The 922,746-nt window shown below is 40.3% G+C and carries 828 protein-coding genes, 9 tRNA genes, 3 rRNA genes, 1 other RNA gene, 198 pseudogenes and 1 riboswitch (2 of these 1040 only partly in view); of the genes and pseudogenes, 386 read left to right on the forward strand and 653 right to left on the reverse strand.

Translation table 11 applies throughout. From position 1 onward, the window contains the following. Both PN838_RS08320 and PN838_RS08325 read left to right on the forward strand, forming a co-directional pair. Positions 1-324: the 3' portion of a glycoside hydrolase family protein gene (locus tag PN838_RS08320; protein ID WP_272180352.1), read on the forward strand. The gene continues 375 nt to the left of window position 1, outside the view; only the last 324 of its 699 coding nucleotides appear in the window; its start codon lies off the left edge, out of view; its stop codon occupies positions 322-324. A gap of 109 nt (positions 325-433) precedes the next feature. Further along, positions 434-703, forward strand: coding sequence for a hypothetical protein (locus PN838_RS08325; protein WP_272180353.1), 270 nt, complete (start codon positions 434-436; stop codon positions 701-703). 144 nt (positions 704-847) lie between these two features. Here PN838_RS08325 and PN838_RS08330 read toward each other — a convergent pair whose 3' ends face one another. Beyond that, on the reverse strand, positions 848-1,192 hold the full coding sequence (locus PN838_RS08330; RefSeq protein ID WP_272180354.1) for a hypothetical protein: 345 nt from the start codon (positions 1,190-1,192) through the stop codon (positions 848-850). 87 nt (positions 1,193-1,279) lie between these two features. Next, positions 1,280-2,353, reverse strand: a pseudogene (locus tag PN838_RS08335) (sulfatase-like hydrolase/transferase). 351 nt (positions 2,354-2,704) lie between these two features. On the opposite strand from PN838_RS08335, the gene PN838_RS08340 reads away from it, so the two are divergent. Next, on the forward strand, positions 2,705-3,637 hold the full coding sequence (locus PN838_RS08340) for an alpha/beta hydrolase (protein WP_272180355.1): 933 nt from the start codon (positions 2,705-2,707) through the stop codon (positions 3,635-3,637). A gap of 876 nt (positions 3,638-4,513) precedes the next feature. On the opposite strand, the gene PN838_RS08345 is transcribed toward PN838_RS08340, so the two are convergent. The 5 genes from PN838_RS08345 to PN838_RS08365 all read right to left on the reverse strand — a co-directional run bounded on the left by PN838_RS08345 (position 4,514) and on the right by PN838_RS08365 (position 9,204). After that, the gene (locus PN838_RS08345; RefSeq protein ID WP_370661097.1) at positions 4,514-5,299 is read right to left on the reverse strand and encodes a sulfatase-like hydrolase/transferase; all 786 of its coding nucleotides are present in this window, start codon (positions 5,297-5,299) and stop codon (positions 4,514-4,516) included. Continuing rightward, positions 5,203-5,733 carry a sulfatase-like hydrolase/transferase gene (locus PN838_RS27130; protein WP_370661098.1) on the reverse strand — a complete coding sequence of 177 codons (531 nt, stop codon included), beginning with the start codon at positions 5,731-5,733 and terminating at the stop codon, positions 5,203-5,205. Before PN838_RS27130 ends, PN838_RS08345 begins: the two co-directional genes overlap by 97 nt. After that, a complete protein-coding gene (locus tag PN838_RS08355; RefSeq protein ID WP_272180356.1) occupies positions 5,730-5,885 on the reverse strand; it encodes a hypothetical protein in 156 nt (51 codons plus the stop codon). The genes PN838_RS27130 and PN838_RS08355 overlap by 4 nt, the downstream gene beginning before the upstream one ends. 318 nt (positions 5,886-6,203) lie before the next feature. Beyond that, a complete protein-coding gene (locus PN838_RS08360; protein WP_272180357.1) occupies positions 6,204-7,583 on the reverse strand; it encodes a glycoside hydrolase family protein in 1,380 nt (459 codons plus the stop codon). A 205-nt stretch (positions 7,584-7,788) separates the two neighbouring features. Continuing rightward, on the reverse strand, positions 7,789-9,204 hold the full coding sequence (locus PN838_RS08365) for a sialate O-acetylesterase (RefSeq protein WP_272180358.1): 1,416 nt from the start codon (positions 9,202-9,204) through the stop codon (positions 7,789-7,791). Positions 9,205-9,648: 444 nt separating this feature from the next. On the opposite strand from PN838_RS08365, the gene PN838_RS08370 reads away from it, so the two are divergent. After that, positions 9,649-10,851, forward strand: coding sequence for a hypothetical protein (locus tag PN838_RS08370; protein WP_272180359.1), 1,203 nt, complete (start codon positions 9,649-9,651; stop codon positions 10,849-10,851). Between the two features lie 292 nt (positions 10,852-11,143). Here the strand turns inward: PN838_RS08370 and PN838_RS08375 are convergent, their stop codons facing one another. From PN838_RS08375 to PN838_RS08425, 11 genes and pseudogenes are all read right to left on the reverse strand, one after another. Then, the gene (locus PN838_RS08375) at positions 11,144-12,442 is read right to left on the reverse strand and encodes a glycoside hydrolase family 30 protein (RefSeq protein ID WP_272180360.1); all 1,299 of its coding nucleotides are present in this window, start codon (positions 12,440-12,442) and stop codon (positions 11,144-11,146) included. Further along, positions 12,364-12,750 carry a hypothetical protein gene (locus PN838_RS08380; protein WP_272180361.1) on the reverse strand — a complete coding sequence of 129 codons (387 nt, stop codon included), beginning with the start codon at positions 12,748-12,750 and terminating at the stop codon, positions 12,364-12,366. Before PN838_RS08380 ends, PN838_RS08375 begins: the two co-directional genes overlap by 79 nt. A 246-nt stretch (positions 12,751-12,996) precedes the next feature. Next, positions 12,997-13,218: a hypothetical protein gene (locus tag PN838_RS08385; protein WP_272180362.1), complete on the reverse strand. Its 222-nt coding sequence runs from the start codon at positions 13,216-13,218 to the stop codon at positions 12,997-12,999. Beyond that, complete coding sequence (locus tag PN838_RS08390) at positions 13,194-15,341, reverse strand: outer membrane beta-barrel protein (protein ID WP_272180363.1); 2,148 nt, start codon at positions 15,339-15,341, stop codon at positions 13,194-13,196. The genes PN838_RS08385 and PN838_RS08390 overlap by 25 nt, the downstream gene beginning before the upstream one ends. Beyond that, entirely contained in the window at positions 15,281-16,015 is a 735-nt protein-coding gene (locus tag PN838_RS08395; RefSeq protein ID WP_272180364.1) for an STN domain-containing protein, read from the reverse strand. Before PN838_RS08395 ends, PN838_RS08390 begins: the two co-directional genes overlap by 61 nt. 116 nt (positions 16,016-16,131) lie before the next feature. Further along, positions 16,132-17,232, reverse strand: coding sequence for a FecR family protein (locus PN838_RS08400; RefSeq protein ID WP_215964403.1), 1,101 nt, complete (start codon positions 17,230-17,232; stop codon positions 16,132-16,134). Next, on the reverse strand, positions 17,232-17,822 hold the full coding sequence (locus tag PN838_RS08405) for an RNA polymerase sigma factor (protein WP_252736690.1): 591 nt from the start codon (positions 17,820-17,822) through the stop codon (positions 17,232-17,234). The genes PN838_RS08400 and PN838_RS08405 overlap by 1 nt, the downstream gene beginning before the upstream one ends. 393 nt (positions 17,823-18,215) lie before the next feature. Continuing rightward, a pseudogene (locus PN838_RS27135) lies at positions 18,216-19,348 on the reverse strand (alpha-L-fucosidase). 95 nt (positions 19,349-19,443) lie between these two features. Then, positions 19,444-19,626 carry a beta-galactosidase small subunit-related protein gene (locus PN838_RS08415; RefSeq protein ID WP_272180365.1) on the reverse strand — a complete coding sequence of 61 codons (183 nt, stop codon included), beginning with the start codon at positions 19,624-19,626 and terminating at the stop codon, positions 19,444-19,446. After that, entirely contained in the window at positions 19,623-20,729 is a 1,107-nt protein-coding gene (locus tag PN838_RS08420; protein ID WP_334313492.1) for a beta-galactosidase small subunit family protein, read from the reverse strand. The genes PN838_RS08415 and PN838_RS08420 overlap by 4 nt, the downstream gene beginning before the upstream one ends. Further along, positions 20,718-22,606: pseudogene (locus PN838_RS08425) on the reverse strand (glycoside hydrolase family 2 TIM barrel-domain containing protein); the annotation flags it as partial. The gene PN838_RS08420 and the pseudogene PN838_RS08425, both read right to left, overlap by 12 nt. 212 nt (positions 22,607-22,818) lie before the next feature. On the opposite strand from PN838_RS08425, the gene PN838_RS27935 reads away from it, so the two are divergent. The 15 genes and pseudogenes from PN838_RS27935 (at position 22,819) to PN838_RS08495 (ending at position 35,353) form a co-directional block, all read left to right on the forward strand. Further along, entirely contained in the window at positions 22,819-23,649 is an 831-nt protein-coding gene (locus PN838_RS27935) for an alpha-L-arabinofuranosidase family protein (RefSeq protein WP_502592183.1), read from the forward strand. 1,413 nt (positions 23,650-25,062) lie between these two features. After that, a complete protein-coding gene (locus tag PN838_RS08435) occupies positions 25,063-25,917 on the forward strand; it encodes an immunoglobulin-like domain-containing protein (protein ID WP_272180367.1) in 855 nt (284 codons plus the stop codon). A 23-nt stretch (positions 25,918-25,940) separates the two neighbouring features. Then, a complete protein-coding gene (locus PN838_RS08440) occupies positions 25,941-27,161 on the forward strand; it encodes a hypothetical protein (RefSeq protein WP_272180368.1) in 1,221 nt (406 codons plus the stop codon). Positions 27,162-27,555: 394 nt separating this feature from the next. Next, positions 27,556-27,924 carry a TonB-dependent receptor plug domain-containing protein gene (locus PN838_RS08445; protein WP_272180369.1) on the forward strand — a complete coding sequence of 123 codons (369 nt, stop codon included), beginning with the start codon at positions 27,556-27,558 and terminating at the stop codon, positions 27,922-27,924. A gap of 11 nt (positions 27,925-27,935) precedes the next feature. Continuing rightward, positions 27,936-28,016 (forward strand): annotated as a pseudogene (locus tag PN838_RS26260) (hypothetical protein); the annotation flags it as partial. Between the two features lie 228 nt (positions 28,017-28,244). Then, entirely contained in the window at positions 28,245-29,357 is a 1,113-nt protein-coding gene (locus PN838_RS08450) for a TonB-dependent receptor (protein WP_272180370.1), read from the forward strand. A gap of 43 nt (positions 29,358-29,400) precedes the next feature. Continuing rightward, entirely contained in the window at positions 29,401-30,171 is a 771-nt protein-coding gene (locus PN838_RS08455) for a TonB-dependent receptor domain-containing protein (RefSeq protein ID WP_272180371.1), read from the forward strand. Positions 30,172-30,397: 226 nt separating this feature from the next. Next, positions 30,398-30,916: pseudogene (locus tag PN838_RS08460) on the forward strand (TonB-dependent receptor); the annotation flags it as partial. Between the two features lie 218 nt (positions 30,917-31,134). After that, on the forward strand, positions 31,135-31,323 hold the full coding sequence (locus tag PN838_RS08465) for a hypothetical protein (protein ID WP_272180372.1): 189 nt from the start codon (positions 31,135-31,137) through the stop codon (positions 31,321-31,323). Then, positions 31,311-31,955 (forward strand): hypothetical protein, encoded by a 645-nt coding sequence (locus tag PN838_RS08470; protein WP_272180373.1) that lies wholly within the window; start codon positions 31,311-31,313, stop codon positions 31,953-31,955. The genes PN838_RS08465 and PN838_RS08470 overlap by 13 nt, the downstream gene beginning before the upstream one ends. After that, positions 31,936-32,433, forward strand: a complete 498-nt coding sequence (locus PN838_RS08475; protein ID WP_272180374.1) for a hypothetical protein — start codon at positions 31,936-31,938, stop codon at positions 32,431-32,433. Before PN838_RS08470 ends, PN838_RS08475 begins: the two co-directional genes overlap by 20 nt. 337 nt (positions 32,434-32,770) lie before the next feature. Continuing rightward, positions 32,771-33,283 (forward strand): hypothetical protein, encoded by a 513-nt coding sequence (locus PN838_RS08480; protein ID WP_272180375.1) that lies wholly within the window; start codon positions 32,771-32,773, stop codon positions 33,281-33,283. Between the two features lie 35 nt (positions 33,284-33,318). After that, entirely contained in the window at positions 33,319-34,503 is a 1,185-nt protein-coding gene (locus PN838_RS08485; protein ID WP_272180376.1) for a glycoside hydrolase, read from the forward strand. Next, positions 34,494-35,144 (forward strand): hypothetical protein, encoded by a 651-nt coding sequence (locus PN838_RS08490; protein ID WP_272180377.1) that lies wholly within the window; start codon positions 34,494-34,496, stop codon positions 35,142-35,144. The genes PN838_RS08485 and PN838_RS08490 overlap by 10 nt, the downstream gene beginning before the upstream one ends. Continuing rightward, on the forward strand, positions 35,123-35,353 hold the full coding sequence (locus PN838_RS08495) for an immunoglobulin domain-containing protein (RefSeq protein ID WP_272180378.1): 231 nt from the start codon (positions 35,123-35,125) through the stop codon (positions 35,351-35,353). The genes PN838_RS08490 and PN838_RS08495 overlap by 22 nt, the downstream gene beginning before the upstream one ends. 385 nt (positions 35,354-35,738) lie before the next feature. Here the strand turns inward: PN838_RS08495 and PN838_RS08500 are convergent, their stop codons facing one another. The 19 genes and pseudogenes from PN838_RS08500 to PN838_RS08595 form a co-directional block, all read right to left on the reverse strand. Next, positions 35,739-36,329: a hypothetical protein gene (locus PN838_RS08500; RefSeq protein WP_272180379.1), complete on the reverse strand. Its 591-nt coding sequence runs from the start codon at positions 36,327-36,329 to the stop codon at positions 35,739-35,741. 69 nt (positions 36,330-36,398) lie between these two features. After that, positions 36,399-37,544, reverse strand: coding sequence for a dockerin type I domain-containing protein (locus PN838_RS08505; RefSeq protein WP_272180380.1), 1,146 nt, complete (start codon positions 37,542-37,544; stop codon positions 36,399-36,401). Continuing rightward, positions 37,535-38,224, reverse strand: coding sequence for a glycoside hydrolase (locus tag PN838_RS08510; RefSeq protein ID WP_272180381.1), 690 nt, complete (start codon positions 38,222-38,224; stop codon positions 37,535-37,537). The genes PN838_RS08505 and PN838_RS08510 overlap by 10 nt, the downstream gene beginning before the upstream one ends. Before the next feature lie 379 nt (positions 38,225-38,603). Further along, positions 38,604-39,167, reverse strand: a complete 564-nt coding sequence (locus PN838_RS08515) for a carbohydrate-binding protein (RefSeq protein ID WP_215964393.1) — start codon at positions 39,165-39,167, stop codon at positions 38,604-38,606. Next, positions 39,168-40,559 carry a DUF4982 domain-containing protein gene (locus tag PN838_RS08520; RefSeq protein ID WP_272180382.1) on the reverse strand — a complete coding sequence of 464 codons (1,392 nt, stop codon included), beginning with the start codon at positions 40,557-40,559 and terminating at the stop codon, positions 39,168-39,170. Positions 40,560-40,739: 180 nt separating this feature from the next. Beyond that, entirely contained in the window at positions 40,740-40,997 is a 258-nt protein-coding gene (locus PN838_RS08525) for a hypothetical protein (protein WP_334313493.1), read from the reverse strand. Positions 40,998-41,032: 35 nt separating this feature from the next. Beyond that, the gene (locus tag PN838_RS08530) at positions 41,033-41,887 is read right to left on the reverse strand and encodes a glycoside hydrolase family 2 protein (RefSeq protein ID WP_272180383.1); all 855 of its coding nucleotides are present in this window, start codon (positions 41,885-41,887) and stop codon (positions 41,033-41,035) included. Positions 41,888-41,926: 39 nt separating this feature from the next. Beyond that, positions 41,927-42,223, reverse strand: a complete 297-nt coding sequence (locus PN838_RS08535) for a hypothetical protein (protein ID WP_272180384.1) — start codon at positions 42,221-42,223, stop codon at positions 41,927-41,929. Between the two features lie 289 nt (positions 42,224-42,512). Then, positions 42,513-43,454, reverse strand: a complete 942-nt coding sequence (locus PN838_RS08540) for a sulfatase-like hydrolase/transferase (protein WP_272180385.1) — start codon at positions 43,452-43,454, stop codon at positions 42,513-42,515. A 181-nt stretch (positions 43,455-43,635) separates the two neighbouring features. Beyond that, positions 43,636-43,983, reverse strand: coding sequence for a sulfatase-like hydrolase/transferase (locus tag PN838_RS08545; RefSeq protein ID WP_272180386.1), 348 nt, complete (start codon positions 43,981-43,983; stop codon positions 43,636-43,638). Between the two features lie 286 nt (positions 43,984-44,269). Then, a complete protein-coding gene (locus PN838_RS08550; RefSeq protein ID WP_272180387.1) occupies positions 44,270-44,503 on the reverse strand; it encodes a hypothetical protein in 234 nt (77 codons plus the stop codon). A gap of 13 nt (positions 44,504-44,516) precedes the next feature. Continuing rightward, the gene (locus PN838_RS08555) at positions 44,517-44,711 is read right to left on the reverse strand and encodes a hypothetical protein (protein ID WP_272180388.1); all 195 of its coding nucleotides are present in this window, start codon (positions 44,709-44,711) and stop codon (positions 44,517-44,519) included. A gap of 138 nt (positions 44,712-44,849) precedes the next feature. Further along, positions 44,850-45,245 (reverse strand): glycoside hydrolase family protein, encoded by a 396-nt coding sequence (locus PN838_RS08560; RefSeq protein WP_272180389.1) that lies wholly within the window; start codon positions 45,243-45,245, stop codon positions 44,850-44,852. 21 nt (positions 45,246-45,266) lie between these two features. Then, positions 45,267-45,449: a hypothetical protein gene (locus tag PN838_RS08565; RefSeq protein WP_272180390.1), complete on the reverse strand. Its 183-nt coding sequence runs from the start codon at positions 45,447-45,449 to the stop codon at positions 45,267-45,269. Between the two features lie 38 nt (positions 45,450-45,487). Continuing rightward, positions 45,488-45,673 carry a hypothetical protein gene (locus tag PN838_RS08570; RefSeq protein WP_272180391.1) on the reverse strand — a complete coding sequence of 62 codons (186 nt, stop codon included), beginning with the start codon at positions 45,671-45,673 and terminating at the stop codon, positions 45,488-45,490. Between the two features lie 28 nt (positions 45,674-45,701). Continuing rightward, positions 45,702-46,775, reverse strand: coding sequence for a sulfatase (locus PN838_RS08575; RefSeq protein ID WP_272180392.1), 1,074 nt, complete (start codon positions 46,773-46,775; stop codon positions 45,702-45,704). Positions 46,776-46,789: 14 nt separating this feature from the next. Further along, a complete protein-coding gene (locus tag PN838_RS08580; RefSeq protein ID WP_272180393.1) occupies positions 46,790-47,815 on the reverse strand; it encodes a glycoside hydrolase family 97 catalytic domain-containing protein in 1,026 nt (341 codons plus the stop codon). Then, positions 47,797-48,740: pseudogene (locus PN838_RS27140) on the reverse strand (glycoside hydrolase family 97 N-terminal domain-containing protein). Before PN838_RS27140 ends, PN838_RS08580 begins: the two are co-directional and overlap by 19 nt. A gap of 524 nt (positions 48,741-49,264) precedes the next feature. Beyond that, positions 49,265-49,738, reverse strand: a complete 474-nt coding sequence (locus PN838_RS08595) for a DUF4760 domain-containing protein (protein WP_272180395.1) — start codon at positions 49,736-49,738, stop codon at positions 49,265-49,267. Positions 49,739-50,063: 325 nt separating this feature from the next. Here PN838_RS08595 and PN838_RS08600 point away from each other — a divergent pair, with 325 nt between their 5' ends. From PN838_RS08600 to PN838_RS08610, 3 genes are all read left to right on the forward strand, one after another. Then, complete coding sequence (locus tag PN838_RS08600; RefSeq protein WP_272180396.1) at positions 50,064-50,285, forward strand: hypothetical protein; 222 nt, start codon at positions 50,064-50,066, stop codon at positions 50,283-50,285. A 700-nt stretch (positions 50,286-50,985) separates the two neighbouring features. Then, positions 50,986-51,958 (forward strand): IS630 family transposase gene (locus PN838_RS08605; RefSeq protein ID WP_370661099.1). Its coding sequence is split into 2 segments (ribosomal slippage): positions 50,986-51,386 and positions 51,385-51,958, totalling 975 coding nucleotides; the frame shifts between segments, so codons are not numbered across the junction. A 176-nt stretch (positions 51,959-52,134) separates the two neighbouring features. Further along, positions 52,135-53,171, forward strand: a protein-coding gene (locus tag PN838_RS08610) for an IS630 family transposase (protein ID WP_272180397.1) whose coding sequence is annotated in 2 segments (ribosomal slippage) — positions 52,135-52,717 and positions 52,717-53,171 — 1,038 coding nt in all. Because the reading frame shifts where the segments join, the coding sequence is not laid out codon by codon here. A 168-nt stretch (positions 53,172-53,339) separates the two neighbouring features. On the opposite strand, the gene rrf is transcribed toward PN838_RS08610, so the two are convergent. From rrf to PN838_RS08655, 9 genes are all read right to left on the reverse strand, one after another. Beyond that, positions 53,340-53,454: ribosomal RNA gene (gene rrf, locus PN838_RS08615) — 5S ribosomal RNA — on the reverse strand. Between the two features lie 163 nt (positions 53,455-53,617). After that, a 23S ribosomal RNA gene (locus PN838_RS08620) occupies positions 53,618-56,494 on the reverse strand. 278 nt (positions 56,495-56,772) lie between these two features. Next, a tRNA-Ala gene (locus tag PN838_RS08625) sits at positions 56,773-56,848 on the reverse strand. Between the two features lie 93 nt (positions 56,849-56,941). After that, positions 56,942-57,018: transfer RNA gene (locus PN838_RS08630), tRNA-Ile, on the reverse strand. A gap of 232 nt (positions 57,019-57,250) precedes the next feature. Next, positions 57,251-58,784, reverse strand: a 16S ribosomal RNA gene (locus tag PN838_RS08635). Together the 16S, 23S and 5S rRNA genes with 2 tRNA genes alongside form the textbook arrangement of a ribosomal RNA operon. A 412-nt stretch (positions 58,785-59,196) precedes the next feature. After that, entirely contained in the window at positions 59,197-60,195 is a 999-nt protein-coding gene (locus PN838_RS08640) for a polysaccharide pyruvyl transferase family protein (RefSeq protein WP_272180398.1), read from the reverse strand. A gap of 734 nt (positions 60,196-60,929) precedes the next feature. After that, a complete protein-coding gene (locus PN838_RS08645; RefSeq protein ID WP_272180399.1) occupies positions 60,930-61,793 on the reverse strand; it encodes a glycosyltransferase family 8 protein in 864 nt (287 codons plus the stop codon). A gap of 306 nt (positions 61,794-62,099) precedes the next feature. Then, positions 62,100-63,209: a glycosyltransferase family 4 protein gene (locus PN838_RS08650; RefSeq protein WP_272180400.1), complete on the reverse strand. Its 1,110-nt coding sequence runs from the start codon at positions 63,207-63,209 to the stop codon at positions 62,100-62,102. Next, positions 63,206-64,423, reverse strand: a complete 1,218-nt coding sequence (locus tag PN838_RS08655) for a glycosyltransferase family 9 protein (RefSeq protein WP_272180401.1) — start codon at positions 64,421-64,423, stop codon at positions 63,206-63,208. The genes PN838_RS08650 and PN838_RS08655 overlap by 4 nt, the downstream gene beginning before the upstream one ends. A gap of 225 nt (positions 64,424-64,648) precedes the next feature. On the opposite strand from PN838_RS08655, the gene PN838_RS08660 reads away from it, so the two are divergent. The 5 genes from PN838_RS08660 to PN838_RS08680 all read left to right on the forward strand — a co-directional run bounded on the left by PN838_RS08660 (position 64,649) and on the right by PN838_RS08680 (position 67,856). After that, entirely contained in the window at positions 64,649-65,311 is a 663-nt protein-coding gene (locus PN838_RS08660; protein ID WP_272180402.1) for a 3-deoxy-D-manno-octulosonic acid transferase, read from the forward strand. Positions 65,312-65,400: 89 nt separating this feature from the next. Then, positions 65,401-65,775: a hypothetical protein gene (locus PN838_RS08665; protein ID WP_272180403.1), complete on the forward strand. Its 375-nt coding sequence runs from the start codon at positions 65,401-65,403 to the stop codon at positions 65,773-65,775. Between the two features lie 161 nt (positions 65,776-65,936). Further along, positions 65,937-66,521: a GNAT family N-acetyltransferase gene (locus tag PN838_RS08670; protein ID WP_215963587.1), complete on the forward strand. Its 585-nt coding sequence runs from the start codon at positions 65,937-65,939 to the stop codon at positions 66,519-66,521. Positions 66,522-66,523: 2 nt separating this feature from the next. Then, positions 66,524-66,802 (forward strand): NAD(P)/FAD-dependent oxidoreductase, encoded by a 279-nt coding sequence (locus tag PN838_RS08675; protein WP_272180404.1) that lies wholly within the window; start codon positions 66,524-66,526, stop codon positions 66,800-66,802. Further along, a complete protein-coding gene (locus PN838_RS08680) occupies positions 66,750-67,856 on the forward strand; it encodes an NAD(P)/FAD-dependent oxidoreductase (RefSeq protein ID WP_272180405.1) in 1,107 nt (368 codons plus the stop codon). Before PN838_RS08675 ends, PN838_RS08680 begins: the two co-directional genes overlap by 53 nt. A 148-nt stretch (positions 67,857-68,004) precedes the next feature. Here PN838_RS08680 and PN838_RS08685 read toward each other — a convergent pair whose 3' ends face one another. The 8 genes and pseudogenes from PN838_RS08685 to hrcA form a co-directional block, all read right to left on the reverse strand. Next, complete coding sequence (locus PN838_RS08685; RefSeq protein WP_334313328.1) at positions 68,005-68,877, reverse strand: tetratricopeptide repeat protein; 873 nt, start codon at positions 68,875-68,877, stop codon at positions 68,005-68,007. A 748-nt stretch (positions 68,878-69,625) separates the two neighbouring features. After that, positions 69,626-72,430, reverse strand: a pseudogene (locus PN838_RS08690) (bifunctional aconitate hydratase 2/2-methylisocitrate dehydratase). Positions 72,431-72,683: 253 nt separating this feature from the next. After that, positions 72,684-73,163, reverse strand: coding sequence for a transcription elongation factor GreA (greA, locus tag PN838_RS08695; RefSeq protein WP_215963583.1), 480 nt, complete (start codon positions 73,161-73,163; stop codon positions 72,684-72,686). 1 nt (position 73,164) lies between these two features. Beyond that, positions 73,165-76,383, reverse strand: a complete 3,219-nt coding sequence (gene carB / locus PN838_RS08700; protein WP_272180406.1) for a carbamoyl-phosphate synthase large subunit — start codon at positions 76,381-76,383, stop codon at positions 73,165-73,167. A 31-nt stretch (positions 76,384-76,414) separates the two neighbouring features. Beyond that, a pseudogene (gene carA / locus PN838_RS08705) lies at positions 76,415-77,550 on the reverse strand (glutamine-hydrolyzing carbamoyl-phosphate synthase small subunit). A gap of 217 nt (positions 77,551-77,767) precedes the next feature. Beyond that, positions 77,768-78,582: pseudogene (dapB, locus tag PN838_RS08710) on the reverse strand (4-hydroxy-tetrahydrodipicolinate reductase). 119 nt (positions 78,583-78,701) lie between these two features. Continuing rightward, a complete protein-coding gene (gene grpE / locus PN838_RS08715) occupies positions 78,702-79,307 on the reverse strand; it encodes a nucleotide exchange factor GrpE (protein ID WP_215963579.1) in 606 nt (201 codons plus the stop codon). 70 nt (positions 79,308-79,377) lie between these two features. Further along, positions 79,378-80,399: pseudogene (gene hrcA, locus PN838_RS08725) on the reverse strand (heat-inducible transcriptional repressor HrcA). A gap of 99 nt (positions 80,400-80,498) precedes the next feature. Between hrcA and nadK the strand changes: the two are divergent. From nadK to PN838_RS08740, 3 genes and pseudogenes are all read left to right on the forward strand, one after another. Beyond that, positions 80,499-81,383: pseudogene (gene nadK, locus PN838_RS08730) on the forward strand (NAD(+) kinase). An 86-nt stretch (positions 81,384-81,469) separates the two neighbouring features. Further along, positions 81,470-83,143 carry a DNA repair protein RecN gene (recN, locus tag PN838_RS08735; protein ID WP_272180409.1) on the forward strand — a complete coding sequence of 558 codons (1,674 nt, stop codon included), beginning with the start codon at positions 81,470-81,472 and terminating at the stop codon, positions 83,141-83,143. A gap of 477 nt (positions 83,144-83,620) precedes the next feature. Further along, positions 83,621-84,556 (forward strand): hypothetical protein, encoded by a 936-nt coding sequence (locus tag PN838_RS08740; RefSeq protein ID WP_272180410.1) that lies wholly within the window; start codon positions 83,621-83,623, stop codon positions 84,554-84,556. 135 nt (positions 84,557-84,691) lie between these two features. Here the strand turns inward: PN838_RS08740 and PN838_RS08745 are convergent, their stop codons facing one another. The 4 genes and pseudogenes from PN838_RS08745 to PN838_RS08760 all read right to left on the reverse strand — a co-directional run bounded on the left by PN838_RS08745 (position 84,692) and on the right by PN838_RS08760 (position 90,847). Further along, entirely contained in the window at positions 84,692-85,999 is a 1,308-nt protein-coding gene (locus PN838_RS08745; protein WP_334313496.1) for a response regulator, read from the reverse strand. After that, positions 85,897-87,537: a histidine kinase dimerization/phospho-acceptor domain-containing protein gene (locus PN838_RS08750; protein WP_272180411.1), complete on the reverse strand. Its 1,641-nt coding sequence runs from the start codon at positions 87,535-87,537 to the stop codon at positions 85,897-85,899. Before PN838_RS08750 ends, PN838_RS08745 begins: the two co-directional genes overlap by 103 nt. Continuing rightward, complete coding sequence (locus tag PN838_RS08755) at positions 87,479-88,132, reverse strand: hypothetical protein (protein WP_272180412.1); 654 nt, start codon at positions 88,130-88,132, stop codon at positions 87,479-87,481. Before PN838_RS08755 ends, PN838_RS08750 begins: the two co-directional genes overlap by 59 nt. A gap of 1,327 nt (positions 88,133-89,459) precedes the next feature. After that, positions 89,460-90,847: pseudogene (locus tag PN838_RS08760) on the reverse strand (PhoH family protein). Positions 90,848-91,118: 271 nt separating this feature from the next. Here PN838_RS08760 and PN838_RS08765 point away from each other — a divergent pair. The 4 genes and pseudogenes from PN838_RS08765 to rluA all read left to right on the forward strand — a co-directional run bounded on the left by PN838_RS08765 (position 91,119) and on the right by rluA (position 94,978). Further along, entirely contained in the window at positions 91,119-92,072 is a 954-nt protein-coding gene (locus PN838_RS08765; protein WP_272180413.1) for a DEAD/DEAH box helicase family protein, read from the forward strand. Continuing rightward, positions 92,069-92,605: a hypothetical protein gene (locus PN838_RS08770; protein ID WP_272180414.1), complete on the forward strand. Its 537-nt coding sequence runs from the start codon at positions 92,069-92,071 to the stop codon at positions 92,603-92,605. The genes PN838_RS08765 and PN838_RS08770 overlap by 4 nt, the downstream gene beginning before the upstream one ends. Then, positions 92,596-93,988, forward strand: a pseudogene (rapA, locus tag PN838_RS08775) (RNA polymerase-associated protein RapA). The gene PN838_RS08770 and the pseudogene rapA overlap by 10 nt, the downstream one beginning before the upstream one ends. A gap of 321 nt (positions 93,989-94,309) precedes the next feature. Next, positions 94,310-94,978: a bifunctional tRNA pseudouridine(32) synthase/23S rRNA pseudouridine(746) synthase RluA gene (gene rluA / locus PN838_RS08780; protein WP_272180415.1), complete on the forward strand. Its 669-nt coding sequence runs from the start codon at positions 94,310-94,312 to the stop codon at positions 94,976-94,978. Here the strand turns inward: rluA and PN838_RS08785 are convergent. From PN838_RS08785 to PN838_RS08845, 13 genes and pseudogenes are all read right to left on the reverse strand, one after another. Continuing rightward, positions 94,950-95,960 (reverse strand): transposase, encoded by a 1,011-nt coding sequence (locus PN838_RS08785; protein ID WP_272180416.1) that lies wholly within the window; start codon positions 95,958-95,960, stop codon positions 94,950-94,952. The two genes, rluA and PN838_RS08785, sit on opposite strands and share 29 nt — an antisense overlap. A 177-nt stretch (positions 95,961-96,137) precedes the next feature. After that, positions 96,138-96,613, reverse strand: a pseudogene (gene moaC / locus PN838_RS08790) (cyclic pyranopterin monophosphate synthase MoaC). A gap of 1 nt (position 96,614) precedes the next feature. Continuing rightward, positions 96,615-97,146, reverse strand: a pseudogene (gene moaB / locus PN838_RS08795) (molybdenum cofactor biosynthesis protein B). A gap of 625 nt (positions 97,147-97,771) precedes the next feature. Beyond that, the gene (locus tag PN838_RS08800) at positions 97,772-99,244 is read right to left on the reverse strand and encodes an alpha-1,6-glucosidase domain-containing protein (protein ID WP_272180417.1); all 1,473 of its coding nucleotides are present in this window, start codon (positions 99,242-99,244) and stop codon (positions 97,772-97,774) included. Between the two features lie 62 nt (positions 99,245-99,306). Beyond that, positions 99,307-99,771, reverse strand: a complete 465-nt coding sequence (locus PN838_RS08805) for a hypothetical protein (protein WP_502592184.1) — start codon at positions 99,769-99,771, stop codon at positions 99,307-99,309. A 56-nt stretch (positions 99,772-99,827) separates the two neighbouring features. Next, positions 99,828-101,864, reverse strand: a complete 2,037-nt coding sequence (locus PN838_RS08810) for a pullulanase-associated domain-containing protein (protein WP_272180418.1) — start codon at positions 101,862-101,864, stop codon at positions 99,828-99,830. After that, positions 101,768-102,142, reverse strand: coding sequence for a hypothetical protein (locus PN838_RS08815; protein WP_272180419.1), 375 nt, complete (start codon positions 102,140-102,142; stop codon positions 101,768-101,770). Before PN838_RS08815 ends, PN838_RS08810 begins: the two co-directional genes overlap by 97 nt. A 514-nt stretch (positions 102,143-102,656) precedes the next feature. After that, positions 102,657-102,830, reverse strand: a complete 174-nt coding sequence (locus tag PN838_RS08820; protein WP_272180420.1) for a tetratricopeptide repeat protein — start codon at positions 102,828-102,830, stop codon at positions 102,657-102,659. Positions 102,831-102,835: 5 nt separating this feature from the next. Next, positions 102,836-103,798 carry an SGNH/GDSL hydrolase family protein gene (locus tag PN838_RS08825; protein WP_272180421.1) on the reverse strand — a complete coding sequence of 321 codons (963 nt, stop codon included), beginning with the start codon at positions 103,796-103,798 and terminating at the stop codon, positions 102,836-102,838. Between the two features lie 19 nt (positions 103,799-103,817). Further along, a complete protein-coding gene (locus PN838_RS08830; RefSeq protein WP_272180422.1) occupies positions 103,818-104,675 on the reverse strand; it encodes an SGNH/GDSL hydrolase family protein in 858 nt (285 codons plus the stop codon). Between the two features lie 9 nt (positions 104,676-104,684). After that, entirely contained in the window at positions 104,685-105,815 is a 1,131-nt protein-coding gene (locus PN838_RS08835) for a hypothetical protein (protein ID WP_272180423.1), read from the reverse strand. Then, entirely contained in the window at positions 105,815-106,204 is a 390-nt protein-coding gene (locus tag PN838_RS08840) for an SGNH/GDSL hydrolase family protein (RefSeq protein WP_272180424.1), read from the reverse strand. The genes PN838_RS08835 and PN838_RS08840 overlap by 1 nt, the downstream gene beginning before the upstream one ends. Positions 106,205-106,313: 109 nt before the next feature. After that, the gene (locus PN838_RS08845) at positions 106,314-106,475 is read right to left on the reverse strand and encodes a hypothetical protein (RefSeq protein WP_272180425.1); all 162 of its coding nucleotides are present in this window, start codon (positions 106,473-106,475) and stop codon (positions 106,314-106,316) included. 183 nt (positions 106,476-106,658) lie between these two features. Here PN838_RS08845 and PN838_RS08850 point away from each other — a divergent pair. From PN838_RS08850 to PN838_RS08865, 4 genes and pseudogenes are all read left to right on the forward strand, one after another. Continuing rightward, positions 106,659-106,913: pseudogene (locus tag PN838_RS08850) on the forward strand (carbamoyltransferase N-terminal domain-containing protein); the annotation flags it as partial. 122 nt (positions 106,914-107,035) lie between these two features. Then, positions 107,036-107,125 (forward strand): annotated as a pseudogene (locus PN838_RS08855) (hypothetical protein); the annotation flags it as partial. A gap of 19 nt (positions 107,126-107,144) precedes the next feature. Continuing rightward, positions 107,145-107,675: a carbamoyltransferase N-terminal domain-containing protein gene (locus PN838_RS08860; protein ID WP_272182549.1), complete on the forward strand. Its 531-nt coding sequence runs from the start codon at positions 107,145-107,147 to the stop codon at positions 107,673-107,675. A 34-nt stretch (positions 107,676-107,709) separates the two neighbouring features. Further along, positions 107,710-108,444: a carbamoyltransferase C-terminal domain-containing protein gene (locus PN838_RS08865; RefSeq protein WP_272180426.1), complete on the forward strand. Its 735-nt coding sequence runs from the start codon at positions 107,710-107,712 to the stop codon at positions 108,442-108,444. Positions 108,445-108,473: 29 nt separating this feature from the next. Here PN838_RS08865 and PN838_RS08870 read toward each other — a convergent pair whose 3' ends face one another. Continuing rightward, on the reverse strand, positions 108,474-108,935 hold the full coding sequence (locus tag PN838_RS08870) for a hypothetical protein (protein ID WP_272180427.1): 462 nt from the start codon (positions 108,933-108,935) through the stop codon (positions 108,474-108,476). A gap of 57 nt (positions 108,936-108,992) precedes the next feature. Here PN838_RS08870 and PN838_RS08875 point away from each other — a divergent pair, with 57 nt between their 5' ends. Together PN838_RS08875 and PN838_RS08880 are read left to right on the forward strand one after the other, a co-directional pair. After that, entirely contained in the window at positions 108,993-109,391 is a 399-nt protein-coding gene (locus tag PN838_RS08875; RefSeq protein ID WP_272180428.1) for an SxtJ family membrane protein, read from the forward strand. Further along, positions 109,391-109,543 (forward strand): DUF5989 family protein, encoded by a 153-nt coding sequence (locus PN838_RS08880; protein ID WP_215963552.1) that lies wholly within the window; start codon positions 109,391-109,393, stop codon positions 109,541-109,543. The genes PN838_RS08875 and PN838_RS08880 overlap by 1 nt, the downstream gene beginning before the upstream one ends. A gap of 173 nt (positions 109,544-109,716) precedes the next feature. Here the strand turns inward: PN838_RS08880 and PN838_RS08885 are convergent, their stop codons facing one another. The 5 genes and pseudogenes from PN838_RS08885 to rpsP form a co-directional block, all read right to left on the reverse strand. Then, positions 109,717-110,190: a nuclear transport factor 2 family protein gene (locus tag PN838_RS08885; RefSeq protein ID WP_215963551.1), complete on the reverse strand. Its 474-nt coding sequence runs from the start codon at positions 110,188-110,190 to the stop codon at positions 109,717-109,719. Positions 110,191-110,920: 730 nt separating this feature from the next. Then, positions 110,921-111,274: pseudogene (gene rplS, locus PN838_RS08890) on the reverse strand (50S ribosomal protein L19); the annotation flags it as partial. Positions 111,275-111,303: 29 nt separating this feature from the next. Continuing rightward, positions 111,304-112,031: pseudogene (gene trmD, locus PN838_RS08895) on the reverse strand (tRNA (guanosine(37)-N1)-methyltransferase TrmD). A gap of 64 nt (positions 112,032-112,095) precedes the next feature. Beyond that, on the reverse strand, positions 112,096-112,632 hold the full coding sequence (rimM, locus tag PN838_RS08900; RefSeq protein WP_215963548.1) for a ribosome maturation factor RimM: 537 nt from the start codon (positions 112,630-112,632) through the stop codon (positions 112,096-112,098). A gap of 20 nt (positions 112,633-112,652) precedes the next feature. Beyond that, positions 112,653-112,916, reverse strand: a complete 264-nt coding sequence (rpsP, locus tag PN838_RS08905; protein WP_272180429.1) for a 30S ribosomal protein S16 — start codon at positions 112,914-112,916, stop codon at positions 112,653-112,655. 249 nt (positions 112,917-113,165) lie between these two features. On the opposite strand from rpsP, the gene PN838_RS08910 reads away from it, so the two are divergent. The 3 genes from PN838_RS08910 (at position 113,166) to PN838_RS08920 (ending at position 115,041) form a co-directional block, all read left to right on the forward strand. Beyond that, positions 113,166-113,738: a sulfotransferase family protein gene (locus PN838_RS08910; protein ID WP_272180430.1), complete on the forward strand. Its 573-nt coding sequence runs from the start codon at positions 113,166-113,168 to the stop codon at positions 113,736-113,738. 65 nt (positions 113,739-113,803) lie between these two features. Beyond that, the gene (locus tag PN838_RS08915) at positions 113,804-114,043 is read left to right on the forward strand and encodes a hypothetical protein (RefSeq protein WP_272180431.1); all 240 of its coding nucleotides are present in this window, start codon (positions 113,804-113,806) and stop codon (positions 114,041-114,043) included. Continuing rightward, positions 114,040-115,041: an aspartyl/asparaginyl beta-hydroxylase domain-containing protein gene (locus tag PN838_RS08920; RefSeq protein WP_272180432.1), complete on the forward strand. Its 1,002-nt coding sequence runs from the start codon at positions 114,040-114,042 to the stop codon at positions 115,039-115,041. Before PN838_RS08915 ends, PN838_RS08920 begins: the two co-directional genes overlap by 4 nt. Before the next feature lie 169 nt (positions 115,042-115,210). On the opposite strand, the gene PN838_RS08925 is transcribed toward PN838_RS08920, so the two are convergent. From PN838_RS08925 to ffh, 3 genes and pseudogenes are all read right to left on the reverse strand, one after another. Further along, positions 115,211-115,957 carry a sulfotransferase family protein gene (locus PN838_RS08925; RefSeq protein ID WP_334313497.1) on the reverse strand — a complete coding sequence of 249 codons (747 nt, stop codon included), beginning with the start codon at positions 115,955-115,957 and terminating at the stop codon, positions 115,211-115,213. Between the two features lie 120 nt (positions 115,958-116,077). Next, positions 116,078-116,665: a tetratricopeptide repeat protein gene (locus PN838_RS08930; protein WP_272180433.1), complete on the reverse strand. Its 588-nt coding sequence runs from the start codon at positions 116,663-116,665 to the stop codon at positions 116,078-116,080. A 51-nt stretch (positions 116,666-116,716) separates the two neighbouring features. Further along, positions 116,717-118,084 (reverse strand): annotated as a pseudogene (gene ffh / locus PN838_RS08935) (signal recognition particle protein). A 342-nt stretch (positions 118,085-118,426) separates the two neighbouring features. Between ffh and PN838_RS08940 the strand changes: the two are divergent. Next, the gene (locus PN838_RS08940; RefSeq protein ID WP_215963542.1) at positions 118,427-119,143 is read left to right on the forward strand and encodes a cytochrome C assembly family protein; all 717 of its coding nucleotides are present in this window, start codon (positions 118,427-118,429) and stop codon (positions 119,141-119,143) included. 73 nt (positions 119,144-119,216) lie between these two features. Further along, a pseudogene (locus tag PN838_RS08945) lies at positions 119,217-120,495 on the forward strand (HlyC/CorC family transporter). A gap of 508 nt (positions 120,496-121,003) precedes the next feature. Here PN838_RS08945 and gshA read toward each other — a convergent pair. The 6 genes and pseudogenes from gshA to purL all read right to left on the reverse strand — a co-directional run bounded on the left by gshA (position 121,004) and on the right by purL (position 131,303). Next, positions 121,004-122,578, reverse strand: a complete 1,575-nt coding sequence (gene gshA, locus PN838_RS08950; protein WP_272180434.1) for a glutamate--cysteine ligase — start codon at positions 122,576-122,578, stop codon at positions 121,004-121,006. Between the two features lie 119 nt (positions 122,579-122,697). Then, positions 122,698-123,423, reverse strand: a complete 726-nt coding sequence (locus tag PN838_RS08955; protein WP_272180435.1) for a sulfotransferase family protein — start codon at positions 123,421-123,423, stop codon at positions 122,698-122,700. Next, positions 123,384-123,944: a tetratricopeptide repeat protein gene (locus PN838_RS08960; RefSeq protein ID WP_272180436.1), complete on the reverse strand. Its 561-nt coding sequence runs from the start codon at positions 123,942-123,944 to the stop codon at positions 123,384-123,386. The genes PN838_RS08955 and PN838_RS08960 overlap by 40 nt, the downstream gene beginning before the upstream one ends. Beyond that, positions 123,928-124,293 carry a tetratricopeptide repeat protein gene (locus PN838_RS08965; RefSeq protein WP_272180437.1) on the reverse strand — a complete coding sequence of 122 codons (366 nt, stop codon included), beginning with the start codon at positions 124,291-124,293 and terminating at the stop codon, positions 123,928-123,930. Before PN838_RS08965 ends, PN838_RS08960 begins: the two co-directional genes overlap by 17 nt. A 152-nt stretch (positions 124,294-124,445) precedes the next feature. Then, positions 124,446-126,920, reverse strand: a pseudogene (locus tag PN838_RS08970) (TonB-dependent receptor). Between the two features lie 492 nt (positions 126,921-127,412). Beyond that, positions 127,413-131,303: pseudogene (gene purL / locus PN838_RS08975) on the reverse strand (phosphoribosylformylglycinamidine synthase). Between the two features lie 443 nt (positions 131,304-131,746). On the opposite strand from purL, the pseudogene mltF reads away from it, so the two are divergent. After that, positions 131,747-133,122, forward strand: a pseudogene (gene mltF, locus PN838_RS08980) (membrane-bound lytic murein transglycosylase MltF). Between the two features lie 117 nt (positions 133,123-133,239). Then, positions 133,240-133,365, forward strand: coding sequence for a hypothetical protein (locus tag PN838_RS08985; protein WP_256448310.1), 126 nt, complete (start codon positions 133,240-133,242; stop codon positions 133,363-133,365). Positions 133,366-133,392: 27 nt separating this feature from the next. Here PN838_RS08985 and tadA read toward each other — a convergent pair. Continuing rightward, a pseudogene (gene tadA / locus PN838_RS27145) lies at positions 133,393-133,921 on the reverse strand (tRNA adenosine(34) deaminase TadA). 179 nt (positions 133,922-134,100) lie between these two features. Between tadA and PN838_RS08995 the strand changes: the two are divergent. From PN838_RS08995 to PN838_RS09005, 3 genes are all read left to right on the forward strand, one after another. Beyond that, positions 134,101-134,277 carry a hypothetical protein gene (locus PN838_RS08995; RefSeq protein ID WP_272180439.1) on the forward strand — a complete coding sequence of 59 codons (177 nt, stop codon included), beginning with the start codon at positions 134,101-134,103 and terminating at the stop codon, positions 134,275-134,277. A gap of 79 nt (positions 134,278-134,356) precedes the next feature. Further along, entirely contained in the window at positions 134,357-134,563 is a 207-nt protein-coding gene (locus tag PN838_RS09000) for a hypothetical protein (protein ID WP_272180440.1), read from the forward strand. Positions 134,564-134,734: 171 nt separating this feature from the next. Next, complete coding sequence (locus tag PN838_RS09005; protein WP_272180441.1) at positions 134,735-134,974, forward strand: hypothetical protein; 240 nt, start codon at positions 134,735-134,737, stop codon at positions 134,972-134,974. Positions 134,975-135,084: 110 nt separating this feature from the next. Here the strand turns inward: PN838_RS09005 and guaA are convergent. Both guaA and guaB read right to left on the reverse strand, forming a co-directional pair. Beyond that, positions 135,085-136,667, reverse strand: a pseudogene (gene guaA, locus PN838_RS09010) (glutamine-hydrolyzing GMP synthase). A gap of 107 nt (positions 136,668-136,774) precedes the next feature. Beyond that, positions 136,775-138,244 (reverse strand): annotated as a pseudogene (gene guaB / locus PN838_RS09015) (IMP dehydrogenase). Positions 138,245-138,570: 326 nt separating this feature from the next. Between guaB and xseA the strand changes: the two are divergent. From xseA to PN838_RS27155, 10 genes and pseudogenes are all read left to right on the forward strand, one after another. Next, positions 138,571-139,838, forward strand: a pseudogene (gene xseA, locus PN838_RS09020) (exodeoxyribonuclease VII large subunit). A gap of 271 nt (positions 139,839-140,109) precedes the next feature. Beyond that, positions 140,110-140,219: riboswitch (TPP riboswitch) on the forward strand. 57 nt (positions 140,220-140,276) lie between these two features. After that, positions 140,277-142,259 (forward strand): annotated as a pseudogene (thiC, locus tag PN838_RS09030) (phosphomethylpyrimidine synthase ThiC). Positions 142,260-142,269: 10 nt separating this feature from the next. Continuing rightward, entirely contained in the window at positions 142,270-142,695 is a 426-nt protein-coding gene (locus PN838_RS26275) for an NAD(P)/FAD-dependent oxidoreductase (RefSeq protein ID WP_334313331.1), read from the forward strand. Between the two features lie 52 nt (positions 142,696-142,747). Then, a complete protein-coding gene (locus tag PN838_RS27150; protein ID WP_370661012.1) occupies positions 142,748-142,957 on the forward strand; it encodes a hypothetical protein in 210 nt (69 codons plus the stop codon). Beyond that, the gene (locus PN838_RS26280; protein ID WP_370661100.1) at positions 142,909-143,379 is read left to right on the forward strand and encodes an FAD-dependent oxidoreductase; all 471 of its coding nucleotides are present in this window, start codon (positions 142,909-142,911) and stop codon (positions 143,377-143,379) included. The genes PN838_RS27150 and PN838_RS26280 overlap by 49 nt, the downstream gene beginning before the upstream one ends. Then, on the forward strand, positions 143,376-143,615 hold the full coding sequence (thiS, locus tag PN838_RS09040) for a sulfur carrier protein ThiS (RefSeq protein ID WP_272180444.1): 240 nt from the start codon (positions 143,376-143,378) through the stop codon (positions 143,613-143,615). Before PN838_RS26280 ends, thiS begins: the two co-directional genes overlap by 4 nt. 6 nt (positions 143,616-143,621) lie before the next feature. Further along, positions 143,622-144,407, forward strand: coding sequence for a thiazole synthase (locus tag PN838_RS09045; protein WP_215963528.1), 786 nt, complete (start codon positions 143,622-143,624; stop codon positions 144,405-144,407). A 5-nt stretch (positions 144,408-144,412) separates the two neighbouring features. Further along, positions 144,413-145,951: a thiamine phosphate synthase gene (gene thiE, locus PN838_RS09050; protein WP_370661013.1), complete on the forward strand. Its 1,539-nt coding sequence runs from the start codon at positions 144,413-144,415 to the stop codon at positions 145,949-145,951. Between the two features lie 52 nt (positions 145,952-146,003). Further along, positions 146,004-146,371 (forward strand): annotated as a pseudogene (locus PN838_RS26285) (HesA/MoeB/ThiF family protein). Beyond that, positions 146,367-146,684 (forward strand): HesA/MoeB/ThiF family protein, encoded by a 318-nt coding sequence (locus tag PN838_RS27155; protein ID WP_370661101.1) that lies wholly within the window; start codon positions 146,367-146,369, stop codon positions 146,682-146,684. The pseudogene PN838_RS26285 and the gene PN838_RS27155 overlap by 5 nt, the downstream one beginning before the upstream one ends. A 36-nt stretch (positions 146,685-146,720) precedes the next feature. Here PN838_RS27155 and PN838_RS09060 read toward each other — a convergent pair whose 3' ends face one another. Continuing rightward, the gene (locus PN838_RS09060; protein WP_272180445.1) at positions 146,721-147,551 is read right to left on the reverse strand and encodes an SDR family oxidoreductase; all 831 of its coding nucleotides are present in this window, start codon (positions 147,549-147,551) and stop codon (positions 146,721-146,723) included. Positions 147,552-147,818: 267 nt separating this feature from the next. Here PN838_RS09060 and nhaA point away from each other — a divergent pair, with 267 nt between their 5' ends. Continuing rightward, entirely contained in the window at positions 147,819-149,009 is a 1,191-nt protein-coding gene (gene nhaA, locus PN838_RS09065; protein ID WP_272180446.1) for a Na+/H+ antiporter NhaA, read from the forward strand. Positions 149,010-149,370: 361 nt separating this feature from the next. On the opposite strand, the gene PN838_RS09070 is transcribed toward nhaA, so the two are convergent. The 3 genes from PN838_RS09070 to PN838_RS09080 all read right to left on the reverse strand — a co-directional run bounded on the left by PN838_RS09070 (position 149,371) and on the right by PN838_RS09080 (position 151,304). After that, positions 149,371-149,547: a hypothetical protein gene (locus tag PN838_RS09070; RefSeq protein ID WP_215963523.1), complete on the reverse strand. Its 177-nt coding sequence runs from the start codon at positions 149,545-149,547 to the stop codon at positions 149,371-149,373. A gap of 13 nt (positions 149,548-149,560) precedes the next feature. Next, positions 149,561-150,058: a hypothetical protein gene (locus tag PN838_RS09075; protein WP_272180447.1), complete on the reverse strand. Its 498-nt coding sequence runs from the start codon at positions 150,056-150,058 to the stop codon at positions 149,561-149,563. Between the two features lie 436 nt (positions 150,059-150,494). Beyond that, the gene (locus PN838_RS09080) at positions 150,495-151,304 is read right to left on the reverse strand and encodes an RMD1 family protein (RefSeq protein WP_252736620.1); all 810 of its coding nucleotides are present in this window, start codon (positions 151,302-151,304) and stop codon (positions 150,495-150,497) included. Positions 151,305-151,622: 318 nt separating this feature from the next. On the opposite strand from PN838_RS09080, the gene PN838_RS09085 reads away from it, so the two are divergent. Both PN838_RS09085 and PN838_RS09090 read left to right on the forward strand, forming a co-directional pair. After that, positions 151,623-151,829 (forward strand): hypothetical protein, encoded by a 207-nt coding sequence (locus PN838_RS09085; protein ID WP_272180448.1) that lies wholly within the window; start codon positions 151,623-151,625, stop codon positions 151,827-151,829. Between the two features lie 185 nt (positions 151,830-152,014). After that, positions 152,015-152,545, forward strand: coding sequence for an MgtC/SapB family protein (locus PN838_RS09090; RefSeq protein WP_272182552.1), 531 nt, complete (start codon positions 152,015-152,017; stop codon positions 152,543-152,545). 111 nt (positions 152,546-152,656) lie between these two features. On the opposite strand, the gene PN838_RS09095 is transcribed toward PN838_RS09090, so the two are convergent. The 3 genes from PN838_RS09095 to PN838_RS09105 all read right to left on the reverse strand — a co-directional run bounded on the left by PN838_RS09095 (position 152,657) and on the right by PN838_RS09105 (position 154,516). Continuing rightward, positions 152,657-153,358 carry an ATP-grasp domain-containing protein gene (locus PN838_RS09095; RefSeq protein WP_272180449.1) on the reverse strand — a complete coding sequence of 234 codons (702 nt, stop codon included), beginning with the start codon at positions 153,356-153,358 and terminating at the stop codon, positions 152,657-152,659. Positions 153,359-153,399: 41 nt separating this feature from the next. After that, positions 153,400-153,555, reverse strand: coding sequence for a hypothetical protein (locus PN838_RS09100; RefSeq protein ID WP_272180450.1), 156 nt, complete (start codon positions 153,553-153,555; stop codon positions 153,400-153,402). A 301-nt stretch (positions 153,556-153,856) separates the two neighbouring features. Next, entirely contained in the window at positions 153,857-154,516 is a 660-nt protein-coding gene (locus PN838_RS09105) for an NADPH-dependent FMN reductase (RefSeq protein WP_272180451.1), read from the reverse strand. A 410-nt stretch (positions 154,517-154,926) separates the two neighbouring features. On the opposite strand from PN838_RS09105, the gene PN838_RS09110 reads away from it, so the two are divergent. Continuing rightward, complete coding sequence (locus PN838_RS09110; RefSeq protein ID WP_272180452.1) at positions 154,927-155,634, forward strand: PEP-CTERM sorting domain-containing protein; 708 nt, start codon at positions 154,927-154,929, stop codon at positions 155,632-155,634. Between the two features lie 118 nt (positions 155,635-155,752). Here PN838_RS09110 and PN838_RS09115 read toward each other — a convergent pair whose 3' ends face one another. The 6 genes and pseudogenes from PN838_RS09115 to fldB form a co-directional block, all read right to left on the reverse strand. Further along, a complete protein-coding gene (locus PN838_RS09115; RefSeq protein WP_272180453.1) occupies positions 155,753-157,066 on the reverse strand; it encodes a DUF1501 domain-containing protein in 1,314 nt (437 codons plus the stop codon). 49 nt (positions 157,067-157,115) lie between these two features. Further along, entirely contained in the window at positions 157,116-157,394 is a 279-nt protein-coding gene (locus tag PN838_RS09120) for a hypothetical protein (protein WP_272180454.1), read from the reverse strand. A gap of 71 nt (positions 157,395-157,465) precedes the next feature. Further along, positions 157,466-158,791, reverse strand: coding sequence for a DUF1800 domain-containing protein (locus PN838_RS09125; protein ID WP_272180455.1), 1,326 nt, complete (start codon positions 158,789-158,791; stop codon positions 157,466-157,468). 184 nt (positions 158,792-158,975) lie between these two features. Beyond that, positions 158,976-159,256 (reverse strand): annotated as a pseudogene (locus tag PN838_RS09130) (peptidylprolyl isomerase). Between the two features lie 105 nt (positions 159,257-159,361). After that, positions 159,362-161,206: pseudogene (locus PN838_RS09135) on the reverse strand (DUF885 domain-containing protein). A 15-nt stretch (positions 161,207-161,221) separates the two neighbouring features. Then, positions 161,222-161,745, reverse strand: a pseudogene (gene fldB / locus PN838_RS09140) (flavodoxin FldB). 74 nt (positions 161,746-161,819) lie between these two features. Between fldB and xerD the strand changes: the two are divergent. The 3 genes and pseudogenes from xerD to recJ all read left to right on the forward strand — a co-directional run bounded on the left by xerD (position 161,820) and on the right by recJ (position 165,310). Beyond that, positions 161,820-162,726 (forward strand): annotated as a pseudogene (gene xerD / locus PN838_RS09145) (site-specific tyrosine recombinase XerD). Positions 162,727-162,790: 64 nt separating this feature from the next. Continuing rightward, entirely contained in the window at positions 162,791-163,516 is a 726-nt protein-coding gene (dsbC, locus tag PN838_RS09150; RefSeq protein WP_272180456.1) for a bifunctional protein-disulfide isomerase/oxidoreductase DsbC, read from the forward strand. 59 nt (positions 163,517-163,575) lie between these two features. After that, a pseudogene (recJ, locus tag PN838_RS09155) lies at positions 163,576-165,310 on the forward strand (single-stranded-DNA-specific exonuclease RecJ). Between the two features lie 94 nt (positions 165,311-165,404). On the opposite strand, the pseudogene PN838_RS09160 reads toward recJ, so the two are convergent. Both PN838_RS09160 and PN838_RS09165 read right to left on the reverse strand, forming a co-directional pair. Next, positions 165,405-166,900: pseudogene (locus PN838_RS09160) on the reverse strand (Hsp70 family protein). 149 nt (positions 166,901-167,049) lie between these two features. Continuing rightward, on the reverse strand, positions 167,050-167,427 hold the full coding sequence (locus PN838_RS09165; protein WP_272180457.1) for a VOC family protein: 378 nt from the start codon (positions 167,425-167,427) through the stop codon (positions 167,050-167,052). 84 nt (positions 167,428-167,511) lie between these two features. On the opposite strand from PN838_RS09165, the gene PN838_RS09170 reads away from it, so the two are divergent. The 7 genes and pseudogenes from PN838_RS09170 to PN838_RS09195 all read left to right on the forward strand — a co-directional run bounded on the left by PN838_RS09170 (position 167,512) and on the right by PN838_RS09195 (position 172,933). Further along, positions 167,512-168,159 carry a hypothetical protein gene (locus PN838_RS09170; RefSeq protein WP_272180458.1) on the forward strand — a complete coding sequence of 216 codons (648 nt, stop codon included), beginning with the start codon at positions 167,512-167,514 and terminating at the stop codon, positions 168,157-168,159. 77 nt (positions 168,160-168,236) lie between these two features. Further along, on the forward strand, positions 168,237-168,677 hold the full coding sequence (locus PN838_RS09175; RefSeq protein ID WP_272180459.1) for a tetratricopeptide repeat protein: 441 nt from the start codon (positions 168,237-168,239) through the stop codon (positions 168,675-168,677). 197 nt (positions 168,678-168,874) lie between these two features. Further along, a pseudogene (locus PN838_RS09180) lies at positions 168,875-171,363 on the forward strand (M1 family metallopeptidase). A gap of 154 nt (positions 171,364-171,517) precedes the next feature. Further along, on the forward strand, positions 171,518-171,862 hold the full coding sequence (locus PN838_RS09185) for a DUF6702 family protein (RefSeq protein ID WP_272180460.1): 345 nt from the start codon (positions 171,518-171,520) through the stop codon (positions 171,860-171,862). Beyond that, positions 171,783-172,037, forward strand: a complete 255-nt coding sequence (locus tag PN838_RS27160) for a DUF6702 family protein (protein ID WP_370661014.1) — start codon at positions 171,783-171,785, stop codon at positions 172,035-172,037. Before PN838_RS09185 ends, PN838_RS27160 begins: the two co-directional genes overlap by 80 nt. Positions 172,038-172,174: 137 nt before the next feature. Then, positions 172,175-172,711, forward strand: a complete 537-nt coding sequence (locus PN838_RS09190) for a substrate-binding periplasmic protein (RefSeq protein WP_272180461.1) — start codon at positions 172,175-172,177, stop codon at positions 172,709-172,711. A 57-nt stretch (positions 172,712-172,768) separates the two neighbouring features. Beyond that, positions 172,769-172,933 carry a hypothetical protein gene (locus PN838_RS09195; protein ID WP_272180462.1) on the forward strand — a complete coding sequence of 55 codons (165 nt, stop codon included), beginning with the start codon at positions 172,769-172,771 and terminating at the stop codon, positions 172,931-172,933. A 90-nt stretch (positions 172,934-173,023) separates the two neighbouring features. Here the strand turns inward: PN838_RS09195 and PN838_RS09200 are convergent, their stop codons facing one another. Together PN838_RS09200 and PN838_RS27165 are read right to left on the reverse strand one after the other, a co-directional pair. Beyond that, positions 173,024-173,239, reverse strand: coding sequence for a MerC domain-containing protein (locus PN838_RS09200; RefSeq protein ID WP_441295802.1), 216 nt, complete (start codon positions 173,237-173,239; stop codon positions 173,024-173,026). Further along, entirely contained in the window at positions 173,226-173,411 is a 186-nt protein-coding gene (locus PN838_RS27165) for a MerC family mercury resistance protein (protein ID WP_370661015.1), read from the reverse strand. The genes PN838_RS09200 and PN838_RS27165 overlap by 14 nt, the downstream gene beginning before the upstream one ends. Positions 173,412-173,774: 363 nt before the next feature. On the opposite strand from PN838_RS27165, the gene PN838_RS09205 reads away from it, so the two are divergent. The 10 genes and pseudogenes from PN838_RS09205 (at position 173,775) to PN838_RS09250 (ending at position 182,225) form a co-directional block, all read left to right on the forward strand. Further along, positions 173,775-175,475, forward strand: coding sequence for a DUF4856 domain-containing protein (locus PN838_RS09205; RefSeq protein WP_272180463.1), 1,701 nt, complete (start codon positions 173,775-173,777; stop codon positions 175,473-175,475). Positions 175,476-175,563: 88 nt separating this feature from the next. Then, positions 175,564-176,850: an imelysin family protein gene (locus tag PN838_RS09210; protein ID WP_272180464.1), complete on the forward strand. Its 1,287-nt coding sequence runs from the start codon at positions 175,564-175,566 to the stop codon at positions 176,848-176,850. Positions 176,851-176,884: 34 nt separating this feature from the next. Further along, on the forward strand, positions 176,885-177,187 hold the full coding sequence (locus tag PN838_RS09215; protein WP_272180465.1) for a hypothetical protein: 303 nt from the start codon (positions 176,885-176,887) through the stop codon (positions 177,185-177,187). Positions 177,188-177,286: 99 nt separating this feature from the next. Beyond that, on the forward strand, positions 177,287-177,655 hold the full coding sequence (locus PN838_RS09220) for a hypothetical protein (RefSeq protein ID WP_272180466.1): 369 nt from the start codon (positions 177,287-177,289) through the stop codon (positions 177,653-177,655). A gap of 29 nt (positions 177,656-177,684) precedes the next feature. Next, positions 177,685-178,314 (forward strand): TonB-dependent receptor, encoded by a 630-nt coding sequence (locus PN838_RS09225; RefSeq protein WP_272180467.1) that lies wholly within the window; start codon positions 177,685-177,687, stop codon positions 178,312-178,314. 26 nt (positions 178,315-178,340) lie between these two features. Further along, positions 178,341-179,063 (forward strand): annotated as a pseudogene (locus PN838_RS09230) (TonB-dependent receptor domain-containing protein); the annotation flags it as partial. Between the two features lie 467 nt (positions 179,064-179,530). Then, on the forward strand, positions 179,531-180,199 hold the full coding sequence (locus PN838_RS09235; RefSeq protein ID WP_272180468.1) for a sterol desaturase family protein: 669 nt from the start codon (positions 179,531-179,533) through the stop codon (positions 180,197-180,199). Between the two features lie 192 nt (positions 180,200-180,391). Then, a complete protein-coding gene (locus PN838_RS09240) occupies positions 180,392-181,039 on the forward strand; it encodes a flavin reductase family protein (protein WP_272180469.1) in 648 nt (215 codons plus the stop codon). A gap of 93 nt (positions 181,040-181,132) precedes the next feature. Then, on the forward strand, positions 181,133-181,558 hold the full coding sequence (locus PN838_RS09245; protein ID WP_215963499.1) for a thiol-disulfide oxidoreductase DCC family protein: 426 nt from the start codon (positions 181,133-181,135) through the stop codon (positions 181,556-181,558). Continuing rightward, positions 181,521-182,225, forward strand: a complete 705-nt coding sequence (locus PN838_RS09250) for an SDR family NAD(P)-dependent oxidoreductase (RefSeq protein WP_370661016.1) — start codon at positions 181,521-181,523, stop codon at positions 182,223-182,225. Before PN838_RS09245 ends, PN838_RS09250 begins: the two co-directional genes overlap by 38 nt. Before the next feature lie 119 nt (positions 182,226-182,344). On the opposite strand, the gene PN838_RS09255 is transcribed toward PN838_RS09250, so the two are convergent. Both PN838_RS09255 and PN838_RS09260 read right to left on the reverse strand, forming a co-directional pair. Further along, positions 182,345-182,653 (reverse strand): TIGR02450 family Trp-rich protein, encoded by a 309-nt coding sequence (locus PN838_RS09255; RefSeq protein WP_370661017.1) that lies wholly within the window; start codon positions 182,651-182,653, stop codon positions 182,345-182,347. A gap of 16 nt (positions 182,654-182,669) precedes the next feature. Further along, a complete protein-coding gene (locus PN838_RS09260; RefSeq protein WP_272180470.1) occupies positions 182,670-182,783 on the reverse strand; it encodes a hypothetical protein in 114 nt (37 codons plus the stop codon). A 1-nt stretch (position 182,784) separates the two neighbouring features. Here PN838_RS09260 and PN838_RS09265 point away from each other — a divergent pair, with 1 nt between their 5' ends. Continuing rightward, positions 182,785-182,931, forward strand: a complete 147-nt coding sequence (locus PN838_RS09265; RefSeq protein ID WP_272180471.1) for a hypothetical protein — start codon at positions 182,785-182,787, stop codon at positions 182,929-182,931. Positions 182,932-183,083: 152 nt separating this feature from the next. Here PN838_RS09265 and dnaJ read toward each other — a convergent pair. After that, a pseudogene (dnaJ, locus tag PN838_RS09270) lies at positions 183,084-184,219 on the reverse strand (molecular chaperone DnaJ). Positions 184,220-184,329: 110 nt separating this feature from the next. Beyond that, positions 184,330-186,259, reverse strand: a pseudogene (dnaK, locus tag PN838_RS09275) (molecular chaperone DnaK). Between the two features lie 308 nt (positions 186,260-186,567). Here dnaK and PN838_RS09280 point away from each other — a divergent pair. Continuing rightward, positions 186,568-186,942 (forward strand): hypothetical protein, encoded by a 375-nt coding sequence (locus PN838_RS09280; RefSeq protein WP_272180472.1) that lies wholly within the window; start codon positions 186,568-186,570, stop codon positions 186,940-186,942. Positions 186,943-187,288: 346 nt separating this feature from the next. Beyond that, on the forward strand, positions 187,289-187,546 hold the full coding sequence (locus PN838_RS09285) for a hypothetical protein (RefSeq protein WP_272180473.1): 258 nt from the start codon (positions 187,289-187,291) through the stop codon (positions 187,544-187,546). Here PN838_RS09285 and PN838_RS27170 read toward each other — a convergent pair. From PN838_RS27170 to PN838_RS09385, 20 genes and pseudogenes are all read right to left on the reverse strand, one after another. Continuing rightward, positions 187,535-187,891: a [protein-PII] uridylyltransferase family protein gene (locus PN838_RS27170; RefSeq protein WP_370661102.1), complete on the reverse strand. Its 357-nt coding sequence runs from the start codon at positions 187,889-187,891 to the stop codon at positions 187,535-187,537. The two genes, PN838_RS09285 and PN838_RS27170, sit on opposite strands and share 12 nt — an antisense overlap. A gap of 123 nt (positions 187,892-188,014) precedes the next feature. Next, positions 188,015-190,362 (reverse strand): annotated as a pseudogene (gene glnE, locus PN838_RS09295) (bifunctional [glutamate--ammonia ligase]-adenylyl-L-tyrosine phosphorylase/[glutamate--ammonia-ligase] adenylyltransferase); the annotation flags it as partial. A gap of 4 nt (positions 190,363-190,366) precedes the next feature. After that, on the reverse strand, positions 190,367-190,840 hold the full coding sequence (locus PN838_RS09300; RefSeq protein ID WP_272180475.1) for a hypothetical protein: 474 nt from the start codon (positions 190,838-190,840) through the stop codon (positions 190,367-190,369). After that, on the reverse strand, positions 190,834-191,913 hold the full coding sequence (locus tag PN838_RS09305) for a CYTH domain-containing protein (protein ID WP_272180476.1): 1,080 nt from the start codon (positions 191,911-191,913) through the stop codon (positions 190,834-190,836). Before PN838_RS09305 ends, PN838_RS09300 begins: the two co-directional genes overlap by 7 nt. Positions 191,914-191,996: 83 nt before the next feature. Next, positions 191,997-192,698: a hypothetical protein gene (locus PN838_RS09310; RefSeq protein ID WP_272180477.1), complete on the reverse strand. Its 702-nt coding sequence runs from the start codon at positions 192,696-192,698 to the stop codon at positions 191,997-191,999. A gap of 212 nt (positions 192,699-192,910) precedes the next feature. After that, entirely contained in the window at positions 192,911-193,477 is a 567-nt protein-coding gene (locus tag PN838_RS09315; RefSeq protein WP_272180478.1) for a hypothetical protein, read from the reverse strand. 39 nt (positions 193,478-193,516) lie between these two features. Next, a complete protein-coding gene (locus tag PN838_RS09320) occupies positions 193,517-193,732 on the reverse strand; it encodes a hypothetical protein (protein ID WP_272180479.1) in 216 nt (71 codons plus the stop codon). A gap of 378 nt (positions 193,733-194,110) precedes the next feature. Then, entirely contained in the window at positions 194,111-194,464 is a 354-nt protein-coding gene (locus PN838_RS09325; protein WP_272180480.1) for a hypothetical protein, read from the reverse strand. A 57-nt stretch (positions 194,465-194,521) separates the two neighbouring features. Then, entirely contained in the window at positions 194,522-195,373 is an 852-nt protein-coding gene (locus tag PN838_RS09330; RefSeq protein ID WP_272180481.1) for a hypothetical protein, read from the reverse strand. Between the two features lie 108 nt (positions 195,374-195,481). After that, positions 195,482-196,084 (reverse strand): hypothetical protein, encoded by a 603-nt coding sequence (locus PN838_RS09335; RefSeq protein WP_272180482.1) that lies wholly within the window; start codon positions 196,082-196,084, stop codon positions 195,482-195,484. Between the two features lie 504 nt (positions 196,085-196,588). Continuing rightward, a pseudogene (locus PN838_RS27175) lies at positions 196,589-197,166 on the reverse strand (DUF2726 domain-containing protein). Positions 197,167-197,292: 126 nt separating this feature from the next. Then, positions 197,293-198,516, reverse strand: coding sequence for a hypothetical protein (locus tag PN838_RS09345; protein WP_272180484.1), 1,224 nt, complete (start codon positions 198,514-198,516; stop codon positions 197,293-197,295). A gap of 304 nt (positions 198,517-198,820) precedes the next feature. After that, positions 198,821-200,800: a leucine-rich repeat domain-containing protein gene (locus tag PN838_RS09350; protein ID WP_272180485.1), complete on the reverse strand. Its 1,980-nt coding sequence runs from the start codon at positions 200,798-200,800 to the stop codon at positions 198,821-198,823. After that, positions 200,787-200,915, reverse strand: coding sequence for a hypothetical protein (locus PN838_RS09355; protein WP_272180486.1), 129 nt, complete (start codon positions 200,913-200,915; stop codon positions 200,787-200,789). Before PN838_RS09355 ends, PN838_RS09350 begins: the two co-directional genes overlap by 14 nt. A gap of 85 nt (positions 200,916-201,000) precedes the next feature. Continuing rightward, positions 201,001-204,894, reverse strand: a complete 3,894-nt coding sequence (locus PN838_RS09360; RefSeq protein ID WP_272182556.1) for a pullulanase-associated domain-containing protein — start codon at positions 204,892-204,894, stop codon at positions 201,001-201,003. Continuing rightward, positions 204,878-206,191, reverse strand: coding sequence for a thrombospondin type 3 repeat-containing protein (locus tag PN838_RS09365; protein WP_272180487.1), 1,314 nt, complete (start codon positions 206,189-206,191; stop codon positions 204,878-204,880). Before PN838_RS09365 ends, PN838_RS09360 begins: the two co-directional genes overlap by 17 nt. 1 nt (position 206,192) lies before the next feature. After that, positions 206,193-207,293, reverse strand: a complete 1,101-nt coding sequence (locus PN838_RS09370) for a hypothetical protein (RefSeq protein ID WP_272180488.1) — start codon at positions 207,291-207,293, stop codon at positions 206,193-206,195. A 475-nt stretch (positions 207,294-207,768) separates the two neighbouring features. Then, positions 207,769-208,392 (reverse strand): hypothetical protein, encoded by a 624-nt coding sequence (locus tag PN838_RS09375; protein WP_272180489.1) that lies wholly within the window; start codon positions 208,390-208,392, stop codon positions 207,769-207,771. 32 nt (positions 208,393-208,424) lie between these two features. Continuing rightward, positions 208,425-208,940 (reverse strand): hypothetical protein, encoded by a 516-nt coding sequence (locus PN838_RS09380; RefSeq protein WP_272180490.1) that lies wholly within the window; start codon positions 208,938-208,940, stop codon positions 208,425-208,427. Positions 208,941-209,005: 65 nt separating this feature from the next. Then, on the reverse strand, positions 209,006-209,362 hold the full coding sequence (locus PN838_RS09385) for a hypothetical protein (protein ID WP_272180491.1): 357 nt from the start codon (positions 209,360-209,362) through the stop codon (positions 209,006-209,008). 162 nt (positions 209,363-209,524) lie between these two features. Between PN838_RS09385 and mtnN the strand changes: the two genes are divergently transcribed. Genes mtnN through PN838_RS09405 form a run of 4 tightly spaced genes read left to right on the forward strand, consistent with a single transcriptional unit; the run spans position 209,525 to position 211,591 of the window. Next, on the forward strand, positions 209,525-210,223 hold the full coding sequence (gene mtnN, locus PN838_RS09390; protein ID WP_272180492.1) for a 5'-methylthioadenosine/S-adenosylhomocysteine nucleosidase: 699 nt from the start codon (positions 209,525-209,527) through the stop codon (positions 210,221-210,223). 38 nt (positions 210,224-210,261) lie between these two features. Beyond that, entirely contained in the window at positions 210,262-210,543 is a 282-nt protein-coding gene (locus PN838_RS09395; RefSeq protein ID WP_272180493.1) for a hypothetical protein, read from the forward strand. Next, positions 210,540-211,205, forward strand: a complete 666-nt coding sequence (locus tag PN838_RS09400; RefSeq protein ID WP_272180494.1) for a cobalamin biosynthesis protein — start codon at positions 210,540-210,542, stop codon at positions 211,203-211,205. The genes PN838_RS09395 and PN838_RS09400 overlap by 4 nt, the downstream gene beginning before the upstream one ends. A 20-nt stretch (positions 211,206-211,225) precedes the next feature. Beyond that, positions 211,226-211,591 carry a rhodanese-like domain-containing protein gene (locus PN838_RS09405; protein WP_272180495.1) on the forward strand — a complete coding sequence of 122 codons (366 nt, stop codon included), beginning with the start codon at positions 211,226-211,228 and terminating at the stop codon, positions 211,589-211,591. 121 nt (positions 211,592-211,712) lie between these two features. On the opposite strand, the gene PN838_RS09410 is transcribed toward PN838_RS09405, so the two are convergent. From PN838_RS09410 to PN838_RS09435, 7 genes are all read right to left on the reverse strand, one after another. Next, positions 211,713-212,456 carry an SGNH/GDSL hydrolase family protein gene (locus tag PN838_RS09410; protein ID WP_272180496.1) on the reverse strand — a complete coding sequence of 248 codons (744 nt, stop codon included), beginning with the start codon at positions 212,454-212,456 and terminating at the stop codon, positions 211,713-211,715. A 381-nt stretch (positions 212,457-212,837) separates the two neighbouring features. Next, complete coding sequence (locus PN838_RS09415) at positions 212,838-213,161, reverse strand: low molecular weight protein tyrosine phosphatase family protein (protein WP_272180497.1); 324 nt, start codon at positions 213,159-213,161, stop codon at positions 212,838-212,840. 79 nt (positions 213,162-213,240) lie between these two features. After that, a complete protein-coding gene (locus tag PN838_RS09420) occupies positions 213,241-213,591 on the reverse strand; it encodes a DUF5329 family protein (RefSeq protein ID WP_272180498.1) in 351 nt (116 codons plus the stop codon). 122 nt (positions 213,592-213,713) lie between these two features. Beyond that, on the reverse strand, positions 213,714-214,043 hold the full coding sequence (locus tag PN838_RS09425; RefSeq protein WP_272180499.1) for a hypothetical protein: 330 nt from the start codon (positions 214,041-214,043) through the stop codon (positions 213,714-213,716). Continuing rightward, entirely contained in the window at positions 214,031-214,228 is a 198-nt protein-coding gene (locus tag PN838_RS27180; protein ID WP_370661018.1) for a L,D-transpeptidase, read from the reverse strand. The genes PN838_RS09425 and PN838_RS27180 overlap by 13 nt, the downstream gene beginning before the upstream one ends. After that, the gene (locus PN838_RS09430) at positions 214,159-215,184 is read right to left on the reverse strand and encodes a hypothetical protein (protein ID WP_272180500.1); all 1,026 of its coding nucleotides are present in this window, start codon (positions 215,182-215,184) and stop codon (positions 214,159-214,161) included. The genes PN838_RS27180 and PN838_RS09430 overlap by 70 nt, the downstream gene beginning before the upstream one ends. Further along, a complete protein-coding gene (locus PN838_RS09435; RefSeq protein ID WP_272180501.1) occupies positions 215,184-215,564 on the reverse strand; it encodes a rhodanese-like domain-containing protein in 381 nt (126 codons plus the stop codon). Before PN838_RS09435 ends, PN838_RS09430 begins: the two co-directional genes overlap by 1 nt. Before the next feature lie 15 nt (positions 215,565-215,579). Between PN838_RS09435 and PN838_RS09440 the strand changes: the two genes are divergently transcribed. Beyond that, entirely contained in the window at positions 215,580-216,161 is a 582-nt protein-coding gene (locus PN838_RS09440) for a TlpA family protein disulfide reductase (protein ID WP_272180502.1), read from the forward strand. 101 nt (positions 216,162-216,262) lie between these two features. On the opposite strand, the gene lysS is transcribed toward PN838_RS09440, so the two are convergent. The 5 genes and pseudogenes from lysS to PN838_RS09465 all read right to left on the reverse strand — a co-directional run bounded on the left by lysS (position 216,263) and on the right by PN838_RS09465 (position 223,293). Continuing rightward, entirely contained in the window at positions 216,263-217,831 is a 1,569-nt protein-coding gene (gene lysS, locus PN838_RS09445; protein ID WP_272180503.1) for a lysine--tRNA ligase, read from the reverse strand. A 52-nt stretch (positions 217,832-217,883) separates the two neighbouring features. Next, positions 217,884-218,982, reverse strand: a protein-coding gene (gene prfB / locus PN838_RS09450) for a peptide chain release factor 2 (protein WP_215963474.1) whose coding sequence is annotated in 2 segments (ribosomal slippage) — positions 217,884-218,906 and positions 218,908-218,982 — 1,098 coding nt in all. Because the reading frame shifts where the segments join, the coding sequence is not laid out codon by codon here. A 108-nt stretch (positions 218,983-219,090) separates the two neighbouring features. Continuing rightward, positions 219,091-219,485, reverse strand: a pseudogene (gene mutT / locus PN838_RS09455) (8-oxo-dGTP diphosphatase MutT). Positions 219,486-219,574: 89 nt separating this feature from the next. Continuing rightward, positions 219,575-222,278 (reverse strand): annotated as a pseudogene (gene secA / locus PN838_RS09460) (preprotein translocase subunit SecA). 91 nt (positions 222,279-222,369) lie between these two features. After that, a complete protein-coding gene (locus PN838_RS09465; protein ID WP_272180504.1) occupies positions 222,370-223,293 on the reverse strand; it encodes a M23 family metallopeptidase in 924 nt (307 codons plus the stop codon). A 35-nt stretch (positions 223,294-223,328) separates the two neighbouring features. Here PN838_RS09465 and PN838_RS09470 point away from each other — a divergent pair, with 35 nt between their 5' ends. After that, positions 223,329-223,817 (forward strand): DciA family protein, encoded by a 489-nt coding sequence (locus PN838_RS09470; RefSeq protein WP_215963470.1) that lies wholly within the window; start codon positions 223,329-223,331, stop codon positions 223,815-223,817. A 30-nt stretch (positions 223,818-223,847) separates the two neighbouring features. On the opposite strand, the gene barA is transcribed toward PN838_RS09470, so the two are convergent. Beyond that, positions 223,848-226,667 carry a two-component sensor histidine kinase BarA gene (gene barA, locus PN838_RS09475; RefSeq protein ID WP_272180505.1) on the reverse strand — a complete coding sequence of 940 codons (2,820 nt, stop codon included), beginning with the start codon at positions 226,665-226,667 and terminating at the stop codon, positions 223,848-223,850. 16 nt (positions 226,668-226,683) lie between these two features. On the opposite strand from barA, the gene rlmD reads away from it, so the two are divergent. The 3 genes and pseudogenes from rlmD (at position 226,684) to mazG (ending at position 231,211) form a co-directional block, all read left to right on the forward strand. Further along, positions 226,684-228,141 (forward strand): 23S rRNA (uracil(1939)-C(5))-methyltransferase RlmD, encoded by a 1,458-nt coding sequence (gene rlmD, locus PN838_RS09480; RefSeq protein ID WP_272180506.1) that lies wholly within the window; start codon positions 226,684-226,686, stop codon positions 228,139-228,141. An 11-nt stretch (positions 228,142-228,152) separates the two neighbouring features. After that, positions 228,153-230,378 (forward strand): annotated as a pseudogene (relA, locus tag PN838_RS27185) (GTP diphosphokinase). 2 nt (positions 230,379-230,380) lie between these two features. Next, the gene (gene mazG, locus PN838_RS09505) at positions 230,381-231,211 is read left to right on the forward strand and encodes a nucleoside triphosphate pyrophosphohydrolase (RefSeq protein ID WP_272180509.1); all 831 of its coding nucleotides are present in this window, start codon (positions 230,381-230,383) and stop codon (positions 231,209-231,211) included. A gap of 10 nt (positions 231,212-231,221) precedes the next feature. Here the strand turns inward: mazG and PN838_RS09510 are convergent, their stop codons facing one another. Together PN838_RS09510 and PN838_RS09515 are read right to left on the reverse strand one after the other, a co-directional pair. Beyond that, on the reverse strand, positions 231,222-231,410 hold the full coding sequence (locus PN838_RS09510) for a hypothetical protein (RefSeq protein ID WP_272180510.1): 189 nt from the start codon (positions 231,408-231,410) through the stop codon (positions 231,222-231,224). A gap of 26 nt (positions 231,411-231,436) precedes the next feature. Then, a complete protein-coding gene (locus PN838_RS09515; RefSeq protein ID WP_272180511.1) occupies positions 231,437-231,661 on the reverse strand; it encodes a hypothetical protein in 225 nt (74 codons plus the stop codon). 358 nt (positions 231,662-232,019) lie between these two features. Between PN838_RS09515 and PN838_RS26290 the strand changes: the two genes are divergently transcribed. Further along, positions 232,020-232,262, forward strand: coding sequence for a type 2 periplasmic-binding domain-containing protein (locus PN838_RS26290; RefSeq protein ID WP_334313333.1), 243 nt, complete (start codon positions 232,020-232,022; stop codon positions 232,260-232,262). Positions 232,263-232,279: 17 nt separating this feature from the next. Then, positions 232,280-232,426 (forward strand): hypothetical protein, encoded by a 147-nt coding sequence (locus PN838_RS26295; protein WP_334313334.1) that lies wholly within the window; start codon positions 232,280-232,282, stop codon positions 232,424-232,426. A 198-nt stretch (positions 232,427-232,624) separates the two neighbouring features. Here PN838_RS26295 and PN838_RS09525 read toward each other — a convergent pair. After that, positions 232,625-233,091 (reverse strand): annotated as a pseudogene (locus PN838_RS09525) (CreA family protein). Positions 233,092-233,397: 306 nt separating this feature from the next. Here PN838_RS09525 and PN838_RS09530 point away from each other — a divergent pair. Then, positions 233,398-233,634 carry a hypothetical protein gene (locus tag PN838_RS09530; protein ID WP_272180512.1) on the forward strand — a complete coding sequence of 79 codons (237 nt, stop codon included), beginning with the start codon at positions 233,398-233,400 and terminating at the stop codon, positions 233,632-233,634. An 895-nt stretch (positions 233,635-234,529) separates the two neighbouring features. Here PN838_RS09530 and PN838_RS09535 read toward each other — a convergent pair. From PN838_RS09535 to PN838_RS09570, 8 genes and pseudogenes are all read right to left on the reverse strand, one after another. Beyond that, the gene (locus tag PN838_RS09535; RefSeq protein ID WP_272180513.1) at positions 234,530-234,958 is read right to left on the reverse strand and encodes an SPOR domain-containing protein; all 429 of its coding nucleotides are present in this window, start codon (positions 234,956-234,958) and stop codon (positions 234,530-234,532) included. Between the two features lie 178 nt (positions 234,959-235,136). Beyond that, entirely contained in the window at positions 235,137-235,550 is a 414-nt protein-coding gene (locus tag PN838_RS09540) for a hypothetical protein (protein ID WP_272180514.1), read from the reverse strand. 40 nt (positions 235,551-235,590) lie between these two features. After that, positions 235,591-236,058 (reverse strand): annotated as a pseudogene (locus PN838_RS09545) (Dps family protein). A 281-nt stretch (positions 236,059-236,339) separates the two neighbouring features. Then, the gene (brnA, locus tag PN838_RS09550; protein ID WP_272180515.1) at positions 236,340-236,561 is read right to left on the reverse strand and encodes a type II toxin-antitoxin system BrnA family antitoxin; all 222 of its coding nucleotides are present in this window, start codon (positions 236,559-236,561) and stop codon (positions 236,340-236,342) included. Beyond that, on the reverse strand, positions 236,551-236,814 hold the full coding sequence (locus tag PN838_RS09555) for a BrnT family toxin (protein ID WP_272180516.1): 264 nt from the start codon (positions 236,812-236,814) through the stop codon (positions 236,551-236,553). Before PN838_RS09555 ends, brnA begins: the two co-directional genes overlap by 11 nt. Positions 236,815-237,191: 377 nt before the next feature. Next, positions 237,192-237,548, reverse strand: coding sequence for a hypothetical protein (locus tag PN838_RS09560; RefSeq protein WP_272180517.1), 357 nt, complete (start codon positions 237,546-237,548; stop codon positions 237,192-237,194). 257 nt (positions 237,549-237,805) lie between these two features. Beyond that, positions 237,806-238,096, reverse strand: a complete 291-nt coding sequence (locus PN838_RS09565; RefSeq protein ID WP_272180518.1) for a type II toxin-antitoxin system RelE/ParE family toxin — start codon at positions 238,094-238,096, stop codon at positions 237,806-237,808. Next, complete coding sequence (locus tag PN838_RS09570) at positions 238,086-238,373, reverse strand: type II toxin-antitoxin system Phd/YefM family antitoxin (protein WP_272180519.1); 288 nt, start codon at positions 238,371-238,373, stop codon at positions 238,086-238,088. Before PN838_RS09570 ends, PN838_RS09565 begins: the two co-directional genes overlap by 11 nt. Before the next feature lie 79 nt (positions 238,374-238,452). Here PN838_RS09570 and PN838_RS09575 point away from each other — a divergent pair. The 3 genes and pseudogenes from PN838_RS09575 to PN838_RS09585 all read left to right on the forward strand — a co-directional run. Continuing rightward, positions 238,453-238,802 (forward strand): annotated as a pseudogene (locus PN838_RS09575) (transposase); the annotation flags it as partial. 88 nt (positions 238,803-238,890) lie between these two features. Continuing rightward, positions 238,891-239,139, forward strand: a complete 249-nt coding sequence (locus tag PN838_RS09580; protein ID WP_101343117.1) for a type II toxin-antitoxin system Phd/YefM family antitoxin — start codon at positions 238,891-238,893, stop codon at positions 239,137-239,139. After that, positions 239,129-239,416 carry a type II toxin-antitoxin system RelE family toxin gene (locus tag PN838_RS09585; RefSeq protein ID WP_215961865.1) on the forward strand — a complete coding sequence of 96 codons (288 nt, stop codon included), beginning with the start codon at positions 239,129-239,131 and terminating at the stop codon, positions 239,414-239,416. The genes PN838_RS09580 and PN838_RS09585 overlap by 11 nt, the downstream gene beginning before the upstream one ends. 114 nt (positions 239,417-239,530) lie before the next feature. Here the strand turns inward: PN838_RS09585 and PN838_RS09590 are convergent. From PN838_RS09590 to pepA, 8 genes and pseudogenes are all read right to left on the reverse strand, one after another. Then, positions 239,531-240,722: pseudogene (locus PN838_RS09590) on the reverse strand (IS3 family transposase). An 89-nt stretch (positions 240,723-240,811) separates the two neighbouring features. Then, positions 240,812-241,051, reverse strand: coding sequence for a hypothetical protein (locus PN838_RS09595; RefSeq protein WP_272180520.1), 240 nt, complete (start codon positions 241,049-241,051; stop codon positions 240,812-240,814). 676 nt (positions 241,052-241,727) lie between these two features. Continuing rightward, entirely contained in the window at positions 241,728-241,874 is a 147-nt protein-coding gene (locus PN838_RS09600; protein WP_272180521.1) for a type II toxin-antitoxin system antitoxin, read from the reverse strand. Positions 241,875-241,936: 62 nt separating this feature from the next. Next, positions 241,937-242,797 carry an SPFH domain-containing protein gene (locus PN838_RS09605; protein ID WP_272180522.1) on the reverse strand — a complete coding sequence of 287 codons (861 nt, stop codon included), beginning with the start codon at positions 242,795-242,797 and terminating at the stop codon, positions 241,937-241,939. Positions 242,798-243,045: 248 nt separating this feature from the next. After that, positions 243,046-245,906, reverse strand: a pseudogene (locus PN838_RS09610) (valine--tRNA ligase). Between the two features lie 31 nt (positions 245,907-245,937). Next, a pseudogene (locus PN838_RS27190) lies at positions 245,938-246,171 on the reverse strand (DNA polymerase III subunit chi); the annotation flags it as partial. A 10-nt stretch (positions 246,172-246,181) separates the two neighbouring features. After that, positions 246,182-246,412: a DNA polymerase III subunit chi gene (locus PN838_RS09615; RefSeq protein ID WP_272180523.1), complete on the reverse strand. Its 231-nt coding sequence runs from the start codon at positions 246,410-246,412 to the stop codon at positions 246,182-246,184. Positions 246,413-246,421: 9 nt separating this feature from the next. Next, a pseudogene (pepA, locus tag PN838_RS09620) lies at positions 246,422-247,929 on the reverse strand (leucyl aminopeptidase). 316 nt (positions 247,930-248,245) lie between these two features. Here pepA and lptF point away from each other — a divergent pair. Next, positions 248,246-249,353: pseudogene (gene lptF, locus PN838_RS09625) on the forward strand (LPS export ABC transporter permease LptF). A gap of 10 nt (positions 249,354-249,363) precedes the next feature. Beyond that, positions 249,364-250,431, forward strand: a pseudogene (lptG, locus tag PN838_RS09630) (LPS export ABC transporter permease LptG). 59 nt (positions 250,432-250,490) lie between these two features. On the opposite strand, the gene PN838_RS09635 reads toward lptG, so the two are convergent. Next, complete coding sequence (locus tag PN838_RS09635; RefSeq protein WP_215965529.1) at positions 250,491-251,000, reverse strand: RDD family protein; 510 nt, start codon at positions 250,998-251,000, stop codon at positions 250,491-250,493. Positions 251,001-251,166: 166 nt separating this feature from the next. Here PN838_RS09635 and PN838_RS09640 point away from each other — a divergent pair. Beyond that, positions 251,167-251,250: transfer RNA gene (locus PN838_RS09640), tRNA-Leu, on the forward strand. A 761-nt stretch (positions 251,251-252,011) separates the two neighbouring features. Here the strand turns inward: PN838_RS09640 and PN838_RS09645 are convergent. Continuing rightward, positions 252,012-252,404, reverse strand: coding sequence for a hypothetical protein (locus PN838_RS09645; RefSeq protein ID WP_272180524.1), 393 nt, complete (start codon positions 252,402-252,404; stop codon positions 252,012-252,014). A gap of 397 nt (positions 252,405-252,801) precedes the next feature. On the opposite strand from PN838_RS09645, the pseudogene PN838_RS09650 reads away from it, so the two are divergent. Then, a pseudogene (locus tag PN838_RS09650) lies at positions 252,802-253,998 on the forward strand (IS3 family transposase). Here the strand turns inward: PN838_RS09650 and PN838_RS09655 are convergent. The 5 genes and pseudogenes from PN838_RS09655 to PN838_RS09675 form a co-directional block, all read right to left on the reverse strand. Next, positions 253,971-254,696 (reverse strand): ATP-binding cassette domain-containing protein, encoded by a 726-nt coding sequence (locus PN838_RS09655; protein ID WP_272180525.1) that lies wholly within the window; start codon positions 254,694-254,696, stop codon positions 253,971-253,973. The pseudogene PN838_RS09650 and the gene PN838_RS09655 sit on opposite strands and share 28 nt — an antisense overlap. 154 nt (positions 254,697-254,850) lie before the next feature. Next, complete coding sequence (locus tag PN838_RS09660; RefSeq protein WP_272180526.1) at positions 254,851-255,549, reverse strand: NPCBM/NEW2 domain-containing protein; 699 nt, start codon at positions 255,547-255,549, stop codon at positions 254,851-254,853. A gap of 24 nt (positions 255,550-255,573) precedes the next feature. Beyond that, positions 255,574-256,620 (reverse strand): hypothetical protein, encoded by a 1,047-nt coding sequence (locus tag PN838_RS09665; protein ID WP_272180527.1) that lies wholly within the window; start codon positions 256,618-256,620, stop codon positions 255,574-255,576. Between the two features lie 1,049 nt (positions 256,621-257,669). Next, positions 257,670-258,409 (reverse strand): annotated as a pseudogene (locus PN838_RS09670) (IS3 family transposase); the annotation flags it as partial. A gap of 213 nt (positions 258,410-258,622) precedes the next feature. Next, positions 258,623-259,843 carry a tyrosine-type recombinase/integrase gene (locus tag PN838_RS09675; protein WP_272180528.1) on the reverse strand — a complete coding sequence of 407 codons (1,221 nt, stop codon included), beginning with the start codon at positions 259,841-259,843 and terminating at the stop codon, positions 258,623-258,625. A 72-nt stretch (positions 259,844-259,915) separates the two neighbouring features. On the opposite strand from PN838_RS09675, the gene PN838_RS09680 reads away from it, so the two are divergent. Further along, positions 259,916-260,170, forward strand: a complete 255-nt coding sequence (locus PN838_RS09680; protein WP_272180529.1) for a hypothetical protein — start codon at positions 259,916-259,918, stop codon at positions 260,168-260,170. Between the two features lie 461 nt (positions 260,171-260,631). On the opposite strand, the pseudogene PN838_RS09685 reads toward PN838_RS09680, so the two are convergent. The 14 genes and pseudogenes from PN838_RS09685 to PN838_RS09735 form a co-directional block, all read right to left on the reverse strand. Next, a pseudogene (locus PN838_RS09685) lies at positions 260,632-261,828 on the reverse strand (IS3 family transposase). A 477-nt stretch (positions 261,829-262,305) separates the two neighbouring features. Continuing rightward, complete coding sequence (locus PN838_RS27195) at positions 262,306-262,494, reverse strand: glycoside hydrolase family 95-like protein (protein WP_370661019.1); 189 nt, start codon at positions 262,492-262,494, stop codon at positions 262,306-262,308. After that, positions 262,446-264,601, reverse strand: a pseudogene (locus tag PN838_RS09690) (glycoside hydrolase family 95 protein). The gene PN838_RS27195 and the pseudogene PN838_RS09690 overlap by 49 nt, the downstream one beginning before the upstream one ends. Before the next feature lie 17 nt (positions 264,602-264,618). After that, on the reverse strand, positions 264,619-264,801 hold the full coding sequence (locus PN838_RS09695; protein WP_272180531.1) for a hypothetical protein: 183 nt from the start codon (positions 264,799-264,801) through the stop codon (positions 264,619-264,621). A 35-nt stretch (positions 264,802-264,836) separates the two neighbouring features. After that, positions 264,837-265,046 carry a sulfatase-like hydrolase/transferase gene (locus tag PN838_RS09700; protein WP_272180532.1) on the reverse strand — a complete coding sequence of 70 codons (210 nt, stop codon included), beginning with the start codon at positions 265,044-265,046 and terminating at the stop codon, positions 264,837-264,839. Between the two features lie 88 nt (positions 265,047-265,134). Further along, a complete protein-coding gene (locus PN838_RS27200) occupies positions 265,135-265,386 on the reverse strand; it encodes a hypothetical protein (RefSeq protein ID WP_370661020.1) in 252 nt (83 codons plus the stop codon). After that, positions 265,323-266,159: a sulfatase-like hydrolase/transferase gene (locus PN838_RS09705; RefSeq protein WP_272180533.1), complete on the reverse strand. Its 837-nt coding sequence runs from the start codon at positions 266,157-266,159 to the stop codon at positions 265,323-265,325. The genes PN838_RS27200 and PN838_RS09705 overlap by 64 nt, the downstream gene beginning before the upstream one ends. A gap of 909 nt (positions 266,160-267,068) precedes the next feature. Continuing rightward, positions 267,069-267,236 (reverse strand): ATP-binding protein, encoded by a 168-nt coding sequence (locus tag PN838_RS26300; protein ID WP_334313499.1) that lies wholly within the window; start codon positions 267,234-267,236, stop codon positions 267,069-267,071. Next, positions 267,209-268,384: a sensor histidine kinase gene (locus PN838_RS09710; protein ID WP_272180534.1), complete on the reverse strand. Its 1,176-nt coding sequence runs from the start codon at positions 268,382-268,384 to the stop codon at positions 267,209-267,211. The genes PN838_RS26300 and PN838_RS09710 overlap by 28 nt, the downstream gene beginning before the upstream one ends. Continuing rightward, positions 268,384-269,073 (reverse strand): response regulator transcription factor, encoded by a 690-nt coding sequence (locus PN838_RS09715; protein ID WP_215962678.1) that lies wholly within the window; start codon positions 269,071-269,073, stop codon positions 268,384-268,386. Before PN838_RS09715 ends, PN838_RS09710 begins: the two co-directional genes overlap by 1 nt. A gap of 79 nt (positions 269,074-269,152) precedes the next feature. Beyond that, positions 269,153-270,382: a type 1 glutamine amidotransferase domain-containing protein gene (locus PN838_RS09720; RefSeq protein WP_272180535.1), complete on the reverse strand. Its 1,230-nt coding sequence runs from the start codon at positions 270,380-270,382 to the stop codon at positions 269,153-269,155. Between the two features lie 337 nt (positions 270,383-270,719). Beyond that, on the reverse strand, positions 270,720-272,486 hold the full coding sequence (locus tag PN838_RS09725) for an ABC transporter permease (protein ID WP_272180536.1): 1,767 nt from the start codon (positions 272,484-272,486) through the stop codon (positions 270,720-270,722). Then, on the reverse strand, positions 272,486-272,959 hold the full coding sequence (locus PN838_RS09730) for a hypothetical protein (protein WP_272180537.1): 474 nt from the start codon (positions 272,957-272,959) through the stop codon (positions 272,486-272,488). The genes PN838_RS09725 and PN838_RS09730 overlap by 1 nt, the downstream gene beginning before the upstream one ends. Continuing rightward, entirely contained in the window at positions 272,953-273,717 is a 765-nt protein-coding gene (locus PN838_RS09735) for an ABC transporter ATP-binding protein (RefSeq protein ID WP_272180538.1), read from the reverse strand. Before PN838_RS09735 ends, PN838_RS09730 begins: the two co-directional genes overlap by 7 nt. A gap of 192 nt (positions 273,718-273,909) precedes the next feature. Between PN838_RS09735 and PN838_RS09740 the strand changes: the two genes are divergently transcribed. Further along, entirely contained in the window at positions 273,910-274,626 is a 717-nt protein-coding gene (locus tag PN838_RS09740) for a hypothetical protein (protein ID WP_215962674.1), read from the forward strand. A 125-nt stretch (positions 274,627-274,751) separates the two neighbouring features. On the opposite strand, the gene PN838_RS09745 is transcribed toward PN838_RS09740, so the two are convergent. From PN838_RS09745 to PN838_RS27205, 6 genes are all read right to left on the reverse strand, one after another. Continuing rightward, positions 274,752-275,015, reverse strand: a complete 264-nt coding sequence (locus PN838_RS09745; RefSeq protein ID WP_272180539.1) for a hypothetical protein — start codon at positions 275,013-275,015, stop codon at positions 274,752-274,754. A 230-nt stretch (positions 275,016-275,245) separates the two neighbouring features. Continuing rightward, the gene (locus PN838_RS09750) at positions 275,246-275,581 is read right to left on the reverse strand and encodes a hypothetical protein (RefSeq protein WP_272180540.1); all 336 of its coding nucleotides are present in this window, start codon (positions 275,579-275,581) and stop codon (positions 275,246-275,248) included. A gap of 25 nt (positions 275,582-275,606) precedes the next feature. After that, positions 275,607-275,771 carry a hypothetical protein gene (locus PN838_RS09755; protein ID WP_272180541.1) on the reverse strand — a complete coding sequence of 55 codons (165 nt, stop codon included), beginning with the start codon at positions 275,769-275,771 and terminating at the stop codon, positions 275,607-275,609. Continuing rightward, positions 275,735-276,181, reverse strand: a complete 447-nt coding sequence (locus tag PN838_RS09760; RefSeq protein ID WP_272180542.1) for a hypothetical protein — start codon at positions 276,179-276,181, stop codon at positions 275,735-275,737. The genes PN838_RS09755 and PN838_RS09760 overlap by 37 nt, the downstream gene beginning before the upstream one ends. A 284-nt stretch (positions 276,182-276,465) precedes the next feature. Then, a complete protein-coding gene (locus PN838_RS09765) occupies positions 276,466-277,044 on the reverse strand; it encodes an alpha-amylase family glycosyl hydrolase (protein ID WP_272182558.1) in 579 nt (192 codons plus the stop codon). A gap of 517 nt (positions 277,045-277,561) precedes the next feature. Continuing rightward, positions 277,562-277,855, reverse strand: a complete 294-nt coding sequence (locus PN838_RS27205; RefSeq protein WP_370661103.1) for an early set domain-containing protein — start codon at positions 277,853-277,855, stop codon at positions 277,562-277,564. A gap of 663 nt (positions 277,856-278,518) precedes the next feature. Here PN838_RS27205 and PN838_RS09770 point away from each other — a divergent pair. Continuing rightward, a complete protein-coding gene (locus PN838_RS09770) occupies positions 278,519-278,692 on the forward strand; it encodes a hypothetical protein (protein ID WP_272180543.1) in 174 nt (57 codons plus the stop codon). Positions 278,693-278,931: 239 nt separating this feature from the next. Here the strand turns inward: PN838_RS09770 and PN838_RS09775 are convergent, their stop codons facing one another. Then, positions 278,932-279,564 (reverse strand): SEL1-like repeat protein, encoded by a 633-nt coding sequence (locus tag PN838_RS09775; RefSeq protein ID WP_215962670.1) that lies wholly within the window; start codon positions 279,562-279,564, stop codon positions 278,932-278,934. Between the two features lie 568 nt (positions 279,565-280,132). Between PN838_RS09775 and PN838_RS09780 the strand changes: the two genes are divergently transcribed. The 8 genes and pseudogenes from PN838_RS09780 to PN838_RS09815 all read left to right on the forward strand — a co-directional run bounded on the left by PN838_RS09780 (position 280,133) and on the right by PN838_RS09815 (position 284,873). Continuing rightward, positions 280,133-280,501, forward strand: a complete 369-nt coding sequence (locus PN838_RS09780) for a hypothetical protein (protein ID WP_272180544.1) — start codon at positions 280,133-280,135, stop codon at positions 280,499-280,501. Positions 280,502-280,654: 153 nt separating this feature from the next. Beyond that, positions 280,655-280,816: a hypothetical protein gene (locus PN838_RS09785; protein WP_272180545.1), complete on the forward strand. Its 162-nt coding sequence runs from the start codon at positions 280,655-280,657 to the stop codon at positions 280,814-280,816. A 75-nt stretch (positions 280,817-280,891) separates the two neighbouring features. Then, positions 280,892-281,326, forward strand: a complete 435-nt coding sequence (locus tag PN838_RS09790) for a DUF4144 family protein (protein WP_272180546.1) — start codon at positions 280,892-280,894, stop codon at positions 281,324-281,326. 544 nt (positions 281,327-281,870) lie between these two features. Next, positions 281,871-282,194, forward strand: a complete 324-nt coding sequence (locus PN838_RS09795; RefSeq protein ID WP_334313335.1) for a globin domain-containing protein — start codon at positions 281,871-281,873, stop codon at positions 282,192-282,194. A gap of 331 nt (positions 282,195-282,525) precedes the next feature. Then, the gene (locus tag PN838_RS09800) at positions 282,526-282,846 is read left to right on the forward strand and encodes a DUF4177 domain-containing protein (protein WP_272180547.1); all 321 of its coding nucleotides are present in this window, start codon (positions 282,526-282,528) and stop codon (positions 282,844-282,846) included. Positions 282,847-282,855: 9 nt separating this feature from the next. Next, a pseudogene (locus PN838_RS09805) lies at positions 282,856-283,166 on the forward strand (YkgJ family cysteine cluster protein). Positions 283,167-283,268: 102 nt separating this feature from the next. Further along, a complete protein-coding gene (locus PN838_RS09810) occupies positions 283,269-283,610 on the forward strand; it encodes an antibiotic biosynthesis monooxygenase family protein (RefSeq protein ID WP_272180548.1) in 342 nt (113 codons plus the stop codon). A 129-nt stretch (positions 283,611-283,739) separates the two neighbouring features. Continuing rightward, positions 283,740-284,873, forward strand: coding sequence for an alpha/beta hydrolase (locus PN838_RS09815; protein WP_272180549.1), 1,134 nt, complete (start codon positions 283,740-283,742; stop codon positions 284,871-284,873). Between the two features lie 103 nt (positions 284,874-284,976). Here PN838_RS09815 and PN838_RS09820 read toward each other — a convergent pair whose 3' ends face one another. The 10 genes from PN838_RS09820 to PN838_RS09865 form a co-directional block, all read right to left on the reverse strand. Continuing rightward, positions 284,977-285,198, reverse strand: coding sequence for a hypothetical protein (locus PN838_RS09820; RefSeq protein ID WP_272180550.1), 222 nt, complete (start codon positions 285,196-285,198; stop codon positions 284,977-284,979). Continuing rightward, positions 285,192-286,367 (reverse strand): sulfatase-like hydrolase/transferase, encoded by a 1,176-nt coding sequence (locus PN838_RS09825; protein ID WP_272180551.1) that lies wholly within the window; start codon positions 286,365-286,367, stop codon positions 285,192-285,194. The genes PN838_RS09820 and PN838_RS09825 overlap by 7 nt, the downstream gene beginning before the upstream one ends. A 79-nt stretch (positions 286,368-286,446) precedes the next feature. Then, the gene (locus tag PN838_RS09830) at positions 286,447-287,169 is read right to left on the reverse strand and encodes a hypothetical protein (protein WP_272180552.1); all 723 of its coding nucleotides are present in this window, start codon (positions 287,167-287,169) and stop codon (positions 286,447-286,449) included. Further along, entirely contained in the window at positions 287,157-287,576 is a 420-nt protein-coding gene (locus PN838_RS09835) for an alpha-L-fucosidase (protein WP_272180553.1), read from the reverse strand. Before PN838_RS09835 ends, PN838_RS09830 begins: the two co-directional genes overlap by 13 nt. Positions 287,577-287,622: 46 nt before the next feature. Further along, positions 287,623-288,279: an alpha-L-fucosidase gene (locus PN838_RS09840; RefSeq protein WP_272180554.1), complete on the reverse strand. Its 657-nt coding sequence runs from the start codon at positions 288,277-288,279 to the stop codon at positions 287,623-287,625. Between the two features lie 348 nt (positions 288,280-288,627). Next, complete coding sequence (locus PN838_RS09845) at positions 288,628-289,575, reverse strand: TonB-dependent receptor domain-containing protein (protein WP_272180555.1); 948 nt, start codon at positions 289,573-289,575, stop codon at positions 288,628-288,630. Between the two features lie 139 nt (positions 289,576-289,714). Next, a complete protein-coding gene (locus PN838_RS09850) occupies positions 289,715-291,145 on the reverse strand; it encodes a TonB-dependent receptor plug domain-containing protein (RefSeq protein ID WP_272180556.1) in 1,431 nt (476 codons plus the stop codon). A 585-nt stretch (positions 291,146-291,730) separates the two neighbouring features. Continuing rightward, complete coding sequence (locus tag PN838_RS09855) at positions 291,731-292,144, reverse strand: glycoside hydrolase family 16 protein (protein WP_272180557.1); 414 nt, start codon at positions 292,142-292,144, stop codon at positions 291,731-291,733. A 2-nt stretch (positions 292,145-292,146) separates the two neighbouring features. Continuing rightward, positions 292,147-292,851, reverse strand: a complete 705-nt coding sequence (locus PN838_RS09860) for a LamG domain-containing protein (RefSeq protein WP_272180558.1) — start codon at positions 292,849-292,851, stop codon at positions 292,147-292,149. 223 nt (positions 292,852-293,074) lie between these two features. Next, a complete protein-coding gene (locus PN838_RS09865) occupies positions 293,075-293,404 on the reverse strand; it encodes a DUF1993 family protein (protein ID WP_272180559.1) in 330 nt (109 codons plus the stop codon). A 637-nt stretch (positions 293,405-294,041) separates the two neighbouring features. On the opposite strand from PN838_RS09865, the gene PN838_RS26310 reads away from it, so the two are divergent. The 3 genes and pseudogenes from PN838_RS26310 to PN838_RS09880 all read left to right on the forward strand — a co-directional run bounded on the left by PN838_RS26310 (position 294,042) and on the right by PN838_RS09880 (position 295,758). After that, the gene (locus PN838_RS26310) at positions 294,042-294,425 is read left to right on the forward strand and encodes a 2OG-Fe(II) oxygenase (protein ID WP_334313336.1); all 384 of its coding nucleotides are present in this window, start codon (positions 294,042-294,044) and stop codon (positions 294,423-294,425) included. Positions 294,426-294,530: 105 nt separating this feature from the next. Next, positions 294,531-295,249: pseudogene (locus tag PN838_RS09875) on the forward strand (pseudouridine synthase). 158 nt (positions 295,250-295,407) lie between these two features. Then, positions 295,408-295,758, forward strand: coding sequence for a RidA family protein (locus PN838_RS09880; RefSeq protein ID WP_272180560.1), 351 nt, complete (start codon positions 295,408-295,410; stop codon positions 295,756-295,758). Between the two features lie 169 nt (positions 295,759-295,927). Here PN838_RS09880 and PN838_RS09885 read toward each other — a convergent pair whose 3' ends face one another. From PN838_RS09885 to PN838_RS09905, 5 genes are all read right to left on the reverse strand, one after another. After that, positions 295,928-296,233 (reverse strand): helix-turn-helix domain-containing protein, encoded by a 306-nt coding sequence (locus PN838_RS09885; RefSeq protein ID WP_272180561.1) that lies wholly within the window; start codon positions 296,231-296,233, stop codon positions 295,928-295,930. A 140-nt stretch (positions 296,234-296,373) separates the two neighbouring features. After that, positions 296,374-296,604 carry a hypothetical protein gene (locus PN838_RS09890; RefSeq protein WP_272180562.1) on the reverse strand — a complete coding sequence of 77 codons (231 nt, stop codon included), beginning with the start codon at positions 296,602-296,604 and terminating at the stop codon, positions 296,374-296,376. A gap of 23 nt (positions 296,605-296,627) precedes the next feature. Continuing rightward, on the reverse strand, positions 296,628-297,122 hold the full coding sequence (locus tag PN838_RS09895; RefSeq protein WP_272180563.1) for an SIMPL domain-containing protein: 495 nt from the start codon (positions 297,120-297,122) through the stop codon (positions 296,628-296,630). Between the two features lie 86 nt (positions 297,123-297,208). Then, complete coding sequence (locus PN838_RS09900; protein ID WP_272180564.1) at positions 297,209-298,750, reverse strand: ATP-binding protein; 1,542 nt, start codon at positions 298,748-298,750, stop codon at positions 297,209-297,211. 38 nt (positions 298,751-298,788) lie between these two features. Then, positions 298,789-299,970 (reverse strand): PDC sensor domain-containing protein, encoded by a 1,182-nt coding sequence (locus PN838_RS09905; RefSeq protein WP_272180565.1) that lies wholly within the window; start codon positions 299,968-299,970, stop codon positions 298,789-298,791. Positions 299,971-300,410: 440 nt separating this feature from the next. Here PN838_RS09905 and PN838_RS27210 point away from each other — a divergent pair, with 440 nt between their 5' ends. From PN838_RS27210 to PN838_RS09930, 5 genes are all read left to right on the forward strand, one after another. Continuing rightward, entirely contained in the window at positions 300,411-300,884 is a 474-nt protein-coding gene (locus PN838_RS27210) for a lysylphosphatidylglycerol synthase domain-containing protein (RefSeq protein ID WP_370661104.1), read from the forward strand. A 517-nt stretch (positions 300,885-301,401) separates the two neighbouring features. Continuing rightward, complete coding sequence (locus PN838_RS09915; protein ID WP_272180567.1) at positions 301,402-302,517, forward strand: glycosyltransferase family 2 protein; 1,116 nt, start codon at positions 301,402-301,404, stop codon at positions 302,515-302,517. Positions 302,518-302,605: 88 nt separating this feature from the next. Continuing rightward, a complete protein-coding gene (locus PN838_RS09920; RefSeq protein ID WP_272180568.1) occupies positions 302,606-303,172 on the forward strand; it encodes an ArnT family glycosyltransferase in 567 nt (188 codons plus the stop codon). Beyond that, positions 303,139-304,182 carry a glycosyltransferase family protein gene (locus PN838_RS09925; RefSeq protein ID WP_272180569.1) on the forward strand — a complete coding sequence of 348 codons (1,044 nt, stop codon included), beginning with the start codon at positions 303,139-303,141 and terminating at the stop codon, positions 304,180-304,182. The genes PN838_RS09920 and PN838_RS09925 overlap by 34 nt, the downstream gene beginning before the upstream one ends. Before the next feature lie 2 nt (positions 304,183-304,184). Further along, positions 304,185-305,093, forward strand: coding sequence for a phosphatase PAP2 family protein (locus tag PN838_RS09930; protein WP_272180570.1), 909 nt, complete (start codon positions 304,185-304,187; stop codon positions 305,091-305,093). A 596-nt stretch (positions 305,094-305,689) separates the two neighbouring features. On the opposite strand, the pseudogene PN838_RS09935 reads toward PN838_RS09930, so the two are convergent. The 5 genes and pseudogenes from PN838_RS09935 to PN838_RS09955 all read right to left on the reverse strand — a co-directional run bounded on the left by PN838_RS09935 (position 305,690) and on the right by PN838_RS09955 (position 311,343). Beyond that, positions 305,690-306,954 (reverse strand): annotated as a pseudogene (locus tag PN838_RS09935) (ammonium transporter). Between the two features lie 11 nt (positions 306,955-306,965). Beyond that, on the reverse strand, positions 306,966-307,304 hold the full coding sequence (glnK, locus tag PN838_RS09940) for a P-II family nitrogen regulator (RefSeq protein ID WP_215963908.1): 339 nt from the start codon (positions 307,302-307,304) through the stop codon (positions 306,966-306,968). Between the two features lie 192 nt (positions 307,305-307,496). After that, a complete protein-coding gene (locus PN838_RS09945; protein ID WP_272180571.1) occupies positions 307,497-308,453 on the reverse strand; it encodes an ABC transporter ATP-binding protein in 957 nt (318 codons plus the stop codon). Between the two features lie 130 nt (positions 308,454-308,583). Next, positions 308,584-310,228: pseudogene (locus PN838_RS09950) on the reverse strand (ABC transporter permease). 95 nt (positions 310,229-310,323) lie between these two features. Then, positions 310,324-311,343, reverse strand: a complete 1,020-nt coding sequence (locus PN838_RS09955) for an extracellular solute-binding protein (protein ID WP_272180572.1) — start codon at positions 311,341-311,343, stop codon at positions 310,324-310,326. Between the two features lie 240 nt (positions 311,344-311,583). On the opposite strand from PN838_RS09955, the pseudogene PN838_RS09960 reads away from it, so the two are divergent. The 7 genes and pseudogenes from PN838_RS09960 to PN838_RS09995 all read left to right on the forward strand — a co-directional run bounded on the left by PN838_RS09960 (position 311,584) and on the right by PN838_RS09995 (position 318,411). Continuing rightward, a pseudogene (locus PN838_RS09960) lies at positions 311,584-312,011 on the forward strand (methylglyoxal synthase). Positions 312,012-312,031: 20 nt separating this feature from the next. Continuing rightward, entirely contained in the window at positions 312,032-312,343 is a 312-nt protein-coding gene (locus PN838_RS09965; protein WP_272180573.1) for a type II secretion system protein, read from the forward strand. After that, positions 312,340-312,546, forward strand: a complete 207-nt coding sequence (locus tag PN838_RS09970; protein WP_272180574.1) for a hypothetical protein — start codon at positions 312,340-312,342, stop codon at positions 312,544-312,546. The genes PN838_RS09965 and PN838_RS09970 overlap by 4 nt, the downstream gene beginning before the upstream one ends. A 764-nt stretch (positions 312,547-313,310) precedes the next feature. Then, positions 313,311-314,006 carry a FadR/GntR family transcriptional regulator gene (locus PN838_RS09975; RefSeq protein ID WP_272180575.1) on the forward strand — a complete coding sequence of 232 codons (696 nt, stop codon included), beginning with the start codon at positions 313,311-313,313 and terminating at the stop codon, positions 314,004-314,006. A gap of 220 nt (positions 314,007-314,226) precedes the next feature. Then, positions 314,227-315,347, forward strand: a pseudogene (uxuA, locus tag PN838_RS26315) (mannonate dehydratase). 370 nt (positions 315,348-315,717) lie between these two features. After that, positions 315,718-317,193 (forward strand): mannitol dehydrogenase family protein, encoded by a 1,476-nt coding sequence (locus PN838_RS09990; protein WP_272180578.1) that lies wholly within the window; start codon positions 315,718-315,720, stop codon positions 317,191-317,193. Positions 317,194-317,484: 291 nt separating this feature from the next. Continuing rightward, positions 317,485-318,411 (forward strand): substrate-binding periplasmic protein, encoded by a 927-nt coding sequence (locus tag PN838_RS09995; protein ID WP_272180579.1) that lies wholly within the window; start codon positions 317,485-317,487, stop codon positions 318,409-318,411. 315 nt (positions 318,412-318,726) lie between these two features. Here the strand turns inward: PN838_RS09995 and PN838_RS27215 are convergent. The 3 genes and pseudogenes from PN838_RS27215 to PN838_RS10005 form a co-directional block, all read right to left on the reverse strand. Further along, positions 318,727-318,995 (reverse strand): annotated as a pseudogene (locus tag PN838_RS27215) (energy transducer TonB). A 259-nt stretch (positions 318,996-319,254) separates the two neighbouring features. Beyond that, a pseudogene (gene recA / locus PN838_RS10000) lies at positions 319,255-320,291 on the reverse strand (recombinase RecA). Between the two features lie 105 nt (positions 320,292-320,396). Then, on the reverse strand, positions 320,397-320,900 hold the full coding sequence (locus PN838_RS10005) for a CinA family protein (RefSeq protein ID WP_272180580.1): 504 nt from the start codon (positions 320,898-320,900) through the stop codon (positions 320,397-320,399). A gap of 104 nt (positions 320,901-321,004) precedes the next feature. Between PN838_RS10005 and mutS the strand changes: the two are divergent. Beyond that, a pseudogene (mutS, locus tag PN838_RS10010) lies at positions 321,005-323,600 on the forward strand (DNA mismatch repair protein MutS). A 141-nt stretch (positions 323,601-323,741) separates the two neighbouring features. Here the strand turns inward: mutS and PN838_RS10015 are convergent. The 28 genes and pseudogenes from PN838_RS10015 to PN838_RS10145 all read right to left on the reverse strand — a co-directional run bounded on the left by PN838_RS10015 (position 323,742) and on the right by PN838_RS10145 (position 345,850). Then, entirely contained in the window at positions 323,742-324,062 is a 321-nt protein-coding gene (locus PN838_RS10015; protein ID WP_272180581.1) for a M28 family peptidase, read from the reverse strand. 13 nt (positions 324,063-324,075) lie between these two features. Continuing rightward, entirely contained in the window at positions 324,076-324,450 is a 375-nt protein-coding gene (locus PN838_RS10020) for a M20/M25/M40 family metallo-hydrolase (protein WP_272180582.1), read from the reverse strand. 98 nt (positions 324,451-324,548) lie between these two features. Continuing rightward, entirely contained in the window at positions 324,549-324,761 is a 213-nt protein-coding gene (locus tag PN838_RS10025; protein ID WP_272180583.1) for a hypothetical protein, read from the reverse strand. A 466-nt stretch (positions 324,762-325,227) separates the two neighbouring features. Next, positions 325,228-326,208 (reverse strand): annotated as a pseudogene (rpoS, locus tag PN838_RS10030) (RNA polymerase sigma factor RpoS). Between the two features lie 53 nt (positions 326,209-326,261). Next, a complete protein-coding gene (locus PN838_RS10035; protein WP_215963937.1) occupies positions 326,262-327,086 on the reverse strand; it encodes a peptidoglycan DD-metalloendopeptidase family protein in 825 nt (274 codons plus the stop codon). Beyond that, positions 327,086-327,670 (reverse strand): YqaA family protein, encoded by a 585-nt coding sequence (locus tag PN838_RS10040; protein WP_215963938.1) that lies wholly within the window; start codon positions 327,668-327,670, stop codon positions 327,086-327,088. Before PN838_RS10040 ends, PN838_RS10035 begins: the two co-directional genes overlap by 1 nt. Further along, positions 327,670-328,305, reverse strand: coding sequence for a protein-L-isoaspartate(D-aspartate) O-methyltransferase (locus PN838_RS10045; RefSeq protein ID WP_215963939.1), 636 nt, complete (start codon positions 328,303-328,305; stop codon positions 327,670-327,672). The genes PN838_RS10040 and PN838_RS10045 overlap by 1 nt, the downstream gene beginning before the upstream one ends. A 1-nt stretch (position 328,306) precedes the next feature. Then, positions 328,307-329,059, reverse strand: a complete 753-nt coding sequence (gene surE, locus PN838_RS10050; protein WP_215963940.1) for a 5'/3'-nucleotidase SurE — start codon at positions 329,057-329,059, stop codon at positions 328,307-328,309. Next, positions 329,040-330,107 (reverse strand): tRNA pseudouridine(13) synthase TruD, encoded by a 1,068-nt coding sequence (gene truD, locus PN838_RS10055; protein WP_272180584.1) that lies wholly within the window; start codon positions 330,105-330,107, stop codon positions 329,040-329,042. Before truD ends, surE begins: the two co-directional genes overlap by 20 nt. After that, the gene (ispF, locus tag PN838_RS10060; protein ID WP_215963942.1) at positions 330,094-330,588 is read right to left on the reverse strand and encodes a 2-C-methyl-D-erythritol 2,4-cyclodiphosphate synthase; all 495 of its coding nucleotides are present in this window, start codon (positions 330,586-330,588) and stop codon (positions 330,094-330,096) included. Before ispF ends, truD begins: the two co-directional genes overlap by 14 nt. After that, entirely contained in the window at positions 330,588-331,298 is a 711-nt protein-coding gene (ispD, locus tag PN838_RS10065; RefSeq protein WP_215963943.1) for a 2-C-methyl-D-erythritol 4-phosphate cytidylyltransferase, read from the reverse strand. The genes ispF and ispD overlap by 1 nt, the downstream gene beginning before the upstream one ends. Positions 331,299-331,301: 3 nt before the next feature. Next, positions 331,302-331,586 carry a cell division protein FtsB gene (gene ftsB, locus PN838_RS10070; protein ID WP_215963944.1) on the reverse strand — a complete coding sequence of 95 codons (285 nt, stop codon included), beginning with the start codon at positions 331,584-331,586 and terminating at the stop codon, positions 331,302-331,304. A gap of 68 nt (positions 331,587-331,654) precedes the next feature. After that, positions 331,655-332,305 carry a hypothetical protein gene (locus PN838_RS10075; protein WP_215963945.1) on the reverse strand — a complete coding sequence of 217 codons (651 nt, stop codon included), beginning with the start codon at positions 332,303-332,305 and terminating at the stop codon, positions 331,655-331,657. Positions 332,306-332,397: 92 nt separating this feature from the next. Then, the gene (gene eno, locus PN838_RS10080) at positions 332,398-333,687 is read right to left on the reverse strand and encodes a phosphopyruvate hydratase (RefSeq protein WP_215963946.1); all 1,290 of its coding nucleotides are present in this window, start codon (positions 333,685-333,687) and stop codon (positions 332,398-332,400) included. A 51-nt stretch (positions 333,688-333,738) separates the two neighbouring features. After that, positions 333,739-335,375: pseudogene (gene pyrG / locus PN838_RS10085) on the reverse strand (CTP synthase). A 244-nt stretch (positions 335,376-335,619) separates the two neighbouring features. Continuing rightward, positions 335,620-336,329: pseudogene (locus PN838_RS27220) on the reverse strand (sodium ion-translocating decarboxylase subunit beta). 25 nt (positions 336,330-336,354) lie between these two features. Further along, entirely contained in the window at positions 336,355-336,750 is a 396-nt protein-coding gene (locus PN838_RS27225) for a sodium ion-translocating decarboxylase subunit beta (RefSeq protein ID WP_370661021.1), read from the reverse strand. A 4-nt stretch (positions 336,751-336,754) separates the two neighbouring features. Next, positions 336,755-338,535, reverse strand: a pseudogene (gene oadA / locus PN838_RS10095) (sodium-extruding oxaloacetate decarboxylase subunit alpha). Between the two features lie 10 nt (positions 338,536-338,545). Continuing rightward, positions 338,546-338,797, reverse strand: coding sequence for an OadG family protein (locus tag PN838_RS10100; RefSeq protein ID WP_272180585.1), 252 nt, complete (start codon positions 338,795-338,797; stop codon positions 338,546-338,548). Positions 338,798-339,599: 802 nt separating this feature from the next. Then, positions 339,600-339,678 (reverse strand) — tRNA-Arg (locus PN838_RS10105). A 24-nt stretch (positions 339,679-339,702) separates the two neighbouring features. Then, positions 339,703-339,780: transfer RNA gene (locus tag PN838_RS10110), tRNA-Arg, on the reverse strand. A gap of 24 nt (positions 339,781-339,804) precedes the next feature. Continuing rightward, positions 339,805-339,895, reverse strand: a tRNA-Ser gene (locus PN838_RS10115). A 188-nt stretch (positions 339,896-340,083) separates the two neighbouring features. Beyond that, positions 340,084-340,275 carry a carbon storage regulator CsrA gene (gene csrA, locus PN838_RS10120; protein ID WP_215963951.1) on the reverse strand — a complete coding sequence of 64 codons (192 nt, stop codon included), beginning with the start codon at positions 340,273-340,275 and terminating at the stop codon, positions 340,084-340,086. Between the two features lie 111 nt (positions 340,276-340,386). Then, positions 340,387-341,642 (reverse strand): annotated as a pseudogene (locus PN838_RS10125) (aspartate kinase). Between the two features lie 64 nt (positions 341,643-341,706). Beyond that, positions 341,707-344,329: pseudogene (gene alaS / locus PN838_RS10130) on the reverse strand (alanine--tRNA ligase). Positions 344,330-344,361: 32 nt separating this feature from the next. Further along, positions 344,362-344,850, reverse strand: coding sequence for a regulatory protein RecX (locus tag PN838_RS10135; RefSeq protein ID WP_215963954.1), 489 nt, complete (start codon positions 344,848-344,850; stop codon positions 344,362-344,364). Then, a complete protein-coding gene (locus tag PN838_RS10140) occupies positions 344,831-345,319 on the reverse strand; it encodes a hypothetical protein (protein WP_272180586.1) in 489 nt (162 codons plus the stop codon). Before PN838_RS10140 ends, PN838_RS10135 begins: the two co-directional genes overlap by 20 nt. 66 nt (positions 345,320-345,385) lie before the next feature. Then, on the reverse strand, positions 345,386-345,850 hold the full coding sequence (locus PN838_RS10145; RefSeq protein WP_272180587.1) for a DUF2189 domain-containing protein: 465 nt from the start codon (positions 345,848-345,850) through the stop codon (positions 345,386-345,388). Between the two features lie 264 nt (positions 345,851-346,114). On the opposite strand from PN838_RS10145, the gene PN838_RS10150 reads away from it, so the two are divergent. The 3 genes and pseudogenes from PN838_RS10150 to msrA all read left to right on the forward strand — a co-directional run bounded on the left by PN838_RS10150 (position 346,115) and on the right by msrA (position 348,764). Next, positions 346,115-346,864 carry a peptidogalycan biosysnthesis protein gene (locus PN838_RS10150; protein ID WP_272180588.1) on the forward strand — a complete coding sequence of 250 codons (750 nt, stop codon included), beginning with the start codon at positions 346,115-346,117 and terminating at the stop codon, positions 346,862-346,864. Positions 346,865-346,866: 2 nt separating this feature from the next. Then, positions 346,867-347,412: a GNAT family N-acetyltransferase gene (locus PN838_RS10155; RefSeq protein ID WP_272182559.1), complete on the forward strand. Its 546-nt coding sequence runs from the start codon at positions 346,867-346,869 to the stop codon at positions 347,410-347,412. Between the two features lie 140 nt (positions 347,413-347,552). After that, positions 347,553-348,764: pseudogene (msrA, locus tag PN838_RS10160) on the forward strand (peptide-methionine (S)-S-oxide reductase MsrA). Positions 348,765-348,838: 74 nt separating this feature from the next. Here msrA and PN838_RS10165 read toward each other — a convergent pair. The 4 genes and pseudogenes from PN838_RS10165 to PN838_RS10180 form a co-directional block, all read right to left on the reverse strand. Continuing rightward, positions 348,839-349,480 carry a DUF938 domain-containing protein gene (locus PN838_RS10165; RefSeq protein WP_215963958.1) on the reverse strand — a complete coding sequence of 214 codons (642 nt, stop codon included), beginning with the start codon at positions 349,478-349,480 and terminating at the stop codon, positions 348,839-348,841. Continuing rightward, positions 349,477-352,107: pseudogene (gene metH / locus PN838_RS10170) on the reverse strand (methionine synthase). The gene PN838_RS10165 and the pseudogene metH overlap by 4 nt, the downstream one beginning before the upstream one ends. Positions 352,108-352,117: 10 nt before the next feature. Next, positions 352,118-353,185, reverse strand: a complete 1,068-nt coding sequence (locus tag PN838_RS10175; protein ID WP_215963960.1) for a homocysteine S-methyltransferase family protein — start codon at positions 353,183-353,185, stop codon at positions 352,118-352,120. A 20-nt stretch (positions 353,186-353,205) separates the two neighbouring features. Then, positions 353,206-354,146, reverse strand: a pseudogene (locus PN838_RS10180) (homoserine O-succinyltransferase). Between the two features lie 739 nt (positions 354,147-354,885). Here PN838_RS10180 and PN838_RS10185 point away from each other — a divergent pair. Next, a pseudogene (locus PN838_RS10185) lies at positions 354,886-356,107 on the forward strand (EAL and HDOD domain-containing protein). 135 nt (positions 356,108-356,242) lie between these two features. Here the strand turns inward: PN838_RS10185 and PN838_RS10190 are convergent. Together PN838_RS10190 and PN838_RS10195 are read right to left on the reverse strand one after the other, a co-directional pair. Then, positions 356,243-356,560 carry a ComEA family DNA-binding protein gene (locus PN838_RS10190; protein WP_215963963.1) on the reverse strand — a complete coding sequence of 106 codons (318 nt, stop codon included), beginning with the start codon at positions 356,558-356,560 and terminating at the stop codon, positions 356,243-356,245. A gap of 281 nt (positions 356,561-356,841) precedes the next feature. Beyond that, positions 356,842-357,531: a LysR family transcriptional regulator gene (locus PN838_RS10195; RefSeq protein ID WP_272180589.1), complete on the reverse strand. Its 690-nt coding sequence runs from the start codon at positions 357,529-357,531 to the stop codon at positions 356,842-356,844. A gap of 226 nt (positions 357,532-357,757) precedes the next feature. Here PN838_RS10195 and PN838_RS10200 point away from each other — a divergent pair, with 226 nt between their 5' ends. After that, a complete protein-coding gene (locus PN838_RS10200; protein ID WP_272180590.1) occupies positions 357,758-358,015 on the forward strand; it encodes a hypothetical protein in 258 nt (85 codons plus the stop codon). A gap of 18 nt (positions 358,016-358,033) precedes the next feature. Beyond that, entirely contained in the window at positions 358,034-358,195 is a 162-nt protein-coding gene (locus PN838_RS10205) for a DUF2970 domain-containing protein (protein WP_256448318.1), read from the forward strand. Positions 358,196-358,289: 94 nt separating this feature from the next. Here the strand turns inward: PN838_RS10205 and PN838_RS10210 are convergent. The 12 genes and pseudogenes from PN838_RS10210 to PN838_RS10255 all read right to left on the reverse strand — a co-directional run bounded on the left by PN838_RS10210 (position 358,290) and on the right by PN838_RS10255 (position 367,241). Continuing rightward, a pseudogene (locus tag PN838_RS10210) lies at positions 358,290-359,130 on the reverse strand (Dam family site-specific DNA-(adenine-N6)-methyltransferase). Between the two features lie 2 nt (positions 359,131-359,132). Next, positions 359,133-359,840: an SPOR domain-containing protein gene (locus PN838_RS10215; RefSeq protein WP_272180591.1), complete on the reverse strand. Its 708-nt coding sequence runs from the start codon at positions 359,838-359,840 to the stop codon at positions 359,133-359,135. Beyond that, a complete protein-coding gene (locus PN838_RS10220) occupies positions 359,837-360,649 on the reverse strand; it encodes an AAA family ATPase (protein ID WP_272180592.1) in 813 nt (270 codons plus the stop codon). Before PN838_RS10220 ends, PN838_RS10215 begins: the two co-directional genes overlap by 4 nt. Continuing rightward, positions 360,646-361,712 (reverse strand): annotated as a pseudogene (gene aroB / locus PN838_RS10225) (3-dehydroquinate synthase). The gene PN838_RS10220 and the pseudogene aroB overlap by 4 nt, the downstream one beginning before the upstream one ends. 18 nt (positions 361,713-361,730) lie before the next feature. Continuing rightward, positions 361,731-362,249 (reverse strand): shikimate kinase AroK, encoded by a 519-nt coding sequence (gene aroK, locus PN838_RS10230; protein ID WP_272180593.1) that lies wholly within the window; start codon positions 362,247-362,249, stop codon positions 361,731-361,733. Positions 362,250-362,387: 138 nt separating this feature from the next. Then, positions 362,388-363,412 (reverse strand): annotated as a pseudogene (locus tag PN838_RS27230) (type IV pilus secretin PilQ). Beyond that, positions 363,370-363,597 (reverse strand): secretin and TonB N-terminal domain-containing protein, encoded by a 228-nt coding sequence (locus PN838_RS27235; protein WP_370661022.1) that lies wholly within the window; start codon positions 363,595-363,597, stop codon positions 363,370-363,372. Before PN838_RS27235 ends, PN838_RS27230 begins: the two are co-directional and overlap by 43 nt. 4 nt (positions 363,598-363,601) lie before the next feature. Beyond that, positions 363,602-364,429: an AMIN domain-containing protein gene (locus PN838_RS27240; protein ID WP_370661023.1), complete on the reverse strand. Its 828-nt coding sequence runs from the start codon at positions 364,427-364,429 to the stop codon at positions 363,602-363,604. A gap of 85 nt (positions 364,430-364,514) precedes the next feature. Beyond that, entirely contained in the window at positions 364,515-365,039 is a 525-nt protein-coding gene (locus PN838_RS10240; protein ID WP_215963972.1) for a pilus assembly protein PilP, read from the reverse strand. After that, a pseudogene (locus PN838_RS10245) lies at positions 365,039-365,645 on the reverse strand (type IV pilus inner membrane component PilO). The gene PN838_RS10240 and the pseudogene PN838_RS10245 overlap by 1 nt, the downstream one beginning before the upstream one ends. Beyond that, the gene (locus PN838_RS26320; RefSeq protein WP_334313337.1) at positions 365,642-365,992 is read right to left on the reverse strand and encodes a PilN domain-containing protein; all 351 of its coding nucleotides are present in this window, start codon (positions 365,990-365,992) and stop codon (positions 365,642-365,644) included. The pseudogene PN838_RS10245 and the gene PN838_RS26320 overlap by 4 nt, the downstream one beginning before the upstream one ends. Positions 365,993-366,197: 205 nt before the next feature. Continuing rightward, on the reverse strand, positions 366,198-367,241 hold the full coding sequence (locus PN838_RS10255) for a pilus assembly protein PilM (RefSeq protein ID WP_272180594.1): 1,044 nt from the start codon (positions 367,239-367,241) through the stop codon (positions 366,198-366,200). A gap of 191 nt (positions 367,242-367,432) precedes the next feature. Between PN838_RS10255 and PN838_RS27245 the strand changes: the two are divergent. After that, a pseudogene (locus PN838_RS27245) lies at positions 367,433-369,963 on the forward strand (penicillin-binding protein 1A). 29 nt (positions 369,964-369,992) lie between these two features. Here the strand turns inward: PN838_RS27245 and PN838_RS10280 are convergent. The 4 genes and pseudogenes from PN838_RS10280 to PN838_RS10295 all read right to left on the reverse strand — a co-directional run bounded on the left by PN838_RS10280 (position 369,993) and on the right by PN838_RS10295 (position 373,197). Further along, a complete protein-coding gene (locus PN838_RS10280) occupies positions 369,993-370,358 on the reverse strand; it encodes a hypothetical protein (protein WP_272180596.1) in 366 nt (121 codons plus the stop codon). Between the two features lie 339 nt (positions 370,359-370,697). Next, a pseudogene (locus PN838_RS10285) lies at positions 370,698-371,921 on the reverse strand (malic enzyme-like NAD(P)-binding protein). A 580-nt stretch (positions 371,922-372,501) separates the two neighbouring features. Further along, positions 372,502-372,714: a 50S ribosomal protein L31 gene (rpmE, locus tag PN838_RS10290; RefSeq protein ID WP_215963979.1), complete on the reverse strand. Its 213-nt coding sequence runs from the start codon at positions 372,712-372,714 to the stop codon at positions 372,502-372,504. A gap of 129 nt (positions 372,715-372,843) precedes the next feature. Then, a complete protein-coding gene (locus PN838_RS10295; protein ID WP_215963980.1) occupies positions 372,844-373,197 on the reverse strand; it encodes a hypothetical protein in 354 nt (117 codons plus the stop codon). 86 nt (positions 373,198-373,283) lie between these two features. Between PN838_RS10295 and priA the strand changes: the two genes are divergently transcribed. The 3 genes from priA to PN838_RS10310 all read left to right on the forward strand — a co-directional run bounded on the left by priA (position 373,284) and on the right by PN838_RS10310 (position 376,046). Then, positions 373,284-374,939: a replication restart helicase PriA gene (gene priA, locus PN838_RS10300; protein WP_272180597.1), complete on the forward strand. Its 1,656-nt coding sequence runs from the start codon at positions 373,284-373,286 to the stop codon at positions 374,937-374,939. Positions 374,940-375,029: 90 nt separating this feature from the next. Continuing rightward, positions 375,030-375,479 carry a hypothetical protein gene (locus PN838_RS10305; RefSeq protein WP_272180598.1) on the forward strand — a complete coding sequence of 150 codons (450 nt, stop codon included), beginning with the start codon at positions 375,030-375,032 and terminating at the stop codon, positions 375,477-375,479. A 135-nt stretch (positions 375,480-375,614) separates the two neighbouring features. Further along, positions 375,615-376,046, forward strand: a complete 432-nt coding sequence (locus PN838_RS10310; protein ID WP_272180599.1) for an SPOR domain-containing protein — start codon at positions 375,615-375,617, stop codon at positions 376,044-376,046. A 103-nt stretch (positions 376,047-376,149) separates the two neighbouring features. Here PN838_RS10310 and pmbA read toward each other — a convergent pair whose 3' ends face one another. Continuing rightward, on the reverse strand, positions 376,150-377,493 hold the full coding sequence (pmbA, locus tag PN838_RS10315) for a metalloprotease PmbA (protein WP_272180600.1): 1,344 nt from the start codon (positions 377,491-377,493) through the stop codon (positions 376,150-376,152). A gap of 89 nt (positions 377,494-377,582) precedes the next feature. On the opposite strand from pmbA, the gene yjgA reads away from it, so the two are divergent. Continuing rightward, positions 377,583-378,101, forward strand: coding sequence for a ribosome biogenesis factor YjgA (gene yjgA / locus PN838_RS10320; protein ID WP_215963984.1), 519 nt, complete (start codon positions 377,583-377,585; stop codon positions 378,099-378,101). A gap of 72 nt (positions 378,102-378,173) precedes the next feature. Here the strand turns inward: yjgA and tldD are convergent. The 5 genes and pseudogenes from tldD to PN838_RS10355 form a co-directional block, all read right to left on the reverse strand. Beyond that, a pseudogene (tldD, locus tag PN838_RS10325) lies at positions 378,174-379,613 on the reverse strand (metalloprotease TldD). A gap of 10 nt (positions 379,614-379,623) precedes the next feature. Next, a complete protein-coding gene (locus PN838_RS10330) occupies positions 379,624-379,917 on the reverse strand; it encodes a nitrilase-related carbon-nitrogen hydrolase (protein ID WP_272180601.1) in 294 nt (97 codons plus the stop codon). Positions 379,918-379,945: 28 nt separating this feature from the next. After that, a complete protein-coding gene (locus PN838_RS10335) occupies positions 379,946-380,455 on the reverse strand; it encodes a nitrilase-related carbon-nitrogen hydrolase (RefSeq protein WP_272180602.1) in 510 nt (169 codons plus the stop codon). Next, positions 380,449-384,542, reverse strand: a pseudogene (locus PN838_RS10345) (YhdP family protein). Before PN838_RS10345 ends, PN838_RS10335 begins: the two are co-directional and overlap by 7 nt. A gap of 202 nt (positions 384,543-384,744) precedes the next feature. Then, a complete protein-coding gene (locus PN838_RS10355) occupies positions 384,745-386,241 on the reverse strand; it encodes an NAD(P)H-hydrate dehydratase (RefSeq protein ID WP_334313501.1) in 1,497 nt (498 codons plus the stop codon). Between the two features lie 78 nt (positions 386,242-386,319). Between PN838_RS10355 and queG the strand changes: the two are divergent. Next, positions 386,320-387,478, forward strand: a pseudogene (gene queG / locus PN838_RS10360) (tRNA epoxyqueuosine(34) reductase QueG). A 49-nt stretch (positions 387,479-387,527) separates the two neighbouring features. Here the strand turns inward: queG and cspE (PN838_RS10365) are convergent. The 3 genes from cspE (PN838_RS10365) to amrB all read right to left on the reverse strand — a co-directional run bounded on the left by cspE (PN838_RS10365) (position 387,528) and on the right by amrB (position 389,017). After that, positions 387,528-387,737 carry a transcription antiterminator/RNA stability regulator CspE gene (cspE, locus tag PN838_RS10365; RefSeq protein ID WP_215963990.1) on the reverse strand — a complete coding sequence of 70 codons (210 nt, stop codon included), beginning with the start codon at positions 387,735-387,737 and terminating at the stop codon, positions 387,528-387,530. Between the two features lie 331 nt (positions 387,738-388,068). Beyond that, positions 388,069-388,281: a DUF1289 domain-containing protein gene (locus tag PN838_RS10370; RefSeq protein ID WP_272180605.1), complete on the reverse strand. Its 213-nt coding sequence runs from the start codon at positions 388,279-388,281 to the stop codon at positions 388,069-388,071. 43 nt (positions 388,282-388,324) lie between these two features. Further along, positions 388,325-389,017 (reverse strand): AmmeMemoRadiSam system protein B, encoded by a 693-nt coding sequence (amrB, locus tag PN838_RS10375; protein ID WP_215963992.1) that lies wholly within the window; start codon positions 389,015-389,017, stop codon positions 388,325-388,327. Positions 389,018-389,192: 175 nt separating this feature from the next. Here amrB and PN838_RS10380 point away from each other — a divergent pair, with 175 nt between their 5' ends. Both PN838_RS10380 and PN838_RS10385 read left to right on the forward strand, forming a co-directional pair. Further along, on the forward strand, positions 389,193-389,456 hold the full coding sequence (locus PN838_RS10380; RefSeq protein WP_272180606.1) for a GrxA family glutaredoxin: 264 nt from the start codon (positions 389,193-389,195) through the stop codon (positions 389,454-389,456). Positions 389,457-389,758: 302 nt separating this feature from the next. After that, positions 389,759-391,061 (forward strand): annotated as a pseudogene (locus PN838_RS10385) (inosine/guanosine kinase). Between the two features lie 103 nt (positions 391,062-391,164). Here PN838_RS10385 and hutI read toward each other — a convergent pair. After that, a pseudogene (gene hutI / locus PN838_RS10390) lies at positions 391,165-392,405 on the reverse strand (imidazolonepropionase). A gap of 124 nt (positions 392,406-392,529) precedes the next feature. Between hutI and hutC the strand changes: the two are divergent. The 6 genes and pseudogenes from hutC (at position 392,530) to PN838_RS10420 (ending at position 398,214) form a co-directional block, all read left to right on the forward strand. Further along, entirely contained in the window at positions 392,530-393,237 is a 708-nt protein-coding gene (hutC, locus tag PN838_RS10395; protein ID WP_272182563.1) for a histidine utilization transcriptional repressor HutC, read from the forward strand. 102 nt (positions 393,238-393,339) lie between these two features. Beyond that, positions 393,340-395,012, forward strand: a pseudogene (gene hutU, locus PN838_RS10400) (urocanate hydratase). 97 nt (positions 395,013-395,109) lie between these two features. After that, positions 395,110-396,615 carry a histidine ammonia-lyase gene (gene hutH, locus PN838_RS10405; protein ID WP_272182564.1) on the forward strand — a complete coding sequence of 502 codons (1,506 nt, stop codon included), beginning with the start codon at positions 395,110-395,112 and terminating at the stop codon, positions 396,613-396,615. 352 nt (positions 396,616-396,967) lie between these two features. Next, positions 396,968-397,332: pseudogene (locus PN838_RS10410) on the forward strand (MATE family efflux transporter). A 7-nt stretch (positions 397,333-397,339) separates the two neighbouring features. Continuing rightward, complete coding sequence (locus PN838_RS10415; RefSeq protein WP_272180607.1) at positions 397,340-397,774, forward strand: polysaccharide biosynthesis C-terminal domain-containing protein; 435 nt, start codon at positions 397,340-397,342, stop codon at positions 397,772-397,774. 89 nt (positions 397,775-397,863) lie between these two features. Continuing rightward, positions 397,864-398,214: an MATE family efflux transporter gene (locus tag PN838_RS10420; protein WP_272180608.1), complete on the forward strand. Its 351-nt coding sequence runs from the start codon at positions 397,864-397,866 to the stop codon at positions 398,212-398,214. A 128-nt stretch (positions 398,215-398,342) separates the two neighbouring features. On the opposite strand, the gene PN838_RS10425 is transcribed toward PN838_RS10420, so the two are convergent. Together PN838_RS10425 and PN838_RS10430 are read right to left on the reverse strand one after the other, a co-directional pair. Next, complete coding sequence (locus tag PN838_RS10425) at positions 398,343-398,753, reverse strand: rhomboid family intramembrane serine protease (protein ID WP_272180609.1); 411 nt, start codon at positions 398,751-398,753, stop codon at positions 398,343-398,345. 50 nt (positions 398,754-398,803) lie between these two features. Continuing rightward, positions 398,804-399,076 carry a DUF6471 domain-containing protein gene (locus PN838_RS10430; RefSeq protein ID WP_215964001.1) on the reverse strand — a complete coding sequence of 91 codons (273 nt, stop codon included), beginning with the start codon at positions 399,074-399,076 and terminating at the stop codon, positions 398,804-398,806. Between the two features lie 188 nt (positions 399,077-399,264). Here PN838_RS10430 and PN838_RS10435 point away from each other — a divergent pair, with 188 nt between their 5' ends. The 9 genes and pseudogenes from PN838_RS10435 to PN838_RS10475 all read left to right on the forward strand — a co-directional run bounded on the left by PN838_RS10435 (position 399,265) and on the right by PN838_RS10475 (position 405,877). Beyond that, entirely contained in the window at positions 399,265-399,669 is a 405-nt protein-coding gene (locus PN838_RS10435; RefSeq protein WP_215964002.1) for a DUF2170 family protein, read from the forward strand. Positions 399,670-399,673: 4 nt separating this feature from the next. Further along, positions 399,674-400,366: pseudogene (locus PN838_RS10440) on the forward strand (PspA/IM30 family protein); the annotation flags it as partial. 77 nt (positions 400,367-400,443) lie between these two features. After that, the gene (locus PN838_RS10445; RefSeq protein WP_370661024.1) at positions 400,444-401,016 is read left to right on the forward strand and encodes a YjfK family protein; all 573 of its coding nucleotides are present in this window, start codon (positions 400,444-400,446) and stop codon (positions 401,014-401,016) included. Positions 401,017-401,121: 105 nt separating this feature from the next. Next, positions 401,122-401,535 carry a DUF350 domain-containing protein gene (locus PN838_RS10450; RefSeq protein ID WP_215964005.1) on the forward strand — a complete coding sequence of 138 codons (414 nt, stop codon included), beginning with the start codon at positions 401,122-401,124 and terminating at the stop codon, positions 401,533-401,535. A gap of 10 nt (positions 401,536-401,545) precedes the next feature. After that, positions 401,546-402,175, forward strand: a complete 630-nt coding sequence (locus PN838_RS10455) for a DUF1190 domain-containing protein (protein WP_215964006.1) — start codon at positions 401,546-401,548, stop codon at positions 402,173-402,175. Further along, positions 402,175-403,342 (forward strand): annotated as a pseudogene (locus tag PN838_RS10460) (glutathionylspermidine synthase family protein). Before PN838_RS10455 ends, PN838_RS10460 begins: the two are co-directional and overlap by 1 nt. 285 nt (positions 403,343-403,627) lie before the next feature. Continuing rightward, positions 403,628-404,506: a hypothetical protein gene (locus PN838_RS10465; protein WP_272180610.1), complete on the forward strand. Its 879-nt coding sequence runs from the start codon at positions 403,628-403,630 to the stop codon at positions 404,504-404,506. Next, the gene (locus PN838_RS10470; RefSeq protein ID WP_215964009.1) at positions 404,503-405,081 is read left to right on the forward strand and encodes an LPP20 family lipoprotein; all 579 of its coding nucleotides are present in this window, start codon (positions 404,503-404,505) and stop codon (positions 405,079-405,081) included. The genes PN838_RS10465 and PN838_RS10470 overlap by 4 nt, the downstream gene beginning before the upstream one ends. A 55-nt stretch (positions 405,082-405,136) precedes the next feature. Next, positions 405,137-405,877 carry a FecR domain-containing protein gene (locus PN838_RS10475; RefSeq protein WP_272180611.1) on the forward strand — a complete coding sequence of 247 codons (741 nt, stop codon included), beginning with the start codon at positions 405,137-405,139 and terminating at the stop codon, positions 405,875-405,877. Between the two features lie 513 nt (positions 405,878-406,390). Here the strand turns inward: PN838_RS10475 and PN838_RS10480 are convergent. The 5 genes from PN838_RS10480 to PN838_RS10500 all read right to left on the reverse strand — a co-directional run bounded on the left by PN838_RS10480 (position 406,391) and on the right by PN838_RS10500 (position 408,914). Beyond that, positions 406,391-406,567 carry a hypothetical protein gene (locus PN838_RS10480; protein WP_272180612.1) on the reverse strand — a complete coding sequence of 59 codons (177 nt, stop codon included), beginning with the start codon at positions 406,565-406,567 and terminating at the stop codon, positions 406,391-406,393. A gap of 583 nt (positions 406,568-407,150) precedes the next feature. Beyond that, a complete protein-coding gene (locus PN838_RS10485; RefSeq protein ID WP_272180613.1) occupies positions 407,151-407,495 on the reverse strand; it encodes a hypothetical protein in 345 nt (114 codons plus the stop codon). An 86-nt stretch (positions 407,496-407,581) separates the two neighbouring features. Continuing rightward, a complete protein-coding gene (locus tag PN838_RS10490) occupies positions 407,582-408,106 on the reverse strand; it encodes a hypothetical protein (protein ID WP_272180614.1) in 525 nt (174 codons plus the stop codon). 114 nt (positions 408,107-408,220) lie between these two features. Further along, a complete protein-coding gene (locus tag PN838_RS10495) occupies positions 408,221-408,505 on the reverse strand; it encodes a hypothetical protein (RefSeq protein ID WP_272180615.1) in 285 nt (94 codons plus the stop codon). A 52-nt stretch (positions 408,506-408,557) separates the two neighbouring features. Next, a complete protein-coding gene (locus tag PN838_RS10500; protein WP_272180616.1) occupies positions 408,558-408,914 on the reverse strand; it encodes a hypothetical protein in 357 nt (118 codons plus the stop codon). A gap of 192 nt (positions 408,915-409,106) precedes the next feature. Between PN838_RS10500 and PN838_RS10505 the strand changes: the two genes are divergently transcribed. Both PN838_RS10505 and PN838_RS10510 read left to right on the forward strand, forming a co-directional pair. Next, entirely contained in the window at positions 409,107-409,328 is a 222-nt protein-coding gene (locus PN838_RS10505; RefSeq protein ID WP_272180617.1) for a TA system antitoxin ParD family protein, read from the forward strand. Then, positions 409,315-409,611: a type II toxin-antitoxin system RelE/ParE family toxin gene (locus tag PN838_RS10510; RefSeq protein WP_272180618.1), complete on the forward strand. Its 297-nt coding sequence runs from the start codon at positions 409,315-409,317 to the stop codon at positions 409,609-409,611. Before PN838_RS10505 ends, PN838_RS10510 begins: the two co-directional genes overlap by 14 nt. A 166-nt stretch (positions 409,612-409,777) precedes the next feature. Here the strand turns inward: PN838_RS10510 and PN838_RS10515 are convergent, their stop codons facing one another. Further along, positions 409,778-410,077 (reverse strand): helix-turn-helix domain-containing protein, encoded by a 300-nt coding sequence (locus tag PN838_RS10515; protein WP_370661025.1) that lies wholly within the window; start codon positions 410,075-410,077, stop codon positions 409,778-409,780. A 255-nt stretch (positions 410,078-410,332) separates the two neighbouring features. Continuing rightward, a complete protein-coding gene (locus tag PN838_RS10520) occupies positions 410,333-410,734 on the reverse strand; it encodes a DUF6896 domain-containing protein (RefSeq protein WP_272180619.1) in 402 nt (133 codons plus the stop codon). A gap of 177 nt (positions 410,735-410,911) precedes the next feature. Between PN838_RS10520 and PN838_RS10525 the strand changes: the two are divergent. Beyond that, a pseudogene (locus tag PN838_RS10525) lies at positions 410,912-411,956 on the forward strand (IS110 family RNA-guided transposase). A 515-nt stretch (positions 411,957-412,471) separates the two neighbouring features. On the opposite strand, the gene PN838_RS27250 reads toward PN838_RS10525, so the two are convergent. From PN838_RS27250 to PN838_RS10580, 11 genes and pseudogenes are all read right to left on the reverse strand, one after another. Beyond that, positions 412,472-412,915, reverse strand: coding sequence for a type II toxin-antitoxin system RelE/ParE family toxin (locus tag PN838_RS27250; RefSeq protein ID WP_370661026.1), 444 nt, complete (start codon positions 412,913-412,915; stop codon positions 412,472-412,474). Between the two features lie 403 nt (positions 412,916-413,318). Further along, complete coding sequence (locus PN838_RS10535; RefSeq protein ID WP_272180620.1) at positions 413,319-413,663, reverse strand: hypothetical protein; 345 nt, start codon at positions 413,661-413,663, stop codon at positions 413,319-413,321. 89 nt (positions 413,664-413,752) lie between these two features. Continuing rightward, positions 413,753-413,926, reverse strand: coding sequence for a hypothetical protein (locus PN838_RS10540; RefSeq protein WP_272180621.1), 174 nt, complete (start codon positions 413,924-413,926; stop codon positions 413,753-413,755). 118 nt (positions 413,927-414,044) lie between these two features. Further along, entirely contained in the window at positions 414,045-414,680 is a 636-nt protein-coding gene (locus tag PN838_RS10545; RefSeq protein ID WP_272180622.1) for a hypothetical protein, read from the reverse strand. Positions 414,681-414,796: 116 nt separating this feature from the next. Further along, positions 414,797-415,219: a hypothetical protein gene (locus PN838_RS10550; protein WP_272180623.1), complete on the reverse strand. Its 423-nt coding sequence runs from the start codon at positions 415,217-415,219 to the stop codon at positions 414,797-414,799. 2,213 nt (positions 415,220-417,432) lie between these two features. Next, positions 417,433-417,875: pseudogene (locus PN838_RS10555) on the reverse strand (DUF3291 domain-containing protein). Between the two features lie 89 nt (positions 417,876-417,964). Next, positions 417,965-418,726: an adenylate/guanylate cyclase domain-containing protein gene (locus PN838_RS10560; RefSeq protein ID WP_272180624.1), complete on the reverse strand. Its 762-nt coding sequence runs from the start codon at positions 418,724-418,726 to the stop codon at positions 417,965-417,967. A gap of 11 nt (positions 418,727-418,737) precedes the next feature. Continuing rightward, entirely contained in the window at positions 418,738-419,802 is a 1,065-nt protein-coding gene (locus tag PN838_RS10565) for a CHASE2 domain-containing protein (RefSeq protein WP_272180625.1), read from the reverse strand. Positions 419,803-419,810: 8 nt separating this feature from the next. After that, positions 419,811-420,059: a hypothetical protein gene (locus tag PN838_RS10570; RefSeq protein WP_272180626.1), complete on the reverse strand. Its 249-nt coding sequence runs from the start codon at positions 420,057-420,059 to the stop codon at positions 419,811-419,813. A 41-nt stretch (positions 420,060-420,100) separates the two neighbouring features. After that, the gene (locus PN838_RS10575; RefSeq protein ID WP_272180627.1) at positions 420,101-421,177 is read right to left on the reverse strand and encodes a hypothetical protein; all 1,077 of its coding nucleotides are present in this window, start codon (positions 421,175-421,177) and stop codon (positions 420,101-420,103) included. After that, positions 421,174-421,671: a hypothetical protein gene (locus tag PN838_RS10580; RefSeq protein ID WP_272180628.1), complete on the reverse strand. Its 498-nt coding sequence runs from the start codon at positions 421,669-421,671 to the stop codon at positions 421,174-421,176. Before PN838_RS10580 ends, PN838_RS10575 begins: the two co-directional genes overlap by 4 nt. A gap of 193 nt (positions 421,672-421,864) precedes the next feature. Here PN838_RS10580 and PN838_RS10585 point away from each other — a divergent pair, with 193 nt between their 5' ends. The 7 genes from PN838_RS10585 to PN838_RS10615 all read left to right on the forward strand — a co-directional run bounded on the left by PN838_RS10585 (position 421,865) and on the right by PN838_RS10615 (position 425,568). Further along, positions 421,865-422,392, forward strand: coding sequence for an LPP20 family lipoprotein (locus PN838_RS10585; protein ID WP_272180629.1), 528 nt, complete (start codon positions 421,865-421,867; stop codon positions 422,390-422,392). After that, positions 422,344-422,649 carry a hypothetical protein gene (locus PN838_RS10590; RefSeq protein WP_272180630.1) on the forward strand — a complete coding sequence of 102 codons (306 nt, stop codon included), beginning with the start codon at positions 422,344-422,346 and terminating at the stop codon, positions 422,647-422,649. Before PN838_RS10585 ends, PN838_RS10590 begins: the two co-directional genes overlap by 49 nt. Positions 422,650-422,745: 96 nt before the next feature. Further along, positions 422,746-423,459, forward strand: coding sequence for a hypothetical protein (locus tag PN838_RS10595; RefSeq protein WP_272180631.1), 714 nt, complete (start codon positions 422,746-422,748; stop codon positions 423,457-423,459). Next, complete coding sequence (locus PN838_RS10600; protein WP_272180632.1) at positions 423,460-424,011, forward strand: hypothetical protein; 552 nt, start codon at positions 423,460-423,462, stop codon at positions 424,009-424,011. A gap of 74 nt (positions 424,012-424,085) precedes the next feature. After that, entirely contained in the window at positions 424,086-424,694 is a 609-nt protein-coding gene (locus PN838_RS10605; RefSeq protein WP_272180633.1) for a hypothetical protein, read from the forward strand. Continuing rightward, complete coding sequence (locus PN838_RS10610; RefSeq protein ID WP_272180634.1) at positions 424,672-424,890, forward strand: hypothetical protein; 219 nt, start codon at positions 424,672-424,674, stop codon at positions 424,888-424,890. Before PN838_RS10605 ends, PN838_RS10610 begins: the two co-directional genes overlap by 23 nt. A gap of 153 nt (positions 424,891-425,043) precedes the next feature. Further along, complete coding sequence (locus tag PN838_RS10615) at positions 425,044-425,568, forward strand: hypothetical protein (RefSeq protein ID WP_272180635.1); 525 nt, start codon at positions 425,044-425,046, stop codon at positions 425,566-425,568. Between the two features lie 46 nt (positions 425,569-425,614). On the opposite strand, the gene PN838_RS10620 is transcribed toward PN838_RS10615, so the two are convergent. The 9 genes and pseudogenes from PN838_RS10620 to PN838_RS10660 all read right to left on the reverse strand — a co-directional run bounded on the left by PN838_RS10620 (position 425,615) and on the right by PN838_RS10660 (position 433,055). After that, entirely contained in the window at positions 425,615-425,938 is a 324-nt protein-coding gene (locus PN838_RS10620; RefSeq protein ID WP_272180636.1) for a hypothetical protein, read from the reverse strand. Continuing rightward, entirely contained in the window at positions 425,931-426,407 is a 477-nt protein-coding gene (locus PN838_RS10625) for a hypothetical protein (protein WP_272180637.1), read from the reverse strand. Before PN838_RS10625 ends, PN838_RS10620 begins: the two co-directional genes overlap by 8 nt. A 203-nt stretch (positions 426,408-426,610) precedes the next feature. Next, positions 426,611-426,919: a hypothetical protein gene (locus PN838_RS10630; protein WP_272180638.1), complete on the reverse strand. Its 309-nt coding sequence runs from the start codon at positions 426,917-426,919 to the stop codon at positions 426,611-426,613. Positions 426,920-426,991: 72 nt separating this feature from the next. Then, positions 426,992-428,400: pseudogene (glnG, locus tag PN838_RS10635) on the reverse strand (nitrogen regulation protein NR(I)). Further along, positions 428,400-428,558 (reverse strand): ATP-binding protein, encoded by a 159-nt coding sequence (locus PN838_RS10640; RefSeq protein WP_334313338.1) that lies wholly within the window; start codon positions 428,556-428,558, stop codon positions 428,400-428,402. The pseudogene glnG and the gene PN838_RS10640 overlap by 1 nt, the downstream one beginning before the upstream one ends. A gap of 31 nt (positions 428,559-428,589) precedes the next feature. Next, a complete protein-coding gene (gene glnL, locus PN838_RS10645; protein WP_272180639.1) occupies positions 428,590-429,540 on the reverse strand; it encodes a nitrogen regulation protein NR(II) in 951 nt (316 codons plus the stop codon). A 59-nt stretch (positions 429,541-429,599) separates the two neighbouring features. Continuing rightward, positions 429,600-430,052: a DUF4124 domain-containing protein gene (locus tag PN838_RS10650; protein WP_272182566.1), complete on the reverse strand. Its 453-nt coding sequence runs from the start codon at positions 430,050-430,052 to the stop codon at positions 429,600-429,602. A 199-nt stretch (positions 430,053-430,251) separates the two neighbouring features. Next, complete coding sequence (gene glnA, locus PN838_RS10655) at positions 430,252-431,658, reverse strand: glutamate--ammonia ligase (protein WP_272180640.1); 1,407 nt, start codon at positions 431,656-431,658, stop codon at positions 430,252-430,254. A gap of 493 nt (positions 431,659-432,151) precedes the next feature. Continuing rightward, positions 432,152-433,055, reverse strand: a pseudogene (locus PN838_RS10660) (phosphoribulokinase). A 110-nt stretch (positions 433,056-433,165) separates the two neighbouring features. Here PN838_RS10660 and PN838_RS10665 point away from each other — a divergent pair. The 3 genes and pseudogenes from PN838_RS10665 to PN838_RS10675 form a co-directional block, all read left to right on the forward strand. After that, entirely contained in the window at positions 433,166-434,044 is an 879-nt protein-coding gene (locus tag PN838_RS10665; RefSeq protein WP_272180641.1) for a TolB family protein, read from the forward strand. Continuing rightward, the gene (locus PN838_RS10670) at positions 434,044-434,223 is read left to right on the forward strand and encodes a hypothetical protein (RefSeq protein WP_272180642.1); all 180 of its coding nucleotides are present in this window, start codon (positions 434,044-434,046) and stop codon (positions 434,221-434,223) included. The genes PN838_RS10665 and PN838_RS10670 overlap by 1 nt, the downstream gene beginning before the upstream one ends. 23 nt (positions 434,224-434,246) lie before the next feature. Then, positions 434,247-434,450 (forward strand): annotated as a pseudogene (locus tag PN838_RS10675) (MAPEG family protein); the annotation flags it as partial. A 111-nt stretch (positions 434,451-434,561) separates the two neighbouring features. On the opposite strand, the pseudogene purD reads toward PN838_RS10675, so the two are convergent. The 4 genes and pseudogenes from purD to PN838_RS10700 all read right to left on the reverse strand — a co-directional run bounded on the left by purD (position 434,562) and on the right by PN838_RS10700 (position 438,113). Beyond that, a pseudogene (gene purD, locus PN838_RS10680) lies at positions 434,562-435,841 on the reverse strand (phosphoribosylamine--glycine ligase). A 288-nt stretch (positions 435,842-436,129) separates the two neighbouring features. Beyond that, positions 436,130-436,908: pseudogene (locus PN838_RS27260) on the reverse strand (class I SAM-dependent methyltransferase). Between the two features lie 352 nt (positions 436,909-437,260). Continuing rightward, entirely contained in the window at positions 437,261-437,890 is a 630-nt protein-coding gene (gene rlmJ / locus PN838_RS10695) for a 23S rRNA (adenine(2030)-N(6))-methyltransferase RlmJ (protein WP_272180645.1), read from the reverse strand. Between the two features lie 49 nt (positions 437,891-437,939). Beyond that, on the reverse strand, positions 437,940-438,113 hold the full coding sequence (locus tag PN838_RS10700; RefSeq protein ID WP_272180646.1) for a hypothetical protein: 174 nt from the start codon (positions 438,111-438,113) through the stop codon (positions 437,940-437,942). Between the two features lie 132 nt (positions 438,114-438,245). On the opposite strand from PN838_RS10700, the pseudogene prmA reads away from it, so the two are divergent. The 3 pseudogenes from prmA (at position 438,246) to fis (ending at position 440,798) form a co-directional block, all read left to right on the forward strand. After that, positions 438,246-439,122: pseudogene (gene prmA, locus PN838_RS10705) on the forward strand (50S ribosomal protein L11 methyltransferase). A 355-nt stretch (positions 439,123-439,477) separates the two neighbouring features. Then, positions 439,478-440,439: pseudogene (gene dusB, locus PN838_RS10710) on the forward strand (tRNA dihydrouridine synthase DusB). 69 nt (positions 440,440-440,508) lie between these two features. Continuing rightward, a pseudogene (gene fis, locus PN838_RS10715) lies at positions 440,509-440,798 on the forward strand (DNA-binding transcriptional regulator Fis). 400 nt (positions 440,799-441,198) lie between these two features. On the opposite strand, the gene PN838_RS10720 reads toward fis, so the two are convergent. After that, positions 441,199-441,333, reverse strand: coding sequence for a hypothetical protein (locus tag PN838_RS10720; protein ID WP_272180647.1), 135 nt, complete (start codon positions 441,331-441,333; stop codon positions 441,199-441,201). Between PN838_RS10720 and purH the strand changes: the two genes are divergently transcribed. Next, positions 441,324-442,916 carry a bifunctional phosphoribosylaminoimidazolecarboxamide formyltransferase/IMP cyclohydrolase gene (gene purH / locus PN838_RS10725; RefSeq protein WP_215961768.1) on the forward strand — a complete coding sequence of 531 codons (1,593 nt, stop codon included), beginning with the start codon at positions 441,324-441,326 and terminating at the stop codon, positions 442,914-442,916. The genes PN838_RS10720 and purH overlap by 10 nt on opposite strands. Before the next feature lie 118 nt (positions 442,917-443,034). On the opposite strand, the gene PN838_RS10730 is transcribed toward purH, so the two are convergent. Genes PN838_RS10730 through PN838_RS10740 form a run of 3 tightly spaced genes read right to left on the reverse strand, consistent with a single transcriptional unit; the run spans position 443,035 to position 444,637 of the window. Beyond that, positions 443,035-443,799, reverse strand: a complete 765-nt coding sequence (locus tag PN838_RS10730; protein ID WP_272180648.1) for a pyridoxal-phosphate-dependent aminotransferase family protein — start codon at positions 443,797-443,799, stop codon at positions 443,035-443,037. A 50-nt stretch (positions 443,800-443,849) separates the two neighbouring features. Beyond that, positions 443,850-444,119, reverse strand: a complete 270-nt coding sequence (locus PN838_RS10735) for a hypothetical protein (RefSeq protein WP_272182715.1) — start codon at positions 444,117-444,119, stop codon at positions 443,850-443,852. Further along, the gene (locus tag PN838_RS10740) at positions 444,080-444,637 is read right to left on the reverse strand and encodes a GNAT family N-acetyltransferase (RefSeq protein WP_272180649.1); all 558 of its coding nucleotides are present in this window, start codon (positions 444,635-444,637) and stop codon (positions 444,080-444,082) included. The genes PN838_RS10735 and PN838_RS10740 overlap by 40 nt, the downstream gene beginning before the upstream one ends. A gap of 220 nt (positions 444,638-444,857) precedes the next feature. On the opposite strand from PN838_RS10740, the gene rraA reads away from it, so the two are divergent. Both rraA and PN838_RS10750 read left to right on the forward strand, forming a co-directional pair. Next, the gene (gene rraA, locus PN838_RS10745; protein WP_215961770.1) at positions 444,858-445,343 is read left to right on the forward strand and encodes a ribonuclease E activity regulator RraA; all 486 of its coding nucleotides are present in this window, start codon (positions 444,858-444,860) and stop codon (positions 445,341-445,343) included. Between the two features lie 2 nt (positions 445,344-445,345). Next, complete coding sequence (locus PN838_RS10750; protein WP_215961771.1) at positions 445,346-446,365, forward strand: formimidoylglutamase; 1,020 nt, start codon at positions 445,346-445,348, stop codon at positions 446,363-446,365. A gap of 15 nt (positions 446,366-446,380) precedes the next feature. On the opposite strand, the gene PN838_RS10755 is transcribed toward PN838_RS10750, so the two are convergent. The 8 genes and pseudogenes from PN838_RS10755 to trmL all read right to left on the reverse strand — a co-directional run bounded on the left by PN838_RS10755 (position 446,381) and on the right by trmL (position 453,357). Further along, positions 446,381-446,848, reverse strand: a complete 468-nt coding sequence (locus PN838_RS10755) for a helix-turn-helix domain-containing protein (protein ID WP_252736507.1) — start codon at positions 446,846-446,848, stop codon at positions 446,381-446,383. A gap of 117 nt (positions 446,849-446,965) precedes the next feature. Further along, entirely contained in the window at positions 446,966-447,208 is a 243-nt protein-coding gene (locus tag PN838_RS27265) for a hypothetical protein (protein ID WP_370661105.1), read from the reverse strand. Between the two features lie 5 nt (positions 447,209-447,213). Next, entirely contained in the window at positions 447,214-448,434 is a 1,221-nt protein-coding gene (locus PN838_RS10760) for a GGDEF domain-containing phosphodiesterase (protein WP_272180650.1), read from the reverse strand. A 457-nt stretch (positions 448,435-448,891) separates the two neighbouring features. Continuing rightward, a complete protein-coding gene (locus PN838_RS10765) occupies positions 448,892-451,246 on the reverse strand; it encodes a putative bifunctional diguanylate cyclase/phosphodiesterase (RefSeq protein WP_272180651.1) in 2,355 nt (784 codons plus the stop codon). A 41-nt stretch (positions 451,247-451,287) separates the two neighbouring features. Further along, entirely contained in the window at positions 451,288-451,932 is a 645-nt protein-coding gene (locus PN838_RS10770) for a hypothetical protein (RefSeq protein ID WP_272180652.1), read from the reverse strand. A 97-nt stretch (positions 451,933-452,029) separates the two neighbouring features. After that, positions 452,030-452,284, reverse strand: a complete 255-nt coding sequence (locus tag PN838_RS10775; protein ID WP_272180653.1) for a hypothetical protein — start codon at positions 452,282-452,284, stop codon at positions 452,030-452,032. A gap of 47 nt (positions 452,285-452,331) precedes the next feature. Then, positions 452,332-452,760, reverse strand: a complete 429-nt coding sequence (locus PN838_RS10780) for a hypothetical protein (protein WP_272180654.1) — start codon at positions 452,758-452,760, stop codon at positions 452,332-452,334. Positions 452,761-452,893: 133 nt separating this feature from the next. Beyond that, positions 452,894-453,357 (reverse strand): annotated as a pseudogene (trmL, locus tag PN838_RS10785) (tRNA (uridine(34)/cytosine(34)/5-carboxymethylaminomethyluridine(34)-2'-O)-methyltransferase TrmL). Between the two features lie 201 nt (positions 453,358-453,558). Between trmL and PN838_RS10790 the strand changes: the two are divergent. The 4 genes from PN838_RS10790 to PN838_RS10805 all read left to right on the forward strand — a co-directional run bounded on the left by PN838_RS10790 (position 453,559) and on the right by PN838_RS10805 (position 457,986). Next, positions 453,559-453,975: a hypothetical protein gene (locus PN838_RS10790; RefSeq protein WP_272180655.1), complete on the forward strand. Its 417-nt coding sequence runs from the start codon at positions 453,559-453,561 to the stop codon at positions 453,973-453,975. 15 nt (positions 453,976-453,990) lie between these two features. After that, positions 453,991-454,422, forward strand: coding sequence for a hypothetical protein (locus PN838_RS10795; protein ID WP_272180656.1), 432 nt, complete (start codon positions 453,991-453,993; stop codon positions 454,420-454,422). Between the two features lie 79 nt (positions 454,423-454,501). After that, a complete protein-coding gene (locus tag PN838_RS10800; RefSeq protein WP_272180657.1) occupies positions 454,502-455,908 on the forward strand; it encodes a methyl-accepting chemotaxis protein in 1,407 nt (468 codons plus the stop codon). Positions 455,909-456,159: 251 nt separating this feature from the next. Further along, positions 456,160-457,986: a M1 family metallopeptidase gene (locus PN838_RS10805; RefSeq protein ID WP_272180658.1), complete on the forward strand. Its 1,827-nt coding sequence runs from the start codon at positions 456,160-456,162 to the stop codon at positions 457,984-457,986. A gap of 64 nt (positions 457,987-458,050) precedes the next feature. On the opposite strand, the gene PN838_RS10810 is transcribed toward PN838_RS10805, so the two are convergent. Genes PN838_RS10810 through PN838_RS10815 form a run of 3 tightly spaced genes read right to left on the reverse strand, consistent with a single transcriptional unit; the run spans position 458,051 to position 459,052 of the window. Further along, positions 458,051-458,674, reverse strand: a complete 624-nt coding sequence (locus tag PN838_RS10810) for an alpha/beta fold hydrolase (RefSeq protein ID WP_272180659.1) — start codon at positions 458,672-458,674, stop codon at positions 458,051-458,053. Beyond that, positions 458,656-458,844: a serine aminopeptidase domain-containing protein gene (locus PN838_RS27270; RefSeq protein WP_370661027.1), complete on the reverse strand. Its 189-nt coding sequence runs from the start codon at positions 458,842-458,844 to the stop codon at positions 458,656-458,658. Before PN838_RS27270 ends, PN838_RS10810 begins: the two co-directional genes overlap by 19 nt. A gap of 31 nt (positions 458,845-458,875) precedes the next feature. Further along, on the reverse strand, positions 458,876-459,052 hold the full coding sequence (locus PN838_RS10815; RefSeq protein WP_272180660.1) for a hypothetical protein: 177 nt from the start codon (positions 459,050-459,052) through the stop codon (positions 458,876-458,878). Positions 459,053-459,241: 189 nt separating this feature from the next. On the opposite strand from PN838_RS10815, the gene PN838_RS10820 reads away from it, so the two are divergent. Continuing rightward, a complete protein-coding gene (locus PN838_RS10820) occupies positions 459,242-459,691 on the forward strand; it encodes a YaiI/YqxD family protein (protein ID WP_272180661.1) in 450 nt (149 codons plus the stop codon). A gap of 13 nt (positions 459,692-459,704) precedes the next feature. On the opposite strand, the gene PN838_RS10825 is transcribed toward PN838_RS10820, so the two are convergent. The 3 genes from PN838_RS10825 to PN838_RS10835 form a co-directional block, all read right to left on the reverse strand. Continuing rightward, a complete protein-coding gene (locus tag PN838_RS10825) occupies positions 459,705-460,058 on the reverse strand; it encodes a Rossmann-fold NAD(P)-binding domain-containing protein (RefSeq protein WP_272180662.1) in 354 nt (117 codons plus the stop codon). A gap of 83 nt (positions 460,059-460,141) precedes the next feature. Further along, positions 460,142-460,531 carry a Rossmann-fold NAD(P)-binding domain-containing protein gene (locus PN838_RS10830; RefSeq protein WP_272180663.1) on the reverse strand — a complete coding sequence of 130 codons (390 nt, stop codon included), beginning with the start codon at positions 460,529-460,531 and terminating at the stop codon, positions 460,142-460,144. Beyond that, on the reverse strand, positions 460,521-461,462 hold the full coding sequence (locus tag PN838_RS10835) for a bifunctional GNAT family N-acetyltransferase/hotdog fold thioesterase (RefSeq protein WP_215961780.1): 942 nt from the start codon (positions 461,460-461,462) through the stop codon (positions 460,521-460,523). Before PN838_RS10835 ends, PN838_RS10830 begins: the two co-directional genes overlap by 11 nt. Positions 461,463-461,546: 84 nt before the next feature. On the opposite strand from PN838_RS10835, the gene PN838_RS10840 reads away from it, so the two are divergent. Beyond that, a complete protein-coding gene (locus tag PN838_RS10840) occupies positions 461,547-462,134 on the forward strand; it encodes a spermidine synthase (protein ID WP_272180664.1) in 588 nt (195 codons plus the stop codon). A gap of 152 nt (positions 462,135-462,286) precedes the next feature. On the opposite strand, the gene PN838_RS10845 is transcribed toward PN838_RS10840, so the two are convergent. Next, positions 462,287-463,201: a LysR family transcriptional regulator gene (locus PN838_RS10845; RefSeq protein ID WP_272180665.1), complete on the reverse strand. Its 915-nt coding sequence runs from the start codon at positions 463,199-463,201 to the stop codon at positions 462,287-462,289. Between the two features lie 164 nt (positions 463,202-463,365). On the opposite strand from PN838_RS10845, the pseudogene PN838_RS10850 reads away from it, so the two are divergent. The 3 genes and pseudogenes from PN838_RS10850 (at position 463,366) to PN838_RS10855 (ending at position 464,784) form a co-directional block, all read left to right on the forward strand. Continuing rightward, positions 463,366-463,824: pseudogene (locus PN838_RS10850) on the forward strand (DoxX family protein). A gap of 143 nt (positions 463,825-463,967) precedes the next feature. After that, entirely contained in the window at positions 463,968-464,228 is a 261-nt protein-coding gene (locus PN838_RS27275; protein ID WP_370661028.1) for a DODA-type extradiol aromatic ring-opening family dioxygenase, read from the forward strand. Continuing rightward, the gene (locus tag PN838_RS10855) at positions 464,170-464,784 is read left to right on the forward strand and encodes a DODA-type extradiol aromatic ring-opening family dioxygenase (protein ID WP_370661029.1); all 615 of its coding nucleotides are present in this window, start codon (positions 464,170-464,172) and stop codon (positions 464,782-464,784) included. Before PN838_RS27275 ends, PN838_RS10855 begins: the two co-directional genes overlap by 59 nt. A 176-nt stretch (positions 464,785-464,960) precedes the next feature. On the opposite strand, the gene PN838_RS10860 is transcribed toward PN838_RS10855, so the two are convergent. The 3 genes from PN838_RS10860 to PN838_RS10870 all read right to left on the reverse strand — a co-directional run bounded on the left by PN838_RS10860 (position 464,961) and on the right by PN838_RS10870 (position 467,248). Continuing rightward, complete coding sequence (locus PN838_RS10860; RefSeq protein WP_272182567.1) at positions 464,961-466,139, reverse strand: acyltransferase family protein; 1,179 nt, start codon at positions 466,137-466,139, stop codon at positions 464,961-464,963. A 462-nt stretch (positions 466,140-466,601) separates the two neighbouring features. Then, positions 466,602-466,895: a hypothetical protein gene (locus tag PN838_RS10865; RefSeq protein ID WP_272180666.1), complete on the reverse strand. Its 294-nt coding sequence runs from the start codon at positions 466,893-466,895 to the stop codon at positions 466,602-466,604. Next, positions 466,865-467,248 (reverse strand): hypothetical protein, encoded by a 384-nt coding sequence (locus PN838_RS10870; protein WP_272180667.1) that lies wholly within the window; start codon positions 467,246-467,248, stop codon positions 466,865-466,867. Before PN838_RS10870 ends, PN838_RS10865 begins: the two co-directional genes overlap by 31 nt. Positions 467,249-467,789: 541 nt before the next feature. On the opposite strand from PN838_RS10870, the pseudogene yghU reads away from it, so the two are divergent. Next, a pseudogene (gene yghU / locus PN838_RS10875) lies at positions 467,790-468,666 on the forward strand (glutathione-dependent disulfide-bond oxidoreductase). A 67-nt stretch (positions 468,667-468,733) separates the two neighbouring features. Here the strand turns inward: yghU and PN838_RS10880 are convergent. From PN838_RS10880 to speA, 9 genes and pseudogenes are all read right to left on the reverse strand, one after another. Further along, complete coding sequence (locus tag PN838_RS10880; RefSeq protein ID WP_272180668.1) at positions 468,734-469,096, reverse strand: hypothetical protein; 363 nt, start codon at positions 469,094-469,096, stop codon at positions 468,734-468,736. Between the two features lie 58 nt (positions 469,097-469,154). Further along, entirely contained in the window at positions 469,155-469,532 is a 378-nt protein-coding gene (locus PN838_RS10885) for a hypothetical protein (protein ID WP_215961790.1), read from the reverse strand. 170 nt (positions 469,533-469,702) lie between these two features. After that, positions 469,703-470,073 (reverse strand): annotated as a pseudogene (dtd, locus tag PN838_RS10895) (D-aminoacyl-tRNA deacylase); the annotation flags it as partial. Continuing rightward, positions 470,070-471,044 (reverse strand): prolyl aminopeptidase, encoded by a 975-nt coding sequence (gene pip / locus PN838_RS10900; RefSeq protein ID WP_272180671.1) that lies wholly within the window; start codon positions 471,042-471,044, stop codon positions 470,070-470,072. The pseudogene dtd and the gene pip, both read right to left, overlap by 4 nt. Positions 471,045-471,171: 127 nt before the next feature. After that, a complete protein-coding gene (locus tag PN838_RS10905) occupies positions 471,172-472,131 on the reverse strand; it encodes a M28 family peptidase (RefSeq protein WP_272180672.1) in 960 nt (319 codons plus the stop codon). Between the two features lie 197 nt (positions 472,132-472,328). Continuing rightward, positions 472,329-472,823, reverse strand: coding sequence for an acetyltransferase (locus tag PN838_RS10910; protein ID WP_502592200.1), 495 nt, complete (start codon positions 472,821-472,823; stop codon positions 472,329-472,331). 73 nt (positions 472,824-472,896) lie between these two features. After that, positions 472,897-473,169: an acyltransferase gene (locus PN838_RS10915; RefSeq protein ID WP_272180674.1), complete on the reverse strand. Its 273-nt coding sequence runs from the start codon at positions 473,167-473,169 to the stop codon at positions 472,897-472,899. Between the two features lie 8 nt (positions 473,170-473,177). After that, positions 473,178-474,089 (reverse strand): annotated as a pseudogene (gene yihG, locus PN838_RS10920) (1-acylglycerol-3-phosphate O-acyltransferase, YihG family). Between the two features lie 16 nt (positions 474,090-474,105). Next, on the reverse strand, positions 474,106-475,998 hold the full coding sequence (gene speA / locus PN838_RS10925) for a biosynthetic arginine decarboxylase (protein ID WP_272180675.1): 1,893 nt from the start codon (positions 475,996-475,998) through the stop codon (positions 474,106-474,108). A gap of 185 nt (positions 475,999-476,183) precedes the next feature. On the opposite strand from speA, the pseudogene speE reads away from it, so the two are divergent. Then, positions 476,184-477,064, forward strand: a pseudogene (gene speE / locus PN838_RS10930) (polyamine aminopropyltransferase). 70 nt (positions 477,065-477,134) lie between these two features. Here speE and PN838_RS10935 read toward each other — a convergent pair. Both PN838_RS10935 and PN838_RS10940 read right to left on the reverse strand, forming a co-directional pair. Then, entirely contained in the window at positions 477,135-477,380 is a 246-nt protein-coding gene (locus PN838_RS10935; protein ID WP_215961797.1) for a DUF3630 family protein, read from the reverse strand. Positions 477,381-477,382: 2 nt separating this feature from the next. Continuing rightward, positions 477,383-477,799 (reverse strand): YbaN family protein, encoded by a 417-nt coding sequence (locus PN838_RS10940; RefSeq protein WP_272180676.1) that lies wholly within the window; start codon positions 477,797-477,799, stop codon positions 477,383-477,385. An 11-nt stretch (positions 477,800-477,810) separates the two neighbouring features. On the opposite strand from PN838_RS10940, the gene PN838_RS10945 reads away from it, so the two are divergent. From PN838_RS10945 to PN838_RS10985, 9 genes are all read left to right on the forward strand, one after another. Further along, positions 477,811-478,353 (forward strand): DUF1285 domain-containing protein, encoded by a 543-nt coding sequence (locus tag PN838_RS10945; protein WP_272180677.1) that lies wholly within the window; start codon positions 477,811-477,813, stop codon positions 478,351-478,353. 16 nt (positions 478,354-478,369) lie between these two features. After that, a complete protein-coding gene (locus tag PN838_RS10950) occupies positions 478,370-479,656 on the forward strand; it encodes a metal-dependent hydrolase family protein (protein WP_272180678.1) in 1,287 nt (428 codons plus the stop codon). Between the two features lie 278 nt (positions 479,657-479,934). After that, positions 479,935-481,173, forward strand: coding sequence for an HlyD family secretion protein (locus PN838_RS10955; protein WP_215961801.1), 1,239 nt, complete (start codon positions 479,935-479,937; stop codon positions 481,171-481,173). Positions 481,174-481,175: 2 nt separating this feature from the next. Then, positions 481,176-481,646: a cysteine peptidase family C39 domain-containing protein gene (locus PN838_RS10960; RefSeq protein WP_272180679.1), complete on the forward strand. Its 471-nt coding sequence runs from the start codon at positions 481,176-481,178 to the stop codon at positions 481,644-481,646. A 5-nt stretch (positions 481,647-481,651) separates the two neighbouring features. Then, positions 481,652-482,683, forward strand: a complete 1,032-nt coding sequence (locus tag PN838_RS10965) for an ABC transporter transmembrane domain-containing protein (RefSeq protein ID WP_272180680.1) — start codon at positions 481,652-481,654, stop codon at positions 482,681-482,683. Positions 482,684-482,687: 4 nt separating this feature from the next. Continuing rightward, positions 482,688-483,290, forward strand: coding sequence for an ATP-binding cassette domain-containing protein (locus PN838_RS10970; protein WP_272180681.1), 603 nt, complete (start codon positions 482,688-482,690; stop codon positions 483,288-483,290). Positions 483,291-483,317: 27 nt separating this feature from the next. Then, on the forward strand, positions 483,318-483,557 hold the full coding sequence (locus tag PN838_RS10975) for a helix-turn-helix domain-containing protein (protein WP_215961803.1): 240 nt from the start codon (positions 483,318-483,320) through the stop codon (positions 483,555-483,557). Positions 483,558-483,669: 112 nt separating this feature from the next. Beyond that, complete coding sequence (locus PN838_RS10980; protein WP_272180682.1) at positions 483,670-483,870, forward strand: hypothetical protein; 201 nt, start codon at positions 483,670-483,672, stop codon at positions 483,868-483,870. Between the two features lie 882 nt (positions 483,871-484,752). Next, the gene (locus tag PN838_RS10985; protein WP_441295803.1) at positions 484,753-485,103 is read left to right on the forward strand and encodes a dienelactone hydrolase family protein; all 351 of its coding nucleotides are present in this window, start codon (positions 484,753-484,755) and stop codon (positions 485,101-485,103) included. 155 nt (positions 485,104-485,258) lie between these two features. Here the strand turns inward: PN838_RS10985 and accC are convergent, their stop codons facing one another. The 7 genes and pseudogenes from accC to cutA form a co-directional block, all read right to left on the reverse strand. Continuing rightward, positions 485,259-486,599, reverse strand: coding sequence for an acetyl-CoA carboxylase biotin carboxylase subunit (gene accC / locus PN838_RS10990; RefSeq protein WP_272180683.1), 1,341 nt, complete (start codon positions 486,597-486,599; stop codon positions 485,259-485,261). Positions 486,600-486,611: 12 nt separating this feature from the next. Beyond that, positions 486,612-487,067: an acetyl-CoA carboxylase biotin carboxyl carrier protein gene (gene accB, locus PN838_RS10995; protein ID WP_215961806.1), complete on the reverse strand. Its 456-nt coding sequence runs from the start codon at positions 487,065-487,067 to the stop codon at positions 486,612-486,614. A gap of 24 nt (positions 487,068-487,091) precedes the next feature. Further along, positions 487,092-487,541 (reverse strand): type II 3-dehydroquinate dehydratase, encoded by a 450-nt coding sequence (gene aroQ / locus PN838_RS11000; protein WP_272182569.1) that lies wholly within the window; start codon positions 487,539-487,541, stop codon positions 487,092-487,094. A gap of 214 nt (positions 487,542-487,755) precedes the next feature. Further along, on the reverse strand, positions 487,756-488,733 hold the full coding sequence (locus PN838_RS11005; RefSeq protein ID WP_272180684.1) for a GGDEF domain-containing protein: 978 nt from the start codon (positions 488,731-488,733) through the stop codon (positions 487,756-487,758). Beyond that, complete coding sequence (locus PN838_RS11010) at positions 488,733-489,116, reverse strand: thioredoxin fold domain-containing protein (protein ID WP_272180685.1); 384 nt, start codon at positions 489,114-489,116, stop codon at positions 488,733-488,735. Before PN838_RS11010 ends, PN838_RS11005 begins: the two co-directional genes overlap by 1 nt. 33 nt (positions 489,117-489,149) lie before the next feature. Then, positions 489,150-490,537, reverse strand: a pseudogene (gene dsbD, locus PN838_RS11015) (protein-disulfide reductase DsbD). Positions 490,538-490,583: 46 nt separating this feature from the next. Then, positions 490,584-490,901 (reverse strand): divalent-cation tolerance protein CutA, encoded by a 318-nt coding sequence (cutA, locus tag PN838_RS11025; RefSeq protein ID WP_215961808.1) that lies wholly within the window; start codon positions 490,899-490,901, stop codon positions 490,584-490,586. Positions 490,902-491,108: 207 nt separating this feature from the next. Here cutA and PN838_RS11030 point away from each other — a divergent pair, with 207 nt between their 5' ends. The 10 genes and pseudogenes from PN838_RS11030 to groL all read left to right on the forward strand — a co-directional run bounded on the left by PN838_RS11030 (position 491,109) and on the right by groL (position 502,979). After that, positions 491,109-491,522 carry an FxsA family protein gene (locus tag PN838_RS11030; RefSeq protein ID WP_272180687.1) on the forward strand — a complete coding sequence of 138 codons (414 nt, stop codon included), beginning with the start codon at positions 491,109-491,111 and terminating at the stop codon, positions 491,520-491,522. A gap of 232 nt (positions 491,523-491,754) precedes the next feature. Beyond that, entirely contained in the window at positions 491,755-491,991 is a 237-nt protein-coding gene (locus PN838_RS11035) for a helix-turn-helix domain-containing protein (RefSeq protein ID WP_272180688.1), read from the forward strand. A gap of 850 nt (positions 491,992-492,841) precedes the next feature. After that, positions 492,842-493,867, forward strand: a pseudogene (locus tag PN838_RS11040) (HD domain-containing phosphohydrolase). Positions 493,868-494,253: 386 nt separating this feature from the next. Continuing rightward, on the forward strand, positions 494,254-495,978 hold the full coding sequence (locus tag PN838_RS11045; RefSeq protein ID WP_272180689.1) for a CHASE domain-containing protein: 1,725 nt from the start codon (positions 494,254-494,256) through the stop codon (positions 495,976-495,978). A gap of 41 nt (positions 495,979-496,019) precedes the next feature. Then, positions 496,020-497,036 carry a PAS domain-containing protein gene (locus tag PN838_RS11050; RefSeq protein WP_272180690.1) on the forward strand — a complete coding sequence of 339 codons (1,017 nt, stop codon included), beginning with the start codon at positions 496,020-496,022 and terminating at the stop codon, positions 497,034-497,036. Positions 497,037-497,049: 13 nt separating this feature from the next. Then, entirely contained in the window at positions 497,050-497,589 is a 540-nt protein-coding gene (locus tag PN838_RS11055; RefSeq protein WP_272180691.1) for a PAS domain-containing protein, read from the forward strand. Between the two features lie 103 nt (positions 497,590-497,692). Continuing rightward, on the forward strand, positions 497,693-499,624 hold the full coding sequence (locus PN838_RS11060; protein WP_272180692.1) for a PAS domain-containing hybrid sensor histidine kinase/response regulator: 1,932 nt from the start codon (positions 497,693-497,695) through the stop codon (positions 499,622-499,624). Continuing rightward, complete coding sequence (locus tag PN838_RS11065) at positions 499,591-500,688, forward strand: response regulator (protein WP_272180693.1); 1,098 nt, start codon at positions 499,591-499,593, stop codon at positions 500,686-500,688. Before PN838_RS11060 ends, PN838_RS11065 begins: the two co-directional genes overlap by 34 nt. A 321-nt stretch (positions 500,689-501,009) precedes the next feature. After that, on the forward strand, positions 501,010-501,300 hold the full coding sequence (locus PN838_RS11070; RefSeq protein ID WP_215961813.1) for a co-chaperone GroES: 291 nt from the start codon (positions 501,010-501,012) through the stop codon (positions 501,298-501,300). Between the two features lie 30 nt (positions 501,301-501,330). Beyond that, positions 501,331-502,979, forward strand: a pseudogene (gene groL / locus PN838_RS11075) (chaperonin GroEL). 76 nt (positions 502,980-503,055) lie between these two features. Here the strand turns inward: groL and PN838_RS11080 are convergent. The 14 genes and pseudogenes from PN838_RS11080 to PN838_RS11150 all read right to left on the reverse strand — a co-directional run bounded on the left by PN838_RS11080 (position 503,056) and on the right by PN838_RS11150 (position 516,203). Further along, positions 503,056-503,277, reverse strand: coding sequence for a hypothetical protein (locus tag PN838_RS11080; protein ID WP_272180694.1), 222 nt, complete (start codon positions 503,275-503,277; stop codon positions 503,056-503,058). 27 nt (positions 503,278-503,304) lie between these two features. After that, positions 503,305-504,282: an MFS transporter gene (locus PN838_RS11085; protein ID WP_272180695.1), complete on the reverse strand. Its 978-nt coding sequence runs from the start codon at positions 504,280-504,282 to the stop codon at positions 503,305-503,307. Beyond that, complete coding sequence (locus PN838_RS11090) at positions 504,275-506,122, reverse strand: serine hydrolase domain-containing protein (protein ID WP_272180696.1); 1,848 nt, start codon at positions 506,120-506,122, stop codon at positions 504,275-504,277. The genes PN838_RS11085 and PN838_RS11090 overlap by 8 nt, the downstream gene beginning before the upstream one ends. Continuing rightward, positions 506,113-507,272, reverse strand: a pseudogene (locus tag PN838_RS27280) (sulfotransferase family protein). Before PN838_RS27280 ends, PN838_RS11090 begins: the two are co-directional and overlap by 10 nt. A 28-nt stretch (positions 507,273-507,300) precedes the next feature. Continuing rightward, positions 507,301-507,645, reverse strand: a complete 345-nt coding sequence (locus tag PN838_RS11105) for a tetratricopeptide repeat protein (protein ID WP_272180699.1) — start codon at positions 507,643-507,645, stop codon at positions 507,301-507,303. After that, complete coding sequence (locus tag PN838_RS11110) at positions 507,621-507,806, reverse strand: hypothetical protein (protein WP_272180700.1); 186 nt, start codon at positions 507,804-507,806, stop codon at positions 507,621-507,623. The genes PN838_RS11105 and PN838_RS11110 overlap by 25 nt, the downstream gene beginning before the upstream one ends. A gap of 105 nt (positions 507,807-507,911) precedes the next feature. After that, positions 507,912-510,380, reverse strand: coding sequence for a TonB-dependent receptor (locus PN838_RS11115; RefSeq protein ID WP_272180701.1), 2,469 nt, complete (start codon positions 510,378-510,380; stop codon positions 507,912-507,914). A 168-nt stretch (positions 510,381-510,548) separates the two neighbouring features. Continuing rightward, complete coding sequence (locus PN838_RS11120; RefSeq protein WP_272180702.1) at positions 510,549-510,899, reverse strand: nitrilase-related carbon-nitrogen hydrolase; 351 nt, start codon at positions 510,897-510,899, stop codon at positions 510,549-510,551. Then, complete coding sequence (locus PN838_RS11125; RefSeq protein ID WP_272180703.1) at positions 510,857-511,150, reverse strand: carbon-nitrogen hydrolase family protein; 294 nt, start codon at positions 511,148-511,150, stop codon at positions 510,857-510,859. Before PN838_RS11125 ends, PN838_RS11120 begins: the two co-directional genes overlap by 43 nt. Then, on the reverse strand, positions 511,123-511,350 hold the full coding sequence (locus PN838_RS11130; protein WP_272180704.1) for a hypothetical protein: 228 nt from the start codon (positions 511,348-511,350) through the stop codon (positions 511,123-511,125). The genes PN838_RS11125 and PN838_RS11130 overlap by 28 nt, the downstream gene beginning before the upstream one ends. A gap of 147 nt (positions 511,351-511,497) precedes the next feature. Further along, a complete protein-coding gene (locus PN838_RS11135; protein WP_272180705.1) occupies positions 511,498-512,799 on the reverse strand; it encodes an aminotransferase-like domain-containing protein in 1,302 nt (433 codons plus the stop codon). Positions 512,800-513,031: 232 nt separating this feature from the next. Next, positions 513,032-513,307 (reverse strand): GntR family transcriptional regulator, encoded by a 276-nt coding sequence (locus tag PN838_RS11140; protein WP_272180706.1) that lies wholly within the window; start codon positions 513,305-513,307, stop codon positions 513,032-513,034. Between the two features lie 121 nt (positions 513,308-513,428). Continuing rightward, a pseudogene (gabT, locus tag PN838_RS11145) lies at positions 513,429-514,711 on the reverse strand (4-aminobutyrate--2-oxoglutarate transaminase). Positions 514,712-514,750: 39 nt separating this feature from the next. Beyond that, a pseudogene (locus PN838_RS11150) lies at positions 514,751-516,203 on the reverse strand (NAD-dependent succinate-semialdehyde dehydrogenase). A gap of 116 nt (positions 516,204-516,319) precedes the next feature. On the opposite strand from PN838_RS11150, the gene PN838_RS26325 reads away from it, so the two are divergent. From PN838_RS26325 to PN838_RS11200, 11 genes and pseudogenes are all read left to right on the forward strand, one after another. Beyond that, the gene (locus tag PN838_RS26325; RefSeq protein ID WP_334313340.1) at positions 516,320-516,619 is read left to right on the forward strand and encodes a LysR family transcriptional regulator; all 300 of its coding nucleotides are present in this window, start codon (positions 516,320-516,322) and stop codon (positions 516,617-516,619) included. 18 nt (positions 516,620-516,637) lie between these two features. Next, a complete protein-coding gene (locus PN838_RS11155) occupies positions 516,638-517,243 on the forward strand; it encodes a substrate-binding domain-containing protein (RefSeq protein ID WP_334313341.1) in 606 nt (201 codons plus the stop codon). 183 nt (positions 517,244-517,426) lie between these two features. After that, positions 517,427-517,930, forward strand: a complete 504-nt coding sequence (locus PN838_RS11160) for a YgjP-like metallopeptidase domain-containing protein (RefSeq protein WP_272180707.1) — start codon at positions 517,427-517,429, stop codon at positions 517,928-517,930. After that, positions 517,930-518,612, forward strand: a pseudogene (locus PN838_RS11165) (pseudouridine synthase). Before PN838_RS11160 ends, PN838_RS11165 begins: the two are co-directional and overlap by 1 nt. A 391-nt stretch (positions 518,613-519,003) precedes the next feature. Continuing rightward, the gene (locus PN838_RS11170; RefSeq protein ID WP_272180708.1) at positions 519,004-519,597 is read left to right on the forward strand and encodes a type 2 periplasmic-binding domain-containing protein; all 594 of its coding nucleotides are present in this window, start codon (positions 519,004-519,006) and stop codon (positions 519,595-519,597) included. A gap of 335 nt (positions 519,598-519,932) precedes the next feature. Then, a complete protein-coding gene (locus tag PN838_RS11175) occupies positions 519,933-520,178 on the forward strand; it encodes a hypothetical protein (RefSeq protein ID WP_272180709.1) in 246 nt (81 codons plus the stop codon). A gap of 37 nt (positions 520,179-520,215) precedes the next feature. Continuing rightward, positions 520,216-520,488 (forward strand): hypothetical protein, encoded by a 273-nt coding sequence (locus PN838_RS11180; RefSeq protein WP_272180710.1) that lies wholly within the window; start codon positions 520,216-520,218, stop codon positions 520,486-520,488. Positions 520,489-520,511: 23 nt separating this feature from the next. Further along, entirely contained in the window at positions 520,512-521,120 is a 609-nt protein-coding gene (locus PN838_RS11185; protein WP_272180711.1) for a hypothetical protein, read from the forward strand. 40 nt (positions 521,121-521,160) lie between these two features. Then, positions 521,161-522,738 (forward strand): FG-GAP repeat domain-containing protein, encoded by a 1,578-nt coding sequence (locus PN838_RS11190; RefSeq protein WP_272180712.1) that lies wholly within the window; start codon positions 521,161-521,163, stop codon positions 522,736-522,738. Beyond that, complete coding sequence (locus tag PN838_RS11195) at positions 522,725-524,284, forward strand: Ig-like domain-containing protein (protein WP_272180713.1); 1,560 nt, start codon at positions 522,725-522,727, stop codon at positions 524,282-524,284. Before PN838_RS11190 ends, PN838_RS11195 begins: the two co-directional genes overlap by 14 nt. Before the next feature lie 381 nt (positions 524,285-524,665). Beyond that, entirely contained in the window at positions 524,666-526,804 is a 2,139-nt protein-coding gene (locus tag PN838_RS11200; RefSeq protein WP_215961828.1) for a methyl-accepting chemotaxis protein, read from the forward strand. A 156-nt stretch (positions 526,805-526,960) separates the two neighbouring features. Here PN838_RS11200 and PN838_RS11205 read toward each other — a convergent pair whose 3' ends face one another. Together PN838_RS11205 and PN838_RS11210 are read right to left on the reverse strand one after the other, a co-directional pair. Beyond that, entirely contained in the window at positions 526,961-527,686 is a 726-nt protein-coding gene (locus PN838_RS11205) for a siderophore-interacting protein (RefSeq protein ID WP_272180714.1), read from the reverse strand. A 24-nt stretch (positions 527,687-527,710) separates the two neighbouring features. Continuing rightward, entirely contained in the window at positions 527,711-528,016 is a 306-nt protein-coding gene (locus PN838_RS11210; protein ID WP_502592185.1) for a hypothetical protein, read from the reverse strand. A 258-nt stretch (positions 528,017-528,274) separates the two neighbouring features. Here PN838_RS11210 and PN838_RS11215 point away from each other — a divergent pair, with 258 nt between their 5' ends. The 6 genes from PN838_RS11215 (at position 528,275) to PN838_RS11240 (ending at position 532,573) form a co-directional block, all read left to right on the forward strand. Further along, positions 528,275-528,688 (forward strand): MarR family winged helix-turn-helix transcriptional regulator, encoded by a 414-nt coding sequence (locus PN838_RS11215; protein WP_215961831.1) that lies wholly within the window; start codon positions 528,275-528,277, stop codon positions 528,686-528,688. Between the two features lie 279 nt (positions 528,689-528,967). Next, positions 528,968-530,065: a MipA/OmpV family protein gene (locus tag PN838_RS11220; RefSeq protein ID WP_272180716.1), complete on the forward strand. Its 1,098-nt coding sequence runs from the start codon at positions 528,968-528,970 to the stop codon at positions 530,063-530,065. 16 nt (positions 530,066-530,081) lie between these two features. Then, positions 530,082-530,495 (forward strand): DUF3019 domain-containing protein, encoded by a 414-nt coding sequence (locus PN838_RS11225; RefSeq protein ID WP_272180717.1) that lies wholly within the window; start codon positions 530,082-530,084, stop codon positions 530,493-530,495. A 46-nt stretch (positions 530,496-530,541) separates the two neighbouring features. Further along, the gene (locus PN838_RS11230; RefSeq protein WP_272180718.1) at positions 530,542-531,279 is read left to right on the forward strand and encodes a winged helix-turn-helix domain-containing protein; all 738 of its coding nucleotides are present in this window, start codon (positions 530,542-530,544) and stop codon (positions 531,277-531,279) included. Next, positions 531,279-532,322 (forward strand): histidine kinase dimerization/phospho-acceptor domain-containing protein, encoded by a 1,044-nt coding sequence (locus tag PN838_RS11235; protein WP_272180719.1) that lies wholly within the window; start codon positions 531,279-531,281, stop codon positions 532,320-532,322. The genes PN838_RS11230 and PN838_RS11235 overlap by 1 nt, the downstream gene beginning before the upstream one ends. Then, positions 532,307-532,573: a sensor histidine kinase gene (locus PN838_RS11240; protein ID WP_272180720.1), complete on the forward strand. Its 267-nt coding sequence runs from the start codon at positions 532,307-532,309 to the stop codon at positions 532,571-532,573. Before PN838_RS11235 ends, PN838_RS11240 begins: the two co-directional genes overlap by 16 nt. Before the next feature lie 173 nt (positions 532,574-532,746). Here the strand turns inward: PN838_RS11240 and PN838_RS11245 are convergent, their stop codons facing one another. Next, positions 532,747-533,013 carry an EF-hand domain-containing protein gene (locus tag PN838_RS11245; RefSeq protein ID WP_215961836.1) on the reverse strand — a complete coding sequence of 89 codons (267 nt, stop codon included), beginning with the start codon at positions 533,011-533,013 and terminating at the stop codon, positions 532,747-532,749. Between the two features lie 341 nt (positions 533,014-533,354). Between PN838_RS11245 and PN838_RS11250 the strand changes: the two genes are divergently transcribed. The 6 genes and pseudogenes from PN838_RS11250 to PN838_RS11270 all read left to right on the forward strand — a co-directional run bounded on the left by PN838_RS11250 (position 533,355) and on the right by PN838_RS11270 (position 536,768). Further along, on the forward strand, positions 533,355-533,816 hold the full coding sequence (locus PN838_RS11250; protein ID WP_272180721.1) for a hypothetical protein: 462 nt from the start codon (positions 533,355-533,357) through the stop codon (positions 533,814-533,816). Beyond that, on the forward strand, positions 533,804-534,067 hold the full coding sequence (locus tag PN838_RS11255; RefSeq protein ID WP_272180722.1) for a hypothetical protein: 264 nt from the start codon (positions 533,804-533,806) through the stop codon (positions 534,065-534,067). The genes PN838_RS11250 and PN838_RS11255 overlap by 13 nt, the downstream gene beginning before the upstream one ends. Further along, the gene (locus tag PN838_RS11260; RefSeq protein ID WP_334313343.1) at positions 534,060-534,671 is read left to right on the forward strand and encodes a sensor histidine kinase; all 612 of its coding nucleotides are present in this window, start codon (positions 534,060-534,062) and stop codon (positions 534,669-534,671) included. Before PN838_RS11255 ends, PN838_RS11260 begins: the two co-directional genes overlap by 8 nt. Continuing rightward, a complete protein-coding gene (locus PN838_RS26330) occupies positions 534,599-534,835 on the forward strand; it encodes an ATP-binding protein (protein WP_334313504.1) in 237 nt (78 codons plus the stop codon). Before PN838_RS11260 ends, PN838_RS26330 begins: the two co-directional genes overlap by 73 nt. Beyond that, positions 534,835-535,164, forward strand: a complete 330-nt coding sequence (locus tag PN838_RS11265) for a hypothetical protein (protein WP_272180723.1) — start codon at positions 534,835-534,837, stop codon at positions 535,162-535,164. The genes PN838_RS26330 and PN838_RS11265 overlap by 1 nt, the downstream gene beginning before the upstream one ends. 229 nt (positions 535,165-535,393) lie before the next feature. After that, positions 535,394-536,768 (forward strand): annotated as a pseudogene (locus PN838_RS11270) (sigma 54-interacting transcriptional regulator). A 1,417-nt stretch (positions 536,769-538,185) separates the two neighbouring features. On the opposite strand, the gene PN838_RS11275 reads toward PN838_RS11270, so the two are convergent. After that, positions 538,186-539,088 carry an ATP-grasp fold amidoligase family protein gene (locus tag PN838_RS11275; RefSeq protein WP_272180724.1) on the reverse strand — a complete coding sequence of 301 codons (903 nt, stop codon included), beginning with the start codon at positions 539,086-539,088 and terminating at the stop codon, positions 538,186-538,188. A gap of 1,837 nt (positions 539,089-540,925) precedes the next feature. On the opposite strand from PN838_RS11275, the pseudogene PN838_RS11280 reads away from it, so the two are divergent. Then, positions 540,926-543,128: pseudogene (locus tag PN838_RS11280) on the forward strand (S46 family peptidase). A gap of 529 nt (positions 543,129-543,657) precedes the next feature. Here the strand turns inward: PN838_RS11280 and rnpB are convergent. Both rnpB and rsmI read right to left on the reverse strand, forming a co-directional pair. Beyond that, positions 543,658-544,057: RNase P RNA component class A (rnpB, locus tag PN838_RS11285), an RNA gene on the reverse strand. Positions 544,058-544,106: 49 nt separating this feature from the next. Further along, a complete protein-coding gene (rsmI, locus tag PN838_RS11290; RefSeq protein WP_272180725.1) occupies positions 544,107-544,949 on the reverse strand; it encodes a 16S rRNA (cytidine(1402)-2'-O)-methyltransferase in 843 nt (280 codons plus the stop codon). A 128-nt stretch (positions 544,950-545,077) separates the two neighbouring features. On the opposite strand from rsmI, the gene PN838_RS11295 reads away from it, so the two are divergent. The 6 genes from PN838_RS11295 to PN838_RS11320 are packed head-to-tail and all read left to right on the forward strand — an operon-like array spanning position 545,078 to position 549,680. After that, a complete protein-coding gene (locus tag PN838_RS11295; RefSeq protein WP_272180726.1) occupies positions 545,078-546,256 on the forward strand; it encodes a penicillin-binding protein activator in 1,179 nt (392 codons plus the stop codon). A gap of 8 nt (positions 546,257-546,264) precedes the next feature. Next, a complete protein-coding gene (locus PN838_RS11300) occupies positions 546,265-546,960 on the forward strand; it encodes a penicillin-binding protein activator (protein ID WP_441295812.1) in 696 nt (231 codons plus the stop codon). After that, complete coding sequence (locus PN838_RS11305) at positions 546,935-547,297, forward strand: YraN family protein (protein WP_215964206.1); 363 nt, start codon at positions 546,935-546,937, stop codon at positions 547,295-547,297. Before PN838_RS11300 ends, PN838_RS11305 begins: the two co-directional genes overlap by 26 nt. After that, positions 547,294-547,881 (forward strand): SIS domain-containing protein, encoded by a 588-nt coding sequence (locus tag PN838_RS11310; RefSeq protein ID WP_215964207.1) that lies wholly within the window; start codon positions 547,294-547,296, stop codon positions 547,879-547,881. The genes PN838_RS11305 and PN838_RS11310 overlap by 4 nt, the downstream gene beginning before the upstream one ends. 23 nt (positions 547,882-547,904) lie before the next feature. Continuing rightward, positions 547,905-548,462 carry a division/outer membrane stress-associated lipid-binding lipoprotein gene (gene dolP, locus PN838_RS11315; protein WP_215964208.1) on the forward strand — a complete coding sequence of 186 codons (558 nt, stop codon included), beginning with the start codon at positions 547,905-547,907 and terminating at the stop codon, positions 548,460-548,462. A gap of 54 nt (positions 548,463-548,516) precedes the next feature. Beyond that, positions 548,517-549,680, forward strand: coding sequence for a retroviral-like aspartic protease family protein (locus tag PN838_RS11320; RefSeq protein WP_272180727.1), 1,164 nt, complete (start codon positions 548,517-548,519; stop codon positions 549,678-549,680). A gap of 62 nt (positions 549,681-549,742) precedes the next feature. Here PN838_RS11320 and PN838_RS11325 read toward each other — a convergent pair whose 3' ends face one another. The 7 genes from PN838_RS11325 to PN838_RS11355 form a co-directional block, all read right to left on the reverse strand. Beyond that, the gene (locus tag PN838_RS11325; RefSeq protein ID WP_272180728.1) at positions 549,743-550,279 is read right to left on the reverse strand and encodes a choice-of-anchor A family protein; all 537 of its coding nucleotides are present in this window, start codon (positions 550,277-550,279) and stop codon (positions 549,743-549,745) included. A 9-nt stretch (positions 550,280-550,288) separates the two neighbouring features. Continuing rightward, on the reverse strand, positions 550,289-550,627 hold the full coding sequence (locus tag PN838_RS11330) for a hypothetical protein (RefSeq protein WP_272180729.1): 339 nt from the start codon (positions 550,625-550,627) through the stop codon (positions 550,289-550,291). 382 nt (positions 550,628-551,009) lie between these two features. After that, entirely contained in the window at positions 551,010-551,285 is a 276-nt protein-coding gene (locus PN838_RS11335; RefSeq protein WP_215964211.1) for an HU family DNA-binding protein, read from the reverse strand. A gap of 249 nt (positions 551,286-551,534) precedes the next feature. Then, positions 551,535-551,696, reverse strand: coding sequence for a hypothetical protein (locus PN838_RS11340; RefSeq protein WP_272180730.1), 162 nt, complete (start codon positions 551,694-551,696; stop codon positions 551,535-551,537). Continuing rightward, positions 551,693-552,739, reverse strand: coding sequence for a tetratricopeptide repeat protein (locus PN838_RS11345; protein ID WP_272180731.1), 1,047 nt, complete (start codon positions 552,737-552,739; stop codon positions 551,693-551,695). The genes PN838_RS11340 and PN838_RS11345 overlap by 4 nt, the downstream gene beginning before the upstream one ends. 15 nt (positions 552,740-552,754) lie before the next feature. Continuing rightward, entirely contained in the window at positions 552,755-553,084 is a 330-nt protein-coding gene (locus tag PN838_RS11350) for a hypothetical protein (RefSeq protein ID WP_272180732.1), read from the reverse strand. Further along, the gene (locus PN838_RS11355; RefSeq protein ID WP_272180733.1) at positions 553,071-554,309 is read right to left on the reverse strand and encodes a tetratricopeptide repeat protein; all 1,239 of its coding nucleotides are present in this window, start codon (positions 554,307-554,309) and stop codon (positions 553,071-553,073) included. The genes PN838_RS11350 and PN838_RS11355 overlap by 14 nt, the downstream gene beginning before the upstream one ends. Positions 554,310-554,526: 217 nt before the next feature. Here PN838_RS11355 and PN838_RS11360 point away from each other — a divergent pair, with 217 nt between their 5' ends. From PN838_RS11360 to PN838_RS11460, 18 genes and pseudogenes are all read left to right on the forward strand, one after another. Continuing rightward, complete coding sequence (locus PN838_RS11360) at positions 554,527-555,126, forward strand: LON peptidase substrate-binding domain-containing protein (protein ID WP_272182572.1); 600 nt, start codon at positions 554,527-554,529, stop codon at positions 555,124-555,126. A gap of 76 nt (positions 555,127-555,202) precedes the next feature. Beyond that, positions 555,203-555,820, forward strand: coding sequence for a sigma-70 family RNA polymerase sigma factor (locus tag PN838_RS11365; protein ID WP_272180734.1), 618 nt, complete (start codon positions 555,203-555,205; stop codon positions 555,818-555,820). Further along, positions 555,813-556,502, forward strand: coding sequence for a ChrR family anti-sigma-E factor (locus tag PN838_RS11370; protein ID WP_272180735.1), 690 nt, complete (start codon positions 555,813-555,815; stop codon positions 556,500-556,502). The genes PN838_RS11365 and PN838_RS11370 overlap by 8 nt, the downstream gene beginning before the upstream one ends. 20 nt (positions 556,503-556,522) lie before the next feature. Beyond that, a pseudogene (locus tag PN838_RS11375) lies at positions 556,523-557,468 on the forward strand (YbgA family protein). 6 nt (positions 557,469-557,474) lie between these two features. Further along, positions 557,475-557,942 carry a deoxyribodipyrimidine photo-lyase gene (locus tag PN838_RS11380; protein ID WP_272180736.1) on the forward strand — a complete coding sequence of 156 codons (468 nt, stop codon included), beginning with the start codon at positions 557,475-557,477 and terminating at the stop codon, positions 557,940-557,942. Beyond that, positions 557,935-558,849, forward strand: coding sequence for a cryptochrome/photolyase family protein (locus PN838_RS11385; protein WP_272180737.1), 915 nt, complete (start codon positions 557,935-557,937; stop codon positions 558,847-558,849). Before PN838_RS11380 ends, PN838_RS11385 begins: the two co-directional genes overlap by 8 nt. Continuing rightward, positions 558,849-559,295 carry a nuclear transport factor 2 family protein gene (locus PN838_RS11390; protein WP_272180738.1) on the forward strand — a complete coding sequence of 149 codons (447 nt, stop codon included), beginning with the start codon at positions 558,849-558,851 and terminating at the stop codon, positions 559,293-559,295. The genes PN838_RS11385 and PN838_RS11390 overlap by 1 nt, the downstream gene beginning before the upstream one ends. After that, the gene (locus tag PN838_RS11395) at positions 559,288-559,653 is read left to right on the forward strand and encodes an SDR family NAD(P)-dependent oxidoreductase (RefSeq protein ID WP_272180739.1); all 366 of its coding nucleotides are present in this window, start codon (positions 559,288-559,290) and stop codon (positions 559,651-559,653) included. Before PN838_RS11390 ends, PN838_RS11395 begins: the two co-directional genes overlap by 8 nt. Positions 559,654-559,669: 16 nt before the next feature. Next, entirely contained in the window at positions 559,670-560,014 is a 345-nt protein-coding gene (locus tag PN838_RS11400) for an SDR family NAD(P)-dependent oxidoreductase (RefSeq protein WP_272182573.1), read from the forward strand. Then, a complete protein-coding gene (locus PN838_RS11405) occupies positions 560,015-561,271 on the forward strand; it encodes an NAD(P)/FAD-dependent oxidoreductase (RefSeq protein WP_272180740.1) in 1,257 nt (418 codons plus the stop codon). Beyond that, positions 561,268-562,008, forward strand: a complete 741-nt coding sequence (locus PN838_RS11410; RefSeq protein ID WP_215964220.1) for a DUF1365 domain-containing protein — start codon at positions 561,268-561,270, stop codon at positions 562,006-562,008. The genes PN838_RS11405 and PN838_RS11410 overlap by 4 nt, the downstream gene beginning before the upstream one ends. A 7-nt stretch (positions 562,009-562,015) precedes the next feature. After that, positions 562,016-563,245 (forward strand): annotated as a pseudogene (locus tag PN838_RS27285) (class I SAM-dependent methyltransferase). Between the two features lie 323 nt (positions 563,246-563,568). Next, complete coding sequence (locus tag PN838_RS11430; RefSeq protein ID WP_272182574.1) at positions 563,569-565,170, forward strand: lamin tail domain-containing protein; 1,602 nt, start codon at positions 563,569-563,571, stop codon at positions 565,168-565,170. A gap of 15 nt (positions 565,171-565,185) precedes the next feature. Next, complete coding sequence (locus PN838_RS11435; protein WP_272180744.1) at positions 565,186-565,668, forward strand: CotH kinase family protein; 483 nt, start codon at positions 565,186-565,188, stop codon at positions 565,666-565,668. Next, positions 565,563-566,252 (forward strand): CotH kinase family protein, encoded by a 690-nt coding sequence (locus PN838_RS11440; RefSeq protein ID WP_272180745.1) that lies wholly within the window; start codon positions 565,563-565,565, stop codon positions 566,250-566,252. The genes PN838_RS11435 and PN838_RS11440 overlap by 106 nt, the downstream gene beginning before the upstream one ends. A 124-nt stretch (positions 566,253-566,376) precedes the next feature. Further along, positions 566,377-567,044: pseudogene (locus tag PN838_RS26335) on the forward strand (polyphosphate polymerase domain-containing protein). Next, on the forward strand, positions 567,028-567,624 hold the full coding sequence (locus PN838_RS11455) for a DUF4956 domain-containing protein (RefSeq protein WP_215964224.1): 597 nt from the start codon (positions 567,028-567,030) through the stop codon (positions 567,622-567,624). Before PN838_RS26335 ends, PN838_RS11455 begins: the two are co-directional and overlap by 17 nt. Before the next feature lie 11 nt (positions 567,625-567,635). Continuing rightward, positions 567,636-568,829: an OprO/OprP family phosphate-selective porin gene (locus PN838_RS11460; RefSeq protein ID WP_272180748.1), complete on the forward strand. Its 1,194-nt coding sequence runs from the start codon at positions 567,636-567,638 to the stop codon at positions 568,827-568,829. 105 nt (positions 568,830-568,934) lie between these two features. Here PN838_RS11460 and PN838_RS11465 read toward each other — a convergent pair whose 3' ends face one another. From PN838_RS11465 to rimK, 4 genes and pseudogenes are all read right to left on the reverse strand, one after another. Further along, positions 568,935-569,813: a mechanosensitive ion channel family protein gene (locus PN838_RS11465; protein WP_215964226.1), complete on the reverse strand. Its 879-nt coding sequence runs from the start codon at positions 569,811-569,813 to the stop codon at positions 568,935-568,937. A 3-nt stretch (positions 569,814-569,816) separates the two neighbouring features. Beyond that, positions 569,817-570,266, reverse strand: a complete 450-nt coding sequence (locus PN838_RS11470; protein ID WP_215964227.1) for an ATP-dependent zinc protease family protein — start codon at positions 570,264-570,266, stop codon at positions 569,817-569,819. A 15-nt stretch (positions 570,267-570,281) separates the two neighbouring features. Further along, positions 570,282-571,311 (reverse strand): annotated as a pseudogene (locus PN838_RS11475) (succinylglutamate desuccinylase/aspartoacylase family protein). A gap of 26 nt (positions 571,312-571,337) precedes the next feature. After that, positions 571,338-572,242, reverse strand: a pseudogene (rimK, locus tag PN838_RS11480) (30S ribosomal protein S6--L-glutamate ligase). Between the two features lie 148 nt (positions 572,243-572,390). On the opposite strand from rimK, the gene PN838_RS11485 reads away from it, so the two are divergent. Both PN838_RS11485 and PN838_RS11490 read left to right on the forward strand, forming a co-directional pair. Next, positions 572,391-572,852, forward strand: coding sequence for a LysR family transcriptional regulator (locus tag PN838_RS11485; protein ID WP_272180749.1), 462 nt, complete (start codon positions 572,391-572,393; stop codon positions 572,850-572,852). Further along, the gene (locus tag PN838_RS11490) at positions 572,852-573,238 is read left to right on the forward strand and encodes a hypothetical protein (protein WP_272180750.1); all 387 of its coding nucleotides are present in this window, start codon (positions 572,852-572,854) and stop codon (positions 573,236-573,238) included. The genes PN838_RS11485 and PN838_RS11490 overlap by 1 nt, the downstream gene beginning before the upstream one ends. A 54-nt stretch (positions 573,239-573,292) precedes the next feature. Here PN838_RS11490 and PN838_RS11495 read toward each other — a convergent pair whose 3' ends face one another. The 5 genes from PN838_RS11495 to PN838_RS11515 form a co-directional block, all read right to left on the reverse strand. After that, positions 573,293-574,255: a zinc transporter ZntB gene (locus PN838_RS11495; RefSeq protein ID WP_215964230.1), complete on the reverse strand. Its 963-nt coding sequence runs from the start codon at positions 574,253-574,255 to the stop codon at positions 573,293-573,295. A gap of 134 nt (positions 574,256-574,389) precedes the next feature. After that, positions 574,390-574,563 (reverse strand): oxidoreductase-like domain-containing protein, encoded by a 174-nt coding sequence (locus tag PN838_RS11500; RefSeq protein WP_215964231.1) that lies wholly within the window; start codon positions 574,561-574,563, stop codon positions 574,390-574,392. Between the two features lie 97 nt (positions 574,564-574,660). Further along, the gene (locus PN838_RS11505) at positions 574,661-575,170 is read right to left on the reverse strand and encodes a flavodoxin family protein (protein ID WP_272180751.1); all 510 of its coding nucleotides are present in this window, start codon (positions 575,168-575,170) and stop codon (positions 574,661-574,663) included. Next, positions 575,163-575,579 (reverse strand): VOC family protein, encoded by a 417-nt coding sequence (locus PN838_RS11510; RefSeq protein WP_272180752.1) that lies wholly within the window; start codon positions 575,577-575,579, stop codon positions 575,163-575,165. Before PN838_RS11510 ends, PN838_RS11505 begins: the two co-directional genes overlap by 8 nt. A gap of 11 nt (positions 575,580-575,590) precedes the next feature. Beyond that, positions 575,591-575,746: a hypothetical protein gene (locus tag PN838_RS11515; protein WP_215964234.1), complete on the reverse strand. Its 156-nt coding sequence runs from the start codon at positions 575,744-575,746 to the stop codon at positions 575,591-575,593. 113 nt (positions 575,747-575,859) lie between these two features. Between PN838_RS11515 and soxR the strand changes: the two genes are divergently transcribed. Beyond that, entirely contained in the window at positions 575,860-576,303 is a 444-nt protein-coding gene (soxR, locus tag PN838_RS11520) for a redox-sensitive transcriptional activator SoxR (protein WP_272180753.1), read from the forward strand. 127 nt (positions 576,304-576,430) lie between these two features. Here the strand turns inward: soxR and PN838_RS11525 are convergent. From PN838_RS11525 to PN838_RS11535, 3 genes and pseudogenes are all read right to left on the reverse strand, one after another. Next, positions 576,431-576,957, reverse strand: a pseudogene (locus tag PN838_RS11525) (DUF3750 domain-containing protein). Positions 576,958-577,048: 91 nt separating this feature from the next. Then, positions 577,049-578,002 carry a cation:proton antiporter domain-containing protein gene (locus PN838_RS11530; RefSeq protein ID WP_272180754.1) on the reverse strand — a complete coding sequence of 318 codons (954 nt, stop codon included), beginning with the start codon at positions 578,000-578,002 and terminating at the stop codon, positions 577,049-577,051. Between the two features lie 32 nt (positions 578,003-578,034). Further along, entirely contained in the window at positions 578,035-578,847 is an 813-nt protein-coding gene (locus PN838_RS11535; protein WP_272180755.1) for a cation:proton antiporter, read from the reverse strand. Positions 578,848-579,205: 358 nt separating this feature from the next. On the opposite strand from PN838_RS11535, the gene PN838_RS11540 reads away from it, so the two are divergent. The 3 genes from PN838_RS11540 (at position 579,206) to PN838_RS11550 (ending at position 581,015) form a co-directional block, all read left to right on the forward strand. Then, a complete protein-coding gene (locus PN838_RS11540) occupies positions 579,206-579,595 on the forward strand; it encodes an MAPEG family protein (RefSeq protein ID WP_215964238.1) in 390 nt (129 codons plus the stop codon). Positions 579,596-580,063: 468 nt separating this feature from the next. Continuing rightward, positions 580,064-580,429, forward strand: coding sequence for a helix-turn-helix domain-containing protein (locus PN838_RS11545; protein WP_272180756.1), 366 nt, complete (start codon positions 580,064-580,066; stop codon positions 580,427-580,429). Between the two features lie 124 nt (positions 580,430-580,553). Further along, the gene (locus tag PN838_RS11550; RefSeq protein ID WP_272180757.1) at positions 580,554-581,015 is read left to right on the forward strand and encodes an FCD domain-containing protein; all 462 of its coding nucleotides are present in this window, start codon (positions 580,554-580,556) and stop codon (positions 581,013-581,015) included. A gap of 138 nt (positions 581,016-581,153) precedes the next feature. On the opposite strand, the gene lldD is transcribed toward PN838_RS11550, so the two are convergent. The 34 genes and pseudogenes from lldD to PN838_RS11725 form a co-directional block, all read right to left on the reverse strand. Beyond that, the gene (lldD, locus tag PN838_RS11555; protein ID WP_215964239.1) at positions 581,154-582,296 is read right to left on the reverse strand and encodes an FMN-dependent L-lactate dehydrogenase LldD; all 1,143 of its coding nucleotides are present in this window, start codon (positions 582,294-582,296) and stop codon (positions 581,154-581,156) included. 21 nt (positions 582,297-582,317) lie between these two features. Continuing rightward, positions 582,318-582,949 (reverse strand): annotated as a pseudogene (locus tag PN838_RS11560) (fumarylacetoacetate hydrolase family protein). A 68-nt stretch (positions 582,950-583,017) separates the two neighbouring features. Then, entirely contained in the window at positions 583,018-583,164 is a 147-nt protein-coding gene (locus PN838_RS11570; RefSeq protein WP_272180759.1) for a hypothetical protein, read from the reverse strand. Positions 583,165-583,250: 86 nt separating this feature from the next. Further along, positions 583,251-583,537, reverse strand: a pseudogene (locus tag PN838_RS27290) (L-rhamnose mutarotase). Further along, positions 583,538-584,182, reverse strand: coding sequence for an MFS transporter (locus PN838_RS11580; RefSeq protein WP_272180760.1), 645 nt, complete (start codon positions 584,180-584,182; stop codon positions 583,538-583,540). It lies immediately after the preceding pseudogene. Continuing rightward, positions 584,143-584,385: a hypothetical protein gene (locus tag PN838_RS11585; RefSeq protein WP_272180761.1), complete on the reverse strand. Its 243-nt coding sequence runs from the start codon at positions 584,383-584,385 to the stop codon at positions 584,143-584,145. Before PN838_RS11585 ends, PN838_RS11580 begins: the two co-directional genes overlap by 40 nt. A 310-nt stretch (positions 584,386-584,695) precedes the next feature. Further along, positions 584,696-584,905, reverse strand: a complete 210-nt coding sequence (locus PN838_RS11590) for a hypothetical protein (protein ID WP_272180762.1) — start codon at positions 584,903-584,905, stop codon at positions 584,696-584,698. 47 nt (positions 584,906-584,952) lie between these two features. Then, a complete protein-coding gene (locus tag PN838_RS11595) occupies positions 584,953-585,108 on the reverse strand; it encodes an SDR family oxidoreductase (protein WP_334313346.1) in 156 nt (51 codons plus the stop codon). Continuing rightward, entirely contained in the window at positions 585,039-585,722 is a 684-nt protein-coding gene (locus tag PN838_RS11600) for an SDR family NAD(P)-dependent oxidoreductase (RefSeq protein WP_272180764.1), read from the reverse strand. The genes PN838_RS11595 and PN838_RS11600 overlap by 70 nt, the downstream gene beginning before the upstream one ends. A gap of 34 nt (positions 585,723-585,756) precedes the next feature. Beyond that, positions 585,757-586,275: an amidohydrolase family protein gene (locus PN838_RS11605; protein WP_272180765.1), complete on the reverse strand. Its 519-nt coding sequence runs from the start codon at positions 586,273-586,275 to the stop codon at positions 585,757-585,759. Next, positions 586,239-586,613, reverse strand: a complete 375-nt coding sequence (locus tag PN838_RS11610) for an amidohydrolase family protein (RefSeq protein WP_272180766.1) — start codon at positions 586,611-586,613, stop codon at positions 586,239-586,241. The genes PN838_RS11605 and PN838_RS11610 overlap by 37 nt, the downstream gene beginning before the upstream one ends. After that, positions 586,613-586,963 carry an aldo/keto reductase gene (locus tag PN838_RS11615; RefSeq protein WP_334313506.1) on the reverse strand — a complete coding sequence of 117 codons (351 nt, stop codon included), beginning with the start codon at positions 586,961-586,963 and terminating at the stop codon, positions 586,613-586,615. The genes PN838_RS11610 and PN838_RS11615 overlap by 1 nt, the downstream gene beginning before the upstream one ends. Continuing rightward, positions 586,954-587,649, reverse strand: a complete 696-nt coding sequence (locus PN838_RS11620; RefSeq protein WP_272180767.1) for an aldo/keto reductase — start codon at positions 587,647-587,649, stop codon at positions 586,954-586,956. The genes PN838_RS11615 and PN838_RS11620 overlap by 10 nt, the downstream gene beginning before the upstream one ends. 15 nt (positions 587,650-587,664) lie before the next feature. After that, positions 587,665-588,093 (reverse strand): hypothetical protein, encoded by a 429-nt coding sequence (locus PN838_RS11625; protein WP_334313507.1) that lies wholly within the window; start codon positions 588,091-588,093, stop codon positions 587,665-587,667. After that, the gene (locus PN838_RS11630; protein WP_272180768.1) at positions 588,090-588,197 is read right to left on the reverse strand and encodes a UxaA family hydrolase; all 108 of its coding nucleotides are present in this window, start codon (positions 588,195-588,197) and stop codon (positions 588,090-588,092) included. Before PN838_RS11630 ends, PN838_RS11625 begins: the two co-directional genes overlap by 4 nt. Next, positions 588,178-588,861, reverse strand: a complete 684-nt coding sequence (locus PN838_RS11635) for a UxaA family hydrolase (RefSeq protein ID WP_272180769.1) — start codon at positions 588,859-588,861, stop codon at positions 588,178-588,180. The genes PN838_RS11630 and PN838_RS11635 overlap by 20 nt, the downstream gene beginning before the upstream one ends. Beyond that, entirely contained in the window at positions 588,858-589,163 is a 306-nt protein-coding gene (locus PN838_RS11640; protein WP_215964247.1) for a UxaA family hydrolase, read from the reverse strand. Before PN838_RS11640 ends, PN838_RS11635 begins: the two co-directional genes overlap by 4 nt. A 662-nt stretch (positions 589,164-589,825) precedes the next feature. Beyond that, positions 589,826-591,082 carry a leucine-rich repeat-containing protein kinase family protein gene (locus PN838_RS11645; RefSeq protein WP_272180770.1) on the reverse strand — a complete coding sequence of 419 codons (1,257 nt, stop codon included), beginning with the start codon at positions 591,080-591,082 and terminating at the stop codon, positions 589,826-589,828. A gap of 226 nt (positions 591,083-591,308) precedes the next feature. Continuing rightward, complete coding sequence (locus PN838_RS11650) at positions 591,309-591,965, reverse strand: glycoside hydrolase family 172 protein (protein ID WP_502592186.1); 657 nt, start codon at positions 591,963-591,965, stop codon at positions 591,309-591,311. A 62-nt stretch (positions 591,966-592,027) separates the two neighbouring features. Next, entirely contained in the window at positions 592,028-592,987 is a 960-nt protein-coding gene (locus tag PN838_RS11655) for a hypothetical protein (RefSeq protein WP_272180771.1), read from the reverse strand. A 157-nt stretch (positions 592,988-593,144) separates the two neighbouring features. Further along, positions 593,145-593,702 (reverse strand): hypothetical protein, encoded by a 558-nt coding sequence (locus PN838_RS11660; RefSeq protein WP_272180772.1) that lies wholly within the window; start codon positions 593,700-593,702, stop codon positions 593,145-593,147. Positions 593,703-593,772: 70 nt separating this feature from the next. After that, positions 593,773-595,200 carry a dockerin type I domain-containing protein gene (locus PN838_RS11665; RefSeq protein WP_272182579.1) on the reverse strand — a complete coding sequence of 476 codons (1,428 nt, stop codon included), beginning with the start codon at positions 595,198-595,200 and terminating at the stop codon, positions 593,773-593,775. A 431-nt stretch (positions 595,201-595,631) separates the two neighbouring features. Beyond that, the gene (locus PN838_RS11670; protein ID WP_272180773.1) at positions 595,632-595,919 is read right to left on the reverse strand and encodes a hypothetical protein; all 288 of its coding nucleotides are present in this window, start codon (positions 595,917-595,919) and stop codon (positions 595,632-595,634) included. A gap of 654 nt (positions 595,920-596,573) precedes the next feature. Continuing rightward, positions 596,574-597,440 carry a family 43 glycosylhydrolase gene (locus PN838_RS11675; RefSeq protein WP_272180774.1) on the reverse strand — a complete coding sequence of 289 codons (867 nt, stop codon included), beginning with the start codon at positions 597,438-597,440 and terminating at the stop codon, positions 596,574-596,576. Continuing rightward, entirely contained in the window at positions 597,431-597,598 is a 168-nt protein-coding gene (locus PN838_RS11680) for a hypothetical protein (RefSeq protein WP_272180775.1), read from the reverse strand. Before PN838_RS11680 ends, PN838_RS11675 begins: the two co-directional genes overlap by 10 nt. A gap of 131 nt (positions 597,599-597,729) precedes the next feature. Next, positions 597,730-599,292, reverse strand: coding sequence for a sodium/sugar symporter (locus PN838_RS11685; protein WP_272180776.1), 1,563 nt, complete (start codon positions 599,290-599,292; stop codon positions 597,730-597,732). A 230-nt stretch (positions 599,293-599,522) separates the two neighbouring features. Beyond that, positions 599,523-599,837, reverse strand: coding sequence for a glycoside hydrolase family protein (locus PN838_RS11690; protein WP_272180777.1), 315 nt, complete (start codon positions 599,835-599,837; stop codon positions 599,523-599,525). Positions 599,838-599,941: 104 nt separating this feature from the next. Next, on the reverse strand, positions 599,942-600,283 hold the full coding sequence (locus tag PN838_RS11695; RefSeq protein ID WP_272180778.1) for a glycoside hydrolase family protein: 342 nt from the start codon (positions 600,281-600,283) through the stop codon (positions 599,942-599,944). A gap of 519 nt (positions 600,284-600,802) precedes the next feature. Further along, positions 600,803-601,291 carry a GreA/GreB family elongation factor gene (locus PN838_RS11700; RefSeq protein WP_215964255.1) on the reverse strand — a complete coding sequence of 163 codons (489 nt, stop codon included), beginning with the start codon at positions 601,289-601,291 and terminating at the stop codon, positions 600,803-600,805. A 676-nt stretch (positions 601,292-601,967) separates the two neighbouring features. After that, positions 601,968-602,561: a hypothetical protein gene (locus tag PN838_RS11705; protein ID WP_272180779.1), complete on the reverse strand. Its 594-nt coding sequence runs from the start codon at positions 602,559-602,561 to the stop codon at positions 601,968-601,970. 732 nt (positions 602,562-603,293) lie between these two features. Next, positions 603,294-603,449, reverse strand: a pseudogene (locus PN838_RS27870) (RHS repeat-associated core domain-containing protein); the annotation flags it as partial. 118 nt (positions 603,450-603,567) lie between these two features. Then, positions 603,568-604,395, reverse strand: coding sequence for an NYN domain-containing protein (locus PN838_RS11715; protein WP_272180781.1), 828 nt, complete (start codon positions 604,393-604,395; stop codon positions 603,568-603,570). A gap of 144 nt (positions 604,396-604,539) precedes the next feature. After that, on the reverse strand, positions 604,540-605,244 hold the full coding sequence (locus PN838_RS11720) for a tyrosine-type recombinase/integrase (RefSeq protein ID WP_272180782.1): 705 nt from the start codon (positions 605,242-605,244) through the stop codon (positions 604,540-604,542). A gap of 228 nt (positions 605,245-605,472) precedes the next feature. Continuing rightward, positions 605,473-606,003, reverse strand: coding sequence for a hypothetical protein (locus PN838_RS11725; protein WP_272180783.1), 531 nt, complete (start codon positions 606,001-606,003; stop codon positions 605,473-605,475). A gap of 138 nt (positions 606,004-606,141) precedes the next feature. Between PN838_RS11725 and PN838_RS11730 the strand changes: the two genes are divergently transcribed. Both PN838_RS11730 and PN838_RS11735 read left to right on the forward strand, forming a co-directional pair. Beyond that, positions 606,142-606,924: an RHS repeat-associated core domain-containing protein gene (locus tag PN838_RS11730; RefSeq protein ID WP_272180784.1), complete on the forward strand. Its 783-nt coding sequence runs from the start codon at positions 606,142-606,144 to the stop codon at positions 606,922-606,924. After that, positions 606,921-607,211: an immunity 53 family protein gene (locus PN838_RS11735; protein ID WP_272180785.1), complete on the forward strand. Its 291-nt coding sequence runs from the start codon at positions 606,921-606,923 to the stop codon at positions 607,209-607,211. Before PN838_RS11730 ends, PN838_RS11735 begins: the two co-directional genes overlap by 4 nt. 672 nt (positions 607,212-607,883) lie before the next feature. On the opposite strand, the gene PN838_RS11740 is transcribed toward PN838_RS11735, so the two are convergent. The 5 genes and pseudogenes from PN838_RS11740 to PN838_RS11760 form a co-directional block, all read right to left on the reverse strand. After that, positions 607,884-608,114 (reverse strand): hypothetical protein, encoded by a 231-nt coding sequence (locus PN838_RS11740; RefSeq protein ID WP_272180786.1) that lies wholly within the window; start codon positions 608,112-608,114, stop codon positions 607,884-607,886. Between the two features lie 193 nt (positions 608,115-608,307). Then, positions 608,308-608,862, reverse strand: a complete 555-nt coding sequence (locus PN838_RS11745) for a hypothetical protein (RefSeq protein WP_272180787.1) — start codon at positions 608,860-608,862, stop codon at positions 608,308-608,310. Between the two features lie 242 nt (positions 608,863-609,104). Further along, a pseudogene (locus PN838_RS27295) lies at positions 609,105-609,260 on the reverse strand (RHS repeat-associated core domain-containing protein); the annotation flags it as partial. A 50-nt stretch (positions 609,261-609,310) separates the two neighbouring features. Beyond that, positions 609,311-610,543: a type II toxin-antitoxin system HipA family toxin gene (locus tag PN838_RS11755; RefSeq protein WP_272180789.1), complete on the reverse strand. Its 1,233-nt coding sequence runs from the start codon at positions 610,541-610,543 to the stop codon at positions 609,311-609,313. Next, entirely contained in the window at positions 610,543-610,794 is a 252-nt protein-coding gene (locus PN838_RS11760; RefSeq protein WP_215962277.1) for a helix-turn-helix domain-containing protein, read from the reverse strand. The genes PN838_RS11755 and PN838_RS11760 overlap by 1 nt, the downstream gene beginning before the upstream one ends. Before the next feature lie 199 nt (positions 610,795-610,993). Here PN838_RS11760 and PN838_RS27300 point away from each other — a divergent pair. From PN838_RS27300 to PN838_RS11775, 3 genes and pseudogenes are all read left to right on the forward strand, one after another. Beyond that, positions 610,994-611,149: pseudogene (locus PN838_RS27300) on the forward strand (RHS repeat-associated core domain-containing protein); the annotation flags it as partial. 214 nt (positions 611,150-611,363) lie between these two features. Further along, positions 611,364-611,912, forward strand: a complete 549-nt coding sequence (locus PN838_RS11770) for a hypothetical protein (RefSeq protein ID WP_272180791.1) — start codon at positions 611,364-611,366, stop codon at positions 611,910-611,912. After that, positions 611,912-612,373 carry a hypothetical protein gene (locus PN838_RS11775; protein WP_272180792.1) on the forward strand — a complete coding sequence of 154 codons (462 nt, stop codon included), beginning with the start codon at positions 611,912-611,914 and terminating at the stop codon, positions 612,371-612,373. The genes PN838_RS11770 and PN838_RS11775 overlap by 1 nt, the downstream gene beginning before the upstream one ends. An 87-nt stretch (positions 612,374-612,460) precedes the next feature. Here the strand turns inward: PN838_RS11775 and PN838_RS11780 are convergent, their stop codons facing one another. The 9 genes and pseudogenes from PN838_RS11780 to PN838_RS11820 all read right to left on the reverse strand — a co-directional run bounded on the left by PN838_RS11780 (position 612,461) and on the right by PN838_RS11820 (position 615,921). Next, a complete protein-coding gene (locus PN838_RS11780; protein ID WP_272180793.1) occupies positions 612,461-612,877 on the reverse strand; it encodes a hypothetical protein in 417 nt (138 codons plus the stop codon). Continuing rightward, on the reverse strand, positions 612,877-613,338 hold the full coding sequence (locus PN838_RS11785) for a hypothetical protein (RefSeq protein WP_272180794.1): 462 nt from the start codon (positions 613,336-613,338) through the stop codon (positions 612,877-612,879). The genes PN838_RS11780 and PN838_RS11785 overlap by 1 nt, the downstream gene beginning before the upstream one ends. A gap of 172 nt (positions 613,339-613,510) precedes the next feature. Continuing rightward, positions 613,511-613,678 (reverse strand): hypothetical protein, encoded by a 168-nt coding sequence (locus PN838_RS11790; protein WP_272180795.1) that lies wholly within the window; start codon positions 613,676-613,678, stop codon positions 613,511-613,513. Between the two features lie 2 nt (positions 613,679-613,680). Further along, positions 613,681-613,947, reverse strand: a pseudogene (locus PN838_RS11795) (RHS repeat domain-containing protein); the annotation flags it as partial. A 366-nt stretch (positions 613,948-614,313) separates the two neighbouring features. After that, positions 614,314-614,389: transfer RNA gene (locus tag PN838_RS11800), tRNA-Phe, on the reverse strand. Between the two features lie 26 nt (positions 614,390-614,415). Next, a tRNA-Thr gene (locus PN838_RS11805) sits at positions 614,416-614,491 on the reverse strand. Positions 614,492-614,557: 66 nt separating this feature from the next. Continuing rightward, positions 614,558-614,633: transfer RNA gene (locus PN838_RS11810), tRNA-Phe, on the reverse strand. A 134-nt stretch (positions 614,634-614,767) separates the two neighbouring features. Continuing rightward, a complete protein-coding gene (locus PN838_RS27875; RefSeq protein WP_272180797.1) occupies positions 614,768-615,136 on the reverse strand; it encodes an EAL domain-containing protein in 369 nt (122 codons plus the stop codon). A gap of 11 nt (positions 615,137-615,147) precedes the next feature. Continuing rightward, on the reverse strand, positions 615,148-615,921 hold the full coding sequence (locus tag PN838_RS11820) for an EAL domain-containing protein (protein ID WP_272180798.1): 774 nt from the start codon (positions 615,919-615,921) through the stop codon (positions 615,148-615,150). Positions 615,922-616,042: 121 nt separating this feature from the next. On the opposite strand from PN838_RS11820, the gene PN838_RS11825 reads away from it, so the two are divergent. Genes PN838_RS11825 through PN838_RS11835 form a run of 3 tightly spaced genes read left to right on the forward strand, consistent with a single transcriptional unit; the run spans position 616,043 to position 618,862 of the window. Continuing rightward, positions 616,043-617,395 (forward strand): histidine kinase dimerization/phospho-acceptor domain-containing protein, encoded by a 1,353-nt coding sequence (locus tag PN838_RS11825; RefSeq protein ID WP_272180799.1) that lies wholly within the window; start codon positions 616,043-616,045, stop codon positions 617,393-617,395. Beyond that, positions 617,370-617,957, forward strand: coding sequence for an ATP-binding protein (locus PN838_RS11830; protein ID WP_272180800.1), 588 nt, complete (start codon positions 617,370-617,372; stop codon positions 617,955-617,957). Before PN838_RS11825 ends, PN838_RS11830 begins: the two co-directional genes overlap by 26 nt. Next, positions 617,912-618,862 carry a response regulator gene (locus tag PN838_RS11835; RefSeq protein WP_272180801.1) on the forward strand — a complete coding sequence of 317 codons (951 nt, stop codon included), beginning with the start codon at positions 617,912-617,914 and terminating at the stop codon, positions 618,860-618,862. The genes PN838_RS11830 and PN838_RS11835 overlap by 46 nt, the downstream gene beginning before the upstream one ends. 89 nt (positions 618,863-618,951) lie before the next feature. Here PN838_RS11835 and PN838_RS11840 read toward each other — a convergent pair. Then, positions 618,952-619,220 (reverse strand): annotated as a pseudogene (locus tag PN838_RS11840) (oxidative damage protection protein). 320 nt (positions 619,221-619,540) lie between these two features. After that, positions 619,541-620,628 (reverse strand): annotated as a pseudogene (gene mutY / locus PN838_RS11845) (A/G-specific adenine glycosylase). 173 nt (positions 620,629-620,801) lie between these two features. On the opposite strand from mutY, the pseudogene trmB reads away from it, so the two are divergent. From trmB to PN838_RS11885, 10 genes and pseudogenes are all read left to right on the forward strand, one after another. Then, positions 620,802-621,551, forward strand: a pseudogene (gene trmB, locus PN838_RS11850) (tRNA (guanosine(46)-N7)-methyltransferase TrmB). Between the two features lie 85 nt (positions 621,552-621,636). Continuing rightward, positions 621,637-621,989: pseudogene (locus tag PN838_RS11855) on the forward strand (hypothetical protein); the annotation flags it as partial. 42 nt (positions 621,990-622,031) lie between these two features. Next, positions 622,032-622,616: a class I SAM-dependent methyltransferase gene (locus PN838_RS11860; RefSeq protein WP_272182580.1), complete on the forward strand. Its 585-nt coding sequence runs from the start codon at positions 622,032-622,034 to the stop codon at positions 622,614-622,616. A gap of 118 nt (positions 622,617-622,734) precedes the next feature. Further along, positions 622,735-622,983, forward strand: a complete 249-nt coding sequence (locus tag PN838_RS26350) for a sugar phosphate nucleotidyltransferase (RefSeq protein ID WP_334313347.1) — start codon at positions 622,735-622,737, stop codon at positions 622,981-622,983. A gap of 22 nt (positions 622,984-623,005) precedes the next feature. Next, positions 623,006-623,293, forward strand: a complete 288-nt coding sequence (locus PN838_RS26355; protein ID WP_334313348.1) for a sugar phosphate nucleotidyltransferase — start codon at positions 623,006-623,008, stop codon at positions 623,291-623,293. Further along, positions 623,256-623,963 (forward strand): GlgC family sugar phosphate nucleotidyltransferase, encoded by a 708-nt coding sequence (locus tag PN838_RS26360; RefSeq protein ID WP_334313349.1) that lies wholly within the window; start codon positions 623,256-623,258, stop codon positions 623,961-623,963. The genes PN838_RS26355 and PN838_RS26360 overlap by 38 nt, the downstream gene beginning before the upstream one ends. A 69-nt stretch (positions 623,964-624,032) precedes the next feature. Further along, positions 624,033-625,403 (forward strand): glycogen synthase, encoded by a 1,371-nt coding sequence (locus PN838_RS11870; RefSeq protein ID WP_272180802.1) that lies wholly within the window; start codon positions 624,033-624,035, stop codon positions 625,401-625,403. 432 nt (positions 625,404-625,835) lie between these two features. Beyond that, positions 625,836-626,318, forward strand: a complete 483-nt coding sequence (locus tag PN838_RS11875; RefSeq protein ID WP_272180803.1) for a hypothetical protein — start codon at positions 625,836-625,838, stop codon at positions 626,316-626,318. 38 nt (positions 626,319-626,356) lie between these two features. Then, the gene (locus PN838_RS11880; RefSeq protein WP_272180804.1) at positions 626,357-627,442 is read left to right on the forward strand and encodes a sensor histidine kinase; all 1,086 of its coding nucleotides are present in this window, start codon (positions 626,357-626,359) and stop codon (positions 627,440-627,442) included. Next, a complete protein-coding gene (locus tag PN838_RS11885; RefSeq protein WP_272180805.1) occupies positions 627,432-627,896 on the forward strand; it encodes a hypothetical protein in 465 nt (154 codons plus the stop codon). The genes PN838_RS11880 and PN838_RS11885 overlap by 11 nt, the downstream gene beginning before the upstream one ends. Before the next feature lie 80 nt (positions 627,897-627,976). Here the strand turns inward: PN838_RS11885 and PN838_RS11890 are convergent, their stop codons facing one another. The 4 genes from PN838_RS11890 to PN838_RS11905 are packed head-to-tail and all read right to left on the reverse strand — an operon-like array spanning position 627,977 to position 629,794. Continuing rightward, on the reverse strand, positions 627,977-628,267 hold the full coding sequence (locus tag PN838_RS11890) for a hypothetical protein (RefSeq protein WP_272180806.1): 291 nt from the start codon (positions 628,265-628,267) through the stop codon (positions 627,977-627,979). Continuing rightward, on the reverse strand, positions 628,264-628,803 hold the full coding sequence (locus PN838_RS11895) for a type 1 glutamine amidotransferase family protein (protein WP_272180807.1): 540 nt from the start codon (positions 628,801-628,803) through the stop codon (positions 628,264-628,266). Before PN838_RS11895 ends, PN838_RS11890 begins: the two co-directional genes overlap by 4 nt. Further along, entirely contained in the window at positions 628,797-629,453 is a 657-nt protein-coding gene (locus PN838_RS11900) for a hypothetical protein (protein ID WP_272180808.1), read from the reverse strand. Before PN838_RS11900 ends, PN838_RS11895 begins: the two co-directional genes overlap by 7 nt. 23 nt (positions 629,454-629,476) lie before the next feature. Beyond that, positions 629,477-629,794, reverse strand: a complete 318-nt coding sequence (locus PN838_RS11905) for a hypothetical protein (protein WP_272180809.1) — start codon at positions 629,792-629,794, stop codon at positions 629,477-629,479. Positions 629,795-630,114: 320 nt separating this feature from the next. Between PN838_RS11905 and folE2 the strand changes: the two genes are divergently transcribed. The 3 genes and pseudogenes from folE2 (at position 630,115) to PN838_RS11920 (ending at position 637,693) form a co-directional block, all read left to right on the forward strand. Next, entirely contained in the window at positions 630,115-631,035 is a 921-nt protein-coding gene (gene folE2, locus PN838_RS11910) for a GTP cyclohydrolase FolE2 (protein ID WP_272180810.1), read from the forward strand. A gap of 773 nt (positions 631,036-631,808) precedes the next feature. Further along, positions 631,809-636,269, forward strand: a pseudogene (gene gltB / locus PN838_RS11915) (glutamate synthase large subunit). A gap of 15 nt (positions 636,270-636,284) precedes the next feature. Next, positions 636,285-637,693: pseudogene (locus tag PN838_RS11920) on the forward strand (FAD-dependent oxidoreductase). Between the two features lie 79 nt (positions 637,694-637,772). On the opposite strand, the gene PN838_RS11925 reads toward PN838_RS11920, so the two are convergent. From PN838_RS11925 to ndk, 16 genes and pseudogenes are all read right to left on the reverse strand, one after another. Next, positions 637,773-638,303, reverse strand: a complete 531-nt coding sequence (locus tag PN838_RS11925) for a hypothetical protein (RefSeq protein WP_272180811.1) — start codon at positions 638,301-638,303, stop codon at positions 637,773-637,775. Positions 638,304-638,409: 106 nt separating this feature from the next. Next, on the reverse strand, positions 638,410-638,820 hold the full coding sequence (locus PN838_RS11930) for an energy transducer TonB (RefSeq protein WP_272180812.1): 411 nt from the start codon (positions 638,818-638,820) through the stop codon (positions 638,410-638,412). A gap of 48 nt (positions 638,821-638,868) precedes the next feature. Beyond that, positions 638,869-639,357 (reverse strand): GNAT family N-acetyltransferase, encoded by a 489-nt coding sequence (locus PN838_RS11935; protein ID WP_272180813.1) that lies wholly within the window; start codon positions 639,355-639,357, stop codon positions 638,869-638,871. Between the two features lie 40 nt (positions 639,358-639,397). After that, positions 639,398-639,790, reverse strand: coding sequence for a redoxin domain-containing protein (locus PN838_RS11940; RefSeq protein WP_272180814.1), 393 nt, complete (start codon positions 639,788-639,790; stop codon positions 639,398-639,400). A gap of 8 nt (positions 639,791-639,798) precedes the next feature. Beyond that, complete coding sequence (locus tag PN838_RS11945) at positions 639,799-640,050, reverse strand: hypothetical protein (RefSeq protein WP_272180815.1); 252 nt, start codon at positions 640,048-640,050, stop codon at positions 639,799-639,801. Positions 640,051-640,127: 77 nt separating this feature from the next. Next, positions 640,128-641,021, reverse strand: coding sequence for a mechanosensitive ion channel family protein (locus PN838_RS11950; protein ID WP_272180816.1), 894 nt, complete (start codon positions 641,019-641,021; stop codon positions 640,128-640,130). A gap of 1,459 nt (positions 641,022-642,480) precedes the next feature. Continuing rightward, positions 642,481-643,585: pseudogene (gene ispG, locus PN838_RS11955) on the reverse strand (flavodoxin-dependent (E)-4-hydroxy-3-methylbut-2-enyl-diphosphate synthase). A gap of 22 nt (positions 643,586-643,607) precedes the next feature. Continuing rightward, positions 643,608-644,342 carry a RodZ domain-containing protein gene (locus PN838_RS11960; RefSeq protein ID WP_272180817.1) on the reverse strand — a complete coding sequence of 245 codons (735 nt, stop codon included), beginning with the start codon at positions 644,340-644,342 and terminating at the stop codon, positions 643,608-643,610. 47 nt (positions 644,343-644,389) lie between these two features. Beyond that, the gene (locus PN838_RS11965) at positions 644,390-644,620 is read right to left on the reverse strand and encodes a helix-turn-helix domain-containing protein (protein WP_272180818.1); all 231 of its coding nucleotides are present in this window, start codon (positions 644,618-644,620) and stop codon (positions 644,390-644,392) included. Beyond that, a complete protein-coding gene (locus PN838_RS11970; protein WP_272180819.1) occupies positions 644,617-645,045 on the reverse strand; it encodes a LysM peptidoglycan-binding domain-containing protein in 429 nt (142 codons plus the stop codon). Before PN838_RS11970 ends, PN838_RS11965 begins: the two co-directional genes overlap by 4 nt. Beyond that, on the reverse strand, positions 645,042-645,377 hold the full coding sequence (locus tag PN838_RS11975; protein WP_272180820.1) for a LysM peptidoglycan-binding domain-containing protein: 336 nt from the start codon (positions 645,375-645,377) through the stop codon (positions 645,042-645,044). Before PN838_RS11975 ends, PN838_RS11970 begins: the two co-directional genes overlap by 4 nt. 6 nt (positions 645,378-645,383) lie before the next feature. Beyond that, the gene (locus tag PN838_RS11980) at positions 645,384-645,581 is read right to left on the reverse strand and encodes a hypothetical protein (protein ID WP_272180821.1); all 198 of its coding nucleotides are present in this window, start codon (positions 645,579-645,581) and stop codon (positions 645,384-645,386) included. Then, entirely contained in the window at positions 645,557-645,739 is a 183-nt protein-coding gene (locus PN838_RS11985; RefSeq protein WP_272180822.1) for a hypothetical protein, read from the reverse strand. The genes PN838_RS11980 and PN838_RS11985 overlap by 25 nt, the downstream gene beginning before the upstream one ends. A gap of 67 nt (positions 645,740-645,806) precedes the next feature. After that, positions 645,807-646,505 (reverse strand): type IV pilus biogenesis/stability protein PilW, encoded by a 699-nt coding sequence (gene pilW / locus PN838_RS11990; protein WP_272180823.1) that lies wholly within the window; start codon positions 646,503-646,505, stop codon positions 645,807-645,809. A 67-nt stretch (positions 646,506-646,572) separates the two neighbouring features. Continuing rightward, positions 646,573-647,682 carry a dual-specificity RNA methyltransferase RlmN gene (gene rlmN, locus PN838_RS11995; RefSeq protein ID WP_272180824.1) on the reverse strand — a complete coding sequence of 370 codons (1,110 nt, stop codon included), beginning with the start codon at positions 647,680-647,682 and terminating at the stop codon, positions 646,573-646,575. A gap of 249 nt (positions 647,683-647,931) precedes the next feature. Further along, the gene (ndk, locus tag PN838_RS12000; protein WP_215963421.1) at positions 647,932-648,363 is read right to left on the reverse strand and encodes a nucleoside-diphosphate kinase; all 432 of its coding nucleotides are present in this window, start codon (positions 648,361-648,363) and stop codon (positions 647,932-647,934) included. Positions 648,364-648,585: 222 nt separating this feature from the next. Between ndk and PN838_RS12005 the strand changes: the two genes are divergently transcribed. From PN838_RS12005 to PN838_RS12015, 3 genes are read left to right on the forward strand one after another with little or no spacing between them, the layout of a single operon-like run. After that, positions 648,586-648,864: a hypothetical protein gene (locus tag PN838_RS12005; RefSeq protein WP_272180825.1), complete on the forward strand. Its 279-nt coding sequence runs from the start codon at positions 648,586-648,588 to the stop codon at positions 648,862-648,864. Positions 648,865-648,869: 5 nt separating this feature from the next. Next, positions 648,870-649,070 carry a hypothetical protein gene (locus PN838_RS12010; protein WP_272180826.1) on the forward strand — a complete coding sequence of 67 codons (201 nt, stop codon included), beginning with the start codon at positions 648,870-648,872 and terminating at the stop codon, positions 649,068-649,070. Then, positions 649,067-650,014: a hypothetical protein gene (locus PN838_RS12015; RefSeq protein WP_272180827.1), complete on the forward strand. Its 948-nt coding sequence runs from the start codon at positions 649,067-649,069 to the stop codon at positions 650,012-650,014. The genes PN838_RS12010 and PN838_RS12015 overlap by 4 nt, the downstream gene beginning before the upstream one ends. An 18-nt stretch (positions 650,015-650,032) precedes the next feature. On the opposite strand, the pseudogene arfB reads toward PN838_RS12015, so the two are convergent. The 11 genes and pseudogenes from arfB to srmB form a co-directional block, all read right to left on the reverse strand. Continuing rightward, a pseudogene (arfB, locus tag PN838_RS12020) lies at positions 650,033-650,448 on the reverse strand (alternative ribosome rescue aminoacyl-tRNA hydrolase ArfB). A 4-nt stretch (positions 650,449-650,452) separates the two neighbouring features. Beyond that, positions 650,453-650,680: a DNA gyrase inhibitor YacG gene (yacG, locus tag PN838_RS12025; RefSeq protein WP_215963418.1), complete on the reverse strand. Its 228-nt coding sequence runs from the start codon at positions 650,678-650,680 to the stop codon at positions 650,453-650,455. Positions 650,681-650,696: 16 nt separating this feature from the next. Then, positions 650,697-651,446 (reverse strand): cell division protein ZapD, encoded by a 750-nt coding sequence (locus PN838_RS12030; RefSeq protein WP_215963417.1) that lies wholly within the window; start codon positions 651,444-651,446, stop codon positions 650,697-650,699. A 107-nt stretch (positions 651,447-651,553) separates the two neighbouring features. Next, complete coding sequence (coaE, locus tag PN838_RS12035; protein WP_215963416.1) at positions 651,554-652,162, reverse strand: dephospho-CoA kinase; 609 nt, start codon at positions 652,160-652,162, stop codon at positions 651,554-651,556. Next, a pseudogene (locus PN838_RS12040) lies at positions 652,159-653,042 on the reverse strand (prepilin peptidase). Before PN838_RS12040 ends, coaE begins: the two are co-directional and overlap by 4 nt. A gap of 74 nt (positions 653,043-653,116) precedes the next feature. Then, positions 653,117-654,345: pseudogene (locus tag PN838_RS12045) on the reverse strand (type II secretion system F family protein). A gap of 17 nt (positions 654,346-654,362) precedes the next feature. After that, positions 654,363-656,063 (reverse strand): type IV-A pilus assembly ATPase PilB, encoded by a 1,701-nt coding sequence (gene pilB, locus PN838_RS12050; protein WP_272180828.1) that lies wholly within the window; start codon positions 656,061-656,063, stop codon positions 654,363-654,365. 241 nt (positions 656,064-656,304) lie between these two features. Beyond that, complete coding sequence (locus PN838_RS12055; protein ID WP_215963412.1) at positions 656,305-656,826, reverse strand: pilin; 522 nt, start codon at positions 656,824-656,826, stop codon at positions 656,305-656,307. 245 nt (positions 656,827-657,071) lie between these two features. Further along, entirely contained in the window at positions 657,072-657,914 is an 843-nt protein-coding gene (nadC, locus tag PN838_RS12060; RefSeq protein ID WP_272180829.1) for a carboxylating nicotinate-nucleotide diphosphorylase, read from the reverse strand. A 114-nt stretch (positions 657,915-658,028) separates the two neighbouring features. Beyond that, a complete protein-coding gene (locus PN838_RS12065) occupies positions 658,029-658,442 on the reverse strand; it encodes a retropepsin-like aspartic protease family protein (protein WP_272180830.1) in 414 nt (137 codons plus the stop codon). Between the two features lie 3 nt (positions 658,443-658,445). After that, positions 658,446-659,686 (reverse strand): annotated as a pseudogene (gene srmB / locus PN838_RS12070) (ATP-dependent RNA helicase SrmB). A gap of 173 nt (positions 659,687-659,859) precedes the next feature. Between srmB and PN838_RS12075 the strand changes: the two are divergent. Further along, positions 659,860-660,504, forward strand: a complete 645-nt coding sequence (locus tag PN838_RS12075) for a tRNA1(Val) (adenine(37)-N6)-methyltransferase (RefSeq protein ID WP_272180831.1) — start codon at positions 659,860-659,862, stop codon at positions 660,502-660,504. Between the two features lie 73 nt (positions 660,505-660,577). Here PN838_RS12075 and PN838_RS12080 read toward each other — a convergent pair whose 3' ends face one another. Further along, on the reverse strand, positions 660,578-661,222 hold the full coding sequence (locus tag PN838_RS12080; RefSeq protein WP_272180832.1) for a hypothetical protein: 645 nt from the start codon (positions 661,220-661,222) through the stop codon (positions 660,578-660,580). Positions 661,223-661,391: 169 nt separating this feature from the next. On the opposite strand from PN838_RS12080, the pseudogene PN838_RS12085 reads away from it, so the two are divergent. The 3 genes and pseudogenes from PN838_RS12085 (at position 661,392) to PN838_RS12095 (ending at position 664,673) form a co-directional block, all read left to right on the forward strand. Next, a pseudogene (locus tag PN838_RS12085) lies at positions 661,392-663,591 on the forward strand (S9 family peptidase). Positions 663,592-663,822: 231 nt separating this feature from the next. Then, complete coding sequence (locus PN838_RS12090; protein ID WP_272180833.1) at positions 663,823-664,242, forward strand: hypothetical protein; 420 nt, start codon at positions 663,823-663,825, stop codon at positions 664,240-664,242. A 56-nt stretch (positions 664,243-664,298) separates the two neighbouring features. Then, the gene (locus PN838_RS12095) at positions 664,299-664,673 is read left to right on the forward strand and encodes a hypothetical protein (RefSeq protein WP_272180834.1); all 375 of its coding nucleotides are present in this window, start codon (positions 664,299-664,301) and stop codon (positions 664,671-664,673) included. A gap of 134 nt (positions 664,674-664,807) precedes the next feature. Here PN838_RS12095 and PN838_RS12100 read toward each other — a convergent pair whose 3' ends face one another. From PN838_RS12100 to PN838_RS12180, 16 genes and pseudogenes are all read right to left on the reverse strand, one after another. After that, the gene (locus tag PN838_RS12100) at positions 664,808-666,886 is read right to left on the reverse strand and encodes a M13 family metallopeptidase (RefSeq protein WP_272180835.1); all 2,079 of its coding nucleotides are present in this window, start codon (positions 666,884-666,886) and stop codon (positions 664,808-664,810) included. 281 nt (positions 666,887-667,167) lie between these two features. Next, positions 667,168-669,104: pseudogene (locus PN838_RS12110) on the reverse strand (S9 family peptidase). A gap of 227 nt (positions 669,105-669,331) precedes the next feature. Beyond that, positions 669,332-670,024 carry a tRNA-uridine aminocarboxypropyltransferase gene (locus tag PN838_RS12115; RefSeq protein WP_252736726.1) on the reverse strand — a complete coding sequence of 231 codons (693 nt, stop codon included), beginning with the start codon at positions 670,022-670,024 and terminating at the stop codon, positions 669,332-669,334. Then, positions 670,024-671,001, reverse strand: a complete 978-nt coding sequence (locus PN838_RS12120; RefSeq protein ID WP_272180838.1) for an FHA domain-containing protein — start codon at positions 670,999-671,001, stop codon at positions 670,024-670,026. The genes PN838_RS12115 and PN838_RS12120 overlap by 1 nt, the downstream gene beginning before the upstream one ends. Then, positions 670,992-672,272, reverse strand: coding sequence for a S1 family peptidase (locus PN838_RS12125; RefSeq protein ID WP_215963401.1), 1,281 nt, complete (start codon positions 672,270-672,272; stop codon positions 670,992-670,994). Before PN838_RS12125 ends, PN838_RS12120 begins: the two co-directional genes overlap by 10 nt. 100 nt (positions 672,273-672,372) lie before the next feature. Next, positions 672,373-673,798, reverse strand: a pseudogene (gene lpdA / locus PN838_RS12130) (dihydrolipoyl dehydrogenase). A gap of 170 nt (positions 673,799-673,968) precedes the next feature. Then, a pseudogene (gene aceF, locus PN838_RS12135) lies at positions 673,969-675,955 on the reverse strand (pyruvate dehydrogenase complex dihydrolipoyllysine-residue acetyltransferase). 23 nt (positions 675,956-675,978) lie between these two features. Further along, positions 675,979-678,655: pseudogene (gene aceE, locus PN838_RS12140) on the reverse strand (pyruvate dehydrogenase (acetyl-transferring), homodimeric type). A gap of 80 nt (positions 678,656-678,735) precedes the next feature. Further along, complete coding sequence (locus PN838_RS12145; RefSeq protein WP_272180839.1) at positions 678,736-679,110, reverse strand: FCD domain-containing protein; 375 nt, start codon at positions 679,108-679,110, stop codon at positions 678,736-678,738. After that, positions 679,092-679,490, reverse strand: coding sequence for a GntR family transcriptional regulator (locus PN838_RS12150; RefSeq protein WP_272180840.1), 399 nt, complete (start codon positions 679,488-679,490; stop codon positions 679,092-679,094). Before PN838_RS12150 ends, PN838_RS12145 begins: the two co-directional genes overlap by 19 nt. 173 nt (positions 679,491-679,663) lie before the next feature. Continuing rightward, a complete protein-coding gene (ampE, locus tag PN838_RS12155) occupies positions 679,664-680,413 on the reverse strand; it encodes a regulatory signaling modulator protein AmpE (RefSeq protein ID WP_272180841.1) in 750 nt (249 codons plus the stop codon). Between the two features lie 2 nt (positions 680,414-680,415). Beyond that, positions 680,416-680,595 carry a hypothetical protein gene (locus tag PN838_RS12160; protein ID WP_272180842.1) on the reverse strand — a complete coding sequence of 60 codons (180 nt, stop codon included), beginning with the start codon at positions 680,593-680,595 and terminating at the stop codon, positions 680,416-680,418. A gap of 33 nt (positions 680,596-680,628) precedes the next feature. Beyond that, a pseudogene (gene ampD, locus PN838_RS27305) lies at positions 680,629-681,227 on the reverse strand (1,6-anhydro-N-acetylmuramyl-L-alanine amidase AmpD). 10 nt (positions 681,228-681,237) lie between these two features. Continuing rightward, positions 681,238-683,940, reverse strand: a complete 2,703-nt coding sequence (locus tag PN838_RS12170) for an ATP-binding protein (RefSeq protein WP_272180844.1) — start codon at positions 683,938-683,940, stop codon at positions 681,238-681,240. Between the two features lie 94 nt (positions 683,941-684,034). Further along, positions 684,035-684,862 carry an MBL fold metallo-hydrolase gene (locus PN838_RS12175; protein ID WP_272180845.1) on the reverse strand — a complete coding sequence of 276 codons (828 nt, stop codon included), beginning with the start codon at positions 684,860-684,862 and terminating at the stop codon, positions 684,035-684,037. Positions 684,863-685,042: 180 nt separating this feature from the next. Continuing rightward, entirely contained in the window at positions 685,043-686,578 is a 1,536-nt protein-coding gene (locus tag PN838_RS12180) for a M17 family metallopeptidase (RefSeq protein ID WP_272180846.1), read from the reverse strand. Between the two features lie 248 nt (positions 686,579-686,826). Between PN838_RS12180 and PN838_RS12185 the strand changes: the two genes are divergently transcribed. From PN838_RS12185 to PN838_RS12210, 6 genes are read left to right on the forward strand one after another with little or no spacing between them, the layout of a single operon-like run. After that, a complete protein-coding gene (locus PN838_RS12185) occupies positions 686,827-687,477 on the forward strand; it encodes a TetR/AcrR family transcriptional regulator (protein WP_272180847.1) in 651 nt (216 codons plus the stop codon). Then, entirely contained in the window at positions 687,474-688,433 is a 960-nt protein-coding gene (locus PN838_RS12190) for an HlyD family secretion protein (protein WP_272180848.1), read from the forward strand. Before PN838_RS12185 ends, PN838_RS12190 begins: the two co-directional genes overlap by 4 nt. Continuing rightward, on the forward strand, positions 688,426-689,355 hold the full coding sequence (locus tag PN838_RS12195) for an ABC transporter ATP-binding protein (RefSeq protein ID WP_215963389.1): 930 nt from the start codon (positions 688,426-688,428) through the stop codon (positions 689,353-689,355). Before PN838_RS12190 ends, PN838_RS12195 begins: the two co-directional genes overlap by 8 nt. Further along, positions 689,352-689,711, forward strand: coding sequence for an ABC transporter permease (locus tag PN838_RS12200; protein WP_272180849.1), 360 nt, complete (start codon positions 689,352-689,354; stop codon positions 689,709-689,711). The genes PN838_RS12195 and PN838_RS12200 overlap by 4 nt, the downstream gene beginning before the upstream one ends. Beyond that, positions 689,696-690,013, forward strand: a complete 318-nt coding sequence (locus tag PN838_RS12205; protein WP_272180850.1) for a hypothetical protein — start codon at positions 689,696-689,698, stop codon at positions 690,011-690,013. Before PN838_RS12200 ends, PN838_RS12205 begins: the two co-directional genes overlap by 16 nt. Next, positions 689,940-690,464, forward strand: a complete 525-nt coding sequence (locus tag PN838_RS12210) for an ABC transporter permease (protein ID WP_272182581.1) — start codon at positions 689,940-689,942, stop codon at positions 690,462-690,464. Before PN838_RS12205 ends, PN838_RS12210 begins: the two co-directional genes overlap by 74 nt. A gap of 29 nt (positions 690,465-690,493) precedes the next feature. Here the strand turns inward: PN838_RS12210 and dinB are convergent. From dinB to PN838_RS12230, 4 genes and pseudogenes are all read right to left on the reverse strand, one after another. After that, positions 690,494-691,563: pseudogene (dinB, locus tag PN838_RS12215) on the reverse strand (DNA polymerase IV). Positions 691,564-691,908: 345 nt separating this feature from the next. Next, entirely contained in the window at positions 691,909-692,082 is a 174-nt protein-coding gene (locus PN838_RS12220; protein ID WP_215963386.1) for a hypothetical protein, read from the reverse strand. 317 nt (positions 692,083-692,399) lie between these two features. After that, positions 692,400-692,609, reverse strand: coding sequence for a transcription antiterminator/RNA stability regulator CspE (cspE, locus tag PN838_RS12225; RefSeq protein WP_215963385.1), 210 nt, complete (start codon positions 692,607-692,609; stop codon positions 692,400-692,402). A 326-nt stretch (positions 692,610-692,935) separates the two neighbouring features. After that, entirely contained in the window at positions 692,936-694,372 is a 1,437-nt protein-coding gene (locus tag PN838_RS12230) for an MFS transporter (protein ID WP_215963384.1), read from the reverse strand. Positions 694,373-694,640: 268 nt separating this feature from the next. Here PN838_RS12230 and PN838_RS12235 point away from each other — a divergent pair, with 268 nt between their 5' ends. Next, the gene (locus PN838_RS12235; RefSeq protein WP_272180851.1) at positions 694,641-695,240 is read left to right on the forward strand and encodes a thymidine kinase; all 600 of its coding nucleotides are present in this window, start codon (positions 694,641-694,643) and stop codon (positions 695,238-695,240) included. Positions 695,241-695,312: 72 nt separating this feature from the next. Here the strand turns inward: PN838_RS12235 and nqrM are convergent, their stop codons facing one another. From nqrM to PN838_RS12300, 15 genes and pseudogenes are all read right to left on the reverse strand, one after another. After that, positions 695,313-695,543, reverse strand: coding sequence for a (Na+)-NQR maturation NqrM (nqrM, locus tag PN838_RS12240; RefSeq protein ID WP_215963382.1), 231 nt, complete (start codon positions 695,541-695,543; stop codon positions 695,313-695,315). A 4-nt stretch (positions 695,544-695,547) separates the two neighbouring features. Continuing rightward, positions 695,548-695,859: an FAD:protein FMN transferase gene (locus PN838_RS12245; protein WP_272180852.1), complete on the reverse strand. Its 312-nt coding sequence runs from the start codon at positions 695,857-695,859 to the stop codon at positions 695,548-695,550. Then, positions 695,856-696,584: an FAD:protein FMN transferase gene (locus PN838_RS12250; protein ID WP_272180853.1), complete on the reverse strand. Its 729-nt coding sequence runs from the start codon at positions 696,582-696,584 to the stop codon at positions 695,856-695,858. The genes PN838_RS12245 and PN838_RS12250 overlap by 4 nt, the downstream gene beginning before the upstream one ends. A gap of 6 nt (positions 696,585-696,590) precedes the next feature. Further along, entirely contained in the window at positions 696,591-697,814 is a 1,224-nt protein-coding gene (gene nqrF, locus PN838_RS12255) for an NADH:ubiquinone reductase (Na(+)-transporting) subunit F (protein WP_215963380.1), read from the reverse strand. Positions 697,815-697,874: 60 nt separating this feature from the next. Beyond that, a pseudogene (gene nqrE, locus PN838_RS12260) lies at positions 697,875-698,499 on the reverse strand (NADH:ubiquinone reductase (Na(+)-transporting) subunit E). Positions 698,500-698,504: 5 nt separating this feature from the next. Next, the gene (locus PN838_RS12265; protein ID WP_215963378.1) at positions 698,505-699,128 is read right to left on the reverse strand and encodes an NADH:ubiquinone reductase (Na(+)-transporting) subunit D; all 624 of its coding nucleotides are present in this window, start codon (positions 699,126-699,128) and stop codon (positions 698,505-698,507) included. Between the two features lie 2 nt (positions 699,129-699,130). Beyond that, the gene (nqrC, locus tag PN838_RS12270) at positions 699,131-699,649 is read right to left on the reverse strand and encodes an NADH:ubiquinone reductase (Na(+)-transporting) subunit C (protein ID WP_334313350.1); all 519 of its coding nucleotides are present in this window, start codon (positions 699,647-699,649) and stop codon (positions 699,131-699,133) included. After that, entirely contained in the window at positions 699,600-699,896 is a 297-nt protein-coding gene (locus PN838_RS26365; protein ID WP_334313351.1) for a hypothetical protein, read from the reverse strand. The genes nqrC and PN838_RS26365 overlap by 50 nt, the downstream gene beginning before the upstream one ends. Then, positions 699,889-701,093 (reverse strand): annotated as a pseudogene (locus tag PN838_RS12275) (NADH:ubiquinone reductase (Na(+)-transporting) subunit B). The gene PN838_RS26365 and the pseudogene PN838_RS12275 overlap by 8 nt, the downstream one beginning before the upstream one ends. Positions 701,094-701,095: 2 nt before the next feature. After that, positions 701,096-702,438, reverse strand: a pseudogene (locus tag PN838_RS12280) (Na(+)-translocating NADH-quinone reductase subunit A). Positions 702,439-702,793: 355 nt separating this feature from the next. Continuing rightward, positions 702,794-703,984: an enoyl-ACP reductase FabV gene (gene fabV, locus PN838_RS12285; protein ID WP_215963374.1), complete on the reverse strand. Its 1,191-nt coding sequence runs from the start codon at positions 703,982-703,984 to the stop codon at positions 702,794-702,796. Between the two features lie 113 nt (positions 703,985-704,097). Beyond that, positions 704,098-705,194: pseudogene (locus PN838_RS12290) on the reverse strand (TRAP transporter substrate-binding protein). 20 nt (positions 705,195-705,214) lie between these two features. Further along, positions 705,215-705,543: pseudogene (locus PN838_RS27310) on the reverse strand (TRAP transporter large permease subunit). Between the two features lie 5 nt (positions 705,544-705,548). After that, positions 705,549-706,579, reverse strand: a pseudogene (locus PN838_RS12295) (TRAP transporter large permease). Positions 706,580-706,581: 2 nt separating this feature from the next. After that, a complete protein-coding gene (locus PN838_RS12300) occupies positions 706,582-707,133 on the reverse strand; it encodes a TRAP transporter small permease subunit (RefSeq protein WP_252736728.1) in 552 nt (183 codons plus the stop codon). A gap of 346 nt (positions 707,134-707,479) precedes the next feature. Between PN838_RS12300 and PN838_RS12305 the strand changes: the two genes are divergently transcribed. Next, positions 707,480-707,923, forward strand: a complete 444-nt coding sequence (locus tag PN838_RS12305) for a hypothetical protein (protein ID WP_215963371.1) — start codon at positions 707,480-707,482, stop codon at positions 707,921-707,923. Between the two features lie 104 nt (positions 707,924-708,027). Here the strand turns inward: PN838_RS12305 and PN838_RS12310 are convergent. Then, a pseudogene (locus tag PN838_RS12310) lies at positions 708,028-708,343 on the reverse strand (BolA family protein). 125 nt (positions 708,344-708,468) lie between these two features. Beyond that, on the reverse strand, positions 708,469-709,056 hold the full coding sequence (locus tag PN838_RS12315; protein ID WP_272180854.1) for an alpha-ketoglutarate-dependent dioxygenase AlkB family protein: 588 nt from the start codon (positions 709,054-709,056) through the stop codon (positions 708,469-708,471). Positions 709,057-709,119: 63 nt separating this feature from the next. Between PN838_RS12315 and PN838_RS12320 the strand changes: the two genes are divergently transcribed. Both PN838_RS12320 and PN838_RS12325 read left to right on the forward strand, forming a co-directional pair. After that, positions 709,120-710,280 carry a methyltransferase gene (locus PN838_RS12320; protein ID WP_215963368.1) on the forward strand — a complete coding sequence of 387 codons (1,161 nt, stop codon included), beginning with the start codon at positions 709,120-709,122 and terminating at the stop codon, positions 710,278-710,280. 1 nt (position 710,281) lies between these two features. Further along, positions 710,282-710,830: a YajG family lipoprotein gene (locus PN838_RS12325; RefSeq protein WP_272180855.1), complete on the forward strand. Its 549-nt coding sequence runs from the start codon at positions 710,282-710,284 to the stop codon at positions 710,828-710,830. A 77-nt stretch (positions 710,831-710,907) separates the two neighbouring features. On the opposite strand, the gene PN838_RS12330 is transcribed toward PN838_RS12325, so the two are convergent. Both PN838_RS12330 and PN838_RS12335 read right to left on the reverse strand, forming a co-directional pair. Further along, complete coding sequence (locus PN838_RS12330; RefSeq protein ID WP_272180856.1) at positions 710,908-711,276, reverse strand: hypothetical protein; 369 nt, start codon at positions 711,274-711,276, stop codon at positions 710,908-710,910. Between the two features lie 28 nt (positions 711,277-711,304). Continuing rightward, positions 711,305-712,909, reverse strand: a complete 1,605-nt coding sequence (locus PN838_RS12335) for a hypothetical protein (RefSeq protein WP_272180857.1) — start codon at positions 712,907-712,909, stop codon at positions 711,305-711,307. 650 nt (positions 712,910-713,559) lie between these two features. Here PN838_RS12335 and PN838_RS27315 point away from each other — a divergent pair. From PN838_RS27315 to PN838_RS12350, 4 genes are all read left to right on the forward strand, one after another. Beyond that, entirely contained in the window at positions 713,560-713,973 is a 414-nt protein-coding gene (locus PN838_RS27315) for a peptidylprolyl isomerase (protein WP_370661030.1), read from the forward strand. Continuing rightward, positions 713,919-714,158 (forward strand): peptidylprolyl isomerase, encoded by a 240-nt coding sequence (locus tag PN838_RS27320; protein WP_370661031.1) that lies wholly within the window; start codon positions 713,919-713,921, stop codon positions 714,156-714,158. The genes PN838_RS27315 and PN838_RS27320 overlap by 55 nt, the downstream gene beginning before the upstream one ends. A gap of 88 nt (positions 714,159-714,246) precedes the next feature. Beyond that, positions 714,247-714,570 carry a hypothetical protein gene (locus tag PN838_RS12345; RefSeq protein ID WP_215963364.1) on the forward strand — a complete coding sequence of 108 codons (324 nt, stop codon included), beginning with the start codon at positions 714,247-714,249 and terminating at the stop codon, positions 714,568-714,570. 127 nt (positions 714,571-714,697) lie between these two features. Then, positions 714,698-715,981 carry an AmpG family muropeptide MFS transporter gene (locus PN838_RS12350; RefSeq protein WP_272182583.1) on the forward strand — a complete coding sequence of 428 codons (1,284 nt, stop codon included), beginning with the start codon at positions 714,698-714,700 and terminating at the stop codon, positions 715,979-715,981. A 380-nt stretch (positions 715,982-716,361) separates the two neighbouring features. Here PN838_RS12350 and PN838_RS12355 read toward each other — a convergent pair whose 3' ends face one another. The 5 genes from PN838_RS12355 to erpA form a co-directional block, all read right to left on the reverse strand. Further along, complete coding sequence (locus tag PN838_RS12355; protein ID WP_334313508.1) at positions 716,362-718,626, reverse strand: efflux RND transporter permease subunit; 2,265 nt, start codon at positions 718,624-718,626, stop codon at positions 716,362-716,364. A 4-nt stretch (positions 718,627-718,630) separates the two neighbouring features. After that, on the reverse strand, positions 718,631-719,500 hold the full coding sequence (locus PN838_RS12360) for an efflux RND transporter permease subunit (RefSeq protein WP_272180858.1): 870 nt from the start codon (positions 719,498-719,500) through the stop codon (positions 718,631-718,633). A 13-nt stretch (positions 719,501-719,513) separates the two neighbouring features. Then, positions 719,514-719,684, reverse strand: coding sequence for a hypothetical protein (locus tag PN838_RS12365; protein WP_272180859.1), 171 nt, complete (start codon positions 719,682-719,684; stop codon positions 719,514-719,516). Continuing rightward, entirely contained in the window at positions 719,681-720,601 is a 921-nt protein-coding gene (locus tag PN838_RS12370) for an efflux RND transporter periplasmic adaptor subunit (RefSeq protein ID WP_272180860.1), read from the reverse strand. Before PN838_RS12370 ends, PN838_RS12365 begins: the two co-directional genes overlap by 4 nt. Positions 720,602-720,745: 144 nt before the next feature. Further along, positions 720,746-721,111 (reverse strand): iron-sulfur cluster insertion protein ErpA, encoded by a 366-nt coding sequence (gene erpA / locus PN838_RS12375; protein ID WP_215963446.1) that lies wholly within the window; start codon positions 721,109-721,111, stop codon positions 720,746-720,748. A gap of 390 nt (positions 721,112-721,501) precedes the next feature. On the opposite strand from erpA, the gene PN838_RS12380 reads away from it, so the two are divergent. From PN838_RS12380 to PN838_RS12395, 4 genes are all read left to right on the forward strand, one after another. Next, positions 721,502-723,784, forward strand: coding sequence for a calcium-binding protein (locus PN838_RS12380; protein WP_272180861.1), 2,283 nt, complete (start codon positions 721,502-721,504; stop codon positions 723,782-723,784). Continuing rightward, positions 723,705-724,253, forward strand: a complete 549-nt coding sequence (locus PN838_RS12385) for a hypothetical protein (RefSeq protein ID WP_272180862.1) — start codon at positions 723,705-723,707, stop codon at positions 724,251-724,253. Before PN838_RS12380 ends, PN838_RS12385 begins: the two co-directional genes overlap by 80 nt. Before the next feature lie 443 nt (positions 724,254-724,696). Continuing rightward, complete coding sequence (locus tag PN838_RS12390; RefSeq protein WP_272180863.1) at positions 724,697-725,890, forward strand: tetratricopeptide repeat protein; 1,194 nt, start codon at positions 724,697-724,699, stop codon at positions 725,888-725,890. Next, positions 725,814-727,001 (forward strand): tetratricopeptide repeat protein, encoded by a 1,188-nt coding sequence (locus tag PN838_RS12395; protein ID WP_272180864.1) that lies wholly within the window; start codon positions 725,814-725,816, stop codon positions 726,999-727,001. The genes PN838_RS12390 and PN838_RS12395 overlap by 77 nt, the downstream gene beginning before the upstream one ends. Here PN838_RS12395 and PN838_RS12400 read toward each other — a convergent pair. After that, positions 726,990-727,706: a DUF6776 family protein gene (locus PN838_RS12400; protein WP_215963358.1), complete on the reverse strand. Its 717-nt coding sequence runs from the start codon at positions 727,704-727,706 to the stop codon at positions 726,990-726,992. The two genes, PN838_RS12395 and PN838_RS12400, sit on opposite strands and share 12 nt — an antisense overlap. 136 nt (positions 727,707-727,842) lie before the next feature. On the opposite strand from PN838_RS12400, the pseudogene PN838_RS12405 reads away from it, so the two are divergent. From PN838_RS12405 to hemL, 4 pseudogenes are all read left to right on the forward strand, one after another. After that, positions 727,843-729,535, forward strand: a pseudogene (locus PN838_RS12405) (chloride channel protein). Continuing rightward, positions 729,532-729,961 (forward strand): annotated as a pseudogene (hemJ, locus tag PN838_RS12410) (protoporphyrinogen oxidase HemJ). Before PN838_RS12405 ends, hemJ begins: the two co-directional pseudogenes overlap by 4 nt. Before the next feature lie 80 nt (positions 729,962-730,041). Beyond that, positions 730,042-731,045 (forward strand): annotated as a pseudogene (locus PN838_RS12415) (aspartate carbamoyltransferase). Positions 731,046-731,075: 30 nt separating this feature from the next. Then, a pseudogene (gene hemL, locus PN838_RS12420) lies at positions 731,076-732,354 on the forward strand (glutamate-1-semialdehyde 2,1-aminomutase). A 68-nt stretch (positions 732,355-732,422) separates the two neighbouring features. On the opposite strand, the gene PN838_RS12425 reads toward hemL, so the two are convergent. From PN838_RS12425 to PN838_RS12435, 3 genes are all read right to left on the reverse strand, one after another. Then, entirely contained in the window at positions 732,423-733,151 is a 729-nt protein-coding gene (locus PN838_RS12425) for a penicillin-binding transpeptidase domain-containing protein (RefSeq protein WP_272180865.1), read from the reverse strand. A 145-nt stretch (positions 733,152-733,296) separates the two neighbouring features. Then, entirely contained in the window at positions 733,297-734,451 is a 1,155-nt protein-coding gene (locus PN838_RS12430; RefSeq protein ID WP_272180866.1) for a transglycosylase domain-containing protein, read from the reverse strand. A 2-nt stretch (positions 734,452-734,453) separates the two neighbouring features. Further along, a complete protein-coding gene (locus PN838_RS12435) occupies positions 734,454-734,684 on the reverse strand; it encodes a hypothetical protein (protein WP_272180867.1) in 231 nt (76 codons plus the stop codon). A 433-nt stretch (positions 734,685-735,117) separates the two neighbouring features. Between PN838_RS12435 and PN838_RS12440 the strand changes: the two genes are divergently transcribed. Genes PN838_RS12440 through PN838_RS12450 form a run of 3 tightly spaced genes read left to right on the forward strand, consistent with a single transcriptional unit; the run spans position 735,118 to position 737,193 of the window. Further along, positions 735,118-735,945: a trypsin-like serine protease gene (locus PN838_RS12440; protein ID WP_272180868.1), complete on the forward strand. Its 828-nt coding sequence runs from the start codon at positions 735,118-735,120 to the stop codon at positions 735,943-735,945. Between the two features lie 7 nt (positions 735,946-735,952). Further along, positions 735,953-736,327 (forward strand): trypsin-like serine protease, encoded by a 375-nt coding sequence (locus PN838_RS12445; RefSeq protein ID WP_272180869.1) that lies wholly within the window; start codon positions 735,953-735,955, stop codon positions 736,325-736,327. Positions 736,328-736,350: 23 nt separating this feature from the next. Continuing rightward, complete coding sequence (locus tag PN838_RS12450) at positions 736,351-737,193, forward strand: hypothetical protein (RefSeq protein WP_272180870.1); 843 nt, start codon at positions 736,351-736,353, stop codon at positions 737,191-737,193. Positions 737,194-737,361: 168 nt separating this feature from the next. Here the strand turns inward: PN838_RS12450 and PN838_RS12455 are convergent, their stop codons facing one another. Then, complete coding sequence (locus PN838_RS12455) at positions 737,362-738,114, reverse strand: ATP-dependent helicase C-terminal domain-containing protein (RefSeq protein ID WP_272180871.1); 753 nt, start codon at positions 738,112-738,114, stop codon at positions 737,362-737,364. Positions 738,115-738,169: 55 nt separating this feature from the next. Continuing rightward, positions 738,170-739,711, reverse strand: coding sequence for a helicase-related protein (locus PN838_RS12460; RefSeq protein WP_334313509.1), 1,542 nt, complete (start codon positions 739,709-739,711; stop codon positions 738,170-738,172). Between the two features lie 205 nt (positions 739,712-739,916). On the opposite strand from PN838_RS12460, the pseudogene thpR reads away from it, so the two are divergent. Continuing rightward, a pseudogene (gene thpR / locus PN838_RS12465) lies at positions 739,917-740,360 on the forward strand (RNA 2',3'-cyclic phosphodiesterase); the annotation flags it as partial. 48 nt (positions 740,361-740,408) lie between these two features. Here thpR and PN838_RS27325 read toward each other — a convergent pair. From PN838_RS27325 to PN838_RS12530, 10 genes and pseudogenes are all read right to left on the reverse strand, one after another. Further along, positions 740,409-741,450, reverse strand: a pseudogene (locus PN838_RS27325) (MJ1255/VC2487 family glycosyltransferase). Positions 741,451-741,464: 14 nt separating this feature from the next. Beyond that, on the reverse strand, positions 741,465-741,698 hold the full coding sequence (locus tag PN838_RS12475; protein ID WP_272182585.1) for a phosphatase PAP2 family protein: 234 nt from the start codon (positions 741,696-741,698) through the stop codon (positions 741,465-741,467). A 55-nt stretch (positions 741,699-741,753) separates the two neighbouring features. Then, positions 741,754-741,996, reverse strand: a complete 243-nt coding sequence (locus tag PN838_RS12480; RefSeq protein WP_272180873.1) for a hypothetical protein — start codon at positions 741,994-741,996, stop codon at positions 741,754-741,756. A gap of 105 nt (positions 741,997-742,101) precedes the next feature. Then, a pseudogene (locus PN838_RS12490) lies at positions 742,102-743,629 on the reverse strand (Ppx/GppA phosphatase family protein). Beyond that, positions 743,622-745,710: pseudogene (gene ppk1 / locus PN838_RS12500) on the reverse strand (polyphosphate kinase 1). The pseudogenes PN838_RS12490 and ppk1 overlap by 8 nt, the downstream one beginning before the upstream one ends. A gap of 198 nt (positions 745,711-745,908) precedes the next feature. Next, positions 745,909-746,739, reverse strand: a complete 831-nt coding sequence (locus tag PN838_RS12505; protein ID WP_272180876.1) for a UDP-2,3-diacylglucosamine diphosphatase — start codon at positions 746,737-746,739, stop codon at positions 745,909-745,911. Between the two features lie 62 nt (positions 746,740-746,801). Further along, positions 746,802-747,668: a GNAT family N-acetyltransferase gene (locus PN838_RS12510; RefSeq protein WP_272180877.1), complete on the reverse strand. Its 867-nt coding sequence runs from the start codon at positions 747,666-747,668 to the stop codon at positions 746,802-746,804. 181 nt (positions 747,669-747,849) lie between these two features. Further along, positions 747,850-748,506 (reverse strand): GNAT family N-acetyltransferase, encoded by a 657-nt coding sequence (locus PN838_RS12520; RefSeq protein ID WP_272180879.1) that lies wholly within the window; start codon positions 748,504-748,506, stop codon positions 747,850-747,852. A 134-nt stretch (positions 748,507-748,640) separates the two neighbouring features. After that, the gene (locus PN838_RS12525; protein WP_272180880.1) at positions 748,641-749,048 is read right to left on the reverse strand and encodes a VOC family protein; all 408 of its coding nucleotides are present in this window, start codon (positions 749,046-749,048) and stop codon (positions 748,641-748,643) included. A gap of 151 nt (positions 749,049-749,199) precedes the next feature. Then, positions 749,200-750,797 (reverse strand): annotated as a pseudogene (locus tag PN838_RS12530) (isocitrate lyase). A gap of 150 nt (positions 750,798-750,947) precedes the next feature. On the opposite strand from PN838_RS12530, the pseudogene PN838_RS12535 reads away from it, so the two are divergent. Further along, a pseudogene (locus PN838_RS12535) lies at positions 750,948-751,882 on the forward strand (LysR family transcriptional regulator). 156 nt (positions 751,883-752,038) lie between these two features. After that, a pseudogene (locus PN838_RS12540) lies at positions 752,039-754,235 on the forward strand (malate synthase G). Between the two features lie 85 nt (positions 754,236-754,320). On the opposite strand, the gene PN838_RS12545 reads toward PN838_RS12540, so the two are convergent. The 3 genes from PN838_RS12545 to PN838_RS12555 all read right to left on the reverse strand — a co-directional run bounded on the left by PN838_RS12545 (position 754,321) and on the right by PN838_RS12555 (position 756,202). Then, a complete protein-coding gene (locus PN838_RS12545; RefSeq protein WP_272180881.1) occupies positions 754,321-754,548 on the reverse strand; it encodes a hypothetical protein in 228 nt (75 codons plus the stop codon). Beyond that, positions 754,545-755,132, reverse strand: a complete 588-nt coding sequence (locus tag PN838_RS12550) for a methyl-accepting chemotaxis protein (RefSeq protein WP_272180882.1) — start codon at positions 755,130-755,132, stop codon at positions 754,545-754,547. Before PN838_RS12550 ends, PN838_RS12545 begins: the two co-directional genes overlap by 4 nt. A 71-nt stretch (positions 755,133-755,203) precedes the next feature. Further along, the gene (locus PN838_RS12555) at positions 755,204-756,202 is read right to left on the reverse strand and encodes a hypothetical protein (protein ID WP_272180883.1); all 999 of its coding nucleotides are present in this window, start codon (positions 756,200-756,202) and stop codon (positions 755,204-755,206) included. A 343-nt stretch (positions 756,203-756,545) separates the two neighbouring features. Between PN838_RS12555 and PN838_RS12560 the strand changes: the two are divergent. From PN838_RS12560 to PN838_RS12615, 12 genes and pseudogenes are all read left to right on the forward strand, one after another. Then, positions 756,546-757,295 (forward strand): annotated as a pseudogene (locus tag PN838_RS12560) (MBL fold metallo-hydrolase); the annotation flags it as partial. 97 nt (positions 757,296-757,392) lie between these two features. Then, positions 757,393-758,715: a surface lipoprotein assembly modifier gene (locus tag PN838_RS12565; protein WP_272180884.1), complete on the forward strand. Its 1,323-nt coding sequence runs from the start codon at positions 757,393-757,395 to the stop codon at positions 758,713-758,715. Between the two features lie 9 nt (positions 758,716-758,724). Then, a complete protein-coding gene (locus PN838_RS12570) occupies positions 758,725-759,339 on the forward strand; it encodes a FecR family protein (protein WP_272180885.1) in 615 nt (204 codons plus the stop codon). Further along, positions 759,336-760,001 carry a hypothetical protein gene (locus tag PN838_RS12575; RefSeq protein WP_272180886.1) on the forward strand — a complete coding sequence of 222 codons (666 nt, stop codon included), beginning with the start codon at positions 759,336-759,338 and terminating at the stop codon, positions 759,999-760,001. Before PN838_RS12570 ends, PN838_RS12575 begins: the two co-directional genes overlap by 4 nt. Positions 760,002-760,091: 90 nt before the next feature. After that, entirely contained in the window at positions 760,092-761,432 is a 1,341-nt protein-coding gene (locus PN838_RS12580) for a cadherin-like domain-containing protein (protein ID WP_272180887.1), read from the forward strand. Further along, entirely contained in the window at positions 761,392-766,863 is a 5,472-nt protein-coding gene (locus PN838_RS12585) for a cadherin domain-containing protein (RefSeq protein ID WP_272180888.1), read from the forward strand. The genes PN838_RS12580 and PN838_RS12585 overlap by 41 nt, the downstream gene beginning before the upstream one ends. Further along, positions 766,829-771,838 (forward strand): cadherin-like domain-containing protein, encoded by a 5,010-nt coding sequence (locus tag PN838_RS12590; protein WP_272180889.1) that lies wholly within the window; start codon positions 766,829-766,831, stop codon positions 771,836-771,838. The genes PN838_RS12585 and PN838_RS12590 overlap by 35 nt, the downstream gene beginning before the upstream one ends. Before the next feature lie 98 nt (positions 771,839-771,936). Next, positions 771,937-772,626, forward strand: a complete 690-nt coding sequence (locus PN838_RS12595) for an Ig-like domain-containing protein (protein ID WP_272180890.1) — start codon at positions 771,937-771,939, stop codon at positions 772,624-772,626. Then, on the forward strand, positions 772,626-776,801 hold the full coding sequence (locus PN838_RS12600) for a putative Ig domain-containing protein (protein ID WP_272180891.1): 4,176 nt from the start codon (positions 772,626-772,628) through the stop codon (positions 776,799-776,801). The genes PN838_RS12595 and PN838_RS12600 overlap by 1 nt, the downstream gene beginning before the upstream one ends. A 505-nt stretch (positions 776,802-777,306) precedes the next feature. Then, positions 777,307-777,561: an MBL fold metallo-hydrolase gene (locus tag PN838_RS12605; RefSeq protein ID WP_272180892.1), complete on the forward strand. Its 255-nt coding sequence runs from the start codon at positions 777,307-777,309 to the stop codon at positions 777,559-777,561. Continuing rightward, a complete protein-coding gene (locus PN838_RS12610) occupies positions 777,522-777,842 on the forward strand; it encodes a hypothetical protein (protein ID WP_272180893.1) in 321 nt (106 codons plus the stop codon). The genes PN838_RS12605 and PN838_RS12610 overlap by 40 nt, the downstream gene beginning before the upstream one ends. Positions 777,843-777,915: 73 nt before the next feature. Then, on the forward strand, positions 777,916-779,445 hold the full coding sequence (locus PN838_RS12615; protein WP_334313354.1) for an HD domain-containing phosphohydrolase: 1,530 nt from the start codon (positions 777,916-777,918) through the stop codon (positions 779,443-779,445). Between the two features lie 182 nt (positions 779,446-779,627). Here the strand turns inward: PN838_RS12615 and gpsA are convergent. The 3 genes and pseudogenes from gpsA to grxC form a co-directional block, all read right to left on the reverse strand. Continuing rightward, a pseudogene (gpsA, locus tag PN838_RS12620) lies at positions 779,628-780,640 on the reverse strand (NAD(P)H-dependent glycerol-3-phosphate dehydrogenase). 31 nt (positions 780,641-780,671) lie between these two features. Further along, complete coding sequence (gene secB, locus PN838_RS12625; RefSeq protein WP_215963333.1) at positions 780,672-781,175, reverse strand: protein-export chaperone SecB; 504 nt, start codon at positions 781,173-781,175, stop codon at positions 780,672-780,674. A 15-nt stretch (positions 781,176-781,190) separates the two neighbouring features. Beyond that, complete coding sequence (grxC, locus tag PN838_RS12630; protein ID WP_272180894.1) at positions 781,191-781,892, reverse strand: glutaredoxin 3; 702 nt, start codon at positions 781,890-781,892, stop codon at positions 781,191-781,193. A gap of 216 nt (positions 781,893-782,108) precedes the next feature. Between grxC and gpmM the strand changes: the two are divergent. Then, positions 782,109-783,640, forward strand: a pseudogene (gene gpmM / locus PN838_RS12635) (2,3-bisphosphoglycerate-independent phosphoglycerate mutase). Between the two features lie 97 nt (positions 783,641-783,737). Beyond that, positions 783,738-784,886, forward strand: a complete 1,149-nt coding sequence (locus PN838_RS12640; protein ID WP_272180895.1) for a murein hydrolase activator EnvC family protein — start codon at positions 783,738-783,740, stop codon at positions 784,884-784,886. A gap of 19 nt (positions 784,887-784,905) precedes the next feature. Here the strand turns inward: PN838_RS12640 and PN838_RS12645 are convergent, their stop codons facing one another. Beyond that, positions 784,906-785,439 carry a DUF1569 domain-containing protein gene (locus tag PN838_RS12645; protein ID WP_272180896.1) on the reverse strand — a complete coding sequence of 178 codons (534 nt, stop codon included), beginning with the start codon at positions 785,437-785,439 and terminating at the stop codon, positions 784,906-784,908. 430 nt (positions 785,440-785,869) lie between these two features. Between PN838_RS12645 and PN838_RS12650 the strand changes: the two genes are divergently transcribed. Both PN838_RS12650 and PN838_RS12655 read left to right on the forward strand, forming a co-directional pair. Then, a complete protein-coding gene (locus PN838_RS12650; RefSeq protein ID WP_272180897.1) occupies positions 785,870-786,130 on the forward strand; it encodes a divergent polysaccharide deacetylase family protein in 261 nt (86 codons plus the stop codon). Further along, positions 786,087-786,604 (forward strand): annotated as a pseudogene (locus PN838_RS12655) (divergent polysaccharide deacetylase family protein). Before PN838_RS12650 ends, PN838_RS12655 begins: the two are co-directional and overlap by 44 nt. A 47-nt stretch (positions 786,605-786,651) precedes the next feature. On the opposite strand, the pseudogene PN838_RS12660 reads toward PN838_RS12655, so the two are convergent. From PN838_RS12660 to ftsY, 5 genes and pseudogenes are all read right to left on the reverse strand, one after another. Next, positions 786,652-787,472 (reverse strand): annotated as a pseudogene (locus tag PN838_RS12660) (DUF2797 domain-containing protein). Between the two features lie 193 nt (positions 787,473-787,665). Next, entirely contained in the window at positions 787,666-788,502 is an 837-nt protein-coding gene (gene rpoH / locus PN838_RS12665) for an RNA polymerase sigma factor RpoH (RefSeq protein WP_272180898.1), read from the reverse strand. 441 nt (positions 788,503-788,943) lie between these two features. Continuing rightward, positions 788,944-789,930 carry a permease-like cell division protein FtsX gene (ftsX, locus tag PN838_RS12670; protein WP_272180899.1) on the reverse strand — a complete coding sequence of 329 codons (987 nt, stop codon included), beginning with the start codon at positions 789,928-789,930 and terminating at the stop codon, positions 788,944-788,946. A 1-nt stretch (position 789,931) separates the two neighbouring features. After that, positions 789,932-790,619, reverse strand: a pseudogene (ftsE, locus tag PN838_RS12675) (cell division ATP-binding protein FtsE). Between the two features lie 140 nt (positions 790,620-790,759). Beyond that, complete coding sequence (ftsY, locus tag PN838_RS12680) at positions 790,760-792,160, reverse strand: signal recognition particle-docking protein FtsY (RefSeq protein WP_272180900.1); 1,401 nt, start codon at positions 792,158-792,160, stop codon at positions 790,760-790,762. A gap of 115 nt (positions 792,161-792,275) precedes the next feature. On the opposite strand from ftsY, the gene rsmD reads away from it, so the two are divergent. Beyond that, entirely contained in the window at positions 792,276-792,911 is a 636-nt protein-coding gene (gene rsmD / locus PN838_RS12685) for a 16S rRNA (guanine(966)-N(2))-methyltransferase RsmD (protein WP_272180901.1), read from the forward strand. Positions 792,912-793,015: 104 nt separating this feature from the next. After that, positions 793,016-793,819, forward strand: a complete 804-nt coding sequence (locus PN838_RS12690) for a DUF481 domain-containing protein (RefSeq protein ID WP_272180902.1) — start codon at positions 793,016-793,018, stop codon at positions 793,817-793,819. Positions 793,820-793,923: 104 nt separating this feature from the next. Here PN838_RS12690 and PN838_RS12695 read toward each other — a convergent pair whose 3' ends face one another. The 4 genes from PN838_RS12695 to PN838_RS12710 form a co-directional block, all read right to left on the reverse strand. Continuing rightward, positions 793,924-794,541: a YjaG family protein gene (locus PN838_RS12695; RefSeq protein WP_272180903.1), complete on the reverse strand. Its 618-nt coding sequence runs from the start codon at positions 794,539-794,541 to the stop codon at positions 793,924-793,926. A gap of 13 nt (positions 794,542-794,554) precedes the next feature. After that, positions 794,555-795,691, reverse strand: coding sequence for a coiled-coil domain-containing protein (locus PN838_RS12700; RefSeq protein WP_272180904.1), 1,137 nt, complete (start codon positions 795,689-795,691; stop codon positions 794,555-794,557). Positions 795,692-795,817: 126 nt separating this feature from the next. Further along, positions 795,818-796,738 carry a coiled-coil domain-containing protein gene (locus PN838_RS12705; protein WP_272180905.1) on the reverse strand — a complete coding sequence of 307 codons (921 nt, stop codon included), beginning with the start codon at positions 796,736-796,738 and terminating at the stop codon, positions 795,818-795,820. Then, a complete protein-coding gene (locus PN838_RS12710) occupies positions 796,713-799,199 on the reverse strand; it encodes a coiled-coil domain-containing protein (protein ID WP_272180906.1) in 2,487 nt (828 codons plus the stop codon). Before PN838_RS12710 ends, PN838_RS12705 begins: the two co-directional genes overlap by 26 nt. Before the next feature lie 230 nt (positions 799,200-799,429). Here PN838_RS12710 and PN838_RS12715 point away from each other — a divergent pair, with 230 nt between their 5' ends. The 4 genes from PN838_RS12715 (at position 799,430) to PN838_RS26390 (ending at position 801,425) form a co-directional block, all read left to right on the forward strand. After that, positions 799,430-799,810, forward strand: coding sequence for a DUF2721 domain-containing protein (locus tag PN838_RS12715; RefSeq protein ID WP_215963442.1), 381 nt, complete (start codon positions 799,430-799,432; stop codon positions 799,808-799,810). A 78-nt stretch (positions 799,811-799,888) separates the two neighbouring features. Next, positions 799,889-800,083, forward strand: a complete 195-nt coding sequence (locus PN838_RS26380) for a response regulator (RefSeq protein ID WP_334313355.1) — start codon at positions 799,889-799,891, stop codon at positions 800,081-800,083. Between the two features lie 44 nt (positions 800,084-800,127). Next, a complete protein-coding gene (locus PN838_RS26385; RefSeq protein ID WP_334313356.1) occupies positions 800,128-800,853 on the forward strand; it encodes a DUF3369 domain-containing protein in 726 nt (241 codons plus the stop codon). Further along, on the forward strand, positions 800,805-801,425 hold the full coding sequence (locus PN838_RS26390; protein WP_334313357.1) for an HD-GYP domain-containing protein: 621 nt from the start codon (positions 800,805-800,807) through the stop codon (positions 801,423-801,425). Before PN838_RS26385 ends, PN838_RS26390 begins: the two co-directional genes overlap by 49 nt. Before the next feature lie 108 nt (positions 801,426-801,533). On the opposite strand, the gene PN838_RS12725 is transcribed toward PN838_RS26390, so the two are convergent. After that, the gene (locus PN838_RS12725; RefSeq protein ID WP_215963317.1) at positions 801,534-802,415 is read right to left on the reverse strand and encodes a sulfite exporter TauE/SafE family protein; all 882 of its coding nucleotides are present in this window, start codon (positions 802,413-802,415) and stop codon (positions 801,534-801,536) included. A gap of 111 nt (positions 802,416-802,526) precedes the next feature. After that, positions 802,527-803,071 (reverse strand): annotated as a pseudogene (gene orn / locus PN838_RS12730) (oligoribonuclease). A gap of 113 nt (positions 803,072-803,184) precedes the next feature. Between orn and rsgA the strand changes: the two are divergent. The 4 genes and pseudogenes from rsgA to PN838_RS12750 all read left to right on the forward strand — a co-directional run bounded on the left by rsgA (position 803,185) and on the right by PN838_RS12750 (position 806,779). Next, positions 803,185-804,241: pseudogene (gene rsgA / locus PN838_RS12735) on the forward strand (small ribosomal subunit biogenesis GTPase RsgA). Between the two features lie 38 nt (positions 804,242-804,279). Next, a pseudogene (gene asd / locus PN838_RS12740) lies at positions 804,280-805,144 on the forward strand (archaetidylserine decarboxylase). 24 nt (positions 805,145-805,168) lie between these two features. Beyond that, positions 805,169-806,056 carry a DMT family transporter gene (locus tag PN838_RS12745; protein ID WP_272180907.1) on the forward strand — a complete coding sequence of 296 codons (888 nt, stop codon included), beginning with the start codon at positions 805,169-805,171 and terminating at the stop codon, positions 806,054-806,056. A 9-nt stretch (positions 806,057-806,065) separates the two neighbouring features. Continuing rightward, a complete protein-coding gene (locus PN838_RS12750) occupies positions 806,066-806,779 on the forward strand; it encodes a glycerophosphodiester phosphodiesterase (RefSeq protein ID WP_272180908.1) in 714 nt (237 codons plus the stop codon). A 70-nt stretch (positions 806,780-806,849) separates the two neighbouring features. Here the strand turns inward: PN838_RS12750 and epmA are convergent, their stop codons facing one another. Then, positions 806,850-807,812 (reverse strand): elongation factor P--(R)-beta-lysine ligase, encoded by a 963-nt coding sequence (epmA, locus tag PN838_RS12755; RefSeq protein WP_370661106.1) that lies wholly within the window; start codon positions 807,810-807,812, stop codon positions 806,850-806,852. A 55-nt stretch (positions 807,813-807,867) separates the two neighbouring features. Beyond that, positions 807,868-808,437: an elongation factor P gene (efp, locus tag PN838_RS12760; protein WP_215963441.1), complete on the reverse strand. Its 570-nt coding sequence runs from the start codon at positions 808,435-808,437 to the stop codon at positions 807,868-807,870. A gap of 39 nt (positions 808,438-808,476) precedes the next feature. Between efp and epmB the strand changes: the two are divergent. Beyond that, positions 808,477-809,483: pseudogene (gene epmB, locus PN838_RS12765) on the forward strand (EF-P beta-lysylation protein EpmB). 8 nt (positions 809,484-809,491) lie between these two features. Here the strand turns inward: epmB and PN838_RS12770 are convergent. After that, positions 809,492-809,701 (reverse strand): hypothetical protein, encoded by a 210-nt coding sequence (locus tag PN838_RS12770; RefSeq protein WP_272180909.1) that lies wholly within the window; start codon positions 809,699-809,701, stop codon positions 809,492-809,494. A gap of 114 nt (positions 809,702-809,815) precedes the next feature. Here PN838_RS12770 and PN838_RS12775 point away from each other — a divergent pair, with 114 nt between their 5' ends. The 13 genes and pseudogenes from PN838_RS12775 to PN838_RS12835 all read left to right on the forward strand — a co-directional run bounded on the left by PN838_RS12775 (position 809,816) and on the right by PN838_RS12835 (position 817,792). Continuing rightward, the gene (locus PN838_RS12775; protein WP_272180910.1) at positions 809,816-810,124 is read left to right on the forward strand and encodes a prephenate dehydrogenase; all 309 of its coding nucleotides are present in this window, start codon (positions 809,816-809,818) and stop codon (positions 810,122-810,124) included. A gap of 506 nt (positions 810,125-810,630) precedes the next feature. Then, a pseudogene (dut, locus tag PN838_RS12780) lies at positions 810,631-811,087 on the forward strand (dUTP diphosphatase). Positions 811,088-811,167: 80 nt separating this feature from the next. Next, on the forward strand, positions 811,168-811,917 hold the full coding sequence (locus PN838_RS12785; RefSeq protein WP_272180911.1) for an HNH endonuclease family protein: 750 nt from the start codon (positions 811,168-811,170) through the stop codon (positions 811,915-811,917). Between the two features lie 112 nt (positions 811,918-812,029). After that, complete coding sequence (locus PN838_RS12790; RefSeq protein ID WP_272180912.1) at positions 812,030-813,097, forward strand: retron St85 family RNA-directed DNA polymerase; 1,068 nt, start codon at positions 812,030-812,032, stop codon at positions 813,095-813,097. Beyond that, positions 813,090-813,467: an AAA family ATPase gene (locus tag PN838_RS12795; RefSeq protein WP_272180913.1), complete on the forward strand. Its 378-nt coding sequence runs from the start codon at positions 813,090-813,092 to the stop codon at positions 813,465-813,467. The genes PN838_RS12790 and PN838_RS12795 overlap by 8 nt, the downstream gene beginning before the upstream one ends. Positions 813,468-813,639: 172 nt before the next feature. Beyond that, entirely contained in the window at positions 813,640-814,692 is a 1,053-nt protein-coding gene (locus PN838_RS12800) for an AAA family ATPase (RefSeq protein ID WP_272180914.1), read from the forward strand. Continuing rightward, entirely contained in the window at positions 814,689-814,961 is a 273-nt protein-coding gene (locus tag PN838_RS12805) for a retron system putative HNH endonuclease (RefSeq protein ID WP_272180915.1), read from the forward strand. Before PN838_RS12800 ends, PN838_RS12805 begins: the two co-directional genes overlap by 4 nt. A gap of 35 nt (positions 814,962-814,996) precedes the next feature. After that, entirely contained in the window at positions 814,997-815,305 is a 309-nt protein-coding gene (locus tag PN838_RS12810; protein ID WP_272180916.1) for a hypothetical protein, read from the forward strand. Positions 815,306-815,308: 3 nt separating this feature from the next. Then, on the forward strand, positions 815,309-815,473 hold the full coding sequence (locus PN838_RS12815) for a hypothetical protein (RefSeq protein WP_272180917.1): 165 nt from the start codon (positions 815,309-815,311) through the stop codon (positions 815,471-815,473). Beyond that, positions 815,467-815,829 (forward strand): hypothetical protein, encoded by a 363-nt coding sequence (locus tag PN838_RS12820; RefSeq protein ID WP_370661032.1) that lies wholly within the window; start codon positions 815,467-815,469, stop codon positions 815,827-815,829. Before PN838_RS12815 ends, PN838_RS12820 begins: the two co-directional genes overlap by 7 nt. Before the next feature lie 15 nt (positions 815,830-815,844). Beyond that, positions 815,845-816,246: a TIR domain-containing protein gene (locus tag PN838_RS12825; RefSeq protein WP_272180918.1), complete on the forward strand. Its 402-nt coding sequence runs from the start codon at positions 815,845-815,847 to the stop codon at positions 816,244-816,246. Further along, a complete protein-coding gene (locus PN838_RS12830) occupies positions 816,246-817,199 on the forward strand; it encodes a caspase family protein (RefSeq protein ID WP_272180919.1) in 954 nt (317 codons plus the stop codon). Before PN838_RS12825 ends, PN838_RS12830 begins: the two co-directional genes overlap by 1 nt. Beyond that, positions 817,196-817,792 carry a DUF6338 family protein gene (locus PN838_RS12835; RefSeq protein WP_272180920.1) on the forward strand — a complete coding sequence of 199 codons (597 nt, stop codon included), beginning with the start codon at positions 817,196-817,198 and terminating at the stop codon, positions 817,790-817,792. Before PN838_RS12830 ends, PN838_RS12835 begins: the two co-directional genes overlap by 4 nt. Positions 817,793-818,017: 225 nt before the next feature. On the opposite strand, the gene PN838_RS12840 is transcribed toward PN838_RS12835, so the two are convergent. The 3 genes and pseudogenes from PN838_RS12840 to PN838_RS12850 form a co-directional block, all read right to left on the reverse strand. Continuing rightward, the gene (locus PN838_RS12840) at positions 818,018-818,698 is read right to left on the reverse strand and encodes an NUDIX domain-containing protein (RefSeq protein WP_272180921.1); all 681 of its coding nucleotides are present in this window, start codon (positions 818,696-818,698) and stop codon (positions 818,018-818,020) included. 81 nt (positions 818,699-818,779) lie between these two features. Further along, a pseudogene (locus tag PN838_RS12845) lies at positions 818,780-818,911 on the reverse strand (dUTP diphosphatase); the annotation flags it as partial. A gap of 169 nt (positions 818,912-819,080) precedes the next feature. After that, entirely contained in the window at positions 819,081-819,545 is a 465-nt protein-coding gene (locus tag PN838_RS12850; protein ID WP_272180922.1) for a DUF3016 domain-containing protein, read from the reverse strand. A gap of 190 nt (positions 819,546-819,735) precedes the next feature. On the opposite strand from PN838_RS12850, the gene PN838_RS12855 reads away from it, so the two are divergent. Genes PN838_RS12855 through PN838_RS12865 form a run of 4 tightly spaced genes read left to right on the forward strand, consistent with a single transcriptional unit; the run spans position 819,736 to position 822,335 of the window. Further along, a complete protein-coding gene (locus PN838_RS12855; RefSeq protein WP_272180923.1) occupies positions 819,736-820,599 on the forward strand; it encodes an MFS transporter in 864 nt (287 codons plus the stop codon). Further along, a complete protein-coding gene (locus PN838_RS12860; RefSeq protein WP_272180924.1) occupies positions 820,539-820,976 on the forward strand; it encodes an MFS transporter in 438 nt (145 codons plus the stop codon). The genes PN838_RS12855 and PN838_RS12860 overlap by 61 nt, the downstream gene beginning before the upstream one ends. 4 nt (positions 820,977-820,980) lie before the next feature. Then, the gene (locus PN838_RS27940) at positions 820,981-821,514 is read left to right on the forward strand and encodes an alanine:cation symporter family protein (RefSeq protein ID WP_502592187.1); all 534 of its coding nucleotides are present in this window, start codon (positions 820,981-820,983) and stop codon (positions 821,512-821,514) included. Beyond that, positions 821,430-822,335 carry an alanine:cation symporter family protein gene (locus tag PN838_RS12865; RefSeq protein ID WP_502592188.1) on the forward strand — a complete coding sequence of 302 codons (906 nt, stop codon included), beginning with the start codon at positions 821,430-821,432 and terminating at the stop codon, positions 822,333-822,335. The genes PN838_RS27940 and PN838_RS12865 overlap by 85 nt, the downstream gene beginning before the upstream one ends. A 105-nt stretch (positions 822,336-822,440) precedes the next feature. On the opposite strand, the gene PN838_RS12870 is transcribed toward PN838_RS12865, so the two are convergent. From PN838_RS12870 to PN838_RS12885, 4 genes are read right to left on the reverse strand one after another with little or no spacing between them, the layout of a single operon-like run. Next, complete coding sequence (locus tag PN838_RS12870; RefSeq protein WP_272180925.1) at positions 822,441-823,103, reverse strand: sugar ABC transporter substrate-binding protein; 663 nt, start codon at positions 823,101-823,103, stop codon at positions 822,441-822,443. Further along, the gene (locus PN838_RS12875; RefSeq protein WP_272180926.1) at positions 823,040-823,609 is read right to left on the reverse strand and encodes a type 2 periplasmic-binding domain-containing protein; all 570 of its coding nucleotides are present in this window, start codon (positions 823,607-823,609) and stop codon (positions 823,040-823,042) included. The genes PN838_RS12870 and PN838_RS12875 overlap by 64 nt, the downstream gene beginning before the upstream one ends. Then, positions 823,596-824,003 (reverse strand): response regulator, encoded by a 408-nt coding sequence (locus PN838_RS12880; protein WP_272180927.1) that lies wholly within the window; start codon positions 824,001-824,003, stop codon positions 823,596-823,598. The genes PN838_RS12875 and PN838_RS12880 overlap by 14 nt, the downstream gene beginning before the upstream one ends. Next, positions 823,991-825,916 (reverse strand): sensor histidine kinase, encoded by a 1,926-nt coding sequence (locus PN838_RS12885; protein ID WP_272180928.1) that lies wholly within the window; start codon positions 825,914-825,916, stop codon positions 823,991-823,993. Before PN838_RS12885 ends, PN838_RS12880 begins: the two co-directional genes overlap by 13 nt. Positions 825,917-826,409: 493 nt before the next feature. On the opposite strand from PN838_RS12885, the gene PN838_RS12890 reads away from it, so the two are divergent. Next, positions 826,410-826,661 (forward strand): hypothetical protein, encoded by a 252-nt coding sequence (locus tag PN838_RS12890; RefSeq protein WP_272180929.1) that lies wholly within the window; start codon positions 826,410-826,412, stop codon positions 826,659-826,661. Between the two features lie 29 nt (positions 826,662-826,690). Here PN838_RS12890 and PN838_RS26395 read toward each other — a convergent pair whose 3' ends face one another. From PN838_RS26395 to PN838_RS12940, 11 genes and pseudogenes are all read right to left on the reverse strand, one after another. Then, a complete protein-coding gene (locus PN838_RS26395) occupies positions 826,691-827,257 on the reverse strand; it encodes an aldehyde dehydrogenase family protein (RefSeq protein ID WP_334313511.1) in 567 nt (188 codons plus the stop codon). Next, a complete protein-coding gene (locus PN838_RS26400) occupies positions 827,257-828,024 on the reverse strand; it encodes an aldehyde dehydrogenase family protein (protein ID WP_334313358.1) in 768 nt (255 codons plus the stop codon). The genes PN838_RS26395 and PN838_RS26400 overlap by 1 nt, the downstream gene beginning before the upstream one ends. Positions 828,025-828,076: 52 nt before the next feature. Beyond that, complete coding sequence (mutM, locus tag PN838_RS12900) at positions 828,077-828,886, reverse strand: bifunctional DNA-formamidopyrimidine glycosylase/DNA-(apurinic or apyrimidinic site) lyase (RefSeq protein ID WP_272180930.1); 810 nt, start codon at positions 828,884-828,886, stop codon at positions 828,077-828,079. 5 nt (positions 828,887-828,891) lie between these two features. Further along, positions 828,892-829,083 carry a hypothetical protein gene (locus PN838_RS12905; RefSeq protein WP_272180931.1) on the reverse strand — a complete coding sequence of 64 codons (192 nt, stop codon included), beginning with the start codon at positions 829,081-829,083 and terminating at the stop codon, positions 828,892-828,894. Further along, the gene (locus PN838_RS12910) at positions 829,083-829,388 is read right to left on the reverse strand and encodes a hypothetical protein (RefSeq protein WP_272180932.1); all 306 of its coding nucleotides are present in this window, start codon (positions 829,386-829,388) and stop codon (positions 829,083-829,085) included. Before PN838_RS12910 ends, PN838_RS12905 begins: the two co-directional genes overlap by 1 nt. 154 nt (positions 829,389-829,542) lie before the next feature. Further along, a complete protein-coding gene (gene rpmG / locus PN838_RS12915) occupies positions 829,543-829,698 on the reverse strand; it encodes a 50S ribosomal protein L33 (RefSeq protein ID WP_105050859.1) in 156 nt (51 codons plus the stop codon). Positions 829,699-829,709: 11 nt separating this feature from the next. After that, complete coding sequence (gene rpmB, locus PN838_RS12920; RefSeq protein ID WP_215963297.1) at positions 829,710-829,946, reverse strand: 50S ribosomal protein L28; 237 nt, start codon at positions 829,944-829,946, stop codon at positions 829,710-829,712. A gap of 384 nt (positions 829,947-830,330) precedes the next feature. Next, positions 830,331-830,737 (reverse strand): annotated as a pseudogene (locus tag PN838_RS12925) (FAD synthase family protein). Continuing rightward, entirely contained in the window at positions 830,734-831,819 is a 1,086-nt protein-coding gene (locus PN838_RS12930; RefSeq protein WP_272180933.1) for a CDP-glycerol glycerophosphotransferase family protein, read from the reverse strand. Before PN838_RS12930 ends, PN838_RS12925 begins: the two are co-directional and overlap by 4 nt. 104 nt (positions 831,820-831,923) lie before the next feature. After that, positions 831,924-832,499 (reverse strand): hypothetical protein, encoded by a 576-nt coding sequence (locus PN838_RS12935; RefSeq protein WP_272180934.1) that lies wholly within the window; start codon positions 832,497-832,499, stop codon positions 831,924-831,926. Continuing rightward, complete coding sequence (locus tag PN838_RS12940; RefSeq protein WP_272180935.1) at positions 832,454-832,921, reverse strand: hypothetical protein; 468 nt, start codon at positions 832,919-832,921, stop codon at positions 832,454-832,456. Before PN838_RS12940 ends, PN838_RS12935 begins: the two co-directional genes overlap by 46 nt. Positions 832,922-833,148: 227 nt before the next feature. Here PN838_RS12940 and PN838_RS12945 point away from each other — a divergent pair, with 227 nt between their 5' ends. Then, a complete protein-coding gene (locus tag PN838_RS12945) occupies positions 833,149-833,574 on the forward strand; it encodes a YeeE/YedE family protein (protein ID WP_272180936.1) in 426 nt (141 codons plus the stop codon). Beyond that, positions 833,575-834,000: a DUF6691 family protein gene (locus PN838_RS12950; RefSeq protein WP_215963292.1), complete on the forward strand. Its 426-nt coding sequence runs from the start codon at positions 833,575-833,577 to the stop codon at positions 833,998-834,000. Between the two features lie 102 nt (positions 834,001-834,102). Here the strand turns inward: PN838_RS12950 and radC are convergent, their stop codons facing one another. After that, positions 834,103-834,771 carry a RadC family protein gene (gene radC / locus PN838_RS12955; protein ID WP_215963291.1) on the reverse strand — a complete coding sequence of 223 codons (669 nt, stop codon included), beginning with the start codon at positions 834,769-834,771 and terminating at the stop codon, positions 834,103-834,105. 131 nt (positions 834,772-834,902) lie between these two features. Between radC and coaBC the strand changes: the two genes are divergently transcribed. The 5 genes and pseudogenes from coaBC (at position 834,903) to PN838_RS12980 (ending at position 838,305) form a co-directional block, all read left to right on the forward strand. Next, entirely contained in the window at positions 834,903-836,114 is a 1,212-nt protein-coding gene (coaBC, locus tag PN838_RS12960; protein ID WP_215963290.1) for a bifunctional phosphopantothenoylcysteine decarboxylase/phosphopantothenate--cysteine ligase CoaBC, read from the forward strand. A gap of 38 nt (positions 836,115-836,152) precedes the next feature. Further along, a pseudogene (gene slmA, locus PN838_RS12965) lies at positions 836,153-836,725 on the forward strand (nucleoid occlusion factor SlmA); the annotation flags it as partial. Between the two features lie 428 nt (positions 836,726-837,153). Beyond that, a complete protein-coding gene (locus PN838_RS12970; RefSeq protein WP_272180937.1) occupies positions 837,154-837,318 on the forward strand; it encodes a hypothetical protein in 165 nt (54 codons plus the stop codon). Further along, positions 837,306-837,899 (forward strand): M24 family metallopeptidase, encoded by a 594-nt coding sequence (locus PN838_RS12975; protein ID WP_272180938.1) that lies wholly within the window; start codon positions 837,306-837,308, stop codon positions 837,897-837,899. Before PN838_RS12970 ends, PN838_RS12975 begins: the two co-directional genes overlap by 13 nt. Further along, positions 837,865-838,305 (forward strand): M24 family metallopeptidase, encoded by a 441-nt coding sequence (locus tag PN838_RS12980; protein ID WP_272180939.1) that lies wholly within the window; start codon positions 837,865-837,867, stop codon positions 838,303-838,305. The genes PN838_RS12975 and PN838_RS12980 overlap by 35 nt, the downstream gene beginning before the upstream one ends. Positions 838,306-838,415: 110 nt before the next feature. Here PN838_RS12980 and PN838_RS12985 read toward each other — a convergent pair whose 3' ends face one another. From PN838_RS12985 to typA, 4 genes and pseudogenes are all read right to left on the reverse strand, one after another. After that, positions 838,416-838,634 carry a hypothetical protein gene (locus PN838_RS12985; protein WP_272180940.1) on the reverse strand — a complete coding sequence of 73 codons (219 nt, stop codon included), beginning with the start codon at positions 838,632-838,634 and terminating at the stop codon, positions 838,416-838,418. A gap of 11 nt (positions 838,635-838,645) precedes the next feature. Continuing rightward, a complete protein-coding gene (locus PN838_RS12990; RefSeq protein ID WP_272180941.1) occupies positions 838,646-839,200 on the reverse strand; it encodes a substrate-binding periplasmic protein in 555 nt (184 codons plus the stop codon). After that, positions 839,200-839,718 (reverse strand): DUF6942 family protein, encoded by a 519-nt coding sequence (locus PN838_RS12995; RefSeq protein ID WP_272180942.1) that lies wholly within the window; start codon positions 839,716-839,718, stop codon positions 839,200-839,202. The genes PN838_RS12990 and PN838_RS12995 overlap by 1 nt, the downstream gene beginning before the upstream one ends. 113 nt (positions 839,719-839,831) lie before the next feature. After that, positions 839,832-841,671 (reverse strand): annotated as a pseudogene (gene typA, locus PN838_RS13000) (translational GTPase TypA). 302 nt (positions 841,672-841,973) lie between these two features. On the opposite strand from typA, the gene PN838_RS13005 reads away from it, so the two are divergent. The 7 genes and pseudogenes from PN838_RS13005 to PN838_RS13035 all read left to right on the forward strand — a co-directional run bounded on the left by PN838_RS13005 (position 841,974) and on the right by PN838_RS13035 (position 847,452). Continuing rightward, positions 841,974-842,201: a hypothetical protein gene (locus tag PN838_RS13005; RefSeq protein WP_272180943.1), complete on the forward strand. Its 228-nt coding sequence runs from the start codon at positions 841,974-841,976 to the stop codon at positions 842,199-842,201. Positions 842,202-842,223: 22 nt separating this feature from the next. After that, the gene (locus PN838_RS13010; protein ID WP_272180944.1) at positions 842,224-842,811 is read left to right on the forward strand and encodes a GGDEF domain-containing protein; all 588 of its coding nucleotides are present in this window, start codon (positions 842,224-842,226) and stop codon (positions 842,809-842,811) included. A gap of 103 nt (positions 842,812-842,914) precedes the next feature. Further along, positions 842,915-843,392: pseudogene (locus PN838_RS13015) on the forward strand (chemotaxis protein CheX). Between the two features lie 52 nt (positions 843,393-843,444). Beyond that, the gene (locus PN838_RS13020) at positions 843,445-844,725 is read left to right on the forward strand and encodes a hypothetical protein (protein WP_272180945.1); all 1,281 of its coding nucleotides are present in this window, start codon (positions 843,445-843,447) and stop codon (positions 844,723-844,725) included. 50 nt (positions 844,726-844,775) lie between these two features. Further along, on the forward strand, positions 844,776-846,701 hold the full coding sequence (locus PN838_RS13025; RefSeq protein WP_272180946.1) for a hypothetical protein: 1,926 nt from the start codon (positions 844,776-844,778) through the stop codon (positions 846,699-846,701). Positions 846,702-846,772: 71 nt separating this feature from the next. After that, a complete protein-coding gene (locus PN838_RS13030) occupies positions 846,773-847,021 on the forward strand; it encodes a hypothetical protein (RefSeq protein ID WP_272180947.1) in 249 nt (82 codons plus the stop codon). Positions 847,022-847,026: 5 nt separating this feature from the next. Then, positions 847,027-847,452 carry a secondary thiamine-phosphate synthase enzyme YjbQ gene (locus PN838_RS13035; protein WP_272182587.1) on the forward strand — a complete coding sequence of 142 codons (426 nt, stop codon included), beginning with the start codon at positions 847,027-847,029 and terminating at the stop codon, positions 847,450-847,452. A 64-nt stretch (positions 847,453-847,516) separates the two neighbouring features. On the opposite strand, the gene PN838_RS13040 is transcribed toward PN838_RS13035, so the two are convergent. From PN838_RS13040 to PN838_RS13110, 15 genes and pseudogenes are all read right to left on the reverse strand, one after another. Then, positions 847,517-847,774 (reverse strand): hypothetical protein, encoded by a 258-nt coding sequence (locus PN838_RS13040; protein ID WP_272180948.1) that lies wholly within the window; start codon positions 847,772-847,774, stop codon positions 847,517-847,519. Positions 847,775-848,503: 729 nt separating this feature from the next. Then, the gene (locus PN838_RS13045; RefSeq protein ID WP_272180949.1) at positions 848,504-849,220 is read right to left on the reverse strand and encodes a hypothetical protein; all 717 of its coding nucleotides are present in this window, start codon (positions 849,218-849,220) and stop codon (positions 848,504-848,506) included. Positions 849,221-849,817: 597 nt separating this feature from the next. After that, positions 849,818-850,645: a D-2-hydroxyacid dehydrogenase gene (locus PN838_RS13050; RefSeq protein ID WP_272180950.1), complete on the reverse strand. Its 828-nt coding sequence runs from the start codon at positions 850,643-850,645 to the stop codon at positions 849,818-849,820. Continuing rightward, positions 850,612-850,755, reverse strand: coding sequence for a hypothetical protein (locus PN838_RS13055; protein WP_272180951.1), 144 nt, complete (start codon positions 850,753-850,755; stop codon positions 850,612-850,614). Before PN838_RS13055 ends, PN838_RS13050 begins: the two co-directional genes overlap by 34 nt. A gap of 119 nt (positions 850,756-850,874) precedes the next feature. Further along, a pseudogene (gene acs, locus PN838_RS13060) lies at positions 850,875-852,833 on the reverse strand (acetate--CoA ligase). Positions 852,834-852,881: 48 nt separating this feature from the next. Next, a pseudogene (locus PN838_RS13065) lies at positions 852,882-854,221 on the reverse strand (sugar MFS transporter). 86 nt (positions 854,222-854,307) lie between these two features. Further along, positions 854,308-855,431 (reverse strand): annotated as a pseudogene (nagA, locus tag PN838_RS27330) (N-acetylglucosamine-6-phosphate deacetylase). 75 nt (positions 855,432-855,506) lie between these two features. Continuing rightward, positions 855,507-856,508 carry a glucosamine-6-phosphate deaminase NagB-II gene (gene nagB-II, locus PN838_RS13075; RefSeq protein WP_272180952.1) on the reverse strand — a complete coding sequence of 334 codons (1,002 nt, stop codon included), beginning with the start codon at positions 856,506-856,508 and terminating at the stop codon, positions 855,507-855,509. A 139-nt stretch (positions 856,509-856,647) separates the two neighbouring features. Beyond that, positions 856,648-856,926, reverse strand: a complete 279-nt coding sequence (locus PN838_RS13080) for a hypothetical protein (protein ID WP_272180953.1) — start codon at positions 856,924-856,926, stop codon at positions 856,648-856,650. Positions 856,927-856,948: 22 nt separating this feature from the next. Continuing rightward, the gene (locus PN838_RS13085) at positions 856,949-857,440 is read right to left on the reverse strand and encodes a glucosamine kinase nucleotide-binding domain-containing protein (protein ID WP_272180954.1); all 492 of its coding nucleotides are present in this window, start codon (positions 857,438-857,440) and stop codon (positions 856,949-856,951) included. Positions 857,441-857,967: 527 nt separating this feature from the next. Continuing rightward, positions 857,968-858,183, reverse strand: coding sequence for a chitobiase/beta-hexosaminidase C-terminal domain-containing protein (locus PN838_RS13090; RefSeq protein ID WP_272180955.1), 216 nt, complete (start codon positions 858,181-858,183; stop codon positions 857,968-857,970). 64 nt (positions 858,184-858,247) lie between these two features. Further along, on the reverse strand, positions 858,248-858,382 hold the full coding sequence (locus tag PN838_RS13095) for a hypothetical protein (RefSeq protein WP_272180956.1): 135 nt from the start codon (positions 858,380-858,382) through the stop codon (positions 858,248-858,250). Positions 858,383-858,392: 10 nt separating this feature from the next. Continuing rightward, the gene (locus PN838_RS13100) at positions 858,393-859,208 is read right to left on the reverse strand and encodes a family 20 glycosylhydrolase (RefSeq protein WP_272180957.1); all 816 of its coding nucleotides are present in this window, start codon (positions 859,206-859,208) and stop codon (positions 858,393-858,395) included. 5 nt (positions 859,209-859,213) lie between these two features. After that, complete coding sequence (locus PN838_RS13105) at positions 859,214-859,570, reverse strand: family 20 glycosylhydrolase (RefSeq protein ID WP_272180958.1); 357 nt, start codon at positions 859,568-859,570, stop codon at positions 859,214-859,216. After that, positions 859,513-860,619 carry a carbohydate-binding domain-containing protein gene (locus tag PN838_RS13110; RefSeq protein ID WP_272180959.1) on the reverse strand — a complete coding sequence of 369 codons (1,107 nt, stop codon included), beginning with the start codon at positions 860,617-860,619 and terminating at the stop codon, positions 859,513-859,515. The genes PN838_RS13105 and PN838_RS13110 overlap by 58 nt, the downstream gene beginning before the upstream one ends. Before the next feature lie 413 nt (positions 860,620-861,032). Between PN838_RS13110 and PN838_RS13115 the strand changes: the two genes are divergently transcribed. The 3 genes from PN838_RS13115 to PN838_RS13125 are packed head-to-tail and all read left to right on the forward strand — an operon-like array spanning position 861,033 to position 864,687. Beyond that, positions 861,033-861,785, forward strand: coding sequence for a DUF6851 domain-containing protein (locus PN838_RS13115; protein ID WP_272180960.1), 753 nt, complete (start codon positions 861,033-861,035; stop codon positions 861,783-861,785). A 7-nt stretch (positions 861,786-861,792) separates the two neighbouring features. After that, a complete protein-coding gene (locus PN838_RS13120; protein WP_272180961.1) occupies positions 861,793-863,007 on the forward strand; it encodes a vanadium-dependent haloperoxidase in 1,215 nt (404 codons plus the stop codon). Then, the gene (locus PN838_RS13125; RefSeq protein ID WP_272180962.1) at positions 863,008-864,687 is read left to right on the forward strand and encodes a CRTAC1 family protein; all 1,680 of its coding nucleotides are present in this window, start codon (positions 863,008-863,010) and stop codon (positions 864,685-864,687) included. 125 nt (positions 864,688-864,812) lie between these two features. Here PN838_RS13125 and PN838_RS13130 read toward each other — a convergent pair whose 3' ends face one another. The 6 genes and pseudogenes from PN838_RS13130 to PN838_RS13155 all read right to left on the reverse strand — a co-directional run bounded on the left by PN838_RS13130 (position 864,813) and on the right by PN838_RS13155 (position 869,193). Beyond that, positions 864,813-865,208: a tryptophan 7-halogenase gene (locus PN838_RS13130; protein ID WP_272180963.1), complete on the reverse strand. Its 396-nt coding sequence runs from the start codon at positions 865,206-865,208 to the stop codon at positions 864,813-864,815. 35 nt (positions 865,209-865,243) lie between these two features. Continuing rightward, the gene (locus tag PN838_RS13135; protein ID WP_334313512.1) at positions 865,244-866,092 is read right to left on the reverse strand and encodes a tryptophan 7-halogenase; all 849 of its coding nucleotides are present in this window, start codon (positions 866,090-866,092) and stop codon (positions 865,244-865,246) included. After that, positions 866,053-866,364: pseudogene (locus tag PN838_RS13140) on the reverse strand (tryptophan 7-halogenase); the annotation flags it as partial. The gene PN838_RS13135 and the pseudogene PN838_RS13140, both read right to left, overlap by 40 nt. A gap of 78 nt (positions 866,365-866,442) precedes the next feature. Next, positions 866,443-868,482, reverse strand: coding sequence for a TonB-dependent receptor (locus PN838_RS13145; RefSeq protein ID WP_272180964.1), 2,040 nt, complete (start codon positions 868,480-868,482; stop codon positions 866,443-866,445). Beyond that, positions 868,463-868,939 carry a TonB-dependent receptor plug domain-containing protein gene (locus tag PN838_RS13150; protein ID WP_334313513.1) on the reverse strand — a complete coding sequence of 159 codons (477 nt, stop codon included), beginning with the start codon at positions 868,937-868,939 and terminating at the stop codon, positions 868,463-868,465. The genes PN838_RS13145 and PN838_RS13150 overlap by 20 nt, the downstream gene beginning before the upstream one ends. Beyond that, complete coding sequence (locus tag PN838_RS13155; RefSeq protein ID WP_272180965.1) at positions 868,921-869,193, reverse strand: hypothetical protein; 273 nt, start codon at positions 869,191-869,193, stop codon at positions 868,921-868,923. The genes PN838_RS13150 and PN838_RS13155 overlap by 19 nt, the downstream gene beginning before the upstream one ends. 299 nt (positions 869,194-869,492) lie before the next feature. Between PN838_RS13155 and PN838_RS13160 the strand changes: the two are divergent. Continuing rightward, positions 869,493-870,510: pseudogene (locus PN838_RS13160) on the forward strand (LacI family DNA-binding transcriptional regulator). Positions 870,511-870,570: 60 nt separating this feature from the next. Here the strand turns inward: PN838_RS13160 and PN838_RS13165 are convergent. Beyond that, positions 870,571-871,092 (reverse strand): LysE family translocator, encoded by a 522-nt coding sequence (locus PN838_RS13165; RefSeq protein WP_272180966.1) that lies wholly within the window; start codon positions 871,090-871,092, stop codon positions 870,571-870,573. Between the two features lie 212 nt (positions 871,093-871,304). Between PN838_RS13165 and PN838_RS13170 the strand changes: the two genes are divergently transcribed. Beyond that, complete coding sequence (locus PN838_RS13170) at positions 871,305-871,754, forward strand: Lrp/AsnC family transcriptional regulator (protein WP_272180967.1); 450 nt, start codon at positions 871,305-871,307, stop codon at positions 871,752-871,754. A 69-nt stretch (positions 871,755-871,823) separates the two neighbouring features. Here PN838_RS13170 and alr read toward each other — a convergent pair whose 3' ends face one another. From alr to PN838_RS13445, 56 genes and pseudogenes are all read right to left on the reverse strand, one after another. Then, entirely contained in the window at positions 871,824-872,900 is a 1,077-nt protein-coding gene (gene alr / locus PN838_RS13175) for an alanine racemase (protein ID WP_272180968.1), read from the reverse strand. A gap of 3 nt (positions 872,901-872,903) precedes the next feature. Beyond that, a pseudogene (gene dnaB, locus PN838_RS13180) lies at positions 872,904-874,303 on the reverse strand (replicative DNA helicase). 156 nt (positions 874,304-874,459) lie between these two features. Beyond that, complete coding sequence (locus PN838_RS13185; protein ID WP_215963265.1) at positions 874,460-875,404, reverse strand: DUF4097 family beta strand repeat-containing protein; 945 nt, start codon at positions 875,402-875,404, stop codon at positions 874,460-874,462. A gap of 103 nt (positions 875,405-875,507) precedes the next feature. Beyond that, complete coding sequence (locus tag PN838_RS13190; protein WP_272180969.1) at positions 875,508-875,939, reverse strand: hypothetical protein; 432 nt, start codon at positions 875,937-875,939, stop codon at positions 875,508-875,510. Continuing rightward, complete coding sequence (locus PN838_RS13195) at positions 875,926-876,567, reverse strand: RNA polymerase sigma factor (RefSeq protein ID WP_272180970.1); 642 nt, start codon at positions 876,565-876,567, stop codon at positions 875,926-875,928. The genes PN838_RS13190 and PN838_RS13195 overlap by 14 nt, the downstream gene beginning before the upstream one ends. 185 nt (positions 876,568-876,752) lie before the next feature. After that, positions 876,753-877,283, reverse strand: a complete 531-nt coding sequence (locus PN838_RS13200) for a TlpA disulfide reductase family protein (RefSeq protein ID WP_272180971.1) — start codon at positions 877,281-877,283, stop codon at positions 876,753-876,755. Between the two features lie 157 nt (positions 877,284-877,440). Further along, complete coding sequence (rlmB, locus tag PN838_RS13205; protein WP_215963262.1) at positions 877,441-878,193, reverse strand: 23S rRNA (guanosine(2251)-2'-O)-methyltransferase RlmB; 753 nt, start codon at positions 878,191-878,193, stop codon at positions 877,441-877,443. A gap of 215 nt (positions 878,194-878,408) precedes the next feature. Next, the gene (locus PN838_RS13210; RefSeq protein ID WP_272182590.1) at positions 878,409-878,843 is read right to left on the reverse strand and encodes a S1 RNA-binding domain-containing protein; all 435 of its coding nucleotides are present in this window, start codon (positions 878,841-878,843) and stop codon (positions 878,409-878,411) included. 198 nt (positions 878,844-879,041) lie between these two features. Beyond that, a pseudogene (locus PN838_RS13220) lies at positions 879,042-879,999 on the reverse strand (ribonuclease R family protein); the annotation flags it as partial. A 77-nt stretch (positions 880,000-880,076) separates the two neighbouring features. Beyond that, positions 880,077-880,409, reverse strand: a complete 333-nt coding sequence (locus tag PN838_RS13225) for a hypothetical protein (RefSeq protein ID WP_272182592.1) — start codon at positions 880,407-880,409, stop codon at positions 880,077-880,079. Then, complete coding sequence (locus PN838_RS13230) at positions 880,406-880,624, reverse strand: hypothetical protein (protein WP_272180972.1); 219 nt, start codon at positions 880,622-880,624, stop codon at positions 880,406-880,408. Before PN838_RS13230 ends, PN838_RS13225 begins: the two co-directional genes overlap by 4 nt. A gap of 262 nt (positions 880,625-880,886) precedes the next feature. Then, positions 880,887-881,429 (reverse strand): tetratricopeptide repeat protein, encoded by a 543-nt coding sequence (locus tag PN838_RS13235; RefSeq protein WP_272182593.1) that lies wholly within the window; start codon positions 881,427-881,429, stop codon positions 880,887-880,889. Between the two features lie 153 nt (positions 881,430-881,582). Further along, positions 881,583-882,239, reverse strand: a pseudogene (locus PN838_RS13240) (S41 family peptidase); the annotation flags it as partial. Next, complete coding sequence (locus PN838_RS13245; protein ID WP_272180973.1) at positions 882,200-882,928, reverse strand: S41 family peptidase; 729 nt, start codon at positions 882,926-882,928, stop codon at positions 882,200-882,202. The gene PN838_RS13245 and the pseudogene PN838_RS13240, both read right to left, overlap by 40 nt. Before the next feature lie 339 nt (positions 882,929-883,267). Further along, positions 883,268-883,702: a hypothetical protein gene (locus PN838_RS13250; RefSeq protein ID WP_272180974.1), complete on the reverse strand. Its 435-nt coding sequence runs from the start codon at positions 883,700-883,702 to the stop codon at positions 883,268-883,270. Positions 883,703-883,937: 235 nt separating this feature from the next. Beyond that, complete coding sequence (locus tag PN838_RS13255; protein ID WP_272180975.1) at positions 883,938-885,233, reverse strand: adenylosuccinate synthase; 1,296 nt, start codon at positions 885,231-885,233, stop codon at positions 883,938-883,940. A 126-nt stretch (positions 885,234-885,359) separates the two neighbouring features. Further along, complete coding sequence (locus tag PN838_RS13260) at positions 885,360-885,542, reverse strand: DUF2065 domain-containing protein (RefSeq protein WP_215963256.1); 183 nt, start codon at positions 885,540-885,542, stop codon at positions 885,360-885,362. A gap of 100 nt (positions 885,543-885,642) precedes the next feature. Continuing rightward, a pseudogene (gene hflC / locus PN838_RS13265) lies at positions 885,643-886,518 on the reverse strand (protease modulator HflC). A 2-nt stretch (positions 886,519-886,520) separates the two neighbouring features. Beyond that, positions 886,521-887,673 (reverse strand): annotated as a pseudogene (gene hflK, locus PN838_RS13270) (FtsH protease activity modulator HflK). 101 nt (positions 887,674-887,774) lie between these two features. Beyond that, a pseudogene (hflX, locus tag PN838_RS13275) lies at positions 887,775-889,062 on the reverse strand (ribosome rescue GTPase HflX). A gap of 107 nt (positions 889,063-889,169) precedes the next feature. Further along, the gene (gene hfq / locus PN838_RS13280; protein ID WP_215963252.1) at positions 889,170-889,418 is read right to left on the reverse strand and encodes an RNA chaperone Hfq; all 249 of its coding nucleotides are present in this window, start codon (positions 889,416-889,418) and stop codon (positions 889,170-889,172) included. A 233-nt stretch (positions 889,419-889,651) separates the two neighbouring features. Then, positions 889,652-890,582 (reverse strand): annotated as a pseudogene (gene miaA / locus PN838_RS13285) (tRNA (adenosine(37)-N6)-dimethylallyltransferase MiaA). Between the two features lies 1 nt (position 890,583). Then, positions 890,584-890,775 carry a hypothetical protein gene (locus PN838_RS13290; protein WP_272180976.1) on the reverse strand — a complete coding sequence of 64 codons (192 nt, stop codon included), beginning with the start codon at positions 890,773-890,775 and terminating at the stop codon, positions 890,584-890,586. Next, complete coding sequence (locus tag PN838_RS13295) at positions 890,775-891,263, reverse strand: hypothetical protein (protein WP_272180977.1); 489 nt, start codon at positions 891,261-891,263, stop codon at positions 890,775-890,777. Before PN838_RS13295 ends, PN838_RS13290 begins: the two co-directional genes overlap by 1 nt. Positions 891,264-891,644: 381 nt before the next feature. Continuing rightward, positions 891,645-892,646: pseudogene (gene mutL, locus PN838_RS13300) on the reverse strand (DNA mismatch repair endonuclease MutL); the annotation flags it as partial. A gap of 9 nt (positions 892,647-892,655) precedes the next feature. Further along, a pseudogene (locus tag PN838_RS13305) lies at positions 892,656-893,977 on the reverse strand (N-acetylmuramoyl-L-alanine amidase). An 8-nt stretch (positions 893,978-893,985) separates the two neighbouring features. Next, the gene (gene tsaE / locus PN838_RS13310; RefSeq protein ID WP_370661033.1) at positions 893,986-894,456 is read right to left on the reverse strand and encodes a tRNA (adenosine(37)-N6)-threonylcarbamoyltransferase complex ATPase subunit type 1 TsaE; all 471 of its coding nucleotides are present in this window, start codon (positions 894,454-894,456) and stop codon (positions 893,986-893,988) included. Positions 894,457-894,511: 55 nt separating this feature from the next. After that, positions 894,512-895,984 (reverse strand): annotated as a pseudogene (rng, locus tag PN838_RS13315) (ribonuclease G). Then, positions 895,981-896,544 (reverse strand): Maf family protein, encoded by a 564-nt coding sequence (locus tag PN838_RS13320; RefSeq protein WP_252736738.1) that lies wholly within the window; start codon positions 896,542-896,544, stop codon positions 895,981-895,983. Before PN838_RS13320 ends, rng begins: the two are co-directional and overlap by 4 nt. Positions 896,545-896,546: 2 nt before the next feature. After that, positions 896,547-897,035 carry a rod shape-determining protein MreD gene (gene mreD, locus PN838_RS13325; RefSeq protein WP_272180979.1) on the reverse strand — a complete coding sequence of 163 codons (489 nt, stop codon included), beginning with the start codon at positions 897,033-897,035 and terminating at the stop codon, positions 896,547-896,549. Then, positions 897,032-897,874, reverse strand: a complete 843-nt coding sequence (gene mreC / locus PN838_RS13330) for a rod shape-determining protein MreC (RefSeq protein WP_215963246.1) — start codon at positions 897,872-897,874, stop codon at positions 897,032-897,034. The genes mreD and mreC overlap by 4 nt, the downstream gene beginning before the upstream one ends. A 67-nt stretch (positions 897,875-897,941) precedes the next feature. Further along, positions 897,942-898,984: pseudogene (locus tag PN838_RS13335) on the reverse strand (rod shape-determining protein). A gap of 158 nt (positions 898,985-899,142) precedes the next feature. Further along, complete coding sequence (locus PN838_RS26420) at positions 899,143-899,331, reverse strand: DUF6701 domain-containing protein (RefSeq protein ID WP_334313514.1); 189 nt, start codon at positions 899,329-899,331, stop codon at positions 899,143-899,145. Beyond that, positions 899,316-901,466 (reverse strand): DUF6701 domain-containing protein, encoded by a 2,151-nt coding sequence (locus PN838_RS13340; RefSeq protein ID WP_272180980.1) that lies wholly within the window; start codon positions 901,464-901,466, stop codon positions 899,316-899,318. Before PN838_RS13340 ends, PN838_RS26420 begins: the two co-directional genes overlap by 16 nt. 8 nt (positions 901,467-901,474) lie before the next feature. After that, on the reverse strand, positions 901,475-901,723 hold the full coding sequence (locus PN838_RS13345) for a hypothetical protein (protein ID WP_272180981.1): 249 nt from the start codon (positions 901,721-901,723) through the stop codon (positions 901,475-901,477). A 393-nt stretch (positions 901,724-902,116) separates the two neighbouring features. Then, positions 902,117-905,068: a hypothetical protein gene (locus tag PN838_RS13350; RefSeq protein WP_272180982.1), complete on the reverse strand. Its 2,952-nt coding sequence runs from the start codon at positions 905,066-905,068 to the stop codon at positions 902,117-902,119. Positions 905,069-905,082: 14 nt separating this feature from the next. After that, positions 905,083-905,583 carry an MSHA biogenesis protein MshP gene (locus PN838_RS13355; protein WP_215963243.1) on the reverse strand — a complete coding sequence of 167 codons (501 nt, stop codon included), beginning with the start codon at positions 905,581-905,583 and terminating at the stop codon, positions 905,083-905,085. After that, positions 905,573-906,391 (reverse strand): type II secretion system protein, encoded by an 819-nt coding sequence (locus PN838_RS13360; protein ID WP_272180983.1) that lies wholly within the window; start codon positions 906,389-906,391, stop codon positions 905,573-905,575. The genes PN838_RS13355 and PN838_RS13360 overlap by 11 nt, the downstream gene beginning before the upstream one ends. Beyond that, positions 906,392-906,817 carry a hypothetical protein gene (locus tag PN838_RS13365; protein WP_272180984.1) on the reverse strand — a complete coding sequence of 142 codons (426 nt, stop codon included), beginning with the start codon at positions 906,815-906,817 and terminating at the stop codon, positions 906,392-906,394. It abuts the gene before it with no gap. 49 nt (positions 906,818-906,866) lie between these two features. Beyond that, positions 906,867-907,025: a prepilin-type N-terminal cleavage/methylation domain-containing protein gene (locus tag PN838_RS27335; protein WP_370661034.1), complete on the reverse strand. Its 159-nt coding sequence runs from the start codon at positions 907,023-907,025 to the stop codon at positions 906,867-906,869. A 79-nt stretch (positions 907,026-907,104) separates the two neighbouring features. Further along, the gene (locus PN838_RS13370) at positions 907,105-907,476 is read right to left on the reverse strand and encodes a prepilin-type N-terminal cleavage/methylation domain-containing protein (RefSeq protein WP_272180985.1); all 372 of its coding nucleotides are present in this window, start codon (positions 907,474-907,476) and stop codon (positions 907,105-907,107) included. A gap of 46 nt (positions 907,477-907,522) precedes the next feature. Next, positions 907,523-908,038 carry a prepilin-type N-terminal cleavage/methylation domain-containing protein gene (locus tag PN838_RS13375; RefSeq protein WP_272180986.1) on the reverse strand — a complete coding sequence of 172 codons (516 nt, stop codon included), beginning with the start codon at positions 908,036-908,038 and terminating at the stop codon, positions 907,523-907,525. Between the two features lie 24 nt (positions 908,039-908,062). Continuing rightward, positions 908,063-908,623, reverse strand: coding sequence for a prepilin-type N-terminal cleavage/methylation domain-containing protein (locus PN838_RS13380; RefSeq protein ID WP_272180987.1), 561 nt, complete (start codon positions 908,621-908,623; stop codon positions 908,063-908,065). 100 nt (positions 908,624-908,723) lie between these two features. Further along, positions 908,724-909,245, reverse strand: a complete 522-nt coding sequence (locus PN838_RS13385; protein WP_215963238.1) for a hypothetical protein — start codon at positions 909,243-909,245, stop codon at positions 908,724-908,726. Between the two features lie 3 nt (positions 909,246-909,248). After that, positions 909,249-910,466 (reverse strand): type II secretion system F family protein, encoded by a 1,218-nt coding sequence (locus PN838_RS13390; RefSeq protein WP_215963237.1) that lies wholly within the window; start codon positions 910,464-910,466, stop codon positions 909,249-909,251. Positions 910,467-910,481: 15 nt separating this feature from the next. After that, on the reverse strand, positions 910,482-912,209 hold the full coding sequence (locus PN838_RS13395; protein WP_272180988.1) for a GspE/PulE family protein: 1,728 nt from the start codon (positions 912,207-912,209) through the stop codon (positions 910,482-910,484). A 3-nt stretch (positions 912,210-912,212) separates the two neighbouring features. Further along, positions 912,213-913,457 carry a tetratricopeptide repeat protein gene (locus PN838_RS13400; RefSeq protein ID WP_272180989.1) on the reverse strand — a complete coding sequence of 415 codons (1,245 nt, stop codon included), beginning with the start codon at positions 913,455-913,457 and terminating at the stop codon, positions 912,213-912,215. Next, positions 913,457-914,371 carry an ExeA family protein gene (locus PN838_RS13405; RefSeq protein ID WP_215963234.1) on the reverse strand — a complete coding sequence of 305 codons (915 nt, stop codon included), beginning with the start codon at positions 914,369-914,371 and terminating at the stop codon, positions 913,457-913,459. The genes PN838_RS13400 and PN838_RS13405 overlap by 1 nt, the downstream gene beginning before the upstream one ends. 2 nt (positions 914,372-914,373) lie before the next feature. After that, entirely contained in the window at positions 914,374-916,053 is a 1,680-nt protein-coding gene (mshL, locus tag PN838_RS13410) for a pilus (MSHA type) biogenesis protein MshL (RefSeq protein ID WP_272180990.1), read from the reverse strand. 33 nt (positions 916,054-916,086) lie between these two features. Beyond that, positions 916,087-916,377 (reverse strand): hypothetical protein, encoded by a 291-nt coding sequence (locus PN838_RS13415; RefSeq protein ID WP_272180991.1) that lies wholly within the window; start codon positions 916,375-916,377, stop codon positions 916,087-916,089. A 57-nt stretch (positions 916,378-916,434) separates the two neighbouring features. Further along, on the reverse strand, positions 916,435-916,683 hold the full coding sequence (locus PN838_RS13420) for a hypothetical protein (protein ID WP_272180992.1): 249 nt from the start codon (positions 916,681-916,683) through the stop codon (positions 916,435-916,437). Between the two features lie 68 nt (positions 916,684-916,751). After that, a complete protein-coding gene (locus PN838_RS13425; protein ID WP_272180993.1) occupies positions 916,752-917,018 on the reverse strand; it encodes a type II secretion system protein M in 267 nt (88 codons plus the stop codon). After that, positions 917,018-917,629 carry a PilN domain-containing protein gene (locus PN838_RS13430; RefSeq protein ID WP_215963230.1) on the reverse strand — a complete coding sequence of 204 codons (612 nt, stop codon included), beginning with the start codon at positions 917,627-917,629 and terminating at the stop codon, positions 917,018-917,020. The genes PN838_RS13425 and PN838_RS13430 overlap by 1 nt, the downstream gene beginning before the upstream one ends. Continuing rightward, positions 917,626-917,928 (reverse strand): hypothetical protein, encoded by a 303-nt coding sequence (locus tag PN838_RS13435; RefSeq protein ID WP_272180994.1) that lies wholly within the window; start codon positions 917,926-917,928, stop codon positions 917,626-917,628. Before PN838_RS13435 ends, PN838_RS13430 begins: the two co-directional genes overlap by 4 nt. Before the next feature lie 62 nt (positions 917,929-917,990). Continuing rightward, positions 917,991-918,224: a hypothetical protein gene (locus PN838_RS13440; RefSeq protein WP_272180995.1), complete on the reverse strand. Its 234-nt coding sequence runs from the start codon at positions 918,222-918,224 to the stop codon at positions 917,991-917,993. A 35-nt stretch (positions 918,225-918,259) separates the two neighbouring features. Then, on the reverse strand, positions 918,260-918,580 hold the full coding sequence (locus PN838_RS13445) for a hypothetical protein (RefSeq protein ID WP_272180996.1): 321 nt from the start codon (positions 918,578-918,580) through the stop codon (positions 918,260-918,262). Positions 918,581-918,821: 241 nt separating this feature from the next. Between PN838_RS13445 and PN838_RS13450 the strand changes: the two genes are divergently transcribed. Continuing rightward, a complete protein-coding gene (locus tag PN838_RS13450; protein WP_272180997.1) occupies positions 918,822-919,460 on the forward strand; it encodes a hypothetical protein in 639 nt (212 codons plus the stop codon). A gap of 54 nt (positions 919,461-919,514) precedes the next feature. On the opposite strand, the gene PN838_RS13455 is transcribed toward PN838_RS13450, so the two are convergent. The 4 genes and pseudogenes from PN838_RS13455 to PN838_RS13470 all read right to left on the reverse strand — a co-directional run. Continuing rightward, positions 919,515-920,786, reverse strand: a complete 1,272-nt coding sequence (locus PN838_RS13455; RefSeq protein WP_272180998.1) for an EAL domain-containing protein — start codon at positions 920,784-920,786, stop codon at positions 919,515-919,517. A gap of 89 nt (positions 920,787-920,875) precedes the next feature. Then, on the reverse strand, positions 920,876-921,397 hold the full coding sequence (locus tag PN838_RS13460) for a hypothetical protein (RefSeq protein WP_272180999.1): 522 nt from the start codon (positions 921,395-921,397) through the stop codon (positions 920,876-920,878). Between the two features lie 473 nt (positions 921,398-921,870). Beyond that, the gene (gene ssb / locus PN838_RS13465) at positions 921,871-922,497 is read right to left on the reverse strand and encodes a single-stranded DNA-binding protein (protein WP_252736739.1); all 627 of its coding nucleotides are present in this window, start codon (positions 922,495-922,497) and stop codon (positions 921,871-921,873) included. A 17-nt stretch (positions 922,498-922,514) separates the two neighbouring features. Then, positions 922,515-922,746, reverse strand: a pseudogene (locus PN838_RS13470) (MFS transporter) (it continues 1,081 nt past the right edge of the window).

The following is a 922,746-nucleotide window of genomic DNA, read 5'->3' on the forward strand; positions in this document are numbered from 1 at the left end:
AGCTTTATTGTTAATGAAGACAATAAGTTGGCGACCCAGCGCATTATTATGTACGTTGCAGACGATTTAAACGACAACTGGCGTCCGGCTGCTGGTGCGGAACCCGATGGCACGATTTTACGAAAAGGCACCCATGAAAATAGCTGGAATAAAACCGCTAAGCTTGGGGTTTCAAATCCGACGTTACTCAAAGTAGACGGCAAATATTTTCTTTATAACAAGTCTGTCCTGAAAAAAATCCAAAGAAAAAATGGGGTGCATATACCTACGGTGTTGCCATTTCAGATACGCTTGAAGGCCCTTACAACTACACTAAACAAGTGACCCCTGACTGGCGCGGTATTGAAGATGTATACGCGTTTGAAATGAATGAGTCGGTTTATTTTTTAAGTCGTGACTTTGGCAGTAAAAAGGTTCACACGGCGGTGGTCTGTTGTGGCAATCAGATGACGGTTTGTTTTTTCCTTGGGAAAACGTTACTCGAAGCTTTGAAGCGTTAGATCATTACGTTGGCAAAGAAACATTGGCTGACAATACGGTCTACCGTGGTGACTTAACCGGTCGTCTAGAACGTCCTCAGATCTTGTTTGAAGACGGCAAGCCAGCATATTTATATATGGCTACCGGAATTAACTCTACACCGGGTCATGGTAGTCGGTCTCATGTCTTTAAGATTAAGTTTATCGAAGCTGACGCTAAGTAATAACGTATCATTCCTCTAGTGCAATAAAAGTAAGTTCATTTGCTTTTATTGCAAAATAGAGATTATTGATTGGTGAATTAGAGCAAAAAAGCTAGGGCATGTTAAGTGCCCTAGCTTTTTTATATCGAAGGTTTAGTTCCCTTCCTAAAATGAAACCGTTTCGTGGTTTCGTATATCGTTAAGTTCAATTAACATCGATTTTACTCGGGCTGGTTCTTTGTCTGCTAAGGTTATTTTTTTCTGCAGGGTCAAGGGCCAAGTTGTACAACTCAAACGGGCTCTGACCTTTTTAGGTGTTATATTAGCCGGTTTAGAAAAGCCACCACTTCCTTTGCCTTCCACTAATTTCCAATCGCCAACTCGAATAGCAAAACGACCTTTAATTGAATGATGGATCATAGGTGCGCGGTCAAACTTGTCGCTCTGCCCAAGTAATACCTGTGAAAAGTCAAAAGAGTCTGTCGCAGCACCCTGTCCATAGTTGCACACCTACAATTGATGCCATAGTGCGAACAATGTCATTTAATACAATTGGGGCAGCCGATTCGGCATTTGTTTCAACTCTACTAGACCACTTTATGATAAGTGGTACACGATGTCCGCCTTCATAAATATCGGCTTTTTGTCCGCGCCATTCGCCATTTGCGCGATGTGCATATTTCTTTTATCATTTGGTTTCCAGTGCGCGCCATTATCTGACGAATAGATAACTATCGTATTGTCTTCAATGCCAGCGGCTTTAATTGCAGCTAAAACATCACCAACAACATGGTCTGTATTAGCGGCAAAATCACCATAAGTGCCTGCACCACTAACGCCTTGGAATTCTTTAGCTGGTAACCACGGTGTATGTGGTGAAGGGAGTGAGAAGTACATAAAAAATGGCTTCTCTTTGTTAGCCGCTTCAGCAATTTTGCTTACCGCTTTTTTAGTTAAATTAGGCAGTACTTCTTGGTGTTTAAAGCCGTCACCTATTTCAGCTTTGCGCCAAAAGCCATCACCACCGCCTCTTCTATGTTTGCTCGCTGCGATTTTATTACCTGTTAATGGCGTCACAACGTGTTCGTTTTCGATATAAACATAAGGTCCCATATCTAATGATGCAGGGATGCCGTAAAAATAATCAAAGCCAAGAACATTTGGTCCCGGTGATAACTGGCCACGATAATCAGGTTTACCTTCCCCTAGTCCTAAGTGCCATTTACCAACCATAATCGTTTCGTAGTCCGCTTTTTTAGCAAGCCAGCAATAGTTTCGCGCTTAGTGTCTATCATCAGCGGAGACTCTGCATCAAGCACTCCTTTCTTTAGCGCTGTACGCCAAGGCATAACGCCCGGTTAACAATGAATAACGTGACGGTGTACAAACGGCTGAAGAAGAATGAGCGTCAGTAAACTTCATACCTTCAGATGCAAGTGCGTTTAGATTAGGCGTTGGCACAAGGCTGTCGGTGTTATAACTTTGAATATCACCAAACCCCATGTCATCTGCAAATATGATAACGATATTAGGTTTTGTTGGTGATTTTGACGGATTTTCTACTTTGCTCTCTAAAACGGATTTTGTCGATGACATGTTACAGGCCGAAAGGACCGAAAGTAGTGTAAAAGTGGTGAGAAATTTGTACCCTGTTTGACGGAGTATTGCCATGTTGTTCTTCTTCTTTAAAACGGTTTATTTACCAATAACGTTGAATAATTTTTTATTCGCACAGCAAAAATTGCAATTGGAAAATTAAATCCTTGTCCAATGTGCTTTATATTATCAAAATTATTGACCATAAAATTAAAACAGTTTTAATTGGCAACAACCGTAAAAAATACCACTAAAATCTTATGTATCAACCTTTGCGGCTTTAAATTGTAAGTTAAACTGAACCCGACAAATAATCGAATGCGTCGTGCCCAATCTGTATGCACTTTAGTTAATACATATTTTTACGCTTTTTCGGTTTTAACCTTGTTTTAAAGGTCACTAATTAGAATTATAAAGGCTCCATAAATGAAATTAATATTCAGTTTACTTTTTGCTTGTGTATTTGTTACCGGATGCGCGAGTGAACAGGCAGTGACAGTAGAAAAGTCGACTATTGACGCTTCGTCGGAAAAAGTAAGTTCTGCATCTAAATCAGATGCAAAGGCAAAAGCGAAAGCGAAAGCGAAAGCGAAAGCGAAGGCAAAAGCAAAAGCAAAAGCAGATCCAGTGCCGCAACCTGACAAGAAAGTTTTGTACAAAACCATAGGGAAGACACAACTTAAGATGCATGTGTTCTTGCCACCATCAAGCAATACCAACAAAAAACGCCCTGCAATACTATTTTACTTCGGTGGCGGTTGGAACGGTGGTAGTCCAGCACAATTTTATCGCCAAAGTGAATATTTAGCCTCTCGTGGAATGGTGGCGATTGCAGCGGAATATCGAGTTAAAAGTCGCAACAAAACGACTCCAAAAGAAGCGGTAATGGATGCTAAATCCGCAATGCGCTGGCTTAAGGCAAATGCTGCCCAATTTAACATCGACCCGAACAAAATTGTTGCGTCAGGTGGTTCTGCAGGTGGCCATTTGGCAGTAGCTATGGCAACCATATCAAAATTTGACGACCCAAATGATAATTTGAACATCGACACTATGCCTAGTGCATTAGCATTATTTAACCCGGTTTATGACAATAGCAAAGCAGGTTATGGCTTTAATCGCGTGAAAGATTACTGGCAGGATTTTTCGCCAATGCATAATCTAACAAAAGATGTGCCGCCAACAATTGTATTTTTAGGGACAAAAGATCATCTTGTACCAGTTGCGACAGCTGAGTCGTTCCGAGACAAAATGCAGGCATTAGGTTCTCGCTCTGAACTGTATTTGTATAAAGGCGGGAAACACGGATTCTTCAACTACAACTCTAAAAGAATTTTACCGATACGTTATACAAATTAGACGAATTTTTAACGTCTCTAGGGTATTTAGAAGGCCAACCAACTATTAAAATCATTAAATAGGTAAGTAAGTAAACACAAACCCCACAACACATACTGTACGGGATGAAACTAAGCCATTAGTTTTATCCCGCAACAAAAACTCTATGTATTCCGACCAATGGGGTCAGAGTTGCTGAAATTTTTAACGTCCTCTGCACTCGGTTGGAGATCCCTAATATCGCTTAGGCTGCCTAACTTTACAAGCTACGGGGATGACGTTTTTTGTTCTGGTTATTGTGAGCCAGTTGAAAGCGAATTATGACATTCCTCTGCACTTATGGTTGGAGATCCCTAATATCGCCGTGGCTCTTTTGGGATGACGTTTTTGTTCTGGTTATTGTGAGCTAATTTAGGGCGAATTATGACATTCCTCTGCACTTGGTTGGAGATCCCTAATATCGCTTAGGCTCTTTTGGGATGACGTTTTTTGTTCTGGTTATTGTGAGCTAATTTAGGGCGAATTATGACATTCCTCTGCACTCGGTTGGAGATCCCTAATATCGCTTAGACTGCCTAACTTTACAAGCTACGGGGATGACGTTTTTTGTTCTGGTTATTGTGAGCTAATTTAGGGCGAATTATGAACTTCCTCTACACTTGGTTGGAGATCCCTAATATCGCCGTGGCTCTTTTGGGATGACGTTTTTTGTTCTGAAATTATGAGCCAATTTAGGGCGAATTATGGCATTCCTCTGCATTTGGTTGGAGGTCCCTAATATCGCCGAGGCTGCCTAACTTTACAAGCTACGGGGATGACGTTTTTTGTTTGGTATTTGTGAGCCTATGCTTATTTTTTTCTTTTACTGGCGTGGATCATCTGTCTAAGTGGGAACTCCTAGTGTTCGGTTCGTGCAGAGTCCATATAATTTTCAAGTCGTTTAGCAATTTGCGGATTCGCACTTGCGACATTTGTCGTCTCGCCAATATCTTTGCTTAGGTCGTATAACTCCGGTGTTTTATTTAGCTTTCGAAGCAACTTCCAATTGCCAGCACGAACCGCCTGAATTGGGCCTTTACGCTCATTAAATTCCCAGTATAGATAGTCATGCTCTTGCTGTTGTTTGGTATTTCCTAAGAGTGAAGCAACAAATGAAATTCCATCGTTTGCCGGACATTGTGCAACATTCGCCAATTGACAAAAAGTTGGCATAATGTCCCAGAACGCCGATATATGATGACTTTCAGTATTAGGTGCAATCGTTTCTGGCCAATAAGCAATCATTGGCACTCTTATTCCGCCTTCATATAAGTCTCGTTTTTTACCTTTTAAGTCGCCATTACTATTAAACCAGTTGTTCCCCGAATCCGGGCCGTTATCTGAGGTAAATATGACTAAGGTATTTTTGTCCAAGCCTCGGCGTTTAAGTAATTCGACTATTTTTCCAACATCTCGATCCATCCGAGTGATCATGCCAGCATAAGAAACATTACCTTCGGCATCGTGTTTATAATGCCCTTTGGTATTCATCTTGCGTTTAGGCCAACCTAGGTCGCGATATTCTAATTGTGAGTCTTCAGGTACAGTTAGTGGCGCATGAGGAATGGTGTAGGCCAAATATAAGAAAAACGGCTTATCTGGTTTGGCATTGCCAACATAAGATAACGCTTCTTGAGTAAACAGGTCGTGAGTATATTGCCCTTGGTTTTCCTCAGGAATATTCGCTGAAAAATAGTATGGCGTATTGTTTTTCCAAAGTTTATTCCAATAATAATAGTGCGCATCACGATGGTACTTATAGCCAAAAAGTAATCAAATCCCTGCTGATTAGGCATCGCAGGGTCAATTTCATAATCACTAACATCGGTACTTTCACTTAGTCCCCATTTACCAATCGCAGCAGTACGATATCCGGCCGTTTTCAACATTTCAGCAATGGTTAAGTCTTCCTTTTTAAGGCTTACCGCTTTACCTGAGGCTGTCCATTTTGGATTGCCACGGATTGGGCTGTGCCCAGTGTGTAAGCCTGTAACTAAGCTAGCTCGCGACGGCCCACACACAGTAGAACCTGAATAATGCTGAGTAAATTTAATGCCCTGTTTCGCTAGGCTGTCTATATAGGGGTTTTGAGTTTTGTTTGACCAAAAGCACCAACATCACCGTATCCCATATCGTCAGCAAGAATGTAAACAATATTAGGCGGTTGTGGAGTAGATTCTGATGTTTTGGATTGAGCTAGAGCCGTGTTGTTACAAAGAGCTAAGGGCATGACACAGCTGAGAATAAATAGTCGCAAGCAAGTTTTATGAATTGCACTTTTTGGAATGTCATATCGGTATTGTGCCTTTTCTAATTTTTAAGATGTACAAGTTATGGCATCGGTGCGGAAGAACATCTAGCCAATCGGTCCGGCCACGCAATTTATAAACAGCTTTGGCGAATGATAACGGTTGTTGTTTTAAGAAAAATCGTAGTACATAAAAACTTGGTTTGTCACATTTTGAAAGTCACAAACCAAGTCTGGTTATTGCGCTGCAACGCAATGTTGCAGCGTGCTTTTACTTAAAGCAGTTAAAACAACTTTGTACTACAGTGCAGTCACTTTAACGCCGTTTATAGTAGGCCTTTGGTCGTTATGTTTAGACAGTTTAAACTCAAGAGTTACCTGATAACCCGCCGGTAAACTAGATACATCTAACGCCGCAGGTGTACTCTCAACGACCCGAGTAAACCCTTCTTTAGCTTTGTAAGTCTCTTTAACTTTAGTGAAAGGTGTCCATTGATCCACCTTACCGTCATTGTCGGTATCCACACCAGCACGCACGTTTACGCCATCAATCCATGGACCGTCACTGATAAAGTCAGTGCCAGAACGTTGAACTAACAAGTAAAATTTGCCTTCAGCAAAACCAACCGTTGGATCTGGATGGAATCCTTCACCGACTTCGCCATCCCACACAAATTCTTTGGTAATATCATCGGTACGCCAGCGTCCTACACGCATACTTTTATTTTCATCATGAGGGTCATAATCGCAGAATAAATAATAATGGCCACCCACTTTAATCATTGTGTAGTCACCAAAAGCGTCCTGTGGCCCTTCGTGCTCTTCATAAGTATATGGCGTTGGATCACGGCCAAACTCTAGTTGATTAGGATGCGGTTTATAAGGCAAGATACGACCTGTTGCCGTTGTTCTTTGGTCGATTGGCGCCACATATTCATGAGGTTCAAAGCCATTGATCCCGTCTGGGCTATCTGCATGGCCAGCCAACGGTGAATCCCACGCGTGTTTGCTTGGATCTACTGGGCTCCAGTCTTCATAGATTAAATGAAATAAGCCGTCATCATCACGAAATATCGACATGTCAGAACCATGTGTTGGGTCTTCAAAAACCTTACCTACAACTTTGCCTTGTTTGCCATCGGTTAAATCTTCATCGATGATCAAATGTGGATCTTCATCATTTGGCTTGTCGAAATAAATGTAGAACTTACCGTCCATGTATTCAGCAGAGGTCACCCAACGGTTATCGTGATTTGAAATTGGGCCGTAATGCACCCAGTTTTTCATGTCCGTTGTGTGCCATGCATGATAGCCGGTTTTAGGCTGTTTTTTATGTCTAGATAACAACCAATAATTACCCTCACTCACAGGGATTAGAACCGGTGCATCTTTAGCAAATTTTGGCGTAATTTTACCGGCCGCCTGCCAATTGTCCCAAACAGGTACTTGGCTAATTTCAATTTGATCTAAACGAGTTTTAGTAGAAGACTTATAAACCACTGTTGATAACGAACCCGATTCGCCCACTAACGACGCTTTCCCGTCTTTAATTTCAACGTTTTCACTGCTTACAATTGAAGAAGCCCAATCTACATTGGACTGGCCTACTGATGCAGTCTCCATTACTGCACAGCCCCCCAAATTGGCTAAAACCGCTAGTGCCAATAAATGTTTTTTCATTGTCCTTACCTTTTTCATAATAGTTTTAATAGGCGTCTGCTCTTTAAAGAGCAGACTTATTTTTATTTTTATTTTTATTTTTATTTTTATTTTTATTTTTTGACATTTCTTGATTTAAGTGGCCAATCATCAGTTCGAAATGGCGTGACGGGTAACCCAATTTTGTCATATAAATTAACAACCGGATTATCTTCCCAAGCATATCTCACAGCGACGGGTTCTTTAATCTCGTTGCTATAAACTTCAACCGTATTTTTGCCGGTAATTTTTGCCGTGGCCCGGACAAAACGTTGGTCTTTTCCTGCAATGTAAAAACCAAGCACTTCATTTTTATCAAGTGCATAAAGCTTTCTTTTACATTTTTGAAGGTTAGTAAAAATTTATTTCCTTTAATTCGACTCGATTTATACATAGGGCTGTCGGCCATCATCGGATAACCATAAATTTTGGCTAACGGATGACGTACTAAACGATTTGCAACATCTTGCTTATTGCCAGGGTGAATATTTCGCGCTTCGCCGACATCATAAATTACAGCTTCACCTGTATTTGGAAGGCTTAGTGTCATCGTTTGCGCTTCACGCAACTCAGCCCAGTCACTGTATTTTGAAGGTGTATCTTTTTCTGGTCTAAAATCGGCTAATTGAGCCCAATAGAATGGGAAATCGCCCTGACCCCAACGCTCACGCCACGAGTTAATCAGCAGCGGGAATAAAGAACGGTATTGATAACCGCGAGCGCCATTAGCCTCGCCTTGATACCAAATAACGCCACGGATACCGTAGCCAATAAACGGATTTACTACACCATTAAATATATTGGCAGGCCGTTTGCCGCCCGTTAATACATTAGCTGGGTTTTTCAGTTTTTTACCTTTTGGTTTACCTGCTTTTACCCAATCTTGAAATTCTGCTAGGTCTTTGTTGAATTTATCTTCATCAAAGTTTTCCGCTACCTTGTCCCAATGCGCTAGTAGTTCTTCATATTCATTATTCTTCTCAAGCGCATCTCGTGGGATCCATGCTTCGATTGGCGTTCCGCCCCATGAATTCTTAATTAACCCAATAGGTACATTTAGCGTTTGATGTAATCGACGACCATAAAGGTAACAAATTGCAGAAAAATCTCGTACATTCTGAGGAGTTGTCTTGTACCACTGTGTTTCCACGTCAAATTGAGGTTTATCAATACCCACTCTCGGTACGCTTAACAGACGTATATCTGGGAAATTGGCAGAGGCTAATTCAATTTCAGAGTGATTAATGTGCTGAACACGCCACTCCATATTCGATTGGCCTGAACATAACCACACTTCACCAACCAATACATCACTTATCTCAAGTACAGTATAATCACCTTCGATGGAAAGCTTATAAGGTCCACCAGCAGGCAATGGCGCTAATTTAACACGCCAATCGCCTTTGCTATCGGCTTTCACTTTGTAATTTTGGTTTGCTATTGATACATGGACCTTGGCTCCAGGAGTTGCCTTACCCCAAATTGGGTTATGTTGTTTTTGCTGCAAAACCATACGATCAGCAAAAATATGCGGCACCGTTATTTTACTTAGTGCGGTGCTAGAAAATAATATAAGTGTCCAAAATAACAAATGTCGTTTCATTGCATTAACTCTCTTATCCCTGTTTAGTGTTTTTATTAACACGATTTTCTACTTTAAAGAACTATAAATGTTTTATTAAATATAAAACAACATACACAACAAAAACCGTAAATATTTTTCCCTCGCCGTTTCCGCTCATATTTCAACCAAACATTGTACGGTTTTTAGTTCCTATCTTGTTGTTACATCAGATCTATCCAAATTAAGTGGGGATTTTTCGTATAAAAAGTGCTCGCCTATACATTTGAGCAGGGATGCGATGTTATCGAAAGAGTCACTTATTTATGACGAAACACACTTTGTTGACCGATCTAGGTGCATAAAAATTTGCACTTAAAAATAAAAGACACTTAACAGTGTGCTTATAAAAATAATAAAAACAATCAATAGGATGAGTAACAATGATAAAAAACCAAGAGAAAGCTGATTAACGCGGCAGTTGCGATGGCATTAATGCCAGCATTCGCGAACGCCGCCGATGCAGAGATCACGGTTGATCCAAGTAGTGTGCAGCAAAGCGTTAAATTTGCAGCCGATGTTAAACTGACTTTGAAAGGCGTCGCTGATGGTAATACGAGCTTAGTATTAGACCGTTTTATCGAACTCGGTATGGATATGCTCAGAGTACCAATCTATATGACTCGCGATATTAACGATGTATTTTACGATAAAGTCTATGACGTCGCTGATCAGGCTGAAGATAAGGGCATGACAATATTTGCTAGTGTTGCAAATGGAGACGGTGACTTAAATAACAATTTGCATCATGCAGACAAATTCGACAGCTCTTTTATTTGTAATTGTGCTTATAACGTATACAACCTGAACTTAACAAAATATGCGGCCTACCTTGACGATTATGTCGAAAACATGGCGCTTAATGACGCCAAAGTCGACATTTTAGGGCCATACAATGAAGACGCAGCCGACAATAGTGACTACCGCAAAATATGGGATCAAATGACCAACAGTGACTTCTCTCGAATTGGAGTTGAATCATGGGCGTTAGATGTTGCGCCTACAACTTACGCGGACGTTTCAAATCGTATTGATATCGCCGGCGCCCATTTTTATGATGATGACCAATTTGCCCGTTCTACCCACGACAGTCTCTGGTCAAACTTCACAAGTGCGACTGGCACAACACCTGGATGGTTTACCGAGTCGACAAGGCTCAGCGTTGGTGGTAACTCAACCATGCAAAACGTCGTTGCTGGATTAGAACATATCATTCCAGCAATTAGAGGTGGAGTTGAACGAGTTGTAGTTTATCAGACGGCAAACCGCCTAGTTTGGTATAACGGTGGTAAGGTGGCCTATAAATTCAGTGCCTTTAAGCAGTTTATCAATAACTCAACCGGGAACGTTGTAGCATCATCAGCGGATACAGCCGATATTCGAACAGTCAGCTTTAAAGATGGTAACAACGTGAGTATCAATATTACTAACCCTGACAGTGTTACCAAAAGCGTAATAATTAATTTGGATAGTAACTATAAAACCGATGGTTTAATCACTCGTACCGTATGGGAAACAGGGTCAGAAGGGGTAGCAAACAGTTATACATTAAATAACAATGCCCAATGGACAGTTACCGTACCAGCAGAGTCTTACGTTCATCTGCAAGTGCCAGTTAAAGTAAACTGATGTCGTAGCATTAATTAGAAGCCTATTGTTTGAATCACAGTGGATTAATCAATAGCAAACGAACTTTAAAGCAAAAAAGAGGCGCTAATATTAGCGCCTCTTTTTATTATTTGCCTGAGCCCTCAAAAAAACGAATTCGACTTTTAATACGGAAAACAAACCTAAATTTACAATTTATTTCATGGCCTAAATCGCCAATATTGTTCGTTTTCTATCACTAAACATAGAATTTTTAGCTGACAACTATTTGTAATAAGACATGAGACTGCCAAAGTGGTTCTAATTCAAGTCACTATTTGATGAAACGTCTAACCAGCAACAACATTAGAAAGGCCCAAGTTCCAGAGAAGCTGCCGCCGCTACTTTTTTGTTCTGTTTGCGGTGCTTCAACCTCCTCACTTACGGTTTCTTCTGTTTCTTCTGTTTCTTCTGTTTCTTCTGTTTCTTCTGTTTCTTCTGTTTCTTCTGTTTCTTCTGTTTCTTCGACTTGAGTACCACTGCGGGTTGCATCAAATGGAAATTCGTCCAATTCGTCCAATACGGAATCGTTGTCGTCATCTTCATCAATAAAATCGGCAATGCCGTCTTGATCAAAGTCTGGCAAGTCACTATCTTGCGGTAGACCAATATGGCTACATTCTTCGATAGTTGACGCAGATAAGGCAACTACAGGCACACTTAATTGTAGATAAGAATTTGCCGGTACAGTCATCGTCCAACAACTTGAATCATCAAAGGCAATATCCGTAAGACCAGCTTCGACATCGTTTGTCCACAACATCTGTGAACCACTTCCTAGCGCGGCAAAGTTCCCCTTTAATTTAACCGAGGTAATTTTAGGCGTTGATTCGCCATTTGTGATATTTACTTTCAGAACACCGGACTCATAAAAACTGACCGTTTTAACGGCATAATCATCCGAGGTTGAATCCACTACATTTCCAATGGCATTTTTAGTGAATTGCTTAACACCACTAAAACGATAAGCTCGTGAACCACCGTTGTACCAAACAAACCGATTAGCCGCTTGATAGAAGATCACCCGCTCAGCACCACCACGAATAGACGGGATAATATGCTCTAAACCCGTGCGAAGGTTAGTCATATCATTGTTAGAGGCCTCAAAACGAGTGGCTTCGGTGAACCATACTTCTTTGCCGTTTGCCGCTTCGGTTAATGCAGCCCACTGGCTGTCATGAATAGCGACTTTATTGGCCGAATCATCATAAAAATGTGAGCCAACAACATCAACTAGATCAAGTAACTTTGGTGTATCAATAATCGAATTTCCAAGGCCCCAGAGCTCCGGTCCAATGCGTTTAAAGTCACTATTGCGCATGTGTTGCCAGATTTGCTGATAATCGCTTACCGCACCTCTGTCTTCGTTAAATGGCCCGACAAACGTGACTTTAGCATCGTGCAATGCCATTTGATCAAGAAACGCATCCATATACTCTGCATAGGCCGCTAAATTGATATTATAAAATGTTTTAGGGCAATTACTTTGACAGATCAATTTGTCAGAAAACTTATGCGCCCCGTGTAGCCAGTTATTTTTATCACCATCGCCATTTGCAACACTAACAAACAAAATGAGTCCTTTATCTTCGGCAATGTCAGATACCTTAAACACTTTGTCATAGAATGGGTCAGTGACATCACGAATGGGAAAAATGGCAAACGAACCATATCCATTCCCATTTCAATAAATCTATCCATAACTTTCGACGTGTTCCCCTCGGCAACATTTTTTATGGTTAATTTAATGTCCGCACCAAATTTAACTTGCTGTTTTTGTTGTTCTGGAAATATCTCCAAATGAGTATCAGCCGCATATCCGTAAGCACTTACTAACGCACTCATCATTAAGTTTATTGTTATTATTTTTATTGCTTTCATAATTCCTCTGTTGAGCTTTACCCAGTATCACATTGCTTTGTTGTTGAAACTGCAATTTAGTTAATATGAAACAAGGTATGAACGAGAAAGACGTAATTTTTGGTGGGTTTAGCCAACGGTATAATATGAGTGAGTGACGGTTGAGTGGCTCTGGTCTTGGATATTAATGACGTTATTTAGCCTGATTGTGCTAAGCACTTTATTCAGTCCGCGGCATGTGCGATTGAATTCGAGCCAAAGATCGGGTTAAAACTCAACACTCATAGAGAGGGAATAATCACTACCACTGTTGATATAATTGATCAGGCGCTCTTCATAGACAGAGTAGGAACGTACTGGCTCGTTAGTCAGGTTTAAGATGTCAAATGACACATTGATATTGCCATATTTGTAACTCATTCCAAAATCAAATTGATCTCTTGCTGCAACCATAACGACGTCGCCTAGTAACCCGATGCGAGACTGCAAAAACTGTCTCGATGGAATAGGCTTAAATTAAAATTTATATTATCTAAATCGTAAAACAATGCCGCAACGTAAGAGTCTGCAGCCCCTTCAATTGCCGGAATCGCCGTATTACTTTGCTCATGTAAATGCTCAGTGGTTGCAACATCTGTATATCTAAAACGACCTCCGAGCCCCTGCAATAGTCCAGGTAACATATGGAATTTACTGACGACATTGAGCTCCCAACCGCTGACGGTTTCATCCGCAATATTCGTAGGAGAAATAATAAGATATTCTCCAAACTGCGAATCATGTAGGGTTCTATACTCTGCCTTACTCGACAAATAATTGGAGAAGTCTTTGTAAAAGTAAGCTATTTCAAATACCGAATAGGCATCCCAGTAATAGTTCCAGTTGATATCAATGTTGTTCGACAAGGTAGGCTCTAAGTATGCATCACCTTGAAATGCGATACTTGCTCCGACCCTTGAAATATAATTGCCAAGTGTAATTGATAAGTCACTTAGGGTTGGTCTTGTCATCGTTTTGGACAACCCTAAACTCAAGACATTTTGCTCAGATAGAGCCAGTTTTACATTAAACGATGGCAAAAACTCTGAATAGCTATGAGTTTCGCTGATGTCACTAGCAGAACTAAAACTCATAATTAAGTTTGTCGGATCCCCTTCAATTGTTTCAATGCTTCTAATGGCCTGCTGATTTCCTTCTGACAAAACCTTTGTATTGGCAAATCGAACCCCAAGATTACCGCTCCAGTCTCCCATTGCAGATTCGCCTTGGAATTTGACACTGACATAACCTTCTAATAACTGCTCTTCCACCTGCCAAGATTTGCTAGGGTAATGCACTGGTTCTACACCACCTGCTTGTTTTAGTGCCCAAATCGAATCTGCTAAAGGGTGATCTTTGTCAATGATTTCCGTTTGAATATGTTCATCCGACCATAGGTAATCAACGTACTCTTGAGCGTCAAATGAATACCAATCTGTGGGGTTGCCGCCATCAATGAAATCTGACGCATCAAAGGGGCTAAAAATTTCGTCCGGTATGTCAAACACATAACCCGCAAACTCCCAACCATTTGGAGAACGAAAGCCATCTCTTTGCTTGGTTCTGGCCGATTGGTATATTCCCATATCAAACTGTTTAAACCATTTAAAGTCTGGAAACCAATGTAAGTCTAAACGAGTCTGAAAAATTTCATCTTTAACATTTTCACCATTAAATATAGTGCCATGGCTTCGAATATCTTCGATACCAAATTCACGGTCATAACTTAGCTCGGCATAATTAGCACCGGGGATAAATTGATAAACCGGATTCGCAAATGGCACGCCGGCGATAATAAATTGCTGTTTACCACCATTATTATTTTCGGCAGCTGAGTAAGATGTATCTAACGTTAACTCTATCGCATCGGACAACAAATGTTGAAGGTTCAACCCCATTTGGATAGTAGAGGTTGGTCGGTTTCGGTTGAGCTCAACAAAGTCGGTTGCAAAGTCCCCATCTTCTCTATATCGATAACCTAGCAACGTATTGTGATTATCTACTTGAACACTTTGAAACGACTCGCCTAACGTTGACTCAACACCAATTGGATTTACATGAGTCCAATTACCTGAAGACTTTATATGAGAATCGACTTCATATTTTGAATACAATAAGTCTGCCGTCAAAAGGGTTTTATCGGTAATGCTCGCCTGTAAAACGACATTTCCTCCAATACGCGATTCCTTACCTTCATCTATACGAAAATCATAATTCCTCGGCACGTAAACACGAGAATAGTCATCATTCTGCCCTTCTAAGTAAGACAAATCGACAGGGATCCAACCGTCTGTGTTGACCGACTCTAACCGATAATCTTTTTCGTGGTATTGAATGGAGATTAGCGCACCGTAGTCACCATTGTTATAACTAAATAACTGGGATATTTCAGGAAAGTACTCACCGGAAAGTTCACTGTAACCTAGTTTTACCGCTGACTTAGAATACGTTCCTAAGTGAGAACCGGGCATGGGACTGACTAAGTTAATCGTGGCGCCAATACTTCCGGCTATTAAGTCGGTTGACGGAGATTTATATACATTGACCCGTTCGATAACATCTGAGGAAAGCACATCAAAACTAAACTCACGTCCTTGATTTTCCGTCGCGATAACACGGCCATTATAAAGGACGTTATTAAATTCTGCTCCAAACCCCGTACAGAAACATGGGTTCCACCACCGTAAATTTTATCGGTTGATATGCTGGGCACATTTCGCACGACGTCTGCGGCATTGTTTTTGGCGATTTGATTAATCTGAGACTGGCTAATTTGCTCTGTTTGAGAATCAGAAAACCGTTTGAAATTGGCCGACTTGTCCATCGCGAACATTTTACCTTCAACGACGATAACTTCGATTTCCTCAACTACCGGTGAAATCTCAACTTCACCTTTGAGTACCACTGGCGCTTTTTCCTCAACGACTACAGGTTGAATCTTAGTGATCTGGATGACACCACTAGGCCGCACGGTTCCTTTTAGAGGGGTGTCTTTCAGTAATTGTTGTAATGCTTGTGATGCGCTGAATTCGCCCTGGAGGCCGTCGACGTAAAGTGAGCTTGCTAAATGATAAGGGTAAATTAATGCGCGATTCGTTTGTTTCGCAAAGCTATTTAAGGCATCGACTAAATTTGAAGCGGGAATATTAATAGATGATTTAGGTTGAACGTCTTCAGCAACGCTAACTTGGCTGTATAGAACAGCGCAGACTAGAAAAATAGCTTGGGTTTGAATTGAAAAAGTCAAAATAAATCTGAACTACACATTGATCAAAGCAGTTGCACACAATATCCCAAAAGCCAAAAAAGAAGTCACGACTAACATAAATATTAGGGTGACTTCCATTCTTCGGTAATGGCGTATTAGTCGGCCGCCATGATCTCTATTTGTTGATATCCAACTTTTGCAACCCTGATTGGGAAGTTAGACTCCAATGAAGCGAAAATAGAATCAATATCGTCAGTTTGGAAACTACCAGCAACTTTGATTGATTTTAATTCACTGTCCACGATCTTAATCTTATAACCGGTTAGGTTGCGGATTTCATCGACGGCATATTCAAGCGTTTCACCAGAAAAGACTAACATACCGTCGCGCCATGCTTGCATACGAGACATGTCGGCAATATCAACATTAAGTGCGTCTTTAACAGCGCTTAATGACTGAGCAATCTCTGCGACTGTATTTACTACAACTCGTTTACCGGCTGTTAATAATCCCAGTTCAACCAAATTAGGTTCAATATTTTCAATCAAATCTGACGATTGTGGGTTACCTGTTGAAGCAACTGCGACTGTACCTTCGGTGACTAACACGTCTAACGATTGTTCTTTTACTTTTACAGTAAATGCTGTACCAACCGCTTCAACACGACCTTGAGCACCGTATACTCGAAACGGGATCTGCTTGTCATGAGCAACATCAAAGTGTGCTTGACCACGCACCAATTGGATATCTCGCGTGCTTTCATCAAAGCTGACATTAACTTTACTATTAGAATTTAACGTAATAACCGAACCGTCGGCCAAGGTAAAGTTACGCTGTTGACCTAAAGCAGATATAAAAGTGCCATTAGTGTCCGCATATGGGTGCTGCTCAGTTGGGGTTTGAGTTGTCATAAATACTATCATCATGACCCCAACAAAACTCGCCAATGCGCCACCCATTACAGGCCAAGCAAACAACTTGTCAAACCAAGAAGTTTTTTCTACCACAGGACTAGACGCTGTCTGGTGCGCCGTATGCTCCAATGGAACCATTAGATCAGTTAGCGACGTATCAGACATAAATTGATTTAGCTTAATTAACGTGCCGCGGTGTGCTTTACTACGCGCCATCCAGTCAGTTAAGTCAGCCAACAATTTTGCGCTTGGTTTTTCATCGCGATCCAACGCGACCAACCATTCGGCGGCTTCCTGCTCAATCACATTTTGATCAGGAAATTCAACGATTTTCTTAACCATTATTCATTTCCTCGAACTTGCTTTAATGGACTTTTTCGATCTCTAATCGGAGTATCGACGTCCTGTTTTCTAATATACTCACTGCAATAAACCAATGCCATACTCAAATGTTTTTCAACACTGCTGAGTGAAATCTGCAATCGATCAGCGATTTCTTGGTGCTTCAAGCCATGCACCCTTTTTAATAAATACACCAACCGCCCCTTTTCAGGTAAATTTGATATTGCTTCACAATGAATTCCTAATGACTCCATGGCGACATTTTCAGCCTCCGCACTATGTGCTTCATCTTCATTAATGTGATCCATGCAATCTTGTATATAACTTGTCCGTTTATGCGACTTATGGTTTAACTCATTAATCGCTAAGTTCTTAGCAATAGTAAATAAAAACGCTTTTGGGTGTTCCAGCTCTTCTGTGCGTTCACTTTCCGCTTTAGCTGCTTTGATATACACCTCTTGAACAACATCCTCAATATCTTGTTCACTGTGCAAAAATCGTTTTAGATAATTGCGCAGAAACAGGTTGTTCTCGATAAATACGCTGGTTAGTTTTGTCCAACCACTTTCTCTACTGCTGCTTCTCGTCAAAACAGACACTCCCCAAGTTTCCAAACCTAATGAAATAGCGTTTGGAGATACCCGTTAGGTACTATTAAAAACAAAGTCCGATATCAAAAGCCGTAAATTTAGGCTACTTTTTATCATTGAATTTTATTATTTTTTCGGACTTACCCTGTTGCGCATTCAAAAAACTGATTTCTAGCTTATCTAGTTGCCAATTTTTAGCACTGCTAAATTGATAACATACGCACCATAAAAAACCGTAAAAATAATTTAATTTTTTTACGGTTTTTTCATTTTGTTTTGTCTTCTTGCGCGATTTCCAAGTCTTTTCTTGTTTAAAATCAGAATATTAAATGATTAAAAAATTTCAAAAAAAGCAAAGTATTTACAACTTTGCCTTTAAAAGGTTGGGAAAGGTTAAAAACCGTGTTTACGAATATACTCACCCACTTGTTGTAGTGAAGCGATATCTTGTTTATCAAATTCGCCATTTGGACGAGGTGCAAGGTTTAACAATAAGTTACCATTATTGTGTTCTTTGGCTACTTTTAGTTTATCTAAAATCGCGTTAACGCCTGAGTGTTTACCATCGTGTTTTTTGGTGTATCCCCAGCCTGCAATATGGGCACAAATTTCAATATGCTTGCCAGATTCCAACATTTGTTTTGTGACTTCTGGACGGTTTTGCAACCAATGAATTTCCGGCGCATAAAAATCTTCTGTTCCTAAGTAACCCGTTTTGTATGAAATCAGCGTTTGTGGCTGCAACTTACGGATTAAGTCATAGGTTTCTTCCATTCTAAACAGTTCAGTTTGACCGCTTTTTGGAACCGCGTGACCGTCTAACCAAATGTTTGCAATTGTGCCGTAATTTGTTAATAACTCGCGAAGTTGTTCGTGCATGTATTCAATGTAAATATTGAGGTCATGCTCTTTACCATATTTATAGTATTGCTCCTGCGGGTCATAAAGTGGACGAGCATGCCCACCCCATTTATCATTATTTGCCGCATGAGGGTGACGCCAGTCACGGCCATGGGAAAAATACAAACTCAGTCCAAGACCTTTTTATCACAAGCTGTTGCTAGTTCTTCAACTAAGTCGCGTCTAGCTGGAGAGTTAACGCTGTTAAAGTCAGTCGTTTTCGTATTCCATAAGCAGAAACTATCGTGATGACGCGTTGTGATATTGATATATTTCATTTCCGCCTGCAACGCCAAGTCTGTAATGAAATCGGCGTCAAATTTCTCAGCGGTAAAACGGTCTTTCAATTTTTGGTATTCAAGTACTGGAATTTTTTCTTTAATTTGAACCCACTCACCGCGACCTAATAAAGAATACAATCCGTAATGAATAAACATGCCAAATTTAGCGGCTTTAAACCATTCTAAATTCGCTTGCTTAGGATCGTTGCTAAAGGTGTTGCTAAACCCGTTTAAATAACCCGGAGTTGACGTTGGATTTACATTTGATGAGCAAGAAAACAAGGGCGCTGCCAATAATGATCCGGCGCCATAGCCCATATATTTAATTAACTGTCGTCTATCCATTTGTTTGTTTCCTCAATTCTTGTTGCTTTTACAACTATTCTTAATCAATTAATCTAGAAATAAAGTGCGCTTTAAGCGCACTTTAGAAACGATTATTATTTGGTAATCGGTCTGATCCTGAACGAGTATTGGTAGTCGCCCCACAGTATTTGGTAGTCAAACAATGGCGTAGAGCGCCACGAATCGGTGCCACCCACACCGCGTTGACGGTGATCGATATTAACAAATACGTAATCCGATTTTACTAAATCACTTGGATGTTGACGTAGTGGCTTCATTTTTTATACCAAAACTCACTGATGTCATAATGCGACGCATTAAAGCCCATCGTATAGTCGGATACAAACTCAACCCCTTCACCTTTGTCATTAAATAAAGCGACATGACGCACGTCTGTTCTATGACCACTTTCCTGCGGACGAACATATGGTGTGAATAGTTCATCAACTGTTGCTTCATACAAACCAACGTAAGCAGCTTCTTTTCTATCCCAATAGTTTTCTATCGGACCACGGCCGTACCACTGAACTTTGTCCATCGATTTATCAAATGTGAACTTCATACCAAGACGAGGCATCTCTGGGTGTTTTTTATGCTCAGCTGCATAAAACCAGTTATTTACCTGAATTTCACCTGAAGGTGACACAGTGTAAGTGACCTTTTGACGAGACTCGACCGCTGGAATTGATTGTTCTAACTCAACGATGACATCTTGTCCTGACATTTTATAAGTAAAGCTGTTGTTGAAGATCCCTTCAGCAGCTTTGTGCCATACAAGACTTTCTTTCGGCATCCCATCACCAAAGTCGTTGTCTGTAGGTGCACGCCAGAAGTCCGGAGTGGAGCTTTGTAAAAACTGTTCTTTGCCATGGTAAATAAGTGAACTGATGCTGCCATTATTTTTATCAAATGATACAGCAAACGTGTCACCGGTTACGGTGAGTACTTTTTCGTTCACACTTACTTTAAGAGCGTCATTAGTGACGTCTAATTTAGGCGTAATTTTTGGCGTTTTAGCAAATGCTAATTGCTCTGACGCTAATAACGTTCCAGCTGGTAAAATGCCTTCTGGTTTCGTATTAACAATTTCTAAATTAACAAAGTACTCAGCACCTTTTTTCAGATCATAATCAAAATCAAGGTCGACTTTTTCGGATTTGAACGGTTTAGCGTCTAGATCAAAGCCATCGTCTTGAGCGACAACAACTCCGTTTTCTAATAACTGCCAGCGTAAAGTACGGTTCGACAAATCACGGAAATAGTTTTTATTGAAGACTTTTATTTCTTCATCTTCCATATCGTGCCAATCGATATCGATGTTTTGGTATACTTTTTTAACTTCAAAATAATAAGGGTATGGCGTGCGATCAGCGTAAACCATGCCGTTAGCAGAGAAGCTGGCATCATTGCGAGTTCCTTCAGGTTCAATGTCACCACCGTAACCCCAGAACGCTTGCCCTTTTTCGTCTTTTAATGCCCAAGTTTGGTCAACCCAATCCCAAATAAATCCACCTTGTAACGAATCATGAGAATAAAACAGGTCCCAATATTCTTTAAGGTTACCGCCAGAGTTCCCCATCAAATGTTCATACTCAATTAGGATCAGAGGGCGTTGGTCAGTTGTTACCGTATTTTTAATGTAGTATTCAACACGCGGAACGCTTGCATACATTTGGCCATAAGCATCGGTATGACGACGTTGTTGCGCTTGTTCAACAATAACAGGTCTTGTGCCTTTAGATTTTAACCAATCGTATCCAGCTTCAATGTTTCGGCCATCGCCAGTTTCATTACCGGTAGAAAACATCACTACAGACGCGTGGTTTTTGCTACGTTCATACATGTTTTCAACACGATAAAGGTAAGCGCCCGTCCATTCTGGTTTATTTACGATGTGTTTTTAGGATTGTAAGTCGCCTTAGTTAGACGCCCCTAGCCCGTGAGACTCAATGTTTGCTTCATCTAAGATATACATGCCATATTCATCAGCAAGGTGATACAAATATGGGTCACTTGGATAATGAGAATTACGAATCGCGTTAACGTTCGCACGTTTCATCATTTCAATGTCTTTACGCATCGACTCACGAGAAATAACATGACCACTAACCGGATCGTGTTCGTGACGATTGACACCTTTAAATTTAATTGGCTTACCATTTACTAAGATAGTGCCATTTTTTAATTCACTGCGTCTAAAACCAACGCGAGCTTCTACAAACTCGATTTCCATTCCTTTGTCATCAAGTAACGTTAAGTTTAGCGTATATAGATTTGGAAGTTCTGCACTCCATTGCTTTGCTTTCTTAACAACTTTAGAGAAGGTTACTTCTGAAGTTTGATTTGCCGCAATTGGGTTTACATCAAGTACTTTCTTAATAACACTATCGTTATCATCGTCTAACAATTCAACTTTTACTTTATAGGCCGATTTTGCAGATGTGGCGTTATTTTTAATTTTTGCACTGAAATTAAAGACACCGTGTTTGTAGTCGTCGGTTAATGTCGAATCAACAAAATAATCTTTAATATGGGTTTTAGGTGTCGAATATACGAACACGTCGCGCTCAATCCCGCTTACACGCCACATGTCTTGGCATTCAAAATATGTCGCGTCAGAAAAACGGTGCACTTCTAGAGCAACGGTATTTTTACCGACTTTTGTATAAGGAGTAATATCGAAGTCAGAACCCGTTTTTGTATCTTCAGCGTAACCGACTTTTTACCGTTAACCCAGATATAATAAGCAGAGTTAACCCCAGCTAAATGGATATACTGTTGACGATCGCCCCACGAAGCAGGAATGGTAAATTCTTTACGATAAGAACCTACTGGCGTAGAAGCATCAGGTGTCGCAGGTGGTGTCACCTTAGGAACCGTACACGGATGATTTAAGTAATTGGCAATGCCAAATCGTTTATTCTCAGAGTTCATTTGCCAGTTAGCCGGCACTGGGAAGTCAATCCAACCCGAGTCATCAAAGTCCACTTGATAGAAATCTTTTGGACGCTCATCACGAAGATTAACCCAGTTAAATTTCCATTGGCCATTTAACAACTGATAGTTATCAGCCTGATAAGGAGTCGTTAGATTAATGTCGTTTTTATCTGTATAAGCATAAAAACTCGACCGTACAGGTTCCTTGTTTACCTGAAAAACTTCAGGGTCCAACCACTCAGGGCTTTTAGCGCAGGCGATATTGACCGTAAATAACAAGAAAACACCAGTCGTCAATTTCGATAATTTTACGTTGTTCATAGTCTTATTTATTTTTTTAACTTGGTGACATATAAACAAAGCCTATTAAGAAAAACCGCAAAAATAGTTACAAAAACTTACGTTTATCCATTTAGTTCACTGAATTTAGACGCGTTTTGATGACGTTTGTGGGATCACGCTGTGTCTAATTTATTTACGGAATTCAGGGAGATTACATGTTATTAATACCTCAAATAAGTCAGAGGTAATTAATGATGTACTCTTGCAAAAAATTTATTTCGGTGGCGGTATTGGCCACAATTTTACCAACTTTAAGCATGGCTAACGACAAGGTAATCGTTGATGTCGACTTATCTAAAGTCATTGGTAGTCAAAACCCTTTGTATTATGGCGGAAACAATATTTACCCTAAAGGGGGCCAAGGATTATTAACAGCCCAAGGCGAATATGATCCAATTGAAATGGAAGCGATCGAGAAACTCGGTATTCAATCTTATCGTTTTCCAGGCGGTTCAGAAGCAAATCTATATAAATGGAAACGAGCCATAGGGCCTTTAAAAGACCGAATAGATAATGTCAGTGGCAATAACCGAGGAAGTCGAACCAATGAATTTGGCTCTGATGAATTTGGTCAAATGTTAGAAAAAACCCCATTTAAACATGGCGTGATCATGGTCGCCTGGGGATACGAAACCCCACAAGACGCAGCAGACTGGGTGGAATACATGAATGCCGAAGTTGGTGCCAACCCAAATGGTGGCAAAGATTGGGCTGCTGAGCGTGCTAAAAATGGTCACCCTAAGCCCTATGGCATAAAATATTGGGAAATAGGCAACGAAGTTTACGGGAACTGGGAATTAAACTGGGGGTCTTATCCATACGAATTGGACGCTAAACGCGGTGCAGCCAATGTGCAAAAGACACTGCGTCAGGCACCAATGGCATGTTGCCTTTTGGTGATGCCAACCGCTATATTTATGGTGGGACTAAGTACTTTAAGCAACAAAGGGCCGCTGCAGAATCCACTTGGAAGGGGCCAAAAATTAAAACAAATGGCAAACCTAATCAAAACCTTTTTGTAAAATTTGCCCCTGTAAGTTTATCTAACCCAGACCAGCCTTTTGTGCTGACAATCAATGGATATAAATGGCAACGTGTTGATAATTTCACCCAGTCGACAGCGTCCGATACACATTTTGTATTGGAACCGAGATCTGGAAAAATCACCTTTGGTAATGGCCAACAAGGACGTATCCCCGACGCAGATCAATACGTTGTTTTAGATTACCTTTCTGGCAGACAACCCGGTTTTATTGATTACTATCAAAAGATGAAAGACGTCGACCCAACAATTCAGATCCTATCTTGTTTTGAAAAAGAATCATTTGTCGCGCAAATGGCGAAAGCAAACTTGCCTTTTGATGGGCTAACCAAACACTACTACCCAAATATGTTAAAAAGAGGTGGTCATCAAAAGTTTATGCCTTCTTTATTATCCGGTATTGATATCAGCCACAAAATTGATGAAATGATGTCTTGGTATAAAAAGTACCCTAACCCCGCGTTATCTATAGAGGATCAGAAAATTTGGCTAACCGAATACGACACAAAAAACCACATTAACCAAATCGCAATAATGCATACGGTTATTAATAACCATAGTAATGACGTTGCCGCCATGTTGGGACATTCTTTATTTTTAAATAATGATACGCCAATGGTCACTGACGACGGTATTATTCGTCCTCACGCTCTGCCAATCGAAGTATTTTCCAAACATATGTTCGACAATTTTGTTGAAGTGTCGGTTAAAGGTAAGCCGAATCACTATGAACAACGTTCTTTTCCTGCTTTTTTAGCCTCTGCTAGCATCAACAAAATTAAAAATAACTTTGCTGTAGTGTTAACAAATACCTCTGAGACAAAAACAACGACGGCACAAATAAATATAAATGGGGTTGATGTTAAAGCTGGTGTAACCGCAGAAATCTGGGCTTTACAATCTAATACAGGTAAAATTATTGACGACAATACTAAGGCATCACCAAATGCGGTAAGTCTTTCACATATTAGGGATATGCCAAACATCGGTACAAGCCTATCGGTTCCTGTTGCACCATAGGTGCGACTATTATTGTGAAATGGTTAAATACAAAATCGCATTAATAAAAAATTTAATTGAAAGTTTCTAGTGGTTTTTAAACATAAATGTCTTCAAGCTTTGTATTTTGATAGATTAGGCATGCGTAGAAAACGGCTAGAACTTTCTTTTAATTGGAGTTTTTAATGATTATCGAACAGCGTAAATTTGCGTAAAATACTAAACCTTGGTTTTGCCTTTTGTTTCCCTGCAATTAAAATTTGAGCCCACACACAAACTTTTTATCAGTAAAAATACATCAATATCCAATTTTTATAGATTATTTTTACGGTTTTATCAGATGAGCTTGTTTTTATTCATGCTTCGATAACAATAATAAAATATAGGATATTGTATGATGAACAAATTCAAACTTCTCGCAATAAGTTGTTTTATCACGATACCACTTACAGGGTGTGGTTCAGATGATGAGACTAAAGTGTTTCAACCAGAAGGTGCAATCGATTATTCAGCACCGGAAATTTCAATTATTGGTGGTGACGAAATTGAAGTTACCATTTTTGATACATATACAGACGCGGGCGCAACTGCAGTCGACAATGTTGACGGCGACGTTACAAGTGCTATCACCTCTGTAAGTACAGTTGATACATCAGTTGTAGGTGTTTACACCGTAACGTATACCGTTAGCGATTCTGTCGGTAACGAAGGTGTTGCAGTCAGAACCGTAACCGTTCCAGATACAGTCTTGCCAATTATTACCATCACTGGTACTGACATGACAATAGGTCAGGATACCAATTATACAGATGAAGGCGCGACCGCTACAGACAATGTTGACGGCGACCTAAGCTCAGCAATTACTGTTGTAAATAACGTGGATACAAGTACTATCGGCGTTTACACAGTGACTTACAACGTAACTGACGCAGCAGGCAATGTTGCGGCTGAAGTTGTTAGAACGGTTACTGTTGAAGAAGCTGTTCCAGACGATATCGCTCCTGTAATTGCGGTTGAAGAAACAGACATTACAATTCATCAAGGTACGACATATACAGACTCAGGTGTGACCGCGACAGACAATGTTGATGAAGCATCTGCGATTACAAGCGCAATTGTAACAACTGGTACAGTAGATACGAATGTAGTTGGTGTTTATACCTTAACTTATAGTGTTACCGATGCGGCAGGCAATGATGCCGACGAAGTGGAAAAATCGTTCGCGTTATCCCAGTTATTGACGGTGTAGATATCGTAGCTGACGTATTCCCAATGCAGACAGGTCAACAAGTCAAATTTGGTAGTTCAATTGACGGCGTTGTTGGTCAAATGTATTCAACTGGTCACGGCGTAAAATTAGTTACACATATGGTTAATAACATGCGTATGGACTTAGTACGTATCCCAGTACACGCAACGCTTCCTTTAACTGACCCTGTTTATGAGCAAATCAAAGAAGTTGCCGTTTATGCCAAAGAACAAGGCATGAGCATTATGGCAGTTGTATCTCAAAAAACAGGCGCTTGGTCTGAAATAAATACGTCACTTGAAGGCGACGCAAAATATTCTGCAATCGCTAAATGTGGTGAGACTTGCCCTGACAACATTTATGGCCTGGACTTAAATGACTACGCAACTTACTTAGATACTCTGTTAACCGATTTAGAAACAGCCGGTGCAAAAGTTGACTATTTAGCGCCGTTTAGTCAGGACGACGTAAGTGCGTCGGATTATCAAGCGTTATGGACTGCAATGTCGAGTGATGATGATGGTACGCTTAAACGCGTTGGACCTGAATCAGGTTATATTACTGACGCAGATGAAGTATACACAGCGCTTGCTGCTGAGTTAGATGTTGCCGCAGCCAACTTTGACGACGAAGATACCTTAACGTCTAGAGAGCAAAGAGCTGAGTGGGATGCTATGTCTGCAGCAGCTACAAACGACAGCGCACCATTATGGTTTACTGAATCATCTAAATGGATTAATGGTGGCTCTAATGCCAATGATAAATTGGTAACTGGTATCGGTAGCCTAATGGCGGCAATTAACGCTGGTGCAGAACGTATCGTATTTGAACGTCACGCTGCAATCTTCGCCTGGTTTAATGGCGGCAATACAGACGCAAAATATCACGCAATGAATCACTTTGCGTTAGGCACACTTGGTAACGTTGTTAAATCGGAAGTTTATAGTCAAGACATTAGAGGTGTGAGCTTCAGAGAAGGTGACACTTTATATGTAATGTTCACAAATGGTGGTACAGAGCCTGTACATGTAGCTGTTCGATTGCAAGACGGCGAAACAACGACTGTGACTGATATTGCGGCAACTGATGATGTATTTACTGTTCAAACATTCGGTACAGGTGGTAACAATAAAACACCTAGTAACATTTCAGTTAATGATGATAAAAACATCATTCAAGCGACAATTAACGCCAACAATTACATTCGCTTTACTATTCCACTAGCGCCTAGCACAGACGGTTAATGGTTTAATGATTAAGATGAAAGTGAATACACTTAAACTTAATGCCAACAATTAAAGCAACAAACATGAAAGGCCATTTACACCGAGTGTAGGTGGCCTTTGTATATATACCTAATTAAAACTGTACCGTTCTATACCGCTGTCGATATAATTCAAGTGGTTAATCGACACCGTGTTATACGCTGATATAAAACAACTTTAATGCATTATGTAAATAACAAAGCTTTTTGATGAATTATTTACGGGTTTTTAATTTTGATTTGTTTATATATAGAACGACAAGAGTGACGTTACAAATTACTGCGTTGCACTTTCAGTTAATCCAAAATAATAAATTGCGACATTAGCCAATTAAATAAAAATACTAGTGAGCAAAATAACAACGGAGTCAACAATGAAAAAGCCTTGGAAAACTTTACCAACGATAGTGGCCGTTTCGGTTCTGGCAGCGATTTATCCAGCCTATGGTCAAGCAGCTGAACAACAAGACGCAGAAGCTGAAGTTGAAGTTGCTAAAAAGTCGAAAAAAGCCAAAAAACTTGAGGACGAAATTGAGGTCATCGAAGTCACAGGACTTAGATCGAGCTTATTAAGAGCAAGCGAATTAAAACGAAGTGCAAACAGTGTAATTGATGTTATCAGCGCCGAAGACGTAGGTAACTTCCCCGATGAAAACGTTGTTGAATCATTACAACGTGTAACGGGTGTTCAGGTCCTGTTTGGCGAAAATGGTAGTGCAGGTGCTTTCAGGTACGTGGTGTAAGCCAAAACCGCATCGAACTTAACGGCCGAAGTGTTGCCGGTGGTGAAGGTACAGACCCTTCTCGAGACGTTAACCTTGCTGATTTTCCATCTGAACTTATTGACTCATTAGAAGTAATCAAATCACCAACAGCCGCGTTAACAGAAGGCTCGTTAGGTGCGACAATCAACTTAAAAACGAAGCGCCCACTTAGCGTTAAAAATAGCTTTTTAAACGTTAATGCTAAAGCCAAATATGGTGATGAAGTTGACGAAGTTTATCCAAATATAAATATTATCGGAACACATAGCTGGCGCGACACTAGTTTCGGTGACTTTGGTATGCTTATTAATTTAACGCATAATGACAACCACAGTGGTGGTGATGTTGTTGGGCTTGCCAGTTGGGGAAACAATTGCCCAATGTACAGCACTGACAACAATGGTTTAACAACCAACCAACAAGGTCTATGTGGTGAGGATGACGCGACAGTATACCGCCCTAATAGCTATGTACTGATTGACCGTAATAATCAAAATAGAAAAAATGCGATTGCAGCGACGTTTCAATGGGCACCAAACGATAGCTCATCTTATACATTAGATATCGTTCACAACGATACATTGAGCCACGGTACATCAGACGTATTCCAAATTACTTCTCAAACAAACTGGATATTACCAGCGGAAGAACTTGGCGAAGACGGCACCTTATATGCATTCAGCAATGTTCAAACCGGCACCGAAGTAACCCGTACAGATAATATGGGCCGAGTTATCGACACCGTTTATCCAGTAACCGCATTTGACAGCTCAATTGGTAATTTAAACCGAAGTACAGCCCAAGCGAACCACAACAGCACGACTCAAACTACAATTGCTTTAAAAGGTAAATGGGATTTTGATACGTTAGGTATCCAAGCTGAAGTTGCACACTCGAAGTCAGATCACGAACGTCATTACATCGCCGTTGGTTACAATGGTTATTATGGTAACCCTACCACTCAAAATGATCACCGTTTACGCGTTGATGACCCAAGCTTAATAGGTACCGACATGGCAACCGCTATTCGTCAAACTGGTACTGACTTGAGTGTTGATTTAACGGACCCTAGAACGGTTGGTATTTCATTAGCAAATGGTATGGATCCGAATGACTTACGCTCATGGCGTGTTACTAACTACCGTGATGATGGCTGGATACGTGAACCTACCACATCTGCTGCAAAAATCGATTTTGACTATTTTGTTGACTATGGCGTACTTGAGTCAATTGAATTTGGTGGCCGTTTTGCCCGTGACGTAATGGAAAACGCAAGTCGTTTCCGCTTCGTTTGTAACCCACGTTGGGCTTACAACGCAGATGGACCACATGCGAACAGTTATGATGAAACAATTCATGATGCGTGTGAAGAGCCAATCTCTGCGGTTGAATTAGCAGAACGTTATCCTTAGCATTAACGGAACACATGACGGTTTTTATAGTGAAGCCGGTAATGTGCCAACTTGGACCGTTTTTGACCTAGACATGTATCGTGATAATCGTAGTTTATGGAATGAAATTTCTGGCTTTAACGACAAAGGTTACGAAGAAAGCCCAGGTGAAAACTATACGATGACAGAAGACACCACTGCGTTATACGTAATGGGTAATTTCAACGGTGATGTATCTAGCTCAGTCACATTCCGCGGTAATATCGGTGTACGTGCAGTAAGAACAAAGGTAAGTTCTGAAACTTACAATGCCCTTGATGCCGAAGGTAATCCAGCAAAAGTAGAGTTGGAAAATACCTACGACAACTATCTACCTAGCATGAATATCGCCTTCGCACATGAAGATTATGGTTTAGTGCGCTTAGCCGCCGCGAGAACGATGGTTAGACCTGCATTAGGAAAACTATTACCAGTAGCACAGTTAAACAACTTCCAAGGTTGTGCGGTTTTTGACCCACAAGACCCGTTTGGTGTTTATAACTATGGTGTTCCAAACCCGAATCTAACTCAAGCTGAACAAGAGCTTCAAATTGCGCAGCAATATGCAATACAAAACAACTACAACGGTACCGTTGACAGTTGTCCAGGTATCCGTTCTGGTAGCACTAACATTGGTAATATCGAACTAACAGCACAAACGTCTGATAATGTAGATTTAAGCTTTGAGCGTTATTGGGGCAAAGGCAACATGGCGAGCTTAGCGTTCTTCTATCGCAACGTACAAGCTGACTTAGTTACAAAACGTGGTATTTTAGCGGTTCCTGCAACACTATGAAGTGAAGTTATTGGCCAAGATGGTAATGGCGGCTACTTGTTAGGTGAAGACTTATCAACACAACCTGGTTTTGAATTATGGCGTATACGCAGTGCGTTTAATGGTGAAGGTACAACACGTAAAGGTATCGAGTTAGGTTATACTCAGTGGTTAGACTTTTACTACAGGTGCGTGGAGTGGTTTAGGCTTCTCTTTAAACTACACATATACTGAAGGAACTCGTCCAGCGCCGACATTTATCGACTCTGCAACTGAAGAAGAGCTTGATTTATCGACCATGCAGGGCATTCCAGTCAACCTTGTTGGCCAAGAAATTCCAACTGACTTTGTCGGTCAACGTGATATTTTTGACCAGCTAGCTGCACTAGGTGACGATGGCCCACTTCCAAATGGATTTGAGTTATTAGACCATACGGTTCTGCTACCGATTTCAAACATGTCGGAGCACTCAGGAAACATATCAATATTTTACGACAAAGGCCCATTAAATATGCGTTTAGCGGGTAACTATCGTAGCGAATATTACAATGCCGGTGAATTAAATTGGCCTAAGTACTTCGACGACGTTGTCCGTGCTGACTTCTCGTCATCTTATAAGATTACAAAAAATCTTAAGGTTCAATTTAATATCAACAATATACTTAAGACTGTTTCGCACAGCTACCGCATCGATCCGCAACTTACGGACCGTTCGAGCTACAGTGACCGTATATTTACACTTGGTATGAGTTACCGCTTCCAGTAAGCAATAATAATAAGGCAAGCATTTAATGCTTGCCTTTTTTGTTTAATCGAGACTGTGTTTGTTAATACGCTATACACCTTTCACTAAGGATCTATGATCAAATAACCTCTTCTTAGGTTCCTTAATAAAATGACGAAAGGTACCAACAAGTTACAAAAACTTAACCGCTGTTAAGTTAAATATTAACAAGCTAGCTCATTCTTAATAAAGAGTTAGAAATGACTATTTCAAAAACAAAATCACCACTTTATAAAGCACTGACCATCAGCCTTTTGTTAGGTTTCAGCGGTTATTCTGCTGCCGATGTTAAACAAGATTTCCAACAAGCTTTTACTAACTTTTCTAATTTTGCCAAAGCTGGCGATCTTCAAGCTAGCTTACCGCACGGCAAAAAGTGTATGAACTAAGCAAGGAACTGTACAACGAGCAAAGTCCTAGCCGCATTGCTGCTGCTGAAAACTACGCTTTTGTCCTCAAACAACTTAGCAAAGATAAAGACGCAGAAAAGGTCTATATCGACTTAATTCAACTTAAAGAAAAGAAATTTGGTAAACATTCAAAAGAGCTCGTCTTGCCATTATCCGACATCGCCGGTTTGGCATTAGCTAAGGAAAAAGCTGCGGAATACAAAATTCGCTACGAAAAGCTATATCTGCGCCACAATAGTTCGCAATTTGTACCACAACTTTTATCAAATGGTTTACCATCAGCGCCACTGGCAGAGAAAGTACGAGAGAAAATGAGCCAAAGTTATGGCTCTGAAATAAAAGTTGTAGAATCGCCACACTGGACACTTGTTGCTGTTGGTAAATCTAAAAAATTCGCTAAAAACGCCTCCAAAATACTGGAAAACAGCTATGAATCTTTGCTTGGTTTTAGCATTGCAATTGATATGGCTCCAGCAAAACTAGAGGAAAAAATGACGGCGGTTTATTTTGAATCACCAGAGCAACAGCGACTGTTTATGCAAAAATCTAAGTGGGCGAGAAACAAAATCGCCATTATGGTTATCAATAAAAATGGTAAAGCCTTTCCATAGTACAGCGATAGCGCGCAACGCAACCCGATTAGCAGGCTTTATTACTGGGTTAGAGAAACGTGTAAAAGGTAAACCTACATGGGCTTATCGAGGCTTATATAGCAGTTTCCAGTTTGGCAAGGGAAATCAAGAATATGGTCCACATACCAATAACTATAATCGACAACAGGTGAAAAAAATCGGAACTATTTTGAGCCGAGAAGATGCGCCAAATGTTCACAAAATCGTGTCGTATACGGGCTCAAGTTTACCTTGGTTGGAAAAATCTCAAATGGAAACCTATTATCCGTTTTTAATCCGTTATTTATACCAATATTATCCTAACCAACTCTCCGCGTATTTTACTGAAATTTCGTCGAAAAACTCGAAGTCGTCTGGCCCTTCATTAAGAGCCACGTTTGAAGACGCTTTTGGTGATATTTCGGCTCATGAAGCACCATTTAAACAGTACTTACAAACGCTCGTTAATGAACTTTAACCACATAAATTTCTTTAACGATTAGACATACAACTCGGAATATAGGACCACTTAGTCTTTTATTCCGAGTTTATGCCATTTCCAATATCACCTAAGTTTCACCGCTTGCTTCGCGTTAATCTAGCGCGGAGTCTAATGAGCGCCCAGCAATCCTAAATGCCTTAATTTTAAACTCATTTTAATCACGATATTTAGCATATATTTGCCATTTTTTTATGGTTTCGACGTCGCAAGTTTGTTTACTAATTGTCCAAAATCGAACTCAAAACAAGTGCACTTCATATCGCCTGCACTGAATAAAAAACAAAAACAAAAACAAAAACAAAAAGGCTACTACATGAACCTATTACAAAAACTAACAGGGATGCTTTTGATATTATTTTTAATATCCTGCGGCGGAGAAGATTCATCAACAAAACAAAATGAACAAAACAATACCGAGACCGGAGGGTCTAATACCGGTGGCGGATCAGAGAATGGCGGCACAAGTGAAACCAAAAGGATTTTGGTGGATGTCACCAATATCAATCAAACCATTTCTATGATGGGAGGTGACATGGAGCGCAGTCATAGAAACTTCGGACAAGTCGCCAATCAACAAGAAGTTATTCGTTGGGTCGCAAAAGACATAAAATTTGATACGTGGCGTGTCGCTTACGATAAACACCAAGAAATGACTGAGGGCGTTAAAGATTTTTCCATTTACGATAATGCCGTCAAAGCAATGCAATTGATAAAATTGGAAAACCCCAATATAAAGTTTTTGCCACACTGGAGTCAGATTACCACGGCTATAGTCAGGGGAATCGGAATAATCTACCAACTTGGATTTACGATTATGCCTACCTAGATTCAGAAAATACTGGAAGCCGTTCATTTGACGCTGTGAAGTATGGCCTTTTTCTCGCAGATTATGTTGAATATATGTCGCAATCTGGCGTGCCAGTAAGCTATATAGCAACATCAAAAGAATATGTAGGGGTGATTACCGTTGATCGTGCAAAAGTGGCGATAGAGACGTTGCAGGATGCCTTAACCGCTAGAGATATTGACATGCCACTCATAATCGATGCTGGTACATGGTCGTTAAGCAATGGCATTAAACTCATTGGTAACTACCAAGCAAAGGGCATTAACCAATATGTTGCAGGGTACAGTTCACATAATTACTGGTCAGGGGAAACAAAAAGTTGGGGTGATTTTATACAAGCCGCCAACGACGCTGGAAAATTTGCCTATAACGAAGAATCAGGTCATGGCGGTGGTGGACAGACAATATATGAATCTGATTTTAACTATGCACTAGGCACCTATGCGGCAAAAACCGAGATGTATAGCGCGGGCCTGCAAGGCGAAGCCATTTTTGAATTATGGCCTCGTGGTTATAATGAGATCCAAACGAACAAATATTTTGCAAAACCGATCTTTTTTAACAAAGGCACCGACGGCCGAAGAATGCGCTCTTATTACCTGATGAAACATTTTGCAAACAATGCTGTCGACAGTAAGTATGTTTCTGCGTCAACCACCAACCTTGATTCATTAAGCACGATGGCGTTTATAAAAGGTGATAGTTTGGCCCTATGGGTTATCAACAACCAAAACGACGCTCAAGACGAAGTTGAATTTGTTATTGACCAACTCAATTTGAAAACAGGTATGACGGTTCAACACAGGGTTTGGCAAGAATCCACAGCGATTGAAGGCCTAGCATCGACAATCGAGCTACAACAAGACGGTAAATTTACGGCAGATATCGACATGAATAGCCTCAACCTATTTATCATTAAGCCGCAATACCCTCTTACTCAGTTTGTCAAAACTGACGACGGTGAATTTACTGAGATGAATAACCAAGCGGTCGCTGTTATTGAAGCGGGGATTCCGTTGAGTTTGAACCCAAATCGACTGCAACGGGCACATGGCATTGGAATGGTCCAAATAATTTCAGCGCCGATCAAGCTCATATTCAACTGTCTAATATTACGCCTGAGATGGCGGGTTATTATCAGGCAACTTTTAGTGACAGCGATGGCAATACTAGCGCAATCACTACTGAATTGGCTGTAGATTGTAAAGTCGATCCTGAACTCAGTTTTGAGTATCAAATAAACCAAGAAAACCGGGTCGACAGCCAAACAAGTATCTATTTAAATACAGGGGATAAACTCAATATAACTCCACTTTCTCAAACATCGGGGGACTGGCATTGGACAGGACCGGGTTACATTGATGCAACACAGGATTACTTAGCAATTGCAACGGCGAAATTAAAACACGCTGGGCAATATACCGCTCACTTCACGAGCGACGCTGGGTGCCGTGCCAAACTAGAGTTTGATGTGAATATAGCCTGTAGTGACACGCCAACAATTGAACCTAAAATGTTCATTGCAGGAAAGTGGCAATCGACCTATGAACTTGAATATAGAAACGGTGATACCTTTCAAATTGGCCCAACGTCACCAGATGTGGGTCGTTGGCAGTGGACTGGTCCTAATGACTTTAAAGCCATAGAAGTTCGTCAATTGTCATTCGCTGATGCAAGTGAAGCACAGCAAGGACAATACACGGCGACGTTAACTACGCCATTAGGATGCAGTAGCAGCGCAGTTTTTGAAACAAAGCTTGTTGAAGGAGAATGCACGCCATCGACTGTAACGCCTTATATAAGGGTAAACGAAGGGACTTGGCAAAAGTCACCTCGGTAACGGTCAAAGTAGGCGATACGATTGATTTAGGGCCACAACCCCACAGTGGCACTTGGTCTTGGTCTGGACCAAAAGGGTTTAGTAGCTCAGAACGCCAGATCCAAATATCAAATCTACAGTTAGACCAAGCAGGGACTTATACGGCGACCTATACGCCCGCAAACGGTTGCCTTAGCACAGCCGAATTTGTAATAGAAATATCCCAATAACGGGTCAAAGGCAACATTAACCAATGTGTTCGTGTTGCCGCCTCCCCACTGTCTAATTTAGCAATGATTTACAAACACACTTCCTGAACAATTAATGTTCGACGTAAATTAGTCAACGCAGAACCTGCAAAAAAACCTTTATAACAACCTTTATAACAACGTTTATAACAACGTTTATAAAAACGGACCTTATGCCAATTCAGTAAAACCGTGGAAACTTTCAAGTCGTTTAAGAGCCAATGGTAAACCTAGCTTGACGACAGTTTTAGGACATACTTTTGATGCTGGCGAGATATCGCCTTTGATTAAAATGAATAGACGTTAACAAATATGAGATCAAGGCTAGGGGCAAGACACTGCTTCTAAGTTACAGTGCCTAGTTTTGTCAATAACGCGCACGCACTATACGTACACCAAATAGGCACAATATCAGCAAGCCAGTTAATGATCCGCCGGAGCTGTTATCGGTATCAGGTAAAGATTCAACTTTGTCATTCACAACTAAGCTGACATTGGCGTCAATTGATTCATAAGTAAGATCAGTAAAAAATACACCAGACAACTCACCGTCGTTACCAAGCAAAGATAATGTAACCTTTCCTGTGCTATGGGCATAAAATTTCAGTGTCGCCAGCAGGGTATTTTGCTCATTAACTCGCTCAGGGCTGATAACTAAGTTATCTACCGTAGCGTATTCTTCAATACGAGAAAATCTCGGTTCGGTCAACTCATCCCCAGTAAATTCAAGTTGCTGCAATGCAGCGTCGTTATAATCAAATGCAAATGAAGAAATGGATTTATGTTCAGTATTTTCTAAAATAACATTTACTAAAAAGTAATCTCCGACCTGTATATCATCCGATAATACATCCAATGTTACGCTAGCTTGGGCAGCAGGTATTAAGCTCATGCAGATTATGATAAAGCGACAACAAGCCTGCTTTAGACGGCTCCCTACGAGTGTTGTATGTGTCATGAAGACAACCTTTTTATTAATTTTAAAAGCGCCGCCATTATGTATTCTCACCTAGCGACAACTTTTTAATTATTGTTGTAAGAAAATTGCGTAGAGTTGGCTGTAATCCCGCTTTGTGATCTTGCCATCAACATCGAGATCAGCGCTTAGCAGGTAGTTTTTGTCGGTATTACTCAGGCCATAAACCGCTCTAAAAGATTCAAGATCTGCAGCATTAACAACACCGTCTAGATTCACATCCCCCTCACCTTGGCCATACCCGCCGGATTGAACCACAAGCAAAGGCACGTCGTTGACATAAATAGTGGCGGCACGTTCAACATTCGACATATTTTCAATCGCGTTAAATGTAATGGTTGTTGATGCATCGCCACTTTGTTGATCTACTGTTAGCCAGTTAGGGAGTTGAGTAATGACCCACGGTTGATTGGCCGTGACATCTAAGTTAAACGACTGCTCTGTTGCCGTGATTTCGTTTTGATTTAACGACAGATTAATTGTCGCATTACCACCAATTCTGAACTTATAGATGACTAAACTCGAAGGAGCGACATTTACTGAAAAAGAATTACTTGAGGTTTTTGTTATACCACTAACAACACCCATTTTAGGAGTGTCCTCGCTCCAGGTTTGAGCGACTATTGTATTACTGGTAATAACTTTATCATTAAGCGTAATTGGCAAGTTGGTAAACGCATTTGTTGTTGACGCATTAATCACATAAGCGGTGATATATTCATCGTCAGAAAACGCCATCACTTTAATGTCAGACAATTCTTGCGGTGTTGTGTGAGCGATATAATGTTTGTTATACACACCATCAATAAACGCTTTTATTAACCAATAACCACGGAGGCGATTGCCCTTTTGTCCTTTGGTAAAATAAACTGCGCGCGTTTCTTTGGTGATCCCTCTTGACCAGATTTCAAAGAACAACTCGCCCCGTAATCCAGCCCGATATGATTCTGTTTTACCCGTATAGATATTGATGACTCCACCTATCGTAGGTTCTTCGCCCCACAAAGGCCCGCCACCAGCGGCATTGGATTCTTCATTATATACCGGTTTATTAATCGCAGACGCCGCAGTAATTAAGTCTAACCAATTCGCTTCTGTCGGCTTGTCATAAGTGTGTGCCGAAAAGCCAGAGTAATTTGCCTGATAGCCATTATTGCTGACATCCACCACAAAATTTTTGGCTTGTTTTACCCCCACGCCGCAGGGCCATTAAATTCAGGAACCGGTACACCTTTGTAGGCTTCCGTTGCTAACAGCTGTTTCAACTGATTAATCGTGTTGTATTCATTCCGTGCCGGCATTACCTGCATCCATTCTTTAGATACCGATATAATGTCAATTTTAACGCCACTTTCATGCATAAGTTTTAAGTAGTCGGCGAGAAAGCCCGCATATTTGTCGGCTTTAAAAAGTGTTGAATTATAGCTCCCACCGTTATAACCATTCCCAGTATAAATCCAGTCCGGCATATTGTTATTTTTGCCGTAACCGTCATAGTCGGTTTTTAATGTCGCCCAAAATTTTACGTCTGGATTCACCGCTTTAATTTTTTGCATCACTTCAATTTGTTTGCTGTAAAAACCAAAATTGGGAGCGCCTTCAATCAATTCTTGTTTTTTATCAAACACCACCCTCATATAAGGCATCACCATGTCTGAAAAATACCAATCGATGATTTCGTCTGGGTTGCTAGCTTGTAACAAGAAATTTGCCGAGCGTTCCATGTCTCCACCGACAATATCAATTTTTTGCTTTAATTCACCCGCATGCAATTCAATAGCTGATTGCGCATGCAGACTATAAAAACTTAGCGCGCCAATTAAGATAACGGCAATGTTAGAAAGTCCCTTTTTTAAAACGCCTTGCTTGATATTCATAATTATAAATTCGCTTTTGAAGTTGCCACTGAAAGTTTTGTTATCAAAACTATTTTAATTGAGTCGCTCTACCAATAATTTCGAGTGGTCGTTTATCCACGGTTAGATATAAAGTAAACAAGTCTGTCGCGCCAAACCCTCAAAAATTAATCAAATTGAAGGAACTAATATTTAAGAAAATTAATAGTAAAAGAAAGCACTTATACCAATCACTGAACTGGATCAGGTGTTGCTTGATATTTATATGTTCTGGAATGACAGTTTTAGATTACAAATCAAAGTTATGTAATCACTTAGCTACAAGATAGAAAGGATACGGAAGAATATTGGCGTTGAAAAACAAAGCCCAACAGAAGTTGGGCTATATTAAAGCTTGTCATCAGCCCGAAATAATTAGCGCTTTTAGGTTAGGTGCACTATTTCCTTTACTCACTAATTTAATGGTATTAATGCCACTATTCACCTTAACGATTACCTGGGCTTTTTCCCATTTGTAATGCCAACTGCCCGTATTTGAAAAACGAACTAAGGTTACAATTTCATCATTAATGTAAAGATCCATATTTCGTTGTTTTTTGGGGTCATTTAAAGCGTATAAGAACCTCAAGTCATAGTGACCAGTTTCACCAACATTTTTTAACTTCCATGTTACTGAGCCTTCTCTTCCTTTAAAGTCCACATGTTGAGCTGTTTTGAGCGCCCCCACAACATCTGCGTTATTTGCCAACAGTTTAAATTGACCGGGAGCAACGGTAGCAATTTCGCCATTGTCGCTCTTAGGTCCCTTTGCATCGTCAGTTAACTTGCAACCTGTAGCAAAGATAACAATCATGGTTATTACAAAAACTTTAACCAATTTCGACATCAACCTGAGCTTGTGAGCCAAAGACTTGTAATTTAAAGGCTTACTCAAAACAACGTTTGAGTAGTCTGCAAAATCCATTTATTCGTCATCCTTTGCCGTAATACTTAGTGACTTAATATTAGGGCCACTGCTACCCGTTGTTTTTAATTCAATGTAATTAGCTCCGGCACCAAGTGGTGCGTCAACCGTAACTGTTGCCCACTTGCCTTGCCATTTCCCTGTTTTAGGAAACTTCAGCTTCGCAATCTTTTTACCATTTACGATAAGTAACATCTCGCGGTCGCTTTCTTTATCATTGGATGCGTATTCGATGGCCAATTCATTCATACCGTATTCGCCGTCGTTTTCTTGATACCAAGTAATAGAACCTTCACTGGCTTGAAAATCAACGTGAGTAGCACGTTTTGCAGCTCCTTTAAGTAATGCATCTTTAGCAGGCATCGCACGTGAATTTTCGACTTGTGCGCTGGAGCCCGTTTTTCCCCAATACAAACCTGAACCATCTGCAAACGCTTCTTTCATCGTAAATAATGCTTTACCGTCAATATAAACAACCGCTTGAACTAACGTGTTTGGTTTTACTTTAAATGCGCCTGAATATTTTTGACTGCGCTTTGACGGTATAGAACCGTCAGTTGTGTAAAACACGTCAATGCTAACTTTAGCCGCCTTGCCTTTGATATTTAGTGTTGCCACATCAATGTTAATTAAGTCTGATGAATATAACTGCTTATCTCCGATAATCGCGGCACTGATCATAGACACATTATTTGCACCGTTATCAATATCAATAAACGCTCGAGTCGCTCCCATAAAGGCTTTACGATTATCTACACCGACATTTTTTGCTGTATCAACTGGATCACCGTTTTCTAGTGAACGGATCTCGGCGTCTCCCACTAAATGGAAGTAAACCTTGTTTTCGCCATATGGATAGAAAGTGCCTTTTTCATCTAGCAGTTCAGCGGTGATTATTGCGCTGCCTGTTTCAGGTTGAACAAAGCGGTCTTCAAGTGTTAGTTGTAAACGGCTTGGGGCGTTTGCTGTAACCTGCTGAGTGCTGGCTTTGACTTGACCATCAACTAAACAATTAGCGCTTAGTGTGCCTTCTTGCCAAGGTACCATCCACTCGGCTTGCATTTCGTCCCATTGAGTTCCTAACGAATCACGACCTAACGATTTTCCGTTAATAAATAGCTCAACTTCTTCACAGTTAGAATAAGCCCAAACAGGGATCTTCGTTGTTGCTGCCATTCGCGGATGAGTCCAATGCGGTAATAAGTGTACAAAAGGTTCGTCGGTCCATTGGCTCTTGTAGAAATAGAACAGATCTTTTTCAAATCCGGCTACGTCTAACGCGCCACCCATAAATAAACGGAACGGCCAGCCACCGTGGACGTAACCCGCTTCACCATAATAGTCAAAACCAGTCCAACGGAAATGTCCGCTAAACCAAGGTAAATCGCGCATTAATTCCCAGTTTTTACGGGCTGATATTCTTACCGTTGCGTTGTCATATGACGAATTAAAATGCTGCTTAGGGTTTCTCCATGTACTTGGATCTGCCCATTCGTAAGTGAAGATTTCTTCCTCGGCTAAATCAGGTAACGGGAAAATGCCTTGTCGTTTCGAATGATTGCCATCTCGTAACTAGGTTTGAGAGCGGTAATATCCGCGTGTTTGCCAAGTGTGTGGTGCTTCAGTCGCAATAAAAGGTAGATCCGGTCGTGAATTTTCGAAAAATTGTGTTTTTTCACTGCCGCCGTTTACTCCAAACACGTCCATTTTACTTGACGCACTGTGGCCTGAAGTCACAGGGCGAGTTGGATCGAGTTTGTGCATTTCGCTTACTAATTTCTCAGCAATTTCATCGCCTCGAGTTTCGTTACCTACGCTGTAAAGGATAATCGATGGGTGGTTTCTGTTACGACTAACCCATTCTGTTAGATCTGTTTTCCAATCGTCTTTAAACGCCTGCTGACCATAGTCAAACGGTGCCTTTTACTCCAGCCATCGAACACTTCATCCATGACCAAGATGCCCATTTCATCACACAATTCATAAAAAATTGGTGGATATGGATTGTGGGCTGTACGGATTGCATTGACGCCCATTTCTTTAAATAATGCTAACTTCCAACGCAACAATGGCTTAGTCCAAGCGCCACCTACCGGGCCACCTTCCCAATGCTCACTCACACCTTTAAGTTTGGTCACCTTGTCGTTTAACCAAAAGCCGGTTTTTGTATCCCATTTAATCGTGCGAATACCAAATCGAGTATCCACCGTGTCATAAACGTTATCGGCGCTACGAATGGTTGTACTCAAGGTATAAAGATTAGGCGTTTCTGTGTCCCATAACTTTGGTTTATATAAAGTTAACTGTGACGTTGTTGAACAGTTTTCTGAAGTACAAGCTGGTAATGGATTATTCTCAACTAATACTGGCCTGCCCGTTTGGTCGACAATTTTAGACTCAACATACAAAGATTCATTTCGAGTATTAGCATATTCCAGTTTTACCGTCGCTTGAGCTGACTTATCTTTGTTTATCGACGTGGTGACATAGACACCATTATTTTGAACATAAGATTGAGCATCCATTACTGTTAGGGAGACAGGTGCATAGATACCTGCTGGGTGATACCAACGAGCAGAAGGCTCTTTCAAGTTGTCTACGCGCACGGCAATATGGTTAGTGCCCGCTGTTAAATATTGACCAATGTCGTATTGAAACGAAATATAGCCATAGGCTTTTTTACCAAGATAGTGACCGTTTATCCAAACTTCACTGTTCATGTAAACGCCTTCGAAATCAATCACAACACGCTTATCTAACTAGGATTTACTGACGTCGAATGATTGACGATACCAACCTAAACCACCGTCAAAATAACCGCCTTTGTCACCTTGTTGGCCGTCAATACTGATCCCTTTATTAAATGCCCAGTCGTGTGGCACATTTACTGTCTTCCAATCGCTATCGTCAAACGTTGGTGATGTTGCAGCGTCACTACCGGATAAAGAAAATTTCCAGTTTTGGTTTAAATCAATATGTAAACGTGCTGCATTAATGTGTGAAGAAATAATCGCTAAAACAAATAATACGAAGCGATATTTAGTAAATAAATTCATTATGGAAGACCCTTTTAATAACTACCCATATTAGACAAAAGTCGACGCTAAAAAACGTAAAATTTGTTAAACAAAAATAAAGATAAGCTATTTAGTGAATACCAAATAGTGTTAAAAAGGGACTTTATAGTGTCTAATAAGACACAAAACTACAGTAATGGGGCGTATTATGAAATGTTATTGATTGTTAAAAATAGAGTGGTACTGAATAATTCAGTACCACTCTATAAAGTGCAGAGATAATGAGTGCAGAAATAAACCTGACCTATATTATCATCACGACATGAAGCTAACTGCTCTGCTGTTTAATTTTAGCTAACAGGGTCAACATCTCTGTTACCTTTGCAGGATATTTATCGTAAACATTATTTGATTCTGAAGGATCAGAGTCCAAATTATATAATTGCACCTGCGGCATATCTGTATATTGACTCAACTTCCCTTTATTAAACCCACCTGAATGTGGCGCATCGATTAACTTCCAAGCCCCTAGACGGATTGAAAACGTGCCATCTACCGAATGTGTAATGGTTGTTTGTCTAGGAGGTATGTTGGCATTTTGCTGCGTCAATACAGGCAATATGTTAACACTATCTTCACCGGCGTTTGCTGGTAACGTTGTATTTGTAATCGCTGCGGCCGTCGCCATCAAATCAGTCAGAGATATCAGTTCATCAGACACTTGATTGCTAGGGATTTTATTAGGCCATTTGGCAATAAATGGAACACGATGGCCACCTTCATAAATGTCGCCCTTATGGCCGCGGTAATTTAAATTAGCACGGTGTCCATGTTCGTCGATGTCACGCTGATACCAATGTGAAGCGTTGTCGCTGGTGAATATAATAAGTGTATTCTTAGTTAAACCCGCTTTTTCCGTTGCTCTTACGATTTGGCCCACAACACTATCGACTTGGACCATGAAGTCACCATAAGCGCCGGCTTGGCTTTTTCCTTTAAATTCAGCGGTTGGTAACCATGGTTGGTGCGGTGCAGGTAACGGCAAATATAGAAAAAATGGCTTTTTGCTATTTTTTTGTTCAACAATATAGTCTTCTGCTCGTTTAACTATGTTTGGTAACACCTCGATATGCTTAAAGTCTTTAGCGATTTTGCCGCCACGCCAAAACTCTTCACCACCACCAACACCGCGCGGAAGGCCATGTTTGCCGGTTTTTAATGTTGCAGGCTGAACCAACTTGTCGTTTTCAAAATAAACATAAGGGTCCATGTCTAATGACGCTGGGATCCCGTAGTAATAATCAAAGCCGTTATCAATTGGCCCAGGTGTTAATGGTTTACTATAATCTGTTTTTTACCACTGCCCAAACCAATATGCCATTTACCGATACCAGCCGTGTTATAGCCGCTCGATTTTAATACCGATGCTACGGTTTCACGACCATCTTCAATTAAGGCTGTTCCATAACCAAATAAAACCCCTTTTTTAGACGACTGCGCCAAGAATAGCGACCGGTTAATACACTATACCGAGTTGGTGTACAAACCGACGAAGGAGAATGCGCGTCGGTAAACCTAATCCCTTGCGCTGCCAGTTCATCCAAATTTGGCGTTGGGATCTTTGACTGCGGGTTATAACTTGAGACATCTCCAACTCCGGCGTCATCCGCGAGGATATATATGATATTCGGAAATTCCGCTTTATCGGGATCTTCCTGAGTATTTGTTTCTTGAGTGTTTGAACAGGACGCTAAAAATGCGATCCCAAATAACATAGATAAACTTCTTAATGATTTCATATCAATTGATTTCCAACTGTCATTTGAACATATTACATCGAATGAACTAAAGTGAGGCTAACAGCGCCCTACTACAAATTGTATTTTTACATATAAAATACAGGGTATGAGGTCGTTGATTTAATGTCAACAAATTTAAGTTAACTGCTTGGACTTGAATGAGTCAGTCAGTGGATGTTTGATGAAAATAAAGTGGTATTTGACCTGTGTCAGGCGCTGTTTTGAATAATTATGAAACGGTAAAATTATAAGCATGCCGAGGCTGTCGACATGCTTATACAGTCTATCAATTTTGAGTGATATCGAATCGATGAATGAAAGGTAATTGCTTTTTAGCTTTACCAATTTCAACACCCCATTGAGGCAAGCCACCTTTATTACTGTCGGTAAATGCCTCAGGTCGATAACCACCGGCAGCCCATGGATAACCGATGACGTCGGAGACACGAATGAAATTAATACCATCTTCAGCAAACATTATTGAATGCTGGATATTGGCAGGCGCTCGATCTCCTATCATTGCCGCAACACCATTACCTTGTGGCCAAACAAAGACTTCGTGATTTAGGGATCACTGGTGTATTTGAAACTTTGACATATGGGCCTTGAGGTTTATCCGCTATGGCTAACCCCATTTGTGTTTCTTTTGGGCTTTTCCCTAACTGACGGCCTTTATAATACAGCCAATATTTTCCATCTTTAACGAGTAGGCTTGCATCGTCAATCAAATGACTATCGAAATCACTCTTGGTGTCGCTATTTTTTAAGATTGGTTGATTGGAAACACGCTCCCAAGGACCATATGGCGAGTCGGATACCGCTAAGTACCAATCTTTGAATCAGGACTAAATGGGCGTTTATAAGGTTTAGACGTACCGGTATAAAAAGCCAGTACTTACCTTCTGCAACAAGGATATTGGGCGTGAATACGCTTTCACCTTCCCAGCTTCCTTTTTCCCTTTTGCTAATGCTTCGCCCTGCTCAACCCAATTATGACCATCAGCGGACGTAGCGTACCAAACGGTTGCATCATATCCAGTGGAAATCTTTCCCTTTGAATACCAAACGTAGTAAATGTTATCAACCTTGATAACATCACTTGGATCACGTCGCATTACCCCAGCTTCAACGCCAATTCCAGTTAACGCTGAGTGTGTGACTGTTACCTTTTGTGGCAGAGCAACATCCGTTGTACTGCAAGCTTGTAATGCCAAAGCGCCTACTAATGTGACTGAAGCTATCGCTGCTGATAGTAATTTCATTATTAAATATCTCTCTTTTCTTTAACCAACTGGTTTCCAAGGTTCACCAAACTGTGGTTTGTTCGGGTTACTTCTCAAAAACTCTGCGTCTTGATCTTTGTACCACTGATGTAATACTTTACGAAGCTCTTCAACCTTTTCGGGATAATTCTTCGCCAAATCACGGTTTTCGCCAATATCTTCGGCTAAGTTAAATAGTTGCACTTGGCCATCCTCAAAGCGCTCCAATAATTTCCACTTTCCTAAACGAACAGCAGCTCCAGGAAACCACCTTGGTTTGAGTAATGCGGGTAATGGAAAAATAACGGTCTGTTTTCAAGGCCATTTTCCAATGCCAAAATAGGTTTTAAGCTTTCACCGTCCGACTTTGGAAGCTTGTCTTCGTCGATACCTAACATTGCGTAAATCGTTGCTGAGATATCCATCATCGTAACTGGAACGTTACTGGTTTTACCGTTAGATGCACTGCCTCAGGACTCGAATTACAAACGGGACTCGAATGCCGCCTTCATATAACCAACCTTTTCCGCCATTTAGTGGCAAGTTAGATGTTGGTCTACCTTCAGATGTAGACAAGCCACCATTGTCTGAAAGTAAGATGACTATCGTGTCGTCCTGTAAATTCTGTTTGTCTAGTTCGTTAACGATACGTCCAATATTCTCATCGACTTTTTCAACCATAGAGGCGTATGTTGGATGTGTTTGAGACACGCGATTTAATCTGGCTTTTTTATTAGGCCAAATTTGTTCGATTTCTGAAAATTCAGATTTTGGATCAGTGCCAGCAAATTTGGCTTCATATTTTTCAACCAAGTCTTTAGGCGCTGCTAATTTTGTATGAACCGAATAATACGACATCAGCATAAAAAATGGCTTGTCGGTCTGCGCGTAATTACCGAGTAGGTTAATTGCTTCTGATGTTAAACGATCTGTTAGATATTCACCTTTTGGCCCACTTTCTAAACGCGGGTTTATATATGGTGAAAAATATCCGCCCATTGGGCTACCAGCAACATGACCGCCAACATTAACGTCAAATCCATAATACTCAGGCCACTCTTGCTCTGTTTGTCCTAAATGCCACTTGCCAAGAAATGCTGTATCGTAACCTTCTTTATTTAACACATTGGCAATGGTGTCATGGTTTTCCGGTAGACTTTCATTAAATGGTGCAGGTTTAAATTTGCCTTCTCTAATTTTGTTTTTCTTAAGTCTATTTCGAAAGAAGTCAGTTGTTCCCATTCTAGTTGGGTGCAAACCCGTTATCAAAGCAGCTCGGGTTGGACTGCAAATCGGGCTCGCAGCGTAACCATCGGTAAACTTCATACCTTCAGCGGCTAATTTATCCATATTTGGCGTTGAATAATTAGTTTTTGGGTTGTAAGTAGCAACATCTGCCCAGCCGAGATCATCAACTAAAATTATCAATACGTTAGGCTTTTTAACTGGCTCAGGCTCTGAAAGGGATGTGCAACCCATCATAAAGGTGGTGGCACAGGCCAAGATACTTAGACTAAGTTTTAATTTCATTTTATTTTCCTTTTTTAATCGGCTTTAACCAAATCGCTTGACCACCGCCTTAGCGCTAAGTGCATTTTTAACACATCACTTTGAGTTACTTCACGCGTAATAACTTCATAAGCCTCACGATTAGTTATGTAATGGGTATTGGGCGCATCTGCATAAATTTTGGCTAAATAAGTTTGATTTGGTTTTAAAAAGTTTAATTTAAGTGGCAAGGTTCCACCGGCTTCATTAATCGCCGCGCCAATAAACCACTCTTCACCCGTTCTTCTTGCAGTAACTATGTGCTCATTAATATCACTTGATAACACCATTGATTCGTCCCAAGTAGCAGGCATGTTTTCTAAAAATTCAAACAAGTCCTTTTTTCCTAAGTACTCTTCAGGGGCATCTGGGAAGATGATCAATCCGGAAAAAATAATTAAAGAACGCGCTACTTCACTTGCAACTGTGGAATAAACCTCTTCTCTAACATAATCTCGGCTTTGTTTTAGGCCATCTAGCTTAAAGAAACCATTGGACATATCTAACGGTCCAGCAAGTGCATTTATATGTGCCATTTCAACAAAACCTGAGGGTTTATAAGTATACAAACCATCCGTTTGTGCATGAACTGCTTCCCTAGTTACCCAGTTTGGCCATGTTCGTCTCATACCACTTGGAATTAGCGGGCTATCGTGAAAATTGATTAATAATTTATGCTTGGCAGCAAGTTCAACAATTTTGAGGGTTTTAATTACCTTCTCTTTACCACTAAGCTTCATAAAGCCATATTTAACGCCTGCGGCTCCCCAACTTGCCCATGTTTCAAATAGCTCATCCAAATCATGATTTACACTTGCCTTATCATTGAGATACAAAATAAAGCCAATGCCTTTCTCATTCGCTTGGTTGATCAGTGCTTTGATATTTAATCCATCAATTTCAGTAAACGGGTCAGACTTGGCGTTATGTTCTGGCCCATACCAATTGGCGTCGATCATCACATATTGCATGTTATTGTTTGAGGCAAAATCAATCATTCGTCTTAATGATTCATTATCCAAGGCATATGTGTGATCTTCATATTGCTCACCACGTACACGCCAGTCCCAAAAGATTTACCCGTTTTGATCCAAGAGGTATCTTCAATTTGGTTTGGTGGCGATAGACTTATCAACACTTGTGACGTAAGTAGGCTTCCTACAGTTTTACCAAGCTGCAATACGCGCCATGACGTGGCCGATGATGTATCACTAGCTACCAGAGGGGCGCTCGCAACAACAACTTTTGCGGAATCAGATACTGTTTTAAGCTTAATCATACCAGTATCGACACGACCAGCCTCTTGAAACGCTATTGCTGGCATTTGGCTGCTAGTAAACGCAATAGGGATTGCCAAATTCTCATTACTGCTACGCAAAAGACTCGCGGTTTGTTTCGTAGGCTTCATGCCATTATTACTCCATACCTTTGCGTCATGGGCTAAAGTAAATTCTGTTACTTCTTTAAACGTTTTAGTTGTTGATTGGGCTTTGGCTTGTAACACATGTCTTAAAGCTACGGCATCGTTGAAAACCCTAACCTCTAGGTGACTTATTACGCTTTGAGTTTGTTTATCGATAAGTTTAAATCGAGCTTCGTTGTATCGACTTTTAGGTCTTCAAACTGGCCCCAAGTTAATGGCGCTGTTTCATCGACAGAACGTTCCGAAACCAACTCTAAATCGTGTTCGGCAATGGCACTTTTAGATGAGACCAAATCTATATCTGACGGTAGGACAACTGATTTACCCTCGAAAATTACACTTAGCTGTGGTGATGTTTTGGACGCCCACGATAAGTTTAGTTCAACTAGGCCATCAGGCGAAGTTAACGTATGTTGCTCGGATTTAAATGAATTATCACTACTTTTACAAGCAAGTAATACAAACGTGACACCAGTTGCGACAATCAACTTTGAAATGAGTTTTGATTTACCAATAAATAACAAAGCTGTTTACCCCTTCATCTGTTTAACTTGAAAGGTATTAAACAATACGAAGGCTTAAAAACCATAAAAATATATACAAATTTGAAAGGAAAATCGTAATCCTAAAAGAACCTTAGCGATATTTGGGATCTCCAACCGAATGCAGAGGAAATAACAAAATCAGCGACTCTGACCCCGCAGGCCCAAAAAAGGCGCTGCACTGCCAGAAGTTGATGAAAATGTTTTACTAGAAATTGATAAAGCTATCGCGGTTTTGTTTCATAAAGATAAACAGCTCATTAAACTTTATGAAGATAGGTTTTGTTTTGGAAAGTCATTACGTGAGTTAGCTAAGCAATACAACAAGCAATCGAATTATTGTGAGTATCTAAAACTAGCTAATAATAGGAAGTGGTCGCCAATGTATATTAAACAGCTGGTAGATGTGTCGGCAGCTAAGCTTGAGGGTTATTAGCTAAAATATACTAACCGAATATTTTGGACAAAATTGAAGGCTTTTTAGTTTTTATGGGATCAGCGGCCCATCATTCTGCAAGTCTTTCAAATTCACAATAAGCGGTTGGTGCTTGATTTTGTAGCCTTAGAGTCTGAATAAAGGGTTTACACCTTTCGTAAACTCTAGTCACGGTACCACACATACTCTCCTTCATTACAATTTCGTCGTATATACCGTGTCGGATCCCAACAGAAATATATTCATAAAAATTGAGGCAGTATCTAAACTCACTGGCCCCTTTGGTAAATTTCTTGGATTCGTATGCAAAAGATTTTATTGTTTTATCTGCGTTGTTGTGAATCTGGCCTGTAACAGTAATAGCATTGCGCAACTTACCATCATTTTTAGCATGAAGGATTGTATCAATAGAGTTTTTCTTTCTGGCTATATCTCGGTTTGAGTAAATTGCTTGGTAAGCAATAGCAAAGGCTATAAGTCCAGTCATAATGGTTGATACGCTAGGTATCAACCACGGGAAATTGTTAGGATCTGTGAAATCCAAGTCTACAGTTTATTTAGATAGGCTCGTAATCGTCCTTGAAGACTGGGGTGTGGTTTGATTTGTTTAATGAGTGCATTATCTATCTCCTGATATCGGCATTTATTATTTTACTTGGCCCCGATGATTCGCAATATATGCAATTTTCAGTATTTTTAATTGATAAATGGGATTAAAAAATATGTTAACGTTTTTTAACCCCAAATCACTATTTAAACGTACGCACTTGAAATAAATTAACGTCTTCGATATGTTTATTTTGTTACACATTGTTTTTGATTTGTAACAAATAATGGAATAATAAAAATTGAATAGGAATAAATATATTGTGAAAATTTTAAAAACACTTACCCCTCTATTACTTTGCTTTTTATTTAGTAAAAACGCACTGGCAGCTGATAGCCCCTATGAGCTAGCCGTTTGTGGTGCAAACCCAACACCTGAAACTACAGGAAGCGTTGAACCTCCATCAACGGGTTGGATAGTGCAGTCAGGTACTTCATGGTGCTTCGTTCAAGGCAGTATCGTAATAACATGTTGGAAAGAGTGATATTATGTTGGAAAGAGTGAAAAAATAATTAAATATATACCGGCTATTCTTATTGGTTTATGTCTGCCATTCTTTCTTTCAATTGCAGTACGTGAAATAGGAGATGTTTTTGCAATTCAAGAACACCTTGCTAACACAGAAGACTTAAATGCGGGAAGCACCATCTATTTAGCGGTTTCTGCGCTGGATAGTTTTATTGTATTTTTTACAGTATTAATAGTACTTCTTGTTTATCGAAGTCTAAAAGGAGTACTCCCATATAATTACGTAATGGTGCTTCTCATGCAATTGCCACTACTGCTTGTTACAGTAAGAAGAGAAAGTTATCATTTTGATGTTTCAACTATCTATGGCGTTGGATCCGCAATATCTGCCGTTATTTTGTGTACATCAGTATTTGTATCTTATCTAGTAATTCAGAAGTGCTCGAAGTATTACGGTCAAAAGCAGCAAAGTTTGTAAAAGTACATAACACATAAAAGCAACAAGACGATAGTAAGGGCAAGAATCATGGCTAGATACGGAACAATCACAAGAAAGGAATTAGCAGAAGCAATTGAGCTTCTCCATGTTATACCATTTTGGTTAAATATCTGATCTAATATGGCTAGGTTCATCATAGAGGAATATTCGAAAATTGGCTCATACATCACAGTCACTATTAGCTCTTTCAAGAAAGGAGCCCAATGCAAGAAAACGAATGAGATTATTGGCTGTTTCCCATTTTGTCGGCGGGGAAAGTAGAACAAGCATCGCTAGACGTCTTAATGTCGCAAGAGGTAGCGTGAACTTGTGGGTCCAAAACTACCTAGCCGATGGTCTTGCTGGCTTAGAAAACAAACCTATATCCGGACGCCCAAGAAAATTGACAAGTAAGCAGCTGGCAATTTTAACCCAATTTATTAGTAAACGATCGACGTCTGAACAAGGCGGGAGATTAACCGGCTCAGATATTCGAGATTTTATCGACAATGAATTTAATGTCCGTTTCAATCTAAGTCATGTCTACAGTGTAATACATAGCCTAGGCTTCAACTGGATCACCAGTCGGTCTAAGCATCCAAAACAATCACAAGAAGCGCAAGACGCTTTTAAAAAAGTTCCTGTTGGAAACGATCCTTAACACTCCACTGAGGGTTATGCCAGACGATGTAGATGTTTGGTTCCAAGATGAAGCTCGTTTTGGTCAACAAAACACGACGAGTCGTGTTTGGGCAAAGAAAGGAAGCAGGCCACGAGCAGTCAAACAGCAACAATTCGAGTACGCCTATTTGTTTGGTGCGGTTTGCCCAGCAAATGGTAAAACTGAGGCGATAATAACCCCATACGTAAACAAAGAAGTAATGACATTGCATATGGAGCAAATATCAAAGGCGACACCAATAGGCCGACATGCCGTAGTTATCATGGATGGTGCAGGCTGGCATACGCTCGATACGGTACAACCATTTGATAATGTGACGCTAATAAAACTTCCACCATATTCACCAGAACTGAATCCAATCGAACAAGTATGGAGTTGGATGCGTCAGCACCATTTAGCCAATAAAAGTTTTAAAGGTTATGACGACATTGTGAACTCATGTACAAAAGCATGGAATTGCTTCATTAGCGATACAAAAAGAGTCATTAAAATGTGTACTAGGGCTTGGGCTTCAGTGGGAACAAATTAAGGTGGATTGGTATAAGTTCGGAATAAAAAACGTCATTCCAAAAGAGCTTTAGCGATATTTGGAACCTCCAACCGAGTGCAGAGGAAGTTCATAATTCGCTTTAAATTATCGCATAATACCATTTCATTTTAAATTGTGATCTAATAACAGCACTTACAGTCTAATCGTTTATAAATGTGAAAGTAAATTCTAAAAATGATGTTTTGGCCTTAGCCAAAGCTGAACAAAACGCACGTAAAAAGTTACGCCTTTTGGCCGTTTACCATTTTCTAGATGGTAAAAATAGAACCCAGATAGCCAGTATGCTAGTCGTAAGCCGGCGTATCGTTAATGAATGGATTAAGCGGTACCTTTCCTTTGGCTTAGATGGATTGGAAAGTAAAAAAGCAAAAGGACGAGAACCGTATCTAAACGAGATCCAAAAACTAAAATTAGCCAAGTTTGTTGAAAAACAATCCGTTAGCGCAACAGGCGGCAGATTGACTGGTGAACGAATACACCGTTACATCGTGGATAACTTTGGCGTAACTTACCACCCGAATTCCGTCTACAAATTACTCGAATCTTTAGGCTATAGCTGGATAACGAGTCGCTCTAAGCACCCAAAGCAGTCTCAGAATAACCAAGAGACTTTTAAAAAAGTTCACCCTGAAACGATCCTTAACACTCCATTTAATGTTATGCCTAAAGATATGGATATATGGTTTCAAGACGAAGCAAGGTTTGGACAGCAAAATACAACGACAAGAGTTTGGGCAAAAAAGGGACTAGGCCAAGAGCGGTCAAACAGCAACAATTTGAATATGCGTATCTCTTCGGCGCAGTCTGCCCACGCAATGGAAGGACAGAAGCGCTGATCACTCCATACGTTAACAAAGAAGTAATGACATTGCATATGGAGCAAATATCAAAGGCGACACCAATAGGCCGACATGCCGTAGTTATCATGGATGGTGCAGGCTGGCATACGCTCGATACGGTACAACCATTTGATAATGTGACGCTAATAAAACTTCCACCATATTCACCAGAACTGAATCCAATCGAACAAGTATGGAGTTGGATGCGTCAGCACCATTTAGCCAATAAAAGTTTTAAAGGTTATGACGACATTGTGAACTCATGTACAAAAGCATGGAATTGCTTCATTAGCGATACAAAAAGAGTCATTAAAATGTGTACTAGGGCTTGGGCTTCAGTGGGAACAAATTAAGGTGGATTGGTATAAGTTCAGAACAAAAAACGTCATTCCAAAAGAGCCTTAGCGATATTTGGAACCTCCAACCGAGTGCAGAGGAAATCAACCTGAGCTTTTGAAATTGTTTAACGCCAGAACGAAAAAATCCCTTGAACTTTCGTTCAAGGGATTTCTCGAATGGGAGCCTGGCGGTGAGCTACTCTCGCATGACAAATGCCACACTACCATCGCCGCAGCTGCGTTTCACTTCTGAGTTCGAAATGGAGTCAGGTGGTTCCACAGCGCTATTGCCACTCAGGCAAAAGCTGTTTTGTAATCAATGTTCTACGAACATCGTTTACATAATTGATTTAACATTCAGAAAGCTCGTACCGCCTTAAGGCAATACGTTATAAATAAGATTTGTATTCACACATTCAATAATTTTGACCATCAATGTCTTAAGAACACTTAAGCGTTGTATGGTTAAGCCTCACGGGCAATTAGTATAAGTTAGCTTAATGCCTCACAGCACTTCCACACCTTACCTATCAACGTTGTAGTCTTCAACGACCCTTTAGGACAGTTAAACTGTCAGGGATGACTCATCTCGAGGCTCGCTTCCCGCTTAGATGCTTTCAGCGGTTATCGATTCCGAACGTAGCTACCGGGCAATGCCATTGGCATGACAACCCGAACACCAGCGGTTCGTCCACTCCGGTCCTCTCGTACTAGGAGCAGCTCCTCTCAATCATCCAACGCCCACGGCAGATAGGGACCGAACTGTCTCACGACGTTCTAAACCCAGCTCGCGTACCACTTTAAATGGCGAACAGCCATACCCTTGGGACCGACTTCAGCCCCAGGATGTGATGAGCCGACATCGAGGTGCCAAACACCGCCGTCGATATGAACTCTTGGGCGGTATCAGCCTGTTATCCCCGGAGTACCTTTTATCCGTTGAGCGATGGCCCTTCCATACAGAGCCACCGGATCACTATGACCTACTTTCGTACCTGCTCGACGTGTCTGTCTCGCAGTTAAGCTTGCTTCTACCATTACACTAACCGTACGATGTCCGACCGTACTTAGCAAACCTTCGTGCTCCTCCGTTACTCTTTGGGAGGAGACCGCCCCAGTCAAACTACCCACCAGACACTGTCCGCAATCCCGATAAGGGACCAACGTTAGAACATCAAACATACAAGGGTGGTATTTCAAGGTTGGCTCCACCTGAACTGGCGTCCAAGTTTCATAGCCTCCCACCTATCCTACACATGTAGGCTCAATGTTCAGTGTCAAGCTGTAGTAAAGGTTCACGGGGTCTTTCCGTCTAGCCGCGGGTACACAGCATCTTCACTGCGATTTCAATTTCACTGAGTCTCGGGTGGAGACAGCGTGGCCATCATTACACCATTCGTGCAGGTCGGAACTTACCCGACAAGGAATTTCGCTACCTTAGGACCGTTATAGTTACGGCCGCCGTTTACCGGGGCTTCGATCATGAGCTTCTCTTGCGATAACCCAATCAATTAACCTTCCGGCACCGGGCAGGTGTCACACCCTATACGTCATCTTTCGATTTAGCAGAGTGCTGTGTTTTTAATAAACAGTTGCAGCCACCAGGTCACTGCGACCGGCTTCAGCTTAAGGAGCATGTCCTATCACCAAAACCGGCGTACCTTCTCCCGAAGTTACGGTACCATTTTGCCTAGTTCCTTCACCCGAGTTCTCTCAAGCGCCTTAGTATTCTCTACCTGACCACCTGTGTCGGTTTAGGGTACGGTTTTCAATCATCTGAAGCTTAGAGGCTTTTCCTGGAAGTATGGCATCAATGACTTCTACTCCGTAGAGTATCGTCTCGTATCTCAGTTCTAGCCGCCCGGATTTACCTAAGCAGCCAACCTACATACTTTCACACGGACAACCAACGCCGTGCTCACCTAGCCTTCTCCGTCCCCCCATCGCAATGATTAAAAGTACAGAAATATTAATCTGTTTCCCATCGACTACGCATTTCTGCCTCGCCTTAGGGGCCGACTTACCCTACCCTGATTAGCATGGGATAGGAACCCTTGGTCTTTCGGCGTGGGAGTTTTTCACTCCCATTATCGTTACTCATGTCAACATTCGCACTTCTGATATGTCCAGCAACCCTCTCGAGTCACCTTCAGCCACTTACAGAACGCTCCCTACCTAGCGTAATAAATTACGCTACCGCAGCTTCGGTGTATTGCTTAGCCCCGTTACATCTTCCGCGCAGGCCGACTCGACTAGTGAGCTATTACGCTTTCTTTAAAGGGTGGCTGCTTCTAAGCCAACCTCCTAGCTGTCTAAGCCTTCCCACATCGTTTCCCACTTAGCAATAACTTTGGGACCTTAGCTGGCGGTCTGGGTTGTTTCCCTCTCCACGACGAACGTTAGCACCCGCCGTGTGTCTCCCGGATAGTACTTTACGGTATTCGGAGTTTGCATGGGGTTGGTAAGCCGGGATGGCCCCCTAGCCCAAACAGTGCTCTACCCCGTAAGTATTCGTCCGAGGCTCTACCTAAATAGATTTCGGGGAGAACCAGCTATCTCCCGGTTTGATTAGCCTTTCACTCCTAGCCACAAGTCATCCCCTAACTTTTCAACGTTAGTGGGTTCGGTCCTCCAGTTGATGTTACTCAACCTTCAACCTGCTCATGGCTAGAATCACCGGGTTTCGGGTCTATACCTTGCAACTAGACGGGCAGTTAACCCTCGCTTTCACTACGGCTCCCCTATTCGGTTAACCTTGCTACAAAATATAAGTCGTTGACCCATTATACAAAAGGTACGCAGTCACAGAACAAGTCTGCTCCTACTGCTTGTACGTATACGGTTTCAGGTTCTATTTCACTCCCCTCACAGGGGTTCTTTTCGCCTTTCCCTCACGGTACTGGTTCACTATCGGTCAATTGGGAGTATTTAGCCTTAGAGGATGGTCCCCCTATCTTCAGTCAAGGTTTCTCGTGCCCCGACCTACTTAATATGTCCAATATAGCTTGTCGTGTACGGGACTATCACCCTTTACTGTGCAACTTTCCAGATGCTTCCACTAAACTATACTGATTCGGCTGTTTCCCTTTCGCTCGCCGCTACTCAGGAAATCTCGGTTGATTTCTTTTCCTCTGGGTACTTAGATGTTTCAGTTCTCCAGGTTTGCCTCGCATAGCTATGTATTCACTATGCGATACCCTAAAAGGGTGGGTTTCCCCATTCAGAAATTCTGGTCTATAACGGTTTTTATCACCTTAACCAGACTTATCGCAGATTAACACGTCTTTCATCGCCTCCAATTGCCAAGGCATCCACCGTATACGCTTATTCACTTAACCATACAACCTTAAGTATTCTCATACTGTCAGTCGTAGGTTATGCCATTTTGATTGCACTCGCTAAAAGTACAATCGACATAAATAACGCTTGAGTTTTCTTCTTACAGTGATAATCAAAATTATTTTTTTAATTGTTGAATAACAAATTAAATAAACAATAATGTTTACCTTATTTATCAGCTTTCCAAATTGTTAAAGAGCAATGCGTTTATAAAAAACGCTAAACAATAAATACTGAAACAATATTCATTCTTTAGCGTGCTTCCTAGCAGAAGAAGTGGTGGAGCTACGCGGGATCGAACCGCGGACCTCTTGAATGCAAATCAAGCGCTCTCCCAGCTGAGCTATAGCCCCAAGTTAAATACCAAGACGTTTCTAATCAAGGCAAACGCTGAGGACGTTTAGCCTGCTAAACGACGAAGCGTTTAACGCAGAGTAGGAGCGTATTGGTAGGCCTGAGCAGACTTGAACTGCCGACCTCACCCTTATCAGGGGTGCGCTCTAACCAGCTGAGCTACAGGCCTCTTGCTTGGTCTTTTGCCCTTATGCTGCCTTGCTCGAAACTCGCTCGGTTACTATCAGACGATAGCGCCCTTCGACTCGTTTCTTCGCGGCGTTGCCTAAGCACAAAATCCACTGCGCAACCCTAAGGTTACACACTACAAGCTCTCACTTGTAGATGACTTGTAGCTTACTTCTTGCTCACAATATGTAATTAATTATCTGTGTGGACACTTCGCATGTGCGACTTTTCGTTAAGGAGGTGATCCAGCCCAGGTTCCCCTAGGGCTACCTTGTTACGACTTCACCCCAGTCATGAACCACAAAGTGGTGAGCGTCCTCCCGAAGGTTAAACTACCCACTTCTTTTGCAGCCCACTCCCATGGTGTGACGGGCGGTGTGTACAAGGCCCGGGAACGTATTCACCGTGGCATTCTGATCCACGATTACTAGCGATTCCGACTTCATGGAGTCGAGTTGCAGACTCCAATCCGGACTACGACAAGCTTTATGGGATCCGCTTACTCTCGCGAGTTCGCAACCCTCTGTACTTGCCATTGTAGCACGTGTGTAGCCCATCCCGTAAGGGCCATGATGACTTGACGTCGTCCCCACCTTCCTCCGGTTTGTCACCGGCAGTCTCCTTAGAGTTCTCAGCATTACCTGCTAGCAACTAAGGATAGGGGTTGCGCTCGTTGCGGGACTTAACCCAACATTTCACAACACGAGCTGACGACAGCCATGCAGCACCTGTCTCAGAGTTCCCGAAGGCACTAATCTATCTCTAGAAAATTCTCTGGATGTCAAGGGATGGTAAGGTTCTTCGCGTTGCATCGAATTAAACCACATGCTCCACCGCTTGTGCGGGCCCCCGTCAATTCATTTGAGTTTTAACCTTGCGGCCGTACTCCACAGGCGGTCTACTTAATGCGTTAGCTGCGCAAGACATCTCTTAAGAGACGAACTGCTAGTAGACATCGTTTACGGCGTGGACTACTAGGGTATCTAATCCTGTTTGCTACCCACGCTTTCGTACATGAGCGTCAGTGTTGATCCAGGTGGTTGCCTTCGCCATTGGTATTCCTTCAGATCTCTACGCATTTCACCGCTACACCTGAAATTCTACCACCCTCTCTCACACTCTAGCCATCCAGTTTCAAATGCAGTTCCAGGTTGAGCCCGGGGCTTTCACATCTGACTTAAATGGCCGCCTGCGTACGCTTTACGCCCAGTAATTCCGATTAACGCTCGCACCCTCCGTATTACCGCGGCTGCTGGCACGGAGTTAGCCGGTGCTTCTTCTGCGAGTAACGTCAAATCTAGCAGGTATTAACTACTAAACCTTCCTCCTCGCTGAAAGTGCTTTACAACCCGAAGGCCTTCTTCACACACGCGGCATGGCTGCATCAGGCTTGCGCCCATTGTGCAATATTCCCCACTGCTGCCTCCCGTAGGAGTCTGGACCGTGTCTCAGTTCCAGTGTGGCTGATCATCCTCTCAGACCAGCTAGGGATCGTCGGCTTGGTGAGCCTTTACCTCACCAACTACCTAATCCCACTTGGGCTTCTCTAAAGGCGAGAGCCGAAGCCCTCTTTAAGCCGTAGCTACTATGCGGTATTAGCAGTCGTTTCCAACTGTTGTCCCCCACCTAAAGGCAAATTCCCAAGCATTACTCACCCGTCCGCCACTCGTCATCAAACTAGCAAGCTAGTTCATGTTACCGTTCGACTTGCATGTGTTAGGCCTGCCGCCAGCGTTCAATCTGAGCCATGATCAAACTCTTCACTTAAAAGTTTAATCGGCTACTTAATAAAAATACTGTTCAAATAAATTTGTGCAGACATTCTATATAAGTAGCTTTATACATATATATTTGTTGTCACTACTCTACGGAGTGCCCACACAGATAATTAATTACAAATTGTTAAAGAACGTTTCGAACCCCGAAGGTTCTGGTTAGGACTGACTATCAATTTAGTCGCTCAAGGCTGTCTTAACCGGGAGGCGCATAATACACTCTCCAATTTTGGTGTCAACCCTTTATTTAATAAGTTTTTAAAGACTTTTTAAACACTTGATTGACGCCCTCTTGCCGCTGACGTTTGTCGTTGGAAGAGGCGCGCATTTTAGGAAACCAAAAAATTGTGCAACCCCTAATTTCAATTAAATTCACTTTTTTTGTTTGTTCGGTCAAATATCAATCAAAAACCTGAGTTACGCTGTTTTTTGTACAAAAACTTATCTTGATTGCGCCATTTTGTGATGTTTTCTATAGGCAGTTTTATTGCTGTTTCATAATTTGAGCTGATTAATTGAGGCAGATTTTCAATTTCTTGTCTTAAAAGAACGGGTAAATTGATATCTTTTGCTATTTCTCTTGCTCTATTATCTATTCCGATAATAAAACTTCGCCTTTTCAATTGCAGAGCTCGGATACCACCATGGAGCCTGGTACCAATAAAATCGGTATCTGTCGTTTGCAAAAACAAATCGAATGCTAAAAGTGAAGGTGCTAATAAGTGAATGTCGGTAAAAGTAGACGCATCAACTAATGTTTTTAAATAGTCAGCGTCTTCAATTTGCTGAGGCCAAAAGTAGACGTTGTTATATAGTGACAATAGATACCTGATCATTTGCTTATCTTCGTCGGCCTTTTTATGACGCGTTAATGTAAACACCACATTTGGCGCCTGCCCTTGTGGTATTGCTGCACAATGATTTTGATTTAAGCTCCACGTAGTAGGACAAGTTGTATTTAGTACATTGTTGATACCAATTGATTTCAACATAGACTCCGCATGACTATCACGAACGGAATGGATATATTCGCCGTTTAAAATGTTGCGATAGAATTTTGCCTGTCTGGTTTTAACTTCGGTTTGATAATTTCGCCAACCTACACCACATAAAACCACTTTATTAGCTAATGAAGAGATATCCCAAAGACGTAATCGCCACATGTCCTTTTTGCCAACTCGATTTTTAGACGTAAGCGCATTTGTACCTAACAACATATTAATATCTGCCTCACGACATAACCGTCGACCAACTGCCCCCATCGAATCATGAGTAGATACGTTAGTGACATATTGCTGAGATAAAATGTCCGCAAGTTGATTTCTAATAGAATCAACAATAATGATATCCCCTAAATTATCTGTACTAATACTGGTATCTAGGAGGTTGAGATGTGAAATCATTTACTCTTCTTTCTTTGTTTATTGAGTTTAATTAAGTGCTTCATAAATAAATTACATGGACACCCATTCATAAGTCACATGGACACCCACACATAAGTTACATGGACACCCACGCATAAATTACATGGACAGCCATTCATAAATTGCGTGGACACCCATTCATAAGTTACATGGACACCCATTCATAAGTTACATGGACACCCATTCATAAATTACATGGACACCCATTCATAAATTACGTGGACACCCACGCATAAATTACATGGACAGCCATTCATAAATTACATGGACACCCATTCATAAATTACATGGACACCCATTCATAAATTACATGGACACCATTCATAAATTACGTGGACAGCCACGAAATTACATGGACACCCATTCATAAGTTGCATGGACACCTAAATTGCGTGGACACCCATTCATAAATTACATGGACAGCCATTTGAAAATTACATGGACAGCCATTTGTAAATTACTTGGACACCCATTTATAAATTACTTGGACACCCATTTATAAATTACTTGGACACCCATTCATAAGTTACATGGACACCCATTCATAAGTTACATGGACACCCATTCATAAGTTACATGGACACCCATTTGTAAATTACATGGACAGCCATTTGTAAATTACATGGACAGCCATTTGTAAATTACTTGGACACCCAGCTTTTGATCTGCCATTCGTTCAACTAAACAGTTAGAAGTTTCAATAGAATGCTGATTTAGCGGCGATAGAAAACATCACTAGTTAATTTTGACTCCAGTTCAACTTGTCGACTAAGTGATTTCAACACAGATTGATATGTCCTAGCTCTCGTAGGTTTTAGCCACTTATAAAACCGAGCCTTGTTTCTAACAACTTTTAGGTCTTGTTCATCGAGTACGCGTTCTTTTACTCCATCGATGCAATAGACTTTACTCGCATGAAAATACAGAACTTCAGGAATAAAGCGTCGCGCTTCAGTTTTTTGCCTTAACCACGGTTTTACTCTGCCAACGTAATGAATATTTACACTTTGCCAGTTGTCGATAACTTGCATTGCATATTCCGTTGCTAAAACCCAGTTATTCTCCCGCGCCACTTCGATCACTTTGCCATGTGACATGTAATTAAGAATGGTTTGGTCATGAAACTTAAGTCGATCCATCCCAAACTTAGCCACCAGCTCTTCAACTTTAGCCAAAGGCAAATTGCAGCGCATCCAATCCAAATTCAGTAAAATGAGTCCCGCATTAAAATACATGACACCTTTTGGCGCCGCATTCGCTTCATCTGGCCAATCTTTATCAATCGTCTGCTTAGGATCTCGAGATGCAACAATGGGGGCGACGTTGTCCCAGCTGGTATAAAACTCTTCGATGCCACGAAAGCACAAGATATCGGAGTCTAAATAGATCACGGCTTTTTGCGGCAAAATTTCCGCCAATAAAAAACGGGCGTATGTCATCCATGAACCAACCCTTTTTGGTAACTTATCAATCGACTCTTTGCTTGGGGATATAAACTTTAGTGAAAATGGTGTGCCTATTCTGTTAGATACATCTTGAAGCTTTAAGTTTAGTGACATTCTTGTGGCTTCCGACAAACCACCATCGAGTACTATAAGTTCATAAAAAATTCACCACTTGAGTGCGCTAGAGCAGAAACCATAGACATTACTAAACCACACGAAAACTTTTCATTAGCACAGGAAACAACTGTCAATGTTTCTAAATTCTCTGATTTTTTAGTGATAGCTTAATGTCACTATCTTGCGGGGTACAACCCATTTCACTGTCTTGTTTGGTAATCATTTTATCTTTCATCGATTGTATTTCTGATTAATATAAAGAGCGCAACTGGCACAGGAAAAGTGAAATCGCCTCAACTTTGTAATGGGGTCAAACTTGACTTAACACTTTTTTATGCAGTGTTTGTAAACACTTACATTCCCCTCAACCATTGCTTTAATAGAAAACGTTTTGAGTACCTTTTCCCGTCCTGCAGCAGCCATTTGCTCAATTCGTTTGGTATCGCTAACTAAGTCCTCAAGGCTATTAAACAATTCTTGTACATTACCTAGGTCAACCAACAGACCATTGAGCCCATCAGTTACTATTTCAGGAATACCGCCAACACGACTGGCGATTATAGGAACTCCGCAGGCGTTCGCTTGTAAAAGTGACACCCCTAAACCTTCGGCGAATGCTGGGTGAACAACAAGGTTTAAGTTTGGTAAAATGCGCGCCAAATCCGTTCGAAAACCGCAAAACTGAACCTTGTTAGATAAGCCCAGTTGAATAATTTCTTGTTTTAATTCTTCCTCTAGTGGCCCTTTACCAAAGACCAACAGTTGAACATTAGGCTCTTTTGCAATGAGTGATTTAAACGCAGAAAATAAAACCGAATGGCCTTTTCTTGGGATAAATTGCGCTAGAACACCAATAACAACGTCACTTCTATCGAGCTTAAACTCTTTAAGAAACCAATTATTGTTTGACCGTTTGAGCGTTGATTTGTGATCTATTGGCTTATATTCATCAGTATCAACGGCACTCAATACCGTAGTGACTTGATTAGAATCTACGCCAGCATCTAAAAGTACGTTTCGTATCCCGTCTGAAATAGTGATCACTTTATTACATTGATGGTATTTCCATTTTGAAAACCAATTGGGCTCGATATTGTCGACTCGCCGCGAAATGACCACCGGTGTATTTGTTAACTTTGCAGCAATTAGTCCAAATAGATCAGCTCCTCTTCTGCTATGCAGATGTACCAATTGAATCTTATGAATGCGGATTGCTTTGACTAATTTAAATATTAACGAAACATCAAGATCCCCTGCCATTTTCATGGGAAGCGGCACAACATCACCGTGCATTACGTCATAAATTTCAGCGCCTCTTGGTGCTGCTAAAAATGATTTAATCCCATATTTTGATAACCCAGAGGTTAAATAGTGCACCTGTAATGCGCCACCATACAAATGTTTACCGGCTTCAACATGTAATATTCTCATGATGCACTTCTCACGTTATTTGTATTTGAACTTGAATTAAGAATACGATTCAACGTCGTCATGACGGATGGCACACTAATATCTGCCATACAATCGAACGTGCCGTTGCAACTAGGATTTCTCTTGCAAGGCGCACAACTTTTATTAAGGTAAAGGACTTCAGTTTGTTCAACACGGGTAACGAGATAAGGACGAGTTGATCCAAACAAGGCCACTGTGGGCACCGACTTTGCAATACCCGCGTGTGTCATACCAGTATCAACACCTATTAATGCTTTTGCCTTACTTATCACTTCGATGTTTTGAATTAAACTGAGCTCACCACATAAAGATTTTGCATTCGCTAATTCAGCTACTATTTTAGTGGCGTTCGAATGGTCGTCTGGACCACCAATAACTAGTACAGGCAGCCCAAAATGAATTGAAATTTGTTTAATTAAGTCTCGCCAATGACTATTGACCCAATGCTTCTGCGGCCGCGTAGTAAAAGGACATATCACCAGATAGGGTAAGTTCGTCCCTAAGTTTTCGGCTTTTGCTGCTTGCTTTACTCGGCTGTTATATCGGTGGGTGTCTTGGTTAATCTTATCTTCGTTGATCTTTATTTGGCTGCTGACTTTTGCAAATTGATCTATGCCACCAGAAAATGGTAGCCATTCCAGTAATTTAGTAGCAACGTGAGTTTTATCACTACTGCTGATATGGATGTCCATATAAAAAGACTCTGTGTTACAGCCTAAATATTGAGCCATCGCTTTGTATTCAGAGCTAATTTCAGGGTCATTTTTAGGTTTATTGATCCTTTCAGTCATAAAAATTTTTGTCGGTTCTTTACTTATAAATCCAACTCGCCTCTTGGCATTACTTAACCAAGCCCAAATGCCACTCTTAGCCAACCCTTGGACATCAATTGCTAAATCAATTTTTAGATCTCGTAATTTGTCACGCATAGATTTAATGGCGTAAAATAATTCACGATAACGCCTTTCTTTAAATAGTCGCTTCCATTCAGCTTTAGGAAATGCAACAACACCATGAATATTTGGATTGGAACTCACTAGTGCCTCTAGATGAGGCTCCAATAGCCAAAAGAGTTCGGCATTTGGGTAGCGGTCGGCTAATGCAGCGACCATTGGAGACGCCATTATCACATCACCAATTGCGCTGGTGCGAATAATGAGTATTCGTTTTGGAATAGTTGAGTGTATTGCCACTGTTACTTAAATTTTAGTCAATTTGATTGCGACAATATTAATAATAAAAAGCGACAAATTTGAGTCTGAAACATTAAGGTTTTGTTAAAACAGAAACAACCGTGCGATTTGTTAATTAAATTGAAACAATTTACTCGTTTAATCAGGTAACCTTCATTTTTCGTTAACATGACCTATGCCTCGAATTATCTATTCATTTATTTTTTCCTGCTTTTACCCTTTATTATGTGCAAATATGCATTCCGGTCTTTTAAAAATCCAGATTACAAAAAACACCTAAAAGAACGTTTTTGTTTTGGCTTACCCCAATTTGGTCAGAACGTTCGTCCAATTCATATCCACTTAGTGTCGGTTGGTGAGGCTAATGCCTCTCAAATATTAATATGTAAGTTGGCAATAACTTACCCTGAAAAACCCATTTTAATAACGGTAACAACACCAACAGGACGTTCTAGAGCTACATCGCTGTTTTCGAGTTTACAGCAGGTCACTATTCGCTATTTACCATTTGATATACCGGTATTAATGGAACGTTTTTTATCAAAAGTATCACCACAGATATCTATTATGTTAGAAACAGAATTGTGGCCTTACTTTTTACTTTTTGCTAAACGTAAAGGGATACCAGTGGTACTCGTTAATGCTCGCCTCTCTAAAAAGTCGTTGAAAGGGTATTTGAAGCTCCCCAAAACCACGAAAGAAATGATCACCACTTTAGATTTAGTTTTAGCGCAATATAAACCTGACAAGAAACGCCTTATCCGTTTGGGATGTAATGAACAAAAAATCAAAGCAATTGGCAATATTAAATTCGACCTATCTTTACCTACCGAACAAATAGCGGACGCCGAAAAGATAAAAAAGGCCTTGCTAGGCCGATTTGGGTAGCGGCGAGTACTCATGATAAAGAAGAAAAGATCATTTTTGCCACGCATAAACAACTGTTAAAAACTCAACCAAATTTACTTTTAATTGTAGTGCCTCGCCACAAAGAACGATTTAAAGAAGTGGCATTGTTAGCTTCGGAGCAATTTGCAATACAACATCGCTCAACGCTGTCTGGTGTTAACTCCGAAATGGTCAGATCCCAGAACTCATTAAACGTTAAAAATGAACATTTTGTGCCTATTCATTCTCAGACTCAGGTCTTAATTGGCGATACTATTGGTGAAATGTTCTGGTATCTTACATTAGCTGACATTTGTTTTATTGGTGGGAGTTTAGTCAAAACCGGTGGGCACAATCCCATTGAGCCTGCCGCTGTCGGTTTGCCTATCATTACCGGTCCCTATACATTTAACTTTAAGACTGTATTTAAACAGTGCCAAAAAAGAAATTTTGCATTCAACTAGATTCACAAAAAGAGTTGCTTAGCACAATGCAGATGTTGTTCAATGACCCTATTAAACGCGCCGGAATGGCAAAAAAGCGAAACGATTTGTTAGCCAAAACCAAGGGGTAACAGACCAAATGATCGCAGAATTAACGCCACTCATAGCAAAAGAGCATAATCATGAATCGAGACCTACTGTCACTAAAACCCTTATCACTAACTGACTTCAACGATGTGATCGCATTGGGAAATCGAGTCCATGGTGAAGGCTACTTAGACAATAAATCCCTAAAAAAGATGTTAGAGCGCAGTGTTTATAACGATTTAAACTGTAGCTACGTTCTTTACGACACGTCAGTTACGCCAAAAAAATTGGTTGGATTTAGACTCACTTACGCACCAAATTCGTGGCCATTGGATAAATGGTGTACACCAAGTCATTGGCCTGTTGAAGCGAATTTGGTAGCCTATTTTAAGTGCAATACTATCCATCCAGACTATCAAGGTAAAGGACTTGGCGGGTTGCTTCTCAAAGAGTCAGTTGCCACGTTAAAGCAAATGGGTGCAAAAGCTGGCCTCAGCCACATTTGGATGCAAAGTCCGGGTAACGCTTCTTATAAATATTTTACGAAAGCGGGTGGCCAGTTAATAAAAACCCATCCTCGGCGTTGGCATAATGACGCAACGATTCCAGACTATATTTGCATTATTTGTGGAAAAGACTGTCACTGTGATGCAACAGAAATGATGTTGGAGTTTACCTAAATATGGCAGTTTATGATCCTTTACTGAGTAAACAGCTTGCTTCAAATCAATCATCACCACAAAGCTATTGGCACAAAAATTATGTCGTTGGGGCTAAATCAGACACAAAAATACTTAATGCCGACATAACTGCTGACGTTGTGATCATTGGGGCTGGCTACACTGGGTTAACTTGTGCCATTAACCTTGTTCAACAGGGCTTTAAAAATATTGTAATCCTTGATGCTAATGAAATTGGCTGGGGCTGCAGCGGCAGAAATGCCGGTTTTGTTTTGCCTTAGTTCTGGCAGATTGTCTTATCAACAACTTGTTAGTCGTTTTGGATCTCAAGCGACAAGCCGCTTACATAACGACTTTTTACAGGGCATCAACTTAGTAGAAGAAATTGGCAAAGAATACGACATTGGCCAGTGCGAATCTGGATACTTAAAGCTTGCCCATAGCGAAAAATGGTACGACCGATTGGAAAAATCGGCGGATTATTTACATCAAAATTTTAACTACAATGTTGAAACCATTAACAAACAAGCGTTTCAAAACGATTATGTTTGTCACCAAAAGATCCATGGCGCAATTCGATATTCCAATGGGTTTGGGATCCACCCTCTCAAACTTGTACATGCGTATGCTCAAAAAGCGCAATCACTAGGGATAAAAATCTACACCAACAGCTCGGTGACTCAAATTCAATCTGATTCTAACCATAGAGTTACGACGCATAGTGGTAGTGTTACGGCTGACAAGTTAGTGATGGCCACCAATGGCTATACTCCAAGTAAAATGGCATCAGCACTACAGCATAAAATTCTCCCCGTATTAACAAGTGTCATTGTCACCGAACCGCTAACGAACGTACAACGCGAAGCAGCCAATTTCAAAACTAGACAAGTTATGATGGATACGCGGGAACTAAAATACTACTACCGTTTATTACCAGATAACCGAATATTATTCGGGGGCCGCGGGGCTATAACCGGCGCCCACGCTCTAGATCCAAAGTATGCGAACAGACTTTTACACGAATTGAAAAATAGTTTTCATGGATTAGAAAAGCTGAATATCGATCACAATTGGCATGGTTGGATTTCTGTATCTTTAGACCAAATGCCACATATTCATAAAACAAAAAATAATGTTTATTATGCTACAGGGTATTGTGGCTCTGGGGTTTCATTCACCGCATTAGCGGGCAAGCAACTTGCAGATTTAATTGTAGGCAAAGATATAAACTCGCCACTTTCGACAGAATTGCCGCATTTCCCTTTTGCCCCATTTAGGCGATTGGGACAACGAGCCTACTATCAACTTGGCCGTTTGAAAGATGCTATTGGTTAAGTTAAAGCGGTTTTAATGTCAATTTTTCAAAACCGCCATAGCCGTATATTGCTTAACAAAATACGTTGTTGAATACACACAAAATCGCTTACTGACTTACCAACTTAGTACAATAAGGCGTAAATTTTTCGACGATATTTACTTGCTGTTACATCGCCATCTGGCAAAGATGCAATGATATCAAGATACGTTTTTTCGCGTCGGCAAAACCTAAATCCTTTTGAAGTACACTAAATAACAAATCAAGCGATTCTTCATTGCGATTGACTTGATGTAAGGCAACTGCAAGTTTAAGTTTTAATTCCAAAGAATCAGGTTCAGCTTCTAACTGTTGTTGTAAGGCTTGAACCTCAGGGCTTTCTGCAGCCTGTTTAGCTAAATCTAGCTTAGCGAGTACTTGTAAATAGAGAGCATCTTGATCTGCCATTTTAGTAGACTGCAATATAGCTTCAACTTCATCAACTTTACCAAGTTCAATCGCAACATTTGCATACATTAGTTTAAATTGACTATTTTCTGGTTCCAGTTCCAATACTTGTTTTAAAATTGGAAATGCTTCGAGCCACTTACTTTCTTCGACTAACTGACAACCTTGCGTAAATAACAAGTCTTGCTGCTTCGGCAGATGTTTATCTAACATTGCTTTGATCTCGGCTTCTGTTTGCACACCTGCAAAGCCATCAAGCGGTTGACCTTCTTTAAATAAAACAACCGTTGGCAAATTTTTGATGCCAAACTGCATGGCAATTTGTTGCTGCTCGTCACAATTAATTCTGGCCAGCTTTAAGCTTTCGCCATATTCGGAGGCAATTTTTACCAACAATGGCGAGAGTTGTTTACTCGGCTCACTCCAGTCGGCCCAAAAATCAATCAATATGAATTTTTGTTGCGATGCGTCGAGTAATTCTTGTTGTACGTTTTCTATATTGATTTCTATGGGATTTGTCATGATCTGATCTATTTCTAATTCAATACTCTCTATTTGTTGCTTGTAGCTGTTATTTTCAAGGGGGACGGACAAATAGTATCGTTTTAGTTTTTGTTTTTGTTAAATTTAGGTGGCTGTCCTGATAACTTGAATGGGTGTCCTGATAACGTGAGTGGGTGTCCTGATAACTTGAATGGGTGTCCTGATAAATTGAATGGCTGTCCTGATAACGTGAGTGGGTGTCCTGATAACGTGAGTGGGTGTCCTGATAACTTGAGTGGGTGTCCTGATAACTTGCTGATAACTTGAGTGGGTGTCCTGATAACGTGAGTGGGTGTCCTGCTAACTTGCTGATAACTTGAGTGGGTGTCCTGATAACGTGAGTGGCTGTCCTGATAACGTGAGTGGGTGTCCTGATAACTTGAATGGGTGTCCTGATAACTGAGTGGCTGTCCTGATAACTTGAGTGGGTGTCCTGATAACTTGAGTGGGTGTCCTGATAACGTGAGTGGGTGTCCTGATAACTTGAGTGGGTGTCCTGATAACTTGAGTGGGTGTCCTGATAAATTCTGTAACTCGAGTCTACAACAATTGTCTCTATGTGTTTGATGTCTAGAATATAGGACTCGGAACGGCTAGTCGGGTTGAGTTAAATGTTTATCTGCGGATGTAAAGGTGTGAATTTGTGTTGAAAAGGTTTGTTTGATTAATTATCTAGCAAGATAAACGGGCGCTCCTCAAATTTTAACTGGCGGGTAAATACAAAAAAGCCAGTTCATTGAACTGGCTTTTCATTTCGGTACCGCACTAAACGGCTAATTACGACGCAAAGATATGCGAATTAGATCCGTTTAACAGGAACCGCTAGGTCAACATATTTAGTCGTCATCTCTTCAGTAGGTGGTGCAAATCGAGTTAAATCGATACCCACTACTGCAGATTTGTACTCTTCAATTGTCGGGAAACGACCTAGTACAGTTGAAAGTACAACAACCGGAGTCGAACCAAGTAACGACTCACCTTTTTCTCAGCAGTATCAGCTACAACACGGCCTTGGAATAAGCGAGTTGATGTTGCAATAACAGTATCACCAGGTTCAGCTTTTTCTTGGTTACCCATACATAAGTTACAATCAGGGCGTTCTAAGTACATGATGTTTTCATATTTCGTACGTGCAGCATCTTTTGGATGTGCATCGTCAAATTCAAATCCTGAGTACTTACGTAAAATATCCCAATCGCCTTCCGCTTTAAGCTCATCAACAATGTTATAAGTTGGTGGCGCAACAACTAATGGCGCTTTGAATTCTACTTTGCCGTTTTGCTTTTCAATGTTACGCAACATTTGAGCGATAATTTGCATATCTCCCTTATGAACCATACATGAACCAACAAAACCTAAATCTACAGATTTACCGTCGTAGAAAGAAACAGGACGAATAACGTCATGGGTATAACGCTTAGATGCATCGTCATTGTTTACGTCAGGGTCAGCAATCATCGGTTGATCGATAACGTCTAGGTCAATAACAACTTCTGCATAGTATTTAGCGTTATCATCTGGAGACAATGCTGGGTTTGAGCCAGATTTTACTTCTTCAATACGTTTGTCTGCTAATGCAAGTAAACCGTTAAGCGTTTTAGCTTCGTTTTCCATACCCTTGTCGATCATGATTTGGATACGGCTCTTAGCAAGCTCGATAGATTTAACTAATGTTTCATCATTTGAAATACAGATGGAAGCTTTGGCTTTCATTTCTGCAGACCAGTCTGTGAAAGTAAATGCTTGGTCAGCTAATAATGTACCAATGTGCACTTCAATGATGCGACCTTGGAAGACATTTTCGCCACCAAATTGCTTAAGCATTTGCGCTTGAGTTGCATGTACCACATCACGGAAATCCATGTGGCCTTGCATTTTACCTTTAAACGTCACTTTTACTGACTCAGGAATTGGCATTGCTGACTCACCAGTAGCTAGTGCGATTGCAACCGTTCCTGAATCGGCACCAAATGCGACACCTTTAGACATACGTGTATGCGAGTCACCACCAATGATGATAGCGCGGTCATCTACAGTAATGTCATTTAATACTTTATGAATTACGTCCGTCATCGCATGATAAACGCCCTTCGGATCACGTGCCGTGATTAGACCGAATTTGTTCATGAAGCTCATTAACTTTGGAATGTTTGCTTGAGCTTTGCTATCCCAAACTGATGCTGTATGACAACCAGATTGGTATGCACCATCAACAAGTGGTGAAATAGTAGATGCAGCCATCGCTTCTAACTCTTGGCAAGTCATCGGCCCAGTTGTATCTTGAGAACCAACAATATTCACTCGAACACGAACGTCTGACCCCGCGTGCAAAGGCGTGTCTGAAGCTACGCCAACGGCATTGTTGTTAAATATTTTTTCAACCGCAGTTAAGCCTTGGCCAGCCACTGATATTTCTTTTGATGGAGCAAAAACCTGTGGTGTTTCAATACCTAGTGTTTCAGCTGCAAAAGTTTGTAATTTTTACCGAATGTTACCGCGTAAGAACCACCCGCTTTCATAAATTCGACTTTTTGCGGTGTAAAAGCAGATGAAATATCTACTAACTCTTTGTCGCCATTTAATAATTTTTTAGCTTTAGTATCAATAGTAAGCACTGTACCAGTCGCAACTGAGTATGCTTCTTCTAAAACTGCATCGCCATTTTCGTCTACAACGGTATTACCGTTTGCATCAACTTTCTTAACCCAGTTTTTAAGGTCAAGACCAATACCACCTGTTACATCAACAGTCGTTAGGAAGATTGGTGAAATGCCATTTGTACCAGCAACAACTGGTGCAATATTAATAAATGGAACATATGGACTTGCTTGTTTACCGGCCCATAACGCAACGTTGTTAACACCTGACATACGAGAAGAACCAACACCCATAGTGCCTTTTTCAGCGATAAGCATCACTTTAGCGTTTGGATGTTTAGCTTGTAATGCTTGGATCTCTTGTTGAGCTTCAGGCGATATCATACATTTGCCGTGTAATTCACGGTCTGCACGTGAGTGCGCTTGGTTACCTGGAGAAAGTAAGTCCGTTGAAATATCACCTTCACCGGCAATATATGTAACAACTTCAATCTTTTCTTCAACGTCTGGTAATTTTGTGAAAAACTCTGCTTTGGCATAGCTTTCTAAAAGATCTTTAGCAACTGCATTGCCCGCTTCTAATGCGGCTTTTAAGCGAGCAGTATCAGCATCATATAAGAATACTTGAGTTTTTAGCACGTCAGCAGCTGGTGCTGATAGTGACGGTTCGTCACTTAGTGCAAGATCAAGTAGCACTTCAATAGAAGGACCACCTTTCATATGCGAAAGTAATTCAAATGCAAATTCTGGTGTAATTTCGGCTAATTCAGATTCACCTAAAATGATTTCTTTTAAGAACTTAGCTTTTACGCCAGCAGCACTCGTAGTACCTGAAGTGTATTGTAGATGAAGAATTTTAATGAATCTTCTCGATATTGGTTTCCAGTGTCTTTGATTTGGGCAATAATTTCTGACAACAATTCTGCGCTATCAATTGGCTTAGGCGCCAATCCCAAGTCATTTTTACGACTTTCAATTTCCGCTAAATAATCTAAATACAGGCTCATTTGATACTCTCTATGATCTTAAAATGCTATTGATAATGTCATTACCATAGGTAAATTGGATTTCTATTATAGTAGTCACTGCGTATAAATGAAATAACAACTTGCCCTATATATATAAATGCTATGTATAGGTGTCATTCACCCCATGAATAATACTATTAATGCACCAAATTAGGTAAATTTTCTATATGTCAGGATCAAAAACAGCCGGCAATGCCAGCTGTTTTATAAAGACGTTAAGTCATCTTATAAATTAACGGTAAAGCACTTCCAAAATCTCATATTCGACAACACCAGCAGGTGTTTGAATTTTTGCAATATCGTCTACGCTTTTACCTATCAAACCACGCGCAATTGGTGAACCAATTGAGATTTTACCAATTTTAAAATTAGCTTCATCTTCGCCCACAATGTGATAAGTCGTTTCGTCATCCGTTTCCACATTTAATATGGTCACAGTTGTACCGAATATCACTTTACCTGTATTAGGTAATTTTGTGACATCAATAATCTGGACGTTTGACAACTTCGCTTCAATTTCTTGAATACGACCTTCACAAAAACCCTGTTGCTCACGAGCCGCATGGTATTCCGCGTTTTCTTTCAGGTCTCCGTGTTCACGAGCTGTTGCGATATCCGCGACAATTCTTGGGCGAGTTACGGTTTTTAATTCTGTCAATTCAGCACGCAAAGCTTCTGCGCCCTGCACTGTCATAGGTACTTGAGTACTCATACTACACAATTCTCTTATGTAAGTTTTGTAAAGACTCTACGCTACCACGGTCATCGGCTTCATTTGCTAAACAAGTTGCAAATGCTGCGTTTAATGTCGTTGTATAGTTGGCTTTATAACGAAGAGCGCCACGGCGCAATACTTTTGAGTCTTCAATTGCTTGACGACCTTCAACAGTATTCACTATGTAGTTGTACTCACCATTTTTAATGCGGTCAAGTATATGTGGTCGACCTTCGAAAACTTTATTCACTTTACGAACTTCAATTCCCGCTTCTTCAAGTACTTTTGCACAGCCACGTGTTGCGTCTAATTCAAAGCCTGCAATGATTAGCTTTTTAGCTAAGTCGATTACACGAACTTTATCCGCATCACGTACTGAAATTAATGCACGTCCACCGCGAGGTAATTCAATGCTCGCACCAAGTTGTGCTTTAGCGTACGCCTCTTCAAATGTATCGCCAACCCCCATTACTTCACCTGTAGAGCGCATTTCTGGACCACGAATTGGGTCAACGCCGTGGAATTTGTTAAATGGAATAACAACTTCTTTTACAGAGAAATATGGAGGAATCACTTCTTTCGTGATTCCCTGATCAGCAAGCGATTGACCAGCCATAACTCGAGCTGCAACTTTCGCAAGTGGAATTGCTGTCGCTTTAGAAACAAATGGTACGGTACGAGCAGCACGAGGATTTACTTCGATTAAGTAAACTTCGCCATCTTTAACCGCGAACTGTGTATTCATCAAGCCAATAACGCCGAGTTCTAAAGCCATATCACGAACTTGTTTACGCATAACATCTTGAATGTCTTGCGGTAACGAGTATGCCGGCAATGAACATGCTGAGTCGCCAGAGTGAACACCCGCTTGTTCGATATGTTCCATAATGCCGCCGATAACAACGTCGGTACCATCACAGATACAGTCAACGTCAACTTCAATCGCGTCATCTAAGAAACGGTCAAGTAGTACTGGTGCTTCATTTGAAACAGAAACAGCTTCGGTCATATAACGACGTAAATCAGCTTCGTCATATACGATTTCCATCGCACGACCACCAAGTACATAAGATGGACGAACAACCAATGGGAATCCAATTTCTTTACTCTTAAGAATCGCTTGTTCAACCGACGTTACTGTCGCGTTCTCAGGTTGTAACAACCCTAAACGGTCAACCATCTGTTGGAAACGTTCACGGTCTTCAGCACGGTCGATAGCATCTGGAGAAGTACCTATGATAGGTACACCGTTTGCTTCTAATGCACGAGCCAATTTAAGTGGCGTTTGACCACCATATTGAACGATAACACCTTTTGGTTTTTCAACGCGGGCGATTTCTAAGACGTCTTCAAGGGTAATAGGTTCGAAGTACAAACGGTCAGAAGTATCGTAGTCTGTTGAAACCGTTTCAGGATTACAGTTAACCATTATAGTTTCGTAACCATCTTCGCGAAGTGCCAATGAGGCGTGAACACAACAGTAGTCAAATTCAATACCTTGGCCGATGCGATTTGGACCGCCACCGATAACCATGATTTTGTCTTTGTCTGTTGGGTTTGCTTCACACTCTTCGTCGTAAGTTGAATACATATAAGCTGTGTCTGAGCTAAATTCAGCGGCACAGGTATCAACACGCTTGTACACTGGTAAAATACCAAGTGAGTGACGTTTTTTACGAACTTCTTTTTCGCTTATACCCAAAATGTCACAGATGCGTTTGTCGGCAAAACCTTTACGTTTTAACTTGCGTAAAAACGCCTTGTCTAAACCAGCAAAACCGCGCTCTTCAATTTCAGCTTCAAGCTTGATTAAATCTTCAATTTGAACCAAAAACCAAGGGTCTACGTTCGTCAATTTAAAGATTGCTTCAAGATCTAAACCACTACGGAACGCATCACCGATATACCAAATACGCTCAGCGTCAGGCTCTTTTAACTCATGGATGATGGTTTCGTGTGCGTCATCAGCGGATAAGTCGATGATAGGATCAAAACCTGACACGCCCACTTCCAATCCGCGCAATGCTTTTTGCAATGACTCTTGTTGGTTACGGCCAATGGCCATAACTTCACCAACTGATTTCATTTGAGTGGTTAGTCGGTCGTCTGCACCGGCAAATTTCTCAAAGTTGAAACGAGGAATTTTAGTCACAACATAATCAATAGTCGGTTCAAATGATGCTGGAGTTGCACCACCTGTTATATCATTTTGCAGTTCATCAAGCGTGTAACCTACCGCTAACTTGGCGGCTATTTTAGCAATTGGGAAACCTGTTGCTTTAGACGCTAGCGCTGATGAACGGGAAACTCGTGGGTTCATCTCGATAATCACCATACGGCCATCTACAGGATTAACACCAAACTGTACGTTTGAACCACCAGTTTCTACACCAATCTCACGCAATACCGCAACTGAGGCGTTACGCATGATTTGATATTCTTTATCCGTTAATGTTTGTGCAGGAGCAACCGTAATTGAGTCACCAGTATGCACACCCATCGCGTCGAAGTTTTCGATAGAACATACGATTATGCAGTTGTCGTTTTTGTCACGAACCACTTCCATTTCGTATTCTTTCCAACCGATTAAAGACTCGTCAATTAACAACTCTTTAGTTGGTGAAAGATCTAAACCACGACGACAAATTTCGTCAAATTCTTCTTTATTGTAAGCAATACCGCCACCTGAACCACCCATCGTAAATGACGGACGGATAATACAAGGGAAGCCGATGCGTGATAACACGTCAAATGCTTCTTCAATTGAATGAGCTGTTTCAGCACGTGGACATTCTAATCCAATCGACTTCATTGCTTTGTCAAAACGAGAGCGGTCTTCCGCTTTATCAATCGCATCAGCAGATGCGCCTATCATTTCAACATTGTATTTTTCAAGAACACCGTACTTTTCAAGATCAAGTGCACAGTTAAGTGCAGTCTGGCCACCCATTGTTGGCAAAACGGCATCTGGGCGTTCTTTTTCAATTATCTTTTCAACAACTTCCCAGTGAATTGGTTCGATGTAGGTAGCATCGGCCATTTCTGGATCTGTCATTATTGTTGCTGGGTTCGAGTTAACTAGAATGACTCGGTACCCTTCTTCTCTTAATGCTTTACAGGCTTGTGCCCCTGAATAGTCAAATTCACAGGCTTGACCGATAACAATTGGACCTGCACCTAATAACAGAATACTTTTTATGTCGGAACGTTTTGGCATGATTTTCTTCTCTTAGTCTCTATCGGTACAATTACTTATTTGCGCTTGTAAATTCGGTCATTAACTCAATGAAATGATCGAACAGTGGTGCCGCGTCGTGTGGACCCGGGCTCGCTTCTGGATGTCCCTAAGCTAAACGCTGGTTTGTCAGTACGGTGAATACCTTGCAATGTGCCATCAAACAACGACTTATGCGTTGCGCGCAACGTTGCCGGTAATGTAGCTTCATCCGCAGCAAAACCGTGGTTCTGTGCAGTAATCATCACTTTACCTGTCGCTAAGTCTTGTACAGGGTGGTTACCGCCATGATGACCAAACTTCATTTTTGCTGTTTGTGCCCCACTTGCAATTGCAAGCAATTGGTGGCCTAAACAAATACCAAAAATTGGAATATCAGTCTCTAGGAAAGATTTAATTGCAGTAACGGCATAGTCACATGGTTCTGGATCACTATGGGCCATTTGATAAAAAGATGCCATCTGGATTTAATGCTAATACATCTGCAGCTGGTGTTTGAGCTGGCACGACAGTAACGCGACAACCGCGGTCCACCAGCATTCTTAAAATGTTACGTTTAACGCCGTAATCATAAGCAACCACATGGAAACGTTCGTCTGCAAGTGCTGTAAAACCCTTACCTAACTGCCAGCTACCCATTGTCCATTCGTGAATTGATTCACATGTAACAACTTTAGCCAAATCCATTCCCTTGATACTATGAAATGCTTTAGCTGCTGCTAATGCCTTTTCCTCGTCTACTTCACCCGCGATAATACATCCGTTTTGCGCGCCTTTATCTCGTAGAATTCGAGTTAACTTTCGAGTATCGATATCGGCGATGCCAACAATATTTTTGGCTTTTAGATATGAACTTAAATCCTGTTCACTACGGAAGTTACTCGCAACTAAAGGAAGATCACGGATAACTAGGCCTTTAGCCCAAATCGTATCATTTTCTTCATCTTCAGAGTTTGTACCGTAGTTACCGATATGTGGGTATGTCAAAGTGACAATTTGTTCGGCGTATGAGGGATCAGTAATTATTTCCTGATAGCCTGTCATTGAAGTATTAAAAACTACTTCACCAACAGACAATCCGTCGGCACCAATAGCAGTACCGTGGAACATTGTTCCGTCTTCCAGAACCAATAGCGCGGGTTGAGTCAAGATAACCTCCTAGCAATGATATGCAGACTTTTATGGTTGGTCTGCAACCGGTTAATCTTAGTCGGAAATTCGAATTTTGATGCTGTTCAAAATTCGAGTATCACAAACATTAGGCAAATTCCGAGTATTGTAGCTAAGAGATCATATTTAGGCTAGAAAAAATACAAAAACATGAAAACAGTCGACTAAATCAAATTTTATATCTTAAGCTATAAAATTATAAGTTAACTTCTTTTAAACCGAGTACATCTTGCATATCAAACAGTCCATTTTGTTTTCCTGTCAACCAGTTCGCAGCCCTTACTGCACCTTTAGCAAAGGTCAATCTGCTAGATGCTTTATGAGTAATTTCAACCCTTTCACCGATATCTGCAAACAAAGCAGTGTGTTCGCCGACAATATCACCCGCTCTTACCGTCGCAAAACCTATAGTTTCACGTTTTCTTTCTCCTGTATCGCCTTCACGGCCGTAAACAGCAACCTTATCCAGATCACGGTCTAATGTGTTTGCAATAACCTTACCTAATGCTAATGCCGTCCCAGATGGAGCATCTTTTTAAATCTGTGATGACCTTCAATTATTTCAATATCACAGTCGTTGCCGATGGTTTTAGCAGTAATTTCAAGTAGTTTGTATAGCAAGTTCACACCAGTACTAAAGTTTGCTGCGTATACGATCGCAATATGCTGAGACGCATCAACAAGTTGTTGTTCTTGCTCTGCCGTTAGGCCAGTAACACCAACAACTAAATTAAGTTTATTAGCAACACAGTATTTGATATTCAGCTCAAGTGCTTCTGGTAACGTAAAGTCAATCCAAACGGTTGTATCTTTAGCTAATTGGTCTAAGTCTGCACTCGTCTTTATATTTTGTTCTTGGATGCCAGCAACTAGCCCAGCATCAATCCCCAAAAATGGTGAACTCTCGCGTACAGCTGCTGCACTTAGCAATGCGTTGTCGTCTTCGACAGTGGCTTGAATAAGGTTGCGCCCCATACGGCCATTCGCACCAAATATTCCGACTTTAGTCATTTTTAAAACACCTCTAAAAGGTTTATTAGATGAACGAAGATATTACCCGTTCTCCGCTTAATAAAAAACCCGCAGATAGCGGGTTTTAAGAGAATTAATACGATAACTTATATCGATTTCTATTCTGGCGCTTTAGATACCATAACCATGGCAGGACGCAGTAATCGGCCATTTAGCGTGTAACCTTTTTGCATTACAGCAATTACTGTATTTGGTTCTACGTCAGCACTTGGTTGCATAGCCATCGCTTGATGGAACTCAGCGTTAAATTTTTCACCCTGTGGGTTCACTACTTCAACGTTAAATTTGGCAACCGCGTCGATAAAAGACTTTTGAGTAAGCTCAACGCCTTCTAATACTGGCTTTAATGATTCATTTTCTTTGTCAGAAAATTCAATCGCTCGTTCCATATTATCAATAACAGGTAACAGTTCATTTACAAATTTTTCTAGTGCAAACTTATGGGCTTTATCAACATCCAATGCCGCACGGCGACGCATGTTGTCAACTTCTGCAGCAGCGCGTACCACAGAATCTTTTTGACCTTCAATAGTTGCTTTGGCTTCAGCAAGTTCAGCCTCTAGTTTGGCAATGATATCTGCTTCACTATTTAACACTTCGACATTGTCAGCTGTGTTTTGTTCTGTTTGTTCAGCATTCTCAACAGTTTGCTCTTGGGCATTTTCTGCCGATTCTTGGTTTACTTTAGTCTCTTGCTCAGACATGAGTTTTACTACTCCAATCGATTCGTGTATTCAAAATTGTCAAATATGCAGGCTATTATGGGGATTGCTATCACCGATTCAAGGCTGAAGACAGAATATTCCCTGTCATATCGACAGACGATATCACAGTTTGATAATCCATCCGTACCGGACCTACGACCGCAATCACGCCAACCACCTTATTTTGTTTATAAAACGGCTTCATTACAATACTGCAATGTTCAAAAGCGTCGACCCCTGTTTCTGCACCTATAAATACGTGCACTTTATTCTCTTGTCGTGCTTGATTAAATAAGTGATTTATTGGCGATACATCTTCAAAAAACGTATCAGTCTTCTTAACGTATTAATATCATTTGATATATCTGAATTTAATAAGCGCGTTTCGCCGGAAGCAAAAACAATTTGTTCATTAAATTCGACGGTTTCGCCAAATAGTGCCGACTTCACCAATCTGGCTACTTCAGGATCTGCCTGCTTCAAAGCATAAGTTAATCGTTCTGCACCTTCATCAAAATTAAAACCTGCAAGTGACGTGTTAAGCAATAATAAGGTCTGGTGTAAGGTTTGGTCAGTCACGCTGCGTTGAATGTCCACCACTCGATTTTGCACATGGTCATGCTCATCAATCAGCACACATAAAATTCGGCTGTCTGCTAGCCGGACTAATTCAAGTTGGCGGATGATCATGTCGTGTGGCTTAGGCATAACAACAAGACCCGTCATACTTGTCATGTCGGCAATTAACTGACTGGCTTTTTGACACATGTCTTCTGACGTGACCGATTTACTAAAGCTGGTTGTTAATTGTTGTAAATGGTTTTCTATTACATGGGTTCGATTTAAAATACCGTCAATAAAACAACGTAACCCTTTATGCGTCGGAATTCGACCGGCACTCGTATGAGGAGAATAGATGAATCCCTCATGTTCCAGAGTACACATTACGTTCCGCACAGTAGCAGGAGAAGCACCAACGACAGGATTGTCTGCGATCATCTTAGACGCAATAGGAATTCCTTCACGCAAATAATGTTCTATTATTAGCTTTAGAACGACCCCAGATCGTTGATTTTTACAAGTTTTTGACATTCAAACCTATTCTCATACTTCTAATTACTCGCTAAAAACGCTATAACGCATAATAATCTATTTCTACAACCTGTTATTAGGGCATTTAGGAAAAATACAATGACACAACACTTTAAAACTATTGGCTTGATAGGTAAAGCGAACCACAATGCGACAAAAGGCACAGTTGTTAGCCTTTACAAGTTCCTTTGTGAACTCGGCTACAAGCCTATTGTTGAAGAAAATGTGTCAAATTACATTAACGACAAAACCATGCAAACGGCAGACTTGGTTAGCCTAGGCCAACAATGTGATTTGGTTATTGTCGTTGGTGGCGATGGTAATATGTTGGGTACCGCCCGCGTATTAAGTCGATACGATGTCGCTGTAATTGGTGTTAATAGGGGTAACTTAGGATTTCTAACTGACCTTGACCCAGAAAACTTTGACTAAGGCTTTAACAAATGTTTTAAATGGTGAATACACAACTGAAATGCGCTATTTGTTGGACGTTTCAATAAACCGACATGAGGTAACAAAAGCCAATAACTCGGCAATGAATGAGGTGGTATTACACGCCGACAAAGTTGCTCACATGATTGAATTTGAAGCCTTTATCGACGGTTCGTTTGTTTTTCATCAAAGGTCAGATGGCCTAATTGTATCAACCCCTACAGGCTCTACAGCCTATTCACTGTCTGGCGGTGGTCCAATTGTACACCCCAATTTAAATGCCATGACTCTTGTGCCTATGTTTCCACATTCTTTAACAAGTCGGCCTTTAGTTGTTGATGCCGACAGTGAACTAAAAATTGTCGTGAGTAAATCAAATGATGCCTTGCTGCAAATTAGTTGTGACAGCCATGTCAGACTCTCGGTAATGCCATAGGTGATGAGATTGTCATTAAAAAGCATCATCAAGGTCTTCGTCTTATCCATCCTAGTGAATATGATTACTACGACGTGCTTAGAAAAAAATTGCATTGGGGAAGACAAAACTACTAACAAAATAGAATAAATAAAAGGTTAGACATTAACCACTGTTTAAACTACTGTATATGACAACAGTATATTAAACTTGAATGTTGCCCATGTTAGTTTCTCTTGCTATTAAAAATTTCGCCATTGTTAAAGACTTAGAAGTCCAATGGCATAGCGCAATGACAACCATTACCGGTGAAACAGGCGCAGGTAAATCCATCGCTATAGACGCACTTGCACAAACCTTAGGCGAACGCAGTGACGCAAATATGGTGCGTGCTGATGAAGACAAAGCAGAAGTTATAGCCTGTTTCGACATAGCAAATCTTCCCGCAGCTCAAACTTGGTTGGAGCAACATGATCTGCAGGCCGACAATGAATGTATATTGCGTCGAGTCATTTCAAAAGAAGGCCGCTCAAGAGGTTACATCAATGGTAGCCAAGTTCCTGCGAGCTCACTAAAGTCTATTGGCAACTTGTTAGTAAGTATTCACGGACAACACGCCCACCAACAATTAACAAAACCAGATCACCAGCGTATTTTATTAGACGAATATGCGGCAAACACATCATTACTGACTGATGTAAAAGCAGCCTATAAAAATTGGTTGAGTGTCGTCCAAGAGTTTAAACAATTAAAAGAGCAGCAGGATGAGTTTAGTGCTCAGCAACAGCTACTACAATATCAAGTAAATGAACTCGCCGATGCGGAAGTTCAAGAAGGTGAGTTTGAACAAATTGAGGCAGAGCATAAACGTTTGCATCATGCACAGTCTTTACTTGCTGACTCCCAAGGTGCCCTTTCGTGTTTATATGAAGGTGACTCTGGAAACGCGTATTCAGCAACTCAACAAGCCTTGTCGCTACTGCATAAATCAATTGTATTAGACGAAAATTTATCAGCGACAGTAGAACTCGTTGAATCGGCTCTTATTCAGCTTGACGAAGGGGCTAGCGAATTACGTCGTTATTTGGATCAACTTGAATTAAATCCTGAGCGTTTGTTTGAAATAGAGCAACGCATTGAAACTTACATGGATTTGGCAAGGAAACACAATGTCTCGCCGCATAACCTGTCAGTTAAAGAGCAAGAACTAAAAGATGAATTAACTCAGCTTAGTGTTTCAGGCGACCGACTCGAAGAGCTGGAGTTGGAAATACAAATAGCAGAGCAAACATATTCAAAACTTGCTGCAGACTTAACAAAAGTACGCACTGATTATGCAGCTCAATTAGACCAACTTATAAGTGACAGCATGGCGTCATTAAACATGCCCGGAGCCCAGTTTTCAATAGCTATCTCTGGCCTAACAACTGGCCCTTCTGCTAGTGGCAACGACAGGATTGAATTTATGGTCACAACGAATCCTGGTCAACCGTTACAGCCTTTAGCTAAAGTTGCCTCTGGTGGTGAGTTGAGTAGGATCAGTTTAGCGATTCAAGTCATAATCGCGAAACGTGTAACAACACCAACATTGTTATTTGATGAAGTTGACGTTGGTGTTTCAGGCCCAACAGCTTCGGCTGTTGGCAAACTAATGCGCAAACTTGCAGATAATACGCAAGTCATATGCGTGACCCATTTACCCCAAGTTGCTTGCTTTGGACATCAACAACAGTTTGTCCAAAAAACATCGAGCGACAATCAGACTCATACTTCAATGCAAAGCTTGACGCCAAAAGGCCGAATAGACGAACTTGCTAGATTATTGGGCGGTGAACAAATCTCTAAAAACACCAGAGCAAATGCAAAAGAGTTGTTAAATGTGGCGCAAGTTGCTTAGTCTTTTAGTCTTTTAGTCTTTTAGTCTTTTAGTCTTTTAGTCTTTTAGTCTTTTAGTCTTTTAGTCTTTTAGTCTTTTAGTCTTTTAGTCTGGATAAGGTTAACTTAGGGTTGGTTATATACGGTTAAATAGCTATGACACGTCATTATTTACATAGTTAATACTCGCTACTCGGATGTACTGGTAAGTTCAATTCCAGCTAACGGAATCCATGTTACCTTTTAATTAACAGGTTTTAGCTTAAACACCTGAATTTCACGGATTAACGTCTGGCATTTATGGACTGAGTTTCAATCGTGACCAGTTTTTGACTATGCGCGTCTATGCAATTTAAGTCATTGCCCTTCAGCATAGATGGAAATATCAACTTACTTATTTTTAAAACTTTTTATACTTTTGCCGCTACACTCCTTAATAATAGCGAAACAAATAGGGATCTGATCTACTGTGCTGAGTCGAATTAGTAAATTTTGCTTTATGATTTTAATTTTGGTCTCTAGTCCGATATTAGCTGAGCAACTAGATTTTCGAAAAACCGAAAGTAAATCTCACTATAATTACCGCTATGAATGGTTAGATGTGAATGGCGAAAAACAACAGCTGTCCTTTTCGATTGCCCGCACCGTTAGCAATAATAAGTTTCGACATTTTAAAGCGCTAAGTCCTACCCGCATGACTAAATACGTAAAACGTAGCTTGTTAATGGCCATTAATACGTTAAATCCAAGACATGGAAAAGTTGATTTAATTCCTCAAGCTAATGGCGTTAGTTATAGCGTTTCTGGTTCTGAGCAGCAATGGGTTGATGACACAATTCAAATGTTAAATGAGAGGTCAAATGAATCGATTTCTGAATTTCTCGAAAAGGAATACTACATAAGGTTTTCGCCATTCGGGTATACGGACGACAAGAACTCAATAAGCTATAAGCCTGATCATAAAAGGTTTATTTCAGAAAGTGGCGACTCCTTAAAACCGATAATTGACCAACTGCACAAAAAATTTCCAAAGGCGAGACCAAAAGTTGTAGCAACATTTTTATTATCTTGGGTCCAGAGCATTCCTTATGACACGATTGAATCTAGAGCAATTAACAATGGAGCTGGCTTTTTGCCCCCTTTGAGACTTATCGATTCAAACCGAGGCGACTGCGATAGTAAAGTAACGTTAATGGCGAGTATTTTAGGTCAAATGTTTAGTAACTTACGTATGGCCATAGTTTACGTGCCACAACATGCACTAATTGGCATTAATACACCACATGTTCAAGAAGACTATAAAATTGATGTTGATGGACTCGATTATATTTTGTCAGAACCCGTTGGCCCCGCCATTATTAAATGGGCAGAAATATCAGACACGTCAAAACGATATATAGAATCAGACAATTATAAAATTGAAATACTCCATTAACTTTCGAGCCCGAATTGTTCTAGATAAGCAATAAACTCAAAGAGTGCCTTAATTTCGATTTCCAGGAATTTATCGTAACTGAGTTTAGTTTAGCGCCTTCGCTCAGTTGTTTTTCTAACTCAGCTGTTAATTCCGCTAAACCAGATGCGCCAATACTTCCAAACATCCCCTAAAGTTGTGCAAGGACGACTTTAACTCTTCAGCGCTGAGGCTGCGATAATTTTGAGAAAGGTAGAATAACGCGTTTTGCTTTGATGTTTTAAAACGTGTTAATAACTTAATAATCGTCTGGTGGTTTTCACCAAATTGCTTACCTAAAAAGCGCCAATCTAAACCATCAAACTGGGCACTAAGCGATTCTATTGTAATATTCGTTGTTATTTTTGGTTCTACATTCAGCATTATCGAGTTAGATGCAAGAAGCGCATTATAGTTAGATGACAGTGTTAAAATAGCGCCAATAAGTTTTTCTTTTTCTATTGGTTTATTTAAATGGAGATCAACACCAGCACGTTTTGTATTTAGTCTGTCTGTATCAGAATTGTGAGCTGTCATTGCAATTATAGGTAATCCGCGCCACTTATCTTCGGCACGAATGGCTTTCGTACAGGTTATACCATCCATTACCGGCATTTGGAGATCGAGAATAACAACATCAAACTGTTTTTTCTCTAAGAGTGCAATCCCCTCTTTTCCGTTGTCAGCACAAATAACACTAGCGCCTTCATTGGCTAAAATGAGCTTTAAAACTTGCTGATTAACTTCATTATCTTCAATAACCAAAATTGAATATCCAGCTAACATAGGCTGTTGCTCAATTAATTTTTGACCGACAATTTTCGGTTGTAACTGATTAAGTAACAACTTGTTGGTAGAAAACGGCATGGACAACACTGGAAAATGCGGGAGGGTACTTAAGCAGTTTGTCGCAAGTTCATTTAGTTTAAAGGTGACGGGTTGCAATTCGATATCACCTTGGCTGATCTTTTCAACAATGCTTGCGGGCAATAAAGTCAACATTTCAGGGCGGCAAACCAATACTTCATTACGGTGAATTCGCCCCTTCGAAATCTCACTAGGAGACAATACTCGATATTTTTGCTGAGTAGTTCTTAGTTTATTTTTTAAGGACGTAACGAGGTCACTCTTTTGTTCGCAAATAACCCATTGTTTATTAATTAATTTATTATCAGTTTGCTCTACAACTTTGCGCAGCGGCAATGTCACCTTAAATTCAGTACCTTGGCCCACTTTCGACCAGAGTTCCGTTTTCCCACCCATCAACTTAACTAGTTGGTAAACAATTGTTAACCCCAAACCAGTCCCACCAAACTCACGTGTTATTGAACTATCCGCTTGGGTAAAGGCTTCGAAAACGGCTTCTTGTTTTTCTTGAGGAATACCAACGCCAGTATCAATAACTTTAAATTCAACAAACTGAATATCATTTTTTCTCGCAATAAATTGGCTTCTAATATTACTGATCCCTTTTCTGTAAACTTGATGGCATTACCAATTAAATTTATAAAAATTTGGTCAATACGTACCTCATCACCGATAAATAACTCTGGAAAATCTGGAGACAAATTGACATCTAATAATAACCCTTTTCTCAATGCTTCTGGCAAAGCATTTGCAAATGCAATATCAATTATACTTGAGAAAGCAAAGACTTCATTGTGCAGTTCTATCTTCTTCGCGGAAACTTTAGAAAAGTCGAGTATGTCATTTATTATTTGGATTAAGTGTCGAGATGATTTTTGTGCAATATTAATATAGTTGGTCTGTTCAATTGTTGGCCTAGCACTTAAGAGTAATTCCAACATTCCCATAACAGCATTCATTGGAGTGCGAATTTCGTGACTCATATTGGCAATAAAATGGCTCTTTGTCTCATTCGCATCAACCGCCTGTTTACGAGCCTTATCTAGCTTTTTAACGCTTGCTTCCTGTTCAGAAATATCTCGCCCTAAACCGAGTAGTCCGTGCACTTCACCATCTGAATCTACGATTGGCGCAACAAGCCATTGAATAATTGCCACTCGTCCATTTGGAAACGTGTGTTTTGACTTACCATTAAAAGGTCTTTTAGAACGTAAAGCTTGGAAATCGAATTTAGTAATTTCTTCGGCAATTTTAGGTGGGAAAATTTCCTCAGCGTGTCGGGCAACAATATCAGTTTCACTTACACCAGCAAGATACTCAAAAGCACTATTGCACCCTAAAAACCCGCCATCTAGGTTTTTGTAATAAATCATGTCAGGTATTGAGTTCATGATTGATCTATTTAGAGCAATATTTCGATCTTTTGAGTGGGTTTGAGCCTGTAACTCTTGGGTACGACTTTTTACGATATGATCTAAATGTTTGTTTTTAGTCATCAACGATTGTAATAACTTACGGTTATCTTTGTAAGCTAAAGCGATTTTATCAAACCACTTTTCCCACCCACTAACGGTCAAACTATCTTCCATATCATACAAAGAACTTTGCCGCTCAATATGCGCAATCAATTTAGACGTAGGGTAGGCGATTTTCCATATAATAAGTGCAAAAATAAAGATTATGACAAACAGACTAAACAGCAAGATTTTGACGGTTAGCCAACTGACACTTGCGTTCATTTCTTCTATGAAGCCACTTGCAGGTTTGAAAATTGCCATTCGGTATGGGGTGGAATCAATTGCTTTTTGTAGATAGATTACAGGTTCATGTGCAGCTCGTTCTAGTAACAAAGGACTATGTAACTTACGTTTAACATTTAGATCATTATTAACGATATGCCGCAAACTCTCAGGTAAATACCTAGTCGCAAGGTACACCTGAGCATAATCTTTAACCTTGTTTACTGGCTTAACTACATTAGTTGTAATCGTCTTCCCTGTAATAGAATCCCAAATTACATAAAAAGAGTTGCTGCCTTCAAAAACCTTGGTCGAGCTGAACATCAAGTTTAACAACCAAAATAGACATGGCATCATCTACTTTTTCTATTGGTAAAATGAGGTATTCACTCGCATGACCAAATTCGACATTAAAAAATGGTGGCACAAAGATCGTATGCCTTTGAGTCATTAATTGTGATAGTTGTTGTTGTTTATGGAACAACCAATTATATAGTTGCTCTAAAGAAGGGTCATTTCTGTATGGGAGATTAGCCGGAAAAATAAAATCCTTCCCTTTGAAATTAATAACAAAAGCCTGTTCTACCACACGTTCATCGAGTAGAGACTGGACCATAGGTTTAATGAATTGCCCAACTTCTAAGAGATAGCGACTCGAACTAGGCAATTTTTGGACATAGTCTGTGGATACCCCGTCTACTTCAGTTGGAGTAACCAAATTCATAATGGCCAGTTCATTTGACTTTATATCAAATTGATCTCGAACTAAGCCTGATGCCGAATAATTGTTGTATACAAGTTTCGCTTGCTCCATCAATTGTTGGACCACGTAAAGATTGGTCGCAAGCGAATCAGCAGCTTTACTTTGTGTTACAAATTGCTGCTTTAGAAACCTTGATTTGTATTGGTTATAAAAGTCCTCTCTGAAGCTAAAAACTATAATACCTAACACTAGGATGCTAAGTATAAAACTCATAGTTAACTTTTTGAGTACAAAATAGTTCAATTCAGCGACCTCGGTGGCTATAGGTTAAGCAGGCAGAAAAGCATAAAAATACGAAAGGTTAGTCTATCAGTAGACTTTCTAAAACGATACACCAAAGGCAACGCAATACTCCTTGAGGCCAGAGAGCACAAAACCAATTCCACTGACCTTGTTATGTACAGGTAATTGCAGTTAGTAGGACAGTTAGTTGGACACCCACCCAAACTTAACATGGACACCCACCCAGAACTTAACATGGACACCCACCCAGAACTTAACATGGACACCCACCTAAACTTATCTTGGACACCCACCTAAACTTAACGTAGACAGCCACCCAAACTTATCGTGGACAGCCACCCAGAACTTAACGTGGACACCCACCAAACTTATCGTAGACACCCACCCAGAACTAAACGTGGACACCCACCCAGAACTAAACGTGGACACCCACCCAGAACTAAACGTGGACACCCACCCAAACTTATCGTGGACAGCCACCCAGAACTTAACGTGGACAGCCACCTAAACTTAACGTGGACGCCCACCCAAACTTAACATGGACAGCCACCCAAACTTAACATGGACAGCCACCCAAACTTAACATGGACAGCCACCCAAACTTAACATGGACAGCCACCCAAACTTATCTTGGACAGCCACCTAAACTTAACGTAGACAGCCACCCAGAACTTAACGTGGACACCCACCATAACTTATCGTGGCGGCAATAGTTACCCACAGTCTAGAACGTAAGTTAATGAAACTCTCAAACCATTTACTATTAGATAGTCAGTTCGATGCTCGTTACGTTGGAGAGATGACATTAGCAGAAAGGTTATTACCCTCAGTCCCAATGATTCCTTAACATTGGGTGCTCCTGCGAGCAAAAATTTTAATGGGCTACCAGAGCAAATTACCGCGAGATTAACGTCCTACCAAGTGAACGGGAAATGGTATCGAATACTAAGTTCGCTCGCAGATTTAATGCGCTATCAATACGATTAAATAACAGAAGTTTCTGCGCAACGGTGCCCCCAACTTAGCAATTGTTTATGAATACGACATATTGTTGCATTCTTCATGCGCACGCCAATTCATAGTGCCAGTAAGTTACCCATAAATAATGCAGAGTTTCTGCACACATTAAGAATGTTTGTTTTACGGGATAGAATGCCAGATAAGCTATAACCAATAATTGCAAGAAAGTAGCCTAATGTCCCTATAAAAAACGCCAGTCAGCTATTAACCGACTGGTATTAGTGCTCTGCTCGGTTTTTTAGCATAGTCTATGCTATAAATTTTCTTCAGCAAATTGCGCTAGTCTACTTCTAACAACTCCGTTCAAATTAACAGTTGCGCTGCCTTCAAAGTTTTTAAACCGTTCAACAATATACGTTAAACCTGACGTAACTGCGGTTAAATAGTTACTATCTATTTGTGCCAAATTTCCAGAACAGACGAGTTTGGTCCCTTCACCACAACGAGTAATTATTGTCTTCAACTGTGAAGCCGTTAGATTTTGGCATTCGTCTAACAATACAACTGCATTCTGAATGCTCCGCCCTCGCATAAAGTTAACAGATTTAAATTGCACATTCGCTTTCTCCATTATGTAACTCAAACTTGAACTTGGGTTTTCATCATTCTTGTGGAGAACTTAGGAGTCTGTAATTGCGGCTAGCCATGGCGCCATTTTTTCCTCTTCTGTACCTATGGTAGGAAACCGATTGACTCTGCTATTTCAGGCGTATTTCTGGTAACCAATACTTTGTCATAAATGCCAAGTTCAATAACCATTTCCAATGCTGATGCTAATGCTAAAAGTGTTTTCCCGCACCCAGCTGGGCCAGTTAAAATGACCAATTCGATGTTAGGGTCCATTAATGCGTTTAACGCCATGCCCTGATAAATATTCTTCGGAGTAATCCCCCAAGCTTTTCTAGATAATAAGCGTTGCCTTCCTAAGTCAAGCAACTCCACTTTATCTTCATAATGACCTGTTACACGCGCAGCAAACTCTTCACCTTCATCTAATATATATTCGTTAATAAATGTTGGTATCGTTTTTTTAAACGTTACTTTATGAGTCGTTTCTCTACCGTCTTTTTCACTTTCTACATTTTCAACTTGTTGCCAAAAATCCCCTTCAACAACTTCAAATCCTTTAGTTAAGAGGTTTACATCATCGATTAATTGGTCTGTTGTATAATCTTCAACAAACTTTAAGCCCGCTCCTTTGGCTTTCAGTCGCATGTTAATGTCTTTTGTGACGAGCACAACTGTTACATTTGAACGTTCTTTTTGGAGATGAAGCGCCGCATTAATTATTTTATTATCGTTTACCCCTCCAGGTAAGCCCGAAACCTCCGTAGCAATTACATGATCGTTTAAAATAATCAGATGGCCCGTGACACTACTGTCTTTGAGTTCATTACGATTTAGTGGAACCCCTTCAATCATCTGTTCAGGTGTAACATCTTGAAGGATATTTTCTAACGACCGAATAGCAACTCGAGCATCCCGCGAAACATCTTTATTTCGGTCTTTGATATGGTCTAGCTCTTCGAGAACTGTCATGGGCACTAAAACATCATGTTCTTGAAAATTAAAAAAGGCGTGTGGATCATGGAGTAGAATGTTGGTGTCTAATACAAATAATTTTTTTGTGTGCTTTCTAATGTTCTGGGCATAGGCACTTCCTTATATTATTGCTTTAAAGGGGATGAGAACCCTTCTGTTCTATTATAACTGTAGCCAATAATCCGGACAATTTATGAAAATTTGATGAATAGATGAAAAATATTTTAGGGCCAACATTAACCCTTATTGATGACACCGCATTTCCAAACCGGATTAATTGTCCTATTTTTAGTAAAACGATATGAAAAACAGGCCGAGACCAGTAGAATACGCGACTTTTTTACTATCCAGACTTTTTAGGAGTACATGAATGAATTTTGCTGTTGGACAACGATGGGTTAGCCAAGCCGAAAACGAATTAGGGCTAGGGACTATCATTCAACTCGACAATCGATTTGTCCACGTTATGTTTCCGGCCGCAGAAGAATCTCGCCAGTACGCAATTGATCAAGCACCTTTAATGCGTGTTGAATTTTCAATTGGCGATACGTTAACTAGTCTTGAAGAATTTAAGTTTGTTGTGACCGAAGTTCAGCAAACAGGTCAAACTTTAGTTTATGCTGGCAGTCGAACAGATAACAATGAAGATGTATTAGTTAAAGAGATCATGCTTGACCACCATGTGAGTTTAAATACCCCCGAAGCTCGATTATTCACCGCGAATTTTGACCGTCCAAATTGGTTTAACCTTCGACTTAAAGCGCACCAATACAAAACAAATTTGGAACGTTCCTCTTTATTAGGCCTACAAGGCGCACGAGTAAGTTTAATCCCTCATCAGCTATATATTGCTGATACTGTCGGCAAGCGTTTCGCTCCTAGAGTTTTACTCGCCGATGAAGTCGGTTTAGGAAAAACAATAGAAGCTGGCTTAATCATCCACCAGCAACTTATCAGTGGCCGTTCACAAAGAGTATTATTAGTTTTACCTGAAAGTTTGCAACACCAATGGTTGGTCGAAATGTTACGTCGTTTCAATTTGAAATTTTCGATTTTTGACAACGAGCGTTGTGAAGCTGAATCTGGACAAAATGAAGGGGTTAACCCGTTCGACAATGAACAGCAGATTTTAGTATCTCAAGAGTGGTTAGCTCGTGACGAAAAATGGCAAAAGTCTTTACGCGCTGCCAATTGGGATTTAGTTGTTGTCGACGAAGCTCACCATGTGACACCGCACGCGGAAGATTCTACGCATAATGACTTGGATCAATTATTTGCTGCAGTGACCGATATCGGTAGCAATACTGAGGGCTCGTTTTATTGACCGCGACTCCTGATCAACTCGGTCATTACGGGCATTTCCTGCGTTTGCAACTTTTAGATCCAAGTCGCTTCCATAGTTATGAAACCTTCTTAAAAGAAGAAGAGCAATATAAACAGGTTGCAGAAATTGCCACAACCCTACTAAATCAGGCGGATTTAGACAAAGCTTCAAATCTTGAGCTATCAAAATTACTTGCCGATCCATTAAGCATTGAATTAATTGCAGAGTATTGCGCGAATCCAAATCGAGTTGAAACATCTGAAAAACTTATTTCAAGTTTACTTGACCGCCACGGCACTGGCCGAATCATGTTTAGGAACTCTCGCGTTGGTGTCAAAGGTTTTCCATCAAGACAAGTAACCTCTTATGGCCTACAGCGCACTGAAAGCTATTTAGACGACGTTGAATTTATTGGATTATTACCAGAATGTCACCACTCAACATTGCATGAGAAACGTTGGTGGGAACTCGACGCTAGAGTTGACTGGTTGTGTGACTTCTTAAAAGAGAACAAAGACAAAAAGTGCTTATAATTTGTGCCCGAGCTGAAACAGCTCTTGCATTAGATGAAGCTATGTTTGAAAAAGAAGGCTTACGTACCACTGTATTCCATGAAGGTATGACTATTGTCGAACGTGATAAAGCTGCGGCTTACTTTGCCGATGAAGAAAACAGCGCTCAAGCGTTAGTTTGTTCAGAGATTGGTTCAGAGGGGAGAAATTTTCAATTCGCTCACCAGCTAGTATTATTTGATTTACCGGCCAACCCAGACTTATTAGAGCAACGAATTGGTCGACTTGATCGCATAGGCCAAACCGAAACGATTCAAATTCATGTACCGTTTTTAATCAATAGTGCACAGCAAAATTTGTTCAATTTTTATCACGATGCATTTAATGCCTTTGAGCAAACATCATCAACGGCTCGAATTGTATTTGAAGAAAACTCAGATCTAATTGACCAACTTATCAACGGAAAATTAAATGCGGAAGACTTTGAACAATTGGTAACAACTTGTCAGAAACGCAATTCTGAATTACGTAAAGATATCGAGCAAGGTCGCGATAGATTACTAGAGATCAATTCGGGTGGCGGCGATGCTGCCAAGCACATATCAGACAATTTAGAAGAAGCAGACGATTCTACGGATCTTATGAACTTTATGAATACCGTTTGGGATCAGTTTGGTGTTCAACAAGAAGAGATATCTACTTTTAGTAGTATTTTGACTCCTAGCGAGCATATGCTTAATGACCACTTCCCGGAACTAATGGAAGATGGTATGACAGTATGTTTTGACCGTGATACCGCATTATCAAAGGAGGACCAACACTTTTTATCGTGGGAACATCCAATGGTTACTGGTGCGTTAGAGATGCTCACCTCCAGTGATTTAGGTAATGTCTCTATTTGCCTTTTACCACACAAACAATTACCACCGGGTACGGTTTTATTAGAAGTTGGCTATTTATTGACGACAACAGCCCCAAAAAATTGCAATTACATAGATATTTACCAAATACGTTGATCCGTGTTTTGCTAGATAAAAATGGCAACGACTTGGCTGATAAAGTTAAACAAGGAGCACTTGATCAAACTTTAAAAATGCAAAAAAACAAGTTGCCTTACAACTGGTTAAAGCATTAAAAGATGATGTATCTTCTCTCCTAACACAGGGTGAAGTTATTGCTAACAACTCTGCCGTAGCCATTAAACAAAATGCTAAAGCGAAGCTAATCGAATCTAGACAATCTGAACTTGAAAGATTAGAAGCGTTACAAGCCGTAAATCCGGCAATACGCGACGAAGAAATTAGTTTTTTGCAAACGCAAATTGACAGTTCATTAACAGAAATCGAATCGGCTCGTGTCCAATTAGATTCAATTCGACTAATCGTCGCTACTCAAGGTAAGTAAAAAATGGGTGTCTAATGATTACATTCAATTATTTAGACACCCATCTGTCTTTTTCTAACAGTCTGTCAAAAAGCTTATTGTGACACCCATTAGAAAAGCTTATTGTGACACCCATTAGAACTTAACTAGAGCGTGTTATCAGGACACCCATTCAAACTAACTAAACTGACGGAATAAAAAGCACTAATTAGCTGTAAACCCGCTTATTCCTCACGCACTCGTTTAATTAAATAAAAACATCTCACTTAAGCATTGGGCAAATTCGTTTGGTGATTTATAATCCACCTAACAAAGACACCCACCAATAAATAGAAACTTTAAATGGCAATCTTGAATTACTCTCCTCCGATGGATCCATATTTACAGATACTTTATCGGGATGATCACATTATCGCGTTAAATAAGCCTAGTGGGTTGCTATCTGTTCCAGGGCGCAAGTTATCCCATTTCGATTCTTTGATGTCGCGCGTGCAGGCAGTTTGGCCAAATTCTGGTGTTGTACATCGATTAGATATGATGACTTCCGGTATTATGATCATGGCAATGCATAAAGATGCATTGAGGAATTTAAATAGGCAGTTCCAAGAACGACAAACGCAGAAAGAATATATTGCGAACGTTAGTGGTCATGTTGAAAATGATTCTGGAGAAATTGATCTGCCACTAATTTGTGACTGGCCTAATAGACCAAAACAGAAGGTATGTTACGACACAGGTAAGGCTTCTCTGACAAAATATGTCGTTTTAGAAAGAGGGCAAACAAGTGATATTGAATGGACTCGAGTAAAATTGATACCAATTACAGGCAGAAGTCATCAATTAAGAGTACATTTAAAAGAGTTAGGACATCCTATATTGGGGGACCGACTTTATGCTCCTCCACATATAATAGCAGCTGCAAATCGACTTAATTTACATGCTCAAATGTTGACAGTACACCACCCTTTGACCGACGATTTAATTAAGTTTGAAGAACCAGCTCCGTTCTAGCTAAATGAAGCGGATTCTTAAAACTAGTCGAGCCATCCCCAAAATATTTTCGATTATTTGACAAGTTACTTCGGCGTTTAGAGCCAAAGCATTTGCAAAAACGGGTTAACGATTCGGTATTTCCAACAGCACCATGAAATAAGTCTTCAAAATAAGTTGTTGATGAATACCACTTATCTCTAATTACGTTTGCCATAGAAGACGTTTCACTCGATTTTTCAGAGCTGAAATCGTGTATTCGGTCACTAACAAGTTGGATATAAGAACTTTCACTTATTGCTAGCCCGCTTATATTTTTTTCAGTCAAGCACTGTAGTTTAGTTATTATTGAACCACTTCGATTTGCGTTTTCTCGCAATTTAATACTTGTGTAATGTGATGTTTTAATTGAACTCGCTATGCCGGCTCGATGTGGGTTTAAATCGACATAAACCATGCAGCATAAAACGGCTTGCTCATCTAGAAGGGCTTGTGACTTAAACCGCCCTTCCCAAAAGCGACCGGTACAATTGTCTTCCTTATTCGCCTTACGTGCCACAAATTCATTTAAACTTCGCATGAACCAGCTAATATCCATTAAACGAGACCGGTACACTTCCACTGTGTCCTTAACCATCCTTAGTTCAGCCTCCGACATGCCTCGTCCTGCATTTTTTGTATACCGTTGAGTTAAAATTGTTCCCTTAAATAATCGATGCCATCTAGTAAGCACTTCCTGTGCACACCAATTTTGCGCTTTTTGGTGGTTGACATATAACACGCTATGCGTGTGATTATTCATGACTGCAAAAGCGTACACATCGATAGCGAATGAGTTAGGTAATTCTAATAGTTTATTTTGAACCCAACTTCGGCGATGCTCGTAGTTTCGTCCTGAAACTGGATCAAGCCCACACAAATACGCCCGACGAACACAACGGGATACGCAGTGATAAAATCGAGTTGCCTCGATATTAATCTGTCGTTTCCTTGCTAACGCCATGCTTTTCCTCACAATCTAACTTCGATAGACAAAATTGCCATTTCCATATGGCTTTCGCTCCCTGCACAATTAAGATGGCCTAATTATGTAAAGATGTCACCTGTACCTAGGTACAGTTTTTATGCTTAAAATGAAATAAATTGGGAAGGGTTATGTAACACTTTGATTTTATGTTATTTATTTAATAGACCAATCTGGAGATTTTCCACCTGATTTAGATGTCACTCGGATACCGTCAATTCTCATGTTTTGGTCAACAGCTTTGCACATATCAAACAGGGTCAATGCAGCAACATTAATAGCCGTCAACGCTTCCATTTCTACACCAGTATTGCCCTTCACTTTACATAATGACACTATTTTTATGCGACCTTTATCTTCTTCTACCTCAAAATCAACATCAATTTTAGTCAATAATAAAGTATGGCAGAGAGGGATAAGATCGGCGCATCTTTTTGCTCCCATAATGCCTGCAATTCGGGCGGTAGAAATCACATCGCCTTTTTTATTGGTATGTTCAATAACTTGCTTCATCGCTTCGTCATTTATATAGATAAAACCCTCAGCAGTAGCGATCCTATTTGTAATTTTTTATCGCCAACATCCACCATCGATGCTTGGCCTTGTTCATTAACATGGGATAACTTTGCCATTTTACCCCCTTGTAGTGCAAAACGAATTTGTTACCTGACCAACAAAATTACATGGTTTATAGGTCGAATCAAGTTGTGACGAAATAATACTCCAGGCTGTTTTACATGCTCCTGTTGAACCATAGCATACAAAAAATTACCGTTCTATTTGCAATGCCAGCCAACGCTCTTGATTGAATTGTTGAAGTGCCAATTTCTGTGTACGAAATATGTCTGAATATTTCACCAAAGCCTTCAATTTGCTTGTCAAAAAGTGGTTTCAAAGCCTCTGGAGTAGAATCTCTACTAGTAAAACCAGTGCCACCAGTCGTCAATATAACATCAACGTTGTTGTCGGCTATCCAGTTGGAAACCGTTGCTCTCATTTGATAAACATCATCTTTAACTATTTCTTTTGCATAACATTCGTGACCATCGTCTTGCAAAGCAGTAACTAAATAGTGACCACTGGTATCATTCGATTCGTTGCGACTGTCTGATACGGTTAATACGCATACTTTGAGTGCTGTTTTTTCATTTTCACTAGTTGTCATTTATTTACCTTCATTCACAGTTTTTATATACCAATTGTACTTCGAAAGCTGATCCGCATCCAAAAATCTACCAAATTTGGATATCTCCGCAACGATAATAGATGGAAATTGTAAGTCAATATATTGTGCCTAAGATTATATCCGCCAGACGATTTAGTCCTATTCTCATTTTTACTATGATAGCGATTATTCAATGATAGCCGCTGAATCTGCAATTCAAAGCAAATAACTTAATAACAACATTTTAAGAATCAATAAGTTCACTCTAAAGCTTAGATGGGTGTCTTGATAACATCTTTTGGTAACATCGGTATCAACTGGAGATCAACAAATTCACTCTAAAGCTTAGATGGGTGTCTTGATAACAGCGGCCCTGAAATTGATAAGTTCGCTCAAAAATTTAAATGGGTGTCTTAGCTATTGCAGGCATAAAAAATCCGGCACTCAGGCCGGATTTTTTAAATGTATCAAACTTTAATTTGAGCATTGCTCAATCAATAGAGTTCCAACATTATTCCCTTGCGCAGGATTTTCTTCGTTTAGAGTTAATAAGAAACTATACTTACCATCACTTAACGTAGTTTGGTTATTAGTCGTTTTAGCATCTTTATATGCAACATCATAGCTAACACCTACAATTAGAATCGCCAGTCTCAATTTCGCCCGTAGAATTTTGAGCCCACAACTGTGTAGACCACGAACCATCATTTGATGCTAACTTAAACGGGAAACTACCATTGAAGTTCGCTACCGCTTTATATTGATTACTTCCAATATAAACGAGTTCAAATTCTGGTTTTGGGTCCCACCCGCTGTGTTCGCCGCGAACAAACAACTTGCCCCCTGTAATAGCAAATGGTGCATCACCCGCTGATATAGGTGCTTCACAACTCACTAATGCATTTTGCAGTTTTATAGACAGTATCGGCGTAACGCCCGACACATCTATGGTGATGGCATAGGTCCCGGCTTGAGTAATGTCAGTGCCGAAGTCATTGTTGCCTCCATCGGTAATAACATTGGAATCACCTGCGACCACTACATCAGAAAATGACAAGTCCACATCTGTGCTATTCATGTCGGCAATATCAAAAATAATACTTGCCGCACTAAGCGTTGCCGCCGCTGTATAAACACCACGCCCGTCATATTCAAATGCCAATTTATCAGACGCAAAGCCGCTTCCAAAAATCGGCGTGTCGCCGTAAGGTGAATTAACATAATCTGGGTCAACTGCTAATCCAACAGACTGCGCATTCCCCTGTGCCTTAACAAATACAGCAATAGTATGAGCTGGGATACTAAACGTTCCCACACCGCCGGATTCAACAAAAGATGCCGTTTGAACTATCGTATCCGCGCTGCTCAGTTGAACAGGATGTAAGGTAAATCCAGACGCTGATGAAATAGCGTGACTGACAGTATTTGCTGTGCCATTGACAGCGACAACCAATGCATCATTATTTTCATCCAAATCAGTTAAACCTGTTCCGTCATCAATACTCATCATAATCAAACCTTTTGTTTGATTAGGACCGGTATTGTGGAAACCAATGCGGCGGATAACTTGGCTTTCATCTGTCAATCTAAATAGCGGGCTCGATTTACGAATTTGTAAAAACTCATTAAATACCGCACTGCTTCGCTCTATTTGCTGTGATGAAACCGCTATGTTTGCGTTTGCAGAAATCGCAGCTTTAAAGTCACCACCAAGCTCAATTGGTAAGCCTACATTCCAATTATTAGACATATTAGTGTAGTCAACACGGTTGTACCAATCACCAGCATCATAGGTATTGCGGTCCATCGATTTAGATCGCAACTTATCAATAGCCAACTGGAAGAAAGGTATTCCTTGGCTAACTAATGGAATTGCGGCAGACAAGCTGTGTATACGAACACGAGTATCACTATCTATTTCAGGCGCCAAATTACCTTCATATTGCAAATTATCCCATAATGACTCGTTATCATGCTTAGACACATAGTTAATTATATCAGCAGGGTCTAAAGCATATGATGATTGGGCAAAGTTTTTACCTAGTTTCTTAGCGCCATTTTGGTCTACTAATTCAAAGTTTTTCAATGTTCCAGCCATACCTAATCGAATATGATCAATATCTGACAGACTAGATGACGATTTACTTAGTGCTGCACTTCTTATCGTATCGCGAGGACGGTCATTAAATGACCCAATCTCGGTATTGGCAATGTTTGCTTGAGTCGCCTGCTTGAATAATCGATTACCAGCAACTTCCCCCAGTCCCAGCCTTCGCCGTAGAAATACGTATCTGGATCAATTGCTGCAACCGCTGTGCGACCATCTAAGAGAACGTCCAACGGCATATGTCCCATAATATCGAACCGGAATCCATCTAAACCATAATATTGGGCCCAATGTACCAACGAATCGATAACAAATTTACCCATCATACGATGCTCTGTTGCCGTGTTTTCACAACATGTTGAACGCTCGATATCACCTGTAACTTCACTGTAACGGTGATAATAACTAGGGACTAATTTGTCAAAAACAGAATTGTCATATAGACCCGACGATGCAGTGTGGTTATAGACTACATCTAACACAACTCTTAAACCTTTTTCATGCAGAGCTTGCACCATTTCTCTAAATTCTTTTACGCGAACAACTCCATCTGGATCAGAAGAGTAGCTGCCTTCTACAACATTAAAGTGATGCGGGTCATACCCCAGTTAAAACCATCCATACCACGAAGTGAGTTAACTAAATCTTTCGCTTCATTGGTCGCCGGATCGTAACCGTCTAAAACGTCAATAATAAGAGCTGAATTTGATGCCACCCCACAAACTGGTGCTGAGCCATTACGTGCACATAATTCACCAACTGTACTAGTTAATTCAATGCGCTTAGTTTCGTCTTCTTCAATACTTGCAATATCATTTGCTGGCAACATATGAAAATGTGTTAAGCCGGATGACGCTAATGTTGAAAGGTATGTATTCGCATCCGTACCGGCTTCTGTAAACGCCATGTATTTACCGCGATTGCTCACAGAAGTCGTTGTGTCAAATATACTAAAATCACGAATATGCGTTTCTAATATCGTTGCATCTTCAATGTTTTTCACAGTAGGTATTGTATGGCTGTCCCAATTTGTAGGCTTTAAGTCATCGTCTGATAAGTTCACAAACTGCGAATAGCGACCATTTGTAGAGGTATTCACTGAATATGGGTCTGTGGCTTCTGTTGTTACAACCGCTTTCGAAACCGGGTGATAAACTTCAACAGAAAATCGATAAAAATGTCTGTCGTAACTTTCGTTCTCAGTTGTTGCATACGACCAAACACCTGTCTTATCGTCGTAGTTCATATCATGAGTTGCAATTAAAGATTTGTTGGCTGCATAAACTTTGAGTTTTAACGCTTTTGCTGTAGGCGCCCATGCTTTAACGCTAATCACATCACCGTTATAAGTTACCCCTAAATCAGTAACTTCATCTGCATCATCTGCACCAAATGTATAAATCGCATCTAACGCTTTTGCACTTTGAACGTAAGTCGCTGAAATAGGTTCGTCTCCACTGAAAGAAGCTAAAACCAATTGCTGTTTTAGCATCGATTTTTGCTCAGCTAAAGTAGCGTCGAAACTATATGCTTTCCAACCTGCAACTAAATGTGGAACTCTTAATTTCTGCGCATCCGTTAATGTAGTTAATGTTAGAGCAAAACTATTAACGGCTGAGAACGTATTATCGAGTTTACCTTCGTCGTCAAACACAATACGTAGGTCATCGCCCTCTCCGTTCCAAAGTACAGTATTTTCGTCAATCCAATGCGCTGACGCATTCTCAATTTTAAATGGCACTTCTGTTGTCACGTCATTAGGATCATGAAAAATTCCATTACCTGAAACGATAAATGCCCAACGAGAATCTGCTAGCGTTAATTTGTGGTCAACATCATCTGGGTCCTTATCATTGCCACTGTGTAAAATGTAATTTAAACATGTCGCACCATCTTTTGTATCAACAATCCAATAAGCACCATAATTATCATCTACACCGTCATGAGAAAGCCCAGCATCCCACTCAGTTCCAGAAGTAGCATCAAAATCGAAATAGCCATCACAAGTTTCGTTATTCCATGCATGGATTTTCCAAGCGGAATAATCGCCATCGTCACGTTTATAATAAAATACAGCTTGGCTGTCTGTCGGAACAATGCTTGGTGCAACAGAATTTGAATTTTTAACAACTGTAACTGTAATTTCTAACTCTGATTGCTCAGTAACTAATGCGTCGTCTTGAGCGACAAGCGTGATCTTGTAATTAGTAAGATTTTCAAATATCAGTTTGGTGCTATCCGTGATGGTAATTTCGCCCGTTGTCTGGTCAATTGCGAAAATACTTTGAGGATCGACAAGGCTCCAATTGATAGTATCCCCATCAGGATCATTACCCACTGCAGAGTAAACGGTGGTCCCATTACTTGTTGCTTCAATTACAGAAAAACCAGCACTAGAAGTTATCACTGGCGCTTGGTTTAGCACGATAGAATTCACATTAACGCTTATAGTTAAACTCGAACTAAGTGGCGAAGTCGCACTGTCTGTTGCGGTAATAGTTATTTGATACGCCGTTAAGTCTGCTGCAATAAGTTTAGCGGCATTTTGAACGGTAATTTGACCGGTACTTGCATCAATCGAGAAAATGCCTTCGTTGTCGGATAACTCCATGAAATTGCATCACCTTCGGCATCTGAAGCTGATGCAGTGTAAACACTAGTTCCATTTACGGTTCCTTCGTTCAACGTCAGCGTCGAAGCCGAGTTAATTGTTGGCGCAGTATTAACCGCTTCACTTATACAAGCCGTTTTATCTGAATTTAAAACTAATGGTGCGCGACAAGTCAAATCTTCAGGATCTGATGAATCGCTACCCCCACTGCATGCCGAAATAACGCTTATAATGCCTAAACATATTGCTGACCTTGTCAGTTGATGCCTGCTCTTCATTTGTTGAACCCTGCTTATTTTTATAATTTCTTTCGTACACTATATGAATATTTGAAGCTAGATTCTGCTGAATACGTATGTATGAAAATTCAATAAAAGTCATACCGATTGTCGATATTTAAAGTAAACACTTGGGTGGGTCTCCTGATAACTTGAGTGGGTGTCTTGCTAACTTCTAACTTGCTTGGGTGGGTGTCCTGATAACTTGGGTGGGTGTCCTGATAACTTGGGTGGGTGTCCTGATAACTTGGGTGGGTGTCCTGATAACTTGAGTGGGTGTCTTGCTAACTTGGGTGGGTCTCCTGATAACTTGAGTGGGTGTCTTGCTAACTTGAGTGGGTGTCCTGATAACTTGAGTGGGTGTCTTGCTAACTTGAGTGGGTGTCCTGATAACTTGGGTGGGTGTCCTGATAACTTGAGTGGGTGTCCTGATAACTTGAGTGGGTGTCTTGCTAACTTGGGTGGGTGTCCTGATAACTTGAGTGGGTGTCCTGATAACACCCTCACAATTTACTTAGTTTAAGTGGCGTTTAATCTGTGGAATGTTTTCTAAAGCCGTTTTATTAGTCGGATCTAATTCCAATGCAGCTTCTAAATAAGTTAAAGCTTTGTTTAATTTCCCTACTTCTGAATAAGCATGAGCTAATGCAAGCCGCGCGTTTACATCTTTTGGGTTTTCGATTAACACCCGCTTTAAAAAACGAATTGCTTCAAGCGGTTTATTCCCTGGATAAGCTGAATCCCTGTGTTAAAACTCCTCTCAGAGTCATTTGGAATTGCATCAGCCAACAATTTTGCGGTGCGTAAATATAATTCAACATCATTGTTTTTCTTCGCTAGTTTTTGCGTTTCAGTCGCTAACGTCATCCAGTCAATTTTTTTCTTATAAGCGGCAAAGCCAATTTCATCAAGTTCGTTAATTTTGAGCGGTAACACGACTCGTTTAGGTTCATCAGTGAACGGGTAATCTGCCATAAGACCCGCGATTTTAGCAGCACCCCAATACACCTCAGCTCGCAATAAAGGGATGTCACTTTGGGCTTGGCTACGTGGGATTTCGTTCCGGAACTTACCAAATAATTCAGACTTTTTTAATGCAGTATAAAATACATCTGAAATCTCAAAGTAACCTTTAACTGTTGGATGCAAGTGTTCGATCATAACACTCTCATCTATAATTCCCTGTGGAGATGCCCGCTCTAACGCCAAATTTGCATCCACAAAGATTGCCGAAAACTCTTCCGCTAACTTTTTAATAATACCGTTAATTTCATTTGGACCTCGAAACCTGAGCAAATCATTTTGTCGCGCGGCTTCAAAATGTTGTTTCGCTAGTGGAATGTTGAATTTCGACAAACTGTATTGCCCTAGCCAGTAATGTGCGTTAGCGCTACGTAGATTTGCCATTGCGTGTAAAACTTCAAGTTCACCTTGTTGCAACATAGGCGCTTGGGTTTTCGCGTTTTGCGTTAATGCAAAACGAGCTAATGCTAATTTAATCTCTTCAGTTCCATTAATACTACGGTGGGTGTCTACGCTATTTCTGATGTTTGTTTGTTGAGTCTCTTGATTCAAATTTGAATGGGTGTCTTGATAATTATCTTGAGTCTCTTGATTTAAATTTGCTTGGGTGTCTTGATAATTATCAGAGCTCACTTTTTTGAAGCTAAAGCGTTTACAACATCATCGACAGAGATGGGCTTTGACACAAAGGGGCTTGGTCGACAAGATTACTGCCTATAGAACTAATAAAAACAGGGATACCAGCACGTTGGTATTTTCCAAGTAACAGTGCCATATTGCCTTCAAACTGTGCTAAACCGGCGTTAAATAGGTCTGAATCCACTTCAATATTTTTGTGTTTGGCTACTTTAGCCATTACAGTACGTGACGTTCCCGTTGATTGATCCATCTCAGGTTGAGCAAACCAATAATAAATGCGCTGCATCAATTGGAATATTCTTAAGTCCTTGAGTTTAAGGTACATCAAGGTCGCTCCTCGTGAGTTGGCCGCCGTGTAATTGCTCCCTACACCGAGAATCCCCAAATACTCATTGTGACCCGCATAAATTAGTACTGCATCCGGTTTTTGCTCAATGATCTCATCGGCAAAATCCAGCAATGTATAACTATTTACCGCGGAAAGTGCAGTATTCACCACTTCAACGGTTTGTTCGGGAAAGGTTTGTTTTAGTCGATAATCCAACATTCCAGCAATCGAAGCCCCTAACCCATATGGAAAGCCGGCGGCTGTTGAACCCCCTTGAACAAATAGTCTAATCCCGTCTTTGGGTTTTTTCTTCAAAAAGAAATTAGGTTCAATCGTGACGTTCGGTGCTAATTTATCGTTGGCAAAATAACGTCCGACAACTTGCGGCATGGGTAACAAATAATGAGGCGCGGCTGGGTTTTCAATAAATAAAGGTATCGACTTACCAAATCCAGAAAATCGAAGCGTAAACTCAATGGCAACAAAAAATAATATTGGTATTAAAAAAGCAATTACTCGAAACACCCAAGTTTTAGTTTTCATTTTTTAGCCTTATTGCTTGTTCAACTTTTCCGATAAAAAATCCACTCTACTCGTATCTTTCAACTTTGCTTTCGCCTTAATTAACAAACTTAAACTGCTATCAAACTGCTTCAACAGAAAATAATTATGGGCTAGATTTAATATATAATTTTGATTATCTGGGTCCAACTTTAACGCTCGTCGTTGGTAAAATGTCGACATTGGTATGTCGCTAATTTGTCGGTAGATTAACGCTGCTTCATTTGCCGCAATTGGTGAGTTTATTAGCGCATCCGACAATACACCATATACTTTAGCTGCCTGTCCTAACTGTTTATTTGCTTTATAAATTGATATTAATTTCTTTTGTTGGGCTATCCAATCTATACCTTGTGCACGTTCGATTAAAAGGTAGTCTACTTCTGATTTTGGCGTGAACTCAGGTAGCGGCTCAAACTTTACTTTAAATGGATAATCGCTCTTTAATTGTTTAATTTTTAGTTGCGCCCATGCTTCATCAAATTCAGTTACTGGGACATCCAACCAAGCTTTTTGGCGTGTTACGGAAGTATATTCATCCCCAATTAAACCGGTATTTTTAATTGCCGTATAGAAACTTTCAGCCAGAATAAAATAACCTCTCAAAGTCGGATGTACATGTTCTAACATAAGTTGTTGATCAACGATCCCTAACCTCGAATCTTGCCGATACAACTGTTCTACATTAACTAGACTGACACCGTCTTCTGCAGCGAAGTCGCTGATGACTTGATTAAACGCACTCGGTGCCCTAAATCGAAGCTGATCGAGGTCTTTTGCTTTAATAAATTGCTCCAAAGCCTCATTGAATTTACGGTTATTAACAAATGATAATGCGGAAAGATAAGCTTTACTTGCATCATCATCGGTTTTATTTAACAAATGAATTTGCTCAGTGGATAAGTCACTCGACTTGACCGCTTGCTGCCAATCAACCTTCCCAATACTCGAAAACGGTGGCTGGTCCTGCTCATTACTGACTAAGTTCGCCAACAAAACGGGGATCTGTTGTGCTTTATACTTGCTCAGTATAACTTTCAAATTATCCCGAAATTGCTCAATACCTTTATGATATAGCGAACTGTCGTACGCGATATGTTGCCCCTTCGCTACTTTCGACATTAAAGAGCGAGATGGCTCATTGCCATCTTTGGATAATTCTCCATTCCACCATGTATACACAGTTTGAACGAGTTGATACAGTCGCAAGTCTTTAAGTAGCAAAATGCCAACGTTGCACTTCGCCCTCCTATAGCCGCAAATGTGGAGCCTACGCCCATTACGCCCAAATACTCATTATGTCCGGCGTAGATCAAAATAAGATCGGGCTCAATTTCGATAATCTCATCAACAAAATCCATCAAAGTATATGAGTTAACAGCAGCCATTGCGGTATTAATTACTTCAATATTTTTGTGAGGATACGTACGTTTAAATCGTTGCTCTAACATACCTTGCAGGGAGCCAAACCGGCCGTATGGGAATCCAGCTGCTGTACTTCCTCCTTGCACAACAATTCGAAAAGTAGTTTCAGCTTTGTTCTTTTGAAAGAATACGGTGTCAGGACTGACATTTGGAGCCGCATTTGGATTTGCAAAGTATCGTTGGATTATATTTGGGTTAGGTTGGAGATAGCCTTAGCATATCAGCACTTTCAACAAACAACGGAACGGTCTTACCAAACCCAAACGTTCGTAAACCAACTTCAGCCAATCCCAACAATACAAATGGAATAATGATCGCGATGAGATAAAAAACAGGCCGAGTCGTTCGTGTCGTCAAAAGGAAATACTACCAATTAATTCAATACATAGGTATGCAACGGTAGCGAATGAGGTCGATTGCCGCAAGGTAAAAGTGCTAGACTCATTAGTTAATACGAATGCATAAATTGCCAACTAAGACATCTATGACAAAAAAATTCTCGGTATCTCAGCTTATTATCACGACAGTGCTGCAGCGATTATCGAAGACGGTAAAATTATTGCTGCCGCGCAAGAAGAGCGTTTTTCCCGCAATAAGCATGACCCCAATTTTCCTGCACAAGCAATTCAATTTTGCCTAGATGACACTAATTGCAATTTAGAGCAATTAGACGCGATCATTTTTTATGACAAACCCTTACTTAAATTCGAGCGGTTATTAGAAACCTACTTTGCCAATGCTCCCTTTGGTATTCGTTCATTTATTCGCGCAATGCCTATTTGGTTAAAGGAGAAACTGTATTTAAAGAGCATTTTGCGTCGAGAATTGAGGAATTTGGCCGGATTGGATAAAAAGCCAAACTACCAACATTATTATTTAGCGAACATCATCTTTCACATGCTGGCTCAGCATTTTTTCCATCGCCATATGAAGAAGCGGCAGTTTTATGTTTGGATGGTGTTGGGGAATGGGCAACCTCAACAGCCTTAGTCAGGAAAAGAAAATAAACTGTCACCTATTTGGGAAATTCAATTCCCACATTCTCTTGGACTCCTCTATTCGGCATTTACCTACTACTGTGGATTTAGGGTTAATTCCGGAGAGTATAAACTAATGGGTTTGGCACCTTACGGTGAACCTGTTTACGTTGACAAAATTCTAGATAAACTTATCAATGTTCATGACGACGGCAGTTTCGACTTAGACATGTCTTACTTCGATTATGCCGTGGGCGATCGTATGACAAACAGTAAGTTCGATAAACTATTTGGCGGGCCCGCTCGTTTAAGTGACTCCGAAGTAAGCCAAAAAGAAATGGATTTAGCCCGTTCAATACAGGTTGTCACTGAGGAAATCGTTCTTAAAATTGCCAAACATTTATATACACTTGTGCCTTCAAAAAACCTTTGTTTAGCCGGTGGCGTCGCCCTAAATTGCGTTGCTAATGGTCGATTACTTAGAGATGGTCCTTATGAAAACATATGGATCCAACCGGCTGCGGGTGATGCCGGCGGCGCATTAGGTGCCGCATTAGTTGCCTTAGCACCATTATTTTGAGCAACCTCGATTAATTAACTCTTCGAACGACGCTATGTTTGGAAGCTATCTAGGGCCATCTTATTCAAATGAACAAATCAAAGCAGAAGTTGAAAACCAAAAGTTAGTTGCGAACAGTATAAGCAATGAATTTCTTTATGATCATGTTGCAAAATTAGTCGAGCAGGGAAATGTTATTGGTTGGTTCCAGGGGAGAATGGAATTTGGTCCGCGTGCCTTAGGTAACCGTTCTATTATTGGTGATCCGCGAAATGTAGCAATGCAGTCGACAATGAATTTAAAAATAAAATACAGAGAGTCTTTCCGCCCCTTTGCTCCCGCCGTATTAGCCACTGATGTCGCAAAATATTTTGACCACGATGTTGAAAGTCCCTATATGTTATTCGTCGCAAACATTAAAAGTGAGCTAAAGCTTAAAACCGACAACGCGCTATTTGGTATAGACAAACTAAATCAAAAACGTTCGACACTGCCGGCGATTACCCATGTGGACTACAGTGCCCGTATACAAACGGTTCATGAAGATACCAATCCAGAATTCCATAATTTGTTATCTTCATTTAAAGCAAAAACAGGATGTGGTGTATTGGTTAATACGTCATTTAATGTTCGTGGCGAACCACCTGTCTGCTCCCCAAAAGATGCTATTCGATGTTTTTTGGCTACAGAAATGGACTACTTGGTAATGAACAATTTTGTACTAGCTAAAACTGATCAGCCGCAGTCTGCAATAGATGTCGCTAAATCTATTAAATTTGATATGGATTAAACGATGTTTTCTCTGATGACAAATAAAACTCACTCATCCACCTTTGATAAATACGATTCGCCTCGGTGTAGCAGAATTAGGTTTAATCTTAAAAATAACGCAGACACATACATGAATTTGCCAGCAAATAACATGGACCCCCATGCAACCCCACCGGTAATTAACCCCGTAAATAACATGGACACCCACGCAAATTCGACGGTAATAAATAACGTTGACACCCATGCAAACCCGCCGGTAATTAACCCAGTAAATAACGTTGACACCCATGCAAACCCGCTGGTAATTAATCCAGTAAATAACATAGACACCCATGCAAGTTCGACGGTAATTAACCCAGTAAATAACGTTGACACCCATGCAAACCCGCCGGTAGTTAACCCCGTAAATAACGTTGACACCCATGCAAACCCGCCGGTAATTAATCCAGTAAATAACATGGACACCCATGCAAATTCGACGGTAATTAATGCCGCAAATAACTTGGACACCCATGATAATTATTTAACAGCCCTACCCATCTTTAGCAAAATAGAGGGAATGAATCTATGAATAGACCCGACTTAAATGAACTCAAGTCATTTGCATTGACAATGAGCTGGGCGTTTCCTGTCATATTTGGGGCGTTCCTGCCTTGGTTATTTTCCTATAACTGGCAACTTTGGCCTTTTGCTATCTCTGTTGTTTTAATGTCGTTGTACTTAGTCAAACCGAATCTTATTTATTACCCATTTAAATTTTGGAGTGTGATTGGTGGGGTAATGGGATGGATTAATACTCGAATTATTTTGAGTTTAAGCTTTTATATATTGATCGCGCCTTTAGGGGTCGTACTGCGCTATTTTGGAAAACTTCAATACAAATCAAAAATGCCAACGAATGCAACTTCAAATTATGTCAAACCTGAGGCAGAATCGAGTAAGAACAATTTGGAGAATCCGTTTTAATGATTGAATTTATAACTGACCTTTGGGCATTTTTAAAAGTCCGTAAAAAGATCTGGCTCATGCCTATCATTGTCATATTAAGTCTGCTTGGCGGGTTAGTAGTTGCAACACAGCAATCAGCTTTGGCAACCTTTATCTATACGTTATTCTAATTTAAAGGGAAACTTCCCTTTTTATTTTTGCCACTCTTTTTGAGCTTTGAGCAAGAGTAGGTTCTAAATAACTTTCCAACCATTTAAAATGATTGTTTTGTGAATTAATAAACTACACAAAATTCAAAACCAGTTTCTGCATTGAAAACAGCGCTATTTTAAGTTACTTGATATTATTCGTGATATTTTCGAATAACAGCGACTTTTCCATCTTCAATTTCAAGCACTTCCATCATAACCTGCGAATAGGCTATTTCCTGATTATTTTGCGGGTGGATTCCTTTTACGGAATTCTTGTACCTAATCGCGATTGCAGAGTGATTAAAGACAAATACATTTAACAATTCAGCTTTGTATTCTGTATGCGCGCCCATATAGAACGTCATGCCCTTTCTCATCGCTTGTTTGCCATCTGGTTGACGCGAATCGTCGGTGACATACGGAAGATGCGAATGACCAATATCATCTTTAAGCAAGGCTAAATAATCTTCTAGTGCTTCGGGAGTCGTACCGGGTAATTGAGTCTTTACCATAGTGTCGAAATAAGTTTGAGCAAATTTTTTCAAATCTAACTCTTTTGCATCCCCATGAGCAAAGACGGTGGTCGAGAATACAAAACATAAACTGACTAATAACCACTTTTTCATAAACTTTCCTATTTTAATGTTTTACCTATATTTGAAATTTTCGTTTAAAAACGTTTGTCTAAACAGCAATTTAGCACAAACATTATCCAACATAACAATATACCTCATTCCCTTTAAACTATTTTACTTAGAACTGAATAACTTTAGTATTTACAGTGATCTATGTAACCAAAAAATAGACTTAAAGATCACTGCATACTTGATTATCAATAAAATATAACGATTCACATCATATAGTACATAGAATTTAAGACTCACAGCTTAAATAAATTTGACGAGTTTCACCGTTTCCTTCCCATAACCGAAAAAATTCCAAAATAGCTTATTAGAGCTTAACACTTGAGAAACCTCCATAGCCAAACTAGAATTTCAATACTAGCGGTCACCAAGGGGCTTTTTACGTAGTCATTTTTTAAAACGTGTTTCTGATAACAAATGAATAGTGATCTATTATCTTAGAGCAAACGTTGCTCACCTAGCCCAACCATTTCTATCCAATCTGGCGCGACAGAGCCGTCTTTTTAGTTGAGTAAACTGGTGATCGCAACTGAATATTCTGCGCGGTGATGGATATAATACAAGTTAGACGTATTTAAAATGAAAGTCTGTAATCTTGGTTTAAATGCCAAGCATAAAAAAGGAGCACTATGTGCTCCTTTAATAATTAGCTTTTGCTGCGCCGCAATTGTTGCCACGCAGGTGCATCGGCTAAGAAGTTCTTATCTTTTTGCAACTTCTCTTTGATACGTGCTGATTTACCAGAACGCTCACGCATGTAGTAAAGTTTAGCGCGACGTACATCACCACGACGTTTAACTTCGATGCTTTCGATAACAGGGCTGTGCGTTTGGAATGTACGCTCAATACCTTCACCGTTAGAAATCTTACGAACTGTAAAAGCAGAATGTAGACCACGATTTTTCTTCGCTAGAACGAAACCTTCAAACGCCTGTAGACGTTCTTTAGCACCTTCTCTTACTTTAACTTTTACAACTACCGTGTCACCAGGGCCAAATGCCGGGACATCAGTTTTCATTTGCTCTTCTTCAAGAGCTTTAATGATATTTTGACTTACTTTGCTCATTATATTCTCACTTTTCTAGTTTCACTGTCCTACTTAGCTTCACATTTTGTTTCGTCGTGTTCGGTTTGGAACGCGGCTAACAACTTCTGCTGTTCGTCAGTCAGAGCTAGATGATTAATTAAATCTGGTCTTTTCAACCAAGTTCTTCCAAGCGATTGTTGTAATCGCCATTGACGGATTTTTTCATGATTACCGCTAAGTAACACGTCAGGTACCCGTTGACCATCCAGAACCTCTGGTCTGGTATAATGCGGACAATCTAGCAAACCATCTGCGAATGAATCTTGCTCTGCTGAGAGTTTATGTCCCAACACACTACAGGTATCATCCTCGACACTGCATCTATCAGTGTCATTGCCGGTAGTTCACCGCCGCTCAGAACAAAATCACCAATCGACCATTCTTCGTCAATTTCCGATTGAATAACTCGTTCATCTATTCCCTCGTATCGACCCGCAACCAACACTAATTTATTATGTTGGCTAAGCTGTTTTACGCCTTCATGGTCTAACTTTCGTCCCTGAGGAGAAAGATAAATCACTTTTGCCCCTTCACCAGCAGCCTGCTTTGCAGCATGAATTGCATCGGTCAAAGGTTGCACCATCATTAACATTCCTGGACCACCACCGTAAGGTCGGTCATCCACTGTACTGTGTCTGTCATGGGCAAAATCACGAGGATTCCACGCATTAAAGTCAATCGTACCGTTTTTAATGGCTCTACTAATTACCCCTTGTTGGGTAATGGCATCAAACATTTCTGGAAAAAGCGTTATTACGCCTAACCATAATTGACAATTCACGATCCTAAAACCATCAATGTCAAAAACCCGGATCCCAGTCCACCGTAATGGTGTTCTCTTCCTTGTTAACTGAAAGTATTACATCATCCTGGATGTATGGGATTAACCTTTCGGTTTTACCAAATGCGTCGGTCGGATTTGCATCCACTACAAGAACATCATTTGATCCCGTTTCCATAAGGCCAGATACTTTTCCTAAATCGTACCCTTTGTCGGTTTTTACTAACATGTCTTTTAAGTCACGCCAATAAAACTCGTCATCAGACAATTCAGGCAGTTGGTCGGCTGTTACATAAATTTCGCCATGAAGCCAAGCTTCAGCATCATTCATGTTGTCAACACCGTCAAACTTCGCAATCAAACCTTTGTTGTGTCGGCGCCACTCGGCAACCTTCACAAAACGATTACTGCCATTAAGCGTTACACGCCATGGTACGTAATCAAAGATCCCTTCAGGGACCTCAGTGTAGGCGTTAATCTTAAACCAGCCTTTGATGCCATATGATGCACCAATTTTTCCAACTAGAATGTATTCTTCGTTTTGAGACTGACTCATTTTATTACCTTCACTTTCTGCTAATAATCGTATTGATTAAGCCGCTTTTTTGCGTCTTTAACGATTTTAGCAACGCGATCAGAAACCTGCGCGCCAACACCAACCCAGTATTCGATACGATCTAAGTCAATGCGTACTTTCTCTTCTTGACCTGCTGCAATCGGGTTGAAGAAGCCAATTTTCTCGATGAAACGACCGTCACGTGAACGGCGGCTATCTGCAACTACGATTGAGTAGAATGGACGTTTTTTCGCGCCACCACGAGCTAAACGAATAGATACCATAATTTCCTCAATTATTACTTTTAGTTACGGCGAATTACTCGCCCCCTAGTTTGGACACCCCAAAAAGGTCGCGCAATTGTACGGATTTTGAGTTAAATTTCAAGTTGTAATTGACTATTAATAGCGGATTATCTTGTTAGGCAGATATCTAGCTTAGATCTTACTTAGAATGTGGCGATGTCTGGTTTTTTCGCGTATTTGATTATCATGGCATTTACTCATTTAAATGCGTGATAAATTATCTTTTATATGAACTTTGACCGACCCATCATCATACTTGCAGCACCTCGCTCCGGTAGCACACTGTTATTTGAAACCTTAATGGCGACAAAAAACCTTTATTCTATCGGTGGAGAAAGCCACGCCGTAATCGAACATATCCCTGAATTAAGCACAGTTGCAAACGGTTATATTTCCAATACATTGACCAAAAACCACGCGACTAGCGATGTAACGTCTTTATTGAAACAACGGTTCTCAATGGGTTTACGTGACCGAGAAGGACGACCGCCGAATAAACATCAGGCGGTTCGATTTTTAGAAAAGACCCCGAAAAATGCGTTGCGAGTCGAATTCTTAAATCACGTTTTTCCTGACGCTTTATTTATTCATTTAGTCCGTGACCCTTTACCGAACATCAGCAGTATAATAGAAGCATGGCAATCGGGCAGGTTTCGAACATATCCGCAACTGCTTAAGGGTTTAATGGCGAATGGTCGTTATTATTGCCAGACAATTGGCAGACCATGGTCGGTTCTCCGGTGGAAAAAATTGCGAGCTTCCAATGGCACGCCTGTAATCATTCAATTACAGAAAGTCTAAAAAATATTAGCGAAAATAGAAAAATAACAATTAATTACGCTGACCTACTCGCAAACCCGTTAGAGATGGTTAATCGACTCTTACAATTCTCCGGCCTCGTTTTAGACCAACATTTAGAGGCGAAGGTGACGCAACCCCTTGCAACATCGCGCTATACGGTTTCAAAACCTAACGAAGTAAAATGGCACAAACACGCTGACGACATTCTGCAATACGCGCCGCAACTCCAACCGTTAGTCAACAACGTAAATGAACATCTTATTGCCAGTGCTTCCAGCCAAATCAATTTGGATTTTAATCGATGAAATTGCCACACGAATTTACTCAACTCCCGATAACTTTTGATATTGAAGCTCTTCAAAAGGAAGTGACTCAGTTTTCAGAAAATGAATGGGTCGCACATCATGAAGGGTTTAAAGGGAATTCCGCTATTCCGTTGCTCAGTGTTCAAGGCGGTCAGAACAACTTGTTCTCAGGGCCTATTGCGCCCACTGTGGCATTAAAACGTTCGCCTTACTTACAACAGGTAATCGCATCATTTAATGAAATCGTTGGTCGGTCTCGCCTAATGCGTTTAGAAGCAGGTGCTGAAGTGCCTTTGCACAGTGACATTAACTACCATTGGTACGACCGAGTTAGGATCCATATCCCAATCGTTACTGACGAGCAGGTGATCTTCTATTGCGGCGACAAACAAGTCCATATGGCTGAGGGAGATGCTTGGATCTTCGATTCATGGAAAAACCACCGTGTTGTAAATGCTTCAGATAAAACGCGTGTCCATTTAGTTGTTGATATCAGCGGCTCATCACGATTTTGGAACTGGGTAAAACAAGGAATTAATATCGACCATTTGAGTCCTCTAGGTAAGGCGCTAGGCGAAGAGTTCATCCAAAAAGTAAGTCAATTTCCAACCCTACCGTTTGTTGAGGGGGCTCAAAGGCCAATTAGATGTGAACGGGTTAATACGCCAGTGGTAATGCGTCCAGAAGAAGTTAATCACATGATCACAGAATTGATAAGTGAAGTTAAATCGGTCGATGGCAATGAAATGAGCGCGATTGATACACTATCAGATCTTCTCGCATCGTTTTATCAAGATTGGCGTCAAATTTGGTCAATCTACGGCGAGGCTCAGGGTGGGTGGGACTATTATCATCAACTGCGCGACAGCACATTTCACAGTTGTCGCGAAACTGCCGAAACGCTTCAATTGACCAATGAAAGTCCATCAACAAAAATGCTTATCCATTGCCTAATTGACCCATGTTTCAATCCAGAAGTCGCACAGTTTAATCGTTAATTACGAATCATGCTCACGATATACGTGCTTCAAGTATGTTTGGAAACGATTTAAGGTGTTTTGGCTGACTAAGGATTTATCGGACTGCATTTATTAAGGTTATCTTTGGAGGGGAATAAAAGCAAAAGGCTCATTGGCTTCAGAAATAACTTAACGCTGGTGAATAAAGCTACATTGAGGTTGTGAAGAATGTCTCTACGTCCTCACAAAGCTTATCAAATGTGGCGACCTGTTGTGGGGTTAAGCATTCCTTATATTTTAATCCAGAGCCAATCGAGCGGCTATTTATAGGTTGGCGTACCTGTGACACACTTGGGGTCAATACTGCTCTTGTAGATTGATAGAAGGTTAAACACTGCGATTCAAACGGGAGTTCACAGTAAGCTAACATTCGTCTAATTTCAGCTTCAGGACATTCAACAAGCTTGGCATAGCTAACCAAATACACACCACGGCCATATGTCTGCTGCCAAAACTGACTTAAATGCAAATACCCCTGCCAATAAAAGCCGATATGATTTATATCATAAGAATAATGATGCCCGGCCGAGAAATACTGCTTATAAACACTAAGCGCATTATCCAGAGGATTTCTTACCACATTAATGACTTTGGCATTTGGGAATAACGTTTTAATTAACCCTATATGCATAAAATTATTAGGGTTCTTATCTATAAAAACGCCGGTATCATTAAGTGTATATTGCCTAGCCTGCTGTAAATAAGTCCGCCTAAGTGTGTCTAATTGCGCGTTTGTTAAACGGGAAATAGCTGACGGGTACCCACCGAGTTGTTGTATATCTATCGCAAGTCGTTCGATAAAGGGTAACTCATCTGTTGTATCAACCCATGAATGACTAGCCAATATCTGTTCCAATAAGGTCGAGCCCGAGCGCGGCATGCCGACAATAAAAATCGGTGCCTCAGTTGCTAATTCACCATTTGTTTTTTACTTTGAGTTTGCAAGTTTAGGCCTGACGCGTTACCGCGATTGAAGCTTTGTATTTGCTGACGAATTAAGTCCGCATAAGCATTGCTATGGAAAAGGGCGGTGTTTAGCGATAATGTGATTTGCCACACTTAACGCATCAAATGCCTTTTCAATATCACCTGCAGCTTCAAGCCCTTTGGCCAGAGCAAAGTTTAATAATGCCTGATTGCCTTCAGTACAAGGAGCATGCAGTAAGGATTCGATTTGCGACAATTCAGAACCTTGCAATTTACGGTCTTTCAAATCTGCCAACGACCAAAAGCCAACACCGACGTATTGAGGATACTCAGTGATAAGTTTATTGTAGCACTCAGCTGCGTATTCGCTATTGCCCAACGCTTTGTATAAATGACCCCGGTTTAGATCTAAAAACGGCAGCTGGCTACGATAGATTTCGCAGGCATCAAACGACTTAATAGCCCCGTCGGTATTACCAACCTGAACGCAATACTGAGCATGTTTTAATAGCCAGTTAGGTAAGTCTTTGTGTTTTAAGTCGGGGTTTAACGTGGATTGTAATGCAATTAATCTGTCGAGAATGTCAATTGCTGAAAAGTAATCTTCTTTTTGCTCAGCGAAACTCAGCTCATTTTGCAATGAGCTGTTCTGCTGTTTAAGAGACGATTTTGTCACTGTGTTCAGTGTTGTTTAAGGATAATTAAATTATTTTAAACGGGGAAACCGCTAAGGCATTTTTCCGCCCATAGCGCCACCCATACCACCGCCCATACCGCGCATCATCTTCATCAGACCGCCGCCTTTCATCTTCTTCATCATTTTTTGCATTTGCATGAATTGTTTTAAAAGACGATTTACATCTTGCACTTGAGTGCCGCTGCCGGCCGCAATACGACGTTTACGAGAGCCTTTGATTAAATCTGGGTACTGACGCTCTTTGCGTGTCATTGAATTGATAATAGCTTCCATTCGGAGAAACTCTTTATCATTCACTTGGTTTTTAACGGCATCTGGGATCTTGCCCATACCCGGCATTTTGTCCATTAATGACGACATGCCGCCCATGTTTTGCATTTGTGAAAGTTGGTCACGGAAATCTTCTAAATCGAAGCCCTTGCCTTTCATCACTTTTTTAGCGACTTTTTCTGCTTTTTCGCGGTCGATCTTAGATTCAATTTCTTCGACAAGGGATAAAACATCCCCCATCCCCAAAATCCGACTCGCAATACGTTCAGGATGGAAAGGTTCTAACGCATCAATCTTTTCACCCATACCGATAAACTTAATTGGTTTACCCGTAATGTGTCTAATTGATAGCGCAGCACCACCTCGTGCATCACCGTCTGCTTTCGTTAAAATAATACCGGTAAGCGGCAGTGCTTCATTAAATGACTTTGCAGTATTTGCGGCGTCTTGACCAGTCATGGCATCAACAACGAACAATGTCTCAATTGGGTTGATCGCGGCGTGTAGGTCTTTAATTTCCGTCATCATAGCTTCGTCAACAGCCAAACGTCCGGCGGTGTCGACTAACAAAACATCAAAGAATTTTCGTTTAGCGTGGTCAATAGCGCCATTAACAATGTCGATTGGTTTCTGTTCGATTGAACTTGGGAAAAACTCAACATCAACTTCGGCTGCTAACGTTTCAAGCTGCTTTATTGCCGCTGGACGATAAACGTCGGCGCTCACAACTAAAACAGACTTTTTCTTTTTCTCTTTTAAAAACTTCGCAAGTTTACCAACTGAAGTGGTTTTACCTGCACCTTGTAAACCGGCCATTAAAACAACAGCTGGCGGTTGAGCGGCAAGATTTAAATCTTCATTTTTCTCGCCCATGGCTTTTTCAAGTTCGCCCTGCACGATCTTAACAAAGACTTGGCTAGGCTGTTAGGCTCTTGCCAACATCTTCACCAACAGCTCGTTCTTTAACGGCTTTAACAAATTCACGAACCACTGGCAAAGCAACGTCGGCTTCTAACAACGCCATTCTAACTTCGCGTAGTGTGTCTTTAATGTTGTCTTCAGTCAGTCGGCCACGGCCGCTGATTTTTTCAACGACTCTGATAAACGTTCGGATAAATTGTTAAACATAGGGAACTTGTCGCTCTTAAATTATCTAAAAGGAATACGCACAATAAGTAGCGGATTATATACATGTGTAGACGTAAAATACAGAAATCAAGCTGCACTTCATGTGCATATATCCATGTTCGCGGAAAATAACGAATAAAAATGTGCAGATCGTGCCTTTAGGATGAGCCATTATGATATTTTATGGTAAAGTTCTCGCTCATAATTAATGTCATTAGATCATTGATAACAACTATAAGGAAAATAACGTGATGTCCATCGAGTTGGGATTGTTCCTATCTTGCCTCAGTATTCCTGTTCGCTGCGGGTTTATGTGCTAGAACACTAGTCGGTAAATCGAACATGAATTTTAAACTGTTATTTAGCGCTGCCTTAGTCGCCATATTGCTTCAACTTGTTACTGCCAAGCAACTTTTGTATGTTTCAGGTGGGATCCATCTATCTCTTGTTTCAATGTGTTTAATCATCAGTGCATTGATAAATATTGTGATCGTCATCCGCTCCTTGTCACATCTAAATACAATGCTGATGTTAGTTAGTTTCGGGTTTTCAGGCTTCCTAACGATATTACTGATGTTTGTACCTAATACATCGCTAGCCTATATAGGACCTGAGTTTACAGTATCGACCGCGACTCTTGTCCACATTCTACTGTCGGTTGCAGCCTATTGTATTCTTGTTATCGCATCACTTTATGCCATCCAATTTCGTTATATCGACTCAAAACTAAAAGCAAAAACACTTTCTCTACACAGTCATTTGCCCCCATTAAGTAGCGTTGAAGCCCAACACTTTAGATTAATGGCAATCGGATTAGTGCTACTGACTTTGGCACTTGTCACCGGGTTTACCTTTTTAGACAACATGTTTTCTAATCAATATGCTCACAAAACGGTATTGTCTATCGTCGCATGGGCCATCTTTTTAACACTAGCTATTGGTCACAAAGTATATGGATGGCGCGGAAACAACAGTGCTATTGCCACTATTGTTGCGGCTTTCATCTTAACTTTGGCCTATTTTGGCAGTCGATTTGTTCGAGAGATACTACTTAATTAGTCGTAGATCCCTTGACACTTAAGTGAATCGATCATACTTATATAATTCAATTAGCAACACAGGAAAATAATTTTTGGACGCCATATCTACGAGTACCCTGTTTATCGCACTTGCGGTACTCATTTTTATCTCCGCCTACTTTTCGAGTTCTGAAACAGGCTTAATGGCGATCAATAAATATCGTTTAAAACATTTAGAAAACCAAGGGCATAAAGGCGCGGTTCGTGTTTCTAAAATGATGGAACGTCCAGATCAGCTTATTGGTCTCATATTAATTGGGAACAACCTTGTTAATATCGGCGCATCATTTTTAGCTGCCGAAATTGGGCAACGACTTTACGGTGACGTAGGTTTAGCTGTAGCGGCGTTTGCACTTACATTTATCATTTTAATCTTTGCAGAAGTCACCCCTAAAACACTGGCTGCTTTGCACCCTGAAAAGGTTGCATTTCCGAGCTCAATTGTCCTGATCATTCTAATGAAGGTACTTTATCCATTTGTCCTAAGTGTTAACTATATAACCAATGGACTGCTTATTCTTTTGGGTATTAGTGCTAAAGACCGCGCTGAACATAGTTTAAGTACCGAAGAACTCCGAACCGTTGTAAATGAAAGCGGTGGGCTGTTACAAGACAATCACCAAAACATGTTGGTTAACCTACTAGATATCGAAAATATTAAAGCAGAAGACATCATGATCCCGCGTAATGAAATTTATGCGCTAGATATTAATGACGATTGGAAGGATATTTTAAAGGGGTTAACTAACTCGCAGCATACCCGCCTGTTGTTGTATCGGGATAACATAGATGATGCTGTCGGATTTATTCACGTACGTGACGCATTAAGATTATTGGCCAAAGAAGACTTTAGTAAAAATTCCTTATTACGTGCCGTTCGTGAGATTTACTTTACACCTGAAGGTACGTCGTTGTTTACTCTGTTACAAAAACTGCAACAGAATAAAGAACGAATTGGCTTAGTCGTAGACGAATATGGCGATATTCAAGGCTTATTTACCCTAGAAGATATTTTGGAAGAAATTGTAGGTGATTTTACTACTGGCATGACAGTTGATTCGAGTTTTGAACTTGAAGAACAGAAAGATGGAAGCTACGTTATCGATGGTAGTGCTTCAATTAGAGACATTAACAAAGATATGTCATGGTCATTGCCTACTGATGGTCCAAAAACGATTAACGGCCTTATTCTAGAGTATATGGAAGATATACCAGAACCTTGGCGTTTCGATTCAAATTGCAGATTACCCTATTGAAATTGTTGAGATAAAAGACAACAAGGTTTATCAAGCTAAGATTTATCCTCCACTTGAGGAAGGCGAAGAAACTTGATGGATATCACTCTTTGATACAGCTCTCAAATACCGCTCTTTAACCAAGTTGCAATTCAACTAGAGCATATGAAGCTCGCAGGCTTTACAGTTGGCTGCCTACCTCCCTTTAGGTAGGTAGTCTATTGATTTAGTTCGTAAATCCTCCAGCAGATAATGTTCTAATAAAAACTAAAACATACTGCCGCGCTTTAAAGCTGCAAATGTTCCAAAACTGGATCATATTTAATTAATGATAGATTGCTTAACATTTCGAAACATAGTGTTAAAACGTGATTGTCGAACACCCATTTAAAGCCTCGTCTAATCCAGGATTTACCCAAAACTAAAACCAAAACATTGTATTTCAATTGAAAGTTCAATATCGGCAAATAGTTAGCGTTGGCTTTTCTTCGCACTTGTAATATTTGGTGATGAGGGCAATAAAAATCGGGAGAGGTATTTACTAATCTGTTTGTAAAATCTAACCGAACATGGCCACTTCGAGCCATGTTCGAATCAAGTTAGTTTTAGCTATTTGTTTTAAAGTATTGTTCTAAAAATTCATCAAAACTAACGTTATCCGCAGCTTCAATTGCTTCTCTGTCAATTATAGACTGACGTCCTTTATCGACCATATATTGACGAGTAAAGGTATCTGCTGGTGTTTTGAGAATGGCGTCTTTGTAATATGCGGCCAATTCCATTCCGACCTTACCATTGTCTATTCCTCGCGTGAGTAACTCCGTCATTAATTTTCCAGACAAAGTTAAGTCGGGATTACTGGCCGTTTCACTAACGTTACTCACGGCCTTTGCGTATTCTTCACCACTGTAACTTTGATCTAACCATTTCGCGATTTCAGTAAAATCAACAAACATTGATTCTAACCATTTTTCTCGGCTTACGACTTGTCCATTTTGGCTAAGCGTAAGATCGTCACGACGGCCGTCAACTACAACTTTATCTTGATTTTCTTCGGCTTCAGCCTGTTGTTGGTCGGTTAAGATTTCTTGAGGCTCAAGTAAACAATATAAAAGGAAAACATCTAGAACACGCATCTGCTCCATTGTTATACCGTATGGTGAAAACGGATTAACATCTAACGCACGTAATTCAACATACATTACACCACGATTCTCTAATGCATCTGTCGGCTTTTCACCCGATTTAGCCACTTGTTTTGGTCTAACAGGCGCATACAGTTCATTTTCTATTTGAAGAATATTGTGATTTAGCTGCTTGTATTTTCCGTCAACTTTGACACCAATGTTTTTATATTGCTCAGACTCAGTATGAATGGCTTTACGAAGCTTTTCGATATATTGAGTCAATGAACCATATTCAATATTTAAAGCCGATTGAGCGCTATTCGTGTAACCGAGATCACTCATTCTTAACGACGTTGCATTTGGTAAGTAAATAGAACCTTTGCCAAACGTTTCGAATTCAAATTGGCTTTCGCGCCCACCTAAAAACGATTTACACATTGCAGGCGACGCGCCAAATAAATAGGTAACCACCCAGACAAAACGCTTAATATTGCGAACCATGTGCATATATTGCGCAGACTGGAAGTCTTTACTGTCACTTGTGTCGCCTAATAACTCTTGGTATTTTTGCCAAAATTCTTCTGGCAGCGAAAAATTGTAATGGATCCCAGCAATTGCCTGCATCATCGAACCGTAACGGTTTTTTAACCCTTGACGATATGTCGACTTCATTTGGGCCACATTAGACGTGCCATAGTGGGCGATTCGAATATCAGACTCATCACCGATAAAACACGGCATACTCATAGGCCATAACATTTCTGAGCCTATGTTTTCGAGTACAAATTTGTGCACGTCTTGGAGTTGATTAAACGTTTCTTGAATGCTGTTAGATGGCGGCGTAATAAGCTCCATCAAGGATTCAGAATAATCCGTTGTGATATAAGGATGAGTAAGTGACGCACCTAATGCTTGCGGGTGGTCTAGCTGAGATAGTTTGCCCTCAGGGGTAATTCGTAAACCTTCACGCTCTATACCACGTTTAATATTTTTAATCGCGGTGGAGAACTCAGCAGTCTTAAGCTGCTCTAACTTGTCATGTACTGTTGTCAAAATACAACCTTTCCTTAAAAGCGGACGTGCGCACTAGAAGATGTGTATGGAGTCATCTTAGCCAAATTTAAAGGTATTGCCCGATAAATATTCACTAAACCCGATCATTTGCTTGTAAATCAATCGAGTTTTATCCCCTGTGATATAACTTCGTTATAAGCAGGTTGTAAAAACGACCGATATTTTAGCCACTGCCCTAAGGAGCTTGTGCTAATTTTAGACCGCACTTGCACCGAGCTTGCCGTGGCAACAGCTGACTTGTTGTTCGTTATCTCTAACATCTTGCTGTCATATACTAGACCGCAAAACTCAACAAATTCTTTCCCAATTATTTCGGGTTGTTGTACAAAATCGTCGTAGCGAACAATTTTAAACTGATCTGGAAAAGCGGTTTGCCAAAACTCCGCTAAACGAACAAATTCACAATAATATTTAGCGGTATCAACTTGGCTAAAAGCGTAGTTATAATATGAGTCTGTGAGCGAAAACAGTTGTTTGTAATTACCCCATATCGTGTCCATTGGGTTACGAATAACACAAACAATTTTCGCGGTAGGAATTGCACCAATAATAAAACCGGCATTTAGGACATTTAGCGGCATTTTATCAACAAATCGTGAGGCACCTTTAACGATATTTTTAACGCATTGTCGATAAAGTTCGCCAATTTCTGACAAATCCGAGGTTATCGCTGCCTTAATTGTCGCGGGGTCCAAAATATATTGGCTGGATGTTTTGGCAATTCGCTTAATAGCAATTGCAAACTCCTGCAACTCACCCGCAGACTTAACTATGTTGTTATTTGTTAACACTCGTTCAATAAGCGTCGTACCAGAGCGCGGCATGCCAGTGACAAATATAGGAGCAAAATCAAGATCAGTGTTGGTCTTTTGTTTTTACTATTATTGCGATTAATCTCCTTAATCAATTCTTCCGTAAAGCATGTTTTTAATGTCTCAAAAATCAATTGGTCTTGAGAAAACTGGTAGTTTAGCGACTTGGCTTTTTCACCTTTAGCAATCTCGAGTTGCGAAAAGGCAGCACCGAATTCATCGACACTCCCTAACTCCCGCGCTAACGCATGGGCAATATGCAGTTTGGAATTAACGCTTGTCAGTTTAGGTAATAAAGCTTGCAGACGGTCAATGTGATTGTGCTCTTTGTCCGTACCGCCTAAATGACTCAAAGATGAATGAGCTTGATAAAAAGTCGGCTCTAACTTGATAGCTAGCTCATAAGAATTTCGTGCGTCATCAAACAGGCCAGCAAAGGTTTGCGACGACCCTAAATTATAATAAAAAGACGCGTCAGGCTTAAGCTTTATCGCGCGTTTGAAATATTCTATCGCCTTAGTCGTGATCGCCAATCCGTGACAACGCAACGCCAATCGTATCAATCGTTAATGCATTATCTAAGGTGAATTGTTGAACTTGAGAAATCGCCTCATGCGTTTTGTTACTATCTCCAATCAGCGCATAACACCTAGCTAAGTGCGCAAAGTATTCTGCGCATGGATGCATCTGCGCGGCTTTTGACATCAATGCTACGGCCTTTGTATAAGTGCCAAGTTCAGCTTCAATTACCCCCAACAAAAAATAGCCATCATAAAAACTGTGATTGTTGTTCAAGATTTGAATTAAAGCACGTTGGGCTACATCAAATTGCTTTTTGTTAATCGCTTGTATCGCGGTTTGGTGTAAGTGTTTTTCTGACATTGATTATCTTTTTGTATTTCAATTTAAGGCGCTATTCAATCGGTTAGCTTATCGAATTTAAGAGCTGAGTAATACCTCAATAAGCAAACTTTAGGACAATAAAAAAGGCACCAAATGGTGCCTTTAACATATCGATTTAGATTAGTACTTGATTAGAAGCTTTCAAATTTATAATCGAATTTAACACCAACTGTTCGAGGTGTGCTGACAAAATAACCGAAGTTACGTTGTAAATCTGTACGGTTCGCAATATCCGCATCAAACTTTGCACTACCGATATCCGCTTGAGAACGACGAACAGAAGTTACCGCATATTCATCCAACAAATTATTGATGTACAAGGTAACTGACCAAGCTTCATCGGATAACGATGCAGAAAGATTTGCTAGACCATAACCATCAATTGTTTGGCCATCATTTTTTAAGCCGACGCGTGTAATCAATTCACTCTGGTAAGTATAACCAAAGTTAACATCCAACATTTTGTCATCCAAAATTTCGGTTGAATACTTCGCTCCTAACGCAAACTGATGTTCAGGTGCGCCAGGCAGTCGATCGCCTTTTTCACCGTCCTTCCATGCTTGACGGGCTGGGTCATCAACAACACCAAACAAATAAGGAGCATCTCCCGCTAATTTTGCTTTGGCTAACGAATAACTACCAAACAACGACAGCTCGTTAGACAACATTGCCCGTGCGGATAATTCAAGACCTGAACTTTCTGCACCACCAGAGGCATTGGCAATTATTGGAATTTGACCATTTTGTGTAGCACCACCGATTTGGGCATCTTCCCACTTAATATAAAAAGCAGCACCATTCAGATGTAAACGATTGTTAAACAAGGTCGACTTCATCCCAATTTCATAGTTTACGGTTGTATCTGGTCGAAAATCTACTTCATGTGGTAATGCACACAACACTTGTCCAGGGTTTGCGATGTCTTCAGGAGTACAAGCTGCAACCCCATTTGAACCACCAATACGGAATCCTTCGCTTATAGTAGCGTATGTCAACAAGTCTGAATTGACTTGATAACTCACATTGACTTTAAACAACGTACCGTCATTTTTTGCATCTTGAAACTCACGATTGCCATCAAGGTCAATTGCGTCGCTCGCTGCGCCACCAAATACCGAGTTATATAGCGGTAAGTCATAAGATGACATGCTGTTTATTTCATATTGATAATGTCTAAAACCAAAAGTAGTGGTTAATGCGTCCGTGACTTGGTAACTTAATTCACCAAAAATGGCGGATTCCACTAATTCAACATCCCCAACAGAATAATACTCTAACGAATCAGGTCGAAGATTACCGTCAACGCCCCACTCATTTATCGCATATTCGTCAAAACCTTAGTGTAAACTCTTCACTGGTGTTAAAAGAATCAAATTTGCTGTAATACCCACCAACAATCCACGAAAGGTCTGATTCACCCGTTGAAACTAAACGAACTTCCTGAACAAACGACTCATTCTCTGCATCTTCACGTGTATACGAGCTGAATGCTGGGAATTCTTCATAAGAATAAGCAAGACGTATCAACAAATCAGTTTGATCACGTTGTCCGAGGGATTCAAATGAAGATAAACTCGTTGCTGATGTTAACTCAGCAAATCCAAGATCGGCCGTTATTTCTAACGCCAATAAATCTGTGGTTTTATCCATTGGTTCTTCAACACGATATGCAGATTCATATTTACCTACAATATCAGTCAATGCATGATCTGGGGCAAGTGCATTATGATGAACAATAGAGCGCCCACCGACTTCCTGTTGCTGATAGGTATACGATAATACTGCATCAACCTTATCGGTTGGCATCCAACGTAACATAAACTTAGCCGTTGACGTATCGTCGTAGTTCGCATCAGCAGACTGTTTAATATTCGCGCTTACTTGACTGGCATCTGACCAATCTGGATCTGGTAATGAAATTCCGCTTTCTTTAACGAGATAATTGTAGTCAATGTAACCGGCATTTTTTGTTGTTGAAATGCGGCTCTAAAACCTAATTCATCACTAATAAGTGGCATGTTAACAATAAAGCCAACTTCATGACCTGTGCCACCTTCATTAACTGAATTAACACCACCATAAACACGACCAGAGGTTTCATCTAATACGGGCTTGTTCGGAATATATCGAATTGCCCCACCAAGTGAGCCTGCACCGTATAATGTGCCTTGTGGACCAATTAATACTTCAACACGCTGTACATCGAGAATTTTTAGGTCAACCGTTAACGGGCTTTCACCGACATAAACCGCAACTGTGCCACCGTCAGCACCGGGACCTGATGAGTCAGTGTTCAAGCCACGTACAATAATTGGAGAACGACTACGGTTACCTTGGTCTTGTATCGTCAAACCCGGAACCCAACGCGCAACATCAGTTAATTCGCCAATATTTTGGTCTGCCATAATATCGCCATCTAATGCGGTAATATTTACAGGAATATCTTGAACGGAGGCTGCACGACGCGTAGCGGTTACTTGAATTACTTCGATGCCTTCATTGGCGCTTTCTTCTTCTGCTGCCACACTATGTGGCTGATATATTGCGGTGCTGAGCGCCGCAAAAACTACGCTATGTTTAAATAGTGTATTTTTAGTCTTTTTCATGCCTACTCCTGAAAGAGGGAAATATGTTTAATGTAGTAATTGTAGAACCCGGTTCTTTGCTCGAACCTTATTAGAATTATTATTTTGCTCATTCCTTGGCTGAGCTGGCTTTTACAACAACAAATTGGGCATTAATAAAACATCAAATTTATTTTTGTACAAAAACGGCAGATCCCTAACCTTCCTTTTTTCGCAAATACACTTTATCAAGCTGAACCTATTTTTAAAGTAAAAACTTTATTTTTTATGGTAAGCACCTACAGACTGTAAAAATATCATTTAAAATAAGGGCTACACCAATAAAGTACAAAAGTAAGACAGTCAAAAGGCGGTCAATTTTACGCTTTCCTTTGTCTCAAAAATAAAACTCTTTGATTATTTATTTTCCGCTTTAACTGGTAAAACATAGCTTTTGCTTCTGGTAAGAATAAAAAAGCCAGTTAATAAATAACTGGCTTTATGAGATTGATTCGACTTATCTGTAATCGAAATTTAACCGACCCACTTGCGTGCGTTACGGAACATACGCATCCAAGGGCTATCTTCAAGCCACTCGTCTGGATGCCAAGAATTTGTAACGGCACGGAATACACGCTCAGGATGCGGCATCATAATCGTGGTACGTCCGTCTGTCGTCGTTAGAGACGTAATCCCTTCTGGCGACCCATTTGGGTTAGCCGGGTAGGTTTCAGTGAACTCACCATTATTATCAACATAACGCATGGCAACCGTATTTGATGCAAGTGCCGCTTGAACAGCACTATCGGCTGTAAATTCTGCACGCCCTTCACCGTGTGATACCGCGATTGGCATACGTGAACCTGTCATACCTTGGAAAAATACAGAGTTAGACTCTTGGATTTCGACCAAACTAAAACGAGCTTCAAAGCGCTCAGACTTGTTTGTCACAAAACGAGGCCAGTGATCAGCACCTTGGGATAAGTGAACGTAAGTTAGACATCATCTGACAACCATTACAGACACCTAAACTAAAGGTGTCTTCGCGATGGAAGAAGGTCTTGAACATTTCACTTAGTTTGTCGTTGAACAATATTGATTTTGCCCAACCTTCACCAGCACCTAATACGTCTCCGTATGAGAACCCACCACACGCCACTAAACCTTTAAATGATTCTAGTGATAAGCGGCCTTCTTGTAAGTCGCTCATGTGAACGTCTATTGCATCAAAACCAGCACGAGTAAAGGCAGCTGCCATTTCTACGTGTGAGTTAACCCCTTGCTCACGTAAGATAGCAACACGTGGTTTATCACCTTTAGCTATAAACGGAGCTGCAACGTCTTCATTTATGTCGAATGACAATTCAACATTTAGACCTTTGTCGTTTGCATCAAATTTAGCGTCATGTTCTTGTTTTGCACATTCTGGGTTGTCACGCATAGACTGCATGTGGAATGTAGTTTCTGCCCACACTGTACGATAATGCGTGCGGGTATTTTCAAGAACAACTTCGCCATTAAAGCTAAACGACAACTTGTCTTCACTATTTACTGAACCAATAACGTGCGCATTAGCCGCTAATCCATTGGCAGCAAACACTGACAAGACGTTAGATTCATCCGCTTTACTGACCTGGATAACTGCACCTAATTCTTCTGAATAAAGAATTGACGTCGCGTCTTCTCCGAGTCCATCTAAATTAACAACTGCACCGGCTTTACCAGCAAATGCCATTTCTGCAACAGATGTAAACAAACCACCGTCTGAACGGTCGTGATATGCCATCAATTGCTTAGATTTAACTATGGCTCTGGATTGAATTAAAGAAACCTTTTAACAGCTCAGGACTATCAACATCTGGCGCTACAGTGCCGAGTTTATTGTAAACTTGAGCCAGACAACTTGCCCCCATCCGGTTTTGCTTGCTTCCAAGATCAACCAATATGAGTGATGTTTCGCCTTTATCAGTGCGTAGTTCTGGAGTCACCGTATTACGAACATCTTCAACACGGGCGAATGCGGTGATCAACAACGACAGTGGCGAGGTAACTGATTTATCAGTCCCATCTTCTTCCTGCCATTTTGTTTTCATCGACATTGAATCTTTACCCACAGGAATAGTGATGTCTAATGCGGGACATAACTCTTCACCAACGGCTTTAACTGCTTCGTATAAACCAGCGTCTTCACCCGGGTGTCCGGCTGCTGCCATCCAGTTCGCCGACATTTTAATCCGGTTTAAATTACCGATATCTGTCGCTGCTATATTGGTAATAGACTCTGCGACGGCCATGCGAGCAGAGGCACCGTAATTTAGTAATGCGATTGGGGTACGTTCGCCTAATGACATCGCTTCACCAAAATAACTGTCTAGTGATGCTGTAGTGACGGCACAGTCAGCAACTGGAACCTGCCACGGGCCAACCATTTGGTCACGAGATACCATACCAGTTACCGAACGGTCACCAATCGTCACAAGGAACGTTTTTTCAGCAATCGCCGGTAAACGTAGTAGGCGTTCCGCCGCGTCAGCGATTTCAATTTTTGAAATGTCAAATTCGCTACCAGCAACGTGTTTAGCCGCTACATCTCGATGCATCTTAGGAGCTTTACCCAATAAGATGTCCAATGGCATATCAATCGGTTTGTTGTCAAAATGTTCGTCATTTAATGTTAGATGACGTTCTTCTGTTGCAACACCAACAACAGCATATTGCGCACGCTCACGTTGACAAATATTTTCAAAAACGTCTAGGTTTTCAGGAGCGACTGCCAAGACATAACGTTCTTGAGATTCGTTACACCAAATTTCCAGTGGCGACATTCCAGGTTCGTCATTAGGTACGTCGCGAAGTTCAAATACGCCACCACGTTCGCCATCGTTAACAAGCTCTGGGAATGCGTTTGATAAACCACCAGCCCCTACATCGTGGATAAAGGCAATCGGATTTTCGTCGCCAAGCTGCCAACATTTGTCGATAACTTCCTGACAACGACGTTCCATTTCTGGATTTTCACGTTGTACTGATGCAAAGTCTAAATCTTCATTTGACTGACCAGACGCCATTGAAGATGCGGCACCACCGCCAAGACCGATATTCATCGCAGGTCCACCCAGCGCAATTAATTTAGCGCCAACCGGGATAATGCCTTTTTCGGTATGTTCACGACGAATGTTACCTAATCCGCCAGCAAGCATAATAGGCTTGTGGTAACCACGAACTTCTTCGCCATTAAAGCTATTTACTTTGTCTTCGTATGTACGGAAATACCCCAAAATATTCGGGCGACCAAATTCGTTATTAAATGCCGCACCACCTAATGGTCCTTCCACCATAATGTCGAGAGCTTCAACGATACGAGACGGCTTGCCGTAGTTAATTTCCCAAGGTTGTTCAAAACCCAGGATACGTAAGTTTGATACGGTAAATCCGTTAAGACCAGCTTTAGGTTTTGAACCACGACCAGTAGCACCTTCATCACGAATTTCACCACCCGAACCCGTCGCAGCACCAGGAAAGGCGAAATAGCAGTTGGGTGATTATGAGTTTCGACTTTCATTAGAATGTCGATATTTTCATTATAAAACTTGTAAGAACCTGTCGTTGGCTCAGCAAAAAACGTCCTGCAACAGAACCGTGCATTACCGCTGCATTATCTTTATAAGCAGAGGTTACAAATTCGCTATTATGCTCAAACGTATTTTTAATCATTTTGAATAATGATTTTGGCTGTGCAACGCCGTCGATTGTCCAATCGGCGTTAAAAATCTTATGACGACAATGCTCAGAGTTTGCCTGAGCAAACATATATAATTCGATGTCGTTTGGGTTGCGACCAAGTTGAATGAAGTTTTCAACTAAGTAGTCAATTTCGTCGTCGGCTAATGCCAAACCCATTGTTAAGTTAGCATTTGAAAGCGCTTCGCGTCCGCCTGCAATTACGTCAACTGACGTGAATGGTTTTGGTTGTTCGGCTACGAACAATTGTGATGCTTGGTTTAATTCGCTAAACACAACTTCCGTCATTCGGTCGTGTAATTCAGCGACTAAATCAGATTTTTGTGTTTCGTTAAGATCACCAACAACATAAAACGCAATTCCACGTTCGACACGTTTTACTTTGTCTAGCCCGCAGTTATTAGCAATGTTTGTTGCTTTAGTTGACCAAGGAGAAATTGTTCCTGGACGAGGTGTAATTAAGAACAACTCACCTTCAGGTTGATGTTGCGCAATTGACGGACCGTATTCTACAAGTGAATTAAGTTTACTTAATTCATCATCAGACAATTCTGCTGTGACATCCGCAAAATGCGTATATTCCGCATAAATGTCAGTAACGTTTAGATCTTTAGCAGCAAATGCGGCTAAATATTTTTTAACACGAAATTCGGATAAAGCTGGTGCACCACGAAGGATTAACATATGCCAATTCACCATTCATTTTGAAAGGAAAAAAATTAGGCGCGCATTATATACTCAAATAGCCCCAATATATAGATTGCGACGTCGTTTTCCTGCAACTTTTTCTATCTAGCGCATTACCAAAAAATAATTCCATCTAAGGCACTGATATCAGATAACAAAATAAAGTCGATTTACATGAAGGTTTAACGTAAACATCCGGTCAAACTTAACCTAGACACCCACAAAAAAATTAAACTTAAAATGCTACCAATTACTAGGATTTGTAGACTCTTCAACTAATTACCTCCAGCCTATGACTTTTTAACCCCTCTATGCCAGTTGTTTGATGACTAAATGAGGATCATTTGATATAAAGCCAGTGATGAAAAAATACTGTCTCAACTCACAACACAAACAAAACAGGTCCCAAGTGGTCTGTTGCTTTTTATTGTTTGTTTTTTATCACTGCTTGTGAGCCAAAACCGCCTGCCCCCAAGATTATTGAAATAGACAAAAAGCAGGTTATTAATGTCGGTATTTTATTTAATCCCACAAGTTACTATGTAGACGCCGACGGTACTGCTGGGTTTGAACATGATTTAGTTCATTCTTTTGCCGATTATTTAGGAGTCGAGGTTAACCTCATTCCTAGCTACCATATAGCAGAGTTACTGCCAAAGCTTGAAACTGGTCAAGTCGACCTTCTTGTCGGCGGATTTTCCCCTACAACTGAAATACTTGAACAATTTAGAACGTCACCGCCTTATTATCATGTCAGCCAAAAAGTTGTTTTTAAACAAGGTAGAGAGCGGCCCACAAATCTCTCTGAAGTCGATTTACCTATTGTTGTTTCTTCACAGTCGAGTCATTTAGATAATCTAAGAAAACAACAAACTGAAGAACTCGACTTTCAAATCCAAGTTGTCGATAACGTTGATTCAAACGAATTACTTGAAATGTTAATGGACGGCGAAATTGAGTTTACTGTCGCCGATTCACATAACCTCGCCTTAGTCAGACGATATTACCCAGATATTTCTGTGGCCTTTACATTGGCAAATGAACAACCTCTTACTTGGTTGTTACCGAAAAATCGTGACGACTCATTATTTGCAACCTTAATTGATTTTTTTGGCGACATGCACGAATCCGGTGAACTTATTGCGTTAGAAGAACGTTACTTTGGACATGTCGAGCACTTTAATTATGTCGATACTCGTTTATTCATGAATGCGGTAGGCAAAGTACTTCCAGATTACCAACACTGGTTTAAGGAATATGCCGGAGATTTAGATTGGCGTTTATTAGCAGCCCAAAGCTATCAAGAATCCCATTGGGATCCAAGAGCAAAATCCCCAACGGGAGTGCGAGGCATCATGATGCTTACGCAACCAACGGCCAAGCAATTAGGTGTAAAAAGTAGACTAGATGCGGAATCAAATATTAAAGGCGGCGCCAAATATTTAAGTCAATTATTGAAGCGTATCCCAGCAAGAATATCTGAATTTGACCGACCTTGGTTTGCGCTCGCTGCGTACAACTTAGGTTGGGGACATGTTCAAGATGGACGAAAACTAACTAAAATATTGGGCGGTGATCCTGACAAGTGGGTTGATGTTAAAAAATACCTGCCACTGTTACGACAAAAAGACATTACAAGACAACTCGTTATGGTTTTGCTCGAGGTGATGAAGCGGTGCAATATGTTGCCAATATCCGCCGATATTACGACACCTTAATTTGGATTGATGATAAAGCTGAACAACAAATTAAAATTGATACCTTGATGGACCAAGTCCACTCTGTAAGCACCGAAACAGAAACAAGCACTGATTAAAATTGAAACTGAAGCCCGCTAAACTAATCCTAGTTAGCATGATCTGTTACTGACGTTTTAAAAGGACAAAATATGTTTAGACGAAGAAGAAACATAAAATTAAAATTGAAAAGCCGTATGTTTAACAACACACGTAGACGCATAGCGAGAAAAACAATTTCAAATCGTTTGCTAAGTCGACGTCTTAAACAAACGACGATTCGAATGGGCGAATCCAACGCCGATCCAGAAGAAATAATCTAATTACGTTGTGCCTTTAACTAACACCGCTTAATCAATTTGGTCATCGTCAATGTTGACATCATCTTTCAAAGTTTTATTTTCTTTCGCGGCTTTAATCTCTACTCTCCGCTTTTTAAAAAAGCGGATATTTGATGACTGCACTGCTGCTCAAGTAGACCAGAAGTAAAGTCGACTTTGTGGTTATTACTATCATGCTGCAACAAATTCATTACACTGCCCACGGCCCCTGTTTTATAATCCTGCGCACCATAAACAAGTCGTGCTATCCGGCTGTGAATAATAGCACCGGCACACATAGGACAAGGTTCTAATGTTACATATATCGTGCTACCAACTAAACGGTAGTTTGCAATGTTTTTTCCAGCATTTCTAATCGCTACAATTTCAGCGTGAGCAGTTGAGTCGTGCAAGGTAATCGGCTGATTCCAGCCCTCCCTAAAACTTCATCTTCTTTTACAATTACGGCACCTACAGGTATCTCGCCTTGGGCTTCTGCTTTCTCAGCAAGCGCCATAGCGTATTGCATCCATTTGACATCAAGTTCCGAATCGGACATGTTTATTTTCTAACAACCTAATAAAAGTTAGCTAATTAGACTAATATTCAGCGATATTCACAACAGTTAATTCAACTTTAAATATATTAATTGTTTATTTTCAATGCGTTACCTTTTGGTACATATATTGATATATAACTTGTCGTAGAAATTCACAACTTTATTGAAGGAATAAAATAATGCCTATTTCAGTTTTAACTATTGTACTTGTTTCGGTTATTGGTGGTTTACTATATGCCGCATACGAGCAACACGTTAAGTTGCAAATTAGTAAGAATAACAATCAACAAGATTCAGAAACCCAGCAGCAAATGGCCGCGTTAAAAAACGAATTGAAGTCCTTGAAAAAATTGTGACGGACGACAGCTACAACTTGAAAAAGAAATAGATTCGCTTAGAAAAACAGGCTAGAGCAAACAAAATAAGGGGTCAAACATGACTTTTATATTCCTAATTATTGCAGGTTGGTTAATTTACTCGGTGAATAATTTAAAAGAAGCAAGTAAATTAGGTAATCAAGACAAACTTGAAATAGAAACCTTAAAAGTTCAGGTATCCGCGTTAAAAGAACGGGTCGAAGTTTTAGAGAAAATAGCGACTGATGATAACGCTGGTCTAAAGCGCGACATAGATTCACTTTAACCAAATCAATGGTAATTACTCTTCAATCTAAACTGATATTATGTGTGTTTTATTGTGCTCTTTTATCGGCATGTACTCGCGGTCACCTTGAATACAAAGATAAAAACGGTGTGCTAAAAGAAGCCTGCCACACCGAGTACACCTTGGTTACCTAGCGTCGATAAATATGCCGTGGAATACGTACTTGTCTATTGTGCCCAAAAAGCTCAAGAGAAAGGCTACACAGTGCTTAATCAAAAGTTACTTAATGTCGACATTAGAGTTCCAAGCCCGGGAAGGGATCGAAAATGGACCCATAATTATGCCAAGAGTGAACATGCCTCTGGAAATTTGTCAGACCGCCAATACGGCTATATTATTGCTTTTATCGATTTAGAACTTGATAGCTCGGACTATAGCTCGGACAAATGAGTCGTAATGCCTAAAACGTAAACCTATGTTTAGCTTTAATGCATAACGTCCACGATCAAAAAAGCGCCTAAAAGGCGCTTTCTTATTTCACTTAGCTAACGGATAGAGCGTTATTCCCACTCAATCGTTGCCGGTGGCTTACCACTGATGTCATAAACAACACGTGAAATACCATCAATTTCGTTAATGATGCGGTTAGATACCTTACCAAGGAAGTCATATGGTAAATGTGCCCAATGTGCCGTCATAAAGTCGATAGTTTCTACAGCTCGTAAGCTCACAACCCAATCGTATTTACGGCCATCTCCCATTACACCAACTGAACGAACTGGCAAGAACACGGTAAACGCCTGACTCACTTTATTGTACAAATCAGCTGAGTGTAACTCTTCAATGAAAATTGCGTCAGCACGACGTAATAAGTCGGCATATTCTTTTTCACTTCGCCTAAAATACGAACACCTAAGCCCGGTCCAGGGAATGGATGACGATAAAGCATGTCGTAAGGTAAGCCGAGTTCAAGACCAATTTTACGTACTTCATCTTTAAATAGTTCGCGAAGTGGTTCAACTAAACCTAACTCCATATCCTCTGGTAAACCGCCCACATTGTGGTGAGACTTAATAACATGCGCTTTACCTGTTGCAGAAGCTGCTGATTCGATCACGTCAGGGTAAATAGTGCCCTGGGCTAACCATTTCGCATTTTTAAGTTTGCCTGCTTCTTCGTCAAAAATTTCGACAAATACATTACCGATGATCTTACGTTTTTTCTCAGGATCATTTTCATTTGATAAACGCTCCAAGAAACGGTCTTCAGCTTGAACATGAATTATGTTTAATCCAAAATGATCGCCAAACATGTCCATAACTTGCTGACCTTCATTTAAACGAAGTAAACCATTATCAACAAATACACAGGTCAATTTGTCACCGATTGCGCGGTGCAATAACATGGCAACAACAGATGAATCGACACCACCTGATAAACCTAAAACAACTTCGTCGTCGCCAACTTGTTCTTTCATTTTTGCAATGGCGTCTTCAATAATTGTCGCCGACGTCCATAACTTGTCACATTCACAAATGGTGCAAACAAAGTTTTCCAACAAACGAAGACCCTGTTTTGTATGGGTCACTTCAGGGTGGAATTGAACACCATAAAAACGTTTTTCTTCGTTCGCCATTACAGCAAACGGGCAAGATTCTGTTTTTGCAACTGTTGTAAAGTCGGCAGGAATTGCATTAACTTTGTCGCCATGACTCATCCAAACATCTAACAATGCATTGCCATTTGATGTAATCGCATCTTCAATATTTTTAAGAAGTGCAGATTCATTAACAACTTCAACCTGCGCATAACCAAACTCACGTTCGTCAGAAACTTCGACAGAACCACCAAGTTGTTCAGACATAGTTTGCATGCCGTAGCAAATACCTAATACAGGTACCCCTGCATTAAATACATATTCTGGTGCACGTGGCGAATTATGCTCGGTTACTGATTCAGGTCCGCCCGCTAAGATGATCCCGTTGGGATTAAAACCTTTGATCTGTTCTTCAGTAACGTCCCAAGCCCATAGCTCACAATAAACGCCAATTTCACGAATGCGTCGAGCGATAAGTTGAGTGTACTGTGAACCAAAATCTAAAATGAGAATTCGATGCTGGTGAATGTCTTGATTAACTGACATGTTTTAGCCTTCTTAAATAATTGTGGATATTGTCTGTTTTTTCAAACTGACTGAAAAAGGAAGCCGAAGATAACTTCGGCTTGCCAAAATAATTAACGCTTTAAAGCCTAGCCTAAACGATAGTTAGGCGCTTCTTTTGTAATTTGAACATCATGTACGTGAGACTCACCCATACCGGCAGACGTTACGCGCACAAATTCAGGTTTTGTATTCAAAATTTCAATTGTGCTGCAACCCGTAAGACCCATTGCACTTCGAATACCACCAAGTTGTTGGTGAATGATGTTTTCAATTGGTCCTTTGTAAGCAACGCGACCTTCAATTCCCTCTGGCACCAATTTTTCTTTGTTGTCAGATTTTTGGAAATAACGGTCAGATGAACCATGACTTTGATTCATAGCGCCTAAACTTCCCATACCACGGTACGATTTGTAATAACGACCTTGATATAGTTCAACTTCACTAAGGTGCTTCTTCCGTACCTGCTAACATTGAACCAACCATTACACAGCTTGCGCCAGCAACAAGGGCTTTAGCAATGTCGCCAGAAAAACGAATGCCGCCATCGGCAATAACAGGAATGTCTTTCCCAGATACAGCTTCTACTGCATCAGCAATTGCTGTGATTTGTGGAACGCCACAACCCGTCACGATACGAGTTGTACAAATTGAACCTGGGCCGATACCAACTTTAACCGCGTTAACACCTGCTTCAACTAATGCCAATGCACCAGCCGCTGTTGCAACGTTTCCGCCAACAATATCTAAATCTGGGTAAGTTTTACGTGTTAACGCAACCCGGTCTAGAACACCTTGTGAATGTCCGTGAGAAGTATCGATTAACAACACGTCAACACCCGCTTCAACTAATGCGGCTATACGTTCATCAGTTCCAGCACCAACGCCTACTGCTGCACCAACACGAAGTCGTCCTAATGAATCTTTACAAGCGTTTGGTTTGCTATCAGCTTTTTGGAAATCTTTAACGGTAATCATGCCTGTTAACTTAAATTCATCGTCAACAACAAGAATTTTCTCAATACGGTTTTCATGCATCAAAGCTAAAACTATTTCGCGACTCGCGCCTTCTTTAACTGTGATCAATTTTTCTTTAGGCGTCATTACCGTAGTAATTGGATTTTGAAGATTAGTTTCAAAACGTAAATCACGCCCAGTTACGATACCTTCAAGGTTGTTATCTTTATCTACAACTGGGAAACCAGAAAATCCATGTTCGTCAGCCAATGCCATTACATGACCAATTGTCACATTATTTGCCACAGTAACCGGATCTGATACCACGCCTGATTCGTATTTTTTACACGACGAACTTCATTAGCTTGCGCTTCGATTGACATGTTTTTATGAATAAAACCTAAACCGCCTTCTTGGGCAAGAGCAATAGCGAGTCGGCTTTCAGTAACTGTGTCCATGGCAGATGATACCATTGGAATATTCAGCTCAATATTACGGGTTAAACGTGTTTTTAAATTCGCTTCGTGTGGAAGGACAGTCGAATGACCGGGAACCAGTAATACGTCATCAAAAGTGAGAGCTTCTTTAGCTATGCGCAACATGAAAATTTACCTTAACTTAATATATGGAAGGACTTAATACCTAAATAGCCTCGAAATGCGGCTTTGTCCAATTCGTAAGTATAGTACGAAATAGAAACCGAATTTTGAGGCTATTTAAGTCTATATGTTGCGGCCGCATTTTAATCGAAACTTTGCCTAAGGTAAACTGACTTTCGTAAAAAACTTGTTAAAGTTTGTATTATTTTGAATCTCGACTCTTTTATTTCTCAAACCACGCAAAGGACAATATTTTCGTGCTGCAATCTTATTCTTCACCGCAACAAAAAATATATCAGGTTTCTGAATTAAATCAGAAAGTTAGAATGATGTTAGAAGCAGAGTTTGTGAATGTGTGGATTTCAGCGGAAATTTCTAACCTAGTTCGCGCCTCTAGCGGTCATTGGTACTTTTCACTCAAAGATAACCGCGCTCAAGTAAAAGCGGCTATGTTTAAAGGCAATAATCGCTCTGTTCGAGGTGTTATCGACAATGGCTCTCAAGTTTTAGTGCGTGGGCGGATCAGTCTTTATGAACCTCGTGGCGATTATCAATTTATTGTCGAGACAATGGAACCGGCCGGTGAAGGTCTATTAAAACAACAATTTGAAGCGTTAAAATTAAAGCTTGGTCAAATGGGCCTGTTTGACCAAGACGTTAAACGCCCTATTCCACAAAACCCCAAACGTGTCGGGGTAATCACCTCACCTACGGGTGCAGCGGTGCATGACATTTTGACGGTTCTAAAACGACGTTCGCCGCAAACGGAGGTGATTATTTACCCCACTATGGTTCAAGGTGAACACGCCGCTCAAAATTTGATTTGGGCAATAAACGCCGCAAATTATCGTGAAGAAGTTGATGTATTAGTTGTCGGTCGCGGTGGTGGTTCATTAGAAGATCTCTGGAGCTTTAATGACGAAGCCTTAGCCCACACTATATATAACTCTGCGTTGCCAATTATCTCTGCGGTAGGTCATGAGGTTGACTTCTCGATATGTGATTTTGTCGCAGACCTTCGTGCACCAACCCCATCAGCCGCCGCAGAACTTGTGTCTACCGACATGACAGACGTAATTGAAAAAGTAAACCGACTTTACTCGCGGCTGATACTGGCTTATACGCACAATTACAAATCCCAAAAGCAACAGTTATCTGAGCTCAACAAGTCATTGTCGTTGTTACACCCAAGCCATAAAATTCAACTGTCGCAACAAAAAACCGACGAATTGCAAATGCGCATGACACGAATAATCCAAACCCAGCTTTCGACTCAAGCTCGACGGGTAGAACATTCGCAACAACGACTTTTATCGCAAAACCCGACAAATTTGATTAAAAATGAACAGCAAAAACTGGTCGACATGCAACATTCACTACAATCTTTGCTCATTCGCCGATTCGAAAGAGCTCAACAGCGATTTGAAAAAGTGACAGAAAAACTCAACATTGTCAGCCCCTCGCCACACTAGGCCGTGGTTATGCCATCGCAATGAAAGACAATGGCGAGGTGATCAAATCACCTAAGCAGGTTGTGACAGGCGAAAACATTAATATCCGTCTAACAAACGACAGCATTAATGTCGTAGTAAAGTAGATAAGATTTGCGTTGATAACTCGCCAGTCGTTATCAACGCCAACCTGATTGTTTGCAACAATCATGTAATCTGTAACGACAGCGCCTGCAATTGCAAAATCTCAATCCCCTAAATCACTAATCATGTGTTAGTTACAGCGACAAGCTAGTTCTACCCTGCCGAATCAAAATAAAAAATTAATCCTCTACAATTCAGTAAATTAGTAATGAGTTATAGCAGATTAATAACGTATTAGGTCTTCCCTCACTGCGTTCTATATCGTAAGATGATTTTGACTTGTCGGAGTGCCCTATTTTGTCATGGGCTGAGATCGCATTGTAGCGGGATCCGTAGAACCTGATCTGAGTAATTTCAGCGAAGGAAACAAGGGTAAAACAATTTGTCCTACCTGAGATCTACACTCCGTCTTTTGTAAACCATTACTTAAGGCAGAAAAAATGACCAAATTAACTCGCCGTGAGCGCCGTGCTCAAGCCGAAGAATTTCTAAAAAATTGCTCGGATCAAAACTTCCCAAATTCAAAAAAGTATACGTAGAAGGTGCAACGCACAATATCAAAGTTGGTATGCGTGAAATTGCCCTTGCCGATTCTTTAGTGGGCGGGGATGAAAAAATCCAATTTTGGAACCGAATGAACCCATCCGTGTTTACGACACATCAGGCCCATACACTGACCCAGATACCAATATCGACGTGCATGTCGGCTTACCTAAACTACGCGATGAATGGATTGCGGCGCGCAACGATACTCATGTACTTGAAGGCGCAACTTCTGGTTATAGTCAGCAACGGTTAGCGGATGAAGGTTTAGACCACATTCGATTTGAAAACCTGCCAAAAGTTCGCCGAGCCCTTGACGGTAAAAACGTCACCCAAATGCATTATGCAAAACAGGGATTATCACACCTGAAATGGAATACATCGCCATTCGTGAAAACCTAAAACTGCAAAAATTTAAAGACGAAACACTTACTCAGCAACACCCCGGCCAAAGCTTTGGTGCGGTAGTTGGCAGTAAAGATATGCCTGATGCGATCACCGCAGAATTTGTCCGAGACGAAGTCGCCCGAGGTCGAGCTATTATTCCGGCCAATATCAATCACCCAGAAGCGGAGCCGATGATCATTGGCCGCAACTTCTTAATTAAAGTCAACGCCAACATTGGTAACTCTGCGGTCACTTCTTCTATTGAAGAAGAAGTTGAAAAACTAGTTTGGTCTACCAAATGGGGCGCGGATACGGTAATGGATTTATCCACTGGCCGTTATATCCACGAAACGCGCGAATGGATTGTTCGTAACTCACCAGTACCAATTGGAACTGTCCCTATCTACCAAGCCCTTGAAAAAGTTAACGGTGTTGCAGAAAACCTCACGTGGGAAATCTTCCGCGATACGTTAATAGAACAAGCCGAGCAGGGAGTGGACTATTTCACTATCCACGCAGGGGTTTTATTACGATTTGTCCCTATGACGGCAAAACGCGTTACCGGCATTGTTTCCCGTGGTGGTTCCATAATGGCCAAGTGGTGCCTTGCCCACCATCAAGAAAACTTCTTATACACTCACTTTGAAGACATTTGCGAAATCTGTAAACAATACGACGTTTCGTTTTCACTTGGTGACGGTCTGCGTCCAGGGTCAATTGCCGACGCCAATGACGAAGCGCAGTTTAGCGAGCTTAGAACGTTAGGTGAGTTGACCAAAATCGCGTGGCAACACGATGTACAAGTCATGATCGAAGGTCCGGGTCATGTGCCATTACACATGGTTAAAGAAAACATGGAAGAGCAATTAAAACACTGTGATGAAGCGCCTTTTTATACTTTAGGCCCACTGACAACAGACATCGCACCGGGTTATGACCACATTACCTCTGGCATTGGCGCGGCAAATATAGGCTGGTACGGTTGTGCCATGTTGTGTTACGTAACACCTAAAGAGCACTTAGGCTTACCAAATAAAGAAGACGTAAAAGAAGGTTTGATCACTTACAAAATTGCAGCACACGCCGGAGACCTTGCAAAAGGCCACCCAGGTGCGCAAATTCGTGATAATGCGTTATCTAAAGCCCGCTTTGAATTCCGTTGGTTTGATCAATTTAACCTAGGTTTAGATCCAGACCGAGCACGTGAATATCATGATGAAACCTTGCCACAGGAGTCAGGCAAAGTTGCTCACTTCTGTTCAATGTGTGGTCCAAAGTTCTGTTCAATGAAGATAAGCTAGGAAGTGCGTGACTATGCAAAAGGCTTAGAAGCTGACATAGATATCAAAATGGTGGACTTTGAAGCTGATCGAGAGTTAAAAATCGCCGCTGAAAATGAAGCAATTGACGCAATAGCCGCCCAGGAAGGCATGCAAAAAATGTCGGATGAATTTAGATCAAAAGGATCTGAAATTTATCAACTAGCCAAATAAGGCGGATATTTTGGTTACTATTGCGATTGTGGGGGCTGGCCTTATTGGCCGGTTCCTCGCTTTGTCATTGAGTCAAAGTCACCAAGTTACCCTGTTTGAAAAGGGCAACTTGGCAGATGCTTGTGCCACAGGAAGAATAGCTGCGGCTATGGTTGCCCCTACGGCTGAATCGGTTGTGGCATCGGCCAGCATTGTCGAAATGGGTCATCAGTCTTTGACATTATGGCCTCAGATGTTAAACGCATTGGATTTAGAAACGCGATTCCAACAAACCGGAACATTGATTTTAGCTCACAGACAAGACGTTAATGACCTTCGACATTTTACACAACGGGTAAGGTGTCGACACGCACAGGACATCCAGACATTACACAATGAGCAAATACAAGAAATTGAGCCGGAAATCCCCCAAACTTTAGCTCCGCACTGTTCTTAGCAAATGAAGGTCATATTGATAATCGACTCTTGTACCAAGAACTCGAAAAAAATTGTTATCAAGTAAGGTCACATGCTTTGAAGAAACAGAGGTTCGTATTGACGATAATCGAGTATCGGATGTGAATAATAACCTGCAACAATGGCAATTTGACTGGGTCATCGACTGCCGTGGTTTAGGTGCAAAACACACTTTATTAAAACCTGACAACCCCTGCGTGGTGTTCGCGGTGAAGTCGTTCGAGTTAGAGCGCCTGAAGTAACATTAACACGTCCAATTCGTCTAATGCATCCTCGATATCCGCTGTATATTGTGCCTAAATCCGACGACCAATATGTCATCGGTGCCACTGAAATAGAATCAGAAGACAACAAAGCGCCAAGTGTACGTTCTACTTTAGAATTATTAAGTGCTGCGTATAGTATTCACAAAGGATTTGCTGAAGCGGAAGTGATAGAAATTCAAACCGGACTACGACCAACGTTACTCGACAATGAACCTTCGATAATCATAAAGTCTAAGCATATTCAAATTAACGGTTTGTACCGTCATGGCTATTTATTAACGCCCTGTTTGGTTGATCAAACTCTACGACTATTGGAAGAGCAAGGCGAAACTATTGAGCTGTTTTCGCGCCAGCAACAAATCAATGTCGATGATCATATACAAAGGTTAACAACATGAAACTGTTTTTTAATGGTGAACCACATTCGATAGAATTAACCGATGTGGCCGGTCATCAAAGACAACTAGATACAAAATCTGCATTAAGCTTATCGTCCATTTTGGTCCATTTTGCGGTTAAGCCACCTTTTGCCGTTGCGTTAAATGGCGAATTTGTTGCTAACAACAACTATCAAACAACCTTGATAAAAGAAAATGACAAGGTCGATGTTGTATCACCTATTTTTGGAGGATAGCTACGTATGTCTCAACTCACTATTTACGGTGATACGTTTGATAGTCGCCTATTAATTGGTACCGCACTTTATCCGTCAATTAAAGTGATGAGGCAGGCGATTGAAGCAAGTGGCAGTGAAATTGTCACTTTATCGCTGCGCCGACAATCTCCTCAAGATAATGGTGGCGAACAATTTTGGCAGCAGATTAAAGAACTGAATGTCACCCTATTGCCAAATACAGCAGGTTGCCATTCGGTAAAAGAAGTGGTGAATCTGGCAAAAATGTCGCGAGAATTGTTTCAAACCGATTGGATAAAATTAGAATTAATTGGCGACGAATACAGCTTACAACCCGACCCATTTGAGTTGGTTAAAGCAACCGATATTTTGCTCAAGGATGGTTTTAAAGTTCTCCCTTACTGTACTGACGATCTGGTTTTGTGCCGCCGATTAGCGGATTTAGGTTGTGAAGTCATTATGCCCTGGGGTGCGCCAATCGGTACAGGACAGGGCTTACTTAACCCTTATGCGCTAGAAACCATTCGTCATCGTTTACCCGATACCACACTTATCATTGACGCAGGTATAGGCTTACCATCCCATGCGGTGCAGGCGTTCGAATTAGGTTATGATGCAATTCTATTAAACAGTGCCGTTGCACAGGCAACAGATCCGGTGTTAATGGCGACGGCATTTAAATATGCTGCCGATGCTGGTCGCATAGGGTTTTTAGCTGGTAGAATGCCAGAAAAACAAATTGCCCAACCCAGCACACCCACAATGGGTATGCCGTTTTGGCATCAGGAGTAATGTCAGTGTTATCCAATTCAATTGTTTGGACCATAGCCGGAAGCGACTGTACCGGCGGTGCCGGGATCCAAGCCGATTGCAAAACCATTCATAATTTGGGGGCTGAAGCCTGTTCTATAATTACCGCAGTAACGGCTCAAAATAGCGCTGGGGTTATCGAGATTAATGCCGTCTCCATTGACGTAATGAAGTCTCAATTTGACGCTCTCGAACAAGAGAAGCCGGCTCTCGTCATTAAAATTGGTCTTTTAGCCAATGCCGAGCAAGTCGAATTAGTTGCAGAGAAAATCGCCCATTACAAAACCACATGGGACTTTGCGCCTATTGTTGTTTACGACCCGGTTGCTGTTGCCTCAAATGGCGGCAACTTAACGGAAGACGACATACTCCCCACAATAAAACAACATTTACTGCCTGTTGTAGATGTACTCACCCCCAATAACAAAGAGTTGCAGCAACTCACTGGCGTCTATGTGTTCTCGTGGGATTGCATGGAAAACGCCGCGCAACAAGCCCTTAATTTGGGCCCCAGCTCGGTTTTGATCAAAGGCGGGCACATCGATATTGACGAAAGTTACTGCGTCGATTATTGCCACGATGGTTATCAACATTATTGGCTTGCGAGTCCCAAAATAGCCACCGAACATACCCACGGTAGCGGTTGCACTTTTGCCTCTGCCTTAGCCAGTTTGATGGCTCAAGGTTATTTGTTACGCGACGCGTTTACTATTGCAAAAGCCTATATCAATCAGGGGTTAAGACTGGCTAAAGACTATGAAGGTCCGTATGGCCCGATTTGGCAAGGGCCTTGGCCGCGTGAACGTCAAGACTACCCTAGGGTGCTAGTTTCAAATAGTGACTTGGCATTGCAGCTTGATTGGGAACCCGCACTTAGCGCCCATCCGGTTGATACTTTTACCTCAGGTTTCGCTCAAATAGACGAGCAAAAACTGGGGTTATATCCCGTCGTAGATAACTTAGCTTGGATTGAACGTTTACTCAAAGCGGGCATTAAAACCATTCAATATCGCGAAAAAATCTTAACTGGTAGGGACCTTGAACAGTCTGTTATACAAGCCATAGAACTGGGCCGACAATACCAAGCTCGTTTGTTTATTAACGACTACTGGGAATTAGCAATTAAGCACAAAGCTTATGGCGTTCACCTTGGACAGGAAGATATTCAGATGGCTGATTTACATGCCATCAAGCAATCCGGTATTAAGCTTGGCGTGAGTACCCATGGCCATTACGAAATGTTAAAAATACAAGAATACCAACCCTCTTATCTTGCTGTTGGCGCTATTTTTCCGACCCGCACAAAAGATATGACCGGTCAAATACAAGGCGTCGATACTTTAGCAAAATTGGTTGAACTTAACCTCGATATACCGATGGTTGCCATTGGTGGGATAACATTAGAAAGAGCTACCGAAGTAATTAAAACGGGCGTAGGCTCAATTGCCGTTGTCACAGCAATTACCGAAGCGGATGATCCAGAACAAGCGGTAGTTGCATTTAATAAGTTATTGGCAAAAGGATAACTCAGTGGCAAATCTAACGGACAAACAATTTTTGCGGTACCACCGCCATCTGATGGTGGAAAAAATTGGTGAACAAGGTCAGTTGGCATTCCAAAATAGCCGAGTACTTATTATTGGGTTGGGCGGCTTAGGCTGCCCTGCTGCTCAATATCTAACAGCTGCAGGTGTTGGCACCTTAACTTTGGTAGACCACGATACTATTGAAAGCAGTAATCTGCAGCGTCAGATATTATATGGTGAAAATAACATTGGCGAGAAAAAGCAATTGTTGCTCAGCAAAAGCTCTCCTTACAAAACTCTCTAATTGTGATTAACGCTATCGCAGAGTCAATATTCAATTTTGACTTGGCCGCTTTAATTGAACGTCACGATGTGGTTTTAGACTGTACTGACAATGTAAAAACTAAGGCGTTTAATTAATGCGACTTGTAAACAACACCAGAAACAACTTGTTTCAGCATCTGCTATTCAAGCGAGTGGCCAATTAATTAGTTTTGATTTTTCAACAGCGGACTCGCCATGTTACGAATGTTTGTTCCCAGACTCGGTTGACGCCCCACAAAACTGTTCAACCGCTGGTGTTTTTAGCCCTATTTTGGGGGTTTTAGGAAGCTTACAAGCCACCGAAACATTGCGTTTAATATTGGGCGAGTACAACAATTTGAATCAACTTATGTTGTTTGATGCCTATGGGCATGGCGACTCAAAAATTCAAATTAAATCGCCGCTCTGACTGCCCGGTTTGCCGCCACAAATAAGCGGCATGACATTAGTTCTTTGCTAGTATCGCATCTAACCATGATGTAGGTAGCAGGCGTTTAAACCAAGCCATTAAGTAAGTCGGAGTGGTGACATAATAGCGGCGTTTCGCTTTTTTAGCCGTAATAGCATGAATAACCGATTTAGTGACTGCCGACGGCGGCAATGTAAACGCGGTAGAAACCTGTTTTTTAGCTAACCGTGCTACTTGCGGTTTGTATGCTTTGCTGTGAACTGAACCTTCAATATCGATATATTCATTAATTTTCTCAAGTGCATTGGCTCGAAACTCAGTATCGATTGGCCCCGGCTCAATTAAACTTACTTGAATGTTTGTCCCTCTAAGTTCCAAACGTAAGGTGTCAGTGTAACCTTCCACTGCAAATTTTGATGCGTTATAAGCCCCTCGATAAGGCATAGCAACTAACCCGAGTACTGAGCTATTTTGGATAATGCGACCATAACCTTGCTCGCGCATTATTTTTAAGACAATTTGGGTCAATCGATGCCAGCCAAAAAAATTAGTTTCAAATTGTGCTCGCAATGCTTCTACTGGCAAATCTTCGATGGCCCCCGGCTGACCATAAGCACCATTATTAAACAGTGCGTCGAGTTTTCCGTCGGTTTGATCAAGTACCCACTGAACCGATGTTTTAATAGTTGCCTCGTCGGCCAAATCCAATAATTTTGCCTTTAATCCTAAGTCTCGCAATTTGTCGACGTCCTGCGCTTTGCGAGCCGTTGCATAAACGTCAAAACCCATACCGTGGAGCGTTGTTGCGGTATCGAAGCCAATGCCTGTTGAACAGCCGGTGATTAAGATGCTTTTTATTTGTGTCATGCTATCGAGCTTCTTCTTAGTAATGAATGTTAAACTGTAAAGTCTGTCCAAATGATACGACAGTTCATTTGTACAGGTAAGCATTAATACCAAATCATCTAATATATTTATCAATCACTTTAGGTACTTACTCAAAAATAATCTAAACTTGAGATTAAGCCAATTAATGCAGTTTAACGTTAAATACATTTAACACATCGCCATTAAAGTGTCTTATATTCCACATATGTGTTATTTGTAGTTGGCATATCTATTAAAGGAACCCAAATGTCTAACCCCTTACACAGCTCTATAACGTCGTTTTTTAAAATGGAATCCGCCGGTGGTATTTTACTTTTTATTGCAGCTACAGCAGCAATCATCATCGCCAATACGCCATTAGAACCTTATTACCAGCTCTTTTTATCAACCCCAGTCGAAGTCAGAGTGGGCGCATTAGAAATAGCTAAACCGCTGTTATTGTGGATAAATGATGGGTTGATGGCGGTCTTCTTTTTCCTCGTTGGGTTAGAATTAAAACGCGAATTAGTTGAAGGTGAATTGTCTGATAAGCGCAACATTATTCTTCATAGCGCGGGTGCTATTGGCGGTATGTTAGTGCCAGCCGCTATTTACCTTTATTTTAACGGTGCGGATCCAGTAGCGGCAAAAGGTTGGGCAATCCCTGCGGCAACAGACATTGCATTTGCGTTGGGTGTTTTAACCTTGTTGGGCAAACGAGTACCCATTTCCATAAAGATATTTTTAACTTCTCTGGCCATTTTTGACGATATCGGTGCCATCATCATCATTGCGCTGTTTTACACGTCAAAAATTTCACTTCTGGCGCTAATTGTTGTCGCACTCTGTATTCCAATTTTGGCGATACTAAATAAACGGAATGTCGTGTCGAATAGCCCCTATATTTTGATTGGTATTATTATGTGGATTGCCACATTAAAATCTGGCGTCCATGCCACGTTAGCTGGCGTTGTTCTGGCTATGTTTATACCTATGCGATCCAAAGACGATCCTGAACACAGTCCTTTAAAATCACTAGAACACGATCTACATTCCATTGTCGCTTTTTTTGTATTACCTGTTTTTGCCTTTGCCAATGCAGGGATAAGTTTTGCCAACGTCACTACTGAACAGATGTTTCATAATGTCCCTATCGGCATTGCATTAGGCTTGTTTGCTGGTAAACAAATTGGGATATTTGGTTTATGTTGGTTATGCATCAAGATGAATTTTGCTCAATTACCTAAGGGCATGTCCTGGGGCGGACTATATGGTACGGCGGCCCTTTGTGGTATTGGATTTACCATGAGTTTATTTGTCGGATCGTTAGCGTTTGAAGAAACCGGTGTTAATCTGCTGTTCGATGAACGCCTTGGGATAATAATCGGTTCCTTGTTATCGGGAATAATCGGTTATCTCGTACTCAATGCAACACTCAAGAAGCCTGTTGAAGCGTAGTTTGACCTCAAGGTTACAATAAAAAGTAGGTTTAACGCGATACCAAAAGCGTTAGCCTACATTTTTATGACTCGACTTGTTTTAGCAGGAAATTTTATGAGTCGAGTAATACCCTAATAACCACTATTAGAGTGATCCGTTCCGCAGTGTTAACATTCTGCCGCTGCTTTAGCACTTCTCTTCTCGTATTTACTTCTCGTATTTACTTCTCGTATTTACTTCTCGTATTTACTTCTCGTATTTACTTCTCGTATTTACTTCTCGTATTTACTTCTCTTATTTGCTTCTCTTTACCTGCAACTTACGGCCAAACCTCTGGTTTTTTCATTGCAAATTCCTGTTATCAAAATCTTGTTTTAGGCTACGTCGTTTGGCGCAGCATACTTTGAAGAAATGACTGTCGAACCGTTTCTTTGGACTGTTTGTCCAAACAATGAATGTCGTTAAGTCTAACCCCGTTTTCTCGAATTAATCTAAGCAATGTCGATGTATTTATTTGTAAACTTACGGTTTGTTCAGTTTGAGGATGTGTATTCATTCTAGGGCCTCTTTTAGTGAAATAACTTTGTCGCAGTAGCTTGAACAGGAAAACTGTAATTTAAATTATCATAGTCAAAACCAATTTCTTTTCTTACCTGCTCTCTGCTCCGACGATTTCGCAGTGAAAAGTCCTGTAATGAAATAACTAAGGTTTGAATAGTGGGCGTCAATCTGGGAAAAGCCAATGATTCAGCAAACAGTCGGTCAATACACATATTTAAAACCGCTTGAGACTGTTCGTGATAACCTAATTCTTTTAAACAAGCTATAAATGCACAAGATGTCGCATTAAATATTCCAATTGCATCGAGGGCTGGCATTACCCTACTGCTCATTACAATCTCAGCTGTTTCGAAAGCACAGCCAAAGTGAGCAAGTGCGTCACGTTTATGACCAAAAGCCGACAAGTTTTGACCTGTCTCCAACCCCTTCCAGCAATAGGCTTTCGCTTTTTCTGGTTTATCCGTAAGTTCCTGACGATGAGGTGCACATAAAAATTTATTTAGCATCTGATTACAATATCCATTATTTAACAAATTTCATCGAGCCACCGTCCGCAGACTTAATACTAAAAACCAGTTAGTGGCCACCGCATTGAGCTTGAATGCTGAGATCAATGCCTCACATATCAAAATCAACCCAACACAAATGAGAATAGTTATCATTTAGATTTAAAGCAAGGGAATTTGAATATTTTTTAACAATCAAATATTCAGCTTAAGATGACGTGATGAGATGACGTTTATACGGGTAAAGCGTGAGTTTCTTAGTTCAACGATTTAGACAGCGAAAACTTTTAGTCAGGGGTGGAAGTTGCTAGTTTTTATAGGACATTTCAATAGCGAATAGGCTCAATGCCGTTAAGGTTAAACAAGGCCTAGAAACAAAAAAACGACTTTGTTTTCTGGTACTATTCCAAAAAATCAAAGTCGCTTTAGGGGCAAATTACGCTGCTAATTCAACAAAATAGATCACAATCTCAATAGCGATTAATATGATAATAATCCACTCCAAAAACGACGAATGTTGATGTTTTTGCTCATCGGCTAACATTTCAAACAATTCATGAATGGTTTCGAGCTTTTTAGATAACAATTCAACTCGCGGATGAATATCCATGTATTTAGCGAGCGCATTATATATATGCTCATACTCTGGGTATTCCCAAAAGAACTCAGGGGTATCGAGCAACCCATAGTGCAAAATAATGTCGCTTTTTGTGCGGAACAACATGCCTCGAATTTTGGCGATGTGTTTACGAGACAAAGCGATTTTACCCGACTTCGCTAACGTTTCGGGTAAATGTGAATGATTCACTATGGTATTTTGCGCATTTTGCTCAAATTCTACCAACTTAATCGACTGCGCCAACGCATGTGATACCGCCAAACGTGATAACGGATTATTGTCAGGCAAGGTAATAAAATCTTTGCTTATTTTTATTTCATTGGCGAAACCAAACAGATAGTGTTCTTCGATTTTTTCTAAGTTAGATTCCGACTGTTTTACAAATTTAGCGACTAGACGCTTAATCTCTTCTTCATCCATGCCCCAAAATACAACAACGCCATAATCAAATAACCAATACTCGCCCTGATCAGCAACAACACGCACCGCGTCACGAAAACGTGTTTGTGGTTGCTCGGTGCTAACCGCTTGTATTTCGGTTTCAGAACAAAATTCGTCTCCAACATTAAATACCGAAACTCGGTCGTGGCAAAACTCAGTTGTAGACATTAATTTGTCGGTAGTCATCTTTAACTTTTACTCTTAAATTAAAATTGTTTTTCGATGCAAACTTAGTCATTTGCAAGTAATAATAGGCGTATAAAATTCCATATGTGGGGTCAATAATCCAACTGTTTTTTTTGTTATAAGCATCAATTTTTATTGTCGAACATTAAATAAAAGCGACGATTTTTTGACCAAATATAAACTTTGGGCTATACCCAAATAACCTATCGACAAACAATTTTAATCGTACGAATAAATATATATTGCTTTTGTTTTTAACAAACAGTCTTCATTATTTACAGTACGTAAATGACTTACGTTTATTTTAAGAGAACTTTAATGAGTAGAAATTTTAGACAAGCCAACGAAACCAATAGTGACATATCCTGGTCGTCGAAAAATGAAGATTTTAATGATGAGTTTGACTCGTCATTGCATCACAAGTCAAAGCGTTATCGCAGTTTACACAACAGTGCCGCTCGTAAAAAGATTGAAGCAAAAAAACGACGTGACCTGTTTGATGATGATTACGATAACTATAATTGATCGAGTAAGTCGTTAATTAGACAATATTAGAATACAGGCGGTGTCGAGTGTTTCTCATTCAACCGCCTTATTTACAATTGCAACGTAAAGCGTAAATGAGTTTTATCTTTCGTAGTTAAATACCGTCGCATAATTTATTTGGGAAAAAGTTTCCTATTCCGTTACCCACTAATTTTAAAAAGCTTATTTTGATAACTGAACAGATCTTCGATATATCACCGTACAGCTGGCTTGCCGTATTAACGGCTGTCCTTTGTGGCACTGTGATTGGCTTTGAACGCCAATACCGTGGTAAACCTGTGGGCATAAGAACCTCATCTCTCATCGTCGTAGGTACCTATATATTTGTTGCCGCCGCAGACAGCGTTTCGGTCGAGATGTCTGATCCTTCTCGTATTATTGGCCAAGTTATTACCGGCGTTGGCTTTTTAGGTGCCGGTGTCATGTTGGCAAAAGATGGGGCTGTAGTTGGCGTAACCTCTGCCGCGACCATTTGGGTATTAGCCGCTATTGGCGTAATAGTAGCCAAAGGTACGTTTGGTGCCGCGATTTTAATGTCGTTTGTAGTGGTTGCCATATTAGTTGGTGTGGACTTGTTAGAAAGCTACTCACAACGCTTAACCAAAGGGGTTCATAATCAATACCAAAGCTGGAAAAAGATCCATCCAAAATTCAGCTCGTTAGGCGTAAATGGGGCAAAAAAGCAATCGCCCTAAAGAATAACCAATCATAAAGTTTTGAGTTAAAACCTAATTGCACATCCAGACTTATTTGGTATTTAGTTACCAATTGTACTTAGGCATAGCCGCCTTTTAACTTAATTCAATTTAGCTCAAAAGAGCCGTCATCCGAGTTACAAATGCTTCAGCGAATCGTTCCGCTGAAGCTGGGTCCATATTAAAATATAGGGATGGTTCAATCATCTCAGCTTCCATCAAGACAAAATCATTTTTAAACCTGATCAAATCAAGGCGCGCATACAGTGGCATTTCGTGCGTTTGTTTTATGGCAAACATGCAGTGGTCAGCACTTGCGATTAACTTAGCCTCTGGCGTGATCAATTTTAAACGTCCGCCATGTTCTTCCTGTACTCGAAAGTCCTCATCTTTTGGCGTTTTCAAAATCGCGTGGCTGTATTCACCATTAAAATAAAATAGTGAATACTCACCTTCTTCTATTACGGCAGGAACAAAAGGCTGTATCATAAAATCACGTTCACTGAATGCACTATTTAGCTGTTCAATGTCGTAACAACTTTCACTCTTTTTAAGCCAAAAGGTATTGTCGGAATTTGCACTTATTCGTGGTTTTAATACCATTTGCTCAGAACCTGACTCACTAAACCAACTGTCTAATTGCGCTTGGTTGATAGCATTATTGCCTAACCGGGACTGCCAAATGGTTGGAACTAGAGGTACACCTTGCTGTTCCAGTTGTTGCAGATAAATCTTGTCGATATTCCACTTAACCATCTCAAAGCTGTTTTCAAGTCGTGCGGTTGATTGTTCAATGTCAGTTAATACCGCCAAAAACGCGTCTGCATCTTCTTGATAATCCCAAGGCGTACGAATTAATACAACATCATATTGTGACCAGTCGACGTTTTTTTACGCCACGATACTGTACTTGTTTGCCACCCACGAGCTAACAAATGGGGTTCGATTAGATGATCATACGCTTCAAAATCTTCCAAACTGTCCATCGACAATATTGCACAGTACTTCATACCTTTGTTCTCATAGTTCAAGCGGATTCTATTGGTTTAGATAATACCGGATGAGGCTCGTAATTACGAGGTTCAAACGCAGCGTATGAGGGCGTATTTCCTACCCTCTCAGTATGCTAAGCAAGCGATGATTTACTGTACCAAACTTACGCTTCCAATACTTAAAATGCAGAACAAAACAACATGACTTAGTTGCTAATATTAGTCGGCCCAAGTGATTTTTGGGCTCCCCACCGAGTGCTGAGTCAGCGACAAATTAACTGACTCAAACCCTGTAGGAAATTGACCATGTCAAAAGTTGTTAAGGCGCATTTCGCTCTGAAGGACTCGATTTGAAATCACGAACAAACTTATGGGGATCTAATTCTGCTCGTTGAATTTGGGCGGCTTGTGACCACCAAACCAGTTGGTTGAGTGTTCGTCCAAAATAATTAAACCAGGAGTTTTGATCTTCGCCATCGTGCACTATTCCATTATCATCAAAAACCTCCTGAGCCTTTGGTACATGGATCATTGCTGACACTGGTAAACAGCCTAGTTCAGACAAGTAAGCTCGCATTCCGATTGCAGCCCGCATGCCACCCCACTGCCCTGCAGAATAAGTCACAATTGCGCTCGGCTTATAGGAGAACAAAGAGCTGCCAAAATGATTCAAAAGGTTAGCAAGCGCAGGACTCATTGAATGATTATATTCAGGGCTAACCATAATATACCCATCAGCACCTTCTATTTTAGCCGCTAAGTCATTGAGTTCGGTAGGCGCCTTACTTTTAGGATAAGCAAAGTGAGGCTTAAAAACGGTGTCGAATGGGTAATCCAAAGCATCGACCAATTCAATTTCATGTTCTTCATATCGGCTTTTAAGACACGCTATTATCGCCTCAGTGACTCTTACCCCTAAACGTGCAGGCTTTGGAGGAGTACTATCACGAACCGTCCCCAAGAAAACTAAAAATTTCATACCAATCTCCATCTGATGTTAGCTATATCGTAATCACTTAAATGTGGATAAGTGAGCCGCTTCAAACGCGTAACCACCGCACTTTGTCTATTAGTACCAAATTAATCTACTTCACACCAATCGCACACAAGACCTGCACAATAAATTGCGATATTTAAAAACCCCCACTAGCGGTTGGCCAGATTTTAGTTTCTGGCGTTGATGCAGCCCAAAAAGGCTAGGAAAAATAACGATTATATAATAATCAAAACTGTGTCAGGTTATTATACAAAAATCTATTTTCTAATCCGAAACAAAACATAACCAATTGAAATAATTACACTTTACATACTGGCATAAATCGTGATTTAAACATATTAACTTTTTAGAATTACCCATCGATTTAGATTTGGGTTATATAGGAATTACTAATGAAATTTAGATTTTTAAAAACCAGTTTAATCGGACTAATCCTCTCTGCGAATTGTTTTGTTGGTGTTAGTCATGCAGGAATTATCACTCTAGGTGATACACTTTCTGGCGGCGTTGTCGATTCTTGGCAGTCCATAATGATTATCAATGAGTATGATGCCTATACAAATACTTCAGGCGCTGACGAACTTGTCACTTTAAATAATTTTAATTTCACTGTTGGAAATAACCGTGGTAAGGTAACACCTTTTGTTGTAAAAATTAATAATGCAGCATCCAATGATTTTACGATTATGGCTATTGGTGATACACGATATTCAGGTGTTGATTATTTTAGTACAGGTAACCTAAGTTTAGATTTCTCCACTACTTTGAGCCAATTTAGCTTAGCGGCAGGTGAAACTATCACTTCTGGTTTTCTAGATGCCGACGTTAACGGCGTTAGCGCTGGTAGCGTAATCCCTTATATCGGCGGTGACCCGGTATTTTTAACTGGCGGTGGTAGTAATAATCATTCTGGTAATTTAAGTCAAGGTGTTGGAAATGCTCCAACTTTCGGTTCAAGCACTTATTATAATGGCTTAGCTCGTAATTATAGTTACAACATTACTGCTGAAATAAACGCAGTGCCAGAGCCGACGTCACTTGCTATTTTCGCAATGGGTTTGATTGGCTTAGTATCGCTTCGATCTAAAAAACAAGCTTAATAATTACTACAAGTTTTTGAGAAAACACCAATCAGTTTGATTGGTGTTTTTTATGTTCTCGATTCTGAAAAAGCGAAATAACCACCGTTTAGACATAAAACGGCGTCGGGTAGAATCCTCACCCCATAAATCCGAGATCGGCCAAATCAAACCGGCTCAGATGTGGGAATACCATGGCAATTTCGGCATCTGATAATCCAAACCATTTAGCTAATGTTGCAGAATACTGCTCACTTGCGGTGGTGGGAATAATTCGACCATCGCCGTAATCGTCCTCGCTGTTTAATTCCAGTGATGGCATTTGGCCATAAAGTTGGCCGCCATTGACCGCTCCGCCCATAACCATTTGATGCCCGCCCCAACCGTGGTCAGTTCCGTCGCCATTACTGGTTAAGGTCCGTCCAAATTCAGACATGGTAAATGTCGTTACGTTATCGTTAACCCCCAATTCAACAAGCGCTTTGTTTAGTGAATTTAAACCGTTAGATAATTGTGCTAAAAGTTCAGGGTGAGCGTCGTTTTGTCGGTCGTGGGTATCCCAACCTCCTAATCCTACAAAAAAGACCTGACGTTGCATCGACAAAGTTTCACGGGCGCTGATCATCTTAGTGACCATGTGCAGTTCGTCTTCAAATCGATTGTCGTTAAATGTCGACGTTAATCTTGGTATCGACTCTAATCCTTGGTTTATCACCAATGCGTTACTACGTGCGCGATTGACAATATCACGATAGGCTCCACCTATTTTATGTTTGTCCATGGCGATGAGTTGGTCGAATACCGCTATGCGTTTATCGTTCCAATTATGTCTTGGGTCTAAACCTCCAAACATATCTGCGCCATCGGCGGTAATGCCATAAGAAGGTTTAGTTTCTCCAGTTTGCAATACGTTATTGCCCGCAAGGGAAATGTTCAATGGGATTGGACTTGCTGGATTGACATCCGATAATAAGTCAGCGATACGTCCCGCCCAACCTGATAAACCGGTTAAGTTGTTGTCGGCCCGCTCCCATAACTTTTGTTGGTCGTTATGGGAAAATAATTGCGGTGGCAAAGATGCGGTTTTAGCTTTAATTTCAGACTTATTCACGCGCGCTTCAAGTGGCCCAACATTGTTGATCCAAGCGAGCTGCTGGTTATGAAATAAATCAGCAATGGGTGTCATATAGTCCGGAACACCCAAGCTATAGGGCAGTGACGAAGTTGTATTCAATGAAATAAGTGATTCTTGAGGTACAGCAAGGTTTTGTCTTACAACCGAATACCGACCATAATCTGATGACTCGGTTGGCACCAACATATTGTAAGAGTCGTTGCCACCATATAAAAACACACAGATTAACGCTTTGTAGTCATCAAAACGTTGCTGTTGAGCAAACGTATTGAGCAACTTCATTTGCCCTGCGGTTGCGCCAAACGTTGTTGCCCCCACCCCGCGGCCAGCAATGATTTTAGTAATGCTCGACGATCCATGGAAACTCCTATCGTATGACCGAATATTGAGGTGAAGACATGATTAGAAAGATAATATTAGAGATCCTTTCATGGGTTGGAGCCCATTCAAGTTCACCATAATAATCCACCAGTAGATCAATGGCGTCGGTCGTTAATATGTCGCCGGTTAAAATTAGGTTTAGTTGCTCAATGATTTGCCTTGGATCACTTTCAGCTAATGGGACATATTCGGTAAGATCAATCCAAAGCTGTTGCCGTTTATCTTCTTCTATTTCACTAAAATCCCCACTGAATGCGTGCCACATACCAAGCCATGCGACAAAGTTCGACGTATGAGTTACTGCCGTTTCAGTTGCTATTTGTAGCTCTGGGGCTACTAAACCCGTAGCATTTTTAAGGACGGTGGGCTGTAATCTGGACGGTAAAAATTAAAAACTGACGCCGATGCTAATGGCGCTTGATTAAAATAATAGTCAGGCCATCCCATATCGATAATTTCATTGTCGGTTGTTAGATTAAACGCTCGCCATAAATGGGTAGCCTTTAAAATAGGTTCACGCATTTTACCGAAAGTATCTGGTGCACTAATATGCCCGTTGATCGCTTCCTCATCTAAAATAAGGGCTTTCACAACTGCTTTTAAGTCACCTCGTTCGCCAGCGCCATTGTCGATAAAAACATTCGCAATTCGCTCAACATACGCAGGTGTTGGATTGCTGGTAATAAATTTTTGGATCAGTTGTTTAGCAATAAACGGCGCAACATTTGGGTGATTAAACAGCGCATCTAGTGCAGCTTTTAAATCTTGTTCTGCGGTTTGATTAGCGGGTAACAAAACACCGCTAAATAACGCTTTTTCAGCAGTGTCATGAAAGGCCTGAACCGGCACCATAGTGCCGTAAAGATCTTGATTATCCCACCAGCGAAACCAAGTATCTTCCGTAGTGCCATTGTAATGCCAGCCAGTAAATACATGGGCAAAACCTTTTATTGTGGCCTGATCGTAGGTCGATATCGCCGCCCCATTTTCGTCAAGTTTGATGCTACCGTCATTTTCCAGCTCAACCAAACCAATCGTAAATAATTGCATTACTTCTCTGGCATAGTTTTCATCAGGACGAATATTGCGGGAAGTATCAGGTTTTTCATTACCTAACATGCTGAGATAAATGCCCATCGCAGGAGACAAAGTAACGGCTTCTAATAGGTCTCGGTAATTACCAAAAGCATGGGTGACGAGCAGGTCATAATAATTAGCGACCGCTTTGGGGTCGTTGCCTAAAACATCGTTAAACTCTGAGATAACAAAAATCTCACTAAGAACAAATGCCATACGCTGTCGTAGCTGATCAGGGGCATAGATGGCTCGTTCAAACCATGCTGCCATCCGGTACTTTCGCCAAAAATCTTCGCGGTCAGAAAACGGCTCTATTAAAGGAACATGCAACGATGGCGTAAGGTCAAACTGTTCTTCTAACCAAGCTTTACGATTAATCTCAACTAAGTTGTTTATATCTTCGAGCGTGGCACCAAATGTGAGCTGGTTTAGCAGGCGAGACGCATTTGCCGCATTGATAGGAGATTCAGGCTCAGGGATGATCTTTACAACAGGTTCGGTGTTAGATTTACTTGAGTTATCGCCGCAACTGATAAGTAATAATATTATGCTTAACGGCATAATAAATTTTAATTTGGTCGTCATAAACAGCGCCATTACAGCAGACTCCTTCCAATATGGTTGCTGTAATTGAGACTAACGGTTCATCTCAGAATGTCAAATTTTAACCTTGATGCAAATTCGCTCAGGTTGCTCTAACGTCTAATGCCACTCTAAATTTACTTAGTGATTTCAGTATGATGCCTTGGGTAAGTGACGGCTTATCGAATTATTTACTACGATAAACCGTTTTGATCAAATGGAAGCCAAACTTTGTTTTGACCGGTCCGTGCACTTCTAACAAAGACTTTTTAAAAACCACATCGTCAAACGCTTTAACCATATCGCCTTGACCAAATTCGCCAAGGTCACCGCCTTTTTGCGCGACGGACAAATAGAATGCTTCTTTGCCATTTCTTGAAAATGAGCGCCGTTGTTTAATTGCTGTTTAATTTTTATCGCTTCTTCTTTGGTTTTCACCAAAATATGATAAGCCGATGCACGTGCCATTTATCTCTCTCTTAATTTTAAAACAATTTATTTTGCATACTTGTTTGATTTAAATGGGAGTTTGTCAGAAGAGCAATTCACTCTCCTGACATTTACCCATTTAAGCTATTTATGCGACGCTACGTAGTCGTCAAACATCAATTTACGAATAATTGGCACCGGCGCACTACCATAACTTAAAAATTGATTGTGGAAATCAACAAGGCTAAATTTGTCGCCCGTCGCTTCTTTCAATTCTTCGCGCAATTGGTAAATTTCTGAATACCCGGTGAAATAGCTTGTTAACTGCACCTGAGACAAGGTCGCTCTACGCCATTTTCCCTGCGCTTCAGCCTGTTCTTGGAACGCTTGATTTACCATCATGTCCATTGCTTGCTTTTCGTCTATGCCTAGCACCTGAATGCTGTAATCAAGAATTGAGTTCATGATCACGCGTAAGTTCCATTTGTAGTACATCAACCAAAGTTCTGGTTCAAAGTCGCCGTACCCTTCTTCTAACATCATGCGTTCAGTATAGACTGCCCAACCTTCAACCATAGCGCCGTTACCAAAAATAGCTTTAACTAGGCTTTTCGACTTGTTGCTATGAACCAACTGAGTGTAATGACCATGGGACAGCTTCGTGAATATTTAAGACTTGCAACAACCAGTGATTGTATTCACGTAAGTAGCTTTCCGCGCCTTCATCGTCCATGTTATCCAGTGGTGTTACGTTGTAATACGTATTTGCTTCTGCGTCATATGGCCCATAGGTGCATTAATAGATGCTCCGGCAAAACCACGCTGATACTTAGGTGTTTCACGTACGACAAGCGGTTTGTCTTTGTCCATCGTAATTAGGTTATGTTCCATCACAAAAGCTTCTAGCTCTGGGATTTGCTCACGAATACTTGATACAAATTCATCACGTTTAACATGTTTGACTGAGATATGATCAATTAAGGTTTTGATCTTAATTAGTGAGTCAGAAGGTGCTGTTTTATTAGGGAAATATTTGGGCCAAAGCGTATCGGCAATTTTAGCCATTTCTTTGTGAACTCGAGATTTCTCAGACACCGCTTTATCAAACAATTGTTTGGCTGTGTAACCTGAGAAGATGTCTAACTCAAACTTTTTGTCATAGAGTTTTTTGCCAATACGAAAGTCACGCGTTTTTGGGTCCGCTTTTAATTTCGGCAACAACTGCTCTAGATGCTGAATATAACCATTAATCGCCGTCGTCGTTTTTTGCAATGCTAAGTCAAAATCAGCTTTGTCCTGGGCACTGAGTTCCGACCCATGAACTTGGTCTTTAATCGCGCCTTCAAATAAGCCCAACGCCCCTTTATTTTGCTGAATGGCAAGCTCCGTATGGGTAACTGTTGGTGAGGTTAAGTTATTAATCGCCGCTTCATAATAGGCAGGAATATTTTCCATGCGCTTGATAATGGTTTTGAGTCGGTCATTCAACGGTTTGTAATCGGTATTTAAGATCACGCCAAAACCACCGGCCACGTTATAATTAGATGGGTCCCAAGTATCAGCCTTTAACGACTCATACCACCAAATATAAGACTCTAATTGGTTTTTAAGAATGTAATAATCACTGGCGTAACGTGGCGACAATTTGTCCACATTAAATTGCTCAAGTGCTTTTAATTCAGCTCGGTACACGTTCAGCTCTTTGGCCATTTTCAGTTTGTTTGGCACCGGCAAGCTGTCATCGTATTTGTAATAACCGACATAAACTGCGTAGGTTGGATTTAATTGCCAGAAACGCTCTATAAAAGCTTCACTGTATTGTGCGAATGCCTTATCAAGTTGTTCAGTGCTGTCAGGTAACTGCGCGACTGCAGACTTCACTTCGCTTGCTGTACCGCCTAAACCAACGGCATTGCAGCCCACAAGGCCAACAGTCGCACACATCATTGCGACCTTGGTAAGATTTTTAACGTTAACTAAATTTATCATATCCCTTTATTCCTATTAGGCGAGTTCTGTCAGCAGTTGTTCACACCACTGGCTAATTCGTAATTCAGACTTATCGTATTGCCCTTCATCATCAAGAGCTAAACCAACAAAATGACTTTGGTCTTCAGTTAATGCTTTTGACGCAATAAAGTCATACTCATCAGAGTTTGGCCAATATCCAATGGGAGATGCGCCCAGGCTACCACAACATCGTGTAACATACCGAGTGCATCTTGGAACCACTCAGCATAACCATCTTGGTCGCCAAGGCCAAACAGTGCAACCGTTTTATTATTAAGCTCAAGTGTCTCAATATCTTGCCACTTAGCTTCCCAATCTTCCTGTAACTCACCAAAATCCCACGTCGATATGCCTAATATAAGTAAGTCATATTCTGTGATGTGATCAAACCCGTTGTCTTTGATGTTGTACAAATCAACTAACTCGAAACCAAACAATTCGTTAAGTTTTAGTTGTATTTTTTCTGCGGCCATTTCGGTATAACAAGTTGTTGAGCCATAGAACAAGCCAATCTTCATTACGTTTCTCTTTAAAAAGGCTATGAAATTGCCGGCAAGTCTAGCAAAATGCCTTTAAACAAAGAAGTCGAATCATTATTGTGGATCATAAAAACCAACAGCTACCAGACGAAATCGATCTGTTTTTGCAACATCTTTGGTTAGAAAAAGGCCTAAGTGACAATACGTTGTCGGCTTACAAAACCGATCTGCTCAAATTTCATCAATTTATCGAGGCACAAAATACCGATTTATTGCAATGCGATGAATTTACTATTGAGTCTTATTTAGCACACCGAACCGACCTTGGCTTAAAACCACGTTCTACTGCCAGATCGCTAAGCGCAATTAAGCGATTTTTTCTATTTTTAGTTGCCACCAAAACCCGCGCAACTAACCCAACGGCGATGACGCAAGCGCCAAAGTTGGGTCAAACCTTACCAAGTGTTTTGTCCGAACAAGACGTCGAGTCCCTTCTTAACTGCCAACAACACGACATCGCTATTGAACTCAGAGACAAGGTCATGCTTGAATTACTTTATGCGACGGGCCTGCGCGTTACCGAATTAGTGTCATTAAAATTAGGTAATATTAGCTTGATGCAAAATGTGGTTCGAGTAATTGGTAAAGGTCAAAAAGAACGTTTAGTGCCTATGGGAGAAATAGCCGCCGAATGGCTTGCTGTCTATTTAAAAGAAGGCCGGCCAGAGTTGCTAACAACCCCCTCTGACGTGGTTTTCCCTCCCGGCGCGGGCAACAAATGACCCGACAAACCTTTTGGCACCGAATTAAAGAGTATGCCATCCGAGCTGGGATCCGTGGTCATCTATCCCCCATACTTTACGTCATGCATTCGCAACTCACCTGTTAAATCATGGCGCTGACCTTAGAGTTGTGCAAATGTTGCTAGGCCATAGTGATTTATCAACCACACAAATATATACTCATGTTGCAAAAGAAAGGTTAAAATCCTTACATCGTGACCATCACCCTCGCGGATAATTGTTCGGAAACTATTTTCGGATTATCCGGTCATATAGGTATTACCGGAATAACAGGAATTAAAATGAAGTTGTTAAAGTCTCTAATCGTCACCAGTGTTATTACTATAAGCTTGTTAGTTGCCAATACAGTTCAAGCAGCACCATCTAATGTCGATGCCAAAATTCAGGCAAAAATGTTGAAATTAGGTTTAGTTGCTTCAAAAATTGAAGATGCTCCCGTAAAAGGTTTAAAACAAATTTATACCAACCGCGGTGTATTCTATATGTCTGAAGATACCCAATTTTTTATTGCCGGACGATTATTTGATACCGACGACAACATGACGAACCTGACAGAAACCGCGCTAAGTTCATTGCGTATTGATGGCATGAAAGAATTTAAAGATTCGATGATCGTATTTCCAGCGAAAAACGAAAAAGCCCAAATCACAGTATTTACCGATACAACCTGTGGTTACTGTCGTAAGTTACACGCCCAAATCGACGATTATAATGATTTAGGTATTACCGTTAATTATTTAGCGTTTCCTCGAGGTGGACTGAACAGCCGTTCGTTTGAAGATATCAGTGCGGTTTGGTGTTCTAAAGACCAAAAGCAAGCCATGACTGACGCAAAGGCAGGTTCAAAAGTGGCTAAAGCGCTATGCAGCGCTCCTATCGCTGGTCACTATAATTTAGGCCAAGCTGCCGGTGTAACCGGCACTCCAGCCATTATGTTTGAAGATGGTACTATGATCCTAGGTTACAAGCCGCCTAGCGAATTAGCACAGATTTTAGAACTCAACTAATTACTAAAGTTACACAATTTTTACCAGTCACGCCAAATAACGGCGTGACTTAGGATCCCATGTTAAATATCAAACGTCGTGACATTGACGCTCCGTCTGTCGGTCTCGAACAATTACACCCAGTCATTCAACGCATTTACCGCGGCCGCGGTATTACTGATATTGCCGATATCAAACGCAGTGCCGGTCAACTGCTACCCGTTTCGTCAATGAAAGGCATAGATGTCGCCTGCCAACTATTGTTTGATGTACTAAAAAAGCAACAACGAATTACTATTGTTGGTGACTTCGACGCAGATGGTGCGACAAGTACAGCGTTGATGATGCTTGGTCTTGCCAAGCTTGGATTCCAAAACGTTAAGTATAATGTCCCTAATCGATTTGATTACGGCTATGGTTTAAGCCCGCAATTGGCAACAGAGGTGGTCAATGATGGTACCGATGTAATCATCACGGTGGACAATGGTATTTCGTGTTTAGAAGGTATCGAAATCGCCAAGGCCGCTGGAGTTAAAGTGGTGGTTACCGACCACCACTTACCGGGTAAACAGCTTCCTAATGCCGATGCTATTGTTAATCCCAATCAACCAGATTGTGAGTTTGCCAGTAAAAATTTGGCCGGGGTTGGCGTCGCGTTTTATTTACTATTAGGTCTTCGCCATCATTTACGCCAACAGGATTGGTTTGCATCTCAGAATATCTCTGAGCCTAATATGGCAGAGTTTATCGACCTAGTAGCGTTAGGTACGGTTGCCGACGTAGTACCTCTTGATAGCAACAATCGTATTTTAGTTCATCAAGGACTCGCTCGAATTAAAAAAGGGGTATGTCGCCCTAGTATTAAAGCCCTGCTGCAAATTGCAAATAAAGAGCTGACGCAAGTTAAGTCCACAGATTTTGGTTTTGTTATTGGGCCAAGGCTTAATGCCGCGGGGCGCCTTGACGATATGGCTTATGGCATACGCTGTTTGTTAACCGAAAACTACGGCTAAGGCATTAAAAATCGCCGAGGACTTAAACGGCTTGAATACTGAACGTAAAGAAATTGAGCAAGGCATGCGTATTGAGGCAGAAGCGGCTGTGAATACCCTGCAACTTAAAGACGGTGACTTGCCTAATGGTATTTGTGTCTTTGCACCAGATTGGCATCAAGGTGTGATAGGTATTGTCGCGGGGCGCGTAAAAGACAAGTATTACCGCCCTACCGTGGCTTTTGCATTAGGTGATGGTGAAGGTGAAAACCAACAAATTAAGGGTTCTGCGCGGTCGATTCAAGGCATACATATTCGTGATGTGTTAGACCAAGTCAATACTCAAAATCCGGGGTTAATTGGTAAGTTTGGGGGTCATGCTATGGCCGCTGGTCTAAGTTTACCCCTTAAAAACCTTGAAGCGTTCAAAATTGAATTTAATCGAATTTTAACCCAACATCTATCTGAAGAAGTGTTGACTCAGGTGACATTAACTGATGGCGAATTGCCAAGTGATTGTTTTACCACAGAGTTTAGTCAACAGCTTAACCTAGCAGGACCTTGGGGTCAGGGGTTTGCCGAGCCGACATTTGACGATAAATTTGACGTAATTAGTCATCGAATTGTTGGTGCAAAACATCTAAAACTCGTTTTAACCAATGAGACCGGTATCGTCATCGATGCCATTCATTTTAATTGTGACTTAGGCGTTTGGCCTAACAACTCGATTCGACAAGTCCGTGTGGTGTATCAATTGGATATCAATGAGTTTAGAGGAAATCGAACCTTACAACTGATTGCCAGTGAAATCGCGCCGCTTTAAATTGAAAAAAGAGTGAAGCTCGCAGCTCCTAACATAGACGTTATTACACATAAAAGCTGGCTAATACATACTTAGCCAGCCCAAAAACATTAAGTTAAAGTCGTGTTGCTTGAATGCTTAAGCCTTCAGAAATCGATTTAAACGCATCGGCTTCAACAACAGGCAAGTTTGGAAACATCGCTTTGATTTCAGCTTGTACTACCGGCGACAAACTCATGCCCCCTGTAATAAACAGGATTTCTGGCTGTTCAGGACTTTTCTTCAAACATTCTGTGATCAATGACTTTACACGCGCCATCCAACCAATCATCGAACGTTTTAAATCTGCTTCAGTTAATTCAACCTGGTATTGAGGATCGATATATTTAAGCGGCAATACAATGTGTGGTTTTGCCGACAACATCTCTTTTGCTAATCGCGAAGAGTTAACTAAACGAGCCGACAACTTTTCTTCTTGCACCGTTAACAACTTCTCTAATTTCTCAGGTTCTTTGGCTACCGACATCGTTTGCGCGATTTCTAATCCCATCTCGTCAGAGAAAAAGCTGTTTAAACGAGGAATGTCGTCTACTGCAACCATGTCATTGTAATACAGAGGAGGTACTGGAATACCATTTGTGGTTTCAGAGCCTAACCCCATAGATGGAGCAATGGATTTTAAAATTAAGTTTTTATCACATTCCATCCCACCTAACCGAGTGCCGGTTACTGACAATACATCCTGCTGTCGGTCATATTGATGTTGCTGTTGCGTACCTAAACGAATTAAACAAATATCCGTTGTACCGCCACCGATATCCACCACCAGCGCGACTTTTTCTTCAGTTAATTGCTGTTCAATACGGTATGCCGCGGCAATAGGCTCTTCTAGGAAATCTATCTTTTTAAATCCGGCTAAGGTAGCCGCATCTCGCATAATGCTAATGGCTTGCTGGTTTCCATCTTCGCCACGAGTTCCGTGGTATTTTACCGGACGACCAACAACAGCCCCCTCTACCGTCTTGCCCAGTTGCGCTTCCGCCTTGCTTTTAAAAAACCAAGTTGTTTGGCAATAAGACCAACAAAGGCATCTCGTTGACCTGACAGTAAACTTGCTCCTAAGAAATTTTTAGGTGAGTAAATCAAACGGCCTTTTTCAGGTGTTTTTAAATACTGTTTAAAGCCAGCTTCACCGAATAGAAATGTACCGGTTTCAACCATTTTATAAAGTGGCAAGTCATCTACTGATTGATGTTTTAATAACTCATTAATCGCGCGACGTTGTAACTTAGGGGTATTATGGAATTCACCACGAAGTTGGTCAATTTGAGTTAAATAGCGACGTTGCTCCGCAGGCGTTGTGGCTTCTTCATATTTGTCTTTGGCTTTATCAAGCTGCGCTGAAATACCACGTTTGATGTGCTGAACTTTTTCTTCAATCACCTCAACCGGAGGCATTGGTAAATCGTCTTCATAATAAATAAAAACTGAAGAACGAATTTTAAAAGGGGTTTTTGAGTCAGAATCAAGCTCAACAAATTGGTGGTGCTTGCCGTCAGATAATACAACTTCAGAGTTAGACGTGCCGTAATCAATCCCAATGGTAACCATGCTGATAATAGTCTCTTCGTGTTAGCGCAAAAAATTAGGAAGCGATTCTACTAAAACAAGGTGAAAAGACCATTAAAATTTCAAATTTATTGCGGCATTAATCAATATTTAAAAGCGAAAACCGATTTGCATAAATTGTTCGATTTGCTTTACATCGCTTGCCACAACTCAATTTTATTGCCTTCAGGGTCTGCAAACCAGCCAAACTTGCCGTAATCGAACTCTTCAGGTTCACCAATTAAGGTGCCACCATTTTGTTGTACATTAGCCAATACGCCATATAAATCATCCACTAAGAAATTAATTAAAAACCCCTGCTGTTGCGATTTACCCGGTACATCAAAATAATCGGTTGTCGATTTAAATAATGAAAACGCGGTATACGCATTTTTAGGGATTTTGTCCGGCGCAAACGTCGCACCATATTCGCCTATTTCTATACCTAAAACCTCCTGATACCAACGATTCAGATTTTCTGTGTCATTTGCCTTAAAAAACACGCCACCTATCCCAACAACTTTTGCCATTTTGGTCATTCCCGACTAATACTTAATTATACGTTTGTTACAGCGTAGCTAACTGTTTCTCATTTGGAAACTAGGGAGTGATATATGAACCATATAAAGTACGCCATACTCATTTTTTCGTGTGTTTTAATGTATGGATGCGCAACACACACACCTATATTTAAAGCAAAAGCCCCTAAAAATATCTATTTAGATCATGAATTTGGAGCGGCACCGGCACTGGAAACTGAGCAGGAAATTTTCAAAATTACTGAACAGATGGAACGTTACGTCTACCTACGCCTCAAGCCAATTCGTGACATACCAGCAAGAACCAAAAGAATGATCCAAGATCTCTTTGACCCCAATCAACTAGATATTCGATACGTACACAATGCCGACTTAACTGCCTCAGAAGCCTTTGAACAGGGAGCCGCCAACTGTTTGTCACTTACAATTCTGTCTTATGTTTTAGCCCAAGAAGCAAGAATGGAAGCCAAGTTCATGGATGTCAAAGTGCAGGAAAACTGGACTTACAACAATGGTGTCCGCATGTTAAATGGCCATGTAAATTTGCATATCAAAGAGCCGATCATTCATTCTATCCTACTTAAAAATGAGTCAACTTATGTCGTCGACTTCTTACCAATGTTAAATGGTCCAAAAAGATCGTCTAAAAGGTTATATAAAAATGACATTATCGCCCTTTTTACAATAACAAAGGTGCTAACGCTTTGGTTAATAATGAATTAAACAAAGCATACCATTACTTTAAACAAGCAACCATTTTGGCCCCCACAATCACAGAGTCCTAGGGTAATCTAGCGAGTTTGTACACTCGTAAAGGCTTTATTGCTGAAACTGAAACCATATTGCAATACGCATCTAGTATCGATAAAAGCAATTTAAATCTACAAGAGAGCCTAGCGTACCTTTATCAAAGTACGGGTCGTCAAGAACTTGCTAACGACTTGTTTGCCAAAATTCGAAAAGTACGAACTAAAAACCCTTACTATTTCGCAATGTTAGCTAAGACTTCATTTGACAAAGGGCATTATCGTGCCTCTATCAGTCATTTCAAAAAGGCGTTAAAGCTAAATAATCAAGAGCATCAGTTTTTATTTGGATTGGCACAAAATTATTGGCAATTAGGTGAGCATAAACGAGCTAATTATTATTTAGAACGCGCACGTTCGTTAGCGGATGATTATCTCGATAAAGAAAAATACGAGAGTAAAATTTATGCGCTACAAAATATGAAAATGCGCTAGTTTTGAACTCTAGAGTCAAGGCGAGTTAAAGCTGTATAAAATACATACAACCTAGCTAGCCTTACTTTCCCTTCTGTTCATATTCACGATGAACAACCTACCCAACACGTTAAGAGTCCTTTAATCCTCATTCCAGTTTGTTAAAATTTTGTACAAAATCAAGCCCCTGAAACCAAACTGAACCACCTAGAGGTAACATGACTAGTAGTAGCAGTAAATTGATCCACGTCCTTTGCATATCATTTGCATTAACAACGGCAATTATTACAAGCACAGATGCATTCGCATCTGCAGTTAAACAAACCAAAGGTGATTTCGAAGACAAATTCCGTCAATTAGACGAAATCTTACCGACCCCAAATGTTTATCGAGCAGCCACTGGCGAAGCCGGTGAAAAATATTGGCAACAACAAGTCAACTACGACATAAAAGTTAAACTTGATGAAGACAAACGCAGGTTAGACGCGAAACAAACGATTGAGTACCAAAACAACTCTCCGTATACCCTTCGCTATCTGTGGTTGCAACTTGAACAGAATAAATACAAAGCGGATTCAATTGCCGAAGCGGGGACGTCATTTGCTGGAATTGGCCGCAGAGGTCCAGCGACTTCAGCCGGCGATGCAAACACGCCAGCTAAATTGAGCCTAGGTGAATTGCGTCGTCAACAATTTTTGACCGACCATGAATTAGGTTACGACGTATTGTCAGTTTCAGATAGTGATGGCAAACCGCTTAAGATGACGGTCGTCGGCACAAACTTACGTGTTGATCTTAAGCGTCCATTAAAACCGGGTAAATCAACAACAATCAAGATGAACTTTGGTTTTAATATTGTTGAAGAAGATGCTGTATCTGCTCGAGCGGGTTACGAACACTTCCCAGACGACGCTCGTAAAGGCGGCAATGACATATTTTTGCTAGCGCAGTGGTTTCCACGTTTACATGCATTTAGTGACTATGAAGGTTGGCACAACAAAGAGTTTATTGGCCGTGGCGAATTTACTCTAGAATTTGGCGACTACAACGTTGAAATCACAGTTCCAGCTGACCACATTGTATCAGCGACAGGCGAACTTGATAATCCAAAAGACGTGTTAACTAAAACTCAACGTAAACGTTTTGAGAAAGCGAAAAATGCTGAGCGTCCTGTATTTATTGTTACAGCAGAAGAAGCACTTGAAAACGAAAAAGAAGGTACGTCAAAGTCTAAAACATGGCGCTTTGAAGCAGAAAACGTACGAGACTTTGCTTAGGCATCTTCACGTAAATTTATGTGGGATGCTAAAGGTTACCACCAAGGTGGCGATGACCAGCCATTAGTCATGGCGATGTCGTTTTACCCGAAAGAAGGTGGCGAACTTTGGGAGAAATATTCTACTGAAGCCGTTGTTCATACAATGGAAGTCTACTCAAAGTATTCATTCGATTATCCATACCCTACAGCGCAATCAGTAAATGGACCGGTTGGGGGCATGGAATACCCAATGATCACATTTAATGGTCCACGGACGACTTTGCAAAAAGATGGCAGTCGTACTTATACACAGGCAGAAAAACGCTTTCTAATTGGCGTCGTAATCCATGAAATCGGTCATATTTATTTCCCAATGACAGTTAACTCAGACGAACGCCAATGGACTTGGATGGATGAAGGTCTTAATAGCTTTTTAGATGCGATCGCTTGTCGTGAGTGGGATCCTACAATTCCATGGGGTGTTGAACCTCGTTATATCACTGATTACATGAAAGGCAATGTGCAAGTGCCAATCATGACGCAATCAGACAGTGTATTAAAACTAGGTCCAAATGCTTACTCAAAACCGGCGGCTGCACTTAATATTCTTCGTGAAGTTATCTTAGGCCGTGATCTTTTTGACTTTGCATTTAAAGAATACGCGCAACGTTGGAAGTTTAAACGCCCGACTCCATCTGACTTTTTAGAACCATGGAAGAGGCTTCTGGTGTCGATTTAGATTGGTTTTGGCATGGTTGGTTCTATACAACTGACCACGTTGATATCGCAATTGAGAGCGTATACCAATTACGTTTAGACACTCAAAATCCAGATATTGATTACGCTCGTTTACGCGACATAGAAAATGACAAGCCAACACCATTGTTTGAAGTACGTAATCAACAAGAAGGTAAAACGACTTGGGTTGACGCCAACAAAGACGTGACCGATTTTTACGACGAAAACGACCGATTTACCGTGACAAATAAAGAACGCAACAAATATCAAAAATGGTTGAAGGAACTTAAACCTTGGGAAAAAGCGACTTTTGAACGCGCTGTAGCAGAAGATAAAAACTATTATGTTATCGACTTCTCTAACCTTGGTGGCTTAGTTATGCCTATCTTGCTTGAGTTGACGTTTGAAGATGGTTCAATTGAACAACAATATATTCCAGCCGAAATTTGGCGACGCACACCAAAAGCCGTTAAGAAGCTTATCGTGACGGATAAATCGAAGAAGCTGGCAAGTGTGCAAATTGATCCACATTGGGAAACGGCTGACGTTGATATAGCAAACAACCGTTACCCACAACAGTTTATCAAATCACGTGTTGAAGCTTACAAAAGCAAAAAGCGCGATGGCAAAGTGTATCGTGATATCATGCAAGACATAAAAACTGAACTTAAAACTGAGAAAAAATCTGACGACAATGCGTCTGACGATTAACCCCTTTGGTTTTAACTATTGTTAGTAATCTGTGTTTAAAGATGTGTTATTAACGATTGTTTTTAATTACAAATGCCCGATAATTATCGGGCATTTGTAGTTACATTGATTTTGATCATCTAACCCGTATTTTTCTCTGACTTTTGGAACGTTCATGACATATCGCTGGTTTACATTAATCCCTTTTTTAATTGTATTACTCCTGTCTAATTCTGCAGCGGCCCATAAACTGAAGTCTGCTTTTAGTATTGTATTATTTAATGAACGGACTGGCTTTTTGGAAGTGATGCACCGCTATTCACTTCATGATGCAGAAGAAGCGGCTCAGGAATTATTTAAAGGTAAATCTGATATTATTGACGATCCAAAAACCCAACAGAAGTTTGCCGATTACATTATGTCTAACTTTCAGATTAGAGATGAAAAAAACAGCCAATTCCCTGAACTTTGTCGGCTCTCAAAACGACGCTGGTTACTTTTGGATTTATCAAGATTATAAACTCACCAGACAATTCAAATGGATTGAAATAAAACAATTGGCACTCACTGAGTTGTGGCGAGAACAGATGAATGCGGTAAATGTCGAAAATGCTGGACAAACTAGCACGGTTACTTTCTCTGCCGGCGACAACTGGCAACGAGTCATAACTCAGGTTAACAGTAAGTTAAATTAACACTATTATTTACGCGCCAATCTAATGGCGTATTTCCATTTCCTTTTCTATATTTAAAACATAGTGGCTTGGGGAAATGTTATGAAACTCATCCTTTTTTTGCGACGCTTACGCTTTGGGCATCAAGCTCTGTTGCCGTGCAACGAGTCCGTATCATTACCGTTGAAGAAGCCCCTGCGAACTATTTAAACTCGTCTGGTCAAGCCGATGGCTATGTCACAGAGATCATCAACGCTATGCAATTGAACATACAATCGCAATCTAATCTACTGACTGAAAACCAACAAGCTGTTGCCATTGAATTTGTACCTGAAGCCCGCAGTTTAAGTATTCTGCAAAGTGACAAAAACGTCGTAATGTTCAGTATTTCAAAAACAAAATCTCGCCAGAACCAATATTTATGGATCGGGAAAGTCATGAAAAAGGCTTGGCAGGTATATAGCTTGCCCGACACTCAAATAGAAATTTCAGACATCAATGCACTTCGACAACTAGATGCTATAGGTGTTGTCAGAGGGGATATAAGAGAAGAGTGGTTAATTGGAAAAGGTTTTAGTAACTTACAGTCTGTCACGCACCATGCGCAAAATTTGCAAATGTTATTGCGCGGCCGAGTTCCGGTTATTATTCACGAACCTCTTGGCATATTGTCCAACCTGCAGGCGATTGACTAGGGCATTGAAATAGTTAAGCCAACCTACCTACTTAATACTTCATCTGTTTATATCGTCATGTCTGCGTCATCGGATCCGGAAATTTTCAACCAATGGCGTAACGCTTATTTATCGATAAAACAAGATGGCACATTAAAAGAGATAAGTTTGAAATGGCAAAGTAAAATTTATGCCGAACTAAGTGTATTACCGGAAATAAAGGACGACGTATTAGTTTTTTAATTAAAGCTTAAAAAACGAGATAGCTAGGTTAATGTTGTACGAAATAAGACTTTTACTTAGTGCGTTTTCACTTCATGCACTAAACATTTTTTATTGGGCTAATTGTGCCATTGATATTGAAGTACGTTTCAAACTTTGACGGTTAAGTAAATGAGAAGATATTACTAAAATACTACCTACAACCGTAAACCAAGTTTCAACATGTTCACCAATAGTGACACCAAAAATCAAGGTTAAGATCCCAACCACACCAACCATAGCCGGTTGCGGGTTTTTATGAGTACGGTAAGCTCTAGGAATACTCACAGCTAAGATAACAATTACAGGTAATAGCAGAACAGTATGTAGCTAAGGTTTCATGCATTTCTTCAGCAACAAAATTTAGACCTAAACTAACGCCACCAGATAACAAGATCACAGGCAAAATGCAGTGTAATACACACAAAAAAGATAACCATGCACCAGCGATGTCTCTCATTTCACTAAACCTTATTATTTAACAGGATTGATATAATATAACATTACATTTTTTTGAGCCAGATTTATTTTATTTTTATTTAGGTTTGCATCAAATTAAATTCTTTCGTTAGTCGGAACTAAATGGATGTTACAGCTAAACTGTGCCTGCCGTTTTACATTTGCCGTTATTACAATTTCTCATGACATCAAAACTCCACTTTTTAAACTTAATTAACAATCCCCCTCCGCAAAAGCAGAAGAAAATAACAATTTAGTTTCAACATATAAAAAAATAAATGCCCCAATCTAGATAATGAGATTGATTCTCATTAAGTTTTTGATTAACCTGTTCGGATTGATAACGATTCTCATTACGATAAAATTGGAAGCAACTCAGATGTTGAAAAAATCTTTAGTAACACTCGCTATTTTGGCTAATACCATGGCGATTACTGCATGTTCATCAGACGATGATAAAAACTCAGCACCTACCGGTATAAATTTAGCGACAACTTCAGTTGACGAAAACGAAGTTGGCGCAGTCATTGGCCAGTTAACGGCGGTTGATTCTGACTCTAACGATACGCATACCTTCACCCTCGATGACGCCCGTTTTGAAATTTCTGGCGTTCAGTTGTCACTTGCCTCTGACATCGCATTAAATTACGAAGTTGAAAGTACAGTAACGGTTAATGTCACAACAACAGACAGCGAAGGAAACTCGTTTTCAAGTGACCTCACTATTGATGTGAACGATGTTTTAGACAGATATGACTTTGGTGAACGAGTTTCTTATACCGGCCAAGTAGCTCGTCAGCTATTGATCCTTGAACTTAATAATTACATCGACAGCCAGCTAACAACTGACCTAAATAACAATGTATTAACCACACGTGACGAAGTTATTGCTAAATTGATGTCGTTTTACAAAATGACTTCGGACGAATATGTATTGGAAACAAGCCAAAACCCACTCACCGTTGCGACGACGCCAAGTGCCGTTCAAACTATTTTAGCCGACGTTTCTTCTTCTTTAAAAGATTTAAGCGGTAAAATTGCGGGTAATGACGCAACTGGTCAGCATAAAGATTGGAGTACAGAATTTGTTGCATTTGGCGACAAAGGAACCCGTACGCCAGAACAAGAAATTATTCGCCTATTTAATCTAATTGCAGACAATGCAGAAGAAGAATTTTTCAATGGCAATGCTCGTACAGACGCCTTTGGCGATACCATTACAAAAGTTTATTTAAGTGACGATGGCTTAGACTACAAACAGCTTATCCAAAAAATATTGCTTGGTGCAGTTAACTTTTCACAAGGTACTGATGATTACTTAGACAATAACATTGATGGTAAAGGTTTGTTGTCAACTCACGTTGTTGAAGCTGGTAGCAGTTACAGTGCTTTAGAGCATCAGTTTGACGAAGGGTTTGGCTACTTTGGTGCGGCACGTGACTATTTGGAATATTCAGATGACGAAATTTCCATAAAAGGTGGTCGTGACGATTATCAAGGCATGCACGATACAAATGGTGATGACGAGATTGATTTCACTTCTGAGTATATTTTTGGCCATGCGGCTAATGCTGCAAAACGTGACCGTGGTACTGTGACTAATGCAGCGCCAACCGACTTTACCTCAGATGCTATGAATGCCTTCCTAATAGGCAGAAAACTTCTTGCTGATACCGCCGGTACTGAACTAACTGATCAACAAATGGCTGATTTAATTGCCCAACGTGACATTGCCGTTGCAGCATGGGAAAAAGCCATCGCAGCAACAGTAGTGCATTACATAAACGATACACTTGGCGATTATGCGGCATTTGCAACAGACTCATTTTCTTATAGTGATTTGGCTAAGCACTGGTCAGAACTAAAAGGTTTTGCAATCAGTTTGCAGTTCAGTCCGTTCTCGCCATTAACACCAACGCAGCATGAACAAGTTAATCAACTTATTGGCGATGCTCCTGAATTAGTCAGTGACAATGTAGACAGCTACAAAGCCGATTTGTTGCAAGCTCAAGGCATACTCGCAACAGCTTATGCTTTTGATGCGGAAAACGTTACAAACTGGTAGTTTTTAAGTTTTATCAGTAAAAGCGATAGGCTGGCCAATGTGTCAGCCTTTTGTATTTTAAATTTGACAACAAAAGGTACAAGGTTAGATGAATTTTTCACGACATTTTTTGTCAGTTCCTCACATTAAATCAATCACGCTCAGTCTTACTTTATTGGTTTCAGCAGCATGCAGTGATTCGTTAACGAGCGAACAGGGAGCGGACTTTAAAGATGGACAAAGCGCCCCAGAAGTGGAAACAGAGTTTGACCAACTGGCATTAATAAATGGACTTACGACAAAAGTATTTTTACCTTTCATAGAACAATTTAAACAAGATACAACAACCTTAACTTCAGATATTAACGACTACTGTAGCTCGGTTGACGCATCAAATTCTGCCTCAGCACAGGCAGTTGAAGAATTAGCTATCGCCCAGAATAGTTGGCGCAACACTATGGATACTTGGCAAAAAATTGAAGTTATGCAAGTAGGCCCTCTCATTGAAAATGATTACAATTTAAGAAATGTTATTTATTCATGGCCGCTAGTCAATTATTGCGCGGTAGATCAAGATGTTGGTCACAATGAAGTTGGCCAATTTAACGGCGAAGATTATGATATAAGTCGTCGTACAAGCAATCGTAAAGGCTTAACAACTATTGAGTATTTGTTATTTAACGACTCTTTAGCTCATGCGTGTTCAAAGGACAGTTTGGCCCCCACAGGTTGGAATGAACGTCCAGCAGAAGAACGAATTAAGGCACGTTGTGAGTTTGCAACGGCAGTCGCTAATGACCTTAACCAAAATGCAACATTACTGCATACAAACTGGACTGACGAAACGAACGGTTTTCAATCACAATTGTTAAGCTCCGGTCAATCTGATAGCAGTTTTGCCTCACCACATAAAGCAATAAACGCGCTTACTGACGCTATGTTTTATATCGACAGCATAACCAAAGACAGCAAACTCGGTGCTCCCATTGGATTGGCTGATAATAGTTGTGGAAATATGGCATGTGTTGCTGATGTCGAGTCAAATATTGCGGATTATGGTTTAGCCAACATTCGTAATAATTTAGTGGCGTTTAGGATGTTATTTGTCGGTGGCAGTGATGAACCTGAAGATATCGGTTTTGATGACTTTCTACGCGAAGTAGATGGTGACGAGTTAGCTACAACTATGACAAACGACATAGACGCAGCAATAACGTTAATCGAACAGTTTAATGAAGCGACTGACACTCAGGTCTCTAACCAACCCGCTAAAGCGATAAATGGCAATATGAATGATGCTGTGACAACTAACCCAGAAAAATTCAAGCCATTTATGTTGCGGTCAAAAAAGTCACAGATAATCTTAAATCCTTGTTTATTACTTATCTCGCATTAGAACTGCCAATTACATCTGCCGGAGACGCTGACTAATGACGACCCGTATTTTAAATACCCTGATTATTAGCGCGGCAATAGTCGGGCACACTCCAGCCATAGCAAACCAAGACATCACAACTGATGACGTTAACAATACAAAGGTTAAGCAGCAAATAATTGCCGATGAAGTTAAGAAGCAGCAGTCAAAAATGGCGACTGAACATATGCAAATATTGGGGCGCACCGACAAGCTAAGAACTGAAGCAGGTTCCGCGACCTTGATTGATGAACTGGCACTCGACAAAATGGAATACGACGATATACATCGTATTTTAGCGCAAGTGCTCATGGGTTAATATTCGTCAAGAAGACGGTTACGGTTTACGCCCTAACATAGGTTTTCGTGGCGTGACGCCTGAGCGCAGTAAAAGATCAATATTCTTGAAGACGGTATATTGATTGGCCCTGCACCCTACTCCGCACCAGCAGCCTATTATTTTCCAAGCGTAAATCTAATGACATCCGTCGAAGTATTTAAAGGGCCTGCGGCAATTAAGTATGGCCCTAACACGGTTGCTGGCACATTAAATATGACGACACGGGTTATTCCAGAGTCATCTGAAGGTGCTATTGATTTAAGCTACGGCTCAAATGCGTATTCGAAAATCCATGCCCATTGGGGCAACTCAATTAACTTAGGTCCTAGTCAATTAGGGTTTATGTTAGAGGGTCTTTCGCTGTCTGCAGACGGTTTTAAAGATATCGATTTTGCTGAAAAAGCTTATATGACGAAGATAGTGGTTTTAACAAAAACGACGTTTTAGCAAAATTAAATTACCTAGTCTCCGGCACGTTGTTTGGTGAAGACGTTGATCATTATATCGAACTCAAACTAAGTCAGTCGGATGAAGACAGTAACGAAACTTACATGGGCTTAACGGATGGTGACTTTGCCTCTACGCCTTATCGTCGTTACGCAGTAAGTCAGGTTGGCAATATGGTTTGGGAACATAATCAGTCAATGTTGACCTATTCAATCTCAAACCAATCTATAATGTGGGTTAATCGCCTTTATAACAATACGTTTACCCGAGCTTGGCAAAAAGTAAATGGGTTTAATCACACCACAACGCTGCAAAACATTATTGCTAATCCAGCGGAATACGAAGACTTTTATCAAATACTGACCGGTGAACGCGATTCGATTGCCGTCAGCGAACAGCTCATTGTCGGCACCAACGACCGCAGTTATTATTCCCGGGGCTGGCAGTCTGATCTTTCGTATTCAACGGCAATTTTTGACATAGAACACGTTATTAAAACGGGCGTACGTGTTCATCAAGACCGCATTGACCGCGATCACTTTGAACAAAATTTTAAGATGACTCAAGGTATTATGACGCCAATAGATGATACGACCGAATTTACAACTGTCGATTATGAAAAAGCAATGCGGTTTCTGTCTACTTTGAAGATACGTTAAAGTTAAATGACCTAGAACTAACAGCCGGTGTTCGCGGTGAAATGGTTGACAGTCGATATCAAAACCGGCAAGTCGACGCCACCGAAGACTGGTTAGAAAAGTCTTCAACCACTTGGTTATATAGTTTGTCTGGGTTTTACACCTTAAATAACAATACAGGCATTTTTGCCGGAGTACATCAAGGTTATGTACCAACAAGTCCAAAGCAAGCGGCTAGCATCGAGCCAGAAAAGAGTGTCAATTATGAATTAGGTGGTCGCTATCAAAAAGGGGAAACAAAATTTGAAGCTGTATTGTTTTATAATGACTTCGAAAACTTGAAAGAAAGCTGCTCCTTTTCGACAAGTGCGTCTTGCACAAACACAGCCCTTCTTGACCAAGAATATAATGGCGGTGAAGTTGAAGTGTCTGGTTTAGAGCTCAGTTCGGGTAGTCGAGTAATAATTACCGACACTATAGATTTACCTTGGTCTGTGACATACACCTATACCGATTCTGCGTTTAAATCCGACTTTAATTCGACATTTGAAATGTGGGGCGACATCGAAAAAGGTGATCCGGTCCCTTACTTACCAAACAATCAATTTGCCCTTAATGTCGGCTTAGAGACAACAACATGGCAGCTTAGTGCAATTATAAAATACACGAGTGACATGCCAGAGGCGGCTGGTGACAATGTTTCTTTGTCTGGACTATCAACCGATGCCAGTACAGTAGTGGACATAAATGCCAATTACTCATTGCCTTAGTGGGCACACACTTTATCTTAAAATAGACAATATATTAGACGACGTCGCTTTAGTATCACGTCGACCATTTGGCGCACGACCAAGCAAACCCCAACAATTTTTTGTTGGTTATAAATATCAGTTTTAATTGATAAGATGACAAACTTAAGTTACTTCAACTTTGATTTTAAACTATGACCTTTTATGACGGGCTCGCTTTATTAAACGACAACCTGCTAGCGCACGTAACTAGCCCCAATAAACGTTTGTTTTGGGGCTATATTATTGCCACTTTGGCGATTGTTTTTGTCGTCAGTAGCCGTCATAAAAAAACACGAGCTTTTTAAAATATGTCTTAGACAAACGTATTTGGCTTCACCGCTCTGCAGCACATGATTATGTCATTTTTATAATTAACATTGTCATTAAAACTCTTATTATCACACCATTTTTGTTTGCTGTTGCACCAATTGCAATATGGGTCTCGTTTGGTACTGGAGAATATTTTTGGTGAACTCTCTGCTGTAGTCACTAATAAAACAGGTGTGGCGGTGCTATTTACCGTTATGCTCTTTTTAATGGACGACCTTACTCGATTTTTACTTCACTTAGCTTTACATAAGATCCCCGTTTTATGGGCATTTCATAAGGTACACCATAGTGCGCAGGTTTTAACACCGGTAACGGTTTATCGAATTCATCCGGTGGAAAGTGCACTTTATGCCATACGACTGCTGTTAGTTAATGGTCTTGTTTTAGGCTTGGGATTTTATTTGTTTAGCTACCAATTGCGGGTTATCGACATTTTGGGAGCCAATATGTTTATTTTTGCATTTAATGTTTTGGGGGCTAATTTGCGTCATTCACATGTTTGGTTTAGTTGGCCAAAAACAATAGAAAAGTGGTTTATCTCCCCTGCTCAACATCAAGTTCACCATAGTCGCGCTTTCATCCACCGAGACAAAAACTTTGGTACCACATTGGCAATTTGGGACCGTATGACACACTCATTAGTCTGCAGTCATGAATGTTCAAAACCAATAATATTTGGGGTAAGAGATAAAAAAATAAACCAATCGGTCGTAACTTTATACTTCAAGCCTATTGGTGATTTTGCCACGGTTTTGGTTAATATATTTAAACGCCCTACCAAATAATTTGTCTCGCTTAAATAAGTAAATAGCTTCTAAGCTTTGTGCCACCTTCATTTCGAGTCACCAAAGCAACTTTTATCACGTAATTGGTAACTGTTTTGCAATGTCATATTGATCAAATTTGATCTATTTTTTGCCCAGTGCGTAATACTGTAAGAAGACAGCACTTTTGAACTAGGTAACGAACATAACAACATGACCCACTTTAATGAAAATCAATTAAGCGAAATGCCAACACGGCAACGAGCGCAATTTATAAATAGTTTGTCCGGTTTTAAAAGCGCGAATTTAGTCGGTACGATAGATAACGCCGGGCAAACCAACCTAGCGATGATTAGTTCGGTGGTACATTTAGGCGCGTCTCCAGCATTAATGGGTTTTATCGTTAGGCCAAACACGGTCACTCGACATACGTTAGAAAATATTGAACAAACCAACCAATACACTATCAACCAAGTCAATAGCTCGATTTGGCAACAAGCACATCAAACGTCTGCACGATATGACAAAAGCCAAAGTGAATTTAGTGAAACCGGGCTAAGCCCTTTCTATATTGCGGGCGTTTCGGCGCCGTTTGTTGCTGAAAGTGAGTTAAAATACAGCCTAGAACTTCAACAAATTATTCCAATTGAATTAAACGGCACCTTGTTTGTTATCGGAAAAATAACTAACGTTATTTGTAACACCTCCGTTATCAAACAAGACGGATACATTGATATTGAAGCCATCGATACTGTTGCTATTTCTGGTCTAGACAGCTATCACCAAACCCAGAGACTCAGCCGGTTAAGCTACGCCAAGCCAGAAAGTATGACTCAACAAATTCCACTTGATGGCATGTGATTGTTGAAAATGAAGTAACTCCAGAATCTAAAAACACAGTTAAGCTAATTTAGTTCGCGTAAAACAGAACACAGACAAGTGAGGCAATACCTTATGATGACAATATTTTACGATGGTCAGTGCCCGCTTTGCTCATCGGAAATGCGGCATTTAAAACAACATGACACACATGATGTGATCAACCTAGTTGACTTGCACCAACAGGATTTTGCTAAACATTACCCCGATATCGAGTTCTCCAAGGCGATGGCGATATTGCATGGCCGCTATCAAGATAAGATATTACTTGGTCTTGAAGTGACCCATCGAGCATGGACACTTGTAGGAAAGGGCTTTTGGGTTGCACCGTTAAACTGGCCAATAATTAAACCAATAAGCCACTGGGTTTATCTTGTTGTCGCAAAATATCGACAGCCCATTTCCGCAGTACTCGCAAATTTATTTAACATCAAAACAGATACTTGCCAAAACGGAGCTTGTAATGCAAAAGCAACAAAGCCTAATCATTGGCGCAAATAGCGGCATCGCTAAAGCACTTGCCGCTGAAGTACTTTCTAGGTCTGACAAAGGACTCATATTAGTGAGTCGGGATTTAGCTATTTACGAGAATACAACTGGCCCACATATCCACAAAATCGAGATTGATAACTACCATGTTGACGAAATAAAGCGAGCGGTGAGAAAAATTCAAAAAGTCTCTAATCTCCCCATTACTCAGGTCTTTATTTGCCAAGGATTACTCCATAGCGACACGATAAAGCCAGAAAAGCGGTTAGAGGATATAGACACAGCTTCGTTCCAACAAATCGTCACAGTCAACGCGCTAACCCCTTTGCTTTGGCTTCAACAATTAGTCACTACCTTGACTGGTGCCCATAATTGCAAAGTGGTTGTATTTAGTGCTCGGGTCGGCAGCATTAACGATAATCAACTTGGTGGTTGGTATAGCTACCGGGCATCCAAAGCAGCGTTAAACATGATGCTAAAAAATGCCGCGATTGAACTGGCTAGGCGGGCCAAAAATATCAAAATCATTTCGTTTCATCCTGGAACAACTGACACTGAGTTATCCAAACCATTTCACGCTAATGTGCCTGCGGGAAAACTGTTTACCCCTAAATTTGTCGCCCAGCAACTTTTCACTATTTTAGCGAATACAGAAATAGATGGAACATTGAGTTTTTAGATTGGCAGGGAAAATCAATTGAGTGGTAAGTGACTGCATTTGTCACTATAACAAGTTGGCTTAATTAAGGCTTATGCTTCGAGTACAGAGTGAACTTAACTGAGCCTAATCTAAACAGACTAATTCCAACCCAGTCGCCACTTATCTGCTTGCTTTAGTTCTCGCCAATCCAATAAGTACTCATTGTTTGAAATCACGGCCTCCATTTTACACTCGACGACATTTTGCCATTCGTCAAACGTGACTGACGTTACCAAAAAATGCTTTTCTTTATTAGTCACGTGCACTTTAGTCCATTTACTGTTGAGTAATGCTTTTGGGCTCACTTGGTTTTTTGGCGCGTTATATTGGCAATGCCCTACGCCATTTACATTTGAAAGTGTTTCTATTGAGGCTGTTTTATTAGGTATTGTTGTATTAGATGTCATTGACTTAGGCCTTTTATTACAACTGTACAACGTGAAGGCATGGTGCACGTTCTGCATTACCACACATTTCGTCATATGCGGTTTGATATTCAATATCCGCAACCAAAATCCCTTTATTTCGTAATAGCATTTTGGCTTCTACTAATGAACTGCATGATATCACTTTACCTTGGGGATCTAGCGGTAAAGGTTATGCGCTGAGTCAATTACACCTACAAGATAGTGTGACGACTCTGCAATACAAAGAATCGTTGGCTTTAATACGTTGTCATATTTAGGTTGATTTGATGTGTACATAATTAAATTCCTGTCTGTTGCGTTAATTAATGTACGTTGGGACAATCCATTAAGATCACATTGAACATCGGCACTTTATTACAGGCATAAAAAACCTCGATAAACGAGGTTTTTTGAATTTATAAAAGCCTGATTAACTTGTTAAGTCATCAAAAAACTTCTTCACACCATCAAAAAAGCTTTGCTCTTTTGGACGGTATTTTGACGATTTACCAGACATGCTTTCATTAAACTGTTGCAACAATTCTTTTTGGCTTTCGTTTAAGTTGACCGGCGTTTCGATCATAACCTTACACATCAAGTCACCAATAGCACCACTGCGAACAGACTTAACGCCTTTGCCTCGTAAGCGGAACATTTTACCAGTTTGCGTTTCTGAAGGCACTTTAAGCTTAGCGCGACCGTCTAATGTCGGAACTTCAATTTCGCCACCAAGTGCAGCTGTACTGAAGCCAATTGGCACTTCGCAATACAAGTTATTACCGTCACGAACAAAAATTGGATGATCTTTAACATGTACTTGAACAAACAAGTCACCCGTTGGTGCGCCGTTTAATCCAGCTTCACCTTCACCACTTAGACGAATACGGTCGCCTGTATCAACGCCTGCTGGGATCTTAACCGATAAGGTTTTGGTCTTTTCAATTCGACCTTGACCATGACAAGAGTTACACGGATCTGAGATAACTTGACCTTGACCTTTACACGTTGGACAAGTTTGCTGAACCGCAAAAAAGCCCTGACGCATTTGCACTTGGCCATTACCATGACAAGTACTACAGGTTTTAGGAGACGAGCCTTTTTAGCACCACTTCCGCTACATGGATTACATGTTACCCAAGTTGGCACTTTGATTTCGAGTTCTTTACCACGAACGGCGTCTTCTAAACTCATTTCTAAGTTGTAACGTAAATCAGCGCCACGTTGTTGTCTGTGACCACCGCCACCACGACGACCACCGCCACCAAATATATCACCAAACACATCGCCAAATACGTCACTGAAATCACCGCCGCCATGACCATGACCACCGCCACGTCCGTTTTCAAACGCCGCATGACCATAACTATCATACTGGTGACGCTTGTCTTCGTCTGACAATATTTCGTATGCTTCTTTTACTTCTTTGAATTTTATTTCAAGATCTTTGTCACCGGCAGTACGGTCTGGGTGATACTTCATCGCCAAGCGTTTATACGCTTTTTTGATCTCACGTTCCGTTGAGTCTTTTGCTACTCCCAGAACTTCGTAATAATCGCGTTTAGACATGACTACGTTTAACCTATATTTTAAAAACAAAACAGGGCGTTTTAAAAACGCCCATGTTAATGACCTAAAAAGCCTGTGTTAGCATCGGCTAACACAGGACTGATTACATCTTATTTTTTATCGTCGTTTACTTCTTCAAACTCAGCATCAACGATATCGTCGTCCTGGGCATTTGACTGCTCAGCACCGGCTTCTGGGCCAGCTTGACCAGGTTGGCCGCCTTGTGCTTTAGCTTGAGCAAGCTCAACTAATTTTTGAGATGCTTCCATTAACGCTTGAGATTTTGCTTCAATATCTTCAACCGTACCAGACTTAGATGCAACCTTCAGCTCTTCAATCGCAGCTTCAATTGTCTCTTTGTCTTCAGCTGGTAAGTCATCACCAGCTTCACTGATTTGTTTCTCAGTTGCATGTGCTAGACCGTCAGCTTGGTTACGCGCTTGTGCTAGTTCCGCAAACTTCTTATCTTCTTCCGCGTTTGCTTCTGCGTCACGAACCATTGCTTCAATCTCATCATCCGACAAACCTGAGTTTGCTTGGATAGTGATCTTCTGTTCTTTACCAGTATCTTTATCTTTAGCAGATACATGTAAGATACCGTCAGCATCAACGTCAAATGTAACTTCGATTTGAGGCGTACCACGTTGCGCCGGACGTATACCTTCTAGGTTAAATTGACCTAAAGATTTATTACCTGATGCTTGTTTACGCTCACCTTGTAACACGTGAATCGTAACCGCAGCTTGGTTATCATCGGCAGTTGAGAATGTTTGTGATTGCTTAGTAGGAATCGTTGTATTTTTCTCAATTACCGGAGTCATTACACCACCCATAGTCTCTATACCTAGAGATAATGGCGTTACGTCTAATAACAATACGTCTTTAACGTCACCAGAAAGTACACCACCTTGAATCGCTGCACCAATTGCCACGGCTTCATCAGGGTTAACATCTTTACGAGGTTCTTTACCAAAGAACTCAGTAACAGCCTCTTGTACTTTAGGCATACGAGTTTGACCACCAACTAAGATAATGTCATTAACATCACTTACTGATAAGTCTGCATCTTTAAGTGCAACACGTAATGGTTCCAAAGTCGCTTGGATCATGTCTTCAACTAGAGACTCTAGCTTCGCACGAGTGATCTTAATGTTCATGTGCTTAGGACCAGATGCATCCGCTGTTACATAAGGTAAGTTAACTTCGGTATTTTGTGCTGAAGATAATTCAATTTTTGCTTTTTCAGCTGCTTCTTTAACACGTTGCATAGCAAGCGGGTCATTTTTAAGATTAACGCCTTGCTCTTTTTTGAATTCTTCAACTAAGTAGTTGATAACACGGTTATCGAAGTCTTCACCACCTAAGTGTGTGTCACCGTTTGTTGCTAATACTTCAAACGTTTGCTCGCCGTCTACTTCATCAATTTCGATGATTGAGATATCGAACGTACCACCACCTAAGTCGTATACTGCAACAACATTGTCGCTGCCTTTTTACCAACACCGTAAGCAAGTGCAGCAGCTGTTGGTTCGTTGATAATACGTTTTACGTCTAGACCAGCGATACGACCAGCGTCTTTAGTTGCTTGACGTTGTGAGTCATTGAAGTAAGCAGGTACAGTGATAACAGCTTCTGATACCGTTTCACCTAAATAGTCTTCTGCCGTCTTTTTCATTTTTTCAGAACTTCAGCAGAGATTTGTGGCGCAGCCATTTTCTCGTTTTTAACTTCAACCCATGCGTCGCCATTGTCAGCTTTAACAATTTTGAACGGCATAATGTCGATGTCACGCTGAACTTCTTTATCTTCGAAACGACGACCAATTAAACGCTTAATCGCGAATAATGTATTATTTGGATTAGTTACCGCTTGGCGTTTAGCCGGTTGGCCAACTAAAATTTCGCCTTCATCTGTGTAGGCGATAATAGAAGGGGTTGTACGATCACCTTCCGCGTTTTCAATTACGCGAGGCTTGTCACCGTCTAATACAGCTACACATGAGTTAGTTGTACCTAAATCAATACCAATAATTCTACCCATGGGATTACACTCCAAAACATCAATTAAAATAGGGTTATAAATTTGCTTGGAACTTAAGTGGGGTTGGCGGAAACATTTTCAACTATTTAATGCATATTTTTTACATTTTTTCTATTTACAGTGGAAAAAACCCAAGAAGTGGCCTTTTTTCGGCATATTAATCCGAATATTCGGGATTTAAGAACTATGGAAGAGTGCAGGCTTTCTAACCCGTTTGTTTCTATCGAGGAAAAAACAACAAACAATTGGTAATAATTGAACGAATTCCTTGTTATCATCAAGGCAACGAAACTATTAGCCAGTTTATTATGAAATTATTAATATCATTTTATTACCTCATTATCCTGATAATCGTTACGATGCCAGTAGCCATTGCCGCTAAAAAAACACCTCCAAAAGTGAGTATCAGGACGGTTTGTCAGTCAGAATTTGTCGAATGTTTAAATCGATTACCTGCAGAACTAATTAAGACCAAGGAACACCAAGACTTTTGGTATGTTTTAAAAATTTATGAATTTGAATCTCTATTTCAACTAAATTACACCCAAAGGTTGCATGAGGCGACGGCTAAGTATGTTGATTCCAAAAATATTAAGAGCAAAGAGTTTCAATTTTTAACTCGTATTTACCATGCGAAAACTCAGTTTGCGCAAAATAATGAAAAAAAGGTATCTATTATTTAGATAAAGCCAAGGGGCTTTTTAGTCAACTTACCTCGACTATTTCTAACCCTATTTATTTAATCCATTATGCCAATATCATTTTAGTTGAAGCACATCGTCTAAAAAAATCGGGATTAGTGGCTGAGTCGAAAACAAAGTTTTTAGAAACCAAACAACTGCTTCTCACCATCAAAAAGAACTATTACCAATATAATAACCCCAGCTTTCAAGTGGAGCTTTATACCAACCTGAGTCACTGCACTGGTCAATTAAATCAACGAACGGCTGCCATAGAAGCTTCAAAAAAGCAATTTTTTGGGCGAAAGAAAATGCCAACCGACAGCAAATTGGGATCACTGAATTTAACTTGGCAAGGGCCTACCAAAATGCCAAGCAATATACTAAATCCAGACGGACTTATTTAACGTCTATCCGAAGCTTTGTTGAATCGAAGGATAAAGTAAGTGAAGCAATAGCCTATTTGCGACTGATAGAAGTAAGTAAAGCAATAGGGGATAAAAAGACGATTGCTCGCAGTTTTACGCAACTTGATACTCTGGCAGAAAGCGAAGATTTACCAGAACGGATCATTACTTGGAAAAATGAACTTCAGTTAACCAAGTAAGCGTGTCCAGGTTTTTCTCACCTGCCCGATGTGAGTTGGTAGTGCCTTCACCGACAACAGCTTTTTGGCGTTGTTTAAAGAAGCTTTGTGATAATGCTCCCTAAATTCGATATAAGCTTGAGTCAACGAATCGAAGTCTGCCTGTTCAATCAATTTCAGTTCTAACGCACAATTCAAAATTCGGATATTATCGGAATATTTGGTCAATTCTGGATGTTTCTCAGCAAACTGTAAAACCAAGTATTGAGAAATAAACTCAATATCTGCGATCCCACCTCTAGATTGTTTTAAGTCAAATAGCTCTTCTGTTTCCTTCGACAAATTGTCATGCATTTTTGTTCGCATCTCTGCAATTTGTTTTGTCAAAACGTCATTCTCTCGTGACGTTGACAAAATACTGAGTCGAATTTGATCAAACCGTTTTGCCAAAATATCATCCCCGGCCACAATTCGGCTACGCACTAGTGCTTGGTGTTCCCACGTCCACGCTTCGGTTGTTTGATATTCATAAAACGTCTCTATATTAATCGCCAATAATCCTGATGCACCTGACGGACGCAATCTCGTATCAACTTCATACAACTCACCAGACATCGTGCGAGTGGTAAATAAATGGAGGAGTCGTTGCGCTAGCTTAAGATAGAACTGACGAGAATCGATTGCCTTTTTGCCGTCGGTTTCTTTTGACGACTGGCAACCATGAATGAAGACTATGTCTAAGTCTGAACCGTAACCTAATTCAAAACCCCTAATTTTCCGTAACCAATAATAGCAAAGTTTTTATGGTCATCGGTTGCGCCTTCAGGATAGCCGAAGCGTTTTATCATTTGTTGCCATGCAATGCCCGTCGCTTGTTCTAAGCAGGCTTCAGCAATCTCGGTCAAATGGTCGCTGACTTGCATCAAACTTGCAACTCCTGTCACGTCACAGGCTGCTATAACCAATTGATTGGTTAGCTTAAACTGTCTCAGCACTTCCATTTGCATTTCTAAATCATCGGGTTCTACCCGTAATAATTGTCGACGTAGATCATCGTTATAATTAGTTAGATCAGGGATCTTGTATAACTGCTTCGGATCAATGAGTTGATCCAACAACAGTGGAAATCGACTTATTTGCTGGCCAATAAACTGACATGACGACGTCAACTTGATAAGTTGCGACAACGCCCCTGCGTTTTCAACCAATAACTCAAGGTAGGCTGTTCGAGACGCTATCTTTTTCAGTAGAACTAAAATCTCTGTAAACTCAACCTTACCTACTTTTTGCTCAGCGCATTCCATCAGTAATTGAGGCATTAATTGATCTAATCGTTCACGACCCCTTGCGCCACTGACTTGTTTGATTAAGTCCGATTTTTGTTTCCAAACGACCTCGGCATGATCAAAATCATCCATCACAGCAGGCTTTTCGTCTTGCTCCCAAACATCATTCCACTTGGCCAACTTAGCGTCATTTGACTTATCTTCTGCTTGTTCCGGTTCACCGACTACACTGATAAACATTTGACTGACACGTTTGTTAATTTCAGCAAGGTGATTAAGAAACGACTGCCAATCTGTAAATCCAAATAACTCGATAAGCCGAGTTTGCAGTTCAGGTTCGGTCGGTAAGGTTTGCGTTTGTTGGTCGCCAAACGCTTGGAGGTACTGCTCGCATTGCCTTAACCACAAATAATCTTCGGCAAGGGCTTTACCTTCTGCGCCACTAAATACATTTAAGGTAACTAATTCAGGTAACGTTTTTAGCAAACTTGCTTGCTGTAATTGCGGTTCTTTACCGCCCCTAAGCATTTGCATCGCTTGAACGATAAATTCGATTTCTCTAATGCCGCCACTGCCCAATTTAATATTGAGCACAATTCGTCTTCGTTTAACTTCGTTTTGGATCTGTTTTTTCATCGTTCGTAACGATTCGATCACACTAAAATCAATGTAGCGTCGAAAAACAAAAGGTTTAAGTACTTTGACTAAAACTTGGTGCTGAGAAGATTCTATGTTTGAAATGCTGCCGACCTGTCCGAGCGGTCTTGCCTTGAGTAATGCGTATCGCTCCCACTCTCGACCTTGATTTTGATAATAATCCTCAATGGCATCAAAACTCGACACCAATGGGCCACTTTCTCCAAATGGTCTCAATCGCATATCGACTCGGAATACCTGCCCATCCCCGGTAACTTCATCCAACAATTGAATGATTTTCTGCGCCAGTTTGGTGAAGTAAATTTGGAAATCTTCGGACTTTCTTCCGCCTTGAGTTTCGCCTTTTTCGCTGTAACAAAAGATCAAATCGATATCACTGGAAAAATTAAGTTCATAACCACCGAGCTTTCCCATTCCCAATGCAATTAACGCTATCTCGTCATGTTCTTTATTCAAGGCTTGGCCAAATCGAGGTTTAAGCGACTCAATGGACCAAGTTCGGCTTACGACATACAGTTCATCTGCTAATTTAGACAGCAATAACATCGATTCTTTAATCGACGTCAATGCAAGAAAATCGTCGGCGGCAATAAGCACCATAGTTTTGTGTCGGAAGACTCGCAGGTGCTTTTGAAATGTCTTTTCATCAGGTTCTGCTAATAATTCAGTTGGGAAATGAATATCAACAGATTTACCATGTGCTAAATGTTCAGATAATTCCGAACAAACTTGGGGGTATTTTAAACAAGTTTGAAAAATAAACTCACTGCGAGCAAACAGATATCCGATGGTTCTTATTATTTCTGATGCTGCTGTTATTTGCTCATGCTGCGATTCAAATTCACTCAGTCTCTGAGCGGCTAACTGAGTATCGTACAATGTGTTTATTTTCATTAAATTACCAATAAGGCTTAAGTTTGCAACAATTTTTAGTCGATGCGCTAACGGCAATTAACAGACTTTGTTGTTTGCTTGCGATCCAACTTTTATGCACTTCGAGTTTCGGATGTGTCGCCAAATTTTCATCAACGAGTTTTTCCAATGTATTTAACAGCATAAGTTCTTCACAGCCGATCAAAAGATCAACTAAAGGATTTCTAAAACTATGCCAATCTTCGGTGTCATACAAGCGGCCAACACACAATCCAGTTAACAGCTCTGTTGCAAGCGGCCAATACAGTTTTTCGATATAGGAGCTTTGAGTAACATCTTTTAATTCAAGTAACTGCGGCTTTAATTTGCTCCATGCTTTATCCAACCATTGTTCGGATATCCTTCTGATCGGTTGGTTTAGCTCTGATATTTGATTTAACGACAATTCCGTTCGCCACTGTTTATGGGTTAACCAATTGATCAGATTAAGGATCAACAAGTTATATTCTGGACTTTGGAAAAAGCTGACGCGTCGGCCATTTGCTCTTCATGAGTCATTTGGCGTCGTAATAATTCGCTTAGCGATTCACTGTCTTTAATCTTGTTTCGGTAGGGTGTAGGGCGGTTAGTGAGCTGTTTGAATTGATAAAAGATATCAACCCAGCTCAGAGTTTTTCGACAGTGTTTAAACCCTTTAATTAACTGTTCTGCACTTGCTACCGGCAATACTTTTGAGAACAATTGTAGAATATGAATTAACTGCGAAAAACCGTCAATGGTGCGACGAAGTGCCTTTAATGAATGTTGTTCAACAAAGACCATTTCATGATGCTGAACAAACTTTAATCCTTCGCTCAACATTTGGATCATTCCGTGCTCAACAGTCACGTCGTGTTCGACATTAATCGCTTCCAAATTGTAGCTTTCTAACGTTTTGTCATTAACTAACATGTAACCGCGCGCGGCTTTACTTAGGGTCCCAAACCGCAGTGGTAAGTGAACAACCAAAAATTGCGCTAGATTGAAAATGTCAGCGACATTGCCTTTAACAAGCTCAAGTTCGATCTCACAAATAGGCGTTTTGTTTTCACCTGATTCAACATAACCTTCATCTAAAACGCATTCTATAAGCGTGCCGCTGGGCATAGTGATGTGCCAAATGTTTCGGCTAAATACGGTTTCAAATTGCTTGATGAGTTTTCGTTGGAGCTTTTCTGTTTCGAAATTGGCTGGCCAAATGGTTGGATCAAACTGAGTAAGATCAGCAAAACATTTTGTCTGGGGAACATCACTTAGCCGAACATTATGTTCAGGTCGCTGGTGTAAACCGCCAATATCTTTACCCGCCAGTTTGACCGTTTGTTCACTCCAACCTTGGCCGTTTTTATCTTCACTACAACGAGTTCTAAGTCCCATATCAAAGGCTCTTAGGTCATTATCCGGTGTGTCAAAATAGGCGTTACTTAATACTAAGGTTGGTTTACGAACTGCTCGAAACATGTCGTTCTCAATCAATTTTTTAAACTGATCAATCTTGTTTTCGTGCAATAAAAATTTTAATTCTATTTCCATTCGACTCTAAATATTTTTCTTTCTTTCGAAGTTATAAAACTAGCAGTAATCCTTGATTCATTAAAGCAAAGAACTGCGAAATATTAAATTAACGATATAGCTGCCGTACAACTCGGTCGGCCGTATAAAACAGAACGTTGATTACCTGAAAGCCCATTATTGGTAAACGGCTTATTTATCGGTCTATTATCCGAACTTATTTTTTGCCCTGGTGAACCACGGGGTTTGTCAGTATCAATCGGTCTTGTTTCAATAATACTCAGTTTCAACGGTTCGATCTTGTGTTCCGCTGTATCCAAAATAATGCCTTCACCCCGTTTAACTTGAAAATGTGCGCTTTGGTATTTTAAGTCAACGTCGCAGGAGACATTATGTATATTCACGGCTTTGCCAACCGGGACATTAAATGTTGAAGTACGCCCTAGGTTTAAATGAAGCATAGTTTGAACACTATTAGTTGTGCCCCTACTTTCGGCCGTAAAATGCGTATTTGTTTTATTCGGAGGCTTTTCTGGTTTAGTTATATTGGAATGTTCGACAACCTTTTTACTTGGCGTAAGGCTAGTTGCTAAGTAATTGATATTCGCCAATTGATGGGTCGTACGCGCTATCTCACTTTTTGTCATTATGATATCAAAATACAAAATAGATGAACCGCTAACAAAACTGATGATAATTAAGGTGTAAATTAGTTTGCCATTTACCAAGTTATTTACATGTTTTATGTTCAAAAACATAGAAATAAAAAATGCAAATCCGATAAAAATGATAGCGACTTCTAACAATTTAATTTTCCTATAGAAACACAATTTTCATTATGTTGTCGATTAAATAAGGAGCAAAGTTACTTATAACAATTCTTTGCTTTAATTGGAATTAATCTAAATAGAAACAGGCCTTATAGCACTTTGCAAATACGTTAGATTTTTGCGATAGCGACAAAAAAACCAGTAGCCTAAGCTACTGGTTTTTCTATAAATCAAAATACATTAATTGGTTAAAACAGTATAGAAATACCGCCACCTAAACGAAGAAACTCTTCGGTTACATCATCATTAAATTCGGCTGTGCTCTCATCTTGTGGCTCATAACCTGTGTAGTCATATTTCGCGTATTCTGCTTTAGCATATAACCAACCATAGGATAATTTTGCATTGGCGGACAAACCTTGTCCTGTACCATTTAGATTATATTGAGAACTTTCGTTGTGCCAATCGTCTATTAAATCAGCATCAATAATCTTAGAGTAAGCGGCACTTAATGCTAATGCTCCGCTTTCGCCAAACGTAAATTGCACTGAAATACCGCCAAAGATACCGGTTGAGTCAAACGTTGTATTTGTTACTAATGGTTTATTGCCACTTTCGGTGCTAATCAAAAATGCTGGGTAATCTTGCGTTGAATCTTCTGGATTTTGGTAATCATAATAAATGTCATGTTGGAATTCTGTAGAAGTGATTTTTACCCCACCAAAAAGTGAAAAGTGCTCAAAACCAAAACCCGTTGTTAAGCTCACTTCACTTCGGTCAACGCCGCCATTGTCTTTTAGATCAATATCATTCACTTGATATTGGTCATTATAAAATCCGTGTAATTCAGAATCCTAGGTTGTCTTTACATCGATATCAACATAAAACGCATCGATGCCAAAGGTTGCTCCACCACCAATCGTAATTAAGTTTAAGTCAACGACAGTGTCGGCACCACTAGAAGATGAGTTTCCATTTTCTATATCGTCGCTAGACTGAGTGGCCAAAGACTGTTGATACTGAGTAAAACTATACTCTACACGCGGTGCAAACCAAACATCTGCAAACACTTGTGTCGACGCCAGGACGTAATACCAAACAAAGCAACTCTCAGTGAATTTTTCATTATATTTCCCTTTTTAACAATATTTTCAATAATCTTAAGCTTGATTTACGTTTTAACAACAACGGTTTCAAATCGCTATTACTTTGAATTTCCGTTGAATTCAAACACTCATTTTAGACCACTTATAAAATAGCAACGTCGTTTATCGCCCCGTTTATCGCCCCATGGATGCGTATTATTATAAAACCTAAACGACAATTAGACTCATACAAAAATCACGCTTACTTCATTAACCTACTCTTAAAAATAGTAAGTAATCATAGAAAGTCACTATTAAACTTGAATTCGTTACGCCTTTAATTACAAATAGAAGCGTAAAGCGCTATTCAGCGTGTTTAATACCAATCAACAAATAGAGAGTACCGGTTTTAGGATCGACCCATCGTTTGAGTTCCTCAACGGTTTTTTCGCTAAGTACTGATGTGATTGACGTTTGAATCGTATCAACCCTAATCTTAGGATCTACATTTTTACCGCGAGATGCGTAGGTTTTACTGTCTATATGGATTTCAAATTGTTTAGCCAAATTGGCCTTAGCCATCATTTCCGCTGCTTTATCTCTAAATCGTTCTGCGTGTTTTTTATTTGGTTTTAATTTACCTATGCCTAGTCCAGTTACATAACCTTCCACATAGCTGTCGACAGCCCAACTAAGGCGCTGAAGGGGTAACCGCATAAGTTGAACCACAAAACAGGATAACGATTGCAATTAAGCATTGGCGAAAAAACATAATTAAAATCCACCAACCGCGCGTCTAATGGTTTTTTTCGGTTGGCTTTCTAGTTCTAATATTTTGTCCAATGCCGCTTTTAATCGAGACTCACCAGCAACTTTAGCTAATCCAGAGTTTACTAATTCACGAGCTTCATCAAAATCACCGTCTTCTGCAAGATCCACGGCATCTTCTGCAGCATCTTCAAATATCTTCTGGTAATACTCTTTTGCTTTGCTATTACTTGGTTCGTAATCTAAAACCAACTTAACTTTATCAAAGGCATTTGATGATGATGGGCTAAAGTATTTATCTTTACGGATTAAGTAACGTGCAGATGTCAGCAAAGACTTAATTTCTTTACTCGACAATTTTCGAGCTTTCTCTTCTGCGAATTGTTGGATCTTCTTACTTTCGGATTTAACTACTGGTTGTTGCGACACTTTGTACGCATTTAAGTATTCTGGGATCCAATGACTTGCAGTAACACCAATATCAGTTTGTAGCTTTTGGTAATTTAATACCAGACTGTTGCCGTTAGTCATTTTGTTCGACACGGCGTACTCTTTAGCCTTGATGCTAACGCCACCGTCTAACATAGTTAACAACATTTGAGTTCGTTCATGTCCAATATTAATGCCTGCCATCTCACGTGCAATGGCAAAGGCACTTTGACTTGGGCCTTCAAAGTTTTCTAAATTGATATGTTTTAAACCTTGGGTGAACAACGTGTCTAAAACGACGTTCATATTTGGTTGAACAGGTGTGCTATTTAACGGTTGCGGGGAATTCTGATTTAGCGAATTATTGACATCCACATCCAATACGGCCGCACCTTCTACAAATCGATATACCGAATACTCTAGTGACACTTTTTCTCTAAACTTTTCTATTAGCGCCTTAGTCTGCAGCAGCAGAAACTGAAGCGGTAACTTCAACCACTAGAATAATTGAACGAGATTGTGGATTATAGTCTTCACTTACAACGACTTTTTAACATCACTAAGTCGATTTTTACTGAATTTTTCTACGTAGTCCGATTCCAATTCGAAATCTTGCACAACACTTTTACTGGTGATCAGTTGTTTGCTGTCTTGAATTTTATTCGTCGCTTTATCGTAGCCGCGATTTTCGCAATCATCTACAGACTCATTACGCGAACAAGAAACTTGTTCACGTTCACTTGCGCGAACTGGGCTTTCAAATTTAGTAATTTCATCCGCGACTTTTAAATCGATAGTTTGATCGATCAATTGGTTTAAACTGCGATTAGATTTTTTGTAGCGACTTTCTGCGGAATCAACTTGAACCAATATATTTTTAGCACGATTTTCAACGGCTATTAGCTCGTTCTCTTTAGCTTTATATTCCGCGTCTTTTTGTTCAATTTGTTGAGTGACTTCGAGTAGTGCTTTGATTATGGTTGAGTTCATCGGCGCATTTTTAAAGCCATTTTGATCGGTCTTTAACTTGTCGACTTCTTTTTCGATTGCACCAAGATTATTCTGAATAAACATCTGTTTAGATTGAACATCTTCATAGTCTGCAGCGTATTTTTGATAATTCGCAAATAAATTTGCCACTTCCCTTTTTTGCTCTTCAGTTCAGCAACTGATGCCGCATTCGCCTGCATGGCAAATAGACCAATTGCTAAAAGCACAATGGTCATCGTCAAATTACGCAATTTCATGATTTTCCCTAAACTACACACTACAATTTATCTCTATCGCCAAATTATAGTTCAACAGTTAATCTATTTCATTATCTAATTGGCACACATACCAACAAATTAGCCGAATTTGGTGGATTAGAAAAGTTATTTCTGGTTAAAAAGTGACTTATTACAATCCATATACTTAATTAGTCTAAAAGTTGAATTTTGGGTTATTTAAATTGTTGTTTTATCGAAACTAGGCGTGGTTTTTACTCATGAGGAAATTACTAAATTATTGAGCTGTGTGAATTAGGTAAACACAATGTTGAAAGGCGAGTCAGGCAAAACAGGATATTGTAAACAATACCCTGTCATTGAGATAATTAAGCAATATCCAAAGCGTGTTAAGACGCTTTGGCAAATGGTAGGCTTGTTAGTTGAGCTTTAACTTGGCTTGCAGATAGCGCTCCAACAGGACGACGCGGAATATTGCCTTTGATGATCGGCTCGGGAGGATGAGCACGTTCTTTTTGCCTATTTTGTATAAGATACCATTTCGAATTTCTTCAACCTGATAGCCTTTCTTAACTTTAATTCTGATGTGAGGAATGCCAGCGGCTTCTAAAGCACCTGTTACAAACCAATCCGCCTTAGACTTATGCCCGCCTTGTGTTTGGTTAACTAAGTCAACAGCCGCAATGATCCTAAAATCTTTTGGGTCGCATAAAACGTAGTCAATAACGCGACTTCCAGCTTTTAATGCGGCGGAACGTTTTGCTCGCCCCCCACTGAATCTTTAGGCTGAATGATGTCATTGAGTCGAACGCGATTAACAATTTTAAAGTCTTGTCCAACAGCGCGGTCTAATAAAGCATAAAATCCACGCTCAATATTAGTAAATAATTGTGCCTTCTTCTTAAACGGATAAGGGTTGCTCGTGTCAATAAAATGACTGGCAACGACTCCAATTGTAATAACTAAACCGATAAGTAAGACTAGTGCCCACTCCATAACTGTCTCCAAACAAAACGTTATATTTCTGATGTATTGTTTAAAGCAATTACCACGCCATCTCTTTGCAATATGTTAAAAATAAAAAGCCACAACACGTTGTGGCTTTAATATTAAAATGGCGACTTAGTCATATTTTTCGACTGGATACCAAGTAAGGTCCACTTCTTCAAATATACCGTCACCGTCGTTATCAACTTGCAGCTCGACAACACCGTTTAGATAGTCACCTATCGAGTCATCAAAAGCGACTTGCCAAACCAATCGGTCAGTATATGTCTCACTGTTATAATCAATTACTACCGCTCCTTCAGTATCGAGGTGCCACGTAAAGTTATGAATACCATCCCACTCCATAACACCTGTACCGTCCTGATTAAGGATAATAGAGCGCTCAACCAATATTTCATCGACATATTCATATAAAAGATGACTCCCCACAACGTCGTCCAATCCCATTGCAATAACCTGATCAAGTGGGATCAAAACAGCATCAACAGTTTCGCTATCATAATTGCCATCTAGGTCATCATCTATCGTTAGAACAACTTCAAGTCCGGCTAGCGCGCCGTTTTCATCACGTTTATGATTTTTGAATCGGTATATATCAGGAAGTCCACCGCTCCCGTAATCAACATTAATTTCCATTAAATTAGGATCAAACTGCCAATTAAACGTCTCTATGCCGTCCATTTCATCCCAGATCGCATAGCCGGTTCCATTAGTTTGGAAGTTCTGTTGGTAGCGGGCGTGTTCGTCGATGACATATAAATTAAATGCGCCGTCAATGTCTTCGATGGCCACATAATCTGGGCGATACGCATTTGCGTCAATCATAGCCGCTTCAGCGTCTAATTGTGATGTGTTTACGTCAATAATAGATAATATTCCGTTGGCAACGGTCACTTCTTTATCTAGGCCATTCAACCCGTGATTACTGTCACTTTCGTCAACAACAACTGACGTCATAATGAAAGTATCTTTATCCCAAGTGTAGGTTCCATATTCACCGGTCACTTGCTGAGTATTTGAATCCTCAGTGGTATGAATATAGAAATATCTATTTGCGTCGATAATCGTTAGTACGCTATGGCCCGCAAAGCCTCCTGAACTTGGTGTAATCCAAGAACCCGCAATTTCATTTTCGCCAACAATACGATGTAACTCAAACGTTTCGCCACCATTTTCATATAATGTCAGCATGTCTCCATTATATGATAGCAGTGAAGGTTCAGTCGTAAGGCCCGCATCTCCGTCGCTCTCACCAATCAAATAAGCTTGGAATTCACCAGTCGATTCGTTCCAACTATAGTTTCCAAACTCACCAGAAACTAAGTTGCTATTTTCCATATTTTTAGTGTGACCTAGGATATATTGATGGTCGTTAATAAAGATTAAGACATTATAATCTGAGTCATCGAGTTCATTGCCTAAATACCAAGCGCCAATTAAAGATTGTGAATAAACTTCCTTAGTCAGTAAGGCGTAAGAAAACTCCGTAAGGTTGTAGTTACCATCGCCATATTCTGAAACTTCTAATGTGACACTGCCTGAGAAATAGACTTGGTCATTTCTATCTGTGTAATGCCATGTCCAACGATCTGTCTCAATCGTATTAATATCGTCATAAACTACAACAACTCGACCTTCTGCATCAAACGACTAAGGTAAACGTTTCTGGGTTTACATCCCAAGTTACAACGCCAGTACCATCTTCATTAAATACGATTTCTTGCTCCGTATTATTACTCGGATTGGTAAATGTATGTCTACCAGCCACATCTGTTAAACCTACATAGGCAAGAGTAGATTTAGAAGCACTAAAACGTTGTTCTAAATGTTTCTCGTAAATACCGTCATTATTGAAGTCAACTTCAATACCAACTATGCCTTCACTGTAGCCATACTCTTGCTCAAAAAACGTGCGCCAATACCAACGCTCAACTTCATTACTTGCGTCATAATCTACAATAACGCGACCTTCATCCGTTATAGACCAATAGAACAATTCTTCGCCAAATCCCCAGTCAATTACACCGGAATGATCTGTTTCAAATGTAACACCAACATCAATCAATTGGCCTTGGTCATTTAGTACATCGGTCAGAGTATGTTTGCCGATAAGCAAATTACTGAACATACTATGATGATTAATATACTGTTCAACATAAACCCCACGAGCTTCGAGGTCACTCATTTGGCTAATAATGACCGGTGATGAATTAGCTAACTCTACCCTTTCAAGATCATCAAAACTAAGTAAGAAACTCATGTCTTCAACAATCATGTCATTAATAAATAGCTCTCTTAGTTTTGTAAACTGACCAACCGAGTCATTTATCGCTTGTTGAGACCATTGAGGCCCCCAACCAAAGCTAAAGTTTTCAAGATTTACGAGTTTGCCAATTTCAACTGCTTCCGCATCAGAAACCTCACCATGAATGTATAAAGTTCTTAAGCTAGTTAATTGTCCAAGTACTGCAAAATCGCTCACTGTATGTGCGTCAAGTGCCAGCTCCAGAACTTCACTCCACGTTAGAATCACGTCCATTTCAATTTGCGTAGTGTCTTGTAACCCCCAAATATGTATTGCATTCATTGATGGATGATTACGCAACGATTCTATCGAAGTAACATTACCCGCGTTAATCCAAAGGGATTCTAGCGAGTCGATTGACGCTAAATCAGCTAAATCACTATTGTTAAAAATAGGGCTCGAAATAGCAAACCTACGTAAATAAGAAAGTGCCGTTAACGGGGAAAAGTCAGTAACGAATTCATTGTCGTAAATAGCAAAATCAGCAATATTTGGCAGCTGATGGATACCTGATAAATCAGTTACTTGGTAGCCGTTACAGACAACATTGGTTACAGAGTAGATTAATTCATCGGCATAACTATCGTTTAAACATGCCGATAATTCGGCATCGTTGAAATTCAACATAGAAACCGTTCGGGTATCTTCATAAGGCGTTGGGTCGTCAACGTCATTAATACCGTCATTGTCGTCATCTAAATCTTCATTATCGCCAATTCCATCCATGTCATTGTCAAATTGTTCAGCCGGATTATTTGGGAATACATCACCATTATCACCGACACCATCTCCGTCGCTATCGACTTGTTCGTTCGTATCAAATTGGAAGGCATCATTAATATTTAATACACCATCGGAATCCGCATCATCGTCAATCGCGTCGTTTACTCCGTCACCATCGGTGTCAATATTGAGCGGGTAAACTTCGTAAAAATTCAATCGTGGCAGGATCCGCATATACCAGTTTTCAACTTTGTTATTGAAGTCCCAGTAGTTGCTATTTTCCATTTCCCACTCAAGGACATAGAGTCGTTGGCCTTCTTGCGCTACCGGCACCCAATGACGTTTGTATTGTGGATTACAGTTCAGATCTGAATCAGCACAATTTACATTGTTGTATTGCTCATCAATGCCCGTTTCAATCGTAATGGTGCCATCTTTTAACTGCCAGTTATTGGCTATCCAACCCCCATTTGGATAACTAAGATCTAAATCGTTACCAAAGATGGTTCGACTTGCACCACCATTTTCCAAACGGTAGCCATAAACCCAATCTGGCTTAACGCCATGTTCATCAAATGAATCAGGGTTTGTCATTGACTAAGGCACTTAGCACCGCTTGATCGACAATAAACGAGCTATCGACGCTGAGTTCATGTTCAACAACCAAGTCGTAATCACTATAATGTTCGCCGTTAAATTCAGACGACACAAGCGCAGAGAAAGACTGGGCGAATGTTTTATGCTTTTTAACTTTAACTAATCCTACCTAGGATAAGTAAGTACCAACTCGCTATTTACAACCTGCTACAGGTAAAGTCAGGAGTCAAACCGGTTATCGATACATTGTTGTTCATATCAACTATATCAGTGATGGTAGAATCGATTTCACCATCGTCGTCTGAGTCATATGGTAAACCTAGGAACGTGTAGACACCGTTAAAATTGGCCGTTGATAAAGTGTCAAATTGCATTTCAGATTCAACACGATAAGTCGCATTATATTGGTTTCTTATCGCTAATTTTGCCGCCGCACCAACAGAACCATATAACGCTTCTCGGTAGTTATCATCAACAGGTAAATACGAAGCTGTGGTTACTATCCTAAAGTGGCGTTCCAACTGGCTTTCTTCAATTAACGACAGCTCTTCTTTCGTACTTCTAACTTCAACTTCAAAGCTGTTTTCACCAAATTCATCAACAAAACGCAACGCAGTATCGAAGTCGACAACACCAACATCAAGAAGATCCCAAGCCGTAAACCATACAACTTCAGTGTCGCCATTCAAGTCGGCAATCGCTGTATTATTAACTACGCTCCAAGTTCCTGAAATATCACCATTAAAATTAGAAGCACGGTATTCACCATTTGCCCCATAAGACAAGCGAATGCCATTTGCGGTAAACAAGTTAAAGTCTGGATTTGATCCACGACCAGAAGAGATCAGAATGTATTCGTTAGTAAATGAATTGGCATTAATCTCAACCTTTACACCATATTCTGGATCGAGAGGATCGACATCGTTTTCATCGTCAACACCGTCATTATCATCGTCTAAGTCGGCGTTATTACCTATCCCGTCTTGGTCTGTATCGTGCGACTCATTAGGATCAAATGGGAAACTATCGTCATTGTCGTTTACTCCATCATTGTCGTCATCGTTATCCCAAGTATCTGAAATACCGTCTAAGTCAAAATCAAAATCGCTAAATTCCGAAGTCTCTAAGAAACCAACATTAAACGTATCTGCATTTATGTCCATTGGATCATATTGCCCAGCCCAAGCGGTAGGGTTATAGAAATATGAACCAACAAAGTAAGTGCGATTACCTACTGTTGAAAGTGGAGTGAATCGATATTCATAGTGAATAACACAGTCGATATCATTAACTGTACAGTCAGAATTTTCCGCCATGTCGCTGCGGTTAACAATATAACGTTCGACAAACGAGCCATCGATTGGGTCAATCTCCCAACGCTGATTTTCCACGACTGAGTTGTAATCAAAACCGCCGGTTTCCCAAATAAAGTGACCTGAATTCAAAGTAACTAAGAAGTCAAAATCATGAGGATATGGATTACCGCTTTCATCGTAGTTATCAGGGTCTAGTAGGTCCCAACTAAAGTTTACAAGATGATCTGCGATACCTGCAAAGCTCGCAGCTGAATCTTGAGCACCGATGTACCTATAATCGCTTAATACAGCGTCAACCATATTGTAGATATCCAACGAAGCATATGTACGTGGGTTCGTTAAAACATCAGTGGTGTCCCAACCATCCCTGTCATTTAAAGACAATACAAAGAACTGATTGGTATCACTCTCAGCGAGATAAGCTTTAAAGTCCTGAGTCTGAATGCCTTCATTGACGTTGTGTGGAATAAAGTTAATACAACTATTGTCATCAACTGTGTCAACTGTCCAATAGGCACCAAATTCTGGATCTATGCCATCGGGTTCTAAGCCATCATTCCATTCAGTATCAGTTACCAATGAGCCTGTACATTCTCCACCGGACCATACATGTAATGTCCAACCGGTGAAGTTTTTATCTTCACGATTATAATAAATTACGGCTTGATTTTGTGTTGCAGTCGCAACTGGTGTTGGCATATCGTACCCACCGGTACCATCAATCCACGCGCCCTCTATTTGCTCTTTAAGCTGAGTCGTAACTAATGAATGAACAGATGACATCCCATCAAATTCGTCATAACGAGTGAGAACAATTAAATCACCATCCTCTGTCGTTAGGTGCAATTTACCATCTATATCTATTGCCCACGAACCTTGAATATCCAAAACTTTAGACTCAAATGTTGTCGACGAGAACTCAACGGCAACATCTTTAATCATCGAGTCGTCTGAACGAGTATCGATAAGGACTGGCATCGCCCATGTTTTGTCTACAATTTCAGAATCAACAAAAGGAATAGATGTTGAGTCACTTAGCCTTGTTAACTCCACAATTTCTGCGTTTTCGACTAATAGTGGGGTTAACGATGTTGACCCTGTTAACAACTCTCTTTGCCAGTCATTAACAAATAAGATCTGTTCTTTCTCAATTGTATAAAATGTATCGACTAAGCCATCTTGTTTAATGAGATAAAGATCATTGCCAATGCTTTGCTCTCTAACAACAACGTCAGATGAGCCTATTATGTTGTAATAGGATTCCGCCGTTTGATAATCAATTATCCCCATTTCAGCGAGATAGAAAACATCTTCAATATAGGTATCCACGTCAGATTCTGAATCAATGATTAAAACATCATCAACAATTGCGAACGTACCAACTTCATAAGTTTGGTCGTCTGCATAAACAAACACACCAGTAGAATGATCAAACGATACTAACGCCCCACTTTCTTCAATGGAGAAGCTCGGTTTAGCCAAAGGAGAATTTGTGATTTCTAAGTAAGTGTTATCAATTACTGACGAGTCGATGGTCAGTTTAGCGCCAACACGAGGATCAGTTGGTGCTATGTCATCAGCATCTAGTACCCCGTCGTTGTCGTCGTCATCATCGTTTGCGTCGATAATACCGTCGCCGTCAAAATCGTCACCATTGCTCGCCGGATCCAAAGGATCAGTACCAAGTTGCAATTCAACTAAATCTGAGTAACCGTCATTATCGTCATCGTTATCGGAATTATTAGGAATATTATCGCCGTCGGTGTCGTCATCAGAAAAACTTCCTATTGCTACCGTATTGTCCCAAGCAGGCTGATAACGGCTTAAATCGTCAGGTGCAATGAAGTTAATACGAGGTAAAATATACCAGCGATCTTCCTCATCAGCGGTAATCGTTCCGTCGTAGTTCCAATCTTGAGTTCGTCTTTCACGTTCAAATACCGCGGTGAAACCCGAGCTATTCGTAGCGATGACATCCCATGTTCTTAGATAGTGATTTTCGTAAGCTGTGTTTTCGTCATACAATATTTCAAGAAATACCTGACTGTCATTAGCATCCCAAGTCCATTCAGTGCCTAAAGTAAAGAAGTCGACACCTTCGTTATACATGGTCCCTTTTTTGCCTGTAATCCCTCTATTTAATACGCCATTTGGTCCAAAACGATAACCCCAAACATTTTCAATTTTAAGTTTATCGCCGTCCCACTGATCTGCATAGCCACTGTTTATGTGCGCTATATGAACATTTGGGAACTCTTTACCTAAACCACCAATGAAGGTTGACGCGGAGTCGTCGAATGACGCTATTAGCACTGCAAGAACAAATTCACTTACACCATTTACTTGCTTATCAACCGTAGCTAAATACAGATTACCTTCTTGCTGTACCGCTGTATAAGTATAACTAACCTCACCGCTTGTTAAGACTAGTGCGCCATTATTCATTGACACATTGAAGTTGTCTTGAGCAATTTCGGTAAACGCAATATTGTCATTTGTGATTGTGAATAAATCACTTAATAAAGCGTAATTTTGAGAAAACGCTAGTTCGCTGGTTAAGGTGTAATCATAATTTAAAATCCAACGCCCAACGACGTCTGACACACTCGAACCTAACGATATATTGGCGCTAACATCAAACAATTTAGCGCTGTAACTACCCAACATTTCTTCTTTACGAGGATCATTAATAAAGACATAGTCAGTAATTGGTTCAATTTCAAAGGCGTAGGTGTCTTCAACATTTACTTCCAGTTCACTAAGGTACGCTGTCATCAACCAAAACAATTGATTTATTTACGACACCCGATGACACCATAATCCAATTCTGGCCTAACTGGCCATTTTCATAGGCGCTATTTAATTCATCAACAACTTCTTGGCTGAATGCAAAGCGCTCTAAAATTTGATCAAATGGGTAATAAATTGTTTCACTGTTTACAGTTGCGCCATTTTCCAACACCACAGCATCATCACTTATACGCCAGTCAAACTCAGCTTGAGTTATCCCATTTTGTAAACCGTGATCTGCGATCAGTGTTTTACTGCTGCCAAACGTAAAGGTTTCAGCACTTTGCGGTAAAATGCCATTTTGCCAAACACCAGTGCTTACGAAGACTTTGCCGTCTACCATAGCCGTTGTAAACTCTTTACGTTCACCGACTAATGGATCAAATGGATCGGCGTCAATTTCATCGGCTACACCGTCATTATCATCATCTAAGTCAGCATTGTCGCCAATACCATCTTTATCAAAGTCGGAGGTTTCTGCTGAATTTAATGGGAAAGCATCAACTGAGTCTTCTGCACCATCGTTGTCGTCATCTTTATCAAAACAGTTGCTAATTCCATCGCCATCAAAATCTTGATTACAGCCTTTAATATAACTAATGGCAAATGACGTCACCTCGTCAAATTCGTTATTATTGGTTGTATCTCGAGAAAGTTGCACGGTTCCAGAAGTAAACGTATTTTGTTTTAATAGTAATTCAATAGAAGAAGAGCCACTGACGCTAAGATTTAACCGCCCTTCGGAATTAATAGCCCACGTTAAAGGAGCGAGGTAATTACTCATCGAATCGGCTAATTCCGCATTGTAATATTCCGCGCCGTTAATTAAGTAACCCGTTTTATCTTCATTGAAACGAATGACGACCTGATTGCCCGTTTCAGTATCATCTAAACGATAGTTTCCTAAAGTGATATTCTCATCGATAAGCGGTATAAATGTTTCTGCAACATCGGCACAGGCATTAACTTTTGAAGTTGTTGAGAAGAGTTTTGAAGTCGCACCAGTTGTTGCCCAGAAAACCCCCTGTTTAACTGACCCTGCCAATAATCTAAATGTTGTATCGGTACTATTTTCAGTGACGACCAATCGTCCCTCATCTGAAACATCCCATGATACAGCACTACAAACTCCAGTCTCACTGCCGGCATTTACTTGCCCAGAACCATCTTGATTTAAGAAATAACTATAAACTGAATCTGACTCTGCAAAATACAAACTAAGCGTTGCAGGAATAGAAGATTTAGTTAGAACGGCGTCACGAATAGATTTTGCAATCGCCACGCTACCTTCTGTTCATGCCTGATTTACTTTCCACAGAATGGAAGGTTAATCGACTATTAACAAAACTATCAAACTCAATCTCAACACTCTTTGAGAGGGCACACGGCGTGCCAACAACACATTTACGACCTTGCGTACCATAGCTTGAAATATTCACGGTATTTGATGAAACCGAATATGAAAAATGTTCAAACTTAGTTGCGTTAGCTGGGTAATAATAGAACCCGGTATTGTCAGGCAATAACGTAAAGGTGTCGTCCGAGCCCACAGTTTTATAGGTTTTGTTAAAACTAAAGTCGCTTGGTAACGCGCTGTTACTTAAGTTGTAAGCTAAGTCAGAAAACGCATAGGTATTGTTATCTATATTCACAACAGTCGAAACATTGTAAGCAATAGAGTCTGTTACTTTACGAACCCGTCGGTAAGTAATATTTTGAGAAGGGGTTCCAGCACTACCTACGATAGCAACATTTAAGCTACCTAAAGCATCGATAGTCCAATTAAAATTGACCAAATTACCATTAGAATTAGTGAAACTGCCTTGAGAATCTTCACCAAACATCAACATTTGTGATGAGGCATTTAGCAGTGCGTTGTCCGTTGGTGCTGACGAATTATCAACAACAGTAAGGAACAATTCTTTGTTCAGCAACGATGATGTATTGTACGCGATTAAGTCAGACTGATTAATTGACGTAATAGATACACTTTCTGATTGAAATGACGTTGTTTCGCCACTTGTATTATTACGGTACTCTCCTCTCACTCTCACCAACCAACTGCGGCCATTGGCGTTATTAGCTAACTGGTTAATTGAAAAACCGTTAATGAATAATGTATTGTCGTCCTTTGCGGGATAAAGAGGCTCAGACAAAGTAAACGATGAATCAAATGTCGCAATTACTTGAGTACCAGAAACTGCCCAGCTGAAAGAACGATCGCCAGCGGTTAGAAATTGACTAACAGTACCGACATTATTTGCGTTTAACGATACACCGCCAAATAACAATTTAGAATTTTTAAATAAACTACTAAATGAACGAACGGTGTTTGCGACCACATAGTTGCCAATAAACTCTTGCTCATCGGCACTTGGAACCAAGTTTTCGTCTTCAATTATATCTTCTACAAGGTCTTCGAGGGTCAGAGTGTCAATGTCATTGTTTTCGGCAACAACTTGTTCGATACTTTCTTGAACAAACAGATCTTTGGCCTGCTCATCTTTTATTAGGTCCTCAACCAGTTCTAAAACTGTGTTGGTATTTTCAGGTAAATCCGCGCCGTAATCGACAACTAACTGAATGACCGCAGCAACTTGAATAACCTCTTCATTGTCAACTTGTTCAACTAATGCGTCGTACTCGCCTTGATTTAATACGGCACCTTCTACAGGGGCTGTTTCGCCACTTTGCTCTTCAATGATATCTTGAACAAGAACGTAAATCGCCGTGGTGACGTTAGATACATTAATATTGATATTTTCAGAGGCTGTTAATTCTCCGTCACTGCCGGCATCTTCAAGAAGCGATTTACCATCGCCTAAATAAGATTTAAATTCGACAGATTCAAAACCGCTACTAAGGCTGACCTACAGCAGTAACTTCAAATACGGCGTCTTCATCAACAAATTCAATTGGGATACGGTAAAGGCCATTTTCATCTGCAACAACTTCAAAGGTTTCTTCACCGACACGAATTGTCACTATCGCGTTTGGGATTGGATCATCAACAACAGCACCTGAAATGACAATTTCGCCATTAGCATAAAGCTCTAGCGTAATATCATGAAATATCTGGGCTGCGGCTACCGTGTCTGACTCAACGACTTCGGCGTAAACTCTTAACGTAACTTGTTGGTCTTCGCTGATGTCAGGGGTTGTGAAATCAACTATAGATGAACCATCAACTACGTCGGTCCAAACCAATGGCATTGTAAAACCAGACGGCGCGTCCACAACTTCCCAACGCACTTGGCTCGGTAACTCTTCAATGCCGTTTGTTGCGGTTACATCAGCTCGAATCGACCAAGCTGTTTGCTCTTGAATCTCAACCATTTGAGCAGCCACAATTGAAAGCGAAGCTTCGGTCTGACGGTCAATTATTGCGCCTTGAGTAACTTGAACTTCGTCATCTTTATCCAGACAACCAAAAAGCAAAACGGAGCAAAAAACTATCCCCGTTGTTTTAAGCCAATTTGTCATTTTTATTTCCTTGTCTTACATGCCGTATAATTTTAATTGATCCAAAGTATTCCAAAACTAAACTGCGTCCCAGACATATCAATGTCTGGAATAGAGGCCGTACGTTCAATTCCACCGCTATTTTCATCTTTAAATGTGGTGCTCATTTCACTAAATTGAGCCATCATAAAATCCGCATTAAACGTGAGTGCAATGCCCTTTTTAATTTCATAACTTACGCCAGCATTTAACCTTGCCTCAAATCCATTAAAAGATTCATCTATCGATTCAATTCCATATTGCTGCTCTAGTTGTGAATTTTTCGCCGTCGCTAATACTGGCAACGCCAAGTTTGCCCCGACATGCCAAGTCAATCGCTTTCTAGCATTGGAAAAAGCCGTATTGTAGTGAATGCCTGCAATCGCATTAAAATATGTTAGATCTTCTTCTATGGCGAGTGGTGATGTCAAAATTTGAGGTGGGTTAGGATCAGTGAAATATTTATCACTTTCTCTAATTTCGTTATTTAGTTCAGCTGCACGGCCTATTGCTTCAAAATTTGAACGCACAAAACCTATGGTTTTTAATTGGCCACCAAATGCGACATAAAATTCATCATCAACATGATAAACCCCTAGGCGACCATATCGGCTAAACTTAATTTACTGGTATTTTGTTGAACAATACCGTACTCGCCAACCGACCAAGTGTCTTTGGTATATTCTTTGGTAACATCGGATTTAGTATTGAGTAAAAAGCCCCATTTGCCGGTGAGACTAGTATAGGAGCTCGCATAAAGAACAGTATTTGTGACACTGATATCCGTCGCTAAGTCGCCAATGCCAGCAAAATCTTTCAGTGATTCTTGATAACGAATTGTTTGCATACCGACTTGTGTAGAATTCAAACCGGGGTAGTTTTTATCTTCAGCGCTACAATTCATGCTGACTAAAACCAAGCTTATACACGTTGCAATACTACGAATCGACATCTTCTTTCCATGTTTGGTGTTTTTATAATTCTAGGCCAGTATAGAATAAAAAATCGCAAATAGAAAACCCCACCAAGTTAACTTATAATGTATTTTTTATTATGTATATTACGGTTTTAATTAACCTTTATATCCAAATTGCAATTAGGGATTTACCTACTCATGACAATCGCAATCATTGGCGCTATGGCACCAGAAATCGCTATTTTAAAAGACCAACTACAAAATATAAAGTCCACAAACGTGGCTGATTTTTGTTTTTACCAAGGAACGATTGATAATAAGTCCGTTGTATTGGTTCAATCGGGTATAGGTAAGGTTGCTTCTGCCGTTGCAACAACACTCGTGATTCAATTATTCAAACCTGACTATGTTATAAATACCGGCTCTGCAGGTGGTTTTGACTCAAGTCTTAAAGTAGGTGATATTACGGTAGGGAACGAACTTGTCCATCATGATGTTGACGTAACAGCATTTGATTATGTTTATGGCCAAGTGCCAAACATGCCGGCTCGTTTTGTTGCAGATCCAACATTAATAGCGTTAACCCAAGATTCAATTGCCGAACTAACCGACATAAATTGTAAAGTTGGGCTTGTAGCCACTGGCGACAGTTTTATGTGTGACCCAGCTCGGATCGAAGAAACCCGCGTTCGTTTTCCAGATATGTTAGCAGTTGAGATGGAAGGCGCGGCTATTGCTCAAGTATGTCATCAATTAAATACCCCATTTGTCGTTATCCGTTCATTATCTGATATTGCCGGTCAAGAATCTCCGGTATCGTTTGAAGCCTATTTGGAAATTGCCTCTAAAAATTCTTCCCAATTGGTTTTGAACCTCATCTCAAAAATTAGCGCATAACTGGCCTGCCAAATTTGAACCTTTTGGAAGGTTGGCCTGTGCTACAACAATCACCAGAATTGGCAATGGTCATTCTGGTGATTGTTATCGAATGGTTGCTGCCACTTGGCAATCGCTTTCATATTGAAAATCTGTTCATCGGTTTGACCAATGCAATACGTGTCAAATTGCGACTTCAAAGAACCAACATTAATCACACATTAAATGGTGTGTTAGCTCTTGTGTTCTATCTTGTATTTATCGCTATAGTGCTGTTTGCCGTTTTGTTCGCCTTTGAAAACGATGTCTGGACTCAAGGTTTTTACTTTACCTTAGCTTGAGCCTGTCGACTCATACCCGCGTATTTCAGCAACTTCGACCACTTTTAGAAAACAACCAAAAAAGTGCGGCACGAACCTTATTAGCAACCATCACTATTTGGGATACCACCAAACTAAGTTTACTTGGTATCAATAAACTGATTCTCGAGCTTTTGATCTTTCGTTTTGTGCATGGTTGGCTGTTCCCTCTGATTGCGTTCGGTTTGTTCGGCGCAGCAGGTAGCCTGCTTTATATTGCCATCGTCGCTACACAATTTGCATGGTTGTCCTACGACAAAAAGATAAGCGACTTTGGTCAATTTTCAACTCGAATGCTAGACACTTTAAGCTTTATTCCTTCTCTATTTTTGGCCCCTATGTTTTCAGTATTTTGTTCTAGTCCTGGATGGTTAAACACTTTTTCAAATACAAAAAAACAATGGACAGAAAATAGAGGCTCGCTAACGCACTTATTATGGCTCGCAATTGTTTCTGCTGGTTGCAAATGTGAATTAGCGGGACCGCTGATGTTAAACGACCATAAAGTCCCTAGGCCAAGAATAAACTTCGCTAAAGCTATTGGCCCCGAACATATAACCCAATTATTAAATTGGATCGTGCGCTTTAAGATATTTACGCTAACGTTATTGGTAACGGTTCTTCTTATTATTGGATTAAAATAAATGAAATTAACTTCACTTTTTTGTCACTGTTAACCTTATTTAGTTTTTCATCAGGTGCAGCCTACTTTGGTTCTTTGGAGCTAATTGATGCTGAGCAACTTAATAAAGAACGGGAAAAATACATTGTATTAGATGTTAGAACCGCTGAGGAATTTAAAGCTGGTCACATTGCTGGTGCAGTAAACATTCCGCACAAAAACATTAGCGAACATATAGAAACGATTAAAACTTGGCAGGATAAAACTATCGTGGTGCACTGCAAAAGTGGTTATCGAGCAGGCAAGGCTGAATCAGTACTTACCTCTAACAAGATAACAAATATGGTGCATCTAGATGGCGACTTTGACGGCTGGCAAGACAACAATCAACCGATTGTTAAAGACTAGCTCATTCATTGTTTTTCATTACGTGTTTTTCATTACGAAGCATACTTTTGATGTAACCGCTATTCGGTATAAATAAGTTTCAAAGTAATCAATCCGACTCTGCTCATGCTCCGCTTAATGACTATGGTTTAGGAAGTAGTGGAGCTATTACCTTAAACACCTGTTTTGCTAAATACTTATAACCAGCGGAAGTAAAATGAACATCCCCTTGTTTCTTTTGAATCGCTGGTATTTTTAACAAGGCATGTGAATGTAAATCATTGATCACTATGTTGTTCTTCATCGCGAGTTGCTTCACGATATCGTTATAAATAATTTCATCGCCAACTTTTCTGCCAACCTCACCCTCTGGCACAGGCGTGGTAGCAGACCAAATAAGCTTAGCTTTAGTAGCCTTTAGCCTATGTATCAACTGAGTCATATTTTGTTTGTACTGAGTCGGCGTTGTCGTCAACGACCCGTTTATTTTGTCTCTATGGCCAGTATTTTTTGATTCAGGATGACGATAGCAAATATCCCACAAGCCCCAGTTAAAACTGATCACATCCCAATTAAGCGTCCCAAGCCAGTCATCGATATGCTCTAATCCATAAGAAGAATATCGACCATTTGTCGGGATCCGAAAAACATCCGCCTTACCTTTCAGCAACTTTCTAACATGCACCGTATAACCAATGGAAATAGAGTCTCCAATAAGCAAAACATTTGGCAAATTAGGGTTATCCTTCGGATTTGAGAACGCTTTTTTAAACTCTTTGCCAGTATACAATTCATTGCTACTGGCTAGGTTTTCTTGGCTATATGCATTTTGCGCAAACAAAGTAACTAGGCTCAACAGTAACAAACGAACAAATGTGGTTCTCATAAATGGCCTTTCAGTAAACAAGGCGCCTCGCTAGAGGCCTAAAATTGTAGGTTAAAAATTTAATAAAAATAGGACCTGGACTTCGTACTCGTTTTACATAACGAGGCCCAAACAAAGTCAGCTCCCATCAAGCTGAAAATTCGTTTTAGCGTGTAAACACGTGCCACAAAACGTAAATCCATGACAAAAAACCATGAAATATTGCCCATAATACTGACTGATTAACGCTCCAAGAAATTACAATTGAAAGTGCCGTGCCAAATGTAATCCCATACTTTACGATTTCTTTTCCTGATTTTTCCATTACCTAACTTCCTGGTTTTTAAAAATGAGTGATAACAAAGCGAAATTTCGCTCATGTTGATCGGTCAATCAGAGATGCTAAACATCGACATACTGAGCAACTTTTTGTTTAAATAAGTCAACTAGCGCAGGTTCCATGTACTCATAATTGTCAGGAATGCCCAAACAAATAACACGCTGCGCATTTAAGTGAATTTTAAAATGTGAACGTAATTTCTTTTTCTGTGATTGCTCCATAACAAAAATGTAATCAGCCCAAATCACATCTTCAACCCCTAATGGAATTTCTGCATGGTTATTTAACGCTGCTGAGCGGACGCTAATATTCGCGATATCTGAAAATACCGATTCAGCGGTAGGACTTCGTAAGTTATTTTGACTGCACACAAATAGTAAATTCATCTAGGCCTTAAGCCATAGCAAGAAAACAATAGAAATCCGAAACATACAGCAAGCAGTCTTGCTGACAACTTAATCTAGATTATTTCTTAGATGCTCTATAAGCGGCTAATTCGGCTAACAGCCATTGTTTACTTTTAATCTCAGGCTTACCTTCACAGTGGATTTTATAATGCTTACCTGACATTTTACTTTTAGTGGCTGAGTACTTTATAAAATCCTCTGTCGAATGAATATCATCAGCATAATACTCATATTTTTTCTTAATATGTGCCATGGCCTCTTGCCCATTATGGCGAGTACCATTGCGCTCATACGTACAAGATGTTGTGCTAACAAAAGTTAATAAATGATTAATTTCGTCCTGCGTAAATGCATAGCTTTTAATAGAAAAAACTGAAGCAATCATTAAGAGTATGTAACCGAACTTCAAATGTAACTCTCCTTGTTAAACAATTTAATCTGAGGAAACTCCCTCGTTTGATCGAGCCCCATTCGTTACAAACTTAACGCTTTATTAACAATCAAGTTTGCAGAAACTCGTAAAAATATTTTTTATAAAGCAGGATCAGCTTCTATTTCAGCAATGCCTATTTGGCGCTTTTCATCTTCGGAGCTTTCGACAGAAGGTTGTTTTACCTCTTGTATATCAATATCAAATGGATTTATTTCTAGCTGCTCTGTCACTTTGCTGCCGGTGATTGATGTGTTGTCGCTAGATGTCGTTTCATCACCATAAGTATCGACTTCTTGCCCTGTTAGTTCACCATTGCTCACTGTATTGCGATCTTGCTCAGTTAGGTTTTCAATGCCACTCTCGCTTACCTTATTATCGGCAAGGGGCTTGTTTTCTAAATCGGACTGAGTATTGGTTAACGCAACCAAATCAAGTTCCTCAGGTGTCGCACTAACAATGACTTTGTCGCCGTTTTGTAACAGTCTAAAAACACTTCAATGTCTGAATTTCGCAACCTAACACAACCGTGAGTCGTACGGCTTCCTATCGAACGAGGGTTAGATGTCCCGTGTAAAAACAATGAGTTGCCAAAGTGCATGGCATGGTTACCCATGATGCCGCGCCAACAACGTTCGCCTTTTGCCAGTTTTTGCCTAAACTCGCCTTCCATTTTTTCGGAACACACCAATTGATGCCGTCGGGATCAAATAACTTAAATTCAATTTCAAACTGCCCTTCAGGGGTGTAATAACACTTACCGCCTTTAGCGGCAGATAAACATCGGTCATAACCAAGTGCAACCGGCGCTGTTACTAACTTGGTACTTTGCCCGTCGATGATTTCAAATACAGATACATTAAATGAGGTTTTATCAATTACCGCGACACGTTTTGCGTTTGCATCCCTTTCATACATTTTAGGACGCGTTCGATTTTGGACTTTGACTGGTTTAGCTAACCACATCGGCTCTGAAACTGGTTGCCAAGCCCCATCAGGGAAATGCCCGGTGATCCGAATTGTGTGATGGTCTTCTTCATTTGTAGTGAAAACCGAATCCGCCAATAAAATCTCACCACCTGTTTGTGTTGAGCTTTTGTAATTATTCACGCTATCCTCGAAATCAGCATCGGTTGCACTGTCTGGTTCAAGTTCGGTTTTATTTTTTTGTTTAAGCGCCGCCGACAATGCACTTTGTTGATCTGGGTACCATAACGTCGACTCTAATAATTTATATGCCTTAGCCTTCGTATTTCGAGACTTTAGTGCTTTATGAATTATCATGGGAGGCGCAGAATGGGAAACCACTGTGCGCTCCTCTAACGCAGCCTTTATTGAAACGTATAAATGAGGTTCAAGGGGTTGCCATTCGCCTTCGGGGAAATGCCCAGTGACTTCTATCCATTCTTCATCTTGCTCACTTGACGTAAACAAAGTGCGGTCTGGCCAGCTTTCTATAATTACCCCATTGGGCAAATCAAAAACATCGATTTCAGCCTTAGTGATAAATGTTTTAGCGGCCAACAAGGGCAAACTTAAGCACAGTAAAAGACAAAGTAGTATTAGTCGCATTAATCAGTGTCGCCATGGTCAATAGGTAATAAACGCTCACACCAGGCTCTAAAACCGCCATCGAGAGACTTCACTTGAGTATAGCCAAGTTTTTGGAGCATATCCGCGGCGAGCGCTGATCTAAATCCGCCACCGCAGTACAGTACAATACGGGTTTGAAAGTCAGGGATCTGACGTTCTATATCGCGTTCTAGAACGCCCCTTCCAATATGAATAGCATTAGGCAAATGCCCTTTAACCCATTCGTTATCTTCTCTTACATCAATAAGGATGAAAGGGGTTTGTTCAGAATTAATTAACAAATATTGGTCGATATTAATTTCCGTAATTAACGGTTTTATATCGCTAACAACGCGCAGAAAGCCTGGAGAATGTTCCATGTTTCGGCCTCCAAAATGTTTACACTTATTGCAGAGTGCCAGATAAACTTTTTCGGTCAAAACATTCATTATTTCATTGCATTAACGCATACTGAACAATCTTATCAATTGGAAAAACAGAACCTTAATATGCGTATAAAATTAGCGAGTTTGTGTCTTCTGTTGTTGAGTTTTAGCTCGACAGCTCACAACGATTATCACGTAGGCGTTATCAGTAGCGAAGATATCCTGCTGAATTTTGAAACATTTGCACCACATCAAAATGACGTCACTTTCACCGATGAACAACTATCCGCATTGAGTCAGTATACAACTCCTACTGAGATCAGGGTCTTTTTTGGACAATGGTGTCACGATAGCCAACGTGAAGTGCCAAGACTGATAAAGTTATTTGAGCAACTCGGTAATCAAAATCTATCGGTTGTTTATTATGGTTTAGATACAGACAAGTCAGACCCGGCAGGAAAAGCCAAATTAAACGATATTAAACGCACCCCGACCGTAATCGTTTTACAAGATGGCGCGGAAGTTGGCCGCATATTAGAATTCCCTACAATCGACTGGGCGACGGATATCGCAACGCTGCTAAAACTCTAAACCTGTGCAGCTTGGTATTAATATTAAATATAGGGCAAATTTCAGACATAAAAAACCGACTAATGTCGGTTTTTTCACATTGGTCACTTATTCATTCAAACTTATTCTGCTTCTTCGCCTGTAGCGATTGGCTTCATGTGTGGGAACAAAATTACATCTTTGATCGTTGGCGAATCGGTCAACAACATCACTAAGCGGTCAATACCGATACCTTCACCAGCCGTCGGCGGTAAACCGTACTCTAAGGCTTGGATATAGTCTTCATCAAAGTGCATTGCTTCAATGTCACCAGCGTCTTTTTCTTCAACTTGTTTTTGGAAACGCGCGGCTTGGTCAGCTGCATCATTCAACTCAGAGAAACCATTAGCTAATTCTCTACCGCCAACAAAAAACTCAAAGCGGTCAGTAATAAACGAATCGTTATCGTTACGGCGTGCTAATGGTGACACTTCCCACGGGTAACCTGTGATAAACGTAGGTTGGTCTAGTTGCTCTTCCGCTGTCGCTTCAAAAATTTCACAAAGGTATTTACCTGCACCCCAGATACCTTCAACTTCAGGTTCTTTGATGTGCAATGCCTTAGCGATTACTTTTAATGTTTCTAAGTTATTAACCGGATCAGCAATCGCAGCCGCCCATTGAGGGTTATTTGCTGCGTCGTCATAATATTTTAAAACTGCATCAGCCATAGTCAAACGCGTAAAGGGTTTACCAAAGTCATATTCTTTAGTTTCGAGCACTTCACCTTCGGCATTTTTCACTGTGTTTTTAACAACCGCAGTACCTAAGACGCTTTGAGAAACACTGCGAAGCATTTCTTCAGTTAAGTCCATCAAGTCGTTGTAATCTGCATACGCTTGGTAAAACTCGATCATAGTAAATTCTGGATTATGACGGGTCGACAAACCTTCGTTACGGAAGTTACGGTTGATTTCGAATACACGTTCAAAACCACCAACAACCAAACGTTTTAGGTATAACTCCGGAGCAATACGTAAATACATGTCACGAGACATGGCATTGTGATGTGTGATGAATGGACGTGCTGAAGCGCCACCCGGAATAACCTGCAACATTGGTGTTTCAACTTCCATAAAGTCACGGTCAGCTAAGAAACGACGAATGCCTTCAACGACTTTAGAGCGCACTACAAACGTTTTACGTGTCTCTTCGTTTGTGATCAAATCAACATAACGTTGACGATACTTAGCTTCTTGGTCAGTCAAGCCATGGAACTTTTCTGGTAATGGACGCAGTGACTTCGTTAATAATTCATAACTTTGCATATCAACGTATAAGTCGCCTTTACCCGACTTATTTAACGGCCCAGACACACCAATGATGTCGCCAATGTCCAATACGCCATATTTGGCTTTTAAATCTTTTTGAACATCTTTTGATGCATAAGACTGAATGCGACCTTTCATGTCTTGTAATAACAAAAACGGGCCGCGTTTAGCCATAATACGTCCAGCAATACTGACCTTATGATTTAGCGCAACTAATTCTTCTTTCGACTTTTCGCCAAATTCTTGTTGTAAGTCGTCACTGTAATGTTCACGACGGAACGTATTTGGGTGACCATTTGCATCACAGTTCTCGCGAATTGTTTCTAATTTCGCGCGACGTTCGGCAATCAATTTGTTTTCGTCTTGAATTTGCTCAGTCATGTTTGTTCTCATCTAATTAATCTGTATTGCGATAGTTATCGCCAACGAATACTTAAAGGCCCGCTTTTAAGCTTGCCTCAATAAATTTGTCTAAATCACCGTCTAATACCACTTGAGTATTTCGGCTTTCGATCCCCGTTCTTAAATCTTTTATACGAGAATCGTCTAACACGTAGGAACGAATTTGACTGCCCCAACCGATGTCTGATTTGGCATCTTCGGCGGCTTGTTTTTCTTCATTCTGTTTCAACATTTCAAGCTCAAACAATTTGGCTTTTAATTGCTTCATTGCTTGGTCTTTATTTTTGTGTTGCGAACGTTCGTTCTGACACTGTACAACCGTATTAGTTGGTAAGTGAGTGATACGTACCGCAGAATCTGTGGTATTAACGTGCTGACCACCGGCCCCTGAGGCGCGGTAAGTATCAATTTTTAGGTCAGTGGTATTAATATCAATTGCGATGTTGTCGTCCACTTCTGGATAGACAAATGCCGAAGCAAATGACGTGTGACGACGACTGTTAGAATCAAATGGTGATTTACGAACCAAACGATGCACACCGGTTTCGGTACGACACCAACCAAATGCATATTCACCTGACACGCGAATTGTCGCGCCTTTGATGCCAGCAACATCACCAGGAGTTACTTCGATAAGTTCAGTTTTAAACCCCTTAGCTTCACCCCAACGTAAATACATACGCAACAAAATATTGCACCAGTCCTGCGCTTCTGTCCCGCCAGAGCCTGACTGCAAATCGATGTAAGCATCGTTTGCGTCCTGAGGACCGGCAAACATACGACGGAATTCAAGGACATCTAATTTTGCTTCAAGGTCGTTTAATTCTGTTTGTGCTTCTTCGAACGTTTCTTCGTCTTCAGCTTCAACCGCTAATTCGATTAACCCTTCAACGTCATCACAACCTTGATCAAGTTCGTCGATAGTATTTACAACGGCTTCCAAATTTGAACGTTCTTTACCTAAATTTTGAGCTTTTTCTGGATCATTCCAAACTGCGGAATCTTCTAATTGACCAACGACTTCTTCTAATTGCTCTTTCTTAGCATCGTAGTCAAAGATACCCCCGTAATACATCCGTGCGTGTGCGGATGTCGGTAAGTTGATTCTGTACTGGATTGACTTCAAACATATGTATTAAAAAACCTAAATTGATCCAAAATAAACGAGGGCGGAGTGTACCAAATTTGCAATAATAAAGTCAGCAGGCAACGGTGTTAAAAATTCAAATAAATGACGATTATTTTAGTTCATCACGAATTTTGGCTAATACCGGTACATTTGCATCAGGAAAAGTCAGTGCAAGTAATTCTGATTTATCAAACCAACTGACCTCTTGCCCTTCTAATCCGGCTTCTTCTCCGTCAAATTCACTCACCAGCAAAAAATCCAATTTAACGGTTTTTTCAGGATAGTCGAATTTCAAAGAATGGAACGGTGACGTTGTTGTCACTTCGATATTAATTTCTTCTTTAAGCTCTCTTATAAGGGCTTGCTGAACAGTTTCCCCGACTCAACTTTACCACCGGGAAATTCCCACTTGCCACCTTGGTGCTGATGAGACTGGCGTTTGCTCAGTAAAAACTGACCGTTGCGATAAATTATCGCGGCTGCGACATGAATTTGTTTATTCATTTAATTTCCTTTAGCCAACGTTTAAACCGCTATGCTCTAAACTAAAAAAGCGGGCAAGCCCGCTTTCTTTTCATATCAAAGGCTGTCTATTAAGACAATTTACCGTGACATTGTTTGTACTTTTTACCAGACCCACAAGGGCAAGGTTCATTACGGCCAACTTTTGCTTGGTCTCTAATTTGAGGCGCTTGTCTTTCTTCATTAGAAAGCTGGCTCGATGTTTCATGTTGGTATTCTTTTGGCGTGTTTTCAGCTTGTTTACGACGCTGCTCTTCAACAGCCTCAACGTCTTCTTCCGCCTTAACTTGAACACGGCATAACATTTTAGTTACTTCCGCTTTTAACATTTCTAACATATCGCCAAACAATTCAAACGACTCACGTTTGTATTCTTGTTTTGGATTTTTCTGGGCGTAACCACGTAAATGAATACCTTGACGCAAATGGTCCATCGCCGCTAAATGCTCTTTCCAATATTGGTCGAGCGTTTGCAACATAACCGCTTTTTCGAAATGACGTAAAACCTCTTTACCAACCATTTCTTCTTTCGCGTGATACATTTCGTCAATTGTTTCAGAAACACGTTGTTTTAATGTTTCTTCATGCAGTTTTTGATCTTCGTCCAACCAGCTACGAATAGGCAAGTCGACAGCTAAATCTGATTTTAAACGTTCTTCTAGACCTTCCAAATCCCACATTTCGTCAAGTGACTGCTGTGGTATATAAGTATCTAGAATATTAGCGACAACTTCCTGACGGATACCGTCAATTACTTCGCCAATATCGCCGCCTTCCAATAATTCATTTCGTTGTGAGTAGATTACTTTACGTTGATCATTTGCTACATCGTCGTATTCAAGTAATTGCTTACGGATATCAAAGTTACGAGCCTCAACTTTACGTTGTGCATTTTCAATCGCTTTATTCACCCAAGGATGTTCAATTGCTTCGCCTTCTTCCATACCTAAACGACGCATCATGTTTGTGACTTTTTCAGACGCAAACAAACGCATTAATGTGTCTTCCATCGACAGATAAAAACGAGAAGAACCCGCATCACCTTGGCGACCAGAACGACCACGTAACTGATTATCGATACGGCGTGACTCATGACGTTCAGTACCGATAATATGCAGACCACCAGAGGCCAATACCGCATCGTGACGTTTTTGCCATTCCGCTTTGATGTGGGCGACTTGCTGTTCAGTCGGATTTTTCAAACGCGACGCTTCAGCTTGCCAGTTACCACCTAATACGATATCGGTACCACGACCGGCCATATTAGTCGCAATTGTTACTGCGCCCGGTAAACCTGCATCTTCAACAATTTGTGCTTCTTTTTCGTGTTGTTTTGCATTCAGTACGTTGTGTTTAATGCCTTCTTTTTAAGGAATTTAGACAACAACTCTGACGATTCGATTGAAACTGTACCCACCAATGCTGGCTGACCACGTTTTTCACAATCTTTAATGTCTTCAACAATGGCTTTGTATTTTTCAAGTTGCGTAAGGTAAACCAAGTCAGTTTTGTCTTTACGAACCATAGGTTTATTGGTTGGAACGACAACCGTATCCAAACCATAAATTTGTTGGAATTCAAATGCTTCTGTATCTGCCGTACCTGTCATGCCCGACAATTTGTCGTACATACGGAAATAGTTCTGGAAGGTAATTGATGCAAGCGTTTGGTTTTCGTTTTGAATCGCCACGCCTTCTTTCGCTTCAACAGCTTGGTGTAAGCCTTCAGACCAACGGCGACCTTCCATAGTACGACCTGTATGCTCATCAATGATGACAATTTGGTCATCTTGGACAATATAATCAATGTCTTTTTGATACATGATATGAGCGCGAAGGGCAGCATATACGTTGTGTAACAACGGAATATTTGTTGCACTATAAAGCGAATCTTCTTTACCAATCACGCCACGTTCACGCAGAATTTCTTCCACTCTGATTTGGCCGCGTTCGGTTAGGTAAACTTGTTTTGATTTTTCATCAGCAGTGTAATCGCCTGTGCTTTCCACCCTTCTTCGTCGTCTTTTTCTTGACGCTCTAACAGTGGTACAACACCATTAATTTGAAGATAAATTTCCGAATTGTCTTCGGCAGGACCAGAAATAATAAGCGGTGTACGGGCTTCATCAATTAGTATCGAGTCAACTTCATCGACAATCGCAAATGGTAATGAGCGTTGAACACGTTCTTTGGCATTAAATGCCATATTGTCGCGCAAGTAGTCAAAGCCAAATTCGTTATTAGTTCCATATGTAATGTCGGCCACATATGCTTTTTGTTTTGCATCGTGGGACATACTATGAATATTACAACCAACCGTCATTCCTAAAAATTCAAATAACTCACGGTTAGTCTCAGCATCACGTTGAGCCAAGTAGTCATTTACGGTAATAACGTGCACACCGTTGTCGGTAAGCGCATTAAGGTATGCTGGTAACGTTGCCGTTAGCGTTTTACCTTCACCCGTTCTCATTTCGGCGATTGAGCCAGAATTAAGAACCATGCCACCCACAAGCTGCATGTCAAAGTGACGCATGCCGTATAAACGCTTACTGGCTTCACGTACCGTTGCAAAGGCTTCTGGGAGTAAATCGTCTAAGGTTTCGTTGGCTTCTAGACGTGCTTTGAACTCTGCTGTTTTTGCACGCAGTTCTTCATCAGAAAGGCTTTCAAATTGAGGTTCTAAGGCGTTAATTGCGGCAACAGATTTGTTTAATTGCTTAATTGTACGTTGGTTACGACTACCAAAAATTTTCGTTAATATCGATGAAATCATATTTATTCAGCTTGTACTTCTGACTGTTCTTTAAAATAAAAACAATCGGCAATTGCCGATTGTATAGTTTTTGTTCTTATTATCGTGCAGTTTATTCGGCTTTTCGATAAACGTATGGGAGCGGGTCTATCTGCTTCCCTCGTTTTAAAACCTCATAATGGACATGGGGACCGGTTGAGCGACCAGTACTGCCCATACGTCCGATATTCTGTCCTTTGGCAACTAAGTCACCAACATTGACTAACAATTCTTTGTTATGGCCATAACGAGTAATAACACCGTCGCCATGGTCTATCTCAACCAAGTTGCCATAACCGTAACGACTGTCAGCCCATGTAACAACACCAGCTCCCGTCGCTATCACGTCAGCGCCTTCTTCACCGGCAAAATCCAAACCTTTATGCTTTGCAGGCATTTTAGTAAATGGGTCTTTACGCACACCGTAGTAAGAAGACAACCAACCAGAACGAATTGGACGTCCAGAAATAAATATCTCTTGTTCTATATGGGTATTTAGAAGAATGGATTCAAGTACTGCCATTTTTCTTTCTTGACCATCAAGCTTTACTAGCATCTCGTCCATTTCGGAAAATAGCTCGTCAGTCCTTTGATATACGTCGCCAACATCTTCTGTTGACGGACCACCGGTGCCGGTAACTAAGTCGAAATTAAATTCGTCATTTGGGATTGAGGCCTGCTCAGCAACCCTTGACGCAAATGCGTCTAAACGGTTTACTTGGCCTTTTATCTCACCTAACTTTAACGTTAACGCAGAAAGTTGATGTTCTGTGGTTTGTTTAATTCTCATTAAGCGCTCTTTTTCAGCGCTGTATTCATCTTTTGATGCAAGCAATTGTTGCCTTACATGGTCGGTTTCGCCACTATCTGAGACAGCAGAAGAAATTAACCAAACGGCGCCAAGTAACACTACAGAAGCAATAGGCAACCATTGTGCTTTTTGCATCCGCATGCGGAAACTTACATTCTTTCCTTTATAAATAAGTGTTAAACTCATTAATCGCTACCTAAACTAATTGCGCGTTTTAAATTATGGCAAAGTCACCAAAGTCTCTCAATGATCTTTTTGTTTCGAACACAAAGAATAACAATTTGTCGGTCTATCAGCAAAAAACACGCGAATTTAGACAAATTCATCAATTGCTCAGTGAACTTTTAGGGGACAATATCGCGCAAAACATCATTGTAAGCAACTTTAATGACTGTATTTTACAAATTGAAACGACCTCTGCTGCCGTAGCAACCCATATTAAAATGCGTCAATCTGAAACTTTGTCTATGATCCGTCAGCGTTTTAATCCCGCAACAGTGACAATTAACGTTAAAGTTAGTCCAAAATCAATGTCAGTAAAATATGCAAAATCACTCACTTCACAATCCAATATAAATGAACCGGCTCCGGCCAAAGTAACCCACATTCCGGACAATGCGGCAAATATGTTTGACGACTTAGCCAAAAATGCCACGGGGTCGCTAAAAGAAACATTTGCCCGTCTCGCAAGTCATCGCAAAACACCTTAATTAATCGCACTCAAAATCGAACGGGTTAATTTAAACGGCTATTGACCAACCTTCCGCTTGGGCCAACAGTTTCTCTAACTCATCTATTAGTTCATACAATTCAGGCTCAACTGTCGCTATATCGGCGCTTCGCTTTAATCCCGACTCAATAGTTTCCGCTAGCAATTTTATATTTGGCACACCGGTGTAACAACAAGCACCGTGGAATTTATGGATTACTGGCAATAATTGTTCTACGTCATTTGTTTCAATATGCGTTTTAACGTCAGTGAGCGTTTCAGGTACCGTTCTCATTAACATAGTAAACATCTCAATTGCTAAGTCGTACTTACCGGCTGAACGTTGCATGGCAAGACTCCAGTCAACTTGAGGGTATTTCGCAAACTCCGGTGCCTCCCCAACTTCAAATGGTAACAAGCCCTGACTCGTGTCATTAGCACTTTGAATTTGGTCGCCGTTTTTAGTTCCGCCACTTTCATTAAATGGACAATGTTCAAACAAGATCTGTTTTAACATTTCCTCATCTATGGGTTTCGATAAAAATGCGTCAAAGCCTGACGCTAAAATCTTCGCCTGCTCTTCTGGTGCGGCATGTGCCGTAACTGAAATTATTGGGGTCGTCTCATTAAGAGAACTTTCTCTGATTTTTTGACACGCCGTAATACCATCCATTATCGGCATTTGAATATCGAGGAAGATGGCATCGTATTTATGCTTTTGCGCTAAATTCCAAGCTGCTTGACCATCACGTTCCGTATCAACTTGCACGGACATTTCTGATAATAGGGCTTTTAGTAACTTAAGGTTGGGGTCGTGATCGTCAACCGCTAATACTTTCATGCCTCTAAACGACATGCCTTGGTTTTCATCAGGCTCTGTCGTTTCCAAATAAGGCGCAGCCATTGACCCGATGAGTTTGCGATGGTTGATTGGCAAACTCAAACATGCCGTCGCACCGGAGCCAATAAAGGCTTCTTTAAGATTAGGTGAAATACTGTTGATAACTGTGAATACGTGTTCACAATATTGACGCGCAATTGAGATCAGGTGCTTCATTTCGCCTACCGTGCTTGGCGAAACATGATGACTAATTAACACCAGATCAAATTTCTTGTCACTTATTAAGCCAACAAACTCTTTTTCAGTGGAACAATGGGTGATCTTTAATTCGGTAAAGTGTTTCAGTAACGACAACCCGTCATTCAATGATTGTTCGTCCGAGTCCATATATAACAAGTGTTTATCGGTGAGGACTTTAATCGGCAATGGTTCTGCAACATTTAAATGATTATCTTTAATATAGACATCAAAAAAGAACTGACTGCCTTTATCGGTTTCGCTTTTAAAATGAATGTCACCATCCATCGCTTCAATTAATTTTTTACAAATAATCAAGCCTAGCCCCGTTCCACCAAACTTACGTGTCACTGAACTGTCAGCTTGGCCAAATGCCGCAAATAACTTTTCTTTGCCTACTTTATCAATCCCAACTCCAGTGTCTGTCACTGTAAACCGCAATTGATGGCCGGTTTCGTTAACACTCAAATATCGGATATCCAATCTCACATAGCCAGATAAGGTAAATTTGATGGCATTGCCAAGCAGATTAATGATTATTTGTTTTAATCTATCTGGGTCCCCGCGCAGTTCGTCAGGCACTTTTTCATCGATATTAAGATAGATATTCAACCCTTTATCAAACACATTTGGCGCTAACAAGGTCATCACATCATTAACGGTATCCCGCAGGGCAAACGGTATATCTTCGAGTTCCATTTTACTTGCATCAAGTTTTGAGAAATCGAGGATATCGTTAATAATTCGAAGCAGATTCACCGCTGACGTTTCGATTGTTTCTAAAAAGTCTCGTTGGTTTACATTTAAAGATGTCTTTTTTAACTGTCGAGTAAAGCCTAATACACCATTTAAGGGCGTCCGTAACTCATGACTCATGTTAGCTAAAAACTGAGATTTAACATCGTTGGCATTTTGCGCATCGCGCCTTGCCATACTCAACTGAATATTTTGCACTTCAAGCTGTTCAACAGTTTGTTGTAATTCTTGGGTGTATTCACTGATGTTGTGTTCGGCCCGTTCATTGGCGTAATAAATTTCTTTACCTATGTTATTGACCGACATTCGCAGGGTATCGATCTCCCCCAACATTGGCTCTTTAACTTTAGTCTTTGTTTTACCGGCAATAATATCCGCTAATGCGTCGATTAATGTGCGGATTGGGTCAACAATACGTTCGATAAAACGAAATGCGAATAACAGCGTAAACAGGACCGAAATAACAAGTAAACTGATGAGGAAAAACAATGACGACTGTTGCTCTAACAACGCTTTATCACGTGATAACTCAACAACCAAGTACCCGTATAACGTACGGCCATTTTTTGTCACAAATAAAAACGATTCTTCTGACGCCGGTTGACCATAAATTGGAGTACGAACATAAATATGATTTTCGCCATATTCAACTTGGGTATTATTTGGAATGAGTCGACTAGGTTGTAATTTTATTTTATCAAAGTCGTTATGGTAGTTAGATGAAATATAGAGTTGGTGGTCTGGTAGAAACACCGAAATCGAGCGCACAATAGGACTGGCACGGCGATGAGCCATGTCGAGTGCCGTTGCCAAGCTTTCTTGCTGATTTAATCTTATGGAGTGAGCACACAACAAAGAAAGCGGCTCAGATAAATAAATCCCGCGCTCTGTTAAGTTCTGATCTAACTCGTTAAACCGTTGGTAGGTAAGGTATCCACCTAAACAAAGCCCGACGAGTAACGAGGGTAAAACGATGACCATTACGGCCCAATGTCGTAAAGACAGAAGTTCTTTCATCTAAATTGGAATATACTTGGCAAATAATATTGATCTGACTAACTTATCGCAATCAGTCAGGCCACACAATAAAAAGCCGCGACAAGACGAAAAAACACTTATGGCAAAGATATTTAGACCGACAACAAAAGCTAAAAACAAAAAACATTTATCGCATGCAAAACAGTTGCCCGACTTCACAGCGCATATTGAAAAATATGACCACGAACTCAAAGCAATAACAAAAGCAAATGATGGCCGGATCACATTTATAACCGGCGCGATGAAAGGCGAAGAAGTTAAAGTACGTCCTATTCAATACACTAAAAACTTGATCCACGCCGACACGATCGAAGTCATTACAGCGAGTGCCGACCGTGTCGAACCGCCGTGCGAACACTTTGCAAAGTGTGGCGGTTGCCAATTGCAATATATTGCTCCTGCAACGCAGTTGGTAGAAAAGCAACATGCGTTAGACGGATTGATCAAGAAAAAATTAAAACTCGACACCTTAGCATGGCAACCTTCAATTACCGGAAGCAGCGAAGGTTACCGAAGAACAGCTAGGTTAGCTGTTTGGCATGAAACCAATGGCGCAATATCTATCGGGTTTCGGGAGCAACATGCAAAGCGCATAATTGATGTTGATCATTGTTTAATATTAGCACCTAGCCTGACCAAAACAGTGCAAGCGTTTCGCCCAGTATTGGACAAACTAAATGCAAGAAGACACGTTACACACTTGCAACTGTTTAGTTTAGCGCCACAGGATGTGCTGGTCATCCGCACTCTAAAAGCAATGACAGACGCTGATATGACTCGTTTGTCAGACTATGCAGCGGCCAATAACGTTAGAGTGATATTGCAAACCGATAAAACAGAATTTATTGATTTAGTCTGTGCAGATAAGTCGGCCGACTTTTTGCTTAGTTATGCCATCGACGATATGCAGCTGCAATTTCAACCAAAAGACTTTATCCAAATTAACGATGAAGTGAACCAACAAATGGTTGCGCAGGCGATTGCTTGGTTGCAAGTCGAGCAACACGATACAATATTGGATTTATTTAGTGGTGTTGGTAACTTTACGCTACCTTTGGCAAAACGTGCCAAAGAAGTGTTTGCAGTAGAAGGTGTGAGCGACATGGTTCGCCGGATAAAAACCAATGCGGAACTAAACAAACTCACTAATATCCATGCTTACCAAGCTGACTTGTCGGAAATCAATGACCGTAAAAAGCCAAAATGGTTAAAGCCGATTGATAAATTATTGTTGGACCCAGCTCGAGACGGTGCAATGGATGTGGTGAAAAAGATACCTCTTTTGAAACCAAATCAGATTTTATATGTCTCATGTAATCCAGCAACTATGTTAAGGGATCTGGAAATTTTGCAGTCAGCAGATTATCATCTGACGAAAATAGGATTAATTAACATGTTTCCACATACTCATCATGTAGAGGCAATGGCTCTACTTGAGCATAAAAAAGCTTAAAGGGATAAGGTTTGGTTTCAGTAACTCGAGTTCACAGTCTAGAAGAAGTATTAGCAAATCGAGAAGCTAAGGGGTGGTTGCAAGAGTTAGGGCTTGCCGATCATACTGTTACTGCGCTTGATAATGCGTTCCAGTGGTTGTCAGAGCAACCAAAACAATCCGAACTATTATCACCTATCGACAGTGACTTTGTTCGCCAAGGGTTACTCATAGTTGAAATATTACTTGAGTTAAACATGGACGATGACAGCCTTGTTGCCGCCCTGCTTTACCCATTTTTTGAACACCAATCGACCGACAATAAGCTTAAAGAAAAAATAAAGAAAAACTTTAAAGTTAGCGTCCTCAATTTGTTAATGGGCGTGAAAAAATGGCGAGCATGGGGTTGCTCTCATCAAGAATGAAACATTCGCCAGAACAAGCTGAAAACATCCGTAGAATGTTAACAGCGATGATTGAAGATGTTCGAGCCGTAGTCCTCAAACTTAGCCAACAAATTGTTCTGTTAAGAGAAATTAAAAATAGCGACGAAGAAACCCGTGTTTTAGCCGCCAAAGAAACTCAAAACATCTATGCGCCACTCGCCAATAGATTGGGAATTGGCCAATTAAAATGGGAACTTGAAGACTACGCATTTCGCTACCTCCAACCTCAAATGTATAAAGACATCGCGTCAAGTTTGGAAGAAAAACGTACCGAACGACAGCAATATCTTGAAGACTTTGTTGAGTCTTTAACATCAAAAATGACCAGTAACCAAATCGACGCCATGGTTTATGGCCGGCCAAAGCACATTTACAGTATCTGGAAAAAGATGCTGAAAAAGGTTACGAGTTCAGCCAGCTTTATGACATCCGCGCGGTTAGAGTTGTGACTGAACGGTTACAAGACTGTTATAGTGCGTTAGGTGTTATTCACACCAATTGGCGTCACATTCCTAGTGAGTTCGACGATTATGTCGCCACACCAAAACCTAATGGCTACCAATCAATTCATACCGTTGTGCTGGGCCCTGAAGGTAAACCAATCGAAATTCAGATCCGTACTCAACAAATGCACGAAGACGCCGAGCTAGGTGTTGCTGCGCACTGGCAATACAAAGAAGGCGCCGTACCGACTAAAACCGGTAAAGGATCGAGCTACGAAGACAAAATAGCCTTAGTTACGCAAACTGTTGCAGTGGCAGGAAGAAATGGCCGACAGTAATGATTTTGCAGAGGAATTGCGTAACCAAGTGGTTGAAGACCGAGTTTACGTTTTCACCCCACAAGGTGACGTTGTAGACTTGCCAAATGGTTCAACGCCACTCGATTTCGCCTATTACGTACATACAAATGTGGGTCACCGGTGTATAGGCGCTAAAGTATTTAATCGTATTGTACCGTTTACCTACCAACTGAAAACTGGTGATCAAATTGAAATCATTACGGGTAAAGAGCTAAACCCGAAACGGGATTGGTTAAATCCAAATCTGGACTATGTTCACTCTTCGCGCGCGCGGGCTAAAGTACAAACGTGGTTTAAACAACAAGACAAAGACAAAAACGTAATTGAAGGTAAACATCTACTCGAACAGGAATTGTCTCGATTAAACATCCACTGGGATGAAGCCGAGTTAGCGAAAGAACGCTTCAACATGGTGACATTAGACGACTTATTGGCTGCAATTGGCGGCGGCGACGTTAAGCTCAATCAAGTTGTAAATTACATCCAATCGAAAAATCTAAAAGAATCGCCACCGGAAGTTGATCCTCGGTTAATTCAAAAGCCACGAAAAACGAAAACATTTCAAAATGGCGTAATTCTACAAGGCGTTGGTAACTTGATGAACCAACTTGCCGGGTGCTGCAATCCAATACCAAGGCGATGAAATATCTGGTTATATCACACAAGGTCGCGGCGTAGTTATCCATCGGAGTGACTGTGAACAGTTTAAGGTTGTAATGGATGACCACCCAGAACGCTTTATCGACGCAACTTGGGCTGAGCAATATTCTGGCGGGTATTTAACACAGATAAAAATATTGGCGAATGACCGCAGTGGTTTATTGCGTGATGTCACCAGTATTTTAGCCAACGAAAAAGTCAATGTTTTAGGCATGAACACCCAATCTGAAGTGGCCAAACAACTGGTTTGGATGGACATTAAACTTGAGGTTTATAATGTTGGTGCATTTAACCGAGTTGTTTCTAAAATTGGCCAACTAGACGAAATAATAGAAGTTAAACGAGTATAAATATGCAGTGGCAAGACCGAATAAATGCGCTCGATAATCTTGACGGCATAGACAAACTTGTTGAAATAATGGCGATGTTACGGGACCCTGAAAACGGTTGTCCGTGGGACCTTAAACAAACCTTTAAATCAATTGTGCCTTATACCATTGAAGAAGCCTACGAAGTCGCTGATGCCATTGAAAAGCTAGACTTTAACGAAGTTAAAAAAGAGCTCGGCGACCTGCTATTTCAAGTTGTCTTTTATGGCCAACTTGGCACTGAACAACAAATGTTTGGGATCAGCCAAATTGCCGACTCGATGAGTGACAAATTAATCAGTCGTCATCCCCATGTATTTGCTAATACTTCTTTTGCCAGCGACGATGAAATTAATGCCAACTGGGAAAAAACCAAGTCAGAAGAACGCACAGCAACAGACCCCAAAAACGTCAGTGCATTAGATGACATTCCAATCGCACTTCCTGCGTTATCCCGCGCCTATAAAATTCAAAAACGCGCATCAAGCGTCGGTTTTGACTGGCCAGATGTTAATGGGGCTATTGATAAAGTATTTGAAGAAATAGACGAAGTTCAGCATGAAATCAAACAAGGTAAGGTAGATAAAGACAAACTTGCAGATGAATTGGGTGATCTCTATTTTGCCCTTACAAACGTTACAAGGCATTTAGGATTTAAGCCAGAAGATGTCGTGCGTTTAGCAAACAATAAGTTTGACCGTCGTTTTCGCGACGTAGAACGACAAGTGACCGCTGCGAACAAAAACATGACCAATATGACCCTTGAAGAGTTAGATGCACTGTGGGAAATGGCCAAGGCCAACACCGCTAAATAGGAATACCGTATTAGCTAAATATATTGTGCTCGGTTTGCTCAAAGCGCTTTAAAATCGTCAACCAAACCAATGGCATAAGTAGAATTGCAGCAAAAATCCCCTGTGATACCGCGTCCCCATTTAAAACGGACTCATTAAAAAATCGAATTAGTCCTTCTAATTCCCAAGGCGGGTAATTGACGTTACCATGCAACACCATAGAAAACGCAATAATGATACTAATGCTCAGCCATTTTTTACTTTTTCGTAACTATTTACCAAAAATGCTGGAACAAATGCAGCGACTGCGACGCCAATAACATTTTGGGCAATATGATAAAACGCCCCGTCATCTTGCCACTGTTGCCACCATGCTTGATTGCCCGTTGCGATCCCGATTGTCGATATTGCCAATGCGTAATAGCAAATTGCTAAACACAAACTTAACAATATAAATCTAAGATAAGTCATATAAATCATCCTTGGGGATAAATGCTTTGCTCATTTACCATTAGTCGTTGTTTAATTTAGTCAGTTTGAATGCGATTCAGTCACCAAACAATAGTTATAATAATGCTGAATTAGGTCTATACAATTCATTACAACACACAAACGGGCCAGATAAAATGGTGTTATTGTCATTACTGGAAATTAGCTTAAAGCATTGGTAGTTATCAGAAAATTAAAAACACTGTGTTTTTTGTTTAATTAAAAATTGCGCAATTAGCGATCTTCAACTTAGATTATTTTAAAGTTGACAATAAATTACCGCCCGTCGGTGACAATCGTGTTCGTTTCGCTCATCTTGGTTTGTTTTTTAGGAGAAAAAATGAAGCATCTATTTTTGGTTGCAGCGCTCCTTTTATCTCTGCCCTCAATGGCAGAAATATCAGTGATTGTTCATCCCTCAAATCAAGCTAAAATAGAGTCGACTGACATCGCGCGAATGTTCCTAGGGAAAATGAAATCATTCCCCAACGGAGGGATTGTATTGCCGATTAACTTAGCAGAAGGCACTGCACCAAGAAAAGCTTTTGACAAAACCGTATTGAAAAATCTTCTAGCCAAATAAAAGCCTATTGGTCAAAATTGGTTTTTACAGGGAAAGGTTCGCCGCCAAGAGAAGTCAGCAATGATGCGGAGATGTTAGAATTAATCAAAGCCAACCCAAGTTTAATTGGCTATGTCTCGTCGGGATCAATTACTTCTGATGTAAAAGTTATCGCGACGTTTTAAGACGTTTGCTGTTGCGACCATACTCTAATTTAAACAATGTTTAGATAAAAAGACCACATAATACCAATATCAATAGATCAATCGACAGGTTGAATTTCAGGGGCGGTAATCTAGACTCAAGCAAGTTATCTAACGTCGCAAACACGACCTTGAACTTTGAGCGCATTCAACGTTCAAGATCGGTTCTAAACCAATTATTTAGTTAGCCTTTTGCCTTTGCGCCCAATCCCACGCTTGGGTTTTATACAATGGAACCGTCGACAATGCATGGTGATGACTGCCATTCGTTTCCTTTGTTGAATAGGATAAGTACATCAACGTATTGCTTTTTTGTCGTATATTCTGCGTACTTTCAGGCTTTTCAGAAGAATACTTTTAGACTCGCGAAAAATCACTTCACCATTTTTTGACAGATCAATTTGAGTCAAATGTTGTTCCAAAATTGGTCCTGTTTGGCGGCAAGCAATCGACATATCAGAAGGATCTGAAAAGTCCAAATCCGCTTCAACATGACTGATATGACAGGTAACACCAGGGATCTTAGGGTCTTGCTCCGCTTTAATCACAACATCTTTAGTGGTAAATAGCCCTAAACTGACTTTTCCCGCATCTTCGGTACACGCCGTCACCCCTAATAATAATGCCAATACAACTAGTTGTTTCATTTTTAATTCCGTTATTTCATAACATTTGAATGTTTAAGAGTGTAATCCATTTATACAAATTTGTTGTAACTCAAATTTGGAAAATACAAATCGGATGTTCTATAACGTCGCAAGGTTAACAAAAGCCAAAGTTAATAAAAAATCTAGCGCGTTCATTAAGTTTATTACTTTGTCCCTATTTGCTTTATAAACGTATGCTATCTACTTAATAAAAAGATCCCATTTATTTATTAAGGAATTACTCCTATAGTTTTAATGCTATATATGAAATAGTTGTCACAATAATTTGGAATTTTTTAAGTTTATATGAAATTTTTAATCTTTATTTTTTCATTAATTGTCTGTAGCTATGCTTCTGCAACTGAGAACTTAATTACGTTATATTCATCATCTGCAGAAGAAGCTATCACAACCGAAGAAATGACCTTAGACTTATTAATAAATGAGTTGCCTGAGTATAAGTTTAAAAAGTTAAATGCAAGCCTACATCGTAGCCTTAAGTTCATTGAGCAAAAAATGAAAATTCCTGCATTCGAAATTTAAGAAAAAACCATCGACGAGAGTCCTTGTTACTTTTTTCCCATCCTCAAACCATCTTCCTTGGATTAAAAGCTTATCTAAGCCCGAGGGCTTCATCATTATTCACAGGAAGCATTAATGAACCCACCGATATTTATGAGTTTATTACCAAAAATAATTTCATTCTCGGAGTTGATAAAGAACGTTCATATAATTCAAAAATCAATGCTCAAATATTTAGAATCCCTAAACAAAATAGATATGTAAAGGGGGACGTGAAAGTGAAGAACGCATGGCTCAAATGTTGTTTTCCAATAGAATTGACGTCTGGCTCGAATATCAAACTGTCATGGAAGTCTACAAAGAACAGTATTTAGGGATAATCAGATCCTAAGTTTCTCTGTTATTGGTGCTGATGACTTTGTTACAGGCCATATCGCATGTAAAAAGACCGAAGAAAATAAGATTTTTATTAATGCAGTAAATGCCTCTTTAGTGCAACTATACAAAAATAAAAAGTACTACGACGCCCACATTATGTTCGTTAATAAAAATTTAAAACAGGTATTCAAACAACATTTTGATGATTTTGTCGCAAAGTATTAAAACGACATAAACAAATGAACAGTTTCATTTATTTCAGAATAGTAATACTCTTTCTCCTTGAGAAAACTTATTATCTGCTTTTTGCTTGTTCCTGGATTCAAAACAGATTGAAACTCATACTCTCCACGTGAAATTATACTTGCATTATTATTCCATACACATGATGAACTTAAAAAACTAACCAATAATAAAATGATAACTTTGATCACAATTACACCTTACGCCTCGCTAAGAGGCAATAAAATAGCTGGTTAAAATTAGCGAGGCACGAGCGACAAGTCAATGATTTCATGTCCCTTTCTTCATAGACTTGTTAGGTGAACGGAAACTCAGGCTTCCCAAATTCTTGTTCGAATCGGAAGATATCTTTACCTTTTACAAAGACTCTAGCTCTAGTGTCATTTTCATTCATATAGTGAGGGATATCGTTGCGAATAGTCTCGATACCCACATTTTTGACTTTAGTTTGGAATTGTTCTGCCTCATCAATGGATCGTGAAAAGAAAACCATATGGAGGTGAGGTTCTTTCATAACCAAATCATAAAAGAATTCGCAAGCATCTTCCTCTGAAAAGCTTCTAAAGTATGGCTTTGAGTCGTTGCCTCGTTCACTGTAAACAACTATCCATTCGACTCCATTTTTCAGCAAACAAAGAGCGTCACTTTCTCGGCTAAGTACTGCAAAGCTATTTGGAACACACCCTTCTGCTAATAGTTTTTCATTTACTGCAGAGGCATTCATTAAGTTCACCTAACGCCCAATTAACGGGATAAAAATAGTTGTTTAAAATTATAGGCATAGGGCTAAAACCAACAGTTTTTTGTCCCTGTTTAATGACTTGTAAGGCATTACTTAAAACCAACCAAATTTATTTCTACTGATGAAGCTGATTCAACATCTGAAAAGTCACGACACACAATTACTTTTGTAAAGTTTTTTCTACTTCGACACTATGAGTATCAATATCAGAACTACATTGTTGTAGGAAAATACCTTTTACGTTGCGAATGACAGCATCAACTCTATACCTTTCAAATTCTTGGCTACCAGTTACTTTGTACTCACCAGCGATAATAAAGTTAGAACCTTCGACACGACCAACTTTACTTATGACTTCGAAGCTTCCAATTTTTGTAGGGGTATAGTCTTTCATTTTCTCAAATTCATTGGGGTTTAAATATTGAGAAATTAGGACGATAATAGTAATTGATAGGCCAAAACCCAATCCCCATAAGAATCCACTTTTCAAATTTTCCACACGTTCTCCTTGTATGCCTAGTGCCTCAATAAGAAGCAAAACAATTTGTTGGGCCGGTTTTTTCGTCGTTTTCAAGGGCCGGTACAACTCTGTTTTGTCTTTCTTTAGTGACTTGTTATGATTTTTTAGTAGCTCTTAACATCCAAGCTGTTTTTTCATGAACACGCATTCGGTCCGATACAAGAGCTGCTGTAGATTCATCGTCTGCATTTTGAGCTATTTTTAAAACTTTGCGGGAAGTTTTAATTACTTGCTCGTGACCTTTGGTTAATAACTCAACCATTTCAGATGAACTTGGAACACCATCAACTTCTTTTATAGAGCTGAGTTTTGAGAACTCTTTATAAGTTCATGGGGCAGGAACATCAAGAGTTCTAATGCGTTCAGCAATATCGTCAACAGCAATAGCTAACTCAGTATAATGTTCTTCAAACATCAAGTGCAACTCACGAAATTGTAAACCCGTTACATTCCAGTGAAAGTTATGAGTTTGTAAATATAAGGTGTAAGAATCAGCTAATAGTTGTTTCAAACCATTTGATATTTCAGTTCTATTTTCTTTACTAATACCAATATCTATCATTTTATTTCCTCATTCGTAAATATTTGATTGTTCAATATGCCACGTGAAGTGACTAAATCATAACGAGGCTGTAGAATTACTTCAACAGCCCAAATTGGTGAAAAGTCGAATTCCTGCAACAAATTATAAGCGTTTTTCTCAAAAAGAAGTTATTCTGCGGCCTCAGAGCCTCATTAAGAAACAAGTTTAGGCTTGCTAAACGTTGGTGACGATGAAACTCGGGAAAGCCGTGACAAGTGATCTTCAATGACTTGTTAGCTTTCGTGGTGATGTTTCTTTTCCTAGCTTTCCAATCGTTCAGCTAGCCAAACTTTAATAATAGATTGCCTTGTTACGCCTATTCGACTTGCTTCTCTGTCAAGTGAATCGATCATCCATGAAGGAAAATCAACATTAACTCTTCTCTGAGTTTGTAAAGGACGTTTAGCTTTAGACAGGTCCAAGTGATCTAGGATGTCATTTTGATTCTCGTCAAAAGCTTCATCAAATTTGTTAGCTTTCATAAAAGTTCACCTCATTCTTTCTAGATCTTCGAACCGATATTATGCGGATGTTCTTTTTCCGATAAGTAATTACCGCAGACCAATGTTTGTTTTCAATAGTACCAATAACAAGAAACCTCGGTTCGTCAGAAGTATTTGCTGGGATTTCGATTAAATTAGGATCAGACCATAACTCTTGAGCATCAACAAAGTCGATTCCATGCTTCTCAAAATTCAGCGTACTTTTTTGTATATCAAATTCGAAATCATACATGAGTTAAAAGTATACCTTTATTACTCAATTTACAACTTGGAAAATTAGAAAGCTAACGAGGCTGTAGAATTACTCCAACAGCCTAAATTGATGATAAGTCGACTTCCTGCAATAAATTCTGAGTGTTTTTTCGTACTAGGTAATGTATTTGGAACCCATAAAATGAACCATTTTTCTTAAAAAAAGAGTTATTCTGCGGCCTTATCGCCTTCAAAAACCGAATATTTGGAGTGGAGCCGTTTGTGTAAACGTAGCGTGAAACACAAACCGAGGAACGGAAAATATTTACGCCTGATTACGATTGTTATGCATCTACTCCACCTTAAGGTGACCTTTGAACACTAGATCTATTACTTTTAGCTGAGCACCTAGCCATTTTAATATTTCCGCTTCTTCTTCATGCTGTTGCTGACTTTGATAAAGATGAAGAGCTGTTGATTTATCGTGTAATTTTTTAGATATTTAATAATTTTGTCATCAAAGAGTACAAAAGCACCTTTTGTATTTTGCAGAAACGTTACTCGTTCAACATCATCCATTTTGGCAGTTCGGATAAGTTGCCCGAGATAAAGTAATGTTGCTTCGTATATAGCATATCGCTTCTCGAACAATTCATGTCTAAGACGCGAGCGGTTTATTCGCCACTGTAGAATAGCGATACCAATACCAATAATGGCAATTACTGGCGTTAAAAGTGCGGATGTAATATCAACCCAATCTTTCTCACATGACATTGCTTAATCTCTAATTATGCATAACGAAGCTGTAGAATTATTCCAACAGCCTAAATTGATAAAAAATCGAGTTCCTGCAACAAATTATAAGCGTTTTTATCGCACTAGTTAATGCATTTGGAACTCACAAAATGGGCCGTTTTTCTTAAGAAAGAGTTATTCTACGGCCTCATTAAAAAACAAGTTTAGGCTTGCTAAACTTCGGCGACGAAGGACCTCGAGCAAGCGGTGACAAGTCTTTCTTCAAAGACTTGTTATTATTCGTCTACTCCAAACTTTAATATTTGTTTGCAATTACGAATAGTCAAAATCTGAATATCAGAACCAATACTATATATAACTCTATAATTTCCAACAATTAACTCACGATAATTTGTCCCTAGCAGCTCAGGTACCGCACGACCCATTTCAGGTTGATTGGCCAGTGAGTCTGTGGAATCCAAAATGTCATTGACCCAATTAATTGCAGCAGACTCTTTGTCCAACGCGATATAGTCGGATATTGATTCAAGTTTTGAAATAGCAAGCGGCGACCAATTAACCTTCATTTTTAAACCTAGAAAGTAATTTAGCTCTTACAGCTTTGCTGTCCATTCCAAGTCCACTCGAAAGTTGCACATCAGCTTTATTAATTTCTTCTAGTAATTCTATTTTTTCTTGCATTGCTTCATATTCTGCAACGTCTAAAACAACGGCGACGCCTTTACCACGTTGTGTTATCACAAGGGGCCTACGTGTTTCATTTATTTGTTTGATGTACGAAGCGACTCCAGCCCTGAATTCTGAAAGCGGCTGTATATCTTGGTCGAAGCGAATTCTACTCATAACACCCTCGGTGTACTTTTGGTTGTACAATAAAGTGTAATGTAATTGGCGTGATTAGCCAATTTTTATTCAGAATTAGTCATGTGAAGAGATACAAAAATACGCCGGTATTGCCCCTGTTCGGAACGAAGTAGCAAAAAAGAATGGATACATTGGCGCTACTCATGCACAACCTTTTTAAGTCAAACATTTGTAGAATGGGCTGGTCAATCAGTGCGATATTCGTTTTGGGCCAAAGCATATTACCGACAACAAGTAAGCAAAGGAAAGCCACATAATACTATCATTCGTGCACTGGCATTTAAGTGGATAAGGATACTGTTTAGATGTTGGAAAACAAAAACGGCATACGATGAAACAAAGTACCTTGAAGCGCTAAAGCGTAAGGGCTCACCCCTTCTGAAATATGCGGTGGAAAGTGAGTATTGATACTTGCTGTCCACCTCAGGGCGTGTTGTTATGTTTCATCGCTTATACTAAACCTAATTAACGACCACTTTAAAGTACTGGTGATAGTATGACAACTAGAATATTAACTGAAGCTGCTGCAAGTATAAGCGAATTAAAAGCTAATCCAATGAAGGTTGCTTTAAGCGCACATGGTGAAGCCATTGCTGTTTTAAATAGAAATGAACCTGCCTTTTACTGCATACCAGCAGACACGTATGAGTTTATGATGGATCACATGGAAGATCTAGAGCTATTAGCAATTGCTGAGCAACGTAAAAATGAAGCTAGCATAAAGGTTAGCTTAAATGAGTTATGAGTTAGAATTTAAAAAGTCAGCACTAAAAGAATGGAAAAAACTAGGGGCAACTATTCAAGCTCAATTTAAGAAAAAGCTCGTAGATATTCTAGAAAATCCACACATTGATAGCGCAAAATTGTCTGGAGGTAATGAACTTTACAAAATAAAATTGAGGCAAGCTGGCTATAGGTTAGTTTATGAAGTGAACGATTCAGTGGTTACAGTGACAGTCATTTCTGTTGGAAAACGTGACAAAGGAAAAGTATATAAAGTTGCGATGGACAGATTAGTATAGAAACATAACGCCCTATTAAGGGGCAAATTGCAGTTGGCTAAAATGTGAAGCGGAGCGGAACCAGCCAACTGTAATTTGTGATCTTCACCCGATAAAGTGGACACCGTCCACGTTTTAATTTACTGCCAATTCAAACTCGGCAGGTGATTTATATCCTAAACTCGAATGCAATCTCTGTCTATTGTAAAAGTAATTTAGGTAACCCTTTAATTTTGAATGTAATTTATTGCTGCTATCAAACGTATTCCCTCGAATTAAGTCTGCTTTTAATGAATGAAAGAAGGACTCGACTTCAGCATTGTCGGTACAGCATCCAGGCCTATTCATACTGGCTTTGATGTTATGATTTACTAAATACTTTTGTACGACGTGGGCGCGGTATTCTGCGCCTCGGTCAGTGTGAAATAACACACTGTCTGTTGGCTGTCGTTTCTTTATTGCTAGTCTGAGCGCCTTTAGCGTAAGCTCAGTTGTCTTGTTTTTACCAAACGCCCAACCTATTATTCGACGTGAATACAAGTCGATGACCACAGCAAGATAGTGCCAACGAGCACCGACTTTTAAGTAAGTCACATCACCTGACCACTGTTGATTAATTGCCGTTGGCTTTTCAATATCTTTACGTTTATTTTCTATTTCTTTGTAGAAGAATTTAACTTTCGCAGGTTTGCTGTAAGTCTTTAACGCTCTTGCTCTTAACCCGTTTTCACGCATTAAGCGCGCAACACGTTTTTCACTGGTTTTAACACCTTGTTTTTTAAGCGCCTGAAATACTCTGGGACTACCATAGGTTTCATGGCTCGCATTAAAAGTATGTTCAATCTTCAACAATAAATCCGCATCCGAAATATCTCGAGCTGATACAGGTCGATTTATCCAAGCATAATAACCACTGCGTGAGACGTTAAGCCATGAGCATAGGTATTTGACGCCTAAGGTTTGTCCGAACTTTTGGATGAATCCAAATCGTTCTGATGTACTTCCGCCAGATACCGTTGCCACTTTTTTAGCAGGTCGTTCTCCTGCCTAAGACGCTCGTTTTCTTTCTTGAGCTTTTGGATATTATCCAATTCTTTTTTGTTGGGAGTTTACTCATTATTTCGTCGTTGCCTTGATAGCGCGGCGTCTTTTTAAACTTACCTTCTCGATATTCTTTTCGCCAACGACTAAGCATTAACGGATGAATATCTAGCGCCTCTGCAACGTCCTTTGACATCACATCGTCTCGTAAGCTTAGTTCGACTGCTTTGATTTTGAAATTAACGGGGTAAAACCATGTCTTTCTAGGTTGGGTATATTTAGGCATTTTAGCCTCCTCAAAGTGATGAGGAGGTGTCCACTAAAACGGGTGAAGAGCATTGTCCCGCTTGAATAGCTTGTTATGTGTTTGATTTACTAGATATATTTAAACACAACAAAACCTACCGCGCACCATAATAAGAAGCCAATAAAACGCACAAAAACCTTTGAATGATTGTTTGGATTAAAGGACATTGGATCAGATTTAGGCGGATAACTGCCAAAGGTTATTACTTTTAAAACAAGCCAACCTGAATAATAAAGTAAAGGCCATAACGTATACGCTAAGATTTCACCTATCGTATAGAAGAAACCTTCTACCACTGCTTCCAGCATAAATTAATCCTTAAATATTGAGACTTTCACCCAAACTATAAAAACACATAACAGTTTAATCAGAGGAAACTTTCCTCTTTTTAACAATATTTATATTTGTATTTGTATCAAATTACTCAAACCTTTGCTACAAACTAATTTTACAAGCTAGGGGATGACGTTTTTTGTTCTGAAATTATGAGCTAATTGAAAGGTGGATTATGAAATTCCTCTGCACTCGGTTGGAGATCCCAAATATCGCTAAGGCTCTTTTAGGATGACGTTTTTTGTTCTGATTACTTTGAGCCAATTGAAAGTGAATTATGAAATTCCTCTGCACTCGGTTGGAGATCCCAAATATCGCTGTGGCTCTTTTGGGATGACGATTTTTTCTGATTATTTGGGAGGACATTTGTCTTTAAAACAACGCGTTATTGCACATAAAGTTCAGGCGACTTTTTCCTTCGTCTAGATCCCCCTTAGTTGAGGTTTATATCTCGAAGTGAACGGCAGGGACGCCGTTGCAAGGAATGTGTATAGGGATGTACGTACATTCCGTCTTCGACGATAATATAAATCTTAAATAAGGATTAGGGATTTGGCCGAAAGCGGCCTTTTGCCTACTTTTTTGGCTGTTGAAAAAGTAAGGTCGACGCAGTCGAAATAGCCGCCCGCAGGGCAAAGAAAAACACTATTTCTAGTGTTCTTCAGGGTCATTGTCCTTTACTTCAATTTGCACTTTTTCCACTAACTTCACTCGTCCCGAGTCCACTAATGCTTGGCGCAGGACGTACTCAATTTGAGCATTCACACTGCGTATTTCGTCGTCGGCCCAACGTTGCATCGCTGCAAGAACGTCGGGGTTTATTCTAAGTGGGTAGCTCTTTTTTTAGTCATCTGCAATCCTTAATATAAGGAACCCGCATTCACTATTGGCTGTGCATTTTGGTCGCCACACAATACCACTAACAAATTGCTCACCATGGCGGCTTTACGTTCTTCGTCTAGCTCAACAATATTTTTTGCCGAAAGTTGTTCAAGTGCTAAATCAACCATACCGACCGCACCTTGTACAATTTTTTCACGGGCAGCAATTATTGCTGTCGCTTGTTGACGTTGTAACATCGCATGGGCGATTTCAGGGGCATAAGCCAAATGACTGATTCGAGCTTCATGCACTACCATACCGGCATTTTCAAGGCGGTTTTGCACTTCTATTGTTAATGCATCTGAAATCACTTGTGGGTCACCACGGAGTGAAATTGAACCTTCTTCGTAGATGTCATATGGGTAGCTAGTCGCTAAATTCCTAAGGGCGGCTTCAGATTGAATGCTAACGTAACTTTCGTAGTCATCGACTTCAAACACCGCTTGAGCAGTATCATTCACAGACCATACGATTACCGTTGCAATTTCAATTGGGTTACCTTGGTTGTCATTAACTTTTAACTGGCCGCTCTCAAAGTTTCTGATCCTAAGAGAAATATTGCGACGCATAAATAAAGGTATTGTCCAACGTAATCCCGTTTCTTTAACTGTGCCTACGTAGGAGCCAAATAAGGTTAGTACGCGGGCTTGTTTTGGCTGAACCATAAAAAGCCTTAGGTACATCAAACCGACTAAAATTGTCAGTAATAATGAAATACCGCTAAATTGGTTGGAGTGAATGCCGCCTGACACAACATTTGACCCAAGTACGAAACTCAGTACTGGCAACACAACAATCATGACGTAACCAGATATTGAAAAACCGTTTTTCTCATTCATAACTTTTCCCTCTTTCTCAGCTGTGCATTTACAGCAATTTTTTCTGTTGATACTCATTCCAATTTTGATAAATCATTTTGCTCGGCAAGGTTACAACCTAAAAACAGAACTTATGATATCAAAGTGATATCACTTTAGATCCATTTTTGAATATTGGCAAGGATCATTTCCGGTAAAATGCTAAATAAAAAGCAAAAAAAGCCCGGAGCGTTATTCTCCGGGCTTTCCCAACTCAAACTATTACTAGATTAGATAGCTTCAATCTCTGCATACTGAGCTTTTAAACGAGCCACAAGTTGCTCTGCTTCCGCTTGTTTTGCTTTTTCTTTAGCAATAACGGCTTCAGGGGCGTTGCTCACAAATTTTTCATTTGATAACTTACCAACCACTCGCGACAACTCTTGATTAGCTTTATCGAGTGCTTTACTCAAACGTGCCAACTCAGCGTCTTTGTCGATTAATCCAGCCATTGGAATTAACACTTCCATATCACCAACTAAACCCGTCGCCGAAGCAGGTCCTTTTTCGTCTTTTGCTAAAACGTCGATAACATCCAGTTTCGCAAGAGATTTTAAGAATGACTTATTCGCGTCAAGTTTCGTTTGGTCATCGGCCGACATGTTACGAAGTAATACGTTAAGTGGTTTGTTAGGAGATAAATCCATTTCGCCACGAATGTTACGAATAACTAAGATGAATTGCTTCAACCATTCCACGTCGGTTTGCGCTTGTTGATCAATTTCACTGTCAATAACCAACGGATATGGTTGTAACATAATGGTTGAATCCGCAGGAGCCGCATTTGCCGCAAGTGGGTTCACTCGCTGCCAAATAGTTTCAGTGATATATGGCATAATTGGGTGCATTAGGCGTAATAATGTCTCTAAAACATCAACTAGTGTTTTTCTGGTAGCACGCTGCTGAGCTTCATTACCTTTAAAGATAATTGGCTTTGTCAGCTCCAAGTACCAGTCACAGAATTGGTTCCATGTGAATTCGTACAACGTATTTGCCGCAAGGTCAAAACGGTAATTATCAAGTTGCTCACGAGTTGTTTTAACTGTGACTTGCAGTTGGCTGCGGATCCAGCGGTCAGCTAATGAATAATCAAGCTCGCCACCTTTAGCACCACAGTCGTGTTCTTCGGTATTCATCAATACGTAGCGACTGGCATTCCACAATTTGTTGCAGAAGTTACGGTAACCTTCAAGACGTTTCATGTCCCAATTAATGTCACGTCCCGTTGACGCTAATGCCGCGAGAGTGAAGCGCAGTGCATCTGTGCCAGATACTTCCATCCCCTCTGGAAATTGCTTCTTAGTACTTTTAGCAATTTTTTCAGCCATCTTAGGCTGCATCATGTTACCGGTACGTTTTTCTAGCAGCTCGTCCAACTCAATGCCGTCGATGATATCAAGTGGGTCAATTACGTTACCCTTTGATTTCGACATCTTGTCGCCGTTTTCGTCGCGGATAAGACCGGTAACGTAAACGGTTTTAAATGGTACTTGAGGTTTGCCGTTTTCATCTTTGATGAAGTGAGTCGTCATCATGATCATTCTGGCAACCCAGAAGAAAATAATGTCAAAACCGGTAACCAATACGTCCGTTGGGTGGAAAGTTTTTAAGTCTTCTGTTTCTTCAGGCCAACCTAGTGTCGAGAACGTCCAAAGTGCTGAGGAGAACCATGTATCTAATACGTCGTTGTCTTGTGTTAGTTTTACATCGTCGGCAATGTTGTTTGTTGCGCGAACTTCTGCTTCGTTGTTGCCAACATACACTTTCCCAGACTCGTCATACCAAGCTGGAATACGGTGTCCCCACCACAATTGACGTGAAATACACCAATCTTGAATGTCGCGCATCCATAGGCAAAATACATATTTTCGTATTGCTTTGGCACAAACTCTATGTCGCCGTTTTCAACGGCTTCAGTGGCAGACTTCGCCATAGATTCAACCCGGACATACCATTGGTCAGTCAACATAGGTTCGATAACAACACCACCACGGTCGCCATAAGGTACTGTTAGATCGTGATCTTTAATTTCTTGTAATAGACCTAACTCGTCCATTGCTGCAACAACGGCTTTACGCGCTGCAAAGCGTTCCAGCCCCTGAAATGCGTCTGGTAATTCAGTGCTGTATTCGGTAGATAGCTCGCCTTTGGTGTCAAAAACTTCTGCTTCTTGACGAATGTGGCCAACAAAATCTAATACGTTAATCATAGGCAATGCGTGACGTTTACCAACTTCATAGTCGTTAAAGTCATGGGCTGGGGTGATTTTCACACAACCCGTGCCTTTTTCCATATCAGCATGATCGTCGCCAACAATGCGTATACGACGATTAACAATCGGTAAGATAACGTCTTTACCAATTAAATCTTTATAACGTTCGTCCGCAGGGTTAACCGCAACTGCAGTGTCACCTAACAACGTTTCTGGACGAGTTGTCGCAACAACAAGATAATCTTTACCTTCCGCCGTTTTTACGCCATCCGCCAGTGGATAGCGGAAGTGCCACATAAAGCCCTTTTTATCTTTGTTTTCAACTTCGAGATCTGAAATGGCGGTTTGTAATTTTGGGTCCCAGTTTACAAGACGTTTACCGCGATAAATGAGGTCGTCGTTGTAAAGATCGATAAAGACTTTTTCTACGGCTTTAGATAAACCTGGGTCCATCGTGAAACGTTCACGTTCCCAGTCAACAGAGTTGCCTAAGCGACGCATTTGTTGGGTGATAGTACCGCCTGACTCTGCTTTCCAGTCCCAGACTTTTTCGATGAATTTTTCACGGCCTAATTCAGCACGTGACGTTTCGCCTTCTGCTGCAAGCTTACGCTCAACAACCATTTGCGTGGCGATACCGGCGTGGTCGGTACCCACTTGCCATAATGTATTAAACCCATCCATGCGCTTATAACGGGTAAGTGTATCCATGATAGTGTGTTGGAACGCGTGTCCCATGTGCAAGCTACCAGTTACATTTGGTGGTGGGATCACTATGCTATAACTTTCGCCTTCGTTTGAAGGTTTAAAGTGTCCCTGCTCTTCCCATTTTTGATAAAGAGTTTGTTCGATACTACTTGGATTGTAGGTTTTATCCATGATGATAATAGCCTTGAAAAAATGTCATTTCTTAAACGATGGATTCTGGAATTGGATTCGTGCTTAATTGGAATCCAGCCTGTTTGAGCTGCTTATAGCGCTCGCGAGCTGCCGCTTTACCTGCTTCATCAGCCGGTACAAAGTCGTGCCACTCTGATAATCCTTTAATTTTTTTATAGAAGTCTGGTATTTGCTCACAGGTATTGATGAAACAATTGCGCCGTAAATTACTGGCCTCCCAATTGATCTCAAGAGGTGTACCGTAATGCGGGCCTTCACCTTAGCAAATTGTGTGGAATAAAGCGGCTTGCATCAAACTGCCACAGCCACTCATCCATCACATGGGCTTTGTCTTGATCATCAACGCCCATTTGGATCTTTTTATTCTGACGAAATAAATCCGCCGCTAACACACAGGCAAAATGCAACATCGGCGTAACCGATTCTGCATTTGGCGATTGTGGCACTTTGTGCTGGTCGTTTAACAACCAAAAAACGGCGTTCATTTAAATCCTTTATTGCTCGACGCTAATGCCAGCACGATTCATTAAAAATTGGGTTAACATAGGTACAGGTCGTCCGGTTGCGCCTTTGTTTGCGCCGCCACTTACCCAAGATGTCCCTGCAATGTCTAAGTGAGCCCAATTGTATTTTTTGGTAAATCGAGACAAGAAACACGCCGCAGTAATTGTGCCGGCATCACGTCCACCTAGATTTGAAAAGTCTGCAAACGGACTTTCAAGTTGATCTTGGTATTCGTCCCACAACGGTAAACGCCATGCTCTGTCGCCACTTTGCTCTGATGCATTCAACAGCTCGTGCGCCAATGGATTGTGATTACTCAATAACCCTGATGCATGTTTACCTAAGGCAACAACACAAGCGCCGGTAAGCGTTGCAACGTCAATAACCAATTCAGGGTCGAAGCGTTCAACGTAAGTTAACGCGTCACATAATACCAAACGGCCTTCGGCGTCGGTATTTAACACTTCAACGGTTTTACCCGACATAGTCGTTAACACGTCACCTATGGACGATAGGCCTTTCCGCCCGGCATGTTTTCACAACCGGCCAAAATACCAATAACGTTAAGGGGTAACTTAAGTTCGACCAGTGAACGCATGGCGCCAAGAACACCTGCAGCGCCGCCCATATCGTATTTCATTTCATCCATGCCTGCGCTCTGGTTTCAACGATATACCGCCTGAGTCAAAGGTTAACCCTTTACCAACAAGTACGATAGGTGCTTCATCTGACTTGCCACCTTGATAGTTTATTACGGTCATTATTGACTCGTTTTCACTACCACGGCCAACGGCAAGGTATGAATTCATACCCAGTTCCGCCATTTGTGCTTCGCCAATCGCTTCAACCGATACGTTATCGAATTGATCAAGAGCTTGCCCTTGCTCAGCTAAATACAGTGGGTTACAAATATTTGGTGGCATGTTTGCTACGTCACGACATAATTTAACACCGTTGGAAATCGCTAAACTGTGTTCAATCGCGCTTTCGCCCAATGGTAATTCACGACGAGTTGGTACGTTAAATACAAGTTTACGTAAAGGACGACGCGCTTCATCTTTTTGCTTTTTAATGCATCAAAGCTATACAAAGAAGCCAGTGTTGCTTCAACCGCCTGACGGACTTTCCAATAAGTGTCGCGCCCTTTTACATGCATTTCAGTTAAGAAACACACCGATTCCATCGAACCCGTTTCGTTTAGGGTATCTATGGTCTTTTTAATAATTTGACGATATTGGCGTTCGTTTAATTCTCGCTCTTTGCCGCAACCTACCAACAAAACTCGTTCGCTCAATACGTTAGGCACATGGTGCAATAATAAAACCTGATCAGGCTTACCCTCTAGATCACCACGACGTAAAAGATTACTGATGTACCCTTCACTGATCTGATCTAATTGTTCAGCTATTGGCGATAGACGACGCGGTTCATACACACCAACAACAATACAAGCACTACGTTGTTTTTCTGGGCTGCCGCTTTTTACGCTAAATTCCATGATTTCTCCAAATATAGAGCGAAGGTACTAATGATTTCGGGATCTGATTAGTGTGTCAAAATAACCATTATTTTATGGTATCGTTTCACGTTTAAATCAAAACCGAATTTTAAATTCAAATTAATTATCGGTGTTTCATGGATTTAACATTATAATCCATTGCACAGGTGCTTTATTTAACGTTAACTAAGCTGTTCCCGATAACTTCTGCACTGATTTTTAGTCGATGCGTTTTGAACAATTCTTATAAAAATAAGAAGTTTACTTAAAAATCGGCATATTTCCAGTAAAAGTACAAGTTTTAAAAGGTTTATTTGTGATTATTCTGCGTTATTTAACCGCTGAAGTTTTTAAGTCGCAGTTTGCGGTTTTTCTAGTGTTCATGAGTATTTTCATGAGCCAAACATTTGTTCGAGTTTTGGCTGATGCGTCAGAGGGTAAAATACCCGGTTATCTCGTGCTTTCGATTATCGGCCTAAGATTCCCGCAACTTGCCGCAATTATACTGCCACTGAGCATGTTTTTAGGCGTTATGCTCGCCTATGGACGACTTTATGCCGATCAGGAAATGAGTGTTTTAAAGGCCACTGGTGTATCAGAGTGGTACGTGACCCGTGTCACGCTTGTACTTGCAACTATGGTTGCTATTTTTGGTGGCGTGATCACTATGTACTTAGCGCCACTCGCCACCGAATATGAATACCAAGTGCGCGAAAACGCTGCCGCCGAAGGGGTATTATCGACCCTTACCGCTGGACGATTTCAGCAAGCAGGTAACGTAAATTCAGTTGTCTTTGTGCATGAAATCGAGCGCGACACATCCATGATGAAAAAGGTATTTGTTGCTCAAGGCAATGATAACGGCGTTCAGAGTGTGGTTTATGCCCTTAATGGCCAGTTAAAAGAGCAGGAAAACGGTGAACAAGACTTGGTGCTATCCGGCGGCCAACGTTATTTCTTAAGCGAAGATGAAGCTCCACAGCGATTAACCTTTTCAGAATATCAAATACTGATGGAAGACCAAGCCATCGAACGAAGACGACGGAATTACACAGCTTTGCCTACGTTAGAGTTAATGAAATCAAATGAATTGGAAGCGGTTGCCGAGTTCCAATGGCGGTTAGCGATCCCCCTTACCATTCCTATTCTCGCTATGATTGCCGTACCTCTTAGTTCAGTGAACCCTCGCCAGGGCCGGTTTGGTAAGATCATGCCTTGGATTAGGTTTGTTTTTTGCCTATTACATCTTACTTGTTTTGGCTAAATCTGCGCTTGAAGATGGCAAAATACCTCCGCAAATAGGACTTTGGTGGATCCATTTATTTGGATTATTCACCGCTATTTTATTGCTACTCAGAGATCGAAGTTTTGGCGGTAAAGTTCGCAAGTCTTGGTTGTCCTTATCAAGTAAAGGTGGAGCGTAACATGTTACAAATGTCGTTAATTGAGCGTTACGTAGGCCGAACGGTAGTTACTTCGATATTAGTTACCTTAGGTGTTCTCGTTGGCATTAGTTCTCTTTTTCGCTTTATCGAACAGTTAAAATATATTGGACGCGCTGACTTTACGGCAATAACTGCGGGATTATATTCGCTTTATTTAGTGCCTCAAGATATTGAAATATTTTTCCCTATGGCGGCTATGATTGGCGGTTTAGTGGGGTTAGGTGCCCTAGCACAAAACTCTGAACTGGTAGTAATGCAAGCCGTTGGTATGTCTAAAACCAATGTCATCAGTGCGGTTCTAAAAGCAAGTACGGTTCTCATCATTATTATGATGTTCTTCTCAGAATGGGGAGTACCAACCTCAGTAAGAGCCGCTACAGAGTTAAAATCTCAGGCAATAAGCAGTGGTAAAGTCTACAGTGCCGAACAAGGTATCTGGGCCAAAGATACCGATGCCTTTGTTAATATCAAAGAAGTGACAGAAGAAGGTACTCTAATTAAAGTCGAAGTCTTTGACTTTGATCACAACCTTAAACTTAAACGTCAACTCAGCGCTGAATCGGGTGCTTTTGATAACGGTCACTGGGTACTAAATAACGTCGTTATCCGCTCTTGGTTTAACCGACAAATAACAACAGAAACACATGACGTAATGCCCTGACCGACGGATCTAGCCCCTGATAAATTGGGTATAGTTTCAATTAGACCTGAACGCATGGCCTTTAGTGAATTGCTAGACTACTTAGATTATTTAGAGCGAAATGAGCAAAATGCCAATCGTTATGAGTTGGCCTTTTGGCGTAAAGTTTTTCAACCAATAAACGTAGCGGTAATGCTGTTGTTAGCTCTTTCGTTTATCTTTGGGCCGCTGAGAAGCGTGACTATGGGGGCTCGTATAATTATGGGTATATTAACGGGATTTGCGTTTTTCTTGTTTGACCGAGTATTTGGTTCAATGTCGTTGGTTTATCAAATACCGCCGGTAATAGGCGCGTTTTCGCCAACCTTAGTATTTAGTTTAGTTGCCCTTCGGCTGCTAACCAAAAAGCAAAAGTAACAAATATATAAAGAGATAAACGCGCAGATGAAGTAGAGGCTCGACACCGAGCCTTTTATTTAGTGCGTTTGGTTTGGGTCTTCAACTCCGCGTAAATAAACACGTTTATTGGCTTCTTTAGTCAACAAGACCACTTCCGTATTTGAAATTTTGTCTTGTAGTGACAATTTATTTTTGGGCGTAAACAGTACCAATATATTACCCAATCCACCTAATGCGAAAAGTGCTCTAATAGCTGTTCTTTTTAACGTTAATGGTTTGCCATTAGTGCTTTGAATTTTTAATCTCCAAGCCCGCATCCCCAAAGTTTGGCCCCCGTCGTACCAAAACCAGGTATAAAAGAACCAAGTAACCAAAACCAGTTCTGCTTGGAACCACCACTGATTATTCAAAAATGCCGAATGGTCAACATAGCCATTTAGTTTAATTAATCCATTACCTTCAAGTAAACTGATGACGATAAAGTTCGCAACCGTTGTAAGCATCAACAATGCAATAACGGCAAGCAGATCATAGACAATAACTAACAGGCGTTTAACGAACCCTGCTCGTGGGAAACTATCAGACATGGGACAACCAAATTCAATTTTTAGAATCGCTAGTCTATCAAGTTAATTGCAAATGCCAACTTTCACCGCTCAATCGAACAATATATGGTCAAATAGACAGCAAAACTAAATAAACCACTTGCAAGCCGCTTTGTCATAGTTATAATTCGTCTCGCTTTATTGCTGTGCCGGTGTGATGGAATTGGTAGACATAGGGGATTCAAAATCCCCGCAGAAATGCGTGGCGGTTCGAGTCCGCCCACCGGTACCATTTGCTTTTCTAGCTTAGGGGAGTAAAAATTAACCGATAATCTCCCTGAGATATCGGTTTTTTTATGCCTGAAATTTAGGTGTAATAACACGTTGTTTTAAAGAAAAACCGTCATTCCAAGTCAACAGAAATACCGTCATTCCCTAGCTTGTAATAAGAGTCGAGCCACAGCGATATACAGAACCTCCAACCAAGTGCAGAGGAAGTACATAATTCGCTTATAATTAGCTCATAATAATCAGAACAAAAAACGTCATCCCAAAAGAGCCTAAGCGATATTAGGGATCTCCAACCAAGTGCAGAGGAGGTTCATAATCCACCTTAAATTGGCTCTCAGTAATCAGAACAAAAACGTCATTCCCTAGCTTGTAATAAGAGTCGAGCCACAGCGATATTAGGGATCTCCAACCAAGTGCAGAGGAGGTTCATAATCCAACTTAAATTGGCTCTCAGTAATCAGAACAAAAAACGTCATCCCAAATCAACAGAAATAACGTCATTCCCTAGCTTGTAATATGAGTCGAGCCACAGCGATATTCAAAACCTCCAACCAAGTGCAGAGGAAGTTATAAATATCAGCAACTCTGACCCCACTGGTCGCTAGCCGTAGAAGCACTATCAAGGTCAAATATTGCATCCTGAACAGCCTGCCAAAGTTGGTATTCATCATCATTCATTATTTATTTCCTTTTACTGGTTAAATTCACAAATTTTTTTCCAATTGTTAAATCAGTAATTTCAAAGTTTCTTAAGCATATGAGTTAAATACCTTTCTTTTTAATAGGTACAAACTTCATGCTATAAAGAGTGTTTTCCGAATTAAAGTCTTTGCCTATGCCATATAAGAAATTCAGGGTAACCTTTAAATTACGCAATGAATTTACTGCTGTTAGCCTTGCTTTAAAGCTTTCTTTTCCTTTAAAGATTTCATTCTGCGGCTCTATGTTGACATTAACTTCGAAACCTAAACACTCAAACAAGTTGTATATTTGGGTATATGACAAATACCAGCTAAATCCAATATCACGCCACACTTTTGGTACCTCTCTAGGGGTAGTTAAGTACATACTTTCAAACAGCCCATTTTTTACCCAAAATGCTTGACCATGGATTAAATAAAACTTTTCGTTATCACCCAAAATTCCATTTACCATTAACTCCTCTTCTGTCGTTTCGCCAATATTAAAACCGAAGACTGGAAAAAAGCTCCTCCCTCTTTACAAGAACTTTCTATAGAATTTGCAGGGCGTTCTTTTAATTCGGTTGCTGATACATTTGTTATGCAACTTAAAACGAAAACCGAAAGTACTAATAATGTTTTATTCATTTTTCTATCCTATTGTTGGTTATTTATATTGGTCGCAACAAAAAAACTGCTGAGACTTTCTATCTAGTTCTATAAGTCGGTGGGAAAATACCCACAAGAAATCCTTCGCGACTTCAAATGAATATTTCCCTCGATAGTTAATTGCTTAGTGTAGTGGCATAGTGATTTTGGCCACCTAATTAGAGGATGTTATGATTGAATCATAACAGTATTAGGTGAAGATAATGGCTAAGAAGTCACGTAAAAATTTCAGCCCAGAATTTAGATTAGAAACGGCACAATTGGTACTCGATCATGGTTATACCCATGAAGAAGCAGCTAAGGCCATGAATGTGGGTTATTCGACGATTGGTAAATGGGTTAAACAGTTAAAAGAAGAACGGCAAGGCAAAGCGCCTAAAGCAACACCCATGACTCCCGAGCAGCTTAGGATAAGAGAGCTTGAAAAGAAAATTGAACGCATTGAATTAGAAAAGGAAATTCTAAAAAAGGCTACGGCTCTGTTGATGTCGGACTCACTGAACAATTCGAATTAATCGAAAAACTCAATCAGAGCCATAAAGCTAAGGTATCCAATAAAAATATTGTGTGATGTCTTCGGTGTTAATCGTAGCAGCTTTAAATATTGGTTAAAGCGAGATAACTCGCCATCGCTTGAGTATCAAATGCTGCTTGAAAAGGTCGAGAATGCTCATGAGTTGAGTGGTGGCTCCGCAGGCGCCAGAACAATAAGTGAAATCATTACACAAGATGAAAGTGACGTAACGTTAAGTCGATACCGAGCTACTAACTTAATGAAAAAGCTTAATTTAGTCAGTTGCCAGCTACCTCAACATGCTTATAAGAAAGGCTCAAAGGAGCATGTGGCAATACCTAACTTGCTTAAACGTCAGTTTGATGTAACTGCGCCCAATCAAGTCTGGTGCGGCGATGTGACGTACATATGGACAGGAAATCGTTGGGCCTATTTAGCGGTCGTGATTGATTTGTTCGCTCGAAAACCTGTTGGGTGGGCAATGTCACACTCACCTGATAGCGATTTAACAGTTAAAGCACTAACAATGGCTTACGAGCTACGTGGCAGACCTGAAAACGTGATGTATCACAGTGACCAAGGCAGTCACTACACGAGCCGAAAATTCAGACAGAGGCTGTGGCGTTACCAGATAACACAAAGCATGAGCCGACGCGGAAATTGCTGGGACAACGCACCGATGGAGCGATTTTTCAGAAGTTTAAAGACAGAATGGATACCGACGGTAGGTTATCGTAGTTTTAATGAAGCTAAGATAGATATCACGAAATATATTATTGGCTATTACAGCCAAGTTAGGCCGCATCAGCATAATGGTGGTTTGGCACCAAATGAGTCAGAGAAAAGATACTGGCTAAACTATAAAACCGTGGCCAATTTAACTTGACCACTACATAGGCTTTCTCCATACATACGTGCAAATTGTCCTCCATGCTCCATCAATTGCCGAGAATTACCTTGCTCTACAATTTGGCCATTCTTAACTACGACTATTCTGTGACATTCTTGAACTGCACTCAGTCTGTGAGCGACAATAATCACTGTTCTATCTCTACAAATAGCCTTCATATTTTCCTGAATTAATCTTTCTGATTCGTAATCTAGAGCACTTGTGGCTTCATCAAAGATGAGAATTTTAGGGTTGGTAAGGAGTGCTCTTGCGATTGCTATTCGCTGTTTTTGACCTCCGGAAAGGTTTACTCCTTGTTCGTCAATTAGAGTTTCGTAACCGTTAGGTAATCGCGTAATAAATTCGTCGGCCCCTGCCAACTTGGCAACTTGCACAATCCTTTCTATGGGGGCGGTAGGGGTGGAAAGCGCAATGTTATCTCTAACAGTTCGATTGAATAAAAAACTATCTTGCATCACTACACCAACTAAAGGCGTTAAATACTCTCGGTAATTCTTCCATTGCTCCAAACCATCTTTATGTATTGGCTTTCTAACCTGCTCAGCGCTCGGTGTTCTAATTGCTCTTTCTGTTTTATAAAACTGTAAACATTGCTCTTCAAACGGCAGTTCACAATACTCCAATAACTTTTTGATTTCTTGTTGTGGGTTTTGTACTAAACCTTCATAAGACATGTGATTGTTCTGCGCAACTAATTTCCTAGACACCTCATAGTTAGTACGGCGTCTAACTTTCTTCAAAGTTTATCCCTAATAGAGGAATCGCTTCCATTTCGCTAGAATCGACACAAACTCGAACTAACTTGAGTACCAAGGCCTTACTACCGGATTAACGTAGTAACAAAGGTTCAGCCCACACTGACCATGAGTAAGAGTTGCTTTTGCCGCCATTTTTAACTATTAATGTTAACGTACTGACGTCTGATATATCAACCGTAATCACCTCGGTTTCCGGTCTTTTAAGTACCTTAGATGTATACAGGATTTTGTCGTCTCCTTGAATGACAAACTGCGCACTACCTGCCGACACACCAATTGCATCTCTTAAGCCGACAATTGTTTTAAAGGTTTTCCATTCCTTACGTACAGCATAAGAAATTTTAGACGGAGAATGCGCATATAATCCTTTTGTGTGTATTGCGCCGCCTATTTTTAAAAATACGCTGTTTTGTAAATTGTCGCTAAAGAAGCTATCTCTATATAGTCGATCCCAACCAACTTGATTAGTCATTGCTCTCACTTCACTCAAATAGACGTGATCCTTTTCAATGCTGGCTAAATTCAATAATGTGGGAGTTAGACTAAGTTCGAATAAGTGCGTTAGAAGTCTGCCACTATGTGTGCCTGAAAAGATAGGTAGTATTTCATTTATTAGGCTTTTAGCTTCTTCTAGTCTACCATTTGCATATGCGTCGATTACTGGCATTAGCTGAATATCAATTCCGTCCAAATTTGCTACGATGGGTTTCTCCGCCGAATCAACATAAATGTGAAAAGTACGTTTGGTTTTTTCACCATTTACGTGCAATAGATTTAAGTTAAATCGGTAGTTTCATAGTAACAATTGGCCGAAGTTAAATTTGAATAAACTTTTGTCTTCAACTAATGTAGTCCAAGTGGGCGAATTATGGTCATTTTGAGGGTTTCCGGGCCAATTATTTGGCTTCCACAAATAGGCAACAGCGGCATAAGCTGGTATGTCTGATTCAAACAATACTTTGACACTTAACTGTTTGTCGTGAAATTGTGTCGTTACTTTTTTCCAATTTACCATAGCTTTTCGAAAGAGAGCCTTATTAGAGTTGGTAAGTAAAGGTGATGATATTAATGTCAAAGCTGACGCTAAAGTTAGGAAAGCTGTTCGTTTTTCGCCACGTTCATTTGCTCTAAAATACAAATTTCCATTATTCATTAACGGAACACTTGGCACTTTTGAATCATTGTTTGAACCAGCGGTATGTGGCAAACCAAGCGCATGCGCTAACTCATGCGCAATACCTCCAATATATTTACTGTTAAAGTCTCCCACGGACTCGGTAACAGTGCCTTTTGTTGCATCTTGGTAAGTTATTTTTCTAAATTTGTCGTTGTATAATTCTGGATCTAAATAATTGCTGTCTACTGCAAACGCTATTTTTTTATTAGGAATCCCGTAATAGGGACTATGAAACACCTCCATTCCAATATTATTTTTGTAAGATAATGCTGTAATTATGAAGGTGAATTCCTTACCAAAGTCGATAGTTTCACCAAGTTTATTTTTAATTTCGTTATAAATTTTATTACCTGAATAATAGTTATAACTCTCTGCTTGTTCTTCCGACTTGACAATATGGAAAACAATTTTTCCATTTGAACCCCTTTCAAAAGGAAGTCCATTTATTTTTACCCCAAATTTTTTAAACTCTTCTATAAAGAAATGATTAATATCTTCCATTGTTCTGTGTAACCTGTTAGGCCAATCCTTATTCATTGTTCGTTCACGAGGATAAAAGTAAACTAATTTAATTTTGTTAGAGTATTTTTGACCATCTGCGTGAAAATCAGCTATTGTTTTATGTGCGTTTAATAGGGCGGTAGATTTGTCTAAATTATCCATTGAATAGGCAAAACTACCAAAGGTAGAACAAAATCCCGATAAAATGCTCAAGCACAAAAATAAAAGAAGTCTTTTATTTTTCAGGAGGAATAAAAATTTTGAAGTAGCGGAAAATTTGTCAAGTGCTTTCTGTGTGAGCCCCCTTCATATTTGCCTCTCAAGGTTATGTGAATTAAATACTAGCTCGCCACATATCGAAGAATATAAAGCATTTAATTGGTTGAACTGCACAGTTTGACGGTTAAAATCTTCCTCAAAAGCAACACTTTTGCAGATATTACCTTGTCTTATTTTTTTGAAGGGTCGCCATGACCGGGCTTTCCTGAACTCCTCCAAGTTTTGTAGTTTGAAGTAAGGCTATTTTTCAAATCAAGGTATTTTGATATTTGGTCTAAAACTTCATCTGTATTATGTATTAAAGCATCTGATTCGATAAAGAGCCATTTATTGCTTGGCATAGACCTTGGACAAAAAAGCAAGTAATTTAACCTCAAAGTATAATAGTTTGAGAAATATTGGAAATTTGAATACATAGGATTGTTTGTAATTTTTGACAACCCGATCATGCTGTTATAGGTGTCTACGGGATTACGAGCTAAAAATTACTTTTACACCATTTGTATACTTTTCTAGCCCCAAATTTAAATTTAAATTATTGTGTAGAACTTTATCAAAGTAAAAATGGTGCTCGTTTTTTTCAACGACTTTTTTGCCTCTTGCGTTAGTAAGCTTAGCTAGAGATCGGAAATCACTATAGGATATATGAAGTTCATCGTGGCCAGTAATTTCTTCGTTACTTCCCAGAATATGTGAAAGCAAAGAAGATCTGCTTCTCATATGACTAACTAGAAACAAATATTTAGAATTAAAGAGCGAAGGGTATTTAAGCTTTACCCAATACTTATCCAAATACGGCAGCATTATTTACCTCCTTGTTCTGAAGGGGCTGACGCAGAACTTGCGGATAAATCCAATTTATTGAGTAGCTGAAATGACTCTAGTGGACTGACTTTCCTAATAAAAAATGCTTGACTGTTAATTATATAATTTAAGTCCATAACGATAGCTAGATACATCCAACCTTCACCCGTTCTAAGATAAGTCACATCACCAGCCCACACCTGATTTGGAGCCTCAGGATTAAAGTTCTGGTTCAACAGGTTATCAGCCACGGCATCACTGTGTTTACACTTGGTTGTTACCTTGTAAGCCACTCGTTGAGTAACAACTAAGCCAAGTGTTGCCATTAACTTTTGAACGCCATAATCACTGACGGTAAAGCCCTCTCTGCGTAACTTCTTTCTAAGTTCCCGATAACCTAAGCTATTTCTGCTTTTCTCGAAAAGCTGCTTTGCCTTTCGATATAAGTTCAGTTGCTCTGCTGTAATAACTTTAGCTGGCCGTTTAAGCCAAGCGTAATAGGCGCTACGGCTTACTTTCATCATTTTACAGAGCTTAACTACGGGAAACACCGAAGATAACTGTTTAATCGTTTCAAACGTTACTTGGTTTCCTTTAGCAGGAGGGCGCTGGCCTTTTTTAAAATTTCTTTTTCCATCCTTAGCTCTTTATTTTCCTTACGTAGCCTTAACAGCTCAGCTCGCTCATCCGCATTTAAACTGGCTCCAGATTGCTCTGATTCAAATTTAGCTTTCCAGTTATAAAGTAACTTATCCGTGATACCTAAAGACGCTGCTGCCTTTGGTACGCTATAACCTTGCTCGGTTACCAATGCCACAGCTTCTTGTTTAAATTCTGCCGAGTAACTTCTGTTTGTTCGTTTTGTCATTTAACACCTCAATAATTGGATTATATTCCATTATTAAAGTGTCCTGTTTGATTAAAGCAGATCACTTCACAATCCTAACTCTATAAAGACAAATAGGAATCTCAAACCCGTAAAATAATTCTAATTTATTTAAATAGTTACGTGTAATGGCTATTAATTATCAGATACACCCTCTTCTTTTGTATTCCAGCTCCCACTCTTTATATTTTTGGGTCAGGCGTTCCAGAGCTTTCTTATTGAGCTTGTGCTCTTTTTAGGTTTTTCGTCAAACTTAACGCCGGAAAGTTCTTCTTCAAACATACTAGGCACGACGTGGCTATAATGTTGTTCAATCATTGCTGTACTGGTACCACACTGTTTAGCCAAGATATCAATGCGCAGATCTTTTTTAAGCAACTGCCATGTAATGTAGGTATGGCGCAATGAATAAAGCGTTCGTGGACCATCAGGTGAATTTTTAAGTTCACAAACTTCGAGTGCTTTCCTAAATGTAACACCAAGTTCATTGGTCGTGTCACCGTTAGCTAGCCTGAATATTTTGTCGCTTGGTTTACGATTTGGAAATCTATCACGCAGCTCTTCCAATACGCCCCAAATATCATCCCGGCAAACAACTTTTCTGGTTCCTGTGTGCTTAGTCGTTTTACCTTTACGCACGTAAACTAAAAAGCGTACTTTGTTGTCCTGTCGCTTCATTTCAATATCGCCCCAAGTTAACGCTTCCATTTCCGTACCGGGACGAATGCCAGTCTGAACGACAAAATCGACATAACTTTCGAGCAATTCACGGATTTGGCGAGTCACTTCCTTGCGGCTGTTATCTTTCATTTCTTCTATGGTATGAAGAACCTTGTAATATTCATCTTCTCTAAACGCTGCTCGTCTGCCACCTGATGTACCAGCTTTAGAAGTTAAGGAAGGTACTTGTGCGGCTATCATCCATTTACTATCTATGGCTTCTTTGAATACCATGTTTAACGCGGCGTTATGAGTGAGTAAGGTTGATTTAGCTAGCTGACGACCATTTTGTTCGAACCGCCACTTTTCAAACTCACGGATTTTATCTTGGTCGATAGAGGTGACATAAATCCGGCCAAAGAACGGAATATGGTATTTGTTCAATGCTTGTATGTAGTCTTTGTAACTGACCTTCCCTGTGTCGTTATCTAGCTCAAGCTGAAATCGCTCAATGGTTTTTGCAGCAACATCTTTAAAGCTCTTGCTACTCACCAAAATATTGTTTTCGTATTTAGTTTCGTACTGGATTTTTAAGACACGAGCTTGAGCAACTGCCTTTTCAAGAACTTTTTCTTTTGTTGTGCGTGAATACCATTTACCATGCAGCACAAAACGGCAATACCAACGTTTGCTGTTGCTTTGAAGATAGACGTACAGGCCGTCTTCAATATCGTGTCGGTCGATTTGAGAAGTCATAGATTCCAGTATGACAATATGAGCTTGATTTGCAAAGTTTTTGTTAAGTGTCTAGTTTTTGCTTTAACTATATTGATTTTATTATATATTTTTAGACGCTATCTTTTCAAAATCCCCGCAGAAATGCGTGGCGCTAATGTAAGAGCAGTCCGCCCACCGGTACCATTTGCTTTTCTAGAATGGAAAAGTAAAAAATTAACAGCAGAAATGCGTGGCGCTAATATAAGAGCAGTCCGCCCACCGGTACCATTTGCTTTTCTAGAATGGAAAAGTAAAAAATTAACCGATAATCCCCTGAGATATCGGTTTTTTATGCCTGAAATTTAAGATTAAAGTAAAAAGCATAGAAGGTTCGTTATCATGAGTGGACTCGCAGAAATGCGTGGCGCTAAATGTAAGAGCAGTCCGCCCACCGGTACCATTTGCTTTTCTAGCTTAGGGAAGTAAAAATTAACCGATAATCTCCTGAGATATCGGTTTTTTTATGCCTGAAATTTAGGTGTAATAACACGTTGTTTTAAAGAAAAACCGTCATTCCAAGTCAACAGAAATACCGTCATTCCCTAGCTTGTAATAAGAGTCGAGCCACAGCGATATACAGAACCTCCAACCAAGTGCAGAGGAAGTACATAATTCGCTTATAATTAGCTCATAATAATCAGAACAAAAAACGTCATCCCAAAAGAGCCTAAGCGATATTAGGGATCTCCAACCAAGTGCAGAGGAGGTTCATAATCCACCTTAAATTGGCTCTCAGTAATCAGAACAAAAACGTCATTCTGTAGTGGTCAACTGTTTTTGGCCACGGTTTTATAGTTTAGCCAGTATCTTCTCTCTGACTCATTTGGTGCCAAACCGCCATTATGCTGATGCGGCCTAACTTGACTGTAATAGCCAATAATATATTTCGTGATATCTATCTTGGCTTCATTAAAACTACGATAGCCTACCGTTGGAACCCATTCTGTCTTTAGACTTCTGAAAAATCGCTCCATCGGTGCGTTGTCCCAGCAATTTCCGCGACGGCTCATGCTTTGTGTTATCTGGTAACGCCACAGCCTCTGTCTGAATTTTCGGCTCGTGTAATGACTGCCTTGGTCACTGTGAAACATCACGTTTTCAGGTCTGCCACGTAGCTCGTAAGCCATTGTTAGTGCTTTGACTGTTAATTCGCTGTCAGGTGAGTGTGACATTGCCCACCCAACAGGTTTTCGAGCGAACAAATCAATCACGACAGCTAAATAGGCCCAACGATTTCCTGTCCATATGTACGTCACATCGCCGCACCAGACTTGATTAGGCGCAGTTACATCAAACTGACGACCAAGCAAGTTAGGTATTGCCACATGCTCCTTTGAGCCTTTCTTATAAGCATGTTGTGGTATCTGACAACTCACTAAATTAAGCTTTTTCATTAACTTAGTAGCCCGGTATCGACTCAACGTTACGTCACTTTCATCTTGTGTAATGATTTCACTGATTGTTCTGGCACCTGCGGAGCCACCGCTTAACTCATGAGCATTCTCAACCTTCTTTAGTAATACTTGATGCTCGACTGACGGCGAATTATCTCGTTTCAGCCAATATTTAAAGCTGCTACGATTAACACCGAAGACATCACACAATATTTTTATTGGATACCTTAGCTTTATGGCTCTGATTGAGTTTTTCGATTAATTCGAATTGTTCAGTGAGTCCGACATCAACAGAGCCGTAGCCTTTTTTAGAATTTCCTTTTCTAATTCAATGCGTTCAATTTTCTTTTCAAGCTCTCTTATCCTAAGCTGCTCGGGAGTCATGGGTGTTGCTTTAGGCGCTTTGCCTTGCCGTTCTTCTTTTAACTGTTTAACCCATTTACCAATCGTCGAATAACCCACATTCATGGCCTTAGCTGCTTCTTCATGGGTATAACCATGATCGAGTACCAATTGTGCCGTTTCTAATCTAAATTCTGGGCTGAAATTTTTACGTGACTTCTTAGCCATTATCTTCACCTAATACTGTTATGATTCAATCATAACATCCTCTAATTAGGTGGCCAAAATCACTATGCCACTACATTCCCTAGCTTGTAATAAGAGTCGAGCCACAGCGATATTAGGGATCTCCAACCAAGTGCAGAGGAGGTACATAATTCGCTTTCAATTAGCTCATGATTTCAGAACAAAAACGTCATTCCAAATCAACAGAAACAACGTCATTCCCTAGCTTGTAATAAGAGTCGAGCCACAGCGATATACAGAACCTCCAACCAAGTGCAGAGGAAGTACATAATTCGCTTTCAATTAGCTCATGATTTCAGAACAAAAACGTCATTCCAAATCAACAGAAATAACGTCATTCCCTAGCTTGTAATAAGAGTCGAGCCACTGCGATATTCAGAACCTCCAACCAAGTGCAGAGGAAGTTATAAATATCAGCAACTCTGACCCCACTGGTCGCTCCCACTTCGTAACATGCTTTTAAAAATGTACAATTTTAGGGGTATTAGCTTTCAGGCTAATATGTTTATTCTTGTTCTTATAAATGAGCTTGAAATCGCCACCATCAAGCGCATTTAACGTCGCTGACACGAGTTTATTTTTCTGCCATTTTAGGTCAACTACGATATTACCTCGAGCACGTAGCCCAGTGATTTCCCTTCGGACCAAACGTCTGGTAAGGCGGGTAAAAACTCTATGCTACCGGTGTGAGATTGTAATAACATTTCGGCAACAGCATTAGTTGCGCCAAAGTTCCCATCGATCTGGAAAGGTGGATGCGTATCAAAGAGGTTTGGTAGAACCCTTTTTGAAAGCAGATTGCCAAACAAAGTGTGGGCACGATTACCATCAAGCAGACGAGCCCAGAAGTTTATCTTCCAAGCAAGAGACCAACCTGTACCGCTGTCGCCGCGAAACTTTAATGAAACTTTGGCTGCTTCTGTTAATTCTGGGGTTCCTCGCGGTGTTATTTGTCGCCCAGGTGCAAGCCATAAAGATGATTCACGTGGCGATGAGTGTCTTGCGGATCATCTAAGTCTTCTTTCCACTCTTGTAGTTGTCCGTGTTTACCAATTTTTAATGGCGAAAGTCTTGAACGCATATTGCGCCAAAGAGTGACTTTATCAGCATCAACTTCAAGGATTTCTGCAGCTTCAATACAGATACTTAAAATATCGTATGCAACTTGTTGGTCCATGGTACTACCCACTGTGATAGGACCATGCTCAGGTGAAAATGAAGGTGATGATACAAGCGTACCATCGTCATCTACTGTTAGGTATTGCTCCCAGAATAATACAGCCTCTTTGAGTATTGGGTAGGCAGTGTTTTGTAAATAAGTTTTATCTCGACCGAAGTTATAATGCTCCCATGTATGGCGCGAAAGCCACGCTGCCGCGTTAGGCGCATAACCCCAATTAAACTTCCAACCCGGAGCGGTAAATCCGAAAGTATTAATCATCGTATGCGCAACCCAACCCTCGGCATCATAATATTCTTTCGCAGTCACACGACCTGGTTCACGTAGACTATCGATAAACTCAATTAATGGGGTTACCGTCTCCGCCAAATTAGTCGTTTCTGCCATCCAGTAATTCATCTGCAGATTGATGTTAGCGTGGTAGTCACTAGTCCATTGAGGGTTATTACTATTGTTCCACACTCCTTGTAGGTTAGCTGGAAGACTACCGGGCCGTGAAGAGGCTATCATCATGTAGCGGCCAAAATTAAACAGCAAAATTTCAAGGCCACGGTCATCACGTGATTCCTTATAGTTTTGAATGCGCTCATTAGTCGGCGTAGTGAAATTATCCTTACCAGCAATGTTTAGTTTAACGCGGTTATATAACGTTTGATGATCTGTTCGATGTGACTCACGAATATTGTCGTAGCCTTTTTCAACTGCTTTAGTTATCGCTTTCTCGGTAATAGCAAGGTAATCAGTACCTTTGTATTCAGGGTAACTTTGTTTGTATTCAGTTGCGGCAACTTGATAAAGTACAACACTGTCCGCGCCTTTTATGATGATGCGCCCATTGACCAGTTCGCGAGAGCCACCGTTGTTGACGGCAATTAAGCGCATTTGCCACTTCATTTTGTTGCCATGAACATTTCCTTCATAAGAAAATCCACCAGCAATCGTTTTCGTTTTTGTCAATTGTTGAGCGGATTTAAAATCGATATCCAAATTGATAGACGCATTTTGTGAAGCTTCAAAGCGATGTACCAATAAACGATCCGGGTACGAGGCAAAATGGGTGCGTGTAAAGATCACATTGTCATCTTTATAAGAGACTAATGCCTCTGCCTTTTTAAAATCAAGGGAACGACGATAGTCGGTAACCTGATCATGCCCTGTCTTAATGATGAGAGAACCAAAGTTTTGGTATGCGCCATACGCACGTTGGTTGCCTACTAATTTCTTAGACGCTAGCTTAGAGGCTTGTTGGTCTTTGCCAGCTTTGAATAAACTCTGGACTTCCTTAAGATATTTAGCTCGGCCTTGGTAATTACCTCCTTGATAGTCGGCCCACATGCCTTTACCACCATCCCATAAGGTTTTTTCGTTAAATTGAATCACTTCGGTGCCCACTTTTCCGAAAATCATCGCTCCCATATAGCCATTGCCAATAGGCAATGCTTCTCGTTCCCAGCCTTTAGCCGGTTTGTCATACCAAGAACCATCGAAATTTTTGGCGGGTTCAGCAAAAGCCGCAGCAGCGTAAAAAATGGACAATATTAATAATAGTTGTTTCATTTTAGTTTGATTTCTCATTCAATTAAGTTAATAAGTTAAGGCCAAGCCGAGTCAAATTCTTTATCAAAAATTTCTTTTAAGCGTTTGGCAACATCAGGGTATTGCTTAATCACATTGTTTTCTTCAAGATGGTTTTCACGCAAAGAATAGAGTTGCTGAGTACCATCCTTGAATTGAGAAAATTTCCAGCCCTTGTTATCAATCACCACACCTTTCATTTTTTACCGCCACGAACAAATATCCAGTTGTGCTCCTAGCTCTCTTTGCCAAGTAATGTCGGCAGATAAGATAGTCCATCTTTTTTGGCAATACGCTCATCAGTAGATTTAACAATGCTTGCTAGGGTCGGTAAAAAATCGTAATGCGTGGTAAGGCGATTTGTTTTAGTGCCGGGGGCTATATGTCCGGGCATACGTACAATCATTGGTGTAAGAATACCACCTTGGAAAGCAGACCATTTCATATTAGCCATTCCCGCCCCCCATTAAAGATGTCTCCGCCATTACTTGTACGCCACTTGTTTTTCTCGAAGTCAGCTTGGCTGCCATCCATCAGTTTATTTTTACGGGACTTTGGCAAAAAGCCTTGTTTATTTTGGTAATAAGTTTCGTGACCATTATCAGAGGTGAAAAAACGATGGTATTTTCATCCATACCGAGAACTTTTAGCTCCTGCATAATCAGACCAACGTGGTCGTCTAACATTTTAACCATACTGGCATACTTTTTTTCTGACAGGGTTAAATCTTCCCGATTGATATAATCAGGGTGTAGTTTATTAATCGCAACAGGACCGTGTGGCAACTGCGTGCTGTGATAAAGAAAAAACGGTTTGTCTTTATGGTTTTTTTATGATCACGCATGAAGCTCAGCATCTCATTTAACAACACATTTTGAGAATAAGTTTCACCACCTGTTCCTACTGGTTCTTTACCTGACTCACTGCGCTTGCCTGCATTAGCATAAGGATTTCCTTTGAGTGGAAGCTTATTGCCGTTCTTCCATAAATAAGATGGATAAAATCCATGTGCACGTGCGTGGTCGTAATAACCCACATAATGATCCCAACCATGGCGCGTAACTCGCTCGTGCCACGTTAAAAAGCCAGTATCTAGTTTGCCAAATTGAGCAGTGCGATAACCAACATCTTTGGCTACTTGAGCTAAAAACAGCGTGTCATCATCTATTCGCGCTTTAGCGTTGAGTTTTTGTATATGTTTATCGTATTGACGTTGCCACTGCTCATCTGAGAGCTTAGGGGTATTTCGATCAAGCTTAACTATAAAACCACCTTTGCTATGTGGCCCCGCCCCGATTCGACCATCATGCAGACCATTAAGTAGGCTCCACCGTGCAGGGGCACAGTAGGTGTTAGCATGATAATTGGTAAACTCTATTCCTTCTTGCGCTAAAAGATCGATGTTAGGTGTCGTAATTATTTTTTGACCATACCGACTCAGCATTCCCATCCCTAAATCGTCGGCAAAAATAAGGACTACATTAGGTCGCTGCGTAGCAGAAGAACCATAAGACATAACAGTGAACCAAAGAATTAAAATAGCCGATAATATTTTCATTATGTTATATCTCTTTATATGAGAATTAATTTCTAACATTAAAACGAACAATGTAAATTCGATTAAATTTATTCTTAACTCGGCCCCTGTGGTTACCATGGTAACGGGACAAAGTTTGTTTGGTTAAGGATAACAATATCTACACATGTATTATTTGTATAATGCGTTCCAAACTGCTCTAAGTGCTTACTTGTTTATGATAAATGGTATTGCTCTTATCCTTTAGAGATAGCACAAAGGGAGAATGATGAATTGATACTCTCCGTTTAAATTTTTAGCTAAAGTCTAAATACCAAATTTTATTTTTAGTAATGTACGACGACGCATTTTTAAATGTTCCCAATTTTAAACCGTCTACTTATGTAAACAGTTTCTACCCAGAAAACCGTAATTTTTAGCAGCCACAATATTATAATTTTGGAACAACAGGAGGGAGCCCGGCATTTCCGCGCCTAGCTGAGTTGGGTTTTCTAGCAATAGCCAGCTTTTAGGTATGAGTTTGCGCATTGCTATACGCAAAAATTTCGTCTTCTAGTAACTACTAACGTCAAATCAATCGCATTAACCACATTAAAAAATTGAACTAAAAGTAAAATAAATACCGAGATGACATTTATTTATCCAGAACAAGATTAATAAAAATTTAGAAAACCTCCCCAACTTTTAGAGCTGATAAATAGTATTCAAAGATGGTGTTAGTTTAGACAAGATGGCCATATCAAAACTAGTGGACCATAAACTGTCAGTCAATTTCACTGTTTTTTCACAAACCCGCTTTTTAGTCTCCTTTTACTTAGAATATAAATCAGCCCGACGATATTTGGAATTTGCAGCCAGTTGCACTAGAAGTTAGAAATATCAGCAACTCTGACCCCACTGGTCGGAAAATCAAGGTGAAAGAATTAAATGCTATGTGAGTTCTATCGCAATCTTGGTTCCCCGCTCACTTGAAACGGTTAGTCGCCAGTCTTGGTGTTCACATAGTCGTTTTACTATAGATAATCCAAATCCATAACCTGTGCTTTGGTCGCCTTTAACGGCGGGATCGGTTATTTTTTCAGAAAGGTTTGGCTCAATGCTATAGGTCCGGTGTCGGCAATAACCAAAGTGTTATTTTGCATTTCGATTGTGACGTTTCCTTGTTGTGTATATTGAAATGCATTTCCAATTAAATTGTCTAGCAACACTTTTAACATGCCAGACTGGGCATAAACTTCGACATTGCAGCTATCGTCCACATCAACTTGAATTGGCTTGTTGTTGATAAGGTGGCTTTGGTCAATTACCGATTGTTCGATTAAAGGCAGGATCTTAATGTGGTTTTTAGTTGCTTCAGTATGTTCTTCTCTAGCAAGCGTTAACAGTGTAATAACCGTTTGTTCCATTAGCGTACTAGCCTGAGAAATACGGTCAATGATAGGTTTAATCACAGGAATTGAATCTAGATTATTATAAACCTCCACCGCATTTTTGATCACAGCAACGGGCGTTCTTAGCTCGTGACTTACATCTCGAGTAAAACATTTCTCCCTTAGTAAACTTTGATTCATTCTGGTCAATGTACTTTCTAGGGTATGTGCCAATTTGCCAATCTCATTATTGGGAAACTGCTTTGCAAATGAATCGGGAATGTTTTCTGGCGCTACGCCGTGAACTAAGTCTGCAAGTTGTTTTAACGGTCTTGCGGTTTTTCTGCCTAATTGCCATGCAATAACAAAAGCAAATAGCACCAATATAAATCCCGCAATGAACATTGTCTTTAATAAATTTTTACTGATAGGACGAACTAACAACATTTCGCTGACTTCTGCCACAAGGTAAATATTTTCAAATTTTGGCAGTGCCAGCAAGTGATAATGACGGCCATCTTCTCCAGAAAATTCTTTCCTGTTGGGCTCATCAATAAATCGTGATTTTATATCCTTTGGCAGGGAGTCCTTAGAGAAGTATAACGTCATGTAACTGACACGAGGCGCCGGCCAGCTTTGAGTTTTGTTGAAACCTTGTTGAAGATAATGCGCTTCTTGATTGACTTCTCGTTCGATAAATTCATCTTCTATATTGTACAATAAGACAAAACAGAACATTCCCCACACAGCAGAAACAAACAGGGTAAATAAGCAAAATTGACTGACAATTTTGCCACTTAAACTATGGAACTTTTGCCCTGTTGTATGGCCGAGTATCTGCGATTGTGGGGTTGGATTAATTTTATTATGCGTCATTATTTTTTCACGTCCAATACAAAGCCAATACCATGCAACGTTTTAATCATGGGGTAATCAAATGGTTTATCTAACGTATTCCTAAGTTGGTATATGTGTGATCTAAGCGCATCCGATTCTGTTGGCTCGTCGCCCCATAATTTTTGAGATAAGGTTGAACGACTCACTACTTGAGGAAACGCTTCGGCTAATATTGTCAAAATCCGATAACCCATTGTGTGTAGCTCTAGTGGTTTTTCTTCACGAGTGACCAGTTGTTTTTTTCGATCGATGACCAACTTATCAAACGTTAAAATGTGGTTAGTTTGCAACAAATGTCGCCGAGATAAAGCTAAACAGCGTACTTCAAGTTCTTCCAAAGAAAACGGTTTTGTCAGGTAGTCGTCTGCGCCCGTTGTAAAACCCGAAATTTTATCCTCAATGCTATCTCTTGCGGTAAGCATGATTATTGGCACATGGTGACTCGCCTGAAGGCGTAACTGGGTGCAAACCTCAAGGCCACTCATAACGGGTAAATTTAAGTCTAAAATGACAACGTCATAATGATTGGCTAACGCCAGCTTAAATCCCTGTTCTCCTTGGGTTGCGAAGTCTAATACATGACCTTTATTTTCCATGTATTCAGCAATGTTTTGAGCTATGTTTTGTTGGTCTTCAACGACCAAAATGTATAGAGATTGCGTATTCATGTCTTTCTCAGATTAAACGTTCCTTAACGCAAATTAGTAAAGTTTACTTTAAGGACTCATTAGCTAAAGGTCCGTTTTGTTACAGTGCTTTTAACATGTCCTGCGCCGGTTTAAAATCAGGATTTCCAGCAAGCAATTGTTGTAATGTCGCTTTTGCCTTTGTTGTTTGTCCCAATTTTGACTGTATTTTTGCAATTTCCATATCCAGTCGTGGATTATTAATGGCCTTTTGCGCAGCACTCATAAGCGTTAATGATTGCTCAAACTCTCGGGTTGTCTTCGCATTTTTATGAAAATAGAAGCCATACATACCAACTAATGGTAAATGATATTGCCCCGGCGTTTGTTCCGCTTGGTCATCAGAACCACTTAAGGCGGAAGTAAGTACATTGAGTGCAGCGGTGTCACCTGACAAAAACTTTGCAACAACTGCCAAGGTTTTATCTTCGATATCCATATCGGCTTTAACCGGCGTCATGCCCAAATGTTTAACTAAAGCGTTGGCAACTGCCACTGTCGAAGTCGGATTTTGCCCAGTAATTAAGCGGTCATCTATTGCGACGTGACTTAACATGATTTGACTCGATTGGAACTTAGCACCATGTTCGACAAGTTTATCTTCTAATAAAAACTCAAATTTGCTTAACCACTTTTTACCAAACAACATTTCCTCTTCGTTGGTAAAGCTGTTTATAGCCTTATTGGCAACCAAATAACTGCCATCATCGAGCTTTACGTTTACGAAGGCTGCTGGGCCGTGACATACAGCAGATACAATGCCTTGATTTTGATATATCTGGGCGATCAGCTTTTGCAATGCCGTGTCATTTGGTAGGTCAAACATAGCCCCTTTGCCACCTACAACAAATACAGCGTCGTAATCATTGGCATCCAACACACTTGTTCCAATTGTGTTATTCAATTGTGCCATAATGGTTTTGTCAGCGAGCACCTTTGCATTATAGGGTTTGTTGGGATCAAATTTATCCGCTTCTACTTTGCCACCGTTAGGACTTGCGATATCAATTGCTATGCCATTTTCCTTAAATACGGAATACGCTTTTGCAAACTCGTCAAATTCATACCCTGGGCGTTCTTCTCGTTTGATGAGCGCTTTTTCTTTAGATTGCTCGCCTGCGGGTTCTGCACCTTGCCCATATCCGCTGACAACCATTAAAATTTTAATGTCAGTTAATTCTGCTTGCGATGCTTTTACTTGCTTTGCATTTACTTGCGTTATTATCGTGGTCACAGCCAACAAGGTAAATAAAGTAATAAGTTTACCAATGCGTTGTTTTACATTTTTCATTTGTTTCTCCTAAGTATTGCGCTAGTGTTGCAAAGCTGACGTGAAACAAATGTGAAACGATTTAAAGCACTATATAACTTACGCCTAAACATCTGCCATCAGTTGTTTCACAGAACTTTTTAAACTGTGTCGACTGGCGTATACCCCTAACAAGGTGACTGTGCTCAAGATGACAACCAAAGTAAGACATAACACGGTTACGTTGGGTTGATATACAAGTGAAAACTGCGACTGATAAATTAACATTCCGGTGATATATGTCCCCGCAATAGCGCCTATGGCGATGATGAATGCTGTAATGAGCCACTCAATAACATTAAGTTGCCAACATGTTTTTTCAAAAACCGAAGCTCATTATCACGCAGTTCTTTTTCTTTTCTTTATTTTCAAACGCATTAATTGAAGACAAAATAACAATGACAGCAAGAAAAATAATCATGACAGCAAAACCGCTAATCACTTTAGTGATCATGGCCAAAATATTATCAAATTGTTTTGTTAGTTCACCTAAAGAGACCATTCTAATCGTTGGATATTGTCGCCACATTTGACCGAGCAGCGGCCATTGGTCGTCATCCATTTCTAAACTTGCCATGTTGTAATGGGGCGCGTTTATATGTTTTACGGCCGTTGCTGGCATTTGCACCCAAAAGGTTATGGAACCGGCTCCAGGTTGATAAACATGACTCGCCGCTATCGTAAAGGTAAAACTTTGTTGATTAATAATAAACGTCAGCGTGTCGCCAAGTGTTAAGCCTAAGTCGGTCATGACCTCCTCTTCTAGCGAGATTTGTTGCCATTTATCGGAATCTTTTGACCACCATTTGCCTTGGACCACTCGATTATTGTCCGGCACAGTTTGGCTCCAATGCAAACGAATCGAACGGGATAATGTCGCTAAACTATCGCTGGGCTTTTGGCTGAAGTCATCCAGTGCTTGGTCATTAATTTTGACCGCCTTAGCATACAGATAGGGTTTAGTTTGACGCAGGTCAATTCCATGTTTCATTGACCATTCCTTAATTGCATTCATTTGTTGCTGATCCGCCTGTGAAATCATCACATTTCCGTCGTGCGTCCGCTGATATGACACCATAGTGTCTCCCAAATCCCTTAATAGCATTAAGGTAAAAAGCAAAAGGAACGTGCTTAGTCCTATTCCTAGAATTTGTGTACTTTTGCTTAACAAACGCTGCTTCATCATAAATAGAGAAAACGGGATGAGTCCAGAAAAACGCTGAGTGGCTTTTTCGCCAAATGTTAACGCCGCCCAACTAATCGCGACAAGCAACAAAATGGTGATAAAAATACTGCCCACTAACATCAAGGTTAACAAACCATTGTCGGAATATTTAAAGGCGACTAATACCAAAACAACTAAAGCACAAAGCTTGACTAACCCTAAAGAAATGCTTTTTTGATTTTGTTGAAATAGCTTAGGAACCGATGTTTGCCAAAGAGTTAGCCAGACAGGAGTATGAAAAACCGCAAAGAGTAAAACACTCGTTGTTATGGTTTTGGCCATTAAACCGGCCTCTAGTTGCCAGCTAATTGCTGGGAATGTTGTAGACAACCAATTGACGACCAACCAATGACAAATACCAGAGATTACGACAACAACCGGAATTAAGAGCAATATATTAAAAAACCATTTTAAAATTGATAACTGCAAACCTGTTACCTTTGATGCGCCTAGGCTCATGCAAATAGCAGAAAAAACCTGTTCTTTTTTCAAATGCACCTGAGCTAATTGCTCTATAGCAATTGCCGCCATAAAAAACAAAATAATCGAAGCCAAACCCAAGAAATTTTCGGTTCGCTGCCAAAATAGAGCCAGTGGATGTGCACCTTGTTTGTGGTGTATTTGGGCCGCCGGAAGCGACTGTTTTTGCCATTGTATAAGTTGGTTGATTTGCGATTTTGTGCCAGAGACTAAGTAACGGTGTTGAATGAGATCAGCTGCAAAAGCCAGCTTTTCCATGTCTTCGATATTAATTATCGCTCTCATCGCAACGTTATGGCCTTCCATTAACCTGTCGGGTTCGTGAACTAATAATCGAGAAACAACAAATCTATGTTCACCGACGTTGATCACATCTCCCATTACTGCGGATAAACTTGCAAAAGTCGGCTGTCCAGCCAGATGTTACCTAATTTAGGCCCACCATGTGTTACCTCAGCTAGGTTGTCATTTGAGGCTAATACAGATGTTGATGTGAGTAATTGGCCCTGTAATGGATAATCACGACCCACTGCTTTTAATTTTGTGCGTTGCCACTTGGTATTAAAAGTCAGTGTGGCGTCAATTTGTGAGGTTTTGACCACATTTTCACTGTGTCCTGCCAAAACGGTTATTTGCTCCTTTGTTAGATTTGCTTTTTGCGTCAAAACAGCATCAGCCCCGAGCAGATTTTGTAAATTTCCCTCTAGGTAGGTTTGAATGGTATTACTAGCTAACGATAACGTCACAATAAAAACCATTAAAACGGCTTGAACCCAACGCAGCAACAATTGATGAGGTTGACGAAACTCTTGCCACACATAGTGCCATGCCAACGGTATTGTAAGATTTAACATGGCAATACCTGCTTTTTCTTTGCAGTTGATGCAAGCGCTTGATTTGTATCTCTCGATATATTCTCGAACGAATTCTCAAGCACATGTGTCTCGGGAGTTACCGATGTATTGGTTAACTTACCGTTGGCTAACCCATATATGTGTTTCGCTTTGCTTGCAAGTTCATGACTGTGGGTGACAATAATCAATCCAGCGTTATTTTGTTGGCAGCATTCAAATAAAATATCGGCTATTTCCGTGGCATTATGCTGGTCTAAATTCCCCGTGGGTTCGTCCGCAAAAATAAACTTGGGAGAAAATACTAACGCTCGGGCAATGGCGACACGTTGCTGTTCACCTCCACTTAACTGGGCGGGTTTATGCATCGCTCTGTCAACCAATCCGACTTTATCTAGCCAAAGTTGTGCCTTATTAATTGCGTTTTTATCTCCGCGCAGCTTCAAAGGTAAAGCAACATTATGCAATGCGGTAAGCTCCGGCAGTAAATGAAACTGCTGAAAGATAAACCCAATCTCAGAACGTATGGAATCAAGTGATGCAATATGGTCACCGGTTACTACATTGCCCTTGCCAATCGTTGGTTGTTCTAATCCAGATAAGAGCATCAGCAAACTCGACTTGCCAGCCCCAGACGGGCCAGTAATCGCATACGACTGTCCTTGTTGAACCGACAAGTCAAGGTTTTCAAATAGGGTAATAATCGAATCGGCATTGCTAAATGATTGCGAAACGCGTGTTAGTTCGATTGAACAAGGCATAAATGTGCACCACAGTAAAAAGTATGTGGCGCCATCCTATTTTTATGTTTGTGAAAGTAATGTGAAATTTTGGGAAAGCCAGAAACTAAATATTAATCATCAATAACCTTAAAAATAATGTCTGTCAGTTTCACTTTTATTTCACAAACCCGCATTTACAGTTGCGTTTTATTTTCAAAAAAGACCGACAACATGAAGACTTACTTGATATTTCTACTCGGCGTCAGCTCTATATTTAACGTTTGGGCGACAGATGTCGCTCCTGAAAAGTTACTTATGTTCAGGGACAAAATAAATCTCGCCATAATAAAAGCAAAACAAACCGAGAGAAAACATTGGGCATATATAGTAACTCGCCATGAAAACGAAGAAGGCGATATATCAAGTAGTATTGAGCAGCATTCACCACAGTTAAGTGAACCTTGGCTGTTAAAGCAAATTAATGGAAAACAACCAACAGGCAAACAAATTCAAAATTTTTCCGACAAAAAAAGGCAACAAACCAAAACAAAAAAACAAAAGAACAGCCTGAAACTGTCCCTGCGGGAGTTGATAAATGAAGAAAGCCTAACCTTTGTTTCCGAAGATGATGAGCAGTTTGTTATGGCATTTAACGTTAGGCTCAAAAAATTGGGTGAAGACTCTATTGGTAAGCTTAAAGGACAGCTAACCTATCAAAAAGAAGCCCAATTTATCGATACAATTTCAATTTGGAACAGCGCCGATTTTTCTCCGATGTTTACCGCACATATTACTGACTTTGTTATGACCATGTCATTCATACAATTGGACGGTACGGTTCTACCTAAGCAACATGAAATGGCGATGAAAGGCAGCTTTGCCTATTTTACAGAAATCAACGAAACTTCAATCGATATATATTCTGATTACAAATACATAGGAAAGTGACAGCTTCCCCTCCCATCAACGGACACAAAAAGCCGTAAACAATAAATTGGTTACGGCTAGTTTAAATTCAGTTTCGAGTTAACGGCTTATTGCAAACTATGTTGTTTTTATAAAGCCGTTTAACTTTAGATTTTGTTGCGTTTACGCCATGTCATAAAACACAATCCAAGCAATACAAACATAAAGCCTGCAGGCTCTGGTACGGAAGCGACTTGAGTATTGCTTATCGAAAGACTGTTGAAATAGGCATTAGCGTCTTCAGCATTACGATTGTAAAGCGCAACACTGTCGATACTGCCAGTTCCGCTTAATAAGCCATTTCGGCTTTGAATTAGCGAGCTGTCAAAGGCATTAAATATATCGAGTTGGTAAAGATCCGTACTTAACAAAGTAAACGTTAGGCTTAACCCTGCATCTGTGTAGCCGATGCCAGTGTCGATAACCCCATATCCGTCAAAAATACTATAATGTTGACCGCCACCAATAAATCCAAATTCAAAACGGCTTTGTTGATTATAGTCACCAATATTATTGTGAATATTTTGATTTCTTAGTACAAAACCAACAGAACCACCTTGCGTAATGGCACCGTGCTCAAAAGAGACGTTAAAAATATCTCCTACCTCAGAAAGGGAATTACTGGCAAAACCTCGATACGCTTCAACTTGATTAAAGCCGTCGCCATTGGCGTAGCTTCCCAGGCGTTGTCTGAAGGATTTGACGCAATATGGTTTAGGTCATTCTCACCGCTTTTATTTGCTAAAAATGTGCCTGCACTGCCATTGGCGCTGTCGGTGATAAAGTGCCATTCATCAAAACCTGTTCCGCCATTTCCTAGCCATTGGTTACCATAATTATTAGCGTTGTCCGCCGCGACTGTGATAATTGTCGCTTGGCTGTTACACGCCAACGTTAGCAAAGAGATTGCCACTAGAGATTTAATTTTTAACATCATTTTTATTTGTCCTTAACCCTGTTTGCTATTTAGCAATTAAAACTAATATTGCACGGCCATTTAAACCGTAAGAGGTGTATTCACCACCAATAAAATCTTCTGAACCAACTGGTTTTACTGTGTTCTCGCCTTCATTCCAATTGGATGTATCTGTTACTCGATACCAGTTTTTACCTGCACCATAGGCCAAGGTAAAGTGAAATTAACATTGCCCGACCAACCGTTATAAGCCACGTAGATTGCTGACGTTTGCTCGTTAAATTCTGAGCTATCTATGCGATAGGCGATTGCATGATTATTGGCATCGTTAAAATATTGACCCGACGCAACATTGCCATCTGGCTGAAACCAAACTAATTGCTCCATATAGTTACTATTAGTGTCTATTCCTTGGTAGAAATTAGCCGGACGTAACGATGGGTGATTTTTACGGAACTCAATCATTCGCTTAGCAAATGTATTGAAGTTTTGTTGGTCGGCTGACCAGTCAAAGTTAAGCCAATTAGCGATTGAATCTAGATTGTATGGATTGTTATTACATTGAATTGAACGTAAATATTCGTCGCCACCGGTGATCATTGGTGTGCCGGCACTTAACATCAGTAATGCAAATCCATTACGCGCCGCTTTACGCTGTTCCTGTGCTTGGTTGTACCAACCTTGATCCCAGCTGTGATTGTTACTTTCACCGCCATCAGAAGGTCCATATGGCCATAATTGACTATTGTTCGAACTGTTACAGGAATAAAGATCTTTTAATGTTAAGCCATCGTGAGCAACAACAAAATTAACTGAATTCCAGGGGGCTCGGCCATCATCTTGATATAACGAAGCAGAGCCGGTAAAGATATTGGCAAGTTCACCAAGCGTTGTATCTTCTGCGCCTAAAAGGTTTTGATCTTTACGTAGCGTGTCGCGGTATTTACCGTTCCATTCTGACCATCCCGCAGGAAACCACCTACTTGATAAGAATTACCGCCAATCGCCCAAGGTTCTGCAATAAAATCGGAACCCTGACCGCCCCACGTTGGGCGTTCTGTAAATTCATTAATAATACGATTTAACGCGTTGTTCGACGCCATTTTATCAAAATTGAAACAACCGTGTTCGCAGGTATTGCCGAGCACAGAAGCAAGGTCGAAGCGAAATCCATCAACCCCTAACGTTGTCTGCCAGTACTCCAAAGAGTCAATAATAAGGTCCTGTGCAATCGGGTTTACCGTATTGTAATTTCCGCCGACCCCAGTGTTATCCCACGAATGTTGCCTATCATTTGTTAAAGAATAATAGGTTGAGTTGTCCAGTCCGCGCCAAGAATAAAGATTATAGGTAGACGAGTCGCCATTAATCCAAGCTCCGCCTTCGCCAGTATGGTTATAAACCACGTCAATAAAGACCTTTATCCCTTTATCGTGGAATGCCTTAACCATAGCTTTAAACTCTTTAGTTGGCCCCCTGCCGATTTATCGCTGGCGTATCGGCGGTCAGGAGCAAAATAATTTAGGGTCATATACCCCCAATAATTATCGCCGTCTGTCGAGGTCACCATATCGTTTGTTTCGTTTTGAGTTTCTTGTACAGGTAAAAACTCAACGGCTGAAATGCCTAAGTCTGCTAAGTATTGCGCTTTGAGTGCAGCGCCTTGATAAGTACCGCGAAATTGTTCTGGAATACTAGTGTCGTTTTTTGTTAACCCCTGACATTAACTTCATAAATAATGTCATCTTTTAATGCCCTTGTTGGTTTGATACCAATCGACTGCGAGTCGGCAGCAAGTAAAATACCTTTTGGGGCTTGTAAGCCACTGTCAATATTGCGATAGCTTGGACCTGATGCGTAAATTGTTCCATCGTTCCATTGCGGAGTTAAGTGGTCATGGCTGAGTTCTTTTGCATAAGGGTCGCTGAGTAGTTTATTTGGATTGAAGCGATTTCCCTGAGCGTCAACATCGCTAATAAAACCGACATTAGTGCCCTTTTCCTAGACCGCATTATATGGCCAGTTTGGTCCCCAAACACGGTATCCGTAATAAATTGCATTGCTAAGACGAGGATCCAAAGCACTTACATCAAGTGTTGTAGACCAGATGTCGTTATTATCTTTGGTCAACGAATATTGAGCGACTTCTTCTACACCCGTGGCCTGATCATAAAGGTAGAGTTCAACTTTGGTTGCATTAGCTGAAAAAATACGAAAGTTAATTTGTTGCTGGTTAACACTATAATTGGCGCCAAGTTGATTTTGGTTTATCGCCGCTTGACTAAAAAAGAGAATGAAAGCACACTCAAAATTATTAGATTTTTAACACACTGCTGAACGTTTTTTATTATTGTCATTGTGTGACCCTGTTTTAATTCATGTCGTTGATTGATTATTTTTATTCTAATTTTTATAACGTTTAACCATCTCGATTACGTGGTGGTTATTATTTGAACTGCGCTTGATTGTAGCCAATAGTTAAAATAGATAGCAATTGCAGGCATACGTATTCATAACATGTGTTTTAAAGGTAAATTGAGAACGGCATTTTAAATTTAGGCAACGGGTCTTTATTAAAAAACGCTTTCCTTTGACCCGCAATAATCAATACTTTTCATATCAAAAATAGGCAGTTAAGCGTTAAACATCTAAATGCTAATTTGAATCAAATCAGCTAAAATCAACGACATGATCCCATTGATTTGGGCCCCTTCGATTTGATCCTAATTATTTTAGAGGCAAAATGAAATTCAAAGTGGCAAGTTCCATATTGGCAATATTCACCTTAATTGGTTTGGGGATAGTGATATTTTCCGACTTTGAAAGCACTGCGGTTCGACTCATATGCCTTAGGCGCTCTATGTTTTAATTCCAGCATATGGCGCATACGGTATTTTTATAAGAAGTAGACGAGCGATCTTTGTTTCTGTAGCGTTTTTCATTTCACAAAGCTTTCGTATGGTTGATAGCGAAAGTATTATTCCACATATCGCTCCCATTACAGTTTCTGTCCCCTTTGGTGATTTTTCAAATGGGCAAGGCTACTTAATTGATTATTTTGCAATTGCAATGGTGGTATTTTTAGTTTGGCTATTAAAAGGATTAATGACACCAAATAAGTCGTCAAATTAGTCCTCACAAAATGGTATACCTTGAGTTGGGAGTTTCCACTGTCGAACGGTCAATGCTTGAATATTGCATTAGCTTCAAATTCATTCATTTCAATGACAAACAAAGCAGAACGCTAACACTTTGATTCAATTACGCGCACAAATCTATTTAACTTCGCTTTTCTCACTTATCCTAAATAGCGTCAAAAACAAAGCGCAACATAAAGTAACTGATGGGCCGAGGCTGCCCACCAGCACAAATTAATTCCCGGAGTCGATAAACTCATTTTGTAACTTTGTGGCGAGTTCTGTGTTTTGCTCAACGCCAAAGCCATTTTGATAACAAAACGACAAAAGCACTTTGCTATAAAGATGAGTAGCACTATTAGGGATCAGCAATTTAACAGCTTCGTCGTAACGTTGAGTGTTGTAAAAGTAAGTCGCTAATATATGTGTGGCATTGGCTTTAGTTGAATGGCTGCCATTCGCACTTTGCGTTAGATACTCTTCGTGGCCGTCGAGATCGTTAGCAAATTTACGTAACATGGCGAGTCTAAATAAAGCCAACCCATGTTGGTCGTCAGTAACCTTCTCTGCACTAAGTAACAACAGGAAATACTGCTCTGACAATAAAAAGTTAGGCATAACCAACACACTTGGGAATGGGCCTTTGGTGATTTTCCCAGAAAAATAAGTGTCGGCGATTTCAAAAATTGAACCTGCATGTCCAGTGTCGGCATAATGCGTTAATGTTTCGAGCGCCATTTCAATATTAATTTTCTGGGCTTGTTTCTTTACCGTGATCCCGTCAACAGGAATGAAATTGCCTTTTAGAATACTTTGGCAGATTGATAATGCATCATCCGCATTGTCAGCAAGTAGGTTATGTTCCATAAAAATCTCGAGATTAATTTGTTTATTAATGCTTGATGCCAGTCAACAAGCAAGTAAAAACAGAGTGTAACAGTTCTACAAATTTGACGCAGATTTCCGAGGGGCTTAATTGTAAATAAATGGCTAATTGTTTATTTCAGAATAAAACTGTTGCTATTAAGTGACAAATCAACAGAAATACAGTCTTTTCAACCAAACAGAAAATCGCTATTCCCTAGCTTGTAATATGAGTCGAGCCACAGCGATTTTGGAATGACGATCCTTTCTAAAAACCTGTGGGGTCAGAGTCGCTGATCGCAAATTGCCCGCTATTCCCAAGCTTTTTAAGTCAGCCATGGCGATATTTAAGATCTCCAACCGAGTGCAGAGGAAGTTATAAATATCAACGACTCTGACCCCACAGGTCTAGTTCGCTTTTAATTGCCACTTAGCAAAATCAAAAACTCACTAGTAAATAAAAGTGGGTAAGTGGCAAAGGTTAAAGTAATTTGATACAAATATATTTAATAGAGTAAAGCTAACCTGTTTAAGTTGTTTTGTGGATTAATCGAAATAAGGAAGCACACCAATGGATATAGTTAGTTTCATGAATATTGAAGAGACTGATAAGGATTTAATCATTTCCTTTGCTCTAGATATTGGAGATGGTTATATAAAGACGCTTCTCCTTCACCGGACATTATTTTTTGAATTTATCATGCCGGAAGAAGAACGTGGTACAAAAGTTAGTCTCGCAGATCTTGAGCTAGATATAGAAAAAGAGCAAATGAATACTCTCGAATATGTTTCATTTGATGATAAAGTCATGAAAATTACTGCTCGGTTTAGCTCTCACGAAATAAACCTGAGAAAGCTTCAGGTTGAAGAAATAGATCAAATTAAAGAGTCTTTGATTAAGCATAACTTCGATGACAGGTTTGAGATAAAACTCAAATGAGCCATTAAACAGGGGCAAAATACGGCTGGCTGCTTTCGTACCTCAACACTTAGCCAACATTTTTTACCACTATACTTTCGTACGTCGCTAATTTTGGCCAATAATTAAAAGCCTCCAAATGAGGTTTTACAAATATTTATCTAGGAGAAAAACATGGAAGCTATGGGTGTATTAGGATTTATTTTTGGTTTGGCAGGGTTTTCTTATGCGAATGCGGTAAAAAGTGATATCGCCAAATTAAGGCAAGAGTTTGAAGATTTTAAGGCATCTTTAAATACATCTGAGAAATCGGATATAAAAGGCGCTGAGGAATAGGCTCATTTAGCTGCACATTTAAACTAAATACAGTTATCAGCAGTCGTATAAAGTCTGACAAGCAATGTTTGACTAGTGTTTGTTCGCCTACATTTTAGCTTATATTTCTTAACTATTTTATTGGATTCTTATGTCTCAGCGGTATCTGTCATGATCAAGTGGCCTTGCATGTTAAAGCTTTACGGTGATGACGAGCTTATTTATTTAAATTCACTTCGTGACGTTAATTTTGAATGCGGTGAACTGCTCTTTAGTGATGATGACTATGTTATTGACTCAGTTGGCCATTGCTATTTAATTAAACCTATTGAAGGGCAACTTGGTTTAATTAAAAACAACAAAGTTCTGTCAACCGATGACGTACTTCATTTAATACGTGCACACGAATTTAATAAATCGTCAGTCTGCCTGACTAAAATTCATTTTTTACCATTTCTGACGCTATCAATTCACTCTCTATTTAAACTAGCTATGCCGACCAGTGGAGTCAGAGTCGCTGATATTTATTAAATTCTCTGCATCCGGTTGGAGATTCTGAATATCGCTTTGGCTGACTCATATTACAAGCTGAGGGAATGACGTTTTTTGTTCTGAAATTATGAGTTATTGCACCTATATTTCAGGCGACATTTCCCTTCGTCTAAATTCCCTTAGTTGAGATTTATATCTCGAAGTGAACCGCAAGTACGCCGTTGCAAGGGATGGGTGTTCACTGCAAGGACGAAGGGAATTCGTCAGTAAATGGATGTACATCAGACGAACTGTGGACATACTTTCATCCCGTCCTCGACGATAATATAAATCTTAAATAAGGATTAGGGATTTGCCGCAAAGCGGCCTTTTGGTTACATGATCTTAGAAACCAAGAGCGGCTGTTGCAAAAAGTAAGAGCGACGCAGTGGAAATATGTGCACCTTTTCTTCCCTCTGATACTTTTTTTAAAAGAAGAAAACAATAAGCCATGTAGAATCATTAATTACTTTTGTAATATGGCTCAATAAAACATCCGGATTAGCAGCAACAAGTCTGAAGGTATGAGAGTTGGCAAAACAATATGAGTAATAACATCAGTGAATATGGCGTAAATGACAACTCTTACAAAAGTGCGGGAGAACTCGCCGGAATTACGCAACTTGTAGACGAGTTTTATCACAATATGGCTAATTTAAAAGAAGCTAAGAAAATTCGTGATATGCACCCAAAAGATTTAACACTGTCAAAACAAAAGCTAACGTACTTTTTATCCGGTTGGCTTGGTGGCCCCAAATTATACTCCGAACATTTTGGCAGCATTAACATTCCAAACGCACACAAACACTTGCATGTTAGCAAAGCAGAAAGTGAAGCCTTAGTTATTGTGTATGGCAAAAGCTGTTGAAAACCAGCCATATCATTCGTCATTTAAGGCCTATCTGATAACTCAACTTAGAATTCCAGCAGAGAGGATCCGAATGGCGTCCGCTCGAAATCAACTGCAGAATAATCAATAACTAAAATAAAAAGCCCAAACCTAAAACCCAAACTTAAAACAGCGCTAAGCTATAGAAAATGAAGCGAGGCATCAAAACTGTATTAACAGTAAGAGTTGCAACGCCTCGAACAACAACTATGGTTACACTAGTTTTTGATTAACACAGTACTATTTACTTTGCCCTAGCATTTATTAAACACAGACAAAACTGAAAATGCGGCAAAAAACAACCTTCAATATGGAAATAATAACGATGCAAAAATACCAATACAAAGTTATCGATACACGCGATGTTGAAACCGGTGGTATCTTCAAAGGACGTAAACGCGAAGACGTTGAAACTTATTTAAATAAACTTGGTGCCGATGGCTGGGAACTGGTAAACGTCGACTTTAGAGAGCTTGAAGGCGGATTGGAATTTGCCGGCATTATGAAAAAGAGTTATGAAAAACTTAAAAACTTGCACTCCCTAGTCCCTAGTTTAACTCTATTTTGTCGTCGCCTTTTAAACCGAAGCGTTTTACTAATTGTGTTTTACAAACCCTTTAACAATGTTTAAATAGCGCCTATGACGATAGAATTTAAAAATATAACAAACGACGAGGTTACTTGCGCAAGTTGTGAGGCCTGCTGTTGTAAATTAGAGGTGATTTTAATTACCGATACTGGCGTGCCAAGTCAACATATTGCCCGTGATCAATGGGGGGTGAAACCATGAGGCAATTATCCGATGGTTGGTGTTCTGCTCTAGACCGAGAAACCTATATGTGTACGATTTATGAAAAACGTCCCTAGGTGTGCCGAGAATTTGAAATGGCGTCTTATGAATGTGAAGTCGAACGACATGAACAGTTAGGTACGCCACTCCCAAAACCTTAATTAAGCCTTAACCAGAGTGGTTGCAGCAGCTAAACCTTATAATTTACTATTCGTTTCATGTCATTGAGAACAAGCTAAAAGTCATCTAAGTGAGATCAAAAAATGGAACAAATCAGCGTAATTAATACGATTTTGGTGCCTAAGGGAATGGAAGAAACAGCGGAAAAAGTCAGAAATGAATATATCGACTATTTTCGCCAACAAGCTGGCTTTGTAAGCTCAACGTTTTATAAATCTATCAACCGTCAAAATGATGATTCAGTTAATTATGTTAATACCGTTGTATGGTCATCAAAGGCACATTTTGACGCTGTGGTAAACCTTTGTTTTAAAAATGCGGAAGGCAAAAACAAAGATGGCAAACGAGTCTTAGGTAAAGGCTTCCCGGAGCCCATCAAGGTAAACCCCGACCAATATATTGTAATTGACAAAACCGAAATATAATCACTAACTATAGCTACTTAATATAGTAATCCATAGAATCCTAAAGATTAACGTCGCAGTATTAACTGTTGAAAATGATGTTATTTTAAGGCTATCGCATATTAAAGCTAAGCTAAGCTAAGGCAAACCATGTTAAAACGACTGGCATCAATTTTCTTTTTTGTTTATTCAATTAATATTTTTGCAGTAGAAATCAATACGCTTAATCCCATTGAAAAACTCGTAATTGACGCGCCTATTTTACAACAAACCATGTATTTTAATGTCACCCTGCCCGCCAGTTATTACTCCGCTTTAGACAAAAAGTACGTGGTCATATTTGATCTCCATCCACGGAGTCAACCTTATTTAAGCGGGATGCACGACTGGTTAAGTCACAACTCTGAATGGCCATGGTTAGAAAGCATAGTGGTCACACCGGCAAAATATCACGTAGGCTACGCCAAATTGTTTGAAGACACTGCCGCTGAACCAACAAATATGGCGCTTTTAGACCTTTATGAACAGCACATCTTACCGAAACTCGATGACACCTTTCGGACTAACGGATTTAAGGTTTATAGCGGCTTTATGAGTAATGGGGCTTTTGGTTTGTATACGATGTTAAATAAGCCAAACCTCTTTAATGCCTACTTAATTTCGAGCCCAACATTAAGCAATGATTTTCTAAATATTGTCGCTGATGCAAAATCAAAATTACCTTTATTAAAAAATAAAAATCTATTTTTGTATCTCACAATAGGCAAGCACCAATATGAACAGGCACACGTTCAATATGTTGAAGAATTAGCAGAGATCCTAGAGAAATACGCACCGGAGGGTTTAGATTGGGAGGTAAAAAGTGACGACCCCCATTATTATATGTCTCGCCCAGTGCTTACAGTATTAAACGGAATTGAAAAGCTGTTTGACGATTATCACAATGATTTAAGCGCTGATTCAAGTATTTCACAACAAGGCATTGATGCAATCGTTAACTATTATGCCGATTTGTCTAACAAAAAATATGGCTTTACGGTTTCAGCCGAGGGGTCGTTGAACAAACTTGCCGCTGCGCAATTAACTCGCGACAAATCCAAGGCAATACAAACCTATCTAAAGATAATAACGCTGTATCCAAACTCGGCCTATGCAAATTCAAATTATGCCGCAGCTCTTGCTCAAACCGGTCAACTAAAGGCAGCGATTGAGCAACAAAAAATTGCAGTTGAAAAATCAAAATCCCTAGGAAATGGCATCAAAACAAACACGCCAAACTATTAGATAAATACCTAAAACACTTACCAACAAATAGTCGTTAGCTAAATGAGTTGATAGTCCCCCTTTTAGATTGATAAGCGCAATTATAAAAGGGGTATAAGTCTGTTTAGTTACTTTTTCGAATAGATGAAAATGCACGAGGGTTTGGACTTCTAGGTAGCGTATCTTTCCATTGCATAACCTCACGAGTCAACTCTTTTACCACACTAGGATAGTTACTAGCTAAGTTGCGTCTTTCGGCTCTGTCATAAGCAATATTGTAAAGTTCAGTCCTGTCGTGTGTGCGGTCTAAAAACAGTTTCCACTCTCCTTTACGTACAACTAACATTGAACGATCGTAATCCGAGTCTTTGTTAATAGGTTTATAATGCCATTCCCAAAAATTGGCTTTTTACGTTTAACGAGTTCTCCAGTAAGTTGAGGCAGAATACTTTCACCATCGGACTTATAATCACGTGGTAATTTAACATCCACTAAATCAGCAAAGGTAGGTAAGAAATCTACGGCGGTTACTAACGATGTTGTATTTTGTATACCAGCAGGCACTTTACCTGGCCATTTAACGATTAACGGAACACGAACGCCACCTTCATAAGTATATCGCTTAGCGCCTCTTAAACCAGCATTGTCTCCAACACTAAAATAACGGCCTAGTGGTTCAATTCCAGCTATCTTTGCGTCTGGATCGGTTCGCAAATAACGATGTGTGTCCGGTTTCGGCTCCTCAGCGCCATTATCGCTAGAAAATACAACGATAGTATTGTCTTCTAAACCATTATCTTTTAAAGCTTGTAAAACACGCCCAATACGTTCATCGGCCCCCTCTACTACCGCGGCGTATACTTGTTGTTGCTCGCCTAAGTGTGCATACTTCTTCATCATTTTCGGATCTGGGTAGTGCGGCGTATGAGGTTCGTGGATCCAAAGGTTAATGAAAAACGGCTTATTTTTATTACGCTCAATAAATTCGATTGTATCGTCGTATACTTTCCAACCATCAGTTTGCTTACTAGGTCCGTTAAATACAGCACTTTCATCGTAACCGTAATTTTCCAGTAGCGGTGCATCTGGAATATGGCTATTTGTTAAGTGCCACTTTCCAAAGTGAGCTGTGGTATAGCCTGCCTTTTTCATTACCTTTGGGATGGTTAACACACTTGGCTCTAACCAATCAGGCATGGCATATTTTTGATGATGTTCTGTTGCAGCAAAATGATGGTGCACGCTATGACGAGCTGGATTATTACCAGTAATAAGACCTGCACGACTTGGCGAACAAACGGGATTGGCCACAGTAAATTGATAAAACTCACTACCTTGTGCAGCTAATTGGTCCAGATTTGGCGTTTCAATGGTTTTACTGCCATGAATTCCCAAATCTCCCCACCCTAAATCATCTGCAAATATAAATAGAATATTTGGTTTATCTGCGGCCTGTACAGGTGCAACAGCACTGAACAAACCGATAAGCGAAAATGATACAAATTGACGTATCATCTGTTTTATTTTTGTTTTTTAATCATAATTATTCTCTTCAATACACCACAACATATACTAATTTTTAAGTGGAATGGATTTAGTTGTGAACCGGCTTCAGGTGAATGGCTTTAAGATTAATCCCTCCAGCCATCACTTTAGATTTTGGCATCACGCTAATTGTTTGCTTACCAGTGGTAAGTTCGATAACACCAACTTTATCCGTTCGAAATCTATATAAAGTTCGGCCCGCAAATTGACGTGCAGAATTTTCACGTTCTCCGGTATCTAAAGCCTGCATCACTAGTCGTTTACCGTTAAATTCAAAATACCATTCAGAAAAGTCCACTTTGTCATTTGCTGAATACTCCACTTCCAATAGATATTGGCCGGCACGTGCAACATCGACTTTCCATACGCCTTGGCCTTTATCCTGCCAATTTAATAGATTATCGGCATACTTCCATTCTCCAAATTTTTGCATCCATCGAAGCTCTTTGCTTTTACAACCTTTGCACTTTGCAAATATCGCGCTGATCATTGTTGGAATTTGTGGATCGATGCCTATAGTTTGATCTATTTTTAGTTCACCTTTTATATCAAGCGCCACCACAGGGACTAATGTTTTTGGTTTGTCTTCCGGTAATTCGATTGTTATCCAGCCTCTTTTATGTTGCTTGAAGTTAACTTTCAAATTGTCGTTATTTAAAATGTTTGCACCACTGACTTTATTTGTTAATCCAGACAAGTGAATTTTATTGTTTTGAGGCCACTTAAAAACGTGCAAATATAATTGGTTGTCTTTTACTGTTATGTCCCCCACGCCTGTGCGCGTCCCCATGGTGAAGGTTCGGCACCATAAATAGTCTGACCATGGTCTTTTAACCACCGCCCGGTTGTTCTAAGATTTTTGGTAGGGATTGAAGGGAGCTCACCATTTTTATCTGGGCCGACATTCAACATATAGTTACCGCCACGAGCGACAGTCGAAATGAGACGATGGGCAATTTCTTTTGAAGATTTCCAATTTTTATCGTGCCACGCAAATCCCCAAGAATCGTTTGTCGTATCTATTGTTTCCCATAACCTAGGGTGATTAATAAGAGACAAACTATGGTCTCCTAACGTTGAGAAATCCCCAACGCCGTTACCAATTCGACTATTAATTAATGCTTCTGGTTGAAGTTTTCTGACTAACTCAACAAGATCTAATGATTGTTGCTTAGTCATATTCCAGGAGTATCAAACCATACGGTTCTAATAGGGCCATAGTTGGTTAATAACTCAGTAACTTGAGGTACCACCTTATTTTGATAGTAGGTGGTAAAATCACCTTTTGCTGAGCGCTAGTCCAAGGAATGTCAGCGCTACCTTGCTCATACCAATCTTGGTTTTGAGAATAATAAAAACCTAAACCTATACCCGCTTTAGCACATTCATCAGCAAGCTCTTTTAAAGGATCTCGGCCGTATGGCGACGCATCAGTTACATCAAAGTCATGACTCGGTGAGTCATACATTGCGAAACCTTCGTGATGTTTTGCGGTGATCACTATATTTTTCATACCAGCGTCTACCGCTAACTTGACCCAAGCTTTCGCATCAAAAGACTTAGGATTAAATTCTTTTGCTAACTTTTTATAATCATCTACTGGTATACCAGCAAGGTGCTTTGTCATTAACCATTCAGAAATACCATAGTAGGTTTTCCCATCCCATTCCCCAGCTGGGATCGAAAATAACCCCCAGTGAATAAATAAGGAATATTTATCCTCAGAAAACCAATTACCTCGATCTGCATTTGCATATTTGGCGTGTAACTTTTCAGTTTCTCCCCAAAGCTCATCCATAGATTTTGGCTTTTCATTTGCTAAGGCTAAGCCTGACACTGCTGCTAGTGATAAGCCCGCAACTAAAATAGCTAACTTTTTCATGTTTTTTACCGGTTTAATTATATTGGTATGTATTATCAAAGGTTACGACCACACTTTGATAACATAATATTTATAACTGACAAAACAGAGGCGGCAGTAATTAGTATTACTGCCGCATGTTATTGGATTAAAACTTATAAGTAGACGTTAATGAGTATGTTCTACCGCGGTCATAATAATCTAGGAAAGTTGATTTAGCGCCTATGAAATCTCGACGATTTTCACCCGTTAAGTTAGAAATGCTGAAACGAAATGACAAATCTTCAGTTGGCTTAACAAGCGCACTGAAGTCAAGTTTACCTTGTGCTTCAGTAAATATAGCACTGTCTACTTGTGCACCAGTACCCGCTAACTGTCGGAAGAAATCCGAGCGGTATACATAGGCAAGTCGGACTGAATATAAGTCTTGGTCATAAAATGCGATAAAGTTAAAGTTGTCTTGCGACGCCCTGGGAAGCCAAAACCTGAATCTCCAGTGTCTAAATCAAATGATGAATCTACATAAGTGTAGTTTGCTGATATGCCGAAACCACTTAACGCAGGGACAATTTTATCTAGGGGTTGATACATACCAAGTTCAAAACCTTGAGCTTCACCATCTGAATAATTAACGTAAGTTGTTACATTATATAAGCCGTCATAATTATCAAGTGGAACTTCCTGATCTGTTTGTGAGAACACGAAGTCTTTTACGTCTTTATGAAATGCACTGATAATGTAAGCGCCGTCATATTCAGTGTAGACTTCTAAGGTTAAGTCGGTATTGATTGACGTCATTGGGTCTAGATTTGGATTACCAATTTTTGCACTACCAACTGCGTCTTCTTCAGCACCGTCCTCTTCTGCTGGCGTTCTTACTGTATTAAGAGGGGCCATCACTTGATAATCTGGGCGCGTCAATGTTTTTGACATGCCAAATCTTAAAATAACATCTTCTTGTACTTCCAGACTTAAGTTTAAGCTTGGTAGATAGGCCCAGTAATCACCTTCCGTTGTTACAGTCTCAGCTACATCATCAATAAACTGTGCTGCTGTTGCATTTTGATCTGTGTGTACAGCTCTCAAGCCAACGTTACCCGTAACCGCTTTATCAAACAATTCGGTGTCAATATTAGCTTGTCCGTATAAAGCAAAAATGCTTTCTGTCATCTCATAAGATGAAGTAGGATCGATACGGTCTTCTGTCAATTGCACAGTAGTTAAGTCAGTTTCGATTGCCGCAATGGCGTCATAATCTGTGTAGAACCAGCGAGCTGGGCTAAAGTTGTTACCAGACAGAAAGTCTTGATCTATCATAGTGCTTATAGTAGACCTGAAGCCAGTAATTCCGCAGCTTGTTCGGTGTTTCTTAGTTGCACTAAGCTACCAAAATCTTTATCAATGTCGGTGACATCATAGTGAAGGCCAAAATCAATTGACGCGATTGCGCTGTCATCTAATACATAATTAAATTTAGCGGTTCCCCGAAGTTTTCAGCATCGAGCTCTATCTCACGAATAATCGATTGAAAATAAGCATAACCATCAATGTCGTTCATGTTGCTTTCGACAAGAGGTACAGTACCTGTCGCGTCATATACAAATTGAGATTTATCAAAGTTTTTTCTAATCTGAGAAAAACGCAAATCCTGTGAATAATTTACACTTGAAAAATATAAATCAAAATTCGAAGATAATTTATCCGATATGTAATAATCAACATTTACACCTGTAATTAGATTTTCCGTCTCATTATCAAACACCATCGGTCTTAAAATCGAACGAATAACACCACCACCGGTTGATTGACCATAATTAATATATTGAGCAACATTATTCTCATCAATAATAATTCCCGGATTACTCGCATCAGACATATCAAATATAGATCCGTACGAAGGCCCCATTTGAATTTGCGGTGTTTGGCGACGTGAATCATTTTGATATTTTGAATACATCAAATCCCAATTAACATCTAAATCTTCATTTGGTTTATATTGAATACCTGTTGCAAATGCTAGACGTTCTGGTGTTTCACGGATTGGGTTCATGGTAATTGCCGTTGGTACGCGGACACCTGTTACCGTCTCATCAGCAACTCTGTCACCGTCATTATCAAGTTGGATATTTCTAGACGCCGAGTTAACACGAACTTGGTCTCGGGCGTTATTTTCATCTGCATAGACAAGTGCTACATAGCCGCCTAGCGTACTTTCTTCGTTCCGCATGCCCACGATAGAGTTAATACGATAACCTGTTTCTTCAGTAACATCCTGATAACGCCCTTCAAGCGAAACTGTACCAAATGTTGAACTTTCATCTAGTGTTTTTAAGTCTAATGGACGTAAAGTCTGTAAATCAATTTGACCAGCTAATCCACTTTCAGGTCTTGCCGCGGTTTGGCCCTTTGCCACTTGTACACTACCTAAAACATTGGCTGGAAATACGTTAAAATTCATTTGACGTAATGAACTCGCTTCAGTACCAGATGAAAGTAAACGTCGACCATTAATTGTTGAATTTACAAATTGAGGACCTAAACCTCGAATAGACACCCGATCCCCCTGCGTACCAGAGTCATCGGTTTCTACTTGAACACCAGGGATACGTTGAATAGCACCAGCGATACTATCATCTGAAAATTGACCAATATCTTCTGCTGTAATTGCATCTACAACGGTATTAGCAGTACGTTTAACACCAATAGCACCCTCAAAGCTCTTTCGCATTGTGCCGTACACTTCAATGACTTCGAGGTCATCTGCTTTCTTGTTTTTATTGTCAGTTTCGTTTGCATAGGCAAAACTACTCATTGAAGCGGCAGTTGCAATTAGACCTGTAGCGACAGCGGTAGAGATTGTAGTTTTGGTATATTTTAATAATTTCATTAAAGACCCCTGATGATATTAGTTGTTATTATATTGCCCATTTATAAAGTAAATAATTTTATTGGGCTGACCTAATACTAAACCCAGCTTCTGAACTTCGTCAAGTTTTATAGTGTATTTTTGTATTTAACAATACACAACAAGCCAATACAAACACCAGAGCATAATACAAAAAAATAACGCACATCCATAATAAATATAAAGAAATAACAAAAACAACGATATAAACAACGCTTAACAAAAGGGGTAGTTTTATGTTTAAAAAGATAAAAAGTAACTAAGGCAATCATATTCAAATAGTCAATTCATATTAAATAGAATTTACAATTTTAGACTATAAAATTATGAAAGTTTAATGGACCAATTGTGGGAAATATAAGACTCTAAATGAAGAAAACTCTTAGGACTAAGATATTGCAAATACAGTATCAAAAAAACAAATTTTTATTTTTACAAGATTCCCATTTTTCTTTGCTCGGCTTTATTAAATTACCTATTCTAAAAGCGATTAAATTAGTAATTCGATGTAAAACTAGGTCCTATACTTGGTTGTATAAGACCCTATAAAAAAATTTAGTACGGCAATTATTTTTGCCAAACACGCACATATTCGATTTCAAAGTCGACAATGCCGTCGTCCTTTTTACCTTCTGGGCTGTTAAGTTCTAAATCTTCTTTACTGTCTGGTATACCGTGCCAAGGAAAGGTTTCTTGGTCTAGCCATAAACTAATAGGTTTCGTCGCTACCCAACCATCGTATCCTGGATTGGTATCTCGGTTTTCCAGTGCCCACTTACGAACGTCATCCGCCGTTACCGTTGAAAGAAGCCTGCCATCGACATAATACTTAATGCCGTTTTCATCCCACTCAAAGCCATAAACGTGGAACTCATCCGCAACTCGAAACCCTAAATCTTTGTGTTCAGTATAAGTTGGCTTCCCTCGCTGCTTTGAATTTTTACTCCAGTCTCTTACCGACCACCACAACTCTTTATCCAACTCTAATTTAGCTTGATCACGATGGTCACCAAACTGCTCAAAAAGTCGATTTCTAAACCTTCACCCATCGCCCAAAATGCACTAGTGATTTCTGCATCTGCCGCTTTGCTTTTAATTTCGATGTAACCGTATTTAAACTCTTTCCTTGAAATAATGCAGGCCGTTGTTAGATTTTCGTAGGGCAATGCATCACCAAATACAGGAACGTGAATTTTATCGCTAAATGGAAAGTCCGGCTCCCAACGTGTTTCTAATATTAATTTACCGTCTTCTAAACGATAATTTTTACCAGAAAATTGTGAAGGCGCTCGACCTTTCCATACCTTTTTGTTTGGCTTATCTGGGTGTTTGTAAACGGGCACACCGTCTTCAAATTTACCTACAATGTACCAACGGTCTTCATCAAGTTGAGGGGATTCAAATTCGTCGCTGACCTCAGTGTTTAAGACCCATTTACCTGTATTTTCAGGGTCGGAAAAAGGTAATACAGGCTTAGGCGATTTCATCGCACAACCGGCAATACTCAAACTACTTACCAATGCAACAAAGACTACTTTAGATTTTGACAAGACGGTGAACCAACGCATGTTGTTCGTAAACACACCTGCAAAAATACGAGTTGAGCAAATTAAGATAAATGCTGTGAAGTTATTCATTCTATGTTGACCTATTGACTGAGCATACAAATTATTACGTTGCCACATCATAAGCTGAATTAACTATGCATTGCAACATAGTTGATATGTTATTAAACATATTACGTTTGAAGTTTAAGAAATAGCGTAACAAAGTATCATCTAGGTATCTAAGAGTGATCTACAAAAAGGTAAGGATTGAAGGTTTAAGGACTATCTATCTTTAAAATCGACAATATGACTAAGGCTTCCATGGATGATAAGACTGGCCATAACAGTGATATATATTATTTTGTTACGGGGCTTTGATAAGTTGAACGTGTGGAGCAAGGTTGATCATGAAATCTTTTTTACCTATATCGACACCGTTTAAACGTAAAATATTATACGCAGTAGTTAGGTGGAAATATAAATTGGGGACCAAAAAGTCATTTAGATAGGAAGTACCCACTAACTCCATATCCATATTTTTACCAAGTGAAATGCGCTTAACCTGCTCTAAGGGGGCATCGTCCACTGTGATATTTTCAACCAACGTTTTTGCTGTTTGAATAACCTCCTTAGCTGTTGCCATTGAAGTCACTTCCGGATTAAAACTGTCTACGTCCTCCCCAGCACACCACATGGAAAACTGACGTGGTTAATTGCAAACAAACGCTATTTGAGTCCCAAACGGCAACATATCAGGTGTAATTCGAAGTTGAAAAATCGAATCGACATCGCTTTTATTGCAGACATATTTTGGATTGACATAGTATTTTCCATCAAGATTAATTTAATAAGGGCCTTTAAGACAGCTTATCGACAGTTACCACAACTTGAGTGATATATAGGGCCAGTTTAAGGTAATTTAAAGAACTTTAGCCAATATAGATAAAATTAAATAATCGTATGTGAATTACCCTTTTTGTGGTAAAAGTTCGAAATTATATAAGATCACTCAATATTAAACTCTGCAACTAGGTAAATACTAAATTGGAAGCGATAAAATTATCCTCACTATCTTCTGACACGCCGTCGAATACGGATCTGTTTGCACAAATTGCCGAAGATATTTATCAAAAAGGGTTTAGTATTAATCCAAATATTTTGTCGCCTGAGCTATGTGATCTGTTAGTCGCACACGCGCAATCTATTCAAGATGAAAAATTTTCTGCAGCCAGTATCGGCCGTCAGCAAGATACCTTATTAAATAACTTTGTTCGCAAAGATAAAATCTGTTGGATTACCGGAGAAACCCAAGCGGGAAATGCATGGCTTGAATGGTCAAAACAACTTCAATTGTTTCTAAATCGACGCCTTTTTTGGGCTTATTTTCATTTGAAAGCCACTTTGCGCATTATCAAGTTGGGGATTTTTACAAAAAGCATTACGACGCATTTCGAGGAGAAGCAAATAGAGTATTGTCGATTGTTGTTTATTTGAATTCTCAATGGCAAAGCGAAGATGGCGGCGAACTCGTACTTTATCAATCAGACGACGACATCGAAGGCATTAAGGTTATTCCCGGTTTAGGTACTGTAGTGGTATTTTTAAGTGAAGAGTTTCCACACGAAGTTCTAAAAGCCAAACGTGACCGATTTTCTATCGCCGGTTGGTTTCGTGTTAATACCTCGATTGCTAATAAAGTTGACCCTCCAGTTTAGGCGTTTTCTCTTCCTAAATTGCAGGTTGCTCTATCAATAAGAGCAAGACCTGCATTTTATAAACGTTTATAATGCCTATTACTTTAAGCTTCTCACTATGCCCCTATGCGCCTTGACCGTTTTATATGTAAAAGTACCCAACTTACCCGCGAAGAAGCGCGAACAGCCGTTACAGAAGGACGAGTAGTCGTAAACAACGTCGTTGATATACATGAAGCCTATCAAGTTCATGAAAACAACATGATTACGTTAGACGGTGAGTTATTAACACCACGAGCTTCACGGTATTTGATGTTGCATAAGCCTGCAGGTTTTATCAGTTCAAACGTCGACGCACGTTATCCATCGCTATTTCACCATGTCGATATTAGCGACAAAGACAACTTACACATTGCTGGCCGCTTAGATAGAGATACCACAGGCTTGGTATTAATTACCGATGACGGCCGTTGGTCGTTTAATATTATTTCCCCGGATACACACTGCCCTAAACGATATCGAGTGTCGTTGCGCAATCCAATTACGGTAGAGGCAATCGAGCAACTGCAAAATGGCGTTTTGTTGGATGGCTTAGACACGCCAACGCGTCCAGCAATTTTGGAAGTGATCACGGACCAAGAAGTATTACTCACGATTACTGAAGGTAAATACCATCAAGTTAAGCGTATGTTCGCTGCTGTTAGAAATAAAGTGGTGACATTACATAGGGAAAAAGTGGGTAACTTAGAACTCGATATTCCAGAGGGCAATGGCGATACTTGACGCCAACAGAAGTCAATTATTTTCAGCAAGAAGCGGATACCAGTGAAATTTCAAAACCCTAAATAATTATCACGGTGTAGAACATTTCAAAATTGTTGCATTGGCTTCTTTACCTACTATAACCATTCGCCATAAGGTCAAATTGAACCTTATTTTGGCCCACTGTATTTTTCTGTTCTAATCGGCGTAATCAACACACTCTTAACACTAGGACATTCCTTTGACAATAGAACGCATCGAAACCAAACAACGTATGAGCCGCATCGTTAAACATAACGGGACTATTTATCTATGTGGTCAAGTCTGTGCGGACGCGAGCAAAGACATCACCGAACAAACACAAACAATGTTGGATAAAGTCGATACCTTGTTAGCTGATGCTGGGAGTGATAGAGAGCACATATTATCCGCAACAATCTACATCAAAGACATGGCTGACTTTGCGGCGATGAACGACGTTTGGGATAACTGGGTGCCAACTGGGTTTGCACCAGCACGCGCTTGTGTAACCGCAAATATGGCTCGCGAAGCACTGTTAGTGGAAATATCGGTAATAGCTGCTGAAAAATAATTACAGGTTCAAAACGCGTTAAGTTAAGCAATAACTAAAGTGCCGTATCTATTTAAATACGGCATTTTCTATTGGATCACTTAATTATCGTTTTGCTAAATCTATTACGATTGTTTAAATTTCTTTAGTAAACTTTTACCGTAATCAATCGCCTTGCGCTCAATTTTAGTTAGTGGGTCAGCTTGTTCTTTTTCGGCGTTTGAAAAATTGATTTAGCAAACCTAATGGCTTCTTTTTCAAATGTGTTTAGTTTTACCGGCCCCGATGTTTCTGAATTTTTTGTCGTGTCCATCTTTTGCTCCTGAATTAAGCCTGTAATTGACGTTTCAAAAACAGCAGCAAGACACTTTAAAGATTCCGCACCGACACTTTTTCCACTCTCGACTCGTTGAATAGTCCGAGCGCTTAAACCTGAATGAAGGGCTAGTTCTTCTTGAGTCCACCCTTTTCCCAATCGACGCTGTTGAATACTCATCCGTTTCCCTTGTGCTGTTTGATGTCTATTTATGACAGTCTTTGAGGTGATTAAACACGACAAAACGGCGACAAAAGCTGTTTTGTCGACGACAACCAGACATTAAATTCGATAAACGCCGCTAACAATTGCGCTGTTGATTATTCAACCTTAAAACTAACAGATACTTTGGCTTTGTATTTCAGCTCTTCAAATGAGGCTTTAGACATGGGATTTATCTCTGACGAATAATTGCTTTTTTCTTTTGAACGTCGATACGCCATTACTTCGATAACTTCTATATCGTGTTCAGGGTTTGCATTGTTGTCACTAAAGCTAATGGGAACCAACTTAATACCAAGTTTTTCTGAATAAAATTGTTTTTCTTTCAATACATTGTCTAAAGCCTGAGCTTTTACTTTTTCAATGTACTCTGCTTTTTTGAATGTTCGTATTCTGTTTTTAATAGCGTCACTTCACGATTTTGATCAACCACTTTTGCTATGCTTTCCATAGCGCTTTCTGAGTTGATCCGAATGGCAATAACGTTGCTCACTTTATAACTGTCAGGTTTATCCCCAAACCAGCCATAATCTGGTGACGTTGAAAATTTAGAATTATTAATATTTTTCAATTCAATGCCGGCATTAGTAAGCACCGATGAAATTTTTGCTCTTAATTTAGAATTTTTGTTTAAGGCTACAGATAATTTATCATCTTCCGTTGTCGCCACTAAGCTGATAATTGCAATGTCCTTAAACACAACTTCTTCGGCGGTTCTTGTTATCGTAATGATATTTTCACTAGGATGAAGAAATCGCTTTAATTCATCGGGGCTGCCTTTAAGTTCAGGTGCAGACAATGCATTAAAAGAAAAAATAGCTGCGAGTATTAATATTGATTTGTTCAAATTCAACTCCATTGTTTATGAATAAATTAATGCAATTGCTTATCAAAGCGCATTGCTTAGGTAACCATCTCCATTAAAAAAATAGCCTACAAAACTTGTTGAATTGTTGATTTCAATTTTTCTGTATCTATTGGTTTAGCGATAAAACCGTTCATGCCCGCTGCCAAACATTTCTCTTCATCACCTTTCATTGCATTGGCGGTTAACGCAATAATTGGAATGTTTTTGTTTTCTGGGCAGACTTCACCAATTCTAATAATTTGTGTTGCTTCTAGCCCATCCATTTCAGGCATTTGACAATCCATCAGCACCAAATCAACACGTCGTAAATCTTTTAGGGCGTCTAATGCCTCAAGTCCGTTGTTAGCAACGGTTACAATACAACCAAGGTTGGTCAACAGATTTTGCGCAACGAGCTGATTAATCTTGTTATCTTCAACTAAGAGGATGTTTAACCCTGAGAGTTCAATATCCGAACTTTGAACTTTAATCGGAGCGGCTTTGATTTTCTCTTTACCAACTGGGAATACAAAAGAGGCGACAAAGTTGCTGCCCTCTCCAACAGTGCTCGTCACTTTGAGATCACCTCCCATTAGCCCACACAACTGTTTAGATATGGATAATCCCAATCCAGTTCCACCGTACTTTCGTGTTGTCGATTCATCTGCTTGAGTAAAGGCACTGAATAATGAGGCAATTTTTCTGTCGTCGATACCTATTCCAGTATCTAATACAGATAATTCAACTTTTCGAACTTGGCCTGTCACCTCAGTTTTTAAACTAATTCGGATTTCACCTTGGCTTGTAAATTTAATCGCGTTTGAAAGCAAATTAGTAAGTACCTGCCTAACTCGCATTGGGTCACCGACGCTCCATAACGGATCAGCTTGATCAAAATCAAGAACCAATTCAACACCATTACCTTCCAACAAGTATTTTTGCGTAGAAGCAACTTCTGCAACGAGCGCACTTAGCGCAAAATCCATTTTTTCAAACGAGACTTTCCCAGCATCAAGTTTCGATAAATCTAAAATATCGTTGATTAAACTTAAAAGCGCTTTAGCACTGGTTTGGGCTATATCGACTTTATGTTTTTGCCCTTCATCAAGATCGGTAAACGTCAGCAATTCCAACATCCCCAATACGCCGTTCATTGGCGTTCGGATTTCATGACTCATATTGGCCAAGAACTTTGATTTTGCCTTATTTGCGTGATTCGCCTCATAGAGCGCAATTTCTAATTCATGGGTTTTATCTGCGACTATTTTTGTTAAGTTTTTATTCAAAACAGCCAACTGCTGATTCGCCGACTGAGTTTCGAGTGTCGCCAATCGGACTTTATTTAAGGTGTCCCCTAACGTTTCTGAAAAACGCTGAATAATTGGGATCATCTGATTAAATTCGGTAATAAAAGACGATTTAATATCAAGTTTCATCTGTTCAAAATTTTTGTTTTCGGAAGCACTAGCCACTGTCTTGGTCAATTCCATTATTGGTCTACTGACTTTTCTAGCCACTGTTAACATGATGAAATATAAAGCAATGATAAATATTCCTAAGATCGAAAGTGACCCAACAGCCATCTTAGAAATATGTTGTTCGTAGAGGTTTCGAGGTAATAGCACCATAATTTGCCACCCCGTATCTTCAACGGTTGAACTCTCAACTATAAGGTAATCGCCGAGTTCATCTTTGAAGTAATAATTTTTGGATCGGCAATGTGCTTAAACATTAACGAATTAGACATGTCCTGTAACAACTCAAGTTGCAAAGGACTGGAACTGAAAACCACTTTATTTTTGTCATCTAGTACAATCATTGTTTGGCTTTCGTCGATGCGTCGACGGTCAAAGTCAGCAAAAATTGACAGATCTAACGATGCCTCATAGATCCCAGCAAAGCTGTCGTTTTTGATAATCGGCACCGACAGAGCGACAATCGTATCGTTCCCAAAACCCGTGCCGATAAATACGTCTGAAATAACTGGCCTAGATTGTAATTTTGCATCGATAAAATAATCTCTGTGGCTAACATTTGTATTCTGCCCGACACCATCCATTAAATAGGAGGGATAAGCCGCGATAATGTTGCCTAATTTATCCGTCGCTAACATCGTTAAAAAATCAGGATGTTGCTCTGCGACTATTTGCAGTCGACTGTTTTGTACGTCGGTAGAATTGTCGTCATGGGTTTTTGCTAAAATTTGCAAACTACGCTTGCCGCTGGAAAAGTATCTTCTCACCTGCGCTGCAACATGCTCAGATTCTAACGAGAGTTGTGTTTGCAATTCGCTTAATTTTTCATTTTGAGTTTGATTTAGCCAAAAATAAGCATTTGCAAATACAGCAAAAGTAACCGAATAAATAACACTTAAAGAAATGAACGAGCTTAAACGTAAAGGTCGTAATACTCGACCTTTTATCCAAATACTTAAACCATGGGCTAACGCAAAACCAATAAGTAAGTTTATGACGCCGTTTACAACGAACTTGATGACAATTGCGACCTTAGTAATGTAAAGATAATCTGTGAAACTAAAAAACAAAAATGCGACGGTCGCTGCCCCAAATGTAATCCAGTAAATCCCGCCCCAAGTGAGTGGAGACTTAGACTTACGAACGCAGTAATAGACAACTAATACTTCAAATAAAAATGGCGGGACAACCAAAAAATGTCCCCAATTGAGGTAAGTCACACAGGAAGCAACGACGGATGTGATAATTCCAATTACGCCGCCAAATACTATAGTCAACGCCACCGCAATGACGTTTCCAAAGATCAGTGACGCACCAGAAAACAATGGTAAAGGGAAGTAATTAGCGAGTGCGGCGAAAATTATTAGGCTCACTATAAGTAGCTTTTTTAACGCCGAGAGATTTCCAAATTTTATAGTTTCTAACACAAATAAAATACAGCCTTTGCAAAGTTACTCTACACCATAACCATTATTACTTTACTCGACAAATTTAATTGCCACTTTTTGCCTAATAAATTTCACGACAAAAGGTAAATTAAATGAATTTATTATGACTGCAAGCAACTTAACAAATTGGTTTGTGCAATTGGGAGTAATTGACTCTTTATGTTTACGTTTAGTTCGATATTGTAGTTAAGTAATATCTAAGAAAAACACGATTTAAGTATTAGTAAAGAGTTATTAGAAACGGCTGGTAAACTGTCACAATAATGTAAAAGGCTCTAGGTAAACTCTGTTGTTATGAAAAAATATTATTTTACCTAGCCTCTTTTCTAATTTTTATTGCCACAATATATATCACTGAAAAAAATATTGGCTGGCGAACAATTATTGTCAGTTTAGCGGATATCCCGTTACAAACTCTTAGCGGGTTAGTTGCCTTGAGCATTCTCAACTACGTATTAAGAATGTGGCGAATTCGTTGGAGTTTACAACTGCCTAGCAACGCGTCGGTCACTGTTTTTTACATCACCACTAGCCATAATTTATGGAACATATTGATGCCGATGCGTCTAGGAGAAGCAAGCTTTCCACTGTTAATAAAACAACATTTTGCAATCGATTACGTCACATCAAGTAGTCATTTACTGTTGTTTAGGCTACTCGATCTCGCTGTTTTATTGAGTATATTTGTCCTGACGCTTTGTTTAGTCACAGTGCCTATGATGTTTATTCCTTGCTTAGTGGTCATTACACTCATGTTCTGGGCAGCACCGTATTTACTCTCTTTAATTTCCGTTACATTAAAAAAACGCAATTTTCAGTTGGCCAAAGAGTTGCTTTAGCCCTAGAACAACTGAGTGGTAACCAACATCAGCTCGCGTTAATTTCCATTACAACATGGGGCATTTGGGCCCTTAAACTGCTGGCCTTTGTGTTGTTTTGTATATTCGCCAGTGGTTTACCTGCTTTTGATGCACTGATGAGTATCATTATTGCCGACCTATCTTCCATTTTGCCGATACATGGGTTTGCTGGCACCGGCACCTTTGAGGGGCTTTTGTATTGGGTGGGTTGCAAACTGGAGCGACGACTGACGCATTATTACAGGCCGCTGTTCAGTTACACCTTTATCTAATCTTTGTGGCAACCTTAGCAACATTCATTGGTTATTGCTTACACCTAATGGTGCCTACGACATTAAAAACGGCCAAATAAAAACCGAAGGTTTAAGATTTCAACGCAGCTCTTAATGTCACCAAATTGTCATTTGAGGTTCAACTGTTGTTAACTTCCCGTTCAACTTAATGTCACGTTAATTTCATAGATTTGTTGCAAATAACAGCAGTCAACGGAATTAACATGACCTCTCATGCCACCAATGCTCAACCAACGACAAGCTCGAACTCGAGCTCACATGTGTCTCCAACATCTAAAATAAACCTGTCGCTTGTTGTGCCATTGTATAAAGAGCAGGACAACATCCATCCCCTATTTACTCGGATCCAAAATGCACTGGGCCCAACACAGTTTAACTGGGAAGTTATTTGCGTCGACGATGGCAGCCCAGATGCAACACTCAGTGAATTACACAGCGCAAATAAGCAATTTGGTGAACATTTTAGAATAGTGGAATTGCAACGAAATTTTGGCCAAACCGCTGCTATGCAAGCGGGTATCGACGTGGCTCGTGGCGACATCATCGTAACCATGGATGGCGACCTTCAAAACGATCCTGCTGATATTCCGCGCATGGTAAGTGAGTTACAAGAACGTAATTTAGATATGTTGCAAGGCTGGCGTAAAGCCAGAAAAGACAATTGGTTACTGCGAAAACTACCTTCAAAAATAGCCAATAAACTTATCGCTAAGATCACCGGCGTTAAACTCAAAGATTATGGCTGTAGCCTTAAAGTCTATCGTGCAGGCGTGATTAAACAGATTAGATTATTTGGCGAAATGCATCGTTTTATTCCGGCTCAGGTTGCGTCGGTGACAAAACCTTCGCGCATTGGGGAAACTCAAGTGACTCATCATAGTCGTCAATTTGGTGAATCAAAATATGGGTTATCTCGAACATTTAGAGTATTACTCGACCTATTATCCGTGTCATTTTTTATTAAATTTGCAGCACGTCCCGGTCACTTTTTTGGCTATGTAGGCCTGACATTACTTACCATTGGTGGGCTAATCATGAGTTATCTCGCCGGTCTAAAATTTATATTAGGCGAAGACATCGGCGGTCGCCCAATGTTTTTCATCGGGATCCTCTTCTTAATAGCAGCGCTACAGATGTTAACAACAGGCGTATTAGCCGAAATCATGTCTCGCGTTTTATTCCAATCGACCAATACCAAAGGGTACAGCATTAGAAACTCAGTAGTCGTGCCGGCCGATGCATGCTGGTCAGCACCGAGCCGCAGCCAACTCGATACATCGACGAACAGCTCAAATGAAGTAAAAACAGGCACATGTTAACTATGTTCAAAGTTAAATTTGACCTCGTTCAAAACCCGATATTTTTGCTACTCGTGGTATTTATTGCGTTTTTCTCAACCTTGGTGGGGTGCCGTTATTTGACCTTGATGAAGGCGCGTTTGCCGAAGCAACACGGGAAATGCTGGTAACAAGCAATTTTTCTGCGACGTATTTAGACGGACAACCACGGTACGATAAACCAATATTCAGTTACTGGATGCAGGCGATATCAATATCCATCTTTGGCTTAAATGAATGGGCCGTTAGATTGCCTTCAGCTTTGGCAGGTTCTTTATGGCTGCTGGCTGGATATCGCTTTGCAAAAGAGCAATGGGATGAATCGAGTGCACGCTATTTTGTCGCCGCGATGAGTTTAATATTGTGGGTGATGATCATTGCAAGAGCAGGCACAGCTGACGCTTGGCTAAATCTTTTTGTGTCACTTACCCTATTTAATATGTGGCGATTTAGCCAAAACCCTAGTCGTATTTTATTACTTTCTGTTTATTTTTGGATGGCGTTAGGATTATTAACAAAAGGCCCTGTCGCGGTACTCATTCCTTTGTTAACTGGTGTAATAGCTTTTGCCTTACAGGGAAAGTTGACTTTATTTTTCGTGCTTTGGTTAACCCATTGGGTTGGATCGTATTGCTAGTTGTGGTGAGTCCTTGGTTAATTATGGTTTATCAAGAGCAAGGACTGGGCTTTTTCCATGGTTTTATTTTTGAGCACAACCTCAATCGATTTAGCCAAACCAAAGAACAGCATGGCGGCCAACTATATTACTATCTTATCTTGTTGCCTGTTATTTTATTGCCGTTTTCCAGCGCCCTGTTTGCGTTAATATATCGAATTAAAACGTACTGGAAAAAGCCATTAGAACAATTTTTGCTGATCTGGTTTTTAGTCGTTTTGACCCTTGTTTCGCTGTCAAAAACTCAGCTTCCCCATTATGTGTTGTATGGTTTGCTAGGGATTGTTTTAATTATCGCTCACCATCGTACCGAGCTGTTACGTCACATAGCGGGATTGGCGTTCCCTCTAATATTTATTTTTATATGTGCGATATTGCCGCTACTGTTTCCGTATTTTGTCACTGACAATTTGTCTTACGACATGGCGCTGCTAAAACAGTACGACCAGTTTTTTAATGTTCGATATTTAGTATGCAGCGGTATTTTGCTTGGCCTCGCATTATCTTTAACGTTTTTAATTAAAGATTCGATGGCAAATCGAACCATCTATGTTGGTGTTATTCAATCTATTTTTGTTTTCACCCTACTGATCGAAGCTATTGCCGGTTTGCAGCAACTTCCAGTTTATAACGCTGCGTTACATAAAAACCCTCAAAACAAACCCATAATTGCGTATCAAATAAGAATGCCGAGTTTTAGTGTTTATCGAGAGCAAGTCACTCCGACTCGCTTACCACAAATTGGCGATCGGGTGTTTACTAAAATAGACAAAATTGCCGAGCTTAAACTCGCCATAGCCGATTTAACTCCTGTCGCTGAGCTTCAGGTTGTTTTTAAGCAAGGCGGTATTGTTTTAGTTGATATTAACTTTGCTCAGTCAGCTTTTAGGATGTCGACATCAGCCGTATCGACAACACTGTTTTCCAAATTTAAGTCCCGACAACCAATGCCACTCGGCGATAAGAAGTAATCATGACCTCGTTATTTCAACAAATTATTTCTAATCTGAAATTTGCCCAATTACGTCAGGAACTTGCCGTTTCAAAGCGCTTGTTCATTCTCAATTTTCAATCGAAAAAGTTACTTTCGTTGCTCCATACTGCAATAGTTTTTATTGCCATCTCCGCCATTTTATTTGCGTCAAATGGCTACCATACAGGGTTTCAAACCATCAATAATGTGTCTGGGTATTTACCTGAAAGTTTGTTGCAAATAATAACCTTTTTAGGAGATTCCACCGTCGCATTGGCTTTGATGCTATTTTTTGCACGTAAGAACCCAGCAACTTTGTGGGTTGTATTTGTTGCCGCCATAATTGGCATGATGATAAGCCATGGAATGAAAGACTACTTTGCTATGTTGCGGCCCGCATCTGTACTAGCGTCAACTGAGTTTTATATTATTGGAAAGCCGGTTTATCTCGGTAGCTTTCCGTCAGGCCACTCGTTAACCATATTTGTTTTTGTCGCTACCTTGATGTACTTTTCGAGCCGAAAACAAACACAGCTTTGGCTATTGTTATTTGGTATGACAATCTCTCTAAGTCGGGTACTTGTCGGCGCTCATTGGCCAATTGACATTTTAATCGGGTCTGCACTAGGCCTCATTTCTACCGTTTTAGCTGTGACGATATGTCAGCGATTCACTATTGGATTTAACCTCGTTATTCATTTGCTCCTGCTGACCTTACTATTCGCGGCAGGCTTAAGTTTATTTCAACATGATGGGGGCTATCCACTCGCAGCTGATTTTGCAAAGCTCTTAGCTTGGTTCACTTTGTTTGTTGTGATTAAAGATTACGGATTAAACAACGTCATAACTAAAACACTAGCAAGTACTCACTTGTTACATAAAATGCATAAAATAAAACGAAATAACTAATATTGGCTCATTTGTAGATATTATAGGTTTTGGTATCAGTTACTCAAATAGGCCGGCTAAATAGCAAGTGCTGTTTGAATTACTCTTTTCATTGCTGACAAACGGTTATTTACAGTTGTGTTGCCAGTAAGGGACTCTGTTAATGGTAGGAAAGCGCCAGCAAATTTGGGACTAATCAAATTGAAATGCCAGCGCTTTCCTGAAACTAGAATGCCCAACGGTTTTTTCTAAGTCTTTATTTGTGTCAAATATAAAATTAATAATTTCCCAATATCCCAATTTGAGATACTAAAAAACATGTTGAAAACCAGTGAATTAAAATGACGGTGGGTCAATAATTAAATTAGTGTTGAACATTTGGAGATATCAAACAGGGTGTTATATCCCGTTTCTAATCAGCATGAAACTCCACTTAGAGCTCAAATATGGTGAGGGCTAGATACAAAAAGCCCACTCAATGAGTGGGCTTTGATAAAGATTTACTATGCGACTCTGTTTATATCGCCGCTAGGAACTGTAACTTCCATGTTACCTAAATCCATTTAGTTCCTATTTTTCATTCCTTTATTAAATCTTAGTTTGTGTAGTTTCAAATGTTACTTCGAAGAACCAACAAACTCAGGGTAAGCTTCGATACCACATTCAGAGCGGTCAACACCTTCGTATTCTTGCTCTTCAGTAACACGGATGCCCATCACAGCTTTAAGTGCGAACCAAACGATGAAGCTAGTTACGAATACCCATCCGAAGATAGTTGCTGCACCGATGATTTGACCACCTAGAGTTGCGTCGCCATTTGTAATTGGAACTAATAGAAGACCTAGTAGACCAACAACACCGTGAACAGAAATCGCACCAACTGGATCATCAATCTTAACTTTGTCTAACGACGTGATTGAGATAACAACTAAGATACCGCCTAAAGCACCAAACAATGTTGCTTGTAATGGTGTAGGAGTTGAAGGCTCAGCAGTAATTGTTACTAGACCAGCCAACGCGCCGTTAAGTGCCATTGTAAGGTCAGCTTTCTTGAATAAGATAGCAGCTAGAACTAGAGCAGCAATCGCACCACCAGCAGCCGCGGCATTAGTGTTTAAGAAAACAACCGCAACAGAGTTTGCACTACCGATATCGCCAAGTTTAAGAACTGAACCACCGTTAAAGCCAAACCAACCCATCCACAAGATGAATGTACCTAATGTTGCCATTGGCATGTTCGCACCTATGGGATTGCGTTAACTTTACCTTCTTTAGTGTATTTACCTTTACGAGCGCCTAGTAATAATACACCTGAAAGAGCAGCAGCTGCACCGGCCATATGAACGATACCAGAACCTGCGAAGTCAACCATAGTCAGAGAGTAAAGACCAAATACTTCTTGTCCACCCCAAGTCCATGAACCTTCCATTGGGTAGATGAAACCAGTCATTACAACTGCGAATGCTAAGAATGCCCAAAGTTTCATACGCTCTGCAACCGCACCAGATACGATTGACATAGCAGTTGCAACAAACACAACTTGGAAGAAGAAGTCAGAAGCACCAGAGTAGATAGAGCCACCAACAAAACCGTCTTCACGTGCAGCAAATTCGCCTAATGTCGCATCAACGTCAACGCTTTCGATACCCGATAAGAAGATACCGCCGTCATACATGATTGCGTAACCGCAAACTAAATACATGATGCAAGAGATTGCAAATAGCGCAACGTTCTTTGTTAAAATTTCTGTTGTGTTTTTCGAACGAACCAAACCAGCTTCTAACATTGAGAAACCAGCAGCCATCCACATGACTAAAGCACCACAAACTAAGAAATAGAATGTGTCCATAGCATATTGTAAGTGAAATATATTTTGTTCCATGATCCGACTCCTTAAATCGCTTCGCCGTCAGTTTCACCAGTACGAATACGTACAGCTTGAACTAACTCTGATACAAATATTTTACCGTCACCAATTTTTCCGGTGTTGGCAGCTTCTGCGATAACTTCAACTAAACGCTCAGCGTTTTCGTCTGAAGTTGCGATTTCTAATTTAACTTTAGGTAAGAAGTCGACTTGATATTCCGCGCCGCGGTATAATTCAGTGTGACCCTTCTGACGACCGAAACCTTTAACTTCAGTAACAGTAAGACCTTCTACGCCTACTTCACTGATGGCTTCGCGTACATCATCAAGTTTAAATGGCTTGATTATGGCAGTGACCAGTTTCATTGTTGTTTCCTTTATATTTTTGTTTATTATTTTATCGCATTGTATTAAGAAAGATCAGTGCCACAAGTTTAAATAATTGATATAAAAGAAGTTTTTGGTTTTTTCATTAACTAGATAACAAAAAACGCCCCAATATGGGGCGTTTAGCAATGTCAATTTGGTGCAGGAATAGGATTAGAAATTTATGCGTTTTTAAGGGGCACTAGGGTGTTCTAAAAAGACCGCAGATACGTTTGTATCCACCTTGATTTTTACGGTTTTATCGAGAAAAGAATACACAGTTCGGACTTTAATAGACTGCCCAAACCATTCGATAGTCGACTCAAAGTACTGGCCAACAAATCGTTCTTTCGTTACTTTTATTTTTGAATCTAGGCTAAATTCTAAACGTAAATGATGTGGTCGCAGGTAGATATCAACATATTGTCCAACCATAGATTCTATTGATGATTCACCGCAATAAGCTATTTCGCCAAGTTCTGACGATAACCTATGCGCAGACGCTACTTGCGTTCTAAGCCATAGCCCTTCCCCTAAAAACTCTGCGACAAACCGTGTTTTAGGATAGTTAAATAAACGTTCGGCTGTATCTATTTGTTCTATTTGTCCTTCGTTTAATACCGCAATACGATCACAAAAAGCAAAAGCTTCATCTTGGTTATGTGTAACAAAAAGCGCGGAGGTATTTTGGTCTTTAAGCAAGGTTCTAATATCGGCAATCAACTCGAACCTAAACTGCGGGTCGATGTTGGAAAATGCTTCATCGAACAACAAAATATTTGGTTTACAGGCAAGCGCTCGAACGATGGCGATTCTTTGTTGCTGTCCACCTGACAGCTGATGAGGGTATTTACCGCGGCTTGAGGATAATTTAATAAGCGCCAGCATTTCTGTTACGCGCTCTAAGCGTTCTTCTTTAGGTAAATGACCTAACCCAAACGCAACATTTTCTTCAACGGTTAAATGCGGAAACAACGCGTAGTCTTGAAATATCAGACCGACATTGCGCTTTTCCGTTGGCAAGTTGAGTTTGTCACTTAGTACTAATGTATCGCCAATATTTACCGTCCCTGAAACGTCTTCAAGCAGTCCTGCAACGGCTTTAAGAACGGTACTCTTGCCGCCGCCTGAAGGACCAAATAATGCCACGATTTCACCTTACTCAATTTGCAGGTTCAATTTTTTAATGACAGGTTGGTTCTGGTAACTTACTTCGAGATTTTGAATGTTTAAAACTGACATGACATTTCCAACTACGTGTTAACTCAAAACCATTTTGCTAATGAGAGTCGATAGAACGATTTAATAAAATTAACGGAACGAGTCCAACAAGAACAATTAAAATGGCCCCTAAAGCAGCTATTTCAAGCTGCTCGTCACTCGCAAATTGATAGACATAGGTTGGTAGAGTTTGAAAATCAAATGGCCTAAGCAATAGCGCTGCTGGCAGCTCTTTCATACTTTCAACGAAGATCAACAATGACGCAACTAATGCGCTTTTACGAATTAGCGGCAGATGAACTTTCGATAATAATTTCACACCACCTTGCCCCATTGTTTTAGACACCATGTCTAGTGACGGGCTAATTTTCATGTAACTGGCTTCTACGCTTTTATTTGCGATAGCAACAAATCGAACCAAATGAGCAAGTATAATGGCGATAATAGAGCCACTTAACAATAAACCTAGCCTCTGCATTCCGAACGACTCCGCAATTTCATTGATGCTCGTATCTAAAAGCTCAATGGAATAAGCACACCTATCGCCATAACCGTACCTATAATTGCATAACCTGTGCTCGCAAGTTTTAAACTAAACTTTTGAGCCGGATATGGGCGACAACGTAAAATAAAGTTTAATACTACCGACAAAGCAAGCGCGGCGATCGCGGCAATCGCAGCAATCAAAATACTATTAAACGCATAAGTCATGATCCCCGTTGACTAAGGATTCTGCATAGTAATCGAGTGCATACCCAACTAGGACCGCGGCGGGAACAACAAATGCGATGATTAAAATTAGACTGCAAAAACAAAAGGCTATAATGCTCTGTTTAGTTGAAAGCTGATACATTAACTTTTGTTGACTAACCTTAGCATCTGCGCCGGTTTGTTTTTTACCGTTCTGTAGTCGTTCAACGTACAAAAGCATAAACATACCGAGCACCATAATTGACGATAACTTTGCCGCCGAGCCTAAATCATAATGCCCTAACCAAGTGTCATAAACGGCTGTAGTTAATGTACTTACCGCAAAATAATGAACTGTTGCAAAATCCGCCATACTTTCCATCATTACCAGAGCAACACTAGCGATAATGGCATTTCGGGCTACTGGTAAAGAAACTTTAAAGAAGCAGCGGAGTGGCGATTGTCCCAGCGTTCTAGCGGCATGAGTTAACGCGGCATTTTGTTCCAAAAACTAGCACGGACCATTAAATAAATATAAGGGTACAGCACTAAAGCCAGCATCAGTGACGCACCTTCAATACTGCGGATATCAAAAAACCAATAGTCATTTGGTGATTGCCAGCCGAACCAACTTCTTAACGCTATTTGAATTGGTCCCGCGTAGTCGAGCAAATCAGTATAGGTATAAGCCACTAAATAAGCTGGCATAGCTAAGGGCAAAACAAGCGCCCATTTAAAAAACGATTTGCCTTTAAATTCACAAACAGACATTAACCAAGCTAAGGGCACACCTATTAACAGGGCTAAAAACCTACTGAAAACACCAATATTAAAGTATTTACAATATAGTCGCCTAGAACAGTTTGCTTTATATACTCAAAACTTTCACCTTCACCAACAATGGCCTCGTAAAACAAAGCGAACAAAGGCGTTGATAATAAAACAGCGAGAAGCAACCCACCTAAATGAACTTTAGAGAGTGTTCTGAAAATAGAAACGACTAAGGCAGCCAATCGGCTGCCTTTTGCATGTTCTGTTATTTTTTGTGGCTGAGGCAACGTTTCCGCAACGGCCTCACTACCTGATATTCCTAATGACAATGTGTGCCCTACAGATCAAATTTTACCTTATCAACTAAACGCAAAGCCGCTTGGCGGTACTGTGCAATTTGAGTTAATGGCAATGTATCTTCTTTAAATTTACCCCAACTCGCCACAAGTTCAGATGGTTCAACATTTGGGTTAACTGGGTATTCCATATTTAACGACGCATAAGCTTGTTGTGCTTTCTCTGACGCTAAAAATGCAATTAACAATTTGGCATTTTCACTATGCGGGGCAAACTTTGCAACAACTGCACCCGAAACATTAATGTTTACGCCACGATCGTTTTGATTTGGAAACACAATATTGACCGCTTCGGCCCAAGGTTTTTGGTCTTCATTCGTTAGCATTTTACCAAAATAATAACTGTTGCCTAACGATACATCACAAAGCCCTTCTTTAATTGCTTTTACTTGAGCACGGTCATTACCCTGTGGTTTACGAGCTAGATTGGCTTTAACACCGCGTAGCCATTGTTCCGTAGCTGCTTCACCTTTATGTGCGATAAACGACGAAATCAAACCAATATTGTATGGATGTTTGCCACTACGTGTACAAATTTTACCATCGAAGTCTGCTGAACCTAAATCTTCATAAGTTAGATTAGTCGGATTAGCAATTTTGGCTTTAGATGCATATATGTTGCGAACACGCTTTGTTAATGCAACCCAATGGCCATTTTCATCACGAAAATGTGCAGGTACCGACTGATCTATTTCAGCTGACTGAAATGATTGAGTTAACCCTTCGTCTTTTAATTGCAATAATTTACTAAAATTAGATGTTAGAACAACATCCGCAGGACTGTATTTCCCTTCGCGCTTAATACGTTCAATTAAACCGCTTTTAGCAAACACCACTTTAGTTTTAATGCCCGTTTGATCGGTAAACTGCTGCAACAAAGGTTCAATCAAAAATGACTGTCGAAACGAATAAACATTTACCGTTTTATCATTTGATCCACTGTCTTTAGCAACAGCTGTTAAACAAGTTAACCCTAGGAAAATAGCGACCAATTTTTTCATGTTTTTAAGCACTTCTATCTAATTGCGAATAATTCTCATTCATTTTAAACATCACAATAAAAATGTACAGAAATAATTTGTTCCAATTGATTCCTTTTCGATACAACGAAATTTACTGAGAATGATAATGTTTTTGGTAAAAACAATATTAGGTTCCATACGAAACCTGATAGACACAGTTGAACAATCAACGGTATAGTGAATAACACTTATTAATTTAGACCTTCGGTTCACGACTCTATGATAAAAAGAATTGCACTTGTCGCTCATGATAAAAAGAAACCAGCCATTATTGAGTGGGCAAAAAACACTCAGATAAACTGCAAAAACACACATTATTTGCAACCGGTACAACGGGTCGTTTAATCAAAGAAAATGCGCCATTGCTAAACCTGACACCGTTAAAAAGTGGCCCACTTGGCGGCGACCAACAGTTAGGTGCGATGATTGCTGAGGGTAAGTTAGACATCTTATTTTTCTTTACTGACCCGATGACACCACAACCGCACGACGTCGATATTAAAGCCTTATTACGTCTATCCACTATGTACAACTGTGTCGTGGCCTGTAATTTAGCGACTGCAGACTTTGTTATCGAAAGCCCTTTATTTGAAGAACCACAGGATCACACAGTGGATTTTTCGGAATATAGCGAACGCATAGTTTAAAGGTAAACAATCGGAACACTATGAATAAAATTCGCGGTTTTACGTTAATAGAATTGATCATTGTCATTGTTTTACTTGGCATTTTAGCCGTAGTCGCGTTGCCAAAATTTATCAACGCAACAGACGACGCTAGGGAAAATGTTATTGAACAACTTTTTGGCCAAATCCAAGCGACCATTGAAATGAATTACGGCTTTGCTCAGGTTAAAAATAAAACTCGTGGAACACAAACCATTGACCTCGACGAAGTTGGCGAATATACATTTAGCGGCGGGTACCCTGAAGTCAAAAGTGAAGCGACAACGCCTAACAAGTACTTTTTGACCTCATGACCTTAGGACTAAAATCGTCGATCACAATTAACGGCGCCGAACGCACTATGGAAATTGCAGGTTTAGTGACATTTGAAAACGATACGGTTGCCCGTATCGGTTTTGGAGAAGATGATTTAGAAGACGGTGAATGTTTTGTTGAATACGAATTAGACGTAAACGACAAACCTCAGCTGACAATGACCACATCCGGGTGTAAATAACGGTGAAATAAAACAGTAAGTTTTATACAAACTTACTGTTTTCTTAATGCCAATTAGGCAACGCATAACCTGCCCAAAAGCTTGCGTGGCTGCCTATATAATTTGTAGTACGGACCTCTCTGAATTTGCTGCAATTGCAAATAAATCTACCGAAACCGTTCTTTCTCAGAAAATCGCAACTCGCCAATAGCTCAGTTTAATACTCGTCAGTAATATCCTTGCTTGGTAAATAAGACTGTCCAAAAACCTTCCGATTAGGCAAAAATGCTCTAGTGAACTTGCTGAAACTTTAGTCATGCCAAAAGTTCCAAATTGCCCAGCTGAAAATATTTATACCTCAAGATGCCCGTTCAATAATCTAAGCAGTTCCGCTTGGAAATGTTTTAATGCTAAATCTACCGGATGGTTTATGTCTCGGCCGTGTTCGAAAAAATGACTTAATTTAACACACTTTACCCAAGCTACTTATGGTGCATCCGACAATGGCCACCACTGTTATTACTCTATGTTACATACCTTTTGATAATTGCTCACATAGTTCCCTATCGCTTTAAATTTTGGTAAATCCACTTTCTCCATCACACAGCAAATTAAAATAGAAACCAAAGCCATTTGGCCTTACCAATTGACCAAAACATTACGCAGACGCTAGAAATTGCAACAAACCTTTTGATTCTCGTGTTATTGTTTGCGTTATTAAATATTCAAAAATTTATTAGAAACAGCAATATAAAAGCTTCTCAAGTGTTTTAAAGGAAAGAATTGTGGAACTTGAAACCATAAAAACCCAAAGGTTATACGTTAAGGTGGCTGAACAAATATCTAAGCTAGTGCAACAGGGCAAACTAAAACCAGGTGATAGATTGCCGTCGGAACGTGAACTAGCAGAAAAAATAGGGGTCAGTCGCCCAACCATTCGTGAAGCAATGATCGCCTTAGAAATAGCCGGAATAATAGAGATCAAAACCGGTTCTGGTATCTTTGTAGTTGAACAAAAACCTGAGTTAGCGCTGTCAGACGAAGGGGTTGGCCCATTTGAAGTATTGGATACCAGATACATTATAGAAACCGAAGCCTGTGCTTTAGCCGCGGCCCGTATTACAGAAGAACAACTTGAAGAATTAAATCTAACCATTAAAGAAATGGAAGAGGAAGAAAAACGCCCCGACGCCTCTGAACAAGCTGATATGAAATTTCATATGCTAATTGCTGAAGCCAGCCAAAACTCGGCGATAAGCGCAATTGTAAAGTGGCTTTGGGAGCTTAGAAATCAGTCTGCATTAAGTAAAGCTTTTATGGCTAGGCTACGTGAAGAAGGCATCCACCCTTCTATTAATGAACATAAACGTATCGTCGACGCGCTTGCTAAACGCAACCCAGAAAAAGCCCGAAATGCGATGAAATCCCATATAGAAGCTGCTTCTGACGCCGCGGCCACTTATTTTTCAAGCAATAAGTAGCAGTTCCCCTCACTATCTATTCTTTAGTATAACCACTTGGCATAACTAAGTGGCTATATATTTACCTTAATATTTTCATACACTTAAAGTATTTCACAATACTTTTAGTCGTCTATTTAATGAAAGTCGATATTACCGTTTGCAAAATTCATCGTTCACATGGTTAAATTGGCAGGTGGCCTTACCAATATTAAAATTATTACGGTGGAAGTAGAATATTATGAAAGAGACATGGCGCTGGTTTGGACCATACGATTCAATTACTTTAGACATGATAGTACAAGCTGGTGCGTCAGGCATTGTTACTGCTTTGCATGAAGTCCCGACGGGTGAGTGTTGGACATATGAGAGCATTATCGACCGTAAGAAACTAATTGAAGCGTCAGGTCTAGAGTGGACAGTAGTAGAAAGCGTACCAGTTCACAACGATATTAAAACACGTACTGGTGATTTTAAACGTCATATCGATAACTATAATCAGATCTTGATTAATCTCGGTAAGGCCGGGATAGATACAGTCTGTTATAACTTTATGCCAGTTGTTGACTGGACGCGTACCAACCTACATTACAAATTGCCCAATAAGAGTTTCGCACTTCGTTTTGAAATGACTGACTTTGTTGCCTATGACGTGTTTGTATTAAATCGCAAAAATGCCAAATACGACTACAAACCTGAGGTCATTGCCAAAGCCGAAGCTCGCCTTAACAAAATGAATGCTAAAGAAATAGATGACCTTGAGAAAAACATTATTGCCGGTCTTACTGGTGGTGAAGGATCTTATAGTCGCGATTCTATCTTAGTCGCAATCAACGAATTTATAGCGTTAGGTACAGAAGGATTAAGGCAAAATCTTTTTCATTTTTAAAAGAGATCATGCCAAGCGCCGAGTCTGGTGGCATTAAAATGTGTATACATCCCGACGATCCACCATTTTCACTATTTGGTTTACCGCGTGTCGTTTCTACTCAATCAGACGCTCAAGCTATTATAGACGCTGTACCTAGTCCATCAAATGGACTGACATTATGTGCGGGTTCTTATGGAGCACGGGGTGATAACGATCTTGTCTGCATGGCCAACGCGTTTGCCGACCGCATTTATTTTGTCCATCTTAGAAATGTTATTAGAGAAGCTGATGGTTCATTTTTTGAATCTGAGCACCTGTGTGGTGACAACGATATGGTGGGATTAATACAAGCCCTTTTGAAAGCTGAAACAAAAAGTGGAATTTCGATCCCTATGAGGCCAGATCATGGTCACCTACTCGCTGACGAGATTGGTGCTGACGGTGTTAAGCCATGGTTATTCGTATCTAGGACGAATGAAAGGTTTGGCTGAATTACGTGGCGTTATCCATGCGTTAGAACAATTAGAATAAGGTTTGAAGCGTGCCTTATTTTTTACAGTCGAACCGATTATTTTCAAGCGATACGCGCTTCAACCTTTGTTAAACAAACTCGGTTTCCCCCAAAACTAACCATTACTTTGTTTACCTTTGACGAAACAACCTACAGTCACGAAATTGCCCCCTAGCTGGGCCTACTTCGCGGTTTCATGAGAGTCAAGCATGTCACGGTATCGCCCGCGGAATAGACTGTTCGACCTTAGCAAAATTTGTCGCTAAGCATAAATTAATAGAAGACGATGCAATTGAACTTGCTGTCGACTTAACCCACAACTTAGTCAAACAGGCGGATAGGTTTTTATTATGAACAAACTTCTTAACCATACAACAATGGCCTTATTACCTAAAACCGTTGCTCGACCAAAATATGACTTTGCATCTCGCACGGCGTCAATTGTACATATTGGGATCGGCGCTTTTCATAAAGCCCATCAAGCTACATTTACCGACGACATGATGGCGCATACTGACGGCAATTACCGGATAATTGGCGTAAGTCTTCGAAGTGCCGGTATGCGCGACAGCTTAAAAGCACAGGACTATTTATATACCGCTATTGAAAGATCCAATAAAACGGAACAAGCACGGGTTATTGGCGCACTTCAAGAGGTTTTAGTTGCACCAGAAGATCCACAATCTGTTGTTAACGTATTATCAAATGATTCGATAACGGTCGTTACTGCAACAATAACTGAAAAAGGCTATTGTCTTTTACCGGGCAATACTGGACTTGATTTAGCTCATACCGATATTCAACATGACCTAAACAATCCAAACACCCCAAAAACCATGGTAGGTTTTATTGTTAGGGCTTGCCAAGTTAGACAGCAAAAAAACGGTAAAGGTTTTACATTTATCAGTTGCGATAATTTGCCAGACAATAGCAAAATGGCCGGTAAAGCGATTTTAGAATTTGCCCAGAAAATAAATGCCGACCTTGCACGTTGGATCAAATCTAATGTCAGTTTTAGCAACAGTATGGTTGACCGGATCGTACCGGCCGTAACCCCAAACGATATTGAAAGTTATACTCTAAACAACGGAGTTATCGACAACGCACTAGTGACAAGCGAACCTTTTAGGCAGTGGGTAATAGAAGATAACTTTAATGGTGACCGGCCTCCTTGGGACCTTGCCGGTGCGTTATTTGTTAAGGATGTCAGCCAGTATGAACGACTAAAGCTACGATATCTAAATGGCAGCCACTCAGCATTGGCTTACCTCGGAAAAATAACAGGTCACCAGTTTATTCATCAAGCAATTTCCAACCCGATATTACGACGATTGGTTGAAGCATTGATGGTAGACATGAAACGATCTTTGTCATCGTCAATGGACTTTAACTTTGACGATTATGGCTCTGTTATTATTGACCGTTTCTTAAATGATGAGATCCAATACCAAACCCAGCAAGTTGCAACTGATGGCTCGCAAAAATTACCTCAACGGATTATGGCCCCTATGAGAGAATTATTAGCAGTCGATTATTTGTCTAAGCCCATGTGTCTCGTTTTAGCGGGTTGGGTATGTTACTTATCGGGTATTTCAGAACTAGGAGAAGCTCACCCTGTGTCGGACCCCATGGCGCGGCAACTACAAAATATATGTACTGACAAAACTTTAACGTCAACGCAAAAAATTTATCGACTAATGCAGATTGATGGGTTGTTTCCTGCGGCGATTAAAAACAACACTGCGGCTATTGACCAGATCAGCGAATATGTGACTAAAATTATCGACATTGGTGTGTTTTTAACAATAGATACCGTATTTAGTTAGTTTCCTTCGAGAAAGCCTTTTTTACCGTAACTGAGCAGCGATAAAAGCGGGAGGCAAAGCACAGCTTAAAAAACACAGTAATGGAATTGAAGACTCAAAACCTTAAAGCACAATACAATCAAATACGATAACTAATTGATTCTTCAACGCTACTAACATGGTTATTAGTAGCGTTTTATCTTCTGTTTAATGGCCACTTGATTTCCCAAATAAAAGTTTCACTTCAAAATTATGAAATTGCCGTATTACAACTATACTTACAGCTAATTAGAATCAAGCAATGAAGGTGCTATGGCGATATTCACAATAACATTCAGTTTCATACTGCTTGTTTGCTCACATTCCATCGCCGCTGCTGAACCTATAGATATAATAAAACTAAATAGTGGCCATAATGCCTCTGATCAACGCCATCTGTATAACTGGGAGGTTATTGACGCTGCTTTAGAAGCAAGTACAATTAAATACGGCCGGTCCAAAGTAAAAATCACTGGAAGTGCCATTCCAAACCACCAGCGGCTAAAGTCATTAGTCCAAGGTCGATTTCTAAACGTAGCGATGTCGTTAACCAATCAAGAATGGGAAGACACTGTTATTCCTATCCGTATTCCAATCCGTAGGGGTATTTTCAGTTATCGTTTATTGATGATTAACAAAGATAAAAAAGAAACCTTTAAACGTATTTCAACAGTTAATCGTCTAAAAGAAATGCGAGTGGGCGTTCGTAAAAGTTGGACGACTCGAATTATATTGAAGCATTTAAATTTTAATACAGTAGATGCATTCTCCTATGACGCCGTATTTGCGATGTTAGATAAAGGACGATTTGACTATATCCCGCGGGGAATAAATGAAATTTACTATGAACTCAAAGTTCGCGAAAAAGACTTACCCAATATTATGATTGAGCCTGATATTGCATTATATATCCCATCGCCTTACTACATTTTTGTCTCCCCCAAAACACCTAGGATTGCAGAACGTTTGGAGTACGGGTTAGATAAGATGGTTAAAAACGGAAAGCTCAATGAGATATTCACTAGACATTATGGTAAATATATTGAACGAGCCCAAATCCACAAAAAACGAATAATTCAAATCGGTAATCCTCTTTTACCCATTGAAACCCCTTTGCATGATAGTGCTTTATGGTTCGATTTTAATATCGATACAAACACGGTTTCAAACTCTGGTTCTAAGCCAGAAAACAAAAGTTAAGTTAGTACGCCTATTTGCAAAATCCCCATTTTATTGACGACCACATGGATGTGGGAGGTAGGGTGACTCAGGAGATAAAACCGACGACCACATGGATGTGGGAGGTAGAGTGACTCAGGAGATAAAACCGACGACCACATGGATGTGGGAGGTAGAGTGACTCAGGAATTATAGGTGGTAACAACTTGCTAAATTCTATTGTGGAAAATTTCAATTTTGAAGAAAAACAAATTAACCTTTGGGGTGCTTACGTTCGACATACTAAAAGGGAAACTATTCTTGGTAATAACAAACTTACAAAAACTCGACAACTCGCTAATGCATTTTGAAATCTATGGTAATTTCCATAATGTCTGTTGTCCGTTTGCTATCATCCATAGCCGGCTTAAATTTCCACTTTTTCAGAGCATTTAGCGCTGATTTACGAAAAATTCTTTTGGGTTTTTCATCTATGACTTCGATATCTTCAGCTTCCCCTTTTTATTGACAACAAAAATCACTGAAACGTAACCTTCTATTTGCCTTAGGTAAGCCTCTCTAGGATATTTAGGCGAAACTTTTTTATCACCTCTGAACTTTGAAATTCAGCAAAGGAAGAACTACTAAAAACACTCGCTGCAAGTAAGATAGTCTTAAATTTATTAGCTTGAAAAAAACGATACTTGTTCACAAAACGCGTCCCTATCATACAAGAGTGACTATTCCGTCATTAGTTTTTTGTAATTAAATGCTAATTTAGCACAATTTCAGATGTTAGCTTAATATGGTTTTTAACCTTAATAAAAATTTTAGGCATAAAAAAACCGTGTATTAAACACGGCTTTTTCAATTCTTATTTACTAATTACAATGTCGCTTCTTTATCTTCTGCTTCTTCATCTTTGATTTCAGCTTTTAATAACAACATGTCACGTAATTTTCCTTCGATCTCGTCAGCCATTGCAGTGTTCTCTTTTAAGAACTTAATGCAGTTAGCTTTACCTTGACCAACTTTATCACCGCCGTAGGCATACCATAAGCACCAGCTTTATCTACCACGCCGTGCTTCACGCCAAGGTCAATTAACTCACCTTCTTTAGAAATGCCTTTGCCATACATAATAATAAATTCAGCTTGCTTAAATGGCGGAGCAACCTTGTTTTTGACAACTTTAACTCGCGTTTCGTTACCAATAACCTCATCACCTTCTTTAACCGAACCAATTCTACGAATGTCTAAACGAACTGAAGCGTAGAATTTAAGTGCGTTACCACCAGTTGTCGTTTCTGGGTTACCGAACATCACACCAATTTTCATACGAATTTGGTTAATGAAAATACATAACGTATTCGAACGTTTAATGTTACCTGTTAACTTACGTAATGCTTGAGACATCAAACGGGCTTGTAGACCCATGTGAGAGTCGCCCATGTCACCTTCAATTTCAGCCTTTGGTGTTAATGCTGCAACGGAGTCAACAATTAATACATCTACTGCACCAGAGCGAACTAGCATATCCGTAATTTCTAATGCTTGCTCACCGGTATCTGGTTGAGATACTAAGAGCTCAGCGACATTTACGCCTAATGCAGAGGCATAAATTGGGTCCAATGCGTGTTCTGCGTCAACAAACGCACAGGTTTTACCTTCTTTTTGCGCTTCCGCAATAACTTGTAACGTTAATGTTGTTTTACCTGACGATTCTGGACCATAGATTTCGATGATACGACCACAAGGTAAACCGCCTATACCAAGCGCGATATCCAGACCAAGTGAACCTGTTGAAATTGAGTCAATATCTAGCGCCTTGCTATCGCCTAGCTTCATGATTGAACCTTTACCAAATTGACGTTCAATTTGCTGTAAAGCTGCGCCTAACGCTTTTTCTTTATTCGCGTCCATCTTAATCTCCAAGAATTTGTTTTTATGCATTTCGTCATAACTTGCTGCAAAGTATACTGTATAATTAAACAGTATCAATAAAAATTTTTATTTATTTAAATATTTTCAGCCAACTAGCTCACAGGCCTTTATTAACGCCACCTCAGTAGCTTTTTGTCGTATTTCACTTCGGTCACCTGAAAATGTAAAACACTGTGACCATACAGTACTTTTTTCAACTTGAGTACTGTCCCTTGTCGCAATCGCTAACCAAACTGTACCAACTGGCTTAAATTCTGTACCGCCACCTGAGCCTGCTATACCACTAACGGCAATTGCCACATTAGCATTAGCTGCATTTAGCGCGCCCATTGCCATCTCGTGAACGGTTTCATCCGATACCGCGCCATAAGTATTTAACGTCTCGGTATTAACACCGACCAACCTACGTTTCGCTTCGTTTGAGTAAGTTACATAGGCACAATCAAAATATCCCGAGCTCCCTGCAACCTCTGTTATTGCGTTGCTTATACCGCCACCGGTACAGGATTCAACGGTCGTTATCTTCCAACCTTTGGCTAACAATAAGTCACCTAATAATTGACTCTGTTTGTATATTTTGTTTTCCATTTGGATACCTCATGTTTTGTCAGTAAATTTAGCAAGACAGACGGTTTTTGATCTGGGACAATGTTCGATATCATAGACTAAATCACTATTCTGTTAACGCTTTTATGACCGATATTTACAGCCCTGAAAACATCTCGCAACAAACTCCAATGATGAAACAATATTTGTCGATGAAAAAAGATCATCACGAAATTTTGTTGTTTTACCGAATGGGCGATTTTTACGAACTCTTTTTGACGATGCAAAAAAGCCGCCGAGTTACTTGATATATCGTTAACCAAACGAGGTACGTCTTCTGGGCAACCTATTCCTATGGCCGGCGTACCTTATCATGCGGTCGATAATTATTTGTCGCGTCTAGTGCAAATGGGAGAGTCAGTCGCCCTATGTGAGCAAATTGGTGACCCAGCGACAAGTAAAGGTCCTGTCGAACGCAAAGTGGTAAGAATCGTTACCCCTAGCACCGTTAGTGATGAAAATCTATTAAATGAGCGGACTGATAACCTAATTTGCTCAGTTTATTCATCTTCCACTAAGTCAGGTGAACAATTTGGTATCGCTTATCTGGATATTAACAGTGGTCGATTTTTAATAAACCAGTTTGACCAAATCGCGGATCTAAGTGCCACCCTGACACGTCTTTCCCCAGCAGAGTTGTTATTTCCTGAGAGTTTTCCGCATCTGAGCTTATTACAATCCATTAAGGGAACTCGCAGACGTCCCGACTGGGAATATGATTTACAAACCAGCGAACGCGTTTTAGCACAACAATTTAAAACAAAAGACCTTGCGGGCTTTGGCGTAACTAATGCACCTGTTGCCATTTGCGCTGCGGGTTGTTTGATGCAATACGTAAAAGACACTCAGCGTACTGCTTTGCCACATATCCGTGCGGTAGTTTTGGAATCTATTGAAGATACAATAATTTTGGATTCAGCTACGCGCCGTAATCTAGAGTTAACGCAAAATCTAAGTGGTGGGCAGGAAAATACCTTGTCACAGGTATTAGATAAAACATCAACGTCAATGGGAAGCCGACTTCTAAAGCGTTGGATACACCTACCACGCCGCAATCACAGTGAAATAAATGCTCGACTAGAAGCCGTTGAACACATATATAACAAGGCTAATTACGACGAATTTTCTGACGTATTAAAACAAATAGGTGATATTGAACGAATTGTTGCCCGCCTTGCGCTTCGTTCGGCTCGACCTCGGGATTTAGCACGTCTACGAAGTGCAATATTGGTTTTTCCTGCCTTAAAGGCCTTGGTAACTGATGCGACCGCACTACGATTTAAAGCACTTAACAACCAAATTCAAACGTTTCCTGAGCTATCTGATTTACTACAAAAGGCGATTATTGATAATCCACCGGTACTTATTCGAGACGGTGGCGTTATTGCACCGGGTTACAACGCCGAATTAGATGAATGGCGAGAACTCAGTGCTGGCGCAACTCGATTTGTTGAGCAATTGGAAATATCCGAACGTGAACGCACAGGAATTAGCACACTAAAAGTCGGCTACAATCGAGTACACGGCTTTTACATTGATATAAGTAAAGCGTATTCAGATAAAGTGCCATCGGAGTACATTCGTCGTCAAACATTAAAAAACAACGAACGTTATATTATTCCAGAGTTAAAGGAACACGAAGAGAAAGTCCTGAGCAGTCAAAGTAAAGCATTAGCGCTTGAAAAACGTTTATATGAAGAATTGCTCGAGCACCTAGCGACATTAATTGAGCCTTTACAGTTGGCGTCTGACGCAATTGCCCAAATCGATGTATTAAACAATTTTGCAGAACGCGCCGATGCCTTAAATTACGCAAAACCAGAATTGGTAGAAGGTCGCTTTGTTAAAATCGAAGGCGGTCGTCACCCGGTTGTTGAACAAGTCATGACAGAACCTTTCATTGCAAACCCTGTGGAACTCGACCAGCAAAACCACCTAGCGATTATCACAGGGCCAAATATGGGCGGTAAATCAACCTACATGCGCCAAATCGCACTGATTTGTTTGCTTGCTAATATAGGTAGTTTTGTTCCTGCTGAGCGTGCACAAATTGGTAATATTGACAGGATATTTACCCGTATCGGTGCATCCGATGATCTGGCTTCTGGCCGTTCAACCTTTATGGTTGAGATGACGGAAACTGCGAACATAATGCATAATGCGACGCCTAATTCATTAGTGTTAATGGATGAAATTGGCCGCGGGACAAGTACCTACGACGGTCTAAGTTTAGCTTGGGCCTGTGCCCAGCATCTTGCTAATAAGATTGGCGCACTAACGCTTTTTGCCACCCATTATTTTGAACTGACACAATATGCAGAACAACAAAAAGGCGTATTTAATGTACACCTCGATGCCCATGAACACGGTGACGACATCGTCTTTATGCATCAAGTTCAACCTAGCGCTGCGAGTAAAAGCTTTGGGATACAAGTGGCTAAACTTGCGGGTCTACCACCAGAAATACTTACTTTTGCAAAAGCCAAACTGCACTATTTAGAATCCAATAACATTCCTACAGGCGCAACACCGGCCTCTGCGGACAACCAAGTTCCACAGATGCCATTATTAGTCATGGAGCAGTCTGAGGTTGTCGATATTTTAAATCAAACCGATATCGATGAGTTGTCACCGCGCCAAGCATGGCAATTGATATTAGAATTAAAGCAAAAGATAAAATAGAACATCTTACTATTGCCATTTAACGGTTAAAGCTAACTTTTAATTGAGGCATAAAAAGGCCCGACCAAAATAACATTTTGTGTCGGGCCTTTTTACTTCTATGTATACGATTCACATAATTAATAGATCATTCAGAGAAACTTAGTATATTTTTCCGGAAGCTTGCTCTGGCTTTGGTTCTATTCGACTCGGTGTAATCGTCCCATCATTTATTCCCTCAGAAAATAGCTTTATGGTATTCACTACGTTATTCATCGATTCAAGATTTAGCGTTGAAACGTCATCGGTCACTTGATGATAATGGATATCTTTATCTAATTGTGTTGTAGAGAACGAATGAGCAGGCACGCCAAACTTAGCTAAAGAGGCGTTGTCCGAGCGATAAAACAGTCTTTGATCTGGATACGGATCTGCATGAACTTTGATGCCTTCTGGCTCCAAATAGTTATTAATGAGCGTCATAAAATTAGAACGCTTAGGACCCGTAATCCAAGTAATACTCTGGACCAAACTTTGATGGTTTACCTATCATTTCAATATTAACCATCGCAATAATTTTTGCCGGATCCAATTGTTTTGAAAAAAACTTAGAACCAAAACCACCAATTTCTTCACCCGAAAAGGCTGAAAATATTAACGTGCGTTTGTTTTTGTTTTGCGCCGCAAATTGCGTCGCTAAATTAATAACGGCGGAAGTTCCAGATGCATTGTCGTCAGCACCATTAAAAATTCTATCCTTATCTGCACTGCTACTTTGGTCTTCAGGCATCATACCTAAATGGTCATAATGAGATGAATATAATACATACTCATCTTTCAACTCTTGCTCAGAGCAATACACCCACAACATTAAATAATTCTTTTATCTCCAACTTAACTTCTGCGTCGGCAACGGCCGATTTTACTGAAGTGAGATCTGTTAGAACCAAAAGAAAGTCCCTCGCTCACTTAGACTTTTTTCGTTAATCCACGGGAGAAATAATTTCGATAAATGTTAAACCATTTCACATGGCTTTTGTCGATTAGTACTAAGTGATTACCACCTAACATATTCAGCTGGCGCAATTCAGTTTTCAGTTCTTGCCCTAGCCCTACATGCGTAACGGATAACATATCCAAATTAAACGAACTGTCACCATCCGCCGTACTGACAACCGCCAAATTTACGCCGTCGATTACCGTATTGTTCAGTTTTAAATTCGCTTCTGTTACCGCATATTTATAAACAGGAACAGCCTGTAAAAATGATTTTTCGCCCCGAAAAGGCTTCAGTCCGATTTCTTTAAATCGGTTTTGGATATAATCTGCAGCGACGTCGATTTCAGGACTAAAATTGGCTCGACCTTTTAAGTCATCAGACGCGAGATACGTCAGGTCTGCTAGTAATTCATCTCGATATTTATCTTGTGCTGAGGCATCACTTACAAAAAAACAAACGCCATTAAGAGAAAAGAAAATTTAGTCATTAGTATCCTTGAAATTAACATCTTAAAATTGGTGATTCTAATACGATTAGAGTTAAACAACGCCAATAAAAACTCATCTAATAGAGCGATATCGGCAATAAATTGGAAACATTAAAAAAGCCAGCGGGTTGGCCGCTGGCTTTAATTAAAAACATTAGGTTTTACACTTCGACTTTAAACAAGGATTCCATGTTAAGGCCTTCATGAGTCGCCATGTCCCGCAAACGACGTAACGCTTCAACTTGGATCTGCCTAACACGTTCGCGCGTTAAGCCAATTTCTTTACCCACATTTTCAAGTGTCGAAGGTTCATAACCCAACAGACCAAATCGACGAGCCAAAACTTCACGTTGTTTTGGATTAAGTTGCTCTAACCAGCTAACAATATTGTCGTTTATATCATCATCCGTCGTTTTAACTTCAGGGCTCTTGCCTCTGTCGTCCGCTATAATATCTAACAAGACTTTATCCGAGTCACCACCGATTGGTGTGTCGACAGAGCTAATGCGCTCGTTTAAACGTAACATCTTAGAAACGTCTTCTACTGGGCGATCTAGAGTTGCTGCTATTTCTTCTGCTGTAGGTTCGTGATCGAGTTTTTGGGCAAGCTCTCGCGCCGTACGTAAATAAACATTTAGTTCTTTCACCACATGTATAGGCAAACGAATCGTTCGTGTCTGATTCATTATCGCGCGTTCAATTGTTTGTCTAATCCACTAAGGTCGCGTAAGTAGAGAAACGGAATCCACGTTCTGGGTCGAATTTTTCCACTGCTCGAATTAAACCTAAATTACCTTCTTCGATTAAATCTAATAGAGCTAAACCACGATTATTGTAACGACGGGCAATTTTAACAACGAGTCGTAAATTACTTTCGATCATACGCTTGCGGGAGGCATCGCATCCTCTTAAAGCTTTGCGAGCAAAAAGACTTCTTCTTCGGCGGATAGTAATGGTGAAAATCCAATTTCACTAAGATAGATTTGAGTGGCGTCTAAGTTTTTTGGCTGGTCGGCTTTGGCTACAACTTCTTCCTTTTCTTCCTTTGCGACATCTTCAATGTCATTAATGTCAGGTTCGACTAATTCTAATAGGTCAACTTTTGCGTCCGTTTCGATGTTTTTAACACTAGTTTGGCTCATACACGCCTCCAATTTACCCTTCAGTGGATCATCCAGGTGTTGAAATCGAGTGCTTAACGTTTTGGAAGGTACTTAAGTGGATTAACAGAACGGCCACGGAATCGGATTTCAAAATGCAAACGCACTCGATCAGATCCGGATTTTCCCATCTCTGCAATCACTTGACCTGCCTTAACCCAATCTTGTTCTTTCACTTTTAGTGAACGATTGTGAGCGTAAGCACTCAAATAATCATTGTTATGTTTGACAATAATTAAATTGCCATAACCTCGAAGCGCACTGCCAGCGTAAACCACTTTGCCGTCTGCTGCAGCAATAATGGAGTCACCTTCTTTTCCACCAAAATCGAGTCCTTTGTTGCCATTTACACGGCTTGAATAAGTCTCAATTATTTTTCCCTTACTAGGATACCGCCAATTGCGGATCTTACTAGGGAACGGATCTTTATTAGCTTTTTGTGTATCTCTATGATCCTGTTGTTTTTTACCGTACTCCTCTGACTTTTCTTTTGCAATAAGTTTTTTGTTATTTTTTCCTAAACTGTCTACTACGCCCACTATAACCTGCTTTGGTGGTTCAGCTTTATTAACGACTGCTTTGGGGTTAATGATTAACTTTTGGCCCGGGTAAATATTAAATGGTTTATCTATTTTATTTATCTGAGCCAAATACCGAAAGTCTTGCCCAGAACGCCATGCGATTGAATAAAGGGTTTCACCCTGTTTAACTTCGTACGTGTCGTCAGACAAAGTATTACGATAAGAAGGTAAATAGCTTACCCCCGCGTCGCTTATGTCCGCGATAGGTGCAGGCGCTTTTCGACTTGTGCAACTCGTTAAAATTAAAAACGATATTAGGGCGACTACGACTATTTTCATTAGAATAATTGTTTATATCCGATCAAACCTACGATTAGCACAATCACTAACCAACCTAAAAAGTCCACGTATTCGCGGATCTTATGTTCCATTTTTTCGCCACCAAAATACAAGATCCCAGCAACCAAAAAGAATCGCATGCCGCGACCAATGGCAGAGGCAAATACAAATGGCCAAAACGCCATCGATAACATACCAGCGCTTACTGTAAATAATTTGTATGGAATTGGGGTAAATCCGGCAACAAACACAACTAGCACGCCATATTCGCTAAAATAGTTAACTATTGTTTCGAACTTACTTTGGTAACTCATCATTTCAATAAAAGGTAAAACAACTGGCTCGTATAAATACGCACCAAGGAAATAACCGACAATACCACCAATTACAGAACTAATACTGGTTATTGACGCAAAATACCACGCTTTTTTAGGTTGACTCAAAACCATTGGAGCCAACATAACATCTGGTGGGATTGGGAAAAATACGGATTCAGCAAAGGTTAAAACCGCTAAATATGCCGTCGCATATTTGTGTTTTGCCCACTTCAAACATGTATCGTAAAGCGTTGTAAATATTTTCACTAAATGGTTGCTCCTGCCACTAATGGAACAAACTTAGCGGGTTCTAAAATAGTTTCGACGAACGTATCGCCATTCCGGACAATTTTAACAAGATGTTGGACACGTTCACCAACCGGTAATATCAAAATACCACCATCTTTTAATTGTTGTTTCAACGCGGGTGGAACTTCATTAGGTGCCGCTGTCACTATGATGGCATCAAATGGGGCTTTTGACTCCCAGCCTTGCCACCCGTCACCATGCTTCATTTGCACGTTGTAAATATCAAGCTGCTGTAACTTACGTTTGGCATTTAGTTGTAAGTTTCTGATCCGCTCTACAGAAAAGACTTTATCAAATACTTTACCTAAAATGGCTGCCTGATACCCAGAACCGGTGCCAATTTCCAATACATTGGTTTCGACATTATGTTCAACCAAAAGTTGCGTCATTTTTCCAACAATATATGGCTGTGAAATTGTCTGACCCTGACCAATAGGCAAAGCGGTATTTTCATAGGCTTTATGTGCCAGCACAGATTCAATAAAGAAGTGTCTTGGAACCTCAGACATAGCGTTTAGAACACTGTCATTGGTAACACCTAAAGTTTTTAATTGGCTGACCAGTGCGCCACCACTTCGTGCAAATTGATTCATATTAAATTTCTAATTGTTTAACCCAGTTCGCAACAGTTTCTAAACTGTCGTATGCCGTCATATCAATTTTTAATGGTGTAATTGATACCTTATTTAGTGAGATGGCGTAAAAGTCAGTACCTTCACCCGCATCTAATTCTCTGCCAAGTTCACCGTACCAATAAATATCCCGTCCCCATGGATCTTGCTGTTTTTGCATCATTTCAGCTTTATGTCTGCGACCTAAACGCGTCACCTCAAAGCCTGCAATATCTTCATAAGGTAAGTCAGGTACATTGACATTTAAGATCTGATCAGAAGGTATCGGATTTTTAATAATGTTCTCAACTACATCACGGGCAACTCTAGCAGCACTTTTAAGGTTATTTTCATTGCGACTCACCAACGACATAGCAACCGCTGGTAAACCTAAATGACGTCCTTCCGCAGCGGCAGAAACCGTACCACTGTAAAATGTATCATCGCCTAAATTGGCACCATGATTAACTCCAGCTACCACTATATCGGGTTGTGTTTTCATCAATTGGTTAATGGCAAGATGAACACAATCTGTAGGAGTGCCGTTTACACTATAAAAGCCATTTTTATGTTTGTGCAAACGCAGTGGATTGGTCAACGTTAATGAACTGCTGGCACCGCTTAGATTTCTATCTGGCGCGACAACTGTAACTTCGCCCAGTGTAGAAAGCGCTTCATATAACGCTTCTAATCCCGGAGCATGCACACCATCATCATTACTGACTAGTATTTTCACGTTCTAATATCCTTATACATTCGCGAATAACAGAGGTCGCAAATGTGCCACTCGGCAATTCAAAACTAAGGCTTATATTGTCGCCACTTTGCGTATGTTTTACATTTTGTGGATATAACCACAGCGCCCTGCGTTCTTGTTTGAGGCCATTATCGACCAGCAGCTTTACCCATTTAGGATGTTGGGTAGCAATGTCATTTTCAAGCGTTTGAACGTCCCCTTTTGACAACATCTCGCCGTCACCAAACATAGGACCTGTTAAGTAGATGTCTTTTTCAGCTAAACGTTGATGAATTTCAGGAGCCAATGGTTGTTGAAAATAAGAGTTGCTGCCAGCTAATTCAAAAACATCGCCCTCTATTGCAGTTACCTCTGGGTTACCTGCAAGTCGAGCACTGAGTACCTCATTAAATAAAAATGAACGTGCGCCCGATAGACCGAAACCTTTGACTTTTTTATCACGGATTGCTTCGCCGTCTGCCATCCTATTAGCCCAATTTAGGTTATTTCCCTTAAATCCAAAACGTTGCTCTCCAAAATAATTAGGAACACCGTGCTCAGCAATATGGGTCAATCGACGTTGGACATCTGCAATGTCAGACACAGATTTAAGTTGAATATCAAACTGGTTGGATTTTAACGAACCGACTTTAAGCTTTCGGTTGTGACGAATCGTTTGTAGCAGTTTAATATTAGGTGTTTCAACACCTGTTAGGTCTGGTTCTTGTTTAACGTTCATTTGAATCGAAAACCACTGCCGAGTAATGGCGTGTTTGTCCTTTAAACCAGCGTAACCCACATCACGTAAACGTCGTTGCAGAACTTTAGCTAAATGCATACACACTTGCTGCGTATTCATTGAGGTTTTTTCAATTAACAAATACAGGTTTTCACCTTCACCCGTTAGGTCATAACCTAATTTTTCGGTGACGATAAAGTCCTCTGGTACGTCTTTAAAAATTGCCGTTGCGGTAGGTTGTCCGTACGCATATTGCCAATGGTCTAAACGCCAATCTTTAAAATGGGGGATTCGCTCATTCTGTTCCAACTTTAGTTTTAAACATGAGTACTGACGCTTGAACGCCAATGCCTTCTTTACGACCTTGAAAACCGAGTTTCTCAGTTGTAGTGGCTTTAACCGATACTTGAGAAACGTCCACAAGTAAATCTTCTGCTAAACATTTACGCATGTTTTCGATATGAGGCGCCATTTTTGGCGCTTCCGCAATAATAGTCAGGTCACAGTTACCCACTACAAAATCTAGCTCATTCACTAATTTCACAACATGGCGTAATAATATTCGACTATCGATGTTGTCGTACTGATCAGCCGTATCTGGAAAATGCTTGCCAATATCTCCTAACGCCAATGCGCCGAGAATAGCATCACATAATGAATGGATAGCGACGTCGCCGTCAGAGTGCGCCACAAAACCTTGTTCATATGGGATCTTGACCCCTGCAAGCACGATAGGCCCGTTTCCACCAAATTTATGTACGTCGTAGCCGTTTCCAATCCTAATATTCATCACTCTTCACTTTGTAAAAATAATTGCGCTAATTCTAAGTCGTCTGGCTCAGTAATTTTGATATTTCGAGCACTGCTGGCCACGAGCAAAACCCGCTTGTTGTTTAACTCTAGTGCCGAGGCTTCATCAGTTACTGCAGAGTTTACTAATCCATCCTGCAGTTGACTAACAAGTGCCGTTTCTAATGATTTAATATCGCTGCATTGCGGTGTTAACGCGTGCCACAAGTCTGTTCTTGGAACAGTATGATCAACCGAAACTGAATCCGGTTTTGCTCGTTTCATTGTATCTTTAACGCGTACCGCTAAAATTCCTGCTGACTGCTGCGCTACGCATTGGTGGTACAGTTCAATAATGTCTCGTTCTAAAACACATGGTCGCGCTGCGTCGTGCACCATAACCCAAGACAAATCGAGTTCTGACGCAAACCTAATGCCACTTAACACGGAATCAGCTCGTTCTTTTCCGCCGATAACCGTTTTCACCTTAGGGTGATGAGCAATTGACAGAGTTGAAAATACGGTGTCGTCTGCCGACAACGCTAAAATAATACTATGAACAAAAGGTAACTCGATGAATTTGTTAATCGTTTGTTCTATAACGGTTAGACCATTTAGGGTTAAATATTGTTTTGGTACTTCCGATAACATTCGTTTACCAGTGCCAGCTGCCGGGATAACAACTGCCAAACTCGGCAATGGTTCAGTCATGGATTAATTATCCTCTCGTTTTGGTACTACACGAAAGAAGGTTTCATTCTCTCTAATCATGCCAAGCTCGTTGCGAGCACGCTCTTCAATTCCCTCAAGTCCAACGCTAAGATCTTTTACGTCCGCAGCAATGAGTTCATTTCGTTTAATTAATTGTTCGTTGTCATGTTTTAATTTTGTTACTTCTTTACGATGCGAATTGTAAAAATCCACACCATTGTGACCAAATACGAGTCGGTACAATAGTAAGGAAGCTAATACTAATAACAAAAAATTAATTAGGCGCACGCTTTGCAAATCTAAAGGTTAGTCATAACGCTATTATGCAAACGATTTACGAATATAGAAAGAGGGGTTTACATATTCAGGGATAATAATTTGTGAAATTGCTGCCAATTGATCCGACTAGCCAATAACATTTCACGCAAACTCAATAATCTCGGAGTAGTTTTGTGTAGATTAAGCCATTGATGGCCACAACATGCCGCAGACATTATTGGTTTACCCAACTTTAATAGTGTTTTGTTGTAGAGCCTATTGGGTTCGAGTTGCTGGCCGTTAAATTGAAACCAACCTTGTTCATTGCAATGTAATCGTTTTTGGTCCCAATCAATCTCGTCAATGGTATCGAGCTTTACTTGTTCAATTCCATAATGACTTACTGCGACAGGAACAATGAGTGCCATTTTGGCATGTTGCTGATAATACATTTCCGTTTTTTCTGGGGCGGCTTTTATCGAGAACGGCTTTGCCGATTGTGTACCTAGCCAAGAGCCATTTTGGCTGTCTAAATCGAGCGGAGTGTATAGTTCGGCGATATGCTCCGACGCTCGTTTGATATAGTAAGGTAAAGACCGAAGTCTTTTTTGAATTGTCTGTAAATCTAACCCTTCGTCTTGGGATAAACGTTTAAGCTCACGTTCATACAAGGCGTTAGCAAGCTCAGACAAAACCTGATGGTTTGTTCTTTGTTGCCATAAGTTGGGTTGATTGTCAGGCGTCTTCATGTCAGAAATATAACGCTATATCGAAAAATACCAAGAAACAAAAAAGGGGAATCACAATGAATTCCCCTTTTAAGATTATCGAGCCAGTATAATTACTGACCTTTAATTTCACTTAGGCCGTTATAAGCAACATCGCCTAACTGTTCTTCGATACGTAACAATTGGTTGTACTTAGATACACGGTCTGAACGACATAGAGAACCAGTCTTAATTTGACCAGCCGCTGTACCAACTGCTAAATCAGCAATCGTTGAGTCTTCAGTTTCACCGCTACGGTGAGAGATAACAACGGTATATCCCGCTTCTTTAGCCATACGAATAGCTTCAAGCGTTTCAGTTAAAGTACCAATTTGGTTAAACTTGATAAGGATAGAATTACCAACACCCTTTTCAATGCCTTCACGCAAAATCTTAGTATTTGTAACGAATAAGTCGTCACCAACTAACTGTACTTTTTCACCGATTTTGTCAGTAAGAAGTTTCCAGCCATCCCAATCAGACTCATCAAGACCGTCTTCGATTGAAACAATTGGGTATTTTTCGCTAAGTTCGGCTAAGTAGTCACAGAAACCAGCTGAATCGAATTCTTTCCCTTCGCCTTTAAGGTTGTAGATACCGTCTGAATAGAATTCAGAAGCAGCACAATCTAGGGCTAAAGTTACGTCTTCATTTAGTTTGTAACCAGCGCGTTCAACCGCGATTTCAATGATAGCTAATGCTTCTTCATTTGATGCTAAGTTTGGCGCAAATCCACCTTCGTCACCAACTGCGGTATTAAGACCTTTTTCGCTTAATACTGATTTTAAGTTGTGGAAGATTTCAGCACCCATACGTAGTGCTTCTTTAAATGATTTAGCAGAAACAGGTTGCACCATGAATTCTTGAATATCAACGTTATTGTCAGCATGTTCGCCGCCGTTAAGAATATTCATCATAGGTACAGGCATAGAGTATTCACCCTTAGTGCCATTTAACGCTGAGATGTGTTCAAACAGAGCTACACCGTTTTCTAGCGCTGCAGCTTTAGCATTTGCAAGAGAAACCGCTAAGATTGCATTCGCACCTAATGTTGCTTTGTTTTCTGTGCCGTCTAAATCCAACATTAGTTGGTCGATAGCAACTTGCAATTGAGCGTCGTTACCGATTAATACCGGAGCAATTTTATCATTGATGTTAGCAACAGCTAATTCAACGCCTTTACCCATATAACGGCCTTTGTCTCCGTCGCGTAATTCTAATGCTTCACGTGAACCAGTTGATGCGCCACTTGGTGCAGCTGCACGGCCAACAGCGCCTGATTCCAGATATACATCTGCTTCTACAGTCGGGTTACCGCGTGAGTCCATGATCTCACGACCAATGATTTTAACAATTTGAGACATTCCCAATTCCTTAACTTGTTGTGAAGTGAAACGCAGCCAACAGACTGCATTCTAAGTTTTATTTATTTTTGCGTAGTCGCCCGCAGCACCGACAAACCCTTCAAACAAAGGATGCCCGTCACGAGGCGTAGACGTAAACTCTGGATGGAATTGACCCGCGACAAACCAAGGATGTCCCAGGATTTCTATCATTTCCACCAGTTTCTTATCTTCTGACAACCCTCCAAAAACTAAACCAGCTTTCTCGAGTTGTTCAATATAGTTATTATTTACTTCATAACGATGACGATGACGTTCAACGATCCATTCGCTGCCGTAAACCTCACGCGCTTTTGAATTTGGTTTCAAGAAACAACGTTGTGCACCTAAACGCATAGTTCCGCCTAAGTCTGAAGTTTCAGTACGCGACTCAATTTGACCTTCTTTGTCTAACCATTCAGTAATCAAACCAACAACCGGAAACGGTGTTTCAGGGTCAAATTCAGTTGAGTGGGCGCCTTCAAGTCCCGCAACATTTCGTGCGAACTCAATTAGTGCAACCTGCATTCCTAAACAAATCCCTAAATATGGAATTTTGTTTTCACGGGCATACTGCGCGGCTAACATTTTGCCTTCTGTACCACGTTCACCAAATCCACTATGAACTAAGATCGCGTCTAGGTCTTTTAAAATGCCAGCCCCTTTTACTTCAACATCTTGAGCATCAACATATTGAATATTTACCGACAGACGGTTTTTAAGGCCCGCATGCTTTAAGGCTTCGTTTACAGATTTATAGGCGTCTGGTAATTCAACATACTTACCAACCATTCCGATGTTAACTTCACCGTTTGGATTTGATTCTGAATATAAAACTTGTTCCCACTCAGTTAAGTCTGCTTCTGGAACATCAATGTGGAAACGACGACAAATAAGTTGGTCGAGTCCCTGCGACTTTAACAACGCCGGAATTTGATAAATTGAGCTAACGTCTTTTAAGCTAATAACGGCTTTTTCTTCAACGTTAGTGAACAATGCAATCTTAGAACGTTCGTTAGCTGGAATTGCACGGTCAGAACGACAAATCAAAATATCAGGCTGGATACCAATCGAACGTAGTTCTTTTACGGAATGTTGAGTCGGTTTTGTTTTAATTTCACCAGCGGTTCCTAAATATGGAACAAGCGTCAAATGCATGTACATTGCATTGTCACGACCAACTTCTACGCCTAACTGACGAATTGCCTCTAAGAATGGCTGTGATTCGATATCGCCGACAGTGCCACCAACTTCTACGATGGCAACATCCATGCCTTCAGCACCTTCAACAACACGACGCTTAATTTCGTTGGTAATATGAGGAATGACCTGAATCGTCGCACCTAGGTAACCCCACGGCGTTCTCTAGCCAATACATCTTGGTAGACACGTCCTTGAGTGAAATTGTTTTTCTTCGTCATTTTGGTACGAATAAAACGTTCATAGTGACCTAAGTCTAGATCTGTTTCCGCGCCGTCCTCGGTCACAAAAACTTCACCATGCTGAATTGGGCTCATAGTGCTAGGGTCAACGTTGATGTACGGGTCGAGTTTTAACATGGTAACTTTTAAACCACGAGATTCCAAAATTGCAGCTAGGGATGCCGCAGCAATACCCTTACCCAATGAAGAAACAACACCACCAGTTACGAAAATATATCGAGTAGTCATACTAGCCTTAAAAAATAGATTGCGATATGTGCTCATCCCAAAAACAAAAAAACCGCTTGAACAAATATTCAGCGATGAAAGTTTTTTATTTTAGATGATTGTCAGGACGGGGTGAAAGTATACCAAACGAACACAAATCCAACAATCTAGGATCGACCCTTAATTTATTTTTTCTTACCCAATTGTACTTTTTATGAGCCACAATTGAAAAATGGCTTGTTTTTACCCAAGCCATTTAATTTTACTAACCAACGAGTGCTAATAATATACCGGCAGCTACAGCTGACCCAAGTACACCAGCAACGTTTGGTCCCATTGCATGCATTAATAAGAAGTTGTGTGGATTTGCTTCCAGACCAACTTTATTTACCACTCGCGCTGCCATCGGAACAGCAGATACACCCGCAGCACCAAGCAATGGATTGATCGGTTCTTTACTAAACTTACCTAATACTTTGGCCATCATAACGCCGGCTGCTGTACCGATACTAAATGCAACAGCCCCTAATGCTAAAATACCTAACGTATCAACGGTCAAGAATTTATCTGCACTCAACTTAGAACCAACAGCCAAACCTAAGAAGATGGTAACGACGTTGATAAGTTCGTTTTGCGCTGTATTGCTTAAACGGTCAACAACACCACATTCTTTCATTAAGTTGCCTAGACAGAACATTCCGACAAGCGGAGCTGATGCTGGTAAGAACATTGCTGATAAAAATAATACTGCCAATGGAAATAGTATTTTTTCTTTTTAGACACCTGACGTAATTCCGCCATTTTGATTTTACGTTCTTCAACTGTCGTTAACGCTTTCATGATTGGAGGCTGAATAATTGGCACCAACGCCATATAAGAATATGCAGCTACCGCAATTGCACCTAACAAATCAGGGGCCAATTTAGACGCCAAGAATATTGCTGTCGGTCCATCAGCACCACCAATAATGGCAATAGCAGACGCATCTTGTAAGGTAAAGTCAAAACCAAGGTATTAGGTTTAATAATATGGCACCAAACAAGGTCGCAAAAATACCAAACTGAGCTGCGGCACCGAGTAATAACATCTTAGGGTTCGCGATTAACGCCCCAAAGTCTGTCATGGCCCCCACCCCCATAAAGATTAGCAGCGGGAATACCCCCGTCTCTATTCCAATGTGGTAGATATAATATAAAAGTCCGCCTTCATCAGTAAAACCCGCCAATGGAATGTTAGCCAAAATGGCACCAAAACCAATAGGTAATAACAATAAAGGTTCAAAGCCTTTTGCAATCGCGAGATAGAGTAAGCCACAGCCTACTATCATCATCACAATTTGACCCATTTCAAAATTCGCAAGGGCCGTTGATGCCCATAGCGTATGCAATCCGTCCATTATATTACCCCAGAGTTAGCAAGACATCGCCGGTTGAAACCGAGTCGCCATCTTTGACATTGATTGAGGAAATAACACCACTTGATGCAGCTCGAATTTCAGTTTCCATTTTCATCGCTTCCATGATGATCACAACATCACCCTCTTGAACTGCGCTACCTTCAGAAACTAATAACTTGAAAATATTACCTGCTAGTGGCGCATTCAACGTTTCGCTGCCAGTTACTGCTGCGTGCTGTTTACCACTTTCATCAGATGGTCCTTTGCTTACCACTGAAGTCAACTCACCAGAAGGCGCTACAACCACTTCATAAACTTTACCATCGACAGAAACGCTATACGCTTCAGGTTCACCGTCTGCGACTGCCGGTTTAGATGACTTAGTTGATTCAACGTCACCAGTAGGGACTGGTTCAAATGCTTCAGGGTTATTGCGATTTTCTAAAAATTTCAGACCAATTTGTGGGAATAACGCATACGTTAAGACGTCGTCAATCTGGTCATCGGCTAGCGTAATATCTTTATCCGCTGCAATATTGGTTAATTCGTCAGTTAAAGACTCAAGCTCATCACTGATAACATCTGCTGGACGACACGTGATAGCGTCCGCACCGTCTAATACTCTAGCTTGTAGCTCAGCATTAACTGGCGCAGCTGTTGCGCCATATTCGCCTTTTAATACACCCGCAGTTTCTTTGGTAATTGACTTATAACGTTCACCAGTCAATACGTTTAAAACAGCTTGAGTACCTACTATTTGCGACGTTGGCGTTACCAAAGGAATAAAGCCTAGGTCTTCACGAACTCGTGGAATTTCTTTAAGTACTTCGTCAAACTTGTCTTCAGCACCTTGTTCTTTTAACTGGCCTTCCATGTTAGTTAACATGCCACTAGAACTTGAGCTAACAAGATACGCGCATCTACGCCTTTCATGCTACCTTCAAACTTCGCGTACTTCTTACGAACATCACGGAAATAAGCGGCTATCTCAGCAAGTAATACAAGATCAAGCCCTGTATCACGTTCAGTGCCTTCAACAATAGCAACCATAGTTTCAGTTGCCGTATGGCCGTACGTCATACTCATTGAGCTAACGGCGGTATCTAACATATCAATACCAGCATCTATTGCTTTTTGGTACGTTGCGGTAGAAAGACCCGTGGTCGCATGGCATTGCATTGCAATCGGTAGGTCAACAGATTTTTTAAGGCCTAAAATTAATTCTTCACATTCATATGGTTTTAATAAACCGGCCATATCTTTAATACAGATAGAGTGACAACCCATATCTTCTAGACGCTTAGCCATGTCTAACCACATTTGGATATTATGAACTGGGCTTACTGTATACGAAATAGTGCCCTGAGCATGTGCGCCAACATCTACAGCAGATTTAACAGCTGTTTCTAAATTACGGATGTCATTCATTGCATCAAAAATACGGAATACGTCAACACCATTTTTATGAGCACGTTCTACAAACTTACGAACGACATCGTCAGCATAGTGGCGGTAACCTAAAAGATTCTGACCGCGCAATAACATTTGTTGCTTAGTATTTGGCATCGCCGCTTTTAATGCACGAATACGTTCCCAAGGATCTTCACCAAGATAACGGATACACGAATCGAAAGTCGCGCCACCCCAAGATTCTACAGACCAATAACCCGCTTTATCGAGTTTTTCAGCAATTGGTAGCATGTCATCTAAGCGCATACGAGTCGCTAGTAACGACTGGTGTGCGTCTCTGAGCACTAATTCTGTAAGTAATAATGGCTTTTTCATGTTCCGTCCTCTAATTGTTCTTTTTGCGATGTTGTTTAATGGCAGCGCTTATTGCTGCGACAACTTGTTGTGATGTATCGCCAGTAGCAGAGTGTGTATTTCTTCTTGGGGCGGGAGTTGACGTTTCCGGCTCTGGGAATGATTGAACAAAAGAGGTTAACCCTTTTGTCGCAAAAATCAGTATTGTTAAAAACACAAATACGACCGTCATTCCGACCACCATAAGTATGCCTGCTTCTACTAAAAGCTCAGTAACATTCATAATCCAACCCTGTTGTATTTATTTAATTAAACAATTTGATCTGGGTGCATATTATTCCACAATAAATGAATAAATAAGCAACGCCCAACGTAATCAAATTAGAGTATTAGCTCTTAAGTACCACAGAAAACGTTAGAAAGAAAAGTTATTTTTTCTAAATTGGTGCATAAAAGAGCTCGAATTCAGCGAATAAATATAGCTGAAAACCAGTAAAAATAAAGCTTTGACACAAATGGTCAGTCCATTTTACAAATTAGTAATAATGTAAAACCAAAATGAAGATCCGAGAATGAATATTAACCGTTCGTAAAGTAATATAATTTGGGGTAACTAAAATTACGGCTGTTATTTTTTATACAAACTGTGATTGATAATTAAACAGGACTTTTGAGCCCAACAGTTTTCCAAACCCGAAATAGTATCCTAAACACTATGGCGTCTAAAATATACATCTCAAACCTATAAACTCGTCAACTAATCGTTATAGGTTAGTCGATTTTATACGAGGCGATACCGTGGACAACAAAATTATTTTTAAGCGTCTTTGTTATTGCTTATTGAAAATCAATAAAACCCAACAACAGACTGAACTCAAAGCTGTGAAAAAACGAGAAATTGGGTTATGGCGTAACAATGCGTATTAGAATTACAAAAATATTAGGGTGTTTAAGACATTTTGATATTGAATTAAGTTTGGAGTTAACGAAGGAATACCGATGTGGTTTTTATACTGAGTGGGTTTTGTAGTGCGCTGCGTTGAGCGTTTAGAAATGTTTGGGGTGGTAATAAAAAGGTTGTTTCATGGCGCGCTCGGGAGGATTCGAACCTCCGACCGCCTGTGTTCGTAGCCAAGGTACTCTATCCAGCTGAGCTACGAGCGCGCAACAAGAAACAACGTTAAAAAATGGCGCGCTCGGGAGGATTCGAACCTCCGACCGCCTGGTTCGTAGCCAAGGTACTCTATCCAGCTGAGCTACGAGCGCGCTATATCTTTAACACACATTGAATGGCGGAGAGGGGGATTCGAACCCCCGATAGGGCTACAAACCCTATACTCCCTTAGCAGGGGAGCGCCTTCAGCCTCTCGGCCACCTCTCCACTCAATGTGGATGCGTATAGTAATGATCTGAAAATATAAGTCAAACAAAAAATAACAAATAAATTACTGTCTGCTTTGATTTTGACCAATTTGAAAGTTTACCCATCAGATTGACGGATAATCAACCAAGTTTACATACAATTTAAAACGTTAAAATAAAAAAGCCGACTCAAGGTCGGCTAAATGCTTATTCCGCTTCTGAAGGTGTTCCACCTTTTTCAGCCTGAATTCGCATGTATATCTCTTCACGGTGAACCGCAACTTCTTTAGGGGCGTTAACACCAATTCTTACTTGGTTACCCTTTACACCTAATACAGTGACAGTGACTTCGTCACCAATCATTAATGTTTCACCAACACGACGAGTTAGTATAAGCATTATTAGCTCCTTATATGCTTGCTTATGTTACTTTCCAGAGGAAAGCTGTATATCCAGCAAAAAGCTGACGAGAGTGATTCTACAGGTAGTGCCACAAACATCCAATTTCTACTAATAACATTTGTTTAACGCAAAAGCACTGTGAAGCGCTCTCACTGCCAGTTCCATATATTTCTGTTCGACGAGAATGGAAACTTTGATTTCAGAAGTCGAGATCAAATCCACATGAACATGTTCATCTGCTAACGTCTTTAGAATTTTACTAACGACGCCAACATGAGATCTCATCCCTACTCCTACTACTGAAATCTTAGCAATAGATTTGCGACCTTGCACATTATCATTTGATTTATTTTCACTTTTTGTGACAACCCGCCCAATATGGACATTGTTTTGTCATAATCGGCCTCAGAAACAGTAAAAGCGAAGTCAAACTTGTTGCCATTTGTCCCGTGTGCTATCGATTGCACAACCATATCTACTTCAAAATGTTCATCTGCTACCATTCCAAGAATGTCCGCTGGTGTCAGATGCGTGGGATCTAAATCATGAAACCACACTAGCGCTTCATCTTTAATCGCAGAAATCGCTGTAACCGCTAATTGTTCCAAAAGGTTTTCCTCATAAGTGACTAAGGTGCCTGAATCCGCATAGGGCGTATCGTAATCGGTAAAACTCGAAAGTACCCGCAATTTAACTGAATGATTTAGGGCCATTTCAACTGAGCGCTTCTGCAAGACCTTAGCACCTAAACTGGCCAACTCTAGCATTTCATCAAACAACAAGTGCTTTATACGTCTAGCGTTGGACTCAATGCGCGGATCGGTGGTGTATACACCATCAACATCGGTATATATGAGGCATTCGTCAGCTTTTAACGCTGCAGCTATCGCCACTGCGGTTGTGTCTGTGCCACCACGACCTAACGTTGTAACATCATTTTCTTTATTTCGACCTTGAAACCCGGCGGCTATAACAATTCGACCGTGGGACAAGTGCTCTTGAATAATCTTTGGGCTTACCGACTCAATTCTTGCTTTACCAAATTCACTACTGGTTTTTATGCCAATTTGCTCGGCCAGTAAAGATATGGCGGAATACCCTTTTGACACTAGCGCCATGGCAAGTAGCGACGCACTCACCTGCTCACCTGTGGTAATCAACATATCCAGCTCACGACTCGAGGGTTGATTATCAACCTGAGCGGCAAGTTCTATCAGTCGATTAGTTTCCCCTGCCATGGCCGAGACAACCACAACAACTTGATGGCCTTGTTGCACCGTATAAATGATACGGTCCGCCACAGCCTTGATTCGCTCGACAGTGGCAACCGATGTGCCACCATATTTATGCACCAATAATGACAAGTTATTCTCTTTTATCGGGTTATAAACAAAAACCCAGCTTTACGCTGGGTATTTTAAGTTATTTTTAACTGAGTTTTTCGTTGAGTAACTGCTCAACACTCTCAAGTGCCGCTGGCACATTTTCGGGTTGTGAGCCGCCGGCTTGGGCCATATCTGGACGACCACCACCTTTACCACCAACTAACGATGCTGCATGATTGACAATTTCGCCCGCTTTAACTTTGCCCACCAGATCTTTAGTCACACCAGCAATCAAACTGACTTTTGAGTCACTCGATGCCGCTAATACGATAACCGCCGAACCGAGTTTGTTTTTCAGCTCATCAACCATACCGCGTAAAGATTTAGGATCGGCATCGTCAAGATTAGCAATAAGGCATTTTACACCACCGATGTCTTTCGCCTGTGACACTAAATCGCCACCTTGTTGACTTGCTAATTTCTCTTTCAATTGGCGAAGTTCTTTTTCTAGCGCTCGTGATTTATTTAGCGTTTGTTCAACTTTTTCCACCAACGTGGCCGCATCACCTTTTAATAAGCTAGCTGCGGTATTGACGACATTTTCAGTTGCATGAAGTTGTGCGATAGCTGCCATACCAGTTACTGCTTCAATTCGACGAACGCCTGCCGCAATACCAGCTTCAGAAACAATTTTTAACAAACCGATGTCACCAGTACGCCCAACGTGGGTACCGCCACAAAGCTCAATAGAAAAACCGCCCATAGTGACAACACGAACTTCATCGTCGTATTTCTCACCAAATAGCGCCATTGCGCCTTTTTCTTTAGCGGCATCAATTTGCATCAATTCTGTATTTAATGCGTGATTCTGTTGAATTTGCTCATTAACCAAACGCTCAGCGAGTTGTAATTGCTCTGCTGTCACCCCTTCGTAATGTGAAAAGTCAAAACGGAATTTGTCGGCTTCAACAAGCGAACCTTTTTGTCCTACATGCTCACCTAATACTGTTCTTAACGCAGCGTGTAATAAATGGGTAGCAGAGTGATTTTGTTTAATCGCGCTTCGACGCGCTTCGTCTATCGCTGCATTCACTTTACTGCCAATTGTTAATGTTCCAATGACTGTGCCGTAATGACCAATCGCATTGCCAATTTTTTGCGTATCATTAACTGTGAACTCTGCAGAGTCGGCCGCTAATGTGCCTTTGTCTCCAGATTGACCACCAGACTCAGCATAAAATGGGGTATTGTCTAAAATTACCACACCGCTTTCACCGTCTTCTAAACTGGCAACAGACTCACCATTTTTAAACAACTCAATAACGTTTGCGGCATATGAGGTATTGTCAAAACCTTTAAACTCAGTCGATTTCTCTGATTTTATTTGGTCGTTGTAGTCCGCACCGAAGTTAGACGCTGCTTGTGATTTTTTGCGTTGTGCTTGCATTTCACGTTCAAAACCAGCTTCGTCAATCGTAAGCTCTTTTTCACGTGCGATGTCAGCCGTTAAATCCGCAGGGAACCCGTATGTATCATACAGTTTAAAGACTAACTCGCCTAGGATCTCTGTGCCGTTAATATCAGCTAAATTTGACTCTAAAAGTGCCAATCCGCGTTCTAATGTTTTAGCAAATTGCTCTTCTTCAATGCGTAGCATTTTTTCTACGACCGCTTGTTTTTGAGCAAGTTCTGGATAAGCTTCGCCCATTTCCTGAACTAAGGTTGAGACCAATTTGTTAAAGAATAAATCCTTACCACCTAGTTGATAGCCGTGGCGAATTGCACGTCGAATAATACGACGCAAGACATATCCACGACCTTCATTTGAAGGCATTACACCATCAACAATCATAAATGAACATGAACGGATATGGTCAGAAATAACCCGTAACGATTTATTTTCCAAATCCGTTACATTCAATAATTTAGCCGTAGCTTTAATTAGTGTCTGGAAAATATCAATTTCGTAGTTCGAATGAACTCCTGCATAATCGCAGCAATACGCTCTATGCCCATGCCAGTGTCAACAGAAGGCTTAGGAAGTGGGTTCATCACGCCATCTGCACTGCGGTTGAACTGCATGAATACGATGTTCCAAATTTCAATGAAACGATCACCGTCTTCTTCAGGTGAACCTGGAGGCCCGCCCCATATGTGTTCACCGTGATCATAAAATATTTCAGAACAAGGACCACAAGGACCTGTGTCACCCATAGCCCAGAAGTTATCTGATTCGTATTTTTTTCAGGAGACTTATCGCCTATACGAACGATTTTTTCCGCCGGAACGCCAATTTCTTTATTCCAAATATCAAACGCTTCGTCGTCATTTTCGTAAATTGTTACCATTAATTTCTCTGGTGGTAACTTAATAACAACGGTCAAAAATTCCCAAGCGTATTGAATGGCTTCACGTTTGAAATAATCACCAAATGAAAAGTTACCTAACATCTCGAAGAAAGTATGGTGACGGGCAGTATATCCAACGTTCTCTAAATCATTGTGTTTACCGCCTGCGCGGACACAACGTTGCGATGTTGTCGCGCGGGTATATGCGCGACTTTCGGCCCCTAAAAAGACATCTTTGAACTGCACCATGCCAGCATTAGTAAATAATAAGGTTGGGTCATTCCCAGGTACTAATGAGCTTGAAGAAACAATTTGATGTTGGTTTTTTGCAAAGTAATCTAAAAATGCCTGTCTTAAACCGGCCGTCGTGTTATACATATTTTCTCGCTCATCGTCTTACGTTGTTTGTATTACCAATTGTCTTGGTCAGTCGCCATTGCATATTTAATTTCGTCTGAGCCAAAACCGCGATACTGTAAAAAACGATACCGTTTGGCCCGTTCTTTATGATCTGCAATTTCAGTAACACCATATTTTTTGTGGTACGTCGCTTTCGCCTTTTCAAACCAATCAACTTCAAGGGTTTCAGCAAAAGCATCTATTTGTTCACTTTTAATGCCGTGGGGTCGTAAATCGTTGCGTATTCGGACTAACCCCAAACCCGCTGCGATTTTTGTTTTTACCACCGCCCGCACATATCGACTTTCGTTTAAAAAATCGTTTTTGATAAAATCGGCAATCAGATCTTCTTTAAGAATTTCATCTTCACAGACTTTATCGAGTTTCTTTCTAAAATCGTATTCTGAAAAATCGCGTTTAGACAACCAATAAAACGCTCGATTACGCAGTTTAGTGCGATCCGTAATCAGCTCATATTCTTTATTTTTTGTCCAACTCATCCGAACTCTTTATATCTTTTACGTCAGTCTCTTGCGATGAGGTTTCATCTTTTACCTGCACCTCACTGTCTTCTGTCGCAGTTTTTTCAGATTGAGCACGTTCACTTTGCGTATCATCTGTCGATACCCGCTCCACTTCATCTGAAGAAGATAACTTGCGGTCTGCCGCAGCGTTTTTCAATGTTTCTTCGTCAGTTAGTTCACGTTCTGTCCGTCGATTTTCAGTCGTTTCGGTATTTGTCTCTTGAGCGTCTGCTACTGCTGGTATTTCAGCATCTGATAACTGCTCGCCAGTACTTTGAGCCTGTGAATTTGATTCAGCGTTATTAACTGGCTGATAGATATCCAAAAATGCGTGATAGAAGGACAGGTTACTCAACGACAGCGCAATTAGCCAACCAATCAAAATAACCGGCATACTGACCATCCAAATCGCCATAATCACGATGCCATAAATTGTCATCGGCACGACATTTTGCCATCCGGCTTGGAAGCTTTGGTAAATAAGGACTTTAACTGAGCTGTTGGGATTGACTCAGGCAGCAGGAATTGAAAACGCGGTCGCCATAAAGTTAAGCCCCATAAAGAGCACAAAAATGACAAGTTGATCTAATGCTGGCGGTAAGCCTCCAATCATGGCTTCAGCCATATTAGAACCCGCCATTGAAGCAGGAATGCTCAGCAGTATGCTCACCAATGAAATCCGGAATAACACACGGTATTCTCGAATGCGCGATAGATAATGAAATAAATCGTTTACCGAAACTTGCTCACCTTGCTCAACTTTCGACGCAACTTGATATAAACCTATAGTCAAAAATGGCAAAAGAAAAACCGCAACGTAACTGGCCAGTGGGACTAAACTCGCAAGCAATTGAATAGCCATTAATATACCGGCTATAGCCATAAATGGTGCAGGTTGCTGAGTAAAAAGTCGCCATCCACTTTTAATCCAACTAAACGCACGCAACGAATTGACTCTACTGACTGCTAATTGCATTAACTTTTAACCTAAAATGTCTAAAACAAGTCGCCCATAATGACGACAAATATGGCCTGTAATGATACCTAAAAAGCTAATGATTACTAGGCCTTCGTTAATAATTAAGCATTCTAAATTGTGACATCATATTGCCGAATAACATTTCCCCTCCACACCCATCGTACAATTTGCTTAGAGCACACAAATTTTGTTTCGATTGTTTTAACTCGTTACTCCTTTCATCAATTAAGGTAGTCTAAATGCATCTAACTACGCACCTTTTTGTCTGACTTTCGTATGCTTGAATTTCCAATTTCTGTTAATAACGCACTGCTTCAAGTCAATGTTGCCGATTCATATACGGCGCTAAGTGACCAGCAAATCGATTTTATTTTTGGCCATAGTGATTCACCATTTACCCAATTTGGCTTTTTGAAGGCGCTCGAAGATTCAGGCTGTATTGGGCTAAATACAGGATGGTTACCAAAGTATCATTTGATTTATGAACAAGACACATTACTGGGTATGATGATAATGTACGAAAAACACCACTCGTACGGCGAGTATGTGTTTGACTGGGCTTGGGCTCAGGCATACCACCAGCATGGCGTCGAGTACTACCCAAAACTGTTATGCGCAATACCCTTCACTCCAGTACCATGTAAAAAATGGTTAGGGTCAGATACCCTATCTGAATTTGATGTTTTTAACGCGTTGCAGCAGCATTATCGCGAGACGTTAGATTACACTGGCCTGCATTTAAATTACCCCAATTCCCTTGAAGCTTCAGAGTTGCCACCAGCAATAATGGTCCGAGAAGGTCATCAATTTCATTGGTTCAATTCGGTACCTGTTAATTTGGTGAATGATGTTTCCGCTTGCACCGAAACACTAGAGCCAGTCGTTGATGTTGCAAGCAAACAGAATCTAATAAATGCTGACCGCTTTGCAGACTTCGACCATTACCTTTCGACAATGACGGCGAGAAAACGCAAGTCGATAAAAAAGAACGTCTTCAGATTAAAAATTTAGGCATTGAATGCGTTTGGCGAACCGGAACTGAAATCACCAAAACAGAGGCTCACGCGTTTTACACTTTTTACCAACTAACTTACGAAATACGGGGACAACAGGGGTATTTGAATCAAACCTTTTTTGACCAAATATTTTCTACCTTATCCGATAATATTCGACTACTCGTGTGTTACCACGACCAACAAGTTGTTGCCACTGCGCTGTATTTTGTTGACGCTAATACGCTTTATGGACGCTACTGGGGCTCTGATCAGCAATTCGACCTTCTGCATTTTGAGGCCTGCTATTACCAAGGAATCGCGTATTGCATCGATCATGGTTTAACCTGCTTTAACCCTAGCACTCAAGGTGAGCACAAGATCAGTCGAGGCTTCAAGCCAACATTGACCTATTCTTATCATGCGATTTACCTTGATCCATTTGAACAAGCCATTAAGCGATTTTGTCTGGACGAAAAAGCCCATAATCGTTTATACATGGCTGAATGTGAAAAAAACTGCCCTTTAAAAAGATCGAATGTTAAGACCCATCCGTATCATTGGTGAAATTAAATGGTGAAAATACCGTTCTACTAAATACATCTCGCATTTGGAGTTTATTATGAAGTTGCCTTCTCTCATTTTGGCCTGTGTTTTAGCCGTTTTTGTCACTGCATGTAGCTAAGGCTCAGGAAGTTAAAAGTTTGATGGGAGACCTTCCCATCGCCGTAAAAACCGACAAACTCAGTGTGCAGCAAAGTAGTATTGTTTTAGGACTTGGTTGCTTTTGGGGGCGGAGAAAAAATTTGCTCTATTACCGGGGTTATCGATGTTAAATCGGGGTATGCCGACGGACGTGGTTTTGATGCTACTTATAGAAACATAACGCAACGTAAACATAAATTTAACCCAGACAATTATGCCGAAGTAATTGAAGTTACGTTCAACCCAGAACAAATATCTTTGTCATTAATTTTTAGACACTTTTTTGAATTGCACGACCCTACGCAACAAAACCGTCAAGGTAACGACATTGGCACCCAATACCGATCTACGATTTTGTATAACACGCCTGCAGAAAAACAAGTTGCGTTAGAGGTGCAAGCACAATACCAGACGTTATTAACAAACGCGGGGTTCGATAAAATAACAACCAAGCTAGCACCTCTTGATAAATTTCATGCTGCGGAAACTTATCATCAGGATTATTTAGTCAAAAACCCGAACGGATATTGTCCTGATCATTCAACCGGAGTGCGGTTTGATAAGACTAAAGATAAATCTCGAGAGGTTGATAATACGGCCATACTGTCAGGCCAGCATATCGTGATCATCGATTCTGAGTTTTGCCCTTATTGTGACTTATTTAAAAAGACGTTGCCAATAATTACTCTGGTTCGGTGCCGATGCATTTTCGTAAGGCCATGGAACTCGAAGGTCTTGAAGTTACCACTCCAACTTGGGCGACACCAACCATATTATTTATGCAGGACGGCGTCGAACAATACGGTATTCAAGGTTATGTGAATAACAAGGACTTTTATAAAGCCTTAGGTTATTTTAAATTGGGTAAATCTGAAGCATTTAACGTTGCATTTAACGAAGGTACTGACTCACGTTATTGTAAACAATATGAATTATTTAAAAATACGCCTGACGGTAAATTTATCGACAAATTATCTGGCATTGCCTTATTTGACACAGACGATAGATTTAACTCTGGTAGCGGTTGGCTGTCGTTTACCAAACCGATTGACGGTACCGTCACGTATGTCGAAGATAATCGCTTTGGAATGCAACGAACAGAAGTTAGGGCGAAAGATTCGGATATTCATTTAGGCCATGTTTTTGATGACGGTCCTAATGGCAGCAAACGTTATTGCATCAATGCCACGGTTTTGGACTTTGTCGCAGACTAACACAACAGCTTAAACGTAAAAATCTAGGCCAATGCAATCGACCTAGATTTTATTATTCGATACCAAACGATTTGTTAACAGCGATTAAATACCACAAAAAAATTGTTAGCTGGCATATCCGACAATGTTTCAATTTCCAGTTTGCCTTTCGATAATTTCACAACGTCTTCTAAATCCATTAAACCGCCATGACCTTCCGACATTAACCAGTCATTAAACTCTTTGTTTGATTCGGTAGTAAACTTATTGTTTTGCTTGAACGGTCCATAACATACCCACTTCTGGCCAGTCGCCAATGCGCCGCAGATCTGCTCAACAAGCTGCTTTGCATGGGCTCGACTAACAATATGTAAAACATTGCTGGTATAGATAGTATCAAAGTCACCGGCTGGGAATTCATCATCACCAATTGTATATTCAATCGGTTTTAAAAAATTAATGATCCCAACTTTCTGAGACGCTTCCCACCACTGATTTAGTCGCTCAAAGTTTTCCTTAACTTCTGTCGGTTGCCAGCGTAACTGGTAACAATGTTGGCTTAAATGAATAGCCTGTTGCCCAGTACCTGAGCCGATTTCCAATACTTTGCGTTCGTTAAATTCTAGCTCAACCCATTTATCTAAAATTGGGCCTTTGTTATTTTCCGCCGCTGTTAACGTCGGTAAATCGCTAAATACATCCGCTGCATGTGACTGTGGTGGTTGAATTATTGTCATTCTAAATTTGGACCTAACCAGGTTTCAGCTTGTTGCTCATCCCAGCCCTTAAGTTCTGCATATTCTTGCATCTGCGCAAGATCGATTTTAGATACAGCAAAATATTTGGATTTCGGATGAGAAAAATACCACCCTGAAACCGACGCACCCGGCCACATCGCATAACTCTCTGTCAACGTCATACCAATTTTGTTTTCGACATCAAGTAACTGCCACAGCTTAGCCTTTTCTGTATGTTCAGGGCAAGCTGGATAACCTTAGTGCTGGACGAATTCCTTGATATTTCTCTCTAATTAAGTCGTCATTGGTAAGTGACTCGTCTGGTGCATAGCCCCAATATTCTTTACGAACCTGATGATGTAAGTACTCGGCAAGCCCTTCTGCTAAGCGGTCAGTAACCGCTTTAACCATAATATTATTATAGTCGTCATGTTCTTTTAAATACTTATCCGCTAACTCATCAACACCAAATCCAGCTGTAACGGCAAACGCACCTACGTAATCGGCTAGACCAGACTTCTTAGGCGCAATAAAGTCGCCCAACGCATAGTTTGGCGCATTATTACGGGTTTGGATTTGCTGGCGTAAATTAAATAAACGAGTAACAATCTCAGTTCGAGACTCATCTTTATATACTTCTATCGTTTCTTCATCTGAGTTTGCTGGGAACAAACCAAACACGGCTTTTGCTTTCACGGTGCCTGACGCAATAATTTGGTCAATCATGTCGTTTGCATCGTCAAAAACTTTCTGAGCTTGTTCGCCAACAACTTCGTGTTTCAAAATTGACGGGTATTTACCACTGAGTTGCCAAGTAAGAAAATAAGGCGTCCAATCTATAAACGGTCGAATGTCTTCTAACGAGATAGAATCCCAAACATGTACGCCCATTTTTTCGGTACTGGCGGAATGTAATTTTGCCAATCACCGTCAAATCGATTTGCTCTCGCTTTGTCAAACGAAATAAACTTAGTATTGTCACGTTTACGCTGGTGTTGCTTGATCACTGTTTCGTATTCTTTCGCTACCTGAGTCATGAAATTAGGTCGTAATTCATCACTTAACAAGTTAGACACAACCGAAACACTGCGGCTTGCATTTGGCACGTAAACCACAGGATGTTCGTAATTTGGATTAATTTTTATCGCAGTATGGGCACGTGAGGTTGTCGCGCCACCGATTAATAATGGTAAGTCTAACCCCTGACGAGTTAACTCTTTAGCGACATGCACCATTTCATCTAAAGATGGTGTGATCAAACCTGATAAACCTATGATATCAACCTTTTCTTTTATGGCCGTATCGATGATTTTTTGGCACGGTACCATAACGCCTAGGTCGATAACTTCATAGTTATTACATTGCAGGACAACGCCGACAATATTTTTACCTATATCATGTACGTCACCCTTCACGGTAGCCATTAGAACTTTACCGTTGGTGTAACCGTCTTCTTTTTCTTCTTCAATATATGGGTTCAAATAAGCCACGGCTTGTTTCATAACACGTGCGGATTTCACCACTTGTGGTAAAAACATCTTACCTGCGCCAAACAAGTCACCAACGACATTCATACCATCCATTAATGGACCTTCGATGACTTGCAGTGGTCGGTCGTAAAATTGGCGAGCGGCTTCCGTATCTTCTTCAATAAACGTCGTTATACCTTTAATTAAGGCATGTTCTAAACGTTTTACGACGTCCCAAGAACGCCATTCTTCGGTTTCAACTTCAACTTTTGAACCATCCCCTCGATACTTAGGTGCAAGATCGAGTAAACGCTCTGTGGCATCGTCGCGACGATTTAGTATAACGTCTTCTACCGCTTCACGAAGTTCATCAGGAATGTCGTCGTAAACCGCGAGTTGGCCGGCGTTAACAATCGCCATATCCATGCCCGCTTGAATTGCGTAATACAAAAACACAGAGTGCATTGCTTCACGAACAGGATTATTACCACGAAATGAAAATGATACGTTTGATAACCCACCAGACACTTTTGCATGTGGTAGATGAGTTTTAATGTCCCGTGTGGCTTCGATAAATGCAACGGCGTAGTTATTATGTTCTTCAATTCCGGTGGCGACAGCAAAGATATTAGGATCAAAAATAATGTCCTGCGGTGGGAAACCGATCTTACCTACCAATAAGTCGTAAGCGAGTTTACAAATTCGGAACTTTTCTTCTCGAGTTTCTGCTTGACCATCTTCGTCAAAGGCCATTACAACGACTGCGGCGCCGTATCGTTTTAATTTTTTAGCGTGTTCTAAAAATTGTTCTTCACCTTCTTTCAACGAGATGGAGTTTACAATTGCTTTACCCTGAACACATTTTAATCCCGCCTCAATGACTTCCCATTTAGATGAATCTAACATGATAGGCACACGTGCGATGTCGGGCTCTGAGGCAATTAGGTTACAAAAACGGGTCATCGCGGCAACCGAATCTAACATGGCTTCATCCATGTTGATGTCGATAACTTGAGCGCCGTTTTCGACTTGTTGACGTGCCACATCAAGCGCGGTTTCGTAATCCCCTTCGAGGATGAGTCGCTTAAACATTGCCGAACCGGTTACGTTAGTTCGTTCACCGACATTAATAAATCTGCTTACTGATTGCGTGGTCATGGTAAAACTTCTATACGTTAAATGCTTCTAATCCTGACAGGCGCATAAGTGCGGCTGCAGGTCGAGGTGTTCTTGGCTGCTGACCAGATACCACATCTACAAATGCTTGGATGTGCTCCGGTGTTGTTCCGCAACAACCGCCAACGATATTTATTAATTTGCTCTGCGCCCACTCACCAATGTGTTCAGCCATATCTTGGGCGTCCAAATCGTATTCACCAAACTCGTTCGGCAATCCTGCATTTGGGTGCACAGAAACAAAACATTCTGCAAATGACGATAACTCGTCTACATATTGGCGTAACAAATCTGGACCTAGTGCACAATTTAGCCCAATTGAAATTGGGTTTACATGACAAATTGAATTATAAAATGCTTCCGTTGTCTGCCCTGACAAAGTACGACCTGAAGCGTCAGTAATGGTCCCTGAAATCATTATTGGCAAACGATGATTTGCTTCTTCAAATGCAACTTCAACAGCGTAAAGTGCTGCTTTAGCATTCAACGTATCAAATATAGTTTCAACCAAAATTAGATCCGCGCCGCCAGCCATTAGGGCTAGTGTGGCTTTGGTATAGTCAGCAACCAAAGCATCAAACGTGATGTTACGAAAACCGGGGTCGTTAACATCTGGAGAAATAGAAGTTGTTTTTGACGTTGGCCCTAAAACACCGGCGACAAATTTCGGTTTATCTGGGGTCGCCACTTGATCACACGCTTCGCGTGCTAATTTAGCTGCTTCAAAGTTAATTTCATCGGCGAGACTTTCCATCCCGTAATCGGCCATCGACGCAACAGTTGCATTAAAACTATTGGTTTCAATAATGTCAGCACCCGCTTCAAGGTAAGCGATGTGAATGTCTTTGATCACTTGAGGTTGCGTCAATACTAATAAGTCATTGTTGCCGCGCACGGATGTCGGCCAATCTTTGAATCGCTCGCCACGATAATCATCTTCTTCAAACTTATACTCTTGGATCATTGTGCCCATTGCACCGTCGAGAAAAAGTACTCTTTGTTTTAACATTGATGTTAATAATTCTGATTGGTCTGGGCGGTAGTCGCCTTTAATAGTCATGTTAAAATTTTAACCTTAAATTATGCGAAGTTTTCTGTTCGAATTTTTGCACTAACTTGACTTATATCATATGGCGTCTTTTGGTAAACGTAATAATTTAGCCAGTTAATGAATAACAAATAACCATGGGACTGCCACAACTTTATTGGTGGCTGCGTAACATCATCATTTGGAAAGTAATTTACGGGAACTATGGCCTCTAAACCGGCATCAACATCTCGTTGATATTCGGTCAATAAAGTATTTCGGTCGTACTCAGGATGGCCGGTAATAAATACTTTGGTTCCTGCTTTATCTTGCATTAGGTAAGCTCCGACTTCGTCACTTCCCGACACTAAGATCAAATCATCTACTTTTTTCAGTTGTTCGATTGGAACTTCACCGTAACGAGAATGCGGGGCAAAAAATACGTCGTCAAAACCACGCATGATTGGCGCTTTACTTTGCCATTTCTGATGTTGATACACGCCACTTAATTTATCGTCGCGGATCTCATGTTGTAAATCGTGATAGTGGTATATCGCTGCGTGGGCGGCCCAACACAAAAATAGCGTTGAAGTTACGTGATCTTCTGCCCATTTGAAGACTTCCTGAGTTGAGACCAATAGGTAACGTCTTCATAACTTTTGAGACCTAGAGGTGCACCCGTAATAATTAAACCATCGTAATTTCGATCTTTAATATCATTAAAATAGCGGTAAAACGTATCTAAATGATCCTCAGAGGTATTTTTTGCTCTGTGCTCTAAGCGCACTAAATCAATATCAACCTGCAATGGGCTGTTGGATAATAACCGAATTAATTGAATTTCTGTCGTTATTTTATCAGGCATCAAATTTAAGACAGCGACTTGCATAGGACGAATGTCCTGCGTGTCAGCTCTATGTTCTGGCATGACATAGATATTTTCCTGCCTTAAGGCGTCTATGGCAGGTAATTGATCTGGGACTCGAATTGGCATGTCTTCACCTCATAAATACTAATCAAGGAAGATTACTTCAAATTTTAGCAATGTCAACATCTAGATGTTTAGACGTCCATGCATCCTAAATATTTTTTGGGCTCGCGGTAGAATTTAGTCTGTATTCATATTCCGTATTTATCCTTGCCTCATTTCCTCTAATCTCATTTCCCTAATAAAGAAAACAAAACACTACGCCAACTCGAAGGATCATCAATGCCATTTGCGGTTGAAACGACAGTACATTGGTATTGCCGTTTTTCGCCAAACGTGTCGACAAATATGTAAAACCCGTAATAAGTTACCTTCACAAATCACAACTACATCCAATATTGTCTGCCTTATTTGAGATAAGTAAGACAAATAAATTAATTGTAAGTTTCATACGCAAAATCTTTTCCAAATTATTCCCTTCCATTACGCAATGGTATTTTGCTCAAACAGTTTCAAAGTCAAAATCAGTTCAAAAATGACTAAAATCTCGGACCCCCTTAGAACATTAAGATTTGTTTACAACATCAACGTAATTTATTTGACCTAACTCATTCCATACAAGGTCAAAAAGATTATAATTTAGACAGACATTGAACATTATCCCAACCCCTTTTTGTAAAAAAGCGACTAATTTGGATAAATTGGTGGTCATTAAAATCTATAGATAATATATTGGTTAGTAACTAATGTATGTGAAACAATATAACAAATAACCAGTTACGGTTAGTTGGAGCAATATTTACTAATGTATTTTTACGCCGCTAGACAGCCCATTTTGGACCAGCAGAAAAAGCTTTTTGCCTACGAATTACTGTTTAGAGACGGTGTAAGTAATGTATTTCCCGATATTGACGAAGATGAAGCAACCTCACGAATTATTGAAGGTTCGCAGGTCAGTTATGGACTTGAAGACTTTACTGACAATAAGCCAGCATTTATCAATTTCACTTTAGATACCATTTTAAAAAATTACCCAACAATGATGGCACCTGAAACTATAGTTGTTGAAATACTGGAAACTGTTCAACCGGGGCGTCGCTTACTTGCTGCCGTCAAAGAGTTAAAAGAGTTAGGTTATACAATCGCTCTTGATGACTACGAGCATAAGCCCGTATGGAAACATTTTTATCCGTATATCGATATTATCAAATTCGACCTTCGTGCTATGACCATGGACGAAATTGCTGGTATTTTAATTGAGCTCAAGCCTCAATCGCATATAGACATGCTCGCTGAGAAAGTAGAAACCCTCGAAGAATTTGAACAGTGCAAAAACTTGGCTTTAAATACTTCCAAGGTTATTTTTCTCTAAACCTGAACTCGTTAAAGCAAAAAATTTATCACCAGCGCAAATGACATTAGCCGAATTGTTGTATGAGACTTCGAGTGAAACGTTAGATTTGCCTAAGATCACGCAAATTTTTGAGCGAGACGTCAATCTTTCTTATAAATTGCTGCGATATACAAATTCAGCAGCATTTAAACGTCGTGCCGAAATTTCAACAATCAAACAAGCCCTAGTCGTATTAGGCCAGCACGAACTTAGAAAATTCCTATCATTGCTATTTACCGCCCAAGTGAATAACAGCAAACCACAAGAGCTATTAAAAATGGCGATGGTTAGAGCGCGATTTAGTGAATTGTTAGCTGCAGAGAATACTCAAATTGATTCAGCAATGGCGTTTTTAACCGGTATGATGTCACTTATCGACGCGATATTAGATGAATCAATAGATAAGATAATGGAGCAATTGCCACTGGCAGCTGAGATTAAAAACGCCCTAATTAAAGGTGAAGGACAGCTGGCAGAAATATTAAAACTTGCCATTACATTTGAAAAAGGTGACTGGGAACAAGAGTCGAAACTTGAATCTGTGTTAAATCTTAGTGGTAAACAAATTTCAGCTAAGTTTGCCGAGGCCATTAGTTGGGCCGATGACCAACTTTCACTTATATCTTCCGTTTAAAATAGATTTTTAGTCAATATTAAAAAGCGCAGTCACCAAAATTGGTGCTGCGCTTTTTTACATTTCAAAATTATCCTGAAATGAATTTATTCATTTAGGCATCTTTGAAATAATTCAATGCCATAAACTAAATCACTAAATTCTGAATTGAGGCTTAATTTTAGCAAATAGTTTGGGACCAATGCCTTTAATTTCTTTTAGTTCAGAGAGTGTTTTAAACTTTCCTACCTTTTTGCGATATGCAAGTATTGCGGCCGCTTTACTTTTGCCAAGTCCTTTAACTTTAATTAGCTCGTTTAAGCCAACGCGATTAAGATCAAGCAATGAGTGACTGCTTACCTGTTTAACTTGTGCATTTGTTCCATCATTAACCATAGGCAAAGCAGACGCACTGTGCGAACCAAACAAGCTGCCAATAATTAAAAGTAGATATTTTACTGAACGTCCTTTCATCATATTTCCTTTTTGTAGTTTAAGAACATTCCAAATAGTAAATTAGAATGCTGAAACCACAAGTCCAGTTTTTATCAAAAAAGTACAGTTTACATGAGGTTAGGAACTTACGAGTTGCTCGAGTACGCGCTTAATTTGAACCCCAATATTGGAATAGAATACTCTTCGGTGACTCGTTTTCCGCCACACTAGACTCAAGTTACGAAACGCATTTTTATCCTCTAGCTCAGCGACCTGCAGCTTATGGCGGTCAACAAAGCCAGATTTAATAGCGAGCTTAGTTAAATAAGTTGCGCCTGCATGCCCTCTACCATTGCCAATAAAGTCGTTAAACTACTGGCCTGGAATGGATGAACATCTTTAGATTCAGACAAGCTACAGCCACTAATCGTATGCTCTGACAAACAATGATCGCGTTCTAACAAATAGACATTATTTTCTACATTATCTTTATGAAAAACATGGTAAAACTGATCTTTAATCAAATGATACTCAACAAATTCGCCGACGTTATAAGGCGTCGCCATCAACACCATGTCAAGTCGGCCCTCTCGAAGTAAAGACAGGCAGTTGTCTGTTGTATCTTCACGTAAATAAAGGTCCAATTTAGGAAATTGCTCTGCACAATCTTTTATTAAAGGATTTACAACAAATGGGGCGATGGTAGGGATAATACCTAAGTGCAATTCACCGCCGTATTGGTTGCCATCTGATGTTGCCGTGGCCACGAGATCAGCGCTGCTTTCTAAAATTTCCCGAGATTTTTTAACGACATCGACACCAACAGGGGTAAACACAAACGTTTTGTGGTCGCGTTCGATTAACTGTGCATCTAATTGCTCTTCCAAGGCTTGAATTGCACTACTTAATGTTGATTGTGAAACAAAACACTTTTTTGCTGCCTGACCAAAATGTCCAGTATCGTACAAAGAAACTAAGTATTTTAGCTGCTGGAGCTTGGGTAACTTCATATAAATAGCCTTTCTTGAAGTATCAATTTATCGCTTATTTTATGGCGCTTACCTTACCGAATAACCTCCCAACTGACAAAGAGATTCAATAAATTGTTACTTGGTCGGCCAATATCTTGATTCTACCGCAATAGCATATTTTTTTCATAAACTCTATTATTCTTATACGTACGAAAAACGCGCGGGGAGAAAATCCTATGAACGTTTCACATATAAAAAAGTAATATTGGTATCAACAGTAATATTTTGTTCAGCAACAACAGCAGCGACAGTTTCGAATGTTAATTGCGAATGTGCTCAAAAACAAAACGGCTGTGAAGCACCAAAAGCCCAAAGCCCTAGTTGGTGGAATTGGATAACTGGCAACAAAAATGGTTCGCAATTCCACTTTTTTGACCTTATTGAATTACTACACAATAGTGACAAGGTTGCCGCAGTAGACAAGGGAGAGATTGAGGGTGAAAACGATAAAAGTAACGCATAAACCGAGCTTTTTTCCGCTTTGAAAAGTGCAGCGTCTGCCATGATTGGCATTCAAAAGTCAGATAAACACAGTTCAGATTTTAATTCAGATACACCATTTCCATTTATTTTGGCTGGCGTTATTTTAGTGATTGGGTTTATTTTAGCACTGATCACGATTGTTAATTTTGTTGTCGGCTAGGACGAGTTAAATTAAGTTGCAATACCAATGTTGCGATACGTATATAGCAATATCTAAGTAGCGATTTACAGCAAAGTGTTAAATCGCTGCAATTTTACCGAGACTTAACGATTACCTTATCTGGGCAATAGTAAGCAAATATCTCACCTACCTTCTTTCTTGTCGCGCCATTTTGACTAATGTTCCTGCTAACCTTTACAAAACTATGCTTAGCTTCATGGTAAAGCTTTCTAGTGAGTTCAGTGTCATGATTACTAATCAGCACTGGGATCTTTCTATTGAACGCTGTGTGTTCTGCCAAAAGCGCTAATTTGGCCTGCTCATTTGGATCAAAGCCGCCTACCGAATAACTCGTAAATTTTGCGGTTTGACTTAATGGAGCGTATGGCGGATCGCAGTAAATAACAGAACCGGCCCTTGCCCGCGAAAACGTCTTTTTATAATCCTCACAAACAAACTTAGCTTTTTAGCTTTTTCCGAAAATGCATAAATTTCATTTTCTGGAAAATAGGGTTTGTTGTAGTCACCAAAAGGCACATTAAAGCCTCCTTTCAAATTATAACGACATAACCCGTTATAGCCGTGGCGATTCAAATAGATAAATAACAAGGCTCGATAATACAGATCGGTAGTGGTATTGAACTCCTGACGCAAACCGTAATACATCACTTTGTCGTTATTTTTCTGATTGAAAAGCGTTCGAGCATCAGTGACAAGTGTCTTTGGTCGCGACTTTACATATTTGTATAATCGAATTAAATCTGGATTAACGTCATTTAGTAGGTAAGAATCATAGTTACTATTGAGAAAAACAGAACCGGCACCGACAAACGGTTCAACCAATTTTTCCCCTCCGGCAATCTGGAGTGGATCTGCTCAATAAGGCTGTACTTTCCGCCGGCCCACTTAAGAAAGGCTCTGGTTTTCTTGGTCATGGTTACTCGGCTTTTTCGAAACGTTGATTATAAGTTTGAATTTGTTGTTGGATCACCGACACTGATTTTGCCCAAGCATTCGGCTCGAGGCGTGAGGCAACTTCGCGAGCTTGTGTAATGGTATCAAATAAGCCATAGGTCACCACTATCCAATCTGTCCCATTTCGTTGAATTTTGTAAATCCGAAATTCACTGGGCTTTACTGGTGCTGAAACTAAATACTCAGCTAAAGTTGGCTCTGAGCTAACCGCAGTAAACTGCAATACATAGCGGTCTTTTGGCAATGACATAAACGCGTCATTGTCAATTTTATACAAACTTGGTTGCGGCTGTTCTGGGTAATTCTCTGATGCCGTTGCAATAATTAAGTCACTGTCGTTCACAACCTGTTTGGCTACGGCCGCTGACTTAGACAGTTGATTTTCCACTGACTGTTTTTTAACGGTAGAAGGAGTATTAGCAGCTAATGACGGCGTAGATTTTACGGATGTCGTTCCCGTCACTTTTGCGCTGTCCTCCGCATTGCCACCTTTATCAGGGTTTGTCTGCGGCGTGATGACCGAGGCTGGGTCATCCAAAGATGCTTGTAACGCAGTAAACATTTCTTCAGCGGACGCTGTCCGGGTCGCCGCAAGATCATCGGCATACAAGGTACGACTTTTAAATTCTGGTATCGACACCTTTTTATTGGCGTTGAGCACTTGTTTCACCGCCAAAGACTCATCATCCTCCGGACCAATATGTTGCTTTGCAACGTTTGGAGTTGAGTCAAAATAACCCACATTGTAGGCATAAATCCCAAGGGCAAGAAGTAAACTTGCGAGCGTGACAATTGCCCCCAAAGTTTGATATTTAAGCCGCCTGAATTAACTAACTCTAAGTTATTTTGGTCGTTATAGGCCAATAACTGGATCGGAACACCTTTTGAGTTTTCAATCCAACGCTTCAACTTTGAATCGGTAATCGCTGGCAACTCAGAAAAATACGTATTTAACAGATGATAACTTTCGTCCTTTGACAACCTAGGTATTGATTCAACGGCGATAAGCTGTGAATTAATATTTAACAAGGTGGCCGAGATTGACTTGTCGAAACTGAGTACAATTGAAAACTGGATACCCGCACCGTTAATTTGGCTAAAGACCTGTAATAACTCACCAACCAGTTTTGCAGACATATAGTGCGCATTATCTATCGCTACCATTAGTTCAGTTTGCTGATTAAACTCAAGGAATGAGCTTACAAGGGGTTTTTCTGGGTCAAATAGTACATTGCCAAACAATTGCTCTATTATCCGGCTGCGGAGCTGTACATCCGTGATGTTTTTTGAAGCTGTGACATAACATTTGTTGGCATCTGGCATCGCCGTTGTTAAAACTTCTTCTAACAAAACGGTTTTGCCAAACCCCATGCCGCCTTCAAGCGCAACGATCTTGTTTTGAGTTAACAAAGAACGAAGTTGAACTAAATAATTTAGTCGACTTGGTGGGAAGTAGAAATTAGAGCCCAAAGCGGTCATTGTAAAATTAGTTTCAGTTCACTCTCGGTTACGTCTGTAACCAGTATCGCCTCACCTAAGTGTTTCGGCAATACAAATCTTATGGTTTGTGCCTGAACTTTTTTATCTTTTTTCATATGAGGAATATATTGCTCATATGACATTTGTGCAGGTCCTTTCGAAGGCAACGAAAACGCGTCATTTAGAGCAACGATGCGATTAACGTCAGCATCCGATAACCAACCACGTAATTTGGCTAATTCGGAAGCTTGCACCATACCGACAGCAACTGCTTCGCCGTGAAGCCAATTGCCATACCCCATTTCAGCTTCGATAGCGTGCCCAAAAGTATGACCTAGGTTAAGCAATGCTCGAACACCACTTTCTTTTTCATCTTGCGCAACAATATCAGCTTTATTTTGGCAGCATTGCTTAATGATATAAGACAATACACTTGGAACTTTCGCTGAAATTTCAGCTAGGTTAACTTCGAGATATTCAAATAATTGAATGTCACCCAAAATACCGTATTTAATAACCTCAGCCATTCCTGCTGAAAACTCTCTATCAGGCAATGAAGAAAGGGAATCAATATCAATAATTACGGCTTTAGGTTGGTAAAACGCACCAATCATATTTTTGCCGAGTGGATGATTAACTGCCGTTTTTCCGCCTACTGATGAGTCAACTTGACTCAATAAGGTTGTTGGGACTTGAATAAAATCAACACCACGTTGGTAGGTGGCCGCAACAAAACCTGTCACGTCGCCTATTACACCGCCACCTAAAGCAATTAGAGTTACATCACGACCATAATTACCCGAAAGTAAAAAGCTCATGATATGTTCGTAACTTGCTAATGTTTTGTATGCTTCACCATCAGGTATGGTCACAGTCGCTACATCATATTGAGATAGCAATTCTGCAACTTCGGTGGCAAAGATGGGTGCTAAAGTATCATTTGTAACAATGACAACTTTAGTTCCTTTGATGTGTTGCGAAAACAAAAAGCATCAAACATCGCTCCCTGTTTTATATAAATCGGGTAGCTGCGTTCACCTAACGAAACATTTAGGGTTTCCATACTGACAGCCTCCGCTATTTAGAAATCGAGTTTACTAATAATTTCGTTTGCAACAACACGTGCACTTTGTTCATCGGTTTTAACCACGATGTCAGCCACTTCTTCATAAAGTGGATTACGTTCTTCAGACAAGCGAATCAATACATCTCTCGCTGGTTCTTCAGTCTGTAACAAAGGTCTACGCTTATCACGTTGAGTACGAGCAACTTGTTTTTCAATTGGGGTTTCCAAATAAACTACAATTCCACGTGCGGATAGACGATTACGAATTTCTTTACTGACAACTGAGCCACCGCCTGTGGCTAACACAATACCTTGTTTTTCGGTCAATTCAGTGATGACAGATTCTTCGCGTTGGCGAAAACCCTCTTCACCTTCGATATCAAATACCCATGCGATATCAGCGCCAGTGCGACGCTCTATTTCCTGATCCGAATCGACAAACTGCAAATGCAATTGATCGGCGAGGTGTCTGCCGATTGTGCTTTTACCCGCGCCCATTGGACCAACTAAGAAGATGTTACGTTTTTCAGCCATATTACCTAATTCAAATACTATGTTTTGTGTTTACAACAAGCCCAAGGCACCATACTTCGCGCCCATGAAAAATTTAAGGCGCGAATTATCGCAAAAAAGTGGCAAAATTGCAACTAAGAGTTGTCAATAAGAAGCTAACTACAATGCATCAGTAACAATTTTAGGTGTTACGAAGATTAAAAGTTCGCGTTTTTCGTTAAAAGAAGTATCCGTTCTGAACAATCTACCAATAAATGGTAGGTCACCTAACAGCGGAACTTTACTTACGGAGTTTATCACTTGTTGCTGATATATTCCCCCAATACTATAGTTTCACCATTAACAGCTGTGACTTGTGTTTGTAGTTGCTGCGTATCAATCGCGACAGCTGGGCCAGTTGGTGTAGAAACTGTATCGCCCCGCGCATCTTGAGTGATGTTTAAATCTAATATTACACTGTTATCTGGCGTGATTTGCGGTGTAACTTCCAAACTTAATACCGCTTTTTTGAATGACACAGTTGTTGCACCACTCGACGCAGCCTGAACATAAGGTATTTCTGTACCCTGCTCAATCCGCGACATCTTTTGATTTGAAGCCGTGATACGTGGGGTCGCAACTATCTCACCCTTATTTTCACGCTCTAGTGCAGATAATTCTAAATCTAATAATGTACCGTCAGCTAAACGGGCTATTTGCACAGCAATACTACCTGCAGGACTTGCAACGGGTAAGTTTACATTTAGTCGTTGGGCAACAGGTATTGCAAGGACGCTAGTTTGCTCGCCGCCTGTAGACGCAGTATCTTGATTGTAATTTGCTGAACCAGCGCCATCCAATGACCCGCTGATACCCGATGTATAACCACTGCTTGGTGCATTTCGGTCAGTAATCCCCCAACGAATACCAAGTTGCTCGTCAATATTGTCACGAATTGTGACCATTCGAGCCTCAATAATTACCTGTTTAATTGGAATATCTAATGTTTTTACTGCTTTTTTAACAGTTTCGATACCATCAAACGTATCTTTAACTAAAAGTGTATTTGTTCTGTCATCCACTGATACTTGACCGCGAGGAGTTAAAAGTGACGTTCCATCTGATTTTAACAATGCCGCGATATTTACCGCTTTCGCGTAGTTTATTTGAATAAACTCGGACACCAGCGGTTCATTTTCTTCCACTTTTTACGTGCTTCAAGTTCGCGAGCTTCACGAGCGGTTAATTCATCCGCTGGGGCAACCATTAATACATTGCCGTCCATGCGTTTATCTAAACCTTTCGTTTTTAATACGATATCGAGCGCCTGATCCCACGGTACGCCATTTAATCTTAGTGTTAATGACCCAGACACTGTATCCGATACCACTAAGTTAAACCCGTTGTAGTCCGCGATTATTTGTAAAACAGTTCGTATTGGTAAATCCTAAGTTTAGGGATATCGGCTGACCTTGATACTCAGTTCCGCCGGCTAATATGCCTTGTTGCTCTGCGGCTTTAATGACAGATAAAGTGAAGATATTATCAAGTTGTTGGAAGTCATACTCAAACTCACCGTCAACATTAACAACTAAACGCGTATTAACGCCCACTTGGAATGTTTCAATACCACCTACCACAGTGCCAAAGTCGGTCACGTCCATTTTATAAAGCAGTTCATTTACAATATCAGTATTGTGAAACTCAATAAAAATTTGATTGTCAGAGGAAGTGACATCAACCGCTGCCATATTATCGCGTAGGAACACCAAAACACGACCTTCGGTTTCTTGACTAGGATCTGTACCACGACGGAAGTCTAAAGCTTGAATGCGATTGATAAGTGTAATTGCAGTGTCTTGTTGTGCTTGAGCTTCTAACGATGCATTGTCTGAAACACGAATAAAGAAACGATTACCTTCAACACGTGATTGATAGATTTTTAAGTAATCGAGTAAAATGCTCACCATAACGCCGTCATCCATATACTGGGTTTCAACATTAATAACGCCATCTTTCTCGATTAATACGTTAGCTAGGCTTTCTTCAAAATCAGTTTCGTCAAAAAACATTTCAATTCGAGCAGGTTCGTTATAAACCTGAACATTTGGATCTGCGTAGAGTTCTTCATCAAAGACAAATTCGAGTTCAGTTTCACCTTTAACAATTGGGCTATAACGAATGTCATACAACAAAGGTATCGATTGTGCGGTAAACACCATAAAAGGGCAAACATCCCAACAAGCGATCGCACCGTTGCAGATTTATTTTTATTTTTTGTTTGAAAATCCATATTTTTGACCATTTTTATTCTTCTGCCGTAGCTTCTGCCATTAACACGGTTGCCGTTCGCTCTTTCCAGCAACCCGCACCGTCGGGGATCAGTTCAATTAAATCTACTTGATTATCCGTAACCGAAGTTATTCTACCGTTAAATAGACCAATATAGTTATCATTAGTTACTCTATGTAATGAACCATCTGTTGCTTCTACTAACGCCCAAATTTGATTATTCGTGCCTAACGTACCTTTCATGCTTAAATTATCAAGCGCAAATTTTTCCAAAGGTTGTTTTCTTCTTCGATGATCAGGGGCAAGGCAATTTTGAACTGGGACAAAATTTTCTTCAATAGCTTCAGGTGAAGGCAACTCAAACGGACTTCGCGTAATGACTGCTTCATAATCGACATGAACAAACTTTTTGACTTCTGGGATTGGATCAATCTTAACCGGTGCGCCGTTTTTCACCTCATTCATATACTGCTGAATATCAGACACGTCATCGTAACAACCTTGAACCAAAAGAGTGAATAATAACATTAACCGTTTCATTACTTCGACTCCTTATAGCGGTAGGTTTTAGCGACAACATTTAGTCTAAGCTCTTTATCCCGAGCATCTTCAATCGAAAATTCGTGCAAGGTTACAATCCGCGGCAGTGCTGCAACTTTACTGACAAATTGGCCAAATTCATGGTAATCGCCAATAACTTCTATTTGAATAGGTAATTCTGTATAAAACTCGTTTTCTATTTCCGGTAACCAATTAATTCGAATAAACGTCAAACCCGAGGTTGTACCTACGTAGGTTATGTCATCTAGCAATCCTAGTGTTTCATGAGATGATGGCAACCTTTTCAGTAACAAAGAAAAATTTTGTTCCATGTCTGTCATCTGTGATTTGTAAGAATCAAGGTTGACCGCAGCCCCATATTTTATTCGGTACGTCTTTCTAAGCTGTTGTTCATTGGCTTCAGCTTGTTCTAATTCACTGATTTTTCCACTGACCAAAAACATATAACTCAACACCGAGACCGCAATGGCAACAACTAAAGCCATTGCAATTTTAGCGGCTTTTGGCTATGGACCCCATATTCTCAAAATCGATATCATTGATATCAAATTCTGATAAGTCAAAATTCAGCTTGTCGAAGTTCATTTTTTCGCTCCAACTTGCTCAGGTAAGTACTCAGTTACTTTTATTGTCATCTTAAAGTTACTTAACAAAGAGTTTTCTTTTTTGCCTGCAACAATCGATTCTAGTATAGCGTCCGATAATAGTTCGGATTTGTCGATTTGACGGATCATATTGGCCAAACGGTTGTTAGATTCGCTTCGGCCTGTTACTAAAATTAAATTATCTTTCTTCTCAACTCTAGTCAGGTAAATCCCAGCAGGCACAATCGCGGCAACTTCATTCAGTACCTGAGTACCTAAATTACGTGAACTTTGCAGTTGTTCAATCAATCGAATACGTTGGTTTAGATTATCTTTTGTATCATTCAAATTTCGAATTTCGCGGATCCGCTTATCCAAAATTGAGATTTCACTTTTTAAATAGTTATTGCGATATTCTTGTCCGGCAATCCGTTCAGAAAAGTAAAAGTTTAGTAAAAAACGAAAAAGACAACAATAGCCGATAATCCAGCCAATATAGCAATGAATTGCTGTTGCATTTCCCTTCTGGCATTTTCACGCCATGGTAATAGATTTATATATGGCATTCAGAAAAACTCCTTAGCGCCAATCCGGTTGCAATCATCAACTGAGGTTGAATTAGATTAATTTCATCTAAATCCAATTCGGCTGCGACTTCCATATTTTTTAATGGGTTTGCAATTACGGTGTGTATTCCGAGTTCATCAATTAACAAACGATCTAAACCATTTATTAACGCTGTGCCGCCAGAGAGAACGATGTAATCGACGTTTTCTTTTTCACTGGTATTTAGGAACATTTGAATCGAACGACGAATTTGTTGAAGTAAAGCCGTCTGGAACGGAGCCAAAACTTCAAACGTGTAATTTGGAGGTAAATTACCTAGTACCTTATCTCGCTCAGACTCTTCGAACGATTTACCATAATAGGTAACAATTGAATTTGTGAACTGTTCGCCACCAAATACCTGATCTCGGGTATAAAGTGCCCTTTCACCCTGTACGATACTTACCAGCGAAATTTGTGCACCGATATCGACAAAGGCAACAACTTTATCTTCAGCGTCGTCTGGTAATTGACTAAAGCACAATCGACCAGCTCGACTTAAGGCGTAACTCTCAACGTCCATGACTTTCGGCTCAAAGCCGCCATCCATTACCGCGTGAGATCTAACTTCGATATGTTCAGTACGTGCTGCACTTAACAAAACATCAACCTTGGAAGGATCAGCTTTATTCACGTTTAGCTTTTCAAAATCTAAGCTAACTTCGTCAAGAGGGTATGGGATCAAAGAGTCTGCTTCAATTTCAATTTGACTTTCTAATTCAGATTCAGAAAGCGAAACATCCATATAGATAACTTTTGTTATCACACTAGCTCCTGATATCGCGACGGCAGCATGTTTGACATTTTTAGGCATATGTTTACGAATTTTTGCAATCACACGAGATACAGCTTCAATATCTTGAATTTCACGATCCTTTATCATTCCTTTAGGCATTGGTTCTAATGCCGCGGCTTCCATACGAAAGATTCCATGTTGTTCTGACAACAACACAGCCTTTACTGAGTGTGACCCTATATCGATTCCCACCATATAAGGGACACTCTTGGTGAAAAACTTTTGATTATCTCAACTATCATGTCAAGTAACTGAGCTTCCTGAAAAAATATGCTTTAATACAGAGATTAGACGCTTTTTAATCGAATAAAAAGCCTTTTCTCTATGCTGGTTCTAGTTATACTATCAGCTCGTTACATATTGACAAATTTTTTTAGGTAGTTTCAATGGTTTGGCTGAATAAATTACTACGAATATTATTCTATTGTGGATTATTAGGGCTTACGGTTTTAGTTTCATTTTATTTTTATATTCAAGATGAATTGCCTGATGAGGCATCAATTCGCGACGTTCAGTTCCAAATACCGATGAAAATTTATACAGCGGATGGCGAACTGATCTCCCAATTCGGTGAAAAACGCCGTAACCCATTACTTTATGAAGAAATTCCGCCTCAGCTGATGGAGGCGATTATTGCCACCGAAGACTCTCGATTTTACGAACACTTTGGATTTGATCCTATCGGGATCGTTAGGGCCGCTTTTGTTTCTATTACAAAAGGTCGTGCCGCACAGGGCGCAAGTACCATAACCCAACAGCTCGCTCGAAACGTATTTTTAACATTTGATAAAACCATCATCCGAAAAGTAAAAGAACTTTATATCGCTTTGCACCTTGAGCAAATCTTAACGAAAAAGAAATTATAACGCTTTATCTCAACAAGATTTATTTTGGTAACCGAGCCTATGGTATCGGGGCTGCAGCGCAAGTCTATTACGATAAGCCAATTAATGAATTGACGCTGCCACAACTTGCGTTAATCGCTGGCTTACCAAAAGCTCCTTCGTCATATAACCCTGTTCGCAATCCAGCTAAAGCCAAATGGCGTCGAAATGTTGTACTCGGACGTATGTTCACTGTCGGTGCGATTGATGAAGCGACATATAAAGAAGCAATTGAAGCGCCAATTACAGCAAAACTCCACGGCGCCAATATTACCGCACATGCCCCTTACGTCGCAGAAGAAGTAAGGAAAGAAATGGTTGAGCGTTATGGTAAAGAAAAAGCTTATACCGAAGGATTTAAAGTTTATACAACAATAGATGCTAAAACGCAGAAAGCCGCACAGATTGCGTTAAGAAATAATATTTTTGCCTATGACGAGCGACATGGTTATCGAGGCGCTACGCTCACTTTATGGAGTGAGGAAGAGACAGACAGTACAACTTCTGCTAATGCCAGTTGGAGTCTAGAAAAGATCGACCAAAGGTTGTCTCGCCTTAAGCAATTTAATGAATTAATGCCTGCGGTTGTTACAAATACAACAGAGCAAACCGCTTATGTGCAGCTCAAAGGCAATCAATTTGACGTGATTGAGTGGGACAACTTGAGTTGGGCTCGTGCTTATATTAGTGACGACAAACAAGGGCCAGCCCCTAAATTGGCGTCTGACATCTTAGTACCTGTAGCGCGCAGATATGGGTTCGAAAACTTGAAGATGGTCGCTTACGTTTAAGTCAGATCCCAAGTGTCACCTCGTCAATCGTGGCACTTGATCCGAACAACGGTGATATCAAAGCTCTGGTCGGTGGTTACAATTTTGTTGGTAATCAGTACAACCGAGTGACTCAAGCAAAGCGCCAAATCGGCTCAAACATTAAGCCCTTTATCTATTCCGCCGCCCTAGAAAATGGCTTTACATTAAGTAGTTTAATAAACGACGCACCAATCAATAAATGGGATAAGAATCTTGGCACAGCATGGCGTCCAAAAAATTCGCCTGAAAATTATGATGGTCCTACGCGAGTTCGACGTGGACTTGCTCAGTCTAAAAACGTGATGTCGGTTCGATTAATGCGTTCATTGGGTATCCAAAAAACAGTTGATCACCTAACCAAATTTGGTTTTGCTGAAAGCGATTTACCTAAAAATGAATCACTTTCACTTGGTTCGGCATCGTTAACGCCGATTTCAGTTGTGACTGCAATGAGTGCGTTTGCAAATGGCGGGTATTTAGTTAAAGCAAATCTTATTGATCATGTCACTGATGCAAGCGAAAAAATGTTTTCCAAGCGACAAAATATATTGCAAGAGAGCCTTCACAATTAGAACCGTTAGACGCACTTACTGACGATAACGTTGAGGTCACAGAGGATTCGGTTGAATCATTTGCCTTAGACGCCCCACGAGTCATTAGTAGAGAAAATGCGTTTTTAGTTGCAGACGCAATGAACAGCACCGTTTGGGGAGGCGGAACATGGAGTAAAGGTAATGGCTGGAACGGTACTGCGTGGCGAGCACAAACGTTAAAACGTCGAGACCTCAGTGGCAAAACAGGGACAACGAATAGAGCTGTAGACACATGGTTTACCGGCTTCACCCCCAAATTAGTGGCTACAACCTAGGTCGGCTTTGACGCACCGGGACGTCCGTTGGGCCGAACCGCTTATAATAGCAATTTAGGTGACGGGCATATTTATGGCGCGGAATCAGGCGCGAAAACCGCATTGCCTTAGCTGGGTAGATTTTATGAGTCGCGTTTTACCTGACATTCCTGTTACCTATCGAGAAATTCCAGAGGGGTTGTTTCCGTCAGGATAGATCGAGAAACGGGACTTCTATCTAGAAAAACAGATTACACAACCCGATTTGAATACTTCAAAAAGGTACTGAACCAGACAAATATGCAGAAAACTCCCGACCTGTGAATATCGACGACGAAGAGGACTTTATTGCCGAAGAAGAAGAGTTGTTTTGATCAATTCGTTACTTAAGTTCGATTAATCACTATAACGCCTTTTTCTTTTTAAACTTATTGGCAATGACGTGTTTTTGATACGCGACAAGCGCATTATAAGAATCATTTGTTACGGCTTCAATTGGGGTTCTATAGGCAATGTCGCGTAACCATTCAATATTATAAGGGCATGTGTTGATGAGTTGTTTAACTGACTCAATAGCTAATGCCTTATCCTCCACATGACAATAAAACAACGCTTCTGCGAACATCGTTGGCGTAATCACAAAGACATTGTCTCGGTTCAATGCGTCGCCGTTTAGCCCTTCTGCACTGGATGTTTGGGGTGGTATTTCGATAAAGCGCGGATCAAAATTTGACATCGCTAAGTTGCGATTTGGTTGTACCAAGTGCACCGTTTTATCGAGCTGTTTTAACGTCTTTCCGGTTTTTTGTTTAAAACCATACTGCGCAAAAACTGGATAATATAGTTGCGTTGTCCTATTGAAAGAACATCATAGTCATTCCGCAAAAACCAATTGTCATCATAAACTGTCACAAGTGGCAGCGCACTTATGGCATATAGGTTTTTATCTGATTTTATGTCATTAAATAAACGCATACATTGTCCACATTCTCGTTATCAGAACTAATACCACGGCAAGCTAATACCACAACAAACCAATAAGATACAAAAAACCGCATTAATGCGGTTTTTACGTTTAGCGCTAATTTGCAGTTCAGTCAAAAATAGATCAAAAACCTATTTTGGCAACACCAGACTTAATAGCGGCTTCTGAAACGGCATTTGAAACGCGTTCCAACAAACGAGCATCCATCGGTTTAGGTATAATGTAATTTCGGCCAAACTCAAGAGAAGTTAGATTTGACGCAACTAAAACTTCTTGCGGAACGGGTTCTTTTGCTAAAGAACGAATCGCTTCAACCGCAGCTATCTTCATTTCATCATTTATAGCAGTTGCTCTTACATCTAATGCACCGCGGAAAATGAACGGGAAACACAAAACGTTGTTAACTTGATTAGGATAATCTGAACGGCCTGTCGCCATAATTAAATCATCGCGAACGGCTCTTGCTAATTCAGGTTTTATCTCAGGGTCTGGATTTGAACAAGCAAATACCACAGGATTAGGAGCCATAAGTTTGAGTGCATGTTGACTCAGTAAGTTTGCTCCAGAAACCCCTACAAATACATCTGCGCCATCCATCACATCTTCTAAAGTACGTTTATCAGTATTGTTGGCAAAACGCTCCTTGAATTCATTCAGGTCGTCACGACGAGTATGGATAACCCCTTGGCGGTCTAACATATAGATGCGTTCACGTTGCGCACCGCATTTGATAAGTAATTCCATACAAGCAACTGCCGCTGCGCCAGCGCCTAAACAAACAATAGTCGCCTCTTCTAATCTTTTACCCTGAATTTCTAAGGCATTTAACATGCCGGCAGCCGTAACTATTGCGGTTCCGTGTTGGTCATCATGAAATACCGGAACGTTACAACGTTTGATAAGTTCTCTTTCAATTTCAAAACATTCCGGTGCTTTGATGTCTTCCAAATTTATGCCACCAAACGAATCTGCAATACTTGCAACTGTGTTAATAAACTCAGCGGGGTTTTATGTGTTACTTCAATGTCAAACGAATCAATATTGGCGAAACGTTTAAACAATAGCGCCTTACCTTCCATTACTGGTTTAGACGCCAATGGACCAAGATTACCCAAACCTAGTATCGCTGTACCATTTGTAATGACCGCAACGGTATTTCCCTTTGACGTGTATTTATATGCGTTATCAGGATCTGCAGCAATTTCTCTCACCGGTTCAGCAACACCATGGACTATAAGCCAAAGAAAGGTCATCGACAGTTTCCGCCGGTTTTGTTAAGGCAATACAAATCTTTCCTGGAGTAGGTTCTGAATGGTACTGCAGTGCACGTTTCTTTAAATCCGACATTGATATAATCCCAGTTGCGTAGTTCTAATTATTAATTGTTGTCCTAGCCTAACGATCCTCGTTGATCAAAATTAGGCGTAATCGGACGGTCAATTTACTACTAAAGTCGTAGATAAAAAACCGTTTACTGGTAATAAGTTATAGCATGTCTACCTGTTCGTACCAGTTGGGTGTAATTTAACTACAAATAACAACAATTGATGTATTAAGTGCAATTAATAGATGCACCAAGTAAAACTTTTTATAAGAAGTTCATAGATATTTTAATGATTTAGCTCTGTATCGTGTTGATTCACGTAAATTAACTAAAATTCGGGAAACTTTCAGTTGTAGATTAATTACAACGAACACCCGTTAGAAAAATAGTGAATATTGCTAAAAAAATGGAGATAAATACTGAAAACCAGCACATTGAAACGCTCGACATCATTAAATGTGGTACTTGTACCATGTAATTCGAGGTTAACGGGATAAACTACTCATGCGCAATTAGTGAGTTAGAACAATAAAAATTTTGAGACTCAAAATCTAGGCACAAAAAAGCACCCTAAGGTGCTTTTCTTTAGATGCTTGGCAACAATTACTTTTTGCCCAACATACCGAAACGGTTTTTAAACTTATCAACACGACCACCAGTAGTAGCAGCTTTTTGCTGACCAGTGTAGAACGGGTGACAAGCTGAACATACGTCTAAGTGAAGGTCTTTACCTAGAGTAGAACGAGTAACGAATTTGTTACCACATGAACAAGATACGTTGATCTCGTTGTACTGCGGATGGATATCTTTTTGCATTTTGGATTACCTCAGTGGGCCGCATCGCCATCCGATCTTAATGTCGAATACCATACGAAGTTAATAAAATTAAGGGCGCGAATTATAAATGGAAAAATAAAAAGATCAAGGCTTAAACTGCAGAAATAATCAACGACGGACTTGTCGACGGTTATTCTGGGCTTCTTCAATTAATTTAACTTGTTCAGGATTTATGTAAATACTGCTACCAGGGTATGGTTGGCCGTAGGAGTAATTCCAATTTTCAGGTTGAAACTCCGAAACCAATCGATTTACACGATTGCACAGCTTGACCTTAGGTTTAAACCCAAGTTTTTTCTCATAGTCTTGCAAATAGCTACTATCTATTTGCTCAAATGCTAATATACAGTATCCTTCTGTAGAATAAATTCTTGCTTCCTTAGCATCTACATTGTTATTAAATGTAAGAGTCCCTATAAAGGTAGCTAACCCGAAACTCAAAATATGTCGAAACGAAGCCATTAATGAATAACGCCTATAATATAAACCGCATCAAAAGTAAGTGATTGCTAATCTGATGTCAAGCTATCTAATTGTTGGCGCATGCCATGTTTGAGTTAGAATATAAAATAATACGCGTTGCGTTAAACGTACCGCTGCGTCGATTATTCGATTATGCCCTTACAGAAAAGCAAAACGGACTGACCATTTGTGCTGGCCAACGTGTGCTAGTACCCTTTGGAAATAAGTCCCTTGTGGCTATTGTTGTTGAGTACGACGTCACCACGGACATCCCGGATTCTAAGCTTAAATCTATTATTGAAATGATAGATAGCCAGCCTGTCTTTAACGAAGAGCAAATTGGCTTTTTAAATTGGGCAGCCAAATACTATCAACATCCACTAGGCGATGTTTATTACAGTGCTTTACCCAAATTATTGAGAGAAAACAGACAACTAGAGGCTCTTTTACCTGAATCATTAGTTGCAACGCCAATGATGCCAAAACGCAGTGAGTTTTCTGCCAACGCCAAAAAGCAAATACAGCTCTATGATCTTTTAAAGCACAAGACACTAAGTCGAATCCAATTGGCAGACCACGGGATTACCGCCCCCACTATTAAAAAATTTGTCGACCAAAAGTGGGCGGAATGGCAAAACATAAAGCCCGCCCCCACCACGATTGATAAATCGCAACTACAATCAGGTTTAGCGCTAAATGCAGAGCAAGCACTCGCTGTTGCCGCGATAAATCAATGCTTTGGTCACACAACCTTTTTACTCGATGGTGTCACCGGCAGCGGTAAAACTGAAGTTTATCTGCAGGTAATTGAACAACGTTTATTAAAACAGCAGCAAATTCTCGTGTTAGTGCCTGAAATTGGGTTAACTCCACAAACCATAAAACGATTCGAACAACGATTTAAGCTTTGCATTGCGTTATGGCATTCCGGTATGACGGATAAACAAAGGTTTGATACGTGGCAAAAGACCCAATCTGGCGAAGCCAAAATCATCATATCGACTCGCTCTGGAGTGTTTTTACCATTCGCAGATTTAGGTTTGATTATTATCGATGAAGAACACGACCCATCATTTAAACAACAAGACGGGTTTAAGTATCACAGTCGCAGCATCGCACTTTATCGCGCCAACAAATTTCAAATCCCGGTTGTTTTGGGATCGGCAACGCCGTGTTTAGAGACTTTAAACAATGCAATGACCCAGAAGTTTCATCATTTAAAGCTGAACCAACGTGCAGCTGGCAGCCAAATGCCAACGATGAAACTGTTAGACCTAAATTTATGTCCACAGGATTCCGGCTTAGGAACTCCGTTGATAGAACGCATCGGTGAACAACTAGCCCAAGGTCATCAAGTGATGCTGTTTATTAATCGACGTGGTTATGCGCCTGTATTGATGTGTGAAGAGTGTCATTGGCTAACTGAATGTCATCGTTGCTCAAGTTATATGACTTACCATCGCAATATCAACCAACTCATTTGTCACCATTGTGGTCATCAGCATCCTACCGTTCACCAATGTATGAGTTGTGGTTCAACACGATTAACCGCGGTTGGCGTTGGTACCGAACAACTTGAATATAAATTGCGAGAATTGTTCCCTGATATTCCTTTAACTCGCTTGGATAGAGACAGCACAAGTAAAAAGGACAGTTCCAGAAGTCCTCGAAAAGATAAATCAAAAAGGCCCTCAGATCATCGTTGGCACACAGATGATTGCCAAAGGACATCACTTTCCTAATGTCAGCTTAGTTGGCGTAGTCGACGTTGACGGTGCCCTTTTAGCAGCGATTTTCGTGCTCCTGAAAAACTCGTTCAGCTCATTGTCCAAGTGAGCGGACGCGCTGGTCGAGGCAGTATAAAAGGTGAAGTTTGGCTGCAAACCCGATTCCCTGAACACCCGGTCATTCAAGATGTTGTAAACAACACATATAATGATTTTGCCGTATTTACGTTAAATGAACGTAAAATGTTACATTTGCCGCCGTTTTCTCACCATATTCTATTAAAAGCCGAATCGACCCACGAAACAGCGGGTCTTGAATGGCTAAATGGACTTTTGCCACATTTAAGACAATTCCCAAATCTGCAAACTTTAGGTCCGAGTCCAGCCGCCATGATGAAAAAAGCCGGTAAATTCCGCTTTCTTCTGACATTACAGTGCCAATCTCGACCTTATTTGCACAAAGTTGTCGATTGGCTCATTGAAAACTTGGATACTATTCAAAAGGATAATAGAATCCGTTGGAGTATCGACGTTGATCCTATCGATCACAACTAAATTGAATTAAGGCTCTTTGCCCATGAAAAATAAAGATTACGTGAGTCAACCTAAGCAAAAAGACCCAAGCCCCCAAAAGAATCAACACCACCAAAAAGACCATTTCCAATCATAAAAGCAATTATTGTTTTATCTTTGGTCGCGGGTTTTGGTTATTTTCTATTAAATATCAAAGATGACGGGCTTATTACCGACGGTGCAAATCCAGAAACGAAACCTAATGTTGTTAAAAAACAAGCGGTTCCACCTCCACCAGAAGATGAGACTTGGACTTTTATTGAAGAGTTAGAGAACAAAAAAGTAAAAGTTACAGCTGATGAACTCGAAGACAAGGGGCCATTTTTGATGCAATGCGCCTCGTTACGGCATTCAGACCAAGCTGAATCTTTAAAAGCGAAAATTGCATTTGCCGGTTTCGAGTCACAGGTAAAACGTGTCGAAGGCAGCAGCGGAGTTTGGTATAAAGTTATTTTGGGGCCATTCGACCGCAAACGTGACGCTGAAAAAACACGTCATGTATTAAAGAGTAATAACATTAATTACTGTGAAATATGGTTGTGGCGTTAAGTAATACCAATCAACAGCAGCAACAACAATAATTTTTGTAGCGATAATAAAAAGCCACTGATGTCAGTGGCTTGTTTTATTTCATAGCAGTTGTCTAGCGACTTTAACTTCCGGCAATTTGCATATTTTCTATTAATACTGAACCCGTTTGGACCGCTCCTCGGCGTTCAACGTCACCACCAATTGCCACTATTTGCTTAAACATTTCGGCTAGATTACCAGCAATGGTTACCTCAGAAACTGGGAATTGGATTTCACCATTTTCAACCCAAAAGCCAGCAGCACCACGGGAATAGTCACCGGTTACTGTATTTACACCTTGTCCCATTAACTCAGTCACCAGCAGACCTGTGCCCATTTGCTTTAATAAAGCATCAAGATCAGGTTCAGTATGTTTCACCAACCAGTTATGAATGCCACCGGCATGCCCTGTGGATTTCATGCCTAATTTTCGGCCAGAATAACCAGTGAGTAAATAGGTTGTTAACACACCAGCATCTATAATTTCTCTGTCTAACGTTTTAACACCTTCCGAGTCGAATGGACTGCTCGCCAACCCTTTCATGATATGTGGTCGTTCACTAATGTTAACAAAGTCTGGGAAAATTGATGTACCAAGCGAATCCATCAAAAATGATGAATTACGGTATAAACTGCCGCCAGAAACAGCCGAAACTAAATGCCCAAATAAACTCGAAGCGATTTCGGCATGAAATATAACTGGTGATTGGCAGGTATTTATTTTTCGAGCACCTAACATAGAAACAGCAGCCTGCGCCGCTTTTTCACCGACCCAAATTGGGCTTTTTAGTAGGTTAAATTCACGTTCTACGGTATACGCATAATCGCGTTGCATGTCTTCGTCAACTTGTGCAATTACCGAACAACTCAAGTTGTGTCGCGTACTTGCATAACCCTCAATAAAGCCCTCACTGCTACCATAGACTTTAAAGCCTTCATACGAAGAAAGGGATGCACCGTCACTGTTCGTTATTCTTGCGTCGGTTTCGAATGCGGTTTTTTCAGCTTCAATACAGTACTTAATGGCTTCTTCTGGACTGATTTGATGCGGATGATAAAGATCTAAGTCTAGAATATTAGTGGCTAGCTCATCATTATCGACCAATCCAGAACATTCATCTTCTGATGTATACTTAGCGATGTCGATGGCCGCTTTAACGGCTTGCTTCAATGCGTCGTGAGTTAAATCTGCGGTTGAGGCCGAACCTTTATGTTGTCCAACATAAACGGTGATGCCTAACGCACCTTCTTGATTAAATTCGATATTCTCTAATTCTTGGCAACGACTTGAAACTGTGATGCCTTTTGATTTACTGATAACAGCTTCCGCAGAGGTAGCGCCATAGGTTTTCGCCATTTTCATTAAGTCGGCGATGGCGTCTTTAACCTGACTAATATCCTCGGAAACATCATATTGCTGGGACATATATACTCAAAAAATTTAGTGAAAATGCTCGCGTGAGGATAGCATAAAACCTATACTCCAGTTATCAAAAAATAAGACTTTTTTATCCTATGACAAAGCCATATTATTTAATGCCTGATGATGAAAATTACATCAGTAAAACAGAAATAAAGAAAGAAGTTAAAGAGCTACAAGCTTTAGCTACGCAGCTGACTAAGTTGTCTAAATCCCAGCGACTAAAATTGCCGGCGAGTGACGAGCTAAGAGAAGCATTCAAATTAGCTGACAAGATCAGTAATAAGCCAGACGCATTACGTCGCCACTTTCAGTTTATGACTAAGTTGTTACGTGATGAAGATATCGAAGGTTTAAAACGTGAATTGCATAAGTTTATTGCGCCTAAAAATGCACCTGACAAATTTTCTCTAGAGATTGAAAGTATCCGTCAGGGACTTATAGACAATGGAGATAAGGCAATTGACGCCCTACTTGAACGTTGCCCTTCCTTGGATAGACAACGTCTTCGTCAGCTGACTCGTCAAGCTGCAAAAGAAGTTGCTAAAGAGAAACCGGGCAAAAGTTTTAAAGAGATATTTCAGTATATTAAAACTGGACTGCAAAACGTTTAAATAACTAAGTTATAAAAACGTTTTGCTATCTTAAAAGCTTGGTTGAACTGAATTCAGTTAGCTGGAAACCGCTTATTGGGTGCCGCCAACAGTCATCTCATCGAGTTTGAGTGTTGGTTGTCCTACGCCTACCGGAATACTTTGCCCGTCTTTTCCGCAAACACCGACGCCCTTATCCAACGCTAAATCATTGCCGACCATAGAAACCATTGCCATTGCATCTGGCCCGTTGCCGATTAATGTCGCCCCTTTTACAGGTGTACTAATCTTGCCGTCTTTAATTAAATAGGCTTCAGAAGCCGAAAACACAAACTTGCCCGACGTTATATCAACTTGACCGCCGGCAAAATTATTAGCATAAATTCCGTCTTTAACACTGGCAATAATTTCTTCAGGGGAACTTTCACTAAGGCAACATATAAGTATTGGTCATTCGTGGCATGGGTAAGTGAGCATAAGACTCTCTTCTACCGTTCCCCGTTGGCTCTACGCCCATTAAACGAGCATTCATCTTGTCTTGCATATACGACTTTAATACGCCGTCTTCAATCAAAACATTGTATTTTGATGCAACACCTTCATCATCGATGTTAATTGAACCACGGCGATTTAGCATAGTGCCGTCGTCAACAATAGTACATAACTCAGAGGCAACGGATTGACCAATCTTACCACTGTAGTTGCTTGACCCTTTTCGGTTAAAATCACCTTCAAGACCGTGCCCTACCGCTTCGTGCAACAACACATCAGGCCAGCCATTACCTAATACAACTGGCATAGTACCTGCCGGCGCTTCGATAGCGTCTAAATTAACGGTCGCCATCTTAATCGCTTCGTCGGCAATCTGTTGGTATCGTAATTTACCATCGACTAATTCAACAAAAAACCATAATCTGTACGTCCACCAGCGCCTGCGCCACCACGCTCTCGACGACCGTCTTTTTCTAAAACAACAGAGCAGTTTAAGCGGACTAACGGACGAGTATCTGTTCCCCACGTCCCATCGCTTGCGGCCACTAAAACTTGTTCATAAACTCCTGAGATGCTTACTACGATATTTTGTGATGTTGGTGATTGCTGACGGATGTAGCTGTCGACGCTACGCAACAAAGCAACTTTTTCATCATTTGACATTAAGTTTAACGGATGACGATCAGGGTAGATTTTATTAGCTTTAGTTTTACTAAAGACTTGTTGTTTTGCATGTGCACCCGCGGCGCTTATACTTCTGGCCGTTGTGGCCGCATCGTTAATTGCTTTAGCATTGATATGGTCAGAATAAGATAAGCCCGTTTTTTCGCCACTAACCGCACGTACGCCAACACCTTGTTCTATATTGTAAGAGCCATCTTTGATGATCCCATCTTCCATCACCCAAGATTCATGATAACTCGCTTGAAAATACAAATCTGCGTAATCCAACTTATGTTCAAGCATGATTTCCAAACCGTTAAATACATCCTGTTCGGTCAATTTATTTGCGTCTAATATATGTTGCTCTACACTATTCAAAATTGTCTCTTTACTTTAATTTGTAGTTTATTCGGTTGTGTTCTGCGACGGGCATTTGACGACGAACTTGTGCCAGATAATTAATATCTAGCTCCGCGCTATATAAGCCAATGTCGAGTTTGGCGTCACTTAAAATTTGTCCCCACGGGTCTACTATCAAGCTGTGTCCGTAAGTTTCCCGGCCATTTTGATGCCTTCCCACTTGATTACAAGCCGCAAAATAACATTGTGTTTCAATTGCCCGGGCCTGCACCAATGTATGCCAATGAGCCGCTCCTGTGGTTTTAGTAAATGCACTCGGCAATAAAATTAAATCTACCTCAAAGTCTTGTCTAAGTATTTGAAACAAGCGCTAGGAACCTGAGGTCATAACAAATCGCTATTCCAACGTTTAACTCACCAACCTTAAAAATCGCAAGTCTGTCCCCCGCCTCTGCAGTATCAGATTCTCGGTAATTTTTAGTGCCATCGGCAACGGTAACGTCAAACAAATGGATTTTTTGATAATCTAAAACTAATTCGCCTGTTGGGCCAAATACCAAACAGACGTTTTTAAACTTTTTACTGTCGTTGCCAGTAATTGGCATGCTGCCAGCAACTAAGTAGATCTTAAATTTACGTGCGATATTTGCCAAATCGGCTTGTAATTGACCTGCGCCAATAGGTTGAACGATGTCAAAACTGCCGGACTCTTTACCACCAAAATACGCAAAACACTCTGGTAAAACCACAATATTACCGCTGACTTCATCGGCGCGTTCGTTCAATAAAGATTGAACCGTCGAGATATTTTCCTCAACATTCGGAGCGGAGGTCATTTGTAAGTTAAATACTTTTACCATGGGCCGTCTCCCTTTTCTGCTGTCTCTGGTTGTTTATCGTCTTGATTGACTTTTTTCTTTTTAGCGCCTTTGGTCTGACGTTTTTGTTTTACGTCATCGGGTAACTTAACGGTGCGCGTAAAACGCTCCACTTCTTTTACTTTTGGATCGGACAAGTCACCGGTGATCTTTAATTTAATTTCAGATACCACAGGAGCATTTTCAATAATTTTGTCCAACGCTATAGCCGCCAATAATGTCAGTCCACCATCAGCTGGCGCAAACCAAGCCGCTATTGCAGGAAGACTCGAAGTCACTTTCGGTTTAAAGCTAACATTATAATCTAGAGTATTTTTAGCAAGGTCTGTTTGACCCGCCATATTCATATCACCAGCAACACCATCCATTTTAATATTGTCGGTTAATGCAACGCCATTACGTAAAACGATATCGCCTTTGATGTCATTATAAAAAGGCCCTTGGCAAAAACATCACTGAAATCAAACTTCAGTTTACGATAAAGCGAGTCTAGGCTAAATAATGAGAATATTCGTGCCCCCTGATCGCTTATCTCGCTAAGCGAACCTTCACCCAATTTAAAATCGGCTTTACCATTTAATTTTTCATAACTAAATTCATGTGGTGCAGTATCCCATCTTAGGGCTAAATTAATTGTTGCATCACTTTCTTTAATACCAGAATTTAACCCCCAATTTTGTAACCACTTACCGAAGTATCGAGAATACAACTTACCTTTCAGTGAGGTAACACCGCCGGCTTCGTTGCCAAGCCAACTTCCCGTCGCTTCCAATTTAGTTCGTTCATATTCGAATGAGAATGTCTCAATGACCAGTTTATTGTCCACAGGTTTTGCTGTGAGTTGAACTTTACCTAATGGTTTCTCATTAAATGAGCATACTTCACATTTAAATCGTATTGGTGGCAAGCTACAAATAAGCTCTGCAGAATCGGTTATCGAATTACTGACGCGAGCTTCAACAGGTTGCACCGTTTTATCTAATCCGATATTTTCGTTAGGTGTCTGACCAATTGGAGAGACAAGGCCTGAAGAAATTAGTTCTGACGTTTTAGTTTGTGCTGCTGTTGGCTCACCACTAGTGACAATTTGCAAAAACTGAGAATCAATTAGGATCCCGTCTTTATTTATATCATTAAATACCGTTATATCAGTCAATGTCTGCTGCGCGCCAATCGAAAACAACCAGCCCGTTGCTTTATTAGTGGCATTTAAACTTACATTTTTCCAGTCTTGTCCTAGAATATTAAAGTGCGAAATCACCCCATTTATGGCCGTTGGCGCGTCTATAACGCCTATGCTACTAGGATCAGATTCAGGTAAGGCGTGGATTATATCTAAGACGAAATTTAGTGTTGGTTCAAATTCAATAAAAGGCGTATCGATTGAAATATCAAAGCCCGATTCTGGCAATACGCCCGTCCCGCCACCAATGGCTAAATGCGCGCGTTCTAAGCGACTTGAGCCTTCTGGTATTTCTGCGGTAAAGACAAGTCTATTTTCGATTTCAGCAACAATACTACTATCATCCTGATCGCCCGATACTGATATATCTAAGCTTGCATATTTACCCGCAGCCTTTTCTAGTGGCCCAGAAATATTCAATGCGACATCGGTCAAATCTGATTTGCCGTCTACGACATACTGAAATGCTTCGTCATCGATATTAACTTCGACGTTGAGCATTGATGAAAACTCACCAGATGCGTGTTCAAAGACCGGTAATTCAAACACATTATTTAGTTGATCAACTGACCATGTTGAAACCAAGTCACTTTTTATATGGTAACCGTCTTCACCTTGAGCACCAGAAACATTAAATGTCACCGGCAGTTTATGCCAATCAGCAGATTTAGCTTCAACACTAAACTTTTCGTTGGCAAAGGTAATTACTGAATCTATCTTTTCAAATTCGGTATAGAGTTTTGGCAAATTTAAAGTCGACTTATGTGTATCTAATGTCCCCGATGCAAACACTTGAGGGATATCGCCATTTGGCAATGGACTGCTATCCGTTGGAATAACGAGTTTGATATCGGCATCTGCCGCTCCGTCCAACAGCACAAACTCAAATACATCACCAATAATATCTCTCAAAGGCGTTTCAGCAACTAATAGATGGAAGTCGCTGAGTTGCAATTGTTGCGGTGTTAAACTCAAATTAACGTTTTTACGCTCCCCCACTAAAGGAATACTCGCTAAAACGTTATTGTCGATAACTAATGAACTAAATAAACCAGACTCCGCAAAAATGTCCATCCGGTCTTCTGTCACAGTCAACTTGGCATTCATTTTTTCGATCGCAGGCCAATCGGGATCAAATTCAAATTGGCCATCACGCAGCTTAGCTTCAACAATGAACTTACCGCGCTCACTAATAGCCAATTCAGAATTGAAAACTTGGTCAATCTTACCGTCTATTAAAACGCGCGTAAGTTCGCCGCGTCCTGTATGAATGGCTTTCTGGAGATAATCGTAAGTTTCATCGCCAATCAAATATCGTGGCAGATATTTTCCGATTTTACCCTGTGTTGGACCGGTAACCTCGGCGTACAAAGACAAGTGACTATTTGCCAATTCACTGTAACTCAACGACATGTCTAAATTGATTTCATTGTTCTGAAAAACCACCGTTGGCATTTCCATAACAAAACTGCCAGATTGCCAACTAAGCAATGTTTGTAGTTTTAATTTTTGATAAGTAATTGTGTCGCTAAATGTATCTTCGGTCAGCAAGGTGCCGTTTTTACCGTTAAGGTCCAGCCAAATATCCTGGTCTTTCCAATAGGCTTTAAACTCTAGATTTTGCACCCCCATATATGCTTCTTTGGCCGTAGCTTTTGGCACAAAATCAAAATCGACAACATCTAAGTAGCCGCTTAATGGCAGGTCTTCACCCCATTGCATCTGCAATTCGCCGACATGGCCTGCGACATTAGAGTCGGCTAACAAACTAAATTGCTTGGTGGCGGAAAATAGCGTGAACAACTGGGTTACCGCGGTTAAGTCAAATTTATTGGCCTGTAGTTGCGACTTTTCAGTGCCATATTTAACGGTAAAGTTAAATGGCGAAGGACGATTTACGTCGGTGACTAATTGGATTTCATTGCCAAACAATAGCCAGTTGCCTTCAGATTTCCACCATTGTATTTGCGCGCTTTCAACGTTTAAGTACTTATCTTGTTTCGCTTTTTGCCAATTCAACTTACTGTTATTGACGTCTAGCAAGATGTTTTCCACAAGGCCATTTTTCACTTCGCCCCAAACGGAAAAATTCGCATCTGTGCCTTTAACTTGTATGTGTTTTCCTACCAGTTGTTTTAACCATGGTGTTACATCCATGTTATTGGCTTCAAAATAAACTTGGCCAAAAATATCGGTACGGCGTTGTCCGTAAAGATCGACAACGACATTCATTGAATTCGTAGAAAATCCATCGACGTAAATTTCACCCTGACCTTGATGTCGGTTACCGTTATTTACTCAGGTTAGGTTGTCTAACTGAAAGTTTTGTGATTCGCCGTCGTCGTAATTTACAACGATAAAACTGTCTAGAATTCTAAATTGTTGTACTTGAGATAAAAATAGATGACTAAGACTTTCAAATAGCTCGCTTCCTTCGCTACTTGGTCTAACTTTAAAAAACACCGCACTGTCGATAGACGAACGAATTCCGTCCAACAAAAAGGCACTCGTCACCATTTTTTGTTGGCTTAAGGATTGCCAAAAGTTAAATTCTATACGTGTTTCAGCAATGCTAATATCGAGTGGCGCAGATGGTGACGGGGCGAGTTGCACGTCTTTTAGGATTATGACAGGCCCAGAACGATGCCAACTAGCATCAATCCCGCCAATATGTATTTCTGCAGAAAACTGTTCAAAAAGGTAGGCTTCAATATCAAGTCGATATTCGTCGGCATAAGGTAAAGAATACTTTAAGACACTGATCACAACAGCCAAAAGCACAACACTGGTAGCAATACAGCCCCATAGTATCTTTGCGCATCTAACAAACAGTTTCTTTAACAATCTTTTTCCTTTCTGCTGTGGTGTAAAGGCATTAGGCACCACCAGCAATACGATCAACTATCTAAATGAAATTTAGAATTGAATATAATAGACATCCGCACAATCGATTATGCAAGAGGTGTATTTATCTTTGAGTTTGAAACAAGAGATAAGTTCTATTAACTGGCCAAAAATTCCAAATTAAGGGTCGAATTCAACCCTTAATTTTACGCAATTTTATGTGCAAATAATATAACAAATCAATTTACTTAATACAGATATCAAGTGCCTGTGGCATTAATTCAATGACATCGGTGGATATAATACCGATTTCGCCATTTTTTGCAGTAATATCTCCTGCTAAACCGTGTAAAAATACCGCTTTTTGTGTACTTTTTTGTAGCGCTGTCTCATTTTTGTCAAAATTTGTCATAACACCCGCAATTACACCCGCTAAAACATCCCCCATTCCTGCTGTTGCCATACCCGGATTACCTGATCCATTGATCGCAACATTAACGCCGTCGGTAATAATACTACCGCAACCTTTTAACACGACAACCGCACCAAATTTGTGAGCAATATCCCGAGCTATAGCGACGCGATTTTTACTGACATCAAGAACGGAAATATCCAACAAACGAGCAGCTTCAAGTGGATGTGGTGTTAATACCCATTTATTTAAGTTTTTATTCTTAACAAGAGGATCGTAATACTTGCAAAGTAAATTTAGTGCATCCGCATCAAGTATGGTTGGAATATGCGCTAATAAATCATCAGCGACCAATTGAGTGAAAACACTTTCTCCCCAAGGCGCGACAGACAAACTAGGGCCAACGACCAAAATATCGGCGTGGCTAATTCTGTCTTTTATGGACTGGTCCATTTCGCCATCACTGCCAAAAACCATTAATTCAGGCGCTAAACTGTTAATCAAAGTGACATTTTGTGGATGTGTGATCACCGTCACTTTGCCAGCCCCAGAACGCAATACGGACTTAGCTGCCATAAAAATAGCGCCGGGCATACCTACCGCGCCACCAATACAGACGACATGCCCAAAACTGCCCTTGTGACTATTAAATTTTCGTTTCTGTAGTTGGGCTTGTATGGGGGATTTTAACCAAGTCGCCGTCGCAATATTTGAATGATTTAAACACTGCTCGATTCCTAAACCAGAAAACAATAACGTGCCACAATAATCTGGACCATCACCAGTAACCAGTCCAACTTTTAGGCCAACGAAGGTGACTGTATAGGTAGCTTTAATAGCAAAATCAACAACATGCCCAGTATCACCGTTTAAACCACTTGGTAAATCGATAGCAATTATTGGGAGTGACAGCGTACTAATAAATTCTAAGGCAACGCGATATTCATCTCTTAACGCTCCATCAAAACCAGTCCCCAATAGTCCATCTATTAACAAACTAGGATGTAATTCATCAACAAGATCTGGCAATTTTTCTAACCCAACTATTGTGCCGCCATGGGATAAAAACGACTGCCGAGCAATTTCTGCGTCTCCTCGAAGTTTAGATTGCGGCTTAGGTGAAAACACAGTCACTGGCATATTAGAGTGATTAATCAAACGCGCAACAACGTATGCATCACCGCCATTATTGCCTGTGCCAGCAAGCACAATAATATGATTAGCATGAGAATATTTAGCAAGAACACAATCAAAAACAGCGTGACCTGCCGCTTCCATCAGTTGGTACATATCTATACCCTGCTGCTCAGCACATTTGATTTCCCCAATTTTATTTGTTCAGCTAAGTATAGGTTCGATGGTAAAGTGTCTATGGTTTCTTTATATATCATTGGATGTGCAACTATTTTGAGTGCTTCTACAACTAACTATTACCAACTTGCCAAAAATATCAAGATTTGGGGACAGGAACTTGGATTTCAGCAAGTCGGAATTTCGGACATAGATTTAACAAAACATGAAGATAAGTTTCAACAGTGGTTGGATAAAAATTACCACGGTGAAATGGAATTTATGGCTCGCCATGGCACAAAGCGAACTCGCCCATCAGAATTGCTACCCGGAACCGTCTCTATAGTCTCTGTTCGACTTAACTATTTACCCGCTGATGCCAAGTTTGCAGCAACACTTGAAGATGATAATTTAGCTTTTATTAGCCGATATGCTTTAGGCCGTGACTACCATAAACTGGTACGTAACAAATTAAAAAACTTGGTCAAAAAATTGCCGCGGAAATTGGTAACGAAACACTGAACTTCCGTCCATTTGTAGATTCCGCTCCCGTACTAGAACGTCCTATCGCAGAAAAAGCGGGGTTAGGTTGGGTTGGTAAACACTCACTTATAATAAATGAGGAGGCAGGTAGTTGGTTCTTTTTAGGGGAACTATTTTTACCATTACCTTTGCCTGCCGATATGCCAGTTGAAGAGCAATGTGGAAAATGTGTGGCGTGTATTACAACGTGCCCAACCGGCGCGATTGTCGAACCTTATGTCGTTGATAGCCGAAAATGCATTTCGTATTTAACAATCGAACTAAAAGGGTCAATTCCTGTTGAATATCGACGTGCGATGGGCAATAGAATTTATGGTTGTGATGACTGCCAACTGATCTGCCCATGGACTCGCCAAGGGCAACTAACGAATGAAGATGACTTTACACCAAGGGCACAGTTAACCGCCAAATCACTTTTGGCGTTATGGCAATGGACCGAATCCGAATTTCTAAAAATACTGAAGGCTCGCCAATAAGACGCATTGGTTTTGAAAGTTGGAGCAGAAATATTGCAATTGCATTAGGAAATGCCGCTTTTTCATTAACCATAGTTAACGCACTACAGCAAAAACAAAATCAGATCAGTGACCTAGTTGATGAACACATTGACTGGGCATTGGCTGAGCAACAATTAAAGTTTGATAAGTTAAATGGTAAAACAGATGAGAAACCGCGGAAGCTTCAAAGACTGATTAAAGCAATAGACATAGGGCTACCTAGAGATGCAAGGTAGGCAAGTGGAAATAACGTGCTCTAAACGAGCACGTTGACAATCATCCAAATTACTGTGGCTCTACGTTCGCCGCTTGTAATCCTTTTTGACCATCTTCAACTTCAAATGACACAGGTTGGCCTTCTTTCAGAGTTTTGAACCCATCACCAACTATTGCGCGGAAATGAACGAATACGTCCTGACCACCGTCATCTTGAGTTAAAAATCCATAACCTTTTGATTCATTGAACCATTTTACTGTGCCTGTCGTCTTAGACATAAAAACCTCTAACTTTATATATTAACTTAAAGCGACACCAATCGTCGCAAATATCCCTAACCAGACAGTGATAATTGCACGGTAACTTTCTAGCTATACAACTCAACGTATCTAAGACGAAACGAATTTTATAAGCATGTATCTAACAGAAGCATCTAACAATGTAATCTGTCTAATTAAAGACCTAATAACGTTACCACAATTGAATTTGAATGCTAATGAATTATCGATGACTGTTAAATTAATTTTTTATTATCTAGCTCTTTTTAATACTCATTTTGCCTATAAGGCCTGATCCTTTGCGCATTTATAAGACAATTTCGTACTAATATCATTTTGAATTTGGTTGTACTTTGGTGGATTTTTCCTGTTTATCAATCATGTCTAGCTGACGAGAACCACACTTTGCCAATACGTTTTCCCGTTCTTTATTGGTATAACTAGTCCATGCACAAATTTCGGTGATCGTCCGAAAACAACCTAAACAAACATCTTCTGCGTTCAAGCAACAATTACGAATACACGGAGATGAGATTTCCGTCATAACAGTTTTCCTATGAGAAAGGTGCTAAACATCTAAAGTAGAATTAATGGGCAATAAAACTTGTAGCAACATTTTGGTCAGTAAATTCAGTTTCCGCCAAAGCGGGCTTAATTTGCCATTTCACGTCATTACAAAATTCGAGAAAAGAAACAAATAAACTTTGTTCGTCTAGGTCGGCTTCTTCAATATCTTGTTCTTTAACATCCAAAGACAAAATAATAAGAGTATTTCGACTTGTTGGTAAGCTATGGAAAAACAAACTTAATTCATCGCTAGGAACATCACCAATTAATACCGGCATAATCGAAAAATCGGTTAAACACGTTTGTAGATAGGGCAACTGAACTTCAATCCGAGCAGAGTGGTAATGCGCAGTATCATCTGCAACAACAAAAGGTAATTTTTGCAACTGCGTACTTAGGCACTTGTTAATTGGGACTGCACCTAGAGGCGTGGTGAATTGATCACATGCCGGTACATGAATGCCAGTAGACTCGCCTTCTATGCAGCTAATCACAACCACTTGATCGATTACAGAAGACACTTTTGAAAGGTGCCTATAGGCGGCAGCGGTTATCTCACCACAATTTTGTATCGCATTGTGAGGAACGACTAACGCATAGGGCTGTACATTCGCTATTGGGTAAGCCAATAACAACTTGGCTACAACGGTGATGAGCTCATCAGCGTCGGCAGGATAATTATGACCTGCGGCACATGCTGGACGAATGACCATTAAACAACTCTGTCTGTAAACATATAGAATAGTATAGATGACAACGAGATTACAGCTAATTTAAATCGACATTTTCTACGATTCATTTATTCAATGATGACTATCGATTTTTGTAAATATTAATTTTAAGCAGGAAGCAATATACTGCTCACATACCAACTTAGAGGAAAAGATTATGTTTACAGTTATATTTGGTCGTCCAGGATGCCCATATTGCGTTAGAGCGAAAGAGATCGCTGAACAACTAGTTGAACAACTAGACGATTTTAAGTTTCGCTATGTCGACATTCATGCTGAAGGCATTAGTAAAGCGGACTTAGAAAAAACCGTTGGTAAGCCTGTTGAAACAGTTCCACAGATTTTTGTAGACCAAACACATGTTGGCGGTTGCACAGAATTTGAAGCTTACGCAAAAGAAAACCTAGCGTTATATCAATAAATTTGTCAACGTCCTTACGTTAACTGTTAAGGGCGTTTTCATCTATTTATTGTGTAAACAAATTGCATTAACTTGTTGGAAACAATCGTAGTTAAAATGTAACAAATTGAATTTTAGTGTTTTTTATTAAACAAAATATTAAATTATGTCTTCTAAATTAGCTTTTTATTAGTAAAGGCTAAGCTAACGTCTTCGAATTAGCCGCTATATTGTCAATATTATCTTCTATAAACCGTTAAAACTCATGTTAAAAACGGTTGGGATCAGCTATTCTTCGCTTTTTTACAACTGCCTCAGATATTATGCGATTTCCCGGACGTCGAAAGTACAAACATTATTTCCCTGTTGAACAAAAAGATCCTGTCAGTAACAAGATCGATACCGATGTTTTATTAAAACATCCTTATGTAGTTGGCATTGACCAAACCATTGTTGATATCGAGAGCAGATGTGAGCCAAGAATTGCTCGACCAGTTCAGCTTAAAAGTCGGACAGTCGCAATTAGTTGCCCCAGACCTTGCTGAAAAGCTATATGAATATTTACTTGAACAGAAACTAATCACTGATCAACACGCAGGTGGTACGATTGGTAATACACTTCACAACTATTCTGTTTTAGCAGATGACCGTTCGGTGCTCTATGGTGTGATGAGTAAAAACATTCAAGTAGGTAATTACGCCTATCGCTACTTATGCAATACGTCGTCAAAAGTTGACTTGCAACAGTTACAACCCGTCGATGGTGCAATAGGTCGTGCATTCACCTTAATTACACCAGACGGCGAACGTACCTTTGCGATTGACTCCGGTGTGATGAACAAACTTACCCCGGATTTTATCAATGAAGATTTGATTAAAAACGCCAGTGCATTTGTTATCAGCGCCTATTTTACTCGTTGTACAGGTGACGACACATTAGATAAAGCGACTCTTCAGGCTATAGAGTACGCCAACAAACACAATGTCCCTGTTGTACTCAGTTTAGGTACTCGATTTGTCATCGAAGAAAAACCACAATGGTGGCGCGACTTTATCAAGCAACATGTGCAAATTATCGCAATGAATGAAGATGAAGCTGAAGCCCTTGTTGGCAGTAACGATCCACTTATCGCCTGTGAACGAATGTTAGAACTCGTTGACTTAGTGCTTTGCACTGCGGGTCCTGTGGGACTTTATATGGCAGGTTACACCGATGAAAAATACAAACGTGAAACGCAGCGTCCGTTGCTGCCAAGTTCGATTAGCGAATTTAATCGATATGAGTTTTCCCGCCCATTAAGTCGTGCCGTTTGTGATAAACCTATTAAAATCTATTCTTATATCGCACCGTATATGGGTGGTCCTGAAAAAATCACCAATACAAATGGGGCTGGTGATGGCGCATTAGCCGCGTTGTTACATGATATCGCTGCTATTGACTACCACCGCATGAACGTACCAGAGTCGAGTAAACATGTTGTGCCAGCATTAACATACTCGTCGTTGGCTCAAATTTGTAAATACGCCAATCGTGTTAGTTTTGAGGTGTTATCTCAAAGCTCTCCACGTTTATCTAAAGGCTTACCAGAACGCGAAGATAACTTAGAATCGGCTTATTGGCACTAGTTGCTATTTAAGTTCGAGCAGAGTAATTAATACGAAACACCTAATAAAATGCCCACTAAAAATTAGTGGGCATTTTTTTGATGAATACATTGTTTTTTATAAACTAATTGTTGATTACTAACTGGCCATTTTGCCAACTTTTAACCAAAGGATTGACACCGAACGTATAGGCAAGCTCAGCTGGATGTTCAATTTCCCATAAGCACAAATCTGCTTTTTACCTACTTTCAACACGCCTCTATCTGTAAGTCCCAGTGCTTTAGCTGCATTTAACGTAACCCCTTTTGTTGCTTCTTCTGGCGTTAACTTAAATTGGGTACATGCCATATGTAACATGAGTTTTAATGAGCATAACGGCGACGAAGCCTGGATTATAATCACTGCCGATGGCAATGGGGACATTGTGCTCCCGAAGCGCAAAAATAGGCGGTAACTTAGTTTCACTCAATGTATAAAATGCCCAGGTAATAATACGGCCACAGTGTTTTTATGTGCCATTTGTTTTATGCTTTGCTCAGACAAATACTCCAAATGATCCGCCGATAGGCCATCAAATTCAGCCACTAACTCAGCGCCACTTAAATCACTCAGTTGTTCAGCGTGCAACTTTACAGGCAAACCCAACTCATCTGCTACGGCAAATAACCGTGACATTTGCGCTCGTGAAAACCCAATGCCTTCACAAAATCCATCGACCGAATCGGCTAAATCAAGTTCCACGACTTTAGGTAAGGTATCGGTAATTAAATAGTTAATGTAATCATCAGCACGGCCAGCAAATTCAGGAGGCAACGCATGGGCTCCTAAAAACGTGCGTGAAACCGACACAGGCAATTGTGCCTTTAGCTGACTAGCTACACGTAACATTTTGATTTCATTGTCAGTATCGAGACCATAACCTGATTTGATTTCCACTGTAGTTACGCCTTCGGAAATTAGCTGTCTAACTCTCTTTGTCGCACTAACTAATAGTTGTTCTTCATGTGCCGCTCGCGTTGCTCGAACTGTGGACAAGATCCCGCCGCCCTGCTCCGCAATTTGCTGATAACTAACGCCTGTCAACCGCTGCTCAAATTCTTTAGCTCGGGAGCCGGCAAAAACCAAATGGGTATGACAATCAATTAGCTCTGGTGATAAATAGTGGCCATTACCGTCAATAATTTCAGCGGCTTCAAACTCAGGAGCCGTTGACTCTGGGCCTAACCAAACGATATTGCCATGACGTAACGCAATACAACCGTGCTCGATCAAACCATACGACGCCGAGACACTCTCGTCCATCGTCATCAGATTTACATTTTTTATCAGTAAATCAACCACTTGATTTTCAGTCTGTAAATTCATCTAAACAGATCCTTAATTTTTCGTTTGGAATGCAACCATACAACAATTTAAAAGTTGTATATACATCTTTATTGTGGCATTTTCTCATTTAATCGCTAATGTGACAAATTGGATTGAATCAAGTATGGCAGCAAAATTTGAGCTAATAAAAAAATACATCTTAGAAAAGATCGAATCTGGCGAATGGCAAGAAAATGCTCCCGTACCATCAGAAAACAAATTGGCTGAAGAATTCAGTGTTTCAAGGATGACAGCACGCCGTGCATTAGAAGAATTAAGCCAAAAAGACATTTTGGTGCGAACGAAAGGTTCAGGTACTTACGTAGCTTCGTTAAAGTCTCAAGGCTCCATGTTTGAAATTCGTGATATCGCAGATGAGATAAAAGAACGAGGTCATGAATATTCTGCAACAGTTATTGAACTGGGTGAAATCGATGCAATTGCAGCCACTGCTATTGCCCTTGATGTAAAAATAGGGGCGCAAGTACACCATTCAGTCATCGTTCATAACGAAAACGGCAAGCCTGTGCAAGTGGAAGAGCGATTTGTGAACCCTGAAATGGCCCCCGATTATTTAGGTCAAGACTACACTGAAATTTCGCCGCACGAATATCTATCGCAAGTTGCACCGCTAACCGAAGCTCGTCACACGATAGAAGCCATATCTTCAACCCAACAAGTATGTGATTGGCTAAAATTAGTGAAAGAAGAACCTTGTTTGCAACTCATTAGACGCACTTCAAGCAAACAAGGCGTTGTGTGCTTCGCACGAATTATCTATCCGGGTTCTAGCTATCGACTAAGTGGACAACTGACCTTTTCCGACAATTAAAAACCCTGATAAAGCAAAATACCCATGACGTTCTACAACAATAGTTTGGTAAAAATAACAATAATAAAACCAATTTTACCCCTCTAAAAGAGAGAATAAAATATGAAAAATGAAAGATTAGACCCAACACGCAATATCAAAGCCCCTACCGGCTCAACTATCACAGCGAAATCTTGGTTAACAGAAGCAGCCAAACGCATGTTAATGAACAACCTAGATAATGACGTAGCTGAACATCCGCAAAACCTCGTCGTATACGGTGGTATTGGACGAGCTGCGCGTGATTGGCCGTCGTACGACAAAATTATAGAAGTATTAGATCAACTCGAAAATGATCAAACTTTACTGGTTCAATCAGGTAAACCAGTTGGCGTGTTTAATACTCACGAAAACGCGCCTAGAGTATTAATCGCAAACTCCAACATAGTGCCGCATTGGGCCAACTGGGAAACCTTCAACGAACTCGACAAAAAAGGCTTGATGATGTACGGCCAAATGACCGCGGGATCCTGGATCTACATTGGCTCTCAAGGCATAGTCCAAGGGACTTATGAGACATTTGTTGCAATGGCAAAACAACACTTTAATGGTGAAGCCAAAGGACGTTGGGTATTAACTGGTGGACTCGGTGGCATGGGTGGCGCACAGCCATTAGCAGCCACTATGGCGGGCTTTTCAGCGCTGGTAGTGGAATGTGATGAATCACGCATTGATTTCAGAATTAACACCCGATACGTCGATAAAAAGCGACAACGCTAGATCAAGCATTATCCATGATAAATGAGGCAACCAAAAACGGCGAAGCCATTTCAGTTGGCCTTTTAGGTAATGCCGCAGATATTTTCCCTGAGCTAGTAAAACGCGGCATAACCCCGGATATCGTCACCGACCAAACTTCTGCTCACGACCCACTTAATGGTTACTTACCCATTGGCTGGACAATGGAACACGCTAAAGAAATGCGTCTAAAAGACGAAGCTGCCGTCGTTAAAGCCGCAAAGCAATCCATGGCAGTTCAAGTTCAAGCTATGTTGGATTTGCAATCTGCCGGTGCTGCGACCACAGATTACGGTAACAACATCCGTCAAATGGCATTAGAAGAAGGTGTCACCAACGCGTTTGACTTCCCAGGATTTGTACCGGCTTACGTGCGACCACTGTTTTGCGAAGGCATAGGGCCATTCCGTTGGGTGGCGTTATCTGGTGATCCGGAAGATATCTACAAAACAGACGCTAAAGTAAAAGAACTTATTCCGGATAATCCACACTTACACAATTGGTTAGATATGGCACGTGAACGAATTCAATTTCAGGGATTGCCTGCTCGCATCTGCTGGATTGGGTTAAAAGACCGTGCGCGTATCGCACTGGCCTTTAACGAAATGGTGAAATCAGGTGAATTATCGGCACCTGTAGTTATTGGCCGTGACCATTTAGACAGCGGTTCGGTTGCCAGTCCAAACCGCGAAACCGAAGCCATGTTAGATGGCTCAGATGCGGTTTCTGATTGGCCATTATTAAATGCCTTATTAAATACAGCAGGCGGTGCAACATGGGTTTCTCTTCATCACGGTGGTGGTGTTGGAATGGGCTTTAGTCAACATTCTGGTGTTGTAATTGTCGCCGACGGTACAGATGAAGCCGGTAAACGAATCGCCAACGTGTTATGGAATGACCCAGCGACTGGCGTTATGCGACATGCCGACGCGGGATATGACATCGCAAAAACATGCGCAAAAGAACAAGGGCTTAATTTGCCGTCCATCGACCTTTAGTTCAGGCGAGGTTATCGAACGATTCGATTAATTCAATACGCTCACTCAATAATGTGAGCCATAAGATTTAAAAAGGTTACCCAATGTACACACTAAAATTGTCACCATAGGTACGTTAACACTAGAACAAATGCGCCGTATATTTGATTCTCCAACGCAACTTGAATTAGACCCAACTTGTTTTGACGCCATCAATCAATCGCAAAAAGCAGTACAACAAGTGATTGACGAAGACCGTGTTGTTTACGGCATTAATACCGGTTTTGGTTTGCTGGCAAATACCCGAATTTCAAAAGAAGAGTTAGCGGTTTTACAGCGGAAAATCGTCTTGTCTCATGCAGCCGGTACTGGCAAGTATTTGTCTGATCGTGTTGTCAGACTCATGATGGCCCTTAAGATTAATTCACTTGCCCGTGGCTATTCCGGGATTCGTTTACAAGTCATTCAAGCCCTCATAACCTTACTTAACCATGAAGTATACCCATGTGTTCCTGAAAAAGGCTCTGTTGGCGCATCAGGTGATTTGGCGCCGCTAGCGCACCTTGTACTGCCCCTATTGGGTGAAGGGGAAGTGACCATAAACGGTAAAATCCACACAGGTTTAGAAGGCATGAAATACGCTGGCCTAGAGCCAATCGAACTTGCTCCAAAAGAGGGGTTAGCGCTATTGAACGGCACACAAACGTCTACGGCATTGGCACTTCAAGGTTACTTTTTTGCTCAAGACTTACTTGCATCGTCAATTATGATTGGCGCAACTACAGTAGAAGCGGCGATGGGTTCGCGCTCACCATTTGACGAACGAATTCACTTAGCCCGTGGACAACAAGGACAAATCGATATTGCCGCGGCATTTAGAGATGTCCTTGGGGACGGCTCAGAGGTCGGCAACTCTCATGTCAATTGCGAAAAAGTCCAAGACCCTTATTCACTTCGTTGCCAACCGCAGGTGCTAGGTGCGTGTTTACAACAGATAAGAAATAGCGCTGAGGTATTAACGATAGAAGCAAACGGGGTAACTGACAACCCGCTCATTTTTATCTCTGATGAAAGTACCGATATTATCTCAGGTGGTAATTTTCATGCTGAACCTATCGCTATGGCCGCCGACAATATGGCACTAGCGATTAGCGAAATTGGGGCATTATCAGAGCGTCGAATGGCGATGTTGATAGATTCAAACCTCAGCAAATTACCCCCATTTTTAGTTGAAAACGGCGGGCTAAATTCAGGCTTTATGATTGCTCAAGTTACTGCGGCGGCACTGGCTTCTGAGAATAAAACATTTGCCCACCCGGCCTCTGTAGATTCTTTGCCAACCAGTGCTAATCAGGAAGATCATGTATCAATGGCAACATTTGCAGCCAGACGTTTATCTGACATGGCTGAAAATACCTTCACGATCTTAGCTGTAGAATGGTTAGCGGCATGCCAAGGCCTTGATTTTAGAACCCCACTAGAATCCTCAAAATTAGTGGAAATAGGCAAGTCTCGATTACGAGCTGTTGTGCCATTTTACGACGAAGATCGTTATTTCGCACCGGATATGGAAAAAGCAAAACAGTTATTGCAAGCACGCGCCCTCGCAGATTTATTGCATTAAACTGGTATTCATAAAACCATTATCATCCGTAAAAAGGCACAACTATGGTTGTGCCTTTTCTATTTTAATACTTAGATCCACTTCCCAACTGGAACTTTAGGCTGAAACAGTACTGTGCAATTCAAAAATACGTAAAATCAGTCCCTAGTTTCTTCAAAAACATAAACCAAAAAATGACAAATGGAGTAATATCTACGCTTATTTTTCCAATGATGCTGCCCCGCACTAAAAACAAGGATACTTCAAGGACATTATGTCTAGAAAACGCCAAATGATTGATGCCATCAAACTAGGTTGGCCAATCTCATTACAAAACACATTAGTGACTTTACTTGGCATGATCGACGTTATCATGGTCAGTCATATAGGCGATGCTGCCATTGGTGCCGTAGGCCTCGGCAATCGCGTTTTATTTGTTGTTATGGTAATAATTTTTGGCCTCAGTTGGGGGTCGGGATTTTATCTGCGCAGTACTACGGTGCGCAACAAACCCATAAAATAAGACGAACCATTGTTATTGGATTTTCAATCTCTGTCGTTGCCCTACTGCCTATAATTATTGCTAATTACTTTTTTGCCAGTGACATTATAGGCTTTGGTTCTACCGATTCTGAAGTCATTGAGCTAGGCACGACGTACCTATGGTTAGCCGCACCAAGCCTCATTTTTGTTGCGGTTATTCAGATCCTTGAAAATGCTTTGCGAAGTGTTAACTAGGTAGAAATTGCCATTACTGTTTAGTGTTGTCGCAATAATTCTTAATATTGTTTTAAACCTGTGGTTAATTAACGGTGGTTTTGGCGTCCCGGCTATGGGAGTTGCAGGTGCGGCCTTGGCAACAACGATATCAAGAGGTGTACAAGCGGTTGTTATGGTCGTTATGTTAGTCAAAATGGACCACTTCTTGGCCGTTCGATTAACTGATTTTTACCAAGCCAATGATTTAAAAGAATGGCGTAAATTGATTATTCTTATTGTGCCTATGATGTTTAGTTTTGGCGTGTGGGCATTAGGTTCATTTTGTTATCAGTTAATTTTCGGTCGACTTGGAACAAATGAACTCGCCGTAATCAGTATGTTACTGCCATTAGAAGGCATGTTTTTATCACTCTTTTTGGTATTGCTGCGGCATGTTCAATTACCATTGGCCAACATTTAGGGGCGGAACGAAATCAACAAGCCTAGGAAGTTGCCAAAACATTTACCTTTCTATCACCGCTTGTAGCCATAGTTATTGGATTGATTGTCATGGCTTTTCGGGATTTAATATTGTCTCCCTATGAAGGCGTGTCGCCCGTTACGTTAGCAATGTCTCATCAAATATTTTTCATTATTGCCGGTTTTGCGTGGTTGAAGGTGATTAATTTAACCCTTGCGATGGGAGTCCTTCGTGCAGGTGGGGATAATAGATATTGTTTAATTACGGATACAACCTGTATGTGGCTGATCAGTTTGCCACTTACATGGCTTGCCGCATTTTATTGGCACCTTGACTTCAAATGGGTTGTTTTAATTTCTTATTCAGAAGAATTAGCTAAAGGCGTAATGTTTGGTTGGCGGATGCGCAGTAAACGCTGGATCCGCAACCTAACACATTAATCAATCGTTTAACTTTGTACCTGTTTCCGGCTCAGTTGGGGAAAAGTATCGTTTAATTAAATATGCGGTACCAACCCCACTGACAAATCCCCAGAAATGCGCAGCCCAAGATATATATGGGTTAAAGCTCAGTATCGATAAAACCGCACCACCAAATAGAAACAACGAGACAATCGCAATGGCCCAGCTTTTAATGCTTGGATGAAAAAAGCGTATCCAAACAAAAATCCTAATAAACCATAAACTAGACCAGATGCGCCAACTACAACTCCCGCCTGAGCAAATAACCAAGTCCCGATGCCAGATCCAATAACGCTAAATAACATAACTAATCGAGCACGTTTACTGCCAACTGCCATTCTCACCAATATGCCTGTCCCCAGCAGCGCAATACTATTTGAAACAATATGACCGATACCACCATGCAGGAACGGGGAAAATATCATGCCGAATAAACCATCTAGGCGCCGAGGACGAATACCAAACTGATTTAGGCTTATACCCACCAATAAAACATCAATAACAAAAACAGCCCACATAATTGCTAAAAGAATAAAGATATCTTTAGGGATGATTTTTTGGTCATCGATTAGTCCAATTGCTTAATGATTTCAGCTAATGCCACATCTTCTACATCTAATACTTGTACAATGGCAACAAATAAATCGGCAGAAAACATGCCTTTACTCACTTTACTGCGCAGATTTTCAGGCGTCATTACAGTGCCAACGACTTCCAATTTCTCTGCTAAATCATTGTATTTTAATCCTTTTAGCATCATAGCTGAACGTATATATCTGGCAATGGCTTGCTTATAGGGCGTCATTGCTTTTCGATTATTCACACTTTGAGTTTGATCCATCTCACAACCTTCTATTGAAATAGTGTGATCCAGTCTTAATATTGATGGTATAGACTGATCACGTTTCAGAACATAATTTATAACACAAAAAAGAATCAATTCGCAATTTTTGTGTTTCTTTATTGACATAACAAAACATAGTGCTATATTCGTGACCTATGTTACACAAACATATTAAGGAAGCTAACATGAGCTGGAGTAACACAACTTTAAAAGATCTCGCCCAAGAACAGTCCAACTGGGTTGTTGAAGCAGAAGGCGATTGCCTAACAATTGCAAATGACGAAGGCATTGATGCTTTTGTCTATGTCGGAAATCAACAAATTATTGTTGAAACAGCTTTGTTTCCGGCCAGCGATGTATCAGATGTAGCCGCTTTAGATGCGCTTATTCTGCGTTCACATCACTTACTGCCGTTAACCGCTATATGCATTAACAAAATAGGCAACGAAGATTACTACGTCGCATTCGGCGCATTGTCCGTCGACAGTAAAGACTCTGTAGTAATAGAAGAAATTGAAACACTATTTGCCAATACAGGCGAGTTTTTAGATTTATATAACCAATACCTGACACAGGAGCACGCAGCATGAGCTTAAAAAATTATGGAACGCATTACGTGGTGCAGCAAACGAAGGTATCGAAGCCGTTGCTGATAGCCAATCAATTCGCATTTTGGATCAAGAATTACGTGATGCAAAATCAGAACTTCGTGCTTGTGACGAAAACCTAACAAAGATTATGGCCAAACGTAAAATGGCAGAATCGAAAGTTAAAGCGTTACAAAATGACGTTGCGACTTACACTGATCACGCAATAGCAGCGAGCGAAAAAGGCGATGAAGCATTAGCGATTGAATGTGCAGAACGAGTAGCTGATTTAGAAAACTCGTTAACTACTGAACAACAAATTTTGGCTGGCTTTACGTCATCTGAAAAAACGTTAAAAGCTAATATAAGCAAAGCTAAACATAATGTTCGTCGTATGGAACAACAAATCGACCAAGTGAAAGCGACAGAATCTGTGCAAAAGGCACAAGTTGCTGTATCTAGCAGACACATGGGCGCCAACAGCAAAGTAAAAACAGCTTTGGATAGTTTAGAACGTATAAAAGACAAACAAGCTCAGCGCAGTGCCGAACTTGAAGCCGCTGAAGAGTTAGCTGAAGAAGAGTCAGGTGGCGATTTAGAAAACCGTTTAAAACAAGCCGGCATAAGCTCAGGTGGTGACAAAAGCGGTAGTGACAAATTGGCTGAATTGTTAGCCAAGAAAAAGCGTAATTGCGATTAAACTTAAAAAGCAGCCTAGATCACTCTATGCTGCTTTTTTGTGTTATAAGAATAGTTGTCTAATCAAGAGAGAACATTATGTTTAGCAAATTATTTGGCAAGTCAAAAGAAAAAGCCAAAGTAGCAACGCCGGAAATAATGGGCCTGCGCATTGGCGGCAGTTTTGACATCGACCCACTGTTGTTGCGACTATCAGAAAGCGAACTGATTACAGATGGCTGCGCGCCAACTCACATTATCCAAGCTGCTGGTTTAGTCGATATGGACGGTACTTTTGTTTTTCGATTTTATACCGACGACGACGCATTTCTCCAAGTCATCGCCGAAGGTGGTAAAGAAGAACACAACATTATTGATGTTAAATTATTCCACTTTTACGATACGCAAGACATCCCAACCCAAGAATTATGGGACGATTTGTTGAAAAACAAAATTGGTCAACCAAGCTATCAATTACTCGACCATACGTTTGAGCGAGTCTGGACGTCCGCTGGTACTTATCATAATCCAGTTCATATGTGTGAAAATACATTTGACGAAAATGGCGAGTCGAGTGAAACAGATCAGTTTACGATGTTGTTCGAGCGACCAATTTCGAGTAATAATACAGAATCATTATTTTTGTCAGCTGAAGAAAAATTAGAACCATAGCGGTTATTTAAGTCGTTGCCTAGTGATGAGCACCGGGATAACACTTTCTGCGACACAAATACAAATTCACGGTTAGAAAAACAACAGTTTAAACAAGGAACCAACATGGAACATCAAGACTTACTTAGCGGCGTGATTAATTTCGCACTCTACTTTAGCGTATCGATTGCATTTTTACTTATCTTCAAGTTTGCATATACGTTAGTGACACCTCACGACGAATGGCGTCTAATTAAAGAACAAAAGAGTACGGCTGCAGCAATTGGATTTGGTGGTGCTATTCTAGGTTTTTCTCTTGCACTCGCGGGCGCTGCAACCAACTCAATTTCAATTGTCGACTACGCCACTTGGGCCTTAATTGCATTAGTTGCGCAATGTTTGGCCTTTGCCATTATCCGCTTTGGATTTATGCCTAAAATTGTACAACGCATAGAAGACAACGAAGTGAGTGCTGGCATCATGCTAGGCGTAGTTAACGTTGCAATAGGCGTATTAAATGCGGCTTGCATGAGCTACTAAGGAGACCGATATGAAACGGACGAAAATTATCGATCTCAGCGCTATGCGCAAAATTAAACCGAGCTATCTAGTTAAGCCAATTACGTTAGCGGTTGCCGCTGCGATGTTATCTGCATGTGGTGGTGGAAATTCGCAAGAAGTGACTTTTGTTAAATCTGTCGATGATTGTGTTAGCAATACCGACTTTACGTTGGCACAGTGCGAAGTGGCTTATGAAAAAGCCCTTGAAGAAGCTGAAAAAACAGGGCCAAAATACAAATCGATGGCCTCATGTGAATCTGAGTTTGGTCCACAACAATGTTTAACTGACCGTTCTGGTTCGTTTTTCATGCCATTTATGGCGGGTTTCATCGTTAATCAATTGTTATTCGACCGCAGTAGAAACTACTACGGTGGTTCGTATAATCCAGTCTATCGTTACAACCGCCCTTATTCTCGTTATCACGACACACTTATGCTTTCCGACGGTACGTCAATTGGTAAGTACGGTAAAAATAAGTTTAAGGTAAGTAAATCAGCAACATCACCTAAACCCAAAATCACAAAGACGGTTTCACGTGGTGGTTTTGGCTCGGTTGCTTCTGCCAAATCAAGTTGGGGCGGTGGTAAATCATCAAGCTCTAAAGGTTGGGGCGGTTAATGCTTCGGCAGGATATTAAACAAAGAAAAGATTGGCAAAAAAAGCGGCTGAATTCGGGTTTAAATTTCACACGATGCACGGTGAAACTTACTGGGACGAATCTGCTTTTTACCAATTTTCGTTGAACCAAATCGAAAATGATTTAGAGCAACCGACCGAAGAAATTCATCAAATGTGCCTCGAAGTTGTTAATCAGGTTGTTCACGACGAAGAATGGTTAACTAAGTTTAAACTGCCACCGAATCAATGGGAGTTTATTCGTGACTCCTAGTTAAATGGCGACCCTAGTTTATACTCGCGCCTCGACTTTGCTTATGATGGAAAAAATCCTGCAAAACTTTATGAAAACAACGCCGATACACCAACCAGTATTTACGAAACTGGATTCTGGCAATGGCTGTGGTTGCAAGATAATGTCGACGGTGGCAAGTTAAATCGTGGCGCCGATCAATTCAATAGCCTTCAAGAAAAATTGGTAAATCGATTTTTTGACCTGCAAGTATTAACCCCAAACCGCACCTTACATTTTGCCTGTTGTAAAGACACCGAAGAAGACCGCGGCACTGTACAATATTTAGAAGACTGTGCAAACGCCGCAGGAGTTAACTGTAAATTTGTCTATGTTGAAGACATCGGGGTTGATAAAAATGGCAACTTCACTGACCTAGACAACCAAGTTATTACCTGGATGTTTAAGCTGTATCCTTGGGAGTTTATGATGGCCGAAGAGTATGGTCAGTTTCTTGGCACAAACAACATTCGATGGATTGAACCGCCTTGGAAAGCCGTACTTTCAAATAAAGCCTTGATGCCAGCTCTTTGGAAAATGTTTCCAGATCACCCGAATCTTTTGCCATCTTTTTTGAAGATGAGCTTAACAAAGCTGCAAATTTTTCAAGTTTAGTTAAAAAGCCGCTATTTTCTCGAGAAGGTGCAAATATCTCTATTATAAACGGTGGCAAAGAAAAAACAGAATCTGACGGTCCCTACGGAGACGAAGGCTTTATCTACCAAGCAACTCATTTTTTACCTAAGTTTTCAGATAATTACACATTAATTGGAAGCTGGTTGGTAGACGATACCGCCGCTGGGATTTCCATCCGTGAAGACAAAAGCCCGGTCACTCAAGATATGAGCCGCTTTTTACCCCATATAATTCTAGGCTAATTAAGTAATTTGGCCTAGAATAAAAAATAAGCATGTAGCTATCTAGTTAGATATAAACGGTTGCGGAAAAGGACATCTCAGTTGGTTAAAGTTAAAACAAAGTATTTTTTCTTTTTACTTTCATTTCTTCATTGATTTTTGTTAATCAATGTTTCGCTTCAGACCATCCCCTAAAAAATATTCCTTGTTGGTTAACCGACCTTTCCTCTACGCCTTAGTCATAGTGTTTATGGTGTCGCAAGAAGCTTCAGTGCCTCCGCTAAAGCACCAGAACATTTTGCAAAATTGAACGCAATAAACAATTGGCAACTGGCCAATGGCTTATCAAAAATAACTACAAAACAAGTTTTAACCGATTTAGACGAATATTACACTGGTAAAGACATGCTCTATTTCAACGACGTATTTACCGACAAGGGCAATATCTACGCCCTAGTGTCAGATCAAAAACTCACGGTTAAACCGGCTCGAAATTGTAATGTCGATGAATGTAATTTAGAAAGTTGTGAACCAAATTGGTTGTGCAGTGGTCAAAGTAATGACATTACTTTGCTAGGGATCTCAGCTCCGGCTGTACATCCTAACGATCCACTTAAACATATGATCGATAATGCACAACAACTTGCCCGTACAGTCAATCTTGCCCATGTAAAAGGCGAAACATTTTTACTCAATATTGACAGTACGTATGTTAAGACATCTAACCTGCAACAAACTTTTAAAATAGATGAACTTGATCATCAGGTAAACCCTGTTAAAGTTGGAAAAATGTGCCATTATAAAAGCACATTGATCAGTGAGATATCTTTTACCTATGGTAAAGTTTATCGAGGACATGACTGGTTAAATACACCTAACATAGGTGGAGTTACCGGGGCCATTGGCCATGCGAAAGGAATAACGTCAACTGGTAGAATGAGCGATTTGCTAAACTTAGCTGCTCGCCGCGGACTGTTTGCCCTTGCAAAAGCAAAGAATATCAATGTTGAAAACGACGTAGAAATGTCAATTTCGAATAGTGGTTTTTACTCTCTGATACGTAAAACACATCAGACAACGGAATCGCTCATTTCGGCTTATGTAGCTGATATGAAGATGGAACTTAACGAGAAAGTTCAACCTGAAATATATATTTGGTTATTAGAAAATAAGGGTACATTATGAAACACACAGTTAAATTGGCGACGGCGCTAACTCTTTCTGCACTTTTAGCAGCATGTGGCAGCACACCTGCAGACAACATGGCAGAATTAAACAAAAACATTCCTGAGTGGGTTTTAAACCCAGTTCTTGAAGATGGTATCGCATCATCAGTTTGTGTTGCATCATCAGGTCATATGTCAACAGACAAAGCTCAAGCAACAGCATTAGCTCGTGCAGAGTTAGCGCAACAGATTAATACACGTGTACGTGCGATGGATAAAACCTATCAAGAACGTATCAATGTAGGTGATCAAGCTCAAGTGGGTCAAACATTCACGTCAGTGTCAAAACAGATCACAAACCAATCATTAACAGGGTCACGTGTAATCAAAACAGCTTACGCTAACTTTGATGGCAAAAACCAATTATGCGTATTAACTGCAATGGGTTCTTCATCAACTAAAGAGTTGTTTGATAATATCCTTAAAGCTAGTGAGCGTAATATTTCTGTAAACCAAGAGCAGGTTCTTTATCAAGAGTTTAAAGCGCAAAAAGCGCAAGAAGAACTTGAAGCTGAACTTGAAAAAATGCAATAAAATGCATCTCTATTAAGGGGTCCACGACCCCTTAATACTTTGACTGGAATATATTGTGAAAACACTCTTTGGCTTAATCGCCTTTACAGCTTTATTTGCCACTATCGTTTATGCTCAACCTCCACAAGTATTGGGTAACGTTGTAGATATTGACGGGAAAGTGACCATTCACAATGAAGGTTCTCCACGTGGTAAAAGAATCAAAAAAACGCCTCAAGACATAGAACTAAACCAATTTGTTCGAACTTATGCTAATTCAAAAGCACGCGTGACTCTAACAGATAATTCCAAGATATTAGTCACAGAAAGCTCCACTTTAGAATTCCAAGATGATCAAAATATCGTTGTAAACGAAGGTAAAATTTTATTTTCGATCAATAAACGCGAAGCAACGCGATCACTAAATGTCATCACAAAAACAGCCGTTATAGGTGTTAAAGGCACACGCTTTTTGGTTGAAACTCGTGGTGATGAAGCATTTTTGCATTTAGAAGAAGGCGAAGTTGAAGTTAAATCACTCGCTGAAGAGTTTGACGACTACAAATCTGAATATGAAGCGTTTAAAAAACAGTACATGAAAGAGTTTAGCGACTTTAAAAAATCGATTACGATTACCTCAGGCACCTCTCTAAGCTTAGGAAATAAAGGATTATTGGAAGTCCCTACGCCAGATAAAATCCAATTATTGTTTGATGAATTAGATGCCGAGTTTGAATCAGACCCAGTACAAAATGATATAGAATCTAGCTTAGAAAATGATGCTAAAACAATCCCAGAAGATGGCCTATTACATTAGTACCCTACACCTCTTATTTCCCGAACTAGCATTTAATTGTCTACATCCTCGGCTTTCTACACATCAATATTCGTCAAAAGTGTTATTTCCAATACATCCCTAACTGCTTGTATCAATGCCGTATTTGGAACAACTGAACATTCCATATCCTAACTAATATCTTTGCCGGTTGGCTTTGGCGCCTAAATAAGAGTAAATATAGATTGGGCTAAAATTAGTGAACACAGAAGCAAGCTGTTTTTGGACTTGCTTTGTTTCACGTTATGTACGCTTTTCATTTGACACATACATTGTCTTCTTGCCCTTAGATTCACTAAATAACTTTACATGTGAACTCAATGAAAAAGTGTAGTGGCATTTAAGTGGATAAGGATACTGTTTAAATGTTGGAAAACAAAGACGGCATACGAAGAAACAACGTACCTTGAAGCACTAAAGCCTAAGGGCTCCCCCGTCTGAAATATGCGGTGGAAAATGAGTATTAATACTGGCTGTCCACCTCAGGGCGTGTTGTTAGTTGCTCTTGCCACCTGCATGCTTAATTCTAAGATGAAACGGTTCGCTTTCCCGACCCTCTGGCGATACAGCAATAATTTGCAATACGAAATCAATTTTTTCCTGATTGTTATAACTGCCATCTAACCAGATGAAAGACATTAAGTTTTCACTAGGGCTATATCGTGATGGCATCACTTCATAATCAGGAATGACATGACTCTCAAAAGTACCTGAAACGATCTTTAACTTATACCCTGTAGCTCTAGCTGGATTTTCACTCTCAAGTTTTATTTTTATAATTCCTGCATCTGAGCATGAACCTCTATATCCATCATCATAGCCACGCTTAATAGATTCTACACTTGCTTTTGGTAAAGCTAATGGATGATTTTTCTCCTTATAAAGAGGGTTAGGTACAAATTCATCATAACTATAGGTGCAAAGCTACAAGCGTTAGCTGTGTTATGAAATAAAAATAGCGTGATTAATAGTAGAATACTTCGCATGACTTCCCTGAGTAACTAACGAGGCTATAGAATTACTCCAACAGCCCAAATTGATGAAAAATCGAGTTCCTGCAACAAATTCTGAGCCTTTTTCTATCTCGCACTACGTAATGCATTTGGAACCCATAAAATAGACCGTTTTTCTTAGAAATGAGTTATTCTACGGCCTCAACGCCTTACTAATAGGCAAATAATAGTTGGTTAAAATAAGCGAAAAATGAGCGCAAGCCTACTGTTTTGCGTCCACCCTTGACCGGTTTGTTAGCACGTTACCTTATCCAAACATGGTCTACTAGAAGTTTTCCAGCTTGTTCGACGATGCATATTTCAGCCAAAAATTCTTCATGGCTATGAGTAAACCACTGTTTCCATAATACAAATATAGAATCGCTTTTGTGAATAATTGATAGAATTTCCCTTTTAGAAAATTCGCCTATTTTATTTTCCTTCCATTGTTTCAGAAGATTCTCTTCGGTAACGATTACTTTGAGGCGGTCAGTAAAATCACGCGTATGCTTTTGGTGATTCCTCTCACTAGAGCCTTCCATAAGGTTATCCATTAATGGATTTGCTATATTTAGTATTTCTTCATCGGTAAGCTTATCGAAGTCCATGTTTCTACCTGTAGTGCTAACGCCCGCATAACAGGCTAAGTAATAGTTGGCTAAAATTGTGTAGCGAAGGGAAGCGTAGCCAACTGTTACGTCTCCTTGTTGATTTTCTTGTTAGGCATACCTTGCTCAATACTATCAAGCAAGGAAAGAACATCCTCTACAAAGCGTTCTAATACAACATTTAGAGTCCACGATTTTTTATGTTCAACACCTTTAAACTGAACCGCAATTTTATATTCCTGATCAATAAGCCCACTAGGAGGCACAGTTTTTGAAAATGAATCGGCATGAATTATTTTATCGCAAACCTGTTTTAGGGTTGCTGGCCGTTCGATTAATTTAGCATCGTAATATAACCATGATGAATTAGGTAACTCTAAATTAGGTTGATTAATTACATTTTGATAAAGATTAACCCTTATTGCAATTACTAGACTTAGAAGGTTACTGGATACTAAGTTATGTAAAGTATCTTCGAGATTTTTAGACATAACTAATCGAGATGTTGATAATGAAAGGCTGCTAGTTGTTAAATCTAACCCATGGCAAGTCAAGCATAAACGCCTAATTTCGTTAAAATCCTGCTTATGATGACCAAAAATATCGCGCACTCAGACTCCTTGTATGCCTCAACGCCTCGTTAAGAGGCGTTCTAATAGTTGGCTAAAATTGTTGAGGAACGAGATACCAGCCAACTGTTAGATGTCCCTTTCTTCATCGACTTGTTATGTTTTTATTTTGGACTTGACCTTAAAAGACTGCCAAATGGCAAGTAGCCCTATTAGCAAACAACCCGAAACTAGTAACCAATAATCAAATGCTTCATCGTTAATATTGGAGTAATTTCTACGTCCAAATATCTCACCGCTGACATAGCCAAAATAAGACTTTTGTATAAAGTAAACGGCAAAAAGTAATAATGCTCCCTTTACAGGAAGCAGCCACTTTTTATCTACACGAATCTCTTTTGGAGCATGAAACATAGATCCACTTTTATTGCTCTGCTTCAACAATCACTCCATTTGATCTAAAAACATAACGCTTCAAGAAACGGCGCGCTTTTCAGCGTCCTGATTTACTTGACTTGTTATGTTTTGCTGCCTCGTTGAACACAAAGATATAAGGCAATAAATAGATGAAAAACAATGCCGTATATAAATACGATAAACCACTACCTAGAACGACTAAAAGTAAAATTAGAATCATGTGCCCTAACAATGCAACTGATTTATGCCTGAACGTAAGATAGTTTAGCCCGATAAAAACAACGAAATATAAATAGCCCCAACCACCCAGAGATAAACTATAAATCGTTGCAGCCACAACCAACATAATTGGCGGTACAATAAATGACAGTAGTGCACCTAAACTTGCAATTCCAAATACACCACCGGAAATGAAGTCAGAAAGTTTAAACATGTTGGCACAGAGTTTAGACATATTCACCTAGAAACATAACGCCTGAATAAAAGGCGGATTAGCTTGGCTATAATTAGCAAAGAATGAGCGTCAGCCAAGTTTTAAGGCGTCCATTATTAATGCGCTTGTTACAACTCATTGCTACAATTGTAGCAATCTACTACAATTACATAAAAGTAAGAGGAAAATACTATGGCTACTGCAAGCATTAGATTAGACCAAGATCTCGTTGAAAAAGCCACCATAATGGCAAAAGCACTCAACCGTACAACACCTAAGCAAATTGAGCACTGGGCTAAAATAGGTGAAATGATGGAAGATAACCCTGAACTACCATACGAGTTTGTAAAACAAGCGATTATTGCGAAGGCTGAGAAGGAAGCCGGAAAACTAGAGGCGTATGATTTTGGCTAAAATTTCCAAGGTTTTACAAACGGCAAGTTTTAAAAAAGCAGTAAAGAAACTTCACAAAAATCAAAAAGCAGACCTAGACGGTGCCGTCAAATCTTTAATCGAAAACCCGTTATTGGGAGAGCAAAAGAAAGGAGACCTTTCTTTTATGCGCGTCTATAAATTTAAAATGATGAAGCAACTAACGTTACTTGGATATAGTTACGAGGATGGAACCGTTGTCCTAGAGCTACTAACTTTCGGCTCCCACGAAAATTTCTACCGCGATGCGAAAAAGTTATTCTGAGTTATAACGCCCTAATATGGGGCGCACAAATGCTTGGCTACACTTGCGACGAAGGAGCGCAAGCCAAGCGTTTTGCGTCCTTGCCATTATTGACTTGTTATGTAGCTATATTACCAGTGCTTTTTCCTGTCAACGTAATACTTAATCGATGCAAATATGTATGACATTAGAAAAAAGCAGGTGTTGCAAAAATATCAGGTTTGACGCCCCAACTTATTAGGCCCAGCGCCAAGCAAAGAAACTCCATAGTTAAAATTTGCTTTCTAGCTTTAACACCCCAAAGCATAAACTTAAAAAATGGGGACTCTGCTTTCCATGATTCTGAACTTTTATCTATCACAATGATTTCCTCTTTTAGTTTAGAAATATCTACTTCAAAAACAGAGGCGAGAGCATTGAGAGATTCGATACTGGCTTTATTGCCGCTTTCAATTCTTTGTATTGTTCTGGTACTTAAACCAGCCATAATTGCAAGTTGCTCTTGTGACCAATTTCGTCTTTCTCTAAGTTTTTTACTATCATAAAATGTCCTCGTCCATCTGTGAGGAAAAAGTAACTTGAACATGAATGTGTCGGTTACGAAATCAACCTGACAGTGGCACGACAGGCTAAATTTATAGCTACATAACGTTTTGCTAAGCGGTAAAAATTGCTGTGGTATAGTGAGCCGAAGGCGAACCACAGCAATTTTTATCCGCCTTGAGCAACTTGTATGTGTGTGTTACACGAGATAGTATAAATTACCATATTCTCTTGAATCCGATTGCTTTATTTCATTAGCCTCAATAGCTTCGTTAAACCATTCTTTAATGTCACTTTCTTGTACGTTGGGATATTTTTTTCTGCGAGTACTAACAAAACCGAATAGCCTCCACTCATCAAAGCCATCAATACGCCCATTAGCACCGTAGTCGAAATCAATTATATCCTTTTTGCTAATGTGAACCTTACAACCAATACCATGGAAAAAGTACTTATGCTTACCTCCAAGCATGCCGACCTGTTCAATCGGTGGCTCCCAATTGTGAGGTTCGTCAGTTTCAAGAAACTTCTTTAATAGTTCATTGGCTTCTTCGACTTTTTCTTGGAAATCGGAAATTATTTTTCGTAGTTCTGCATTCATGATTAACACATAACGCCACGTTAAGCGGCAAATAATAGCTGGCTAAAATGTGTGAGGCACGAACAACAGCCAGCTGTTATTTGTCCGTTTGAACGCCTTGATACTTATTGAACCTTCTCCCCGAAGTTTAGCTTTTAGCTAAACTTCAAGGCGACCAAACCAAAAGGAGAAAGCTCAATGAAATTTTATACTAAATTACACAATTTTTACTGCGGAATCGACCTACATGCTCGAATTCTTTATGTCTGCATATTAAATAACAAAGGCGAAAAGGTTCTTCACTAGAAGATTGGCGCTGATAAACGAGCATTATTACATTTGCTGCAACCCTATATAGGTGACGTGGTCGTTGCCGTTGAGTGTATGCATTGCTGGTATTGGGTCAGTGATTTATGCGCTGAGCACAACATTGATTTTGTCCTAGGTCATGCTTTATATATGAAGGCTATCCACGGTGGTAAAGCCAAAAACGATAAAATCGACTCATATAAAATTGCTAGTTTGTTAAGAGGCGGTAACTTTCCTCTTGCCTATGATTATCCAAGAGAGATGAGAGCGACTCGCGATTTACTGCGCCGACGAACTAAGTTAGTTCAGCATGGAGCCCAACTTAAAGCTCATGTTGTAAACACGAATAGCCAATACAACTACCCTGCTCTTGAGTTAAACATGAAGAATAAATGTGTCAGGGATGAGTTTAGATCCCGCTATGACGATGAGGTGGTTCAGCGAAACGTAACCTTTGATTTAGTCATTCTCGAAAGTTATGCCCTAGAGTTAAAAAAACTAGAATGTTTTTTAGAAAATAAAGCAAAGCAACATCGACCTGACTACTATGCTCAGCTCAGAACGGTGCCTTGGCATTGGTTTAATCCTAGCCATGACTATCTTATATGAGATTGGGGATATCAACCGTTTTGAGTCCGTACAAAATTTTGCTTCCTACTCTCGATTAGTGAAATGTAAGGCTGAATCCGCTGGGAAAACCTACGGCACAAGTGGCAATAAAATTGGAAACGGTCATCTTAAATGGGCATTCAGTGAAGCAGCCGTGCTCTATTTACGAGGTAATGACAAAGCTAGACGCTACCTAAACAAACTGCAAAAACGCATGAGCAAAGCCAAAGCGTTATCGGCTTTAGCACACAAGCTTGGCCGAGCAGTCTATTTCATGTTAAAGAATAAAACGGTATTTGATGATGAACGTTTTTTAAAAGCTTAAGTCGCACAATGGGGTGAGCTGAACGCCTAACTAGATAAGAAAGAACTATCGCGTGTTATTTGTGGCCTATTTGTTTTAAGCAACATATCGCAGGTAAATATAGTCGCTGTATAAGCTACTAGGTCTTGATTAGACACCCCATTGGTGCGCATTAACAATGAGCAAAATTGTTTACACCTTAGCTGAGCCTGAAACTAACTGGACTTATGAGCCAACTGACTTGAATAGCGCCTTCGTAAGGTTAACCGATGAATGTCTCGGCTTTGGCATCCTGCGTCGCTCTACCTCCTAAATCCATTTAGTCGCAGTGCCCCTAACCAACAAAAGGAATGACAGAGTTAGGCAGTGATGAGATCACAATAAGAGAGCCTCTATATGTGTTTGCCGTAAACAATTTTAACGGCGACAATGACATTGCGAAGTAGATTATTTTGCTGATTGACGAATACAATTAGCTGCCTAACAGCAGCTAAAAAGATCCTATTGTCTATTTGACGGAAGAAGGTTCATATGTGTTATAAGCACACTGCTGCACAGTTACCATATATAATTTTAATAATGAGTCCATCATCATCGCTAAACTCAGCAATATTTAACCCGTTAAGTTCAGAAAACTTTGCATCCGATATATATACAGGATCATTTACAAAATTGAAGTCTACGCTATCAAATCTGATGCTCCAACTCACCCTTTGATAATCTTCAATAGTAAGAATAAACCTATATGTTATGCGCCAGTTTCCGCTTACACGAACAGACCAAATATCTTTTCTATCACCTATAAGTTGGTGCATAAATAAACCAGGAAGATCCATATCATCTGGTTCTTCTGCTTGATCTAAATTAGCCAGAATAAGACGTAGTTTCTTTTCGTGCTTTTTCTGTATCCCCACAGTACTGCCAGAAGCATAAGAAGTGGGACAATTTTGGATGCATTTTTGCATCGTTTCTTTTAGCAAAAATACGGACTAAGTTGTGAAGTCTGTATTGATGCGTTTGTTGTATCGACCTATCTATTAGGTACTTTTGTAAGCGTTTTAACGAACCACATTATAAATCCACAGTTTCGACACGCTAAGGTGGTAGCGGTCTTATTCGCCCAGTCTAAACCTATGAAACTCATACCAGCTGTATTTAACTGAGCCTCACCTTTGTCAAAAAATTCATTTTGACACTGATTACATTTAATTCTGTGTTCATTTATTTCGTATCGATGCGGTCCATTTTTCATAATTAAGTTATCGATGCTACTCTGGATTTTCTTACGAATACTCATGGGCTTCCTTGTCTAAATAACGCCCTCGTTAAGGGGCAAATTGTAGTTGGCTAAAATTGTGTAGCGAAGCGAAACGTAGCCAACTGTTACGTGTTCTTGTTGATTTGCTTGTTAGAAGACGCTATCAAAGACTCTAATTCTTCAGGATCTGAAAGATACATTTTCACAAGGTGCAATGATGGTAGACCTGAGTTACTTAAACCAATGTCCTCTCTAATAGCTCTATATAGGTTATCAATAGCAAGAAAAATATTACCACTTACTTTTGACTGCTGTTCAAACTCTGCCTGCGCAATTAAAACCTTAGGTGACCCCCAAAGAATAATATTTGTCTTAAACTTAACTAAGTAATCTATTAGAGCCTTAGTCGCTGATTCCTTTTGCTTTTGATTTTTTATTCTGTCCCTGAAGTAGTTTTTCAACTGTCTCAAGGAATCCTCTGTATATTTCTACTTTTTCTCTCTATGGGCTTCTTCAATTGCCCTTTTTTTGGTTTGGTATTGTGTAATTAAGACAACTGCTAAACCAGCCAATATAGTAAACATCCCCCAATAACTGCGGCAGAAATCTTCGCATCAGCTTTAATAAGTGACTCTATAAAAAATGAAATAATAATCCAGGATAACCAGCCAAGAGCAACTACTAAAAACAACCCGAGTAGTATGATTTTCCAATCTTGCTTTTTATTATGCACCGACCCCTCCTAGTCTTCTAACGCCCATTTAAGGGGCTGATAATAGTTTGCTAAAATGTGAAGCGAAGCGGAACCGAGCAAACTGTTAGCAGTCCCGCTTGAAATTCTTGTTATATTTTTAATACACTCGTTTTTGATTTGCACCAGCTTCTGTAAGTGCTGTTAAAAACCCACGACCAAATACAGTAATAAAATATTTTTCATCTTTAGTGTTGATAAGACCACTACCTTTCATGTAATTAAGCCAGTCTTCAAAACTATAAGTTTCATAATAGTCAGGATAGCTATTCTTGGCCGCATTGTAATAAGAATAGAAAAATGAAAGCTCAACAGGTGAAGCCTGTGTATTCAGGGCTTGAAGTAAAAGTAACTGACTACTATAAATCGCTGAATTAATTTGAGCATAAGCACTTCGGATCTGTAAATTGGCGTGATGTTTAGCTAGCACCTTTACTTTGTCTTCAGCACTGTCAATTTTCAAATCTTCTAATGATTTATAGATTAGTGCTTCTTGTTCAGCGATGAGACCTAAAGAATCTTGAGGCACAGCATCCGCAATAGATCCACTACTTGCTAGTTTAGGAGCATTTTGACTATCAGGAGCAAAGCCAAATTCGGTATCTTTGTGCTTAGCCGAAGTTAACCTACCTAATAATTTTTCTAAAGGCTGCTTAAGTACAATTCCGAGAATTACAGCGGCAATAGGCCATGCAGTAAATTCAAATAATTTTGAAACAAAGGTTAACGCGTCCATACGACTCCGATAAAAATATAACGCCCGCATAATAGGCGGATTAGCTTGGCTATAATTAGCGAAGAATGAGCGTCAGCCAAGCGTAAGACGTCCATTATTAATGCGTTTGTTATACGCTAAAAACCATAATTGAATGACCAGCCTAATGAAGCATATATATTTTCTTCAGTGATCCCAATAGTCACATTTGATAAAAAGAGCTTAAAGGTTCCTTCAATAGCTATTACAGAGTCTTTGCCACTGAATACATGAGTGCTTTCTTCATTTGGTTTAATATAGCTCAAGCCAATATCATAGCCGCCAAAATATTGAAATTCAGAAAATGACACAGTAATCTTTTGACCTTGAGTTCCAAACCCGTATCTGTAGGACATCCCCTTAGCTCCGCCGTCTAATAACTCCTTATCCCAATAGCCAACGTATATATATTCACCTATGACGTGATCTCCTACATTCACCGAATGGAATAAAGCTGAATCAAAAGCTCTTGCTTTAGACGGTATAATCGAAAAAATGGCAATTAAAAATAAAAGTTTCATTGGCGTAAAACAGCTTAATCAGAGGAAACTTTCCTCTTTTTAACAATATTTATATTTGTATCAAATTACACAAACCTTTGCTACAAACTAATTTCACAAGCTAGGGGATGACGTTTTTCTTCTGAAATTATGAGCCAATTTAAGGCGGAATATGTGATTCTTCTGCACTGGGTTGGAGATCCCAAATATCGCTAAGGCTCTTTTAGGATGACGTTTTTCTTTCTGGAATCGAGAGCTAATTTAGGGCGGAATATGTGATTCCTCTGCACTCGGTTGGAGGTTCTTAATATCGCTTAGACTCTTTTAGAATGACGTTTTTTGTTCTGAAATTATGTGTCAATTTATGGCGAATTATGACATTCCTCTGCATTTGGTTGTAGATCCCTAATATCGCCGTGGCTCTTTTGGGATGACGTTTTTCTTTCTGGAATCAAGAGCTAATTTAGGGCGGAATATGTGATTCCTCTGCACTCGGTTGGAGGTTCTTAATATCGCTTAGACTCTTTTAGAATGACGTTTTTTGTTCTGAAATTATGAGTCAATTTAGTGCGAATTATGTGATTCCTCTGCATTTGGTTGGAGATCCCTAATATCGCCGTGGCTCTTTTGGGATGACGTTTTTTCATTAAAACAAAGCGTTATTGCACATAAAGTTCAGGCTGCATATTACTTCGTCTAAATCCCCTTAGTTGAGATTTATATCTCGAAGTGAACGGCAGGGACGCCGTTGCAAGGGATGGTTGTATATGGACATACTTACATTCCGTCTTCGACGATAATATAAATCTTAAATAAGGATTAGGGATTTAGCCGAAAGCGGCCTTTTTGGTTACATGATCTTAGAAACAAGAGCGGCTGTTGAAAAAGTAAGGTCGACGCAGTCGAAATAGCCGCCTGCAAGGCAAAGAAAGGCGTAGCCTGCAAGGCGAATTATGATCTTCCTCTGCACTCGGTTGGAGATCCCTAATATCGCTTTGGCTCTTTTGGGATGACGGTTTTTTCTGCTGATTTGGAATCACGTTTTTTGTTCTGGTTATTATGAGCCAAATGTAAGTGAATTATGTACTTCCTCTGCACTTGGTTGGAGGTCCCAAATATCGCTTTGGCTCTTTTGGGATGACGTTTTTTTCTGTTTGGTTTGGAATGACGTTTTTAATCTAAACCACCAGATTATTTCGCTTAAAGTTCAGACTACATATTACTTCGTCTAAATCCCCTTAGTTGAGATTTATATCTCGAAGTGAACGGCAGGGACGCCGTTGCAAGGAATGTGTATAGGGATGTACGTACATTCCGTCTTCGACGATAATATAAATCTTAAATAAGGATTAGGGATTTGGTCGAAAGCGGCCTTTTTGGTTACATGATCTTAGAAACAAGAGCGGCTGTTGAAAAAGTAAGGTCGACGCAGTCGAAATAGCCGCCTGCAAGGCAAAGAAAGGCGTAGCCTGCAAGGCGAATTATGATCTTCCTCTGCACTCGGTTGGAGATCCCTAATATCGCTTTGGCTCTCTTGGGATGACGGTTTTTTCTGCTGATTTGGAATCACGTTTTTTGTTCTGGTTATTATGAGCCAAATGTAAGTGAATTATGTACTTCCTCTGCACTGGGTTGGAGATCCCAAATATCGCTTTGGCTCTTTTGGGATGACGTTTTTTCTGTTTGGTTTGGAATGACGTTTTTAATCTAAACCACCAGATTATTTCACCTAAATTTCAGACTGCATATTACTTCGTCTAAATCCCCTTAGGTGAGATTTATATCTCGAAGTGAACGGCAGGGACGCCGTTGCAAGGGATGGTTGTATATGGACATACTTTCATCCCGTCTTCGACGATAATATAAATCTTAAATAAGGATTAGGGATTTGGTCGAAAGCGGCCTTTTGCCTACTTTTTGGCTGTTGAAAAAGTAAGGTCGACGCAGTCGAAATAGCTGCCTGCAAGGCAAAGAAAGGCGCAGCCTGCAAGGCGAATTATGACATTCCTCTGCACTCGGTTGGAGGTCCCAAATATCGCTTAGACTCTTTTAGGATGACGTTTTTTGTTCTGATTACTTTGAGCCAATTGAAGGTAAACTATGTGATTCCTCTGCACTTGGTTGGAGATCCCTAATATCGCTGTGGCTGACTCATTTTACAAGCTTAGGGATGACGTTTGTATTCTGGTTATTCGTAATTAAATTCTATCTAAATACGTTGTACAGGGTTACACCTATAAACTAGTAAAATCAAAAACTCGTTTAAAGGTAAAAGCTTGATTGGTGTCGCCATGCTTCCGAACGAATTCGAGTTTACTTACGGCTTCTTCAAGCGTTGGAATATGTCCTTTAGGTATCCACCACATTACGTAATTTTGTTCTGGCAATGCATCAAACCATTCTTTTTACGACTTAAAAAGTCTCGGTGGTGAGTTTTAAACATGAAGTGTTTTAAAGCATCTGGTGAGGTCCAAACCGACATATTGACAATAATATTAGGATCATCAAATATCTTTATTGCAGTTGCATCACCAGATTCATCTTTTAATCGCCACACAAAACCGTCGCTGTTTTCAGCAAGCAAGTTTACGGGCTCTAAGTTATCGACAAAATCTTTAATTTCAGGTGCGTCTAAAGGAAATTTTGCAGTGGCGATATTCAATTGTGCTAGATGCATTTGGGCTCCATTTCAGACTATTTAGCATGTTGCTAAGCACTTGGGATAAGTTAGTTTAAATAACAAACTAAACTTTGTTCACTTGCTTATTATTTGTGGTCAAACCGATAAATACCATCCCATTTTAAATCGGGGTCATTTTTAAGAGCGCGACAACGTTCAATTAAACAATGGGCGGCTTTGTGCTGATATTCATTTTCTAATTTTATAAATTCTTGTTCCGCCGCGGAAAAGTCGCCATTTTGATACAGGGTAAACGCCCGAAGGTACATAGTTTGAGCAATTTCGTTAAATGACTTCGAGGCGTCTTCGATACCATAAACCTCTGTTGCTGTGCTCTTCCCTTTCACAATTATTTGATCTACAAAAGCAAACATATTGCGATACTGATCGGATAATTGAGACAATAAATCCTTTGTCACTAAAACGTGCTGCCCATACACCTTACTCAATGACGTGATACGCGACGCCAAATTAACGGTGTTGCCAACAGCCGTATAATTGTATCTTAGCTGCGTCCCCATGTTTCCGACGATTACAGGTCCCTGGGCGAGCCCGAGTGACAATGCAATATTTGGTAATTGTAAGGTTTGCAGCTCTAAGTTAATTTCTTTAACTGCCTGTTGAATACCAATCGCAGCAATGATTGATTTGTCTTGATATCTTTCTATATCGGCTGGGGCATTAAACAACGCCATCACTTCATCGCCGATGTATTTATCCAACATTCCTTCATTATTAATGATATTTTCAGTGACAGGCTCAAATACAGTATTGAGCAGTAAAATAACTTCCTGGGGTTCTAAGTTTTCCGACAGGTTTGTGAAGTTTTGAATGTCGGTAAACAACACAACGGTTTCCTTTAGATTGCCTTTTGATCAGCACTAATCCCTTGCTCAACAATACTTTCTACAACTTGAGGTACAACGTAAGAGCTAAACGCAGACTTGACTGAACGATAGCGATTTTGTGTCATCAAGAAGTTCTTAAACTCCAATATGATCAAACAAACAAAACTGTAAAATAGTATTTCAAATACCTTTAATGCTTCATTTGCGACATACAAATACGACATTGACGCGACAAAAATTACGCCAAAATAGCCAACGTATAATCCCCACCGCAACCCGTCATTTACAATTAGCTTGGCAAAAATAGACAAGATTAAAATACTGACTAAAGCCAAAATCATACTGACTTGAGACTCGTGCTCATACCAATTATTTTGCAACATATTAGACAAAGCAGCCGCATGAAGATGAACGCCCGGAGTATATGGGTCAAGGGCGGTGGGTCGAATGTCATAAAGTCCTATTTCTGACAAACCAATGAGTACAATTTTATCCTCAAAAAACTCTGGAGAAATATGACCATTTAGGACATCAGATGCACTGACAGTAGCTATTTTCCTTGGAAAGTTTAACAGTACAGAATTTTGGTTTTCTATGAGTAAATTATCACCTGTCAGTTTTCTAATTCCAGTATTATCTAACTGAACTTCAAGCTCTTTATTGGTGTAAAACTGAAATGCTTGTACCGCTAAAGTTGGTAAAACGAGATCTTGATAGACATACAACAGAGGATAGTTTCGGTAAATACCATCACTATCAGCGGTGACAGAGAACAACGCACAGGACATTGCAGCATCTGCGATTAATGGGATATTAACTTCAGCATTTTTAATGGCTGGCAAATTGACATACGTAGAGGTTATTTCAACCCGTTGTAAAGCACAGTTTTCGATATAGGGATAAGACTCATCTCCACTCTGTTCTTGGCTTCTTCCCCTCAAGAAAAAGCCTAGAATGACATTGTCCATATCAACGAGCGTATTACTAAATATAAGATCTTCGGCTGGGTCATTTGACGGTTCTGAAAAAACCATATCCGCTACCACAATAGACGCAGCATCAAGTTGACCAAACATATCGGCGATTAAACTACGTGGTAGGGCCAACGTCCAAAGTCGTCTATCGACTTGTCATCAACATCCAAGACAACCACGCGGTCATCTATTTCATGATGATATCCCAACTTATGTAGTAGCGATATTTCTAGATCGGTAAACTGATATGAAAACTTTTCAGCCCAACTAGGCCAATAATTAAAGGTAATCAAAGTGAATAAAAACAGATAAAAAACCGACAAGCGGTTAGCAAATAATTTTATTATTAGTTTATTCACGTAAACCCTTACCGTTTATACTTTTGCATATAACCAATCTATCAGAACGAAATGATTTGTGGTGATTGATTTTCATAACCTGTCATCGTACGACCAATATTAGCGTTGATAAACGTAGGATCCGCAACCACAAAACGTTTGCCTCTAACCGTAAATGCATCACCTTGAATATCCGATTTAACGGCAACGGCAGTCGCTATATGTCCGTCATACTGTAAACCGACAACTTCATTCCCTAGCAAATTTTTCACTAGATAGGCAAATAGTACCGCTCGGTCTTCACAGTCAGCATAAGGATAATGAATGGTTTCTCCAGCGAACAAATAGTTTTCATAGTTAAATTGCTGTTGGTCTGTTTGATAACGCAAGCTCTTCTGTACAAAGTGCAATATAACATTTAAAGCGCGTTGCTCTGACATGCCCAGTATATAAGGACGTAATTGATTCAGCAGTTCCTGTTTGGTGCCGTCGGGTAACTCAGCTTGAAAGTAGTATTCCATGCTCAACTGAGGATAATGATCTAAAAACTCAATATACGAAGAGTTGTAATGCGTACTCACCGTTACCGACTTATTGTCTATTGTTGTGGTTAATTTTCGTGATTTATCAGCGGTTCCGTGTTTCGGCGCAACGCTTAAATCAATATTAACTTGTTCACTTGCCGAACTATGTTGCTTGTCATAGGTATACACACTACCAACACTAATGGGTTGTTTTTCGGCAAGATCAACAAAGTAGTATTTGCCATCTTTCAAAGAAAAGTATTTTTGGCCAAACAATTTTTGTTTCACGCTCAGCATTAAATAAGCTTTGCCATCGTTGTACGCAACTCTGGAATTAAACCCCTGCTTAACAAGGTAAAACCAACTGTATAACTGCATGTCGTTCTTACTTAGTCGTGAGCCCGAAACCAAATATTCATGAGTTAATAGTGCTTGGCCCCAATCATCTAACGCCAAATCGTCAGCTGCAGCTTTAATAGCAGCCACCTGATCTTTAAACTGAGTTTTTGCCATCGACAGCCAGCTATCGGCAATCGTATTACTGTCTAATTTTCTGATCCCGAGCGGCTTGGCGTCTAGTTTCGGCATCACCAATGTTTGCCCCAACATTCTCACTGTTGTCCTGCTTTCGCCTTTTTCACATAAACAAACTGCTCAGGCGCTGGTTTAACAACAGGCTTAGGCTTTGGTTTAGGTAGCGGTTTGGGCAGCGGCTTTGGTTCAGTTGGTTTGTGAACAAGTTCTGGTTCGGAAGGAACAGGATCTGGCTTTTTAACAATTTCTGGGGGCGGAACCGGCTCAACAGGTTTTGCTGGCGGCAAAAGAACAACTGGCTGCGGGTCAGCCTCTACTTCAACAATTGGTTCTGGCTTCGTTTTAGGAGGGGCAGTCACTTTAGGTTTCGAATCGCGTTTCACCTCAGGTTCTACTTCGGTTTCAACCCAGTTTGCTTTTAAAAATTGAGCGAACTCTTTGTCATGTTCATCGACAAAGGTTTTAAATTCTTTCTTATACTGCTTTAACCACTCTTTAAATTCCTTTTCATCCGAAGCATATGACCCCGTTATTGTTGATAATAACAGTGCTACGACAAGTGATTTTTTGAACATGACCATCTCCCTTTTAGTTAACTTTAGTCTACTGCATCTAACGCAATTTTGAGAACTTTTATTTGTCGATTAAGACTTTTTATTTTGTTTAGTCAGTGTGAAATTGACTATTCTATAAAGTGTAGATAGTCTTTAAATGTCGACTTTAATAAATACTAAGTGAAATGGATCAATGAAAACTATATGGACAATAATGTTATTATTGCTTTCACAGTTTGGGTGCGCTCAATCTATTCCTAATTGGGTGCATGCACCATCCCTCGATTCACAATCAAATTTCTATTCAGTAGGCTCTGGTAGTTCTTTAGAAGTAGCTAAGTCTAATGCCTTAACAAACTTAGCTTTACGACTAATTGTCAACGTTGAAAGTGAGACAGAGAGTTACTCTAACTTAGACAACGGTAAGCTTAACCAAAGACTCAACATGTCCACAGTTCAAGCCTCGGAGCAATTGACCTTCGTAAAAACCGAAATAATCAAAACCCATGTAGAAGGCGAAGAAACCCACGTATTAGTTTCCGTCGATAAAATGACCGTATTTAATTCCATTCGGGATAACTTCTCAAATGTCATCTTGCCTCTGACCAATAGTGACAAGGTGCCAGCCGCACAAATTTTGGTTAATCGACTTAAATTAGACGAATACCTCCTCTATATCAAAAGTACTTATCGTTGCTGCGCGCCTATCAACAACCGGTACAAACAATCGAAAATGCACTAAATCGCTTTCGAATCGCAAGCAATGACCGAATTAATCAAACCGCTTTCACTGTGATCACCAATAAACAAGATGAATTAGGATTAGCAAAATCTTATTCCGACCGGTTGCTCAAAAAGGGGTTTTCAAATTCATCCCAGGCTAATACATTAAAATTGACCTTAGTTGGCCCTGAACTGCAATATTCGATGCAAAATGATCACCATGCATATCGTGCCATTGGCGAGGTCTTTTTTCCTATAATGGTGATGTTGTTTTAACTAAAAAATCGACCTGTTTGAATTCGATAAAGATAAATCTATAGCTTGGAGCACGTTAGTATCCGCTCTTAACAGTATTGTTCCGGAGTAATAACAGTGAAAAAAATAATAAAAATAATTTTAGCTGTCAGTCTCGTCACCGCTGTTTTAACGGGTTGTGTGATGACGCCGCAAACCGACGCACTAGGTAATAGCTTTGTCGGATTTGGAGAGCATCAAATCGTTACCGAAGAAGAAGCAAAGAAACTGCCCCGCGGTGAGCGATTAACCCGGATCAGTATTGATATGCAAAATATTGGGTTTAAAAAGGTTAAGGTTTCGAACCTCATGGATTCGGTAACAGAGTCAATACTGAGTATTTTTGAAAACCAATATGAGCTATTAAGTCGCTATACGCTAATTGTTGATGATCACAAAGATGTAACCTCGTTTATTTATGCAAATGAAGGCAAGTCAAGTGAAGAGCTAGCTGAAGAGGTTCGTCGATTTGATATGATGGCGGAAACAGAAGACCAAAAAATTGGACCAAAACTCCAACGTTACCGAACCGCTAATGATGAGATCCAAAAACAAAACACCATTTTGGCAGGTGAATTAGTTAAACAAACAGTTCGTTTAGCCTCATTTTTTCAAGAAAATTCAGAAGAATTACTCGGTGCAGATGCACTCACAATGTTGTTAAACGCAGGTAAAATATCAGAAGCTTATAACCTTGCTGAAATACGCATTCACATGGCGTCAATTGCCAATGACTTTATTGACGATGAAAAAGCAGTGTTAGAGATTACGAAAAAATTCAAGAGATATTAGATGAAAAACTTTGAGCCATTGGTCACTAAACACAAATTTCAAACTCCCTTAAAAGTTTGTGCGTCGTTTTGCATATCCCTTTTTATGCTTGCTTGTTCTGGTGTTGACGTTAAATATCCGGAAAAAACGACCAACAACCTCGTTCCAAATAATGTGTCTTCAACGATAACGGTCGCTCGCTCAGCCTATAAATTTGAAGACAAAGATATACAAGTACCGTCAAACTTTGACACCCAAGGGTTAAATTCATGTAACTTTTCCATAGATAATGAATCGTCCACCTGCCCATTGAAGAAGAAAAACGTACGTATTTATTTTGGTGACAACCGAATCGTCACCACTAATGAGCAAGAACGCAATGCAATGGAGCAACTCACTAACGATCGTCTCGGATTGATGTTAGAAAATCAACTAGCCGGCGTAAACCGATTCCGCATCGTGACGCGAGATACGATTACCGAAACAGAGCAAACTCAACAATTTATGGAACAGGATGCAATGGAATTGGCGCAAGTTATTGCGAACAAAAAGTTCTGCGTCCAGACTACCTAATTAAACTCGACACCATAAAAACCGCAGAACGATTTTACGCCGAGTACAATGGCGTCGCTCAGTATAATGTCGAAATGACAACCAGTGTTATCGACCCTTTTACCAAAGAAAAACTGGCCTATCCAAACATCGGAAAAATTCGGGTAAAAGGCACGGACGTGCGAGACAAAGAGTTTTTTGTTTATACCGAAGTTAATAACCGTTATTACACTGGCTTTAATTACAATGATTTAGAAAACATCAGTGCTGTATTTTCTGGCATGGCATCTAAGTCTTTTGACATTTTACTATCACGGTTATTAACGGAAATGCCATCAAGCGCCCAGGTTTTAGCGTTTAGAAACGACCAAGCAACACTTGATAGAGGTCGCAATGCTGGTATTTTGAATAAAGAAACTATGATCTTATTTCGATACGAAATGGGTTTTGTAGAGCCTATTGCCGTAGCTGAAGTTAAACCATCAAAAAATAGTTCCATCGCCCACATCATTCGATGGAAAAATAGCGACGAAGCAGACAAGTTAAAAAAGCATCAGCCAATACGATTTTTCGTGTTCCAAATGAACAAAAAATATTTGCAGTCTCTGTTGGCCTGCCTGAAGACTTTGTCACCACGAGGCTATAAACATGTATCGTCTATTCGTTGTTCTTGGTTTCCTAATGAGCAGTTCCGTTTTTGCTAACCCGACCCATAAAGTCAGTTATGACGAAACAACTCAAATGGTCAACGTTGAAACACAACTTTGTTTATATGGCAGAGGCATACAGCAAGCGTTAATTGAAACCTCTTACCAAAACTTGAGTAATTACCTGCGCGTTGAGTATCGTCAAATTTCAACTTCCTTAGCAAATAAACATAACCTGAAAAAAGCAGCGTGAATATATCGAATATTTACTCACGCTTAAGTTAAACAAAACAACCTTGCAGCATGATTTTTCATTTGTTGGTAACGATACCTGCACCACTGCTAAAGGGAACTTTGAACTCGCCGAGCAAGTAAAATTTGAGTCACTTTTTGATTTCCCCCGGCAATGTTTCATTTTGTAACGACTGCTCAAAATCTAAATCAATATTTAACTCAAAAACTCAACCTATATAATGTTGTCGTAAGACCTGAGTTATTTGCAAAACACTTAACGGTCATTGATAATTTGTCAGTCCAAGATACGGCAAAAACCTATTACCAGTTTGACCTAACGGCCTACAACTCTAGCTTATCACTAGCAAGCAACTCGGTTTATATTGACGCCGAGCAACCTTATGTAAAAATATTAAGTAAGTACCTTCAATCGCGTTCTTTTTCAATTCAAAGCCAACCTAGCAATGCATTTTGGACTGTAAAACTCACCGCTAATATTGAAGACCAAAAATACTTATCACTACAGTTAGAGATATCAAATACCGATGACTTTCAAACCATATTGGTAAATAACAGTCGTCAACTACCGGCAACCACGCTGTCGAATCCAATTATGTTAGAGAAGTTTTTTAATGTTCATATTGAACTGATGAAACTCAATGAACATCTACGTACAAAAAGTAATTTGGTAAGCTGAGCATTAATAAATAACCCGCCTAGGGCTACTAGGCGGATTAGTATTACTATCTCTTTCTTAATAATAGACCGAGCGCTGCGCACAGAAAAATGGCTCTGTGATCCGGCTCTGGTACGTTAACTACATCACTTGCCGCTTCGCCAAATATATTAATATTGCGAAGACCAAAAATTTCACTTCCAGAGTCAGCTTTAACGCGTAATCTAAGTGCTAATGTATTGCCTGTTGCTGCAATCCCTCGATTGAATGTGGCAAACTCGTTTGTCATTAATTGGCCATCTATCGATAGCGGATCTTGAAAGGTCACTGATTTTCCTGACGCCATAATATACTGCATTTCTTTGCTGTTTTCGGTTTGAATGTTAAACAATGCTCTGGTGTTCGCTAGCGTCTATTGAATAATCGAACTCTAGCTTGTCAGAAGTTTCAAAGTCTCCCATCGCAGCAAAGTCGATTCCAAGGTTAATACTGTTATATCCAGCAATTGAAAATAACCATTGAGCCTCGACCCACTGCCCGGAGGTTTGCGAATTAACCGTGTCAGATAAAGCAAATAAAGGGGTGAACTGCGATGCAGTGGTGATACTTTTAAATCCGAGATTATCAGCCGGAGAACTAAGTGTTTCGTCAATTAAACTGCTTGGTAACGCGTCGAAATCTATCGGATTAAATTCGCCAAAATAATCATCAGGTGAGGAAAACCCAGCTTGAAATGGATTTTGGTAATTCACTAGGTTTTTGGTGCCATCCGCCGTAAGGGCAAAGGCGATAAGTTCGCAGTTACCTTTGGCTGGGGTAAATAATAGGAATAATAAAGCGGTTATTAAATAGTTTTTCATGGTACATCCTTGTCTAGTTTTAAAACCTAAAAACTAGCCAGAACCACTTAAAACAACAAGTCCAGTTTTAGTAAATCACTAAAAACTGGACTTTAAATACTACCGCTTTGCTATCTTCGATAAATGAGACAAAGCCGCTGCTTTTGCTGCATCTTTGGTAGCATAAAGCTTGCCGTCAATTCCATCCGCAACGCCCGCAGCTCTCAAGGCACGGTCCATTTGATATCGAGAAAGTGCTGTAGGAAAACATAACAACTGACTCGACAACCGAGGTTTTGATTCATTCGTATCGCGTCAACTAGTATAACTTCGGCTTCTGGGGTCGCAGCTTCTAAGTCATCTGAAATGCAAATTAATGCCCAAAACTCCCCGTTTAAAGGCGCTATGACCTCTTCAACCGAGTTAGCAAAAAACGACATTAACTCAGTACTTGCGGCGCCTCGAAATGTAGCCCAAACAATATTGCCCTCTAAAGACAAAGTTAATTCTGACCGAAATCCTTTAAATCGCATGAGCACCCTACTAATTCCCTATTATTGCCCATAGATTAGATCAAATTTCCAATAGTCGCCACTGGTTTAATGCTAACCCATATTTAATTCTTGCATCTTTCTGGTTATGGTATTACGCCCCCAACCGATACGTTTCGCCGCTTCTTGTTTGTGGCCACGCGTATGACGCAATGCAATATCAATTAGAGCCCGTTCAAAAGCGGCCTGAGCATCCTTGATAATGTCTGATTCACCTTCGCCTAATCGCTTATCTAACCAAGATTCAAAACTCGACACCCAGTCATCAGCTACCGCGGATGGATCTTTAGCCGTTTTAGAGGTGCTCGTTGCCGTTAACATTTCCGGTGGTAAATCATCCATAATGATCTCTTTACCACTCGCCATTACGGTCAACCAACGACAGGTATTTTCAAGTTGGCGAACGTTACCCGGCCAAGTGTATTGCGATAAAAACTCTGCCGCATTTTTGGACAACATTTTGGCGTCAACAGCCAGCTCTTTGGCGGCCTTGAACAAGAAATGTTCACACAATTGTGGGATATCTTCTTTCCTATCTCGAAGCGCTGGAATGTGAATTCTGATGACATTTAAACGATGAAACAAATCTTCCCTAAATTTGCCTTGGTCCACCAAGTTTTCCAAATTTTGGTGGGTCGCAGCGACAATTCGAACATCAACAGAAACCGGCTCGTGACCACCGACTCGATAAAATTGACCATCGGCGAGTACACGTAATAGTCGAGTTTGGATGTCCAATGGCATATCGCCAATTTCGTCCAAAAATAAGGTTCCGCCATTGGCTTGTTCAAATCGGCCTTTTCGTGCAGCTGCTGCCCCGTAAAGGCTCCTTTTTCATGGCCAAACAATTCTGATTCAATAAGATCTTTTGGAATTGCAGCCATATTCAAGGCAACAAACGTTTGTTCTTTTCGTGGGCTGTGTTTATGCAACGCGTGGGCGACAAGTTCTTTACCCGTTCCCGACTGACCATTGATTAAAACGCTTACGCTAGAGCGTGACAATCGCCCTATCGCGCGAAACACTTCCTGCATCGCTGGGGCTTCACCAATAATCTCAGACGCTGGCTTTTGTTTTACTTTCAGTTTACCGCTGCGCTTTTTACCATGTTCAATCGCACGGCGGGTCAAATTAACCGCTTCGTCAATATCAAAAGGCTTTGGAAGATATTCAAATGCGCCCTGTTGATACGCGTTTACCGCACTATCTAAATCAGAGTGCGCCGTCATGATGATAATTGGCAGTTGCGGGTGACTGGCCTGCATTTTATCCAATAGCTCCATACCGTCCATCTCTGGCATTCTGATGTCCGATATAATCGCTTCTGGTTCATCATATTCAAGTCGTTGCAACATCATAGTTGCAGAGGCAAAAGATTCGACTTCAAATCCATCTTGTGTAAGCGCTTTTTCCAAGACCCAACGAATTGAGTTATCGTCATCTACTATCCAAACTCTACTCATTATTTACTTCCTTCATTGTCTTGTATTACAGGGATAAAAATCGAAAATGCTGTTTGTCCGGGCCAACTATCTACTTCTATTGTGCCTTGGTGTTGGTCGATTAACGTTTGTGAAATAGACAAACCTAAACCATTGCCATCTGACTTGTTGGTCACCATCGGATAAAAAATTGTACTTCTTAGTTCATCGCTAATGCCTTAGCCCATTATCAACAATGGAAATTTTCAGGACTTGTTTAAAACGCTTGCCATGCATAACTTTAGAACCCGCAAATCGTGTTCTCATGGTCAATAGCGGTTCGAAATTTGCTGGTTGATTAGCGGCGTATTCTAGTAAAGACTGAATGCCATTTTTGACTATGTTCAAAACCGCCTGCTCTAGTTGGCTAGGGTCAAAAACGGTGACCGGTAAACTAGGATCATAATCACGGTAAACTGTAATAAACTCAGGTTTGTCCAGCTTAACCAAATTATAGACTCGCTCTAATACAATATGGATATTATTGGCTTCACGTTTAGGCGGGGTGTTTGGACCTAATAATCGGTCCACTAAGTCTCGCAATCGGTCTGATTGCTCTATAATCAACTGAGTGAATTCTTTTAGCTCTTCGGACTCCAGACTTCGGCTTAATAATTGAGCTGCACCACGAATACCACCGAGTGGATTTTTAATTTCATGGGCGAGTCCCCGAATTAGATGTCGGGAAGCACTAATATGGTGCTTTTGAGTATTTTCTTGGCTTATTTTACGCAAATTTTCATTTTGACGAACTTGAAGCAGACATAACGTCTCCCCTTCAACCATCGCCTGATCAGCGCTGACTTCGACTATTGAATGACGTCCATCAGGAAATACGACTTCAACCTCATTATCTGCAAAACTGCGACCGTTATCCCACAACTCAGCCAACAAAGCCTTTGGAAATGTATGATATATGAGTATTTTAAAAAATATTTGTCCCTGTAATTTGCGTATACTTTGCCCAAACAACATGGCTGCAGAATCGTTACAGAATTTAATTTTGCCGCTGCGGTCGAGTAAAAACACCGAAGAACTTAACTGTTCTAAAATTTGTTGGCTAACACTAGGGTTAGACGACGTTGGTTCGTTCATGGAAAAATCCGCACCGATATAGTGCATAGGTTTATTGAGTTTAGCCGTAAACTGGCTTTTTCTCAAATATCATTGCACCGATTTGGTTAATTAACCGATGCTCTATGCAAATAAACTGTTATTGGCTTACTTACTGCAATAACCTTGCCTGAATCGTTCCAAACTTCTAACTGAACACGGTGTTCACCGCGATCAACGTCACGTAAGATGAATACAGCTGACTTTTGAGGGCCTGCGACCTTCTTGTCGTCGAATTTGAGAACTACGCTCATACCACGCTTAAAGGATGGTTTAATCAAGCCATTGATATACAGCGAGCCAGTGTTATCTCTTATCGTGTCTTGATCAAGCGGTTTAACGATGTCGATTGAAACAACATCTAGGAGATCTTCTTTTGTTGTATCGCCACTAATTATTGAGGCGTCAACAGATTGGATAATATTGGGGGTTTTTGAAACATCTATCGTATCTGATTTAACATTAGGTTTTGGAGAATCAGAAAACACAAGTACGCCTTCAGCATTACGCCAAACGTATATTTTTTCTTGTCTGCTGCTAGTGAATTAGTACTTATTAATACTAGAATTAGCAGTATTACGAACTTCCCCATGTTCTCTCATATCAAATAATAGACGTTAGACATAATCTAGCGAATTTTTAACTTTTTGGCTACAAAAAAGCCCACTCATGCGAGTGGGCTTAGATCTAATTTATTAATTTAAGTGAATTAAATTAATATTAGCAGCTGTAGTACATTTCAAACTCAATTGGATGAGTTGTCATGTTAAGTTTTTCAACTTCAGCACGTTTTAATTCAATGTAAGCATCGATAGTGTCGTCTGTGAAAACACCACCAGCTTTTAAGAATTCACGGTCAGCACTTAGTTCATCAAGAGCTTCTTCTAAAGAAGATGCAACTTGTGGGATCGCTGCTGCTTCTTCAGCTGGTAAGTCATACAAGTCTTTATCCATAGCATCGCTAAGGTGGATCTTGTTTTTGATACCGTCAAGACCAGCCATCAACAACGCAGTAAATGCTAAGTAAGGATTCGATGACGGGTCAGGGAAACGTACTTCAATACGACGTGCTTTTGGTGAAGGTACTACTGGGATACGAATAGATGCAGAACGGTTACGTGCAGAGTATGCCAACATTACCGGAGCTTCGAATCCAGGGACCAAACGCTTGTAAGAGTTAGTAGAAGCATTGGTAAACGCGTTAATCGCTTTAGCGTGCTTAATTACGCCACCGATATAGTAAAGCGCAGTTTCAGAAAGGCCGCCATACTTGTCACCAGCAAATAAGTTTTCGCCGTTTTTAACAAGTGATTGGTGAACGTGCATACCAGTACCGTTATCGCCAACAATTGGCTTAGGCATGAATGTCGCTGTTTTTCCATATGCATGCGCCATGTTATGAACAACATACTTATAGATTTGAACTTCGTCAGCTTTGTTAACGATAGTATTAAAACGACAAGCGATTTCATTTTGACCAGCTGTAGCAACTTCGTGGTGATGTGCTTCAACTACTAAGCCCATTTCTTCCATTACTAAACAAGTCGCTGAACGCCAATCGTGTGAAGAGTCAACAGGTGCTACTGGGAAGTAACCGCCTTTAACGCCAGGACGATGTCCTTTGTTACCATCTTCATAAGACTTATCTGAGTTCCATGCCGCTTCTTCAGCGTCAATTTTATAAGAAGAACCAGACATGTCAGTTTTAAATTTAACATCGTCAAATACGAAGAATTCAGGTTCTGGACCAACTAATACTTCATCAGCAATGCCTTCAGCACGCATATAAGCTTCTGCGCGTTTAGCAACAGAACGAGGGTCACGTTCGTAACCTTGGCCAGTACTAGGTTCGATTACGTCACAACGAATGTTTAACGTAGTCTCTTCTGTGAATGGGTCTAAAACAACTGATTCAGCATCAGGCATAAGAACCATGTCTGATTCATTAATACCCTTCCATCCTGAAATTGAAGAACCGTCAAACATTTTGCCGTCTTCAAAGAAGTCTTCGTCAATTTGATGATAAGGCACAGTGATGTGTTGCTCTTTACCTATAGTGTCAGTGAAACGTAAGTCAATAAATTTAACTTCGCTCTCTTTGATTAGGTTTAAAACCGTTTGAGACATTGTTTTCTCCAAGTTAAAAAATATTTTTCGAGCCCTTTGGCTCATTTAAGTGCATAAGGCAAAGCCAAATTCATGCCATCAAATTTTAGTTATACAATACAATGAGTTACATATTAACCCTGCGCTTCCACCGATAACACTGCACCACAATGGTTCAAAATACGCACCAACATGAGACTAATCAATAGAAAGCAACAATGAGTGTAATTTAGTTGTTACATTTTGTCCGCGATTTTCGTTATTTTTTACATATAACGTAGTTCAGTTCCTTCTTAGATCCAAAAAAGACCTAATTTGAAATAACCAAAGTTGAATTAGAGTACCGCTACTACTAATGCAACAACCTAAATTACAGCAGTTTAGCAATAACACAATGCAGTAATGAAAATTAACTCACTTTTTGAGATAGCTATCTACTTACAGGTCTGTAAGTAGCGTTCAAAATTGAATTCCAAAATACAACTGCACCATTTTGAGGCGATGGGCATTTTGGCTATTTTTTACTGTCGATCCAGTCTAGTTGACCAATGAGTTTACGGCGGCTGAAAATTAGATTTTCAATTAATGGTGTTAATATAAGCTCCAATGCCAACCCCATCTTCCCACCCGGGACAACAATTGTATTGATTCGACTCATAAAAGAGCCGTCGATCATTTGTAATAAATATGGAAAATCAACATTAGGCACATCTCGGAAACGGATCACCACAAAACTTTCATCTAGTGACGGAATGTCTTTGGCACTAAATGGATTCGAAGTATCAACAGTAGGAACCCGTTGAAAGTTAATATTGGTTCTAGAAAACTGAGGGGTGATATGCGTGAAGTAGTCGTCCATGCTTCGGACGATGCTGCTCATTACAGCTTCGCGGCTGTGGCCTCGTTGGTTAGTGTCGCGAATTATTTTTTGGATCCACTCCAAGTTAACAATAGGTACCATGCCGATTAACAAGTCGACATAATGGGCAACATTATGCTGTTCGGTAACCGCTCCGCCATGTAGACCTTCATAAAACAGACAATCTGTATTGGGTCTGAGTTCTTCCCATGGCGTAAATGTACTAAGGCATTTGATTATACGGAACGGCTTCATCAAATGAATGCAGGTACTTACGAACATTGCCACTACCGGTTTCAGAATAACTTTTAAATAAGCTTTCTAATGCTCCAAAATCGTTAGCTTCAGACCCAAAATAAGAAATATGGCGGCCTTGTTCTTGCGCTTTTCTAATTTCCATTTCCATTTCTGCACGTGCATAGCGATGAAAACTATCCCCTTCCAAGATCGCAGCATCCACGTCCAAATTACGGAAAATGTGAGTAATAGCATTTGTGGTTGTTGTTGTGCCGGCTCCAGAGGAACCAGTTACTGCAATTATTGGGTGTTTAACTGACATAAATCTTTTTTCTTAGTTTTGAGACTAGATTGTTATAAAGTGATTATTCTAATTAATCAAGCTTAGCGCGCTGAACATTTTATGACAAAAACAATAATTAGGTCCCTAAAATGATAAAAAACCTAGGTAAATTTGCGTTATTGAGTATATCCACTTTTTTGCCAATAACGTATGCATCAACCGATATATTTGTTGCGCAGTTCGCAACTCATGGGCAAAAAACACACGTAGTGGAAATAGATAATATTACTCAGCGTCCTGGATATGACAATCAGCCTTATTTTGCAGACGACGGTTCTGGGGTTTATTACACATCTCAATTGGCGCAACAAACAGACATTTTATTTTACAACTTGTCTTCAAAAACACTTACGAACATAACCAAGACATTAGATACCAGCGAATACTCACCGACGCTTGTTCCTGAGTCAAACAACTTATCTTTTATTAAAGTTGAACCTGATAGTACACAGCGGTTATGGACATTAACATTGGGAAGTCAAAAACAAACGATTATCAACAAAACAATCAAGCCTGTTGGATATCATGCTTGGGGTGCTGATAATGATTTGGCTCTGTTTGTATTGGGTGAGCCAATGACGTTGCAATATATTCAGTCACCAGAACAAGAAAACGCGAAGGTCATCGCTAATGAAATCGGCCGAGCCCTTCATTATAATGCCAAACATCAGGTGTTTAGTTTCACAACGGGTACAAACAATGTACTTAATACCTTTTCAGCACAGACAGGAATTATCACTCAATACCTAGCTTTGCCTAAAGGAACGCAAGATTACACTTGGCTGAATTCAGATCAGGTCATTGCGGCTATGGGAACTAAAATAATGGTTTGGTCGTTACGCACACCAAACCAAACATGGCAGCCTTTATTTGATTTTTCAAACCAGTGTCCAACAAATATAACCCGATTAGCGGTAAATAAATCTGCTAGTAAACTTGCCTTTGTATGTGACGAGGAAACACAATAATGAGTGAACTGCAGATTGTAATTTATTGTTTGATCATATCGGTCATTTTACCATTTGTCGCTAAAGTTCCTTTAGCTCACGCTATGCGTCAGGTTGGTAGTGGTAATATCAGGGGCTACGATAATGAAGAACCCCGCAGCCAGCAAAAAAGCTTTCAGGTTTTGGCGCGCGTTGCTTAGCGGCCCATGAAAACAGTTTTGAAGCCATCATCATTTTTGCGCCAAGTGTGTTACTTGCCATAGCAACCGACAACCTCTCCCGGGACATTACGCTGCTTAGTTGTGGATTTATCGCTGCTCGTTGTTGCTATTTATTTTTCTACTGGGTCAATTGGGACAAACTGCGTTCATTAAGTTGGGGGATTGGGATGGGTTGTTGTATCGCCATCATGCTTCGTTGTTTGTAATACTCATTCGATAATTGTCTGTTTGTTTTAAAACAGCCTTGCGAGTAACACAAACAAAAACGCCTGCTTAATGCAGGCGTTTTATTTTTCAATAAGACAAATTATTTAGTGTTATTGCTCACGTGCTATCGCGCGATATGCAATGTCGTTGCGAAATTGAACGCCATCCCATTTTATTTGTTTTACCGCTTCGTAGGCTAAGGCCTGAGCTTCTGTAACTGTTTGACCTAACGCAGTTGCACATAATACGCGGCCACCAGCGGTAACAACGTCATTGCCGTTTAATTTGGTTCCAGCGTGAAACGTTTTTGAATCAGCCGTTGCAACAGGTACGCCAGTAATAACATCACCTTTATTATAAGAACCAGGGTAACCACCAGCGGCTAATACCACTCCAACAGCAGGTCTAGGGTCAAATTTAGCTTCTTTACCTGCTAATTCACCAGCAACCGCAGCCAAACATAACTCAACCATGTCAGACTGCATACGCATCATAATAGGTTGTGTTTCTGGGTCACCAAAACGGCAATTATATTCGATTACTTTTGGCGTACCGTCAGTATCGATCATTAATCCTGCATACAAGAAACCTGAGTATGGATGGCCTTCTTTCGCCATACCTTCAACGGTTGGGTAAATCACTTCGTTCATAATGCGAGTATAAATTTCGTCGGTAACCACAGGTGCTGGTGAATAAGCGCCCATGCCACCCGTGTTAGGTCCAGCGTCATTATCAAATGCACGTTTATGATCTTGACTAGTTGCCATTGGCACAACATTTTTACCGTCGACCATAACAATAAAACTGGCTTCTTCACCCGTTAAAAACTCTTCGATAACAACTCGAGAACCGGCTTCACCAAATGCATTTCCAGCTAACATATCTTTAATCGCATCTTCAGCTTCTTGTAAAGTCATTGCAACAATGACACCTTTACCAGCTGCTAAGCCGTCGGCTTTTACGACAATTGGTGCGCCTTTTTCACGAACGTAAGCTATCGCTGGGTCGATTTCAGTGAAATTAGCATAATCCCCTGTTGGGATATCATGACGAGCTAAAAAGTCTTTGGTGAACGCTTTTGAGCCTTCTAACTGAGCAGCGCCTTTTGACGGTCCGAAAATTTTCAAACCAGCGGCTTGAAATTCGTCAACAACACCAATAACTAAAGGTGCTTCAGGACCAACAATCGTCAAATCGATAGATTTGTCTTTTGCAAATTGTAGTAACGCAGGTACGTCTTCTGCACCTATCGCAACATTTTCAAGTTTGTTTTCATTGGCTGTGCCGGCATTGCTAGGGCAACATAAACAATCTCTACGTTTGGATTTTGAGCCGCTTTCCACGCCAACGCGTGCTCACGACCACCACCACCGATAACTAGAATTTTCATGGCTGTTTGCTACTCTGCTAAGTTCAAGATAATTTTGGGCGGAAGTATAACACGATGAAATTATTTTTCTGCTGGAAATAAAGTGCTAAAAACAACTAATGTATAGCTAAAACCATGACTGAGCTTATTAGGGCGTTTAGATGGCGTAACTTGTCAATGTACCGAAATGTACCGAAAAAATGATTTTTATTTATGGCAAGCTTGCGGGGAACGAAGTAAGGAAGCAACTAGGGTCAATCTAGGTTATCAAAACAATAGTAAAAGGGGAGCGAACTCCCCATTAACAAATTAGTTTTTAACAAACTTTAATGTCATTCGATCGCTTTCGCCAATCATAGTGTATTTTTCTTTATCTTCATCACCAAGTGCCAAACGTGGTGGTAAAGTCCAAACTCCACGTGGGTGCTGCGCTGTATCTTTAGGATTCGCATTTATTTCACTAGCCGCGGCTAATGTAAAGCCGGCTTTCTCAGCTGCTGCAATAACAAAGGACTGCTTGACGTACCCTGAACGCTTGTTTTCTTCCTGATCTAAGTTTTCAGGTAAACGGTGATCTACAACACCTAAAACCCCACCTTTTTTCAGTGCTTTGTAAAATGCTTTAAACGCATTTTCAACACCTACATCACCGTCACCCATATAGAAATTATGCACATTTCTAAAGGTTAAAACCATGTCTGCCGTCCCTTCTGGCACAATATCTAAGGCTTTAGTTTGGTGAAACTCAGTGACTTTGATCCCCGCATAAGCCGGATCGTTCATAATTTTTTATTAAATCCATCAATCGAACGCTGATAATAGCTAAGGTGCGCCATCAAACATATGGAATCCAGCGGCGTAAAATTCTCCGTTTTGTTGTACTACCGGGTTAATAATAGATGTATACCAGCCACCACTAAGTGCCAGATTTCAACAACGGTCATGTCGTCACGTAAACCAAAAAATTCCAGTGTTTGTTGTGGATGACGAAAAGCATCTCTCTCACTTGCTTGTTTTCTTGCATCACTCATAACAGCTTGGGTTATGGCTTCTTTAGACGCCGCTTGGTCACCGGTTATGGAGTCCATAACTGAAGAACACGACACAGATACTAGGCCTGCAAACAGACCAGCGAGTAATATTTTTTCTTGGCGAAAGTCATTATTGTTTCCCTTAGTTAACTAATGCCTCCAGTGTAGACGTTTTTAGGGAAATATGACTATTGTTTTATCGGCTGTTACCTCCGGTTTAACTCAAATTCCAGAGACCAAATAGGTATTTGTGTCGGTATTTAATCACAGCTAGGCAACGAACCGTCCACACACATAAATATTATTGATAATGAGGACGTGCAAATGGAAAGGGAGAGTATGAATCATCAAAAAACACTACGTCGTAAAGTGCTCATTTATTCCATTTGAGCACTTTCTAAACATTATTCTACTCAGGTACTATTTGTTCTGCTCTAAAGTCGTTGTTATCCCCTGGTAGTGTTTTCACAAGATAAGGTAAAACTTCAGCCATTGCCGACGGTAACTTCCAAGGTTGATTCACCAAAATCATACCACTGCCGGTCATCCCTCTTTCATGTGAATCTTTAGCAACATTAAATTCATATAACGCGATATTTTTAACACCTGTGCGTTTAAGACCCTGCTCAACTTTATCAATCCGGTATCTCTCAACAACTGGATACCAAATTAGAATAACAGCTCCTTTAAATCGCTTTGTGACGTCTTTGACATATTGCACCACGCGGTCGTAGTCATCTTTGATTTCATAAGGTGGATCGATTATCACAACGCCACGCTTTTGCGCCGGTGGGAACAAGCCCATGCTTAATTCAAAACCATCACCTTTTATCGCTTTTCGGTAACGATTGGGGCGAATAAACTGACGTAATAAATCAAAATCCGTTGGATGAAGTTCATGAAAGAACCCTTTCCCGTCCATTGGCAGCTGATTAAGAGCAAACCAAGGTGAGCCTGGGTATAACACTAAATCGTCAAAGCCATCTTCTTTATTAAATTTCGCGACTACGTCTAAATATTCAGCAACGGCCTTAGGCATGTTTGCACGGTCAGCATTCCAAAGTGGGCCAATGCCCGTTTCAAATTCTTTATTTTTTGAGCAAACTCATCTTCGAGCTTATATGCACCTGCGCCAGCATGGTATCAACAACAATATAAGGTCGTTCTTTCTCTCCCATATATTGCAGTACAAACTGAAATATTAGATGTTTTAATACATCTGCATGATTTCCCGCATGGAACCCGTGGCGATAACTCAACATGAAATTTGTTTTTCCGAAGTAATGACTGACATCGCCATTCTACGTCACTCCATAAAAAGGAACAATGATAGTGAAACTCTCTGGCAAATTAGGCTAAAATCCAATTTTGTCCAATTAGGAATAAATCAGACTATGGCTTGGGTGCAACTTCGTTTTCCCGTTAAACAACAACACACAGATGAAATCAGTGACTTCTTAATGGACTTAGGCTGCGTATCTGTCACATTTACAGCCTTAGACGATGAAGCTATTTTTGAGCTTTTTCAGGTGACAAAAAATATGGCAAATGTCACATTGTGTCGGACTTTTCGACGCCGCCACTGACATGTCACTTATTTCTGCTGCATTAAGCCAACATTCCTCATTTGATGTCCCGCCAATTATCACAACCGAGCAAGTCGAAGACAAAGATTGGGAACGCGAATGGATGGACAATTTCCATGCAATGCAATTTGGCCAACGACTTTGGATTTGCCCTAGCTGGCTCGACATTCCTGATCCAACGGCATGTAATGTCATATTAGACCCTGGTTTAGCCTTCGGCACTGGAACACATGCAACAACAGCATTATGTCTTGAATGGTTAGAAGGTATGGATTTAACCGGTAAAACGGTATTGGACTTTGGATGTGGCAGTGGCATTTTAGCCATCGCAGCCTTGAAACTTGGTGCTAAACGCGCCATTGGCATCGATATCGATCCTAAAGCGATAACCGCAAGCCTAGAAAACGCGGTACGTAATAAAGTTGAAGATCAAATAGAATTATACTTGCCTGAAGATGCACCGATATTTGAAACCGACGTCATTGTCGCCAATATTCTTGCTGGCCCGTTAAAAGATCTGCAGTCCATAATTGTAGGTTACGGACATAAAGGTACAGAATTGGCCTTGTCTGGCATTTTAGCAGAGCAGGCAGATTCTGTTGCAGCAGCATATCAGTCGAGTGTTTCGTTAAATCCGGTCACGCAACAAGACGAATGGGTTCGAATTGACGGCACGATTACCTAAAAGACACAATAACGTAAATTAAAATAATTTATTTTTTACATCATTTTTTTGGCCGAACATTCTGTGTCGGCCAATGTTTTCCCGCCGCTAACCTCTAAGCGATATAAAAGTCAATCATTTCAATCGCTTTTTTCACCCTTTTTCGCTAATTCAGAAATGTTTTTTTCGAGTTTTTACTCAATTTTAAATGTCAATAGTTTAGTCCACAAAAATACACAATTTGTTTAAAAAACAACCTTTGATTTTTGTTAAAAAACAGTAAACTTGCCGCCCTTTTTTTGGTCAGTGACAGAATTGTGACTGAACTTAAAAAACGATTGAACTAATTAAATGCTAAACGAGGTTATGCGCTTTCATGCAAATTGGTCCCTACACTCTGGACAACAACTTAATTGTTGCACCAATGGCTGGAGTCACGGATAGACCATTTAGACAGTTATGTCGACGCATGGGGGCTGGCCTTGCGGTTTCGGAAATGTTGTCGTCCAATCCACAGGTTTGGAAAACAAGTAAATCGATGAACCGAATGGATCACTTAGGTGAAACCGGCATTCGAGCGGTGCAAATCGCTGGAGCGGATCCAGACTTAATGGCAGAGGCCGCGGCATATAATGAAAAAATGGCGCGCAAATCATCGACATTAATATGGGTTGCCCAGCAAAAAAGGTAAATAAAAAGATGGCGGGGTCTGCATTGATGCAATATCCCGACTTGGTTGAACAAATCGTCAAGTCGGTTGTCAAAGCAGTGAATGTACCTGTCACTTTGAAAACGAGGACTGGCTGGAATACCGATAATCGAAATGGTGTTGAAATTGCCAAAATTGCTGAACGAAATGGAATTCAAAGTTTAGCAATACACGGCAGAACGCGGGCTTGTATGTATAAAGGCCATGCTGAATACGACATTATTAGAGAAATAAAGGACTACATATCGATTCCGGTTATTGCTAATGGTGATATCGATTCACCAGAAAAGGCAAAGGAAGTCTTGGAATATACAAACGCAGATGGGCTAATGATTGGCCGAGCTGCACAAGGTCGTCCCTGGATTTTCAGAGAAATTGACCATTATTTACGAACTGGCGAGTATCTCGCTGCCCCTGACAAAGAGGAAGTTCGAGGCATCTTGTTGGAGCATGTGATAAACCTGCATCAACTTTATGGCGAAGTACTGGGACCCCGAATTGCGCGTAAGCACGTTGGGTGGTACTTGCAAGACCAAGACACGGATAAGTCTTTTAGAAAGTTATTTAACGCTATCGAATCTGGCAATGAACAGTTAGATGCATTAAATAAGTATTTCGAATTTGAATAGGAAAGCCCATTCGCTTTTGAATGTCGCTTTGAGTCTTAACCTTATTTTAATGATAGAGAAATAATAAACATGTTTGACCAAAACGTAGCAACACCGTTTATAACGAACGCACACATCCAAACGGCTGACAAGCCTCAGCCTCTACGTAACGAAGTAAAAAAGCGGTACGTAACTATTTACAAACGTTAAATGGTCAAGATTCTACCGATGTTTATGACTTGGTTTTATCAGAATTAGAAAAGCCATTATTGGAAGAGATCATGACTTACACTCGCGGTAATCAGACTCGTGCAGCCAATATGTTGGGCATTAACCGTGGTACTTTACGTAAGAAGTTAAAGAAATACGGAATGAACTAATCTCCCTTGGGAGAACATTAAAAGCACCCTCGGGTGCTTTTTACTTACAGGGACGTAAGTATGCCGGGCCTTCAGGGATGAAGATTAGACCGGCGACTTACAGGGACGTAAGTATGCCGGGCCTTCAGGGATGAAGATTAGACCGGCGACTTACAGGGACGTAAGTATGCCGGGCCTTCAGGGATGAAGATTAGACCGGCGACTTACAGGGACGTAAGTATGCCGGGCCTTCAGGGATGAAGATTAGACCGGCGACTTACAGGGATGTAAGTATGCCGGGCCTAATTTGGCGCTCTTTAACGAGAGTTAGTGGCAAAGTACTAAGTTAAAAGTAAAAGGACAGTTTTAAAAACAAATTATTACGTAAAAATAGGTATGGTTTGTTACTAGGAAGTCTAGTTTAAAACTGAGCTGGTTTAAGTTTCGCGACAATAATTAAGCCAGCTAACTTTTTACACACCAATTTCTTTACGGTTGTGGTTACGACCATGACTTTAATCAACCAAGCTAAGGTATATTGATTCAATGGATACATTACGACCTGTTCGCCGCGCTCTAGTCAGCGTGTCCGACAAAACTGGTATAGTAGAATTCGCGCGTAAGTTAGCCTCTCACGGCGTTGAAATATTGTCTACGGGCGGCACATTCAAACTACTCACCGAAAATGGCGTAAACGCAATTGAAGTTTCCAATCACACTGGTTTTCCAGAAATGATGGACGGTCGTGTTAAGACGCTTCACCCTAAGATCCACGGTGGCATTCTAGGCCGTCGCGGTACCGATGATGCGGTAATGACTGAACACGACATTGCACCTATAGATATGGTTGTTGTAAACCTATATCCGTTTGCAAACACAGTTGCAAATCCAGATTGCACAATGGAAGATGCGGTAGAAAACATCGACATTGGCGGACCGACAATGGTTCGTTCTGCAGCAAAAAATCACAAAGACGTTACGATTGTTGTAAATGCCAAAGACTACGACCGTATTTCTGCTGAACTTGACGCCAACCAAGGTGCGACATCGTTTGAAACTCGTTTCGACCTAGCAATCGCAGCGTTTGAACATACTTCTCGTTATGACGGTATGATTGCAAACTACTTTGGCAAAATGGTTCCTGATTATTCAGACAATGCCGACGAAGTTGAAGACTCTAAATTCCCTCGCACCTATAACATGCAATTCACTAAGAAATTAGAAATGCGTTATGGCGAAAACAGCCACCAAGATGCAGCCTTTTATGTTGAAAACGACATTGAAGAAGCATCGGTAGCAACAGCAACACAACTCCAAGGTAAAGCGTTGTCTTATAACAACATCGCTGATACCGACGCCGCTCTTGAGTGTGTAAAAGAATTCACGCGCCCAGCTTGTGTCATCGTTAAACACGCAAACCCTTGTGGTGTTGCTGTTAACGATACCATTTTAGAAGCGTATGACCGTGCTCACAAAACTGACCCTACGTCAGCGTTTGGTGGCATCATTGCATTTAACCGCGAGTTAGATGCAGATACTGCTGAAGCGATTATTTCACGCCAATTTGTTGAAGTAATTATCGCGCCTAAAATCTCTGCAGAAGCTGCACAAATTGTTTCTGCGAAACAAAATGTTCGACTTTTAGAAACAGGCGAATGGGGAACTAAAACAACTCAACCTGACATTAAACGTGTTAATGGAGGTTTGTTAGTTCAAGACCGTGACCAAGGTATGGTTGCTCAAGACGAGCTTAAAGTTGTTTCTAAAGTACAACCAACTGAAGCCCAACTTAAAGACTTAATGTTCTGCTGGAAAGTGGCGAAGTTTGTTAAATCTAACGCTATTGTATACGCCAACGAAGAAATGACTGTTGGTGTGGGCGCAGGACAAATGAGCCGTGTTTATTCAGCTAAAATTGCTGGGATCAAAGCCGCTGATGAAAACTTAGTTGTTGAAGGTTCAGTTATGGCCTCTGACGCATTCTTCCCGTTCCGTGACGGTATCGATGCTGCTGCAGCTGCAGGCATTAAAGCAATCATCCAGCCGGGTGGGTCAATGCGCGACGACGAAGTTATCGCTGCTGCTGACGAACATGGAATTGCAATGGTATTTACTGGCATGCGTCACTTCCGCCACTAAATTCTAGGATATTGATATTAAAAGCCGAACAACCGTTCGGCTTTTTTTGTTCAATTAGTTTCTGTTGCTAATCCCACCGACTAATTTGTTAATCCCACTTTCCTAATGTAATGTTCCGCTAACTTTTTACTAGCGTATTTGAAACACATTGAGTTTGTAAAAATAAAGGCAAGTTATAAATATCCGCCACTTCTTCAAGACTGTATAAACATATTTGCATCCAATGTCTCGACACTAGGTATTTAGGCTCATAATAGAGCGAATAGCCTTTATCCAATAGTGAATCTGCAAGCTCAATAATGTCGATATCTGAGGGTATCGCAATGGTGAATATACAACTTAGATTGTCATTATTCTCTGCGACGACCGTTATGCCTAAAGCCTTTAATCTAGAAAATAAGTAAGCACTTGCTTCGGCAATTATTTGGTATTTCGATTGCCAGTCGGTTGTTGTCAACGCGTTATTAAAGGCCCTCAATAAATTGGAGCTTAAAGTAAACGGTATCCCACCCCGTTGAGCGTACAAAGATAGATCTAAATACGCAGGTAACATCCTATTATTTAAAAATTCACCATGTTCCCGCGCCACAAACGCCAAACCAGAATACGAACCAATCCCTTTGCCACTAGAGCCTGATACTAAATAGGCACCATCAAAATTAGTTTCTTCACTCCCTAGTAAACTAATGGCGTCAATGCAGCATTTAACATCATAACTTAAACACAGGTTGAGCAATTTTCTGTAGGGGTTTTTAACACCAGTGGACGTTTCTAACCCTACAAACCAAAGCCACCCAAGTGCTTTATCGGAAGTTAATACTTTTTCAATTTCAGGCAGATCAAATTGTTGCCCCCAATCGACTTTAAGCAGTTCAAACTCCAAGCCCCAGCGTCTAGCTTGCTCTGCAAGTCGTTCGCCAAATTCGCCATTAACTAAAATGACGCCTCTTTTTGCAGTTGTTGTATTTGGCCCGCGACCAAATCGTTTGCTAATGTCCCAGAACCTTGAACAATATAGGCTTCTGGCATAGCAGTTTGCTCACATATTTTAGCAATTGTATGTTCATACAGATCTAAAAAGCAGGCGCTTCGATGGGAAATAGGTTCTAAAGACAAAGCGTTGCTGACATTTTCCGATATTTCTACAGGCCCAGGGTGCAAGTTCAGCTTTTTGTGTTTTGACGTTTTGATATTGTTAAGCATTGTCGCCAACGATAAGTATTTTTTAGTGTTAAATACATCGGTTGGTATTGAGCACAAGTTGTTCCTACTGTCGGCCCAAATGATACAAAGCCCATTCGACGATACAGACGAGCCTCTCGTAATGTAGCAGAAATTAATGCAATGTCCTGTCCCTGCCCAGCATAATGAGTCGATAATTTTTCGATCAAAATTCCGCAAACTTTAGTTTTACGGTAACTCGGGTCCACCGCTAATAGTCTAACTTCGACAGGCTGACTATTTAATGGCAATAAACTATCTAACCCTTCAATTTTTATATCGAGTGAAAATGGCCTTTGCGTTCGGCCTGCGATCATCGCAACCAATTGGCTGCCGTTTTTGCAAATAAAATAGGTATTTTCAAGATGAAACTTATCGACTAGTTTGCCCTCTGGGTTTCTCTCATGCTGTGGGATCTCTTCGACAAACGTTAGATAGTTTAGCTTATGAATTGCTTCAAATTCCTCGGCGGTTTCAGCTATTTTATACTCTAACTTCAATGTTCATCCTCCTAATTTTGTTGTACTTTCGACTCATCAGGAAATAAAAAGTTCTCGGTTACCAAGTTTTATCCTGAGAAAAGTTAGCTTACATACTAATACCACTGCTCCTAATTGTAACCTAACCATAATTGATGTTTTCTAACGAGACATAAACAATTGGTAATGCGACCTAAGCCAGATATACTAAAATCTAATCACGCTACCCAATGAGGCTACCATGCAATATAACACTTCTGAACTATGTGATATGTACACAGAGCAGGTTGATGTCGTCGATCCTATCTTTGAACAATACGGTGGACTGACTTCATTTGGTGGTCAAGTTCGCACCATCAAGTGCTTTGAAGACAACGCTCTTATATTAAACGTTGTCTCGACAGACGGCACAGGCAAGGTACTCGTCATCGACGGTGGTGGTTCAACTCGACGTGCATTGATTGATGCAGAAATTGCAGAATTAGCCGCAGAAAATAATTGGGAAGGCATCATTTGTAACGGCAGTATCCGTGAAGTTGACGCCTTAGAAGACATCAATATTGGTGTTGTCGCATTAAATTCAATTCCGGTTGGTGCGGACGATCAGGGCATTGGTGAGGACGATATTGCCATTAATTTTGCCGGTGTCACATTTTTACCAGACGATCATCTTTATGCCGACAGTACTGGTATCATTTTAAGTCCAGAACCACTTGATATTGAATAAGAATGTCGTATCCGATAGCGCTAACTACTGATGCTGATCTAACACGGTTTAAACAAAAGCGACTTGGTGAATCCCACGTCGCTGACGTTATTTCAATACCGAGCGATTTGGATTTGCTTAGTACGCTAAATCAGGCAAAGTTAGATGGTGTTACAACTGTCTTTGTTGGCGTGCCAGAAGACATTGGACCTAGAGCAAACTGTGGCAATGGCGGTGCGGATAAAGGCTGGCCGGCTTTTTTAAATGTACTGTTAAATCAGCAAGCCAATCAGATGTTTGACTGGTCAAAATGTTTGTTATTAGGCCATGTTGTGGTGAATGATTTTTTAGCCAAAAGTCATCTTGATCCTAGTTTAAGCAATCTTCGACAGCTCTGTGCCGATATTGATACTCGCGTAAAAGAGGTGTTAACCCCTATTTTTGATTTAGACTTTAACCTCGTGGTGATTGGTGGTGGCCATAATAATGCCTATCCAATCTTAACGTCGTTAAGTACCAGTGCGAAGTCTCAAGTGAGCTGTGTCAACCTTGACCCGCACGCTGATTTCAGAAACCAAGAAGGCCGACATTCTGGCAATCCTTTTCGATATGCTTTTGCCGATGGCATTTTAGCTGGCTATCATGTATTTGGTTTACACGAGCAAAAAAATAATCAGGATACGTTAACCGAACTAAGTAAAGCTGGTTTTAGTTATACGAGCTATCAATCGTTGTTTATTCGCCAAGATCAATCTATTGAAGATTCAATGCAACAAGCCCTTGTTCAACACCAAACATTAGGTTTACCTTCCGGTGTTGAGCTCGATATCGATGCTATTAAATATGCCGCAGCAAGTGCGTTTAGCGTTTCAGGATTTACATTAGAGCAAGCGGCACGTTATGTGTTCAAAATGAGCAGTAACGATACAAATCGCTACTTACATATTTGTGAGTCCGCGCCGACAGATACGCAACAAAATGAAGCAGGACAAGCAATCATGCAACTGGTATACAGCTACTTAATTGCCAAACACCCAAGTTAATATTGAGGTTTCGTCCTAATCTTTTTCTGACTGTTCAGTGTCGTACCAAATACCGTATTTATCGCCTTGCCAAGTGAGCAATCTAAATAAATGCGCGGTGACCAAAAAGATAATACCACCTGCTAAGATGCTCTCGTAAACAAACCCCATAACACAAAATATGAAAGCAAATATATGGCTAACCACTTCAATTCTCACACCAGTGGCGCGATTTGGGCGCATCTGTAAATAGTTAATAATGAACCAACCTTTAAGTATTGGTGACATTGCTTTCCAATTATCTGACCCTTTATCAATCATAAGTTCCTCCTGATTTAATACATTAATATCTACATCAAGAGCCGCTGCTAAACATTTTAATGATTCCGTACTCGCATTATGACCACTCTCAATACGTTGAATCGTTCGAACACTCAGCCCCGATATCTCTGCTAATTGTTCCTGCGATAAATACCGACTAATACGGAGTTGTTTTAAAATCATTTAGTCATTGCCCCTTGATTGAGGTGAGATAATGTAGAAAATATACCGCTGTCAGTTACGACAAACACCTGACATTTGCCCGACAGTGCGTTTTTCGGCCCTTTTCAGCGTACTGATTTAATATAAGAGTGAAATAAGCAAAAATATAATCGTCAATATTAAAGCTATTTGTGAAGTGATGCTCCTGTATTTTGCCACTGCTCTAGCTAAGGTCTCAAATCCAGAAAGCTCAAACGGTTTACTGTAAAAATACCCCTGTGCTAATCGACATTGAGTATCTCGTAATTGATGGATGGTCGACTCAACTTCAACGCCATGACCAACGGTATTTATATCTAAGTTGCGCGCCAGTCCGATAATCGCATTTAAGTAAGCATTGTTTTTTCTGTATTGGCATCGGTATTTAAACTTTTACAGTCAATTTTTACATACCAAGGTGAAAACTTATTAAAGCAACTAAGCGCACTTTGATCTTTACCAAACTCATCCAATCCCACACGTACGCCAAGGTGCGATATTAAGCGTGTTATTTTAAGTGCACGTTCCGGATCTTGAGCAAATGCCGATTCTTTAATTTCAACCACGAGTTTGTCGGGGGCAACTTGATATTTCTCAAGCAAATTTGCAATTGTATCCACCAGCTGAGACTGGAATAACTCTTTGTTAGATACATTTACAGCTAAGTATTGTTCACATCCATGGAGTTGCATTTTAGCCAATTTTTTTATCGTTTGTTCAAAGCACCAGACACTGAGTTGATAAATAACCCCAGATTCTTCTGCGAGGGTAATAAACTGATCCGCGGCTAAAATTTCGCAATTATCACGGCGCCATCGAATTAGAACTTCACCTCCTTCAACTTCATTAGTGATCAGATTAATTTGAGGCTGAACAAACAATTCAAATCGGTCATGGTTTAAATCTTCCCGCAACTGACTAATCACTGCGCGGTTATTGTGGAGGCGACTTTCTAACTTGTTTTGAAAATAAACAGAGGTTCCATCTTGTTGTTGATAACTTAATGCAAGATAGGCTTGTTCTATTAGGTCCTGTGCCGACCCTCCGTGCTCTGGGTAACTTGCAACTCCAAATTGAATCCCAACATCAACCGCTGTTGCATTAATTAACAAAGGTTCGTTAATGACATCTTTAAGTTTTGACAATAATGTTTCCGTGACATCGTTTTTCCCATCATCGCGAACAGCAAAGCTAAAATCTACACCACCTAATGTTGCCAAAAATGCCGTTTGTGAATGCTCTGACAATAACAATATGTCGGGTGATTGCTTGAGTATATTCCGGATCCGACTAGACATCTGTAACTTCACCATATCGCCATTTTGATGGCCTATAAGCGAATTCAGCAATTCAAAATTAGTTAGTTTAAAAATGACGAGATTAATTGTTAATGAAGAATGGATCTTTAACTGCTTATCAATTTTGTCTGTAAACGCCAACTTATTAGGTAGGCCGGATGCGAGGTCTAATCCAATTGCAATTTCGTTTTTGGAATATTGTTTTGAATCAGCGTGATGCGCACGGGTTATTTGCCGTAACGACCAAAAATTGTACCCAATAGTCGCCATAGAGCAAATGACAATTGGCAACATAAACAAGAATAAGGAAGACCAGAACAGTTGATTTAAGATTATGATAATTAAACAAATGAGAACTAACGACCATTGTTTAACGTAGTCATGTACTTGTCTAAACATACCGGGCCAATTGCACCCAATACCGATTAATGCAGTAACCAAAGCCGCCATAAGCAAATAGCCATGGTCAAATTTGTGGGCTTGTTGTACTAAAATTAAAAAGTGCCAAGCAAAATTTGGCTAATAATAGTCGGCACGACACGCCAATTGTGCAAGATAACGAAGTTAATTAACAGTATGACAAACAATGTTGCGCAGATGCCAACTTCAACGGTTAATTGTGTTTCAGTCATTCAAACCCCAAACTAATTACTACGGGTTAACGTTATACCAGACAACACTTTGTTTGATGTTTGATAAATGGAACGGCTAAATGAAACAAGTCGATTTAACCGTCTATTGAGCCGATTTGTTTATATTCAGATTTCAATAATTCAGGGACTTGATCCGCAGCAACTGGCCTACTAATCAAATACCCTTGAATTTCATTACAACCCATAACGTGCATTAAATAAGCCTGCGCTTCGGTTTCAATACCCTCAGCAATAACGGCGATTCCGAGGTGTTTTGCCAATTGTACAATGACAGACGTAATATTACGGTCTTGTTCGTCAAACTCGATATCTTTGACAAAAGTTCTGTCTATTTTGATCCTATCGATAGGGAACGTTTTTAAATAACCGAGCGAACTGTGACCTGTACCAAAGTCATCTAATGCGATACTAAGACCTTTACTCCGCAACTGACCGACACTTTTAAGTGCGCGTTCAGGTTCACGCATCATTGCGGTTTCAGTTATTTCCAACTCAATGTAATTATGTAAGTTACCTTCCGACTCAATAATTTTAAGCAAACTATCGCAAAAATCGGCCTGTTGGAAATTTAATGCTGAAATATTAACGGCGACTTTCCCTCGCATTAAACCGCTTTTAAGCCAGACTTTTACTTGTTGGCAAACTGTTTTTAAAACATAAAAATCCAACTGGCGAATTAGGCCATTATCTTCTGCGATGGAAATAAACTGATCTGGAGAGACTAAACCACGATTTGGGTTCTGCCAACGCACTAACGCCTCAAAGCCACAAACTTCATTTTCTTTTAACTTAAATTTTGGCTGGTAATACACCAAAAATTCATTTCGATTTAAACCGGCAATTAGCTCACTTTCTAAACTCAACTTATCGTTAACTAAATCGTCCATTACATCATCATAGATAAGACAGTTATTACGTCCGGTAATTTTAACTCTATTGAGCGCAGTGTCGGCACAACGCATTAATACTTCAGGCTTGTCACCATGGATAGGATACACCGAAGCCCCCATGCTCACTGAAATACTGATCTCTGTATCATCTAACCAAAATGCTGGTCGCAACTCACGTTGAATATCTTTCGCAATGCGTTTTATGAAAAACGCTGGGACACCAGAAAACATCTGATTAGGAATTAAAATGGCAAACTCGTCACCGCCAAGTCTGGCTAAGGTAATGCCCTTTGCCAAACATTTTGCGATTCGTTCCGCAACTAAACCAATAAACTCATCACCCTTTAATGGACCAAAGCTTTCATTTACCTTTTTAAAATTATCTAGGTCTAAAAACATTACCGCAAAATTTGGTGCATGTGCCGTTGTCATATCAATAGTATGTTGTACATGTTCGGTAAATAACGTTCTATTTGGAAGATTGGTTAACGGGTCGCGAGTCGCGAGTAAACGCAACTCTTGTTCACTGTTTTTACGATGCGTTATGTCAGAAAATACACCAACAAATTTCACGTCTGTTTTTGACATCAAACGGTTTTCAGTTTCCACTCGAGTTACGGACAGATCCAATGAAACTTTTTCGCCAGATGACTTTTTACTCCAAACTTCGCCTACCCAAAACCCAGTCTTAGTAACTTCTTGCCAAATTAAACTTTCGAGTTCGTGGTTGCGGCCGAAATCAGCGTGTAGCTGAAAACTTTTCCCGTCAACGTCTTCTAACTGATATCCCGTTATATCAACAAATGCTTGATTGACCGACTGAATTTCTCGGTCTTTGTTTGCTATCCACACACCATCACGTGTTGAGTCAAGTAAAGATAAAATAAACGCCTCTTGTGTCACAGAGTTAAACGCCACTTTTACTCTACCGATCCGCTCATAAACAATGACCATGAGTAGGACAAGTAAAAATCCAGCTACAAATATGATGACCCATTTGGTTTGGAAAAAACGATAAGGGAGAATGTAATTAAAACTTTTAGCATGCTGCCATGACTGCCCCTCTAAACGCGCTTGAAGCTCCAATTGATTGGCACCTTGGCGCAAATTCTTTAACGTCAAAGAGTGATTAAACATCGAAACCACAGTCCAGTTTATTTCGTCAGAATACTTAAACCGAACTTGCATTTGCTGTGAAGGGTGTTGTTTTGCGATATTAAAAGCCAATCGAATTTCATCACTGTCGCTCGACAACGCGATCTTGTTACCAACATTAACGAGGTATTGTGCTTCGTAATCATCAATCACCTGCTGCACAACAAAATTAGGCTCTGCGTTCATTTCATTTACGGCCAATGAACTTAATTTAAACCAGCCGCGTTGGCTGTTAAAAACAAGGTCTTGGCGGATATCCGAAGTGGCATCAAAAATACGATTAAATCCACTGTAGTAAATTTTGGATTGTAATGTGGAAGGGTCAAATAACGCGACTTTATTAGGGTAAATCAACCATAGCTTTTGGTTGCTCGCAACCGCCAACGATAGTAAAGGAGTTAATTGATTTAACGCATCTAACCTTACTATTGAACGCGACAGATCTTTTTGTCGACACGGTGTAACCCCTGACTCGTTGCAAAATACAAGGCATCACCTAAATGAACCGAATTAGAAACTTTCCAAGGCAAAGCACAGTCTGAGTTACATTGAATAGGATCTTGAAGCACTATTTCACGACCATCACCAGATAACGTCCGGATCTCATCTTTGGCAAAATAAATCAACCGCGTTGTATCAAACGGAAAAACCGCATCGCCTGATTGGCGTGGCTTATCGGTAGTTACGGTCATCGAGTTTTTATCTAATGCGATAAACCGGTTTGCAGAGACTAGCCATAAATGATTTTGGGTTTCAAATAGGTGAGTGTAAACCTTGTTTTCGTTTGGCGATGGTTGCCAAACCGGCAGCCAACTCTGTCTGCCGTTTACCTGACGCTCGTAAAGTGTCCCGTTTTTAAGGGCATAAATTTTAGATTTGGTAATAAGATTAGAGTTTGCGAAATCACTCCAAACGGGTGCATCTTGAGGTTCGACACTTATGGGCTGCCACCAAGAAACTTGAATATCAAACGGTGTACTAAGCCAAATATTGCCACTTCTATCGATAAATACATTTTGAGAAAAATTGGCTTCTCTGACTTTCAAGGCGGGATTTCGAGTGCTGTACAAAAACTCCCCTTGCGAACGTGGAGGTCACGACCGCTAGATATAAGTTCACTAATCCCAGTTTGATTCGCGACTTTATCAATTTTTGCTGTATCTAAATTTAATGAATAAAGATCCCCTGTTGATTAAGCATGACAAGGGAGTTTTTAACAGCGGCAAACGACACAAACTCATTGTCAAAACCAAAAGTTTGCCAACTGTTATCTAAACTAGAATATTGTTCGATAGTATCGTCAAACAACAAAAAAATATGTTCATTAAAAGAAGTAACTTGTTTAGGTTGTTGCAGTTGTTCTATTGGTCGAATTAAATTTGAAATCACACTTTGTTGCGGTTCTGAACCAATCAAGCTCAACTGATAAATACCGGCTGTCGTTTGTAAATAAAGGTTAGTTTTATCAACTAAGTTACCTTTACCCTGCAGAATTTTAACAACCTCAATTTGGCTTTTTCTTTAATACCAGTCGTTGGCCATACTTGCGTTAAGGGTGAGTGTGGATTAGTTAACGAGACACGAAACACCTGACTAGGCGTTGTAATAAAAGCATCATTGCCAATAAATTCGGCACCGGTAATTTTTTGTTCGAATGAAAAAGAGCGAAAAGATACAAACTGAATATCACGAAAAACACTTAACCCCTGCTCTGTTATTAACCAGGTTTGGCCTTGTGCATCTTGACCAAATGCGACACTGTTTTCCATGATGTGAGGGGAAGGTAAAGTTATTGGAATAAAGTCAGTGTGATTTTGAGCCTTTGCGCCAAAGGCACAAATAAAAATTAGCACTAGCAATCCTAGCCGAATAGTTGCATTTTTCAATACGATTTTCATTTCCATTTGACTGCTTCAGAAGAAGTTAAATTTAGCATAGTCAAAAAATGTACATCTGCCAAAATAAACTTACAAAAATTAAAGTTAAATTGTTAAAAACATTTAAAAATAATATTTTTAACAACGCATTTAATTACATTGCACCGGCAAAATCCAACTGCCGCCAAGACTCATAAACAAAGACTGAAACCGCATTTGACAAGTTCATACTGCGACTTCCAGATTGCATTGGAATTCTAAGCCAATTTGGGCTTTGAATTTGGGCTAAAACGTCATCCGGTAACCCTCGAGTTTCAGGGCCAAATACCAAACTGTCACCGGTTTTGTATTTTGCTTCATGGTGAAAAGACTGACCTTTAGTCGTGCAGGCATACAGTTGAGATTCTGGGTATTCAGCAACAAACGCTTCAAAATTAGGGTATCGTTTAACATTCGCAAACTCGTGATAATCCAATCCCGCACGACGGACTTTTTTATCATCCCAATCAAACCCCAATGGCTCAATTAAATGCAACTTATAACCCGTGTTTGCACACAATCGAATAATGTTGCCTGTATTAGGGGAATTTCCGGCTGGTATAACACAATATTTAGCATGAACTTATTCTTTACCTTTCTAATTCTGAGCAGGCTGTATATTACTAAATTAAGTCCATGCACACGACACATTATTATTTAAATTCTTGCGGCACATATTGCGGTACATATTGCAGCACTTAATGCATACGTATGTTCAATTTCCATTTGCTGTTTAATGGTATGTTTTAGCCCTACGTTTAAGCTTGTTTTAGGGGTTAGATGCCATCTCGATTTATAAAAACCACAATACTATCAATTGTATGGTTAACCTCTGCCGTGGCTTATAGCAGCCCAGTGAAATTACAAAGTTACTCTGGAGATACGTCGCTTCCACACAAAATTCTGGTGGAAACTCTCAAGCGCGCTAACTTAGAATATATCTACCCGTATGCTAGTGATAAAGACGTTTCAAATGCCCGTATTTTGAATGATGTAAAAACAGGCAGCTTAGATGTAATGTGGAGCATGACGTCAAGACAATTGGAGGACGATTATCAGGCCCTGTATTTTCCGCTTTTTCGCGGTATGTTAGGAATGCGACTTGCAATCGTTAAGGCCCAAAATAAACATCTTTTTGCCGGTGTAAAAACATTAAGTGACCTAAAGGCTTTCTCCGCTGGGCAGGGAAAAACCTGACCCGATACTCGAATTTTGGAACACAACGGGTTAACGGTTGCCAAGACCCTAAAGTACCCTAACTTGTTTTATATGCTGGAAGGGGAACGTTTTGACTATTTCCCACGAGGCATAAATGAGCCTTGGGATGAAATTGTTCGTCATAAAGAACTCGATCTTATTGTCGAGCCTCACATTATGGTCAGATACCGCGCACCACTTTATTTTTTCCTGCGAAAAGACAATGTTGCGTTGCAACAAACAATGATAACAACGTTGAACAATATGGTTGCCGACGGCACGTTCGAACAAATGTTTTTGGCCGATACCCAAGTAAAAGCCGCTTTAAGTAAAGCCAATGTAGCAGGCAGGATCATTATCGATTTAGAAAACCCGCTATTAACCGATAGAACACCAATCAACAGAAAAGAACTATGGTTTGACCCTATTTCTTACACAGGAAATTAATCAGCATGAACTCCATTTCTAAAAAGTCATTGTCGCAGTCAGCGCCGCGCTGTTTGTCGCTTTTGTCATTGTGTCCATTGTGAGCAATCAATTGCAATCTCATGCAGAAAATAACCACTGGCAACAAACGCAAGAAACATTAAAAAATGAACTGAGCGTTATTCTCGCTGAGCCAGTGTATTCATACGATAAACCCCTGATTTCCAGTATTATTCAGGCGTTTGTTAAAGATAACAACATCAGTAAAATTCGCGTTGTTGATCATCGAAACCAAGAACTCGGAAACAGTGGTTTTACGACTGAGTCAACATTAGACAAGGTCACTATTCCTCTAACTTGGAATGACTCGCAACAAATTGGCCACATTGAATTGTCATTATCATCTGAGTTAACCGATAAACGAATTGCAACGTCTACCGCGAACGTCACTGTATCACTGCTAATTTTTGTTGTAGTCACTGGTATTTTTATTATGGTGATCATCAATCGCGTTGTGGTTAAACCGTTATCGAGTGTTAACAAGTTACTCCAAGAGATTGCGCAGGGTGGCGGCGATTTAACCAAACGAATCAACTATAAATCAAATGACGAAATAGGCCTTCTAGTCACTGGATTTAACCAGTTTATCGGTGAGGTTCAACAATTAATAAGCGAAGTGGCGGAAACATCACAGGGCCTCGACGACGTCGCCAAGCAGGTGAAACACGCAAGTGAAAAATCCCACACAGAAGCCAATAACGAATCGGCAAAAACTGAGGCTACGTTAAGTCATTTAGAACAGCTTAATGCCGCGACAGCCGATATTGCTCAAAATGCGACCACCGCAGCAACCAGTACAAATGAAGCACGAGACACTTCAAACCGTAGCCGGGAGCAAATGAACATTAATCTACAGCAGGTTAGTGAATTAGTTTCAGAATTAGACAATACGTCAAATATTGTGACTAAATTGAATCAAAGTAGCGACAATATTTCCGGCGTTCTGGATGTCATCAAAAGTATTGCCGAACAAACAAACCTACTTGCATTAAACGCAGCGATTGAAGCGGCTCGTGCTGGAGAGCAAGGTCGTGGCTTTGCCGTTGTGGCAGATGAAGTAAGAACGCTTGCGCAACGCACTCAGTCATCAACTAAAGAGATTGAGATCATCATAGCCTCTCTGCAGGCCCAAGCTGGAGAGTCGGTGAGTGCAACTAACCGCAGTAAGGAATTGGCTGAATTGGTAATCGAATCGACCGAAATCACCAGTACAGCGATGAACGCTATCGCCGACCAGATGAATCATATCTCTGATATGAATAATATGATCGCCAGTGCGTCTGAGGAACAATCGTCGGTGACCAACGAAGTTAGAAATACAATGGAGCAAATACATAAAGGGGCTGCAGGGCTAGTTCACGAAGCGGAAATGCTGGAAGGGAGCATTCTACAATTATCAGATTTAGAAACCGGCTTGATGCGTCAAATAAAACAATTTAAATTTTAATTCCCCTAAATATTGGTTCAGCTTAGGCAGTGTGAATAAGCTGAACCAGAATATCTCTCAGACAGTTACCTTAAAATGCGTGAAAGCAGCGCTAGGTAACATGCACGCTTTTGTGTCTATTTAAACGCCAACAAGTTTACACTCTCGCCTTTCATCGCAGTAATTATCAGTTGTTTAGAAATTGTATCGATGATTGTTATTTGTCATCATGTCGTTGCCCACTTTTTATTTACAATGAAAGAAAAATAACAATGATAAATACGTTCAAATTATTCGCAGCAACCATATTACTGGTTTGTTCGCTTAGCGGTTTTGCACAAACGTCTGATCCACATTCTTTTGCTAACTTTGACCAAGTTAACGTTAGTCATATTGACCTCAACTTAAACGTCGATTTCAACAAAAAACAACTTACTGGCTCAGCAACGCTAAGCCTAAAATGGCTTGATAAAACAACTAATTCGTTAGTTTTAGATACCCGTGATTTAACGATTAAATCCATCAACTCTGGCGGAAAAACGTTAGCGTATAAACTGCACAAAGCAGATCCTAACCTAGGAAGCGCTTTGGTAATCGACATTGCAAATGGTACGGACAAGGTAACCATCGCTTACTCCACTTCACCAAATGCTTCAGGATTACAATGGTTGTCTCCTGAACAAACAACTGAAAAGAAACATCCATTTTTATTCAGTCAAGCGCAGGCCATTCACGCCCGTAGCTTTATCCCTTTGCAAGACAGCCCAACAGTCCGTGTAACTTACGCGGCAACGATTACAACACCAAAAGAATTAGTGGCAGTAATGAGTGCGAATAACGACGCCAGCGCGCCACGAAACGGTGTTTATCATTTCAAAATGCCTCAGGCGATTCCATCATATTTAATTGCAATTGCCGTGGGTGACTTGCAATTCCAAGCAATTGGTAAAGATACTGGCGTTTATGCTGAGCCAAGCGTACTGGCCTCTGCCGTTAATGAGTTTAGCGATACCCAAGCCATGTTAGACATTACCGAAAAAATGTACGGCGCGTATCCTTGGGAACGTTATGACTTATTAATTTTACCATCGTCATTTCCTTTTGGCGGCATGGAAAACCCTAGATTGTCGTTTATCACGCCAACGGTTATTGCCGGCGACAAATCGCTTGTGTCGCTAATCGCTCACGAACTTGCGCATTCATGGTCAGGTAATACAGTGACCAACTCCAGCTGGCGTGACCTTTGGTTAAATGAAGGATTCACAACTTATTTAACTTATCGGATCATGGAAGTCATTTACGGTACGTCGCGATTTGATATGGAAGCTTTGTTAGGTTACCAAGATTTACAAGCTGATTTAGCCGTACTGCAGAAAGACGATCAACGTTTAACCATCGACTTAACAGGTCGTGATCCTGACGATGTTTTCAGTAATATTCCTTACGAAAAAGGCGCTTTGTTTATTCGAGAAATAGAGCAACAGGTCGGCCGCGCTAATTTTGATGAGTTTTTAATGGCCTATTTTGAGCATTTTAAATTCCAAAGCATCGACACAGAAACATTTTTAGCCTATATCCAAAAACATTTGATAACACCTTACCATTTAGACTTAGACCGAATTAAACAGTGGATTTATACACCGGGATTACCAAAAAATCATCCAATACCAAAATCGGATGCGTTTACTATCGTTGACCAAAACAGAATGTCTTGGTTAAACGGCAATGTGAAAGCAACACAGTTAGACGTTAAAGAATGGACAGTGCACCAATGGTTACATTTTTTAAATAACTTACCTGATCAACTTTCTGCAGCCCAATTGGTTGAATTAGACTCTGCATTTAAATTGACTCAGTCGACCAATAACGAAATTGCCCATAGCTGGTTAGTTTTAGTTGTTAAAAATGATTATCAACCAGCTTTTGAACGCCTAGAAACGTATTTAATAAGCATTGGTCGTAATAAGTTAGTTAAACCTTTGTATCGTGAATTAGCAAAAACAAGCAAAGGTAAAAAGTTTGGGAAACGCGTATTTAACATCGCTAAACCTGGCTATCACCCGCTTACCGTCAAAGCAAATGAAGGTTTCTTTAACTAGTTTGATTCTGGTTAAGACAACCTTTAAATAAAATCATAACATCCACTAATGAACTTCTAAGTCATTAGAGGGTGTTATGTTTATCCATAAATTGAAAAATGTGTTTTAGCGCCAAAACTCTTCGTTGATCTGCTTCGATAAAAATCTCGTGCTGACTTCCGGCCACAACAATAGGTAAATTTGAATACAGCGTAGGATTTAGCCGTTGAAGTGCCTCGCAAAACTCATCTTGTGCCTTATTTTCTACTACAGTGTCATCTCCGGCCTGTAAAACTAACACCGGAATTTTTACCCTATCCAATTGCTCAAAAGCTAAATCCAATGCGTCAATAGATGCCTGTAACCACCCAAAAGTAATGCCACCTAATTGAATGTTTGGATGTTGATCATAAATATCGCGGAAGTAGTTGTATCGCGCTTTACTGGTTGTCAGTTCATTATTTTCAAAGGCTTTTCTCGAATAGTTTTTGCCACCAAAAAAGTAGGCACTGTCACGTCCAGTCCATTGGGTCATTCGATTACCTAATTTGACAATATTGCGCGCCATATTCTCCGGAAAGTTAGCCGATATAAAGCCCCACATGGGTGACGAAAATGATGCTGTAGTAAAAACCAAAGGGTAATTTTGAATATATCGTAGACCTATTGCGCCACCCATTGAATGACAGATCAGATGTAAATTTTGCAAGTTATGCCCTGGACCACGCCCTCAACAAATGTATTCAAATCAATTATATAATCGTCAAAGTTCTGTACGTAACCCTTGTGACTATTGCGCAAGATCCGCGACGACAACCCCTGTCCTTGGTGGTCGATAATAAAAACATGGTAGCCTTGGTTGACTATGTCATAGGCCAACTCTTTGTATTTTAAATATCCCTCAACTCGACTATGGACTTATCACAACGCCGCCTTTAGGGTTTTGACAAGGTAAATGTACATAATGGATATCTAAGCCAATAGGGTTCTTAAATAATCCTAGTTGGGCCGTTTGGTTCCAAAATGGGTCGAGTTGGGTAATAACAAATTGACTAAAATTAGACTCTCTAGAATTCAAGCTGTTCATTTAATTTAACGTAAGTTCCATGCTGAAGTCGCAAAATAGCGCAGTGTTTCACCACACTATAATCTTGTATTGGTCTTATTCATTTAAGAATAGTGGATTGACCCTTGAAGTAAATCAAAAATAAACAAAAGTAGGCAAGCTGTTTAAAATTAATTACACTTCGGACGTGATTTGAAAAGGAACAATAGTATGAAAATTTGGGTAGATGCCGACGCTTGTCCTGTCGCAGCAAAAGAAATTCTGTACCGAGCAGCAAATCGAACTCAGATTGAGTTGATATTAGTTGCCAACCAATACCTAAAAGTTCCGCCCTCTCCTTTTATAACCACCATTCAAGTGTCTAGTGGTTTTGACGTTGCTGACAATGAAATTGTATTACGCGCACAACCAGAAGACTTAGTGATCACAGCAGATATTCCATTAGCCTCAGAAGTCATCGACAATAACGCAATTGCCCTGAACCCAAGAGGCGAGTTGTACACTAAGCACAATATAAAACAGCGCCTCAACATTCGTGACTTTATGGATACGATGCGAGCAAGTGGCGCAGATACCGGTGGTCAGCCTAAATACGGCGATAAAGACAAACAACAATTTGCCAACGCCCTTGATAAATATCTAGCTAAACACCGTAAATAAATTATTGTCGCGGTTATTCGTGACAGGCTCGAACGCCAGCGAATAAATCTCGGTAACGGTATCGAAAAGCCGAATGTAACTCAATCAAATCACCAGACACCCATTTTGATGATTGTCGAGTCGGTAAGCTCTTTGAGGCCGGTTTGTCATTGTCACCCGCTTGCATCTGCGCAAAGCGATAAAAGTCCTGCTTAGTGGGGTGGTTAGGCGCCACAATATTATAAATTTTTTCTTCACTAACGGGTTGGTTGATCAAATGTGTTATGGCACTAACCACATCGTCAATCATTACCATGTTAACCAGCTGTGATGCATTTGATTGATTTATTTCAACTTTGAAACGACCCGGTGCACGGTCTTTCCCCATTAGCCCAGCTAATCTTAGGACGTGTTTAAATTTCGCACTACTGTTTAATACGCTGCACTCTGCATTATATAAGACCTTAGTCTTTAATTGGCTTTGGTCAAACGGACTAAACTCATCATTTTTTGACTCTTAGTATAAATCCCTATCGAACTGGTAAAAATGATGTGTCTAACCTTATGTTTTTGCGCTTCATTCACGATTGCAGAAATATTGGCTGGATAACTTTCAGCCAATCCAGATTTGAATCCTGGCGGAATACAAATCACCACAACTTCCGCGTCAAATAACGTTAGGTCTCCTGACAACTGACCGTTTTCAATATTTAGTGGCAGATACTCAACATCACTAATGGGTTCTTTTGGCGTATTCGCACGAAAAGATACCTTAACTCGATTTTTCTGCTGATTTAATTTAGTTGCCAATCGGCTGCCTAAATAACCATTAGCAATGATAGAAATTGTTTTATCCGTCAACTTTACCTGCCTTTTTAGATTTATTAACTTTCCCACCTTTGGGAACGACAACATATTGCCCAGTAAACTTAGCAACCGGTGTAACGTCATCAAGCACTTCAACTTGCACCGCTATGCGCGCCATTTTTGCTTTAAGCAGTGGTTTAAAGTCACCGACGATATTGTCAAAATTTGCCACGGCTCGAGGGAGTTCAGTTACCGGTTTGTGGTAATGAATAGTGGCATCAGCCAATACTAAGTCCCCTTCCACATCGTTTTCTTTCATCATTAAATGAACCAATCCCCACCCCGTTAGCGTTGCAAGGGAGTAGATGCTCCCCGCAAACATAGTACCGTGTAGGTTCATGTTTGGGTTTAATGCCGCTCGTGTTTCAAATGTCGTGCCTGTGTATTGGTAAACTCGGATCCCCATAAGTTGGGTTATTGGAATTTGTTGATGCCAAATATTTTGTAAATCGACACACCAATGTGGGTTTCTAATGATCACTTCAGACGTCTCAAGAGATTTACACATTTGTACATGGGGTATTGCCCCAAATATCTCAGGAGCATCACCTGTAACCACGTAGCCGAGGTTTTCATAAAAATTAGTTGCGCTGGTACGCGCGTTTAAAATAACCCGCTCAACGCCTTCCTGCCTTGCTATAGCTTCCAAAGATTCTAACATCATAGTTGCTAAGCCTTTGCGGCGATGTTGTTCTGTTACTGCCATATAGCGAATTTGTGATTCTTCACCATTGACCAAATGCAATCGGGCTACGCCCACAACGTTGCCAGCTTCATCTTTGACCATTCGGTGCCAAGCATGTTGTTCATATTCGTCTTTCTCTGACCCTCTAGGTTGTTGTAAAGGCGCTCGCAATATCTGCCAACGTATCTCATAGTACTGTTCCCACTCCTGTTCTGAATGTGGTGCAACTACTTGATACATATTATTTCTCCCCAAGTATCCAAAACGATATACACTTTCTATTATAGTTATTATTAAAAACCCAAGGTTTATTAAAAACTAACAATGAAGTTAGCGCAAACACTTACGCCAGATAATGAAAATAAAACGATATATATGGTCAAAAGTTCCTTTGGCAATATTGAGATCCGTCAAAGCGGGCGCCAATCTTGGCTGCTCGTTAATGGTATTGTGCAAACCGCCATAGAGAACAGCAGGCCCTATCGTTCTCTATTACCGCACAATTATGTCATGCTGTTACCGTTAAACTACGATGACGAACCCAAATCAATTTTGGAATTAGGAGGTGGCGGTTTATTTATTAATCGCTATTTGTCGCATTCAAGGCCGGATATCAAAGTCACCAGCGTTGATTGTTGTGCAGAGGTCATCGACTCGGTTAAAACCTATTTTCCTGCTAGTGCTAACTTAACTATTGTAGAATCCGATGCAATAGATTATCTCGAGCACTTAATCGTAAAAAACAGCACATTTGATTGGGTTATTGTTGATATTTTTATTGGGGACAGCAACACACTCGCGACCGCTCAGCGGTCTATTTTTGCTAAAATAAATCAATGTCTAAACCAATTTGGTTGGTTAGTTATCAATATATTAGATACCTCAGAGCAAACAATCGAACAATTAAACTAGGGTATATTGGCGGAATTTGACGAAACCCCGTATCGTTTTGCGGTTCCCGAAATGCAAAATCAGATTATGATGTTGCGCAAGGGAGGTGACGTTAAGTTCCCAGAATCGGTTGCGCAACACGATCTGAACAAGACCTCACATACCTTCTCACATTAATCAATCGATTCATCCCAATAAGGTGGTGCGCCATAATAACCTTCAATGAAATCGATAAAACAGCGCACTTTATTTGGCAGTAATTTTCGGTGGGCGTAGACCACATACAAGCCCATTGGATCGAGTTCAAACTCGGGCAGTACAACGTTAAGCTTGCCACTTCGAACCGCCTCACTGGCGATAAAGGTAGGTTGCAACACCAAACCTGCGCCTGCAATTGCTGCATCAACCAAAACGTCACCATTGTTACTTTGAAAATCTCCAACAGACTTACTGTTCTTGGTTTTTAACCATTGGAAAATATCGTTCTCTTTGCCGTCCATTTCGATATAGCTGTAATGCAAATAGCGGTGATCTTTAAGGTCTTCTGGTTGTTTTGGTACACCGTGCTTTTTTAAATAGTCCGGCGATGCGCACAAAATTATTCTAATCGGCGCAACGCGTTTGGCAATAAGCGACGAGCTCTTAAGACGACCAATGCGCAGCGCAATGTCAAATCCCTCGTCAACGATGTCAACTTTACGGTCGTTCAGTTGTAAGTCTACAGTCACAGATGGATAATGCAGTTGAAAGTCAGTGACTAACCGCGCCATATGTTTTAGCGCAAATGACACCGGGGCACTAATTCGCAATGTACCTTTAGGACTTTGTTGTAGCCCACCTAATTGCGACTCCATTTCGTCAATACTTGATAAAATCTGCTGTGCATGTTGAAAATAATGGGTCCCTGCCTCTGTGAGGCTCACTTTGCGTGTGGTCCGATTAAGCAAACGAACATCGAGTCGTTCTTCTAGTTTAGAAACATACTTACTCACCAGCTGCGGCGATATTTGCATTGCTGTAGCGGCATTACTAAAACTGCCTTCAATTACAACAGAGACAAATGCTCGCATTGCATCAACTCTATCCATCAAGTCCTCCGCCTTTTAATTCAATCATTATCAACATTATGTTGTTAATCATTCCACATTTCCCATGTTACTCTTTTATTCTGTTGATAGTAAAGTGTGTTCATCCCAAGAGACGGGCAAATTAATTGTTATTTCAACTACAAAAATGGTTAGAGGAATTACCGATGAAAACTTCATTATTAAATAAAATATTAACTTCAGATGCGGGTTTTGCCGCACTAATCCTTCTGTGCTCCTGTTGGCTTAATTTTGGCTGCACATGGTGCCCAAAAACTATTTGCTTGGTTTGGTGGATATGGGTTAGATGGCACTGGACAATGGATGGCCAGTATTGGGCTAACACCAGGTTACTTAATGGCAATGCTAGCCGGCAGCGCTGAATTTTTGGCGGAATTGCATTACTATTAGGATTGTTAACCCGCCCTGCCGCAGTGGTTTCAGCATTCACGATGTTGGTTGCTATTGTCACCGTACACCTTGGAAACGGTTTATTTATGGCGAACAATGGCTATGAATATGGGTTAGTTTTATTTGTCGTATCAATTGCATTAGCCATTCAAGGTGGTGGTCGTTTCAGTTTAGATAACCTTATAGTGAACAAACTGACTCCTAAGCTAAACTAATCGCTAGTTATTCCCCTGAGAATGACAACGCAGGTATTGATACCGCTTTAAAAAACTTAAAGCGGTATCATTCCCGTTAAGACTGATTTGCGAGTCGCACTTCATTCTGAAAATTTGACTAAGTTAATCTATTTGGAACCAAAATGAGCAATGTCAATATCGCATTTATTTCCCACGGCGGCGGGCCAATGCCTTTGCTTAATGACCCTTCACACGCGGATTTAGTCACTTATCTAACGTCATTGGCCAGTACATTTAAAAAGCCCAAAGCCATATTACTGATCAGCGCCCACTGGGAAGGATCAGTCGCGACAATTACCGCGAGCAGTCACCCTGAAATGATCTATGACTATTCGGGCTTTCCCGCTGCTGCGTATCAATTGCAATACCCAAGTCCAGGCTGAGCCCAAACTCGCAACTAAAGTTCAACAAGCTTTACTTAATGCAGGCATACCAGCACAACTAGATTATAAACGAGGTTATGATCACGGCGCATTCGTGCCTTTAACTTTGATGTACCCAGCGGCAGATATTCCGGTTATTCAATTGTCGTTGCTCAATAATCTTGATCCACTGCAACACCTTGCTATTGGCAAGGCACTACAGTCCCTTCAATACGATGAATTACTGGTGATTGGTTCCGGGTTTTCATTTCATAATATGCGAGAGTTTTTTGCACCTGATACCGAAGAACGAAGAGCTAAAAATCTCGCTTTTGAACAATGGTTGCATACCACGTTATCTGATCAAAACAGCTCTGAGTCAGAACGTTGGGATAAAATGGCAAGCTGGACCAACGCACCGTATGCTCGGTATTGTCATCCAAGAGAAGAACACCTTTTGCCATTGCATATTTGTTATGGATTGGCGGGTAGAAAAAGTGATGAACAGCAAAGTGTTACCGTACTTAATAAACAATCTAGCGCATTTGTTTGGCGCAGTAAGTCTGATAACAATTAATAAGTTCAGGCACATGCTTTTAAAAATAGTGCTTTTAAAAATAGTGCTTTTTAAAATCGCATTCTTTAGCAACAATGCCCTTTACAACAGTGCCCTTTACAACAGTGCCCTTAACAATCGGGCATTATAAAAAACAATCCAATAGCTAATCATACTGAACCTCGTTTTCTTTTCCTTTACGCCCGTTTATTGCTGCTATTGTCCCGTCTCGCTGCATCAAAACTCGCGGTTGTTGAGGTAGGACGTTGTTTTATTGGCTTCAGCCCAAATAAAAATCTAAATTGATTAAATGGCTTGATCATAAAGAAACAAATTGCACTCGTTAAGGTAAATGACGACATTAGTAACAGGCCAATCTTTAACGGAATCGATAACGGCCACGAAATGATAAAATATGCGATAACCACAATCACAGTTTGATGAAAAATATAAAAAGGATAAATAAGCTCATTGCATTGGCGAAGCCACTTTGGCGACTGAGTTAAATGGACCTGCGCATACCCCAAAAGCGTTAACATCGCTGACCAAGCAACAAAACAACACACTGTCCACCAAATCGCCCATCTAACATCCAATGACAAATATTCGCTCAAATCTGGCGAATAATAATAGGCATAAAAAACACATGTACTCACAAGCAATAACGCTAAGTGCTCTTTCCGCTTCTCGCCTAGCGACAGCCAAATATGTCTATCTTGAATAAATACCATGCCTGCAATAAAGAAAAACAAATAAAATGTCGACGCAGATAAGTTCTCAATTTTGTTATCGTCGCTTGGAAAAGCTAAAGAAAAAGTCACCTTGATAATTATAAGTAACGCGACTAATACAAATAGCCCTCCTCTTATATCGGTCAGCGTTCTCAGTTTATTTATAACAAACTTGCCGCTAGATGATGCTAAAAACTGGTTAATTGGGATCGCAAATAAGGCAAATACAATCAAAAACTCAATAAACCACAAATGATTTGTATCAAATTTTAGAGCAAGCATGGGTAACTCTTGCCAAAAAGATCCCATTTCTGAGATATTTTCAATGTAGCTTTGCGGTGGCACAACAAGCAAAACCCCAACCAATAACGGTACAAACAACCTTACCAACTTATCTAATATGAACTGCTTAGCGGAGACGTTCGACAATAGTAAAACCGCACCAACGCCTGATATAAAAAACAAGGTCGGTAATCTAAATTGCTCAAAATACACCATGATGTCATCAAGAAGCTTGCTTGAATCTTTATTCATCACATGCCAACCATCGCCATTAAAAGGCATACAAACATGGTGAAGAAAAACGGCGAAGATTAATATGACTCTTAACCAATCTAATTCAGACAATCGTGATGTATTTTTCATTTCCACAAGCAACTCCTTTTTATTAACAATGGAATATTTGGTTGGTCATGCAAAGTTACCCAAATAAAGCTTTAAAAACTTCTCTATTTCAGCAATTTGAACGAAAAACCTAAACTAATAAACTCAAAAATATCGTGTAAGCCGAACCTTCGAAAACCATTTTGTTGTGTTAAAACTGGGATAACAAATTAGGCTCACTCAGCGTTAGTCGCGGAATCAATGAAAAAGGTTACTAATCAGTTGTAATAATTATAATAATAGGAATTGAAAGGGAGGAAATAGAATGCGTGCCTATTATATGTTTGACACCTTTAAGCCGAAGCTGTTTTGTTCTGAAACTAAAAAGCCATCCAAATTGGATGGCTTTCAATTTACTTCTTACAAGTGCTAATAGTTACATTAAGCTTTCTTGTAACGTCTTGCCATTAAACCCGCAAAACCTAACATAAATATAGACAACATTCATGGTTCAGGAACATCAACATATCGTAAGTTGTCAAAACGAGCCGTATAACCGCCTTGTGCAGACAACGTATTGTAACCATTCAATATTACGCTACCTATGTACGATACATCACTCACTGAGTCAGTATAAACAGTCGTTCCGTTTATCCCATACTCGGTACCATTCGACGTAATAGCTATACTGAAGGTATTAAATGCATCTAGGACTAATGAAGCTGTATCAAAAGCCCAACCGATATTTGAATCATATACATCAGTGACTATAGTGCCAGCATCTGTTTGTGCTTCCAAAATAGGGTAGGCTGTAATGTTATCACTGTTGTCGCGCCCAACCCCCATAAACCGCCATATCGACCATCGTTTGCTGCCATACTAGAATCAATAAATAAATCAATTGACAAAAACTTAGAATGACCGATGTCTAATTGCATCCCTTGGGTATTATAAAAATTATTGCCGTTTAGCTGCCCAGCAACAGTCATATGTAGTTCATTGTTTACAATTTCAAAGCCATCTGGCGCTGATCTATCTACAGTCCAGTCGGCAAGGCTGTCACCATTGTTAAAGTCCACTTCAATTATCGACGCCTCTGCGTTAGACACTAGAGCGACACTAAATAATAAACCTGCAATCGATTTCTTCATGAAAATCTCCTTTTTTGAAAGCATGTATTAATTACAAATTACAAATTACAAATTACAAATTATTAATTTGCATTTATCATTCCAAGTAAAAATTTAGTATTGAATTCAATTGGATGCGTAAAATTTCGGAATAAAACTGTACCAGTTGTAAAATTTCTAGACATAGACAAATAGCAAGCAAACAAAACATTATTACAATACTCTCATTCTTAAGCACGATTTCAGATCGACTTAATAATTCTCTAAGGCCTGCCAAACAACAATTACAGCAGTAAAACAATGTTATGGAAACGTCCCAAAATAGCGCATATCGGCTGTCAGTTTTTTTACATTTATGATGTAATGGCAGAACCTCGTCTGACATGTAAACTAAAAACAAATCAACAGAACGTTATTAGTTACCGTGAAATATCTTTTGGCTCCATTGTGTCTACTTACTTGAAACTTGCATCTGCAAGTCATATACAAGTTAAACAAATCAGTAATAGTGCCTAATACAATTTAGTCGGCACTTTTAACTCGCGAACGTTAAGGAACCACCATGTCGGACAAAACTTATGAACCACCTAAAGTATGGAAATGGCAACTAAGGCAATGGTGGTAAGTTTGCCAGCATTAACCGTCCTATCGCCGGTGCCACGCATGAAAAGCCACTTCCGGTTGGTAAACACCCACTCCAGTTACATTCATTAGGGACGCCAAACGGTATTAAAGTCACTATTTTACTAGAAGAACTTCTCGCGGCTGGTGAATCTGGCGCGGAATACGATGCGTTTTTGGTTGATATTTTTGAGGGCCAACAGTTTTCTTCTGGGTTTGTAGAAATCAATCCAAATTCAAAAATTCCGGCCATGATTGACCAAAGTACGGACAACCCAACTCCTATTTTTGAGTCGGGCTCCATTATGTTATATCTTGCTGAAAAATTTAATAAATTTATCCCTGCCGACCATGCAAAACGCACTCAGTGTTTATCTTGGTTGTTTTGGCAAATGGGCAGCGCGCCATTTGTAGGCGGCGGCTTTGGTCACTTTTATGCTTATGCGCCAGAAAAATACGAATACCCAATAGAACGTTATACGATGGAAGTTAAACGCCAACTTGACGTTTTAGATCGTCATTTAGCAAATAATCAATTTATGTGTGGTGATGAATATACTATTGCTGATATTGCAATTTGGGCCTAGTATGGAACCTTAGTTTTAAACCGAGCCTACGACGCAGCCGAGTACCTAGACACCAAAAGTTATACCCATTTAGTGCGTTGGACTGAACAAATTGCCGCTCGTGACGCGGTTAAACGCGGCTGTAAAGTGAATAAAGTGTGGGGAGAAGATGAAGACCAATTGCATGAACGACACGATGCCAGTGACTTTGACACTAAAACCCAAGATAAATTGAAGTTAGCACAGGAATAACCACTAACTTAGATTAACACTGCAACTCACTTTTGTGAGTTGCAGTGTTAACATTGTCCAAAGCCCGTTAAGAACAATCACGTTTAGTAACGCCTCGGCTTTCAGGTAAGTCCGCTATTGACGTAAAACCCAACAAAACCGCAGCATCAACATCATCAACTTGGAATACATGTACTTTTCCATTTTGACCACCACATACTGCTGGGAACATAACTCCCGTTAACGAACCGCACGTCGCTGAGGTCACGGCGATATTAGCGTCGGTCAATATTTGCGCTGAGTGCTTAATATTACGACTGAAGTTTTGGCACTGCTTACTGCCATCGACGATGTAAACATCACCACTTCTGCCTATCTTGTCACTCTTATTGCCGTTACTTTGACAGGCAACCAACAACAACCCTAAACCAACTAATGTGATTGATTTCACTTTTATTCCCTAACCTTATTGACTAAGACTATGTGTTTACCTAAAAGCGAGCCGGACGCTAATTGTCGATAATGTCTTTGGCTTTTTCTTCCATATCTTCAAGCATGTCCGTCGCTTTATCTTTGAATTCATTCAACATTTGGTTTTCTTCTATAATTGTGCCGTTGATATTGAGTCCAACAAAAATACCTTCTGCACCGACGGCAAATAACAACAATACAATAATTAAACCGCGCGCGACGACTTTCATTACCAAGCTAAATATTAACCAAGCAATCACTACACCCGCCACAATGTGATAAATCATTATGTCGTCTTTTGGCATAGCCATAACTTGTTCTAATTGGCCTGTTTCTTCCAAAACCGTGTACAAATAGCCAAATAACCCTACCGTGACTACACCGGCTAAATAGGTAAATATTTTTAAAATAAACATAGGTTTCCTTAATTATGTTTTAGACTTTTTTAGCGTTTTTTATAGCGTTTTAACACCATTTATTATTTGATCGCACCTGTAGCATTGGGTCCAATATTTAAAAACTAGGTTTCCAACTGAAACGTTACGGGACCGTCGTTAACCAAGCTCACCTGCATGTCGGCACCAAAAATTCCAGTTTCAACATTCACATCGAGTTCTTTACATTGACGAACAAAATACTCATACATTGTATTGCCATGTTCTGGTGTTGCTCCCCGGGAAAATCCAGGTCGTGTGCCTTTTTAGTGTCCGCTACTAATGTAAATTGAGAGACAACTAACAACTCGCCACTGACTTGTTTTAAGTTTAAATTCATCCGGCCATTGTCGTCAGAAAATATTCTATAAGTGGCGATCCGTTCTGCTAACCGCTTTGCTTTCGCTTCGGTGTCGTCTTTTTCGACACCGAGTAACACTAATAAGCCACCACCAATATTACCGACTGTTTGCCCGCCAACTTCAACTTTTGCCGACGATACACGTTGTATCAAACCTATCATTTTTTATTAATAAACTCCGCAATTTGAATACCTGCGCGCACTAGTCCGTCGGTAATACCGACTTCAAAACAACTGTGCCCTGCACATGGAACAATTTCTAAAACGCCACTGGACCAATATTGATCTAACGTAAAGGCGTTTTCTGCTTTGCAAACGATATCGTATCTGCCGTGAATTATATACCCCGGGATCTGTTGTATTCGTTTGATCTCACTGATAATTTCAGATTCATACAAGAAACAGTCATTCAAAAAGTAATGACAATTTAACATTGCCATCGCGATAATGTCTTTATTGCTCATGTCTGAATTAGGATTACTTTGCGGGGTTTTGAGTTGCACAATATTACTTTCCCACTGCAAAAACTGTTTTGCCGCGGTTAATTGTTCTAAGTCATTTTCACCTGAGAGTTTTTGATAATAGCTTTCGAGTAATTCAATAGTAGAATCAAACTGGTGACCTTTAATAAACCGCTGATAGTACTCAGGAAAAATTTCACTGGCCCCACCTTTACCAAACAACCATTCAATGTCTTGTCGTCTTGCGAGAAAAACACCTCTGAGCAATAAGCCCAATACCATCTCTGGAAACTCAATTGCATAGTACAAGGCGACTGTTGTGCCCCACGAACCACCAGCCACAACCCAACGCTTGATGTTCAGTTCTTGCCTTATTATTTCCATATCATGGGCGAGATCTTTAGTGGTATTTTGCCAAATCGCATTTATGTCATTGGCGCAATGAGGTGTAGATTGACCACAACCACGTTGGTCAAACAGGATAATTCGATACAATTGAGGATCATAAAATCGTCGGTGCGCTGCCGATGAGCCGCCGCTAGGACCTCCATGACAATAAACGACAGGGATCCCATCGGGGTTACCTGATTCTTCGACGTATAAAACATGCCCATCGTTTACGGCGATTTGCCACGTTTTATTTGCTTTAATTTCGGGAAATAACGAACGCATAATGTGCCAATACAAATAAGATTGATAACGTCATATTAGGCTTGTTAAGCATTTTAATAAAGCTTCTATAACAAATTTAAGCGTCAAGGAGCTGCTGCTAAGTAGTTGAATTTAGTGCCGTCTGACATTAATGAAATTCGTCAAGTTGGTCTAACATTTGGGTAACGATCATTATGGTGTAGGTTGCCTTTGCTAAAAACTCGACATCGGCGTTTTCAAAGGTGTCACTGCTTTGATGGTAGTGTTTGTGGGTATCCACACCAAAATAGATATAAGGGATCTTACGTTTTGCAAACGCATAATGATCACTGGCTTTGCGCCAATCGACGGCGTCATTGCTGCTACTTTTACTGCGAAATTTTTGCCTGCCGTGCCCAAACTTGAGTCTAAAATTTTGAAGCGGTACGCGGGCTTTTGTCTGTTCTAAAATGGGTGCTAAATAATCCGATTTTTTAGCGCCACTGATATAAAGCGTATTTCGTCGACCACCTTGGCTCAACATATCCAAGTTAATATTGAGCTTAATCTTTTCCAAAGCTACCGGTGGTGAATCAACAAATGCAAAAGCGCCATATAATCCACTTTCTTCCAAATCCGTTGCGACAAATATATATGAATAATGCAAATCAGTTTGAGCAAGGCCAGCGGCTAACGACAATAAAGCAGATACGCCTGAGGCGTTGTCATCTGCGCCTAAGTGCATTTTACCGCGGCTCATACCTAAATGGTCGTAATGTGCGGTAACAACAATGTATTGGTCGGCATTTGAACCGCCCCGGAGCCAGCCTACGAGGTTATTGCCCGCCTTATCAGCTAACCACTGCTTCTTAATAAAAGGCTGCTCAAAGCTATCATTAAACGGCATTAATCCAATATCTTTGAATCGTTTTTGAATGTAACGTTGAGCTAGGGCGTGACCTGTTGTACCCGGTTTTCGACCAGCCATCGAGGGGTGAGACAAATGTTTGAAGTCATTTAATAAAGCCGTTTTACTGGCTTGCGGCAAAAACGGAATTGGAGGCTCTGGTGAGACGTTTGAGGATGCTGAACTTTCTATGGCAATTACTGACGTGGCCCCTATAGACAAGAGCAATATGACGCCAATAAGATTTACAACATTAATAACCCATCTCCTAAGAAACAATGCGGGTAAATTAACCATAGTTTAGGAAGAATGGTTAAGCCAAATTAGCGACAATTAATTTGGCGTTCAGTCAGTAGGATCCAACTAGGTATTACCACTTGTTTAATCTGGCCAACACTTTGTCTTTTTCTAGCCATAAATCATTTAGCTAAGGTCTGAAAACGGACTTTAAATGACTCGTCATTAAAGTAGTCACCAACAATATCGTCATTAACTTCCAATACTTCAACTCGGACTTGCACACGTTTCAACTTGCCAAATAAAATTGAGGTTGTGGCATTTTGGTTATCTGGATAATTTAACGTGACATTTAATACGCCTGAGAACAAATGCCCCATGGCCGCCAGCGTAAATGCAATGCCACCAGCACGCGGTGGCAACAAGTACTTAAACGGGCTTTTTGTTTCCTTTTGTTTTTGCGGGCTCACGCGAGTCCCTTCCACAAAGTTGATTATCGTCGTTGGAATATCTTTAAATTTTTCACACGACTTTTTTGTGCTTTCAATGTCTTGGCCTTTTTTCTCGGGATGCTTTTCTAAATAACTGCGGCTATAACGTTTCATAAACGGCATATCCATCGCCCACGCGGCCATGCCAATAAATGGTGTGCGTTTTAATTCGTTTTTTAAAAAAATTTAGGAGAAGGCAACGTATTTAGCGCTATTTGAGTTAAGACCATAATGTCGACCCAACTAACATGGTTGCATATCAACAAGTACCAACTTTTTTGTCAAAGTCATCAAGGTCATCAATTTCCCAAACCACTGGATTTGTTAAATTAATCGCAAATAGGTTACCTATTGCCCAGCTTCTCCAAATCGCATTTATGAAAAAGTTGAGAATGGTTGCAACAATTTTAAATGGCAAAATAAGTTTAATAATACCTAAGATAAAAATTGATGTCGCGACAAGCGCAGTGATGCTAAAAAACAGCGGCAAAGTGATAAAAATAAGCAACCACGGCGGTAGAAATGACAACATAAATATTCCTAAGTTTGAGATTCAGATTGCAATTTTAACTGCAACAAGGTTTCCTGTTTTTGAGTCCAAATACCGTTAATCCAGCTGTGAAGACGCTTTTTATATTCTTTGTCCGTACTGTAATCCCCAATGATGTCCTAGGTAATTTCGTGTACATCGATGTGCATTGAAACATTACGAATTCGACCAGATAAAAAATGCCAAAACGTAGGAATTTGTTGTGGGTAATAAATGGTGACATCAATAACTTTATGCAATTGCTCGCCCATTACCGTAAAAACAAAACCGATCCCACCGGATTTTGGCTTTAATAACCCTGTATATTTACTATTTTGGTTTTCATGTTTTTTATCGGTATAACGCGTGCCTTCAATGAAATTCATGACGGATACAGGTTTGTATTTAAACTTTTCACAGGCTTCACGAGTGGTCGCTAAATCTTTGCCTTTCAAATGAGGATTTTTGGCCAAAAAGCTTTTTGTGTATCGCTTCATAAAAGGGAAATCCAACGCCCACCACGTCAAACCTAATATCGGCACGTAACGCAATTGTTCCTTTAGGAAAAATTTTAAAAATGGGATCTTTCCGTTAAAAACTCTTTGTAATACAACAATATCAACCCATGACTGGTGATTAGATATAACCAAGTACCAATCTTTTTTCGATAAATTGAGATCACCCGTTACCGTGATTTTCATCGGGCTCAAAATCTTCTGGATGACCGTATTCACACTCACCCAACTGGCCGCACAAAAATCCAATAAAATTGTAATAAATTTACGCGAACTGGCGAACGGAATAAGCTTAAATACAGACAATGCAAAAATTGGTAACGACCAAAAAATCGTGTTTATGCAATACAAGCAAAACGACATTACCCCAACAATACTTCCCACTATGTTTTCGATCCAAATTCTCATTTAGTCTTATACTCTCTTAATCTTCAAAATAAGTGTAACCCGCTAACCCCGACTGCAACTCGTCAATAAACTGTGATTTTTGACTCGCCGACAACTCGGTTTTACGAATATTACGGCGGTAGTTTATCATTAACTTGTCAACATCAAACTGCACATGTTGCAAAACATCAGAAACACTTTCGCCTTTTAACGACTGAGTAAAGCGATACCCTCTAGGGTCTTCGTCAGACAATTCAACGTGCACTGAGTCTGTGTCACCAAACAAGTTATGTAAGTCGCCTAAAATTTCTTGGTATGCGCCAACCATAAACATGCCGATAAGGTAATCGTTATGTTCGGTATACGGCGGCAATGGCAGGCTCGATTCAATTCCTGCGCCGTCCGCATATTGCCTAATCTGTCCGTCTGAATCACAGGTAATATCCTGAATAATGGCGCGGTTTTCCAATGGCTTGTCTAAGTATTGGATTGGCATGACCGGAAACAATTGTTCTATTCCCCACACGTCAGGCATTGATTGAAATAACGAGAAGTTAACGAACACTTTGTCAGCTAACTTTTCATTAATTTCGTCCAACACTTCTCTATGAGTACGTGCTCTTGGGTCCAATATTTTTTGAACCTGAGACAATATTTTAAAATACAGTTGCTCTATTACCGCCCAATCTTTTAACCCAATAAGGCCAACCACATATTGTTGGTGCGCGTCGGCAAAAAGCTGGATAGCGTCATGATACGACTCGATTGCATGTCGCGCATCAGTTAATTGATAGCTGCGCCACAACTCTAGCAAAATTGCTGGCGCATCGTCACTTGGTTGGGCAATCGACTCTGGAACCGGTGCTTTTTCAATATCGATAACATCCGTTATTAACACCGCATGATGTGCGGTCATTGCACGTCCTGATTCGGTAATAATATCAGGATGCGGTAAGTCAAATCGGTCACAAATTTCAGCAATTGGTGCAACAACGTTTTTTGCGTATTCATCGACGGTATAGTTCATTGAACAGGCACTTCTGGACCCCGAACCTTCATAGTCGACGCCAAGTCCGCCACCCACATCGATAATAGTAATAGGCGCATTTAACTTTCGTAATTCAGCATAATGACGGGCACACTCGGTAATCGCATTGTGGATATCGCGGATGTTAGCAATTTGCGACCCTATATGAAAATGCACAAGTTGCAGGCTAGCCAAGTACCCCGCCCCTTCTAATAAGTCGATGACTTGCAATACCTGATTGGCCGATAAACCAAATTTGCCTTTTTCACCGCCGGTATTTTGCCATTTCCCTTTGCCAATCGAATTTAGTCGAATTCGAACTCCGATGACTGGCATAACACCAATGTCTTGCGCTGCGGCAACAAGTGCTGCAACTTCAGATACTTTTTCAACAACAACATGAACCTTATGCCCCATCGACTGACCAATACAGGCCAAGCGCATAAACTCGCTGTCTTTATAGCCGTTACAAACAATTGTAATTGGATGTTCAGAAACACCCAAAATAGCCATCAACTCAGGTTTACTTCCGGCTTCTAGTCCCACTTTTTCTGATGGGTGGCTAATAATTTTCTCAACAACAGAAAACTGTTGATTCACTTTAATTGGATAAACCGCTGTATAACGACCTTTATACTCGCGCTCTTGTTTGGCTTTCTTAAACGCGTCAACAAGTCGTGTCACTCTATGGGACAATATATCAGTGAACCTAACTAATATTGGGTACGTTAATCCTTCGTCTTTTAACTCCTGACAAAGATGTGCAAAGTTAATTGGTGCTTGCCCAGTTACACTTGGATCAACACAAACTTCACCTTCCGGGTTAATCGAAAAGTAACCTTCGCTCCAACGTTCAATATTATAAACTTGTTGAGCATTTAACACTGCGGATGAATTAACCACAAATAAGACGCCATAAAATGAATTTAAGGCGGTATTTTAACTTAATTATCACCAGAAAGAGAACAATAAGAAAAAGTTATCACATCTTTGAGTGTAATTATTTGTTAAACATGAAAGGTAAAAATTGCAGTCGGGCTAATTATCAACGAAAATACGCTAAACCGATTATTTTTATGGAGATTGGCATGGCCAATACAACTGAGTCTTCTAACCCAAACTTGTCTAATGATGAGTGGTGCACTGAAATAAACAACGGCGCAGCATTTGGCCTTAAAATCAAAAAAGCTCGCGACAAAACAATCCGATTTCCAACTTGTCGAAATTTATGAAACCGAAGAGTTTGGCAATCTAATGATGTTAGATGGCTGCACTATGGTATCGACCCGTGAAAACTTTTTGTACCACGAGATGATGAGTCACCCGGCGCTTTTCACCCATAAAAATCCTAAAAACGTGGTCATCATTGGTGGCGGCGATTGCGGTACATTAAAGGAAGTATTACGTCACCCGAATGTTGAAACAGTTCATCAAATCGATATCGATAAAGTCGTGACCGAAATGTCCGAGCTTTATTTCCCAGAATTGTGTGAATCCAACGATGACCCTAGAGCCATTATCAAGTTTGACGACGGCATTAAGTTTATGGCCGAAGCTAAAGATAACTCAATTGATATTATCATCGTTGACTCAACAGACCCAGTTGGCTCAGAGTGAAGGTTTGTTTAACCATGCATTTTATCGCAATTGTTTGCGAGCTTTGCGTAGTGATGGGATCTTTGTTCAACAAAGCGAATCGCCACTGTTGCATTTACCCCTATTAAAAGAAATGCGTGACGCAATGTTGGATGTTGGTTTTAGTGATTTACAACACGTTAACTTCCCGCAAATGATTTATCCATCAGGTTGGTGGAGCAGTACTTTAGCTAAAAAATCTGGGGCTTTTGAAGAATTCAGAAAAGAAGATGCTGATAAAGCCGCTTTGCAATGGCAGTTAAATTACTATAATAGTGACATTCATGTTGGTGCGACGGCATTACCAAACTTTTTAAAACGTGCATTTGTATAATCAAATTCAAAGAGCCAACAACATGTTGGCTCTTTTTCTTATGAGGTCTGTCGCACACACACAAATCTAACTAAAAATCCTGTTCAACCCAAATCGATTCAGTGTAATGTTCAAAGTGTAAAACGTATTGATGTTGACCTAAACGAAAGCGAATTTGGTGCAGGTCAAGGCCATAATTCTTTTCAATTAACTTGGCTTTTTCAACCGCTAAAAATTCAGCCGTAAACTCATCAAAGTCTTGCCAATCTGGAAATGGAACAACCGATAGCTGCCAAACGTCACCTACTTTTTGTCTTGAATAACGATATTTTGTCATCTTTATTTCGGCTGCGAAGGCCGACTCCAAATAAACACTAAAACACAACCCACTGCCGCGCATATGCCAACAACGACGGATGTTGGTACGGGCATAAAATAGAAGCTCGTACTGAGCATCACGACAATACTAAAGGTGGCCAACCATTTTACACGTAATCGGATAACACCGTTTGTTTGCCAGTCTTGTATCAGTGGTCCAAAAACGTTGTGGTGCAACAACCACAAATGAAACCGTTCGGAGCTTTTCGAGAATGCAAATGCAGCAACGAGAATAAACGGCGTTGTTGGTAACAATGGTAAAATAATACCAAGCGTTCCTAAAATAATACAAAGCCAGCCTAATGCAAAATAGGCCAATTTAGAGAGCGTCATGACTAAAGTGAATTCATCCTTTATGATTAGGTAAAACTTTATCATAGATTTTGAATATGGATCTGCAACAACTTACCCAACAGCTCGATAATTTGGATAAACAGCCACCATTTGACCAATGGCATCCAACCCATTGTGGCGAAATCGACATAGTTATTAAATCCGATGGCACTTGGTGGCATATGGGATCGCAGATTAAACGAGAAAAGCTTGTTAAATTATTTGCCAATGTTCTTGTTGAAGAAAATGGTCAGCATTTTCTAAAGACGCCTGCTGAAAAGATGTTAATCACCGTTGAAGAAACTCCATTTGTGATCACGCAATGGCAACATATTAGCTGTGAGCCAAATGAGGCCATTGAAGTTACGTCAAATCTTGGTCACAAAGTCATAATTAGCAATAAACACCCAATCTCTGTCGTAACGTCAAAAGGTGAGCAAAAAGTAGTTGTGACATTACACCGTCGCCTTAAAGCGGTCGTCCATCGAAATGTTTACTACCAATGGATTGAAATTGCTGCCGAAAAAGTGCTCAATGGAAAAAACCATCTAACCTTAACCAGTGGCGATTATGAATTTTCTATCGGACACTATGAATAACAACACAAGGTCAATTATGAAACTAACTCAACTCGGTCTAGCGTCGACATTTGTCGCAGGTCTTTTGTTGCCTCTTCAGGCTGCAACCTACATTCATGCTGGCAAACTCATCGACGGCAAGTCAGACAAAGTATCAAAAGAACAAACTATTGTTGTAGATGATAATAAAATTGTCAGTATCGACGATGGGTATTTAACTCCAGGTGTTGGTGACAAACTGATTGATGCCCGTGATAAAACGGTCATGCCGGGCTTGATGGATATGCACACTCACCTAAGTTTGGAATTTAACAAAACCTCCTATGCTGAGCGTTTTACCAAAAATGCCGCAGACTATGCTTACAAATCAGTTGGTTTTGCCAATACAACTTTAATGGCCGGCTTTACAACCGTTCGTGATTTAGGCGACAGTTACAACGTTACAGTCTCTTTAAAAAATGCGATTAACAGTGGGCTCATTGTTGGGCCAAGGATATTCACGGCTGCAAAGTCTATTGCCACAACCGGCGGTCATGCTGACCCAACTAATGGCTTTAACGCAATTATCAAGGGCGATCCAGGGCCAAAAGAAGGTGTCATTAATGGGCCTGAAGATGCCTATAAAGCCGTTCGTCAACGTTATAAAGATGGTGCTGACCTAATCAAGATCACCGCTACAGGCGGTGTTTTAAGTGTCGCTAAAAGTGGTCAAAACCCACAATTTACGCAAGCAGAAGCCGATGCCATTGTTAAAGCAGCAAAAGACTATGATATGACAGTTGCTGTTCATGCCCATGGTGCAGAAGGTATGGAACGCGCTATTGAAGCGGGTGTTGACTCAATCGAACACGGCACTTACATGAGCAAAAAAATCATGAAGCTGATGAAGAAAAAAGGCACTTACTACGTTCCTACCATTACAGCAGGTAAATACGTAGCAGAAAAAGCCGCAATACCCGGTTTTTATCCCGCTGTAGTACAACCAAAAGCCGCTGCAATTGGTCCAAAGATCCAAGCGACGTTTAAACGTGCCTATGATTACGGAGTCAAAATCGCATTTGGGACCGACTCTGGCGTTTTCCCGCACGGTGAAAACTGGAAAGAATTCATTTATATGACCGAAATGGGTATGCCTGCGATGGAAGCAATTCAATCAGCCACAATAGAAGCAGCCAAGTTACTAAAGATTGATAACGAACTCGGTTCATTAGAAAAAGGGAAAATTGCCGATATTATCGCCGTTGATGGTGACCCAATAAACGACATTAGCGTGATGGAAAAAGTTACTTTTGTCATGAAAGCAGGACAAATATTTAAACAATAACCTGTACAAATGGGCCACAATCTTTGTGGCCCATTATTTCAAATTGTCAAAAAAGTACATAATTTTCATCAAATTGCACCGCTGTACCCCTTGAATTGTATGGCATATAACTGCAAGTAATAAATTGTACAGTTTTTAATCAATTTATTTTATAAATAAATGTTTGAAAAAATCTCACCAATATCCCACCCTTGTTGCGGGACTTAAAACAATCAAATTGACACGCAACCTTCTTTAATGGAATGGTTTTTTTGTCTAAATTTTCTAAGGAATAGAAAATGGGATTGTTTCGGAAACAAGTCTTAAATCAACACAGTCAGGAGCAATTTGGAGAAATTGTCCTTGCACAACCAGTAGCTTTTTCTTCACTATTTATCCTTTTTGTTTGTCTGTTTATCACCTCCATCGCATTTATCACCAATGCGTCGTATACCCAAACTCAAACCGTCGTTGGTCAATTAACAACGACCGAAGGTGACATTACCTTTACCGCACCACAAAATATGGTGGTGGATACGTTATTTGTTAAACCAGGTTTGGTTGTTGAGAAAGGCACGCCGCTTGTTAAATTAACATCACAAGCAACGACGGTAGATGGCAGTGATTTAATTGAGTTTAATATCAGCCAACTACAAACTCAAATCCATCAATATCATGTTCAAAAACAGCAACTTGATAAAACGCTTGAAACGCAAATAGAGGCACTAAAGTTAGATCAAACGTCGTTAAACCAACAACAAGCTTCGCTGCAATCTCAACTTACGTTTTTAAGTCAGCGAACAGCCATCGCCCAGCAACAATTTCTAAAGTTTACCGAACTTGCCCAACAAGGCTTAGTGAGTGAATTGCAGGCAAGCCAATATCGAGTCAGCCTGCTTGAACTTAAACAACAGTCGGATAACTTTACCCAGCAAATCAAAACACTCACGTTTGAACTGGACAAGATCAGATTCAAATTGGAAACGATAAAAACCCAACAACAAAGTGAACATGCTCAGTTTGATCAGCTTATCAGCGACAAAAAGATCCAGATTGCGCAGATGAGAAACGCAACAGAAAAGCTATTTGTAGCGCAAAAGGACGGTATCGTCTCCACTATAAATATTAAACAAGGTCAGCGCGTATCCTCTGGGCAGTTCATGTTTACCATTGCCCCGCTCGAACCTAAGTTATACGCAGAGTTATTAATCCCTTCGCGTTCGATTGGCTTTATTCAACAAGGCACACCGGCAAATTTGAAGCTTCAGGCTTATCCTTTTGAAAAATTTGGCGCATTACATGCCACGCTGAGTAGCATTCCAACTTCAATAATTTCGTCGTCAGAAGTAAATTGGCAAAGTCAAAATCAAGGGCCTATTTATCAAGTTAATGCCGAACTGTCGCGGCAAACCATAGATGCCTATGGGCAAGAGCGCCCGCTGCAAAATGGCATGTTGTTAACCGCTGAATTACAAGTTGAGTCAAGAAGCTTAGCTGAATGGTTATTCGAACCTATTATCGCAGCATTAGGAGAATAGTCATGAACGTCATTTTACAATCAGAAGCTTCTGAATGTGGGCTATCTTCGATCGCGATGATAGCCAACCACTTTGGCTACAAGACAGACATGAACCACATGCGCCAAAAATTTCCGCAAACACTTAAGGGCACAACTTTAAAACAACTAATCGACATAGCCGCTGCGATAAACCTGTCGGCCAGAGCCTTAAAACTGGAAGTTTCAGACTTAACAAAACTGTCTTTGCCCTGCGTTATTCATTGGGACATGAATCATTTTGTGGTCCTCAAACAAGTAAATGCAAAGACCATAAAAATAATTGACCCAGCGCGGGGCGAAGTGAGTTTGAGCCTAGAAGAATTTAACAAACACTTTACTGGCATTGCTCTGGAGCTCTCGCCTAACAAACAATTTAACAAACAAGATCAACGTGGTCCTCGATTAACCTTAGGGAAATTATCGCCGCATGCCATGGGCTCAAATCCCCTTTAAGTCAGTTGCTCATATTGTCTGTTATGCTGCAATTTATTACGTTGGCGTTTCCTTATTACCTGCAACTGGTGGTCGATCAGGTATTGCCCAGTTTTGATGGTCAATTTCTTGTGGTTCTCGCATTAGGGTTTGGCGGATTAACCCTATTTAATTCTGCTGTAGCCTCACTGCGCGGCGCTACGGTGATCTATTTAAATAATTCGATGAGTAAGCAACTGGCATTTGGCTTGTTTAATCGAGTTATTAATCTGCCCCTTGGTTTCTTTGAGAAACGATTTATTGGAGATTTGGTTTCTCGTTTTTCATCACTGCATAATGTCCGGCAGATAATTACAAATCATCTAGTTGAAGGTGTAGTCGACGGTCTTATGGCCATTGGCACCTTGATCATGATCTATTTATACAATACAACGCTAGCAACCATCGTTGTTGCAACTATGCTGGTGTATTTGATCCTGCGGTTGTGTTCTTTTTCATCCCTTAAAAAATCCTTAGAACAAAATATCCACGACCGAGCAGTTGAGTCGTCGAGCTTTATGGAAAATATGCGGGCGATTCAGACTATCAAATTATTTGGTTTGGAATCACAACGTCAATCCATCTGGCAGAACTTATATATCAGTTCGTTGAACAGTGAAATTCGGGTATCCAAATTACAGCTATTTTATCAAATTATTAATGGACTGCTGTTTGGTATTGAAAATGTCATTGTCATCTTTATCGGTGCTCAACTCGTTATCAACAGTGACGCTAACACCACCTTTAGCCTAGGCATGTTAACTGCTTTTATTGCCTACAAATCTCAGCTAACACAACGGTTCGCAGCGCTCGTTGACAAATTTATAGAATTTAAAACGTTATCAATTCATTTAAACCGTTTATCCGACTTTGTTTCAGAGCCCACGGAGTCAACAGCACACCAACGACAGTTACCCGCCTTAAGTGGTGAATTACAAATACGGGATCTAAATTACCGATATTCACCAACGGAAAAATGGCTATTTTCCAATCTCAACCTTAGCGTTAAGTCAAGGTGAATCAGTGGCGATTATTGGCGCTTCTGGCTGCGGAAAAACCACATTATTAAAAGTTATTTTGGGATTATTACCGCCAGATTCTGGAGAGATCCTATGGGACGGCATTAACCAACAAAACTGTAATCCACATTCACTCCGCAGTCAGGTCGGCAGTGTGATGCAAAATGATCAATTATTATCGGGCTCGATAGCCGCAAATATTTCACAATTTTCTGAACGATACGATATCGAGCATGTCATGTATTGCGCCAAAATTGCTGCAATTCATGACGAAATTATAGAGATGCCGATGGGATATCACTCTCTTATTGGTGAAATGGGTGTTGCCCTTTCTGGCGGTCAAGTACAACGCATTATATTAGCCAGAGCCTTGTTTCAGTCGCCTCAAATTTTGCTATTAGATGAAGCATCGGCCCATTTGGACATTCATTCAGAATGCCAGATTAATCTGAGTTTAAATGATTTAAAGGTTACCAAAATTGTCGTTGCGCATCGGCCAGAAACCATCGCCCATTGCGACCGCGTATTAGAACTTTCGGGCGGTCGTTTAACCGACGTTACCTCGAACTTTTTAAACTTAAAAAAACAACTGGTCAAAATTGACTAACCACTTCCATACTAAAAGGAGAACAATATGGAAACTTTCACAATAACAGCGTTATCAAAACGCGAAGCACAAGTCTTTCAACAACTACTTACAGGTAAAAGCCAGCAAGATATTGCAGACGCATTATATATCTGTGTTCGAACCGTAAAATTTCATTGTGGCAACATCTACGAAAAACTGGCCGTTAAGAACAAATCTGAATTAGTGAAAATATTCAAACCCAACAAGGTGAATACTGCACTTAAAACTATACCTTGGTCCAGATGATCTTCGCTGAAGATACGACTAACATTTAATGGAAATACTGAATAAGGAACACACAATTCAGTTAGATCACTTGGCCAAGGATGGCCTCCATTAACTTTATAAGGAAAATACAATGCAGACACTTAAAACAGCTCAATTCACGTTGGTATTCGGTGGCGGCAAAGACTCAACTATTAAAGTGGAACAGCCACCGCTTGTTACAGGTGAATGTTTGTTAGCAACAACTGGTATGATGATTTCAGCTTTAGGCGGACCTATATCTTTCATCAGCGGTCTGATAACAGCCGTTAGTTCTTGCCTACTAAAAGATTAATATGACGCATAAGTTTGCTGGGAATACAAACCAGCAAATTTAAATAAGGAGATTTTATGGGACTTTTAAATAAGCTGATAGACCTTCAATTAGGATCGGTTAAACGCATTAAATTGGAGCTACTAATTCATAGTATTGTTGCAATAATGTATTTTTGTATCTGTTTTTATTCGCCGCCAATAGTCGCAGGGATAATTGGGTGTACTCTTTATGTCTGGCAACGAATTTTAACCTACCACCTAAAACAACGGATTAGTTAATTAAAAGGTTTCAAAATGGATTTTGAACATGAGTTAAACCAAAGTGTTAAACGCCGAGCCATTTCACAATTGGCAGGGGAATCGGTCTCATTCCACCATTGGTATAGAAACAAACCTCAGCCCAATAGAGTCTCTTTATTTATTGGGGTATGTATAGGCTTTTGCATCGGCTTAATATTAAGTATTTCCGTTCAATAACCGACAACGTTTGGACTACACAATGCCGTTCCCTCTGTTAGTTTAAGCTAGGGGAAAGGGGAATTTACGATACGATTAAATCAATAAATGGTAAGTCATAAAAGGTCGCCTTTGGTGAAAATAATATTAGTTTCAGACATATTTGGTCGTACCCCGCGGTAGAAAGCCTAGTAGCTGATCTCCTTGATACTTTAGATCATGTAGAAGACATCGATATTGTCGACCCTTACCAAGGTCAATTCGTACCATTTGAAAACGAACTTTCCGCCTACCGATATTTCACTGACAATGTCGGCCTTGTAACTTACTCAAATCTCCTAGAAACCCGATTAGCAGCTCAAATGCCAGTAAGTCACGCTATAGGAGAATTCAGTTCTAACGCTCTATTGCAACAGCCACCAGAGCAAAAAAACCATTAATCTTATTGATAGGTTTTAGTGTTGGGGCTTCCGCTATTTGGAATATCGCTGACCGCCTTATCGATGCTCAAAACCAAATTACCGCCATCGGATATTACGGTTCCCAGATAAGAAACAATCTTAATGTTGCCCCTATATTTCCAATTCAGTTGATATTCCCACAGCAAGAGCAGCACTTCTCTGTGGCTGAGCTAACGGAAAAGCTTTCAGGTAAAATCAATATCGATGTATCTAAAGTGCCTTATGCTCATGGGTTTATGAATAAACTCTCAGACAATTATGATAAGGCGGGTTACCTTGAACAGGTAAATAAAATAAGGCATCAAATTTCAACTCGCGAAATAAACATTTATTAGTCTTTAATAAAAGGGATTTGTCGCTTTACCCATTTCTCGCGAAGACTAAACATTATTTCTCACAAAGCTAAACATTGTTTAAGCACAAAATAAAAAACCGCGAATTGAATTAACAATGCGCGGTTTTTTGACAAAAGCAAAGCCTTAAAGGGACATTACAATCCGAGTTTCTTTTCAAGATAATGGATGTTTGTTCCACCATTTTGGAAGTGTTCGTCTGCCATAATTTCTTTCTGCAAAGGAACGTTTGTTTTAATTCCTTCAACTAACAACTCGTTTAATGCATGTTGCATACGCTTGATAGCGATACCACGGTTTTCACCGTAAGTGATCAGTTTACCAATCATAGAGTCATAGTTTGGCGGCACTTTATAATTTGTATAAATGTGCGAATCCCAACGAACCCCTAAACCATCAGGAGAATGGAAACGTTTGATTTCACCGGCACATGGAATAAATGTAACTGGATCTTCAGCGTTAATTCGACATTCGATAGCATGGCCACGAATTTGAATATCGTCTTGTGTAATTGATAAAGGCTGACCAGCAGCAACGCGCAATTGCTCTTTAATCAAATCAACACCAGTGACCATCTCAGTAACAGGATGTTCAACTTGGATACGGGTATTCATTTCGATGAAATAGAACTCGCCATTTTCATACAAAAATTCAAATGTACCTGCACCGCGGTAACCAATTTCAACACAGGCACGAACACAACGGTCGCCAATGTATTTACGCAAGTCAGGTGTAATACCAGGTGCTGGTGCCTCTTCTACTACTTTTTGGTGACGACGTTGCATCGAACAATCACGCTCACCCAAATGTACTGCATTGCCTTGGCCGTCAGCTAATACTTGCACTTCAATGTGACGAGGGTTTTCAAGGAATTTTTCCATGTAAACGACGTCATTATTAAAGGCTGCACCCGCTTCGGCTTTAGTCATGGCAATTGAGTCAATCAATTCAGCTTCACTACGTACCACACGCATACCACGACCACCGCCGCCGCCTGCTGCTTTAACAATTAACGGGTAACCAATACGTCGCGCAATGGCTTTGTTGGTGTCCGCATCAGGGCCTAACTCGCCGTCTGAGCCTAGTGACACAAGGTACGCCTGCTTTTTCATAGCTTCAATTGCAGATACTTTGTCACCCATTAGGCGGATAGTATCTCCAGTTGGACCAATGAAAATCAAACCACTTTGCTCAACTTGGTCAGCAAAATCAGCATTTTCTGCTAAAAATCCATAACCTGGGTGAATAGCTACAGCGTCAGTAACTTCTGCAGCCGCAATAATTCTAGGAATGTTAAGGTAACTTTCTTGCGCTGACGCTTTACCAATACAAATGGTTTCATCTGCTAACAAGACATGTTTTAGGGTTCTATCAGCGGTTGAATGCACAGCAACTGTTTTGATACCCAACTCTTTACAAGCTCGCAAAATACGCAGGGCAATTTCGCCACGGTTTGCGATAACTACTTTATCTATCATAAGTGACCCTTATTATTCGATGATGAATAATGGTTGATCAAATTCAACTGGATCTTCATTTTCAACAAGAATGGCTTTAACTACACCAGCTTTGTCAGATTCAATTTGGTTCATCATTTTCATTGCTTCGATGATACATAAAACGTCACCAACGTTAACCGTCTGGCCAACTTCAACAAAAGCAGGTGTAGCTGGTGAAGATGCACGATAAAAAGTACCAACCATTGGCGACTGAACTTGATGACCACTAGGAGCAGAAGCTTCAGGTGCTGCGGCTACTGGTGCTGCTGCAGGAGCGGCAGGAGCGGCTGGTGCCATTTGTTGCATTTGCTGCATTGGTGCCGCTTGCATAACTTGAATTGGCGTTCCAGAAATACGGATTGATTCATCACCCTGAGTGATTTCAATTTCACCAACACCAGATTCTTTAACCATGTCGATGAGTGTTCTAATTTTACGAATATCCATTTTAATACCTATATTTAATTCTTATTAATTTTTCAAAATAGTATGTAGAGCTTTGTCGATGGCATAACGATAACCATCAACACCCAAACCACAAATCACACCGACCGCAACATCCGACAGGTAAGATTTATGACGAAATTCTTCTCTGGCATGAACATTTGAAATATGCACCTCTATAAAAGGTATGTTCACACCTAACAACGCATCACGTATTGCAACACTTGTATGGGTAAAAGCAGCAGGATTTATCACAATAAAATCAACTTCCCCCATCGCGCTATGAATAGCGGCAATAAGCTCAGCTTCACTGTTCGATTGCACGTGTTGTAACTCAACATTGCGTGATTGCGCTTGTTCAGCTAAAGTTTCAACAATTTGGGCCAACGTATCGGCGCCATAAATTTCTGGCTCACGCTTACCCAACAAATTAAGATTTGGGCCATTCAACAGTAAAATACGATTATTTGTAGACATCATGTCGCCTTCTTCACCTAAAATACATTCAAAATCTAACATTCACTTATAATTAGTAATTTAACTAAAAAACACCAGATTTGAATAGGCAGAGCGCCATTATAGTGATTTCAATACAATTAGCAGTAAAATACTGGTCTAATGACCGAAGTTGAATTAATTGGTGGTGCAGATTTGCACCAATACTCAATATTTAAGCGCCGAGTACGCTACTTTATTCTATATCTTCAAAATGAGTAACGCGATTACGGCCATTTTCTTTCGAGTAATATAATGCTTTATCTGCGTATTCGACCAAGTGTAACAAGTTTAGTTCATTATTTATTCCACAACATCCAATGCTAATGGTTAAACTATCGACAGATTTAAATTGATGGTTTTCAATCATATTACAAAAACGATTTAGAATGCGTTTAGTTTGTTGCCTCGACACATCACGCAAAATAACGGCAAACTCTTCACCACCATATCGAAACAAACCATCGCGGGAGCGAAAACTCAACCGCATCAAATCAGCTAACTCAACCAATACTTCATCACCAACAACATGCCCATATTCATCATTGATTGCTTTGAAAAAGTCGATATCTATAATTGCCAAGTGCGATTCAAGTACTTCAACAACACCGTCTGAGCTGCGTCGTTTTTCAATATCAGGACGTTGTAATTCAAGTGCTAAATCAATATCAAAACTCTTGCGATTAAGTAATTGGGTTAACCCATCAACTTTAGAGTCAGTGATCAAAATCAGTACATTACAATAGATAGCCAAAATACAAATGATCTGTTCATCGACTTCTTCAGACACGTCAATACCGGTAACAATGCAGGCATAAAAGCGGTGATTTAATATCGCAGGGTAGAATATTTTGTTCTCATCAATTAAGACAAGTTCGTCGACGCTTTCAAGTTCGTCTAAATCAAATTGTCTAATCTGATCAATTTCTTGTGGGTTTTCTAGCGCGCCCGACGAGCTGGAAAACAAGTAAAAGCGATCTCGCTCCGTACCGTCTGAACTCAAATATACCTTATATTCATAAGGTGCCACCACCTCTTCGAGTATGTGCACTAAGGTTTTATTTAGTGCAACCACCGAGCGCTGACACGACATCAACAAAGTATAATCAAACTTTAATGACTCCGCGTCTCTATCTTTATTTCTTTTATTTGTACTTCTAATTTCTTCAGTCACTAGTTAAACGTCGCCCTTAAATGTGCGTTAAATTGTTCAGCATTCATAAACCCAGTTACCCGTCGCCTTTCTAGCTCGTTCCCTGCATTATCAAAGAATAGTATGGTTGGTAATCCTAAAATTTGAAACTTTTCCATAATCTCAATATCAAGTTCGCTGTTTTCAGTCATATCAACCTGCAACATCCGTAATTTTTTCATTTCGTTTTGAACTTGTTTATCACTAAAGGTAAAGGCTTCAAATTCCTTGCAAGCTGCGCACCAATCAGCATATAAATCCAACATAGCCCCTTGACCGTTAGACTTTGCGATTAAAATTTCTTTTTCAATGTCGGCTATGGACACGACTTTTACAAAAGTGACCTCTGAATGCTCAGCTATCACACCACCATTATTAGGGAGTAACTTTAAATGAGGTCAGACCACAAGCGCCAATCCAAAGAATAGGAAGACATAAGACACCAACCAAAAAACACTTTTAACCGAGGCTTTAACACTGTTAAGGTATTCGTGATGGAAATAAGCGGCCATCGCCAACACCCAAACACCGGCTGTTATCAGTACCCAATGAAACTCAACAAAGCGATCTAATAGGATAACGGGGATCGCTAACAATATAAAACCAAATAAATTTTTAACAAAATTCATCCAGTTGCCGGCTTTTGGCAATAACTTCCCACCAGACAAACCAATGACCAGTAGCGGCAGCCCCATTCCCAAACTTAACACGTATAGTGTCACAAAGCCGATCACCAGATCGCCAGTTTGTGCAACATACAATAATGCGCCAGTTAAAGGCGCTGTGGTGCATGGTGAGGCAATAAGACCACTCAATAACCCCATCATAAATACGCCAACGACATTCCCCGATTTTTGATTGTTGCTCACTTGCGTAAGCTTACTGGTCCAAGAGCTCGGCAATTGTAGGTTATACCAACCAAACATGGCCCCTGCTAAACCGATAAAAATAAGACTGACCGAAATTAAAATAGCGGGATGTTGCAGCGCAGCCTGAAATTGAGCACCAGCACTTGCCACAATGAGACCCAATAATGAATACGTTAAAGCCATACCTTGTACGTAGATAAAAGCGAGGTATAGCCCTTTTCTCGCTGTTAAGTTTTCCTGACCAGCGATTATGCCTGACAAAATGGGGAACATTGGGAATACGCAGGGAGTAAACGCTAAACCGACACCTAGTCCAAAAAAGATCAGCAGTACCCATGCAAAATTTTCAGAATTCAATCTATCGGCCAATATATTCTGAGTTGAATCCCCTGAAGTGTCATTGTTCAAATACGTCGTTTGGTTTTGCTCAGTCAAAGCAGAAAACGTGGCTGCGGTTGAAGATCCATCAGATGTTGAAGTTGCGGAAGAAAATTTATCGACGGGGACAGTTTTGGAGATTGGCTGGTAACACAGACCTGCTTTTGCACAGCCTTGATAACGAACTTTTAATTCCGCATTTTCACTTACATTGGCAACTGTAACTTTAATTTCCGATTCAAAAAATATACATCAACTACCCCAAAAAACTCGTCTTCAATTTGGGTCGCGTCAGGCTTTTCGGTTGCTTCAATTGTCAAATTGTCGGCAGCGAACTGAAACTTATCAGCATATAAATAATAACCATCTGCGATTTCCCAACTTAATGTCACCTCATCGTCGTTTTGGGAAAAGTTAAAAACAAATGCTTCTTCTACCGGTAAAAATTGTGTCTGTTGGCCAAACAGAGCTGAGAATGGATCGCTCTTATCTTCGGCATTCACACTTAATGTTGTGCTGATAAGTATTAAACTCAGCACCAAAAAGAACGGACAATTCCAATCAAACTATTGATAATATTCAACTTTACATCTCACTTGTATTTTGTTCTAACCACTCTAGGTAGGACTTACTGCCAGTATCGAAGTTCAAAACGATATATTCGGGCACATCATAGGGATGATGCTCTACCAATATAGACTCGATTTTTGCAACATTTCTTTCAACTGTCTTAATAATTAATTGAGTTTCTTGTGATTGTTCCATTTTGCCTTGCCATTTATAAATGGACACAATTGATGGAATTATATTAACGCACGCGGCTAAATTAGATTCGACAAGTATCTCAGCAAGTTGATGAGCTGTCGGAAGATCTGGGCAGGTAGTTAAGGCAAGTTTAAACATGCAAGGATCCTAAAAACACATTCAGTTACACACAACTGCGTTACAATACTTGATATAACAGGTAATGTCCCATATTAACGTAATACTATTCGGTAAAATTGGTCATAAAACTTTAGGACGCGTAATGCCTTTATTTGTTATTTTTATTGTAATTCCACTCATTGAACTAATGTTATTGCTCGAAGTTGGATCGATGATAGGCAGCGGATGGACTTTTTCATCATAATTTTGACTGCAATTATCGGAACCCGATTGGTTAAGCAGCAGGGTTTATCTACGTGGCAGAATATCCAGCAACAATTAGCCCAAGGTCAACTTCCTGCCAAAGCCATATTTGATGGCGTATGTATTCTTGTTTCTGGTGTATTACTAATCACCCTAGGCTTTATGACGGATATATTTGGACTATTATTGCTAACCCCATTATTTCGTACTTTAGTTTATTTAAAGGTTGGTTCTCGCGTTCAAGTCGTGGGTGGCGCAACCGGCGGTCAGCCATTCGGGCCGTCGTTTGGGCAAACGCCAGACTTTGCACAAAACGACAATAACAAAACTGTAGATGATGAAAACAGCTCTAAGCGCCCTACAACAATTGACGGTGAATACATTAGAAAAGATTAATTTAAGTATTCAACTATTTGAATTTCAAAAGCTATTAAACGAGCTTGTTTAATGGCTTTTATTACGGTTTCCACCAATTTAATAAACCGAATTACTTTATACTATTATCTGAAAGCTTAGTTTGCCCATTCTTCAAGTTTCTTCGTTTTAAACGCCACTTTTTTGGAATCGATAGATAAAATCAAATTTATCCTAAAATGGGATATACACTTTGCTCTTTTACATTTAGCGGATGAGCAAAATATGGGATCCTAAACGTCAGCAATTGAGACAATATTTAAAGCAACTCAGAGATGAGTCTGGTTTAACTCAAGGAAAATTGGCGGAAAAACTAAACAAACCACAAAGCTACGTTTCTAAATATGAAAGTGGCGAGCGCAACCTCGACTTTGTCGAGACCATAGAAATTTGTGAAGCGTGTGGTGCCTATAACATAGAAACTTTAGTCAATATCGTATCTGACAAGTGATACTCGTTATGCTAACTCGCTACTAATTAGAAGAAACACCTCCGGATAAAACTTACCAAATTGCATACAAAGTTAATTACGCCCATTCAAGTCACAATAATACTCAACAGCTTCATCCTTGTTTATGGTGTTTTCAACACAAAAACAGGCCATTATTTAAACCCTGTTTATTTAAAGTAAAATTAAATTCACCTATAAATATCACAGCAAAGCTAAACCTATTACTGAGTAAGTATTTTTTATGTTATTGGTTGATTTATCGCAATTTTGTTCTAATTTTAATTGTAATGTTGGGGTAATTTGCAAAGGCTGTAAATTTAACATGAGATTGTATGCAATCTGCAAAATAGAGGCTGATTCTAACTCCGGAATAATAATTTATATTTGTCAGGTACTTGCAATCTAATATTCCCAAAACGGTAACATAACTTACACATTAGATAATATTAATTGGTACGCAAAGCACCGATTATGGATGCTAAATTGGCAGGCGCATATCCATTCTGTGCCGAAATAAATCTTTAGTGCTGTTGTGTTGAAGTGCTGTTGTGTTGAAGTGCTGTTGTGTTGAAGTGCTGTTGTGTTGAAGTGCTGTTGTGTTGAAGTGTTGAAGTGTTGAATGACACTATTAAATGACACTATGGTTAAGCATTGATAAACCTGCCGACTTTATTTTTGAATGAATACAGCCAGACAAATATATTTTTAACGCCGTGGCGCGAACCAGGTTGTGGTTTTAAAAGAAGGTATAAGCAAAAAGTTAGAGTTTGGCGCTGCGCGCATTTACAAAAAACAAATTAATGTTGTACGACAATGTTAACTGGTCGATATTTATTTTAAAGGAAGAAAAATGAGTGACGAAGCCAAAGCAACAATTTTAATTGTTGATGACACCCCTGAAAATATTGATGTTTTGTCTGGCATATTAAAGCAAGACTATAAAATTAAGGCGGCACTAAATGGCTACCTTAGCGCTAAAAATTGCATTTTCTGAGCATAAACCAGACTTAATTCTATTGGACATTATGATGCCTGAAATGGATGGCTATGATGTGTGTCGTCAATTGAAGAGCCATCCCGAAACTTCACAAATTCCAATTATTTTTGTTTCCGCTAAATCCGATGTACATGATGAACAAATGGGGTTTGAATTAGGTGCGGTAGATTACTTATCTAAGCCCGTTAGTCCGCCCATTGTGATTGCTCGAATAAAAACACACCTTTCACTCTACGACCAATCACGATTACTTGAAAAGCTCGTTCAAGACAGAACCAAAGAATTGAATGATACAAGAGTCGAAATTATCAGAAGACTAGGCCGGGCGGCTGAGTTTAAAGATAATGAAACAGGCATGCATGTAATTCGCATGAGTTTATTTACAAAAATTCTAGCAAAAAACTTGGTAAACCTGATGATTGGTGTGAACTCATTTATAACGCCGCACCGATGCATGACATCGGAAAAATAGGGATCCCGGACCGCGTTTTACTCAAACCTAGTAGGTTAAATCCAGAAGAATGGGAAATAATGAAAAAACATTCCGAATATGGGGCCGATATTATTGGCGAGCACCCATCTCCTTTACTGCAACTCGCTAAAGAAATTGCGATGTCACATCATGAAAAATGGGATGGCACCGGCTACCCAAAAGGGTTAAGTAAAGAAGAAATTCCGCTCGCGTCGCGCATAATTGCGGTGGCAGATGTATTTGATGCGTTAACAAGTGTTAGGCCCTATAAAGAGGCATGGTCTGAACAAAGGGCCATTGACTTTATGACTAAAGAGTCAGGTCGTCATTTTGATCCTAATTTAATGGCGCTATTTATAGAATGTTTGCCACAAATAAGAGATATTCAACGTCACTATACGGACTAGATAATTAGCTAAATTCAAAAAGGAATTTTTTATGCATACAGACAACAAGCAATTACTCAAATTGCTGAGATATGTTTGTATAAGTAGCGCATATGTACTGCTTGTTATCGGGCTTATTGTGATTTACGGGTGGCACTCTCAGAATGCAATATTAGTGCAAATCCCCCTTCTTTTACTGCAATGCAATATGACACTGCCTTTGGTTTTCTATTAGCAGGCACCGGACTCTTCAGCGTTGTGTTACAAAAACAAATTCTCGGCCGAATAGCGGGTACCATACTTGTAATTTTAGGTACTACTGTTTTATCCCAATACTTTTTTGAGTTTCAGTTAAAAATCGACCACTTGTTTGTAAATTATCCCCCGGAAAAGATACGTTTCAGAACATGTCAATGTCAGTGAATACAGCGATTTGTTTTACTTTAGCAGGCGTTGCCATGTTATGTCTTTCTACCCGTAAATTTGAAAACCTAGTACTTGCAATTACCCCAATGATAATGGCTGTAGCCCTTTTGTCGTTAATCGGGTATGTATTTGATATCGACTCAAGTCTGGTTTTTGGAAACTACGCTACCATGGCGATTCATACATCTCTCGGTATGGCTGTCCTTGCTATCGGTTTATATTTCAAAGCCATTATTAATGTAACTAAGACAAATACACTTCCCATCCAATGGTTAATCCTACCAGTGGCTATCATAGGCTTCACTGTGACTCTGGGGTTGAGTTTTGCCATGCACGTTACCGCAGGTGTCTCAATTGCAGACGGCAAATTGCTCTCTGCAACCTACGCCACTGAAGCAACTCTGGTTTTTGGGGTCAGTTTAACGAGTATGCTTATTTACGTCCTTTATTCAAAAGTTCGATTACAAACATCCCGAGCGAGCCGAATTACAATATATGCCACACTTTATTTGGGCTCTCTATTGGCATTTTCAATTTTCCAGTACTCAAGTCAAATGCAACAAAAGGACATTGTAAAAGATTTTAATGCAAGATCAGAAAAGCTCATTCGAACATTAGAACTATCCATGTTTCCATATGTGGAGACCTTGTATAATATCCAAACCGGCTTTCATGCCTCTGAACAAATAACTCGGGGGCAATTCAAACAAATCGTTCAACGTTCAATTGATAAATACCCCGGCATTGCTGGCTTAGAATGGTTGCCTAAGATCACAAAAGAAAACCGTCAAATGAGTCAATCAAAAGCGCTTGCTGACGGCCTAGAAGCGTTTACGATTTTTTCTATGGACGGCGATAAAAAATTGCCAGTTGTAGGTCATGGTCCATTTTTCCCTGTTTATTATGCAGAACCATTTACCCAAAACTTACCAGCGATTGGCTTTGACGCAACATCAATCCCCCATGTAAAAGATGCATTTGAGAAAGCACTCATTACCGATTCAGTTACCATGTCTAATCGTATTTCGTTAATAAAAACAAATGCTAGTGGTCTGTTACTCGCCCTACCTGTTTACGCAAATGAGTTACCTCGTATCACACCAGAACAACGTAAAGCCGCATTGAAAGGTTATGCGTTAGCCGCAATCGACGTAAAAGTTATGATTGAGTCCACATTGGAAAAGTACTCTGAGTCAGGCGATAGCCATATAATCTTTGGAGATGCAGACAACCATAACGAGATTCTTTATACCCATCAATCACATTCACCAAATGCCATTAAACTAGAAGAATTAGACGTTCAAAAAGGCCTCAACTATACCGCGACACCAGTGATTGCTGGAAAAAACTGGAAAATTGATATCATAGCCGCAGACCAAAATAGATACTCAGTTAGAACCACAGAAATTTTGGCCTTACCGGTTTCTATCGGCATATTAACTTTGTTATTTACCTTTGTTTTAGCAAACTCACAGCGAAAATTTGCAGAAAGTGAACGACTATTTAAATACCAAACCGCGCTGTTAGACGCCATTCCAAACCCAGTAGTTGTTAAAGACAAAAAATTGAATATTAAAGCGGTAAACAGCGCCTTTACTCAATATTTTGGATTAACCACTTCAGATATTGTTGGCAAAAATTTATATGACACAAATTTTTTACCTAAAGAAATAAAGAAAACCTTTTTGAGGAAGACAGTCAGCTAATTAAAACCGGGGGCTCAAGCAACAGTGAGATCCAGATTGAATTGCCAAATGGCAAAGTAAGCGACATCTTTTATCAAAGGACGACGTACGTAATTGATGGTCAAATTGACGGTATAATTAGTGTCGCGGTTGACGTTACCGAACAAGCTAATCACCGCCGACAAACTGAAGCAATTTTAGACGCTATCCCTAACCCTATTGTTGTTAAAGACAAAGACCTAAATATACGCCTGACCAACAAAGCATTTGAGAAAGCGTTTGGTCTAAATATGGACGAAGACGACTTAGTTAAGGCAGAAATTACTTCTTTAAGAAACGAACTTAGTCAGCGATTTTTAGAAGAAGACAAATTTATTATTAAAAATGGTGGTTCGAGTAAAAATGAGCTAAACATTAAATTGGCCGATGGACGCTACCATGACTTGTTGTACCAACGCACATCATTTAACTTAAACAACAACGACACTGGGATAATTGGCGTCGTTATCGACATGACTGAATTATCAAGGGAAAAACGACAAACAGATTCAATATTTAGCAATCTAACCGACGGTGTTGGCTTATTAAATCGAAGTGGATTTGTTAAAACCAATCCGGCCTTATTAAATTTGTTTGGTTTTGAAGATGAATATGACCTCATTGGCTTGACGGCTACGTCACCCGAACTGTCACCTGAATTTCAATTAGACGGCACTCCCTCTGCCGATTTGGCGGCGAAGAAAATTGAACGGGTTTTCGCAACACAAACTCAGCAAACGTTTGAATGGTTACACGCGAAAAATGCCCGTGTACCACATAATTGGACTTCAGAAACAACGTTAATTCCAGTTGAACATGACGGCTTACCTGCCATTATTTGTATTGTAAGAGATATAGAGCAACAAAAAAGAGCACAACTCGAACTGCAGAAAAGTCAAAACGTATTAAATCGCAGTCAGAGCTTAGCTAAAATTGGTGGCTGGGAATTCTCGAAACTGACAAATTCATTTTTTGGTCTGACGAAGTTTATAAAATCCACGAAGTTGAACCTCAAACGAAGAAACCTGGATCTCCGATAGTACAGACTGCTATATGGAAAACCGAGAATTATTACTCAACTCTTTTTATGCCTGTCTTGAATCTGGAACGCCCTACGACATTACAAGTAAATTTAAAACATTCAAAGGCAATATTATCTGGATCCGAACCACTGGCGAACCTGTCTTAGAGGGTGAGAACATTATTGGTGTTGCCGGTAACTTTGCAGATATTACCGCAGCAAAAATGGCTGAAATTGAGTTGGAAAACAGTCAACATTTGATAAAAGAGTTTTTGGACAACTTACCTGCGGTTGCCTATTTCAAAGATATTGATGGTAATTATCAACTTGTTAATAAAAGATGGTCCCTCTTAGTAGGTGTTTCTCAAGAGTCCGCGATTGGCAATAATGACCAATCTATTTGGCCCAACAAAGTTATTGCCAAAGACGTAATGGACAATGATCAAGACGTGCTGTCAAAAGGTCAGTCTATTGCCTTTGAAGAATCGGTTGAACAACCTGACGGACAATTCAATCGTTATATGAGTTACAAGTTTCCCTCAAAGACGCAACTGGCAATGTCATCGGATTAGGTGGTGTATCAGTCGATATCACCACACTTAAAAACGCTCAAAAAGCCCTCAATAGTAGTGAAGTTCAACTGCAACTTGCGCTTGAAGGTGCCAATGCAGGTTTGTGGGATTGGGACGCTACCAACGAAACCTTTTTACCAGTGATATTTGGTCTGAAATGCTAGGCTACAAAAAACAAGACTTAGTCAAACTTTACAGCGACCAGTATGAGCGCTGGGCAGAACTCATTCACCCTGAGGACATTGAAGAAACGTTCAGTCAGCTGAAAAGCCACATTGCAGGTCGCACAGATAAATTTGAGTCTGAGTATAGAATAAAAACAAAATCAGGCGAATGGAAATGGATGTTGGCCATAGGTAAGGCTTTTGAACGCAACGAAAAAGGCATCGCCACTCGTGTATTGGGGATACAACTAGATATTAATACAAGTAAATCATTACAGTACGAATTAACAAAACAACAGGAACAGCTCAAAGCATTATTTACTGCGCTTCCTGTCGGTGTCGTCATGATTTCGCCATCTGGCGAAATAGTTGAAGCGAATGCGATCTCCGAAGATATTTTAGGGATTACTGCTGACGAAAATAAAGCAACTGAGTTGGCTTCAAAATCATGGAAGATCGTCGATTCAAACAACCAAATAATGCATGTTGAAGATTATCCAGCATCAATAGCACTAGCAACAGGCAAAATTGTAAAAAATGTTGAGATGGGAGTGCATCGCCCGCAGGGGGATCTGGTATGGATAAGTACAAGCGCTGCGCCACTTGGCAACAATGCTTGTGATGGAGTAGCGGTTGCTTTCGAAGATATTACCTCGAGTAAATCAGCGCAAAATGACATTATTCGAGCCAAAGAAATTGCTGAAGAAGCAACACAGGCCAAATCTAATTTCTTAGCAAATATGTCCCACGAAATTAGAACTCCAATGAATGCCATTATTGGAATGAGTCATTTAGCATTGCAAACCGACTTAACCAGAAAACAACGCAACTATATTGCTAAAGCTCACCGAAGCGCAGAGTCACTGCTTGGAATAATAAACGACATTTTAGATTTTTCTAAAATTGAAGCACACAAACTTGATATTGAATGGATTGAATTCAGACTCGAAGACGTAATGGAAAACCTCGCCAATTTAGTTGGACTGAAAGCGGAAGAAAAATCCCTTGAATTCCATTTTGATGTTGAACCTGCAGTACCCAATGCGCTTATAGGAGACCCACTTCGTTTATGCCAAATTTTAGTTAACCTCGGTAATAATGCCGTAAAATTTACTCCTGAAGGCGGTGAAATTGTCATCCGTATTAATGTGGATGCTGTTACCGAACGTGAAGTTAAGCTGCATTTTTGCGTAGAAGATTCTGGAATTGGCATGAGTTTAGAACAGCAAGCAAATCTGTTTAAATCGTTTAATCAGGCTGATAGCTCTACAACGCGACAATATGGCGGTTCAGGCCTTGGATTAACTATTTCTAAAAAGCTCACAGAAATGATGGATGGTGAAATTTGGGCTGTTAGTGAAATTGAAAAAGGCAGCATGTTCCATTTTACAGCCGTTTTGGGCGTACAAATGAATGCCAAGGAAAACGGTAAATTAAGCGAAGCTCAGCTCGGTCCACTTAAGATACTCGTCGTAGATGACAACCGCACATCGCAGGAAGTCTTCAAAAAAATGCTTGGTAACTTAGGCTTTAGAGTCAATATTGCCAATAGCGGCCCAGAGGCAATTGAACATTTAATAAAGACAGACTCTACCGACCCCTATGAACTGGTTATTATGGACTGGAAAATGCCAGATATGGACGGTTTCGAGACCATTGATATCATCCAAAACTCAGGAAAAATAAAGTACTCACCAACATTTATTATGGTTACCGCACATGGTATTGATGAAGCGACTTATACAGGAAGAAAACTCGATATAAGCGCTTATCTAACAAAACCGGTCACAGCCTCTAGCATGTTAGATTCCATCTTTGTCGCAATGGGCAAAAAGTCATGTCTGACCGACAATCACAAATCGGCAAGTTAAATGCTCACAGTGCAATCGAAAAATTAAAAGGCGCTAATATACTAGTTGTTGAAGATAACGAAATAAATCAAGAACTTGCTAAAGAGTTATTAAAAACCAATGGGATTAACGTGGTATTAGCAGAAAATGGTCAAGTGGCGTTGGATAAACTCGACAGTATTCCGTTTGACGGCATTCTGATGGACTGTCAAATGCCCGTGATGGACGGTTATACCGCGACCCAAAAAATAAGAAAAATTGAAAAGTATCGAAACATTCCTATTATCGCGATGACAGCAGATACCATGGCTGGCGATCGCGATAAAGTGATCAATATTGGAATGAATGACTATCTTGCTAAACCAATCGATGTCGATAACATGTTTAGCACAATGGCTAAATGGATAACGCCCGCGGTTAATCAAACAGCAAAGCAATTGTTCAAAACTCCAACATCTGTTTTTGAAATACCAAAGATGGCAAATTTAAATACGCAAAAAGGATTAGCCATTACGCAAAATAATCCACAGTTATACGTAAAACTATTAACTCGCTTTGTGAATTCATATGAGCCATTTGCAACGAACCTGCAGGAAAGTGTTACTAATCATCCAAATGGCATTCCGATGTGGGCTCATACCCTAAAAGGATCAGCGAGTAATATTGGCGCTACCACTTTGCAAAATTCGGCGGCCCGATTAGAGACCGAAAGTTTAGATAATGCCCCTATCGAAAAATTAAGCGACGCGTTTCAACAAGTCGACCATGACTTAGGAATGCTTTTAGAAGAGTTAAAACAATTTTTAATCGAAAAATTAAAATTACAACATGAGCTTGCGTCGCCAAAAACTGAACAACCCATCGATGTTAACTGGATTACTGAACAACTTGACCGTTTACTGGAATTCATAGATGACTATGACACCGACGCGTCTAAGGTAATAGATAAGCTCGATCCTGTGCTAACAGGTAGCCTATACCATTGGCAACAACAACGCATTGCTGAAGCGATTAACATTTACGACTTTGATGCTGCAAAAGAAATCGCGCTAGCATTTAAATCAGAATTAAACACTAACGATTAATTTGTAAAACCGAATAATGCTTAGGTTATTCGGAGTTATTTCAAAAACACAGGCCATTGCGTGTCGGCTATATTACTGACAACTCTGAAACAAGAAATAAAAGTTCTGCCTACATATTTAAAGAAAACTTAAACCACATTCTATAAATCGATAATTAAATAGAATAAAAAGTGCGACTATCATTCCGAATTATTTCTATTTTTTTCGCTTCTAGCCCTTGGGTTCTGAGATAACACCCTTATATATTTTGCCAACTCAAAGTCTTAAAATTTTTGTCGACATCAGTCGGCCTAATACAACAAATGTTTGGAGAAAAAACCAATGAGCATTCGTCCTTTACATGACCGTTTAATCGTTAAACGTGATGAACAAGAAACTAAGTCAGCTGGCGGTATCGTTTTGACTGGTTCTGCTGCGGAAAAATCAACTCGCGGTAAAGTCATTGCAGTTGGCAATGGTCGCATTTTGGAAAATGGTGATGTTCGCGCTTTAGACGTTAAAGTTGGCGATACTGTTATCTTCAATGATGGCTACGGCATCAAAACTGAAAAGTTAGACGGTGAAGAAATTTTGATTATGTCTGAATCAGACATCTTGGCAATTGTAGAATAATCTTAGAACAAATTTAGTAGGTAATTAGACATGGCAGCAAAAGACGTAAAATTCGGAAATAGCGCACGTACAAAAATGTTAGCGGGCGTAAACGTTCTTGCAGACGCAGTAAAAGTAACTTTAGGTCCTAAAGGCCGTAACGTTGTTTTAGACAAAGCATTTGGTGGCCCAGCGATCACTAAAGATGGTGTTTCTGTTGCAAAAGAAATCGAACTTGAAGACAAGTTTGAAAACATGGGCGCACAGATGGTTAAAGAAGTTGCTTCTAAAGCCAATGATGAAGCCGGTGACGGAACAACTACAGCAACGGTTCTTGCGCAAGCAATTATCACTGAAGGCATTAAAGCTGTTGCAGCCGATATGAACCCTATGGATGTTAAGCGCGGTATCGACAAAGCGGTTAAAGCGGCAATCGAAGAACTTAAAGCATTATCGGTTCCATGTGCAGATAGCAAAGCAATTGCACAAGTAGGCACTATCTCTGCAAACTCAGATGCTGAAATTGGTAACATCATCGCTGACGCAATGGAAAAAGTGGGTAAAGAAGGCGTAATCACTGTTGAAGAAGGTCAATCATTAGAAACTGAACTTGACGTTGTTGAAGGTATGCAGTTTGACCGCGGTTACTTATCTCCTTACTTCATGACAAACCAAGAAAGTGGCACGGTAGAATTAGAATCTCCGTTCATTTTGTTAGTTGATAAAAAAATCTCAAACATCCGTGAATTACTTCCAACGTTAGAAGCAGTAGCAAAAGGTGGCAAGCCACTACTTATTATTGCTGAAGACGTTGAAGGCGAAGCATTAGCAACACTTGTTGTTAACAACATGCGCGGAATTGTTAAAGTTGCAGCGGTTAAGGCTCCTAGCTTTGGTGACCGTCGCAAAGCGATGTTACAAGACATTGCAATCTTAACTGGCGGTACTGTTATCTCTGAAGAAATCGGTATGGATCTTGAAAAAGTTCAACTTGAAGATCTAGGTACAGCAAAACGTGTTGTTATCACTAAAGATGACACAACGGTAATCGACGGTGCTGGCGAGCAAGCTAATATCGACGGTCGTGTTGCTCAAATCAAAGCTCAAGTTGAAGAATCAACTTCTGACTACGATAAAGAAAAACTTCAAGAACGTTTAGCTAAACTTTCTGGTGGTGTTGCGGTAATTAAAGTTGGCGCAGCAACTGAAGTAGAAATGAAAGAGAAAAAGACCGTGTTGACGACGCATTACACGCGACTCGCGCTGCAGTTCAAGAAGGTATTGTTGCCGGTGGTGGTACTGCATTAGTTCGTGTAGCGGCTAAACTTGTTGACCTAATAGGCGACAACGAAGACCAAACTCACGGTATCAAGATTGCCCTTCGTGCGATGGAAGCACCGCTTCGTCAAATCGCGTACAACTCAGGTGACGAAGCCTCTGTTGTTGTTAACAAGGTTAAAGAAGGCGAAGGAAACTTCGGTTACAATGCGGCTAACAGCACATACAGTGACCTAGTTGCAGAAGGTATCCTTGACCCAACTAAAGTAACACGTCTTGCGCTACAGTTTGCTGCATCAGTTGCGGGTCTTATGATCACAACAGAAGCTATGGTAACTGACGCACCTCAAGACTCATCTGCACCTGCAATGCCTGATATGGGCGGCATGGGCGGTATGGGTGGAATGGGCGGCATGATGTAGTCTGTCGGGCCTTTTGCTCTAACAAAAAACCGCTAGCCTTGGCTTAGCGGTTTTTTTGTATATGTCATTAGATAATTCATTTACGGCAAGGATTATGTTTTTTATCTAACAATCTTGCTGGTTTAAACACGACGATAGCACAGGCTATAAGGCCAACGGCTGCTAGATTTATGACTCCGGCATAATTCTCATTAACAATCACTAACGCCACCACCATTGGGCCACTAGCTAGTCCCATTTTTGACGCAAATCCGCCCATCGCAGCATACTGCCCCGCTTTATCAAATTCGGCACACATGCCAAATAAGTAAGGTAAAACAAATGCTCAGGTGATCCCTATGATGAAATTCATCACAGAATACATCTGTGGAATTTCGCTGTAATGCAACATCCAGCTGCACACGGCGGTGATAATAATGCCAAATAACAGTGGGTATGCTCGGCCCAATTTAGTGCCAATTACCATCACAGCTAATGCACCAACAAGCGCAATCCAGCTAGCCATACCAAGGGCTGGGCTCATGAAATCGAGCGTTAAGCCTTCAACTTTGCCAATTCCGATCATATAAGCAAACAGCCCCATATTTGCACCTTGAAAGAGGAAAATACCAAAAAGCGTTAAAAACAATGGGACTCGTTTGATGACCTGCTCTGCTTGTCGCTTCTTATCTTCATTTGTCACCGGATAATCGGTTAAAAATGGCAACATACAAAGCGAGACAAATGTAAACGCTACCAACGAATAAAACAGTGCGCCAACCCCAAATAGTGGTACTAAATTTGGAATAAACATTAAACCTAATCCACCGAGCCCCCATTGAATAAACAGCAAATAACCAAAGGTTTTGTCCGGTTCGGTTGTTCTTGAAATAATGCCAAAACCAATACCAACCAATAATCCGCCAGTGAGCCCATGGAGTGCACGGATAAGTACCATTATTGTAGGGTCAGCAATATGTACGCTAATTAAATCGATAACTAATATTGCCGCTAATAAAATATAAGCCCACGTTCTCCAGTTAATTTTTTTAATGATGAATACCGCGGCTAACGCACCTAAAGACGCCCCGTACAAATTGGCAGAACTAACAAAACCAGCTTGTTGTGTGGTAAATCCTAACCCTTCTTTTAAGCCAGAAACCACTGCTGGCATGATATTGATATAAAAAATACCGGCGGTTGTTAAAAACGCTAAAAACACTCTGGCCCAAATTCCATTAGGCTCGACTTTAAATGTTCGAAGGCTCGTTTGTAGCTCAGGATCTTGCTTGCCGGTTTCGACGGCTTGAGTTTGATCAATCATGTTTTGTCCTTTTAGAGCAAATTGCTTGGCGAGTGTGTAACTCAGTAATAGCGAGACTCCAGTCGTAAATACCACTGTCGCTAAAATAAAAATATTGGATCGTGGGACTGACTAAAACAACGGAAATACCGCCATATCCAGACAAGTAAGGTAACCAATGTGGTTCTGCACAATCAGTATGAGTTGCTATGTTTTGCTTCCAAAAGCTCTGGTCATAACGGGTACTAGCAAAATTGGTTAAACTCCCATGGTCAGTTGATGCTGGATGAAATAATTCTGCAGCAACATTAGCCAAATACCGAGTTACTTTAAATACGTCATCGCGGGTAAAAAACAACCCGAAACCGACAAAAGGTTGCTGTTCTTTGTCACTTGTCCGCCGTGTTTCATAGGCAACAGGGCTTAATCTTAGTTTGGGCCACAGATCATGACCAAATACGTATTTAAACAGGTCCGTTTGAGGCCCCTTCATTCCCCTAACAAATTGATTTAAGGCCGTCCCCAACAAATAAGTATCTGAGGTGTGGTAAACAAATTTAGTACCGGGTTGAGACTTGCGTGTAAACTGCTGACAAGCGTATTTTATTTTTGAAACATGGCTGCTTGCCGCGAAAAACTGCTGGCTATGTTCTGCCGCCTCATCTGCCGTTGAGTAACCGGAGTCGTAATTACCAGTCGTCATATTGAGTAAATCTAAAAATGTGACATCTTGCCATTGAGGTAAATCACATTGCGGCACCCAATCGCTGACTTTTTGATGATAAAGCTGCGGGTATTCTCGCTGCAACAAATACATACTTAGGCCACCAAAAATGGTTTTGGCGGTCGAATAAGATGGCATAACGAGCTCTTCACAAAATGGATATGGCCCGGCTCGGGTTTGGCACTGCGAAACATAATATTGGCCATTAAATGCCAAGCCGTACATCGTCATGTCAGTGGGTTTGATCAATTTTGTTAAGCTCAGTTTTGCCATATCTAACTGCGACAAGTTTTTTTCAGCAATCGGTAATTGGCTTATTGCTTCAACTGGAAATTTATTTTGTTGTTGATTAACGTAGCGAACGACTGCTTTTTGCTGGACGCTTGTGAGCACTGTAGTCAACTGACTTTCCACTAATTCCTGCTGTTTATTTTGTGTAACAGCTTGTTTAGCTTTTTGTTTAATCTTTTGATTAATCTTTTGTTTAATCTTTTGTTTAATCTTTTGTTTAACTGCGCCAACACCCCACATATCGACTTTATAATACAGGCAAGTCTCACTGCTAATTTGATAATAAAACTGCGAGGCGGTAGTGCCCGATTGCTTCGGGTTTATAACAAAAGTTAATATCCCGTTGTGAACACAATTTTGATTCTTCTCTACCAAATTAAATGGCATAACCACTTGGAATAGATTGCCTTGATCATCTGTTCGCCAAACATCTCCAACGCCTAAAATATAATCCCAATGAGGATGAGTGGTGAGTTGTAACGATTGTGCAATTGGGATGATTTTGTGGTTTAAGGTAACAAAATCAAACTCGATTTCAGGTAACAAAACACGCTGGTTTGTAAAGTCATTGGCGCGGGTTTTAAGTTCAAATTTGTAGCTGTCGCTTTGTTCGGTCAATACAAGATGACTTCGATTTTTGTCACTGGCTAATTTAACTTGGCCCGTTAGTGTAGGGTTAAAACTTTGCTTGATGGCCTTAGGCCAAAGGTCAAAATTAATAGGTTTGTGTATGTCCAAATCGCTGGTGCGAATTAACTGCTCAGGGGTAGGTACAGAGCTCATTGCCGATAACGTCACCGACACTAGGGTTAGCAGAAATAGCGTAAACCATTTAACTAATCGCACGTGATACCTGCACTAATCAACCTTGCCTTTAACGCGGCTAATTCAGTTTCATAATGACGCCATTTGGCAACTGAGCTTTTGTGGATAGCCTGACGTACCTGACTCGAACTTGCAGTATTAACCGCGGAATGATTATTTTGCACGTCTATATATTGGGCTTGCCAGTCGATTTGGCAGAAATCAAACACGGCTTTCCCTATTGATTGGGGTGTTTGCACCAAATCTTCGTAGGCAATATTCAGCATCGATAATCCAGGCAATGTTTGCCAATGAGCCATGAGGTCTTGATAGGCGACAAAGTAGTCGGCGAGTTCTTGTTGGTCGTAGGAAAACGGATACGCTTGCTGGAATAGCGTTTTATAAACTGCATAACAGGTGTCCATTGGATCACGAGTCATATGAATGATTCTGGCATTCGGAAGTGCTTTTTAATTAAACCAACATAAAGAAAATTAAATGGCAACTTGTCGATTACATACTCTACTATTGGCGTGTTTTTGTCATCGGGAATATGCTGTTTTAGTGCGTCGAGATAACGACTGCCTAAAACTTCAAAATCAATTTTACTACTGCTGCGAATAAAGTCCCGTTTTGACTTTATATCACCAGCAAACTGTTTTGTTGTTTGCTCGGTTAAGAGTCTCGTAAAGTCACTCAATTCTCCGGCGGCGTACACATTTGGCGCGGCAGATAGAACTCGTTCCAGTAAAGTTGACCCTGTTCTGGGCATGCCCAAAATAAAAATAGGGATGATCTGCTTTTCCCCAACCGTTGAAGCGTTTTGTTTAAACTCTCTGTGCGGTTCTGACCGCAAGTCTTTATCTTTAATTTGTCCGGCCAACCACCACGGGGTGTTAAACGTTGTTTTTATATGAGTGATGACATCGAGGTCTTGCTGAACATGGTATTCAAGATGCTGACGTCTAATCTTTGCGCCTTTTGCTAAATGCTTAAAAGCGGTTGAGTATTGCGCTAAGTCTTCATAGCTTTTGGCCAATGCAAAATTAACCTGAACTTCATGTCTCGGCGACAAACTCGTAGTTAATAACAACTGCAAAGCCGATATATGATTCATCTCGTTTGTTTGTTTGGCTAAATCGACAAGTAAACAATGGGCATCAATGTCATTACCGTTAAGTTGTATCGCCATTAGCAGTGAAGCTTGCGCCTGAATAAGCTCACCACAATGACGTAAAACGGTCGCCAAGGCTATAATGATGTTCGTTATTTGACGGGTCTAATTGAATCGCTCGCTTATATTGAGCCACCGCCAATTCAGGTTTATTCAATTGCGAATAAAATAAGCCGAGTTGATTACACTCTTTCGCAGACAAATTTGAGTTACCGGATAGCGTGTCTAAAACCGTTAATGCCCGATTTTTTTGCGATGTCATTAATAACAGATTTAATACAGAAAATTGCCACTGATGTATATGAGGGGCTAATTCACAAGCGTTGACTAAACACTCGATTGCTGCAGAAAATTGCTTTTGCTGCGCTAAGACCTTACCATTAAAAAACACGCTTCGGCATGATCGGGGAATTGTTGTGACAACATTTTTGCAATTTGAGTTGCCTCTAACGGTTTTTGCTTTCGCAAATATTGCCAACCTAAATCAAGTAAGCTGTCGACGGAATTTCCCGCCAAACCTTCAAGCTCGTTATGTGTGTTTTGTTCAACCATAATTTCCAATCAAGCTAAATGTAACCATTTTATTCGTATTATTTTATTTGGTTTTATTAAAGCATAAAGCCATACCTATGTATGGCTCTATGTTTAATCAGACGATTAGAACTGATAAGAAACTGACGCTCCAATCGTTTGCGGGCGAGCGATAAAATCCTTTTGGTTATTACCGTAGAAGTTTTCAAAAACTCCTGTATCGGTACTTAAATAACTGTCTGGGTAACTGCCCGTTACGCCTTCTTCATTACCAAGGTTTTTGATGTAAAGCGAGAGTCCCCAGTCGTCTTTGATAAAGTTAACCGAAGCGTTCCAAATTGAAAACCCGTCAAACTCAGCATAAATCGCACTGGTTGGAACGACGGAGTTTGTCGACTCTGACTGGTAATAGCCCGACAAGCGACTCGTCATTTCAATGTCATTGGTAATCTCGGTGGTATGACTAATATTGAACGACAACACATGTTCGGCTACGCCCGGTAGTTGCTGTCCGGCTTCTGCGGTAACCGACAGACTCTGTGGTTGGATCAAATCATCAGTTAATTCAGCCTTGGTAAAAGCATAACCCACGCGCATGGTAATATCGTCTGTAAGTGCCACACTTGACTCAAGTTCCAGACCCGATGTCTCCGCCGCAATACCATTTTGAGCCATGAAAAATGCCCACCATGCGGTGCCAGTATTCAGTTGTGGATCATCCCATTTAACCATATAAACGTCGGCTGAATAGGTGAACCCGCGGGCAAAACCTTTAACGCCCACTTCATAGTTTTTCACTGTATCTTTACCATAGGTTTCGACCGACTCTGGATTGAGTTCAGCAAAAGGTCCATCAGTTGGTATTGCGTTCGACCCACCGCGACGGAACCCTTCAGAATAAGTGGCGTAGACCATATTATTATCATTAATGTCATACGATAAATTGAGTTTAACTAATACATCACTTTCTTCCTGTGTCGGGAATGGCACAGATTCAATTTCTCGCGCTTGACCATAATAGGCGTCAATTGCGGTGTTGTTTTTCAGTGTATTATCAAACCAACGTGCCCCTACCGTAGCCCTAAAGTCATCACTAAATTTGTAGGTCAGTTCGCCATAAATCGCTAGATCTTCAAATGTTTCGTGGCGAATATACGTTAAATCTTTATCCGTTGGCGCACCAACCCACCAGCGCGGAGCGCCACTGGCATTCACATCCGCAGCGCCATAATATTCAATACCCCGTAAATGACTTAAGTTTGTGGTAACACGCTCTTGGTCCATGTAATACACACCGGCTATCCAGTCTATTTTACTGTTTGGAGCTTCATTGGATACCAATCGAAATTCTTGTACTAATGCTTTATCTTCAAATCCTGCTTCAACATGAGATGCCGGTCTAGGATTGCCGGTATACCACGCATTGTACCAATCTCGTCCGCCAGAAACCCATAAGCTAGTATTGTCGCGCCAGCCTGAACCTTGATGATCATATGAGGATGTATTAGACGTTAATGTGGCAAAACCAAAGTCTGCTTCAATTTCCATACTTGTTAGATTTACATCTCGTTCAGACGGTTCTAATAATGTCGCCCCGTGTTCGTAATCATCATAAACATTGCCGTTATAGTCGGCACCGCGTGTAACAGCTCGGCGACCACCAACTTCATCAGTTTGAAAATGGTGAGTTAATGTCAGTTGCACATCATCCGTAATCGCAATTCCGTAAGCGGCTTTAAAGTAAGTAATATCGACACTGTCTACGTCTTTTTGGCTGTGGTAACACGAGCCATTATTAACAAGTTCACTAGCAGTTAAAGCGCTACTGCTCGCTGAAACACAAGAACCATTATCTGCTTTAACTAACGGTACGCCTTCGTCATCGAGTTGATACAGGTTTGGCATGTCGATAATGCCGTCGTTATTTAACTTTCCAACCACAAATCGTACAGCGGACTTGTCATTGATAGGCATATTAAACATGGCATCCAAGGTCATGTTATTACCGTCGGAACCGTCTGTTTTGCTTAAGTCGAGTTTTAAGCTGCCTTCTGTTATTTCAGGATCTGGCTTATTCATAACATAACGTACCGTGCCACCTAAAGCGCCTGAGCCGTAAAGTGTCCCCTGCGGCCCGCGAAGTACTTCAACACGTTCAATATCTTTTAATAAAAAATTGGCAAATATTGGTGTCGCATCAACATAACTTGAAACGGTAGGCACCGTCGATTGACCCACATCGGCCCCTGAAATACCACTTTCGACATTAATACCACGAATAATCATGCTGTTTGTTGTACCACCATTTCGGTGACCTTTATCAACAATCGTTATGCCCGCAACGTTTCTCAGCAATTCTGCGCTATCTGATATGTTCTGGTCTTCAATATCGCTGCCTAATACCGACGAGATATTAAAAGGCAATTCTTCTTGGGACACTTTACGATGGGTTGCCGTCACTTTGATGCGTTCGATATCGCCTTTTTCGACTTGAGTGTCTGCTTGTTGCTCTACAGCCAAAGACGAAAACGACATTACTAAAGCTGCGCTAACGGCGCTGGTTATAACAGACTTTTTAAACGTTGCATTTTTCATGTTATGGTTCCAAATTTGTTGTTGTTTTATTTTTAACCTGCATTCGAGATTAGACTAGCAAGCGTTGCTAACGGTAGTACCAGTTTTCGCTCATCTATAAGTCCAGTTGTCAAAATCACGAATTATCTGCGTTGTCTTGTATTGGCACAGTCAATGGCCCAAGTGAATCTAGGTAATCTGTATCTTTTTTGTTAATTTACTGAAATTTATAGGGTTATCCCGTAAGCTTTTGAGTGGTTGGCCTAACCCTAACCCGCCCCGAGTTCGAACCCGTTTGACTCGCTCAAAATCAATTTCAATTGGAATAATTTCTTCGCCGATATTGGCTTGATAGATAACATTGCCATCTGGCTCTACGACGATGGACTGCCCTGTGCCGTAGGGTTCCGACGCATTAATACCAAACACATAACATTGGTTCATCACTGCGGTTGACTGCGACATGATTAATTCTAATGGTCTATCAATAGTGCCGGTTAGAGTTGGAAAAATAAGTACGTCTGCACCGTCACAAACCATAGCTCTAGCAACTTCTGGAAACCAAAGATCGTAACAAATTGCAATGCCGATACGCCCCCTGGCACGTCAAAAGTCACTATGTCTGACCCTTCCTTTACACCTGATTCATAAGGTAAAAATGGAAATATCTTACGATAACGTGTGACTATTTCACCGAGGTTATTGATCACCGTTGAGGTATTGTAAATGTCATCACCGTCCTGCTCATACTGAGAACCTGTGATTAACCATACGTTATTGTCTTTGCACAATTTTTGATAATGATGTTCGGCCTGACTGGGGAAACTCGATGCGTATTTTTTTCTGGCCCGTAGGTACAAAGCTCAGTTAAAACAATCATGTCAACCCATGGAAACCGCTTTTTGGTTTTGACTATGTGTTTTGAAATAACATCTAAATTGTCGCCGCTTTCTAATTTTAATTGCAGTCCTGCAATTGAAAAATGACTCATAAATACACTCACGGTTAAATTGACGTAATAACGTAGTTGTTTGTGTATTTAATGTACGTGCTGAATTGCAAGATAGGTTAGTACCAGTTTGAAGTTAGTTATAGGGCCAGTTTAACCAAACTGATAATTGAAGGACAACTGCAACAACTAGGTGATCTCTCCTATAATGTCGAGCTCTCGAACAAAACAATAATTTTGATCAAACCATTTCATCTGTTCTCCGTCTTGAACTACATAAAAACATTTCTCTTCACCGTAACCCCATAAGTCCCATTTACGATAGTATTTACCGCCTTCAATCCACCAGTGACCGCTATCATATTCATCATCTTTGCCGCCGGTATGGCTCAGCATCGTGCCGTCGGCCAACAAATCTATGGTGCAAGGCACACCGTAAACCATCTGACATTCGAGTCGAACATTGGTTAAGGCTTGTTTGAGTTTTTCGCCGGTTAACAGTCGACCTTTAGCGTTAGTTAACTTCTCTTCGAATTCTTCGGTTAGTTGGTGAATTAAATCAGCGAGTTTTTTAACCCCTATTTGAATTCGCTCGTTTGGAATGCTGGTTATGCCCATTCTAAAACAATTTTCAGGGTAATCTGATTTGGCAAAATAACGTTTAACTGGTTCTATTAAAATGCCTTTAGCCGCTGCTTGCTCACGTAAATGTTCGCCGTCTAACTCTTTTGGGCCGGTGATCCAATACGCTGTCCCACCTTGAATGGGTCCAGTATCAACGCAATTAGGTAAATAGATGTTAAGTGCTTCACGCAGGCTTAACCAGCGTTCAAAAAATAACTTGTGGAGTTGCATCATGTACGCATCGTAATAACCTAAAGATAAGAAGTACGCCACAGCACGCTGATTATTTAAAGGGGGATTGCGTAACATTAGTTTACGGAGCTTTTTGAGTTCCAATATTACTGACGCCTCTGCGACTACAAACCCCATTTGTATGCCAGAAGCCAAAACTTTGGATAAACAAGAAATATACACCACTCGATTTTCAGTATCTAAACTTCGTAATGCTGGGTGGGGTTGGCCTAAAAAGTTACTTTCAAATTCAAAGTCGTCTTCGATAATGATTAGGTCTTGTTCCTGCGCTTTTTTAAGCAGCTGATCACGCCGTTCCATCGACATAGTGACACTTGTTGGCGTCTGATGACTTGGCGTGACATAAACCGCATTACACTCATTAAGCGTGTCGTTTACCACCATGCCGTTGTTATCAACGTCTTGGTATCTAAGTGACGCACCGCGTTGCAGCAACAATTCACGCATTTCAGGATAACCCGGTTCTTCAACCGCAACAGTCACTGACTTATCAACAAACAACTCGGCCACTAAGTATAAAGCTTGTTGGGAGCCTACTGTAATTAGAATTTCATCTTTAGACGCTTGAATACCCCGCCGAGGAAGGATTTTGGTTCTGATCTCATCGAGTAACATAGGGTCGTCTTCCCCTGCAATTCAGACCATTGAAAGATCTCTTTGGTGGCATTTGCTTTGTTAGTTGCTTCGCGCCATTCACGAACCGGATATAATGACGAGTCAAATTTTCCGTCAATAAATGGGTAGATATAACTGCGCCAATTAGCAGGGCTAGATGTGGCATTTGTTGTCGCGACCGCCCCTTTGAACTTATGACTATAATTACTTGGGGCAAGTTTGTTATTCGTCGTCAGGATTTTCCCACACGACCTTGTTGCAACGCTTCACTAACGTAAATACCACTGCGCTCGCGGCTGACAATATATCCTTCATCAAGTAACGTTTGATATACCAAAACAACGGTATTACGTGAGACTTCTAACTGCTTTGCTAATACACGAGTCGACGGGAGTTTACTGCCCGCTGAAAACGCACCAATAAGAATGCCTTCCACTAATTTGCGGCGGATCTGACTTTGCAGGCTTTCTTCACTGTCGTGTTCGATGTGTATTAGTCGGCTCAACATGGTCTTTGATCTTCTCCCCGATAAACGGACACGTTAATAAAGTTTGTTATAACTGATTGTCAGTTATAACAAACTTTGTCTAAAACACACAAACATCTCACACATACCTAAACGTTAACTCTTACGATGCCAACTTAGTAAAAAGCTGCTCAAATTTGCTTAAGCCTTCTTCTAGGGTGTTATCGTCTATGGTCAATGCAGGCAAAAATCGGATCACATTGCCGTAAAAACCACAGGCCAATAGTATGAGTCCGGCATCTGCGGCACCGGCGATTATCGCCTGAGTTAAGGCTGTATTAGGCTGTTCAGAATCGCCGTTATCAACAAGCTCTATTGCAATCATGGCACCTTGATTTCGCACTTCTAAAATCAACTTTGGATGCGCTTGTTGTAATGCTGTTAGCCTTTGGTTAAATACCTCGCCAATTTTATTAGCGCGTTCAACTAGGTTCTCTTTGGCAATGATGTCTAATACCGCCAACGCCGCAGCACATGCCACCGGTGAACCACCATATGTACCACCTAAACCACCTTAAGCAATGGCGCATCCATCACGTCGCTTTTGCCAACCACAGCCGCGATTGGAAAACCACCTGCAATACCCTTTGCCATTGTCATTAAGTCGGCTTCAACCCCTGCATGTTCAAAGCTGAACATCTTGCCGGTACGGCCAAAACCGGTTTGAATTTCATCGGCAATTAACATGATCCCATGGTCGTCGCATAACTTTCTAAGGGCCTGTAAAAACTCGGCTGGAGCCGCATAAAAACCACCTTCTCCCTGCACTGGTTCAACAATAATGGCTGCTACATCAGTCGGTGCAATGTCCACCTTAAACAGGTTTTCAATGGCTTTGAGAGACTGTTGAACTGTTACGCCATGCGCCTCCATCGGATAAGGTGCATGGAAAATATCACCGGGAAATGGCCCAAATAGGTTTTTGTAGGGCGTGATTTTACCAGTCAGTGCCATGGTCATATTTGTACGCCCATGGAACCCACCATTAAACGCAATTACACCGCGGCGTTTAGTTTGTGCTCTTGCTATTTTGATGCAATTTTCAACAGCTTCTGCGCCAGTAGAAACAAATATCGCCTTTTTGTCACTGTTACCGGGCGCTAGACTTGTTAATTTTTCGGCTAGCTCAACAGCCACTTCATAAGGATTAACCATGACGCAGGTATGACTAAATTTGTCGACCTGCGCTTTTACCGCGTCAATCACTTTTGGATGACTATGGCCGGTATTACATACCGCAATACCTGTTCCAAAGTCGATGTAACGTTTGCCTTCAACATCCCATACTTCGGAGTTAAGCGCTCGCTCAACGTAAACCGGATATACATTGCCTTGACCGCGGGCGATGACCTTGCTCTTTCTATTTTGTAATTGTTGATTGTTCATTTTATTTACTCTAATTCGTATTGATTAATTACAGATCTATTAACTCAGGCCACCCATGCACAGGTATTTAATTTCTAGATAATCATCTAGCCCATACTTTGAACCTTCACGGCCACTCCCCGATTGTTTTACGCCACCAAAAGGTGCTGCTGCGTTAGAAATAAGACCTTCGTTTATACCGACCATGCCGTATTCAAGACCTTCTGCCACCCGCCAAATTCTACCGATATCTCTGGCATAAAAATAAGAAGCAAGACCGTATTCGGTAGCGTTGGCCATATCGATGACCTCTTGTTCTGTCTCAAAAGTAATAATGGGGGTTATCGGGCCAAATATTTCATTGGCGGCCACGGGCATGTCATTGGTGACCTGAGTCAACACGGTCGGTTGATAGAAATTGTCGCCGGCGGGTGAGCGCACGCCGCCCAATAAGACTTTTGCACCTGCCTTAACTGAATCAAGCACTAACTTGTCGACATCATCTACTGCGTTTTTAGCAATCATAGGGCCAATTACAACCCCTCTTCTACGCCATTGCCAATTTTGAATTGCGCGACGGCTGCGACAAATTTGTCGGTAAATGCCTGCGCAATGTCTTTTTGAACAAAGATACGATTAGTACACACACATGTTTGACCAGCGTTTCGATACTTTGAAACCAAAGCCCCTTGCACCGCCGCGTCGATATCGGCATCGTCAAATACAATAAATGGTGCGTTACCACCGAGTTCCATCGATACTTTTTTAACGCTCGTGGCACATTGTGCAATGAGTTGTTTGCCAACACCGGTAGACCCTGTAAACGTGAACTTAGCGACATCTGGATGTTCAGTGAGCACTTTCCCCATCCCTTTGGCATCTTCGCCGACAACAATATTAAACACTCCACCTGGGATACCGGCACGTTCTGCAAGTTCGGCCATTGCTAACGCCGATAATGGCGTTTGAGTTGCAGGACGCCCAACAAAGTACATCCCGCTGCAAGTGCAGCGGCGGCTTTTCTGGCAATCATCGCATTAGGGAAATTCCAAGGAGTAATAGAGGCCACAACACCAACGGGTTGCTTGATAATAACGATTCGTTTGTCACCCGACGGCGCAGGAATAGTATCGCCATAAACACGCTTGCCTTCTTCTGCGAACCATTCGATAAAAGAGGCGCCGTAGGCAATTTCGCCTTTCGCTTCGGCCAAAGGTTTGCCCTGTTCTAACGTTAAAATTCGAGCCAAATCGTCTTGATGTTCCATCATCAGGTTAAACCAATTTCTTAATAATACGGCTCGTTCTGCCGCCGACTTACTCGACCACGCTTTAAGTGCTGATTTGGCAGATTTAACCGCTAGCTCAGTTTCTATAACCCCCGCATTTGAGACGTTAATGAGCAACTCACCGGTGGCAGGGTTAACAACAGCAAACTCAGTTTCACTGCTGTGCCAGCTGCCATTAATATAAGAATACTGCTTGAGCAGTTGGTTATCGTTTAACTTATTCATTGGTCACTCCGGGTTCGATTATTTGCATCGCTTATCTAATGTTAGCTATTGAATATTATTTTTGCCTCAGGTTAAATACAAAACATTAAACCTTTAGTTTGATACCGGTAAAACTAATGCAAAATAGATCTATCCTCCCAAAACCACTTTCAGAATATGATTTGCGGCTATTGAGAATTTTTGTCGCTGTGGTTGAACACAATGGGTTTGCCGCGGCGGCAAACACCTTGGGCATCACGCGTTCGACAATAAGCATTCATATGTCTAACTTAGAAACTCGAATGAAACTAACCCTTTGTTTACGTGGCCGAGGTGGATTTTCGTTAACAGAAGATGGCCAAGTTATATACCGAGCCGTTATGGATTTGTTTGAATCTTTTGACGGTTTTTCACTGTTAGTTAATTCGTTAAGCTAGGAGCTTAGTGGCGAACTTGTGATCTTATGTGCAGATCAGTTAGATAATGCTAAGCAAACCAAACTCGCTGAGGTTATTCAAAAAGTCCATGAGCTGTCACCCAACCTTAATCTTGTTTTAGATGGCGATTCAATATCAGACGTAGAACGTGCATTACTCAAAGACAAAGCTCACATCGGTCTTATGCCGCGTTATCAACAAATTGAAGGATTAAATTACAAAGAAGTGTTTAGCGAAAAAATTTACTTATGTTGCAGCCATCAACATCCATTTTTTAATAAAACTGACAACGAAATTACCGAACAAGACTTAGCCAGCGCAGATGCGGTTCATCCTAGCATTGATATAGACCTTGAAGGTCGCACGCAACTTAAAAAGCTAAACTTGTCAGCTAAGGCATATCAATTTGATACGCGCAAGGCGATGATCATGTCCGGTTGTTATATCGGTTATTTGCCTCAAAGTTTTATCCAACAGGACCTTAACTTAGGGTTAATGCGGATAATTAAACCAAGTCAGTGCTTTTACCCTTTTAGCCTATTTATGGTCTCCAAGAAGAATCCAAGAGATAACCGTAAAGTGGAACTAATCACCAACATATTTAATCAAGTGTTTGATCCCTAATGGGTCCTTTAACCGTATATTAGAATGCCTATACTCAGTACGGTTAAAAGGCGTCATCGCAAGTAGTTATTGTGCATTACGAGAAACTAAAATCTGAGCTTCTAAGCTTTCATTTTTAATTAGCAGTAAGTCTCAGAACACGGTACGATCGGGTTTTCTGTTGTTATTAGTAATCAAAACATTATGTCATCACTTCCCTATTTAAATGGTTATCCGCCAAACTTGATTGATCAGATCGAGCGGCTAATTGATAACAACAAACTTGCGCAATATTTGTTTTCTCGTTACCCACAAAATCATGAGTTTAAAAACGATAAACAGTTACGTGAATACGTGCTTACAATTAAAGATAGATATCTTAAAAAATCAAACGCGATTAGCAAAATTCAATATGACAATAAACTGCATGTCGTAAAAAATGCTTTAGGAACTCATACTTATGTCTCTCGTATTCATGGGAGTAAGCTAAAAAGTAAAAACGAAATTAGGATCAGCTCCATATTTAAACTGGCCCCAGAGCCCTTTTTAAATATGATCACGGTACATGAATTAGCCCACGTAAAAGAGCTTGAACACAACAAAGCTTTTTATAAACTCTGCACCCATATGCTACCCAATTACCACCAACTAGAGTTTGATACGCGGGTTTATCTTACCTACCTTGAAACACAAAAAGGCGAAAATTAATGCAACCCCAAGCCGACCCGTTTATTGTTCCTAAGTGCCTAGAAGAGATTGCTGTGGTGTTTGAAGATGAACACTTAATCGTGATAAACAAACCCACAAAGCTACTGAGCTTGTCGGGGAAACACCCTTTGAACATAGATTCAGTTCACCATCGGATTTGTAAAGATTTCCCAACCGCGACACTTATTCACCGACTCGACTTTGGTACATCAGGTTTGATGTTGTTGGCCTTAAATAAAGACATCAACAAATTGTTATGTAAGCAATTTAGTGAACGTACCGTGGTTAAACACTATGAAGCCGTGCTCAATGGTAAGGTAAGTCAACTCGAAGGGGAAATTGATATTCCAATCACAAAAGACGTCGAAGGTTTTCCGTTACAAAAAGTATGTTATGACACCGGAAAAATAGCTAAAAGCCAATTTGAAGTGATTACTTTTAATGCCGCAAATAATACCACTACAGTTCGATTCAAACCGAGTACAGGTCGCACTCACCAACTTCGATTGCACGCCCTTAGTTTTGGTCATCCCATTATCGGTTGTGACTTATATGATAAAGAACAGTCCTTTTTAAAGCCGACCGACTCATGTTGCATGCAAGTTTTTTGCAATTTTTGCACCCAATAAGCGGTGACCCAATGACGTTTGAGTCTGACAGTGGTTTTGTATTTAATGATTAAAAGTGTTTCCACAACGACACCTTCCCCTCACAAACTCGGCGTTGAAACATTCTGGTGCATAACTACTTTCCATAATTCATTTTAAGGAAAACCAATTGAATTTGTCATCCCCCCTTAGTTTGTTAATGTCAAAATATGTCGTTGAAAGGACGTAGGTACCAAAGTGGAGTTCAAATATTTTTTCTTATGTTCTTCGAACTACGTGACTGAACTTAATCGCAAAACTAAAAAAGGAAAGTCGCTTAGTGTTACGTCTACTATCCTCATGCCTACTACTAATATTATGCTTTGACGCCGCGGCAAAACTACAAAAATACAACTCACTATACACCTACTACTCTAAGCCCCTTTTATTGTCGATGTTCAAAAAAAGCGGGATTGTTTTACGATTTTGCCCGGTATTTGTCGGAGAAAAATCCAAGGTGCTGTATTTAATGTTATTTACATACCGCGAAAAAGACTTGAACAGCAATTAAAAAATGGACAACTCGATGGGCCAATACTTGGTGTTAACCCGCTTTGGTTTAATGACAAGCATGAAACCAAATACCTTTGGACAGCGCCTATTTATAACGATATTGATGACTTTGTTTCATTAAAAACATCGCCATTTGAGTTTAAGGATATAACTTCGCTGTACAACAAAAGCTTCGCCGGCGTGTCGGGCCTTTATTATGTTGATTTAAATGAATTAGTTGCACGTGATAAATTGGACCGAGTAGACACTATTGGTGATCAACAAGTATTAACAATTGTCGAAAAAGGTTGGGTAGATTTAGGTGTGATTAGTCGTTCAACATACAACTATTTACTTAAACACAAAAAAATTGATAACAATTTTCACCTATCTACCATTCCCCATGAAAGCTTTGAACGTAGGGTACTCATCCCTCAAGATCAAAAAGTATGGCATGAGTTTTTGCAACCAATTCTACTGCGCTTACCCCACGATCCAAAATGGCAAAAAATACTAAGCCAATACTAAATACAGAATTTCAATTTGAACATGGACGTAAACCTGTTTGTAATCCATTTCCTATAAAAAACAACGACAATTTACATCCAACGAAAAACGTTTTAACGAAAACCAAACCAATTATTTTATGCGGCTATTAACCATATAAAAACGATTTCGTTGACTCAAATCCAATAAATCCCAAGCAGTTATTACCACTCTAAACCGCATTCTATTTAATGGTTTATTTCTACTGACTATTATTTTACTGACTATTATTTGACTTATTATTGTTAACAATTTACAGTTCACAAAACAAGCAATAAATCAGTTACGTAAATAATTGAAACAATAAGCAGGTAAATATGAAGACATTAATGGGGCAACAGCCTTTCAATAAATATTTGTGGCGAATACTAATTCTCACGGTAGCCGCAAATATCGTGGCGTGTTCAGCTAAAGATGACGATGACGTTAAAACTGAGCAACCCATTAAGTACGAAACTGGCGTTTTCATCGACTCACCCGTCGCCAACATTGATTATCAAACAGAAAATACCAACGGTAAAACAAACTCCTCTGGTGAGTTTCAATACCTGCCTTGGAGATAAAATCACATTTTATATTGATAATATCTCGCTTCCACAAGTGCCCGCTTCTAGCGTAATTACCCCAGTAGATATTGCTAAAGCCGCGAGCGATGACCTAGATACGCAATCCAGCATCGCGGTCAATATTGCGCGCTTATTGCAAACTTTAGATAACGATGGCAATCCTGACAACGGTATTGAAATCGAGCAAGACCTAGTCGCAGACTCTGCAATTGATTTTTCACTACAACAAGTGGCATTTGAAACTGCGTTTATTTCTGTGCTACCTGAAAAAACCTCGTCTCGGCAGAGGCCGCAATTACTCATATAGAGAAAGTACTTACAGATAGCGGCATGGATACTTCGGTTATCACCAATTTTCCACTAATTGATAATAATGGTGAAACTGGCAGTGGCGAAACTGGCGGTGGCGAAACTGGCGGTGGCGAAACTGGCGGCGGTGAAACTGGCGGAGCTGTAAGTTTAACTTCTCTGCCTAAAGTAATTACGAATACAAACGGCTTCTCACAGCAAGTTGAGCTTAATGGATCGCTGCAAAAGCTGGTCACTTTAGAGCTGGATATTGCGCAAAACTATGCAAGCTTAAGCTTATTTTCGGACGACTCATTGCTGATAGACAACATCGACATCCCGGCAGCAGGTTCACATACCTTGCAAGTTCTTGTCGAGCTTTCAAAAACGGGTCCACAAGAATTTAAATTTGTTGGCCGAACTTCAGACATCACCATTAATGCAGTGACAGTCACTGACATTTCACAACAAATGGCGAGCTTCACAGATATCTCTGAACAGATTGGTTTACAGACCGAAGATACATTTAAATATGGCGGACCTTCCATAGGTGATGTAAATAATGACGGGCATTATGACTTTGTAACCGCCAATCACAATTACATCCCCCACAACTCGTCACTAATAATGGTGATAATACGGTTACGATAAAACGCCTATTTCAGGAGCTCAAGATTTTCATGGTAACGCATTGGGTGATTATGATAACGATGGTGATCTGGACATAATGGTCGCGTTAGGTGGGGCAAATGGCACAAGCCCAACGTCATATGCTTTGTTGCAAAACAACAATGGTGTATTTGAAAACGTTGCAGTAGAAGTTGGGATCAATACGCCAGCACGCGGACGAGCGCCTCGATGGGTCGATTTTGACTTAGACGGTGATCTTGACGTGATGCTTGCTAATGCAAAAACACCAAACAACGACGGTCCAATCCAGCTATTTTACCGCAACATGGGTGATGGTACGTTTACCCAAGCACGGGTACCTGGTGTTGAAAGTCAAAATTCTGAACGTGTGTTGATCACAGATGTAAATGGTGACCAAATAGACGACCTAGTGATGTATTCGCCATTATCTATTTGGCAAGGCAACGGTAATTTCACGTTTACCAATGTGACCAATACACTTCTACCGGAGGAACTTCGCAATGTTTGGGGCATTAATGCAATAACCGATGTTGATGTGGATAACGATGGAAACTTAGATCTTTATTTAGCCTTTGGTAAAACACATTATCAGTTATCCAGAAAGTCTATCGACTTCAACCCAACCAACGGCGAGCTGAATATTCATGATGATGGTGAAAAAGGCACAACGTTAATCGACTTTACCGCACAAGGTGCGGTCACACTTTCCGATCTTGGTTTAACCTACCGTCAATGGAATGGTGATTATCCGATCTTTTTAGGCCAAGATAAAACACGTCATGTTGTCAAAGCTGAAGGCTTCCAACCTAATCAGCTACCCGCCGAAATGCTAAATGCCGACGAAACGCTAACAATTAACCAAGACGACGCGACTGGTTGGGCCGAAGAGCGCTCAGTAAATGGTCTTTATATTGGCCATACAGGGGACGGCAACTGGAAAGCAGAATGGGTACGTGATCAAGATATTTATTGGAATGTATCATTCACCCTAACCAATTTAAGTGACGTCAGCTATGACTGGACACCAAACAACCGTAACGGCCAAGACTACTTACTGCTAAATCAAGGCGGCAAGTTTGTCGATGCTAGCGCAGATTGGAATATACCAAAAGGTGGTGATCACTGGGGCGTTACGCACGGTGATTTCAACAATGATGGTTGGAATGACCTATTTGTTTACCGCTATGGATTTTTGCAGGAACGTATTTCAGATCTCCTGCTATTGAACACAGGTGACAATAGTTTTGTCACGACCCATATGCACGGTGCGTTTGATATTACCGACAATGGACATGGCGACATGGGTCAAGCATTTGACTTCGATAAAGATGGTTCTGTCGATATGTTAAGTGGTAGCGAAGAAGGTGGTCATTGGTATTTGTGGCAAAACAAATCAATTAACGACAATAACTATTTACTTGTTGATGTCGGTTACAGTCCACTAAAAAATGTCGATTCTATGTCTGCGGAAATTATTGTGACTTTGGATTCAGATATTACCTATAAAAAACGTGTTGGATCAGCTGGCGAAGTATTTTCAGCGGGTGTTATTGATACCGTGCATTTTGGTCTAGGTAAAGCTTCTAACGTCAGTTCAGTCCAGAGTGAAATGGCGTAATGGCGAAACCGTATTCATAAACAATGTGACGGCAAATTCAATCATCTCGACTGACGATGCTGCAAATCCAATCCCAGTGGCGATAAACTTAGGCAGTACTGAAATTAAGTTACGTCAAGGTTCAGATATTTCTCTGGAGCCGGTTTTTACGCCATTAAATGCTAAGCCAGATTTAGTTTGGTCGTCTAGCGATGCCGCAATAGCAACCGTCGATGCACAGGGTATTGTAAGCGGGCTTGCTGTAGGTGACGTAACCATTACAGCCACATCGAACCTAGACACTACGGTTTTTGCTGCAGTAACGGTAAAAGTCGGTGAGTTTGAGGTTATTAAAGTTTCAGACGTCAAAATTTCGGGTGATGAACAAGCATTTTATGTTGCTCAACAAACCCAGTTAACTGTCGCCACTGCGCCTAGCGACGCGGATAACTCAGCTGTCACATGGAGCAGCAGTAATGAAACCGTAGCGACTATCGATGCAGCTGGCCTTGTTTCAAACCTTTCTGTTGGCAGCACTAAAATAACAGCGACAGCAGATGACAGTAAAGATGCCACTTTAGTTTCTGATTCTGTAGATATAACCGTTGAAACGCTTTTAGCGCAATCCATCGAATTTGACGATGACAGCAAATACACCACAGAACTTCCTGTAGATATTCTCTTAGATGTTACCGTAAATTATCACGCTGGGTCAGGACAAACCGTTAGTGACGCCGGTATAACATTTTACGTAAGAGAGCTTAATTCAGCTTGGGTTCCTGTTAATGACCTCATACTGACTGATCTAACCTCTGTAGGAACGGAGTCGGGAACAGCCACCAACTCGTTTGATTTGATTGACCTTAAGCTCACCTCTGAACTAGACGCTGGAAACTTCTATTTCCTGTTCGTTAAATTTTCTAACGACAAAGGCGAAAGTGTAAACAAGGGAATATCACCGTTAAACATTGTTGCCGCTAGTGGCACAAACACTGGTGGCAGTGGTGGCAGTAGCAGCAGTGGTAACGGTAATAGCAGCACTGCAGGCGATGTTTGCACCGACTCTGATAACCTATTGAGTTGCGGTAATTTTAATGGTGAAGAAGCCGATACAAGTGAATGGTATAGCTATGCTAGGGATAACTACACTACTGACCTTTCTAATGAAATTTCAGTTAGCACCGAACAAGCAAATGGGGGCAACAGTAGCATCAAATTTGCATTTAATGACGCAGGTACAGAGCAACATATCATTTTAAAAGGCGTGAAATTTGAGGTACCTAGCGCTGGAGAGTATCAATTTAGTGCCGACGTTTTAGGGACTAACTTATCAACCGGAAGTGACTACATTATTGAAATTTCAATTCGACTTGAAAGCACACCAGAAGCAGCTGAGACATACAAACTCTGGCATAAAAAGTCAGCTGATGTTTGGCATACGTTATCTACAACACAAACATTACCAGTAGGCGAATATATTGTTGGATTCAAAGTATTCAGCCCGGGATTTGCAAATACATTAACGCTTGATTACTACTTTGATAATTTAACGATTAAAAAGTTATAGCAATAATTTAACCCATATAAGTCAGATTTTGCGCCGTGGATTTACCTAAAAATAGAGCCTTGTCACTGAATCTGACTTTTACATTTTAAATATAATCAAACTCCACTTTTGTCGTTATTTAACTTCACTTTTCATGTAGACCACTCTACAAATTCCATACAAACATAGCACCAACAAAGTGCAAAAGCCCCACAAGAGGGCAATTGCGTTTGAAATAATTAATTACAAAAACACATAAGAGGGGTTAATCTTACATTTCACCTACAATCTTAATAAAATATTCTAATTTCCCCTTAAAACAAACAAAATCCATTAACCTGCAACTGTGGTTAACATCTTGCTTTGTCTTACTCACAAAATATATTACAGCGGAGTAATAGTGTGCGTAGCTCTTCAATGGCCTTGAGCCCTTCTGAACAATCTTGGCTCCCATGGTTTGGTGAAAATGGCAAACTTTCACTTGGGTTGTCTTGTTATCTAAATAATCAGCATTATGGATTTATTGAAAAAACTTTCGAAGGAATAGCAACAACACGTCTAGAATTACTGCGCGATTGGACTGAAAACCAATGGCATAGCCTACAAAACATTGCTGATGAAATTCGTAACTTAACCACTAAAGAGGTATCTGACGCATTAAATGCAAAATTAAAACAATCCTCTGACATGTCAGAATTGTTTGTCATAGACCAACAAGGTACGGTACTTTCGTCCTCTTATACTAACCAAATAGGGGTAAGAGTCGCAGAGGGAAGAGTACTCAAAGAAGCTTTTTCTGAACCTTTTCTGCATGGGCCATACGTTGACCAAACAACCTTGAAACTAGGAAACACATCATCTAAGTTCCATGATGCCGTTACTTTAATGTTTTACCTGCCTTTAACCTTAAATAACAACCAAAAAATATGCCTTTGCGGCCGTGTCCCAAACGATGTTCTAGGTGATTTAATTCAGCGTGAAGCTGGGCACATTTATCAAGATTCCGGCGATAACTACTTGTTTATGGTGAACTCTAAGTTCGATTCATCGATAAAAACAGGGACCGCATTGTCTCGTTCTCGCTTTGAAGATCGCACCTTCTCGCTTGGTGACAACCTAAAAGATGGCGTTAAAACAGAATGGGGCGTTGTAAGAGTTCAACACCATACTGAGCTCGAGTTGAGGTTTACCGACCCAGCTACTGGTCAACTTCATCCGGGTGTTAGGGAGACCATTAAAAATGGTCAAAACTTATTTGTCACTTATCCTGGATATTCTGACTACCGCCATATCCCCGTTATTGGTAAAGGACTCACCTTCTCGTTACCCGGTTCAAGAGATACATGGGGCATGATGTGTGAAGGTGATTTGGAAGAGGTTTATCGCCGCCGATCACTAAGTCTAAATCTATTAAAGCTACAGGTTAGTTCTAATATAGTGGTCGCGGCATCTGCACCTATTTGCCACGAACTACTGGGGATGAGTTGGCTAATGTCGGGACTGGCAACACTAGGATTGATTGTTATCAGTGGCAAAATATTTAGTAATTTAGGGACCTCAAAAGTCGCTAAACGACTGCAAAAAATGACCGACGTAATAAGAGGGATCGCGGAAGGCGGCGGTAACTTAAAGCAACGTTTGAAAGTTTCAGTATTACCTAATGATGAAACCGGCCAACTTGGCCGTTGGGTAAATAGTTTTATCGACAGCTTAGACAGCACGGTAGGTAAGGTTATCCAAGTCTCAGATGAAGTTAAAGAAGCCAAAACAGTATTAATACAAAAACAAGATGAATTTAGCCTTAATGCCAATCAAGTGTTGCAAGAGATGCAACAACTCTTAGATCAACTTGAAATGCAACTGGGCAATATTCAAAATGCCACACAGGAAGTAGTGCAAATTCGCTCAGGACTTGAGTCTGCGGCGGAGCAAAGTGTAAATCAATTTAAAACAGTGCAGACCCAAACTGATGAAATAAGAGGGTCTATAGAGCAATCTACGTCTACAATTCAGGATTTAAACAACCATGCAAATAATGTTGGGTCCGTTGTTGGCATGATCAGCCAAGTCGCCGATCAAACAAACTTACTGGCATTAAATGCGGCTATAGAGGCTGCCCGAGCTGGCGAACAGGGTCGTGGTTTTGCGGTCGTTGCAGATGAAGTTAGAAACTTAGCCAGAAGAACCGGCGAAGCGACTGCTGAAATAAGCATATTGGTAACCAACATTCAGGAAAATGCCAAACACGCCGTTACGGTAATGGAAGATGGTGTCGCTGGTATTGAGCAAGGGCTGTTGTCAACTGAAGAAACACTAACCGATGACCAAGGGTTAGGCAGCACAGTGGCTCACATGTTATCGACATTATCTGACATAAACCAAAAAGGCACCGAACAGCTTGAAAGTGCAAAACAGGTGGCCGATATTACATCGTCTTTGCAAGCTTCATTGTCGGAAGTCAAAGTGAGTACAAGCTCAGTTGACGTCAGTGCTGTACGACTTGAACGTCTGATGTCACGATTCCAAGTGTCAGAAAACTAACCACAAAGCATGTTAACAACTTAAAAGAAAAAGCTTAGTAAGCAGCAGTAATTGATCTACTTCACTGTTGCTTACTGATACTTTAACACCTTGATGTAAATACTAAAAAAGCTTCACCTTCATTGTTTTTACAGCAAGGTGTTTCAACCTCCCCTGCTAGCGTTTCTGATTCCAGTAAGCACTCGCATATAACTTTGATTTATCGTATTGGCAATGTGAATTCAAATGCCCTTTTAATTGCTTAACAACACTGGCTTCCGCTGCGATAAAAATTGCCGTTTCTCGCAGGTTCTTAGCACATAATTTCAGCCCAGTTAAAAACTCGTCAGTTAACTTATTGGCGGTAACTAACCAGTGGATATCTATCCCCGGGGGTGCTGAAAACTGTTGAATATCGGCTTGCTCTGGCACCTGAATATAAGCGTGTCCTGTTGCATTTTTAGGTAACATTTCTAAAGTCGCCGCGATTGCTGGTAAAGCGGTTATGTCGCCAAAAAATAAATGTTGCTGTGCAGCTAAATCGGCATGTTTAATATCTCCGGGACCAGCGATGCCAAGAAAATCACCCACTTTGGCGTTAAGGGCCCAATTGCTTGCTAACCCTTGATGATCATTTACTGCAAAGTCGATAGTTAATGACCGGCTTACCTTGTCAAACGATCTAATAGTGTAAGAGCGCATCCACTTTTTAAAGCCGATATACATGCCAAGTCTAGGTTTATTTGTACCTGAATTGGGATCTGGAAAAATGGCTTTAACATGAGCGCTTTCTTTCCCTTCAGGAAAGTCAGCGAGCGCATCTCCGGTTAACACAATTCGTTTCATATGTGGTGATAATTGACTTACTGACAAAACTTCAGTCATTCGCATTTTTGGGCCCATAATTATTTCCTCCGATACTTTAGGTTATGCTGTTGCTTCGTTTGCCAACATTTTTTCAATACGAGGTTTAATGACTAATGTCATTAAACAAGAGAATGTCAGTCCCACTGGTAATGCATAAACCAAACTGTTAAAAAACATTCCAACAAACTGAGTGAGCGAAGCGTAATTGTGACCACTGATTATGGTCACAACAGCCATGATGGATTCCATTATCAACGCCATAAAAGCACCTTGTAATAGGTTTTTCTGAACAACTGACCAGGTTGGTAAATATAGGTTTATTAATTTACTTAGGACCGTAAATATTGTCGCGCCAATAGGCAACATTACCAGTAAAGCAAAAATGAAAGAGCTAACCCAAGTACTTAGAAAGGGTTGAGATGGTTGAAGGTTGGCCAAAGTCATAATAGCCGTTATAGTGCCGACCAATATCGACATAACAGAAAGCATAATAAGTATTTTTTAAATTTGGGTTGCATAACAACACTCCACAAAATATAGTTGACAAGGTCTACTATATTTTAATTGGTTGACCTTATCAACTACTTTTTTTAATAAATACTATTTGTATTGCTTTGGGGATCTATGGAATTAAGTGAAGCTATTTTTAATTTAGTACATTCGGTGCGTAATAATATCAAACATGAGTTAAACCAATTGGACTCTGGTTTATCACCTATGCATTTTAAATCACTAAAAGTGATTTCTATGATTGATGATTGTACTGGCCAAAAATTGGCTGACTTTATGGGCCGTGATAAAGCACAAATCAACCGCTTAGTTAAAGAATTAGTCAATCAAGAATTAATCACAAAAGAAGAGAATAAAAATGACAAACGAAGTCAATTTTTAGTCTTATCTACCAAGGCATTAGAGCTTATGAGAATGTTCAAAAATTCTGAAAAACACGTATTTAATAAAATGATTGTCGGTATACCACCAGAGCAAATAGAGCATTTTATCGAGTTAACGAAAAAACTTAAAAACAATCTAGATTAAGGCGCATAACGGACAAAATTCATTTGTTATTACCGCCTTAGACAGTTCTAATTTTCAAAATAGGAGTACCTATTTGAACGATGTTGCAAACATTCTTAACAGCCACTCCGTTATCTTTTGTTCTGTTACTCCTCAAAAAATCTGTACTATTTACAATTAGAAACACCCCACCGCAAGCAAATACAATTCGATACAATTTTTACATAAACCGATACGCCTTTTTGCTATGCTGTGCATTAAGATCCTTGTCATCTAGTCAAAACAAGTTGTATGTAAATTATGGAAAACACTAATAAATCGGCTCCAAACTCAATGTTAAATACGGTTGTTCTAACTTCATTTTTAGCGTTCTCAGCGGGCAGTTTTGCCGAAGACGAAAGCAATAAAGACAAAGAAATTAAGACGGAGTTAACTGAAGTCGAAAACAATAAAGACAAAGAAATTGAGGCGGAGTTAACTGAAGTCGAAAAAGCTAGCCAAGAGCGATTACACGACAAAAAAGGCCGAGGCCGCTATAAAAAGGTAACGATAAGTGAAGATAAAAGTTACTACACAATAGATGGCAAAGAAGAACTTGGTCCAAATCCAGTCGATGGCGAAACATTTTTTGTAAAATACAGTCGTGAAAAGTACGAATATTGGGGAGAATATGACGATGATGGGATCAATTACCGGATCAGAAACTTCAATGACCGCGACGGTTTCTATTTAGCATACAGTGCAGTCAGCAGTTCTGGTGATGACTTTTACCAGTCAGGTGACCAAAGTAATGCCTCATTTGATACTCACTTTAGTTACAGAATTCAATTTTTAAGTCTGTTTGTTGAGTCTCCAGGATTGAACTCGCGTCGTCTGCATGGTTTATATGCCAGTAATGCCTTGGGGATTAATTTCTACAATAATGACAATTGGTCATTTGATATCTACAAGCAAACAAATACCAAAAAAGTTGAAGGTTTAGCGGAGATCCAAAACCGAAACGAAGGTAAGCGAGCAGGTATCAGAGCCACCGGATATTTCGACAATAGCCAACTGCAATTCATCTACAGCCCTTATAGTTCATCGGGCCCTAAAGAAGATGGTATTGAAGCATCTTTGTCCTACACACATTACTGGCAAGTTAAAAACTGGAATATTTACGGTAGCATCGGTGCTCAATATCAATCGGAAGAAGTAGCCGATTTTTATTACCCAGACGCTAGCACAGACCAAAGTAGGGTTAATACATCCGCAGAGCTAGGTTTAGAATACGCACTGAATGAACATTGGGTTTTGGGTGGATTTGCATCATATAACGAATTGCCAAGTCAGCTATCGGATATTCAAGATGCGACAACAGGTTCTCGTGCAGGACTACTTCTCACCTTTGTTTTTTAAGGTGAGAAGCGAAATCATGCGATTCACATTTAATCATGCTGTAAACAGGTTAATATTAGGAAAGCTCAGTTTATTACTGACCATATTCACTATGTCACCTGCGAATGCGGCAAACGAAACGTTAACCATTACGCCAGATCAATGCGTTGCATTAACACAGGGTCAACGGTGTTATGTCGACGCGACCTTAACGTGGACGTCTCCAACAGTTGGCAACTATTGTTTATATTCTTCCCAGCAAGTCAAACCTTTGACCTGCTGGCAACTGAAAAATAGTGGCCAATTTAGTCGAGAATTTGCCGATGACAAAAATATTATATTTACTCTAAAAATTGAGAACGAAGCGGCAGAAATCGCAACGCAGCAACTCAAAATAACATGGGTACATCAAAAACGCGGACAACCACGAATGTGGTGGCGAATATTCTAACTATAAGAGTCAACCATGACAATAAGCCAAAAACGAGAGATGTTGCATGACAGATAATTTCAAGCCCCACATACTGTTAGTCGAAGATGACAAAGCGCTTGCGGAGTGGATATGTGATTATTTGCGATTGCGACATTTTGATGTAACACATACAACTCGGGGAGATGATGCAGTTGAGCTAATTAACGATATCAACCCAGATGTTGTTTTGCTCGACGGCATGTTACCTGGACTCGATGGTTTGGATGTCTGCAAACAAGTGCGCCCACATTTTAGTAACGGGATCATAATGATCACCGCCAGAGACGAAGAAGTTGACGAAGTACTTGGTCTGGAAATGGGCGCCGATGATTTTTTAGTAAAACCTATCCGAGCAAGGGCATTACTCACACGCATTAACCTAATATTGAAGCGTCAACAACAACTCAAAAATCTAAACCTAAACCAAGAAACTCAACATGATACCCAAGCCTCTTCTGAACTGTCATTTGGTTCATTGACCGTTAATCAAGCAACGCAAGTCGTAAGCCTAGGCGGGCAAATTCTAAAAGTGTCTTCAAAAGAATTCGAATTGCTGTGGGTATTAGCAAAACATGCTGGGGAAGTGATCAGCAGAGAGCGATTAGTCACCGAGTTGCGAGGTTTTGATTACGACGGGTTTGACCGCTCCATCGATATACGTATTTCCAAATTGCGGAAAAAGTTACTTGATGACGCCAGTAATCCATTTCGGATAAAAACTGTTTGGGGTAAAGGTTACTTATTTGTTAAGGACGCTTGGTAATGCGGATATTAATTGTCTCATTAATCACGTCGGTTTTTGTTGCTACGGTGAGCCTAGGTTGGTTATTCGACTACTTATATAATCAATATGTACAAGACGATACAAAAACACCAGTGAGCAGTATTACCGCCATTGAACAATTTGGTTCTGATCTGCAATCCATGCTAATAAACGGTCAGCATTCGCAACAAGCATTAGTGTCATTAATTTCACAATGGCCAGACACAGGTAACTATAAGCTGTCACTCATGCCAATTCACAGTTTGTCTTTACCTAAAAAGCTCAGGCAACAACTTATTGCGGGTGAACCTCTCACCCTTGCAAGTGAAGACGACATCGCCATTTATTATTACCTAACCAACAATCAGCAATTATTAGTGCTCACTAGCCCTTTGATGAACCAACAAACGCCAACGTCGTTAAATCGTTATGTTTTTACTGGCTTATTTTATTTATGTTTATTGCTACTCATGTTGCTTTGGCTTTACCCACTGATTAACCGCCTTTTGGCATTAAGGCAGATGGCAAAAGCATTTGGCCAAGGGAAGTTAGAACAGCGTGTAAACGTAGGCTCGATTTCATACATTCGAGATTTAGAAATCGAGTTTAACCACATGGCCCAGCGCATAAGCGACCTAGTTGGTGATGTGAAATTATTAAGCAGTGCCGTATCACATGACTTACGAACCCCTTTAGCCACCATACGTTTTGGCATGGATACGCTGCAGGAAGAAGACGATCCTGAACTTCGTAAAAAGTTTGAGCAGCGGATCAGTGACAACGTTGATGAAATGATTGAATTGGTCGAGATTTTACTTAATTATGCCCGTCTCGATCAAAGCTTAGTTACTGTTGATAAAGCAACAATAAAGCTAACACCCGTCTTAGAACAGATTATAAACAATCAACATAACCCACAAATTCAATTTGTCTTAAAACATCCGCACAACAACGATATAACGGTTTATGCCGACAACAAATACTTGTCTATGTTGCTTAAAAACCTAATTAAGAATGCCACACAACATTGCCAAAAAAGGTAACGATAACCATCGAAGATAGTGCAGAACAAGTGTTAATTGTTGTCAGTGATGACGGTGCAGGAATTGAGGAATCCCAACGCGAACAGATCATCAAACCTTTTGTTAGAGGTAAAGCCGAACACAAAGGTTATGGCATCGGCTTGGCAATAGTCCAACGTATTTTACATTGGCATAACGGCACTTTAACAATTGGTAATGATGACGAACTCGGCGGTGCCAAGTTCAGTATTTCTTTGCCAAAGCAAGGTTAATCCTTCCTAAAAACACGTGTGTTATCCAGTGTTATAAGCTTATTTGGATTTGCCCAAACAGCATGGTCAGCACGCATACAAAAAGCCAGCTTAAGACTTTTTGTCAGCTGGCTTTCTCAAATATGGATCAATCACAATTAACCCGTTTGGCGATGTATCATCGCTTAAGCGTATTAAAGAGCGGCTAATTCTTCCGCACTTAATTGACCGTCTTTGTTTGCATCAAGAGAATCAAAGTTAGAGATAAGTTCGCTGATGTTACTAGCTGATGCTTCCGATTTACTTAATTGACCATCACCGTCAGTATCATATTGACTAATTAAATCACCTTGGTCTTTTTCTACTGCAGACTCAAGGTCACTTGCGGTTGCCGTCGCAGCAGCAAAAGCAGTGAATACAGCAAAAATTTCTACTAAAGTTACTTTATTTAATTTCAACATTGTAAATTCCTTATTATTAAAAGTTTATGCAGTAGTAAATCTACTTACGACTGGTATATTGCACCAGACGTGCCAATATGTAAGTTATTGTTTTTAATAGGTTATTCACAAACCACTCCGCTTTACCTGTCGCCAAATAGCAACAGTAATAATTATTAAAAATAGATTTTTTACTCTAAACTGCGATAATCAAAAAACATTATTAATAAAACCAATAACTTAAGTTAACACTAAGACTGAAATTTGACTGTCGCCATTCGAAGACACGATTGTTTATGACGTTAAAACAAGGTTAAATCGTTATGGGAATTAATAGGTAATAAAGCGAGATGAACAGATAAATGCATAAATGGTTGCAGCGCGTATCCAACATTAACATTTCAATTAAAACGCTCACTTTACTTGGTTTTAGCTTAGTTGCTTTACCTTTAGTGTTTGCGTTCTTATATAGTGCCAAACAAGTGAATAACTTGTCTCAGCAAGGCACCTCAGCAATTTTTAATGTGGCCGAATTAGTTGAACGAAATCGAAAGGTCAGCCATGTGCAATCTAGGCTAGAGCGATTTGCTGGACAATATGCAGTATTAAAAGACGACGATTTACTAGACAGCTTTAAACAACAATGCCAATTACTAGAGTCCACACTGAGTTCTAGTTTCAATAGTTATAAAGACAAGGCGCTTATTAAAGTGATCCAATCCTATTTGTGGCAACTAAAAAAATTAGAGACCTCCTCGCCAAACCACACGCTTTACTTCAACTTGAGGATGTTCAAGTTGAGTTCCGTACTTTGGGCAAGTTAAATCAGCAACTCGCTTTGCGATCTAATCAGTTAGTAAATAACCAAGCCCACAAAATGATGCGTTCGGCAGCTCGCATAGAACAAACGATGTTTTTGAGTTTGTATACGATCCCAATCACTTTAATCATCGCCGTCATTTTTATTACTCTTATCATTCAGCCTTTAAAAAGGTTGCAGTCGCAGATAAAAAGATTAGAACAGGGTAATTTTAAACAACCAAATTACCCTGCGGGGCTCAACGGAGATGGTTGAAATTGCTGAAGCTTTAGAATTAATGCGATGTCGGTTGCATGAATTGGAGTTACAAAAGTCGAGTTTTATTCGCCATATTTCACACGAACTTAAAACACCGCTGGCGGCGATCCGAGAAGGTACAGAGCTCATTTACGACAATAGCGTGGGTGAGCTTAATCAAGCCCAACAAGAGATCACCGATATCATTCGACTCAGCGTGTCACGCCTACAGATGTTAATTGAAGACTTGTTGGATTTTAATATTGTACTAGATTCCACCAGTTTACAGGACACCCAGTTTGTCGATATTAACAAGCTCGTTGAAGAGTGCCTTGAATTGAGGCGACTGGACATTAATCGCAAAAAACTGACTGTTCAAACCCAAATAAATAGCGTCGCTCTGCAATGTAACAGCAAACAACTAAATGTGGTGGTCGATAACCTGCTATCCAACGCAATTAAGTTTTCGCCTTCTAACGGAGTGATTAAAATCAAAGCCTCGAACGAAGAAGATAGACTTGTCTTCAGTATGACAGACCAAGGCCCCGGATCCCGACGACCGCATTTGATGACGTATTCACCGCTTTCTACCAAGGCCCGACAAAACATAATAGCCCAATAAAAAGCAGCGGTTTAGGTTTAACGATAGTGAAAGAGTTACTAATGAGATTAAATGGCAATATCACTATTAATAGCGATACTGCATCCCCAAGTTTCACCCAATTTGTTATTCAATTGCCATTAACTAGGCAGGTCAGTCAGCGGCAAATGGAAAGTAGGAAATAATGAATAAATCTAAAACATGGCTATCGCATCTCGCAATGTTGTTTGTAGTGAGTCAATTCATTGTGGGTTGTCATTTACTTAGCGACTTTAAAAGCCAACGCCCACACACGACAAAAACAATTAAAAACGACAACTTGGTAGATTATTACCTTTGGCTAAATAAATTAACAAATGAGCAACTTACCTCAGAGTACCAGCAGAATTTAAGGCTAGGTAAGGAGCAACAGCAGGCAAAATTAAAGTTAATGTTAATTCAAAGCTTATCTAAAAAGATTTTTATAATCCAAAACAGGCTTTGGCAGATTACAAAAAACGAACTGTATCGTTAACCGAGCAAGAGCAGTTACTTTTAGATTTGCTGGCTCGTCAATTACAAACACAAATTTCGCTTGATCAAGCATTAGCTGTAGCACAAAAAAACAGATGAAGGTAAATAAACAGCTGAAAAAACAAAAGGCTGCAATAGACTCTCTTAAAACTGAAAACCTATTATTGCAAAGTCAGATTGCACAATTGAAGCAAATCGAAAATTCCATCAACATTAACGGGCAATAAACCATGAGTGATACAACCGATACGAGTCCACAAGACCGAGTTTTAATTGTCGATGATGATCCCAGTTTATTACGATTATTAACCATACGGTTAACCGCTGCGAACTACCTTGTAAAGTCGGCTGCATCTGCTAAAGAAGCCCTAGGTGCATTAAACGGCTTTAATCCTCAGCTTGTAATTAGTGATTTGCGTATGGAAGGCATGGATGGAATGGCATTGTTCGAACGCATTCGTCTACAATCGCCCAACTTGCCAGTCATCATTATGACCGCCCACGGCACAATTCCAGATGCAATTAACGCCACTAAACAAGGCGTGTTTAGTTTTCTAACTAAGCCCTTTGAAAGCCAAGAATTGCTCGATACTGTACAACAAGCATTGCGACTACGACCTGCCCTTGCCATTGACTCCTTGACGACGAAAGTCATCAATGGCGACAAAACATTATATCGCGCAGTGCCACCATGGAAACCTTATTGCAACAAACGTATCAAGTGGCCCAAAGTGATTTTAGTATTTTAATACAAGGTCAAAGTGGTACAGGTAAAGAGTTGTTAGCTCAAGCGATTCACCATGCCAGCGAACGCCGAGACCGACCTTTTACTGCGATCAATTGCGCGGCAGTACCAGAAAACTTATTAGAGTCTGAGTTATTTGGTCACAGAAAAGGCGCATTTACGGGAGCCGACAAACACCACACAGGATTGTTTGAGTCCAGTAATGGTGGGACCTTATTTTTAGATGAAATCGGCGATATGCCTCTAAATTTTCAGGTCAAACTGTTGCGGGCCATTCAAGAAAAAGAAATCCGACCCGTTGGCAGTACCGAAACAATCAAAGTGGATGTCAGGCTCATTTCCGCAACCCACAAAAATTTGCAACAAGGTATAAAGGAGCAACAATTTCGAGAAGACTTGTACTACCGTCTCAATGTTGTCGAACTCACTCTTCCGCCTCTATGCGAACGTCGTGAGGATATCCCATTATTAGCGAATTTCTTTTGAACCGTATATCAGACAAAGCAAATATAACCGTCAATGGCTTTAGCCAAGAAGCATTGGAGTTATTAATTTGTGCCCCATGGCCGGGCAACATACGTCAGTTGCAAAATGTGATAGAGCAATGTGTTGCGTTATCGACAGAATCGGTGATCAGTGAAACACTAGTGCGAAATGCATTACGCGAAGCCCCTAATGGACATCCATCATTTCAAGAAGCCCGTGAGCAATTTGAACGCGACTATCTCACTTCAGTATTAAAAGCGACGTCGGGAAATGTGTCACAAGCGGCTAAACTTTCAAAACGTAATCGCACTGAATTTTACAAACTGCTCAACAAACACCACTTAGATCCAGAAGCGTTTCGTGACGAGCCATAGCAGAACTAGTGGGGTCAGAGGAATGTCATAATTCGCCCTAAATTGGCTCAAAATTTCAGAACAAAAACGTCATTCCAAAAGAGCATTAGCGATATTTGGAACCTCCAACCAAGTGCAGAGGAAGTTCATAATTCGCCCTAAATTAGCTCACAATAACCAGAACAAAAAACGTCATTCCAAAAGAGCATTAGCGATATTTGGAACCTCCAACCAAGTGCTGAGGAAGTTCATAATTCGCATTGCAGGCTGTGCCTTTCTTTGCCCTGCAGGCGGCTATTTCGACTGCGTCGACCATACTGACGTGGTACTTGTGCCTTGCAGGCGGCTTTTCGCCTAAAGGCGAGTCACTTTTCTCAACAGCTAGAAAAGTAACCAAAAGGCCGCTTTCGGCCAAATCCCTAATCCTTATTTGATATTTATATTATCGTCGAAGACGGGATGAAAGTATGTCCATATACAACCATCCCTTGCAACGGCGTCCCTGCCGTTCATTTCGAGATATAAATCTCAACTAAGGGGGATTTAGACGAAGGATTAAGTCGCCTGAACTTTTGGTCTGAAAACATGTTTTAGAGAAAAACATTATACCAATTAAACAGAAAAAACGTCATCCTAAAAGAGCATTAGCGATATTTGGGATCTCCAACCAAGTGCAGAGGAAGTTCATAATTCGCCCCAAATTGGCTCAAAATTTCAGAACAAAAACGTCATTCCAAAAGAGCCACAGCGATATTTGGGATCTCCAACCGAGTGCAGAGGAAGTTCATAATTCGCCCTAAATTAGCTCATAATAACCAGAACAAAAACCGTCATCCCAAAAGAGCCACAGCGATATTAGGGATCTCCAACCAAGTACAGAGGAAGTTCATAATTCGCCCCAAATTGGCTCAAAATTTCAGAACAAAAACGTCATTCCAAAAGAGCCACAGCGATATTTGGAACCTCCAACCAAGTGCAGAGGAAGTTCATAATTCGCCCTAAATTAGCTCATAATAACCAGAACAAAAAACGTCATTCCAAAAGAGCATTAGCGATATTTGGAACCTCCAACCAAGTGCAGAGGAAGTTCATAATTCGCCCTAAATTAGCTCATAATAACCAGAACAAAAAACGTCATCCTAAAAGAGCATTAGCGATATTTGGGATCTCCAACCAAGTGCAGAGGAAGTTCATAATTCGCCCCAAATTGGCTCAAAATTTCAGAACAAAAAACGTCATTCCAAAAGAGCCACAGCGATATTTGGGATCTCCAACCGAGTGCAGAGGAAGTTCATAATTCGCCCTAAATTAGCTCATAATAACCAGAACAAAAAACGTCATTCCAAAAGAGCATTAGCGATATTTGGAACCTCCAACCAAGTGCAGAGGAAGTTCATAATTCGCCCTAAAATTAGTCAAGCCAATGCGATTTTAGTTACTATATTTCATTGGGTAAAATATACTTTTCTCCCCATTCCAGATCGACAGACTCAGGTTCAAACCTAGCAAAGCCAGCTTCTGGGCAAAAAGTTAACTCTCCAAAGTAAACTTTGTTTCCAACTGAGTATAAATCTACCCTCACGAATGAAAAGTCTGTAGCTAACTTTTCTGCCAAAACGAGCATTTCAGCAAGATTCACGGGCTTTTCGGGCAACTTTTCCGAATTAGGATATTTGTTTCTAAGTTCCAATAAATTCCAGTTCTGATCAAAATAATCTCTTGTATGATCTCCAAACCTATCAGAATCCACTTGAATAAAGATCTCTTTTTGCGCACCACTATTAAATACATGAAACTTAAAGTCTGCTGGAATTGAGCCAGTACTATCTGTTAGCATTTCCTCGACGACTAACCGAGGCTGGATATCTTTATATTGCCATTCTCTTTTTCTTGGGTAGAAGTTCTTTATCAACCACTTGTTTAGCTGTTTCTTTGCCTTGGACTCACAAAAATACTTCTTGTCCTTAACAATTATATTCCACCCAGAGCCATGCGAAGCTTTTATCACAAATTGGTTAGGAAGATTATCAAAATCGATATCATTTGCAGTCTTATAGGAACCTATTAAAGGTACTAAATATCGTTTTCCTATTTTCTCCGAGACATAATCTCTCACGGCATATTTATCTGCACACACGACATAGAGCGAATTTCGATCATAAATCTTACGCCATTGGATTTTTTCACTAAACGTTTTTGGTTTCTCTAGGTTTAGCTTGTAACCTAACCGTTTTTTGAATTTCTTTTTCAAAAAAGATTCGTCAGACTTTATTGTTGTCTTAACAATATTTTGAATCTTTTCTCTTGCGGAATAAACTTTTAGCTCAAACTGACTTAACATATAAAATTCCTTTTCAAAGTTCATGTGGCGTAATTTGTTTCACTAATTTTATACAAAACAAAGACGCCTATAGAGCACTGGCGATTATGGGCGGATTATACTTCACAAAAATATTTATTGGAACTTCTTAGGAGAGGTTACTGTCCAAGAGGAATGTCATTCTTCGTTTCAATTAGCTCAAAATTTCAGAACAAAAACGTCATTCCAAAAGAGCATTAGCGATATTTGGAACCTCCAACCAAGTGCAGAGGAAGTTCATAATCCGCCCTAAATTGGCTCACAATAACCAGAACAAAAAACGTCATTCCAAAAGAGCCACAGCGATATTTGGAACCTCCAACCAAGTGCTGAGGAAGTTCATAATTTGCATTGCAGGCTGCGCCTTTCTTTGCCCTGCGGGCAGCTATTTCGACTGCGTCGACCATGGCGCAGGGTTGTAGTTTTCTTTGCCCTGCAGGCAGCTATTTCGGACTGCGTCGACCATGGCGCAGGGTTGTAGTTTTCTTTGCCCTGCAGGCGGCTAATTCGACTGCGTCGACCATGGCGCAGGGTTGTAGTTTTCTTTGCCCTGCAGGCGGCTATTTCGACTGCGTCGACCTTACTTTTGCAACAGCCCAAAAAGTAGGCAAAAGGCCGCTTTCGGCCAAATCCCTAATCCTTATTTGATATTTATATTATCGTCGAAGACGGGATGAAAGTATGTCCATATACAACCATCCCTTGCAACGGCGTCCCTGCCGTTCACTTCGAGATATAAATCTCAACTAAGGGGATTTAGACGAAGTAATATGCAGTCTGAACTTTAAGTGCAATAACTCAAAATTTCAGAACAAAAAACGTCATTCCCTAGCTAGTAAAATGAGTCGAGCCACAGCGATATTTGGGATCTCCAACCAAGTGCTGAGGAAGTTCATAATTCGCCCTAAATTAGCTCATAATAACCAGAACAAAAAACGTCATCCCAAAAGAGCCACGGCGATATTAGGGATCTCCAACCGAGTGCAGAGGAAGTTCATAATTTGCCCCAAATTGGCTCAAAATTTCAGAACAAAAACGTCATTCCAAAAGAGCCACAGCGATATTTGGAACCTCCAACCAAGTGCAGAGGAAGTTCATAATTTGCATTGCAGGCTGCGCCTTTCTTTGCCCTGCGGGCGGCTAATTCGACTGCGTCGACCATACTGACGTGGTACTTGTGCCTTGCAGGCGGCTTTTCGCCTAAAGGCGAGTCACTTTTCTCAACAGCTAGAAAAGTAACCAAAAGAGCCGCTTTCGGCCAAATCCCTAATCCTTATTTGATATTTATATTATCGTCGAAGACGGGATGAAAGTATGTCCATATACAACCATCCCTTGCAACGGCGTCCCTGCCGTTCACTTCGAGATATAAATCTCAACTAAGGGGATTTAGACGAAGGAATAAGTCGCCTGAACTTTTGGTGTGAAAACATTTTTTAGAAATACCGTCTTTCAATTAAACAGAAAAAAACGTCATCCTAAAAGAGCATTAGCGATATTTGGGATCTCCAACCAAGTGCAGAGGAAGTTCATAATTCGCCCTAAATTAGCTCAAAATTTCAGAACAAAAAACGTCCTCAGTGCTTTGAAGGAGATCTCAAATATCGCTTCGCGATTTTGAGATGACGGGTAGCATGCAGAGGAATGTCATTATTCGTTTTAATCGAATCATAATTTCCAAACAGAAAACCGGTGCTCCCCTTTTGGGCTGGAAACTCTTAGTTACAACTTTCCTTAATCAAATCAAGCAATAGCGTTCAGATTTCTGTTCAACTATGACATAGTGCCAGCGTTAAATAACCATAGGAATATAACAACAATGGCAAAATGGAAATCAAGCAAGGCAACTAGGCTATTGCTTTGTAAACTCGCAGTATTGGGGCTTTCAGTTTCAGCTTCAAGTTTCGCAAAAGAAGGGATGTTTACCCCTGAACAATTACCACTAATAAAAAATGATTTAGTCGCCACGGGCTTAGAATTACCACCTGAATCATTATCTTCATTAACTGAGTTTCCTATGGGCGCAATAGTTTCTTTAGGCGGCTGTTCTGCTTCATTTGTGTCCCCTAAAGGCTTAGTCGTCACTAATCATCATTGTGCTCGTGGCTCAGTGCAATTTAATAGTACCGCTGAAAACAACTACCTAGAGAATGGCTTTGTTGCTAAGTCGTATGCAGAAGAATTACCCGCAGCTCCGGGTTCTCGTATCTACGTTACCGTCGATTTTAAAGATGTTACCGCTGATGTGGTTGGTTCACTCAACCCTAAGTTAACCGGTCGTGACCGCTATGAGGCGATCACTAAGAACAAAAAAGCGATTATCGCTGAATGTGAAAAAGACGAAGGTCATCGTTGTTCGGTTCCATCTTTCCACCAGGGTTTAGAATATAAACTAATTAAGCAACTTGAGATTAAAGATGTCCGTATTGCCTATTCTCCGGCAGATGCGATTGGCAAATATGGCGGTGACATCGACAATTGGATGTGGCCGCGTCATACCGGCGATTTCGCCTTTTATCGCGCTTATGTGGGTAAAGATGGTAAACCAGCCGATTTCTCTAAAGACAACGTGCCATACCAGCCAGCTCATACCCTGAAAGTCTCTGCTGCAGGATTAGAAGAAGGTGATTTTGCCATGGCAGCGGGCTACCCAGGTTCGACTCAACGTTATCAGCGTTTAGTTAGAGTTGAACACGTATTTAGTTGGTCTTACCCGACATGGATCACTCTAATTGAAGACTGGATTGCTATGATTGAAAAAACAGCACCAGAAGGCAGTGATGCGCGTGTTAAATACGAGTCGCTATTGTCAGGTCTTAACAATTTCATGAAAAACACAAAGGGCCAAATCAAAGGCGCAAAACGTGTTGGTTTAGTCGAGCGCCGAGCTGAACGAGAAGCAGAGTTGTTAGCTTGGATTGGCAACGTGCCGGAGCGTCAACAATACAAAAAAGCCATCGTCGAATTGGACAAATTAGAAACTGAAATTAGTGACCATGGCAAAGCACAATTTTTATATGGTAATGCCAGCCGTTCACAATTGTTAGGCACAGCTAAACGTTTATATCGACTCGCTATTGAAAAACAAAAACCTGATGCTGAACGTGAACAAGGCTACCAAGAACGTGACATGGATCAGTTCAAGCAAGGTTTACAACGTATAGACCGTCGATTTGATGCGACAGTAGAACAGGCTCTTTGGTTAATGTTTATTGAAAAATACGCCAAACAAGACCCATCACAACGCGTTGCGGAGTTCGACAAAGTTATTGGTTTAAAAGGGTCTAAATTCAATAAAAATGACAAAAAAGAATTGCGAAAAAACTGGCTTCTTTCTACAAAAAACAGTGTTGAGCGATGTTGAAAAACGCATAGCCCTAATGAACGCAACTCAAAAGGAGCTTGAAGCAAGTAATGACCCATTCATCAAGTTGGCTATCGCAACTTATGCGCATGGTTTGAAAGTTGAAAACGAAGAAAAAGAACACGCCGGAAAACGTGCAAACTTGCGTCCTCAATATATGAAGGCCATCATTGATTGGCAAGCCTCTATGGGCAAACTAGCCTACCCTGATGCAAATTCAACGCTACGTGTTACCTATGGCAAAGTATTAGGTGGTTCACCTAAAGATGGTTTGATTTACGAACCGTTCACACGCTTAGAAGGTATAGTTGAAAAAGACACTGGAGAAGAACCATTTAATTCACCTAAAAAGCAACTAGAGCTTATCAACGACAAACAATACGGTGATTACGCTCTAAAAAGTCTAGGCACAGTGCCAGTAAACTTCTTAACTGATTTAGACTCAACTGGCGGTAACTCAGGTTCTGCAACCTTGAACTCAAAAGGTGAGTTAATTGGCTTGTTGTTTGATGGCACATTTGAAAGTGTAAACTCTGACTGGGATTTTGATCCGAGAACAACTCGCACGATTCACGTTGATTCGCGCTATATGTTATGGGTAATGGAATACGTCGACGACGCGAAACACTTAGTTGATGAAATGAGTATTGCTAAATAAGCATAGCTTAGTTTGATCAGTGTAATTAATATTTGTTAATTGCAAACCAGCTAAATTGAATAAAACCGAGAATGGGTAAAACCATCTCGGTTTTTTATTTGCCAATTGCGCTATTTAGCCGTGCTCTTATGTCGCGGAGTGAACAATCATTTGTGCTTTGAACTAAATTTCTGATATCTGATTAAAAAGAATGAGGTGCGAGATGGTCGATAAGCCGTGCTCTTATGTCGCGGAGTGGACAATGATTGTCTTCGGCTAAATTTATTTTATTTTTATTTTTAATTTTAAAAAGGTGCGAGATGGCCGATAAGCCGTGCTCTTATGTCGCGGAGTGAACAATCACTTGTTTTTCATCTTTACTTTTACTTTTACTTTTACTTTGGGGAATGAGGTGCGAGATGGCCGATTAGCCGTGCTCTTATGTCGCGGAGTGGACAATGATTGTCTTCGGCTAAATTTATTTTAATTTTAATTTTAATTTTAATTTTAATTTTAATTTTAATTTTAATTTTAATTTTAATTTTAAAAAGGTGCGAGATGGCCGATAAGCCGGGTTCTGTCGTGAACAATCATTCGTCTAGGCCTTAGATTGCTCTAAGGCTCAAGCTTTCTACCCGGTTCCAACGCGGGCCGCGCATTAACTTCTAAGAGTAGTGGAACCCTATTTGAAATTGCTCCGAGTGGAGTTTACCGTGCCACGAACTATTACTAGCCGCGCGGTGCGCTCTTACCGCACCCTTTCACCCTTACCTGTTCTGCCTAAGCAGTCATCGGCGGTTTGCTCTCTGTTGCACTGGTCGTAGGCTCGCGCCCCCAGACGTTATCTGGCACTCTGCCCTATGGAGCCCGGACTTTCCTCCCCTTCATCCGTCTACCAAAACCCGAAGGTTGAGATACAACGATAAAGCGGCGATTGTCTAGCCATCTCGCGGCGCGGATTATAGGGGATCTGGATAGATAATGCGAGAAATTACGCGTTTATTCTTTGTCCTGCCAACTCAATGCCAGTTTATACAGGTCATTCTTTTTAAGGCCATGTAATTCCGCCGTAATACCAGCTGCCTTTTTAAGCGGCAGATCCTGCATAAGTCGACGCAGCAGAGCATCTGCTTCTGCCGACAGTCCTTGTTCTTCCTTATTTGGCGATATCATCACCACCATCTCACCTTGCAAACGGTCAGTGTCTTCATTAAGCCACTCAATGATTGACTGACATGACCCTTTACTAAAGGCTTCATAGTGTTTGGTTAATTCTTTAGCCAACACCACTTCTCGCTCGTCACCCAAGGTTGCTTGAATTGTAGCGAGTGTATCGAGAATACGACGCGGGCTTTCATAAAACACTGAAGTATAAATGGCTTGTTTATGAGCTTCGATTTCTGTGATCTTCGCTTGTTGTTTAACAGGTAAAAAACCACAAAACATAAATTTATCGGTCGGCAATCCCGCAGCGGATAAAGCGGTGATAACGGCACTCGGCCCTGGAATTGGCACGACAGCAACACCTTGTTCACGGGCAACATTGACTAAGTTGTAACTAGGGTCAGAAATAAGAGGCGTTCCCGCATCACTGATCAAAGCGATGTTTTGCCCTTCTTTAATTTTGTTCACTAACAACTGCGACTTTTGCTTTTCATTATGATCATGTAGCGGAAACATTTTTGTTTTCACCCCAAAGTGGGATAACAACTTGCCACTGTGTCGCGTATCTTCCGCTGCAATCAAGTCCACTTCATTTAAAGTGTCTAATGCGCGTTGCGTAATGTCGCTAAGATTACCGATTGGCGTTGCGACGATAAATAAAGTGCCGGTTTCTGTCATTTTCTGTACTTTATGATCATTGTTAATGAGACTTGTGGCTTGTATGATACCCCTTCATACAAGTTTCTAATACCTTTGATTTTGGTCGATATAGGATAAAAGCTTGTTTCATCTTGGTTGGGATAAAAATGACAGTTAGCACCGCAATGAAATTCATCACTTTTGTATTTTTAGTCGTCTTATTTTTAAACGGCTGTGGTTCCTCGCCTACGTCCGAAGCCAAGCGAGAAACTTTGCAAGAAGCTACAGTAGATAGTGACATTAGCACTCAGGATAAGCGCAGTAGCCAAGACTTTATACAAAAGGCCGATGCGTCCACTGGCAATGATGAACAGATGCGTGCAATGTACATTACAGCCTTAAAATATGCGATTGCAGAGCAACGAAGTGAAGAATATTTACTTGCAATAATTGAGCGGATCGACAGCACAAAATACAACTCAGTAGCCTTAGACATTACATTGGCAAATGGCTTATTGTTTGCAGCCCGTTATGACGAAACGCTAAATCAAGACGCAGAAGTTGTCATGAACCGCTTAAATCAAGGCAATGTACACCGTAAACATCAAGTCGCGTTGTGGATCTTAAAAGCACAGTTGGAGTCGAATCAAAAACAACACATTCAAGTGGTTAAAACCGTTTTCCGTATTGAAGACCTGCACCAAAATCAATTAACTGAACAAGACAACATCCTACTGAATGACCTACTATGGCGTCATTTACTGCATGTATCCGGTGAAACTTTAACGCAATTTCAAAATGATTTTGGGCAATCCTCTGGTGGTTGGATAAGCCTTGCTAAAATTATTAAACAATATTTGTCCGACGCATACGAACTTCCCAGACAATTAGCAATTTGGCAACGTATGTTTCCACAACATGCCACTTCTAACTATTTGCCAACTGATATCAAAACGTTGTTAACCATTTCACCATTTACGCCAAATCATATTGCTTTATTACTGCCGCTTTCAGGAAAGTTACAGCGCCAAGCTGAAAGTATTCGAAATGGATTTATCGCCGCAATGGATTTAAATGCAAATACCGCTTTGACGATTATTGATACGGATAAATATGAATTGGCAGAAATTGAGCAAAAAATCTTAACTGCTAATGTCGACTTCATTGTTGGCCCTTTGGTAAAAGAAGATGTCGAAACAATTATGCATAGTGAGTTGCTTGCGCACATTCCGAGCTTACATCTAAATGCACCTGACTTTACGCCGCTGTTACCGCAAAGAACCAATGCCTATTATTTTGCCCTAGCCCCGGAAGACGAAATTGAGCAAGCAATAGAGTTCTTTTAGCGAACAAAATTAAACACCCAACACTTATCTATGCCGACAACTCTTTAGGCCGTCGATTGGCTTTGCACTTTAATCAATTGTGGCTGCAAGCCACTGAGCGCGAAGCAGAGTCGATAGCATTTAAAAACAAATCTAAGTTGGGTGAAGCCGTCGAAGAATTACTCGACGTAAATTTAAGTAAAAAGCGAATTGCAGAAATGAAACGTTTATTTGGTACGGCTTTAGAAACAGCCTCTAGGTCTCGCACCGATATTGATGCCGTTTACATAATTGCCAATTCTCAACAAACACGGCTAATAAAACCGTTTTTTGATGTTAATGTCAGTGTATTTGGCGAAAAACTGCCTATTTTTGGCTCAAGCAGAAGTTACCTTGTGGATGAAAGTAAATCGCAAAAACGTGATTTAAACGACCTAACATTTACCGAAATGCCTTGGTTAATTAGAAACAAAGCGCGCTCATTGCACAATCTTTATGCCAAAGTAGGCGAACAACAAACACAACTCAAAAAGCTATTTGCGTTTGGCTTTGACGCGCAACGTCTCATCTTTGCCCTTAAACAACTCGAAACGCTAACAGACCAATCGTTTGATGGGTTAACTGGTCAACTCGCTATTACCAAAAACAACCGTATAAAACGGGATCTGGAGTGGTCTCGTTATCAACAAGGAAGAATAATTGCAGTGGCTAAAACGGACCAATAAGCGAAAGATTGGTGATGAAAAAGAGCATCGCGCAAAAGCCTATTTAGAGGCTCATGGATTAACCATCGTCACTCTAAATTATGCTTGTCGATTTGGTGAAATCGACATTATTTGTTTTGACCCTGTAAACGAAACCTTAGTCATGGTTGAAGTTCGGTATCGAAATACCGACAAATATGGTGGCGCCGCAGGTTCAGTCACAAAAAGCAAACAAGCAAAAATTAAAAAAGCCGCGCTTTTTTACCTCGCAACACGTAAACTAGATACCCGAGTCAGATTTGATGTCATCGCAATTGAACAACAACAGCTAAATTGGATCCAAAGTGCATTTTCATGAACGACAATAAAATCAAGCAGTTATACACTTCAAATATACAAAACTTTATTGCATCCGGTGAGCAAAACGCCGATAACTTAGCGTTATCTGCGGCCTTAGTTTCACAAACCTTGCTGTCGGGTAACAAGGTCTTAACCTGCGGCGATTCTGCAAGTAAAATGATCGCGCAACACTTTGCCGGTATTTTGGTTAACTATTTTGAAATTGAACGTCCTTGTTTACCCGCAATCGCACTAAATGACACCGTTCAGCATTGTGCAATTTCTTATAACGAACACGCCGATTTATTAGAAATTTACGCGCGCCAAATTAGAGCCATAGGCAACGAACAAGACATCTTGGTTATATTTTCTTTAAATAATCGGGAACCAATGATCAAATCTGCAATCGAAGCTGCATTAACCCGAGATATTAAAGTAGTTGCGTTTACATCGGATGACGGTGGTGAGATCGCCGGTTTGTTAGGAGAGAACGACATCGAAATCCGCCTTCCAACCAATAAACCAAGTCGAACCCTTGAAATACAACTGTTTACAATCCATGTATTAAGCGAGTTGATAGATGAAGTTATCTTCTCTATGTAATTGAATTTAGGTTATTGCACATTATGAAAAAAATTGTTTTTGTCATCCTTTCGACATTATTTTTACAGGCCTGTGTTGAAACCGCCATTGTGGCTGGTGCGATAACAGCCGTTAGCGCAGTGAACGATCCTAGAACGGTTGGCAAGCAAATTGACGACAGCACGATTGAAGTCAAAGCAATGTACAACATGGCGCAGGATGAAGGCCTAAGAAAACATACTAATATCAATGTGATTTCATATGATGGCATTGTTTTGGCTGTGGGTCAGTCACCAAACAAATTTCTAATAGATAAAGCCATTGCGATTCTCAACGAACTCGATGGTGTTAAGAAGGTCCATAACCAAATAAAACTTGGCACACCTGCGGATCTCTCTGCAAAAGCTAAAGATGCGTGGATCACTACGAAAGTAAAATCTGAGTTGCTTACCGACGAGCAGTTAGAAGGTCATAAAATCAAAGTGATCACTGAAAACAAAGAAGTCTTTCTAATGGGCTTAGTTAAACCAGAAGAGGCTACTAGAGCCGCACAAATTGCCGCCGAGATTTACGGCGTAGAACGCGTAGTTAAAGTTTTTTAGCCAGTGCAATTATGTCGCAGTAACGTGATAAGCAAATAAGATAATAGGATTAATATGTACAAGCAGATTTGTGTATTGTTAGCTGTCCTATTATCGATTTCAGTTGGTGTGAATTTCTATCTATTTAAAACACTACACTCACCGAATACAAACGACGAACAACCATCACCTTTAACGCCAAATAACACAACGGCGACTACTATAGCCATAGAGCCCAAACTCACTGAGCAAGATAACAGTGACCTTGATGCTGCAATTAGAGCATTTTCTGAACATGATTTTGCACTCGCCATTGAAAAATATGACGACCTGATTAAATTAGAAGAACAGTCAGCACTTCAATTGAGACATAAATGGCGATTGAAAATAAAGTACTGGCTAGATAATAATGAACTAATACTCGCCAAGCAATTTCTACAGACAATATTGCATTACCAGCCTTTTGCCACAGATTTCTTAGAATTAGAAGCTTACCGACAGGAACTCAATGGCAACTTCATCGAAGCAATAGATCTGTATTATTTGATTTTGAGCGATACATTCGATCCCGCAGAACAAATCCGACTAACGGTTTTATTACATGCGACCATTCAGCAGTATCAAACATTGTTATCTAACGAACAACAATGGCAGGAAATAATCACCCTACTAGAACGGGCCATTTACGAAGAACCAGAACACCTTTCTTTTCAGCTCAGTCTTGCTCAAACCTTAGTAAAACTAGGCCAATATGAACGAGCCAAAGTGTTGCTTGATGACATTATTGAGCAGCAAGAATACGAAATTTCGGCTAACGAACTGCTGGAACAAATTGAAAAATTGGAAATTGGTCAGCAGGCAATTCCCCTACAACAGGCGGGCAGTCATTATTTAGTTACCGGCCAGTTTGGGCCGCAAAGCTCAGTCGCATTAATGATCGATACGGGAGCGAGTATGTCGGTCTTAACCCAACAACATTTTGATAACTTAGTGAATTGGCAATATCCGACTTACGTCCGAACCTCGGAATTTAATACCGCAGGTGGTCTGGTCGACGCACCAATATATCGGTTCGATAGATTCAGTATTGGTGGGTTTACCGTCAATGACATAGAGTTTGCAGTGATAAACATGCCAGAATTTTCGAGAGGCTCAGGTTTATTAGGAATGAACTTTTTACAACATTTTGTATTTCAAATTGACCAGCAAGACAATCAACTTATCCTGCAACATCGTTAATACCGAACGCAGTACGCAACAGAATAATACTGCTACGTACTTAATGCCTTTGCAAACTTAGCCTACTCTTCTATTTTAATTTTAGTTGTTTTTGAAAAACCGCTAAAACGCCAGAATATTGCCATTAGTACTAATACAAGCAATATAAAAGAACTCGGCTCTGCAACATCGGTAATCGAACTATCCGCTGGAGACAAAGGATCGTAATTAAATTGACTAGCAGACTCTGTACGCCAGCTGTTAGCGATTAGTTGCCCCCATTGCGTTACTGAGCCAGTACCAATTACATTTGCCTGTGGCGCTAATATAGAGGCATATACGGTGCCATCCATTTCTATGTATGTAGCATCAACAAAGTTATATAGAACATCAACATCTGAACGCCCATCTAAACTCGAATCACTATAATTAAGATGAAGACCATTAATGTATTGTCCGCCCCAGCTAATATCAGCGTCAGCGCCAGTAATATTGAGTACAACCTGACCACTGAAAATACCACTTATCGCTATTTCAGTGACATTAAGTAAATCGGCAGCATCAAATGAAAAATAGTGAATGTCGTTGTTGCCAGTGCCGGCCGCTGCGGTTAATTCCAACTTACTAGACTAGGGTTTATTTACCGTACCAGTAGCAGAGTTCTCTGTTAGGGCTGTAGACAAATCAATTAGATGCTCAAATGCATCACCATATTGCGCAGCCGTTGTTAGCAGCGCAGGTGGCGTTGGGATATTAAGTTCATCTAACATCTGACCAAAATAATTTTGTTGGCCACTCGTATTCGTGATTTCGCCGCCAATTGCGCTATGCCCCTGAACATCACCAGTTGAGTACTCATACGTCTCTTTAATAAAAACGGTGTACTCTTCAGCGGCACCTAGGTCAATCATCCCAGCACTTGCAATGTGGGAAAATAATAAACCTATAACAATCACTAAAACTTTCATTTGACGACCATCTTCCTATTTAAAGTTAACACTGATACCAATTTTCATGGTGGATAATAATGTAACTAAACAATAAATGACAGCGCTGTCTAAATAAATAGGGATTATCCCTACAGCGGGAGAGATGGGACTCAGTAGTAATTCAAATTTGTGGAAATTGGTTTTTGGTCGAGTAACTAATTACATCAGCAAGTATGCGTTATTGGAGTTCGATGTATGCGTGTTTGAGTGCATCGAATTCGATAGAAGTGTAAATAAGATTTAGTTAACTATATTTAGGGGGTTGTAAGGTATCGCGAATGAGAAAGAAGGGTGGAGGAAGTTAAAAATAAATTATCGCGGCCCAAGATTCGGTCCGCGACAATTACCAATAAACGCTAAATTATGCGTTTACAGCGTCTTTGATCGCTTTACCGGCTTTGAAAGCAGGAACTTTAGCAGCAGCGATTTGAATAGTTTCGCCAGTTTGAGGGTTACGACCGCTACGAGCTGCACGCTCATTTACTTTAAAAGTACCGAAACCAACTAGAGATACATCACCGCCGTCAGCAAGTTCACCAGTTACTGTAGAAATAAAGCTATTTAGCGCACGTTCCGCATCAGCTTTAGTCATATCTGCACTTTGTGCCATTTTTTCGATCAATTCACTTTTGTTCATTATTTTATCCTATTGTTAAGACTTTCAGTATCCTAGGGACTTAAAAAATAAAATTCAACACTTTCATTCCCTAATTAACGAAAATGTCACAGCATCGCTAAATAAACAACAAAAACTTGTTATAAAACGACCAATTCACCATTATTTGGGGCCTGCCGAGGAAAATTAACCTACTTTTAAAAGTTTTGCTAGTAGCAAAGTCAAAAGTCTTGAAAATTGTCACAAACCTATCCCAGTCAACAACGAATGTTAAATATTGTATTGAGTCATTAAACTTTGCAACCTTTGTTTTTCTTTATTCGAACTCAATTCGTATCTTTTAATTTGACGATTCGCCAACGTCTTTTTGTCATTTAGCAACAAAATTTCGATGTAATTAACAAAAATAGTTTCGTCTATGTTGTTCTTCATCGCTTCCATTGCATTGGCAAGTAACTCCTCCGCTCGGTCGAACTCTTTTTCTTAACAGCGACCGACGCCAAAGTGTCCATTACACTGGCATTAGTAGGTTGGATCTCTAACGCTTTAGTTGCGTATTCTTCTGCGAGCTTCAAGTCACCTTGCTGCAGTACCAAGTAGGCTAGGTTATTTAAGGCAACAAAGTTGCTGTCGTTTAATGCTACCGCCTTTTTATAGGTAGGAATCGCGCTCGATTGCGAAACAGATAATTGTAAACCTGCCAGTATCATTAAATTAATCTGATCCTTAGGTACCGCTTCAACATGAGCCGTTAAAAAATCGATTGCAGCAGACTTGTCGGCGGTATTCATAATCGCTTTCATCATTAGCGTTGCGTTTTCGGAGGTTGGTCGTGCTTTGTACGCAATTTCTAAGTTCGTTTTGGCATCTTTATACTTTTTGTCCACAAACTGTAGCTGGCCTAATAACCCTTTGGTATAAGGTCTTTGAAGTTCGCTTTTAGGTAATAAGTCATAAGCAGCTGCGGCTTCGTCATAATCTTCGTTTGTTATTAACAACTGAATATGAAAAAGGTCAATTTTGATGTCTTCACCACCCAGCTCATTTTTAAAACGAGTTGTTAATTCAAGTGCTTTTTTGTGATCACCTCGCATTTGAAGAACTCGTGCCATTCCAAAGATCGCAACTGAATTATTTGGTTCCTTTTCAAACCACTTACGATATATTTCCACGGCCTTTTCAAAGTTATCATTTTTCACATAAGCGTTAGCAAGCGACTGCCAATAATCCGCTGGGGTATCCGTTTTTATCGACTCAAATAATGCGATAGCTTTGTCATTTTCGCCTTCAAGCAAATACATTTTGCCCAACACATTGATGATTTGAGGCGCATTATTATTTTTAATCCGTAAACTCTCTAAATGCGAAATCATTTTAATTGGCTGTTTAAGAACTTTAGCTAACACATAGCGTTTTAAAACAGCAGGGATAAAGTTAGGAAATTTAGCAATCATCTTGTCAACTTCAACCAACACAGCAAACTGCTCATCCTAGCTCGTTGTAGGCATGAGATTAATGACAGCCAATTGTGGTGACGGTTCCGTTGGTCTTATTTTTTGAGCTTGAAGATAACTTGCGGTAGCTTGTTCTTTCTCATTTTTACTTACTGCAATCGCCGCCATTAACATATGTCCATCAAACTTCATGGCGTCTTGCTGCAACCATTCCTGTGCAATTTTGCTTGCTTCCTCAAATTTCCCAGACCGTAAATAACTATTTGATAATACCTGTTGAACAATGACTTTTTGATTCTCATCATTCGTTAAATTAGGCAGTGAATTTTCTAAATCTAGAATCCCCGACACATCATTTAGCGACAATTTCACCAGACCAAATTGAGTTAAGGTTTCCCTTCCAATTTATTCTCTTCGTTACGCATAATAAGCTGGCTAGCTTTCTTTTTTCACCCGATTGACTCAAAGCTCCAGCAATTGACGACAATAAAATTGCATCACGTTCGTCCAATTCAACAAAGCGTTTAACCGTATCGTTGGCCTCAAGTGCATAGCCTAATTCTAACTGTGACTTAGCTAATAACCTTAACGCTTGGTGATTTTCCGGTAAGGCACTTGCGATAAGATTTAAGTGTTGATAAACCTCTTCAAACTTTCTAAGTTCAAATGCAGCTGCACCGGCAACAAGTCGTGTTGGTATGTCTTCAGGAGAAGACATAATGGATATGTTGGCAAAATGTAATGCTTGTTCAAAATCTTTTTGATGGAATCGAACAAGTGCTTTTATTTGGTTAAGGTAAGGCTGATTTGCATTGATAGTCAGTAATTCATCAACTACTTCTTCTGCTTTTTCATACTTTTTGTAATCAACATAAAGTTGCGCAAGTAAAAAGTGATATTCGTATTCAAGCGGAGCAACGTCACGATATTTAGCGAGGAACTCGATACCAGCTTCAGCATCACCTTGTTTTAACGATTCTAATGCGGTTAATAATAGGGCTTCTGGATGTTCTGGTGATTTGTCTAAGACGGCTTTTAATTGAATTAACGCAGCATCATCTTGTTTTTTTAACTTATATTCCAAATAAGAAGTCAGTGATTTATATTCAGAGTTCGTTTTAATCTGCTTGATTTCATTGATGATACTTTGGGCTTTTTCTTCTTGTTGCCCTTGGATATAAGCTTTTGCTTGATAGTATCTAATTTTAACTAAGTCACTTTTTTTAATGCCTTTAGATTTTAGGTCAAGCTTTAACAGTTGTGAGTCTGCCCCCATTTTACGGTAGGCCTCTGCAACCAATGGCACGACTTCATCTGCGGAATAACTTAATTCAAGAGCTCGTTCGAGTTCTTTCTGTGCAAAAGCCCAATCACCACGTTCGAGATACAGCTTACCCAATAAAAATCGCGCTTCTGCATTTTGCGGTTCAATTCGCAAAACGTTCTTTAGCTGAATCATAGCGGTTTCGGTACTACCCTCAGAAAGTGCAGTTTGCGCTTCCTGCATATATTCTGTCGCCGATTTTTCGCCACATCCTTGGATTGCTAATACCGAACAAAAAACCATTGCAATTGTTCTTTTTCTAAACATGTTATGACTTCCTTTAATTTAGACAAGTAACTAAAATATCAGGCATTGCCACAGCTTGGAACTGTTTAGACGAAAAACTATTATCAATTGTTAAATAAACTTAATTATTTTGTTTTTAATCAAATTTAAATTTTACTTCTATACTTGATCCCAACACCTATCGTTTACGTAATAAAAGAATGTTTTAGTTTTACGTATTCTGGAGATCAACATTAATATTCTACGCTGCGCCGTATTCCCACTTTCGGTTTATCTTTTACCCGGTGGCATTACTAAGTTGAAAATATTTGAACAACGTTACATACGCATGGTTAAAGAATCGATGCAAAGTGGATTTGTTCTCAGTCTGTATAAACCAGATTTAGTCCACGAAAGCTCGCCATGGGGTGTACATGTCAGCATCGTTGACTTTGAGATGTTACCGGATGGCTTACTTGGCATTGTAATTAAAGCAAACAACTTAGTAGAACTGACCAACATGGAACTCGAACATGATGGTTTGCGGTGCGCAACAATCAGTGTTTTGGAGCATTGGCCCGAACGAGATGAGGATCAATATAGTCAACGACTCGCGGCGCAATTACAACAACTTATGACGCAAAATAAACAATATGGCTCGCTTTACCAAAATGCGTTATTTGACGCAGCGCCACAATGGCACAATCCCGTTTGGGTGAATCAACGTTGGCTCGAAATTTTACCAATTTCTTATCAACACCGTGCCAAGTTTATTCAATCATCAACTTTTGACGTCGCTCAAAACTTTATACAAACCATGGTCTTAGGGTTACAAAATTCGCCTACCATAAAAATATGAGCTATTGTGATCCAAATCATTTTAACCGCCGTACAACTGACTAATCGAAAATCGTTGAGTAACTATTGTGAACACAATGAACCGACATCAAGAACAGTCAGCTTTAATCGGCCAGAACAGGGCGATTATGGATAAAGACGACACATCGCAATTACAAGGCTGGATGCTGGCAGTTGCCGACAAACGTTGTAAGCAAAGTTTTGCTAACCTATTTTATTGGTTCAGTGGCAAGGTGCAACGCATGGCCAGTCGCCAAGTGCATAATGACGCCTTAGCGGCGGAAATAATGCAAGAGGCTATGACTCAAATCTGGCGAAAAGCCCATTTGTATCATGCTGACAAAGGTGCAGTGACAACTTGGGTTTATACTATTGCGAGAAATTTGTGCTTTGACCACTTACGGAAAAAGCAAACTCAATGTGAACAAAATATCTCTGACGATTTATGGCCTATTCACGAAGAGGTCGTGGTCGAAAGTGATGTATTTACTGATCATTTGTTCGATAAAAAACTCCTTCAGAAAGTAGAAAGTTTGCCTGAGAAACAAAAGCAAATTGTACAAGGTGTCTTTTTTCAAGAGTTTTCACAAGAGCAACTTGCCCGGCATTTGGACATTCCGCTTGGCACAGTTAAATCGAGACTTCGACTCGCCCTTTCACGTTTAAAACAAGAGTTTGGAGAACAAAATGATTAATCATCACCCTTCACTCGATATTTTACAGTCTTATGTCAAAGCGGAATTACCCGCATCTATTACTGTTGCGGTTTCATTGCACGTTGATATGTGTGCCACTTGTAAAGCGATTGTAGACGCAAAAACAGCTGAGGTCGCAGATGTAGAATTAGCAACTCAAGACTATGTCACCGATGGTGAATTTGAAACCCAAATGCCATCTGGAACAGAACCTGAACTTGATTTAGAAAATATGCTCAATGCAATTACTCAGGATGACTCACTTGCACGTATGGAACCTACTGCTCAGAAATTTTTTGAAGCCGGTAATAAAACACTACCAATACCAAGAGCATTATCAAACATCAATTTTGGTGATTGGTTAAACCTTGGCAAGCTTAGTCGCAGCAGAATGGAGATACCAGACGGGAATCTACGCAGCAGCATGTTGTACATAGGAGCCGGTGGTGAAGTACCACACCATACCCATAATGGTTTTGAAATAACGTTAATTTTAGACGGCAGCTTTACCGACGAAATGGGAAGTTACGGCGTCGGAGATTTTATGTGGCTCAATGGCGAGCATAAGCATCAACCTGAAACAGTCGAAGGCTGTTTATGTTACACAGTTGTCAGTGATTCATTGCACTTTAGTCATGGCGTGAGCCGACTGCTGAATCCCATTGGCAGATTAATCTATTAAGCTCAGTTAGGAGAGAATTGATGTCGACAGACAAAATTAAAATTGGCATAAGCGCATGTTTAACTGGACAGGAAGTTCGGTTCGACAAAAGCCATAAACGTTCTACATTTTGCATGGACGCACTATCTGAGTTTGTAGAATATCAGGCATTTTGCCCAGAAGTCGCCGTTGGATTACCGGTACCTCGCCCAACCATTAGGCAGATCCGCCACGAAGACATGATCAAAGTCAGTCGACCAGATGGCACTATGGATGTAACGGATGCGTTAACTGAGTATGGGAAAAAGTTGCTGAACAAACCGACCATCTTTCAGGCTTTATCTTTTGCGCCAAAAGCCCGAGTTGCGGTATGGAACGGGTAAAAGTTTATTCAGCAGACGGTAAAGGTTCAGACTCATCTGGTATTGGTATGTTTGCAAAACAAATCATGCTCAATAATCCTAATTTACCGTGTGAAGAAAACGGTCGCCTTAATGACGCGGCATTACGTGAAAACTTTGTCATGCGCGTGTTTGTTTATCGTCAATGGCAGGAACTCAAGGCGGCAAAAGTAACTAAACATGCCCTAACCGAATTTCATGCAAAGCATAAATATCTGCTCATGACTCATCACATAGCGACCTATAAAAAGTTAGGTAACAAATTGGGCACTAGCACCTTGCCGCTTGAAGAACTAGCAGAGCAGTACATCGCAGACTTAATGGCCGCATTAAGTAAAAATGCAACGCGTAAAGGACACTGTAATACATTGATGCACCTATTGGGTTACTTCAAAAGTTCTTAACAGCGAGTCAAAAGCAAGAAATGCTAGAAAACATAGATGGTTACAGTAAAGGACTTGTTCCTTTGTTTGCGCCATTAACTTTGTTTAGCCACTATTTAAAAGAATACCCTAACGACTATCTATCGAAGCAAAGTTATTTTTCACCTTACCCTTTGCAATTACGTCTGCGATACGGGTACTAAACACCGATGAATAATCATTCAATTATTTGGTTCCGCAATGACTTACGTGTAGATGATAATCCCGCCCTCCAAAACGCATTAAGCGCCAATACTAAATTGGCGCTGTTTTTTAATTGCGAACCACAGTGGCGAAAACACCAGATGGCGGAAGTTAAAATTAACTTTATTCATCGCCACGTTCAGTTATTAAAATCACAGTTAGCGCAGTTAGGTATCGAACTCCTTGTTATCGATACCACCGATTTTAACGAACAACACACTAGCCTTGCGAAATTGTGTGAACAACACGATATCACCACGGTATACGCGAACTCTGAGTTAGAACTCAATGAGCAAATTCGCGACAACAAGATCATCAAAAGTGGCATTAACTTACACCTTACTGAAGCCGATACGATAGTTCCCAAAGGGACCATCAAAAATAAACAAGGTGAGATGTATCGAGTTTTTCAGCTTACCGACGCATTTGGTTAGAGCAAGTTCAAATGACTGGGTTTTCTCACTTTCCCTTGAGAATCATCTCACTCAAGTTAACGACGCTTCCGACCAAAATCAGCTCTCAAGCAAATGGCCACTTGCAAACGAAGTTGAACAAACGGTTTTACCCACGTTCTTTCAAACTAAATTAGCAAATTATAAGGTGGACAGAGACATCCCTGGTGTAAAAGGGACATCTGGACTATCGCCTTATTTAGCCATCGGTGCGATAAGTGCCCGTAGCGTTTTAAAACGATTAATGTATAAACACCCAGACATTTTGTACTCGCCCGACAGTGCCGAATTTAGTTGGTTAAATGAGTTGATTTGGCGAGATTTTTATCGCCATCTACTGTTCCATTTTCCAGACTTAATCAAGGGCCGGAGTTTTAATGCCAAATACGATCAGCTTCAGTGGCCACCTACCGAAACCTATTTCCAATTATGGCGAGATGCTAAAACAGGCTTCCCTATAATCGACGCTGCGATGCGACAACTGCAACAAACCGGTTGGATGCACAATCGTCTAAGAATGATTGTAGCGAGTTTTCTTACCAAAAACTTACTCGTAAATTGGAGATTAGGTGAAGCTTATTTTATGCAGCAATTAATCGATGGCGACTTTGCGGCAAATAACGGTGGTTGGCAATGGTCTGCCGGCACTGGTTGTGACGCTCAACCGTATTTTCGAGTTTTTAATCCGCAGTCTCAAAGTAAAAAGTTTGATCCGTCTGGCAAGTTCATACGTACATATCTACCAGAGTTAAGAGATGTGCCAGACAAATACATCCATGCCCCTTTTGAATATCTTATCCAACAGGGTCAAGCGGATAAATACTGGCCTGAAATTGTCGACTTAAAATCGAGTCGCGTAAACGCAATAGAATTTTATGGTATGAAATAATGTCTAAGCAGCCAGATAAACCGCTATGGTTAAGCCAATTCATCGAAGTTTATTCACAACTTTCGGTTGAAAACGTCCATCATATAATTGATGTCTACCACGAAGATATTAAATTTAGTGACCCTGCACATCAACTTTCGGGTATGTCGCAACTGCTTAAATATTTTGATCAACTTTATAGCAATGTTACGGAATGCACTTTCGTTATAGACGAAGTATTTTTTCAAGATAAAAACGCCGCTGTATATTGGACAATGACCTATCGTCACAGACGTCTTAACAGCCACAAGCCAATAACCGTAACTGGTCACAGTAAACTTGTTGGCGAAAAAGACAGAGTCACTCACCACAAAGACTATCTCGATTTAGGCCAAATGGTGTATGAACATGTGCCTTTAATTGGCCTCGTCATAAAAAACTCAAAAATAAGTTATCGTCATGAGTGAGGCTAAAATTGCTCTGGTAACCGGAGCTACTTCTGGCATAGGTGCAGAAATTGCCAAAAACCTCGCAAACTCTTATCAAGTGTATGGTTGCGGCCGGAATGTAGATAGACTAAATACTCTGACTAAATCGAGTAAAAATATCTACCCGCTGCAGTTTGACGTCACCAACAAGCCAGAGATCGAAGAGGCCTCTAAAGCAATTTTTGATTTAGATTTAATTGTCCTAAACGCAGGCGACTGCGAATACATCGACGACACCATCAATTTTGATGACAAATTGTTTGAACGGATCATTAAAACCAATTTAATTTCCATTGGATATTGCCTCAATCTTTGGCTCCCAAGATTGAAACCTTAGCGGTCACATCGTTTTTATCGGCTCGAGTGTCACCTATTTTCCCTTCGCCAAAGCAGAAGCCTACGGCGCTTCAAAGGCGGGTATCAATTATTTAGCCAATTCAATGAGACAATCTCTAGCGCCAAAAGGTTATACCGTTACATTGGTCGAACCCGGTTTTGTCAAAACCCCTTTGACCGATAAAAACACTTTTGACATGCCATTTTTAATGACCGCCAAGGAAGCCAGTGACGCCATTGTTAAAGGAATTTCGAAAAAGAAAAATCGAATACGCTTTCCACTTATGCTTATTTTGACCCTCAAATTTCTTTCCCTTTTGCCTGTTAAGTGGCAGACATTGTTAACTGTAAAGGACGTTTAAATGAAAAACATCGCAGTAATCGGTACTGGCGTATCTGGCTTAGTTAGTGCTCACCTTTTATCTAAACGTCACAATGTCAATGTCTTCGAAAAAAATGACTACATTGGCGGGCATACTGCTACCGTTGAAGTGAATTTAGACGGCAAATCCTATGATATTGACACTGGGTTTATCGTATTTAATGACCGTACTTACCCAAACTTTCAAAAACTACTTGGTCAAATAAGCATAGACGAACAAGAAACTGAGATGAGTTTTAGTGTATTAAATACACTTACAGGTTTGGAATATAATGGGCACAATTTAAATTCCCTATTTGCCCAGCGCAAAAATATTTTTAGCCTGACCTTTTGGCGTTTGCTACGTTCGATTGTACGTTTTAACAAAACATGCAAATCCTTATATACGGAAGGGGCAATTGACCCAAACCTAACACTTGGACAGTTTTTAAAAGATCAGAAGTTTAATGATTTTTTTGCTCAACATTACATTTTGCCAATGGGCGCAGCGATTTGGTCCACCAGCCTAACTCAAATGCGGGACTTCCCGTTGCAGTTTTTCATTCAGTTTTTCTACAATCACGGCTTACTTAATATTAGTGATCGGCCCCAGTGGTATGTCATTCCGGGTGGCTCAAAAAATTATATTCCTAATTTAATAAAACCCTTTGCCGACAACATCATTTTAAACTCAGATATCGCCAAAGTTATTCAAGATGAGACAGGCCCGATCATCGAGTTTTCAAACGGTGACCAACAACAATTTGATGAAGTCATTTTAGCCTGTCACTCAGATCAAGCACTTGCCCTATTAGATAATCCAACCGCCCAGCAACAAGATATACTGGGTGATATCGAATATTCACAAAATGAAGTCATATTACATACCGATACCAATTTATTACCCAAACACAAACTCGCTTGGGCCAGCTGGAATTATCAACTCGACGACAATCGAGATCAACCCGCTGCGGTGACCTACAATATGAATATTTTAATGGGATTGAAAAACACACCACACACGTTTTGTGTCACCTTAAATCAATCTCAAAACATTCAACCTGACAAAGTATTAAAGAAATTTATTTACCATCACCCCATCTTTAACAACAAAAGTTTTAAAGCACAAAAACGCCGAGAAGAAATATGTGGAACCAATAACATTCACTTTGCGGGTGCTTATTGGTACAACGGATTTCATGAAGACGGCGTTAAAAGTGCACTTGATGTAACCGCAAGGTTTGGTCTCTACCTATGAGCAAACAGCTCAACAGCGGCTTATATGTTGGACAAATAAGACACCGCCGTTTTAGCCCTAAACAACATGAATTCAGTTATGGCCTGTTCATGGTTGCCATTGATGTTGATGAAATCCCACAATTAACGCAACAGTCTCGATTATTTGGCACAAACTGGTGGTCACCACTAAGATTTAAGCAATCGGATTACATGAAAAATAAAAGTGATCCAACTGATTTAAAAAAACGTATTAAAGACAAAGCGCTGGAATTAGGCGAAAGCCGAGAAATTGACAAAATAATACTTGTTGCTCAATGTCGTTGTTTTGGTTTGTATTTCAGCCCAGTAAATTTTTATTTTTGCTATAGCCAAAATAAGTGCGTGGTGATGATAGCTGAGGTTTCTAATACACCTTGGAATCAGACTCACTATTATTTAGTTAACTTAGACGTGGTTGGTGGGAGTACCAATAAAAAGGACTTCCATGTGTCACCATTTATGCCAATAGACATGACTTATCACTGGCGGGTGAGCCCTCCAAAAAGCAAGTTACTTGTGCATATTGAAAACCACAAAACTGACAAAGTATTCGACGCAACATTGACCCTTAAAAAGACAGTGTTAAACCGCCGAAATCTGTTAAAAGTGCTGTTTAAGCATCCCTTAATGACATTCAAAATCGTATTAGGGATTTATTGGCAAGCGGCTAAATTATTTGCGAAACGTATACCGTTTATCGCAAACCCAAAACCTTGAGGAAACTATGGAAAACATTAGAATCCAGTCGGATAATGAAATAAAACATTCGTGGTTTGAGAAGCGTTGTCGCCAGCTTGTTTTTAAGCAGTTTGAAAAACTGACAGACGCCGGTCTAACGATAAAAGAAGGCTCTAACGAACAGTATTTTGGCGATTTAAACTCCGAACTGCAAAGCCAGATCATTATCCACGACAGTAGCACATTTGTTGACATGGTTAAGGGCGGTAGTATCGGCGCCGCTGAAGCCTATTTAGATGGCAAGTGGTCAAGCAATAATCTAGTCACCTTAATCCGCGTATTTGCTCGATTCCAAGCAATATTGGATAAACTTGAGAACAGTAAGTCTGTATTGTCGAAAATCGCAGATTGGCTCATGCATCGCAGTAATCGAAACTCAATGTTCCAAGCCAAAAAAATATCATGGCCCACTATGATCTTGGTAACGATTTATACGAGCAATTTTTAGATGACAATATGGTGTATTCGTCGGCTATATTCAGCGACCCAGACCAATCTTTGGAACAAGCGCAAATAAACAAGTTTGAACTCATTTGCCAAAGGCTCGACCTAAAGCCTGGCGAATCCCTACTTGAAATCGGTACAGGTTGGGGAGGCCTAGCAATATACGCCGCTCAACACTATGGCGTTCATGTCACAACAACAACCATTTCTGAACAGCAATTTGATTACGCCAATAACCGAGTTAACGAGCTTGGCCTTAGTAGCAAGATCACTTTACTGAAAGAAGATTATCGCTTACTCACTGGAACGTATGACAAGGTCGTTTCAATTGAAATGATTGAAGCTGTGGGCAAAGAGTATTTTGCAACGTATTTCAAAAAGCTTAATTCTTTATTGAAACCAGACGGAAAGTTACTGCTTCAAGCCATTACCATTGCCGATCAGCGATTTGAATATTACGCAAACAATGTTGATTTTATTCAAAAATACATATTCCCATAGTGGTTGTTTGCCTTCTGTTACTGTGATGAACCAGCACCTTACAAAATATACCGAAATGGTGCCTATTACTCTGGCTGATATTGGTATCGATTACGCAAAAACGCTAAATCATTGGCGAGAACGTTTCCAAAGCAATTGGTCACATATAAATGAACTTGGTTACGACGAGAAGTTTAAACGCCTTTGGGATTATTACCTGTGTTATTGCGAGGGCGCTTTTTTAGAGCGTCGAGTAAGCACTGTCCATCTCGTCGCACAAAAATCCGTTTAGTCGAAAATAATGACGGCTATTGGTTCAACTTAAATTATCCGATAGCCCCATTCCCCATGTTGTTCCTAACAAATAACTGCATTTAAAGGTGTTTTTCATAACGTATAGGGCAAAAACTTATACTGACAAATAGAAAAAACTGCTTTAGTCTAAATTTTACGCATTGGCATGAAATAACAGACTAATAATAAAATGAACATTCAAATTAGCGTGATCTTAACTTGCTTGCTCCTGTCTGCTTGCAGCGGTGGCAGCGATGGCGAAAGTAAAAACAGGTTGATACCACACCAGACATTACAGACGGTGAAATTTCTCAAATTGTTATCAACGAAGCCGCTTCCCAAAACTCTTTATACGACGATGCAGACGGCGATTCCCCTGATTGGATCGAGTTATATAATGGCTCAGATGAAACGGTATCACTCGCTAATTGGTCACTTACAGACGATGTTGACGAGCCATCAAAATGGTCATTTCCAGCAATGGCTATTTCTCCCAAAAGCTATCTATTGGTTTGGGCGTCTGACAAAGATCGCCAATTTTCTGGGCAATACCGAACATTTGTAACCACTGAACACGATGTTACCTACCTCACGCCAAAATCGGCTGTTGCAAGTGATTGGCCAGAACTTAACTTTGACACTGCAGGTTGGTCAACGGGAAAATCAGGTCTTGGTTATGGCGATAATGACGACACAACTATAGTAGAAGCTGGAGTGCGCTCGATATTCGCTCGCTTTACCTTTAACCTCGATAACACCACAGCAATTGAACAATTATTTTTAGACATAGATTATGACGACGCATTTGTTGCGTACTTAAACGGCAAAGAAATCGCTCGTAATAATATTGGCGGATTGTTGCCAAGCTACAATACCCCCGCAACCGCTTCACATGAAGCTGTTATCTACTCTGGCGGTTCCCCTGAAAGATTTGATGTAAGCGCATTCATTGATGAACTGATAATCGGCGACAATGTGTTAGCAATTCAAGTCCATAACCACGGAGAGTCGTCGAGTGATATGTCAATGCGTCCGTATTTAACGGGTCATATCAACAACGGCGAATTGCCTTTTACAAGTGGTGTAACGCCACCTGCGCTATTAAAGCTGACAGATAATGAACTGCATAGTAATTTTAAACTATCAAGTACCGACCCTGAAACCTTGTATTTAATTGACGACACTGGGGAGTTAGTTCATTCACTTTTAGTGGGTCGGCACTCACTTAATGGCTCAGTAGGAATAAATGACGAGGGTGAGTCAGTTTATTTTAAAGAGGCAACACCGGAACAAGAAAATTCGAGCACCTCGTTTTTAGGGGCCGTAATCAATGAACCAATTTATTCACATCAAGGCGGACTTGTTGATGACCTCAGTTTAATTATTAGTGGCGCTGAGACTGGGCAAGAAATTCGATATACGACGGATCACAGCGTGCCGACAGAAACCTCGCCACTCTATTCCGGGCCAATAAATATCGACGCCGACACGGTTATTCGAGCAGCCATATTTGCCCCCAATGCAATCCCTTCACCCACTTCGACACGCGTATTTTTACCTAATAAAGATCATGTTTTACCTATAATTTCTTTGGTCACTGAAGATAAAAATTTATGGGATCACCATAACGGAATGTATGTTTCAGGTCCCAATGCCAATAGTATCTTGCCATTTTTCAATTCAAATTTTTGGCAAGACTGGGAAAAACCTATGCATTTTTCCATGTACGGTCGTGATAACAATTTATTGGTTGAAATTGATTTAGGAGCCAAAATATTTGGAGGCTGGAGTCGCGCGAACGAACAACGTTCATTTTCACTCTTTGCTCGCGGGCGTTATGGTGAAAAAGAAATTGAAGGTACGTTTTTTGATGATCTACCCTACGATAAATTTCAAAGTTTAGTCCTTCGAAATTCGGGCTAGGATTGGCTAAAAACCATGTTTAAGGACATTGCGACAACTCGGCTAATGGCAGGCTCAGGTATCGATGTTCAAGCCGCTCAACCCAGCCTTGTTTATCTAAACGGAGCTTTCTGGGGACTATACAACTTACGGGAAAAAGTGAACGAACACTTTTTGGCGAGCAAACATGACCTAAACCCCGACCAAATCGATATTGTTGAAGCCAACGGCGTACTGGTTCATGGCGACAATAGAGACTTTAAAAACTTAATGGCATTTGTGGCTTCGAATAACTTAAACAATGACGACAATTACGCATATGTAGACAGTAAAATTGATATCGACAATTTTATGCGTTATCAAATTGCACAAATTTATTTCGACAACCACGATTGGCCTGAAATAATATTAAAATGTGGCGTCCCAAAAGCGGCAAGTGGCATTGGATTTTATATGACACAGATTTTTCGTTTAATAACTTCCCCAGCTGGCATGAGCAAAACTCATTTGACTCGTTAAGTTTTGCCACTACCGAATATGGTCCTGATTGGCCAAATCCACCTTGGTCCACATTACTACTGCGTTCGCTATTGACCAATGAAAGCTTTAAACATCGTTTTATTAACCAATTTTCAGATGACTTAAATAGTCGATTTGAACCCAACGCGGTTTCTCAACATATCGCCAATTTAGCTGCCCATATTGAGTCTGAAATTCCGGCGCAATTTCAACGTTGGACAGGCAGTAGTAGCACGCAACCGTGGCACAGCGAGGTTGCAATAATGCAAGAATTTGCCATGCTTCGCCCGGGATATATGCGCACACATATAAAAAACTATTTTGCACTAAATCAAGACTATGCACTCACCATAGACAATAATTTGCCGAACAAGGCCATGATTCAATTGAATTCAATCGAGTTAAATGACGCTTCATGGCAAGGTCGATATTTCTCTTCCATACCTATTCAATTTGAAGCTAAGCCACAAGATAGCGTAGTCTTTTCTCATTGGTTAGTTAACGGACAAAAAATGGAAGGCGCTAAAGTGCACATTACCCTTAGTTCAAATACGAGTGTAGAAGCCGTATTTGTAGAGCCATAAGCCTGTGGGAGCTCGTAGTTTTTCTCTCGATTTGAATATATTAAATTCGTTTAACCAGCATGGGTTAGATGATCTTAAAAATGCAAAATTAATGAATCGGGTCGACAGTAAGTTTTTGTTACCTATGGCCCAATTGCCTTTATTGTTAAAAGACTTAAAGCCCCATTGCAGCTTGTTAAATATAAATGGCAACTTACTTGCTCAATATGAAAACGTCTATTACGACACGCCAGAATTTGATTTTTATCATCAGCACCACAACGGTAAACTTAATCGTGTTAAAGTTCGACGACGCTGTTATGCCGATCATGATTTAGCTTTTTTGAACTTAAAATTAAATCTAATAAATCACGCACCGAAAAAACCAGAATTAAAATTGTCGCCGACAATGAAGCTAAGCAGTTTACAACCTTTACGACGCAGCAGTGCTTGCAGAAATTTGGGGCATTAATCGATGTTCAAAATTGCAATTACCAACGGTTAAGTTTGGCAAACGAACAGCTTGGTGAGCGGGTGACAATAGACTTAAATACTGAGTTTACAGACTTACAAACCAACAACACAATCACCCTTGACCGGGTTTGTATTGTCGAATTAAAGCAACAAAAATTAAACCTAAGCTCACCACTTTATCGAGTCTTAAAACACAACGGGTTGCGACCCAGCTCGTTTAGCAAATATTGTTTGGGGACGGCATTACTGCGACCAAATGAGATTAAATCTAATTTATTTAAACCTACCCTTTTGGCGTTAAAACGCCGCCACGGAGTTATTAATGAACCTAACGTTTGAACTTCTTAATACCGATTTTTTAACACGATTCGCAATTAATTTTGTTAGTCTAATCGTTTTATTACGAGGCATTTATTATCGAAACGATGCCCAAAGTGAATCTAGTTCTGGCTTTTTAGTCTTTGGTAATGGGGTATTTTTTGTCACCGCCCTGCTTCACGATGTCGAGATGTCCATGGGGTTCGCTTTTGGTCTATTTGCCGTTTTCTCCATGTTACGCTATCGAACCGAAACATTGTCAGTGCGTGATATGACCTACCTTTTTGTTTTAATTGCAATTTCATTACTTTCTTCGGTAAGTTCGCTAAGTATGATGGAACTTACTGGGGTCAATGCGGCTCTATGTATCATTACACGATTTAGTGAAACGTCTTTATTTACTAAAACCATCGAACACAAACTGGTTCGTTATGAAAATATTGCGTTAATTAAGCCTAGCGAAAGTCAGCAACTTTATGCTGATTTAGAGCAACGACTTGGCGTGGAAGTGACCAACGTTGAAATCGGTGATGTCGATTTTTTAAGGGACAGTGCCTTATTAAAAGTGTTTTATCGTCGTCCCGTGAACCCCATAGAATGAAGTGATGATATATGTTTTATAAACCTTTTGATTTATCAATCGTTAACAATACTGCCCAAGCTGCATTTGCTTTATCGGTATTGACGCTCTTTACATTACCCGCTGCAACAGCCGCCGAATCAAATGTTGAAAACGAGGCCGAACAAAAACCGGCTTTAGAGATATCAGGCAAGGTTATGGTTGATGTTCGTCAAGCAGATGATTTGTTTCTCGACGATGATTTTGAAGATGCATTACTGCGGCGCTTAGACTTAACCGCTGAATATACATTTTCTGAACTTTGGAGTGCCGAACTCCAAGTCGCCTACGACCAAATAGAAGAGAAAATAGAAGTCAAAGACGCCAGTATTAAAAGCAAATATTTTTCTGCCTTTAACGTTACGGTAGGTCAATTTAAAGAGCCTATGGGTTTAGAATATCTAACAAGCTCAACAAAAGTTGGGGCCATGGAACGGTCGATGGCAACCAATACTTTTGCTCCTAAACGCAACGTCGGAATCATGCTTAGCGATAACCAAAAGCGCTATACGTGGGCTGTCGGTGTATTTAATAACTCCGAAGACATTGATTTTAAACAAACAGCGATAACCGCTCGGGCGACATATAACAAAAAGTTTCTTTTGCCATTCAGTCAAACCAATAAGTTCAGATTGCATCTTGGTCTTTCTGCCACCAGCCGCAATCAAGATCCAGATGACTCTATTCGAATTAACGAAGACTTAGAGCTTTATGGATCTAATTCAATTATAGAAAGTGAAAAAATCGACGCGACAGACCAATCTACCACCGGACTTGAATTTGCGTTTATAGCTGAAAGAGTTGTTTTGCAAGGCGAATATTTTAACCAAAAAGTCACTGCCGACCCAAACTCGTCAGACTTAAACAGTCAATACGATGGTTTCTACACACAAATGACCTACACCTTAACCGGTGAAGGAATGGACTACAAAAATGGCAAACTCGGAGGCATAAAACCAGAATCGGATTATGGTGCTTTAAGTTTAGTGGTTCGATATGGTGAGCTAAATGCGCGGGATAATTACGATGGTACGGAAGCGACATCGCTTTATTACGGTTTAAACTACACCTATAGCAAACATCTTAGAGCCCAGCTTGGTTATCAACAAGCCGATATATCAGGTAAAAACGCTTTGCTCATTAATCAAGGTTCCGCGACCTCTTTGAGGTTACAGTATTCATTTTAAATAAAGGTTCCTTACCCTGTATAATAAAAAACGGTCACCTTTGGTGACCGTTTTTTATTGATGGCATAACGTACTAACGTCATCAACTGTATTGAAAATTGTTAATTATTTTGGTGCCCGAGTAATGGTAACCGCACCGTCAATATGGACGTCACGTTGTGGAAACGCAATAACAATGTTCTTTTCTTCAAATAACTCGCTTATCCTGAACCTGATGCGACTTCGAGCCATTCTCAGTCCTCCTTCAACACTTGAGTTAATCCAAAAATTAACGTCAAATATTAGCGCGTTATCGCCAAAATCCTCAAACGTAACAATCGGTTTTGGATCTTGCAATACTTCCTGTTGCTCATCTGTCGCCTGTTGAATTAAGGCCGCAACTTGTTTTGGATCTGAGCCATAGGCTACCCCAATTCGTACAGTAGAGCGGACTAACCGGTCTACTAACGTCCAGTTAACCACGGTATTTTCCAGCAGTTTACTGTTTGGTATTAGCATATGAACCCCGTCCACTCGTCGTATACGAGTTGACCGCGTATTGATCTCTTCAACCACACCTTTAACTTCTTCAACTTCTAAAAAGTCGCCTATTCTTATTGGCTTTTCCCACATCAAAATCCAACCACTGATGAAGTTGTTAATGATGTTTTGGGCTCCAAAACCAAAACCGATGGCAATGGCACCCGAAAGAAATGCAAACGCAGTTATCGGCACATTTAAAATGTCTAAAATGGTGATAACCAAAATCGCTATCGCAACAACATAAAACAATCGTTGCATCAAGTGAATGACATTAGGGTCGGTGTGTTTTGACGCCAAATTTTGACTAACACGTCGAACTAACATCTTAGTTAGCTTTAGACCCAAAACAATCAATATCGGTATCATAAGCAGCCCACCAAAGGTGATGGGTTGCTCCGACACAGTAAATATTGTTGTCCCTAATACATCTCTAATCGAACTAAATGTTTGCTGAAAATCCATAACTTACACTTTTATTTCGTCGTTAGTTTGAGAATTAATAAACACTTTTGATGGGTCCACCAAAAATCGCTTACCTATTGCTTCACGGCCAAACAACATTAAGTAGTTCATGTCAGAGCGGTCAGTCAACGATATTTCAATCATCCACTGCTCGTCACCTAACTCACATAAAGTTTCAATGACGTAACGTTGCTCTGCTTCACCGTTTGATGATTTCACTTTGCGAATATCACAAATAGGTGCAATACAACTGACGACCTTGTCAACATTATGGACGTCAGGATGAATATCAAACTTGACTAAAGGCTTGCCTTTTTTAACTACTTTTTGAATATTATCAACATGTAACGATGACGTTTTAGCGCCAGTATCCACTCGTACTTGTAAATCACCTATCGCCAAATCTGGCAATGCTATCGATTCTAAACGCCCTATGATTTTTTTGTTATTCATCACTGAGTCCTAAATTTAAATTTGCATACCATCAGGTAATAATTGGCCCTGAACAGTTTCAATTTGCTCTACAATGTCCTTAGCTATCTTCTTCAAAGTCAGCAATGTGGAACATAGCTTCACCTTCCTGCACTAACGGAATATTTTGTTTGCCAATCAAAATACCGCTGCGTGTTGCTTTTACAACATCGATGACTTCACCAAATGGACTACCGATTTCAGCTAAGATATCGTTTTTCTCGATTTGGTCACCTAAATCAACTTTATTGTGAACAATGCCACTCGCATTTGCCCGCATCCAGCCACTGCTATTAGCAATAAAAGGTTCTAATGGTTTCCGTTTTTTGCCCGAGCTTCTTCGCATCATGCCTAAAAACTGTAAAACATTTAATATACCTTTCATTCCAGCTCGGATTGAAAACTCGTCAAATCGTAAAGCTTCACCGGCTTCGTACAACAATACCTTAGTATCATTTTCTACTGCCGCTTGACGCAAAGAACCGTCTAATACGTTTGAATGCAATACAACAGGAACCCCAAATACTTGGGCTAACTCTTTAGTAGCATCATCGGTTAAATCGGCACGAATTTGTGGCAAATTAGAACGATGAATCGCACCTGTGTGCAAATCAATACCGTAGTCACACTGCTTGACTATTTCATTCAAAAATTTAAACGCAACACGACCAGCCAATGAACCTTTACTTGACCCCGGAAAACAACGGTTTAGGTCACGTCGGTCAGGCATATAACGGCTTTGATTTACAACGCCATATACGTTAACCATAGGCACAGCAATTACAGTTCCACGAATAATTTTAAAGTTCTTCTGGGTGATAAGACGGCGGATAATTTCAATCCCATTCAACTCGTCACCATGCACAGCTGCACTTATAAATATTGTTGGTCCATAGTTTTTTAGAGCGAAAAATATGCACAGGTAAAGATACATCAGCATCGGTATACAATTTAGCAACGGGTAATTCAATTTTACGTTGCTCACCTATAGCATAATTGTAAATTCGCCAATTTTTAATGGCGCCATCGTCATTCCTTTCATATCTTTACCTACTAACCTTTACCGCGCGTTTTTGTCGCATGTAGTTTTGCATTTTTTCAATAAATTCGATAACCATTCCGGCTACATCTTTACCCGTCGCATTTTCAATACCTTCAAGGCCTGGAGAAGAGTTAACTTCCATAACCATAGGTCCGTTTTGTGAACGCAGTAAATCGACCCCACATACATTCAAACCCATTATTTTTGCTGCGTTTACCGCAGTCTCACGCTCTTGTTTCGTTAACTTGATCACTTCAGCAGATCCGCCACGGTGTAAGTTAGAACGGAATTCACCTTCAGCACCTTGACGTTTCATCGCGGCAACCACTTTACCGCCAACCACCAAACAGCGAATATCGGCACCACCAGCTTCTTTAATAAATTCTTGAACCAATATGTTTGCTTTTAAGCCCATGAACGCTTCAATAATCGCTTCAGCAGCTTTTGCCGTATCGGCTAATACAACACCAATTCCCTGTGTACCTTCAAGTAATTTGATAACAACGGGTGCGCCACCAACATTTTTAATTAAGTCTTTAATGTTGTCTGGCTTGCTCGCGAAACCAGTGCGCGGTAGACCAATGCCCCTACGAGATAACAATTGTAAAGAGCGTAATTTGTCACGAGAACGACTGATAGCAACCGATTCGTTAACGTTAAACGTTCCCATCATCTCAAACTGACGCGCAACCGCTGTACCGTAAAACGTTACCGACGCACCAATTCGCGGAATAATCGCATCATACATTGGCAGTTCTTTACCATGGTAACGAACCGTTGGACGACTACTCGTGATGTCCATGTAGCAATGAAGAGTGTCGATAATATCCACTTCGTGACCCATTGCTTCGCCAGCTTCTTTTAAGCGACGAGTTGAGTATAAGTTTGCGTTGCGAGATAAAATTGCGATTTTCATAATATTTTGTCCAACTTTTAAGTTTGTTTCCGTTTCACTAACGGGTTAATGTTTAAAGAGTGTAGACTGCATTTATCAAACAACAAAACGCAATATTTTGGTCGGTTTAATCAATTTTTTTGATTAGACTGGTAAGAAAGAAAAAGCCATGAAAATTGAATTACTTAAAACATTCTTGGAAGTAAGCCGTACGCTGCATTTTCGACTTGCGGCAGAATCGCTCTATATAACTCAATCCGCCGTGAGTGCACGAATTAAACTGCTCGAAGACGATTTAGGGGTCATGTTATTTGACCGCAGTCAAAAACACCTCAAATTAACACCGGAAGGCAATCGATTAATAAAACACGCCAACGAGCTGTTATTAATGTGGCAGAAGACCAAACAAGATGTTGGCGTCTCTGAACATATTTCGTCGCAACTGGTCATTGGGTCAATGATGTCTATTTGGGATATTATTTTGCAGAGTTGGTTACAAAAAATTCATCGAAATTTAGATGACTTAAGTTTGATGACAACAAACTATAGCCCTTTTGAATTGCGGAAAAATCTTCTTAGTCGCCTAATTGATATCGCGTTTTTGTTTGAGCCCCTTATGTCGAAGAACTAATGACTGAAAAAGTCGCTACAGTTCCTTTAACGCTAGTTTCATCAGAACCAATGCCACTAAATTCAGCAATAAATATGGATAATTATGTCATGGTTGATTACGGCGAGGCCATTAATGCACAGCATTTAAGGGAGTTTAGTGCAGCGCCACCGCCAAAACATATGATGAGCCAACCTAGAATTGCACTCAATTTTATATTAGATGCCGGAGGCAGTGCTTATCTTCCCCGTCAGATGACGTTTGAGCATATTGCGTCACAACGGTTACATCTAATTGAAAGCGCACCGGTTTATTCCCGGGACGTGTACGCCGCATATTTAGCTAAAAGCCAAAAAGTAGAAATTATCGAGCAGGTTTTGAATTTATTTCCCCACATAAAATTTTAGGGCATAAAAAATGCGCTTCGTAACTGTAAGCGCATTTGCAAATGTTAAGTTCTGTTAAAACCACTTATTCTTTTTAAATAACCAAATTTGTACAGAAATTATAGCCACTAAGCTTGCTACAAAAACACTAAACGCGGTCGAGCTTTCGGCACCTGGGATACCCCCAACGTTGACTCCCCACAATCCTGTTAAAAAACCCAGCGGTAAAAATATTGCGGCCACAATCGACAACACATACATTCTGCTGTTCATTTGCTCGGCAAGACCATTACTTAACTCTTCTTGTGTCACTGCAGCTCGGTCGCGGACAGAATCTAAGTCTTCGACTAAACGGGTGAGATGATCAGTGGTTTCACGCAATTGAATTTTTTCTGAAGCGGTAAAAAATGCAATCTTTTCACTTATCAGCTGATTCATCGCTTCTTTTTGTGGGGACAAATAACGTCGAAGTGAAATAATTTGGCGTCGCACATCTGATATTTCGTTACGCAGAGCATAGCTATTGTTCGTTAAAATACTCTCTTCGATAACTGAAACCTTATCTTCAATATCTTCAATGGTGTTGGTCATTCTAGAGATCAATAGATCGGTCAGTTGCACCACAAGATCAGTGGCAGACTTTGGTCCCGTACCATTTTCCATACTTACAGCAATATCGTTAGCCGATAATAATCTCCGACGTCTGGTACTGATCACGCGGTTTTTGGTTACCCACAGGCGAATTGACACCATATCTTCTGGATCACTATTGGGCGCTAAATTAACACCACGCAATGAGATGAGTAAACCATCGTCTAGCGTCGTCGCGCGGGGACGCGTTTCATCACACAATAATGCATCAGCAACGACGGGATTAAGTCCACTGACTTCCCTTAAATAGGTCTGGGTTGTCTCTTCTGTGTAGTCAAAGTGCAACCAGCTTGGACGGTTATTATCTAACTCATTTAATGACGGAATGGGATCTGCTGGCCCTTCCGCATTAAAGTAAAAGCCATAAATAAAATCTGAATTTGACATAAATTAATCAAACCTTATAAGTTTGTTACCTGTAGAATTACCGCTAAACATACACAAATAAACCGAAGTCGCACATCAATTTATTCCTAAAACAGCGTTTATTTTATGCCGCGTTTCGCAATTAACTCGGGCGACTAAGGCTCATTTGGTGTTTTTCCTACATCGTGGTTAACCTCTGTATCTGGTTGTTTATTTTTTTGCTCAATTTGCCATTTCTCCAGCTCAGCAAAATACACATCCCAGACACATGGACAACAACTACCGCCGCCACAACATTCACTCAAGCCGGGTTTTTCTGGTTTTTCCATACAAATACCGCGCGGTAAACTTATACCATTCCACCTAATTATTCGTCACTTAGTGAGTATACAAAAGATTTTGACAGTGAAAACTAAGGGCTGTTAATTAGTTACGATCCATCTGTATTACAAACTTGGCAATAGCTTCGTGATGATGTTCTACAAGATATTGCGACTCACATTGGCAATACAGCATGCCGCGATAATCCATGCCTAAGTATCTGAAGGTCAGTTGAAACATCTGTTCAAAACAGTTCGGCGGGATCTTGTCGCTGCCGGTTGCTAAAACAACCACTTGTTTACCCCGTAACTGCCTGCCTTTGGCTTTTTCCGTTTTTAATAGATCAGACCAACGGTCAATAAATGTCTTCATTTGTGCACTGGCACTGTACCAATACATTGGCGTCGCTAGAATTATTCTGTCGTATTTAAGTAAGCCCGCCATGAGGGAAATAAAGTCATCGTTATAGTCTGCATTATAATCAAAGGGGCTTATCTCATAATCGTTAAGATCCACCACGGTCGCATTTATGATTGTCGCGTAATCATGAACGAGTGCGCTTGTATTACCGTCACTTCGGCTAGAACCTAAAATAATTACCGTTGACTCAGACATACAAATTCCTCTGCGCTGGAATGTCCGATAGGTATTCAACAAATTCGACTTCATATCCGTCAGGGTCAATAAAATACGCATTCTTTCGGTATTCATCGGCATCTGAATATTTGGCTAGTTCAAACCCAGCTAACCTTAATCTGTCGATGACACCCTGTAAGTTAGTGGTTACAAATGCAAAGTGCGCCATACCAACAGAGTTGGACTTCAAGTCACGGTTTTCACCGGAACCGCCGTCATTAAATGTTAAATAATTGTAATCATCACCAAAATGTAGCCAGTTTCTTGGTGTGCCATACCAAGTCGACTGCCCTTCCCCACGAATAACCCAATGCGGAAATGCGGCTTGATAAAATGCTAACGATTTTTCAAGACTGACAACCACTAAATTTAAATGTTCCAGTTTCATTTTTGTTCTCCTTATTTCAAATTCATAACGGCATTAAATAAACTGCAAAAGCGGTAACCCAGTTGTTTGTCGTTCATTCGTTCGGTTTTGGACTGTCTAATGTTGTTCTCGGCGCAAGCTGAAGTTAATTTTCTAGGTGCCTGATCATGTTGCTTTGTATTTTTCATTTGATTCTCCTAATGCATTTCATTTTTTAATAATTAGCTCGATTAAGCTGTTGCACATCCTAAAACCTCAAGTTAACCTGAGGTAAAGTGTTATTTTGAAAAAAGTGAAAAAAATGGAACAAGAACCTACATGGGCCGTCGGACGAGTGGCAAAACGGTGCGGCGTAAAAGTATCAACGTTGCACTTTTATGAAGAAAAAGGATTGATTAGAAGTTGGCGCAATCAAGGTAATCAACGACGCTATAAACCAGAAGTATTACGTCGTATATCTGTCATTAAAGCGGCGCAAAAAATGGGGGTGAGTTTAGATGAAATAAAACATGCCTTTTCGACATTACCAAACAATAGAACGCCAACTAAAGAAGATTGGCAACATTTAAGTCAATTATGGCACGACGCCCTTAATCGTAAAATTCACCAATTGGAGAACCTCCGTGACTCACTGACCGGATGTATTGGTTGTGGTTGTTTGTCCCTGAATTCGTGTCCAATTTACAATCCCGACGATGAGCTTTCCAGTCAAGGACTAGGACCCGTTATTTTAGATTCAAAATAATAGCCGTGAAGATATGATAACAATCCACATAACGCACAAGTTCGTTCAAAGTCTCCTCAGAGCTGTGATAATTAGCCAAATTTATGTCTTTTGCTAAAAACTTTACATCATGATTAGAAAATTATTTTTAATCTGCGTAACCGCTGCCAATCGCTCTGAACGGCATATCGAGTTCCAGTTCTGGTATTTGCACTCCTAACCAAGCAGGAAATGTATTGCTATTAGGGCCAGGAATAATGTGTATTCATCAGCCCACGGATACCTTGCAACTGCGGCAACGATTTTAGGAATGAGTTTTTCGGCTTTTGCACCTTTAATTGACAATACTTTTTCTGGCTTAGCGCCATACCAGTATGTATCAGGTGTTATGGTTTTATATTCTTTAAGTGCTGGCAGCCCACGACGAACTCGCCAACCGACCACTTCATATACAGTGTACTCTACGGCCTTTTCAGGTTTTATAGCAACCCACGTGTGCACAGCAAACCATCCGCGCCAACTAAACGCATCTGCTGCGTAAAACTCAATAACCGCCGCATCTTCGACCCAAGGTTTAGGTGAAATACCAGCAGGTTCTCGACTGGCCGTTCGCCAGTTGGAATTTGCACAACTGGTGACAAACATTACTAAAACCAAAACTAATAGCGCTTTCATGACAAACCCAAACTGTTTATTTACTTAACTCCTACAAAGCATAAAGCCTTGCTTGGTGATTTCAATTCAGAAATTTAACATTCAGCAATATTTATTCAGATACAGGCGTTTCTGGCTTTATTAAACTGACTATGCCTTTTATTTTATCTTCACTATAGGTTGTTTCTTTGGTTACCAATTTAACGTGATTTTTTTCGTCAAACATAAACAAAGGGGTATACCTATTTTCATATTTCTTTTTATAGTCTTCCCATGAAAACTCAGCTGTGATCGACGTCTTTTTAAGGCTTGCGCCTTGTGATGACATACTCGCTAACTTTGAGTAACTCACGTTATTAAACAAACCTAAGCTCTTCATGTATTTTTCAGTTGGCAAATGCCCTTCAAATTCTTTTTTATCCGTTGCACCTAGACCTGCCACATGTTCTTCACCAAACAAAAATTGATAGTACTGGGTCACTAGAGAATTCATTTGTTTATGAGGTGACAACACTAATAGATTTCCAATACCAGTGAGATCCATTGTACGTTGTGCATGTTCAGAACTTGGGTTACCAAAGTAAGTTGGGATGCCTTCCATTCGAGCCGCAGAAATAGCTTCCCAGTTAGTATCAGCAATCTTTACCTGCAGGCCAGTTTGCATCAGCTCTTTAGCCAACAACCGGGCAAAATGATTCCCGCCAAAAATTAAGAATCCAAGTGGTGCTGGTTCACGCTCACCTAACATTTTGGCAATCGGTTTGGCGGTTAAACTTTGCAATACGACGGTAAATATAATCACAAAAAATACCAAGGACGCCAAAATACTTGCTTCATCCATGCCGTTTTGTTCGAGTTTTATAGAGAATAATGCAGAGACTGCAGCGGCAACTATGCCTCGCGGTGCGATCCAGCTAATAAGTGCTTTTTCTTGCCAACGCAGTGATGACGACATCGTCGATAAGTAAACACCAATTGGCCTTGCAACAAAAATCATACACAATAAAAGCACCGTTGAGTTCACGCTGATATCGGCTAATTGAGCCAAATCAACCCGAGCCGCCAAGATGATAAATAACCCTGAGATAAGCAATACACTTAACGTTTCTTTAAATTCGATAATGCTATTAATCGATACGTCTTTTTATTTGCTAACCAAATCCCCATTATCGTGACCGTTAACAGGCCACTTTCATGCGCCGCAACATTAGACAGTTGAAAGGCACCAAGGACAAAGGTAAATACCGCTGTGTTGATAAGGTATTCAGGGATCAACCCACGCTTTAAGGTAACACTTAACAAATGCCCAAATAAGGCACCACAGATAACGCCTACAGACACTGTTTTGCCAAATGCCACAAGTGTATGTTGTATGGCATTTTGAGTTGATATTATGTATTCAAAGGTTAGTACGGCGAGGATTGCACCTATTGGATCGATGATGATCCCTTCCCATTTAAGAATTTGTGCCACATTTTTACTGGGCCGAACCGTTCTTAACATAGGTACGATGACCGTAGGTCCGGTAACCGTAACAATCGCACTAAACAAAAACGCAATTTGCCATGATATGCCTAATACAAAATGGGCGACGGGCGCGACTACCAGCCAGTTAACTAAGGTGCCTATTGTGCAAAGATTTCGCACGACTTTACCCTGTGATCCCAACTCAGAAAAGTTGAGCGACAATGCACCTTCAAAAAGAATGATTGCCACTGAAAGCGAGACCATTGGAAACAATAAATCACCAAATAACTGCTCACTATTAAGTTGCCCAAAGACGGGGCCAACCATAAGGCCAATAAGCAATAGCGGTAAAATCGCCGGAATTTTTAGTTTATGAGCAAACAATTGGCAAGAAATAGACAGGATGCCTATCAAAACAAGTAACGAAATAGGTTCGAAATCCATGAAGTAAAGTTCTCAATTATCCAGTGAAGAAAAAGAGTAATTGAAAAACGAGTAGATACCAAACTAATTCTAATGCTAATTTGGTCCTCTACTGGACTGCAAATACCCAGTGTGTAACACACTTAATGTTATAGCTTGTAAAACGAACTTTATAAAAATACTTTTAGTATTCCGTTAACTTTTATTTCTTTAATGGATTCTCTTAAATAAAAATACCGCGTGATCACTAAGATGGATAGAAGGACTGATTGAAAACAACGATTAGCAAATTTACTTAAGGCTGTTAATCTTTTAAACATTACCCCGTATTAATTTAGTGCGGGCTAAAAATTACAAACAACTATAAAAAGGTAAAATCATGGAATTATCAGTTTTAATTATAATGGTCGCGCTGTTGCAATACAGTTGGTTCACTTTAAAAGTGGGTATTTCAAGACCAAAATTCGAAGTCACTGCACCTAATATTAGCGGTGAAAAAACATGGGAAAGGCTCTTTCGAGTACAACAAAATACGTTAGAGCAACTTATCATCTATATCCCATCGTTATTAGCGTTTACCTATTATGTTAGCGCGAAATGGGCGTTTATTCCGGGTGTTATATTTATTATTGGTCGCCAACTTTATGCGATGGCTTATGTTAACGATCCATCAAAACGCACAATCGGTTTCGCACTAACTTTTTTCAGCAATATGGCACTCGTGTTAATTACTGCAGGTTTTATCGTTGGCCAACTATTGTACAAATAAAAGGTAAATAGCCGGGTGATATGTCACTCGGTTTTTCTCGCGTTACCTGACGCCTGCGTAAATATATTGTTTAATCAATTGGAGGTGAGTGTTACTACCTAAAAGTGACAAAAAGCACTTCTTTATGGTGACGCGCTTTCCTCAATGTGTATTTATTCATTATGACAAATAGTTGCAATCATAAATGTACTTAAAACCGACAAAATACACATTCGTAATTATTTGAATAAATACCACAGGTAAACACTGGCAGTAATTACCATAAACAGAATTTATCGAACGTCTTGTAATTAACCTAATCATTGCATGTTAATAGCAAAAATAGTGTTAATTTTGAATATACTAGCGGTTTAAGCTAAGCGCCATATATTAAAATGTAGACGACTAAATTTCTCTTAAATGTATTTTTTACCAAAATAATACACTTACACTACAATAAGCGTATAGTATCAGGTTGAATCGCACCTAATGCGCAACAACATATTACGTAATGATAATGACGAGGGAACTGAATTGAGCAACAAGACTTACCTGTTTAAAAATTCGATCAATCAAATGCTTGACCTAATTTCGAATCTTGAAGCTGGTCAAACAAAAATGCCTAATGATATCGAATTAACCAAACTGCTAAGCATCAGTCGTACTACTGTAAGAACGTGTGTTGAAGAACTTATTAAGACTGGCGTTATCAAACGTGATGGTTTTAATAAAATCGTTTTGCGACCACCGACCAAGGAAGATTATTACGAAATCGACGAGCAAAATTCGACTAAAGAAGTCCAAATTGAAAAGTACTTTTTGAATCTAATTAATACGAGTCAGTTATTGCCTTAGTGATCGATTTTCAGAGTTAAGTTTAGCTAAAAACTCCGGTTGCACTACGGTTACCGTACGTGAGTTTCTAATTAAATTTTCGAATAATGGCTTAATAGAAAAAATTCCACGTGGACGTTGGAAAATGGTTAAGTTTGACGATAGCTTTGCCCGAGAATTAATCGCATTTAGAGAAATGGTAGAAATGCGCGCGCTGACAGAACTACTTAAATTCCCAAAATCACATGAAGTCTGGCAATCGTTAAAAGTTCTTTTAGAAAAACATCAAGAAGTAAGAGCGGATTTAGAAAATCGGTACTTGGAGTTCCCAGATCTTGATAGAGAATTGCATTTAATCATTCAGAAAAGTTCTCAGAACAGATTTACTCAACAGTTCTTCGACATTGTTTCATTTGTCTGCCACTACCACTATCAGTGGGATAAAACCGGTGAATTAGAACGTTTTACAGTCGCAATTGATGAACATATCGACCTGATGAATAATCTATTAACACACAATAACGCAGGCTCAATTATGAGTATGGAAAAGCATCTACGAAGTGCCGAAAGTACGCTCTTGCGTTGTGTTCATGGTTTAGAACAGTAAGTAAATTAAGTCTAGCGACTTTAATAAAAGTCTAAAATCGTCAATTGAAAATAAAAAAGCTCAAATATAAAAAATTTGAGCTTTTTTGCTATTAAAGATTTATCAGCTAACTTTTGTTAAAAGTAGCCAATTGGGTTGTTAACTTGGTAAGTTGACTAACGACTCGGTGGACAAATCATGTATAGAATGTGCGCCTGTTAATGTCATCGCTACTCGCATTTCTTTATCGTACAAGTCTAACAATTGCTCTACACCCTTTTGTCCTTGCGCCGCTAAGGCATAGATATATGATCGACCTAATAAGGTGCAATCGGCGCCCAACGCCAACATACGAACAACATCTAAACCAGAACGTATTCCTGAGTCGACAAATATTTTAGTCTCACCTTTAACCGCATCAGCAATCGCAGGTAACGCGCGGGCAGATGACAAAACACCATCAAGTTGACGACCACCATGATTTGAAACAACAATGCCGTCGGCCCCAAATTTTACTGCAGCTTTTGCGTCTTCAACATCAAGAATGCCTTTAATGACCATAGGGCCATCCCAGAATTCTCTTATCCACTCAAGGTCTTTCCAGCAAATCGATGGATCAAAGTTATTCCCTAACCAACCAATATAGTCTTCAAGTTTTGTTGGTTCGCCACGATACGCTGAGATATTACCCAAGTCGTGAGGTTTACCAAACAGACCAACATCAAATGCCCAATGAGGGTGAGTCATCGCTTGTAAAATTCGACGAGATGCCGCAAATGGGCCACTCATTCCCGAATGCATATCGCGATAACGTGCGCCGGGGACTGGCATATCAACAGTAAATACTAAAGTTGTTACACCTGCTGCCTTAGCTCGTTGCAGCACATTTTTCATGAATTCACGGTCTTTTAAAACATACAATTGAAACCACATTGGTCTCTCAATCGCAGGTGTCACCTCTTCAATTGGGCAAACGGAAACCGTGGACATGATAAAAGGAATGCCTTTCTTTTCAGCCGCCTTAGCCGCTTGAACTTCACCACGGTTTGCGTACATACCAGTAAGACCAACAGGCGCTAAAGCGATAGGTAAATCTAGTTTTTCACCAAATATTTCGGTGCTTAAATCAAGCTCAGACATATTGTTCAATACGCGTTGCTTTAGCCCGATGTCCGCTAAGTCATCAACATTACGACGCAGTGTGTCCTCTCGGTATGAACCTCCATCAATATAATGAAATAAAAATGGCGGTAGGCGCTTTTTAGCCGCTGCACGAAAATCCGTAGGAGCTGAAATTATCATAACCTATCCCTTTAGTTTGATTTAGGCTTTGTAACGTTCAACAGTTTGTTGCTGAACCCCTAACCCATCGATGCCTAAACGCATTACATCACCTTCTTTTAGATATAATGGTGGTGTCATTCCAAGACCAACGCCTGGAGGTGTACCTGTACTGATAATATCGCCAGGTTGTAAGCTCATGAATTGGCTTATGTAATGTACTAAGTGTGGCACTTTATAAACCATGGTATTGGTCGAACCGTTTTGCACTTTTTTGCCGTTAAGTTCTAACCAAATGTTCAGGTTATCAAAATCTTCAACTTCGTCCGGTGTCACTAAATAAGGACCAACAGGACCAAAAGTGTCACAGCCCTTACCTTTACACCATTGACCAGCGCGCTCTATTTGATATTCGCGTTCTGACAAGTCGTTAACGACACAGAAACCAGCAACGTAATCCATTGCATCTTCTTCTGATACATATTTAGCTTCTTTGCCAATAACGACACCTAGCTCGACTTCCCAATCACTTTTTCTGATTTAGGTGGCAATACAACGTTGTCGTTTGGACCGATAATAGAAGATGTTGCTTTGAAGAATAAAACCGGCTCTGGCGGTACATCCATACCAGACTCAGCCGCATGATCCGCATAGTTCAAACCAACACAGATCATTTTCCCTACTTCAGCTACAGGCTCTGCAATACGGACATTGCGGTCGACCACTGGTAGGCTTGAAATATCTAATTTTTGTAATTTAGCCAGACCGTTATCGTTAAAAAAGCTTTGTCGTAATCATCAAAATGACTAGACGCATCGCGAAGCTCACCTTGGCTGTCTAAAATTCCAGGTTTCTCTTGACCTAAGTCGCCAAATCTTACTAATTTCATAATTACCTCTGCTTCAATTTTTTACATTATTGTTCATTTAAATCAAAAATTTTATCCATCAGTTCCCAGCTTTGGCCTTCATTCGCCTAGGGTAACTTTTGTTGAAAAGTGCTCATTAACGCTTCCCATTCTTGTACTTTTTCGCTTTGTTGGTCGACTCTTGTTTTGTTCTCAAAACTGAATGTCTCGTCCACATTCATGATCATAAATAAGCGGTTTCCAACCAAAAAATCTCCATTCCCGTAATGCCTACTGACCTAATGCTTTCAACAATTTCAGGCCAAACAGCACCACTTTCGTGGTATTTTTTGTATTCTTCAATTAACGTTTTATCGTCTTTTAAATCTAGGGCAAAACAATACTTATTAGCCATTTAGTTCACCTGTTGCGAACGTTTGCCATAAATAGCAATAACAACAAAGCACAATAACGGCAGCACAAATGACGCTTTAGTCGCCGAGAAACTGTCAAATATTGTGTTCATATCAATGATTGATGCCTGTGCCATTGGCAAGAAAGTCCCGCCGACAATAGCCATAATTAGTCCAGCGGCACCCAATTTGGCATCATCGCCAGTGTCTGTTAACGCGATACCGTATATAGTTGGAAACATCAGTGACATACAGGCGGATATTCCAACAAGGGCATAAACCCCTGCAACGCCATCTAAGAATATAGTTAATACGGTAAAGAACATGCCGCCGGCAGCCAGTAACATCAACAACTTACTTGGGTTAATGTACTTTAATAAGAAAGTACAAATAAAGCGGCTGAGACAGAATATGATCATCGCGTAAATATTCATCATTTGCGATTTTGCTTCAGCAGCTTGTTCTGTCATTCCTAGCTGGACAAACACTTCTGTGCCGTAGTGAATAATGAAAGTCCAACACATGATTTGCGCACCCACATAAAACATTTGTGCGATAACACCTTCATGATAATTTCGGTTTGCCAACAGGCGTTTAAAAGTACCTTTTAAATCAAGCCCTTCTGACACAGTTTCAGTACGCGGCATTTTTTAATGGCGATAACAAAAAGGACCAACAATACGACTACACCAATCGCCAAATACGGATTACGAATTACCTCTAAGTCATTGGCCGTAATCGCAGATAGCTTATCCAGCGCAGCAGCTGAACCGTCTGCCGCGAGGGCCTGACGTTCTGCATCTGAAGCTGGGTTTAGTTTTTGAATGATAAATTGGGTGGCGACAAACATACCGAGTAATGAACCAACAGGATTAAACGCCTAGGCCAAATTGAGTCGTTGAGTTGCTGTTTCTTTTGGTCCCATTGATAAAATATATGGATTTGCACTCGTTTCCAAAAACGAAAGCCCACAAGTCATTACAAAAAGGCCAATAAAAACGGCGCAAATGCTTGGGCACCAGCTGCCGGTATAAACAACAACGCACCCAACGCATAAAACCCTAATCCCATAAGCAAACCTGCTTTATAGGAGAATTTTTTATAAAGATAGCAGCGGGAATGGCCATTACGCCATAACCACCGTAAAACGCCACTTGCACCTAGGTACTTTGAGTTGTACTCATCTGCAATACTTTTGAAAAAGCTTTTACCAAAGGGTTCGTTATATCATTTGCAAATCCCCACAAAGGAAAACACAAAGTGACAAGGATAAAACTAACAAGGTATACCTTTGGCACGACTTCTTTTGAAGATCTTTCACCACCCTGTTGAAGGTCAGCAGCGCTGTTTGCGGTATCTGTCGTATTCATAATTGGCCTTATTTTATTATTTTTATTAGTACAAATTTATAAAACGTTTAGTTATTGATCGTTACAAAACCACCATCAATTGGGAAATTACTGCCGGTGATGAAGGAAGCTTCATCTGAACATAAGTATTTTACTAATGCGCCGATTTCCTTTGGTGTGCCCATTCGACCAATCGGTTGTGTTTTTGATAATGTTTCAAACATTTCATCGACTTGGTCTGGGTAATTTTTTCTAAGTAGCTGTCGACAAACGGTGTATGTACTCGAGCTGGTGCAACGCTGTTACAGCGAATACCGTCATTAACGTAATCTTTAGCGATAGAATAAGTCATGGTCAACACCGCCCCTTTACTCATTGAATAAGCAAAACGGTCAGGGATACCAACGCTAGAGGCGATTGATGCCATGTTAACGATAACACCTGATTGCCGCTTTTTCATATGGCCAACAACCGCTTGAGCACAGTTGTAAACCCCTTTAACATTGACACGGTAGACTTTATCAAGCTCATCTTCTGGCGTTTGTTCTAATGTACCAACAGAGCCAATTCCGGCATTATTAACTAAAACATCAATACGGCCGTGTTTGTCGGCAATATTATCAAAAGTCTCTTTTGTCAGTTGATGATTAGACACGTCCAGCGCAACTGCCTCGGCATTACCACCTAGAGATTTGATCTCATCCACGGTTGTCTGCGCGGATTCTAACGATAGGTCAACCACAATGATGTACTGCTCCGCAGATGCTAATGCGATAGAGATAGCGTGACCGATGCCGCTGCCGCCGCCCGTTACAATTGAAACTTTTTGCGTATTCATCTTAAATCCCATGATTTCTATTTAATCGTTTTTGTTAACGATTCAGTTGGTAAAATTCGTTTGCTGTACCGCACCAAAACCGTTCTTTTTCCTGTTCTGATAAGTCACTCACTAATGTTTGTGAAAGAGTCAGCCAGTCAGAGTAATTGCTTTTTAAATTCACCACTGGCCAATCACTGCCCCACATCATTCGGCTTGCACCAAATGTCTGATAGACATGATCAAAATAATGTTGGAAATGAGCGCTGCTTTGTTGATCAGCATTCGCTTCGGTAGTTAATCCTGATACTTTGATATAAACATTGGTTAGCGGTTTAAACACCGCTAATTCATCTGCCCATAATTGGAACTCATTTTCAGTGATATTGGGTTTCGCGCAATGGTCGATCACAATTTTGAGTTTTGGGTGACGATTCGCTAGGGTATAAATTGTTTTCAAATGTTCTGTTTTAACTAATGCATCAAAGCTCAAATCTAGGTTCACTAAACATTCAAACGTCGGATTAAAGGCTGGATTTAAAATCCATTCGACATCTTCAATGTCTTGCAACATTGGCCGTACACCTTTAAAAAAGGATTAACTGAAAGCTGCTTTAAACGTTCGACAACAATTTGACTTATTCCATCAAATTGAACCCAGCCAACGACACCAGACACCAGCTCATTTTCAGAGGCCAATTGCAAAAGAAAGTCCGTCTCTTCATCACTATCAGCCGCCTGCACTAAAACCGTATTGCTAGGTAAATTTTTTCCTGCAACTTGAATATAATCCGTCGGTAAAAAATCGCTATACAACTCCGATAACTCAGGCGTCAACCAGCTATAGTCGCCACGACTCAACTGCCAAAAATGCTGATGGCTATCTATAATTTCAGCGCGGGCATCTGTCATTAGTAAGCGTCTCTAGTTAGTAATGGCGCATCTTGTCGCAACAGCCCATCATCTTTAAGCTGAGTCCAAAACGCCTTTGGAATATCGTAGTTAAACAACTCTATGGCTTGATCGACTCGTTTGGCACTGCCCAAACCAGGTATAACTGTCGAGACCGCAGAATGTCCTAGTGGAAATTGTAACGCCGCGGCGGCAAGTGGTACTTGAAACTGCGCGCAGATGTCTTCAATTTTATTAACTTTCGCCACCACTTCAGCCGGCGCAGGTTCATAGTTGTAGTAAGGTGTAATCTTACTATTTTTAACACCTGTCGCTAGAATCCCCGAGTTATAGGGACCACCTAATATAATGGATGCTCCGTGTTGCTCACATTGAGGTAAAAAGTGTCTAACGCGTCTTGCTCAAGTAATGAATACCGACCGGCTAATAAGAAACAATCAAATTGACCAATTCCCATAACCCGTTCGCAAATTTCGGTTTCATTTACACCTAGGCCAACGGCTTTAATTACACCTTGGGAACGAAGTTCATCCAGCGCTTTATAACCGCTAGAAGCTAGTTGTTGGTAATAATAAGGGTCTTGCTCACCGTGAGTATCTACGCCAATATCATGTACTAATAAAATATCAATTTGAGCCAAGCCTAAACGCTGTAAACTATCTTCAAACGAACGCATTATGCCGTCGTAGGTATAGTCGTAGTGTGAGTCAAAAGGCATAGGGGTGTCAAAACCGTACCTAAGTTCTTTTACATTTGCTTTGTGATCAGGAGTTAAAATTCGGCCAACTTTGGTGGAAATTACATAGTCAGATTTAGGTAATGTTCTAAGCGCATCACCTAGTCTTCTTTCGCTTAAACCCAGTCCATATCTCGGTGCAGTATCATAAAGGTTAATCCCCGATGCTTTTGCTGCATCAAGGGTTTCTTGAGCTTCATTATCAGAAATAGCCTTGTATAAATTTCCAAGCGATGCCGCTCCAAAACCAAGTTCTGAAACTTCAAGACCTGTGTCACCAATTTGTCTGTTTTTAAACATCGATTTTCGACTCCACTATCTAATGGTAGGCAAACAAGAAGGACCAATTCCTTCAAACTTTTTGTACGTTAACACAAATTCTTGGTGCCCTAACTCTTCAGATTTAGATTGTTTGCCTTGCGCTACTTCTGTCACCAATTGGTAAATTTCTTCACCAACTTGGTCAACGGTTGCTTCACCGTTGATGACTTTACCAGCGTTAATATCCATATCCTCGGACAAATTTTCATAGGTTTCTGGATTAGCACAAACTTTAATAACAGGAGAAATTGCAGAACCGACAACAGAGCCTCGGCCCGTCGTAAACAAAATGATATGGGACCCAGATGCGATCATTTCGACAATTTCTGCACTATCGACAATGTTTGGAAAACCAAACATCGGGTCGCCGTCAGGTACAACGTCCATTAAATACAAACCACCTTGGGTTGGAATATCACCTATAGCTTAATCAAACCATGTATTTTAGAGCTGCCCGATTTAGCGTACGCCCCCATCGATTTTTCTTCTTGAGTAGAAAGGCCACCTTCAGCATTGCCTTGGTGCAAAACTGCCGTAGCCCATGCGGGTATAGTAATCTTCTGCTTTCTCGACGGATTTTATAATTTCAACACCAAGCTCTGGCGTTATGGCTCGTTCAGCCATGATCTGTTCACAACCGATTAATTCACCAGTTTCTTCAAACATGCAAATAGCATCATCTTCGATAAGCTTGTCAAAACAACGACCAACCGCAGGATTTGCACCTATACCACTTGTTCCGTCAGAGCCACCACAAATAGTCCCGACAACAAGTTCATTCATGGCCATAGGCACTAACTCAGTTTGATCCGCGATTTCACGAAGTCGGCTAACACTTGATAACCCAGCTTCAATGGTTTTCCTTGTGCCACCTGATTGTTGGATAACAATTGTTTCTACTGGTCTGCCGCTTGCTTCGACAGTTTTGGCTAATTGCTCGCGGTTAAAGCCTTCACAACCTAAAGAAACAATAAGGACACCACCTACGTTCGGATGACTGCACAAACCTTCCATTATTTTTAACGAATATTCATTTGGGTAACATCCATGAAAGCCAATGAGTTGTACCTCATCATCAGTTGAGTCAGCAACGACAGAACGAGCAACATGGTGCGCGCATTCCACTAGGTAAGTGACTAATATGACGTTACGAATACCTTTGCGGCCATCCGCTCTTAGATAACCTTTCATGACTCTTCCCCTGTTCGACTCTGGCGTGTGTGGCTAGCAATATAGTCACTTTTCATATTGTGCATATGTATGTGTTCGCCAAATACAATATCCTGTGTAGCGGATCCAATTGATACGCCGTATTTAATAATTTTGTCGCCTTTGCTTATCTCTGTTCTTGCGATTTTGTGGCCGACAGTGATATCGGTTGTCATAGCAACTTCGACTGTTTCTAAGGTCGTTAAACTGCCAGCAGCCAACTGCTTGCAACATACAAAAACATTGTCAGCTTGGTGCAGCAATACAAAATGTTTGTTTATCATTTTTACATCCTATTGAGATCATTAAGCCAAGCATTCGCCGAGGAACAACTATGACACTCGCAGCTAAACCTAATTTTTATGCGCATCGAAAAGCTATTTCCGGATATCGTGAATTTAAACAACATTCAAGCTCTTCGTCAATAAATTTGTGTATTTTTATATTTAACTCTACACATTCAATGTATAAAAATAGTCAAACATCATAATCAATACGACCAAATAAGGTTTCAGATAGCCTTTTATTACCCGCTTAAAAGCGTTTCAAAATGGCCAATTTCGAAATTTCAAAATAGCTGATACTTTGATAACAAAAGAACACCTTAAAAAACGTAAAAATGACTAAATGGCAGGCGATTTAAAAGCCAAGTTTGGAACGTCAAGATGTGAGCGAGCCCATCACTTTATAAACCATCAATTAGATAAATTTTATTGCTGTTATATGGTGATTGTGAGGTTATAGGAAAAACAGTCGCACCGGTGGGGTATACCAAGACGCGTTGTGAAAAGGTGAATATAAAAGAGTGTAGGACTTGCGACCATGTAAACTAGCATTAAGTTGTGCTTCCCTAACCCTATGCTATTACCTCCGGTGAATAATTTTTCCACCGAAGGTCAGGTTCCGTCTTTTGTGGTTTGGCTTATGCCGCTAAGTAACAGCTAAACTAAGCGTTAACCATTTCACTGAGCTTTTGAAAGGAGGCCGACGACTTATCCTTAACATCACAGATGCAAAGTAAGTCATCGATAAAGTGCATAAGTGCGCGGTATTCTATTTGTTTAACAAGAGCTTGCTGAGTTCCCGTCAACATGTGATACATGGTCGCAGCGCCAAAATCACCAACAATAATATTAGCCTCGTCATCAAATAACGTATTGTGAGCATAGAGATCACCATGGCAAACTTGGTTTTGATGTAAGTGTTCAAAGACCTCTGTCATCTGTTCTACCATTTTATTTATCTTTGAAATTGGCAAACTCAGACCGGGGGCAAAATTGTCACGAGTGCACGAATCAAAACACGGTGGCAAGCCTAGGTTATAAAAATTATCTGGGATTAATTCCATGATTAGCGCTAAATAGCCAGCTTCATTAACTTGGGCTAATGACTGAATAAGATTAGGATGATTACCTACTTTTAAACACACTTGCAGTTCGTCTTGAGGATAACCATCGCTGGTCACTTCACCTTTAAATACTTTAACTGCTACGTCTTCTGGAAACTGATTTTCTGGAAACTGATTTTGTGGTTTACGCCATTTAGCTTTTGAGATCACTCCCGAGGCTCCTTGCCCAAGCACTTGTTGCAGTTCAAAACTATCGAAACGAACCGTAGGCACATCTTGTATTTTAATGTTAACTTGGCAAAAAGGATTACCAGAAAATGCCAACCATGCCAATTTAGGCAAACCTAATAATTGCTCAGGGCATTCGGTAAGTTGATTAGCTGATATCCTGATAAGTTCGAGGTTGTGTAAATGGCGCATGCTTTGTGGCAAAGCTTTAAGCTGGTTCCCAGCTAGTGCCAACTTTTGCAATCGTGGGCGATAACCTAACGACTCCGGTAATATCTCTATTTCGTTATCGGTCAAAATCAACCAACGCAACTGTTCTGGTAAAGCCTGTTCTGGAACGTGTTTGATTTGGTTCGCTTTAAAGCCGATCATTTCAAGGTTTTTGCATTGACCTAACACCACCGGCAAACTGGTAAATAAGTTATTAGAAGCAAATACAATCTTTAGCTTGTGCAGTTGGCTAAACTCTGGCGGTAAACTGCTTAGGCGGTTTCCCGACAAATCTAATATCTCTAAACTATCCGCTAGGGTCAAAATTTCCATTGGAAATGAAGTTAAATCTTGTTGGATTTTTAGGTGCTGTGCGCCAACGAGTTCACCAGATTGAAGTTGAGATAGAGTATGCAAAACAAAACGTCCAAATGTTGAAAAACAAATCGCGCGTAGTCTACAAGGTTTTGCCGAAAAATCAGATGGCGTTACCGACTAATTGTGGAACGCCATCTCAAATTGATGTTGCCGCTTGGCCATTTTAAGTCTCTGTGATAAGCATTTACCAATGGCTCAGGGTAATATCGAGTAGGTGGAACGATGAACAATTAGGCTTCATCGCCACACAAACCCGCATCTGAATTTAGTCTAGTTTTGATTCCAACTCAGTTAATTTGGGCGCATTGGTAACATTTGTCTCGCCATTATTTTTAGTGGCTAAATCACCATACCAATAAGCGCCAACCGCATATCCCATTTCAACGTCTTTCCAGTGCCACACTTCCATATCTAAAGTAAGTGACTTAGAAAATGGCATAGTATCAAGTGAGCGAGTACGTGTTTCAACACTATAACCCTGCGTATTTCGTTCATTTGTCTCTTTGCGATTTAACTGATTATAAACGTTACTCGCCGGTTGAGCATGGAATGGGTGTTGGTAAAAGTCGGTACTTATACCGCCCCACGAATACCCATAATAGTCTTCGGTACCCGTTCCAAAAATTGATGGGAATGTTTCGCCGTCAACATAGATTTTTTCATCGCCTTCACCCCACCAGCGGGCAATCGGATTCCAAATGGTCAACGTATCACCCACATAAACCCCGCGGCCACTTAATTTAACGTAATTCCAGTCTGAGAACGGACGAGTGGCAACAGGATATTCGCCACGCCAGCTCGCATGAAAATAAAGTGAGCTGTCATCCCATTTACGATCAGTGACTTTAACCTGAAGTGTAAAATCGACAGCCTTATTGGACATATTTAAAATCGACACTTTAGCTGTTTTTTGGAATGGCATAACCCAACGAGTCGTTAACTTACCGGCTTTGGTGACCGTTCGATACCAACCTTCAAACGGGTTTAAGCCAACGCCAGTGCCAAAAATTCACTAATTGGTGTATAGACCGTTTGTTGCCCATCAAATTCTATTTTTAAAACAACTGAACGTGTGATGTTTTTATCACTATAATCATTCAGTTTTAATGACAATTCGTTAATCGCCGACGAACCGGTATCGATATCTAACGATTTCTCCTCACCGTTGTTTAACGTCCCAGCGATTGCATTAACCTGACCTTCTACTGCTTTGTATGGTGCATTAAGTTGTTTTGCGACTTTTTCCATCAAAGGTATTGCTGCTGTAAACTCTGCCGCAGAATAACTTTCAACTTTAGCTGTTTTGTTATATTCACGATAAGTCATTTGGTAAAAGAACGGGCGTTCCGAAACGGTAATTTTTAAACCTTTGGCATATGGAATTGGATAGAATGAAACCGCAGAACGAAGCGATTCATGCGCAAGTGGGAAGGGTATGGCGCCTTTGCCATTTAACAACTCAAACATGTTGCCTTCTAGCACAGGCTCTTTTGCGCCATCTATATAAAAGCGAATGATCGAGTTGGTCGTTGCTTTTTTATCATTTTTCCACGGCATCCAAGTACGCACTAAAGCCCCCGGACCTTTTGCATCCATTAAGACCCATTCATTACCATTTGCTGTTTCTTCAATTCTAATAAAGTTTTTATCTTTTTTGTTACTGTTAAAATCATGATTTAAAAACCATGTTTCTGGATTTTGTGGATCGTCAGACGCCCTGTTGTAACTAGACTCTTGCTTTAGCCTAAATTCTGCGTCTGGATAATGCGTAATCAAATCCCGGTCAATCATTTCTGTTAAAAGCGACTTTACCGAAATAAGTCTTGCGCCCCTGTCCTCACCGCTGCTGGTTTTTCCTGACTCCGAATTGTGGGTTAAATTAATAACACTAAGGGCAAGAACCCCTAATAAAACGACAATTACGAAATATCTTAACTTTGGCATTATATTTACCTTATGAGTTACCGCTTATTTTCTACTAAAAACCGAACATTGCACGGGTAGAAACAATCTGATTTTGAAGCTGATAAATGACTATTTTTAAATTTGTAGAAGCTAGGCCAACTGAATAAACGTCAGTGATTCAAAGCTTCTACTTAGATTACTTACTAGAAGCGCGACGTTTACCGACCAATAAGACAAGCGAGCAGATTAGAAATGCAAATGCTGAAGGCTCAGGTACGTCAGTTACACTAAATGTAACGCTGCTATCAACGGATTCATACCCAAAATTAGCCAAGAATATGCCTGTAAACATGCCATCGTTACCCAATAACGTTAGGGTATCTGAACCGGCTGTATGAGCAGTAAAATTAAGCGTTGCTAATGTCACTTGAGCACTGTTAATTGGGTCAAAAGAAACGACAAACTGATCGATATCTGCGCCGCCATAAAATGACATAAAGTCTAAATTAAATAGACTGTCACCTAAATAATCGACAGTTTGTAATGCTTCATCATTAATATCAAAAGCGAAACCTTCTAACGTTTGCTGCGTTGCATTATCAAATACAACGTCGATAGTAAAATCATCACCTACTTTGATATCTGTAGATGAAATTTCATAGATAATGCCAGCTTGTGCACTTGTAGATAAAATCAAAAAGAGTGAGACCAAACATGTCTTCATCGAGTTTTTTAGTGATATTAGTGTTTTCATTAAAAGTTACCTATTTATTATTGTTTTAAAATGCCGCCACATAAAGAGTTAGTGGCGGCAAGTTGATTGATTATTGTTGACGGTAAATAGCGTAAAGCTGACCATAATCTAAGCGTGAAATGACACCATCGTTATCGAAGTCAGCAGCGGGCAAATAACCCTCGTCGCTACTTCTTAAACCATAGACAGCCATAAATGCCGTAATGTCACCGCGGTTAATTTCGCCATCGTTGTTAATATCACCAGCAATTTGTGGTTCTGGGAACGTGATGACATAAGCAACAACCGATTTTGCATTTATCTCGGTTTCTGCACTTGTTTCAGTCATTTTAGTAAGTGACATCTGCTCACCTTCTGCCGATGTCCCTTCAAACCAAGCAACACGTTCAATAGTCGCATCACCAAGTTCTTCGCCATTAATATTAAGCGTTGTATCTAAGTGCTCAGCTTCATTGCTATTCATAACCCAAAGGATTAATTTATTGCCATCGCGAAACGCCATGGTTTCAACATTGGCTAAACCTGTTTTTTGGGTTGGAATATAATGCGCACCAGCTGGGGCATGGTTACCAAACATTTTCATGATGTAGTAAGCACGCATACGCTCACCTTCACCTTTGTTCGCGAAATAAATAGCGCGTGTTTCACGCCCGATACCGCGTGACCACGGTTCAAAAAACAATTCACCTTCCATACCTGAACGATAAAACATAGCTCGGCTAGACATTCGACCAATTGGAAAATCCATGTCCAACTCGACACCATAAGTAGGGCCAGTTCCTAGACCCGTCTCAGTGTGCCAAACAGACAAACCCAATTCATTGGCGTTATTAATAAGAGTGGTCCATGTTGCTTCCGTCGCGTTGTCATAACTATGAGTTGAAATTCCTTTAAACAAACCAAGCGCATTTTGATTTTTGTAGCTGTTTAAAATAGAGATCGCTTGCTTAGTGCCCCAAGTTGATGGTCCTGAAAACTCTGGTTCAGGCACGCCAGCGTAGTCACTTGTTGTTAATAGACGTTTAATTTCTTGTATCACGGCAACTTCGTTTGTTGCTGAAACCACCTGAGACCACTCTTTAACCACGCTCATTACACTAATTGCAACGTCGTTATCACTCATGTACTTGAGATAATCAGCTAAAAATCGTGCGTACTTTTGAATGTTAAGTTTGCTTGGTTCGTAACTACCGCCATTGTGTCCACCGCCGGTATAAATCCAGTCTGGTAGATTATTGGTTGTGCCATACCCGTCATAATCAGATTTTAATGTCGCCCAAAACTTAAGGTTTGGATTAGATTGTCTCGCCATTTTCATTGATAAAACGGCTCTATTGTAAAAAGCCAAATTTGGTGCACCTTCAACTAATTCTTGTTTACGGTCGTAAGACACTCGTGAATAGTCGAATTTAATGTCTTTGAATACCCAATCTGAAATTTGTTGCGAATTACTGGCATTATTTAGGAAGAATTGCGAGCGCTCCATATCTGAGCCCATCAAGGTAATTTCTTGTTGAGGATCAGTTAAGTCAATCGTAATACTGTTTTCAACTTCAACCGGGCGCGACCAACAAAATTTACTTCTACCTGACGCTGGGTCACCAAATACGCTATTTGAGCAAGAGACATCTTCATATACCGTTTTATAAAAGAAAGCGCCTTCTCTGCCATAAGCGACTTCATGATAGTCAGTTAAGTAACATGTATCACCTTCTGAACCGCAATATGTCCATTCTTCGCCCTCCGGCGCAACTGGTTCTTCAGTAACCGGTTGTCTAATCCAGCAGTGCTTGTATTTACCCGGTGCAGCGTCACCGAATACCGCATTTGTACAGCTCGCGCCATCTTCATGGGTTTGAAATGCAAATAACCCATCACGACCAAAAGCGACTTCATATGTGCCTTCAAATGGACAGGTATTACGTTCACCTATGCAAAAAATCCAGCCGGCCCCTCTGGCGGTGTTAAATGTGATGTATCTTTACGTGTCCAACAGTACTTTCTTTTTCCATAGCAAGGGTCGCCAAAAACCGAAGGCGCGCAATACACGCCATCAGTATGATATTGATAAGCAAAAGCGCCATTGACCCCAAAAGCAACTTCTTTGCTTCCGTCAAATTCGCAGGTTTCTAACGCGCTAGAACATAAACTCCAGTTAGCACTATAGGTGGAATGGTTTCCGCTGCTTGGGAAGCGCCAGCAAATAGGCCTAGACACATAACAAGCATGAGATGTAATGATTTGAAATACGACGCGTATGAGACTTGTGCTTTAGAAACACGAATCTTCCGCTTTCCTCGGTACTGATTTATTCCGTTTTTAATTTGTTGATGATTACTCATAGTAATACCTTTTATTTTTATTATATTTTTCAAATTACCTGTCGACTTTTGGCAGTAAATTCATTCCACTACCGTTTCTTTCATCTTTATTGTTAATACACCTCGGTTAATACGTGAACATTCAACCTTCCTAAATAAACGACGATCGTCACTCGCAAAATACCAACGAATTAACGAAATCAATTTCAACCATAGGTGGTAAAACCGCATGCCCTTACTCCGGCCTAAAATTTAAACAATAGAAAATACGAAAACCGTAAATATTCGTTAATATTTCGAATATTGTTGTGAGGTTGGCGGATATAAAACAATGTCGAGACGTGGTGAAATGGAACTAAATTTCAGGTAGATAAGGTAATAATTTAGGAAAATATGCTGATTGCAAACATGACAAAAAGAGCACGAAGGTCATTAATACGTTCATAGTTTGTAAATAAGAGCGCACATATTTTGTGTTCAGCGCCCTCGAATTACGATTAAAGTGTCATTAATTGCGCTCTATTATTACTCGATAATAAAGTAGGTCATGCTAATTTACCGCTTTTGGTGGTTTTAATTTGCGGGAGCTAGGAACTTTGGATGCGCTAATTTCAGGAGAAAATTGAACCATTTTAATGCTGCCATCTTCATTAAAATCCATACGCTCAAAACTTGCAGAGCGTCGGAAGAAGGTGCCGTCATTAACATCACTCCGATGGTAAAATAAGTACCATTGGTTCTCGAATTCAATTGCAGAAGTATGCGCTGGAGAATCTGTTTGATCCGGTGTCATTGGTCCCATGTGAGTTGCATAGGATGAAGGCAGTGGCGTATCTGACATAAAATATTCAGTCCTTGCCTCGCGGCGCGCTAAAAAGTAGTACTTACCGTCTCGTTTAAACACTGTCACAGCTTCGTTTACCTGCTCTTTTGATAGTCTGATCCAAGGTCCATCTAACTCTGTCATGTTCGATTTGAGTTTCGCGCCCATGACATGCCAACCGGGAGCGCCAATATCCACTTTATGATCATTACCATAAATATAGGCTTGGCCGTCGTCATCAACAAATACGGTTGGGTCAAAAATAGAGGTTATCTTGTCAGTGACTGCTTCTTCCCAAGGTCCGATGGGCGTTCGGCTTTTAGCGACGCCAACATGTGTTTTTTCATATGGAAAGTAGAAATAATACCAACCATCTTTATAGGCAACATCAGGTGCATTCATTTGGCCCGATGCCCAGCTATACTCCCTAGGTTTGAGCACTACGCCGTGATTTATCCAGGTTTTTAAGTCCGATGATTCCAAAACTAAATAATCTTGCATGCTATTAAAACTTTTTGCATCAGGTTGGTCATGAGATGCGTAAACATAGACTTTGCCGTCAAATACTTCAGCGGCAGGGTCAGCTACATACAAAAACCCGCTTCGCCTTTTTTTAAGATGGGGTTAGAAGGTAACACCTCAGCCTCTTCTGTATTGTCTGTTTTAATAGGGGATGTATTGCACGCAACGAGTAAACTCATTACCAGAGCCATTGTTAATGTTGCCATAACCTTAATTCGTTTTTGATCCATCTAAGTACGCTTATGTTAATTCGGAAAATCTAAATTAAAAAAGGCTGCTAATATTCATTAGCAGCCTTTTTCAGTATTATTCTAAGTACCTTGCAATAAAAATACTGCTCTATAAAGGTACTAGACTTTGACTACCACCATGTGGTGTAAAGGGCGATTAGAATGATTACAACAACAACCGTAGCAATATTAAATCCTTTGGTCGTTTCAAAACTGACTTCACTTAAATCAACACTTTCATTACTCGATTCAGCTTTACCTGCAAGCGAAACGATGACGCATAATGCCAAACATAATAAGAAGACAACGCCTACACGGTCCATAAACGGCAGTTCAGGCCAGTAAACTTTAAGTAGCAATGAGAACCCGGCTGAACCTAATGCAGCAGCTAATGCGCCGGCAGATGTCGCTTTAGACCAGAACATACCCATAACAAATATCACAACAATACCCGGCGTAAAGAAGCCCGTGAACTCTTGGATATACTGGAATGCTTGGTCAAACTTACCAAGTAATGGTTCAGCGACAAATAGCGCGATTGTTAGTGATGCTAACGCTGCAACACGGCCAACTTGTACATAATGACGTTGCGACTTGCCTTGTTTCATCTTGGCATAAATATCCATAGTGAATATTGTTGAAATACTGTTAGTCATTGATGCTAATGACGACACAATTGCCGCAACTAATGCCGCAAATACTAAACCTTTAATACCGACTGGCATTAATGACATCATCGAAGGATAAGCTTGGTCAGGTGCGCTTAATTGAGGATATAGAATAACTGCAGCGATACCAGGTACAACAACAATCAACGGCATTAGTAATTTAAGGAAAGCAGCAAACGCGATGCCTTTTTGGGCTTCTTTTACATCTTTAGCCGCTAAAGCTCGTTGAATAATATATTGATTGAAACCCCAGTAGCTGAAGTTCATTATCCACATACCACCAACTAATACCGATATACCTGGTAGGCTCATATAATGTTCATTTTCAGGGGATAAGATCATGTCAAAATGAGCAGGAGCATGTTCAGTTAAAACACTAAACCCAGCGATAAAGCCTTGACCATCAGAAACCGCGTCTAGCGCTAAGTAACTTAGTAACAAACCGCCAAAGACTAACAATACAACCTGTAAAATGTCGGTATAAGCAACGGCTTTTAAACCGCCGTATAACGAATAAGCAATAGAGAATACAGCAAGGAAGATCATGCCATACATCCAATCTACGCCTGCTACCGTTTCGATAGCTAATCCGCCTAACCAAAGTACCGCGGTTAAGTTAACAAATACATAAACTGCTAACCAAAATAGCGCTAACGTCGTTTTCACTTTGCTATCAAAACGTTGCTCTAAATACTGTGGCATAGTGTAGATATTGTTTTTCAGGAAAATAGGCAACATGTATTTACCTACAATAATTAGGGTAATGGCCGCCATCCATTCATACGATGCTATTGCGATACCAACCGCATATCCTGAACCAGACATACCGATAATTTGTTCTGCTGATATGTTAGAGGCTATGAGTGATGCGCCAATTGCCCACCATGGTAAAGACTTACTCGCTAAAAAATAATCTTCGGTATTTTTACCGCCTTGTTTATCTTCACGTGAAATCCACAGCGCTAGCATTAGCAGACCTAATACATATGCAATGAATACCGTTGTATCCAACATTTCTAACTTCATTATTGTTCCTTGGGATGGTTCTTATTTTATTATTAGTAAACAAGCGGAACATCAAAAAACCGTATTTTTAATATCAGCAATAATAAGACATTGAATTATTTATATTTTTGACGGGAGATTGTGGGTGCCTAATATACGTAACACATGCTGCACTTTGATTCGAGCCAAAAATTAAAGGGGCTAACAATATGTTGGCCCCTTTAGTTATCTACAATGATAAATTAGAGACGTTAGTCTACTTTTTTAGGAATGATCTTAAATAAATGCGAAGCGCTGCCATGTTCTGGAGTTTCGTTTATGCCTGTGGCCATATAAACATAAGCCGGTTTGCCATCGATAAATAAGATTTGTGGGCGTTCTAAACGACCATTTATTTTACCGCGATAGACAATAGAGTCTTTGAGCGCCGCTTTGCCAACATAGTGCTCCAATGCTTCAAAAGAGCGTGTAATTTTTTCCTCTGGGAAAAACATGCCGTCATCTGAGCGCCAAAGTAAACCACCACCGTGATCGCCTTTTAAGTTACCAAAATCGCGACTCAGCAAATAGACACTGTCTTTGTACTCAAACGCATAAGCATCTTCAATGCCTGCACGGGTTGTTGCACTTTTGTGATAAGTGTATGGTCCTTCTAAATTATCAGAACTTGCTATACCGTAAGTGAACGCGCCTCTTTTTTCTTTGGATTTTTCTGAATAACAGATTTTAAATACAACAGATATTTACCATCTTTTTTAATCAGGCTTGGATTAGAAACACCCAGTCTTGCGTGATAATTCCAAGCAGTTTTGTCAGTAGATTTACGTAAAATGGTACCGTCAGCCTCAGCACTTTTTGCTGGTCGCCAGTTACCCTTTAAGTCATCGGCGACAAACATAATAATTCGTTGTGTTTTTAACTGGTTGTTAGAGTTCACTATAAAAGTAAGTACATACTTTCCATCTAAGTATTTAATTGTAGGGTTGTGCGGGGCATTAAAACCGGTGTCCAAATCGGCAACCGCTTTACCAAGATAGGTAAACGGGCCTTCTGGTTTATCGGCGACATAATGGCCTATTTCGCTATCTTTAAACCAACCGCTAAAATTTTTTGGGTTTTAGTTGGCCATTGGGCAACAAATAAATGCACTTTGCCGTCTGGACCTATAATAGGTGATGCTCCCCATATATGGGTATCTTTTTCTCCAATACCTTGCCTACATATTCGTAGTCAAAATCATAAGTTTCAGCTTGGCTTAACCTATGAATTAAGAATAAAAAAGCAAATAAGCTCCTTTTTAAGAAGGCGAATTTCATTTAGTATGCTCCGATAAATGTACTTGGTTTTTCTCGTTATGATTAAAACAAATGATGTAGCAAAAACCGCATTAATTTAATTGTAATAAAAGATAAGCAGCGGAAAATAACGCACTAGCGGTGCTAATCCCTATCAGGAAATAAATGAAATGGTGTTTAAAGCAAGCGCGGAGCATCATGCGAAATAAGTACTTTTATCAAAACAAAATTACAATTTAATGGATCTCTAAAATAGCAATCAGCCGCGTTTCATTACCCACTTTAAATTGCACTTCATCGTCAATTTCTTTGCCGAGCAATGCCTTACCGATTGGAGATAGTACAGAGATGACCGTCACGCATTTATCGTCAAATTGCAATTTTAAGCCACCAGCCTCATTGCCCAGTAGATAATATAAAACCTGTTCCTGCTCATTTTCGACACAAACTAATGAGCCGACGTTAACAACAGCTTCACCGTTTAGAGATTTTTCTTTCAACATTTTCCAATCTGCAATGGCCTGTTTAAAACCCTCAACACGTTTAGATTGCCCCTCAGCTAAATAAGCCGCCTCGATGGCAACGGTGTCGTATTGGGTCTCGGCTTTACTTTGGTCATGCGTCGCAAGATCATGGGCATCTTTCGCTGCTTGTACGGCATTTAAAAGAGACTGTTGCAACTCAGCGATCAGAGATTGGATCAGCTCTTGTTTATCAATATGCATTTATAGGGATCACTATTGGTCGAAAGCAAAGCGTTAAATTGCCAACATAAAGAAGGCTAACAAGGTGGTCATTTTAACGTAGTTAGGTGTCTATTAATATGTAAGGCTGGAAATGACAAAGAGATTAACTCAGAAAGCTCGAAGCACATAAGCGGCTCGAGTATCGTGAGATGTTCGGGCTATATTTTGACAACCCGCTATTTAGCGCGCACAAAAACTTCTCAAAAAGGCTACTTATTAAGTTTAATTGGATAAGTGGGGTGATTTTTATTAGAAGAAAAATGGTGCCTCGACCCGGAATCGAACGAGGGACACGGGGATTTTTGATTAGTCAATATACTTTCTATTAGTTACTAGATATGCATGAAATCCAAGAGTTTCAACATTTCACTACACTATTATTAGCCATACTATTTGGGGGCGTTCAAAATTTTGTTTCAGCTTAAATTCTTAAATATCAAGGTCAAGTGTAGTTAGTGTAGTTTTACCTTTCATTTAACAAAACTATTTTAAATTTTTTTCTATGAATAGTTTATAAAAAAGGGGCTAAAACTACGCTAACCATCAGCAATACCAGATTGCTAGTAATGTTGAAGTAGGTGTGAAACTGTGATGATGGGTAATAGAGTAAGGGCCGAATCCCGCAGGGGTTCGGCCAACAAAAGCCTATATAGGTTTAAAGGCCACATTCTTTTTCTAAATGACTTTTGAGATTGCGATACTCAGTCGAAATATCAGTTTCAATGCTCATGCCGTTTGCTTCAGCTTGAAACCCAGCCCAGAAAACATAAAATTTATGAAGGTCTCTTTCAAAGATTCCCATACATTGAAATTGCTTTCCTAGCTTTGAGCTTGTGGCGAGACCCCAAGTGTTTATCAGGTATTGGTCAAGGTCATACAGGCGCTCTTCAATGTCACTGTCGGGTGTGTAACCATTAAGTACCTCTCGATTCTTTCCTAGACCATAGTATTTCGAAAATCTTTCTATAAACTTTGGGGGTAACATTCTACTTAACTCCAAAGCAGCTTCTCGCAACCCTTTTGGTTTCCAGTATTCACCATTTCTTACTTTTGGCGTAACCATTAATGTCGCAAACAACCCAGAGTAATTGCTGACAGTACCTTTCGCTGCCGATGAACTATCAACAACAATTATTCTAGGTAATGCCTTCGGTAATGATTCTGAGATTCTTTCATAATCTTCGGCCATTGCACATCCCGTAGAAACAAACATAATAGACAAAAATGTAACTTTTATAATGTTTAGCATTATTCAATCCTTAATTTGACGAGCCATATGGGGTCATACATAATGAGCCTCCTGAGCATATCGACTTACCTTTCGCTCCCCATCTCTGTCTGGTCCTCTTGGCGATTGATTTATTAATGAACCTGACATCTCCCTTAGGAGTTCGAACATAATATCCGGGGTTGAACCGCTTAGAACTGCTTGCGCATCAGTTTTACTAAAGCCTTCCTGATTTCCTCGTCCTCCGGGATGAGTATGTAGAGTGTCCTTAATCTTCCAGCTAGTTGGCTTTCTAATTCCGACATTCATATTAAAAGTAGCAGGAACCTCAACGGCATTGGTGAAATAGTAGTTGCCGTTATCTGCCTTTATAAGAAAACCAGTAAGCTCAGTGTTTTTATCCGTATTCTGGTAAGCATCTTCATTTTGTTTGTAAAATGCCAAGGCGGCTTCGTGTGGGTCTTCCCAGCCATCGTCATGGCCCTTGATTTTGTCAATTTTAAAGTTAGCATCAACTTCTTCAGGTTTTTTACCACCGACACTAGAGCCTGAAATGTCAGAGTTTTCTACATTGGTACCATTCTGATTTCCAACATTAACTTTATCATTAGACGCATTAGAATTACTGCCTTTTTGTTCATTATTTTGGCCATTAGAAGAGCTAGTTGAACTGCCGCTACTTATATGTTTATTGAAATTGTCATCCTGCATTTGATCTTGCGAACATACAATAAACGTTTCACAGACCCTTAAATAACCAGTTGGATCAGTCCCAGCCATAGGATTATTCATAATATATGAATAAGGGTTTATCGACTGGGTATTTGTTGGAGACTGAATAAACGGATCAACACTCATAAACCGGCCAAGGTTGTAATCGTAAACCCGACCGTTCATATGGATTAATTCAGCAAACAGTCGACCTATTGGCTTTATAGCCCCTTAATAACCTATTTATTTTTGCCAATTTTAAATTTGACGTACGCATTGACGTGGGCAAGAACCACTTTTGCGGTTTGTTCGTTATCTAATAGTTTAATTGGTGGTTCAAGTAAAATAGGTAAATTCGGTACTTGAGGTTTTTTACTTTCCAGCCATTGCCAACATTTCGTTCTATTTTTTTCGACCATTGCTTAAGGCTTTGAAGGATTTCACTTAAAATTTCAACTTGTCCAAACCAAGATTCGGGTTTAATTGCTGGTTTTCTGCCACCTGATACAACCCTAGGTAATTGAGAACGACTGAGTTCGTCATCTAATATATGGTGACGTACCCAGTGAGCGTGTCGGCACAAATCTACGTTAGGATGCCTTACACCTTTTGGTGTTGGGATAACCAGTCCCACTTTAACACTGCTCAAAGTGCGAATTTTCGCCAAGACTGGGGCGATGTCGGTATCATTAGTGACAAATACCACTTGTTCAGTATCATCGTCCAAAATTGCATCCGCTAAGGCTTCAACAGCAATATTGACGTCGGTTTGTTTTTCTTCAAGTTTCCATACCCTTGTAATGGCTGATTGGGGGATATCGCGTCCACTCTCGACTTGATGCGCAGATATTGGGAGAAGTGAATAATATCCCTTAATTAATGAAAACTTTTCTCGAAGGTGAAATTTTAGCGCTCTATGGTAGGACTGTTGATCTTTTATTGAATTAGGGTCTCTCGCAGCTCGCCCAATTATATCGGCGGTAAAGAACTTGATCCCATCTATCTCATTGATTTGTGAATGTGGTGAGGAGCTTGGTAAAAGAAACTTTGAAAACAAAACATCTAAATCAAGCCACTTATACGGTGTTCCTTTTAGTCTTCCATAATAAAGGTTATAGCCATCAATATAAATTCTTGTTTTCAATTTTAGTAGCCTTTAGAAATGAAAAAACCGACATAAAGTCGGCTCTTTCTCCCAAGTTTCAGGGGTCTCGATGCCACGCGTGAAATATGGGTTAGTTGTTATATGTATTGTGGATCAAGTTGCTAACTTTTGCAAATGGATAATTTAACTCGCCCTTGGGTGTGATTTGCTATACACCCTTTGTAATTTAGCTTTGCTGACGTGTACATAAACTTGTGTCGTTGAGATGCTTGAGTGTCCTAAAAACTCCTGTACATGTCTAATATCCGCATCGTTATCCATCATATGTGTTGCGGCAGCATGACGATATTGGTGACACGAGCCGAACTTATTTAAATTAGCTCGTTTTATGTATTTGCTCATTAAACCTGACATTGCGCTAGGCAAAAACTTTTTGCCATCGATATTGAGAAATAGAATTTGCCCTGAGCCCAAATCTGCAAAATATGGCCTTGCATCTCTTAGATATTTTTGAATCCACAATATTGCGGTTTTACCGATTGGAACAAATCTGTCATGACCGCCTTTTCCCTTTACTATTTTAATTAGATTTGCCGAAAAATCGATATCTTGCAGGCTTAAGTTAACGAGCTCATTTCTACGTATTCCTGATGCATAAAAACACTCGATAATCGCTCTATCACGGATACCCTTAAAGGTGTGAATTGGCACCTGTTTAATTATCAATAACACATCATTCACACTCAGTATCGATTTTGGCAACGCCTTCCCAGCTTTAGGCAACTCAAACTTTTCACAATCATTAGTTTTGATAATGCCCTTTGTAAAAAGACCTCTTAAAAATACTTTTACCGTTGTTGCGCGAGTTCGGATAGTCGTTTGTGCCAAAGGCTGATTTGTTCGTTTCTTGCGGTGATCCCTTAAACTTGACAGATACGCATCTAAATTAACAACATCAACGAATTCTAAATCAATTATTGATTGGTGAATAAGCCAAATAAAAAAGATCCCAAAATCTGTTGTTTTAGTTCGACAGTTGCCTGACTATATCCCTTTGCAATAAGGTTGTTTAAATAGTATTGAAGGCAATGATTTAAGTTATGAGAAAGAGGCTTGTTAGTCATGATACAACTCCAATATTTTTGAAGGGAAGCTTAGTTTGTTGATAGCATCTTGAGTCGCGAGCCAAAGAATATGGCGCCTGCCATTTCGACGTATGTATTGAGACATTCTGCGTCCAAATATGCCAGCAACTAACCCATTCTCATCATATAATGGCATTGTCACACACCCTCGCAATTCCTCATGCCCCGTTGGTTTGATTAAGCCATGTACTTCAAGAACACCTCGAATTGAAGCGCCGTTGTTAGTCAGGCTATCAGGTACAACCTTGTTTAAAGTTCTATCACATAAACCAAGTTTTAATGTCTTAATATCATCTAAAGTAATTCCACACTTCGATAACTTATTGATGGTCGCTTTATTGTCAATTAACCTCACATGGTAGTAATTAATAAGTTGTTCGATCACTTGTTCTTGAAAATCTGAAATAAGCAACGTTTCATGGTTGTAGTCAACGCATGAAATAACGATACGCATATCGGACATGACGCCTATTTTTATAGGCAAGTAATTTAGGTGATTCATATTTCCTCCGGTTTCGATTGAATCACCGAATAGTATTAGTCGAGTATATTTGACAGTGCTGGTTTTGAAGCGTTTAATCTGACCAATGAAGATTTATGAAAACCACGCGGTTAGCTGATTTAGAGTGAATTAATCCATATGAACGGTCGGGTTTACGATTACAACCTTGGCCGGTTTATGAGTGTTGATCCGTTTTTACACCTTCAAGGTGATAGTCAAGGAATTAACCCATATTCGTATATTATGAATAATCCTATGGCTGGGACCGATCCCACTGGATATATTCCAATAATTCCATTGATTATTTGGGGCTACTCGGCATGGGAGACCGCAAATGCTGCTTCTGATGCATATGATAGTTATCAAAATGGTGATGTGAGTGGTGCAGATGCTGCTGCCGCAGTTGGAACGGTAGCCATAGAAAGCACTATCGGCAGGAAAGTAAAGGTAGCAAAGGAAGGGCTGCAAAAAGTTCGTCAGGCGTTTAAAGGCGATAAACGTAGTAGCAACGTTCAAAACTCCACCAATGCATCGAATACAGATAGTGGAACTAAGACTACGAATGGTGCGGATAATACTCAGACGGAAAAGAGTGCTGATGAGAAAACTACAGAAATTGGTACTCAAAAAAGCGGAAAGAGAAAGTTCATGGAGCCAATTGAAGACGCTGATGCTCGCCACACGGTATGGAAAAAGGATAATGATGGTAAAATCACAAACCATCAGACTTTTGAGCCAAATGAAAATCCTAAGAATCCAAACAAATGGGAAAAAGGGAATAGAACAGACGTGACTGGTAAAGCCGAATACAATAAGAAAACAAAACAAATGGTAGACACACCTCACACCCATGATAAAGATGCTCCGGGTGGAGTTAGGCCCGCGACCAAAGAAGAACTTCCTGAAGGAGTTAACAAATGAATAGATTGAGCGATTTAATGCTTTGGTATTCAAATAATTGTAATGATGATTGGGAGCACAGTTATGGTGTCAAAATTGATACAATAGACAACCCCGGATGGTCTTTACAGGTAGACTTAAATGGAACTGTACTAGAGCGCGCACCATTTTCAGACATTGAAATTGAACGTACTGAGCATGATTGGATACATTGTAGTAAGAATAATAATCAATTCATTGCAGTTGGAGGCGCTAAGAATCTTGAAGAGATGCTTTCGATTTTTCTAGACTGGGCCGCTGGCTCTTGAAATAAGATTCTTTTGGAACCGTAAATAAACGGAAAGTTACTACAATAGTTCTTAAACCTGCTTAGGCTGGTTTGCTTTGAGGTCAAATTATCGGTAATAGACAGATTAAATCGCTAAGAGTGTGAATGGCTAAAAAACAATTTCAACAATTGTTCTTTGAGTTTCTACAGAATTTGAGTAAAAATGGTTCAAAGAAGAGATGGTAAAGGTTATTGGCAACAAGCCAGCGGAGGCTGGCTTTTCGTTTTAGCGCAAACGGCTTTAAGTCAAACTAATGGCTTTTTAACCTTGGTGCCAAATTGAATTGCTTGATCTGTTGTGGACTGAAGCCTTGGCGGAGCAGATCAAAGTCTTTGACGTCGATTTGGGCTTTAGCGCCATTACCGATAACTTGATAAATGCTTTTGCTGGCAGTTATTATTAAAGAGGCATCTGAGCAAATTTCTTTAATTATTGAAGAGCAAATGTAATCACCGTTATCAAAACGGCAAGTCGAATCGTCAATACAAGTGCCCCATAAAACCTTTCCAACTAAATTTTCGTTATCAACTACTGATACAATTATCCGTAAACAATGGGATGGACTCCTCTTCAACCTGACGAAGTAGCTTTATTAAGTCATAACTTCAAAGCCCAACCTAACCAGTTGGGCTTATTTGTATCTGACACTTTTTAGTTGAATCGCTCACCCCATGACTCTGGATGAGAAATTGCTTCATTTATTGCAAATAAAATGTCGTCCTGAGCCTCTTGATAATTTATATCGTACTTATTAAGCCCCTTTGTTGCCATGCTCTTATATTCCAGAGTAAACACTACCTCACCATTCACCATGAATTTAAACTTAGCTTTGTCTTCGGCGCACTCCCATGAGCTTGATGTTTTGTCATCAATCTCATACACATTCGAGTCTGCCTTAAAGTATAGATTATTGTCTTCTCTAAAAAACAAATCAGATGACCTGAAAAATTGTCGTACCAACCATTTATTGGAGGATAGCCGAATTTAAATGTCCGCCCAGCTTCTTGAAAGTCTCGGGTAAGCTTTAAATAATACGGGCTACCCGAGTAGTTCAATAAAAGTAATAAGCTCATTGTTATTTTACTCCCGCCCATTTATTCATTGCTTTACTTGGCTTACTTGATGAGGAAATAATATCTCTATATGTATCTCCTCGTTTTCTATACCACTTAAAGGTTGGGCCAAGTTTTGAGTCATAACCTGCCCCTTTCAGCCATCGAGGGGTGACATTCCTAATATAGATTAATTGCCTTAAAATAAACGGGGTTAAGTTCTTGTACTTCTGACCTATCGCTCTTCTCATGCCGTGTGCAGCAATGACAACATTTTTCACGGACATGCCGCCTTTCAGCATAGCTTCAGCAGCACCTTTAATTCCTCGTACCTCGTTTACATACGATTGTCTAATAGCAGTGAGGGCGGTCTTACTCAATGTGCCACCGGCAGCCAATGTCTTGAGCCATTTAGCCACTTTGACTGCACCTCCTCCGGGAATAACTAACGAAGATCCAGTTAGGCCCCCATCAGTAATGGCATCCATACCCTCAACATATTCCGCCTTACTGATTTTTCCTTCACCGAAGTCAGTAATCAACTTCCCTTGTTGCGTGCCAAGGCCGGTATCATCCATTCCTGCGAAGGACGAGAACCAACTATAAGTATTTTTATTTGTACTCTTCTTTTTATTACTTTTACCCTCGTCTTCTACTTTAGTTGATGTGCTACCTTTATTGTTGTTTTTTGGCCGCTCAATACTTTCATTGAGACTTTAACCGTTGTCGCACCATTATCAGAACTTGATTCTACGTTGGTCACAACGCCAGTAATATCAGAGCCACAATCACCATTGGCCTTACCAGCCATTGTACAAGCGTAACCCGTTGGGTCTGTCCCAGACAACGGATTATTCATAATATACGAATAAGGGTTAACACTCTGGGTGCTTGTCGGGCTCTGAATAAATGGATCAACACTCATGAACCGGCCAAGGTTGTAATCGTAAACCCGACCGTTCATATGGATTAATTCTATCCAAATCGCTAACCTAATGAATTAACTTGGCTGAACCTACAAATAATTCACACTAATAGACTGTACTTACTCAAACTTTTTTTCTTTTCGTGAATATAAGCCTTGGTTAAATATTTTTCACTGGTTCCACAATGAAGGGAGGCCAGTATTGACTCTTTTAAGCCACTAATAATGTCGACTTCAGATGAGTAATTTATGTAATCCCTAATCGTATCGGCAAGTTTTTCAATGATAACCTCTGGCTTATTTATGTTGAATGTTTTTCCTAGCTTAATCAATTGTTTCCTATCTGGAAAAAGTTTTGCACTGTTGAGCTTTAGTGCCATTTTGTTATCTATGGTGTCGTAAATTGGCGTATGCGTAATATCATATGGTGGCGTTAACACTATCTCTGTTTTACTTTCTTCATATTGCACTGAAAAATTCTTTAGGTGGGCATCGCCATTTCCTATTAAGCAATTAAAAATAATATATTGGTACATACGCTGAAGTTGTAAATCAGATCTTGTATAGAGGTACGTCGCTTTCATTAGCATTTCGTAACTCGACTGATACTTCTCATCGCCTTGCTTGCCCATTAGCACGGTAAAATCCTCAATGCCAAGGCGCTTACCATTTACCTCATCAAATCGTTCGGTTATAAAAGTTCTCAAATCGTCGGACAGCCAACATTGGCTAGGTGCCAAACCACAGGCTCTTGCCGCCTCCATGCACACGTATTCGTTGACGGTCAGCAGTGGAAATTCCTCATCATATGTTTTGATGATAAAGTCATCTTGCTGTAAAAGACTGCGCCCAACTGACGGTTTGTCTGTGTCATTAAGCGCATTTACGAGCACCTTAGGCTGCACGCCTGAAACCAAGCCATTTAGGTAGTGTCTATCTAATAGTTGATGAAAAAGGTTTTCTTTGCCTTGCCAAGTGAGTATTTCGTTTAATGACAGTTGCTCAACTTCTGTTTTCTCAATTTCACTACTGTAAGATAAATGCCCAATACCTTTATCTAATTGGAGAGCGAGTAAATACATGTCATTGATGTTGGCGTGACGTCGAAGTTTTTCACTGATGTAGCGGCGAATATAACCTTCCGGTAAATTTTGGCTAAAAATAGGGTGAAGCGCACCATAATTGTAAGGGGCTTGCTGATATTTCATAGTTAAAGATACAGGATTGTTACTATGGTATTGGTAAGAAAAATGGCTTGGCTGAGTCAAGTCGCCCGATTCTTTTCCAAAGGATTGCACGTTAATTTGAGTTATTTTATTTGGTAGTTCCGCCACTAGTCACTTTCCCCAAACAATCTGGACAGTTCATCTAATTGAGGTAAATCGTTTTGTTCTTCAACAAAGGAAATCTTTAATCCCAATACTTCAAGGTACTTGCGAAGGTATTTTATCCCTCCCGTAAAGTGACCTTTTTCCATCGCAATGATCTGATTTCGGCTTAAACCGGTTTGGGTTGAGACGTACTGCTGAGTCCAACCTTTTTCTTTGCGTTTAACTGCTATCAAAGAACCGTCATACCAATGCATTTTAGAAACCTCTATAACAAAACATACGTTAATATATATTAACAAAATCAGTGTAACAAGCTTAAAGGTTAATATATGTTAACCTTTAAGGCAGTAATTCGTTAACAATATTTTCCTTTGAATTGACATGTTTAATTTTAATCCGTTTAATCGAACAACTAAAGCTCTATGAAAACCATTAGGTTAGCTGATTTAGAGTGAATTAATCCATATGAACGGTCGGGTTTACGATTACAACCTTGGCCGGTTTATGAGTGTTGATCCATTTATTCAGAGCCCGACAAGCACCCAGAGTGTTAACCCTTATTCGTATATTATGAATAATCCGTTGTCTGGGACAGACCCAACGGGTTACGCTTGTACAATGGCTGGTCAGACCAATGGTGATTGTGGCTCTGATATTACTGGCGTTGTGACCAACGTAGAATCAAGTTTTGATAATGGTGCGACAACGGTTAAAGTCTCAATGAAAGTATTGAGCGGCCAAAAAACAACAATAAAGGTAGCACATCAACTAAAGTAGAAGACGAGGGTAAAAGTAATAAAAGAAGAGTACCAATGGAGCGCCTTTGGCAGACCAATCAATTGGTGCCAAACTTGGTGTGGCTGCCGATGCCATCAAGCAATTTGGTGGTGAGATAATAGAAGATGCCACATTTATGGCTGGCGACGTATTGGCCACGACTCTAGCTGGCTCAAAACTTCCTGAAACACCCGAAGAGTATGCTGCTTTAGCCGAGAGGGGTACTGAAATAATAAGACTTGGCCATGCCGGTAAAGGTAACGAATTGAGTTACGCTGAAGCATGGTACATATACAAGAATGCACCAAAAGGCTTCGAGTTGACGGTTGATGGTAGGGTTGTGGGAGACATTGGTGGAAAAATGGCAACACCTTTTCCATTGGATAGCCTCAAAGTTCACGGTCACATCTCTCTTAATGCGCAAGGGAGGATAAAGCCGGGAATGTATGATTTCGACCCTGTTGTGATGTCTAATCCAAATAATTCATTAAGAATTTATATTAGAAACGAGTTGAATCAAATAGCTATAAGGCAGCATGGTGCGGGCAATCCTTACCTAATAAAATACTCCTATGATGATAAGGATTTTAAATAATGAAAAAGATTGCAGTTTTTTTGACTGTGGCTGTTGCCGTCACGTTACTCTACTTGAATACAGGGTTGGGGTTTAAGTTTACGGAAGTAGTAGGCACCCCTGAAGTAAGGGCGATTAAACATCGCTTCTCGAATGATATTGCTGTCCAACCAGCAATCATTGATTATCAGATTGAAGATGGATATGCATTTGGCTTTAGGCTGCCGGCTTATGAGGCTTCTTGCGAAAATAGCAAATACACTTCATCGCTTCTATCATTGGACGGAGTGTATTTTATTCTTAACTTGAGCAATGACTCTTATGTTGAATTCAATCAAAGCGATAAGTTTTACAAGCATCTATCATCAAAAGGATTGGAGAAAGGTCTCAACCTTACCTCTGCTGAACTCGATAAGGTGGTGGCAACATATGATTCGAGGTATAAAGAATTCGGATACTTTGATACCTGCAAGCCGTTATAAGCCCACGAAGCTATGGTGCAAGGTTGCTACCATTCAAAAATGATCAAATTACCAGCAAAGCTGGTAATTTGATCATTTTGAATACTTTTATTGCTTACAGTCGGGGGTATCCGTAACTTTCATTAATACTCCCTTGGTATTCCGAAGGGCATCGGTAAGCTGCATTAGAACTCGACTAGCATCTTCCTTGCCTTGCTCAGAGTATACTGACAATCGAACACAGTTTGCATTTATCAAGTTACCCATCATGATGAAGGACTTTCCATCTTCTATGTTCAGAGTAGTTTGAAATTGGTTTGTCTTTGCAAAATATTCAGCGTTACCAACTGAAGACTTCGCCGTAAAGCCAAGTTTCACAGATAGACCTTCAACCTCCTTGCTGAGTATTGGTGCCATTTTCGACTCTGTGACAGCCAATCCAACCGCCGCTTGCGGTGAGTAAGTAGTTTTGGTGCATCCAGTTATCAGCGCCATAATTGCCACCATTGCTATTTTAAGTTTCATTAGTACTTAGGCCCCTTCATTAAATCACTCCTTAATTGCTGCCTAAATTGTGCTTCACGGCGAAGAATGCCTCTACCATCACCACTGAGCGATAGGACCTGCCTTCTGATATTATTGTCCTGCTGCTTGAAGCCGGGTTTAGCTAATATATAGTTGGCCGCCCACGACACCCTGTCAGGCATGTATGTCCAATTAGTTCTATTCACGCCCTCACCATAGCTTCTGATGGAAATCATTCCGTCATTCTGAACAACGGACCTAATTACGATGCCGTTGTAAAATATGTGGTCATCATGCGTGATATTAACAACTCGAGAATTCTCACTGTCAGCAATATGACTGACGCGGCCTCCAGATACACCTGCCATCTGTATTTCTGTTACCTTATCGGCTGAAACAGCATTTATTCCATCCGCCCCCGGTGCAGCGTTTTTGGTTAGGGAGTTGTAGACGTTTTCCACTGTGCAACTGGATACATCAGTCGAACAGATGTTGTGAGACATGGTGTATTCATGATAGTAAGTGTCTGACTTGTCGTATCCGTTTCCATTCCCCTGACAGTCAATCGAGGTCTGGCATCCCGAGCTAGCGCCTCCACTGGTACTCTTCTTTTATTACTTTTACCCTCGTCTTCTACTTTAGTTGATGTGCTACCTTTATTGTTGTTTTTTGGCCGCTCAATACTTTCATTGAGACTTTAACCGTTGTCGCACCATTATCAGAACTTGATTCTACGTTGGTCACAACGCCAGTAATATCAGAGCCACAATCACCATTGGCACTTAGCCAGCCATTGTACAAGCGTAACCCGTTGGGTCTGTCCCAGACAACGGATTATTCATAATATACGAATAAGGGTTAACACTCTGGGTGCTTGTCGGGCTCTGAATAAATGGATCAACACTCATAAACCGGCCAAGGTTGTAATCGTAGATCCGACCGTTCATATGAATGAGTTCGACGTCGGCTAAATGCTCATGCGAGGTGAACCCTCGATTTGTATCTGCGAAAAGGGTCATTTCGCTGGTATTTGGCATATTCCTCGGTTTACCAAAAACATCGAAGTTACGGTATTGTAAAACGAGGTCTGCGTCGTTACTGACTTCATTGATACAGCACAACTAAATTGAATAGAGCAAATATTGATAAACGAATTATCAGTTCAAAGTTACCAAAAACCAGTGAATACCAAGCCAAGGATGTTTGTGGTGCTCATACCCTTCACAGTTTTTTACTCCACCACTAACCTGCAACCTATTAATGCTTTTTACCTTCTGTTCGCGAGTTCGGGCTGCATATACTGCGGGATTGAAAGTGAATTTAAGACCCAATTGATTTTGTAGAAATAAAGAAAAAGACAGAATCAACCCAATTCGATAAAACGTGCAAATACTGCTGGATATAAAGGATTTGGGAGATTTTTATTAGAAGAAAAATGGTGCCTCGACCCGGAATCGAACCAGGGACACGGGGATTTTCAATCCCCTGCTCTACCGACTGAGCTATCGAGGCACTTAGGAGGTGCAATTTTAGAGAAATGGTGCCGACTGCCGGAGTCGAACTGGCGACCTACTGATTACAAGTCAGTTGCTCTACCAACTGAGCTAAGTCGGCACACTGGATACTCAAAGAGTACTCTCTAAAAGAGACTGTATGAATGACCATCTTTTTGGTGAAAGATGGTGCCTCGACCCGGAATCGAACCAGGGACACGGGGATTTTCAATCCCCTGCTCTACCGACTGAGCTATCGAGGCACATACTGTGCTTTTTTCCCGTAACAAGGCTGTCCTTGTTGCGGGCGTGTATTAAACGGATTTTGGCTTTTTAAGTCAACTATTTTTTGCAATAGTTTTACCAAATGTGTAGTTTTTAGCCTATTCGAGCAGTTTTAAGCCCAAACATACGGTTTTGAGTAATAATATCCTTGTACAACTTCAATTCCCGCTTCTTTAACAAAAGCTAATTCTTGTTTGGTTTCGACGCCCTCAGCAATAACTGTCATACCTAAAGCGTGAGCCATTTCAACAACGCTCTTTATAATAGCTTGGTTTTCGGTATTTATATGGCAATCAGCAATATATTGTCTATCGACTTTTAACTCTTGAAATGGAAATTCGGTCAGTTGCTTCATCGTTGAATAACCCGTACCGTAGTCATCGATAGAAACAGAGCACCCTAGTAAACGTAATCGCGTGGTGATTTCCTGTGCAATCAGCAAATTATCGACAATGCACGATTCCGTTAATTCTATGGTCAACCTATTAGGTTCTAGGCCATATTTTTTAGTAACCCGTCTATCTCGTTGACAAACTCGTGAGACGTTAAATCTTTCATCGACAAATTAATTGAAAAATTAACGTCTTTATAATCCGCCATTTTCTCAAATGAGCAATCAAAAAGAACTTTGTTAAATTCGGTGATCCTACCGTTATTCTCAAACAAATGAATAAACTGATTTGGGTAAATAATAGTGCCGTCAAAGGATTTTAAGCGAGACAATATTTCGTACCCGACTATATGCTCATTGCCCATTTCGACCTTGGGTTGAATAACCGGATAAAAAGTTTCTTTTGATATTTCAAATGTCTCGGCATCAAAAACGGCTTCGGCTAATGGATTGCCAACCGCCTTATTAGACATGATCCTCGCGGTAGCCTTATCGACAAGACCAACCAATTGTGTCGTGGAAAATGGCTTGGTGAGTTGACCCAGTATCGCGAGATCATGCTGTTTTGCTATAGATTCAGCCATTTGCAGTACTTTTGACTCAAATCCCGAAATCACAATCACTTGACCTTGGTATCGCATGTCACCCAAAAATTTTAAAAATGCGATTCCATCAATTTTTGGCATCTGTAAATCAACCAAAACGATGTCATTTATACTAGAACCCCGGCAAAGATAATCTAGTCCTTGTTGCGGACAAGCGTACTGTCCAATTGACTCAATTCCAATTTCACCGAACTTGTCTTCGATAAATTGTAAAAAGAATGGGTCGTCGTCAACTGCGGTAATATTATTTAATAATTCTAAATTTTCCATACATCCTGTACCAAACCACACATACTAGTTTAAGTTTTAGATTGAATTGTCGAAATAAGCAAACGATACTGTATTACATCAACGTCAAATAATCTTAAAAATAATAGACTAAAGCGAATTTATGGATATCGAAGCTAAGAAAGTGCCATTTTTAAAGCCCGCGCAGCTTTTTACAATTTGGATTACGATTTTTGTATGTTTTGTCGTACTTGCCGCATTAGGAGGACTCAAAACCCTTCAACAATGGCACGAGCCTCAAAACTATAAATCGGAGTTACAGAGTCATCTTGCATCCGCAGTTAAAGGCTTGCCTCTTGACTATCTAAGCTCAAATAAAGCTGCAGCGGCTCAAAACTACATTAATGCGGTACACGGTGGGGCTAAAAATAAAGCTTTTTTCTTATATAGAATGTCCGCCGGCAAGCTCGTTTTACATGCTAAAACCGGTGCATTTGATGGTTATATGCCAACACCAATATTGGCAAATCACGAAACCGATTTAAACAACTGGGTTGAGATAAGACGCATTATTAAAGTCGATAATCAAGACGCGGGACTTATAATCGCAGCAATGCAAAAGAAGAAAGCCGATGTGCGGTCTTGGTTTATTGTTTTGTTGGTCGCTCTAATCGCGTCCATAATATTGACCCGAATAATTGCCTCAATGCTAAACCTTTCGGTTTCTAAATATGCGGTTCCTCTATTAAAAGACACCAATTTAATTGTAAATAAAAACAGCTTTGAAAAACGTTTAGCCGTCAAAAAATTTGGTGCCTTCTCTGAACTCGCAGGCTCTTTAAACAAGTTGTTTAAATATGTCGCCCGCACCGAGCAAGCTAATAAAGAATTGGAAAAATCGAATCAGCAACTCGCCCAAGATATGGAAAGTAAAATTGCTGAACGAACCCATGCATTAAGAATTGCGATGGAAGAAGCTGAAGCCGCGAATGAATCTAAATCGACGTTTTTAGCAACCATGAGCCATGAAATTCGAACCCCGATGAACGGCATTATTGGTTCCATCGACTTATTACGAAATAGCACTTTGGATCAAAATCAGTATCGATTATCAGATACGATCCGAGAGTCTGCCTTTTCATTGCTGAGAATAATTGACGACATCCTCGACTTTTCAAAAATCGAAGCTGGAAAACTCGAAGTAGAAAACATTCCAATGTCGATTAATAGTATTGTAGAAGCGGTTGGCAGAACATTGATGTCCGTTGCTGAGCAGAAAAATGTAGAGTTACGACTCTTTGTTGACCCTCGAATCAATGAAGGCCTAATGGGCGACCCAATACGCATACGTCAGATCTTGTTTAACTTAGCTGGCAACGCAATCAAGTTTACTCAAACGACCCGCGAGCACACCGGCATTGTGCAAATTAGAGCGGAAATTTTAGAGTCTAATTTAGAGTTCACCAACGTCAAATTAAGAGTAATAGATAATGGCCGCGGTATGTCCGAGCGCTGAGGTTCATTATGTATTTCAACCATTTAATCAAGCTGAAGGCGCTGTAACACGTCAATTTGGTGGCACCGGACTTGGCTTGACAATTTGTCAGCGCTTGGCTGACTTAATGTATGGACAAATTCACGTTAAATCTGAAATTGACGTAGGCTCAGAGTTTACGGTTAGTTTGCCACTACGCACTAATCCAAGTTCTACAACCGAAATTGAACTCGACTTTTCCAAAGTTGATTTAGTGTGTTATTCACCTGATGGATTCCATACGGCGGCAATTGACGAATACAGCAAATATTTTGGCAGTAAAAACACCTTAGTTAATAGCGTCGAAAGCCTTATCCATGTTGCAAATCATTATCGCTATGACTTAGACAAACAGCCTATCTGGATCATCGACGCAACAGAATTTCATGATGAAGCATTAAAAACTATTGACCAGCTAATGACATTTGAAAAGTGTCAGCAGGTTCGATTCTTAATGCTAACTAACTCCATTAACTTCAGGAAAAAACAAGAGATCGAGTGTGGGTATTACATGCCGTGCCACTTTGCCGAGCCGCCCTATTAGAGGCTATTGGTGAAGTCATGGAAAACAAAAAGATCAAAAACATTGGCATGCCAAAAAATAGAAACACCCCTCGTGTCGCTAAATATGTGATGTCGATAGAAGAAGCTCGTAAAAATAGGAAATTGGTGTTACTTGCCGAAGACAATGCGATGAACCAACAGGTCATCACCGAGCAGTTAAATATGCTCGGTTATGCCGTAGAAGTAGCAAATGATGGTGAAGAAGCGATTAATCTGTGGCGAAGAAATCATTATCCACTGGTGTTGACCGACTTACACATGCCAATTAAGAGCGGGTACGACGTTATTAAAACTATTCGTAAAGAAGGCATTGATCAACCTAAAGAAAATGGCATAACCCGAGTTGTTGCTATTACGGCTAACGCCCTAAAAGGCGAAGAGCAAAAATGTATCAACCTAGGTATGGATGGTTACTTAACTAAACCGCTTGAGCTAGCAGATTTAGAAGTAGTGATGAAAAAATGGCTAGACCTTCACCCCGAAGCTCCTATTGAAATACAAACATCGGTCGCCCGTTCTGCGGAGCATCACCCAAAAGAGGTTGTGCCAATTCAACAAGCTGTTTTGATCAGTTATTTAGGTAATGATATTGAGCGCCACAAAAAGTATTTAAACATGTTCCAAGTAAGAGGCAATGAGCTTATCGACCAAATAAGTGAATTTGTAAAACAACAAGAACGTGAAAATGTTAAAAACTTTGCTCACCAATTTAAATCGATGGCAAAAAGTGTCGGTGCGATGACATTGCATGAGTCGACACTAAAATTAGAAAGTATTGCCCAATCAGCTGACATGGCGGAAATTGAAGAATTGTTTACGCTTATTTTACAGCAGTTTAATGACGTTATCGTATTTGTAAGAGATAACTACAATATAGCAATTTAACTTTAAACCGCGATAAATAGGTCTCAACAAAAAAGGGCGATGTTATTTACATTGCCCTTTTGTTTATGATGTTAGCAACCTGATGACCATTAGCTTTTAGGGACGTAACCTTCAACAGTCACATCTTTACCTTCAAACAAAAATCCAATCATTGAAGTTTCTAAAAACTCTCTATGTTCTGGGTTAATCATCGATAACTTATGTTCGTTAATTAACATTACTTGTTTCTTCTGCCACTCGGCCCAAGCTTCTTTGGATATGTTATTAAAAATTCGCGTACCGACTTCACCCGGGTACAATTGGAAGTCTAATCCTGGTGCATCTTTTTTAGATATTCACAAAATACTGTTCTGGCCATGTAAATTCTCACTCATGGTTAAAATAAAAGAGTTTATTTCGGTATTGTAACTGAGCCTATATTGTAATACCAATTCCCATATTGAATAGTTCACTAATCGCGAATGAATTGCTTTCCAAAGTAGACTTTAACTACTGAGCCTTTGAAACGAGAAACAATTCCTTTTCACAGTCATTACCAAATAACCTTCACTTTTATACTCGCTCTTTGGAAGCCTATTCCTGCTTTAAAATTCGGTTCTGAATAAAAAGCTGGAGCAAAGTGCCTCAACTGTCAAAACCGCAAATCAAGTGAACCTCTGATTAGAAAATTAATAAACATTAGTTATTTTGAGTCGCTAGTAACAGCAACTTTTGGGCTACCGCTGACAATCCAACCTTCTGATTAACTTGGTCTGTATCATCCAAAGAAAACCAAATATCCGCAGACTCAGCAACAATCAAAGGTTTACTCGACAATGAAATAAGAACGGGTTGCACATCCAAATGGTAATGACTAAATGTATGGCGAAATAGGTTCTGCTCTTCGGCTAACAAATCGTATTTAGCGGGGTTTATTTGCCAGTCTTGTAGTTGCGCTTCTATTTCCGCTAGGGAATCAAATTCGGGAAAACTATATAAGCCCCCCAAATCCCTGACATTGGTCGTTGATATAAATATACAGATTGTTCATGTTTTAAAATGAGCAGGTGAGCAAATTTTATGGGTTTGTCTTTTTAGGCTTTTTACCCGGGCACTCGCTGACAATATTCTGGTTGAACGCTTCGCAATGTTTACTCACTGGACATTCACTGCATTTAGGTTTACTTCGAACACATAACGTTGCCCCTAAATCCATCATCACTTGATTATAATTCGCGATGCGTTGTTTTGGCGAAAACTGCTCAGCCACTAGCCATAGCTGATCTTCAACGGATTTAGTCCTGAGCCACTGCGTAACGCCCATAAAACGAGATAAGACGCGCTTGACGTTGCCATCTAATATCGCGTGATGTTGGTTAAGAGACAGAGATAAAATTGCCCCGGCGGTAGACTTACCAATGCTAAGGCAAAGCGAGTACTTGGTCAAACTGAGTAGGAAACTGACCGTTATATTGCTCCGTAATGATCTGAGCTGACTTATGTAAATTACGTGCTCTGGCGTAATAACCGAGTCCAGTCCAAAGATGCAAAACCTCATCTTGTGGCGCGGCGGCTAAATCAGCCACCGTTGGAAACTGCGCAATAAATCGCTCAAAATATGGGATTACCGTAGTGACTTGGGTTTGTTGCAACATAACTTCTGACAACCAAACTTTGTACGGCGTAACGTCTTGCTGCCAAGGTAAGTGTTTTCGGCCATGTTGGTCAAACCATGACAATGCTCGCTTTGCAAACCAAGCGGCGTGTTGCTTATTTGTTTCGTTCATAATTCAATTTTAAAAGAATATTTTGCCAATGGTATCAAATTGCGCCAATAGGAAGTCGACTTTTTAGGTTCTTTAGCTACGTAACCTGACAAACCAGTAAAAAACCTTGAGAGAAAATCGCTGCTATACGATAATAACGGCCTTTCCGACGGCAAAAAACGAGATTAGTCCAAATGACCGAGCAAGATCACAAAACCATTGAGCAAGCAAAAGCCGAAGGTAAATACATACGTACCATTAAAAGCTTTGTGAAGCGAGAAGGTCGTTTAACTAAGGGGCAACAAGCTGCACTAGATCAACACTGGTCTACAATGGGTTTGGAGCACGCACAAGGTTTAGTCAACTTTGAGCAGGTATTTGGCAACAACAACCCTGTTGTATTAGAAATTGGTTTTGGCATGGGTGCTTCACTCGTTGAAATGGCTAAAAACGCTCCGGATAAAAACTTTGTTGGTATTGAGGTTCATTTACCTTAGTGTCGGTGCGTGTTTGTCATCAGCAAACGAAGCAGGTGTCGATAACTTAAAAGTATACGAACACGACGCGGTGGAAATTTTACGCGACTGCATTGCTGATCAGTCTATCGATACAATTCAGCTGTTTTTCCAGATCCGTGGCACAAAACTCGCCATCATAAACGCCGAATTGTGCAATCAGCATTTGTGCAATCTTTACGTTCTAAGCTTAAAATAGGTGGTGTTTTCCATATGGCAACTGATTGGGAAAACTACGCAGAACATATGATTGAGGTGATGGACCAAGAAGAAGGGTTTATCAATATTGCCAGCGATATCAACTCTGATGAAAATGCCCATAGCATTTTTGTTGAACGCCCGGAACATAGACCCCTTACCAAATTTGAACAACGTGGCCACCGTTTAGGGCATGGCGTTTGGGATATTATGTATAAGCGTGTGAGCTAACATGTCCAATTTGTCACCTGAGAACCAAGTTTTAGAACGCAATATTGATCAGTTTCCTGCGGGTGACATTTTACTGCTCGATGTAATGCCCGACGATGCACCATTAAACTTTGCGTCTGTCCGTCAAGACATCACATGGCACGGTTTTACACCATTTTTCGATACCCACCAGTTTTTTCAAACCAAAAAATTCCACAAATTTGATGTTTCCTTTTCTGCTTGGTTCGATACCGAGCAGCGATTCGACGCCATTGTTATTTATTACCCTAAAGCTAAGCATCGTTTTGACTACTACCTTTCAATGGCGAGTAAATTGCTCAATGATAACGGTTTAATTTACGTCGTTGGCGAGAAAAAGGCGGCATTAAAAGCTGTGATAAAGGGCTAAAACCATTTGTCATAAAAGCCAATAAAATTGACTCTGCTCGTCACTGTATGTTGTATATCGGAGCATCCAATGGCGTAGTTTGTCCAAAAACTATGGAACAATGGTATTCATCTACAACCCTTGATATCGAGGTTACAGGTGAAACTATTTCACTTACTTTATTCTCCCTTCCGGGCACTTTTAGCGCTAATCGACTAGATGATGGCACTGAACTGCTACTCAAAACAATCACTTCTGTAACTGGCAAGGGTTTAGATTTTGGCTGTGGATGCGGCGTGATTAGTGCAGCTGTAGGCAAACGATTTGATACGCCAATGACGGCAGTAGACGTAGACGCACTCGCCATCGCAAGTAGCAACAAAACCTTTGAATACAATAACATAAAAGCAAAGGCATTAGCCTCAAATGGACTTTCACAGCTTATCGCGAAAGCCGATAAGTTTGACTTTATAGTGACCAATCCTCCCTTTCATACGGGTATAGACACCGACTACAATATTACCGAGCAATTCATTCAGCATAGTAAAAAAGTTTTACAACCTAAGTACGATTTTTGGATGGTCGCCAATGCCTTTTTACCTTACCCAGATGTTTTTAAGCATTACCTAAAACCTGTTGATGTAAAAAGTAAAAATAAGCGCTTTAATATTTATCACGCAGGCACTAGTATTAATTAGAGTAATTATACCACTCACGTCGTGGTTGATTACGTTTACGCAGGTTCATTCCTGAATTCATTGATCGGCAGAAAGTAGTCGCACGGTTAATATAACTTAAGCATTTTACGGAGAGATTATGCTAGGTGTTATATCTATGATTTTAGCTGGTGGTGAAGGTACTCGGCTATATCCGCTGACTAGAAGTCGCAGCAAACCCGCAGTACCTTTTGCCGGACAATACCGGCTAATAGACTTTGCGCTTAACAATTTCGTAAACTCTGATTTTCTTAAAATATTTATTCTTACCCAATTTAAATCCCAATCACTGAACATACATTTACGCCAAGCCTTAGCACGTATCTGGGATTACAGACCGCTTTATTGACCCTATTCCTGCGCAGATGCGTATGGGTAAACGTTGGTATGAAGGCACAGCCGATGCGATTTATCAAAATTTACGACTTGTGCAAGAACATAATCCAGACCATGTTTGTGTCTTCGGCAGCGACCATATCTATAAAATGGACATCCGGCAAATGGTTGATCTGCATAAAAAACGCGGCGCTAAATGCACCGTTGCAGGTATAAAAGTCCCCATCGCTGAAGCCTCAGAATTTGGCGTAATAGAAATTGATGAAGATTGGAACATGGTCAGCTTTGAAGAAAAACCAGAGTCACCAAAGTGCATCCTATAGCCAACCCGATTTCGCATTAGTCAGTATGGGTAATTATGTTTTTGCTGCGAAAGCCCTTTATTCAGAATTAGAACGCGATGCGGCAAAACAAAAAAGCCACCACGATTTCGGAAAAGATATAATCCCGCACCTTTGTGATGAAGGTGAAGTTTTTGTTTATGACTTTAGCCGTAACGTCATCCCTAACGACGTTGGTAATCAAATGTATTGGCGCGATGTTGGTACGATTGACAGTTATTGGCAAACCAATATGGAATTATTGGCAAAAGAACCAGAATTCGATTTATTTAACAACCAATGGCCTTTTAGAACCTACCACCCATCACTTCCACCGGCACTGATTCGAGCATGTCGAAATGGCAAAGAAAGTGTCATTCGAAATTGTGCTATTTCAGCGGGCACAGAAGTATACGGTGCAACTATAGATCACTCCGTATTGGGTTATGACTGTAAAGTACGCTCCGGTGCTGAAATTTACGAATCGGTTTTAATGGGCGACAACAACATAGGTAAAAACGTTGTTTTGAATAAATGTGTCATAGACAAACATGTTCGTGTCGCGGATGGTGTTACTATAGGGGCAGATCCTGAGCAAGACCGCCAACGCGGCTTCACAATTTCGGCCAACGGTGTCACCGTTGTGCCACAAAATACAGATGTATTAGAGTAATCATTTTATGAATATATTATTTACGGTCTCAGAAATAGAAGGCCTAGTAAAAACGGGGGATTAGCCGATGTGGCTAAGTACCTTCCTATAGTGTTAAATCACTCTGGTCATGATACTCGGGTGATTTTGCCTTATTATCGTGATATCGCTAAAGCTCATCCAGTTGCCGAACGCACGTTCTCGTTTTCCATTCGTGTCCACATTGAATATCAAGTCAAAGTTCACCAAATTACTCACGACAATTTAGTTGTTTATTGTGTTGATATCCCCGAGCTATTTGATAGAAACGGGATTTACAGTGACAGTTATCATGCCTATGAAGATAACGGCGAACGTTTTTCTGTATTCTCAATGGCTGCGCTGGATTTTATTCAATATTTCAGCGACCAAATACAATTTAAGCCTGACGTAATTCAATGTAATGATTGGCATACGGCCCTACTGCCAGCCTTATTTAAACATGATAAATATTGGCAAGGGCAAAACACTAAAACGATGTTAACCATCCATAACGGAGCGTTCCAAGGCATTAGCGGAAAACATCTAGTTCCGTCATTGCTGCATCGCTTAGGTGCAGACAACACTCATTATGAAGCTGATGTCATTAACTTTTTAAAACTTGGTATTATTAACGCAGATTCGATTGTTGCGGTGAGCCCTAACTACGCAGAAGAGCTGAAATCAGAGCTAGGTTCTCATCATTTATACGATATTTTCAACCAACATAAAGATAAAGTTTTTGGCGTGTTAAATGGTTGTGACTACAAAGATTGGGATCCGCTTAATGACCCGTATATTGAACAACAATACGATGCGACTTCGTTAGACACTAAAGTCGCCAATAAGTTAGCATTACAAAAACAAAATGGTCTTGAACAAAACGCTAATATTCCAATGATTGCTATGGTCAGCCGCCTTACCGATCAAAAAGGCTTAAATTATTTATTGCCGGCAATTCGAGAACTAATACAGCACAAAATTCAAATTTGTATTGCTGGTACAGGCGATCCTCTATACGTCGATCAACTTGAATACCTAGCCGGTAAACATAGCGCTAACGTGCATTTTTATCATGGTTTTTCAGAAGACATTGCCCATAAATATATGGCTGCTACAGATTTTTTCCTAGTACCATCGTTATTTGAGCCTTGCGGCCTAACGCAAATGTACGCATTAGCCTATGGTACGCTTCCAATTGTAAGAGAAGTTGGCGGCCTTAAAGATACTGTTACCGATATCACGAACGAAGACGCTACCGGTGTTGTTTTTAAACAGCCAACTTGTGAGCAATTAGTTTCTGCTATACGTCGCGCCCTATTGTTTTATCATGAAGACACAGCTAAATTTAGAGTAGTGCAAACAAGAGCTATGAATACTAAGTTTTCATGGCAAGAAAGTGCGGAACAATATGTTGAAATATATAAACAAATGTTCAATTAATGGCCTTTGGGCGAGCTTACTGTTAAACGTAAGCTTCGCCTATGCGGCAGTACCTCTTGAATGTGTGCAATTACCATCTAGAGTCAAAGCATGCCCTAACCTGGTTTACCGTGGCATCGATGATCCCGAAACAGGGAAAACAAAGATATTTTGTTTCTGTAAAACTGACATGGTCAAACTAACAGCAAAAAATGTTTCGGAAGAACAAAGAATTCTAAATAAAATGGAATTACGGGATTTATTAGCAAAATATAACTACACTGAAAAGCAATTGTTCAAGTTAATTAGTAATTAAACAATGACTAAAATAGTGCTTCGCAGATAAAGATATTTGCTTAATGCTAGCGCGCAATAATTAGCATATATAGATAGAGACCTTGTGAGTAAAAAACCGCTTCATCTTTAAAAACAACAATACTAACCTCCATTTTAATGGTCGGTATTTTGTCATTGGTATTGTCTGTATCCGTTACTATTTATAAGAGTAACGAGCAATATACGCGTGAAGCTTCATTTTTTGTGCAACAAATTGCAAAGATAGTCGCCTATAACTCTATAATCCCCGTTGCCTTCAACCAGCAAGGTGACCTTGACGACAAGCAAAAAGGATTTCTAAATACCATCAATAACATCAAAGAAGTTAGCCATATCCACATTTATCGATATGATGATTTCTCTGAGGAATTAACACTTTTTGCAAGCTACATAAAAAAGGGAGCAACGACACTAAGACCTCAATACAGCAAGGTTAAGACCCTAAAACAACCCGTATTCACGGAACGTTACATCGAATATGCAGAGCCAATTTATGATCATAGCTTTGAGGGTTCTACTCAAAACCCTCCCATTGGCTATGTGTATTTAAGATATGAACTCACCCAATACCTCCAATACAATCAGGAAATGTTAACCTGAATACAATCGTTGCCGCTGTTGTAATCGCGTTAAGTATTTTGGTTTCCTTTTATGTATTAAATAAAGTGGTTGCCCCTATCAACCGCTTTGTCAGAGAAATTCAGTTAATAACCCAAAATAAGGCTTTTGATTCTAGGGTAAAATCCACCAACCTAATTGAAATGAATATGGTGGCTGAATCGATGAATGCGATGTTGGCTAAAATCAATTGGCAGATACATCAATCTGCTCAAGCTGAAAAAGAAATCACCGAGCTGAACCAAAACTTAGAAGAGAAAGTAATCTCACGCACTCAAGCTCTAAGAGATTCAAATCAAGAGCTGCTTGACGCCTTAGAGCAAGTACATCAATACCAATCTCAAGTTATTCAAAGCGAAAAAATGGCTTCATTAGGCCAAATGGTCGCTGGGGTTGCCCACGAAGTAAATACACCAATTGGTTTAGGGGTAACAGCGTCCACAATGCTGAGCGATAAAATTGATGAAATCAGCGAGGCCATGGAGAATCAAAAACTCAGCGCCCGCAAGCTCTCAAACTTTTTGGTCGAAAGCAAAGAAAACACCCAGATTATTTACCGTAATTTGAGTCGAGCAGCGGATTTAATCAGTAGCTTTAAACAAGTTGCCGTAGATCAAAGTGCCGACATAAACAGAGAAGTAAATATAAAGTCATTTTTTGAAGATATTTTATTGTCTCTTAACCCAACATTGAAACAAACCAGTCATGTAATCGATATTGATTGTGACGAAAACCTAGTTATCAAATCTAAACCAGGTCCTCTAAATCAGATAATCATAAATCTGATAATGAACTCCATTATTCATGGTTTTGACCAAATGGACCGTGGCCTAATTTCAATTCGGATAACGCAAAGAGCTAATACGTGTACGATTCATTATTCTGACAATGGCTCTGGTATTGAAGAAAAGATTAAACAAAAAATATTTGACCCGTTTGTAACCACGCGACGCGGTGAAGGCGGCTCTGGACTAGGTATGCACCTTGTGTATAACTTGGTAACGCAAGCGCTAAATGGTCGTATTGAAGTAACTAGCGAACTTGGCAATGGTGCGTCATTTGATATTCAATTTCCAGCAGTTCAGGTTCTTGAATATGAAAGTTAAATATTTGCAGATTTTGCTGTTAGTAAGCTTTCTACTTTTTAATTTGACGTATTCGAAACAAGCAACGGCAAAAACAACCACACCGTTGGAACTGAAAGCGGTTTTAATCTATAAGATCGGCGCTTATTTACGCTCGAGAAATTCCCCAACAATTAAGGACTATTGTTTTGTCGGCGAAAAGGGCAAGGTATTAGCTGACTTGTTAATTGCAATGGTAAAATCCCGAGAGTTACAAAACACCATTAATGTTACGACTGAATCGTCTTTAGAAAAGTTCGGGACTCGCCAATGCCATATACTCTATGTTGCTGATATACCTAAAGACATGGAGCAAAAGCTAGTTTCATTATCCCAGTCAACCTTAACAATTGTTGGCGATGTATCGCAGTTAAAAAAGGTGGGATTGTCAGTATCGAGGTTCAAGGTCGTAAATCGACGCTTTATACAAGTCTGAGCAATTTAAAAACTCCGACATAGAAATCCATTCAAGATTGCTATCGATTATGACCAATGTTGACTAAGTCTGGTTCAAATCTAGATAGGATTAATGTCTAGGTAGTAATCTCGGTAAGAGCAAAAACTATAGTCTTTGCCTGCAACATTCTTTTTGCCCGCCAAGGAAATCGACGTACGGCTTTTGGTTACGTATAAGGTATGTCCGGTCCCCAAAACGGAGTGTTTCATTGTTGCCGAATCTGCCCCAGTTGCACACAACATGTTTACTGTTCTTCTATAATTGTCATTTTTAAACGCGCCGCCACTTTTGATAACAGGCCGAGAACGACTATTGCCACTATATTTCCAGTCCGCAAAACTTATGATCACTTTGTTGTTTCTAAAAAGAGTTTGTCTTCATCTGTCAGGTAATGACTTCTCACTGACAATATTGAATTCTCGAATCCTTTGTCCTTCTCAACTTCGGATAAGTCAAAAATACTGACGCCATTTTCACCAATAACTTCCATTCTTAATGGAATTTCCCTGCTGTCGTCTATACCAATCATCAATGCCGTTCGTTCGTCTATTCCGTAACCCATGATACTTTTAGACTGACTAATCAATTGTATTAAGCGACCTTGTCTACCTCGTTCTGAGAATCGGGTATCGACCACACCAAACGGGAATAACCCCAAGCCACCGTCAGCTATATATGTAGCTTGTCCATCTTTGAATTTTCTTGGGCAATTTTTAATTTTGTCACATTGCTTTAGCGGTGTTTTTGTTTGAAAAGCACCGTAAAGCAACGCCTTGTGACTGTCCCCATCAAGCATCATTACGGGTTTAGAAATAGATGACTGGCCTCCTGCAAATGCCATCGCAGATTCTTGATCCGCAGCAACAACTAATTCGGCTTTTAACATTCTTTGCTGGATTTCGTTAAGAATACTTTTAGCCATAGGATAGTCGTTGATAAAAGCATTTTTAGATGAAAAGCATCGCCCTCAACAAAATAAATCCCCTGTGCTTCAGCCAACATTTCATTTAAGCGCTCAGGCTTTTTACAGATATCTCGTTGATACTCCGTTAATTTAGGGAATATTCGCTGGCGAGCGTATTGTTGTAATAACGATTGTCGGTAGTCTTCGAGTTTGTCACAGGCTTCAGCATCTTGATTCTGATTATTGGCTTCAATCGCAGCAAACAACGCCAAATCAGCAGGTAGCCAAGTAACGTCAGCGCCGAGCTCTTCAAATAGCTGAGTATATAAATCAACAGGCTCAAACTGGTCACGGTTTGCAGCAGTGACGATGACAATTTTAGGTTGTTTGCTAGAGGTTAGTGTTTTGCTCTGGCGAACAAACTCCCTTAGTACCTTTAACGAAAAATGACTTTTACTGTTTTTAATATCGACCTTTATTTTCCGATGTTCGTCTGAACTCAAAATATTATGTTCAATATTACCCATTTGTAAGATATCGAGCATGGTATGAAACTCAACATCTTGCAAAGACTGCAGTAAATCAGAACCACGTAGTTTTTTGCCTTTATCGGTAATCTCTGCATCGCGCAATGCGGTCAGTAATTGACGACGAGTCAGTACGCCTTTTGTTCGGCTATGGGCTTGTTTAACCGCTTCGATAAGTTGATTTTTTCAATGATTCGAGCCGGTGACCAGATGGTGCGTTGTAATTCGGCAATTCGGCTTTCATCGATAAAGTAGGCATAATCAACATGATCTTCTGAGGAAAGTTTTAATGGTTTAGTACATTCTCGTATTGATTGACTCGTGCAAAATTCGAGTCCCCCACCAATAAGCATTAGCGAATAGTCAGCCTTCCCGTTAGCAGCTGGGCTTGCCATAACAAATGACATTAATGTCAATCCTACAACACTTCCGGTCAACCATCTCATACTCACAACATTCCTCTGTTTGTTTTATGCCCAACTAACGTCTACTTTACGATCCATTGGCTACAATTTAAATGTTTATTATACCCAACTGATTTTTAAACCTTGAAATAGTGATCCAGCGAACACATTTCAACGTATATACATACATCTATAGCACCAAAACTAAGATATTCCGAAAAATCTATACCCGACTAACTTACTAGGGTATTCGAATGCTTGGAATTATGATATAAACGCATCTTAATTTTGAACTTAATTTTTTAAAGAGCCTCTCTCTGACACCCGAGGGCTTTTTGCTGACTTTTTAATGTGGAGTTTCCATGCCAACCAAAATGCCAGATATTGCAAACCAAGCACAAGCACAAACTGAAGGCGTGCTCGATTGGGTAGGAATGAGCAATATTGAAATGCCAATCATGGTGGAAATGCAAGGCGAAAGCCGACCTGTATCGGCACTGGTCGAAGCATTTGTAAATTTAAACCAACCTAAAGCCAAAGGCATTCATATGTCACGCCTTTATTTAATGTTGGATGAACTTTCAGTTGAAAGCGCGTTAAACCAATCTAATTTGGTTAAATTGCTTAATAACTTCATTGTAAGCCACGAAGACTTAAGCAACAGTGCACATGTTAAATTTGAATTTGATTATCACCTTAGACGAAAATCTTTGATTAGCGGTAAATTAGGCTGGAAAGCTTACCCAGTAGTGATTACGGGTAACTTAACGGAAGGCGAATTTGATATTGAACTTGCCGTTAAAGTTCCATATTCATCAACGTGCCCATGCTCAGCCGCATTAGCCCGTCAATTAATTCAAAATGCATTTAACGAAAAATTCAGTGGTGAAGTTAATGCTGAAGACGTTCGCAATTGGTTAGGTACAACGGAAGGCATTGTTGCGACACCGCACAGCCAACGTTCTATTGCTGAAGTTAAAGTAAAGTTAGCCGCGTCAGTGGATGACTTTCCAATCGTCGACTTGGTTGATGCCATCGAAGATGCGTTACAAACACCTGTTCAAGCGGCAGTTAAACGCGAAGATGAACAAGAGTTTGCGAGATTAAATGGCCAAAACTTGATGTTTTGTGAAGACGCAAGTCGACGCATTAAACATGCACTTAACCATATAGATGGTTACCGTGACTTTTGGTTGCGCGTTAATCATTATGAATCGCTTCATGCCCACGACGCAGTATCGGTTGCAAGCAAAGGCGTTTCTGGTGGTTACTCATCTAGATAGTTGATGTCTGTATAACTGGTTATTCTGACGCATCAATAAGCTCATTAAATTAAGCCCGAAACACTCGGGCTTTTTGTGTTTGGTTTTTAGGTTCGGCCAAACCACTTCATAACCCACAATACGTAAATCTTCACAATTAGAAGTTCCTTCTATATATAGCAGACTAAAATTAAGTGTTATCAAATTAGGAAAATTACCATTTTAATGGCCAACAAACTTAATAGGGTCGATAACCGCTGCCTATTATTTAGCAAAAACGTGATTTATTACCTCATCACTAATTTAACCCTATCCGTTTTATCTAAATAACGACCAAAGTTAAATCGTCAAAACCTAAGTAAATTTAAAAAAATTAAATTAGAAATATGTATGTCACAAAATTATGGTTTATTCTGACCAGATCAATGCTAATGTGAGTAATACTATTCAATATTAAAAAATCTTATTTGGTTGATTACTTTTATTAAAATATGCACATTTCTGTAAATAAATTACAGAAAATACTGACATAACACCAAATCAACACCATAATCACTCTAACTTATGAAATTTTATTTCTTCTTATTTAGAGTATTTATCCTATTTTGATATTGACCTGATGCGTAAATCTGGTTATGTTGTTCGGCCGTTTGAATTTTATAACCATAAAAGTGAATTTAAATTCACATCATGCAGCTACACAACAACATTAACAGGTGAAATACACCGGCTACTGCAAGGTTAGGAAGGAGGATACCAGAGTGAACAACAATGGTTCTAAACAGATTCAGCTAATGCACAACAGCCAAGACGTTCGCGAGAACTGTGGTTTTGGTTTAATTGCACACCTTGAAGGTGAAGCGAGTCACAAAATTGTACGCACTGCCATTACGAGCTTAGACCGTATGCAACACCGTGGAGGCATCTCTGCGGACGGTAAAACAGGTGATGGTTGTGGATTATTGATCCAAAAACCTGACGCGTTTTTTCGCGCGATAGCTGAAGAGCAAAATTGGCATCTAGGTAAAAAATACGGCGTAGGCACGATATTTTTAAGCCAAGATCCTATCAGGGCAGCAAAAGCAAAAGAGATCATCCAACAAGAAATCGAAAACGAGATGTTGGAACTTGTCGGTTGGCGCGTTATGCCGACTAATAAGGAAGTTCTCGGCCAAATTGCCGCTGATCAATTGCCTCAAATTGAACAAGTGTTTATCAATGCACAACTATAGGCTGGCGTAAGAAAGACTTTGAACGCCGCTTATATATGGCAAGACGCCGTATTGAAAAACAACTGTTAGACGATCCAGATTTCTACATACCGAGCCTTAGCTGTTTAGTTACAGTCTATAAAGGGCTAGTGATGCCTAAAGATCTGCCTAAATTCTATTTAGATTTAGCAGACATTAGAATGGAAACTGCAATTTGTGTATTCCACCAACGTTTCTCAACGAACACCACTCCGCAATGGAAACTTGCGCAGCCGTTCCGTTATTTAGCGCACAATGGTGAAATCAATACCATCAAAGGTAACCGTCAGTGGGCAGAAGCTCGCGAGTACAAATTCCGTTCGCCTTTGATCCCTGATCTTCAAGACGCAGCACCATTTGTCAGTAAGACAGGTTCAGACTCAGCATCTCTTGATAATATGTTGGAGCTATTTTTAGCCGGTGGTATGGACTTGTTCCGTGCTATGCGTCTATTAGTGCCACCTGCATATCAAAATCATCCTAAAATGGATAACAAGCTTAAAGCATTCTACGAATTTAATTCCATGCATATGGAACCGTGGGATGGCCCAGCCGGTATCGTTTTAACCAACGGTCGCCACGTAGCTTGTAACTTAGACCGTAATGGTCTTCGTCCAGCTCGTTATACGATTACCAAAAATAAGATCCTGACGTTAGCGTCGGAGTCTGGCATTTGGGATTACACCCCTGACGAAGTTATTGAACAAGGTCGAGTTGGCCCTGGACAAATGTTAGCGGTTGATACTTATGTAGGTAAAGTGTGGCACTCGGATGAAATCGACAACGATTTAAAAGAACGTTTACCGTATGAAGAATGGTTGAAGAAAAACATCAATCATTTAAAACCGTTTGAAGAGTGTGATGGCAACGAAATTGGTCAACGTCTATTTGATGACGAAACCCAAGCTGTCTACCACAAACTGTTTAATTACTCGTTTGAAGAAATTGACCAAATCATTAAGGTTCTTGCCAAAGATGGGCAAGAAGCCACTGGCTCTATGGGTGACGACGCCCCTATGGCCGTTATGTCGAAGAAAAACGTAACTTCTATGACTACTTCCGTCAGTTATTTGCGCAGGTAACAAACCCGCCAATTGACCCGTTACGTGAAAGTCATGTTATGTCTTTGGCAACCTGTATTGGTCGTGAACAAAACGTGTTTAACGAAACGTCTGGTTATGCCAACCGTGTGTTATTCCAATCGCCTGTGCTGATGTACACCGACTTGGACCAATTACGTGAATACGATGAAGAACACTACCGTACAGAAACAATTTCAATATTGTTCAACCCAGAACAAACCGACCTGAAATCGGCAATTGAGGCAGTTTGTACTCAAGCCATTGAAGCGGCTCGTGATAGAAATGCAGCGATATTAATTTTATCTGACCGCGCGATTGAAAAAGGTCTCGTACCAATCCCTGCAGCTATGGCTGTTGGTGCAGTACAAAATGCGTTAGTCACAAACAACTTACGCTGTGATGCCAATATGGTTGTCGAAACAGCTTCAGTTCGTGATTCACATCACTTTGCTGTGTTATTAGGTTTAGGCGCAACTGCTATTTATCCTTACATGGCCTATGAAACCGTTGAACAGTTTGTCGAAAACGGCAGCATTGATATTCCTGTTAAACAAGCGGTATTAAACTACCGTAAAGGCATCAATAAAGGCCTTTACAAGATTATGTCGAAAATGGGTATCTCAACGATTGCAAGTTACCGTTGTTCTAACCTATTTGAAGCCGTTGGTTTAAGCACAGAAATCATGGAGTTGTGTTTCCCTAACATCACTTCAAGAATTGAAGGTGCAAGTTTTGACGATGTTCATCAAGATTTGATGCAACTTGGTAAAATTGCTTGGTTGAAGCGCAAAACAATTGATCACGGTGGACTATTAAAATACGTTCATGGTGGTGAATACCATGCCTATAACCCAGACGTTGTAACTACTCTGCAAACAGCAGTTAAGTCTGGCGATTACGGCGACTACCAGAAATTTGCTCAGTTGGTAAATGGACGTAGTCCTGCGCACTTCCGTGACTTGATGCAACTGAAACAGCAAGACTCAATCTCGATTGACGATGTTGTACCAGCTAAAAATTTATTTCCTCGTTTTGATACTGCCGCCATGTCGATAGGGGCATTAAGCCCTGAAGCTCACGAAGCTCTGGCTCAAGCGATGAATAAATTAGGCGGGTTCTCTAACTCTGGTGAAGGTGGTGAAGACCCTCGCCGTTTTGGAACCGACAAAAACTCACGTATTAAACAAATCGCGTCTGGCCGCTTTGGTGTAACACCTCATTACTTACGTAATGCTGATGTACTACAAATCAAAGTTGCTCAAGGTGCAAAACCATAGGTGAAGGCGGACAATTACCATAGGTGATAAAGTAACAGCTGAAATCGCGAAACTCCGTTTCTCGGTGCAAGGTGTTACGTTAATCTCACCACCACCACACCACGATATCTATTCAATTGAAGATTTAGCTCAGCTTATTTTCGATTTGAAACAGGTTAATCCAAAAGCACTAGTGTCCGTTAAACTCGTATCTGAACCAAGGTGTTGGTACGATTGCCACCGGTGTTGCAAAAGCAAATGCTGATTTAATCACGATTTCTGGTTTTGACGGCGGAACCGCTGCAAGTCCATTAACATCGGTTAAATATGCTGGTAGCCCTTGGGAACTTGGCTTGTCTGAGACTCACCAAGCGTTAGTAGAAAACGGCCTGCGCCATAAAGTTCGCGTTCAAGTCGATGGCGGTTTAAAAACTGGTCTAGACGTAGTTAAAGGCGCTATTTTAGGCGCGGAAAGCTTTGGTTTTGGTACCGGACCTATGGTTGCGTTAGGCTGTAAATTCCTACGTATATGCCATCTAAATAACTGTGCGACCGGTGTTGCAACTCAAGACGAAACACTGCGTAAAGAATATTTTGCTGGCTTGCCAAAAATGGTTGAAAACTATTTTGTGTCGATGGCACGTGAAGTACGTGAAATCATGGCTTCATTAGGTATAGCTAAGTTTGAAGACTTAATTGGTCGTACTGACTTACTAGAGATTTTATCTGGTGATACCAAGAAACAAAATAAATTGGAATTACGCGGTATTTTAGCGTCCAGTGGTGTTACGTCAGAATTCCCAAGTTACTGTGTGGCAGAAAATACGCCATTAGATAATGGTGCCTTGAATCAACTTATCGTAGCTGACACCAAAGATATGGTCGCAAATAAGACAGGTGGCTCTCTGCACTATGACATTCGAAATACTGACCGCTCTGTTGGCGCGACGCTTTCGGGAGAAGTTGCAGATCATCACGGAAATCAAGGTATGGCGACAGACCCTATTTCAATCACCTTTACCGGAACAGCCGGTCAAAGCTTTGGTGTTTGGAATGCGGGTGGCGTTTATCTTCGTCTCATTGGCGACGCCAATGATTACGTGGGTAAAGGTATGACCGGCGGTATTTTAACAATACACCCTCCAAAAGGTGTTCGTTATATCAGCCATAAGTCAGTCATTATGGGTAATACCTGTTTATATGGTGCAACAGGCGGCAAATTATTAGCTGCAGGCTGTGCTGGTGAACGTTTTGCAGTACGAAATTCAGGAACGATTGCCGTCATTGAAGGCGCAGGCGACAACGCTTGTGAATACATGACAGGCGGTGTTGTTGTCGTACTTGGTGAAACAGGCGTCAACTTCGGTGCAGGTATGACAGGCGGATTCGCTTATCTACTTGATGAAGATAATGACTTAGCACAACGTTTAAATGGCGATTTAATCGAATCATTAGATATCGATATGCCAATTCATATTGAAAATCTTCGCGGATTAATCAACGACCACTTTGAAGAAACGCAAAGTGAACGTTCACAACATATTTTAGCGAATTTTGAAGAATGGTTACCTAAGTTTAAACTTGTTAAGCCAAAAACGTCAGACGTCAATCAATTGTTAGGCCACCGCCATCGCTCATCAGCTGAGCTGCGTGTGCAGGCGATGTAGGGTGAGGAATTAGACATGAGTCAAAACGTATATCAATTTATCGACGTAAAACGAATCGACCCAACTAAACACCCAGTTAAGGTGCGTAAAGAAGAGTTTATAGAAATCTATCAACCTCTTAACGAGCCTCAAGCTAAAGGCCAAGCCGACCGTTGTTTAGATTGTGGTAACCCATATTGTGAATGGAAATGTCCAGTACATAACTACATTCCACAATGGTTAAAACTTGCTAATGAAGGCAAAATTATTGAAGCGGCTGAATTGTCGCACAAAACCAATAGCTTGCCGGAAGTATGTGGCCGAGTATGTCCTCAAGACCGTTTATGTGAAGGCGCTTGTACGCTTAACGACGATTTTGGTGCAGTTACTATCGGAAGTATTGAAAAATACATTACCGATACTGCATTTGAGATGGGCTGGCGTCCAAGCATTGAAGGTGTAGAGAAAACCGACAAACGTGTTGCCGTAATTGGCGCAGGTCCCGCTGGACTTTCTTGTGCCGACGTATTAATACGTAACGGTGTAACGCCAGTAGTATTTGATAAATACGAAGAAATCGGTGGTCTTCTGACCTTTGGTATTCCTTCTTTCAAATTAGAAAAAGAAGTCATCACACGTCGTAGAGAAATCTTTGAATCGTTAGGTGTCGAATTTGTTCTAAATACCGAAGTGGGTAAAGACATCGAATTCCAAACATTATTAGACGAATACGATGCAGTATTTTTAGGTGTTGGTACGTACAAAAACTTAAAAGGTGGTTTCCCTAATGAAAACGCACCTATAGTGTATTTGACGCATTGCCATACTTAATTTCAAATACGCGCAAAGTCATGGGAAAAAATGATGATTGCATCGACTTTGAAGGTAAAAAGTCGTTGTTCTAGGTGGTGGTGATACTGCAATGGACTGTGTCCGTACTGCGATTCGCCAAGAAGCCACTGACGTTGTTTGTGCCTATCGTCGTGATGAAGCGAACATGCTAGGGTTCTGCACGTGAAGTTCAAAATGCCAAAGAAGAAGGTGTTGAGTTCATGTGGAACGTGCAACCAATTTCAGTAGAAATTGACGCCGATGGCAACGCTTGTGGTGTTAAATTTGTTAAAACTCAACTTGGGAAACCTGATGCTAATGGTCGTCGCCGTCCAGAAGCAATTGAAGGTTCTGAGCACATTGTTGAAGCAGATGCCGTCGTCCAAGCTTTTGGTTTCCAACCACTTAATCTTGAATGGTTAACGCCATATGGGGTTGAGCTTACGGCTTGGAATACCATTAAGGCACAGGAAGACTCGCCATTCCCGTACCAAACATCTAACCCTAAAATCTTTGCTGGCGGCGATATCGTCCGTGGTGCAGATTTAGTTGTTACGGCAATAGCTGAAGGCCGCAAAGCTGCTGAAGGCATGTTGGACATGTTAGAAGTTTAATAACGGATTCTAAATCCTTAAAAACGCGCTCTGGATAACATTGCGCGTTTTTTATGTCTGTAATTCTGATACCAATGATTTAACGTCGGTCTTTCACTAGCTGCTGCCTCAACGCATTTAACGCTTGTACTGAAAAACCTCTGTCATAAAAATAAGTTATCATGCCCGACTTATCTAACAAAACGACCCGAGCATTATTACCGTTTTCATTGCCGGTAAACTGCTGAACCTTTTCTCCATCGTTGTAAACCGTAATGACGCCCTTCCAAAGTTCTTTTGGGATCCCTTTGCGCATACCTTCATCAATTAATGGACTGAACATTCTAGGAAATAAGCCTTGGATGGTTGGAATTTCATATACGTCAACAAGTGTTTCTGTCATATCCAAGCCGATTAGCCATCGGTCGATATCAAACTGTGATGCCTGTTTATAGCCGATAAGCAATAGGGTGTTGTTGCCACTGAAATGTTTTGGGATCTCGATGAGTTCATCGGACAGGCTAGTCCCTTCGACCAATGGAAAAGCTTTGCCTAGTATTTGCTGATTTTGATAAGTGGTTGAACAAGCTTGTAATAATAACGTTAGAAAACTGATTAATAGGTACTTCATAACACACCAAGTTTTAGGAATTTAATGGCTATACGTTTGAAACACTAAAAAAGCCCAAAAATATTTTATTTATGGGCTTTCAGACTTAATCTAATTTTGAATTTTATTAGCCTAGTCTAAAATCAAGCCTAACGTTTAAACACTTTGAAGCAACGGTTTTCCCATCTTCCACTGCGGGCTTATAGAGCCATTTTGACAACGAAGCTTTGGCTGCAGAAACAAACAAATCTGATGGATAAGATTCAGTTACCCTGATGTTGCTCGTTTTGCCATTTTTGGTGACATCAAAATCCATGACCACATATCCGCCTAACCCGGCTCTTGCTGCTTTAACAGGATATTTAGGTTCGACCCGGATAATTGGAGTAACACTCGGGTTTTGCTCTTTATTAGCGTCACACAGCGATGCAGTTTTGATTGTGCCATTAGCAACTGAGCTAGTTGTTGGCGCTGAATTAGTCGTCGCGCATCCCGACAAGCCAAGTGTGATAACAGCAATTATTCCACATAATTTCATTGGTACGTTCGTCCTTAAATATTAAGAATTGTCTAAGCTAAATGAGGTTCAGGTAAGTTGCAAGTTTAACGTCGGCAACATGCGTCCAGGAATACTGCCAGATTCCAATTTACTGGACAGTGTCATGCCCATTGCCAAATAAAATCCCTCCGCGTTTGGATCACTTTGCACAGTGATTGACTCGGCACGATATGATTTAGCCTGCTCGACAACGTCACAGAACAACTGCTTACCAATTCCAAATCCAATAAACTCAGGGTCAATGAATAAGGCGTCGAGTGAAATATCTCGAAGATGAGTGTTTTCCAAAATTGAGAAACCAACAACCTGTCCGTCGAATTCAGCTACACGATAGACAAAGTTCTCGCGTGCTAGTTTCTCCTTAGACTGTGACAGCTCTTCAACGCAGTCTGCCATAAACTGTTGGTCGTAACCCCAATGGGCTTTTGACTTCAATGCAATGTTTGTAAGCACACTCGCCTCAACGAGTTTGGCGTTCCTAACTGAGGCTTGTAAGTTTAAATTGAGATTAGTCATCACTTATTATCAAATGTGAATACAATTATATAACCGCAGGTCACTTCATAGACTTTATAGATTGCATTGCCTGTTTGGCGTTTTTAAGCAGTATTTGTTCATCTACTCGAACCTGATATTTCGGGCTGATATATTGATAATGCACTTTACCTTTTTGGTCAAAAATATACACCGCCGGAACCGGCAAGGAAACTCGCGAATCACCATTAATATCGATAAACGGCACACCAAGTTTATTGCGGTATTTTGCTTCAACTTCTTTATCTAAAAAGTACGCTAATCCTAGCGCCTTTGACAGTTCAAGTTTGTTGTCCGTTAATAATGTGTAGCTAATGCCATCTTGTTGTTTCATGTCCTTGATGTTTTTGTTCGAATCAGGGGATACCGCAATAAGTTGAAAACCAAGTGCTGTTAACTGCTTTTCAATTTTCATCAAACGATTTAACTGCGCGTTACAATAAGGGCACCAACCCCGCGATAAACAATAAGAATCGTGGGTTTGCTGGACAATACATCATCGGTACATACCGTTTTCTGGTCGATATCCTCTAAACAGACATTATCCAAAGCTTGCCCGCGCTTCATAGGTTTAACAAACTCTTCTGCTTCGGCAATACCAATATGTTCAACGCTTGCGGCAATAGCCATAAACGAAGAAAAAACCAATAATGTTGCGATAAATATCTTATTCATTGAATCAACTCCGTTTACTAAAGTAACTTGGGACAGGTGCGATGAAAGTTCAACTAGCCCTATCCCAAAATTGTTAATTATGCTGCATTGCCCGAGACAATATGTATATCTCTTTGCGGGAATGGGATCTTGATATTGTGTTGGTGCAACAACTCATAGATCATTTTGTTCGTCTCAAAACGCGTTGTATGCAATCCTACCGTTGCCGTCCAAAGTCTGATGCCGATGTTTATCGAACTGTCAGCAAATTGGTCTATGCCAACCTCAGGCGCTTTATTTGAGCTTACAACATCCATTTCTGCTAATGCTTTTTGGATTAACTCAACCACTTCAAGTGGGTTATGGCTGTAATCAATGCCTACCGACAACTCTAGCAAGGTATCTGATTTTGAATTATGCAGAATTTCACCAACGATATGTTTGTTAGGAATTATGATTTCAGCGCCATCCTCATCAACAACGATGGTGTAAGCAAGCAGCACTTCCTGAACAACTCCGGTAACACCCTGCACGGTCAAGGTATCGCCAACAACAAAAGGACGGATCATGATGATATTAAATCCAGCCGCATAGTTGGCTAATAATCCCTGCAATGCCAAGCCAGCACCTAATGACGCAGCACCAATCGCAGCAACAAACGGGGTAACACTGATCCCTAACTTGCCTAATGCAATGATAAGCACCATAACAACAAACAACATTTTAGATGTGTTTGATAAAAATCGACTCAACGTAATGTCTAGTTTATTGCGTTCACAAATGGCTAAAACCATATTGCCAACTTTACCGGCAATCATGTATCCGATGATAAAAATGATAAATGCGCCAACGAGTTGAAAGCTATAGTTTGTAAAAAACTCGATCATGATGTCGTAAATTTTGGCCACTTGATCTATTTCATTTTTTAGAAGATCTGCTGCGGCAAGTGATTCTTGTGATTGTTGCTTAACCACTTCAGTAGTTGAATCCATGGAGTTACCTATTGATTACCAAGACTAATATAACAGAGTAGCGATTCAATCTTCTGCCTGCAAGGCAAACAATCCAACTTAACTTCCTCTGCACTTGGTTGGAGGTTCTGAATATCGCTTAGGCTCTACTAATTTTACAAGCTAGGGAATGACGTTTTATAGAAAGGATCGTCATTCCAAAATCGCCCCAGCGATATTTGGGATGACGTTTTTTGTTCTGATTATTATGAACCAATTTAAAGCGAATTATGAAATTCCTCTGCACTTGGTTGGAGGTTCCTAATATCGCTTAGGCTCTTTTGGAATGACGTTTTTTGTTCTGAAGTTATGAGTTAATTGAAGGCGGATTATGAAATTCCTCTGCACTCGGTTGGAGGTTCCTAATATCGCTTAGGCTCGACTAATTTTACAAGCTTGGGAATGACGTTTTATAGAAAGAATCGTCATTCCAAAATCGCCCCAGCGATATTTGGAATCTCCAACAATCGACTCTGAAAGTAAAAATATTTTGATGCGCTATACACTGGTGTTACTAGCAACATTCAAGCATTCTTTTGTGTGAACTATGAACTTCCTCTGCACTCGGTTGGAGGTTCCAAATATCGCTTAGGCTCTTTTGGAATTACGTTTTTTGTTCTGATTATTTTGAGCTAATTTTGGGCGAATTATGAAATTCCTCTGCACTTGGTTGGAGGTTCCTAATATCGCTTAGGCTCTTTTGGAATGACGTTTTTTGTTCTGAAGTTATGAGTTAATTGAAGGCGGATTATGAAATTCCTCTGCACTTGGTTGGAGGTTCCTAATATCGCTTAGGCTCGACTAATTTTACAAGCTTGGGAATGACGTTTTTTGTTCTGAAGTTATGAGTTATTGCACCTAAAGTTCAGGCTGCATTTCCCTTCGTCTAAATTCCCCTTAGTTGAGATTTATATCTCGAAGTGAACGGCAGGGACGCCGTTGCAAGGAATGTATTCATGGACGAATTTACATTCCGTCTTCGACGATAATATAAAAATCAAATAAGGATTAGGGATTTGGCCGAAAGCGGCCTTTTGCCTACATGATCTTAGAAACAAAGAGCGGCTGTTGCAAAAGTAAGGTCGACGCAGTCGAAATAGCCGCCTGCAGGGCAAAGAAAGGCGCAGCCTGCAAAGCGAATTATGAAATTCCTCTGCACTTGGTTGGAGGTTCCTAATATCGCTTAGGCTCTTTTGGAATGACGTTTTTTGTTCTGAAGTTATGAGTTAATTGAAGGCGGATTATGAAATTCCTCTGCACTCGGTTGGAGGTTCCAAATATCGCTAATGCTCTTTTGGAATGACGTTTTCTGTTCTGAAATTATGAGTCAATTTAGGGCGAATTATGAAATTCCTCTGCACTTGGTTGGAGGTTCCAAATATCGCTAATGCTCTTTTGGATGACGTTTTCTGTTCTGAAATTATGAGGTAATTAAAAGCGACTACTCAACGTTCGTCGCTGGAATTTTATTGGCAATAAATTCTCGAATTTCAGATTCAAGCTCTTCAACGATATTATCATTATTGAAGCGTTTTTTCTGGCGAACACCATTTAAGTAAAACCCGCTGCGTTTGTTTGCACCGGCAAGACCTAAATCGGAAACCAGAGCCTCACCTGGACCATTTACAACACAACCGATAACTGACACGGTCACAGGTTCAATTACGTCTTCTAGTCGCTCTTCAAGTTGATTCATGGTGGTTACCACATCAAACTCTTGGCGAGAGCAACTCGGGCACGCTATAAAGTTAATGCCACGTGCTCGAATGCCTAATGACTTTAATATATCGAAACCCACTTTGATTTCTTCAACTGGATCAGCCGCTAGAGAGATCCGTAACGTATCGCCAATGCCTTCTGCTAACAACATTCCGAGTCCAACCGCTGATTTAACCGCACCTGAACGGAAGCCACCAGCTTCAGTAATACCAAGATGCAAAGGTTGGTCTATTTTTTGTGCAAGCAAACGATAAGCACCAACGGCCAAATGAACGTCCGACGCTTTAACACTTACTTTGAAGTTGTGAAAATCGTGACGTTGTAATATTTCTACATGACGCATTGCCGATTCAACAAGTGCTTCGGGAGTTGGCTCTTTGTATTTTTCTTGAATATCTTTTTCTAATGATCCGCCATTAACACCGATCCGTATAGGGATGTTCTTTTCTTTGGCAACGTCGATTACCGCTTTAATACGCTCTTCATTACCGATATTACCTTGGATTAATACGCAAACAATCGACACCGTATTCGGCAACTTTAAGTGCAATTCGATAATCAAAATGAATATCTGCAACCAAAGGGATGGTCACACGTTGTTTAATTTCTTTAAATGCTTCTGCAGCTTCCATCGTTGGAACAGATACACGGACAATGTCTGCCCCGGCATTTTGTATCGCTTCAATTTGAGCAACCGTAGCATCAACATCCAAAGTATTGGTATTTGTCATTGATTGCACAGCTATTGGTGCATCACCACCCACCGGTACATTACCAACCATAACCTGAGTGGATTTACGTCGCTTAATCGGGTTTTCGCCAAACATCGGGATCTCTTATTCTGTAAATTTAATTATTTGCTAATTCTGCTGCGTCTAACTCAAAACGAGCGACACGATTACGTGGGTAACGATTGGTATCAAACTTTTTGCCGTCGACCCAAATAGTCACACCAACTGGGTTACCAAGTAAAACGCTAAACGGTCCCTGTGCATTTAATGTCATTCTATAGCCTGCAGGTTTATTCCCTACCGCAATGCGCTCTTCGTTAATATCATATACTTCCACCCAGCATTCGTTTTCGAACAACATTTCCACTTTCATGAAACCTTCTTCGTCAACTTCGCCTACATCGGCCAAAAGCGCGGTTTGAGCAGCGGTTAATTCCATTGGCGCTGCTGCGTCTGTATTTTCTTGCGATGATTCGTTAGCTGCTACAGTTGTTAAGTCATCAGCTGGTGTTGCTTCTATTGCAGGTTCAATTTCATCATCTTGTATAGCATCGGTTTGCGCTGCATTAGTATTAAACGAATTGACTAAATCTGCGTCATTTGACTCGTCCATTGATGACGCAATATTATCGACTTGTTCAACTTCCTGAGCAACAACCACAGTGTTGTTTTCATTACCACCGGCCAACGGCGCGATGTCGGTATTGTTTGAGTCTTGATACCACCAAAGAATTAGCGCGAATACCAATACACTTAATATTATCCAACTAACCAATTTTAAACGGCGTTCAAAAGCCTGTTTTTTGGTTCTTTTAGAAAAAGACTGCATTTCTTGTTTAGACATTTCTGGCATTTCAAATGCCGCAGTTGTTTTAATTGCGGTGAGTACTTCTGACTCTGCTACGCCAACTTTTTTGCATAAGAACGGATATAACCGCGAATAAATGTCTCTGGTAAATTCTTTGGAACTCGATCTTTTTCTATAGCTTCCAATACGTTGACTGGTACACGGATTTGCTCTGCCAAATCAGCAAGTTCAATGCCTAGCTTTTCTCGCGCTGCACTTAATATTGTTCCTGCACTAAGGTTTGTCGCTGGTACTTCTGGTTCATTTGTTTGTTGTTCTGTCATTTCTTATATCGCTCCGCGTCAACCTTTAGCAGCTTTGTCCCTGCCATTACTACCCCGTCTTGGGTCAAATTATTCCAAACCAACAATTGAGAAAGCGCAACGTTCAAGTGATCAGCGATTTCAGACAATGATTGTTTGTCCTTTGTTACGTAATACACGTCAGGGTTGGCCAAATAGAGTTTTTGACCGGCCTTTAGATTACTTTCTGACGTTAGCTTATTCCAGCGTTTTAAGGCTTCAATTTTGATATTAAATTTTGTCGATATCGTATACAGATATTCATTTTTTCCAACGGTATGCTGCGGTATCGTTATGCTTGGTGTTTGCACCTCTATTACCGATAAACCATTAGATTCTTCACCTAACTTTGATACGTTCTCAACCTTAGCCAAGTAATCTACAGGGTCTAAGTTAAACAGTTTCATGCCTTTTTCAGCCAACCATCACTAGGTAAGTTGTTCCACTTCATTAGGGCTGATAGCTTAATATTGTGCTGACTTGCAAACTGTGACAATAACATGTCTTCAGTCACAACGATATATGGATTAGGATCCGCAATATAAAGGCGTTGCCCCAACTCTAGTGTCTCATTTTTTAATTCATTCCACGCCACAATTTTCAGCATTTGAACGTTAAATTTAACTGACAGTTGATATAAGTTGTCACCTTCTTGAACTTGGTACATTGGTGGCTCAATGGTACGTTCTTGTAATTTTAAAAATTGTTTTTGATTCGCAGTTGCGGCGCGGTCATTCACAACCTCCTATAGCGCAACCTCTTCCACTAACATGGTTTCATTCGGAAGTGGGCCGACTTTTCTAAACGCTGCGGTAGATTGGGTTTGACTCGGCATCGTTATCGATTCCGTATCCGTTAGTGGCTTCGAAAACATTTCCAGCTTTTGTTTTAATTCTGCGGCTAGCGCTACACTTGAGGTTAACTCAACATTGGTATTCTGCAATGCCCCGCACCAATTAGTCCGGTTTGAGAAAGTCGTGTATCAAACCGATTTTTAGTTGTGCGATTTTGAGGCTTTTTAATGATTTTAATTTGCGGTTGACCATTGCCAGCGGTCGCTTGGTATTTTTGACGAAGCACTTCAAATTCTGAATTTTTCACTTGTCCTGTCGTAAAATATAAGGTTTCACGGGATTTGGGAAAAGCGTCTCTTAGTTTATTGGAATATTTATTCGCCTGAGAAATTCGTCCACGGCGCGTTTCCAATATATATCCGAGTAATAAAGCCCGCGAACTCGCTTCTGTTAATCGCATATAACGACCAAAAAATCGAGGGCGGAAACAAGATCCCTGACGCATATTTTAAACCCGCAAGCGACAAGACATTATTGGCCCGGCTAGGGTTATGTTTGTATGAGGTTTCGTAATACTTTTCAGCTTTAACTAATTGGTCATTAGTTAGGGCACAGATTGCCATGTTTTCATAACTTTCTGCGGCTCTAGTATATTTTGATATATCTATCGCGCGCTTGAAAAACTTCTCAGCTTTATCAACATCTCCGGTGTTACATAAAAATGTACCGTAGTTGTTTAGCGTATCGGGGTTGTTTGGTTCTAAATCCACAGCTTCTTTGTAATATTCTTCCGCGATTAGCATTTCGCCAACCAACTGGTAATAATAACCAAGGCTGTAATTTATGTCGGCTCGGTCAGGCGAAAATTGATACGCTTTTTCAAGGTTAAATTTCGCCTGCTCAAATTTGCCGTTTTCGAGATAACTCAAACCAAGGATAAGTCTGGTTTTGGCTGCATCGTCTTTATTAAACTCTAAACTCCGAACTTTTTTCTTAGAATCGATAAAAGTTCGTTCCGTAACACAGCTTATCAGCATAAAACAGCTGAGCAATACGATAACAATTCGTCCCATAACCGCTTATTCTTATTTTTAATGAAAACTGAGGGTTAAGCCATTTTGACTGATATCGCCTCACCTTTCACCTGTTTTTTAACATTCGCTTAGTCCGGTCAACTACGTCACCTGCTAATTGACCACAAGCCGCGTCAATATCATCGCCACGAGTACGACGGACGATACAAGTATAACCTTCTTCCTGCATGACTTTAGCGAATCTATCCACTCGAGAATTAGATGATTTTCCGTATGGCGCGTCTGGGAATGGATTCCATGGAATTAAGTTTATTTTAGACGGTGTTCCACGTAATGTTTTAGCTAATTCACGGGCATGATCCATTGAATCGTTAATGCCATCTAACATAACGTATTCAATCGTAATATCTTGGTTAGCTGTAGAACCATCAATATAACGACGACAAGCCGCTAGAAACGACTCGATATTATATTTTTTGTTTACCGGAACTAAGACGTCACGTAGTTCGTCGTTTGGTGCATGTAAAGAAATGGCGAGAGCCACATCAATTTTTTCTTTTAATAAGTCCAAAGCCGGCACAACACCTGATGTGCTAAGCGTGACACGACGTTTAGATAAACCAAAAGCGAAATCGTCCATCATTAGTTCCATCGCTGGAACAACGTTATTTACATTTAATAACGGTTCACCCATGCCCATCATAACAACGTTTGTTACTGCACGATTGGTTGATAAACCATCCCAACCAATGTCTTGTACCACACGCCAAACTTGGCCAATAATTTCTCCGACCTTCAAATTACGATTAAAGCCTTGAGCCCCTGTCGAACAAAATGGACACTCTAATGCACAACCAACTTGAGAGGAAACACACAAAGTAGCGCGATTTCCATCTGGGATCCAAACCGCTTCAACTTCTTGACCATCATCTAGCACCAATGCGTATTTAATTGTTCCATCGCTAGACACTTGGCGTACGCTAATTTCAGGTGATTTTATTACACACTTTTCTTTTAATTTGGTTCTTAAGACTTTAGAAAAATTAGTCATTTCATCAAAATCGGTTTTTCCCATTTGATAAATCCACTTCACCGCTTGGTCAGCACGAAAGCCTTTTTCACCAAATTCATCCGCAAAAAACTTGCGCATGCCTTTGCGATCAAAGTCCATCAGATTTATTTTTGGAGTAGCCGGAGTGGTCGTTTCTGTCGTCATAAGAACCTCTTTGTAACTTATATCGTTGTTCTTTATTAGCAATCTTTGCTAAAAGAAATGGATGCGTTATTACACGCGTACTAATTTTTCTAATCACTCTATGTTATCCACATTCACAAACGTTTCCAGTTGGAATGTTTAAGAGTGATTAGAAAAACAAAAAGGACTTAGTATTCCTAAGTCCTTTTAACGTATTGTTTATTTAGCAGTACTTACTTAACCATATTTCAAGTTAAGCAAAAAGTTAAATTAACGAGTACGTGCACAAATTTCGTCAGCAGAGAAGAAGTATGCAATTTCACGAGCTGCTGATTCAGGCGCATCAGAACCGTGACAAGCATTTTCATCAATTGAAGCTGCGTAGTCAGCACGTAAAGTACCAGCTAGTGCTTCAGCAGGGTTTGTAGCACCCATGATTTCACGATTTTTCAATACTGCATTTTCGCCTTCTAACACTTGAACCATAACTGGACCAGAAGTCATGAAAGAAACCAAAGCACCAAAGAAAGGACGTTCGCTATGCTCAGCGTAGAAACCTTCAGCTTGCTCTTGAGAAAGGTGAACCATTTTAGACGCTACGATACGTAGACCTGCAGATTCAAAACGGTTATAAATAGCGCCGATTACATTTTTTGCAACTGCGTCAGGTTTGATGATAGAAAAAGTACGTTCTAAAGCCATGTTAAACTCCGTAAGTTTTAAATATAAAATTCGTTTAAACCGGTTCTAGTATCCGATTTTGGGCGCGCATTATACGTTAACAAATTGAAAAAGCATATGGTGAGTTACACAAAGCGCAAAAATTAATCAAACTAATTTAGTGCTGGCTCAAATCGACTTCGACTTCTATACTGATCCAGCAATATAAGCGCCTAAAATTTATGGTTTTTTGATGGGATTTTAATGTCACAACCTCTTTTTATCACTGATTTGTTACAACAACTCAAATCTGAATATGTTGAAGTCATCGACGATGCAACCTCATTTTACTCTAAATTTAGCGAGTTGCAGGGCTTCTTTCTGCGTGAAAAAGAAAAGCTTGAGGAGGTTAATAACCAACTTAAAACAATTTTGGGCTACAAACAAAAAAATGGTAATTACCCAAAGATTAAAGACCAAGCCGACGTTGAAGTCTACTTATCTGAATTAAACCAAATCAAGAAAAAGCCGATGAGAACATAGCTCAATTGTGGCCAAAAATTCAAAAAGGCTTTGAACAACGTAGAACAATACTCGACAAATTGGCCGGTACATTAGTTGACGCAGCAGTTAAAGAACGAGACGCAGGTAAGTTTTTAACTACTATCGTGCTCCGCGCACCACTCTCTGGTGATCCAAGCCGTTGCCCAAACAATGAAAAAACCGACCTCTTTATACGTCAGCGTTGACGATACAACTTGTATCGCAACTTGCTCAGAAAGAACTGCTAGATAACAAATTTATTCAATTAAATTTACCCAATTGGTCCCAGAGCGATGAACAAGTAACAACATCAGACGATGATGATGATGAAGCACTAGAAGGTTATAAAGCCAATGTTTTAATGCCTATTGTTAAAGCCTGTTTATTGCAAAGCATCGGGAGTTACAGCCCAGAAGCTGAGGCATTGTATGAAGGTAACCGATACAGGCAGGTTGATGAAAAAACGCGAAAAAGCCAAGCTAAAGCCATTTATGAAAATACTCTAACATACCTTAAATGGGGATTAGGGAAACCGAATCGCAACGAATTTGACGACGACTCATTATTTGAAAAAGCACTACAACGACATCAAATTATGGAAGAGATTTTGGTTAATTATTCAAACCCTGCGCACTTGTTGGGTAATCTCATTCGTGTGCCAATGATTTATGCGTCTTTTATTTTATCGACCAAACCTAAATTTGATTTCCCAACCATGTTTAAAGCCTACGACGTACTTAGTAGCGCCATTGACAAAAAAGTAGTGCGTAAAGATGTTGCCAATATATTGAAAAAAATGGTTGGACGTTTTCCATTAGGTTGCGGCCTATATTTCATATCCAAAGAAACCAATTTGCCAGAACGCGGAGTTGTTACGACGCTTAACCCGTCAGCGCCCAATAATGCAATAGTTAAGCAATTGACCAAGCGGCAGGTACAATTTGACGACATTACCCAAGTAGAAGTGACACCAGCGTACAATATACTGTACGAAGCAGCGAGATCCAGCTCAGATTTTGGACCTGCTTATTTCAAAAAACAATTTCCAGACGGACTGTATTGGAACCCCGGCCTTTATGGGAACGAGATATTGATCATGCAAAATTTTGGCGGCGGGATAATAAAGTCAGAAAAAACTAATATGCAGTAACGACTGTGGGCTAACAATCTAGCCCATATCCACTTTGCCCCGCATTTGCTTTAGACCACTTCGCTTAGTCTTACTATCCATTCGCCTTTTTGCGATGCGCGGGTAGGTTTTGTTGCTCGACGCGCCTTTGCAACAACAGACACACTCTTAATCAATTCCACTAACCGTTCTAACGCGTCATCTCGGTTTTGCTCTTGAGTCCGATATTGCTGCGCTTTTAGGACAATAACGCCTTCTTTTGTTAAGCGTTTGTCTTTTAGCGCTAACAAGCGCTCTTTATAGAAGTCTGGTAAAGAGGAGGCTGCGACATCAAATCGAAGGTGAATTGCCGAGGAAACTTTATTTACGTTTTGCCCGCCAGCGCCTTGAGCACGGATCGCATTTAACTCAATCTCATCAAGGGACAAACTGACATTGTTAGAAATGACTAACATCTTATTATTTAAAAAACTCGTTTTCTTGTTGGGCCAACATGTTTTCAATGCGATCGAGATCGGCTTCTGACATTGCTGACGCTAACGGTGATTCTGGAATAGATTTTTCTTCGTTGGCCCACTCACCTAAATCAATAAGCTGGCATCGTTTACAACAAAAAGGACGAAACTCTGATTCGGGCCCCCACACAACGTCTTTTACGCAGGTTGGACATTTAACTACGGTTGTCATAATTCACTCTTATTAACTAACATTTTGCTAATTCGAAATGAATTGTATCATTCACAGCCGTTTTAACCGAACTTTTATCAGGTTGCATAAAACTGATTGAAAATCGTCTATGACTGCCACTAACCGTTGGAAAAACCCCTAGGGACAAGTCGTAGCGTATACGCAATAAACTCACGTTATCGCCGCTGGAATCTTGATAAAATCCATTTACAGCACTTTTTTGCTCAAAACTATAGGACTCACGAATAAACATAAGTGAAAAGTCCAGCGCTTGTTTTAGTGGCAACAAGATATTAAGCCATTCTTGGACATTATTATCACGTTCTTGTTTTGTTTGTAGACGCCAATAGTGAAGTTGCGGTAATTCAAAATCACATGCGCCACCAGCAATAGAAAAACGTTGGCGTAAGCTGGCTAAAAATTTATCTTCTTTGAGTTGCTGACATGCTTTAGTCATATTGACGACGTCATTTTGCAATCGAATCGCCTCTGCTAACTTTTCCTGTAACGATTCATTTTGAACCTCAGGATGCGCCGCCCACTTAACCATACTTTTTTCTAATAAATCCAAATAATGAGTCAAGGTACTGCGAACGTCATTTCGTTCAAGTAGCTCAATGCAGTCAAAAATATTGCGGAAAAAGGAAAGTAGGTTGGGATAATTATTGGTGGATTGAAATGAATCGAGTTGCTGGAACAAGAGTTCGAGTCGCAAAAGCACTCGGACTTTTTCATTTAATGGGTGTTCGAATACAACAAAGTTCATTTTATTCTTATTATTATTTGATTATATTTACTAGTACTTTCTAGTAGTTTAAACACATATCGCAGAAAAATTATACACTTTTATCTAAATTTACCGATTTTACGATGTTAAATTATTAAATTTTTTGCCCAAATATGTGCGGCTTTAACCTGCTCATTTAACATGAGTAAACTGCCTGAATTGTCGATGATAAAGTCAGCTTTGTTTTTTCTCTCATGCCGAGACAGCTGGCTGTTAATAATGGCTTCTATTTGCGATGGTTCAACGCCATCCCTGTCACTCGCTCGACGCATTTGTACTGACTCATCAACATCAACAACAATAACCTTATCAACATATTTCTCAAGTCCATTTTCAAACAACAAGGGCGCAGATAACAAGACATAGTCTGAGGTAGCCGCGTCCAATTGTGCCAACAATTCAGCTCTAATAGCTGGGTGCATAATTGCATTTAGGGCTAACTTTTGAGCATTATCAGAAAAAATTTGTTGGCGTAACATCGCTCGATTTAGTGAGCCATCCGCCAGAATAATGCCTTTCCCAAACTGCTTAACAATAAGGTCTAATACTGGAGAGCCTACTTTAACAATATCTCTGGCGACGATGTCCGCATCGACCACATCAATACCAAGTTGCTGAAAAATGTTTGTTGCAGCCGTTTTGCCGCTGCCGATCCCGCCCGTTATTCCTATAATTAGCTTTTTCGGCTGGCTCATACAAAAACTCTTAAATACCATGCAAGGATACCATCACCCCACAACATGGTTATCCAACCAGCTATCGCGATATATGGTCCAAAAGGGATATGGGTCGTACGATCAGCTTTTGAAAATGCCATCATAGAAAGACCGATAACTGCCCCGACAGCGGACGATAGTAATATGACCATTGGCAACTGAATAACGCCAACAACACCACCAACAACCGCCATTAGCTTAAAGTCGCCATAACCCATGCCATCTTTTCCTGTGACTAACTTAAAGCCCCAAAAGACAACCCACAAAAACATATACCCAGAAGCCGCGCCAATAATTGCGTCTTTAGGAGATAGAAACACGCCCCAAATTGAGCTAATAATGACTAACCAAAGCGCAGGTTGGGTAATTTGATCTGGCAATAACATGTGGTCAATATCGATAAAAATGAGGGCAACAAACAACCAAGTCAAAAGGATTAATACTGGCGCTTGAGGTGAAAACCCAACTACCATGACCACAGTTAATGACGCAATTGCAGTCAACAACTCTATTGCAGGGTACCTTAGGGAAATCGGCGTATTGCAGTTTCCACACTTTCCTTTCAATAATAAATAGCTAATGACTGGAATATTCTGCCATGGCTTAACTTTGTGTTTGCATTTTGGACAGTGGGATTCCGGGACAGCTAAATTAAACGGCGTCGCTTCCTTTGCTTTCGTTTTTTCAATTCATCGGCGAGTAATTCGCGGCAATCACAGTCCCATTCATTTTGCATCATCACCGGCAGTCGATAAATAACGACATTTAAAAAGCTGCCAACGAGAAGAGAGAGGACAAAAGTGAAACCATATAAAAACAGCGGAAAAGTTTCTAAAGCATCTAAAATTTGATCAAACATATATTTCTTATCAATTATTTTTGTAACGGTACAAAGGCCAAAGTCTAAGCAATTAACTCAGTGTAACAACCAGACTAAACCGCATTACCCATTTGGAATATAGGCAAATACATTACCACGATGAGACCACCTATTACGGTACCTAAAAAGACCATAATAAAGGGCTCGATAAGGGCAGTAATACCGTCAACAGCGTCGTCGACTTCTTGCTCATAAACATTGGCTACCCGCTCTAGCATAGTATCTAGGGCACCTGATTCTTCACCAATGGATACCATTTGCGTAACCATATCGGGAAACAAATTAGTGGCTCGCATCGATACGTGCATCAAGTTACCAGCGGATACGTCGGCTTTAATTTATGGATGGCTTTTTTATAAACAGCATTACCAGAGGCACCTGCCGCAGAGTTTAATGCTTCATGTAATGGGACACCGGCAGCAAAGGTGGTTGATAAGGTTCGAGCGTAACGTGCTATCGCCCCTTTGTTGACAATATTGCCAACTATTGGTGCTTTTAATAACAAGGCATCCATTGAAGCTGCAAATTTTGCATTGGTTCGTAGCGCCCGTTTGAATAAAAATACCGCAATGATGATCCCCGCAACCACGACAGCCCAATAATCTTGCGCTACTTCAGACGCGGCAATCGCAGTCATTGTTGGGCTAAGGCAAGTCAGCACCAAAACTTTTAAAGATGTCTTCAAAACTTGGAATTACCACAACGAGGAGAATACCGACAACAATAAACGAGATACTTAATATTGCGATTGGGTAGGTCATCGCTTTTTTAATTTTAGATTTTAAGGCTTCTGATTTTTCTTTATATAAAGCAATTCGGTCGAATATACCGTCTAATGCCCCGGATTTTTCACCCGATTCAACTAAGTCACAATACAAGTCGTCAAAATATTTAGGCTGGGTCCGCAATGCATCTGCAACACTAGAGCCGGCCTGCACTTGACCAAGTACATCCTGAACCAGCTTAGACATACTTTGTTTATCGGCACCTTTGGCAATCATATCTAAAGACTGAACCAAAGGTACACCGGCGGTTAACATAGTGGCGACTTGTCGAGTAAATACGGCAATGTCTTTTGCATCAATTGGTTTACCACCTGAACCAAATAAAGGCTGTGGTTTTTTACGGACTTTGGTTGGGGTTATGCCTTGTTTTTTAGATTCCCCTTGGCTTCACTGGCGCTAGCAGCATAGATTTCACCTTTGATTTTACCACCTCGGCGGTTCAAACCTTGGTAGGTAAAAACGATCTGCTTTCTGATTACTTTGTTATTTGTCGCCATTTACTTGCCTTAACCAATTACTGTTGAGTTACCCGGTTTACTTCCGCCAAACTTGTAATGCCGTTTGCTGCTTTTAATAAACCAGATTGCCGCAAATTGTTGATACCTTCAAGTTTGGCTTGATTTGCAATATCTAACGAATTTCCGCCGGACATAATTATGGTTTTCATTTGCTCAGACAGTTTCATTACTTCGTAAATACCGACCCGACCTTTGTAGCCTTGGGTGCATTCATTACATCCAACCGGCTTAAATAAGGTCATATCTTTAATTTGTTCAGGTTCAAAACCAATTTTTAACAATTCACTTTCTGGTAGCTCTATTTCCGGCTCTTTACAACGATTACAAAGCTTACGTGCTAATCGCTGGGCAATTATAAGTGATACTGAACTCGCAATGTTGTAGGACGGAACCCCCATATTAGACAAACGTGTTAGCGTTTCGGGAGCAGAATTAGTATGCAGTGTGGATAAGACCAAGTGACCCGTTTGAGCCGCCTTAATTGAAATCTCGGCAGTTTCTAAATCTCGAATCTCACCGACCATTACGATATCGGGATCTTGACGTAAAAAGGCTCGTAATGCCGTCGCAAAATCTAATCCAGCCTTTGGATTCATTTGCACTTGGTTCACACCTGTCAAATTAATTTCAACCGGATCTTCCGCTGTTGAAATATTTCGTTCAGGGGTATTGAGAATATTGAGTCCGGTATACAAAGATACAGTTTTACCAGAACCCGTTGGCCCAGTAACTAAAATCATGCCCTGTGGTTGTGCTAAAGCTTCTAAATAGAGTTGTTTTTGCTCTTCCTCATAACCAAGTACATCGATACCTAACATTGCGCTAGACGCATCGAGGATACGCATAACCACTTTTTCGCCCCACAAAGTAGGAAGTGTGCTGACACGAAAATCGATGGATTTTTTGGCGGATACCTTTAGCTTAATTCGACCGTCTTGAGGTTTGCGTTTTTCAGCAATATCCAAATTAGAAATAACTTTTATACGGGCCGATAAACGACTGGATAATGCGGAAGGTGGCCGGGCAACTTCAGACAAAATACCGTCAATACGAAAGCGGATACGGTATTCTTTTTCATAGGGTTCAAAATGTAAATCCGACGCCCCTTTACGAATGGCGTCCAATAATATTTTATTGATATAAACAACGATTGGCGCATCGTCTTTTCCATCATTGCCATCGTCTTGTTCAGTTTCAACCGACTCTGTTTCTAAGTCAGCCAACTCCAACATATCCGATTCATTAACGCCAAGCCCTTCTTCTAAAGACGAAAATACTTGGTGAATAACTTCATTTAACGCTAATGGATCACAAACCACAAACTCAGTTTGCAGTCCGGTATTAAATTCAAAGTCTTCCTGTGCCGCAATATCAGACGGGTCTGCGGTCGCTAAATAGAGGGTTCGACCATTTTTAACTAAAGGTAATACTTGGTGTTTGGATACGAGTTTTTCGTTTTTGAGCTCATCAGGAATTTGCGAAACATCGTAATAGGCTATATCAATGCGCGGCACACCAAAGCGTTGGGATGCAAATAACATTAGGTTTTCAGGCGTGATCACCCCTTCTTTAACCAGTGCTTCCGCAGTTGATTGATAGGCGGATATACTCGTTTTCAGTTTCTCGACGGCTTCATCGGAAATTAACTGATGTGCTAAGAGTTGTCGAATTAAGGCACCGTTAAACGAATGTTGCATAAAACTGAGATTTCTTCCTGAATTAGTATCATTTAATTATGTCGAGGAAATCGCTTTGTCGCAACGTTTAACTAATGTTATGACAAAAAAGAAAGGAAATATTCACTTTTTTAGCTGAAAGTTAAGATAGCGAAAATACTTTGACAAAAATATAAATCAATTTTGAAAAAACCATAAAAAAAACGGGGACTTAAAGTCCCCGTTTAATAATAAATAGTAACCTACCTATTTATTATGATAATTAGTCTTCACTATCATCTTCTTCAGATGCTGTAACTGTGAAACCTTTTGGTGTAGGTAACTTAGTTACGTCACTTGATAATACTGTCCAAGTTACGGCACCGTTTGTTGCACTAACTGTAGCTTCAAATGTCAAAGACTCAGCTTGAAAGTCTTTAGGTGCCGTGTCGCTGTTATAAAGCATTACGATTTGTAGTGCATTTTCACCACCACCAGTAAGCGTGGCTGACGTAAAATCAGAACCCGATACAGAAGTTGTAGCAGTATAGTCAGCACCAGATGGGTCAACAAAACCAATATCTGCTAATTCTGCAAATGAACTTGGGTTTTGGCCATTCAATGCTACGTATTCTTCAACGGCATTTTTAATTGGACGCAATGCTGATGTAGATGAAGTTGTGGCTTCCGTACGTAAAACGTAAGTCTGGTATTGCGGAACCGCAACCGATGCCAGAATACCGATAATTGCAATTACAATCATCAGTTCAATTAGAGTAAAACCCTTTTGTTGGCGGTTTTTCATTTTATTACTCCTAGTAAGTTGTCATGAAGTTATTGTCTTTAACCTACAGCCATTGTGACTCTTTTACTTCAAATTACAAGCTACGAATTTGTTTCATATCAAATTTTACGCATCCGTACTGCAATCTAAAGGTCCAATAGTGTGATCTAATTATTAGCAATTTTCTCAAAATTACAAAAAACGTTAAAAGCTTGTTAGTGCCATAACTTGATTTACAAGATGCGTACTCATAAGAAATACAAGACTTAATCAAATCGCATCGACAAATCTATCGCATCCACATGCTTAGTTAAGCCACCAATTGAGATATAGTCAATATTTAACTGCGCATATGCTTTAAATTTTTCACCATCCATGTTGCCAGACGCCTCAAGTTTAACTTTTCCATTGCTTAATTTTCTTGCTTGCGCTGTCATTTCAACAGTGAAATTATCCAACATGACGATGTCCGCCCCCGCATCCATTGCCAATTGAAGCTCATCTAATGACTCCACTTCCACTTCCACTTTAGCTGATGGATTGAGTTGTTTAGCGGTAGTCACAGCAGCATCAATAGATCCAGCGGCAAAAATATGATTTTCTTTAATTAAATACGCATCAAATAAACCAATTCGGTGATTCTGCCCACCACCACAGGTAACCGCGTATTTTTGCGCTAATCGTAAGCTAGGGATGGTTTTACGCGTATCCAAAATTTTAGTTGTGCTTTGCATCGCGGCAATTTCATTAACGTAATGTTGGGTAGACGTTGCGGTCGCAGATAACATTTGTAAAAAATTTAACGCTGTACGTTCTGCTGTCAATATTTCACGGGCTGGGCCTGAGAATGTGAATAAGGTTTGATTGGCAACTACGTTGTCACCGTCTTTAACTTGCCACTCAACAGTCGTATTTTTAGCAATTTGGGAAAAGGTTTCATTCACCCATTCAACCCCGCAAACAACCGCATCTTGACGCGTAATCACTTTACCTGTCGCCAGTTGTTCCGATGGAATTAATTGTGCGGTAATATCTAAATCGGCAGACAGACCATTTAGGTCTTCTTGCAGCGCAGCGGTAACTTGAGCAGGAATGTGTTGCTGATACATAGTTTGAAAATTCTCTTTTATTGTATTTGCTTGAGGGTCAATCGTCCCTCTCTTTGCGTAAACTCAACTTGTTTTAATGCGTTCATGCCAAGTAATAACTCGTCGCCCTGCATACTAAGGTACAATCGTCGCGCGCATATTGCCAAACTGCAACTTGCCGATAGTTAAGTTATCAATCGTAGTCATATACGCCTTAGCAGTGCCATTGGCGGTATTAACTGAAACAGGCTGACCATATTTAAGGCCAATTGCATCAGCAACCCCTTTCGGTACCGCGACATTTGTCGCGCCAGTATCGAGTAAAAAGGTCACTGGGTAGTTATTTAACAGGCCATTTACAACATAATGACCCATTCGGTTTTGGTCCAAAACTAAAGTAGCCATTTGACCGTTAATATAGCTCTCGGGGTTTTGATTTGGATTTACGCGCTCTGATAATTTGCCATCAAAAAACTGATAACCTAAGACGAGAAACAATCCCCAGAAGATAAATGCAAACGTTTTGCCTATTTTAACGGGTTGCGACATGGCTTATTTTTTCTTCTTAGTTTTCTTCTTAGCCGACTTAGCTAACGCTTTGGCGACTTTTTTCTTATGCGGCTTTTTCTTTTTAGCCGGAACTGCAGATTCTTTGTTTTTAGGTTCGATGCCTGCAATTTTTCTATGCTTAAACGTTTGTTCTGTATAACGTTCAATTTTTTCATGATCAGCATGTCGTGTGCAGCAATAAAACTGACGGCATAGCCTTTTGCTCCAGCGCGAGCCGTGCGGCCAATTCGGTGAACATAGACATCCGCTGTTCGCGGTAAATCAAAGTTAAAGACGTGAGTCACATCGATAATATCAAGACCACGCGCTGCAACATCGGTTGCGACCAATACAGGGGATTTACCCGACTTTAATTTATCTATTGCTTTGAGACGCTTGTCCTAGGGCATCTCACCTTGCAAGTACGCTGCGTAAATACCCATAGCTTGCAACTGATTTACAACAAGCTCTAACCGTTCTTTGGTTTTAACAAATACGATTGACTTTTTAACATCTTCTAACGCTAAATAGTGCCCCAACATGGCAAATTTGTGTTCATCGCTGTCGGCTAAGTGGGTCCATTCAACAATTTTACTGACTTCACTTCTTGGTGCATCCGCTTCAACAAATACCGCTTCGGCCAAAACATGATTACCAAACTCTATTATACCGCGGCCTTCTAATGTGGCAGAAAACAACATGGCCTTAGCGACGATTTCGAGATTCATCGGCGATGCGTAACATAAAGCTACGGAACCCCATGTCGAGCATGCGGTCAGCTTCATCTAATATTAACACCTCAACATCTTCACAGTGGAAAGTTTCAGCATCCATATACTCAAGCAGACGACCTGGAGTTGAAATTAAAATATCGTTATTTTTTCTAAAATGTCTTTATGACTGCCGTAATTAATACCGCCGGTAATAACACCAACACGTAAATCAGTATGCTGGCTTAACGTTTTAGCAAAATCATAGGTTTGATAAGCCAGTTCTCTGGTAGGCGCAAGTACCATAACACGGGCAAAACCAGGGTTTCTGCGAGGAGAGTCTAATAAATACTGAATAGCAGGAATTAGAAACGCGGCTGTTTTACCGGTTCCTGTCGGGGCACTCGCTAAAACATCGTGACCATCCAACGCCTCAGGTATTGCGGCTTGTTGTACTCGTGTTGGTTTGGCATAACCAAGGGCTTGAATACCTAAAAGTAAACGGCGGTCTAAATCGAACTCATCAAATGTCATGCAAATTCCGGCTGGAGCTATATCAAATCTTAAGGTCTGATATTATAGCGGAAAATATCGTCAAGCGGATACCTTAGAATTGGCAAAACCACACTTTCAGTTTAAACAATTTTCAATTTGGCACGATAAGTGTGCAATGAAGGTTAATACCGACGGCATTTTACTAGGTGCTCATGGCAAATATTGACGACGATAAACGCATTCTCGATGTTGGGACGGGGAGCGGTTTAATTGCTCTTATGTTAGCTCAACGCATCACTGACCTTGGGGCTTCAATTACCGCCATTGAGTTAGACGACGACGCAGTACAACAAGCACAACAAAACTTTGAACACAGCGATTGGAATGGACGGCTAACCTGTTTAAAAAGCGACTTTTGCTTATGGGTCACATCAGAAAAATTTGACCATATTGTTTCCAATCCACCTTATTTTAGTCACGACCTACAAAATAAGGACAACAAACGAACGCAGGCGCGTCATCAAATTACGCTCACCTTTGACCAGTTGTTAAAACGTAGCGCTGAACTCACTACTGAGAAAGGCAAATTGAGCCTAGTATTACCTGTTGCAGAAATGCAGGAATTGCTCGACATAGCTCCGACTTATCAGTGGCAGCTAAATCGGCAATGCGATATCAAACATAATAGACAAGGTAAGGTGATCCGGCAATTAGTTGAACTAAAAAATCTGCGCCAAGTTCAATCGATACACAACATTCAACACTTGTTATTCGTCAACTTGATGGCAGTTATTCAGAGCAATATAAAGATTTATGTCGTGGTTTTTACCTTAAATTTTAGTTTTACGAACAAATGACTCGATTATTTATAGGTAACAAAAAAGGGCCTAAAGGCCCCTTAATAAAACACTTAAACAGTATTTTGAAATACTATTGTTTAAAACTATAGGTCATGAACCCGCCGAAGTTACTACCTGAAGTTGCTTCAACACCACTATAATTAGCCAGAGAATATTCTACCGATGTAAATCTAAAACCCCAACTAAGCTGTTCGTTTTGCTTAAAACCTAACTCAGCAACAAACGCCGTTGCACCGTCAAATTCATAGGATTCTGAACTTGAACCGTCCATTTCTGATGAAAGTTCGACGCCTGTGTGGAAAGACACACCAGCACCAAGTGTCACTTTTTCGTTTAATTGCACATATGGCAATATTGTGAATTCAAAACGGTCAAACGTGATATCAGCATTATCAGCAGTTGCCGAATCAAATTTGTATGCACCACTTAATTTCACCCCAATCGGTTTAGAAAAACCAAACGATTCTGAGTTTATGCCGATATCAACACCACCACCCATAGTGAAACCGCCGCCAGCTGATACATCAGAAGTAGAACCATCGTCATATTCCAATGTTCCCATATCATCGCCGCCAAATGCGTAACCAAATACCATGAATGGTTTTGCATTAAACTTTTTCTCGGCGCCCGTGTCGTCACTATTAGCCTGAGATGTAAAAGATGCTCCTGAAACAGCTAATGCCAGGGCCAAACCTAATTTTGTAATTGTTGTCATTATTATTCTCCGTGTGTACAAAATTTCCACGCGGAATTCTATCCGTCTATCGCATTATTGCAACTTGTTATTTCCCGCTGTTACCCTTTCTGGCATCATCCCCGTAAATTATTAGCATTACGATAATCAACTCGTTTGCATTATTGTCTTAATTTGGTGCACCCCATAAATGAAAAAACTCACGATTATATTACTGTTCATCCTGATTCAAATATTTAACATCAACGCGCAAGAGCTCACTCTGGAACGAATTTATTCTGACCCATCATTAGCTGGCAAAACACCAAGTAAATTAACGGTCTCCCTGATGGTAAACGTGCCACCTATATCCAACCGCGAGCTGATGACTATAATCGTTATGATCTATGGGAATACAATGTCGCAACAGGCAAGCGTTCAATGTTGGTCGATTCCGAATCTTTGTTCTCGGGGCCTGAGTCCTTATCTGATGAAGAGAAAGCACGACGTGAACGCCAACGTATTTATGGTAAGGGGATTTTGGAATATACCTGATCAGCCGACGGCAGCGCTTTGCTATTCCCACTAAACGGCGATGTTTTTTATTATCAGTTAGGTAAAGCTAAAGCAGAGAAGCTTACGAATGGTGATGGATTTGTCACCGACGTAAAGTTTTCACCTAAAGGCAATTTTGTATCTTATGTTAAAAACCAAAATCTCTACATTATTAACCTGAAAACCAAACAAACAAAAGCACTCACCACAAGTGGTAAAGACACCATTAAATTTGCCATGGCGGAGTTTGTTGCTCAAGAAGAAATGAAACGAATGACAGGTTACTGGTGGGCACCGGATGAATCTGAAATTGCGTTAACTAAAGTCGATACATCACCGGTTAAGGTTGCAACACGTAACGAGATTTACGCCGATTCGATTAAATTATTTGACCAACGATATCCGTTTGCCGGAACCCCAAACGTAAAAATCGAACTGGGTTTACTGAAGATCACACAAAGCGAATCGCAGATCCGCTGGATTGACTTAGGTCAAGAACAAGATATTTATATCACTCGCGGTAAATGGTTACCTAACTCAGCTACATTTAGTTACCAGTGGCAAAACCGCAGTCAACATGAGTTACAGTTGCGTTTTGTTAACGCTAAAACATTGTCTCAAAAGACTGTAGTGACTGAAACTTCTGATACTTGGATTAACCTTCACGAATCATTATATTATTTTGATGACAGTTTTGTTTGGGCTTCAGAACGTGACGGATTCCAACATTTGTATCACATCGATCTAAAAGGTAACGTAAAAGCGCAGTTAACTAAGGGTGATTGGATTGTCGATAAACTAGTTGCTGTAGACAAAGTCAACGGCGATGTCTATTTCACGGGACGAAAAGATACTCCTATCGAACGCCACTTATATGTTGTTAACTTAAACAAACCACAGCAGATAAAAAAAGTATCCCAGCGAAGTGGTTTACATGACGTAACATTCTCTGAAGACGCTTCGGTTTACTTAGACTCATTTTCAACCACGACACAACCGCCTCAAGTGAGCCTACACTAAGGCAAACGGAAAGCAATTAACCTGGATGGAACAAAATAAGCTCGACGCTTCACATCCACTTACACCTTATTTGAATGACTGGATTAAACCTCGTTTTGGTACGATAACCGCTGAGGATGGGCAAACACTTCATTACCGCATATTTGAGCCTAAAGGTTTTACTGGCAAGCGCCCTGTAATTAATTATGTGTACGGCGGTCCACACGCACAATTGGTGACTGATAGTTGGAGTAAACGAAATTATATCCTCCAGCATTTAGTGCAAAAAGGGTACGTGGTTTTTCAATTGGATAACCGCGGGTCTTATAACCGAGGCAAAAAATTTGAAGATCCAATCTACCAACATCTTGGTGAAGTTGAATTAACAGACCAGTTAACCGGTGTAGAATACTTAAAAACCCTCGACTATGTTGACCCAAATCGCATTGGTGTTTACGGCCACAGTTATGGCGGGTATATGACAATAATGAGCATGTTTAAAGCCGGTGATGTATTTAAAGTAGGTGTTTCAGGTGCGCCAGTAACCGACTGGACACTATATGATACTCATTACACAGAACGTTATGCAGGACATCCCGGTAAAGATGGCAAAGACTATGATGTTAGCAATGTCTTTAAATATGCCGAGGGTCTAAAAGGCGATTTACTGATTTATCATGGAATGGCCGACGACAACGTATTGTTTACGCATGCGACAAAGCTGTTTAAACATTTACAAGATTTAGGTAAGCCTTTTGATGTAATGACCTACCCAGGAGCAAACATAGCATTCGCGGTAAAAAACAGGCCTTCATTTAGCCAAAACTATCGTTCGATATTTTGATAAAAACCTTTGATGGCATGATGCTGTGGCGGTAAACATCCGCCACATGTTAAAAGATTGGCGTAGCAAAGTCGGATTTGATTTGTATGCGCTAATCTCTCTAAAGACGTTAATTTTTATTACTCCTTTTTAGAAGTAATTCACTTCTTGTAACTCAGCTTTCCCCGAAAACTGATCTTTAAACTGTCCTTCACAACCAAACAAAGTCGCTAAAATAAAATTTTACGTCACTAAGGACAGTGTTATGCAAAATTTTATACTTGTATGTTGCTTTGCAGTTTTAGTTTTATTTCCGGTTTATATCTGGGCAAAACCAAAACCCGTAGACTTAATGTTAGCCAAAGTTGCTGATATCAAAAATCTATTTGCTCAGCATCAAGGTTATTGGTTAAGCGAAAAGTACGACGGGATCAGAGCGTATTGGAATGGAACAACGCTCCTTACACGCAGAGGAAACCAAATCCATTGCCCACAATGGTTTATCGAGAACTTGCCAAAAACAGCCTTAGACGGCGAATTATGGATATCCAGAGGACAGTTTGAACAAGTTTCTTCCACTGTTAGAAAAAACACGCTGACGAATCCGAATGGCAACATGTGCGGTTTATGGTATTTGATGTACCTGAATCACATCTACCTTTTGAATTTCGACAAAACCAGTTAGCTCATTTATTGGCGGACATCAATTTACCCTAGGTGCGGCAAGTTAAACAACTAAAAGTGGAAACCGAAACGGAAGTGCAAACTATATTCAAACAAATTGTCGCTGGTGGCGGTGAAGGTGTCATGCTTAATGTTGCAAACAGCTATTACTATCACGGCCGAACAGACCGCCTATTAAAATTAAAGCCGTATCTAGACGAAGAAGCAACCGTATTAAAACACGTAGAGGGTAAGGGCAAGTATGCAGGGATGTTAGGCGCAATCGTTGTCAAAAATAAAACTGGCCACGTTTTTAAGATAGGCTCGGGGTTTTCAGACAAAGAGCGAGCGGAACCGCCTGAAATAGGGACTCAAGTCACTTATCGGTACTCTGGATATACCAATAGTGGCAAACCTCGATTTGCGACCTTTGTTCGTAAGTTTACATTTTAGTTTCAAAACACTTGATAAACAGGCAACAAAAAGGCCTCAATAATGTGAGGCCTTCAATTTAAATATAGTATTTAAAGTCATAATGTTATGCACTAAAAACGCACTAACAGTTTAATGCATAAAGATGCTTTAAATTACCAAATTTTTACACGTTCTTCTTCGGTAAGGTAATGTCCATCACCTTCTTTAACGTCAAACGCTTTATAAAACTCAGGCATGTTTTGAACAATACCATTTACTCTATAACGACTCGGTGAATGTGGGTCAGTTACTAGACGTTCGCTTAATGCTTCATCGCGATATAGACGACGCCATACTTGACCCCAACCTAAGAATACACGTTGCTCGCCAGTAAAGCCGTCTAGCACAGGTGATTTTTTGCCATTTAGAGATAACTGGTACGCTTTATATGCGATAGTTAAACCACCTAAGTCGCCAATGTTTTCGCCTAAAGTTAAATCGCCATTTACAAACTCACCTTCAAACACTTCAAATGCACTGTATTGTGCAGAGAACTTTTCACCGCGCTTTTTAAATTGCGCTTGGTCGGATTCTGTCCACCAGTTTCTTAAGTTGCCATCGCCATCGTACTTAGCACCTTGGTCATCAAAACCATGGCCAATTTCATGCCCGATTACAGCACCAATACCGCCATAGTTAACAGCATCTTCAGCATCTAAGTTGAAGAAAGGTGGTTGTAAAATGGCCGCAGGGAAGACAATCTCGTTCATTACAGGGTTGTAATAGGCATTAACGGTTTGTGGCGTCATGTGCCATTCGCTACGATCGATAGGCTTACCTAGCTTTTCAATATTACGAGTTAATTGCCATTGATTGAAACGCATGTAGTTGCCGACCAAATCACCAGCTTTAATTTCTAATGCAGAGTAATCAGTCCATTTATCTGGGTAACCAATCTTAGGGGTAAATTTAGATAGCTTCTCTAATGCAGAAACCTTAGTTTCTTCACTCATCCACTCTAAATCTTTTATGCCAACTTCAAAGCCTTTAATCACGTTTTGAACTAATTGTTCCATGCGCCTTTTAGCTTCTGGTTTAAAGTGTTCTTTAACGTATAAACGACCCAAAAGTTCGCCAAGTACAGTATCTACACCAGAAACTGCCTTTTTCCAACGTGGACGTTGCTCTTCGATACCTTTAAGTTTTGTACCATAAAACTCAAAACTACGGTCTGCGAAGTCTTTTGATAAATAGTCAGAATATTCGCCAAGTAGTTTCATCTTGAAATATTCTTTCCAAGTTCCAACGTCAACCTTAGTAAACATTTCACCAAACGCTTTCATGTATGTATTTTGAGAAGCGATAACTTCTTTTACATCAGCCAATTTGGTTTCTTTAGCATAGGCCGCCCATGGGAATGTCCCCATGTAAGACGCAAATTCTTCAGTGCTATATTTATTGTAACGTTTGTTTGCATCTCGAGATTCAACACGTGACCATTGTTTAGCGGCTAAATCAGTTTCTAATGCCATAATGCGGCTAGCTGCGCCTTTAGGATCGGCTATGCCCGCCATTTTTAACATGTCAGTTAAATAAGTGACATACGCAATACGATTGTCTTCAGATTTTTTATCATCTTTAGAATAATAATCACGGTCAGGAAGACCTAAGCCTGATTGGAATAGGTATACAGCATATTGATCAGATTTTTTAGCGTCGTTGTTTACGTAAAAACCAAGAGGGCCAGTTACACCCAAACCATATAATTTACCCATCATAGCGGCTAAATCAGTATGGTTGGATAAGCCGTCAATTTCAGCCATTAATGCATTTAATGGCTGCATTCCTAACTTCTCTGACTGTGCTTCATCCATATATGAATTATAAAAATCGCCCAGTTTCTGCTCATCAGAACCCACTTTAGCGTTTTTAGCTTTAGAAGCTTTCTCTATAATCGCTTTTAAATTTTCTTGGGCGTCATCATAAAGCTTTGTAAATGAACCGTAGTTTGACTTATCCGCAGGGATCTTTGTTTCTTGAAGCCATTTACCGTTTGTGTAGATATAAAAATCTTCAGTTGGGGATGCAGAGTCATCGATATTTTTAAGGTCAATGCCCGAAACGAGTTGTTTTTCAGCAACTTGCTCGGCTTGAACTTGACTATTTGTTTCACTTTTAGGAGAGCATGCTGTCAATGACAGTGCCCCCACAGCAAGTGCAACGCTCGCAGCGATTACATTAAGTTTTTTCATTGTGTTGTTCCGGAATTGTAGGCTAAAACCTGTTTTTATTTTTATACTGAATTATGTGATTGAATATAGCGCAATTCAAAATTTCAATATTCGCAATCAGATTAATGATTAACACAGTGTTGTCAATGGATGTAACAAAACCTTACAAATAAGAATGTCTAATTTGACCATTTATTAACCACCCTAGCCTTCATTGAGCTTTAAGGATGAAAGCAGAGTTAAAAGATACAAAAAAGCCTTACAAAAGTAAGGCTTTTTTCATAAAGACTTTTAACTAAAAGTTACTTTAAGTGCTTTTCTAAGAACTTTTCTATTTTAGTATAGAGCTCTAAGCGGTTTTCTTCTTTTCTGAAGCCATGACCTTCATTCTTCTTCATGATCCATTCATCGTCACTAAGCTCGATTCCACGGTCTTCAAGAGCATCACGCAAGTCAGTCGCATGTTTTTTAACAACACGTGGATCTCTCGCCCCTTGGACAATCATTAAAGGCGCTTTGATTTTATCAACATGCGCAAGTGGTGACATACGTTTCATTAATGCTTCGTCATCAGGATCACCAATTCGAGTTTTCATTAGCTCTTTTTGTGGTTCCCAATGCTTTGGCATTGATTCAAATAATAACGCTACGTCTGTTACACCAACATAGTTGATCCCACATTTATAAACATCAGGCGTGAAGGTTAATCCTGCCATCGTTGCATAGCCACCATAACTGGCACCATAAATACAAACTTTATCTGGATCAGCAATGCCCTCTTTAACAAGATAATTTACCGCATCTGTAAGGTCATTTTGCATTTCTGCCCCCACTTACCGCCATAGCCGGCTTTTTGAAATGCTAAACCATAACCGCCTGAACCACGGAAATTAACTTGTACCGTTGCATAACCGCGACTGGCAAAAAATTGGTGCTCAGGATTAAAACCCCAAAAGTCTCGAATACCATAAGGACCGCCATGTGGATTAACAATCAGTGGTACTTTACCTTTGGCCCCTTTAGGTATTGTTAAATAACCGTGAATTGTTAAGCCATCACGACTCGTGAATTTAATCGGTTTCATTGATGACATTTTTTCTGGATCTAACCACTGCATAGTTGGAACCAATGGTTTTAGGCTGTTGTTTCCTTTATTAAATAAATAATAAACACTAGGATCGTTGTCATTGGATACATAAACAATATTCAGTTTTTCATCTTCAGACATGCTAGTAATTGCAACACGTTTACCCTTGAATGCACCTTCTAAAGACGTCATTAAAGTTGCAAAATCTTTATCGAAATAAGCCACTTCTGGGTACTCGTAAAAATAACTCACACCTAACAGCTTTTTCTGCTTACGCGACATCATTAAGCCTGCAACGTCAACTTCGTCGTGGGCAAAAATCAGTTCACCTAATTTATCTTTGACTGGATCGTAGGTATATAGAGCACCCTTATCTCGGCCAACATTAGACGAAACGTACATTGTCTTATTGTCGAACGCAAAACCTAGCGGCGTGATATTTTCATCATCAACGTTAAACTCTTTGATTACTCGAAACTCTTCTTCGTTGGCTTCTTTGTATAAGAACTTTCCTGTGAGGCCCTTAATCGAATACGCACCGCGAACTGCACCATTATGGTCTAAGATCCAACTTTGCACATCACCTGGGTTTCGAGCAATCATGTCCATCTTGCCGTTACGCTCACCACGTTCGCTCCATTTACTATCTAGTGGAACTTTGTATAAATCTGGGGATACTACGCGACGACCATTATATTGGACAATTATGTGGTCTGGATCGTCTGGCAAGGTATGCACAGTTGCAGCAGAACGAATCCCTGACGAATCAACGATTGCACCGACCAACTTAACGACTTTTGGTTTTCTTTTTGTCGTGTTAATTGTGTAAATACTAAACGCTTCATTACCATCGCTATCTAGCGTAAAAACAATATCTTGATCATTAGCCCAAAAGAAGCTGCCCACATCTTGCTCTTTGAAACCAGTGATTGGCTTAACTTTAGTAAGATTGTTGGTTTCCATAATTACAATATTTCGGCGCGTGTTCACTGGTGATAAAACAGCGACATATTTACCATTAGGGGATAGTTGAAGTCCTGAGAATTCTGGGTTTTTGAAAAAATCTTCAACGGGGATCTGATCTGATTTGGCAATAGATTGCCCTGATAAAAGGAGTAGAAACATTACTCCAATATTCAATAAAAATTTCATAGTGTTTATTCCAACTGTTATTTTTTAGTTTTTAGTTTTTAGTTTTTTCGAAAGGGCAATAATGTTGAATTTTAGAATAGTAGAACTACAGCGATTATTAAAGGGTAACGTAAATTTCTATGTGCCCTCAGGCCGCCAATTAAGTCCATCATGTAAATAATTTGATACTGAGAACACTAAATCCCTACAATTAAAGTAGTTGAAAATTATAGAATTACGCGATCTATTTAGCGTTTGAAGTGTTGATATCCACTTCTGAAACGTTGAAATAATGCCTCTAATCGCTCACCCAATTCCACCTCTTCATTTTCCTTAAACAGTGCAATAGCAACTTCAACCGTACTTAGATGATGATCATGGTAGGCCTCACGCAATTGATAATCACCTCGTGAGGCGTCATTTAATTGTAAAACAGGCAGATGTTGCAAATAAGGTGATTTGATAAACATCTTTTTAGCCTGACGCCATGTGCCATCCAAAAATACAAATAATGGCCGTCGACCTTTTCTCGCCTCTAGATTCGGCAATTCAGACAGTTGTCGGCTTGTTTCAACATTATCGTGAGGGAAGATAATCACGGGAAACCATTTAGGATCGTCTAATAATTCAATTAACTTAGGATCGCATTCTGTACGCTCCCAACGAAAAGCGAAGTTATCGGTGACCAGATCACAAATGAGTTGCCCTGTATTTGACGGTTTAAAATACTCAGCATGATACATCAACATACAAACGCCGATTTCACCCGGAATCGGTTCGCTACCGCAAATGCATTTTGACTCACCCAGCAAACAGGCTGAGCAACGTTTTAACGAAGCCCCGCGGGCTTTAAATTCGCGTGTCGACAACTTTAATTGTGCGGTTCTTAACACTTGGACTGAATTAATGTGCTCAACCCCATTACACATTGGTTTCAACATTATTTATCGGCTTCCGCGTTTCTGCGTTTGGCTTCTAATGTCGCCTTTTTATACAAGCTCTGTGTCTCAACTAAAATACTATCCGCCGATTCTGGAGACGCAAGCAACCACTTCGATGGCAAGACCTTACTATTCATTGTTGGGAATAATTTAACCTTATCGTCGCCTTTATCATTGATATAAGACAACGATGCAATAGCCAGAACAAGTACAGTTGAAACGCCAGCAATACGTTGCAGGCTCATGTTGCTCGCTAGATAAAAACTGCCGCCTAAAAATATCATTAATAGAGCATAATCGATGAGCTCAGCACCAATATAAATACTAACGTTGTCACCCCAGTTAAATAAAAGAACTGAGCCAATAGCAGCGAGAACCAACCAGCAAATAGCAAGCAGATAGCAAAAGGTCACAATAGTGAAAAACTTGACGTCCTTTTTAAATACACGCGCTGCAATGGATACCAACAACGGAAATATAAACAACGCTAGTACGCTAAAAATGGCGGTAACGGTGAGTTTGCTCCAAATAACTTCTTGGTAGGTTTCGTAATATTTGTCGACCAACAAAATCAAAAAGTAAATCGCAATGGCTAACAAAGACCAATACCAATGATTGGCTGCTCGTGCTATGTCTTCTATTACGTTAATCTTTTTAGCGGGCGCAACAGAATGTAATGGTAATAAAACTCGAATAAATACTTTGCCAAAAACAAAAACATCCCCTGACGTTACCGTTTCGACAGGTTTAAGTTGTTTATTATGTTTATCTTTTATGCCATTTACCGAGCCACTGTCGACTAACAGTAAACTGCCGTCTTCGGATAGTTTGAGTTCCGCGTGATACGGGCACACATGCTCTTCTTGCAATACCAGATCGTTGTCATATGCTCGACCAATGCGAATAGTTTCACCTTGGACTTTATGTAACGCCAGAACCTTGTTGTTTCGGGTAACAACTTCAATCATTAATTCCATGAAATACTCTCAACAAATTTAGTGAAAAAGGACTGCGCTGTAGTTTCACTAACACCCTGCAGTACATAACGACCCACTAACGTTTGGTCATTTTTATCGAGTAATAAAGAATGGAATCTTACGTCATACAAGCCTGGGTATTTTCGATAAGCCCTAACACAGCTAATGCCCTTAGACGTTGTTTTAAGTGTGTTATTAATAAGTGCTTCTTGGCAATAAAAATCGGTCACATCATCTTGGCCAGCGTTATTTCGGCTGTATTGTCGATTCAATGTTTGCGTAAATAAAGTAGCTAATTGCAACTCATTTAACTTATCAGAGTGGATCCAACTGAATCCCATTTGCGCATGACCCGTCGTCATATCACTGCTTAAATAAATCCGTTCGTTTAAAGCACAATTTGTCGAGGCTGCCGTATACAATTCTTTTTCTTTATCTTGATTTGAGTCACCCCAACAAGGCATAAAGTCGCTGAGTTCATTTGGGACTTTTGCCTGCCCTAAACTGTACAATGGCCATTCAGATTGAATTAAATCTTGGAACAATGCACTTTGGTTCTCTGTAAGCTGCTTGGTGATACGTTCGACAAAAAACGCCTCTTCCTTTTTGACGTCTAACGTCTCTAATGCCTGCTCTCTTAAATTGAAAAGTCTGTCCACTGGTACAAGAAAACCAATTTGATTACCTGCTGACGCAACGTTAATGCCGACTACATTACCAAATTCATCAACCGTAGGTCCGCCTGACATACCAGAGTTTATTGACCCCGTAAAATGGATCCGCTTATAGAAACTTTTTGATTTAATACCATTGTATGTGCCCGGAACCACTATCATGCCTAAGTCATGCGGATTACCAAGTGAATAGATTTCCTGTCCTTTTGTTGGCGGCTCAGAAGCAAGCGGAAAATGAACAGGCCAAGGCTGTTTCGCGTCTAATATAGCAAGATCATTAATAACATCGATATCGACGACATCAACAATATGGGTCTGCTCGTTGTTGTCCAATAACTCCAGCCGATATTGCTCTGGGGATTGAATAAAATTAGAGATAACGTGGTAATTAGTCACGATATGGCCACTTTCAGAGATAAAAAAGCCAGTACCAATCGATGATTTCTGACCAGATTCAATATTGATACATTTAATCTGCACAAGCGCTGGACTGTAATTTGAAAAGAGTGCTTCAGCTTCGTTTGCTTTGGTTTGAAAACTAAAGATAAAACTGAACAAAACCAGACAACTAACAACAAGATGTCGAAATAACTGCATTAATGAAGGTTCCTAGAAAACAAAAAAGCCGCAATATGCGGCCTTTAAAATATGGTTAGCCAGAAGCTAACTTAGAAAATCCTGATGCGTTAGTAAAGAACTACTTTTTCTTTTTCGCTTTAGGATTAGGAAGGTCAGTAATTGACCCTTCATACATCTCAGCAGCTAAGCCGATAGATTCATTTAGCGTTGGGTGAGCATGTACAGTTAACGCGATGTCTTCCGCGTCTGCGCCCATTTCAATTGCTAAACCAATTTCACCTAGCATTTCACCCGCATTGATACCAACAATCGCGCCACCTAAGATGCGGTGAGAGTCTTTATCAAAGATAAGCTTAGTGAAACCTTCTGTTCTTGCAGAAGCAATCGCACGACCTGAAGCCGCCCAAGGGAATTTAGCTGATTCGTAGTTCAAACCTTGCTCTTTCGCTTCTTTTTCAGTTACGCCAACCCAAGCCATTTCTGGATCGGTATACGCAATAGAAGGAATTGCTTGAGGTTCAAAGAAATGTTTCTTACCAGAAATAACTTCTGCTGCAACATGTGCTTCATGAACGGCTTTGTGAGCAAGCATAGGTTGACCTACAACGTCACCAATCGCAAAGATGTGATTTACGTTTGTGCGAAGTTGCTTATCTACGTTAATAAAGCCACGTTCGTCTACAGCAACACCAGCTTTCGTCGCATCACATAAGTTACCGTTTGGTTTACGGCCAACAGCAACTAAAATCTTGTCATAACGTACAGGTTCAGCAGGCGCTTTTTTGCCTTCGAACGTTACGTATAAACCGTCATCTTTAGCTTCAACGCCAACAACTTTAGTTGATAACATGATGTTAAAGCGGTCTTTATTGTATTTAGAATAAACTTGAACAACGTCTTTATCAGCCGCAGGAACAAGTTGGTCTAAAAATTCGACAACTGAAACGTTTGAACCTAATGCCGCGTATACCGTACCCATTTCTAGACCGATAATACCACCACCAAGAACTAACATTTCGCCTTATGACGTCTTTAAGTTCTAACGCGCCAGTTGAATCGATTACACGGTCATCTTCTGGGATGAAAGGTAAGTTAACAGGTTCAGAACCTGCTGCGATGATTGCATTATCAAACGTAATGTTTGTCACGCCGTCAGCACCGTTAACCGCTAAAGTGTTGCTACCAGTAAATTTACCGTAACCATTAACCACTTTAACTTTACGCATTTTAGACATACCGTCTAAACCGCCAGTTAATTGAGAAACAACGCTATCTTTCCATGAGCGGATCTTATCTAGATCAATTTCAGGTGCGCCAAATGTAACACCATGAGACGCCATATCTTTTGCATCGTCGATGACTTTAGCCACGTGCAATAACGCTTTTGAAGGGATACAACCTACGTTAAGACAAACACCACCAAGTGTGCTGCGTGCTTCAACTAAAGTTACGTCTAAACCTAAATCGGCAGCACGAAATGCCGCTGAATATCCGCCTGGACCTGCACCAAGAACCACTACTTGGGTTTTGATATCGTTACTCATTATTAACCTCTATTTGCTGGTAGGGTAATAAGAAAGGTACATACCTTTCCGAATTCATTATTCTAATTACAGAAAAACGACTTGAAAACTTTCAATCTCCAAATCAAATTTTTCGGAGTTTAGCACTCCGATTTAAAAAAGTCCTGCACACGCAGGACTTTCTTGTTGTTTTATAACACTAACTTGCGGATATCTGTCATTACTTGACTGATGTGCACTGTAAAGCGTGCTGCTAACGCGCCGTCAATAACACGGTGGTCGTAAGATAGTGATAAAGGCAACATTAGTTTAGGTACAAAATCAGAACCATTCCACTTTGGCTTAATTTCAGATTTAGAAACACCTAAAATACCCACTTCTGGTGAATTAACGATTGGCGTAAATGCCGTACCGCCGATGCCACCTAGTGAAGATATAGTGAAACAACCACCTTGCATATCTTTCGCCGTTAACTTGCCATTACGTGCTTTATTAGAGATTTCCATTAATTCACGTGAAATTTCGTTAACGCCTTTTTATCAACATCACGAACAACCGGAACAACTAGGCCGTTTGGTGTATCTACAGCAATACCAATATGAACATACTTCTTAAGAATGATGCTTTCGCCGTCTAAACTTAAAGAAGAATTAAATTGTGGGTACGCTAGTAATGCAGAAGCACATGCTTTCATAATAAAGACAAGTGGCGTGATCTTAAGATCAGATTTCTGTTTTTGTAACAGCGCGTTTTGTTCTTTACGGAACGCTTCGACTTCGGTGATATCAGCTTCGTCAAACTGTGTAACGTGTGGGATAGTTACCCAGTTACGATGTAAGTTAGGACCTGAAATCTTTTGGATACGTGTTAGTGGCTTCTCTTCAACTTCTCCAAATTTAGAGAAATCAACTTTAGGCTGTGCAAGCACTTGTAATCCACCGTTGCCGGCAGCAACACTTGACGCTGCAGTTGCTTTTGGACGTGACAATTCGTATTTAACATACGATTTTACATCGTCGGCTAAAATACGACCTTTACGACCAGAGCCTGTAACTTTCGTTAAATCCACACCAAATTCACTTGCTAAACGACGTACCGAAGGCGTCGCGTGAATTTGTTTACCTGAAGCAGAGCCACCAGCTTGTGATGGGTGCGCTAGGGCAACAGGTGGTGCTTTTTCGCTGGCGCAGCTGGTGCCGGAGCACTCGTTGCTGGCGCTGCCGCTGCTACTGGAGCAGGTGCCGCACTTTTAGTTTCAATAACGGCAATCAACTTGCCTTGAGAAACTTTGTCACCATTGGCGACTTTTAGTTCTTTAACGATACCCGCAAAAGGTGCAGGTACATCCATTGTCGCTTTATCTGTCTCAAGTGTAATTAACCCTTGCTCAGCTTCAACTTCGTCGCCTACGGCAACAAGTATGTCGATAACGTCAACTTCTTCGTCAGTACCAATATCCGGAACTTCTACGTCTTTCGCTTCTGCAACAGCAGCAACTTGAGCAACTGGTGCAGGAGCTGCTTCAACCGGAGCAGGTGCCGCAACTGGCGCTGCTGATTGTGCAGGTGCCGCAGCAACAGGCGCAGCCGCAGAACTTGTCTCTAGTAACAACACAAGTGACCCTTGGGTGACTTTACCGCCAACAGCAACTTTAATTTCTTTAACAACACCGTCTTCAGGGCAAGGCACGTCCATTGTTGCTTTGTCTGTTTCAAGAGTGATTAATCCATCTTCTTTTGAAACAGAATCACCAACAGCAACCAACAAGTCAATAATCTCAACTTCGTCGTCAGTGCCGATATCAGGTACAGCAACTTCAATTACTGCACTTGTTGTCGCAACTGGTGCCGCTTCAACCGCCGGAGCGGGTGTTGGAGCAGCTTCTGGCGCAGCCACTGGCGCTTCAACAACTGGCGCTGCAGTTTCTGCAGGAGCAGACGCACCTACTTCAACCGTAATTAATAAACCGCCTTCAGAAACCTTATCGCCTTCTGCAACTTTAATTTCTTTAACCGTCCCTGCAAATGGTGCCGGGATGTCCATTGTCGCTTTGTCTGTTTCGACAACAACAATTGAATCTTCTTCAACAATTGCATCGCCTACAGCAACACAAAGTTCAATTACTTCAACTTCATCGCCGCCCACATCTGGGACTAGAATGTCTTTTAAATTAGCCATCTAAATTTTCTCCTAAGCCGTGATTAAGCGTAAAGTGGGTTAAGTTTCTCAGCGTCAATGCCTAAATCAGCAATCGCTTGAGTAACAACTTTGGCTTCAATATCACCGCTACGTGCCAATTCACTTAGTGCTGCGACAACGACATAGTTGTGGTCAACTTCAAAGTGACGACGTAAGTTTTCACGGCTATCTGAACGACCGAACCCATCTGTTCCTAATACACGGTAAGGTGCTGGCACATAAGCGCGAATTTGATCAGCGTAACTCTTAATGTAATCGGTAGCAGCAATGACTGGACCAGTACCTTGCTCTAACAATTCAGTAACATACGCTTTTTGAACCGGAGCTTCTGGATTTAGCATGTTGAAACGGTCAACATCTTGGCCTTCACGTGCAAGTTCATTAAATGATGGCGCACTGAATACTTCAGCAGATACACCATATTTTTCAGCCAAAATTTCAGCTGCTTTACGAACCTGTAATAAAATCGTACCTGAACCTAATAGACGAACATTCGCTTTCGCTTTTTAGGTTTAACATCGTCAAGCTTATAAATACCTTTGATGATGCCCTCTTCAACGCCTTCAGGCATTGCAGGTTGAACATAGTTTTCGTTCATGACAGTTAAGTAATAGAACACATTCTCGTTGTCACCGTACATACGACGCATACCGTCTTGTACAATAACCGCTAACTCATAACCATATGTTGGGTCATAAGTAATACAGTTAGGCACTGTACCAAAGTGAGAATGAGTATGACCATCTTGGTGTTGTAAACCTTCACCATTCAATGTTGTACGTCCCGCAGTACCACCGACCAAGAAACCACGAGCCTGTGAATCACCAGCGGCCCACACCATGTCACCGACACGTTGGAAACCGAACATTGAGTAATAGATGTAGAACGGGATCATTGGTTCATTGTTGTTTGAGTATGACGTTGCCGCAGCAAGCCAGTCAGACATAGCACCAAGTTCGTTAATCCCTTCTTGTAATACTTGACCTTTCTTATCTTCACGATAATAAGCAACTTGGTCTGCATCTTGAGGCGTATATTTTTGGCCTTCGTGGGCATAAATACCAACTTGGCGGAATAAACCTTCAAGACCAAATGTACGTGCTTCGTCAGGAATGATTGGCACAATACGTTTACCGATTTGTTTGTCTTTAATAACTGCAGACAAGATTCGGCCAAACGCCATAGTCGTTGAAATTTCACGACCGTTTGAACCTTTAGTAATTGCTTCAAATGCCTTTAAGTCTGGCATATTCATTTCGACGTCTGAATTACGACGACGAGCAGGTAGGTAACCACCTAATGCTTCACGACGACCATGCATGTACTTATATTCTTCACTGCCCTCAGGGAAAGTGACATAAGGTACATTCGGTAAATCTTCGTCAGAAATGTCTAGGTGATGGCGGTCACGGTAAGCTTTTAATGCTTCGAGGTCCATTTTCTTAACACCGTGAGCGATGTTTTTACCTTCACCAGCGTCACCCATGCCATAACCTTTAACCGTTTTGGCTAAGATAACTTGTGGACGACCTTTGGTATTTTTAGCACGGTCATAAGCAGCGTAAACTTTAACTGGATCATGGCCACCACGATTCAAGCGCCAGATATCAGCGTCTGACATGTTTGCAACCATAGCCGCCGTTTCAGGTGTTTTACCAAAGAAATTATCACGAGTGTACTTGCCACCTTTCGCTTTATAATTTTGGTATTCACCATCTACTGTGCTTTCCATTATTTCTAATAACTTGCCGTCTTTATCGCGAGAAATTAGTGGATCCCAGTAAGAACCCCAAATAACTTTAATCACTTCCCAGCCTGCGCCACGGAATGTGCCTTCAAGTTCTTGTATAATGCTGCCGTTACCACGAACAGGACCGTCAAGACGTTGTAAGTTACAGTTGATAACAAAAGTTAAGTTATCTAACCCTTCACGAGCTGCTATAGGCCAATTGCACCTAGTGCTTCTGGCTCATCACATTCACCGTCGCCCATAAAGCAATATACACGTTGCTCTGAACAATCTTTGATACCACGGTCTGTCAAATATTTTAAGAAACGAGCTTGATAAATAGCTGCAATTGGACCTAAGCCCATAGAAACCGTTGGGAACTGCCAGAAATCAGGCATCAACTTAGGGTGTGGGTAAGACGACAAACCATCTGAATCAGCTTCTTGACGGAAATTATCTAGCTGCTCTTCAGTTAAACGACCTTCAACAAATGCACGAGAGTAAATACCCGGAGATACGTGGCCTTGAATGTAAAGGAAATCGCCGCCTTTATTGTCTTTGTCAGCTTTGAAGAAGTGGTTGAAACCTACATCGTATAACATCGCAGACGATGCAAAAGATGAAATATGTCCACCTAACTCTAAATCTTTTTCGAACCACGAACAACCATCGCCAATGCGTTCCAGCGGATTGCTGAACGAATACGTGACTCTAACGTTCGGTCACCTTAGCATTTGCGGCTCTTGCCCAGCGGGGATCGTATTTAGATACGCAGTAGTTGGCGAGTAAGGTAAATGTGCGCCATTGCGTCGAGCTTTGTCGATAAGTGCTTCCAATATTTGGTGAGCACGTTCCGCCCCGTCTTGCTCCAGAACTGCTTCAATCGACTCAAGCCATTCTTGAGTTTCTTGTGGATCAATATCCTGATTCAAATTTAGGTTCTCTGACATAGTTTCAGGTTCCTGTAGTTATTTGTCATTGTTAATATCTGGGATTATGAAGCTTAGTCGCAATATGCATAATTGTAATGCTATTTGCTGCTTAAAAGACGCCTCACAGACCCCTGAATTCGGTTATGTTCATGATCCAGCTTTAACAAAGACTGTTCAATAAACGCCAAATGTTGACCACTGGCCAACCTTGCTTGTTCCGGCTCACCATCTAAGATAGCTTGCATCAATTTTTCTCTATGCTGACTTAACTGACCACGTATTTCATTGTGACCACTAAAAACCAGCAAGTTTTCTTTTACGTTATGTAAAATTAGTTCTCTAATGCCCCGCAACAAATGTAACAGCAGGACATTATGTGAAGCTTCAGCAATCGCGAGATAAAAATCGACAACGGCTTTAGCTAAAGCTTCCAAGTCTTCACTACTTTCTTGGCTTACAACAGTTTGATACACCGCTTGAATACGCTTTTATCTTCATCGGTGCCACGCAGCGCTGCGTAATATGCGATGACACTTTCAAGTGCACATCGAAATTCGAGTAGGTCGTAATGTGATTCTGGGCTATTTGCTAGTAATTCAAATAATGGTTCAGCTAAAGGTGCGTCAAGTTGGTTGCAAACAAATGTGCCACCGCCTTGTTTACGAGTAACAATACCCCTAGCTTCTAGCTTTTTAATGGCATCTCTAACAGAAGGACGGGATACACCGTACTGAGCTGCTAGATCTCGCTCCGATGCGAGTTTACTACCTGCGCCATAGGTTCCGTCAATGATCAGCTTTTCTAATTGCGCTGCCACTTGTTCAGAAACTTTAGTTGCCACTACTTTAGCCACAAATACATTCCATTAATTGACCATTCAAGCCACTTGGTAAATTGGTCTTACCATTATAAGACGAAGAATAATATCAATTATGAATAAAAATGTAAACCTTTCCAAATGAGGCTAGACCACTGCCATGACAACCAAATTTAAATTAATATATTCAACAACTTACAAAATCCCTTTTAGACAATGTAGCCATACAAGGTCAATAAAGCGACAACCACAACAAACAGTGCCATGTTACGTTTCGCAAGTTTTACCATGTTTTTTTCATTGCTTTGAGGATGACCACCTTCTGCGGCATGGGCGACTTCCGTAATCATTTGATATGCCGGTACGCTAAAATTAGCAGCTAATTTTAGATAGGATTCTAAGCCATTTGAAAAATGGCCAACAAACATAAACCCAACACTGACAAATCGAGCCGGCAGCCAGAACATCCACTCATTCCAAGCTTTTAACGTAGATATAACATTATCAGGCAATCTGTTTTTGAGTGATTTACTTTCAAATAAATAAAGTGCGGTGGCGTAAAAAACGATGCCGGGAAGACCAAAGATAACAAAGTAAAAAATAGGAGCTGCGTAATATTTAAAATTACACCAAATGAGGCTTTCTGATAATGGCTTTGGTTCAGGGGCGATAGTAACCGTATCGGCGAGCTCATCAGTCGCTTCGGTTTGAGCAACTTCCTGTTCAGCATTTTCTGGGGCGCTGTCGGAGGTATTGGTTGTGGCCTGAACATTTGTTGCAAACCCCTGTTCAGACAATTCTGATTGCAATAAATTCATCGCTTCAACGTCATTGCGATTTTCAGCATTCAAATACTGACGATAAAACGCACGTACTTCTGTATTACCGATGATCACGGCTAAAACAACTAAATTAGCCGCAAACTCTATTAAGCCAATATCAATAAAATACAGCAGCAAGCCTATCGATACAGCGGGAGCGCAACAAAAAGTAAAATCGCAGGTGACTCTGTGTCTTTTCTGAAAAACTTAGGCAATAGTTTGTCCAAATACCAAGTTAGATAAGGAGTTACATGCCATTTAGTTCCTTGTAGTGCAACTCGCTCAGTTACCAATACCAAAAGCAATAATATTAAAGTCATCTTTTGTCCCGTATCTACTAGCAAAATGCCAATTTATAAATTTGATTTCGTTTCAGTTTGGACCAGCTCAGTTTTGTATTTTTGCCAATCAAAGCTAGCCCTAGGATCTGTTTTCCTATCCGGTGCAATATGGACGTGACCAACAATATTTTCAACTGTAATTTTGGTAAAGATTTCCCTGATTGTTTGAGTCACTTGGATCAAAGTGTGATATTGCTGTTCAGTATATGGTAAAACGTCGGTTCCCTGTAATTCAATCCCCACCGAAAAGTCATTACAGGCTTCACGTCCTTTATGCTGACTCACGCCCGCATGCCAAGCACTTTTATTAAGCGGTACAAACTGCACTATACTGCCATCACGACGAATGTATAAATGGGCCGAAACACAGATCCCATCAAGTTCTTTCAACGTAGGATAAACTTCCGTATCCAGTTTATTACAAAAAATTCCTCGACACAACGATTATAAAAATCAGACTCTGTGCGTGCTGGAGGCAAACTGATATTGTGGATTACCAACAGATCAACATACCCATTTATTGCACTTGGCTGACATTTTCTTTCGCTAAAATTAGGCGATGGACAACGCTCTGCCCCTGCAATCCAAATATCTTGTTGCGCTTGCTTCATATTAATCAACTTAAGACTGCACCGAATTATTTGCTAACACGGCTTCCACCAATTGGACAAAGTCGCCAAACTCATTAGTTAGTATAGTCCAATCACAAATATCTAGAGCTAAATGTTCTTTCGCGGTGACTTCGCAAACACTAGCTGCTGCACCTAGCTCCACAAAACCGTAGCTGCCGGCAGCGCCTTTTACTTTATGGAATTCAGACCTTAAACCGGCCAAATCTTGGTCATGGATTAATGTCTTAATCAAAGAGCATTGACTAACGAGTTGTGTTAAATAGTTTTCACGTAATGATTTCATTTGTGCTTCTGGGAGCACAAACTCTGGCTCGGTTTCCCTATCTGCCGCTAAGTGTCGCTGCAGAACTTTGAAGAACTCTTGTTTTTCAACTGGTTTCGCAATTGTGCCATTACAACCCGCTTTCAGGTGCCGATCTATATCTTCGCGCATCACATTTGCTGTGAGCGCGTAAACAGGGGTGTCGACGCCAGCTTGTCTTAACAGTTGTGTCGCTTCAATGCCTCCCATTATTGGCATTTGCATGTCCATTAAGATTAGGTCGAAATCTTCGATTAGGGCTTTTTCAACAGCCTGTTCACCATTTTCAACCATAACAAAATCAACATTAACCGATTGCAAAAGTAATCCAAACAAGTATTGGTTGTCTTCAACATCCTCGGCAACAAGAACACGCCCCACCATTTTCTCAGACGTACCGGCATTTGCTTTTGGTTTATTTTCGTGCAAATCACAACTCGGTGTTACCTCAGCAAGCTCTTCGAGATTATTGATAAGAGGCGTTTCAAACTCGTCATTATCCAAAGATAACGCAAAGTTCATAACAAACTCACTGCCTTTTTCTTCTTCGCTAAAGACCCGAATATCACCACCAAGTAAATGAGTTAAACTTTTAGAAATAACTAAGCCAAGACCAGTGCCGCCGAACCGTCGAGAAATGCTCACATCGGCTTGCACAAATGGTGTAAAGATACGTTGCTGAACGTCCGCGCTCATACCAATTCCACTATCGCTAACTGTCACTTCTATTAGTTTTGTTTGTTGAATATAACGAACATCGATATGGATGAAACCTTCGGCTGTGAACTTTATCGCGTTGCTTGCTAGGTTTAACAAAACCTGTCGTAACCTTGTGGCGTCAGTTCGAACAAGACGCGGGAGCGGGAAGTGCTGATTAAATTGAAACTCTAAGTCTTTATCTGCAGCCTGTGACGACAAAATGGAGATCACATCGTTAAACAATTCAAACATGTCAAACTCTGAAACCTCAAGCTCCAGTTTTTCAGACTCTATTTTAGACAGATCCAATATGTCATTTATCAAAGCCAACAAATGTTTACCGCTTTTTAAAACTCTAGTGAGTAAATCCATTTGGTATTTAGAACTTGGCATGTCTGCAATAACCTGTTCGGTAAAGCCCAAAATTGCAGTCAGTGGGGTACGAATCTCATGGCTAATATTAGCAACAAATGCACTCTTTAAATCATTGGCCTGTTCTGATATTTGCTTAGCAACCTCTAGGTCACGATTAGAATTTGCCAAAGCATAGTTTGTTTTCTCTAGCTCTTCGGTACGTTCTTTTACTTTATATTCTAAGCGTAGACGGCTTTCGCGTTCGTTTTCACGATAAACAACTAACTGCCTAACCATGACATTAAACGCGGCAAACAGCTCACCTAACTCATCATTATTAGGCACTTCGAGCTTCACATCCAACATCCCCTGTGCGACTTGTTGTTTCGCATTTGCTAACTTTTCGATTGGTTGTATGACATGCCTCGAAAAAACATAAAATAACAGCATTGGGGCGATGACGACTGAGATAAGGACAATCATCACCGTTAATAATGTGATATTCGATTCATGGTGGCGAACATTCGATTCACTCATGCCGTAAAGCAGCAAGTAGCGCGCATCCATGATTTTGCCAGTGAAAAACACTTTCTGGCTACCATCGTTTATATCTGAAGATTGCAGTTTTCGTGCTGAGTCTAAGAGTCGCTCAAATAACTGACTAGGCAACGTCGTGCCGACATTGTTATAAGGGTATGTAAACAACAACTTACCCTGTAAATCACTAACGATAAAACTGCTAGAGGTTTTGTCTTTTGGTAAATCAAATAACTCCAACCAACTTGGTTTTAGAATTAATTGAACATAGCCCCAATGTGCATCTCCGTCTTCAATATCTTCACCGGTAGCGATCAAAGGTAGTTGAATTTCAATTTTAGGAGCTTCATTTTGCTTTGATATTAGACGCCATACCTGATCCGACAATGTTAGTCGTACGTCGTCAATATTCAATTGTATTGCAGGATTCGCGTAACCAAATATGGGCTCTAAATCTTTGGTGAATAACACTATAGATTCGGTATCGGGATAAGCGGTTGCAAATGTTTCAAAACTTTCGACAATAAATTCTTGGGCAAGGCTATAAGGTAAATCTCGAACAACACGTGTCCGCAACATTTTAATATCGCCAGACGACGAGATAAATTGTAAAGCTGACTTGGCGTTATTAATGTAGTTTTGCATCGCGTTGGAACGATACGTTACGTCGGCTTGAAGTTTGGCGTTTTCAATTTGTACCTGTGCGTCTTTTGTATAATGAAAAGACAACCATCCCAAAATAATCGTGGGGATCAGTATCAGCGGTAGCGTGACTAAAAGTGATTTTTGTTGTAAACGCATTTAAGGAAGTCCATCACCCTAATTTTATTTAAATGTTAGCCGATTACAACAAGTGTAAGGCACCTTTTAAAACTTGCCATTAAAAAACAGCTTATTACTCATATAATGTAGTTATCCAGCGTTCTTCATTAATAAATGACCAACTCCACGCTTGCCACTTTTGATCTAACCCTTGTTCAATTACCTGAGCTAATGTCATCCCTCTCGACTTCATTTCCGACACTTCTGCGAAAGTCGCCACTATCATGTCTTTTAGATTTTTTACACCGACTCTGTCAGTTAAATTACCATGTCCGGGAATAACTTTAGCGGTGTCGTCAATTTGCGCCAAAAGTGTTTCGAGATTTTGAATATAACCTTGGACTGAGCCACCACTTTTAAGATCGATATAAGGAAAACGAGATTCAAACAGCATATCACCCAAATGCCAGACATTATGCTTTTCAAAATAAACTACGGAGTCACCATCGGTATGACCTGAACTTAAATGTTTAACATGAACCCGGTCGTCATTTACATATAATTTAACGCCGTCAGAATAAGTTATCACAGGCAGTCCCGGGCCTTTTTGCTTTACCGACATCCGCTTTCTAACATTCTCGTGAGCTAATATACTGGCTGACTTAGAAAAATAGACGTTACTACCAGTGTGATCACCGTGATAGTGAGTATTTACAACGTAGGTTACTTTATTAGGGGAATTCGGGCTTGCCACTTTAATTGCTTTTTCTATCTTATGGGCAAGTGGTTCAAATTGATCATCCACCATTAAGATGCCATCTGAGCCCGTTAAAATACCGATATTGCCACCTGTACCTGTCAATACAAATACATTACCAACAACTTGAGTTGCAGTGACTTCGACATCGTCAAAACGAGAATTCGAACATACAGCGAACGAGATTAAATTGAGTCCAGCCAATAATGCGATGATTTTTTCATTGTAGTCACTTTAGTGCGTTAATCGCTATTGAATACTACTATAGTCTCAACAATAAAATTGTGAAGTACAATTTAAAATATCATATATTCTCAGCATCTTAGGGAAAGCAAATAGTGAGAAGGGCCATCTAAATAAATTAACTTAGATGGCCATCAGATATTACAAAAACGAAGATAATAAAGCAGCTACTGGCGCAGCCGTAGGTTTACCATGTTGCCAATCACCATTCTCAACACCGCTACCGGCGATATCGATATGAATATAAGGCATAGGTTGAGTTGAGTTCACATCGTGCTGCTCTAACCCAGCGACAAGTGCTAAAAATGCCATCGGAAATTGATGACCACGGGCTGTTACTGCTGACGGTCCATTGTTTGATGACAGCAAATCGTCTGCTTTGGTTCTAGGCTGAACAAAATCATAATCTTCTCTGCGTGACCGACTGGTTTCACATGGGTCACCAATCAAGTCCCCCTGTTTAACCATGTTCTCACCTAATCCCATTTTATATGCCACACCGTTTTCAACTAACGCGGTATATGGCCCTACAGCCCTAGCGGCATGGCCTGTGAGAGTCGCGACGGTAAACAAAATAGGGTTAACTTCAGTAAGCGCTTCATCTTTAAATCGAGACAATAAATCCGCCATAGCTAAACGGCCTTCCGCATCAGTGTTGCCAATACGAACTCGAACACCAGAATGACCGGTAATAATTTCATCTGATACAAATGCTTCTGCACCAATACTGTTGCGCACCGCAGCAAGTTCTGCAACCACTTTAACGCCTTTAGGTGCAAGTTCTGCAACTGACTTCATAAACCCAGCAACCGCTGCTGCACCACCTTTGTCGCGGCTCATACCCGCCATATGTCCGCCGGTTTTTAGATCAGCGCCGCCGGTGTCATAGACAATCCCTTTACCCACCAACATTAAGGTTTTAGTGATTTCACCCTCAGGTATATATTCCAATCGGATGACTCTAGGTTGATGTCTTTCTACTTCAACCGAAGCACGTGCTACGGCCCACATTAATGGATAATCGCGTTCAATCACGGCCATATCATCGACTACACTAACCTTAACATTGCTGTTAGCAAACGAGTCGACACAATATTGCGCAAACTGAGGCGGTGCCATGCGTTCAGGTTCGGTTCCACAAAGATCTCGGGCTACGTACTTGCCACTTTCGATAGCTGCAGCAAGGTTTACGTCTATATTACCTCCGACTAAGCCAATGGTCTGGACGGGCTCGATACTTTCACCATGATATTCTCTCGCCTCTAACGGCTGCCATAAGGCCTGACTAAACCCAAGATAGCTTACCGTAGTGGCATTTTTATAAGTCTCACTTTTATCTGATAAAACAACAAGTAATGGTTTCACCGACCCCATCTTAATCACTTCAACTGCTGCCAATTTTGCAGCATCAAAATAGCGTCTTACGTCATCAAAATAACGTGTTAATTGACCCGTAGGCGCAAGAACTAAGCGTTTTGGGGCTATCTCTTGCGTCACAATAGTCACAACGCTATTGCCTATACGTTGATCAAATTTAGCCTGTTGTTGAATTACAGTTTGGATGTTGTCAGGTAACTCTGCGTCAAATTGTGGTGCGATGATTACAACGGAATCCCAACTTGGATCACTAAGTGCAGTTTGTAATTCTGATATTAAGATAGGTTTTGGATAAGACATACGGCATTACTCTATTATTTTTTATATCGCTAGAGTATTGATAAACATAGGTGAATTGCAAGTCAATGACGGTCTAGATATATTTCGAACTTACCGAAGTTGTAAATCAAGTTTGCCAATTTTAATATTGTTTACTAGATTAAATAACTTACTGGTCAGTTATTTATTATCTAAATAGAGATCCTGATCTAACCCATTATCACCTGCTGATTGAAGTTACTCCTTTAGGTAGCCTAATCGAATGCATAATGTCATCTTTGAATAACCTAGCGATAAAAATGAAACGTGCAATTTCTGAAATCGAAAAAGAACAAAGAAAAGAGCAAATTGTATTTGCTGCTTTGGACGAGTTTTATTTAAAAGGCCTTAAAGCAACAAAAATGGAAGATATCGCCATTCGCTGCGGAATATCAAAAGGCACCCTATATCTTTATTTTAGTTCAAAAAAAGCGCTTTTTGAATCCGCTGTTGAGCATATTGCTATGCATAAGGCGCAACAAATCCAATCATTAATGACAAACCACAATAGTGTAAAAGAAGCTCTCGACCAATTATTTGAGTTTATCCCTAATGTTATTATTGATTCTCCATTACCAAAGCTAATTAAAGTTTTGATCAGTGACGCCTTTGATTTTCCTGATGTGATAAAAACCTATAAACAAAATATCATTGACCAAGTTCTGTCTACTATCACCATAGTATTACAAGCCGGAAAAGAACGAGGTGAAGTTAATATTGACGATGCAGCACTTACCGCAAAACTCATCGTTGCACCTGTCATTTTTGCCGTCGTTTGGAAAGTCTTATCCGAAGCTGAAAACTCTCCGCCACTGGCCGTTGACGTATTATTAAAACAACATCAATTGATAATTTACAAAGCTTTAGGGATAACAGAATGAACACAAACAAAAGCGTTAAGTGTATATTTTTCCTGCTTTATTTATTTCTCGCCGCTTGTTCTAAGCAACCGCCTGTATCAGCGTACACCGGTTATATAGAAGGTAATTACTTTTACGTTTCCGCTCCGGAACCTGGATGGATAATAAACTTATCAGTAAAAGAAGGCGATACCGTCAGCCCGGACTCTATCATTGCTCAACTCGATGATGAATATCAGCGTCTTGCAATTGCTCAGGCGGAAAAACAACTGGCGTCGACGGCAGCACAACTCGAAGACATACAAAGTGGTGCGCGAGAAGAAGAGTTATTAGCACAACAAAACTTATTGGAACAAAAACAACTGGCGCTTGATTTAGCGAAAAGTGAATACCTACGTTTAGAAAATTTGCATCGTAAAAACCTAGTTTCTGAAACTGAATTGGAAACATCTAAGTCCTATCAACTGCAACTTGCTGCAAACGTTTCGTCACTCAATCACACAATAAACGTTATGAAAATGGCAGCACGACCCGCTGTTATTACGAGTCATGAGCAACAACTTGAGGTAGCAAAAATTGAGCTCCAAAAGGCCCAATGGTTACATTCAAAACGAATATTGAGCGCTAAAAACAGCGGTGTTGTAGAGCAAGTTTTTCAGCGACATGGTGAGTATGTTAAACAAGGGCAACCAATTGTTTCAGTATTAATTAACGATTCCCAAAAAGTCAGGTTTTATGTCGAACAAAGCCAACTGAGTCGCGTGAAAGTAGGTCAATATGTCGATATCAATCTAGATAACGATACTCAAACCCATAAAGCAAAAGTCCAGTTTATTGCACAGGAGCCAGAGTTTACACCGCCGGTTTTGTATAACCAAAGCTCTCGAAGCTCATTGGTATTTATGGTTGAGGCACAATTAGCGCCCGCCACTAAGCTACATATTGGACAACCAGTGGATGTGAGTTTCCATGAATGACTTTGCGGTTGATGTTAAATCATTAGTCAAAGAGTTTGGTAAAACTCGCGTGGTTGATGACGTCGCATTACAAATTCCAAAAGGCCAGGTGTGGGGCTTTCTCGGGCCTAATGGGTCAGGTAAAACAACGACTATCAGAATGTTATGTGGGCTATTAACACCAACTCAAGGTTCAGGAACCTGTTTAGGTCTAGACATCATAACTGAAGCTGAAAAGATAAAATTACAAACCGGTTATATGACTCAGAAATTTTCGTTCTGGGAAGATTTATCAATTCGAGAAAACCTAGATTTTGTATCTCGAATGTACAACCTGCCAAATCGTAAAGCCAAAGTTGATGACGTAATAGCAAGGCTAGATTTAACTCAAAGACAACACCAGCTAGCAGGTGATCTTTCTGGCGGGTGGAAGCAACGTTTAGCACTTGCCGCTGTGACCATGCATAATCCTAAATTATTGCTGCTTGATGAACCAACAGCGGGCGTGGATCCTAAGGCCCGTCGAGAATTTTGGGACCAAATTCATGAGCTGACAAATCAAGGGATCACCATTTTAGTTTCGACGCATTACATGGACGAAGCTGAACGATGCGACCAGATTGCCTATCTTGCCCACGGTAAACTTATCACGCAGGGAACGGTTCGAGATGTCATTGCGGCCTCTAACTTAACAACGTACGTTTCGATCAATAAAGGTGTTAGGCAATTTGCCTCGGCGCTAAAAGCGGAAGATGACATTGAAAACGTTTCATACTTTGGAGCCGCCCTGCATATTAGTAGCACAAATACAGTAGCAATCGAAAACGTTATAAAACGAGCGCCATTCGACTCACTAGATTGGCAAAAAATCACCCCTAGTTTAGAAGACGTGTTTATTTCACTTATGACATCTGTAGGCAATGATAAGCGAGACTACCAATGAACAGTTTATTTCGGATTTGGGCGATATTGTCTAAAGAGATGATCCAAATGCGCCGCGACAGAATGACATTTGCGATGATGGTCGGTGTTCCAATAATGCAATTAATATTGTTCGGTTTTGCCATCAACAATGATCCAAAAGGTTTGCCAACAGCGGTATTTATAGAAGCACCAGACCAACATTCTAGAACCATTGTTGAGGGCTTTAAATTATCCGAATATTTTGATGTTGTTACTGCAGTGAGTAACTACCAACAAGCTGATGACTTATTCTTAAAAGGTGAAATTACGTTTTTACTTGTGATCCCAGCAGACTTTACAAAAAACTGGTCCGCTAGTAAATGCCTCAATTGTTAATATCTGCAGATGCTTCTGATCCTGCAGCTTCATCGAATGCGATTGCCAAAGCGTCTGTAATTGTTAGCAAAGCATTGAATCATGATTTTGTCGGCTCTTTAAACTTTCTGAAGTCTACTAAACCAAATGTCGATGTAATTATTCACCCAAAATACAACCCTCAAGGCATTACTCAGTACAACATCGTACATAGGATTGCTCGGTGTTATTTTAACTATGACTTCTGTCATGATCACCTCTATGGCAATGACACGAGAACGGGAAAAAGGCAATTTGGAAAATATTTTAGCTATGCCGGTTAAGCCATTTGAGGTTATGGTTGGAAAAATTGCTCCCTATGTCCTCATTGGACTCATACAGACCGCCATCATTTTATCCGCCGCCAGTTTCTTATTTGAAGTGCCCTTCCTAGGGAGTTTTATGATCCTTAACTCCGCTATCCTTATTTTTCTGTTGGCTAACTTATGTTTAGGTTTTACGTTTTCAACAATCGCAACAACACAAATGCAGGCAATGCAGATGACGTTCTTTTTCTTTTTACCGTCACTGTTGTTGTCAGGATTTATGTTCCCGTTTAGAGGAATGCCACAGTGGGCTCAACTTATCGGTGAAATGTTACCTTTAACGCATTTTTTGCGGATAGTTAGGGGAGTTATGCTAAAAGCGGCGGATTTTTCCCATCTCGCGAATGAGTTTTACGCGTTAATCGGGTTTATTGTCTTGATTGGAATTGTGGCAATTGCTAAGGTATAGAACAACGTTGGATTAAGCAGCTAAAGCCATTAACCAAATAAGCTAAGCTGTTCAATAGCGTCGACCACTGAATCTTCTAATCCAATATGAACACCCAATAATCTAACGGCTCGTCCCTCGCCACGACTCAACGCCTCCACTAAAAGCGATTCAAACGTCGCTACATCAAATTGATTATGCTTTTGCTCTTTAGTTGTGACAACAAAGTCATTAAACTTTAACTTAACGCCTAACTTGCCAATATGTCGCTTGTCTAAATAGCTTTGGGCACGCTTTTTAAGTTCAGGTATGAGTTTTTCATGCATTATCTGCTTCAATACAGATAGATCCTTTATATCTTCACTGAAAGTCCGCTCAACACCAACGGATTTTCGAACTCGTTCAGTCTCTACCCCTCGGTTATCAATGCCTTGACAACGTGCCCATAAAACGGCGCCGTAACTTCCAAGCAATTGAGATAAAAACACTTCTTTAGAGTTTCTGACATCTTCCCCGACAAAGAGCCCAGCGTCGTGTAATTTTTTAATGTAACTTTGCCTACACCCGATATTTTCTCTAGCGGCATGGTTTTCACAAATTCAACTACTTGATCCGGCGTAATTACAAACTGTCCGTTTGGTTTATTCTCATCGCTCGCGACCTTTGCAAGAAACTTGACCGGTGCAATACCAGCGGAAGCGGTTAAACCCGTTTTATAAAAGATATCACGTCTTATTTGCTGGGCAATGAGGGTTGCGGAACCTTGAAACTCCGTACAATCAGAAACATCTAAATACGCTTCATCCAATGATAAAGGTTCAATTAGTGGGGTGTAATACTCGAATATCTCTCTAATTTGACGGCTAACTTCTTTATATTCAGCCATCCGGCCCGGAACTATCACTAAATTAGGACACTTTTTGAGGGCCATTGCAGTTGCCATGGCAGACCGTACACCGAATTTTCGTGCCTCATAGTTGCACGTGGCTATGACACCTCGCCTATCAGAATTTCCACCAACTGCAACAGGCAACCCCACTAAAGCCGGGTTATCTCTTATCTCGACACTGACATAAAACGCATCCATATCGACATGAATAATTTTTCGGTTGATGCTCATATTTAGAATATTGTCTGTTTAAATTTAATGCTCACTGGCCCATAGCAACAAAATACCACTGTATAAACAAACAGTCAAAGTGCAGTTTTTTTAATCTAGATTGATAAGTTTGCAATTAAGAAGTTGAAAAACGACTAAGGTAACCTACTTATTCGTATCGCTATTTAAACAACGATTAAAACGAATAAGTTTAAGGCACATTATCGCGAAATTTATTTGGAATGAACTGCAAGCCAATCAGCTTGTATAGTAAAACCGTTGAGAATTAATTTGAACGAAAATTTTTGAAGGATATGAGTGAGAATTAATAACAGTAAACGAGAGTAATACCGTACAGCCGGTTAGTTAAGATCGCTCTTGAACTAACCAGTTTAAAAAGCGTTTTGCTTCTTTGGTATTGGCCAACGTTAAATGTTTAGGGCCTGACTGATCAGAAAACACAACTTTGTTGTTGTTAACTGAAATTGAATGTAGTGGTTGCACAATTGTTAATTGCTCACCGTTATAGGTATATGACATAAATTTAATTTCTTATTATATTATTAAAAAACAGCGGCCAGTTTAGCCACCAATTATTACAGAAACATGACTAAGTAAATTCCGCACAAAATTATTCTGTGAAAAATTACAAGCATGACTAATTCGGATTATTTTACGAGTTCAATAAAGACAATACGTTTTTAATGTCAAATCAATGCATTAAAAAGTTATACAGAAAAGAAGAACTTTGGGGTAAACACAATCTTGAGTGGTTTTATAACACTCTATAAAACAAAAGGCCAAGTAAAAATTTACTCGACCTTTCAATTATTAACTATTTTTAGAAAAATCTAAAATTAGATAACAACAACGTTTGATGCTTGAGGACCTTTTTGGCCTTGTTCAATAGTGAATTGAACAGATTGACCTTCAGTCAAAGTTTTGAAACCTTCAGAAGCAATAGCACGGAAATGTACGAATACATCTTTACCGCCGCCTTCTTGAGTTAAAAATCCGAAACCTTTCTCTTCGTTAAACCATTTTACTGTGCCAGTAGTAGTAGACATAATAATCTTACCTTTTTAAATATTAAATTGAATGGTCATTTCTGACCGGTCGAGCTAAAGAAATTACTTAATTGATAGTGCCTTGGGTAAAACTGAATTCAATATAATATTAAAAAACGGGTTTACTGGTGTAACTAAAGCGGATAACAAAATAAATACTGCATCTGTAGCGCGACGTATAATAGCATAACTATTATAAAACAAAAGCCCTATTTTAGAAGAAAGGATAAATAATAGACAGAATATTAGTTCATATGAATAAATGGATCTTTAGTCCCGTCAAAAAATCCATTTAATTATCCTTTTATTACAACAAATTAACCTATTTAGTTCGCGTTAACATCGGGCACTGGCTTCTCTTTGATCATTAACCACGAGACTGCCGAGATCGTCATTGAAATCGCGCAGACCACAAAGACCATGCTTTTATCATCTGCTTTATTTAGGAATAGACTCACCCCCAACGAAACCACAAGTTGCGGTAAAACCACAGACAAATTAAATAACCCCATGTACAAGCCCATCTTAGCGTTTTCGACACGCTCTGACATAATCGCAAAGGGTAAACTTACAACTGCAGACCAACCAATGCCAGCTAACGCCATGAAGAGATACATGATCATCGGTGTCGTTGCAAAAAATGCGATCAAAGCGTACGCAACTGCGGTCACCAATAATGCATAGGCATGGACTTGAATACGCCCAAACTTAATGGCTAAGGGTCCTAAAACCAAAGCGGGCAATAGTGCAGCTACGGCGTTTAAAATGGCAAAGCTGTACGAAATTGTTTGGCCTAATTCCTCCGTAGTGAGCGTCGACATTTTTTCTTGCAAAAACGCATAGCAAAAAACAAACATCGTTTGAATTCCAATCCATGAGAATGAGTGTGCCGCCAATACCTTTTTGAATCCTAAGTGCTTAGCGTCAGATTCAGAAAAGTCGTTTTCATTTTTCGATAGTGTTTCAAATACGAAATATAAGGTGATGAGCAAGGCCAATATTTCGAAATAATAGTGCTTAACTTCAAAACCAGTTAAATGTAAAACACTGGCGTAAATTGAATAAACTAAAAAGCCCCAAAGTGGCTTTATATCGCTAAGTACTTCATACCAAGAAAATTTTACATCCGCTTCTTTGTTCTCACCTTCAAGTACTTTAGGCTCTTCGATAAACAATGCGGGTATAACTGAAAATAGCAGGACGAGTGCAGCACCAAAGTAAATAAGTAGAAAATTGTTCCAAAATCCGCCGATCACATAGGCTAGTACGCCAAAGGTTCCGGAGATGGTTTGCATCCAAGTATAACCTAATGTGCGCTGCTCCCCTGCTGGAGTAACGTCAGCAATTATTGATCGTGTAGGGTTAAAGCTAACGTTTATAGACAAATCGAGGGACAGAGCAACGGCTATAGCAACGGCCATTAAGCCAACATGACCCAAAGACTCGTTAATGATGCCGATATTCGGTAACGCTAATAGAGATAGTGACGCTAATACGCCGCCAATAATGATAAATGGTCTTCGTCTGCCATTCCAAAACCAAACTTTATCACTAATAAAGCCAACAATAACTTGACCTAAAATACCGGCTATTGGACCGGCGGCCCAAACAATACCAATTTCATGAATATCGAGGCCATATTGTGTGCTCAGCAACCAACTCAATGCTGAAATTTGAACAGATAGTGCAAACCCCATAGCTGTGGATGGCAAGCTTAACAACATATAAAACGGTGCAGACAACTTCTTTTGGATACTCAACATTTACTGTGCTCTTGTTAAATTCATACGGTAATTTACCGTATTTCTTATAGCAGTCGACAGAAGAACTGAAATTTTGGTCATCCATACGTATGCAAAGAGGTCATGCCCAAGAGCAAAAATACATTTCATTTCAACAAGTCGAAATGACTGCAAAAACTAAAGTGACCAAAGTGGTTTTAGGCTACCAATCAAATAATTTATTTCCGAGCAGTTAGTAGGTAAACTCCCATGACGGCGAAGAACACTTTTTATCGAGAATATTAAATACATGGCGCAACTATACTTCTACTACTCTACAATGAACGCTGGAAAATCGACGTCTTTGTTACAATCAGCTTACAATTATGTTGAAAGAGGAATGTACAGTGCCATTTTTACTGCTGCAATAGATGACCGCACCGCAACAGGCGTTGTGAGTTCTCGAATTGGCTTAAGCCAACCTGCCGATATTTTTAACAGCGACACGGATTTATTTCAGCAGATATCTAAAATCAAAGAAAATAGAGCATTGCACTGTGTGTTGGTCGACGAGTCTCAATTCCTTTCAAAAAATCAGGTTCAACAACTTACCGATGTTGTCGATAAACTAAACGTCCCCGTTATGTGTTATGGAATTCGAACAGACTTCCAAGGTGAGTTATTTGAAGGTAGTAAATACTTACTATCGTGGGCTGACAAGCTTGTCGAGCTAAAAACAATTTGTCATTGTGGTAAAAAGGCCAATATGGTGGTTAGGTATGGTGAAGATGGGCACGTGGTTTCTTCAGGGGATCAAGTAGAAATTGGCGGAAATGATAAATATATGAGCTTATGCCGGAAACATTTTAAACAGGCGTTTGAAACAGGACAACTGACGTCAACAGCTTAAATCACTTCTATACTGAACTAATTTCACGACCATTGCGTTAAACCAAAAAAAGCGCCTTTTCGGCGCTTTTCATTAAATAATTTGGTTATCTTTCCAAGCTTGCTCTTTTTCTTCTCGCGCCAATCTCTGACGTTCAAGTCGCTTATCACAAGGGTTGTCACAATTACATGCCTTAGCAATTCCTAACGCACCTAAACCACCACAACTGCCTGCAATTGTTTTCTGCTTGATCCAATAGCCTACCGACATAGCGATAAACACAATCAAAAGCAGCGCAAACGTCAATAAAAATACTTTTAACATTCTGTTAGCCTTTACCAATCAACTTTTTAAATTCCGTCGACAAAACTTCGGCAAATCCATTATCCGTTTTAATTAGAAAGTAAGCCGCGATACCATTTTTCTCTGCAAATTCAACACCGCTAACGGGACCTAAAACATTAATAGCTGTAGCGTAAGCGTCTGCACTTGCCGCAGAACTATGTAATACGGTTACCGAAGCTAACTTATGCGTTATTGGTGCTGCAGTCTCTGGGTTAATCGTATGTGAGAATCGAGTACCATTCTCTTCAAAATAATTACGATAATCACCAGACGTAGCCATACCAATATTGCTCATGGACTAAATATCAACTGAGCTTCGCGTCTATTTGTCACCGGTTTTTCGACCGCTACCGTCCATAATTCTCCTGACGGTTTATGGCCTGAAAGACGCATTTCACCACCAATTTCCACTAAGTAATTGGTAATGTTATTTCGCTCTAAATATTCAGCAATTTTATCAACAGCAAAACCTTTAGCAATTGATGAAAAATCAACATAAACGTCTTTATGCTTTTTAACTGCCACATTACCTGTCAGCGAAACTTTGTCTATGCCGACAAAATGTTTAACGTTTGCAATATCTGCGTCGCTTGGGCGAGTTTCAATTCGGCCATTAGGACCAAAGCCCCACAAATTTACAATAGGCCCAACCGTTACATCAAACGCACCATTTGACTCGCGATTAATCTCGAAAGACTTTGTCAAAATTTCAACATTATCCGCTGAAAACTCAAACGGTTTACCCGCTTCTGTTTGATTAAATTTGCTTAGTTCAGAATCTGCAATATAAGTCGACATGAGTTGGTTAATTCTAATTAACTCATTGTTTACTGACTCATATAAATTAAGCTGATTGATGTCGTCTTGTGTTGGGAATAACTTAACACTAAAGGTCGTACCCATGGTTTTGCCCTGCAAAAGAACAGGCTGAACCTCAGACTCAGTTTGCTGTGTGCAAGAAACCAAAAAGGCCAGCCCTACTAGGGCTAGCCAAATTGTTTTTAACATCTTTAATGACATCAGGGGTTAACCACCAAAGTCATCAAGAAGGATGTTTTCGTCTTCAACGCCTAAATCTTTAAGCAAGTTGATAACGGCAGCGTTCATCATTGGAGGACCACACATGTAGAACTCACAATCTTCCGGTGCTTCATGATCACGTAGGTAGTTTTCAAACAATACGTTATGAATGAAACCAGTGTACCCTTCCCAGTTATCTTCTGGTTGTGGATCAGATAAAGCAACATGCCATTCAAAGTTGTCATTTTCTTTAGCAAGCATATCGAAATCTTCTACATAGAACATTTCACGGGCAGAACGAGCGCCATACCAGAAACTCATCTTACGGTCGGTTTTTAATCGACGTAGTTGGTCAAAGATATGTGAACGCATTGGCGCCATACCAGCACCACCACCAACAAAGACCATTTCTGCGTCTGTGTCTTTGGCAAAGAATTCACCAAACGGACCTGAAATCGTTACTTTGTCACCTTCTTTAAGGCTCCAAATGAACGATGACATTTTACCCGCTGGAAGTGTTAGGTTATTAGGTGGCGGCGTAGCGATACGCACGTTCAACATAATAATGCCTTCTTCTTCTGGGTAGTTGGCCATTGAATAAGCACGGATCGTTTCTTCGTCTACTTTAGACTCAATGCTAAAGAAGTTGAAACGTTCCCAATCCGGACGATATTCGTCAGGAATGTCAAATTCAGAATATTTGATGTGATGCGCAGGTGCTGCAATTTGAATATAACCACCGGCACGGAACGGAACTGACTCACCATCAGGAATTCTTAATACAAGCTCTTTGATGAAGGTTGCTTTGTTATCATTAGAGATAACTTCACAATCCCACTGCTTAACACCAAAAATCTCAGGCTCTAATTCGATATCTAAATCTTGTTTAACCGCTACCTGACAAGATAGACGACAACCTTCTTTAGCTTCACGTTTAGTAATGTGACCTTCTTCAGTTGGAAGAATATCGCCACCACCTGAATGGACGTGCACACGACACTGACCACATGTACCACCGCCACCACAAGCTGAAGGAATAAAGATCCCTTTGTCAGCTAGGACGTTAAGTAACTTGCCGCCAGCAGAGGCTACAACTGATTTTTCAGCGTCGCCATTAATTGAAATTGTGATATCTCCGGTCGATACTAGTTTTGACTTAGCTACTAAAATAACTAACACCAAAGCTACTACGATTGCGGTAAACATCGATACGCCGAGAACGATTTCCATCGACTTTTCCTTATTTTTTATCTAAGGGCCCCATGTAAAAACACGAGGCCGACATTAACCTTAAAGCGAGATACCACCGAAGGATAAAAAGCCAAACGCCATCAATCCTGCAGTAATAAACGTAATACCCAAACCTTTTAAGCCATCTGGCACATCTGAATATTTCATTTTCTCACGAATACCTGCCAACAATACGATAGCAAGCGCCCAACCGATACCTGAACCGATACCGTAAACAACACTTTCAACGAAACCTAAGTTCTTGGCAACCATGAAAGAAACCGCACCAAAAATTGCACAGTTAACAGTAATCAATGGTAAGAAAATACCTAACGCGTTGTAAAGCGGCGGGAAGTATTTGTCTAATGCCATTTCCAAAATTTGCACGAGTGCCGCAATAACACCAATGAAAGTAATGAAAGATAAGAAGCTTAAGTCAACAGATTGAGTAGGGTCTGTAATGCCTAAAACACCATCTAAAGCGCCTTAGCGCCAAGATGCTTTGATAAATAACTTGGTTAGCTGGTACCGCTATGCCCAATACGACAATAACGGCTACACCTAATCCAATCGCAGTGCTCACTTTTTTAGAGACTGCTAAGAATGTACACATACCAAGGAAAAACGATAACGCGATATTCTCGATAAAGATCGTTTTAACCAAAAGGCTTAAATAATATTCCATTTCGATTAATCCTTCTCTACTTGTTCAGGTTTCCACTGGCGAATTGCCCAAATGATCAAACCTATGATGAAGAAAGAGCTGAATGGCAATACCAAAAGACCATTAGCTTGATACCAACCATCGTTTTGAACTAGTGGTAAAATTTCGATTCCGAAAATAGTACCAAAGCCAAATAACTCACGGAAGAATGCAACTAACATCAAGATAAAGCCATAACCTAAGCCATTACCGATACCGTCTAAGAAACTTACCATCGGCTTTTCTTTCATAGCAAAAGCTTCAGCACGTCCCATAACGATACAGTTTGTGATGATCAGGCCAACAAATACCGAAAGTTCTTTTGATAACTGATAAGAGAATGCTTTCAATACTTGGTCTACAACAATTACTAAAGACGCAATAATCGCCATCTGCACAATAATACGTACACTTGATGGGATATGGTTACGAATAGTAGAGATAAATAAGTTTGAAAACGCCGTTACCATTACAACTGCAAGAGTCATAACTAGCGCGTTTGCCATAGAACTCGTCACCGCTAGTGCTGAACATATACCAAGAACTTGTAAAGCAATTGGATTGTTATCAACAATAGGGCTAGATAAAACTTTTTTAGCATCTGAAGACATGATTACAAGCTCCCACGATTAGCGGCGATAAATGGTTTATAACCTTGTTCGCCAAACCAGAATTGCAATGTACGAGTCACACCGTTACTTGTTAATGTTGCACCCGATAATGCGTCCACACCGTGAACATCATTAGCATCTGCACCACCTTTAACTAAGTTAACCACAGGCTCACCTTTACCGTTGTAAATCCTTTTGCCAGGCCATAATGCCTTCCACTTAGGATTCATAACTTCAGCGCCTAGTCCCGGAGTTTCTTTATGGTCTGAATAAACAACATTTTTAACTGTGTTTAAGTCAGCCTCAAGACCAACATAACCATACATTAAGTCCCATAAACCTGAACCTACAATTGGTAATACAATCGAAGCAACTTTACCGGCATCGTCATGAACCAAGTAAATAACAGCTTCATTTGCTTGACGATTAATACCTGCAGGGTCATTTGCAAGTTTTTCAGATTTTTTCGGGTCACGTGCATTCTCGACGCTCTTCGAATAAATCAGGATTACCTTCAACAAATTTACCAGTCTCTAGGTCAATCATACGAGCTTCTACATATTTATTATATGTTGCAACAATGTTACCAGCTGCTTTGTCTTGTAAGCCTGCAGCTTCAAGTACTAGAGTTTGTTTATCAAGTAGCTTGTTGGCTACTTGACGAGGTTTAAGTTGTACCGCAGACACTGATACCAGCGCCGCACAAACGATACATACAGCAAATACGAAACCAACCGTTTTGCCAAAAGTCTCTTTATTATTAGACATTGCGTGCTAGCCTCCGTTTTACGTTACCTTGAACCACAAAGTAGTCGAACAATGGTGCAAATAAGTTAGCGAATAAAATAGCTAACATCATGCCTTCAGGGAATGCAGGGTTCACAACTCGAACAACTACAACCATGAATCCAATTAACAAGCCGTATGCCCATTTACTTTTATCAGTAAATGACGCCGATACTGGGTCTGTTGCCATAAACAATGCACCAAGTGCAAAACCACCAACAACAACGTGCCAATGCCAAGGCATTTGAAACATTGGGTTAGTCGCACTATCAATCGCATTAAATGCAGTTGCCGTTAAAATTGTACCGATTACAACACCGGCAACAATGCGCCAAGATGCAATTCGAAGATAAATAATAAACAAACCACCAATTAACAAGGCAAGTGTTGATGTTTCACCTACAGAACCAGCAATGTAGCCGTAAAATGCTTCAGTCCAAAGCGCAATGTTATTATAGTCCAACGAACCAGCGGCTGCTTGACTTAACATAGTTGCACCAGAGAAGCCGTCAGCGGCAACCCAAACTGCATCACCTGAAATTTCGGCAGGGTAAGCGAAGAACAAAAACGCACGACCCGCTAATGCAGGGTTTAAGAAGTTTCGACCCGTACCACCAAATATTTCTTTTGCAACAACAACACCAAAGGTAATACCAAGTGCCGCTTGCCAAAGTGGAATAGTCGCTGGAAGGATAAGCGCGAATAAAATTGAAGTAACAAAGAAACCTTCATTTACTTCATGTTTACGCACTGATGCAAATACAACTTCCCAGAACCCACCAACAAGGAAAACCATTGCATAGATAGGTAGGAAGAAACAAGCACCGTAGAACATTTTCATCAGGGAGCCTGAGTCACCGGCGAGTGATCCGCCTAATGCTTCAAACAGCCCAAACTGCCATGTGTCAGGTAATGAGTATCCGGCAGCTAAAGCATCAGCCGCTTGATGGCCAATATTAAACATACCAAAAAACATGGCTGGGAATAATGCCAACCACACCATGATCATAATTCGTTTTAAATCAACGCTATCACGAACGTGGGTTTGACCTTTATTAACAAGACCAGGCGTGTAGAAAATAGTCGCAGCTGCTTCATACAGAGCGTACCATTTTTCGTATTTTCCACCTATAGTTCGAAATTAGGTTCAATTTTTTCTAAATAACTTTTAAGACCCATGATTAGCCCTCTTTTTCAATCGTGGTCAAGCAATCACGAAGAATCGAACCGTATTCATATTTGCTAGGGCAAACAAATGAACAAAGTGCCAAATCTTCTTCTGCTAATTCCAAACAACCCAATTGTTGTGCTGAATCTGTGTCGCCAGAGATCAAGTCACGTAATAACAATGTTGGTAGTACGTCTAAAGGCATGATGCGTTCATAGTTACCGATTGGCACCATTGAACGGTCAGAACCATTTGTCGTAGTTGTCATTTTGAAAAGCTTCTTAGGCGTTAAATGGCCTAGGAATGCACGAGTAACCGAGAATTTATTAGAACCAAGGCATAGCCCAACCCAAAAATTCTTTTTCACGGCCTTCCGCAATAACAGAAATTTGCAAATGATAACGATGCAAATATCCGTGTACGCCCATCGCTGAAGTACCACTTAACACTGAACCAGAGATAATGCGGTTTTCACCACTCTCTAATTCACCTGCCGTAATATCTGCAGTAGATGCGCCCACAGTTGTGCGGATCAAACGAGGATTTTTAACAACTGGGCCAGCCAAAGCGATAATACGCTCACTGCTTAATTCACCTGTTGTAAACAAGTGACCAATTGCTATCACTTCTTGATAGTTTACATGCCAAGCAACTTTGCTTGCAGAAACTGCATCAATGAAGTGCATCTGGGTACCAACCAAACCAGCTGGGTGTTTACCACCAAACTCGTGCAATTGAACATTTGGAGCTTCAGCTGTAATGTTTGCACCTATGGTTTTTTCGATACGTGAATTTTGCCATCAGTCAATCGGCTTAACACGGTTAAACCCGCATTGAATAGCTCTTGTTGCTCTGCAATAACGACAGCTGGGTCCGCAGCAAGCGGATTAGTGTCTGTTACTGAAACAAAGATTGATGACGGAGTGCTGTCTAAGGCAGGTGTCTTGTCAAACGGACGAGTGCGTAACGCAACCCATTGTCCTGATTCGACTAGATTATCAACCACTTTGTCACGTTCAATAGAAGCTAGCTCGCTAGGCTCATATTTTGCGAATGTGACTTGCTCGTCGCCTGAAACTTCGATCACTACTGATTGAAGTACACGCTTCTCGCCACGGTTGATTTCCTTGACTACACCGGCTGCAGGGGCAGTGAATTTCACGCCAACATTCTTTTTATCTACAAAAAGAACCTGACCTTTCTTTACACTGTCGCCGACCTTAACATGCATCGTAGGACGCATGCCATGGTACTCTTCGCCAAGCGTAGCAACAGTTTTAACTGCTGGACCATCGTGGATGGCTTGTTGTGGAACGCCTTCAATAGGCAGATCCAAACCTTTTTTATGTTGATCATACGCATATGCACTAATTTTAAGTTGGAAGAAATGGAATCTTTTTGGCAATCAAATTTCCTATCTAACTGCCTAGCACTCGATGCACTATCAAATGCCGTAAAATCTTTATTTTTTGTAAGCGTAACCCACCTACATCATTTAGCCGCAAATTGTAGCATCTTATCGGCCTTTTTGCCTATCGCAAATTTGCATTATTTGCGTCTCAACACCCTAATTAGTAGGCTAAAAATCAACCACTCAGTTAAAATTCAACGTAGAATCCCAAATAGATATCTTAATTGGGATAAATCCAATTCCATAAAAAACCGAGTATTTTGTCAAAACTCGGTTTTTAATTAGCAATTGGCTCTAAGGTTAGATGACGTTAGCAATTTCTGCCACTGGGTTTATATCCGCATCATAATCAACGTTGTCGTAGTCGAAACCAAACAAGTGCAAAAACTCTTGATGGTAGCCAACATAGTCAGTCATTTCGTCAATTGTGTCGGTATCAACACTGTCCCACACCGCCTGTACTCGCTCTTGTACCGAGTCTTCAAGCTCTTTGTAGTTTTGGAACAAGTGACCACCATCGTCAAAGCGAGGTGTATCGCCATATAAATTTTCTCTAAACAATGCAGAAATTTGTTGGATTACGCCTTCGTAAGTACCGTCTTCTTTCATCACTTTGAAAAGTGCTGAAATATATAGTGGCATAATCGGAATTGCCGAACTCGCTTGGGTTACAACGGCATTAAGCGACGAAACATAAGCTTCACCTTTAAGATCTTCAGTAAGCGTGCGGATTGCTGTGACCGCTCGGTCTAGATCTTCTTTCGCTTTACCAATAGTTGCATGACCGTAGATTGGCCAAGTCAGCTTTTTCCCGATATAGGTATAAGCTGTTGTTTTGAACCCTTCAGACAACACATCAGCATCTTTTAATGCATTAATCCACATTTCCCAGTCTTCGCCACCCATGACTTTAACTGTATTTGCAATTTCATCTTCATTTGCTGCTTCAACCGAAACTTCATCAATAATACGTTTAGACGTATTTAAGTTTTTAGTGGTGACGCTATTGCCAATCGGTTTTAGTGTTGAAGAATATGTTTCGCCCGTGTTTGGATCTGTACGACGTGGAGAGGCAAGTGAATAAACGACTAAATCGATTTTGCCCATATCAGCTTTGATCGTTTCAATCGTTTTTGCTTTTATTTCATTAGAAAATGCATCGCCGTTAATACTTTTTGAATAGATACCAGCCTCATCTGCAGCTTGTTGAAAAGCGGCGGTGTTGTACCAACCGGCAGAACCTGTTTTTCTTTCTGTGCCTTCTTTTTCAAAGAAAATACCCAATGTATTTGCACCATGTCCAAACGTAGAAACGATTCGCGATGCTAGGCCGTAACCTGTTGATGCACCAATGACTAATACATTTTTTGGTCCGTTCGCAGCAAACTCTTGCTCTTTTACAAATGAGATTTGACGCTTAACGCTTTCAGCACAGCCAGCTGGGTGTGCATTAGTGCAAATAAATCCACGAATTTTCGGTTTAATAACCATCTTTATAATTTCCTATCTGAGTATTGTGCTGATAAGCATTCAAAATTTGCGGCAAGTTTACCTGTTCATTCACTAAAAACAGATCAGACTAGCCCAATTCTTTTCAATTTATCTTATTGTTCTCTATTTTTGTAATATTCAACTTCGGACAAATTATGATATTCAGAGACTTGTAGTTGGAATTGTCGATATGATTTCATAATTTTCGCGAACGTTTCATCATTTGCTTCTTGCTCTGCAATCACTTCATTTGAAGCTTGCTTCAAAGCCGCCATCACGTCATTTGGAAACGACTTAAACACAACACCATGCTTGTTTTTTAGCGTTTCCATCGCATTATTATTACGTGCCGTATATTCATCCAACATATCTTGATTTATAGCACGGGTCGCCACTTCCACTATTTTTTGCAAGTCTTTAGGCAACTCATTATACGCTTTTTCATTGACAGTAAATTCTAACATTGCCCCCGGCTCGTGCCACCCAGAGGTATAATAATGTTCAGCGACTTTATGAAACCCAAATGCAAGGTCATTATATGGTCCAACCCATTCTGTTGCATCAATCGCTCCTGACTGCAAAGACGTAAATAATTCACCGCCAGTTAAAGCCACTGGTACCGCACCAAGTTTTTTCATCACTTCGCCACCAAGGCCGGGGATCCGAATTTTGAGACCTTGCAAATCCGCTACGCTATTTATTTCTTTTTTAAACCACCCCGCGGCTTGTACACCGGTATTACCGCCAGCAAACGGGATCACGCCAAATGGTTTGTATAATTCACGCCACATTTCGATGCCACCACCATAATGCAACCAGCCATTCGTTTCTTGAGCGTTAAAACCAAATGGTATTGCGGTAAATATTGGTGCTGCAGGCATTTTACCTTTCCAATAATACGATGCTGCATGGCCCATTTGCGCTGTGCCTTGCGATACAGCATCAAAAACTTCAAAGCCAGGACAATTTCACCAGCGCCGTAGACTTTTACGGTTAATCGTCCGCCACTCATCTCATTGACAAGTTTGGCAAAGTTTTCTGGTGCAGTGCCTAGGCTAGGGAAGTTTTTAGGCCAACTTGTCACTAATTTCCACTTAAAAGTTTTTTGGCTTTTAACAACATCGCCAGATGACTGCTTATCGCCACCGCAAGATACCGCCAGCACAGATATAAACGCTAAGCCTATTAATTTTCCTACTAATTTTTTCATCAACTTTTCCTTATCTATCTCTAACCATATATATAGTTTGGAAGTGCAGTTGCTAATTCCGGCCATATCGCCAAGGCAATTAACATAAAAATTTGCATAATAATAAAGGGTATTACGCCTTTGTATATAGCGGTGGTTGGAATAGATTTTGGTGTCACGCCACGCAAATAGAATAATGCAAAGCCAAACGGGGGGTTAAAAATGAAGTTTGAAGGTTTATTGCGATCATTATTCCTAACCATATTGGATCTACGCCCATCATAAACAAAACCGGAGCAACTAATGGTACAACTACAAAGGTAATTTCAATGAAGTCTAATATAAAGCCGAGTAAAAATATTACCACCATCACGATTAAGATTGCGCCAAATACGCCACTATAAGCATATTTTGAAACAAACTATGGATCAACTCTTCACCACCAAATCCGCGAAAAACAAGCGAGAATATAGACGCGCCAATGAGGATCATAAATACCATTGACGTTACGCTAACAGTTGAAGCCATTACCTCTTTTAACGTCCCTAGGGTTAAACTGCGTTTTGTCATCGCAATGAGCATAGCGCCACAAGCACCAATTCCGGCCGCTTCGGTTGGTGTCGCAACGCCAAATAAAATCGAACCTAATACCAAAAGATCAGCACTAACGGCGGGATTAGACTGCTAATTAGTACCGACACTGATACCTTTTCAACGTCTGTTTGCCTTGGTGTCCATTCCGGCTTAAAAAGGCCAATACATATTGAATATAATAGATACAAACCCACTAGTATCACCCATGGTACAATAGCACCAGCAAACAGATCCCCTACTGAAATTGTTTCGGGTGAGAAGTTACCTTGGGCTAATTGCGCCTGTTGATAACCATTAGATAAAACGTCTCCAAGTAGCACGAGTGCAATTGATGGTGGGATTATTTGACCTAATGTACCCGTAGCTGCAACAACGCCCGTCGCGTAGCTTTCTTTATAGCCTGTTTTTAGCATTGTAGGTATCGCCAACAAGCCCATCGTAACAACCGTTGCGCCGACAATTCCGGTACTTGCCGCCATTAGGGCACCAACTAAAGTAACAGCAATGCCCATTCCCGCTGGTAAACGGCCAAATACTTGAGTCATACTTAACAATAGCTGCTCAGCAATTTTTGATTTTTCGAGCATGACGCCCATAAAAACAAATAGCGGTACGGCAAGTAATGTTTGATTTGTCATCACGCCATACAACCGACTAGGTAGTGCGCTTAACAACGAGCCATCAAAAACATCAAATAACACACCAAAACCAGCGAAGATCAATGCCGTTCCAGCCAAAGAAAACGCTACAGGATAACCAAACATCAGCACAACACAGACTATAACGAACATCAAAAGACTTAACCATTCCATCTTTAAGCCTCCTTATCTGTGGTTTGGGTTATTTGTTGGGGTCCAAATTTGTTAGCAAGTATTTCTACTACTTCAGCCAACGCCTGCAGGATTAATAATAAAGGCATAATGAATAAAAGTGACTTAAGTAAGTAAACAATCGGTAACCCACCGGCTTCTTGTGACCCTTCGCTAACTTGCCAAGATTGTAAAACATAATCCCAACTCATCATTAAGATAAAAATACAGGTCGGGATTAGAAATAAGCAATGTCCAATTACATTGATAGATTGTTTATGTTTGGAACTCATTCTTCGATAAAAAATATCAACGCGAACATGTTGGTCGTTTTTTAGGGTTGTTGCCATGCCAAGCATTAGAACAAATGCATGCAAATACATTACGCCTTCTTGCATGGCAATTGAGCCTACATTAAAGGCATAGCGCAAGATAACAACTAAGGTCATGAGCAACATCATTGTAAGTGTTAGCCAAGCGATAGTACGCCCAACTAGATTAGAAAATTTATAACATAGGGTTACAAATTGAAAAGCAATACGATTTTTGGAAATCAAGGAGTCACCTATTTGTTATTATTTTGTTATCGACTCTACCGCGCAATTCCGCTTCGTCTAGTGTTAAACGCGACCAAATAGCAGGATTGCGGCAGTACTTTATTAAACTCATCGCAAAGAGGCAACTTTAAGCTTATGAATGACACACAAGTTAAAAAAATTAAACCATGGGGTTAGAAAAATCTTTCTGTAATTTTATTACACAATCAACAGATTAATTTAAATAATCTATCAATAAAGTAACTATCATGTAAGTTTATTACGTAATTTAGTTTACAGACTCAAGTTAATTAGTATAATAACTCTAGTTTTTAAGAGTTATAACTTTACTATTTGGGAGAATATTATGAAAAAGTTATTTTTAGCAGCAGCCACACTAATGAGCGCAAATTCATTTGCAATGTCAACTGACTATAAATTTGTCGCCGTAAATGACACACAAGTTACTAATTTATGCGTTATCGCCGCAGAACAGGGAATTTCAGCAGCCAAGAAAGCCGCACGCTTTAGTGGACTAAATACCGACGGCGCTTTCAATTCAACAGAATGCAATGGTACAAGCATTCGTCGTTTTGCAGCAAAGTTCAAAACGCAAGTTGAACAAGTAGAAGCTGAACAAGTAGAGTATGTATTTAAAGCCAAAGTTCAGGATGATGCATCTCAAATATGCGTACTTGCAGCTGAAGAAGGTATCAATGCAGCAATTAAAGCCGGTGGCCTAGAAGTTACTAGCTATATCTGCAACGGTATTAACATCAAACGCTTTGCTCGTAAATACAACAAAGCATAAACATTATTAAATGTTTAAAGATATTAGTTCATGCGTATAAGTTTTAGTACAGACGAGCACCCAACCGCTTGTCGTACTAAACTTATACCACCTAACCACTTTTACTAACCCAGTTTACTGCCACCGAGACAATCGGGAGACTCTGGCGCTGCATTTACTTCCTGCCATTCCGCTTCAGAATATGTGTGGATTGCTAAAGCATGAATGTCATTCGCTAACTCTTCTGCAAGGCATGCATTAACTAAACGATGTCTTTGAATCAGTCGCTTACCATCAAATAACTCACTCACAACTACCACTTTAAAATGAGATTCGCTGCCAGCAGGCACTATTATGATTATTGCTTTCGTTTTCGACCTGTAAATGTAACGGTAAAAACGCATTTGTTAGTTTGTCTGTAATTCTGTTTTGGATCTGCATAATTTTATCGTGTTAATCCTAGTTTCGTGACCGGTATTCTATCGGGTTTAGAGAATATTAATAATAATTTTTGAGCAGAGGATATAGTGTCTTATTTGCAGCTCACTGCACTATAAACCGAAACGTTAAGCTAATCCGTTCTGATGACACTTTTTTCTGACTGGGATTTGATGATGGAATTGAGACTGCATCCCCGCTTTCATCAATAATAAACTGCCATCTTCGAGCGAGATGCTACTAACCGTTTTACTTTTTAACTGCTTAAACTGGATCTCTCTTGCGGCTCCAAGTGAAATAATGGCGACAACCGGATCTTTACCTAATTCTGCCTCATTGTCAGCATGCCAGCCCATTTTATCTTCACCGTTTCGGTAGCGATTCAATAAAACAGAATTAAAACTAAAAGCGGTATCTTCTATCAATTTATTTTTTAACGTATTCAATGCTTGCGGCCAACCAACGGATTGATGGTCAACGCCGCTATAACGGTAGGTTAATCCTTCGTCTCCATACCAAGCTTGCATTCTGGGTATGATATGCCATTTATTATAGACATGAATCTTAGGTTGCTGCCATTGTACTTTAGCTTTTAACGTAGCGAATAAGTCTGCACTTTGATTCGATAGCCAGTTCGGACGATATTCGACCCAAGGCGATAACGCCCCTAAATCAGCTTTTATTAACGAATTTATGTCAAATAGTTCCTGTTGCAATTTACTTCACCTCATAGCAATGGGACAATCATATTTTATTGCTTCATAATTAACTGGGCCACTATGCCACTCAATACCACACTGCAATGCGCAACCGGCGAATACTCGTTGTTTCGATACCCAAAGAATCAACACGATGCTGCTCTACAAGCATGGGACAGCGCTGACGAACTTGTTATCGAATACGTTGCAAACACCTATCCTGCAGAAAAGTACATCACGATATTAAATGACCAATTTGGCGCTATCGCCACTGCACTTAATCAGTTTAATCGAGTTTCAGTGACTGACTCACGTGTTAGCGAACTTGCAACAATACAGAATGGTGCCGAGAATAAAATTGTTGACCCTATTTTTTGCAACAGTCTTGAGCCAATTCCAAGTCGCGATGTGGTTATTCTAAAACTCACTAAAAGTGTCGCGTATTTACAGGACCAATTGCAACTGTTAGCACAAAACAATAAAGCTGTTGAAATCGTAGCGTGTGGTAAAACAACACAAGTTACATCAAAAATAATGAGTATTTTTGAAAAGTATTGCGACAACGTTAAAACAAGCTTAGCGAAAAAGAAAAGTCGACTTATATTTGGCACACTTAAGAGCAATGGTACATCAGAACCTGAAATATCTCCTGTTGAAGACCGTTTAAATTACATTGAATGGCCAGAACAAGGGATTCAGATTGGCGCATATGCTAACGTATTTAGTCATGACGGACTTGATATAGGTGGGCGTTTTCTTGCTGAGAACTTGCCGACGTTTACCTCGGATCAGAAAGTGGTTGATTTAGGCTGTGGCAATGGTCTGTTAGGTCTTGCTGTTTTGAAACAAACAACCCAAAGTGAAACACCAATTTCACTGCGTTTTGTCGACGAGTCTTATATGGCGGTTGAGTCAGCTAAACACAATATTGCCCAAACATTCCCTGATGAATTCTCGCGATGCGACTTTATTCAGGATGATTGTTTAACTAAACAGAAAGCCGAATGTGTTGACGTAATATTGTGTAACCCTCCGTTTCATCAGCAAAACACATTAACGGAACATATTGCTAAGCAGATGTTTAGACAATCATTATTGGCCCTTAAACCTGGTGCCTCGCTATATGTTGTTGCAAATAACCACTTACCTTATCAAAGTTATTTGAAAAAGATGTTCGGTGGATTTAAAGTTCATGCACAAAATAAAAAATTCTCAATCTACCACTGCATAAAGAGGGCATAAGATGTCAGTTTTAAGTACTGTAATTCGCGTTACATTAACCTCAGTCGTTATCGGCTTTTTGTCTGCGTGTATAACGCCAACATCTCAACCTATGTTGATATTTCCCGATACGATAATCAACAAACCAATGATGAGCGTAAAAAGCGCTACCGTTGTTGACTCTAGAAGTAATAAAACATTAGCAGTCATTAATAAGGTTGATACCCCTCCTAATCCCAATTTGGAGTCGCAATTAACCACGTGGTTAAACAACTCAGTGACCGTTAATCCCCGTGGGCGATTGGATTTCACTGTTGAAATTTTAAATTATGCGACCTACGTAATGCAGGGCACTATGCAATTTGAAGCCGAGTCTGTAATGGAATGGCAAGCGAAAATCACTGGTGAGAATGGATTTAGTTGGATTAAAAACTACCAAACAACAATTAAGCAAGATGGCCCACTCAATATGGACAAGTCAGAGATTGAAATACATCTTAATAAAATGGCAAACACCTTGTTGTCTCGCACATTAGAAGATCCTGAATTTAATGCTGCATTGAGCCACTAAAAACAATTTATAGATCTAAAAAGCGACCTACTACGGTCGCTTCTTTGTTGCTGTTTGGCTAGGTTTACTGTTAGTTATCAGATTTCTATCAACAGTTCTTCTTCAAATTCAGGTTGTTCTATTTTGAATAATTCGGTTATTTCTGAAACTTCACCGTAGGCCATTATTGCATCGTCGCCACAAGACAGACCATCAACAGCAACCGGGTGAACTCTTTCTAAATGATGGTACTCATCGATAAAATATTTATCATTTAATGGTTTTGGTTGGCATAACCGGATAGCCAAAACGGCTGGTTTAGTAACTTTCCCTAATTGGGAGATGAAATCAAAACCAGTCTTTTGTTTTTCTAATGTTAATAAATCTTCAACCCAAAACATATGTTGTTTGCCACTGCGGGTGGTGATACTAGGCAGTAATAATATGTAACCTGTGACTTCGGGCACTTCGTCAGATAACTGCCAATATAGGTTTTTACATATTCAGCAAACATCTTACTTGATGCAAGTCGCTGCAAATCATGAAAATAATCTTTTTCTCTAAGTTAGAAATTGATATGTTGCCAACTCCTAAATGTTCAATAAAACTTGTACGCTTATCCATAACATAGGTAAATGGCATGCTTTCATGGTTCGCACTCACAACTGAACGCAAGGCTTGCGTTAACCCTAAAATGTCCTCCGTTTTGCCGCTGGCTTTAAGTTGACCGCAATAACGTTGAAGAAAATCGCTAAGTAACTGACGTCCTTGATGTTCTTTTGCCACTCCTTCAACTTTTAATCTCAGCAGTGTGCCGTCGCCTTCAATGACACTATAAGTTTGGTTTTTAACGGTTCGGTTCATTCGACGGCTGACGCTAGGCAAAGTAACAAGCACTTCATCATTTGCATTAAAGTCTAACGACTCGTCAAATTTAACAGCCAAACCTTTAGTTGAGAAGTTGAGGGTCTTGCCAACAAATGATTTTTTGGTTTTACGGTGAATAACGATACACGTAGTATTGCAGTGGAATCTATCCTCCATTCGGCAGTCGTTATTATTATTTACCGCAACGCTGATTTTTTGAGTAGCCATCCGGGGTCTTATAACGTACTGCAGAAGTGAAACAGGTAAGCTCTCACTGTTGTCTTGTTTAGCATAAGGCTTCAACAAGTTTAAGTTCCATAACATATCAGACACATCACTCACAGACAGCAATTTGTCACTGCTAGATAACAATGTTGTGACGTCTCGAGATGGCGGTTTGTTGATCGACTGCAGGCGGATATTATTTTGCGAATTTAAAACCGAAGGCGCTTCGATATTACTTCGAATATGTGTCGACATAATATCAATTTTAATTAGTCGCACTTCTTCACTTGTGAGCGCGTCTTGTAATTCTGGGTGCTCTGCTAACACCAAAGACAACTTGGTAAAATCCACTGCGACAAAATCGGTTTGATCGTTAACCAGTAACTTCTTAATGAGATAAAATTTAGTAATGTTTTGGCTTTGGGATAAAACCGCTTGAAACTCCGGTTTGAGAACGAGTGCACTAACGACACAGGAATGCTGATCTATTTGTAGCGACTCCCAAAATGTATAATTGGAATCACTTAAAAATACCGAGAGCGGTTTAAAATTATTTAATCCGTTATCAAGGGTATAAAAAACAGACTTGTTATTGTTTAAATAATGTTGCTCTAACACCCGCTGTTCAATGCTATCTACTAGCGCATTAATATCGATATCATCTTCTGAAACGTCGTGTTTTATTCCACATTCTCTAATGCTTTTGATCTTTCTGCGGTTCAGTTGGATCAGCTTAGTGTCAATCGCAGGCCCCGTTTCTTTCTCACTTTCGGGTAAGCGAGCGTATCGGCGCTTGGCATAATTGCTCAGCTCTTCGTAAACACCTAGTGTGTATCTGCCCTCTGTTTTATCTAGCAGGGCGTTAAATACATCTATTGATTCAGGGTCAAGGAAGTGACGAATACCATTACATTCGAAAGACTTACACATCTCATAGAAATAAATTCTAAAATCCAATACGCGTGCGCAGGGCTCACCAATATGATTAATCCCTTTAAGTATCGCCATCCGTTCAGAAAACGTCGCTTTTTTGCGGTGTGCTGAACTAAAGTCGACAACTTAGGATCACCAGCTCGTGATACCAACGTCCACATCAGATATTTAAATTTAGTTATATCTACGCCATCGAATTGCATAATTTAACAATTTATTTTTATTATTGGTTTGCTTAATTTTTAATCGAATAAAAACATTACTTTATTTAAATGTATTTGTAAACTCCGCTTAAAAAGCGCAATTTTTAACATTTATTTAATTTGGTAATTTCTATCAAAATTTAAATTAAGTATTTCAATACACTACGAAGCTGTTTCGTAATCGAAAAAAATAGATACTAAAAGTTATTAAAATTATTGTTCAACAAAATTAAATTAATCATCAACTTAAAACAAGCTACATAAACTAAAACGTCACAAAACAATTACTAACCTTTGAGAAACACGAGTAGCATTTAAAACCTGTAGAACGCTATTTGAATATCATAATATTTTATTGTTACCCTTTTACTTAACCTCAAGCGCATTTAAATAGAAAAACAATCTAGTGCGATTTCTAGGTCGTTTATTGGCTAATTCAGTCGCCTAGGATATGCTTCATCCATTGGTATAAGCCACTGATTTTGTTACTCTGTTGAGGCATCTGTGTAATAGGAAATTTAAATGAAAACAATCCAAAAAATCTTAGTCTGCGTTTTTCTTATGGCGTCTATAGCAAATGTTGCCGCCGCCCCTAGAGGAGAATATATTCAACCAGACAACCTATATCCCAAGGTAAAGTTCATCACTAATATGGGCGAGCTAATTGTTGAGTTAGACAGAGCTAAAGCGCCGATTACGGTGAATAATTTTCTAAGCTATGTCGTTGCTGAGCGCTACAACAACACCCAGTTCCATCGTCTAGAACCACAGTTTGTTCTACAAGGTGGTGGTTACACCACTGAAATGGAAAGTGTTACTGAATACCCGCCAATTGTGAACGAATCAGGAAATGGCCTAAAAACGAGCAATATACAATTTCAATGGCTCGGCAATACGCACCACATTCGGGTACCAGTCAGTTCTTTTTCAACTTAGGGGACAATAAAAGCCTAGACCTAGGCCGAAATTGGGGTTACGCCGTATTTGGTAGTGTTACATTAGGTGAAGACATTTTTGAAAAAATAGAAGCTATTACAACCGGCACGTCACCAGAATTGGGTTGGCCGAGTTTCCCTGATAAACCGATTATTATTCATAAAATAGAAGTACTGGCAGAATAATTTATAACCACTATAATCATTTGGAGGTGGTCAAATAAAGACCACTTGTTAATTCCCTAAAATAATATCAATAAGCGGGAGAGTTATAGTGGCAAACGCAGCTACATTTATCGACAACAAAGCAAGGCAATTATCGTATTATGCTGATGCCTTTGTTTGGGGATCATTACCAGCAAGTGAGGTTAACTTATATTGTTGGGACACGTTAGAGGAATGGTCACAAGTGGCTGCTAATGATGTCAAAATGACGCCAAAAGAAAGTGCTTTTTGGTACTTGTTGCACCAATTAGTGTGCAGTAATTCAAGTGAGATTAAAGGTTGCCCTAAACTTCGCTCTGAAGTAGATACCTGTATTAATTACTTACGAGGTTGTGGTCGTTATCCCGACTTTTGTTGCGGGATCCGCCCATAAAAATGAGTAAATTAATAAAGCGCTTGATTTAACACACATATATAGAAACAATCGGCTTAGTTGATTCCCTAAAGGCCGATTGTTTTTGTCACTCTTATACTCCATAAAAAACGGATTTTCCGTTTATTTGCAAGCTAATGTCATTCGAGTTTTTTTCCTCGGTTTTTCAGCTGGCATCCCCATCATGTTAGTTTTCAGTACCTTGTCTATTTGGCTTGAAGAGGCTGGTGTTCAGCGTTCTAGTATAGGATTTTTTAGCTGGATTACATTGGTTTACGCCTTTAAATGGGTATGGGCGCCTGTCGTCGATAGGTGGTCACTCCCAGTTTTAGCACCATTGTTTGGGCGTAGAAGAAGCTGGCTATTGTTAAGCCAAGTCTGCCTAGTTATGGCAATTGCTTCTATGGGGATGATTGATCCTCAAAGTCATCTTGCTCAAATGGCCGTTGCAGCGCTCGTTGTCGCGTTTTGTTCCGCCACCCAAGACATCGTCATTGACGCCTTTCGAATTGAATCTGGTGAAACGCGCCAACAAGGCGCAATGGCCGCCTCCTATATGGTTGGTTACCGCCTAGCTATGATAGTTGCAACCGCTGGCACTTTACTGCTTGCTACCTATTTTCAAACAGACAGCACGCTTTACCAGTATGCGAGTTGGCGATGGGCTTATTTTGCTATTGCTTGTGTCATGTTGGTGGGCATTGTCGCCACATTATCATCTCCTGAACCAGAAGAGATACAAGTAACTGAGAGCTTAACGCCTCAACCGAGAAATTGGATTAAAAAGCTGTACTACTCTTTAATCCAGCCCGTTATCGACCTATTTGAACGCTTCAAGTGGATAACTTTGATCTTACTTATTTTAATTTGCACATATCGTATTTCCGACATTGTCATGGGTGTGATGGCCAACGTGTTCTATATCGACATGGGTTACACCAAGCAGGATATTGCGGCAATGTCGAAAACATTTGGTGTCGTTATGACATTGCTTGGGGCATTCTTTGCCGGTGGTTTAATTAATCGCTTTGGCATTTTAAAAATACTATTAAGCGGTGCCATTCTATCTGCTGTGACGAATATCCTGTTTATCTATTTGTCCCAGTCAGAACCATCACTTTTATTGCTAGGAACGGTTATTGCTGTCGATAACTTAAGTGCGGGAATTGCAATGGCGGCGCTAATTGGTTTTTTATCGTCTATTACAAATAAAGAATTTACCGCAACCCAATATGCTTGGTTAAGTTCTGCAATGTTACTCTTGCCTAAATTCTTAGGCGGTTTTTCCGGTGTTTGGTTAGAGAGTTTAGGGTATACACATTTTTTCACCATGACCGCTCTTATCGGCATTCCAGCAATTATGTGTATCTTGTACTTGATTAAAAAAGATTGGGTCCCAACAAAACGTTAACTTAATCGAAAAATACGACATTGCTAATGCAACCATGCATTATTTTCATCTACGATGAGCGAAATAGTAGATGCAAAGGCACTAGTTGTGTTTAACTATCAAAATACGAATCGACGGATGTTCACGATAAAATTATGATTAGATTGTTTTTTTACTGCCACTTATTTTATGTTTTATTTGGTGGCTCTATTTAAAAAATAAAGGCTGGACGATAGAACAAGGTAAGCAGGGCTTTTATTATATTATTGGCTTAACCGGCGTTATGGCAGTATTTTTTGGATTGATGTATTTACTAAATCACCACCTCAAATAAAAAAGAGCAGACATTGTCTGCTCTTTTTACATAAGGGTTGAAGACTATTTAATACCAAGCGATACCTTTACGTTGTAGGAGTCGGTGTTATTATTTCAGTAGCCCTTACCTTCCTAACACCACGATACCAAAGCTTAATATTCTCGCCCATCATTAGTAAGCAAGGCGTTAACACTAACGTCAATAAGGTTGAAAACGCTAATCCACCAGCAACGGCTAGGGACAACTGAGACCACCATTGGGTAGAGGGTCCGCCAAATTCCATTAACCTATCCAATAAGTCAATATTAACCTCTAATACCATTGGCATTAACCCTAAAATCGTAGTCACTGTGGTGAGCATAACTGGACGTAAACGTTGCGCGCCGGTTCTTAATATTGCCTCCGCTACTCGCATGCCCTCTTTACGCAGAACATTATAAGTATCAATTAATACAATATTGTTATTAACCACGATACCCGCCAACGAAATAACACCGATACCAGACATTACAATACCAAACGGTTTTTGCACTATCATCAGTCCTAGGAACACGCCAACTGTCGAGAAAATAACAGCGCTTAAAATTAACAAAGCTTGATAGAAACTATTGAACTGAGTAACCAAAATAATCGCCATGACAAACAGTGCCACTAAAAACGCATTTTGTAAGAAACCTTCCGATTCAGCTTGATCTTCATTTTCACCACGAACTTGAATATTAATGGTTTTACTCAAATTTAAGCTGGGTAGTTGTTCCATCAACATCGGAAGCTCTTGGCTAAGCAAAACTCCCGGTGCCATATCTGCTGCTATTTGCACAACGCGTCGGCCATCGACTCGACGAATAACATCAACTTTTGGAACGGCTTTTTGTTCGACAAAATTACTCACAGGAACGAGACCTGATGCGGTTTTTACACGAACCGACTGCAATTGGCCGATATCACGCTTTTCTTCTGGGTAACGAACTCGAATATCCAACTCGTCATCAACATCGTCTGGGCGGTATTCACCAATTTTTAAACCATTTGTAATCATCGAAATTGAGCTACCAACTAAAGTGGCGTCTGCGCCAAAACGCGCGGCATTACTTCTATCGATAAGTAATTGCCATTCGATACCATCCTTATTTGCGGTGTCACTTATATTGATAAATTTCTCTGTTTCATCGAGTGCCTTCCGAATCGTGCGTACGGCATCTGACAGCTCCTCAGTAAAACGTGAACTTAGTTCGAGTACTAACGCTTTACCACCACTTGGGCCATTTTCATCTTTGCGGACTTCAATTTCGACGCCGGCGATATCTTCCGTCAAAGAATAAACATCGGCAATGATTTTGTCCGCCTTTCGGCGTACTTGCCAATCAACTAAATTCATTCGCATGTAGCCAACTTGATCACTACCACCAGTACGCGCATAAAGGGTTTCAATTTCTTCGAGGCCCACCAAACGCTGTTCTATTTTTTGCATGATTTTGTCTTTTTCATGAATCGACAAATCACCATGGGAACGTACTGTAATATTCGCGCCAACAGGCTCAACATTTGGGAAAAACTCAACACCTAAACCACTTGCACCGTAACCCATAAACACTGCAATGGAGATCGCAATAGAGAGCAACAACGTTTTAAACGGGTGCGCGATTGCCTTCGCCAGAACGCCAACATAACGACCGGTAAAGCCACCTAGCTTGGTTATGTCACCTTCTTCAGCTTGTATTAATTGACGTTTTTTCTTGTCACTCAATGGTCGAACTTTACCGATTAGTGAACCAATGGCGGGAACAAAGATCAGGGCCATAAACAGCGAGGCTGTTAACACAGCAATAAGTGTAATAGGTAAGTATTTCATAAACTCACCCATCATTCCCGGCCAGAATATTAACGGCGCAAAAGCGGCTAAGGTTGTTGCTGTAGATGCAATAATTGGCCATGCCATTCGCCTAGATGCCACTCGATATGCCTCTTTACGTGGTTTACCTTCACTCATCATCCTATCGGCAAATTCGGTCACCACTATGGCACCGTCAACTAACATACCCACGGCCATTATTAATGAAAAAGAACAACCATGTTGACCGTCATTCCCATTAAAGATATCACCAGGATACCCGTCAAAAATGAGCCTTAGTATTGATATACCAACTAATATTGCAGAACGGCTGCCTAGTGTGGCAATAATTACAATAACAACCAAGATAACCGCTGAGAGAACATTGTTCTGCAAATCTTTTAACATCTGCCTAACATCTTTTGATTGATCGCCGGTATAAGTAACTTCGATATGCTCAGGCCATAACCCTTTGCCCTGCTCAACAATATCCTTAACCTTCTCAATGGTTTCAATAATGTTTTCACCTTGATCGCTTTTTAATTTCTAGTGACACCGCGGGGTGAGCATTTAAACGAGCAAAACTATTTGGATCCTTATAAGAGCGGCGGACTTGAGCAACGTCACCAAATGTTATGACTTTATCACCGTCAATTTTAATTGGCTGGTCGTACACGTCTTTTACTGATTCGTAAACAGACGGCACTTTAACCGCAAATCGACCTGCGCCATTATCTAATGTACCTGCTGCAACTAAGCGATTGTTTCGATCTAATAAGTTAAAGATGTCACCTTGATCAAGGCCGTAACTTTCCATCAAAAGTGGGTCAACAACGATTTCAACAATATCTTCGCGGTCACCACCGACTTCAACTTCTAAAACTTCCTTAAGTCCTTCAATTACATCTTTAAGTTCCCGAGCAATAGTGACTAAACCACGTTCCGGCACCGGCCCTGAAAGTACAACTGTTATCACAGGCTGTTCGTCGGCCATACTCACTTGCTTGATTACCGGCTCTTCGGTTTCTGATGGCAGTTTTGCTTTGGCGATTGTCACTTTGTCGCGCACATCGGCTAGCGCTTCTTTTGAATCAAAACCGGCGATAAATTCAAGTTGAACAGAGGCATGACCTTCACTGGCATTGGAGGTCATTTCTTTGACTCCTTCTAAAGACCTAAGCTCATTTTCCATTGGTCTGATTAACATTCGTTCCGCATCTTCTGGCGAAATGCCGTCATGGACAATCGAAACGTAAATAATAGGAATAGTTATATCCGGATTGGACTCTTTAGGAATGTTTGAATAGGTTACTGAACCGGAAATGATCAACAAAATGAAGAGCATTAAAACGGTGCGAGTGCGGTCTAAGGCCGCGTCGATAACACCTAACATATTGCGTCCCTGCCTATAGTTGCTTGTAACTTACATTGACTTTGTCGCCAATTTTTACAAATCCTTGCCCAAGCGTTATTACGTCAGTTTTAGCTTTAAACCCACCTAACCACACGCCATCTTTGTCTGCTTTAATTAAATCAATGGGATTAAATTTTACGACACCATCTTCTACCGTCTTCACCCCAAGTTACCCAACTGGTCAAGTGACAACAGCGCTGGCGTGACTTTTATTGCTAATTCATTGTCAAACAATAATGAAATTTCGGTACTGACACCGGCTCGTAAACGCTGATTAGGATTGTCTATTTCGATTTCAACTGGAAACGTATTGGTCCCTTTATCCGACACGCTTGCTAGATAGCTCATGCGTCCTTTAACGGTAGACCCATCCACCATTTTTACAACAACTTTGGTATTGAGGTCTAACTTAGCGATATGAGATTCAGTTACATTGGCTGAAACAATAAGTGGATTTAAGTCAATCAGAGTAAACATCACTTGGCCCTTGTTTACAAAACTGCCTAGCTCAATGTTTTGCTCGTCCAATACGCCTGAATATGGAGCGCGAATTGTGCTTTTCTCAAGCATGATTTCGCTTTGTCTTAGGTTGGCTTTTGCAGAGACTAGAGCGGCTTTGGCCTGTGCGAGAAGTGATTGTCCCTGAAGTCCTTTCTCAGATAAAGACTTCATGCCGGCATATTCAATCTCACGTTGTTCAACGACCGCTTTGGCAAATTCTATTTGTTCAATTCGGTCATCGATTGCGAGTTTAACAATTGCCTGCCCCTTCTTAACGCTTTGCCCTTCAATCACTAAAATCTCAGCTACGCGACCATCTAGTTCGGCGCTTAGTTTAAGGCTACGTTCGGGTTCTGTACGACCATACAACTCGATGCTGCGGCTAATAGACGAGGCTTCAAATGAAGTGACTTCAACCTTAGGCAACTTGGTTTCATGTTTAGATTCGTTTTTGGCAGCGACTTCTTTACTTTGCAAGCTACCTGATGCCATCCAACCCACGAGAATGACAGTAAGTATCATGGCGAGAATGTAAGGCTTTCTTTCGAATAATCCTAGGGCTTTATTTGTAGCGCTCATATTTTTCCTAAATTTGAACTAAAGAATAGTGGCTGGCTCCATTCTATGGCAACAAACTCAACAAAAATAGGCTACATAATAAAAAATGACCAACTTATTGGTCATTTTTTGTAATATCTTGTGTCTCTTTTTTTACAATTAAGATTAAACGCTGAAACTAGCGCCACAACCGCACGTTGTCGATGCGTTTGGATTGTTAACAAAAAATCGAGAACCCTCTAAACCTTCTGTGTAATCGACAATACCGCCAACTAAATATTGTAGGCTCATTGGATCAATCACCATAGAAACACCTTGTTTAACAACTTCAGTGTCACCTGGGTTTACAGCTTCATCAAAAGTAAATCCATATTGGAATCCAGAACAACCACCACCGGTTACATAAACACGTAGCTTCAATTCAGGATTTTCTTCTTCCTCAACTAACACTTTTACTTTTGCCGCTGCCGCGTCAGAAAACTGAATTGGTAATTCAGGTGCGTCTTGGGCCAAATCAGTTGCGGATACCATTTCTGTCATTACTAAAACCTCTGTTATTAAGGGCGCTGATTATCTAATACCTGACAAATTTAATCAAGTATTCAAGAGAACCAGAAAGCATAATAAAGATAGTTTAAATTGGGCGAGGAAAACCACTGATTAACGCGGTATTCGGCACCAACCGCTTTACCAAGTCAGGCATAGACACAAACAAGAGTTTTTCTTGTTTGTGTCATGATATTACCGATTATGTGTCAGTATTTTTTACAAACCAACTTCATTTTTTCAGTAAGTATGGATATAACCTTGATTATTAAAGGATTCAAAATTTAAGGTATGTTTTTTGCAGTATTTCTAGTATAAAACGTAATGTATCTCGTAAATGTATTAATGGTTAGAAATCCGTAAGGAATAGTTGTTGTGATCTTACCTAAAAACTCGAAATTAGTATTCAAAACTCTTTTGCTTGGGACGTTATTGCTCCCGACTACCACTTTGGCTGCAGCAAATCCCGTCGTAAATGGAACTGAGAATGCCGACACGCTTAATGGCAATAGTGGCGATGATGAAATTAATGGTCTAGGTGGCAATGATACCATTAGTGGTAAAGGCGGCTCAGACATTTTATACGGCAATGACGGTGATGATGAACTTAATGGCGACGGTGGAGCTGATACCTTAGTTGGCGGTGATGGCAACGATATTTTGAAAGGTGGTAATAGCAAAGATACCCTTTTTGGTGATGACGGCGACGACGAATTATATGGTCAAGATGCTGACGATGTGCTTAATGGCGGCAATGGCAACGACATTGTTAGTGGTGGCAATGGTCAAGATTTGATTATTGGCAGTGACGGTAATGATGATATTGACGGCGGAATTGGCAACTATGACAAGTTATCCTATGAAGAATTGAGCCATGCCATTGATGTAAATTTACAAACTGGCTCTGCGACGAATGCGGCAAACTCAAAAACAGATTCCGTTACAAACATTGAACTTGTCGAAGGTTCAGAATTTGACGATACAATAATTGGCGATAGTAAACTCAATATTTTAGATGGTGGCGCAGGGAACGACATTATCGATGCCAGTGACGGTAACGACTTCGTAAAAGGCAGTACAGGTAACGATGTTGTTGAGGGTGGAGCCGGCACAGATACATTATCTTATGCGCATAGCGATAATGCCGTCATGATTGATTTAGCAGATGAAACTTCACAAGATACAGGCCTGAATGGGTTTGACACTATTTCTGGATTTGAAGACTTAATTGGCTCTGTTTTTGGTGACACCCTTAGTGGTGATGACAACGAAAATGAAATCTATGGTGGAAATGGCTCTGACATTATTAATGGTCTAGGTGGTGATGATACCATTTATGGCGATGAAGACTTCACAGCTAATTCAGATACCATTGCAGACTTATATTCAAATCCTGACGTTACCGGTGTTGCAGGCAACGACATTATTAACGGTGGTGACGGTGAAGACACTATTTTTGGTAATGCTGGCAATGACATTATTAGCGGTGGTAACGACGATGATGAAATAGACGGTGGTGACGGCATAGATACAATTCATGGCGATGCTGGCGATGACGTAATTGACGGTGGTGCTGGCGCAGATTTCCTTTATGGTGATTCTGGCGAAGATAATATTCGTGGTCGTGATGGTAACGACAATATTTGGGGTGGCGACGACAACGACAGACTGCGTGGCGATGATGGCGACGATACCCTTTACGGTGAATCTGGAAACGATGAATTAGAAGGTGATGACGGCAACGATACTTTATATGGCGGTGACGGAAACGACACGCTTAAAGGTTTAGCTGACAATGACATCTTATATGGCGGTAAAGGTATCGACTCTTTGAAAGGTGGCAGTGGTGACGACTATTTAGACGGTGGCGAAGGTGCTGATGAATTAATTGGTGAAGGTGGTGACGATACCTTTATTGCTGGCGATGGCGATCTAGTCAACGGCGGAAATGGCGATGACAAAGTCTTTTGGGATAGCTCAGTTGAAGCAAGCGCAACGATTGAAAATAACTCAGATGCATTGTTTGTCTCAGGCCCAATTGATAGCGCCAATGTTGTCGCGACATTTGTCGATAACGATGTACGAGTAAACTTCTCAGAACAAAATAGTGTTTTGTTAACGAATCAAGCGGTTGGTAACAAAGCTTCTATTAAAACAATATCTTCGGTTGATGAATCTGGTGACGTAACGGGTGATTACTTTGCTGACTTAGACGATTATAGTTTTAGCAATCTAATAAATAATGAAACGTTTTCGAATTATGGCATTGAGGGCGAATATCTCACTACGACCGATACAACATTAAACGGAAACCTCAATATAGATGGTGAATTGAGTAATAATTACAACTTTGTTAACAATGGCGACATTCAAGTTCAAAACGAAAGTGTTATTACAAACAAACTAAAAATTACCAATAACGAAGGCAAAAAAATAACCTTCTTAGGTGATGGTTCTATCTCAGGAACCTTTACCAGTGGCGGTTCTGTAAACGACATGGGTCGCATATACAACAACGGTATCATCGAAGTGGGTGACGATTTTATTCTGACCTTAGCAGGCCAAACAATTTCTGGTGATGGCACATTCAAAGGCGCTACCGAAATTTCAGACTCCACAATTAATCCAAGGCAACAGTCCGGGTACTCTGACATTTGAAGGTGACTCTGAATGGACAGCACTTACGTTAGCCATGGAGATTGCTGAAGACAATGGTGTCTTTATTAATGACAAAATTATAGTTGATGGTGACCTGTCTTTCCTTGGGCTTTTTGATTTTGATATTGCATTCCAAGCCCCATTAGATCTGTCAGATATCGAAGGTGAATCATTTACGTATATCGAAGTAAGCGGTGACTTAATTTATGACGGTGTAGTTGTGGAAGATGCTAGCACTTTTGACTTTGGTGATTGGGTTGAAGGTCTTGTTGAAGGCTGGACTTGGAACTGGTTAGGTAATAGCACAGACGGTTGGCAGTTTAATTTAAGCTATATGGTCAGCGACAATGGTGGTGGTGACGGCAACGGTGGTGGCACTACAGATGTCCATGAACCAAATGCAACATTCCTAGTTGGTCTATTTGGCGCTGCATTATTATGGCGTAGAAGAAAGTCGCTACGCGGTTAGTCCAATTTTTACAAATATTTGGAATTGATGTATAAAAGGCGACTCTGTCGCCTTTTTTGTACTCCTATTGTAAGTTGATTATTGTATGGCAAATAAATTTTGCATTTGGGTTTTACTCGTAACTTTTAATTCTGGGTTACTTACTGCATGTTCACCCACACGTACTCCCAATGAACACTTGGAGATGGGCCAAAATAAATTCCAGCAAAAAGAATATGCTCAGGCCATCATCCACTTAAAAATGTCATATCACTCTACAATGCAGAAACTAATGTTGATTTAGACCAAGTACCAAATACCTTTTAGCCAAATCATACGATAGCGTAGGAAAGCAAGAAAACGCCGAGAGATTTTGGGTCGATATTACTGATAGCCCGCGTTTCCAAGTCGAAGCAATTAAAGCACTTTCACAGTATTATTTTGAGGAGGCCAACTTAGTTTCTTTGGCGGACTTAATTGCCAAATACCTCGGTAAAAACGTAGACACAGATCCACTATTGTCGCTCTACCAAGTTTTACTCGCCCAAAAATCCAATGAACCCCAAAATGCCAGAGCTCTTCTATCTCAGTTGACGACGGAAACGTTAGCATCACCTCTTGGTCAATATACGCAAGCATTTGTCAATTCAGAGACGGACCCTCAATCGGCAGTTGAAACAATTTCTAAGCTGATATTGTCAGAACCAGACTATAAAGCGGCTTGGTTATTGCGCGGGCAAATTCATGCGTCGAATGCCAAATACAACGACGCCTATCGAGATTACAGTACCTATCTGACCCTAAACCCAACGGCAACCTATGTACACTTCCTGCTAGCCTTAACAGCACAACATCTTGATAAATATGAGCTAATGCAAAAGCACGTTGCGGTACTTTTAAAGCAAAATCCAGAGCAACCGCTGTCCAATCATCTTCAGGCGCTTATTTTCTATCGACAAAGTAATTTTGAATTAACTAAATTTCATGCCGAATTGTCAATCCAAAATGGCCTAGCAAATTCGACGAATGCGTTAATGGCGGGTATTGCGGCTGCGAATTTGGAACAGTTTGAAGTGGCTTTTAACCATTTAGAACGTCTTCAGGATGAGTTTGCAAATCATCAGGGATTTTTGCGTGTGTTTAGTTGGGTCCAGTTAAATTTAGGGTTGCTGAATGACGCTGTTGCAAAATATAACGAAATTAACGTGGATACCGATTCCGAATTTCATTTAGGCAATTTACTTGTTGATCAGCTTATAGCGAAAAAACAGCTTCAAACGGCAAACGAATTACTCGAAAAATTACAATTTGCCCCTGTTTCTAACCCCATGCTTAAACTCAAACAAGGTATTTTGCAACTTAACGCTGGCAATAAGCATGGCTTAGAAATCATTCAGGGATTAGCACAAGAACAAAAAGATAACGTCACGATCAAAATGGCGCATATTTTAAGTCTCGCTGACCAAGGTAAATACGACGATGCCATGAAACAAGCGATTGATTGGCACTTAGATGATAAAAACAACGTACTAGCCGTGAATGTCATCGCACTTTTACACCAGCAAAACAAGCAATTCGACTATGGCTGCAAAATGGCTACGCCATTCATTGCAACTGCAACCCAAAAATGTTCCTGCTTTACTTCACCTAGGATATAAAGCCCTTGACGATAAAGATAGTTCAACTGCAAAACACTATTTTGAACAGGCGCTACAATTAAAACCTAATCATAAGAAAGCCATAACCGGATTATTGAAACTCAAAGCAAACGATAACAATGCGATTAGTACTAAGCAATTAATGGCCAGTATAAATTTCAACGGCGATGCCATGCCAGCGATCATAGCGATAACTCAATATCTATATCAAGATGGTCAGTACGACAAACTTCGCGAATTAATAAAGTCAAATATCGAAATTACCGATTGGACTTTAGAAATTTGGCAGATATGGCTCCGTGCCCAAATTGCCACTAACCAATTGGATTTAAAGGATGACTTGTATCTTTTCTCTAATCGTTTTCCTGCCGAAGAAACATACCTTTATGTCATTTCACTAATTGAAGATCAGCGCCAATACGATCTAATCTTGACCTATATCTCTTGGCTTGAATCCCATTCAAAATCGAGCAATAACATTCAATACGCTAAGGCAAATGCATTGCTTTATACCGGTGATTTAGCAACTGCAGAGTTTTTAATTACACAATTAAGTGAAAAACCACCATTACCCGCTCTAATGTGGTTAAAAGGTAAATTGTTAATTGAACAGGGTAAAACGTCAGATGGTCTGCTAAAAGTGGCAAACTATTTTAATCAATACCCTACACGAAGTGCGATGATTGAATTAGCGACCGCGGCAAAACAACAAGGTCACTTTGACCATCTTGTTATCATTGCGCATCATTACTTCCGACAATCACCCAATGATCACAATGCCCGGGCGATGGTATCTAATTGGCTAATTCAAAATGCCCCAAAAGCCGCAATTGCGATACTTGATGTCCCCCAATCTCGTCGTTTTATCTTACAACACTGGCAAATATCAAATAATTTGGCATGGTTATACTTGTCTACCAACAAGCCTAAAAACGCCCTTGTATTTGCAGAACAAGCTTATTTGCAACAACCAAAGAATCCCCAAGTCGTTATTAATTACGCTCGTATTTTAAAAACGTTGGGCGAGGTTCAGAAGGCAGTGCAAACATTAAAACGGTTCGCTACGCCAACTGAAGATATGAGATTATTACTAAAGGAATTAGGAGCTTAGTTCAGGCCATTCCAACTTTTCATTAAACGATTTATATGGCTGCCATTTTGTTTTGGGCTGAACCACTTTGATTTCAATGTCTTCTGGAATGAACCCTTCTTTGAGCTCAAACTCACCTTCAAAATATTGAAAATAGTGGAAACTAAAACGTAATTGCTCAGATGCTAGATTTGACATTTTAGCTAAATCCAACGTTCTAGTTTGTCCATCTTCAATGCCTACTATATTTAATTTAATATACCCTTTGGCATTTCGCTTGCGTGTATCCGTTTGCACTAATGCGAACTTAAATTTGTAGTGATTAATTCGATTCGTCGATTCTATGTCAAACTGTTCAATAGCCAAACCGTCTGCGACCAGCTCAGGTGCGAGCACTTTCTGATAAAAGTTGAGCTCAGTTCTGAGTTGCAGCGATTCTTCTTTTAATCCCAACAATTCTTGTTTCATCTGCACTGCAGCATTTTGCTCGACTTCCATTTCAACTGTAAGGTAGTTTATTTGCCTGATCTTCTGGTCTAACTCCTCATACAGCCCTGTAAGTCTTTGCTGTTGTGTATTTAACTGATTTTTCTGCCAAATAACAATTTGCCCACTCAATTGAAAACCGGCATAAAATACCGCCGCCAATATAACGATGAGTAATAATAAAAACTGAAAGCGACCTAAACGGTTCTTAATACTTTCGAAACTCCACCACGCATTCATAAAAGATAAATTTGATTATATGTCATGACTTTATGTTACACTTTTGTCTCATCGTTTGACTAGCGCTGTTTTCCTTTAAGGGCATACTTTACTCCCAAATAAAGACAACAGTGTCGTTATTAATTACGGATAAAACATGCTTTCAAACAGTCTTTTCGCTCTTCGAAGACGACTGGCTTACCCGAGGACCAGTATCCAGCTTAGTATACTGGGACTGATTGGTGGGTGCTCAGCGGCTGTTCTTATTGTTCTTTTTCGCCTAACTATCGAGTGGATCCAGTCGTTTTTTAATCCTGGAGGACCATTTGACGACATCCTCGAATATATCGTTCCGACCTTACCTATTTTTGCGGCTTTGCTCATTGCCATTTTTGCCGACTTCACAGGCTACAAGCATTATCGTTTAGGGATCCCTTTTGTATTACATCGAATTAAAGCCCATTATGGTAATATCCCGTTTTGGAATTTTGCCAACCAATTTGTCGGTGGCGTACTCGCATTATCAAGTGGTTTTACCGTTGGACGAGAAGGTCCTGCGGTTCACATAGGGGCAACCGGCGCCAGTTGGTTTGGCCAATGGTTACGACTTCCACACAATTCAGTTAGAACGCTTTCAGCTTGTGGTATCGCCGCTGGTATATCTGCCTCTTTTAACACGCCGCTCGCGGCGGTTATATTCGTCATGGAAGTGGTGTTGCGTGAATACAAAATTCATATTTTTATTCCCGTCATGTTGGCGTCGGCAGCAGGTTCTCTAATTACCCAAGCCGTCTTTGGCACCCAAGCTGAATTTGAATTTTTGAGCGTCTTTATATTACCGTCCTATCACTATCCTTGGTTAATCATTTTAGGACTGACATTGGGCGCAGTTGCGTTTGTATTTAATCGTAACTTAATGCGAGTCATTAAAGCGTTTAGATATGTTTCTATGTTCCCTCGACTGCTACTCGCTGGCACTATTACCGCCATCTTTGGATACTTTATTCCTGAATCATTTGGTGACGGCACAAGCGCCATATATCAAGCGATGGTCGACCCTACAAATTTAAACTTAATTGTCATACTGCTCGTTTCCAAAGTGATCTTAACTTGGGTGGCGATAGGCTTAGGTATCCCCGGTGGCATCATTGGCCCTATATTTGGTATCGGCGTGTTAATTGGTTTGCTCATCGCTAATGTGGTCATAACGTTAGACCCTACCACCCAATATATGAGTACCTATGCCGTACTTGGTATGGCGGGCCTAATGGCAGCGACTTTACACGCCCCATTGGCCGCATTGGTTTCTGTAATGGAACTTACCGCCAACCCCGGTGCCATAACACCGGCTATTATAGTCATCGTTATGGCTTATGTGACAAGTGCGCAATTTTTAAAAAATCGATCTATCTTCCTTCAGCAACTCGACTTCCAAGGCTTGATGTATCAGACCCCTCCTGCCACAAATGAGCTTGAAAAGATTGGAGTTTTAGCTGAACTGAACCGCAATCTAAAAATTATCGATTATGTCAATGAGCAAGATGTCAGATTCCATATTCGTGAACTCGAGCCTGAGCAATCCCTTGTTGTCGCTATACGCCACGACTTAGGTGTCGACTATTCTCTTGCGGAGTTCGATTCGTCCTTTTCTAAAAAACAGGACAAAGTAAAATACATCCCAATGCAAACCATCGATACTCGCTCTACCCTCGCCCATGTCTATGAATTACTTCAAGATCAACGCGACGGCGCTACTTTAGTCACCTCTATTAGCGGCGAAAAAGTCGTGGGCATAGTGACTATAGGAGCAATTACATTTAATTTTGATGAAGAGGAATGCGTTAATATGAGTATTTTGTGGTTTAAAGCTTTTCATATCTTTTTTATGGTTGCTTATGGTTCGCAGGAATTTTTACCTCCCACGATTGTTTGTATACCACGCAGAAAATCAACACCAAGTAACGTCAGATACGTTTAAGGTCATGGAACGACGATTGCTTTATTTTGTAACGCCGTTTGCCATTTTGACATTCATTTTTGGGGTAATACTCATTTTTCAATATGGCTTAGCGTGGTTCAAATCAGCCCATTGGTTACACGCCAAGTTATTACTCGTCAGTTTGCTCTACATTTACCACGGATATTGCTTCAAACTCTTAGCCGACTTTAAGCACGACCGTAATCAAAAGAGTTCTAAGTTTTATCGCTTTTTTAATGAAGTCCCAGTCCTGATCCTACTAGCAATTATTGTTTTAGCCGTCGTAAAACCATTTTAGTATTAGGCGCTAATTTCGCTATTGTCTTAGGTTGAACTTTGTTAAAATCCCGCCAATTTACAGCCAACGAGTAAAAAGATATGAACTTCACCGGACAACACATCTTATCGGTCAATCAATTCGAACGAGAAGATTTAGAATATATCTTTAACATTGCCCAGAAAATGGAGCCTTACGCTCACCGTAAAGTTCGTACTAAGGTACTGGAAGGTGCGATATTAGGTAATTTGTTTTTGAGCCTTCAACCCGAACTCGTGTGAGTTTTGGCTGTGCATTTAATTTACTCGGTGGTGAAGTTCGCGAAACCACTGGCATGCAATCTTCGGCCTTAGCAAAAGGCGAATCACTATACGATACTGCCCGTGTCGTGAGTAGTTATAGTGATGTCATTGCAATGCGTCACCCAGATACGGGTTCTGTTGCTGAATTTGCAGAGGGCAGCCGAGTCCCGGTTATAAACGGCGGCGACGGAGCAAATGAACACCCGACACAAGCGCTGTTAGACCTTTACACAATAGACAAAGAACTAGCCGCTTTTGAACAAAAAATAGATGGCATGCACATCGCTATGGTCGGTGACTTAAAAAATGGTCGTACGGTCCATTCTCTTTCAAAACTTCTAGCTATGTACAAAAACATTCACTTGAGCTTAGTGTCCCCCTCAGAATTAGCAATGCCAGATTATGTCGTTAGTGCCCTTGAAAATGCAGGTCACAAGGTGACAATTAGCGATAAAATGGAACAAAATATCGATGCAGATATCGTTTACCAAACGCGCATTCAGGAAGAGCGATTTGAATCTCAAGATGAAGCGAATAAATACCGTGGTCAATTTAGGTTAAACAATGAGATTTATACTAAATATTGCAAATCGAATACGGTTATCATGCATCCTCTGCCTAGAGATTCGCGTTCAGACGCAAATGAACTCGATAACGATTTAAATCAAAATCCTAATTTGGCGATTTTCCGTCAGGCTGACAACGGCGTATTAATACGTATGGCCCTTTTTGCAATGACCTTAGGGGTTGCAGAAAAAGTTGATAAATATCAGTGTGACGTACCTTGGGTATCGTCGAAATAACTCCACGTAATTAAAATAGCAGAATCCATTATGACTCGATCTTCAGAATTATTTGAACAAGCTAAATCTCATATCCCGGGTGGGGTGAACTCACCGGTTCGTGCATTTAACGGCGTTGGCGGCACACCAATCTTTTTGCCAAAGCTGACGGCGCATTAGCTTGGGATGTCGATGGCAATGAATACATTGACTACGTAGGCTCTTGGGGCCCAATGATCTTAGGTCATAATCACCCCGCAATTAAACAAGCTGTTTTAACTGCCGTTGAAAATGGTTTGAGCTTTGGTGCACCCACAGAGATCGAAGTGACTATGGCAGAAAAAGTAACAGAGTTTCTACCAAACGTTGAAAAAGTGCGGATGGTTAACTCAGGTACTGAAGCGACAATGAGTGCAATTCGTTTAGCTCGTGGTTTTACTGGCAAAGACAAATTACTTAAATTTGAAGGTTGTTACCACGGCCATGCAGACTCGTTACTGGTTAATGCCGGTTCTGGCGCGCTCACAATGGGCGTTCCAAGTTCTCCGGGTGTGCCTAAAGTTGTCGCTGAACATACATTAACCGCAGAGTTTAATAATTTAGATTCTGTACGTGCTTTGTTTAAAGAACATGGCTCTGACATCGCCTGTATTATTGTCGAACCTGTTGCCGGTAATATGAATTGCATTCCACCAAAAGACGGATTTTTACAAGGTTTACGTGACATCTGTGACGAATATGAAGCCGTGCTGATTTTTGATGAAGTAATGACTGGGTTTAGGGTCCACAAAGGCAGTGCACAAACATTGTTTAATGTTGTACCTGATTTAACAACCCTTGGTAAAGTCATTGGAGGCGGTATGCCAGTTGGCGCTTTTGGTGGTAAACGCGAGATTATGGCGCATTTAGCACCAGACGGTCCAGTCTATCAAGCCGGGACATTATCGGGGAACCCTGTCGCAATGGCAGCCGGATTAGCCGCATTAAAAGAATTGGAAGTTGAAGGATTTCATCAGGCGTTAGCTGACAAAACGACCTATTTGTTAGATGGCATTAAGCAACAAGCTATTAAACATGGGATACCCCTTACAACTTCCCAAGTTGGCGGCATGTTTGGTTTGTTTTTACCGATGCTGAAAAAGTTGAATCATTTGCTGACGTAAAATTGTGTGACGCAGAGCGATTTAAAAAGTTTTTCCATCTATGTTTGGACAATGGCGTGTATTTGGCGCCGTCAGCATTTGAAGCTGGCTTTGTATCTATTGCCCACACTCAAGCTCAGTTAGATAAAACTATTGCAGCTGTTGGTGAAGCGTTTAGTCAACTTTAACAACTCAGCGTCATCAAAGTATCTATAGATTCAGTGGGTTGTGCTCATACCCACTGAATTTTTACTGATTAAAACCAATCAAAAATAGATGGGCATTCTGTTACTAGGCCAATTTTGTTGGTATTAATTGGCAAAGCAATATTTTCACCACACTCACCGGACAGGATCTCGCCATTTGTTTTATCAACAAATCGCATTTCAATATCGTTAGGTTGCGGCTTTAATACACTCTCGGCCTGTCTTGCTTGTTGTAGCGCAATAAATATCGACAAAGCGCCTCGACTTCCGGTTAATTCCACCGGCGAGTTGTCATCTTTACCAACCCATATAGACGTAACCTTGTTTTGATCAAAACCAACAAACCAACTATCCCTTAAGTCGTCAGTCGTACCTGTCTTTCCACCATAACTAACCTTAGGATAATATTTACCTAGTCGCATAGCCGTGCCTGTTTTTGTCACGCTATTTAATGCAAATCCAAGCTCATAACTCGACGCATAATCTACCACCTGTTTTCGCTCTACATCTTTCTGCCACAAAACAAAACCCGTCTTATCTGTCACCTTTGTTATCGCTGAAACAGCCTGTTTTTGTCCGAAATTAGCAATCGGTAAAAACATGCTTGCAACTTCAACTGGTGACATTGAAATGGCCCCTAGCATTAAACTTGGGTAGCGAGGTATGTTTCGATTTACCCCTAAATCATGTAACGTATCGATTATCTTATTCAAGCCAACATCCATCCCTAAATGCACGGTTGCCAAATTAACCGACTGACTCAATGCATCATGCAACATGATAGTTTCGGAGCTTTTTTATCGTAGTTTTCAGGCTGCCAAGTTTGGCCTTGTTTATTTTCCATCGAGATTGGCATATTGGATAATTGACTGCCCAAATGAAACTTGCCGCTGCGTAAACCAGCCAAATACACTGCAGGTTTAATCAACGAACCGATATTTCGATTGGCATCCAAAGCTCGATTAAACCCATAAGCATGTGGATTTTGTCACCAATTAATGCGCTTATACTGCCGTCTTCTAAACTGATACTAACCACAGCGCCATTGACGTCTTTAAGCTTATGAGTGGTCTGTAGCTTTTTAACTGATTGACCAAAATGCTTCTGATAGTTTTTTTGAAGTACTGGATCTAAACCCGTAAAAACCAATAATCCTCGTTCATTTTGATACTGCAAATCCAAGGCTTTTAATTCACGTTCAACTAACTGAATATACGAAGGAAAACGACTTTTACCCTGCCTTTTTTGCAAATCAACTTCCATTGGAGAACTGACATATAGCTGATACTCGTCTCGAGTAATGACATTTTCAGATACCATCAATTGCAAAACAAGATCACGACGCTGTCTTGTCCGGTCAGCATGTTTTGTCGGACTATAATAAGAGGGTCCTTTGACCATAGCCGTCAACAATGCAAACTGTTCAGGGCTCAAATTTACTAATAATTTGTTGAAGTAATATTTGCTGGCTAGCGCAAACCCGTGGATGGCTCTGCCACCATCCTGACCTAAATATATTTCGTTAAAATACGCCTCTAAAATAGCGTCCTTACTAAATCGATAATCCAAAATAAGCGCAATAAACGCTTCTTTTATTTTTCTTAAGTAAGTTTTGCGGTTGTCATTAAGCAGTAAATTTTTGGCCAGTTGCTGAGTCAACGTGCTACCACCTTGCACTTTTCGACCGGCCATTAAATTCGCCCACAATGCCCGGGCGATGGCACTAGGTGATACCCCATAATGATGATAAAAATTACGATCTTCGACAACAAGTAACGTATCAACCATCCATTCTGGGACCAAGGATAGGTCGACAATTTCACGATCTTCGTTAGTTCCGTGGGTTTGACGAGATATTAGTACAGGGTCAAGTAGCTCAATTGGTGTCACTTGCCAAGTTGTATCAACAAAACTAGCGACTTGTGCGATACGGTCTTTTTCAAACCCTACTCTAATCTTTTTTGCATCAAGTTCACCCTCAGCGTAAACAAAATGACGGCGATATATTTCAACATAGTTAGTTTTAACACTGAATTGCCAAGGCTTAATCAACGCCTTAGTTTGTTGATAACCTAGCAAATCTAGTTCTTCAATGAGTTCTTTTTAGGGAGAAAATAATGTGGGTACAAATTGAGTGGACGGGCAAAAACTTTAACCGGTGTTTGCCACTTCGGTCCGGCCATCCGCTCTTGAACCCAAGCATCTAAATAAACTAAATAAAACGCCAAAACGATAGACAAAAACAACCCAGTTTTTACAAAACGAAAAAACCATAGCTTTAATATTTGATTTGGGTCAGTCGAAGGATTCATAGACACTATTAATTTAAAAACTCGCCGTTGTTGTCAACGGCTATTAAAACGATTAACCAATGAAATTACAAATTCAAATTGGCAAATAGAGAAAAAACACAAACACGAACAGTATAAGTTATAACAATAGGGAATATTAGATTAATAAAACACCGCTTCATTTTTTTGTCAGAAACGAGGTCAAGATAAAAAAGCCCTAAACTTCTTATGGTTAAAAGAAATTTCAATTCAAATTGGGTTTTGTTTTTATATGAATGTTTACCAATCAACATTCCATTGTAACTCTTTATAAACAATTTACTGATTTTACACTAAGGTTAAATTGACAATTTAATTTGCAAACCAATACCAGATCTGGGCAAATTGCCGTCTAAGAAAAAAGACATCAGACCACAATCGAGTTTTTTGTCGCCGAATAACAAAGGATCCATGAATGAAATTTAACTTAATTGCCTTACTCGCTTTATTTAGTTTGGCTACTTCGAATGTTATCGCTTCTGATAACGAATTTAAACCGAGCATAGGTAAACGCATAGTTGGTGGAGTAGAAGCCGAACAAGATGCATGGCCTTGGATAACAGCGCTTGTTTATACTTATGAAGAACTCTCTACATCGCTTGAAGTCGATAGCGTATCTTACACGTCAGATTCATTTACTGGCTCCATAGGTGGCACAGTAACTGGTTTACTTATGAGTTGCGGCCTAGGTGATGCAGAATGTGATGCCGAAGGACAAATTTGTCTTATCCAACGTGGTGAAATCAACTTTTCAGATAAAGCTCTTAACTGTGAAAGCGGTGGCGGCGTTGGCGTTATTATTTATAATAATGAAGACGGCATTATCAGCGGTACGTTAGGGGACGACTTTGCAGGTACTATCCCTGTTGTTTCAGTAATTCAAACAGACGGTGAATTGTTACTAGATAAAGTGGGAACTACGGCATCTATTGAAGTAGCAACTTCTGCTGAATTAATCCAATCTTCTACCTGTGGCGGCAGCTTAATTGGCGACCGTTGGGTGTTAACAGCATCTCACTGTGTCGATGGTCCAAATTCAGAATTTTTAAAAGTGAACGTTGGCGAATATGACCTTAGTGACGGTGCAGAAAATGCGTTAGAAATTAAGAACATTTATATGCATGGCGAATACGATGACGAAGCTCTCGTAAACGACGTTGCATTAATCGAATTAGTAGAGCCAGTCTCAACACCTACAGTTTCACTTGGTTCAGGTACAACTACAAGTCAAGGCAGTAACTGATAATTCTATGGTAACCGTTATGGGCTGGGGTGGTCGTGAAGGATATGCAGCGGGCGCCGGTCCAACATCGGATTTCCCAGATGTTTTACATCAAGTTGACCTAACGTTATTTAGCAACCAACAATGCGCCGACATGATGGCAGAGCAACAAGGTATTACAGAAGACGTTACCGCTGAAGAAATGGGTATCGCTCCAGTTATGATTTGTGCCGGTACATATGATGGTGGCAAAGGCTCTTGCCAAGGTGACAGTGGTGGTCCACTTGTCGTCGATTCTAACGGTGAATTCCAACAAATTGGTGTTGTGAGCTGGGGATCGGTTGTGCCGCTCAGGGTTATCCTGGTGTCTATGCTCGTGTATCTGAGTTTTTACCTTGGATAAATGGTATTACTGAAGGTATTGCCATGCAGCAAAACTTAAACTTAGGTTATATTCCTTCAGCAACAGCTTTAAGTACCTATATTTCAGTTTCAAACAATAGCGCTGTATCGACAACATTGACGTTAACTGCAGAAAGCTCAAATTATGAAATTGATTCATCTGATTGTGCTAATTTAGCGCCGGGTGCATCATGTGACGCTCTTGTTACTGTTAGCTCTTCAGGAGCGCGTAATTTAGATACCTATATTAACGTGACAGCTGATGATGCAAGTATCACCACAACAAGAACAAAAGTAACAGCGATTTCAATTAACGCTTCCAATAACATTGGCACTGAATTTACCGCAAATGGCGATGTTGCTTGGTTCACAGGTGGTGACGCCATTTGGAGTGAAAACCCAACAGATGATGGTGTCCGTAGCGGAACGATCGACAATTTACAAAAAAGTGTTTTGCTTGCACAAGTTACTGGCGAAGGTAAGTTCTCTTTTGAATGGTCAGTGTCATCTGAAGAAAATGTTGACGACCCTGAATCACCTTATGATGCCCTTTACATTTATCTAAATGGCGAATTGTACGACTTTATTTCAGGTGAAGTAGACTTCACAACCGTTGAACTTGAATTAGGTGAAGGTATTAACTTTATTGCTTGGGTATATGAGAAAGACCCCTACACGATGGAGTTTGAAGATACTGGTTACTTGAAAAACGTTGTTTTTGACGCAACAAATGTGACTAACCCGACAACGCCAACGGGTACCGGCACAACCAATAAAAATGCACGTGAACGCAGTGCACTTGGATTTGGCGCCTTTATGTTAATTATGTTGCCAGCTTTGGTTGCAATTAGACGCAGAAAATTCTGAGTCTAAATTTAGTTAACCGTAAAAAGCCAGCGAATTCCGCTGGCTTTTTTCATTCCCGCACTACAGCCAAATACAACCCACCGAAAAACTATAGGCGACTTTTAACTTTAGTTGTTGCTTGAAATTCCACAGGGTTATCCGGCCAAGGATGTTTAGGGTATCTACCCTTCATTTCTTTTTGACGTCCTGATAAGCATTTTGCCAAAAGTGATTTAAGTCTTGAGTAACTTGTAATGGTCGTTTGGCGGGCGATAATAGCTCAATCAAAATTGGCTGTTTACCGTCACAAATCGCTGGATTAGTCGGCGTCCCAAACATCTCTTGTAGTTTTACTGATAATTTAGGGATGTCCCCTAAATAATCGAGTTTACGTTCATGTCCGGCAGGTGTGAGGTATCGAACTGGGCATAAATGATTTAGCGCTTGCTGCTTTTGCCAATCAATTGTGCTCAATAAAATTTGATGCAAGTCGATATTTTTAAGCTGTTTTAACGAACGCACATCAGATAAATATGGCGCTAACCAGTTAGGCAACTCCGCTATTAAAACTTCTTCTCGCCAACTTGGCCAATCCTCGTCTCTGCCATATCGAGTCGCTAAGATAAATCGGTTTCTTAAATTGACAATGTTGTCACTATTCCAACCTAAGACCCCTAAACCATTATCTTTAATGTAATTTAGCCACAAATTTTGCCATTCAGACTGTTCCAAATTAACGGCAACAGGATTTGAATTTAGGATAAGTTGACCAATTTTAGTCTGCTGTAATTTAGACGGTTTTTGTTTTGACTCTGACCATGTAAGTTCATCAACGGTATCGATAATACTCGGAAAAAATGACTCAATATCGACCAAGTTCACCCTTGTATAATGGCCAACATAATTGCCATATTTAGATGCATTGATACTGGCAACAACCACTAATTCAGCGACGGGTTCGACTTCACGCTGATGAAACTCAACGGCACTACCCCGCTTAACTTCCAGCGTTTAGCTGTTTTTTAGCGATTTGATCAGGAAATGCCACACACAATAAAAGGCCGATATGCTCTTCCGCTAAATCACCACGGGAAATCGGCTTGATTGCAAGTCGCGAGCTTATTCTGTTTGCTCCAGTTAACAACTGTTGCCATTGATATGATGACAGCTTAAGCAGTGAATTGTGCACGTCACCAGATTGAGCCAGCGAACGTTCTTCTAATAATGCAGCGAGCAAACATGCCGTTGGCACTAAGCGCGTATCATCTATTGTTGTTTGATTGTCCTGAGCAAATTGGATCATTCGAAAACTTCGAATGTCGGTACTCACTTTTTGATACTGCTTGGCCAGTGCCGTCAGATGCCACTTACTGTCTACTTGTTTTAGATAACCTAGGGAAGCCAATAATTCACAGGCACGAGCGACTCGTGGTGTTTCGGGTTTTGTTAACCAAAATAGCTGGTCTATTGTTGTGCCCCAAAGAAAAACTTCTAACATCAATTGAGCAAGGTCAACTCGTTCGATTTCAGCAACATCAAATCTGCGTCGTCGCTCAAAGTTTTCTTTTGAGCCTAACCGATAACAAAACCCTGGTGCTAATCGGCCAGCACGACCAGCCCGCTGTTCCGCAGAAGCAATTGACGTAGGTTGCGTGATTAATTGTTCGATACCCGACTTAGGCTGGCTATACACCAGCTTTTCATTGCCGGCATCCACCACAACATCAACCCCTTCAATGGTCAAACTGGTTTGCGCCACATTGGTAGCTAATACTATTTTACGGGTTCCGGCAACACAGGGCTCTATCGCTTTGTTTTGTTCCGCTATCGATAAACGCCCATGCAGTTGCAAGCAGTGGGTGTTTTGATCTAAATGAGGCGCAAGCAATCCCGATATTTTGGTGATGTCGTTAACACCCGCAAGAAATACCAGAATTGACGAACTGTGATTATTAGCAGCATGGAGAATAGCCTTTACGATTTCGTCATGGCTTGGCAATAAACTGGCGCCAACATACTCAATCGTTACTGGAAACTGACGCCCTTTGGACTCTACGATTGGAGCGTTTAGTTCGGTCGATAAAGTCGCTAAATCTATGGTCGCTGACATAATCATAAGTCGCAACGCTTCGTTTAACTCCTGAGCGTCAATGCTTAACGCTAACGCCAAATCGGTTTGCAAAGCGCGTTCGTGGAATTCATCGAAAATAATCAATCCAATACCTGATAATTCAGGATCGCGTTGAATTTTTCTAACCATTACACCGTCGGTCACTATGGTAATTATGGTTTGGCTACTCGATTTATTCTCGCCTCGCATTGCAAGGCCGATGGTTTCGCCAATTGACTCGCCAAGCTGCTGCGCCAGAAAAGACGCAATTTGACGCGCTGCAACTCGACGAGGTTCTAAAATAACAATCTGGTTACCGGCGGTGTAGTGGCCACTTTCTAACAAAAGTAGCGGCAACCGAGTTGATTTACCTGCCCTAGGGGCGCTTGTAATATTACTCGATTTGACTCCGCTAATCGTAATTGTAATTGGTTAAATATGGCATCTACAGGTAACATCAATGATCAGAATACAGGAAAAAAGTTGCGCTATTATACCCCAATGGCAAACATTTAAGGAATTTTATGTCACAAGGTCAGAGTCGAATGTTTATCGGATTAGAGCTCGATAAAACAACAAAACTTGCAATAAATCATTGGCGTGAAACTCATTTAAGCTTTTTGCCTATAGCAAGCCAGTGCCAATGGAAAACTACCATATTACCCTGTCATTTTTGGGGCATATTCCAGCTAGCAAAATGGAATCCTTGGACTTATTGCTGCAAAAAGTATCAGAGTCGAATGAGTTTTCAAGAAGCTTAGTAACAGCCGAAATAGCAGAGCTTGGTACATTTTTGAAACCACAGGTGTTATATCTCGGAGTGACCAAAACGGAGACGCTCATGACGTTAGCAAAACGCTGCAGATCGGTTAACAACAAGTTATCTTTGCCACAACACCATAGCGAATACCGTCCACATATTAGTTTATGTCGCAAGCACCTTGAAAACACGCCGATAGATGTACAAACGCCAAAATTAAAACTGCGTTTTGACCAATTCCATTTATTTGAATCAGTTTCAAGTTCAACATTTGGTAAGCCGCCTAGCTATATCAAACGATTGTCTTATACGCTTTAACGGCTTCGAGGTGCAAAACTTCCCATTGCACCTCAATTAAAACAGCGATCACCTTACAAATTGAGGCATTAATATTGGTTGCCATAAACTTTGGCATAACTTTTCTGGATTTTTGTAGTCGCCTGCCAATAGCCAATCAATGAGGGGGTTGGATCACTCGGGTAATTAATTGCGTCTTTCGATTCCTGTTGCAACCAAGTTTCCAAGACGGCGTCATCTAAACCGGTCATCACATTCGCAAGTCCCAACAAGCTCAAAGTTTCAGCGTTAGAGGCTTGTTCAAATTGGCCATCTAGTGGTTTTAGCAATAACTTTTTACCCACGCACAGTGCTTCGCTAGAGAGTTCAAACCCGGCATTCGCAATAACACCAGCGCATGACTCTAAGTCTCGTAAAAATCCCTGACGACACGGTTTTCGGTATTTAATTGCTCGGGTATCAACATCCTTTTCTATTGAAGGATGGTAAACAACAAAATTGTGATCATGTTGGCCGTTCAACAAATCACTAATCTCATCAAGCTCTTCAAATGGCATATACACTAAAATATCTTCAGATAAAGCGCTCGTAGGTGTTTCTCTTTCGATAAAAGGGGAATAATAGCTTGGCCAAAATGAAACCAATGCACACCTAAGGAAATGTCAGCCGGTGCAAAATATTTTAGGATCTGCTTATTAATCCAATTCATGCCCTTTGCAGGAACCTGCTCATAGTTAAACACGGCTTGATGACTAATGTTAATAACCGCAATACCCGCCTTTTTTGCTGCCCATGCAGAAACTGGCTCAAAATCATTAAGTACTAAATCATAGCAACTGACATCCAACTGATGGATGTCTTTTATCAAGCCAAACAGTTTGGCATTGCTTGCCGTTTTTAAATAATTTATCTTGCCGTGATCATGGCTAAACGTCAGTCCGTCAAAAGTACGATATTGACCAAATCGCTCCATATCAAAATATTGGTCTCGCGGTCTGCCCGAAAATACATAATCTACATCTACGTTTTGCGCAGCAAGCGCCTTCGCCATAACTCTTGCTCTTGTGATATGGCCATTGCCAGTACCCTGAATGCCGTATAATATTCTCATTTTTGTCCTTAATCCTAGATTGCCAATAGAACAAATGCTGCTTGAGCACAACCATAACCCAACAAACCACCAGCTAAAATATCATCAGGAAAATGCACCCCAAGTAATACCCTTGCTAAACCAATTAAACTCGCCCAACAATAAGCTAAAACCGCAAACTCTGGATAATACGTTGCAACAATGGAGGCAAAAACAAACGCGGCTGCGGTATGTCCAGACGGCATACTAAATTTATCAGAAGGTGCTATATGAGATTGAAATGCTTGTAATTTATTAAAAGGTCTGTTTCGTTTTACGAGGTTTTTAAACTGATGTAAATTGGAACTTCAATTGCAAAAGCGGCGAGTGCCGTATAAAAAACGATTCTCCATGCGGCGTTCCAGCCCACAAGATCAACAGTGCTATCGCGAAGTACAAATAGCCGTCACCAGTGCGTGAAACCCAGACACTGAGGTTTTTAATCGGGTTGTTCGATAATAGATGACACTTATAAAACAAAAATGTATCTAATTGTTGAAGCTTTCCATCTCTAATTACACTTGCCATGCTGTACCCCTTACTAAGGTATAAAAGGTTTCAAGTGTGATTAGATTAGAAAATTTAAATGTCGATTATGTGAACACCGCGCGACAACTTTGTGACATCAGAACGTTATTCGCCAAATTTGAGTTTGAAGCCAATATTAGCCAGATACACTTGTTCCATTTTCAAGTCTGCTGCTATTACAGGGTGGTCCGCCAACCACCCTTTTGGGAAAGTTAAAAACATACTGTGATCATCGACTTCAAATTTGATGTCGGGGATAAAGTTTGCTTGTCGCTTAATATTTAAGAGCACGGACAAACGTAAAATAATCATACATTGCAGTAATTCAATTTGTCGAAATTGAGTTAGTTCTGGTAACTCCGCTAAGCGGATTTTTTACGGTGAAAGCGCGTCAATAGCGACAGGAAGGTTTGTTGTTCAGCATTAAAACCATGTAGGTCAGCATGCTGTAAAATATAAGCTGAATGTTTTTGGACACCGCGCGAGTGAATGTGTAATCCAATTTCGTGTAAAAGTGCCGACCACCCGAGTAAATCTTTAACTCGTTTGGTATTTAATGACCAATCTTCTTTGGCTTGTTTAAACAAATTAAAACACGTGTTTAACACTAAATTTGCTTGCTCGATGTCAACATCATACCGTGTTGCTAAGCTTTGAATAGAATGCTCTCGAATATCATCGTGGTGTAAAGAGTCGTCCATTTCATAGATGACCCCCTCACGCAGCGCTGAATTTGAAAAACTTAATTTATCGACACCTAAACTAATAAATATAGCCGTTAATATCGCCAACCCAGCGGGGTAAACTTGTATACGTTGGTCGTTAACTTCACCAAGTTGCAAAGCGTCTATTTCACCAACTTGCTCGCAATATGCGCGCAACTTTTCCAAGTGTTCCAGGGTCAATTCAAAATCATCTAAATCAACATTATTATCCGCACTAGTAATAATACTTTCAATTGAGCCTGACGTACCTAGCGTTTGTTGCCACGTCGCCTTTAACAACTTATCTTCAATTTTTTCAAGTTGTTGTTGAGCAGCCGTTATTGCTTTTGAAAAGTTACTATGGGTAATCTTGCCATCAACAAAAAACGTTGAGTATAACTGACACAGCCCATATCCAAACTTCTCAATATTTGAGGTGTTTGATTTTTTCCTAACGCAAATTCTGTCGAACCACCGCCAATATCAACAATGAGTGAATTTTGTGGTAATTGGTGTGTGTGAGCAACACCATTAAAAATTAAGCGAGCTTCTTCCTGCCCAGAAATAATTTCTACCGGATAAGGAATTATTTTCCGCGCTGCTTTTATAAATTTATATGCATTACGTGCTTTACGAAGTGTGTAAGTACCAACAATTCGAACCGAATCTGGATCAAAGCCACTAATGCTCTTTTCCATCATTTTGAGTGTATCAAGACCACGACGAATCGCTTCTTCAGATAAATAACACTCTTCTGATAGCCCTTCTGCTAAACGTACTTTTTGTTTTACTTTGTGCAGTACCTGTACCGTGCCTGAAATAATACGTACGACAACCAGATGAAAACTGTTTGAGCCTATGTCTAAAACGGCTATTTTAGTCGAGTTACGGAGATCCAGTTCATCAAATGCCGTAGTTATTTCAGTCATTATCGATTTTTTCCAAGTGCTTCAAGTAATGATAGGCTTCGATCTGTGATCGAAGGTTTTTTCGGTTTCCTCGCCTAACATACCCATTTACTTGGTTTTTGTCGATAACTCGGGCCTTTAACGTGTCCTTAAATTGCAATTCGAGCAAATATTTAATGCGTTCTTGCAAAACGGGGTCATAAATCGGACAGCCGACTTCAATTCGATCACGCATATTGCGCAACATCCAATCTGCCGATGATATATACGTTTTTTGGTCGCCGTCATTATGAAACAACATGACTCTAGGGTGCTCTAAAAACCGGTCAACCACGCTAATAATTTGAATGTTGTCACTCAACCCCTTAATTCCGGGCCGCAGGGCACACATACCACGCACAATTCCACGTACTTTGACATTATTTTCACTGGCTAGATAAAGTCGATCGATAATGTCGTTGTCTACCAAGTTATTCACTTTAAATGTGACCGCGCCAACTTTGCCCGCCTGTGCATTTATAATTTCTTGATCAATCAAAGCCAATATTTTTTCTTTAGAATTGATTGGTGAAACCATTAAATGGCGAAATTTTTGTTGGCGGTAAGGTAATTGAATGAGTTCAAATACCGATATTGCTTCTAATGAGAGGTCTTCACGTTTGGTAAATAAACTAAAATCGGTATAAACCTTAGCCGTTTTTTCATTAAAATTACCGGTACCAATATGAGTGTAATGAACAAGCTGTGCTTTTTCTTCGCGGCTGATCACGCATACCTTAGTGTGGATTTTAAATGAGGGATTACCAAATACGACACGCACACCGGCATCTGTCATGGTTTTTGCCCATGCAATATTCGCCTCTTCATCAAATCGCGCACGCAGTTCCATGACTACAGTGACCATTTTACCATTATCCACGGCATCAATGAGCGAACTGACAATTCGAGAATTTGGCGCAATGCGGTACATAGTAATACGAATATGCTTTACAAAAGGGTCAAACGCCGCCTGACGGACAAACTCAGTGAAGTGTAAAAAGCGGTGATATGGGTAATACAATAAAATATCGGCGTGGGAAATTGCGTCAAACACCGTATCAAAACGACTAAACTGCTTACTTGTAATCGCTGGTAGTGGTGGGTTTTCTAAATTTTTACGACCTATATTGGGGAATCCAATAAAGTCAGATACGTTGCGAATACGCCCACCAGCAATTAGATTGTCATACGATGAATGTTTAAGATGCTTTTTTAAACTTTTCACCATTTCCGGCGGCATTGCGCCGTCGTAGATAACCCGCACAGGCTCGGCAATTAGACGTTGCTTCATGCTGTCAGACATCTTTTCTACGTAGGAATCGACTATGTCATCATTAATGGAATATTCGGAGTCTCGGGTCATTTTAAATGAATAGGACTCTATTTGATCAAACTTAATAAACCCTCGAAAAATAGACTCAATAAATAGCTGTATGACATCGTCTAACAAGATAATGCGTTTGTCTTTGTCTCCTTTTTCCTGCGGCAGGATGACGAAGCGTGACATCTTGTCGGTGGGTATTTCCAACGTGGCATATTTGGTCGGTTTGTCATTGCGATGAATTGCGACGTAATAATAGGCCGAGGAATCATTTAGTCGGCCAACCAGATCGACCTTTTTTCAATCATAATGGGCGCAATATGGCGCAGTATTTTGTTATCAAAAAAACCTTTTAGCCAATGACGTTGTTTGTCGTTAATTTGAGGTTGCTCAATTAGACAGATGTGGTTTTTTTAAGCTCTTTAACAATTTGCTGAAATACGATTTCAAATTTTGCGCCTAATTCCGCTACTTGTCGCTGGATTTGCGCCATCAGTAATTCCGTGTCGGCAGCAGCATCAAGATCGGCACTGTTATTAAATATAATGATTTTCCTTCGGACATTGGCGACACGAACACGATAAAACTCGTCCATATTGCTCGAATAGATCCCCAAAAATCGAATACGCTCAATAACTGGATTATTTTTATCTGCAGCTTCTTGCAGTACGCGTGCATTAAACGCTAACCAACTCAGCTCTTTAGGAAAATACTTCTGTTCTTTATCAATGCTTACATTCATCGACTGTCCTACATCATACCAATCGGTAATAAACCTATGATTCTATAAAAGAAATGAAAGCGACAAGATATGCCGCCATAATATTAACTATAATTCAGAAATGTGAAATTTGTATGACAGATATAAAACTTTATGAACAATTTGTGACCAAAACAGTGGCGTAAATACGTATTCTTTACGTCTGCTATAACCTCGATATTACGCCGCAGCTTCGTCTAGTTTTGATAGACGCTCACCCCAGTTCATTTGGCTCAATACTTCCGTTTTATTTTCACCATCTTTCCATCGAAGCAGCTTTAAGTTCCCTGATTGACTTTCTATCATGGTGGTACAGTTTTCAATCCAGTCACCGTCATTACAATACAAGGTTCCGTCAACCATTTCCATTTGAGGATAATGGATATGACCACACACTATGCCATCAACATCCTGTCGTTTGGCGTCAGCTATCGCGGCGTCACGGTACCTACGGATTGCTTCATTGGCCTTTTTAACCTTCGTTTTAATGTAAGACGCCATTGACCAATAAGGTAATCCTAAACGTTTTCGGACTGCATGGCATTGCCGGTTTAACCACAGTAAAACATCATATAAGGCATCACCCAATTTGGCATGAAACTTACCAAAACACACCTCGGAGTCATATTTATCGCCATGTAACATCAATAATTTTTTGCCCGTGACTGTGGTATGAATAAACTCAGAATGTATCTGCACATTACCAAAAAGTTGTTTAACATAAGGCTTCATGAGTTCGTCATGATTACCTAGTAGATAAAAAACGTCGACGCCTTCCTGCGCCCGTTGCAATATCAGATTAAGTATTTGATTATGCGTTTCTGGCCAGTAAACTCGACGTTGCAACGCCCAAAAATCCACAATATCGCCGACCAAAAATATTCTATCAGCGGTGTTGTCATGTAGAAAGTTTAGTAAAAATTCCGCTTTGCAATCACGGCATCCTAAGTGAATATCCGACAACCAAATGGTGCGGTGATGATTCTTGGCAATATAATTGGCTTGGCTCATAACAGATCCTTTCGTTATCCTGATTATCTACAAAGTTATTCCTACAGACTTATTTCTCACGCTTAACTCTGCAGATAGCGTTTCCGCTTTTGGGGTTTCATTTTTTCAATGTCCACCAGCACAAATCCATCAATACAGTCTGAAAAGTCTGGGTCAACGTTATAGCTACAAAACTGGGTTCCGCCGTCGTCACACAGTTCTGAATATTGTTTATATAACGTTGGAACACTAGTGTTTTCATCTTTCATTTTTTGTTTTAGCAAGGTAAATTCGGTTTGATAGTCATCTCCATTAAAGTGAAGGCCGCTATCGGTTGGTAACAAAAATGGTGTTTTGGCATAAACAATTGGTCCACGACTGCCAAAATAGGCCTGATAAAATCGGATCAAGCTGGTTTTTGCTTCCATATTTAAGTCATTGCTGACACTGACGGCCCCCAATAAATATCGAATATCAGGGTGTTTCGCCAAATAAGCACCAATGCCCTGCCACAAATAATCTAAACTACGTTTGCCCCAATATTTGGGTTGCACAAAGCTTCGTCCTAGCTCTAGCCCACGTTGTACTATTTCATCCGTTAAGTGGCTTAAATCAAACAGCGTATCTGTGTATAAACCAATGTGGGAGTGAAACTCCTTAACACGTTTGGTTGGTGCCATTCGGTATGAACCTACAATTTCGAGCTCTTCGTCATCCCATAAAATAATGTGGTCGTAGATATTGTCGTATTTGTCGATGTCTCTTCTTAAGCCTGTACCTTCACCGACCGCTCTAAATGTAAGCTCTCTAAGCCGTCCCAATTCACGCATAACCGACGAATCACTGTCGTGAGTAAAGTTGTAGATCAATTTACCATCACTGGTTGTGCCAATAAGCTCACTTAGCTTGAGTGCTGACTTCAGCTGTTTTCGATCTTCGGGGTGGGCCATACTTTCTAATTGCTCAGAAAAAATGGGTAAGGTTTTTTCTTTGATAATTTGTATAAATGTTTCTTGAACAACTTAACGAGCTGTTTGTTCTCAACAGGAATATTAGTATAGGTAGCGTAACTTATTGGTTTTCCAATTCTCACTCTAAGTTCTTGGTCATGTTTTTTAAACATCTCGTGAACTAGCCACAGCGTTGACACCGGTTTTGCCAGCATCGACAAACCATAAAAGAACGCAGAGTTTTTGCCATCAATATGAATGGGCAAAATTGGCGCTTGTGTTTTTTAGCAAATCGTAAAAAGCCGTTTTTCCATTTACCGTCTTTAACACCTGTTGCTGACATTCGTGACACTTCACCAGCGGGAAAGATTAACAATGCGCCACCATCGACAAGGTGATTTTCAATCGCTTTCATGTTTTCTTTGGCAGTTTTATTGCCCATGTTATTTACCGGAAGCAATAAAGGTCGCAGCGGTTTTATCGCCCACAAAATGTCGTTGGCAACCACTTTTACATCTCTTCGAATATTGCAAAACATTTTAAGTAAAACCAATCCGTCTAAGCTGCCGATTGGATGATTGGCAATTGCCACAACTTTGCCTGTCGAAGGAATATGCCTTAATTCACGATCTTTGGTGATAAACCCAAATTCGAAAAATTCTAGTGCTTGTTCGACAAAATCAACACCGACGAGATGTGGATAAGTTTGTTCAAAACGTTGGAATTCAGATTCGTGGAAGATAAACCTTAAAAAACGCAAAAACGAGTTCTTTAAAAACGGGCTACCTGACTCAATTGCTGGGAAATTTTCCGCAACGACATTTTCTACCGAAATCATATTTTACATTCCATAACTACATTACCTCGTCAATGTAGTCTGCCAAAATGACAGTTCCGTGACCGTAACATTGCAACGAGATGAAAGTTGTCAAATTGAAATATAACGCAGATTATCGCGGCAAATTTATCCTGCTAATCATTGGCGGCTTTTAGCTCTACAGTATTGCCATCAGGGTCCTGAATATAAATGGAGGGGCCATATCCGCCGGCGCCATACCGAACTTCAAACCGCGGAGGAGACTGGGAGTGTGTTTTTATATGTTGACTGATTTGCTCTATTGTAGCGTCAGCTACAGTTAAGCAAAAATGATCGAGATTAACGGGTTTACATGGCGCACCACCACCTTCTCGACCAAGCTCGCCTGATATATCGATAATATCAATTAACGAATGACCCGCACGCAATTGTATCAAGCCCAATTCTTCTGTTCTATCACGCTCAATTGGGCAGTTTAAAATGTCAGAATAAAATGAAACAAGACCCGACAAGTTATTGGTACGAAGTACAATATGATCAATCCCAATGATATTAAGTGCCATATTAAGTTGCTCGATTTGCAGTGGGATGTTTTGAGTATAGTTGGTTTTAATTTTAACGATAAAGCGAGCTATTAATAAATTTTAAACAAAAAAAGTCAGCGAATGCTGACTTTAAACTCATGACAAAATGATTATTGGTTGGGAAACCAGATTAGCCAAATTGATTCATTGTATTGTCGTCACCTGCAGCTTTAAGTGCTGCATCACCGGCAAAGTATTCTTTATGGTCATCACCCATATCCGAGCCCGCCATGTTTTGGTGTTTAACACACGCTATACCTTGACGGATTTCTTTACGCTGAACATTTTCTACATAACCTAACATGCCCTAGTCACCAAAGTATTCCTTGGCTAGATTATCAGTAGACAATGCAGCAGTGTGGTACGTTGGTAGCGTAATCAAATGGTGGAAGATACCCGCTTCTTTGGCTGCGTCCGCTTGGAACGTTCTGATCTTTTCATCAGCTTCTTTTGCCAATTCTGTTGCATCATAAATTGCACTCATTAAATCTGCACGCTCGTAACCTGTTACATCTTTCCCTTCTTCAACCCATAGGCATCAAACACCTGTTCGCGGAAGTTTAGTGTCCAGTTAAACGATGGACTGTTGTTATAAACCAATTTCGCATTTGGAACGACTTCTCTGATTCGGTTGATCATTCCACCAATTTGACCAATATGCGGTTTCTCTGTTTCAATCCACAACAGATCAGCGCCGTTTTGTAGTGATGTAATTGAATCTAGAACGCAGCGGTCTTCACCAGTTCCCGATTTAAACTGGAATAAGTTTGAAGCCAAACGTTTAGGACGCAACAACTTGCCATCACGATTTAAAACAACATCACCATTTTTCATATCGGCAACAGAAACTTCTTCACAGTCTAAGAAGCTATTGTACTGATCACCTAAATCACCCGGTGTATTTGTTACTGCGATTTGTTTTGTTAAACCTGCACCTAATGAATCTGTGCGGGCGACAATAACACCATCATCAACACCCAGTTCTAAAAATGCGTAACGTACCGCTCTAATTTTTGCTAGGAAATCTTCATGGGGCACTGTGACCTTACCATCTTGGTGACCACACTGTTTCTCATCTGAAACTTGGTTTTCAATCTGAATACAACACGCTCCCGCTTCAATCATCTTTTTAGCGAGTAAATAAGTTGCTTCGGCATTACCAAAACCAGCATCGATATCGGCAATAATTGGTACGATGTGCGTTTGGTGATTATCAATCTCATTTTGCAATTTTTGTTCTAGTACTTGGTCACCCGCTTCACGCGCTTTATCTATTTCACGGAAGATGCCACCCATTTCACGAGCATCGGCTTGGCGCAAAAACGTATAAAGCTCTTCAATTAGCGACGATACAGAGGTTTTCTCATGCATCGATTGATCAGGTAATGGCCCAAACTCTGAACGAAGTGCTGCTACCATCCAACCTGATAGGTAAAGGTAACGACGGTCAGTGCTATTGAAATGTTTCTTAATAGAGATCATTTTTTGTTGGCCGATAAATCCATGCCAGCAACCTAACGATTGAGTATATTGACTTGAATCTGCGTCATAATTTGCCATGTCTTGGCGCATAATTGCGGCTGTATATTTGGCGATGTCCAATCCAGTCTTGAATTTATTCTGCGTACGCATTCTTGCTGCGTGCTCTGGGTTAATCGCGCTCCAGCTTTCGCCATTCTGGCTACGGATGGCTTCTAATAGTTCAATTTCATTTGTGTAAACAGACATAGTCGATTCCTCGAGTTGTTATTTTAATAATTGAAACTCAACAAGGTTTGTCGAGATAAAACAAAACTTGTTTGCATTTGTTGATGACAACTCTAGGGTATTGCACTAGGATTCATCAAATAGATAAATCTCATTTACGGAATTCACAGCATGAATATTAGTAAGATCGATCTCAATTTATTGGTATATCTAGATGTATTATTACGAGAGAAAAACGTAACTCGCTCGGCAGATCAACTTTCAATCACTCAACCTGCGATGAGCAATGGCTTAAAAAGACTTAGGGATTTGTTTTCAGATCCAATACTTGTTCGCACCTCAGAGGGCATGATGCCTACAGCCCGGGCATTGCAGTTACAACCTGTGGTCCGTGATGTACTGTCTAAGCTTGAAGCGACAATTCAACCTGAAACCGAGTTTGATCCGCTAACTTCAAATCGCACTTTTCGAATCATGGCCAGTGATTACGCTGAAACAACATTGCTTGCTAAAGTGCTTGGCGAGCTTAGAACAAAGGCTCCTAGCCTCACTTTAGATATTGTAACGCCTTCGGATGTGAGCTTTCACGATGTAGAACTCGGTAAAGTAGACATGGCGATCAACCGGTTCGAAGAGTTGCCGTTGTCATTCCACCAAAAAGTGATTTGGTACGATACTTTCTCTTGCATGGTAAGCAACGACCATCCATGTTTGCCCGATTTTGACTTAGATAAATACTTAAGTTCAAAGCACGTTTGGGTGAGCAAAACCGGCTTTGGCGTTGGTGTAGGTATTGATCCAAACGAAGTTCAAAAGCTTGGTTGGGTTGACGTAGAGTTGGCAAAGCTAGATAAAAAAGAGACATCAGCGTGTTTACACGGCATTACCACATGGCCATGTGGCTTGCCAAAGAACAGCAATTAATTGCAACGTTACCAACCAAAGCAACCGAGCTTTATGCCGATAACCCCATGATATGCGTGATGGACCCGCCATTTGACATTCCGCCAATAGCCTTAAAGATGGCCTTGTCTCCACTATTGCACCACGATGTTGGGCATATTTGGTTAAGACGCCTTATCGTAGATGTAGGGGCCAAACAGTAATTTGGTCATTTTGGAGCCATAAACTTGTTTAAAAGAAATACCTTAGCACCATTATTCATGTTGTGAATGACAAACATCAAAACACTAAACTGTTTAAATATAGGCATTTCCATTTAATATCAATTGTTATCTAAATTTCCGTTGGGGTCTTATATTATGCAGGACGTAGAACACATTCAATTTAACAATCTATCGATTGACGAAGCTTTGTATCAATTCGTAAACAACTCCGTATTAAAACACTTGGGGTTACAACCAGATGCATTTTGGACGGGTTTTGAGCAGCTACTAGGCAAACATATATCCACAAATGAGGCCTTGTTAGATAAGCGTGAAACATTGCAAAGCCAAATTGATGCGTATCATCAATCAAACCCAACATTTGAATTTTCGGAATATAAACGCTTTTTAAGTGACATAGGCTATCTGTTACCAGAGCCAGATGGCGTTACTATCAGCCCGAAAAACGTCGACAATGAGTTGTCGGAAATTGCCGGTCCACAACTTGTTGTGCCCGTAATGAATGCGCGATATGCCCTAAATGCAGTAAATGCTCGATGGGGAAGTTTATATGATGCACTTTATGGTACAGACGTTATTCCTCATGATACGGGGTCAGAACCTTAGCGCACATTACAATCCAATTCGCGGAGAGCAGGTTATTGCCTATGGTAGAGCCTTTTTAAATGACATAGTGCCAATATCTGGCGCAAGTTGGGAAGATGTTTTAGGTTTTGACATTGAACTAGGCCAACTAAAACTTAAGGTTGCCGGTCAAATTGCACCACTAGAAACCCCAACGCTATTTGCGGGATACCGTGGCCTGCCTCATGCACCAACCCATCTTTTGTTTAAACATAACAATTTGCATTTCTACATCGAAATCGACGATACCCATATTATAGGTAAAACCGATTTAGCCCATATCAAAGACATCAAAGTTGAGTCGGCAATAAGTACAATAATGGACTGTGAAGATTCAGTTGCAGCTGTTGATGGCGAAGACAAGGTGCAAGTTTATAAAAACTGGCTTGGGTTAATGCAGGGGATTTATCAACTGAAGTAAATAAAGGGGTAAGTCAATCCTCCGCAAAATGAATCCAGATCTGCAATTTATTGGTAACAATGGCAATTCACTTAGTTTAAGTGGTCGTTCATTGATGTTTGTCCGCAATGTTGGCCACTTAATGACAACCCCTGCAGTCTTATATAACCAAAAGAAATGCCTGAAGGCATTTTGGATGGCGTAATTACTAGCTTAGTTGGCAAAATCGATTTGCTTAAACCTGTTGATGCCACAATCAAAAATTCGCAAAAAGGGTCAATATATATCGTTAAGCCAAAAATGCATGGCCCAGAAGAAGTCGCATTTGCAAATCAATTATTTGACGACATAGAAGACCTAATCGACGTTCCTCGCCATACCATAAAAATGGGAATTATGGACGAAGAACGTCGAACCTCTTTGAATTTGAAGGCATGTATAGGCGAAGCGGCTGAACGAGTAGTCTTTATCAATACTGGATTTTTAGACCGTACAGGTGATGAGATTCATACCAGCATGTTGGCGGGCCCATTTTTGCCAAAAGCTCAAATTAAAACTGAACCTTGGCTAGATGCTTACGAACAATCAAATGTGGCCTACGGATTAGCAACTGGGTTTCACCACGCAGCTCAGATCGGCAAAGGTATGTGGCCTATCCCAGATCATATGCAAGCCATGATGGTTGCCAAACTAGCCCACCCTCAAGCTGGAGCAACAACAGCGTGGGTGCCTTCGCCAACGGCAGCCACGTTACATGCATTGCATTATCACAAAATCAATGTTGGGTCGGTCCAGGAGTCGCTACTGACACGCTGTAAGTCAAATATTGATCAGATCCTGCAAATACCTTTGTTGCAAGATGAAGAACAACTTACACAAACCGAGATCACCGCTGAAATCGAAAATAATGCTCAGGGAATTCTCGGTTATGTGGTTCGGTGGGTTGACCAAGGTGTTGGTTGCTCTAAAGTGCCAGACATTAATAATGTGGGCTTAATGGAAGATCGGGCGACATGTCGTATATCAAGCCAACATATCACCAACTGGCTACATCACGGCTTATGCAATAAACAACAGGTAGTCGACATTTTCAAAAAGATGGCGGTAATCGTAGACAAACAAAACCACAATGACAAAAGTTATGTTTCTATGGCGCCTCATTTTGACTCGTCCATAGCTTTTAATGCTGCATTAAATCTTGTATTAGAGGGAACGACACAACCTAGTGGTTATACTGAACCTTTGTTACATCAAGCTCGATTAGCTAAAAAACAAGCGCAAGCTACACCCGCTCAAATGGCTGGTTAATCATAGTAAATGACCAATCGCTAACACTAAAATGGGGTCACTGTGGCCCCATTTTATTCATTTAATATACCTGCCCTTGAGCTCACTAAGACACTTTATATCGCTCAATTTCTTCATGTAATATTGCTGCTTGCTTAGCAATATCTTGGCTTGCTTCAGCATTCGTCGCTGCACTCATTTGACTGCGTTCGGCAATATCTCGTATTTGAATAACGTGTTTACTCATTTCTGTCGCGACTTCATCTTGCTCCTGCAATGAATTGGAAATTTGGCTATTCATATCCACCACTTCCTGCACGTGACTTGAAATCAACTTAAGCGACTCCCCGCACGGTTAGCTTGCTCTGAACATTCAATTCCGTATTTATGGCACTGTGTCACAACAGCAACGATAGTCTGAGTACTCGTCTGCAAAGAATTAATGATAGTTTCAATTTCACTTGTGGACTCTTGTGTACGCATCGCAAGATTTCTAACTTCATCGGCAACCACAGCAAAACCCCGACCTTGTTCTCCAGCACGCGCAGCTTCAATCGCTGCATTCAACGCCAATAAGTTTGTTTGCTCAGCAATCCCCCGGATAGCGTCTGAAACAGTACCAATTGATTGACTGTCTTGTTCTAGTTTTTCAATTTGTGATAAGGCTTCCTGTAACTGACTGGCCAGTTCGTTAATATTTTTCGACGTCTGTTCAACCTCGTTCGAGCCACTATCAGCTAATTCTCCGGTTTTATTTGCGGTCGCTGTGGCTAATTGGGTATTTTGATGAATATCTGAAACTGTTGCCTGCATTTCGGCGCCTGATGTCGCGACCATATCACTTTCTTGGAACTGCTTTTCCATCCCATCTAAAGTATCTTGGGCATTCTCGGCAAGTTCTACCGTGGCATTATCCAATGTAGTTAACGCCTTATTTACGTTGTAAATTAAATGTTTAAAATCACTTATGAGCGTATTAACATCCTCACCTAACTCAACCAGTTCGTCTTTACCTTTTGTTTTAACAAGTAAGGTAAGATCTTTTTAGTTCGTATATGAGAGATTGCATTTCTAACCGCCAATATTGGACTAATAATGCTCTGACTCGTGTAATAAACAACTACCATGACAAAAATCATAGCGCCGATAAAGACGATAATAGCCGTAATCGTTGCGGTACTAATTGCCTGCTCTAGGCTAGTTTCAAGTTTGCTTTTAATCGCACTCAAGCTGTCTTCAGTTTGCGTTATCGTCCCACGCAGTTGACCTAAAAGGCCAGACTGCGCGTTTAAACCAATCGCTTTTTCCGCTTTCGCTAGGTTTAAAAATTTTTCTTTATAGATATCCAAAGACGCTTTAATTCGGGTTGCGGTGTCGCCCGTTAGATCGGCATTATCTATGTCTTTATAAAAATGCGTCATTTGTTCGTCAAATACCGCAAGGTACTTGGCATCTCGACGTAACATAAAATCTTTTTCTGTCCGGCGTAATTGCAACATATCAACCAATAATCTATGAGTCTGATTACTATTTAAAATATCCTCGACATCATGCACAGCATTTCGTAGTTCGCCATATAATCCATCTTTTGAATCCAAGCCGACTTTCTGTTGAAACTGACTCACTTCGACAAACTGCTTCGTGTAGAGCTCAGATATTTGAGCAAAGGTGTCTAGTTCGGATGCTTTAATACCCAAATCAGAGGTCATAACACCTAGTTCTGCAATTTGTTTTGATAAAAGAGCAGAATTCTTAGTAAACAAATCGACGTATTTAAGCTCTTTTCTCGCGAGAAAATCTTTTTCATTTCGACGTAACATTAATACTTGAGAATTTAGCGACTCCACCTTTACTAGCGCTTGTCCCAAATCATTCATTTTAGTTAGGTTAATCAGCATCAAAGCAAATAGCGTAAGTAAAGCCAGAGCAATCACGACTGCGTTTACCTGCAGGCGCGCTCTGATAGTTAAATTTGTCAATAAGTTCATATAGAAGCCTTTCTATAAAGTTTTAGATTTAGGATGGTATTAGTTAAGCTTTATCGGACTATTTTAGTCAGTCATTAATCGAAATGATGTCCTAATTCAATTTAGTGCAACTTCATTTAGGTATAACAAATATTACCGATCTTTCTAGTTCACCTAACAAAAAAACTAGTTTTATAGGAAAGTTCAAGCATATATGGCGTTATTCAATTGTAATATCAGCGGCTTTGGCGTATAAAAATCATACTTATTATAGGGGTAGTTATCTAATGAAAGTTACGTTTTATGGTGTTCGGGGTTCGGTTCCAACGCTAGGAAGGAAACCAGCCGCTATGGAGGCAATACGCCTTGCACCGTACTGGAAAGTAATAATGGCCAAAAGCTAATATTAGATGCGGGCACAGGTTTACGGATCGCCAGTTGTGAATTTAGCGATTACCCACTGCCAATCAATATTTTGTTGAGTCACCATCACTGGGACCATATACAGGGATTTCCGTTTTTCTCGCCTGTCTTTAAAAAGAACAGTCAAATCACCATTTACCCCGGCCAAACCGATACTCAGCACGATACGGCGATATTAGACCAAATGTCCAAAAGTTATTTCCCGGTTAAATATCATCAAGTCCCTTCGACAATTACGATAAAAAAGACAGATTTTTCAGAAGGATACGACATTGGTGACTTTCATATTCAGTCGATGAAAATGAATCATCCGGACGGTGGCACAGCCTTTAGGATATTTTGTGACAATAAGCTGTTAATATACGCGACTGACAACGAGTTATTAGCCCCTGAAAGTCATAATAAACATGGCGTCCAAGATTGGGTTAAATTTTGCGAAAACTCAGATATGTTAATTCATGATGCACAATATTTAGCACATGAAATGAATGATAAACTTGGTTGGGGTCATTCATCCATTGATGAAACACTAAACTTAGCAGAGTTGGCTAACGTTAAGCTATTGTGTTTATTTAGCCACGACCCACTAAGAACAGATGATCAGCTTGATGATTTAACGGCAAGAATACTCGGTGAGAAACCACCTTATAGTTTCTTTTTTGCAAAAGAAGGGAGGAGCCTTACTTTATAAAAGGCTCAATCAAATTTGGTAACTAATTGAAAATAATTCTAGGTTTAAAATGTTAAAAAGTATGGCAAGGATATATTGTTTAATCGCTGCTTTAGGGATGACTGCACAACTACATGCGGAACAGCCCTCTTTTACCGAAGTGATAAAACAACTTAATTCATTATTAAAAGCCAAAGATTATATTGCTGCATATCAATATGGTGACGACCAAACCTTTGAATACGGTGGTGACCCTGAATTTGATTTATTAGTTGGTTTAGCGGCCTACGGCAGTGAAAAATATCAAGAAGCAGTTTTTGCTTTTGAACGGGTTTTATTAACTAAACCAGGTTCTTATTTGAGTCGCTACTATTTAGCCTCTAGTTATCTAAAAGTAGATAACCTTCATGCCGCAGCCGCCGAGTTAGAGCGCCTATTAACACGCCCGTTAACCCAAACACAACGCGAAAAAACAGAAGCTTTACATAACCGTGTTGAAAGAATTTTAGTCAATCGAAATTTAACCTGGTATCAGCAAGTATCTTCAAGTATTGCATATGATAACAACGTAAATAGCGGTACAGACCAAAAAACGATTACATTACCTAATATCGGCGAGATTCAATTATTTGACACTTCAAGAGCAACACGTGACTTGAGTTATTCTGTAAATTATATGGCAGGATATCAGCACCCTATCAGCCAATATCAATGGTTAAAAATTGATGTATTGGCAAGCTATTTTGGCTATGCACAGCAAACTCAATATCAACGTTTTCAAGCTGGGTTTAATCTCGCCTATGAGCAAGAATTGTTGCGTGGAAAAGTATCAGTCGCAGGTTTTTCTCGGCCACTGTGGCGTGAGGTTGAACAAGCCACAAGTGTTGAAGACTTAACGGGCAATGTTGAAAAAGAAATAGGGCCTTACCGCACAGAGAATGGTATTTCGTTATTTTTTCAGAAGAACACCAGTCGCAAAACCAGTTATCGTTTAGGCGGTAACTATTCAAAAATAGCCAATGATGTTAATCCCCAGCTAGACATGACACGAACCAAAATTAGTGGTTCGTTCCAATACAAAACAAAGCTACTGCACACCATAATTGGACATTGGCAACAAGATGTTACCGATGATCAAGCAAGTAATTACAATAGTAAAGACACTATGGGTGTTACATACCAAGTCACTTGGCCAATCACCAATACCTTAGTTAGCAACAGTTATATCATGGTTGAAAACCACAAGTATGACGACGAGCACCCACTATTTAAAGAAGTAAGAGATGAGGTAATGACTGCCTTATCTTCACAGCTGCTGTTTAATTCATCAGATAAGCTACAATTAAAGCTCTCGATAAATGTACAGAACAAAGAGAGTAATGTAGAGCTATTTAGTTACGACCGCTTGGAAGTGGCCGGCAGTTGGCAATATCGATTTTAGGAGACGTACATGTTAATTCGTTCAGTACTATTATTATCAGGCTTAATGTTTATATCAAACGGCCAAGCCCAAACCGCAGCGGGAAAGACTCTCGTAACTCGTGGTGCGGTAAGCGCTATTTCGTCTTCCGGTGCAGATACCAGAAAATTAAAACGCCGTTCGCCGATTTATAGCAGCGATGTCGTTTCAACAGGTGCTAATGCAAAAGCTCAGTTACGTATGACCGACGGCGGCATGATTGCATTAAAAGAAAATAGTGAACTCCTTATCTCCGACTACAAGTTTAGCGACGACAATGGTCGTGGTTCGGTTGTTATGGAACTTGTGAAAGGTGGCCTACGTTCAGTTACCGGTTCAATTAAAGCTGAAAGCGGTGATTACAAATTAAAAACCCCTGTGGGCAGTATCGGTATTCGCGGAACTCACTATGAAGTAGAAATCGTTGGCGGCACAATTTGGGTTGCTGTATGGGACGGTGCGGTGGATTTAGACATTACCTCTGGTGATCAGTCGGGTAGCACTTTATCCCTCGGACAGAATGAAGGCTACTCCTACGCCAGTATTGATCCTCAGGGCAAAGTAACCACATTTATCGAACCCCTCAAACATTTGAAACCGGCATGACCACGGAAGCCGACGATATCGATCAGAATGAAGAAGAGGAAGAAGAAGAAACCCAAGAAGAGAGTACAAGTAGCACGGTAGCAACCACTACTGTCGTTGCGTCAATTACGGTTGAGGCTGATTCCGACTCCGAAGAAAACACAGAAGCTGAAGATGAAGCAGAAATCGATTCTGAAGTTGAACAATCACAAGAAGTGGCAACTACAGTTGAAGAGAATGCAGATAATCTGATTGAAGACGAATCATTTTTAGCAACAGACGATTTTAACTCCTTAGATACCACTCCTATTGAAGAGCTTTTAGCAGAACGAACAGGGGATTTCACCTATAACCAACTTGCTAATTCTTCGTTAGAATCATCGGTAGGTCCTGTAAGTAACTTCCAAGTTGCAATGACCATCGACTTTGACAAAGGCACAGTCCCTGAAGGCAATATGTCTTTTGACGACGCTGGTGGCGAATGGTTTGCGACTTTTGATGGTGTCATAAATATTGATGAAATTGACCTAGATATAACCTATGCCTCCCATGGTGACAACTTAGCCGATGGCGATATAGAAGTAGACTTTCTTGACGGATTAGACTCAATAATTGGTGATTTTACGCTGGAAGAAATTGCCAATCCTGACATTAATGTCAAGGGTACTTTCACCATAAAGTAGCAAAATAAATTTAACACGGGCAGTAAAATGATAGTTTTTCTAAAACGACTAATACACACCTCGACAATGGTAGGCCTCTGCCTGATTGTAATGTCCTGCGGTGGTGGTGAAAATACAAGTGACAATACGGATGAGAGTTCTCATTCAACTGCCGATAGTGCCTCAGATTTAACGCCTGCCGAAATGGCAATTAATGCCACAACTTTAAACCGCATCACTTTTTCGCCTGTAGCAAAAATTGGTGGACAAAACGTCAATTCTGCTTTGACCTACAATGCCGCTTTGCTAAATGCTACGGGTAACTTTAAGTACCCTCTCGCTGGCGACTTATTTACTGGCAATGTTACAGTTTCGGTAACGGCAGAAGATACCGATGGTATTAAACGTGTCCTACTTGGTTTCTCAGGTACAAGCGATGTTTTAGTGGTTTGTGAAGAAAATTGCGGAACTGCAGTTTCAACTATGGTTAATGGTATTAGCCCTCATTTATTTGGATGGCAGTCAGGAGAAAATAGTCTGCAACTTTGGGTTGAAGACGTCGCAGATAACTTACAACAAGTTGCAACAGTCAACATTAATTGGCAAAGCAAAGTCATTACTGGCGTTGCAGCAAGCATCGACGAAACTACAGACACGCTCAATGTCAATTGGGATGTCAATGCCAATGTCCTTCGATACAACGTGTATGTCACCACTGAATTTGGTTTAACAGGCCCAAATTACGTTGAACTAGAGGGCGGTGACGCCAAATTATCATTAACTACTAATTCTGCAAGCTTAACTGAAAAACCCATTGGAAATTCCTATTATATCTTAGTAACCGGAATCGACGGTACGGGTGAAAGTGCATACAGCAATACCTTGTTATTAGAAGGTGATGTCATCACCACAGCCCCAATTGCTGTGAATGACGCTTTTACCGTTGTTGAAGACGCCACATTAAATGGCAACTTTATGACGAATGATACCGTATTTGATGATGGCGTAATTTTGGCCAACACGATAGCGGTTAACAATCCTAGTAATGGCCAAGTCACCATCAACAGTGACGGTAGTTTTAGCTATGTACCAAATAACAACTTTACCGGTACAGATTTATTTACTTACGCCATTTTTAATGAAAACAACCAAACAAGTGAAGCATCGGTCACTATTACGGTTACTCCGGTAAATGATGCGCCAACGGCACTTGACGATAATATCATCATGACAAGTTTGCCTTTTACATCCTCTGAAAGTGGTGTGTTAGCCAATGATAATGACGTTGACGGTGACACTCTTACCGTTGCAATTGATTCAACAAACTTACCAGCCTTTGGTACCGTGCAGTTATTTTCAAACGGTACATTTGAATATACTCCTGCTGAAAACTTCGTTAATTATGACCGCTTTGGCTACACTATTACCGACCCTTCTGGCGCAACTAGCTAAGGCAATTGTCGAAGTCACCACCCCAGATTTTAACGGTTACCCGCCGATTACGGTAAACGATCAGTTTCAGTTAAACGAAGACTCATTACTTGTTGTTAGTTCAGAAAATTCAATTACAAACAATGACTTTGATGAAGACACCGCGATGAGTGAAATTATTCTCACACTGATGCAAACTACTCAAAACGGTACTTTGCTACTCGCTTCCGACGGCACATTTAGTTACCAACCAAATCCCAACTTTTTTGGTTTAGATACTTTTCAGTATCAACTTGCTGATGAAAAAGATAATGCAACTTCTGCTACCGTAGAATTAACCGTTGTGGCGCAAAATGACATTCCAACAGCTTTAAACGACAGCTATAAACTAACCAATGATGCGACATCGCAGGTGCATAGAAGCTTTGGTGTATTGGCAAATGACACCGACATTGACGGCGATAATATCAATGTTGACTTATCGAGTGTTACCCAGCCAAGTTTTGGCGAAGTGGTAATGGCGGAAAATGGGAGTTTTAGCTACACCGCCAATTCAGATTTTGTTGGGACAGACAGTTTTAGCTACCGCGTAAGTGACGGTAGTTTACTTAGTTCAATAACAACCGTTTCGATTAATGTCGTAGATGTAATCGCAACAACCGAAGATATAACGCCAATTGAAATCGCATTGGCGGACATTTCAGATCAACTACCAAACAACGCTACGTTGAATACCGTAAGTGCAAGTAACGGTACAGCAACCTTCAGTAACGGGGTTGTGCAATACATTCCAGAAATTGGTTTTGACGGCATCGACAACTTACTGTTAGTTTTTGATTTTGAAGATGGTGAATTTGAAGTTAATTTGCCGGTTCGTGTAAATCTTAGCAACCAAGCGCCACTCTTTATTTCCTCTGAACAAGTTACTTTGTCTGAAAACGCGACTATTAACAGCCTTGTCATCGCGGTATTAATCGAGGATGAAGACGTTGAAAATAGCACATTCACCCTAAGCGACGATTCAAATACGTTTGCTATTGATCAAAATTCAGGTCAAATCACCTTAGTTGCACCAGTCAATTTTGAACAAATCTCAAGTTATCAAATTTCAGTTATTGCAGAAGATCCGCTGGGCGTAACTGCGAGTCAAAATATTACAGTTTCAATCATTGATGTGCCTGAAGCACCAATGATTACCAGTAACTCAGCGTTAACGATAGATGAACATTTAGCTGCTGGAACATTAATCTATTCCCCAATCGTTTTTGACGGTGACAACGAAACCGAATTTACCTTTGCGTTAGCTAATGGTGGCGATGCATTTAGTATTGACCCAAATACCGGTGCTATTACCATCGACAACCAAGCGTCTGTTGATTTTGAAACGTCACCGACCTTTAATACCGTCATCACTGTGACTGACAGCACTTCGCTCAGTAACGACTTTGCATTTACAATTTCATTGCTTGATGTGAACGAAGCTCCATCAATATCAAGCCACACGCTGCTCATCGAAAGCCTTGTCGAATCATTTTCCGAACCGCAAACAACGGCCTTTATTACGATTGAAGCAACAGAGTACGATCTATCAGATACCTTAACTTGGACGTTAACAGGCTCTTCTAACTTTGCAATCGACGCCCAAACTGGTGAAATAAGTATTATTGCCAATGCTGCGTTCGATTTTGAAACAACCCCACTTTATTCCTTAAGTGTTACTGCTACTGACCAAGCCGGATTAAGCGACAGCTATGATATCCAAGTCAGTGTTACAAACGAAAATGAACCGCCAATGATCACAAGCGATTCTGCCGTTAGCATTAATGAAAATATCAGTTCAGGCACACTAATTTATACGCCGGTCGTCACTGACGGTGACAACGAAACCGAATTTACCTTTGCGTTAGCTAATGGTGGTGATGCATTTAGTATTGACCCAAATACCGGTGCTATTACCATCGACAATCAAGCCTCTGTTGATTTTGAAACGTCACCGTCATTTGATACCGTTATTACGGTTTCCGACGCGTCAAACCTCAGCACGGATTTTGATTTGGCCATTACATTAGTAAACGTCAATGAAGCACCTGAAATCACAAGTCATACGATGTTAATCGATCCATTACTTGAGTCATTCTCGCCTGAATCTGCAACGTCCTTCATAACGTTTGATGCTCTAGACGTTGACGCGCCAGATACCTTGACTTGGACGTTAACCGGCTCTTCTAACTTTGCAATCGACGCCCAAACTGGTGAAATAAGTATTATTGCCAATGCCGTGTTCGATTTTGAAACAACCCCACTTTATACCTTAAGTGTTACTGCTACTGACCAAGCCGGATTAAGCGACAGCTATGATATCCAAGTCAGTGTTGCAAACGAAAATGAACCGCCAATGATCACAAGCGATTCTGCCGTTAGCATTAATGAAAATATCAGTTCAGGCACACTTATTTATACGCCGTTTGTCACTGACGGTGACAACGAAACCGAATTTACCTTTGCGTTAGCTAATGGTGGCGATGCATTTAGTATTGACCCAAATACCGGTGCCATTACCATCGACAACCAAGCGTCTGTTGATTTTGAAACAACACCGACCTTTAATACCGTCATCACTGTAACTGACAGCTCTTCGCTCAGTAACGACTTTGCATTTACAATTTCATTGCTTGATGTGAACGAAGCTCCATCAATATCAAGCCACACGCTGCTAATCGAAAGCCTTGTCGAATCATTTTCCGAACCGCAAGCAACGGCCTTTATTACGATTGAAGCAACAGAGCACGATCTATCGGATACCTTAACTTGGACGTTAACAGGCTCTTCTAACTTTGCAATTGACGCCCAAACTGGTGAAATAAGTATTATTGCCAATGCCACGTTCGATTTTGAAACAACCCCACTTTATACCTTAAGTGTTACTGCTACTGACCAAGCCGGATTAAGCGACAGCTATGATATCCAAGTCAGTGTTACAAACGAAAATGAACCGCCAATGATCAAAAGCGCTTCTACCGTTAGCATTAATGAAAATATCAGTTCAGGCACACTTATTTATACGCCAATCGTCACTGACGGTGACAACGAAACCGAATTTACCTTTGCGTTAGCTAATGGTGGCGATGCATTTAGTATTAACCCGACAACCGGTGAAATCACAGTAAACAACCAAGCGTCTGTTGATTTTGAAACGTCACCGTCATTTGATACCGTTATTACGGTTTCCGACGCGTCAAACCTCAGCACTGATTTTGATTTGGCCATCACGTTAGTAAACGTCAATGAAGCACCTGAAATCACCAGTCATACAATGTTAATCGATCCATTACTCGAGTCATTCTCGCCTGAATCTGCAACGTCCTTCATAACGTTTGATGCTCTAGACGTTGACGCGCCAGATACCTTAACTTGGACGTTAACCGGTTCGAGTCAGTTCTCTATCGACGCGCTAACTGGTGAAATAAGTATTATTGCCAATGCCGCGTTCGATTTTGAAACAACCCCACTTTATACCTTAAGTGTTACCGCTACTGACCAAGCCGGATTAAGCGACAGCTATGATATCCAAGTCAGTGTTACAAACGAAAATGAACCGCCAATGATCACAAGCGATTCTGCCGTTAGCATTAATGAAAATATCAGTTCAGGCACACTTATTTATACGCCGGTCGTCACTGACGGTGACAACGAAACCGAATTTACTTTTGCGTTAGCTAATGGTGGCGATGCATTTAGTATCGACCCAAATACTGGTGCTATTACCATCGACAATCAAGCCTCTGTTGATTTTGAAACGTCACCGTCATTTGATACCGTTATTACGGTTTCCGACGCGTCAAACCTCAGCACTGATTTTGATTTAGCCATTACGTTGGTAAACGTCAATGAAGCACCTGAAATCACAAGTCATACGATGTTAATCGATCCATTACTTGAGTCATTCTCGCCTGAATCTGCAACGTCCTTCATAACGTTTGATGCTCTAGACGTTGACGCGCCAGATACCTTAACTTGGACGTTAACAGGCTCTTCTAGCTTTGCAATCGACGCCCAAACCGGTGAAATAAGTATTATTGCCAATGCCACGTTCGATTTTGAAACAACCCCGCTTTATTCGCTAAATGTAACGGTAACGGACCTTGCAGGCTTAACCGACAGCTACGATCTTGATGTATCAATTACCAATGAGAACGAAGCTCCCATTGCTGTAGACGATGTAGCGAGCGTTGTAAATTATGACTCAGTTGAAATATACGCGTTAGAAAACGACTCGGATCCAGAAGAAGATGCACTTTCGATTGTAAACGCAAGTGCTGAGAATGGCTCTGTATCTATCGTTGAAGGGGCTTATCTAGTTTATATACCAAATGCCGATATAACGTCGGACATTGTCAGCTACACAGTGAGTGACGAGCAAGGTTTAGAGACTGTTGCACAAATCCAAGTGACTGTGACCCCGCTTTCTTTAGCGGGACAACATGACATCAATGGCGACCAAGTAGATGATATTGATGTCACATATGATAGCGATAATGATGCATGGAGCTTTGCCGTCGCAAATCATGTTGAGTCTGCTTTTGAGATTATTGACAACAAGCAGTACCCATTCGAATTAGAAAGTGACAACACGTCAATTTACACAACACTGTCTGATCAATCGGAGCATAATTTTGGCATCGTCATAGATGAGATGCTTTATTACGTGACAATCCCGTTATTGGATACCATGGCCTCTTTGCAAATTGACTTTAACGCTACAGACTTAACGACGTTATTAACTGACGTAGACCTCTTAGGCGAATTCATCCTAAGTAAACCGACTTATTCGGGTAAAAATGCATTCCAACGAATCGCCGTTAATCCACTTGAAGTCAGTGGTGCATCAATAATATTTGACGACACTTTTGGGGTTAAAACAGGTAGCTATACTTATGATAACGGTCAAGAAGAGTTTACTTGGGCGTTAAATGGAAATGATTTGTCAATCACTTTGACGAGCCCAAAAGTTGACGAAGAAACGGTAAGTATTGACGAACTTTTAGAATTAAATGCGATTGACCAAACAACCTATGACACTTATGTTGCCAACAATGGTTCGAGTGACGCTGAGGTTACGGTTTCGATAGAAACCACCAGCTTAACTTTGTCTCTGGTCAAAAACCGTGCACTTTACTTAGACGTCATCGAGAGCTTTGAGGCGATATACAATTTGCCGTCAGAACTTGGTAGCGGCAGTGTTCAAGTAAATGAAGAAGACAAATCATATCGCCTATATCGTCGTCCAACTATCGGTACTTATACATTTTCTAATTTATCCGGAAATGTTGTTTTACCTTTGTTTGACTTGTCGAAATCAGATTACGAACAAACAGCAATTAATGCATTTTTTGATGTAAATGGTTCCGGCTCATTAGTTGACTATAGGTCTCAATTTCAATTGGAGCATTAATGAATCGTCAGAATTGGAAGTCAATATTGAAAACGGCGATTCTTATACCTTCACTAAGGTAACCTTTGATGATAGCGCTTATGAAGTACTTATTAGTGGCACAACCTCAGATCAAACCCTTTCTGCAATTGGTTATATTGTAAAAGAGCAAGACTTATCGTCTTTAGATTTAACTAACTTGCTAACAAATAACGTATTGCTAGATGGCCGCAGTAACAGTCAGTTAGATAGTTTTGATGGCGACGGTCAATTACAAACTAAATACCTAAATGCGCATATCATCAGCAGTATAAGCGCACAAAATGCACCCGTTGGCATGGTTGAATCCACCGGAATTATGAGCTATTCCGATAGCAGTAGTGTCACTAACTGGGCTGCACAAATTGAGAATGACGCTCTGTATTTAGTGCAATATTTTGATACTGAACAAGGCCTGCAATATTGCGATCCGAAGAGCGACAGCGGTTGTTACGAAGTTCTTATTAACGAATTAAATGTTAAAGCCTACGACCCTGAAACTAATCGTTTGTGGGTCGTTGAATCTATGCAAGTTCTAGACTTTGACTCGATATTGCTAGAAGAACCAGCCCCAACTTATGATGTACTTGTTGAGTTTTTAACGTATTACACAATTTCACCAGCCGCCAATCCGGTAGACGATGCTCTTACGGTAAATGAAGAAGAATTTGCTGCAAATATAGATGTGTTAACTAATGATTTAGATAGTCAAAATGCGGCAACTGAAATGCAACTTGTCGGCGCGACTGCGTTTGCAGGCATGACATCTTTAGATATGTCTGGTCAACTTGATTATTCTACATCGCCAAACTTTAACGGCGAAGATACGATTCAATACGTCGTCATAGACAGTTTAAACAACCTAGGTACAGCGAAAGTCGTGTTAACCGTAACCCCTGTTAACGATGAACCAAATGCCTATTCCGATATATTTACTTTAAATGAAGGTGACTCGATTGCCCTAAACCCATTAGCAAACGACGTTGATATTGACGGTGATACATTGACCATAGTGAGTTTTGAGGCAACAACAAACGGTACCTTGACTCAAAATGGCGATGGCACATTGCAATACACTCACAATGGATCAGAAACCATCACAGATTCAACTACTTATATTGCGACAGATGGCACTGTGAATGTTAGTTCAACAATAGATTTTATTATTACCTTAACAAATGACACACCAGTTGCAGTAGATGATACAGCGAGCTTAAACGAAGCAAGCAGCACAACAATTAATGTTAAAGTTAACGACAGTGATGCGGAGAGTTCGCAAAATGATCTCATTGTTTCAATAAATCAGCACCCGACGTCGGGCACTGTTACCGTCAATGGTGATGGCACGATTACCTACGTACATAGCGGTGATGAAACGATTGCCGATAGTTTTATTTACGATTTAAGTGATGGCGAATTAAGCAGTAGCGCCAATGTCGATATTACAATTACGCCGGTCAATGATGCCCCAGTCGCGGTTGATGACGATGCAACAGTCGTAAATTACAGTAGCCTAAACTTCGACGTATTAATAAATGACACCGATGCTGACGGCGATGCATTGACCGTATATTCTGCCACAGCTGTATCCGGTAATGTGGTTATCGAAACTGACAATACGTTAACCTATACGCCAATAGACAACGCAACAAGCGATACAATAAGTTATGTTGTTTCAGATGGGCAACTGCAAAGCGAAGCGGCAACCGTCACCATCACTGTCTCTCCAAAACCATTAGTTGGTACTCTAGACATTGATGCAAACAACTCCGATGATATTGTTATTACCGATGTTGGTGAATCTAACGAGTGGCAAATTGCCGTGACCAATGTTGACCTACTTTTTGAGATTAAAAACAGTAGGTATTATCCGGTTGAATCCGAAATTGATGGTTCGTTTGATTTGTCATTGTCATACAGCAGCAGTGATACTCAATTTGGAGCCGTTATTGGAGATGAGTTGCACATTGTAGATATGTATGACTTATCAGATTCCGCGAAAATTTCTGCGGATCGTGTTGGTACTAACTTACCTAATAACTTTGACCAACTGCCATTGTCATTTGAATTAGTACAAGCATTCCCTATAAGTAAAGATGGTTACGTACAGCAGAGTATTGGTGTTCACCCTCGTTTTTCTTCCGGTGATATCTATTACTTTGAACGACTAAACAACACAGGTAAAGTGATTGACCTAACGGGTGAGCAAGAATTTACTTGGACCGAAGCCGACGATGTAATCACTATTACTATGGTTAACCCAACTGAGTACCCTGAAGAAGTTACTGCAAGCAGTCTGTTGGATTACAATTTAATCACACAAACTGAATACGATAATTTTGTTGAGACGACAGAAGATGAGTATCAAACCTTTGCTATCACCGTGTCAACGACGTCCAAAGTCATCCAAATCACCGACAATGTTGAACTCTATTTTGATGTAGATATCGAGACTCAAACGCGCTATGTATTAGCACCGATGACTGACTTTGCTGGGGCTACGTATTATCAGTATGGCGATCCATCAAGTTCTCGTTTATATGATAAAACAACCGTTGGCACTTATGGTACAGCGGACTTATCGGACGAAACCTGGTACTTACCACGATTTGAAGAACTCAATAATGTCTTTAACCGCACTCATTATGCCAGCGACTTCTATAGCGACGGAGCAACGGGCTATATCGGTAATTTGTCAGCCGGTTTCGATTGGCAAATTGATAGTGACGGCGTAATTACTGTCCAGATAGATTTCGATCCTAACTTTGAAAACTATACGCTTACACCACTTAGCGAAAGTTCAGAGCATAGGGTTGTTCTTGTAGAAGCCACTAATACGATTGACGGTAACAGCTACGCGACATTAAGTTACTTTGCGAAAGACAATACAGTTAGTACTTCTGACATTCTTAATTTTGTTAGCGACAAAAAGTTATTGAGCTCGTTTGTCACAGCAGCACCTGCTAGTTTTGACGAAAATGGCCAATTGCTTGCAGACGACTTATTCTCATTTAGGTTATTAAGTTCAGCAGCAATAGGAGCACCAGACGGAGAGAGCGAAGTCGTAAGAGATAGCGCGTATAAAAATGGTGACTCAATTAATCTTAACCAAACAGATTGGACATGGTCAGAATTCGAAGGTGAAATCAGCCTCAAAGGCTACTACGATGAATTCATAAGTAGTTATATATTTTGTGACCCTGAAGTTGATCAAACCTGTTTAATACTGCGCGAACGAACGTGGCAAGTTATCAATATAGATCTTGTCAACCGCACTTTATGGGTGGTCGAATCTGAACAATTTATTGACTTATTACCATCTGAAAATGAAGGAATAGCGACCTATTATCAGCTTATTTCTCCGCGTATAAACCACTATCAAATTAACGATCCGCTTTATTTAACCGATGATACGGCGACTGCTATTGAAGAAGTGGCGCTAAATGATATCGATGTATTATCGAATGATCTAGACAGTAAAGGTAGCACTGGAAATCTGCGAATTATTGGTGTCAGCGCGGTGTATGGTGATGTTACAACCGATGGCACAACTATCGATTACACCCCAGCTGTCGACAATAATTACCAAGATACCGTGAGCTATATCGTTGCCGATGAATACAATCAATACGATAATGCTACGCTAACCATTGATATTACTCCTGTGAATGACGGGCCAAGTATTAACTCGACTCCGGACACATCAGCCACAGAAGCGATAACCTGGGGTTATCAAATATCGGTAATTGATGTTGACGACTTTGACCAATCCACAGACTTTACATTTACGATAGTCCAAGGCCCTGTTGGCATGGCAGTAAGCTCGTCAGGTTACGTAACGTGGACTCCTGGAGATAGTGTAACGACATCTGGTGAAGTAATCATTGAAGTTGCCGATGGCGGAGAAGACGGCGCGGCCCCTGTCACTCAGACCTTTACAATTACGGTTGACGTAAACTCACTTCTTAATAACATCAGCTATACCGATAGTACAGTGCAAACCTGTCTTAACGGTCTTTACGATGGTTCGACGGCTCGAATGTTGGATGTGAGTTATTTCAGCTGTGACACAGTTACTACATTAGATGACTTAGCGTTATTTGATAACTTACAATCCTTGCAAATATCTAGTGCATCAGATTGGTCAGAACTCCCTAATTTAGATTTATCTGAATTTAGCGCATTTGACTCAATCGATATTCCGGACTGGAGCCTTCTCACAAGCAATTCAAGCCTAACGACGCTAACGCTTTACAATGTTACGCTTGCAGATTGGTCATTTTTAACTGATCTAAATTTAAATTATTTAAATTTAGATTTTAGTAATTTAAATAACTTATCTGAAATTACTCACATGACAAATTTGCAAACGCTTTTATTGACGTCAAACAATATTTCAGATTGGTCAGGAATGACTAACTTTTCGTTAACGCATTTTTCCGCAGCGGAAACAAGTTTTTCAGATTTGTCATTGTTAGCATCTATGACCCAAATGGAACACCTCAAACTTTACCAAACGGGGGTTTCTGATTGGAGTAGCTTAAATAATTTCAACTTGCAGACACTAGAAGTACAAAACACTAGCTTTTCAGATTTAAGCTTACTATCTAGTATGTCTAATTTAAATTATCTTAATATTTCTGACACTCCTACAACAGATTTTGTTGGACTATCAAATTTTCAACTTGTTAGCTTTTTCACAGCAAATACATCGTTTGATGACAATGCAATGTCTTCACTTGCAAATAGTTCAAGTACGTTAATTGAACTTAATATCAACAACACTAGTGTGACCGACCTTTCACCATTACTAACATTCGTAAACCTACAGTCGTTGCACGCCGATATTGCAGGCACGAATCCAGCAGGAAATGCAGTTTTACTCACCCTATTCAATAACGGGGTCAGTATTCATGATGCTGAAGACAGTGACGAAAATTCAATTATGGACTTTTAGAAGATCCGGACGGCGATGGCCTAATCAATTCCATTGACCCGGACGACGACAACGACGGTGTATTAGACGGCTCTGACGCTTATCCTTACGACGACACGTTGAGTGCGGCGGATGATTTTGCACCATTTGTTGAATACAGTGACTACCCGATGACAGCCGCCTTTACCAACACGGACGCATATTGGTTTGACCAATCTGACGAATTTACATCCGGTGGTTCTGCACTGCGTTCTGGTGTCATAGGTGGTAATCAAATATCAGCAATAGAAACAACGGTAAACGGCAGTATCGACGGAGGCCTACTAACTTTCGATTGGAAAGTTTCCTCAGAAAGCGGTTTCGACTTATTAAGCTTATATGTTGACGGTGTTCTCATAACGTCAATCAGTGGCGAGCAAGATTGGACTCAATACCAATATACGCTCACAGAAGGAACACATGATGTTGAATGGGTATATTCCAAAAATCACGGCGGCACCTATGGCGGCGATGATGCAGGTTGGTTAGATAACGTTAACGTTGTTGTTTACGATATTAATGACGCACCAATTATCAACGAAATGTCGATTAATTACGGCAGCATGAATGTCTTAGAGAACTCAACAAGTTTATTTACGGCAACCGCAACTGACGAAGAAGGTGATACCATATCTTTCTCATTATCAGGAACAGATGCTGCTCTATTTACAATTGATAGTAATGCGGGAACGGTAAGCTTTACCAATGAACCTAACTATGAGGCCCTGATGATAGCAATGGTGACAATGTCTACGAATTTAATATTGTAGTGACGGACGACAACGCTAATTCCGAGTCCTCTTCAGAACCGATTTCAATTTCCGTAGTTAATGCTCAAGAAGCGCCGGTCTTTACATCAACAGATACAATTTCTGTTTTTGAAAACGCGACCTTAGTTACTACTGTCGTAGCCGCAGACGATGACAGCGCAGATACGATTACTTATTACTTTAGTGAAAGCGGTGCTGATTCGGATAAATTCAACATAGACTCTACAACCGGTGTGCTTACATTTAACGAAGCGAAAGACTATGACATGCCGTCAGATTCTAATTATGATAATGTTTTCGAAGTTATTGTAATAGCTGAAGACAGCAGTGAGAATAACCTAAGTGCTACCCAAACTATACTTGTAACGCTGTTGAATCTAAATGAGCCACCGGTCATATCCAACCAGCAAACATTTGGTATCGCGGCTGAAAATCAATCCTCAATCGTCACTGTCGGTGCCTACGATCAAGATAGTAGCGACTCAATAACGTATAGCTTATCAGGGACAGATGCAGCCCTTCTCAGCATTAATAGCAGCACTGGTGTTGTAACTTTTAATACCCAACCAAACTTCGAAGCTGCGATAGACAATGGCGCTGATGGCATCTACGAATTTACCGTAACAGCCACCGACAGTGGCGATGGCAACTTATCTGACAGTATTTCTTTTGAATATTCCATAGCAAACGTTAATGAAGCTCCTGTGATTTCTACCACGTCAAGCGGTGATGCCGATGAAAATCAGTTAGTTGCTTTTGACGTCGATGCGACTGATGTTGACTCTGAAGATACACTGACTTATACCATCAGCGGTACCGATGCGGGATTATTAACTATTAACAGTTCAACAGGGCTAATAAGTTTTGCAAATGCACCTAATTTTGAAACACCAGTCGATTCTGGCGCAGATGGTATCTATGATTTTGTAGTTACTGTAACCGATTCAGGCAGTTTGCAGGACTCCGTTGCTATGGCCGTAACGTTAAATAACATTAACGAAGCGCCAGTTATTTCAACTAGCGATTTAATTTACCCCGATGAGAATCAACTCACCGTTGTTGATGTTGACGCCGACGATGATGACTCTAGCGATACACTAACTTATAGCCTTACAGGTACGGACGCTTCATTATTGTCGATAGACAGTGCAACAGGTGTTGTTAGCTTTAATACTTTGCCTGATTTTGAAACTGCAATTGATAATGGTGTTGATGGAACCTTCGAATTCTCAGTAACGGTAACTGACGATGGTACTGGCGCCCTATCTCATACAGTTGATTTTGTTGCCACTATTAATAATTTAAATGAGCCTGCCGTTTTCAATACGGCAAATAGCGTGACCGTTGATGAAAATGATTACACTATTATGACGGTTTCTGCGACAGACCCAGAATCCGATACAGTAACTTATGCAAAAGCTGCGGAAAGTTCGGACGGCGAATTTTTTGCAATCAATTCATCGACAGGCGAGCTAACATTCTCTTCGTTACCGAATTTTGAAGCACTAGATGACAGTGACGCAGACAATATATTTATCGTTGCCATTGAAGCGACTGAAGCTGGTTCTGGATTAGTGACAACCCAGAACATCGCGGTGACATTAGAGGATGTGGTCGAAAATATCGAACTGGCATTGGACACAACCTTCAATAATACGGGTATTCAAAGCTTTAATACCTTTGCCGACAGTTACAGTGAATACTTGGTAGACGCCGTTCAAGACGCCGCTGGCAATCGTTATTTAGCGCTTCAATCATCTGATAACACAACCATTATAGTAAGTAAGTTGAATAGCAACGGTTATTACGACGTAAGCTTTGGCGTTAATGGTATTAAGTTCATAGACCCCAATAATTTGCAAGACTATAACGTAGAGATGTTTGAAGATTCACCTAATGCATTTACGGTGGCTGACATAAAAATTGATGACACTGGTAGAGTTTACCTTGCAGGTACTCAAGACGATGGTTCATATATTGACGCTATGGTGATACGTTTAGATGCCTCTGGTCAACTAGATAGTTCATTTAGTAGCGATGGCAAATACGTGCTATCAACCCCTTCTTCACCTTCTAAAGCCGTCGATGTGTTAGTGCATTCGGCCGGTACTGAAATATATGCTCTTTCAGAAAGTAATGGCAACGAGATGGTTATCGAATCAATATTTACAGTCGACGGTAGCTATTCAAATGCAATTGCTGAAGATGAAGATAGTTTTGAACCTGTTGTGCTTGGTGAAAATAGCAGTGGTAATATAATTGAAATTACCAATAACTTAACAAGCACTTCAATTGATGTCGTTGAGTATGATACGTCTTTGGTTAGTCTTGATTCGAAAAACATCAACTTAGCTGGCACAGCGTTAAGCTGTTTATTGTCATCAACTAACGATAAAGCGTACTCATTGATGCAACCCGATAGCAGCACTCTGTTAATTGGCGGTAGTACGAACTGTTTAAGCGGCGGTGGTGGTTCAAGTGAAGAAGATGCATTAATTGTAAGGCTGTCAGCTGACACTCTTAACTACGACACAAGTTTTGACGGTAACGGAATTGCAATGCGAGATATCGATGGCTCAGGAGACGACGACCCTGTCATTTCAATAAGCCAAGATAGCGCAGGTAATATTGCGTTTTTGACAAAAACCTCAATTGGCGGCGGTAATTCATTTGGCTTGACGATGAGTCAATACGAACCGACCGGCATCCTAAGTTCACTTAGTTCTATTTTAAGTGCTCTTGACCTCACCCAGACTTCTGGTTCTGTCTCCGGTGTGCATGCCGTAGTTTTACAGGACTTAACTGATGGGACAGATAAATTAACATTAATATCCTCACGTGAATTACCTGGCGAAACAATAGAATTAGAAACCTATCTAGTCGAGTACACCCCAGAGGTAGATACAGACCTGTCACTGAAAATAGATGAGACCAGTTTTGTTTATGACTTTAGTCCGGTCAGTACGCAAAATATTGCTAGTGCATTGTTAACTAGCGGTGGCGACATCTTTACGACATCGACTCGTTTCAATAGTGGCTCCGGATCAAGTTATCAAGGCTTTAGTTTACACCAACATTATCTGTCTAATGGTTTACAAAACCAGAGCTTAATAGGTAACCGCTATTTGGGGGTAATTCACCATGATGGCAGTGACGACGATTATTATGCGGAACTTTCAGGCGGCATCATTGAGTTAAGCGATGGAAGTTTAGCGGTTATCAAAGCGATAATTGATGATTCAAGTGAAGTGTATTCTGTTTCGATTGAAAGAACGAATATGTCTGGTACGGTTTTAAATTCAATTGAAACCTCAACAACTACCGGTTTAGTTGACTTCGGTATTATTGAGTCAGTTCATAGTAACTACAATCCAAATACAGAAGAAATAATCATTTACGGTAAAGTCATAGACAGCGTCTCTGAATCCCAAGACTCTTACATTGTTAAGTATGATGTGTCTGACCCTACGATGATATCAGAAGTATATAGTTCGGTATTTGACGTATTTGAGGTTGATGAGGACGACTACCTAACAGCCGCTATAATCTTAGATGACGATGATGCTGATGGCATGGGTGATGTCATTGCTGTAGGCACAGCGTATTACTACAGTAGTGAAAGTCAGTTAGATGCCTTTGCCATTAACGTTCAGCAAGATGGGACACTTTTAACCACATTTGACGGGGACGAAGATAATAACCATGCCCTAGAGCTATATATGACGAACAGCAACGGCTTTGAAACAAGAACGATGGTTAAGCTAAGTGATGACTCTCTCGTTCTTGCTGCCAATGATGACTATTATAATGAAGCTTATTTGGTAAAACTCACGCATAGTGGAGGCGGTATTTATCAAGTAGATATTACCTTCGATACTTATATAGAAGAGGGTGAGAGCGCAGACTATGATGATTACCTTCTTTTAAAACCTTTGAGCAATATTGGATCAGGCGCACCACTAAATTACTTCATTAATGATATGGCTGTTGACGACCTTGATAATATTTATATTGTAGGGTCTGTTGATGCCTATGATGTATATGGCTTTGTTGCTAAAATGTCTGGCTACACGGGTGCTTATGATAATCTATTTGGTGGTTTGAATTACCTGGTTTCTTTATTCCTGCTGGCCGAGCCGCTTGTGACTATGCTGGTTTACCAACAACGGAAATAGATATTTGTGATGTATTCACCTTCGAAAAATACAAATCGACAACTATATCGATGGTTCTTTAATAATCCACGGCCTAACAAATGGGCTAGAAGGACAAACTAATACGACCATTATGAAGTTTAACGAAATCGTCGATGACACTCCCTAGCCTATGACTTATTTCAGCTAGGAGCTTAACCTCTATATGAAAGTAACATTTTACGGAACACGGGGCTCCTGCCCAACGCCTTAGCAAAAGCACTCTTAAATACGGTGGCAATACCGCCTGTGTTTTAGTTGAATCGGAAGATGGTCGAAAACTTATTCTAGATGCCGGTACCGGTATTAGAGTACTGGGTGATGAAATGGTGAAAAATCACGACGACATTTATTTGTTGCTGTCTCACAATCATCATGACCATATCCAAGGCTTTCCTTTTTTAAGCCTCTTTATCAGGCTGGGCGAAATATTTATATCTATCCAGCAAAGACCAATCCAAACCAACCTCGTGCCGCAATAGAGCAAATGAATGGTAGCTACTTCCCTCTCGAAGAACACGAATTAAAAGCAAATTTTGAATTCAAAGATACATCGTGGGAACAACAACCAGTAACCATAAACGGCTTTCGTGTTCACCGTCGAGAAATTAATCACCCAAATGGTGGTGCTGCCTATATCGTCGAACATGGCTCTAAGCGGGTTGCTTATGTTACTGACAACGAATTAAATCCCCCAATAAGATGGCGACATCCGCATATGAATGGAAAGAGTTTCTATTAGGTGTAGACTTAGTTATCCACGATGGTCAATACATCGAAAAAGATATGCCACTTAAACATGGCTGGGGTCACTCACTAATTTCCGAAGTCGTCGATTTAGCAAAATGTGCGAATATTAAAATGCTCGCGTTTTATAGTCATGATCCGGATAGAACCGATGATGAAATTGATCAATGGCAACAAAAAATAGACAATATGAAACTTGATAATGACATTTTTTTGCAAAAGAAGGTCAATGTATCGAGCTTTAAACAAACAGCAATAAGTAAATTAGTAGTTTAACTCTAGAAATATCACTATAATTTAGCCTGTAACAACAAAATAGCTTCAAAAGCTTTTGGGAATTGAGAACTTAATGAGTACTGACTTTAGTCAATCGGCATTAGACCATCTAATTAATATTGGTGTTGAGCTCTCAACAGAGCAAGATACAACCAAGCTATTAGAACACATATTAGTTAGCGCTAAAGAGTTGTCTAATGCAGATGGTGGTACCATTTATTCAATTACTGAACAAAAGACCCTAAAATTTGAAACCCTAATGAATGACACATTAGGTATGTATATGGGCGGTACATCAGGGACTAATATCCCATTTCCTGACATTCCGATGTATATCGATGGTGAACCAAATCACAATGCTCTTGTTGCCTATGCTGTAGTTTCCGACACCGTTATTAATATTGAAGACGCCTACAATACGGGCGACTACGATATGAGTGGCGCACGTAACATGGATGAAAAAACGGGTTACCGAACAAAATCGGTCCTAACTATTCCTATGAAAAATCATGAGCAGGAAATGATTGGAGTAATCCAATTAATTAATGCTCAAGATGGCGACAATATCATTGGTTTCGAACCGCACTTAGAACACATCATTCGATCGCTTGTGTCAATGGCGGCAGTCGCGCTTACCAACAGACAGTTAATCGATGGCATGGAAGAGCTTTTCCAATCTTTAACACGCCTAATAGCCCGCGCGATCGATGAAAAATCCCCATATACTGGCGGACACTGTAACCGCGTACCTGAACTTACGATGATGGTTGCAGAAGGTGTTTGCCGACAAAACGTTGGGCCGCTTGCTGATTTCTATTTAGATGAAAAAGACAAATACGAATTATCAGTTGCCGGTTGGTTGCACGACTGCGGAAAGATTGCGACCCCAGAATATGTAATGGATAAAGCCACAAAGCTAGAAACTATTTACGACAGGATCAGCCTAGTTGAATGCCGTATTGAACTGGCGAAAAACGAAATACTCGTCGCCCATCAAGCTAAAATCATCGACGGTTTAAAAAATGGTCTGGATGTTACCGAACTAGAACAAAATCTACCTGCCATACTGAGCGAACTAGACGACGACAGAGAGTTTTTATGTAAAGCCAATATCGGTGGTGAATTTATGCGCCCTGACGACCAACAACGGGTGAGTGATATTGCAGCGAAACATACCGTGACCATAGGTGGTGTTCGCCAGCCCTTGTTAACTGAAAACGAGATTTATAACCTTGCTATCGCAAAGGGTACATTGACACCTGAAGAACGTGAAATCATTAACAATCATATGGTCGTCACCATCGACATGCTAGAGTCTCTGCCCTTCCCTAAACATCTTCGCAATGTCACCGAGTATGCGGCTGGCCATCACGAAAAAATGGACGGTACGGGTTACCCAAGAAAGCTCAAGCGAGACGAAATGTCGGTCCCTGCCAGAATGATGGCTATCGCTGATATTTTTGAAGCATTAACAGCGGCAGATAGACCCTATAAAGAACCTAAAAAGCTTAGCGAGTGTTTGCGTATTATGGGCTTTATGAAACTAGACCAACATATTGACCCAGATTTATTTGATGCGTTTGTCGACCATAAGTCTATTTAGACTATGCATACCAGTTCATTAGTAAAGAACAGATAGATGAAGTTGATGTGACAAAGATCCTAGGTTATGTCTTACCAAAAGACCGAGAATATAGTTAAGCCCGTAGCGATTTTTTAATCGTTAAGATACTTTTAATAAATACCTCTAGTTCCTAAAACGTACTTTCCCTCTCAAGACTCACACTATTCAGATTTTGGATCCCGCGCTAATAAAGCCATAGCAGCCTGAGCGGCAGGTTTGTCTTCGTATAACACTTGAAAAATTTGCTCAGTGATAGGCATTTCAACATTATTACGTTTGGCTAGCATATACACTTCTTTGGTATTTCTATAACCTTCAACAACCTGACCAATTTCAGTCATGGCATCATCAACACTTTTTCCTTCACCTAAAGCCAAGCCAAAGCGACGATTACGTGATTGGTTATCGGTACAAGTCAAGACTAGGTCGCCAAGGCCAGCCATCCCCATAAAGGACTTTGACTCAGCGCCTAACGCGACGCCTAAACGCATCATCTCCGCTAATCCGCGGGTAATTAATGCTGTACGTGCATTTGCGCCAAAACCAATACCATCGGCCATTCCAGCACCAATAGCGATAACATTTTTCACCGCTCCGCCTAGCTGAACCGCGGTAAAATCAGCATTGATATACACCCGAAACTTACGTTCACAATGTAAATAGTCGCTGAGTTTTTGACAAAACTCTTGATCTTCAGATGACAAAGAAATTGCTGTTGGTAAACCTGCAACCATTTCTTTTGCAAAGGTAGGGCCGGATAAAACAGCAAGTGACGGTTCACTTCCTAACACATCTCGAGCAACGTCTTGTAAAAGTCGACCCGACTCTGGGTCTAACCCTTTGGTAGCCCAACAAATTTTGGCATTCGAAGGTAACCAAGGTTTTATCTGAATTAATAAATCTGAGAATACATGACTCGGCACGACAACAAGATGAATGTCAGCCTGTTTAACCGCTAATTCGAGATCATCGGTAACATCTAACGATTCAGGAAAAGTTGCACTCAAGGTAAATACTTTGCGTTTTCCCGCGAGTTTTGCATTTGTTCAATTTGAGTTTTATCCCTACCCCACATGATCACATCGTGACCATTGCGAGCAAAACAAAATGCTAGGGCCGTTCCATAAGAACCGGCGCCTAACACTGCAATTTTATATCGTTTAGCAGCTGTCATCATATTCCCAGACTTAAATCCAACGAAGCAATTACGCGTCTAGTTTTTGACCTTCGCCAGCCGCTTCAGCAGTCGCTTTAGCTTGTGCTTGCTGTACATATTGAGCAAATAACGCATCAAAGTTTACTGGTGCTAAGTTTAGCGCAGGGAAAGTACCGCGATTAACTAAGTTAGAAACTGTTTCACGAGCATAAGGGAAAAGTGTATTTGGGCAGAACGCGCCTAACATGTGTGCAGTTTGTGCTTCTGGCATGTTACCGATAACAAAAACACCAGCTTGCTGTACTTCACATAAAAATGCAGTTTGACCTTCAACAGTCGCGGTTACGGTAACAGATAATGTTACTTCAAAAACACCTTCTTCAATTTTAACGCTACGGTTATCAAGATCTAATTTTACGTCTGGCTTCCACTCTTTAGTGAAGATAGCTGGTGAGTTAGGTGTTTCAAACGACAAATCTTTAACATAGATACGTTGAATCGAAAATTGTGGTGCAGCTTGATCTGCAGCAGGTGCTTGGTTTTCTTCAGCCATGGTTTATTCCAGTAATTATTTTATTAAAAGATTGTCGAGTTTGTTTGCTCGCTCTAACGCCATCAAATCGTCACAACCACCGACATGGTAATCGCCGATGAAGATTTGAGGCACGGTATACCCACCTTTTGCACGTTCAATCATTGGCGTGCGAAACTCTGGGTTTTGATCTATTTTTATTTCATTAAATTCAACGTTCTTCGCTTTTAACAAAGCTAAAGCTCGAGAACAAAACGGGCAATACGCCTTCGTATAAATGTCAATTTGAGCCATTAATTCGATTTCACTATTTTTCTTAACGACAGGTAAATTAGCGCCTGTCCAAGTTTGCATGCCGCCCTGTAAAACAGTGACTTGCTCAAATCCAGCTTTGCTAAGCAAACGTGCTGCACTTTTTGCAGAAACCCCAGCATTACATACTACAACTATGGGGTCCGACTTACGTTTTTCAAGAGAACCAAACTGCTCTGAAGTAATTTTGTCCAACGTTAAGTTCAGCGCATCAGTGATATGACCCTTTGCAAAGTCTGCCTGTGGGCGAACATCCACCACTACGCCATTTGAACGATTTACCATCATAGTTAAGTCTTGTGTACCAATCACTTTGATTGGTGACATTGCGCCACTCACAAAACTAGACACCAACATGACAAATAAAATTGCCCATGCCATTGTCATCATATAATGGTTACCGAGAAATTCGATAAATTGTGTCATTGTACCCATCCATTTATTTCAAAAGTCGCGCGATTATACCTATTTCAAAGCAAGAAACCAAAAGCTTATAGAATGAAAGTTATATTTCATTTTGCTCCACCCTATCAGGTTCATACTTTTCATAACCGCAAATTACAATTTGTTATAAAAACTTAATTAAAAACAGGTTAGAATAAAGGCACTAAAAAATGAATTCAGCCTAAAAGTGAAGCTCCTATGTCAAATAAAAAACCTTTCGTTTTAGTGATTATGGATGGTTGGGGATATCGTGAAGATACCACTAATAACGCCATTGCTAATGCCAATACTCCTATTTTAGACGCACTATGGAAAAACAAACCTAGCACGTTAATTTCTGGCAGCGGTTTAGATGTTGGTTTACCTGACGGTCAAATGGGTAACTCTGAAGTTGGCCACGTTAACCTAGGCGCTGGACGTATTGTTTATCAAGACTTCACCAAGATCACAAAGGCAATAGACGACGGCACATTTAACGAAAACCCAGCGCTAGTTGCTGCCGTTGATAAAGCCGTCGCTAATGACAAAGCTGTACATGTTATGGGTTTGATGTCACCATAGGTGGGGTTCACAGCCATGATGACCATATTTTAGCAATGGTTAAACTTGCCGAGCAGAAAGGCTGTAATAAAGTTTATGTCCATGCATTCTTAGATGGTCGTGATACGCCACCACGAAGTGCTGAAAATGCATTAGCCAAATTTGAAGCTCATTTTGCTCAATCTGGTCAAGGTAAAGTCGCGTCACTAATTGGTCGTTATTATGCAATGGACCGCGACAATCGTTGGGATCGAGTTGAAGCGGCCTATAATTTATTGACACTAGGTGATGGTGAATTTACAGCTTCAACGGCAGTCGAAGGCCTTAAAGCCGCCTACGAACGTAATGAAAACGACGAGTTTGTTAAGCCGACCATTATTGGTACAGCAGCGCCAATAAGTGATGGCGACTCTGTTGTATTTATGAACTTCCGAGCCGACCGCGCACGTGAAATCACACGAACATTCACTGAAAAAGAATTTACAGGTTTTAATCGTACTGCCATTCCTAATCTTGCACACTTTGTGACATTAACGCAATTTGCTGCTGATATTGACGCCAACGTTGCCTTTCCAAAGGTTGAGTTGACTAATGTTATGGGTGAATGGTTTGAAAAACACAATAAAACACAGTTGCGCATTTCGGAAACTGAAAAGTTTGCCCACGTGACGTTTTTCTTCTCTGGTGGTCGCGAAGATTTATATGTTGGTGAAAAACGCGAACTTATTCCTTCGCCGCAGGTTGCTACTTATGACTTACAACCAGAGATGAACTCTGAGTTATTGACGGACAAACTTGTCGCAGCTATCAAATCTCAAGAGTTTGACTTCATCGTTGTTAACTATCCAAATGGCGATATGGTTGGTCATACGGGTGTGTACGAAGCCGCTGTTAAAGCGTGTGAAGCGGTTGACCACTGTATTGGTCGTTTGGTTGATGCACTAGAATCTGTCGGTGGTGAATGTCTTATCACTGCTGACCACGGCAATGCTGAATTGATGACTAATGCAACAACTGGTCAAGCCCATACTGCACATACTAGTGAGCCAGTACCCTTCATTTATGTTGGTCGAGATGCGCAAGTTGTGCCTAACGGTAAATTAAGCGACGTTGCGCCAACGATTCTTAAATTAATGGGCATGGAACAACCTGCAGAAATGACAGGCAAACCGCTCATGTTGGTTGACTAAATCATCACCTAACACATTGTTAGTTGATTAATTTCCAACAAATTGATTAGATAGGGGCTTATTGCCCCTTTTTATTTTTGTGGACTGCACAGTTAATATGACATCGTTCAAAAATGTTGCCTTTGGTTGGATGATTTGCGTATTTTCGCTATTGTACTTCGCATTACCTGCGTATGCCGAAGATGCCGTGAGCAAAGAGACCGCACGGTTAAAACTTGTTCAGGACAATATCAAGCAACAGCGTTTACTGCTTGAACAACAAATTAAAAAAGAATCCAATATTGAAACTCAGTTTCAAGCCGCCGAACTCAAAGTTGCAGAACTTGCACTTAATCTTGCGCAAACCGAACGACAAATCTCTGCAACACAAACTAAAATAAGAAACCTAGACAAAGAACAATCTGAACTACTAAAACAGAAAAAATTGCAGCAAAAAGTACTCGGTGAGCTAATTAAAACAGCTTACTTAAGTGGTAAACATGACTACACTAAGCTACTTCTTAATCAGGACGATCCGGCACAATTGGAACGCCTTATTACTTACTACCGTAAAATTAATGACGCACGGGTTGCACAACTTGACGAAATTCAAGCCGTATTTACACGACTGACCGAAGTTGAAGAACAACTTATTGCCCAAAAAGAACAGCTTGCCATTAGTAAAGCAGATCAATTAAACGACAAAAAACAACTTCTCAGTTCCCAAATGGAACGTAAAGCAGCGTTAAACAAACTGCGCTCAAATATTAAAACCGACAAACAAAAACTCGAACAATTACAACTCGACCAAGAGCGACTCACAAACGCGATTGCCCGCGCCAAAAGAAATGCAGAACGCGATCCTGAAAACTTAATCGGTTTGTATAATTTGAAACGCAAACTCAAATGGCCAACTCGCGGTCGTTTAGTTCGTAAGTTTGGTCAACGTAGAAGCGGTGCATTGCGTTGGAAAGGCGTTGTTATTGACGGTAATTTAGGCAATAGAGTCAATGTAATCGCAGACGGTATTGTTCTATACGCAGACTGGTTAAAGGGTTTTGGTTGGGTAGCTGTTGTAGACCACGGTAAAGGCTATATGAGTTTATACGGGCATAACCAAGCCCTGTTAAAACAAGCCGGTGACTATGTTGAACAAAATGAACCCATCGCACTTGTCGGTCAAAGTGGCGGCCAGCAATCCGCTGGACTATATTTTGAGATTCGTTACAAGGGCGAAACTGTAAATCCTGCTCGCTGGTGTCGTTAATATCGCCACTATTGTTAAATTAACTAATAATCTCATCTAGATGGTTGTTGAGGTGCATGATATGCGCCATTTCAAATTCACGTTTAGTTAATGCACCATACGCAAAATGCGGGGCTAATTGGCCTTGATATTGATCAAAAGCGACTAATGTATTTCTAAGATACGTCAGCGCAACTTGCGCACTTTTATGCTTTGCTATGTTGGGTGCTCCAGTAATTGGCTCACTAAGGCTATGCGTCATTTGACCTTTATGCTCAAAAGCGGAAAAAGCCAGCTTACCTATTGTTTCTTTAAACACTCTCGACTTGTGAACTGGAAATTTTGTCATTGAATACTCGACACTCTGAGCACAATGCATAAATATTTGATACGGTTCCCAGACCCCGCTCGAACTCAACTCTTGTCTCGACAAACGGTCTATAACCGTAAGTGCATATTCAGTTGTAAGTTTGTCCTTACTTACCTTGTTAATAAATAAATTTAAGCCTACGATACCTGAAATGGCAATTCCTGAAGTGACGATTGAGCCTTTAATAAATTGCCGACGATTCATGTGACTTCCTTCAAAATTAAAATACGAACACCGTTTATGGGAGTGTATTACAGTTTTACTCAAGTTCAGTGATAAGTTTATACGTGCAGTTGCCAAAAAGAACTCGTTTGCTTCTTTTTCCATTTTAAAAGGTGATGTTGAGTTTTATTTAACAACATGCTTTTAAGCAATTGCCCTCGCTAAAGCCTGAACCGCTTAAATCGATCAATAGTCGGCTTTTGATCCAGAAAAAACATTCAATATAATTGCCGTAAAAGAGTGCAACCAATTGCCGCTCGGTTATAATAATTGTCAATTAAGAATAACGATTGATTCGTTATCAAAAATAATAAAACACAATAATAAGAGTCGTACGCTAACTTGAACCAAATTACGTGTTGGTTCGTCTTGATCTTGAGCTTTGTTTTTCTACAGCTCATGCTGGCTATAGGTGGCCATTGTCATTGACGATATAGGATATAAACAGAGCGACAGAAAACTGCTTGAATTAAGCGGACAGCTTACGTATGCCGTTTTGCCACACACCCCACTTGGTTATGCCTACGCCAAACACGCCAGTAATAATCATCGCGACGTCATTATTCACTTACCCATGCAAGCCAATACTCACAATGAGTTGCTTGGACCAGGAAGCTTTGACTCAATCAATGTCAAAACAGCTTTATCAACGAACACTGTTGGCGGCTCTTGAAGATATTCCATTTGCTGTTGGAGTCAATAACCACATGGGGAGTTTGTTAACTCAACAGGAAAAACCTATGGGTTGGACCATGGAATTATTACGTCAACACAATATGTTTTTTTGGATAGCAAAACCACTAAATACAGCAAAATTGAGAAAGTCGCTAAAGAGTACGGTGTGTCGTCTCTAAACAGAAATATATTTTTGGATCATCACCGTAATAAAATTGCCATTGAACGGCAGTTTAATAAATTAATAAAAATCGCTAAACAACACGGTTCAGCAATTGCCATTGGGCACCCTTACCCAGAGACGTATCAAGTACTAAAAAGTCAACTTAAACGATTGGAGAAGGAAGGGATAGAATTGGTGCCGCTTTCGACATTACTAAAACCGACAACAGTTCCTGTGTTTTTGGTTAAAGATGACGAAGCTGACATATTAAAAGCCCCTGCCCTTGCAACCAAAGACGCAACACACTAATTCACAATAAAAAGTTTAATTAGTGCGCCGATCCCATAAAAGACGCCTTAATAACTCACTTCAATTTCATATGACGTAAATTTTCGAACATTAATCACGCCGGTATCAAAAATAAGGTATTGCCCCTTAATTCCCAGTAACACGCCGTTGACTTCAACATTTTTGTCAAAGTTGTGTGAGGCTATTTTGGTTGGGTATTGCGTCACTGGATAATCAATCGTGACCAATTCCTGATCCAATAATTCTACCGAGTCTTCACCAAATTTTAGTCTAATTTCGTCAAGTCGTTCCGATATTTGTGGCACTAACTCTAGGGCTTTTTGTTTTAAATCGAGTTCTGGATTTTCGCCCTTCAACATTGCTCGCCAATTGGTTTTATCAGCGATAAATTCCGCTAACGCGATCTCCACTAAACCAGACTGTAAACGGGTCTTAACTTTAAACAACGGAATCGCCTGTGTTGCGCCCTGATCAATCCACCTTGTTGGTATTTGCGTATGGCGTGTTATACCCACTTTTAACCCTGAGGTATTCGCTAGATAAACATAATGTGGGATCATGCAATTCTCTTCACCCCATTGAGGCTCTCGGCATGTGCCTTCGGCGTGGTGGCAGGTTTCCGGTTTCATGATGCACATATCGCATGACGCAAGTTTCCTCATACACGGAAAACAATGTCCTTGAGAGAAACTCTTTTTCGTCTTTTTCCGCAACTGCTGCAATTAATATTGCCGGTATGAGTAAGTGTTAATGACTTACCAATAAAGTGATTTAACGGTAGTTCTTCATCGCCGACTGGCAATAAGTAAGTTACTTGATTTGTTTGCGTGTCTAAACTTGCACGCATTTTTTTGAGGTGTCCCAACATAAATGATGTTCTTAGTGTTTACGTTAATTATTAGAAGTATAAAGCGAATTGGCAGCCAGACCAACGTAATTCATAATGCAATTCTCAGGGCAAAAAAACCAGCCACATTGGCTGGTTCTAATTACAACAGTTGAGGTGCTATAAACTGCTAATCGCGTAACCGCTTTAAGCAACTAACAACGCTTGAACTTTTTCATTGCATTTTTTCTAACTGACGAACACGTTCAGCAGAAACACCGTATTTGTCAGCCAACTCTTGCAACGTTGTTTTGTTGTTATCGTCTAACCAACGGCTGTGCAATATATCCTGACTACGGTCGTCTAATGTTTTAATTGCAGACATCAAACGGTTGTTAGTATGTTCAACGTACTGTTCTTTTTCAACGTTTGCCGCTAAGTCAGAATTATTTGTTTGTAAATACATTGACGGTGAATACGCTGCAGAATCAGAATCATCTTCATCATTACCGATATCAAACGCCATGTCGTAATTACTCATGCGAGATTCCATCTCTAACACTTCTTTTTCTGACACGCCTAAAGTTTCTGCAACAGTTGAAACTTCCTCGTTGCTAAACCAGCCAAGACGTTTTTTCGACTTACGTAAGTTAAAGAATAATTTACGTTGTGCTTTCGTTGTCGCAACTTTAACGATGCGCCAATTTTTTAATACAAATTCGTGGATTTCAGCTTTAATCCAATGTACTGCAAAAGAAACTAAACGTACGCCAACCTCAGGGTTGAAACGTTTTACCGCTTTCATAAGGCCGATATTACCTTCTTGGATTAAATCCGCTTGAGGTAAACCGTAACCTGAATAGCTTCGTGCAATATGTACAACAAAACGAAGGTGCGACATGATAAGTTTGCGCGCAGATTCCAAATCTTCGTTTTCATATAGTTTGAATGCCAGTTCTCTCTCTTCCTGAGCAGCTAACATATCAATGCTTGTCACGTAAGAAACATAAGACTCAATGCTGCCGCTTTGAGGCGTTATCGCCAATGCCATTGATTGATTTTTTCGGCTCATATTTAAACCTCCTTTAATTAACTGAAAGGCATCTTAGCACTCAAGCTGATAGAGTGCTAATTTATTTTTCGCTATTTATAGATCGATTAGATCTATGGCTATAAGCCTAATATAAGATTTAGAAATAACCTTTAAATACAGACAGATAAAATGAATTTTTGCAGAAAAACCAGCTGGTAAATCAAAATATTTGAAGAATATTGTTCAAAAAACGCAGATTGAAACACTTTGTTACGCTTTAGCGCTAAATTAAGTGCTGTACTTTTTGACAAGAAACGTCTTGCTGATTGCGGATAGTTATTAGTCAACAACAACCGTGACTATCTGAGTATAAAAGTAGAACAATGAGGAGCCTGCGTTGTCGACTGCTAGCGCATAGAGCATTGAGTCCTGCCGCTCAACCGTTTGAGGCATCACGGCAATTTTTACGTAAAAGAATGCTTAATCAATGTTTGGTTCAATTTCTTTAATATGACGATGCACAGACCAGAAAGCGCCTGAGAATCCTAAAAACGAAGCTATTGCCATTAACCAACCGAACTCGGCAAATGATAGGCCCTCAATTTCAAAGTCGTTGACATACAAGCCAGAGATTTCGACTAAAGCAGATTGCATCCACCAGACAACAAAGTTTACAACGATAAACGCTATAAAGCCGCCCATCAGTCCGTACCACAAACCGGTATAGACAAAAGGTCGCTGGATAAATGCTTCCGTCGCCCCTACCAGTTTCATTACTTCTATTTCTTCTCGTCTAGAGATTATCGATAGCCTAATCGTATTGCCGATGATTAACACCACAGATACCAATAATAAAATGGCAACGGTAATTACGGACTCCTGCAACATATTAACAATGGCGTTGAGTCGCGTTAACCAATCTATATCAAGTTTACCAAAATCAACTTCGCGTTCTTTCTGCAGTTTAAGTAATAGGTTTTTAGCACTTTCAGCTTGACGAAAACGGGCTGTAGGCGTGATTACAAATGACGCTGGCAGTGGATTAGATTCTAAATATGACAACGCCTGACCAAAACCTGAAAGCGTTTTAAACTCTTCAATAGCGTCATTTTTACTAATGTATCTAAGTTCATCCACTTCGTCATAGGCACTAATTCGTCTAATGGCACTGGCAATTTGTTGCTCTGACAATCCTTCGTTTAAAAATAAACTGATCTCAGAGGCACTGTCCCATTCAACATTAATAGATTGAACATTTTTGACTATGATGTGCAAAGTAGCAGGAAGCGTTAAACTTAAACCCATGACTAATATCGTCATAACAGAGGCGACTGGGGTACGCCAAATCTCACCTAAACTCGTTACAATTTGTCTAAGGTTATTAATCCAAAAGTATACAAAACGTTGCAGTGGGTTAACACCGCGTTTTGTTGCACCCTTTTGTTCAGAACTAAATAAAATGCTCATTTTACATCCCCAAACCGTTTTCAGCAGATAAGCCATCATTGGTCATTCGACCTTGTTTTAAACTTAATGTGCGATAACGCATACGGGCAATCAATCCTAAATCATGGGTAGCAATTAATACTGAAACACCCACATCATTAAATTGCTCAAATACATTGATGATTTCTTTTGATAACTCAGGGTCTAAATTTCCTGTTGGCTCATCGGCCAATAACAAAGGTGGTTTATTTACGACAGCGCGCGCAATACCAACTCTTTGTTGCTCGCCGCCAGACAGGATTTTCGGGAAACATTTGGCTTTATCTAATAAACCAACTTTATCCAAAGCAGCGTGAACCCGTTTCGCTATTTCACCTTGGGTATAACCTTCGATAACTAATGGCAAAGCAACATTGTCAAATACGGTGTGTTCTTGTAACAGTCGATGATTTTGAAAAATCATACCAATGTCACGGCGCGCGTAAGGCACTTGGTTCGGAGTAATGAGATTTAAATTTTTGTCATTAATAAAGACATTACCGATTGAAGGTCGTTCAATCATGCTGATCAGTTTTAATAGCGTACTTTTACCCGCTCCGGAGTGGCCTGTGAGAAACGCCATTTCTCCACGCTCAAGATGAAACGATACTTTTTCAAGAGCTCGAAACCCACTAAGGATAGGTTTTACTGACCTGCTCAAATCGGATCATTAGCGCTACTTCCCTTCATTCTTTATTATTGTTTTTGAACTGGTCATAGATTACCCCAAGGTCAGGATAGATAAAAGCCCATTACTTGAATGGGCTTTTGGTATTTTCGCTGTTTTACCTACACTTGAATAAATTCAGTATTAATTTTCACTTTCATCAAACAAGGCATCAATAAAAGATTGATGCTCAAAGGTTCGTAAATCTTCAATTCCTTCACCAACCCCGATATAGCGGATTGGAATTTCAAATTGTTCTGCAACCGCAAAGATAACACCACCTTTGGCAGTGCCGTCGAGTTTCGTTAATGATATACCCGTTAGACCAACCGCTTGATTAAATAATTTAGTTTGGCTTATGGCGTTTTGGCCAGTTGTTGCATCAATAGTTAACATGATTTCGTGTGGAATATTGGCATCCAGTTTTTTCAAAACTCGTACAATTTTTTCAAGCTCTTGCATTAAGTTATCTTTATTCTGCAATCGACCCGCAGTGTCTGCAATAAGCACATCGGCTTTACGCGCCTTCGCAGCTTGGTAAGCGTCAAAAATAACTGATGCACTGTCAGCTCCAGTATGCTGTGCAATAACCGGCACGTTGTTACGGTCACCCCATACTTGCAATTGCTCAACAGCTGCCGCTCTGAACGTATCACCTGCAGCCAACATGACAGACTTGCCTTGTTGCTGAAACTGTTTGGCCATTTTGCCGATAGTGGTTGTTTTACCAACCCCATTAACACCAACCATTAAAATGACAAATGGTCCATCGTCGTTATCAACAACTAATGGCGCATCAGATTTTTTCAATATGTCTGACATTTCAGATTTTAATAAACCGTACAGCGCATCTGCATCTTTTAACTGCTTTCGGTCTGCGTGTTCAGTCAGTCGGTTAATCAACTTAACCGTGGTATCCATCCCAACATCAGCCATTAATAATTGAGTTTCTAGCTCTTCATAAAGGTCATCATCAATTTGTTTGCCTTTAAATAAAGATAAAAAGCCGCCACCGATTTGCTGACGTGTTTTACTTAAACCTCGTTTTAGACGTTCGAAGAAACCTATTTTTGGCTCAGCTGGCGTGCTCTCGTTGTCATTTTCTGTCGCCTCAGCAGCTTCAGCATCAACATCATCAACCAATGTCGCATCATCTGTTACTTCGCTTGTTTCAGTCCTCGTGTCCTGATCTTCTTCAGGTATAGCGGACTCAGTTGATGCGACTTCGCTATTGTCAGTAGCGACTGGCTCGTCAATGCCAGTTTCTGCAACGGCAAATTCTTCCGATGAAGGTGTGATTGGTGCGATATCTTCAACAAGACTTGATCCCGCTTCATCAGCTTCAACATTTGCTTCTTGCAAAGCTCCGTTGTTAGGAGGGGTTGTTTCAGAACCGACAACATCCTTCTCTTGGTTCGATTTTTCGCCAATTTCAGTTGTACTGTCCGACTCTACAAGCTGGCTCTGTTCCGTATTTTCAGGTTGTTTCTGAGGTTCCTGAGCACCTTTTTTAAACCAAGATAAAAAACCAGACTTTTTAGCCATTAAAAAAACCTTTAAATGATGTGTTAGGCGCGGGATAATTGGCGCGTATATTATCTTAAAACAAACTAAATAATAACCACCTGATGAATTTCAACCCCAAAATTGAGGTAAAACTTTGAAACCAACGACTAACTCAGCAAAACGTGGCAAAAATCAAAGGTCAAAATCAGCACAATCAGGTGAGATCAGAATTATTGGTGGCCAATGGCGGGGACGAAAATTAAAAGTTCACGACAAAGAGGGCTTACGCCCAACAACAGATAGGTTAAAAGAAACCGTTTTTAACTGGCTGATGACCCACACTCGTGACGCTTTGGTTCTCGATTGTTTTGCTGGCGCAGGTTCTCTTGGATTCGAGGCTGCTTCACGTCACGCAAAGCAGGTGTATTGCATTGAAAAAGATAAAACCGCGGCATCCCAGTTAACGAGCAATGTCAAACTTCTCGGTGCACAACAACAAATTACCGTTTTGCAGGGTGACTTTTTTACGCAGCAGCAAATTTTAAATTTTCAGTTTGACCTTATTTTTATTGATCCCCCTTTTAACAAAGGTTTCATGGACAAAGTTGTACCGTACTTGATTGACCACAAACTCATTGCTACAGGAGCTTTAGTTTATATCGAACAGGAAACGACATCTGATTTTGACTTGACGACAAATGCGTGGTCTGAACAATTTGAACAAATTAAAAATAAATCCGCGGGACAAGTCTCTGCCACTTTATATCGATTTATTGGTAACGACGCTTGAGTTTACAGAACAACATCTGTAAAACCCTGTAAAACACGAAGAGACTCAACGGACTGACATTCATTCAATATAAATAGTCAAAATTAATAAGAATTAAATTACCTATGCTTCAACAATACCAATCGTTTTATTCAAATTTCAGCAAAGCAAAATCCCTTACAACCTTAAATAGTAAAGACCTTACTGCTTTGTTTTTATTCACCTTCAGCGCACATACTATGGCGATTGATGAGACCGAATCACTTCGACAACGTTCGCAAGATAAAACCCTATTTACCAATCTGTCTTTAGATTTATCCGGAAAAAGTGGTAACTCTGACACCGAAAATTTTGAGTTCGGTCTTTACCACTCACAGCGTCATGATAAACATTTTGGATTTATAATGGCTTCACGTGAATATGCAAAAAGTAATGGTGCAGAAAGCGCCAACAGCTCGTTTTTGCACTTTAGATACAATTACTACTTTGCTAAAGAGAAGTCGTTTGAGCTATTTACTCAAAGTAACTTTGACGATTTTCGTTCACTTGAATCGAGAAATTTATTAGGGATATCCTATCGCCAAGAATTCCATAAAACCCACGCTTTTGGAGCCGGGTTGTTTAACGAGCACGAAAAGTACTTAGTAAATGATGATCCAACCAACTTTACCCAAACCCGTGCCAATCTTTATTGGGTATTTGCAAAACCATTAAGTAAATATGCAAACTTGGCGAATACCCTGTATTACCAACCAAATATAGAAGAGTTTGGCGACTGGCGGGCCTTTAATAAGTTTTCGATTAATTCGGCATTAACTGAAAATTTATATCTTAAATTTGGTGTTTTGATTGAACATAACAGTCAGCCTGTTTTAGATGTAGAAAAAACAGACATCAGCTACCGTGCAGGATTTGAATTCGAGTTTTAGTTTTTTACTCATTAAAAAAGAGGGTTTGAATAACCCTCTTTTATTTTGCCTTTCTAAGCTCTCGTTTCAGAGTGTTGCTTTGAGCGCCTATAATCCAATGGCCTTTAGACCTCGAACTCGATACCAATATTAGTAACACCATCGGCAAGGGCAAATTCAATTGCTTTTTGGCGAATCGATTTTGCATCAAGCTGTTTCAAAGGCAGGCTTTCAACAAAATCGATGGCACTGCTTAAAAATGCCATTTCATTTTGCATCAGCTCATGTTCGCGAACGGCGTCATTATCAAGTTCGGTGTCGGCTTGATATTCAATAAGGTGCACAATACATCCTTGAGATATTTTTGCTACGGCAACCGTATCTAAGTCATCTTCACTTTGTAAGCCATTGATGTACGATAAAACAGCGGTACAAAAATACAACGCTGGATAAACACCATACATATCAAATTCATGTTCGTCCGGTGTCAGCAATTCAATTTTATCTTCCATTGCCGACAAGCTGACTTTTGCCCCCTTCACCAACAAACGCTCCCACAAAGTATTAATCATGTTGTCGAGATTATGTTCTTGAGGAAAATCGGTTACGTGGGCAAATAGATAATAATTAGGTTTCATGCGTTCAATTAACATCAAAGATATGATGCCTTGTTGCTTGTAACCTAACTCTCGAATACGTTGGAAGTTATTGGTTTTCGGTTTGTCGTTGGTTAATTTAGACAAAATGTTCCTCTCATTATGGCTTCGGCTTCTGTAAAGCCTCGAGTTGCTGTTGGGCAAAATTGAATTTTAACCGATATTCCGTCACTTGGGTTTCCAATGCACCTACTTTTTCAGTTAATTCTAATTGCAAATCGTTATTTTCAGAACGAAGTTGTTTAATCACCTCACGCGCTTGCTCAACATCCGCTGCGGATTTTTCAGAGTTTAACGTTATGCGCTGCATGGTTAATTCTTTGAGTTTCGATTTTGCTTTTTGTTCTTCTTCATTAGCAACATTAAGTTGCTCCATCAATATTTGCGAACGACGCTGCTGCTTTGTTAAATCGGCTTTCGTTTGAGTTAACTCAGACTGCGTTGCGACAAACTCTTCATCAACATGAGACAATTGACCTAGTGAATCTTCTAATCGAACTTTTAATTGGTCGTGTTCCATCTTCAAGCGACTATTCGTACCTTTTAATGCCTCGATCATTTCAGTCAGTTCAATATTGGTTTGGAATAGCTGATCCGATTGCTCATTACTAAAGCTCTGTATTGAGCTTAGTTGAGCTTGCAACATATGGATCTTCTTATCCGCGGCTTCATTCGCTTGCTCTAGCTTCACTGCGTCTTTTTGTAATTCGTCACTCCGCTGCTCAGCTTCACGTTTAGCCTGTTTAAGTACTTTAACTTCCTGCTCATCGAGACTGTGGTTTAGGTCTACTTGTTCTTGCAGCTCCGTTGTTAACTTTTTAGCTGACAACAATTCTTCAGTAAGACGCTTAATGTCTTCACGTTGTTTTTCATCGTTATTATTTGCAAGTTTAACTAAGTTACTGAGATCAACATTTGCCTCTTGTAACATAATTATTTGTTCGTCATTTGAATTGTCACTGTCAGCCTGCGAAGAGGCTAATCGAGCAACTTCCTGCTGAGCTTTAAAGAGTTCACTTTGCAGTCGTTCTTTATCATCAAGTTGTTCTTGATTTTCGGTTTCCGCGGTTTTTAGTAACTGCTGGAAGCGACGATTCTCACGCATTAAATGATCGATTTGATCACTATCAGCTTGTTGAGAATTATCAATCTCAATTTTTAGTTCTGCAATATCATGTCGTAATGCTTGTTCAGTTTTTAACGCTGAATCGGCAAACGTTTTGGCTTGTTCTTGCAAATTGTCAATTTGTAACGTGAGTTGGTCATTCTCGGCAATAAGCTGATCTTGGAATTCAAACCGTGCATTAAGCTCAGTGTCCAGTCTTGCAACTTCCTTAGCTTGCTCTGCAAAACGATTTTGCTCCTAGGTAAGCTTGCTTTCCCAACTTTCAATAACTTGCTGATGTACCTTTTTCTCTTCTTCAACAGCCAGTCTAAACGCGTCAAACTCGGCCGTTTTAGCTTGTGCTTGCAGTTCGAGTTGCTCAAAGTTTTGAATTTGTATATTTAGTTCAGCTATTTTCTCGTCGAGCTGTGATTGCAACAAGTTTGCTTGTTGCTCTAAGGTCTGTTTTGTCTCGGCGAGCTGATCTTTTTCTGTTTGTAAATTCAGTTCTAGTTGGCTGTTTTTATCAGACAACTGTTGGATTTCATTTTCCAATTGCGCTTTATCAGTGAGTAAGGCTTGGTACTCAACGTTTGCAGTTTCTAAGGCTGCATTGACTTTGGAAATCTCAACCTCAAAATTTAATTCAGCCCGCTCAAATTCATTTCGCAACGCTGTATATTTACTGTCTGATTTACTAATGATCTCAGCGAGAACGGATTGCGTATTCTCACTTTCAGTCAACGATTCTTTAAGCGTTTCAATTTCAGTTTCGCGTTGTTGAATATCAGAATAGGTTACTTCAAGTTGGGCCTGTAACTCGTTATTTTGTTTCGTTAGACGCTGGAACGCGTCACTATTTGCGTCGCGAGTTTCATCTAATATACCGCTCAAATCATCACGTTGCTTTTGCAATGATTCGTATTGCTGAGCTAATAAATCACGTTCTTTACTGGTTTTATTTAACTGATTTTGAACTCCAATCAGTTCATCCGACAGATCCGAGTGGGCGAGTTGTTGTTGACTAAACTGCTCGCGCTTTTCGTCTTTAATTTGCTCTAGCGCTTGATGTAATTCAGTTTGCTCATTTTGCAATTCAACTATACGAGATTCGAGGGTTTCAATATGACTTTCAAATTCATCTCGTTTCGCTTCAACAATGTGAAGTTGGTGCTGCAAAATGGCATTTTCCGTAGTTATTTGTGCTTAGGGCCTCTTTATGAGCTGCAACATTAACCTCTAAAGTCTGATTTAAATCCTCAACTTGCGCCGTAACTTGATCAATCGTTTGTGCTTTTAATTCTAATTCTGTTTCAACGGCATTAAGCTGAACAAGTTGCTGCGCTTTTTCTGCTTCAAGGCTTGTTACTTGCTCAGAATGTGACTCTTTTAAATCCGCTAACTCAGCATTAACTTGGCTATTTTCTGCGACTTGCTCCGCGAGTTTTTCCGCTAGAGCGTCAACTTCATTTTGCTTTGTGCTCAGATCATGAGTTGTTGCTTCAAGCTGCTGCTGAACTAAAGCTCGTCGCTCTTCTAATTCAGTGGCATCGGCTGTCAATATAGTGATCTGTTGCTGTAAGTCATCTACTTGAGAATTAATGGCCTTAATTTCTGACTCATGGTCACTTTTAGCTAAAGCACTGGTGGACTCAGCACTAGCCAACTGTTCTTGCAATGAGGATAATTCGAGCTCGAGTTCACTTTTTTCACTCGTTAGAAACTCAAGTTGTTTGCCTTGTTCAGATTTAACTTCATCCAATTCTGCTAATGACTTAGCCTGTTGCTCAAGTTGTTCACTTTTACTTTGTTCAATTTCAATGCGACTTGCTAATTCGCCTTGAGTTGCACTTTGTTGAGCAGCTAACGTATTGCTTTGCTCGCTGAGTTCTACTATTTGAGATTCTTTAGCTTGAAGTTCACGCTCTAAATCCGCGATTTGTCTATCGTAGGTCTGCTTAACTTTATTTGTATTTTCTTCGGCATCTTTTTTAGCCAATTCAAATGCTTCAAGTTGTGCTGCCGCCTCAGTTTGAAGCTTAACAATATCGCTTTGCGCATCATTAAATTGGCTTTCTAACTCATTGTAACGGGTATTTTGCTCCGCTTGAACTTTGTCAATTGAGGTGACTTTGTCCTCTTGAAATTCTTGTTCGAGTTGCAGCCTTTGTTCGTTTAATTGCTTTTCAAGCTCAACACTAAAGTTGTCTTCAAGCTTTTTGACGTCTTCTTGGTGTTGAGATTTTGCAAATCTTAGTTCGCTACTCAGATCATCAAGATTTGACTTAGTATGCTGCGACTGCAATTTGATTTCTGTCAGCTCGATACTTCGTGCTTCAAGGATTTCGAGCCGTTCAGCTTGTTCACTAATTGTCGTCTCAAGCTGAGTTTTAGTGTCGTTTAAAGAACTAAGTTGAAGTTCCAACGACTGAATGAGTTCACTTTTTTCAATTTCGCTTTGGCTGCTGTTAGCCAATTCGTTTTTTAACTGTTCAAACTCATTACATTGTTTTGCATGCTCAGACTGAAGGGCACTAAGGCCGGCAATATTTGTATCGCGTTCAAGTTGGAGATTAGCATTGTCTCCATGAAGTTGTTTTAGCTCTTCGTCTTGCTGCAATTTAGTATGTTCAAGTTCAGCTAACTGACTCTTCAATTGGTCAATTTGTGACGTTAATTGCGAAAATTGCTTGGCATCATCATTGAGATTGCTTTCAAATGTGAGGCGCTGCTTTTCTTTACTGTCCAGTAGATCTTTAAGTTCTCGAATTTCACTTAAGTAAGCTGTTTTATCGTCTACATGGCTTTTTGCGCCTTCTGCGACTTCAATTTCTAATTGAGCCACCTGCTGTGTTAAAGACGCTAAATCAATTTGACTTTGATTAACCTCTGCCTGCAATTCATCAATATTCAGAGCTTTTTCTTCACATTGCTGTTGCAACTCATCGTATTGTTTTTGCAATTCGATTTTAGCTGCTTGTTCACCACTGAGTTGTGAATGCAATTGAGATATTTGAGATTGAAAATCCGATTCTGAATCTCGTTCAGACGTCTGTGCTGAATTTAATTGCTGCTCCAAAGAAGCGTATTTGTCAGCGTCCTGCTGATAAGACTGGCGCAGCGAATTAAGTTCTGCGTTGCGCTCGGCAAGCTCTTCTTTAGTTAAGTTAAGTTGCGCGGTCAGACTCTCCAAACGATTTTCACTGTCATCGTCTGCTTTAGGTGACAACTCTTCTAGCTGGTCGTTTAAGTCACCAATTTGGGTTGTTAACTGGCTCAGTGAAAGGTCTTTTGCAAATAATTGTTCCGAGTAATATTCGGCTTCTTGTTCAGCTTTAGCTAGACGTTTTTGCAAAGTTTGGATATCGGTGGAAATTTCAGTCGCCGAAAAAGTAACTTCATCATGAGATTCTTGGTCGGTGAGTTGCTGTGATAATGATAGTAAAGCGTCTTCAATTTCTTGCTTTTCTGCTTCCACATCTTCAAGCTGACTTTGAAGTTGAGTTTGAGATTCGGTTAACTCGTCTAGAAGCGATGCGATACTAGATCGAACTTTAATAAAAGCTCTTTCATCTAAGGCTACAAACTGTTCAAATGTTAAATCCTCAAATGGATTTTGAACAGGCTTCTTTTGCGACAATTTCCTAACCCCTAATTAAAATTGGAACGACAACTGAGTTTAAATAATAATAGTTTAGACTATTTTTTAAGTAACTATCAGTGCTAAATATTTTGTAAAATTTACACTCTACACAATAACAATAAAACCATTAAAATATAAACACTTTTTAATGCCATATAATTGATAATTAAGCATGCATATGCGTATTATTTAAATTCCACAACGATAAGTATTCGCAAATGATCATAATGAATATCACGACCCCAGCTTTGCTGTTCCCTGCAATCTCACTTTTACTGCTTGCTTACACCAATCGGTTTTTGGTTTTGGCCCAGCTAATTCGAGAACTAAATCAACGTAATAACAAGGGATTAGAGCAAGTAGTTAAACGGCAAATATCTAATTTACGCATGCGTTTACTGTTGATCAGGGCGATGCAAACGGCTGGAGTACTCAGCTTTTTATTGTGCACTGTTGCCATGTTCCTTTTGTTTTTGGAGATGTCCCAAATTGGCACTGTGATTTTTGGCCTCAGTTTATTCACCTTAATGATGTCTTTGATTATCTCATTGTATGAAGTTCGAATTAGTACAAAAGCAATTGAAATAGAACTGGAATCTATGGAGTAAACGACTACATTTATAAAAGCGAAAGCGATATTTTGCCTCCAACAAACGTGTTTTAAAACAACATCAGGGTAGAAATTAGTGAACGATTTTTTATTTGCAGACGAAACGATCAACGATGATGAAGCATCTAATAAAAGGCCTTGGAAGGTGCTTATTGTTGATGACGAGCCTGATATTCATAATGTTACGAAATTGGTTTTAATGGGTTTTGAACTTGACGGTCAAGGGCTTGAACTGCTCCATGCTTATTCCGCTGCGGAAGCTGAAAAATAATATTAGAACAGTCCGACATTGCAGTCGGTTTCATTGACGTCGTTATGGAAACAAACGACGCTGGATTAAAGTTAATCAAATTTATACGTGACGTGGTAAATAACCACACTATGAGACTCGTCTTGCGGACAGGTCAGTCTGGCGAAGCGCCAGAAGATACCGTTATAAAAGATTACGACATCAACGATTACAAAAACAAAACCGAGCTCACTGCCAGCAAAATGAAAACTTTGATGTTCGCGACATTGCGATCTTATCGAGATATTCAAACTATCGAACACCACAAGCTCGGATTAGAACGCATAATATCTGCGACTATAAATTTTTTAGATTGCTCATCCTTGACCGAATTTGCATCGGCTGTTTTAGACCAAGTTGCTAATGTAATGGGATTAAATCATTCAAAAATAATGTGTTGTGCTGCACTCAACAACCCTAAAAAGGCAGTCGATTTTAGATTATTGGCCCTAAGTGGCGTGCAATCAAGAGCAACAATTCACGACGAAACGCCTATGCCACCCGGTATCAGAGCTCTGCTTGAAAAAGCCCATGCGACACAATCATCAATTCGCGAAAAGGATCATTTTGTCGGCTATTTTGTAAATAATAGTGGCTTGGAAAATTTACTCTATGTCAGTCACGATCACGACTTAACCGATACTGATCACAATATTTTGGAGTTTTTACCAATAATATTGCCGTGGCCTATGACAATATTCGAATGCGTGAAGTCGTTGAACATTCGCAAAAAGAACTTAGTTATATACTAGGTGAAGCAGTAGAGAAGCGTTCGAAAGAAACGGGAAGTCATGTTAAACGGGTCGCGAATTTCAGCTATATGTTGGCGATTTATTATGGGTTACCAGCAAAACAAGCCGAACAACTAAAAATGGCTTCGCCATTGCACGACGTTGGAAAAATTGGGATCCCCGATAGTATTCTAAATAAACCGGCAAAATTGGATCCCGAAGAATGGGCAATTATGCAAACCCATGCGCAGCTTGGCTTTGATATTTTGACCCAATCGCAAAACGAGATATTGCAATTAGGTGCCATAATCGCCCAACAACACCATGAACGTTGGGACGGAAAGGGGTATCCGGCAGGACTCGCCAAAGAAAACATCGAAATTGCTGGCAGAATCACGGCCATTGCTGACGTGTTTGACGCATTAGCATCTGAACGTTGTTATAAACCGGCTTGGCCACTGGACAAAGTGCTTAATCTGTTAAAAGAAGAGCGTGGTAAGCAATTTGAACCGAAGCTGGTTGATATCTTACTCGAACATGTCGATGAATTTATTGCAATTCGCGACGCTTTTCCTGATTCCATGGAAGAATAATAAACAACTAATTTTTAGTCAGTAATATAACAGGCAGATCACTGTACATTTGTCTATTGTTTTACAGCAACTTTTCTAAAAGCTACCTACAACAACGAGTAAATCGTATTACACAAATTCAATACAACCGACGACAAAAACCCAGCCGGCAAAGAGTAATTTGAGTTGCAGCACTGGTAGCCTTGTTGCGACCATTTTTGCAACGATACCGCCAATCACCGCGCCCGGCCCGGCATACCATAGTACTTCATAATAAATATTGCCATTGGCGATATGATGACCAACCCCAGCCCAAACCGTGGTCGCAGATAATACAACGGCAACGGCAACAGCGAGTGTCACTCTGTAACCTCTGAGGATGAGATAAAACGCCACAAACTCACCAACACCAACAGATAAAAACGCCGTAATAACGCCACCAATAAAACTAATTAGCGCAAGTATAAGCAAATCCGATTTATGGCCAATAGCCGTAAGTTGCTCTTGTTGATGTTTTTTATACTTCAAATAAATGGTAATAAATAAAGCCGAACCCAACATGACAGAGAACCAAGCAAAAAACTGCGTCAAGGATGCAGGAGGTTGAATATCAAAAAGATAAACAGACCACAGTCCAACCATACTGGTAGGCACACAAACAGCTAAAAATGGTACCAGTAATTGCCAATCACGGTGTTGGTGAATATCTACTCTTACATGCTTAAGCCAAACAATCGCTCCCGTTGTCATCCCAAAACATTGAATAGCAAAACTGGTCGCAACTGATTGAGATTCAGATAAACCTAAGTTCTGGAAAGCTGGAATAAAAACAACCCCACCACCAGCGCCCGTTACATTGGCAAATAACGCCCCTATCATGCCCAACAAAGCAAATGGGGAATAATCATCAAACGTCAACGAAAATACTGAAAAACACAGCAGGAAAAGGAAGACAAACCGCATGGGTGAAGATTTAATTAGATCAAACAAAGGAACATACTTGGTTATCATAAGTGCATTGATTCTATTCAAACCGAATTTAAATGCAAGCGTTTAGAATTACTGAACAGTAGACATAAAAAAGCCACACTAAGTGTAGCTTTTAACTGCATTCAAAAACCGCTAAAGGACAAAAAACTTTTCTTTATAACGCTTTAACTCTTCGATGCTTTCACGAATATCTTCAAGCGCTAAGTGGAATCCTTTTTCTTGTAGTTATCTACAAGTTCAGGTTTCCAGCGACGAGACAATTCTTTAATTGTACTGACATCAATATTTCGATAATGGAAAAACTCTTCCAACGTCAACATATGTACATGCATAAAACGTCTGTCTTGACAGATACTGTTACCGCACATAGGTGATTTCCCTGCGGGTACAAAATCTTTCAAAAAGTCGATGGTAATTTCACACGCTTGCTGCTCTGACACAGTACTTTTACGGCAACGGTCAGTTAATCCTGACTTACCATGCTGTGCAATGCACCATTCATCCATGTTGTCTAACACTTCATCCGGTTGATGAATCGCAATTTCAGGACCTTCAGCTAAGATATTTAAGTCACTATCAGTGACAATCGTCGCTACCTCTAGCACTTTATCAGTGCGAGGTTCCAATCCTGTCATTTCTAAATCAATCCAAATTAGATTATTTTCACTAAATGTCATACAAAGGCCCTACTCAATCCTTTTGATCACGCTTACTTACGTATAAGATACATCACATTGTTAATGTTTTTCATTACTTTCACAAGTTTTTATAATTAAATCATAGAGCAAAAGTGGCAAAACAAAAGAAATTATCGCATTCTCAATCAAGAAGAATTCGAGACAACCATAATAAGCGTATTGCGAAAGCCAAAAAACCCCAAGAAGACGATGATTTTCTTGAAGATAACTTGTTAGGCCCGCAAACATTTGGTCAAGTTATAACTCGCTATGGACAACATGCAGATGTTGAAAACCCGGCTGGAGAAAATGTTAAATGCCATATTCGCCGCACTGCTGGGTCCTTAGTCTGTGGCGACAAAGTTATTTGGCGGCCTTATAATCAAAGCGACTCTGACTTTGCCGGTATCATCGAAGCTGTTGAACCAAGGGAAAGTGAATTTGTTCGTCCCGATTTTTACGACGGTTTAAAGCCTGTCGCTGCAAATATTGACCAAATTCTAATTGTTGCTGCGTTATTGCCAGATTTAGCACCCAATATTATTGACCGTTACTTGATTGCAGTAGAACAACTCGACATTACGCCAGTGCTCCTTATAAATAAACTCGACTTAATTGACGACACTAACCGAGAGTTAGTTGCCGATATTCAGCATATGTATGAGTCAATTGGCTATAAGGTGGTTGTATTATCAGCCAAGCTTGAGCAAGGTATCGAACAAATAAAATCTCTACTCGTTGATAAAACTAGCGTTTTTGTTGGTCAGTCGGGTGTCGGTAAGTCGTCTATTGTTAACGCTATCTTGCCGTCAGTAGATATCGAAACTAAACAAGTCTCTGACAACAGTCGTTTGGGCGTACATACAACAACGGCCTCTAGACTTTATCGATTAGAAAATGGTGGTTCAATTATTGATTCACCGGGTGTACGCGAATTTGCTATGTGGCACTTAGAGAATGAACAAATATTACATGGGTTTGTCGAATTTCGACCTTACCTCCATCAATGTAAATTTCGAGACTGCAAACACCAAAAAGATCCAAGGCTGTGCATTGCAAAAAGCAATAGCCGATGGCTTAGTCAGTGACACAAGATATCAAAGTTATTTGAAAATTTTACAAACCGTAACAGATATTACCTTGCGTCATCAGTCAAAAGAATCAAAATAGGTTTATTACAAACCCCTTACAAGTAAATAGGTTTTAACGTGAATTTAGATAATTTAAAAATCGCTTTTCAATACGCCCTTCCAAAACATGGAGTGTCTAAACTTGTTGGATTCTTAGCGAAAGCTAAGTTAGGCATTTTATCCACAGGTCTGATAAAAGGCTTTATTAAGGCATACGATATTGATATGAACGAAGCGGCTCAACCTGATCCGTCAGAATACAAGACGTTTAACGATTTCTTTACCCGTGCACTGGCACCTATGGCGTTCGTCCAATTGTTGAAGGTGAGAAGACAGTAGCACACCCTGTTGATGGCAAGGTTAGTCAATTAGGGCCAATAAAAGACGGTACACTAGTTCAAGCCAAACATCATTATTATACGACGTTAGAATTGCTCGGCGGCGATCAGGATTTAGCTGACAAGTTCGACGACGGTATATTTGCCACTATTTATTTGGCACCAAGCGACTACCATCGTTTACACATGCCACTTACAGGTACATTAACTGATATGGTTTATGTTCCTGGTGATGCTTTTCTGTAAATCCGCTAACAGCGGCAAATGTGCCAAATCTATTTGCAAGAAACGAACGTGTCGTTGCAGTGTTTGAAACTGAAATTGGCCCAATGGCAATGGTTTTAGTTGGCGCAACGATTGTGCGAAGTATTGAAACTGTATGGGCTGGTGAAATTACACCGCCTAGAGGAAAAAGCGTAAATCGCTGGCAATACCCAAGTGAAGGCGACAATGTGATCACCCTTGAAAAAGGTGAAGAAATGGGTCGATTTAAGCTCGGTTCCACTGTGGTTTGTTTGTTCCCTAAAGACAAAGTTGAGTTTTTAGAGTCGGTAACTAACGAAACAGTTACGCGTATGGGTGAGCACTTCGCTAACATAAAATAACCAAATTAAACGCGAGCAACGTTTTTGAAATCAAATTTTAGTATGTCTCCGATGTTGCAATTGCACCTCGGAGTAGCGTTATTAGGTGTATCAGGGTTATTCGCGAAATTAATCGATTTATCTGCGCTCGACATTATCGCATACCGCGGTTTATTTACTGCGGTATGTCTTGGTCTATTCCTGTGGTTCACAAAGTCGACGTTAAAACTAAACAATAAAAAAGACTATTTGGTTGCCGTCATTTTAGGTATTTTGGCGGCTCTGCATTGGTTAACCTACTTCATTAGTATTCAATACACCACTGTCGCTATTGGTATGATTTCTATGTTTACTTACCCCGTGATGGTTGTCATTTTAGAACCGCTTATCTACGGTCGACGACCGTCAAAAACAGACATTATAATCAGTGTCTTAGTTTTATTTGCGATTAGTCTATTGTTTCCTAATATTTGGTTAGATTCTGTCGTTGTAGATGATCAGTTTGTGGTCGGCGTTTTAGCGGGTTTGTTTTCAGCTTTGTGTTTTGCACTTAGGAATATTGGTATTCAACATCACTTTAAAGGCTATTCCGGGACTCAAGGGATGTTTTATCAGTTTTTAGTAACGGCCATAATATTCCTGCCATTTAGTGACACAACCCCACTTGAACTTGAAATGAACAATATTCAATTGCTTATTGTTTTTGCCATCTTCTTTTCGGCTATGGCACATGTTTTGTTTGCCTCATCTATCAATGTAACAGGAGCCAAAACAGCCGGATTAGTGGCCTGCTTACAACCATTATATGGCGTAATATTGTCGATGTTTATTTTAGCTGAAGTTCCAAACATGATGACACTCATTGGTGGCTTAATCATTATTTCCGCCGCCATATTTGAAACGACACAAGGTCATAAAAAGTCAAAAGTGTAAGAGGTTTACATGAAGGTCTTTGCACACCGCGGTGAATCCGCTATTTACCCAGAAAATAGTCAAACGGCAATACAACAATGTAGTCGTGACGGTATGGACGGCATTGAAATCGATTTGTATCAAACTGTTGACGATCAATTTGTCGTTTTTCATGACCGATGGATGACACGGATACTTGGTCTCAATAAACGTACTGTTGACTTAACCGCAAGCGACCTAGCACAACTTAATGGTAAAGATGACAAACCGCTGCCGACCTTAGCTTGGACTTTGGCCGCCTTAGCCAATTCAGGATTGATTCTAAATATAGAACTCAAAAACATCCACAATATAGAGTTGTTTTATCGGCAGCTACTTGAAGGTTGTGAGCAGTCTCAGTTTGACTTGAACCTAATTATTATCTCGTCTTTTAATCATCAATATTTAGCCGACTTTGCCAAACTGAGCTCCTTTATCAAACTAGGTCTTTTGCTCGGTACTCATCCCGCCGGCGACGACCTGCTGCTTCCGGATTTTCCAATCTATAGTGTTCATTTAGATATGGACAATATCTCCGAAGCACTAATTCGCCGCTATCAGCAACTCGGTGTTCATATCTATGTGTTTACCGTTGATCAAGAAGAAGAAATAGACTGGCTTTATGAAATGAATGTAGATGGTATTTTTGCCAATAACCCGCGCCAGATATCTAATTCCGCACTTCGCCAAGTAGCGCTTGAATAATCACATAAGTGGGTCGAACTTTTAGTACGTCTATTGGTTCCTCAACTCCAATATCTTTATAAACAGGTATCTAAGCATTGGAAATGTCAAAAGATAAGGCTTGGCTTATTGTCGGTAACTGTGCCGCCAACATAAATAATCGATCAACACCTAACGCAACCCCAGCACAACTTGGCAATCCACTGTCTAACGCAGCCAATAAAAACTGATCGGCACCGCGTTGAGGTTTGCCTTCAATTTCACGCTGTCTATTATCAGAGATAAATCGGCATTGTTGTTCTTTACTGTCTTGGAGTTCAAAATACCCATTAGCCAACTCAATACCTTTGAAATACAACTCAAACCGATGTGCAACTTGGCTATTGGTTTGATTAATCTTTGCTAAAGCTGCCTGTGTAGCGGGAAAGTCAAAGACAAAACAGGGTGTTATGTCGTCACCTAATTGTGGTTCAATGACCATGCTAAACAACCACTGTAGAAGTGTGTCTCGACTTGATTCTTGCTGTAACCAGTCATCTTGTGAGTAAGTGGTTATGGTTTGTTTTAATTGCTCTAACGTGATGGTCAAAGGGTCAATTTTAATAAAACGCTGAAATACGCTTTGGTAAGAAAGCTTCAACGCTGGCTTGGTATTTAGTAGTAACTGAACCAACTCGTCTAATTCAGACATAAGTTGGTGGTCGTCAAATCCGAGTCTATACCATTCCAACATCGTAAATTCTGGGTTATGCAAAGTTCCCGCAGCTTCGTTTCGAAACGCTTTGCATATCTGGAATATAGGACCACTGCCCGCCGCTAACAATCGTTTCATATGAAATTCAGGTGAGGTTTGCAAATAAAGTCGCGCTAAACGTTCTTCTGCTGCATATTCAAAATGTGTTTCAAATGGGTCTAAATGGAGATCTGTGATGGTATTTCGACTCAGTAACGGAGTCTCAACTTCAAGTACATTGCGGCTGGTAAAAACGCTCTTATCTGAGCGATAAACTTGGCTCTTTTTATTAAAGTGGAATGGGTTGCAGTAGGTTGCCAGTTCATTTTAAACCGTAATAAATTCGGCCTGTCACAGGTGACAGGCCGCTTAAAGTTTACTTTTGCGCGCGACCGACGTATTCGCCATTACGTGTATCTACACGAATAACTTCGCCAATTTGCACAAATAGTGGAACGCGGACAACGGCACCGGTAGATAATGTTGCAGGTTTACCACCCGTTCCGGCCGTATCACCTTTTAGACCTGGATCCGTTTCCGTGATTTCAAGTTCAACAAAATTTGGTGACAATACGGCAATTGGGTTACCATTCCATAAAGTGATAGTACAAACATCACCTTCTACTAACCATTTTACACAGTCAGCTACCGCTTTTTCATCGGCAGCGATCTGTTCAAATGTTTCGTTGTTCATGAAATGCCAAAATTCGCCATCTGTATATAGATACGCTAAGTCAGTATCCATGACATCAGCGCCTTCAACAGATTCGCCTGATTTGAAGGTTTTTTCTAGAACTTTACCGCTGACCAGTTTACGGATCTTAACGCGGTTAAACGCTTGGCCTTTGCCCGGCTTTACGATTTCATTCTCTAAAATGTTGCAAGGCTCGCCGTCAATCATTAACTTAAGGCCAGCTTTAAATTGGTTGGTGCTAAATGTTGCCATTTCACCCTCTGAATAATTACCTAAATGAAAGTGAGACGAATGATACATCAAGCTGAGCGCTCTGTAGAGTCCCTATGGCAAAAAGAATTGAAGCAAAGTTTCAGTGATCCACTAGCGCTACTTAATTTTTTGTCTCTTGACCCTTTAGATTTTGCTGCTGACATTGACGCTAGAAAACTATTTCCGATGCGTGTTCCGCGCTTTTTCGCTGAACTTATGCAAAAAACAACCCTACCGATCCCTTATTATTACAGGTGTTACCACGTAAAAGTGAATTTAAACAAGTAGACGGTTTTACTTCGGATCCCTTGTTAGAACAGAACAATTCGACTCCTAGTCTCCTACATAAATACCGCTCTAGGGTTTTAATTATCTTTAAAAGCGGTTGTGCGGTTAATTGCCGGTATTGTTTTAGACGCGACTTCCCATACGAAGAGAACCAAGTTAACAAACAACAATTACAGCAACATTTAGCGTATATCGAATCGCACCCAGAAATAAATGAAGTGATACTAAGTGGTGGCGACCCATTAATGGCAAAAGACGAGCACATCGCTTGGTTTGTCGAGCAACTTGAATTGATAAAACACATCAAACGACTACGACTTCATACCCGTTTACCTGTAGTTATGCCAAATAGAATAACAGAAAAGTTAATAGCAATTCTAAGTAAAACTAGACTTAAGTCGTCCATTGTTTTTCATATCAATCATCAAAACGAGATCAGCGATATGTTAGCAGGAAAATGCCACCAGCTAAGAATCCAAGGCATTCATTTGTTTAATCAGGCCGTCATATTAAAAGGGATTAACAATACGATTAAACAACAGGTGGAATTAAGCGAACGGTTATACGATGTTGATATCCTGCCGTATTATTTGCACCTGCTAGATAAAGTCGTCGGCGCGGCACATTTTGATGTCCCTGAGGATGAAGTTAAACAAATATATCGAGGTATGTTAGCTGAATTACCTGGATTTTTAGTACCAAAACTTGTGCGGGAAATAGGAGGAGAAACAAGCAAGACACCTGTTCTCCCCTATTAAAAATTGACCTACACTTTAATGTTAATGTGCTGGCCGATAACACTACCCGTGCTACCCACAGATGCCTGAGTACTAACTTGGGCAGACGCAGAAAGTAAAGCTAATACCGCTTTGCCTTCGAGTTCTTGCGCACTCTTAGCCAAATTGGCGCTTAATGCTTCACCGCCTTCCATCGCACCCGAGATTGGCGTACCTAGCCCCATTGGAGATAAATTCATAAATGAACACCTATATTAATGGAACAAGCTAATTTTATTTATAACCTCAACTAATAAGATTAAAAAGTGTAAACTAGCCATATTGATTTATCGGACAAAACAAAGAGTACTTGAGTGGAAAATATTATCTCGAGCTTAGAAGAGAATTTAAAATCGTTATACCGTAAAGCTGTTGATGCAGACATTCGTATAAATGACCTTAAAAAACAAGGTCATGGAAAGTTTGGGCACATTTTTAAACAGGAGGATTTATTTTCAATTAAAGCGAATAAATTCATGCCTTATTTAGAAGAAACCGCGGCTAAAATTTTACATCTAAAAGAGTCTGGGGACTTAACCAGTCATCAAGATGAATTGGAGACGGTTGTAAAACAGCTGCATTTACTGCATAAAACCTTAGCTGAGTTTAAAGTTGTGGTTTAAGTCGCTTTGCGACTTTGGAAACAAAAAATGCGCCTAGTGGCGCATTTTTTATGATTATTTATCATCAATTATGAAGCTGGGTAAGCCGCTTTTAATCCGTTATACACTTTATCTTTAAAGTCTTCAGCAGTGGCATCAGTCGCACGCAAAACGTCCATCAATACCTCATTGTCTTCCTTGCCGTTCCAAATTTTTATGTACTCACCTGTTTTATATCCGTGATCTTGACGGAAAAAGGAAGTTACCCCAGAATTTTGTACCTTTTACGTGTTTATTTTTATCAGCTCTTATTTTTATTGATATAAAAAATTATCTCAGTCAATTTTAAAGGTACGAAAATAAAGGTACGAAATTTAAACCACTAATTTTAGATGTATCTCACATAAAGCAAGTACGAATTATGATAATATTCCATCATAAATCTTTGGTTAAATAAGCAAAGCTAATCCTACCTAAAAGATATAAATATCACTTTATTATATTGTAGTAAATACTCGGAGCATTTCATGAATCAAGTAGAAGTAAAAATTTTAAACCCGAAAATAGGAAATGAAATTCCATTACCTACATATGCAACAGACGGTTCAGCTGGAGTTGATCTTCGTGCATGCATTGATGAGCCATTAACATTAGAGCTATGGTCAAACAGAATTGATCCCTACTGGAATTGCTATTCATATGAAGAGCAAAGATATGGCGGCCACTATTTTACCTCGTTCAGGGTTAGGGCATAAACATGGCATTGTTTTAGGCAACCTAGTTGGTTTAATTGACTCAGACTATCAAGGGCAGCTATTCATTTCTTGCTGGAACCGTGGCAATGAAACATTTACTATTGAACCAGCAGATAGGATTGCACAACTGATGTTCATTCCAGTTATCCAACCTGAGTTCCAGTTGGTTGAAGAGTTTGATGAGAGTGAGCGTGGTGAAGGTGGTTTTGGCCATTCTGGTCGTAAATAAGTTGCAATACAGTTAACAAGTTCTTACTGGGCTAGTTAATTTGAATAAGCCTTAACTTGAACTGTAATGGTCAAGTTAAATTGGCCACGGCAGTTTTACGATTAAGTAATGTTAATTTCTCAAAGACACAAAGCAGATTAAATCGAGTAACTACAGAAATTACTGAACTTAGCCAACTTCAAAGCGTTCGATACTTCACTGGTGAACGAAGCGCTCAGTATTGGCTTACATCTTTTCTAGGCTGGTTAGTTAAAAATAATACGGAAGATAAAAATATAGAACTGGCTAAGTTAGAAGATATTGATAATAAGATGTCACTAGCTTTGTTCCATGCCGAACTTAGCCAAAAACAGGCAAGTTTTAACTACCTTACTAAAACAGGAGGCAGTTTTGGATCTTCAAATGAAATGAGCGATTATCTAAAGCAAATCAACGGCACTGGGTTTGAGCATTATTGGTTTCAGAAGCTGGAATATGAGCTTTGGAAAAATGAGCAAAATAGAGCAGATGAGAAATTCAAAAAACACCGCATTAGCTCAAAAGATGCTGTTGAGCATGTTCACCCACAACATGAAGAATACGATATGCGGCTAGAAGATAACTATTTGAATGCTTTTGGTAATCTTGTGTTACTTAGTCCGGGTGAAAACTCGTCATACAGTAATCAAACCGTTGGTAAAAAACAGGAAGATTTCAAAGCTAAACCAGTATATGACTCACTCAAGTTAAAACAAATTTTTGAGTTAAAGCAAAACGATGAGTGGGACAAAGACAAGATTAAACAGCATCAAAAAGAGATGATAGATTTATTGACTAAACACTATTACTAAAAAGTATATGAAACATAGAGTTGTTGTAATTTATATCATAATGTAAACTAACTTGGCTCTTTAGCTTAGGACGAAATTCGTCTAGTCGGGTGTTTAGCCAGACTCTAATTTATTGAACGACTTTATGGTTGCGATATGTTCGCAACCGTCATTCGTTCCTCATGAAGGTTGCGAACATATCGCTTCCTCTAGTAAAGAGCAAAGCCCAAGAGCATTGTTCTTGGGCTTTTTTGTTTGTGGACTAAAGAATGGAATTGATAAAAAACTAGCTACTAAATTGAATAAGAGTGAATCAGAAGTGATCCGCTTTTTGGCTAGTGCGCCATTAAAATATAAGGTCTACACGATTCCCAAGCGCACTTCGGGACATAGAGTTATTGCTCAACCTTCGAAAGAATTAAAAGAATACCAGCGTGCTTTTATATCTTTATATCGATTGAATATTCACGATGCTGCTATGGCCTACAGAGAAGGGCTTAGCATAAAAGATAACGCCAAAGTGCATAGTAAAAACCGATACCTTCTCAAGATAGATTTAGAAAATTTTTTCAATTCTATTTCCAGTACGCTGTTCTGGACTGTTTGGCAACAGCATTATGCTATGCCCAATAATGACGAAAAAGTGTTAATGGAAAAGCTTCTATTCTGGTCTCCAAGTAAGTCATCGACAGGTAAGTTGGTTTTAAGTATAGGTGCACCAAGTTCTCCTCTTCTATCTAATTTCTTTATGCACCAGTTCGATGAGTTAGTCACTCAACATTGTGAAAGCCTTGAAATTAAGTATACGCGCTACGCTGACGATTTAACGTTTTCGACAAAAGCGAAGAATGCGTTATTTGATATGCCAAGATACATTTCTGAAACACTAACTACTTTGTTTGGAAGTGCGCTAATTATCAATCGCAGAAAAACTGCTTTCTCATCTAAAGCACACAATCGCCATGTAACGGGAATAACAATAGATAATGAAAGTAATTTATCACTTGGGCGTGAAAAGAAACGCTATATCAAACACTTGGTACATCAATATCGATTAAATAAACTAGATAAAGAAAACGTTTTTCACCTTAAAGGCTTATTAGCCTTTGCTAAACATATAGAGCCTAAATTTATTACATCACTAGAGATGAAGTATTCAGCAGACGTGCTCACTCAAATTTTTGAGGAAAGAAATGGATAATCAACGCAAAACATACAGCAAAACTATCAAACAGTTGAAAAGCAATGCAACGAAAGGAAATTTGTTGTCAATGTTTCAACTTTACGAGAACTATAAATCTGGAAAAAATGTTGAAGCTGTGAACGAAGAGTTGGCTCAAACTTATCTGGATTCAGTCTTGGAAAAGTTGCCTAGTGTTAAATTTAGGCTTAAGTCAGTTGATTTATATAACTTCAGACGTTTGACTTCATTGGATTTAACTTTCAATGATAAGTTAACAATCATTATTGGTAATAACGGTTCAGGTAAAACCGCAATAGTAGAATCTTTAGCTAAAACGTTTACTTGGTTCAATAATGCATTAGAAAAAGTCGTAATGGTAGACCAGTAACCGAATCAGATGTGAATGTTAATGCTAAAGATTTTGCTGAAATCGTAACCAATATTGAAATGGGGAAAAAACTTCATTTGAGACGGTTATATATAAACTAGCGCCTGAAAGTAACCATTCAAAATCTACTGAGGTCAGCGATATAAAATCGGCTGGATCGTTGTATCGATACTTGGCCTCAAATGATCAAATTAACCTTCCCCTTATTGCTTATTACTCTGTTGAACGTTCAGATTTTACTTTACAACAAACTTATTCTGAAAGAGCTAGAGTAGATGTTTCAACCAATCGCTTTGATTCACTAGATGATGCTTTGGATGGAACTGGAAAGCTAGATAAATTTTCTCAATTGTATATTGAGTTGGTAAATCTAGCTGATGGGGAAGTGGCTTCTGAAGTTAAAGCTTTGAGACAGCAGATAACTAATATCGAATCAATTTTAGCTGAAGCCTATGAAGGGGAGATACCCTCTAAAGGTGATCCAGTAGTAAAGAAACTAGAACTAAAGAAAAAAGAGTTAAAAGCAGCGTTAGATAATAACTGCTCAGTTAAACACCAAAACCAACTTGCTCTTGTAAATAAAGCAATCGAAACGATTGTGCCTGATGTAACTGATCTAAAAGTTGACCGTAGTTCAGGTAAAGTGAAGTTAATGGTTAAAAATTTTGGTAATCGAGTAAATATTTCTCAGTTATCTCAAGGACAGAAAACGTTAGTGGCGCTTATTGGTGATATTGCAAGAAGGCTTGTTGTACTGAATCCTAATTCAGGAAATGCTTTAGCTAGTCATGGGATTGTGATTATTGATGAGGTTGAACTTCACTTGCATCCTAAATGGCAGCAAGAAGTGCTTGTTGGGTTGCAAAAAGTATTTAGCAATATTCAGTTCATCGTGACTACTCATAGCCCACAAGTTCTAAGTCATATCGATCCAAAGCATACCACTGTTATTAAATTAAGCAGTGAAAAGAACCAAATTAAAAAGGTTATTGTGCGTGACACTTATGGCAGAAATGCTGATCTTATTTATGAAGGCAATATGGGGGTAACTTCTCGACCAGAAGAAATTCAAAGTAAGATTGAAGAAATATTTCAATTGATAGAGCAAAAGGATTTATCAAAAGCTAAAAGCGAAATTGCTTCACTATCAGAAAAAATTGGTGATGATGGTCAATTAGTAAAAGCCATGACTTTAATAAAGCGAATGGAGCTTATTGGTAAATGAGGTATATAAGGAAAGGGGTAGAGCCTCAATCATTTATTGATTGGAAAGGAGCTGCTAGTGAAGAATGGACACCAACTTATCAAGAATTATCAAATCCAGAGAAAAAGGCAGTTTATGAAGCCTTGTTGCAGGAGCAAGGGTATATCTGTTGTTACTGCGAAAGAAGGCTCACTCTAGACTCAGGCGACTACCATATAGAGCATTTAAACCCTCAATCAGCCGATGATGACGATGCTCTGGACTTCGCTAATTTTTGTGCTCTTGCCTAAGAACAACCGTCAAAGGTGACCCACTACATTGTGGAATGAAAAAAGGCTCTATTGTTATTCCGGTAACCCCTTTTCAGCTCAATTGCAGCGAAAATTTCAGGTTTACTGCGGATGGAAAAATAAATGGTGTTAACAAGCAAGCGATTAAAACAATCGAAATATTGGCTTTAGATATAAGCAAGTTAAACGACCTCAGAGAAAAGGCTCTAGAGCCATTTTTGGACCCCGATTTATCTGTAGATGATTTGAAAGACTTTGTAGAAAAATATATTGATATTGGGCAAGAACTTAACCCCTTTATATCAATGGTAGAACAGGTATTTAGTGAGTTTATTCAGGGATAGTAAATGGTTAGTCAAACAGACGAACAAGCGCTAGAAGCTGCAATAGAAAAAGCATTGACTGGAACTTGCATAGAAGACATCAAAGCAGGTGTGCAAGAAGCTGCGCCAGATTTTGGCAACAAGTTTTATAAGCTTGGTAAACCGACTGACTTTGACATGCATTGTTAGCGCCACAGCACCCTAACCCGCGTGGAGCGCATGGCGGTGAAGAAGAAAGAAATCCGCTAGACGATATCATCAAGAACTTTAACGAAAGATGGTTCCAAGGCTGGAGTACAGCTTCAGAGGAACAGAAAGTTAAGTTCATCAATATAGCTGAAAGTATTAAACAGCATCCAGATTTTGAAGCTAAGTATCAGAACAACCCTGATCCACATAACCGAGAACTAGCATTCGAAAAAATGCTGAAAGAGGTAATGTTGGCTAGACGTAAAGATGAGCTTGAACTTTACAAGATTTTTGCTGGTGATCTTGCTTTTAAAGCATCTTGGATGCAGAGTATGCAGAGAACTGTTGGTTTATAAAAAGGAAAAAAGTACATGGACAAAACATATAGGTTATTTATTAGTCACTCTTGGGCCTACAGTGATGGGTATACAAAAGTCATATACCTCATTCAAAAACAGGGAATTAAGTTCTTTGACCACTCTGTGCCAAAAGGCGACCCAATACATACAAATGGTTCTGACTGGCAGTTAAAACAAGCTATAGAAAACAAGATGAAAGGAACAAGCTGTATCATCATTATGGCTGGAGTTTATTCAACGTATAGCAAATGGATAAACAAAGAGATTGAGATAGCAAAAGCATATGGTAAATCAATAATAGCTATTGAACCTTGGGCTTCAACAAGAACGTCATCTGTTGTGAAAATTAATGCTGACATAATAGTTAAATGGCAAGGTGCTTCCATTGCCAGAGCTATAAGGAAGTATGGCTAATGAGAAAGGCGTTAATAGTTGGGGTTGATTACTACCAAAACGCGAACTCGTTGTTTGGTTGTGTTAATGATGCTTACTCTGTCAAATCAGTATTAGAGCGACACAGTGATGGCTCTATAAACTTCGGGGTCAACCTGATGGTTGCAAATGGCCCTGATAGCGCCATTTCAAAAAGAGATTTAAAAGACAATATTCAAAAGCTCTTTGCCGATGACAGTGATGTAGCGCTATTTTACTTTTCTGGTCATGGCTATATCGAAAGTACAGGTGGTTACTTAGTGACTTCTGACTGTAATGATGGAGATGACGGGTTATCTCTAAATGAACTACTAACAATTGCAAACTCATCAAAAGCCAGAAGCAAAGTAATTGTATTGGATAGTTGCCACTCAGGAATTGCTGGGAATGGAATTGTTTCAAGTGAACAAGCTTTGCTTAGCGAGGGTGTTACTATTCTTACTGCTTCTAGTGCTGAACAATATGCATTAGAAGAAAATGGTAGTGGCGTATTTACAAGCCTGTTAGTAGATGCTTTAAATGGTGGTGCTTCCAATTTGGTTGGCGAAATTACTCCAGGTAGTATTTACGCCCATATTGATCAGTCGCTAGGCCCTTGGGAGCAAAGGCCGATTTTTAAGACAAATGTTAGAAGTTTTACAACACTCAGAACTGTGCAACCTCCTATACCACTATCAGACTTAAAACAAATAACCGAATTGTTTTCTGAACCCGGCTATGAATTTCTGCTAGACCCGTCCTTTGAGCCTAAAAGTGAATCGCCTCTTGAAGAGAACACTGAAAGGTTCGCGATTTTGCAAAAATTCAACAGAATCAATCTTGTTGTCCCTGTAGGTACAGTACATATGTATTTCGCAGCAATGGAATCCAAAGCGTGTAAGTTAACTGTTTTAGGCGCTCATTACTGGAGCCTTGTTAAAAAGGAGAGAATATGAATATATGGGAGCTAGATAAACTTTATTTGTTTATATTGTTCGTTGTACCGGGATTTATAGCACTAAAAACATATGAGTTATGCTTTCCAAATATTCAGAAAGACTCGTCAAAGCAGCTCATCGATGCCGCAACATATAGCTGTGTTAACTATGCTTTTATGTTCATATTTATACGTTGGGTAGAGATGAGCGAAATGCAAACACAGTCCCCCAATCTGTATGTATTGTTTTATTTCTTTGTGATTTTTATTTCACCAATATTATTGGTACTTAGTTGGCGAAAGGTTCGCTCAACAAACTTAGTACAAAGTAAAGCCCCGCACCCTACAGGGAAACCGTGGGATTATGTGTTTTCAAAGAGAGAACCTTATTGGGTAAAAGTGACTTTAAAAGATGGAAAAATATTAGGTGGACTTTATTCAAGCAAGTCATTTGCATCTAGTAACCCAGAACCAGAACAGATTTACCTTGAGCAAACTTGGGTGTTGGATAAAGACGGTGCATTTGAAAGAGCAAAAAATGATACAGCAGGGATTTTGATTTTATCTGCTGAAATTTCGCATGTAGAACTGAGGAAAGTAAAATATGACTAAAGAAAGAGCAAACAATGGGTATCAACCTCCCAAAGTTCAAGAAAAAGGTTATCAACCATCTAGACCTTAGCAGCGATGGCAAGCCTCAAGGCGGCTACGCTCCAAGCTCCACAGGTGATAACCCCACTAATGTACCCACCCCTCCCGGTAAAGAGTAGTGTTAGCTTAGTTGAATTATTGCGATAGAGGCAACAATAGATATTGTTGCCTTATATTAACGCTATTCTATGAATTTTGTTCTACAAGAATTTGGCAAATAATCCTTGCCCAAACTTCAATGTTATAATCACCTTCTAATAATTCCTTAGGAGAAACGAAGCCAACGGTCTTAAGTTGATCCTCAGCCGACTCGATGCCCTCGCCACCTAGCTCATGCACATAAATCAAACCCATATGTACTCGATCTACTTCGGTATCGTCTGCACATAGCATTTTTTTCAGACGTGTGGATTGTGTAATTGAAGACGTTAGTTTTACTTCTTCTTCAAGTTCTCTATCCATAGCTTTTTGCAATGATGCTTCAAGATCGATTACGCCATCTTTAGTTAGGATGTCATCCATATCCCAGTGGCCTCCAACAGCTACTGCGATCTTATTGTGCAGACGACTTTCACCACCTTTTGAAGTTCGCTCATATGCCCAAACTTTTTCTTTGTGAGTAAAGATTGAAATTGGCAAAACTTGTCTAAAATCGTCATCATTTTCTAGCATTGCTCTTTGACCAAGCATAAGATCAGATAGGTTTAGATCATAGTCAACGAAGCCATGTTCTCGGTGTTTTACTGCTGATGCTTTTATGCAAACTATATGTTCTTGGTGTTTCTTCATTTTAATATCGGTAATGTTCTTATTCGGTGAAATATTTGATTCTAAAAAGTTAGTAATATTAGTTAGTAGGTAATTCAAAGGGTAATTGCTTATAAAGCCTATAAAAATGGGAAGTTTCGAATTTTCTACTAATTTTATTGATTCTTCTATTGACTATAAATGATCTAACATTTCTGCTAATTCAACCCAAATTGCACGGTGCCAAGCAAAACCCTGCTCGCGCCACTGAGGATGCACTTTCGTGTTCATGTCATCTTGCATTTGCAACATGGTTAAAATTTGTTGTTTCATAAGCCTACACGTTCGGTTCAGAGGATAATTGTGCGGTATAATAACAGAGCTTCAATCATATGTTGAAGAAAATTCACAGCACCATTATCACTTATCATTAGCCGCTTGACGTAAATTAACGACACGAGATTAAGCTAAACATTCACTTCGCGCATTCATACTTATGCACTTACTCAGACATAACTGCAGAATTGATCTTTCCAAAATTTGTGACTTTTTGTTGCAACTCATTGTTAAACCAATTTGTAAGCAGTCGCTTGTCATATTTAAATGAATCAGCTGAACTTCTCAATAGTCCGCCTCGGTGCATAAACGACATATCTTTTATAACAACGGAACCTTGATCGAGTAGTTTGTCGCTTTGGGTAATTTTAAAGTCAAAGGCGATCTTAGGCCAATAAATACTTTTTACGATGCGGATCTCTCGGTTCATGGAAAAGTTAAATTGAACATCGCCCGCCAAATTAACATCCGTAATGGTCATTTCTAATTGAATGTCTTTAGGCAAAGACGCAGCGAGCTTAACAATGTGTTTTTCTAGTTGATTAAATACCCTTTTTTGAAACCGAGCTTTTGACTCGTTGGTGCCTCGCACATCGGTATATGTAGCAGGTTGATGCCACGTAACATTCACATTCTTGGCATTTTCGTCAAAGTAAGCTGCAGTGGGCAGAGTCAGGAAAAAATTATCAGCAATCCTAATTTCATTGTGTCTCTCCTTTTTAAAGTGACCATGATAACAAACAGTAAAATGCATAATTCGCTATTTACTTATGCTTTAAATGGAATGCTAGTCCGATTATTTGCGGACAGACGGTTTTGATTTGTATATTCTATTAGAATCAATTCAAGCACAAGAGTTCCAAATTGCCATCTTTTTTTCTAATTTCAGCCACCTAAATCGTAATGTTTGGATGTTAATGTGCGCTCAATCACTGATAGGTTCTATTGGCCCTGTTGTAGTGTTTGTTGGCGGTTTTATTGGCATTAAGCTCGCACCTGATGAAAAATTCGCGACATTGCCCATTGCCTTTATGATCGTTGGTACCGCTTTATTTATGTTGCCTGTCGTCAAAATATTAGCATCCGTCGGTCGAAAAAGAGGATTTCAACTCGCTATTTTGTGGGGGATAGCCAATACGTTATTTAGTGCTTATGCAATTTATATTCAAAGTTTTTGGCTATTTTGCTTGAGTGTCCTGCTATATGGTGGGCTTATCGCTAGCGCACAGCAATTCAGATTCGCAGCCATGGAATCGGTTGATGAACAGCACAGCGGTTTGGCCGTTTCGGTACTGCTAATTGCTGGTTTATTTGCGGCATTTTTAGGCCCCGAAATTGCCTTTGTTGGTAAAGACTGGTTTAGCACTGAGTATGTAGGCTCATTTATTGGCCTAACTGTGTTATTTTCATTATCCCTCATTTTTATCCAATTTTTTAACGCTCCTGCGGCTGTAAAAACAGTCGGTCGTTACCAAGGTCGTGCATTAAGTGAAATAATAAAACAACCAATATTTGTCGTCGCAATACTGTCAGGAACGGTGGGTTTTAGTGTCATGAGCTTTATTATGACGGCAACCCCAATAAGCATGCACGTCCATCATCACTTTGATTTGGCAGAAACTAAGTGGGTTATTCAGTCACATATAATCGCTATGTATTTACCGTCTTTTTTACTGGAATATTAATCCGTAAGTTTGGCCACAAAAATGTATTATTTGCTGGTTTATTGGCCTTTTTAGTTTGCTTAACCATCGGATTCATTGGCCAACAATACGTACATTACTGGCTCGCTTTGGTCCTACTAGGCATTGGTTGGAACTTCCTGTTTGTAACTGCAACAGCATTATTACCGATGAGTTATAAGCCAGAGGAAAAATTTAAAATCCAAGGGTTTAACGACTTAATTATGTTTAGTTGCCAAGCAATTGCGTCACTTTCAGCGGGTTGGATCATCCAACAGTTTGGTTGGACGACCATGTTAAGTTTGTGTTTACCACTGTTATTAATCACGTTATTTGTCATTATTTGGTGGCAACGTAGTCTCAAAATCCAAGAAGGTTAGTTCAATGGACTTTTTATCAGAAATCACCGCGGCATTTGTCAATTTTGTTTGGGGGCCACCTCTCATTATTTTATTAGTCGGCGGTGGATTATTCTTTTCACTTTACTCACGATTAGTGCCATTTCGTTATATTGGCCACGGCATAAGCCTATTGACGGGCAAACACGACAAAGACTCTGAAGACGGACAACTTACCCATTCTCAAGCCTTATCTGCGGCACTAGCGGGTACCGTTGGCATGGGCAATATATCCGGTGTTGCATTAGCCATTACAGCCGGTGGTCCCGGTGCCGTATTTTGGATGTGGTTAACAGCGTTACTGGGTGTTTCGACCAAGTTTTTTACCTGTTCGTTGGGCGTTATGTTTCGTCAAAAGGATGCAAATGGTGAACTTCAAGGCGGACCAATGTATGTCATCATGGAAGGTCTAGGAAAAACTGGAAACCACTGGCTATGCTATTCGCCTTTGCCGGTTTGTTCGGCACAATTCCGTCGTTTCAAGCCAATCAGCTTACTGCTGCATTCCGTGAGGAGTTAATCCCAGAAAACTGGATTTCTTCTCCTGAAATGTTTAATTATATAATGGCTGCTATTGTCACTACGCTTGTTGCGGGTGTTATTCTCGGTGGCCTACAACGTGTTGCATATGTCACGAGTCGACTTGTCCCAACAATGGCCATTACTTATCTGCTAATGACGCTTGCTGTGTTATTTAACCATCTTGGTGAAATCCCAGCACTCATCGGGTCTATTTTTACCGAAGCATTTAACCCTAAGGCTATCTCTGGTGGCATTATAGGAGTGATTATCATTGGCGTTTCCCGGGGCGTATTTTCTAATGAAGCTGGTATTGGCACTGAAGTCATGGCCCACGGTGCAGCAAAAACCAACGAACCGATCCGTGAAGGCCTTGTTGGCATGTTAGGTCCAATTGTCGACACACTTATCATTTGTACTTGTACTGCTCTTGTCATATTAGCGTCGGGCATGTGGCAGGGCGTTGAAGGAGTCAAAGGGGTTGAACTAACAATGCAGGTCTTTGGCCAAGAATTAGGCTTAACTGGTCAAATCTTGTTGGCAATTCAAATACTTTTCTTAGCCGCGAGCACTATGTTTACCTATTGGTATTATGGTGAAAAATGCTTTGTCTTTTTGTGGGGTGAATCTAGCCGAAAATACTACAAGTGGTTTTATTTGTTTATGATCATTGTCGGTTGTATTGTGACGCTCGATGTCGTCTTTAATTTCATGATGGGAATGTACGGGTTAATGGCAATTCCGACAATGTTGTCAGCCTTCATATTAGCGCCCAAAGTAAAAGCGGCTGCCAATATCTATTTCAAAAAATTAGCTAATTGATTGCCGTTAGACAGTAGTAATTTATATCAACGACGAGAGACTTAACATCACTCGTCGTTTTTATATCTTGTTAGCCTTTATACGTTTAGTTGCCTTCTGAATTGGCTAATTCTCATCGAGTTCTTTGAGCGATTTGTCCGCCACATGTTGCATATAGTCGGCCACCTGTTCTAAATCAAGGATACCCGCACGATAACGTCCGATCCCTTTCCCCATTGCCGCCCAAGCTATGGCCATCTCCCGTGTTGTTGGCAACGGAATAGCATGTTCCAATTGCTTAAATATGGCCTTTTCATTGCTATTCGCATTGTTATAGATTTCTTTGCTAACGACTTGATTGACCGGCAATGCATGTATCTCTGACCACAACAGTGTTTGGGTTTCGTGCGATTGAAAAAACATCGCAAGCTTTTTCAAAATTGCTGCCTTGTTTGACGATAATGAGTTGTTTGGAAAGGCAATAACGTAAGCAGAATAATAAGGCCGCATGATTTTATTTTCGATGTGGGGCAATTCAGCAATCCCAACATTGTCCCCCATATTTTTTATCAATTTTCCGCTGGCCCATACGCCGTTAATCATATAGGCCATATTACCGTCGGAAAATCGGTCAAAAGTACACTGGTAATCGCATTTCTCATCCACAACATTTTGCTGCGAAAACGACCAATAATATGACAATGCGTTTTTCATGCCCTGTGTATTTAGTTGGATTTTTGGTTCACTAATGGTGGCTCCCCAAATGCCGTCAAAAATGGTAAAAACCAATACATCTCGTTATAGCTCCAACCAATCAAGCTTGTCCCTGTTGTTAATATAGATCTTTGCTCAATCAACTCACGCCACTCTTTAGCTGGGTCGGCAATATGAGTTTTATTAAAATATAAGACCAAATGATTACCGGCGATTATCGGGATAGCGACTTGTCTGCCTTCAAATTTTAGCCCGTTTATCAAACTTTTATTTGTATCTGGATGATTTAATGAGGCGGGGATTGGGCTATATTTTATCTCTTCTAGTCCGATGTAATCGGCTGGGACAACAATGGCGTCCGGCAACATGTTTTCGCCGGCTCGTTGTAACAGTTCAACTTTCAAATCCTCTGAACCTAACGTCGCAATTCTGATTTGAGTACCCGTTTGCTTAGAAAAACGATTAAACATTGATGTTAAGTCATAAGTTTCTTGCGTAAAGGCAACGGTAAGTTCTTCACTGTAAAGTGTAAAGTGACTCGTCAGCAATAATATAAAACCTAGACATCTACTCTTGTTCAAAGATTTGTCCCTCAAATAACTCTGGGGTTAAGCAATGCTGTATCGTTTTATAAAGCACAGAGTCAACGATAGGCTTGGCAATATGAGCGGTGGCGCCACTTTTCAAATATGAATCGATTTCATCCACTAATACGTTGGCGGTTTGCATAATAATGGGCATTTCAAAACCTTGTTTTCTAAGCGCTACAGTTGCCTGTAACCCATCCATTATAGGCATTTGAACATCCATAAGAATGATATCGAAATTTTGCGTTTTACAAGCTTCTACTGCTTGTTTACCATCTTCGACAATAACAAGTTTCACCATTGTCGGTTTTAATATATGGCTAATAATCAACTGATTAATTTTATTGTCTTCTGCGACTAAAATAGTGATATGAGTTAAATCTGGCACGTAAACATGTATATCTTCAGACTGTTCTTTTTGCTGTGTTTCGAGTACAGCCACTGATACTTTAAAAGTGGTACCTTTACCGACTTCACTTTTAACGCTGATCTCGCCCCCATTAAATGAACAAGTTTATGTGCAATAGACAGCCCTAAGCCTGTACCACCAAACTTTCTAGTGGTCGAAATATCAGCTTGTTGGAATGACTGAAACAGTTTACTTTGTTGTTCCGCCGAGATCCCAATGCCAGTATCGACGATCTCCAATTCGAGAAACCATTGGTGATGTATAAATATTGCAGATACGTTGAGTCTAATGCCACCAACATTGGTAAACTTTGTCGCATTGGAAATAAGGTTTAATAGAACCTGACTGATCCTCATCGGGTCGCCAATCCAAAACTCACGCATATTATGTTCAAAATTAATGGTTAAACTAAGCCCTTTATCTTCGATTAAGCTTTCATGCGGATTGATAACCGACGCCACGATTTCCCTAACTGAAAAGGTTGTACGTTCTATTTCTACTTTGTCTTCTTCTAGTTTAGAAAAATCGAGTATGTCGTTAACGATATGAAGCAATAAGTTTGACGTTGATAACGAGGCTGTTACCCAATCTTTAGCTTGGTGATCCAGCTCATGCTTATCTAGCATATTAAGTAACCCTAAGATCCCGTTGAGTGGTGTTCGGATTTCGTGACTCATATTTGCTAAAAAGCGAGCTTTTATCTTCTCTGACGCCTCGGCATTTTCTTTTTCTTTTTCCAATCCTGACAACTGCTTTTGAATCGTGGTCGCCATACCGTTTAAATGGCTGATGAGTTCATTAAACTCTTGATAATTTGCATCGTAGTCAAATTCGGTATAATTGCCTTTAGACAACCGGCGACTAAAATCAAGTAGATGACGTAGCGGTCCGGTAATATGAGAAGCGAAAAATGCTAAGGCGAGCAAAACAACAATTAACATGATGAGCATAAATATTAATGTATTTATGACAGCAGACTCGATGTCTGTTGTGTAATGACTCGTAGCGCTATAATAAGTCAGGTTGAGTTGATGTGGTTCTTCTTTATCGAAATGCGATAACGTGAGATCAGTTGAGGTATTAGCCACCAGATAATCAACACCGGTTTGCTTTTCATCGGCCATGACTTTTCTTCCACCGATATCCATTTCTATTATATCTGGCAGCCCATCAGATGATAATTTTGCGGTCGTTAATTTATCGGTGTCAATTAAAACAAATAAACCAGCAGTGACTTTAAATGGGCTTACTAAAGAGTCGACTTTTTTCTTTAAAGGTAAATAAAATAAGATGTTAGCGCCGTCATTGAGTAACTCCATATAGTCCGTTGTAAGGGTCTGATGATCCAATATTAATAACTTAGAGGTATTATCATCAACCGCAATGGATATTAGTTTATTGGTCATTTTCTGAAATTCACCAGTGCCTATACGTAGAATTTCGTAGGGATACCCTTCAACAATAAAATCCGAACCATCTGCGATAAAGGCGCCAGTGATTAAAGTGTTGCGTTGCACCAATTTTTGCAACTGTTTTACCACAAACTGTGAGTACAGCAGATTCACGGCAACTTCACCCATAACTGGGCTTTGACTAAACGTGAGTAGTTCGTAATGTAACGTCGCTAGCTTATTTTTAACTTCAAGGGCCGTCGTTTTAGCTTCTAAATCAACATTGTTTTGTGCCCGAACTAACGCATCTTGATAGGTATTATTAATAAAATAAACCGCTGAAAAAGTAACCGGTATAAATACAAATAATAATATTGATATCGACAGTACCGTTAAAAAACGAGGCTTAGATTGTAAATCTGACAAATGAAGTTCCCTAAAATAACCACATCGAATGCCGAATAATCGACGGTAATTTTCTATCGACTTAATTACAGCCAATTATCTCCTTTTGGCGTGTTCTATCCCTGATTAATCAACAATTTACTTATCACTGCTTAATAAGTCGTCACTACTAAATAGTTTTAATATAAAACAAAAGTGATTCATTTGCCTTAATCTAAACGCACATATACTTAAATAGCTAATTTTGAAGTAGAACCAGTATGTGTTAAATTGACTTTACATTAACCAATTTTAGTCGAAAACCTGCATTTCCTCAGACTTTTTTATGGCCTGTTATTTACGCTAAAATTAGTTAAGTGGGGGAAGAGATTCGATGTATTTTATTCCCTCTAGCATTAATTTTATGCCAATTCCCAATTGTCGAGATTATGGGGAATGCTTTACAATTTCACTTTTAAATATGAGTCTTAGGAGTGTGGAAGATTTACTTCCTTAGCTCCATTTGAACTAGGTAACCATGTATAAATTTGTTTTTTACATCTGCCTAATGTTTGTTTTTTCGATCATTGCGATTTTTCAATACGAACGAATGACAAACAAATGGGATCCACAAGCATATAAACCACAGTACACGCGCTGTGCGAGTGTTTACGTGCGTAAAAGTCCGCACCCGTGTAATGCTGGAGATCTTATTTATATCGACAGTGATGTCGCCCACAAATATTGCACATCTAATGTCATCGCTAAATTTGATGACAGCGTATATTGCCAATACAGTGGTTTCCGCGAGGACCTCGCCGACATCACAACTTCTGTCGTATCCGACAAGCCTAAATTATAATTTGGTTGCCAGTTTTAACATCATTGATTTTAATTTTGTAAATGGTGCATATCTGATTGGCATGTCAGCAAAAAACTCCTATGCATCACGGGCTTGATATGACTAAATGTATCAAATCCCCATTTCCCATGATAACAGCCCATACCTGAATTCCCGACGCCACCAAACGGCATTTCATGATTCACCATAAAGATGACAGCATCATTGATACAAAGTGTACCTGAGCTTGTCTGCTGCTTAATCATTTCAACTGTTTGGTTGTCTTGGCTGAACAAATACAAGGCTAATGGTTTCTCGCGTTGATTAACAAAATCTTTGGCTTCCTGCATCGAATCAACTTCAACAATAGGCAACACTGGGCCGAAAATTTCTTCCACCATCAGATCACTCATTAAGTCGGGATTTAATACGAATGTCGGTGAAATGTAATTATCTTTTGAATCACTTTCCCCACCAAATACGACATTTTCATTTTGCGCCGCCAAATAGCCCGATATTCTTGCAAAGTGCCTGTCGTTTACAATGCGCCCGAAATCATTCGATCGTTTAGGATCTTCACCATATTGCTTTACTACACTCTTTTTGAGGGCTTCGATTAATAGCGGTCGTGTTTTTTAGTCACCAAAATATAATCTGGGGCGATGCACGTTTGCCCGGCATTTAAATACTTGGCCCAAATGATACGGTCTGCTGTCACCGACATATTAGTTTTGTCATCGACGATACACGGACTCTTACCACCTAACTCTAATGCCACCGGGGTTAAATGCTCACTTGCAGCGCGCATAACGATTTTACCTACGGTTTCACTTCCGGTGTACATTATGTAATCGAAACGCTGCTGCAATAACGCCGTAGTCGCTTCTACCCCGCCCTCATAAACAGCTACAGCGGATTTATCCATATATTTGGGGATGAGCTCAGCAATTAAATTTGAAACGTTCATAGCGAGTTCTGACGGTTTTAGTACCACACAATTCCCAGCACTGATTGCTGCTATCATCGGACTTAATACAAGTTGGATTGGATAGTTCCACGCGCCCATAATTAACACTGTGCCATAGGGTTCAGGAACCAAATAAGAGCGGCTAGGTTGGGTTAGCATAGGCGTACCTATTGCCCGTGGTTTACTCAAGGACTTAAGGTGTTTGATAAAGTATTTGATGTCATTTAGCACGTATGAGAATTCAGACGCATGGGCTTCAGTTTGTGATTTGTTGAGATCCGCTTTTAGCGCTCGATAAATCGCATTTTCATTTTCGACCATAAGTCGTTTTAGGGCAAGAAGTTGGCCTTTACGCCAGCCAATAGGCTTTGTCACACCTAAATTAAATGTATGGTTGAGTTGTGAAATAAATTCCATGGTATTCACTTGTATCTATATTAGTTAACTGCTCCGACCATATCGTGAAATATTAACGTTGGCAACCTTTACAAAACACAGTCGCTCGTTGACCAATTTTTACCTCAAGTAATGTCGATTCGCAGTTAGTACAAGCCTTTCCACCCCGACCGTAAACCAATAACTCCTGCGCAAAGTAACCTGGATTACCATCACTTTGAGTAAAATCTTTTAATGTAGTCCCGCCTTGTTTAATAGCTAAAGCAAGCGTCTCTTTGATCTTTTCGGTCAATAACTGATAACGCTTTTTTGATATTTTTCCTGCCGGTCGTCGAGGATCTATCCCAGCTTTAAACAAGCTTTCATTGGCGTAAATATTACCAACACCAACAACTACATGATTATCCATAATAAAGTTTTTTACTGGCCCCGTTTTGTTGCGGGATTTTTCGAATAATCTTTTGTCATCAAATTCGTCTGTTAAAGGCTCTGGACCAAGTTTCAACAATAACGAATGTTGCTGCCCTGCCTCCTGCCACAAAAAAGCACCAAACCGTCTTGGGTCGTTTAACCGTAAAACTAAACCATTTTCAAATTCGATGTCAACGTGGTCATGCTTTTCAACTGGAACCGCCTTATCAATGATCCGCAATTTGCCAGACATACCTAAGTGTAAAATGGCTGAGCCTTTTTCACTTTCTAACATCAGATACTTAGCCCGACGAGTAACCGCTGTTATTGGCGAACCTACGAGTAAATGAACCTCATCAGGTATTGGCCAGCGTAGCTGTTTGTTACGAATAACAACTGCAACGACTTTTTGATCCAATACATGGGGTTCTATCCCCATGCGACTGACTTCAACTTCCGGTAACTCAGGCATGACTATTACAACTCTAACAAGGATTCAGGTATTAAATGCGTTAATGATGCTGGTTCAACATAGAACCAAGTATTTTGCTGGTGATTTTTCACATAAGTCGTCTGCTCAACTTTATCCACTGCGAACTCATAGACCCAACCACTCGACTCACCAGCGGCCCAGACAACCACAAGATATATTTCAGTGGTGTCTAACATTAAAGGGGCGATTGCAATGCAACAAAAGGCTGTTGCGTCCATGTTTCAACAATTAAATCCGTATTTAAAGGCTTAGTGAGCTCAATCGTACTGACCGAGCGCCATGTTGCGCCTAAACGTTCGATTTTAATGCCATTAAAATCGATGCTTTGAATAATCGTATTCGCGCCCACCAAAGTATTAGTTTCTCCGCTTTCATGCCCTTGTGTCATCATTCGATGGGAATAATTAAATAACAAGATCATAAACATTGATGCAAAGATGAGGACGTTATTCCAGCCCATTCGTGACAGTTTTATACGCATGCTTTTCATATCAAAAAGGAAGTTGTAGCTAGATTACAAGAAATGAGCTTTAGGAGAAAGAGCTGAATCATTTACGGAGATTTCAGGCATAAAAAACCCAATCAATGATTGGGTTTTTAAACTTTTGCAAAAGTTTCAATAGAATTCAAAAAGCTTACTTAATTTTAGCTTCTTTGAAGATCACGTGCTTACGGATCTTTGGATCAAATTTTTTGATTTCCATCTTTTCAGGCATTAGCTTTTTATTTTTATCAGTAGTATAAAAATAACCAGTTCCAGCCGTTGAAACTAAACGAATTTTATCACGCATGATTTAGTTCCTTAGATTTTTTGACCAGCTGCACGCATATCTGCAAGCACTGTATCAATACCTTTTTTATCAATAATACGCATACCTTTAGTAGATAAACGTAATTTAACGAAGCGCTTCTCGCTTTCAACCCAAAAACGGTGAGTTTGTAGGTTAGGCAAGAAACGACGTCGAGTAGCGTTACGCGCATGTGAACGATTGTTACCAACCGTTGGGCGCTTACCTGTTACTTGGCAAACTTTAGCCATGTCATTTACTCCAAAACAAAAATTCTGACGTCAATCTAATTAGCCCTATTGGCCAATTAATTTGTCCGGGCATTCGAAAGGGCGCAATTTATACAGTTTTTGGTTGAGAAGATCAAGCGATTCTTGAGAATTTTAGACTAAACACGCTATATTTGTACGAATATGACGCAGAATCACTGTTTTTAGCATTTATCCCCCAAATTTAAATTAAAGCGGTTCAATTTGGTCGTCACATACATTGTGAATTATGCGAAACTTTTGGTGCAAAATTTTGCCCTTGAAACCGTATTGTAAATCGACAATTTTAAATGTTCAATTAATGATCTTTTCTGTTTAATGCGATCGATATCGAGTAAATAAAAGCCATAGATAAATTAGCCAAGCCTAATTTTTCTCATATACCCCGCTTCGCACCACTTCTATAATTTCGGTTGTTGAAATAGACGGTGTTCGTTCGAAATACGTGACTTCGCAAATATCACTAAAGTGATCAAATTTTCCTTTCCAATCGTCTCCCATAACTAGGACGTCAGCATCAAACATTTTGATGTAGGTTGCTTTTAAATCTAGAGACTCTTCGACAAATACAGCATCAACACATCTTAGAGACTCAACGATATGTAATCTGTCGGCTTGTGAATAAATTGGGAAACGATCTTTTTACTTTTGTTTAATGCATCTGATGACACACCAACGATAAGATAATCGCCGAGCGATTTTGCCCGTTCTAGGATTTTTACATGACCTGCGTGAAACACATCAAAGGTTCCAAAAGTAATTACTTTTTTCATGAGTCACTCCCTGACTTTGTATTAGCTAATAAATACTCAACAATTCGATTTGAACAATGGCCATCGATACTGCCTGCTAACTTTTCGATTACATCGGCTGTACCAGCCTTAACACCGGCATCTACCGCAGTACGGACAGTTACAACAAGTTCGCTATAATCCGCAGCTCGATAAGCAACTTGATTAAAATACTGGATATCTTCGTCTATTCTTCGGTCAAATCGATATTTAAATATGCCACGATAACTCCAACGTAATTTGTAAAAATCACACCAAACCACAGGTTTACCTAAAGCTGCGAACTCAAATATCGCTGATGATGCGTCTGATAACATTAAGTCAGATATTGCCATAAATGGGATAAGGTTATAGTCGCTTACAGTGGCTAGATACACATTGTCATGTGTCGCCCAATTTTCTAACAGTTTTCGTTGTTTATGGTATTTTTTCTTAGTTAAGCTAAAAAAGTGAGGTTTTAGAATAATGTTAAAATCAGCGAATTCTTTAGCAAACTTTTTTGAAAAACACTCAATAGAACTTGGGTAAAATGTTGGCGCGTATAATATCGTTTTTTTCGATGGGTCAAGTCCTAACGACTCAAGTGTCATCGAATTTTCTAACTGTTGGAATAAGGGATCTAGCTTGGCATAACCGGTATCGATAAAGCTACCGTCAGGATATAAATCCAACAAACGTTTTAGTCTATGCTGACCTTCGATAAAACGTACGGTTGTAGGTGATTCTGAATTTTGATAATAGCAACGCTTAGGCCCAATGCCATGTTGCATCATCACTGTCTTACTTACTGCGTGAAGTTCATCTAAATTAGCGACTTTATTACCAAAAATTAACCAGTCTGCTTTTTGAGATAGGTAAAAAGCCAATGCTTCCTCCCAATCATCCACCCAAGTCGCCGTTAATTTTTCTTGCTCTATTACTTCTCGACACACTTGATTTAGCGGCTCATCACCCTGTTTGTAAAATACAAAATGAACATCTGCACTTGCCGCTTGCAACGTTTTTAAAACAGGTAAATATTGAGGCAAGTAATAGAGGTGCAATACATCAAATATGACATTCATATAAAACTCTTGTTAATTTTAATTTCGCGTATGATTAAATTGTAATGCAATTCAGGTTTAGAAGGTACTCATTAATAGTCGGAGGATTTTATTCACGACACCTTTTATAGAAGACCCGAAAGTAACTTTTCAGTTTGTCCAATGCCGTTTGTTAATGAGCATTTAGTAAGAGCGTTGTTAAGGGCTAAATTGGTTTCTGACTGTAAAATTTGCTGTACCGCCGCATAAATATCCCGACTATTAGGCTCTGCACTTAAGACTAATTGTTCTTTCTCACAGGCGCGGATCCTAGCAGGTTGGTCTTTAGCAACCGATGTCGTTACCACCATTTTTTTCATCGCAATGCCTTGTAACAACGAACCGCCACCACTTAATAACGCAAACCGACAATTGGCCAAAAGTGCGATAAAACTGTTATTTTCCAACTTTTTAACAAAATAAACAGATGCTGTATTAGCGGGAACTGTACCGGTAAAACTAGACCCGAGTACCACAATACATTTAAGCTTCAACTCTCTACTGACTTTGATTGCGATATCGCTAAAGACAACTGACGCAGGCTGACCATCCAGCGTATGGCCTCCAGAGCCTGCACTCAACAAAACGTAGTCATTTTCATCTAATCCAAACGACGCTAAAGTCGTTTTTCTTCTGTTAAACTCGGTTGCTGATATAGGCAACCAAGATAAATGGGCAAAGGCTTTCGATATAACGCAAGTTTGACTCTTTCCCATATACTCAGTGCAGGCATGGCAAATTCAGGTTGTGCTATCCAATGTTGAGTAATAAAAGGCAAACGACTTAACATAAGCCCTTTTGCTCGCTTTTTTGGGTGTTGGCTAATAAAAACAACTTTAGCGCCCGTATTCATTGCATGCTTCATTTGCTGACCCCGTCCTGCCGCGTCAAAAATAACGATGTCAGGCTTTAGCTTATCAATGATTTGATTAACTTCGTCGGTACAGTTGGTGGGCGACGATGGTGTCAAATGAACAGGAAACTGGCAGTCATGTTTATAAGGGGCTTGTTCACTTAAAACAAAATGGATATCAACGTCGCTGTGTAAACTTTTGAAATGCGATGCAATAATATTGGAACGCATATACTCTCCTATACCTTTTTTAGAAGATACAGGAACAAAAAGTAAAGTTTTTGACGTCATAACATGCCATGCAGATAGGTTTGATGCACCAATGATAAATTTTTACGCTCCTTTTTCACAGTAATTTTACCGTATTGCCTTAAATTACAATCTTAAGCCGTCAATATGATTTAGACTATGCAGTAATTAACTCTAATTTATCAATTATAGAACACGAGAACAAAGCGATGGAACATATCTATCTATTGGCCTTAGTAGGTGGTGGCTTAATTGGCTTATCCGCAACGCTATTGCTATATACACTTGGCAGAATTGCAGGCATCTGCGGTATTACATTTTCACTTTTTATGCCTCAGATAACTGATAAAAAGTGGCGGATTACGTTTATTCTTGGTTTAGTCTCAGGTGCTTTTTTAATTCATTTGCTAACGCCAATCGCCATTCCAGCAGCACCAACTGACAATATCTACTTGCTAATAATTGCCGGACTTTTGGTTGGGTTTGGTACGCAGCTCGGAAACGGCTGCACAAGTGGTCACGGTATCTGTGGAATTGCTAGAAAGTCTCCCCGTTCAATTATTGCGACAATTACATTTATGGCGATTGGGTTTATCACCGTTTATGTTTTGCGACACATATGGGGTGTTATATAGATGAACAATAAATGGCTTAGTAAAATAAACTTATTTGCAATTATCGCCGGTAGCCTATTTGGCGCAGGTCTGGCAATCTCGGGCATGACAAATACGGTAAAAGTTCAGTCATTTTTAGACTTATTTGGCGAGTGGGATATTACTCTTGGTTTTGTAATGGCTGGCGCATTAATTGTGTCTTTCGTCGCATTTCGCTTTGTCCTAAAAAACGACAAACCAATTTTTCACGACAAGTTTGAAATCCCAACAAGCAAAGATATCGACTCTAAACTATTAACCGGTGCAGCAATGTTTGGCGCAGGCTGGGCAATTGTAGGTTATTGCCCAGGACCTGCTATAGCGTCACTCATTTATGGTTATTGGCAAACCTTTGTGTTCGTTGTCGCTATGCTCGTAGGTTCGTGGATTGCCAGAAAATTCACTTAAGTATAATTTTGGAAACTGCCTAGAAATCCGAGATTGCAGAATGCTGGCTACCTAGCTCTATTTAATTCATAACATGCACACTAAATCTTGAGTTAAGTAGCGCTACAACAAACCACGTTCTGCAAATGACGTTACCGTATTGTGACCTACTACAAAGTGATCGAGCGTTCGCACATCAATCATTTGTAAAATTTCTTTAAGCCTTTTAGTTAGTTGAATGTCCGAGTGGCTTGGTTCACAAATCCCTGATGGGTGGTTATGGGCGAAAATAACCGCTGCAGTTTTATTCTTTATAATTGAGTCTATAACCACTCTTGGATAAACCGCTGCCGCATCAATAGTGCCTTTAAATAGCACTTCTGCATTTAGCACCCGATGTTGATTGTCTAGGTGTACTAACCAAAACTGCTCATAAGGCTCATCGCTTAACAACTGATGCAAATAATCACGTACTGCATTTGGAGAATCCATAAGTGGTTTCTCAAACATGACTTCTTTTAAATAACGCTTAGACATCTCAAGAGCCGCTTGTAATTGCACAAACTTAGCAGGACCAAGCCCCTTAATTTTACACATTTGACTACACTCAACTGACATTAGATGGCGTAATGTTCCAAACTCTTTAAGCAGGTCATGAGCAAGAGTCAATACTGGTTTCCCTGCAATTCCTACTCGCAGGAATATCGCTAACAATTCAACATCCGACAGCGAATGTGCACCATTATTCAACAACTTTTCCCGAGGTAAATACTCACTAACACAATCATCCATGTTATTTTCCTTCCCTTATAATTTAGCAGTATTAAGGCACAATTTTGTCACTCCTCTATGGTGAAAATCACAGAAAGAAGATAAGGTATGTGCCATCAAACTTTATACTTATACCAGATTGGCTAGGCGGCATGGTCCAGTTATTAAATAAAAATATTTTACTCATAGTTACAGGTGGCATTGCTGCTTATAAAACCCCCGAGTTTGTTCGACGGGTAAAAGAGCAAGGCGCTCAGGTTAAAGTTGTTATGACCTCTGGTGCCAAGGCATTTATTACGCCGTTAACTTTGCAAGCTGTTAGTGGCGAACCCGTCGCTGAAGATCTACTCGATACCAATGCAGAAGCGGCCATGGGCCATATTGAATTCGCAAAATGGGCCGACTTAATTGTCGTTGCGCCTGCCAGCGCTGACGTCATAGCCAAAATGGCAGCGGGACTTGCCGGGGACTTAGCATCTACTCTGCTTTTAGCCACTCCAGCCCCTGTCGCGATTTGTCCGGCAATGAATCAGCAGATGTATGCTCATGCTGCGACTCAAAGTAACTTAGCGTTACTGGCCAACAGAGGCGTTCATATATGGGGCCCTGCCAGTGGTGAACAAGCCTGTGGTGATATTGGTCATGGTCGAATGATTGAACCTATGCAGATAGTCGAACATGTTGTTAACTTCTTAACGCCTGCAGAACAAATACTCAAAGGTAAAGCCGTGGTAATAACAGCGGGCCCAACTAGAGAAGCCATTGATCCGGTTCGATATATATCAAACCACAGCAGTGGTAAAATGGGCTTTGCCATTGCCGAAGCAGCCGCCAAATTAGGTGCCGATGTAACTTTGGTCGCAGGCCCAGTTAATTTAGCCACACCAAATGGTGTTATGCGACATGATGTTGAAAGCGCTGTCGATATGCATGCCATGGTGATGTCTCTTGCTGAACATACTGATGTATTTATTGCTTGTGCTGCTGTAGCTGATTATCGAGTCGCCGAGCAATCAGATCACAAGTTGAAAAAGTCAGGCGATGACAGTTTGACTATCTCGCTTATCCAAAACCCAGACATTGTCGCTAGTGTGGCGCAACTAGAGTCTAATCGCCCTTTTGTTGTAGGGTTTGCTGCAGAAACGCAAAATATTGAACAGTACGCCATAGACAAGATGAATCGTAAAAAATTGGACATGATCTGTGCAAATGATGTATCTATCTCCGGACAAGGCTTTAATTCAGATCAAAATGCGCTTAAAGTATTCTATGCTGGCGGTAGTAAGGACTTACCTCTTAATACAAAAAGTGAGTTAGGAGATGAGCTGATGCAGATCATTTCGACTCTATTACCGTCAAATTAACTAATAATAAATGAGCTGGGGAAAACTATGCCTGCCGCAAAAAAGGGAATCGTAAGGAACAGATACTGCAATGTTTAGCAGAAATGTTGGAAAGTCACTCTGGTCAAAGAATTACGACGGCAAAACTCGCCGAAAAAGTTGGCGTATCGGAAGCAGCGCTATATAGACACTTTCCTAGCAAAGCTCGGATGTTTGAAGGGTTAATTGAATTTATTGAAGGCACTTTGTTGTCGCGTATCAATATCATCCTAGAAAAAGATAAAACAACCGAAGGGCGCGTTTCAAATATCTTAAAACTAATTTTGGGGTTTGCTGAAATGAACAGGGGCATAACTTCAATCTTAACTGGAGATGCTTTGATGGGAGAGCATGATCGTCTGCGTGAACGAGTAGCGACCTTATTTGAAAAGTTAGAAACCCAATTAAAACAAGTTCTACGCGAACGAAAGTTACGTGAAGGTAAGTCTTTTCCAATTGATGACGCCGCACTTGCAAATATGTTACTTGCCTATACCGAAGGTAAAATGAATCAATTTGTTCGATCGGGGTTTAAACGTAGCCCAATGGAAGGTTTTGATGTTCAATGGGCGGGTTGGAAGTTATTCTGGTAACCCCCAAAATAATGTTAACGCTCTTTTTATCACTGTTTAGATTAGCGCGAATAAAGTAAGTGGTGGACTTCATATCCAAATATGAGTTCGCCCCTTAATTACAAAATTCCCCCATTTTCATTTGTTATTTTTCCCTAACCTCATTTCGTCTTGATTTTGCTGTTAACCAACTTGCGCTAATAGACGCAATTTGTTTGATGTCGTAGTGTGAACCTCATCTCCATAACGGATTTTCCGTATTTTTATTTGAGGACCTCCAATTGAAAAAAGTTAGTAAATTGAGCGCTTTATGTGGACCACTCGTTGTTGGTCTGTTGGCATTATCAAGTTTTATGAGTACGGCACAATCACAATCACTCTAGCCTGAAATTAGAAAAACTCGGATCAGCACACTGCTACCCGCCGCATTAACAGCAGCAAACGTAGATTTGTGGCTGGTATTGTGCCGGGAAAATAATAATGATCCACTCGCCGACCATATCGGCTGTGAAAATGCAGGTGGTGAAGCCGCTTACCTTTTTATAATCGAAATGGCGTTTTTCATTCGCTGGTATTTTCGCCATCAAGTGAAGCCACCGCTTTGGCTGACTTAAAGATCCATCAGAAAGTAATCCCTGTCCCTCGTGGTCAGCAGGCCATCGACAGTGCTGCGAACTTTATCCACGATCAAGGGTTCGGTAAAATTGCAATTAATATGTCTAACTCAAACGCCCAAGCCGATGGCTTGAGCTACTCCCAATATAGTCGACTCACTAAAGCCCTAGGCGAAGAGTTTACAAAGCGCTTAGTGAGTTCTGACGATGTTGTTTATGAATGGTTATCAGTAAAATTGCCCGAAGAAGTCGAGATAATGAAAGAAGCGGCTCGTTTGGCATCTATTTGGCAAATTGAGGCGTACCAAATGGTGATTCCGGGTAAAACAACAGACGCAGATGTCGCGAGATTTTTGAAACAAAAAATGGCTCAACATGGCGTTAAAGACGGATGGGCACCGGATCAAAACCCGAATGTCAATTCTGGACCTGACCGAGGACATTCTCACCCAACAAACAAAGTCATCATGCCTGGAGACATGATTCAAATAGATTTTGGCGTTAAACTCCACGACAGATGGGTGAGCGACATACAACGCTTTGCCTATGTACTTGAACCAAGGTACAACAAAACCACCTAAAAACATTCAGCATTATTGGGACAGCGGACGAGACGGCGGATTTGCCGCATTTGCCGCCATGAAACCTGGGGTCACTGGACTTGAAGTAGATCAAGCACAAACTAAAATAATGAATGAAACCGGTTCGGAATATGTCATGTGGAGTACAGGCCACCCTGTTGGTTATGTTGCCCACGACACCGGACCAAGTTTAAGTGGTGCCCGCAGTGAAACGATTAGGCCCACAGCATTAAAGCGATTAAAGGTAGGTATGGTTTTTGCGTTTGATGGCTTTCATAGCTGGAAAAGAGCTGATGGGACATTTAAAACAGTTTCAGTGGAAGAAATGGCAGTAATTACCGAGCAAGGGGCTGAATACCTAATTCCTCCGCAGCAGGAGTTAATCTTAATTTCATCGGATAAATAGCTCTTATAAAAGCCATAACATAATTAACGTGGATAATTAGTTAAGTAAATTCAATCAGGATTTACGCCTATTTATCCGCGTACTACTTGTTCAAGAGGTCCATCGACTTACTAATGTCTTAGTCGCAGGTATTTGGGTTTAATTTCGTTATTCAAATATTGTTTATTTGCCATTAGCTTGAGTGAGGTATTTAACGCATCAATAAAACTATCGGCCCAGATCAACTTTGGATTAACGGCGATAAAAAATGGCGTTTTTGGCAAGCACCCGGCTTCTTTTAACTGGTTACGTTTAAATCGACTTTGGTTCTTAATGTTCCATACCAGCACGTTTTTATCTTCTACAAATAAGTCGATACGTTTTTGTTCAATAATGAGATCAAGCGTGATACGCCAGCTGATCCAGTTAGTTTTATCACTCTTTCTGTGTTTTCTGTTTCCGCAATATAACTATCAATAGGCTCGCCATAGCCATAACTTGCGATGGCCCCAAGCCGCTTACTTTTTAACGAATCAATTCCATGGTATTTCGAAACATCTTCCATACGATTAAAAAAGCAAACTTGGTATTCCATCGTCGGCGTTGTAGTGAATTTTAGACTTGGGGCTTCCGTTTTAATTGCACTAAGCAACCCGTCATAAACCCCAGACTCAACCGATTTAACCGCTCTAGACCAAGGTAAAAATACAATTTCAATGCGTGTTCCTAATTGTTCACCAATATATTGGACATACTCATATACCATACCTTGTGATGAATTTAAGTTTTCACAGGCGTAAGGACACCAGTTTGTTGTCGCTAATTTAATCACTTTAGGCAATGTATCAAAGGCATTAACGCCATAACTGAAAAGGTACAACGCAACCGCTAAAAGGCTATTTCTAATTCGAACCATTATTTATCTACTGTATTCTTAAGCATTGATGACGACATAACACCAATCAACTTATCGAGTAATTCATTATTTAACTGACGCCAATCAAAATATGGGGTTACGATGCAATCACGTCCTTCAATTCGTAACAGCTTACTAGTGCTTTGGTGGGTAATTAATTTATCCAAATTCAATTGAGTTGCTGCGTATTGGAACCCCGCTACAATCGAAAAATAATTATCAGCACCTTCTTCAGCATAGTGCAAATAGTTCAAAGCCTCAAACCCTGCACCTGTTAACAGTTTAGTATCACGATATTGCTGCCAACTTTCGCAACCGGTGTCATACAAAGCAAAGGATATTTTCGCCATAATTGAAAACACTTTACGCCAGTGATTAGACGTATTTTGGATAATGCTCGCAACTTCACCTTCCGCTAGTACTCGAAAATCATCGTGGTGAAATTCAGGTAAGTCTGGACGATTCGCGATGTGCAAAACCCACTTAGGTGATACATGACCAAAACCACTTGCTAACATGTTTTTCTCAATAGTAAGCCTTCGACTAATAAAATGACTTATAGTCGAAAATGATAAATATAAACGCAGGTCGAAAAAAGGCTCCTAAGAGCCTTTTAATTTAAACCGTGCGACTAAATGTCGTTTGGTTTAACACGTGAATTACGCTTACGTTCGTTTTCAGTAAGGAATTTCTTACGGATACGAATGCTTAGCGGTGTCACTTCTACTAATTCATCGTCGTCGATAAACTCAAGAGCTTGTTCTAGTGTCATAACGATATGCGGTGTTAACGTTTGCGCTTCATCTGTACCAGATGAACGTACGTTTGTTAACTGCTTACCTTTAAGAACGTTAACTGTTAAGTCATTGTCACGGCTATGGATACCAACTACTTGACCTTCATAGATATCAGTAGCGTGTCCAATCATCATGCGGCCACGTGATTGCAAGTTAAAGATTGCATTTGTAAGTGCTTTACCAGTTGCGTTAGCAATAAGAACACCGTTAAGACGCTGACCGATTTCGCCACCTTTGTGTGGACCATATTCGTAGAATGTATGGTAGATCAAACCAGAACCAGACGTTAACGTCATAAATTCAGTTTGGAATCCGATTAAACCACGACTAGGCATGATGAAGTCCATACGAATACGGCCTTTTCCATCTGGAGCCATATCAGTAAGTTCCGCTTTACGGATACCCATTTTTTCCATGATAGAACCCTGATGCTGTTCTTCAACATCAATAGTCACTGTTTCATAAGGTTCTTGGGTTTCACCGTTAACTTCACGCATGATTACTTCAGGGCGAGATACTGCTAACTCGAATCCTTCACGACGCATGTTTTCAATTAAAATACCTAAGTGTAATTCACCACGGCCAGATACTTTGAATTTGTCGGCGTCGGCGAGTTGTTCAACACGTAACGCAACGTTATGTACAAGTTCTTTGTCCAAACGCTCTTTGATGTTACGAGAAGTAACAAATTTACCTTCTTTACCAGCAAATGGAGATGTGTTTACTTGGAAAGTCATTGTTACTGTTGGTTCGTCAACAGACAACAAAGGTAGACCTTCAACTTCTGATGGACAACAAATAGTGTCAGAAATTTTAAGTTCGCCAAGACCTGTAATCGCAATGATATCACCAGCATGGGCACTATCAGCTTCATAACGGTCTAGACCTAAGTAACCAAATACTTTACCTACTTTACCGTTATGTACAGGACCTGCGGCTGTTTGAATTGTCACTTGTTGGTTAGGCTTAACCGTACCGCGTTTAACACGACCGATACCAATTACACCTAAGTACGAGCTGTAATCAAGCTGAGAGATCTGCATTTGGAAAGCGCCATCAACGTCTGCATCAGGTTCAGGAACTTGATCAATGATAGTTTCAAATAACGGCGTCATGTCTGTGCCAGTTACGCCTTCTTCATGAGAAGCCCAACCGTTAAGCGCAGATGCGTAAACAACTTTAAAGTCCAACTGTTCATCAGTTGCGCCTAAGTTATCGAACAAGTCGAATACTTGGTCCATAACCCAATCAGGACGAGAACCTTAGCTTATCAATTTTATTGATAACTAAAATTGGCTTCAAACCCTGTGCGAACGCTTTTTGCGTTACAAAACGAGTTTGCGGCATTGGCCCTTCTTGCGCATCAACGATAAGCAATACTGAGTCAACCATCGACATGACACGTTCAACTTCACCACCGAAGTCAGCGTGTCCTGGAGTGTCTACGATATTTACGCGATAGTCCTGCCAATCGATAGCTGTATTTTTAGCAAGGATTGTGATCCCACGCTCTTTCTCGATGTCATTCGAGTCCATTACACGCTCTTCAGCGTTAACGCGTGAATCTAATGTGCCAGACTGGGCTAACAATTTGTCAACCAATGTCGTTTTACCGTGGTCAACGTGTGCAATGATTGCAACGTTTCTTAAACCTTTACGGTTTTCATCTGTCATTTATTTGAATCCTTAAATATTCAACTGTAATTACAAGTAAAGGCAAAACTGATAAAACAAAGAGCGCTTCAACTTGCTAACACATAAAATATGTGCGAAATTTTGCGCGCATTGTACCTACCTTCGAGCAAAGTTGGTAACGATATTGGTTATTTTTTGCGTTTTTATTGCAAAAACCCTAAAAAAGTGTCATTATTGCGCGCTAAAATTTAATAAATGTTTATAAATTAATTACACTTAGCACCCGGGAATGGAGTGGTAATGAGCAAACTGTCTTTTTTAATGAAGTTATATCGACGGTAATGGATTATAGCCTAGATCTCTTCGCTTACCTTGACAAAGAAAACAAATATGAATTTGTGAGTAAAAGTTACTCCAATTTTTATGGCTTTGAATCCAAAGAATTAATTGGTAACCGACCACAAAGTGTATTTGATACAGAAACGTACGAACAGGTAATCAAACCAAATTTAGATAAATGTTGGTTAGAGGCAGTCCCAGTAAATTATCAAGCCTTAGCTTATGCCTAAAAAGGCCAACAGCCCTTGCTATATGTATACAACGTATTTGCCGCATATATCGAAAACCACCGGCGAAGTCGTGGGCATGATTGTGATGGCAAAAGATGTAACGGAATTCAAACGTGCCGAAGGTCTTTTGTCAAAGTCAGCAAATACCGATGCACTAACAAACATTCCAAACCGATTATTTTTAGAGAACAAACTTTCTAAATTAACAAAAAGCACCGCCCGTCGCTCAGACCGCTTCGCATTGATGTTTTGTGACTTAGACGGTTTTAAACAAGTAAATGACACCTATGGTCACGCCGTGGGTGACAAAATATTGTACCAAGTCGCCAATCGCTTAAATAAATTAGTTAGAGATGAAGATATCCTTGCTAGATATGGCGGTGACGAATTTGCAATTTTGATCACACCTCTTCTTGATGAACAAATCATTTCAATTATTCAAAATAAAATTGAGGCGGTTATTTCCAAGCCATTTGATATTTCTGGTAACAAAATTAGTTTGGGGATGAGTATCGGTGTTGCGATATACCCTGATGTAGCGACAAGCAAAGAAGCGCTATTTGAAATTGCCGACCAACGAATGTATAGCTGCAAAAATGCAAAAATCTAGGAAAATACAATCATTGGTCTAAATTTAAATAATAATGTGGTAACGTACTTTTTGAACTAGAATTTCCATTTATGGAACATAACCTAAATATAGCCAAACAAATATGAATGTAGAATTTATTAACCCATTTTTAAGTTCACTGATGAACGTACTTGAAACAATGGCAATGACAAAACTTACCCATAAGCAAACCAGCTTTAAAGAAACAGCAAATCTCTCGTGGTGATGTTTCAGGCCTAATCGGTATGGCGTCGCCACAAACTCGAGGTTCATTATCAGTTACTTTTGAGGCTGGTTTAGCGCTGGCCATCATGGAACGCATGTTAGGCGAACGTCCAGATTCAATCGACGAAGAAGTAACAGACATGGTTGGTGAAATTACAAATATGGTTACCGGCGGTGCAAAACAAATTCTTGCTGAAAAAGGCTATGAATTCGACATGGCCACGCCAGTGGTCGTCTCTGGAAAAGATCATACAATTAACCACAAATGCGAAAGCACTACGTTAATCATTCCATTCACATCAGACGACGGCAATGCCTATATTGAAGTCTCTTTTGATGTATTAGAACAAGGCTAATTTTATAACCGCAGCCGCTCTAAAGCGGCTTTCAAAGGCTTAAGGAAGAAGCATGAAATTCCGCTCGCTTTATTACCTCACAACGACTTTATTACTTACCTTATCAGGTTGCAGTTCAGACGAAAAATCAACTTCGGACGACACCAAAGAAGCAACTAACGATGTCATAATGAATGCCAGCGCCTATTCAAAGGCAGAATTACAGGCCCATGTTAATTCATTAATCGATATTCGCTATAAAGGCAAAACAGACACTGCCGCTTTAAATTTAGAGAGTGTTCAAAGAGCTTATGTATCAACTTTTGGTGATAATGGCTCATCTCTACCTGATTTTAATGTCGATTCAGTCGCGCCAAGAGCAGACGCAAATGGCAATATCGACATTTCTTTTGCCTGTAATTATGGTGGTTCGATTGCCTATTCAGGTAAGTTGAGTAGCGATCAAACTGGCAATATTAGTATGCAATTTATTGACTGCAAACAGGATTACTATTCCCCAGTACTTAACGGTAATGTCGCCAGTGAAATTAGTAATAGCATCTATGAGGTCGCAGGATTTTACTTTGATAACTTCCGTTGGTCTCGTGATGATGAGTCTTATTCTTACACTGGTTACGTCTTTTCTTCCCGCATAGAACAAGATAACCCGTATGAACTCACCTATACTGTTTCTTCAAAACTTTTAGTATCCGACTCAAATAATAACCAATACATAATTGAAATTGAGTCAGAAATAAATGATCAACTAGATTCCTTTTCACATACATATTCAGGCACTTTATATGATGGTGAATATGGGAAGACGCAATTTGCGTTGCTTAATAATAACGAAACTAATGTATATAGAACCATCACCTTTGAAGCCGATAAAACCATCAAAATCGAATTTTCGTATGATCACATCAAATATCTCGAAGATGCCAATAATGACAACATATATGAAACCGGCGCTTACTTTGGCTCTAATGATGAATTAATGTATGCTGACCTCAGCGAAAAAACACTAGCCTCTATCGACTTACTTTCACTGCCTCCAAGTGTTAATTCCCCTAATGTTTATGATTATTGGAATCTATTTACAACATCAGATATCGTGGCAGAACAGGGTTATTTTTCAGACCCGGATACCCCAGAAAGCGAACTAACACTTTCATATCGTTGGTACATAAACGGCCAAGTTGTTGAGAATAATACCTCAAATACTTTACCCGCATTTACGGCGATTTATGGTGATTCAGTCGAAGTCAGCATGGTTGTGTCGGATGGCGTCAATATCATCGAGGGGGTAGAACTTCCTTTGAAATACAAGATTCACCAGCAATTTTACAAGTAAGTAACCTGCCAAACGCTGCTAAAACCGGTGATTATCTACAGTTTAGTGCAGTGGTACAAGACCCCGACTTTAAGGGAAGTAACGGAGTTGCCGCCTCACTTATTTCAGCACCTGAGGGGGCTACTATAGATGAGAATGGTACTGTAAGTTGGAATGTGGCGGGGGACATGATGTTCTCAAGTCAAGAAGTCGACTTTGTGTTTGGATTTGTAAACGAAGAGGCAAATTCACAACAATTCAGCCAATCAATAACGGTAACAGCTGATAAACCATTGCCAATTGCAAGCGCTTCTTTTGATATTCCTAGCACCAATAAATCAATGTGGGTAGGTGATTTTAGCGGCGACGGTAACAAAAGAATCTTGACAACAAATTCTAGAAAGTCCGTATATTTACTTAAAAGTATAAATGGCGAATTTAAGCATAGCTGGCTTTATCCCTATGCGTTGCCAACAGCTGGCAATATAAATCAAGTCATCCCCGTGCAATATGATGATGATGTTGAACTGGAGATATTGGTGGCTACCGAACATGGGATCAGTTTAATAAATGGTCTTACAAGCCACGCAATCGCCCTATTAGAAACTGAAGGTTATATATCAAGTATCGACATTGCCGATTTAAATGCTGACGGTTCGTTGGAGCTCATCTATCTCATTAGTGATAGCAATTATTCTAACAGCACAAAACTTATAGTTGCCCCACTTCTTACCCCGCATGTGACTTTGTTTAGTACTGATGCTCTTGACTCTATGGACTTTTCAATTGCCAATACCGATGAAGACGACCAGTTAGAAATTGTGTTGAGTAACGGCTTAGTCTATGACGGGAAGACGTATTTAAATGAATGGCTTAGCAGTAACAAATTTGGAAGTTCCATCGTGTCAACGGGTGATTACAATGGTGACGGAATTGATGAAATTGCTGGCGCTGACAGCTGGGGAGCAATCGCCCTCTATTCAGCCGTGAACAAGTCGCAACTGTTTAGTTTCGACAATTTTAATACGTGTAGTATAACAACTGCAAACATCGACGATGATATGGCAGATGAGTTGATCATTGGAGATTGCCAGTGGGGGTCAATTACGGCTTACGACTTTGTAAATAATGCCCTAGTTAAAAAGTGGTCGGTCGACATGCAGGAACATGGCTCAAAATCAATAGCTATCGGTGACGCAGACAACGACGGAAAATTGGAAGTACTGTGGGGTTCTGGACAAAGCTCAAGCGGTGAAGACGTATTGGTTATTGCGGACATCGAAGACGGGATAGCAACGGTAGATAACTGGACCCGAACAATACAATTAGATAGTTATAGCAGTGCAGGCTGGGCATCAACCGATGGTAATAATGACAGGGCGATATTTTTTATCCCAGAAACGGGTAGTGGATACGATGGCAGCAGAGTATTAGAAATGACTGATACCGGCGAGTTTCAACTCAGTGAGGAGATTTCTTCGAATTGGGATAGAAGCCGTTATGCTATTGCTACCGATTTTAATAAAGATGGTATTGGCGATATATTTCTACCTTCCACTGCGCTTTACGATGGCTCATTTTCGGCATTACAACTTAACGACTACTCGGAAATTTGGTCATTAAATGGTGATTACGATTCAGATATCGGGATAATTCGGGCCTTCGACTTAAATAATGATGACTATCCAGACGCAGTTTACATGGACGGTACAAGCCTAAAGGCAATAGACATTGAAAATCAATTATTCATCGCGAATTATACGTTCAATAATGGGCTCAATGATTTTGAATTAGATTACAAAGATACGGCTTATTTCTATGTTTCTCACGGTGACAAATTAAGCGTTATGAAACTTGTTGATGGTGCGTTATCCGAGCAAAGCTTCATAACTGAAAATTGTGGTCGACTTGAAATGATAAATTTTGATACTGACCCTGAATTAGAATTAGCTTGTATCGTATCGACTCATTATTGGAATACCGAAGGTAAAAAATAGTCATTTACGATACTGACAACAGCACATTAAGCGAGATTAAACGTATTGAACTTCCGTTTGTTGTTTTAGACATGGCTGTTGATTTAAGCACCACATCAGAGCAGTCATTAATTATTACGACACAGCAAGGGACAGATTCTAGCGTGTGGGATGATGACAATAAATATCAAATTAGAAAGATCTCTCACACTGGGCTTCTTGTTTGGTCTAGTGCCGCATTAGTCGGAAAGCCAACGCCACACGGTCTTAAAACACGATTAAAAAATGACAAGTTAGAGATCCAGCTATCTACAAACGACGTCATGTATTGGATCAAATAAACGAGATGAGCAGTAATTGGCAAACTCAAATCACATTAAAGTCTCGCAAACGTGGATTTCATCTGATTGACGATGAAATCCTTGTTCAATTACCTAAACTGACCCAAAGTCAAATTGGTATTTTGCATTTGTTTATCCAACATTCTAGCGCATCAATAACAATAAACGAAAATGCCGACCCTACCGTAAGAGTTGATATGGAGTCACATTTTAATAAGTTCGTACCTGAAAACGCACCGTATTATCGACACACCTATGAAGGGCCAGATGATATGCCAGCCCATATTAAAGCGTCCACATTGGGCAGTTCGGTTTCGATACCTGTAAACCAAGGCCGTTTGTTATTAGGGACGTGGCAGGGAGTATATTTAGGTGAGCATCGCGACCATGGCGGCAGTCGTCGGATAATAGCGACTTATGTTGGGAGTTAAGTTTGAGATCACAAATTTAGTAACGGTTTTAATTGTTTGGCATTTGGATGTTGCTTAGACAAAATCAAAAAACGGGAACTGATTTTAGCTGATCAAATTCTAAATCGATATTTTCACTGTGCTTTTGTGGGTTGTAATAACTCAAAAAGTAGTCAAAGCGATCTGTTCGGATCAATTTAGAAGCAACGGCAAAGTCATCCACTTTGTAATGGTTTGTTGATTCGGTAAATTCAGGAATATTAAGAAAGTAAAAATTACTGTCTTTCAATGAAACCGTTGATAACTTGGCTAATTCATCAAAGCTAACAATTTCAGCAACCACTTCACGTCGAAAAACACCAACATTAATATAATACAGTGGTTTTTCGCTAATCCAAAAAGTCTCAGCTAATGCCTCATTAGGTTGAGCTGCAGTCGAAAAATCAACACGACCACTGTGCAGCGCCGCAATCCCCTCGCCATCGAGTTATATTTAAAATCGACAATATGACCGTAAAGATTAAAATAAGATTGGATCTTATCTATTCCTAAGCCCTCAGCTTCACCGTCACTACTAATTTGCTCATAGGGTGGCAGAGACGAATAAAAACACGAAACGACTCAGCAGATACCGTCTGCTTGAAGCTCAGCACAAAGATGAAAAACAATACAAATACTTTGGTCATGTAATTACTTATCCCAGTAGGCGGCGTACCCAATAATAGTACTAACCTAACACACTGTTATATCGAATGGGGTAGCTAATTTTTAGGCTGTGAATAAACAAACAAGAAAGTTGTCACTTAATTAAAACGACCGTATCTGAAAAATACCATCCGCTATGGCGGCTAACGCAAAACAAACCCAACAGCAATTCGATTGATGACAGATGAATTACGTATTCAAAGCCACTGTCTGGGCAAACCCGCAACCAATGGCTAGTTCAATGGCGACTTCATGACTAATGCGAAAAAGGCAGTAATTCGAAAATTACTGCCTTTTTAATATCTTCCTCAATAAGGGAAGTATAAATTTATAAGTCTATCACTCGTAACGAGTCGCTAGACTAATATTATTTAGCGTTGTATTTACGACGCACAACTAATGCTAAACCAGATAAAAACACAAGTAACATAGACGGTTCTGAAACGTTAACTGCTTTATCTACGTCAATCAAAAATGAAAACTCTGGAGCTTGTTGATTAAAGTCAATTGACACCTTACGATACAATTCATCACTAGCAACTTGATCTAAGTATGTCGCTGAAACATCTGTAGAAATCCCATCTAATGCCGCTTCAAAAGCTACAAACTCACGTCCTACACCACTGTTATTTGGTGCAAATGCTGAAGTTAACTGGGTATCAAAAACTAAATCTGTACCAAACGCATCTAGTACAAGTGACTCTAATATATCACTTCCGCTATAAACAAAAGTCCACAAGCCATAAATATTTGGTAAATCATAATCACCACCAGTAAATCCTTGTTGCACTAGTGACCAGTCAGAACCAGAAACGCCACCACTAAATCCTTCGTTAGCTACGATATTGTCTTGAGTCGGGTTTATGCCTCCACCAATCACTGTATTCAATGTACTTGTTAACATTGCCCAATCTAAAGTTTCAGTGCCACCTGATGTATTTAATGTGACTTTAAGGCCAGTCATATCTGCACCGGTGATCAAAGTATCATAATCTGTTATTACACTTGCGTTTGAAAATAGAGTCGTCACTGACAAAGCAGCCCCAAGCATCCATTTGTTTAACATTTTAGATTTTGTATTCATTTTACTCTCCATTTTTACGACAATTATGTAATCTTTATATCTACTTAATAAAAATCACTTGTACCCGGTTAGAGCAAAAACCAAACCAACATTAAATTAACTCTAGATAACAGCAGGTTAAATATATAAAACACAAAAACACGAGCAAAAAACAAGCAATTGGTAATGCCACAAATATTGGCTGTAAAAAAGCCGACAAACATTAGGTTAGAAAGTGTTTAGCGCTCAAATTAATTTCAAAGAATAAGTACCTAAAACCGCTACAAGCCATAGCTTTAGAGGCCAGACTAAGAAAATCCCAATATTATAAATTAGAAAAATTCTTTCATATGACTAAAAACTGTCTTTTTATGTAAAAAATACCGACATATTCATAAGAGAAGCATTCAAGAGGCGTTTGGGATTTATAAGCATTTTGTGTAGATTTGTAGTATTTGAATACTACAAATCATTTTAGCCAGATTGATATCGGCCCTATTTTATTTGCCCTTAATTTCTATTCAGAAGAAATAAAATGAACGAAACACTGGAAAACTGCTTTATTTTTTATACTAGAAAATACACTCACAGTTTAGTTTCAATTTTATTAACATCACATTAAAAAGGTTCAACTATAAATTGTTGAACATTTTGGGCTAATTGATTTGTCAGTCTTTGTCTAGCTTCCTTACTTGCCCAAGCAATATGAGGTGTAATAATTAGATTGGGATGGGTAAAGTTAACAAGTGGATAGTTTATATCAGGTGGTTCCTGCCTGATCACATCGACAATAGCGCCACCTATAACGTTATTAGTTAACGCTGCCATTAAGTCGGCTTCATTTACTATGCCGCCTCGAGCTGTATTAACAATAATTGCACTGGACTTCATTAATTCAAATTCAGTAACCGCAATTAAATTTTCAGTTTCTGTTGTTAACGGGCAATGCAGACTAATGATATCAGACTTTGCAATAACATCATTGAAGGCTGTGCGGCCTTCTCTAACCTTATCTAAGCCTTTGTGTTCACTTATGAGTATTTCCATATCAAATGCCCGAGCAATATTCTCTACAGTCTTTGCAAGCGTTCCATACCCTACTAACCCAAGGGTTTTTCCAGTCAGTTCCGTGATAGGAAAATCAAATAAACAAAAACTGCGACTCTGGCTCCATTTACCCTCGGCGACTATTGCATTGTAATTAAGTGTATTGGTAAGTAATTGCATAACACTAGCAAAAACAACTTGAGCTACTGAATTACCGGCGTAATTGGTGACGTTTTTTACAGTGATATTATTTTTATCTGCTGCGACCATATCGATATTGTTCATACCGGTTGCAGCCACGCAAATTAATTTTAGCGTCGGCAATTTACTAATAAGTTCGGCATCTATAACGACTTTATTGGTTATTATAATGTCGGCTCCAAGGCTTCGTTCAAGCACCTCTTCGTTTGATGTGAATGAAAAAACTGCCAATCTACAGGTAAAGATTTTAGTTCAGATACGTCTATATCTGGGCCTAATGTTGCTGAATCTAAAAATACCCCTTTCACGTTTTTCTCCAATTATGAAAGATATCAATCGTTCAGTTATACCACTTCGATTCTGTCTCGCATAAAAAACCCGCAAAAAGCGGGTTTCATTTAAATTTGTAACCAGTCGCTAAGCGCTACTATTTACCTTTTCTATTTTCGATTAAACGTGGCACCACACTCGGGTCAGCCAAAGTACTGGTGTCACCTAAACTATCGTGTTCATTTGCCGCAATTTTGCGCAAAATTCGACGCATTATTTTACCAGAACGCGTCTTAGGTAAACCGTCTGTCCATTGAATTACGTCTGGTTTGGCTATTGGACTTAAGTCTTTAGCAACCCAATCGCGAACTTCTTTAGTCAGTTCGTCTGTAACTTCAACGCCGTCTTTTGGAATTAAATATACATAGATCCCCTGACCTTTTATGTCGTGTGGATACCCAACAACAGCCGCTTCTGCCGTAGCAGCATGTGCAACCAACGAGCTTTCAATTTCAGCAGTACCTAATCGATGGCCAGATACATTTAAAACATCGTCAACTCGACCTGTGATCCAGTAATACCCATCTTCATCACGGCGTGCACCGTCACCAGAAAAATACATGCCTTCATAGGTAGAGAAGTACGTTTGCTCAAAACGTTCGTGATCACCAAATAACGTACGAGCCTGACCCGGCCAACTGTCTAACATAACTAAATTGCCTTCGGTTGCTCCTTCAACAATTTCGCCTTCATTACTCACTAGCGCAGGTTGGACGCCAAAAAATGGCCGCGTAGCAGAACCCGGTTTTAAGTCTGTTGCCCTAGGTAAAGGGGTAATTAAGATGCCACCGGTTTCTGTTTGCCACCACGTATCAACTATTGGGCAGTTTTCATTGCCAATTGTTTTGTGATACCAACTCCATGCTTCTGGATTAATTGGTTCACCGACCGAGCCTAATAATCTAAGGGATTTTCGATGAGTTCCAGCAATTACCGCATCACCCTTTGCCATCAATGCTCTGATAGCTGTTGGTGCGGTATACAACACATCAACCTTATGCTTATCAACGATCTCACTTAATCGAGAAACATTTGGGTATACAGGGATCCCTTCAAAAACAAGTGTGGTTACGCCATTAGCTAACGGTCCGTAGATTAAATAACTGTGACCAGTTACCCAGCCTACATCTGCACCGCACCAATAAATATCACCAGGTTTACAATCAAAAACATATTTATGCGTTAACGCTGCGTACACTAAATATCCGCCGGTGGTATGTAAAACACCTTTGGGTTTGCCCGTCGAGCCAGAGGTATACAATATGAATAGTGGATCTTCAGCATTCATTGCAGTGGGTTCGCAAACAGCTTCACAATCTGCTGTTAACTCATGCCACCAAATATCTTTGCCAGCACGACTTGTTGTTCCGTCATGCTAAGGCAATGTCTTGGCCGGTATATTTAAAACAAACAACCGATTCTAAACAAGCAGTGTCTGGACGCTCTAAGGCTTCATCGACATTGGCTTTAAGTGGATCAAACTTCCACCGCGGAAACCTTCATCAGCGGTTATAATTACCTTCGATTGACAATCATTTATGCGGTCAGCAATTGCATGGGGAGAAAAACCAGCGAAAATGACAGAATGGACTGCGCCAATCCGCGCACAGGCCAACATCGCGTAAGCCGCTTCTGGGATCATCGGCATATAAATAGCAACTCGGTCGCCTTTTTCTATCCCTAATTTTTTTAGGCCATTCGCAATTTTTGCAACTTCGTCGTGGAGTTTCTGAAATGAGATATACTCTGATGCTTCGCCATCATCACTTTCCCAAATAATAGCGGTGTCATTGGCGCGGGTTGCTAAATGGCGGTCGATACAGTTGTAACTTACGTTTAACTCTCCATCTTCAAACCATTTAATATCAACATTGCCTTTCGCAAAACTGGTATTTTTGACCTTAGTAAACGGCTTGCTCCAATCTAGATTTTGCGCTTGTTCTTGCCAGAAACTATCAGGATTTTTAATCGACTCCTGATACATGGCTAAATACTCATCATTATTAAGCAAAGTATGTGCTTCATAATGCGCTGGAACTTGGAATATATCTGTCATGTCCTCTCTCTTATTTTTGTTAAACCCTATCGGTAGCTAGCCTACTGGCTAGCTATTTGACGAGTTGGTATTACCAACTTCTTTTTTATGTCCAATCAATCCATAATATAGAAGGTAACCATAACAGATGAAACCAACTAAATAACCTAAGCTAGTCTCTTCTGTTACATGGGCGATCTGACCAAACGCCAAAGGTAGAATCGCACCACCTGCTATACCCATTATCATAAGTGCTGAACCCTGCGCTGTATACTTGCCTAATCCATTAAGAGCAAGCGGCCACACCGCTGGCCAAACTAAAGCATGAGCCAGACCAAGCATAGCAACAAACGTTACGCTGTCAGGGATAGTTGCTATACCGCTCCAACCCCACAAAACACTAGATATTGCATGGCTTTCAACCGACGCAGTTAGTACGCCAACCAAACACAACATCCCTGCTATTGCAGAACCCAGTAAGGCTTGTTGTTGACTAATATAACGCGGAATACATGTAGCACCAATAACATACCCAATAACCATAAATACCATAGTATAAGACGTAAGGCTGGCAAAATTTTCGACGTTCAACGTCTGACCATATAAACCAATTGTGTCGCCTGCGATAACTTCGATGCCGACATAAAAGAATATAGCCACGGCACCTAGAACCGTATGTGGAAAAGACATAATGTTATGGGCACTATCATCCTCTGCATCATCTTCGAGCTCAAGTTCTGGCAAGTTTGAAAACTTAACAAAGGCAACAAGCAAAGATAAAGCGATTGCCATACCGATATAAGGCACGATAAGCGCGTTAGACAACTCGTCAATTTTTGCCGCACGAGACGCCGCATCTAAAGAAGCAATATGTGTTTCAGAATAATCTCCCATCCCTGACAAAACGAGCGCCGTGAATAACATTGGAGCCAAAACACCGGCGGCTTTGTTAATAAGACCCATAATACTTATACGCATTGCAGCGCTGCTTTCTGGGCCAATTTTAACAACATAAGGATTAGAGGCAGTTTGCAAAATAGTTAAACCGGAACCCAAAACAAACAATGCCGTTAGAAACACAAAATAATGACCCGTTTTAGCTGCCGGAATAAACAATAACGCCCCCACAACCATGACGGCTAAACCAAGTGCCATACCATTTTTATAACCCGTTTTATCCAACAATAATGACATTGGAAAGGCCATCACGGTATACGCAATGTAAAACGCAAATGTCACTAATAAGGCCTGAAACTCATTTAGCTCACATATTATTTTTAAAAATGGGATTAAAGAGCCATTTAACCAAGTGACGAAGCCAAAGATAAAAACAACACACCGATAATAACCATCGGCATAAAGTTCGATTTTGCATCCGTAGCCGGTTGCGTGGTTGATATTGAAGTCATATGACTCTCCCAATTTTGCTTTTATTTGTAGTTATAGTTATTTTTTTGTTATACAAAAATCCCCACATAGTGAGGATTATATTAAATTAATTCGTATGGACTAACTCGCCTAAGATCCACGTTTTGGTAACGTTAAAGTCGTCGGTATAAAGCGTTAGGTCGGCGTTTTTACCGATTTCTATGCTGCCCATAGTGTCGGCGACACCAAGGTATTCTGCCGGATATAATGACGCCATATTGAGGGCTTCAGATAGTGGAATATTGCAGTGCACAACCGCATTTTTGACCGCTGTAATCATATCAAGTGCTGAGCCGGCCAATGTGCCTTCCGGCGTCGCAAGTTTATCGCCGTCGCGAATGACCTCCACACCAAAAATTCAAAGCCCTGTTGGTCACTTCCAACGGTAGACATAGCGTCCGTGACCAGTAAAAGTTTTCCCTTGGGCTTAGCTGCATAAGCCACTTGCGCTGAACCATAATGCATATGATGCCCATCAATAATAATGCCACACCAGGCTGCATCGCTTTGTAACGCTGCTCCCAACACACCTTAGCTCGCGGCTCGTAAACGGGGACATGGCATTAAATAAATGGGTAAAACCATCGGCACCAAGCACTACCCCTTCTTTGGCTCGCGCAAAGGTCGCATTGCTGTGCCCAAGAGAAACTTTATTCTTGGTTGAAACTAAAAACTGAATGTCTTCGTCTGATACGTTTTCAGGCGCTAGGGTGATAATTTTTACGCCCAAATCTTGTCTTGAAAACAGCTCGCGTTCGACATCACCAATTGGTCGAACTAAGCTTTCTTCATGCACACCCTTTTAGGGATAGACAAATGTGGGCCTTCATAATGCACGCCAAGGACGCCAGGTAGGGAAGTGGCGATGGCCTCTGCCGTCGCATCTGCCGCCTGAATCATAACCTCTGCAGTATCAGTAATTAAGGTAGGAACCATAGCAGTAGTACCAAACTTGGCATGCGCTGCTACCATAGCTTTTAACGTCTCTATTGTGGGCTCAAAGTTAAATAATTTACCGCCACCACCATTCACATGATAATCGATAAAACCAGCAGTTAATGTTCCTGTCAATATTTGAGTCTGTGGTAAAACCCCATCGTGAATTGCCACGATTTTGCCATCCTCAACTTCTAACGTTTTATCACTAAGAAATTGATTACCATCAAATATTTTGTCTGCTGTTAATAACATAGCTACGCCCACATTTAAAAAAGTTATCTTAGCCTGTTTGGTTTATTAAGTCTTAATAAACCAAACACCTTCTATTTATAGCGTTTTTGTGACTTTGTTTAAGCCAGCCGGCGCGTCTGGGTCAACACCACGACTCACAGCAACATTCGCTACATCAATATAAAATCGCTGTAAAATAGTCAACGGCGCAATACGATTTGGAATAGTATTACTTGTTTGTGAAATGTGAGACACAGTTGCACCACGTTTTTTCACTTCGTTAATTTGTTCGTCATGGCTTTGTTTTGACTCATCATCGATATCTAAGCTGATAATGTCTAACCCGCCCTCAACTAATGTCACTGGACCGTGCAAAAATTCTGCCGATGAAAATGACTCAGCCTGAATACCGCATACTTCTTTTAGTTTTAATGCAACTTCACGCGACAAGGCATAACCAAAACCACGCCCCATAACAACCAAGTGGTCAACATTAGTCAAAGATTCTGGCTTGAGTTGCACTGGTTCATCAACTGTTTTTGCAAGAACAGCAGGTAATTCGTCCACAGCAGCAATTAATGCTGGGTCGTTTTTCCAATGCGCCACTATCTGTAAAAAGGCACTTAAGGTTGCAAGGTAACTTTTGGTTGCTGCAACAGCTTTTTCTTCACCAACATTAAGTGGGACGACAACATCTGCCAACTCTGCCAATGGCGAAGTTTGATCATTAACAAGTGCGATACAAAGTGCACCTTGAGCTTTAGCCAATTCAGCCTGAGATAAAATGTCTGGGCTGCGACCCGATTGCGAAATAACAATTACAGCGCTACCGGCTAAACTAACTGTTGAACCATAAACACTTTTGACCGAAGGGGCTGCGGCCACTACTGGTGTTCCAGTTTCAACTTCAATCAAATATTTACCAAAAACACCTGCGTGATCAGAGGAACCACGACCAACCATGAAAACAAATTTTGGCGCAAGGGCACGTAGCGTTTCACCTAGTTTTTCAACTACAGCTTTGTTTTTCTCTAATTGCTGTTGAATGCGAGCAGGTGCTTCTCTTGCTTCTCGTTCCATAATGGTATTTGTTAACATATTTTTATTCCTACGTTAGGTAAATGTAATGCTGGTTAAAGCGCTTTAATTTGTTGCTGTGCAAAAAATACCGCACCTATTTCCGGTGGCTGTTTTGCCGGAGTTAACTTGGCAACAACATCAGCGTCTAAATATTTTTCTACAAGGGGTGACAACCCCCAATCAATGACAGTTTTACGCCTCTGCCATCCAGTAATTTCTTTGCAAGCTGTGAAAGATATTGAGCCCCGGCTTGCATAATTGCCAACGCATGAGCATCTTTCTGTAGGGCATGTTTAACAACAACAGGCGCTAACTTACCAAAATCGGTTGGGCTATACCCAGAGACAAGTTGAGCAAGATCTACAGCTTTGTTTATTTTATAAATCGATACTATTTCGTCGATAAAATCACTTGTTTTCACCAAACCTTCCATCACTCTTAAGGTCAACTCAATGGACTTAAAATCCTAACCATGCGCCGCTACCAGCGTCGCCAACTGGGAATCCGTGACCCCCAAGTTCAAATAATTCGTTATTTTGAGACACCAATGCACTCGAACCTGTACCTATAATCATTACTGCGCCATCTTCGCCACCGTGAGCGCCGATACAAGCAATATGTAAATCAGTGGTGTAAAAAGTATTTTTAAAAGGAGATGCCCACAGTTTCATTTCATTCATGCAAGCTTCTAAATTGAGGCCAGCAAGTCCGATGCCTGCGATTAGGTTTGATTTATATTCTGCAGGCAAACCGGCTTGAGCCAGTGCTGCATCTGTAGCTTCTACAATATGTTTCTGAGCCTGAGCAACACCACGAAGCGCATTTGCTGGACCAGATATAGCATCACCTATAACACCGTCTTGTTCCGAATAAAGAACAGCTCGACATTTACTTCCGCCGCCGTCGACACCTAAATAAAGCTGTTTGTTATTATATTTATCTTTACTCATCTTCAATCCAACAAATTCTATTTTTGTTAAAAAACGCTCATCCCTGAGCAAACTTCACCACAACATGAAATAACACTTTGCTAGCAATAAAACCCAATATGGAAATTTTATTGCCCGGCCATAAATGACAGCGCTGTCATTTAAGTTATCACAACAATAAATAAGATCAAGAAAGATTCGTGTAATTTTTTATAAAAAACTATATACCATTATAAAATAAGAGATTTATCTACCTAATTAAATAGATGAAAATATGGAAAACTTGGATATTTGAGTCTGAAATGAGTGCAGAAATTAGGTGACAAAACCATTCACAGCTAAGTGCATTAGTCTTTCATTTAAAATAATAAGAAATATCAAACAGTATAAAACTGGAAAGGAGACAATTTTGAACACCATTTTATTCGATTTTTTTGGTTCAAAGCAAAACTAAACACAACCCGACGATACGTATAGAGCGCAAATAAAATAGGCTTTATAGGTAAATGCAGTGCAATAAGTTACTGCATTTACCTAGCTCTAATGTTCTAACGAACGGCTATTGATCGGCCTTTGCGGCTACCATCTAGTGTTGTTGTTCTAACTTCTACTAACCCGCTAACAACGGTAGGACCAGAATATAACTGCCAGTCACTTTGTTCCGTTCTATATTCGACCGGTAAGCCAAAATACATAGTATTTACGAGCAATTGACCATCCTGAATTACAGCACCTATAGCGTTGGCAATCGATAAAAAGTCCAACGCTGTCAGCTTTACTAAGCGTTTTTTTGCCGATGTGGTTTGAAAACCTGATCCAGTCTTTACCCTAGGAAAGTCGCTTATCTTTGGTAAAGTGATTTGTATCAGGTCCGTATATCGCACCTTGATAATTGTAATCAAGTTCCCAATTGGCTTTATGCCATGCTCGTTCCGCAAGTGCATATAGCCGTGGAAATATCATGTAAGACGCCTTAGTTGTCGGTACGTACGGTCTCCGACCACAACTGCCCCTGCATACCATAAAATTTAAATTCTTTGGCCATTGGCTGCTGTTTTATCGTGCCATCATCGTTCAGTTTTTTTGTATCGTCTGCGACATAGGGGTTTTCTTCTCTATCCAACCAATACTCGGCATGAGCGGGTAAGTTTTCTGGCATCATGCTAAACACTTTTCGGGAATTGAGGCGACGCGCAGCCCAGTAATAACCACGTTCATTGGCATCAGCTTCATATGGGAAATCGAAATAAAGAGCATCTGGCGATGACACAACGAGTTGCCATCCACGATTAGCCTGTTCATGCGCCGCACTATGTCCGCCCCAAAATAATGGTGTCCACGCGTTTGATTGCACCACTTCTGGCATTCGCCTTGCGTTGGTATGACCCATACCATCGTTCCAGCCCGCCGCTTCAATATTACGCTTAGCCAACAGTTGAGAGACTCGCTCGACAAAGTAAGCTGCGATATCTTCTGCTTCGGAAATGCCCATCACATTGTTTTTTAATAAGGCTTCACACGCACTTGACTCTACCCAAGCTCCGGCAGTTTCGTCAGCACCAATATGGTATTTAGTTAACGGATTACCTGCTTCAGCGTGCATAATTTGCAGTTCATCAACTACTTTTCCAATAAAGTCATACGACGAATCCATGCACGCATTAAGCGTATTGTCGTTATAAAATTGGATTGACTCATACTGAGTTGTATCTTCTATGTCATGTAACAAATACTGTTTTGCTTGCTCTAACTTGCCCTGTTTAGCAAGGTTTGAATAACGAGCTGCCATTGACTTTATTGCAGCTCGAGAATGGCCTTAAGCATGTCCATTGATGGAATGACTTGAATATGTCGTTTAGCCGCATAAGCCAGTATTTCTTTATAGTCTTCAAAGCTATAATATCCATTCATCTTCGAATCACGATTTGGCCCTACTCCTAATTGAGGCAACAAACAATTTTTCTCCGTTGCTTCATGACAACGAAATGCGCCAACATCGGTAAGCTCCGGTAATCCAGGGATAGCGACTCGCCAACCTTCGTCGTCCGCCAAATGAAAATGAAATTTATTCAATTTATACGCGGCCATCTGATCTAACACCGAAAGAACAAATTCTTTTGATTTAAAGTTTCGAGAAACATCGATATGCATCCCCGGAACGCAAATCTAGGCTCATCTTCAATCACAATAAATGGCACCGTCAGGGAATTTGGGTCGAGTAAACTCGCAATAGATTGCAAGCCGTAGAATGCACCAACTTCTGTAGAAGCAACTATTTCAATTCCACTTCGCGTTGTTGCCAATTGGTATCCCTCTAGAGCTAAACCTGCTGCTTTTGTTAGAACAACTTTAAGTCCGTCTTCGGCTTGCTCAACACCTAAATAAGCCAGTCGCTCAATTGCCGCTTCGATACCACTGAGTTCAATTCCATTAACCTCGATCGCAATGCCACGTGTGAGATCGAGGTTACCTGCCATACGCGGGGCTTTAATAGATTTAGGGGTTGGTAAAATTGAATACGTCACATCAACGTTTTCATAAAACTGGTTATTTTCTTGAAACAGCCATTCAGCAGTCGCAGGTGACGTATTATCGGCTGGTGTACGCTTAAAATGTTTATCGTCCAAACTTAAAGGCACAACGTGGGGCAGTATTTCCAATCCAGTTTCCACATCAATTTTAGGAACCGTACTCTCGATGAGAAAGGCATTATCCGTGCTATCAACCAAATAGTAATTCGGCATACGGTCCGTTTGAGATAATGCCCAAAAGCCAGCTTGAAACGGAATAACGTAAACTTCACCAGCTTTAAAGCCAGAAAACTTTTCGGTTGGGACTAGTTTGTGGAGATCACCGTTAATATGAACAATGTCAAACAACTCGCTGGAGTCTTGTTGGACAGGTGACATATTACTGAATTTAATTTGCCAGTTACGTTCAATAAACGATTCCGGAGAGGTCAATACAAGCTCGGCTTGATAACATAGGCCATCTACTTTGGTTTTGTCACACTCATCTGTAGAACGATTTGTAATGACTCGAGTTTTCACATCCAAAATTGCAGCAAACTTTTTTGCACTAATGGGCTCAGAACCAACTGATGCTCCGGACGAAGCCGACATTGAATTAGAATCACAGCCAGACGCACCTGCTAAGGTTGCTATTAAAATAATCGCAGAATGTAAAACGTTTTTCATCATAAATACCCAGTAAAAGTCGTTCAGCTTTGCGAAACACTGACCCTGAATTCGCAAAATGTCGCAGCTAACGCTGCAAATATCATCGCATTAAAATTGAACATACCAAATATAGACAACGCTGTCATTAATATTTATTTAGCTAATATCAAATTCATAATAAATTGTTTAAATTCAGTCACAAACACATAACACCAAGCAAGAGAGAGAACAAAACCATCAAAAACTGGTTGATATTTTGTCAAACAAGCGTAATTTATGAACCACCAATGACAACGCTGTCTATTATCACAACGCATTCTCAGATTGATGGATAAGTTAGTAAAGAAAGTCAAGCTACGGCTTTTATATTAACTCCGCGTTGTATACCTGAGGCGATTAGCGTCTCTGAATAAATACATTTTGGGTATAGTAGTATGAAAAACAAATATAGCCTTAAGCTAATAACCACGTTAATTCTCGCTTATGTTATTACAGCATGTACCAACAGTGATGATCCTAAAGTCATCCAGGAAGTTGAACTGACTGCTGAACGTGACGGCCATTCTGTTGCTAGATTATGGAATGAAGTCGTGCTCGATGCCATTCGCAACGATTATGCCCGCCCAACGGTTCATGCCAGAAACCTATTTCACATTTCATCAGCGATGTATGACAGTTGGACCGCATACAGAAAAACTGAGACACCACTGCTTTTTGGCCAATCACTCAATGGCTATAACTGCAATAAAACCGATTTTGATGTGCCAGTCGATACCTTACCGGCTCAAGAAAAAACCATAAGTTACGCCACATTTAGCCTGTTGAAGCATCGTTTTGCGACGTCCCCTAGTGCTGGTTTTACTCTACATCAAGCTGAGGAACTTATGGTTGAGCTCGGTTTTGATTCAACATTTACATCCATCGATTATCAAAATGCCACAGACCCAGCGGCTGCGCTTGGTAATTACATTGCAAATTGCTATATCGAGTTTGGTTTAACTGACGGCTCTAACGAACAAAATGACTACGCAAACACTGTCTACAAACCAGTCAATGCCGACATAAAATTAAATTACGAACTCGCTGGTAACCCGGACATTACAGACTTAAATCGTTGGCAACGAATTGCATTGGAGAATTTTATCGACCAATCGGGGAATTTAGTCACCGACATTCCAGATTTTTAGGCGCTGAATGGGGCAAGTCGTGCCATTTTCATTATCTGAAAATGACAAACAAGTTTTTCAACGTGATGGTTTTGATTACCAAGTATTTCATGACCTGAGTGTACCGCCATTAATTGATAACGAATTATCCGACGAGTACAAATGGGGCTTTGCTCTAGTTGCGATTTGGTCAGGACATTTAGATCAAAGTGATGATGTTATGTGGGATATTTCTCCGCGTAGCTTAGGGAACATAAACTCATTTCCAGAAAATTTTGAAGACTTTGACCAATTTTACTCATTGGTTGATGGAGGTGACGCAAGTCAGGGTTATTCCATTAACCCAGCAACTGGCAAGGAATATGAAGAACAACTTGTACCAAGAGGCGATTACGCACGAGTATTGGCAGAGTTTTGGGCGGACGGGCCAAAATCTGAAACGCCACCTGGGCATTGGTTTGTCATTCTAAACTCAGTCAGTGACCATCCACTTATGGAAAAGCGCTGGGCTGGAGAAGGCGACATTTTGGGTAATTTGGAGTGGGATATAAAGACCTACTTTGCAATGGGTGGAACCATGCACGACGCTGCTGTTACTGCTTGGGGTGTAAAAGGCTGGTATGACTATATTCGTCCAGTGTCAGCAATTAGAGCAATGGCCGACTTAGGCCAAAGTACCGACCCTTTGCTACCTTCTTATCACAAAAATGGACTACCTTTAGTACCTAATCACATTGAATTGGTAAATGCTGGTGATCCACTTGCAGGCGACAACAACGAACACATTGGTAAAATCAAATTGTATGCATGGCGCGGACCGGCTTATATTGAATCGCCGGCAACCGATCAAGCTGGTGCGCAATGGATATTGGCGGAACACTGGTGGTCATATCAACGTCCATCATTTGTTACACCACCGTTTGCCGGTTATGTGTCTGGCCATTCAACATTTTCCAGAGCAGCAGCAGAGTTAATGACCTTAGTCACGGGAAGTGAATATTTCCCGGGCGGGATGAGCGAATTCAAAATTAAGGCCAATGACTTTTTAGTGTTTGAACAAGGCCCGAGTGTAGACATGACTCTTCAATGGGCAACTTATCAAGATGCATCGGATCAGTGCAGTTTATCTCGCATTTGGGGTGGAATTCATCCACCAGCAGATGATTTACCTTACCGTAGAATGGGTATGAAAATTGGTCCTGAGGCATTCAATAAAGTGCAATCGATGTTTAACGGAAACTAAATGATGAAAAACCAGTTACTGTTTAGTCCTATAATCATTTTTACAATACTTGCCTTATCTGGCTGTGGTGGAAGTGATTCTTCATCTACAAATAACAAGCCAGTTGTTGAAGAAGACAAACAACAAACTGTTGTACTTTCCTTTTCAGATGCCACATCAACGACGGGGATTTCACTATTTCATGCTAATCGATTTGGTTCTAATCCAACGATGCCCTCAATGTTTGCTGCAGGGGTCGCAACGGAAGACTATGATAATGACGGCGACTTAGATTTTTACTTAATTGCCGGTGAATCAGGCACCAACAAACTTTATCAAAATCAAGGCAATGGCAGTTTTATCGATGTGGCTGAAACCGCAGGTGTCGCCATTGAAGGTGTCAAAGGCAGTGGCCCCGTGTTTGCTGATTTTGACGGTGACGGCTTGCTCGACCTATTTATCGGTTCAGTTGATTACGACCCGATATTTGTATTTCAAAACATCGGCAATGGTCAGTTTAAAGATGTTACGACTGAAACCGGATTGGTATTAACCGCAGCCAACACAGTTTCAGTGACAGTGGGCGATATCGATTTTGACGGTGATTTAGACTTATTTATGAGTCACTGGGGCCACGATATCGATGACGGTGACAGTCTAGAGTTAATTTGGCGTAACGACTCTAATGTCGGCGACATTAAGTTTGTTGATATTAGTAATTCTATGGGACTTAACGACGCCTATTTTAACCAATTTGATACTGAGTCTAATCCTGATGGCGAAGAAGATTCTTCATTTGTGCCAAGTTTGTCCGACATCGACAATGACGGTGATTTTGACCTACTACTGGTCTCAGATTACGGCTTAACCAAACTGTTTCGCAATGACAACGGCACATTTAATCAAATTATTAGTGACGCGTTAATCGACCAGTTTGGAATGGGTTCAGCTATTGCCGATATCGATAATGACGGCGACATGGACTGGTATGTCACGAGTATTGCTGAACGGGAATACGACGGCGAGGACAAAAACCCAACTGCAGGTTACCGCGGCAATACCTTATATTTAAACGACGGTACAGGTAACTTTGCCAATGCGTCGGCAAGTAGAAAAGTTGCTGACGGCGGCTGGGGTTGGGGTGCGTGTATTGCTGACTTTAATAACGATGGTTTTCCCGATATTTATCATGTAAATGGTTGGGGTCAAAATGGACAGTTATTTTCAATGTTTCAACAAGATGAATCACGACTGTTTATCAATAATGGTGATAATACGTTTAGCGATATCGCAGCAGTTTCTGGTGTTAATGACACAAATCAAGGGCGAGGATTAAGCTGTAACGACATGGATAACGACGGAGATATCGACATTGTCATATCCAATAATCAAGGCCCGGCAAAGTACTACAAAAATGAACTGACCACAGGTCATAGTTACCTTAAAATTAGATTAAAGGGTAAAAACCCTAATACCGCAGCGATTGGTGCTCGGGTTCAAGTAACTACGACTGACAACCTAGTTCAAACTAAAGAAGTCAGACTGGACAATAATTTTGTGTCACAAAACGCCAACGAACTGCACTTTGGTTTTGGTCAATACAATGGCCAAGTTATTATCGACGTTACTTGGCCTGACGGCTCTATAACCCAGCAAAAAGGCGTTAACCTCGGACAAGTTCTTGTTATAACTAATCAGTAATCTAGGTGCTACGTAATAGGTAATAGGTAATAGGTAATAGGTAATAGGTAATAGGTAATAGGTAATAGGTAATAGGCACTAGAATCTGGATGGTAGGGGCTTAAGCCCCTAACTGAAAAACGTCATTAGATTAATGACATTTTATGTGGCCACTTGTCGCCATATATGGATTGTAAATACTGGTTGTGTTGCGGAAAAACATCTGCCACTAATTGCTCACAATAACCACGGGATTTTTTATAGTCCAATACGGGTTTCGCTGCAGGCGCAACTTGCTCTAATTTAGTTGTAAATCGACCCACCCCCATAAGTAAAACATACCAAGATGGTCTTAGATAAACGAGACCATCATCTAACTCGTTTAAAACTGACTCGAAGTCACCATTGTCATCCCACACCTTCAACAGTCGTTCTAATCGCTTGGATTTCAATGCATTACGGCAATCTGCCCAGTACGCAGAGTCGTCACGACTATTTGTTACGTAGTGAGTCACAATGTAATCTCGAATACCTTCCATCATTTTATTAACATTGCTGTTAAAGCTCTCTTGCGCGGCTAACTGACAGCGTTGTTTGTTAGGGAGTTATGTTCACTATGCACATAATGTTCGATAAAATTATCTATGGTGTATTGCACTAACATCAGTGCAGTAGCCTCAAGCGGTTCGATAAAACCTTGAGACAATCCCACTGCCAGACAATTGCCTTTCCAATGATGTTCTATTCGGCCAATTTTCATTTTTAGGCGGCGAGCTTTTATCTCGGGTTTATCTTCAATGCCTAAGTGTGCTCGAAGTTCTTGTTCTGCATCGTCGTCTGAAATGTATTTGGAGCTATAAACATAACCGTTACCATAACGATTGGTCAACGGTATTTGCCACGCCCAACCACATGTCAGCGCGCTTGAGCGAGTCTGGGGTGTGATAGGCTCATCGAGGTTCAAATCTGTCGCTATGGCAATTGCAGAGTCATTAAACAGGTTGTCTTCATAGGATATAAAAGGTTCTGCCAATGCCTGTTGCATTAATAAACTTCGGAATCCTGTGCAGTCGACATAGACCTCAGCAGTATGACTTCCCGCATTAGACTGAACAGAATTGATATTCAAATTATCATCAACAATGACGTTTTCAATATCGGCTACGATATGTGTTAACCCAAGACCAATGGCGCGTTTTTTTAGATATTCGCCCAATAATCCAGAGTCAAAATGGTAACCATAATCAATATTTAGGTCGGGGTATTTATTAGAGATTGGCGCAGAACAATCACGTGCCATTTGGGCTGTGACAAAATAATGATCTGGGTGGGCATTCGCCTCAACACCTGATTTTTGTAATTTGGCGTTATGAAAAAATGGTTCGCCAGACTCAATGTCCAGCTCTGAAAAAATGGATGAAAATATTGTTCATGCCCTTTGCGTGTGGACCAGTTTGGAAAACTTATTCCAACCTTATAAGTCGCATTACATTGAGGCATCCAATCACTGTCTTTAATGCCAAGTTGGGCGAAAAAGTGTTTTAAATAAGGTGTCGAACCCTCGCCAACGCCAATGATCCCGACATTATCTGATTCTATTAAGGTTATATGTGTTTTTGGCCAACGATGCTGAAACATATTTGCCGCCATCCAGCCCGCCGTGCCACCGCCACAAATTAAAATAGATTTAGGATCCAAGGTACTACCTCATAAAAATGAAAAGGCCAATCAAGTGATTGGCCTTTAATGCTATGTTGGAGTTGGTATTAATTCAAATTAAAATTTGAAGTTTGCACCAACGTAGAAGCGACGACCATTTTGGCTTTCAGTCGATACAACTTTTGTACCTGTGTACTGATAGCCAGCCACATCACCGTCATTAATTAAGTAGTTGTTAAATGACTCATCCGTCAAATTAACCACTTCAAATTTAACTGTGATGTTTTCTGAAACGTCATAGCTGATTTGCGCATCCATTTGACTAGTTGCGTCACGGAATGTTGGACCAAATTCAGTTTGCGTTGTGAAATACTCACTACGGTAGTTGTAGTTCAAACGTGCGCTATATGTATCCGTTTCGTAGAACACACCTAAGTTATATGCATTTTCAGAAACGTCTGGGAACTGAACGCTACCATCAACCATAGTTACGTTACCATCACCGTCGACTTCAGCAGATGTATATTTACCTTCCGATGCGTCAACAAACGTATAGTTAGCAAAACCACCAAACCCATTATCGAAAATATGTTGGACTTGTAGTTCAAAACCTGAATAACTAGAGCTGTCACCGTTATCTGGGCTATTCAATTGGTTGTATTGAACACCGTTGATTTCTTTTTGGATGACATTGTTGAATTGGAAGTCAGTAATATCTTTATAGAAATACGTTGCAGCCAACAACGATGATTCAGTGAAGTAATATTCCATACCTAAGTCATACGACGTCGCTTTAGTCGGTTTTAAATCTGGGTTACCAGCATCACCACGACCTGTTTCAGGCGTTAAGTTAAATGCAGGTGCCATAGAGAAAGGCGAAGGTCGAGATATTGTTTTAGATGCCGCAGCACGTAACAATAAATCGTCAGACAAAGTATAAGTAACATTAACACTTGGTAATAAGTTGCTGTAACTGTTATCTATGGCAACAGCTGTTGCTGACGCGTCATAACCGTTTGAAGTCGCATCAGTGCTAACATAACGAACACCGAAGTTACCACGGAAATTATCACCTTCAAAGTTTGCCATGGCGTACAATGAAGTGATTGTTTCTTCAATGTTAAACGAAGCTAACGGTTGGAATTGATCGCGATTCAAACATGTTGTACCTGCATCAACTAACGCAGATGTACAAGCAGGTTGAGCATACAAAGCGTCAAACATTTTAGAGCGGTCTGGATCAAAATACGTCTGGCTTTGTAACGAGTTACCCGCATGTTCAATGTTAAGTAGGTCTCCTGACCAAAAATCAGACACAGGGCCTAAACTACCTGCACCCCAACCAGCAAGGTTAGACAAGTTGTCTTGATGACGCTCTTGTTCAAAACTACGGTCTTTAATTTTACCGCCAAATTTAACTTGATTGATTAGACCTAATTCTAGATCCATCGTTACGTCAACTTGTGCGTAATTTTCTGAGTCGGTAACTTCATTGTACTGGTTGAAAATACCACCCAAGTACATTTGGTCTGTTGGGTTAGACATCCAAGGGTTTGCCCGTTCGAAGTCAATCGCAGGACCATGTGATGAAGGATTTGGATTATCAAAGATAATACCAGCGCGAGAATCTAGTGGATCTGCCCAGAATTCAGTAAAGAAGTCATAAATATCGCCTTTACCCGTTGTTGTACCGGCTTGGAAATGCACTTGACCAAAATCAGCTTCGTAGTTCACTTCAAAATCAAGTACCTGAGTACCCATTTTTGAACCATCACGATAGATATTATCGTAAGCTAAGAACTGAGGAACCCATCCGCCTTGAGCCGGGTCGCCGTAATATTCAAGATGCGTTAAATAACCACCAGATGTTGTACCTTCGCGAGCATAATCATCACCTACAGCGATACCACGGAAAGGAATACCAATCATATTTGAGTTTACGTTTGACGCTTCCATTTCAGAAAATAAGTAATGAACACTTACATCAAGTTGATCGGAAAGCATCCATTGAGCCGTCATATCAAAGTTTACACGTTCGCGGTCTTGTTTAAATACCGCAGAACCTACACCCCAAGGAGTTGAGCCTTGTTCTTGTGGCGTGTCGTTTTTAGGTGGTGTAACCGCGATTCTCGCAATACTAGGGGCCAAACCAACCAAAATCAGACTCTTGAGAATGACGTTCTACTGTTCTGTTTTGTATTGCCGCTGAAACGTTAATACCAAATGTTTCGTCTTCATTTAACCAAGCGGTTACGATTGAAGCACTTGGATCCCATTCGTCAGGAAGTTCAGAGTACTGCATATCGACAGAACCAGCGATTGTGCCTGACTCCATTTCTAATGGTTTGCGAGTATTAACGATTACCGTACCACCAAGCGCACCTTCTTCGATATCGGCTTGTGGCGATTTGTAAACTTCAAGGCCACCAACCATTTCTGATGCTAACATTTCAAAGTTGAAGTTACGGCCAGTATTGTTTAGTACAAACCACTGAGCAGTACCAACACCTTGACCATTCAATAATGTTACGTTTTGGTTAGGGGTAAAACCACGAATTGTTACGCCTTCGCCTTCACCAAAGTCACGGCTAACAGTTACACTAGAATTCGAGATAACGTATCTGCAACGTTTTTATCAGGGAATTTACCGATATCTTCCGGTGTGATTGTATCTACAATTGCCATTGCAAAACGTTTTTGATTTAAGTTTTTCTTAGTACTGGCACGAATACCACGTATTTGAATAACTTCAACATCGTCGTCAGCTTTTACTTGTTCATCAGCTTCTGCGGCTGTAACTGCTGTAGCAGTAAGTGAACTAGCGATTGCCAACGCTAATGCGGATAGTTTAAGACGAGAATTTTTCATAATGGCTCCCAAGCTCATCAATATTGTTGTTGTTTTTTAGTACACTAACTTTTATTTAAAATGACAGCGTTGTCATTAAACTAATACAAGATTATTTAAAAGGCAATCGTATTTACAAAAAATAGTTCATTTTTTACCACAAAAAACCACATCTGTTTGTATTTATTAGCATTTAAGTTTTATAAAATATTTACACTTTCAATCAAAAACCAAATAAATGAACAATAAAACATCAAAATTGGCTATCGTTGTCAGACTCCACTGTGCTAGTCTTAGCTTGCAATCAGAGGAATCACTTAATGAAAATAACTATTAGCGAAGTTGCAGAAAAAGCAAGCGTGTCAATCAAGACTGTTTCGCGTGTCATTAATAACGAACAAGGTGTCCGTCAGGCCACTAAAGACAAAGTACAAGCAGCAATGGCAGAGTTAAACTACCGTCCGAGTCAAGCGGCCCGTAGCTTAGCTAGCACTCAATCGTTTGAGATAGGCTTTATATACGACAACCCTAATGCGTATTACATAATCGATATGCAAAATGGTATTTTGGATGTTTGTCGTGAACAAAACTTTGAATTGCTGATCCACCCCTGTGACGCCCACGCACCTAATATAATTCAAGAGATTTTACGCTTAGTAGCACGCTCAAACCTTGATGGTTTGGTATTGACGCCTCCTCTTTCTGAAAATCAAAAGCTAATTTTCGAACTTCAAAAAAAGGCGTGAAGTTTGTTCGAGTCATTTCAGGGAAAGGCTCATTAGAGCAAGCAAACCAATGCGTTTATGTTAATGACCGAGCGGCAAGTTTATCTATCACTGAGTACTTAATTGATTTAGGACATAACGATATTGCGTTTATTTGTGGTGACCCTGAACATAAGTCGAGTCATGAACGTTTAGAAGGTTATCAACAAGCTTTAAAACAACGTGGGATCTCGGTCAAACCGAATTTTATTGTCGACGGTGAATACTCATTCGAATCAGGTGTAAATGGAGCTAAACAACTGCTCACGTTGAAAAAATGCCAACCGCCATCTTCGCAAGTAACGATGAAATCGCAGCAGGTGCATTATTTGCGTGTCGATTAGAAGGTATCGATATTCCGAACCAAATTTCTATTGTTGGATTCGAAAACAGTCCATTCTCTAGACAAACTTGGCCTAAGCTAACAACAGCAGAGCAGCCGACATCCTTGATTGCAAAATCCGCAACTGAATTGTTACTTAAGCAGATCCGAAACCAAGTTATTGAAGATGTTATTGAGTTTAATCCAACTTTACTGGTTAGAGATTCAACAACGGCGTTTAGTCCTAAATAGCATCGCATAAAAAAGGCGTCTGATAGACGCCTTTTTTAACATTAAAACTCCCGCTACGCCTTATTCCATAATGACTGGGAACAAAGACAATATCAGTAACGTCGCCATCGAGTAATTAAACACTTTCAATTTGACAGCGCTAGTCAAAAATTGTTGAAGTCGGTCTCCAACAACGACCCAAACCGTAATCGACGGCAAATTAATGGCCGCAAAAATTAATGACACCCAGATTACAGATATTAAGTCTCGTTCGGGCGCATAAACACTAATTGCACTTAACGCCATGGTCCAGGCTTTTGGATTAACCCATTGGAATAAGACAGCTTGCATAAAGGTCATTGGCTTAACACTACCACTTTCTCTCGCGACAGCATTACCAGAACGCGCGATTTTTACAGCAAGATAAGACAAATAGACAATACAAAACCATTTTAGAACAACATAGCTTTGCGGCACCATGTCAAACAGTTGAATTACACCAATCCCCACTAAAAACACCATCAAAGTAAAACCACTGGCGACACCTATCATATGTGGTAACGTTCTGCGCCAGCCAAAGTTCACTCCTGAACTTAATAACATTAAGTTGTTGGGACCTATGGGGTGATTGACGAAACAAACGCAAAAAGTGCCAACGTCATTAACGTTTCCATTTGAGCTCCATTTTAAATTAGGACGTTTTTCACTTGCTCAGCATCGTTCTGTTCAAGTGATTCTGAATTAGTAGTTTACTGCGCTTCCAATCGAATTAAATTGCGTTTATTGTTTGTATAAAAGACAAATTGCAATTAATCATGAAATTAGACCGATACAACCAACAAATATTGCGCGAGTTAAAATACGACGGCCGGATCGCCAATATTCAACTTGCAGAAAAAGTGGGTTTATCTCCTTCCGCCTGTTTACGTCGAGTTCAGGAGTTGGAGCAGTCCGGCGTTATTCAGTCATATCGAGCTGTGTTAAATAATCAGCGTTTAGGGATTGGCTTTGTAGCCTATGTCACCGTTGGATTAAAGACTCACACTAAAGACGCACAACAAGCCTTTGAACAGGCAATATCAGGCTCTACCGAAGTATTAGAGTGCCATAATGTCACTGGGGCTTTTGAATATTTACTGAGAGTCGAAACTCTAGATTTAGTGAGTTATAAGACGTTTCACACTGACGTACTTGGGGATTTGCCACAGGTCGCAACAATAAGTACACATGTGGTAATGGACTCTCCTAAAGATGAAAGACAATAACTGATTTAAGAGTAATTCGGAGTCAAAACGTCATTTTTCAGTGACACGACATTCACTATTCTAACCAGTTTAAGCCCTGATATAATTACGTTTTACTCGTCGAGTGATACCGCAAAACAAGGTATAGCTAATAGTAGACGCACAGATGGCAATTTCTTCTGCTGGTAATCCCTCTCCCCACAAGACGACAGAATCACCAATATTTACATTGGTTAACTCACTTATATCGACAGTAATCATGTCCATGGAAACGCGACCAACTAAAGGCGCTTTTTGGTCATTGATTAACACTGGTGTGCCATTTTGAGCATGTCGTGGATAACCATCTCCATATCCAACGGCCACCACGGCTATCGTGCTATCTTTATCTGCAGTCCAACCACAACCATATCCAACGGTATGTCCCTTTGGAATAGCATTAATCGCAATGATATTAGCCTTGAATGTCATTACAGGGCGAAGGTCAAAATCTTGAGATTGACTGCCTTCAATAGGCGATGAGCCGTAAAGCGCAATACCGGGACGAACCCAGTCTTTAATTTTATCAGGACGAGACAAGATCAATGCTGAATTTGCGACTGACTGCTGTCCTTCAAGTCCTGAACAGGTTTGTTCAAACTCGCTGAGCTGCATCTCGTTTAGTGGATTCTCTAAGTCGTCAGCGCAGGCAAAGTGCGTCATTGAGATAATATCGACACAATGTTGGCACTGTTCTAATTGTTGAAAAGCGGTCTTAAATTGTGTTGGACTAAATCCAAGTCGATGCATACCAGTGTCTAATTTTAACCAAACGGTTATCCGCTTTGATGTTTTTAAACTTAAAAATTGTTCTAGCTGCACTGGAGTATGGATAGCGACTTGTACCCCACTTTGCAACGCCCATTGATATTCGTCTAGATCAAAACACCCTTCAACCAACACTACAGGTTTATTTATTTGGGCATCAACCAACTCTTTTGCTTCGCTCGCCCGCGCAACACCAAATGCATTCGCTGCGGCTAAACTTTGGGCAACCGGCACAATGCCATGACCATAACCGTCAGCTTTTACCATAGCTAGTACGTTAGCGTGTTTTACCCGCTTTTTGATCTGCGTTAAATTGTGGTTTAGCGCAGACAAGTTAATGTCTGCTGTTGGCTGATACATGATTTAGTCGTCTATGAAAGCATTGCCAGCATAATTATCGAATCGAGAATAATGCAGTTGAGTTGTTAACCTAATTCGGCCAATTGGACCATTACGGTGTTTACCAATAATAATCTCTGCCGTACCTTTGTCCGCTGAGTCTTCGTGATAAACTTCATCACGATAAATAAACATGATTAAGTCAGCGTCTTGCTCTATTGAGCCAGATTCACGTAAGTCTGAGTTGATTGGGCGTTTGTCTGCTCGTTGCTCCAATCCACGGTTAAGCTGTGCTAGGGCAATAACCGGAATGTTCAATTCTTTTGCTAAAGCTTTTAATGACGCAGAAATATCGGCAATTTCCAAGGTTCGATTATCTTTAAATTCAGGGGATCGCATCAGCTGAAGGTAATCTATCATTATCATGGATAGACCACCGTGTTCCCGGGCGATACGACGCGCTCTAGAGCGAACCTCGGTAGGCGTTAACCCCGATGAATCATCAATATAAAGCTTACCTTTTTCCTGCATAATACCAAGTGTACTAGCCAATCGAGCCCAATCGTCATCGTCTAAGTTACCGGTACGAACTTTAGTTTGATCGATTCGACCTAGCGACGCCAGCATTCTCATCATTATTGAGTCAGACGGCATCTCTAAGCTAAATACAAGTGCTGGGTAATCTGAGGTAAGTGCTGCCGTTTCAACTAAATTCATAGCAAACGTGGTTTTACCCATTGAAGGTCGTGCGGCCACGATAATCAGATCAGATGGTTGAAAACCGCTGGTCATTTTATCGAGATCGGTGAAGCCACTTGTTAAGCCCGTGATACCGTCGTTGTCGGTACGCATAAGTTCTTCAATCTTATCAACGGTAGAAGTTAATATTGATTGTAGGTCTTTAGGTCCGTCATTTTTATTTTCACGCTGCTCGGCGATTTTGAAAACCCGGGATTCAGCAAAGTCCAATAGTTCTTCACTGCTCCGCCCTTCGGGGTTATAACACGCGTCGGCCATTTCATTGGCTGTGCCGATAAGTTCACGGACAACCGCTCTTTCTCGAACAATTGCAGCATAAGCTACAATGTTTGCTGCACTCGGTGTATTTTTGGCAATTTCCCTAAATAAGAAAAGCCACCAACGCCTTCAAGTTTTTTATCTTTTTCTAAAGCTTCAGATACCGTGATTAAGTCAATAGGATGATTCTGGATCATCAACATGGCCATCGCAGCAAAAATATCTCTATGTTGCTTTAAATAGAAATCACCTTTTACGACTTTTTCTGCGACTCTATCCCACGCATTATTGTCCAGCATCAAACCACCTAAAACCGATTGTTCGGCCTCAATAGAATGCGGTGGGACTTTTAACGAGTCCACTTGAGCTTGTTGTTCTCTGGTCGGTTTATAAGACGATTTCGCCATTTAATACTCTGCTGGTTGAGACATTACGAGGGGTAATTTAGGCATACTATTCTAGGGATTTAGACGCTTGATAGCAACTTATGTTAGTGATTTAAGATCAAAAATGGGGCGAATTACTTCGCCCCTAATGGGACAACTTCAAACGTGTAACTTGCTCTATTTTCCGATGCGAATGTCGCCGTTTACAGTATTAATTTCAACTTCAGCTTTACCACTACCTAGTGTAAAACGGAGTGACTCTCCCGGACCATATTTGTCTTTTCTTACTTTATCTCCGCTTAAGTTATTTTCAATATCACCGCCAGAGTGGGCTTCAATTCTAAATTCTGCAGAAATATCGCCACCAAATTTAAGGTCAGTATCGCCACCGACTGAAGTGATAAATAACGTTTTGATGTTAGAAAGATCAGCTCGCAAATTGATGTCACCGTTCACAGTACTTATCTCAATTTCTTTGATGGACTTTAAGTCCAAGTCCATATCACCATTAACATTGGTGATTTTTAGCTCGTTAACTTTACTGTTGGTATTAATATCGCCGTTCACGGTTTCAATTTCCAAGTCACCTTCGCTACCAGAATCGTCAATTTCACCATTAACCGAATTTAAATTAATATTGCCCTTTAATCCTTCCGATTTGATATCGCCATTGACTGTGCCTAATGCAATTCGGCCTTCTAATTTTGAAGCATCAATATAACCGTTCACTGTGTTTATCCGAGCGCCGCCTAATACATTTGCCACTTTAACATCAACAGTGACACCTTCAAATTTAACGCCGTTTTTAACGGGTATCCAAAACACCAATTTTGAGCCTTCTTCTTTCCAGTTGTTCCATTTTTGGCTGGGCATATGAACCTTAAAAACAACTCGTCCATTTTCATTGTTTTCAAACTGATAACCCTCTGCGTCCTTATCGAGCTCACCAACAACTTTAACTTCGTTCTTATCCCACGTTTTAATTGTCACTTTACCTGATTGCACATCAATTAAGACTTTCCCGTTTTCAGTCGTCGTTAATACCTTGTCTACTTTTTCACCCGCGGCAACCTGACCGATAGACAAAACAAGCAGCGCGGTTATGACTAATAAGTTTTTCATAAATATACCTTGTTAACGTTTCATTAAATTTGTGTAAATTTGGATTGATGCGACTTACTGATCAATGCCAATTGTTGTTGATGGATCTGGGTTAACATTTTCATCAACACTGCGTCTTCTGGTTGATGAATAAGGGCTTTTTCAAGGCCTTTTCCGCCAACTCCAATTCGGTAAGTGATGAACGCCAGTTTGGCGAGACCACATTGGTATTACTGACCCGTTGCAACAGTTGCTGTTTTTGCAATTCAAAACTGGCCGAAACCGGTGTTAACCAACTCGGTTCTTCAATTTGTTGATCGATACCTTTCGGCAATCCTAACCAAAGCCCAGTGACTAGCGCCACTGGAGCAAACATAGCCGCAACTTTAAGCCACGGAGTTGATTTAATTGTCGAGCCACTTAGTTCACTTGGTGTTTGCTGTGGCACATTTGTAATGGCTTGCTCAATACCAGCCCACAAATCTCGTTTTGGTGCCAATTCTGGTTCCAAATCGCTGATTAGGTCATCAAATTGTTTGTCTTTAGATGTCATCATTAATGCCCTCCCTCGTTTGTGATTGTTCGTCTTCTGCCAATAGTTGATTCTGCAGCAATTGTTTGGCTCTGTGATATTGCGCTTTACTGCTACCAACAGCGATTCCTAGCTCTCTGCTAATTTCTTCGTGTCGCCAGCCTTCAATAGCGAACAGCACAAATACCACTCGAGCTTGTTCTGGCAGGCTAGCAATATGTTTATCTAGACCACTGCGGCTCAGATCATAATCCGAATAATCGTCAGATATTTCCTGAGCACCGAGGGCCTGTTGGTTTTGTTCGTCTGAACCAAACCAGCTGCGCCACCACGGCTTTTGTTTTCGCATATGAGAAATAGCAACATTACTGGTCACCGACTGTAGCCATGTTGAGAATTTGCTATCGCCACGAAAGTTGTGAATTTTCTGCCAAACCTGCACGTAAACTTCCTGAGTAATATCTTCTGCAATCTCACGGTCACCTGACAATCGTAAACTTAAGGCGTAGGTTCGATTTATGTATTTATCGTAAAGTTGTTTAAGTGCATTTTGGTTGCCTTGTTTAAGCAAAACGACAAGCTGTGCATCATCGTCGACACGATTGACATCAACCTGTTGAAATTGCTGAGGCGAAATTACGTTTCCAACCAAAATATTCTTCTTTTATTGTTGAACTACTGTGTTGTTATTTACTTAGTATCAGGGGAATAGAAAAAGGTTTAAAGGAGAATTATTTATTTTGTCAAAAAGCCCGTAATAGCGAGCTAGTTTCGGTAAACCAAAAGATTGAAAAGCGCTGCTTATCGTTAACAAAAAGGCGCTTTCGCTCCTTTGTGTTAATCGTCTGTTGCCATGGATTTGAGAAGTGATTCGTAGGCGACTCTAATTTGTGGATCGTTTGGATTCGATAACATATGTACGTATACAATTTCACCTTCACCATTAATAAATATTGTCGTTGGCGTACCCATAACGCTAAATTGCTTAGCCACCGCATCACCTTCAATTAGTACCGGCAAGGTTAAGCCTCGACTTTTCATTTCTTTAACAGGCTTTGCTCTTGGATTTTCCCAAAAACTCACTGCATAAGTTGGAATACCTTTGTCCACATACCCCTTAGAAATGACATCTAAACCTGATTGCAATTTTTTACAATAAGGACACCAAGTGGCCCAAAAATGCAAGACATAAGGTTTACCCTTTAAGTCCTCAGAATCAACCTCTAAACCTTGACCATTCGATAAAGACCATGGCGAGGCTAGGTCTGGTAAAATAATCGGATTACCGTCTTCGTCAAGCTCGGGTTCATCAGCGTAAAGTGAAAAACAACAAATAAGCAGTAGAGTTGTGAGAATAATATGTTTCATTTGGGCTGACATTTCCTAATACAACGCGTTGTTGATATAGACCTCTAAAACGGCCCATATGTTACAAATACATGATGAAAAAGTATTGGAGTATTAATTCGTGATTATACAAATAAATACGATTACTATTTAGCTAACCAAGGTTTCTTATTAAGCGTTATGCTAATGTTCGTTGGCGTACGGCTTCAAACAAAATGACACCCGTTGCAACTGAAACATTTAAACTTGAGACAGAACCTGCCATCGGTATTTTAACTAAGTCGTCACAATTTTCTCGTGTAAGTCGACGCATTCCGGTACCCTCAGCCCCCATAACTAAAGCCAACGGGCCAGTCATAGATTTTTGAAAAACGTCTTGCTCAGCTTCACCCGCAGTACCAACAATCCAAACACCTTCATTTTGTAAAGACTTTAAACTACGAGCTAGATTTGTAACGACAAATAATGGCATAACTTCAGCTGCGCCACATGCAACTTTACGCGCTGTACCTGTCAATTTCGCCGACCTATCTTTAGGAACAATAACGCCATGAACACCCGCGGCATCAGCGGTACGGAGAACAGCACCCAAATTATGTGGGTCAGTTACCCCGTCAAGAATTAACAATAATGGAGCAATGTTTTGTTGGTTCAATCTGGCTAATAGATCTGACAGATCGGCTTCGTCTTTTTGTTTAGCTGCTTTAACACGAGCAATAATACCTTGATGCTGTTCGCCGTCACTTTTATCGTCTAATACTTTACGCGACATATATTGAACAGATACACCAAGGGAATGAGCTTGGCTAATCAGTGGTGCCATACGGTCATCTTTACGATCTTTTAACGCATATACTTCAATTAGGCGCTCTGGCTCATTGGCCATTATGGCGCTAATGGAATGGATGCCGTAGGCGATTTCTGAACTCATATCTTACTTCTCTTATTGACTTTTTTAGCTTTTTTGGCGGCAATTCGCTTAGCTGCACGCGTTTTAGGTTTACTCGTGCTGGCTTTTTCTTAGCGTGTTTTTTCTTTGTTGCTTTTGGTTTTGTTGTTGGTTTTTTATTTTGACCAACTGCGCCGTCCGCAGAATTTTTTCCCTTAGATGTCCCTTCTTTTTGGGCCACTTCAGATTGTATATCGCTAAGGCACGTCACCACGTTTCAAACGTTCTCTAATTGAACCACTGCGTCTAGGTTTAGACGGTTCTTTGCGGTCTTTGTCACTACTGCCTTTGCCCGTTGGGCGAGTATTTTTAGCCTGCGGTTTACGTGATTTTCCTGCCAACCTGTCACGCGATGAGCCCCGTGGCAAATCAGCCAACTCAAAATCAATCTGTCTTCCATCTAAGTCTACCGAACGAACTCGTACGTCTAACTCATCACCGAGTTTGAATACCTGACGTGTTCGTTCACCCACTAAAACATGGCGTCCTTGGTCATAATTAAAGTAGTCGTTTCCTAATCCAGTGATGTGAACTAGGCCTTCAATATGCAATTCTTTAAGTCTGACAAACACGCCAAATGAGGTGACAGAAGCAATAATGCCTTCATATTCGCGGTCAATGTGGTCCTGCATAAATTCACATTTCAACCAAGACTCTACGTCTCGTGTTGCTTCATCAGCACGACGTTCGGTCTTTGAACACTGTTCACCTAAATGCTCTAATTCTTCGCTGGAATAAACGTAGTGACCAGACGTTTTTTCACCTTGTTTATGCAAAACGCCTTTAATTGCACGATGGACGATTAAGTCTGGGTAACGACGAATTGGCGATGTAAAATGCGCATAGCCGTCTAACGCTAAACCAAAATGACCGATGTTGTCAGGCTGATATACCGCTTGGCGCATTGACCTGATCATCATGGTTTGAATAAGTTCTGAATCTGGACGATTCAAAAATGGATTAACCTGATCGCTGAGTTCTTTGGGTGTAGGTTGATCACTAAATGTCAGTTCGCCACCAAGTTCTGCTAAAAATGCTCGAAAACTAGCAAGTTTTGTTGGGTCGGGTTTGTCATGTACCCTAAATAGCGCGCCTGCGTCATTTTTTCTAGGAACTTAGCTGTCGCTACGTTGGCTAAAATCATACATTCTTCGATCAATTTATGGGCGTCATTACGCTCAACAGTTTCAACCGAATCAATTTTTTTATTGGCGTTAAAAATAAACTTAGCTTCGATAGTATCAAATTCAAAAGCACCACGGTCAGCACGTCTAAGTTTAAGCGCTTTGTAAAGATCAAATAAATCCATCAAATGCGGATAGACCGCTTGATAACGGTCAATCATAGTCGCATCACCAGCTAAGATAGCGGCCACTTTGGTATACGTTAGTCGGGCATGAGAATGCATGACAGCTTCGTAAAATTTAAAGCCTGATAATTTACCACTATCGGCGACTGTCATCTCAGCCACTAAACACAAACGGTCAACTTGTGGATTTAATGAACATAATCCGTTTGATAGTGCCTCTGGTAACATTGGGATAACTTGCGATGGGAAATATACAGAATTTCCTCTATCGATAGCTTCTCTGTCCAATGCTGAGTTATGTTTTACGTAATGAGAAACGTCGGCTATGGCAACATATAGACGCCACCCACCGGATTTTTACGCTCACAATAAACCGCGTCATCAAAGTCACGGGAATCTTCACCATCAATAGTGACTAACGGTAAATTACGCAGATCAACGCGGCCTAACTTGTCTTGTTCTGAAACTTCTGGTGACAGTTTTTAGCCAAGTTGACAATTGTGTCAGACCATTCAAATGGAATTTCATAATTACGTAGCGCGATATCAATTTCCATTCATAGCGCCATATGCTCGCCTAAAACTTCTCTAATTGAACCAGTTGCACTTGATGATCTATTTGGACGCGATTCAATTTCGACAATAACCATCTGGCCATGTCGAGCACCGTTTTCTGATCCTTTCGGGATAATGATTTCGTGTTTAATACGACTGTCATCTGGTACTACAGATTGCACACCAGACTCAACAAAATAACGGCCTATTAGCGGCGCTGAACGAGCTGTGACTAAGTCAACAATGCGGGCTTCGGTTTTGCCTTTAAATTCGCCTAATGATTGCGCTCTTACGATATCGCCATGGATATAGCTCCGCATCTGGCTGTGGCTTATATACCAGTCGCTGCGGTTATTCTTAGCGTTTTCAGGTTGTAAAAACCAAAACCATCGCGGTGACCAATCACTTGACCGACAATAAAATCTTTCTGATCGGGGATCGCGTATTTTTTAAACTTTGTAAATAATAACTGGCCGTCACGTTCCATCGCTCTGAGGCGCCTTTTTAAGGCAACTTTTAAATCATCGCTGGAGACCTGACAAATTTTCAATAATTCGCCATACGAAAGGGGGAGTCGTTCTTTTCGATTTGTTCTAAGATAAATTCGCGGCTCGCGATAGGGGTTCCGTATTTAGCAACTTCCCGATCGTGATTCGGGTCAAATTTTGGCATTCAGTTTCACTTATAAAAATTAAAAAATAATGTTAAGTCGTTAGTTTAACACCATATGAAGACAAACAAGTTAATAACTATCGTTTTTGTCAATTTTTTTATAAATAACGTTTAATAAAATGAACGCCTGAACAAATACGTTAAATTGGCGTGTGTTTCGCCCTCTTTAACGCTTTAGGATGCATCAGTTTTGCGAGTTTAGCCAACAAGGTGGCCACTTTTTGGTGGGTGGTTGAGTCTTCAATTATAGCGTGATGTAGCCACTTATAACTTTGTTCGTAATCATATGGGCTACCAACCCCATCTAAATGCATTTGTACCAACCTCATTTGCGCATTGAGGTTTCCTAATTCCGCGGCTCGAAATATTAACGTGTGAGCTTTATCGATGTCCTTTTGAACAAATATGCCTTCATGATAATAGCGTCCCATCTGTTCTATTGCCGCAACTAGGCCTTGTTTTGCCGACTTACGAATATAATAAATCCCCAGCTCTGCGTCTTTTTCAATGCAAACTCCCCACGCGAGCATGTCCCCATAAAGAAATTCATAAGCCGGTATATGGAGTTTTACTGCATGGTCTTCAATATCACGATTTAACTGACACCGATCGGCTTTTACTTTATCTAAATGCTTGTTTTCTTTTATTAAAGCTAACAATTCATCTTGAGTATAAATTTGCACGACTTTCAATTTATTCTCGTTATAAGAAAAACTATAAGCAGAAAAAACAAGCAGTAGTGTCAGAATATATTTCATGTGCGCCAGACCAAATTGTAGTGTTGCTTTCAATTAACAGATTTATTGGTTAATTGAAAGCAAGTACTAGGCCATTCCCTAAAGTAAGTTTTTGGCTTTAATCGGCCCTTTGGAAAAGTCGACGGGTGGAGAAGGAATAAATTTAGCTTTTGCCCCGCCATTTCGATTTTGAGGCGACGCTACGGCACTCGCACTACAACTGTCATTGGCAAGGTAATATAGCCCTTCTGCCAACAATGGATCAGAATCAACACCCCAATCCCCTGTAACGACATCATTCACTGGGCAGTCAACACTCAGACCATCAAAGTAGTCACCAAAGCCTACTGCGTTCTGAGTTTGGAAGTTAATTGCAAAAACCACATGGTCGCATATTTCTTCTGGATACATACCAACTGGTTTACCACAGGTATTTTCGCCTACGATGACAACTTCTACGAATGGGTCTAACGCATTGATAACTAATTCACTCGCTGAACAACTGCCACCAGTGGTTAACACAATAACTCTGTCGAGATTCATTTTTTCAAAGCCGGCCCCTAAACTAAAGTACGACGTTTGGTCGCGACTCGATTGTTTATCATTGTGAACGTACTTTACAAAAACTTCATTCTCAACTTCATCTCCCGCGATTTGAGTACTCAATTGCTTTGCGACACGGATTAAACCGCCGCCGTTGTATCTAACGTCTAATATCATTTCGTCGATGTTTTGATCAGCAAACTCATCAAACGCGACGTTAAGCTCCTGTTCAGATCGAGAATCAAACGAATCGAAAACGAGATATCCAACTTTTTAGCTTCGCCTGCGATAGTGACATCTTTAACCTGTGTCGCCATTACAGTATTGGCCGTTATCGAGCCTTTACTAAACTGAGTATCTATTGTTGAGCCGTCTGGTTTTAAAATTTCAACATCAATAGTATGCCCTGCTTCATTAGGGCCAAATACGGTATTCAACGTCGTTGTGCCTGCTGCAACCTGAGACAATATTGTCGCCATATCAACACCTTCGACGCCAACGATGGTATCACCGCGACGAAGACCATTCTGCGCTGCCGAACCCTCTTCAAAAACATATCTGATCTTAAGACCATCATTATTTTCTGTGGCCGAATGAGAAAAGCCATAGCCAAAGAACACTGACTTTTGATAATCGTCATATTCTGCTGTAGTCATTGCAAAGCTAAATCGGTCTTGAGGAACGCGAAGACTCGCAAGTGCTTCTTTGATATCAGAATGCTTTTCAGGGTTAAACGATTGTGCTAAATCGCCATACCAAAAATATTCATCGTCCAGAAAGTCATATAATCGATTGTTGGCATCCGGTGCTGAACACTGACCATAAGTAACGTCACCGTCAGTTTTCAAACAACCGGATAAGCTAATACTTATAAGAGCGACAAAGAGGGATTTTATGTACATGTATTTTATCCTTAAACTAATTCATCATTAGATTATCGAAAAAAACCTAGGAGTACATCTAATTATAGAAAGAAATTTCGCGAATGCTGTAAACAAAAAGCCACCTTCCGGTGGCTTTATTTTAACTCTAATAAATTTAGGCGTTTTTTCTACGGTAATGAATACCCATCAAACCAAATACAAACAGTGCAATAGACGCTGGTGCAGATACTGCAGCAAAAACCGGCGTATAGTCGCGAATTAACCAACTACCACCAGCTAAAGGCGTATCTTTGTCCCAAACCCAATCAACCTTTTCAGGTGCAGCGCCACCAATAAACTGGACAGCTTCTATTTCACTTATGGTACACCAGCAACATCAGTTCCCGACATACCCATTGTAGCGAGTGCACCATTGCCTACGTCATCTAACGTGTTGCCAAATAATTGGATAAAATCAAACATATTACTTTCGTTTAAAATAAGTGTGCCTGAAATATCAGCAAAAAAGTTAAATGCCATAAATTGAATTTCAAAGATTTGTGCGTAGCGCCAGCCAGTCGAAAACTCTGAAGTTTCGCTTAACGTTTCATCTAAAACTGAGTCCGCTAGGTCAGCGGTGATGTCATTGAAGCTTATGTCTAGCGTCTCTGTTAAATCTAACCATTCGGTCATTTGACCTTCGATGTTAGTAATCGTAGTTCTACCATTGTCGATAAATTCAACAATTGGAACAGCCTGGGCTTTACCCGTGACTAAAATGCAAAGCAACATTGCGATTGACAAAATTTTCATACAACAACCTCTAAATTAGGAAATGAACAATCCATGTTGAATAAACAACTATCATTCGTCGAATGTAGTTTTAATATATCAATAACAAAGCAATTAATGAGCCAACAAAAACAAACTCTTTAAATACAACAATATAAGTATTACCGAAAATATAAAAAAAGCCAAGTGTAAAATTTATCGACACTTAGTAAATACAAAAAACCGCCATGATGGCGGTTCTTAAAAACAATTCTACTTACGAAAACGGGTTACGTAAAATCATTGTTTCATTTCTGTCAGGACCAGTAGATATGATATCCATTGGCACGCCAGTGATTTCTTCTAAACGTTTAATGTAGTTTTGCGCAGCTTGTGGCAAACCTTCAAAAGTTGTAACGCCAAAAGAGTTTTCAGACCAACCTGGAACACTTTCATATAAAGGCACAACAGCATCATACCCTTCAGCGGCCATAGGTGGAACGTCAACAACTGAACCATCTGCTAATTGATAACCTATACAGATTTTTATTTCTTCTAGACCATCAAGTACATCAAGTTTTGTTAAGCAGAAACCTGTAATTGAGTTAATTTGAACTGCACGTTTCATTGCAACGGCATCAAACCAACCTGTGCGGCGTTTACGGCCTGTTGTTGCGCCAAACTCATGACCTTTAATGCCTAAGTGTTGGCCAACTTCACAATCAAGTTCTGTTGGGAACGGGCCTGAACCAACGCGTGTTGTGTATGCTTTTACAATACCAAGTACATAGTCTAAGTAACACGGACCAAAACCTGCACCAGTTGCAACACCACCAACAGTTGTGTTTGAAGACGTCACATACGGATATGTACCGTGGTCAATATCAAGAAGTGTACCTTGGGCACCTTCAAACAAGATTGACTCACCAGCAAGGCGTGCAGCGTCTAATAACGACGTTACATCAACAACCATAGCTTTAAGTATGTCAGCGACAGCCATTGCATCGTTAAATGTCTTTTCAAAGTCGACAGGGTCAACTTTGTAATAATTAACTAAAGAGAAGTTATGGTACTCAAGAACTTCTTTTAGTTTTTCTTTAAATTGCTCTGGATTAAACAAATCGCCAACACGTAGGCCACGACGTGCTACTTTGTCTTCATAAGCTGGCCCAATGCCACGGCCGGTTGTGCCGATTGCTTTATTACCACGTGCGATTTCACGGGCTTGGTCTAGAGCGATATGATATGGAAGGATAAGCGGGCAAGCTTCAGAGATAAGTAAACGCTCTTTAACAGGAACGCCTCTTTCTTCCAACATTTTGATTTCAGTCATCAAAGCGTCTGGAGATAATACAACGCCATTACCAATAATACATTTTACGCCATCGCGTAATACCCCAGAAGGGATTAAATGCAGTACTGTTTTCTCACCGTCTATTACTAACGTGTGACCCGCATTGTGGCCACCTTGATAACGTACAACGTAATCAGCCTTGTCAGTTAGTAAATCAACTACTTTACCTTTACCTTCGTCACCCCATTGGGTGCCTAAAACTACAACGTTTTTGCCCATTTCATTTTCACTCAGAAAAAATTAGGCGGGGATTCTATCAAAATTGCGGGGTAAAGATCACCCGATTTGGCAAAAAAGATTCACATTGTTTATTAAACACCTGAATTTATTAGATAAAAATTAAACTTAACGAAACATTAAAAGCACGATTCCAAGTACAAACAACACACCACCAACAAATCGGATGCCACTTATTGGTTCATCTGCTAACTTTCTAATGTAGTTTTGCCATATTTTTGGGAACAATAACGGCATCATTCCTTCAACTATTAATACAAGTCCAATTACGGTTAACCATTCTATCTGCATTTTTATCTCACTACATTACGTGGCATAAATACCAAAACTTCATGTATTTATACGGTACCAACAAAAAAGGCCCCGTAGGGCCCTTTAACTAGTGGTAAGGTTATTTACCTGAGGTTGATTTCATATATTTGAAGAAATCGCTGTCTGGTTCGATAACCATAATATCTTGACGACTATTAAAGCTATTTCGATACGCGTCTAAACTACGAACGAAACTGAAAAACTCCGCGTTTTTGCTAAACGCATCAGCATATACGCGTGCTGCTTGTGCATCACCTTCACCACGTAAAGTCTGCGAATTTTTCTCTGCTTCTGCAATCATAATGGTAATTCTTGCATCGACATCAGCTCGAATAATTTCAGCTTGTTCACGACCCTCTGAGCGGTGAGCTTTAGCTACTTTTAATCGTTCTGTTCTCATACGTTCAAAGATATAGTTACTGACTTCAAGTGGTAGATTGATTTGTTTTACACGAACATCCAATACTTCCAAACCTAAATCACTAGAACTTTTAGCGGCAATAATAGCAGCTTCCATAAGCTCTGTGCGTTCACCAGAAACAATCTCTTTAATTGTACGAGTACCAAATTCAGTTCTTAACGCGTTGTTTACTTTTTGCTTAAGTAACTGTTCTGCATTTGCTTTAACGCCACCGGTAGAAAGGTAGTACGTTGCAAAGTCAGAAACACGATATTTGATAAATGAATCTACTATTAAGTCTTTTTCTCTGCTGTTACAAAACGGTCTGGCACATCGTCCAGCGTTTGAATACGAGCATCTATCATTCGTACTTTTTCAACAAACGGCAGTTTGAAGTGCAAACTAAGGCTCTTTCACCAATGTGGTACCAGAAGCATCACGCTCAACTTTACCAAACTGAATAACAATAGCTCTTTGACCTTCTTTCACAACAAATAGTGAAGAGAAAGACATAAGACCAATAAATATTAGGGCTACAATACTAAAGTTTTTCATATCTAGTTCCCGCCTCCATTAAATCTGTCGCCACGGCCCGAACGGGACGGTTGTGGCTGATTAGTTGGACTTGAAGAGCCCGCGTTATAGCCATCTTCTGGACGATTAGACATCACAGGAGTCTGAATGTTTTGCTGCTGCATAATTTTATCCAATGGCAAATACAACATGTTGCCACTGCCTTTTGTATCGACTAAAACTTTAGATGTATTTGCATACACTTGTTCCATCGTTTCTAGGTAAAGACGATTACGAGTCACTTCAGGAGACGCTTTGTATTCTGGAAGTAACTGCTCAAACTTAGCAACTTGACCCTGTGCTGATAAGATTTTGCCTTGTTTGTATGCTTCAGCTTCTTGACCCATTCGGTTAACTCGACCACGAGCACTTGGCTCAACTTCACTAGCATAAGCTTTAGCTTCGTTAATATAACGAATCTCATCTTCCTGCGCAGCGATAGCATCATCAAATGCATCTTTCACCTGTTCTGGTGGGCGTGCATCTTTAAAGTTGACGTCAACAACGCTGACACCGAGTTTGTATGGTTCAATAACTGTGTTTAATTCATCCCAAGTGTTGCGACGAACTGTTTCACGACCAGCTGTTAAGATGGCATCCATGTTTGAATGGCCAATTACCAGTCGTAACGCACTATCTGTAGCTTGACGTAAACTTGAGTCAGGATCAGGAGTAGAGAATAAGTAAAATTTCGGATCAATAACCTTATATTGAACTTCCATATCTACTTGAACGACGTTTTCGTCTTTCGTTAACATAAAGCCTGACGCTGGAATTGTACGAATAGTTTGTACATTCACAGGAATAACTTCTTGAATAAAGGTCATCTTCCACTGAATACCTTGGATCAACTAACCCGGTGTATTCACCAAACGTTAAAACCACGCCTTTTTCAGCTTCTTTAATGGTATAAATACCAGAAAGTGCCCAAATACCTAAAGCCACAATCGCAATAAGTCCAAATCCAAATGGGCTCTGTGCTTTACCACCTTGATTGGAGGATTTACCACCAAACATGCCGTTAAAACGGTTGCCTAAATCTTTGAAAAGTTCATCCAAATCAGGAGGACCCTGATCTTTTCCACCGCGATTTTTCCACGGATCGTTGTCGTTTTTTCCCGGCTCGTTCCAGACCATACCTTTCTCCAGTACCTATTAGTAATCAATAAATTATTAAATTCGCATCATAACGTGTAGTTAAAGACGAATATCAGTGAATGACACAAACATAACTCTATTTAGTCATCCAGTTGCCATTTTTCAATGGCATAGCTCATTTGTTTATTTAACTTTTGATGATCGACAGTGGTGATACGTACTTGTAGCACCCATTCACCCTTATCATTTATTTTTTCATCTAATATACCATTAAGTGCATAAAGTGCCGCTCTTAACTTACCCTCTGATGGTGGAATACACAAAGTGATATCCAACATAGAAAGGCCCAACAGCTCAGACATTGCGTCGAATAACAGGTCTAACCCCAATTTATTCTGTGCAGACAACCAAACTGAGATTGGCTTGCCTTCATCATCGCGTTCAATATGTGGGCGAATATCTTCTAACAAATCGACTTTATTAAATACCAGCAATTGCGGAATATGATCAGCGTCGATTTCTTTCAATACTTCTTGAACCTGCTCCATATTATCAGCACGGCGGGCATCTGCAACATCAACTACGTGCAACTGTAAATCAGACTCGCGAGTTTCTGTTAATGTTGCTTTAAATGCGGCAACGAGATCGTGTGGTAGATGGCGTATAAAGCCAACCGTATCAGCTAAAATAACTTCGCCTACGTCTTCAACTTCTATTTTTCGTAGGGTTGGATCTAATGTCGCAAACAATTGGTCAGCGGCATACACCTCGGCATTTGTTACCGCGTTAAATAATGTTGATTTACCGGCATTGGTATAACCAACTAATGACACTGTCGGCACCTCTGCTTTTTACGTGAACGTCTACCTTGTTCGCGCTGCTTTGATACTTTTTCTAACCGTCCCAGAATGTGCGTTATACGAGCACGTAGTAGTCGTCTGTCAGTTTCTAACTGCGTTTCATCAGGACCACGAAGACCAATACCACCTTTTTGGCGCTCTAAATGAGTCCAACCGCGAATAAGCCTTGTAGAAATATGACGTAGTTGTGCAAGTTCGACCTGCAATTTACCTTCGTGTGTTCTTGCTCGTTGAGCAAAAATATCGAGAATAAGTCCTGTGCGATCTAAAACTCGGCACTTAAACAACGCTTCAAGGTTTCTTTCTTGGGAAGGCGATAAGGCGTGGTTAAAAATTACGATATCAGCGCCGTCACGTTGCACCGCATCAGCTATTTCTTGCGCTTTGCCGGTGCCAACATAATATTTTGCGTCTGGTGAGCGTCGCGTTGTTGTTATAACGCCTAACGAAGAAACGCCGGCAGATGACACTAATAGACCAAGTTCTTCTAAGTCTTCTCGGTCGTTTTCATTGGAAAGTTCACGTGAACAAGGATTGCTTGTTCACCGCCTTCATATCTATCAAACAAATGTATTTCCTGTTTTTAAAAACACAAAAAGGAAATACATCGTACGACATATTTCCTTTATGGTATGCATTAATTTACCCGTGTAGGCGTAAGCCCTGGATAGGCATTTATTCTGCGTCTTCTCCACTACCTTGGTAGTGTGGATTTGTCTGGAAAGGACGAGCAGGCACTATCGTTGATATTGCGTGTTTGTAGACCATTTGACTTAAGGTATTTTTAAGTAAAATCACAAACTGATCAAAAGACTCCACTTGGCCCTGCAATTTAATCCCATTTACAAGATAAATTGATACAGGAATACGCTCACGTCGTAACGCATTTAAAAACGGGTCTTGTAAAGATTGCCCCTTAGCCATTGTTCATTCCTTATTGTTATTCTGTTATTTTTATACAAAATGTAGAACATTTTTAATGTCATGTTCTATGCAACCCCTCGTCATCGCCAACGTCTATTTTTCCTTAATATCACGTTATCGGGTGTTGCTTATGCAAGTTACCACAATATTATTGGGGTAATAACTTTAAATTCAAGTAAATCGATCAAATTTCAACCATTACTTCATAATTTAAGCAATATCTTCCTATCTACTTATAAGCTTAGCGAGTTTATCATTCGTTGCAAGTTTTCTTTTTCTTTACCTATGCTTAGGTGCGTCACATCGGGCCAGCTTCGTAACCACGTGAGCTGCCTCTTAGCCAATTGACGAGTCGCTACAACGCCCCTGAAAATCATTTCATCCCAGTCATGTTTGCCGTCAAAATATTCCCACATTTGTCGATAGCCAACACAACGCATGGAAGGTAAGTCTAAATGCAAATCGCCTCGTTCATAAAGCGACCTAACTTCTTGTTCAAAACCTTGTTCTACCATGTTCAAAAATCGTTGTTCAATTCGATGATGGAGCAATGTTTTGTCTTCACACATAAAAGCAAACTGCTTTACTTTATACGGTATCGGCTTTTTTCTTTTTCATTAATGCCGTCATCGTTTCACCACTAATTAGATAAATCTCATAGGCTCGGTTAATACGCTGCGGGTCATTAGGATGAATACGTAAAGCGGATTCTGGATCAATTTCAGCTAACTTTTGATGCACACCTTCCCAACCAATTTTACTTGCCAATTGCTCAATCTCAGCTCGGGTTTCGGCTTGGGCGACAGGTAATGTCGATATTCCGTCAATCAGAGATTTGTAATACATCATAGTGCCGCCCACTAAAATTGGCGTTTTTCCGTTTTGGTATGCCGACTCAATTTCCTTCAATGCATCTCGACAAAAGTCAGCAGCTGAATAAGTCTCTAATGGATCTAAAAAGCTGATTAACTGATGAGGATGCCGAGCTAATTCTTCGGCCGTTGGCTTGGCTGTTCCAATATCCATGTCTTTATAAATGAGGGCCGAATCCACACTTATCAGCTGGCCATTAATACGATCGGCTAATTCCATCGCTAAATCGGTTTTGCCCGAGGCTGTTGGCCCCATTATCGTTATAACCGGATATTGCACTGACTGGCTCATTTTAATTCACTAATTTGGTTAATATTGCAGAAGCAGAGAGTTTAGCTGAATGTTGTAGCACATTGACATCAAGACTCCCGTTTTTAATATATTCATTAAATGTTGTACGGATCTGTTCACCTGAAATTGGCTGCGCACTGGTTTGTTTTAAGATATTAATAAGTATCGTCTCGGTTAACGTTTCCGTTGCCATTAAATTTTCAAAAAACGAGGCAATGTTCGACCGACTTCCGAGGACCGTAAGACACTTGGCACTTGCTTAATGATAATGTATTGCCCGTGTAATTTTGTTTCAAAGCCACTGTTTTTAAGCTGTTCAATATGCTGCGAACACCATTGTAGTTCGTCTTTTGTTAGCTTTAACCGAACCGGCACCAATAAAGGTGCTGGTGTCAGATTGATTGGCGTTGCTGGATTTGGCTTCATCGTCGATAACATATCAAACAAATAGAAGGTATTTTGCCAAATAAAATAGACATACCTGTCTTGTTCGATATAACAAATGGACAGTAGGTTGTTGGTAGGCGTATTAATCTCGGTAACACTGTCTCTTAGTCCACTTTCTGACGTCGGAACTTGCTGGTGATGCGCATCGGTATCTGCGGTTAGCTCGTCCACAGAATTTGCAAAATTATCGAATGCCTTAGCGCTGACGATTAGAAATTTGCACTGAATGACCATGGTTCATTCTAGGTTTTTGCGCAGTAGGTGCATATTCGTTGTCTGCACGCTCATTTACTCGCCTAATCGCTTCATCCCCAACCGGCAACTCTCCATCACTCTCGTTTCTTTGTTCAGAGCCTTCCGCTGCTCCTGTAAACAAAGAGCCTTCAGCCTCACTCGGTAAAGAGCCTTCAGCGTCTCTTTTAAGCAAAAGCCGTCAGCGTCTCTTCTAAATAAAGAGCCTTCAACTGACTGGGGTTGATCATCAAGTGAAGTCAAACACGATTTTTGAATTTCAGTCTGCTCAAATGCTTTTTGATAATCATCAGAAGCAGATCCCAATCCGCCTTCCAATTTTGTTCCGTCACCCTTACCCGTTTCAGGTAACTGGTAAAAATGTTCAATTGCTTCCTGCACTGTGCGCACAACCAGATCATGAATAAGACGCGAATGGTGGAACCTAACCTCATGTTTGGCTGGATGTACATTCACGTCAACATCAGTCGCTGGCAAATTGACCGTAATGACATATTCCGGCTGTTGCTCCGAATGCAACGAATCGCCATAACCTTGGCGTATTGCATGTTGCAACAATTTGTCGCGCATCATACGGCCATTTACAAACGCATATTGCGATGGGTTAACACCTGCGCAAAGCTCAGGTTGGTTAACCCAAACCGATATTTCAACGTCATCATACTGCAAATATCCATACTGACATTGATCTACAAACCTTTGGTTAATGACTTCGGCCAACCGACCAGACATTTGTTGTTGCCAATCCGACTCGTTACCTTGTCCTCGGTATCGTTTAATTGTTTTACCATTATGTTTGAGTACAAAACTAATCTCAGGCCGACTCATCGCGATTCGTTTTATTAACAATTCAATATGGTTAAATTCAGTTTTGTCAGCTCGAAGAAATTTGCGACGTGCAGGCGTATTAAAAAAGAGATCTAGCACTTCAATACTGGTGCCATTTGGATGTGCTGCAGGTTTAACCGCCACGGCCATGTTTAGACCTTCAGCACTTGCTGCCCAGGCTTCGTTTTGACTTTGTGGTTTAGATGTTAAAGTCAACCGAGAAACCGAGCTAATAGAGGCTAACGCTTCGCCTCTAAAACCCAAACTGTGAATTGCTTCCAAGTCGTCAAGGCAGCTAATCTTGCTTGTTGCATGTCGTGACAATGCCAATGCAAGTTCGTCTTTGACAATGCCTTTACCATTATCACGGATCAAAATGCGTTTCTGACCGCCACGATCTATTTCCACTTCCACTTTAGTGGCGCCAGCATCTAACGCGTTTTCAACTAACTCTTTTACAACTGACGCGGGACGTTCGACAACTTCGCCAGCCGCAATTTGGTTAGCTAATTGCGGTGGTAATATTTGAATAGGCATGGATCAGACTTATGATTGCGGAATGGACAAAACTTGACCCACACGGATCATATTTGACTTAAGTTTATTGGCTTTTTTAATCGATGAAATAGAAACATTATAACTTTGTGCTACTAACGACAAAGACTCGCCACTTTTTACTTTGTGTTTAAGATTTTTAGTCCGCGCGAATAATGTGCCGTCTGGTGGATTATGTTTAAAATAACCACGCACTGCTTTGAAAATAGAATTAGCTAATCTTGATTGATGCCAGCCATTCGTTAACAGTTTTTCTTCTTTTAGATTAGAAATAAACCCTGTTTCAACTAATATGCTTGGAATATCAGGTGATTTAAGCACCCCTAAACTTGCCGCCTGTGGCGAGCGTTTGTGCAATTTTGTAATCGACTTTAATTCACTTAAAACGCTATTGGCCACACCATGCGCTTGATCCATCGAATGATCCATCGACATATCAAGTAACGTTCGCGCTAAATATCGCTCCGACGTCGTATTTTTAATGACTTCCGCCGCACCACCTAATAATTGTGAATGCTTCTCTTTTGCTCTAACCACTTACCTATTTCTGAATTAGCCCGTCGTAAATTAAGAACCCAGACAGATGCACCATTTGGTTCTGGCGAAGTGAATGCATCGGCGTGAATTGAAATTAAAAGGTCGGCATCAGAGTCTCGCGCCTTTTCAGTTCGTTTATGTACGCTTAAATAATAATCGCCCGTACGCGTCATTACGGCCCGCATTCCGGGCTCTTTGGTAATTAAATCTTCTAATTTTTTCGCAATACCTAATGTAACTCGTTTTTCATAGTTGCCTCGACCGCCTATTGAGTCTGGATCTTCACCACCATGACCTGCATCAATCGCAATAACAATGTCTCGGTCAGTTTTGAATTGTTTTTTGGTGTGCGCCACTTTCGCCACCGAATCAACTAAATCAATAACCAGCCGGTCGCTATATGGCGCGGTTGGTTTTAAGGCAAAAATCATGGCTTCAACTTTTTTATTTAAGTCGAGCACTAAACGAGCATCACCTTTCTTTTTCGGCGTACTGGTACGCACTGTATTTAACAGATTGGTATCTTTTGCAAGATCAGTTAACACTGCACTGATTTTTGTATCATGCAAATCAATAACCAGTCGTTCAGGATTGTTCAAAGTAAAATAGCTGTATTCAACAGGTTTAGATAAGTCTAGTACCACGCGAGTAGAATCTGGAGACGGCCATACTCGAACATTTTTGACATCTATTGCAGCAGACACGCAAGCGCTCCCAATCACCAAAATAGTAATGACTAGGTTTTTCATTATTTGAAAACTTTTCACAAGCTGCATAGTGTTGTTTAGATCTCGTTTTTCAATCGTTGTAAAATTGTCTCACCTAACTCAGTACCGGCCTTGAATGTCACTTCGCGTTGTTGTTCTGCGTATTGCAATTCAATAACTAGATCTGGTTTAGGCAGTAAACCTGCGCCCTTTTCTGGCCACTCGATTAAACATACGGCGTGATCATTCAAATAATCCCGAAATCCCATATATTCGAGCTCTTCTGGCTCCGACAGGCGATATAAGTCAAAGTGATACGCATTCAATCCCGATAACTCATAAGGTTCAACCAATGTATAAGTTGGACTCTTTACATTGCCGTTATGTCCTAACCCTTGAATGACACCACGACTAAATGTCGTTTTTCCTGCTCCCAAGTCGCCATGCAAAAATATAATTGTTGAGCTCGTTAATGACTTTGCCAGTCGACAGCCCATAACAACAGTTGCATCTTGATCAGGTAAAATTTCTGAATATATTTTTATCACTTGTATCGACCAATAGTAAACACTTACATCGTAGTTTAATTAACGTTAATTACCGTTACATCATTACTACGTCAAACTGATCTTGATTATATAACGACTCAGTTTTAACTTTAATCTGTTTGCCAATAAAAACTTCAAGCTCCGCAAGGTTATGATATTCATCATTAACCAGTGACTCTGCTACCGTTGGCGAAGCATAAACAACAAACTTATCGGCGTCATAAGCGCGATTTACCCGCACTATTTCGCGTAATAATTCAGCACAAATCGTCTCTACGGTTTTTACATAACCACGACCATTACATGCTGGGCACTCACCACAAAGCACATGCTCAAGGCTTTCACGTGTACGTTTACGCGTCATTTCAACTAATCCAAGCGCGGAGAAGCCATTAATATTGGTTTTAGAACGGTCTTTAGATAAAGCAACTTCTAAACTGTGCAAAACACGGCGGCGATGGTCTTCGCTTTCCATGTCGATAAAATCGATAATAATGATGCCGCCAAGATTTCTCAATCTTAATTGCCGAGCAATCGCTTGAGTCGCTTCGCTGTTGGTATTAAAAATTGTATCTTCTAAACTGCGATGACCAACAAACGCCCCTGTATTAACATCAATTGTTGTCATCGCTTCAGTTTGGTCAATGATCAAATATCCACCTGATTTTAATTCGACCTTTTTATCCAACGCTCGTTTGATTTCAGATTCGACATCAAACATATCGAAAATAGGACGTTCACCCGGATAATATTCTAACTTGTCGGTGATCTCTGGACAAAATTCATCGGTAAACGCCCTGAGTTCACCAAACATTAATTTTGAGTCGACTCGTACTCGTTCTAGTTCATTGGCGATAAAATCTCTAATCACCCTAAATGCTAAACTCAAATCTTCATGCAGTACTGACTGGTGGCGAGTCTTCTTTTTCTTTTTGATGATCTTGCCCCACAGCTTTTTAAGAAAAACGGCGTCCTGTGCAAGTTCATCTGCATGGGCACCCTCAGCGGCCGTGCGAACAATAAAACCACCGTTCCCTTCTTCATAATGAGATTCAACAATGGTTTTTAAGCGTAATCGTTCTTCGTCTTTTTCTATACGTTGCGAGACACCTACATGTTTTGCGTCAGGCATAAATACCAAATAACGAGACGGCAAAGTAATATCTGTCGTTAGCCGTGCCCCTTTGGTTCCGAGTGGGTCTTTAACCACTTGCACAATAATTTTTGGCCTTCACGAACCAACTCAATAATGTCTCGTGTCGTTGTTAAATGAGATTTAATTTGGTCTTTTTCGTCGTCGTAGGTGATGATGTCTGACGCGTGCAAAAAGGCAGCTTTTTCTAATCCTATATCCACAAACGCGGCTTGCATACCCGGTAAAACACGACTTACCTTACCTAAATAAATGTTGCCAACAATGCCCACTGTACTTTGGCGTTCTAAATGCAATTCTTGCAGCATGCCATTTTCTACCTTAGCCGACTCGTGTTTCACTCGGGGTAACATTTATTAAAAGTTCAATGCTCATTGGTCTAATATTTCCTGCAATGCGTGTTCTAATTCAACGAGTGGTAATCCAATGACAGCCGAAACACTGCCAGAAATACGGGTTACAAACTTACCACCAATGCCTTGAATCGCATATGAACCTGCTTTATCAACGGGTTCTTGAGTTTGCCAATAACGAATTATTTCGTCGTCGGTTAAAGTTTTAAACAGCACGTCGGTTGTTACAACTTCCGTTACGACTTGCTGATTTTTTATAATGCAAAAGCTGGTCATTACTTGATGTGTCCGACCCGACAGTTTTTGTAAAATTTGTAAACTGTCATTTAAGTCGACAGGTTTACCTAAAATTTCATTGTCACATACAACCGCCGTATCAGACCCGATAACAATATCATCGATATTCCCTAACTCTTGAACTTTTACCGCTTTACTCTTAGCTAAGCGAGTAACGTAGTCAATTGGCAACTCATCCGTGTAGGGCGTTTCATCAATGTCGGCTACGGCAATGTCAAAATCGTCAACGATATAGGCTAATAATTGTTTACGCCTAGGCGACTGACTTGCTAAAACGATTCGCATTTTTATCTAACTCTAAATTTACGGCGATAGCCACGCAATACTGGAAATAGCCAAAGCCAAAATAGCGAGCTTGTGATCACTGGATACATTTGCTCTGCCGACAGATGTACGTCCAATAGGAATCGATTTAACCAAAAAATAATAATGTGATACAGAACTAAAAACACACCAATTAATATGGCTTGTTGCCAAACAGAAAAGTTTCGCAGTTTTTGAAAATTACTCGCCGTCACGAAAACAACCACAGAGAGTGCCAGCGCATGTACGCCGAGCACAGTACCGAGTAAAATATCCAGTAAAAACCAACAACCTAGAGCCGTACCTATGTTAACTCGATGCGGTAAAGCGATTGTCCAATATAACAACACAAGCGCAAGCCAATCTGGTCGAAATGACTTAATGGCTAGTGGGAGTGGCATAATGCTTAAAATAATAGCCGCTAAAATACTTAATGATATGTACCACCAAGCGGAGCGAAATACGCGTGTCATTGGTTACTTTCCCGATCATTTGTATCTTGCCATAGCAGTAATACGTGTTTAAGACGGTCCACCTGCGCGATTGGACGTGCCACGACTTGCATAAATGGCTTAGTAACATCTGGTGATATTTGGGTAATTTCGGCAACAGGATAACCATCAGGAAAAACCCCGCCAAGACCAGAAGTAATTAACTTATCACCTACCTTTACATCGGTATTGTGCGATAAATTAGACAATTCCATTTTAGTTAAGTTGCCTGAACCGGTAAGTATTCCACGAATATCGTTACGCAAAACTCGAATTGGGATAGCGTGCGTTTGATCGGTAATCAAAATAACCCGCGACGTGGTATTTCCAACTGAGGTAATTTGCCCAACCACACCTAAGTCGTCTAATACCGGTTGCCCTATAAAAACATCGTCAGTCAAACCTTTATCGATAACAACATTATGAGCAAATGGATGACTTGCAACAGAAATAATTTCGGCAACTTGTTTGCGGGAGTCACTGCGTAGATTTGTTTTTAATAGCGATCGGAGTTTGTCATTTTCAGTTTTCAGCATTTCGTATTGCTGTAACTTTTGATTTTGCAGAAGTTGTAATTTTCGTAGTTTTTGATTTTCTTCAAGCAACGAGTTTTTACTTGCCAAATGGGTAGCAAAGCTATCAATTGTGCTTTCAGGCAGAGACGCCAAATATTGAATTGGCGATACCACAGTAATCAAAAAGCTCCTGATCTGTTTAGAGCCCTCAGTGCGGGTATCAGCAACCATTGCAATGACACTAAATATCAATGCAAATAACATTCTTAATGATAATGATGGCCCAGCACCGAATATTGGATTCATAACCCTACTTAAACTAAAACGGCAGTGGAAACTGCCGTCTATTTATAACTAAAAAGCACCGCTACGATTAATCGTAGCTAAATACATCTCCACCGTGAACATCGATCATCTCTAATGCTTTACCACCACCACGTGCAACACACGTTAGTGGATCGTCAGCAATGATAACTGGGATCCCGGTTTCTTCCATTAACAAGCGGTCTAGGTCACGTAAAAGTGCACCACCACCGGTTAATACCATACCGCGTTCTGAAATATCAGACGCTAATTCTGGCGGTGACTGTTCTAAAGCAACCATTACCGCGCTCACAATTCCTGACAACGGTTCTTGTAATGCTTCAAGTATTTCATTGGAATTAAGCGTAAATGAACGAGGTACACCTTCCGCTAAGTTACGACCTCGAACTTCGAGTTCTTTAACATCACTCGATGGATACGCAAAACCAATTTCTTGCTTGATCCGTTCAGCGGTTGCTTCACCAATTAAGCTTCCGAAATTGCGTCGAACATAATTGATAATTGCTTCATCAAAGCGGTCACCACCGATGCGAACTGAAGAAGAATAGACAACACCGTTAAGCGAGATAATTGCAACTTCTGTTGTACCACCACCAATATCTACAACCATTGAACCCGTTGCTTCAGAAACAGGTAAACCTGCACCGATTGCCGCGGCCATTGGTTCTTCAATTAAAAATACTTCACGAGCCCCAGCACCTAGTGCCGACTCTTTTATCGCACGTTGCTCAACTTGTGTCGCGCCACATGGCACACAAACCAAAACACGCGGAGATGGGCGTAAAAGTTATTGCTGTGCACTTGTTTGATAAAGTGTTGTAGCATTTTTTCGGTAACATAAAAGTCGGCAATAACACCGTCTTTCATAGGACGGATCGCTTTAATATTTCCAGGCGTACGACCTAACATTCGTTTTGCTTCGGTCCCCACTGATGCGACACTTTTTGGTCCACCAGCTCGTTCCTGACGAATTGCTACAACCGAAGGTTCGTTTAGAACAATACCCTGATCTTTTACATAAATTAACGTATTTGCCGTACCAAGGTCGATCGACAGATCGTTTGAAAACATACCGCGCAAACTCTTAAACATGGCGCTTTTATTCCTTCAGAAACTTGAATTTTTTAAACAACGGGTAACTTTACCTAACCCGCTGTATCTGAGCAAGCGGGGATTCGGGCAATTACGATAAAACTATAAAAAAAGACCTAAATCGGCCTTTTTTTCTATAAATAACAAGTCTACTGTAATTATCGTTCTCGACGATAGATAATTCGGTCATTTCCACGGTATCGTCCAAATACAACGGACGTTGTAGGAACACTTGTATCTAATGTACCATCACCGTCCCAATCGAACTGCAACCAAGGCAAGTCGGTACTTAAATCTATGCCAATATTAATCCCGCCTACTAACCCATCACCTATAGTGCCGCAAATGACAAAATAACTTCACCCAAATTAGGCGTTACTGAGCTTACGCCCGAATGGCCAACAATATATGTTTTACCAGTCGAATCGTCCAACGTATATTGAGTTGAAGCCGTTTCGACATCAAAGTCATTTAAACCATCGATGGTGACAAACGTCTCTAAAAATATGGTTTCGATATCATCCAGGTTTGTTGTCCACCCTGTACTTTCATCATATTCTTCAACGCTTGCAGTCCAATCTAACCCTTCGGTTTCAGGGCCATAATTGTTTTCGGTTTTCACCCTTCCGTAGCGGACTTCGGCGCCTATGATATTTGCCACATCATAATCTTCATACGCAATACCATTTGCACTGCCATCGGAGTCATATCCAATACCGTCTGCATCCGTCAAATCACTGGCCAGTAACTCGAGTGCTAAATCAACATCAAACTTGTTTATTGGAGTCGCCGTTTTGTCAAAGCTAAACGAATCATCAAGAGAAAATTCAAAGACACCATCCCAATCTGTTGCGTCAGTTACGGTAATAGCATTTAAGGAACCGCCATCAAATAACCCAGAGGTGCCGTTGTCAGTGTATTTCCTAAGGGTTAAGTCAAACTCGTTTGCCCCTGAAAATTGATTGTAACCGCCGTCGTAATTCAAGACAGTGACATCTTTGTAGCTTCTAGCGACGACTTGATAAGTCGGATTCGTGGCATAACTTAACGTCTCGCCAATATATGAAAATTCGTTTGTACCCGCAGTATGAGTGTCACCAATATCACCAGCTTCGGTTTCTATAATCGAGAAATACGCTGGGGTAAAACGTCCTGCTGATACCGTCGATGCCGCTGATATTTCAGTCCCAAAATAGGTGTCTCGGGCATTTAACGTAAACTCACCAACCTCATCAAAGGAAGCAACATTACTTGAGTAAACACCATTACTGAATGTTGTCGAAATGCCTGTCCAATTATCAGAGTTTCCTGCTGTTGTAGAGACCAAACTGCCATAGAAGAAAGGACTTGGATTGGCGCCAGAAGACACACTTGGTCCTAACATAAGTGGATTAATTTCCAGTGCAGATGCTTGATAATTAGGTGTAATCGTACCATCAAGGTTCACCGCTTGAATGGCCAAATTAAATGGCCGCCCAGCCATATAAGTACCACCAGCGAGATCAGTTCCACTGCTGTCTTGCATCTTTATCTGTAATTCAGCCGGGCGAACCACAAATGAATCGTTCCCCGTTGCAACACTTCCAGCAACAAGAACACCATTCGGATCGGTAAATGTTAGGTTTAACTGCCCAGCATCCGGATAAGCTAAATAAAATTCGGCGGTCGCATTAGCATTGCTAAAGTTTAATGTACTATTTGACGCCACACCGGCTGTAAGCGGGGTGTAACTGCTGTCGTCAGTGGAGAACCCTAATGCTTGAGTCCCTGTGTTTGGCGAAACATAATTAAATGACACATTTACGGATTGATTGCCGGTATAGGCCGGAACACAAGTTGTCCCTGCGTCATCCGCCTTTATCGCTTGTACGCTTGCCAATGTGCCGCCGTTAGACTGGGCATACGTTATCGAACCCGCTACAAAATCGGGGATAGAAACTAGATACCCGGAGTCAGCAAACACCATATTACAGCTCGCTGTAGAATCACTGGTATTTAAACATTGCATATCATTAGTGGCTGCCGGTGACATTCCACTGAGTGACAAACTTATCGTTCCAGAATTGGTTTGCGTCAAATTGAGTTGCTGCACCCCATTATCAAATGAAAGGCCTGTTGTGCCTTGCGTGCCTGAAGAAATAATATTACCGATAACATCTGTAACGACCAGCTCACTGCAACTTGCGTCTTTACAGGCTTTAACTTTCACCGTATCGGCTAAACACGTTAAACCATTGCCATCGTGTTCAATACGGTAATGGTCAATTACATTCGCTTCACAATCTAGACATTTAACTACAAAATCATCAAAACTCACGCCAACATCGTTGTCGTAAGAAAAGAAACCGACATCGCCTAACACCGGACGTTCGGCTGCTGCAAACAACGTGGAAATGCCATTGACACAAATAGAAATTCCAGCTGCATTTACCGTTACCTTTATATCAATGTCATCAACATCGTAAAAAGAATCTGCCGTCAAAATTGTCGTCACACCATCAACGACTTTGAGCAAATCAAGTGAACGATGGGTACCAGGAAAGTCGTATCCGTGGCATACCCCTGCGCAAATTTAGTCCATCTGATTAAATAAAAATTATCATGGTCTTCATATCCAAATACTAAGCCCGCGTCGTTATTGGTGGTGCCACTTGAATTTGATGTGAGTGAAGCTTCAACTGTATAGCTATCAATAGAGGTTGGATCAAACCCTTCGTTACTAACATCATGTAAGATCACGCCATATTCGTTGTCGCCGCCAGACGATACCCCACCGGCGATGTTAATTTTTCCGCCGCTAATATTAAATAAAACATCTTGTTCTTCGTTACTTGATGAATAGATAGTTTCATCTTAGCCAAAGGTTAACTGCGTTTGCCCCTGATTTATCGAATGTTATCGCCTGCCAATTATCGTTTGTGGTACTAAAGTCATCACTGAAAATCTCAGTATAGCTCGTTGTATCAGGGCAGCTTTGAGGCAAAATTTCGCACTCTTCATTTAAGCTAGCTTCCTCGAAATAATATGGGTCGTAAAACAGATTGTTTACCGTGTCATCGGAATTATCATAGATGTAATTTATATTTTCTGTGCCGGTGATCGCGCCAAATATCGCTGTTCCAGTAATCGCCGCTAATGGGTCTTTTGTATATATCGCCCCTGGATGACGCTACCCGTTAAATCGAGGTTGTTTAAAGCGACAATAATAAGTGGGTTTGGTGAGTCTAAATTTAATGCACCGCCAGTAATAGTGACATTGTTAGCATAAATTATCACAGGGTCAGTTCCAGCAAAGTCTACTGTTGAACCAGTCACTTCGAAATTGTCGTAAACCAAGGTTCCAGTTGGTAAAGAAGTTGTAAGCAAAGGTAATTCAACAGAAAAATTATCCGTCGCATTTTCCATATCCTGAGTAATATTAAAATAACTGGTTGAGGATTTATTTACTGGGCTAGGCCACACGTTGTAACACGCATCTACTTTGACTGTTACATCCACTGCAAAAGTATCGATATAAAACTTGTCAGTTGGCTCCATAATCGCTTTGGTGCTTATTCTAAGTTCTGTTTTAATTTCTCTATAATCGTTTAAGTCAACGCTATAACTACCACCTGGAGTTGAGGTATTAAATGCTTTAAGTAATGTCCAAATTATTCCATCGGTAGAGACTTCTAAATCAAAGGACTCGCCAGTTTGCACTGTGTCTTCTAGTCGATAGTCAAAACTCAATACTGCCGTTTCAGCATTGGTTAAATCTAATGTACGGGTAATAGACGTATTTGCATTTGATACCAATAACTCAGACCCTATAATCTGAATGTTACCGTCCGTAGCATCATCGTCGTCCCCGGTTTCTTCCCAGTCGGTTGCCCAATTTAATTGCCCGTCATTATTGTTATATGCAGCAGTATTAAAAAGATCCAAATAGGAATGTTCTGGAACAACAGGTGTGCCGGATGCATTTATCGCAAAGTTGTTGATATAAAAATGATCGGTACTTTCCATATTTGACTGGGTATTAATGCGCACTTGAGTGTCTGCAGTTAAATAGTCATCAATATTTATACTAAATGACCCGTCTGCGTCATCATCTGAAAACGATTTTAAAGTTGTCCAAGTACTGCCGTTATGAGAGATATCCAAATCAAATGATTCGCCACCGCCCACAGTATCCTCTAAACGAAAGTCAAAACTAATGGTTGCTGTTCCATAACTGCTTAAGTCAACAGCTCGACGAATACTGTTGCTGTTATTACTCACCAATAGTTGGTTGCCGGTAATTAAAATGTCTCCTAATTCGTCATCCCCATCGTCTCCGCTTTCAATCCAATCACTAGGCCATGGTAGATCGCCGTCATTGTTACCGTAACTTTGGGTATCAAACTTGTCTAAATAAGTCGCTGTAATAGTTTCGTCTACCGTAATCGTAAATGACTTTTTAAATTTTTTGCCTGCTATGTCCTGCGTTTGGACACAAACAACGTAGTCACCTGAAGTTAGATTAGATTGGGTTTCGAGACCATCATTGTCGATTTGGAAATAACTATTACCGCTGCTAGCTGAACAGGAACCGCCATTAGTAGAAGCGCCACTAGAAATAAGAGAATATGTGAATGAATCGTTAGTATCTGCATCTGTTGTCGTCAATAACCCTACGGTCGCACCAACACCAGTATTCCCGACTTCGATTGTCGAGTTATCTAGACTAATATCTGTTGGAGTTTCATTAGTGACTGATATATTCAAAACCTGTTTAAAAGAAGCACCATAAGAGTCCGTTGCTTTGACACAAGCTGCGTACGTTCCCGCGACTGAGTTTTGCGCAAAACGTAATTCGGTGCCATTTATTGAAAACTGGCTATTACCGCTCGCTGTTGCACATGTCCCTGACGTGGTTGACGCAGTGGCATTTACTAAAGCGTACGTTACAGGCGTACCACCATCATTATCTGTGACCGATAAAGTGCCGATTGTTGAATTCACGGCAACGTCGGGTTTTGCGACACTCGAATTGCTAATTGAAATTGCTGTTGGCGGCAAATTAGTAATAGATATGGTTAAATTCTGTTTAAAGGACGCCCCATAGTTGTCTTTGCTTTGAACACAAATTTGATAATTTCCCACAGCTGGATTTGTGGCTAGAATTAAAGCACCGCCACTTATAGTAAATTCACTATTTCCACTTGAAGTACTACACGAACCTGCAGTAGTCGACTGCGATGTTCCGACTAATGTATAAGTATAAGGTGTAGAATTATCCGGATCGGTAGAATTAAACGTTCCAACAGGGGCGCCACTTACTGCGCCTGACTTAGACACAGTGCTATTATTAATGCTAATCGCCGATGGGGCTTGGTTAGTTGACTGGATAGTAAATTGTTCTTTATAGGTTGCCCCGGAGGTATCCGAGCTTTGAACACAAATATTGTAATTACCAACTGCCAGAGGTGCAGAGCCCACTTGTAAATAAGCCCCTATGAGATTAAAACGACTATTATCTGAACTAGAACTACAACTACCTGCATCAGTTGCAGTACCTGCATCGACAAAACTGTATACAAACGACGCGATACTATCGGCGTCTGTAGTCGTGAATGATCCAATATTGGCCGATGTTGTCGCATTGCCGACATACACCTGATCATTACTCAGTGTTATGTCCGATGGAGGCTGGTTACCAACTTCGACGATCAGAACTGCACTCGCAGTTATACTGCCATTTAAGGACCAAAATCCCCAAGAACAGTTACTATATCGATGTGCTGAAACAGTTATATTATAGGTTCCAGCCGCGGATGGTGCGGTAAAATTAAAGCTACGCGTCGCATTTTGATTACTGCCGACGTCAGCAGTATCAACGCAATAAGATGAACCATTTAAGGTGAAAATTGACGACTGCCATTGGTTGCCAAACCAGTTGTTATTCGTCGTAACATTAACGTCAACCGTAACCGTATCGCCTGCGGTAACAGTTAATGTAGTCTGCCCATTGAGTTTAACTGAGTTTACGGCGCGACCGGCCATAGCGTCTAACGACACTAAAGATAACATTAAAGCACATACGATTCTGACAATTTTCAACATACTACCTCGCCGTATTAAAACGCTTTAGCTTCAACATCTACGGTTCTGCTGACGCATACTTTATCACTCGACAAACATAGTGCATCGGTACTATTTGGAGAACTATTATTTCCAGACATGCCTGCCTTACAGGCCCCCGTACTAGATATATAATAATAGCTGACGCCGCCGGAAATTTGGGTAGTACAGGTCGAAATCACTGTACATTGACCAAATCCAATCGTCGTTAAATACATTTGCTGACTTGCTACGCAACTTGAAACAGCTCCCGTTGCCGTTGGAAATATTTGAGCGAGCGCTTTTTCATTTCCAGACTCCGCTGCAAATAGTGCTCTTGTGCCTAAAACCTCGTTATTTACTTGCGCACTGCTTGACGAAATATTGCGGCTCAATGATGCCGCTAAAAGTGACATTACAACGATGATAAACACTGCAATTATCAAAGAACTGCCGAGTTGCTTACCTGCTAAGCCAAACTTTTGGGTAAACATATTAACACTACGATTAGGGTACATTAGGAATATGCACCTCTTGGTTAAAAAACATATTTTCGTTTTGGTTTGCAGCAAATTCTAAGTATAGATTAAAAACAGAGTTTCTATACAAAACTCCTGAACTATAATTAAATGGAGCTTCTCCATGAAGAGAATTAGTAATGCCCTCTGCCATTAAAACGCCTAACAAACTCACAGTATAATAATCGCGCTGACCAGCACGTATTGTATTAATTTTTAATCGATATAAATTACTATTGTTTATGCAATAAATAACGGAATGATCCGCAGTATAATAACGTTCAATAGGAGATTTCTGGGCAAACGAGTCACTCTCTGTAAATTCCACTGTGAGCTCAGGCGCTGTGCCTGTCACATTATCTATAACACTATATCGATCAGTATCGCGGTAAAGGTGATTGGCTTTTAATCCATATATATAAAATCGGTCACCGGAGTCATACTCACCATTAAAGCTAATCACGTCAGCTTTAGTACCACTTTGTGGCGCAAATGACACAGGTGATACCGCATCAAAATCCGTTCGATAGGTACCGGATGCTTTAATAGGTATAAATTCCACACATCGCTTATCTGCCGTAATCCTAATGCTGTTTGGTATTGAATCTCGTATTTCTCTGGTTAAACGCTCTACCACAAACCGAGCCTGACTTAAGGTACTTTGTCGAGTTGTAGAGTCTACGTATACCTGTGTGCCAAACACCAAAAATTTTGCCGTAGCGGTACCGAGAATCCCCAAAATTACAATTACGGCGACGAGTTCGATTAGCGTAAATCCGCTAATATTTTTTGTTTTGGCGTAACCCACTTAGGCCCAATCATTAATAATTGGCCTTATAAGCAGCATATTGAATTGGACCACCGGAGGGAGGTGTAACTGTGACCACAATTTTTTTGCTTCACGTGCGGCAAGTCCAATATCAAGTCCCGCATATCGAACTTCAACCAAAACTGTAAATTGCTTATAAACGTCTACAAGCGGTAAATTTTTTATATTGGTAATTGCATCTCCCGTTGCACTAAAGCAATGAAAATCGTCTACATCATCGTAGGATAATCGGCTACTCTCTTCAGTCCACACATGGGCTAACGAGCAATCGGGTAAATCTGAGATACACGCCGTGCCGCCTGCTTCGTCACACCTTGGATCGTTTCCAGAAAGCGGTGAGTTTTCATCAAACCGTCGGGCCAAAATTTCATTAACAAAAGATTGTGCAAGTTCTGCAGAGCGCACTTGAAACCATGGGTCTGTGCTTTTTTTGCCTGTGGGAATAACGCGGATGTCAAAAAACTAAGGCATAAGCGAGTAGTACTATGCCTATAATTAGCTCGATAAGTGTAAAGCCTTTAGCCGAGTTCAGCTTGGAACTTACCATCGAGTCAGCTAATCTGAGTTTACGGGCAAACACGTATATATCCTTCCGATTCAATACAAACAGCATCGGCCCCAAAATTAATGCGGCAACCTCCTTAGCGCACAACTCCCCGTATTAACGCTAGGCACTCCCATTGAATTAAAATCTAACGACGAAATACTGTCGCCCCCGCATTGAGAGCCGTGTAACTTTCAAGCCCACTAACGAGATTAAAGTCGTCAATAGCACCAGAACTTGAAGCTAAGCCAGTATCACATTCACCACCAATTTGTTGTGCCGCCAAACCTAACTCGGTCGCCAAAAATAGTACGCGGTGGCAAGTCGGATAATTTGATTGGGTATTTTGCATTGCTCGTTGTTGAACATTGCGCAGCAAACCAATGGTTTCATCGCGCTGAGCCGTTTGTTCATAACCCGATATGGAGGTAAGACGCGGTATCACAGATACCGCGAGTATTGCTAAGACAACAATGACAATCACGAGTTCAACGAGAGTAAAACCTCTTTGTGTTGTCATGTTTTTCTACTTACTGGTTTTAACGCTTTAGTCAATTGATAGACAATTAACAGTCCGTATCAACTACTGTGATATCAGGTACGCTTGTTGCTGTTTCTATCATTACATACTGAACGTAGCACCCAAGGTCCGTATTAGTAGTGATCAACGTATCTTCGCCTGTTGCAAGGCCGTCATACTGACCAACTGGGTAAATACGCAACGTTGTATTGGTGGCTGCTGCTGATGTAACACCAACTTCCCAATCGGTACTGGCTAAATCAAGCATAGCTTTAATTGTCGCTGCGTCCGCTTGTGGATAACCAAAATCAACGGTAATAGCAGTATTACTCGTTAATGTTTGGTCTTTTGCAATCGCTTCGCCAGCTACAAGTGCTTTAGAATACACTATATTTACTGCACCTTTTAGTGATCCCGCCATTCCTTGTAATGTCGATTTACGCGCATCACCTTGAATGTCTAAAAATTTAGGCGAAGCTGTAACCGCTAAAATACCTAAAATCACAATGACTATGATTAACTCAATTAACGTAAAACCAGCTTGGTTTGCTTTATTTTTCATCTTTAATTCCTAACCTTTTATTGCCTAATTTTCAAAAATACTAATTTGACCAGCGTCTGCGTCATAATAAAAACCCTGAACACCTGTTGCTGTAAAATGACTTGCTGCAACAGTGTCACCAGACTCGATACTTGTGCCATTTGCTAATGCAAAAATACAATCTTGAGTGGTTGCACTCCCTGCGTTAACAAGGTAACGCTCACTTGAATAACTACTACCCAAAGCAATGTGTGTAGGCGGCTGTTGTAAAATTGCATTAAATACTTGAATGCAATTTGCGACCGTTAAATCATCACCCTGTGTAGTAACATTAGCAGTTGCTACCGGATAACCCAAATCATTAACATCAATTGATACGGTGTCATATACAACATTTGTATCGCCGCTTGGACGACCAGCTAGCTCCCATTCGGCACGAACAAGTCCAACGGCACTTGCAAATCCACCTGCAACACCCTCTACAGAAGCATCTTTTGCGTCATCTGTCGCCCCTAAGAAACGAGGCAGTGCATTTGCGCCTAGTAAACCAATGATTACTATTACAATAATCAATTCAATTATGGTAAAGCCTTGTTGTTTTTTCATTTTTAATTAACCTCTAATCACGATAATTTTAGTCTATATAAAAAAGACGTGTTTGAAAACTATAAAACTGCGAATTTTACGTTTATTTTTCAAATAATAATCAATTATTGAGCAAACGTCCGTTTTCAGTGTTGTATTCGACTTTCCATAATCGTTGTTTGCTTAATTTCTTTTCAAATTGGCATTTATTTCGAGATTGCAAAACTTGCACTCCGTCTAAATCTACCGGTTCATTTGTTTGTTCCAACACTAAAAATCGCCAAATGTTGTCACAATCTAAATTTTTTACTACATCACCTTTAGAGTCGCCAATAACCACAGGCCACCCAAATTTATTAACATTCACCACCCAGTTATAGAGTTCTCCAGTGCTAAATTGAAACTTGAGCGTTAGTTGTCGCGGTTGTCCACGTTGGTTCCACTGTTGATGGATATAAGCTAAGGCTCTTTCCAGCCGCTCTTGTTTTAACTCTAACGTTAACAATTCAGTATCACTGATGATTAAATTAAATGCCTTTAATCCGCCAAAAACTAAACCTGACACCAGTACCGCCGAAACAACAAACTTGGTGAGCGTATGCCCAGTAATCGCATCGTTGTCCGTGTATTGTTGTCGAAACATTAACTATCCTTTAAACGCACCCATCATATCCCACATTGGGGTAAATATACCAAGCGCTAATACACCGACCATTACCGCTACAAATGAGATTAATACGGGTTCTATTTTGGCGGTTAAACTCTTTAAATCGAAATCGACTTCGCGTTCATAATAATCAGCGGCTTCTTTAAGCAACTCGTCCACTCGGCCGGTTTCTTCACCAACTGCAACCATTTGCAACACAAGCGGTGAAAACAACTCGCTCGCGACAGAAGACCTTAACAATGAATCACCACGTTCAATATTTTTTCTCATTTCGATAATTCGTTTTTCCATATACTTATTATCAACAGCCTCGGCGACTAAAGTTAACCCCGTAGTCATAGGCACACCTGAGTTTAAAATCATTGAAAAGCTACGGGCATAACGACCTAGTAAGCTCCTTTCAATAATTGAGCCAACAAATGGGATTTTTAATTTAATTCTATCCCAATTTAATTTACCTTTTTCTGTGTCTTTGTAAGCTCTAAAGCCCAATATCGCTGACACAACAGCCACTAACAACAATTGCCAATAATTTACAAAAAAGCTGGACGAGCTCATCAATAACTTGGTGGTAAACGGTAGATCTGATCCCAGTTTTAAAAACATCTCTGCGAACTGCGGTATAACCAACATATTTAGAACAACCATGGCAATACAGATAACAATCAGAACGGTTGTCGGATAATTCATCGCCGATTTAATGCGTTTTCGAGTTTCTTCATCTCGTTCAAAATATTCAGCTAACTGTAAAAATGCCTCTTCCAAACGACCCGTATTTTCCCCCACATGAACAATACTGACAGCTAACCTAGGGAATACTTTGTGATGACTTGAAAATGCTGCGGATAATGATCTTCCGCGTTCAAGTTGCTGTGCGATATCTCGTAATGTCTTTTTCAATACAGGGTTTTGCGAACTATCAGCTAAACCAACAATCGCTCTGATCATTGGAATACCAGCTTTAGTCAACGAATACATTTGCCGAGAAAACACCACCAGATGCTGAGTATTAATCCGGTTTAAAATTCCCTCAAGAAAATCTACTTGTGAACCCGCTTCATCTGTTAACGTAATTTTTAGTGGGATCTCCTGCCGTGCTACCAAGACTTCAGCCGCAGCACTTTCATTAGGGGCTTCGACCTGACCTTTGGTCAGTTTACCCTTTGCATCCCGAGCTTGATAAAGAAAAAACGGCATCTACTTCAGCACCCTTTAGTTATACGTCACAGTATCGGAAACAACATCAGAAATCCTAAGGACTTCTTTTATCGTTGTGATACCTTGTTCAGCATATTCTAATGTCGCTTGCCCAAGTGTTTGATAACCTAGCATTGACTTCGCTATTGACGAAAATAATTCCGTATCGCCATTTCTTAACGCGCCAATCAAATCTTCATTAGTCATTTCCAGCAACTCATATACACCGATACGCCCTTTGTAGCCTGTACCATTACACGTTTGACAGCCTTTACCATGATGAAAAACAACATTGTTTTTATCTTGTTTAGCAATATTGGATACCCAAATAATTTCCTGTGGCTCTGGTTTATATTCCACTTTACAGGCGTTGCATATTCTTCTAATTAATCGTTGAGCCAATACCGCACGCAGCGAACTTGCCACCAAATAAGGAGCCGCTCCCATATCAATCAATCGCAGCGCGGTTGATATCGCATCATTAGTATGGAGCGTAGATAAAACCATGTGACCGGTTAATGCAGCCCGCAAGCCAATTTCAGCGGTTTCTTGGTCTCGTATTTCACCAACCATTATGACATCTGGATCTTGACGTAACGCGGTTCTTAGCACTCGAGAAAATGACAGGTCAATTTTAGTATTAATTTGTACTTGGTTAATCCGAGGTAACTGATATTCCACCGGATCTTCAACCGTAATAATCTTACTAGACGAGGTATTTAATTCACTTAAGCAACCATATAACGTTGTTGTTTTACCAGAACCCGTTGGTCCCGTGACTAAAAACATACCGTTGGGACTTTTTACTAGCTTTCGCACTTTTGCCAAAATTTTCGCTGGCATACCTGTTGTTTCTAACGTCAACAAACCCGCACTTTGATCCAATAAACGCATTACAACCGATTCACCGTGTTGGATAGGCATCGTTGAAATACGAACGTCGATCTCGTGGCCTTTTACTTTGATATGAAAACGACCATCCTGCGGTATACGTTTTTCTGAAATATCCAAGCCAGCCACCAACTTCAAACGAAGTACCAGTGCCGGCGCAATATTAACTTCACCGAGTATGCTTTCTTGTAAAATACCATCAACACGAGTTCTAATTCGAAGGCAATTTTTATCAGGTTCGATATGTATATCCGACGCTCTAACTTGAACAGCATCCTCAAACAGAGACCGTAAAAGTTTCGCAACTACAGTATCGCCTTCGCCATCACCATCGATTGTGGCGAAGTCAAAATCAGCACTTTCCTCGTATTCTGCCTGAAGCTGATGCGCAAATTGTTCAATTTCTTTTGTTCGGCGATATAGGCCGTCAAATGCCGCTAAAATTTGGCTTTCTCTTACCACGACTATTTCTAATCGTTTTTCACCAATCAAACTATCTAGTTGCTCGATTGCCGCTAAATCCGCTGGGTCAGACATACCTACAGTGATATGTTGGTCCGAACTTTCTAAAATAATTGCGCGTAGTCGTCTAGCATGAACTTCGGATAATTCACTAGCGAGTTTCTCATCAATTTGAACATCAGATATATTTAGGAACGGCAGGTTTAGCTGTTGCGCCAAAAAGCGTAGCAACTGCTCTTCACTGATAATCCCCGACTCAATTAATACGGTACCTAACTTACGGCCAGTCTCTTTTTGCGCCGATAAGGCCGACATCAATTGCACTTCGGTGATTATGTCTTCATCGACAAGTAAATCACCTAGTCGTTTTTTGAGTTTTGGAGCTGCCATGATTTAACCCTTCAATTCCGTGCTGCGTTGTTTGGCGAAGGTCATCGAATCTTTTGATACGCCGCCTAACTGCAATAATGTTGTATAACTTTCTAACGCTTGTTCAAACTTACCTTGACTGTCTTGCGCTATGGCTAGCCCTAACCACCAGTTGCCTTTTTTAGGCTGTAATTCGATAAGTTGTAAATACGCCTGCTCGGCTTTATCAAACTGCTGTAGTTGACGCCCGAGACTGCCTTTCATCGTTAAAAACTCAATAGACGCATCGTTTATTTGTACATCAAGATACGACAAAGCTCCCGCAGCGTTATTTTCTTTAAAGAAGATCTTTGCTGCCGTTAAGCGCCACAATTCGATATTGGGGTAGCGTTGTAAGCCATTGTTAAGAATAGAAATAGCACGGTTAGATTCACCTCGACCATACCAAGCACCAGCTAACAAACTACGAGCTTCTATGTGTCCGTCAGACATCTTCAATAGCTGTTCAAGCTGTGTAATACCTTCGCTGATATAACCTTTATCAAATGACTTTTTAGCCGAAACAAGTAGCTTCTCGACACGCTGTTCAGGTGTTAACGACACATTTGTACGCTCTATGACAAAGCTAGATTCGTTTATGTTTGAAGGTTCGTCTACTGCGTTTGACTGTTCACTCGCTTGCGCACTATCCTGACGAATTGAAGCCACGGAGGTTGTCTCAGGTAGTTGTTCTTTTCGGTTATTCTCAACAACTTTAGCCTCGGCTGACGCAAGCTTTTTAACCGGTGCAGGTTCTTGTTCAGTTGCCGCTTGACTTGATGTTATAGGGTTGGAAACTTTGGTTTCCATAAGTTCTTGCTCTTGCGCAAGATTCGACAATTGATTGCTAAGTTCAGTCTCAGCTTTACTTCTTTGTTCTGAATCTAATGCAAGGCTACTTTGTACGCGGTTAACTTCGCTTTGAGCGTTCAATTGTTCGCTTTTAACTGGGGCTTTGAGAGCAGTTATTTTAAGACTAGATTGCTCGTTTTGAGACACTCCAGTCGCAGGATAGTTATTTGATGCTGGTTGGCTTTCATTATTTGAAAAACTTAACTTCCAACCGATGACCACTAAAGCAACCAAAATTAAGCACATGACCACTAGCAACCAATTCGTTTTTGATTTTACAACTGGCACATAGTTTCGGTTTATATTGGATTGATTTTCATCAGGAGCCTCGGATTGGCGCTGATCTAAATCTTTTAACATCTTATTAATTACACTCATCAATTCGCTCCTTGCAAATATGGCGCTTGCCAAATCGCAACTGCTGCAATGCATGACAGTAAAACGCTAAATACCAACAACCAGACATTTCGTCTCGACGATTTAATAACGCCGTCAGTATCATTTGCGGCGGCAACAATATGCTTTTTGTCGACGCTATGATCCCCTTCACCATAAGTTAACATTAGTGCCTTATGACAAATAATATTGGCCAATCTTGGTACACCTGTACTGTATTTGAATACGGCTTTCAGGGCATTCGGTGTGAAAACATTCGCCCCTTGATAACCAGCCATAACCATCCGATGCTTTACATAAGCGTTCATTTCATCGATATTTAAACTGCGTAATTTATATGAAAAAGTAATTCTCTGACGAAGTTGTCTTAAACGTTCAGACGCCAACATCTCATCAAGTTCCGGTTGGCCAAACAAAACGACCTGCACTAGTTTTCTTGACTCAGTTTCCAGATTGGTAAACAACCTCAAAGCTTCAAAACTTTCCCACGGGATGGTTTGTGCCTCATCAATAACAAGCACAACTCCCTTCCCTTGCTGATTTAACTCAACCAGTTTCAATTGAATCTTCTGACTTAATTGTTGTTGGTTAATTCGGGTTAGCCCTTTAATCCCCAACTCGCTTGCAAATGCATAACGGATTTCTTCAGGTGAGAGACATGGGTTTGGTAGGTAGGCAACTTCAAATGCATCTGGCATTTCATTAAGAAGTTTTCTACAAAGCAACGTTTTACCCGTTCCTACTTCGCCCGTCACTTTGATAAAGCCTTCGCCAGTCTTTAATGCGGTCATCAAAACTTGCATTGCTTCATTATGGCTCGGGAGGCCAAAATAAAAATTTGTATTAGGGGTAAGCGAAAACGGCAGTTCTCGCATCCCAAAGTGGTACAAATACATGTTTATTTGTCACCATACCAACGATTCAGCACATCCGCACTGCGTTGCATTTGTTCCTTCCATGTACCGGTTCCAACAACCGTTGGTCTGATTAAAATGACCAACTCTTTCTTACGTTCTGAATCTTGTTTCGATTTAAACAAATTACCTAAAAATGGTATGGCACCTAAAAATGGTACTCGAGACTCTTCATCTGTTTTAGCCGATTGCATCAGGCCACCGATAACAACAATTTCACCGCTTTTGGCCCGAATTACCGTATCTGATTCACGAATGTTACTTTTTGCTAATGGCAACACATATTGCTCTTCATTAAGCGTGACGACCTTTTGCTGTTCGGCAATTTCTGTTACTGACGGATGCACATGCAATATCACGTCACCCTGTTCACTAATTTGTGGCGTTACATCCAGCGCAATTCCCGAGAAGAATGGTTCTAAGTTAATTTCTGGTGTACTTGACGTCGCAGTACCAGTAACGGTTGTATTTGAAACGTCTGTTACGAAATACTCGTCCTCACCCACTTTAATAACCGCTTTTTGATTATTTGTCGCTGTAACACGCGGTGACGATAGAACTTGCACATTACCTTGAGTTTTAAGCAAACTCACAACACCGCCAAAGTCGACATTATTAATGGTTAAGCTTGTAACTCCGCCTAATGCCGCAGAGATTTCATCACCAAATGAACCACTTGAAGACGTATTAAACGCAAAATCAGTCCCATTTTTATCCGCTAAAACATTTTGCCAGTTAATACCTTGCTTATAGTTATCATCTAATGCGACTTCAACTATTTTGGCTTCTAGCACGACTTGCCGAGTTAAACTTTCTTCGGAAAGCTTCACAAAGTTTTTCACTGCCATGATTTCAGATGGAAAACCACGGACGGTAATCAAACCCGATTGAGGACTAATAACAACGGCGTTGTCGTCATCGCTACTTGCACTCATAATCATTTTCAAAGTGTCTTCAAGCTCTTGCCAAAAATCGCTCTCTGACGTAGTTTGAATGTTCGAGCCCGCACTTTGTCCCATGTTATTCATGCTACTCGAGCCAGATTGTGTGCTTCCTTGATTACTATTGCTATTGCTACTACCAAAATTTTGGCCGCTCTGACTACTTTGACCGCTTTGACCGTTTTGGCCATTTTGTTGAACAATGCCGCCGGAATTAATACTTGTAGAGGTCATGCCAAAACGTTTAAGCATTAGGTAATTTATTGCTAATGTTTCTGTTTTAATTTTGGCTGGAAAAATTTGGATTACTTTGCCGTGATATTGAACGTCAAGTGGATAAAGACTTGTTAATACGTTCATTACTTCATTTATTGTGACATCTTTTAAATCAAGACTCACATTTGCTTCAACCCCTGAATGAAAAGCCACACTGTATGGTGAGTCTTCGACTAAACCTTGTAAAAATGGTTTAACGGGGACGTTGTTTGCTGAAACGTTAAAACGCTCTTCTATGACAGCCATTTCAACCGAATTTGAGTTTGATGCCATAAGATCAGCATTAACCGAGTCTGGGATCACTAAAGGCGCATTTTTAGTTTCGTCAAAAACTTCATGAACTTCTTCTGATCTTTCAGGTGTAGGCGTTAAACTACAACTAGCTAACAAACTAGTCGCTATCGCCACTGATAAAATTACATTAAATTTCGGCATAATATTATTCATAAACATATAGTCTTTTTTGTGACCCTGATTTTGTCAAAACCACGTTATTGTTATTAACTTGGCTGATTTTATACCCATTAACCATTTCACCGACGCGGTGCAATTGGCCACTAATAATAGCCATACGGGTGTCTTTTTATTTACAATTCCCTGCAAGGTCAACTCTTCTTCAACTGCTGCGGTCGCGCGATTAAATGTACCTGCAGAATCCACGTTACCAAATATCTTTGGTGCAGTGGGATCATGCACTGTGTCAGAAAACACAGTGTTTGGAAAAATACTGATAATTATGATGACCAAATATTTCTTATAATCGAATAACATTTTTACTGTCGCTCACGGTTACCAAGGATAATGTCATGTCCGCCGTAGGATGGGTCGTTACATGATAGTCGAGATTAGTGACTGAGAACTTATTGTTCTGAGACAATATTTTTTAACAAGATTCATTAGGTTGAAATACTCACCAGAAACAACAACTTCAAACCCATGTCGATAATATTCAGGTAAGGCGTCAGATTGTTCTATATCTTTTACATCAATATCAATTTTTTCAGGTGCTAAAATCGTTACACCAATTATTCGAACATCACTAGAGGTACTTAACAAACTTGTAAGTTCCTTTGCCATTTCTTTCGGTGCTACATAATCGACCAAAGTTTTATCCAGCTTGCGATTAACGTCATCAAGTTGCGCTTTTAGTCGTTCAATATCTTTTTTACTTGGTCGTTAGGATCGTTTTTTAGCGCTTGTTTAACTTCTTCAATCTGCGCCCGAACATTAGCTAAACTTGCGTTATGTTTTAACAGAGCACTTTGACTTTTATTCAGTACAGCCACTTGAGATTCGATCAGCAATATAAAAACCAAATAAGCCGTTAAAAATACGCCACACCCTGAAATGATTATTTTTTCACGCTGAGAAAGTTCTAAAAACTTGTCACTGTACTCTTGCCATTTCGACATTATTCACGCCCTTCTTCAGGAGTTATTAGCCCAGCTGACGTTGCAGCTTCAAACCCCAACACCTGTTCATCAACTGCCGCAATCCTTAAATGACTAAATTCTCTATCTTTAAATGATTCTGTAGTTTGTAAAAATGTCAGCCAACGTGTAACAGCATTTGAATGCGTGGTGAATCCGTTAAATACCACGTCATTTTCATTAAACATAAAATCTGTTAACCAAATTTCGTGATCATGATGTTCCGTTAAATCTTTCATAACGTGATAAAAATTGACACCCTTACCGGATTGTTTGTGCATTATTTTGCTTAACAAAATATTCTTAACTTGGTATTCGCGCTCAAATTTTATTTTTTGTGACGTAAATGTTGCGGAATCATTATGCTTGATTAATGCTTGCTGGTAATTGGCAAGTTCCTGCTCAACATAACCTAATTCCATATTCACTTTATCTGCCGCTGTTATCACATCTAAATTCTTCAAATAAATAGAACCGGCCCAACTCAGCATAATCAAAAGTGATGCTGCACTGGCAATAAGCACATTTGTTAACGTAAAATAATTTTTTTGTGGTCTAAGCGAATCTTGGTATAGATTAATCGTTATCTTCATTCTGAAACGTCCTCTTCATGACGTTCGACTACGGTCGACATTGCAGCACCTAATGCCGGGATAAACTTAAGACTCAGTTGTAAATTATTAGCTATTTCATCAAATGAAAAGGGTTTACTTTTAACCGGTAAACTTAAATCTAATGCATCGACAATGGCTTGAATATTGGCGCTGTCTATCGCTATAAATACATTTTTAATCGGGGGCTGCTTTAGCTGACCTTCGTAATAATCAATAGAACGTTGAATTTCAACTGCCACATTATCTGTGCCGCCCATCTGAATTTGCTCTGGCGTCATTGTATTGAGTGCTTCTGCACCACGAATTTTACGAGCAAAACAAATTTGTTGGTTTTTTAATATTAAAATAATGGCATCACTTTTAGCGTGCTGTAAAAAACTAACTGCGCTGTATTTTCACTTCTTTGCAACTTTGCTACCGCAAATTGTTCAGTGAATATTTCTAGGACATTCGCGCCAGCATCATGAAATGGCTCTAATATTTTTTGTAGGTAGCTTCGCGATGTTGCAATTATTTGTGCTTTTGGTGTTTGCCCAAAAGGTTGCAGCGGCATATCTATATAGTCACACACCATATCAAGAGGCGGAATCGAAATTAAATCTTTAAGCTTCAGGGCAATGCTTCTTGAATATCTTGCTCAGGCAACTCAGTAATTTCTATCTGGGTACTTTGAGAACGATGACTCGGTAATACGATGGAGATTGACCCAGAGACGATATCATTTTCTTTTATAATGGTTTCTAGTACATTTGGTAGTTGATCTTCAGACGAGTAAGCAACATCAAAATGCTTATTTAAAAGCATTCCTTTTTCGCCTTGTTCCAACATAACAACGCGCACAACTTCTTTATGGATGGCAATCCCAACATGTAGGCCATTCGATTTACGATTTAACAACTTTTGCAAAAAGGCTGGAAGCATTGATTTCATTTATTTTTGTTACTCCGTCATAGCCTTGTAATGTATCCTGTTACGCTATTCAACTTCAACACTAATCATCTATGAATACTGATTTTTTTAATTTTCAACCGGTTACTCCTGTACAACAAGTATCTTATCAACGGAGCGACAAAAAAAACTTACTTTTTGGTCAAACGTGATGATTTAATTCACCCTCTTGTTTCTGGCAACAAATGGCGAAAGTTGAAATACAACTTAAATCTAGCACAAAATGCTAATTTTGCAGGGATTGCGAGCTTTGGTGGCGCTTTTTCTAATCATATCGCGGCGCTCTCTGCTCTCGGCCACCAGTGCCGATTTTCCGACCATTGGCTTTATTCGAACAGATCACATTGATAGCAAAAACCCAACTTTGCGTTTAGCAAAAGATCGCGGTATGACGCTAATCAAGTTGACGCGACAAGAATACCGTTTACGCAACGACCCCGGCTTCATAACGTCTTTAAAGGTGCAATACCCAGATTATCTATTTGTTCCTGAAGGCGGCAGCAATGAAGCCGCTGGCGCAGGGTTAAAAGAGCTGGCGGATGAAATTCGCCAGCAATGTGAATTCGACCGATTTGCTGTAGCCGTAGGTTCCGGCGGTACCGTCAGTGGTTTAATGGACAACTTACCCCATAACGGTATTGGCGTAGCAGTTGTTAGAGACGACACTTTAATAACTAATTTAACCAAGAAATATGGCAATCGATTGACGCTCAAATACAACCCAATAAGTGGTAAATACGGAAAAGTAACCCCAGAACTTGCGGAATTTTGTCTCGATTTTTTACACAAACAGGTATTCCTGTCGAGCCTATTTATACCGGAAAACTATTGTTTAACCTTTGTTTACATAGAGAGTATCTAAATATTGCAGATGACGAGAAAATTTTGGTGATTCATACCGGAGGATTACAAGGGATTAGTGGTTTAATTTATCGCCAGAAAATTTCAGCATCTGATTGGATTTCGGTAATTGAAGCAACGGCGAACTAACATAGTGACCCTGGATCCCAGAAATCCCTAAACGCTGTAACACTCTAATTTCTTCATGTTTTTCTACGCCTACGGCAAACATTGTTAAGGATTTCTGATTGGTAATTGCAAGTAAACTCCGTATAAACATTTGATTTTCAGGGCGGTCATGTATGTTATTGACAATGCTCTGGTGCAATTTGACATAATCCAACTTAATGTAATTTACGTAGCTTGTATCAAGAACGTATAGCCCCACTTGATCGACCATAATTCTGGCATTGTAACGATTTAATGCGGCAAATATTGTGGTTAGCTTTTTAGCATTTTGAGCCAACTCAAACTCAGAAATTTCAAATATTATATGGTCAATTACGTTACGATTAGCTTTAACAAACGATATTAGCCAATTTACAAATTTTCTATTTAACCAACTATCAATGTGAATATTCACCGAGATCATATGAGTTACGTCGGTTTTTAGCGTTTCAATTAACAAGGTTAACATTTGCTTGTCGACTTCAGGGATCAAACCACTCTTACGAGCCATAGGTAAAAATACCTGTGCATTAATCAACCCTTGTTTGTCATCCTCCATGCGGACAAACACCTCGAAGTGATGGACATGCCTGTCATAATCGGAAACAGGTTGAAAGTACAATTTAAATTTATTGTTTGTAATTGCATTTTCGATAGCGGTACGCCACCGCACAGAGCCCTTAATATCGGACTGTGGCAGCGAATCCGTTTCATACACAAACCAGCCTGATGGACCATGTAGCTGAGCTGCACGCAAAGCCATGTCGGCTTCTGCCAAAATTTGAAACGACGAATCTCGCACAGTGAACAAATCCGCACCAATATGACAGATTGCATTTTTATCATACTTTTCAGGCAGTTCTATTTTTTGTCCCATTCGTAGAATATTCATGGCGACACGTTCAACTTCTTTAATATCAACAAATGGCAATAGAATTGCAAAATCTGAGTGACTAATACGCGATACCAGACTTTGCTGAGTGTCATCCACGTATTGTTTCAAAATTCCGGAGTATTGAGATAGCAGTAAATCAAACTCACCTTCGTCATCTTCGAAGTCGTCGAGTGCGCCAAATTGCACAATTAACACAGCTCCATATGCTTCATCTTCTTGCTGTAATAATGACTCTAATCTTTGTTCAAAATAAAGCCGATTACCTAAACCAGTCGCGTTATCCAAAAAGGTTTGGCTTCTTATTGAATGATCAACTTTATTGCCACCTTGCTGAGCGTCTTGTTTATTTTGATGTAAGGTTCGTACGGTATTTACTAAATTGTAATCCGTATTTTTAACAAAAAACGAAAGTCGCCACTTTTAGTGTATCGATTCGCCCAAGCTTCCAGTTGCATAAATACATGCCACGCGCCATAAACGTTTCTATGGCTGCTCGCCAAGTTAATCATTAATAGAACAAGCAGAACGGAGTTAGCGAGTGCCAACTCAAATAAAATAGCTGCGAGGAGTGATTCGTGAGATAAATAAATGGTGCCGTAATCGGATTCGAACTCTATATTTTCTGGATACCAACTAAAATCCACCGATTTTGTAGCGAGAACTTCGCCATAATCGTCGGTTAAACGCCAAGCTAATATCGTGTCAAACAGAGCGGGAGCAGATTTAATTTCGGAAGGTGTTAGGTTAGCTAAAAAGGTACTTTGAGCTTGCACTTGCTCAGCAAGATCGGACTCACCGTCAACGATAATGACAATATTGAATAACAAAAATATCGAGAATACTAATACGATAGCTGAACGCATTAAGCTTCGATAAATAGTCCGTGAAAGTTGCATATCCCTGCGCTAATTATTTTTATTATGCCATTCAATCTAATAGGCTATAACGCGTTTGGCAAGCGTTCTGCTTTAAGAATACAAAAAAATATTGTTTAAAGTACCTCAATATTGACATAACACCTTCAGATCCGGACGCCAAATATTGAAGTCCTTCGTACATTAAGATTGAACCCTTTGATTTTTATTAATTTTAATAAAATGCCAAATAATTAGACCGGCTATTTATTGTTTTAAATCTATTGATTTTACTGCCTTATCAATCCTAGCAAAGTATGACGAAAGAACTGGAACGTAATTAAAAATTAGCACTGCGTGGCTTTATTGGATTAATAATTCGAAGGTACTCTTTACGCTTTATACCAGAATCAAAAATTAAGATTGAAGGTCCAATTCATTTTTTCAACAAAATAAAAAGCCGCTTAGTAGCGGCTTTCAATGTAACTTTTCAACATTCAACATTTTGTCTTTGATCAGAACGGAATGTCGTCATCAAAGTCCATGCTAGGTTCAGGTGGCGCTGCCGGAGCTTGTTGCGGCTGAAATCCACCTTGTTGAGCTTGACGCTGTTGTGGTTGGAAACCACCTTGTGGAGACTGTTGGTATCCACCTTGCGCCGGAGCTTGTTGTTGCATAGGTTGCTGTGCTTGCTGCTGAGGCTGTTGGGCTTGTTGAGGCGCAGCTTGCTGGAATCCACCAGGTTGCTGTGCTGGCTTTTGGAAGTTCCCCGCTGGTGCGCTTTGACCATCGTTACGACCACCTAACATTTGCATTTGTCCGCCAAAATCAACCACAACTTCTGTGGTGAATTTATCTTGACCAGTCGCTTGATCTTGCCATTTACGCGTTTGAAGTTTCCCTTCAAAGTAAGCCTGTGAGCCTTTACGTAAATATTCGCCTGCAACTTCAGCAAGTTTGCCAAAAACAACAATACGGTGCCATTCAGTTTTTTCCTGCATTTGACCGGTATTTTTGTCTTTCCAACTTTCGTTTGTTGCTAAACTAATATTTGCAACCGCGTTGCCATTCGGCATAAATCTTACTTCAGGATCTGCACCCAAAGTACCAATTAAAATTACTTTATTGACTCCGCGAGCCATAATATTTCTCCTGCAAACTAAATAAATTCACGTATTAATCTGTCGACAGAATCCCTGTCGTAATTAGATTTTTCTACTTTAAGATAAATTCGATGTTCGTCTTCAACTAAGGTCGCTTCCATAACACCTGAGCAATCACTAATTTTATCAATTAATTGTTGCCATTGACCACCGTCAACAGGTTCGATTGGGATTGAAACTCGTTTCGAACTTGCCGGTAATACCATAGAGGATGCGATAATCAGCCAT

This window comes from Psychrosphaera algicola, from assembly GCF_028401425.1.
GTDB classification, from domain to species: domain Bacteria; phylum Pseudomonadota; class Gammaproteobacteria; order Enterobacterales; family Alteromonadaceae; genus Psychrosphaera; species Psychrosphaera algicola.

Bases quoted from the DNA above. Each gene is read 5' to 3' on its own strand.
- PN838_RS08340 (WP_272180355.1), top strand. From the start codon at position 2,705: ATGAAATTAATATTCAGTTTACTTTTTGCTTGTGTATTTGTTACCGGA.
- PN838_RS08355 (WP_272180356.1), bottom strand. From the start codon at position 5,885: ATGCCCTTAGCTCTTTGTAACAACACGGCTCTAGCTCAATCCAAAACA.
- PN838_RS08360 (WP_272180357.1), bottom strand. From the start codon at position 7,583: ATGAAAAAACATTTATTGGCACTAGCGGTTTTAGCCAATTTGGGGGGC.
- PN838_RS08365 (WP_272180358.1), bottom strand. From the start codon at position 9,204: ATGAAACGACATTTGTTATTTTGGACACTTATATTATTTTCTAGCACC.
- PN838_RS08370 (WP_272180359.1), top strand. From the start codon at position 9,649: ATGGCATTAATGCCAGCATTCGCGAACGCCGCCGATGCAGAGATCACG.
- PN838_RS08380 (WP_272180361.1), bottom strand. From the start codon at position 12,750: ATGAAAGCAATAAAAATAATAACAATAAACTTAATGATGAGTGCGTTA.
- PN838_RS08400 (WP_215964403.1), bottom strand. From the start codon at position 17,232: ATGGTTAAGAAAATCGTTGAATTTCCTGATCAAAATGTGATTGAGCAG.
- PN838_RS08415 (WP_272180365.1), bottom strand. From the start codon at position 19,626: ATGAAGCCACTACGTCAACATCCAAGTGATTTAGTAAAATCGGATTAC.
- PN838_RS08420 (WP_334313492.1), bottom strand. From the start codon at position 20,729: ATGGTTTACGCTGATCGCACGCCATACCCTTATTATTTTGAAGTTAAA.
- PN838_RS27935 (WP_502592183.1), top strand. From the start codon at position 22,819: ATGATGTACTCTTGCAAAAAATTTATTTCGGTGGCGGTATTGGCCACA.
- PN838_RS08435 (WP_272180367.1), top strand. From the start codon at position 25,063: ATGATGAACAAATTCAAACTTCTCGCAATAAGTTGTTTTATCACGATA.
- PN838_RS08440 (WP_272180368.1), top strand. From the start codon at position 25,941: ATGCAGACAGGTCAACAAGTCAAATTTGGTAGTTCAATTGACGGCGTT.
- PN838_RS08445 (WP_272180369.1), top strand. From the start codon at position 27,556: ATGAAAAAGCCTTGGAAAACTTTACCAACGATAGTGGCCGTTTCGGTT.
- PN838_RS08450 (WP_272180370.1), top strand. From the start codon at position 28,245: ATGCTTATTAATTTAACGCATAATGACAACCACAGTGGTGGTGATGTT.
- PN838_RS08465 (WP_272180372.1), top strand. From the start codon at position 31,135: ATGACTATTTCAAAAACAAAATCACCACTTTATAAAGCACTGACCATC.
- PN838_RS08475 (WP_272180374.1), top strand. From the start codon at position 31,936: ATGGTAAAGCCTTTCCATAGTACAGCGATAGCGCGCAACGCAACCCGA.
- PN838_RS08480 (WP_272180375.1), top strand. From the start codon at position 32,771: ATGAACCTATTACAAAAACTAACAGGGATGCTTTTGATATTATTTTTA.
- PN838_RS08500 (WP_272180379.1), bottom strand. From the start codon at position 36,329: ATGACACATACAACACTCGTAGGGAGCCGTCTAAAGCAGGCTTGTTGT.
- PN838_RS08510 (WP_272180381.1), bottom strand. From the start codon at position 38,224: ATGAATATCAAGCAAGGCGTTTTAAAAAAGGGACTTTCTAACATTGCC.
- PN838_RS08515 (WP_215964393.1), bottom strand. From the start codon at position 39,167: ATGGATTTTGCAGACTACTCAAACGTTGTTTTGAGTAAGCCTTTAAAT.
- PN838_RS08520 (WP_272180382.1), bottom strand. From the start codon at position 40,559: ATGCGCGATTTACCTTGGTTTAGCGGACATTTCCGTTGGACTGGTTTT.
- PN838_RS08530 (WP_272180383.1), bottom strand. From the start codon at position 41,887: ATGAACAGTGAAGTTTGGATAAACGGTCACTATCTTGGTAAAAAAGCC.
- PN838_RS08535 (WP_272180384.1), bottom strand. From the start codon at position 42,223: ATGAATTTATTTACTAAATATCGCTTCGTATTATTTGTTTTAGCGATT.
- PN838_RS08540 (WP_272180385.1), bottom strand. From the start codon at position 43,454: ATGGACCCTTATGTTTATTTTGAAAACGACAAGTTGGTTCAGCCTGCA.
- PN838_RS08545 (WP_272180386.1), bottom strand. From the start codon at position 43,983: ATGAAATCATTAAGAAGTTTATCTATGTTATTTGGGATCGCATTTTTA.
- PN838_RS08550 (WP_272180387.1), bottom strand. From the start codon at position 44,503: ATGATAGGAGATCGAGCGCCTGCCAATATCCAGCATTCAATAATGTTT.
- PN838_RS08560 (WP_272180389.1), bottom strand. From the start codon at position 45,245: ATGAAATTACTATCAGCAGCGATAGCTTCAGTCACATTAGTAGGCGCT.
- PN838_RS08570 (WP_272180391.1), bottom strand. From the start codon at position 45,673: ATGATGGATATCTCAGCAACGATTTACGCAATGTTAGGTATCGACGAA.
- PN838_RS08575 (WP_272180392.1), bottom strand. From the start codon at position 46,775: ATGAAATTAAAACTTAGTCTAAGTATCTTGGCCTGTGCCACCACCTTT.
- PN838_RS08640 (WP_272180398.1), bottom strand. From the start codon at position 60,195: ATGATTTCACATCTCAACCTCCTAGATACCAGTATTAGTACAGATAAT.
- PN838_RS08650 (WP_272180400.1), bottom strand. From the start codon at position 63,209: ATGAGAATATTACATGTTGAAGCCGGTAAACATTTGTATGGTGGCGCA.
- PN838_RS08660 (WP_272180402.1), top strand. From the start codon at position 64,649: ATGTGCAAATATGCATTCCGGTCTTTTAAAAATCCAGATTACAAAAAA.
- PN838_RS08670 (WP_215963587.1), top strand. From the start codon at position 65,937: ATGAATCGAGACCTACTGTCACTAAAACCCTTATCACTAACTGACTTC.
- PN838_RS08675 (WP_272180404.1), top strand. From the start codon at position 66,524: ATGGCAGTTTATGATCCTTTACTGAGTAAACAGCTTGCTTCAAATCAA.
- PN838_RS08680 (WP_272180405.1), top strand. From the start codon at position 66,750: ATGAAATTGGCTGGGGCTGCAGCGGCAGAAATGCCGGTTTTGTTTTGC.
- greA (WP_215963583.1), bottom strand. From the start codon at position 73,163: ATGAGTACTCAAGTACCTATGACAGTGCAGGGCGCAGAAGCTTTGCGT.
- carB (WP_272180406.1), bottom strand. From the start codon at position 76,383: ATGCCAAAACGTTCCGACATAAAAAGTATTCTGTTATTAGGTGCAGGT.
- grpE (WP_215963579.1), bottom strand. From the start codon at position 79,307: ATGTCTGAGCAAGAGACTAAAGTAAACCAAGAATCGGCAGAAAATGCC.
- recN (WP_272180409.1), top strand. From the start codon at position 81,470: ATGTTAGTTTCTCTTGCTATTAAAAATTTCGCCATTGTTAAAGACTTA.
- PN838_RS08740 (WP_272180410.1), top strand. From the start codon at position 83,621: ATGATTTTAATTTTGGTCTCTAGTCCGATATTAGCTGAGCAACTAGAT.
- PN838_RS08750 (WP_272180411.1), bottom strand. From the start codon at position 87,537: ATGATGCCATGTCTATTTTGGTTGTTAAACTTGATGTTCAGCTCGACC.
- PN838_RS08765 (WP_272180413.1), top strand. From the start codon at position 91,119: ATGAATTTTGCTGTTGGACAACGATGGGTTAGCCAAGCCGAAAACGAA.
- rluA (WP_272180415.1), top strand. From the start codon at position 94,310: ATGGCAATCTTGAATTACTCTCCTCCGATGGATCCATATTTACAGATA.
- PN838_RS08785 (WP_272180416.1), bottom strand. From the start codon at position 95,960: ATGGCGTTAGCAAGGAAACGACAGATTAATATCGAGGCAACTCGATTT.
- PN838_RS08800 (WP_272180417.1), bottom strand. From the start codon at position 99,244: ATGGCTGGAACATTGAAAAACTTTGAATTAGTAGACCAAAATGGCGCT.
- PN838_RS08805 (WP_502592184.1), bottom strand. From the start codon at position 99,771: ATGGTGCAAGCTCTGCATGAAAAAGGTTTAAGAGTTGTGTTAGATGTA.
- PN838_RS08810 (WP_272180418.1), bottom strand. From the start codon at position 101,864: ATGGAGTTATCCGACAACGAAGGCATTTTCTCGATTGATGCAAGTACC.
- PN838_RS08815 (WP_272180419.1), bottom strand. From the start codon at position 102,142: ATGAAGAGCAGGCATCAACTGACAAGGTCAGCAATATGTTTAGGCATT.
- PN838_RS08830 (WP_272180422.1), bottom strand. From the start codon at position 104,675: ATGAAAACTAAAACTTGGGTGTTTCGAGTAATTGCTTTTTTAATACCA.
- PN838_RS08835 (WP_272180423.1), bottom strand. From the start codon at position 105,815: ATGTCGAAAGTAGCGAAGGGGCAACATATCGCGTACGACAGTTCGCTA.
- PN838_RS08865 (WP_272180426.1), top strand. From the start codon at position 107,710: ATGTTTGGAAGCTATCTAGGGCCATCTTATTCAAATGAACAAATCAAA.
- PN838_RS08875 (WP_272180428.1), top strand. From the start codon at position 108,993: ATGAATAGACCCGACTTAAATGAACTCAAGTCATTTGCATTGACAATG.
- PN838_RS08880 (WP_215963552.1), top strand. From the start codon at position 109,391: ATGATTGAATTTATAACTGACCTTTGGGCATTTTTAAAAGTCCGTAAA.
- PN838_RS08885 (WP_215963551.1), bottom strand. From the start codon at position 110,190: ATGAAAAAGTGGTTATTAGTCAGTTTATGTTTTGTATTCTCGACCACC.
- rimM (WP_215963548.1), bottom strand. From the start codon at position 112,632: ATGAGTCAGTCTCAAAACGAAGAATACATTCTAGTTGGAAAAATTGGT.
- rpsP (WP_272180429.1), bottom strand. From the start codon at position 112,916: ATGGTATCTATTCGTTTAGCTCGTGGTGGCGCGAAAAAACGTCCATTC.
- PN838_RS08910 (WP_272180430.1), top strand. From the start codon at position 113,166: ATGAACTTTGACCGACCCATCATCATACTTGCAGCACCTCGCTCCGGT.
- PN838_RS08915 (WP_272180431.1), top strand. From the start codon at position 113,804: ATGGTTAATCGACTCTTACAATTCTCCGGCCTCGTTTTAGACCAACAT.
- PN838_RS08920 (WP_272180432.1), top strand. From the start codon at position 114,040: ATGAAATTGCCACACGAATTTACTCAACTCCCGATAACTTTTGATATT.
- PN838_RS08940 (WP_215963542.1), top strand. From the start codon at position 118,427: ATGAATTTTAAACTGTTATTTAGCGCTGCCTTAGTCGCCATATTGCTT.
- PN838_RS08955 (WP_272180435.1), bottom strand. From the start codon at position 123,423: ATGCCGCGCTCTGGTACGACGCTTATTGAACGAGTGTTAACAAATAAC.
- PN838_RS08965 (WP_272180437.1), bottom strand. From the start codon at position 124,293: ATGTCAGAAAAACACTTACACCAAACCGCGATACAAGCGATTAACAAA.
- PN838_RS08985 (WP_256448310.1), top strand. From the start codon at position 133,240: ATGTTTAACAACACACGTAGACGCATAGCGAGAAAAACAATTTCAAAT.
- PN838_RS08995 (WP_272180439.1), top strand. From the start codon at position 134,101: ATGCCTATTTCAGTTTTAACTATTGTACTTGTTTCGGTTATTGGTGGT.
- PN838_RS09000 (WP_272180440.1), top strand. From the start codon at position 134,357: ATGACTTTTATATTCCTAATTATTGCAGGTTGGTTAATTTACTCGGTG.
- thiS (WP_272180444.1), top strand. From the start codon at position 143,376: ATGAAACTGTTTTTTAATGGTGAACCACATTCGATAGAATTAACCGAT.
- PN838_RS09045 (WP_215963528.1), top strand. From the start codon at position 143,622: ATGTCTCAACTCACTATTTACGGTGATACGTTTGATAGTCGCCTATTA.
- PN838_RS09060 (WP_272180445.1), bottom strand. From the start codon at position 147,551: ATGACACAAATAAAAAGCATCTTAATCACCGGCTGTTCAACAGGCATT.
- nhaA (WP_272180446.1), top strand. From the start codon at position 147,819: ATGTCTAACCCCTTACACAGCTCTATAACGTCGTTTTTTAAAATGGAA.
- PN838_RS09070 (WP_215963523.1), bottom strand. From the start codon at position 149,547: ATGAATACACATCCTCAAACTGAACAAACCGTAAGTTTACAAATAAAT.
- PN838_RS09075 (WP_272180447.1), bottom strand. From the start codon at position 150,058: ATGCTAAATAAATTTTTATGTGCACCTCATCGTCAGGAACTTACGGAT.
- PN838_RS09080 (WP_252736620.1), bottom strand. From the start codon at position 151,304: ATGACTACCGACAAATTAATGTCTACAACTGAGTTTTGCCACGACCGA.
- PN838_RS09085 (WP_272180448.1), top strand. From the start codon at position 151,623: ATGAGTAGAAATTTTAGACAAGCCAACGAAACCAATAGTGACATATCC.
- PN838_RS09100 (WP_272180450.1), bottom strand. From the start codon at position 153,555: ATGAAGTACTGTGCAATATTGTCGATGGACAGTTTGGAAGATTTTGAA.
- PN838_RS09105 (WP_272180451.1), bottom strand. From the start codon at position 154,516: ATGAAATTTTTAGTTTTCTTGGGGACGGTTCGTGATAGTACTCCTCCA.
- PN838_RS09110 (WP_272180452.1), top strand. From the start codon at position 154,927: ATGAAATTTAGATTTTTAAAAACCAGTTTAATCGGACTAATCCTCTCT.
- PN838_RS09120 (WP_272180454.1), bottom strand. From the start codon at position 157,394: ATGTGGCACGCATTCAGTGGGGATTTTAGTGAAATAGAAGAAGATAAA.
- PN838_RS09125 (WP_272180455.1), bottom strand. From the start codon at position 158,791: ATGACGACCAAATTAAAATTTATTATGCCGTTAAGCATAATATTATTA.
- dsbC (WP_272180456.1), top strand. From the start codon at position 162,791: ATGAAGTTGTTAAAGTCTCTAATCGTCACCAGTGTTATTACTATAAGC.
- PN838_RS09165 (WP_272180457.1), bottom strand. From the start codon at position 167,427: ATGGCAAAAGTTGTTGGGATAGGTGGCGTGTTTTTTAAGGCAAATGAC.
- PN838_RS09170 (WP_272180458.1), top strand. From the start codon at position 167,512: ATGAACCATATAAAGTACGCCATACTCATTTTTTCGTGTGTTTTAATG.
- PN838_RS09185 (WP_272180460.1), top strand. From the start codon at position 171,518: ATGACATATCGCTGGTTTACATTAATCCCTTTTTTAATTGTATTACTC.
- PN838_RS27160 (WP_370661014.1), top strand. From the start codon at position 171,783: ATGAAAAAAACAGCCAATTCCCTGAACTTTGTCGGCTCTCAAAACGAC.
- PN838_RS09195 (WP_272180462.1), top strand. From the start codon at position 172,769: ATGTCTGCGTCATCGGATCCGGAAATTTTCAACCAATGGCGTAACGCT.
- PN838_RS27165 (WP_370661015.1), bottom strand. From the start codon at position 173,411: ATGAGAGACATCGCTGGTGCATGGTTATCTTTTTTGTGTGTATTACAC.
- PN838_RS09210 (WP_272180464.1), top strand. From the start codon at position 175,564: ATGAATTTTTCACGACATTTTTTGTCAGTTCCTCACATTAAATCAATC.
- PN838_RS09215 (WP_272180465.1), top strand. From the start codon at position 176,885: ATGACGACCCGTATTTTAAATACCCTGATTATTAGCGCGGCAATAGTC.
- PN838_RS09240 (WP_272180469.1), top strand. From the start codon at position 180,392: ATGACCCACTTTAATGAAAATCAATTAAGCGAAATGCCAACACGGCAA.
- PN838_RS09245 (WP_215963499.1), top strand. From the start codon at position 181,133: ATGATGACAATATTTTACGATGGTCAGTGCCCGCTTTGCTCATCGGAA.
- PN838_RS09250 (WP_370661016.1), top strand. From the start codon at position 181,521: ATGCAAAAGCAACAAAGCCTAATCATTGGCGCAAATAGCGGCATCGCT.
- PN838_RS09255 (WP_370661017.1), bottom strand. From the start codon at position 182,653: ATGACATCTAATACAACAATACCTAATAAAACAGCCTCAATAGAAACA.
- PN838_RS09260 (WP_272180470.1), bottom strand. From the start codon at position 182,783: ATGCTATTACGAAATAAAGGGATTTTGGTTGCGGATATTGAATATCAA.
- PN838_RS09280 (WP_272180472.1), top strand. From the start codon at position 186,568: ATGAAATTATTAATATCATTTTATTACCTCATTATCCTGATAATCGTT.
- PN838_RS27170 (WP_370661102.1), bottom strand. From the start codon at position 187,891: ATGCGAACAAAAATGCATGACAATTTGTCGAAGGAAACAGAAGAGCTA.
- PN838_RS09305 (WP_272180476.1), bottom strand. From the start codon at position 191,913: ATGGAAATAGAATTAAAATTTTTATTGCACGAAAACAAGATTGATCAG.
- PN838_RS09325 (WP_272180480.1), bottom strand. From the start codon at position 194,464: ATGCGGTTACCCCTTCAGCGCCTTAGTTGGGCTGTCGACAGCTATGTG.
- PN838_RS09345 (WP_272180484.1), bottom strand. From the start codon at position 198,516: ATGGAAAATAGCAACTTAGTTTCTGGTGAGTTTGGAAACTATAGTTGG.
- PN838_RS09350 (WP_272180485.1), bottom strand. From the start codon at position 200,800: ATGACAAACCCTGATTCATTTGATGAACATGGCGTTAAGCCAGATTGG.
- PN838_RS09360 (WP_272182556.1), bottom strand. From the start codon at position 204,894: ATGACAGCGTACCTTAGTGAACTGGAAGTAAATGTTGAAGACACCTAC.
- PN838_RS09375 (WP_272180489.1), bottom strand. From the start codon at position 208,392: ATGACAAATTGGCTTAAAACAACGGGGATAGTTTTTTGCTCCGTTTTG.
- PN838_RS09385 (WP_272180491.1), bottom strand. From the start codon at position 209,362: ATGTCGATTCGTAGTATTGCAACGTGTATAAGCTTGGTTTTAGTCAGC.
- mtnN (WP_272180492.1), top strand. From the start codon at position 209,525: ATGACAATCGCAATCATTGGCGCTATGGCACCAGAAATCGCTATTTTA.
- PN838_RS09410 (WP_272180496.1), bottom strand. From the start codon at position 212,456: ATGAGAACCACATTTGTTCGTTTGTTACTGTTGAGCCTAGTTACTTTG.
- PN838_RS09415 (WP_272180497.1), bottom strand. From the start codon at position 213,161: ATGAATTTACTATTTGTGTGCAGTCAAAATAACTTACGAAGTCCTACC.
- PN838_RS27180 (WP_370661018.1), bottom strand. From the start codon at position 214,228: ATGGGTAACCATGCCATGCACTTTGGCAACTCATTGTTTTTACACGGG.
- PN838_RS09430 (WP_272180500.1), bottom strand. From the start codon at position 215,184: ATGCGACTAATACTACTTTGTCTTTTACTGTGCTTAAGTTTGCCCTTG.
- PN838_RS09435 (WP_272180501.1), bottom strand. From the start codon at position 215,564: ATGGAACATTCTCCAGGCTTTCTGCGCGTTGTTAGCGATATAAAACCG.
- PN838_RS09440 (WP_272180502.1), top strand. From the start codon at position 215,580: ATGTTTACACTTATTGCAGAGTGCCAGATAAACTTTTTCGGTCAAAAC.
- lysS (WP_272180503.1), bottom strand. From the start codon at position 217,831: ATGACTGAGCAAATTCAAGACGAAAACAAATTGATTGCCGAACGTCGC.
- PN838_RS09465 (WP_272180504.1), bottom strand. From the start codon at position 223,293: ATGAGTTTAACACTTATTTATAAAGGAAAGAATGTAAGTTTCCGCATG.
- PN838_RS09470 (WP_215963470.1), top strand. From the start codon at position 223,329: ATGGCAAAGTCACCAAAGTCTCTCAATGATCTTTTTGTTTCGAACACA.
- barA (WP_272180505.1), bottom strand. From the start codon at position 226,667: ATGAAAGAACTTCTGTCTTTACGACATTGGGCCGTAATGGTCATCGTT.
- mazG (WP_272180509.1), top strand. From the start codon at position 230,381: ATGCAGTGGCAAGACCGAATAAATGCGCTCGATAATCTTGACGGCATA.
- PN838_RS09510 (WP_272180510.1), bottom strand. From the start codon at position 231,410: ATGGTGTTGCATGGTAACGTCAATTACCCGCCTTGGGAATTAGAAGGA.
- PN838_RS09515 (WP_272180511.1), bottom strand. From the start codon at position 231,661: ATGACTTATCTTAGATTTATATTGTTAAGTTTGTGTTTAGCAATTTGC.
- PN838_RS26290 (WP_334313333.1), top strand. From the start codon at position 232,020: ATGAAGCATCTATTTTTGGTTGCAGCGCTCCTTTTATCTCTGCCCTCA.
- PN838_RS09530 (WP_272180512.1), top strand. From the start codon at position 233,398: ATGAAATTTTTAATCTTTATTTTTTCATTAATTGTCTGTAGCTATGCT.
- PN838_RS09535 (WP_272180513.1), bottom strand. From the start codon at position 234,958: ATGAATGCCTCTGCAGTAAATGAAAAACTATTAGCAGAAGGGTGTGTT.
- brnA (WP_272180515.1), bottom strand. From the start codon at position 236,561: ATGAAAGCTAACAAATTTGATGAAGCTTTTGACGAGAATCAAAATGAC.
- PN838_RS09555 (WP_272180516.1), bottom strand. From the start codon at position 236,814: ATGTATGATTTCGAATTTGATATACAAAAAAGTACGCTGAATTTTGAG.
- PN838_RS09560 (WP_272180517.1), bottom strand. From the start codon at position 237,548: ATGTCATGTGAGAAAGATTGGGTTGATATTACATCCGCACTTTTAACG.
- PN838_RS09565 (WP_272180518.1), bottom strand. From the start codon at position 238,096: ATGAAGGTTAATTGGTCGCCGCTTGCTATTTCAAAACTTGAATCAATA.
- PN838_RS09570 (WP_272180519.1), bottom strand. From the start codon at position 238,373: ATGAGTAGAATTCGCTTCGACCAAGATATACAGCCGCTTTCAGAATTC.
- PN838_RS09580 (WP_101343117.1), top strand. From the start codon at position 238,891: ATGACAACTAGAATATTAACTGAAGCTGCTGCAAGTATAAGCGAATTA.
- PN838_RS09585 (WP_215961865.1), top strand. From the start codon at position 239,129: ATGAGTTATGAGTTAGAATTTAAAAAGTCAGCACTAAAAGAATGGAAA.
- PN838_RS09595 (WP_272180520.1), bottom strand. From the start codon at position 241,051: ATGCTGGAAGCAGTGGTAGAAGGTTTCTTCTATACGATAGGTGAAATC.
- PN838_RS09600 (WP_272180521.1), bottom strand. From the start codon at position 241,874: ATGCAACGTTGGGCCGACGACGAAATACGCAGTGTGAATGCTCAAATT.
- PN838_RS09605 (WP_272180522.1), bottom strand. From the start codon at position 242,797: ATGAATGAGAAAAACGGTTTTTCAATATCTGGTTACGTCATGATTGTT.
- PN838_RS09615 (WP_272180523.1), bottom strand. From the start codon at position 246,412: ATGAACGCCGTTTTTTGGTTGTTAAACGACCAGCACAAAGTGCCACAA.
- PN838_RS09635 (WP_215965529.1), bottom strand. From the start codon at position 251,000: ATGTCTGATAGTTTCCCACGAGCAGGGTTCGTTAAACGCCTGTTAGTT.
- PN838_RS09645 (WP_272180524.1), bottom strand. From the start codon at position 252,404: ATGGTAAATGGAATTTTGGGTGATAACGAAAAGTTTTATTTAATCCAT.
- PN838_RS09655 (WP_272180525.1), bottom strand. From the start codon at position 254,696: ATGTCTTATGAAGGTTTAGTACAAAACCCACAACAAGAAATCAAAAAG.
- PN838_RS09665 (WP_272180527.1), bottom strand. From the start codon at position 256,620: ATGGATAATTTAGACAAATCTACCGCCCTATTAAACGCACATAAAACA.
- PN838_RS09675 (WP_272180528.1), bottom strand. From the start codon at position 259,843: ATGACTTCTCAAATCGACCGACACGATATTGAAGACGGCCTGTACGTC.
- PN838_RS09695 (WP_272180531.1), bottom strand. From the start codon at position 264,801: ATGAAAGGTGTGGTGATTGATAACAAGGGCTGGAAATTTTCTCAATTC.
- PN838_RS09700 (WP_272180532.1), bottom strand. From the start codon at position 265,046: ATGAAATGGTCTGCTTTCCAAGGTGGTATTCTTACACCAATGATTGTA.
- PN838_RS09705 (WP_272180533.1), bottom strand. From the start codon at position 266,159: ATGAAAATATTATCGGCTATTTTAATTCTTTGGTTCACTGTTATGTCT.
- PN838_RS09710 (WP_272180534.1), bottom strand. From the start codon at position 268,384: ATGACGCATAATAAAATTAATCCAACCCCACAATCGCAGATACTCGGC.
- PN838_RS09715 (WP_215962678.1), bottom strand. From the start codon at position 269,073: ATGAATACGCAATCTCTATACATTTTGGTCGTTGAAGACCAACAAAAC.
- PN838_RS09720 (WP_272180535.1), bottom strand. From the start codon at position 270,382: ATGAAAAATGTAAAACAACGCATTGGTAAACTTATTACTTTATTTACC.
- PN838_RS09725 (WP_272180536.1), bottom strand. From the start codon at position 272,486: ATGGGAGATGTGATCAACGTCGGTGAACATAGATTTGTTGTTTCTCGA.
- PN838_RS09730 (WP_272180537.1), bottom strand. From the start codon at position 272,959: ATGTTAAATCTTACAATACCGTTGGCATGGCACTATGTGTGGCAAGAG.
- PN838_RS09735 (WP_272180538.1), bottom strand. From the start codon at position 273,717: ATGCCTTGTTCAATCGAACTAACACGCGTTTCGCAATCATTTAGCAAT.
- PN838_RS09740 (WP_215962674.1), top strand. From the start codon at position 273,910: ATGAAGACTTACTTGATATTTCTACTCGGCGTCAGCTCTATATTTAAC.
- PN838_RS09750 (WP_272180540.1), bottom strand. From the start codon at position 275,581: ATGATGTTAAAAATTAAATCTCTAGTGGCAATCTCTTTGCTAACGTTG.
- PN838_RS09760 (WP_272180542.1), bottom strand. From the start codon at position 276,181: ATGTTAAGTGCCGGCACACCAATGATCACCGGTGGCGACGAATATTTA.
- PN838_RS09770 (WP_272180543.1), top strand. From the start codon at position 278,519: ATGGTTGATAGCGAAAGTATTATTCCACATATCGCTCCCATTACAGTT.
- PN838_RS09775 (WP_215962670.1), bottom strand. From the start codon at position 279,564: ATGGAACATAACCTACTTGCTGACAATGCGGATGATGCATTATCAATC.
- PN838_RS09780 (WP_272180544.1), top strand. From the start codon at position 280,133: ATGGATATAGTTAGTTTCATGAATATTGAAGAGACTGATAAGGATTTA.
- PN838_RS09785 (WP_272180545.1), top strand. From the start codon at position 280,655: ATGGAAGCTATGGGTGTATTAGGATTTATTTTTGGTTTGGCAGGGTTT.
- PN838_RS09795 (WP_334313335.1), top strand. From the start codon at position 281,871: ATGAGTAATAACATCAGTGAATATGGCGTAAATGACAACTCTTACAAA.
- PN838_RS09800 (WP_272180547.1), top strand. From the start codon at position 282,526: ATGGAAATAATAACGATGCAAAAATACCAATACAAAGTTATCGATACA.
- PN838_RS09810 (WP_272180548.1), top strand. From the start codon at position 283,269: ATGGAACAAATCAGCGTAATTAATACGATTTTGGTGCCTAAGGGAATG.
- PN838_RS09815 (WP_272180549.1), top strand. From the start codon at position 283,740: ATGTTAAAACGACTGGCATCAATTTTCTTTTTTGTTTATTCAATTAAT.
- PN838_RS09820 (WP_272180550.1), bottom strand. From the start codon at position 285,198: ATGTTAGTTGTACGTAAAGGAGAGTGGAAACTGTTTTTAGACCGCACA.
- PN838_RS09825 (WP_272180551.1), bottom strand. From the start codon at position 286,367: ATGATACGTCAATTTGTATCATTTTCGCTTATCGGTTTGTTCAGTGCT.
- PN838_RS09835 (WP_272180553.1), bottom strand. From the start codon at position 287,576: ATGACTAAGCAACAATCATTAGATCTTGTTGAGTTAGTCAGAAAACTT.
- PN838_RS09840 (WP_272180554.1), bottom strand. From the start codon at position 288,279: ATGAAAAAGTTAGCTATTTTAGTTGCGGGCTTATCACTAGCAGCAGTG.
- PN838_RS09845 (WP_272180555.1), bottom strand. From the start codon at position 289,575: ATGATAGATCAAGACTTTCTGTCTGGTAACAACTTTAGCCCAGCTCGC.
- PN838_RS09850 (WP_272180556.1), bottom strand. From the start codon at position 291,145: ATGAAATTATTAAAATATACCAAAACTACAATCTCTACCGCTGTCGCT.
- PN838_RS09860 (WP_272180558.1), bottom strand. From the start codon at position 292,851: ATGATGTGGCAACGTAATAATTTGTATGCTCAGTCAATAGGTCAACAT.
- PN838_RS09865 (WP_272180559.1), bottom strand. From the start codon at position 293,404: ATGTGGTGTGCTGGGGAGGACGTAGACAGTTTTAATCCGGAAGTGACT.
- PN838_RS26310 (WP_334313336.1), top strand. From the start codon at position 294,042: ATGGTCAAAACAACTTCAATTGTTTCTAAATCGACGCCTTTTTTGGGC.
- PN838_RS09885 (WP_272180561.1), bottom strand. From the start codon at position 296,233: ATGAGTATTCAACAGCGTCGATTGGGAAAAGGGTGGACTCAAGAAGAA.
- PN838_RS09900 (WP_272180564.1), bottom strand. From the start codon at position 298,750: ATGGTGCTATTACCTCGAAACCTCTACGAACAACATATTTCTAAGATG.
- PN838_RS09915 (WP_272180567.1), top strand. From the start codon at position 301,402: ATGACCTCTCATGCCACCAATGCTCAACCAACGACAAGCTCGAACTCG.
- PN838_RS09930 (WP_272180570.1), top strand. From the start codon at position 304,185: ATGACCTCGTTATTTCAACAAATTATTTCTAATCTGAAATTTGCCCAA.
- glnK (WP_215963908.1), bottom strand. From the start codon at position 307,304: ATGAAACTGGTCACTGCCATAATCAAGCCATTTAAACTTGATGATGTA.
- PN838_RS09955 (WP_272180572.1), bottom strand. From the start codon at position 311,343: ATGAAAAAATTGGTCGCTATTTTCCTAGGGTTAACTTGTTTAACAGCT.
- PN838_RS09965 (WP_272180573.1), top strand. From the start codon at position 312,032: ATGAATAAAATTCGCGGTTTTACGTTAATAGAATTGATCATTGTCATT.
- PN838_RS09970 (WP_272180574.1), top strand. From the start codon at position 312,340: ATGACCTTAGGACTAAAATCGTCGATCACAATTAACGGCGCCGAACGC.
- PN838_RS09990 (WP_272180578.1), top strand. From the start codon at position 315,718: ATGAACAAACTTCTTAACCATACAACAATGGCCTTATTACCTAAAACC.
- PN838_RS09995 (WP_272180579.1), top strand. From the start codon at position 317,485: ATGGCGATATTCACAATAACATTCAGTTTCATACTGCTTGTTTGCTCA.
- PN838_RS10005 (WP_272180580.1), bottom strand. From the start codon at position 320,900: ATGGAAAACAAAATATACAAACAGAGTCAATTATTAGGTGACTTATTG.
- PN838_RS10015 (WP_272180581.1), bottom strand. From the start codon at position 324,062: ATGACGCTCATTAATAACTATTTGGAGCCAGAAGGCATCAAAGTTCAT.
- PN838_RS10020 (WP_272180582.1), bottom strand. From the start codon at position 324,450: ATGTTGTGGGTGTATTGCTCTGAGCAAGAGTTGAAAGATGAGTATGTA.
- PN838_RS10035 (WP_215963937.1), bottom strand. From the start codon at position 327,086: ATGAAAATAGTCGTAGTCGCCCTAATATCGTTTTTAATTTTAACGAGT.
- PN838_RS10045 (WP_215963939.1), bottom strand. From the start codon at position 328,305: ATGAATCAATTTGCACGAAGTGGTGGCGCACTGGTCAGCCAATTAAAA.
- ispF (WP_215963942.1), bottom strand. From the start codon at position 330,588: ATGAATATTAGGATTGGAAACGGCTACGACGTACATAAATTTGGTGGA.
- ispD (WP_215963943.1), bottom strand. From the start codon at position 331,298: ATGACTGAACCATTGCCGAGTTTGGCAGTTGTTATCCCGGCAGCTGGC.
- PN838_RS10075 (WP_215963945.1), bottom strand. From the start codon at position 332,305: ATGAAGACGCCTGACAATCAACCCAACTTATGGCAACAAAGAACAAAC.
- eno (WP_215963946.1), bottom strand. From the start codon at position 333,687: ATGTCTCAAATTGTTAAAATCATTGGTCGTGAGATCATGGACTCACGC.
- PN838_RS27225 (WP_370661021.1), bottom strand. From the start codon at position 336,750: ATGGACGGATTGCATACGCTATGGGCATCAACGGCCCTTGCGAATTTT.
- PN838_RS10100 (WP_272180585.1), bottom strand. From the start codon at position 338,797: ATGAATGTTACTGAGCTTTTAGTAGAAGCAGGCATACTTATGGTGGTC.
- csrA (WP_215963951.1), bottom strand. From the start codon at position 340,275: ATGCTTATACTAACTCGTCGTGTTGGTGAAACATTAATGATTGGTGAC.
- PN838_RS10135 (WP_215963954.1), bottom strand. From the start codon at position 344,850: ATGAGTTGGACAAAAAATAAAGAATATGAGCTGATTACGGATCGCACT.
- PN838_RS10145 (WP_272180587.1), bottom strand. From the start codon at position 345,850: ATGCAATTAGCAGTCAGTAGAGTCAATTCGTTGCGTGCGTTTAGTTGG.
- PN838_RS10165 (WP_215963958.1), bottom strand. From the start codon at position 349,480: ATGACAATAATTCAACCACCACAGTCACATGCAGCGGATGTATTTAGC.
- PN838_RS10175 (WP_215963960.1), bottom strand. From the start codon at position 353,185: ATGACTATTAAAGGCGACTACCGCCCAGACCAATCAGAATTATTAACA.
- PN838_RS10190 (WP_215963963.1), bottom strand. From the start codon at position 356,560: ATGAAAGGACGTTCAGTAAAATATCTACTTTTAATTATTGGCAGCTTG.
- PN838_RS10195 (WP_272180589.1), bottom strand. From the start codon at position 357,531: ATGAAGTTACCCAAGCTCCAGCAGCTAAAATACTTAGTTTCTTTGTAC.
- PN838_RS10220 (WP_272180592.1), bottom strand. From the start codon at position 360,649: ATGACCGCTTTGGGCTCTAATTTCTACTTCCCACCAAGTCGACTAAAT.
- aroK (WP_272180593.1), bottom strand. From the start codon at position 362,249: ATGGCTGAAAAACGTAACATCTTCTTAGTTGGTCCAATGGGCGCGGGT.
- PN838_RS27240 (WP_370661023.1), bottom strand. From the start codon at position 364,429: ATGGTGTTTACCGCACAATCGATACCTTTGTTGTATGACATTCGTTAT.
- PN838_RS10240 (WP_215963972.1), bottom strand. From the start codon at position 365,039: ATGAAACGGTTAATGTTATTATTCACTCTTTTGGTTCAAGGTTGTTAC.
- PN838_RS10255 (WP_272180594.1), bottom strand. From the start codon at position 367,241: ATGGTGGGAATCGATATAGGGTCACACTCAGTAAAGGCTGTGTTGTTG.
- rpmE (WP_215963979.1), bottom strand. From the start codon at position 372,714: ATGCAAAAAGATATCCATCCGCAGTACAACGAGATCAACGTATCTTGT.
- PN838_RS10295 (WP_215963980.1), bottom strand. From the start codon at position 373,197: ATGGCTTCGTTTCGACATATTTTGAGTTTCGGGTTAGCTACCTTTATA.
- priA (WP_272180597.1), top strand. From the start codon at position 373,284: ATGTTTGAGTTAGAATATAAAATAATACGCGTTGCGTTAAACGTACCG.
- pmbA (WP_272180600.1), bottom strand. From the start codon at position 377,493: ATGTCCCAGCAATATGATGTTTCCGAGGATATTAGTCAGGTTAAAGAC.
- yjgA (WP_215963984.1), top strand. From the start codon at position 377,583: ATGACAAAGCCATATTATTTAATGCCTGATGATGAAAATTACATCAGT.
- PN838_RS10335 (WP_272180602.1), bottom strand. From the start codon at position 380,455: ATGGTAAAAGTATTTAACTTACAAATGACCTCCGCTCCGAATGTTGAG.
- cspE (WP_215963990.1), bottom strand. From the start codon at position 387,737: ATGTCTAAGACGACAGGCACAGTAAAATGGTTCAATGAATCAAAAGGT.
- PN838_RS10370 (WP_272180605.1), bottom strand. From the start codon at position 388,281: ATGACGGAAATCTCATCTCCGTGTATTCGTAATTGTTGCTTGAACGCA.
- amrB (WP_215963992.1), bottom strand. From the start codon at position 389,017: ATGGTCATTCGTCCAGCATGTGCCGCAGGTCATAATTATCCTGCCGAC.
- PN838_RS10380 (WP_272180606.1), top strand. From the start codon at position 389,193: ATGTTTACAGTTATATTTGGTCGTCCAGGATGCCCATATTGCGTTAGA.
- hutC (WP_272182563.1), top strand. From the start codon at position 392,530: ATGGCAGCAAAATTTGAGCTAATAAAAAAATACATCTTAGAAAAGATC.
- PN838_RS10420 (WP_272180608.1), top strand. From the start codon at position 397,864: ATGGCTTTTCGGGATTTAATATTGTCTCCCTATGAAGGCGTGTCGCCC.
- PN838_RS10425 (WP_272180609.1), bottom strand. From the start codon at position 398,753: ATGTGGGCTGTTTTTGTTATTGATGTTTTATTGGTGGGTATAAGCCTA.
- PN838_RS10430 (WP_215964001.1), bottom strand. From the start codon at position 399,076: ATGGATCAAACTCAAAGTGTGAATAATCGAAAAGCAATGACGCCCTAT.
- PN838_RS10435 (WP_215964002.1), top strand. From the start codon at position 399,265: ATGAGCTGGAGTAACACAACTTTAAAAGATCTCGCCCAAGAACAGTCC.
- PN838_RS10445 (WP_370661024.1), top strand. From the start codon at position 400,444: ATGTTTAGCAAATTATTTGGCAAGTCAAAAGAAAAAGCCAAAGTAGCA.
- PN838_RS10450 (WP_215964005.1), top strand. From the start codon at position 401,122: ATGGAACATCAAGACTTACTTAGCGGCGTGATTAATTTCGCACTCTAC.
- PN838_RS10455 (WP_215964006.1), top strand. From the start codon at position 401,546: ATGAAACGGACGAAAATTATCGATCTCAGCGCTATGCGCAAAATTAAA.
- PN838_RS10470 (WP_215964009.1), top strand. From the start codon at position 404,503: ATGAAACACACAGTTAAATTGGCGACGGCGCTAACTCTTTCTGCACTT.
- PN838_RS10480 (WP_272180612.1), bottom strand. From the start codon at position 406,567: ATGCCATCACGATATAGCCCTAGTGAAAACTTAATGTCTTTCATCTGG.
- PN838_RS10485 (WP_272180613.1), bottom strand. From the start codon at position 407,495: ATGGACTTCGATAAGCTTACCGATGAAGAAATACTAAATATAGCAAAT.
- PN838_RS10500 (WP_272180616.1), bottom strand. From the start codon at position 408,914: ATGTTTAAACTTTCTGACTTCATTTCCGGTGGTGTATTTGGAATTGCA.
- PN838_RS10505 (WP_272180617.1), top strand. From the start codon at position 409,107: ATGGCTACTGCAAGCATTAGATTAGACCAAGATCTCGTTGAAAAAGCC.
- PN838_RS10510 (WP_272180618.1), top strand. From the start codon at position 409,315: ATGATTTTGGCTAAAATTTCCAAGGTTTTACAAACGGCAAGTTTTAAA.
- PN838_RS10515 (WP_370661025.1), bottom strand. From the start codon at position 410,077: ATGGCTGGTTTAAGTACCAGAACAATACAAAGAATTGAAAGCGGCAAT.
- PN838_RS10520 (WP_272180619.1), bottom strand. From the start codon at position 410,734: ATGAATGCAGAACTACGAAAAATAATTTCCGATTTCCAAGAAAAAGTC.
- PN838_RS10545 (WP_272180622.1), bottom strand. From the start codon at position 414,680: ATGGACGCGTTAACCTTTGTTTCAAAATTATTTGAATTTACTGCATGG.
- PN838_RS10550 (WP_272180623.1), bottom strand. From the start codon at position 415,219: ATGAAACTTTTATTTTTAATTGCCATTTTTTCGATTATACCGTCTAAA.
- PN838_RS10565 (WP_272180625.1), bottom strand. From the start codon at position 419,802: ATGTTTGGTCAACTTGATGCTGCGTCTATTGTGGTAGCGGATATGGTT.
- PN838_RS10580 (WP_272180628.1), bottom strand. From the start codon at position 421,671: ATGTTCAAAAAATCACTTGTCGTAGCACTGTTATTATCAACAATAACG.
- PN838_RS10585 (WP_272180629.1), top strand. From the start codon at position 421,865: ATGTTATTATTGCTTTCACAGTTTGGGTGCGCTCAATCTATTCCTAAT.
- PN838_RS10600 (WP_272180632.1), top strand. From the start codon at position 423,460: ATGAAAAACTTTGAGCCATTGGTCACTAAACACAAATTTCAAACTCCC.
- PN838_RS10605 (WP_272180633.1), top strand. From the start codon at position 424,086: ATGACAACCAGTGTTATCGACCCTTTTACCAAAGAAAAACTGGCCTAT.
- PN838_RS10610 (WP_272180634.1), top strand. From the start codon at position 424,672: ATGAGCAGTTCCGTTTTTGCTAACCCGACCCATAAAGTCAGTTATGAC.
- PN838_RS10615 (WP_272180635.1), top strand. From the start codon at position 425,044: ATGTTTCATTTTGTAACGACTGCTCAAAATCTAAATCAATATTTAACT.
- PN838_RS10625 (WP_272180637.1), bottom strand. From the start codon at position 426,407: ATGAAAAACTATTTAATAACCGCTTTATTATTCCTATTATTTACCCCA.
- PN838_RS10630 (WP_272180638.1), bottom strand. From the start codon at position 426,919: ATGCGATTTAAAGGATTTCGGTCAGAATTAACTTTGTCTTTAGAGGGC.
- PN838_RS10640 (WP_334313338.1), bottom strand. From the start codon at position 428,558: ATGGTGACCAACAAGTCAGATGGCAATGGTTTAGGTTTGTCTATTTCA.
- glnL (WP_272180639.1), bottom strand. From the start codon at position 429,540: ATGCACTATATCGGTGCGGATTTTTCCATGAACGAACCAACGTCGTCT.
- glnA (WP_272180640.1), bottom strand. From the start codon at position 431,658: ATGTCTCAAACGGTTTTAAACCTAATCAAAGAGAGCGAAGTTAAATTT.
- PN838_RS10665 (WP_272180641.1), top strand. From the start codon at position 433,166: ATGATAAAAAACCTAGGTAAATTTGCGTTATTGAGTATATCCACTTTT.
- PN838_RS10670 (WP_272180642.1), top strand. From the start codon at position 434,044: ATGAGTGAACTGCAGATTGTAATTTATTGTTTGATCATATCGGTCATT.
- rlmJ (WP_272180645.1), bottom strand. From the start codon at position 437,890: ATGCCTAAGGCCGTTGCTGAATATTTAGACGTAGTCGCGAAATTTAAT.
- PN838_RS10700 (WP_272180646.1), bottom strand. From the start codon at position 438,113: ATGTTGAGTTATCGCCACGGGTTCCATGCGGGAAATCATGCAGATGTA.
- purH (WP_215961768.1), top strand. From the start codon at position 441,324: ATGGATACATTACGACCTGTTCGCCGCGCTCTAGTCAGCGTGTCCGAC.
- PN838_RS10720 (WP_272180647.1), bottom strand. From the start codon at position 441,333: ATGTATCCATTGAATCAATATACCTTAGCTTGGTTGATTAAAGTCATG.
- PN838_RS10735 (WP_272182715.1), bottom strand. From the start codon at position 444,119: ATGCTTAACAATATCAAAACGTCAAAACACAAAAAGCTGAACTTGCAC.
- rraA (WP_215961770.1), top strand. From the start codon at position 444,858: ATGCAATATAACACTTCTGAACTATGTGATATGTACACAGAGCAGGTT.
- PN838_RS10750 (WP_215961771.1), top strand. From the start codon at position 445,346: ATGTCGTATCCGATAGCGCTAACTACTGATGCTGATCTAACACGGTTT.
- PN838_RS10755 (WP_252736507.1), bottom strand. From the start codon at position 446,848: ATGATTTTAAAACAACTCCGTATTAGTCGGTATTTATCGCAGGAACAA.
- PN838_RS10760 (WP_272180650.1), bottom strand. From the start codon at position 448,434: ATGGCGACTATTGGGTACAATTTTTGGTCGTTACGGCAAATAACCCGT.
- PN838_RS10780 (WP_272180654.1), bottom strand. From the start codon at position 452,760: ATGAAAATCGTATTGAAAAATGCAACTATTCGGCTAGGATTGCTAGTG.
- PN838_RS10790 (WP_272180655.1), top strand. From the start codon at position 453,559: ATGCCATCTCGATTTATAAAAACCACAATACTATCAATTGTATGGTTA.
- PN838_RS10805 (WP_272180658.1), top strand. From the start codon at position 456,160: ATGATAAATACGTTCAAATTATTCGCAGCAACCATATTACTGGTTTGT.
- PN838_RS10815 (WP_272180660.1), bottom strand. From the start codon at position 459,052: ATGAACAGCTTGAATTCTAGAGAGTCTAATTTTAGTCAATTTGTTATT.
- PN838_RS10820 (WP_272180661.1), top strand. From the start codon at position 459,242: ATGAAAATTTGGGTAGATGCCGACGCTTGTCCTGTCGCAGCAAAAGAA.
- PN838_RS10825 (WP_272180662.1), bottom strand. From the start codon at position 460,058: ATGGGGAAAGACCGTGCACCGGGTCGTTTCAAAGTTGAAATAAATCAA.
- PN838_RS10835 (WP_215961780.1), bottom strand. From the start codon at position 461,462: ATGTATCAAGTAGTTGCACCACATTCAGAACAGGAGTGGGAACAGTAC.
- PN838_RS10840 (WP_272180664.1), top strand. From the start codon at position 461,547: ATGAAGTTAGCGCAAACACTTACGCCAGATAATGAAAATAAAACGATA.
- PN838_RS10845 (WP_272180665.1), bottom strand. From the start codon at position 463,201: ATGGATAGAGTTGATGCAATGCGAGCATTTGTCTCTGTTGTAATTGAA.
- PN838_RS27275 (WP_370661028.1), top strand. From the start codon at position 463,968: ATGAGCAATGTCAATATCGCATTTATTTCCCACGGCGGCGGGCCAATG.
- PN838_RS10855 (WP_370661029.1), top strand. From the start codon at position 464,170: ATGACTATTCGGGCTTTCCCGCTGCTGCGTATCAATTGCAATACCCAA.
- PN838_RS10860 (WP_272182567.1), bottom strand. From the start codon at position 466,139: ATGAAAAATACATCACGATTGTCTGAATTAGATTGGTTAAGAGTCATA.
- PN838_RS10870 (WP_272180667.1), bottom strand. From the start codon at position 467,248: ATGAAGAAATCGATTGCAGGTTTATTATTTAGTGTCGCTCTAGTGTCT.
- PN838_RS10885 (WP_215961790.1), bottom strand. From the start codon at position 469,532: ATGTTTATTTTAAAAATATTTACCTATTTAGCCGGTGTAGTCACGGTA.
- pip (WP_272180671.1), bottom strand. From the start codon at position 471,044: ATGCGTTCGTTATTTCCCGAAATTAAAGCAAATAAAACGTGGCAAATC.
- PN838_RS10915 (WP_272180674.1), bottom strand. From the start codon at position 473,169: ATGTTGTCATTTCTACCGCCGTGGTTGCTTATTTTTATCACTTTGCCG.
- PN838_RS10935 (WP_215961797.1), bottom strand. From the start codon at position 477,380: ATGACAAAATATCGTTATTCAAGACAAAAAGTAGGTGACGTTTGGCAG.
- PN838_RS10940 (WP_272180676.1), bottom strand. From the start codon at position 477,799: ATGATAAAGTTTTACCTAATCATAAAGGATGAATTCACTTTAGTCATG.
- PN838_RS10945 (WP_272180677.1), top strand. From the start codon at position 477,811: ATGGATCTGCAACAACTTACCCAACAGCTCGATAATTTGGATAAACAG.
- PN838_RS10950 (WP_272180678.1), top strand. From the start codon at position 478,370: ATGAAACTAACTCAACTCGGTCTAGCGTCGACATTTGTCGCAGGTCTT.
- PN838_RS10955 (WP_215961801.1), top strand. From the start codon at position 479,935: ATGGGATTGTTTCGGAAACAAGTCTTAAATCAACACAGTCAGGAGCAA.
- PN838_RS10960 (WP_272180679.1), top strand. From the start codon at position 481,176: ATGAACGTCATTTTACAATCAGAAGCTTCTGAATGTGGGCTATCTTCG.
- PN838_RS10975 (WP_215961803.1), top strand. From the start codon at position 483,318: ATGGAAACTTTCACAATAACAGCGTTATCAAAACGCGAAGCACAAGTC.
- PN838_RS10980 (WP_272180682.1), top strand. From the start codon at position 483,670: ATGCAGACACTTAAAACAGCTCAATTCACGTTGGTATTCGGTGGCGGC.
- accC (WP_272180683.1), bottom strand. From the start codon at position 486,599: ATGATAGATAAAGTAGTTATCGCAAACCGTGGCGAAATTGCCCTGCGT.
- accB (WP_215961806.1), bottom strand. From the start codon at position 487,067: ATGGATATTCGTAAAATTAGAACACTCATCGACATGGTTAAAGAATCT.
- aroQ (WP_272182569.1), bottom strand. From the start codon at position 487,541: ATGTCTACAAATAATCGTATTTTACTGTTGAATGGCCCAAATCTTAAT.
- cutA (WP_215961808.1), bottom strand. From the start codon at position 490,901: ATGTTTAAACTTGCCTTAACTACCTGCCCAGATCTTCCGACAGCTCAT.
- PN838_RS11030 (WP_272180687.1), top strand. From the start codon at position 491,109: ATGGACTTTTTCATCATAATTTTGACTGCAATTATCGGAACCCGATTG.
- PN838_RS11035 (WP_272180688.1), top strand. From the start codon at position 491,755: ATGAGCAAAATATGGGATCCTAAACGTCAGCAATTGAGACAATATTTA.
- PN838_RS11045 (WP_272180689.1), top strand. From the start codon at position 494,254: ATGTCAATGTCAGTGAATACAGCGATTTGTTTTACTTTAGCAGGCGTT.
- PN838_RS11055 (WP_272180691.1), top strand. From the start codon at position 497,050: ATGGAAAACCGAGAATTATTACTCAACTCTTTTTATGCCTGTCTTGAA.
- PN838_RS11065 (WP_272180693.1), top strand. From the start codon at position 499,591: ATGTCTGACCGACAATCACAAATCGGCAAGTTAAATGCTCACAGTGCA.
- PN838_RS11070 (WP_215961813.1), top strand. From the start codon at position 501,010: ATGAGCATTCGTCCTTTACATGACCGTTTAATCGTTAAACGTGATGAA.
- PN838_RS11080 (WP_272180694.1), bottom strand. From the start codon at position 503,277: ATGTGTGCCGAATTTGATAAAGCGGGGCAGTATGCTGCGATGGGCGGA.
- PN838_RS11085 (WP_272180695.1), bottom strand. From the start codon at position 504,282: ATGATTGATCAAACTCAAGCCGTCGAAACCGGCAAGCAAGATCCTGAG.
- PN838_RS11110 (WP_272180700.1), bottom strand. From the start codon at position 507,806: ATGGTTGAACAAAACACACATAACGAGCTTGAAGGTTTGGCGGGAAAT.
- PN838_RS11115 (WP_272180701.1), bottom strand. From the start codon at position 510,380: ATGAAAAATGCAACGTTTAAAAAGTCTGTTATAACCAGCGCCGTTAGC.
- PN838_RS11120 (WP_272180702.1), bottom strand. From the start codon at position 510,899: ATGGTTTGTGACGGTGCAGACGTACTTATTTTTCCAACTCTAACCGGC.
- PN838_RS11130 (WP_272180704.1), bottom strand. From the start codon at position 511,350: ATGAGTCATTTTTCAATTGCAGGACTGCAATTAAAATTAGAAAGCGGC.
- PN838_RS11135 (WP_272180705.1), bottom strand. From the start codon at position 512,799: ATGTTACTCGATGAGATCAGAACCAAAATCCTTCCTCGGCGGGGTATT.
- PN838_RS11140 (WP_272180706.1), bottom strand. From the start codon at position 513,307: ATGTTGAGCCGACTAATACACATCGAACACGACAGTGAAGAAAGCCTG.
- PN838_RS26325 (WP_334313340.1), top strand. From the start codon at position 516,320: ATGCAAAATAGATCTATCCTCCCAAAACCACTTTCAGAATATGATTTG.
- PN838_RS11160 (WP_272180707.1), top strand. From the start codon at position 517,427: ATGTCATCACTTCCCTATTTAAATGGTTATCCGCCAAACTTGATTGAT.
- PN838_RS11175 (WP_272180709.1), top strand. From the start codon at position 519,933: ATGAAGACATTAATGGGGCAACAGCCTTTCAATAAATATTTGTGGCGA.
- PN838_RS11185 (WP_272180711.1), top strand. From the start codon at position 520,512: ATGGATACTTCGGTTATCACCAATTTTCCACTAATTGATAATAATGGT.
- PN838_RS11205 (WP_272180714.1), bottom strand. From the start codon at position 527,686: ATGGGCCCAAAAATGCGAATGACTGAAGTTTTGTCAGTAAGTCAATTA.
- PN838_RS11210 (WP_502592185.1), bottom strand. From the start codon at position 528,016: ATGTTGCCTATTGGCGCGACAATATTTACGGTCCTAAGTAAATTAATA.
- PN838_RS11215 (WP_215961831.1), top strand. From the start codon at position 528,275: ATGGAATTAAGTGAAGCTATTTTTAATTTAGTACATTCGGTGCGTAAT.
- PN838_RS11220 (WP_272180716.1), top strand. From the start codon at position 528,968: ATGGAAAACACTAATAAATCGGCTCCAAACTCAATGTTAAATACGGTT.
- PN838_RS11225 (WP_272180717.1), top strand. From the start codon at position 530,082: ATGCGATTCACATTTAATCATGCTGTAAACAGGTTAATATTAGGAAAG.
- PN838_RS11230 (WP_272180718.1), top strand. From the start codon at position 530,542: ATGACAGATAATTTCAAGCCCCACATACTGTTAGTCGAAGATGACAAA.
- PN838_RS11235 (WP_272180719.1), top strand. From the start codon at position 531,279: ATGCGGATATTAATTGTCTCATTAATCACGTCGGTTTTTGTTGCTACG.
- PN838_RS11245 (WP_215961836.1), bottom strand. From the start codon at position 533,013: ATGTTGAAATTAAATAAAGTAACTTTAGTAGAAATTTTTGCTGTATTC.
- PN838_RS11250 (WP_272180721.1), top strand. From the start codon at position 533,355: ATGCATAAATGGTTGCAGCGCGTATCCAACATTAACATTTCAATTAAA.
- PN838_RS11260 (WP_334313343.1), top strand. From the start codon at position 534,060: ATGGTTGAAATTGCTGAAGCTTTAGAATTAATGCGATGTCGGTTGCAT.
- PN838_RS11265 (WP_272180723.1), top strand. From the start codon at position 534,835: ATGAATAAATCTAAAACATGGCTATCGCATCTCGCAATGTTGTTTGTA.
- PN838_RS11275 (WP_272180724.1), bottom strand. From the start codon at position 539,088: ATGTTAAGTCAGTTTGAGCTAAAAGTTTATTCCGCAAGAGAAAAGATT.
- rsmI (WP_272180725.1), bottom strand. From the start codon at position 544,949: ATGACAGAAACCGGCACTTTATTTATCGTCGCAACGCCAATCGGTAAT.
- PN838_RS11295 (WP_272180726.1), top strand. From the start codon at position 545,078: ATGACAGTTAGCACCGCAATGAAATTCATCACTTTTGTATTTTTAGTC.
- PN838_RS11310 (WP_215964207.1), top strand. From the start codon at position 547,294: ATGAACGACAATAAAATCAAGCAGTTATACACTTCAAATATACAAAAC.
- dolP (WP_215964208.1), top strand. From the start codon at position 547,905: ATGAAAAAAATTGTTTTTGTCATCCTTTCGACATTATTTTTACAGGCC.
- PN838_RS11320 (WP_272180727.1), top strand. From the start codon at position 548,517: ATGTACAAGCAGATTTGTGTATTGTTAGCTGTCCTATTATCGATTTCA.
- PN838_RS11330 (WP_272180729.1), bottom strand. From the start codon at position 550,627: ATGAAAGTTTTAGTGATTGTTATAGGTTTATTATTTTCCCACATTGCA.
- PN838_RS11335 (WP_215964211.1), bottom strand. From the start codon at position 551,285: ATGAACAAAAGTGAATTGATCGAAAAAATGGCACAAAGTGCAGATATG.
- PN838_RS11340 (WP_272180730.1), bottom strand. From the start codon at position 551,696: ATGAAGAACAACATAGACGAAACTATTTTTGTTAATTACATCGAAATT.
- PN838_RS11355 (WP_272180733.1), bottom strand. From the start codon at position 554,309: ATGTTTAGAAAAAGAACAATTGCAATGGTTTTTTGTTCGGTATTAGCA.
- PN838_RS11365 (WP_272180734.1), top strand. From the start codon at position 555,203: ATGAACCGACATCAAGAACAGTCAGCTTTAATCGGCCAGAACAGGGCG.
- PN838_RS11370 (WP_272180735.1), top strand. From the start codon at position 555,813: ATGATTAATCATCACCCTTCACTCGATATTTTACAGTCTTATGTCAAA.
- PN838_RS11380 (WP_272180736.1), top strand. From the start codon at position 557,475: ATGAATAATCATTCAATTATTTGGTTCCGCAATGACTTACGTGTAGAT.
- PN838_RS11390 (WP_272180738.1), top strand. From the start codon at position 558,849: ATGTCTAAGCAGCCAGATAAACCGCTATGGTTAAGCCAATTCATCGAA.
- PN838_RS11395 (WP_272180739.1), top strand. From the start codon at position 559,288: ATGAGTGAGGCTAAAATTGCTCTGGTAACCGGAGCTACTTCTGGCATA.
- PN838_RS11405 (WP_272180740.1), top strand. From the start codon at position 560,015: ATGAAAAACATCGCAGTAATCGGTACTGGCGTATCTGGCTTAGTTAGT.
- PN838_RS11410 (WP_215964220.1), top strand. From the start codon at position 561,268: ATGAGCAAACAGCTCAACAGCGGCTTATATGTTGGACAAATAAGACAC.
- PN838_RS11435 (WP_272180744.1), top strand. From the start codon at position 565,186: ATGTTTAAGGACATTGCGACAACTCGGCTAATGGCAGGCTCAGGTATC.
- PN838_RS11440 (WP_272180745.1), top strand. From the start codon at position 565,563: ATGTGGCGTCCCAAAAGCGGCAAGTGGCATTGGATTTTATATGACACA.
- PN838_RS11455 (WP_215964224.1), top strand. From the start codon at position 567,028: ATGAACCTAACGTTTGAACTTCTTAATACCGATTTTTTAACACGATTC.
- PN838_RS11460 (WP_272180748.1), top strand. From the start codon at position 567,636: ATGTTTTATAAACCTTTTGATTTATCAATCGTTAACAATACTGCCCAA.
- PN838_RS11465 (WP_215964226.1), bottom strand. From the start codon at position 569,813: ATGGATTTTCAGCAAACATTTAGTTCGATTAGAGATGTATTAGGGACA.
- PN838_RS11470 (WP_215964227.1), bottom strand. From the start codon at position 570,266: ATGAATAACAAAAAAATCATAGGGCGTTTAGAATCGATAGCATTGCCA.
- PN838_RS11485 (WP_272180749.1), top strand. From the start codon at position 572,391: ATGAAAATTGAATTACTTAAAACATTCTTGGAAGTAAGCCGTACGCTG.
- PN838_RS11490 (WP_272180750.1), top strand. From the start codon at position 572,852: ATGACTGAAAAAGTCGCTACAGTTCCTTTAACGCTAGTTTCATCAGAA.
- PN838_RS11495 (WP_215964230.1), bottom strand. From the start codon at position 574,255: ATGTCAAATTCAGATTTTATTTATGGCTTTTACTTTAATGCGGAAGGG.
- PN838_RS11500 (WP_215964231.1), bottom strand. From the start codon at position 574,563: ATGGAAAAACCAGAAAAACCCGGCTTGAGTGAATGTTGTGGCGGCGGT.
- PN838_RS11505 (WP_272180751.1), bottom strand. From the start codon at position 575,170: ATGTCTGAGTCAACGGTAATTATTTTAGGTTCTAGCCGAAGTGACGGT.
- PN838_RS11510 (WP_272180752.1), bottom strand. From the start codon at position 575,579: ATGAAACTGGAACATTTAAATTTAGTGGTTGTCAGTCTTGAAAAATCG.
- PN838_RS11515 (WP_215964234.1), bottom strand. From the start codon at position 575,746: ATGAAAAATACAAAGCAACATGATCAGGCACCTAGAAAATTAACTTCA.
- soxR (WP_272180753.1), top strand. From the start codon at position 575,860: ATGGAACAAGAACCTACATGGGCCGTCGGACGAGTGGCAAAACGGTGC.
- PN838_RS11535 (WP_272180755.1), bottom strand. From the start codon at position 578,847: ATGGATTTCGAACCTATTTCGTTACTTGTTTTGATAGGCATCCTGTCT.
- PN838_RS11540 (WP_215964238.1), top strand. From the start codon at position 579,206: ATGGAATTATCAGTTTTAATTATAATGGTCGCGCTGTTGCAATACAGT.
- PN838_RS11545 (WP_272180756.1), top strand. From the start codon at position 580,064: ATGCGCAACAACATATTACGTAATGATAATGACGAGGGAACTGAATTG.
- PN838_RS11550 (WP_272180757.1), top strand. From the start codon at position 580,554: ATGGTTAAGTTTGACGATAGCTTTGCCCGAGAATTAATCGCATTTAGA.
- lldD (WP_215964239.1), bottom strand. From the start codon at position 582,296: ATGATAATTTCAGCTCCTACGGATTTTCGTGCAGCGGCTAAAAAGCGC.
- PN838_RS11570 (WP_272180759.1), bottom strand. From the start codon at position 583,164: ATGAAATTAGTAAGATTTGGCGACTTAGGTCAAGAGAAACCTGGAATT.
- PN838_RS11580 (WP_272180760.1), bottom strand. From the start codon at position 584,182: ATGCCGCGTACTGAAACTGTGTCAGAAGGGCTTGATTTAAAAGGTACT.
- PN838_RS11585 (WP_272180761.1), bottom strand. From the start codon at position 584,385: ATGTTTGTCGCCACCCAATTTATCATTCAAAAACTAAACCCAGCTTCA.
- PN838_RS11590 (WP_272180762.1), bottom strand. From the start codon at position 584,905: ATGAATACGACAGATACCGCAAACAGCGCTGCTGACCTTCAACAGGGT.
- PN838_RS11595 (WP_334313346.1), bottom strand. From the start codon at position 585,108: ATGTTTGAAACATTATCAAAAACACAACCGATTGGTCGAATGGGCACA.
- PN838_RS11600 (WP_272180764.1), bottom strand. From the start codon at position 585,722: ATGAATACGCAAAAAGTTTCAATTGTAACGGGCGGCGGCAGCGGCATC.
- PN838_RS11605 (WP_272180765.1), bottom strand. From the start codon at position 586,275: ATGTTGCAAGACATTGAAGATGTCGAATGGATTTTAAATCCAGCCTTT.
- PN838_RS11610 (WP_272180766.1), bottom strand. From the start codon at position 586,613: ATGACAGATGCCCGCGCTGAAATTATAGATAGCCATCAGCATTTTTGG.
- PN838_RS11620 (WP_272180767.1), bottom strand. From the start codon at position 587,649: ATGTTTAAAAACAGACAAATTGGTGACACAGGTCTTGAAGTTTCAGAA.
- PN838_RS11635 (WP_272180769.1), bottom strand. From the start codon at position 588,861: ATGAAAGGTTATCTAAGAGCGGATGGCCGCAAAGGTATTCGTAACGTC.
- PN838_RS11640 (WP_215964247.1), bottom strand. From the start codon at position 589,163: ATGATAAACAAACATTTTGTATTGCTGCACCAAGCTGACAATGTTTTT.
- PN838_RS11650 (WP_502592186.1), bottom strand. From the start codon at position 591,965: ATGCCATTCCAAAAAACAGCTAAAGTGTCGATTTTAAATATGTCCAAT.
- PN838_RS11655 (WP_272180771.1), bottom strand. From the start codon at position 592,987: ATGCCAAAGTTAAGATATTTCGTAATTGTCGTTTTATTAGGGGTTCTT.
- PN838_RS11660 (WP_272180772.1), bottom strand. From the start codon at position 593,702: ATGAAAACACTAATATCACTAAAAAACTCGATGAAGACATGTTTGGTC.
- PN838_RS11665 (WP_272182579.1), bottom strand. From the start codon at position 595,200: ATGGGCTCAGATATGGAGCGCTCGCAATTCTTCCTAAATAATGCCAGT.
- PN838_RS11680 (WP_272180775.1), bottom strand. From the start codon at position 597,598: ATGGATCAAAAACGAATTAAGGTTATGGCAACATTAACAATGGCTCTG.
- PN838_RS11685 (WP_272180776.1), bottom strand. From the start codon at position 599,292: ATGAAGTTAGAAATGTTGGATACAACGGTATTCATTGCATATGTATTA.
- PN838_RS11700 (WP_215964255.1), bottom strand. From the start codon at position 601,291: ATGCATATTGATAAACAAGAGCTGATCCAATCTCTGATCGCTGAGTTG.
- PN838_RS11705 (WP_272180779.1), bottom strand. From the start codon at position 602,561: ATGCTAAACATTATAAAAGTTACATTTTTGTCTATTATGTTTGTTTCT.
- PN838_RS11725 (WP_272180783.1), bottom strand. From the start codon at position 606,003: ATGAATCACCTAAATTACTTGCCTATAAAAATAGGCGTCATGTCCGAT.
- PN838_RS11730 (WP_272180784.1), top strand. From the start codon at position 606,142: ATGAACGGTCGGGTTTACGATTACAACCTTGGCCGGTTTATGAGTGTT.
- PN838_RS11735 (WP_272180785.1), top strand. From the start codon at position 606,921: ATGAATAGATTGAGCGATTTAATGCTTTGGTATTCAAATAATTGTAAT.
- PN838_RS11745 (WP_272180787.1), bottom strand. From the start codon at position 608,862: ATGGATGATACCGGCCTTGGCACGCAACAAGGGAAGTTGATTACTGAC.
- PN838_RS11760 (WP_215962277.1), bottom strand. From the start codon at position 610,794: ATGCATTGGTATGACGGTTCTTTGATAGCAGTTAAACGCAAAGAAAAA.
- PN838_RS11775 (WP_272180792.1), top strand. From the start codon at position 611,912: ATGAAAAAGATTGCAGTTTTTTTGACTGTGGCTGTTGCCGTCACGTTA.
- PN838_RS11780 (WP_272180793.1), bottom strand. From the start codon at position 612,877: ATGAAACTTAAAATAGCAATGGTGGCAATTATGGCGCTGATAACTGGA.
- PN838_RS11820 (WP_272180798.1), bottom strand. From the start codon at position 615,921: ATGGAAAATTTAGAATTATTAAATAATATTACCGCAGTTGACGACGAC.
- PN838_RS11825 (WP_272180799.1), top strand. From the start codon at position 616,043: ATGGATATCGAAGCTAAGAAAGTGCCATTTTTAAAGCCCGCGCAGCTT.
- PN838_RS11830 (WP_272180800.1), top strand. From the start codon at position 617,370: ATGGCCGCGGTATGTCCGAGCGCTGAGGTTCATTATGTATTTCAACCA.
- PN838_RS11860 (WP_272182580.1), top strand. From the start codon at position 622,032: ATGGAACAATGGTATTCATCTACAACCCTTGATATCGAGGTTACAGGT.
- PN838_RS26350 (WP_334313347.1), top strand. From the start codon at position 622,735: ATGCTAGGTGTTATATCTATGATTTTAGCTGGTGGTGAAGGTACTCGG.
- PN838_RS26355 (WP_334313348.1), top strand. From the start codon at position 623,006: ATGGGTAAACGTTGGTATGAAGGCACAGCCGATGCGATTTATCAAAAT.
- PN838_RS11875 (WP_272180803.1), top strand. From the start codon at position 625,836: ATGGTCGGTATTTTGTCATTGGTATTGTCTGTATCCGTTACTATTTAT.
- PN838_RS11885 (WP_272180805.1), top strand. From the start codon at position 627,432: ATGAAAGTTAAATATTTGCAGATTTTGCTGTTAGTAAGCTTTCTACTT.
- PN838_RS11895 (WP_272180807.1), bottom strand. From the start codon at position 628,803: ATGTTAAAAGCCGAATTAGTTGTTGCTGCGGATCAAGAATCTGCGATG.
- PN838_RS11905 (WP_272180809.1), bottom strand. From the start codon at position 629,794: ATGAGATGGTTGACCGGAAGTGTTGTAGGATTGACATTAATGTCATTT.
- folE2 (WP_272180810.1), top strand. From the start codon at position 630,115: ATGCCAACCAAAATGCCAGATATTGCAAACCAAGCACAAGCACAAACT.
- PN838_RS11925 (WP_272180811.1), bottom strand. From the start codon at position 638,303: ATGAAGTACCTATTAATCAGTTTTCTAACGTTATTATTACAAGCTTGT.
- PN838_RS11930 (WP_272180812.1), bottom strand. From the start codon at position 638,820: ATGAAATTATGTGGAATAATTGCTGTTATCACACTTGGCTTGTCGGGA.
- PN838_RS11935 (WP_272180813.1), bottom strand. From the start codon at position 639,357: ATGACTAATCTCAATTTAAACTTACAAGCCTCAGTTAGGAACGCCAAA.
- PN838_RS11940 (WP_272180814.1), bottom strand. From the start codon at position 639,790: ATGAAAATTGAAAAGCAGTTAACAGCACTTGGTTTTCAACTTATTGCG.
- PN838_RS11945 (WP_272180815.1), bottom strand. From the start codon at position 640,050: ATGAATAAGATATTTATCGCAACATTATTGGTTTTTTCTTCGTTTATG.
- PN838_RS11950 (WP_272180816.1), bottom strand. From the start codon at position 641,021: ATGGATTCAACTACTGAAGTGGTTAAGCAACAATCACAAGAATCACTT.
- PN838_RS11960 (WP_272180817.1), bottom strand. From the start codon at position 644,342: ATGCCAGAAATGTCTAAACAAGAAATGCAGTCTTTTTCTAAAAGAACC.
- PN838_RS11965 (WP_272180818.1), bottom strand. From the start codon at position 644,620: ATGACAGAACAACAAACAAATGAACCAGAAGTACCAGCGACAAACCTT.
- PN838_RS11970 (WP_272180819.1), bottom strand. From the start codon at position 645,045: ATGAAACTGTTTAACTTAGACCCTGTAGATTACTTGGCTAAGGTTGAG.
- pilW (WP_272180823.1), bottom strand. From the start codon at position 646,505: ATGGGACGAATTGTTATCGTATTGCTCAGCTGTTTTATGCTGATAAGC.
- rlmN (WP_272180824.1), bottom strand. From the start codon at position 647,682: ATGACGACAGAAACGACCACTCCGGCTACTCCAAAAATAAATCTGATG.
- ndk (WP_215963421.1), bottom strand. From the start codon at position 648,363: ATGGCTTTAGAACGTACTTTTTCTATCATCAAACCTGACGCAGTTGCA.
- PN838_RS12005 (WP_272180825.1), top strand. From the start codon at position 648,586: ATGTCACAACCTCTTTTTATCACTGATTTGTTACAACAACTCAAATCT.
- yacG (WP_215963418.1), bottom strand. From the start codon at position 650,680: ATGACAACCGTAGTTAAATGTCCAACCTGCGTAAAAGACGTTGTGTGG.
- PN838_RS12030 (WP_215963417.1), bottom strand. From the start codon at position 651,446: ATGAACTTTGTTGTATTCGAACACCCATTAAATGAAAAAGTCCGAGTG.
- coaE (WP_215963416.1), bottom strand. From the start codon at position 652,162: ATGAGCCAGCCGAAAAAGCTAATTATAGGAATAACGGGCGGGATCGGC.
- pilB (WP_272180828.1), bottom strand. From the start codon at position 656,063: ATGCAACATTCGTTTAACGGTGCCTTAATTCGACAACTCTTAGCACAT.
- PN838_RS12055 (WP_215963412.1), bottom strand. From the start codon at position 656,826: ATGAAAAACCGCCAACAAAAGGGTTTTACTCTAATTGAACTGATGATT.
- nadC (WP_272180829.1), bottom strand. From the start codon at position 657,914: ATGTATCAGCAACACATTCCTGCTCAAGTTACCGCTGCGCTGCAAGAA.
- PN838_RS12065 (WP_272180830.1), bottom strand. From the start codon at position 658,442: ATGTCGCAACCCGTTAAAATAGGCAAAACGTTTGCATTTATCTTCTGG.
- PN838_RS12075 (WP_272180831.1), top strand. From the start codon at position 659,860: ATGGCAAATATTGACGACGATAAACGCATTCTCGATGTTGGGACGGGG.
- PN838_RS12080 (WP_272180832.1), bottom strand. From the start codon at position 661,222: ATGACAACAATTACAAAATTAGGTTTGGCCCTGGCATTAGCTGTTTCA.
- PN838_RS12090 (WP_272180833.1), top strand. From the start codon at position 663,823: ATGCAAAATTTTATACTTGTATGTTGCTTTGCAGTTTTAGTTTTATTT.
- PN838_RS12100 (WP_272180835.1), bottom strand. From the start codon at position 666,886: ATGAAAAAACTTAATGTAATCGCTGCGAGCGTTGCACTTGCTGTGGGG.
- PN838_RS12115 (WP_252736726.1), bottom strand. From the start codon at position 670,024: ATGTTGAAACCAATGTGTAATGGGGTTGAGCACATTAATTCAGTCCAA.
- PN838_RS12120 (WP_272180838.1), bottom strand. From the start codon at position 671,001: ATGGAATTAATGATTGAAGTTGTTACCCGAAACAACAAGGTTCTGGCG.
- PN838_RS12125 (WP_215963401.1), bottom strand. From the start codon at position 672,272: ATGCAGTTATTTCGACATCTTGTTGTTAGTTGTCTGGTTTTGTTCAGT.
- PN838_RS12160 (WP_272180842.1), bottom strand. From the start codon at position 680,595: ATGACTTTAATATTATTGCTTTTGGTATTGGTAACTGAGCGAGTTGCA.
- PN838_RS12170 (WP_272180844.1), bottom strand. From the start codon at position 683,940: ATGCGTTTACAACAAAAATCACTTTTAGTCACGCTACCGCTGATACTG.
- PN838_RS12180 (WP_272180846.1), bottom strand. From the start codon at position 686,578: ATGTCTTATCCAAAACCTATCTTAATATCAGAATTACAAACTGCACTT.
- PN838_RS12185 (WP_272180847.1), top strand. From the start codon at position 686,827: ATGTCATCTTTGAATAACCTAGCGATAAAAATGAAACGTGCAATTTCT.
- PN838_RS12190 (WP_272180848.1), top strand. From the start codon at position 687,474: ATGAACACAAACAAAAGCGTTAAGTGTATATTTTTCCTGCTTTATTTA.
- PN838_RS12195 (WP_215963389.1), top strand. From the start codon at position 688,426: ATGAATGACTTTGCGGTTGATGTTAAATCATTAGTCAAAGAGTTTGGT.
- PN838_RS12200 (WP_272180849.1), top strand. From the start codon at position 689,352: ATGAACAGTTTATTTCGGATTTGGGCGATATTGTCTAAAGAGATGATC.
- PN838_RS12205 (WP_272180850.1), top strand. From the start codon at position 689,696: ATGCCTCAATTGTTAATATCTGCAGATGCTTCTGATCCTGCAGCTTCA.
- PN838_RS12210 (WP_272182581.1), top strand. From the start codon at position 689,940: ATGATCACCTCTATGGCAATGACACGAGAACGGGAAAAAGGCAATTTG.
- PN838_RS12220 (WP_215963386.1), bottom strand. From the start codon at position 692,082: ATGTCATATACCTATAACGGTGAGCAATTAACAATTGTGCAACCACTA.
- cspE (WP_215963385.1), bottom strand. From the start codon at position 692,609: ATGTCTACTACTACTGGCACAGTAAAATGGTTTAACGAAGAGAAAGGT.
- PN838_RS12230 (WP_215963384.1), bottom strand. From the start codon at position 694,372: ATGTTGAGTATCCAAAAGAAGTTGTCTGCACCGTTTTATATGTTGTTA.
- PN838_RS12235 (WP_272180851.1), top strand. From the start codon at position 694,641: ATGGCGCAACTATACTTCTACTACTCTACAATGAACGCTGGAAAATCG.
- nqrM (WP_215963382.1), bottom strand. From the start codon at position 695,543: ATGTTAAAAGTATTTTTATTGACGTTTGCGCTGCTTTTGATTGTGTTT.
- PN838_RS12245 (WP_272180852.1), bottom strand. From the start codon at position 695,859: ATGAGCAATATTGGTATGGCTACGTCTGGTGATTATCGTAATTATTTT.
- PN838_RS12250 (WP_272180853.1), bottom strand. From the start codon at position 696,584: ATGTCATTAAAGATGTTAAAAACAATTTGGCTAGCCCTAGTAGGGCTG.
- nqrF (WP_215963380.1), bottom strand. From the start codon at position 697,814: ATGGAAATCGTTCTCGGCGTATCGATGTTTACCGCAATCGTAGTAGCT.
- PN838_RS12265 (WP_215963378.1), bottom strand. From the start codon at position 699,128: ATGTCTTCAGATGCTAAAAAAGTTTTATCTAGCCCTATTGTTGATAAC.
- PN838_RS26365 (WP_334313351.1), bottom strand. From the start codon at position 699,896: ATGTCTAATAATAAAGAGACTTTTGGCAAAACGGTTGGTTTCGTATTT.
- fabV (WP_215963374.1), bottom strand. From the start codon at position 703,984: ATGGTTATTAAACCGAAAATTCGTGGATTTATTTGCACTAATGCACAC.
- PN838_RS12305 (WP_215963371.1), top strand. From the start codon at position 707,480: ATGAAAAAGTTATTTTTAGCAGCAGCCACACTAATGAGCGCAAATTCA.
- PN838_RS12320 (WP_215963368.1), top strand. From the start codon at position 709,120: ATGCCACTCAATACCACACTGCAATGCGCAACCGGCGAATACTCGTTG.
- PN838_RS12325 (WP_272180855.1), top strand. From the start codon at position 710,282: ATGTCAGTTTTAAGTACTGTAATTCGCGTTACATTAACCTCAGTCGTT.
- PN838_RS12335 (WP_272180857.1), bottom strand. From the start codon at position 712,909: ATGGCGATACTTAAAGGGATTAATCATATTGGTGAGCCCTGCGCACGC.
- PN838_RS27315 (WP_370661030.1), top strand. From the start codon at position 713,560: ATGAAAACAATCCAAAAAATCTTAGTCTGCGTTTTTCTTATGGCGTCT.
- PN838_RS27320 (WP_370661031.1), top strand. From the start codon at position 713,919: ATGGCTCGGCAATACGCACCACATTCGGGTACCAGTCAGTTCTTTTTC.
- PN838_RS12360 (WP_272180858.1), bottom strand. From the start codon at position 719,500: ATGTTAGGTGTTATCGACGCGGCCTTAGACCGCACTCGCACCGTTTTA.
- PN838_RS12370 (WP_272180860.1), bottom strand. From the start codon at position 720,601: ATGAGCGCTACAAATAAAGCCCTAGGATTATTCGAAAGAAAGCCTTAC.
- erpA (WP_215963446.1), bottom strand. From the start codon at position 721,111: ATGGTATCCGCAACTGATTTGGCCCAAGACGCACCTGAATTACCAATT.
- PN838_RS12385 (WP_272180862.1), top strand. From the start codon at position 723,705: ATGGCACATTCAAAGGCGCTACCGAAATTTCAGACTCCACAATTAATC.
- PN838_RS12395 (WP_272180864.1), top strand. From the start codon at position 725,814: ATGGCTGCAAAATGGCTACGCCATTCATTGCAACTGCAACCCAAAAAT.
- PN838_RS12400 (WP_215963358.1), bottom strand. From the start codon at position 727,706: ATGAATGCGTGGTGGAGTTTCGAAAGTATTAAGAACCGTTTAGGTCGC.
- PN838_RS12425 (WP_272180865.1), bottom strand. From the start codon at position 733,151: ATGTTGCATGATGCATTGAGTCAGTCGGTTAATTTGGCAACCGTGCAT.
- PN838_RS12435 (WP_272180867.1), bottom strand. From the start codon at position 734,684: ATGAATCCTTCGACTGACCCAAATCAAATATTAAAGCTATGGTTTTTT.
- PN838_RS12440 (WP_272180868.1), top strand. From the start codon at position 735,118: ATGAAATTTAACTTAATTGCCTTACTCGCTTTATTTAGTTTGGCTACT.
- PN838_RS12445 (WP_272180869.1), top strand. From the start codon at position 735,953: ATGGTAACCGTTATGGGCTGGGGTGGTCGTGAAGGATATGCAGCGGGC.
- PN838_RS12450 (WP_272180870.1), top strand. From the start codon at position 736,351: ATGCAGCAAAACTTAAACTTAGGTTATATTCCTTCAGCAACAGCTTTA.
- PN838_RS12480 (WP_272180873.1), bottom strand. From the start codon at position 741,996: ATGGCAAGTGTAATTAGAGATGGAAAGCTTCAACAATTAGATACATTT.
- PN838_RS12505 (WP_272180876.1), bottom strand. From the start codon at position 746,739: ATGAGCCAAGCCAATTATATTGCCAAGAATCATCACCGCACCATTTGG.
- PN838_RS12510 (WP_272180877.1), bottom strand. From the start codon at position 747,668: ATGGCCCACCCCGAAGATCGAAAACAGCTGAAGTCAGCACTCAAGCTA.
- PN838_RS12520 (WP_272180879.1), bottom strand. From the start codon at position 748,506: ATGATTTCGGTAGAAAATGTCGTTGCGGAAAATTTCCCAGCAATTGAG.
- PN838_RS12525 (WP_272180880.1), bottom strand. From the start codon at position 749,048: ATGGCACTTAATATCATTGGGATTGATCATATTGTACTTCGTACCAAT.
- PN838_RS12555 (WP_272180883.1), bottom strand. From the start codon at position 756,202: ATGAACTTATTGACAAATTTAACTATCAGAGCGCGCCTGCAGGTAAAC.
- PN838_RS12565 (WP_272180884.1), top strand. From the start codon at position 757,393: ATGACTGCACAACTACATGCGGAACAGCCCTCTTTTACCGAAGTGATA.
- PN838_RS12570 (WP_272180885.1), top strand. From the start codon at position 758,725: ATGTTAATTCGTTCAGTACTATTATTATCAGGCTTAATGTTTATATCA.
- PN838_RS12575 (WP_272180886.1), top strand. From the start codon at position 759,336: ATGACCACGGAAGCCGACGATATCGATCAGAATGAAGAAGAGGAAGAA.
- PN838_RS12580 (WP_272180887.1), top strand. From the start codon at position 760,092: ATGTCCTGCGGTGGTGGTGAAAATACAAGTGACAATACGGATGAGAGT.
- PN838_RS12605 (WP_272180892.1), top strand. From the start codon at position 777,307: ATGAATGGTAGCTACTTCCCTCTCGAAGAACACGAATTAAAAGCAAAT.
- PN838_RS12610 (WP_272180893.1), top strand. From the start codon at position 777,522: ATGGCGACATCCGCATATGAATGGAAAGAGTTTCTATTAGGTGTAGAC.
- PN838_RS12615 (WP_334313354.1), top strand. From the start codon at position 777,916: ATGAGTACTGACTTTAGTCAATCGGCATTAGACCATCTAATTAATATT.
- secB (WP_215963333.1), bottom strand. From the start codon at position 781,175: ATGGCTGAAGAAAACCAAGCACCTGCTGCAGATCAAGCTGCACCACAA.
- grxC (WP_272180894.1), bottom strand. From the start codon at position 781,892: ATGACACAATTTATCGAATTTCTCGGTAACCATTATATGATGACAATG.
- PN838_RS12640 (WP_272180895.1), top strand. From the start codon at position 783,738: ATGACATCGTTCAAAAATGTTGCCTTTGGTTGGATGATTTGCGTATTT.
- PN838_RS12645 (WP_272180896.1), bottom strand. From the start codon at position 785,439: ATGAATCGTCGGCAATTTATTAAAGGCTCAATCGTCACTTCAGGAATT.
- rpoH (WP_272180898.1), bottom strand. From the start codon at position 788,502: ATGAGCCGAAAAAATCAATCAATGGCATTGGCGATAACGCCTCAAAGC.
- ftsX (WP_272180899.1), bottom strand. From the start codon at position 789,930: ATGAGCATTTTATTTAGTTCTGAACAAAAGGGTGCAACAAAACGCGGT.
- ftsY (WP_272180900.1), bottom strand. From the start codon at position 792,160: ATGGCTAAAAAGTCTGGTTTTTTATCTTGGTTTAAAAAAGGTGCTCAG.
- PN838_RS12690 (WP_272180902.1), top strand. From the start codon at position 793,016: ATGCTTCAACAATACCAATCGTTTTATTCAAATTTCAGCAAAGCAAAA.
- PN838_RS12715 (WP_215963442.1), top strand. From the start codon at position 799,430: ATGAATATCACGACCCCAGCTTTGCTGTTCCCTGCAATCTCACTTTTA.
- PN838_RS26385 (WP_334313356.1), top strand. From the start codon at position 800,128: ATGGAAACAAACGACGCTGGATTAAAGTTAATCAAATTTATACGTGAC.
- PN838_RS26390 (WP_334313357.1), top strand. From the start codon at position 800,805: ATGCGTGAAGTCGTTGAACATTCGCAAAAAGAACTTAGTTATATACTA.
- PN838_RS12725 (WP_215963317.1), bottom strand. From the start codon at position 802,415: ATGATAACCAAGTATGTTCCTTTGTTTGATCTAATTAAATCTTCACCC.
- PN838_RS12750 (WP_272180908.1), top strand. From the start codon at position 806,066: ATGAAGGTCTTTGCACACCGCGGTGAATCCGCTATTTACCCAGAAAAT.
- efp (WP_215963441.1), bottom strand. From the start codon at position 808,437: ATGGCAACATTTAGCACCAACCAATTTAAAGCTGGCCTTAAGTTAATG.
- PN838_RS12770 (WP_272180909.1), bottom strand. From the start codon at position 809,701: ATGAATTTATCTCCAATGGGGCTAGGTACGCCAATCTCGGGTGCGATG.
- PN838_RS12795 (WP_272180913.1), top strand. From the start codon at position 813,090: ATGGATAATCAACGCAAAACATACAGCAAAACTATCAAACAGTTGAAA.
- PN838_RS12805 (WP_272180915.1), top strand. From the start codon at position 814,689: ATGAGGTATATAAGGAAAGGGGTAGAGCCTCAATCATTTATTGATTGG.
- PN838_RS12810 (WP_272180916.1), top strand. From the start codon at position 814,997: ATGAAAAAAGGCTCTATTGTTATTCCGGTAACCCCTTTTCAGCTCAAT.
- PN838_RS12815 (WP_272180917.1), top strand. From the start codon at position 815,309: ATGGTTAGTCAAACAGACGAACAAGCGCTAGAAGCTGCAATAGAAAAA.
- PN838_RS12825 (WP_272180918.1), top strand. From the start codon at position 815,845: ATGGACAAAACATATAGGTTATTTATTAGTCACTCTTGGGCCTACAGT.
- PN838_RS12830 (WP_272180919.1), top strand. From the start codon at position 816,246: ATGAGAAAGGCGTTAATAGTTGGGGTTGATTACTACCAAAACGCGAAC.
- PN838_RS12835 (WP_272180920.1), top strand. From the start codon at position 817,196: ATGAATATATGGGAGCTAGATAAACTTTATTTGTTTATATTGTTCGTT.
- PN838_RS27940 (WP_502592187.1), top strand. From the start codon at position 820,981: ATGGACTTTTTATCAGAAATCACCGCGGCATTTGTCAATTTTGTTTGG.
- PN838_RS12865 (WP_502592188.1), top strand. From the start codon at position 821,430: ATGCTATTCGCCTTTGCCGGTTTGTTCGGCACAATTCCGTCGTTTCAA.
- PN838_RS12890 (WP_272180929.1), top strand. From the start codon at position 826,410: ATGACAAACAAATGGGATCCACAAGCATATAAACCACAGTACACGCGC.
- PN838_RS26400 (WP_334313358.1), bottom strand. From the start codon at position 828,024: ATGGAATTTATTTCACAACTCAACCATACATTTAATTTAGGTGTGACA.
- mutM (WP_272180930.1), bottom strand. From the start codon at position 828,886: ATGCCTGAGTTACCGGAAGTTGAAGTCAGTCGCATGGGGATAGAACCC.
- PN838_RS12905 (WP_272180931.1), bottom strand. From the start codon at position 829,083: ATGTTAGACACCACTGAAATATATCTTGTGGTTGTCTGGGCCGCTGGT.
- PN838_RS12910 (WP_272180932.1), bottom strand. From the start codon at position 829,388: ATGCGTATAAAACTGTCACGAATGGGCTGGAATAACGTCCTCATCTTT.
- rpmG (WP_105050859.1), bottom strand. From the start codon at position 829,698: ATGCGTGATAAAATTCGTTTAGTTTCAACGGCTGGAACTGGTTATTTT.
- rpmB (WP_215963297.1), bottom strand. From the start codon at position 829,946: ATGGCTAAAGTTTGCCAAGTAACAGGTAAGCGCCCAACGGTTGGTAAC.
- PN838_RS12930 (WP_272180933.1), bottom strand. From the start codon at position 831,819: ATGAATGTCATATTTGATGTATTGCACCTCTATTACTTGCCTCAATAT.
- PN838_RS12940 (WP_272180935.1), bottom strand. From the start codon at position 832,921: ATGCGTTCCAATATTATTGCATCGCATTTCAAAAGTTTACACAGCGAC.
- PN838_RS12945 (WP_272180936.1), top strand. From the start codon at position 833,149: ATGGAACATATCTATCTATTGGCCTTAGTAGGTGGTGGCTTAATTGGC.
- PN838_RS12950 (WP_215963292.1), top strand. From the start codon at position 833,575: ATGAACAATAAATGGCTTAGTAAAATAAACTTATTTGCAATTATCGCC.
- radC (WP_215963291.1), bottom strand. From the start codon at position 834,771: ATGGATGATTGTGTTAGTGAGTATTTACCTCGGGAAAAGTTGTTGAAT.
- coaBC (WP_215963290.1), top strand. From the start codon at position 834,903: ATGGTCCAGTTATTAAATAAAAATATTTTACTCATAGTTACAGGTGGC.
- PN838_RS12980 (WP_272180939.1), top strand. From the start codon at position 837,865: ATGTACTTGAACCAAGGTACAACAAAACCACCTAAAAACATTCAGCAT.
- PN838_RS12990 (WP_272180941.1), bottom strand. From the start codon at position 839,200: ATGGTTCGAATTAGAAATAGCCTTTTAGCGGTTGCGTTGTACCTTTTC.
- PN838_RS12995 (WP_272180942.1), bottom strand. From the start codon at position 839,718: ATGTTAGCAAGTGGTTTTGGTCATGTATCACCTAAGTGGGTTTTGCAC.
- PN838_RS13005 (WP_272180943.1), top strand. From the start codon at position 841,974: ATGGATTATAGCCTAGATCTCTTCGCTTACCTTGACAAAGAAAACAAA.
- PN838_RS13010 (WP_272180944.1), top strand. From the start codon at position 842,224: ATGTATACAACGTATTTGCCGCATATATCGAAAACCACCGGCGAAGTC.
- PN838_RS13020 (WP_272180945.1), top strand. From the start codon at position 843,445: ATGAAATTCCGCTCGCTTTATTACCTCACAACGACTTTATTACTTACC.
- PN838_RS13030 (WP_272180947.1), top strand. From the start codon at position 846,773: ATGGCTGTTGATTTAAGCACCACATCAGAGCAGTCATTAATTATTACG.
- PN838_RS13035 (WP_272182587.1), top strand. From the start codon at position 847,027: ATGAGCAGTAATTGGCAAACTCAAATCACATTAAAGTCTCGCAAACGT.
- PN838_RS13045 (WP_272180949.1), bottom strand. From the start codon at position 849,220: ATGAATACAAAATCTAAAATGTTAAACAAATGGATGCTTGGGGCTGCT.
- nagB-II (WP_272180952.1), bottom strand. From the start codon at position 856,508: ATGTTAACAAATACCATTATGGAACGAGAAGCAAGAGAAGCACCTGCT.
- PN838_RS13085 (WP_272180954.1), bottom strand. From the start codon at position 857,440: ATGAGTAAAGATAAATATAATAACAAACAGCTTTATTTAGGTGTCGAC.
- PN838_RS13095 (WP_272180956.1), bottom strand. From the start codon at position 858,382: ATGATATTTCCACGGCTATATGCACTTGCGGAACGAGCATGGCATAAA.
- PN838_RS13100 (WP_272180957.1), bottom strand. From the start codon at position 859,208: ATGGCAGCTCGTTATTCAAACCTTGCTAAACAGGGCAAGTTAGAGCAA.
- PN838_RS13105 (WP_272180958.1), bottom strand. From the start codon at position 859,570: ATGCATATCGATGTTTCTCGAAACTTTAAATCAAAAGAATTTGTTCTT.
- PN838_RS13110 (WP_272180959.1), bottom strand. From the start codon at position 860,619: ATGATGAAAAACGTTTTACATTCTGCGATTATTTTAATAGCAACCTTA.
- PN838_RS13115 (WP_272180960.1), top strand. From the start codon at position 861,033: ATGAAAAACAAATATAGCCTTAAGCTAATAACCACGTTAATTCTCGCT.
- PN838_RS13120 (WP_272180961.1), top strand. From the start codon at position 861,793: ATGGGGCAAGTCGTGCCATTTTCATTATCTGAAAATGACAAACAAGTT.
- PN838_RS13125 (WP_272180962.1), top strand. From the start codon at position 863,008: ATGATGAAAAACCAGTTACTGTTTAGTCCTATAATCATTTTTACAATA.
- PN838_RS13130 (WP_272180963.1), bottom strand. From the start codon at position 865,208: ATGATGGAAGGTATTCGAGATTACATTGTGACTCACTACGTAACAAAT.
- PN838_RS13155 (WP_272180965.1), bottom strand. From the start codon at position 869,193: ATGAAAAATTCTCGTCTTAAACTATCCGCATTAGCGTTGGCAATCGCT.
- PN838_RS13165 (WP_272180966.1), bottom strand. From the start codon at position 871,092: ATGTTATTAAGTTCAGGAGTGAACTTTGGCTGGCGCAGAACGTTACCA.
- PN838_RS13170 (WP_272180967.1), top strand. From the start codon at position 871,305: ATGAAATTAGACCGATACAACCAACAAATATTGCGCGAGTTAAAATAC.
- alr (WP_272180968.1), bottom strand. From the start codon at position 872,900: ATGTATCAGCCAACAGCAGACATTAACTTGTCTGCGCTAAACCACAAT.
- PN838_RS13185 (WP_215963265.1), bottom strand. From the start codon at position 875,404: ATGAAAAACTTATTAGTCATAACCGCGCTGCTTGTTTTGTCTATCGGT.
- PN838_RS13190 (WP_272180969.1), bottom strand. From the start codon at position 875,939: ATGATGACATCTAAAGACAAACAATTTGATGACCTAATCAGCGATTTG.
- PN838_RS13200 (WP_272180971.1), bottom strand. From the start codon at position 877,283: ATGAAACATATTATTCTCACAACTCTACTGCTTATTTGTTGTTTTTCA.
- rlmB (WP_215963262.1), bottom strand. From the start codon at position 878,193: ATGAGTTCAGAAATCGCCTACGGCATCCATTCCATTAGCGCCATAATG.
- PN838_RS13210 (WP_272182590.1), bottom strand. From the start codon at position 878,843: ATGCAGGACCACATTGACCGCGAATATGAAGGCATTATTGCTTCTGTC.
- PN838_RS13245 (WP_272180973.1), bottom strand. From the start codon at position 882,928: ATGTACATAAAATCCCTCTTTGTCGCTCTTATAAGTATTAGCTTATCC.
- PN838_RS13250 (WP_272180974.1), bottom strand. From the start codon at position 883,702: ATGAAAATTTTGTCAATCGCAATGTTGCTTTGCATTTTAGTCACGGGT.
- PN838_RS13255 (WP_272180975.1), bottom strand. From the start codon at position 885,233: ATGGGCAAAAACGTTGTAGTTTTAGGCACCCAATGGGGTGACGAAGGT.
- PN838_RS13260 (WP_215963256.1), bottom strand. From the start codon at position 885,542: ATGCAGATAGAATGGTTAACCGTAATTGGACTTGTATTAATAGTTGAA.
- hfq (WP_215963252.1), bottom strand. From the start codon at position 889,418: ATGGCTAAGGGGCAATCTTTACAAGACCCGTTTTTAAATGCGTTACGA.
- PN838_RS13290 (WP_272180976.1), bottom strand. From the start codon at position 890,775: ATGGCAACGGAAACGTTAACCGAGACGATACTTATTAATATCTTAAAA.
- PN838_RS13295 (WP_272180977.1), bottom strand. From the start codon at position 891,263: ATGGTCATTCAGTGCAAATTTCTAATCGTCAGCGCTAAGGCATTCGAT.
- PN838_RS13320 (WP_252736738.1), bottom strand. From the start codon at position 896,544: ATGCGAATCGTTTTAGCAAGTCAGTCGCCTAGGCGTAAACAATTATTA.
- mreD (WP_272180979.1), bottom strand. From the start codon at position 897,035: ATGACACGCGTATTTCGCTCCGCTTGGTGGTACATATCATTAAGTATT.
- mreC (WP_215963246.1), bottom strand. From the start codon at position 897,874: ATGAATCCAATATTCGGTGCTGGGCCATCATTATCATTAAGAATGTTA.
- PN838_RS13350 (WP_272180982.1), bottom strand. From the start codon at position 905,068: ATGTTGAAAATTGTCAGAATCGTATGTGCTTTAATGTTATCTTTAGTG.
- PN838_RS13355 (WP_215963243.1), bottom strand. From the start codon at position 905,583: ATGTACCCTAATCGTAGTGTTAATATGTTTACCCAAAAGTTTGGCTTA.
- PN838_RS27335 (WP_370661034.1), bottom strand. From the start codon at position 907,025: ATGCTGTTTGTATTGAATCGGAAGGATATATACGTGTTTGCCCGTAAA.
- PN838_RS13370 (WP_272180985.1), bottom strand. From the start codon at position 907,476: ATGACAACACAAAGAGGTTTTACTCTCGTTGAACTCGTGATTGTCATT.
- PN838_RS13375 (WP_272180986.1), bottom strand. From the start codon at position 908,038: ATGAAAAATAAAGCAAACCAAGCTGGTTTTACGTTAATTGAGTTAATC.
- PN838_RS13380 (WP_272180987.1), bottom strand. From the start codon at position 908,623: ATGAAAAAACAACAAGGCTTTACCATAATTGAATTGATTATTGTAATA.
- PN838_RS13385 (WP_215963238.1), bottom strand. From the start codon at position 909,245: ATGTTTCGACAACAATACACGGACAACGATGCGATTACTGGGCATACG.
- PN838_RS13390 (WP_215963237.1), bottom strand. From the start codon at position 910,466: ATGCCGTTTTTTCTTTATCAAGCTCGGGATGCAAAGGGTAAACTGACC.
- PN838_RS13395 (WP_272180988.1), bottom strand. From the start codon at position 912,209: ATGGCAGCTCCAAAACTCAAAAAACGACTAGGTGATTTACTTGTCGAT.
- PN838_RS13400 (WP_272180989.1), bottom strand. From the start codon at position 913,457: ATGAGTGTAATTAATAAGATGTTAAAAGATTTAGATCAGCGCCAATCC.
- PN838_RS13405 (WP_215963234.1), bottom strand. From the start codon at position 914,371: ATGTATTTGTACCACTTTGGGATGCGAGAACTGCCGTTTTCGCTTACC.
- mshL (WP_272180990.1), bottom strand. From the start codon at position 916,053: ATGAATAATATTATGCCGAAATTTAATGTAATTTTATCAGTGGCGATA.
- PN838_RS13415 (WP_272180991.1), bottom strand. From the start codon at position 916,377: ATGTTATTCGATTATAAGAAATATTTGGTCATCATAATTATCAGTATT.
- PN838_RS13420 (WP_272180992.1), bottom strand. From the start codon at position 916,683: ATGGCAAAGGAACTTACAAGTTTGTTAAGTACCTCTAGTGATGTTCGA.
- PN838_RS13425 (WP_272180993.1), bottom strand. From the start codon at position 917,018: ATGTCGAAATGGCAAGAGTACAGTGACAAGTTTTTAGAACTTTCTCAG.
- PN838_RS13430 (WP_215963230.1), bottom strand. From the start codon at position 917,629: ATGAAGATAACGATTAATCTATACCAAGATTCGCTTAGACCACAAAAA.
- PN838_RS13435 (WP_272180994.1), bottom strand. From the start codon at position 917,928: ATGACGCCAGAGCAAATTCAGATGGGCGGCACAGATAATGTGGCAGTT.
- PN838_RS13440 (WP_272180995.1), bottom strand. From the start codon at position 918,224: ATGGTGTGTGACTATATAGATATGCCGCTGCAACCTTTTGGGCAAACA.
- PN838_RS13445 (WP_272180996.1), bottom strand. From the start codon at position 918,580: ATGAAATCAATGCTTCCAGCCTTTTTGCAAAAGTTGTTAAATCGTAAA.
- PN838_RS13450 (WP_272180997.1), top strand. From the start codon at position 918,822: ATGCTAATTTTGCAGGGATTGCGAGCTTTGGTGGCGCTTTTTCTAATC.
- PN838_RS13460 (WP_272180999.1), bottom strand. From the start codon at position 921,397: ATGCAACTTTCACGGACTATTTATCGAAGCTTAATGCGTTCAGCTATC.
- ssb (WP_252736739.1), bottom strand. From the start codon at position 922,497: ATGGCTCGCGGAGTCAATAAAGTAATTTTAATTGGTACTTTGGGTGCA.